At 66.7% G+C, this 920,069-nt stretch carries 823 protein-coding genes, 20 tRNA genes, 1 other RNA gene, 36 pseudogenes, 1 riboswitch and 1 other annotated feature (2 of these 882 running past the window's edge); of the genes and pseudogenes, 449 read left to right on the top strand and 431 right to left on the bottom strand.

What is annotated here, in order from left to right; all coding sequences use genetic code 11:
• From ACOGXQ_RS13425 to ACOGXQ_RS13410, 4 genes are all read right to left on the bottom strand, one after another.
• Positions 1-17: the 5' portion of an RNA polymerase sigma factor gene (locus ACOGXQ_RS13425; RefSeq protein WP_419944146.1), read on the bottom strand. Its footprint begins 1,687 nt before the window's first position; the window shows 17 of its 1,704 coding nt (coding positions 1-17); its start codon is at positions 15-17; the stop codon falls past the left edge of the window.
• Positions 18-191: 174 nt separating this feature from the next.
• Entirely contained in the window at positions 192-776 is a 585-nt protein-coding gene (pyrE, locus tag ACOGXQ_RS13420) for an orotate phosphoribosyltransferase (RefSeq protein WP_419944145.1), read from the bottom strand.
• Positions 777-1,059: 283 nt separating this feature from the next.
• Complete coding sequence (locus tag ACOGXQ_RS13415; protein WP_419944144.1) at positions 1,060-2,814, bottom strand: cell wall-binding repeat-containing protein; 1,755 nt, start codon at positions 2,812-2,814, stop codon at positions 1,060-1,062.
• A gap of 30 nt (positions 2,815-2,844) precedes the next feature.
• Entirely contained in the window at positions 2,845-5,592 is a 2,748-nt protein-coding gene (locus ACOGXQ_RS13410; RefSeq protein ID WP_419944143.1) for a cell wall-binding repeat-containing protein, read from the bottom strand.
• Between the two features lie 343 nt (positions 5,593-5,935).
• Between ACOGXQ_RS13410 and ACOGXQ_RS13405 the strand changes: the two genes are divergently transcribed.
• Positions 5,936-8,887, top strand: coding sequence for a cell wall-binding repeat-containing protein (locus ACOGXQ_RS13405; protein ID WP_419944142.1), 2,952 nt, complete (start codon positions 5,936-5,938; stop codon positions 8,885-8,887).
• A 336-nt stretch (positions 8,888-9,223) separates the two neighbouring features.
• Here ACOGXQ_RS13405 and ACOGXQ_RS13400 read toward each other — a convergent pair whose 3' ends face one another.
• Positions 9,224-10,564 (bottom strand): S16 family serine protease, encoded by a 1,341-nt coding sequence (locus tag ACOGXQ_RS13400; protein WP_419944141.1) that lies wholly within the window; start codon positions 10,562-10,564, stop codon positions 9,224-9,226.
• A 71-nt stretch (positions 10,565-10,635) separates the two neighbouring features.
• Here ACOGXQ_RS13400 and ACOGXQ_RS13395 point away from each other — a divergent pair, with 71 nt between their 5' ends.
• Positions 10,636-10,800: a hypothetical protein gene (locus ACOGXQ_RS13395; protein ID WP_419944140.1), complete on the top strand. Its 165-nt coding sequence runs from the start codon at positions 10,636-10,638 to the stop codon at positions 10,798-10,800.
• Entirely contained in the window at positions 10,797-11,618 is an 822-nt protein-coding gene (locus ACOGXQ_RS13390) for a hypothetical protein (protein ID WP_419944139.1), read from the top strand. The genes ACOGXQ_RS13395 and ACOGXQ_RS13390 overlap by 4 nt, the downstream gene beginning before the upstream one ends.
• Positions 11,619-11,760: 142 nt before the next feature.
• Here ACOGXQ_RS13390 and ACOGXQ_RS13385 read toward each other — a convergent pair whose 3' ends face one another.
• The 3 genes from ACOGXQ_RS13385 to ACOGXQ_RS13375 form a co-directional block, all read right to left on the bottom strand.
• Positions 11,761-12,765, bottom strand: a complete 1,005-nt coding sequence (locus ACOGXQ_RS13385; RefSeq protein ID WP_419947400.1) for a rod shape-determining protein — start codon at positions 12,763-12,765, stop codon at positions 11,761-11,763.
• A gap of 567 nt (positions 12,766-13,332) precedes the next feature.
• Positions 13,333-13,869: a molybdenum cofactor biosynthesis protein MoaE gene (locus tag ACOGXQ_RS13380; RefSeq protein ID WP_419944138.1), complete on the bottom strand. Its 537-nt coding sequence runs from the start codon at positions 13,867-13,869 to the stop codon at positions 13,333-13,335.
• Complete coding sequence (locus ACOGXQ_RS13375; RefSeq protein ID WP_419944137.1) at positions 13,869-14,849, bottom strand: NAD-dependent epimerase/dehydratase family protein; 981 nt, start codon at positions 14,847-14,849, stop codon at positions 13,869-13,871. Before ACOGXQ_RS13375 ends, ACOGXQ_RS13380 begins: the two co-directional genes overlap by 1 nt.
• A gap of 174 nt (positions 14,850-15,023) precedes the next feature.
• On the opposite strand from ACOGXQ_RS13375, the gene ACOGXQ_RS13370 reads away from it, so the two are divergent.
• Positions 15,024-16,181: a zinc-dependent metalloprotease gene (locus ACOGXQ_RS13370; RefSeq protein ID WP_419944136.1), complete on the top strand. Its 1,158-nt coding sequence runs from the start codon at positions 15,024-15,026 to the stop codon at positions 16,179-16,181.
• A 177-nt stretch (positions 16,182-16,358) separates the two neighbouring features.
• Here the strand turns inward: ACOGXQ_RS13370 and ACOGXQ_RS13365 are convergent, their stop codons facing one another.
• The 7 genes from ACOGXQ_RS13365 to pstC form a co-directional block, all read right to left on the bottom strand.
• Entirely contained in the window at positions 16,359-17,660 is a 1,302-nt protein-coding gene (locus ACOGXQ_RS13365) for an MFS transporter (protein WP_419944135.1), read from the bottom strand.
• Between the two features lie 85 nt (positions 17,661-17,745).
• Positions 17,746-18,441 (bottom strand): response regulator, encoded by a 696-nt coding sequence (locus ACOGXQ_RS13360; protein WP_419944134.1) that lies wholly within the window; start codon positions 18,439-18,441, stop codon positions 17,746-17,748.
• Positions 18,438-19,913 (bottom strand): sensor histidine kinase, encoded by a 1,476-nt coding sequence (locus ACOGXQ_RS13355; RefSeq protein WP_419944133.1) that lies wholly within the window; start codon positions 19,911-19,913, stop codon positions 18,438-18,440. Before ACOGXQ_RS13355 ends, ACOGXQ_RS13360 begins: the two co-directional genes overlap by 4 nt.
• Positions 19,910-20,617: a phosphate signaling complex protein PhoU gene (gene phoU, locus ACOGXQ_RS13350; RefSeq protein WP_419944132.1), complete on the bottom strand. Its 708-nt coding sequence runs from the start codon at positions 20,615-20,617 to the stop codon at positions 19,910-19,912. Before phoU ends, ACOGXQ_RS13355 begins: the two co-directional genes overlap by 4 nt.
• Positions 20,618-20,661: 44 nt before the next feature.
• Positions 20,662-21,516: a phosphate ABC transporter ATP-binding protein PstB gene (pstB, locus tag ACOGXQ_RS13345; protein ID WP_419947399.1), complete on the bottom strand. Its 855-nt coding sequence runs from the start codon at positions 21,514-21,516 to the stop codon at positions 20,662-20,664.
• A gap of 148 nt (positions 21,517-21,664) precedes the next feature.
• A complete protein-coding gene (gene pstA, locus ACOGXQ_RS13340) occupies positions 21,665-22,603 on the bottom strand; it encodes a phosphate ABC transporter permease PstA (RefSeq protein ID WP_419944131.1) in 939 nt (312 codons plus the stop codon).
• Between the two features lie 31 nt (positions 22,604-22,634).
• The gene (gene pstC / locus ACOGXQ_RS13335; RefSeq protein WP_419944130.1) at positions 22,635-23,567 is read right to left on the bottom strand and encodes a phosphate ABC transporter permease subunit PstC; all 933 of its coding nucleotides are present in this window, start codon (positions 23,565-23,567) and stop codon (positions 22,635-22,637) included.
• A 375-nt stretch (positions 23,568-23,942) separates the two neighbouring features.
• On the opposite strand from pstC, the gene ACOGXQ_RS13330 reads away from it, so the two are divergent.
• Genes ACOGXQ_RS13330 through ACOGXQ_RS13320 form a run of 3 tightly spaced genes read left to right on the top strand, consistent with a single transcriptional unit; the run spans position 23,943 to position 25,974 of the window.
• Complete coding sequence (locus tag ACOGXQ_RS13330; RefSeq protein WP_419944129.1) at positions 23,943-24,710, top strand: IS1595 family transposase; 768 nt, start codon at positions 23,943-23,945, stop codon at positions 24,708-24,710.
• On the top strand, positions 24,707-25,336 hold the full coding sequence (locus tag ACOGXQ_RS13325) for an MT-A70 family methyltransferase (RefSeq protein ID WP_419944128.1): 630 nt from the start codon (positions 24,707-24,709) through the stop codon (positions 25,334-25,336). The genes ACOGXQ_RS13330 and ACOGXQ_RS13325 overlap by 4 nt, the downstream gene beginning before the upstream one ends.
• Entirely contained in the window at positions 25,333-25,974 is a 642-nt protein-coding gene (locus ACOGXQ_RS13320; protein WP_419944127.1) for a BglII/BstYI family type II restriction endonuclease, read from the top strand. Before ACOGXQ_RS13325 ends, ACOGXQ_RS13320 begins: the two co-directional genes overlap by 4 nt.
• A 67-nt stretch (positions 25,975-26,041) precedes the next feature.
• Here the strand turns inward: ACOGXQ_RS13320 and ACOGXQ_RS13315 are convergent, their stop codons facing one another.
• Positions 26,042-27,181, bottom strand: a complete 1,140-nt coding sequence (locus ACOGXQ_RS13315; RefSeq protein WP_419944126.1) for a PstS family phosphate ABC transporter substrate-binding protein — start codon at positions 27,179-27,181, stop codon at positions 26,042-26,044.
• Between the two features lie 111 nt (positions 27,182-27,292).
• Positions 27,293-27,574: a hypothetical protein gene (locus ACOGXQ_RS13310; RefSeq protein WP_419944125.1), complete on the bottom strand. Its 282-nt coding sequence runs from the start codon at positions 27,572-27,574 to the stop codon at positions 27,293-27,295.
• A 242-nt stretch (positions 27,575-27,816) separates the two neighbouring features.
• Between ACOGXQ_RS13310 and ACOGXQ_RS13305 the strand changes: the two genes are divergently transcribed.
• A complete protein-coding gene (locus tag ACOGXQ_RS13305) occupies positions 27,817-28,017 on the top strand; it encodes a WhiB family transcriptional regulator (protein WP_419944124.1) in 201 nt (66 codons plus the stop codon).
• 29 nt (positions 28,018-28,046) lie between these two features.
• Here ACOGXQ_RS13305 and ACOGXQ_RS13300 read toward each other — a convergent pair whose 3' ends face one another.
• The 8 genes from ACOGXQ_RS13300 to ACOGXQ_RS13265 form a co-directional block, all read right to left on the bottom strand.
• Entirely contained in the window at positions 28,047-28,238 is a 192-nt protein-coding gene (locus tag ACOGXQ_RS13300) for a Sec-independent protein translocase subunit TatA/TatB (protein WP_419947398.1), read from the bottom strand.
• A 76-nt stretch (positions 28,239-28,314) separates the two neighbouring features.
• On the bottom strand, positions 28,315-28,593 hold the full coding sequence (locus ACOGXQ_RS13295) for a WhiB family transcriptional regulator (RefSeq protein ID WP_419944123.1): 279 nt from the start codon (positions 28,591-28,593) through the stop codon (positions 28,315-28,317).
• Between the two features lie 128 nt (positions 28,594-28,721).
• Positions 28,722-29,021: a hypothetical protein gene (locus ACOGXQ_RS13290; RefSeq protein ID WP_419947397.1), complete on the bottom strand. Its 300-nt coding sequence runs from the start codon at positions 29,019-29,021 to the stop codon at positions 28,722-28,724.
• A gap of 86 nt (positions 29,022-29,107) precedes the next feature.
• On the bottom strand, positions 29,108-29,314 hold the full coding sequence (locus ACOGXQ_RS13285; RefSeq protein WP_419944122.1) for a Flp family type IVb pilin: 207 nt from the start codon (positions 29,312-29,314) through the stop codon (positions 29,108-29,110).
• A 65-nt stretch (positions 29,315-29,379) separates the two neighbouring features.
• Positions 29,380-30,024: a type II secretion system F family protein gene (locus ACOGXQ_RS13280; protein WP_419944121.1), complete on the bottom strand. Its 645-nt coding sequence runs from the start codon at positions 30,022-30,024 to the stop codon at positions 29,380-29,382.
• Positions 30,021-30,662, bottom strand: a complete 642-nt coding sequence (locus ACOGXQ_RS13275) for a type II secretion system F family protein (protein WP_419944120.1) — start codon at positions 30,660-30,662, stop codon at positions 30,021-30,023. Before ACOGXQ_RS13275 ends, ACOGXQ_RS13280 begins: the two co-directional genes overlap by 4 nt.
• 15 nt (positions 30,663-30,677) lie before the next feature.
• Complete coding sequence (locus ACOGXQ_RS13270) at positions 30,678-31,775, bottom strand: CpaF family protein (RefSeq protein ID WP_419944119.1); 1,098 nt, start codon at positions 31,773-31,775, stop codon at positions 30,678-30,680.
• On the bottom strand, positions 31,772-32,404 hold the full coding sequence (locus ACOGXQ_RS13265) for a hypothetical protein (RefSeq protein ID WP_419944118.1): 633 nt from the start codon (positions 32,402-32,404) through the stop codon (positions 31,772-31,774). Before ACOGXQ_RS13265 ends, ACOGXQ_RS13270 begins: the two co-directional genes overlap by 4 nt.
• A gap of 140 nt (positions 32,405-32,544) precedes the next feature.
• On the opposite strand from ACOGXQ_RS13265, the gene ACOGXQ_RS13260 reads away from it, so the two are divergent.
• A tRNA-Sec gene (locus ACOGXQ_RS13260) sits at positions 32,545-32,640 on the top strand.
• 211 nt (positions 32,641-32,851) lie between these two features.
• Here the strand turns inward: ACOGXQ_RS13260 and ACOGXQ_RS13255 are convergent.
• The 7 genes from ACOGXQ_RS13255 to ACOGXQ_RS13225 form a co-directional block, all read right to left on the bottom strand.
• On the bottom strand, positions 32,852-33,010 hold the full coding sequence (locus ACOGXQ_RS13255; protein ID WP_419944117.1) for a hypothetical protein: 159 nt from the start codon (positions 33,008-33,010) through the stop codon (positions 32,852-32,854).
• Between the two features lie 170 nt (positions 33,011-33,180).
• Positions 33,181-34,116, bottom strand: coding sequence for a sigma-70 family RNA polymerase sigma factor (locus tag ACOGXQ_RS13250; RefSeq protein ID WP_419944116.1), 936 nt, complete (start codon positions 34,114-34,116; stop codon positions 33,181-33,183).
• Positions 34,117-34,409: 293 nt separating this feature from the next.
• A complete protein-coding gene (locus ACOGXQ_RS13245) occupies positions 34,410-35,612 on the bottom strand; it encodes an acyl-CoA dehydrogenase family protein (protein WP_419944115.1) in 1,203 nt (400 codons plus the stop codon).
• 86 nt (positions 35,613-35,698) lie between these two features.
• Complete coding sequence (locus ACOGXQ_RS13240; protein WP_419944114.1) at positions 35,699-36,079, bottom strand: PIN domain-containing protein; 381 nt, start codon at positions 36,077-36,079, stop codon at positions 35,699-35,701.
• On the bottom strand, positions 36,076-36,336 hold the full coding sequence (locus tag ACOGXQ_RS13235; RefSeq protein WP_419944113.1) for a hypothetical protein: 261 nt from the start codon (positions 36,334-36,336) through the stop codon (positions 36,076-36,078). The genes ACOGXQ_RS13240 and ACOGXQ_RS13235 overlap by 4 nt, the downstream gene beginning before the upstream one ends.
• Before the next feature lie 127 nt (positions 36,337-36,463).
• The gene (locus ACOGXQ_RS13230) at positions 36,464-39,409 is read right to left on the bottom strand and encodes an AAA domain-containing protein (RefSeq protein WP_419944112.1); all 2,946 of its coding nucleotides are present in this window, start codon (positions 39,407-39,409) and stop codon (positions 36,464-36,466) included.
• Between the two features lie 872 nt (positions 39,410-40,281).
• The gene (locus ACOGXQ_RS13225; RefSeq protein ID WP_419944111.1) at positions 40,282-41,202 is read right to left on the bottom strand and encodes a P1 family peptidase; all 921 of its coding nucleotides are present in this window, start codon (positions 41,200-41,202) and stop codon (positions 40,282-40,284) included.
• Positions 41,203-41,600: 398 nt separating this feature from the next.
• Here ACOGXQ_RS13225 and ACOGXQ_RS13220 point away from each other — a divergent pair, with 398 nt between their 5' ends.
• Positions 41,601-41,939, top strand: a complete 339-nt coding sequence (locus ACOGXQ_RS13220) for a helix-turn-helix domain-containing protein (RefSeq protein WP_419944110.1) — start codon at positions 41,601-41,603, stop codon at positions 41,937-41,939.
• Between the two features lie 228 nt (positions 41,940-42,167).
• Here ACOGXQ_RS13220 and ACOGXQ_RS13215 read toward each other — a convergent pair whose 3' ends face one another.
• From ACOGXQ_RS13215 to ACOGXQ_RS13205, 3 genes are all read right to left on the bottom strand, one after another.
• Complete coding sequence (locus ACOGXQ_RS13215) at positions 42,168-44,021, bottom strand: DEAD/DEAH box helicase (RefSeq protein WP_419944109.1); 1,854 nt, start codon at positions 44,019-44,021, stop codon at positions 42,168-42,170.
• A gap of 220 nt (positions 44,022-44,241) precedes the next feature.
• Positions 44,242-45,348: a helicase-related protein gene (locus tag ACOGXQ_RS13210; protein WP_419947396.1), complete on the bottom strand. Its 1,107-nt coding sequence runs from the start codon at positions 45,346-45,348 to the stop codon at positions 44,242-44,244.
• Positions 45,230-47,461, bottom strand: coding sequence for a DEAD/DEAH box helicase (locus ACOGXQ_RS13205; protein ID WP_419944108.1), 2,232 nt, complete (start codon positions 47,459-47,461; stop codon positions 45,230-45,232). The genes ACOGXQ_RS13210 and ACOGXQ_RS13205 overlap by 119 nt, the downstream gene beginning before the upstream one ends.
• 113 nt (positions 47,462-47,574) lie before the next feature.
• Here ACOGXQ_RS13205 and ACOGXQ_RS13200 point away from each other — a divergent pair, with 113 nt between their 5' ends.
• From ACOGXQ_RS13200 to ACOGXQ_RS13185, 4 genes are read left to right on the top strand one after another with little or no spacing between them, the layout of a single operon-like run.
• Positions 47,575-48,354 carry a hypothetical protein gene (locus tag ACOGXQ_RS13200; RefSeq protein ID WP_419944107.1) on the top strand — a complete coding sequence of 260 codons (780 nt, stop codon included), beginning with the start codon at positions 47,575-47,577 and terminating at the stop codon, positions 48,352-48,354.
• Entirely contained in the window at positions 48,351-50,435 is a 2,085-nt protein-coding gene (locus tag ACOGXQ_RS13195; RefSeq protein WP_419944106.1) for a peptidoglycan-binding protein, read from the top strand. Before ACOGXQ_RS13200 ends, ACOGXQ_RS13195 begins: the two co-directional genes overlap by 4 nt.
• Positions 50,432-51,133, top strand: coding sequence for an ABC transporter ATP-binding protein (locus ACOGXQ_RS13190; protein WP_419944105.1), 702 nt, complete (start codon positions 50,432-50,434; stop codon positions 51,131-51,133). Before ACOGXQ_RS13195 ends, ACOGXQ_RS13190 begins: the two co-directional genes overlap by 4 nt.
• Entirely contained in the window at positions 51,105-52,394 is a 1,290-nt protein-coding gene (locus ACOGXQ_RS13185) for an ABC transporter permease (RefSeq protein ID WP_419944104.1), read from the top strand. The genes ACOGXQ_RS13190 and ACOGXQ_RS13185 overlap by 29 nt, the downstream gene beginning before the upstream one ends.
• A 23-nt stretch (positions 52,395-52,417) precedes the next feature.
• Here ACOGXQ_RS13185 and ACOGXQ_RS13180 read toward each other — a convergent pair whose 3' ends face one another.
• The 8 genes from ACOGXQ_RS13180 to cysS form a co-directional block, all read right to left on the bottom strand.
• A complete protein-coding gene (locus ACOGXQ_RS13180; protein WP_419944103.1) occupies positions 52,418-53,371 on the bottom strand; it encodes an SPFH domain-containing protein in 954 nt (317 codons plus the stop codon).
• Positions 53,371-53,949 carry an NfeD family protein gene (locus ACOGXQ_RS13175; protein WP_419944102.1) on the bottom strand — a complete coding sequence of 193 codons (579 nt, stop codon included), beginning with the start codon at positions 53,947-53,949 and terminating at the stop codon, positions 53,371-53,373. Before ACOGXQ_RS13175 ends, ACOGXQ_RS13180 begins: the two co-directional genes overlap by 1 nt.
• Positions 53,950-54,087: 138 nt before the next feature.
• Positions 54,088-54,984 carry a bifunctional DNA-formamidopyrimidine glycosylase/DNA-(apurinic or apyrimidinic site) lyase gene (mutM, locus tag ACOGXQ_RS13170; RefSeq protein ID WP_419944101.1) on the bottom strand — a complete coding sequence of 299 codons (897 nt, stop codon included), beginning with the start codon at positions 54,982-54,984 and terminating at the stop codon, positions 54,088-54,090.
• 58 nt (positions 54,985-55,042) lie between these two features.
• The gene (locus ACOGXQ_RS13165; protein ID WP_419944100.1) at positions 55,043-55,846 is read right to left on the bottom strand and encodes an enoyl-CoA hydratase/isomerase family protein; all 804 of its coding nucleotides are present in this window, start codon (positions 55,844-55,846) and stop codon (positions 55,043-55,045) included.
• Positions 55,847-55,939: 93 nt separating this feature from the next.
• Entirely contained in the window at positions 55,940-56,803 is an 864-nt protein-coding gene (locus ACOGXQ_RS13160) for a RecB family exonuclease (protein WP_419944099.1), read from the bottom strand.
• Between the two features lie 36 nt (positions 56,804-56,839).
• Positions 56,840-57,148, bottom strand: coding sequence for a hypothetical protein (locus ACOGXQ_RS13155; RefSeq protein WP_419944098.1), 309 nt, complete (start codon positions 57,146-57,148; stop codon positions 56,840-56,842).
• A 37-nt stretch (positions 57,149-57,185) separates the two neighbouring features.
• A complete protein-coding gene (locus ACOGXQ_RS13150; RefSeq protein WP_419944097.1) occupies positions 57,186-57,956 on the bottom strand; it encodes a ParA family protein in 771 nt (256 codons plus the stop codon).
• A gap of 41 nt (positions 57,957-57,997) precedes the next feature.
• Complete coding sequence (cysS, locus tag ACOGXQ_RS13145; protein ID WP_419947395.1) at positions 57,998-59,200, bottom strand: cysteine--tRNA ligase; 1,203 nt, start codon at positions 59,198-59,200, stop codon at positions 57,998-58,000.
• Positions 59,201-59,232: 32 nt separating this feature from the next.
• Between cysS and ACOGXQ_RS13140 the strand changes: the two genes are divergently transcribed.
• From ACOGXQ_RS13140 to ACOGXQ_RS13125, 4 genes are all read left to right on the top strand, one after another.
• Complete coding sequence (locus ACOGXQ_RS13140) at positions 59,233-60,414, top strand: hypothetical protein (protein ID WP_419944096.1); 1,182 nt, start codon at positions 59,233-59,235, stop codon at positions 60,412-60,414.
• Positions 60,415-60,515: 101 nt separating this feature from the next.
• Positions 60,516-60,590, top strand: a tRNA-OTHER gene (locus ACOGXQ_RS13135).
• A 75-nt stretch (positions 60,591-60,665) separates the two neighbouring features.
• The gene (locus ACOGXQ_RS13130; protein WP_419944095.1) at positions 60,666-61,817 is read left to right on the top strand and encodes a hypothetical protein; all 1,152 of its coding nucleotides are present in this window, start codon (positions 60,666-60,668) and stop codon (positions 61,815-61,817) included.
• A gap of 8 nt (positions 61,818-61,825) precedes the next feature.
• A complete protein-coding gene (locus ACOGXQ_RS13125; RefSeq protein ID WP_419944094.1) occupies positions 61,826-62,344 on the top strand; it encodes a hypothetical protein in 519 nt (172 codons plus the stop codon).
• Positions 62,345-62,656: 312 nt separating this feature from the next.
• Here ACOGXQ_RS13125 and ACOGXQ_RS13120 read toward each other — a convergent pair whose 3' ends face one another.
• Positions 62,657-63,520, bottom strand: coding sequence for a PAC2 family protein (locus ACOGXQ_RS13120; protein ID WP_419944093.1), 864 nt, complete (start codon positions 63,518-63,520; stop codon positions 62,657-62,659).
• A gap of 70 nt (positions 63,521-63,590) precedes the next feature.
• Here ACOGXQ_RS13120 and ACOGXQ_RS13115 point away from each other — a divergent pair, with 70 nt between their 5' ends.
• The 4 genes from ACOGXQ_RS13115 (at position 63,591) to ACOGXQ_RS13100 (ending at position 65,776) form a co-directional block, all read left to right on the top strand.
• Complete coding sequence (locus ACOGXQ_RS13115; protein WP_419944092.1) at positions 63,591-64,145, top strand: GNAT family N-acetyltransferase; 555 nt, start codon at positions 63,591-63,593, stop codon at positions 64,143-64,145.
• Positions 64,146-64,210: 65 nt separating this feature from the next.
• Positions 64,211-64,714, top strand: coding sequence for a DoxX family protein (locus ACOGXQ_RS13110; RefSeq protein ID WP_419944091.1), 504 nt, complete (start codon positions 64,211-64,213; stop codon positions 64,712-64,714).
• A gap of 4 nt (positions 64,715-64,718) precedes the next feature.
• On the top strand, positions 64,719-65,162 hold the full coding sequence (locus tag ACOGXQ_RS13105; RefSeq protein WP_419944090.1) for a GtrA family protein: 444 nt from the start codon (positions 64,719-64,721) through the stop codon (positions 65,160-65,162).
• On the top strand, positions 65,159-65,776 hold the full coding sequence (locus tag ACOGXQ_RS13100) for a class I SAM-dependent methyltransferase (RefSeq protein ID WP_419944089.1): 618 nt from the start codon (positions 65,159-65,161) through the stop codon (positions 65,774-65,776). Before ACOGXQ_RS13105 ends, ACOGXQ_RS13100 begins: the two co-directional genes overlap by 4 nt.
• On the opposite strand, the gene ACOGXQ_RS13095 is transcribed toward ACOGXQ_RS13100, so the two are convergent.
• The 3 genes from ACOGXQ_RS13095 to ACOGXQ_RS13085 all read right to left on the bottom strand — a co-directional run bounded on the left by ACOGXQ_RS13095 (position 65,769) and on the right by ACOGXQ_RS13085 (position 69,290).
• A complete protein-coding gene (locus ACOGXQ_RS13095; protein WP_419944088.1) occupies positions 65,769-66,896 on the bottom strand; it encodes a prenyltransferase in 1,128 nt (375 codons plus the stop codon). The two genes, ACOGXQ_RS13100 and ACOGXQ_RS13095, sit on opposite strands and share 8 nt — an antisense overlap.
• A 64-nt stretch (positions 66,897-66,960) precedes the next feature.
• On the bottom strand, positions 66,961-67,818 hold the full coding sequence (locus ACOGXQ_RS13090) for a class I SAM-dependent methyltransferase (RefSeq protein WP_419944087.1): 858 nt from the start codon (positions 67,816-67,818) through the stop codon (positions 66,961-66,963).
• Positions 67,818-69,290, bottom strand: coding sequence for a glycosyltransferase family 4 protein (locus tag ACOGXQ_RS13085; protein WP_419944086.1), 1,473 nt, complete (start codon positions 69,288-69,290; stop codon positions 67,818-67,820). Before ACOGXQ_RS13085 ends, ACOGXQ_RS13090 begins: the two co-directional genes overlap by 1 nt.
• 282 nt (positions 69,291-69,572) lie before the next feature.
• Here ACOGXQ_RS13085 and ACOGXQ_RS13080 point away from each other — a divergent pair, with 282 nt between their 5' ends.
• The 13 genes from ACOGXQ_RS13080 (at position 69,573) to ACOGXQ_RS13020 (ending at position 86,480) form a co-directional block, all read left to right on the top strand.
• The gene (locus tag ACOGXQ_RS13080; protein WP_419944085.1) at positions 69,573-69,824 is read left to right on the top strand and encodes a type II toxin-antitoxin system HicB family antitoxin; all 252 of its coding nucleotides are present in this window, start codon (positions 69,573-69,575) and stop codon (positions 69,822-69,824) included.
• Entirely contained in the window at positions 69,821-70,048 is a 228-nt protein-coding gene (locus tag ACOGXQ_RS13075) for a type II toxin-antitoxin system HicA family toxin (RefSeq protein ID WP_419944084.1), read from the top strand. The genes ACOGXQ_RS13080 and ACOGXQ_RS13075 overlap by 4 nt, the downstream gene beginning before the upstream one ends.
• A 40-nt stretch (positions 70,049-70,088) precedes the next feature.
• Complete coding sequence (locus tag ACOGXQ_RS13070) at positions 70,089-70,874, top strand: hypothetical protein (protein WP_419944083.1); 786 nt, start codon at positions 70,089-70,091, stop codon at positions 70,872-70,874.
• A complete protein-coding gene (locus tag ACOGXQ_RS13065; protein ID WP_419944082.1) occupies positions 70,823-71,530 on the top strand; it encodes a nucleotidyl transferase AbiEii/AbiGii toxin family protein in 708 nt (235 codons plus the stop codon). Before ACOGXQ_RS13070 ends, ACOGXQ_RS13065 begins: the two co-directional genes overlap by 52 nt.
• A gap of 1,024 nt (positions 71,531-72,554) precedes the next feature.
• Positions 72,555-73,004 (top strand): hypothetical protein, encoded by a 450-nt coding sequence (locus ACOGXQ_RS13060; RefSeq protein ID WP_419944081.1) that lies wholly within the window; start codon positions 72,555-72,557, stop codon positions 73,002-73,004.
• A gap of 350 nt (positions 73,005-73,354) precedes the next feature.
• Positions 73,355-73,582, top strand: coding sequence for a hypothetical protein (locus ACOGXQ_RS13055; protein ID WP_419944080.1), 228 nt, complete (start codon positions 73,355-73,357; stop codon positions 73,580-73,582).
• Positions 73,579-73,992: a type II toxin-antitoxin system VapC family toxin gene (locus ACOGXQ_RS13050; RefSeq protein WP_419944079.1), complete on the top strand. Its 414-nt coding sequence runs from the start codon at positions 73,579-73,581 to the stop codon at positions 73,990-73,992. Before ACOGXQ_RS13055 ends, ACOGXQ_RS13050 begins: the two co-directional genes overlap by 4 nt.
• Positions 73,993-74,072: 80 nt before the next feature.
• Entirely contained in the window at positions 74,073-75,200 is a 1,128-nt protein-coding gene (hemE, locus tag ACOGXQ_RS13045; RefSeq protein ID WP_419944078.1) for a uroporphyrinogen decarboxylase, read from the top strand.
• Between the two features lie 9 nt (positions 75,201-75,209).
• Positions 75,210-76,772, top strand: coding sequence for a protoporphyrinogen oxidase (hemG, locus tag ACOGXQ_RS13040; protein WP_419944077.1), 1,563 nt, complete (start codon positions 75,210-75,212; stop codon positions 76,770-76,772).
• A 58-nt stretch (positions 76,773-76,830) separates the two neighbouring features.
• Positions 76,831-78,282, top strand: a complete 1,452-nt coding sequence (gene lnt / locus ACOGXQ_RS13035) for an apolipoprotein N-acyltransferase (protein WP_419944076.1) — start codon at positions 76,831-76,833, stop codon at positions 78,280-78,282.
• A 50-nt stretch (positions 78,283-78,332) separates the two neighbouring features.
• Positions 78,333-80,639, top strand: coding sequence for a HelD family protein (locus tag ACOGXQ_RS13030; RefSeq protein WP_419944075.1), 2,307 nt, complete (start codon positions 78,333-78,335; stop codon positions 80,637-80,639).
• Positions 80,632-80,835, top strand: a complete 204-nt coding sequence (locus ACOGXQ_RS13025; protein WP_419944074.1) for a CDGSH iron-sulfur domain-containing protein — start codon at positions 80,632-80,634, stop codon at positions 80,833-80,835. Before ACOGXQ_RS13030 ends, ACOGXQ_RS13025 begins: the two co-directional genes overlap by 8 nt.
• Positions 80,836-81,179: 344 nt before the next feature.
• On the top strand, positions 81,180-86,480 hold the full coding sequence (locus ACOGXQ_RS13020; protein WP_419944073.1) for an Lhr family helicase: 5,301 nt from the start codon (positions 81,180-81,182) through the stop codon (positions 86,478-86,480).
• A 357-nt stretch (positions 86,481-86,837) separates the two neighbouring features.
• Here the strand turns inward: ACOGXQ_RS13020 and purM are convergent, their stop codons facing one another.
• The 3 genes from purM to purL form a co-directional block, all read right to left on the bottom strand.
• Entirely contained in the window at positions 86,838-87,902 is a 1,065-nt protein-coding gene (purM, locus tag ACOGXQ_RS13015) for a phosphoribosylformylglycinamidine cyclo-ligase (protein ID WP_419944072.1), read from the bottom strand.
• 103 nt (positions 87,903-88,005) lie between these two features.
• Positions 88,006-89,613: an amidophosphoribosyltransferase gene (gene purF / locus ACOGXQ_RS13010; protein WP_419944071.1), complete on the bottom strand. Its 1,608-nt coding sequence runs from the start codon at positions 89,611-89,613 to the stop codon at positions 88,006-88,008.
• Positions 89,610-91,931 (bottom strand): phosphoribosylformylglycinamidine synthase subunit PurL, encoded by a 2,322-nt coding sequence (gene purL / locus ACOGXQ_RS13005; protein ID WP_419944070.1) that lies wholly within the window; start codon positions 91,929-91,931, stop codon positions 89,610-89,612. The genes purF and purL overlap by 4 nt, the downstream gene beginning before the upstream one ends.
• Before the next feature lie 44 nt (positions 91,932-91,975).
• Here purL and ACOGXQ_RS13000 point away from each other — a divergent pair, with 44 nt between their 5' ends.
• On the top strand, positions 91,976-92,377 hold the full coding sequence (locus ACOGXQ_RS13000; protein WP_419944069.1) for a hypothetical protein: 402 nt from the start codon (positions 91,976-91,978) through the stop codon (positions 92,375-92,377).
• 59 nt (positions 92,378-92,436) lie between these two features.
• Here ACOGXQ_RS13000 and purQ read toward each other — a convergent pair whose 3' ends face one another.
• The 12 genes from purQ to dnaK all read right to left on the bottom strand — a co-directional run bounded on the left by purQ (position 92,437) and on the right by dnaK (position 106,005).
• Positions 92,437-93,153 (bottom strand): phosphoribosylformylglycinamidine synthase subunit PurQ, encoded by a 717-nt coding sequence (purQ, locus tag ACOGXQ_RS12995; RefSeq protein ID WP_419944068.1) that lies wholly within the window; start codon positions 93,151-93,153, stop codon positions 92,437-92,439.
• On the bottom strand, positions 93,150-93,425 hold the full coding sequence (gene purS / locus ACOGXQ_RS12990; protein WP_419944067.1) for a phosphoribosylformylglycinamidine synthase subunit PurS: 276 nt from the start codon (positions 93,423-93,425) through the stop codon (positions 93,150-93,152). Before purS ends, purQ begins: the two co-directional genes overlap by 4 nt.
• A complete protein-coding gene (locus ACOGXQ_RS12985) occupies positions 93,422-94,285 on the bottom strand; it encodes a phosphoribosylaminoimidazolesuccinocarboxamide synthase (protein WP_419947394.1) in 864 nt (287 codons plus the stop codon). Before ACOGXQ_RS12985 ends, purS begins: the two co-directional genes overlap by 4 nt.
• Before the next feature lie 114 nt (positions 94,286-94,399).
• The gene (gene purB / locus ACOGXQ_RS12980) at positions 94,400-95,833 is read right to left on the bottom strand and encodes an adenylosuccinate lyase (RefSeq protein ID WP_419947393.1); all 1,434 of its coding nucleotides are present in this window, start codon (positions 95,831-95,833) and stop codon (positions 94,400-94,402) included.
• 4 nt (positions 95,834-95,837) lie between these two features.
• Positions 95,838-96,284 carry a 5-(carboxyamino)imidazole ribonucleotide mutase gene (purE, locus tag ACOGXQ_RS12975; RefSeq protein WP_419944066.1) on the bottom strand — a complete coding sequence of 149 codons (447 nt, stop codon included), beginning with the start codon at positions 96,282-96,284 and terminating at the stop codon, positions 95,838-95,840.
• A gap of 160 nt (positions 96,285-96,444) precedes the next feature.
• Positions 96,445-97,710 (bottom strand): phosphoribosylamine--glycine ligase, encoded by a 1,266-nt coding sequence (purD, locus tag ACOGXQ_RS12970; protein ID WP_419944065.1) that lies wholly within the window; start codon positions 97,708-97,710, stop codon positions 96,445-96,447.
• Positions 97,711-97,826: 116 nt separating this feature from the next.
• A complete protein-coding gene (locus ACOGXQ_RS12965; protein WP_419944064.1) occupies positions 97,827-99,107 on the bottom strand; it encodes an adenylosuccinate synthase in 1,281 nt (426 codons plus the stop codon).
• A 140-nt stretch (positions 99,108-99,247) separates the two neighbouring features.
• The gene (locus ACOGXQ_RS12960; RefSeq protein ID WP_419944063.1) at positions 99,248-101,872 is read right to left on the bottom strand and encodes an ATP-dependent Clp protease ATP-binding subunit; all 2,625 of its coding nucleotides are present in this window, start codon (positions 101,870-101,872) and stop codon (positions 99,248-99,250) included.
• Positions 101,873-101,959: 87 nt separating this feature from the next.
• Positions 101,960-102,379 carry a heat shock protein transcriptional repressor HspR gene (locus ACOGXQ_RS12955; RefSeq protein ID WP_419944062.1) on the bottom strand — a complete coding sequence of 140 codons (420 nt, stop codon included), beginning with the start codon at positions 102,377-102,379 and terminating at the stop codon, positions 101,960-101,962.
• Positions 102,380-102,400: 21 nt separating this feature from the next.
• Positions 102,401-103,423, bottom strand: a complete 1,023-nt coding sequence (locus ACOGXQ_RS12950) for a DnaJ C-terminal domain-containing protein (RefSeq protein WP_419944061.1) — start codon at positions 103,421-103,423, stop codon at positions 102,401-102,403.
• A gap of 9 nt (positions 103,424-103,432) precedes the next feature.
• Positions 103,433-104,188, bottom strand: coding sequence for a nucleotide exchange factor GrpE (locus ACOGXQ_RS12945; RefSeq protein ID WP_419944060.1), 756 nt, complete (start codon positions 104,186-104,188; stop codon positions 103,433-103,435).
• Positions 104,185-106,005: a molecular chaperone DnaK gene (dnaK, locus tag ACOGXQ_RS12940; RefSeq protein WP_419944059.1), complete on the bottom strand. Its 1,821-nt coding sequence runs from the start codon at positions 106,003-106,005 to the stop codon at positions 104,185-104,187. The genes ACOGXQ_RS12945 and dnaK overlap by 4 nt, the downstream gene beginning before the upstream one ends.
• A 191-nt stretch (positions 106,006-106,196) precedes the next feature.
• On the opposite strand from dnaK, the pseudogene gpmA reads away from it, so the two are divergent.
• Positions 106,197-106,871, top strand: a pseudogene (gene gpmA, locus ACOGXQ_RS12935) (2,3-diphosphoglycerate-dependent phosphoglycerate mutase); the annotation flags it as partial.
• Between the two features lie 102 nt (positions 106,872-106,973).
• Here the strand turns inward: gpmA and ACOGXQ_RS12930 are convergent.
• On the bottom strand, positions 106,974-107,312 hold the full coding sequence (locus ACOGXQ_RS12930; protein ID WP_419947392.1) for a P-II family nitrogen regulator: 339 nt from the start codon (positions 107,310-107,312) through the stop codon (positions 106,974-106,976).
• A gap of 322 nt (positions 107,313-107,634) precedes the next feature.
• On the opposite strand from ACOGXQ_RS12930, the gene ACOGXQ_RS12925 reads away from it, so the two are divergent.
• The 3 genes from ACOGXQ_RS12925 to ACOGXQ_RS12915 all read left to right on the top strand — a co-directional run bounded on the left by ACOGXQ_RS12925 (position 107,635) and on the right by ACOGXQ_RS12915 (position 111,610).
• A complete protein-coding gene (locus tag ACOGXQ_RS12925; protein ID WP_419944058.1) occupies positions 107,635-108,060 on the top strand; it encodes a Crp/Fnr family transcriptional regulator in 426 nt (141 codons plus the stop codon).
• A gap of 110 nt (positions 108,061-108,170) precedes the next feature.
• Positions 108,171-110,348: a heterodisulfide reductase-related iron-sulfur binding cluster gene (locus tag ACOGXQ_RS12920; protein WP_419944057.1), complete on the top strand. Its 2,178-nt coding sequence runs from the start codon at positions 108,171-108,173 to the stop codon at positions 110,346-110,348.
• A gap of 98 nt (positions 110,349-110,446) precedes the next feature.
• Positions 110,447-111,610: an ATP-binding protein gene (locus tag ACOGXQ_RS12915; RefSeq protein ID WP_419944056.1), complete on the top strand. Its 1,164-nt coding sequence runs from the start codon at positions 110,447-110,449 to the stop codon at positions 111,608-111,610.
• A gap of 337 nt (positions 111,611-111,947) precedes the next feature.
• On the opposite strand, the gene ACOGXQ_RS12910 is transcribed toward ACOGXQ_RS12915, so the two are convergent.
• Together ACOGXQ_RS12910 and dcd are read right to left on the bottom strand one after the other, a co-directional pair.
• Complete coding sequence (locus ACOGXQ_RS12910; protein ID WP_419944055.1) at positions 111,948-113,216, bottom strand: branched-chain amino acid ABC transporter substrate-binding protein; 1,269 nt, start codon at positions 113,214-113,216, stop codon at positions 111,948-111,950.
• 8 nt (positions 113,217-113,224) lie between these two features.
• Complete coding sequence (dcd, locus tag ACOGXQ_RS12905) at positions 113,225-113,803, bottom strand: dCTP deaminase (protein ID WP_419944054.1); 579 nt, start codon at positions 113,801-113,803, stop codon at positions 113,225-113,227.
• A gap of 136 nt (positions 113,804-113,939) precedes the next feature.
• On the opposite strand from dcd, the gene ACOGXQ_RS12900 reads away from it, so the two are divergent.
• Both ACOGXQ_RS12900 and ACOGXQ_RS12895 read left to right on the top strand, forming a co-directional pair.
• Positions 113,940-114,010: transfer RNA gene (locus ACOGXQ_RS12900), tRNA-Gly, on the top strand.
• A 44-nt stretch (positions 114,011-114,054) separates the two neighbouring features.
• Positions 114,055-114,372 carry a helix-turn-helix domain-containing protein gene (locus tag ACOGXQ_RS12895; protein ID WP_419944053.1) on the top strand — a complete coding sequence of 106 codons (318 nt, stop codon included), beginning with the start codon at positions 114,055-114,057 and terminating at the stop codon, positions 114,370-114,372.
• A 125-nt stretch (positions 114,373-114,497) separates the two neighbouring features.
• Here the strand turns inward: ACOGXQ_RS12895 and ACOGXQ_RS12890 are convergent, their stop codons facing one another.
• The 8 genes and pseudogenes from ACOGXQ_RS12890 to ACOGXQ_RS12855 all read right to left on the bottom strand — a co-directional run bounded on the left by ACOGXQ_RS12890 (position 114,498) and on the right by ACOGXQ_RS12855 (position 120,524).
• Entirely contained in the window at positions 114,498-114,818 is a 321-nt protein-coding gene (locus ACOGXQ_RS12890) for a hypothetical protein (RefSeq protein ID WP_419944052.1), read from the bottom strand.
• Positions 114,819-114,860: 42 nt separating this feature from the next.
• Positions 114,861-115,148, bottom strand: a complete 288-nt coding sequence (locus tag ACOGXQ_RS12885) for a hypothetical protein (RefSeq protein ID WP_419944051.1) — start codon at positions 115,146-115,148, stop codon at positions 114,861-114,863.
• Between the two features lie 5 nt (positions 115,149-115,153).
• Positions 115,154-116,518 (bottom strand): replicative DNA helicase, encoded by a 1,365-nt coding sequence (gene dnaB, locus ACOGXQ_RS12880; RefSeq protein ID WP_419944050.1) that lies wholly within the window; start codon positions 116,516-116,518, stop codon positions 115,154-115,156.
• Between the two features lie 312 nt (positions 116,519-116,830).
• Positions 116,831-117,280, bottom strand: a complete 450-nt coding sequence (rplI, locus tag ACOGXQ_RS12875) for a 50S ribosomal protein L9 (protein ID WP_419944049.1) — start codon at positions 117,278-117,280, stop codon at positions 116,831-116,833.
• A 191-nt stretch (positions 117,281-117,471) separates the two neighbouring features.
• Positions 117,472-117,723, bottom strand: a pseudogene (rpsR, locus tag ACOGXQ_RS12870) (30S ribosomal protein S18); the annotation flags it as partial.
• Entirely contained in the window at positions 117,723-118,190 is a 468-nt protein-coding gene (gene ssb / locus ACOGXQ_RS12865) for a single-stranded DNA-binding protein (protein ID WP_419944048.1), read from the bottom strand. The pseudogene rpsR and the gene ssb, both read right to left, overlap by 1 nt.
• 11 nt (positions 118,191-118,201) lie before the next feature.
• Positions 118,202-118,537, bottom strand: coding sequence for a 30S ribosomal protein S6 (rpsF, locus tag ACOGXQ_RS12860; protein ID WP_419944047.1), 336 nt, complete (start codon positions 118,535-118,537; stop codon positions 118,202-118,204).
• Between the two features lie 292 nt (positions 118,538-118,829).
• Positions 118,830-120,524: a transglycosylase domain-containing protein gene (locus ACOGXQ_RS12855; RefSeq protein ID WP_419944046.1), complete on the bottom strand. Its 1,695-nt coding sequence runs from the start codon at positions 120,522-120,524 to the stop codon at positions 118,830-118,832.
• Between the two features lie 60 nt (positions 120,525-120,584).
• Between ACOGXQ_RS12855 and ACOGXQ_RS12850 the strand changes: the two genes are divergently transcribed.
• The 11 genes and pseudogenes from ACOGXQ_RS12850 to ACOGXQ_RS12800 all read left to right on the top strand — a co-directional run bounded on the left by ACOGXQ_RS12850 (position 120,585) and on the right by ACOGXQ_RS12800 (position 130,144).
• A complete protein-coding gene (locus ACOGXQ_RS12850) occupies positions 120,585-121,970 on the top strand; it encodes a hypothetical protein (RefSeq protein WP_419944045.1) in 1,386 nt (461 codons plus the stop codon).
• A gap of 39 nt (positions 121,971-122,009) precedes the next feature.
• Positions 122,010-122,414, top strand: a complete 405-nt coding sequence (locus tag ACOGXQ_RS12845) for a DUF5318 family protein (RefSeq protein WP_419944044.1) — start codon at positions 122,010-122,012, stop codon at positions 122,412-122,414.
• Between the two features lie 148 nt (positions 122,415-122,562).
• Positions 122,563-123,045 carry a CarD family transcriptional regulator gene (locus ACOGXQ_RS12840; RefSeq protein ID WP_419944043.1) on the top strand — a complete coding sequence of 161 codons (483 nt, stop codon included), beginning with the start codon at positions 122,563-122,565 and terminating at the stop codon, positions 123,043-123,045.
• Positions 123,046-123,068: 23 nt separating this feature from the next.
• Positions 123,069-124,883 (top strand): murein biosynthesis integral membrane protein MurJ, encoded by a 1,815-nt coding sequence (gene murJ, locus ACOGXQ_RS12835; RefSeq protein WP_419944042.1) that lies wholly within the window; start codon positions 123,069-123,071, stop codon positions 124,881-124,883.
• A complete protein-coding gene (locus tag ACOGXQ_RS12830) occupies positions 124,880-125,749 on the top strand; it encodes a DegV family protein (protein WP_419944041.1) in 870 nt (289 codons plus the stop codon). The genes murJ and ACOGXQ_RS12830 overlap by 4 nt, the downstream gene beginning before the upstream one ends.
• Before the next feature lie 61 nt (positions 125,750-125,810).
• The gene (locus ACOGXQ_RS12825; RefSeq protein WP_419944040.1) at positions 125,811-127,304 is read left to right on the top strand and encodes a hypothetical protein; all 1,494 of its coding nucleotides are present in this window, start codon (positions 125,811-125,813) and stop codon (positions 127,302-127,304) included.
• 21 nt (positions 127,305-127,325) lie between these two features.
• Positions 127,326-127,697 (top strand): hypothetical protein, encoded by a 372-nt coding sequence (locus ACOGXQ_RS12820; protein WP_419944039.1) that lies wholly within the window; start codon positions 127,326-127,328, stop codon positions 127,695-127,697.
• Positions 127,694-128,671: a thioredoxin-disulfide reductase gene (gene trxB, locus ACOGXQ_RS12815; protein WP_419944038.1), complete on the top strand. Its 978-nt coding sequence runs from the start codon at positions 127,694-127,696 to the stop codon at positions 128,669-128,671. Before ACOGXQ_RS12820 ends, trxB begins: the two co-directional genes overlap by 4 nt.
• A 187-nt stretch (positions 128,672-128,858) precedes the next feature.
• Positions 128,859-129,182 carry a thioredoxin gene (gene trxA / locus ACOGXQ_RS12810; protein ID WP_419944037.1) on the top strand — a complete coding sequence of 108 codons (324 nt, stop codon included), beginning with the start codon at positions 128,859-128,861 and terminating at the stop codon, positions 129,180-129,182.
• Positions 129,173-129,316 (top strand): annotated as a pseudogene (locus tag ACOGXQ_RS12805) (peptidoglycan-binding domain-containing protein); the annotation flags it as partial. The gene trxA and the pseudogene ACOGXQ_RS12805, both read left to right, overlap by 10 nt.
• Positions 129,317-129,445: 129 nt before the next feature.
• Positions 129,446-130,144 carry a peptidoglycan-binding protein gene (locus ACOGXQ_RS12800; protein WP_419944036.1) on the top strand — a complete coding sequence of 233 codons (699 nt, stop codon included), beginning with the start codon at positions 129,446-129,448 and terminating at the stop codon, positions 130,142-130,144.
• A 153-nt stretch (positions 130,145-130,297) separates the two neighbouring features.
• Here ACOGXQ_RS12800 and ACOGXQ_RS12795 read toward each other — a convergent pair whose 3' ends face one another.
• Together ACOGXQ_RS12795 and ACOGXQ_RS12790 are read right to left on the bottom strand one after the other, a co-directional pair.
• Positions 130,298-131,203 carry a ParB/RepB/Spo0J family partition protein gene (locus tag ACOGXQ_RS12795; RefSeq protein WP_419944035.1) on the bottom strand — a complete coding sequence of 302 codons (906 nt, stop codon included), beginning with the start codon at positions 131,201-131,203 and terminating at the stop codon, positions 130,298-130,300.
• Positions 131,200-132,069, bottom strand: a complete 870-nt coding sequence (locus tag ACOGXQ_RS12790) for a ParA family protein (RefSeq protein WP_419944034.1) — start codon at positions 132,067-132,069, stop codon at positions 131,200-131,202. The genes ACOGXQ_RS12795 and ACOGXQ_RS12790 overlap by 4 nt, the downstream gene beginning before the upstream one ends.
• A gap of 297 nt (positions 132,070-132,366) precedes the next feature.
• On the opposite strand from ACOGXQ_RS12790, the gene ACOGXQ_RS12785 reads away from it, so the two are divergent.
• On the top strand, positions 132,367-133,023 hold the full coding sequence (locus ACOGXQ_RS12785; RefSeq protein WP_419944033.1) for a 16S rRNA (guanine(527)-N(7))-methyltransferase RsmG: 657 nt from the start codon (positions 132,367-132,369) through the stop codon (positions 133,021-133,023).
• A 79-nt stretch (positions 133,024-133,102) separates the two neighbouring features.
• On the opposite strand, the gene ACOGXQ_RS12780 is transcribed toward ACOGXQ_RS12785, so the two are convergent.
• Together ACOGXQ_RS12780 and ACOGXQ_RS12775 are read right to left on the bottom strand one after the other, a co-directional pair.
• Positions 133,103-133,597: a protein jag gene (locus tag ACOGXQ_RS12780; RefSeq protein ID WP_419944032.1), complete on the bottom strand. Its 495-nt coding sequence runs from the start codon at positions 133,595-133,597 to the stop codon at positions 133,103-133,105.
• A gap of 170 nt (positions 133,598-133,767) precedes the next feature.
• The gene (locus tag ACOGXQ_RS12775; RefSeq protein WP_419944031.1) at positions 133,768-134,814 is read right to left on the bottom strand and encodes a Rieske 2Fe-2S domain-containing protein; all 1,047 of its coding nucleotides are present in this window, start codon (positions 134,812-134,814) and stop codon (positions 133,768-133,770) included.
• Positions 134,815-134,984: 170 nt separating this feature from the next.
• Here ACOGXQ_RS12775 and ACOGXQ_RS12770 point away from each other — a divergent pair, with 170 nt between their 5' ends.
• A complete protein-coding gene (locus tag ACOGXQ_RS12770; RefSeq protein WP_419944030.1) occupies positions 134,985-137,027 on the top strand; it encodes a cytochrome P450 in 2,043 nt (680 codons plus the stop codon).
• A gap of 11 nt (positions 137,028-137,038) precedes the next feature.
• Here the strand turns inward: ACOGXQ_RS12770 and ACOGXQ_RS12765 are convergent, their stop codons facing one another.
• The 5 genes from ACOGXQ_RS12765 to rpmH all read right to left on the bottom strand — a co-directional run bounded on the left by ACOGXQ_RS12765 (position 137,039) and on the right by rpmH (position 139,389).
• A complete protein-coding gene (locus ACOGXQ_RS12765) occupies positions 137,039-137,359 on the bottom strand; it encodes a Jag N-terminal domain-containing protein (protein ID WP_419944029.1) in 321 nt (106 codons plus the stop codon).
• A gap of 38 nt (positions 137,360-137,397) precedes the next feature.
• The gene (gene yidC / locus ACOGXQ_RS12760) at positions 137,398-138,627 is read right to left on the bottom strand and encodes a membrane protein insertase YidC (protein WP_419944028.1); all 1,230 of its coding nucleotides are present in this window, start codon (positions 138,625-138,627) and stop codon (positions 137,398-137,400) included.
• Positions 138,615-138,914 carry a membrane protein insertion efficiency factor YidD gene (gene yidD, locus ACOGXQ_RS12755; RefSeq protein ID WP_419944027.1) on the bottom strand — a complete coding sequence of 100 codons (300 nt, stop codon included), beginning with the start codon at positions 138,912-138,914 and terminating at the stop codon, positions 138,615-138,617. The genes yidC and yidD overlap by 13 nt, the downstream gene beginning before the upstream one ends.
• Positions 138,911-139,180, bottom strand: a complete 270-nt coding sequence (gene rnpA, locus ACOGXQ_RS12750; protein ID WP_419944026.1) for a ribonuclease P protein component — start codon at positions 139,178-139,180, stop codon at positions 138,911-138,913. The genes yidD and rnpA overlap by 4 nt, the downstream gene beginning before the upstream one ends.
• Before the next feature lie 74 nt (positions 139,181-139,254).
• Positions 139,255-139,389, bottom strand: a complete 135-nt coding sequence (gene rpmH / locus ACOGXQ_RS12745) for a 50S ribosomal protein L34 (RefSeq protein ID WP_419551349.1) — start codon at positions 139,387-139,389, stop codon at positions 139,255-139,257.
• A gap of 550 nt (positions 139,390-139,939) precedes the next feature.
• Here rpmH and dnaA point away from each other — a divergent pair.
• The 11 genes from dnaA (at position 139,940) to ACOGXQ_RS12690 (ending at position 151,860) form a co-directional block, all read left to right on the top strand.
• Entirely contained in the window at positions 139,940-141,439 is a 1,500-nt protein-coding gene (dnaA, locus tag ACOGXQ_RS12740; protein ID WP_419947391.1) for a chromosomal replication initiator protein DnaA, read from the top strand.
• Between the two features lie 321 nt (positions 141,440-141,760).
• On the top strand, positions 141,761-142,870 hold the full coding sequence (gene dnaN / locus ACOGXQ_RS12735) for a DNA polymerase III subunit beta (protein ID WP_419944025.1): 1,110 nt from the start codon (positions 141,761-141,763) through the stop codon (positions 142,868-142,870).
• A 79-nt stretch (positions 142,871-142,949) separates the two neighbouring features.
• Positions 142,950-144,068: a DNA replication/repair protein RecF gene (recF, locus tag ACOGXQ_RS12730; RefSeq protein ID WP_419944024.1), complete on the top strand. Its 1,119-nt coding sequence runs from the start codon at positions 142,950-142,952 to the stop codon at positions 144,066-144,068.
• 51 nt (positions 144,069-144,119) lie between these two features.
• Entirely contained in the window at positions 144,120-144,440 is a 321-nt protein-coding gene (locus ACOGXQ_RS12725; RefSeq protein ID WP_419944023.1) for a DUF721 domain-containing protein, read from the top strand.
• A 295-nt stretch (positions 144,441-144,735) separates the two neighbouring features.
• Positions 144,736-146,703 carry a DNA gyrase/topoisomerase IV subunit B gene (locus ACOGXQ_RS12720; protein WP_419944022.1) on the top strand — a complete coding sequence of 656 codons (1,968 nt, stop codon included), beginning with the start codon at positions 144,736-144,738 and terminating at the stop codon, positions 146,701-146,703.
• A 28-nt stretch (positions 146,704-146,731) separates the two neighbouring features.
• Positions 146,732-149,326, top strand: a complete 2,595-nt coding sequence (gene gyrA / locus ACOGXQ_RS12715) for a DNA gyrase subunit A (protein WP_419944021.1) — start codon at positions 146,732-146,734, stop codon at positions 149,324-149,326.
• Positions 149,327-149,335: 9 nt separating this feature from the next.
• Positions 149,336-149,821: a pilus assembly protein TadG-related protein gene (locus ACOGXQ_RS12710; protein WP_419944020.1), complete on the top strand. Its 486-nt coding sequence runs from the start codon at positions 149,336-149,338 to the stop codon at positions 149,819-149,821.
• 386 nt (positions 149,822-150,207) lie between these two features.
• Positions 150,208-150,528, top strand: a complete 321-nt coding sequence (locus tag ACOGXQ_RS12705) for a DUF3566 domain-containing protein (RefSeq protein WP_419944019.1) — start codon at positions 150,208-150,210, stop codon at positions 150,526-150,528.
• A 97-nt stretch (positions 150,529-150,625) separates the two neighbouring features.
• Positions 150,626-150,699: transfer RNA gene (locus ACOGXQ_RS12700), tRNA-Ile, on the top strand.
• Positions 150,700-150,703: 4 nt separating this feature from the next.
• Positions 150,704-150,841 (top strand): hypothetical protein, encoded by a 138-nt coding sequence (locus tag ACOGXQ_RS12695; protein WP_419944018.1) that lies wholly within the window; start codon positions 150,704-150,706, stop codon positions 150,839-150,841.
• A 32-nt stretch (positions 150,842-150,873) separates the two neighbouring features.
• Complete coding sequence (locus tag ACOGXQ_RS12690; protein ID WP_419944017.1) at positions 150,874-151,860, top strand: saccharopine dehydrogenase NADP-binding domain-containing protein; 987 nt, start codon at positions 150,874-150,876, stop codon at positions 151,858-151,860.
• A gap of 137 nt (positions 151,861-151,997) precedes the next feature.
• On the opposite strand, the gene ACOGXQ_RS12685 is transcribed toward ACOGXQ_RS12690, so the two are convergent.
• Positions 151,998-152,735, bottom strand: coding sequence for a maleylpyruvate isomerase family mycothiol-dependent enzyme (locus ACOGXQ_RS12685; RefSeq protein ID WP_419944016.1), 738 nt, complete (start codon positions 152,733-152,735; stop codon positions 151,998-152,000).
• Positions 152,736-152,786: 51 nt separating this feature from the next.
• On the opposite strand from ACOGXQ_RS12685, the gene lgt reads away from it, so the two are divergent.
• Positions 152,787-153,809 (top strand): prolipoprotein diacylglyceryl transferase, encoded by a 1,023-nt coding sequence (gene lgt, locus ACOGXQ_RS12680; RefSeq protein WP_419944015.1) that lies wholly within the window; start codon positions 152,787-152,789, stop codon positions 153,807-153,809.
• Between the two features lie 18 nt (positions 153,810-153,827).
• Here lgt and ACOGXQ_RS12675 read toward each other — a convergent pair whose 3' ends face one another.
• The 4 genes from ACOGXQ_RS12675 to ACOGXQ_RS12660 are packed head-to-tail and all read right to left on the bottom strand — an operon-like array spanning position 153,828 to position 157,048.
• On the bottom strand, positions 153,828-154,724 hold the full coding sequence (locus ACOGXQ_RS12675; protein ID WP_419944014.1) for a TIGR03564 family F420-dependent LLM class oxidoreductase: 897 nt from the start codon (positions 154,722-154,724) through the stop codon (positions 153,828-153,830).
• A 51-nt stretch (positions 154,725-154,775) separates the two neighbouring features.
• The gene (locus ACOGXQ_RS12670) at positions 154,776-155,678 is read right to left on the bottom strand and encodes an LLM class flavin-dependent oxidoreductase (protein WP_419944013.1); all 903 of its coding nucleotides are present in this window, start codon (positions 155,676-155,678) and stop codon (positions 154,776-154,778) included.
• A gap of 42 nt (positions 155,679-155,720) precedes the next feature.
• Positions 155,721-156,758, bottom strand: a complete 1,038-nt coding sequence (locus tag ACOGXQ_RS12665; protein ID WP_419944012.1) for a methyltransferase domain-containing protein — start codon at positions 156,756-156,758, stop codon at positions 155,721-155,723.
• Entirely contained in the window at positions 156,755-157,048 is a 294-nt protein-coding gene (locus tag ACOGXQ_RS12660; protein ID WP_419944011.1) for a hypothetical protein, read from the bottom strand. Before ACOGXQ_RS12660 ends, ACOGXQ_RS12665 begins: the two co-directional genes overlap by 4 nt.
• 188 nt (positions 157,049-157,236) lie before the next feature.
• Here ACOGXQ_RS12660 and ACOGXQ_RS12655 point away from each other — a divergent pair, with 188 nt between their 5' ends.
• From ACOGXQ_RS12655 to drmC, 11 genes are all read left to right on the top strand, one after another.
• Positions 157,237-158,973, top strand: a complete 1,737-nt coding sequence (locus tag ACOGXQ_RS12655) for a solute carrier family 23 protein (RefSeq protein WP_419944010.1) — start codon at positions 157,237-157,239, stop codon at positions 158,971-158,973.
• A 90-nt stretch (positions 158,974-159,063) separates the two neighbouring features.
• Complete coding sequence (locus ACOGXQ_RS12650) at positions 159,064-159,363, top strand: DUF1330 domain-containing protein (RefSeq protein WP_419944009.1); 300 nt, start codon at positions 159,064-159,066, stop codon at positions 159,361-159,363.
• A gap of 58 nt (positions 159,364-159,421) precedes the next feature.
• A tRNA-Ala gene (locus tag ACOGXQ_RS12645) sits at positions 159,422-159,498 on the top strand.
• Positions 159,498-159,914, top strand: coding sequence for a DUF1801 domain-containing protein (locus ACOGXQ_RS12640; protein WP_419944008.1), 417 nt, complete (start codon positions 159,498-159,500; stop codon positions 159,912-159,914). Before ACOGXQ_RS12645 ends, ACOGXQ_RS12640 begins: the two co-directional genes overlap by 1 nt.
• Positions 159,915-159,995: 81 nt before the next feature.
• Positions 159,996-163,331 (top strand): DISARM system SNF2-like helicase DrmD, encoded by a 3,336-nt coding sequence (gene drmD, locus ACOGXQ_RS12635; protein WP_419944007.1) that lies wholly within the window; start codon positions 159,996-159,998, stop codon positions 163,329-163,331.
• A complete protein-coding gene (locus ACOGXQ_RS12630) occupies positions 163,331-167,545 on the top strand; it encodes an Eco57I restriction-modification methylase domain-containing protein (RefSeq protein WP_419944006.1) in 4,215 nt (1,404 codons plus the stop codon). The genes drmD and ACOGXQ_RS12630 overlap by 1 nt, the downstream gene beginning before the upstream one ends.
• Before the next feature lie 189 nt (positions 167,546-167,734).
• Positions 167,735-168,955 carry a hypothetical protein gene (locus ACOGXQ_RS12625; RefSeq protein WP_419944005.1) on the top strand — a complete coding sequence of 407 codons (1,221 nt, stop codon included), beginning with the start codon at positions 167,735-167,737 and terminating at the stop codon, positions 168,953-168,955.
• On the top strand, positions 168,952-170,016 hold the full coding sequence (locus ACOGXQ_RS12620) for a hypothetical protein (RefSeq protein ID WP_419944004.1): 1,065 nt from the start codon (positions 168,952-168,954) through the stop codon (positions 170,014-170,016). Before ACOGXQ_RS12625 ends, ACOGXQ_RS12620 begins: the two co-directional genes overlap by 4 nt.
• A gap of 63 nt (positions 170,017-170,079) precedes the next feature.
• Positions 170,080-173,541 carry a DISARM system helicase DrmA gene (gene drmA, locus ACOGXQ_RS12615; protein WP_419944003.1) on the top strand — a complete coding sequence of 1,154 codons (3,462 nt, stop codon included), beginning with the start codon at positions 170,080-170,082 and terminating at the stop codon, positions 173,539-173,541.
• Positions 173,538-175,325, top strand: coding sequence for a DrmB family protein (gene drmB, locus ACOGXQ_RS12610; RefSeq protein ID WP_419944002.1), 1,788 nt, complete (start codon positions 173,538-173,540; stop codon positions 175,323-175,325). Before drmA ends, drmB begins: the two co-directional genes overlap by 4 nt.
• Complete coding sequence (gene drmC / locus ACOGXQ_RS12605) at positions 175,322-176,146, top strand: DISARM system phospholipase D-like protein DrmC (RefSeq protein WP_419944001.1); 825 nt, start codon at positions 175,322-175,324, stop codon at positions 176,144-176,146. The genes drmB and drmC overlap by 4 nt, the downstream gene beginning before the upstream one ends.
• A 12-nt stretch (positions 176,147-176,158) precedes the next feature.
• Here drmC and ACOGXQ_RS12600 read toward each other — a convergent pair whose 3' ends face one another.
• From ACOGXQ_RS12600 to ACOGXQ_RS12530, 15 genes and pseudogenes are all read right to left on the bottom strand, one after another.
• On the bottom strand, positions 176,159-176,836 hold the full coding sequence (locus tag ACOGXQ_RS12600; RefSeq protein ID WP_419947452.1) for a hypothetical protein: 678 nt from the start codon (positions 176,834-176,836) through the stop codon (positions 176,159-176,161).
• Between the two features lie 79 nt (positions 176,837-176,915).
• A pseudogene (locus ACOGXQ_RS12595) lies at positions 176,916-177,104 on the bottom strand (IS5/IS1182 family transposase); the annotation flags it as partial.
• A gap of 310 nt (positions 177,105-177,414) precedes the next feature.
• Entirely contained in the window at positions 177,415-178,455 is a 1,041-nt protein-coding gene (locus ACOGXQ_RS12590) for an XdhC family protein (RefSeq protein WP_419944000.1), read from the bottom strand.
• Positions 178,452-178,865 carry an XdhC family protein gene (locus ACOGXQ_RS12585; protein WP_419943999.1) on the bottom strand — a complete coding sequence of 138 codons (414 nt, stop codon included), beginning with the start codon at positions 178,863-178,865 and terminating at the stop codon, positions 178,452-178,454. Before ACOGXQ_RS12585 ends, ACOGXQ_RS12590 begins: the two co-directional genes overlap by 4 nt.
• A 9-nt stretch (positions 178,866-178,874) precedes the next feature.
• Complete coding sequence (locus tag ACOGXQ_RS12580) at positions 178,875-180,059, bottom strand: vWA domain-containing protein (protein ID WP_419943998.1); 1,185 nt, start codon at positions 180,057-180,059, stop codon at positions 178,875-178,877.
• 21 nt (positions 180,060-180,080) lie between these two features.
• A complete protein-coding gene (locus tag ACOGXQ_RS12575; protein ID WP_419943997.1) occupies positions 180,081-181,022 on the bottom strand; it encodes an AAA family ATPase in 942 nt (313 codons plus the stop codon).
• A gap of 384 nt (positions 181,023-181,406) precedes the next feature.
• The gene (locus tag ACOGXQ_RS12570; RefSeq protein ID WP_419943996.1) at positions 181,407-183,074 is read right to left on the bottom strand and encodes a tetratricopeptide repeat protein; all 1,668 of its coding nucleotides are present in this window, start codon (positions 183,072-183,074) and stop codon (positions 181,407-181,409) included.
• A gap of 168 nt (positions 183,075-183,242) precedes the next feature.
• Entirely contained in the window at positions 183,243-184,070 is an 828-nt protein-coding gene (locus ACOGXQ_RS12565) for an EamA family transporter (RefSeq protein ID WP_419943995.1), read from the bottom strand.
• A gap of 55 nt (positions 184,071-184,125) precedes the next feature.
• On the bottom strand, positions 184,126-185,292 hold the full coding sequence (locus ACOGXQ_RS12560; RefSeq protein WP_419943994.1) for an ABC transporter ATP-binding protein: 1,167 nt from the start codon (positions 185,290-185,292) through the stop codon (positions 184,126-184,128).
• Positions 185,279-185,770 carry a DUF4870 domain-containing protein gene (locus tag ACOGXQ_RS12555; protein WP_419943993.1) on the bottom strand — a complete coding sequence of 164 codons (492 nt, stop codon included), beginning with the start codon at positions 185,768-185,770 and terminating at the stop codon, positions 185,279-185,281. Before ACOGXQ_RS12555 ends, ACOGXQ_RS12560 begins: the two co-directional genes overlap by 14 nt.
• Positions 185,767-187,455: a CRTAC1 family protein gene (locus ACOGXQ_RS12550; protein WP_419943992.1), complete on the bottom strand. Its 1,689-nt coding sequence runs from the start codon at positions 187,453-187,455 to the stop codon at positions 185,767-185,769. Before ACOGXQ_RS12550 ends, ACOGXQ_RS12555 begins: the two co-directional genes overlap by 4 nt.
• A 103-nt stretch (positions 187,456-187,558) precedes the next feature.
• Positions 187,559-188,977, bottom strand: a complete 1,419-nt coding sequence (locus ACOGXQ_RS12545) for an ABC transporter substrate-binding protein (RefSeq protein ID WP_419943991.1) — start codon at positions 188,975-188,977, stop codon at positions 187,559-187,561.
• Between the two features lie 61 nt (positions 188,978-189,038).
• Positions 189,039-189,998 (bottom strand): carbohydrate ABC transporter permease, encoded by a 960-nt coding sequence (locus ACOGXQ_RS12540; protein ID WP_419943990.1) that lies wholly within the window; start codon positions 189,996-189,998, stop codon positions 189,039-189,041.
• Positions 189,995-190,945 carry a carbohydrate ABC transporter permease gene (locus tag ACOGXQ_RS12535; protein WP_419943989.1) on the bottom strand — a complete coding sequence of 317 codons (951 nt, stop codon included), beginning with the start codon at positions 190,943-190,945 and terminating at the stop codon, positions 189,995-189,997. Before ACOGXQ_RS12535 ends, ACOGXQ_RS12540 begins: the two co-directional genes overlap by 4 nt.
• The gene (locus ACOGXQ_RS12530; protein WP_419943988.1) at positions 190,942-192,297 is read right to left on the bottom strand and encodes an alpha-glucosidase/alpha-galactosidase; all 1,356 of its coding nucleotides are present in this window, start codon (positions 192,295-192,297) and stop codon (positions 190,942-190,944) included. The genes ACOGXQ_RS12535 and ACOGXQ_RS12530 overlap by 4 nt, the downstream gene beginning before the upstream one ends.
• Before the next feature lie 162 nt (positions 192,298-192,459).
• Here ACOGXQ_RS12530 and ACOGXQ_RS12525 point away from each other — a divergent pair, with 162 nt between their 5' ends.
• A complete protein-coding gene (locus ACOGXQ_RS12525) occupies positions 192,460-193,458 on the top strand; it encodes a LacI family DNA-binding transcriptional regulator (protein WP_419943987.1) in 999 nt (332 codons plus the stop codon).
• A complete protein-coding gene (galK, locus tag ACOGXQ_RS12520; RefSeq protein ID WP_419943986.1) occupies positions 193,455-194,621 on the top strand; it encodes a galactokinase in 1,167 nt (388 codons plus the stop codon). Before ACOGXQ_RS12525 ends, galK begins: the two co-directional genes overlap by 4 nt.
• Positions 194,622-194,631: 10 nt before the next feature.
• Here the strand turns inward: galK and galE are convergent, their stop codons facing one another.
• The 5 genes from galE to ACOGXQ_RS12495 form a co-directional block, all read right to left on the bottom strand.
• The gene (gene galE / locus ACOGXQ_RS12515; RefSeq protein WP_419943985.1) at positions 194,632-195,591 is read right to left on the bottom strand and encodes a UDP-glucose 4-epimerase GalE; all 960 of its coding nucleotides are present in this window, start codon (positions 195,589-195,591) and stop codon (positions 194,632-194,634) included.
• A gap of 193 nt (positions 195,592-195,784) precedes the next feature.
• Positions 195,785-197,017, bottom strand: a complete 1,233-nt coding sequence (locus ACOGXQ_RS12510) for a sulfite oxidase (RefSeq protein WP_419943984.1) — start codon at positions 197,015-197,017, stop codon at positions 195,785-195,787.
• Between the two features lie 3 nt (positions 197,018-197,020).
• Positions 197,021-197,755, bottom strand: coding sequence for a 4-hydroxy-tetrahydrodipicolinate reductase (gene dapB, locus ACOGXQ_RS12505; protein WP_419947390.1), 735 nt, complete (start codon positions 197,753-197,755; stop codon positions 197,021-197,023).
• Positions 197,756-197,926: 171 nt separating this feature from the next.
• The gene (locus ACOGXQ_RS12500; protein WP_419943983.1) at positions 197,927-201,202 is read right to left on the bottom strand and encodes a cell wall-binding repeat-containing protein; all 3,276 of its coding nucleotides are present in this window, start codon (positions 201,200-201,202) and stop codon (positions 197,927-197,929) included.
• Positions 201,203-201,341: 139 nt separating this feature from the next.
• The gene (locus ACOGXQ_RS12495) at positions 201,342-203,246 is read right to left on the bottom strand and encodes a cell wall-binding repeat-containing protein (RefSeq protein WP_419943982.1); all 1,905 of its coding nucleotides are present in this window, start codon (positions 203,244-203,246) and stop codon (positions 201,342-201,344) included.
• Positions 203,247-203,705: 459 nt separating this feature from the next.
• On the opposite strand from ACOGXQ_RS12495, the gene ACOGXQ_RS12490 reads away from it, so the two are divergent.
• From ACOGXQ_RS12490 to ACOGXQ_RS12470, 5 genes are all read left to right on the top strand, one after another.
• Positions 203,706-205,985, top strand: coding sequence for an aconitate hydratase (locus ACOGXQ_RS12490; RefSeq protein ID WP_419943981.1), 2,280 nt, complete (start codon positions 203,706-203,708; stop codon positions 205,983-205,985).
• A 369-nt stretch (positions 205,986-206,354) separates the two neighbouring features.
• Entirely contained in the window at positions 206,355-207,272 is a 918-nt protein-coding gene (locus ACOGXQ_RS12485; protein ID WP_419943980.1) for a LysR family transcriptional regulator, read from the top strand.
• A gap of 260 nt (positions 207,273-207,532) precedes the next feature.
• A complete protein-coding gene (locus ACOGXQ_RS12480) occupies positions 207,533-208,870 on the top strand; it encodes an acyl-CoA carboxylase subunit beta (RefSeq protein WP_419943979.1) in 1,338 nt (445 codons plus the stop codon).
• A gap of 222 nt (positions 208,871-209,092) precedes the next feature.
• Positions 209,093-210,364 (top strand): citrate synthase, encoded by a 1,272-nt coding sequence (locus tag ACOGXQ_RS12475; RefSeq protein ID WP_419943978.1) that lies wholly within the window; start codon positions 209,093-209,095, stop codon positions 210,362-210,364.
• A gap of 215 nt (positions 210,365-210,579) precedes the next feature.
• Positions 210,580-211,584: an ATP-binding protein gene (locus tag ACOGXQ_RS12470; protein ID WP_419943977.1), complete on the top strand. Its 1,005-nt coding sequence runs from the start codon at positions 210,580-210,582 to the stop codon at positions 211,582-211,584.
• 43 nt (positions 211,585-211,627) lie between these two features.
• Here ACOGXQ_RS12470 and ACOGXQ_RS12465 read toward each other — a convergent pair whose 3' ends face one another.
• From ACOGXQ_RS12465 to ACOGXQ_RS12455, 3 genes are all read right to left on the bottom strand, one after another.
• Positions 211,628-211,762, bottom strand: a complete 135-nt coding sequence (locus ACOGXQ_RS12465; protein ID WP_419943976.1) for a zinc-binding dehydrogenase — start codon at positions 211,760-211,762, stop codon at positions 211,628-211,630.
• A gap of 104 nt (positions 211,763-211,866) precedes the next feature.
• Positions 211,867-213,615 (bottom strand): RNA-binding domain-containing protein, encoded by a 1,749-nt coding sequence (locus ACOGXQ_RS12460; protein ID WP_419943975.1) that lies wholly within the window; start codon positions 213,613-213,615, stop codon positions 211,867-211,869.
• Positions 213,616-213,929: 314 nt separating this feature from the next.
• Positions 213,930-214,913 carry an NAD(P)H-quinone oxidoreductase gene (locus tag ACOGXQ_RS12455; RefSeq protein WP_419943974.1) on the bottom strand — a complete coding sequence of 328 codons (984 nt, stop codon included), beginning with the start codon at positions 214,911-214,913 and terminating at the stop codon, positions 213,930-213,932.
• Between the two features lie 156 nt (positions 214,914-215,069).
• Here ACOGXQ_RS12455 and ACOGXQ_RS12450 point away from each other — a divergent pair, with 156 nt between their 5' ends.
• Both ACOGXQ_RS12450 and ACOGXQ_RS12445 read left to right on the top strand, forming a co-directional pair.
• Positions 215,070-215,873 carry a tyrosine-protein phosphatase gene (locus tag ACOGXQ_RS12450; RefSeq protein WP_419943973.1) on the top strand — a complete coding sequence of 268 codons (804 nt, stop codon included), beginning with the start codon at positions 215,070-215,072 and terminating at the stop codon, positions 215,871-215,873.
• Between the two features lie 55 nt (positions 215,874-215,928).
• Complete coding sequence (locus tag ACOGXQ_RS12445) at positions 215,929-217,737, top strand: ABC transporter substrate-binding protein (protein WP_419943972.1); 1,809 nt, start codon at positions 215,929-215,931, stop codon at positions 217,735-217,737.
• 94 nt (positions 217,738-217,831) lie between these two features.
• Here the strand turns inward: ACOGXQ_RS12445 and ACOGXQ_RS12440 are convergent.
• The 8 genes and pseudogenes from ACOGXQ_RS12440 to ACOGXQ_RS12405 form a co-directional block, all read right to left on the bottom strand.
• Positions 217,832-217,894, bottom strand: a pseudogene (locus ACOGXQ_RS12440) (hypothetical protein); the annotation flags it as partial.
• Positions 217,875-218,087, bottom strand: a complete 213-nt coding sequence (locus tag ACOGXQ_RS12435) for a hypothetical protein (RefSeq protein WP_419943971.1) — start codon at positions 218,085-218,087, stop codon at positions 217,875-217,877. The gene ACOGXQ_RS12435 and the pseudogene ACOGXQ_RS12440, both read right to left, overlap by 20 nt.
• Positions 218,053-218,955 carry an ImmA/IrrE family metallo-endopeptidase gene (locus ACOGXQ_RS12430; RefSeq protein WP_419943970.1) on the bottom strand — a complete coding sequence of 301 codons (903 nt, stop codon included), beginning with the start codon at positions 218,953-218,955 and terminating at the stop codon, positions 218,053-218,055. Before ACOGXQ_RS12430 ends, ACOGXQ_RS12435 begins: the two co-directional genes overlap by 35 nt.
• 52 nt (positions 218,956-219,007) lie before the next feature.
• Positions 219,008-219,301 (bottom strand): HigA family addiction module antitoxin, encoded by a 294-nt coding sequence (locus tag ACOGXQ_RS12425; RefSeq protein WP_419943969.1) that lies wholly within the window; start codon positions 219,299-219,301, stop codon positions 219,008-219,010.
• 25 nt (positions 219,302-219,326) lie between these two features.
• Complete coding sequence (locus ACOGXQ_RS12420) at positions 219,327-219,578, bottom strand: type II toxin-antitoxin system RelE/ParE family toxin (protein WP_419943968.1); 252 nt, start codon at positions 219,576-219,578, stop codon at positions 219,327-219,329.
• Positions 219,579-220,737: 1,159 nt separating this feature from the next.
• On the bottom strand, positions 220,738-221,250 hold the full coding sequence (locus ACOGXQ_RS12415; protein WP_419943967.1) for an ISL3 family transposase: 513 nt from the start codon (positions 221,248-221,250) through the stop codon (positions 220,738-220,740).
• Positions 221,247-221,417: a transposase family protein gene (locus tag ACOGXQ_RS12410; protein ID WP_419943966.1), complete on the bottom strand. Its 171-nt coding sequence runs from the start codon at positions 221,415-221,417 to the stop codon at positions 221,247-221,249. The genes ACOGXQ_RS12415 and ACOGXQ_RS12410 overlap by 4 nt, the downstream gene beginning before the upstream one ends.
• A gap of 373 nt (positions 221,418-221,790) precedes the next feature.
• Entirely contained in the window at positions 221,791-223,494 is a 1,704-nt protein-coding gene (locus ACOGXQ_RS12405; protein WP_419943965.1) for a TolB family protein, read from the bottom strand.
• A gap of 143 nt (positions 223,495-223,637) precedes the next feature.
• Here ACOGXQ_RS12405 and ACOGXQ_RS12400 point away from each other — a divergent pair, with 143 nt between their 5' ends.
• Positions 223,638-224,405 carry a gamma-glutamyl-gamma-aminobutyrate hydrolase family protein gene (locus ACOGXQ_RS12400; protein WP_419943964.1) on the top strand — a complete coding sequence of 256 codons (768 nt, stop codon included), beginning with the start codon at positions 223,638-223,640 and terminating at the stop codon, positions 224,403-224,405.
• A 117-nt stretch (positions 224,406-224,522) separates the two neighbouring features.
• Here the strand turns inward: ACOGXQ_RS12400 and ACOGXQ_RS12395 are convergent, their stop codons facing one another.
• Entirely contained in the window at positions 224,523-225,074 is a 552-nt protein-coding gene (locus tag ACOGXQ_RS12395) for an LLM class flavin-dependent oxidoreductase (RefSeq protein ID WP_419947389.1), read from the bottom strand.
• A gap of 125 nt (positions 225,075-225,199) precedes the next feature.
• On the opposite strand from ACOGXQ_RS12395, the gene ACOGXQ_RS12390 reads away from it, so the two are divergent.
• The gene (locus tag ACOGXQ_RS12390; protein WP_419943963.1) at positions 225,200-226,897 is read left to right on the top strand and encodes a flavin-containing monooxygenase; all 1,698 of its coding nucleotides are present in this window, start codon (positions 225,200-225,202) and stop codon (positions 226,895-226,897) included.
• A 58-nt stretch (positions 226,898-226,955) separates the two neighbouring features.
• Positions 226,956-229,220 (top strand): xanthine dehydrogenase family protein molybdopterin-binding subunit, encoded by a 2,265-nt coding sequence (locus ACOGXQ_RS12385; protein ID WP_419943962.1) that lies wholly within the window; start codon positions 226,956-226,958, stop codon positions 229,218-229,220.
• Positions 229,221-229,250: 30 nt separating this feature from the next.
• Here ACOGXQ_RS12385 and ACOGXQ_RS12380 read toward each other — a convergent pair whose 3' ends face one another.
• Positions 229,251-229,388 carry a hypothetical protein gene (locus ACOGXQ_RS12380; protein WP_419943961.1) on the bottom strand — a complete coding sequence of 46 codons (138 nt, stop codon included), beginning with the start codon at positions 229,386-229,388 and terminating at the stop codon, positions 229,251-229,253.
• 605 nt (positions 229,389-229,993) lie between these two features.
• On the opposite strand from ACOGXQ_RS12380, the gene ACOGXQ_RS12375 reads away from it, so the two are divergent.
• Positions 229,994-230,083: transfer RNA gene (locus ACOGXQ_RS12375), tRNA-Ser, on the top strand.
• A 35-nt stretch (positions 230,084-230,118) separates the two neighbouring features.
• Here the strand turns inward: ACOGXQ_RS12375 and ACOGXQ_RS12370 are convergent.
• The 4 genes from ACOGXQ_RS12370 to ACOGXQ_RS12355 all read right to left on the bottom strand — a co-directional run bounded on the left by ACOGXQ_RS12370 (position 230,119) and on the right by ACOGXQ_RS12355 (position 235,357).
• A complete protein-coding gene (locus tag ACOGXQ_RS12370; protein WP_419943960.1) occupies positions 230,119-231,675 on the bottom strand; it encodes a benzoate-CoA ligase family protein in 1,557 nt (518 codons plus the stop codon).
• 64 nt (positions 231,676-231,739) lie between these two features.
• Positions 231,740-233,155, bottom strand: coding sequence for a benzoyl-CoA 2,3-epoxidase subunit BoxB (gene boxB / locus ACOGXQ_RS12365; protein ID WP_419943959.1), 1,416 nt, complete (start codon positions 233,153-233,155; stop codon positions 231,740-231,742).
• Between the two features lie 2 nt (positions 233,156-233,157).
• Positions 233,158-234,825, bottom strand: a complete 1,668-nt coding sequence (boxC, locus tag ACOGXQ_RS12360; RefSeq protein WP_419943958.1) for a 2,3-epoxybenzoyl-CoA dihydrolase — start codon at positions 234,823-234,825, stop codon at positions 233,158-233,160.
• A gap of 85 nt (positions 234,826-234,910) precedes the next feature.
• Positions 234,911-235,357, bottom strand: a complete 447-nt coding sequence (locus ACOGXQ_RS12355) for a nucleoside deaminase (RefSeq protein WP_419943957.1) — start codon at positions 235,355-235,357, stop codon at positions 234,911-234,913.
• 211 nt (positions 235,358-235,568) lie between these two features.
• Between ACOGXQ_RS12355 and ACOGXQ_RS12350 the strand changes: the two genes are divergently transcribed.
• Complete coding sequence (locus tag ACOGXQ_RS12350) at positions 235,569-237,065, top strand: class I adenylate-forming enzyme family protein (protein WP_419947388.1); 1,497 nt, start codon at positions 235,569-235,571, stop codon at positions 237,063-237,065.
• Positions 237,066-237,389: 324 nt separating this feature from the next.
• Here ACOGXQ_RS12350 and ACOGXQ_RS12345 read toward each other — a convergent pair whose 3' ends face one another.
• The 3 genes from ACOGXQ_RS12345 to ffs all read right to left on the bottom strand — a co-directional run bounded on the left by ACOGXQ_RS12345 (position 237,390) and on the right by ffs (position 239,273).
• Positions 237,390-238,688 (bottom strand): ATP-binding protein, encoded by a 1,299-nt coding sequence (locus tag ACOGXQ_RS12345; RefSeq protein WP_419943956.1) that lies wholly within the window; start codon positions 238,686-238,688, stop codon positions 237,390-237,392.
• A gap of 307 nt (positions 238,689-238,995) precedes the next feature.
• Positions 238,996-239,087 (bottom strand) — tRNA-Ser (locus tag ACOGXQ_RS12340).
• Between the two features lie 87 nt (positions 239,088-239,174).
• Positions 239,175-239,273: signal recognition particle sRNA small type (gene ffs, locus ACOGXQ_RS12335), an RNA gene on the bottom strand.
• Positions 239,274-239,397: 124 nt separating this feature from the next.
• On the opposite strand from ffs, the gene dnaX reads away from it, so the two are divergent.
• The 3 genes from dnaX (at position 239,398) to ACOGXQ_RS12320 (ending at position 242,741) form a co-directional block, all read left to right on the top strand.
• Entirely contained in the window at positions 239,398-241,347 is a 1,950-nt protein-coding gene (gene dnaX / locus ACOGXQ_RS12330) for a DNA polymerase III subunit gamma/tau (RefSeq protein ID WP_419943955.1), read from the top strand.
• An 87-nt stretch (positions 241,348-241,434) separates the two neighbouring features.
• Positions 241,435-242,031, top strand: a complete 597-nt coding sequence (gene recR, locus ACOGXQ_RS12325; protein ID WP_419943954.1) for a recombination mediator RecR — start codon at positions 241,435-241,437, stop codon at positions 242,029-242,031.
• A gap of 239 nt (positions 242,032-242,270) precedes the next feature.
• Positions 242,271-242,741: a hypothetical protein gene (locus tag ACOGXQ_RS12320; RefSeq protein ID WP_419943953.1), complete on the top strand. Its 471-nt coding sequence runs from the start codon at positions 242,271-242,273 to the stop codon at positions 242,739-242,741.
• 19 nt (positions 242,742-242,760) lie between these two features.
• On the opposite strand, the pseudogene ACOGXQ_RS12315 reads toward ACOGXQ_RS12320, so the two are convergent.
• Positions 242,761-242,973: pseudogene (locus ACOGXQ_RS12315) on the bottom strand (acetyl-CoA C-acyltransferase); the annotation flags it as partial.
• Positions 242,974-243,202: 229 nt separating this feature from the next.
• Here ACOGXQ_RS12315 and ccrA point away from each other — a divergent pair.
• The 11 genes from ccrA (at position 243,203) to ACOGXQ_RS12260 (ending at position 262,162) form a co-directional block, all read left to right on the top strand.
• A complete protein-coding gene (ccrA, locus tag ACOGXQ_RS12310) occupies positions 243,203-244,561 on the top strand; it encodes a crotonyl-CoA carboxylase/reductase (protein ID WP_419943952.1) in 1,359 nt (452 codons plus the stop codon).
• Between the two features lie 82 nt (positions 244,562-244,643).
• Positions 244,644-245,045, top strand: a complete 402-nt coding sequence (gene mce / locus ACOGXQ_RS12305) for a methylmalonyl-CoA epimerase (protein ID WP_419943951.1) — start codon at positions 244,644-244,646, stop codon at positions 245,043-245,045.
• A gap of 76 nt (positions 245,046-245,121) precedes the next feature.
• Positions 245,122-246,129, top strand: a complete 1,008-nt coding sequence (locus tag ACOGXQ_RS12300; RefSeq protein WP_419943950.1) for a BMP family ABC transporter substrate-binding protein — start codon at positions 245,122-245,124, stop codon at positions 246,127-246,129.
• Between the two features lie 62 nt (positions 246,130-246,191).
• The gene (locus ACOGXQ_RS12295; RefSeq protein ID WP_419947387.1) at positions 246,192-247,349 is read left to right on the top strand and encodes an ABC transporter permease; all 1,158 of its coding nucleotides are present in this window, start codon (positions 246,192-246,194) and stop codon (positions 247,347-247,349) included.
• The gene (locus tag ACOGXQ_RS12290) at positions 247,346-248,413 is read left to right on the top strand and encodes an ABC transporter permease (RefSeq protein WP_419943949.1); all 1,068 of its coding nucleotides are present in this window, start codon (positions 247,346-247,348) and stop codon (positions 248,411-248,413) included. Before ACOGXQ_RS12295 ends, ACOGXQ_RS12290 begins: the two co-directional genes overlap by 4 nt.
• Positions 248,413-250,062 (top strand): ABC transporter ATP-binding protein, encoded by a 1,650-nt coding sequence (locus ACOGXQ_RS12285; protein WP_419943948.1) that lies wholly within the window; start codon positions 248,413-248,415, stop codon positions 250,060-250,062. Before ACOGXQ_RS12290 ends, ACOGXQ_RS12285 begins: the two co-directional genes overlap by 1 nt.
• Positions 250,063-250,282: 220 nt before the next feature.
• Positions 250,283-253,672, top strand: a complete 3,390-nt coding sequence (locus ACOGXQ_RS12280) for a helicase-related protein (RefSeq protein ID WP_419943947.1) — start codon at positions 250,283-250,285, stop codon at positions 253,670-253,672.
• Entirely contained in the window at positions 253,669-256,401 is a 2,733-nt protein-coding gene (locus tag ACOGXQ_RS12275; RefSeq protein ID WP_419943946.1) for a DUF1156 domain-containing protein, read from the top strand. Before ACOGXQ_RS12280 ends, ACOGXQ_RS12275 begins: the two co-directional genes overlap by 4 nt.
• 2 nt (positions 256,402-256,403) lie before the next feature.
• Positions 256,404-259,346, top strand: a complete 2,943-nt coding sequence (locus tag ACOGXQ_RS12270; RefSeq protein WP_419943945.1) for a DUF499 domain-containing protein — start codon at positions 256,404-256,406, stop codon at positions 259,344-259,346.
• Positions 259,347-259,514: 168 nt separating this feature from the next.
• On the top strand, positions 259,515-260,555 hold the full coding sequence (locus tag ACOGXQ_RS12265; RefSeq protein ID WP_419943944.1) for a DNA cytosine methyltransferase: 1,041 nt from the start codon (positions 259,515-259,517) through the stop codon (positions 260,553-260,555).
• Positions 260,556-260,674: 119 nt separating this feature from the next.
• Positions 260,675-262,162: a hypothetical protein gene (locus ACOGXQ_RS12260; RefSeq protein WP_419943943.1), complete on the top strand. Its 1,488-nt coding sequence runs from the start codon at positions 260,675-260,677 to the stop codon at positions 262,160-262,162.
• 104 nt (positions 262,163-262,266) lie between these two features.
• Here ACOGXQ_RS12260 and ACOGXQ_RS12255 read toward each other — a convergent pair whose 3' ends face one another.
• A complete protein-coding gene (locus tag ACOGXQ_RS12255) occupies positions 262,267-264,297 on the bottom strand; it encodes a bifunctional aldolase/short-chain dehydrogenase (RefSeq protein WP_419943942.1) in 2,031 nt (676 codons plus the stop codon).
• Positions 264,291-265,418 carry an S-methyl-5-thioribose-1-phosphate isomerase gene (mtnA, locus tag ACOGXQ_RS12250; RefSeq protein WP_419943941.1) on the bottom strand — a complete coding sequence of 376 codons (1,128 nt, stop codon included), beginning with the start codon at positions 265,416-265,418 and terminating at the stop codon, positions 264,291-264,293. The genes ACOGXQ_RS12255 and mtnA overlap by 7 nt, the downstream gene beginning before the upstream one ends.
• Before the next feature lie 135 nt (positions 265,419-265,553).
• Between mtnA and ACOGXQ_RS12245 the strand changes: the two genes are divergently transcribed.
• The 6 genes from ACOGXQ_RS12245 to ACOGXQ_RS12220 all read left to right on the top strand — a co-directional run bounded on the left by ACOGXQ_RS12245 (position 265,554) and on the right by ACOGXQ_RS12220 (position 271,706).
• The gene (locus ACOGXQ_RS12245) at positions 265,554-267,338 is read left to right on the top strand and encodes an ATP-binding protein (RefSeq protein ID WP_419943940.1); all 1,785 of its coding nucleotides are present in this window, start codon (positions 265,554-265,556) and stop codon (positions 267,336-267,338) included.
• 163 nt (positions 267,339-267,501) lie between these two features.
• Entirely contained in the window at positions 267,502-267,729 is a 228-nt protein-coding gene (locus ACOGXQ_RS12240) for a hypothetical protein (protein WP_419943939.1), read from the top strand.
• A 16-nt stretch (positions 267,730-267,745) separates the two neighbouring features.
• The gene (locus ACOGXQ_RS12235; RefSeq protein ID WP_419943938.1) at positions 267,746-268,840 is read left to right on the top strand and encodes a class I adenylate-forming enzyme family protein; all 1,095 of its coding nucleotides are present in this window, start codon (positions 267,746-267,748) and stop codon (positions 268,838-268,840) included.
• Positions 268,841-268,920: 80 nt separating this feature from the next.
• On the top strand, positions 268,921-269,364 hold the full coding sequence (locus ACOGXQ_RS12230; RefSeq protein ID WP_419943937.1) for a hypothetical protein: 444 nt from the start codon (positions 268,921-268,923) through the stop codon (positions 269,362-269,364).
• 2 nt (positions 269,365-269,366) lie between these two features.
• Positions 269,367-269,909, top strand: coding sequence for a nucleotidyl transferase AbiEii/AbiGii toxin family protein (locus ACOGXQ_RS12225; RefSeq protein WP_419943936.1), 543 nt, complete (start codon positions 269,367-269,369; stop codon positions 269,907-269,909).
• Between the two features lie 258 nt (positions 269,910-270,167).
• A complete protein-coding gene (locus tag ACOGXQ_RS12220) occupies positions 270,168-271,706 on the top strand; it encodes a hypothetical protein (protein WP_419943935.1) in 1,539 nt (512 codons plus the stop codon).
• A 217-nt stretch (positions 271,707-271,923) separates the two neighbouring features.
• Here ACOGXQ_RS12220 and ACOGXQ_RS12215 read toward each other — a convergent pair whose 3' ends face one another.
• Both ACOGXQ_RS12215 and menC read right to left on the bottom strand, forming a co-directional pair.
• Positions 271,924-273,096 (bottom strand): ATP-binding protein, encoded by a 1,173-nt coding sequence (locus ACOGXQ_RS12215; protein WP_419943934.1) that lies wholly within the window; start codon positions 273,094-273,096, stop codon positions 271,924-271,926.
• Positions 273,097-273,196: 100 nt separating this feature from the next.
• The gene (gene menC, locus ACOGXQ_RS12210; protein WP_419943933.1) at positions 273,197-274,237 is read right to left on the bottom strand and encodes an o-succinylbenzoate synthase; all 1,041 of its coding nucleotides are present in this window, start codon (positions 274,235-274,237) and stop codon (positions 273,197-273,199) included.
• A 60-nt stretch (positions 274,238-274,297) separates the two neighbouring features.
• On the opposite strand from menC, the pseudogene ACOGXQ_RS12205 reads away from it, so the two are divergent.
• Positions 274,298-274,669 (top strand): annotated as a pseudogene (locus ACOGXQ_RS12205) (cytidine deaminase); the annotation flags it as partial.
• 151 nt (positions 274,670-274,820) lie between these two features.
• Positions 274,821-275,078: a type II toxin-antitoxin system RelB/DinJ family antitoxin gene (locus ACOGXQ_RS12200; RefSeq protein ID WP_419943932.1), complete on the top strand. Its 258-nt coding sequence runs from the start codon at positions 274,821-274,823 to the stop codon at positions 275,076-275,078.
• A 148-nt stretch (positions 275,079-275,226) separates the two neighbouring features.
• Here the strand turns inward: ACOGXQ_RS12200 and menH are convergent, their stop codons facing one another.
• Genes menH through ACOGXQ_RS12180 form a run of 4 tightly spaced genes read right to left on the bottom strand, consistent with a single transcriptional unit; the run spans position 275,227 to position 280,035 of the window.
• Positions 275,227-276,036, bottom strand: a complete 810-nt coding sequence (menH, locus tag ACOGXQ_RS12195) for a 2-succinyl-6-hydroxy-2,4-cyclohexadiene-1-carboxylate synthase (RefSeq protein WP_419943931.1) — start codon at positions 276,034-276,036, stop codon at positions 275,227-275,229.
• Positions 276,033-277,157 (bottom strand): hypothetical protein, encoded by a 1,125-nt coding sequence (locus tag ACOGXQ_RS12190; protein WP_419943930.1) that lies wholly within the window; start codon positions 277,155-277,157, stop codon positions 276,033-276,035. Before ACOGXQ_RS12190 ends, menH begins: the two co-directional genes overlap by 4 nt.
• Entirely contained in the window at positions 277,151-277,714 is a 564-nt protein-coding gene (menD, locus tag ACOGXQ_RS12185; protein WP_419943929.1) for a 2-succinyl-5-enolpyruvyl-6-hydroxy-3-cyclohexene-1-carboxylic-acid synthase, read from the bottom strand. Before menD ends, ACOGXQ_RS12190 begins: the two co-directional genes overlap by 7 nt.
• 8 nt (positions 277,715-277,722) lie before the next feature.
• A complete protein-coding gene (locus ACOGXQ_RS12180; protein ID WP_419943928.1) occupies positions 277,723-280,035 on the bottom strand; it encodes an isochorismate synthase in 2,313 nt (770 codons plus the stop codon).
• 106 nt (positions 280,036-280,141) lie between these two features.
• Here ACOGXQ_RS12180 and ACOGXQ_RS12175 point away from each other — a divergent pair, with 106 nt between their 5' ends.
• Positions 280,142-280,744 (top strand): TetR/AcrR family transcriptional regulator, encoded by a 603-nt coding sequence (locus ACOGXQ_RS12175; RefSeq protein ID WP_419943927.1) that lies wholly within the window; start codon positions 280,142-280,144, stop codon positions 280,742-280,744.
• Between the two features lie 72 nt (positions 280,745-280,816).
• Complete coding sequence (locus tag ACOGXQ_RS12170) at positions 280,817-282,331, top strand: trimethylamine methyltransferase family protein (RefSeq protein ID WP_419943926.1); 1,515 nt, start codon at positions 280,817-280,819, stop codon at positions 282,329-282,331.
• A 39-nt stretch (positions 282,332-282,370) separates the two neighbouring features.
• Here ACOGXQ_RS12170 and ACOGXQ_RS12165 read toward each other — a convergent pair whose 3' ends face one another.
• Positions 282,371-284,278, bottom strand: coding sequence for an RCC1 domain-containing protein (locus ACOGXQ_RS12165; RefSeq protein WP_419943925.1), 1,908 nt, complete (start codon positions 284,276-284,278; stop codon positions 282,371-282,373).
• Positions 284,279-284,546: 268 nt separating this feature from the next.
• On the opposite strand from ACOGXQ_RS12165, the gene ACOGXQ_RS12160 reads away from it, so the two are divergent.
• Positions 284,547-284,801, top strand: a complete 255-nt coding sequence (locus tag ACOGXQ_RS12160; RefSeq protein ID WP_419943924.1) for a hypothetical protein — start codon at positions 284,547-284,549, stop codon at positions 284,799-284,801.
• A gap of 41 nt (positions 284,802-284,842) precedes the next feature.
• Here the strand turns inward: ACOGXQ_RS12160 and ACOGXQ_RS12155 are convergent, their stop codons facing one another.
• Positions 284,843-286,381, bottom strand: coding sequence for an AMP-binding protein (locus ACOGXQ_RS12155; RefSeq protein ID WP_419943923.1), 1,539 nt, complete (start codon positions 286,379-286,381; stop codon positions 284,843-284,845).
• A gap of 121 nt (positions 286,382-286,502) precedes the next feature.
• On the opposite strand from ACOGXQ_RS12155, the gene ACOGXQ_RS12150 reads away from it, so the two are divergent.
• The gene (locus ACOGXQ_RS12150; RefSeq protein WP_419943922.1) at positions 286,503-287,147 is read left to right on the top strand and encodes a hypothetical protein; all 645 of its coding nucleotides are present in this window, start codon (positions 286,503-286,505) and stop codon (positions 287,145-287,147) included.
• Here ACOGXQ_RS12150 and ACOGXQ_RS12145 read toward each other — a convergent pair.
• Together ACOGXQ_RS12145 and ACOGXQ_RS12140 are read right to left on the bottom strand one after the other, a co-directional pair.
• On the bottom strand, positions 287,093-288,022 hold the full coding sequence (locus ACOGXQ_RS12145; RefSeq protein ID WP_419943921.1) for a DNA-methyltransferase: 930 nt from the start codon (positions 288,020-288,022) through the stop codon (positions 287,093-287,095). The genes ACOGXQ_RS12150 and ACOGXQ_RS12145 overlap by 55 nt on opposite strands.
• On the bottom strand, positions 288,003-288,143 hold the full coding sequence (locus tag ACOGXQ_RS12140; RefSeq protein ID WP_419943920.1) for a hypothetical protein: 141 nt from the start codon (positions 288,141-288,143) through the stop codon (positions 288,003-288,005). The genes ACOGXQ_RS12145 and ACOGXQ_RS12140 overlap by 20 nt, the downstream gene beginning before the upstream one ends.
• A gap of 507 nt (positions 288,144-288,650) precedes the next feature.
• Here ACOGXQ_RS12140 and ACOGXQ_RS12135 point away from each other — a divergent pair.
• Together ACOGXQ_RS12135 and ACOGXQ_RS12130 are read left to right on the top strand one after the other, a co-directional pair.
• Complete coding sequence (locus ACOGXQ_RS12135) at positions 288,651-289,490, top strand: adenine-specific methyltransferase EcoRI family protein (protein WP_419943919.1); 840 nt, start codon at positions 288,651-288,653, stop codon at positions 289,488-289,490.
• Positions 289,490-289,882, top strand: a pseudogene (locus tag ACOGXQ_RS12130) (adenine-specific methyltransferase EcoRI family protein); the annotation flags it as partial. The gene ACOGXQ_RS12135 and the pseudogene ACOGXQ_RS12130, both read left to right, overlap by 1 nt.
• Before the next feature lie 37 nt (positions 289,883-289,919).
• Here the strand turns inward: ACOGXQ_RS12130 and ACOGXQ_RS12125 are convergent.
• Positions 289,920-290,192 (bottom strand): hypothetical protein, encoded by a 273-nt coding sequence (locus ACOGXQ_RS12125; RefSeq protein WP_419947451.1) that lies wholly within the window; start codon positions 290,190-290,192, stop codon positions 289,920-289,922.
• Between ACOGXQ_RS12125 and ACOGXQ_RS12120 the strand changes: the two genes are divergently transcribed.
• Positions 290,076-291,062 carry a DNA cytosine methyltransferase gene (locus ACOGXQ_RS12120; protein WP_419943918.1) on the top strand — a complete coding sequence of 329 codons (987 nt, stop codon included), beginning with the start codon at positions 290,076-290,078 and terminating at the stop codon, positions 291,060-291,062. The genes ACOGXQ_RS12125 and ACOGXQ_RS12120 overlap by 117 nt on opposite strands.
• Positions 291,059-291,670: a hypothetical protein gene (locus ACOGXQ_RS12115; protein WP_419943917.1), complete on the top strand. Its 612-nt coding sequence runs from the start codon at positions 291,059-291,061 to the stop codon at positions 291,668-291,670. The genes ACOGXQ_RS12120 and ACOGXQ_RS12115 overlap by 4 nt, the downstream gene beginning before the upstream one ends.
• Before the next feature lie 105 nt (positions 291,671-291,775).
• Here ACOGXQ_RS12115 and ACOGXQ_RS12110 read toward each other — a convergent pair whose 3' ends face one another.
• Together ACOGXQ_RS12110 and ACOGXQ_RS12105 are read right to left on the bottom strand one after the other, a co-directional pair.
• Positions 291,776-292,057 carry a hypothetical protein gene (locus ACOGXQ_RS12110; protein WP_419943916.1) on the bottom strand — a complete coding sequence of 94 codons (282 nt, stop codon included), beginning with the start codon at positions 292,055-292,057 and terminating at the stop codon, positions 291,776-291,778.
• Positions 292,058-292,247: 190 nt separating this feature from the next.
• Positions 292,248-292,754, bottom strand: a pseudogene (locus ACOGXQ_RS12105) (DNA-methyltransferase); the annotation flags it as partial.
• A gap of 223 nt (positions 292,755-292,977) precedes the next feature.
• On the opposite strand from ACOGXQ_RS12105, the gene ACOGXQ_RS12100 reads away from it, so the two are divergent.
• The 4 genes and pseudogenes from ACOGXQ_RS12100 to ACOGXQ_RS12085 all read left to right on the top strand — a co-directional run bounded on the left by ACOGXQ_RS12100 (position 292,978) and on the right by ACOGXQ_RS12085 (position 297,347).
• Positions 292,978-293,967 (top strand): hypothetical protein, encoded by a 990-nt coding sequence (locus ACOGXQ_RS12100; RefSeq protein ID WP_419943915.1) that lies wholly within the window; start codon positions 292,978-292,980, stop codon positions 293,965-293,967.
• Positions 293,968-295,137: a nucleotidyl transferase AbiEii/AbiGii toxin family protein gene (locus ACOGXQ_RS12095; RefSeq protein ID WP_419943914.1), complete on the top strand. Its 1,170-nt coding sequence runs from the start codon at positions 293,968-293,970 to the stop codon at positions 295,135-295,137.
• 280 nt (positions 295,138-295,417) lie between these two features.
• Positions 295,418-296,194 (top strand): annotated as a pseudogene (locus ACOGXQ_RS12090) (ISL3 family transposase).
• A 235-nt stretch (positions 296,195-296,429) separates the two neighbouring features.
• Complete coding sequence (locus ACOGXQ_RS12085) at positions 296,430-297,347, top strand: 5'-3' exonuclease (protein WP_419943913.1); 918 nt, start codon at positions 296,430-296,432, stop codon at positions 297,345-297,347.
• Positions 297,348-297,364: 17 nt separating this feature from the next.
• On the opposite strand, the gene ACOGXQ_RS12080 is transcribed toward ACOGXQ_RS12085, so the two are convergent.
• Positions 297,365-297,724, bottom strand: coding sequence for a VOC family protein (locus ACOGXQ_RS12080; RefSeq protein WP_419943912.1), 360 nt, complete (start codon positions 297,722-297,724; stop codon positions 297,365-297,367).
• 148 nt (positions 297,725-297,872) lie between these two features.
• Between ACOGXQ_RS12080 and ACOGXQ_RS12075 the strand changes: the two genes are divergently transcribed.
• From ACOGXQ_RS12075 to ACOGXQ_RS12065, 3 genes are all read left to right on the top strand, one after another.
• Positions 297,873-299,429 carry an acyl-CoA carboxylase subunit beta gene (locus tag ACOGXQ_RS12075; protein ID WP_419943911.1) on the top strand — a complete coding sequence of 519 codons (1,557 nt, stop codon included), beginning with the start codon at positions 297,873-297,875 and terminating at the stop codon, positions 299,427-299,429.
• 127 nt (positions 299,430-299,556) lie between these two features.
• Positions 299,557-299,763 (top strand): hypothetical protein, encoded by a 207-nt coding sequence (locus tag ACOGXQ_RS12070; RefSeq protein WP_419943910.1) that lies wholly within the window; start codon positions 299,557-299,559, stop codon positions 299,761-299,763.
• A 32-nt stretch (positions 299,764-299,795) separates the two neighbouring features.
• Positions 299,796-300,923, top strand: coding sequence for a CaiB/BaiF CoA transferase family protein (locus tag ACOGXQ_RS12065; protein WP_419943909.1), 1,128 nt, complete (start codon positions 299,796-299,798; stop codon positions 300,921-300,923).
• A 143-nt stretch (positions 300,924-301,066) separates the two neighbouring features.
• Here the strand turns inward: ACOGXQ_RS12065 and ACOGXQ_RS12060 are convergent, their stop codons facing one another.
• From ACOGXQ_RS12060 to ACOGXQ_RS12040, 5 genes are all read right to left on the bottom strand, one after another.
• Entirely contained in the window at positions 301,067-302,428 is a 1,362-nt protein-coding gene (locus tag ACOGXQ_RS12060) for a DCC1-like thiol-disulfide oxidoreductase family protein (protein ID WP_419943908.1), read from the bottom strand.
• 3 nt (positions 302,429-302,431) lie between these two features.
• A complete protein-coding gene (locus tag ACOGXQ_RS12055) occupies positions 302,432-302,974 on the bottom strand; it encodes a hypothetical protein (protein ID WP_419943907.1) in 543 nt (180 codons plus the stop codon).
• A gap of 71 nt (positions 302,975-303,045) precedes the next feature.
• Positions 303,046-305,094, bottom strand: a complete 2,049-nt coding sequence (locus tag ACOGXQ_RS12050) for a methylmalonyl-CoA mutase family protein (protein WP_419943906.1) — start codon at positions 305,092-305,094, stop codon at positions 303,046-303,048.
• Between the two features lie 40 nt (positions 305,095-305,134).
• Entirely contained in the window at positions 305,135-305,842 is a 708-nt protein-coding gene (aat, locus tag ACOGXQ_RS12045) for a leucyl/phenylalanyl-tRNA--protein transferase (protein WP_419943905.1), read from the bottom strand.
• Positions 305,843-305,988: 146 nt separating this feature from the next.
• Positions 305,989-306,954 (bottom strand): peptidylprolyl isomerase, encoded by a 966-nt coding sequence (locus ACOGXQ_RS12040; protein WP_419943904.1) that lies wholly within the window; start codon positions 306,952-306,954, stop codon positions 305,989-305,991.
• Positions 306,955-307,157: 203 nt separating this feature from the next.
• Here ACOGXQ_RS12040 and ACOGXQ_RS12035 point away from each other — a divergent pair, with 203 nt between their 5' ends.
• On the top strand, positions 307,158-308,384 hold the full coding sequence (locus ACOGXQ_RS12035) for an aspartate kinase (RefSeq protein ID WP_419943903.1): 1,227 nt from the start codon (positions 307,158-307,160) through the stop codon (positions 308,382-308,384).
• Positions 308,385-308,661: 277 nt separating this feature from the next.
• A complete protein-coding gene (locus ACOGXQ_RS12030) occupies positions 308,662-309,681 on the top strand; it encodes an aspartate-semialdehyde dehydrogenase (protein ID WP_419943902.1) in 1,020 nt (339 codons plus the stop codon).
• A gap of 206 nt (positions 309,682-309,887) precedes the next feature.
• On the opposite strand, the gene ACOGXQ_RS12025 is transcribed toward ACOGXQ_RS12030, so the two are convergent.
• The 3 genes from ACOGXQ_RS12025 to ACOGXQ_RS12015 all read right to left on the bottom strand — a co-directional run bounded on the left by ACOGXQ_RS12025 (position 309,888) and on the right by ACOGXQ_RS12015 (position 311,483).
• Complete coding sequence (locus ACOGXQ_RS12025; protein WP_419943901.1) at positions 309,888-310,880, bottom strand: NAD(P)-dependent oxidoreductase; 993 nt, start codon at positions 310,878-310,880, stop codon at positions 309,888-309,890.
• A gap of 60 nt (positions 310,881-310,940) precedes the next feature.
• A tRNA-Pro gene (locus ACOGXQ_RS12020) sits at positions 310,941-311,014 on the bottom strand.
• Positions 311,015-311,096: 82 nt separating this feature from the next.
• Positions 311,097-311,483 carry a response regulator transcription factor gene (locus tag ACOGXQ_RS12015; RefSeq protein ID WP_419943900.1) on the bottom strand — a complete coding sequence of 129 codons (387 nt, stop codon included), beginning with the start codon at positions 311,481-311,483 and terminating at the stop codon, positions 311,097-311,099.
• A 129-nt stretch (positions 311,484-311,612) separates the two neighbouring features.
• Between ACOGXQ_RS12015 and ACOGXQ_RS12010 the strand changes: the two genes are divergently transcribed.
• Together ACOGXQ_RS12010 and ACOGXQ_RS12005 are read left to right on the top strand one after the other, a co-directional pair.
• A complete protein-coding gene (locus ACOGXQ_RS12010) occupies positions 311,613-313,016 on the top strand; it encodes an NfeD family protein (RefSeq protein ID WP_419943899.1) in 1,404 nt (467 codons plus the stop codon).
• Between the two features lie 215 nt (positions 313,017-313,231).
• Positions 313,232-313,498, top strand: coding sequence for a WhiB family transcriptional regulator (locus ACOGXQ_RS12005; protein ID WP_419943898.1), 267 nt, complete (start codon positions 313,232-313,234; stop codon positions 313,496-313,498).
• 395 nt (positions 313,499-313,893) lie between these two features.
• Here ACOGXQ_RS12005 and selB read toward each other — a convergent pair whose 3' ends face one another.
• The 4 genes from selB to ACOGXQ_RS11985 all read right to left on the bottom strand — a co-directional run bounded on the left by selB (position 313,894) and on the right by ACOGXQ_RS11985 (position 318,564).
• Positions 313,894-315,615: a selenocysteine-specific translation elongation factor gene (gene selB, locus ACOGXQ_RS12000; protein WP_419943897.1), complete on the bottom strand. Its 1,722-nt coding sequence runs from the start codon at positions 315,613-315,615 to the stop codon at positions 313,894-313,896.
• Between the two features lie 111 nt (positions 315,616-315,726).
• Positions 315,727-315,799, bottom strand: a tRNA-OTHER gene (locus ACOGXQ_RS11995).
• 126 nt (positions 315,800-315,925) lie between these two features.
• Complete coding sequence (gene selA, locus ACOGXQ_RS11990) at positions 315,926-317,212, bottom strand: L-seryl-tRNA(Sec) selenium transferase (RefSeq protein WP_419943896.1); 1,287 nt, start codon at positions 317,210-317,212, stop codon at positions 315,926-315,928.
• Positions 317,213-317,376: 164 nt separating this feature from the next.
• Positions 317,377-318,564: an Mrp/NBP35 family ATP-binding protein gene (locus ACOGXQ_RS11985; RefSeq protein ID WP_419943895.1), complete on the bottom strand. Its 1,188-nt coding sequence runs from the start codon at positions 318,562-318,564 to the stop codon at positions 317,377-317,379.
• Between the two features lie 123 nt (positions 318,565-318,687).
• Here ACOGXQ_RS11985 and erpA point away from each other — a divergent pair, with 123 nt between their 5' ends.
• The 4 genes from erpA (at position 318,688) to ACOGXQ_RS11965 (ending at position 323,500) form a co-directional block, all read left to right on the top strand.
• Entirely contained in the window at positions 318,688-319,023 is a 336-nt protein-coding gene (gene erpA, locus ACOGXQ_RS11980) for an iron-sulfur cluster insertion protein ErpA (RefSeq protein ID WP_419943894.1), read from the top strand.
• A gap of 104 nt (positions 319,024-319,127) precedes the next feature.
• Positions 319,128-320,750, top strand: a complete 1,623-nt coding sequence (locus tag ACOGXQ_RS11975; RefSeq protein WP_419943893.1) for a 2Fe-2S iron-sulfur cluster-binding protein — start codon at positions 319,128-319,130, stop codon at positions 320,748-320,750.
• A gap of 283 nt (positions 320,751-321,033) precedes the next feature.
• Positions 321,034-322,365, top strand: coding sequence for an IS1380 family transposase (locus tag ACOGXQ_RS11970; protein ID WP_419943892.1), 1,332 nt, complete (start codon positions 321,034-321,036; stop codon positions 322,363-322,365).
• A gap of 262 nt (positions 322,366-322,627) precedes the next feature.
• A complete protein-coding gene (locus ACOGXQ_RS11965) occupies positions 322,628-323,500 on the top strand; it encodes an IS5 family transposase (RefSeq protein WP_419947325.1) in 873 nt (290 codons plus the stop codon).
• A 5-nt stretch (positions 323,501-323,505) separates the two neighbouring features.
• Here ACOGXQ_RS11965 and ACOGXQ_RS11960 read toward each other — a convergent pair whose 3' ends face one another.
• From ACOGXQ_RS11960 to ACOGXQ_RS11940, 5 genes are all read right to left on the bottom strand, one after another.
• Positions 323,506-323,661: a hypothetical protein gene (locus ACOGXQ_RS11960; RefSeq protein WP_419943891.1), complete on the bottom strand. Its 156-nt coding sequence runs from the start codon at positions 323,659-323,661 to the stop codon at positions 323,506-323,508.
• A 36-nt stretch (positions 323,662-323,697) separates the two neighbouring features.
• Positions 323,698-324,045 carry a RidA family protein gene (locus tag ACOGXQ_RS11955; protein WP_419943890.1) on the bottom strand — a complete coding sequence of 116 codons (348 nt, stop codon included), beginning with the start codon at positions 324,043-324,045 and terminating at the stop codon, positions 323,698-323,700.
• A gap of 19 nt (positions 324,046-324,064) precedes the next feature.
• The gene (locus ACOGXQ_RS11950) at positions 324,065-324,526 is read right to left on the bottom strand and encodes a pyridoxamine 5'-phosphate oxidase family protein (protein WP_419943889.1); all 462 of its coding nucleotides are present in this window, start codon (positions 324,524-324,526) and stop codon (positions 324,065-324,067) included.
• A gap of 263 nt (positions 324,527-324,789) precedes the next feature.
• A complete protein-coding gene (locus ACOGXQ_RS11945; RefSeq protein ID WP_419943888.1) occupies positions 324,790-325,458 on the bottom strand; it encodes a winged helix-turn-helix transcriptional regulator in 669 nt (222 codons plus the stop codon).
• Positions 325,459-325,467: 9 nt separating this feature from the next.
• On the bottom strand, positions 325,468-326,838 hold the full coding sequence (locus ACOGXQ_RS11940; protein WP_419943887.1) for a glutamine synthetase family protein: 1,371 nt from the start codon (positions 326,836-326,838) through the stop codon (positions 325,468-325,470).
• Between the two features lie 263 nt (positions 326,839-327,101).
• Between ACOGXQ_RS11940 and glnII the strand changes: the two genes are divergently transcribed.
• Positions 327,102-328,115: a glutamine synthetase GlnII gene (glnII, locus tag ACOGXQ_RS11935; protein ID WP_419943886.1), complete on the top strand. Its 1,014-nt coding sequence runs from the start codon at positions 327,102-327,104 to the stop codon at positions 328,113-328,115.
• A gap of 120 nt (positions 328,116-328,235) precedes the next feature.
• Here the strand turns inward: glnII and ACOGXQ_RS11930 are convergent, their stop codons facing one another.
• Complete coding sequence (locus ACOGXQ_RS11930) at positions 328,236-330,035, bottom strand: NAD+ synthase (RefSeq protein ID WP_419943885.1); 1,800 nt, start codon at positions 330,033-330,035, stop codon at positions 328,236-328,238.
• 134 nt (positions 330,036-330,169) lie between these two features.
• On the opposite strand from ACOGXQ_RS11930, the gene ACOGXQ_RS11925 reads away from it, so the two are divergent.
• The gene (locus ACOGXQ_RS11925) at positions 330,170-330,292 is read left to right on the top strand and encodes a hypothetical protein (RefSeq protein WP_419947450.1); all 123 of its coding nucleotides are present in this window, start codon (positions 330,170-330,172) and stop codon (positions 330,290-330,292) included.
• Positions 330,293-330,329: 37 nt separating this feature from the next.
• On the opposite strand, the pseudogene ACOGXQ_RS11920 reads toward ACOGXQ_RS11925, so the two are convergent.
• From ACOGXQ_RS11920 to ACOGXQ_RS11905, 4 genes and pseudogenes are all read right to left on the bottom strand, one after another.
• Positions 330,330-330,563: pseudogene (locus ACOGXQ_RS11920) on the bottom strand (hypothetical protein); the annotation flags it as partial.
• Complete coding sequence (locus ACOGXQ_RS11915; protein WP_419943884.1) at positions 330,511-331,812, bottom strand: ATP-binding protein; 1,302 nt, start codon at positions 331,810-331,812, stop codon at positions 330,511-330,513. The pseudogene ACOGXQ_RS11920 and the gene ACOGXQ_RS11915, both read right to left, overlap by 53 nt.
• A gap of 343 nt (positions 331,813-332,155) precedes the next feature.
• Entirely contained in the window at positions 332,156-332,572 is a 417-nt protein-coding gene (locus ACOGXQ_RS11910; RefSeq protein ID WP_419943883.1) for a type II toxin-antitoxin system VapC family toxin, read from the bottom strand.
• A gap of 6 nt (positions 332,573-332,578) precedes the next feature.
• Positions 332,579-332,818 (bottom strand): hypothetical protein, encoded by a 240-nt coding sequence (locus ACOGXQ_RS11905; RefSeq protein WP_419943882.1) that lies wholly within the window; start codon positions 332,816-332,818, stop codon positions 332,579-332,581.
• Between the two features lie 219 nt (positions 332,819-333,037).
• On the opposite strand from ACOGXQ_RS11905, the gene ACOGXQ_RS11900 reads away from it, so the two are divergent.
• Positions 333,038-333,328, top strand: coding sequence for a hypothetical protein (locus ACOGXQ_RS11900; protein ID WP_419943881.1), 291 nt, complete (start codon positions 333,038-333,040; stop codon positions 333,326-333,328).
• A gap of 57 nt (positions 333,329-333,385) precedes the next feature.
• A complete protein-coding gene (locus ACOGXQ_RS11895) occupies positions 333,386-334,579 on the top strand; it encodes an ISL3 family transposase (protein WP_419943792.1) in 1,194 nt (397 codons plus the stop codon).
• A gap of 58 nt (positions 334,580-334,637) precedes the next feature.
• On the opposite strand, the gene ACOGXQ_RS11890 is transcribed toward ACOGXQ_RS11895, so the two are convergent.
• The 3 genes from ACOGXQ_RS11890 to ACOGXQ_RS11880 form a co-directional block, all read right to left on the bottom strand.
• Entirely contained in the window at positions 334,638-335,903 is a 1,266-nt protein-coding gene (locus ACOGXQ_RS11890; protein ID WP_419943880.1) for an ATP-binding protein, read from the bottom strand.
• A gap of 170 nt (positions 335,904-336,073) precedes the next feature.
• Positions 336,074-336,490 (bottom strand): type II toxin-antitoxin system VapC family toxin, encoded by a 417-nt coding sequence (locus ACOGXQ_RS11885; RefSeq protein WP_419943879.1) that lies wholly within the window; start codon positions 336,488-336,490, stop codon positions 336,074-336,076.
• 6 nt (positions 336,491-336,496) lie between these two features.
• Positions 336,497-336,736, bottom strand: a complete 240-nt coding sequence (locus ACOGXQ_RS11880; protein WP_419943878.1) for a hypothetical protein — start codon at positions 336,734-336,736, stop codon at positions 336,497-336,499.
• Between the two features lie 156 nt (positions 336,737-336,892).
• Here ACOGXQ_RS11880 and ACOGXQ_RS11875 point away from each other — a divergent pair, with 156 nt between their 5' ends.
• Both ACOGXQ_RS11875 and ACOGXQ_RS11870 read left to right on the top strand, forming a co-directional pair.
• Positions 336,893-337,303, top strand: coding sequence for a prevent-host-death protein (locus ACOGXQ_RS11875; RefSeq protein WP_419943877.1), 411 nt, complete (start codon positions 336,893-336,895; stop codon positions 337,301-337,303).
• A complete protein-coding gene (locus tag ACOGXQ_RS11870; protein WP_419943876.1) occupies positions 337,300-337,728 on the top strand; it encodes a cytotoxic translational repressor of toxin-antitoxin stability system in 429 nt (142 codons plus the stop codon). The genes ACOGXQ_RS11875 and ACOGXQ_RS11870 overlap by 4 nt, the downstream gene beginning before the upstream one ends.
• Before the next feature lie 15 nt (positions 337,729-337,743).
• On the opposite strand, the gene ACOGXQ_RS11865 is transcribed toward ACOGXQ_RS11870, so the two are convergent.
• The gene (locus ACOGXQ_RS11865; protein WP_419943875.1) at positions 337,744-338,352 is read right to left on the bottom strand and encodes a transposase family protein; all 609 of its coding nucleotides are present in this window, start codon (positions 338,350-338,352) and stop codon (positions 337,744-337,746) included.
• A 213-nt stretch (positions 338,353-338,565) separates the two neighbouring features.
• On the opposite strand from ACOGXQ_RS11865, the gene ACOGXQ_RS11860 reads away from it, so the two are divergent.
• Positions 338,566-339,690 (top strand): ATP-binding protein, encoded by a 1,125-nt coding sequence (locus tag ACOGXQ_RS11860; RefSeq protein WP_419943874.1) that lies wholly within the window; start codon positions 338,566-338,568, stop codon positions 339,688-339,690.
• A gap of 252 nt (positions 339,691-339,942) precedes the next feature.
• Here ACOGXQ_RS11860 and ACOGXQ_RS11855 read toward each other — a convergent pair whose 3' ends face one another.
• The 4 genes from ACOGXQ_RS11855 to ACOGXQ_RS11840 all read right to left on the bottom strand — a co-directional run bounded on the left by ACOGXQ_RS11855 (position 339,943) and on the right by ACOGXQ_RS11840 (position 344,818).
• Positions 339,943-340,230: a transposase gene (locus ACOGXQ_RS11855; RefSeq protein ID WP_419943873.1), complete on the bottom strand. Its 288-nt coding sequence runs from the start codon at positions 340,228-340,230 to the stop codon at positions 339,943-339,945.
• A 100-nt stretch (positions 340,231-340,330) separates the two neighbouring features.
• Positions 340,331-342,832 carry a CoA transferase gene (locus ACOGXQ_RS11850; RefSeq protein WP_419943872.1) on the bottom strand — a complete coding sequence of 834 codons (2,502 nt, stop codon included), beginning with the start codon at positions 342,830-342,832 and terminating at the stop codon, positions 340,331-340,333.
• Positions 342,833-342,929: 97 nt separating this feature from the next.
• Positions 342,930-343,646 (bottom strand): type 1 glutamine amidotransferase, encoded by a 717-nt coding sequence (locus tag ACOGXQ_RS11845; RefSeq protein WP_419943871.1) that lies wholly within the window; start codon positions 343,644-343,646, stop codon positions 342,930-342,932.
• 32 nt (positions 343,647-343,678) lie between these two features.
• A complete protein-coding gene (locus ACOGXQ_RS11840; RefSeq protein WP_419943870.1) occupies positions 343,679-344,818 on the bottom strand; it encodes a serine hydrolase domain-containing protein in 1,140 nt (379 codons plus the stop codon).
• Between the two features lie 129 nt (positions 344,819-344,947).
• Here ACOGXQ_RS11840 and ACOGXQ_RS11835 point away from each other — a divergent pair, with 129 nt between their 5' ends.
• Positions 344,948-345,886, top strand: coding sequence for an LLM class flavin-dependent oxidoreductase (locus ACOGXQ_RS11835; protein WP_419943869.1), 939 nt, complete (start codon positions 344,948-344,950; stop codon positions 345,884-345,886).
• 64 nt (positions 345,887-345,950) lie between these two features.
• On the opposite strand, the gene ACOGXQ_RS11830 is transcribed toward ACOGXQ_RS11835, so the two are convergent.
• The 3 genes from ACOGXQ_RS11830 to ACOGXQ_RS11820 all read right to left on the bottom strand — a co-directional run bounded on the left by ACOGXQ_RS11830 (position 345,951) and on the right by ACOGXQ_RS11820 (position 349,693).
• On the bottom strand, positions 345,951-347,939 hold the full coding sequence (locus ACOGXQ_RS11830) for a putative glycoside hydrolase (RefSeq protein ID WP_419943868.1): 1,989 nt from the start codon (positions 347,937-347,939) through the stop codon (positions 345,951-345,953).
• Positions 347,940-348,199: 260 nt separating this feature from the next.
• The gene (queF, locus tag ACOGXQ_RS11825) at positions 348,200-348,568 is read right to left on the bottom strand and encodes a preQ(1) synthase (RefSeq protein WP_419943867.1); all 369 of its coding nucleotides are present in this window, start codon (positions 348,566-348,568) and stop codon (positions 348,200-348,202) included.
• A gap of 45 nt (positions 348,569-348,613) precedes the next feature.
• A complete protein-coding gene (locus ACOGXQ_RS11820) occupies positions 348,614-349,693 on the bottom strand; it encodes a guanosine monophosphate reductase (RefSeq protein ID WP_419943866.1) in 1,080 nt (359 codons plus the stop codon).
• Positions 349,694-349,721: 28 nt separating this feature from the next.
• Between ACOGXQ_RS11820 and ACOGXQ_RS11815 the strand changes: the two genes are divergently transcribed.
• From ACOGXQ_RS11815 to ACOGXQ_RS11775, 9 genes are all read left to right on the top strand, one after another.
• On the top strand, positions 349,722-350,600 hold the full coding sequence (locus tag ACOGXQ_RS11815) for a YceI family protein (RefSeq protein ID WP_419943865.1): 879 nt from the start codon (positions 349,722-349,724) through the stop codon (positions 350,598-350,600).
• A gap of 166 nt (positions 350,601-350,766) precedes the next feature.
• Positions 350,767-351,636, top strand: a complete 870-nt coding sequence (locus ACOGXQ_RS11810; protein ID WP_419947386.1) for a haloalkane dehalogenase — start codon at positions 350,767-350,769, stop codon at positions 351,634-351,636.
• A 228-nt stretch (positions 351,637-351,864) separates the two neighbouring features.
• Positions 351,865-353,178, top strand: a complete 1,314-nt coding sequence (locus ACOGXQ_RS11805) for a DUF4032 domain-containing protein (RefSeq protein ID WP_419943864.1) — start codon at positions 351,865-351,867, stop codon at positions 353,176-353,178.
• 168 nt (positions 353,179-353,346) lie between these two features.
• The gene (locus ACOGXQ_RS11800) at positions 353,347-353,682 is read left to right on the top strand and encodes a helix-turn-helix domain-containing protein (RefSeq protein ID WP_419943863.1); all 336 of its coding nucleotides are present in this window, start codon (positions 353,347-353,349) and stop codon (positions 353,680-353,682) included.
• Between the two features lie 489 nt (positions 353,683-354,171).
• Positions 354,172-354,411 (top strand): hypothetical protein, encoded by a 240-nt coding sequence (locus tag ACOGXQ_RS11795; protein ID WP_419943862.1) that lies wholly within the window; start codon positions 354,172-354,174, stop codon positions 354,409-354,411.
• A complete protein-coding gene (locus ACOGXQ_RS11790; RefSeq protein WP_419943861.1) occupies positions 354,398-354,712 on the top strand; it encodes a type II toxin-antitoxin system PemK/MazF family toxin in 315 nt (104 codons plus the stop codon). The genes ACOGXQ_RS11795 and ACOGXQ_RS11790 overlap by 14 nt, the downstream gene beginning before the upstream one ends.
• A gap of 116 nt (positions 354,713-354,828) precedes the next feature.
• The gene (locus ACOGXQ_RS11785; RefSeq protein WP_419943860.1) at positions 354,829-355,356 is read left to right on the top strand and encodes a hypothetical protein; all 528 of its coding nucleotides are present in this window, start codon (positions 354,829-354,831) and stop codon (positions 355,354-355,356) included.
• A gap of 89 nt (positions 355,357-355,445) precedes the next feature.
• Entirely contained in the window at positions 355,446-355,667 is a 222-nt protein-coding gene (locus ACOGXQ_RS11780) for a ribbon-helix-helix domain-containing protein (protein ID WP_419943859.1), read from the top strand.
• Complete coding sequence (locus tag ACOGXQ_RS11775; RefSeq protein WP_419943858.1) at positions 355,667-356,014, top strand: type II toxin-antitoxin system PemK/MazF family toxin; 348 nt, start codon at positions 355,667-355,669, stop codon at positions 356,012-356,014. Before ACOGXQ_RS11780 ends, ACOGXQ_RS11775 begins: the two co-directional genes overlap by 1 nt.
• A gap of 380 nt (positions 356,015-356,394) precedes the next feature.
• Here ACOGXQ_RS11775 and ACOGXQ_RS11770 read toward each other — a convergent pair whose 3' ends face one another.
• Together ACOGXQ_RS11770 and ACOGXQ_RS11765 are read right to left on the bottom strand one after the other, a co-directional pair.
• On the bottom strand, positions 356,395-356,706 hold the full coding sequence (locus ACOGXQ_RS11770; RefSeq protein WP_419947385.1) for a type II toxin-antitoxin system RelE/ParE family toxin: 312 nt from the start codon (positions 356,704-356,706) through the stop codon (positions 356,395-356,397).
• A gap of 114 nt (positions 356,707-356,820) precedes the next feature.
• Entirely contained in the window at positions 356,821-357,939 is a 1,119-nt protein-coding gene (locus tag ACOGXQ_RS11765; protein WP_419943857.1) for a citrate/2-methylcitrate synthase, read from the bottom strand.
• Positions 357,940-358,041: 102 nt separating this feature from the next.
• On the opposite strand from ACOGXQ_RS11765, the gene ACOGXQ_RS11760 reads away from it, so the two are divergent.
• Positions 358,042-359,214, top strand: a complete 1,173-nt coding sequence (locus ACOGXQ_RS11760; protein ID WP_419943856.1) for a citrate synthase — start codon at positions 358,042-358,044, stop codon at positions 359,212-359,214.
• 10 nt (positions 359,215-359,224) lie between these two features.
• On the opposite strand, the gene ACOGXQ_RS11755 is transcribed toward ACOGXQ_RS11760, so the two are convergent.
• Together ACOGXQ_RS11755 and ACOGXQ_RS11750 are read right to left on the bottom strand one after the other, a co-directional pair.
• The gene (locus ACOGXQ_RS11755; RefSeq protein ID WP_419943855.1) at positions 359,225-359,788 is read right to left on the bottom strand and encodes a hypothetical protein; all 564 of its coding nucleotides are present in this window, start codon (positions 359,786-359,788) and stop codon (positions 359,225-359,227) included.
• Positions 359,789-359,835: 47 nt separating this feature from the next.
• Complete coding sequence (locus tag ACOGXQ_RS11750) at positions 359,836-360,207, bottom strand: DUF2237 family protein (RefSeq protein WP_419943854.1); 372 nt, start codon at positions 360,205-360,207, stop codon at positions 359,836-359,838.
• Positions 360,208-360,295: 88 nt separating this feature from the next.
• Between ACOGXQ_RS11750 and ACOGXQ_RS11745 the strand changes: the two genes are divergently transcribed.
• The gene (locus ACOGXQ_RS11745) at positions 360,296-360,526 is read left to right on the top strand and encodes a hypothetical protein (protein WP_419947384.1); all 231 of its coding nucleotides are present in this window, start codon (positions 360,296-360,298) and stop codon (positions 360,524-360,526) included.
• A gap of 9 nt (positions 360,527-360,535) precedes the next feature.
• Complete coding sequence (locus tag ACOGXQ_RS11740) at positions 360,536-360,916, top strand: twitching motility protein PilT (protein WP_419943853.1); 381 nt, start codon at positions 360,536-360,538, stop codon at positions 360,914-360,916.
• On the opposite strand, the gene ACOGXQ_RS11735 is transcribed toward ACOGXQ_RS11740, so the two are convergent.
• The gene (locus ACOGXQ_RS11735; RefSeq protein ID WP_419943852.1) at positions 360,865-361,278 is read right to left on the bottom strand and encodes a DUF2784 domain-containing protein; all 414 of its coding nucleotides are present in this window, start codon (positions 361,276-361,278) and stop codon (positions 360,865-360,867) included. The genes ACOGXQ_RS11740 and ACOGXQ_RS11735 overlap by 52 nt on opposite strands.
• A gap of 24 nt (positions 361,279-361,302) precedes the next feature.
• Here ACOGXQ_RS11735 and ACOGXQ_RS11730 point away from each other — a divergent pair, with 24 nt between their 5' ends.
• Positions 361,303-361,470 (top strand): hypothetical protein, encoded by a 168-nt coding sequence (locus ACOGXQ_RS11730; protein ID WP_419943851.1) that lies wholly within the window; start codon positions 361,303-361,305, stop codon positions 361,468-361,470.
• A gap of 12 nt (positions 361,471-361,482) precedes the next feature.
• Here ACOGXQ_RS11730 and ACOGXQ_RS11725 read toward each other — a convergent pair whose 3' ends face one another.
• Both ACOGXQ_RS11725 and ACOGXQ_RS11720 read right to left on the bottom strand, forming a co-directional pair.
• Positions 361,483-362,094, bottom strand: a complete 612-nt coding sequence (locus ACOGXQ_RS11725) for a helix-turn-helix domain-containing protein (RefSeq protein ID WP_419943850.1) — start codon at positions 362,092-362,094, stop codon at positions 361,483-361,485.
• Between the two features lie 98 nt (positions 362,095-362,192).
• On the bottom strand, positions 362,193-362,939 hold the full coding sequence (locus ACOGXQ_RS11720) for a RidA family protein (protein WP_419943849.1): 747 nt from the start codon (positions 362,937-362,939) through the stop codon (positions 362,193-362,195).
• A gap of 357 nt (positions 362,940-363,296) precedes the next feature.
• On the opposite strand from ACOGXQ_RS11720, the gene ACOGXQ_RS11715 reads away from it, so the two are divergent.
• Positions 363,297-364,286: an amino acid ABC transporter substrate-binding protein gene (locus tag ACOGXQ_RS11715; protein WP_419943848.1), complete on the top strand. Its 990-nt coding sequence runs from the start codon at positions 363,297-363,299 to the stop codon at positions 364,284-364,286.
• 1 nt (position 364,287) lies between these two features.
• Here the strand turns inward: ACOGXQ_RS11715 and ACOGXQ_RS11710 are convergent, their stop codons facing one another.
• From ACOGXQ_RS11710 to ACOGXQ_RS11690, 5 genes are all read right to left on the bottom strand, one after another.
• Complete coding sequence (locus tag ACOGXQ_RS11710) at positions 364,288-365,070, bottom strand: SDR family NAD(P)-dependent oxidoreductase (RefSeq protein ID WP_419943847.1); 783 nt, start codon at positions 365,068-365,070, stop codon at positions 364,288-364,290.
• On the bottom strand, positions 365,063-365,524 hold the full coding sequence (locus ACOGXQ_RS11705) for a cupin domain-containing protein (RefSeq protein ID WP_419943846.1): 462 nt from the start codon (positions 365,522-365,524) through the stop codon (positions 365,063-365,065). The genes ACOGXQ_RS11710 and ACOGXQ_RS11705 overlap by 8 nt, the downstream gene beginning before the upstream one ends.
• A 94-nt stretch (positions 365,525-365,618) precedes the next feature.
• Positions 365,619-367,046, bottom strand: coding sequence for an amidase (locus tag ACOGXQ_RS11700; RefSeq protein WP_419943845.1), 1,428 nt, complete (start codon positions 367,044-367,046; stop codon positions 365,619-365,621).
• Positions 367,047-367,118: 72 nt separating this feature from the next.
• Entirely contained in the window at positions 367,119-367,505 is a 387-nt protein-coding gene (locus ACOGXQ_RS11695) for an SDR family oxidoreductase (RefSeq protein WP_419947383.1), read from the bottom strand.
• Positions 367,506-367,600: 95 nt separating this feature from the next.
• Positions 367,601-368,860 (bottom strand): Fic family protein, encoded by a 1,260-nt coding sequence (locus ACOGXQ_RS11690; RefSeq protein ID WP_419943844.1) that lies wholly within the window; start codon positions 368,858-368,860, stop codon positions 367,601-367,603.
• Positions 368,861-369,020: 160 nt separating this feature from the next.
• On the opposite strand from ACOGXQ_RS11690, the gene ACOGXQ_RS11685 reads away from it, so the two are divergent.
• The 4 genes from ACOGXQ_RS11685 (at position 369,021) to ACOGXQ_RS11670 (ending at position 373,274) form a co-directional block, all read left to right on the top strand.
• Positions 369,021-370,256 carry an acyl-CoA dehydrogenase family protein gene (locus ACOGXQ_RS11685; RefSeq protein WP_419943843.1) on the top strand — a complete coding sequence of 412 codons (1,236 nt, stop codon included), beginning with the start codon at positions 369,021-369,023 and terminating at the stop codon, positions 370,254-370,256.
• Positions 370,257-370,440: 184 nt separating this feature from the next.
• Positions 370,441-371,955, top strand: a complete 1,515-nt coding sequence (locus tag ACOGXQ_RS11680; RefSeq protein WP_419943842.1) for a Fic family protein — start codon at positions 370,441-370,443, stop codon at positions 371,953-371,955.
• A 30-nt stretch (positions 371,956-371,985) separates the two neighbouring features.
• The gene (locus ACOGXQ_RS11675) at positions 371,986-372,468 is read left to right on the top strand and encodes a VOC family protein (RefSeq protein ID WP_419943841.1); all 483 of its coding nucleotides are present in this window, start codon (positions 371,986-371,988) and stop codon (positions 372,466-372,468) included.
• A gap of 32 nt (positions 372,469-372,500) precedes the next feature.
• On the top strand, positions 372,501-373,274 hold the full coding sequence (locus ACOGXQ_RS11670; protein ID WP_419943840.1) for an EthD domain-containing protein: 774 nt from the start codon (positions 372,501-372,503) through the stop codon (positions 373,272-373,274).
• A gap of 42 nt (positions 373,275-373,316) precedes the next feature.
• Here ACOGXQ_RS11670 and ACOGXQ_RS11665 read toward each other — a convergent pair whose 3' ends face one another.
• The 4 genes from ACOGXQ_RS11665 to ACOGXQ_RS11650 form a co-directional block, all read right to left on the bottom strand.
• Positions 373,317-374,927, bottom strand: a complete 1,611-nt coding sequence (locus ACOGXQ_RS11665) for an ABC transporter permease (RefSeq protein WP_419943839.1) — start codon at positions 374,925-374,927, stop codon at positions 373,317-373,319.
• A gap of 46 nt (positions 374,928-374,973) precedes the next feature.
• A complete protein-coding gene (locus ACOGXQ_RS11660; RefSeq protein ID WP_419943838.1) occupies positions 374,974-375,996 on the bottom strand; it encodes an extracellular solute-binding protein in 1,023 nt (340 codons plus the stop codon).
• Between the two features lie 244 nt (positions 375,997-376,240).
• Positions 376,241-376,311, bottom strand: a tRNA-OTHER gene (locus ACOGXQ_RS11655).
• A 107-nt stretch (positions 376,312-376,418) separates the two neighbouring features.
• Entirely contained in the window at positions 376,419-377,414 is a 996-nt protein-coding gene (locus ACOGXQ_RS11650) for an SDR family NAD(P)-dependent oxidoreductase (protein ID WP_419943837.1), read from the bottom strand.
• Positions 377,415-377,618: 204 nt separating this feature from the next.
• Between ACOGXQ_RS11650 and ACOGXQ_RS11645 the strand changes: the two genes are divergently transcribed.
• On the top strand, positions 377,619-380,564 hold the full coding sequence (locus ACOGXQ_RS11645; RefSeq protein ID WP_419943836.1) for a hypothetical protein: 2,946 nt from the start codon (positions 377,619-377,621) through the stop codon (positions 380,562-380,564).
• A 101-nt stretch (positions 380,565-380,665) separates the two neighbouring features.
• On the opposite strand, the gene ACOGXQ_RS11640 is transcribed toward ACOGXQ_RS11645, so the two are convergent.
• The 3 genes from ACOGXQ_RS11640 to ACOGXQ_RS11630 all read right to left on the bottom strand — a co-directional run bounded on the left by ACOGXQ_RS11640 (position 380,666) and on the right by ACOGXQ_RS11630 (position 384,189).
• Positions 380,666-381,424, bottom strand: coding sequence for a crotonase/enoyl-CoA hydratase family protein (locus ACOGXQ_RS11640; RefSeq protein ID WP_419943835.1), 759 nt, complete (start codon positions 381,422-381,424; stop codon positions 380,666-380,668).
• Positions 381,425-381,585: 161 nt separating this feature from the next.
• Complete coding sequence (locus ACOGXQ_RS11635; RefSeq protein ID WP_419947382.1) at positions 381,586-383,355, bottom strand: glycerol-3-phosphate dehydrogenase/oxidase; 1,770 nt, start codon at positions 383,353-383,355, stop codon at positions 381,586-381,588.
• A gap of 75 nt (positions 383,356-383,430) precedes the next feature.
• Positions 383,431-384,189 (bottom strand): class II aldolase/adducin family protein, encoded by a 759-nt coding sequence (locus ACOGXQ_RS11630; RefSeq protein WP_419943834.1) that lies wholly within the window; start codon positions 384,187-384,189, stop codon positions 383,431-383,433.
• Positions 384,190-384,330: 141 nt separating this feature from the next.
• Here ACOGXQ_RS11630 and ACOGXQ_RS11625 point away from each other — a divergent pair, with 141 nt between their 5' ends.
• Positions 384,331-385,491, top strand: a complete 1,161-nt coding sequence (locus ACOGXQ_RS11625) for an ABC transporter ATP-binding protein (RefSeq protein WP_419943833.1) — start codon at positions 384,331-384,333, stop codon at positions 385,489-385,491.
• A gap of 21 nt (positions 385,492-385,512) precedes the next feature.
• Here the strand turns inward: ACOGXQ_RS11625 and ACOGXQ_RS11620 are convergent, their stop codons facing one another.
• The 7 genes from ACOGXQ_RS11620 to ACOGXQ_RS11590 all read right to left on the bottom strand — a co-directional run bounded on the left by ACOGXQ_RS11620 (position 385,513) and on the right by ACOGXQ_RS11590 (position 394,684).
• Positions 385,513-386,580, bottom strand: coding sequence for an LLM class flavin-dependent oxidoreductase (locus ACOGXQ_RS11620; protein ID WP_419943832.1), 1,068 nt, complete (start codon positions 386,578-386,580; stop codon positions 385,513-385,515).
• Positions 386,581-386,608: 28 nt separating this feature from the next.
• Positions 386,609-387,739 carry a Gfo/Idh/MocA family protein gene (locus ACOGXQ_RS11615; protein WP_419943831.1) on the bottom strand — a complete coding sequence of 377 codons (1,131 nt, stop codon included), beginning with the start codon at positions 387,737-387,739 and terminating at the stop codon, positions 386,609-386,611.
• Positions 387,736-388,653, bottom strand: coding sequence for an aldo/keto reductase (locus ACOGXQ_RS11610; protein WP_419943830.1), 918 nt, complete (start codon positions 388,651-388,653; stop codon positions 387,736-387,738). Before ACOGXQ_RS11610 ends, ACOGXQ_RS11615 begins: the two co-directional genes overlap by 4 nt.
• A 6-nt stretch (positions 388,654-388,659) precedes the next feature.
• A complete protein-coding gene (locus ACOGXQ_RS11605) occupies positions 388,660-389,610 on the bottom strand; it encodes a carbohydrate ABC transporter permease (protein WP_419943829.1) in 951 nt (316 codons plus the stop codon).
• The gene (locus ACOGXQ_RS11600; protein ID WP_419943828.1) at positions 389,607-391,202 is read right to left on the bottom strand and encodes a carbohydrate ABC transporter permease; all 1,596 of its coding nucleotides are present in this window, start codon (positions 391,200-391,202) and stop codon (positions 389,607-389,609) included. The genes ACOGXQ_RS11605 and ACOGXQ_RS11600 overlap by 4 nt, the downstream gene beginning before the upstream one ends.
• 167 nt (positions 391,203-391,369) lie before the next feature.
• Positions 391,370-392,902 (bottom strand): ABC transporter substrate-binding protein, encoded by a 1,533-nt coding sequence (locus tag ACOGXQ_RS11595; protein ID WP_419943827.1) that lies wholly within the window; start codon positions 392,900-392,902, stop codon positions 391,370-391,372.
• A gap of 132 nt (positions 392,903-393,034) precedes the next feature.
• Positions 393,035-394,684 carry an alpha-amylase family glycosyl hydrolase gene (locus ACOGXQ_RS11590; protein WP_419943826.1) on the bottom strand — a complete coding sequence of 550 codons (1,650 nt, stop codon included), beginning with the start codon at positions 394,682-394,684 and terminating at the stop codon, positions 393,035-393,037.
• Between the two features lie 524 nt (positions 394,685-395,208).
• On the opposite strand from ACOGXQ_RS11590, the gene ACOGXQ_RS11585 reads away from it, so the two are divergent.
• Both ACOGXQ_RS11585 and ACOGXQ_RS11580 read left to right on the top strand, forming a co-directional pair.
• Positions 395,209-395,745 (top strand): YbhB/YbcL family Raf kinase inhibitor-like protein, encoded by a 537-nt coding sequence (locus ACOGXQ_RS11585; protein ID WP_419943825.1) that lies wholly within the window; start codon positions 395,209-395,211, stop codon positions 395,743-395,745.
• 97 nt (positions 395,746-395,842) lie between these two features.
• The gene (locus tag ACOGXQ_RS11580; RefSeq protein WP_419943824.1) at positions 395,843-397,585 is read left to right on the top strand and encodes a hypothetical protein; all 1,743 of its coding nucleotides are present in this window, start codon (positions 395,843-395,845) and stop codon (positions 397,583-397,585) included.
• Between the two features lie 111 nt (positions 397,586-397,696).
• On the opposite strand, the gene ACOGXQ_RS11575 is transcribed toward ACOGXQ_RS11580, so the two are convergent.
• The 4 genes from ACOGXQ_RS11575 to ACOGXQ_RS11560 all read right to left on the bottom strand — a co-directional run bounded on the left by ACOGXQ_RS11575 (position 397,697) and on the right by ACOGXQ_RS11560 (position 402,880).
• Positions 397,697-398,884 carry an RNA-binding domain-containing protein gene (locus tag ACOGXQ_RS11575; protein WP_419943823.1) on the bottom strand — a complete coding sequence of 396 codons (1,188 nt, stop codon included), beginning with the start codon at positions 398,882-398,884 and terminating at the stop codon, positions 397,697-397,699.
• 19 nt (positions 398,885-398,903) lie between these two features.
• Positions 398,904-401,642, bottom strand: a complete 2,739-nt coding sequence (locus ACOGXQ_RS11570; protein ID WP_419943822.1) for an AAA family ATPase — start codon at positions 401,640-401,642, stop codon at positions 398,904-398,906.
• A gap of 134 nt (positions 401,643-401,776) precedes the next feature.
• Entirely contained in the window at positions 401,777-402,118 is a 342-nt protein-coding gene (locus ACOGXQ_RS11565; protein ID WP_419943821.1) for a hypothetical protein, read from the bottom strand.
• A 48-nt stretch (positions 402,119-402,166) separates the two neighbouring features.
• Positions 402,167-402,880 carry an alkylhydroperoxidase-related (seleno)protein gene (locus ACOGXQ_RS11560; RefSeq protein WP_419943820.1) on the bottom strand — a complete coding sequence of 238 codons (714 nt, stop codon included), beginning with the start codon at positions 402,878-402,880 and terminating at the stop codon, positions 402,167-402,169.
• A gap of 226 nt (positions 402,881-403,106) precedes the next feature.
• Between ACOGXQ_RS11560 and ACOGXQ_RS11555 the strand changes: the two genes are divergently transcribed.
• Positions 403,107-404,036 (top strand): Dyp-type peroxidase, encoded by a 930-nt coding sequence (locus tag ACOGXQ_RS11555; protein ID WP_419943819.1) that lies wholly within the window; start codon positions 403,107-403,109, stop codon positions 404,034-404,036.
• 63 nt (positions 404,037-404,099) lie between these two features.
• Positions 404,100-406,064 (top strand): hypothetical protein, encoded by a 1,965-nt coding sequence (locus ACOGXQ_RS11550; protein WP_419943818.1) that lies wholly within the window; start codon positions 404,100-404,102, stop codon positions 406,062-406,064.
• 197 nt (positions 406,065-406,261) lie between these two features.
• Here the strand turns inward: ACOGXQ_RS11550 and ACOGXQ_RS11545 are convergent, their stop codons facing one another.
• Entirely contained in the window at positions 406,262-406,459 is a 198-nt protein-coding gene (locus ACOGXQ_RS11545; protein WP_419943817.1) for a hypothetical protein, read from the bottom strand.
• A 9-nt stretch (positions 406,460-406,468) separates the two neighbouring features.
• On the opposite strand from ACOGXQ_RS11545, the gene ACOGXQ_RS11540 reads away from it, so the two are divergent.
• The 3 genes from ACOGXQ_RS11540 (at position 406,469) to ACOGXQ_RS11530 (ending at position 409,390) form a co-directional block, all read left to right on the top strand.
• A complete protein-coding gene (locus ACOGXQ_RS11540; protein WP_419943816.1) occupies positions 406,469-407,065 on the top strand; it encodes a hypothetical protein in 597 nt (198 codons plus the stop codon).
• Positions 407,062-407,871 carry a hypothetical protein gene (locus ACOGXQ_RS11535; RefSeq protein WP_419943815.1) on the top strand — a complete coding sequence of 270 codons (810 nt, stop codon included), beginning with the start codon at positions 407,062-407,064 and terminating at the stop codon, positions 407,869-407,871. Before ACOGXQ_RS11540 ends, ACOGXQ_RS11535 begins: the two co-directional genes overlap by 4 nt.
• A 97-nt stretch (positions 407,872-407,968) precedes the next feature.
• On the top strand, positions 407,969-409,390 hold the full coding sequence (locus tag ACOGXQ_RS11530) for a DNA cytosine methyltransferase (protein ID WP_419943814.1): 1,422 nt from the start codon (positions 407,969-407,971) through the stop codon (positions 409,388-409,390).
• 164 nt (positions 409,391-409,554) lie between these two features.
• Here the strand turns inward: ACOGXQ_RS11530 and ACOGXQ_RS11525 are convergent.
• A pseudogene (locus ACOGXQ_RS11525) lies at positions 409,555-410,049 on the bottom strand (ISL3 family transposase); the annotation flags it as partial.
• A 77-nt stretch (positions 410,050-410,126) separates the two neighbouring features.
• Here ACOGXQ_RS11525 and ACOGXQ_RS11520 point away from each other — a divergent pair.
• Positions 410,127-410,273 (top strand): hypothetical protein, encoded by a 147-nt coding sequence (locus tag ACOGXQ_RS11520; RefSeq protein WP_419943813.1) that lies wholly within the window; start codon positions 410,127-410,129, stop codon positions 410,271-410,273.
• A 45-nt stretch (positions 410,274-410,318) separates the two neighbouring features.
• Here the strand turns inward: ACOGXQ_RS11520 and ACOGXQ_RS11515 are convergent, their stop codons facing one another.
• The 5 genes from ACOGXQ_RS11515 to ACOGXQ_RS11495 form a co-directional block, all read right to left on the bottom strand.
• On the bottom strand, positions 410,319-410,570 hold the full coding sequence (locus ACOGXQ_RS11515) for a MoaD/ThiS family protein (protein ID WP_419943812.1): 252 nt from the start codon (positions 410,568-410,570) through the stop codon (positions 410,319-410,321).
• 42 nt (positions 410,571-410,612) lie between these two features.
• A complete protein-coding gene (locus ACOGXQ_RS11510) occupies positions 410,613-412,919 on the bottom strand; it encodes a xanthine dehydrogenase family protein molybdopterin-binding subunit (RefSeq protein ID WP_419943811.1) in 2,307 nt (768 codons plus the stop codon).
• Between the two features lie 52 nt (positions 412,920-412,971).
• Positions 412,972-413,451, bottom strand: a complete 480-nt coding sequence (locus ACOGXQ_RS11505; RefSeq protein WP_419943810.1) for a (2Fe-2S)-binding protein — start codon at positions 413,449-413,451, stop codon at positions 412,972-412,974.
• Positions 413,451-414,344 (bottom strand): FAD binding domain-containing protein, encoded by an 894-nt coding sequence (locus ACOGXQ_RS11500; protein WP_419943809.1) that lies wholly within the window; start codon positions 414,342-414,344, stop codon positions 413,451-413,453. The genes ACOGXQ_RS11505 and ACOGXQ_RS11500 overlap by 1 nt, the downstream gene beginning before the upstream one ends.
• A 299-nt stretch (positions 414,345-414,643) precedes the next feature.
• Positions 414,644-415,729, bottom strand: coding sequence for a transposase (locus ACOGXQ_RS11495; protein WP_419943808.1), 1,086 nt, complete (start codon positions 415,727-415,729; stop codon positions 414,644-414,646).
• A 982-nt stretch (positions 415,730-416,711) separates the two neighbouring features.
• Here ACOGXQ_RS11495 and ACOGXQ_RS11490 point away from each other — a divergent pair.
• From ACOGXQ_RS11490 to ACOGXQ_RS11465, 6 genes are all read left to right on the top strand, one after another.
• Positions 416,712-418,433 (top strand): hypothetical protein, encoded by a 1,722-nt coding sequence (locus tag ACOGXQ_RS11490; protein WP_419943807.1) that lies wholly within the window; start codon positions 416,712-416,714, stop codon positions 418,431-418,433.
• Positions 418,434-418,561: 128 nt separating this feature from the next.
• Positions 418,562-421,918, top strand: a complete 3,357-nt coding sequence (locus tag ACOGXQ_RS11485; protein WP_419943806.1) for a S8 family serine peptidase — start codon at positions 418,562-418,564, stop codon at positions 421,916-421,918.
• 51 nt (positions 421,919-421,969) lie between these two features.
• Positions 421,970-423,448, top strand: a complete 1,479-nt coding sequence (locus ACOGXQ_RS11480) for an RCC1 domain-containing protein (protein WP_419943805.1) — start codon at positions 421,970-421,972, stop codon at positions 423,446-423,448.
• 25 nt (positions 423,449-423,473) lie between these two features.
• Positions 423,474-425,525 carry a leucine-rich repeat domain-containing protein gene (locus tag ACOGXQ_RS11475; RefSeq protein ID WP_419943804.1) on the top strand — a complete coding sequence of 684 codons (2,052 nt, stop codon included), beginning with the start codon at positions 423,474-423,476 and terminating at the stop codon, positions 425,523-425,525.
• Between the two features lie 274 nt (positions 425,526-425,799).
• Positions 425,800-427,683: a hypothetical protein gene (locus ACOGXQ_RS11470; protein WP_419943803.1), complete on the top strand. Its 1,884-nt coding sequence runs from the start codon at positions 425,800-425,802 to the stop codon at positions 427,681-427,683.
• A 67-nt stretch (positions 427,684-427,750) separates the two neighbouring features.
• Positions 427,751-429,103, top strand: a complete 1,353-nt coding sequence (locus ACOGXQ_RS11465; RefSeq protein WP_419943802.1) for a DUF3179 domain-containing protein — start codon at positions 427,751-427,753, stop codon at positions 429,101-429,103.
• 20 nt (positions 429,104-429,123) lie between these two features.
• On the opposite strand, the gene bfr is transcribed toward ACOGXQ_RS11465, so the two are convergent.
• From bfr to ACOGXQ_RS11435, 6 genes are all read right to left on the bottom strand, one after another.
• Positions 429,124-429,600: a bacterioferritin gene (bfr, locus tag ACOGXQ_RS11460; RefSeq protein WP_419943801.1), complete on the bottom strand. Its 477-nt coding sequence runs from the start codon at positions 429,598-429,600 to the stop codon at positions 429,124-429,126.
• A 69-nt stretch (positions 429,601-429,669) separates the two neighbouring features.
• Entirely contained in the window at positions 429,670-429,900 is a 231-nt protein-coding gene (locus tag ACOGXQ_RS11455; protein ID WP_419943800.1) for a (2Fe-2S)-binding protein, read from the bottom strand.
• A gap of 284 nt (positions 429,901-430,184) precedes the next feature.
• Complete coding sequence (locus ACOGXQ_RS11450) at positions 430,185-431,510, bottom strand: IS1380 family transposase (protein ID WP_419943785.1); 1,326 nt, start codon at positions 431,508-431,510, stop codon at positions 430,185-430,187.
• Between the two features lie 213 nt (positions 431,511-431,723).
• Positions 431,724-432,803 carry an IS630 family transposase gene (locus ACOGXQ_RS11445; protein WP_419943799.1) on the bottom strand — a complete coding sequence of 360 codons (1,080 nt, stop codon included), beginning with the start codon at positions 432,801-432,803 and terminating at the stop codon, positions 431,724-431,726.
• A 255-nt stretch (positions 432,804-433,058) separates the two neighbouring features.
• Positions 433,059-433,370: a transposase gene (locus ACOGXQ_RS11440; RefSeq protein WP_419943798.1), complete on the bottom strand. Its 312-nt coding sequence runs from the start codon at positions 433,368-433,370 to the stop codon at positions 433,059-433,061.
• Positions 433,370-433,993 (bottom strand): hypothetical protein, encoded by a 624-nt coding sequence (locus ACOGXQ_RS11435; protein WP_419943797.1) that lies wholly within the window; start codon positions 433,991-433,993, stop codon positions 433,370-433,372. Before ACOGXQ_RS11435 ends, ACOGXQ_RS11440 begins: the two co-directional genes overlap by 1 nt.
• 180 nt (positions 433,994-434,173) lie before the next feature.
• Here ACOGXQ_RS11435 and ACOGXQ_RS11430 point away from each other — a divergent pair, with 180 nt between their 5' ends.
• Positions 434,174-434,767 (top strand): RDD family protein, encoded by a 594-nt coding sequence (locus ACOGXQ_RS11430; protein WP_419943796.1) that lies wholly within the window; start codon positions 434,174-434,176, stop codon positions 434,765-434,767.
• Positions 434,768-435,429: 662 nt separating this feature from the next.
• Here the strand turns inward: ACOGXQ_RS11430 and ACOGXQ_RS11425 are convergent.
• The 5 genes from ACOGXQ_RS11425 to ACOGXQ_RS11405 all read right to left on the bottom strand — a co-directional run bounded on the left by ACOGXQ_RS11425 (position 435,430) and on the right by ACOGXQ_RS11405 (position 441,854).
• Positions 435,430-435,681, bottom strand: coding sequence for a hypothetical protein (locus ACOGXQ_RS11425; protein ID WP_419943795.1), 252 nt, complete (start codon positions 435,679-435,681; stop codon positions 435,430-435,432).
• A 394-nt stretch (positions 435,682-436,075) separates the two neighbouring features.
• Positions 436,076-436,645 (bottom strand): hypothetical protein, encoded by a 570-nt coding sequence (locus ACOGXQ_RS11420; RefSeq protein WP_419943794.1) that lies wholly within the window; start codon positions 436,643-436,645, stop codon positions 436,076-436,078.
• Positions 436,646-436,788: 143 nt separating this feature from the next.
• On the bottom strand, positions 436,789-437,247 hold the full coding sequence (locus ACOGXQ_RS11415) for a phospholipase A2 (RefSeq protein ID WP_419943793.1): 459 nt from the start codon (positions 437,245-437,247) through the stop codon (positions 436,789-436,791).
• A 52-nt stretch (positions 437,248-437,299) separates the two neighbouring features.
• Positions 437,300-438,493, bottom strand: a complete 1,194-nt coding sequence (locus ACOGXQ_RS11410; protein WP_419943792.1) for an ISL3 family transposase — start codon at positions 438,491-438,493, stop codon at positions 437,300-437,302.
• An 82-nt stretch (positions 438,494-438,575) separates the two neighbouring features.
• On the bottom strand, positions 438,576-441,854 hold the full coding sequence (locus ACOGXQ_RS11405) for a pre-peptidase C-terminal domain-containing protein (protein ID WP_419943791.1): 3,279 nt from the start codon (positions 441,852-441,854) through the stop codon (positions 438,576-438,578).
• Between the two features lie 97 nt (positions 441,855-441,951).
• Between ACOGXQ_RS11405 and ACOGXQ_RS11400 the strand changes: the two genes are divergently transcribed.
• The 6 genes from ACOGXQ_RS11400 (at position 441,952) to ACOGXQ_RS11375 (ending at position 445,189) form a co-directional block, all read left to right on the top strand.
• The gene (locus ACOGXQ_RS11400) at positions 441,952-442,200 is read left to right on the top strand and encodes a hypothetical protein (RefSeq protein ID WP_419943790.1); all 249 of its coding nucleotides are present in this window, start codon (positions 441,952-441,954) and stop codon (positions 442,198-442,200) included.
• 51 nt (positions 442,201-442,251) lie between these two features.
• Positions 442,252-442,806: a hypothetical protein gene (locus tag ACOGXQ_RS11395; protein ID WP_419943789.1), complete on the top strand. Its 555-nt coding sequence runs from the start codon at positions 442,252-442,254 to the stop codon at positions 442,804-442,806.
• 187 nt (positions 442,807-442,993) lie between these two features.
• Positions 442,994-443,203, top strand: a complete 210-nt coding sequence (locus ACOGXQ_RS11390; protein ID WP_419943788.1) for a hypothetical protein — start codon at positions 442,994-442,996, stop codon at positions 443,201-443,203.
• Between the two features lie 32 nt (positions 443,204-443,235).
• Positions 443,236-443,727: a hypothetical protein gene (locus ACOGXQ_RS11385; RefSeq protein WP_419943787.1), complete on the top strand. Its 492-nt coding sequence runs from the start codon at positions 443,236-443,238 to the stop codon at positions 443,725-443,727.
• A 74-nt stretch (positions 443,728-443,801) separates the two neighbouring features.
• Complete coding sequence (locus tag ACOGXQ_RS11380) at positions 443,802-444,134, top strand: helix-turn-helix domain-containing protein (protein ID WP_419943765.1); 333 nt, start codon at positions 443,802-443,804, stop codon at positions 444,132-444,134.
• A complete protein-coding gene (locus tag ACOGXQ_RS11375; protein ID WP_419943786.1) occupies positions 444,131-445,189 on the top strand; it encodes a transposase in 1,059 nt (352 codons plus the stop codon). The genes ACOGXQ_RS11380 and ACOGXQ_RS11375 overlap by 4 nt, the downstream gene beginning before the upstream one ends.
• A 631-nt stretch (positions 445,190-445,820) precedes the next feature.
• On the opposite strand, the gene ACOGXQ_RS11370 is transcribed toward ACOGXQ_RS11375, so the two are convergent.
• Both ACOGXQ_RS11370 and ACOGXQ_RS11365 read right to left on the bottom strand, forming a co-directional pair.
• Entirely contained in the window at positions 445,821-447,146 is a 1,326-nt protein-coding gene (locus ACOGXQ_RS11370) for an IS1380 family transposase (protein WP_419943785.1), read from the bottom strand.
• Between the two features lie 175 nt (positions 447,147-447,321).
• Positions 447,322-447,999 (bottom strand): metal-dependent transcriptional regulator, encoded by a 678-nt coding sequence (locus ACOGXQ_RS11365; RefSeq protein WP_419943784.1) that lies wholly within the window; start codon positions 447,997-447,999, stop codon positions 447,322-447,324.
• 185 nt (positions 448,000-448,184) lie between these two features.
• On the opposite strand from ACOGXQ_RS11365, the gene ACOGXQ_RS11360 reads away from it, so the two are divergent.
• The 4 genes from ACOGXQ_RS11360 to ACOGXQ_RS11345 all read left to right on the top strand — a co-directional run bounded on the left by ACOGXQ_RS11360 (position 448,185) and on the right by ACOGXQ_RS11345 (position 454,738).
• The gene (locus ACOGXQ_RS11360) at positions 448,185-448,952 is read left to right on the top strand and encodes an SDR family NAD(P)-dependent oxidoreductase (protein ID WP_419943783.1); all 768 of its coding nucleotides are present in this window, start codon (positions 448,185-448,187) and stop codon (positions 448,950-448,952) included.
• 62 nt (positions 448,953-449,014) lie between these two features.
• Positions 449,015-451,411 carry a xanthine dehydrogenase family protein molybdopterin-binding subunit gene (locus ACOGXQ_RS11355; protein ID WP_419943782.1) on the top strand — a complete coding sequence of 799 codons (2,397 nt, stop codon included), beginning with the start codon at positions 449,015-449,017 and terminating at the stop codon, positions 451,409-451,411.
• A gap of 208 nt (positions 451,412-451,619) precedes the next feature.
• Positions 451,620-452,840, top strand: a complete 1,221-nt coding sequence (locus ACOGXQ_RS11350; protein WP_419943781.1) for an ABC transporter substrate-binding protein — start codon at positions 451,620-451,622, stop codon at positions 452,838-452,840.
• On the top strand, positions 452,840-454,738 hold the full coding sequence (locus ACOGXQ_RS11345) for a hypothetical protein (protein WP_419943780.1): 1,899 nt from the start codon (positions 452,840-452,842) through the stop codon (positions 454,736-454,738). Before ACOGXQ_RS11350 ends, ACOGXQ_RS11345 begins: the two co-directional genes overlap by 1 nt.
• A 98-nt stretch (positions 454,739-454,836) precedes the next feature.
• On the opposite strand, the gene ACOGXQ_RS11340 is transcribed toward ACOGXQ_RS11345, so the two are convergent.
• From ACOGXQ_RS11340 to ACOGXQ_RS11330, 3 genes are all read right to left on the bottom strand, one after another.
• Positions 454,837-457,674, bottom strand: coding sequence for an ABC transporter permease subunit (locus ACOGXQ_RS11340; RefSeq protein WP_419943779.1), 2,838 nt, complete (start codon positions 457,672-457,674; stop codon positions 454,837-454,839).
• A 68-nt stretch (positions 457,675-457,742) separates the two neighbouring features.
• The gene (locus ACOGXQ_RS11335; RefSeq protein ID WP_419943778.1) at positions 457,743-459,056 is read right to left on the bottom strand and encodes an ABC transporter substrate-binding protein; all 1,314 of its coding nucleotides are present in this window, start codon (positions 459,054-459,056) and stop codon (positions 457,743-457,745) included.
• 25 nt (positions 459,057-459,081) lie between these two features.
• Positions 459,082-459,855: an ABC transporter ATP-binding protein gene (locus ACOGXQ_RS11330; protein WP_419943777.1), complete on the bottom strand. Its 774-nt coding sequence runs from the start codon at positions 459,853-459,855 to the stop codon at positions 459,082-459,084.
• Positions 459,856-459,987: 132 nt separating this feature from the next.
• On the opposite strand from ACOGXQ_RS11330, the gene ACOGXQ_RS11325 reads away from it, so the two are divergent.
• Both ACOGXQ_RS11325 and ACOGXQ_RS11320 read left to right on the top strand, forming a co-directional pair.
• The gene (locus tag ACOGXQ_RS11325) at positions 459,988-461,139 is read left to right on the top strand and encodes a serine hydrolase domain-containing protein (RefSeq protein ID WP_419943776.1); all 1,152 of its coding nucleotides are present in this window, start codon (positions 459,988-459,990) and stop codon (positions 461,137-461,139) included.
• A gap of 96 nt (positions 461,140-461,235) precedes the next feature.
• A complete protein-coding gene (locus ACOGXQ_RS11320; protein ID WP_419943775.1) occupies positions 461,236-461,754 on the top strand; it encodes an LLM class flavin-dependent oxidoreductase in 519 nt (172 codons plus the stop codon).
• Here ACOGXQ_RS11320 and ACOGXQ_RS11315 read toward each other — a convergent pair.
• The gene (locus ACOGXQ_RS11315; protein WP_419947325.1) at positions 461,744-462,616 is read right to left on the bottom strand and encodes an IS5 family transposase; all 873 of its coding nucleotides are present in this window, start codon (positions 462,614-462,616) and stop codon (positions 461,744-461,746) included. The two genes, ACOGXQ_RS11320 and ACOGXQ_RS11315, sit on opposite strands and share 11 nt — an antisense overlap.
• Between ACOGXQ_RS11315 and ACOGXQ_RS11310 the strand changes: the two genes are divergently transcribed.
• On the top strand, positions 462,521-463,456 hold the full coding sequence (locus tag ACOGXQ_RS11310; RefSeq protein ID WP_419943774.1) for an LLM class flavin-dependent oxidoreductase: 936 nt from the start codon (positions 462,521-462,523) through the stop codon (positions 463,454-463,456). The two genes, ACOGXQ_RS11315 and ACOGXQ_RS11310, sit on opposite strands and share 96 nt — an antisense overlap.
• A 250-nt stretch (positions 463,457-463,706) precedes the next feature.
• On the opposite strand, the gene ACOGXQ_RS11305 is transcribed toward ACOGXQ_RS11310, so the two are convergent.
• The gene (locus ACOGXQ_RS11305) at positions 463,707-463,976 is read right to left on the bottom strand and encodes a DUF4143 domain-containing protein (protein WP_419943773.1); all 270 of its coding nucleotides are present in this window, start codon (positions 463,974-463,976) and stop codon (positions 463,707-463,709) included.
• Between the two features lie 530 nt (positions 463,977-464,506).
• Between ACOGXQ_RS11305 and ACOGXQ_RS11300 the strand changes: the two genes are divergently transcribed.
• Positions 464,507-465,664, top strand: a complete 1,158-nt coding sequence (locus tag ACOGXQ_RS11300) for an MFS transporter (RefSeq protein WP_419943772.1) — start codon at positions 464,507-464,509, stop codon at positions 465,662-465,664.
• A gap of 899 nt (positions 465,665-466,563) precedes the next feature.
• A complete protein-coding gene (locus ACOGXQ_RS11295) occupies positions 466,564-467,400 on the top strand; it encodes a transposase family protein (RefSeq protein WP_419943771.1) in 837 nt (278 codons plus the stop codon).
• A 56-nt stretch (positions 467,401-467,456) separates the two neighbouring features.
• Here the strand turns inward: ACOGXQ_RS11295 and ACOGXQ_RS11290 are convergent, their stop codons facing one another.
• From ACOGXQ_RS11290 to ACOGXQ_RS11230, 13 genes are all read right to left on the bottom strand, one after another.
• The gene (locus tag ACOGXQ_RS11290) at positions 467,457-469,838 is read right to left on the bottom strand and encodes a leucine-rich repeat domain-containing protein (protein ID WP_419943770.1); all 2,382 of its coding nucleotides are present in this window, start codon (positions 469,836-469,838) and stop codon (positions 467,457-467,459) included.
• 25 nt (positions 469,839-469,863) lie between these two features.
• The gene (locus ACOGXQ_RS11285; RefSeq protein ID WP_419943769.1) at positions 469,864-474,711 is read right to left on the bottom strand and encodes a S8 family serine peptidase; all 4,848 of its coding nucleotides are present in this window, start codon (positions 474,709-474,711) and stop codon (positions 469,864-469,866) included.
• A 29-nt stretch (positions 474,712-474,740) separates the two neighbouring features.
• A complete protein-coding gene (locus ACOGXQ_RS11280; RefSeq protein ID WP_419943768.1) occupies positions 474,741-476,081 on the bottom strand; it encodes a hypothetical protein in 1,341 nt (446 codons plus the stop codon).
• Between the two features lie 218 nt (positions 476,082-476,299).
• Positions 476,300-476,515 carry a hypothetical protein gene (locus ACOGXQ_RS11275; protein ID WP_419943767.1) on the bottom strand — a complete coding sequence of 72 codons (216 nt, stop codon included), beginning with the start codon at positions 476,513-476,515 and terminating at the stop codon, positions 476,300-476,302.
• 26 nt (positions 476,516-476,541) lie between these two features.
• Entirely contained in the window at positions 476,542-477,960 is a 1,419-nt protein-coding gene (locus tag ACOGXQ_RS11270) for an RCC1 domain-containing protein (protein ID WP_419943766.1), read from the bottom strand.
• A gap of 265 nt (positions 477,961-478,225) precedes the next feature.
• A complete protein-coding gene (locus ACOGXQ_RS11265) occupies positions 478,226-478,546 on the bottom strand; it encodes an integrase core domain-containing protein (RefSeq protein ID WP_419947381.1) in 321 nt (106 codons plus the stop codon).
• Between the two features lie 733 nt (positions 478,547-479,279).
• On the bottom strand, positions 479,280-479,612 hold the full coding sequence (locus tag ACOGXQ_RS11260; protein WP_419943765.1) for a helix-turn-helix domain-containing protein: 333 nt from the start codon (positions 479,610-479,612) through the stop codon (positions 479,280-479,282).
• 195 nt (positions 479,613-479,807) lie between these two features.
• A complete protein-coding gene (locus ACOGXQ_RS11255; protein WP_419943764.1) occupies positions 479,808-480,782 on the bottom strand; it encodes a transposase in 975 nt (324 codons plus the stop codon).
• Positions 480,721-481,158 carry a hypothetical protein gene (locus ACOGXQ_RS11250; RefSeq protein WP_419943763.1) on the bottom strand — a complete coding sequence of 146 codons (438 nt, stop codon included), beginning with the start codon at positions 481,156-481,158 and terminating at the stop codon, positions 480,721-480,723. The genes ACOGXQ_RS11255 and ACOGXQ_RS11250 overlap by 62 nt, the downstream gene beginning before the upstream one ends.
• Positions 481,159-481,894: 736 nt before the next feature.
• On the bottom strand, positions 481,895-482,167 hold the full coding sequence (locus tag ACOGXQ_RS11245) for a hypothetical protein (RefSeq protein WP_419943762.1): 273 nt from the start codon (positions 482,165-482,167) through the stop codon (positions 481,895-481,897).
• Positions 482,168-482,228: 61 nt separating this feature from the next.
• Positions 482,229-483,356, bottom strand: coding sequence for an RCC1 domain-containing protein (locus ACOGXQ_RS11240; RefSeq protein WP_419943761.1), 1,128 nt, complete (start codon positions 483,354-483,356; stop codon positions 482,229-482,231).
• A complete protein-coding gene (locus tag ACOGXQ_RS11235) occupies positions 483,268-484,389 on the bottom strand; it encodes a hypothetical protein (protein WP_419943760.1) in 1,122 nt (373 codons plus the stop codon). Before ACOGXQ_RS11235 ends, ACOGXQ_RS11240 begins: the two co-directional genes overlap by 89 nt.
• Positions 484,390-484,883: 494 nt before the next feature.
• Positions 484,884-485,189 (bottom strand): hypothetical protein, encoded by a 306-nt coding sequence (locus tag ACOGXQ_RS11230; RefSeq protein WP_419943759.1) that lies wholly within the window; start codon positions 485,187-485,189, stop codon positions 484,884-484,886.
• 16 nt (positions 485,190-485,205) lie between these two features.
• Here ACOGXQ_RS11230 and ACOGXQ_RS11225 point away from each other — a divergent pair, with 16 nt between their 5' ends.
• The 5 genes from ACOGXQ_RS11225 (at position 485,206) to ACOGXQ_RS11205 (ending at position 488,542) form a co-directional block, all read left to right on the top strand.
• A complete protein-coding gene (locus ACOGXQ_RS11225) occupies positions 485,206-485,640 on the top strand; it encodes an FGGY family carbohydrate kinase (protein ID WP_419943758.1) in 435 nt (144 codons plus the stop codon).
• A 209-nt stretch (positions 485,641-485,849) separates the two neighbouring features.
• Entirely contained in the window at positions 485,850-487,370 is a 1,521-nt protein-coding gene (locus tag ACOGXQ_RS11220) for a sulfatase-like hydrolase/transferase (protein WP_419943757.1), read from the top strand.
• 57 nt (positions 487,371-487,427) lie between these two features.
• Positions 487,428-487,790 carry a hypothetical protein gene (locus ACOGXQ_RS11215; protein ID WP_419943756.1) on the top strand — a complete coding sequence of 121 codons (363 nt, stop codon included), beginning with the start codon at positions 487,428-487,430 and terminating at the stop codon, positions 487,788-487,790.
• Positions 487,791-487,838: 48 nt separating this feature from the next.
• Positions 487,839-488,144, top strand: a complete 306-nt coding sequence (locus ACOGXQ_RS11210) for a type II toxin-antitoxin system Phd/YefM family antitoxin (RefSeq protein WP_419943755.1) — start codon at positions 487,839-487,841, stop codon at positions 488,142-488,144.
• Positions 488,144-488,542, top strand: coding sequence for a type II toxin-antitoxin system VapC family toxin (locus ACOGXQ_RS11205; RefSeq protein WP_419943754.1), 399 nt, complete (start codon positions 488,144-488,146; stop codon positions 488,540-488,542). The genes ACOGXQ_RS11210 and ACOGXQ_RS11205 overlap by 1 nt, the downstream gene beginning before the upstream one ends.
• A 66-nt stretch (positions 488,543-488,608) precedes the next feature.
• Here ACOGXQ_RS11205 and ACOGXQ_RS11200 read toward each other — a convergent pair whose 3' ends face one another.
• The 8 genes and pseudogenes from ACOGXQ_RS11200 to ACOGXQ_RS11165 all read right to left on the bottom strand — a co-directional run bounded on the left by ACOGXQ_RS11200 (position 488,609) and on the right by ACOGXQ_RS11165 (position 496,952).
• On the bottom strand, positions 488,609-490,717 hold the full coding sequence (locus ACOGXQ_RS11200) for a sodium-translocating pyrophosphatase (protein WP_419943753.1): 2,109 nt from the start codon (positions 490,715-490,717) through the stop codon (positions 488,609-488,611).
• A gap of 109 nt (positions 490,718-490,826) precedes the next feature.
• A complete protein-coding gene (gene nhaA, locus ACOGXQ_RS11195; RefSeq protein ID WP_419943752.1) occupies positions 490,827-492,194 on the bottom strand; it encodes a Na+/H+ antiporter NhaA in 1,368 nt (455 codons plus the stop codon).
• 77 nt (positions 492,195-492,271) lie between these two features.
• Positions 492,272-492,640 (bottom strand): STAS domain-containing protein, encoded by a 369-nt coding sequence (locus ACOGXQ_RS11190; protein WP_419943751.1) that lies wholly within the window; start codon positions 492,638-492,640, stop codon positions 492,272-492,274.
• Between the two features lie 27 nt (positions 492,641-492,667).
• On the bottom strand, positions 492,668-493,792 hold the full coding sequence (locus ACOGXQ_RS11185; RefSeq protein WP_419943750.1) for an LLM class flavin-dependent oxidoreductase: 1,125 nt from the start codon (positions 493,790-493,792) through the stop codon (positions 492,668-492,670).
• On the bottom strand, positions 493,789-495,219 hold the full coding sequence (locus ACOGXQ_RS11180) for an AAA family ATPase (protein WP_419947380.1): 1,431 nt from the start codon (positions 495,217-495,219) through the stop codon (positions 493,789-493,791). The genes ACOGXQ_RS11185 and ACOGXQ_RS11180 overlap by 4 nt, the downstream gene beginning before the upstream one ends.
• A gap of 51 nt (positions 495,220-495,270) precedes the next feature.
• A pseudogene (locus tag ACOGXQ_RS11175) lies at positions 495,271-495,423 on the bottom strand (AAA family ATPase); the annotation flags it as partial.
• Positions 495,424-495,435: 12 nt separating this feature from the next.
• Positions 495,436-496,236 carry a hypothetical protein gene (locus ACOGXQ_RS11170; protein ID WP_419943749.1) on the bottom strand — a complete coding sequence of 267 codons (801 nt, stop codon included), beginning with the start codon at positions 496,234-496,236 and terminating at the stop codon, positions 495,436-495,438.
• A 71-nt stretch (positions 496,237-496,307) separates the two neighbouring features.
• Positions 496,308-496,952: a hypothetical protein gene (locus ACOGXQ_RS11165; RefSeq protein ID WP_419943748.1), complete on the bottom strand. Its 645-nt coding sequence runs from the start codon at positions 496,950-496,952 to the stop codon at positions 496,308-496,310.
• 351 nt (positions 496,953-497,303) lie between these two features.
• Here ACOGXQ_RS11165 and ACOGXQ_RS11160 point away from each other — a divergent pair, with 351 nt between their 5' ends.
• From ACOGXQ_RS11160 to cobO, 5 genes are all read left to right on the top strand, one after another.
• A complete protein-coding gene (locus ACOGXQ_RS11160; protein WP_419943747.1) occupies positions 497,304-497,705 on the top strand; it encodes a DUF2784 domain-containing protein in 402 nt (133 codons plus the stop codon).
• Positions 497,702-497,845: riboswitch (adenosylcobalamin (AdoCbl) riboswitch) on the top strand. Its footprint overlaps the gene before it by 4 nt.
• A 52-nt stretch (positions 497,846-497,897) precedes the next feature.
• A complete protein-coding gene (locus ACOGXQ_RS11155; RefSeq protein ID WP_419943746.1) occupies positions 497,898-498,962 on the top strand; it encodes an ABC transporter substrate-binding protein in 1,065 nt (354 codons plus the stop codon).
• A gap of 64 nt (positions 498,963-499,026) precedes the next feature.
• Entirely contained in the window at positions 499,027-500,106 is a 1,080-nt protein-coding gene (locus ACOGXQ_RS11150; RefSeq protein ID WP_419943745.1) for a FecCD family ABC transporter permease, read from the top strand.
• Positions 500,100-500,936, top strand: a complete 837-nt coding sequence (locus tag ACOGXQ_RS11145) for an ABC transporter ATP-binding protein (protein WP_419947379.1) — start codon at positions 500,100-500,102, stop codon at positions 500,934-500,936. Before ACOGXQ_RS11150 ends, ACOGXQ_RS11145 begins: the two co-directional genes overlap by 7 nt.
• Positions 500,933-501,529: a cob(I)yrinic acid a,c-diamide adenosyltransferase gene (gene cobO / locus ACOGXQ_RS11140; RefSeq protein ID WP_419943744.1), complete on the top strand. Its 597-nt coding sequence runs from the start codon at positions 500,933-500,935 to the stop codon at positions 501,527-501,529. The genes ACOGXQ_RS11145 and cobO overlap by 4 nt, the downstream gene beginning before the upstream one ends.
• A 41-nt stretch (positions 501,530-501,570) precedes the next feature.
• Here the strand turns inward: cobO and ACOGXQ_RS11135 are convergent, their stop codons facing one another.
• The 3 genes from ACOGXQ_RS11135 to ACOGXQ_RS11125 form a co-directional block, all read right to left on the bottom strand.
• Positions 501,571-503,076 carry a cobyric acid synthase gene (locus tag ACOGXQ_RS11135; RefSeq protein WP_419943743.1) on the bottom strand — a complete coding sequence of 502 codons (1,506 nt, stop codon included), beginning with the start codon at positions 503,074-503,076 and terminating at the stop codon, positions 501,571-501,573.
• Positions 503,034-503,609 (bottom strand): hypothetical protein, encoded by a 576-nt coding sequence (locus ACOGXQ_RS11130; protein ID WP_419943742.1) that lies wholly within the window; start codon positions 503,607-503,609, stop codon positions 503,034-503,036. The genes ACOGXQ_RS11135 and ACOGXQ_RS11130 overlap by 43 nt, the downstream gene beginning before the upstream one ends.
• Before the next feature lie 79 nt (positions 503,610-503,688).
• Positions 503,689-504,447, bottom strand: a complete 759-nt coding sequence (locus ACOGXQ_RS11125; RefSeq protein WP_419943741.1) for an MBL fold metallo-hydrolase — start codon at positions 504,445-504,447, stop codon at positions 503,689-503,691.
• A 160-nt stretch (positions 504,448-504,607) separates the two neighbouring features.
• Here ACOGXQ_RS11125 and ACOGXQ_RS11120 point away from each other — a divergent pair.
• From ACOGXQ_RS11120 to ACOGXQ_RS11105, 4 genes and pseudogenes are all read left to right on the top strand, one after another.
• Positions 504,608-505,272: pseudogene (locus tag ACOGXQ_RS11120) on the top strand (acyl-CoA dehydrogenase family protein).
• Between the two features lie 143 nt (positions 505,273-505,415).
• Positions 505,416-506,930 (top strand): DUF4349 domain-containing protein, encoded by a 1,515-nt coding sequence (locus tag ACOGXQ_RS11115; protein ID WP_419943740.1) that lies wholly within the window; start codon positions 505,416-505,418, stop codon positions 506,928-506,930.
• Between the two features lie 116 nt (positions 506,931-507,046).
• Positions 507,047-508,504, top strand: coding sequence for an AlkA N-terminal domain-containing protein (locus ACOGXQ_RS11110; RefSeq protein WP_419943739.1), 1,458 nt, complete (start codon positions 507,047-507,049; stop codon positions 508,502-508,504).
• A gap of 66 nt (positions 508,505-508,570) precedes the next feature.
• The gene (locus ACOGXQ_RS11105) at positions 508,571-509,065 is read left to right on the top strand and encodes a methylated-DNA--[protein]-cysteine S-methyltransferase (RefSeq protein WP_419943738.1); all 495 of its coding nucleotides are present in this window, start codon (positions 508,571-508,573) and stop codon (positions 509,063-509,065) included.
• Positions 509,066-509,191: 126 nt separating this feature from the next.
• On the opposite strand, the gene ACOGXQ_RS11100 is transcribed toward ACOGXQ_RS11105, so the two are convergent.
• Positions 509,192-509,276, bottom strand: a tRNA-Leu gene (locus ACOGXQ_RS11100).
• Between the two features lie 50 nt (positions 509,277-509,326).
• Here ACOGXQ_RS11100 and ACOGXQ_RS11095 point away from each other — a divergent pair.
• The 7 genes from ACOGXQ_RS11095 to ACOGXQ_RS11065 all read left to right on the top strand — a co-directional run bounded on the left by ACOGXQ_RS11095 (position 509,327) and on the right by ACOGXQ_RS11065 (position 516,319).
• Complete coding sequence (locus tag ACOGXQ_RS11095; protein WP_419947378.1) at positions 509,327-509,605, top strand: FHA domain-containing protein; 279 nt, start codon at positions 509,327-509,329, stop codon at positions 509,603-509,605.
• Positions 509,605-510,072, top strand: coding sequence for an FHA domain-containing protein (locus ACOGXQ_RS11090; RefSeq protein ID WP_419943737.1), 468 nt, complete (start codon positions 509,605-509,607; stop codon positions 510,070-510,072). Before ACOGXQ_RS11095 ends, ACOGXQ_RS11090 begins: the two co-directional genes overlap by 1 nt.
• A gap of 61 nt (positions 510,073-510,133) precedes the next feature.
• Positions 510,134-510,970 (top strand): protein phosphatase 2C domain-containing protein, encoded by an 837-nt coding sequence (locus ACOGXQ_RS11085; protein WP_419943736.1) that lies wholly within the window; start codon positions 510,134-510,136, stop codon positions 510,968-510,970.
• A gap of 56 nt (positions 510,971-511,026) precedes the next feature.
• Positions 511,027-512,352, top strand: a complete 1,326-nt coding sequence (locus tag ACOGXQ_RS11080) for an FtsW/RodA/SpoVE family cell cycle protein (RefSeq protein ID WP_419943735.1) — start codon at positions 511,027-511,029, stop codon at positions 512,350-512,352.
• The gene (locus tag ACOGXQ_RS11075; protein WP_419943734.1) at positions 512,349-513,617 is read left to right on the top strand and encodes a penicillin-binding transpeptidase domain-containing protein; all 1,269 of its coding nucleotides are present in this window, start codon (positions 512,349-512,351) and stop codon (positions 513,615-513,617) included. The genes ACOGXQ_RS11080 and ACOGXQ_RS11075 overlap by 4 nt, the downstream gene beginning before the upstream one ends.
• Positions 513,618-513,681: 64 nt before the next feature.
• The gene (pknB, locus tag ACOGXQ_RS11070; RefSeq protein WP_419943733.1) at positions 513,682-515,985 is read left to right on the top strand and encodes a Stk1 family PASTA domain-containing Ser/Thr kinase; all 2,304 of its coding nucleotides are present in this window, start codon (positions 513,682-513,684) and stop codon (positions 515,983-515,985) included.
• A gap of 67 nt (positions 515,986-516,052) precedes the next feature.
• Positions 516,053-516,319 (top strand): cell division protein CrgA, encoded by a 267-nt coding sequence (locus tag ACOGXQ_RS11065; RefSeq protein ID WP_419943732.1) that lies wholly within the window; start codon positions 516,053-516,055, stop codon positions 516,317-516,319.
• 170 nt (positions 516,320-516,489) lie between these two features.
• Here the strand turns inward: ACOGXQ_RS11065 and ACOGXQ_RS11060 are convergent, their stop codons facing one another.
• The gene (locus ACOGXQ_RS11060) at positions 516,490-516,747 is read right to left on the bottom strand and encodes a hypothetical protein (RefSeq protein WP_419943731.1); all 258 of its coding nucleotides are present in this window, start codon (positions 516,745-516,747) and stop codon (positions 516,490-516,492) included.
• A gap of 167 nt (positions 516,748-516,914) precedes the next feature.
• Between ACOGXQ_RS11060 and ACOGXQ_RS11055 the strand changes: the two genes are divergently transcribed.
• Positions 516,915-517,175, top strand: coding sequence for a hypothetical protein (locus ACOGXQ_RS11055; RefSeq protein WP_419943730.1), 261 nt, complete (start codon positions 516,915-516,917; stop codon positions 517,173-517,175).
• 23 nt (positions 517,176-517,198) lie between these two features.
• Here ACOGXQ_RS11055 and ACOGXQ_RS11050 read toward each other — a convergent pair whose 3' ends face one another.
• Positions 517,199-517,585, bottom strand: coding sequence for a DUF3499 family protein (locus ACOGXQ_RS11050; protein ID WP_419943729.1), 387 nt, complete (start codon positions 517,583-517,585; stop codon positions 517,199-517,201).
• A 179-nt stretch (positions 517,586-517,764) separates the two neighbouring features.
• On the opposite strand from ACOGXQ_RS11050, the gene ACOGXQ_RS11045 reads away from it, so the two are divergent.
• Positions 517,765-519,069, top strand: a complete 1,305-nt coding sequence (locus ACOGXQ_RS11045) for an acyl-CoA dehydrogenase family protein (protein ID WP_419943728.1) — start codon at positions 517,765-517,767, stop codon at positions 519,067-519,069.
• 323 nt (positions 519,070-519,392) lie between these two features.
• On the opposite strand, the gene ACOGXQ_RS11040 is transcribed toward ACOGXQ_RS11045, so the two are convergent.
• The 3 genes from ACOGXQ_RS11040 to ACOGXQ_RS11030 all read right to left on the bottom strand — a co-directional run bounded on the left by ACOGXQ_RS11040 (position 519,393) and on the right by ACOGXQ_RS11030 (position 521,063).
• Positions 519,393-519,977, bottom strand: coding sequence for a class I adenylate-forming enzyme family protein (locus ACOGXQ_RS11040; protein WP_419943727.1), 585 nt, complete (start codon positions 519,975-519,977; stop codon positions 519,393-519,395).
• A gap of 523 nt (positions 519,978-520,500) precedes the next feature.
• The gene (locus ACOGXQ_RS11035) at positions 520,501-520,767 is read right to left on the bottom strand and encodes an AMP-binding protein (protein WP_419943726.1); all 267 of its coding nucleotides are present in this window, start codon (positions 520,765-520,767) and stop codon (positions 520,501-520,503) included.
• A 26-nt stretch (positions 520,768-520,793) separates the two neighbouring features.
• A complete protein-coding gene (locus ACOGXQ_RS11030) occupies positions 520,794-521,063 on the bottom strand; it encodes a hypothetical protein (protein ID WP_419943725.1) in 270 nt (89 codons plus the stop codon).
• Between the two features lie 143 nt (positions 521,064-521,206).
• Between ACOGXQ_RS11030 and ACOGXQ_RS11025 the strand changes: the two genes are divergently transcribed.
• Together ACOGXQ_RS11025 and ACOGXQ_RS11020 are read left to right on the top strand one after the other, a co-directional pair.
• Positions 521,207-522,271 (top strand): TIGR03617 family F420-dependent LLM class oxidoreductase, encoded by a 1,065-nt coding sequence (locus ACOGXQ_RS11025; protein ID WP_419943724.1) that lies wholly within the window; start codon positions 521,207-521,209, stop codon positions 522,269-522,271.
• Between the two features lie 38 nt (positions 522,272-522,309).
• Positions 522,310-523,098 (top strand): SDR family NAD(P)-dependent oxidoreductase, encoded by a 789-nt coding sequence (locus tag ACOGXQ_RS11020; protein WP_419943723.1) that lies wholly within the window; start codon positions 522,310-522,312, stop codon positions 523,096-523,098.
• A gap of 10 nt (positions 523,099-523,108) precedes the next feature.
• Here the strand turns inward: ACOGXQ_RS11020 and ACOGXQ_RS11015 are convergent, their stop codons facing one another.
• A complete protein-coding gene (locus tag ACOGXQ_RS11015) occupies positions 523,109-523,861 on the bottom strand; it encodes an enoyl-CoA hydratase/isomerase family protein (protein ID WP_419943722.1) in 753 nt (250 codons plus the stop codon).
• 58 nt (positions 523,862-523,919) lie between these two features.
• Between ACOGXQ_RS11015 and bmt the strand changes: the two genes are divergently transcribed.
• From bmt to ACOGXQ_RS10980, 7 genes are all read left to right on the top strand, one after another.
• Positions 523,920-524,915: a betaine--homocysteine S-methyltransferase gene (bmt, locus tag ACOGXQ_RS11010; RefSeq protein WP_419943721.1), complete on the top strand. Its 996-nt coding sequence runs from the start codon at positions 523,920-523,922 to the stop codon at positions 524,913-524,915.
• 54 nt (positions 524,916-524,969) lie between these two features.
• On the top strand, positions 524,970-526,049 hold the full coding sequence (locus ACOGXQ_RS11005) for a hypothetical protein (RefSeq protein ID WP_419943720.1): 1,080 nt from the start codon (positions 524,970-524,972) through the stop codon (positions 526,047-526,049).
• The gene (locus ACOGXQ_RS11000) at positions 526,046-526,876 is read left to right on the top strand and encodes a UGSC family (seleno)protein (protein ID WP_419943719.1); all 831 of its coding nucleotides are present in this window, start codon (positions 526,046-526,048) and stop codon (positions 526,874-526,876) included. The genes ACOGXQ_RS11005 and ACOGXQ_RS11000 overlap by 4 nt, the downstream gene beginning before the upstream one ends.
• Before the next feature lie 9 nt (positions 526,877-526,885).
• A complete protein-coding gene (locus ACOGXQ_RS10995; protein ID WP_419943718.1) occupies positions 526,886-527,059 on the top strand; it encodes a hypothetical protein in 174 nt (57 codons plus the stop codon).
• A gap of 27 nt (positions 527,060-527,086) precedes the next feature.
• Positions 527,087-527,647, top strand: a complete 561-nt coding sequence (locus ACOGXQ_RS10990) for a WD40/YVTN/BNR-like repeat-containing protein (protein ID WP_419943717.1) — start codon at positions 527,087-527,089, stop codon at positions 527,645-527,647.
• Positions 527,648-527,744: 97 nt separating this feature from the next.
• Positions 527,745-529,058 carry a 3-sulfinopropanoyl-CoA desulfinase gene (gene acdA, locus ACOGXQ_RS10985; protein WP_419943716.1) on the top strand — a complete coding sequence of 438 codons (1,314 nt, stop codon included), beginning with the start codon at positions 527,745-527,747 and terminating at the stop codon, positions 529,056-529,058.
• Between the two features lie 72 nt (positions 529,059-529,130).
• Positions 529,131-530,426 carry a tetratricopeptide repeat protein gene (locus ACOGXQ_RS10980; RefSeq protein WP_419943715.1) on the top strand — a complete coding sequence of 432 codons (1,296 nt, stop codon included), beginning with the start codon at positions 529,131-529,133 and terminating at the stop codon, positions 530,424-530,426.
• Between the two features lie 169 nt (positions 530,427-530,595).
• Here ACOGXQ_RS10980 and ACOGXQ_RS10975 read toward each other — a convergent pair whose 3' ends face one another.
• Together ACOGXQ_RS10975 and ACOGXQ_RS10970 are read right to left on the bottom strand one after the other, a co-directional pair.
• Positions 530,596-531,405: a hypothetical protein gene (locus ACOGXQ_RS10975; protein WP_419947449.1), complete on the bottom strand. Its 810-nt coding sequence runs from the start codon at positions 531,403-531,405 to the stop codon at positions 530,596-530,598.
• 79 nt (positions 531,406-531,484) lie between these two features.
• Positions 531,485-531,673, bottom strand: a pseudogene (locus ACOGXQ_RS10970) (IS5/IS1182 family transposase); the annotation flags it as partial.
• A 481-nt stretch (positions 531,674-532,154) separates the two neighbouring features.
• Between ACOGXQ_RS10970 and ACOGXQ_RS10965 the strand changes: the two are divergent.
• The 6 genes from ACOGXQ_RS10965 to ACOGXQ_RS10940 all read left to right on the top strand — a co-directional run bounded on the left by ACOGXQ_RS10965 (position 532,155) and on the right by ACOGXQ_RS10940 (position 536,783).
• Complete coding sequence (locus ACOGXQ_RS10965) at positions 532,155-533,321, top strand: acyl-CoA dehydrogenase family protein (protein WP_419943714.1); 1,167 nt, start codon at positions 532,155-532,157, stop codon at positions 533,319-533,321.
• An 11-nt stretch (positions 533,322-533,332) separates the two neighbouring features.
• The gene (locus ACOGXQ_RS10960; protein WP_419943713.1) at positions 533,333-533,899 is read left to right on the top strand and encodes a nucleotidyltransferase family protein; all 567 of its coding nucleotides are present in this window, start codon (positions 533,333-533,335) and stop codon (positions 533,897-533,899) included.
• Positions 533,890-534,564, top strand: a complete 675-nt coding sequence (locus tag ACOGXQ_RS10955; RefSeq protein ID WP_419943712.1) for an SRPBCC family protein — start codon at positions 533,890-533,892, stop codon at positions 534,562-534,564. The genes ACOGXQ_RS10960 and ACOGXQ_RS10955 overlap by 10 nt, the downstream gene beginning before the upstream one ends.
• A gap of 131 nt (positions 534,565-534,695) precedes the next feature.
• Positions 534,696-535,079, top strand: a complete 384-nt coding sequence (locus ACOGXQ_RS10950; protein WP_419943711.1) for a DUF501 domain-containing protein — start codon at positions 534,696-534,698, stop codon at positions 535,077-535,079.
• Positions 535,076-536,113 carry an exopolyphosphatase gene (locus ACOGXQ_RS10945; RefSeq protein WP_419943710.1) on the top strand — a complete coding sequence of 346 codons (1,038 nt, stop codon included), beginning with the start codon at positions 535,076-535,078 and terminating at the stop codon, positions 536,111-536,113. Before ACOGXQ_RS10950 ends, ACOGXQ_RS10945 begins: the two co-directional genes overlap by 4 nt.
• Before the next feature lie 31 nt (positions 536,114-536,144).
• Entirely contained in the window at positions 536,145-536,783 is a 639-nt protein-coding gene (locus tag ACOGXQ_RS10940) for a GNAT family N-acetyltransferase (RefSeq protein ID WP_419943709.1), read from the top strand.
• Here ACOGXQ_RS10940 and ACOGXQ_RS10935 read toward each other — a convergent pair.
• Positions 536,753-537,712 carry a PD-(D/E)XK nuclease family protein gene (locus ACOGXQ_RS10935; protein ID WP_419943708.1) on the bottom strand — a complete coding sequence of 320 codons (960 nt, stop codon included), beginning with the start codon at positions 537,710-537,712 and terminating at the stop codon, positions 536,753-536,755. The two genes, ACOGXQ_RS10940 and ACOGXQ_RS10935, sit on opposite strands and share 31 nt — an antisense overlap.
• A gap of 83 nt (positions 537,713-537,795) precedes the next feature.
• On the opposite strand from ACOGXQ_RS10935, the gene ACOGXQ_RS10930 reads away from it, so the two are divergent.
• Both ACOGXQ_RS10930 and ACOGXQ_RS10925 read left to right on the top strand, forming a co-directional pair.
• Complete coding sequence (locus ACOGXQ_RS10930) at positions 537,796-538,275, top strand: hypothetical protein (RefSeq protein ID WP_419943707.1); 480 nt, start codon at positions 537,796-537,798, stop codon at positions 538,273-538,275.
• Positions 538,276-538,446: 171 nt separating this feature from the next.
• Positions 538,447-538,532 (top strand) — tRNA-Leu (locus ACOGXQ_RS10925).
• Between the two features lie 195 nt (positions 538,533-538,727).
• Here ACOGXQ_RS10925 and ACOGXQ_RS10920 read toward each other — a convergent pair.
• On the bottom strand, positions 538,728-540,092 hold the full coding sequence (locus ACOGXQ_RS10920) for a class I SAM-dependent methyltransferase (protein WP_419943706.1): 1,365 nt from the start codon (positions 540,090-540,092) through the stop codon (positions 538,728-538,730).
• Positions 540,093-540,321: 229 nt separating this feature from the next.
• On the opposite strand from ACOGXQ_RS10920, the gene ACOGXQ_RS10915 reads away from it, so the two are divergent.
• Positions 540,322-540,822 carry a hypothetical protein gene (locus ACOGXQ_RS10915; RefSeq protein WP_419943705.1) on the top strand — a complete coding sequence of 167 codons (501 nt, stop codon included), beginning with the start codon at positions 540,322-540,324 and terminating at the stop codon, positions 540,820-540,822.
• 111 nt (positions 540,823-540,933) lie between these two features.
• On the top strand, positions 540,934-541,191 hold the full coding sequence (locus tag ACOGXQ_RS10910) for a hypothetical protein (protein WP_419943704.1): 258 nt from the start codon (positions 540,934-540,936) through the stop codon (positions 541,189-541,191).
• A 3-nt stretch (positions 541,192-541,194) separates the two neighbouring features.
• Here ACOGXQ_RS10910 and ACOGXQ_RS10905 read toward each other — a convergent pair whose 3' ends face one another.
• Entirely contained in the window at positions 541,195-541,614 is a 420-nt protein-coding gene (locus tag ACOGXQ_RS10905) for a Zn-ribbon domain-containing OB-fold protein (RefSeq protein ID WP_419943703.1), read from the bottom strand.
• On the bottom strand, positions 541,611-542,777 hold the full coding sequence (locus ACOGXQ_RS10900; RefSeq protein ID WP_419943702.1) for a thiolase domain-containing protein: 1,167 nt from the start codon (positions 542,775-542,777) through the stop codon (positions 541,611-541,613). Before ACOGXQ_RS10900 ends, ACOGXQ_RS10905 begins: the two co-directional genes overlap by 4 nt.
• 303 nt (positions 542,778-543,080) lie before the next feature.
• Between ACOGXQ_RS10900 and ACOGXQ_RS10895 the strand changes: the two genes are divergently transcribed.
• Positions 543,081-543,287: a hypothetical protein gene (locus ACOGXQ_RS10895; protein ID WP_419943701.1), complete on the top strand. Its 207-nt coding sequence runs from the start codon at positions 543,081-543,083 to the stop codon at positions 543,285-543,287.
• On the opposite strand, the gene ACOGXQ_RS10890 is transcribed toward ACOGXQ_RS10895, so the two are convergent.
• Complete coding sequence (locus tag ACOGXQ_RS10890; protein WP_419943700.1) at positions 543,262-544,935, bottom strand: chloride channel protein; 1,674 nt, start codon at positions 544,933-544,935, stop codon at positions 543,262-543,264. The two genes, ACOGXQ_RS10895 and ACOGXQ_RS10890, sit on opposite strands and share 26 nt — an antisense overlap.
• Positions 544,936-544,969: 34 nt before the next feature.
• A tRNA-Ser gene (locus ACOGXQ_RS10885) sits at positions 544,970-545,060 on the bottom strand.
• Positions 545,061-545,176: 116 nt separating this feature from the next.
• Here ACOGXQ_RS10885 and ACOGXQ_RS10880 point away from each other — a divergent pair.
• Positions 545,177-545,261, top strand: a tRNA-Ser gene (locus tag ACOGXQ_RS10880).
• Positions 545,262-545,478: 217 nt separating this feature from the next.
• Here the strand turns inward: ACOGXQ_RS10880 and ACOGXQ_RS10875 are convergent.
• From ACOGXQ_RS10875 to ACOGXQ_RS10860, 4 genes are all read right to left on the bottom strand, one after another.
• Entirely contained in the window at positions 545,479-546,336 is an 858-nt protein-coding gene (locus ACOGXQ_RS10875) for a nucleotidyl transferase AbiEii/AbiGii toxin family protein (RefSeq protein ID WP_419943699.1), read from the bottom strand.
• The gene (locus tag ACOGXQ_RS10870; protein ID WP_419943698.1) at positions 546,333-547,187 is read right to left on the bottom strand and encodes a hypothetical protein; all 855 of its coding nucleotides are present in this window, start codon (positions 547,185-547,187) and stop codon (positions 546,333-546,335) included. Before ACOGXQ_RS10870 ends, ACOGXQ_RS10875 begins: the two co-directional genes overlap by 4 nt.
• Before the next feature lie 201 nt (positions 547,188-547,388).
• Positions 547,389-548,531 (bottom strand): pentapeptide repeat-containing protein, encoded by a 1,143-nt coding sequence (locus ACOGXQ_RS10865; RefSeq protein WP_419943697.1) that lies wholly within the window; start codon positions 548,529-548,531, stop codon positions 547,389-547,391.
• Positions 548,532-548,820: 289 nt separating this feature from the next.
• Positions 548,821-549,315: a hypothetical protein gene (locus ACOGXQ_RS10860; protein ID WP_419943696.1), complete on the bottom strand. Its 495-nt coding sequence runs from the start codon at positions 549,313-549,315 to the stop codon at positions 548,821-548,823.
• A 399-nt stretch (positions 549,316-549,714) separates the two neighbouring features.
• Here ACOGXQ_RS10860 and ACOGXQ_RS10855 point away from each other — a divergent pair, with 399 nt between their 5' ends.
• The 6 genes from ACOGXQ_RS10855 (at position 549,715) to ACOGXQ_RS10830 (ending at position 552,059) form a co-directional block, all read left to right on the top strand.
• On the top strand, positions 549,715-550,329 hold the full coding sequence (locus ACOGXQ_RS10855) for a hypothetical protein (protein WP_419943695.1): 615 nt from the start codon (positions 549,715-549,717) through the stop codon (positions 550,327-550,329).
• A gap of 137 nt (positions 550,330-550,466) precedes the next feature.
• On the top strand, positions 550,467-550,694 hold the full coding sequence (locus tag ACOGXQ_RS10850) for a helix-turn-helix transcriptional regulator (RefSeq protein WP_419943694.1): 228 nt from the start codon (positions 550,467-550,469) through the stop codon (positions 550,692-550,694).
• A gap of 150 nt (positions 550,695-550,844) precedes the next feature.
• Positions 550,845-551,198, top strand: coding sequence for a hypothetical protein (locus ACOGXQ_RS10845; RefSeq protein ID WP_419943693.1), 354 nt, complete (start codon positions 550,845-550,847; stop codon positions 551,196-551,198).
• A 3-nt stretch (positions 551,199-551,201) separates the two neighbouring features.
• Positions 551,202-551,552, top strand: a complete 351-nt coding sequence (locus tag ACOGXQ_RS10840) for a hypothetical protein (protein WP_419943692.1) — start codon at positions 551,202-551,204, stop codon at positions 551,550-551,552.
• Complete coding sequence (locus ACOGXQ_RS10835; protein WP_419943691.1) at positions 551,549-551,761, top strand: hypothetical protein; 213 nt, start codon at positions 551,549-551,551, stop codon at positions 551,759-551,761. The genes ACOGXQ_RS10840 and ACOGXQ_RS10835 overlap by 4 nt, the downstream gene beginning before the upstream one ends.
• 64 nt (positions 551,762-551,825) lie before the next feature.
• Positions 551,826-552,059: a hypothetical protein gene (locus tag ACOGXQ_RS10830; RefSeq protein WP_419943690.1), complete on the top strand. Its 234-nt coding sequence runs from the start codon at positions 551,826-551,828 to the stop codon at positions 552,057-552,059.
• A gap of 90 nt (positions 552,060-552,149) precedes the next feature.
• Here ACOGXQ_RS10830 and ACOGXQ_RS10825 read toward each other — a convergent pair whose 3' ends face one another.
• From ACOGXQ_RS10825 to ACOGXQ_RS10810, 4 genes and pseudogenes are all read right to left on the bottom strand, one after another.
• On the bottom strand, positions 552,150-552,314 hold the full coding sequence (locus tag ACOGXQ_RS10825) for a hypothetical protein (RefSeq protein WP_419943689.1): 165 nt from the start codon (positions 552,312-552,314) through the stop codon (positions 552,150-552,152).
• Positions 552,307-552,657, bottom strand: a complete 351-nt coding sequence (locus ACOGXQ_RS10820) for a hypothetical protein (protein ID WP_419943688.1) — start codon at positions 552,655-552,657, stop codon at positions 552,307-552,309. The genes ACOGXQ_RS10825 and ACOGXQ_RS10820 overlap by 8 nt, the downstream gene beginning before the upstream one ends.
• Before the next feature lie 323 nt (positions 552,658-552,980).
• On the bottom strand, positions 552,981-553,835 hold the full coding sequence (locus ACOGXQ_RS10815) for an IS5 family transposase (protein WP_419947377.1): 855 nt from the start codon (positions 553,833-553,835) through the stop codon (positions 552,981-552,983).
• Positions 553,836-553,916: 81 nt separating this feature from the next.
• Positions 553,917-554,363: pseudogene (locus ACOGXQ_RS10810) on the bottom strand (AMP-binding enzyme); the annotation flags it as partial.
• 15 nt (positions 554,364-554,378) lie between these two features.
• Between ACOGXQ_RS10810 and ACOGXQ_RS10805 the strand changes: the two are divergent.
• Together ACOGXQ_RS10805 and ACOGXQ_RS10800 are read left to right on the top strand one after the other, a co-directional pair.
• Entirely contained in the window at positions 554,379-558,467 is a 4,089-nt protein-coding gene (locus ACOGXQ_RS10805; RefSeq protein WP_419943687.1) for an Ig-like domain-containing protein, read from the top strand.
• Positions 558,464-559,327, top strand: coding sequence for an RDD family protein (locus tag ACOGXQ_RS10800; protein ID WP_419943686.1), 864 nt, complete (start codon positions 558,464-558,466; stop codon positions 559,325-559,327). The genes ACOGXQ_RS10805 and ACOGXQ_RS10800 overlap by 4 nt, the downstream gene beginning before the upstream one ends.
• A gap of 108 nt (positions 559,328-559,435) precedes the next feature.
• On the opposite strand, the gene ACOGXQ_RS10795 is transcribed toward ACOGXQ_RS10800, so the two are convergent.
• The 8 genes from ACOGXQ_RS10795 to larB form a co-directional block, all read right to left on the bottom strand.
• Positions 559,436-559,765 carry a type II toxin-antitoxin system PemK/MazF family toxin gene (locus ACOGXQ_RS10795; protein WP_419943685.1) on the bottom strand — a complete coding sequence of 110 codons (330 nt, stop codon included), beginning with the start codon at positions 559,763-559,765 and terminating at the stop codon, positions 559,436-559,438.
• On the bottom strand, positions 559,758-560,027 hold the full coding sequence (locus tag ACOGXQ_RS10790; protein ID WP_419943684.1) for an AbrB/MazE/SpoVT family DNA-binding domain-containing protein: 270 nt from the start codon (positions 560,025-560,027) through the stop codon (positions 559,758-559,760). Before ACOGXQ_RS10790 ends, ACOGXQ_RS10795 begins: the two co-directional genes overlap by 8 nt.
• Before the next feature lie 97 nt (positions 560,028-560,124).
• Positions 560,125-561,492, bottom strand: coding sequence for an FAD-dependent oxidoreductase (locus tag ACOGXQ_RS10785; protein WP_419943683.1), 1,368 nt, complete (start codon positions 561,490-561,492; stop codon positions 560,125-560,127).
• A 28-nt stretch (positions 561,493-561,520) separates the two neighbouring features.
• Positions 561,521-561,594: transfer RNA gene (locus ACOGXQ_RS10780), tRNA-Arg, on the bottom strand.
• A 114-nt stretch (positions 561,595-561,708) separates the two neighbouring features.
• Positions 561,709-563,931 (bottom strand): FtsX-like permease family protein, encoded by a 2,223-nt coding sequence (locus ACOGXQ_RS10775; protein WP_419943682.1) that lies wholly within the window; start codon positions 563,929-563,931, stop codon positions 561,709-561,711.
• Positions 563,932-564,100: 169 nt separating this feature from the next.
• On the bottom strand, positions 564,101-564,814 hold the full coding sequence (locus tag ACOGXQ_RS10770) for an ABC transporter ATP-binding protein (protein ID WP_419943681.1): 714 nt from the start codon (positions 564,812-564,814) through the stop codon (positions 564,101-564,103).
• Positions 564,815-565,099: 285 nt separating this feature from the next.
• The gene (gene larC / locus ACOGXQ_RS10765; protein ID WP_419943680.1) at positions 565,100-566,380 is read right to left on the bottom strand and encodes a nickel pincer cofactor biosynthesis protein LarC; all 1,281 of its coding nucleotides are present in this window, start codon (positions 566,378-566,380) and stop codon (positions 565,100-565,102) included.
• Positions 566,380-567,201, bottom strand: coding sequence for a nickel pincer cofactor biosynthesis protein LarB (gene larB, locus ACOGXQ_RS10760; RefSeq protein ID WP_419943679.1), 822 nt, complete (start codon positions 567,199-567,201; stop codon positions 566,380-566,382). The genes larC and larB overlap by 1 nt, the downstream gene beginning before the upstream one ends.
• 178 nt (positions 567,202-567,379) lie before the next feature.
• Here larB and ACOGXQ_RS10755 point away from each other — a divergent pair, with 178 nt between their 5' ends.
• The gene (locus tag ACOGXQ_RS10755) at positions 567,380-568,195 is read left to right on the top strand and encodes a type IV toxin-antitoxin system AbiEi family antitoxin domain-containing protein (protein WP_419943678.1); all 816 of its coding nucleotides are present in this window, start codon (positions 567,380-567,382) and stop codon (positions 568,193-568,195) included.
• Between the two features lie 74 nt (positions 568,196-568,269).
• Complete coding sequence (locus ACOGXQ_RS10750) at positions 568,270-568,986, top strand: nucleotidyl transferase AbiEii/AbiGii toxin family protein (protein ID WP_419943677.1); 717 nt, start codon at positions 568,270-568,272, stop codon at positions 568,984-568,986.
• Positions 568,987-569,068: 82 nt separating this feature from the next.
• On the opposite strand, the gene ACOGXQ_RS10745 is transcribed toward ACOGXQ_RS10750, so the two are convergent.
• Positions 569,069-569,494 carry a type II toxin-antitoxin system VapC family toxin gene (locus ACOGXQ_RS10745; RefSeq protein ID WP_419943676.1) on the bottom strand — a complete coding sequence of 142 codons (426 nt, stop codon included), beginning with the start codon at positions 569,492-569,494 and terminating at the stop codon, positions 569,069-569,071.
• Between the two features lie 11 nt (positions 569,495-569,505).
• Positions 569,506-569,751, bottom strand: coding sequence for a FitA-like ribbon-helix-helix domain-containing protein (locus ACOGXQ_RS10740; RefSeq protein ID WP_419943675.1), 246 nt, complete (start codon positions 569,749-569,751; stop codon positions 569,506-569,508).
• Positions 569,752-569,893: 142 nt separating this feature from the next.
• On the opposite strand from ACOGXQ_RS10740, the gene pheA reads away from it, so the two are divergent.
• From pheA to ACOGXQ_RS10715, 5 genes are all read left to right on the top strand, one after another.
• Complete coding sequence (gene pheA / locus ACOGXQ_RS10735) at positions 569,894-570,871, top strand: prephenate dehydratase (protein ID WP_419943674.1); 978 nt, start codon at positions 569,894-569,896, stop codon at positions 570,869-570,871.
• A gap of 9 nt (positions 570,872-570,880) precedes the next feature.
• Positions 570,881-571,660, top strand: a complete 780-nt coding sequence (locus ACOGXQ_RS10730) for an SAM-dependent methyltransferase (protein WP_419943673.1) — start codon at positions 570,881-570,883, stop codon at positions 571,658-571,660.
• A 3-nt stretch (positions 571,661-571,663) separates the two neighbouring features.
• Positions 571,664-572,185 (top strand): SRPBCC domain-containing protein, encoded by a 522-nt coding sequence (locus ACOGXQ_RS10725; RefSeq protein WP_419943672.1) that lies wholly within the window; start codon positions 571,664-571,666, stop codon positions 572,183-572,185.
• Between the two features lie 74 nt (positions 572,186-572,259).
• Positions 572,260-572,586 carry a hypothetical protein gene (locus tag ACOGXQ_RS10720; RefSeq protein ID WP_419943671.1) on the top strand — a complete coding sequence of 109 codons (327 nt, stop codon included), beginning with the start codon at positions 572,260-572,262 and terminating at the stop codon, positions 572,584-572,586.
• Positions 572,583-573,161 (top strand): hypothetical protein, encoded by a 579-nt coding sequence (locus ACOGXQ_RS10715; RefSeq protein WP_419943670.1) that lies wholly within the window; start codon positions 572,583-572,585, stop codon positions 573,159-573,161. Before ACOGXQ_RS10720 ends, ACOGXQ_RS10715 begins: the two co-directional genes overlap by 4 nt.
• Positions 573,162-573,181: 20 nt before the next feature.
• On the opposite strand, the gene ACOGXQ_RS10710 is transcribed toward ACOGXQ_RS10715, so the two are convergent.
• The 5 genes from ACOGXQ_RS10710 to hutU are packed head-to-tail and all read right to left on the bottom strand — an operon-like array spanning position 573,182 to position 579,501.
• Positions 573,182-574,645, bottom strand: coding sequence for an NAD(P)/FAD-dependent oxidoreductase (locus ACOGXQ_RS10710; RefSeq protein ID WP_419943669.1), 1,464 nt, complete (start codon positions 574,643-574,645; stop codon positions 573,182-573,184).
• Between the two features lie 42 nt (positions 574,646-574,687).
• Entirely contained in the window at positions 574,688-575,866 is a 1,179-nt protein-coding gene (gene hutI / locus ACOGXQ_RS10705; protein ID WP_419943668.1) for an imidazolonepropionase, read from the bottom strand.
• Positions 575,863-577,227 carry a formimidoylglutamate deiminase gene (locus tag ACOGXQ_RS10700; RefSeq protein WP_419943667.1) on the bottom strand — a complete coding sequence of 455 codons (1,365 nt, stop codon included), beginning with the start codon at positions 577,225-577,227 and terminating at the stop codon, positions 575,863-575,865. The genes hutI and ACOGXQ_RS10700 overlap by 4 nt, the downstream gene beginning before the upstream one ends.
• Entirely contained in the window at positions 577,224-577,793 is a 570-nt protein-coding gene (gene def, locus ACOGXQ_RS10695) for a peptide deformylase (RefSeq protein WP_419943666.1), read from the bottom strand. The genes ACOGXQ_RS10700 and def overlap by 4 nt, the downstream gene beginning before the upstream one ends.
• A 16-nt stretch (positions 577,794-577,809) precedes the next feature.
• Positions 577,810-579,501 (bottom strand): urocanate hydratase, encoded by a 1,692-nt coding sequence (gene hutU, locus ACOGXQ_RS10690; protein WP_419943665.1) that lies wholly within the window; start codon positions 579,499-579,501, stop codon positions 577,810-577,812.
• 139 nt (positions 579,502-579,640) lie between these two features.
• Here hutU and ACOGXQ_RS10685 point away from each other — a divergent pair, with 139 nt between their 5' ends.
• From ACOGXQ_RS10685 to ACOGXQ_RS10665, 5 genes are read left to right on the top strand one after another with little or no spacing between them, the layout of a single operon-like run.
• On the top strand, positions 579,641-580,291 hold the full coding sequence (locus ACOGXQ_RS10685) for an IclR family transcriptional regulator (protein ID WP_419943664.1): 651 nt from the start codon (positions 579,641-579,643) through the stop codon (positions 580,289-580,291).
• Positions 580,288-581,817, top strand: a complete 1,530-nt coding sequence (gene hutH, locus ACOGXQ_RS10680; protein WP_419947376.1) for a histidine ammonia-lyase — start codon at positions 580,288-580,290, stop codon at positions 581,815-581,817. Before ACOGXQ_RS10685 ends, hutH begins: the two co-directional genes overlap by 4 nt.
• Positions 581,818-581,858: 41 nt before the next feature.
• Positions 581,859-582,752 carry an alpha/beta fold hydrolase gene (locus tag ACOGXQ_RS10675; RefSeq protein WP_419943663.1) on the top strand — a complete coding sequence of 298 codons (894 nt, stop codon included), beginning with the start codon at positions 581,859-581,861 and terminating at the stop codon, positions 582,750-582,752.
• A gap of 44 nt (positions 582,753-582,796) precedes the next feature.
• A complete protein-coding gene (locus tag ACOGXQ_RS10670; protein WP_419863304.1) occupies positions 582,797-583,048 on the top strand; it encodes a type II toxin-antitoxin system Phd/YefM family antitoxin in 252 nt (83 codons plus the stop codon).
• Positions 583,049-583,060: 12 nt separating this feature from the next.
• Positions 583,061-583,327 (top strand): type II toxin-antitoxin system RelE family toxin, encoded by a 267-nt coding sequence (locus ACOGXQ_RS10665; RefSeq protein ID WP_419943662.1) that lies wholly within the window; start codon positions 583,061-583,063, stop codon positions 583,325-583,327.
• Between the two features lie 74 nt (positions 583,328-583,401).
• Here ACOGXQ_RS10665 and ACOGXQ_RS10660 read toward each other — a convergent pair whose 3' ends face one another.
• The 5 genes from ACOGXQ_RS10660 to ACOGXQ_RS10640 form a co-directional block, all read right to left on the bottom strand.
• Positions 583,402-583,797 (bottom strand): RidA family protein, encoded by a 396-nt coding sequence (locus ACOGXQ_RS10660; protein ID WP_419943661.1) that lies wholly within the window; start codon positions 583,795-583,797, stop codon positions 583,402-583,404.
• A 67-nt stretch (positions 583,798-583,864) separates the two neighbouring features.
• A tRNA-Ser gene (locus ACOGXQ_RS10655) sits at positions 583,865-583,952 on the bottom strand.
• Positions 583,953-584,003: 51 nt separating this feature from the next.
• On the bottom strand, positions 584,004-585,281 hold the full coding sequence (locus ACOGXQ_RS10650; protein ID WP_419943660.1) for an ATP-binding protein: 1,278 nt from the start codon (positions 585,279-585,281) through the stop codon (positions 584,004-584,006).
• A 275-nt stretch (positions 585,282-585,556) separates the two neighbouring features.
• Positions 585,557-585,808: a hypothetical protein gene (locus tag ACOGXQ_RS10645; protein ID WP_419943659.1), complete on the bottom strand. Its 252-nt coding sequence runs from the start codon at positions 585,806-585,808 to the stop codon at positions 585,557-585,559.
• Positions 585,809-586,175: 367 nt separating this feature from the next.
• The gene (locus ACOGXQ_RS10640; protein WP_419943658.1) at positions 586,176-589,589 is read right to left on the bottom strand and encodes an RCC1 domain-containing protein; all 3,414 of its coding nucleotides are present in this window, start codon (positions 589,587-589,589) and stop codon (positions 586,176-586,178) included.
• A gap of 184 nt (positions 589,590-589,773) precedes the next feature.
• Between ACOGXQ_RS10640 and ACOGXQ_RS10635 the strand changes: the two genes are divergently transcribed.
• On the top strand, positions 589,774-590,028 hold the full coding sequence (locus tag ACOGXQ_RS10635; protein ID WP_419943657.1) for a hypothetical protein: 255 nt from the start codon (positions 589,774-589,776) through the stop codon (positions 590,026-590,028).
• 134 nt (positions 590,029-590,162) lie between these two features.
• Here ACOGXQ_RS10635 and ACOGXQ_RS10630 read toward each other — a convergent pair whose 3' ends face one another.
• Positions 590,163-590,564 carry a hypothetical protein gene (locus ACOGXQ_RS10630; protein WP_419943656.1) on the bottom strand — a complete coding sequence of 134 codons (402 nt, stop codon included), beginning with the start codon at positions 590,562-590,564 and terminating at the stop codon, positions 590,163-590,165.
• Positions 590,565-590,875: 311 nt separating this feature from the next.
• Between ACOGXQ_RS10630 and ACOGXQ_RS10625 the strand changes: the two genes are divergently transcribed.
• Positions 590,876-591,127, top strand: a complete 252-nt coding sequence (locus tag ACOGXQ_RS10625) for a type II toxin-antitoxin system Phd/YefM family antitoxin (protein WP_419943655.1) — start codon at positions 590,876-590,878, stop codon at positions 591,125-591,127.
• Here ACOGXQ_RS10625 and ACOGXQ_RS10620 read toward each other — a convergent pair.
• Genes ACOGXQ_RS10620 through ACOGXQ_RS10610 form a run of 3 tightly spaced genes read right to left on the bottom strand, consistent with a single transcriptional unit; the run spans position 591,082 to position 592,896 of the window.
• A complete protein-coding gene (locus tag ACOGXQ_RS10620; protein ID WP_419943654.1) occupies positions 591,082-591,615 on the bottom strand; it encodes an FAD-dependent oxidoreductase in 534 nt (177 codons plus the stop codon). The genes ACOGXQ_RS10625 and ACOGXQ_RS10620 overlap by 46 nt on opposite strands.
• Entirely contained in the window at positions 591,590-591,931 is a 342-nt protein-coding gene (locus ACOGXQ_RS10615; RefSeq protein WP_419943653.1) for an FAD-dependent oxidoreductase, read from the bottom strand. Before ACOGXQ_RS10615 ends, ACOGXQ_RS10620 begins: the two co-directional genes overlap by 26 nt.
• Positions 591,928-592,896, bottom strand: a complete 969-nt coding sequence (locus ACOGXQ_RS10610; RefSeq protein ID WP_419943652.1) for an FAD-dependent oxidoreductase — start codon at positions 592,894-592,896, stop codon at positions 591,928-591,930. The genes ACOGXQ_RS10615 and ACOGXQ_RS10610 overlap by 4 nt, the downstream gene beginning before the upstream one ends.
• A gap of 113 nt (positions 592,897-593,009) precedes the next feature.
• On the opposite strand from ACOGXQ_RS10610, the gene ACOGXQ_RS10605 reads away from it, so the two are divergent.
• From ACOGXQ_RS10605 to ACOGXQ_RS10590, 4 genes and pseudogenes are all read left to right on the top strand, one after another.
• A complete protein-coding gene (locus ACOGXQ_RS10605) occupies positions 593,010-593,183 on the top strand; it encodes a hypothetical protein (protein WP_419943651.1) in 174 nt (57 codons plus the stop codon).
• 346 nt (positions 593,184-593,529) lie between these two features.
• Complete coding sequence (locus ACOGXQ_RS10600; protein ID WP_419943650.1) at positions 593,530-593,952, top strand: hypothetical protein; 423 nt, start codon at positions 593,530-593,532, stop codon at positions 593,950-593,952.
• 223 nt (positions 593,953-594,175) lie between these two features.
• The gene (locus ACOGXQ_RS10595; protein WP_419943649.1) at positions 594,176-594,343 is read left to right on the top strand and encodes a hypothetical protein; all 168 of its coding nucleotides are present in this window, start codon (positions 594,176-594,178) and stop codon (positions 594,341-594,343) included.
• A 485-nt stretch (positions 594,344-594,828) separates the two neighbouring features.
• Positions 594,829-595,649: pseudogene (locus ACOGXQ_RS10590) on the top strand (aromatic amino acid lyase); the annotation flags it as partial.
• Positions 595,650-595,889: 240 nt separating this feature from the next.
• Here ACOGXQ_RS10590 and ACOGXQ_RS10585 read toward each other — a convergent pair.
• Positions 595,890-597,056, bottom strand: coding sequence for an ATP-binding protein (locus tag ACOGXQ_RS10585; protein ID WP_419943648.1), 1,167 nt, complete (start codon positions 597,054-597,056; stop codon positions 595,890-595,892).
• Between the two features lie 120 nt (positions 597,057-597,176).
• Between ACOGXQ_RS10585 and ACOGXQ_RS10580 the strand changes: the two are divergent.
• The 6 genes and pseudogenes from ACOGXQ_RS10580 to ACOGXQ_RS10555 form a co-directional block, all read left to right on the top strand.
• A pseudogene (locus ACOGXQ_RS10580) lies at positions 597,177-597,644 on the top strand (hypothetical protein); the annotation flags it as partial.
• Between the two features lie 16 nt (positions 597,645-597,660).
• Positions 597,661-598,635, top strand: coding sequence for a transposase (locus ACOGXQ_RS10575; protein WP_419943647.1), 975 nt, complete (start codon positions 597,661-597,663; stop codon positions 598,633-598,635).
• Between the two features lie 503 nt (positions 598,636-599,138).
• On the top strand, positions 599,139-599,423 hold the full coding sequence (locus tag ACOGXQ_RS10570; RefSeq protein ID WP_419943646.1) for a type II toxin-antitoxin system Phd/YefM family antitoxin: 285 nt from the start codon (positions 599,139-599,141) through the stop codon (positions 599,421-599,423).
• Positions 599,420-599,845, top strand: coding sequence for a type II toxin-antitoxin system VapC family toxin (locus tag ACOGXQ_RS10565; protein ID WP_419943645.1), 426 nt, complete (start codon positions 599,420-599,422; stop codon positions 599,843-599,845). The genes ACOGXQ_RS10570 and ACOGXQ_RS10565 overlap by 4 nt, the downstream gene beginning before the upstream one ends.
• Before the next feature lie 85 nt (positions 599,846-599,930).
• Positions 599,931-600,938: a hypothetical protein gene (locus ACOGXQ_RS10560; RefSeq protein ID WP_419943644.1), complete on the top strand. Its 1,008-nt coding sequence runs from the start codon at positions 599,931-599,933 to the stop codon at positions 600,936-600,938.
• A gap of 73 nt (positions 600,939-601,011) precedes the next feature.
• On the top strand, positions 601,012-601,449 hold the full coding sequence (locus ACOGXQ_RS10555) for a GFA family protein (RefSeq protein WP_419943643.1): 438 nt from the start codon (positions 601,012-601,014) through the stop codon (positions 601,447-601,449).
• A gap of 53 nt (positions 601,450-601,502) precedes the next feature.
• On the opposite strand, the gene ACOGXQ_RS10550 is transcribed toward ACOGXQ_RS10555, so the two are convergent.
• From ACOGXQ_RS10550 to ACOGXQ_RS10540, 3 genes are all read right to left on the bottom strand, one after another.
• Complete coding sequence (locus ACOGXQ_RS10550) at positions 601,503-602,207, bottom strand: pyridoxamine 5'-phosphate oxidase family protein (protein WP_419943642.1); 705 nt, start codon at positions 602,205-602,207, stop codon at positions 601,503-601,505.
• A gap of 101 nt (positions 602,208-602,308) precedes the next feature.
• Positions 602,309-603,235, bottom strand: a complete 927-nt coding sequence (locus ACOGXQ_RS10545; protein WP_419943641.1) for a HalD/BesD family halogenase — start codon at positions 603,233-603,235, stop codon at positions 602,309-602,311.
• A gap of 4 nt (positions 603,236-603,239) precedes the next feature.
• Positions 603,240-604,154, bottom strand: a complete 915-nt coding sequence (locus tag ACOGXQ_RS10540; protein WP_419943640.1) for an NAD(P)-dependent oxidoreductase — start codon at positions 604,152-604,154, stop codon at positions 603,240-603,242.
• A 142-nt stretch (positions 604,155-604,296) separates the two neighbouring features.
• On the opposite strand from ACOGXQ_RS10540, the gene ACOGXQ_RS10535 reads away from it, so the two are divergent.
• The 3 genes from ACOGXQ_RS10535 to ACOGXQ_RS10525 all read left to right on the top strand — a co-directional run bounded on the left by ACOGXQ_RS10535 (position 604,297) and on the right by ACOGXQ_RS10525 (position 606,408).
• Positions 604,297-605,529 (top strand): LLM class flavin-dependent oxidoreductase, encoded by a 1,233-nt coding sequence (locus ACOGXQ_RS10535; protein WP_419943639.1) that lies wholly within the window; start codon positions 604,297-604,299, stop codon positions 605,527-605,529.
• A 12-nt stretch (positions 605,530-605,541) separates the two neighbouring features.
• Positions 605,542-606,066, top strand: a complete 525-nt coding sequence (locus ACOGXQ_RS10530; RefSeq protein WP_419943638.1) for an exonuclease domain-containing protein — start codon at positions 605,542-605,544, stop codon at positions 606,064-606,066.
• A 186-nt stretch (positions 606,067-606,252) separates the two neighbouring features.
• Entirely contained in the window at positions 606,253-606,408 is a 156-nt protein-coding gene (locus ACOGXQ_RS10525) for a hypothetical protein (RefSeq protein ID WP_419943637.1), read from the top strand.
• 149 nt (positions 606,409-606,557) lie between these two features.
• On the opposite strand, the gene ACOGXQ_RS10520 is transcribed toward ACOGXQ_RS10525, so the two are convergent.
• Entirely contained in the window at positions 606,558-606,704 is a 147-nt protein-coding gene (locus ACOGXQ_RS10520; RefSeq protein ID WP_419943636.1) for a hypothetical protein, read from the bottom strand.
• A gap of 329 nt (positions 606,705-607,033) precedes the next feature.
• On the opposite strand from ACOGXQ_RS10520, the gene ACOGXQ_RS10515 reads away from it, so the two are divergent.
• Together ACOGXQ_RS10515 and ACOGXQ_RS10510 are read left to right on the top strand one after the other, a co-directional pair.
• A complete protein-coding gene (locus tag ACOGXQ_RS10515) occupies positions 607,034-607,336 on the top strand; it encodes an AAA family ATPase (protein WP_419943635.1) in 303 nt (100 codons plus the stop codon).
• A gap of 190 nt (positions 607,337-607,526) precedes the next feature.
• Positions 607,527-607,958, top strand: a complete 432-nt coding sequence (locus ACOGXQ_RS10510) for a PPOX class F420-dependent oxidoreductase (RefSeq protein WP_419943634.1) — start codon at positions 607,527-607,529, stop codon at positions 607,956-607,958.
• Positions 607,959-608,195: 237 nt separating this feature from the next.
• Here the strand turns inward: ACOGXQ_RS10510 and ACOGXQ_RS10505 are convergent, their stop codons facing one another.
• The 3 genes and pseudogenes from ACOGXQ_RS10505 to ACOGXQ_RS10495 form a co-directional block, all read right to left on the bottom strand.
• The gene (locus ACOGXQ_RS10505) at positions 608,196-608,585 is read right to left on the bottom strand and encodes a VOC family protein (RefSeq protein ID WP_419947375.1); all 390 of its coding nucleotides are present in this window, start codon (positions 608,583-608,585) and stop codon (positions 608,196-608,198) included.
• 60 nt (positions 608,586-608,645) lie between these two features.
• Positions 608,646-609,032 (bottom strand): annotated as a pseudogene (locus ACOGXQ_RS10500) (VOC family protein); the annotation flags it as partial.
• Between the two features lie 147 nt (positions 609,033-609,179).
• Positions 609,180-609,344 (bottom strand): annotated as a pseudogene (locus ACOGXQ_RS10495) (transcriptional regulator); the annotation flags it as partial.
• A 266-nt stretch (positions 609,345-609,610) separates the two neighbouring features.
• Between ACOGXQ_RS10495 and ACOGXQ_RS10490 the strand changes: the two are divergent.
• From ACOGXQ_RS10490 to ACOGXQ_RS10480, 3 genes are all read left to right on the top strand, one after another.
• Positions 609,611-609,736, top strand: coding sequence for a hypothetical protein (locus ACOGXQ_RS10490; RefSeq protein ID WP_419943633.1), 126 nt, complete (start codon positions 609,611-609,613; stop codon positions 609,734-609,736).
• A gap of 583 nt (positions 609,737-610,319) precedes the next feature.
• Positions 610,320-610,985, top strand: coding sequence for a hypothetical protein (locus tag ACOGXQ_RS10485; protein ID WP_419943632.1), 666 nt, complete (start codon positions 610,320-610,322; stop codon positions 610,983-610,985).
• Entirely contained in the window at positions 610,937-611,419 is a 483-nt protein-coding gene (locus ACOGXQ_RS10480; protein WP_419943631.1) for a hypothetical protein, read from the top strand. The genes ACOGXQ_RS10485 and ACOGXQ_RS10480 overlap by 49 nt, the downstream gene beginning before the upstream one ends.
• A 38-nt stretch (positions 611,420-611,457) precedes the next feature.
• Here ACOGXQ_RS10480 and ACOGXQ_RS10475 read toward each other — a convergent pair whose 3' ends face one another.
• Entirely contained in the window at positions 611,458-612,303 is an 846-nt protein-coding gene (locus tag ACOGXQ_RS10475; protein WP_419943630.1) for a response regulator, read from the bottom strand.
• 272 nt (positions 612,304-612,575) lie between these two features.
• Complete coding sequence (locus ACOGXQ_RS10470; RefSeq protein WP_419943629.1) at positions 612,576-613,016, bottom strand: class I SAM-dependent methyltransferase; 441 nt, start codon at positions 613,014-613,016, stop codon at positions 612,576-612,578.
• Between the two features lie 143 nt (positions 613,017-613,159).
• On the opposite strand from ACOGXQ_RS10470, the gene ACOGXQ_RS10465 reads away from it, so the two are divergent.
• The 8 genes from ACOGXQ_RS10465 to ACOGXQ_RS10430 all read left to right on the top strand — a co-directional run bounded on the left by ACOGXQ_RS10465 (position 613,160) and on the right by ACOGXQ_RS10430 (position 625,436).
• Complete coding sequence (locus ACOGXQ_RS10465) at positions 613,160-614,503, top strand: amidohydrolase family protein (protein ID WP_419943628.1); 1,344 nt, start codon at positions 613,160-613,162, stop codon at positions 614,501-614,503.
• The gene (locus tag ACOGXQ_RS10460; RefSeq protein WP_419943627.1) at positions 614,500-615,279 is read left to right on the top strand and encodes an MTAP family purine nucleoside phosphorylase; all 780 of its coding nucleotides are present in this window, start codon (positions 614,500-614,502) and stop codon (positions 615,277-615,279) included. Before ACOGXQ_RS10465 ends, ACOGXQ_RS10460 begins: the two co-directional genes overlap by 4 nt.
• A gap of 190 nt (positions 615,280-615,469) precedes the next feature.
• A complete protein-coding gene (locus ACOGXQ_RS10455; RefSeq protein ID WP_419943626.1) occupies positions 615,470-620,272 on the top strand; it encodes a fibronectin type III domain-containing protein in 4,803 nt (1,600 codons plus the stop codon).
• A 237-nt stretch (positions 620,273-620,509) separates the two neighbouring features.
• On the top strand, positions 620,510-621,430 hold the full coding sequence (gene paaA, locus ACOGXQ_RS10450; RefSeq protein ID WP_419943625.1) for a 1,2-phenylacetyl-CoA epoxidase subunit PaaA: 921 nt from the start codon (positions 620,510-620,512) through the stop codon (positions 621,428-621,430).
• Entirely contained in the window at positions 621,427-621,972 is a 546-nt protein-coding gene (locus ACOGXQ_RS10445; protein WP_419943624.1) for an iron-sulfur cluster assembly protein, read from the top strand. The genes paaA and ACOGXQ_RS10445 overlap by 4 nt, the downstream gene beginning before the upstream one ends.
• Positions 621,969-622,241, top strand: a complete 273-nt coding sequence (gene paaB / locus ACOGXQ_RS10440; RefSeq protein WP_419943623.1) for a 1,2-phenylacetyl-CoA epoxidase subunit B — start codon at positions 621,969-621,971, stop codon at positions 622,239-622,241. The genes ACOGXQ_RS10445 and paaB overlap by 4 nt, the downstream gene beginning before the upstream one ends.
• Positions 622,242-622,251: 10 nt before the next feature.
• Positions 622,252-623,064, top strand: a complete 813-nt coding sequence (paaC, locus tag ACOGXQ_RS10435; RefSeq protein WP_419943622.1) for a 1,2-phenylacetyl-CoA epoxidase subunit PaaC — start codon at positions 622,252-622,254, stop codon at positions 623,062-623,064.
• Positions 623,065-623,114: 50 nt separating this feature from the next.
• Positions 623,115-625,436: a xanthine dehydrogenase family protein molybdopterin-binding subunit gene (locus ACOGXQ_RS10430; protein ID WP_419947316.1), complete on the top strand. Its 2,322-nt coding sequence runs from the start codon at positions 623,115-623,117 to the stop codon at positions 625,434-625,436.
• Positions 625,437-625,517: 81 nt separating this feature from the next.
• Here ACOGXQ_RS10430 and ACOGXQ_RS10425 read toward each other — a convergent pair whose 3' ends face one another.
• Positions 625,518-626,510, bottom strand: a complete 993-nt coding sequence (locus tag ACOGXQ_RS10425) for a hypothetical protein (RefSeq protein WP_419947315.1) — start codon at positions 626,508-626,510, stop codon at positions 625,518-625,520.
• A gap of 303 nt (positions 626,511-626,813) precedes the next feature.
• On the opposite strand from ACOGXQ_RS10425, the gene ACOGXQ_RS10420 reads away from it, so the two are divergent.
• Positions 626,814-628,100: an ATP-binding protein gene (locus ACOGXQ_RS10420; protein ID WP_419947314.1), complete on the top strand. Its 1,287-nt coding sequence runs from the start codon at positions 626,814-626,816 to the stop codon at positions 628,098-628,100.
• 371 nt (positions 628,101-628,471) lie between these two features.
• Here the strand turns inward: ACOGXQ_RS10420 and ACOGXQ_RS10415 are convergent, their stop codons facing one another.
• Together ACOGXQ_RS10415 and ACOGXQ_RS10410 are read right to left on the bottom strand one after the other, a co-directional pair.
• Complete coding sequence (locus ACOGXQ_RS10415; protein WP_419947313.1) at positions 628,472-629,710, bottom strand: AAA family ATPase; 1,239 nt, start codon at positions 629,708-629,710, stop codon at positions 628,472-628,474.
• A gap of 199 nt (positions 629,711-629,909) precedes the next feature.
• Positions 629,910-630,038 carry a hypothetical protein gene (locus tag ACOGXQ_RS10410; RefSeq protein WP_419947312.1) on the bottom strand — a complete coding sequence of 43 codons (129 nt, stop codon included), beginning with the start codon at positions 630,036-630,038 and terminating at the stop codon, positions 629,910-629,912.
• A gap of 565 nt (positions 630,039-630,603) precedes the next feature.
• Between ACOGXQ_RS10410 and ACOGXQ_RS10405 the strand changes: the two are divergent.
• A pseudogene (locus ACOGXQ_RS10405) lies at positions 630,604-631,757 on the top strand (IS3 family transposase).
• A 63-nt stretch (positions 631,758-631,820) separates the two neighbouring features.
• On the opposite strand, the gene ACOGXQ_RS10400 reads toward ACOGXQ_RS10405, so the two are convergent.
• The 5 genes and pseudogenes from ACOGXQ_RS10400 to ACOGXQ_RS10380 form a co-directional block, all read right to left on the bottom strand.
• Entirely contained in the window at positions 631,821-632,540 is a 720-nt protein-coding gene (locus ACOGXQ_RS10400) for a transposase (RefSeq protein ID WP_419947311.1), read from the bottom strand.
• A 235-nt stretch (positions 632,541-632,775) separates the two neighbouring features.
• Positions 632,776-636,501: a fibronectin type III domain-containing protein gene (locus tag ACOGXQ_RS10395; RefSeq protein WP_419947310.1), complete on the bottom strand. Its 3,726-nt coding sequence runs from the start codon at positions 636,499-636,501 to the stop codon at positions 632,776-632,778.
• Entirely contained in the window at positions 636,461-636,865 is a 405-nt protein-coding gene (locus ACOGXQ_RS10390; protein ID WP_419947309.1) for a hypothetical protein, read from the bottom strand. The genes ACOGXQ_RS10395 and ACOGXQ_RS10390 overlap by 41 nt, the downstream gene beginning before the upstream one ends.
• Before the next feature lie 376 nt (positions 636,866-637,241).
• Positions 637,242-638,783: pseudogene (locus tag ACOGXQ_RS10385) on the bottom strand (IS1182 family transposase).
• A gap of 176 nt (positions 638,784-638,959) precedes the next feature.
• The gene (locus tag ACOGXQ_RS10380; protein WP_419947308.1) at positions 638,960-640,252 is read right to left on the bottom strand and encodes a tyrosine-type recombinase/integrase; all 1,293 of its coding nucleotides are present in this window, start codon (positions 640,250-640,252) and stop codon (positions 638,960-638,962) included.
• Positions 640,253-640,429: 177 nt separating this feature from the next.
• Here ACOGXQ_RS10380 and ACOGXQ_RS10375 point away from each other — a divergent pair, with 177 nt between their 5' ends.
• Complete coding sequence (locus tag ACOGXQ_RS10375) at positions 640,430-641,080, top strand: vWA domain-containing protein (protein ID WP_419947307.1); 651 nt, start codon at positions 640,430-640,432, stop codon at positions 641,078-641,080.
• Positions 641,081-641,336: 256 nt separating this feature from the next.
• A complete protein-coding gene (locus ACOGXQ_RS10370; protein ID WP_419947306.1) occupies positions 641,337-642,248 on the top strand; it encodes a carbohydrate kinase family protein in 912 nt (303 codons plus the stop codon).
• 87 nt (positions 642,249-642,335) lie between these two features.
• On the opposite strand, the gene ACOGXQ_RS10365 is transcribed toward ACOGXQ_RS10370, so the two are convergent.
• Positions 642,336-643,142 (bottom strand): methyltransferase domain-containing protein, encoded by an 807-nt coding sequence (locus tag ACOGXQ_RS10365; protein ID WP_419947305.1) that lies wholly within the window; start codon positions 643,140-643,142, stop codon positions 642,336-642,338.
• A gap of 65 nt (positions 643,143-643,207) precedes the next feature.
• On the opposite strand from ACOGXQ_RS10365, the gene ACOGXQ_RS10360 reads away from it, so the two are divergent.
• The 3 genes from ACOGXQ_RS10360 (at position 643,208) to ACOGXQ_RS10350 (ending at position 646,973) form a co-directional block, all read left to right on the top strand.
• Positions 643,208-645,646 (top strand): xanthine dehydrogenase family protein molybdopterin-binding subunit, encoded by a 2,439-nt coding sequence (locus ACOGXQ_RS10360; RefSeq protein ID WP_419947304.1) that lies wholly within the window; start codon positions 643,208-643,210, stop codon positions 645,644-645,646.
• A gap of 90 nt (positions 645,647-645,736) precedes the next feature.
• On the top strand, positions 645,737-646,420 hold the full coding sequence (locus ACOGXQ_RS10355) for a hypothetical protein (RefSeq protein WP_419947303.1): 684 nt from the start codon (positions 645,737-645,739) through the stop codon (positions 646,418-646,420).
• On the top strand, positions 646,344-646,973 hold the full coding sequence (locus ACOGXQ_RS10350) for a TauD/TfdA family dioxygenase (RefSeq protein ID WP_419947302.1): 630 nt from the start codon (positions 646,344-646,346) through the stop codon (positions 646,971-646,973). The genes ACOGXQ_RS10355 and ACOGXQ_RS10350 overlap by 77 nt, the downstream gene beginning before the upstream one ends.
• A 171-nt stretch (positions 646,974-647,144) precedes the next feature.
• Here the strand turns inward: ACOGXQ_RS10350 and ACOGXQ_RS10345 are convergent, their stop codons facing one another.
• Positions 647,145-647,393, bottom strand: coding sequence for a hypothetical protein (locus tag ACOGXQ_RS10345; protein ID WP_419947301.1), 249 nt, complete (start codon positions 647,391-647,393; stop codon positions 647,145-647,147).
• Positions 647,394-647,492: 99 nt separating this feature from the next.
• Positions 647,493-648,143 (bottom strand): hypothetical protein, encoded by a 651-nt coding sequence (locus ACOGXQ_RS10340; protein ID WP_419947300.1) that lies wholly within the window; start codon positions 648,141-648,143, stop codon positions 647,493-647,495.
• Between the two features lie 255 nt (positions 648,144-648,398).
• Between ACOGXQ_RS10340 and ACOGXQ_RS10335 the strand changes: the two are divergent.
• From ACOGXQ_RS10335 to ACOGXQ_RS10315, 5 genes and pseudogenes are all read left to right on the top strand, one after another.
• A pseudogene (locus ACOGXQ_RS10335) lies at positions 648,399-649,496 on the top strand (IS1380 family transposase); the annotation flags it as partial.
• Positions 649,497-650,692: 1,196 nt separating this feature from the next.
• On the top strand, positions 650,693-651,040 hold the full coding sequence (locus ACOGXQ_RS10330) for an integrase core domain-containing protein (protein WP_419947374.1): 348 nt from the start codon (positions 650,693-650,695) through the stop codon (positions 651,038-651,040).
• 345 nt (positions 651,041-651,385) lie between these two features.
• The gene (locus ACOGXQ_RS10325; RefSeq protein ID WP_419947299.1) at positions 651,386-651,880 is read left to right on the top strand and encodes a DUF4143 domain-containing protein; all 495 of its coding nucleotides are present in this window, start codon (positions 651,386-651,388) and stop codon (positions 651,878-651,880) included.
• 204 nt (positions 651,881-652,084) lie between these two features.
• On the top strand, positions 652,085-653,422 hold the full coding sequence (locus ACOGXQ_RS10320; RefSeq protein WP_419947298.1) for a hypothetical protein: 1,338 nt from the start codon (positions 652,085-652,087) through the stop codon (positions 653,420-653,422).
• A gap of 432 nt (positions 653,423-653,854) precedes the next feature.
• Positions 653,855-654,706, top strand: a complete 852-nt coding sequence (locus ACOGXQ_RS10315) for a transposase family protein (protein WP_419947297.1) — start codon at positions 653,855-653,857, stop codon at positions 654,704-654,706.
• Between the two features lie 88 nt (positions 654,707-654,794).
• Here ACOGXQ_RS10315 and ACOGXQ_RS10310 read toward each other — a convergent pair whose 3' ends face one another.
• Together ACOGXQ_RS10310 and ACOGXQ_RS10305 are read right to left on the bottom strand one after the other, a co-directional pair.
• Positions 654,795-655,226, bottom strand: a complete 432-nt coding sequence (locus ACOGXQ_RS10310) for a PPOX class F420-dependent oxidoreductase (protein WP_419947296.1) — start codon at positions 655,224-655,226, stop codon at positions 654,795-654,797.
• A gap of 149 nt (positions 655,227-655,375) precedes the next feature.
• A complete protein-coding gene (locus ACOGXQ_RS10305) occupies positions 655,376-655,510 on the bottom strand; it encodes a hypothetical protein (RefSeq protein ID WP_419947295.1) in 135 nt (44 codons plus the stop codon).
• Between the two features lie 308 nt (positions 655,511-655,818).
• On the opposite strand from ACOGXQ_RS10305, the gene ACOGXQ_RS10300 reads away from it, so the two are divergent.
• From ACOGXQ_RS10300 to ACOGXQ_RS10290, 3 genes are read left to right on the top strand one after another with little or no spacing between them, the layout of a single operon-like run.
• Entirely contained in the window at positions 655,819-656,073 is a 255-nt protein-coding gene (locus ACOGXQ_RS10300; protein ID WP_419947294.1) for a helix-turn-helix domain-containing protein, read from the top strand.
• A 10-nt stretch (positions 656,074-656,083) separates the two neighbouring features.
• Positions 656,084-656,323, top strand: coding sequence for a hypothetical protein (locus ACOGXQ_RS10295; RefSeq protein WP_419947293.1), 240 nt, complete (start codon positions 656,084-656,086; stop codon positions 656,321-656,323).
• Positions 656,324-656,325: 2 nt separating this feature from the next.
• Complete coding sequence (locus ACOGXQ_RS10290; RefSeq protein ID WP_419947292.1) at positions 656,326-656,718, top strand: PIN domain-containing protein; 393 nt, start codon at positions 656,326-656,328, stop codon at positions 656,716-656,718.
• Between the two features lie 78 nt (positions 656,719-656,796).
• On the opposite strand, the gene ACOGXQ_RS10285 is transcribed toward ACOGXQ_RS10290, so the two are convergent.
• Complete coding sequence (locus ACOGXQ_RS10285; protein WP_419947291.1) at positions 656,797-657,888, bottom strand: hypothetical protein; 1,092 nt, start codon at positions 657,886-657,888, stop codon at positions 656,797-656,799.
• Positions 657,889-658,084: 196 nt separating this feature from the next.
• Between ACOGXQ_RS10285 and ACOGXQ_RS10280 the strand changes: the two genes are divergently transcribed.
• From ACOGXQ_RS10280 to ACOGXQ_RS10250, 7 genes and pseudogenes are all read left to right on the top strand, one after another.
• Complete coding sequence (locus tag ACOGXQ_RS10280; RefSeq protein WP_419947290.1) at positions 658,085-658,324, top strand: hypothetical protein; 240 nt, start codon at positions 658,085-658,087, stop codon at positions 658,322-658,324.
• Between the two features lie 2 nt (positions 658,325-658,326).
• Positions 658,327-658,719 carry a PIN domain-containing protein gene (locus tag ACOGXQ_RS10275; protein WP_419947289.1) on the top strand — a complete coding sequence of 131 codons (393 nt, stop codon included), beginning with the start codon at positions 658,327-658,329 and terminating at the stop codon, positions 658,717-658,719.
• A gap of 277 nt (positions 658,720-658,996) precedes the next feature.
• The gene (locus tag ACOGXQ_RS10270) at positions 658,997-660,526 is read left to right on the top strand and encodes an ATP-binding protein (RefSeq protein ID WP_419947288.1); all 1,530 of its coding nucleotides are present in this window, start codon (positions 658,997-658,999) and stop codon (positions 660,524-660,526) included.
• Positions 660,527-661,222: 696 nt separating this feature from the next.
• The gene (locus ACOGXQ_RS10265; protein ID WP_419947287.1) at positions 661,223-664,543 is read left to right on the top strand and encodes a fibronectin type III domain-containing protein; all 3,321 of its coding nucleotides are present in this window, start codon (positions 661,223-661,225) and stop codon (positions 664,541-664,543) included.
• A gap of 210 nt (positions 664,544-664,753) precedes the next feature.
• Positions 664,754-667,792, top strand: coding sequence for a hypothetical protein (locus ACOGXQ_RS10260; protein WP_419947286.1), 3,039 nt, complete (start codon positions 664,754-664,756; stop codon positions 667,790-667,792).
• A 167-nt stretch (positions 667,793-667,959) separates the two neighbouring features.
• Complete coding sequence (locus ACOGXQ_RS10255) at positions 667,960-669,648, top strand: cell wall-binding repeat-containing protein (protein WP_419947373.1); 1,689 nt, start codon at positions 667,960-667,962, stop codon at positions 669,646-669,648.
• A 25-nt stretch (positions 669,649-669,673) separates the two neighbouring features.
• Positions 669,674-670,240: pseudogene (locus tag ACOGXQ_RS10250) on the top strand (hypothetical protein); the annotation flags it as partial.
• A 565-nt stretch (positions 670,241-670,805) separates the two neighbouring features.
• Here ACOGXQ_RS10250 and ACOGXQ_RS10245 read toward each other — a convergent pair.
• Positions 670,806-670,955 (bottom strand): hypothetical protein, encoded by a 150-nt coding sequence (locus ACOGXQ_RS10245; RefSeq protein ID WP_419947462.1) that lies wholly within the window; start codon positions 670,953-670,955, stop codon positions 670,806-670,808.
• A gap of 59 nt (positions 670,956-671,014) precedes the next feature.
• Between ACOGXQ_RS10245 and ACOGXQ_RS10240 the strand changes: the two genes are divergently transcribed.
• Both ACOGXQ_RS10240 and ACOGXQ_RS10235 read left to right on the top strand, forming a co-directional pair.
• A complete protein-coding gene (locus tag ACOGXQ_RS10240) occupies positions 671,015-671,443 on the top strand; it encodes a transposase (RefSeq protein WP_419947372.1) in 429 nt (142 codons plus the stop codon).
• Positions 671,444-671,713: 270 nt separating this feature from the next.
• On the top strand, positions 671,714-672,799 hold the full coding sequence (locus ACOGXQ_RS10235) for a transposase (protein WP_419943808.1): 1,086 nt from the start codon (positions 671,714-671,716) through the stop codon (positions 672,797-672,799).
• 62 nt (positions 672,800-672,861) lie between these two features.
• Here the strand turns inward: ACOGXQ_RS10235 and ACOGXQ_RS10230 are convergent, their stop codons facing one another.
• From ACOGXQ_RS10230 to ACOGXQ_RS10220, 3 genes and pseudogenes are all read right to left on the bottom strand, one after another.
• Positions 672,862-673,536, bottom strand: a complete 675-nt coding sequence (locus ACOGXQ_RS10230; RefSeq protein ID WP_419947285.1) for an IS3 family transposase — start codon at positions 673,534-673,536, stop codon at positions 672,862-672,864.
• Positions 673,481-673,711, bottom strand: a pseudogene (locus ACOGXQ_RS10225) (IS3 family transposase); the annotation flags it as partial. The gene ACOGXQ_RS10230 and the pseudogene ACOGXQ_RS10225, both read right to left, overlap by 56 nt.
• Before the next feature lie 170 nt (positions 673,712-673,881).
• Positions 673,882-674,013: a transposase gene (locus tag ACOGXQ_RS10220; protein WP_419947284.1), complete on the bottom strand. Its 132-nt coding sequence runs from the start codon at positions 674,011-674,013 to the stop codon at positions 673,882-673,884.
• Positions 674,014-674,363: 350 nt separating this feature from the next.
• Between ACOGXQ_RS10220 and ACOGXQ_RS10215 the strand changes: the two genes are divergently transcribed.
• The 3 genes from ACOGXQ_RS10215 (at position 674,364) to ACOGXQ_RS10205 (ending at position 676,505) form a co-directional block, all read left to right on the top strand.
• Positions 674,364-675,284 carry a nucleotidyltransferase domain-containing protein gene (locus tag ACOGXQ_RS10215; RefSeq protein WP_419947283.1) on the top strand — a complete coding sequence of 307 codons (921 nt, stop codon included), beginning with the start codon at positions 674,364-674,366 and terminating at the stop codon, positions 675,282-675,284.
• 677 nt (positions 675,285-675,961) lie between these two features.
• The gene (locus tag ACOGXQ_RS10210; protein WP_419947282.1) at positions 675,962-676,234 is read left to right on the top strand and encodes a type II toxin-antitoxin system Phd/YefM family antitoxin; all 273 of its coding nucleotides are present in this window, start codon (positions 675,962-675,964) and stop codon (positions 676,232-676,234) included.
• The gene (locus ACOGXQ_RS10205; protein WP_419947281.1) at positions 676,227-676,505 is read left to right on the top strand and encodes a type II toxin-antitoxin system RelE family toxin; all 279 of its coding nucleotides are present in this window, start codon (positions 676,227-676,229) and stop codon (positions 676,503-676,505) included. Before ACOGXQ_RS10210 ends, ACOGXQ_RS10205 begins: the two co-directional genes overlap by 8 nt.
• A 398-nt stretch (positions 676,506-676,903) precedes the next feature.
• Here the strand turns inward: ACOGXQ_RS10205 and ACOGXQ_RS10200 are convergent, their stop codons facing one another.
• A complete protein-coding gene (locus ACOGXQ_RS10200) occupies positions 676,904-677,257 on the bottom strand; it encodes a DUF86 domain-containing protein (RefSeq protein WP_419947280.1) in 354 nt (117 codons plus the stop codon).
• Positions 677,254-677,544 (bottom strand): nucleotidyltransferase family protein, encoded by a 291-nt coding sequence (locus ACOGXQ_RS10195; RefSeq protein WP_419947279.1) that lies wholly within the window; start codon positions 677,542-677,544, stop codon positions 677,254-677,256. The genes ACOGXQ_RS10200 and ACOGXQ_RS10195 overlap by 4 nt, the downstream gene beginning before the upstream one ends.
• 377 nt (positions 677,545-677,921) lie before the next feature.
• Here ACOGXQ_RS10195 and ACOGXQ_RS10190 point away from each other — a divergent pair, with 377 nt between their 5' ends.
• The 7 genes from ACOGXQ_RS10190 to ACOGXQ_RS10160 all read left to right on the top strand — a co-directional run bounded on the left by ACOGXQ_RS10190 (position 677,922) and on the right by ACOGXQ_RS10160 (position 685,705).
• Positions 677,922-678,194 carry a hypothetical protein gene (locus ACOGXQ_RS10190; RefSeq protein WP_419947278.1) on the top strand — a complete coding sequence of 91 codons (273 nt, stop codon included), beginning with the start codon at positions 677,922-677,924 and terminating at the stop codon, positions 678,192-678,194.
• Between the two features lie 417 nt (positions 678,195-678,611).
• Positions 678,612-678,950 carry a cell wall-binding repeat-containing protein gene (locus tag ACOGXQ_RS10185; protein WP_419947277.1) on the top strand — a complete coding sequence of 113 codons (339 nt, stop codon included), beginning with the start codon at positions 678,612-678,614 and terminating at the stop codon, positions 678,948-678,950.
• A gap of 20 nt (positions 678,951-678,970) precedes the next feature.
• Positions 678,971-679,165, top strand: coding sequence for a hypothetical protein (locus ACOGXQ_RS10180; protein WP_419947276.1), 195 nt, complete (start codon positions 678,971-678,973; stop codon positions 679,163-679,165).
• Positions 679,137-679,496, top strand: coding sequence for a hypothetical protein (locus tag ACOGXQ_RS10175; protein ID WP_419947275.1), 360 nt, complete (start codon positions 679,137-679,139; stop codon positions 679,494-679,496). Before ACOGXQ_RS10180 ends, ACOGXQ_RS10175 begins: the two co-directional genes overlap by 29 nt.
• A gap of 110 nt (positions 679,497-679,606) precedes the next feature.
• Complete coding sequence (locus tag ACOGXQ_RS10170) at positions 679,607-683,935, top strand: fibronectin type III domain-containing protein (RefSeq protein ID WP_419947274.1); 4,329 nt, start codon at positions 679,607-679,609, stop codon at positions 683,933-683,935.
• A 516-nt stretch (positions 683,936-684,451) separates the two neighbouring features.
• Complete coding sequence (locus ACOGXQ_RS10165; protein WP_419947273.1) at positions 684,452-685,264, top strand: IS30 family transposase; 813 nt, start codon at positions 684,452-684,454, stop codon at positions 685,262-685,264.
• Between the two features lie 213 nt (positions 685,265-685,477).
• Positions 685,478-685,705, top strand: coding sequence for a hypothetical protein (locus ACOGXQ_RS10160; RefSeq protein ID WP_419947272.1), 228 nt, complete (start codon positions 685,478-685,480; stop codon positions 685,703-685,705).
• A gap of 180 nt (positions 685,706-685,885) precedes the next feature.
• On the opposite strand, the gene ACOGXQ_RS10155 is transcribed toward ACOGXQ_RS10160, so the two are convergent.
• The 3 genes from ACOGXQ_RS10155 to ACOGXQ_RS10145 form a co-directional block, all read right to left on the bottom strand.
• Positions 685,886-686,374 (bottom strand): type II toxin-antitoxin system HicB family antitoxin, encoded by a 489-nt coding sequence (locus tag ACOGXQ_RS10155; protein ID WP_419947271.1) that lies wholly within the window; start codon positions 686,372-686,374, stop codon positions 685,886-685,888.
• A gap of 3 nt (positions 686,375-686,377) precedes the next feature.
• Positions 686,378-686,584: a type II toxin-antitoxin system HicA family toxin gene (locus tag ACOGXQ_RS10150; protein WP_419947270.1), complete on the bottom strand. Its 207-nt coding sequence runs from the start codon at positions 686,582-686,584 to the stop codon at positions 686,378-686,380.
• Positions 686,585-686,905: 321 nt separating this feature from the next.
• A complete protein-coding gene (locus ACOGXQ_RS10145) occupies positions 686,906-688,168 on the bottom strand; it encodes an ATP-binding protein (RefSeq protein WP_419947269.1) in 1,263 nt (420 codons plus the stop codon).
• A gap of 224 nt (positions 688,169-688,392) precedes the next feature.
• Here ACOGXQ_RS10145 and ACOGXQ_RS10140 point away from each other — a divergent pair, with 224 nt between their 5' ends.
• The 9 genes from ACOGXQ_RS10140 to ACOGXQ_RS10100 all read left to right on the top strand — a co-directional run bounded on the left by ACOGXQ_RS10140 (position 688,393) and on the right by ACOGXQ_RS10100 (position 702,781).
• The gene (locus tag ACOGXQ_RS10140) at positions 688,393-692,478 is read left to right on the top strand and encodes a TIGR02680 family protein (RefSeq protein ID WP_419947268.1); all 4,086 of its coding nucleotides are present in this window, start codon (positions 688,393-688,395) and stop codon (positions 692,476-692,478) included.
• Positions 692,475-694,100, top strand: a complete 1,626-nt coding sequence (locus ACOGXQ_RS10135; protein WP_419947267.1) for a TIGR02677 family protein — start codon at positions 692,475-692,477, stop codon at positions 694,098-694,100. Before ACOGXQ_RS10140 ends, ACOGXQ_RS10135 begins: the two co-directional genes overlap by 4 nt.
• Positions 694,097-695,215, top strand: coding sequence for a TIGR02678 family protein (locus ACOGXQ_RS10130; protein WP_419947266.1), 1,119 nt, complete (start codon positions 694,097-694,099; stop codon positions 695,213-695,215). The genes ACOGXQ_RS10135 and ACOGXQ_RS10130 overlap by 4 nt, the downstream gene beginning before the upstream one ends.
• Positions 695,212-696,453 (top strand): TIGR02679 family protein, encoded by a 1,242-nt coding sequence (locus ACOGXQ_RS10125; protein ID WP_419947265.1) that lies wholly within the window; start codon positions 695,212-695,214, stop codon positions 696,451-696,453. The genes ACOGXQ_RS10130 and ACOGXQ_RS10125 overlap by 4 nt, the downstream gene beginning before the upstream one ends.
• A gap of 335 nt (positions 696,454-696,788) precedes the next feature.
• Positions 696,789-698,204, top strand: coding sequence for an OB-fold domain-containing protein (locus ACOGXQ_RS10120; RefSeq protein WP_419947264.1), 1,416 nt, complete (start codon positions 696,789-696,791; stop codon positions 698,202-698,204).
• 255 nt (positions 698,205-698,459) lie between these two features.
• Positions 698,460-699,662, top strand: a complete 1,203-nt coding sequence (locus ACOGXQ_RS10115; protein WP_419947263.1) for an acetyl-CoA acetyltransferase — start codon at positions 698,460-698,462, stop codon at positions 699,660-699,662.
• A gap of 408 nt (positions 699,663-700,070) precedes the next feature.
• A complete protein-coding gene (locus ACOGXQ_RS10110) occupies positions 700,071-700,964 on the top strand; it encodes a hypothetical protein (protein ID WP_419947262.1) in 894 nt (297 codons plus the stop codon).
• A gap of 147 nt (positions 700,965-701,111) precedes the next feature.
• Complete coding sequence (locus tag ACOGXQ_RS10105) at positions 701,112-702,590, top strand: hypothetical protein (protein ID WP_419947261.1); 1,479 nt, start codon at positions 701,112-701,114, stop codon at positions 702,588-702,590.
• A complete protein-coding gene (locus ACOGXQ_RS10100) occupies positions 702,587-702,781 on the top strand; it encodes a hypothetical protein (protein ID WP_419947260.1) in 195 nt (64 codons plus the stop codon). The genes ACOGXQ_RS10105 and ACOGXQ_RS10100 overlap by 4 nt, the downstream gene beginning before the upstream one ends.
• Positions 702,782-702,859: 78 nt before the next feature.
• Here ACOGXQ_RS10100 and ACOGXQ_RS10095 read toward each other — a convergent pair whose 3' ends face one another.
• Positions 702,860-704,929: a 1-deoxy-D-xylulose-5-phosphate synthase gene (locus tag ACOGXQ_RS10095; RefSeq protein ID WP_419947259.1), complete on the bottom strand. Its 2,070-nt coding sequence runs from the start codon at positions 704,927-704,929 to the stop codon at positions 702,860-702,862.
• 17 nt (positions 704,930-704,946) lie between these two features.
• Positions 704,947-705,921, bottom strand: coding sequence for a lysylphosphatidylglycerol synthase transmembrane domain-containing protein (locus tag ACOGXQ_RS10090; protein ID WP_419947258.1), 975 nt, complete (start codon positions 705,919-705,921; stop codon positions 704,947-704,949).
• Positions 705,922-706,215: 294 nt separating this feature from the next.
• Here ACOGXQ_RS10090 and ACOGXQ_RS10085 point away from each other — a divergent pair, with 294 nt between their 5' ends.
• The 4 genes from ACOGXQ_RS10085 (at position 706,216) to ACOGXQ_RS10070 (ending at position 710,863) form a co-directional block, all read left to right on the top strand.
• A complete protein-coding gene (locus ACOGXQ_RS10085) occupies positions 706,216-707,661 on the top strand; it encodes a TldD/PmbA family protein (RefSeq protein ID WP_419947257.1) in 1,446 nt (481 codons plus the stop codon).
• 92 nt (positions 707,662-707,753) lie between these two features.
• Positions 707,754-709,118: a TldD/PmbA family protein gene (locus ACOGXQ_RS10080; RefSeq protein ID WP_419947256.1), complete on the top strand. Its 1,365-nt coding sequence runs from the start codon at positions 707,754-707,756 to the stop codon at positions 709,116-709,118.
• An 81-nt stretch (positions 709,119-709,199) separates the two neighbouring features.
• The gene (locus ACOGXQ_RS10075) at positions 709,200-709,973 is read left to right on the top strand and encodes a PHP-associated domain-containing protein (RefSeq protein WP_419947255.1); all 774 of its coding nucleotides are present in this window, start codon (positions 709,200-709,202) and stop codon (positions 709,971-709,973) included.
• A gap of 11 nt (positions 709,974-709,984) precedes the next feature.
• Positions 709,985-710,863 (top strand): undecaprenyl-diphosphate phosphatase, encoded by an 879-nt coding sequence (locus ACOGXQ_RS10070; protein WP_419947254.1) that lies wholly within the window; start codon positions 709,985-709,987, stop codon positions 710,861-710,863.
• Here the strand turns inward: ACOGXQ_RS10070 and ACOGXQ_RS10065 are convergent.
• The 3 genes from ACOGXQ_RS10065 to ACOGXQ_RS10055 all read right to left on the bottom strand — a co-directional run bounded on the left by ACOGXQ_RS10065 (position 710,847) and on the right by ACOGXQ_RS10055 (position 712,627).
• Positions 710,847-711,464: a hypothetical protein gene (locus ACOGXQ_RS10065; protein ID WP_419947253.1), complete on the bottom strand. Its 618-nt coding sequence runs from the start codon at positions 711,462-711,464 to the stop codon at positions 710,847-710,849. The two genes, ACOGXQ_RS10070 and ACOGXQ_RS10065, sit on opposite strands and share 17 nt — an antisense overlap.
• A 67-nt stretch (positions 711,465-711,531) precedes the next feature.
• Positions 711,532-711,897 (bottom strand): FmdB family zinc ribbon protein, encoded by a 366-nt coding sequence (locus tag ACOGXQ_RS10060; protein WP_419947252.1) that lies wholly within the window; start codon positions 711,895-711,897, stop codon positions 711,532-711,534.
• A complete protein-coding gene (locus tag ACOGXQ_RS10055; RefSeq protein ID WP_419947251.1) occupies positions 711,830-712,627 on the bottom strand; it encodes a transposase in 798 nt (265 codons plus the stop codon). The genes ACOGXQ_RS10060 and ACOGXQ_RS10055 overlap by 68 nt, the downstream gene beginning before the upstream one ends.
• A 91-nt stretch (positions 712,628-712,718) precedes the next feature.
• Between ACOGXQ_RS10055 and ACOGXQ_RS10050 the strand changes: the two genes are divergently transcribed.
• The 4 genes and pseudogenes from ACOGXQ_RS10050 to ACOGXQ_RS10035 all read left to right on the top strand — a co-directional run.
• Positions 712,719-713,087, top strand: coding sequence for a hypothetical protein (locus tag ACOGXQ_RS10050; protein WP_419945098.1), 369 nt, complete (start codon positions 712,719-712,721; stop codon positions 713,085-713,087).
• A 193-nt stretch (positions 713,088-713,280) separates the two neighbouring features.
• Positions 713,281-713,352, top strand: a tRNA-Thr gene (locus tag ACOGXQ_RS10045).
• 372 nt (positions 713,353-713,724) lie between these two features.
• Positions 713,725-714,000: a hypothetical protein gene (locus ACOGXQ_RS10040; RefSeq protein WP_419947250.1), complete on the top strand. Its 276-nt coding sequence runs from the start codon at positions 713,725-713,727 to the stop codon at positions 713,998-714,000.
• Positions 713,927-714,103 (top strand): annotated as a pseudogene (locus tag ACOGXQ_RS10035) (hypothetical protein); the annotation flags it as partial. The gene ACOGXQ_RS10040 and the pseudogene ACOGXQ_RS10035, both read left to right, overlap by 74 nt.
• 204 nt (positions 714,104-714,307) lie before the next feature.
• Here ACOGXQ_RS10035 and ACOGXQ_RS10030 read toward each other — a convergent pair.
• The 5 genes from ACOGXQ_RS10030 to ACOGXQ_RS10010 all read right to left on the bottom strand — a co-directional run bounded on the left by ACOGXQ_RS10030 (position 714,308) and on the right by ACOGXQ_RS10010 (position 716,802).
• Positions 714,308-714,817: a hypothetical protein gene (locus tag ACOGXQ_RS10030; RefSeq protein WP_419947249.1), complete on the bottom strand. Its 510-nt coding sequence runs from the start codon at positions 714,815-714,817 to the stop codon at positions 714,308-714,310.
• On the bottom strand, positions 714,814-715,308 hold the full coding sequence (locus ACOGXQ_RS10025) for a hypothetical protein (protein WP_419947248.1): 495 nt from the start codon (positions 715,306-715,308) through the stop codon (positions 714,814-714,816). Before ACOGXQ_RS10025 ends, ACOGXQ_RS10030 begins: the two co-directional genes overlap by 4 nt.
• 26 nt (positions 715,309-715,334) lie before the next feature.
• On the bottom strand, positions 715,335-715,934 hold the full coding sequence (locus ACOGXQ_RS10020) for a hypothetical protein (RefSeq protein ID WP_419947247.1): 600 nt from the start codon (positions 715,932-715,934) through the stop codon (positions 715,335-715,337).
• 221 nt (positions 715,935-716,155) lie between these two features.
• Positions 716,156-716,569, bottom strand: coding sequence for a type II toxin-antitoxin system VapC family toxin (locus ACOGXQ_RS10015; protein WP_419947246.1), 414 nt, complete (start codon positions 716,567-716,569; stop codon positions 716,156-716,158).
• Positions 716,566-716,802 (bottom strand): FitA-like ribbon-helix-helix domain-containing protein, encoded by a 237-nt coding sequence (locus ACOGXQ_RS10010; RefSeq protein ID WP_419947245.1) that lies wholly within the window; start codon positions 716,800-716,802, stop codon positions 716,566-716,568. Before ACOGXQ_RS10010 ends, ACOGXQ_RS10015 begins: the two co-directional genes overlap by 4 nt.
• Before the next feature lie 486 nt (positions 716,803-717,288).
• Here ACOGXQ_RS10010 and ACOGXQ_RS10005 point away from each other — a divergent pair, with 486 nt between their 5' ends.
• Positions 717,289-718,308, top strand: coding sequence for an alpha/beta fold hydrolase (locus tag ACOGXQ_RS10005; protein WP_419947244.1), 1,020 nt, complete (start codon positions 717,289-717,291; stop codon positions 718,306-718,308).
• Between the two features lie 144 nt (positions 718,309-718,452).
• On the opposite strand, the gene ACOGXQ_RS10000 is transcribed toward ACOGXQ_RS10005, so the two are convergent.
• From ACOGXQ_RS10000 to ACOGXQ_RS09980, 5 genes are all read right to left on the bottom strand, one after another.
• Positions 718,453-719,901, bottom strand: a complete 1,449-nt coding sequence (locus tag ACOGXQ_RS10000) for an MFS transporter (protein ID WP_419947243.1) — start codon at positions 719,899-719,901, stop codon at positions 718,453-718,455.
• A gap of 256 nt (positions 719,902-720,157) precedes the next feature.
• Complete coding sequence (locus tag ACOGXQ_RS09995) at positions 720,158-720,982, bottom strand: SDR family NAD(P)-dependent oxidoreductase (RefSeq protein WP_419947242.1); 825 nt, start codon at positions 720,980-720,982, stop codon at positions 720,158-720,160.
• Between the two features lie 59 nt (positions 720,983-721,041).
• Complete coding sequence (locus ACOGXQ_RS09990; protein ID WP_419947241.1) at positions 721,042-722,133, bottom strand: Zn-dependent alcohol dehydrogenase; 1,092 nt, start codon at positions 722,131-722,133, stop codon at positions 721,042-721,044.
• Positions 722,134-722,224: 91 nt separating this feature from the next.
• Positions 722,225-723,553 (bottom strand): MFS transporter, encoded by a 1,329-nt coding sequence (locus ACOGXQ_RS09985; protein ID WP_419947240.1) that lies wholly within the window; start codon positions 723,551-723,553, stop codon positions 722,225-722,227.
• Positions 723,550-725,760 (bottom strand): molybdopterin-dependent oxidoreductase, encoded by a 2,211-nt coding sequence (locus ACOGXQ_RS09980; protein WP_419947239.1) that lies wholly within the window; start codon positions 725,758-725,760, stop codon positions 723,550-723,552. The genes ACOGXQ_RS09985 and ACOGXQ_RS09980 overlap by 4 nt, the downstream gene beginning before the upstream one ends.
• 121 nt (positions 725,761-725,881) lie before the next feature.
• On the opposite strand from ACOGXQ_RS09980, the gene ACOGXQ_RS09975 reads away from it, so the two are divergent.
• Positions 725,882-726,691: a DUF429 domain-containing protein gene (locus ACOGXQ_RS09975; protein ID WP_419947238.1), complete on the top strand. Its 810-nt coding sequence runs from the start codon at positions 725,882-725,884 to the stop codon at positions 726,689-726,691.
• Positions 726,692-726,820: 129 nt separating this feature from the next.
• Here ACOGXQ_RS09975 and ACOGXQ_RS09970 read toward each other — a convergent pair whose 3' ends face one another.
• Both ACOGXQ_RS09970 and ACOGXQ_RS09965 read right to left on the bottom strand, forming a co-directional pair.
• Positions 726,821-728,404, bottom strand: coding sequence for a hypothetical protein (locus ACOGXQ_RS09970; RefSeq protein ID WP_419947237.1), 1,584 nt, complete (start codon positions 728,402-728,404; stop codon positions 726,821-726,823).
• 433 nt (positions 728,405-728,837) lie between these two features.
• Entirely contained in the window at positions 728,838-729,503 is a 666-nt protein-coding gene (locus ACOGXQ_RS09965) for a hypothetical protein (protein ID WP_419947236.1), read from the bottom strand.
• A 1,007-nt stretch (positions 729,504-730,510) separates the two neighbouring features.
• On the opposite strand from ACOGXQ_RS09965, the gene ACOGXQ_RS09960 reads away from it, so the two are divergent.
• From ACOGXQ_RS09960 to ACOGXQ_RS09920, 9 genes are all read left to right on the top strand, one after another.
• The gene (locus ACOGXQ_RS09960) at positions 730,511-731,701 is read left to right on the top strand and encodes an ATP-binding protein (RefSeq protein ID WP_419947235.1); all 1,191 of its coding nucleotides are present in this window, start codon (positions 730,511-730,513) and stop codon (positions 731,699-731,701) included.
• A gap of 109 nt (positions 731,702-731,810) precedes the next feature.
• Positions 731,811-732,947 carry a carboxylate-amine ligase gene (locus ACOGXQ_RS09955; protein ID WP_419947371.1) on the top strand — a complete coding sequence of 379 codons (1,137 nt, stop codon included), beginning with the start codon at positions 731,811-731,813 and terminating at the stop codon, positions 732,945-732,947.
• 101 nt (positions 732,948-733,048) lie between these two features.
• Entirely contained in the window at positions 733,049-733,549 is a 501-nt protein-coding gene (locus tag ACOGXQ_RS09950; protein ID WP_419947234.1) for a DUF2269 family protein, read from the top strand.
• A gap of 51 nt (positions 733,550-733,600) precedes the next feature.
• A complete protein-coding gene (locus tag ACOGXQ_RS09945; protein WP_419947233.1) occupies positions 733,601-734,656 on the top strand; it encodes an isocitrate/isopropylmalate dehydrogenase family protein in 1,056 nt (351 codons plus the stop codon).
• A gap of 34 nt (positions 734,657-734,690) precedes the next feature.
• Entirely contained in the window at positions 734,691-734,963 is a 273-nt protein-coding gene (locus tag ACOGXQ_RS09940) for a type II toxin-antitoxin system HicB family antitoxin (RefSeq protein WP_419947232.1), read from the top strand.
• On the top strand, positions 734,960-735,175 hold the full coding sequence (locus ACOGXQ_RS09935; protein WP_419947231.1) for a type II toxin-antitoxin system HicA family toxin: 216 nt from the start codon (positions 734,960-734,962) through the stop codon (positions 735,173-735,175). The genes ACOGXQ_RS09940 and ACOGXQ_RS09935 overlap by 4 nt, the downstream gene beginning before the upstream one ends.
• A gap of 106 nt (positions 735,176-735,281) precedes the next feature.
• Complete coding sequence (locus ACOGXQ_RS09930; RefSeq protein ID WP_419947230.1) at positions 735,282-736,412, top strand: Ldh family oxidoreductase; 1,131 nt, start codon at positions 735,282-735,284, stop codon at positions 736,410-736,412.
• Positions 736,409-737,563: an acyl-CoA dehydrogenase family protein gene (locus ACOGXQ_RS09925; protein WP_419947229.1), complete on the top strand. Its 1,155-nt coding sequence runs from the start codon at positions 736,409-736,411 to the stop codon at positions 737,561-737,563. The genes ACOGXQ_RS09930 and ACOGXQ_RS09925 overlap by 4 nt, the downstream gene beginning before the upstream one ends.
• A 246-nt stretch (positions 737,564-737,809) precedes the next feature.
• Positions 737,810-739,003 carry an ISL3 family transposase gene (locus tag ACOGXQ_RS09920; RefSeq protein ID WP_419943792.1) on the top strand — a complete coding sequence of 398 codons (1,194 nt, stop codon included), beginning with the start codon at positions 737,810-737,812 and terminating at the stop codon, positions 739,001-739,003.
• 158 nt (positions 739,004-739,161) lie between these two features.
• On the opposite strand, the gene ACOGXQ_RS09915 is transcribed toward ACOGXQ_RS09920, so the two are convergent.
• From ACOGXQ_RS09915 to ACOGXQ_RS09885, 7 genes and pseudogenes are all read right to left on the bottom strand, one after another.
• Positions 739,162-740,217 carry a nucleotidyl transferase AbiEii/AbiGii toxin family protein gene (locus tag ACOGXQ_RS09915; RefSeq protein WP_419947228.1) on the bottom strand — a complete coding sequence of 352 codons (1,056 nt, stop codon included), beginning with the start codon at positions 740,215-740,217 and terminating at the stop codon, positions 739,162-739,164.
• A gap of 143 nt (positions 740,218-740,360) precedes the next feature.
• Positions 740,361-741,080 (bottom strand): hypothetical protein, encoded by a 720-nt coding sequence (locus ACOGXQ_RS09910; RefSeq protein ID WP_419947227.1) that lies wholly within the window; start codon positions 741,078-741,080, stop codon positions 740,361-740,363.
• A 43-nt stretch (positions 741,081-741,123) separates the two neighbouring features.
• A complete protein-coding gene (locus ACOGXQ_RS09905) occupies positions 741,124-741,414 on the bottom strand; it encodes a hypothetical protein (protein ID WP_419947226.1) in 291 nt (96 codons plus the stop codon).
• A gap of 379 nt (positions 741,415-741,793) precedes the next feature.
• On the bottom strand, positions 741,794-743,467 hold the full coding sequence (locus tag ACOGXQ_RS09900; RefSeq protein WP_419947225.1) for a thiamine pyrophosphate-binding protein: 1,674 nt from the start codon (positions 743,465-743,467) through the stop codon (positions 741,794-741,796).
• Positions 743,468-743,613: 146 nt separating this feature from the next.
• The gene (locus ACOGXQ_RS09895) at positions 743,614-743,946 is read right to left on the bottom strand and encodes a DUF4389 domain-containing protein (protein WP_419947224.1); all 333 of its coding nucleotides are present in this window, start codon (positions 743,944-743,946) and stop codon (positions 743,614-743,616) included.
• A 12-nt stretch (positions 743,947-743,958) separates the two neighbouring features.
• The gene (locus tag ACOGXQ_RS09890; protein WP_419947223.1) at positions 743,959-744,810 is read right to left on the bottom strand and encodes a phytanoyl-CoA dioxygenase family protein; all 852 of its coding nucleotides are present in this window, start codon (positions 744,808-744,810) and stop codon (positions 743,959-743,961) included.
• A 23-nt stretch (positions 744,811-744,833) separates the two neighbouring features.
• Positions 744,834-746,416: pseudogene (locus ACOGXQ_RS09885) on the bottom strand (FMN-binding glutamate synthase family protein).
• Positions 746,417-746,567: 151 nt separating this feature from the next.
• Between ACOGXQ_RS09885 and ACOGXQ_RS09880 the strand changes: the two are divergent.
• Both ACOGXQ_RS09880 and ACOGXQ_RS09875 read left to right on the top strand, forming a co-directional pair.
• Positions 746,568-747,695: a sucrase ferredoxin gene (locus ACOGXQ_RS09880; RefSeq protein ID WP_419947222.1), complete on the top strand. Its 1,128-nt coding sequence runs from the start codon at positions 746,568-746,570 to the stop codon at positions 747,693-747,695.
• The gene (locus ACOGXQ_RS09875) at positions 747,692-748,915 is read left to right on the top strand and encodes a CaiB/BaiF CoA transferase family protein (RefSeq protein ID WP_419947221.1); all 1,224 of its coding nucleotides are present in this window, start codon (positions 747,692-747,694) and stop codon (positions 748,913-748,915) included. Before ACOGXQ_RS09880 ends, ACOGXQ_RS09875 begins: the two co-directional genes overlap by 4 nt.
• A gap of 27 nt (positions 748,916-748,942) precedes the next feature.
• Here ACOGXQ_RS09875 and ACOGXQ_RS09870 read toward each other — a convergent pair whose 3' ends face one another.
• Entirely contained in the window at positions 748,943-749,464 is a 522-nt protein-coding gene (locus ACOGXQ_RS09870) for a shikimate kinase (RefSeq protein WP_419947220.1), read from the bottom strand.
• A complete protein-coding gene (locus ACOGXQ_RS09865; protein WP_419947219.1) occupies positions 749,461-750,522 on the bottom strand; it encodes a hypothetical protein in 1,062 nt (353 codons plus the stop codon). Before ACOGXQ_RS09865 ends, ACOGXQ_RS09870 begins: the two co-directional genes overlap by 4 nt.
• A 441-nt stretch (positions 750,523-750,963) precedes the next feature.
• Between ACOGXQ_RS09865 and ACOGXQ_RS09860 the strand changes: the two genes are divergently transcribed.
• On the top strand, positions 750,964-752,055 hold the full coding sequence (locus tag ACOGXQ_RS09860; RefSeq protein ID WP_419947218.1) for a DNA cytosine methyltransferase: 1,092 nt from the start codon (positions 750,964-750,966) through the stop codon (positions 752,053-752,055).
• An 83-nt stretch (positions 752,056-752,138) separates the two neighbouring features.
• Here the strand turns inward: ACOGXQ_RS09860 and ACOGXQ_RS09855 are convergent.
• Positions 752,139-753,354 (bottom strand): annotated as a pseudogene (locus ACOGXQ_RS09855) (IS256 family transposase); the annotation flags it as partial.
• Between the two features lie 202 nt (positions 753,355-753,556).
• On the opposite strand from ACOGXQ_RS09855, the gene ACOGXQ_RS09850 reads away from it, so the two are divergent.
• The gene (locus ACOGXQ_RS09850) at positions 753,557-753,850 is read left to right on the top strand and encodes a hypothetical protein (RefSeq protein WP_419947217.1); all 294 of its coding nucleotides are present in this window, start codon (positions 753,557-753,559) and stop codon (positions 753,848-753,850) included.
• A gap of 16 nt (positions 753,851-753,866) precedes the next feature.
• Here the strand turns inward: ACOGXQ_RS09850 and ACOGXQ_RS09845 are convergent, their stop codons facing one another.
• Entirely contained in the window at positions 753,867-754,694 is an 828-nt protein-coding gene (locus tag ACOGXQ_RS09845) for a potassium channel family protein (protein ID WP_419947216.1), read from the bottom strand.
• Positions 754,695-754,838: 144 nt separating this feature from the next.
• Here ACOGXQ_RS09845 and orn point away from each other — a divergent pair, with 144 nt between their 5' ends.
• From orn to ACOGXQ_RS09810, 7 genes are all read left to right on the top strand, one after another.
• Positions 754,839-755,423, top strand: a complete 585-nt coding sequence (orn, locus tag ACOGXQ_RS09840) for an oligoribonuclease (protein ID WP_419947215.1) — start codon at positions 754,839-754,841, stop codon at positions 755,421-755,423.
• A 225-nt stretch (positions 755,424-755,648) separates the two neighbouring features.
• Positions 755,649-756,737, top strand: a complete 1,089-nt coding sequence (locus ACOGXQ_RS09835) for an MBL fold metallo-hydrolase (RefSeq protein WP_419947214.1) — start codon at positions 755,649-755,651, stop codon at positions 756,735-756,737.
• A 170-nt stretch (positions 756,738-756,907) separates the two neighbouring features.
• Positions 756,908-757,153, top strand: coding sequence for a hypothetical protein (locus tag ACOGXQ_RS09830; RefSeq protein WP_419947213.1), 246 nt, complete (start codon positions 756,908-756,910; stop codon positions 757,151-757,153).
• A 130-nt stretch (positions 757,154-757,283) separates the two neighbouring features.
• Positions 757,284-757,628, top strand: a complete 345-nt coding sequence (locus ACOGXQ_RS09825) for a WhiB family transcriptional regulator (protein ID WP_419947212.1) — start codon at positions 757,284-757,286, stop codon at positions 757,626-757,628.
• Positions 757,629-757,917: 289 nt separating this feature from the next.
• The gene (locus tag ACOGXQ_RS09820; RefSeq protein WP_419947211.1) at positions 757,918-758,646 is read left to right on the top strand and encodes a TlpA family protein disulfide reductase; all 729 of its coding nucleotides are present in this window, start codon (positions 757,918-757,920) and stop codon (positions 758,644-758,646) included.
• 55 nt (positions 758,647-758,701) lie between these two features.
• Positions 758,702-759,628 (top strand): cytochrome c biogenesis CcdA family protein, encoded by a 927-nt coding sequence (locus ACOGXQ_RS09815; protein ID WP_419947210.1) that lies wholly within the window; start codon positions 758,702-758,704, stop codon positions 759,626-759,628.
• A 6-nt stretch (positions 759,629-759,634) separates the two neighbouring features.
• The gene (locus ACOGXQ_RS09810) at positions 759,635-760,333 is read left to right on the top strand and encodes a poly-gamma-glutamate hydrolase family protein (RefSeq protein ID WP_419947209.1); all 699 of its coding nucleotides are present in this window, start codon (positions 759,635-759,637) and stop codon (positions 760,331-760,333) included.
• A 146-nt stretch (positions 760,334-760,479) separates the two neighbouring features.
• Here ACOGXQ_RS09810 and ACOGXQ_RS09805 read toward each other — a convergent pair.
• Positions 760,480-760,800 (bottom strand): annotated as a pseudogene (locus tag ACOGXQ_RS09805) (transposase); the annotation flags it as partial.
• Positions 760,801-760,842: 42 nt separating this feature from the next.
• Positions 760,843-761,073, bottom strand: coding sequence for a hypothetical protein (locus tag ACOGXQ_RS09800; RefSeq protein ID WP_419947208.1), 231 nt, complete (start codon positions 761,071-761,073; stop codon positions 760,843-760,845).
• Positions 761,074-761,287: 214 nt separating this feature from the next.
• On the opposite strand from ACOGXQ_RS09800, the gene ACOGXQ_RS09795 reads away from it, so the two are divergent.
• Positions 761,288-761,566, top strand: coding sequence for a helix-turn-helix domain-containing protein (locus ACOGXQ_RS09795; RefSeq protein ID WP_419947207.1), 279 nt, complete (start codon positions 761,288-761,290; stop codon positions 761,564-761,566).
• Positions 761,563-762,855 (top strand): HipA domain-containing protein, encoded by a 1,293-nt coding sequence (locus ACOGXQ_RS09790; RefSeq protein ID WP_419947206.1) that lies wholly within the window; start codon positions 761,563-761,565, stop codon positions 762,853-762,855. The genes ACOGXQ_RS09795 and ACOGXQ_RS09790 overlap by 4 nt, the downstream gene beginning before the upstream one ends.
• A gap of 14 nt (positions 762,856-762,869) precedes the next feature.
• On the opposite strand, the gene ACOGXQ_RS09785 is transcribed toward ACOGXQ_RS09790, so the two are convergent.
• Together ACOGXQ_RS09785 and serS are read right to left on the bottom strand one after the other, a co-directional pair.
• A complete protein-coding gene (locus ACOGXQ_RS09785) occupies positions 762,870-763,448 on the bottom strand; it encodes an ISL3 family transposase (RefSeq protein ID WP_419947205.1) in 579 nt (192 codons plus the stop codon).
• Positions 763,449-764,480: 1,032 nt separating this feature from the next.
• Entirely contained in the window at positions 764,481-765,734 is a 1,254-nt protein-coding gene (gene serS, locus ACOGXQ_RS09780; RefSeq protein WP_419947204.1) for a serine--tRNA ligase, read from the bottom strand.
• An 83-nt stretch (positions 765,735-765,817) separates the two neighbouring features.
• Here serS and ACOGXQ_RS09775 point away from each other — a divergent pair, with 83 nt between their 5' ends.
• The 5 genes and pseudogenes from ACOGXQ_RS09775 to ACOGXQ_RS09755 form a co-directional block, all read left to right on the top strand.
• Positions 765,818-767,572 (top strand): uracil-xanthine permease family protein, encoded by a 1,755-nt coding sequence (locus ACOGXQ_RS09775; protein ID WP_419947203.1) that lies wholly within the window; start codon positions 765,818-765,820, stop codon positions 767,570-767,572.
• Positions 767,573-767,670: 98 nt separating this feature from the next.
• Positions 767,671-768,063, top strand: coding sequence for a hypothetical protein (locus tag ACOGXQ_RS09770; protein WP_419947202.1), 393 nt, complete (start codon positions 767,671-767,673; stop codon positions 768,061-768,063).
• Positions 768,064-768,131: 68 nt separating this feature from the next.
• Positions 768,132-768,359, top strand: coding sequence for a type II toxin-antitoxin system CcdA family antitoxin (locus tag ACOGXQ_RS09765; RefSeq protein ID WP_419947201.1), 228 nt, complete (start codon positions 768,132-768,134; stop codon positions 768,357-768,359).
• 34 nt (positions 768,360-768,393) lie between these two features.
• Entirely contained in the window at positions 768,394-768,747 is a 354-nt protein-coding gene (locus tag ACOGXQ_RS09760) for a type II toxin-antitoxin system VapC family toxin (RefSeq protein WP_419947370.1), read from the top strand.
• A gap of 106 nt (positions 768,748-768,853) precedes the next feature.
• Positions 768,854-769,133: pseudogene (locus ACOGXQ_RS09755) on the top strand (nicotinamidase); the annotation flags it as partial.
• A 29-nt stretch (positions 769,134-769,162) separates the two neighbouring features.
• Here the strand turns inward: ACOGXQ_RS09755 and ACOGXQ_RS09750 are convergent.
• Complete coding sequence (locus ACOGXQ_RS09750) at positions 769,163-769,474, bottom strand: chorismate mutase (RefSeq protein WP_419947200.1); 312 nt, start codon at positions 769,472-769,474, stop codon at positions 769,163-769,165.
• A gap of 119 nt (positions 769,475-769,593) precedes the next feature.
• Here ACOGXQ_RS09750 and ACOGXQ_RS09745 point away from each other — a divergent pair, with 119 nt between their 5' ends.
• On the top strand, positions 769,594-770,040 hold the full coding sequence (locus ACOGXQ_RS09745; RefSeq protein WP_419947199.1) for a hypothetical protein: 447 nt from the start codon (positions 769,594-769,596) through the stop codon (positions 770,038-770,040).
• Between the two features lie 124 nt (positions 770,041-770,164).
• On the opposite strand, the gene ACOGXQ_RS09740 is transcribed toward ACOGXQ_RS09745, so the two are convergent.
• The 8 genes and pseudogenes from ACOGXQ_RS09740 to ACOGXQ_RS09705 form a co-directional block, all read right to left on the bottom strand.
• Positions 770,165-771,094, bottom strand: coding sequence for a DNA adenine methylase (locus ACOGXQ_RS09740; protein ID WP_419947198.1), 930 nt, complete (start codon positions 771,092-771,094; stop codon positions 770,165-770,167).
• Positions 771,091-771,498 (bottom strand): annotated as a pseudogene (locus ACOGXQ_RS09735) (IS1595 family transposase); the annotation flags it as partial. The pseudogene ACOGXQ_RS09735 and the gene ACOGXQ_RS09740, both read right to left, overlap by 4 nt.
• 31 nt (positions 771,499-771,529) lie before the next feature.
• Positions 771,530-771,703 (bottom strand): hypothetical protein, encoded by a 174-nt coding sequence (locus ACOGXQ_RS09730; protein ID WP_419947461.1) that lies wholly within the window; start codon positions 771,701-771,703, stop codon positions 771,530-771,532.
• 164 nt (positions 771,704-771,867) lie between these two features.
• Positions 771,868-774,021, bottom strand: a complete 2,154-nt coding sequence (locus ACOGXQ_RS09725; RefSeq protein ID WP_419947197.1) for a hypothetical protein — start codon at positions 774,019-774,021, stop codon at positions 771,868-771,870.
• A gap of 94 nt (positions 774,022-774,115) precedes the next feature.
• A complete protein-coding gene (locus ACOGXQ_RS09720) occupies positions 774,116-775,579 on the bottom strand; it encodes a sigma 54-interacting transcriptional regulator (protein WP_419947196.1) in 1,464 nt (487 codons plus the stop codon).
• Positions 775,576-776,058, bottom strand: coding sequence for a hypothetical protein (locus ACOGXQ_RS09715; protein WP_419947195.1), 483 nt, complete (start codon positions 776,056-776,058; stop codon positions 775,576-775,578). Before ACOGXQ_RS09715 ends, ACOGXQ_RS09720 begins: the two co-directional genes overlap by 4 nt.
• 119 nt (positions 776,059-776,177) lie before the next feature.
• Complete coding sequence (locus tag ACOGXQ_RS09710) at positions 776,178-776,615, bottom strand: type II toxin-antitoxin system VapC family toxin (RefSeq protein ID WP_419947194.1); 438 nt, start codon at positions 776,613-776,615, stop codon at positions 776,178-776,180.
• Between the two features lie 6 nt (positions 776,616-776,621).
• Positions 776,622-776,879 carry a ribbon-helix-helix protein, CopG family gene (locus ACOGXQ_RS09705; protein WP_419947193.1) on the bottom strand — a complete coding sequence of 86 codons (258 nt, stop codon included), beginning with the start codon at positions 776,877-776,879 and terminating at the stop codon, positions 776,622-776,624.
• A 127-nt stretch (positions 776,880-777,006) separates the two neighbouring features.
• Between ACOGXQ_RS09705 and ACOGXQ_RS09700 the strand changes: the two genes are divergently transcribed.
• The 3 genes and pseudogenes from ACOGXQ_RS09700 (at position 777,007) to ACOGXQ_RS09690 (ending at position 779,038) form a co-directional block, all read left to right on the top strand.
• Positions 777,007-777,927: a PAC2 family protein gene (locus ACOGXQ_RS09700; protein ID WP_419947192.1), complete on the top strand. Its 921-nt coding sequence runs from the start codon at positions 777,007-777,009 to the stop codon at positions 777,925-777,927.
• A 174-nt stretch (positions 777,928-778,101) separates the two neighbouring features.
• Positions 778,102-778,701: pseudogene (gene aroC / locus ACOGXQ_RS09695) on the top strand (chorismate synthase); the annotation flags it as partial.
• Positions 778,702-778,711: 10 nt separating this feature from the next.
• A complete protein-coding gene (locus ACOGXQ_RS09690; protein WP_419947191.1) occupies positions 778,712-779,038 on the top strand; it encodes a TSUP family transporter in 327 nt (108 codons plus the stop codon).
• A gap of 155 nt (positions 779,039-779,193) precedes the next feature.
• Here the strand turns inward: ACOGXQ_RS09690 and ACOGXQ_RS09685 are convergent.
• Positions 779,194-780,009: pseudogene (locus ACOGXQ_RS09685) on the bottom strand (hypothetical protein).
• Positions 779,600-779,713, bottom strand: a sequence feature (AL1L pseudoknot). Its footprint overlaps the pseudogene before it by 114 nt.
• A gap of 480 nt (positions 780,010-780,489) precedes the next feature.
• Here ACOGXQ_RS09685 and ACOGXQ_RS09680 point away from each other — a divergent pair.
• From ACOGXQ_RS09680 to ACOGXQ_RS09660, 5 genes are all read left to right on the top strand, one after another.
• Complete coding sequence (locus ACOGXQ_RS09680) at positions 780,490-781,056, top strand: MarR family transcriptional regulator (protein WP_419947190.1); 567 nt, start codon at positions 780,490-780,492, stop codon at positions 781,054-781,056.
• A 79-nt stretch (positions 781,057-781,135) separates the two neighbouring features.
• The gene (aroC, locus tag ACOGXQ_RS09675) at positions 781,136-782,248 is read left to right on the top strand and encodes a chorismate synthase (RefSeq protein ID WP_419947189.1); all 1,113 of its coding nucleotides are present in this window, start codon (positions 781,136-781,138) and stop codon (positions 782,246-782,248) included.
• Positions 782,249-782,258: 10 nt separating this feature from the next.
• Positions 782,259-782,999 carry a sulfite exporter TauE/SafE family protein gene (locus tag ACOGXQ_RS09670; RefSeq protein WP_419947188.1) on the top strand — a complete coding sequence of 247 codons (741 nt, stop codon included), beginning with the start codon at positions 782,259-782,261 and terminating at the stop codon, positions 782,997-782,999.
• A gap of 23 nt (positions 783,000-783,022) precedes the next feature.
• Positions 783,023-784,177, top strand: coding sequence for a MalY/PatB family protein (locus tag ACOGXQ_RS09665; protein ID WP_419947187.1), 1,155 nt, complete (start codon positions 783,023-783,025; stop codon positions 784,175-784,177).
• 131 nt (positions 784,178-784,308) lie between these two features.
• Complete coding sequence (locus ACOGXQ_RS09660) at positions 784,309-784,572, top strand: hypothetical protein (RefSeq protein ID WP_419947186.1); 264 nt, start codon at positions 784,309-784,311, stop codon at positions 784,570-784,572.
• Between the two features lie 26 nt (positions 784,573-784,598).
• On the opposite strand, the gene ACOGXQ_RS09655 is transcribed toward ACOGXQ_RS09660, so the two are convergent.
• The 6 genes from ACOGXQ_RS09655 to ACOGXQ_RS09630 form a co-directional block, all read right to left on the bottom strand.
• Positions 784,599-785,435 carry an SURF1 family protein gene (locus tag ACOGXQ_RS09655; RefSeq protein ID WP_419947185.1) on the bottom strand — a complete coding sequence of 279 codons (837 nt, stop codon included), beginning with the start codon at positions 785,433-785,435 and terminating at the stop codon, positions 784,599-784,601.
• 21 nt (positions 785,436-785,456) lie between these two features.
• Positions 785,457-787,325, bottom strand: a complete 1,869-nt coding sequence (locus tag ACOGXQ_RS09650) for a S9 family peptidase (RefSeq protein ID WP_419947184.1) — start codon at positions 787,323-787,325, stop codon at positions 785,457-785,459.
• 429 nt (positions 787,326-787,754) lie between these two features.
• Complete coding sequence (xseB, locus tag ACOGXQ_RS09645) at positions 787,755-788,009, bottom strand: exodeoxyribonuclease VII small subunit (protein WP_419947183.1); 255 nt, start codon at positions 788,007-788,009, stop codon at positions 787,755-787,757.
• Entirely contained in the window at positions 788,002-789,342 is a 1,341-nt protein-coding gene (gene xseA, locus ACOGXQ_RS09640) for an exodeoxyribonuclease VII large subunit (RefSeq protein WP_419947182.1), read from the bottom strand. Before xseA ends, xseB begins: the two co-directional genes overlap by 8 nt.
• Before the next feature lie 178 nt (positions 789,343-789,520).
• Entirely contained in the window at positions 789,521-792,028 is a 2,508-nt protein-coding gene (locus tag ACOGXQ_RS09635) for a choice-of-anchor R domain-containing protein (RefSeq protein WP_419947181.1), read from the bottom strand.
• Positions 792,029-792,642: 614 nt separating this feature from the next.
• Positions 792,643-793,728, bottom strand: a complete 1,086-nt coding sequence (locus ACOGXQ_RS09630; RefSeq protein WP_419943808.1) for a transposase — start codon at positions 793,726-793,728, stop codon at positions 792,643-792,645.
• A 270-nt stretch (positions 793,729-793,998) separates the two neighbouring features.
• Between ACOGXQ_RS09630 and ACOGXQ_RS09625 the strand changes: the two genes are divergently transcribed.
• Positions 793,999-795,192 carry an ISL3 family transposase gene (locus ACOGXQ_RS09625; RefSeq protein ID WP_419943792.1) on the top strand — a complete coding sequence of 398 codons (1,194 nt, stop codon included), beginning with the start codon at positions 793,999-794,001 and terminating at the stop codon, positions 795,190-795,192.
• 241 nt (positions 795,193-795,433) lie between these two features.
• On the opposite strand, the gene ACOGXQ_RS09620 is transcribed toward ACOGXQ_RS09625, so the two are convergent.
• Positions 795,434-796,528 carry a hypothetical protein gene (locus ACOGXQ_RS09620; protein WP_419947180.1) on the bottom strand — a complete coding sequence of 365 codons (1,095 nt, stop codon included), beginning with the start codon at positions 796,526-796,528 and terminating at the stop codon, positions 795,434-795,436.
• Between the two features lie 30 nt (positions 796,529-796,558).
• The gene (locus tag ACOGXQ_RS09615) at positions 796,559-797,440 is read right to left on the bottom strand and encodes a hypothetical protein (RefSeq protein ID WP_419947179.1); all 882 of its coding nucleotides are present in this window, start codon (positions 797,438-797,440) and stop codon (positions 796,559-796,561) included.
• A gap of 440 nt (positions 797,441-797,880) precedes the next feature.
• Between ACOGXQ_RS09615 and ACOGXQ_RS09610 the strand changes: the two genes are divergently transcribed.
• The 3 genes from ACOGXQ_RS09610 (at position 797,881) to ACOGXQ_RS09600 (ending at position 799,705) form a co-directional block, all read left to right on the top strand.
• The gene (locus ACOGXQ_RS09610; protein WP_419947178.1) at positions 797,881-798,219 is read left to right on the top strand and encodes a transposase; all 339 of its coding nucleotides are present in this window, start codon (positions 797,881-797,883) and stop codon (positions 798,217-798,219) included.
• A 57-nt stretch (positions 798,220-798,276) separates the two neighbouring features.
• A complete protein-coding gene (locus ACOGXQ_RS09605; protein ID WP_419943792.1) occupies positions 798,277-799,470 on the top strand; it encodes an ISL3 family transposase in 1,194 nt (397 codons plus the stop codon).
• 70 nt (positions 799,471-799,540) lie between these two features.
• Positions 799,541-799,705: a hypothetical protein gene (locus ACOGXQ_RS09600; RefSeq protein ID WP_419947177.1), complete on the top strand. Its 165-nt coding sequence runs from the start codon at positions 799,541-799,543 to the stop codon at positions 799,703-799,705.
• Positions 799,706-799,885: 180 nt separating this feature from the next.
• Here the strand turns inward: ACOGXQ_RS09600 and ACOGXQ_RS09595 are convergent, their stop codons facing one another.
• Entirely contained in the window at positions 799,886-801,217 is a 1,332-nt protein-coding gene (locus tag ACOGXQ_RS09595; protein ID WP_419947176.1) for an IS1380 family transposase, read from the bottom strand.
• Positions 801,218-801,380: 163 nt separating this feature from the next.
• Here ACOGXQ_RS09595 and ACOGXQ_RS09590 point away from each other — a divergent pair, with 163 nt between their 5' ends.
• The 24 genes and pseudogenes from ACOGXQ_RS09590 (at position 801,381) to ACOGXQ_RS09475 (ending at position 829,624) form a co-directional block, all read left to right on the top strand.
• Positions 801,381-802,091, top strand: coding sequence for an SDR family NAD(P)-dependent oxidoreductase (locus ACOGXQ_RS09590; protein WP_419947175.1), 711 nt, complete (start codon positions 801,381-801,383; stop codon positions 802,089-802,091).
• Positions 802,088-802,444: pseudogene (locus ACOGXQ_RS09585) on the top strand (enoyl-CoA hydratase-related protein); the annotation flags it as partial. The gene ACOGXQ_RS09590 and the pseudogene ACOGXQ_RS09585, both read left to right, overlap by 4 nt.
• A gap of 160 nt (positions 802,445-802,604) precedes the next feature.
• Complete coding sequence (locus tag ACOGXQ_RS09580; protein WP_419947174.1) at positions 802,605-803,012, top strand: RidA family protein; 408 nt, start codon at positions 802,605-802,607, stop codon at positions 803,010-803,012.
• 50 nt (positions 803,013-803,062) lie between these two features.
• A complete protein-coding gene (locus tag ACOGXQ_RS09575; RefSeq protein ID WP_419947173.1) occupies positions 803,063-807,088 on the top strand; it encodes a hydantoinase B/oxoprolinase family protein in 4,026 nt (1,341 codons plus the stop codon).
• A 48-nt stretch (positions 807,089-807,136) separates the two neighbouring features.
• On the top strand, positions 807,137-808,351 hold the full coding sequence (locus tag ACOGXQ_RS09570; RefSeq protein ID WP_419947172.1) for an acyl-CoA dehydrogenase family protein: 1,215 nt from the start codon (positions 807,137-807,139) through the stop codon (positions 808,349-808,351).
• A 246-nt stretch (positions 808,352-808,597) separates the two neighbouring features.
• Positions 808,598-814,957, top strand: coding sequence for a leucine-rich repeat domain-containing protein (locus ACOGXQ_RS09565; protein ID WP_419947171.1), 6,360 nt, complete (start codon positions 808,598-808,600; stop codon positions 814,955-814,957).
• Positions 814,954-815,589 (top strand): RDD family protein, encoded by a 636-nt coding sequence (locus ACOGXQ_RS09560; protein WP_419947170.1) that lies wholly within the window; start codon positions 814,954-814,956, stop codon positions 815,587-815,589. Before ACOGXQ_RS09565 ends, ACOGXQ_RS09560 begins: the two co-directional genes overlap by 4 nt.
• On the top strand, positions 815,586-815,756 hold the full coding sequence (locus ACOGXQ_RS09555) for a hypothetical protein (RefSeq protein ID WP_419947169.1): 171 nt from the start codon (positions 815,586-815,588) through the stop codon (positions 815,754-815,756). The genes ACOGXQ_RS09560 and ACOGXQ_RS09555 overlap by 4 nt, the downstream gene beginning before the upstream one ends.
• Positions 815,753-816,400 carry an RDD family protein gene (locus tag ACOGXQ_RS09550; RefSeq protein ID WP_419947168.1) on the top strand — a complete coding sequence of 216 codons (648 nt, stop codon included), beginning with the start codon at positions 815,753-815,755 and terminating at the stop codon, positions 816,398-816,400. Before ACOGXQ_RS09555 ends, ACOGXQ_RS09550 begins: the two co-directional genes overlap by 4 nt.
• Before the next feature lie 136 nt (positions 816,401-816,536).
• The gene (locus ACOGXQ_RS09545) at positions 816,537-817,172 is read left to right on the top strand and encodes an RDD family protein (RefSeq protein ID WP_419947167.1); all 636 of its coding nucleotides are present in this window, start codon (positions 816,537-816,539) and stop codon (positions 817,170-817,172) included.
• The gene (locus ACOGXQ_RS09540) at positions 817,169-817,723 is read left to right on the top strand and encodes a calcium-binding protein (RefSeq protein ID WP_419947166.1); all 555 of its coding nucleotides are present in this window, start codon (positions 817,169-817,171) and stop codon (positions 817,721-817,723) included. Before ACOGXQ_RS09545 ends, ACOGXQ_RS09540 begins: the two co-directional genes overlap by 4 nt.
• On the top strand, positions 817,720-818,256 hold the full coding sequence (locus tag ACOGXQ_RS09535) for an RDD family protein (protein ID WP_419947165.1): 537 nt from the start codon (positions 817,720-817,722) through the stop codon (positions 818,254-818,256). Before ACOGXQ_RS09540 ends, ACOGXQ_RS09535 begins: the two co-directional genes overlap by 4 nt.
• A gap of 96 nt (positions 818,257-818,352) precedes the next feature.
• Positions 818,353-819,534, top strand: coding sequence for an Ig-like domain-containing protein (locus ACOGXQ_RS09530; protein WP_419947164.1), 1,182 nt, complete (start codon positions 818,353-818,355; stop codon positions 819,532-819,534).
• A 170-nt stretch (positions 819,535-819,704) separates the two neighbouring features.
• Entirely contained in the window at positions 819,705-820,397 is a 693-nt protein-coding gene (locus ACOGXQ_RS09525) for an RDD family protein (protein WP_419947163.1), read from the top strand.
• Between the two features lie 105 nt (positions 820,398-820,502).
• Entirely contained in the window at positions 820,503-821,228 is a 726-nt protein-coding gene (locus ACOGXQ_RS09520) for an RDD family protein (RefSeq protein ID WP_419947162.1), read from the top strand.
• Between the two features lie 14 nt (positions 821,229-821,242).
• Positions 821,243-821,293: pseudogene (locus tag ACOGXQ_RS09515) on the top strand (hypothetical protein); the annotation flags it as partial.
• A 3-nt stretch (positions 821,294-821,296) separates the two neighbouring features.
• Positions 821,297-821,866 carry a calcium-binding protein gene (locus ACOGXQ_RS09510; RefSeq protein ID WP_419947369.1) on the top strand — a complete coding sequence of 190 codons (570 nt, stop codon included), beginning with the start codon at positions 821,297-821,299 and terminating at the stop codon, positions 821,864-821,866.
• The gene (locus ACOGXQ_RS09505; protein WP_419947161.1) at positions 821,863-822,492 is read left to right on the top strand and encodes an RDD family protein; all 630 of its coding nucleotides are present in this window, start codon (positions 821,863-821,865) and stop codon (positions 822,490-822,492) included. Before ACOGXQ_RS09510 ends, ACOGXQ_RS09505 begins: the two co-directional genes overlap by 4 nt.
• A 51-nt stretch (positions 822,493-822,543) precedes the next feature.
• Positions 822,544-823,524, top strand: coding sequence for a calcium-binding protein (locus ACOGXQ_RS09500; protein WP_419947160.1), 981 nt, complete (start codon positions 822,544-822,546; stop codon positions 823,522-823,524).
• Positions 823,521-824,252, top strand: coding sequence for a hypothetical protein (locus tag ACOGXQ_RS09495; RefSeq protein ID WP_419947159.1), 732 nt, complete (start codon positions 823,521-823,523; stop codon positions 824,250-824,252). Before ACOGXQ_RS09500 ends, ACOGXQ_RS09495 begins: the two co-directional genes overlap by 4 nt.
• A gap of 227 nt (positions 824,253-824,479) precedes the next feature.
• Positions 824,480-825,079, top strand: coding sequence for an acyl-CoA dehydrogenase family protein (locus tag ACOGXQ_RS09490; RefSeq protein WP_419947158.1), 600 nt, complete (start codon positions 824,480-824,482; stop codon positions 825,077-825,079).
• 268 nt (positions 825,080-825,347) lie between these two features.
• Entirely contained in the window at positions 825,348-827,612 is a 2,265-nt protein-coding gene (locus tag ACOGXQ_RS09485; RefSeq protein ID WP_419947157.1) for a beta-propeller domain-containing protein, read from the top strand.
• A 48-nt stretch (positions 827,613-827,660) separates the two neighbouring features.
• Positions 827,661-828,212: a PAC2 family protein gene (locus ACOGXQ_RS09480; protein ID WP_419947156.1), complete on the top strand. Its 552-nt coding sequence runs from the start codon at positions 827,661-827,663 to the stop codon at positions 828,210-828,212.
• A complete protein-coding gene (locus ACOGXQ_RS09475) occupies positions 828,209-829,624 on the top strand; it encodes an NAD-dependent malic enzyme (RefSeq protein ID WP_419947155.1) in 1,416 nt (471 codons plus the stop codon). The genes ACOGXQ_RS09480 and ACOGXQ_RS09475 overlap by 4 nt, the downstream gene beginning before the upstream one ends.
• A gap of 110 nt (positions 829,625-829,734) precedes the next feature.
• Here the strand turns inward: ACOGXQ_RS09475 and ACOGXQ_RS09470 are convergent.
• Both ACOGXQ_RS09470 and ACOGXQ_RS09465 read right to left on the bottom strand, forming a co-directional pair.
• Positions 829,735-829,807: transfer RNA gene (locus tag ACOGXQ_RS09470), tRNA-Phe, on the bottom strand.
• 1 nt (position 829,808) lies between these two features.
• A tRNA-Asp gene (locus ACOGXQ_RS09465) sits at positions 829,809-829,883 on the bottom strand.
• A gap of 329 nt (positions 829,884-830,212) precedes the next feature.
• Here ACOGXQ_RS09465 and ACOGXQ_RS09460 point away from each other — a divergent pair.
• Complete coding sequence (locus tag ACOGXQ_RS09460) at positions 830,213-831,277, top strand: DNA methyltransferase (protein WP_419947154.1); 1,065 nt, start codon at positions 830,213-830,215, stop codon at positions 831,275-831,277.
• 140 nt (positions 831,278-831,417) lie between these two features.
• Complete coding sequence (locus ACOGXQ_RS09455; RefSeq protein WP_419947153.1) at positions 831,418-832,203, top strand: hypothetical protein; 786 nt, start codon at positions 831,418-831,420, stop codon at positions 832,201-832,203.
• Between the two features lie 122 nt (positions 832,204-832,325).
• Here ACOGXQ_RS09455 and ACOGXQ_RS09450 read toward each other — a convergent pair whose 3' ends face one another.
• The 4 genes from ACOGXQ_RS09450 to ACOGXQ_RS09435 form a co-directional block, all read right to left on the bottom strand.
• Positions 832,326-833,576, bottom strand: coding sequence for a winged helix-turn-helix domain-containing protein (locus tag ACOGXQ_RS09450; RefSeq protein ID WP_419947152.1), 1,251 nt, complete (start codon positions 833,574-833,576; stop codon positions 832,326-832,328).
• 54 nt (positions 833,577-833,630) lie between these two features.
• A complete protein-coding gene (gene rpmG, locus ACOGXQ_RS09445) occupies positions 833,631-833,795 on the bottom strand; it encodes a 50S ribosomal protein L33 (RefSeq protein ID WP_419907843.1) in 165 nt (54 codons plus the stop codon).
• Positions 833,795-834,031 carry a 50S ribosomal protein L28 gene (rpmB, locus tag ACOGXQ_RS09440; protein WP_419947151.1) on the bottom strand — a complete coding sequence of 79 codons (237 nt, stop codon included), beginning with the start codon at positions 834,029-834,031 and terminating at the stop codon, positions 833,795-833,797. Before rpmB ends, rpmG begins: the two co-directional genes overlap by 1 nt.
• A 111-nt stretch (positions 834,032-834,142) precedes the next feature.
• A complete protein-coding gene (locus ACOGXQ_RS09435; protein WP_419947150.1) occupies positions 834,143-834,349 on the bottom strand; it encodes a hypothetical protein in 207 nt (68 codons plus the stop codon).
• Between the two features lie 52 nt (positions 834,350-834,401).
• Here ACOGXQ_RS09435 and ACOGXQ_RS09430 point away from each other — a divergent pair, with 52 nt between their 5' ends.
• Genes ACOGXQ_RS09430 through ACOGXQ_RS09420 form a run of 3 tightly spaced genes read left to right on the top strand, consistent with a single transcriptional unit; the run spans position 834,402 to position 837,099 of the window.
• Entirely contained in the window at positions 834,402-834,941 is a 540-nt protein-coding gene (locus ACOGXQ_RS09430) for an NUDIX hydrolase (RefSeq protein ID WP_419947149.1), read from the top strand.
• A 53-nt stretch (positions 834,942-834,994) separates the two neighbouring features.
• Complete coding sequence (locus ACOGXQ_RS09425; protein ID WP_419947148.1) at positions 834,995-835,690, top strand: response regulator transcription factor; 696 nt, start codon at positions 834,995-834,997, stop codon at positions 835,688-835,690.
• Positions 835,687-837,099: a HAMP domain-containing sensor histidine kinase gene (locus tag ACOGXQ_RS09420; RefSeq protein WP_419947147.1), complete on the top strand. Its 1,413-nt coding sequence runs from the start codon at positions 835,687-835,689 to the stop codon at positions 837,097-837,099. The genes ACOGXQ_RS09425 and ACOGXQ_RS09420 overlap by 4 nt, the downstream gene beginning before the upstream one ends.
• A gap of 128 nt (positions 837,100-837,227) precedes the next feature.
• On the opposite strand, the gene ACOGXQ_RS09415 is transcribed toward ACOGXQ_RS09420, so the two are convergent.
• The 4 genes from ACOGXQ_RS09415 to ACOGXQ_RS09400 form a co-directional block, all read right to left on the bottom strand.
• Positions 837,228-837,300: transfer RNA gene (locus ACOGXQ_RS09415), tRNA-Glu, on the bottom strand.
• Positions 837,301-837,374: 74 nt separating this feature from the next.
• A complete protein-coding gene (locus ACOGXQ_RS09410; protein ID WP_419947146.1) occupies positions 837,375-837,863 on the bottom strand; it encodes a DUF2017 family protein in 489 nt (162 codons plus the stop codon).
• Between the two features lie 59 nt (positions 837,864-837,922).
• The gene (gene clpS / locus ACOGXQ_RS09405; protein ID WP_419947368.1) at positions 837,923-838,228 is read right to left on the bottom strand and encodes an ATP-dependent Clp protease adapter ClpS; all 306 of its coding nucleotides are present in this window, start codon (positions 838,226-838,228) and stop codon (positions 837,923-837,925) included.
• Between the two features lie 79 nt (positions 838,229-838,307).
• Positions 838,308-839,345, bottom strand: a complete 1,038-nt coding sequence (locus ACOGXQ_RS09400; protein ID WP_419947145.1) for a COX15/CtaA family protein — start codon at positions 839,343-839,345, stop codon at positions 838,308-838,310.
• Between the two features lie 36 nt (positions 839,346-839,381).
• Here ACOGXQ_RS09400 and ACOGXQ_RS09395 point away from each other — a divergent pair, with 36 nt between their 5' ends.
• From ACOGXQ_RS09395 to ACOGXQ_RS09360, 8 genes are all read left to right on the top strand, one after another.
• Entirely contained in the window at positions 839,382-840,266 is an 885-nt protein-coding gene (locus tag ACOGXQ_RS09395) for a heme o synthase (RefSeq protein WP_419947144.1), read from the top strand.
• A gap of 187 nt (positions 840,267-840,453) precedes the next feature.
• Positions 840,454-842,175 carry a cbb3-type cytochrome c oxidase subunit I gene (locus ACOGXQ_RS09390; RefSeq protein ID WP_419947143.1) on the top strand — a complete coding sequence of 574 codons (1,722 nt, stop codon included), beginning with the start codon at positions 840,454-840,456 and terminating at the stop codon, positions 842,173-842,175.
• On the top strand, positions 842,175-842,795 hold the full coding sequence (locus ACOGXQ_RS09385; RefSeq protein ID WP_419947142.1) for a cytochrome c oxidase subunit 3: 621 nt from the start codon (positions 842,175-842,177) through the stop codon (positions 842,793-842,795). Before ACOGXQ_RS09390 ends, ACOGXQ_RS09385 begins: the two co-directional genes overlap by 1 nt.
• A 7-nt stretch (positions 842,796-842,802) precedes the next feature.
• Positions 842,803-843,573 carry a hypothetical protein gene (locus ACOGXQ_RS09380; protein WP_419947141.1) on the top strand — a complete coding sequence of 257 codons (771 nt, stop codon included), beginning with the start codon at positions 842,803-842,805 and terminating at the stop codon, positions 843,571-843,573.
• Positions 843,573-844,766: a cytochrome c oxidase subunit II gene (gene coxB / locus ACOGXQ_RS09375; protein ID WP_419947140.1), complete on the top strand. Its 1,194-nt coding sequence runs from the start codon at positions 843,573-843,575 to the stop codon at positions 844,764-844,766. The genes ACOGXQ_RS09380 and coxB overlap by 1 nt, the downstream gene beginning before the upstream one ends.
• A gap of 13 nt (positions 844,767-844,779) precedes the next feature.
• Positions 844,780-846,864 (top strand): cytochrome c oxidase subunit I, encoded by a 2,085-nt coding sequence (locus ACOGXQ_RS09370; protein ID WP_419947139.1) that lies wholly within the window; start codon positions 844,780-844,782, stop codon positions 846,862-846,864.
• Entirely contained in the window at positions 846,857-847,540 is a 684-nt protein-coding gene (locus ACOGXQ_RS09365; RefSeq protein ID WP_419947138.1) for a cytochrome c oxidase subunit 3, read from the top strand. The genes ACOGXQ_RS09370 and ACOGXQ_RS09365 overlap by 8 nt, the downstream gene beginning before the upstream one ends.
• 16 nt (positions 847,541-847,556) lie before the next feature.
• Entirely contained in the window at positions 847,557-847,946 is a 390-nt protein-coding gene (locus tag ACOGXQ_RS09360) for a cytochrome C oxidase subunit IV family protein (protein WP_419947137.1), read from the top strand.
• Positions 847,947-847,980: 34 nt separating this feature from the next.
• On the opposite strand, the gene ACOGXQ_RS09355 is transcribed toward ACOGXQ_RS09360, so the two are convergent.
• Positions 847,981-849,198: an ATP-binding protein gene (locus ACOGXQ_RS09355; RefSeq protein ID WP_419947136.1), complete on the bottom strand. Its 1,218-nt coding sequence runs from the start codon at positions 849,196-849,198 to the stop codon at positions 847,981-847,983.
• Between the two features lie 251 nt (positions 849,199-849,449).
• Complete coding sequence (locus ACOGXQ_RS09350; protein ID WP_419947135.1) at positions 849,450-850,952, bottom strand: AAA family ATPase; 1,503 nt, start codon at positions 850,950-850,952, stop codon at positions 849,450-849,452.
• 408 nt (positions 850,953-851,360) lie between these two features.
• On the opposite strand from ACOGXQ_RS09350, the gene ACOGXQ_RS09345 reads away from it, so the two are divergent.
• The 10 genes from ACOGXQ_RS09345 (at position 851,361) to ACOGXQ_RS09300 (ending at position 867,786) form a co-directional block, all read left to right on the top strand.
• Complete coding sequence (locus ACOGXQ_RS09345; protein WP_419947134.1) at positions 851,361-851,492, top strand: hypothetical protein; 132 nt, start codon at positions 851,361-851,363, stop codon at positions 851,490-851,492.
• A gap of 188 nt (positions 851,493-851,680) precedes the next feature.
• Entirely contained in the window at positions 851,681-854,728 is a 3,048-nt protein-coding gene (locus tag ACOGXQ_RS09340) for a DEAD/DEAH box helicase family protein (protein WP_419947133.1), read from the top strand.
• Between the two features lie 20 nt (positions 854,729-854,748).
• Positions 854,749-857,325 (top strand): DNA methyltransferase, encoded by a 2,577-nt coding sequence (locus tag ACOGXQ_RS09335; protein ID WP_419947132.1) that lies wholly within the window; start codon positions 854,749-854,751, stop codon positions 857,323-857,325.
• A 105-nt stretch (positions 857,326-857,430) separates the two neighbouring features.
• Entirely contained in the window at positions 857,431-859,509 is a 2,079-nt protein-coding gene (locus ACOGXQ_RS09330; RefSeq protein ID WP_419947131.1) for a helicase HerA domain-containing protein, read from the top strand.
• Positions 859,510-859,523: 14 nt separating this feature from the next.
• Entirely contained in the window at positions 859,524-860,870 is a 1,347-nt protein-coding gene (locus tag ACOGXQ_RS09325) for a hypothetical protein (protein ID WP_419947130.1), read from the top strand.
• A complete protein-coding gene (locus ACOGXQ_RS09320; protein WP_419947129.1) occupies positions 860,867-862,012 on the top strand; it encodes a DNA methyltransferase in 1,146 nt (381 codons plus the stop codon). The genes ACOGXQ_RS09325 and ACOGXQ_RS09320 overlap by 4 nt, the downstream gene beginning before the upstream one ends.
• Positions 862,013-862,315: 303 nt before the next feature.
• Entirely contained in the window at positions 862,316-865,108 is a 2,793-nt protein-coding gene (locus ACOGXQ_RS09315) for a TrlF family AAA-like ATPase (RefSeq protein WP_419947128.1), read from the top strand.
• A gap of 455 nt (positions 865,109-865,563) precedes the next feature.
• Positions 865,564-866,508, top strand: a complete 945-nt coding sequence (locus ACOGXQ_RS09310) for a hypothetical protein (RefSeq protein WP_419947127.1) — start codon at positions 865,564-865,566, stop codon at positions 866,506-866,508.
• Positions 866,505-866,762 (top strand): hypothetical protein, encoded by a 258-nt coding sequence (locus ACOGXQ_RS09305; RefSeq protein ID WP_419947126.1) that lies wholly within the window; start codon positions 866,505-866,507, stop codon positions 866,760-866,762. The genes ACOGXQ_RS09310 and ACOGXQ_RS09305 overlap by 4 nt, the downstream gene beginning before the upstream one ends.
• A 118-nt stretch (positions 866,763-866,880) precedes the next feature.
• Positions 866,881-867,786 (top strand): hypothetical protein, encoded by a 906-nt coding sequence (locus ACOGXQ_RS09300; RefSeq protein ID WP_419947125.1) that lies wholly within the window; start codon positions 866,881-866,883, stop codon positions 867,784-867,786.
• Positions 867,787-867,987: 201 nt separating this feature from the next.
• On the opposite strand, the gene ACOGXQ_RS09295 is transcribed toward ACOGXQ_RS09300, so the two are convergent.
• Complete coding sequence (locus tag ACOGXQ_RS09295; RefSeq protein ID WP_419947124.1) at positions 867,988-871,113, bottom strand: phosphoribosyltransferase-like protein; 3,126 nt, start codon at positions 871,111-871,113, stop codon at positions 867,988-867,990.
• Between the two features lie 128 nt (positions 871,114-871,241).
• Between ACOGXQ_RS09295 and ACOGXQ_RS09290 the strand changes: the two genes are divergently transcribed.
• The 4 genes from ACOGXQ_RS09290 to ACOGXQ_RS09275 all read left to right on the top strand — a co-directional run bounded on the left by ACOGXQ_RS09290 (position 871,242) and on the right by ACOGXQ_RS09275 (position 873,416).
• Positions 871,242-871,595 (top strand): hypothetical protein, encoded by a 354-nt coding sequence (locus ACOGXQ_RS09290; protein WP_419947123.1) that lies wholly within the window; start codon positions 871,242-871,244, stop codon positions 871,593-871,595.
• Positions 871,596-871,790: 195 nt separating this feature from the next.
• Complete coding sequence (locus ACOGXQ_RS09285) at positions 871,791-872,489, top strand: hypothetical protein (RefSeq protein WP_419947122.1); 699 nt, start codon at positions 871,791-871,793, stop codon at positions 872,487-872,489.
• A 172-nt stretch (positions 872,490-872,661) separates the two neighbouring features.
• Positions 872,662-872,913: a hypothetical protein gene (locus ACOGXQ_RS09280; RefSeq protein WP_419947121.1), complete on the top strand. Its 252-nt coding sequence runs from the start codon at positions 872,662-872,664 to the stop codon at positions 872,911-872,913.
• A 77-nt stretch (positions 872,914-872,990) separates the two neighbouring features.
• Positions 872,991-873,416, top strand: coding sequence for an SRPBCC family protein (locus tag ACOGXQ_RS09275; protein ID WP_419947120.1), 426 nt, complete (start codon positions 872,991-872,993; stop codon positions 873,414-873,416).
• A gap of 83 nt (positions 873,417-873,499) precedes the next feature.
• Here ACOGXQ_RS09275 and ACOGXQ_RS09270 read toward each other — a convergent pair whose 3' ends face one another.
• Positions 873,500-873,793 carry a hypothetical protein gene (locus ACOGXQ_RS09270; protein WP_419947119.1) on the bottom strand — a complete coding sequence of 98 codons (294 nt, stop codon included), beginning with the start codon at positions 873,791-873,793 and terminating at the stop codon, positions 873,500-873,502.
• Between the two features lie 38 nt (positions 873,794-873,831).
• Positions 873,832-874,146, bottom strand: a complete 315-nt coding sequence (locus tag ACOGXQ_RS09265) for an AbrB/MazE/SpoVT family DNA-binding domain-containing protein (protein WP_419947118.1) — start codon at positions 874,144-874,146, stop codon at positions 873,832-873,834.
• A gap of 229 nt (positions 874,147-874,375) precedes the next feature.
• Here ACOGXQ_RS09265 and ACOGXQ_RS09260 point away from each other — a divergent pair, with 229 nt between their 5' ends.
• Complete coding sequence (locus ACOGXQ_RS09260; protein WP_419947117.1) at positions 874,376-874,801, top strand: SRPBCC family protein; 426 nt, start codon at positions 874,376-874,378, stop codon at positions 874,799-874,801.
• A gap of 76 nt (positions 874,802-874,877) precedes the next feature.
• On the opposite strand, the gene ACOGXQ_RS09255 is transcribed toward ACOGXQ_RS09260, so the two are convergent.
• Positions 874,878-875,291, bottom strand: coding sequence for a putative toxin-antitoxin system toxin component, PIN family (locus ACOGXQ_RS09255; RefSeq protein WP_419947116.1), 414 nt, complete (start codon positions 875,289-875,291; stop codon positions 874,878-874,880).
• A gap of 21 nt (positions 875,292-875,312) precedes the next feature.
• The gene (locus ACOGXQ_RS09250; RefSeq protein WP_419947115.1) at positions 875,313-875,636 is read right to left on the bottom strand and encodes a hypothetical protein; all 324 of its coding nucleotides are present in this window, start codon (positions 875,634-875,636) and stop codon (positions 875,313-875,315) included.
• Between the two features lie 421 nt (positions 875,637-876,057).
• Here ACOGXQ_RS09250 and ACOGXQ_RS09245 point away from each other — a divergent pair, with 421 nt between their 5' ends.
• The 8 genes and pseudogenes from ACOGXQ_RS09245 to ACOGXQ_RS09210 all read left to right on the top strand — a co-directional run.
• Positions 876,058-876,255, top strand: coding sequence for a hypothetical protein (locus tag ACOGXQ_RS09245; RefSeq protein ID WP_419862980.1), 198 nt, complete (start codon positions 876,058-876,060; stop codon positions 876,253-876,255).
• 40 nt (positions 876,256-876,295) lie between these two features.
• Complete coding sequence (locus ACOGXQ_RS09240; protein WP_419947114.1) at positions 876,296-876,595, top strand: hypothetical protein; 300 nt, start codon at positions 876,296-876,298, stop codon at positions 876,593-876,595.
• Between the two features lie 216 nt (positions 876,596-876,811).
• Positions 876,812-877,237 carry an SRPBCC family protein gene (locus ACOGXQ_RS09235; RefSeq protein WP_419947113.1) on the top strand — a complete coding sequence of 142 codons (426 nt, stop codon included), beginning with the start codon at positions 876,812-876,814 and terminating at the stop codon, positions 877,235-877,237.
• Between the two features lie 140 nt (positions 877,238-877,377).
• Entirely contained in the window at positions 877,378-877,662 is a 285-nt protein-coding gene (locus tag ACOGXQ_RS09230; RefSeq protein WP_419862978.1) for a hypothetical protein, read from the top strand.
• Complete coding sequence (locus tag ACOGXQ_RS09225) at positions 877,659-878,039, top strand: PIN domain-containing protein (protein ID WP_419947112.1); 381 nt, start codon at positions 877,659-877,661, stop codon at positions 878,037-878,039. The genes ACOGXQ_RS09230 and ACOGXQ_RS09225 overlap by 4 nt, the downstream gene beginning before the upstream one ends.
• Positions 878,030-878,176, top strand: coding sequence for a hypothetical protein (locus tag ACOGXQ_RS09220; protein ID WP_419947111.1), 147 nt, complete (start codon positions 878,030-878,032; stop codon positions 878,174-878,176). The genes ACOGXQ_RS09225 and ACOGXQ_RS09220 overlap by 10 nt, the downstream gene beginning before the upstream one ends.
• A gap of 119 nt (positions 878,177-878,295) precedes the next feature.
• Positions 878,296-878,979, top strand: coding sequence for a DUF6338 family protein (locus ACOGXQ_RS09215; RefSeq protein WP_419947110.1), 684 nt, complete (start codon positions 878,296-878,298; stop codon positions 878,977-878,979).
• Between the two features lie 250 nt (positions 878,980-879,229).
• Positions 879,230-880,445, top strand: a pseudogene (locus ACOGXQ_RS09210) (IS256 family transposase); the annotation flags it as partial.
• Here ACOGXQ_RS09210 and ACOGXQ_RS09205 read toward each other — a convergent pair.
• A complete protein-coding gene (locus ACOGXQ_RS09205; protein ID WP_419947367.1) occupies positions 880,444-880,761 on the bottom strand; it encodes an RDD family protein in 318 nt (105 codons plus the stop codon). The pseudogene ACOGXQ_RS09210 and the gene ACOGXQ_RS09205 overlap by 2 nt on opposite strands.
• Before the next feature lie 66 nt (positions 880,762-880,827).
• Here ACOGXQ_RS09205 and ACOGXQ_RS09200 point away from each other — a divergent pair, with 66 nt between their 5' ends.
• The 3 genes from ACOGXQ_RS09200 to ACOGXQ_RS09190 all read left to right on the top strand — a co-directional run bounded on the left by ACOGXQ_RS09200 (position 880,828) and on the right by ACOGXQ_RS09190 (position 882,660).
• On the top strand, positions 880,828-881,283 hold the full coding sequence (locus ACOGXQ_RS09200) for a phosphotransferase (protein ID WP_419947109.1): 456 nt from the start codon (positions 880,828-880,830) through the stop codon (positions 881,281-881,283).
• Positions 881,284-881,476: 193 nt separating this feature from the next.
• Positions 881,477-882,160 (top strand): hypothetical protein, encoded by a 684-nt coding sequence (locus ACOGXQ_RS09195; protein WP_419947108.1) that lies wholly within the window; start codon positions 881,477-881,479, stop codon positions 882,158-882,160.
• 74 nt (positions 882,161-882,234) lie between these two features.
• Positions 882,235-882,660, top strand: a complete 426-nt coding sequence (locus ACOGXQ_RS09190; protein WP_419947107.1) for an SRPBCC family protein — start codon at positions 882,235-882,237, stop codon at positions 882,658-882,660.
• A gap of 126 nt (positions 882,661-882,786) precedes the next feature.
• Here ACOGXQ_RS09190 and ACOGXQ_RS09185 read toward each other — a convergent pair whose 3' ends face one another.
• Complete coding sequence (locus tag ACOGXQ_RS09185) at positions 882,787-883,146, bottom strand: hypothetical protein (RefSeq protein ID WP_419947106.1); 360 nt, start codon at positions 883,144-883,146, stop codon at positions 882,787-882,789.
• Positions 883,147-883,223: 77 nt separating this feature from the next.
• On the bottom strand, positions 883,224-883,916 hold the full coding sequence (locus tag ACOGXQ_RS09180) for a hypothetical protein (RefSeq protein ID WP_419947105.1): 693 nt from the start codon (positions 883,914-883,916) through the stop codon (positions 883,224-883,226).
• A gap of 96 nt (positions 883,917-884,012) precedes the next feature.
• On the opposite strand from ACOGXQ_RS09180, the gene ACOGXQ_RS09175 reads away from it, so the two are divergent.
• From ACOGXQ_RS09175 to ACOGXQ_RS09165, 3 genes are all read left to right on the top strand, one after another.
• Complete coding sequence (locus ACOGXQ_RS09175) at positions 884,013-884,438, top strand: SRPBCC family protein (RefSeq protein ID WP_419947104.1); 426 nt, start codon at positions 884,013-884,015, stop codon at positions 884,436-884,438.
• Between the two features lie 193 nt (positions 884,439-884,631).
• On the top strand, positions 884,632-885,285 hold the full coding sequence (locus ACOGXQ_RS09170; RefSeq protein ID WP_419947103.1) for a Panacea domain-containing protein: 654 nt from the start codon (positions 884,632-884,634) through the stop codon (positions 885,283-885,285).
• A gap of 20 nt (positions 885,286-885,305) precedes the next feature.
• Positions 885,306-885,803, top strand: coding sequence for a GNAT family N-acetyltransferase (locus ACOGXQ_RS09165; protein WP_419947102.1), 498 nt, complete (start codon positions 885,306-885,308; stop codon positions 885,801-885,803).
• Here ACOGXQ_RS09165 and ACOGXQ_RS09160 read toward each other — a convergent pair.
• From ACOGXQ_RS09160 to ACOGXQ_RS09150, 3 genes are all read right to left on the bottom strand, one after another.
• Positions 885,772-886,038, bottom strand: coding sequence for a hypothetical protein (locus tag ACOGXQ_RS09160; protein WP_419947101.1), 267 nt, complete (start codon positions 886,036-886,038; stop codon positions 885,772-885,774). The two genes, ACOGXQ_RS09165 and ACOGXQ_RS09160, sit on opposite strands and share 32 nt — an antisense overlap.
• 29 nt (positions 886,039-886,067) lie before the next feature.
• Positions 886,068-886,481: a putative toxin-antitoxin system toxin component, PIN family gene (locus ACOGXQ_RS09155; protein ID WP_419947100.1), complete on the bottom strand. Its 414-nt coding sequence runs from the start codon at positions 886,479-886,481 to the stop codon at positions 886,068-886,070.
• Between the two features lie 702 nt (positions 886,482-887,183).
• Positions 887,184-888,218, bottom strand: a complete 1,035-nt coding sequence (locus tag ACOGXQ_RS09150) for a hypothetical protein (protein ID WP_419947099.1) — start codon at positions 888,216-888,218, stop codon at positions 887,184-887,186.
• Between the two features lie 558 nt (positions 888,219-888,776).
• Here ACOGXQ_RS09150 and ACOGXQ_RS09145 point away from each other — a divergent pair.
• On the top strand, positions 888,777-889,199 hold the full coding sequence (locus ACOGXQ_RS09145) for a hypothetical protein (protein WP_419947098.1): 423 nt from the start codon (positions 888,777-888,779) through the stop codon (positions 889,197-889,199).
• A gap of 92 nt (positions 889,200-889,291) precedes the next feature.
• Here the strand turns inward: ACOGXQ_RS09145 and ACOGXQ_RS09140 are convergent, their stop codons facing one another.
• Complete coding sequence (locus ACOGXQ_RS09140; RefSeq protein WP_419947097.1) at positions 889,292-892,720, bottom strand: choice-of-anchor R domain-containing protein; 3,429 nt, start codon at positions 892,718-892,720, stop codon at positions 889,292-889,294.
• A gap of 460 nt (positions 892,721-893,180) precedes the next feature.
• Entirely contained in the window at positions 893,181-893,783 is a 603-nt protein-coding gene (locus ACOGXQ_RS09135) for a cadherin-like beta sandwich domain-containing protein (protein ID WP_419947096.1), read from the bottom strand.
• Positions 893,784-894,027: 244 nt separating this feature from the next.
• Here ACOGXQ_RS09135 and ACOGXQ_RS09130 point away from each other — a divergent pair, with 244 nt between their 5' ends.
• Both ACOGXQ_RS09130 and ACOGXQ_RS09125 read left to right on the top strand, forming a co-directional pair.
• Positions 894,028-895,341, top strand: a complete 1,314-nt coding sequence (locus tag ACOGXQ_RS09130; RefSeq protein ID WP_419947095.1) for a 4Fe-4S dicluster domain-containing protein — start codon at positions 894,028-894,030, stop codon at positions 895,339-895,341.
• A 10-nt stretch (positions 895,342-895,351) separates the two neighbouring features.
• Positions 895,352-898,240, top strand: a complete 2,889-nt coding sequence (locus ACOGXQ_RS09125) for a molybdopterin-dependent oxidoreductase (RefSeq protein ID WP_419947094.1) — start codon at positions 895,352-895,354, stop codon at positions 898,238-898,240.
• Position 898,241: 1 nt separating this feature from the next.
• On the opposite strand, the gene ACOGXQ_RS09120 is transcribed toward ACOGXQ_RS09125, so the two are convergent.
• The 19 genes from ACOGXQ_RS09120 to ACOGXQ_RS09030 all read right to left on the bottom strand — a co-directional run.
• Positions 898,242-898,394: a hypothetical protein gene (locus ACOGXQ_RS09120; protein ID WP_419947093.1), complete on the bottom strand. Its 153-nt coding sequence runs from the start codon at positions 898,392-898,394 to the stop codon at positions 898,242-898,244.
• Positions 898,395-898,515: 121 nt separating this feature from the next.
• Complete coding sequence (locus ACOGXQ_RS09115; RefSeq protein ID WP_419947092.1) at positions 898,516-900,105, bottom strand: alpha/beta hydrolase; 1,590 nt, start codon at positions 900,103-900,105, stop codon at positions 898,516-898,518.
• 151 nt (positions 900,106-900,256) lie between these two features.
• Positions 900,257-902,395, bottom strand: coding sequence for a hypothetical protein (locus ACOGXQ_RS09110; protein WP_419947091.1), 2,139 nt, complete (start codon positions 902,393-902,395; stop codon positions 900,257-900,259).
• Positions 902,392-903,348, bottom strand: a complete 957-nt coding sequence (locus ACOGXQ_RS09105; RefSeq protein WP_419947090.1) for a hypothetical protein — start codon at positions 903,346-903,348, stop codon at positions 902,392-902,394. Before ACOGXQ_RS09105 ends, ACOGXQ_RS09110 begins: the two co-directional genes overlap by 4 nt.
• Positions 903,349-903,423: 75 nt before the next feature.
• Positions 903,424-904,191 carry an ABC transporter ATP-binding protein gene (locus ACOGXQ_RS09100; protein ID WP_419947089.1) on the bottom strand — a complete coding sequence of 256 codons (768 nt, stop codon included), beginning with the start codon at positions 904,189-904,191 and terminating at the stop codon, positions 903,424-903,426.
• A 49-nt stretch (positions 904,192-904,240) separates the two neighbouring features.
• The gene (locus ACOGXQ_RS09095) at positions 904,241-905,128 is read right to left on the bottom strand and encodes an ABC transporter permease (protein ID WP_419947088.1); all 888 of its coding nucleotides are present in this window, start codon (positions 905,126-905,128) and stop codon (positions 904,241-904,243) included.
• Positions 905,125-905,979 (bottom strand): ABC transporter permease, encoded by an 855-nt coding sequence (locus tag ACOGXQ_RS09090; protein WP_419947087.1) that lies wholly within the window; start codon positions 905,977-905,979, stop codon positions 905,125-905,127. Before ACOGXQ_RS09090 ends, ACOGXQ_RS09095 begins: the two co-directional genes overlap by 4 nt.
• A 2-nt stretch (positions 905,980-905,981) precedes the next feature.
• Positions 905,982-907,067: a hypothetical protein gene (locus tag ACOGXQ_RS09085; RefSeq protein WP_419947086.1), complete on the bottom strand. Its 1,086-nt coding sequence runs from the start codon at positions 907,065-907,067 to the stop codon at positions 905,982-905,984.
• 5 nt (positions 907,068-907,072) lie between these two features.
• Positions 907,073-908,623, bottom strand: a complete 1,551-nt coding sequence (locus tag ACOGXQ_RS09080; RefSeq protein ID WP_419947085.1) for a hypothetical protein — start codon at positions 908,621-908,623, stop codon at positions 907,073-907,075.
• 56 nt (positions 908,624-908,679) lie between these two features.
• Positions 908,680-911,949: a hypothetical protein gene (locus ACOGXQ_RS09075; protein WP_419947084.1), complete on the bottom strand. Its 3,270-nt coding sequence runs from the start codon at positions 911,947-911,949 to the stop codon at positions 908,680-908,682.
• A 237-nt stretch (positions 911,950-912,186) separates the two neighbouring features.
• The gene (locus ACOGXQ_RS09070) at positions 912,187-912,696 is read right to left on the bottom strand and encodes a hypothetical protein (protein WP_419947083.1); all 510 of its coding nucleotides are present in this window, start codon (positions 912,694-912,696) and stop codon (positions 912,187-912,189) included.
• A complete protein-coding gene (locus ACOGXQ_RS09065; protein ID WP_419947082.1) occupies positions 912,696-913,316 on the bottom strand; it encodes a pilus assembly protein TadG-related protein in 621 nt (206 codons plus the stop codon). The genes ACOGXQ_RS09070 and ACOGXQ_RS09065 overlap by 1 nt, the downstream gene beginning before the upstream one ends.
• Positions 913,294-913,731, bottom strand: a complete 438-nt coding sequence (locus ACOGXQ_RS09060) for a hypothetical protein (RefSeq protein ID WP_419947081.1) — start codon at positions 913,729-913,731, stop codon at positions 913,294-913,296. Before ACOGXQ_RS09060 ends, ACOGXQ_RS09065 begins: the two co-directional genes overlap by 23 nt.
• A gap of 240 nt (positions 913,732-913,971) precedes the next feature.
• Positions 913,972-914,427 carry a hypothetical protein gene (locus ACOGXQ_RS09055; protein WP_419947080.1) on the bottom strand — a complete coding sequence of 152 codons (456 nt, stop codon included), beginning with the start codon at positions 914,425-914,427 and terminating at the stop codon, positions 913,972-913,974.
• Between the two features lie 301 nt (positions 914,428-914,728).
• Complete coding sequence (locus ACOGXQ_RS09050; protein ID WP_419947079.1) at positions 914,729-915,613, bottom strand: type II secretion system F family protein; 885 nt, start codon at positions 915,611-915,613, stop codon at positions 914,729-914,731.
• Positions 915,610-916,530 carry a type II secretion system F family protein gene (locus ACOGXQ_RS09045; RefSeq protein WP_419947078.1) on the bottom strand — a complete coding sequence of 307 codons (921 nt, stop codon included), beginning with the start codon at positions 916,528-916,530 and terminating at the stop codon, positions 915,610-915,612. The genes ACOGXQ_RS09050 and ACOGXQ_RS09045 overlap by 4 nt, the downstream gene beginning before the upstream one ends.
• Before the next feature lie 3 nt (positions 916,531-916,533).
• Positions 916,534-918,129, bottom strand: coding sequence for a CpaF family protein (locus ACOGXQ_RS09040; protein WP_419947077.1), 1,596 nt, complete (start codon positions 918,127-918,129; stop codon positions 916,534-916,536).
• A 61-nt stretch (positions 918,130-918,190) separates the two neighbouring features.
• Positions 918,191-919,843 carry a hypothetical protein gene (locus ACOGXQ_RS09035; RefSeq protein ID WP_419947076.1) on the bottom strand — a complete coding sequence of 551 codons (1,653 nt, stop codon included), beginning with the start codon at positions 919,841-919,843 and terminating at the stop codon, positions 918,191-918,193.
• A gap of 158 nt (positions 919,844-920,001) precedes the next feature.
• Positions 920,002-920,069: the 3' portion of a hypothetical protein gene (locus ACOGXQ_RS09030; protein WP_419947075.1), read on the bottom strand. 706 nt of this gene lie beyond the right edge of the window; 68 of the gene's 774 nt are visible here — the last part of the coding sequence; its start codon lies off the right edge, out of view — the gene reads right to left on this strand; its stop codon occupies positions 920,002-920,004.

Raw genomic sequence — 920,069 nt, 5'->3', positions numbered from 1 at the left:
TCAAGTTGAAGTGCCATCGCACTCACGCACACAAACAGCGGGAACGCCGTCGCTCCCGTCAGTCACGATGCTACCGCAGCCCCCAACAGGTCTCGTCGTCACATCTCCAGCAGTTCTGAAGTTGCAGTCAATTCGCACAATTCGCACATCAGCCGCAATGCTGCGGGGTCGCAGCAAACCGGCGGGCTGGCTCAGCCGACAGCGAGGTCGGCGGTCTCGGCGCCGATGGCGGGGATGCCCATCTCCTCGTAGGTGGCCATCGGGAAATAGGGCACGCCCTGCTCGTCGAAGGAGCGGCGTGCGTCGTCGCCCCGGTCGGCCAGCGTGACGGCGGCCACTACCTGCGCTCCGGTTGCCTGAACGCTCTCATAGGCCTGCAGGATCGAGCCGCCCGTGGTCACCACATCGTCGATCAGCAGCACCCGGTGACCTTCGCCGATCCGGGTGCCCTCGACCAAGCGGTTCGTCCCTCGCCCCTTGGCTTCCTTGCGCACGATGAACCAGCTTGCACCGCTCACTACCGCTATGGCGGCGCACAGCGCATCGGCACCCAGGGTCAGCCCGCCGACGGCGTCGAACTCGACTCCCGCGCCGGTCACCCGCTCGTCGACGGCCTCGGCCGCCAGGCGCAGGTCGTCGCCGGCGCCCAGCGCCGCTTTGCCGTCGATGAAGTAGCGGGAGATGTTGCCCGACGCGAGCTGCACCGGCTCGGGAAGCTCCGTGAGCCCTTGGGTCCGCAGAATCTCCAGCAGCCTCTCGCTTCGGCCCGTCGTCATTGGCGTGCCCGCCCCTTCTCGCCTGCTCGCGTCCTGCCGCCGCCTTCCTCGGCAGAGCCTACGGCAGTGCCTCGCTGCGCCGCCGGATGCCGTCACGTCTTGCGCCGTGACGCGGAACCTCGGTCAGCGCGAAATGAGCTTGGCCGGCCGAATCGCATCTCTGACCATCTCTGATCGTCCCAAACGGACCCTTCGCGGTTCTGTGGGATAATGGGCCAGCGATGTCGAGCGGGGTTCTCGACGCCGATCTCTGGCTGCTCGCTCTGGCTGCTCGGAACTGTGGTTACTCGCCGAGGTCGCCGGCTATCAGCGCGATCACGTCTTCGGCGGGCACCAGCAAGCTGAGCGCGCCGAGGGCCGTGCCATTGCTGACGGAGATTCGCAGCAGTGTCGCGACGCCGACAACCTCCTGGCGGTCGTTCAGCACCGGGCCGCCGCTGTTGCCGAGCGCTATCGGCGTGTCGGTATTGATCCATGTCAGGCCATCCAGCTGCTGGGTGCCCGAATAACGGCCGGTGGTGAGGGTGAGCGTGGCGCCGCCCACTCGCGGGTAGCCCAGCGCCGTGATGGTCTCGCCGACTCGAAGCGCCTCAGTGGAAAGAGCAAGCGTGCGATTGGCGGCGATGTCAGGATCGGTCACCAGCAGAGCGAGGTCACGCGCGGGCGCAGACCGCTTGAGCGCCACTGGCATCTCGCGTGTCGGTTCCTGTTCGAAGGTGCCGCCCAGCGACGCCCGGATGCGACGGCACGGCCTTCCCGGATCGGCCTCGACGACGTGATAGTTCGTCACGATCGTGCGGCCGTCGTCGACGAAGAAGCCGGAGCCGATCTTGATCGGGCGACCCGAGATGTCAAGGCATTCGACCCGCACCACCGCAGGGGCAAGCTGGGTCCAGTTCAATTCCCCGGTGGCGCCGTCCGGGTCGCCGGTGCTTGCCGATATGCCAGTGGACACCGCCAGGATCGCCGCTGACGAGATGACTGACGACGGGCCGATGCCGGTCACCGACGCCTCGGCGCCGGCGCCGATGGCCAGTGCCCAGTCGCGTCCGAACTCTGCGAGCGCCTCGGGCACTGGGCTGTTCGGATCAGGCGCCAGCAGCAGCGGCTGGCAGGGACCCCGCACGGCGCCGGCGGCCAGTCCGCCGAACGGGATCGTCCCGCTGGCAACCGCCACATCGGTGACGGGGTGGCAGCCCGCGGTGCTGAATGCCCGCCGAGCGATCTCGGCGGCGGTCTCGTAGCGGTCAGCGCCGGCAACGCGGCTGGTGTCGATGCCGAACGCCTTGATCTCGGCCTCGACCTCAGCGGACACGGCGGCCATCCCACCGAGGATCGTCACCGATTCGACCGTCCGGTCCTCGTCGGTGAGAAAGCGGCGCGCCTGGGGATGCAGTTCGTCCGGCGGAGTGAGGATGAGCGGAGTGCCCTTGCTGACATTGGGCGCGGCGGCGATGGCGTCGGCGAAGTTGCGCCCCGACGCCACATGCACCGTGCTGAGCGTGTCGGGGGCGAACACGCTCGCTGCCCGCCGGGCGGTCTCGTAGCGGTCGGCGCCGGCAATGCGATCCACCTCGTAGCCCATGGCCCGCAGGGTGTCCGCCACGCTTTCGGAGACGGCAGCGCTGCCGCCCAGGATGATCACCTTGGCCTTGGGGTGCGATACGCACGGCGCGAGATACAGCCGGGTGATGGCCGGCAGGAAAGCCTGCTTGGTCAGCAGCAGCGGCCGGTCCAGCGCTGCACCCGCAAGCGCGTCGGGCCAGTTCTCGCCCGACGCCAGCGCCACGCTGTGCGAGCCCGCTTCGGTGCTGCACAGAACGCCGGCCACATTGACAGCGATGTCGTACACGCTGGAACCGGCGACCCGTTGAGCCGTGATGTCCGCGCTCTGCGCGGCCGCCGGCCTCGGGGCGAGCACCACTGAGCCGGCCAGCACGGCAGCAGCCAAGCCGAGAGAGAACGGCCGGCGGCGGTGCCGTGCTCGGCGGGCGGGCGAATTCAGGCCGCGGTTGCGCCGACCCAAGGTGTGACTCATGTCTGCTTCGCCCTTCCGGCCACCGGGATTTTATGGCTCAGCGTTGACGTAGGCATCGACTCGCCAGACGATCGTGTCGTCGTCGTTGCCGATGCCGTTCACGCCGATGCTCGCCACGAAACCTCCGGCGCCGTAACCGCCATCGGCCAAGCCGGCTGCGGCGGCCCCTGCCACGAGGCCCGGCGGTTCGGAAGGCCGGGAGCCGTAAAGCGCGCGCAGCCACGACCCCGACCGCAGGGCGCTCATGCCCCGCAGCTCCCAGCGGTCCGCGACGAAGCGCGCCTCGCCCTCGGCAATGCCTGACACCGTGCCTGATTCGGTCTCCAGCGACCACAGAGCACTGAACAGATCGAGCGCCTCCGCGCCGAGTCCCCGCACGATCTCCACCGACACGAACGCCTCGCGCGCCTGCTGGCGCTGCGGCGGCAGATGTGCGAAGACGCCGGGGTCACGGCTGCGGAACGCCAGCCTGGTCGTGCCGCCGGTGGGCGGGCGGGCGCCGCTGGGCACCCCGCTCGACACCGGCTCGGCCGCCTCCACCACGTCGGTCAGCCGGAACTGCCGGTTGGCGTTGGCCGCCACGGTCACTGCCCGTGAAGTGCGCCCGTAGGGGCCGACGGCCCGGACGTAGTTGGCATCGGTCTCGGACAGCGCAGCCGCCACGCATCCCGGGCTCGTCGGCTTGGGCATGCGCCGCACCCCGTCCGCGTCGCCCCGATACCAGCCCAGGACGGTGAGATCGGCCTCGAGCACCGGAGGCGTGTCGGGCGAGGTCTCGACCACCAGCCAGCGTGCATCGCCGTAGGTGCCGCGCGGGAAGCACAGCCAGTCCTGGCCCGCGCCGAACGAGCTGTCGGCGGCGCCGGTGATCGCTCCGTCGGCGCCGCCCCGATGGAAGACGGTGCCGTCGAACCTGAGCTTGCTCGCGAACGCCCCCAGGCCCCGCTTGGCAGCGGGGGCTTTCTCGATCCGATCCGGATCATCGTGATGCGGCGCAAAGGCCCCCACCAGGACCGGCGCCTCAGGCTCGGCGTCGGGCGTCAAGCGCCCGCTCACCAGCGCCGACGCCTGCGCGAGCACATCGGCAGTGATGACGGCCTCGCCGCCGAATGCCAGCACCATCCCGGGTGCGAAGCACAGCCCGGAGTTCACCGCGGCGGCATACGCCCCGCCGTCGTCGGCGCCCGAGCCGCCCGCGTCGATGCCGCCGACTGCCTGCGAGCACGGCCGGCCTGCCACGAAGATGTCGCGCAGGAACTTCGCCACCGGCGCCGGCAATTCGTCGGCGCCCGCAGGCACGAGCAGCATGGGCACTGCCGCATGTGCGGGCCTTGGCGCCGCCGTGGAGTCGGCGCCCGAAGCCGGTCGCCGTGCCGACGCTGCCAGACCCGGCTCGGGCGCATCGAGCGGACCCACCAAGCGCTCGGTGACGTACGGGAACGTGGCCGGGGACGGCGCCGTGGCCGCACCGCAGAATGCACCGGCGCTCAGCGCATCGGGCCAGCCTCGGGCGCGCTGGCTCTCGTCGCTCAATGCAGCCAGGCACACCGATGACCGGGCGAAGTGGTCGCCAGTCCGGGTGGGCCACCAGCCGCCGAAGATCTTGGCCATCTCCACACTGGTCTCATGCCGGTCAGCGCCCGCCACCCGGCGCATCTCGGCCCGAGCGATCTGCGCAGCCAGATCTGCCACCGCCTCGGGCACCTGCGAGGTGTCGCCCAGCACAATCAGGTTCTCCATGTCGAGCAGGCTCAGCGCCACGGCGGTCTCTTCGGGCAGCTCGTCGCTGCCGTCGTGCAGCAGCACCGGCACCTGCCAGAAGCTGGTCCACCAGCCGGCAGCCAATGCGTCGAGCGGCTTGGCGAGCACGACGGTTCGGCCCAGCAGCTCGCACTTGCTGGCCCGCTCGCGCCACTCCACCACCGAGTTGGCGTAGAAGGCCGGCACCGCGCTGCCGTCGGCTGCCGAAGGGTCGTCGCACCCCGCAGCACTGCGGGGTATCGACTGAGTGCCCAGCGACTGGGCCACAGCAGCAGCCGTGCTGTAACGGGTCTCGCCGCTCACCCGGAACACCTCGCTGTAGCCGATGGAGACGAGCTCCTGCTCGATCTCGACGGGCACCGCCGCGGGTCCGCCCACGATGATGGCCTGGCGGGCGGCGTTGCAGCCGCCGGTGCGCAGGTCTTGCGCGGCGAACCGGGCGGCGTGATGCAGCGAACCGGCGCCGTCGCGGGCGGACTCGGTCAGCAGGATGGGCGCTGCGAACGTGTCGACCCGGGCGAAGCCGCCGATGGGGTCGAACAGGGGGTCGCTGGCGGCGACGCGCCGGAGGTACGGCTCGCTGGAGCGGCCGGTGGAGTCAGACAGCGAGGCGGCGGTGACTGCATCGGCGGGCACGTCGGAGGCCGCCACGATGATGGATCGGGGGCACAGCTCCAGCCCCCACCAGCCATCGGCCGCGCCCAGGCTGCGGCCGCCGCCGGAGGTGGCATCGGCAGTGTCGAACGGGTAGCCGCCCGAGCCCCGCGAGGCGAGCGACACGGCCAGTGCGGTCTGGTGCCGGTCGGGACCCCACATGCGCACCGCGTTCGGCCAGCCCTCCAGCTCTGGCTGAGCCAGGAACGACTGCGGCCATTGCCGTGGCGAGACCGGACCCTCTTCCTCCCCGGCGGCGCCCTGGCCCCCGGCGCGGGGCACGGCCAGCAGCGATGCCGCCGTCAGTCCTGCGGCCAGCGCCGCCGCCCATCGAGCCCGCCGGGGCAGTCGCTTCAACGTCACCGCCCGACAGTCTGTCGCACCGCTGTCCAGCCCTGGTGCTCACCAGCCCTAATCTCCGCGAGGTCGTCGGCCGAGCCGTTCGCGGCCTCTCGCACATCGGGCAAAATTCCCCTATGACACGGTGACGACGGCCGTTACACTGGTCTTGTTCCGTGTACTTCCGTGTACCGCGTACTTCGGATAGGCGGAACAGCAGGTTGGTCTCATCACGTGCGCTGGACATGCACCAGCGTCGAGATGAGCCCTTCAACCGGTCGGCGCTGTCACAAACCGCGGCGACGCGGGGTTTGACAATGCAGAGCGGGAGCATGTCCCGCTGCACAGAACAAGGAGAGACATAACCTTGACTATCTACTCGAAGCGGCAGGGCAGGCGCTCCTTGGCTGCGATCTTGGCGGCGATGCTCGTGGCATCGGTGCTCGCGGTCGTAGCGGGTGCTCCTGCTCAGGCCGCAAACAGTTCCAGCGAGGCGCTGTTCGATCACGACAACGACGCCGGCACCGCCATGGTGCGCGAGTTCGGCGGCCGTGACCGGTACGACACTGCCCTTCGCCTCGCCAACAACTTCGGCAGGTCCAAGGGCCTCGGCGCGGTGCCGGTCGCCTTCGTGGCGTCGGGCGTCAGCCTCGTCGACGCCGTGTCGGTCGCCGGTCTTGCCGGATTCCTGGACGCGCCGATCCTGCTGACCCCGGGCGACAGCCTGAACGGCGGAGTCGCCGACTTCATCGAGGACTACGGCGTGGGGACCATCCACATCCTGGGCGGTACCGGTGCTGTGTCCGACACGGTCGCCGAAGACATCGAGTCGCTCGCCAATGAGCCCACTGTGTCGCGCATCGCGGGCGTCGACCGCTACGACACGGCTGCTCAGGCGGCGTCGCGGCTGGGCGGCGGTGCAGCGTGGTGCGGCTCAGAGGACCCGGCTGCGATCCTTGCCAACGGCGGCGATGTGTCGCTGGTCGACGTGATGATGGTCGGCCCGATCGCGCATCGTCTGCAGTTGCCGATGCTGCTGACGGCGTCTGATGAGCTGCCTTCGTTCACCGCGGACTTCATCGAGGCTGAGGACATCGAGCATGTGGTGATCGTGGGCAACACCGACGCCGTGTCCGCGGACGTCGAGGACGCCCTGCGCGACTCCGGTGTCGACGCGGTCGACCGGATCGGCGGAGACTCAGCGGGAGCGACCTCGGTGGCGCTGGCTGAGCTGTTGACCGGCGACTGCAAGGACAACCTCGCTCCGAGCTCTGAGGACACCGTGGCGCTGGTGAGCATGGACGGCCTGCCGGACGGCGTTGCTGCTGCTCCGGTGCTGTCGAGCACCTATGCCGGCGGCGAGCTGGTTCCGGTGCTGATCGTCGGCGACACGCTGCCCGCGTCTATTCGCGACTACTTGGCTGCCACGCCGGACTCGGTCGGCGGCAGCAAGCTGAACCTCAAGATTCTTGCGGTCGGCGGCACTGGCGCGGTGAGCGACAGCGTGATGCAGGCCGCTCTTGAGGCAGCAGCGTCGGCTGATGCGCTGACGGTGCAGATCGCTCACGGCGGCACGACCGAGACCTCCTCGGGTGCCGGCGACGCGGTCGACCCGACCGATCAGAACGGGGACGGCAAGGTCGACGGCAACGATGCGCCTCAGGTCGGCGACACCCGTATCGATCTGTACTTCAGCGACATCATCGCCGGCGTCGGCGCGGATCCCGCTGCACAGACTGAGGATCTCACGAACAAGATGCGTGACATCCTCGAGATCAACGGCGCTCCTGCACCCATCCAGGGAAATGTCGCGCGGAACACGGCCGGCAGCTTGGACCAGTGCGATCCCAGCAAGGTGACCGTCAACTTGTCGCGGGCGCTCAGGAATGGCGACACGATCTCGATCATGGGCGGTGCCAAGCTCGGCGCCAACATGGACCAGCGCCCCGTCGGCGATGCGTCGGTCACCGTGACAGCCAAGCCGCCTGACCGCACACGCCCGTCCGTGAGCGTGGTATCCATCGCCGGTCAAGGCACGGCGTGGGTGACCATCACCGACAACGGCATGCCGCTCGCTACGACACTCGCTGCTGAAAATGTGACCGTCAAGCTGGGAACAGCCGAGGCTCGCGCACTCGTCGCTGCCGAACTCACCACGGGCAACATCGTCTTGGCCAACGAGACGTTTGCGGCGGGTGACCGGATCACCATCGCTGCGAGTGCTGTCATGGACGCTGCCGGCAACACGAGCCTGCAGCGTTCGTACACGACCATTGCGGCTCAGAAGAGTCCGAGGATCACCGCAGTGACGATGAGCAGCCTGAACCACAGCACGAACGCGTCCGCTGTAGTTCCCGTTGCGATCACCAACGGCGACGGTTTCCTGCCATTCGGAAGCGACGGGGCCCGCAACACCGCCGACCTGCGGCCGGACATGTGGCTCAAGGCCAAGGCCGACGGCGCCGCGGCGGGGGCTGCCGGCAACAACTGGAACTTCACCTTCGACCGTGCCAGCACCTACGATGCCGCCATGGACCGTGACATCGACGTGCGGGTGAACAGCCGTGACCAGTCCGTGTTCGTGCGGTTCAACAACGGCACGGCCACCTTCGCAGATCTCAAGGCTGCCTTGGAAGGCAACAGCGCCTTCGACGCTCTGTTCGAGGTCGTGATCGACCCGGTCGTCAACCAGGCACTGAACGAAGGCGGCTGCGGCATGCCTGCCAACGACAATCCGCTTACGATTGCGCGTGGCACTGGCACCGTTGGCGAAGCCGGCGAGGGCATCGAGCGTGGCGTAACCTCACAAGGCTTGGGAATGGGCGAAACCAAGGTCGCTGTTGAGGTCCGCTTCAACGGCTACGTCGAGTCCGTCAGTGACGAGGTACTGCTCGCCGATGTGCTCAGAAACACGCTCGAGCGCGTCGTCGCAGCCGGTCTGGATCTTTCCGGCGGCAGCGGTGTGCCGATGGTCGCCGACTACGACGATCCGGCCGAATACGCCGATCTGCGGAATGAGTTGGATCTGGAACAAACTCGCTTGGACGCTGGTGCGGACGCCGACCCGGGTCCGTCGAAGAGCTTCAGCGCACCGTCCACATCGGTCCGCTACGAGTTGACGGCGGGCAACCCGCTCCTGCTGCCGCAGGTGCGTGACCTCGTGACCACGGCTGCTGGTGCAGAGGCCGGTGTGGACCCTGTGACAGACGCAGTTGCCGCTGCGGCCCTCGGCTACGCCGAGGCCATGAACAACGATGAGAAGAACGCGTCCTCGCAGCTTCGCATCACCCGCAGCAGCGCTGTCACGGCGCCCAAGTAGGAACTCGCTGCACAAGTTGACCTGAACCGTTCGGGCGGGTCGCCCGCCTGATCGGCGAAGACCGACAGCGAAGGAACCCCGGGGCAATCGCCCCGGGGTTCCTCGCGTCCCAGGAGTACCAAGACCACGTCTCCTACGGTCCCCGGCAGTTCGCTGCAGCCGCTGCAGGTCTGGGAGCGCGGTGGGTTATGGTGAGAGCGCCTCGCTGCCCGCCTCATGCGGCGGTCAGACAAGAACCACATGTGCGCAGCCAGTGCCGCATCGAAGCAGCCGGGCACACCGCGAAACCTAGGCTGGTGGGGTGCTTCGGGTCGGTGCTGGTGGCGTGGCCCCGGGTCAACGCTGGTGGGCTTCGATGGCGGCGAGGGCTTCTGCGAGGGTCTCGACGCCGACGACTTTGACGGAAGGTTCGGCGACTTCGGCTGCTTCTTCAGCTTGGGAGGCGGGCACCAGGAACAGGTCGACGCCGGCCCTGACCGTGGAGTGAGCCTTCTGCGGCACGCCGCCGATGGGGCCGACGGTGCCGTCGTGATGGATGGTGCCAGTGGCGATCACGTCGAGGTCGCCGGTGAGCGGCTCAGGTGTCAGCACATCGATGACCGACAGTGTGAAGGCGAGGCCCGCTGAGGGTCCGCCGATGTTCTCGACGTTGAGGGCGACGTCGATGGGGAGTGCGGCGAAGGTGACGTGGGTGGTGACGACGACACCGAGGTGAGCGAGGCCGTCGCGCTCTCCCAGCGTGGCAGTGATGGTGCGGGTGGCGCCTTCGGGGTCGAGCGCGGTGAGGGCGACTTCGGTGCCGGGCTCGCTGGCTTTGATCGTGTCGGACAGTTGCGGTGCGGTGAGGATGAGAGTGCCGCCGACGGTCTGAACGATGTCGCCATCTTGAAGCTCGGCGGCGTCGGCGGGGCTGTCGGGGACGATCCACTCGATGCGAGCGCCGATGGGGTCCATGATCTCGTGTCCTAGGTGCTCGAGCGCGACGGCGACGGCGATCTGGGTGGACTGGTCCATCTGGAGGCGGCCGTCCTCGCGGTTCTCGGTGATGGTGCGCTCGCCGAGGATGTCGCTGATGTCGACGACCTCGAGGGCGCCGTCGAGCCAGCCGCCGACAACCTCGAAGAGCGACGGATCGAAGCTGGTGCGGACGCTGACGAGGCTGATCGAGGCGTCAGAGACGTAGGCGGGATGGTCGTGGACTTCCACGAATTCCTCGATGTCGAAGGTGCCGCCTGGGGCGACAACTGCCCTGTCGGGGAAGCGGGCCTGAGTGCCGGCGACGATCGCGATGGCGAGGAGCGTGATGGCTGCCAAGACCGTGACGGTGGTGCGGGAGAACTGTCGGCGGCGAGGGCGGGCGGTGAGTGAGTCGGCAGTTGCTGTGTCGGGGGTGGTGTCGGCAGCTGGAGCGGCAGGATCAAGGACGCTGTGATCAGAGGCGACAGGATCAGGGGTTGTCGGATCGGGGTCTGTCAGAACTGCGGCAGGACTGGGAGCGCTGGGTGGGAGCGGAACGCCGAACATGGGATCGTCAAGCGAACCCGCCAAGGCGCGCCAGCCCAGTCCTGTTTCGGCGTTGTCGTCAGCGTCGGTGAGGTCGTCGGTTTGCCCGGAAGGGGCACCGGCCGGGATGTCTTCGGACTCGTCTCCCGGCCTGCCGCCGAACGGATCGCTCACAGGCGCATAGCGTGCCACGCGGCTGTTATCGGGTACGCGTGGCCTGTCGGCTCATCGGGCATATTGGATTGATGGAGCCGGGTCGCTGGCCGTACAAGCCGACACCGATCTGGCGGCGGCTGATCGCCGTCGTCGGGTTGGCCACGTTCACGGCTGTCTGCACGATTGCGCTGATGGCGATCGTGCTGCTTGCGGCGGCGGTCGGGGCACTCCTGCTCGAGGCGGTCGTAGGGTGAGGAGCACGGCTGAACAGTCCGCGGCGGGGCCGGACCCAGAGGCCCAAGCGCCGACGGGTCGGGACCTAGCAGACCAAGCTTCAACGGGGCGGTCGGCTGTCGGCCAAGCTGATGACACCTATAGGCGTCGGCTCGAAGTCGTGGTGGCAGGTCACCGAGGCGACGCAGAGGCAGCGGTGCAGTTCCTGGCAGATGAAGACGCCACAGTTCGCGCAGCAGCCCTCGGTGCGCTGGCTCGTTGCGGTGGACTCAGTGCCGGACACGTCCGGTCAGCACTGAGTGACGAGGCGGCCCAAGTCCGCAGGAGAGCAGTGGAGCTGGCCCCGGCTGACGTCGATCCCACTCCGATGCTGGACGACTCGGACGCTTCCGTGGTGGAAGCCACGGCGGCTGCTCTCGGCGAGCGGGACTGGGATCCGGCACCTGTGCCCGAGCTGTGCCGGATCGCTCGCGATCATGACGACCCGCTGTGCCGCGAGAGTGCGGTTGCTGCACTCGGCGCGATCGCGGCGGGCGCGGGAGTGTCCACGCCAAGAACGGAAACGACCGCAGCAAGCGCGTGGTCGGCCCCAAGCGCTGGCACAAGCACTGCTGATGCTCCAGACTTCCGAGCACGTCACGAGGAGGTCAGGGCGGCAGCGTTGGACACGCTGCTCGCCGCTATGGACGACCGGCCGCAGATCCGACGCCGGGCACTGCTGGGTTTGCACCAGTTCGACGACCACCGCGCCGTCGACGCCGTGCAGGCCTCGCTCGATGACCGCAACCGCCAAGTACGCGCCGTTGCGGGCGAGCTGCTGGGCGTGCCCGTCTGCTGAGCAGGTGTGACGGGCCGGCTCTTGACGATCTCGCGACCCGCCAGCAGCTTGCCGACATCCACTCTTGCCGACTCTGACAGCCCAGCGTGCAACCGGCGGGCGCCCACCGGCCGCAGACACCGAGCCGGGCGGCCAAACGGGACTAGCGGCCGGGAATGGTGTGCGAAGCGTGCAGCGACTCGAAGTTCTCGAGTGCACGGCCGGCACCCAGCACCACTGTCTCGAGCGGCGACTCGGAGCGCAGCACGGGCACGCGTGCCTCCGATGCGATTCGCTGGTCGAGTCCCCGCAGCAGCGACCCCCCGCCGACCATCAGCGCCCCGGTGTGAATGAGGTCTTGCGCCAGCTCGGGCGGTGTCTCGCTCAGACACTCGAGGACGGCCTCGACGATCAGCTCCACCGTGTCAGCCAGCGCCGAGCGCACCTCGGTCGGAGTGATGAGGAACGTGCGAGGCAGTCCAGTCGTGAGGTCACGGCCTTTCACCTCAGCGTCGAACTTGTCGCCGACCGGCCACGCGGATCCGATGCTGATCTTCAGTTCCTCGGCAGTGCGTTCCCCAATGGCAATGCCGTGAGCGCGACGGGAGTAGCTCATCAAGGCGGCGTCAAAATCGAACGACCCCACACGCACTGCCTTCAGCGAGACCAAGCCGCCCAGCGAGACCATGGCAATCTCAGCAGTGCCGCCGCCGACGTCGATGACCAGCGACCCGACCGGCTCGTGGATGGGCAGTCCCGAGCCGATGGCCGCGGCGATTGGCTGCTCAACGAGCCGCACATCGGAAGCGCCCGCGCGTCGCGCTGCCTCGATCACGGCGCGCCGTTCGACAGGGGTGATCAGCGACGGCACGCACACGGCAACGCGGGTCCGGCCGAACCGCCCGACGCCGACGCCTTGAAGGATCAGCCGGATCATCCGCTGGGTGATGTCGAAGTCGGTGATGGCGCCGCTGCGCAGCGGGCGTGCCGCGATGATGTAGCTCGGCGTCCGGCCGATCATCTGCCACGCTTCGCGGCCGACCGACAAGACATCGCCTGATCGCTCGTTGAGCGCGATGACTGACGGCTCGTTGAAGACGATGCCACGTCCTCGCTCGTACACCAGCGTGTTCGCGGTGCCGAGATCGATCGCCAAGTCACGCGCCAGAACGGTTCCTCTGATTGTGGGCAGCGGTCCCGTGACTCGGAGAACGCTCGGAGACTGGTTCAGCAGGGCAGGCCCGGCCGGTGTGTGACTGCCTGGCCAGCTGAGCGAAGGACCGACTGGCAGATCGGCTGGTGTCGAGATCTGGACCCCGCAGGCCCGGCTCCAGCTCGGGGGGCGGAGCGTGGGAGGGATGTTCTGGCGAGACTGCCTGCGTTGTCCTCGGCGACGCCGCAGATGAGGGTGTCACTCCCGGCGGCGCTGCCGACGGCGATGGCTGAGCCGCTCTCGCTCCAGTGACACGACGCACAGACGAGGCGGCGCCTGCTTGCGGCTTCGACGACACTCGGTCGTCTTTCTCGACGCTGAGCAACGGCAGCGCCGGAAGCGAGCACTCGCGCTCAATCAGCCGGACGCTCGTCTCCCGCGGAGCTATCGCCTGCAGCTTCCGGCGGAACAGCTCGGTCTCGTCATCGGTCTCACGCCCCCGTTGCAGCCGCGCGCCCGCGCCCAGCACAAGCATTCCCAGCAGCGGCACCACCACCGCGATGGCCAAGAACAGCAACGGGTTCACGAGCGGGGCACCTCGGCAATCGGCTGCGACTGCAAACCCCAGTCAGTCCCGCCTGCATGATGCTCTTGCTTCCAAATCGGCACGGTGGACTTCAAGGTATCGATCCCGAAACGCGCAGCTTCGAATGCTGCCTCTCGATGCGGTGCCGACACCGCCACCACCACCGAGCTCTCGGTGAGGCCCAGCGTGCCCACGCGGTGCAGCAGCGCGGCCTTGCACACGCTCGGCCACCTTCGGCGCATCTCAGCGGCAATCTCAGACAGCCGGGGCGCCACTTCCGCCTCGTACGCTTCATAGACCAGCTGGGTCACACCGGTGCGGTGATCGGCATGGTCACGCACCGTGCCCGAGAACAGCACCACCGCGCCGGCCGCTGGGTCAAGCGCCCACTGGTAGACAGCGGTGATCGGCAGCTCGTCGTGCGCCAGCTCGACCCAGATGTCGCCAGGACTCAGCGCATCCACAGGCTGCACAGACCCATGCATCTGGTCGCTCGTCTTGTCCATGCGAGCATCTGGCGAAGGCACGGTCATCACCGCAAAGCGTAGGAGCGTCGGAGCCAAGCTGCGCCGGCCCAGACACCGGCCACCATCACCGCCCCGGCACCCGCCAGCATGGCGTACTGGCGCTGACGTGCATTGAGGTCGTCCCACGGCATCCCGGCATCCGCGATCACGTACGCTTGTGCGCTGCTGTAACGAGGCGCCCAGCCAGCGGCGCGGAGCCGATCGTTGGCCACCACCCAGCTGTAACGGGTATAGGGCAGCAGGCCCTCAGGCGCCGCATGGCCCACTCGGCTGGCCACGTACCGGTCAAGCCGCTTGGGGGCCGGAAGCGGCAAGCGGATCTTGGGCCGTGCCCCGAGCAGCGCCCGCAGCTCGCCGGGCGCCAGCCACCCGTCGGGCGCCACGTTGAACGCCCCCGACAGACGCCGCCGCACCGCCAGCACCACCGCAGACGCCAAGTCGTCGAGATGCAGGAACTGCACCGGCGGATCGTCATTGCCGGTGCGGATCGGCGCTGCCGCCAGCATCGCCTCGCCGATCGCCCCTCCGGGACCGTTCGACACCACCGGCGCCGGGCGCAGGATGGCCACCTCACGCGCCGGTGCGCCCCGCCCGCCATCAGCCCACTCCAGCACCGTCCTCTCCGCATCGGCGTGATGCACGGCAAACGACGACTCCGGATTCGGCCGCACCGGCATATTCTCGGATATCGGCGTCGGATGGTTCGGCCACGCGCCGTACACGCTCGCACTCGACACCAGCGTCAGATGCGGCACGTCCACAGCGGCGAGCACCCGTCGCAGCCGACCGGAGGTGATCTCTCGCGTCAGCCGCAGGTGCACCAGCGCATCCGCACCGGAAATGAGCTGTCTGAGATCTGCCGCCAAGTCGTCGTCCATCATCGAGTCGGCATCGATCACGTCGAACGACTGCGCCAGCCACTGCAGCACCCGGGCGCCGATCACGCCGCCCGTGCCCGACACCGCAACCCGTGCTTCCGAGGTCATGCCCCTACGATGCCCCACGCGGGCCGATCCGCCGTACCGGACCGCGGAGCACGGCGCGACTGCCGCCCGTCACTCGTCAGTTGGCCGACAGCAGTCACGCCGACAGCAGTCACGCCGACAGCCCGAAGCGGCTGCGCGGGTCCCATGCCTGCATGCCCGTCGTACCATTCCCCTGTGACCGACGACGCTGGGTCCCACAACGACCACGACCAGCCATTCTCAGGCATCCCGTTCCTCGGCGACATCGCCGCAATGCTCGGCAACGACGCATCCCTGTGGGAGGGCGCCCGCCAGACGGCCACCCAGCTCGCCACCGGCGGCAAGCCCGAGCACAACGTCGACCCGGCCGTCCAGCACCGCCTGAGCGAGATCAGCCGGGTAGCCGAGCTGCACACGGCTCACGTCACCCATCTCGACATCGTCCCCACACGCACCGAGCCTGTCACGCGCTCGGGCTGGGCGGCGGCCGCCCTCGACGCCATCCGCCCCCTGATGGACCGGCTGTCCGAGCGCCTCGCCAACGAAACGACCGAAACGACCCAGGATCCCTTCTCCGGCCTGCTCCGCATGATGAGTCCGATGACGGTGGCGATGACCGCCGGCATGATGGTCGGCCACCTTGCCACCAAGGCGTTCGGCAACTCCGATCTCGGCGTGCCCATGGGACGGGTCCTCATCGTGCCCGCCAACATCACTGATTTCGCCGCCGAATGGAGCCTCGACGACGACGACGTCATGCTGTGGGTCGCCATACGGGAACATGCGCTGCACTCGGTGCTGGCCGTGCCCCATGTGCGTGCAGAACTCGACGGGCTCCTGCTGCGCTACGTCGAAGGATTCCATCGCAGCGACCGCGTGTTCGAAGAGATGCTCGATCTGGAAGTCTCTCCGGAAGCTCTCAGCGACCCCTCCCATCTCACGAACCAGCTCCAGCACATCTTCGGCAACCCCGAGCTGCTGCTGGGCGTGTCCCGCGACGACAGCCAGAACGACATCGTGCAGCGGCTCGAGACGCTGCTCAGCATCCTCCATGCTCACATCGACGATGTGGTGGCCCAAGCCGGTTCGCGCCTCATCGGCAGTTTCGGCGCACTCAGCGAGGCGGTCCGCCGCCGTCAGCTCACGCAGGGCGCCGACTTTGCCGATCGCCTGCTCGGCGTGCGACTGAGTCCCGAGGCCCGTGACCGGGGCGAGGCCTTCATCGTCGGCGTGATCGAGCGGGCCGGCCGGGACGGGCTGGCCCGCCTGTTCGAACCGGGTTCGCTGCCCACGCCGAACGAGGTCGCCGCGCCCGGTCTGTGGCTGGCCCGCCTCGACCTGCCGCTGGACTAGCGGTGCGTCGCGGGTTTTGTTGCGCGGTGCGCTGGTCCTCTGATCTGCGCGAGCAGCGGGTGGCACCCCGCGAGCAAACCTCAGACATACCACTGGCTGGACCCACTGGCTGGACCTGCCGCTGGACTGGCTCGGCTAGCGACTGGACTGGCTCGGCTAGCCGCTGGACTGGCTCGGCTAGCTCCTGCGCTGCCGACGAGCACGGGTCTGGGTGATCCGAGTCCGCACCCGGGCAGCGATGATCACTGACGGCGGACGCCGGCCCCGCGCCAGCGCCCACAGCCCCCCGGCGTAGAGCACCACCGCCACCGTCGCGGCGACGGCCAGCAGCAACACCCCCGCCCGCAGCGGCAGGATGCCGCTCGGCGCAGTCACAGGCACCAGCCCGCCGATCACCCACATCAGCTGGAAGCGGGTCTCGAAGCGGGCGAACGTACGGCCCTGATCGGCCGGCGCCTCGTCGCGCTGCACGATCGCGTCGAAGCACAGCTTGCCCAGCGCCGACATGAAGCCGATCACCAAGGCCAGCCCCAGCACCGGGCCCCGGTCGGGCGCCGTCACCACGTAGAAGGACATGGCGGCGGCCAGCAGCAACGTGCAGGCGAGCAGGACTTCCTCGCGCACACGGCGCCGCAGCCACGGCGCTCCCACGGCACCGATGAGCTGACCGGCCGCACTGGCCGTGAACATGAAGCCGAACCACCACGGCGCGGCATCGTCGGCGCGCAGCCAGAACGCGATCAGGAACAGCGTGAAGCCTGTCATGGCCCGCACGATGCCCATGGCCGAGCCGGCCAGCAGCATCGCCCCTCGGCGGATCGTCGCCCGGACCCGCGCCGGCTGAGGGATCGCGAGACTCGCCGGAGGCGAATTCGCCGATGGCGGGCTGCCGTGGGCGCCCGATGGCACATGGCGCGGCCTCACAGCGAAACGAGGCAGCCGCGCCGCGGGAAACGTCATCAGCACGAATGTCATCGCCGCCAGCATCAGCACCCAGCGCGACGACGCCAGGCTCAGCAGCACACCCGGCCCGGCAGCCAGCGCGCCTCCCAGCCCGCTCAGCAGCATCAGCTTTGAGTTGGCCTCCACCAGATCACGCTCTTGGCGCACCAGCCCCGGCACGACAGCGCTCTTGGCCACATGGTATGTCTTGCCCGCTACCAGCGCGCCGAACGCCTCGGGGAACAGCAGCAGCGAATCGAGGTGCCATACCATCAACAGCGCCAAGATCGCCCGAGCGATGCCCGCCCCGATGATCATCCCCCGCCGCCCGCCCCGGGCACGGTCCACCATCGGCCCGATCAGCGGTCCCACCACAGCAAACGGCGCCATCGTCACCAGCAGGTACAGCGCGACCCTGGGCCGGGCGGCCGCCGGATCCAAGTTGAAGAACAGAGAACCGGCCAGCGCAATCGCGATCAGCGCATCGCCGGCGGCCGACAGCAGATGCGTGCGGGCGAGCCATGTGAAGGGCTGCATCAGTCGCTACGCCGTGTCATCGACACCGCCGCGAATCATGCGCCCCATTGTGCGCACTTGGTGATACACGATCGGCGATCAGGCTTCAGCTCGTCACGCTTCGCTCGTACCGGTAACCCAAGCCCCGGATCGTGGTGATGCGCTGCGGGTCGGCGGGATCGTCCTCGATCTTGGCCCGCAGGCGCTTCACGTGCACATCGATCGTCTTGGTACCGCCGATGTAGTCGTAGCCCCAGACGTTCTGCATCAGGCTGTCACGGGTCACCACCCGGCCGGCATTGCCCAGCAGGTACGCCAGCAGCTCGAACTCCTTCAGCGCCAGCGACACCAGCTCGCCACGCACCCGCAGCTCATGGCGGTCGATGTCGAGCACCACATCGCCCTCGACGAGACACGAGGCGTCCGGCTCGGCCGGCTGCGGCGAGGCCCGCCGCAGCACCGCCCGCATGCGGGCCACCAGCTCGCGCATCCGGTACGGCTTCGACACGTAGTCGTCTGCCCCGACCTCGAGTCCCACCACGGCGTCGATCTCCTCGCCGCGGGCGGTCACCATGATCAGCGGCACGCGGGTCGACTTGCGAATCTCCCGGCACACATCCAGCCCCGACATGCCTGGCAGCATCACGTCGAGCAGGATCAGATCCGGCGCCGATTCGTTGATCTCCGCCAACGCCGCCCGGCCGTCGGCGACTGCACGCACCTCGAAGCCCTCACGCCGCAATCCGACCGAGAGCGCCTCGGTGAAGGACGGCTCGTCGTCCACTACCAGTACCGATGTCATGTTCCTGCCTTGTCGAAAGGAGTCCTGTCGAAGAGATCCGGGTCAGCGGAAGCCGGGAATCTGAGCGTGAAGGTCGTGCCGACGCCCTCGCGCGAGTGCAGCATCACCTCGCCGCCGTGGTTCGCCACGACATGTCGCACGATGCTGAGGCCCAGGCCGGTGCCGCCGGTGGCACGGGCGCGAGCCTTGTCGACCCGGTAGAAGCGCTCGAAGACCCGCTCAGTCTCATCGGCGGGAATGCCGATGCCCTCGTCGGCTACCACGATGTCCACCCATGCCCCGTTCGCCTGAGCGGATGCCGGGCCGGACGGCGGCCCGACGGATGCGTCCACGCTGCCGATCTCGGACGCCGCCGCGTCGAACACTTCCGGCGATCCGATATGAGCAACCGGCGCATCCGCCCCGGCCAACGCATCCGACGGCGCCCGGTCGTCCCCGCGGGACGGCGCCACGCTCAGCCGCACCTCCGAGCCGGGGTCGCTGTACTTGATGGCATTGTCGACCAGGTTCCCGACAGCCCGAAGCAGCTGGCCCCGGTCGGCATGCAGCACGATCACCGAGTCAGCCGGCACCGCTGCGCCAGCCGACTCAGCCGCCTGCACCAACTCCACCTCGTGCATGCGAGCGTGCTCGGAATACTGCTGCGCCACCTCGCTCAGCAACGGCGCCACCGGCACCGCCTCCTGCCGCATCGAACCCTCCAGCTCGATCCGGCTCAGCTCCAGCAGGTCGTCGATGATGTGCCGCACCCGGTCGGCCTCCAGGCCGATGCGGTCCACCAGCCGGCCCCGCACCGCCGCATCGTCCTCCTGCGCCAGCGTCTCCGACAGCAGCGCGATCGCGCCCACCGGCGTCCGCAGCTCATGGCTCAGGTTGGCCACGAAATCACGCCGTACCTCGTCGGTTCGGGCGCCCTCGGTCCGGTCGGCGATCACCGCCACCGCCCCCAGCGCATGACCGTCGCTCTCGACGGGATGCGCACTGATCTCGAGGACCCTCGGCGGCGGCCCGGTCAGCTTCACCGTGCGCGACCGTGCGTGCCCCATCCGAGCCGACTCCAGCAGCTCCCGCACGCCCGCCCCCACCAGCGCCATGGCATCACGCGCCGACATCATCTCGTCAGCCAGGGCATTGCTGGCGCACACGCTGCCCTCCTCGTCCACCAGCACCACCCCGATAGCCAGCTCATCCATGGCGAGCTGCCAGCGGGCACGGTCCCGCTCAGCCAGGTTGGCCGTCATGGCCGCCGTGGTGGCAACCGACTCCATATGGCTCAGCCAGTCATCCATCCCGTACGCGTCGAAATCGGCTTCGCCCGGCAGCAGCTGGTCGTCATCGTCCTGCCCGGCGAACCGGTGCACCACCCGGCCCAGCCGCTCCGCCGCCGAGCGGCGCGCCCGCACCAACACCAGCGCAACGACCAGCAGCGCCAGCGCCAGCGCGGACGTGATTGCCGCCAGCGCCGCAATCACATCTCGCCCTGCTCCCGGCGGACCCGAGCCCGGTTGGCCCCCAGATGCTCGGGCAGCTCCCCGGTCACCAGGAACTCCACACGCTGCGCGACGTTCACCGCATGGTCGCCAATGCGCTCGTAGAACCGGCCTACCACCGCCAACTGCACGGCGTGCTGGATGGCGATCCTGCCCAGCTCGTGCGATGCGAACACTGCCGCGATGTACTCATCGTGCGCCTCGTCCAGCACGTCGTCGATCTCGTTGAGCACCGACGCCAAACCCGCATCCCGCTCGGCGTAGGCATCCATGGCCATCGCCGTCAGCCGCACCGCCTGCTGGCGCATGCGGTCGATGAGGCCGCGCACCCTGGGCTCCAGCTCGGCGCCGTGCAGCCGCACGATCGCCTTCGCGATATTGGTGACGAGGTCGCCGCTGCGCTCGATCTCGGAGATCATCCGCAGGTCGGTCAGGATCGTCCGCAAGTCCACCGCCACCGGTTGCTGCAACGCCAGCAGCCGCACGCATTTCTCCTCGGCTTCGAGGCTCAGCAGGTCCAGTTCGTCGTCGGCCGCGATGATCTGATCGGCACTGCCGATGTCGCCCGCGAGCAGCGCTGCGGTCACCGCCGAGATCCCCTCGGCCACCATGCCGCCCATCTGCACGAGATCCGCACGAACCTCGTCCATCAACTGATGGAACTCGGTTCGTACTTCTTCGGTCATGGTTGCAGTTTGGCGTATCTGCGCCGCCCCACCGGTGAGTGCTGCTAGCCGACCCGTCCAGTGATGTACGCCTCGGTGCGTGGATCGTCGGGGTTGGTGAAGATCAGGCTGGTGGGCGCGTACTCGACCAGTTCGCCGGTGCGCTGGCCCATCTCGTTGGCCTGCACCGAGAAGAACGCCGTCATGTCGCTGATGCGCGCAGCCTGCTGCATGTTGTGGGTGACGATGATGATCGTGTACTCGGTCTTCAGCTCGGCGATGAGCTCCTCGATGCGTCCGGTGGCGATCGGGTCGAGCGCCGAGCACGGCTCATCCATCAGCACCACGTCGGGCTGCACCGCAATGGCCCGGGCGATGCACAGGCGCTGCTGCTGGCCGCCCGACAGCCCGTAGGCCGACATCTTCAGCCGGTCCCTCACCTCGTCCCACAGCGCCGCTCGTGTCAACGATCCCTCCACGATGTCGTCGAGCTCGGCACGCTTGGCGCCGGCGAGCCGCGGGCCGTAGGCGATGTTGTCGTAGATCGACTTGGGGAACGGGTTGGGCTTCTGGAACACCATGCCGACCCGCCGGCGCACCTCGACCGGGTCGACCTCGTCCTGGTACAGGTCGACGCCGTGGTAGTTGATCGAGCCTTCCACCCGAGCGCCCTCGATCAGGTCGTTCATACGGTTGAAGCAGCGCAGGAAGGTGGTCTTGCCGCAGCCTGACGGGCCGATGAACGCGGTGACCTCGTGCGCGGCGATGTTGAGCGAGACGTTGCGCAAGGCGAGGAAGTCGCCGTAGTACACGTGGATGTCGTCGCAGTGGAACACCGTCTGGGTGTCGGCGCGGTCGACGGCCGTGGGCGCGGCTGCCGCGCCGCTCACATCGACGCGAGTGAGCTGCGATTCGGCCATCTCAATCGCCTCCGTCGTCACCGTCACTTCGGGCGCCGCCGCATCAGGCGCCGCCGCATCAGGCTCTTGGGTCATCACGGCCTTCTCTGGAGTCACGGAGTAACCGCAAGTTCGTCTGGAGCATTCTGTCGAGGCTTCGCGTCCCGGCTCACCACTGCCGCTCGAAACGGTTGCGCAGGTAGATCGCCAGGCCGTTGACCGCGAGCACCAGCACCAGGATGACGACGCTCGCCGCGGCGGCGTTCGTCCCCCAGTCGGCGCCGGGCTGGCGCGCGAAGTTGAAGATCAGCACCGGCAGCGCCGTGTACGGCCCGGTGAAGGTCTCGAAGAAGTCCGCGTCGCCGAAGCTCATGAAGCCCGTTGCGGCACCGACCAGGATCAGCGGGGCGGCCTCGCCCAAAGCGCGCGCCAACGCCAGCACCGTGCCGGTGAGGATGGTCGACATGGCCGCAGGCAGAACCTGGCGTGAGAGCACCTCCCACTTGGTGGCGCCCACACCGTAGGCCGCTTCGCGCAGCGAGTCCGGCACAGCCTTGAGCGCCTCGACTGAGGTGATGACGATGATCGGCAGCACCATCGCCGCCAGCGTCATCCCCCCCGCAATGACCGTCTTGCCCTTGGTGAAGCCGTCGATCGTCTGCACGAACACCGCCAAGCCCAGCAGCCCGTACACGATCGAGGGCACGCCGGCCAGGTTGCGGATGTTCAGCTCGACGATGCGAGCGAAGCGGTTGCCCTGCGCGTACTCGACGAGATAGATCGCCGTGGCCACGCCGGTCGGCACGGCGAACACCCCCGTGACCAGCGCCACCTGCAAGCTGCCGATGATGCCCTGCCAGACGCCCGCTTCGGCGGCGGAGCGCTGCGAGAAGCCGTGGGTCAGGAAGTGCCAGAGGTTGCCCGAGAGCACTTCCCAGCCGTCGGTGATCATGACGGCGAGCAGCACGGCCAAAAAGCCGGTCGCGAAGACGGTGGCGCCGATAAGCAGCCACTTGAAGGTGGCGCCCGCAACGTCAGCGCCGGGGCGGCGCCGCAGGGCGTCGGCTGCGCTCGTGGCGACGCCGGCGGGGCTGCTCAGGACTGCCATGTCGACTCAGCTATCGGTGCTTGCTCAGCCATCAGTACTTGTTCCGCAGTCGGCGGACGATGACATCGCCTGCCATGTTGAGCACCAGCGTGATGGCGAACAGCAGGGCGCCCAGGAAGTAGAGGCTCTGGAACGCCAGGGTGCTGCCGGCCACCTGGTCGGTGCCGAGACCGAGCGCAGCCATCGCCGAGGTGAGGGTGCCGCCCGATTCGAGGAGCGACCAGGTGAATAGCGAGGTATCGCCGCCGCCCGAGGCGATCGTGACCACCATCGTCTCGCCGATGGCGCGGCTGAATCCCACGATGACGGCCGCCATCAGGCCCGACATCGCCGCCGGCAGCACCACCCGGATCGAGGTCGTGACCTTGCGGGCGCCGAGACCCGAAGACGCCTCCCGCAATGCCAACGGCACCGCCCGCAGAGCATCCTCGGCAATGGAGGCGATCAGCGGGATCACCAGCAGGCCCACTGCGATGCCGGCCGCCAGCTTGTTGAAGAAGTTGATCTCACTGAAGAAATGGGTCAGCAACGACGGGGTGATGAAGCTGATGGCGAACACGCCGAGCACCACGCTGGGCACGCTGGCCAGCAGCTCGAGCGTGGGCTTCATCACCTTGCGCACCTTGGGATGCGCGTACTCGGAGAGGTAGATCGCCGCGCCGAAGCCCGACGGCACCGCAACGGCCATCGCGATGACTGCGATCTGTGCCGAGTTCACCACCAGCGTGCTGAGGTCGAACAGGCCACGGCGGGGGAACCAGCCGATGTCGGTCAGGTTGTCCCACACGACCTGGCTGATGAACGTCCACGCCCCCGACGCGACCGTCCAGATGATGAGCGCGCTCACCAGCACTGTGACGAGCGCCGCGAGCGCAAAGGCCCAACGTGCCCCGATGGACCAGGCTCGCCGGCGTCGCGACGTCCGCAGATCGGCGACGCTGAGGCGGGGGCTGTCGGGTGGCATGGGCGGCGTCATTCTACGAACCCACCGATGTGCCTCAGGTGCTCCGATCCATGCGGCGGAGCACCTGAGGGGGACCATCAGCGGGAGAGAGGGCTCTTGGATCTGTTGGCTGGGCCTGCGTCCGGCTAGTGGTGTGTCACAGTTTTCTTCTTTGCTTCCGGGCATCATGCAGCTCGCTGACCTGCAAGAATGGGCTTGCTTCAGCCCCAGCCATTTCAGCGACGCACCCTGCTAGTGCGGTGTCTACAAACGTTCGCGCGCTTGCGAACTTCAGATTTGCCCGCAGTTCCAGTGTTTTCGGGGGTTATACGGGAAAGTGCCAAGCCGCTGGTCAGAGCCGGTTTTCGTGTCACACCCCCCTTGCACAATGGGTGCATGGCGAAGAGCGCTCCCGGCAAGCACTACCGCACAGGCATCACGCTCACTGAGCTGTTCGACATGTTCCCGACCGACGCTGCGGCAGAAGCGTGGTTCGCTGCTCAGCACCTGAAGGGCATCTCGTCGATGAAACCGCACCGCGACTTGGGGGTGACGCAATCGACAGCGTGGTTCATGCTGCACCGCATCCGCGAGGCGTTCGCTCAAGCACCTGACACGCTGTTCGCCGGACCCGTCGAAGTCGACGAGACGTATGTGGGCGGGAAGGCGAAGAACATTGCGCTGCGGGACCGCAAGCGCCGCATTACCGGCCGCGGCGGGGCGGACAAGGCTATTGTCGTTGGTGTGCTGGACCGTCCGACCGGTCAGGTGGTCGCCGGGCCGGTGCATGACACCACCAGCCGCACGCTGGCAGGCATCGTGCATTCGGTGACTCAGGACGGCGCTCAGGTGTTCTCCGACGAGCATCGCAGCTACAAGCCGCTCGCCAGTCTCGGCTACTGCCATGAGGCAGTGATGCACTCCGCCGCGGAGTACGTGCGCGGCGACATTCACACGAGCACCATCGAGTCGCTGTGGTCGATGTTCAAACGCGGCTACATCGGCACCTACCACCACATGAGCGAAGCGCATCTCGCTCGCTGCATCGACGAGTTCACCGGTCGGCACAATGTGCGGGAGATGGGCACCGAAACGCAGATGGAAACCACGGTCACCGACATGGCGGGCAAGCGTCTCCGCTACGACGATCTGATCGCGGCATGACCGAGGGTGTTGAGCCGCTGGAGGGATTGCAGGGCAGCCGGTTCGGGACTGTGCTCGCCGATCCGCCGTGGCGGTTCACTAACCGCACCGGCAAGGTCGCGCCCGAGCATCGCCGCCTCTGCCGTTACGAGACGCTCGACGTGAGCGAGATCGCTGCCATGCCGGTCGCCGATCTCACCGAGAACACCGCCCATTGCTATCTGTGGGTGCCGAACGCGTTGCTGCCGTGGGGCTTGCAGGTGCTGGAAGCATGGGGGTTCGCGTACAAGACGAATCTTGTGTGGCACAAGGTCCGCAAGGACGGCGGATCTGACGGGCGTGGTGTCGGCTTCTACTTCCGCAACGTGACAGAGATGGTGCTGTTCGGCGTCAAGGGCAAGTCGGCTCGGACGCTCCAGCCCGGCCGCAGTCAGGTAAATCTGATCGCTTCCCGCAAGCGGGAGCACTCGCGCAAGCCTGACGAGCTGTACGACGTGATCGAGGCGTGCTCATGGGGCCCGTACCTAGAGCTGTTCGGCCGCGGATGCCGTGAGGGATGGACCGTGTGGGGCGATCAGGCTAATGACGACTACGTGCCTGACTGGCCGACCTACGCCCACAATTCGGCACTTCAGCTTGCTGTATGACTCTGGCCGATCTGCAAGCTGCGGGGTTCGACATCGCGACCCGCAATCACGCTCAGGCCATCTTGATGCGGGACTTCCCCGAGGCGCTGGACGAACTGTGCAGAGCGCTTGCCGGGGTCGCTATCCCCGATGTCGAGCTGGTGCGCGGCGGGGGAGGCGAGTCGCCTCTGACACAGCGCCTGCGTCGCTCTCTGGCCGATGCAGGATGGCACAAGCGCACCATCGTGGTCCGCAAGATCGTGGACGACGAAGAGACGGCCGCGATGACTCACGAGATCGGCCACATGCGCTCCAGCGACAGCGGATCGGTGGCGTTGGAGATCGAGTGGAACAACAAGGACCCGTTCTACGACCGAGACTTGGAGAACTTCCAGCGACTCCACCATGACGGCGCTATCAGCGTTGGCGTGATCGTGACCCGCGGCAGATCGCTGCAAGACGGCCTGAGAGGGATCGCGGCAGCGTTCGCGGAGCGTCACGGCATCGGCTCGTTCGCTGACTTAGAGCAGTACGACATTGCGCCCACAGCACGTCAGAGGCGCATGGTGGAACAGGCAGACGGCTCGTTCGACGAGACATTAGGCCGGGTGCTGGGGTTCACACCACCCGCTGACGCTGCGTGGCCCGACGACGACTAAGCGGCTTGGCACTTTCCCGTATAACCCCCTTTGCTTCGGTGTCACCATGCGCAGGCATGCGGACACCTCACGGGAAGGTCTTGCCGGTGGTCAGGTTGGCCCAGTTGCTGCGCGACTGCTCAAGGTCGGCAGGGTCGAGGTTGACGTAGCCGGCGTCGACCACGTAGGTCTGGCCCTCGTCGCTCAGCATGAAATCCACGAACGTCTTGACGGCGGGGTCCGAGGCCTGCGAAGCATCGATGTAGGTGTAGAGGAAGCGGGCGATCGGGAACTCGGCCGAGGCGATGGTCTCGGGCGTGGGCGCCACGCATCCGTCGCCGCCGTCGACCTCGACCAGCTTCACCTTGTCGCGGTTCTCGTCGGCGAAGGCGAAGCCCACCCAGCCGAGGCTGTGCTGGTTGCCGGCGATGCCGTCGATGATGACGTTGTCGTTGGCCGAGGCGTTGTAGTCGGGGCGCACGGCGAAGTTCTCGTCAGCGTGGCCCTCTTCGACACGGTGCTCCCAGACGCCTTCGAGGGCGATCTCGATGAAGCTGTCGAAGGTGCCCGATTCCTCGCCAGGAGCGAAGATCTCCAGCGCGCCATCCGGGAACGGACCGGTGCCGCCCAGCTCCGCGTTCAGGCTGTTGGCGTCGGCCCAGCTGTCGAAGCCGGTGGCCTCGATGCCGACCAGGCTGTAGAGGTCCTCGAAGTTCAGGCAGTCGATCTTGTCGTTGCCGGCCACGGTGATCACCGAGATGCCGTCGATGCCGACGCGCAGCTCGATGAACTCGATGCCGGCGGCGTTGATGTCCTCAGCTTCGGAGTCCTTGATCTGGCGCGAGCTGTTCCAGATGGGCACTTCGCCGGCAGCGGCGGCCTTGTGGCCGTCGCCCGAGCCGGGACCCGAGACCGAGAACGCCACGTCCGGGTGCCTCTCGGAGAAGGCCTCGGCCAGCAGGTTGGTGACAGGCTCGACCGTCGACGAGCCGGTGACATTGATCGAACCGCTGATCGACTCGGCCATCCCGCCTTCTTCATGGGCCCCGTCGTCCATGGCGTCGTCGCCCATGGCCGCAGCCGTCGTCGACGGAACTCTGGCGGTACCGCTGTCGCCGTCAGACGAGTCGTCGTCGCTCCCGCACGCAGCGGCAACAAGAGCGAACGCAGTGAGCAATGCCACGAGCAGTTTCGTGCCGCGGCGAGATGACAAGGGGGTCTTTCGCATGGCCGCGCACGCTACGGACGTCCGGTGGCATGACTGCTTGCTCCCGGTGAACGATGGTCACGGATGCCGTGAACAGCCGGTGAACGCGTCGGGGTCGGCGAGTGCGGACGGCTACAGATCGTCGTCGTCAGGGGGCAGGCCCAAGTCCCAGCGCAGTTCGTAGTTCTCGCGTTCGGCATCGCGCACGACGCGTTCGCGATTGCGACGGAACTGCGGATCGTGGGGCGGCAGCAGTTGCAGGCGAGCGTGCGTGCGGTGCCGGAATTCCTCGACTGCGGCCTGTTCGCCGTAGATCCCTTCGATTTCCCAGTGGGGAGCGACAGGTCCCAGATAGACGATGCGAATACCGACTTCAGGTGGGAGCTGCTCGGTTTCGGTGGCAATGTCGGACACTGGGTTCCTTCTGCGTCGGGGGTGACGGGAAGGGTACCGACGTACCCGCTAGGCCCGGTCCTTGTCGACGTGGCCGCGGTCTCATGAGAATCGGATGAAAATCGGCCATCGGGGGAACCGGATCGGGCGCTCGAGCGTTGGTTCTCACGATGTTGCAGGTCAATCCGATTTTTCAGCCAAAGATGTCGCCGCGCTCCGAGAGCGTCGCGGCCGAGTGGGTCACGCGGCGGAACTGCGCCGACATGGATCCGGATGTCTTCTTCCCAAGCGACGGGGCCGGTGTCATCGCTGCTCAGCGGGTGTGCGCCGAATGCTCGGTGAAGGATCCCTGTCGCGAGTACGCGCTCGCCAACAACATCACCCACGGTGTGTGGGGCGGTACATCAGAACGGCAGCGCCGCCGGATCCTGCGGGACCGGAACCGTGCGGCCGAGGGCGTCTGACTGGTGCCTGACTCAGGAGTCTTTTGACTTCAGTCTTTTGACTTCGAATCGCTCGATGAGCTTCCGTCGGCTTCCCTCTCCGCGTCGTTGACACCCTCACGGAACTCTCGCTGCGCCTGACCCAAGGAACGAGCCAGCTTGGGCAGCTTGGCACCGCCGAAGAGCACCAGCACGATGATGAGAAGGATGAGCAGTTCGGGAGGCCCGAGCGCGATCGCCATCACGCTCGCGAGCGTACCAGCGCCCGGCCAGACGAATAACTGGCCGGACTCGCCAGCCAAGGACAACCGTGAGGCCTCAGCCGGCGGCGACCCGTCGTGTCTGTGCCCGCTGGCGGCGAACCCGGCGGCGCTCACGCTCGCTCATGCCGCCCCAGATGCCGAACTTCTCGCTGTTCTGCAGTGCGTACTCGAGGCAGTCTTCGCTGACGACGCAGCCACGGCAGACGGCCTTGGCCTCACGCGTGCTGGCCCCGCGCTCGGGAAAGAACAAGTCGGGTTCGACGCCGAGGCAGTTGGCTTGGTCCCACCAGCTCCCTTCTGCTGCGTCGAGGTCTTCTTCGGTTGCGAATGCCATAGTCCCTCCCCGGGGCAATCCCTCGACAGACATGTAGGTGTCGAGAACTCTGACCTGTAATTACAGGTGTGTGACTTACTATTGAACCCTAGGGGTGTGACATGCGCAAGCGGCAATTTCGACATGCCCTACTCGATCGGCATCGCGGCCGCCTCGATCATGCCGACGTCGCCGATGAGGACCCCGACCAACGGGACTTCGGTCGGTGAGCGATATTGCACGGTGACACGCACCAAGCTGCCTGCTGTCTCTCGCTCGACGACCAGACGTGCCGGGTCGAGCGGCGTCGCCTCAGTCACCGCTCGGCGAATGCCGTCGAGCGACTGGTCGACGCTGGCGATGCGGGCGCCCACGCGCGCGGCATGTGATACCAGCACAGCGTCGCGGGCGACCAAGGCCGTCTGGACGATGCACATGAGCAGCAGCACCAAGAACGGAACGAGCAGCGCCAGCTCGACTGTGGCCTGCCCCTGCTCCGCCGGCTGCTGCTGTGCAGGCCCCTGCTGCGCTGACTTCAGGAGATGGCCTTCGTCAGGTAGTTGAAGACGGCATCGAGCAATCGGCCGATCTTGCCCGTGCTGGTTGCCCAGGCAGTGACGGCCGCTACCAGCAGGGCGATGGCCCCGGTGAGCAGCGCGTACTCGGCAGTGGTCTGGCCGGACTCGTCGGCGTGCGCGGTCGGCGTCAGCCGGTGAGTGCGGCGCAAGGGTGTCTCAGTCATGGGAACTCCTGTGAGATGTGTCATTGGCAGTGCATGGCATTGGCAGTGCATGGATCGCTCCCCGATCACGCGCCGAAGGCAGCGACCAGCACGGGCACGATCGCGACCAGCCCGAGCGCCGGCAGCACGCACAGCACGAGGGGGAACAGCAGCAGCACCGGCAGGCGGCGCACCCTGCCCTCGAGGCGCCGACGCAGGTCCTCGCGCAGATCGCGGCCGAGACGGTCCAGCTCGGGCGCCAGCGGGATGCCGGTGCGCAACGAGCCCGATACCGCCCCAGCGAAGGCCCGCGCCCGCGGGCCGCAGGCTCGGCCGAAGTCGTCCAGCGCTTCGTCCAGCGGCCGGTCCTGCGTCGTGGCCATCCGACGCGCGGTGACGTTGGCAGCATCGCAGTGGGCCAAGGCGAGCTGCAGCGATGCCGTGATCGACAGGCCCGATGCGAGAGCCACGCCCATCACCTCGACAATCGCTGGCAACTCGGCGGTCACGCGGTCATGACTCCGGCGCAGCCCGCTCCGGCGCAGCCGTGACACCCTCCCACCGACATCGCTGAGAGCATGTGCATGCGGAGACGCCGACGCAGCCAGCAGTCTCGTGCGGAGACGAGCCGGTTCGGGCCGGGCGATGAAGCCGCCCCAGCAGACAGCACCGGCCGCCAGTGCGCCGACGACCATCGGGTTCGTCAGCACGATGCTGGAGAACACGCTCATCGCAGCGCCCGCGCGACCACGGCACGCATCCACGCGACGCCTGCCAGCTCTGCCAACAGCGCTGCGCCGATACAGAACCAACCCAGCGGTGTCGAGACGAGCACCCGAGCAGCGGCGCCCCCTTCGGCCAGCAGCGCCAACGCTACGGCCCAAGGCAGTGCTGCGACGACCCAGATGGACGCACGTGCTTGTGCTGCCTGCACGCGAGCCTCTGCGGCCATGTCGGCCCGCGTCCGGCAGATTGACGCCACGCGGTCGAACAGCTGCGGCTGAGCCCCCACCCGGTCCGAGGCGAGCGTTACCGCTGTCGACAGCAGTGCTGCTTCTGAGGTCTGCTCGCGCGCCGCCCACCTCTGCACAGCACGACTCAGCGTGACTCCCCGCTCGTGCTCCTCGGTGACCTGGCCGAGCGGTCCCGACATGGGACCGTCTCCTGCGGCGTTTCCCAGCGCCTGCAGCAGCGTGTCTCCCCCACTGAGCCGACGCGAGGCCGCGGCGCAGAAGTCGCCCATGCGCGCCGAGCGAGCCTCGACCGCGGCTCGTTCTTGCCGACGCTGACGCTGCGTCCGGATCAGGCGCCGCGCGGCGGGCGAAGTGAGCGCGCCTGCCAGCGCCAGCAGCACAACGATCCGCAGCACCGTACGCAACCCTCATCAGGAGGCCACGGCCTGCACACCCATCGCGGCGCGCCGAGGCGGGCCATCGGCGCACACCTCGTAGATCGCCGAGACCGTTCTGCGTCCGTCCGCACCGCGGCTCATGTGGACCAACCCGTCGAGGACCGACGCTATGTGCGCGGCGACATCGCCGACTGCGCCGCCGCCTCGAGCAAGTTGCTCGAGGCGCCACAGCGCGTGAGCGGGATCGTCTGCGTGCAGAGTGGAGACCGAGCCACGGTGCCCCGTCGTGAGCGCCTGCAGCAACGCGGCCGCCTCGGGTCCACGCACCTCGCCGATCACGAGACGATCAGGTCGCATCCGCAGCGCCGTCACCACCAACTCGGCCATGGTCACCGCACCGATCCCGTCGACATTCGGCGGCTGGCCTTCGAGCCTCACGGCGCCCTCGCCCAGCCGTGGCAACTCCGCGGCTTCTTCCACGATCACCAGTCGCTCAGAGGGGGCCACGGCTGCCAGCAGGCTCGCCAGCAGTGAGGTCTTGCCGGTGCTGGTGGGACCGAAGACGATCAGGTTGGCCCGCTGAGCGATGAGACCGCGCAGGCACGCCGCCTCTGCGGGGCCGGCCAGTTCGTCGAGCGCTCGCACGTGAGCGGGAAAGCGCCGCAGCGTGATGTACGGACCGTCGACTGCAACCGGCGGCACCGCGATGTGGCAGCGCGTGCGGTCGTCCAGCCGCACGTCCACCATCGGCAGGCGCCGATCCACGCGGCGTCCGGTGGGTCCCAAGAGGTACTCGACAAGACGGTGCACTTCGGCCGCGCTGATGCGGCCCACCGCCGACAGCTGGCCCCGCCGCTCGATCATGATCGGCCCTGGGCCGTTGATCATCACCTCGGTCACCTCGTCGTCGGACCAGATGTCCGCCAGCGGGCCGGTGCCGGCCAGGCGGGCCAGCACCTCCGAAACGAGCTCGGCGGCGTGGTTGCGGTCGAGCAGCGGTGCCGCAGTGTCCACCGCTGCGACGACATCACGAGGCTCGGGGGCCGGCGCCGGCAGGAACCGCTCGTGGATCTGCTCAACGAACGTCCGGCTCGCCGGGTGATTGCCGACCGCCCGGCTCCTGCGGCTCACAGGAAGACGTCCAGCGACCGTGCCGACTTGGCGCCACGGTCCAGCAGCAGTCCGGCGTCGGCCCAGCGTGAGATCGACCGATCGACGGCGAGGACCGCGTCGGCGTGCCGACCGAGCGCAGCCTCGATGTCGGCGAGGCCCAATGCCCGCTGCGTGTCGGTGAGCACGATGACGTCGTCGACCTCGGGCACCAGGTCACGAGCCCGGTGGAGAGCCTGGTAACAGCAGGTCATCGTGAGCAGTCGCCGCACGCGTGGGCCCGACACCTGGCCGAGAGCTGCCCGGCCGCGCCCCGCATCGATGATGTTGACCCGCGGCTTGCCGCCGAGCAGCGACCACAGCGTCGCCAGCCGCGACTCGTCGATATCGCCGCTGCCGCGCGGCAGCAGGCTGATGCCCGGCGCGACATCTACGGCCAAGGCCGACGCCGCTCCCAGCGACAGCTCCTCCGCGGCGGTCCATTCGGCGATGCCGGGCAGGTCGGGCGCAGTCCCGAGCACCACGCCGAAATCGCCGGTGAGATCGGCCAGCACGACGTCACGTCCAGCACGCTTCGCGCTCACAGCGGCCAGCAGCGCCGTCACGGTGTTGCCGACGCCGCCTTTCGCACCTAGGTAGGCATAGATCATTGATGTCCTCGATAATGATTGAAATTGATTGACAATGCAGTAATCGGAGACTCTTGCCGATACGCGGCAGCGCGGTCAACTTGTTTTCGCGAGACCACTCGCGGTGGCGCGACGGCCCGCGGTGAGCAAAGATGTGCAGCGGAGGTGTCCGAGCGCCTGGTGGGCTCCCCCGCCTTCAAAGCGGGCGGGACGGGTGACCCCCGTCCGGCGGGTTCGATTCCCGTCCACCTCCGCCATCACGAGCGTGCGGAGTCAAGGGCATGTGCGCCTAGCATTCGCTGTGCCGATGACCCCGATCATCCAGCATGACCCCGGTCATCCAGCACCGTCACCCCTCACAGAGGACGAAGCACCATGAAGAAGCTGCTGCTCGCCGTGATCGTCGGCGCTCTGATCGTCATCGTGGTCCGCCGCCTGTCCGAGGCGTAAGCCGACCAGCGCGCCTTGTCAGGCGGGCGCTGCGGCGCCCTGCGGCGCTCGCGCACTCAGCGTCGCCATGCCGAGGACAGCCAAGCTGCCCGGCTCGCCGTTCGCTGCCAGACCCACGACCTGAGTCGAGGCCCCCTCGAGCAGGGCCGAGCAGCCGTGGTGCCAGTGGCCGTGCACGACCAGACGGGTGCCGACACGGCAGGCCGCCGTGCGCGCCTGGGCACTGTTGGCCTTGCCGATCTGGTCGTCACCCCGCCGTGCGTACGGCGATCCCGACAGCGCGAGCGCTCCGGCGGGGACGTCGTGGCTCGGCAGCAGAGCGAGACATGTCCTGCCCCGCCGTCCGTTCAGACCGACAGCAGGTCGCGCGCGCCGGTGTCGGTGCTGGGATGGCGCAGCTTGGACATCGCCCGGGCCTCGATCTGGCGGATGCGCTCACGGGTGAGCTGGAAGTGCTCGCCGACCTCTTCGAGCGTGCGAGGCTCGCCGCGGTCGAGGCCGAAGCGGAGCTTGAGGATCTCGCGCTCCCGCTCGTCGAGCGGCGACAGCAACCGGGTGACCTCGCTCGGGAGCAGCGTGGTGGCCGCCACCTCGAACGGCGACTCGGCGGCGCGGTCCTCCACGACGTCGCCCAGCTCGGCGTCGCTGTCCTCGCGCAGCGGCTCGGACAGCGACAGCGGCTCTGCAGCGAACCGCAGCGCCTCGGTCACCTTCTGCTCGGGCATGTCGACCTCGATCGCCAGCTCGCCGAGCGTGGCGGGGCGGCCGTACTTCAGCTCGAGCCGCGAGCGGGCCTTCTGCAAGCGAGCCAGCGTGTCGCCGGCGTGCACGGGCAGCCGGATCGTGCGGCCGGTATTGGCGATGCCGCGGGTGATCGCCTGGCGGATCCACCACGTCGCGTATGTCGAGAACTTGAAGCCCTTGCGCCAGTCGAACTTCTCGACCGCGTGCATCAGACCTAGGTTGCCTTCCTGGATGAGATCCAGCAGCGGCAACCCGGAGGCTTGGTACTTCTTCGCGATCGACACCACCAGCCGCAGGTTGGACTGCACGAAGGTGCGCTCGGCGCGGGCGCCCTGCTGCTGGGCGCGGACGAGGCGGCGGCGCTGCGCGTTGGAGATGTCGCGAGCCGACTCCAGGGAATTCTTCGCGGCGAGGCCCTTCTCGATCTGCTGTGCGAGCCGGACCTCGTCGTCCTTGTTCAGCAGCGGGTACTGGCCGATGTCGGTCAGGTACAGGCGGACGAGATCTTCCTCGTCACGTTCGACCTTCTCTTTGGCCACCGCGCCGCCTCGCTCGTCGTCCCCCGCTTGCCTGCCCGCCGACAGTCGCTGCTGCTTCCCCCGGTGAGGGGTGAGCGTACCCACGAGTTGCCGCGATGCCTCCGCGCGCCTCTGTCATTCGGCATGGGAACGCGCTCGGGCCACCAGATGTGCGGTGTGCACTCGGGAGGCGCCTCCGTGCTCGGCGGCAGCTCAGCGGCCGGCAAGCACGGCTTCGGGTTTGGCCCGTCGGCATCGTCACCACGCCCGGCATCGATTCGATCAGTACTGCAAGAAATATCCTTCGCTCGCGATCATGCGAGGGCAGCGCGGGCTTCGGCCCAAGTCTTGCCGGACTCCACGTCGACGTCGTGGGGAAGGCCCAGCACCCGCTCGGCAATGATGTTGCGCTGCACCTCAGAGGTGCCGCCGCCGATCGTCAGCGCCGGGCTGAACAGGTAGCCCCCGTGCCAGCCGTTCCAGCCTTCCACCACGGCTTGCGTCTTGGGGAATTGCGGGGAGGTGCCCAGCGGCCCGGTGTCGGCCAGCAGTCCGTGGGCGCCTGAGAGGTCTTTGGCCAGCGTCATGACGTGCTGGCCATGGTCGTCGGCGAGCGCCTTGCGGACGCTGGCCTCGGGCCCGGGCTGGCGGCCCGCCAGACGGGCGCTGAGGGTGCGCAGCCGGATGAGCCGCAGCACCTCGCCTTCGATGTGCAGCTTGGCTGCGCGGTCGCGCAACACCGGGTCGCTGAGCCCGCCGGCGGCCCGAACCACGTTCAGCAGGTCCGCGGCACTGGGGCCGCTGCCCCACAACGCCCCCTCGCCCGACAGTGACACCCGCTCGTTGCCGAGCGTGACTTTGGCCAGCCGCCACCCGTCGTTCTCATCGCCGATTCGGTTCTCCACCGGCAGCTCCATGTCGGTGAAGAACGTCTGGTTGAACGAGTGCGCGGTCGTCATGTCGATGATCGGCCGCAGCTCCAAGCCCGGCGTGTCCATCGGGCAGATGAAGTAGGACACGCCCCGGTGCTTGGGCACATCTGGATCGGTGCGGGCGATGAGGATGCCGAACTTGCTGCGATGCGCACCTGAGGACCAGATCTTCGAGCCGTTCACGATGTAGCGGTCGCCGTCGCGCACGGCGCGGGTGGCCAGGTTCGCGAGATCCGAGCCGCTGTCAGGCTCCGAGAAGAGCTGGCACCAGACCTCCTCGCCAGTCAGGATCGGCCACAGGTAGCGGTCCATCTGCGCCTGATCGCCGCCGTAGATGATCGTCGGGCCCGCCCAGCCCAGCCCGATGCCCCCGGCCAGACGCTTGACCCCGGCCTTCGCGAGCTCCTCGTCGATCAGCAGCTGGGTGATCGGGTCGGCATCGAGGCCGTAGGGCTTCGGCCAGTGCGGCGCCACGTAGCCGGCGTGCGCGAGGGCCTCCTGGCTGGGGCTGCCGTCGTGATCGTCGAGCCAATCACGCACCGCAACCCGGCGAGGATCGTCATCGTCCGGCCAGTCGAAGTCCATGTGCGGACCCTAGCGAAGGGCCCGAAGGCTGAGCCGTGAGGCGACGCCTGGACCCGAGACGCGAACAGGCTCCCGCTCTTGACGTTTCAAGCCTCGACGACCTCAAGAGCCGGGTCGAGATGTCGAAGGTCGTCCGAGTCGGAGGTCACCACACGCTGACCGGCGCGGCGGGCGCACACGACGACATGGGCATCAGCGATATCTGCAGTTCCACTCGCGGCCAATAGGCGGCCTACATCGACGGCATCGGCTCTGTCCAGAGGAACGACGCTGGCACTTGGCGATCGCAGCAGCCGTGCAAGACGTACCTGGCGCTCTGGCCTGCGGATGGTTTGCGCCAACGCCGTCGAGGGAATCGTGATCGCGGCGTCAATCTCGTGAGCGCGTGCCAACAATGCGACAACCTTGCGGCTGCCCCGCTCGAACGCGATTAAACCGCCTGCGTCCAGCACTGCCCCCGGCGTCACGCAGCGGTCTCGGCACGTGCATCAGCAACGCCGAGCATCTCGTCGGCCCACTCGCGTTCAGCGGAAGTCAACGGTCCACCCGACTGCTCCAGCGCATCGGCGAGGACTCTGCCCCACACTGCAGCATCATCGAGAGCTGCACCAACGGCACCCTGCACGAACGCCGAGACGCTCGGCGCGTCCCCTGCCTCAACCAGCGCCTTGACGGATGCGACCTGTTCGGCGCCCAGCGTGACGGTGACCTTCTGAGTTGCCATACCAATCGCCATACTACCGACAAAGCGCCGCTCGCGGTCGCCGTCTTGGGCGACAGCGCGCGAGCGACTAGCTCAGAGGAATCCAACCGTTCGAGCGTGCCGAGCCGAGATCCAAGACTTCATGCGATCAATCGCGGGAATGCCCGAGCGATTCGAGCACGCGATCGCCGCAACCTGAGAGGTTGCGGCCGAGTTCACGACCGCTGAATCGGATCACCGTCCACCCTTCGGCCTCGATCGTCCGGTCACGGACGGCATCTCTGTCCCTGTCTGTGTGGAACGCCGCACCGTCACACTCGATGTCGAGCCGGACTCCGCTTGGGTCGATGGCGAGATCGAGGCGATGGCCAGCAACGCTCACCCCCGCTTGCGCGTCTATGCCCCGTCGAAGCAGTTCGCCGTGAAGTTGCTCCTCCAGCGGGCTGTCGAACGGTCCCGCATCCAAGCGTGCGATGTAGCGGGCAAGCTCAGCGAGAAGATGCTCACCCTGCAGGCACGTGTCAATGTTGCCGACCACAACCAGCCTGCGGCGGGCGCGCGTCAATGCAACGTTCACGAGATTGGGATTCGAAGCGAAATCGATCTGTGATGCGGACATTGACGGACCAACGACCGGCGAGAAGATCATGATGTCGCGTTCATCCCCCTGAAATCGGTGAGCGGTGGCGACTGGCACTTCGCCGGCTCTCGTCTCGCCGAGAACATCTGTCAAACAATCGCGGATCAGTTCTGCTTGGGCTCGGTATGGCGTGACGACGCCGAGTGAGAGCGTGATCTCAGGTATCTGAGCCAACTCGTGCGCCACGACGCCCGCTACTTCCTTGGCTTCACGATCATTGACGAGGCTCAGGCCCCGCCGCCCCGGTACGCAGTCGCTGTCTACGCGCCGCCATTCGATGGCCGGCCGTCCCCGCGGGGGCCGTTCATCTGAACACAAGTCAAGTCGCCGCCCATAGATGCTCTCGTTGGAGAATCCGATGATTGCAGGGTGGGACCGAAAGTGCAGATCAAGCAAGATCGGATCTTCGTTTAGCCGGGATGCCGCCAAGCTGAAGCAACTGCGTGCCCTGTAGCTGAACTCGTCGATGCGGTCCGCCGTTCGCCCTGGGCCTTTACCAAGTCCCCATCGCTGACCGATCGCACGCTCCCGATTGACACCCAAGCTGGTGATGTGAGTGAGCTGATGCGGATCACCGATGATCAGCGCCCGCTTGGCCCGCACCAGCAACGGCAGCACCGAGGCGGCGCTGCATTGTGAGGCTTCGTCGATGACGACCAGGTCAAACATTCCGGACGTCAAGGCAAAATGTGTACGAGCAGACAGGTTGGTCACGGCCCACACTGGCAGCGCGGGCAGCGCTGCAGCCACCATGCCCTTGGATCGGCCTGCCCCGCCGGCGTTGGCTGCTTCGAAGAGAGCGTCTGCGAGGTGGTTCGCCGCTACACGGGCTGGCCCTGTGCTCGCCTGCTGCCAGCGTTGGTTCAGCAATGCTTGGCCAAACCGGTTTCTTTCCGCCGCCAGTCGATGCAGCTCGTCATCGAGGTCGTAGTCCGTCGGCAGACCCGCGAGCGTGGCTTGTCGCTCCGCGATCTGATCCCCGAGCGCCGCTCGAAGTTGCTCGACCCGGCCATCCAACTGTGCCTGCTGATGAGATATCTGCTCCTTGAGCGAGGATATCTTCTCGGCTGCTTCCGCACGGCTCCGAATGACCTCCCGCGCTGTCGCGTGGCGTCGTTGCAGCTTCGCGAAGTCGTTCCAAGGCTGCAGTGACTTCTTCGGCCGCCGCCCAGCGACAGACTGCAACGGCCTTTCGTAGTCCTCACTATCGCCGCCCAGCAGCATTCGGAGTTCGTCGAGTGCCCTGCGCGAGGAGTCGAGTCGCTCCATGTGATTCGCCCAGCGGCGTCGAACTCCAAGCCGTTCGCCGAACCGTTTCAATGCTGTTTCTACCGCTCGCTCTGCGGCGTCGAGTGTTGGCAGGTCGATCTCGACTGGAATATTGCAGCTCTGCACTGGCCGAACAGCGTCCAGATCGGCCCTCAGCCGCTGCAGCGTGTAATCGATAGCGGCCGCTTCCTCATCATCTGTCTTGGGCAGGGCGGCCAATTCGTCCCTTAGGCGCCGCAACTCACGAGTGCACTCAACGCGATGCCGGACGACATCGTGAACCGACTTGACGCGCTGCTGCAACTCCGCCGATTTCTTTGCAGGAAGCGCGTCTTCGGGCGGACGATCGAGAATTGCCCTGATTTCGTTGGCCATCTTGGACCTCTCGCGGGCGGTCCTAGCTCGCACGATGCACGGGTTCGTCGTGGTCTGCCGAAGTCGTTCGAACACGACATCGACTGCTTGATGGTTGTTCGATGCAAATAAGACGGACTCCTCTCGGGCCACGGCGGCAGCGATGACATTGACCAAAACCTGCGACTTGCCGGTCCCGGGCGGTCCGGTCAGTACCGTGAACGGCTCTTCCATGGCGGAGGTCACTGCGCGATCCTGCGCGAGGGACGAATCGACAGCCGTTGGATGTGGCTTCGGGAACGGCGCCTCGGGGGCGCGAGAGCGTCCCAGCAGAACCGCGGCGGGACCCTTCATCAACGGCTCCGGGTCGTTGATGAGTTCTTGCAGGTCGTCTCGCAGCATGCGAGTGATGCGGGGCGATCCCGCTGGCACCATGAGCACTCCGGTGCTATGGATGCCCGAGCGTGCGCCATGCTCAGCAAGCCGGCTCAAATCAAGTTCGGCCAAGCCGTCCACGCCTGCCTCAGCCACCACAAGCAAGATCGCTGACGCACGCTCAGCGGAGTTTCCGGCCTCTTCGACTTCTGGACTCGATTCCACCAGCTGCGCTATCTCGTCGCGCTGTTCTCCGTCAATTCCCAGCAAGTCGAGCGCATACGGGTTGAAGTCGATGCCTGTGCCGTCAGGCTCGACCGACCACCCGTCGTCGGTGCGGGACAAGCGGATCTCGGTGGACAACAGCGGGGCCGCGACTGGCCGCGACGAGCTGCTGTCGCGATCGATTCCAATGACCAATGGCCATCCGGCCAGAACGGCCTCGCCCAACGCCATCGAACGTTGCTGGCACCACCGCGCAGCATCACTTCCTCGCGGAAACTGAGACGGCACAAGGAGCGGATTTGACCCCTGCGTGAACTCCAGGTGCCGCCTCGACTTCAGCCAAATCTGCAGAGAGCCAGCCGCCTCAGCCTCGACGCACTCCATCCAGAAGCCAATGACTTGCGCCGTTGAGTTGGCCGGGGGCCGCGAGCGATCGACAACTGTTTCCTCAGCATGCACCTCAAGCTCGCCGCTGTACTCCTTCGCGCGCCCCTTGACCCGAACGCGCTGTCCCTCAGGCGGTGCCAACCCGGCATCCCACCAAATGACAGTCACGGGGTCGCCCTCGGCGAGAACCAACTGGGCCTTGACGAAGTCGGGCCCGCCCTGCCGAGGCTTGACCCGCCGCGACCGCACCTCACCCGTGATGTCCGCATCGTGTCCCGAACTCAGTTCCATGAATGATCCCTTCGGCCGCCGCAGGGCAGGCGGAGACTGTCGCGCAGCGTCAATCGACTCGACTCGCTAGGCATCTGCGGCAGGCTCGTGGCGGCGCGCCAGCCAACCCGGAGGAGGTTACGCACAAGCACCAGCCTCCGGGCGGACGCGAACAGGCCCCCGCTCGACTGAGCAGGGGCCTGCTGCTACCCGAAGATCATGTTCGCGCCGCCGCCCGAAGGCGGGGCCGCGGCCGCGTGAGGACCAGCACGCGGATCTTGTGGGGTTCGGTGGTCCGGGTTGGAGTCGCCACCTGATGGAGACGTCCCCTTCTCGGAAGCGGGTCGCCTCAGCGCCCGGCCACCTCCAGAGTCCTGTTGCGTTTCGGCATTGCTTGGACCACCCCCTTTCTCTGGTGCAACCAGATTGCCACAGACGCGACCGGATCAGGTAACGAATTCCGATCTGATGGCTCTCGCGACTGCGGCAGCCCCGAGCGTCGCAACCAGGTCAGGCTGGGTGTCCACCTCGCCGGTCGCGAGCAGGAACAGCGCATCGCCGTCGAAATTCGTGTGCGGGGGCTCGATTGCCCGGGCAATGCCCGTGTGCGCCAGGTCGGCCGCACGGCAGGCCTCTGGTTTGGTGAGCCGGGCGTTAGTAACCAAGCAGCCGATGGTGGTATTGGAACGCGCGAACTCGTCTGCGCCTGCATCGCCCCGGCCCGTGAATCCCGGAATCGCCTCAGCGGCGTCGTAGGGATAGCGCGCCGCGCCCGCCTCAGCAGTACAGCCAGCCAGCACGGCCCCATCGGCATCGATGACGTCACCCAAGGCGTTGATCGCCACCAGCGCGCCGACCACAAGGTCTCCGGATCGCTCGACGGCAGCCCCCAATGCACCTGGCACGGCGAAGTCCCGTCCGGCGACCTTGCCGATCGTGCAGCCCCGCCCGACGCCGACACGCCCGGTGGCGGGCTCGTCAGCGCTCGCAGCCTCGCATGCCGCCCAGCCGGCGGCTGAGGTCGGACGCTCGCTGTGCGGCGACTGGATGTCGTACACCACGGCCGCACCCACGACCGGCACGATGCTGTCGCGAATGTCGAGCCCGCGGCCCTCGCTGGCGCACCAGCGCACGACGCCGTCAGCAGCGGCGAGACCGAAAACGCTGTTGCCGCACAACACCACCCCGTGGCACTCGACGCCGGCACCCGTCGAACTGAGCGCAGCTGCCTCGCGGGTCCCGGGTGCGCCGCCGCGCACGGCGATGGCGCCCAATGTGCCTGGCGGCGGGAGCACCACCGTCACGCCGGTGGCTGCGTCGTCGTCAGTCCACGAACCCACCAGCACCGACGGCAACCCCAACGCCATGGCCGCGCACCCTACGCGCCGGGGTTGACAACCGCCGCACCGCTGAGCGGCGCTCGCCGTGCTCGCCCCTTGGCTTCAACTCACTGCCCCGTGTGCGCCCTCTGGCTCAATGGGCTCGTTGCGCCAACGAGTTGCCTCGAATGGAGCCCTCGGAAAACCATGCCTCATCAGGTACCGGGCTAGGGCAATCTGACCGCTATGGACGCTCCGTCCTCAAGCCTCCGTCGATTTCGCTGGCTCGCGCTGTACGCGGCAACGCCAATGATTGGCGATGCACGAGGCGCCAAGAGGCGGGTGAGTATCGCAACGTCCAAACCGCCAGATATTGTAGGGGACAAAATTAGGACAGAATACCTGACATCACGAGGCATTCACCACCGGGCGAAAGAAAAGACCTCATGCCAAATGGAATCGCCGAGCGAGTCAGAGCACTTCAAGAATCCGCACAGCTCACGCAGGACGACATCGGGCGCGTGGTCGGCACATCCGCTCGCACCGTCGCCCGCTGGCATCACGGCGACTGCGCACCCCAGCGGGAAGCCCGGCAGCGCCTCCTCGAATTGGTCTACGTCGCTGAACAGGCGGTCGGCGTCATTCAATCCGCTGACGTGCCGCTCTGGCTATTCGCACCCAACCGTCTGCTCGACCATGACTCGCCAGCGGACCGCATTGCGAGCGGTGACTATCGGACGGTCATCGCTCTCGTTGACGCACTGGCCGAAGGCATCACCGTGTAAACCCACGATGCCGCAGCCGAGCCGGTTGGCGTTCGCGTGACCGGCGCATTCGAACCAGTCACGCTGCGACGGGTGGCATTCCGCCACACATCGCCGGGACGCAATCCGCTCTCAGGCAGCGGTGCCCAGCGGTTCGGCGGCCGCACGTCATCGTCCTCTTCGAAGCCCGCGTCCCGAGCACCCGGGTGCGCGTTGTCACTACGGAGCAACTCGGCTTGCACCTGTGACTCACACTGGCTGCACGGCCAGCAGAGAATCAACGATGGTGCCGCTGCCCGAGACCGCGATCTTGAGCACATCGGTGGCGCGGGTCATGCCGACGTACAGCAGACGCCTCCGCAGCATGTCGTCGGTTCCGGGTCCCGCCCAGATGTCGTCCACTCCAACGATGTAGACCCGGGAGAACTCGAGACCCTTGGCGTGCTGCAATGTCGACAGACGCACCCCAGCGCTCGGCTCGCGCCCGCCAGTTCTGAGGTCTCTGAGCTTGAACGTCGGAATGTTCCGATCGCTGGCCAACTGCTCGATGTCGTCGAGCATGCGCGGATTGCCGGTCAGGATCACCATGTCCGACCAGAGAACCCCATCCTCATCATGCGATCTGCGCAACGCACTACAGACCGCTTTGTAACCCTCGCTCGGCGGCTCAAAATGTCGCACATCTGGCTCGGAGCCCGACCTCTCGGCAGATTCGGGTGGAATGAACGTTGCCGGGTCCTCCTCGTCGCCGCCTTCGGGCACGCCGCCTGCTCGAAGAAAGCCATCAGCGAAGCTGAGTATCTCGTAGGTGTTGCGGTAGTTGACCCGCAGCACTTCCGTGCGTCCGCGGCCGCTGACTTCCGTGGAGTCCGCTGAACCCGGCGGGTGCTGCGCGGGCGGCGGCAAGCCCGGTTGGCGGCAGTAGAGGTTCTGTGCCGAGTCGAGTGCCGCCACAAAGTCATTCCACGGCTGCTTCAGCAACCCGAACGCCATGAGGGTTCGGCTCTTGTCGAGGTCCTGCGCTTCGTCGATCAAGATGGCGTCGTAGCGGTAGCGCTCCGGCACTCTGCCAGCATCGAGCGCTTGGTTCACCTCCTCGATGCGCCGGTCGTACTTGGCATTGCCGAAGTGGTCGGTTTCGACCCCGAGATCCCGGCATATTGCTGATGCCAGCCCATCCACCGTGCGAACAACGACATTGGGACAATCCGAGAGCTGCCGCGCCAACGACGATGCCAGTGGCCGATTGAAGCAGGTCAGCAAGATCCGCCAACGCGGGTGATGTCGCGCCAAGTGCCGTGCCCTGAACAAGAGCACGAGCGTCTTGCCAGAGCCCGCGACCCCCTTGATGACCCGATAGCCCGCTCCGAGATGCTCAGCAAGGCGTTCTTGCCTCCGATCCAGAACTTGAATGACGTCCTCGCCGCCACTGGGGGGCCGAAAGATCAGTTGACCTTGTTCGGCTCGCGCCGTGCGATGCACGACAAGCCGCGGATTGACAGCGGCTCGCACGCGGTTCTCGTCGATGGCGCTCAGTACCGCTCCTGTGTCCAATCGCCGACCGTTCGCATGGGTGAGCACTCGCTCCAAAGCCGCCTCGATCGACGAGGCTGACAGGTCGTCCTGCAGCAGGAACTGATCGAGATTCGTTCGACCTGCAGCCAGCGCCTTGTCCCGAGTCAGCCGTGGAGCTGCGATGGCAAGCGCAATGGGCACTCTTTTGCTGTCCAGACCGTGGTCCGTCAGCCGCCTGCGGGCATCGTCGGACAACTGGCCCAAACGCTCACGGGTCTCCGCAGCGAGACGTCGAATCGTGGCACGGGAACGCCGGTTGGCTGCGAGTGCGCGGACCGTGCTGCCCGGCACAAAATCCAAGAACACAACTCCGAGGTCCGGATGCAAGACCACCAGGTATGGCCTGCCGATGTTGTCTGCAGCTCTGGCAGCGGTCGGATCATCAGAATCCGAATCGGTTTCGTGGTCAGTATGCAGCGTGACCGTGACCTGCTCTGGCAGCCAGTCTCGGAACGCCTGCGCTGCCTGCCGCAGCGGGGCCGGCACTTCCATGTTGTTGACGAGATTGGCGGGAAGCAAGAAGGCCATGCGGACGCGCCACGGTAGCCGCGACAGTTCTCGCTGACGATGAAAGGATCCGTCAGTCAACCCAGTTGGCCTGTCCGCCCTCCTGTGGTCCGTGCTTGTCAGAGCGGCAGCCACGGCAAGCAGCGTTGAGTCGCACTGACCAACAGCCGCTATCAGGTCGGGGTGTTCCCCGCCGTCACTCTCAGTGTGTCCCAGCTGAACTCTGGGCGCTCAATGCGCTCTACGCGCAGACTGCCTGAGCGAAGCAGGCGATCCACCTCGCGTCGGACGCCGCGCTGACCCAATCGTGGCGACCGTCGGCATCCAAACACCGAGCCGCACCAGGCAGCACCCGCACAATTCCCTCCTCGATGATGTCTTCGACGCGCTCCAAGCATCCCTGTTCGGCCAGCAGATGCGCAGCGAGTTCAAGATGGTCGCGGTCGCGGTCTTGGCCAGCAGAACGGCTCCCTGAGAAGCCCTTCAGCGCAGCCGGACCATCCATCTGCTGGCTCGCAATCACCAGGGATTGCCAATGCTGCTTGACGATCTCCAAGTGGGGCGCTGCGTCTCTGACGAAGGACTCATGCACACCGCAATCACCAGGCGTCCTCAGCAAGATGCAGTACCCGACGCTGGGTCCCTTGCCATTGCCGGCACCGCGCACCGCACGTCCTACTTCTTGAACGTAGCTCTCGACCGAGGCGGGCATCTCAAGATGAACGACGACCTCTACGTCGGGTTTGTCGATGCCCAAGCCGAACGCGTTCGTGCCCACGACAATGTCGATCTCACCTGAACGGAAGGCTTCTTCGGTGTGTACTCGTTGCGCCGATGACATGCCGCCGTGATACGGCCGAGCGGTGTGGCCGTCGAGGCGCAGCAGCTCGGACAAGCGAGCGGCAGTCGCTCGACTGGGCACGTACACGATCATCGGCCGTCGCCGGAAGGTCTCCGCTATTCGCATGATGGCGATGTCGCGCTCGTCAAGCGAGTCGCAGTCTTCGACGTAGTAGCGGAGTTCCGCCCGGTTGGGATCCAGCTCAACGATGGCCGGCGCGGTGCCCATGCCGAGGCTCTCGATGATGTCGGCGGTCACGTCGCTGGTGCCAGTTGCCGTCACCGCCAACACAGGCGGGCGCGACCTCGGCGACAGCTCTCGCACCGCTTGCGCGATGGTTCGGTACTCAGGGCGGAAGCTGTGCCCCCACTGCGAGATGCAGTGTGCTTCATCGACAGCCACGGCCGATATCTCGATATCTGCCAACGCCTGCCTCAGACGGCTCGACCACAGACGCTCTGGGGACACATACAGCAGCTTGTAAGCACCGTCGCGGGCGCGGCGCAACACCTCGGCCTGCTCGCTCTGCGGCTGACCAGAACGCAGCTCCGCCTAGCTCCGACTCGATGTGCCGCCAATGGCGCGTGCCAAGCGCCGACATGGGCGGTTCCAAGGCCAGACAACCGCTCAGCCGTCGCAAGTGATCGGCCAATGCCCGGGCAGCGCGGCGCGCTCGTGCGAACTCAGCTCGCCCGGTATCGAGACCAGGCCTCAACCGGTACGAAACGCCAAAGCTGGCCGCTTCGGCCACCGTGACCTCAGTGCGTCCTCTCACGTAGTCGACGACGTGAGAACCGAGCTCCGTGAGCGCTCTGCGGCACTGGACCAGTGCGTCATGCGCCTCGTCGACCCGTTCGTGCGGTGGGCTGGCACCACAGGCCGCGGCATACCTTCGCAGCACTCCGGCTCCGCTGACAGCGTGGGCCACGCAGTCCAACAACGCCGTGAGCGCCACTGATCCCGCTGTCTCGGTCAGCGCGCTCGTGGCGCCGTCTTCAAGGTTGTGACCCTCATCGATGATCACATGCGAGGCCTCTTCAACAACCCGGTCCAGCGTCACCAGCACGGCATGGTTGGCAACCACGATGTCAGCCGTGGAAATGCCGTCGAGCGCACACCGGTAGAAGCACAGGCGATCGGCTTGGTCAGTCGCAAACTCTCGCAGTTCGTCCACGCTCAGACGCGTTCTGAGTTCTCGGACGGGGGGAAACGCAGCTTCGATCTGAGAGATGCTGAGGTCGTCCCAGTCGCCTGTGGCAGTCTGTGTTGCCCAACCGGCCATGATCGCCAGAGCGAGAGCCTCGATAGGTCCCTCGGGACCTGCTTCAATCGCTGCATCGAGGTACCCGACCGAGACGTAGTTGGCGATGCCCTTCAACAACACGCAGCGAATGTCGCCGATGGACTTGCGATAGGTCTCAATATCTGTGAGAAGCTGATCCTGAAGCACCTTGGAATGCGTCGCTACTACGACTGGTCGTCGACGCGCTTGGGCGCATGCGACCGCTGGAACCAAGTAAGCCAGCGTCTTGCCGGTGCCGGTCGGCGCTTCTACAGCCAGACGCCCTGCTGAGGAGGTACTGCTGCGGCTCTCCCGCTGAGAACCGTCAGCAAGCGCAACAAGCACGGCAGCCGCCATCTCACGTTGCTGCGCCCGAAAGGCGCGGCCTTCCCCAGTGACGAGTGCGCCGCCCGGACTCAACGGAGCAAGCACCGACGCTTCATCGAGCCGCACCGCGGCCCGAGCGTGAATGCCGGCCTCGTGAACGGCGCGACGGCCAATACGTGAGGTGGGGTCGCTCGACAAGCCACTGCTGTCGGCCATCCGTGCGGTGTCGGCCTCAAGACAGTCGAGCAGGGACCCATCGGCCGGTGGTGGCTCAAGAAAGCGTGCCCACGGATTGCGTCCAGTTTGAAGGATCTGGCGTTGTAGCTGCCGCACGGGCTCGGATCCGGCGATCGTCTTCAGCATCCGCTCGATCAACAGCACAGTCAGTTCGGCGTCCGGCACAGCGCGATGACGCTCCCGTCGAGGATCCGCGACGTCGAACCACGCAGCCAAGTCGTCGAGGCTGCGACTGGCGGGTGGCATAGACCCGTCCGCATTCGGCCGCAATTCGATGCCGATACGCGGAGCAGCGATATGAGCCAAGTCCAGGCTGTCGAGACGATCGTCATGCAGCGCCGGAACACCGTGGCGTCGGCAAGCCGCATCCAGCACAACAAAGTCGTGAAGTCGACCGTTGTGCGCTACGACCGGTCGTCCGGCGCAGAACTCCGCTAGACCCTCGAGCGCGGCCTGACACGTGATCAAGCCGGCGTCGGGATCTGCGACGTCAACCGCCGCCGCCGAAGGCGACGAGAGTCCTGAGCCCCACACCGAGCTGACCATCTCGCTGCGAACGAGTCGGTGGAATGGGCGCTCGGCCACCAAGTGCCTGCCATCTGGCGCCACTTCGACTCGGCATGCGCCGATCTCGCGGATGTCTTGTTCAGGACCGGTGCCCACCAAAGGCACCGTCTCGATATCGACGACGACGTAGTCGCGCAGCACCGGCGCTACGACCAACCCAAGGCCATGGCCGCGCACCCTACGCGCTGGGTCACCATCTGGGTCCATCCCGGCGATGCGAAGGACCTGCGTGGTCCTTAGCCGGCTCTCAGCCGGTCCTTAGCCTGCTCTCACGATCGGCTCGTACGGTTCGGCTCGCCCGACTCGGAGGTTCTCCCCGCATGCGCCAGCTCTCGTGGACGACACGACTCGCAGTCGCGACGCTCATCGCGCTCATGGTGGCGGCCTGCGGAGGCGACGACTCCAGTGGCCTCGCCACGCTGCAGGGGGCGACGACCACCGCACCCGATGAGACTCTCACGGCTGCCGGCACCGAAGAACCCGCATCCGGGGCGGGAGCGGCGCAGGACAGCGAGGAGACCGGGGCCAGTACCGCAGTCAGCGACTCTGCGGCCGACGACACCGGAACCGACGATTCCCGTGCCAACGAGACTGCTGCTGACGACACGACGTCATCGGACGAGGCCGACGATCTCAGCGACGAGGAACGCCTGCTCGAATTCGCCCAGTGCATGCGCGACAACGACGTCGACTTCCCGGACCCGGTTGTAGAAGCCGACGGCACCATCGCATTCGGTCTGCGACCAGGCAGGGGCGCCGCTCAGGACGGCGAAGGTCTCGAGGCCATCGGCCGCGATCCGGATCTGCCGGCGGCTCGAGCCGCGTGCAGCGAGATCATCGAAGGTCTCGCGCTCGGTCCAGGCGCGCAGAATTTCGACGAGCTCCGGATCGAGCGCGCGGACCGCCTGCTCGAGTTCGCCCAGTGCATGCGCGAAAACGGTGTCGATGTCCCCGACCCCGACCCGAATGCGTTCGGTCCCGGTGGCGGGGGGGGAAGGCCGTTCGGCGGGCTTGATTTCGACGATGCAGACGTGAGCACCGCATTCGAAGTCTGCGGCGATCGGCTTCCCGCTCGGCCGGGCCGCGGCGGCGGGCAGTGACCCCCCAGCGCAAGCGCCGGCTGCTCGGCACAGCAGCAGTGGCCGTCGTTGTCATCACGGCGGTTGCCGTCACGCTGGTCATCGCCTCTGACGACACCGGTCGCGGCACCGATCAGCCAGCAGCAGCCGAGATCAGCACCGCCACGGTCACCCAACGTGATCTCGCCGAGTACCTGGAGATCACCGGGACGCTCGACTACGAGGGAACGGTCACGCTCACATCACGCGACAACGGCGTGCTCATGCATCTCGCGGACGAAGGGACGGTCCTGCGCCGGGGCGAGCAGATCTACTTGGCCCGATACGAGCCGTCGGATGCCGAGACTGCACGCATCCTCGCCGGGGTGGCGTCGGCTCGAGATGCGCTGTCGGCCGCTGCCGACAAGCTGAGCGACGCTGCATCGGGACCCAACGAAGCTGACGTGGCCGCGGCACGGGCCGCAGTGGCGGAGGCCGTCGAGGCCCGCGACCGGCTGATCGAACCGCCGAGTCCTGCCGAGATCAGCAGCGCGGAAGCTGCGGCGGCGGCTGCATCGGAGGCCTTGGACGCACTGGACAACCCCACAGCCGGCGATCTTGCGGCTGCGAGGGCAGAGATCGCCACGGCCGAAGTCAGACTGGCCGATCTGAGAGCAGGGCCGTCGGCAGCCGAAATCAACGCAGCACAAGCGGCAGTGCAAACAGCCAAACAGGCACTGGCCGATCTGAGAGCAGGGCCGTCCGAAGCGGAAATCGACACAGCAGAGGCGGCACGGCTGGCCGCCTGGGAGCGACTCCGAGACGAGCTCCAGTATTCCGACAACGACGTCGAAATCGAGTTGGCCCGAGCTGAACTGCTCACCGCCGAAGAGGCCCTGGCTGACCTGCTGGCAGGCCCATCCGATGCCGAGATCGACGACGCCGAGGCCCGGGTACTGACTGCCGAGGAGACGCTCGCCGAACTTCGCGCCGGGCCGACGCAGGCTGAGATCGACGACGCTGAGGCCCAGGTGCTTGCCGCAAGAGAGCGACTGGACCTGCTCGAGAACCCGACAGAGGTCCAATACGCGCAGGCGCGCGCCGATCTCGACACCGCCAAGGAAGCGCTCGCCGAACTTCGCGCCGGGCCGACGCAGGCTGAGATTGACACGGCCGACGCCTCCATCCTGACGGCCGAGCGCGGCCTTGCAGACCTGCTCGCTGGGGTGACCGGTGCAGAACTCGCAGCGCTCGAAGCCTCCTTGGCCAGTGCTGAAGCGGAGCTGGTCAGCGCCCAAGCGGAAATGGCCGCTCACGGCGAGACCTACCGACCGCTGTACGTCTTGTACGGCAACATCCCGACGTATCGGAACATGGAGGTGGGCCTCGAAGGCCCCGACATCAGGCAGCTCCAAGAGAACCTGGCCAGCTTAGGTTTCGGCGACGAGGCGCTCGAGGTCGACGGTGTCTTCGATGAGCACACCGCAACCGCAGTACGGCGGTGGCAGCAAGAAACCGGACAGCACATCGACGGAGTGGTGAGCACCGCTGACGTGCTCTTCGTCACCGGTCCCTCGGTGATCGGTTCTTGGGAGCAGGGCGTCGAGACCGGTCAAGAGTTGGAGGTCGGCAAAACGCTCGCCTCGCTCACCGTGGTCGAGACTCCCGAGCGTGACGGCATGACGACCACGCAGCGGGTCGCAGCCAATCTGCCGCTCAGCGACCGTGACCTCGTCTCGGTCGGCGTCGAGGTCAACGTGGAGCTGCCGGACGATACCGACCTCGCCGGGACCGTCTCCGCCATCAACCCATCGCCAATACTCGACCCCGAGACGGGCGAGAACGTCGTCGAGGTGACGATCCTGCTGTCCGAGCCCGCCTCGCCGGTGTGGATCGGCGCCACCGTCACCGTCGAGATCACCGAGACACTGATCGCCAACGCCCTGGTGGTGCCCGCCACTGCGCTGCTCGCCCTCGTCGAAGGCGGCAGTGCCGTGGAAGCGCTCGACGCCGACGGCACCACGCGCCTCGTGGGTGTCGAGACCGGGCTGTTCGTCGACGGCGATGTCGAGGTGATCAGCGCTGAACTTGAGGCCGGCATGCGCATTGTGGTTCCGCGGTGAATCCCGCGGCGGCGGCCATCGAACTGCGTGAGGTGTCCAAGCACTACGCCGGTTCACCGCCAGTGATCGCGCTGGATCGGGTGACGGTGCAGATCGGCCAGGGCGAGATGGTTGCCGTCGTCGGGCAGTCGGGCAGCGGCAAGTCCACGATGCTCCACGTCATGGGGACGCTCGACCAGCCGACGAGCGGCTCGGTGCTGATCGAGGGGATCGACACCTCGGCGCTGGTTGACGACCGTCTCGCAGCAATCCGGGGGCGCCGCGTCGGCTTCGTCTTCCAGCGCTTCTTCCTGCTGGCCGGGATTCCCGTCATCGACAACGTCGCGAACGGCTTGCTCTACACCGGCGCCTCGCGCCCCGAACGGCGCACAGCCGCGGCAGCCGTGCTGGAGCGCGTCGGGCTCGGCGACCGCATGTGGCACCGACCCAACGAGCTCTCGGGCGGTGAGACGCAGCGCGTCGCGATCTCGCGGGCGCTCGTGCACGAGCCGGCCTTCATCTTGGCCGACGAGCCCACGGGCAACCTCGACTCGGCGTCATCGGCGTCGATCATGGATCTCTTCCACTCACTGCACTCCGAAGGCCGCACGATCGTGATCGTCACCCACAACGAGTCGATTGCGGCGGCGCTGCCTCGACGACTGGAGATCCTCGACGGACGGCTTGAACATGACATCCGTGTCGGCGCAGGACACTGACGCCGTCGGTGACACCGGAGACCTGGTGACCGCCGAGCCCGCACGGTCGGATCACGGCGCCCCCAACGCCGCCATCGCGCCAAGTCGCCTGCGTCTCGCTGAGGTCATCCGGGTCGGTCTCGGCTCACTCGCAGCCCGCAAGCTGCGTTCTGTGCTGTCGGCCCTGGGCATCGCCATCGGCATCGCGTCGCTGGTCAGCGTGCTCGGCTTGTCAGACTCGTCCAAGTCGGCACTGCTGGACCAGATCGGCGCCCTCGGCACCAATCTGCTGACCGTCGAGGCCGGATCCGGATTCGGTGCCGGTGACGCCGCGCTGCCCGGCACAGCCGTCGCGACCGTCGGACGTGTTGCGACCGTCGAGGCAACGGCAGCCGTGTACAGCGTCGGCGTCGGCGTCTACCGCAACGACCTCGTGCCCGAAGATCGAACGGGCGGGATCAGCGTGTTCGCAACCGATCCGGGCCTGATGGGCACGCTGAACGGCAGCATCGCGCACGGGGTATTCCTCACCGAAGCCACACGGGCGCATCCGGTCGCCGTCGTCGGCGCAGTGGCGGCAGAACGCCTGGGAATTCGCAATCTCGACACTGCGGTCGAGCTCTACCTCGGCGGACGCTGGGTCGAAGTCCTCGGGGTGCTCGAGCCGTTCGCGCTGGCAGCGGACCTCGATCGGGCCGTCCTGATCGGCGACCGCGCTGCGGAGACCTACTACGACATCGAGCTCGCGCCGACGGTCGTCTATGTGCGTGTCGACGAAGACCACATCGACGCGACTCGTGATGTGCTGGCCGGAACGATCGATCCTGAGAATCCAGAAGAAGTCGAGATCAGCCGGCCGTCGGACCTGCTGGAGGCAAGATCGGCAGCCGAGAGTTCCTTCACCGGGTTGTTCCTGGGTCTGGGTGCAGTGGCGCTGCTGGTCGGCGGCATCGGCGTTGCGAACGTCATGGTGATCGGCGTGATCGAACGGCGGGGCGAGATCGGCCTGCGCCGAGCCATCGGGGCGACACGGGCACACATCCGTCGCCAGTTCCTCACCGAAGCCCTGACACTCGCCTCGCTGGGCGGTGCCGTCGGGGTGCTGATGGGAGTGTCGGTGACCTACGTGTACGCGACCACGCAGGGATGGCGGGTGATCATCCCGACGGTGGCACTCGCCGGCGGGATCGCCGCCGCGGTCGCGATCGGAGCGGTCGCAGGCCTCTACCCGGCAATCCGGGCTGCCAAGGTGTCACCGACCGAAGCTCTCCGCTCGGACTGAGTCGCCGGCTGTCTGGCGGCTGCCTATTCGGGGGACTCAGCGCCGTTCGAGGCGGCCGGGTTGCTGCGCTCGCGGAACATCTCGCCCATGGCGGCCACAGCGCCGAGCACTCCGCTGGTGTCGAGCGGCAGGAAGATCTTGGTGGCCTGGCCGTCCGCCACACCCTGCAGAGCCTCGAGGTACTTGATGGCGATCAGGTCGTCGGTGGGGTCGCCGTTGTGGATCGCCAAGAAGACCCGCTCGATGGCCTGGCCCTCGCCCTCGGCAACGGTGAGCTTCTGGTACTTGTCGGCATCCGCCACTCGCTTGATGGCCTCAGCCTCGCCCTCGGCCCGCAGGATCTGGGACTGCTTGACGCCCTCGGCCTGCAAGATGGCCGACGTCTTCTCGCCTTCGGCCTCGGTCACGACCGCACGCCGGTCACGCTCAGCCTTCATCTGACGGTGCATGGCCTGGGTGACGTCAGCAGGCGGCTCGATGCGCTGGATCTCGACGCGCACCACCCGTGTGCCCCACTTGTCGGTGGCGTCGTCGAGGATCTGACGCAGCTTGGAGTTGATGATCTCGCGCGACACCAGCGCATCGTCAAGCTGCAGATCGCCGATGACGTTTCGGAGGTTGGTCTGGGCCAGCTTGGTCACGGCGATGATGAAGTTGCCCACCGCGTACTTCAGCTTCACCGGATCGGTGGGCTCGTAGTAGATGACGGCGTCGACGGTCACCGCCACGTTGTCCTTGGTGATGACCTCTTGCGGAGGCACGTCGACGACCTGCTCGCGCATGTCCACCTTGAGGATCCGCTGCACGAACGGGATGACGAATCGAAGGCCGGGCTCGACTGTTACGCGGTACTTGCCCAGGAACTCGATGAGGCCCTGCTCGAAGGGGCGCACGATGCGCAAACCGGTCGCCGCGACGACGAAGATCGCCGCTGCGATGACAATCAGCAGGATCACTGCGGGGTCGATGCTGTCCATCACTCGCTCCTTGGCGTTTCTGGTTCGGGAGTCTGCCCGCCGTCATCGGCGCCAGCACCGCTCTCGGCGGCTTCAGGCGCCGGTTCTCCCGCAGCGGCTGCTGCAGGAGGCGAATGGTGGGGCACGTAGTCGGGCGGCGGGGGTTCGACGAACTCGACGAGCAGCTTCGTGCCGCGCAGCGCGGTCACACGAACCGCCGATCCCTCCTCGATAGGCCCTGTCTCGGCGACAGCTCGCCATTCGTCGGACTCCACCCGGACGCGCCCGGTGTTTTCGACAAGGTCAATCTCCTCGATGACTCGTCCCGACATGCCGATATAGCGATTCGCGCCCACCGGCAGATCGTCGGGACGGTCCTGACGGCCCATGAAGCGACGCAAGATCAGCAACGACAAGGCGGTGCCGCCGAAGAACAGAAGCCACTGGACCCCGCCGTGGAAGTCCAGCCACGCCGCCAGCGCCGCCAGCGCCGCGCCGATGGCGAAGGGCAGCAGGAAGAAACCCGCGGTGAAGATCTCGCCGAGGCCCATCACCAGCGCCGTGATGACCCAGACCCAGCGCCACAACTCGTTGTCCACCCGAACCTCCGCTCATTTCGTTGTTGGGTGTGCTGCAAGTATGCCCCGCCCCGCAGAGCCCGTTGCCGCGCTGCCCCTTCAGTGTCTCTGCCATGCTTGTCAAGGTCGGCAAGGCCGTGACAGCAGACATCTGCCTTTTCACCTTCGTTGGCAAACGGGGCACCAGGTGCTGGAGCGTTGGTCCAGCACTCGACGGCGCAACTCGGCACCGCAACGACTGCACGGCTCGCCGGCGCGGCCGTAGCAGACGAAGTACTTCTGATTGTCGCCCGCGCCTTCGAGGCTGTAGTAGTCGCGCAGCGTGCTGCCGCCGCGATCGATGCTGGCAGCCAGCACGTCGCGCAGCGCTGCGAGCAGGCGCTCAGCGCGTGGCTTCGAGATCGAGCGGGCCGATGGATTGATGCCGGCCAGGAACAGCGCTTCGTCGGCGTAGATGTTGCCGACACCGGCGACCAGCCGCTGGTTCAGCAATTGCGTCTTGATGCGCTGGCTGGACCGCCGGGAGGCCCGCCAGAACGAGGTCGCATCGAAGCCGAGATCCAGCGGCTCTGGACCCATGGCCGCGAGCGTGGGCAACTCGCGGTAATCGCCCCGGTCGCACAGCGCGATCCGGCCGAACCGTCTCACGTCATGCAGGCACAGCACCTCGCCGTTGTCGAGGCGCCACCAAGCCCGCACGTAGGAATCGTCGAGCGCGACTTCAGCAGCGCCCATGACCTCGGATGCAGGTCCGTCCCGCGGCCCGACCGCGGGCGTCGGGGGCGTCGGGGGCGAATCGCCCACAGCGGCGGTGGCAGCAGACGCGAAGCACAGCCGTCCCGTCATGCCGAGATGGGTGACCAAGTCGCGCCCGCAGTCGAGCTCCGCTATGAGGTATTTGCCCCTGCGCCGAAGCTCGGAGATCTCGCTGCCGACCGCATCGGCGCCCGAAGCGAACTTGCGCGACGGGTGCGCCCATGCGTCGACGATGCGCCGTCCGGTAAGCGGCCCTTCCAGCTGCCGCCGGACGACCTCGACCTCGGGAAGCTCAGGCATGGCGGCTCAGGACACAGGCCCCGGTACTCGTGCCGACGTGACTGGTCTCACACCCACCTCAGCGGAACTTGGGAGGGCGCTTCTCCAAGAACGCGGCAACGGCTTCACGGTGGTCATCGGAGGAGCGGGCGACGCTCAGGGCGTCCAGCTCCCGGCGTTGCACGGCACGCAGGTCGGTGTCAGAGCCATTGGCGGTGAGCAACTGCTTGGTCAACCGCACCATCGTGGGTGGGTTCTCCGCGTAGCTGCGGGCGCGAGCGAGCGCCGCCTCCAGCACATCGCCGTCGGTGACCTCGTCCACCAGGCCCATCTCGACGGCCTCAGCACCGGTCACGATTCGTCCTGAGAGAGCCAGATCGGTCGCCGCGCCCCAACCGCAACGCTGCACCAGCATGTGAGAGGAAGCCAATTCGGGCGTCACACCCATCTTGACGAAACGGCACGAGATCTTGGCCTCGCTGTGCGCGACGAGGCGGTCCATCGCGAGCACCATCGTCAGGCCCACGCCGATCGAGGCACCGTTGATGGCGGCTACGAGCGGCTTGGAGTTCCGTACGAGATCCACCCAATCGTCAGCGGCACTGTCGTCGCCGGCCGTCGCCTCGCCCACGCCGGCACCGGCGTCATCGGCTGCGTCGATGCGAGCGGCAAATACCTCGGAGATGTCAGCCCCGGCGCAGAAACCGCGGCCTGCGCCGGTGACGACGAACGCACCCACCGACGGATCCCCGTTGCCTGCCCGCACAGCGTGAGCCAACTCGGCCAGCATGCGCGGTGTCCACGCATTCAGCTTCTCCGGCCGGTTCAGAGTGATGACCCTCACCTCGCCATCGTCCGTGACGGTGATCTGGGTGTACTCCATCGTGGTGCGCCCTTTCGCAGGATCGTCCTACAGCATGGCCGCCAACACGCACTGCGTCGCTCACGCATGGATCAGAGTCTCATGCGGGCTGACTCAAGCAGCCAGCCCGTTCCTCCGTTGGTGCTCGAGCTGGCCTTCGGGGCAGTCGTCGCGGTACGGGCACCAGCTGCACAGCAGACCGGGTGTCGGTTCGAACTGGCCCGTGCTAGCGGCCTCGGCAATGCGGTCCCAGGTGATGCGATGCTCGTCAACGGCGGCATGCACCGCCTCAAGCTCGAACGGGCGGGCAATCTCGGTGGGCTCGCGGCGGTCGCGCCCATTGCCAGTCTCGCCGAGGTACAGCAGCCGCACCTCGCTCACGTCGTCTCCCAGCGCTGCGGCAGCCGCCGCGTACAGCCATACCTGCGTCAGGCGGCTGTCGACAAAGCGGGGTCCCGGCGGGCGGCCCGTCTTGTAGTCGGTGATCCGCAGACCGTCGGGCACCCGATCCACAAGATCCACGATGCCGCGGAACGGCACCCCGTCGAGCGTGGCGGAAAGATCTCGCTCGCGGTCGACCACATCGACGCCGGTCGGATCGACCAGCTCGAAGAACCCCTCGACGTCACGCCAAGCGTTCCACCGGAAAGCACGCTCGTCGTCGGTCGACAGCTCCAGCGCCTCGAAGTCCGCGTTGCCTGCCAGCGCCGGCCAGAGGTCCCGGCAGATGGCACGCGCCCGCCCGAGCGTGCGATGCAGCGGCGGAACCGCCAGCAGTTCCTCCAAGACGTGATGCACGAAGGTGCCGCGCAACGCTGGCTCGCCCGGCGGATCCGGCAGCTTGTCGATGTAGCGGAACTTCCAGCGCCGTGCGCACTGCCGGAATGTGGATGCGCCCGAGGGGCTCAAGCTGCGGGGCGCCTTGACGTCGCGGGCAACGGCGGCGGTGACGCTGTCGGCGTGGGTTTCCACATTCACAGGGTGGCCGATCCAGTCATGGCGGGCGTGGATGGTTCAGGCCCGTCGGCGCCAGCGCCGCCACAGCCACCACGCGAGTCCTGCGGCCATGAGCCAACCGATCACTACGGCACCCCCGAACGCTGCGAGCAGCCGACGGTCGACCGGCTCGGCCTGTCGCGGCAGCAAATGAGACGCAGGCGCGGGCACCGGATCGGCGTCACGCTCGGCGCTGCCGCCGTTATCGGGACCGTCGAGAGCGGCTGCGGGCGGCGTCTCAGGGGCTTCATCGGCGCGCGCGTCGCCGGGGAGCGCCGCCGTCGCATCGATGCTCGGCCGTGGTCGGTCCGGGTCGTAGTTGGCCATGCTGAGACCTCTCTGAAGTGGAGAGTACCGGGGCGCCTCAGCCCAGCCGGTGCTCGAGATCAGCCCAGAGCTCGTCGAACGCCAGCGCTGCTTCGGGCGCGCCAGGCCGGCGGCCGAGCGCGCGCAGCGGCAGCGACTGCCCGGAGGCCTCGGCGATGGCGGCCCGCTGCGGGATGGGCGGCAGCAGTTCGGCGCCGAAGCGCTCAGCGAGCTGCTGGGCCCAATAGGCGTTGTCACGCGTGCGGCCCATCCGGTTGAGGACAATGCCGGTGACCGTCGGCGTCCCCTGGCGCTGCGCGACTCGATTGATCGTCGACCGCATCAGGTCGACGCCGTCGGCGGCCCACGCAGCCGGCTCCGTCACGACAATGGTCCGATCCGCGGCGAAGAGTCCATTGATGCACAGCAATCCGAGCGACGGCGGGCAGTCGATCAGGACGAGGTCATGGCTCACACCGGCCAGTGCGATACGCAGCCGATCCTGCGCTCCCACGAGATCGGCGGCCATCTGGGGCTCGCGGCTCGCGAGCGCATAGCTGCCGGGCACCAGCTGCGGGCACGGCCCGCCGTCAGGCCATCCGGCCCCGGTGATGGCCCCCAGCGCAGCGGCGGGCGTCTCCTCAGCAAGCACCGTGTCGATGTTCGGGCTGGCATTCCACACACCGAGCCCGGCCGACGCATTGGACTGCGGGTCCAGATCCACGACGAGGACGTTGCGACCCGCTGCACAGGCCGCCTCTGCGAGACCGAGCGTGACCGTCGTCTTGCCCACCCCGCCCTTCTGGTTGACCACTGCCAATGTCGTCATCTCGCCGACCTCGTTCCGGTCGCTCGACGCCCCGCCCCAGCTCACGGCGTGCCCGCAACGGGCGGGTGCCGCAGGTCGATCCCGCACAGCGCCGCCGAAGCTGCCAACTCCGATCGCAGCACGGTGCCTGCGGCGCCGCGCTCGATCGTCGCCGCGGCGTCGAGCAGCGCAGCTCGGGCTGCCGGCGCGTCGAGATCGTCATCGAGCACAGCCTGCACGTCCGCCACGAGGCCCGATGACACATGGGTGAGTTCGCCCTGTTGCTGCATCCCGCTCGCGGTCCCGACCAGCGTGTCCAGATCGCGCTGGGCGGCCAGCCCTTCGGAATCGAACCACTCCCATTCGCTGCGGTAGTGGTGCGCCATCAGTGCCAGCCGTATGGCCCGCGGGTCGATGCGGGACCGCAGGTCCGAGATGAACACGAGGTTGCCGAGCGACTTCGACATCTTGTGGCCTTGATAGGAGACAAGACCCGCGTGCACCCAGTAGCGGGCCAGCGGTGCACCCGAGATCGACTCGCTCTGGGCGATCTCGCATTCATGGTGCGGGAAGATCAGATCGCCGCCCCCGCCGTGGATGTCCATGGTCACGCCCAGCGCCGCATGGCCCATGGCCGAGCACTCGATGTGCCAGCCGGGTCGCCCCGGTCCGAACGGGGACGGCCACGAAGGCTCCCCGGCGGCGCTGGCCTGCCACAGAACGAAGTCCAACGGGTTGCGCTGGCGCGGGTCGTCCGGCGCGCCGCCGCGCTCCGCCGCGAGCGCCGTCATCTGCTCCCGGCCGTATCCCGACAGCTTGCCGAACGCCGGAAAGGTGGTCACGTCGAAGAAGACACGATCGCCCGAGACGTACGCATGCCCGGCATCTACGAGCTCGGAGATCATCTCGATCATGGCGTCGATGGACTGGGTGGCCCGGGGCTCGTGCGCAGCCGGGCGCGCCCCCAACGCAGCCATGTCCGCTTCGAAGCGGTCGATCTCGCGTTCGGCCAGCGACAGGTAGTGCTCGCCGAGTTCGGCCGCCTTCGGCAGGATGCTGTCGTCCACATCGGTGTAGTTGCGCACCATCGTGACCGTGTGGCCGAGGTCTTCGAGCCGGCGGATCAGCAGGTCGTAGGCCAGGTAGGTGGCGGCGTGGCCTAGGTGCGTGGCGTCATAGGGCGTGATGCCGCACACGTACATGCCGACGGCTTCGTCGAGTTCGAGGTCGACGACCGATTTCCGCGCGGTGTCGTACAAGCGCATTCCCACGGCCCGACACGGTACTGTCGGAGCGGGTGGAGAACCGTCGAGGCGATCCTTCGCTGCTCGAACGGATCGCGTTGTACCGGCACCGCCGTGAGCTGCCGCCGATCCAGCCGGTCCTGCTCGACGAGCTGGCCGACTGGCTGAGACGCCACGGCAGCGACCCGCTCACCTATGTGAGCGGCCTGTTCAAGCGGCATCAGGTGGTCTTCGTCGGCCACCACACGCCGACGCGCCGCGCCGGGCTGTTCTTGCAGGATCTGGTCGCCGCGGCGTACCGGGCCGGGGCCGGCATCGTGGCAATGGAATACGCATGCGTCGACGATCAGGCGCGGCTCGATGCGGTGGTCTCCGGCGCCAGTTTCGACGAGGTGCTCGCGCGCGAGGCGCTCCTGCGCTGGGGCATCCGCCACAACTTTGCCTACCGCGAGTACCTCGATGTGCTGGGCGCTGTGTGGGAGGTGAACCGTCGCTTTGCCGACGCCGGCACTGCTCCCATGCGCGTGCTGGGCTTGGACTACGACCTGGATCTCGACGCGGTCACCGACACCGCGGACCTCCGCAGCTCCTACGCGTGGCCGCATCTGCGGAATCGGGGCCCGGTGTCGCAGCACATGTGCGAGGTGCTGCTCAGCGAGGTCGTCGAGGGGGGCCATCGAGCCCTCGTGCTGACACGCACGGCCCATGCCTTGACTCGCGTGCGTCGCCGGCCGCACCGAGTGTGGGATGCCATCGACGCTGAAGTCGTCGACGGTCGGGTGGTGGGCGCTGCCAACCGTGTGTACGAGGCCATCGCGGACCGCGCGGTCACCGTGTTGATACACGAGGCGCTGCCGGCGGACGGTGAGCTGTGCGACTACGCGCTGGCAGCCGACGGTGTGCTCGACACGGTGTTCGCATTGAACGACGACCTCGCCGTGCCGCTCGCATTCGATGTCGACCGGGGTCCGCCTGCTCGGCTGGGGTGCACCACCAGCCTTGACCGCGAACCGCTTGGAGGGCTGGCCACCGGCTGGATCTACCTCGAGCGCGACTACGAGCGGCGGGCGCCCACCCCGCTTCCCGAACCGGTGCCGGCCGTGCATGTGGAGCACGCGCGGCGGTACGCGCTCGACCCGGGCCTGCGAGATGTCCGATCCACCGCGGGCGATTTCGAAGCCGCCGTCACCGCGACCGCCGCAGCCGCAGAGCTGGCCTGGACCCAGGTGCTCTAGCACATCGAGGCGCCGACGGTGACATCCAAATGCATGCACGTACAACGAGGGTGCACCTATAGCGTGAGGGAGCGGGCCACCCGATGTGCCGGGTGGCCCCCGCCCCGGTAGCTCAATGGGAATAGAGCCGGTCCGTCACGAAGGCCAGGATGCGGGTTCGAGTCCCGCTCGGGGCGCTCCCTACGCTTGTGCCAGACCCTCAGCGGGGCCGACGAGTCAAATCCTACCAAATGCGGGCAGACTCATGGACGGTGCCGCCCGAAACCCCCACCGACGACGAGCAGCCCGCATCCGCGCTCCAGTCCCCGCAGGAGTACCTGGGCGACATCTGCGGACGCCACCAGATCGTGCTGCTCGGCGACCAGATCGGGGTGCGCCAGCACCTCGGGTTCTTGGCCGGGACGCTGAGCGAGCTGGCAGACAACGGCATCGCCAACCTGGCCTGGGAGTACACGAACTCTCGCCGCCAAGAAGAGCTCGATGCACTCGTCCAAGCACCCGAATGGGACGATCGAGCCTGCGCCGACCTGTTCGTCGACCTGCTCGGCGCCGGGTTCGGCTACCAAGAATACGCCGAGGTCCTGCGTGCCGTCTGGGAGCACAACCGGGCCGAGCGCCGTCGCGACGCTGATCGCCGGCCCATCCGGATGGTCGCGCTCGGCCTGCCCACCTACGTGGAGGAACCGGAGCTGCTCGACGGTCGCTCGGCTGCCGAGGAGGGCCTGCGGAACTGGTGGCTCGGCGGGCACTACCGCGACATGTCGGCATTCCACGCTGCAAGCGTGCTGACCTCAGAGGTGCTGCGCTCAGGCGAGCGGGCGCTGGTGTACATGCACATCACCGCCACCACCACACAGCTCATCGAATGGGCTGACGGCACGCCGACGGCGTCGGTGGGGAACCTGCTGTGGCGCTGGATGGGCGATGGCTGCCGGCGGGTCGTCTTCCACGGGGCCATCGCCGACACGGCAGCAACCGAGCGGGTCGAGGAGCTCGTGGCCCGGTCGCCGGAAGGCCGGGGCAGCACCGGAGTGCGTTTCGGCTTGGATCTGGCTGCGTCCACGCTCGGGAGCGTTGCGATGACTGACGTGCGGGGCTCGGTCGACGGTGCCGAGAGCTCGCTGCGATTACGCGATGTCGCCGACGGCTACATCTACCTCGGCTCCCGTGAAGCCTGGGAGCCCGCCACGCTGATCGACGACCTGATCACCGACGAGAACTTCGCCAGTGCAGAGGCCCGCTGCCGGGCGCTCGATCCTCGCTTGGAGCCCTACAGCCGTGACGAGCTTGAAGCGGTGCGCCGCGTCGGCCAGCGGGAACTGGCGGACGCTTGGCCGCCGTTGCCTGAGCCGCCCGAAGAACCGAAACGCCGATTCGGGCGCTTTCGCAAATCCAACTCCTAGTCCGCGCCGTGCAGCATCGCATCGACGAGATCCCGCTGCCGTCGGGGCCGACTCGGGGTCGCCTGTTCGTCACCAACTTCTCAGCCGTCGGACCCGACCCCCAGGCGGCCCTTGACCGCGTCGGTGCGACGGCCTTGGCGTGCATGCTGACCGACCACGAGATCGAGCTGCGCTATCCCGCCTACGGCGATTGGCTCGACACACATGCCGACGAGCACAGCAACCCGCGTGCGCTGCGGCTGCCGACGCCCGACGGCGGCGTGACGAGCGACGAACCCGTGCTCGATCTGGTGGCCGAGATCGTCGGCTCTCTCGGCGGCGGCGACAGCGTCGTCGTGCACTGCGGCGCGGGCATGGCGCGCACTGCGGTGATCGGCATTCTCACGATGGTGGCGTTCGGCGCCGAGCCCCAGCAGGCGGCGATCGACTTCCGGGCGGCACGCCCCGGAGGCGGCCCCGACGGGCCACCGCAAGAGCACCAGATTGATCGGTTGATACCGCGCGTACAGCGGCTGCGCCCGAGCTAGTGGTGTGTCGCAGTAGCCCCAAGCGACGCCGCGGCCGCGCTCAGGCCGCGGACCTCGCCGGCCTCGCGGGCCTCTCAGGCCGGCCCGCACGCGGCTGGCGGTGCGCTGAGAGCCCCGCCGCCGCACACCGCCAAACCGGCTCCCATCACATCCAAGAACGATCAAGACAATGTCTCATGAACAATCAGGGTCTCATGAACAATCAGGGCAGCCAATTTTCCGCCATATTTCGCACTAACCCCGGGCGCTGCGCCGCACTCGGCACTAGTGCATACCCTCTCAGTCATTCTTATAGTTCTCTGAGCCGGCTGATCAGTCTGATTCTTGCTGACGCAAGAACTGCTCCAGCTCGTCGATGAGGCCGTCGGGGTTCTCGACCATCTCGCTGAAGTCCTCGACTGCTTCGGCGGCGGACTCTTCGAGTATCTGCTGCGCGTACTGGGCGAGAGTGTCGTCGTCGGCGACCAGCTCGTCGATCTGGCGGCCGTAGTTGGCAGCGGCGCTGTGCAGCTCGGACTCGCCGAGCGTGACGCCCATGAACCGCGCAACGCGTTCGGCCAGTGCCAGCGCAGCCTTCGGCGAGGGGTAGTTGTGCACGTAGGTGGGCACGGTCGCCCAGAACGACACGCTGGCAAAGCCCGCCCGGTGGCAGGCGTCGTTGAGCACGCCGATGATGCCGGTGGGTCCCTCGTAGGTGGACTGGCGCAGGCCCATGGTCAAGTTCAGGGCGGCATTGTTGGAAGCCCCCACGACGTTGACCGGCGCGTTGTGGTGGGTGTCGGTGAGCAATGCGCCGAGCGTCACCACCTCCGAGACGCCCAGCGTGGTGGCCATCTCGATGATCACGTCGCAGAACGTGCGCCAGCGCAGCCGGGGCTCGACGCCCAGCACGGTAATCACCGGCCGACCGTCGTCGGTCTCGCCTTTCCGCACGTCGGGCGTCGGCCAGTCGATCTGCCGCTCGCCGTCGACGACCTGCACGCTCGGCCTCACTGAAGCGAAGTCGTAGAAGAACTCCGGGTCGATCTGGGCTACGGGATGACAGCGAAAGCGCCGCCTCAGGTACTTGGCCGACTCGGTGGCGGCGTCGCCGGCGTCGTTCCAGCCCGAGAACGCTGCAATGAGGATGGTGTCCTTGCCGGGTTCAGGTCGCTCCAACCATTCAAGATGGCCCACGTTCGGGAGGCTACCCGCGCCCCCCTTCGAGCCGACTCCGAGGGGATCGGATGCACCTACCATGCACAGCGTGGCTGATCAGACTGCCCCCAGCGGCAGCACCGCGCCGCCGCAACCGCAGGATTCCGGCTCGGTGCCGTCTGGCATCCGCGTCGAGATGTGCGACGTCGTCGACACTACGCTGGTCGGTGCCTTTGCGCGGCTGCACCCGCAGCTGTCAAGTTCGCCGCCGCCCGACGCGGCAGCGCTGGAGCGCATCGTCGGCCATCCTGCCAGCACGCTGCTGATCGCCCGCACGGTGCCCGACGGGACCGCGGACGGGATGCCGGGTGAGAACGTCGGCGCCATGCATGATGCCGACGCTGTCGTTGGGGCGATGATTCTCGTGCTCTTCCCGCTCGCCAGCGGCCTGCGAGCGTGGATCGAAGATGTCGTGGTGGACGAATCGGTGCGGGGCCGCGGCATCGGCGCAGCGCTCAACCGGCATGCCATCGAGATCGCTCGACGGGCTGGCGCCCGCACGGTGGACCTGACCTCACGGCCGGATCGGGAGGCCGCCAACCGCCTGTACGCCCGGCTCGGCTTCAACCGGCGGAGCACCAACGTCTACCGCCTCGACCTGTAGCTACCGTTTGAGGGCAGGCATCTCGCCGCACATGGCTGCAACATCCCCGAGGAGGCCCGGCCGACATGGATCCCGACAGCATCAATCTGGGGTTGGCAGTCCTGCGGGTCACCGTCGGCGTCACCTTGGCGCTGCACGGCATCGCCAAGTTCCGGGGCGGCATCCGCGGCGTCGGCAACTGGTTCGCTTCGGAGGGCCTGCGCCCCGGTCTGCTGCACGCCTATCTCGCCGCGCTGACCGAGATCGGCGCGGGCATCGGCCTCGCGCTGGGCTTGCTGACCCCGCTCAGCTCGATGGCGGTCATCGGCGTGATGACGACTGCGGGATGGGTGGGCCATCGCCACAACGGCTTCTTCATCATCCGCGAGGGCTGGGAGTACGTGTTCGTGCTGGCCGTGGTGGCGGCAGCGGTGGCTGCGACCGGTCCCGGCGACTGGTCGGTCGACAACGCCATCGGCCTCGACTGGAGCGGTCCCATCTGGTTCGCCGTCGCCATCGTCGGCGGCCTGGTGTCGACCATCCTGCTGCTGGCAGCCTGCTACCGGCCCGATGTCGGCGCAGAAAAGTAGTCGATTGGGCCTGCTGGGCCGGCTGGTCGGCTTCAGCGCCGTGTCGGCGGGCACGGTGGCGGTGACCCAAGGCGTGCTGACGCTCGCGTACGCGGTGCTGGGGTGGCCTGCGGTCGTGTCCAACATGGTGGCGGTGTGCGTTGCCGCTGGACCCGCCTACTACGCCAACCGGCGTTGGGTGTGGTCCCGCACCGACCGGCACTCGGCCACCCGCGAGATCCTGCCCTTCTGGGCCTACAGCTTGGCGGGCCTGGGCATCTCGACCGTCCTGGTTGCGCTCGCGGACATGCGGTGGAGTTCCGCGCCGGCAGTCTCGTCCGCCAACCTGGTCGGCTTCGGCGTCTTGTGGGCGGGAAAGTTCGTCCTGCTGGATCGAGTGCTGTTCGCCCGACCCAATGCCCAATCCGGCACCCAGGCCGCAACAGGCTCCGCCCCTGAGCACCGATGAACTCCGAGTTGGCGGCCCTGGCCCAGCAGGTGAAGGGCTTCATGCCTCACGACGAGGGCCTGGCGCTGTACCGGGCTGCGGCCGAGGCTGCCTCGCTGGGACCGCTGGTGGAGATCGGCTCGTACTGCGGCAAGTCCGCCGTCTACCTGGGCGCTGCCGCGGCGGAGTGCGGCGGTGTGCTGTTCACGATCGACCACCACCGGGGCTCGGAGGAGATGCAAGCGGGCTGGGAGCACCACGACCCGGAGCTGATCGACCGCCGAACCGGCCGCATGGACTCATTGCCCGTCCTGCGCCGGACCCTCATCGACGCCGGCCTCGAAGACACCGTCGTGGCCATCGTCGGCGGCTCGGTCGCTGTCGCGGCTCACTGGGGCAGTGCGGCGCTGGTGTTCATCGACGGCGGCCACGGCGATGCTCCGGCCCATGCCGACTACGAGGCGTGGTCGCCCAAGGTGATGCCGGGCGGCCTGCTGGCCATTCACGATGTGTTCCCCGATCCCGCCGACGGCGGCCGGCCCCCCTACGAGATCTGGCTGCGAGCCCTCGACGACGGCTTCGCCGAGCACGTCGCCGAAGGCAGCCTGCGGGTGGTGAGACGCCCGCTCAGTTGACCGGTGTTGTGATGAGGGCGTCGGCGGCGCCGCTGCGTCGGTCGAGCGCGTCGGCTGCCAGCAGCACGGCTGCGGCGGTGTAGCTGGAGCGTTCGGCGTCCGGGAACGTCTTGCTCTGGGGTACCACCCAGCCGGTGTAGTAGCTGCCGTCGGCGTTTCGCATCGCAGACGTGGCCTCGAAGAGCCGGCGAGCGGTGGAGGCGTCGCCGGTGCGCAGGTAGGCGAGCGCGCACTCGCTGGTCTCGGCCGCGGTCACCCACGGCTGGTCGGTCACGCAGCGCACGCCGTGCTCGCCGAGCAGGAACTTGAGCGCGCCCGCCGCGAGGTGGGCGCGTGCCTGCGCACCTTCGAGCGCGCCGCACAGCACCGGGTAGTACCAGTCCATCGCCCAGCGGTCCTTGGGCTCGAAGGAGTCGGGTCGGCGACGGATCAACCGCTCGATCTCGGTGACGGACCGCCCCCAGTGCGGGCGCTCGCGTCCCAGCAGGTGCGCCAAGGCGATGCCGCAGCGAAGCGAGTGCGCGATCGACGACGACCCGGTGAGCAGTGCGTAGGGCCACGGCGTTCCGTTGGCATGCACCGCCCACGGGATGTGCCCGGCGGGTTTGCGCAAGCCGACCACGAAGTCAAGCGCCCGCTCGACCGCCGGCCACATGGACTCGACGAAGCCGCAGTCACCGGTGACCTGCCAGTGATGCCACACCCCGACTGCTATGTAGGCGCAGCAGTTGGTGTCGACCTTGGGGTCCTTGACACCGTGGGCGGTGTAGTAGTTGTGCCAGCTTCCCGCTGGGTGCTGGTTGGCGGCGAGCCAGTTGTATGCAGCCTCTGCAGCGTGCGGTCGGCCCGCCGATGCCAACCCCATGGCAGCCTCGACGTGATTCCACGGGTCGGCGTGCCCGCCGTCGAACCACAGGATGAGACCGTCAGGCTGCTGGCAGGCCTCGATGGCGGCGGCGGTGGCTGCGACTTGGCCTGGCGTCAGCAGTTGCTCTTCGCCAACTGCGAGCGTGCGCAGATTGGTGGTCATTGTCCGGCCAGGCGATGTCGCGTCCCGTCCGCCTTTCTCGTTCTTGTTCGATGGGGGTGCTCCGGGCGTTTGGCCCACTGCGTCACCCATCAACTCAGCCTCCCGACGGTGCCTCTCGGCGTCGGGGGCTGCCGCGAACTCTATGCGTGCGGACTCAGGCTGCATGTGCGGCGCCCACTGGCTGGGCGAGCGATTGAGTCATCTCGCGGGCACGGGCCTTGTATGCGTACAACACCGTGGATTTGGGCATCACGGCGTTGAGCAGGCGGTCCAGCGTGCGCGTCAGCGCCGGTGCGGAAGTCATGTCCCACACCAGCAACCGGTGGTAGACGCGCACCAGCGGGTGCTTGTCGTTGTGCGGCCCGACTAGGCAGCGCAGCCACCAGTAGGGCGTGTGCAGGCCGTGCGCACCGTGACTGTCGGAGACGTGCAAGCCCGCTGCGGACAGCTTGGCCCGAAGCTCCTCCGAGCTGTAGATGCGCACATGGCCGCCGGGAACTGCGGGAGCGTGGTAATCGGCCGACAGCGCCCAGCACACCCGTTCGGCGGCCTGCGCCGGAACTGTCACCGCGATGGTGCCACCCGGGCGCAGCACCCGCGCCAACTCTGCGATGGCCCGCTCGTCATCGTCGATGTGCTCCAGCACCTCGGCAGCGATGATCCGGTCGAAGCTGCCGTCTGGGTACGGCAACGCGGTGGCATCGGCTACGACTGCATGGCCGAGCGCGTCCCGGCCATCGCTGCCACGACACCGTGCACGCGGCACCGGCGAGCAGCGATCCGGTGTGTCGGGGCACGTCGGCTCGGCGATCGAGGAGTCGAGTTCACCCGCCTCGGCCATCGCTGCGAACATGCCGCTGACCGCTGCCAGCTCGCCGAGGTCGTGATCGGCCGCCACGGTGACACAGCCCCGGCGAGCGCTCTCGAAGGCGTGACGGCCGGTGCCGCAGCCCAAGTCCAGCACCCTGTCGCCGCGCTCGGCCCCGAGTCGTTCGTAGTCGACGGTGAGCATCAGCGACCGGCGAAGCTGTCCGAGCCCGTGTCGAAGGGTGAGCTCTCCGGCTGTGACGCCATGTGCTCCTCGCTTTGCCTCCCGCTCTTGGTCTGCGTTCCTGTTGGATGCGGACTCACGGGCCGCTTGGGCCACGGCTTGATCTGCCGGGTCAGCCTCCGCATCCCGACGGTGCGGCGTGGGCGTACTGGAGCGTCGGCCAGCAGCGCCCGGTACTGCTCGACCGTCAGGCGGGCCGTCGCTGCCCACGAGTAGTTGGCCTGCACCCGCGCCCGGCCTGCAGCGCCGACCGTCTCCCTCAGGTCCGGCTGTGCGAAGGCCCAGCCGATGCGCGCCGCCAGCGCCTCCGAGTCGCCCGGGGGCACCTGCAGGCAGGTCTCGCCGTCGGCGCCGGTGACCTCGGGCAGTGCACCGCCGGTGGTCGCTACCAGCGGCACCCCGCATGACATCGCCTCGATGGCGGGCAGCGAGAAGCCCTCATACAAGGAAGGCACCACTGCCAGCTCCGCTTCGTTGTAGAGCTCGACGATGCGCTCGTCGGGCACGCCGCTGACAAACTCGACGCTGCCGGTCAGGCCGAGCCCCTCGATGAGCCGGCTGGCCGCCGAGTCGTCCTTGGGTCGCCCGATCACCACGAGGTGCAGCGTCGGATTCTCCGTGCGCAGCTTGGCCAGCGCCTCGAGCAGGTACGCCAGCCCCTTCATGGCCACATCGGCGCTGGCGGTGGTCATCAGCCGGCCCGGTACCGGCGCGACATCGGTCAGTGGCCGGAATTGGTCCGGATCGACACCGACCGTCACGATGTGCAGGCGGCCGGGGCCGACGCGCAGGTCAGTGACGATGTCGTCAAAGCTGCTGGCGGACACGGTGACGATGCGGTCGAGGCGCCGAGCCACCCGGTTCTGCATGCGAGTGAAGGCGTAGAAGCGCCGCAGGGCGAGACGTTTGCCGCGGGTGGGTGCGTGGGCGATCTCGAGTCGCCGGTCGACCGTGATCGGGTGGTGGATGGTGCCGAGGATGGGCATGCCCGACCGTCGCAGCCAGTCGATGCCGTAGCCGAGGCACTGGTTGTCATGCACCAAGTCAAAGTCGTCGAGCCGGCTGCGCAGCGCCTCGAATGCCCGCAGGCTGAACGTCAGCGGCTCCGCGAACGACGCTGTGGCGGTGATGGCGTACTCCAGCACGTCGATGGGCGAGCGGAACTCGGCCAGCTTGGGCACCCGGAACGGGTCGGGCATGCGGTACAGATCCAAGCTGGGCAGCTCGGTCAGCTTGATGCCGTCGTCGAGGTGGGGGTACGGCGGCCCGCTGAACACCTCGACGCTGTGGCCGAGTGCAGACAGCTCGCGGGCGAGGTGACGTACGTAGATTCCCTGACCGCCGACCCACGGATGGCCCCGGTAGGTCAGCAGCGCGATCCGCAGCGGAGCCCCAGCGTCACCGACGTCAGCCTGCGCGGTGCCGGGTCCCATCGCTGCCTCCGTCTGCCTGCGAGGTCCCGGCCCCGAGGGGCACGCCGGTCGCACAGGTCGCGTGAGGCTACTTGCCAGCCGGTGGAGCCAGAAGCGAAGAGCGCCCGACGCGGGAGCTACACGGCCTTGGATCACCTACTCAGGAACGGCCGCCCCAGACCATTTAACGCCATCCAGCGCCGCCGTTTGAACCAGCCCATCGCTCTGACGCTAACGATGACATTCGCCAGCAAGCGGATAACTCATGCATGCGCGAGATGCGCCTCGTGACAGACTGACGATGTGGAACGCGAACACGTCGTGATCTGGGCCGAGGCAGCGACCAAGCGCGCCAGCTTGCGGGAGATTGAGGACCCGGCCGGGGTCGTGGCGACCGTCGCTGGCCTTGACGGCGTTTGGGCTCAGGGCGCTGATGCGCCTGCCGCGCGGGCGGAGTTGTTGGAAGTGCTCATCGACTGGGCTGCGCTCAAGATCGAGCACGGCGACGACGATATTCCCAGCATCGACGGGGTAAGCCTCTACGCCACCCGATGAGCCAGCGGCTCGGGCCAGTCAGCCGCCGGGACCTCATCAGGGCCCTGCGGCGCTCGGGCTGGAGCGGCCCGTGGCACGGCAGCAAACACCAGATGATGCACAAGGGAAAGCGCAAGCTGCGGCTGCCCAACCCGCATGGCCCCGACATCAGCCCGCAGTTGCTCGCGATCATTCTTGAGCAAGCGGGCATCTCACGCGAGGAATGGCAACAGGCGAATCGCTGAGGCCGGCCTTGACAGTCACCCGGCGTAGCGCGCGCGAGCAATGGAATCGGCGGCGCTTCGCGATTGGCTGGACGGGCTGCCGGGTCAGGCGTTCTTCTTCACGGACGAGATACCCGATTGGACATCTTCGCTTCGTTCGACGCTTTCCCGAATCAGTGCTGACGGCGATCACCCCGTGGTGCGGGTCGCGCACGGTTTCTACTGCAAGCGCTGGCATCAGGACTGGCCGCCTGAGGACCGGATCGATGCCGTCAACGTCGGGCTTGGGAGCCTGCACTTCGGCGGCACCGGCGCCGGCGCGGCGAACTGGAACGCACTCAATTTGGTCGGCTGGACTGCTCAGCATCCTGTCCGCAAGGATGTCTGCTGTCTCGGCAGGCCTCCTCGGTCGCCCTGGCCGCACACCCGATTCGTGGAGCGGCTGAACGAGCGGCGCGCTGACCTCACCTGGGCCGAGGTCGCCTTGCTCGAAGCGCTGCGCCTGTTCGACTACAGCAACATCGACTGGGACGAGGCCGTCGGGGTCATCGCGAGCGGCGACTACCTCTGCCGACTGCGGTACGACGCCGAAGTCGACCGCGACCGGCTGCGCTGGGCCGCAGAGGGCGAGAGGCGCCAACCGCACGCTTTCCACGCCAGAGTCGCCGAGTTGTGCGCCTCGATCCCCGAGTTCGACTCCCTCGCAGCATGGCGCCATCGCAGTAACAGGTCATTCACGAGTACTGGCTCGTGCGCTCCCTGCACGCGCTCAGCAGGCGGATGCCGCAGGACGGCGTGCTCAAGGACGGCGCTGCTCAGTGGGCGTTCGGCGGCGGCACGTCCCTGACCACCGCATGGGGAATCGTGCGCCGTTACTCCGAGGACATCGACGGAGTGCTGCTGGTGGCCGCCGCTGACGCGCAGCATCGGAACCTCCAGCGAGCGACCTGCTCGCAAGTCGCAAAGTGGGCAACCGACGATCAGGACATCAGCGCCCCTGCACCCGACGGCAACAGGGTGCTCACCTCGCACTTCGCCGTGGGCGAGGTCACCAGGTACATCAAGTTCGAGACGTCCATCATCGAGACGCAGGACCAAGGCCTGGTCGTGCCAAAGGAGATCCGCTCGCTGACTTCGGACTGCGCCCTCGTGCGGCCGAGACGCAGCAGGCTGAGGCGATGTTTCCCCTGCAGGTCAGCGCCGCAGGGTCGGGCCACGGCTGCGAGCACGCTCGGGGCCTGCCGCATCGGGCACCTCGCAGCACAGTGCTCATGTCGCGGGCGCGGCCGCAAGCGCCTGACCTGCGGCTTCGAGATTCGACTTGCCGGATTGGCTGAGACCACTTACTCGGCGCAGTTCAGCGATGCGCTCACCAGCGGCGATGAGTTTGCGCGCGCGTCGCTGGCTGCGTCAGACCGGTCTCGTCTGCTTGCCGCCATGGACGCTCGACTCACTGCACCACTGCTGCCGAACGGTCTCAAGCGGTCCGAGAATCGACGCTGATGTGCAGCCGCGTGGCACCGCAGACACCGGGCGTCCCGTCCCACAGTGCCTGGGCCAAGGCTTTGGGCCGTTGTCCTGGTCGAATCGTGCCATGTGAGCAGGGCAAGACCCGCATCGTGGTCTCGAAGCTGCCGTCGTTGCGCCACAGAATGGGCCATCTCGCGCTCGCACAGCGACGCCTGTCGGGCAGGAAGTCAATAAGGCAGTGGCCAGCCCTGCGTTTCCGTTCCAGGCGAACGGCACGGGCGGCAGGCCAGAGTCGCGAGCCTCGCGTCGAGCCGCGGCCTTGAGCAACTTGACCTGCTGGTCCAAGGCACGCCCCATGGCCCGCTGAGACTTCTCGTCCTGCCCGAGTGCGGCGAACGCCGGATTGACGATGCCTCGCCTGGCCCCCTCGTGGCCGATTGGGCGGGCGTAAGGCGGGTTCATGATCGCCACGTCCAGCGACCCATGCGGCACCGATGCAGTCAGCGTCTCCACGTCGTCCTGCGGGCTGACGTAGCCGCCGTCGCACCGCTGGGCGCTCACGCAGTCGGTGTTCAGGAGATCGAGCGCGCCGATGCGCGCAGTGTCGCTATTGGTGTCGCTGCCAGGCGACAGTCCGTACGGCAGCAGCCACGCCTTGGTCCTGCGGCATCCGCCCTCGGGGTGTTCGTCCGCCAGTCTTGTCGCCGTCTGCTGCACCGCCGCCGCTGGCTCGGTGTACAAGGCCGACAGCAGTTTGCGGTCCCCGCCCAGCGCTTCGGATTTCCCCGTGGCGGCCGGCTCGCGCTGCATGGCTTGGCCATCTTGGCAGGCAGGGCGGGGAGGGCACAGGCTGTTGGCTCTTGGCGGGGTGGGCGACACCTGTCCGCCGCGGATCGAACGAGGTAGCACCTCCTGCGCGGGCGGTCTGATTCGCCGAACCGCTGACGGCCGTCAGCCTTCCTCATGGGGCAACTGATGCGACTGCTGTTTCGCTGTGCCAGCCTGACGCGTCCAGAACTTGAGCACCGAGCAACAACACCGAGACCACCAAGACCGCATGAGCAAACACATGGACCATCGAGCGGCGCGGATCGTCGTGGACTACCTCGATGCGAGCGATCAAGGAGCTGCAGCGCTGGACATCGAGTCCTGTCTCGGTCTCGGGGACTACTGGAACGGCCCGGCGCCCGAGCCGGGACCAATGGCGTCGAGCAATGAATACAACCTGCCCGACAGCATCACCTGGGGATGCGCGCTGCTCGACCTCATCCGAAGCCTGCCGCCGGTGCAGACCGCATTCATCGGCGTCGTCGCGTTGTCCCCGCCCTGGTGGCCAGAATCAGAGACCATGCCGATCGGCAAGATCGCCAACACGCTCGAAATCGCCGAGGCGGGCATGCTCGACCACGACGAGCAGCACGACTGGGGATGGTTCCGGCCGGAGCGCTCCGCCGGGACGCGTGCCTCGGTCGCCGAGCAGGCCCCGACGCACAGCGACTGTGCCTGACGACTGAGGGAGTCCGTCGTGACCGACAAGCCATCGTCCACAGCGTCGAGCCGCGGACATTCCGTCTCGACGCGATCATTCCGGCGAGTCGCTTGGTCAGCGATCAGACAGTGCGCGTGACCGCAGGTCGAGCAGATGCTCCGATTCGACATCGCGGAGTTATCCGACGATGCTGGGTGGCCGAACGATCCGCAGAACGCCGCGCAGCAACCGACCTCGGAGGAATGCCCGCTGCCCGCGCGTCCCGGCTCACGCGTCCGTTGGGTGAGGATCGGCGAAGGGGACGCCGGACCGGTTTCGCTGGCGGTCGGGGCAGTACGCATTGATGCTTACTTTGGTAGGATTTCGGCGTGAGCACGGCGAAGCGGAAGGTCTCGATCTCTCTTGACGAAGAACTCGTCTGCGCGCTGGAAGCGGGGAGCGAATCGCTCTCGTCGCAGGTCAACGAGGCCGTCCGGGTGGAGTTCACACGCCGTCGGCGCCGCGTGCTGCTTGAGGAGATGCTCGAGGAATTCGAGCGCAGCGCGGGACCCGTTGACGAGGCGCTCGTGGACAAGTACACGGCGCTGCTGGCGTGAGCCGGGCGCTCGTGCTGGATTCTGAGGCGCTGTCGGCCTTGGCGCAGCCGCGAGGGCAGCGCTTCGTCGAAGTCAGGGCTGCGCTGGAGGCGGCTCGTCGGCTGCGGCGCGACGTGGTGGTCCCCGCGGTGGTGCTCGCAGAGCTGTATCGCGGGCCCAAGCTGAATCAGACAGTGGACGCGTGTCTCAGCCGCGAGACGGGCCTGGAAGTTCGTGACACCGATCGAGAATTCGCCCGTCTCGTGGGCAGCGTCGTTGCGGCAGCCAAGGCGGACTCGGGCGTGCTCGTCGATGCTCACTGCGTCGCTGCCGCTGTCGAAACCGGCGGCGGAGTGGTGATCACCGGCGACCCGCGCGATCTCGAACGGCTCGCAGCGCCCTATCCCCATGTTCACGTAGCGCCAATCTGACCGACTCCCGTCCGAGGGACCCCACTCGACGGTCAGCCCGGAGATTGCTGGGTGATCCGCGCCGGTACCGTTCGCAGGGCATGTCTGACACTCCTGAGGTTGCCGCTGCGCCGGGCGCAGCGCTGCCGGCGGATCATCCGATCCACCGGCTCGGCGACAGCCTGTACTTGCGGGCGGCCCGGTGCCGGCGGACCTCCCAGGTGCCGGTGTGGTTCCAGCGGCAAGCCGGGCGCTCGCTGCCGGAATACCGGGCGCTGCGCGGGCCGGGCAGCATTCTCGACGCCATCGCCGATCCGCCCACCGCCGCCGAGATCACCTTGCAGCCGGTGCGCCGCTACGGGGTCGATGCGGCCGTGCTGTTCTCCGACATCGTGGTGCCGGCCGCCGCCGTCGGCTTCGGGATCGATGTCGTTCCCGGCGTGGGGCCGGTAGCCGGCAATCCGCTGCGCAGCCGCGATGACCTGGACCGCCTGCCGCCCTTGGACGCCGAGGCGCACACCCCCTACGTGCTCGAAACCGTCCGGCTGCTGACGGCCGAGCTCGACGTGCCGCTCGTCGGGTTCGCCGGGGCGCCGTTCACGGTGGCGAGCTACCTGGTCGAAGGCGCACCCTCCCGCCAGCACCTGCGCACCAAGTCGCTGATGCACGCCGACACGGCGCTGTGGCACGACCTCATGGAACGGCTGGCGTCCATTGCCGTGGCCTCGATGCGGTCGCAGGTGCTCGCAGGCGCCAGCGCCACCCAGCTGTTCGACTCGTGGGCGGGCACGCTGTCTCCCGCCGACTACGCCGAGTTTGTGGCGCCCCACAGCAAGCGAGTATTCGACGATCTGGCCGACCTCGGCGTGCCCCGGGCGCACTTCGGCGTCGGCACCGGGGAGCTGCTCGACCAGATGGCCGGAGTGGGCGCGGATGTCGTGGGCGTGGACTGGCGGGTGCCGCTCGAGGTGGCTCGCGAGCGGGTCGGTCCCGGCGTGGCGCTGCAGGGCAACCTCGACCCGGCCCTGTGCGTGGCGGGCTGGGACGCCGTGCGCCCCGCCGCCGACCGCATCCTGGCCGAAGGCACGCAGGAACCGGGCTACATCTTCAACTTGGGTCACGGCGTGCTGCCCGAGACCGACCCCGCGGTGCTCGAGCGGTTGACTGATCATGTGCACGCATACCGGCGACCAGTGCCAACCCAGCTCGCGCCAAGCCAGCACGACTGAGTGGGGGACATGGCGCCGCAGCGGGTCGTGGTGGTCGGCGGCGGCATCAGCGGGCTGACGGCTGCGTACCGGCTGCTGCATCCTGCTGACCCTGGGACCGAGATTCCCCGGGTGGTGCTGATCGACAGCGCCGAGCGGCTGGGCGGCAAGATCCTCACGACCCTGTTCGAGGGCCGGCCCGTCGACGAGGGCGCCGATGCGTTCCTGCTGCGGGTGCCGTGGGCGATCGAGCTCTGCGACGAGCTGGGGATCTCGGCCGAACGCATCTCGCCGGACGTCGGCGGTGCGTCGGTGGCGCATTCCCGCAAGCACGGCCCGCAGCTCACGTCCCTGCCCGATGGGCTGATCGGCGGGGTGCCCACCCGGCTCAGTCCGCTCCTGCGCTCGGGACTGCTCGACTCCGCGGGCAAGCTGCGCGCCGCAGCCGACTATGTCCTGCCACGCCGGTCCACGACACGCCGGAGAGGCTCCGACGGGGCGGACACGCTGACCGAGGGCGTGGATGGCACCGCGCGCGTCCTGCCCAGCGCGCTCAGCGTGGGCGACATCGTGCGCGCCCGGCTCGGTGCAGCGGTGGCGTCGCAGATGGTCGACCCGCTGCTCGGCAGCATCAGCGCGGGAGACACGAGCCGGCTGGATGCGGCGACCTCGGCGCCGATCCTGGGCCAAGCGCTCGAGCGCAGTCACTCGCTCATGCGGGGACTGCGCCGGATGCAACCCGCCCCCGCCCCCGCCGCAGGCGCTCCGGCGCCGATCTTCGGCAGTTTTCAAGATGGGATGGGTCGACTGGTCCGGGCACTGGCTGAGCGGCTGGACGGCGGCGTCCTGCGGCTGGCCACGCCGGTGGAGGCGATCTGGCGTCCCGGAACCCGCTTCGCTGTGGACACCGGCTCCGAAGTGCTCGACGCAGATGCCGTCATCATCGCCGCACCCGCCCATGCGGCCGCACAGATGCTGCCGGCTGCGCCCGACGCCGCAGCTCTGCTCGGGCTCATCGACTATGCGTCGGTCGCCGTGTTGACGCTCAGCGTGCGCGCCGATGCCATCGAAACGCCACAGCAGGCCGGCTTCCTGGTCACGCGGGACACGGGCTGGCTGGCGACGGCCTGCAGCTACGGATCGGCGAAGTGGCCGAACTGGGCCGCATCTGCCAGCGGCGACGGCAACGATGCCAGCGGCGACGGCAACGGCGGCACTCCCAACGTCGTGCTGCGGGTCTCGGTCGGTCGGGACGACGATGACCGCCACACGCGCCTCGATGACGCCGAGTTGCTGAACACCGTGCTGGCCGAGCTGTCCGGCCTTCCCCCGTTGCGGGGTCTGCGCGAACCCGGCGCTGTCAGCGCATGGCGCATCTCACGCTGGCCGCAGTCGCTGCCCCAATACCGGCCCGGCCACGGCCATCTCGTCGAGCGCATCGAAAAGGCGCTCGCCCGCGAACTTCCCGGCGTGTTCGTGACCGGCGCCGCCTACCGGGGCCTCGGCATCCCTGCCTGCATCCGGCAGGGCAACGAGGCAGCCACGAAGGTGACCGCGCATCTGGCCTCGACCAGCGCCGCCCTCTCGCCGTGACCGCTCAGCCCATGTGCGGCCGTGGCGTGAGCGCCATGAACCGGTCGGCCCCCTTGCCGTGAACCGACTGCTGCGAGACGGGCTCGCGCTCGCGCTGGGCGCGCTCGCGGTGCTGTCGCTGCCGCCATGGGGGCTGTGGCCGCTCGGCCCCATCGGGCTGGGTCTGTGGCTGCGCTTCTGCATCCGGGGGGAGTCCCGCTGGCGTGACCGGCTGGAGGCGGCCGGCGCCTTCTGGCTGGGCGCCTACCTGGTCGGCCTGTTCTGGATGACCGAGCTGACCGTGCCGGGATGGATCGTGGCGGTGCCGGTCGAGACGCTCATCATGGCGCTGCCGCTGTCGCTGGTGCCAGCGGACGGCCGATGGCGCGCAGCCGGCATCCCGGCAGCACTGGTGCTGGGCGAGGCAGTGCGCTGGGCCGTGCCCTTCGGCGGCGTGCCCATGTCGAACCTCGCGCTGGGCCAGGTGAGCGGGCCGTGGCTGGTCGCGACGGTGCTGGCAGGTCCGCTGGGAGTGATCGCCCTCATCGGCGTGGGCGCCGTGGTCGTCGAGCGCCTCTGCGCCCGCGAGTGGTGCGCAGTGTCGTGGCCCGCGCTGGTCGCGATCGGCGTCCCGATCGCGGCGCTGGCGGTGCCGGACACGACCGTCGACCGGTCCGTCACGGCCGCGGTGGTGCAGGCCGGAGGCGAGCTGGGCACCCATGTCGACACGCCCCAGCGCAGCGTGCGGCTGCGACACCTGGACACCACCGCTGCGTGGTCCCGCAGTGCCGATCTCATGGTCTGGAGCGAGAGCAGCAACTCGGCCGACGAGCCGCTCGAGGCCTCCGAGCCGCTGGCCGAGCTGGAGTCGCTGGCGGCGCAACGCGATCTGGTTCTGATCGCCAACTTCTACGAACGGGCGGATGATCAACGTTTCCGCAACGCGACCGTCGCCCTCGATCCCTCAACCGGCCTGGCCGACCGCTACGACAAGGCCCACCTAGTGCCGTTCGGCGAGTACGTGCCGCTGCGCAGCATCGTGGAACCCTTCGCCGACCTGTCGCTGATCTCCCGTGAGGCGATTGCGGGCGAAGGCCCCGGCGTGCTGTCGACCTCGCTGGGCGACATCGCCGTCGTCACGTCCTACGAGGTGTATTTCAGCAATCTCGTCCGCGACGGGGTGCGGGCGGGAGGCCGCATCGTGGCCAACCCCACGCTCGCGTCGTCCTACACCACCTCGGTGGTGCCCTCCCAGTCCCTCGCCAGCGCCCGGCTGCGGGCCGTCGAGTCGGGACGCTGGGTGCTGCAGGCATCCACCACCGGCTACAGCGCGATCGTCTCGCCCGACGGCGCCGTCATCGAGCGCAGCGACCTGCGCGAGGCAGTCGTGCTCGCCGGCGAGGTCGAACTCCGCTCAGGCACCACCCCGGCGATCCTCCTGGGCTCGTGGCCGCTCGTCGCACTCGCCGCCGTGGTGCTCGTGTGGTGTGTCGCACTGATGGGCAGGCAAAGCAGCCTTGCGGAGCGGTGACCTGCCGCAAGTAGCCTTGACAGGTCCCCAATTGCGGTGGCAGGCCAAGCGTGAGCCATCCGGAAATCCAGGCAGAACAAGCCCATATCGATCGCGCGTATGCCCTGCTGGAATCGTCCCGGCAGCGGGCCACCCGGCTGCGCGAGATGGTCGAAGTCGGCCGCGGCGGCACCCGCCAAGCACGGTTCGAACGCGACGTGATCGAGGATGCGGTCGCGGGTCGGCTGAGCCAGCTCGAATTGGGCTCGTCGTCGCTGGTGTTCGGCCGCATCGACCGCCTGGCGAAGGCGAGCGCCGATGCCCACGAGCCTGACGGCAGCCCGGATGGCAGCCCTGACGGCAACGGCGCCAGCGAGACGTTCTACATCGGTCGGCTCGCGGTGGCCGACGAGCATCAGGAACCCGTGGTGGTGGACTGGCGGGCGCCGATCGCCGAGTCCTTCTTCCGTGCGACCGGGGGCGACCCGCTCGGTCTGCTGCGACGCCGCCACTTCGTGTGCCGCGGCCGGGTGCTCGCCGATCTCGAAGACGAGGTCTTCGACCTCGATGCGCTCGACGGCGACCGCAAGAGTCAACGGCTGAACGCCCACGGGGCCCTGTACGCGGCGCTCGAAGAGCGGCGGGACGGCCAGCTGCGGCAGGTCGTGGCCACGATCCAAGCCGAGCAGGACGAGATCATCCGCAGCCCGCGCAAGGGCATCCTGGTGTGCCAAGGCGGCCCCGGCACCGGCAAGACGATCGTGGCGCTGCACCGTGCCGCCTACCTGCTCTACACGTACCGCTTCCCGCTCGCCGGCCAGGGCGTGCTGGTGATCGGCCCGAACCGGCTGTTCCTGCGCTACGTCGAGCGTGTGCTGCCCAGCCTGGGCGAGGCCGGTGTTCACCTGTTCGTGCTGGCAGACCTGTTCAACGAGATCTTCGGTGACGTGCGGGTCCGGCTGGCTGACACTGCCGCCGTGTCCCGCACCAAGGGCGACACCCGCATGTCACGGGTGATTGCCAACGCCGTGCGGGACCGACAGCGGCCGCTGCGCAGCGATCTGCGCCTGGAATTCGGCTTGGGCTATGTGACGCTCACGGCAGGCAGGTCACGGGCGATCGTGGCCGAGGCCCGCCGCCGGTTCCGCCACCACAACGCCGGCCGGTCCTATGTCGAGCAGGAGGTCTACGCGGCGATGTCGGCGTCGCACCGGCGCCGCCCCGAGCCGGGCAAGCTGCGCGAGCGGTTCTCCCGCCACCCCGATGTGATGGAGGCGTTCGAGCGCATGTGGCCGCTGCTCACCCCCGCACAGCTGTTGCGCGACCTCTACGGCTCGCGTGCGCTGCTGCGGTCGGCCGCCGGCGGGGTGCTGGCCGATAACGAGACCGAGCAGCTGTACCGCCCCCGAGGCGACAGCGAGGCCGACTACGAGTGGACCGACGCCGACGTGCCGCTGCTGGACGAGGCGTATGCGGTGCTGGGTCCCCGCTCGCGCTCGCGCAAGCGCCGCAGCGACACCGAGATCCGCACCTATGGGCACATCGTGGTGGACGAATGCCAGGACCAGCCGCCGATGGCGCTGCGGATGATCGCCCGCCGGTCGCTCAACAGCTCGATGACGCTGGTCGGCGACATTGCCCAGGCCACCTCGGCGCACGCGCCCTCGAGCTGGACCGAGATCCTCCGCCACCTGCCGCAGGGTCCGGTTGCGCCACGCCTGCGGGAGCTGACGCTGAGCTACCGCATTCCCCAGCCGAGCCTGGACCTTGCCAATCGGGTGCTGGCTGCCGCTGCGCCGGGGCTGGTGCCGCCCGAAGCCGTGCGCATCGACGGCTCGCCGCCTCGCTTTGCCGCTTCGCCCAACGGCATGGCCCAGGCGGTGCTGGACACGGTGACTGCCGAGGCAGCAGCGCTCGACGGCGGTTCGGTGCTGGTGGTATCGCCCGCCCAGTTCATCGACGAGATCGCAGCCCTGCTGGACGACGCCGGGGTGGACTTCGGTCGTGCCACCGCTGCGAGCCGCAACGCCACCGGGGCGCTGCATCCCAGCGTCACGCTCGCGCCGGTGCGGCTGTGCAAGGGTCTCGAGACCGACGGGGTAGTGGTGGTGGAGCCTGCTGCCATGGTGGACGAGGAACCGCAGGGGCTGCGGGCGCTGTATGTGGCGCTGACCCGAGCCACCAAGCGGGTTGCCGTCGTGTGGCGCCGTCCGCTGCCCGATCCGTTGGGCCTCGAACAATCGAGCACCGCCCAACCGAGCACAGAGATCGCCCGGGGTGCTGAGGCGTGCAACACTGGCCTCACCGCTGCGCCGGATGTGCCTGCACTGGGTCCCTCGGGCGCACATCACACCACTTCGGGAGAATCACATGGCTGACGTCACCGTGACAGTGCTGGACAACGGACCGCTGCTGGTCCGTGGCCCGTGCGAGGTATCGGACCACGAAGGGAACACGCTGTCCGACAGCGACGCGGTCGTGGCGCTGTGCCGGTGCGGGATGTCGGGCACGAAGCCGATGTGCGACGGCAGCCACAACCAGGGATTCGACGGCAGCCTCAACCCGCCGGGCTAGGCGAGAACGATGCCGCCGGGGTTGACCCGGCGAATCAGATGAATCAGATACTGCCGGGAGGGACCCGGTCCCTGACGAGTCCTGGCTGTGACACCCCACAGTTAGGATCGCACCTTCGGGGGCTTATGTAGAATAGTTTCCTGCAACGGTGCGACCAGCAAGAACGTTGATGGATGTGAAAAGCGTTTCCGCAGATCACAGCCGTGTCGTCAACTATTGTATGTAAGCCCCCAAGGGAGCGTCCGACAGTCCCGTTCGGGTTCTTCGATGCCGACATGGACCTGCAGCCCCGAGCTGATGAACCGGCGGTGGGTGTGACACCCCCGCAGTAGTAATGGGTCCCGATGGCTGGCTCGACTGCTGACAGCGACGCTGCGGCCCGGATACACCCGGCGCTGGGCGCGTTTACTGCGCCTACAGCGCAGTGGTTCGCGTCGACGTTTGCGGCACCTACGCAGTGTCAGGTCTCCGGATGGGAGGCCATTGCGCAAGGGCGGCATTGCCTGATTGCTGCTCCTACTGGCTCGGGCAAGACGCTCGCGGCGTTTCTGTGGGCCATCGACCGGGTCATGTCCGAGCCCGAGCCGTCGCGGCCCGAGCGCACCCGGGTGCTGTACCTGTCGCCGCTGCGAGCTTTGGCGGTCGACGTCGACAAGAACCTGCGAGCGCCGCTGGCCGGCATCAGCCTCGCGGCGGAACGGCTGGGCATCGAAATGCATGTGCCGACCGTCGGCGTGCGCACCGGCGACACCAGCGCTGCCGAGCGGAGGCGTCTCGTGACTCGCCCGCCCGACATCGCCATCACCACGCCCGAGTCGCTGTACCTGATGCTGACCTCGCAGGCGCGCGAGACGCTGCGGTGGGTGCGCTGGGTGATCGTCGACGAGATTCACTCGGTCGCAGCCACCAAGCGCGGGACGCACTTGGCGCTGTCGCTGGAGCGGCTGTGCGAGCTGACCGGCAAGACGGGACGGGGGCCGCAGCGGATCGGCCTGTCGGCCACCCAGCGCCCGCTGTCAGAGGTCGCCCGCTTCCTGGGCGGCAACGATTCCGAGCGGCCCGATTCGCGCCAGGTCGAGATCACCGACGCCGGCATGACCAAACAACTCGACGTGGAGGTGATCGTCGGGGTGTCCGACATGGGCGACTTGGCGGCTGCCAGTGCCGGCGCGACGCCGAATGGCGCCGTGCGGGTCGATCATGACGACGACTTCGCCGCGCCGCCGCTCGCGATGGCACCGTCAGATGCTGCGTCGTCATCAGACACAGCCGCACCATCGATCGCTCCATCAGCATCCGGCACGGTCGCGCCGTCGTCATCAGACGCGGCATCGCCCGGCACGGCGCCCGTGCCCGAGACGCACTCCAACAGCATCTGGCCGGCCATCCATCCGCGCCTGCTCGAGCTGGTCTACGCGCATCGCTCCACCATCATCTTCACCAATGCCCGCCGGCTGGCAGAACGGCTGGCATCGCGGCTGAACGAACTGCATCTGGACGGGCTGAACCGCGCCGCGGAGGCCGAGGGCACCTCGCCGCCCGAGGGCGCCGAGCTGGTTCGGGCACACCACGGCTCGCTCAGCCGTGAGCAGCGGCTGGGCATCGAGGACGATCTGAAAGCGGGCCGGGTTCGCGCCATCGTGGCCACCTCCTCACTCGAGCTGGGCATCGACATGGGCGCGGTGGACTTGGTGATCCAAGTGGCCTCGCCCCCGTCGGTGGCTGCCGGCATGCAGCGCATCGGACGGGCCGGTCATCAGGTCGGCGAGCCCAGCGTCGGCAAGATCTTCCCCCGCCATCGCGGCGACCTCGTCGAGGCGGCAGTGGTGGCCCAGCGCATGGGCACCGGCGAGATCGAGTCGATCCGCTTCCCGCGTCAGCCGCTCGACGTGCTGGCCCAGCAGGTGGTGGCCATGGTGGCGGTCAACGACTGGTCGGTCGATGATCTGCTGGCGGTCATCCGGCGGGCCGCGCCCTACGAGCAGCTCAGCGAGGAAGTGTTCAGCTCGGTGCTGGACCTGCTGGCGGGCCGGTACCCGTCCGAAGAGTTCCGCGAGCTGCGGCCGCGCATCGTGTGGGATCGCACCACCGGGATGCTGCGGGCTCGCCAGGGGGCAGGCCGCTTAGCGGTCACCAACGCCGGCACCATTCCCGACCGCGGCCTGTATGCGGTGTTCACCACCGACGGCTCGCGTGTGGGCGAGCTCGACGAGGAGATGGTGTACGAGGCGCGGGTGGGCGAGACGTTCCTGCTGGGGGCGTCCACCTGGCGCATCGCCGAGATCACCTTCGACCGGGTGGTGGTCACGCCTGCGCCGGGCGAACCGGGCAAGATGCCGTTCTGGCATGGCGACGGGCCCGGCCGGCCGCTGGAGCTGGGCCGAGCCGTGGGGGCGTTCGTACGCACCATCGGCGACGAGCTGCCAGCAGATCTCGAATCCCATCTGATGCAGCTCGATGCGCAAGCGGAGCGCGCTGCTGTCATGGCTCGGCGCAGCGAGGGGTCGTCGTCGCGCCAGGTGCCAGACAACGGCACGCGATCGACTCGAGCCGCCAAGGCTGCAGAGCCGACCGCCCGGCTTGTGGAGCGGCTGCAGCGAGAGAATTGTCTCGACCGTGCAGCCGCGGTGAACGTGCTGCGTTACCTCGAAGCACAGCGATCAGCGACCGGGGTGATTCCCGACGACCGCACGATCGTGGTGGAGCGCTTCCGCGACGAGATCGGCGACTGGCGCATCTGCATCCTCACCCCGTTCGGCGCCCGGGTGCATGCGCCGTGGGGCATCGCGTTGCAGGCCAAGTTCGCCCAGCGAGCCGCCGGAGGTGGGCCCCCGGTCGCCGACGGCATGGGTGGCGTCGAGTTGCTGTGGAGCGACGACGGCATCGTGCTGCGGTTGCCTGATGTCTGGCCGCCTGACGACCCCGACGGCACCGGCGCGGCCCCCAACGGGTCCCCGTGGGACTCGCCAGGTGCAGGCGGCGCACCTGTACTGGATGCGACCGACCTGGCGCTCGATCCCGACGAGGTGCGGGAGACCATCGTGGGTCACCTGCCCTCGACGGCGCTGTTCGCGTCCCGCTTCCGAGAGGTCGCCGGGCGGGCGCTGCTGCTGCCTCGTCGCCGGCCCGGTGAGCGGGTGCCGCTGTGGCAGCAGCGGCAGCGCTCGGCAGGACTGCTGGAGGTAGCGGCGAAGTACCCGAGCTTCCCGATGCTGCTCGAGACATCCCGGGAATGCCTGCAAGAAGTGTTCGACGTGCCGGCGCTTGCGGAGGTGCTGTCCGACATCAGGTCCCGCAAGATCCGCATGGTCACCGTCGACACCGACGGTGCCTCGCCGATGGCTCAGAGCCTGCTGTTCGACTGGATCTCAGTCTTCATGTACGGCGGCGACGCGCCGCTGGCCGAGCGGCGAGCAGCGGCACTGGCGCTCGACCGTGACCTGCTGGCCGATCTGCTCGGTGCCGAAGAGTTGCGGGAGCTGCTCGACGCGGAAGTCCTGGCAGAACTCGAATTGGAGCTGCAGCGCTTGGCCGACGGGCGCCGGGCTCGCAGTGCCGACGAACTCGCCGACGTGCTGGCCCGAGTCGGCGATCTCACAGGCGAAGAGCTGTCGTACCGGTGTGAGCCGAGTGCCCCGGTGCCCTCACCGCACGAACACAGCGCCGTCGAGTCCGACGAGGCTGCCCAAGCTGCCGATGTCGTGTCGGACTCCACGTCGGCCGGGCAGGCAGCCGAGGGATCGGCCGCGGCCGGCGAGTCGCTGCCTGTCGTGCGATCGGACGTGCTGGTCCAAGCCGGCTGGCTGACAGAGCTGCTGGCGCAGCGTCGTGCCGTCGAGCTTCGGGTTGCAGGCGAGATCCGGTATGTGGCAGTGGAGGACGCAGCGCGGTACCGGGATGCGCTGGGGTGCGCCTTGCCGGTGGGCCTGCCCGCCGCGCTCACCGTCGACGTGCTGACACCGGGAGCCGAACCGCTCGACGAACTCGTGGCTCGTTTTGCAGCAACTCATGTGCCGTTCGAAGCCGACGCGGTTGCCGGGAGGCTGGGCATTGCGGTTGCGCGCGTGACGGCGGCGCTCAATCGGCTCGAGACAGCCAAGCGGTTGACCCGCGGTGCGTTCCGGCCCGACGGCACGAGCACCGAGTGGTGCGACACATCGGTGCTGCGGACGGTGCGCCGCCGGTCGTTGGCCCGCCTGCGCCGGGAGGTCGAACCGGTCGAACCGGCCGCTTACGCCCGGTTCTTGGCTGCGTGGCACAGCATCGACCGGCCGCGGCGCGGCGCTGATGCACTCGCAGACGCCATCACGCAGCTCGCCGGCGCGCCGGTGGCGGCATCCATACTGGAAACCGACGTGCTGCCGGCCCGACTGGTCCGCTACAGCGGGGCCGATCTGGACGGATTGCTGGCCAGCGGCGAGCTGGTGTGGATCGGTGCGGGCTCGCTCGGCCCCAATGACGGCCGGGTCCAGCTCTACTGGCGCGACGAGGTCGCCACCTTGGCGCCGCCGCCCGACGACGAGCCCGACGACCCGGTGTCAGCGGCAGTGCTCGCTCATCTCCACGAGCACGGTGCCGCCTTCTGGCCCGACCTGCTCGCCGCGGCTGCCGCCGCCCCGACCCGCCGTGAGGCCGACGCTGGGGCAGAGGCAGTGCCCGCTGGGTCATCTGCCCATGGCGGCGACGAGACTCACCAGCTCGATGGCACCGGTTCGGATCAGCCGGATTCGCAGGCTCACGCGGCGGCGGCACCGCTGCCGCCGGCGTCGAGTGCGGACTTCGCTGCACGGGTGCTGACCGCGCTGTGGGACTTGGTGTGGGCGGGACTCGTCACGAATGACACGTTGGCCCCGCTGCGAGCTCTGGGCCCGCGCACGCGCCGAGCCAAGGGCAAGCAACCCGGTGGCCGGCGTTCAGCAACGACTCGCGGCCGATCGAGAGTGCTGACTCGCTCGGGCCCGCGCCCGCGCCCCGGCCGGCTGCGGGTTGCCGGGTCGCCGAGTGCTGCGGGCCGTTGGTCGCTGACCTCGCTGCTGCGCGAACCGGCACCGTCACCCACCGAGCGTGCCCACGGCGCCGCGCAAGCACTGCTGGAGCGGCACGGCATCGTCACCCGCCCCGGCGTGCTGGCCGAGAGCCATCCGGGTGGCTTCGCAGCGGCCTACGGCATCCTGCGGGCACTCGAGGAGCGCGGCAGCGTGCGCCGCGGCCACTTCACCGAAGGTCTCGGCGCTGCGCAGTTCGCCACTCCAGCAGCGGTGGAGCGGCTGCGCGACTACCGGGAGGGCAGCGGCGACGTCCTGCTGCTGGCAGCGGCCGACCCGGCCCAGCCCTACGGCGCCGCCCTCGCCTGGCCGCCCAGCGACGGCCGGCCCAGCCGCACCGCCGGCGGCCATGTCGTGCTGGCCGACGGCGTCCCGCTGGTCATGCTGGACCGGGGCGGGCGTACCCTGCACACCTTCGAGCCCGCCGCCGCCGACCTGCGCTGGATCGACGCACTACGGGACGGCCTAGCGAGCGGTCGTCTCGCGAAGGTCGAGCTCGGCCGCATCGACAGCACCGACGCCGCCGAGCAAACCATGCACGACCTGCTCATAGAGAACGGATTCACGTCCGGCTACCGCGGCCCCACTCTGCGTCCTTGATCGCCGAGAAAATCGCTGGATGACGCACTATGGCATGCGCATACGCCGATGGTCGTGGCACATGCGATGTCTCTGCCGATCTCCGAGGACCTCGCCGAACGCCTCCGACTCTGGGGGAACCCTGCCTAAGCCGCCAGCACCCTCACCGGCCTGCTCCACGCGCAAACGCGAAGCGCCACCAAACCACCAACCGACCCGGCCCCGCACGCTCACTCACCGACTACGACCACTAACCCCTTGGAACCAATCATCTAGTGCCGTGTCAAGCAACCTTCGCTGTGGCGGGGATCGCTGGAGGGCCTGCTCGCAGGCGAAGCGACGGCGTCAGCAACCGCGCAAACGTTTGCTGACGCGGCACTAGCTGTCAGGCCTGACCAGGTGAGCGCTGCCGGTGCCCGGTCGGATCTCCCCGATCACCCAGGCCTCATGCCCGGCTTGGTGCGCCGCATCGATCGCGGCGGTTGCCTGCGAAGGCGGAACGGCGACCACCATGCCGATGCCCAGGTTGAAGACACGCTCCATCTCGGCGGGCGCCACCGGGCCTGTCCGGGCGATGTGGCCGAAGATCTCGGGCACCGGCCAAGTGCCACGCTGCAGGACAGCGTCAGCCGCCGGTCCCAGCATGCGCGCCACGTTCGCGACCAATCCTCCACCAGTGATGTGCGCGGCCCCCAATGCCCCGCATTCGTCGAAGAGCGCCAGCACGGCAGCGGTGTAGATGACCGACGGCCGGAGCATCTCGTCGCCCAGCGAATGATCGGCGCCCGGCCACGCCGGCGCGCTGAGCACGTCCTGATCGGGCACGCCGTCGAGGAGTACGCGTCGGGCGAGGCTGTACCCGTTGCAGCGCAGCCCGTCGGATGCCAGCCCCACAAGCGTCGCTTCGCCGGAGGTGATCGGGCCTCGCAGCTGAGATCGTTCCGCCACGCCCACGGCGAACCCTGCGATGTCGTAGTCACCGTCAGCCAGCGCGTCGGGATGCTCCGCCAGCTCGCCGCCGACCAACGCGCATCCGGCACTGCGACACCCGGCTGCCAGCCCCACCACGATGGCTTCGGTGACATCAGGCTCGATGCGCCCTGCGGTGATCTGGTCATGGAACAGCAGCGGCTGCGCACCGAGCGTGACGATGTCGTCGGCGCACATCGCCACCACATCAATGCCGATGGTGTCCCACCGACCGAGCGCCGCCGCGATCAGCGGCTTGGTGCCGGCACCGTCATTGGCACTGACCAGCACGGGTTCGCTGTATCCGTCCGGCACCGCGGTGACCGCCCCGAAGGCCCCGATGTCGCTCAGCACCTCCGGCCGGAATGTGCTGCGGGCGTGCGACGCCAAACGCCGGACCGCTTCATCGCCGGCAGCGATGTTCACCCCTGCCTGCTCGTAGGTCAGCGGTTCGGAACCGTCGTCCGTTCTCATCAGCTGAGTCTCACTGCTTCGGCGTCTCTGCCCCCGACGATGGTCAGCGGCGCGCGTTCGTCGGTCTGAGCAGCATCGGCACCAGTGTCAGAGGAATTGGGGTTCATCCTGCGACGGATTCCGCGACGCCAGCGGTTCGGACGCTGCCCGTCGCGATCAGGGAGCGACTCGGTTCAGCGGCGCCGCTGCCGAACACTTCCGCCCGTGCCCGCCCGCCGATCTCGACGGGATAGGCGCCGGTCAGGCACGCATGACAGAAACCGCCACCGCTCACGCCGGTTGCTTCGACCAGTTGGTCGAGACTCAGGTATGCCAGCGAGTCGACTCCCAAGAACGATTCGATCTCAGCGAGACTGCGGCTGGCCGCGAGCAGCTCGTCGGACGTGCCGGTGTCCATGCCGTAGAAGCACGGCCAGCGGTACGGGGGCGACGAGATGCGCAGATGCACCTCAGCCGCGCCGGCACTTCGCAGCATCTCCACGATCGACCTGGTGGTGGTGCCCCGCACGATCGAGTCGTCCACGACCACCAGCCGGCGGCCGTCGATGTTCGAGCTGATCGGATTCAGCTTGGTCCTCACTCCCAGCGAACGCACAAGCTGGTCGGGAGCGATGAACGTCCGGCCGATATAGCGGTTCTTCACCAGCCCGTCCCCGTAAGCGATGCCGCTGGCGCGTGCATAGCCCTGTGCTGCAGGAATGCCTGACTCGGGTATCGGCATCACGAGTTCGGCCTCAACTGGTGCATTCTCTGCCAAGTGGGTGCCCATGCGCTGGCGGGCAGCGTGCACGTTCTGGCCGGCCAAGGTGGTGTCGGGACGGGAGAAGTACACGAACTCGAAGATGCACAGGTGTGGTGGCGCGACTTCGCTTGGCGCGTCAGCGTTCTCGAACGGCCACAGCGACCGGCACCCGGCAGCGTCGATGACGACCATCTCGCCCGGTGCCACCTCGCGCTCAAGAGTGGCGCCGACAACCTCCAGCGCCGGGTTCTCCGAAGCCAGCACCCAGCCGCCGCCGGATCGGTCGGCATCGGGCCGGCCGGGGCTGGACTGACCAGCGCTCGTCACCTCGACATCGAGACGGCCCAAGCAGAGCGGCCAGATGCCATGCGGATCGCGCACGCCGATCAAGCGGTCGCGGTCGGCTACCACGAAAGTGAAGCCGCCGCGCAGGGCGGGAAGCACGTCCAGCAGCGCCGCGGTGACCGCCTCGCGTGGCTGGCTACGGGCGAATTGCGGCGTTGCCGTGACACGCTGCGCGATCAACTCGGCAACCAGGTCGCTATCGCTGGTGACGACGCCGTCGAGCATCCCGGACGCGGTCGCGAGCTCAGCCGTGTTGGTGAGGTTGCCGTTGTGCCCCAAGGCGAACTCTGTTCCCTCCAGCCCGCGGTAGAAGGGCTGCGCGGCGCGCCACGAGCTGGAGCCCGTGGTGGAGTACCGAGTGTGCCCGATCGCCAGGTCGCCCTCGAGACCGGCCAGCACGCGGTCGTCAAAGGCGCTGGCTACCAGGCCCATGTCCTTCACCACCGTGATGTGCGTGCCGTCGGACACTGCGATCCCTGCCGACTCCTGGCCGCGGTGCTGCAGGGCGTACAGCCCGAGGTAGCACAGGTGGGCGACGGAACCGCCCGGCAGGTAGACGCCGACAACGCCGCACGCTTCGCGCGGCTTGACCAGATCGACGCCGGCCGCCGGATCGTTGTTCACACTGCTGCCCCGTCGATCGGCGCCGCAAAGGACTTGCCCAACGCACCGCTGTGACGGGCGACGGCGTCGGACAGCGCCAAGTCGACATCCCAAGTGCTCTGTGCCTCGCGACCGATCCGGATTCGTGTTCCGCCGAAGCGTCCCAGACGGCGGCACCCGACACCGGCCGACTCGGCTTCAGCGGCGAGACGGTCAACGTCGGGAGGTCTCACGGCTGCCAGAACGCGGCCCGGCGGCTCGGCGAACATGGCACGAACGGCGGGTGCAGGTGATCCCAGCGGGGGGACTCGAGCCTGCACTCCCATGCCCCCACGGCAGCACATCTCGGCGACAGCGAGGGCGATGCCGCCATCGGCGACATCGTGCGCGTGCCCGATGAGCTCGGCTCGCACGGCCCCAGCCACGAAACGGGCGGTTGCGACGATCAGTCCCAGATCGACCGCCGGCAGGGCGCCGTCACGGCAGCGCCGACGCTCCCACGCCCACCGGCTCCCGCCCAGCGGGACAGGCTGCTCGGTGGCGGGGGGTGTGCTTGGGGCGCCGACGGCGGCGGACTGGGGCGACAGCAGGACAATCTCCGTCCCCGATTCCAAGTGTTCGAGCATCGGCCGACGCAATGGCGCTGGATGCACACCGATCATGCACACCACCGGCGTCGGGCAGATGTTCTCGCCGTTGGTCTCGTTGTAGAGGCTGACGTTGCCGCCCACGACGGGCACAGCCAGCGCTTCGCACGCCTCGGACAGGCCGTCGATCGCTTCGGACAGCTGCCACATCACTTCGGGATGCGTCGGGTTGCCGAAGTTGAGGCAGTTGACCAGCGCCAGCGGATCAGCGCCGACGCACGCCAGGTTCATGGCCGATTCCATCACGACCATCGCGGTGCCACAACGGGGCTCCGCATCGCACCAACGGTGATTGCCGTCCGTCGTGACCGCGAGGCCACGGCCGGTCGGGCGGCCCGTGCGCGGATCTCGCAGCCGCAGCAGCGTGCCATCGTGGCCTGGTCCCACCACCGTGTTGAGAAACAGCTGATGGTCGTACTGGCGGTACACCCACCGCGGATCGACCAGCATCGCCAGCAGGTCGCCGGCGCAGTCGTGCTCATGGTCGGCGGCGCCCACAGCGGGATCGGTGCCGTGGCGCGCCTCGAGGTCGTCGGGCGGCCGCAGTGGGCGGTCGTAGACGGGCGCATCGTCATGGAGCGTCGCCGCGGGAATCTCGGCCAGAATCTCGCCCCCAGCACCGTCGCGCACCCGCAGCATCCCGTCGCCGGTCACGCACCCGACCACTGTCGCTGCCACCTCCCACCGTCGGCAGATCTCCAGCACTCCCTCGACGCTCGCCCGCGAGACGATCGCCAGCATCCGCTCCTGGGACTCCGACGTCATGATCTCGAACGGCGCCATGCCCTCTTGGCGCAGCGGCACCGCAGTGACGTCGACTTCCATGCCGGTGCCGCCGCGCGACGCTGTTTCGCTGGCCGCGCAGGTCAGGCCTGCCCCGCCCAGATCCTGAATGCCGCTGACCAGCCCTGCGTCCAGCATTTCCAAGCACGCCTCGATGAGGCGCTTTTCCTCGAACGGATCGCCGACTTGCACGCTGGGCCGTTTGGCAGCGTCGTCGGCTTCGTCAAAGCCCGCCGACGCCAGCACGCTGACGCCGCCGATGCCGTCGCGGCCGGTGCTGGCCCCCATCAGAACGGCCAGGCTCCCCACTTCGGATGCTCGGCCGAGGACCAGACGCTCGGTCGGCATGATCCCGACCGCGGCGACATTCACCAACGGGTTGTCCCGGTATGACTCGCACGACACGAACTCGCCGGCGATGGTGGGCACGCCGACGCTGTTTCCGTAACCGGAGATCCCGCTGACGATTCCCTGAGCTATCCAATTGCTTCGCGGCTCGTCCAAAGGGCCGACCCGGAGCGGATCTGCCAGGGCAATCGGGCGGGCTCCCATCGTGAAGATGTCGCGCAATATGCCCCCGACGCCGGTTGCTGCACCTTGGTAGGGCTCGATCGCTGAGGGGTGGTTGTGGCTCTCGATCCTCACGGCAACGGCAATCCCGTCACCGACATCGACAACGCCCGCGTTCTCGCCCGGACCCACGAGCACCCAAGGCGCCTCCGTCGGCAAGCGGGCCAAGTGACGCCGTGACGACTTGTACGAACAGTGCTCAGACCACATGACGGCATACATCGCGAGTTCGAGGCGATTCGGCTCGCGTTGCAGCAGTTCGCAGATGCGATCAAACTCAGCATCCGTGAGACCGAGGGCTGAATGGACGCTTGCCGAAGCGCGAGGCGAATCTGTCATGTCAATTCCGTTGCATCGAACTGCCGCCGTGATATACAGGCATCATGAGTGAACGAACCATGTCCGATGAACACAAGGCGGCGATTGCGGCCGGGCGAATTGAAGCCGCGGCAGTGCGCGACTATCTCGAGGCTCTCGAGACCCACCGGCCGAAACCAGGTCGGCGGCAAAGCACCGAATCCCTGAGTGCAAAGAGGGAAGCGATTGACGCGCAGATCGCCGAAGCCAAGCCGATCAAGCGCTTGGTGCTCATGCAAGAACGACGGGATGTCGAAGCAGCCATTGAGGCGCTGCAAGTCGAGCCCGACATGGCTTCTGCCGAAGAGGGGTTTGTGAGTCACGCTGCCAGCTACGGTCGGCGCAAGGGCATCCAGTACGCAACGTGGCGCGAATTCGGCGTCCCGACGGACATGCTCGAGCGCGCCGGCATCATCAAGGGCAGCTGACACTTCCCTCTGTCCCGCCGCACTGCTGTCGGCGCGCGCGAACGTCACTGCCGCCACTGTTACGACCCGTCAGGCTGCGTGACTCTTGGCCAGTTGGCCAGTTGGCGGATGTCGGTCGCTGCGTGCAACAGTGCATTCAGCAATCTGATTCCGTCAGTCGAACCCAGGAGTTCGTCTGTGGCGCGCTCGGGGTGAGGCATCAGACCCACGACATTGCGGGCTTCGTTGCATATGCCCGCAATGTCGTCCAGTGACCCATTCGGGTTATCAACGTAACGCATCACGATCTGGTCGCTGTCGCGCAAACGCCGTAGCGTCGGCTCATCACAGACGAAGTTCCCTGCGAAGTGATTGATCGGAATGCTCAGCTCCTCCGAACGCGATAGTCCGTGTCCGAGCACATGATCCACCGTCGCCATCACGACTCGCTGCTGCTGGCACAGGAAGGAGAGTCCTGCATTGGGGCGTAAGGCCCCCGGAAGCAGACCGGCCTCAGTCAAGACCTGAAACCCGTTGCAGACGCCCACGACCGGGCCACCGGCATGTGCAAACGACGTCACTGCGATCATGACGGGAGAGAGCTTGGCGATTGCCCCGGTCCGCAAGTAATCCCCATGCGCGAATCCGCCCGGTATGACCACAGCGTCTACGGGCGGCAGCGATCGTTGATCATTGCTCAGCAGTTCAGTCGCAGCACCAAGTTCAGCCAATGCCTCAAGTGTGTCGAGATCGCAGTTGGTTCCGGGGAATCGGACGACGCCGACGGTGACGCTCATGAGTCGGGGTCGTGCATCGCGGCCGCACGCAGTTCGATCCTGGCGTCTTCAATCACCGGGTTCGCGAGCAGGCGCTCGCACATCTGCTCGGTGACAGCCCGGGCATCGGACTCATCAGACGCAGCGACCTCCAGGCGGATGGCCTTGCCGACTCTGACGCCAGTGACGCCGGAAAATCCCAGTGCCCGCAACGCGCGCTCGACGGTGGTTCCGGCTGGGTCGGCGATTTCGGCTCGGGGAGACACCTCGACCAGGACATCCCAACGCTTCATGAAGCGTTCTCTCCCGCGGATACCGCCGACCACGACACCCAGTCGGCGAAGGACTCGCCGGTCAATGTCTCGTAGGCCTCGATGTACCGGGCGCGAGTGCTCGCGATCACGTCGTCCCCCAGCGGCGGGGGCGGCGGTTCCTTGTTCCATCCGGTGGCCTCGGTCGCATCCCGCACTGGCTGCTTGTCGAGCGATGGCGGCGAGGCGCCGGGCTTCCACTGCGCCTTGGGCCAGAAGCGTGACGAATCGGGAGTCAGCCACTCGTCGGCAACCACCAGCGAACCGTCGACGAAGCCCAACTCGAATTTCGTGTCGGCGATGATGATGCCCCGCTCGAACGCGTGCGCAGCAGCGGAGCTGTACATATCGACGCTGAGCCTGCGTGCCGCGGCAGCAGTCTCGGCGCCGACGATTGCGGAGGCGGCGTCGAACGAGATGTTCACGTCGTGGCCGTCGGTGGCCTTGGTGGACGGCGTGAACACCGGCTCCGGCAGCTGTTGCGACTCAGCCAAGCCGGTCGGCATCGGCTCGTCGTGCATCGTGCCGTGGCGCTGGTATTCCTTCCACGCCGAACCCGTGATGTAGCCCCGCACGATGCACTCGATGGGCAGCATCTCCGCACGCCGGACCAGCAGGGCCCGGCCAGCCCATTCGGGGCGGCGCGCCGCGGACGGGAAGTCAGCCGGATCGGCCGAGATCACATGCGTCGGTGCGATGTCGCCCAGCCAATCGGACCACCACGCCGTCATGGCGGTGAGGACGCGGCCCTTGTCCGGCACCGGTTCGTCGAACACGACGTCGAACGCCGAGATGCGGTCGCCGGCGACCATCAGGAGATGCCTGTCATCGACGCGGTACATCTCGCGCACCTTGCCGCGGTGCACTAGCTCGAGTTCGCTCACATTGCTCTCCTCAGATCAGATCAGCAGATCGACTCAGTTCAACGCCGTCTCGCGTGGCGCCTGTCGGGTGGCTCACAACACCTCGCCCGGCTCATACGTGACGGCTGAGCCGTACCGCTCCGCCGCCTTGCCTGCAGCGGCCACGAAGTCGTCGACCTGTTCGGCTGCACGGCCGCTGAACGACGCGGGTTTCGCAAGCGCTGCTGCGACATCGGCGGCGCTCAGCCTCAGTTCGGGATCGGCCGCGATGCGTTCTGCGAGGTCGTTGCATTCGAGGCTGCCCTCGCGGAGCGCCAGCGCTGCCGCCGTCGCATGGGCGCCGATCCGCTCGTGGGCCTGTTCGCGGCCCGCGCCGGCCGCAACGGCTGCCGCAAGCAGGCGGGTCGTGGCGAGGAAGGGCAAGTATGAGGCCAGTTCGGCTTCGATCCGAGGAGCGAACACCGCGAAGCCGTCCAGGACGCTGAATGCAGTCTCGAGCGCGCCGTCGAGCGCGAAGAAGGCATCGGGAAGCACGACGCGCCGCACCACCGAGCAGCTGACATCGCCCTCGTCCCATTGGTCGCCTGCGAGCTGCGAGGCCATCGTGAGGTGGCCCCGCAGGATGGTCACGAGACCGTTGATGCGCTCGCACGAGCGCGTGTTCATCTTGTGCGGCATGGCAGATGAGCCGACTTGACCCGCAGCGAAGCCCTCGCTGACGAGTTCCTGGCCTGCCCCCAGGCGCACGCTGAGCGCCAAGTTGCCGAGCGGCGCGGCGGCGCCGACAAGAACAGCCACGACGTCGAGGTCGAGCGAGCGGGGATAGACCTGACCGGCCGAGCCCAGCACGCGCTCGAATCCCAACTCGTCGGCGATGCGGTGCTCCAGGCGGTCCACGGCTGCCCGATCGCCGCCCAACAGCTCGAGCATGTCCTGCTGAGTGCCCACCGGCCCGCGGATGCCGCGCAGCGGGTAGCGCTCGATGAGCTGGGAGATGCGCTCGAGCGACACGAGCGCCTCAGTGCCGAGCGTGGCCCAGCGCTTGCCGAGCGTGGTCGCCTGCGCAGGCACGTTGTGGGTGCGAGCGGTCATCACCAGATCGCGGTAGGCGCACGCCAGCGCGGCGATCCGCACGATGAGCGCTGCCATTCGCTCAGACACGAGGCCTAGGGCAGCGCGGACTTGGCACTGCTCGACATTCTCGGTGAGATCACGCGAGGTCATGGCACGGTGGATCTGCTCGTAACCGGCCAAGGCGCAGAACTCTTCGATGCGGGCCTTCACGTCATGGCGCGTGACCCGCTCCCGCTCGGTGATGGAGTCGAGGTCGACAACCGAGAGCACCTCACGATAGGCCTCCAGGGCACCGTCGGGCACCTCGACGCCCGCGTCTCGCTGGGCCTCGAGCACCGCGATCCACAGGCGTCGCTCCAGGATCACCTTGTGACGGGCCGACCACAGCTCGGCCATCTCCGGCGAGGCGTAACGCGTGGCCAGAACGTTGGGAACGTGGGCCGGACTCACGATGGCCTCACCGGGCGCCGCCAGCGCGAAACTCGGCCAGCTTGGCGGCCAGTCCCTCATCGGAGACTGCCAGCATCTCAGTGACGAGCACTGCTGCGTTGGCTGCCCCGTTCACCGCGACGGTCGCGACGGGAATGCCCTTCGGCATCTGCACGGTCGACAGCAATGCGTCAAGGCCGTCGGCCAGCCCACCGCTGAGCGGGACGCCGATCACCGGCAGGGTCGTGTGTGCGGCGACGACCCCGGCCAAGTGCGCTGCCATGCCGGCACCGCAGATGACGGCCGCGAACCCGGCTTGCCGTGCCTCGGTTGCGAACGCTGCCACGGCGGCAGGAGTTCGGTGGGCGCTCATCACCTCGGTCATGTGCTCGACGCCGAAACGGTCGAGCATCTCGGCCGCCGCTTCCATCTTCGGGGCATCGTTCGGCGAACCCATCAAGATCGCGACTTTCATCGAATTGCACTCCTGCTGTTGTCGACGCGGCAGGGGCCGCGCAGCGTGCCGATGCACATGAGCGCGAGGCGGTTCAAGTCTCGCTTCCCGCAGCGGTCAGCGGGGAGATATCCGCAGTCGCTCGCGTGACACCGGTGCATGTCCATCACAACGGTTCTCATCAGGTTCGGGAAACCCGCGGCGATGCCGCTGCGGCGATGTCCGTCCGGTAGATCATGCCAGGCCAGCTGACGCTGCCGACGGCTTCGTACGCCCGCTTGCGAGCCGTGGCCACGTCAGGCCCGCGGCCGCACACGTTCAGCACCCGGCCCCCGGCGGTCACGAGCGAGTCGGACGGCAACGACGCGTCGGCGGCACGTTCGACTCCGGCGCAGAACACCGTCACGCCCGGCAGTGCGCGAGCAGCTTCGATCCCAGTGATGAGATCGCCCGTCCGGGGATCGCTCGGGTATCCCTCGGCAGCGCAGACGACGCACACCATGACGTCGTCGGAGACGTCGATGCAGTCGGCTGCCTCTCCTGCCGCGGCTGCTGCCAGCAGCTCGGCGAGGTCGCCTCGGATGCGCGGCAGCGTGACCTGCGCCTCGGGATCGCCGAAGCGGACGTTGAACTCCAGCAGGCGTGGCCCTCGGGGCGTGAGCATGAAACCCGCGTAGAGCACGCCGCGGTAGTCGACGCCGCGGCGGTTCAGCTCGGCCAGCGTCGGCTCGAAGGCCAGCGCACCGAGATCGGAGCAGACCGCCCGGTCGACGTCGGCCAGCGGTGAGACGCACCCCATTCCGCCGGTATTCGGCCCCAAGCCGCCGTCGCCGAGACGCTTGTGGTCGCGCACGGCCGTCGGCAAGAGCACAGCACGCTTGCCGTCACAGACGGCAAACAGCGAGACCTCCGGGCCCGTCAGCCCTTCCTCGATGACGATGCGGCGGCCGGCGTCCCCGAATGCAGTGCCGTCCAGCTTGACGTCGACATCGGCATGCGCCTCGGCCAGTTCGTCGGTGACCAGCACGCCCTTGCCCGCAGCCAGCCCGCTGGTCTTGATGACATACGGCGGCGACAGTGTCTCCAGATACGCGTGCGCTTGCCGGCAACTCGCCGGATCGCCGTCGAAGGTCTGGTATCCGGCGGTGGGAACGCCCGCGGCGCTGACCACTTCCTTCATCCACGCCTTGGAGCCCTCCAGGGCGGCACCGTCGGCGCCTGGGCCGAACACCAGACGTCCGTCGGCGCGCAGCCGGTCTGCCAAGCCGTCCGCCAAGGGTCCTTCCGGCCCGATCACGAACAGATCGGCATCGATCTCGCTCGGCGGCGTCACCACGCTGCCCTCGATGCCGGGGTTGCCCGGCGTCACCACGACATCGGCGGTCCGGCGCAGCGTCTCGGCAAACGCGTGCTCTCGCCCGCCTTGGCCGACCACGCACACTCTCACCGGCGCACCCCTGACTCAGCTCGCGCAGCTCACGCCGCGCTGTATCCGACGGCGCAGCTCACGCCGCGCTGTATCCGACGTCGCAGCTCACGCCGCGCTGTATCCGACGTCGCAGCTCACGCCGCGAACCTGATGTACTGCTCGCGGCCGGGGCCGACGCAGACGTACCGGATCGGCAGGCCCAGCTGGCGTTCGAGGAAGACGATGTAGTCCACGGCCTGCCGTGGCAGCTGCCACCGCTCGGTCACCTTGTCGAGCGGCGTCTTCCAACCCGGCAGTGTGGCCCAGACGGGCACGGCCCGATCATGCAGCGACCGCAGGTGGGGCAGGTAGTCGTAACGCTGGCCGTCGACTTCGTAGGCCACGCAGACCTTGATCGTGTCGAGTTCGTCGAGTACGTCCAGCTTGGTGAGCGCGATCTCGGTGCAGGCGTTCAGGCGCACCGCCTGACGGCCCATCACGGCGTCAAACCAGCCACAGCGCCGGCGACGCCCGGTGTTGGTGCCGAACTCAGCACCCCGCTCCACCAGTTCGTCACCGAGCTCGTCGTGCAATTCGGTCACGAAGGGTCCCGATCCGACGCGGGTGGTGTACGCCTTGGCGATGCCGATGACCTGGTCGATGGCGCCGGGGCCGATGCCCGAGCCGACCAAGGCGAAGCCCGCAACCGGATTCGACGAGGTCACGAAGGGATAGGTCCCGTGATCGAGATCCAGGAAAGTGGCTTGGGCGCCCTCGAACAGGACTCGCTCGCCGGCGTGCAGGGCTTCGTGCAACCAGCCCACCGTGTCGCCGACGTACGGCGCGAGGCGGGGCGCCACCTCGTCGATGAGCTGGTCGGCGAGCTCGTCGGGGTCCACGCCGGGGTGGCCGTGGACGCTGCGCAGGTAGTCGTTGCGGCCGGCGAGCACAGCTCCCAGCCGCTCGCGCAGCGTTGCGGGCTCAAGGAGATCCTCGACACGCAGCCCGACCCGTGCGGCCTTGTCGGCGTAGGCCGGCCCGATGCCGCGCTTGGTGGTGCCCAGCTTTGCGTCGCCTCGCTGTGCTTCGGACAGCTCGTCGGCGATCTGGTGGTACGGGAGCACGAGATGCGACGCGGGACTCAGCATCAACCGGCTGCAGTCCACGCCTCGCCCGCTGAGCATGTCGATCTCATCGATCAGCACCCACGGGTTGACGACCACGCCGTTGCCGATGATCGGCGTCACATGCGCATAGAGCACCCCACTGGGGATGAGCTGCAGAGCGAATGTCTCGCCGTCGACGACCAGCGTGTGCCCGGCATTGTGACCGCCTTGGTAGCGGACGACGTGCTGGCAGTCCCTGGCCACGATGTCGACGACGCGGCCCTTGCCCTCGTCACCCCATTGGGTGCCTACGACGATGGAACCGGGCATTGCCTACCTCGTCGGGGTGGCCTCGAGCCCGGTGGCCCCGGCGATTGGGGGCCGGCTCGTCGTCACCGGTTCACTCACCGGGCCAGTCTACGGCCGCGCATCCTCCGGCCAGCGGGGATTCAAGCGCTGGCGGCTGCCCGTCAGGAGGCTTCTGGCAGCGGTGAGGCGTCTGCCGACGGCTCGGGTGTTGCCTCTGCGGTGTGGGGGGCCGCGCACAGGACGATCTCGCCGCCGGCTGCGTCGGTGACCACCTTGTCGCCGTCGGCAAAGGTGCCGTCGAGCAGGCCTGAGGCCAACGGATCCGCCAGCTCACGCTGGATCAGCCGTCGCAGGGGTCGGGCCCCATAGGCGGGGTCGTAGCCGCGGTTGGCGAGCAGCTCGGTCGCCGCCGCGCTCGCTTCCAGCGTCATCTCGCGGTCGGCGAGGCGCTGACGCAGGATGTCGAGCTGCAGCTCGACAATGGCGGCCACATCGGCACGGCTCAGCGGGTCGAACTGAAGGATCTCGTCCACCCGGTTGATGAACTCCGGAGCGAAGAACTCCGCCGGATCCACGGTCAGGTTCGACGTCATGATGAGCACGACGTTGGAGAAGTCCACGGTCCGGCCTTGGCCGTCGGTCAGCCGGCCGTCGTCGAGCACCTGCAGCAGCACGCTGAAGACATCGGCGTGGGCCTTCTCGATCTCGTCCAGCAGGACCACCGCATAGGGTCGGCGCCGCACGGCCTCGGTCAGCTGGCCGCCGTCGTCATGGCCGATGTAGCCAGGAGGTGCGCCGAGCAAGCGGCTCACCGAATGGCGTTCGAGATACTCGGACATGTCGATGCGGACCATCGCACGCTCGTCGTCGAAGAGCGCCGCCGCGAGCGCGCGTGCCAACTCGGTCTTGCCGACGCCTGTGGGGCCCAGGAACAGGAAGCTGCCGATGGGTCGATCCGGTTCGCTGAGTCCGGCTCGGCTGCGCCGGATGGCGTTCGCGACGGACGCGACAGCGTGATGCTGCCCGATGACACGGCCGCTGAGCGTCTCTTCGAGGTGAACCAGCTTGTGTGCCTCGCCCTCGAGCAGTCGGCTCGTCGCAATGCCGGTCCAGCGCGACACCACCTCAGCGATGTCGTTCGCATCGACCTCCTCTCGAAGAATGCGCTGCTGGGACTGCAGTTCGGCCAACTCGTCAGCGGCCTCGTCCAGCCGGCGGTTAACCTCAGGCAGCCGACCGAAACGGATCTCGGCAGCACGCTCGAGGTCCGTTTCCCGCTCCACCTGCCCGGCCAGCGACTCGGATTCGGATTTCAGCGAGCGGATCTGGTCGATGGCTTGCTTCTCTGCTTGCCAGTGCGCCTTGAGTGCCGCAGCACGCTCGCGCTCGGATGCCAGCTCTTCGGCAATGCCGTCACGCCGCCGGCTCTCGCGCCGCTGATTCGGGGCAGAACCATTGCCCGGTCCGTTCGAGGCCTCGTCGCTGCTCAGTGCAAGCTCCTCGATCTCGAGCTGGCGGATGCGGCGCTCGCAGACGTCGATGTCGAGAGGCACCGAGTCGATCTCGATCCGCAGGCGGCTCGCGGCCTCGTCCATGAGGTCGATGGCCTTGTCGGGCAGAAAGCGCTCCCGCAGGTACCGATCCGACAACGTGACCGCTGCGACCAGCGCAGCGTCGGTGATGCGCACGCCGTGATGCACCTCGTAGCGGTCTTTCAGGCCCCGCAGGATGGCCACCGCGTCGGTGACCGACGGCTCGCCCACGTAGACCGGCGCGAATCGCCGCTCCAGCGCGGCGTCGTCCTCGATGTGCTTGCGGTACTCGTCGAGCGTCGTCGCGCCGACCAGGCGCAGCTGCCCGCGCGCCAGCATCGGCTTCAGCATGTTTGCCGCGTCCAGCGAACTGTCTCCGCCGGCGCCGGCACCCACCAGCGTGTGCACCTCGTCCATGAAGGTGATGATCTCGCCGTCGGATTCGGCGATCTCGTTGAGCACTGCTTCGAGCCGTTCCTCGAACTCTCCCCGGTACTTGGCCCCGGCCACCATCGATGCCAGATCGAGAGCCATCACGCGCTTGTCGCGCAGGCCTTCGGGCACGTCGCCCTCAGCGATGCGGCAGGCCAGGCCCTCCACGATCGCCGTCTTGCCGACACCCGGTTCGCCGATGAGCACGGGGTTGTTCTTGGTCCGGCGCGACAGCACCTGAATGATGCGGCGGATCTCGTCGTCACGACCGATGACCGGGTCGAGCTTGTCGTCTCGCGCCTCGGCGGTGAGGTCGCGCCCGAAGCGCTCCAGTGCTTCATAGGAGTCTTCGGGCATGGGCGAGGTGACCCGGGAGGTGCCGCGCAGCTCGCGGACCTGTGCCGCCAAAGTGTCACGGTCGGCATCGAGGTCATCAGCGAGCGCCAGCAGGAGGTGCTCGGTGGAGAGATAGCCGTCGCCCATCTCGGCGCGCTCAGCGTCGGCCGACTGCAGGGTCTCTGCGAGCTCACGTGCGAGCCCGGGCGGTGATTGCTGCTGTGTGCTGAACGAACGCGGCAAGCGCTCCAGCTCTTCCAGCGCCCGGGTCCGCACTGACGCGGGCTCGATGCCGGCTCGGGTCAGCGCCGGCAGCACCAAGCCCTCCGGCTGGGACACCAGTGCAGCCAGCAGGTGGGCGCGGGTGACCTCCAGATGCCTTTGGCTCTGCGCTGCCGACACAGCACCTGCGAGAGCCTCGGAGCACTTGTGCGTCAACGGGCTGGACGGAAGGGGACCGTTGTGGGGATCAGTGTCTCTGTTCATGATGCTAATTATAGCAGATTAATTGATAATATCACACTCAATTACGGTCTGCCCTTGCTGGTCAGAGTCGTTCAGACTCACCCCGAATCAGGTCGAAGCAGCAGGCCCAGTTCCGGGGCGCGGCACGAGGTCCGTCCTCGGTACCGGCACAAGATCGCGGCGGTACTGCCGACGGGTCTCGGCCACGAGCGCCGCTGCCTCGGACCGGGTCTCGGCCAACTCCCGTTCGAGGGCGACCACCCGCTCTTCCAGCTCCAGCACCCGCTTCACCCCTGCGAGGTTGAGCCCCTCACTGGTCAGCTCGCTGATGCGGTTGAGCAGCGCGATGTCGCGGTCGCTGTAGCGGCGGCTGCCTCCCGGCGTGCGAGCCGGCGCCACCAGACCCTTGCGCTCGTAGATGCGCAGCGTCTGGGCATGCACGCCGGCAAGCTCGGCCGCGACCGAGATGACGTACAGCGCCCGGCTGCGTTCTGAAGCGGACGGTTTGCGGCGTGATTGGTCGCTCATGCTGGTGCCCGAACTCAGTTCCTAGTGCTTCGCTCCTGCGGTGTGAGTGCCCGCGATGGTGTCGGTGCCGGTGGCTTTGCCGTCATCCGCAAGCGTCGCCGTCTCCGGCTCGGCGTCGACGCGGCGGCTTGTACCAGTATCGAAATCGGTGACGTCGCGCAGTGCCTCGATCGCATCGCGCTGTGCGGCCGACAGCTTTGTCGGCACCGCGATCTCGACGGTCACCAGCAGGTCTCCGGTGCCGCGGCGAGTCTTCACACCGCGGCCGCGCACCCGGAACGTCTTGCCCGACGGCGTCCCCGCCGGGATGCGCAACGTGACCGAGTGGCCGTCGTAGTCGAGCACTCGCACGTCGGCGCCGAGCACTGCTTCGGGGAAGGTGACCGGGACTCGCACCGTCAGATTGCGCCCGTCGCGACCGAATTCGGCATCGGGCGACACGTCCACCAGCACGAACAGGTCCCCATTGGGTCCTCCGCCCGCGCCGGGCGATCCCTTGCCGGCCAGCCGGACCCGCCCGCCGTCTTCCACACCGGTGGGGATGCGCACCTTCACCCTGCGCATCCCGCCAGTTGACGGGTCCGGAACGGCGACCTCGGTCACCGCACCGTCGACTGCGTCACGGAACGAGATGTTCAGGCGCGTCTGCAGATCCTGTCCCCGCATGGCCATCGGCTCGCCGCGTCCCCCACGGCCACGACCGTTGCCGAACAGGTTCCCGAACAATCCGCCCAAGTCGCCGAGATCTTCGACGCGGATGCTGAACCCGCCAGGTCCCGATGCGAAGCCGCCCATCTGCGGGCCGAGTCCAGACGGTCCCAAGCGGCGGGCTTCGTCATACGCGGCTCGCTTTTCGGAATCCCCGATGACGTCGTATGCCGCGGAGATCTGCTTGAAGCGTTCCTCGTCACCCGCGCTCGAATCCGGATGGTGCTTGCGCGCGAGCCTGCGGTAGGCCTTGGTGACCTCCTTGTCTGACGCCTCGGAAGAGACGCCCAAGACCGCGTAGTAGTCGGTCTCGAACCACTCACGCCGTGGGTCCATCATCCACCCCTACGCCGTGCGCACCTTGACCATCGCAGCACGCAGAACCCGACCGTCGAAACGGAATCCGCTGCGCAGCTCCGCCGTCACGATCTGTCGGCAGTCGCCGCTGACACTCGATGGAGATTCATCTGCCGAAGCATCGACGTCGGCCGACGAGCTCTCGGCGGCGACATCGCTGGTCCCGTCCTCCGGCTCCGGAGCGAACTCGACCGTCACTGCTTCGTGTTGAGTCGGATCGAAGGACTTCCCGATGGCATCGATGCGCTCGAGGCCTGCCTTTTCCAGCGCGACCATGAGCGCTTGGCCCACGGCTGCGACCTCGGTGTGACCCTGCAGAGCAGCGGCGTCGCAGCCGTCGAGCACCGGCAAGAGCGATTCGACCAGGCGGCTGACTCCAGCGGCGACCTGCTGGCGGCGCTCGGATTCGATCCGTCGGCGGAAGTTCTGGAATTCGGCTCGCTGACGCTGGAGCTGGTCGAGATAATCATCTCGCTCCGCCGCCGTCGCCTTGAGCTGTTCTTCCAGCACCGCGCGCTCGGCCAATTCCTTCAGATCGGTCGGACTCTCGCCGATGGCCTCGGCAGCCGCCGCATCGGCACCACTGACGCCAAGGTCGTGATCGGACTCGGCCCGACTTGAATCCTCAGACATCTCGCCCTCGTCAATTGCAGTCGTCTCTGGACGTTCCGCAGCGTCGGTCGCTTCGCCGATGTCATCAGCTTGGGCACCGGCCGCGACTGGTTCAGGTGTCGGCGCGCTCACTTCTCCTCGTCCACGATCTCCGCATCCACGACGTCGTCGTCAGAGCCGGCGTCATTGGCGCTCGACCCGGCGGATGAGGCAGCGGCGGTCTCATACAGCTTCTGGCTGAAGGCGCTGCTGGCGGCGGCGAGCGCATCGGCGGCCGAGCGGATGGCGTCGAGATCATCACTCTCCAGTGCCTCGCCGGCGGCGGCCAATGCCGACTCGACCGGCTCTTTGTCCTCGGCTGCGACGCTGTCGCCCTGGTCGTCGAGCAGCTTGCGGGTCTGGTATACGAGCGTGTCCGCGTTGTTGCGCACTTCGGCCTCTTCTCGGCGGCGGGAGTCCTCGGCGGCGTGGGCCTCGGCATCGGCAACCATCCGTTCGATTTCCTCCGGAGACATCGCCGACTGTCCGGTGATGGTGATCGACTGCTCCTTGGCAGTAGCGCTGTCTTTGGCAGACACATGCACGATGCCATTGGCATCGATGTCGAATGCCACCTCGATCTGAGGGACGCCTCGCGGCGCCGGCGGCAAGCCGACGAGCTGGAACTTGCCCAGCGTCTTGTTGCCCGAGGCCATCTCGCGCTCGCCCTGCAGCACGTGGATCTCCACCGACGGCTGGCCGTCTTCCGCGGTGGTGAATGTCTCTGAACGCCGGGTGGGGATGGTCGTGTTGCGCTCGATGAGCCGTGTCATCACACCGCCCTTGGTCTCGATGCCCAAGCTGAGCGGCGTGACGTCGAGCAGCAGCACATCGGTGACATCGCCCTTGAGTACCCCGGCCTGAATGGCCGCTCCGACAGCGACAACCTCGTCGGGGTTGACACCCTTGTGGGGTTCGCGGCCGGTCAGATCGGTCACCAGCTTCTGCACTGCGGGCATGCGGGTGGAGCCGCCGACCAAGATCACATGGTCGATGTCGGCCTTTGCCAGGCCGGCATCGGAGATGGCCTGCTCGAACGGGGACCGGCAGCGCTTCAGCAGGTCGAAGGTGAGCTCTTCGAACTTGGCCCGGGTCAGCTCGTAGTCCAGGTGCAGGGGGCCGCTGTCGGTCGCTGTGATGAACGGCAGGTTGATCTGGGTGGTCTGCTTGGACGACAGGTCCTTCTTGGCCTGTTCGGCTGCTTCCCGCAGCCGCTGGCACGCCATGGCATCGGTGCTCAGGTCGACCCCGTGGTCGCCCTTGAACGAGTCCACCAGCCACGACACCACGGCGGCGTCCCAGTCGTCTCCGCCGAGATGGGTGTCACCCGCTGTGGACTTGACCTCGAAGACGCCGTCGCCGATCTCGAGCACCGACACGTCGAAGGTGCCGCCTCCGAGATCGAACACCAGGATCGTCTGGTCCTCGGTCTCCTTGTCGAGGCCGTAGGCCAGCGCAGCCGCGGTGGGCTCGTTGATGATCCGCAGCACTTCGAGACCAGCGATCTTGCCCGCCTCGGTGGTGGCGGTCCGCTGGGCGTCGTCGAAGTACGCCGGCACGGTGATCACCGCCTCGCTGACCGTGTCGCCGAGGTACTGCTCGGCGTCGCGCTTCAGCTTCTGCAGCACTCGGGCCGAGATCTCCTGCGGCGTGTAGTTCCTCTCGTCGATCTCCTTGCCCCAGGTCGTGCCCATGTGCCGCTTGACAGAGGCAATGGTGCGATCGGGGTTCGTGACTGCCTGCCGCTTCGCGACCTCGCCGGTCAGCACCTCGCCATTGCGTGCGAAGGCCACGACCGACGGCGTCGTGCGGTCTCCTTCGGCATTCGCGATGACCGCGGGCTCGCCGCCTTCCATGGCCGACACCACCGAATTGGTGGTTCCCAAGTCGATTCCGACAGCCTTGGGCATGGTTGTGCCTTTCTTGTTCACCGTGCCCGTTCGGGCCGGAGGAGGGATGGGTTCAATGCTGTAAGCATATAACTTAAGTGGAATGTTATCAATTTTCCTAAGTCAATACTTCGGGTATCAGCGTATGGCGATGGCGGCGGCGTCACAACGGGACGTCGGCGGGCCCGAAGCGGGGGGTACCGTGCACGCTCATGGCGTCGCCCACACACACGCACACCCTCGTGCTGCTTCGCCATGGCCAGAGCAAGTGGAACCTCGAGAATCGTTTCACCGGTTGGTGGGACGTCGGCTTGACCGATGAGGGCCAAGCAGAAGCGCTGGCAACAGCGGACGCACTCCGCAGCGCCGGCATCGCCCCGGACGTCGTGCACACGTCGCTGCTGCGGCGTGCGATCCAGACGGCCAACACGACGCTCGACGAGATGGGGCTGGGCTGGCTGCCGGTTCGGCGCCATTGGCGGCTGAACGAACGGCACTACGGAGCGCTGACAGGGCTGAACAAGGCAGAGACGGCAGAGCAGCACGGCGCCTCCCAGGTCCATCTCTGGCGTCGCAGCTATGACGTGACTCCCCCGCCGATGCCCGCAGGGCACGAATTCGACGTGGCGAGCGACCCTCGCTATGCGGGCCTGCCGACCAGCGACGTGCCACGCGGCGAGTGCCTGGCCGACGTCGTGCGGCGGATGCTCGCCTACTGGCATGACGGCATCGCCGAAGACCTGCGGGCCGGCGCGACCGTGCTGGTGACCGCTCACGGCAACAGCCTGAGGGCATTGGTGAAGCACCTTGACGGGATCGGCGACGCCGAGATCGCCGGACTCGACATTCCGACCGGTGTGCCGCTGGTGTACGAACTCGGCGACGACTTGGCTGTCGCCGAGGAGTGCGCTGTCTCGGATCGTTACCTGCGCTGAGCGGCGCCGAGGTGCGCGAGGGGCACCGACCCGGTGTCGGCCCGCTGTATCGAGCTACAGGGCGTCGATGCCGCGCTCGCCGGTGCGGATTCGCACGACGCTGTCGACCGAGATGACCCAGACCTTGCCGTCGCCGATGCGCTCGGTGCGGGTGGACTCCACGATGGCATCGGAGACCCGTTCCGCCAATTCGGAGGCGACCAGCACCTCAATGCGGACTTTCGGGATGAAATCGACGTGGTACTCGGTGCCCCGGTAGGTCTCCGTGTGTCCGCCCTGACGGCCGAACCCCCGAACTTCTGACGCCGTGAGTCCCGTGATGTCGAGATCGCGGAGGGCTTCGAGGACCATCTCGAGACGGTGTGGCTTGATGACCGCGGTCACCATCGACACGGACTCCTCAACCATTGCGACCTCCCGACCGTGCCGAACTGATCGACCGCCGACCCCAAGCGTCGCACGCGCTGCACCTGATTGCACGCAACCACGGCAACTGCGCCTGTCATCTGCCAGCGCAGACAGACGGCTCGATGCGCGCATCGGCCTCCTGTCCCGGTGACCTTGACCTCACCCGGTGACCTCGATGGTCTTGGCCGCAGCGGGGCGGTAGCCTCGGCACAGCGTAATGGTTCGGGAGCGTGCTACGATCCCGCGCTCGTAGGGTCCAGAAGGTCCCAGCGCAATCGGCCATTCTGGCAAGGAGCAGAGTATGTCTGTGGCGAATCGTGTGGAGAGTCTGCGTGAGATCGATTTGTTCTCTGACTGCAGCAAGAGGGAACTCCAGCACATCGCACGTGCCGCAGAGCAGGTCGACTTCACCGCCGGCGACAACATCGTCGAAGAAGGCGGCGGCGGGTCAGGCGCCGGGTACGCCTTCGTAATCGTCAGCGGCGCCGCTGTGGTTCGACGCAACGGCCGCAAGGTTGCCGAGATCGGTCCCGGCGAGTCGATCGGCGAGATGGCGCTGTTCGACGACGGGCCTCGTACTGCGTCAGTAGTGGCTTCGACGGACATGGAAGCGATCATGCTGTCGCGCCGCGCGCTGAAGGGCATCATCGACAAGACTCCATCGGTAGCGCACAAGCTGCTGGCGGAACTGGCCAGCCGCTTGCGCAGGTCAAACCGCAAGCTCTACGGCTGAGCTGCAGCAACGTTTGAGACCTCGTTGCAGCGCAATCGGTTGCGCGGTGCCCGGGCGTGCTCGCGTCGGGACTCCGGGTCGCGACGAGGCTGTCAAGTAACTTCACCAGCGTGAGCAAGCCACCCCTGCGTCCGCACCAGCTGGTGCTGGGCATCGGTGTTGCCTTCGCCGCCGTCACTGCCGCCTCTGGCATCGCGGCAGCCGTCCTGCAGTTCGGAGAAGACACCGACGCGGCGCATCGCGAGGTGTTCGGCAACATTCCTGGCGGAGTCAAATTCGCGTTCTACGCATTGACCTGTGCACTCATTCTCTACGGCGCATGGAATTTCGCCCAGCGCACGCTCAACTGGCAGCGCGGCGCACCCGACCGGCGCTCGACGACGACCCGCAACGCTCACCGCCGTCTGGCCGACTACCGCGGCGGCGTGCTCATGCAGACGCTGCTGCGCGACCCCGCAGCCGGTGTCATGCACGCGCTGCTCTACTACGGGTTCCTGGTATTGCTGGCGGTCACCACGACGCTGGAGATCAACCACCAACTGCCCACGGCAGCCAAGTTCCTCGTCGGCCCCACCTACCAGGGCTTCAGCTTCGTGGGCGATCTGGCCGGAGTGATCTTCCTCGCCGGCGCCATGTGGGCGATCGTGCGGCGCTATGCGGCCCGCCCGTATCGCATCCGGATCAAGTCGCGGCCCGAGCACATGGTGATCCTGATCGTGCTGGCAACGCTGGGGGCGACCGGCTTCGTCGCCGAGGCCATGAGGATCGTCATCGACGGCCGGCCGGCCTACGAGCAGTGGTCGTTCGTCGGCTACCCGCTGTCGGCGGCGTTCGACGGGCTGACCAATATCAGGGGTTGGCACCAGGCGCTGTGGATCGCCCACGTCGGCTGCTTCTTCGCGTTCCTGGTGATGCTGCCCATCACCATGCTCCGGCACATGTTCACGTCGCCGCTCAACATGTACCTGCGCGACCGCGAGCGGCCCAAGGGCGCGATGCGGATGGTGCCCGACCTGATGGAGGCCGAGGACATCGAGACCGTCGGCGTGTCGGTGGTGAACGAGTTCACGTGGAAGCAACTGCTCGACACCGATGCATGCACCATGTGCGGCCGCTGCACCGCGGTGTGCCCGGCTCACGCCACGGGCAAGCCGCTCGATCCTCGCGAGATCGTGCTGAAGACCGGCGAGATCATGGCGGCCACCGGCGAGCACGGCCAGGTGACACCGCCGATCGGCACCGACGCCGAGATCACGGTGTCGGCGGACTCGGTGTTCGAGCGGATCACTCACGACGAGCTCTGGGCGTGCACGACCTGCAAGGCGTGCGACGAGAACTGCCCGGTGAACATCGAGATCCTGGACAAGATCCTCGACATGCGCCGATACCTGACGCTGATGGAGAGCGAGTTTCCCGCAGAGCTGGGCGGCGCCTTCCGCGGCATGGAGAACAACGCCAACCCGTGGAATCTCAACAACGGCGAGCGGGCCGACTGGGCCGACGGTCTCGAGGTGGAGGTGGTCGACGTCGGTGACGCGTTCGACCACGAGTACCTGTACTGGGTGGGCTGCGCCGGTTCGTTCGACGACAAGAACCGCCGGGTGTCGGTGGCCACGGCGAAGCTGCTGCGGCGTGCCGGGGTCGACTTCGCCATCCTGGGCCCGGGCGAGAACTGCACCGGCGACAGCGCGCGGCGGTCGGGCAACGAGTACCTGTTCCAGATGCTCGCGTCGGAGAACATCGCTGCGCTCAACGGCATGGGTGTCCGCAAGATCATCACGCAGTGCCCGCACTGCTTCAACACGCTGCGCAACGAGTACCCGCAGTACGGCGGCAACTGGGAGGTCATCCACCACGCCCAGTTCTTGGAGCAGCTCGTGGCCGACGGGCGCTTGGATCTGTCCGAAGCGCGGCTGGACGAGCGGGTCGTCTATCACGACTCGTGCTACCTGGGCCGCCACAACGACGTCTACCTGGCGCCCCGCAATGTCATCGGCAGCCTGGGCGGCGTGGAGATCGTGGAGGCCACCCGCAACGGCACGAAGGGCATGTGCTGCGGCGCCGGCGGTGCGCGCATGTGGATGGAGGAGACGCTCGGCACGAAGGTGAACGACGAGCGCTCACGGGAGCTGCTCGACACCGGCGCCGCTCGCATCGCCACGGCGTGCCCGTTCTGTTTCATCATGATCGACGACGGCGTGAAGGGTCACGGCGTGGAGGACGACGAAGTCAAGGTCGCCGACATCTCCATCCACCTCATCGACGCCCTCGAGGCCTCCGAGAGCTAACCCCGCCCCGCGGCCACAGCCGCGCGAAAAACAACGAAAAAACGAAAAGACGCGAAAAAACGAAAAGCTACGAAAATCCCGCCGCTAGGCTTGCCTGCATGGCTGCCGCTGAAGCCGCCAACCCGTTCGCCCCGACGTTCGGCGCTCCCCCGCCGTTGCTTGCCGGACGCGATGGCATCCTGCAGCGTTTCGATGCCGCGCTCGACACCGGTCCGACACACCCCGACTACACCTTGCTCGTCACCGGAGACCGCGGAACTGGCAAGACAGCACTGCTGAACGCACTCGAAGACCGCTGCGTCCAACGAGGTTGGCTGTCGATCACCGCAGCCGCCACCTCCGAACCATTGTCGTCGCGGATCGTCAGTGAGGCAGTGCGTCACACCGCTTCACTCCAAGAACGCCCCCGCAGGACTCGCGTCCGATCGGTCAGCGCGCTCGGCGTCGGCGTGGAACTCGACGATGCCGCCGCGACTGACGTCGCGGCCGGGCCGACGACAAGCCTGCTTTCCACCCTCGAGCGGGTGGCTGCGGAATTGCATGAGGCCGGCAGCGGGCTGCTCATCACCATCGACGAGTTGCATGACGCGACCCGCGACGACGTGCGCGATGTGGCGTCGGCCGTGCAGATCGTCACGAGACGGCAGCAGCGACCCGTGGCGTTTGCTGCCGCAGCGCTCGCCCTCATCGAGGACACGCACCTCGCAGACGTCAACATGACGTTTCTCCAGCGATGTGCCCGTGCCCGTCTGGGCGCTCTGAGCGCGGCCGATGCCCGCACAGCCATCATCGGGCCGATCAGAGACGCCGACAGCGACATCGATGACGACGCACTGACCGAAGCCGTCGCTGCCGCGCTCGGCTATCCCTACATGATCCAGCTCATCGGGTTTCATGCCTGGAATACGCGCGAGCGCCTGACTGCACCCATCAGCGTCGCAGACGTACGCGCCGCAATCATCGAAGCAAACGATGCGATGGTCGACCAAGTCGCAAATCCCATCTGGAACCGCCTCTCGCCCATGGATCGCCGATTCCTTGTGGCCATGCTTGACGATGAGGAGAGTTCATCGCTGTTCGATGTCGCAGAACGACTTGGTCGCGACCTGCAGTACACCCGCGTCTACCGACGCCGCCTCGTCAGCGCAGGTGCGATCCGCAGCATGGACGGTGCCCGTGTCGCCTACCGCCACCAAGCGCTCAGAAAGCGCTCCCAAGCTGCCGCCCGCGACGATCCGAACCTTTTCCCCAGCCGACGCTGACAACGCCGACAGGCGCGCGCCAGAAGACCGACACGGTCCGCTGCTTTCGAAGCCGACGAGCTGCATATGGCCACTTGTGACCACGCGTCACGAATCGTTGTCTTCGATGATTTTGCGCAGCCGTTCGATTGTGAGCGGTGGGTTCCGAAGATGAACGACTACATGGCAGTTGGGACACAGCGGAACAAGCTCGCGAGGATATGGCTGCTCAGCGTGGTGTCTCGCTGGCCCCGGTACTTGGATTTCAACTGATCGGCGCCATACGAGTGCTCAGCCGGAGGCAGCGATATGAGATCACGGCCTCGCAGCAGCGTTTCGGTGCCGAGTCGAGTACTGCTCAGCGGTCGTATTCGAAGACCACGTTGCCGGCTGCGGCGGCGGGGTCGGCCGGATCGAGGTGCTGGTAGACCGCGATGCGAGCGGCGCCGCAGTCGCCGAACTCGTCGCAGGCGAGCGTGCCGGTGAGGGCGTCGTAGCCGTCGGTCGCCGAGAGATGATCTCGCAGCACCGCCTGATCGATGACGAGGACCCCGTCGTCAAGGTGTGACGCACGCTCGATGGCGTCGAGCAGCAGCGTTGTGGCGTCGTACGCCTGAGGCCAGTACGAGCCGGCGGACACCTCGCCGATTTCGGCGGCTAGGCGGCTCAGGACGTCGGCCACGCCCTGGCCGGTGGACTCGTTGATGTCGTCACCGTGACGCGCGTCGCGACCGACGAGGTACAAGCCGGCCGACCGTTGCTCGCTCAGGTACGCATCACCGAAGAAATTCGAGGTGATCACCGTGGCCGTAATCGTGCGGAGAGAGTCAGCGGGGCGGTGCTGCAAGACTTCACTGGCCTCATCGGGGAACAGCGTGATGAGCACCGCTTCGGGTTCGCTCTCGGCCACGGAGTCCCATGTCGCGGCGTGACTGACAGCTTGGCGATGAATGCTCAGCGACGCGGTGACCGTGCCACCGCGCTCAGTAAACGCATCGGCGAACGCTGTCGCGAGCCCTTCGGTGTACGGGTCGCCGTCGTGAATTGCCGCCGCCCGGCGAAGGCCCAGTTCGAGGAACAAGAAATCCGCCACGGCTCGGCCGACGTGCAGATCGTTGTGAGCCGTGCGGTAGTAGCCATCGCGCCGATGCTCGCCTGCGTTGCCGGCCAAGTCGGAGGTCAGCCCAGGCGCCGTATTCGACGGCGAGATCATCACCAACCCCGCGTCGGTGAGCAGTGGCGCGGCTGCTATGGCGGCAACCGAACACTGCGTGCCGATCACGCCGATCACCCGCTCGGTTCGCAGCACGGTGCGGGCTGCCCGCCGACCGCCCGCATCCGAGCACTCGCCGTCGAGGCCGGCGCCCACCTCCACATCGAACTGCCCGTGCAGCGGGCCGTAGTCGACCACTGCCATGCGCACCGCGAGATAGACGGGCGATGCGGCGTCCGGCGAGCCGCCGAGCGCGCTGATCGAGCGAATCTGCACGGCCTCATCACCCGCCACTCGCACCTCGCCCTGCGGGCCGGTCGATCTGTCCTCGTCGGCCGCTGCATCGGTGCCGTTCGAGCACGCGGCCGCCAGCACGACGGCTGCGAACAGACTGAGCAGTCGGGCGATGGCCACGGCGTGCTTCACAGCAGGCGGCGGGAGCGGAAGTTCTCGTGGTAGCGGCTGGGCGTGGGACCCCGCTGGCCCCGGTACTTGGATCCCAGCAGTTCGGCGCCATAGGGGTGCTCGGCTGGCGTCGTCATCTCCATGAAACTGATCTGGCAGATCTTCATGCTCGGGTACAGCGTGATCGGCAGGTTGGCCACGTTGGACAGCTCGAGGGTCAGGTAGCCGTCCCAGCCGGGATCCACGAATCCCGCCGTCGTGTGGATGAGCAGGCCGAGGCGGCCCAACGACGACTTGCCCTCGATGCGTCCGACGAGGTCGTCGGGCACGGCGACCCGCTCGAGCGTCGAGCCCAGGGCGAACTCGCCGGGATGCAGGATGAATGCGTCGCCTGCGGCAACCTCCACCTCTTCGGTCAGGTCGGTCTGGTCCTCGACGACATCGATGACCTGGCGCGTGTGATTGCGGAAAACCCGGAAGGTGGCATCCAATCGCAGATCCACTGATGAGGGCTGCACGGCTGCATCACCCAAAGGCTCAATGATGATGCGGCCCTTCTCGAGGGCTTCACGGATGCTCCGGTCCGACAGGATCACCTCGCTCCCCTTCCGTCTTCGGCTGCCAGCGTGCCCGCCAGCGCGTGCCGCATCCGTCGCCGGGCGACCCTAGTGGCCAAGCACCGGTTCGAACGCCCCTGCCACAGCTGCACTGAATAGGCTCTGGCCTTCACCTGCGGGTGTAGTTCAATGGCAGAACTTCAGCTTCCCAAGCTGATAACGGGGGTTCGATTCCCCTCACCCGCTCAGCAGCCCTTGTGTAACTTTTATGTCACGCTAGAGCAAGTCTCATGGCAGCAGCACGCACCGGCGCAGAGCGGTATCTGCAAGACCGCAGGGCAGACCCAGAGTACGAACGCGCCTACGACGCTGCGCGCCGCCGCATCGATCAGATCGACGGCATTATCCGGATACTCGATCAACGCCGATGCCGCTTGCAGCTGAGCAAGGCGGAGCTTGCTCGTCGGGCAGGTCTGCGCCCAGAGGTGATCAGACGCCTCTTCTCGGCTGAGAACCCAAATCCGACGCTGTCGACACTCGTCGCGCTCGCAGGCGCGCTCGAACTCGAGATGACGGCCGCACCGTTTGAGACGAGCCGGGCTAGCTGAAGACGGCCCGGCTCCGTTCGAACTCCTCGCGGAAACGGCGGATGCGACGGTAGTCCTTCGGATCAGCCGGTTGCCGGCGGGGCTTGGCCAATCCTCCCTAACAGACAATCGACGAGCCGCCGAGGTCATCGGCATTTCGCACCAGCAGGCAGAACAGCCGATGGTTTGCACTGCTTCCCTGAACACGGACCTCGTAGGAGCCAGCCATCTCGCCACGCATCGCCTCCCGCTCCACGCATCGCCTCCCGCTTCCCACCGCCAGAGAACGCGGGAGGGGGTGCCTGAGCGACGGCGTCCAAAACCGCAATCTCGGAGGCCACCTTGTCCGAGAGCGTCTCGAAGAAGTCGAGTGCCGGAACAGCATCGTCAGCATCGTCAGCATCGTCAGCCTTGGCGCGCTGGAAGAAGTGAATCAGCCAAGGACCGGGGTGCGACGCGGTGGCCATGGTCAAGATTCGATTTCATTCTCAGGGCAACTCAGCGCTCGCTCAGCCCGCCAAGAGCGTTGCGAGCGCCCAGATCGCAGCTACGAGCCCGACGAGCGCAAGCGGTATGGCGCGCCACAGCGGCGCCCGCACCATCTCGCCGCCTTCGCCAGCACGCCGGGGTCGCGCCATGGCTGCCGCGTTGCCGACGAGCAGCGCGGCACCCAGTGCCAGCACCAAGTACGGGATGAGGTCGTCGCCCAGAAACATCGGGCTGGTGGCGGCCAGCGTCGGCAACCGGTCGCCGCCGAGAAGCTCGGCGTGGTGGGTGAACGCACCGGCGGCGAGCACGGGGCTCAGCTCTCGTGCGCCATGTCGGCGAAGAGCGTGTACTGCGGCATGAACGCCACGCGCGCCGTGCCGGTGGGGCCGTTGCGGTGCTTGGAGACGATGATCTCGGCCATGCCGCGGTCGGCCGTTTCTTCGTCGTACACCTCGTCGCGGTAGATGAACATCACGACGTCGGCGTCCTGCTCGATGGAACCCGATTCGCGCAGGTCCGAGAGCATCGGCCGCTTGTCGCCGCGGGACTCCAAGTTCCGGCTGAGCTGCGACAGCGCAACGATCGGCGTCTCGAGCTCGCGGGCAAGAATCTTCAAGCCGCGGGAGATTTCGGCGATCTCCACCTGACGGTTCTCGGCGTTGGCGCGCCCGCTCATGAGCTGCAGGTAGTCGACCACGATGAGGCCCAATCTGCCCAAGCGGCTGCGCAGTCGCCGGGCCTTGGCGCGGATCTCGGCGACAGTCACGTTGGGGTTGTCGTCGATCCACATCTGCGCGTCACCCAGGCGGCCCACGCTGCGCGTGATGCGATTCCACTCCTCGGCTCGGAGCTGGCCGGTCCGGACCCTGGTGGCGTCCACGCGCGCATCGGACGCCAGCAGGCGACCAGTCAGCTCGGCGTGGTTCATCTCCAGGCAGAACAGCAGCACCGGCTCTTGCGATTCGAGCGCCACGTTCGAGGCCATTGTCAGGGCGAACGCTGTCTTGCCCATGGCGGGCCGCCCGCCGACCACGACCAGCGACGACGGCTGGATGCCCGACAAGATGCGGTCGAGCGACGAGAAACCGGTCGCCAACCCCGAGAACGCATCGCCCCGCTCGTACAACTCCTCCAAGCGATCAAGGCTCTGGTCGAGCAGGTCGTGCAGAGATTCGGTGGAATCGACGATCCGGCGCTCGGCCACGCTGAACACCAGCGACTCCGCCTGGTCGATGGCGGCGGCGGTGTCAGCGGGCCGGTCATAGGCCAGCTCGGAGATCTCGGCGGACACCGCGATCAGCCGCCGCAGCAGGGCGTTGTCCTCGACGATGCGCGCGTAGCGATCGACGTGCGCCAGCGTCGGTGTAGCGGCTTCGAGCGCCAACAGCCGCTCGGAGCCCCCGGCTTGAGCCAGATTGCCGGTGCGTTCGAGCTGGTCGGCGACCGTCAGGCAGTCGACAGGCTCCGACGAGATGTACAGCGTCTCGATCGCGTCGAAGACCAATCCGTTCGCCGGCACATAGAAGTGCTCGGCGTCGAGACGCTCCACCGCAGCACCGATGGCATCGCTCGAAAGCAGCATCGCCCCGAGCACCGATTCCTCGGCGTCGATGTTCTGCGGCGGCAGTCGCCCGCCGGCTCGGCGCGCGACGTCTGTCGGCAGCTCGGCGAGGCTCATCGCCCGCGATCCTGCCGTGCAGACCATCTGGAACGCTTGGGCACATCACGGGGATTTCCCGTGGAAATCGGCATTGCCTCATGTGCAAAAACTGCTGCTTCTGCACATGAGGCAATGCGGGCTCCGAACATGCTCCCATCGCACCAAGGGGGTGTGACACGAAGTACTGGAGGAGTCGCTGACAGGCCTTGTCGATCAGCGCCGAGCTAGTGCCGCGTCAACCAACCGTCAAGGCGGCAGGGCTGGCAGAGAGTCCTGCATCCAAGCATCTCGACCACACTGCAAACGTCGCAGACGCTGCCTGACGCGGTGCTAGCTGAGTGCGATGACCTCGACGTTGAACGAGAACGCCACCTCGGGGTGCAACTGCGCCGAGACTTCGTGCGAGCCAATGGTGCGAATCGGCGCAGCCAGCGACAGCTTTCGCCGATCGACGTCCGCGCCGGTCCGCGCTGTCACGGCAGCGGCGATCTCGCTGGCAGTGACCGAGCCGTACAGATGCGTACCCGAACCCGCCCGAGCGGCGATCGTCACGCCCTCGGCCACCAGCTGTTTCGCAATGCCCTCAGCGGTCTCTCGCTCGCGCAGGTCACGCGCCGCCCGGGCCCGAGCCAGCGCGGCGACCTGGGTGACCGTGCCGCCGGTCGCACGCAAGGCCAGTCCGCGAGGAATCAGGTGATTGCGGGCAAACCCGTCAGCGACGTCGACAACCGAGCCCGCGGCGCCCACGCCGTCCACATCGCTGCGCAGCACGACCTTCATGCTTGGTCTCCCGCAACCGCTGCAGGCGCTCGTTCGGTCGCTTCGTGGCCCTGCTGGTCGAACTCGTCTTCAAGCTGGGCCTGCTCGTCGTCCGCGTGTGCCTCCGCGCGGCCTGGGGCCGACCGTCGGTCGTCACCGGGGCGGGGACCCCGCCGCTTGTCGCCGCGACGCTGTGTCATCGGTCGGCGCGCGTACTCGAGCAGGGCCATTTCGCGAGCGGTCTTGATCGCCCGCGCGACCTCGCGTTGCTGCTGGCGGTTGTTGCCCGAGACCCGTTGAGCACGGATCTTGGCCCGCTCCGAGAGGAACGACCGCAACAACTCGGCGTCCTTGTAGTCGACGTACGTCACGCCCTCCGTGGTGAGCGGGCTGACCTTGCGACGGCGTGGACGGTTGCGCAGATCCTTCGTGCGTGCTCGACCGGTTCGCTTGCGTGGTGGCATCAGAAGGGTTCCTCCTCAGGAGCATGCTGTGCGGGCGCGTCCCCGCTGTCCCAGCCGGAGCTGGCCGGGCGGCGCTCGCGGGAACCGCCGGCGTCACCCCCCGGTCCCCGCGGGATCCGTGTGATCTCGGCGGTCGCCCAACGCAGCGACGGTGCGATCTCGTCGGCGACGATCTCGACGGTGTTCCGTTGTTCGCCGTCCTGGGTCTCCCAGCTTCGCTGCTCGAGCCGGCCCGTGATGACCACGCGGTTGCCCTTCGCCAGCGACTCGCTGACGTTCTCGGCCATTTCGGCCCAGCAGACCACGTTGAAGAAGCTGACCTGTTCCTCCAATTCGTTGGTCTGGCGATTCATCCATCGCCGGTTCACGGCGATGCCCAGCAGCGCCCGGGCACGGCCGGTCTGGGTGAATCGAAGTTCGGGATCGCGGGTCAGGTTTCCCACGACAGTGATGGTGTTGTCAGCCATGACGCCTCCGCTTACTGGCTGTTTGCCGACTCTCCATCGAGCAGTCCGCGCCGTTGCGCTTCGTCGTCGGGGAGTCGGATGAGCTTGTGGCGGACGACGCCGTCCGCAATTCGCAGGTATCGCTCTACCGGATCCATCGCTCCGGGCTCGGCCCGCAGCTCGATCACCGAGTAGTAGCCGCGTGTCTTGTGGTTGATCTCGTATGCGAAGTCACGCAGACCCCAGAAATCGAACGAGGCGACCTCGCCGATCTCGGTGATCCGGCCCTGGATCTCGTCCATGGCAGTGCGGGCTTCGGCATTCTCCAGGTCACCGTCGCAGATGACCATCAGCTCATACGCGCGCAATTGGGGGCGTCCTCCTGTGGACCCGCCGGAGCGGGGCCCCTTGCGGGGCAGGGAATATGTTCTGCACCCGTCTTCGAGCCCGGCCCCAATGAGCAGGCCCCGCACAGACGTCGCCGGCAAACGCCATTGACGCCTGAGACGCAGCGGGCACGCAAGCACCCGCGGTGCGGCCGCAACGCTAGACCCAGCAGCCGCGGATTGCACTCGAATTTCCGGCCACCGCCGGCCGCCGCCACATCGCGAGAGCCAAAGCGAGCCCATCGCCAAGGCCACGACGGCAGGGTTCGGGGAATCAACGCGGTGCGTACTGCAACGGCGCCAGCACCGAGAGGAACAGCTCACGAGCAGTCGTCACGGCGACCTCGGCTGATTGCGAAGTGTCGAGGTTGACCCGCACGGCAGCCGTGTAGTGGGACGTCCAGCCGGCAAACCACGCGTCACCAGTGTCCGGAGCAACTCCGGCGCGGCCCCAGGCAGTCACGCCCGATGCCAGCGTGTGCTCGTCCATGTCTCCTCGCATCTGAGCGACTGCGTCGGCGCCCAGCACGGGCCGTGGGGTCATGAGCCAGCGATCGAGATCACGGTCGTCCGGCATCCGGCGCGGCGCGGTGACGGCATCCAGCACGATGCGCGAGGGCCGCTCGGACCCGTCGGCAGCGATGACGCCGAACGCAGATGCCACATCGGTGACGTCGCCGACCGTCGGCGAGCCGTTGGCCCCCTGATCCAGCCCGATCAGCGATTCAAGGATGTGAGCGACCGACCCGCCGAGATCCCCGATAGGCCAACGGCGCAATCCGGGGATCAGTTCCGCACTCGTGGCCGCGGCGGCGTTGAGGCTCAGCAGCACACGCACATCGCCACTGCGGTCCAGCACAACCACATCCGCCTCTGCCGCATCGCCGATCTGGCGCCTCGCCGTCTCGAATGCAGCCTGCTGGGCACCCAGATCGATGCTCGTGGTGACGTGCAGGCCGCCCGTGGCAACGCGATGCACGCCGTATCGCTCGACAAGCTGCAGGTACGCGTTTGTCACCGCTGTCGCGAGGCCCGCATCAGCAACCAGCAGCCTGATGAATCCGCCCGACGCAGCGTCGGGCTCGACCGTGCGGGACGGTTCGGCAACAATCCCCATATCGGCGGACGGTCGGATGTCGGCGGTGACCGGCACCGCTCGCCCGGTGGCCAGCTCGTCAGGAGTGAGGGCGCCGTTGTGAAACATGGCCCCCAGCACTCGGTCACGGCGCAGGCGGGCTTCCCGGTCCGGATCATCAGCGCCCTCCGTCGACGCGTCGATGCCCCAAGGCGCATCGATGAGCGATGCGAGATAGGCCGCTTGTGCCACCGTGAGATCTGAAGCCGGGATCCCGTACCACGCGCCCGCCGCGGCATGCACGCCGTACGCACCACGACCCAGATAGACGACGTTGGCGAAGCGCTCGAGAATCTCCGGACGGCTCAGCTGCCGGGCAAGGCGAAGCTCGGCGAGCAGCAGCCGAGCTTCGCCGACCACGCTCCCGTCAGCGAGATACACGGTGTCGAGGTACCGACGCATGATCCCGTCACCGGTACCCTCCCCCTCAGCGACAGTCCCCAGCCGTCGTACCGAGTCGCCGTGCGAGGACACATCGACGCCTTCGCCCTCCAAGAACTCCGGATCCAGCACCGCAACGATGGCGTCGACGAGCGCGGGGGCCAAGTCTTCGAGGCCGAGCGACGCTTGCGAGATCGGGGGTCCGACCTCGGCGAGCGCAGTGCCGTGACGGTCATAGAGCACGCTCGGGGCAGCCTCGACATGGGCCGGAGGCGAGGGCAGCGTGTCGAGCGCTCGGCTCAGGACACCGACGACAGCCAACACCGCTACCAACAGCCACAACATGATCCGGGCGCAGTGCCGACCGGTCCGAGCCGTCAGGAGATCGGTACGCGTCAGACGTGACCCGCGGGTTGTCCCGGCGGGTGTGCCGTCAGGTGATGGACGGTCCATGTCGCTCGCGCCGCACAGAATACAACGAATAGGTCGACTCTCATTTGTACGCTCGGAACGGTGGAGCCGAACCCAGCGGAGCCGAACCCAGCGGAGCCGAACCCAGCGGAGCCGAACCCAGCGGGATCTTCATCTGCCCGAATATCCCGACCTCCCACGACAACGCTCAGCGAGGAAGACCAGCGCGAGCTCGACGAACGGATCGGGCTGCTCGCCGAGGCGTTCGCCGATGCCGGACATCGGTTCTTTCTCGTCGGCGGACTCGTGCGTGACGCGCTGCTGGGCCGCGGACTGACCGGCGACATCGACATCACCACCGACGCCGGACCGGACCGGATCGCTCAGCTGCTTGCCGACTGGGCCGACACCATATGGGACCAAGGAAAGAGCTTCGGCACCGTGGGTGCGCGCCGTGCTGACACGACGGTGGAGATCACCACGCATCGTGCCGAGTCCTACGACAGCGAGTCGCGCAAGCCGGACGTCCGCTTCTCTTGCGACATCACGACCGACTTGGCGCGGCGGGACTTCGCCGTCAATGCCATGGCAGTCGAGATGCCGGGCTGGACACTGCTCGACCCGTTCGGCGGCAGGGAAGATCTCGCGAACGGCGTTCTGCGCACACCTTCAGAGCCGGAAGGACTGTTTTCGGATGACCCGCTGAGGATGCTGCGAGCGGCACGATTCTGCTCGCAGCTCAGCCTTTCCCCCGCGCCTGAACTCGTCGCTGCCGTTCGCAGCGTGCGGCCGCGACTGGCGATCGTGTCGCGTGAACGCATCGCGACCGAGCTCACCAAGCTCCTCGAACTGCCCAGCGTCGCGGCGGGCGCGACCTTTCTCGTCGAAACCGATCTGCTCGGCGACCTCGTTCCCGGATGGCGCGATGGGGACGCCAAGGCGTCCGCGGCTGCGCTGGACAGTCTCGGCGACCTGAGCGACCGCGTCCCCGCACGCTGGGCGATCCTGCTGGGACCCGTGTGCGACGACGCGGAAGCCGCGCGTTGCATGAGGAAGCTGCGCATCAAGGGCGCGACAATCTCGACGACCCGCTCCATTCTGCGAGCTGCCCGCGCGGCGGAGGCCGCGTATGCCGACGCCGCGGCAGCAGACGGCGCTGACGCCAAGCGATGGCTGCCCGCCGTTCGACGCCTGGTCGCCGATCACGGATCGCGCCTCGACGCCGCGCTGGTCGTGTTGCGCGCGTGGGACTGTCCGCTCAGCGAGCCGTTCGATGCCCGTCTGGCGGAAGTGCGAGCCTCCGAAGGCGAGGCGCTCAGGCGCCTTCCCGTCGACGGCCACCGTGTCATGGAGGTGCTCGGGACGTCCGGCTCAGCAGTGGGCGCCGCCTTGGCCTGGCTGCGCGAACGGCAGATCGAGCTCGGTCCGCTGAACCCGGAGCAAGCCTGTGCGCTGCTGGGGGAATGGGATCGCCAGCGTCAAACGTAAGGCAGTGCGGCGCGTTCGGCGCCCAAACACGCAACTAACGTGAGCCGCGTGGCGCTCCAGCCCTACATCGCACCCGACTCTGCGCCGCCGGTGCCGGGTTCAGTCGACTACCGGCTCAAGCGACGGCGACTGCTGGCTGATGTAGAGGCCGGCGTGGTCTCGCGAGCCGAGGCGTGCGATGCGCATCCCGAACTGCTGCGGGCAGCCCGCAATGCCGCACCGCCGCTCGGCCGCAGCTGCCCGTTGTGCTCAGACGGAGAGCTCCGCATCGTCGGCTACGTCTTCGGCCCCCGGATGGGCAGCGGCGGCAAGTGCGTCCTGTCTGACGCAGAGCTCCAGCGTGTCGCGCGGCGCAGTGGGAACTTCATGGCGTACGAACTCGAGGTGTGCCCCGACTGCGGTTGGAACCATCTCATCCGGCGCTACCCCGTGGGAGCCGACTGAACTCGATCCGTCATCGACGCAGCCAGAGCACCGCCGACTGCGCCCCTCGACGACAAAGTGGCAGTTTTGGGACTTTCTGGCATCCTTCTAGCTGTCCGGCGCGGGTCTCAATCGGCGCTCGCAGCAGTCGGCAGCGGAGCAGGTGACGATGAAGTTTGAGCTTGGCGACCGCGTGATCTACCCCCATCACGGTGCAGCGGAGATCACCGCGCGCGAGGAGCGGGACGAATTCGGCGAGCCGCGTGAGTACTTGGTGCTCAAGACGGCGCATGGCGACCTGACCGTCAAGGTTCCCGCCGACATGGTCAGCGAAGTCGGCATGCGACCGCCGATCGACACCGATGACGTCGAGGATCTCTTCGATCTGCTTGCTAAGAAAGATGTGCGCGAGCCGGCCAACTGGAGCCGTCGCTTCAAGAACCACCAGGAGAAGCTGAAGTCCGGCGACATCTACCAAGTCGCCGAGGTCGTGCGGAATCTCGCGCTGCGCGAGAACGCAAAGGGTCTTTCGGCGGGCGAGAAGTCGATGCTCGAGAAGTCACGCCAGATCCTCGTCTCCGAGCTGTCCATCAGCATGGACGTCACCGAGGACGAGGCCCGCCAGCAGGTGGAACTGCGGCTCGCCAGCTGAGCGAGCAGCGAACAGGCGCCAGCATGCGCCGACGGCTCACATTGCGCCGACGGCAGGGCGCTGCGGCGGCCGCCGCCGGCATCGGCGCCTCACGCCTGTCCGGCTTGGCGCGTACCGCGCTGGTCACCAACGTGCTCGGCATCGGCGCGATTGGCGATGCCTTCGCTGCAGCGATGCGCATCCCGAACTTCCTGCAGAACCTCTTGGGCGAGGGCGCGCTGTCAGGAGCGTTCGTGCCGGCGTACAGCTCGCTCTGCGAGCGCGACGAACGCGCCGCCGGCCGGCTCGCCGGTGCCGTTGCCACGTTCCTGCTCGCAGTCACGGCCGCTGCGGCATTGATCAGCATCTTCGCCGCACGACCGCTCGTGCGGCTCATCGCCTGGGGTTTTGACGGTGAGCGCTTCGAGCTCACCGTCACACTCGTGCGCATCACCGTGTGCGGCACGGCGCTGGCGGTACTGAGCGCATGGTGCCTGGGAGTGCTCAACAGCCACCGGCGCTTCTTCCTCTCCTATGTGGCGCCAGTGGTGTGGAATGCCACCCAGATCGCTGTGCTCGTCGGCGTGATCGCCTGGGGAGTCGCCGGAACCAGCCGAGCAACGGCGCTGGCTTGGGGCGTCACCGCGGGCGCGGCCGGACAGGTCCTGGTCCAGCTGCGTGGCGTGTGGCGGGCCGATCCGCTGATCACGCTGAACCTCCGCTGGCGTGAGCGTGAGGCCGCTGGCGTCATCAAGCGCTTCGGTCCTGCAGTTGCGGGGCGCGGCGTGCTGCAGATCTCCGCGTTCCTGGATCTCGCGCTCGCGTCCCTGCTCAGTGTGGGGGCAGCGGCGGCGATGGCTGCCGCACAGACGCTGTACCTGCTGCCGCTGAGCCTGATCGGCACGAGCATCGCCGCAGCCGAGTTGACGGAGCTGAGCAGGACCCGTGATACCGCCGTCATCGCAGAACGGACGTCACAGCGGCTGTGCGCCGCCGTCTTCGGGATCTCCGGGGCGGCCGCGGTCTATCTCGCTGCGGGCTCGCCCCTGAGCGGCACGATCTTCAACCTGGCCGGTCTGCGCAACGCCATCACAGACGACGACATCGCGCTCATTGCGCTTGTGCTCGGGGCCTACTCGCTCGGTCTGGTGCCGCTGGTGGCGTCACGGCTGTGCCAGAACGTCCTGTTTGCCGCCCGAGACACGCGGACGGCGGCCACGATCGCCGCGATCCGCTTGGCTGTGTCCCTGATCATCGGTGCAGCGCTGATGCTGCCGCTGGACCGCGTCCTGGTCATCGATGGCACTCTGACCGGATTCGGCGACATCGATCTGTTCTCGCGGAAGTCCACTTGGTCGCTGCTGGACACGAAGATTCGCTCCGACCCGGCGTTGCCGGCCCGTTTGGGTGCTGTTGGGCTGGCGCTGGGCGCCGCCGCCGGAGCGTGGGTGGAGTTGGGCTTGCTGCGCCGGGCGGTGCTGGCGCGCCGCTCGGCGCGCGGCGGGCTGCCGCGCCGATCCGACTGGCCTGCCCAGCGGCTCTTCGGCGGGTCGGGCGCGCGTCACCTGGTGCCCGCCGCCGTCGCACTGGCTGCGGGAATCCCCGCATCGCTGGCGCTGGACGTTCTGCCGGCGGTACTGCAATTCGCTGCAGTGGCAGCGCTCATGGCCGCAGTGCACATCGGTTGCGGCCTGGCGCTCAAGCTGCCCGCGGCGCAGACACTGATTTCGCTGCTGCCCCGTCTCATGCTGATCATGCTGAACTGGTGTCAGCGACCCGAGGACAGTCCCGGCGATGGCACCGCCAACGAAGGGGCACAGCCGACGGCCCACAACGAAGAAGGAAACTCCAAGCCATGACATCTCCATCCCCGGTGCACATCATCACCGACAGCTCTTGCGATCTCAGCGACGATGCCGTCGACGAGCTCGGCGTCACGATCGTCCCGCTGGAGATTCGCTTCGGCACCGAGGCATTCGTCGACCGAGTCGAGTTGAGCACGGCCGATTTCTGGGAGCGCTGCCAGTCCGATCCCGACTTGCCCTCCACTGCTGCGCCGGCGCCAGGCGCCTTTGCGCAGGCGTACCAGCGCGCCGCCGACGCCGGCGCTTCCGAAGTGGTCGTCATCACGTTGAGCAGCGATTTGTCGGCCACCATCGAGGCCGCCCAGCAGGCAGCCGGGGCCCACACTGAACTCGCTTGCCATGTCGTCGACAGCCGGTCCGTGAGCGCTGGGCTCGGCCTGATCGTCATCGCTGCTGCCGAACTTGCGGCCGGCGGGGCCAGCGGAAGTGAGATTGTCGATTTCGTGCAGGCAGCAGCGCCGCGCGTCCGCATTCACGCCGCCTTGGACACCTTGGAGAACCTGCGCAAGGGCGGTCGCATCGGGGCGGCTCAGTCGCTGCTCGGATCGGTGCTGTCGATCAAGCCGCTGATCACGGTGACCGACGGCCGCGTCGAGCCGGCCGGCAAGCAGCGGACACGGACTCGGGCACTCGCCCACCTGGTCGGCTTGGTGTCCAGCGAGAGCGAGAACATCGAACGGCTCGCCGTCATGCACGCAGACTGCTCCGACGTCGACGACTTCGTGGCCCGGATTGCTCCCCTCACCGATGCGGAACCTGAGGTGATGATGATCGGTCCCGTCGTCGGCGCGCACACGGGCGCCGGAACGATCGGCGTCGTCTTCATCGAGCGGGAATCCGCGTCCTCTGCTCAGGAGTGACCGCGACAGCCAGTGCCGCCGACCCGTCAGGTCCAGCCTCCGGGGCTGGGTGTGCACCCTGATGACGGACCCCAGCGTCACCAGGGAGCGGTACGAGCGGCACGAACTGCTCCAGCCGGGTGCAGTCGAGACGTGGTCAGGTCTGGACCGCACGCTCAACCGGCCGGTCACCATTCGCAGGGCGTCCGCCGACAGCGAAGTCGGCCACCGGCTGCGCTTGCAGGCCAAGGCACTCGCACAGGTGGAGCATCACGGCCTCTTGCACATTCTGGACACTTACGACGAAGCCGAGCATTTCGCGATCGTCACCGAACAGTTGCCCGCCAGGCTGCTGGTCGACGAGCTCACCGCACCCAACGGGGACATCAAACGGCTCGCCCCATCGGAAGCCGTCCGCATCGTCATCGCAGTGACCGAAGCACTGGCGGTGCTGCACGGTTCCGGCTTTGCCCACGGCGGCGTCGAGGTCGACTGCATCGGATGGCGTGCCGAGGTGGGCTGGGTCATTCTCAATGGCCCGCCGACTGACGACGCAGTCACCATCCCGGCCACCCGACGGGCCGACCTGGTCTCAGTCGCCGTGCTCGCTCATCGCCTGATCGCCGGAGCAGCTCCTCAGCGACGTCCTGACGGCACCTGGGAGCTGGATCCTGTTGTGCCCGATGTGGTGGCGCCAGTGCTGGCGAGAGCTATCAGTGCATCGGATCCATGGCCCGACATGCCATCGATGCTGCTCGCCCTGCGCACTGTCGTCGATGATCTTCCGCACATCGACGGCAGCCACACCGACCGGAGATCGGTGTGGCAGGCCGAGCGCCATTGGCTCGCACCCGTCGGCGTGCTGGTGGCCGCTGCAGCGACGCTGATCGGGATCGCCCTGCTCATCGAGCAGCCCGAAGATCCCGATCAACCGGCTGCACAAGCCGTCACCACGACCGCTCCGAACGTCGAGGCACCGCCTGTCGTCACCGTGGCACCGAGCGGAATCACGGCAGTTGCGACGCCCGCTTTGCCTCCCGCCGTGTCCGCTCCGACCACAGCTCCGCTCCGACGTGCGCCCGTCCCGCTGGAGTCCATCACCGACTTCGATCCGGCCGGCGATGACCGGATAGAGCACCCGGAGCGGCTGATTTTCATCAACAACGACGATCCGACCACCGGCTGGAGCACAGCGCGGTACAGCACTCGCGACTTCGGCGGGCTGAAGGACGGTGTCGGACTTGTCGTCGTGCTTGGGGCCGACGATCCGGCACCGCTGAATCGCCTCGCGATCGACTCCCCCACCGTGGGCTGGTCGTTCGAGGTCTACACCTCGGCCGAGCGAAATCCTACGCTGATCGGCTGGGGCAGTCCGGTGGCGGTGGCGCAGGGCATCACCGGTTCGACGACGCTCGACCTGCCCGGCACCGACGCAGCAGCCCTGCTGGTGTGGATCACCGACCTGGGTGACGAGCTTCCCAGCGGCGGGCACCGGGTGACCGTTTCCAGGATCGAGGTCAGCGCAGCACTGCTCGGGGCAGAGGCACCTCCGGGTACCGATGCAGTCACACCGTGACGCACCACTAACCTGCCGCCGATGAGTCCCGGGCGCGGTGCCGACCGTTCGAAGACAGAGCGCAGCCGCGGTGCGTCACACCAAGACGCCAGGGGAGCAGTCGACGACAGCATTGACGCAGCCGTGACCAGGTTCACCGATGCGGTGGAGGCCGTTCGCTCGCGCACGAGCGGACCCCTCGTGACCGCTGTTCGCGCGCTCGTCTACGGCGTGGCGATCGCAACGGCCGCCGTGGGCGTCGTGGTGCTCGTCGCAGTCGCCGCTGTTCGCGCGCTCGACATCGTGGTGCCCGGCGAGGTGTGGGCAGCCCATCTCATCATGAGCGCGGTGTTCGGCCTCGCGGGCGCTTGGGCATGGTCCAAGCGCCGTCGGAGCGGGACGGTCCGAACATGACGAGCGCTGACCCGGGTTCCGATGGTGCCGCCCCGGTACGCGATGTCATCATCATCGGCAGCGGGCCAGCGGGCTTGACCGCAGCGATCTATACGGCCCGTGCTCGCCTGGCGCCGCTGGTCATCGAGGGCGAGCCGTCATCGACCTCCGATCAGCCTGGTGGGCAGCTGATGCTGACCACCGAAGTGGAGAACTATCCCGGCTTTCCCGACGGCGTCATGGGTCCTGAGCTGATGATGAGCTTTCGGGTCCAAGCAGAGCGGTTCGGTGCCGAATTCCAAACCGCCAAAGCGACGAGAGTGAATTTCGACGAACGACCGTTTGTGGTCTGGGCAGGTGACGAACGCCATCTCGGCCGCACCGTGATCGTGTCGACCGGAGCTCAGAGCCTGCTTCTGGGCTTGCCGAACGAGGAGCGGCTGATCGGCCACGGCGTATCCACCTGCGCGACCTGTGACGGGTTCTTCTTCCGGGGCCAAGAGATCGCTGTAGTGGGAGGAGGCGACAGCGCGCTTGAAGAAGCCCTGTTCCTGACGCGCTTCGCCTCCAAAGTGCATGTCGTGCACCGGCGTCACGAACTCCGGGCATCGAAGATCATGCAGGACCGCGCGTTCGCCAACGACGGCATCGAGTTCCTGTGGAACTGTCGGGTGTCGGAGATTCACGGCGACGAACGACTCGAGGGTCTCACGCTCACCGACACCGTGACCGGTGAGCGCTCCGCCCTCGATGTCACCGGACTCTTCGTCGCCATCGGTCACCGGCCCAATACCGAGCTGTTCGCTGACTGGCTGGATCGCAAGCCGAACGGCTATCTCGTGACCCAGGCCGACAGCACGCGCACGAACATCGCCGGCGTGTTCGCCTGCGGCGACGTCCAAGATGACTGCTATCGGCAAGCGGTGACCGCCGCCGGCTCTGGATGCCAAGCGGCCATCGACGCAGAGCGGTGGCTCGAAGCTCACGGTCACTAGCCCGGTGTCCACAAACGTTCGCGCGCTTGCGAACTTCGGATTTGCCCGCAGTTCCAGTATTTTGCTGCGGTGTCACCATGCTCACCATGCGTAGGCATGGTGACACCGCACTAGCCCGGTCGATCAGCCGCCGTGTGTCGAGGCGGAGGCGTTAGCCTCGCTGCAATCGCTACATGAGGAGCCTGCAATGGCCGAAGGCATTTCCGCCTTGGACAACAGCACGTTCGACGAGACCGTCGGGGGCGCTGACAGCCCGGTGCTGGTGGATTTCTGGGCCGAGTGGTGCGGGCCGTGCAAGATGATCGCCCCCATCCTCGAGGAGATCGCGGCGGAGCACGACAACATCCGCATCGCCAAGGTCAACGTGGACGAGAGCCCTGACTTGGCGATGCGCTACCAAGTGATGAGCATCCCGACGCTCATCATGTTCCAGGACGGAGAACCGGCGAAGCGCCTCGTCGGCGCCAAGCCGAAGAGTGCCCTGCTGGCTGAGATCGGCGAATTCCTCTGATCCGACCCTTCGGCATCGGCGCGGCTGGTCCGCACGTACGAGACCTCCAGCACCGGCTGAGCGCGACGGGCCATTGGAGCGGCCCGATCAGCGGAATCTTCGACACCGCGACGGCTGATGCCGTCCGGGCATTCCAGCTTCAGCGGTCCATCGATGTCGACGGCATCTGCGGTCCCGAAACTTGGGCTCTGCTGATCGAGGCCGGCCAGCGACTGGGAGATCGCCAGCTGTACCTGCGCACGCCGCAGCTGCGCGGCGACGACGTGTCCGAGGTGCAGCGGATGCTCAGCACGCTGGGCTTCTCGGTCGGGCGGATCGACGGGATCTGGGGCCCGCTGACCGCCTCCGCATTGGCTGACTTCCAGCTCAACATGGGCCTCGGCGGCGACAGCGTCTGCGGCAGGCAGACACTGCAGACACTGCAGAGATTGGTGCGCCCCCTCGGCGACGCTTCAGTGGTGGCACACATCACCGAGCGCCGACGGCTCGAGACTGCGGGCGACCAATTGGCGGGCCACCGGATTGCAATCGGCGAGGCCGGCGGTCTCGAACCGGTCACCGCGTCCGTCAGGAGGGCCATCGGGCGCAATGGGGCGGAGGTGCTCACGGTGCACCATCCCGACTGGTCCGCACAGGCAACACAGGTCAACCGGTTCGGCGCAGCCGTTTACATCGGTTTCGAGGTGAAGCCCGCGGCGCCGTCGATCAGCTATTTCGAGGGACGTCACTTCGTCAGCCGGGCTGGTCAGCGGCTGGCTGCTGACATCGCGAGGCGCCTCAAACCAATGTTCGGTGAGATTCCGACGCATGGCATGGGTCTGCCGATGCTGCGCGAGAGCGCCATGCCTGCAGTGCTGTGCAGGTTTGAAGAGTTGGGCATTCTGCTGGAGCGCAACCGGAAAGTGGCCAACGCTGTGGCCCAATCCACACGAGATCTGCTGGCCACCCAGTCGTCTGCGTGATCCTGCGCTCACCGTGCCGCAGGTGGGCGCAAACAGCGTTCGCCTTCTCCCCAAGTTGTCCACAGGAAGTGGACAACAAGTTCGGATTGAAGCTGTGAATCCGGCCTGCTGAGTAAACCTGCGCCGAAGCCTCAACTCGCTTGAGCCATGCGGTCAACCTTCAAGAGGAAGTTGAAGGTTGACCGTCATGGTGTCGTAGAGCCGGGAGAGATCTGCTAAATCGGCGAATCTGATGACGATATGTCCCCCGCGAACCCCGACCTGAACTTCGACCGAAGTTGCCAACGCCTCAGACAGCACCGCTTCTACCTCAAGGGCCGCGGCCGGGCGATCTGCATCAGGAACGGCATCGGTGTCAGCGTCTTGGTCGTCAGTTTTTACAGGCTGGACTCCAGCTTCAGGCACTGCGTCCAAGGATCTGACAGCGTCCTCGACGGCGCGGACTGACCAGCCCTCGTCTACCACGCGCTCGGCCAGCAGTTCGATCTCGACTGGATCCTCACAGCCCAGCAGCGCTCGCGCATGACCGGCGGAGAGTTCGCCATCCAAGAGATAGCGCTGCACAGTGACCGGCAGCGACAGGAGCCGCAGTGAGTTGGTGATCGCCGCTCGGCTGCGCCCCATGCGGCGCCCCAGTTCAGAATGCGTGGCACCGAAATCGTCGATGAGCTGTCGGTATGCCGCGGCTTCTTCCAGAGGATTGAGGTCCGCCCGATGCACGTTCTCGATCAGGGCATGCGTCAGGCTCGACTCGTCGTCGGCAGCGCGCACAACCGCTGGGATCGTGTCCAAGCCAGCGATCTGGCTCGCCCGCCAGCGACGTTCCCCGGCGATGATCTCGTAGTGCCCGACAATGCCGGTCTCGCGCACCACGATCGGCTGCAGAACGCCGATCTGCCGGATTGAGTCGGCGAGCGAGTCGAGCGATTCTGTATCGAAATGCTGTCGAGGCTGCAACGGGTTGACCTCGACAGCGCCGAGCGGGACCTCTCGGTACGTCGACTGGCCAGTCGGGATCAGAGCACCCAGCCCGCGTCCGAGACCTCGCTGGGCGTTCATGTGGACGCTCCCTCAACGACCTCATAACGCCCGTCAGTCCCCAGAGCGTCGTCAGCACCGTCGAATGGACCGACAGCCGAACAATCCACGACGACATGGCGTGGATCTCCTCGTTCATGAATCTCTCGGGCAAGTTCCCGGTACGCAACGGCACCTCGACTCGTCGGTGCGTACACGGTCACGGGTTGGCCGACGCTCGGCGCCTCCGACAGTCGCACCGATCGAGGAACGACGACTTTGCAGACCCGGTCTCCGAAGTGTCGACGAACATCACTGACCACTTCGGCCGCGAGCCGCGTTCGGGCGTCATACATGACCATCACGATGGCGCTGATGACCAAAGCGGGATTGAGTCCCTCGCGCACCATTTCGACGTTGTGCAGCAGCTGGCCAAGCCCTTCAAGCGCGTAGTACTCGCACTGGACGGGCACCAAGATCTCTGTAGCTGCGCTCAAAGCGTTGACGGTCAGCAGGCCGAGCGACGGGGGACAGTCGACAAAGATGTAGTCATAGTCGTCGATCAGGGGATGCAGTGCGTGGCGCAACTTCAATTCGCGGCTAAAGGCAGACACGAGTTCTATCTCGGCTCCAGACATCTCCAGCCGCGCTGGAGCCACTGCGAAATTCTCGATTTCGGTCGGCTGGATGCAGTCCTGCAGGTCAGCGGTACCCAACAGGACCTGGTACATCGAGAGATCCAGCTCGCGCGGGTTGATGCCGGCGCCGGTCGCAGCGTTTCCTTGCGGATCCATGTCAACGAGGAGCGTCCGCTGACCGGCATCCGCGAGCGACGCACACAGATTGACCGTCGTCGTCGTCTTGCCGACGCCGCCTTTCTGATTCGTCACCGCAATGATCCGACTCATACCGTCTCCGCTCGACAGCAGCTAGTCCCTAGTCCCTAGAGGAAACGCCGATTGGCACGCCATCTCGTTGAACCGTTCATCTCTTCCCGCTCTTGTTCCCAATCTCGATTGGATACAGGCTCACGGGCCGCTCGGGCCACGGCTTCGCCCTGTGCTGTCCGCTCTAGCTCGCTTCGCTCACGGGCCGCTCGGACCCGGGACGCAACCTCTGAGGGTACGCCGTAATGCCGTACCCGGCGGGGTCCCGTCTGCTCCAATGTTTCACGTGAAACGTCTCGGTTACCGTGAATTTCTGCCATGAGCGCTGACGATGAACGGCTTTTGGAGGTGCTCCAGCGCGGTCAGCGACGGGGTTTCCTCGGAACCGGGGATCTCCAAGCGCATCTTCGGCACGCGCGTGCACACTGCAACGCAGCCAATCCAACACCGGGTCAGCGCTGGTGCGACTTGGGGAGCGGCGGAGGAGTGCCCGGCTTGGTCATAGCGCTTGATCTGCCCGAGGTCAAGTTCGTCCTGCTCGACCGCTCTCAACGTCGAACTGAGTTTCTCGCCGACTCCGCTCACCGCCTCGGCATCGGCGGCAGGATCCGGGTCGCCTGCGGGGACGCTGCCGACCTCGCCCATCGTCCTGAGCACCGGCATGTCTATGACGGGGTGGTCAGCCGGGCCTTCGGTACGCCGGCGACAGTTGCGGAGTGCGCCAGCGGCTTGGTGAGACCCGGCGGCCGACTGGTCGTCAGCGAACCGCCGAGTTCAGATGCGCCGCTCCAGGCGTCATCGAGCCGTGATTCCGAACGATCTCGCTGGCCGGCCGATCCGCTAGCGGAGCTGGGCTGGGATTTCGACGGCCACGCAGGCGAGGGTCCCACGTTCGCGATCCTCACGCGCCGGCCATCACACCAAGGCATCTATCCCCGAACGTGGAAACAGATCCGCAAGCGGCCGCTCTTCTGAACGCGCTGTCTCTGGGGGCTGCTCGGGCCTGAGCTTCCCGCTCTCGCTCACTCCGCTGACGGGCCGTGGACCTTGGGACTCAGCCTTCGGAACTCGACGGCACCAGCACAACCCGGCGACGCGGCTCGTCACCGACCGAAATGGTGTCGACACCTGAAATTTCATTCACCGTGTCGTGCACAACCTTGCGGTCTGCCGCATTCATCGGCTCCAGTCCCCGCTCAGTCCCCCGTTCTGCCACCGCCTGGGCGAGCTCACGAACGTAGGCCTCGAGTGCTTCACGGCGTCGCTGCCGGTAGCCGCCCACATCGACGCGGACACGGGCACGCCGCACACCGGGAAGACGGCGCTGCAGCATGGTCTTGGCGACTTCCTGGAGTGCCACCACATGACGTCCGCGCGGACCGACCAGCAATCCCAAGGACTCATTGACACCCTCGAGGTTGATCTCGAAACTGTCGTCATCTGCGGCCACGGGTACCGCCGTTGCCTCGATGCCGAACGCATTCACCAAGCCATCCAGAAACTCCTGCACCATGGCTTGCTGTTCGGCTGTCGTTGTTTCACCTGTCATCTTCATCACCTCGGATCGGGCACACATGCGTTGGGACCCGCCGCACATCGGGCGGAAGCAGTCCACGAGTGCTGCTGTCGGATCGTCCGCACGACGTGAGCGATGCTCAGCCTAGGGGTCTGCAGCCGCGGAACCCCTGAGATTCGCAACCCTCATCGCGACCGAGGAACTCAGAGTCGGGGCGGCTCGCGCTCGCTGGGGTAGAACTGCTCACAGTACGCCCGGTACTTCATGATTTCGCCATCTGTGCGAACGAGCCGGGGGCGTGGCACGTAGTGCTTGCGACTCCAGATGACCACATCCTGTTGGACGTCACGGATCTGAAGGTCCGCAACGAACTTGTTCATGATGGGCGCTCGCATCCGCGGCGGCAAGAATCTCAGGCCGACGATGAAGCGCTTGGGTTTGTGCAGCGGGCGCATCCTCGACACGATCGACAGGTCGATCAGCTTGCCGTCGACAGGTGTCGCCAACACCCACAACCGCGCATCGAAACCGATGGAATGCTCCTTGAACTCGACGAACGAGTAGCCGAGCCCGACAACATTCGCGACGGCTGTCACCTCCAGGCTCAACTTGGCCACCTTGGCGATCCTTCGGGTCGTCGAGAAACCGAATCGGCTCTCGAGCCGCGGCCCGTCGATCACCACTGGCGTCTCGCCGGTGACGTTGTGGTATCCGTGGATATAGCTCAGGTGAGCAATGTCCACCGAGTTCTCGCTCGTCTCCTGCGGATGACCGGCAAAGCGAACCGTCCGGATCTGCAAGTCCGTCCAGTCGTCCCCGGATTGAGGAAGGCCCGGCAGCTGCCACTGCGGGGGTCGCCCTCGCAGTCCCCACCAAGCGAAGATCAGACCGGCAACTTCGTGTACCTCAAAGAGTTCCAGCCTGGCCGAACGGGCTGGCGCCCCAGACGGGGTGGCCACGCACTGCCCGCTCGCGTCGAACTCGAATCCATGAAAAGGACAGACAAGTCGCCCATCGACGATCGTCGTCCCGGCCTCCGGCCCAAGATCAGAACCCATGTGCGGACATACCGACCGAGCCACACAGATCTGGCCGGCAGCGCCGCACCAGATGACGATCTGCTCGCCCATCCAAGTCCGCTCCACCAGCCCGGCCTTGCGGACAGCGTCTCGCGTCGCGATGAAGTACCAGCCCTCGGGAAACGGATAAAGAGAAGTAACGTTCGTTCCCTGTTCGGATCTCGCAGTCATCAGGTCGTGTTCTTCGTCCGGAAATGCTCTCGGCAGGCTAGGCCGGATCGTCGGAACCTCCGGGAAGTGCCGATGCTGCACGTACCTCACCTCCGAGTATCCGTAAACTTGGGGTCGGTTTTTCAGAATGCAGAGCCGACCACCGTGCACACCGTGATCCGGAGAGTCTCTTGAGTATTGCGACGACAGCATCGACGAGGGAGACGGCTGCGAAGCCGCTCGACCTGACTGAAGAACTCATCCTAGTGCTGCTCAGCGAAGAGAGCGGGTACTTCCACCAAGTTCCCGGTTGGCATCTGAACTGCGCCATGGCCGGTGCGGCGCTGGCAGAGCTCTCGCTGCAGGCGCGCATTGACACCGACATGGAGTCGCTCATCCTGCTGGACCCCACCCCGACCGGCAAGCCGATCTTGGATCTCGCCCTCCAGCACATCTCCAACGAGTCCAACCAGCACAATGCCCAGTACTGGATCGAGCGCCTCGCGCCTCGCGCCGAGATGATGATCGACTTGGCGTTGGAACAGCTCGTCCGACTCGGGATCCTCGAGCATCACGACGGCGACTTCTGGAGCTTGACGGCAGCGGCACGGCACAGCGACTTCTTTGCGGGTGACGACGACGACACGGCTGTCCAATTCATCAAGACGCGCATTGGCAGATCGATCTTGCTGGGTGAGATTCCCAGCCCGCGAGACGTCATCATCATCGGTCTCGCGCACACCTGCGATGTCCTCCGTTTCATCTTTGAACTCGACGACGAGGCGGAGGAGCGGATCCAGCTCATCTGTCAAATGGACCTGATCGGCAGAGCCATTGCCGATGCCGTCGCGCACAACCTCGTAGCGTCGCTGCTCAGAAGCTCTGCGTTGACGAAGTCGATACCCAAGCTGCCGCTGAAGAAGCTGCTGCTCAATCGCCATTTCCTTCGGGGAAACATCCCTGCCGTTTATGCGCAATTGACTGAAGAATTCGGCCCAGTCTTCCGGCTCAATCCGCTGTTCTCCAAGCAGGAAATTACCTTCTTATCAGGTCCTCAGGTCAATCGTTGGGTTCACCGTCATGGTCGAATGCACCTCAGGGCAAGCGACTATCTCCGAGGTCTAGAAACCGCTTATCACGCCTCTGGATTGTTACCTGCACTGGATGGTGCAGATCACTTTCGCATGCGCAAAGCACTGCGTACCGGCTACGGTCGAACGAGATTCGAGCAACAACTCGAGACGGTGTATCAGCATGCTCGAACGTACATAAGCAACTGGAAGGTCGGGGATACCTTTGGAGCCGTTTCCATGTGTCGTGGTTTTTCCGGTGCTCAAGTTACACCGTTCCTCGCGAGCATTGAAGCAGACGACGTCATCGATGACCTCATCACCTATAAGTCCCGCGTGCTCATGACCCAAGTCGTGAATGTCTTGCCAAAGTTCATGCTCAATACCCCAGCCATGAAGCGAAAGAAGCAAGTCGTCGACGTTCTGTACGATCGCGTCCTAGAGTCTCACACCGCCGCGCAGAGGGCTGGTTGCCCTCGCGATCTTGCCGACGACGTGCTCAGTTTGCACAGCAGCGACCCGATATTCGTGCCGGAGTCAAATCTCAGCTTTACCTTCTCAGCACCTGTGCTGGCGGGCATGTACGCAGGAGATGAGCTCAGCTTCATCCTGTATGCCATGGTGTCCCAACCGCATCTGTATGAACGCATCCAGACAGAAGCTGATGCTTTGTTTGCCGATGGAGAGCCGTTGTCAGAAGACTTGAATTCCTCAGCGGTTGACGTCACTCGACGATTCATCATGGAGTGCTTGAGGCTGTGGCCCACCGTTCCAATGTCGATCCGCACTGTGATGAATGCATGCGTCGTCGAAGACTATGAATTGCCGGTCGGCTCCAAGGTGTTCATCGCCACGACCGCACCGCACTACATGAGTGACGTTTTCCCGGATCCATTCACCTTCGACATTGACCGCTACCTGCCCTCACGTGGCGAGCACCGGACTCCAGGCTATGCACCATTCGGACTTGGTACGCATAGTTGTCTCGGTTCACACATGGTTGAATTGCAGATGCTGCTCAGCCTCTTGATACTCGCGCACTATTTCACCTTCGAGATCTCTCCATCGAGCTACCAGCTGAAGATCAGCCCATTTCCGTCGATGTCACCCAACAAGCGGCTGAAATTCAAGATTGCGAAGCAGCGACACCCAGTGGCGAACTGAGCGATTCCGGGTCAACTTCGACCTGATCGGGAACGCCGCCGGGACGACCGGCCGCCGCCCTTTTGACCTTGCTTGGCGTCCTGACGGCGCTTGCCTCCGCCGGATCGCCGACGCTGGCGCCGATCGCGCCGAGCCTCACCCACGCGCGGCGGCGGGCCGATGGGGCGGACACGCACCCTCACCCGGGCTGGATGGCGCCGGAACCCCCAATGGGATCTCGTCGGAGCAGCCAAGACCTCGATGTCCGCGTCCTCGGCAGCGACCGAGAGCGCGTCAAGCGCACGGTCACGAGCCTCATCGACGCTCGTCCCGGTCATCACGATCCACTCCACGGCAGCGTCCTAGATTCTCGGTCTCGCCGGCACGATGCTCATCGCTTGCGACGGTTGCGGGTCCGGCCATCTCCCGAGGTACGGCGACTCTGGATTCGCTTGGGTTCTGGTTCGGGCGCTGATCGCCCCCGCCGACGATTTCGGCTCTCCGCGGCATCGCGGCGCGCCCCCGAATTTCGCCCGTCAAGAGATGCCCCGCGGCGGCGGCGCTTGGGAGGCTCCGGAGCCGGCCCCGATGGTTCCCGAGTCCGGCGCACCGCGGGAGCTACGGGAGCTTCGGGAGTTACGGCTTCCCCGACGTTGTTGCTCTGCTGGTGTGCTGTATCTTCTCGCCGCTCAGCGCGACGCTCCGCCCGAGCCGCGCGACGCTCTGCCTCGGCGTCGAGGGCCTTGCGCGACCGCTGGTTCGGCACCGAACGCTCGGACTGCGGGTCTGGCGCCGTCTCGGCCTCGATGACATCACCATCGCTCTGGGCAGCAGCGATGGACTGCGGAGGCTTCATCGTGGCGTGAATGAACGCTTGGGTCAGCATCCGGTAGATGCTCGACACGATGAAGTACGGCACCAACGCTGCCGCCACAAAGAAGCTGAACACCGGCAGCATGAAGGGCAGGTACTTCATCATGATTTCCATCTGACGGTTCGGCATGGTCGCAGTGCCGCGCCGCCTCGCCATCTGGCGCTGCTGAAGCCAGGCCAGCACGAACGTGACCCCCACGAGTGCCAGATACGGCAGACCCTCCACGAAGTCGGCCTGCACGACTTCCCGCGCCGACTTGGCCAAGTCCATGCCGAGCGAGCGCATCTCGCCGTAACCGTCAGTGCCGATGGAGTCGACCAGATCGGTGTAGAGCTGCGAGTCTTCGCTGAGATTGCGTGGGTACGAAGCGTCTGGGTTGCTGGGGTTGTGCGGGTTGTCTGGGGTGACGCGCAGATTCCAGATGACCCGGTACAGCACAAAGAAGATCGGTATCTGCACCAAGTTCGGCAAGCACCCGCCCAGCGGGCTGACCCCGTGAGCCTGGTACAGCTTCATGAACTCTTCGTTCATCCTCTGTCGGTCGCCGGCGAATTGCTTGCGCAGCTGTGCCATCTCGGGCTGCAGTGCCTGCTGCTTCGTCATGGAGCGGGCGCCTCGCAGCGTGAGCGGTGTGAACAGCAGCATGATCGCCAGCGTGAGCATGGCGATGGCGAACGTGTAGTCGTTGACCAACGAGTAGAACCACGCCATCACGCCGGCAATGCCATCGAAGATCACGTCGAACATGCGTGCTCCGATATCTCGGCGACTGGGTCTGATTCTGGGTCTGATTCCTGCGTGGAGACCACCCTCGCAGGCACAGGGTCATAGCCCCAGCCACCCCATGGGTGGCAGCGGCAGAGGCGCCTGGTGGCCAGCCACCCGCCACGGACGGCTCCCCAGATGCGCAGCGCATCCAGCGTGTACTGCGAGCACGTCGGATCGAAACGGCACGACGGCGGTCGTGAGCGGGGGAATGCTCGATAGAACCGCACTGCCGCCACGCCCACGCGCGCCAACGGGCTGGGTTTCATGGTGCCCCCTCTTCGGGCCCCAGCAGCGCCCCGGCGGACTTCAGCAATTCCAGCAGCTGGGCCTGTGCCCGGCGGTAGGTCACCTGCGAAGCCGATCCCCGCACGCCCAGGAGATAGCGCCCAGGCCTCACGCGGTCGGCGTGTTCGCGCAACAGCGCCCGCAGCCGCCGTCGCACTCGATTCCGCTGAACGGCGTTCCCGCTGGACCGCCCGAGTGCGAACGCCACACGCGGACGCTCGAGTTCCGTGTCCGCTGCGAACGACATCCACAGCAACTCGCTGTCGCAGCGGCGACCGCGGCGCAATGCTGCGAAGTCGGCCCTGCTGTGGCACGAATCAATCAGGCGCTCAGCCGTTGCCGGCCCTTGCGTCGGCGAGAGTTCACGATTGCCCGGCCTGCGCGAGTGGACATGCGATGACGGAAGCCGTGCCGACGCGCCCGTCTGCGATTGTGAGGTTGGTACGTGCGCTTCACGCTGCAGCCTCCTGGAGGTTCAGGCCGCGGGCTGGTCCACGAATTGCGGTACGGCGGCCGGAGCGTGCCCGAGTCGCCCCGGGAGCACCGACAGCCTACGGGTGTCGATGCGGGTCGGCACCGCGAGTGCCTCGCATCTCAAACGCGCGGCCAAGCGTGCTTCATCGCGCGCGACGAAGCTGTGCAGGCCTTGGTCAGTCGCGGCACAGATGCCCCGACATGCAGTGAGCCAACCGCCCGATCTCTCTGCGGCAAGCGCCTGCTAGTGCGGGTGTTGCGCATCTGTCGCCGAGTTGCCGACCCGGTGTCGACCGTGGCGTCGCGAGCGCCCGAGAACGCGCACTTGCGATATGCGAAGCGCAGCCATAGGTTCGCCGTACCGGATGCCGCTTCGTGGCCCGCAGGCGATCAGCGAGGTTGCCCGGGTTCACGACGGCCGCAGGCGAAGAAGGTTGTAGTAGTGAGTTTTCCGCCTGCGAACATCGCATCGCACGAACCCGACAACCATCGCGACAGTCCAAGCTTCCAAGACTCACTCAGCCCCTCTGAGATAATTCCATCCCATTCCGCTGACCTAGAGGCCAGTACGCGCGCTAACACCGACGAGCTGTGGTCGAAGTGCCGTGAGATTCTGCGGCGCACGGTATCCGACGCGCTCTGGCTGGGATATTTCCGCCACTTGCGGGTCTTGCACATTGACAGTGAACTGGCGGTATTGATCGCGCCGAGCAACATGATCCGCGATCGCATCCAACGCCGTTACATCCCCATGCTTCACGCCGCCTTTGAGCAGCTGCCGGTGAGTCCTCAGATATATGAGATCGAAACCCGTCCCGAGCTCGACGATCTCGACACCGATGCGGATTCTCACGACGTCAACGCCATCATCTCCGATGACGAGGCCTCGAACGCTCTAGGCGGCGAGACGTGGCACCCCGCCGGCGGGGTTGCCCAACCAAGGCTGTCAGCCCCGACTCAGCGGAGCTACAGCCCATCGGTCTCCGACATCGCAGAGCAGCAACCAGTGTCGGGGACCGACATCACCAATCCCCGGTACACGTTCGGGAGCTTCGTCACCGGCAGCAGCAACCGGTTCGCCCAAGCCGCCGCGTTGGCGGTCGCGGAGACGCCTGGAAGCGCCTACAACCCGCTGTTCATTCATGGGGGCACTGGACTGGGGAAGACGCATCTCCTGCAAGCCATCGTCAACTATCTGGGCGACACGCTGCCGGAGCATCGCGTTCGCTATGTCTCGACTGAGACGTTCCTCTCCGAGTTCATCGAAGCCATTCGTACGAATACGACACCGGCATTCAAGCGGCGCTATCGCGAACTCGACGTACTACTGCTCGACGACATCCAGTTCATGGAGGGCAAAGAAGGCCTGCAAGAAGAACTCTTCCACACCTTCAATTCCTTGCATGTGACCGGTCGGCAGATCGTGATCTCGTCCGATCGGCCGCCTCGCAGCATCGCGACGCTGTCAGACCGCCTGCGCAGCCGCTTCGAATGGGGCCTGATCACCGACATCCAGCCGCCGGATCTGGAGACCCGGGTCGCCATCCTGAGCAAGAAGACCGAGCATGGCGACGTCCCTGACGAAGTGCTCGAGCACATCGCGCATCTGATCACGAACAACATCCGCGAACTCGAAGGCGCATTGGTGCGCGTCACTGCGTATGCCAGTCTCACTCGCAACCCGGTGAACCTCGAGACAGCCCAGCAGATCCTCAGCGACGTCAGCGCACCCCAAGAACGTCCGATCACCCCGGACCGGATTCTCGAACTGACGTCGGACATGTTCGGCTACCGCATCACGGAACTCACCAGCCAGAGCCGGCAGCAAGGCCTAGTGAAGGCCCGCCAGATCAGCATGTACGTGATGCGTGAGCTGACCGACCTGAGCTACCCCGCCATCGCCAGCGTGTTCGGCGGCCGGGATCACACCACCGTCATGCACTCAGTGAAGAAGATCAGCAGTCTTCTCCCTTCCGAACGCCGGGTGTACGACCAGGTGGCACAGCTCATCGCGCGGGTCCGGGCCGCCTGACCGCAGCTCAGCGGCTGTCCGTTGCTCGGCGGGCGCGCTGGCGTAGGGTGTCTCCGCATACTGTGGACAACGAGTGGAAAAGCCCGCGATTCGCCTTGGGACGAATCGGGCTTTTCCACTCTCAGGACGGCAAGACGAAAAAAACGATGCAAAGCTGTGAACACAACAGGCACCATTGTTGACAGACCATGCTGCTCTGACCTGCGAGAACAGCTGGTCATCCACAATCCACAGCCCCTACAGCCAACATCAGAGGAGTCTCAGCCTTCATATTGAGGGTTGTGCATCTCACCGGTCTGAATCGGCCAAGGAGAACCACCCGTGAAATTGCGCATTGAACGAAGCACACTGGTTGACCAGCTGACCTTGGCCAGTCGGGGAGTGAATCTGCGCGGAGGTGGCCTGTTCGTGCTCACCGGTCTGCACCTGCGAGCAGACGGCGATGGCCTGACGGCGACCGGGACAGACTTGGATCTGACTGTGCGCACCCGTCTGAGCACACCGGTGGAAGCCGAAGGCGAGACGGTAGTGCCTGCCCGCTTGCTGACCGACATCGTTCGCGCCTTGCCGAGCGGCGAGGTGACCTTGGAACTCACCGATGATGATGTGCAGATCAGCAGCGCGCGAGCTCAGTTCTCGATCAGGACCTTGCCGACTGCCGACTTTCCGGTGCTTCCCCAGCCGGCGGGCGACAGCGTGACCGTTCCGGCCGGCGATCTGGCGGAGGCCTTCCGTCAGGTTGTCAGGGCCGCCAGCTCGGACGACGCCCGGCCGATTCTCACCGGAGTGCTCATGACAGCACGCGGGGACGGCCTGCGTCTTGTGGCAACCGATTCTTATCGCTTGGCACTGCGGGATCTTCCTGAGGCCCAAGTCTTGGGACCTGGGCAGCAGGTGCTGGTGCCATCACGTGCGCTGGAAGAATTAGGGCGAATTCTCAATGCAGACAGAGACGTCACCATGCGTCTGGGTGAACGCGAAGTCACCTTTGAAGTCGGCGACGAGCACCGGTTCACGCAGATCATCTGCCGGCTCATCGCTGGAGACTTCCCCAGCTACCAGCCGCTCATTCCGGAATCGTACGACAACCGTCTCGTAATAGATCGGGCAGCGCTGCTCGACGGCGCTCGTCGGCTTCGGTTGCTCGCACGGGACACGAACGCACCGCTGCGCATGGATCTGCGCGAGGACGGCATCGAACTCACCGTCATCAGTCAGGACGTCGGCAGTGCAAGCGAGGAAGTGGATGCGACGTACTCCGGCGAGTCGACCACCGTCGCTTTCAACCCTGACTATTTGATCGAGGGCTTGGAAGCAGTCGGGGGCAACACTATCGAACTGGTACGGCTTGATGCACTCAAGCCGGCTGTGTTGCAGGCCCCGGGTCAAGGCGAATTCCTGTACTTGCTGATGCCCGTACGGGTGTCCTGAACGACGATCTCGTTCATGGGCTGCTGGCGGCACCGCGGCGACTCGTGTCAACAGAGCTGATCGTGTCCAGCGGGTAGCCATGATTCTCGCTTGGCTGAGTATCGAGGACTTCCGGAATCATCGATCCACCGTGGTGTCCTTCGATCGTGGCCGGACACTCGTTGTGGGACCCAACGGTCACGGCAAGACCAATCTGCTTGAAGCGGTCGCGATGCTGACAGGCGCGGGTTCGTTCCGAGGCGCAAATGCCGAAACGCTCGTACGAGCAGGTTCGCAGCGGGCTTACACGCGTGCGGAGGTCCGGCGGAGGGGGCGCCCCAGTCTGGTGGAGATGGAAATCGCGGTCGGTGGTCGATCCCGGGCACAGGTCAACGGCCGACGGGTTCGGACGCTGCGAGATCTTGCGGACATCGTCACTGCGGTGGTGTTCTGCCCGGGGGATCTGACCATTACGGCGGGCGGTCCGTCAATGCGACGGGCGCTGGCCGATGAAGTGCTCGCCAGCACTGACCGCGAGTTCCGGGCGGTGCGCGCAGATCTTGAGCGAATCCTGCGCCAGCGGAACAACCTGCTCAAGCAAGTCGGCCGGCGTCCCGACGGTGATGCCCTGAACACGCTGGACGTCTGGGATGACCAGTTCGCGGCGACAGGAGAGATCGTGGCCCGACAACGGGCAGCGCTCGCTGGCGCGTTGGCCCCTGCGGCCCAAGAGACCTACCGCCGCTTGGCGGGAACCGACGCACGGCTTGAACTGTCCTACGTGACCTCTTGGGCCGGTGACTCGTTGGCGGCAGCGTTGGAATGCTCACGCTCGGGTGACCTGCGACGTGGCACGACGTCGGTCGGCCCTCATCGAGACGAGTTGGAGATCGCTCTCGACGGGCTTCCGGCGCGGACGCACTCCTCGCAGGGCGAGCAACGCAGCATTGCACTGTCACTGCGCTTGGCGCAGCATCGTTACGTCGCTGACTGTCTTGGCACTGCCCCCATTGTGTTGCTCGACGATATGTTCTCCGAACTGGACGAGGATCGCGCGCGGCGTCTGGTCGACTGCTTGCCAGACGCGCAGACGGTCCTGACGTCGGCCACTGGCCATGTGCCTGACGGGATTGACTTCGGCAGCCGCGTCGAGATCCGCGACGGCACCGCGGTGTCGGGCGCGGTCCGCGACGGTGCAGGTGCTGACGGCAGGGCGTGACGAGATCGTGCGCAAGCGCTGCAGGACGGGGTGCGAGACCGTGTGGATGACATGAAACGCCGACGGAATGGAGCAGTCGGCCGCGAACCCCGCTCGATCAGCGAATCACTTAAATCCGTTACTGCCGGTTTCGGCTCGCGAGGCCGAGCAATCGACCTGAGCGACCGCTGGTTCGATGCCGTCGGCGAGACGATCGCGGCTCACGCGCGACCTGAACGGCTCGAATCCGGTCGGCTGACGGTGGTTGTCGACGACCCCGCGTGGGCCACAGAATTGCGCTACCACGCGGCCCGAATTCTGGAAGCGCTCAATGCAAATCCGAGCGCTGTGGCGATCTCGGAGCTGCATCTCCGAGTGCAGCCGGGCGTGTGACTCAAAAAGCCGTTTAACCTGCGTTTTGGCAGCCTTCCAGTGGTCGCCTCTGCACTGAGAACGGCTCCCTTTCCGTTAGGCTTGCAGGCTAGGAATGGCGTGGCCGAGCAACATGCGGCCGAGCAACGCGGATGAGTTCAGCCGAGCTTGGCCTCAAGCAGCGCGCCGAGTGCCGTTCCTCATTGCGGCCCCTAGGGCCGAACGCAGACGCACAGCCTTGGAGACTCATCAGTTCCATGCCGCTCCGCAGCCCCGAAGCCCCAGCGTGATCAACGCCACCGCAGCGCCCAGCACCATGGCGTCTCTGGACGGCACGGCAGCTCCTGACAGCCCAGCAGTGGGCGACTACAACGCGGACGCCATCACCGTGCTCGAAGGCCTCGAACCCGTCCGCGAGCGCCCTGGGATGTTCATCGGTTCCACCGGCCCGGGTGGCCTGCATCATCTCGTCTACGAGGTGGTCGACAACGCCGTCGACGAGGCCATGGCGGGCTACTGCACGTCCATTGAGGTCACCTTGCAGCCCGACGGGTCGTGCCGGGTGACCGACGACGGTCGTGGCATTCCGGTCGAAGCTCATCCGCAGTACCCCGACAAGTCAGCCGCCGAGGTGGTGCTCACCGTGCTGCATGCCGGGGGCAAGTTCGGCGGCGCCGGGTACAAGGTGTCGGGAGGCCTCCATGGCGTCGGCGTGTCGGTCGTGAACGCGCTGTCGTCCGAGCTGGAGGCCGTTATCGATCGCGATGGGAGACGCTGGCGCCTTGAGTTCCGTGACGGCGGCGAGCTGGTCGGTGAACTCTCCGACACCGGTCCGTCACCGGGGGGCATCACCGGCACCACTATCACGTTCCGTCCCGATCCCACGGTCTTTGACCACCCCGAATTCCGGGCGCAGACGCTCACGGAGCGTCTGCAGATGATGGCGTTCCTCAACGCCGGACTGCGCATCGGCTTCATCGACGAGCGCCGCGCTGAGCCTGTCCGTCACGACTTCTGCTATCCAGGCGGCATCCGCGACTTCGTCCGCCATCTCAACGAGACGTCCGAGACGCTGTTCGACGAGGTGGGCTTTCTCACTGCTGTCGAGGACAGCGATGAGGTGGAGATCGCCTTCCAGTGGAACACCGGCTTCAACACCGACGGCATTCACAGCTTCGCCAACGGCATCAACACGATCGAGGGCGGCATGCACGCTGAGGGGTTCCGCTCGGCGCTGACTTCAGCGGTGAACAACTACGCCAAAGACCGAAAGATGCTGCGGCCCGACGACGGCAACCTTCAGGGAGACGACATCCGCGAGGGCCTCACCGCGGTGGTGAGCGTCCGCATGGCAGCACCCCAGTTCGAAGGCCAGACCAAGGCCAAGCTCGGCAACACTGCTATGCGCAGCCTGGTGCAGAAGGCCGCCTACAGCGGACTCAGCGAATGGCTCGAAGAGCACCCGACCGAGGCCAAGCTGCTGGTCGGCAAAGCCGTCGACGCCCGCCGGGCGCGTATTGCCGCCCAGAAGGCACGCAACACAGTGCGCAAGTCGGCGCTCGGCGGCGCCGGCCTGCCCGGCAAGCTCACCGACTGCTCGTCAGGCGATCCCGCAGAGTCCGAACTGTACATCGTGGAGGGCGACTCAGCCGGCGGTTCGGCCAAAGAAGCCCGCGACCCCGCTATCATGGCGATCCTGCCGGTCCGGGGCAAGATTCTCAATGTTCAGCGCAGCCGGCCCGAGCGCATCTTTGACAACAACGAGATCAGCGCGCTGATCTCGGCGATCGGTGCCGGGGTTGACGGTGCCACCGGCGAGAACGGTTTCGAAGCCTCCAGGATCCGCTACCACAAGGTGATCCTCCTGTGCGACGCCGACGTGGACGGCAGCCACATCCGGACCTTGCTGCTGACGTTCTTCTTCCACCGGATGCGCGAGCTGCTGTCGGGTGGCCGTGTGTACATCGCTCAGCCGCCTCTGTACTCCACCAAGGTCGGCACCGAGACGGTGTATCTCAAGGACGACCGGGCCAAGACCTCGTTTCTCGAAGAGCGGCCCAGCCATCGCAACGAGTTCCAACGCCTCAAAGGCTTGGGCGAGATGGACGCCCAAGAGCTGTGGGACACCACGATGGACCCGGCACGACGAACCCTGCTGCGCGTCACGCTGGAAGAGGCGGCCACGGCAGACCGCATCTTCAGCACCCTCATGGGCGACGATGTGGACGCTCGCCGGGGATTCATCCAGAACAACGCCACCGACGTGCGTTTCCTCGACGTTTGAGTCCGATGGATCATCGGACGGGCGCCTCATGAGCGACGACGGGGACACGCACATCGGCAGGGAGACCGCTGCCGACCGGCCGGAGCGTGCAGATCACGGCGCCATCGGCAGCGCCGACTCGCTTGCAGGAGGCGTCGTCGGCGTTGTGGACGTCGAGATCCAGACCGAGATGGAGCAGTCGTTCCTTGACTACGCCATGTCGGTCATCACCTCAAGAGCACTGCCCGATGCCCGCGACGGGCTCAAGCCGGTGCATCGCAGGATTCTGTGGTCGATGTTCGACACTGGCCTGCGCCCGAACCGCCCGCACAAGAAGTGCGCCACCGTGGTGGGTGACGTCATCGCCAACTACCACCCTCACGGCGACAGCTCGATCTACGACGCGTTGGTGCGGATGGGCCAGTCGTTCAGCTTGGCCAACACGTTGATCGATCCGCACGGCAACTTCGGCTCGCCGTCTGACCCACCGGCTGCCTACCGCTACACCGAGTGCCGCCTGACGGACTTGGCCATGACCATGGCCGAGGGCATCGACGAGGAGACGGTCGACTTCGCCTCGAACTTCGACGGCTCCCGCACCGAGCCGCTGGTGATGCCGTCGCGATTCCCGAACCTGCTTGTCAACGGCAGTCAGGGCATCGCGGTGGGCATGGCCACCAACATCCCCACCCACAATCTGGGCGAGATCATCGACGCCACCGTCCATCTCATTCAGAACCCCGAGGCCACCGTCGACGACTTGATGGGGTTCGTGCGCGGACCGGACTTTCCGACCGGCGGGCGGATGCTCGGCCGCGCTGGCGCCCGTGAAGCCATGGCGACCGGCCGCGGCTCGGTGAAACTGCGGGCCCGTGCCGAGATCGTCACCAACGGCAAGCGATCGAGCATCGTGGTCAGCGAGATCCCGTACCAAGCCTCCATCGAGAACATCGAGCGCAAGATTGCCGATGCGGTGAACCGCAAGGTCATCGAGGGCATCACCGAGTTGCGCAACGAATCTGCCAAGGGAAAGACCCGGTTCGTGATCGAGCTGCGCCCCTCGGCGCCGGCGAACGTGGTGCTCAACAACCTGTGGAAGCACACGCCGTTGCAGTCCAGCTTCGCCGTGAACATGGTGGCGCTGGTCGACGGGGTGCCGCGTACGCTCAATCTCAGAGACGCCTTGGCTGCGTATGTCGATCATCAGATCGAGGTGGTCACGCGACGCAGCCAGCACCGCCTGGACGAGGCCCGTGCCCGTGCCCACATCGTGGAAGGCCTGCTGCGTGCGCTGGACCTGATCGACGAGATCATCGCCCTGATCCGCGCCAGCGACGATCGGGCGGCGGCGCTAGAGGGCTTGTGCGCCGAGCCCATGTCGTTCAGCGCCGAGCAGGCCAATCACATTCTGGACATGCAGCTCAGCCGCCTGACCCGGCTGGGCCGCACCCGCCTGATCGACGAGCTGGCTGAGCTGAGGGGGGCGATTGCCGAGCTGGAGGCCATCTTGGGCTCGGATGCGCGGCTGCGCCGGGTGATCGTCGGCGAGCTGAGCGCGCTGCGCGACGAGCACCAGACACCGCGGCGCACCGAGATCGTCACCGACCCCGGCGAGATGGACGCCGAGGATCTCATCGAGGACGAGCCGCTGGTGGTGACGCTCACCCGCGAGGGCTACGTGAAGGCCACCTCGCCCGATGTGTTCCGCACCCAAGGGCGTGGCGGCCGCGGTGTGCAGGGTGCCCGGCTGAAGGACGACGATGTGGTGGTCCGCGTGCTGCTGACCACGGCGCACGCTTGGCTGCTGTGCTTCACCAACCGTGGCCGGGTGCACCGGCTGAAGGCCTACGAGGTGCCGCTCACCAGTCGCACCGCCCGGGGCACTGCGTTCGTGAACCTGCTCCAACTCGGTGCCGATGAGCGCGTCGAGGCCGTGGTGGAGGCACGGGAATTCCCGGCGGATCGGTACCTGATGTTCGTGACGCGCAATGGACTCGCCAAGAAGACGCCGCTGAGCGCGTACGAGAACATCCGCTCGAACGGCCTGATTGCGTTGAGCCTGCGAGACGGAGACGAACTGGTTCGGGTACTGGAGACCTCAGGCGAGGACGACGTGCTCATCGTGTCGCGTGCTGGTCAGGCCATTCGGTTTGCGGAAACTCCGGATGTGCGTTCGATGGGCCGTAACGCAGCAGGCGTGCGCGCGATGCGATTGCGCGACGGGGATACGGTGGCTGCTGCTGATGTCTTGTCAGCGGACGACAGTCGCAGTCTGCTGCTGGTGACTAGCTCCGGTGCTGCAAAGCGGACGGAAGCTGATCGGTTTCCGCGTAAGGGCCGTGGTGGCCTAGGCGTCATCGCTGTCAAGCTGCCGGAGGCAGATGCTCAGGTGGTCGGCGCTCGGTTGGTGGAGGCCGAAGACGAAGTGATGCTGGTCTCATCGGGTGGAGTGCTGATCCGTACGCGCGTCTCCGATATCTCGCAGCAGGAACGCATGGCGACCGGGGTGCGGGCGATGGCGCTCGACGATGACGAGGCGGTCGTAGCCATCGCGCTGGTGGAGCTGCCGGACATCCCAGAGAACGACCATCCCGTCGGCGAGTCCCGCGAAAATGCTGTGGGCGAGGTGACCTCGGCGACATAGCGTCGGTCGATGGCCACGACGAGACCGAGTCCCGGCTTCCGGAGAGGCCGAGGCTCTGTCGAGTTTCTGTGGGGCCACTGGCAGGCGCCAGGACATCTGGACTTGTCAGCCTGCGTCAAGGGTTCGAGTCTCTCTGGCTCCACGCGCGCACGGCATCACGGCGGGCAGGCAGCGTTGCCAGTGGCGTTGCTGGCCCTCGCGCTGCTCCTCAGCGTCGGCTTGGTGGCTCGCTGGGGTCAGGCGGCACTGGCGAGTTCACGGGCCCAAGCGGCTGCCGATGCGGCGGCGCTGGCAACCCTGGCTACCGCTGACATCGAGGCGATCATGGGTGGTGTCGTCCCTGGTGCTGCTGTCGCCTTGGGTGTCGTCCGCGATGCCGACGGCGTGCTGGAGGGGTTCGAAGTGCGTATCGACGGCCGAATGGCACACGTCGAGGTCGTTGTGGAGATCGACGGCCAGCGCGCGGCGGCGGCGGCAGAGATGCCCATCGGCTGACTTCTACACTGCGAAGCGTGGTCTCTGGGACTTCTGGTGGGGGGCCGCCGCTGCCGATGCCCAGCGGGCCGACCCCCACCGATGAGCTGTTCGCTGAAGCGTTGGGCATCACCCCAGCCGGCCGCGCGCGTCGCCGCCGGAGGGTTCGTCCGTCTGCTGCATCGGCAGGTCCCGCCGCACCGCGCTCGATCCGCCCCGCCCCCGCTGCGCCAGTGCCGCAGCCGACATCGTCCCCGGGCGCAGTACCGCAGGTGCCGATGGCTGGAGGTTTTCCTGCGTTGCCTCAGCCAGAAGAGCCACAGCCGGTCCGGCGGACCTGGCTCAGCCAGCGCCGAGCCCGAGTTCGCCGAACACACCGCATCCTGCGCCACATCGATCCTTGGTCGGTGTTCAAGATCTCGGTGCTGCTGTACGCCTGCCTCTACACAGCAGTCCTGATTGCGGGTGTATTGCTGTGGAACGCTGCACAGCGGTCGGGTCTCGTCGAGAAGCTGGAATCCTTCATCACCGAGGTGGGTTCGTATGAGAGTTGGAAGATCGATGGCATGGTGATCTACCAGCGGGCCCGGATCGTCGGTCTGGTGCTCGCTACGGTTGGGGTTGCCTTCAACGTGGTGATGGCGATCATGTTCAACCTGATCAGCGATCTCACCGGTGGTGTGCGGGTCACAGTGCTCGAGGATGAGCGCCGCCCGCCTGCTCGCTAGACGCCGAAGCCCCGGGTCCGAAGCGTCCCCCAAGACAACGGCTCGTCGATCACGCGTGGCTCGCTTCGTCGTCGACCGGTAACGTGAGCGGCCCCGCGGGGCTATAGCTCAGTCGGTTAGAGCGCACCCCTGATAAGGGTGAGGTCGTTGGTTCGATTCCAGCTAGCCCCACATGATGAACCTGCTGCGGCGTGCGCTTCTTGCCAGTGTGGTGGGCGGGCTGATCACCGTCGTCCTGCGGCTGCGCTCGCCCCAGGAAACTCCCCGTCGTGAAGGCAGCTGGCGGGAGCTGGCCGGTCCTGACCTGCGGTGATCAGGCAGTCGCCCGATGAGCCCGACACACCGATGAGCACAGCGGCCGTCATCGGCGCTGGTGCCGTGGGTCAGCGCATCGCCCGCCAGTTGGCCTCCCGTCACGATGTGGATCGCTTGGTGCTGGGTTCGCGTCACACTGCACGGCTGCGCGGACTCGCCGCGCAACTGCTGGATGTGGATGTAGAGGTTGTGGAGCCGGGCGCGCTGCCCGACGCTGATGTTGTGGTGCTGAGCCTGCCGAGCGGGGGTCACGCGGCACTGGCCGACAAGGCGCTGCGCGCCGGGGCTCATGTCGTGTCGCTCTCGGCTGCGATCGCGGATGTAGAAGAGTTGCTGGCGCTCGACAAGCGTGCCCTCAGCACAGACCGCTCGGTCGTGATCGGCGCTGGTTTCTCACCCGGCTACAGCTGCCTGCTGGCACGCCACGGCGCCGCGCAGTTCGACGTCGTCACCGAAGTCCACATCGCCCGGATGGGCACCGGCGGACCTGCCAACCAGCGCCAACTGCACCGTGCCCGGACCGGCATTTCGATCGACTGGCGCGACGGGGAATGGCGTCGGCGCCGCGGCGGTTCGGGGCGCGAGCTGGTGTGGTTTCCCGATCCGCTCGGTGCTCATGACTGCTACCGGGCTGCATTGCCGGATGCGCTGCTGCTGGTGCCGGCATTCAGCGACGTCGAGCGTGTCACGGCTCGTGTGGCCGGCACGCGCCGAGACCGCCTGACGGCGATGCTGCCGATGCTGCGGCCGCCTCATCCTGAAGGCGGACCCGGGGGAGTGCGGGTCGAGCTGCGGGGGCTGCGCGACGGTCGGCACTGCACCGATGTGCTGGGTGTGATCGATCATCCCAGTGCGGCGGCGGCGGCGGTGGCTGCGACCGCTGCCGGGTGGGCCTTGGCCGATGAGCTGCCCTCGGGCGCGTGGGGCTTGGGGATGCTTGACGAGCCGCTGCCGTGGCTCGCCGGGTTGGCGGAGCGGGGTGTACGGGCTGCCGTCTACGAAGGAGCGCGCCTGTAGCGCTGCTGATCTTGGCGGCTGCTCAGAGGCAAAGCCGAGGCCCGAGCGGCCTGTGAGCCTGCATCCAATCCAGATTGGGGACAGAGCGAGAAACAACGGGTGCGACAAGCAGAAAGCTCATCTCGGGGCACTGCTGTTCAGAAGCGCACGAGGCGCTGCCAATCCTCCAACAGGGCGGTGTCACCGAAGGTTTCGAGCTGCTCGGGGCCGACTCGACCCCACACGAACAGCAGCAGGTCTTGTGCGAGTCCTCGCGCGGCGACGTCGGACTTCTCGTGGGTGTGCTCAACCGTCATGCCGTCGGGACCGCGAGTGATGACCCACTCGCCGTGAGCGTCGGTGGCGTGCAGATGGACGGTCTCGCCGTCGCCCGCGAATGCGGTCGGATTCCGAAGCCTCACGTAGACGTCGAACAGCTCGTCGATGCCGTCGACTGCCAGCTCAGGATCGATGGGCGCTGGTGTCGCGCCCAGCGCCGCCTCAGCGTCCCATCGGTGCAGGGTCGTCTCGTGTGCCATTCGCCGCCACCAGAAACTCATCGACTGGTGCTGCGGGTCCCAGGTCCATGTGCCCTCATCAGGCTGGCGGGATTCCAGCACGCCGGTCAGTGTGCTGAACGCTTCGTCGTGCCAGCGCGAGATCGGGCCGTCGGGGCGGGTGACTGCTGCGGGATCGGTGCGCTCGCCTGCGGCGATGCTGCCGGTCACGAACGTCCAGACCGTGGCGCAGTGCTCGATGAGCTCCTCGAGGTCCCAGCCGGGGCAGCTGGGAACCTGCCGGCGCAGGTCGCTGCCGGAAGCCTCGGCCTCGGCGGCGATGGCGGTCAGTCGCGCGCCCTCGGCCGCTCGCGCCTCTGCGTACCCTGTCGCAGTCATGATTCGTGATTCCTTGTTCTCGCGTTTGCGGCCGGTAGCGGCGTGACTGCGATGAGTCACCTGCTGGCGTCCATTCCGAGCCCGTCACGGAGCTACATCTCGCTCGGTCCGCTGGACATTCGAGCCTATGGCCTTGTTCTCGCGGTGGCTGTGCTGGTAGCCGTGTGGATCACCAGCCGCCGGTGGCGTCGCGCCATCGCAGACCGCGACGAGGCGTACCGGGCCAACGCCAACGATCTCGTCGGGACGGTCGCGATCGGGGCGGTTGCTGCTGGGTTGATCGGCGCCCGGCTGTATCACGTGCTCACCGACTTCGATCGCTACCAGGACAATCTCGGCGATGTGGTGAAGATCTGGCAGGGCGGCCTGGGCATCTGGGGCGGCATCTCGGCCGGCGTCTTGGTGGCGGTGTGGCGGCTTCGGCGGGATGGGCACAGCGTCGGGACGATGCTTGACGCACTTGCGCCAGCGCTCCCAGTGGCTCAAGCCATCGGCCGGCTGGGGAACTGGTTCAACCAAGAGCTGTACGGGCGGCCGACCGATCTGCCGTGGGCTCTGGAGATCGACCAGGCTCACCGTGTCGCCGGCTATGGCCTCGAAGAGACATTTCATCCGACGTTCGCATACGAGGCGCTGTGGAATCTGGCCCTGGCGGCAACGCTGGTGCGGGTGATCCCCAAGGTGCTGCCGCGCCTGCGCGCCGGCTACCTGTTCGCGATGTATGTGCTGGGCTACACCGCCGGGCGCCTCTGGATCGAGCTGCTGCGCATCGACACCGTCAACGAGCTGGGGGGCCTGCGGTTCAACGTGTGGACCAGCATGGTCGTGGGTTTCGCGGCGCTCGTGGCGGTGCTGGTGGGTCTGCGCCGCGGACCCGTCGCAGATGCCGGTGCTGGTGACACCCCGTCAGACCCAGAGGCTGAGCCGGCAGGCGAAGCCGTGGCCCGAGCGGCCTGTGAGCCGGTATCCAATCGAGATTGGGAACAAGAGCGGGAGGCAAGGGGTGCGACAACGAACGTGCCTGCCGACCCGAGCGGCTCCTCAGCAGAGCTGACGGACCCGCACGCCGAATAGGCGGTCGAGAGCGCGTGCTCAGCCGAGCAGGCTGATGAGCGTCTCGCGGGTGGCTGCCTGCTCGTCGAGGGTGCCGAAGGCGGAGCCGGCGAACGACGTCACACCGCATTCGGCGAGCCCGTTGATGCGGTCGCTGACTTCGGCGGCGTTGCCGATGATGGCGATGTCCTCGGGGCCGCCGAGCCCCTCGCGGTCAAGCATGGCCCGGTAGCTCGGCAGCGTGCCGTACACCACCAGATCCTTGGCGGCTCGGGCGCGGGCTGTGTCGACGTCGTCGGTCACGCACACGGGAAAACCAGCCACGATCTGCGGTGCCGGTCTGCCGGCCTCTGCCGCTGCCTGGTTGATCGTAGGGGCCGTGTGATTCGCGAGAGTTGCCGGACCGGTCATCCAAGTGATGGTGCCGTCGGCTATCCGACCGGTCAGGCGCAGCAGCTGGCTGCCGAGCGCCGCAACGAACACTGGGGGCGGATCAGCCGGCGGGGGTGTGATCTCGCCCCGTCCCGTGACGGCATCGCCGCCGTGAGACACGCGACGATCCGTGAGCAGCTTGGTGAGGATGGTCAGGTAGTCGCGCATGTGCGCGATCGGCCGGTCGAACGAGTAGCCCCACATTCCCTCGACCACCGGCTTGTGCGAAGGCCCGATGCCGAGATCCAGCCGGCCGTCGATGATCGACTGGGTCGTGAGCGCCTGCTGGGCGAGCATCATCGGGTGGCGCGGGTACGTCGGAACCACCGAGGTCCCGACGCGGATGTCGGGGACATCGCGTGCGGCGACGGCGATGGTGGTCAGCGCATCGTGGCCGAAGATCTGGGGCGTCCAGTAGCGACCGAATCCCTGTGCCCGGGCGTCACGCAGGCTGGCCTCGAAGCGCTCAGGGGTGGTGTCGAATCCGAACAGCTCGATATGCATGTCTTGGAGCGTAACGGCGCCCTCGGTGGCCTGTCCGGGTGATGATGACCGTCAAGCGAACGTCTCGAACAGCTCCTCCAGCGCCTTGAGCTGCCCGCCGCTCGTGCTCGACGGCACCAGGATCGGTGTCTTGCAGCCGGTATCGAACCAGGCCTCGACGCCGTCGCGCACCTGTGACGCCGACCCGTACAGCGTTGCGTTCGACAGCCACTCGTCGGTCATCGCGCGATGCAACGCCTCGGTGTCGCCTGCAGCGATCGCCGTCTCGGCCGCCTCCATCTCGTCGATCCAGCCGGCCTGCTTCCAGTAGTTCCGGTAGTTCGGGAGCGCCACGTAGCCCGCCAGGGTCTTGCGGTTGCGGGCGGCGCCAGCGGCCCGATCGTCATCGACGACGGTCGGGATCATGTTCCCGACGAAGAAGTCATCACGGTGGGCCGCATCGCCGAGGTGTGCCACTGAGTTGCTGAAGTCGTTGCAGCTTGCATTCGCCCACACGGCGCCGGAGCTGACCTCAGCGGACAGCTCTGCCATGCGCTGGCGCAGCGTGGCGAGCACGATCGGAGGCAGTTCGCCGTGCTGCGCCGATGCGGCCTCCATCGCGGCGATGTACTCGCGGATGTCCGACAGCGGCTTGCCGGGCGTGATGCCGAGCCGTTCGTGCACGGGGCCGTGAGTGACGCCGATGCCCAGCCAGAAGCGACCGCCGGAGATCTCGTGAATGAAGGCCGCGGTCGCGGCTATGTCGACGGGGTTGCGGAAGTAGATCGGCTGCACCGAAGTGCCGAACTGGATTTCGTCGGTCACGTGAGCGATCGCTTGGCACAGCGCCACCGGATCGCCCATGGAGGGGCAGTAGATGCCGCTGAAGCCTCGTTGCTCGATCTCAGCGGCAATTTCCAGAGTGCGTTCACGGCGGCCGCGTACCGCGGCCAGCGAAATGGCAGGCATGTTCATGCGGGATTTCCTAGCAGACGTGCCCTGCGGGCACCGCGGGACTCAGTGAGGCTTGCGGGCCACGAAGCAGTACAGCGGCGTGAAGATTCCCGTCTTGCCGCCGGCAACGTAGGCGTCGGCGGTGCGGTCCAGCAGCTTGGCGACCTCGGCGGTACCCCTGGGCAGCACGCTCAGGGCTTCTGCGCCGCGTGCTGAGGCGATCGCGAGCCGTCGACCCAACGGCGTTCCTCGCAGCGTGTTGTTGCGAGTGCCACTGCGCGCCTCCATCGGCTGGTACCACGGAGTTGTCGAGCCGTTCTCGGGGGTGCCGTAATCTTTTCCTTCGATGACCTCGAATCCCGCCGCCTCGAGCGCTTGGTTCACTTCGGCGAACGTTGCAATCTTGCGGAGCGCGATGCCGCGCATGAGTTCCCGTTCGATGTCTCGGTGCGTCGAGCTGGCGGGATCGAACCTGTCCGTCAGGCACATTTCCTGACCCCACAGCAGCGCCCCCGGTTTCAGCACACGCGAGATCTCCGTGAACGCACCGACCTTGTCCGGCGCGTGACACGTCGATTCGATCGCGTAGGCCCGGTCGTACGTGTCGTCTTCGATGGCACCCATGTCCATGAAGCTGGTTTCGACGTAGTCGATCATGTCGGTGAGGCCCGCTTCGGCGGTCAACTGCCGTGCCCTGACCAGTTGGACTTCGCTGCTGTTGATGCCGGTGACCTTGACGCCTGCTTCTCGGACCACCGTCCGCATCGGTCCGCCGATCCCGCAACCGACATCGATGACTGACATGCCGGGGCGCAGGTCCAGCTTGTCGATCATCAATCGCTGATGCCCGAGCTTGGAGTCATCCAGACTCTCCTGTCTCCTCAGTGGCGCGAAGTGGAGGGACTCGCCCCAGCCGTACACCATGAGATGGCTGCAGATGTCGTAGTACTCCCGAGCGGTCTCGGCATGGTCCAGGCCGGCACTGTCACCGGGTGCCGACGTCTGGTCGAGCCGGCCGTTCAGCTTCGCCACCCTGCCGCGGAGATCCGAGTCTCGGTAGGACGCCTTCAGTCCACGCGCGACCTGCCAGATGCTGTTCACCCGGTGGAGGATATGACACGCTGCGGCATTGCCAGCCAGCCGAGCGCAATGAGGCTCGCGATGGTGACGAGACCGATAGCGGGCCCGAACCCGGTTGCGTCGATCACGAATCCGCACACCGCCGATCCGACTAGCACGCCAAAGGTGGCATAGGTCTGCCAGAGCGCATTCGAGACGGAGGTCAGCAGCAGCCCTGCAGACATCGCCACCGCAGCCGCCGCAGCGACCGACCACGGCGTCGCCGCGTCCGCTGGCTCATCCCGCTGCCTCGGGTTCGATGTGTCCCGCACCAGTCTTCAAGCCTGTCCCGCCGCATCATCTCCTGCCAGAAGGACCGGCTGCGCGGTATGCCGCTGCGGCTGATGGCGGTCGCGGGCCACTCGGTCCCGCGACTCGCTCTCATAGGATGTGCGCAGGCCGGGGCCGAGGTTGTCGAGCTAGCGCGTACCCGGCACCGAGCGGACCGCGGGTGTGTCAGATGCCAGCGAACGAGCAGATTCGCTACGAACCCGACGAACGCCCGCCCGCGCTGCTGACGCTCAATGTGGCGTTGCAGGGCACCGCTCTGATCGTCACCAATGTCACTGCGTTCGTCGTCATCTTCGCTGCAGCCTTCAAGGATGACGGCAGCTATGCACGTTGGGCCATCGTTGGTGCGTTGGTCGTTGCCGGCCTCGTGACATCGCTTCATGCTTCGCGGCTGGGACGGGTCGGTCCGGGCTGCGTCTTGCTGATGGGTTCTGGAGTCCCGTATCTCGCTGCTTGCGTGCTCGCCGTCGACACGGGCGGTCTGGCGCTGATGTCCAGCTTGGTGGCGTCGTCGTCGCTGGTGCAGTTCGCAACGGCCGCATGGCTGGCGAGGCTGCGGCGACTGATCACGCCGACGGTGTCCGGCGTGGCGTTCATGCTGATTGCGGTGTCGGCCATGCCCATCGCCATGCACCGGCTCAACGACGTGCCCGACGGTGCTTCGGATGTCGCAGGACTGCTCGTGGCAGTGGTGGTGCTGGTGGCCACGGCGCTGGCGGTGCTGCGGGGCAGCGGACTCTGGAATTTGTGGGCTATGCCGACAGCCATTGCCGCCGGCTGCATCGTTGCGGTGCCGTTGGGCGTGTACGACCCCGGCCATGTCGTAGACGCGTCATGGTTCGAGCTTCCCCATGTTGAAGGCTGGCCCGGCCTTGGCTCGGTCCTGAACGGAGATTTCTGGGCATTGCTGCCGGTGTTTCTCATTGTCAGCGTTGTGGTCTCGGTCAGGTCTGCCAGCGAGGGCGCGACGATCCAGCAGGCCAGCCGTCGCAACCCGCAATCTGTCGATTTCAGAGGCGTGCAGCAGACGGTGAACGTCGGCGGCGCGGCCGTCCTGCTCTCGGGAGTCGCGGGCGTCCCGCCCACCATTGCGTACCTGCCCACAACGGTCGCGTTGATGAACTTCACGGGCGTCGCGGCGCGTCGGGTGGGCGCGTTCATCGGCGCACTGCTCGTGGCGTTGGCACTGCTGCCCAAGGCGGTCGCCGCGTTGCTCACTATTCCCCGCCCGATCAGCGGTGCCCTGCTGATGGTCATCATGGGGATGCTGTTCACCGAAGGCATGCGCGCGGCTGCACGAGACGGGCTGACGCGGCAGCGAGCGTTCGTCGTAGGACTGCCCCTGTCAATAGCGATCGGTCTGCAGAGCCACGGCAGCCTCTGGGCCGCTGGTGACTCGCCTCTAGCCGCAGTGCTGAGCAACGGGGTGCTCGTGGGCGTCCTCTGCGCTGTGGTGCTGACAGCGGTGCTGGAGTTGACCGCAGCACGGCGCCGCCGCCTCGACACGGTGCTGGACTTGGCTGTCCTGGGGGACCTGGATGCGTTCCTGCGGGAAGCCGGTGCCGGACTGAAGTGGAACGACGCTTCGATCAGGCGCCTGCGCGCGGCCGGGGAGGAGACGTTGACGGCAATGATGCAGCTGCGCGACGAGCACGAGTCCGCGCAGCCCCCTCGTGTCGTGCTCAATCTGCGTCCCGGCACCGGCTGGGTGGAACTGGAGTTCTTGGCGGTGTTTTCCGAGGAGAACTTGAAAGACCGGATCGACTACATCAGCGAGGAAGCCGGGCTGTCGAATATCAGCGATCTCTCGTTCCGCCTGCTGAGGCACTACGCCACAGCCGTGCGTCACCGCAAGTACTACGGCCTCGACGTGGTCACGGTGGAGATTGAGGGTTCAGCGGCATGACATTGATGCATCTTCCTGATCGCAGGCCAGCACGACATCGAATAGCGTGTCAGCAGCTGGTTGAGGAAGCACCGGAAGGGAGCCACTGAAATGAAGGGTTATGTCGTCATTGACACCGAGGTCGGTGAGGGTGCCGCGTTCGCGGAGTTCGTCGAGAAGATCCCGGCAGCGGTCGCTGCTCATGGCGGCCATTTCGTCACCCGGGGCGGGGAGCTGGACGCAGTTGAAGGCGACTGGGAGCCGCAACGGCTCGTGATCATGGAGTTCGAGAGTCTCGAGCGAGCACGCGGGTTCATCGCATCCGCGGAGTACACGGCGCTGGCGGAGCTGCGAGCGCGGGCAGTGAAGTCGAAGGTCGTTGTCGTCGAGGGATGCGACCCCGCCGGCTGAGCCACCCGCCGGCGGTTCGCATTTACGCCGTGCCGGTACCCTCAGGCTTCCGATCTGCGGGGCTGTAGCTCAGATGGCAAGAGCACCTGCTTTGCAAGCAGGGGGTCACGGGTTCGAGTCCCGTCAGCTCCACCATGCCGGACGGTCCGGGGCCGAAGCTGCTTGCGGGCGGCAACCCGCAGATCCCCAAGGGCGACGGCGACGCCCCGGTGCAGGCCTACATCGAGGCGATGCCGGAATGGAAGGGTGTCATCGCACGCCAGCTCGATGACCTGATCGAGCATGTGGTGCCCGACGTGCGCAAAGCGGTGCGCTGGAACTCGCCCTTCTACGGCCTCGAGGGGCGCGGGTGGTTCGCGAGCTGTCACGCGTTCACCCGCTACGTCAAGGTGACGTTCCTGAACGGGGCATTGCTGGTGCCCCCGCCGCCCGGATCGGGCAAGGACCCTGATTCGCGCTGGGTGGACATCGGCGAAGATGAGTTCGATGCAGCTCAGATGGAAACGTGGATCCGTCAATCGGCGGCAACCGACGGCTGGCACGGATTCTGAACGTCATCGAGCTATCACTACCCAGCATGCCCTGCCTCATTCGTCGGCACTGTTGGCCTGGCCCGTCGTAGCCTCGTTGGCATGGTCGCCGTCAGTGCCGCTGCGCCAACTGCACTGCCGGAACGGGTGCCCTTGGTCGGCGAGTTGGTGCAGGTGCGGTCTCGACGATGGATCGTCGAGGAAGTCGTGGATCCGACCGGGCCGAAGGCCTCGGCCCAGGTGCGCCTGGCATGTGTCGACGACGACAACCAAGGCCAGTCGCTGGAAGTGCTCTGGGAGCACGAACCGGATCGGTGGATACTTGCTGACGAGGGTTGGGCCGACTTGGCGTCAAAGGGCTTGGACTCGCCGCGGCTGTTCGCAGCATTCTTGAACACGCTGCGCTGGAACTGCACCACCGCGACCGATCCGCGGTTGTTTCAAGCGCCGTTCCGTGCGGGGATCACCATCGACGCCTACCAGATGGAGCCGTTGCGCAAGGCGCTGACGCTGCCGCGAGTCAACTTGCTGATCGCCGATGACACAGGCTTGGGCAAGACCATCGAGGCCGGCCTGATCGCCCGCGAACTGCTGCTGCGCCGTAAGGCGAAGGAAATCGTTGTGGCTGCGCCACCGTCGATGCTGGAACAGTGGCGAACCGAGATGGAGGAGCGGTTCGGTCTCGTGTTTGAGATCCTCGACCGCGGCTATGTATCTCGGATACGACGCGAGCGGGGCTTCGGGGTCAACCCGTGGCGCACCCACAGCCGCTTCTTGGTATCGCACAACCTCCTGATCGACCCCGCCTACACCGACCCAATGCGGGAATGGCTCGGCAAGTCGCGGCCCGGCAGTCTGCTGATCCTCGACGAGGCGCATCATGCGGCGCCCTCGTCGGGCGGCCGCTATGGCATCGAGACCAAGATCACCAAGGCGGTGCGCGACCTCGCGCACCGCTTCGAGCATCGCCTGTTCCTGTCGGCCACGCCCCACAACGGCCACTCCAACAGCTTCTCCACACTGTTGGAGTTGCTTGACCCGTACCGGTTCACCCGCGGCGTGAAGGTCCGGGCACAGACCGATCTGGAGCCGGTGATGGTCCGCCGCATCAAGGAAGACCTTCGCTCGATTCAAGGCGGGTTCCCAGAGCGCAACGTGGTGCGGCTTGACATTGACGGTCTGCCCGACGATGCGCCGGAGTTGGTGCTGTCAAAGCTGCTCGACGAGTACCGCAGCGCCCGCGAGCAGCGCTATGCCTCGGAATCGGCCAAGGTCCGTTTTGCAGCGGGGCTCATGGTCGTTGGCTTGCAACAACGCCTCTTGTCATCGATCGAAGCGTTCGCGCGCAGTCTCAAGGTTCACCGCCAGACCGTTCAGCGCCATTGGGACAAGGCTCACGAGCCGAAGTCCGCGGCGTCGCTACACCCTGAGGCCGCCGATCAAGAGGCGCTCGGCTTCCTCAAGCCCGCGGACGCCGACGACGAGCGTGGTGGTCTGTCCCCCGAAGAGGCTGATGCGGACGAAGCCGCGCAGATCGAGCAGATCGACGCAGCGTCGCGCCCGGCTGCCGATCCTGAGACTGCCGCATGGGTCCGCGAGCAGGAGCTCCTCGATCAGATGGAGGAGATTGCGGACGGGGCCAGGCACATACCCGATGCCAAGGCGCTCCACCTCATCGACTGGATCAGAGAGCACCAGTGCGAGAGGCTGCCCGCCTTCGGCGGAACTGCCACTGGGCTGCCCCCGACATGGAACGACCGTCGGGTGCTGATCTTCACTGAGAACCGCGAGGGAACCAAGCGCTATCTCAAGTCCATCCTGGACCAGGCCGTCGAAGGCACCGAACGGGCCGACGAACGCATCGGGGTCATCGACGGCCTCACAAGTAAGGCTCGACGCCGCGAAGTGCAGCGTCGCTTCAACGCCGACCCAGCCGAAGAGCCGCTGCGGATCCTCATCGCAACTGACGCAGCGCGCGAGGGCCTCAACCTGCAGGCGCACTGTTCAGATCTGTTCCACTTCGACCTGCCGTGGAACCCGGGTCGCATCGAGCAGCGCAACGGTCGTATCGACCGCAAGCTGCAACCCGCGACAGAGGTCAACTGTCACTACTTCGTTCTGCCTCAGCGGATTGAGGACCGGGTGCTGGAGGTTCTGGTCACCAAGACGGAGACCATCAAGCGGGAATTGGGGAGCCTCTCGCAGGTGATCGATGACTCCGTGGAGCGCCGGATGCTGTCCGAGGGAATTCGCCACCGCGACGCCGATGCCCTCAGAAGCGAGATTGAGGCCGAATCACTGAATGACGCCAAACGGCAGGCCACCGCGGAGGAACTGGAGCTGGCTCGCGAGCGCTCTCAAGCCTTGGAGGCGCAGATTGAAGCGTGCAGGAGTCTTCTGGACCGGTCTCGCAAGTGGGCGGGATTCTCGTCTCAGCCGTTCCGCGACGCCATCGACTGTTCGCTGGAACTCTTGGGTGCGCCGCCCTTGGCGGAGGGCACCGACGACGAGCGCCGCAAGGTGTGGACGTTTCCGCCGTTGGAGCAGCGAGCCGCCGCCGACCCGAGCTGGATGTCGACGATCGATTCGCTGCGAGTCCCGCGCAAGATCGACCAGAATCTCCCCGAGTGGCGCCGCGAGGCGCCGATCCGCCCGGTGGTATTCGAGGACGCGGGACGCCTCGACGAAGAGACCGTCCACCTGCACCTGGAACAGCGGGTTGCACAGCGGCTGCTGTCCCGCTTTCGTGCTCAGGGCTTCGTGTACCACGACCTGTCGAGAGCCTGTCTGGCCCAGTCGCGAGACTCGATTCCGCGAGTGATCTTGCTGGGACGGCTGTCGCTCTACGGCCGCGGCGCTGAGCGGCTGCACGAGGAGATCGTGCCGGTCGCCGCTCGTTGGAGCGACCCGGCGTCGCGCAGCGAACCCTTGAAGGCATACGCCCGAGATGCCGAGATGCACACGATGGACCTGCTGGAGGAATCGCTGCACGCCGCTGGCCGAGTTCCAAATGAGGTCGTCCAGCGCCGCCTTATGGAGGCCGCCGCCCAAGACATCGAGGAACTCCGTCCGCAGCTTGAGCCGCGAGCCGTCGAGCACGCTGAGACAGCGAAGCGCCAGCTGGCTGAGCGCGGCGAGCGCGAAGAACGGGCGCTGCGCGAGACACTCGAGCGGCACCGCGACCAAGTCGAGGCCGAGCTTGCTCACCACCAGCGCGACTACACCCAGCTCTTGTTGGACTTTCAAGGGAGCGACGCCCGCCAGCTCCGAGAGGACACCCGTCAACTCGACGCCAACATTGCACACTGGCGCAGGCGGCTCGACGGCTTCGAGCAGGACTTGGCACGCGAGCCCGCCCGTGTGCGGGAGTTCTACGAGGTGATGGTGCAGCGGGTCGAGCCGATCGGGCTGGTCTACCTGTGGCCGGAGACGAACTGATGGCGAAGCTCGATCCGCACATCGCCGCACACTTGGAATGGCTCGGGTTCGTCAGGCCCATCGGCCTGGTGGTTTCCGCTCCGGCACTGGTACGCGCCGGGGTGATCTTGAACCGCCGCGACACTGAAGGGCAGCGCCTGCTGCGCACCTGCGTCCCGGACGAGGCCGATGCCGAATCGTTGGCGGAGTCGGGGCCACGGTTGGCCGACTTCAAGACGTTCGCTGAGACGGTGCTGGACTGGAGTTTCTCGCCAAAGGGATACGCAGGCACGCCCGAGGCGCCGATGCCCGCCGATCTGCTGGTCGAACTGCCGGAGACTGGCCATGTTCTCGGCCCGGACTTCGCGGTTCGCGCTGAGGCATTGAAAACAGCGCCGGCAGCGGCCTCCGCGCCGGACTCGGACGACGGCATTCCCGCCATGACGCCTCGATCCGACGCAGCCGGGGCGAGCGCGTCGAAGGATGAACCGTCGCCGTGGCAACTGTTGGTCACGGTCATCGATCCCCGGGAGAGCTTCGATGCCACGTCGGCGGACGGTTCCGGGCTCTCAGCCCACGGACGCATAGAGCGTCTGCTGCGCCACACGCGCACTCCGGTAGGGCTGGTCTTCAACGGTGTGGCGCTGCGGCTCGTCTCCGCGCCCGCGGGCGAGAGTTCCGGCTGGCTGGACTTCAGGGTCACGGACATGCTCCAGACGGCGGGCCGGCCGATCTGCTCGGCCATGCGCGAGTTGCTGAGCGAGACCCGTCTGCTTGCCGTGCCCGCCGACAAGCGCCTCGCCGCGCTGCTGCGCGAGAGCCGCAAGTTCCAGAACGAGGTCAGCGAGCGCCTAGCCGAGCAGGTGCTGCACGCCCTGTATGAGCTGCTGCGCGGCTTTCAGGCAGCTCACGACTCTACGCGAGGCGAACTACTACATCACGAGCTCCGGGACGAACCCGACGAGATCTACAGGGGCTTGCTCACGGTGGTACTCCGCCTGGTGTTCCTGCTCTACGCCGAGGAGCGCGACATGCTGCCGCAGGACGAGATGTTCTTGGGCGCCTACTCAGTGTCGGGCCTGTACGAGCGGCTCCGAGAGGATGCAGCGCTGCATCCCGACACCATGGACCAGCGCTTCGGCGCCTATGCGCAGTTGCTCGCGTTGTGGCGCATGGTCCACGACGGCGCCGAAGGCCCGAACATGCACCTGGCTCCCCGCCACGGCGACCTGTTCCACCCCGACAGCTACCCGTTCCTGGAGGGGCGCGGCGGGGCGCACGGCAATGCGCGCCAGACGCACGAGCGGGTCGACTCACCCTTGGTACCCGACGGCACGATCCACCGGGTGCTCGAGAAGCTGATCGTGCTCGATGCCGAACGCATCTCCTATCGGGCGCTGGACGTGGAGCACATCGGGTCGGTCTACGAGACCATGATGGGCTTCCGCCTCGAAACCGCCGGCGGCCGCAGCGCTGCGATCAAGGCCGCCAAGAGGCACGGTGCTCCGGCCACCATCAACCTCGAAGAGTTGCTGACAGAAGCCCCGGCTCAGCGAGCCAAGTGGCTCCGTGACCGCACCGACCGCAAAATCACAGCTGGCGTCAACAAGTCCGTCAAGCAGATCGACCCGCAATCGGGTGGCACCGTGAGTGACCTGCACGCCGCCTTGGTGTCGGTAATCGACAAGAACGCGACCCCCGACCTCATTCCCGCCGGCGCGATGGTGCTACAGCCCAGCGAGGAACGCCGCCGCTCCGGCTCGCATTACACGCCCCGCGAACTCACGGAACCGATTGTGCGCGTTGCGCTGGAACCGATTTTCAACCGCCTTCAGGACGAGACCGGTGGCCCGCTTAGTCCTGAGCAGGTCCTCGATCTCAAGGTGTGCGATCCGGCGATGGGCTCTGGTGCCTTCTTGGTGGAGGCGTGCCGCCAACTGGCCGACGCGCTGATCGAGTCGTGGCACGCTCACGATGCCGTGCCGAACATCCCGCCGGACGACGACGTGACGATCTACGCACGCCGTCTCGTGGCCCAGCGCTGTCTGTATGGGGTCGACCGCAATCCCAAGGCAGTCGACCTAGCCAAGCTGTCACTCTGGCTCACTACTCTCGCCAAAGAGCACCCGCTGACGTTTCTCGACCATGCCCTACGCCATGGCGATTCGCTGGTGGGCCTGTCGCTCCCGCAGATCCAGGCCTTCCACTGGAAGGGCGACGCGCCGAACTTCGAGGATGGTTTCGAAGCACTGCGTGGCCGCGAGCATCTGGACCGTGCAGCCGAATTGCGCCAGCAAATCCGCGAGGCTGACGACTCTGTGTCCGAACGCGAACTGCGTGACCTGTGGGACGAAGCCCAGTCCGAGACCGCAGCCATTCGGCTCCTCGGAGACCTGGTAGTCGCAGCCTTCTTCGACAAACCCAAGCCCAGGGAACGGGAGACTGGCCGTAAGGAGTTCGCTAACAAAGTCATCGACGATGAAGCAGGCAGCTACAGCCAGTGGCTCAACGTTCTCCGCTACTCTGATCCGCCGTTAGCTCCGTTCCATTGGCCAATCGAGTTCCCAGAAGTCTTCGACCGAGAGAACCCCGGCTTCGACACTGTAATCGGCAACCCCCCCTTCGCAGGCAAGAACACCATCGCCTCGTCCAACGTTGATAACTACCCCGTCTGGCTTAAGGAAGCCAATACTGAGACCCACGGAGCCGCCGACCTAGTCGCACACTTCTTCAGGCAATCCTTCGAGCTGATTCGAATCCACGGAACGTTCGGACTAATCGCTACGAATACCATCGCGCAGGGCGACACTCGGTTTAGCGGACTGCGCTGGATTTGTACGAACGGCGGTGAAATCTATAACGCGCGACGTAGATTTAGATGGCCCGGCACCGCGGCGGTGATCGTCAGTTTCGTTCATGTACACAAGGGCTACATTACCATAGCTAGACAGCTTGACGGTCATTTCGTCGAAGCCATTAACGCCTTCCTCTTTCAGGGTAATCGCCACGAGGATCCGCCTCGCCTGTCAGCCAACTCAGGCATGAGCTTCCAAGGAAGCATCGTTCTTGGGATGGGATTCACCTTCGACGATAGCGATGGCGATGGAGTAGCGTCGCCGCTCGCAACCATGCAGCGGCTGATTGAAGCAGATCCGAGAAATGGCGATATAATCCAACCTTATATTGGTGGTGAAGAAGTAAATAGCGACCCGATGCACGGCTTTCACCGTTATGTCATTAACTTTCGAGACTTCCCACTAGCACGAGTGGATGGTCAGAGATCTCAGCATGCCTCTGACATTGACAGAGTGCGAATAGAGCCCGCCGAACGCACCGTCGCGGCAGATTATGCGAAACCAGTGGCGGCGGACTGGCCGGATCTGTTGGCTATTGTAGAGGCGAAAGTCAAGGGCACAAGAGGTAGCCACTCCACGGCAAAGTGGTGGCACTTTGAGCGCCTGAGGCCGGACTTGTATGCGTCAATAGCGGACTTGGATCGAGTATTAGTGAACGCGCAGACTAGTCAGCATCTACAGTTCGCGTTTCTGTCCTCAGAAATGGTCTATTCTCATGCTCTCAATGTCTATCAGCTGGCGATGTATGCTGCATTCTGTGCCTTGCAGACGCGACCTCATGAGGTGTGGGTGCGGTTCTTTGGTTCGACGCTCGGTGATGGCCTAAGGTATACAGTATCCGACTGTTTTGAGACATTTCCGTTTCCTGAGAATTGGCAGAACCTTGCGAGCCTGGAGCAAGCTGGTCAGTTGTACTACGAGGCCCGCGCAGAACTCATGGTTCGGAACGACGAGGGGATGACGAAAACCTACAACCGTTTCCACGACCCCTACGAAGACGCATCCGACGTCGCCGAACTGCGCCGCCTGCATGCCGCCATGGACAGGGCTGTCTTGGACGCTTACGGCTGGACCGACATCCCCACGGACTGCGAGTTCCTGCTCGACTACGAGATCGACGAGGAGACGTGGGGCAACAAGAGGAAGCCCTACCGCTACCGCTGGCCCGACGACATCCGCGACGAGGTGCTCGCCCGCCTCCTTGAGCTCAACGGTGAACGCGCCGCCGAGGAAGCTCGAGCCGGCCTCGCCGAGGCCAAGCGCCCGGCATCCCCACGGCGACCCAGTCCCCGCCGCCGCCCAGTGCCATCTGTGCAAAGCCCAGCTTCGGGAACCCTATGGGGCACGGCCGCGTCGGCTGATTCCGCTGACCTGGGGTAGTGCCGATGAGTGCCAAGCCTGATCGGATCGGCGTTTCTGGCAAATCGCGCGCCTCACGTCGGATGCGTGTGATGTGCGCTTCGCGAGGTTGCTGAGCATCGCGGGTAGACCCTCATGGAGGCTCCGCAAAGCGCCGTGCTGCACCACCAGGCAGGTCCGCTGGTTTGAGGCACGGCCTACGCTGCATCCATGACCGGTGACATCGGATACCTGCCGCGGCTGACGAGCCGCAGGGAGTTTGTCGACTACCTAGAGGGCCATCCGGTGCCTGCTGCTGCGGACCTTGAGCACCCCGACGCGACCCGCAAGCTGGTCAAGACCTACATGCTCGAGACTGCAGGCAGTCACATGCAGATGCCTGACCTCGCCAGCAGGCTCGACGGGCGTGTGCATCTGCATCGCCTCGATGACACGCTGTACCGGGTCGAGGACGCCGACCACGGCGGCCGGGTGGTAGGTCTGCTGGAGGAGCTCGACGACCGGCATCCCGTCTTCTACACGAAGATGGCCGTGGAGCACAGCGACCGTTGGGTTCGCCAAAGAGTGGACGCGAACCCTTGGCTCGACCGCCTCTGGCTTTCGTCGCCGATCTTGTTCGAGCTGTGGCGAGAGGTAAAGGCCACCACTTCGCCACAGCGCTACGCACGGCTTGGTTTTGAGCACGAGGCGCGCTATGAGCCGAACGATGATCCCGAGGCGGTTGCCGAGGACGACGGTGACGATGCCGACTACGAGACGCCGAGCGCCTTCGCGGAGCGCCGACGCTCGGTCGTGACGCTCACCGAGCGCCTCTCGGTGCTTGACGACAAACTGCAACGACTGATCGAGTCTTATGACCCGTTGCGCTCGTTGGTTCACCTGCAGATGCCAGCTGCCGGGCGCGGCGGCCATCGTCTCAGCTACGACGGCCGCGCCACGAACCGCAGTGATTCCTTCGCCGACCATCGCGCCACGGTGCGGCGCATCCTTGCGCTGTATCGCAGCATCACCGAGCACGCCGAAGATCGCCTCTGGGTGGATACCACCGACGCTGGCGAGGGCGGCTTCAAGATCAGCGGCAGCCCGTTGCTCATCGAGTTTGGAGAGCCGCTCTCTGAGCCGCTGTTCAACCGCTTCGTGGAACTCGCGCTAGAGCGACGCACGAGCCGCTTCCGCATTGGCGGTTTCGTCACGCGGCGTGGGCCCACGAAGGTCCATGTCGTCGCCATCGACCGACACCTCTGGCAACCCTTCCTGCTGGAAGCCACCAATCGGCATCTCCTGGCCGTGCTGCCTCACGGCACCTGCGGGAACACCGTCCACCGCCTCGTGGCGAATGTGCAGCGGGAACTGGCCCCCACCGCGAGAGCCTGGCTCGGCAGCGAGTCTTACGACAAGGCCGTGGCAGATGCCGCCCGCTCCGCCGCATGACCGCTGACGCGGTCCTCGCCACCGACCCGGTGTTTCAACTCAACGTCCTGCTGTGGGCGCTTGAGGATCTGCCCGACGTTGCAGTCGTGAACCCAGTCCTGCGTAGAGCCGGGTACGAGTTGGAGTCGATCGGCAGATCCCTGCTCGTGCCGGCCGGCGAGCCGACAGCGGGGGTCCTTCAGGACATCGCCGGCTCCCCCGACCGTTCGCCATGCCGTCCAGACCTATGCATCTTCCATCAGGACGATCCGGCAACCATCGTCGTTGAGCTCAAGTCCCACGGGTTCTCCCGAGACTCTTCGAACATACGGCAAGCCGTGAAACTGATCTTGGCCTCTCATGACCTGTCGGCGTCGTACGCGGAGACACTGCCCCGGCCAGGCCATGTCGTCTACGGAACCGTCGCGAGCGATGCCGCCTCGTTGGCCGAGACCCTTCAGGACTTGAGCGAGTCGGTTGCCGCTCGGGGTCTGTCCGCGGCGCCAACGGGCACCGTCGGCATCTCGATCGACGTGGAGGGTGCGAAGCTCTCGGCCTCAGGTCTTTCTGAGCTGCCAGAACCTGCCCAACGAGCGCTCGATCCATCAGCAACCGTGCTGCCGCGCACCGGCGAAGACGACATCCGCCCGCTCTATGTGATTCCGTGGACGCCAGGGATCGAAGGAACCCAAGATGGAGAACTTCAAGCTGATGGCTACAGGGAGCTGACGGCCCGCGTCATCGTTGAAGCAATGTCCATCGTCGGTCAAGCCAATGTTCCTACTTCGCTCGACATCAGTGGGGCCACGCTCCTGAGACGTTCGACCTTTGGAGTATTCGGTCGGTGGTTGGATGCTGATCGACAACAATTTGCTGCTGCTGCGGCGGGCGTGCTGACCAAGACTCTGCAGAGCGTCGAGTCCTTCCAGAAGAGGAGCAGAGACACGTTCTCGCTATCGCTCTCCAGCCACGACGAACAAGAAGAGGTCATCCGACTCTTGGAATCGGCTAAGCCGGTCGACGACAAGACGAACATTGCGGCGACAATCAACGAAGAACTGCAGCTCTTCAATGGCTTCTGACCCCCAATGCCACGCGCGTCGGAGTCTGCCTGAGGCCCAAGTGAGACGTGATGACCCCGCGTGATGAGCGCTGACACCCAGCTCCCCACTCTGGCTGATGCCAACTCGCAGCAGGTTCGCGGGTACTTGGTGGAGGCGTTGCGGCTCGATTTGGTGGGGCCGGACGCAGGTGCTGAACTCGCGGAGGAACGACTGCCGGGGTGGGTGAGGCCGTCGAATTGGTATCTGACCGGGTTCTTGGTTCCGTCTGATGCGCCGCCTGAGCAACGATGCGACGCCGACGAGGACGATCCGCTGGACGAGACGCCGGCTGCAGCGGGGTTGGCCGAGGAGTCCTCCGAGGAGCGAACGGCTGCCAAGAGGGGCTTCTTCCCGTCATCGATCGGGCTGAGCTTCCTTGTGGCGGACTCTGCCGAAGAACTTCAGGTGACGGTGCGGTGGGGTGACTACCGCAAAGGTGAGTACGAGGGACCCGACGGCGACACGGTATCGGTGTGGCAGCGCGAGCCGCAGGAGCGGACGGTGCAGTTGTTCCTTGCCGAAGAGACTGCCGAACTCTTGGTCCCAGAGTCCGGGGGCCTCAGGCTGCACGTTGCCGTCAGGCAGGTCGACACGGCGCGAATAGCGGGGCTGCACGAGGGCACACGGTCAGTTTCGGTGTTCCTAGTGAACAATCGTCCTGCTGCAGTGTCCGCACCCACTGGGGACATCGGCGAGAGCGAGTCCGATCAGACGTACGCGTTCCAAGCCGAACTCGAAGTCTCGGGCGAGGTGCCGTTTGTGGCCCGGCCCGATCCGCGAGGAGCGCTCGCCTCCGCATGGGACGATCAAGTAGCCGATCTTCACTACGCCGATGTTCCTGAGTACGCCGTCGGTCACGGCACCTCGGCGGACTGGCAGATCATCGACGGCCAATGCCTGGTGCTGCGGACGGCATGGATTCCCGCTGCCACGGTCGCCAAGACCGAGACGGCGTCTGTGGCAGACGCCGACCTGTCGATGGAGCGGCTCGGCGCTCTCGCCGACGGGCCGGCTGCATCCGCCGCGCTTCAACCGCTGGTTAGCCACTACCGCGCATGGATTGCCAGCCAGCGTGAGGAGATCAGTGCGCTGAGCGGCGCTCGCCGCGATGTCGGCGATGAACTGCTGCGACGGGCTTCCCTGGTTGCAGACCGCATCGAGCGGGGCATCCAGTTGCTCGCTGCCGACCTGGATGCGCTCGACGCGTTCCGAGTGGCGAATCGGGCCGTGGCGCGGGCGCTGCGACGGCGTTCCGACGACGATGGGCCACGGTGGCGGGCCTTCCAGCTTGCCTTCATCCTGTTGAACGTAGGTGGGCTGGCCGACCGGCGAAGCGTCGAGCGCCAGATCGTAGATCTGCTGTTCTTCCCGACCGGCGGTGGCAAGACCGAGGCGTATCTGGGCCTCGCCGCCTTCGCCATCGTGCTGCGCCGACTGCGACACCCTGGGCAGGACGGCTTCCAGGCTGCGGGCGTGACAGTGATCATGCGCTACACGCTGCGGCTGCTCACTCTCGACCAACTCGGACGAGCCGCCAGCCTCGTATGCGCGCTCGAACTCGAACGCGAGGCTGACCCAGCCCGCTACGGCGCTTGGCCTATCGAGATCGGACTGTGGGTCGGCAAGGCCGCCACCCCCAACGTGATGGGACACAAAGGTGACAGGCGCCCCGACACCGCTCGCTCCAAGACCCGCCAATTCAAGAGCGACCCCGGCAAGCCCACGCCAATTCCGCTGGAGAGCTGCCCGTGGTGCGGCACCCGGTTCGAGCCGGCCTCGTTCACGCTGCTGCCCGACGACGATCAGCCGAGCGAGTTGCGAATCGTGTGCGTCAACTTCGAGTGTGATTTCAGCGGCGACCGATCTTTGCCGATCCTGGCGGTGGACGAACCGATCTACCGGCGGCTGCCAGCGTTCCTGATCGCCACTGTGGACAAGTTCGCGTCGTTGCCGTTTACTGGCCAGACCGGTGCTCTGCTCGGCGGTGCTGCCCGCGTTGACGACACCGGGTTCTACGGCGCTTCGGAGCCGAAGCGGGGCCGCCCGCTGGAGAGGCCTCTGGCCGGGCCGGACTTGGTGATCCAAGACGAGTTGCACCTGATTTCGGGACCGCTCGGCACAATGGCCGGCCTGTACGAGACCGCCATCGAGGCGTTGTGCGCTCAGGTCCCAGGGGAACCAGCCGATGGCACGGAGGGCGACGCCCAACCGGTGCGCCCCAAGATCGTGGCGTCCACCGCCACGATCCGACAGGCCCAGGATCAGATCCAGGCGCTATTCGCCCGATCCCTCACCGAGGTGTTCCCATCTCCGGGACCCGATCGCCGCGACTCGTTCTTCGCACAGGTCGTGTCGGTGGACCGGACGCCGGGGCGCATGTACTTGGGCATCGCAGCGCCGGGACGCAACCCAAAAGTGCTGATGCGACGGGTTTGGCTGGCCTTGATGGGCGCCGCCGAGCGGGCTTACCGGGACGCCGGGGGTCACCGCAACTTGCACAACCCGGCCGATCCGTACATGACCGTGCTCGGCTACTTCAATAGCTTGCGCGAACTTGGTGGTGCTCGCCGCATCCTGGAGGAAGAGGTTCAGAGCACGGTCAAGACCTACGGCAGCCGTAAACGCATTGGCGAAGTCCGGGGCCTGTTCCGAGATCGTAGGACCATGTCGGAGGTGGTGGAGCTCACCTCCCGGGTGTCTACCGACAGGGTGGCACAGGCCCGGGCGCGTCTGAGCCGCGGCGCCCACGAGTCAGGCCGGGTGGACAGCGCTATCGCCACCAACATGATTTCGGTCGGTCTGGACATCGGCCGTCTCGGCCTGATGGTGGTGCTTGGCCAGCCCAAGACCCACGCCGAGTACATCCAGGCCACCAGCCGGGTGGGCCGCGTCGACGACAAGCCAGGGCTCGTGGTGACCCTGCTCAACGTCCACAAGCCACGGGACCGGTCCCACTACGAACGGTTCCGCCACTACCACGAGACCTTCTACCGGTCGGTCGAGGTATCGAGTGTGACGCCGTTCTCGGCACGCGCTCTTGACCGTGGCCTCGCCGGGGCGCTGGTGGGACTCGCCCGCCACACCGACACCGCGCTGACACCTGCTAGGGGCGTCGAGTCGTTGGCCACGGTTCGCCCCAGTGTCGAGCGCGCCCTGATGAGGTGCTTCGGCGACCGCGTGGACAGTCAACCGTTCGCAGACGAAGCCGAGCGGGCCGAGCGGCGGCGCAGCGTGCGGTCCCGTGTCGTCGACCTGCTCGATTCGTGGATCACGGTGATTGATGACTACCGCGACGCTAACGCCGAGGTGCAGTACCAGCGATATGAGCTCCGCACCCCCCGGCCGCTGCTGCGTGAAATGCTCGAAGAGGACTTCGACTCGCAGCACCAGCGCAAGTTCCGGGCCAACCGCTCGCTGCGCGACGTCGAGCCTGAAGTAGATGTATATGTCAAGCCCCTTTCGGCGTCTCGGCGCGGTGAGGGAGGCAGCGGAGTCCGGCAATGAGTCGAGGCCACGGGCAACTCCGCCAGAGCCAAGTGATCACGACCTACGGGCCGGGCGCGCTCCTCGACCTGCCGGATCAAGCCGCAATAGTCGCCGGCCTCGACTCTTGGCCCAGTACTGGCGAGCTTGAAGAAGTCATCGACGAGCGGCTCGCCGGCTTGGTCGGCACCGTCACCGGCGTGCACCTGCCACGGATGTTCGCGCCGCCGCCGGAACCTCGCGATCCCTGGTCGTCGGCCCGGGGCATCGGGGCGTGGAGCTTTCCGGAGTGGTTTGTGGTGCAGGACGATGACGGTGACCCCGAACGTCGGCGCTCCCGACGGCTTGCGCACCGCCGTGCGCTCGACGACAGAGGCCGCTTCGACGGCAAGTTGGTGGTACCGACGCGGTTCGTACGCGCCTGTCCGCGGGGCCATGTAGACGACCTCAACTGGTCCGGGTTCGTGCACCGGGGCGGCGAGCGCTGCGGCCGCCAGTTGTGGCTCGACGAACGCGGCACCACCGGCGATCTGTCAGAACTCGTGGTGCGGTGCGAGTGCGGCAAGTCGCGTCGCCTCTATGAGGCCACCGAATTCGAGCACCGACCGCTCGGAACCTGCCGCGGAAAGCGGCCGTGGCTGGGCCTCGACACCGACGAGGAGTGCGATCAGCCGAGCCGACTGCTGATCCGCACCGCCTCCAACGCATATTTCGCGCAGGTGCTGAGCGCACTGTCGCTGCCCGACCGGGGTTCTGCTGTCGAACAGGCGGTGCGCGAGCTGTGGGACGACCTGCAAATCGTGGACAACGCCGACGACCTGCAGTTCATCAAGAAGAAGCCCAAGGTCACCGATGGACTGAGTGAGTTTGCCGACGATGAGGTCATCGCGGCGATTGGGCAACTCAAGAGCGGCAGTGTCGGTGACCGTCCCGTGAAGGTGGCGGAACTCGAAGCGCTGCTCGCAGCACCGGAGGGCTACGGCGACGACATCCCTGTCGACCCCGACTTCCACGCCCGCCGTCTCCCTGATGCCGCGTGGCGAGAACCAGAGTCCGGCCTGAGCGGTGATGTCGAGGCTGTCGTGCAGCTACATCGTCTGCGGGAAGTCCAGGCGCTCATTGGCTTCACTCGCTTTGAGGCCGCCATGCGCGACATCCACGGCGAGTACGACACCGATGTAGAGCGAGCCGAGATCGCAATCGAGCCGCGCTGGTTCCCAGCGGTGGAGAATCGAGGGGAGGGTGTGTTCGTGCATCTTCGCCAAGACGCGGTCGGAGAGTGGCTGACACGCCCGGCGGTGATTCAACGCCTCGACCGACTCGTCGATCAGCACGAGGCTTGGCAGCGTGACCGGCGTCGACAGCGCCCGTTCCCAGGTGGGCCGTACATCATGCTGCACACGCTGGCGCACTTGCTGATCCAGTCGATGTCGATGCGTTGCGGCTACCCAGCCAGCTCCATCCGTGAGCGGGTATACGTCGAAGACGACAACTACGGCCTGCTGCTGTACACCGGCACCCCCGACGCCGAAGGCACCCTTGGCGGACTGGTGCAACAGGCGCGTCACCTCGAAGGACATCTCGGCAACGCGCTTGAGATGGCGCTGCTGTGCTCCAACGACCCGATCTGTGCTCAGCACGCCACAGGCGATGGCATGGAGCAGCGCTTTCTGCACGGCGCCGCGTGCCACGGCTGCGCACTCATCGCGGAAACCTCCTGCGAGATGCGCAATGACTACCTCGACCGGGCCTTGGTAGTGCCGGTGCTCGGCGTGTCCGAAGCCGCCTTCTTTCCCTCGCCGTGAGCGCCCGGTCAGCCGACCCCCAGGACGGGGGGAACGCCCCGGGTAGCCGAGTCGCGTCGCTCCCTGCACACCTGCGCAAACGCCTCGCTGACGCGTGCGATTCGGGGACCCTGCCCGACGCCCCGTCACCGCTTGCCCTGCGATCGGTGCTGGGGATGACTGACGGGAGCGGCAACTTGGCCGCCGACTTGGCTGAACTGGCGCGCCTCGGAATCACGGGCCGGGCCCTTGCGGTCTGGGTGCGATCCCTGGATGAGGCTGGTCGCCGATCTCCGGCGCTGGACCTCGTGTGGTCAGGCCCCGAAGTACCGGGACTCCACGCCCGCGACACACGCCGCGTATACGAGGAACTCGTGCGAACCGCAGAGCAGTCAGTGTGGATGAGCACCTACGTGTACTTCGACGGCCCTCAGGCGTTCGCGGAGCTAGCCCGGCGAATGGACGAGGTCGATGACCTGCGGACCGTTCTGATGTTGAACATCCAACGAGCCAGAGGTGACACCACGGCCGGTGACCATCTCGTGCGTCGCTTCGCAGAACGCTTCTGGGGTACGGACTGGCCCGGCACCTCCCGACCGGCCGTCTACTTCGATCCGCGCTCGCTCGACCCCGACGGCCCCACGGGCGTGCTCCACGCCAAAGCCGTCGTGGTAGATGATGAGGCCGTCTTCATCACGTCGGCCAACCTCACTGCTGCCGCACTGGACCGCAACATCGAGCTCGGCCTTCTGACCCGCGACAGCGCGCTAGCCGCCAGTGTCACGGCCCACTTCCAAGGCCTGATCGATACCGGCCTGCTGAAGCCCTTACCGTCGGCCTAGGAGGGTGGTCGGTTATTGGGGTGTGGGGCGTGTTTTGTGGTCGGGTTGGCGCGGTTGTGGGGTTGGTGGCGGTGTTGGGCGGTTGGCGGTGTGGGGCTGGGCGGGGTGTGTGTCAGCCGATGACGCCGAGGCGGTCGGCGAGGTCCAGGTTACGGGATCGGCGTCGATGAGGTCCCCCGGGACCGTGGCGTCGTGGGCGGTCGCCTGTGTCGCCGCGGCGGAGGTGATCATGTCGGAGTCGGCGCCGGCGGCGGTCTCGATGTCCTGGCCCGCCACGACCCTGAGCAGCTCCGCCGCCGCTGTGAGCTCGGGGTCCTCGAAACGGGCGCGGAACCCCACGACCGTCTCAGCGTCACCGAACAGCTCCGCCGCCAAAGCGGCCCGCGCCCCCGGATCAGACCAGTTGATCCGCGGCTTGGCCGCCCTGTCGTAATCGCCGCGCGACAGCGAACCCGCCGCCTCGCCCGCCGCGGCGGCGTCGAGCGCCCCCAGCACCCCGACGCAGCGGCGGACCTGGGAACGGATCAAAGTCACGGTGTCCTGGGTCAGCACGCAATCCTCGATGCCCGCGGAGTCCACCGTGCGGCGATGCCCGATCACCCCCGCACGCTTCGCCGCGATCTTGACCCGGTCCCCCCAAAAGCTCTCCATCCCCGCGCGCACCAGCCGCGCCCGGAACTCCGCCAGCACCGCATGGGGGATCCCCCGGATGCTCCAAAGACAGCCCCAACGCCGCTTTCCACGACATGTCGAACCGCGAACGCCGCTCAGCCTCGCGGTCCCACACCCCATAGAACAACTGACACAACAGCAACGACGCCACCACCGACGGCGGATGCGACGGCCGTCCGCGCCCCGACACATACAAAGCACCAAAATCGGCGTCACAGAACAACTCGCCACGAGCCTGCCCCAACGCCGCCAAAAACCCCTCCGAATCCAGCAGATCCCCGACCATCACCCCGACACCGAAAAACGAACCCTGACCGTCAACCGAACCGCGCACCCCCGCATTGTCCCGCGCGCCCACCCCCCACACGCGGAAACCCACCGACTTTCCGACCACCCTCCTAGTGGTGCGTCGCTGAAATGGCTGGGGCTGAAGCAAGCCCATTCTTGCAGGTCAGCGAGCTGCATGATGCCCGGAGGAAAACTGCGACACCCTCCTAGCAGACTGCTGAAAAAGTCGATTTCCGGGCAGCGTCCAGTTGCAAACCCGCAGGTCAGGGGCTTGTCTTCCAGCCAGACCTGCATATTTCAGCATCCTGCTAGTGGATGCGTCCTTGGCCGTCTTTCAGGCGGGGGGCTTGGCGGCCGGTGTGTGAAGCGATGATCTCGGCCACGATTGACACGGCGGTTTCCTCTGGGGTGCGGCCGCCGATGTCGAGGCCGATGGGGGCCATCACCCGTTCCAGTTCGGCGTCGGTGACTCCGGCCTCCCGCAGGCGCTCGGTTCGTTTCTCGTGGGTGGTCCGGGAGCCCATCGCCCCCAAGTAGCCCACACGGGTCGGAAAAGCGCCGACAATTGCCGGCACATCGAACTTGTGGTCGTGGGTGAGCACGCACACCGCATCGCGGGGACCCAGCTCGTCGCCGATGCGATCAAGCAGGCGATTCGGCCAGTCCACCACGACCTCGTCGGCCATCGGGAAGCGGCGCCTGGTAGCGAAGACCTCACGGGCGTCGCACACCGTCACCCGGTAGCCCAGCAGCTTGGCCTGGGAGGCCAGCGCCCTAGTGAAGTCGACGGCGCCGAAGATGACCATGTGCGGGCGACGCGCATGGCACTCCACGAACACGCTCAGGTCCATCTGGCGGGCTTCGCCGTGCTGCCCGTAGTGGCGCACCTCGCTGATGCCGGCGTCCAGCATCCCGAGCGCGTCACGCTCCACCACCCGATCCAGGTCGGGGTCGCCCAGCGTGCCCAGCGTCAGCTGATCCGGCCGCACGAGGAGCTTGGCGCCCGTCCGCGGGCGCACATCAGACACAGCGCCCGTCCGCGGGCGCACATCAGACACAGCGCCCGTCCGCGGGCGCACATCAGACACAGCGCCCGTCCGCGGGCGCACATCAGACACAGCGCCCGTCCGCGGGCGCACATCAGACACAGCGCCCGTCCGCGGGCGCACATCAGACACAGCGCCCGTCCGCGGGCGCACATCAGACACAGCGCCCGTGTCGGGGGCGTCGATGATCGTGGCCAGCGCGACGGGCACCTCGGCGCGGATCGCGTCCCGGAACACCTCGTAGATGCCCGCACCGTCGCTGCTCGGCCCCATAGTCGACCCCATGTTCGAACCCGTGCTCACCAGTCGAGTTCCTCCACGAACAGGTGAATCGTGCCGCCGCAGGTCAGCCCCACGGCGAACGCCTCGTCATCGCTGTAGCCGAAGGTGGTGATGCCGGGGACTCGCTTGCCGCCCAGCAACTCCAGCGCCTCGCCCACCACGGCGCCCTCCACGCAGCCGCCGGAGACCGAGCCGGCAACCTCGCCCTCTTCGTTCACCGCCATGGCCGCCCCCGGGTCGCGGGGCCCTGAGCCCTCGATGTCCACTACCCGGGCAACGGCCACTCGCTGGCCCGCCGCTCGCCACCGGTCGATGTCGTCCAAGATCTCGTCCATCAGTTCTGTCTCCCGGTGTCCATTGTTGCGGTCTCGGCGGGCTGTGCGTCGGGTGAGATTGGGGTACAGGTAGACGTGGACTGAGGCAGCCGGCACACGTCGGACTCAGGCCGCGATGGCCGCAGCCAGATGCTCGAGCGAATCGAACGAGTGGCCTTCGATGAAATCGTCCACATGGGGCAAGGCCGCCGCCATGCCCCGGGCAAGCGGCGCATAACCGGGCGTGTGCTTCAGCGGGTTCACCCACACGAGTCGATGAGTCACCAGATGCAGGCGGGCCATCTGCTCGGCCAATTCGTCGGGGGTGCCGCGGTCCCATCCGTCCGAGCAGATCACCACGACAGCGCCTCGCGCATGGCCCCGCACGCCCCAACGGTCGTTGAACTCGTGCAGGGTCGCCCCCAAACGGGTGCCGCCCGACCAGTCCTGCACCGAGTCGGCGGCGGCTCGCAGCCCGGCGTCGGGGTCCCGGGACGACAGCTCACGCGTCACCCGGGTGAGCCGGGTGCCGATCGTGAACGCCTCCACCCGTGTGCGCCCCACGACCGCCGCATGGGCAAAGCGCACAAGCGCGCGCGCGTAGGGCTCCATGGAACCCGACACATCCAGCAGCAGCACGAGCCGGCGGGGCTTGCGGTCGTTCGTGAGGAACTCCCGCCGGATGGCCTCGCCGCCGGTGCGCAACGCGCGCCGGATCGTGCGACGCAGGTCGGGACGGCGCGAGAAGCGCTTGGCCCGCACGGCTCGGCGGGTGCGGCGAGTAGCCGCCTGAAAGCGCAGCTCTCCCATCAGCGAGTGGAGCTCGGCCAGTTCGGCGTCGCTGCAGTCGGCGAAGTCCTTGTGGCGCAGCGTCTCGGTGTCGCTGTAGCGGACCCGCAGCGTCGGGCCGGTGTCGGGATCCCCTTCGTCAGCGGGCGGTGCTGCCCCGCTGTCGTCGTCGGTGTCAGTGGCCAGCGTCACCGAGATCGGCGGCAGCTCGACCACCATCCCGCTGGGTTCGCGCCCCTCCCAGAAAACTGCAAAAGCCCGGTCGTACACCCCGATGTCAGCGGGACTGCCCACCAGCGTCGCCTTGCCTGCCCAATACACATCGTCGCGGCTGGCAACACCCAACAGCCGCAGCGCCTCGGTGAATGCCATCACCCGCCGGATGGTGACCACCAGTCCGGCACCTCGCAGCACCGACGAGAACGCCGACGCCAATCGCTCGGGTTCATTCGCATGACCGTCCGACGCCAGCGGGGCGCCCTCGTCGAAGTGACCGTTGGGGCCGGGCCGGGGCTTCGCCATTCGGCTCAGCCTCGCGGCCGCTCAGGCCTCGGCCGCGGCGGCCATGATCATCTCCATGCCCACCGAGGTGACCCGCTGCTGATCCTCGCGGTACTTCAAGACCGTGCCGAGCGTGGATTCCAGCATGGCGCTGTCCAGCTCAGCGGCCCCCAAGCGCCCAAGCGCCGTTGCCCAGTCGATGGTCTCGGCCACGCCCGGCGGCTTGTAGAGGCGCATCTCACGCATTGCTGCCACGGCCACCGCGACCTGGCGGGCCAGCGCACCGTCCACGTCGGGCAGCTTCAGCTTCACGATCTCGACTTCCCGGTCCACTGAGGGATGCGAGACCCAGTGGTACAGGCAGCGCCGCTTCAAGGCATCATGCACATCGCGGGTTCGGTTGGAGGTGACCACCACCAGCGGCGGGCGGCCGGCGGTGATGGTGCCCAGCTCTGGCACGGTCACCGTGAAATCCGACAGCACTTCCAGCAGGAACGCCTCGAATTCGTCGTCGGCGCGGTCCACCTCGTCGATCAGCAGGACTGCCGACGTGGATTCATCGTGGTCGATGGCTCGCAGCAGCGGCCGGCGGATCAGGAAGCGCTCCGAGTAGAGCTCGTCCTCGATGGCCTCAGCATCGACCGCTGCGCGCCCCGCAGCCTCCGCCGTGCGCAGATGCAGCAGCTGGCGGGTGTAATCCCACTCGTACAGCGCCTGGGCAGCGTCGATGCCCTCATAGCACTGCAGGCGGATGAATTCCCCGCCAGTCCAGGCGGCGAGTACTTTGGCCAGCTCGGTCTTGCCCACGCCGGCGTCGCCTTCGAGGAACAGCGGGCGTTCCATGGTGACCGACAGGTACACCACGGTCGACAGGCCTTCGTCGGGCAGGTACCCGTGTGCTGAAAGGGCCGCCGAGACGTCATCGGAACATGTGGGCGCCTCGAACACGAAGGCCAAGGCTACGGCGTTGTCGTCATCCCCCATGCATCGTCCTCAAGCCGAAGTCAGACGCAACACAGGTTGGACCCAGGTTGGGGGAATCAGACAGCGGCGTGGTGTTGTTGCCTCCGTTCGAACTTGACGGGTGTGAGCAGGCCGAGCGTGGCGTGGCATCGCTGCCGGATCCTCGCAGCGGGTCGTGTCACGTCGTCCCCTCGGGCAAGCAGGCTGCGGCCGACGGCAAGTCAGCGCATCTCGCCGCCATCGGCACGACCGCGCAGATTTGGCGGCCAGAACCAAACCTGCGCAGAAATGCCGTCACAGACCACAAAGACGCGCAGATTTGGCGGCCAGAACCAAACCTGTGCAGAAATGCCGCCACAGCAGCGAGTCCTGCGCCAAGCTTCGAGGGGCACACACGGGTACTTGCTACGCAGCAGTCTCCAGCCGGCAGAAGCACGATGCGGTGATCGGCACGTCAGCCCGGGCGATGGCCAGATCCAGCCGTTGGCGGATGAGCGGTGCCTCGACGGTGTCCCCCCGCCGCACGAGGCACTCGTGCAGTCCGTGCAGGCTCCAGACGTTGTCGGGATGCTGGCAGGGTCGTCGAAGCTGGTTGTCCAAGCCGAGATCGGCACGGTAGAGCGCCTCGGCCTCGTCGAACTCGCCCCGCTCGGACAGCAGCGCAGCCAGTGCGTGGCGAGTCGGCTGCATCCAGCCCCACGGTTCGTCGTAGGGGAGGTTGTCGTCCAGATCGACTGCATGCCGGAGATGGTCGAAGGCCACGTCGAAGTTGCCACAGCGGTACTCGACCTCGCCGTTCAGCATCGCTTCTGCGACGGTCAGGATGTCGAGTCCCGTGTTGTTGAACAACGTCCGGCTCGGCAGGACCTGCGCCTTGGCCGCCACGAACGCCTCGCGCTCGGCCTGCGCGTTGTCGACCCGGTTGGTCGAGGCATACGCCACGGTCCGCGCGTAGCGCATCATCGCCGTGGTGACGCAATAGAACTGCTGGTCGAAGGGCAGGTGCTGGCTGAGGATCTCGTGCCACTTGCCGAAGCGCACATACACGTGCTGCTTGACCGCCACGAACCCCTCCAGCCAGTCGGCCATCGGCGGCGAGCCGGTCCGCAGCAGATCTTCAGGCAGCGTGCGGTTCATCTCTTCGGCCGCTTCCAAGGCTGGGCCGTACTGGCCGGCCAGCATCGCCCCGTACACCTTGAAGTGATAGTCGTGGCAGCGGTAGGCCGAGTAGAAGTTCATCGGGCCCTTGAAGTCCAGGTACTGCCGATCAGCGACGATCGCGGCCGAATTGCGCGTCACGACGTTGTGATAGTGGCCGCACAGCACATCGATATGGGTCGGCATGTGGACGAGGTGGCCGGCGTCGGGCGCCAGATCGACCAGGCGGTCGCCGGCAGCCAGTGCTCGCTCCGGATGCGGCGACATCTCCATGAGGTGGATGTACATGTGCAACAAGCCCAGGTGGCTGTTGGCGCCCTCGGCGTCGAGGGTGTCGAAGGCGGTCTCCAGTACGTCGACTGCCTCAAGCGTCCCCGCACTCTCTGCCGGCTCGCCCGTGACCAGGTCCCACAACTTCCACGGGGTCCGGTTCATGATCGCCTCGGCGAACAGGGCGCAGACATCGAGATCATCACGATGGCGCCGGTAGACCTCGCGCATCGCGTCTGCGTACGCGTCATTCCATCGCACGAAGTCGTCTTCGCCTGGCAGCTCGGGATCCGGCGGGTAGCGATGCGTCAGCGCGCCGATCAGCGCCTGTTCGAGATCGCTGATGCCGGCTGCGGCATCCTCGGCCGCGGCCGCCTCAGCACGGGCACGTGCCAGCGAGGAACGCAAGTCTTCGGCGTCGAACTCCTCCCAAGGCTTGTTGTAGTTCGGCCCGATGGCGTAGGCGATGCCCCAGTACGCCATCGCGAAATCGAGATCGTGCAAGAGCGCACGCTCGAAACAGGCGATCGCCTCTTCGTGATGGAAGCCGTAGCACCACGCCATGCCGCGGTTGAACCACAGCTGGGCTTCGGCGTCGGAGGTCGTCACTGGCCAGCGATACGAGCCCAGATCGAAGTACGCCACCGTCGTTGCCCGAGTCCTTCTGCCAAGAGACGCTGCTCGCCAGTTCTTGCTGCTCTCCCATCCTTTCATAACATTGCTCATGAAATTGAGAAATAGTGTGAACAGATTTCAATTTAGAAATGCAGGTTAGAAATGCAGGTTGGTGCAGGCTCCAGCGGCGAGCGGTGCTCAGCCGAGGGCGATCATCGCAGTGCCCGTCAGGGCAGCGGCGATGCCGATGACCTGCCACCAGCACAGCGTGTCGTCATCGAAGAGCACCGCCAAGGCGATCGTCACCACCGGATAGAGGGACGCAGCTACCGCCACTTCGCTGAGCGGACCCCGTTGCAGTCCGGCGATGAAGGCGCCCATGCCGGCTCCGCCCGCAACGCCTCCCGCGAAACCGGCAAGTCGGAGCGACGGCGGCAGTACCTGAGGGATCCGTCGGACTCTGGTCACTGCCAGCATGCATGCCAGCGCCGCCATCCGTTGCGTCACCGCCGGCCACATGCCGCTGTCGATGCTGGTCTCGCCCAAGAGCACTGTGGCAGTGGCGAAGGTGACGCCGGCCAAGAGCGCGAACGCGACGCCCCGCCGGATGTCCCCACGCAGGTCCGGCACGATGACCGCAGCCAGCAACCCGGCGATGGTCACGGCAATGCCTGCGGCCGCTACGGACGAGGGCCGCTCGCCGACTCCGAGCCCGTAGGCCAGCGGCCCCAGCGCAGTGGAGGCCGCCACCACCGGCGATGCAATCGCAGCCGACGACACGGCCATGCTGTGCCACATCGCCGAGAGCGCGAGCGCCATCAATACACCCGAGGCCGCCCCGAGCGCGAGCGAGGCGCCGATGGCAGAACTCGGCACCGCCAGCAACAGCACCACCGTCACGACGAGGCCGCCCATGAAGGCCGTGCCAACAGCGGTCATGGCCCGGGCGCGCCGGCTGCAGTAGCGACCGAAGTAGTCGGAAACGCCGATCAGGACCGACGCCGCAGCACCCAGCAGCACCGGCACGCGACTCGCACGCTACTTGCGCAGTTCCCTCGGTCTGATGGCCTCGGCAGACGGCTCAATCGCGAATGACGCTGCCAGCCGCCATGTCAAAGAAGTGCATCGCCGATACATCGATGGCGATCTCTATTCGCTGGCCGACACGCGCACCGCTCTGCTGGGCAAACCGACCCAAGAAGGCGCTGCCGAGACCCTCGGAATCATCGACGTCGGTCGTCGGCCCGCCGGTCTCGACGCGTTGGACCCCGATGTCGAGGTGGGCGACGATCTCTGAGCCGAGTTCTTCGAGAAGCTGCACATCGGCAGCAATGCGTTGGCTGTAGTCCGGCGCCAGGGCAGCGTCGTAGACATCGTCTGGGCGAATGCCGCACACCAGACGCTTTCCCTCGTGAGCACGCAGCGCCGGGCACTCATCGAGGATCGAGAGCGGCAACTCGACACTTTGAGTGCCCATCTCGACGTTGACTCCGCTGCCGCCGACGGAGACTGCCGACTCGAAGAGATTCATCGCCGGTGATCCCACGAAGCCCGCGACGAACACATTCGCCGGCCGGCGATAGAGCAGCGAGGGCTTGTCGACCTGCTGGAGCGCGCCTCCGTTGAGCACTGCCACTCGATCGCCCATGGTCATTGCCTCCACCTGGTCGTGTGTGACGTAGATGGTGGTCACGCCGAGGTCTCGCTGGATGCGCAAGATCTCGCTGCGCATGTACACGCGCAGCTTCGCGTCAAGATTCGAGAGCGGTTCGTCCATGAGGAACACCGAGGGCTCACGGACGATGGCTCGACCCATCGCAACGCGCTGACGCTGACCGCCCGACAACGCGGCCGGCTTGCGATCCAAGAACTCGGTGAGATGCAGCACGTCGGCAGTGCGCTGCACCCGCTGGTCGATCTCAGACTTGGGAATCTTGGCAAGTTTCAACGGGTAGGCGATGTTCTTGCGCACCGTGAGGTGGGGGTACAACGCATAGTTCTGGAAGATCATGGCGATGTCCCGATCTCGCGGGTGCACCTTGGTCATGTCAGCGTCCCCGATTCGGAGCGTCCCGCTCGAAATCTCCTCGAGTCCCGCAACCATTCGCAGCGCCGTGGACTTTCCGCACCCTGATGGCCCGACAAACACGACGAACTCGCCGTCGTCGATGCTCAGGCTCATGGCGTTCACTGCGGTGACGCCCCCCGGGTACACCTTGGTCAGTTCCGCAAGCTCAACCGTCGCCATGTGAATTCTCCTTCGCGATCCTCCGTGGGTCCCCTCTTCGGAGCCAGCGCGAGAACGGAATGACCCACGGAGGCTCGAACAGCTCTCCGTATCTCGCCCGATTTGCGGCTATCGCCATCATCAACAGCCAATTCAGCCAGAGCAGCGCAAGCAGCAGCAGGCCGACGGGCACGAGTACGCCCGCCAGTTCGACACGCGCACCGAGTTCCAGCACTCCCCAGAGCACCAATGCTGCAAGCGCGACGGATGCGTTGAAGTCCGCGGCTCGGCGCCGATGACGCCTGCCGAAGTCTCTGCCCCGGCTCAGGAGCGCTCCGAGCGCGAGCGGTCCCAGGATGACTGCAGGCGCAGCCCACAGGGCCCCTCGGCCGATCACCGCCACTGCGGCCGCGGCCGGAATCAGCGGCGTCAGATGCACTGCGGCGTCTCGGCGGCGCTCGGACCGCGTGCCCGGCTGAACGAGGTAGTCGGGACTCATGACTGCGCTGCCTCACCCGACCGGGTGATCGTGACGTGCCGATTGACGTCAAGGTCGCTGCTCGTGCTGACGGTGCCGTCGGGCCACGTCACCTCGATCTCCACCGGGCCGGAACTGTCGCCCACGCCGAAGTGCAGCATCGCCGAGGCACCCGAGAGGTAGCCGCGTGCCGCTTCCACCGTGCGCACCAGCGTGCTGTCGCGCCCGTCGGCCAATTGCACCTGTGCGCCGATGGCATCGGGATTGCCGGTGCCGGGCCAACGCAGCGCGACGGTCACCGCACCGCCGCCGCACAGCCGATTCTCATACAGCCGCGACGGCGCGTTGAGGTTGTTCACGACGATGTCGAGATCGCCGTCGAGGTCGAGATCGGCCATCGCCATCCCCCGCCCACCTGTCGTGTCGTCGAGATCCCAGCCGGCTGCGGGCTCGAATCGTTCACCGTCGACGTTGCGGAACGCCTGGTTGGCCTCGACCAAGCTGGCATCGGGCAGGTGTCCGAACAGGTTGTCCGCCACCATGCCGTTCACGACGTACAGGTCCACGAATCCGTCATTGTCAAGATCGCCGAACAGCCCGGACCAGCTCCATCCCGTCGCCTCCACGCCGAACGACGGCGCGTCATTGGCGAAGTCATCGCCCGTCGACAGCAACAGCACGTTCTCGGGCCGCTGGATGTCGTCTGACGGCGAGGCGTCGATGTCCGACTGCACATTTGCGTATGCGTCGATGGTCTCCGGTCGGTCGTCCATGGGCTTCATGTCGGTCGCGAACAGGTCCAGGTCGCCGTCGTTGTCGATGTCGCCCGCGTCGATGCCCATCGTGCTGAACGCGGTCTGGGCAAACGGCGTCGCCTGGGTCCACGAATCGTCCTCGCCTGCAAACCACACGTAGTCGGGCGTGGCGAGGTCATTGCCGACATAGATGTCGGCGCGGCCATCACCGTCGATGTCGCCGATGCGGGTCGCGAGCGCCTGCGATTCGGGTGCGAGCTGCGTATGCACAAACGTCTCGCCATCGTGCTCGAACAGGCCCACACCTCCCTTGTTGCCGAGGTTGAGGCGCCGCTCGGCCGTGAGTTCGGCGTTGTACGCACCGGTGACTGCATCGAGGTCTCCGTCGCCGCCCAGATCCCCCCATGCCATGGAGTATGTGTACGCATCGAGGCCGACGATCTCGTCGCGTTCGAAGCGCTCGTCAGCCGTCGAGCCCTGGCCCGTGTTGCGCATGACCAGTGGACGGCCGACACCGGTCGTGAACACGACGTCGTTGCTGCCGTCACTGTCGCTGTCGACGATGATCGCCTGGCGGAAGCGGCCTTCGATGAGCGCTTCGCGGCGGAATCGCAGCGTCCCGTCGTTCCACAGCACCGAGCTGGCCCCGCTCAGATTGGCCAGGACGAGATCATCGTCACCGTCTCGATCCAGGTCACCGACAGCGAGCCCCGCACCCATGCCATCGAACATGGAGCGGCTCGCGCCTGGTCCGCGGGTGTGATGCTCGAGGTCAACAGCCGCGAACCGGCCGTCGCAGGCATCCCGGTCGGCGTGCGGCACAGTCTCGACGCTGACCTCGGCGGAATCCGCAGTCGAACCACAAGCGCTGAGCGCCAGCGCGGCCAGCGCGCAGACGGCACCGAGCACAATGCGGGCGCGCCTGCCTCGAAGGTCTCGACAAGCGCCCACGAGCGTCCGGACCGGAGGCAGCTGGCAAGCCGAGGAGTCGGAGGGACGTTCCCTCGACATCATCAGTGCCTCCGGTCCGGTTCGCCCGGGAGGGCAGTCCTGGCTAGGAGCCGAGGACCGCGTTGACCTCGCCTGCCACTTGGGCGAGGCGCTCACCAGCGTCAACCTGCCCGCGCAGGATCTCCTGCATGGCCGGACCGACGATGGCTTCGATCTGGCTGGCGCTGTCAGTGATCGGGAAGAGGAACGTCGTGCCTTCGTCGACGTGCACCGTGAAGGCCGTCACGTCCACGCCGTTGCCCTCGTGGGCAGCGATGGCGATCTCGGCAGCCGAGGGAATGGCCGGAAACACCACGGCGCCCTCACCGATGACGTCCTGACATGCAGCTGACGCCATGTGCTTTACCCACTGCCACGCCTCCTCTTGATGCTCCGAGTGCGTGTTGATGGAGTCGGCCAGGCCATTGAACATCGAGGCACGCGAACCGCTCGGTCCAACCGGCAGCGGGGCGAACTCGACGTCGAAGGGTGTATCGGCCCCGATGTAGGTGCCGATCTTCCACGAGCCGTCAGCCATGACTGCAGCCGAACCGTTCTGGAACACCGTGGTGCCGCCGAGCGATTCGACGTCTTCGATCGGCACGACGTAGCCGGCCTGAATCATCCGCGCGAACCAGTCGATGGTGGCTGCGAGACGCGAGTCGTCATAGTTCGCGGAGTCACCGAACGGGTTCACGTCCAGGAACTCGAATCCGGTGGATCCTGCGAAGGCCGAGAATGTCGTCTGTCCAAAGGCGCCGAAGTTGCCTTCTAGACCCAGGCCGTACACCTCGACATTTTCCGGATCGAAGTCCGGCGAGTCACCGCTGTTGCCGTTGGCGTCCACGCTCAGGCGACGAATGAGCTCGCCGAACGAGCCGCCGTCGTCAGGGTTCCACTCGGCCGAGGCAAAGTCTGCGGCTGTCACACCCGCCGCAGCGACGTGGTCCGAGTTCATCACGAGCGCGATCGTGTCGAAGTCCTTGGGCAGGCCGTAGCGGTTGCCGTGATTGTCTACCCACAGCTCAGCAAGGCCCGGGAAGTAGGCACCGGTGTCGACGTTGTCTCGCTCGACGAAGTCGTTGAGCGGAACCAGCACATCGCTGGCCACAAACTCGGGATAGCGGGCGAGGTGATCGGTGAAGACATCGGGTCCCGAGCCGGAGGCGAAGCCGGCCGTCACGTTGGTCCAGTAGTCGCCCCAGCCGAACTGGGTGATCTCGACGTCGATGCCGGGGTTGGCTGCCTCGAAGTCGGCCGCACATTGCTCGTAGTAGGGCTGCTGGTTGCCGTCCCACAGCCAGTACTCGATGCTGACTGGCTCCGCCATCTCGTCGTCCATCTCGTCGTCGGCGTCTGACGGGGCCTGGGTCGCCGCAGGTGCGTCGCCGGCATCGTCGTCACCGTCGTCGCTGCCGCAGGCGGCGGCGACGAGCGAGAAGGCAAAGAGGACTGCGAGCAGTCTCCATAGCGCTTTATTCATCAGGTTCTCCCTCCCAGGAGTCAGCGGCGACCCACAACAGGCCGCCGATTGTCGGTGGGGATCACTTGATCCCCGAGAAGCCGATCGAGTCGACGACCTTCCGGCCGAAGGCCAGGAAGATCACGATGATCGGCAGGGCTGCGAGCAAGGTGCCCGCCATCAGGCCCGACCAGTCGGGGGAGGTCCCCGGCTGCTGAGCCGTGAACTGTCCGAGCGCGACAGTCAGCGGCTGCCGCGCCGGGTCTCGGGCCACCACCAGCGGCCAGAGGAACTCGTTCCACGCAGTGATGTACGTGAGGATCGACAGCGTCGCGAGCGGTGCGGCGCTCATCGGCACGATGATCCCGAAAAAGGTCCGGAAGTGGCCTGCTCCGTCGAGCAGCGCAGCCTCCTCGACCTCGCGGCTGATTCCCAAGAAGAACTGACGCAGGAAGAACACCGCGAATGGCGTCATGAAGAAGAACGGTGCGATGATCCCGGGGTAGCTGTTCAGCCAGCCGAAGTTCTTGACCAGGATGAGGTTGGGAATCAGCGTGAAGATCGGCGGGATCATCAGCCCGCTGAGGAAGAGGAAGAAGAGCTTGTCGCGGCCCCGGAAGCGCAGTCGGGCGAACGCGTAGGCGGCCATCGCCGAGAACGCGACCTGCCCGACGGTGACGGCCGTCGAGACGATCACGCTGACCTTGAGCGACTGCAGGAAATCGAACGAACCGGTGTTCTGACGTCCCAGGCTCTCGAGAATCTCCTCTTCGCTGGCCGTGCCGAGCACGCGTTCGAAGTTGTTGTCGGTATAGCCGACCGGCAGCAAGCTTTGTTCGCCGGCGAAGAGCTGGCCGTTGGTCGACAGGCCGGTGCGCAGCGCCCACCAGAACGGGAACACGCTGATGATCAGGATGGCGACCATGAACACCCAGGCCGCGCCGCGCCCAATCCCTCGCTTGCGAAGCCGCGCCGACGGCTGAGAGAGGCCCGGTGACTCAGCGATGTTCTCGCTCACGTCGTCGACCGCTGGCGCACTCATGCCAGATCGCTCTCGCCGGCCCGCAGGAGCTTGAGCTGCAGGAAGGTGACCGTCAGCAGGATCGCGACCAGCAGGACGGAGATGGTGGCGGCGTAGCCGAGCTGGTTGAAGTCGAAGGCGTTCTGGTAGATGTACAGGTAGATCACGCGGCTGGCGTTGACCGGACCGCCCGGCTGTCCGCCGAATCCGCCGGTAGCCACGAACACGGTGTCGAACACCTGCAACGAGCCGACGATCGTGATCACCAGGACCAGCGCCAGGATCGGACGCAGCAGCGGCATCGTCACGTCGCGGAACATCTGGCGCTCGGTGGCACCGTCGACGGCGGCAGCCTCATAGAGACTGCGGGGAATCGTCTGCAGCCCGGCGAAGATCAGCAGGGCGGTGTAACCCATGTGGCGCCACGTGTTGATGCCGGCCAAGCTGGGTATGACCTTGCCGGTGTCGGTGAAGAACCTCACCGGATCCATCCCGAACAGACCCAGGAAGTCGTTGACGATGCCCAGGTTTCCGTCGAGCATCCAGACCCACAGCAGCGCCACGATCACGTTGGGGATCAGCCAAGGCAGCAGCAGGATCCCGCGAATGGTGACCGATTTGGTGAGGCGATCCATGAGCACCGCTATCAAGACAGCGAGGATCGTCTGCGAGACGATGTTGATCACCGTGTACCTGAAGGTGACCTTGAGCGATTCCCACACCTGGCGGTCGTTGAACAGCCGGTCATAGTTGTCGGTGCCGACCCAGCTCCCCCGATTGGCGATCAGGTTCCAGTCGGTGAAGCTGATGTACACGCCTCGCAACGCGGGATAGAGGTAGAACGCCACAAAGCCGACGAGGGCCGGGAGCAGGAACCAGAAGGCGGATCGCCAGCCGCCGTGCAGGCGTGCAGTTCCGAACAGCGAACGTCGACGCGACGCGTCAGGCGGCGCCTCGGTCACCGTCACCGGATCTCTCCATCAGCCGAGACCCGCTCGCGCAGCGATTCGGGGATGTACTCGCCGTGCGCGTCGATCAGCTCGTCGACGAGTTGCCAGATCTGATCGAGAGCGAGTTCGGCCGCCGTGTGCGGATCGAGCATGGCGGCGTGATACACGTGCTCGCGGCGACCGGTCCGCAGTGCCTCCACGGTGAGCTGCTGGGGGCCGATGTTGGTGTGCATGAGCGCAGCGAGCTGAGGGGGCAACGACCCGATGACGTGGGGCGTCACTCCGCCCGCCCCAACGGTGGCCGGCACCTCGACCGCGCAACCCGACGGCAGATTGTCGATCAGGCCGAGGTTCGGCACGTTGACATACACGATGCGTTCGGTGCCAGTGGCAATACTGTGAATGATCTGCGGTGCGTACTCGTCGCTCGCGGGCACCTCCAGCGGATACTCCGGGTCTTCGAGGCGCCGGCGGAGTTCCTCCCACTCGGCAATCTGTTCCTCGCAGCGCCTGACGTACTCGCGCACCGGAATCTTGAACCGCTCGATGAGCTCTGGTCGGCCTCGCTTGAGGAAGTACGGCGTGTACTCCGCAAAGTGCTCGCTCGACTCGGTGACGAAGTAGCCGAGCCGCCGCAGCATCTCGTATCTCACCGCATCAGCCAGCCCCCACTCGCCCCGAGTCGGCGACTCGTGGGGCTCTGGGTAGAGCTGGCGCAACGCCGGGTACAGGTCTGTGCCCTGGTGCTCCAGCCGCAAGAAGAAGCACATGTGATTGATGCCGGCAGCGAGATACTCCAGCTCGTCGACCGGCACGCCCAAATCGCCGGCGAGGTGCTGCGCTGTGATGGGGACGCTGTGGCAGAGCCCGTACGCCTCCACATCGGCCATCTCCGACAGGCTCCACATGTTGATCGCCATCGGATTGGCGTAGTTGAGCAACCGGGCGCCCTCGCTGAGCTCGTTGACGGCTTCGGCGACCTCGATGAGGGCAGGCGCAGTCCGAAGGCCTCGCATGATGCCGCCGATGCCGATGGTGTCGGCGATGGTCTGGGTGAGGCCGAATCGCTCCGGAATGTCGAAGTCGTGAACTGTGGCCGGTTCGAAGCCGCCGATCTGGAACATCGTGATGACGAAATCGGCGCCATCGACTGCGTCGCGCAGATCCGTCGTAGCCCGGACCTTGGCGCGTGCGCCCCGATCTGCGACCAGCCGGTGCCCGACGATCTCAGATGTGTGGAGCCGTGCGCGGTCGATGTCGTGAAGCCGGATGTCGAGGTCGTCCCGCAGATCCTCGTACGCGAGCAGGTCGCCCATCAGATTGCGGGAGAACACCGTGCTTCCCGCCCCGATGAATGCGACTGCAACCATCTGTCCCCTTGGCTTGTCTCGCCAAATTAGCATACGTCAACGTTGGCGTCAACGTTGACGCAAACCTGTGCCCGCTCAACCGGAGCCGGTAAGTTCGCGCGTGGACAGGTCTGGCGAGGTACGCCTGGCCGCGACAGGACCGAGGCTCAGCTACGGAGGGCCATGGATCGGGAAGCGACGCTCCACGACGTGGCAGGCAAGGTCGGGGTCTCGCCGCGCACGGTGTCTCGGGTCGTCAACGATGAGGGGGGCTATTCCGAGGAGACCCGCCGCAAGGTGATGGCAGCCGTCGAAGAGCTGCACTACCGCCCCAACATGGTTGCGCGGGCGTTGATCACCAAGCGCAGCGGCACCGTCGGCTTGGTCGGCGGCGACATGACCGACCCGTACTTCGGGGCCCTCGCCGAGGGCATTCAGCAACGCGCCCGTGAAGCCGGCCAGACCATGTTCTTCGCGAGCACCCGCAGCAACCCAGAGCGGCAGGCGGAAGTGCTCCGGTCCTTCTGGGCGCGAGCGGTGGACGGCGTCATCGTCTTTCCTGCGCTCGATTCGATCGAACAGCTCACCGACTACGGCGAGCGCGGGCTGCCGATCGTGGTGGTGGATGACTTCCTCGACGCACCCAATGTCGCATGCGTGTCGTTCGACCTCCACAGCGGCGGCCGGCTTGCTGCGAGACACCTGCTCGAGAGCGGTCGTCGACGCATGGGTGTCATCAGTACAACCGTGTCTCCGCCCCGTCGGCGACACCGCGAGCAGGGCTTTGTGCGCACCTTGGAAGAAGCCCAGGACGGCCGTCACGCGCCGGCTGTGTCGCAGACGGAACCAACGGTGAAGGGAGGCGAAGCGGGCCTCGCACAGCTGCTTTCCCAGATGCCAGACCTCGACGGCGTGTTCGCATACAACGACCTCGTCGCCATCGGAGCCGTACGCGCGGCAGTCGCGAGCGGTCGTCGAGTGCCCGAGGACATTGCCGTCGTGGGCTGCGATGACATCGAGATGAGCACCTACGTGACGCCGGCACTCACGACCATTCGCCTCGATCGCTCCCGGCTCAGCACCGAAGTGGTCGCCGCACTCGGCGACTTGATCGAATCGCCGGGCGAGAGACGAGAAGCGGTGGTCTTGGGGGTGGAGTTGGCCGTCCGCGAGTCGGCGTGACGGGCCACGTCCCACCTGTTCAGCGAGCATTGGCGATGCATCGCGAGCGCTGGGGCGCGCCCGATGTCCTCAGCAGGGCACCCGGGAGGGTCAATCTGATCGGGGAGCACACCGACTACAACGACGGATTCGTACTCCCGATGGCGATCGAATTCGACACCGTCGTTGCGCTGAGCCGAGCCCAGCGCAGTTCCCCGAGCACGGTGATCTCTGAGGTCTTCGGCGAAGCGCTGCTCGATGACGAGCGAGAGCCGATCCCCACAGCGCATTGGGCGGCGTATGTCTTCGGCGTCAGCCACCTGCTGAGGGGACATGGCATATCGATCGGTCGGTGGCGATGCACGATCGCCACCGATGTGCCGGTCGGGGCGAGCTTGTCTTCATCAGCTGCCTTGGAAGTCGCCATGGCAAGAGCACTGCTGCATCTTGCGGGCGAGAGCTGGGGTGCGACAGCAACGGCCGAGCTGTGTCAGCGCGTGGAAAACGAGGTCGTCGGGATGCCGTGCGGGATCATGGATCCCCTGATCTCCGCCGGCGCGGTCCCGGGACATGCATCGCTGATCGATTGCCGGTCCCTCGACATGGGTCCGCGCCGGCTGCCGGATGGGACCGTGATCGCCATCCTCGACACCATGACGAGGCGCGAACTGGTCGACTCGGCCTACGGCGACCGCCGCGCCTCGTGTGAACGCGCCGCGAGATGGCTTTCGGTGGCCGCCCTGCGGGACGCCGAGTTGCACGAACTCGAGCGGATGCCAGCGGAACTCGCTGTTGAACGTCGGCGAGCGCGGCACGTCATCACCGAGAACGAGCGCACGCTCGCAGCAGCGGATGCCATGGAAGCAGGCGACGCGGAGGCCCTCGGAGCTCTCATGAACGCCGGTCACGTCAGCTTGCGAGACGACTACGAGGTCTCAGGCCCGGCGCTCGATGCCATGGTGCGGATCGCACATGCCAGCCCTGGGTGCATCGGCGCACGCATGACCGGCGGCGGGTTTGCCGGCTGCGCGGTGGCGCTGGTCGCCGCTGACGCAGCAGATGACTTCGCCGGAGAGGTGCAGAAGGGCTACCGGGCCGTCTCGGGGCGTGATGCGAGCGTCTGGCTGTCGCTGCCGGCTGAAGGAGCCTCGCTCATCGACAGCATCGAGCGACACACGGCCTGACGCCCGCCGATCACGGCGCGTGCGCAGCCAGGGACGAGACGATCTCGGGGAGTGTCGAACGCACCGGCGCCCAGTCGAGCAAGCGACGAGCCCGTTGCGTGGAGGCGATCAGCTCAGCAGGATCGCCCGCCCGGCGTGGCCCCACCTCATAGGGCACGCGACGCCCGAGCACATTCTCGACAGCGGCGATGACCTCAAGCACCGAGTGACCGACGCCCGCGCCGAGGTTGACCACCGTGGTCTCCCCGGCCGCTCGCAGGTAGTCGAGCGCACGCAGGTGCGCTTCAGTGAGGTCGCCGATGTGGATGTAGTCGCGCACGGCAGTGCCATCCGGAGTCGGATAGTCGTCGCCGAAGACCGTCAGCTGGCCGCCTGGCTCTGTTGCCGCACGCACCGCAAGCGGGATCAGGTGAGTCTCCGGCGTGTGCCGTTCAATGCGACGCGCGGTTGCGCCGGCAGCATTGAAGTACCGCAGCGACACCGACCGCAGACCGTCGGCGTGGTCGTGCATTTCGAGCATCTGCTCGGTGACCAGCTTGGTCCATCCGTAGGGACTCGTCGGCTCAGTGGGCTCGCTCTCGTCGATCGGCGTCGTCGAGGCATTCCCGTACACCGCTGCCGAAGACGAGAACACGATTCGAGTAACGCCGCTGCGTGCGAGCACCCGGAGCAGATGAGCCGACTGCACGACGTTGTTCTCGATATACAGCCCGGGATTGCTCACCGACTCCCCCACGGCGATCAGGCCCGCCAAGTGGATGCACGACTCGATGCCGTGGCGGCTCACGAGATGCCCGACGCTGTCGGCGTCGCCGATGTCCAGTGATTCGAAGTCCACGCCACGGGGGAATTCGGGACGCGCGGAGCGCGACAGATTGTCGACTACCAAGACGTCCTCACCGCGTTCGGCAAGTGCATCGACGACCGCTGAGCCGATGTAGCCCGCGCCACCGGTCACGAGCACCGTCATGAGATCACCACCGGGACACGCCTGTCAGCTGGTGCCGAGGCAGAGTTCGGATACCTGCAGGCCACAGTTCGAACCGAGTTGAACTGACTTCAGTCGCGACATGGCCTCGAAACGTACTCGACAACGGCACCCATCTGCCGGGTTGGCGGTGTCGCCAATGGAGCGTGTCGATGACGTGCCGTCGAGTGGCGCCTCATACGACGCGGATGGGGTGCGGCAGAGGCTGGTCGAAGAGGTAGCCCTTCTCGTTGAATGGGACTTGATCGGGCTGGGTGTTGCCGGCGACATCGGTGGCGCGGGTCATCACGGTGTACATCCCGGCGGATGCCTCCCAAGACAACTCGAATCGCACCCACCCGAGCCGTGCCTGCGGACCGATCAGGTCCGCACGGTGCCATGTTCGTCCCGAGTCGTCGCTCCATTCGACCTCGGCGACCCTGCCCGCAGGCGAGTGCGCATAGCCGCCGATGCGGTGAGTGCCGGCGTCGAGCTCGGCAGGCCACGGGAGCGCCAGCGCGCTCTTGATGCTCTGGGTGGTCACCACCTGTCCCAAGGCTTCTCCCTCGGGCGGGTAGTCGTCGCCGATCAAGACATACGAGGTGGTGTTGTTGCGAGCCCACTGCTGTTCGGACGAGACCACGATGCGGCTCAGCCACTTGATGGAAGTGCTGCCCACCCAGCCGGGAACGAGCGCACGCAGCGGGTAGCCGTGGTCGCGCGGCAGCGTCTCGCCGTTCATCCCGTGCACCAGCAGCGTGTCGGGATCCATGGCCACCTCGGCAGGGATCACACGGCGGAAGCCCGCCTCAGGAGAGTCGATGTCCATGCCGATGAGCAGCACGCTGACAGCGTCTTCACGGATGCCCGCTGCCCGCAGGACGTCGCCGAGCGGCACCCCAGTCCATTCGGCATTGCCGACCGCCCCGGTCTTCCATTGATCACCCTTCGCTGCCTGCCCGTTCACCAAGTCGAACATGGCCCGGTGATTGCCGGCGCACTCGAGGTATGCCTCAAGTGTGCGGCTCTCCATCGCCGTCACCTCGCCGTAGGACAGCTCCACAGGCGCAGCCACGGCATCGCCTTCGATGCTCAGTGACCAGTCATCAGGGTTCACCTCGATGCTGACCGAATTGTTGCGCACGAAGAAGAGCCGGTACGGCGTGATCAGGCCCTCCATGTTCTCGAGGCGGGACTCGAGGCCCTTGGTGCCGTGCATGATGAACGGTGCCGGGTCCTTGAACCACGGCAGCCCCTCGACGGCCGGAGCAGTCGACGTCGGCGTGCTGGACGGACTCCGAGTGCCGGTGCAGGCCGCCATCACCGCCGTGGCACCACCCGCCGAGAGCAGCCACAAGAAGCGGCGGCGCGTCATGCCGCGCTCGTGGGCCACCTCCCAGAGACCCCGCCGCTGTTCGGCTGCGCTCACCGCCTAGAGCTGCAGGTACGCGTCGAGACCGATCGTGACGCCCCGATGGTCGGCGATCGCCTTGCAGGCGAGCAGCACCCCCGACATGAACGACACCCGATCGAGGCTGTCGTGGCGGATCGTGAGCGTCTCCCCTGCCGTGCCGAGCAGCACCTGCTGGTGCGCGACCAGACCCCGCAGCCGCACCGAGTGCACCGGGATTCCCCCCGGACCCGTGCCGCCCCGCGCACCCCGCAGCACCTCGTCACGAGTGGGATCGGCTGCCCAGTCCGAAGATGCCGCCGCCATCGCACGCGCAGTCTGCATCGCTGTGCCGGAGGGCGCATCCACCTTGTTGTCGTGATGCATCTCGATGACCTCAGCGGTCGGGAAGAACGGGGCCGCCAGCTCGGCGAACCGCATCATCAGCACGGCCCCGATAGCGAAGTTCGGAGCAATGAGGCAGTTGCTGGAGGTGAACGCCGCACGGCAGCGCTCGTAGTCGTCGGGATCGAGACCGCTCGTGCCAACGACCGCGTGCACGCCGTTCGCGGCGCACCAGGTCAGATTCTCCCGAGCGGCAGCGGCCACGGTGAAATCCACTGCGACATCGATGCCTGCAGGATCCACGTCGCTGCTCGCCGCGACGATGTCGATGCTGCCGGTGATGTCTCGCTGACCGCCGACGCCGGGATCCACGCCAGCCGCCAACTGCAAGTCATCGTCGGAGGCCACGGCCTCGCACACCGTGGCACCCATCCGCCCGCCCGCGCCGAACACCAGCACTCTCACGACGGTCACGCTAGTGACGCGCGGAGGCTGAGCCGGCAGGCGAAGCCGTGACCCGAGCGGCAAGAGCCGCGACCGCCGTGGCCACCAGGTTCGGAGATGTCAAGATGCGACGTGGTGCCGTGGTGCTGCTTGGCGGCCTCAGCGCCGTGCGAGAATTCGACGAGCCGCGACCGAAGCTGTCTCGATGCGGGACGCGCCGCGGTAACGTGCCAGACGGGTTCCGGGTGCCAGCGCACGAGCTTCCGCCTCAGTTTCCTCAGCGACGGCGCTCGTGCCCCCTACGATGAACAGCCTGCTGGGGCGATAGTCGGCAATGAGCGCAGCCGATGCCGCCGACAGCACGTCATGCGACGTGTAGATCACGGCTGAGCCGTCCAGCGACGCAGCCAGCGCTGCTGCCACTCCGATGTCCGGCAGCGACCGGCCGTTGGCGATCACCAAGCTGGTTTCCTCGGTGACCGGGGGATCGCCGAGCACTTGCCGTGCTGCTGCAGCGGCCGTCTCTGCCCGATCAGCACCGGTCAGTCGCGTCACGCTCGCATCCACGGCTGCGTCGGCAATCGCGCGCTCGACTGCGGGATCGATTGCCGATGTGCCCCCGATGAGGATGACGCGGCCGGAGTCGTATTCGCGCAATGCTGCGGCCGCTTCCTCAGCCAGTGAGTTTGCGGGCGTGTACAGCACCGCCGACCGTTCGCTGCGGGCCGCCAACGCTGCTGCTGCTCCGATGTCCGGCGGGGACCAGCCGTTCGCCACAATCCACGTGACGCGCCCGGCATCTGCGGGTCCTCCGAGAATGCGGCGCGCAGCACTGACCGCGGTGGCGACGCGATTGTCGCCGGTGATGCGGGTGACGCGCGAATCCGGTGACGCCGCACGCATCTGAGTGCGAGTCCCGCGAGAAACCGCTGTGGTCCCGCCCACGATCACGATCTGCGCAGGCGAGGCATCTCGCATCAATGACGCGGTCTCCTCGGGCAGTGTCTCTGCCGATGTGTACAACACGATTGCGTCGTCGCTGCGGGCCGCAACGACGACAGCGATGCCGATGTCTGCTGCGTTCCATCCGTTGGCGACGACGAATGTCGTCGTCCCTGTATTGAATGCGGCTGAACCGCTGCCCCCGGCGGACGTCCGACGCGGGGCGGGCGTCAGCACCGGTCGCGACTGATGGCGAACGGGCGGACGCGGGACAGCCGACAGCGTCGTGGCTTGCGCTGACTTGTTCGGACCGCGTGCGTCGCTGTAGGAGGCCTCTGCGCGCAGCCAAAACCCGGCATCTTGCTCGACAGGTGTGTATGACGCCGTGCTAGCGCCGTCGATCACAGCCCACGAGCCGGGCGATGACGGGGCCGGCGAACGCAGCCATGACCACGCGACGCTGTTGATGCCTCCGTCGGGGTCGCGCAATTCGGCGTCGATGGCGGAATTCAGTTGCGGTGCGGAGCTGGACAAGGCGATTACGCCGGTCTCTTCGACATTGGTCACTGTCACTGTCAGGTCATGCGAATCATCGATGGATGCATCTGGCGCACCCGCCGAGTCGACCCCGTCGGTGAACTGAATCGTCAGCTGATACGTATTCGAGAGCCGGGCTTCGAAGTCCGGGGGACCGAGTTCGCTCGCGAAGCGCAGTGCACCGTTGTCGATCTCGAACGCTGCTCCGTCAACGCCGCCGAGCGACCAAGCCGCCAGTTCGCAATCGGTGGCACTGCCGGCATCAAACTCTGCGACGATTTGCTGCGCGTTCTCGGGGAAGTCCAAGCTCGACAGCCCTGTGATGACCGGAGGGACGTCGTCGACGGTGATGATCGCTGTGGCCCGGACCGGGTTCCGGGGAAAGGAACTCTCGCTGTCGAAGGCTTCATATGTGAACGAGTCCGTGCCGATGAACCCGCAGTCAGGGGTGTAGATCACGTCGGTGACGTCGAGGTCGGCCTGTATCTGCTGGTCGAGCGTCCCACTCTGAGGCACCTCGACGATCCGATACTTCGGGGCACCCGGCGTGCCGTAGGAGTCGGACTGCAATGCAACGCTCACCGACGTGCTGACCTGTGTTGCCGCAACCGTCGGCGTCGCCACATAGCCAGGAACGACATGGGTGCTCTCGGTCAGCACTACCCCGTTGTTCGTCTCGTCTGACTCCCACACGGTGTCGTACGGGTCACTCTGACCTCCGAGTCGGTAGCGCCCCGGTGCCACATCGGATATGTCCACCCATTGAAACGACAGGCGAGCAGCATTGTAGATGTCTCGATACTGCGGCGAGAGGCCGATAGTGATCTCTGTGGCATCCGGTTCATTGCGGTGACAGCCGGCACCGGTGTAAACACGATCAGGAACCGTGGCATCGCCGGGATCGATCTTGACGACATCGGCGAGGCAGAACCCGATTTTCGGAGAACGCTTGACGAGTACCGTGCCGGCTTCGTTCCACAGCGAGAATTCGGCAATCCTCATCCAGTGAAAGTGATTGTGTCCGTCAGCGCGTTCGAAGCGAATGGGCGGTCTGTGAAGCTTGATCCAAGCATCGTCGGCATCGAGTGTGAACTGCCAGACATCGTGGCTCGTGTCGTCTAATGGGTCTGACAGTTGCGGATCTCCCGTGGCATGCACCGGACCGGCGCCGATGTTGTCGATATCGGAGTAGAACCACAGAAGCTGCATCGGCACATCGTTGTACTGCAATCGATCGGTCCCATCGGCCGGCAGGACGATCACTTCCCCGACGCCGTGCAGCCCCCGAACCACCATCCGGGGAGCAGTGCTGACGAGATCGGGCAGACGCTGCGCGTAGCGGACCACATGAGGGCGAATCAGCGTCGTCTCGCTGGTGAGCATTTCCTCGGCGCCACCGTCGTCGGTGTACGACACGCGAACTCGGTAGCCGTCGTAGCCGTCGGTGAGGTCAGCTATGTAGGACTGATCCGTAGCGCTGTCGATGTCTGATGCGATGCCGTCGAGTACACCGATCCACTGGAAGCTGAATTCGGACGACGTCATGCCGTCGAGGTCGTCGATGCTGTCGATGTCGGCCGTCATCGTGGTGGGATAGCCGTCAGTCCCGACAATCTCGACATGTCCCATCGGAGCGTTGTTGACATCGCCTCTGAGCGTCCGGCGGCTGTCGGCGTCATGAGCAGCAGAATCGTCGGCCGCTGGGCGCTCAGAGGCCTGAGGGTTGCGATGGGACCGAAGCGGCAGCGAGGGAGTCCGCCCCAAGGCGACCGATAGCGAACGGGTCTCGCCCAAGCTGCTATGAGACCGAGGCGGCGCGGGAGTCCGCGGCGCAGTCTCGTTGCTGATCGCCGGATCGCGTGGAAGGGTCGCAGCTTGGGCCGTCGCTTCGGCTGATGTCAATGCCGGGCCAGCCAATAGCAACGTGCTCGCCACGAAGAACCAGAAGCGGATCATTGGGTCTCGGGTGGTGTGCGTATATGAAGATCTCGAATCTTATGGGCAACGACGATCTCAGAGGTGCAGTCGGCGGGCCGACCAGAGAGGCAGTCGGCAAGCCGATCTGCGAGCCGACATGACGTTGTCGGGGTGCGGGTCAGTTTCCTTCGAGGATGTGCCGGGCTGCTCGGACGGCGGTGTCGGTGCGGTCCTGGCCGCTGATGCGCTCGATGCCAGTGCCGTCGGGCGCTGCCGCGGCGACAGCGTCGCGGACCTCGTCGCTGACCGCCGAGCGGCCCCCGACGATGATCACCGACACCGGCTCGTACTCGTCGATGACCGCCTCCGCGGCCCCGGACAGCACCCCCGCCGCGGTGTAGACCACAGCCGCGTCGTCGGTCACCGCCGCCAACGCAGCCGCCACGCCCACATCAGCCGCGGACCAGCCGTTCGCCACCACCAACGTGACCCCGCCGGCCGAAGCGGGGTCGCCCAGCACCCGCCGCGCCGCGGCCGCCGCAGTCTCCACACGATCCTGCCCGGTCACACGCGACACACTCGCCTGCTCACCCGCCGCCTCCCGAGCCTGCTGCTCCGCGGCCGCGCTGACCGCCGCCACGCCGCCCACCAGCACCACCTCCTCGGTGGGATACTCCCGCAGCAACGCAGCCGACTCCTCAGCCAACGCATCACCGCCGGTGTACAACACCGCCGCCCGGCCCCCGCCGGCAGCCGCCAACGCAGCCGCCACGCCCGCATCAGCCGCGGACCAGCCATTCGCGACCACAAACGTGACCCCGCCGCCCGCGACACCGCCCAGCGACTCCCGCGCCGCAGCCGCCGCAGTCGCGACACGACCCTCCCCCGAGACCCGCCGCACCTCAGAACCCGGCGACGCCTCCCGGATCTCGTCCACCACCGCCCGCGACACCGCCGCCGGGCCGCCCACCACCAGCACCTCAGCCGGCAGCGCATCCCCCAACAGCCTCTCCACCCCCGCGGGCAACTCCCCCTCAGCGACATACACCACCGCGCCGCCCTCACGAGCCGCCAGCACCGACGCCGTGCCCACATCAGCAGGACTCCACCCATCAGCCACCACCAACGTCGCCACACCCACATCCAAACCAGAACCGCCGCCCGCACTGCCAGTGCCGACGCGATAACCGCTACTGCCGCCGTTGCTCGCACCGTCGGCCACAGTGGTACCAGGCGCCTCGTTGTCGGATTCGATCACCTCGGGCGTGTCGTTGTCGGACTCGACTACCTCGGGCGTGTCGTTGTCGGATTCGATCACCTCGGGCGTGTCGTTGTCGGACTCGACTACCTCGGGCGTGTCGTTGTCGGACTCGACTACCTCGGGCGTGTCGTTGTCGGACTCGACTACCTCGGGCGTGTCGTTGTCGGACCCGGTGGCAACGCACCCTGTCAATTGATTACGACTCGCTGTACCGGTCGTGAGGAGACGGTTGTCGACCCTGAAGTCCCCAACCGAGGCACGAAGATCGCACACCTCGGTCGGAATCTCGCCGGTCAAGCCGTTGCCGTGCAGCCAGAGTGTATTGAGATTGGAGAGGTCGCCCAGTTCGGACGGAATCCCGCCCGAAAACTGGTGGTTGATGAGCACGAGATAGGTGAGGGCTGTGAGGCCGCCCAGCGCGGACGGAATCTCACCCGACAGCAGACCGCCGTAGTAGTTGGCGTCGTTGGACCGATTGCCATGAATCTCGAGACTGGTGACGCGAGGCGGGTTGCCCCCGACGCCGACGCCGATCCAGCCCTCGGCGTCGCCGGCCCAGCCCTTCATCGACAACCCGGTGCTCCAGTTCAGCGGATCGGTGCCACTGCCGACAAGATCCGATTGCGCGCCAAGCAGAAGCTCGCAGTCGGCGATGAGGCCGGTGAGGTCGGTGTCGGGGCCGTAGCGTTCGTCGGTTGCGCTGAGATACTCGGTCACCGCAGCGGTGCCCGTACAGCTCGGAGTCTGAGCCGCAACAGGCTCGCCCAGTCCGAGAACCGTCGCCGCCGCGACAGCGAGCACACACGCGGTCACCGCCGGCACCAACCTGCGCCTGCGGCCACCTCCGAAGCCGACGCATCCGCGGCCGCGGCACCGATTCGCAGAGCTGAGATCAGTGTCCAGAGGGCTAATTCTCATGACAGGACTCCTTTGCGGCACGCCGGCGAACATCAAGAACTTAGCACGGCAGGCTACACGGACAGCAGACGAGGCGGTGCGAACGCGCGGCGCAGCATCTCGCACCGAAATGGGTCCGCGTGGGCCTCGCAGTGCGACTGGTCACAGCGAACCTGCAGGGCGCGACGCCGGCCACTGCCCGACGGCGCCGACGCCGCGAGCCTCTGCTGCGAAGTCCGTCCTTGATTGCGCCACGAACTGCGCCGCGGACGAGAAACGCATCCTCAAGCAGGTTCGTCCTCGAGAATGCCCAACCGATGCGCATACCACATACTCTGAGCACGCCACATACTCTAAGCACGCCAATCGAACGCTGGGGGACCCATGGCCGTTGACGCGAGCACTCAGATCGAGCTGATCGAAGACGTGTACGGCGGCTTGGCCGATGCCACTGCATTCGGGCGGGAACGGCTGGGCCGGGCGCTGACGCTCTCAGAGAAGATCCTCATCACTCACCTTTCGGGTCGTGACCAGGAGCTTGAACGAGGCGTTTCCTATGTCGACCTGGCACCGGATCGGGTCGCCATGCAGGACGCCACCGCGCAGATGGCCTGGCTGCAGTTCATGACGGCAGGGCTCGACGAGGTGGCGGTACCCACCACGACCCACTGCGATCACCTGATCCAAGCTCGCGACGACGGCAAGCGCGACCTGCTGGCTGCGACCGAGAACAACTCCGAGGTCTACGACTTCCTCGAGAGCGTGTGCGCCCGCTACGGCGCCGGCTTCTGGAAGCCGGGCAGCGGCATCATCCACCAAGTCGTGCTCGAGCAGTACGCGTTCCCCGGCGGGATGATGATCGGCACCGACAGCCACACACCCAATGCCGGCGGCCTCGGCATGGTGGCGGTCGGCGTGGGCGGCGCTGACGCTGTCGACGTGATGACCGGTTTCGCCTGGAACGTGCGGTGGCCGAAGGTCATCGGCGTGCACCTGGTCGGCGAGCTGTCGGGCTGGAGCGCACCCAAGGACGTGATCCTGAAGGTCGCCGAGATCCTCACGGTCTCCGGCGGCACCGGGGCGATCGTGGAGTACTTCGGCCCGGGCGCCGAATCGCTGAGCGCAACCGGCAAGGGAACGATCTGCAACATGGGCGCCGAGATCGGGGCCACCACGTCGCTGTTCGGCTACGACGCCGCCATGGCCCGCTACTTGGCGGCGACGGGCCGGGCCGATGTGGCCGCAGCCGCTGACGCGGTCGCGGAGCACCTGCGGCCCGACGCCGCCGCCATGGCCGACCCTGCCGCCTACTACGACCAGGTCGTCGAGATCGACCTGTCACAGCTGCGACCGCACATCAACGGGCCCCACACGCCGGATCTTGCACGCGAGGTGTCGGCGTTGGGCGCCGAAGCGAGGGCCGAGGGCTGGCCGCTGGACATCAGCGCTGCGCTGATCGGCAGCTGCACCAACTCCAGCTACGAGGACATCACCCGCGCCGCCTCGATCGCCCGTGACGCTGCCGCCAAAGGCCTGCGGGCACGGACGCAGCTGCTGGTGACGCCGGGCTCCGAACAGGTGCGGGCCACCATCGAGCGAGACGGCTTGCTGGCCGACTTCGAGGCGCTGGGCGCGACCGTGCTGGCCAACGCCTGCGGGCCCTGCATCGGCCAGTGGGACCGCTCCGGCGACGCGAACTACGTGCCCGGCCGGCCGAACGTCATCGTCACCTCCTACAACCGCAACTTCCCCAAGCGCAACGACGGCGACGCCGCGACCCTGGCATTTGTGACCTCTCCGGAGACCGTGATGGCACTCGCACTGGCGGGCACACTCGACTTCGATCCGATCAGCGGTGCGCTGCGCAACGACAGCGGCGAGCCGGTGACGCTGCCCACGCCAGTGGGCGTCGAGTTGCCGCCCGGCGGTTTCGATCCCGGCGAGAGCGGGTTCGTGGCGCCGCCGGCTGACCGTTCCGCCGCGGAGGTGCGCGTGAGTCCAGACTCGGATCGCCTGCAGCTGCTCGAGCCGTTCGCTGCGTGGGACGGCAACGATTACGAGAACCTGCCGGTGCTGGTCAAGGCCAAGGGCAAGTTCACCACCGACCACATCTCGATGGCGGGGCCGTGGCTGCGCTACCGCGGCCATCTCGAGAACATCTCGGGGAATCTCTACCTGGGCGCCGTGAACGCCTTCGACGGCTACGAGGTGGGGCAGGGCAAGAACCAGCTCACGGGCGAGACGCAGCCCTATCCCGAGATCGCGAAGGCATACCAATCCGCGGGCGTGGGCTGGATCGTGATCGGCGACGAGAACATGGGCGAGGGCTCAAGCCGTGAGCACGCCGCCATGGAGCCCCGCTTCCGGGGCGGCCGGGTAGCGCTGTGTCGCAGCTTCGCCCGCATCCACGAGACCAACCTGAAGAAGCAGGGCATGCTGCCGCTCACCTTCGCTGATCCGGCCGACTACGACCGCATCGACGAGGACGACCGGATCTCGGTGCGGGGACTTGCCGACTTGGCACCCGGGCGGCCTCTCGCCGTCGAGGTGCGCAAGCCGTCGGGCGAGAGCTTCTCGTTCGACGCCAACCACACCTTCAGCGACGATCAGGTGGAGTGGTTCAAGGCGGGTTCGGCCCTCAACATCATCCGAGCGTCGGTCTGACGCCGCGAGCTGGCGCAAGAGCGGACGCCATGCAGCATCTCGTGCGCCAGTCTCGGCTGGCTGGGATAGGCCCGGGCAGACGCTCGCAGACGCGAGGAAGCCGACCCGGGGGGAGGGTCGGCTTCTTCGGTGAGGTCGCTGGGCGTGGTGGACGCCTCGACCTGAGACCGGCCGGAGCGGTGAGCGCCCGGTTCGGCTTTCGCCCGCCTAGGTGAGGGGGACACCCTGCGGCGGTGCGATATGACAAGCGGCTTGGGGCAACCGCTTGAGAGCAGATTAGCGTCGGCTTGGTTATCGGGCCAACAGTTAGTGCAGATATTCTTGATCTCTTTGAGAGATAGAATTCTGGGACTGCACTACTGTGGCCTCATGGACCTGAAGTACTTGGAAGCGTTGGCCGCTGTGGCCGAGCATGGGCGTTTCTCGGCGGCGGCACGGGCACTGCACACCGTGCAGTCCAACGTGTCGAGCCACGTCGCCAAGCTGGAGGAAGAACTGGGAGCGGTGCTGGTGGATCGAGCGGTGGGATCGCTGACGCCGGAGGGGAAAGTGGTGCTGGCCCGCACCAAGCGCATCAACGGCGAGATCGCTGCCATGCGTGCCGACATCGCGTCGATGACCTCCCATGTCACCGGGGACGTGAGCCTCGGCATCATCGGCACGCCCGGACGGTGGCTGCTGCCCCCGTTCCTCGACGAGCTGCGGCGGCAGCATCCCGACGTGGATGCCATGGTGGTCGACTCCACCACTCTTGCGCTGGTCCGCCTGCTCGAAGGCGGCGAACTGGACCTCGCCGTGCTGAACGCCCCGCTCGAGCATGAGGAATTGGTGACGACTCCCCTGTTCGCCGAGGAATTCGTGGTCATCGCTCCCACCGGGCACGCCTTGGCGGCACTCGGCGACCGCGAAGTGAGCTTCGCCGAACTCGAACAGCACGAACTCCTGCTCGGGCCGCCGGGCTCGGTCATGCGCATGCAGATCGACACCGCCGCCGCCCGCCACAGAGTGACGCTGCGGACACTGGCGCAGCTCGACGGCATCCGGCTGACCGCCACGCTGGCCTTCCAAGGCTACGGACCTGCCATCGTCCCGATCACCTCGATTCCCGTCTGGACCGATCGAGGCGACTGGAGCGTGCTCACTGTGACCGGCTTGCCTCCCCGCCAGGTCGCGCTGGCCATCCGCCGCCGGGGCATGCTCTCCGCACCGGCGGCCGCAGCCCGCGACATTCTGCGCTCGGTGATGCGCAGCGTCGCCCGCCGCATCCCCGGTGTAACAGCGTCGTAGCAGATGCGCGCAGAGCAGAGCCTCCTCGTTGTCGCACCAGCTTGGTTATCGCTTTGGTTGTCGCTCTTGTTCCCAATCTCGATTCAATTACGGATCAATTACGGACTCACGGGCCGCTAGTGGTGCGTCGGCAGTTTGCACAGGGCCTGCCGAAGCCTGTTTCCGCAGGTCAGCGGGCCGCGACCTGCCCGCAAGAAAACCGCGACACACCACTAGGGTCCCGGCTTCGCCTGCCAGCTCAGCCTCGTAGCCTCACCACAGTGGATTTGCAGCTGCGGGCGGGCGCCAGTGGACATGTCACTGCCGGCGTCGCCACGCTCGGCGGCCGGACCGCCATGCTCATCTCCGCCGACAGCCCTCACCGGCGCGGCGCCCTTGCGCCTGCTGACTGCGAGACGATCGTCGCCAGCCTGCAGACTGCGCTCGTCAAGCGCCTTCCCGTCGTGCTCATGCTGTCCTCCAGCGGCGCCGACGCGCATCACGGCGTCGCCGCGCTGCACGGCTGGGGAGAAGCGGCTCGGGTGCTCGTTCGGTGCTCGGGGGTGGTCCCGGTCCTGGCGGGGGTCACGGGTCCGGCGATCTCCGGCATAGCGCTGCTGATCGGCCTCGCCGACATCGTCGTGATGGCCGACGATGCCTATGCATTCGTCAGCGGCCCCGTGCCGGTCCAGGAGATGACCGGTGTGGTCATCGGCCCCGACGAGCTGGGCGGAGCACCGATCCACGCCCGAGCCTCGGGGACGGCGTGCGCGGTGACCTCCGCCGCCGACGTGCTCGAATCGCTCACCGACATGCTGATGTACCTGCCGCAGCACTGCGACGATCTGCCGCCGATCCTCGACACCGCCGATCCTCGCGGGCGGCTCACGCCCGACGCCGGCGCCCTGCTGCCCACACAGGCGACCGGGGCCTACGACGTGCGGGACATCATCGGCGAGGCGGTCGACGACGGCTGCTTCATCGAGCTGAGATCCGGTTGGGCGCCCAACATCGTGACCGGCTTTGCCTCGCTGGGGGGCTACTCGGTGGGCGTGCTGGCCAACCAGCCGATGAGCATCGCGGGCACGCTCGACATCGCCGCCAGCCAGAAGGGCGCCCGCTTCGTCAGCTTCTGCGACGCCTTCGGCCTGCCCCTCGTCACGCTGGTGGACACGCCCGGTTTCTACCCGGGCAAGGACTTGGAATGGCGGGGCATGATCCGGCACGGCGCCCAGCTGGCGTTCGCCTATGCGCGAGCCACCGTGCCACGGGTTGCCGTGGTGCTGCGCAAGTCCTACGGGGGCGCCTACATCGTCATGGACTCCAAGACGATGGGCAACGACGTCTACTTGGCATGGCCGAGCGCCGAGCTGGCCGTGATGGGCGCCGAACAGGCGGCCCAGATCCTGCGCCGGGGCGCCGACCCCGACGAGATCGCCGCCTATGTCTCCGACTACGAGGACACCTACCTGAATCCCTATGTCGCCGCCGAGCGCGGCTACGTGGACAGCGTGATCGACCCCGCCGACACCCGGCGCGAACTCATCGACACGCTCGACATGCTCTCGACCAAGCGCGAGCGGCTGCGCCAACGCCGCCACGACAACACGCCTCTCTAGCAGGAAATTCTCACCTCTCCCTCGGCGCAGCACGCTGAGTTCCGCGAGACGGCCGGCTTCCGGACCCGTCTCGCAAGAGCCTTCAGCCTGAACTCGGAGTGCTGGCCTCTGCACGCAGGGCAGTCAGGCGCTGCCTGGGAGCTGCGCCAGCGTGCGGGTTCGTCAGGTTCGCGGCGGCGATGCTTATTGGGTACATTCGGCGGCACGAACGAGGGGGACTTGATGGCAGAGGACAGCTTCACGATCACCGACAACCGCACGGGAGAGTCGGTGACCGTTCCCGTGGTCGATGGCACGGTCTCCGCCGCCGCGCTGCGCGAGCTGGACCGAGGCCTGTGGTTCTATGACCCTGCCTACCTCTCGACAGCCAACTGCAATTCGAAGATCACCGAGATCGACGGCAACGAGGGGATCCTGCGCTATCGCGGCTATCCCATCGAACAGCTCGCCGATCAGTCCAGCTTCCTCGAGGTGGCCTACCTGCTCATCCACGGCGAACTGCCCACCGAAGCCGAGGCAGCCGAGTGGATCCACCACATCACGTTCCACACCTACGTGCACGAGGACATCACTCGCTTCATCAAGGGCTTCCGCTACGACGCCCACCCGATGGGCACGCTGGTCTCCACCATCGCCGCGCTGTCCACCTTCTACCCCGAGGCCAAGGACATCGACGATCCACGCACACGGCTGGTCCAGATCATCCGGCTGCTGGCCAAGATGCCCACAATGGCGGCCTTCGCCTATCGAAACCGCGTGGGTCTGCCGTACGAGTACCCGGTCAACCATCTCACCTACACCGGCAACTTCCTGCGGATGATGCGGAATGTGGCCGATCCCGACTACGTGCCCGACCAGACGCTGACGCAAGCGCTGGACGTGCTGTTCATCCTGCACGCCGACCACGAGCAGAACTGCTCCACCACCACGATGCGCACGGTCGGGTCCAGCCGGGCCGATCCGTACTCGGCGGTGGCGGCGGCCACCTGCGGGCTGTACGGGCCGCTGCACGGGGGCGCCAACGAGCAGGTCATCCGGATGCTGCACGAGATCGGCAGCTTCGACAATGTGGCTGCGTACGTGGAGCGGGCCAAGTCCGGCGATGTGCTGCTGCAGGGCTTCGGGCACCGGGTGTACAAGAACTACGACCCGCGGGCCAAGATCATCAAGGAGACCGCCGATGCGGTGTTCAAGGTGACCGGCCTCAACCCGTTGCTCGACATCGCGATGAAGCTCGAAGAGGTCGCTCTCAGCGACTCCTACTTCAAGGACCGGCGCCTGTACCCCAATGTGGACTTCTACTCAGGCCTGATCTACGAGGCGATGGGCTTCCCGCTCGACATGTTCACCGTGCTGTTCGCCATCGGGCGGACGCCGGGCTGGCTGGCGCACTGGGTGGAGATGCTGGGCGATCCCGAGCAGAAGATCTACCGGCCCCGCCAGAAGTACACGGGCCCTGGCCAGCGCGACTACGTGCCCATCGAGCACCGCTAGCCGCCACTCCCGTGGGGGTGCGCCAAACCGGCATCAAACAGTGCGCGAAATCGACATCTGAGGGTGCGCGATGGCGACATCACGACCTGCGCCTCACCCGCATGAGCGCTTCCGCAAACGTCTCAGCAAAGTGCCTGCAAACATTCACATGAAACACCTGCAAACATTCACATAGGCGGAACCTGCACGGCTGAATTCGCTAGAGTCGAGTTGCAATGGACGCGACGGCGGGCACAGTTGCCTACCTGCCGCGAGTCGTCGATGTACTGCTGGCCGAACGGCTGCGGATCATGCCGATGCGCACGCTGTCGCTGTTCGAGTCGGGCGACTCGCCCGGGACCGTCAGCCTCGCGGGCCTGTTCGACGGCGGGACATGCGCCGCATGGCCCAGCGACTCGCCGGCCACGACGGGCCAGACCTACGACGGTGATGCCGCAGCACAACTGCGCTCCGTCGTCGATGTGCTCTGTCGTGGCGGCTGGCCGGCATGTGTCGCGATGAGCCCGTCCGATGCCCAGCTGTATCTGACGGACTACCTGGAAGAAATCTGCCGGGTGGACATCAGGCAGCTTGCAGGCCGCCGGCACGACCCCACCAACGTTCGCCGCACGATTGCCTCGCTGGCACGTCACAGCGGCGCAGCGCCGACCATGAAGACGCTTGCTGCAGACATTGCAGGGCGGCAGCCGCTCGCTCACGCGACCCTGCAGAGCTACCTGTCCACGCTGGAAGCCATACACATCAGTGAAGACCAGCCGCACTGGTCACCTCACCTGGCGTCCCGCGCCCGGCTGCGCCAAGCGGTGAAGCGGCATCTCGCCGACCCGGCGCTCGCCGTCAACGCATTGAGCGCGAACGCGCAACGACTCCTCGACGACCGCGCGCTGCTCGGCCACCTATTCGAGTCGTTGGCAGTCCGCGACCTGCGCATCTACGCCCATGCGCTCGGTGGCAGCGTCTACCACTACTCCGACAGCAATGAACTCGAAGCAGACGCCGTCGTCGAACTGCGCGACGGCCGCTGGATCGCTGTCGAGGTCAAGCTCGGCGAGCCAAGCTCCATCGACGAAGCCGCAGCATCGCTGAACAGGCTCTGCGACCACATAGACACCGACCGCATGGGTCCGCCCGCCAAGCTGCTCGTCATCACCGCCACCGGGTACGCCTACGAACGCAGCGACGGCGTAGCGGTCACGCCCCTCACGCTCCTCGGGCCGTGACCGGGCGACGTGCCGCTGCAACCTGCGTGGCAACAGAGATTCGCTAGCCGATATCGAGCAGGATCTTGCCGATGTTCGCGTTGGTGGCCATGTAGCTGTGGGCCTCGGCGATGTCGTCGAGCGCGAAGCGTGAGTCGATGATCGGCCGCAGCGATCCGTCGTCGAAGCGCGGCAGCAACTCGGCACAGAATCGCTGATTGGCGTCGATCTTCTGCTCGATGGGCCGTGAACGCGTGCGGATACTGAGGCGCAGCGCACCTCCACTCTCACACTCTGGGCGCCTCAGTGCCCCGCTGCGGGCACGTAGTGGTAGCCGCGGCCGGTGCCGTTAGCGCGTCCTGGCATGAGCTTGCCTCGATCGGCGAGCAGTCGCAGTCGCTCGCTCGCCATCCGCGTGCTTGTGCCGGCGAGATCGGCGGCAGATGTGCTCGAGATACGTCCTCGCGCCTGCGCCCATCCGACGAACATGGCTTCGGCAGTCTCGCGTGAACGGCGAGTGAGGCAGCGATGCGCCAGCCGGTCGCGGGCAACATCGCCGAGGCGGTATGCGGTGCCGCGCCCTGCCTCGCCGTCGGCACCGACCACCTCAACGATCACCGACTGCGCTTCACTGCTGGCTTCGCTGAGCCGCGCCAACACGTCTGCAGCGGTCGCCTCGCTGGATTGCAGCAGCCCCGAGGCGTCTCGTGCGTCGATCCATCCGCGTCGGCAGAGATGCTCGATGACCAGCAACCCGTATGCATCGGTTGCGTACGGCGGTTCGACTGCGGCTACCCAGCGCACCAGTTCCGAGTCAGGCTCGCCGCCGAGCAACGTCACCCTCACGTAGGGACCGTCGATCTCTTCGATGACGGGAGCGGGCCGCCCGATCGTCAGCAGGTCGAGCACCATCCGGTCGATGCCGATGCCCTGCTGCTCGGCAACATGCAGCAGAGCCAGTGCATGGGCGAGACTGCGATAGCGCGGCACCGCGGGATGGGTCATGGCGTTGGCGGGCGTGACGCCTCCGATGAGCCCTCCGGGCGACGTCACCGTCAAAGCAGTGCCGACATGCTCGACGACGGTCGGCAGCGGCATCATCCAGTCACGGTGGGTGACTCCATTGACGATTGCCTCGCGGAATGCCCTTTCAGGGATGGAGCGAACCTGCCGGTGGGCGAAGCCGAGCGCGACATGCGAGACGGGATTGGCCAGACGGCCTGCCTGCTCTACCTCGCGAAGCTGCACGAGCAAGGGCTTGCTGGTACGGATCCGCTCGGTGCTGTCACCTCCTGCTGAGGAGCGTCGGATGAAATCAATGCCGTCGCAGGGAGTGGCGACGAACAGCAGCGAGCCGGCTTGGGTGAGACGGCCATCGGCGTCGGCGACGCCGAGACGTGTGAGCATCTCTCGATCGGTGGCATCTGCGAGCTGGCGACCGGCCGCAGTGTCAGCCTCGCGCAGGTACGTCCGGGCAGCTTCTGCGGCCAACGGACTCACATCGCCGAGCGTGTGCGATGAGGCTTCTGCCGACCAGTCATAGCCCAGCCGTTGCAAGGCGTGCGCCTGCCACGCGACGGGGTCGACGTCGACACAGTCTGCCCCGACGCGCCACTTCAGCCTGCCCCGGTAGGACACTGGAGCGAGCGCACCCGGCGTGCTCAGCACCAGCAAGCGGCATTCGGGCGCGTCGACCTCGCGAGCGGCGACCGTCACCTGCTGGTGGGTGAGCTGCCAGATGCGGTTGCGCAGCCACTCCGCGTCGAGAGCAGTTCCGATGAGGGTTCCGTCGTCAGCTACTCCGACAATGACCGCGCCGCCGCCTGGCGTGTTCGCCATGCACGCCATCTCACCGGCCAAGTACGAGGCGGCGGCCTCACTGCGCTGGGCGCCGTCGAGGATCGAACCGTCGGACGCACGACGGTCGGGCTCTTCCTTGAAGTCGATGTGCGTGCTTTCGATCTGCGGTGGAAGTGCCCCCGCAGACAGCTGTTCGAGAGCAGTCGCGACCATCTGGTCCAATGAGTCTTCGTGAGGCAGATGGAATGACATCTTGGACTCTCCCGCTCACGCCGCAGGAGCCGGACCCCGAGGCAACCAAGGCACGTGCTCTGGAGAACAGAAACCGGAAGTGATGCTAGCACCTCTGCCAAATACTTCTGGTTTCCGAGCACATCGAGCTGTAAACCGGAAGTCTCTCTGGCATGAGCAGGATTCGATTCCGGTTTACGACACTGCGAGAACTCGCCGTCATGACTCGCCGGATGCGCGCTTCGCGGGAGCAAGTCTCAAAACCATGAAGATGCTGAACCGTCCACAGGCTGCTAGCTGGTCAGCGCCGGCTGGCGATGGCTGGTTCGTTGGCGCTAGCTCACATCGAGCAGGATCTTGCCGATGTTCGCGTTGGTGGCCATGTAGTTGTGGGCCTCGGCGATGTCGTCGAGCGCGAAGCGTGAGTCGATGATCGGCCGCAGCGATCCGTCGTCGAAGCGCGGGAGCAGCTCGGCACAGAATCGCTGATTGGCGTCGATCTTCTGCTCGATGGGCCGTGAGCGCAGCACGGTGCCGATGAGCGCCGCCCGCTTGGGCAGCAGGGCGCCGAGCGCGAATGTCGCTGTCGGCTCGCCCATGACGCCGACTTGGATGATGCGTCCCTGGACGCGCACCGAGGCGATGTTGCGGGCGAGGTAGTCGCCGCCGATCACGTCCAGCACCACGTCCACGCCTCGGCGGCCCGTCCATTCTTTGACCTCGTCCGCAAAGTCAGTCTGCGTGTAGTCGATGACGAGGTCGGCGCCGAGATCGGTGCACGCCGCCACCTTGGAGGTCGAGCAGGTAACGGCGATCCGGGCGCCGATGGCCTTGGCGATCTGGATGGCGGCGGTGCCCACGCCCGACGCGCCGGCATGCACCAGCGCGGTGCCGCCCGAGGTCAGCCCGCCCTGGGTCACCAGCGCATCGTGGGCGGTCATGAACACCTCCGGGATGGCTGCGGCATCGCGCAGATCCACCCCCGAGGGGATGCGCTGCAGCATGCGCTCATGGGTGACGACCTGCTCGGCTTTCGCCCCGCCCGAGGTGATGCCCATGACCTCGTCACCCACCGACCAGCCCATGACGCGCCCGCCCAGCGCCGCGATGGTGCCGGCGAACTCCAGGCCGGGAATCTCGAACTCGGGCTTGGGGCCGGGTGCGGGGTACTGGCCCATCCGCTGGAGCAGGTCGGCGCGATTCATCGCTGAGCAGGCCACGTCGACGAGCACTTCATCGGGTCCTGGCACCGGGTCTGGCACGTCCTGCACCCGCAGGACCTCGACGCCGCCGTATTCGGGTATCACCACTGCGCGCATGAGCGGCGACGGTAGCCCGCCAGCGCTGGACGATGCGCAGATGCCCTCGCTCTCGCGGCCGAACCCCTTGTTTCCCGCTCCTGTTCGCTCAGCTCACAGGCCGCTCGGGCCACGGCTTCGCCGCTGAGCGGCTCAGCCTCCGTAGCCTGCGAGCCCGTGCGTCGGGATGCTCGTCAAGATGCGGTCGTCATCTTGGAGGGCGCGAAGAACTGCCGCGACCTCGGCGGCTACCCCGCCGAGGGAGACCGTCATGTGCGGATGGGAGCGCTGTTCCGTTCCGATCGGCTGAGCACACTGACCCTCGACGATCTCGAAGAACTCGGCAGCCGGGGCATCCGCACGGTGATCGACTTTCGTGCCGGACCCGAGATCGAGCGGGACCGCTCGCGGCTGTGGCCCGGCGTGAGGGCGCACATCTCGCTGCCGGTGGGCGACACCGTGGACGGCGATATCAGCATGGTGGAACAGATCTTCGAGGGACGGCTGCGCTCGGTCAGCGAAGACGACATGGCCGGGCTGTACCTGCAGATGATCGGGGAGTACGGCGAACGGTTCGCCCAGCTCGTGGCGATCGCTGCCGATGTCGATCATCTGCCGATGCTGTTCCATTGCACCGCCGGCAAGGACCGCAGCGGGATCGCATCGGCGCTCCTGCTGGAAGCGCTCGGCGTGGACCGTGAGGCGGTGCTGGACGACTACTGCTTGTCGAACGAGCTGCGCTCGCACCAGCGCATCTCCGAGCTGATGCCGGAATTCGCCGAGCTCGGCATCGACATCGACGACGTGCGGGCCATCCTCAGTGCACCACGCGGGGTGATGGCAGCGGTGCTGGCGGAGCTCGACGGCCGCTACGGATGCCTGTCCAACGGCAGCACGGCGACAGGCGCCGAGGGATACCTCCTCGCGCACGGCCTCGACCCTGCAGCCCCCGAGATGCTGCGGGCGAACCTGCTGATCTGAGAAGACTCTCGGAAGGTTCTCGCCTGCGCCGCGCTTGCTCATAGCATGCCAAGTCATGTCAACACGAGGAGGGACGATGCAGCGCCAATCAGCAGTCGCAGCGCTGACAGCAGTACTGCTGCTGGCGACGGCCTGCACCAGCGACGAACCCTCGGCGACCGAGGACATCGTCGCCGAACTGCGTGCGAACGCCGAAGCCTTCTCCTACGACATCGGCACACCCGGCGGGGACCTGACCTTGGCGACCATCTCCGAGCCGCTGACCTTCAACTTGGCGATATCCAACGACGCCGGATCCTCAAGCGTGCTGGGCTACCTCTTCGAGGGCCTCACCGAGACGTCGTGGCTGGACGACGGGATCGAACCACTGCTGGCCGAGTCGTGGGAACGCTCTGACGACGGGCTGCGCTGGGTCTTCCGCATCCGAGACGACGTGGTGTGGCACGACGGCACGCCGTTCACCGCGCACGATGTGGACTTCACATTCAACCGAATCATTTACAACGACGCCTTCAACGCTTCGAGCCGTGCCACCTTCGAGTTCCGCTTCCTGAACGACGAGGAGGAGTGGGAAGTGTCGAACATGACAGTGGCGGCACTCGACGACTACACGGTCGAGTTTCTCTTGCCGCAGTCGTTCGCGCCCTTCCTGCGCTCGATGAGCACTTCCATCTACCCCAAGCACATACTCGAGGGTCCGATCAACGCGGGCACGTTCGAGGAGTTCTGGAGCATCGACACCGACCCATCGGAGATCATCGGCACCGGACCGTTCACCATCGGTGAATACACACCAGGCGAGCGCGTCATTTTCGAGCGGAACCCGAACTACTGGAAGACCGACGGCGAAGGCCAGCGACTGCCGTATCTGGACCGGGTGGTGCAGGTGATCGTGCCCGACTTGGAGGCCGAACTGGCCTTGTTCCGCGACGGCACCACGGACTTCCACAGTGTGCTGGGCGAGGAGTACGCGCGGCTGGAGCCGAGGCAGGACGATGATGACTTCACCCTGCACCGGCGGGGTCCCGGCTTCGGCACCACCTTCCTGGCTTTCAACCAGAACCGGGGTTCAGACGATGCGGGCCAGCCGTTCGTGGACCCGACCAAGCTGTACTGGTTCCGCAACGCCAACTTCCGTCGAGCAGTGGCCCACACGCTGGACAAGGCAGCGATGATCGACGGCGTCCAGCACGGACTGGGCTATCCGCAGTGGTCATCGGTGAGCCCGGCCGCCGGCGACTTCCACAATCCGGGTGTGCCCCGCTATCCGTACGACATCGACAGGGCGAACCGTCTCCTCGATGATCTGGGCTGGACCGACACCGACGGCGACGGCATCCGCGAGGACGATCTGGGCAACCCGATCTCGTTCACATTGGTGACCAATGACGGCAATACCGTGCGCCAGGCAGTCACCGAGATCATCCACCAAGGACTGACGGCCGCAGGTCTCGAAGTCACCTACGAGGTGATCGACTTCGGAGACTTGGTGTCACAGCTCACCACCACTTACGACTGGGAGGCGATGGTCATCGGCTTCACCGGCGGACCCGATCCCTACAGCGGCATCAATCTGTGGCACAGCTCAGAATCGCTGCACCTTTGGTATCCATTCCAGGAAGGCCCCTCGACCAACTGGGAAGCGGAGATCGATGCCCTGTACGTCGCAGCCGCCCGAGAACTCAACCACGGCAAGCGGATGGATCTCTACCGCAAAGCACAGGCCATCGCCGCGAGGCGTGCGCCGCTGATCTACACGACGCTCGCCGAGCGGCTGGGCGCAGTGCGCAACGTGCTCGGCAACACAACACCGACGCTGTACGGCTACTGGGACATCCGCTACCTGTACCGCACAGACCTGTAGCAGGCTGCTGAAACATGCAGGTCTGGGCGGAAGCGCAAACCCCTGACCTGCGGAGCAGCGACATCGCCACGGCGGCGCGGTGCTTGCAGAACGATCCGTCCTCGGCTGCTGGGCATGTACATCTCCACAGCAGTTCGTCACCACAGCAGTTCGTCACCGTCGAACCACGACTCGACGCGGTAGGGCATTGTGCCCCGAACGGTCGCCCGCAGCCTGCCGTTTTCCTCAGCAACCGACTGCACTCGCCCGTCGTACATGTACCTCGCGCCTCGATCGAATGCGTCCGAACCGGCCAGACCCTCAATCAGATGCGCATCAAGCGCCGTCCCCAGTTCCTCGGCGATGCTCACGAGACGTGCCGCCCATCGTCCACGGCGAGGGCCAAACGAATGACCATCGCAGCTCATTGCCTTCGGAGTGCTTCCACCAGCCCATGTGCTGCAAACGCCCGAGAACAATGCCAGGCGCTACACCAACCGAGCGAGCAAATCGCGTGACGTCGTCGACGGAATGCAGCTGTCCCAACTCAGACTCATGTTTGGGCGGAATGAGTTCTCGGGAAGCGAAGGCGTCGGCCTCCTGCTCAACGGCACCTGCACCGTCCCCGTCGTTGATGAACGTTTCCTTCTTGGAATGGAGCAGCAGGTGACCGATCTCGTGAAACAACGTGAACCACGCGATGTCGTGCCGCTTGTGCCGGGTGCTGATCTGAACCAAGGCCTTGTTCGGCCCAAGCCACCGAGTGGCACCGTTCAGCCGAGTCCCGCGAATCTCGGGCTCGACAACGAAAGCCACGCCGACATGCCTGCAGCGTTCTCGCACTGCGGGCACCCAGACAGCCGGATCGGCTTCGTTTGTCAATGAACGGAGTTCGGGCAGCAAGGCCCGCAGAGCCGACTTGCTGAACCCTTCACATTCGATCTTGGCCCCTTCGATCTCGCCGATACGCAGCCACGCGGCGACAGCACCCGGATCCTTGCTGAAGGCCCTTGACGCCCGGTAGGCGGCAGCCGGCTGCTGCCAGATGTCACGCCACACTGCGACGCTCGCGACCCCGAAGAACGAGCAGACCTCTCTCACACGCTCAGCACCAGTGGTCTCCTTCGCGATCCGAGTCCTCTTCACGAGTTCTGAGATGGGCAGCTCGTCCAGCCAGCCGACTTCCTGCGCCAACCGCTCTAGGAGACTGCTGAGCAATTGCCGAAATCGCCGATTCACGGACACAAAGCCGCAGGTCAGAGCGTTGCAGACTTGCCCGGATCCGAATAAATCAGCAGTTTCCTAGCTCGGCCCGGCGGGTGAGATACGCGCGGTAGTTCAGTTCCAAGTTGTTCCAGAATGCTGCAGGCACTCGGGTGACTTGCTCAAGGCCCAACGCCGTCTCCGTCGTCACCGGTGCAGCGCCCTTCACGATCTGGTTGATGTGCTTAGCGGACGGGCCCATCCGAGCGGCGAGATCGGCTTGGGTCATGCCGCGTTCGTCAAGCCACTCAATCAACGTTTCACCTGGCGCGTAGACGATCTCAGGCTCGTACGCGTAACGGGTCTCGGTCCGGGTCCCCATGTCTCGTTGCTCCTGGATGTCTTGGTCAGTGGTAGTCGTCGATCTGGGTGACGGTCACGCTGTCCACAGCAGACCAGTCGAGGCCACCGTCCGCGCTGCGCGGTGGCGGCTCTTCGGTGGGCCGGAAGATCAATCGGTGCGGCCCCGTGAGATCGCACGCCAGACAGCCCTGAAGGTCGCCGGTCAATTCGTGCCAACGCCCCGGAAGATCGCGGAGATCGCCCAGGTGACGAGCGGCATTCATCTGCTGCAGCCGCAACGCGATCTTCCGGGCCATCGGATCTCCGTAGGCCTTGCGCGTCTTGTCCGCCGAATTGAGCCGCCGCTGCAGCTTGCTCGTGGCGAGAAGACAGTGAGAAAGTCCACGATGTATTGGCTGCAACCGGCGTCTTCTGGAAGCTCATCCAACCGTCGCTCCCCCCGGACGCTGCCGCAGTTCATCAAGCGATATCCGACGGCAGCCCGCTGTCCATCACCAAGACGGGCACACTCGTGGCCGGCACCGGTGCCAGCACCACGCCAATCAAGCCAACGCGCTCCTACGGCGGCCGTCGTGTACCCATGGCGTAGCAGGGGACCGTGGTACGGCCGCTTCGCGGACCGCCTGCGATTCGAAGGCGACGCGCGACGACACGTCGTCGGGTTGCATGTGCCGCGTCGGACCCGACACGGTGGGGTGCGATACCGCTGGTCCGTCACCCCGCCAGGGTGTGAGCGCCGACAGGTGCGCATCGACTTTCCGATCACCTCGTCACGGCATCCTCGCGTCTACGTCGACGGCCCCACAGACTCGCCGCACCGCTATGACGATGGTTCGCTGTGCATGTGGTACCCGCGCGATCCGCTGGAGCGTCGCTGGGTGTTCGACGACGGCCTGATGGCACTCTTGGCCAAGTCGCAGCGCATCTCGTCAAGGAGCGCCTCTGGCGCATCACCGGCCGTTGGCCTGGCGACGAAGTGTCTCACGCTGACAGCACCAAGGCAGCGTGACGGTGGCTCCGGCGTTGTGCGCGGCCGAGACGGGGATTGGCCGGTGGGAGGCGATCCTCATCGCGGCTGCCGTCTCCGCATGCGTCGCGCTGCTCGGAATATGGCAGGGTGCCCGAACAACCCGACAAGACAGACAACGCCGCCTCTTTGGCGAAGCGTTGGCCGCCGTCATGGAATACCGCGAGCAGCAGCCAAGCGGCACCTACGGCTGTTTCCGTCATTCAAGAGCGACCGGCAGCGGACTCAAGGTAGTCACTCGCTCATACTGCTGTCGACGCTCTGGGAGCGAATCCAATTGATCTTGCGGCCCGAAACGAAGGAATCGGTTGGCAGCTCAAGGCCGTCGGCAATGAGTACGTACTCCTTGCCGACGTGGGTTGCGGCGGCGGCGTGTCGTAGCGACAGTTCTCCGTACCTGCGGTTTGGATAAAGCGGCTTTTCGCGTTTTAGCGTGGGGTGAGGTCGTCGAGCAGGTTCCAGTCTGGTTTGCCGGCGTAGAGCAGGACGCGTGTGCGGTAGTGGTCGAAGTTGGCGGTCCCGAACGACACTCGTTTGATCAGCTTGGCGAGGTTGTTCGCCGCCTCGGTCGGGCCGTTGGTGACCCGGCCGCGGTGCCAGTTCGTGATCTGGGTGCGCCAGGTGCGAAGGGTGCGGCCGAGCTTGTTCAGTTCTGGGCTGAACGTCTCGTCTCGCGGGTCGCGTGAGCGCTCGTTGAGCGCTTCGAGCGCGAGTTGGTGGTCGCCGATGCGGTAGATGCCGCGCAGGGTCTCTTTGGCGTGCCAAGCGTCGCGCACCTCGCCGCGGGGGTCCCCGGCGGCGAGCAGGCCGCGCAGCTTCGTGCGGCCGTGTTCGGTGACGCGGCGGTGTGCCAGTTGCATCCCATCTCGGCTGCGATGTCGCTGATCGCCCCTTGCCTTGCCGGCCCGCCGCGTCGCCCACCGAGCCGCCCGGGAGGTCATCCTGGCCCTGGGCAGCGCAACGGCGGGGGTCCCTGGTCGGTGAACGTGCACACCGAACAGCCCTCCTCAGGGCAGCGCCAGCGGCGCTTTGCCCACACCAGCCTCACCGGCCGCCCGAACGCCGGCAGGTCCGCCAAGGCGACCCGGCTGCTGCCGTGCGCCCACACCCCGGCTCCGCATCTCACACAGCACGGACGCCCGGTCAGCTCGACCCCGATCCGCAGCGGCCCCGCACCTCGATGACCGCCACACCGGGACCCAGCCCGACCACCAGCACCAACGCACGCGCAAGGCCAACACCCACAGAGACCCTCCCGAACCGAGGCAACAACACGCCTCCGATTCCGGGGGATCCCTCCCTACGCCGCCGGCACCCTCACCGGCCCACTCCACGCGCAAACGCGAAGCGCCACTATGAACAGCTCGCTGCCGTCGGTACCGCCTCTGCGACTCGGAGCACGCTCACTCACCGGCGCGACCATACCGGCGCCCTGTGACACGAGTAGCTCCCATAAGCAACTACCTGCACGCGAGTATGAGTTAGGTGGTAGGGCAGGCGGCTGAGATCAAGGCGGCGGCGAGGGCATCGGCCGTCTGCGGCGACTCCGCGAGTACCTCGCCGTACAGGTCGTTGCAGGTGAACCAGACGCCCATCCGGTCGGGGCTGCGGCGGATGCCCGCCAATTCCGAGTGCGGGTTCTCGATGGCGTCGTAGACGCCGCGGGGCTCGGCGCGATCGAACGCGATCCACACCTCGACCGTCGTCTGGCCTCGTTGACCCCGGACCGAGAACTCGGCCTCGACGTCAACCGAATGCTGAACTGCGGCCGATCCGTACCCGGCCTGCTGCACGACTGTCTCGACGACCTCCAGCATCTCCCAGTACGCGGCCGAGCGCGTCGGTGGCGGCACCTCGATCGAGTACGCCCAGTGGCTGGTGGGCGAATCGGAGTGGAAGAAGAACAGGCGCTGGCCGTTAGCGCTCCATTGCAGCGTCCGAGCCATGGCTGGCGAGATCTGCACGAACCCCGTCAGGGCAATCATGTGTTGATCGCCGGGATATTGCCCCGGCAGGTCGCTGATCACGATCTCCGTCCGGCCGCCGTGCCAGTGCCGAAACGCTGCAACTCGCGAACCGTCAGGGGACCACGCTGCGCCCTGACCCGTCACCTCGGCCAGCAAGATCGTGCCTGCGTCCTCTCCGGGCCGCCACACCATCAAGGTGGGGCCTGAGCCGTACGCGAGCAGCTCTCGGTCAGGAGACCACGATGAAGACACGCCGGGTTCGACACCGCGGAGGAGCACCTGCTCGACGCCGGCCGCGAGGTCGACCTCGACGATGAGCTCGTCAAACTCGGCGGCACCTTCGCTGTCGACTACCCGTACACGCCGGGAAAACACCAGACTCTCGCCGTCGGGCGACCAGGCCGGGTTCTGATCCAGCACCACACCTTGGGTGACCTGCGCCAAGCCCAGCGCATCGGGCTTGACGACGAAGATGTGACCAGCCCGTTCACCGTCGACGATCGCGCCCTGCGAGAACGCGATCCACTCCCCATCGGGCGACCATGCCGGAGCGCTCAGCCAGTGCTGAGCAGTGAGGAACGGCATGTCGCCGGTGCCGTCGCCGTCCGCCAACCACAGCGCGGCGCCGACCCGGAACACCACGCGCCGGCAGTCCGGCGACCACGTCAGTTGCTCGATGTTCTCAGGCTTGGAACTGGCGAATCGCAGGGGAAGCTGGATGCGGTATGCGGGCAGTGTGCCCAAGCAGACTTCGGCAGGCGGACCGAGTTCGTTCGGCCGCACCCGGCTGGGGATGTACGGCTCCACGCCCGAGATCGGCTGTTCGGGTTCGCCGAACAGCCGCTGCGCCTCCGGGTCGGCGTCGCCGACGGCGGATTCGTCGCCTGCAGCATCGGCGCTGGCTTCTGAAGGCGTATCGAGATCCGTCGACGCTTCATCGCGCTGGCGCTGATCCTCAGGCGGTGAAGCATCCGGCGCCTCCGCGGTCTCGTCTTGTTCCGGGATCGCTTCGTCGCCAGCTCCGTCCTCGAGCGGGTCCGTTCCGGTCAGCAGACTCACGACGACTGCGGCTGCGCCCAGGATCACCACCGCGGCGACGACCAGCCACCAGCCGCGTCGGCGCCGAGCGGGCCCGAGCGGGCCCTCCCCCGCCGGAGGCTCGTCGCCCACCGGCTCCAGCGGGACCATTGTCACCGACGCGTTGTACTCAGCAGGCACGTCAATACCGCTCCAGCGGCCTCTCTGGGCTCACGCCCCTCAGGTGATCCGAGCGCTGCGCCACCATGTGCCCGACCGTAGTGGTGACTGGCCGGCCTCCCGCAAGCAGAGGCGGCCGGAGACCGCGCATCTAAGGTGGACGGGTGGCAAAACCGCTGATCGGCGTCGTGGGTCGGCGACGCAAGGGCTCACGCATTGACGGCTTCCCGCCGGTCTTCGCCGAGATCGACGTCGATCTCTACGTCTGCGCATACGGCCGAGATGTGGCTGCTGCAGGCGCTGTTCCGGTGTTCCTGCCGCTCGACGCCGATCCGGGCGAAATCGCACAGCGCCTCGACGGTCTGCTGCTCACCGGCGGCGAGGACGTCGCCTCGTGCCTGTACGCCGACCGGCTGGATCCCGGTTCAGTCGACCCTTCAGCCGGCATTGCACCCAACGCCTTCGACACCCCCGCCGATGCCGTGACGACGGGCGAGGAGATCCCGCTGCGGGACGCGTTCGAGATGGCGATGCTCGACGCATCCATCGCCGCCGATCTTCCCGTGCTCGGCATCTGCCGCGGCGCCCAGGTGCTCACCGTGGCTGCCGGCGGCACGCTGCACCCTGATCTGCCCAGCCACGCACGCACCGACGCGCCCGCCGACGCCACAACCCACATCGTGACCACGGCTCCAGGCAGCGTGCTGCGCCGCCTGTACGGGCCCGAACTGGCCGTGAACTCGCTCCACCACCAAGCCGCGGATCAGCTCGGCGAGGGCTACATCGCCACCGCCCACTCCCCCGACGGGATCATCGAGGGCATGGAGCACACCGAGCTGCCCATCATCGCTGTGCAATGGCACCCCGAACTGATGACGGGCGCACGCTCGGATCCCTGCTTCGGCTGGCTCGTCGAGCACGCCAGCCGCTGACCGCCGGTCTGATCAGTTGGGCTGATCGTCTGGACCGATCGGCCGAGCTTGATCGTCTGGGCTGACCGGCTGAGCTGACCGCCTGGACCGATCGGACGGTCAAATCGGAGTGTCAGATCAGCCGCCAGCACCGACGTCCTCGACTGCGGCGCGCACCCGCGGGATCACGTTGCGAGCGAGGCGCTCCAGCGAATCGTTCATGATCGAGGGCGGCAGGCCGGGCGGACCGCCCCACGTGCAGAGGTCGGTGACGCCGTACTGCTGGATGAACGCAGTCAGCTCGGCCGTGCAGTGGTCTTCGTCGCCGACGATCCAGCCTTGGGGAATCGCACCCTTCGACGGGTCGAATGCCGTGAATTCGTCGGGAGTCTCATCGAAGAGCCGGGCATACACGCCGGCCCGGTAGCGCTCGGCGGCTCGGATCTGTTGCCAGGCGCCCTCGCGGTCATCGGTCACGAACACCGAGCGGATGATGCCGACGCGGTAGTCATCGGGATCACGCCCCGTCGCCCGCAGCTCGTCGCGCCATGGCTCCAACACGATGACGGGCGCACCCTGGGGCAGCAGGTGGGTGTCGAACCTTGCCGCTCGCAGAGCTGCATTGCGGGTCATCCCCGCAATCCACAGCGGCGGCCCGCCGGGTTGAACCGGCGCCGGGGTCATCAGCAGATCATCGAAGCGCCACCGTTTGCCCTCGAAGCTGAACGGCTCGCCCTGCCACGCGAGCCGTCGCGAAATTTCCTAAAGCGCGTTCGACTATTGTGAAGAGGCAGGTCACTTGGAGGAAACCAGACATGGCAGATGCAGCGACCAACGGATCCTCGAACGGCGGCGCCGACGGCACGAACGACTACGAGGTCATCATCATCGGCGCAGGCGTGGGCGGCATCTACCAGATGTACCGGCTGGCCGAGCGCGGCATCCACGCGACCGTGCTCGAGATGGGCAGCGACCTCGGCGGCACCTGGTTCTGGAACCGCTACCCAGGCTGCCGCTTCGACTCCGAGAGCTACACCTACGGCTACTCGTTCTCAGAGGAGCTGCTCGAGGAGTGGCACTGGAAGGAGCACTTCTCGGGTCAGCCCGAGAACCTGCGCTACCTCAACTACGTGGCCGAGAAGTTCGACCTGCGCAAGTACATGCAGTTCAACTGCACCGTCACCTCGGCCCACTTCGACGACGAGGCGGGCAAATGGCGGCTGCATCTGACGGACGGCCGCGACCTGAGCTCCCGCTTCCTGCTGACCGCGCTGGGTCTGCTGTCGGCGCCGACCTATCCCCGCATCGAAGGCGTGGAGCCCGACGGCACCGACGTGTTCAGGGGCCCGTCGTTCCATACCTACCACTGGCCCGCAGAGCCCGTCGAGATCGAGGGCAAACGCGTCGCTTTGATCGGCACCGGCGCCACGGGCGTGCAGGCCATCGCGGCCATCGGCGAGGTCGCCGAGCAGCTGACGGTGTTCCAGCGGCGCCCCAACTGGTGTGCCCCGTTGCACAACAGCGAGATCTCCCCCGAGGAGATGGACGGCATCCGCGCTCGCTACGACGAGATCTTCTCCCAGTGCGCTCGCACCCCGGGCGGCTTCGTGCATGAGCCGATCCGCAGCGGCTTCCACACCGTCTCCGCCGAAGAGCGCCGTGCGCAGTGGGAGAAGCTGTATGGCGAGCCCGGATTCGGCATCTGGATGGCCAACTACCGCGAGATCTTCTTCGACGAGGCAGCCAACGCCGAGCTGTCGGCCTTCATCGCCGACAAGATCCGCGAGCGGGTCGACGACCCCGCCATCGCCGAGAAGCTCATCCCCTCCGACCACGGCTTCGGCGTGCAGCGGGTCCCGCTTGAGACGAACTACTACGAGACCTACAACCGGCCGAACGTCTCGCTCGTCGACCTGCAGGAGACCCCGATCGAGCGGATCACCCCGACCGGCATCCAGACCTCCGATCAGCACTACGAGTTCGACCTGATCGTGTACGCCACCGGTTTCGACGCCATGACCGGCGCCTTCGACCGCATCGACTTCCGAGGCACCAGCGGTCAGAAGCTGGCAGACAAGTGGTCCGACGGCCCGATCACCTTCCTGGGGATGATGATCAACGGCTTCCCCAACCTGCTGACGATCGCCGGTCCGCAAAGCGGCTCAGCGTCGTCCAACTACCCGCGAGGCATCGAGGTCGGCGTCGAGTGGATCACCGCTCTGATGGATTTCGTCTGGGAGAACGGCTACAGCCGCTTCGAGGTCGACGCCGAGGCCGAGCGAGAATGGACCAACCACGTCATCGACATGTACAGCATGATGCTGATGCGCAAGGCGCAGGGCTGGTTCACCGGGTACAACTCCAACATCGACGGGCACGAAGCGGGCACGATCCGCTACTTCGTGTACAACGGCGGCGCTCCCAAGTACAAGCGCCGCATCGACGAGGTCGCAGACGGCGACTACCGGGAAATCGCCTTCAGCTCCGAGCGAGAGCCGGCCGGCACCCCTTAGCGTTGCGGCCCGGAATACCGCTGGCCGCTGACACCGCAATCGGAGGATCACCCGACCCATGAGCATGATCGGCACGCGAGTAGTGCGCAAGGAAGACCCCGCCTACCTGACCGTCGGCGGCACCTACGTCGACGACGTGGACTGCCCGGGCGCGCTGCACGCGGTGTTCGTGCGCTCGGTGATGGCCCACGCAGACATCACCGCCATCCACACCGCCGAGGCCGCCGAGATGCCGGGCGTCGTCGGTGTGTACACCGCAGCCGATCTGGAGCTCAGCGCAGACCCGCCCTCGATGCCGATGCTGAACCAGCAGATGCTGCGCTCGCCGCTGGCGACCGATCGGGTGCGTTACGTGGGCGAGCCGTTCGCCGTGGCGTTGGCGGAGTCGCGCGAGGCCGCGGTCGATGCGGCGGAATTGGTCTACGCCGACTACGAACCGCTCGACGCTGTCGTGTCCGCTGCGGAGGCAGCCGGCAATGGCAACCTGCTGTTCCCCGAGGCCGGCACCAACACGGTCTTCGCCATTCCCGGCGGCGGCCCCGACGGGCTGTTCGACGACTGCGAGGTCACCGTCGAGCTGGCCTTCGACAACCCGAGACTGACCGGCGCGCCGATTGAACCGAGGGGGGCACTCGCCTCGTGGGACCCGGACGCGCAGCGCCTCACCTACTGGGCGTGCACGCAGTTCCCGCATCGCTCACGTGACGTGCTGGCGGAGTTCTGCAGTCTCGAGCAACACCAGGTGCATGTGATCACGCCCGATGTCGGCGGCGGCTTCGGAACCAAGAACGCCAACTACGTGGAGGACTTCGTGGTGGCGCGGCTGACGTGCCGCCTCGGACGTCCAGTGCGTTGGGCCGAGACCCGTTCGGAGTGCATGCTCGGGCTCTCGCACGCCCGGGCGATCTCCTATGTGGCGCGCCTCGGCGGCACCCGCGACGGCGACATCACGGCCTACTCGGTGGACGCAGTGCAGGACTCTGGCGGCTATCCGATGATCGGCGCCTTGCTGCCGATATTCGTGCGGATGGTGGCCAGCGGCGTGTACGACATTGGAAAGGTGTCGGTGAACACCAACTCGGTCACCACCAATACGGTGCCCGTCGGCGCCTACCGGGGCGCCGGCCGGCCCGAGGCCACGCTGGCCATTGAGCGGATGATGGACGTGTATGCGGCCGAGATCGGGATGGACCCCGCCGAACTGCGGCGGCGCAACTTCGTCCCCCCGGAGTCGTTCCCGTTCACCACCCCCACCGGCAGCGAGATGGACTCCGGCGAGTACGCCAAGGCCCTTGACGCCGTGATGGAAGCAGCGGACTACCCCGCGCTGCGCGCTGAACAGCAGCGACGACTGGCGGACGGCGACTCGAAGCTGATGGGTCTCGGCTGGTGCGCGTACGTGGAGATCTCCAATCCGATGGGCAACGGCGATTTCGGCAGCATGGAAGTGCGCCCTGACGGGTCGGCGCTGGTGCTGACCGGTTCGTCGAATCACGGCCAAGGCCATCACACGGCGTTCGCGCAGGTCGCGTCACAGGCCACCGGGATCGCGTTCGAGCGGATCGAGGTGCGTCACGGCGACACCGACGAGGTGAAGCGGGGCGGCGGAACCGGCGGCTCCCGATCGCTGCAGTCAGGCGGGGTGGCCGTGTTCGAAGCGGCCGAGGCCGTAGTCGAGGCGGCCAAGCAGGCGGCGGCCGAGATGCTCGAAGCCGACCCGGCCGACATCGTGCTCGATGCCGATGCGGGGGCGTTCGCCGTTGCCGGCACACCCGCCCGATCACTCGACTGGGCCCAGGTTGCGACGCACGTCAACGAGTCCGGCGGTCGAGCATTGCTGGCGGAGAGCGACTTCGACCCACCGGCTGCGACCTTCCCCTTCGGTGTGCAGCTCTCGGTCGTGGAGGTGGACCGCGACACCGGCGGGGTCACCCCGCTGCGTCATGTGACGTGCGACGACGCCGGCGTCATCGTGAACCCGATGATCGTCGAGGGCCAAGTGCATGGCGGCGTGGCCTCGGGCATCGCCCACGCACTCGGCGAGGTCTTCGTCTACGACGACGACGGCAACCCGCTGACCGGCAACTTCATGGACTACGCCATCGCGTCAGCGGCGGAATTGCCGAGCTTCGAGCGGATCCCGATGGAGACCCCGACCGATCGCAACCCCCTCGGCGTGAAGGGCATCGGCGAATCGGGAACCATCGGCGCCACGCCGGCCGTGCAGAACGCCGTGATCGATGCGCTGTCGCATCTCGGCGTGCGCCATGTTGAGCTTCCCTGCACGCCGGAGCGGGTCTGGCGCCATTTGCAAGAGAGCTAGGGGCGCCTCAGCGTGGTCCCGCCAGCCGGGCTAGGCGAATGCCGGCTCGCTGGTCCCGTCGAGGTGCTGACTGGTCAGGCTCAGCATCGTCGTGCCATGCGTGTGCGTCCGCGACAAGGGGTCGTGCGGCCAGACGAGTCCGAGCGCATCGTTGAGGCTGTCGGTCACCTCTGAGAGACGATCTGCGAGCTCGGGTGCGCCAATGGGAACATGCAGAGCCTTCGCGGAATTGTGAGATGGGGCTGCTGGATTCGGCGGGGTCAGGTTAGGTGGCGAGGATGCCGCGGGCTTCGAAGTTGGTGTGGTTGGTGAAGCCATGGGCTCGGCGGCGCAGGACTTGGAGCAGGTTGTTGGTGCCTTGCCGTCGTCGCGCTGCTCAGTGCGTCGCGCGGCGCGGCAACGGGACCGGGAAAGCCCGAGCCGTTGCCGCAACGCGAAGCAGTCCCCGACCGAGTCCATCGATGCCAGCAGCCCCGAGCCGACGGCGCGCTGTCTTGGACTCGCAAGCGCAGCGAGGCCAAGCGGGTCTGCCGCATCGATCCCGAGAAGTTCTTCGACTTCCAGGAGAGCCGGCCGCGCATCGAGATCGCCGATGAGGGGCAGCGTTGCCGCCGGGCCCGGCCGCGTAGTCCCCGGAACTGCCGAGTGCGCGGCTCACAGCGGAGAGGCGGTCACGAATCCGCCGAGCCGACGACCGATTTGCCGTTCGAATCGTTATTGAGGCCCCGGACGAGCAAGCGGTCGGTTCGGGCAGCGTCGATAGGGTGCGCTGCGGAAGGTTGCCAGAGCGGACGAATGGGGCGGTCTCGAAAACCGTTGTGGCCTTCGGGTCACCGTGGGTTCGAATCCCACACCTTCCGCCACTCCCCGCACACCGGCAGGCCGGGCGCGCCGCGCCCTACGAGCGGAGCTTGAACCGCTGGATCTTGCCGGTCGCGGTCTTGGGCAGATCGTCGACGATCTCGTACCGCCGTGGTCGCTTGTAGCCGGCCAGCCGCTCCCGGCAGAAGCCGGTCAATTCGCCCGCCAGGTCATCGATGCCGACAGCGCCGCCGTCGAAGGGAATCACGTAGGCGACGGGCCGCAGCACGCCGTCGGCGTCGTGCTCGCCGACCACTGCTGCCTCCAGCACGCTGGGGTGGGAGATCAGGGTGGCCTCGACCTCGGCTGGCGAGATCCACTCGCCCCCGACCCGCAGCATGTCGTCGACCCGGCCCAAGTACGTGTGAAAGCCGTCGTCGTCGACGTCGTACAGATCGCCGGTGCGCATCCACGGGCCGTCGAAGGTGGCCCGGTTGATCTCGGATTGACACCAGTAGCCGGTGGTCATGGACTGGCCCTTCACGAGGAGCTGGCCCGGTTCGCCGGGCGGCTGATCGCGGCCGTCGTCGTCGACGATGCGGACCTCGTAGCCCTCGACCGGCTTGCCGCTGGTCCCCGCCCGCAGGTCCCTGAGCGAGTTCGACATGTAGATGTGGAGCATCTCGGTCGAGCCGATGCCGTCGAGCACGGTGATCCCGAACCGATCCCGGAACCGTTCGAACGTTTCCGTCGGCAGCGGTTCGGCAGCCGAGGCCGCCAGGCGGACCGTTGCGAACGTGTCGCTGTCCAGTTCGGAGCTGTTGAGCGCGGCGTAGAAGGTGGGAATGCAGAAGAACAAGGTCGGCTGGTGTGTCGTAACGAGCTCCGCGACGCGCGCCGGCGTCGGCGGCCTGGCAGGTTCGAGAATCGACGATGCCCCGACCGAGAACGGGAACGTGAGCGAGTTGCCGAGTCCGTAGGCGTGGAACATCGGACCCACCGAGTAGCACCGGTCCTCGGGCGTGATCTCCAGGATCGAGCGGGCGTAGGTCTCGCAGGTGACACGGATGTCGGCGTGGCGGTGCGCCGCCAGCTTGGGCTGACCGGTCGAGCCCGAGGTGCAGAGCCAGAATCCGGGTGACTCGTCCCACGTCGGGTACGGCGCGTCGTCCCCGCCTTCGGCGCCGGATCGGAATTCGTCCCAGTTCAAGATGCGGGCGTGGCCGCTGCCGACATCAGGTGGCGTCTCGCCGGCCACGATCACCGTCGCCACTTCCGGCGCTCCCGAGCACAGGTCATCGATGCAGCCGGCGGCGGCTTCGGAGACGACGGCGACGGCTGCACGCGCGTCGGCAGTGATCACCGCGAGGTCTCGGCCCGGCAGCAGCGGGTTCATCGGGACCGGCACCGCCCCGATCCGCAGCGCACCCAGAAACATCGCGACGTAGGGGACCGAGTCCCCCATCGCCATGGCGATGCGCTCCTCGGGTCGCACGCCGAGCGACCGGAGCGCGGCAGCAGTGCGGGCTATCTCGTCGGCGAGCTCGCGGTAGGTGTACCGCCGGCCCTCGCAGATCACGGCCAGCCTGTCGCCGTTCCCGGCGGAAACATGGCGGTCGACCAACCAAGTCGCAGCATTGAACGGCTCGCGCATCTGCCGGCTCCTCGTTCTCTTCCCTGGGCTTCAGTCCCAAGGTTGCAGTCTCAGCGTCGCAGTCTCAGATTCGCACGTACTCGAACTCGAGCGGTTTCCGGTTGATCCCCGTCGCTGGGGGGGCCACCCAACCAGCCATCTTGCCCGGCTCGGTCACGCTGACCTGGAGCGACTTCACGTGGGCCTTGTCGTCGTCGCTCGGCAGCCAATCCGCCGCATTCGCCTGCCATTCTGCGTCGCTGATCAGCCGGCCGTCCGGCGAGACACGACAATCGCGGAAGGTGCCGACGCTGCGGTTGAAGCCGATGTGCGGCATCCGCAGCTCGACGCCCACTCCGGCTTCGGCAATGGAGCGATTCCAGCGATCCAGGCCCTTGCGGCAGTCCTCGATGTAGTCCTCTCGCAGAGTCTCGTTGAGAGCCGCCAGCTGCGCTGCTTCCCGGGCGCCGATGCCGTTGTCGGTGACCTCAGGCACGAGGCGGGTGGCGTCGCGCAGGACGTGGTCGTCGTCGCGCCGCTCCTCGGAGAATCGGCCCTTCAGCCCGGCAGCGAAGTAGTTGGCGGCGTTGGTCGAGGTCTCGGCGCCGAAGAGGTCCAGCGACACCGAGCAGTGGAAGTTGAGGTACCGCTGGATCAAGTCGAGATTGAGGCCGCCGTGCGGGTGGACGTCGTCAGTGTCGTGCTCGATCATCAGTTCCAGTGTGCGCCCGATGACCCGGGCGACGCCCGAGGCCCCGACGAACATGTGGTGGGCCTCCTCCTTGAGCATGAAGTCGCAGGTCCGGCTGAGCGGGTCGAAGCCAGACTCCCGCAGCGATGCCAGCTGGTACTTGCCGTCGCGGTCGGTGAAGTACGTGAACATGAAGAACGACAGCCAGTCCGGCGTCTCCTCATTGAACGCTCCGAGGATGCGGGGATTGTCGGCATCGCCGGAGTGGCGTTCGAGCATCTCGTCGGCCTCGTCTCGACCTGCGCGGCCGAAGTAGCGGTGCAACAGGTAGACCATCGCCCACAGGTGGCGCCCCTCTTCGACGTTGACCTGAAACAGGTTCCGCATGTCGTACAGCGACGGGGCTGTCAGGCACAGCTTCTGCTGCTGCTCGACCGAAGCCGGCTCCGTGTCGCCTTGAACCACGATCAGGCGCTGCAGATCGGCCCGGTACTCACCCGGCACCTCCTGCCAGGCGTCGTCGCCCTTGTGGTCGCCGAAGGCGATCTTGCGATCAGGTTCGCGCTCGGCCAGGAAGATCCCCCAGCGATAGTCCGGCATCTCCACATGGTCGAAGTGCGCCCAGCCGTCACGGCCGACGTCGATCGCGGTCCGCAGGAACACCGGGCTGCGCTTGAACGCGACGGGGCCCAGCTCTTCCCACCACCGGATGAACTTCGGCTGCCATCCCTCCAGTGCACGCCGCAGCCGGCGGTCGTCGGCTAGGTCCACGTTGTTGGGGATCTTGGCGTTGATGTCGACGATGGTCATGGTCACACCCTTGCGGTGTCGAAGTCGGGACGTGAGCCAGTACCGAAGCGTTGCAGCGCTCCGTGGGGCCCCACAGCGTTCGGCCGTTGGAAAATCCAGTTCTGCCAGGCCGAGAGGCGGGAGAAGATCTTGGTCTCCATTGTCTCGGGTCCGACGAAGCGGCAGTTCGCTTCCATCGCGGTGAGTGCATCGGGCGAGAAGCTGTTGCGCTCCTCGAGCGCGACCCTGATCTCGTCAGCCCAGTCGAGGTCGTCGGGAGTGAAGGTGACGAGCTCAGCCCCCGCAGCGTCTCGCGCTTCGAGGTCGGTCCCCACGATGGCCTCGGCAGCGGCGAGGGCGGCCGCCCGCCCCCAGAACCGGGTCTGGAGCCGGCTGATCCCGTTCGACATCGCAAACCAGCCGAGGTTCGCGGCCGTGAGCCGGATCGTTGCGGGCGGCGGAGGGTCGTCAAGATCTTCCCAGGTCCCGTTCAGCATGAAGCTGCGGTCGGAGATGAGCACCAATTCGGCCAGGATCCCTACGAAGCAGCTGCCCGGCTCGATCAGGGTGACCAGCGAGCGGGCGGAGAGATCCAACCGCTTGAGGGTTCGCGCCCAGTACAGCCGGATCTCCCGCACCAGCCAGTGGTCAGGGTGATCGGCCAGGAGCTGCTCGGCTGCGATGACCGCGTCGGCATCGCCCTCGGTGCGCAATACCCACATGCCGACCGCGGTCTCGTTGAATCGAAGGTGCAGGACGGCCGCGTCGAGCTCGCGTGCGGATCGCAATATCCATGCACCGGCGCCGACGGAGCTCAACTCGTCCGGCGTCGCGGGCTGGGGTGTGTCGGGAGCACTGACCGTGAACGTGGCGGTGCCAGCACGCCGGTCGATGCTCACCGACAGGGTGGAGTACTCGATGGCGTCGTTCCCGGCGATGCAGTCGAGCGGCTCGAGGCGGATCGGGAGGCCTTGGTCGGGGCGATCGGACTCTGCGGCCCGGGCAGCCACGCGCTCGTCTATGAGGCCGGCGAACGAGCTGAGCGGGGCTGCCCGGTCGACGAGGCCCCAGTCGACCGCTTGGCGGCCCCGGATCCCCTCGGTGCGGGTGGCGAAAGCATCGGCGAGATCGCGGCGCACGTGTCGCTTCTCGACCACACGTGTGAGTCCTCCGGTGCCGGGGAGCACCGCCAGCAGGGGGATCTCGGGAAGCGAGACTGCCGAGGCGCGGTCGTCGACCAGCAGGATCTCGTCGCAGGCCAAGGCCAGCTCGTAGCCGCCCCCCGCAGCCGTGCCGTTGACCGCCGCGATCCACACTTGCTGGGAATTCGACGTCGCGTCCTCGATGCTGTTGCGGGTCTCGTTGGTGAACTTGCAGAAGTTCACCTTGTGCTCATGGGTGGCCCCGGCCAGCATTCCGATGTTTGCGCCGGCGCAGAAGATCTTGTCGAGACCGCCGGTGACGACCACCACCTTGACTTCGGGGTGCTCGAACCGCAGCCGCTGCACTGCGTCGTAGAGCTCGATGTCGACCCCGAGGTCGTACGAGTTGGTCTTGAGCTCGTAGTCGTCACGCAGCCCCGCGCTGGGATCCACGTTCATGGTGAGAGTGGCCCGCGCCCCGTCGAAGACCAAGTCCCAGTGGCGGTACTGCTCGGGACTCGTCTCGAAGGAGATCTTCAGATCACTCACGAATGCCCCTCATCAGTCTCAGTCTCCCGCTGCACGCTGGCCGGCCGCACTGCGTCGGGGCGAGTCTGCCTGCAACCGCCAAGGCTCAGCGATGGCCGCTGAAGAACTCGCTGAGCAGTGCGCCGCACTCGTCTTCGCACACGCCGCCGCCGACCTCGGCGTTGTGGTTGAAGCGCGGATCCACCAGCAGGTTGTAGAGCGTCGCCGCAGCGCCTGCCCTGGGGTCGTATGCCCCGAAGACCACCCGGGGCACACGAGCCGCCAGCACCGCGCCTGCGCACATCGGGCACGGTTCGAGCGTCGACACCAGTGTGGCACCGGCCAGTCGCCAGTCGCCGACCGCCGCGGCAGCGTCGCGCAGCGCCAAGATCTCGGCGTGGGCGGTGGGGTCCTTGGTGCTCTCGCGCTCGTTGTGGCGCGCTGCCACCACCTCGCCGTCGATCAGCACGACGGCGCCGACGGGCACTTCGCCCGCAGCTGCAGCGAGCCGGGCCTGCTCGAGCGCCGCCGCCATGGCCGTCTCGTCGGTCATCGCTGAGAGTCTGGCAGCGACGAGGGGTCTGTCCCAGCAGTTGCGCCCAGAGGCTGAGCCGATAGGCGAAGCCGTGGCCCGAGCGGCCCGCGAGCGGAGCGAGCAAGAGCGGGGAACAAGAGTTGACGCAACAAGATGTGCGCCAATCCGCGCAGCTTCATCAGAGAGTCTCGCCGGCGATTTCGCTCAGTAGTTTCGCGGTGTGTACACGATGCGAGACCCGATACGGCGAGGGGCACAGCTCTTCGGAGACCGCGAAGCCGTGGTGTTCGGTGACACCAAGCGCACGTTCGCTGAGCTTGCCAGCCGCGTGGCCAAGGTGGCGGGCCTGCTCGATGCGATGTCCGAGTCCGGGGACCGCGTGGCCGTGCTCGCTCTCAACTCCGACCGCTACCTCGAGCTGTTCTATGGCATCCCGTGTGCAGACCGGGCTGTCGTTCCTCACAACACGCGCTGGGCCGAGCCCGAGCTGGCCTATGCCACCGCCGACGCCGGCGCCCGCATCCTGATCACCGACCGTGACCCGGGCGGGCTGGCCGATCTGGTCGAGCGGGTCATCCGGCTCGACACCGGCGAGTACGACGACCTGCTCGACGCCGCACCCGAGTCCGAGTCCGACATCGGTCCCGACACCCTGGCAGGACTCTTCTATACCGGGGGCACGACGGGCGAGTCGAAGGGCGTGATGCTGACGCACGCCAACCTGATGGCCAACGCGGTCCACACCCAGCTCGCCCAGCCCATCGACAGCGACGACCGCTACCTGACCATCGCTCCCATGTTCCACGCAGCCGGCGTCTACTGCGCGCTCGTGCTGCCGTGGGTCGGCGCTTCCAACGTGATCCTGCCCGCGTTCGACCCCGCGGCCAGCCTCGACGTGATCGAGCGCGAGGCCGTCACCTGCGCGATTGCCGTGCCGACGATGCTGGCTGCGATGTGCGAGTCACAATCGGCCTCGCCGCGTGACGTGTCGACCTTGAGGTGGCTGTCTCACGGAGCGTCGCCGGTGGCCCTCGAAGTGCTTCGCCGCGCCGAGGCGCTGTTCGGCTGCGAGCTGATCCACCTCTACGGCGCGACCGAGCTGTCGCCGCTGGCCACGATCTTCCGGCACGAGGAGCGTTACCTCGACGACCCGCGGGCGAAGAGCTGCGGTGCGCCCGCGCCCGGTGTCGACATCAAGATCGTGCGCACCGACGGATCAGAACAGCCGACCGGCGAGCCGGGAGAAGTCGCCGTGCGCGGCCCGAACGTCATGGCCGGCTACTGGAACAAGCCCGAGGCCACCGCTGCGGCACTGCTGGAAGGAGGCTGGTACCGCAGCGGCGACGTCGGCTACGTCGACGAGGGCGGCTACCTCTTCCTCGTCGACCGGGCCAAGGACATGATCGTGACCGGCGGCGAGAACGTGTACTGCACCGAGGTCGAGGACGTCCTGTACACGCACCCTGGGGTGCTTGAGGCAACCGTGTTCGGCATCCCCGATCCCCAATGGGGCGAAGCCGTGCACGCCGTGGTGGTGCCCCGCGACGGCGCGGAGGTCACCGACACCGAGCTGATTGCCCACTGCCGGGCCGCCATCGCCGGCTACAAGACGCCCAAGAGCGTGACCTTCCAAGCCGAGCCGCTGCCCAAATCGGGTCCGGGCAAGGTGCTCAAGCGTCTGCTGCGCGAGCCCCACTGGGAAGGTCACGACCGCGCGATCAACTGATCCATGCCGACTTGAGGACCAGCGCAGAACAGCCGAAGGCCACAGCCGCGCGATCAACTGACCCCCTCGGCAGGTCAGCCAGTGGCGGGGAGTGTGCTAAGCAAACTGAGCTTCCATCTGGCAGAGCGTGTGAACGGTTGCGTGTCCTGCTTGCCTGCGTGACTTGCTTGCCTGCGTGGCTCCGTCTCGGGCAGTGTTGCGCTGCGCCGTTGCGCTGCGCCGTTGCCGGCCGGTTGGGCGGATGCGGTTGACGTTTCCCCTGACGCGGGTTCGCTGTTCTCTTCCATGTGGACCGGCTGCATGGACGCCAACCTCTGCTGACGATCATCGTCGTGAACGGTGCGGACCCTTGTGTCCCCGGTTGAGCGCGCACTTGGCTTTGGCGCGGGGCATCGGTGCGTTGCAGCGCGTCTGGCTCGTCGCGTTCGGCGCCGTCACAGGCGATGACCGGGAGGTCTTGTAGTCGGCGTGAATGCTGGCCATGCGGGCGACGGCGGAGAGGGTCAGCGGGCCGGTGATCTCGACCGTGGCGCCAATGGAGCGCCTGATGTGCCCCGATGCCGTGAGGCGATATTCGGTGTCGGCCAGAGTCCGGCTTGAGGCATCCGGCAGGCGGTCCGCGATCTGCGACGCAGCCGCCTCGCCGCCCATCTCGGCGAGTGCCTCCAAGTAGGACTTGTCGAGGTCGCTCAAGTCGTGCCACATCGGGACGAGCACCTTGGAGTGCAGGTCCGCCTCCGCGATCTCGATGGCGATCTCGGCCTCGCCCTTGCCGACAGGATGCTCGGGCGACCCGCTGGCAGCCCACGCGTGGTAACCGATGCTCTGCACCTTGTAGGCCAAGCTGTCGGCGGCAGCGGCGGACATCGCTTTGAGCGCCTCTTGAGTCACGTCCCCGCCGGCTGACTCGATCGTCCTGCGCAAGCAGCGGTAGGCCTCCGACCGCGAGACCAGCGATGCCTCGTCTCTGTGGCATCGGTGGAAGAAGGTCATCTTCCGATCTTCGAGGATCGTGTATTTCATCTCCAGCAACCCGGCCCCGATCACGGACACCGGGAGTTCTTCGACCCCAGAGACACTCTGCAGGTCGCCAGCGAGCCGCCTCAGTTCTTGGCGCTCGCCGGCATGCATTTCGTCGACAGTGAGCACGACCGTCGAATCGCGCTCAGCCGCCCATGTGCCCAACTCGCTGAGGTTGCGCTGCAGCGACCAACTGCGGCGCGGCTCGGGCATCTGGGCCCATTGAGCGCCGATGGGTCCGAGCGTCACGCCGGACAGCGCCTTGGGTCTCGACCCGGAACTCTCGGTCGGAAGCCTCGCCTCTTGGTGTCTGTCCCGCGCCGCGGCAATCGCATCCAAGATCCGATCCAGCAGACCAGAGGTGGCCGCGTCTACTCGCAGCACCAGCATTCCCTTCGCCTCAGCCCCGGCGGCTATCTCCGAAAGCAGTGTCGTCTTGCCCGAACCGCGCCCGCCCAAGATCAGCCTGTTGAACTCCAGAGAAGCGGGACCGATGTCCAGCGATTGCTCCACGCCGGCAAGCACGACCTCCCTGCCCACCAGCACTGATGGCCTCCTGCCGAACTGCGGCGTGAACGGATTGACGGCTGTGCCGGGGCGCATGTCACCCACTATAGGGTGAGTGTCAACAGCAATCCCCCGCATCAAGCAGTACACCCCCGCAGTAATTAGCGAACCCCGCGCCTGAGGATCGTGTTCTTGCGCGGGCGGACCCGAAGTCATCGACGCTGAGCTGATTGCGCACTGCCGGGCCGTCATCGCCGGCTGCAAGACACCCAAAAGCGTGACCTTCCAAGCCGAGCTGCTGCCCAAGTCAGGTCCCGGCAAGGTCCTCAAGCGTGTTCTTCGCGAGTCCTACTGGGAGGGTCACGACCGCGCGATCAACTGACCCTCTCGGCAGGTCAGCCAGTGGCGGAGAGTGTGGGATTCGAACCCACGGAGGCCGATGAAAGCCTCACACGCTTTCCAAGCGAGCCCATTCGTCCACTCTGGCAACTCTCCGTGACTCTTGCGGGACTGCGAGGCGGTCCCGCGAACGCGCCTCATCTCCGGCGAGCCGAAGATGAGGGCGGTGTCACCGTCTGGCGAGGCGGCCAGGCGATCTGCGGCACACAACGAGGTCCGCTGAGAGCTGCTGCCTCCCGGCCCTGACTCGGTTCACGGGTCGCCGTTGCACAGGACCCGGCCGCCACGTCAGACGGCGACACACGTCAAACGCTAACCGCGCCCGACCTGCACGCGTCACCGCCGCCAGGCGCTCCGCGCAATCGCTTCGCCATGTCCGAGCGCCGCCATTTAGGATCGCCGCGAGATGCAGCACCAGTCGCTCTATCGGCGGTTCCGGCCTCAGCGGTTCGCAGAGGTGGTCGGGCAGCCGCACCTCGTCCGGGCCTTGCGCAACGCCGTGGCGGAGGACCGCGTCGGCCACGCCTACCTGCTCAGCGGCCCCCGCGGCACCGGCAAGACCTCGTCCGCTCGCATCCTGGCGAAGGCTCTGAACTGCGATGCGCTCGGCAAAGACGGCGAGCCGTGCGATGAATGCGAGCGCTGCCGGTCCGTGACAGCGGGCAAGTCGATGGACCTGATCGAGCTCGACGCTGCATCCAACAACTCGGTGAACCACATCCGCGACATGACCGAGAAGGCGGCGTTGGTGAGTGCCGGACGCCGCAAGGTGTACCTGCTGGACGAGGTGCACATGCTCTCGGCGGCAGCGTCGAATGCGCTGCTGAAGACGCTGGAGGAACCGCCGTCTCACGTCGTGTTCATCCTCGCCACGACCGATCCGCAGAAGGTGCTGCCCACTATCCGCAGCCGGACCCAGCAGTTCGAGCTGGCACTCGTCGGTGCGGACGAGATGGCAGCGCATGTGAGGGCGGTCGCCGAAGCTGCGGACGCTCCGGTCGACGAGCGGATTGTCGACTACGTCGTCGAGCGGGGCAACGGCTCGGTACGTGATGCACTGTCGGCACTCGACACGGTGCTGGCTGCCGGCGGCATTCCCGATGAGCGCGCCGATGTGGACGTCCTGGTGAGAGTCCTGGCTGCCGGCGACCTGGCAGCGACGCTCATCGCTGTGGCCGACGCGGCCTCCGCAGGGGTGGACTCTCGGGATCTGGCCGAGCGCACGGCCCGTCGGCTGCGCGACATGTTTCTCGTGGGCGCCGGCGTGGACCCTGCCGAGCTGTCGCCCGACGACATCACGTCGGCACGCGATCTGGCGGACACCATGGGCCGCCGTGCCAACGTGCGAGCCCTCGAAGCGCTCGGCGCGGCGCTGGCGCAGATGCCGCAATCGGCGGATCGACGCCTGACGCTGGAGGCAGCGCTGGTGGGTCTGCTGGCCGACGAGGTGCTGGGCGCTCATGCGCCACCCGCAGCGGCGCGCGGCCCCTCTGGGCGCTCCGCGCCCGACGCAGCCGGTCCCGCTGCCGCCCGGGCAGCGATGGCCGCGACCAAAGCCCCGCCGTCGATGGAATCGACGCCGAGGACCGCGCCGCAGTCCTCGAGACCGGCTCCGCCCCCACCGCCGCCGTCAGCATCCCAGTCACCCGCAGCACCTGTGCCGCCCTCGTCCCTGCCAGCAGCGGCAACGGACGAAGCGCATTCGCAGCAGACGGCTGAGTCCGCGCCGCCAGCTCCCTCACCCCAAGCAGCAGCGCAGCCGGGCGCGAGGGTGGAGTCTGCACCTGTGTCTGGTCCTTCGATGACGGCCGAGGATCTCCAGCGTGTCTGGGAGACCCAGATTGTCGAGCAACTGCGTCCGGTCGCGGCGGGTGTGTTCCGGGGCGCAGCCATCCTCGCTCACGAGCGCAACGTTGTGACTGTTCGGCTGAGCGAAGGTGTGCCGCTTGCCCAAGCGCGTCGCCGGGCCAACGAAGTGCAGCCGATCCTGTCAGCATTGCTCGATCAGGAAGCCCGCCTCGAGGTGAGCGAAGCGGAGGCTGAGTCCGACCAGATCCCGGAGGGCAGCGGCGGAGTGCCGTTCTCCCCACCTGGTACCGCCGCTGGCACTGTCGCTCCGGCGGCCGCTGCCGATGAGGCCGGCGTCGCAGCAAGATCGCCCGAAGAGGGGTCCGTCGATCCGCCGAGTGGCGCGCCGGTTGCGAGCGCTGCAGCCGGAAGCCCTGCCCGGCAAAGCGCATCGCCGCCTTCCCGAGAGCCCGACGCATCTGTGTCGTCGCACGAAGCCAAGGTCCAACGGATTGTCGACCGCTTCCCAGGCTCGACCGTGGTCCGCGTCGACGAGGGCACGACCTGACAGCCTGTAGCGGCGGTGTGAGAGCTCCGCGGGGCGCAGCGACCAAGACAACCTGCCTGCGGCCGGCCACGGAAAACAGGGACTGACGTGTACGACGATGCGGTCGACGACCTGATCGACGAGTTCAGCCGCCTTCCCGGCATCGGCCCCAAGGGCGCGCAGCGGATCACATTCTGGCTCTTGAAGCGGCCCGCGGCCGATGCTCGCCGCCTCGCAGAGGCCATCACAGCCGCCGCCGAGCGTGTCGGGTTCTGCAAGCAGTGCTGGAACCTCAGCGAAGCCGATCCGTGTGCTTACTGCGCCGACCCGGCGCGGCGCACCGGCATGGTCTGCGTGGTGGAGGAACCCCGCGACGTGGTCGCCATGGAGAAAGCCGGATTCCGCGGCCGCTATCACGTGCTCGGCGGCGCGCTCAACCCGCTCGAGGGAGTCGGGCCTGAGCAGTTGCGCATCCGCGAGTTGCTTGCGCGCCTCGACTCGGAGGAGGTCGCCGAGCTGATCGTGTGCACCAACCCCAACATCGAGGGTGACACGACGGCGATGTACCTCGCGCGCCAGCTCGAGCCGCTCGGCGTCAAGGTGAGCCGGCTCGCCAGCGGGTTGCCCGTCGGCGGCGACTTGGAGTACGCCGACGAGCTCACGCTTGAGCGCGCGTTGCACAATCGCCGCACCCTGACGTCCTAGCAGAGTACTGAAATATGCAGGTCTGGCCGGAAGCACAAGCCCCTGACCTGCGGGTTTGCAACTGGACACCGCCCGAGATCGACTTTTCAGCATCCTGCTAGAGGCTGAGCCGGGCGAAAATCGCTGGAACCCGTCTGACCGTCTGCGTACGGTCTCGGCGGCACCTTCCCTGCGGCCTGCATGTCCGAGCTCTCGCTTCGACGCCCCGTGCTTCGAGCGCGACAGCTTCGAGGAGTGCCATGGCTTCAGAGAATCCCGATGACCCCGTCGTGCAGGCGGCCAGCCCCGCAGCCCCTGACGGCCCGTCGCGTGCCGGCCGACCGCCCACTGCCCATCGGGCTGCGCTGCCGACGGCGTCAGATCTGCCGGTAGCGGTCTTCCGGCCGTCGCCCAACGACCGGGTGGTGGTGGCTGGGCCGTGTCATGCGCGCGCCCTGTGCCTGAGTGCCTGTCCATCCCCCGAAGGCGTCGCGGCCGTGTTCGTGGACCCATGCGGTTCGCTGCTGGCGATTGCCACCGCCCCGAAGGCGGTGGTCGGTGCGATGCTCGTCGACCCCGCGCCCTTCGCCCGGTTGACCGAGCTGCTGGGGGCGAGCCGCGTCTACCTGGAAGCGCCCGCCGGCGACGCGAGCGCAGTCGGCGACGCGGTCGCAGCAGCGCTCTGGCCCATGTGTGTCAAGACCGAAGTCCTGCACCGGGCCTCGGTGTAGGACCGCCGTATGTACTTGGCTATGCAGCGCGCAAGATGACGGCGTCGCCCTGACCGCCGTCCCCGCAGAGCGCCGCAGCGCCCAATCCGCCGCCGCGGCGGCGCAGCTCACCCACCAAGGTGAACGCCAGCCGGGCACCCGACATACCGATGGGGTGTCCCAGTGCCACCGCACCGCCATTGGGGTTCACGATCTCCGGCCCGAGCTGTGCCCCGGTCATCGAGGCCAACCCGCCGTTGAATTTGCCGATCGGCGTCCGTGCGCCGCCGACGATCACCGAACCAGCCGTCGCTGTCCCCTCAACGGTGCCGGTGCACCCAGCCCACGGCGCGCAACCGCGGCTGGGTGACCAGCGAGTGCACGAAACGGCCCGCGATGCTGCCGGGGTTGAGCCAAGCGGGGCCGGATCGTCACAGAAACGCGGCACTCGCGGCCCCACCGCACGATTAGCGTCCGGCCCCGTGAAGCACATCGTCGAAGCCGTCAACGCAGGTGCGTCGGGTCCCGAGATCGAGGCCTTGCCGATTCCGGAGAGCTACCGGGCGGCATACGTACGGCGTGATGAGACATCGATGTTCGAAGGGCGGGCATCTCGCGACAAGGACCCCCGCGAGGCGATACACATCGGCGAGGTTGCAACGCCCGAGCTGGCCCCCAACGAGGTTTACCTGGCGGTGATGGCCAGTTCGATCAACTTCAACACCGTGTGGACGTCGATTTTCGAGCCCCTTCCCACGTTCGGGTTTCTGGATCGGCTCGGGCGCGAGAGCCGTTGGGGCGCCCGCCATGCGCTCGACTATCACGTGCTCGGGTCTGACGCGTCGGGTGTCGTGCTGCAGTGCGGTTCCAACGTGCGCAACTACCGACCCGGCGACCATGTCGTCGTCCACTGCAACTACGTGGACGACCAAGATCCCGCCGCGCACAGGGACTCGATGATGGCCTCCAATCAGCGGATCTGGGGCTTCGAGAGCAACTTCGGCGGCCTCGCCGACCTCACGGTGGTGAAGGCCAACCAGCTCATGCCCAAACCCGCGCACCTCAGCTGGGAAGAGGCCGCGGTCAACGCACTGTGCGCTTCGACGTCGTACCGGATGCTGGTCAGCGACAACGCTGCCCGCATGAAGCAAGGCGATTCGGTGCTGATCTGGGGCGCCTCGGGCGGCCTGGGCGGCTACGCCTGCCAGCTGGTGCTCAACGGCGGAGGCGTGCCCGTCGGGGTGGTGAGTTCGCCCGACAAGGCCGAGCTGCTGCACGAACTCGGCGTCGAGCACGTCATCGACCGCAGCGCGGAGGGCTACCGCTTCTGGAGCGATAGCCACACCCAGGACGAGGGCGAATGGCGCCGCTTCGGCAAGAAGGTGCGCAGCCTCATCGGCGACGATCCCGACATCGTGTTCGAGCATCCAGGTCGGTCCACCATGGGCGCGTCGGTGTTCGTTGCCAAGCGCGGCGGGAAGATCGTCACCTGTGCTGCCACGTCGGGCTACATGATCGAGTACGACAACCGGCATCTGTGGATGCGCCTCAAGCAGATCGTCTCGAGCCACTTCGCGAACTATGCCGAGGCGGCCGAGATGAACCGGCTCATCGATCACGGGAGGATTCAGCCGATCCTGTCGAAGACGTTCACCCTCGATGAGACCGGCTCCGCTGCGCGGCAGGTGCATCACAACATGCACGAGGGCAAGCTGGGCGTACTGTGCTTGGCTGACGAACCGGGCATGGGCATCACCGACCCGGACAAGCGCGAGCGGATCGGCGAAGACCGCATCACGCTGTTCGCCCGCCACGCTGCGTCGCTGGAAGCCGCCGCGTAGCCGGTTTGCGACGCGGTCGGCTGCCTTCGAACTCAGAGACGCTCATCATGACCACCTACACAAGAGAGGACGGTGCAGCCTGATGATCCTGACCGAGATCGACCACGTCGCCATCGCCGTGAAGGACCTCGACGCTGCGGTCGCCTACTACGCCGACGCGTTCGGCGCCGAGGTCGCCCACCGGGAGGTCGTCGATTCTGACGGCGTCGAAGAGGCGCTGATCAAGGTGGCCGACAGCTACATCCAGCTCACTGCGGCGACCCGTCCGGATTCGCCCATCGCCAAGTTCCTCGAGCGCCGGGGCGAAGGCCTGCACCACATCGGCTACCGGGTGGACGACTGCGCTGCTGCGCTCGAGGCCATGATCGACGCCGGCGCGGTGCCGATCGACACCGCCCCCCGGCCCGGCTCCCGGGGCACCACCGTCGCGTTCGTCCACCCGAAGGGCAATCTCGGCACGCTGGTCGAACTCGTTCAAGAGTAGGCGCATAGGCTCAACTGGCAGAGAGGCGGGATCGCTGGGGTCCAGCCACGTCATTGGCGCGAACGGGAGGGCCTCCATGACGAAACTCACGAAACTGCTCGTACTGGCGCTCGCCGTCGTAGCACTGCTCGCTGCGGGTTGCGCCGGCGACGACGACGGCGATGCCTTCAAGATCGGCGTGGTGACTGACACCGGCAAGGTGGACGACAAGAGCTTCAACCAGTCGGCCTGGGAAGGTGCGCAGCAAGCGGCTGCAGCCCTCGGCGTCGAGGCCGACTACATCGAGACCGAAGAGGCCAAGGACTACGAGAACAACATCGGCCTGTTCGTGGAGGACGGGGCGAACGTCATCATCACGGTCGGCTTCGGCCTTGGCGATGCCACCATCGCTGCCGCACAGGCAAACCCCGACATCTTCTTCATCGGCGTCGACCAGTTCCAAGGCGAGGCACTGCCCAACCTGGCCGGGCTGATCTTCCCCGAGGACCAGTCAGGCTTCCTGGCTGGCGCGCTCGCCGGCATGCTCACTGAGACCAACATCGTGGGTGCCGTGCTCGGCACCGATCTGGTGCCGCCCGTGGTGGCCTTCAAGGAGGGCTGGGAGCACGGAGCTCGCTACACCAACTCGGCCGTCGAGACGATCTCCACGTACCACCCCGGCGGTCTGGACGTCGCCTTCGGCGATCCCGACTGGGGTGCTGCCACCGCCCGTCAGGCACTCGACCAGGGTGCAGACATCATCTTCGGCGCAGGCGGTGCCACCGGCAACGGCGCGCTCATCGAGATTGCCTCGCAGGAAGGCGCCTACTGCGTCGGCGTCGATACCGACCAGTGGAACACGGTGCCCGAGGCGCAGCCGTGCCTGGTGACGAGCGCCATGAAGCTCATCACTCCGGGAGTGGCGGACCTGATTGCCCAGGCCGAGAGCGGAGACTTCGCGGGAGGCAACTACCTCGGCGAGGTCGGCTTGGCGCCGTTCCATGACTTCGATGACATCGTCACCGATGACATGCGAGCCACGCTCGACGATGTGCTAGCCGGCCTGAACGCCGGCGAGATCGACACCGGGTGGCCGCTGGGCTGATCGGCCGCCGTACGACCTGATATGGGCACCGTGGCCAGCGGGTTCCTCACCTCACCGTGAGCATGCCCGCTGGCCCCACGGTGCCCGCTGCCGCCGAACAGCCCTCGACGGCGGATGCCGCCGGCGAAGCGCGCAGCGCCTCGATGCGGGCACTGCTGCGCGCCGCAGCGGTCCCGGTGGCGTCGGTCGTGCTGGGCTTGGTGCTCGGCGCGGTGCTCATCACCGTCCAAGGCCACAACGTGCTCAGTGCGTACGGCGCGCTGGTTCTCGGCGGGGCCGGCGACGCCGATGCGCTGTTGCGCACGCTGCAGAAGGCGACACCGCTCGTCTTCGGCGGCCTGGCAGTCGCCTTCGCCTTCAAGGCGGGTCTCTTCAACATCGGCGGGCAGGGCCAGCTACTGGTCGGCGCGGCGTTCGCCGCCGGGGTGGGATTCGGGCTCGAGGGCCTGCCGCTGGTGGTGCACCTCCCGTTAGCCCTGCTGGTCGGCGCGGCTGCGGGCGCCGCGTGGGGTGCCATCGCCGGCGTGCTCAAAGCCACGTCGGGCGCGCATGAGGTGATCGTGACGATCATGCTCAACTTCGTGGCCGGCAACCTGACCGACTGGCTGGCCGCGAACCCTTGGCAGGACCGATCGGGCTCCAACATCATCGCTCGGACGCCGCTGGTCGAGCCCTCCGCCGAGATCCCGACGTGGGGCTGGCTGCCGGCGGGGTTCGTGCTGGCCGTGCTGGCGGCCTTTGCGTGCTGGTTCGTGGTGGAGCGGACCACCTACGGGTTCGAGGTGCGCAGCGTCGGGGCGAACCGTCACGCGGCCCGCTACGCGGGCATCTCGGTGGGCTGGATCATGGCCTCGTCGATGGCGGTGGCGGGGCTGCTGGCCGGCCTCGGGGGTGCAGTCGAGTCGCTCGGCGTGGACGGACGCTTCGAGGCGGGCGTCAACGTGGGTCTCGGCTTCGAGGGCATCACGATCGCGCTGCTGGCACGCACCAATCCCATTGCCGTCATCCCCGCAGGCTTGCTGGTGGGGCTGATGGAAGCCGGCGCGGCCAAGATGCAGTTCGAATCGGGTGTCGCGCCCGAGATCATCGACGTGATCCAGGCGCTGATCCTGCTGTTCGTCGCCGCACCGTTGATCGTGCGGTGGATTCTGAGGCTGCGCGACCGGCCTGATCAGCCCGGAGACCGTCGCCTCACGCTGGGAGCGGGGTGGGGCCGATGAGTCTTGGCGCCGACAGCGGCGCACGGAGTCTCAGCGCCGAGACGGGAACGCCGCCCCCGCGCACGCCGATCCGGCGGACGCCGCTGCGCGTGTGGGGCCTCGTGGGCGCTGTCGGGCTCGTGGCGTGCGTGTGGGGCTTCTACGCCTGGGACGGGGCGCAGACCACGGCGGTGCTCGGCGGCACCGTGCGCGCCGCCACGTTGCTGGTGCTGGGCGCTATGTGCGGGATGATCGGCGAGCGTTCGGGCATCGTGAACATCGGCATCGAGGGCCAGTTTCTGATGTCGGCGTTTGTGGCATTCACGGTTGCGTCGATGTCCGGCTCGCTCTTCTTGGGCGTTGTCGCGGGGGTGAGCACCGGGCTGGCGATGGGCTGGATGCTGGCCGCGATGGCCGTGGGGCTGCGAACCGACCAGATCATCGCCGGCACCGTGCTGAACATTGCCGCGCTGGGCCTCACGTCGTTCTTCTATGACCGAGGCCGCTCGCTGGGCCAGCTGAAGTACCAGCCGATCGAGCTGGGCTCGCTGGCCGACTTGCCGGTGTTGGGCACTGCGCTGTTCAACCGGCCGCCGCTCACCTACCTCGCGCTGGTGCTGGTGGTCGTGCTCCATGTGCTGCTGCTGCGCTCGGTGTGGGGAATGCGCACCACCGCCATCGGGGAACATCCCGGTGCCGCTGCGACCGTGGGCATCGACGTGATCCGGCTGCGGTACCTGAATGTGACCCTGGCCGGCGGTCTGGCGGGTCTGGGCGGGGCCTACCTGGCGCTGGAGGCCGTGGGCACCTTCACTCGGGCCATGTCCGGCGGGCGGGGCTTCTTGGCGCTCGCCGTGATGATTTTCGGGCGGCGCACCCCGCTCGGCGCGTATGCGGCGGCGCTGTTCTTCGGCTTCACCACGGCGCTGCAGAACCAGTTCCAGCTCAACGACACGTTCGACATCCCCGCGCAGTTCGTGGGGATGCTGCCGTTCGTGGTGACGATCATCGTGGTGGCGGCGGCCGGTCTGTTCGGCCGCATGCGCGACCCGGCGGCTCTGGGCCAGCCCTACGAGGTTCGATGATGGCCGCGACCGCTGAGGCTGCTGCTGTGCAGGCTGAGCCCGAGGTGCTGCTGGCCGGCTATGGCATCACCAAGCGCTTCGGCCCGGTGGTGGCCAACGACGACGTGTCGGTCGAGCTGCGGCCCGGGCGGATCCTTGCGCTGCTGGGCGAGAACGGCGCGGGCAAGAGCACCCTCGTCAACGTCCTGTTCGGCCTGCACCGTCCAGATGCGGGCCAGGTTGTGATTGCCGACGAGCAGGTCGAGCTGTCGAGCCCGCACGACGCCATCGCCCGCGGCGTCGGCATGGTGCACCAGCACTTCCAGCTCGTGCCCCCGATGAGCGTGGTGCGCAACATCGTGCTCGGCGCCGAGCCGCGCAAGCTCGGCATGATCGACGTGGTCCAGGCCCGCCGCCGGGTGCTGGACTTGGCAGACCGATTCGGGCTCGGGGTCGACCCTGATGCGGCGGTGGAGGACCTGCCGGTCGGCGCGCAGCAGCGGGTCGAGATCCTCAAGGCGCTGTATCGCGATGCACGGGTGCTGATCGCCGACGAGCCGACCGCCGTGCTGACCCCCCAGGAGACCGATCATCTGCTGGATGTGCTGCGCGGGCTGACCGCCCAGGGCGTCGGCATCGTGTTCATCACCCACAAGCTGCGCGAGGTCATGGCAGCGGCCGACGACATCGTCGTGCTGCGCGAGGGCAAGGTGGTGGGCACCACCGCGCCTGCGATGACCAGCGAGGCAGCGCTGGCGGAGATGATGGTCGGCCGCGCCGTCGACCTGCATGGGGACCGGTTCGAGTCGGGCGCCACCGGCGTCGGGTCGGCAGCCCCGATCGAGACCGCGCCCGGTGACGCAGCCTCAGTCTCCGAGGCGGCAGATGCCGAGGACGCAGAGCGACCGGTGGTGCTCGACATCGCCGGCCTCTGTGCCGATGACGACCGCGGCCAGCGTGCCGTCGACGATCTGTCGCTCGCCGTGCGCGCCGGCGAGATCGTGGGGGTGGCCGGCGTGGAGGGCAACGGCCAGCGGGAGCTGGTGGAAGCCATCACGGGCTTGCGTCACGCCACGGCCGGCACCGTGTGGATCAGCGAGCGGGATGCGTCAGGCGCCCGGCCCCGCCAGGTCACGGTCATCGGCGTGGGGCACATCCCCGAGGATCGGGCCAAGCACGGCCTCATCGGCTCGTACTCGGTGGCCGACAACTCGGTTTTGAATCGCTACTTCAAGCGGCCGTTCGCGGCGGGCGGCATGCTGCGCCGCGATCGCATCGACTCCCACGCACGCGATGTGGTGGCCACCTTCGACGTGCGGACACCCGATGTGGAGTCCCCGGCCGACAGCCTGTCGGGCGGCAACAAGCAGAAGCTGATCGTGGGCCGCGAGTTCTCCGATGAGATCGATCTGCTGATCGCCGCGCAGCCCACACGCGGCATCGACATCGGCGCCATCGAGTTCATCTGGTGCCGCATCCGCGAGCGGCGTGACGAGGGCACGGCGGTGCTGCTCGTGTCCGCCGAGCTCGACGAGGTGCTGGCGCTCAGCGACCGGGTCGCCGTCATGTACGAGGGCCGCATCGTGGCCACGGTCGATCCCCGCACCGCGACCCGCGAGGAGATCGGCCTGCTCATGGCCGGTGCCGCCCCCGCTGCCGCGCTGCGGTAACACTGCCCACATCACTACACAACACCACAGCAGTCATTTGCACTGTGATGTTGTGTGGTGTGACGTGTCGGGGGCGGCATCCCGCAGGATGCCGTCCCCCAAGGTCTGCCCCAAGACGCTTCCGTGAGAGGCTTGCGAGGGGCTTACGCCCATGAGGCTACGCCAGTGGGCTCGGAGAGTCACCTGCCTAATGTCGCGGCGGGTCGGTACTGTCACGAGGGTGCTTGAGACGGAAGGGGCGACGCTGGCTGAGCAGGCAGCTGTGCTGCGAGGACAGCGAGTGCGATTGCCGGGTGAGAGCGCAATGGTGCTCGTCGACGAGTGCGTCCAGCGTGCTGACAGGCTTGAACTGTTCGTTACCGACACAGCTGACATCGACGACGACGGCTCCTTTCGCAAAGTGTCGCTGACACAGGATCAGGTGGCGGCGTTGGAGATCGTCGCCGCTGACGGCGGAGCAGCGCCAGAGGCGGTGCTGGCCGGACTGTGGACGGAGTGGATGCTGGATGCGGCTCGGGCTGCTGCCTCGACGGTGCTGGTGTCGACGCGACTGCGGCCCTACCCGCATCAAATGGACGCGGTGTACGGGCGGATGCTGCCTCAGCCGCTGCTGCGCTTCCTGCTGGCCGACGAGCCGGGCACGGGGAAGACGATGATGTCGGGACTGTGGCTGCGTGAGGCTCAACGACTCGGATTGGTGAAGCGGGCGCTGGTCGTCTGCCCAGCGCACTTGGTTGGCAAGTGGCAGGCCGATTTCGAGAGATTCCTCGGTGGCGGTCTGCGCGAAGTCACCGCCGAGACTGTGCGCTGGGATGGGCTGGCCAGCACGCAGGCCGACACTTGGGTGGTGTCCTTGCATCTAGCTGCGGCGAATCCACAGGTACGCGAAGCGCTGCATCCCAACGAGGCCGGTTGGGATGCCGTCATCTTCGACGAAGCGCACCGAATGACTCCGACCGCGGAGACATTCCACCGAGTCGGACGTGAACTGTCCGCTGACGTAGCGCACGCGCTGTTTCTCACCGCCACGCCCCACCGAGGCGACGAGCGCTATTTCCGCGAACTGCTGCACTTGGTCGATCCGACGATCTTTCCCAGCACTGCCGGCAGCAGCGCCCCGGCACCGCCATCCGCTGTCGGCACACAGATCGCCCGCAAGCTGATCCGCCCTGGTTCGCTGCACTTTCTTCGCCGCATGAAGGAGGATCTGGTCGACTACGACTCGAATACGCGGCTGTTCCGCGAACGCGAAGCGTTTAATCTCAAGGTGCGGCTGAATGCCACCGAGCGACATTTCTACGACGCATCGCAGGACATCGCGAACACCTATTTTCCGATGCGGGGACGCCAGCTCGCAGCGATGGTCTACGGCAAGCGAGCGGCATCATCGCTGCACGCGCTGGCATGCACCCTGCGTCGCCGTCTCGAACGGATGGGAACGTCCGATGGACCGGCCCTTGCCGGAGACCAGGACATCGCAATCATCGAACGCGAGAGCGACGACGACACGGCCGAAGAGCAGGTCACCGCAGCGCGGTCGCTCGATGCTCGCGCCGAGCGAGCAGCAATCACCGAACTGTTGGCCGACTTGACGGCCGCCGCCGGAGCAAGTTCCGCCGCCGCTGACGCGAATTCCGCTGTGTCGAAGTGGCAGCCCCTGACCGAGTGCCTTGACGAGCACGGCATCGCCCCAGGCTCGGATGAGCAGCTTGTCGTGTTCACCGAGTACGCCGACACAGCCGCATGGCTCACCCAGATGTTCACAGACGCCGGCTACACGGCACGCAGCTACTCAGGTGCCGATAGCCACGCCGATCGCGCCGCTACGCGCCAGAAGTTCGAAGACGGCAAGTTTCAGGTCATCGTCTCCACCGACGCCGGTAACGAAGGCATCGACCTGCAGGCCGCCCATGTGCTCGTCAACTGGGACATTCCTTGGTCGCTGGTGCGGCTCGAGCAGCGCATGGGCCGCATCCACCGCATCGGCCAAGACGACAAGGTGTTCCTCTACAACTTGGTCGCCCTTGGCACGCGCGAGGGCGATGTGTTGGAGACGCTGCTCGACCGCCTGATTGCTGCTGCCAATGAACTCGGAGGCCAAATGTTCGACTGCCTTGCTGCGGTCATGGAGCGTGCCCGCACCAGCGCAGGAACGGCAGAGCAGTCGTTGCTGCCGTGGTACGGAGTGTCGCCCGCTGACTCGGCAGACCCGTGGCCCACCGTCGACGAACTCAGAAACGCCCGAGACGAATACTTGGCGGAGTCCACCGATCTCAGCGTGGCGGTTGACACGGCAACGGCAGACGCCGCTCGCATTGATGAGGTCGTTGCTCGCGTCAACCCCGTCATCGTCGAGCATTTCTTGGAGCGGGCCTTGTCGGCGAACGTCATCGGCCGTCAGCCGGCCCCGCTCGGTGACGGCTTCTACTACCTGTCCGCGAACATGGCGGTCCACGGCTGGCAACTGCCTCCGGACTTGGTCGCTGCAGGTGATGGGCGCTCGCTGGTGGTAACTCGGCACGAAGGGCGATCGTCCGCTATTGCCCAAGGAGTCGACCGCGCCGCTGACGCCCACATGCTCGGACCGAGTGACACGGCCTTCCGAGCGCTGGTCGAGGCGTTGCGCACCCGTCTTGAGTCCGACATGTGGCGGGGTGCCGTGCTGTGCGACACGGCGTCACCTGACGACTACACACTGCTCGTGTTCGAGAGCGACATCACTGAGGGCGGCAGCAGCGACAACCCGCGGCATCATCCCAGGCACTCCACCCAGACGTGGCTGATCGCTGCGAGTGCTGACGGCAGCACGCGCCTCGTCTCGTGGGCGGAACTGCCGAACCTCGTAGTGCCGTCGGACGAGTTGATGAGTACCGCTAAGACGGTCTTGCACGCACCGCTTGAAGACGCAGCAGCCGAGGCCGCTTTAAGGGCTGCCTGCATTGCGGCCGAGGCTGAACGTGCCGACCGCGAGCAGCGGCTCAGCGCGTGGGTCGCGAAGCTGCGAAGCCAGTTGCTATCGCTGCCGAACCGTCTGACCGACCACATCGCTGACCGCTCGGTCGGCCGGAAGGAGCGCCAACGGATCAAGTCGGCGGTGGATGCTCGGCTTGCAGAGGCGCACAAGGTCGCTCAGGTGACGGCGTCCACGCCCCGGCGCATTGGCTGGGCACGCGTGCTGGCTGGCCTCGATGTCGACCCGGCGGATCTCGAGTCCGCTGCGCAGAGCGAGGCGGTTTCGATGCAGTGGGTCACTGAGCACCTGGTGGCAGACGGTTGGCATGTCACTGATGTACATACGCAGAACCGTGGCTACGACCTCGAGGCTCGCCGGGGACCGCAGGTGCGCTGCGTCGAAGTCAAGGGCGTGGCCGGCCAGGCCTCCACGAGTGGTGTGCGATTGACCTCGGGCGAACTGACGAGCGCGCGCCAGCACAGCGATGACTACTGGCTCTATGTCGTGGACAACTGCATTGACGGCGAAGGCAGCCTGTTCGGGCATTGGCAGGATCCGGCGAGTGTGTTCCGCGACAGCTTCGAAAACGTCACCGAGTATCGGCTCGCGGGCAGCGCGCTGAGTGCTGCTCTTGGGCATCAAGACGGGGACTTATGAGCACGCGCTTGATCGAGCGATGGTTCCCATGCGAGGAAGTCTCGGAACACTCGGCGCGCGGCTGGGGCACTGGGTTCGCCGAGAAGAGCTTGTTCACTTGGTTTGCCTCGCGGCCACTGGCTCAGGCCAAGGCAGCCGTGATCTGTTCGTTGCTGCCGTGGCCCGACGACCCGGCCGAGCAGGAGAACCTGAAAGATCTGGTACGCGAGGCCATGACTGGCTACGACGCTGCGAACGCCGAGTTGCGAGCGGAATTGGCCAAGCACTATCCCGATGGCGCCAAGCTCTGCGACCCGTTCTCGGGCAGGGCGATGATTCCGCTGGAAGCGGCGCGCCTTGGCGTGCAGACCTGGGGGATTGACTACTCACCTGTCGCGACGCTCGCCGGCCGGCTGCTGGCCGACTATCCGATGCGCAACTGGGACAACGAACCGGCGTTGCCGTTCGAGGGGTACGAGGAGCATGCAGCCGAGTACTTCACTGAGCCGCGACTGCTTCGCGATGTGCGCTTCGTGCTTGACGAAGTGGGGCGCCGCTACGAGTCCGCGATGGACGAGTACTACCCCAAGGTCAATGGCAAGCGTCCATGGGGATACGTGTGGGCCGTGACGCTGCCTTGCACGAACTGCGGCAACCGGTTCCCGCTCACCGGAAATCTCGCACTGCGCAACCCGAATCCGAAGACGGATGACTCGGGACAGGCGTACCGAATCGTGGTCGATGAATCGTCGGGCACTTTCGCAACCGAGGTACACGACGGGAAGCCGACGGCTCAGCCCACGCTGCGAAAGACAGCGGGAGACCGCGGCAAGAGCGGAATCTGCCCCTTCTGTGATCACACCCATCACTCGGAGACGCTCAAGCGCATGATGCGCGACGGCCTCAAGGACGATGCGATGCTTGCGGTTGCCGACCTCGAGGCCGGCGTCGGCAAGCGTTACCGGATACCCGGGCGTGCCGACCTTGATGCCGTGGCGAGGATCGATGCAAAGCTCGACGCTCAAGAACCGTTCGGACCTGGTTTGCCAGCCGTACCCCGTGAGCCAATAGACCCTGGCTTGTCAAGATTCATTGGGCCCGTCAACTTCGGCTACCGGAGTTGGGGAGAGCTGTGCAACGACCGCCAAACTCTTGGGTTCGTTTGGCTCTCGCGCGTCATCAATCAGATGAGCGCCGAGATGAATGGTGCCGGAATCGGTGTCGATTACGCGTCCGCGCTCGCGGGATACGCCGTGTCGAATCTTGTTAGGCGGCTGAGATACAGCACGCGCAGCGCGAACCTGTATGTCGGAGGACAGAAGACGGGGGATGCCTACTTCAACGACTCGGGCATCTCACATGGATTCGACTACTTCGAGACGGGATGCGGAGACGGGCCGGGCACGTGGGCCTCGCTCTCGGTGCACACGGTTCGAACTCTTCGAAAGCAGCTCGCCCGCACGCCAGGCCGTGCAGCAACGATGCAACGCGGCTCCGCTACTGCATTGATGATGCCGGATACTTCCCTCGATTCCGTCGTGACCGATCCGCCGTACGACTCGATGATCAACTACTGCGACTCATCCGACCTGATGTACGTATGGCTCAAACGGGCTCTGGTCACGGCTGATCCTTGGTTCGGAATGACGACCGACCCCAACGGCTTGCAAGAGAAGACGCACGAAGCAGTCATCAAGTTCACGACCGTTGACGATCCTGATCATCGTACGGAAGCCCACTACAGACGGACCATCACCAAGGCCTTCGAACAGGCGCGCCTGAAGGTCAAGCCTGAGGGCGTCGTGAGCGTTGTGTTCGGGCACGGAGACCCGCCCGCGTGGGTTCGAGTACTCACGGCCATTGCCGATGCGGGATTGGTGTTGACGGGATCATGGCCGTGCAGCACAGAAAAGGGTGGGAAGCAAACCGGTGAGTACATCGACAACACGATCATGATGGCGTGTCGCGCTGCTGCGCATGACCGGCCCGTTGGCGATGTGCGCATGGTGGACGAGGAGGTTCGGGCCGTGATCGCATCGCGTGTCCCCGCGTGGACGGCCGACGCCCTCACAGATTCCGATCAGCGGATGGCGGCGATTGCGCCGGCGATGGAGGTTGTCGGCAAGTACTCCGAGGTGCGTGACTTCACCGGCCAGCCTGTGCCGTTCGATCACTTCTTGGGCATGGCGCATCGCGCGGTCGAAGAAGCCGCAGATGTTCGAATCGACCGGTTCAAGCTCACGGACTTCGATGTACGCACCCGGTTCGCGTTGTCGTGGTTGCGCCAGCACGGCCGCAGCGTCGCCCCGGCCTCGGAGGCGCGTTGGCTGCGGCTGTCATATGACGTAACCGATGACGACGTGAAGGGGTTGCTGCAGAAGTCAAAGGGCGGTCCGAGGTTGGCGTTCGGTGATGAGGCCACTAGCGAGCTCAACCTCCATGCCGCAAGCCCCGCGGTGGACATCGTGCTCGCCGTTGCCGCGGAGGGCCGTTCGATCGGCGACATCGCGACGGCCCTGCACATGCTGGAACGCGCAGGTGACGAGATGCTGTGGGCGGCAATGTCAGAGTTCGCTCGTGTGCTCGGTGAGAGCGACCGTGACGGGCAGACCCTCACGTGGGCAGTGCGGCAACGCCATCTGATTGCAGAGCGCGCCGCACGGCTGACGCGTGAGACTGAGGAGCGACGGGTCGACGGGGAACACCGCGACCAGCAGGGCACGCTGTTTGCGCATGAGGGGGCTGGCTGACGATGAACGCAAGCAACCGGATGCGCCCGTGGTGGGAGACAATCGCTTTGCGACCCGAAGTCACGCGCAGCGACGGGGCGGTGGACGACGTCCAGATGTCGCTGCACGATGCCGTGTTCGGCGTGGCGGGCGTCGAGTCCGACCAGACGCCGTACGCGTCGCCGTCCTACTACGGCGCCATCACCCACCCGACCGGTGACTTGGTGGAGCTCATGGCGCGAGTCGCTGTTCGGCTTGGCGTCGAAGACTCGACGCAGACCTCTGCTGTATGGCGGCTCGACCAAGCGATGGGCGGCGGCAAGTCGCACGGGTTGATCGGCCTGTGGCATCTTGCTGCGCACCCGGCCGAACTGGCCCTGACCGACTTGGGGCGCGAGGTCTTCGCCACAGCGAGAGAGATCGCCGGGCACGGCAGCGTCAGGGCCGACCTCGGCGACCCTGTCTGCGTCGTGCTCGACTGCGACAACACCACCGCGTCGGTTGAAGACTTCGGGCCTGCGCAACTGCTCGGCGAGCGTTTTTTGTGGCGCCTGTTCGATAAGGACGGGCACCGCTACGACCAGTTCAAGGAGCACATCACCAGCAAGAAGCGTCTTGCCGAGGCGCTGCGCAGCACTGGGCGACCCGTGCTTGTCCTGGTTGACGAAATCATGGACTACATCCGGCTAGCGGCTGCCAACGACGCTGACGGCGCGCTGCGCGAGATGGCCTTCCTGCGAGCGCTGCTCGATGCCGTAAACGACGTCCCGAACTGCGTCGTCGTGGTGGTGATGATCGCCTCGGACCAAGACGACATCGCACTGAACGAAGCTGGCGTTCAGTGCCAGACAGAACTGGAGAAGCTGCTGGAGCGGAACGGCCGGACCACTGCCGTGACCGGCGGTGGCGACTTCGCCGAGATCATTCGGCGGCGATTGTTCGAACGCCTGCCGTCGCGTGCCGAGACAGATCGCATTGCTGATCACTTCGGCGAGCACATGCACGACCCGTGGGCTACCAAGGTGTTCGACAAGCTGGGAGGGCCTACCGGCTCCGCATTTCGCGATGCCGTGGCGCGTTGCTATCCGTTCCATCCCAGCCTGATCACCCTTGCGGAGAACGAGTGGGCGCAACACGCAGGCTTTCAGCGTGTCCGCTCGACGATCCGACTCTTCGCTGCGACGGCCTACGAACAGTCACGGAGAGCCGCCGACGGGGAGTGGGTCCCCGAACTGATCGACAGCGGCGACCTGCCCCTGCAGTCGCACCAGGTGCGCGACTCGCTGCTCAGCTCTGGCCTGGTGGCCGATCACAAGACGCTGTCGAACTTGCGTGAGGTCGCGGGCGTCGACATCGTCGATCAGCACAACCCGGATCGAGGTGTTGCGCGTCGGTTGGATGCAGCCCGGAAGGACGGCTGGCGCAACGACAATCCGCGGGCAGCAGAGCGGATGGCCACAGCGCTGTTCGTGCGTTCGCTGTGCCCTCGAGCGAACGGTGCTCGGGGCGCGACCGAGCCAGAACTGCACGCAGCATCGTTTGTGCCGGTAAGCGGCTACGGCACCGGTGACGCAGAGGCGGTTGCGGTCGAACTTCTGGAAACCGATGCGGGAATGGCTTCGGTGGACTCGATCCCGGGTCGAGGCAGCAGCCCGAAACGGTGGGTCGTCGAGACCCGCAAGACGCTCGGGATGCTCGCCAAGGCCGAGAAGCAGGCGGTCAGTGAGGTCGACCGTGATCGGGCAGTCACGGAGAGGGCATTTGAGCTGACGAGTTCGGGTCCGTTTGACTCTGTCGTTCACGTTGACGGTGGTGACGTGCCTACGGATGGCACCTCATTTGCGGCTGCGTGCGATGTGATCGGTCAAGCAGGCATCGACCGGCAGCACCAGACGCGGTTAGTGATCTTGGACTCACGCTGGTTCTCGTTGTTCAACGGTGACGACACGGTCACTCGCGAGGCCATCACAGCGGCGATGGGCCTTGGCTCTTCGCCCATGAGCGTGCAGTGGGCGTCGTCGGCGGCATTTGCGGTTGCCAATACAGCGACGCGTGCGCAGGCCCGAGGCCTCGCTTCGGAATGGCTGGCTCGCAAGCGGGTGGCCGAACTTCCTACCGTGCAGGCGGACGAAGACATGGCTGCGCAAGCGAAGCGAGACGCCGCCGAAGCGCTCAAGGAACTCGATGTGCGGGTCAGGCTGTGTTACCGCCATGTCGTCTACTTGGCACCGAAGGGCGAATTCGAGCGCGAAGAGCGGTACGTGCGACTCACGAACGACAAGCAGGACGCATTGAACGGAGCGCATGTGTGGGCGTTGCTGCGCGACGAGAGCAAAGCGTTCGAGGTTGGCGAATTCGGCTACAGCGCGCTGATGCACAACTTGCGCGACAGCGACTTCGGCGTGCCGCTCGCAGAAGTCCGCGACAGCTTCTGGTCGAACCCGTACAAGCCGCTGCTGCCCACCGGGGCTGGCGAACTATCGGAGGCGATCTACCAAGCCGTCGGTCGCGGCGACATCGACCTCATCGATGACGGCGGCAACGTCTACACCGTTCATGATCGTGGCGATATCAACCTGGCGTCTCGTACCGTCCGACTCCGTCGCCCGGTGGCGCCCGATGCTCCGAGTCCGGCACCGGGACCGACGCCGCCAGAGACTGTCGACCCGTCGCAGCCCCAGCCCGATCCGCCGCCGCCGGCTCCTTCACCGTCGCCACCCGCACCGCAGCACTGGCAGCTATCCCTGACCGCGAACACTGGCCTCGGGCCTGACGTAGACCGAGACAGCCTCATCAACCTCCTGCGCGAGGTCATCAACCGCATCGAAGACGGCTTCGAGAACGACGAGATCCAGCACATCGCCCAGAGCACACAGATCACGCTCACAGTCGAGCCCGCCGATATCGACACCCTCCGCGCCCTCGCCCAAGCCGCTGGCGTCAACATCGACGCCCGCCAGTTCTAGGCCAGGTTCAGCGGTGGATCTGTTCATGGAGGCCTTACCGAATCGGTTGGTTCAACGGCACACCGCTTCGATACGTTGGCGGCGTGTCTTGGGAGGAGAGATCTGGGACGCCGGTCGGCGATCGCTATGTGCAGCGACGGACCTGCTGAGGACAGGAGCTTTTGAGACATGAGTGTGGCGACATCCGGCGCGGCGTCCGCGATACATGCGGTTGATCTCTTCTGCGGGGTCGGCGGTTTGACGCACGGTCTAGTTCGATCCGGCATAGCGGTGCGAGGTGGATTCGACAACGACGAGTCGTGTCAGTATGCGTTCGAGGCCAATAATCCCGACGCGCGGTTCATGGAGGCCGACATCTGTGACATTGGTCGTGAAGATATCGAACCCTTCTTCACGGATGCAGCCGCATCAGTGCTCATGGGCTGTGCTCCCTGTCAACCCTTCTCAGCGCACAACCGCAAACTGCGAAAAGAGGCTGATTGTTCACTGGTGTATGAATTCGCGCGCCTTGTCGAAGAAACTCAGCCCGATTTCGTCTCGATGGAGAATGTACCTGGGCTAGCAAAGCACGAGGCCTTTGCTGATTTCTTGCGGGTGCTGGAACGACTTGGGTACCACCATGACGAGAGGGTCGTGTGGTGCCCTGACTACGGCATCCCTCAGACGCGGAGGCGACTTGTGCTGCTTGCTTCGCGTCTTGGGCCAATTGGGGTTCCTCAGCGCGGCGGAGACGGCGGAACCGTGCGCGACTTTATCTACGATCTTCCTTCCGTCGAGGCCGGCGCGGCACACCCAGATGATCGAACCCATGTCACAATGCCATTGTCCGATCTTAACAAGCGACGTATTCAGCAATCGAGGCCTGGTGGTAGTTGGCATGACTGGGATGAAACGCTCCTGAGTGCCTGTCACCGGGATTCCTTGTATCCGGCTCCATACGGCCGGATGTCCTGGGATACCGTGGCACCGACAATTACTACGCAGTTTTGCTACTACAGCACTGGACGCTTCGGGCATCCTGAACAGGATCGAGCTATCTCCGTTCGTGAAGGAGCACTGCTCCAAACGTTCCCGATTGACTACAAGTTCTTCAAAGAAGGTCAACCTGTCGTCGTGCGCGACGCTGCTCGCCAAATCGGTAACGCTGTCCCCGTCAAGCTCGCTGAGGCTATCGGCGAATCCATCGTGGAGGTCTTTTGTGCAAGCTAGTCAAGACACTCGCTACGAGATGGGCATCAGCCTACGCATTCTGGACCATCTCGGCCTCAACCTATACAGCAACACTCCGGCCGTCATTTCGGAAGCGATCGCTAACGCGTGGGACGCGGATGCGAATTGCCCGCCGGTTCGGTTTGCTGGCTGAGGATTTCGAAATATCAGTCAATGGGGCTACAGTTGGATTCTCTGACCGTGACTACTTCGGCAAGGCCCGATTCATCTTTCAATATGGCATATACGATTATGCAGCGCTGTGTTCGAATCTAGACCGCTCGGAAGACAGCGGCCAACCGCTCGCCTTTTTACGTAATTCAAGATTCGATGGCAGTGGTACCGCCAATGATACCGGACCGCACGAAGTCAAAGGCTGGATTGCAATTGCACAGCGATCCAATGACCTTGACGATCGCACGGGCGAGCAGGACGACAACTTAAACAAGATAACAATTCTGATGCGCGGAAAGGTAGCACAAGAGGACATTTTGCAAGAGTACCGTTTGGGTGGGATGATAACGAAATTTATGTTTGGCGAAATTCATGCGAATTTCCTCGACGAGGGTGATGACGATATCGCAACGACAAGCCGGCAGCGTCTCGCCGAGGACCATCCGCACTATTTGGCCCTGAAGAAGTTCGTTGAAACCGAACTCAGATATATTTGGATCGAAACAAACAAGCTAAAAGAGCAGCGAGAATTCGACACCGCGATCAACTCCAATCCCCACGTAAAACAATGGTACGACAACCTGGCGGAGTCGCTGAAGAAGTCCGCACGCAGCGTGTTTCGTGGCATCGATGTCGCAAATATGGATGATGAGCACCGCCACAAGTTCTATGCAACCGCGGTGTTAGGATTTGAACACCTCAAGGCAAAGAATGCCCTCGACGAGCTTGAGAATATCGACGAGCATAACATCGAGGCATTTCTCACATGGCTCGCAGATATGGACGCGATCGAAGCGATTCGTTATCTTGAAATTGTCCGTGAGCGCCTTGCAATCATTCGCGAGTTTGAACAGCGGGTGGATGAAAATGAGTACGAAAAGGTGCTACAAAAATATATTTTTGATCATTTGTGGCTTCTCGATCCAGCTTGGGAGCGAGCGACTGAATACTCGGACATGGAGCAGCGAATTCAAAACGCCGTTGATCGCGTACCAATCCGGAATCGAGAGGAGGTGCGTCCCGATATCCGGTATCGTCGCATCTCAGGAATGCATGTGATTATTGAGTTGAAGAGGCCGTCAGTCAGTGTACGAAAAACGGAAATCGAAGACCAAGTGAATGATTATATTGCGGCGGTCAAGCAGGATATCGGTCAAGACCCAGATGAGAGTCGGTACCCCGTGGAGGCTATCTGTTTACTGGAAAAACCACCGGTCGGTTGGCAAAATCCTGAGACCCGCAAACTTGATGAGGAGTCGCTCCGAGGATATGGAATCCGAGTGATGACGTATACACAATTGATCAACCGCGCCCGTGCCGCTTACGCGAAGTTCATTAAGGAACACGCTCCAGTGGTCGAGATTGGTGAAACCGTTGAATCAATTCGCTCCTACCGGCCTTCCGGTGAGAACTCGTTGTTTCCGAACGAGTAGTTCGCAATGCGTATAAGGACTGTGGTGACCAAGGAACATGTAACGTCTTCGCTTGGGACCATGTGCGCGACCGCTGCTTTCGGCCATATGGCCGCTGGCGGCGACTAGACAACTCGGTCGCTGCCGCCGTCTTGGGGGATCTGTGCGCCGGTGGTGTGGGCGAAGGCTGGCCCGCACATCTGGGCGATGAGCTCGCCGACGTCAGCTGAGGCCAGCTCGTGGCCGAGCAGGTTGCGTTGCCGGTACTGCTCGGACGTGAGCCCGTAGGCAGCGGCGCGCTGATCGATGAGGTCATCCGACCACAGCCCCGTGTCGAACACGCCGTCGGGGTGCACGACGTTGACGGTGATCCCGTCGGCGGCCCATTCGAGTGCCGCGACGCGAGCGAGCTGGGTGAGCGCAGCTTTCGACGCCGAGTAGGCCGCTGCGCCCCTGCCGGGCGCCGGCACGTTCTTCGAGCCGACGATGACGACCCGCCCGCCCGCCGGGGAGTGCCGCAGCACGCGATGCCCCGCGGCGAGCGTGTTCGCCGCGCCGCTCACGTTGATGTCGAAGGTCTGCTGCCAGGCAGTTCCGAGGCCGGAGTCGTCGACGAGGTCTCCCAGCGCCGCCGAGGGTCCGAAGATGCCGGCTGCGACCACCACGATGTCGATGCCCCCGAAACGCTCGACCGCACTTGCAACGGCATCGGTCACGGCCGCGGAATCGGTGACGTCAGCGACCGCGTGGTGGCGTGCCGGCCCGGTGGCGCCCTCGGGCGCCGGCGCGAGGTCGATGCCGACCACCGCGGCGCCCGCGGCAGCGAGTGCCTCGGCCGCGGCGCGCCCGATGCCCGAAGCGGCTCCGGTCACGAGCGCCACCTGGCCGGCCAGGGCGGCCGACGCACCCACCCGAGCCAGCTTGGCCTGCTCGAGCTCCCAGTACTCCACGTCGAACAGTTCGGCCTCGCTGAGTGCGACGTATCCCCCCAGCGCCTCGGCGGCGCAGATCACGTCGATGGTGTGCAGGTAGATGTCCGCGGCGATGTCGCAGTCGGCTGCCCTGTGCCCGGCGGTCCACAGTCCGAGCCCGGAGTCCACAACCACACGCGGTGCCGGGTCCAGCATCGTGAGCGCAGTCTGCGGGCCGTCGGCGTCGTGCCGGGCGGCGTTGCGCTCGAAGTATGAGCGGTAGCCGTCGACGAACGCAGCGACGTCACGACCCACCATCGGGAACTGCTTGGTGCGAATGATGTGGTCCGGCGTCGCCGGCCCGCGGCGTGCCACCGACGCCACATCGCTGCGGGTGCAGAACGCTTCGGCACGCGGGTCGCGCACGGCGCGCAGTACCACCGGCACGCCGGCAGCAGCCGAAAGAGCGGCTCGCAGCTCCGCCACCGTCTCGGCCTCGTCGGGGCCGATGCTGCGCGTGCTGCGGTTATCTGCCGCGCCCGCGCCGGCCTCACCGAATGACGGCACGCCGGCCCGGGCGAGGGACTGCTCTGCTTCGCTGATCCGATCGATCATCGAGTCATACGCCTGGCGGGTGGTCTCGCCAAAGGTGAAGATGCCGTGGTTCAGCAGCACCATCGCCTCGGTGCCGTCGTGGGCCTGTGCCCGCCACTCGGCGGCGCAGACGCGGGCGAGGTCGAATCCCGGCATCACGTACGGCACCACGACGACCCGATCGCCCCACAGGTCTCGCACCCGTGCGTCGCCGTCGGCGGTGTTGGTCAGTGCCAGGACGGCATCGGCGTGGCTGTGCAGCACCGCTCGCTGCGGCAGCAGCGCGTGCAGGATCGCCTCGACGGAGGGATTCGGCGCCGAGGCGTCGAGCAGGTGGATGCGCAGCTGGTTCACCATCTCGGTGTCGCTCAGCTCGTCCAGATCGGCCAGGCGCCGGACTGGCTCGAGGCGCAGCGGCGCGAAGCCAGGCGGCTCGAGGGTGGCGAGATCCCAGCCGCTGCCCTTCACCCACAGTGTCGGGACCGGCTCGCCCCAGGCGTCGGTGCTGCTTCCCTTGATGGAGGTGTTGCCGCCGCCGTGGAGCACCAGCGCCGGATCGGCACCGACGAGACGCGAGCCGTAGGTGATCTCGCCGAGATCGCCCAGTTCAGCCCAGCGTGCCGCTTCGGTGTCATCCCAGCGATTCAGCATCGGCGATCTCCCGGTTGCCCACAACGGGTTGCGGCCAGAGCTGCAGCAATGGATTCGCCATAGGGCGGATGCAGGACACCTGCGTCGGTGATGATCGCGCTGATCAGGCGTGCGGGTGTCACATCGAAGGCCGGGTTGATCGCCTCCACGCCGACCGGCGTGAGACGGCTGCCGCCGGCGTGATGCACCTCGTCGGGATCTCGCTGCTCGATGACGATGCGATCACCCGACGTCACCGCCGGATCGATCGTCGTGGTCGGCGCCGCGACGTAGAAGCCGATGCCCGCCTCGGCAGCAGCCAGGGCGTGCATCAGCGTGCCGATCTTGTTGGCGGTGTCGCCGTTGCCAGCGATGCGATCCGCTCCCACGATCACGGCGTCCACCTCGCCGCCGGCGATCAGCGACACCATCGCCGCGTCGGCGACCACCGATACATCGATGCCCGCGTCGGCCAGCTCCCACGCAGTGAGCCGAGCGCCCTGCAGCAGCGGGCGCGTCTCAGCCGCCAGCACGCGCACGGGTTCACCTTCAGCAGCCTTTGCGTAGGCGATGGCCAGTGCCGTGCCCGTGCCTGCAGTGGCCAGCCGCCCGGCATTGCAGTGCGTGGCGATCACGGTGGCTTCCGGCAGCAGCTCGCGGCCGAGCCGCCCGATCTCCGCGCAGGCCTGCGCGTCTTCAGTGCTGATGGCCAAGGCTTCGCTGAGCAGCCGCCGGCGCAGATCGGTGACGCTGCGGACCGCCGCGTCGCCCAGCGCGGCGTCGATCGTCCGGTCGACTGCCCAGCGCAGGTTGACCGCAGTCGGTCGGGCATCGCCGATCTCGGTCCTGAGCCGTTCGAGCACGGCGTGGGCGTCGGTCATCGAGCTGGGCTGGGTCTCGTCCAGGCCGACGACCAGCGCGAGCGCCCCGAACGCCCCCAGTGCCGGCGCGCCCCGGATGACGAGCCGCTCGATGGCGTCGACAGCGGCGGCCACATCACGCACGTCGATCAGCGCGAGCTGCGCAGGCAGCCGTGTCTGGTCGATGATCTCGATGCTGTCGCCGGTCCAGCGCAGCGTCGGCGTCGTGCCGCGATTCAAACGTCCGGGGTCGGGAGTCAGCGCGGATCTCGGAGGTGTCATGCCACCGACAGTCTTGCTGGCCTGACGGCGGCTCCGCACTCTGGCCATCATGCGCACGCGTCCCTCGTGACGCTCACTGACTCCTGCGCCCGTTCTTCGCCTAGGCGCTGCGGAGGCGCCCAGAGATTGGGTGACATGATCGTCCTTGGTCTCTCTGAACTTGATTTCCTTCCGACGGGTGCCGACGCGGCGAAGCTCGCGTCAGACTTGGCGTCGCGGTGCAGCAAGGACTTCGAACCGCCGGTGCGGCCTGAGATCGATGTGTGCCGTGTGGATGGTGCCCTCGTCGTGGTTGCAGATGTGCCCGAAACCGATGCGGCCGCGAAGCCGTGCTCAGTCGTGGCAGACCCGAAGACCCGCCCGCCGTTGGCGTACATACGATCTCACGACGGTAATCGCCGTCTCACGGCGTACGAGCATCATGCGCTGCATGCCGCCAGAGGCCAGCCGCGTGACGATCTCGAACCGGTCGATGGCACAAGCACTGCCGATCTCGATCCCGAACTGGTCGATGCACTGTTGCGCCGGCTCCGCTCCCGAAGCGGCACGCGTCAATGGCCGGATGACGAAGCCGCATGTCTCCGACTGCTCGGAGTGCTCGTCGAAGCGCGCCACTCCACGGCCGACGGCTCGGCGACCGGCGCCCCACCCGCGGAAGTCGTCTCGTTGGCGGGCTTGCTCGCGCTCGGGCGATATCCGCAGCGTTACTTCCCGCGCCTTGAGATCGCGTTCGCTGCCTATCCCACGACGAGCGGAGCACCGCTTGCCGATGGCACACGATTGCTGGACAGCCAGCCGATCGACGGGTCGATTCCGGCGATGCTCGAGACAGCGGCAGAGGCGATACGCCGCAGCACCCGCCGGCGCGCTGTCGTCGTGGGCCTCTGGAGAGAAGACCACTGGGAGTTCCCCCTCGACGCGGTGCGAGAGGTAGTCGTGAACGCCCTGATGCATCGCGACTACCACTCTGCTGCTCAAGGCCAGCCGGTGATGCTGACGCTGTATCCAGACCGCCTGGAGATCGCCAGTCCGGGCGGGCTGTACGGCGCCATCGACCCCGACCGCCTGCTCACCGCGCCGGTGACGGCAGCGCGCAACAGCCACTTGGCGAAGCTCTTGCGCGACCTTCCGACAACGGAGGGCAGCCGGACCGTGAGCGAGAACTTCGGGACCGGGCTGCTGGCAGTCGCGGAGAGCCTGCGCGCCGCTGGGCTCGCGCCGCCCGAGTTCGAACACTCGCTCACCGAGTTCCGGGTTGTCTTCTGGAATCACACTGTGCTCGACGATGACGCGACGGCATGGCTGTCCGTGCTGGAAGCGAACCGGCACGGCCGCCCGTCGCTCAGCGATCGCCAGCGTCTCGCGCTTGCGCATATCCGTCGTCACGGCAGTATCGACAACCGGACCCACCGGGCGCTCACCGGTGCCAGCGCCGTCGAGGCAACGAACGACCTCGCAGCGCTGCGTGACGAGGAACTCATCGAGCGCCGAGGCGGCAGACGGTGGGCATCGTGGCATCTCGCTGATGGTGTGCCGTCGGGGTCTCCTGCTGACGACGCGGGCAACGGCGAGCGGGCGACGGCGAGCGTTCCGAGCGCAGCCGTCGCCGCTTCCACTGCGATCCGTCGCGGTGGAGCCGCGCCGATGCCGTCCGGGCAGACCAGGTCATATGGCGATGCTGAGGTGGCGATCCCAGCGGGGCTGCCGACTGAGCGGGATCAACTGATGATCGACGCGTTGTCGGATGGGCCGCGCAGCACCAAGGAACTCGCCGAACACTTCGGTGTGACACCGGCGGCGATCCGCAAGCGATTGCGTCGCCTGGAAGACCGCAATCTCGTGCGCCCCACCGAGGCCGGTCGGCGCAGCCGCTTTCAGCGCTGGGTGTCAGTCGGGCCTGCCTCCCCGCCGGTCGCCTAGTCGCGTCTGGTCGATGATCTCGATGCTGTCCCCGGTCCAGCGCAGCGTGGGCGTCGGAGCTGCCGTGCCCATGCTGCGGACAGTCTCGCGCCCATGCGCGGCGAAATTGGCAGTGAGTTCGCGATGCTGACGAGTACCGTGTCCAGACACGAGGAGGACGATCGTGACACCGGACGAGACTCGGGATTTTCTGAACGAGATGTTCAGCCAGATCGGCGAGCGTTTTGACCGTGTCGACGAGCGCCTTGACCGTGTCGACGAGCGTTTTGACCGTGTCGACGAGCGCATGGATCAGATCGAACAGAAGGTCGATCAGCGTTTCGAGGAACTGACGGCGGTCAACAATTCGCTGATCGACGCAGTAGCTGACATCAACAAGCGACTGGGCTGAAGACCTGAAGCGACTGGTGGCGCTCGCGCTGGGAGGCGGCGAGCGATTCGTCGCTGAACTGCAGCGCGCCTGGGAGGCCGGCGACGCGGTGCTGCCGGTCGATCAGCGGCTGCCCGGTGCTGCCCAGGAGTCGCTGGTGGACCGCATGGGCGCCAGCTTTGTGGTGGACAGCACCGGCCGTCACCGGCGCCGGGGCGGCTGGAACGTCGAGCCGGGCGATGCGCTGGTCATGGCCACCAGCGGCAGCACGGGCGAGCCGAAAGGCGCCGTGCTCACCCACACCGCCGTCGAGGCCAACGCCATGGCGACCAGCTCCGCGCTGGCAGTCGACCCCAGTACCGACCGCTGGCTGTCGTGCCTGCCGCTCGCGCACGTCGGCGGCCTGGCGGTGGTGGTCCGTGCACTGCTCACCGACACGCCGCTGGAAGTCCACGACGGATTCGACGCGACCGCTGTCGAGGCGGCAGCCCGCCAGGGCGCGACGCTCACTGCCCTGGTGCCGACCGCCCTCGCCCGCATCGACCCCTCAGCGTTCCGGGCGATCCTGCTCGGCGGCTCCGCCATGCCCCCTCAACGCCCCGCGAACACCGTCGCCACCTACGGCATGACCGAGACGTTCAGCGGTGTGGTCTACGAAGGCTGGCCGCTCGACGGCGTCGATCTGCGCATCCGGAACGGCGAGGTGCAACTGCGCTGCCCGATGCTGCTGCGCTGCTATCGCGACGGCACCGACCCCAGAACCGGCGACGGCTGGTACCCCACAGACGACGCCGGCGCCCTGTCAGAGGAGGGCCAACTGTCAGTCTTCGGAAGAGTCGACGACATGATCACCACCGGCGGCGAAAACGTGTGGCCTGTCGCAGTCGAGCGAATCCTGGCCGACCTGCCCGACATAGCCGAAGTCGCAGTCGTCGGCAGACCCGACCCTGATTGGGGCCACGCCGTCACTGCCGTCATCGTCCCGACGGACCCTGCGCGGCCCCCCGACCTAGAAGCACTCCGCGACGCAGTGAAAGAGCACCTCCCCGCATACTGCGCCCCCCAAGCCCTCGAACTCGTCAACGAACTGCCCAAAACCCCGCTAGGCAAAGCCCAACGCTGGCGCCTGTAGACGCAAACCTCGCGAGAAGCGACTGCGTCATCGCACGGGGTCTTCCCGGCTGCAATCTCCGCCTCGTTACGCTGACGGTCATGGCCGATCCCGGCAGCGCAGAAGCGGCTGACGACGGTGCGAGGAGCCAGGGGCAGAGCGATCAGCCGCCGAATGCACTGTGGCGCTATGTCCCCGCGCTGCGCACCGAGGGCGACGAGTGGCGGTTGCGGTTGCTGCTGCACGACTTCGGGATGGTGTGGGAGAGCACGCCGCCCGAGCAGCGTCCGGCGCTGGTCAGCCGCGAGCCGGCCAGCGTGGATCTGCGCTGGGATGCGTTCCTGGCTGCCTACGTGGAGCATCGCTGCATCGAAGACGGCATCGAGCCGCCCGCTTGGACGCGGCAGCGCGAACGCCATCTGCGCGCATTCTGGTACGCAGGCGGTTGCCACGACTACGACCGGATCCGGACGATCGTGACCACGCCGATCGTTTTCGAAGCTCACGGCATATGGATCCCGCGGGAAGAGCTCACGGTGGTGTAGGCGTGGAACCGCTCGACGCATCGGACATCCGTGGCGCATTCGACGATCTCGCCCGGCGGCTCTCCAACAGAGGCGTGATCGCCCGCATCTACGTTGTCGGCGGTGCGGCCATGGCGTTGATGTATGACGAGCATCGGCTCACCCGCGATGTGGATGCCTCGATCTCTGTGGGCTACGACGAGGTCATGCGGGCAGCGCACGACATCGCCCGCGAACGTGGCTGGCCGACCACATGGATCAACGAACAGGCCACGATGTACATGCCGCCGGAGCATGACCGCCACGGTGCGATCGCCTATGAGCAGCCGGGCCTGTCGGTTGTGGCCGCATCCGTCGAGCACATGATCGCCATGAAGGCACGCTCGGCACGTCGAACCGACGAATCCGATTTCCGTCGCTTGCTGAGACACGGCAACATCCGCTCTGCTGCCGACGTCGCAGAGATCGTGGCCCGCGTGTTCCCAGGCGAAGCGCTCGGGCCACGACAGGCGCGATGGGTCGAGACGATCGTCGGCACTCAAGCTGCGTCGGACACCGGCAGGTAGCCGCCGGCGGGCGTTACATCCTCGGGCAGCGGATCGGCGAACAGCATGGCGGTGCCGATGCCCCGCACTTTGGGCCGCGAACGCATCTTCCGGGGTCCGTGGTCCCATGGCGAAACATCGTTACATCTATATTCGGCGTCCGGAGATGTGCAGTTGCGCATCGAGATGGCCGGCGATGCTAGGTTCGCCGCCCATGACTCGTACCCCCCCCCCCCCCCCCGTTGTGTCGGTCTAACTAGGCGCGCGAGCGCCGCCGCCGTGGCCGTGTGCCTGCTCGGCACGCTTGTCATGTTGGTTCCCGCCGGTGCAGTGTCGGCGCAAGCCGCAGGGGTGGCGGTGCCGCCGCAGTCGCAGGGGTCGTGTGCGGGTGAGGTGCCGATTGTGGTGGGTTCGGATGCGGCGGCGCAGTCGGATGTCTATGCCGCTGCGATGCTGGCCGGGGTGATCGGCAGCGACTGCATTGTTCTGGCAGGTCCGCGGGGCGAGTCCATGGCGGCGGCCCAGCAAGCGCGTCTGGCGGCCGCGAACGCAGGAGGCTTCGTTGTCGGTGGCGCTGCGGCAGTGCCGGACGCGAAAGTCGCAGGCCGCACGATGACCCGTCTGTTCGGGCCGGATCGCTGGGCCACCGCCCGTCGCGTCGGCCAGCACGCCGCGGGTGTGGCGCCCGATGCGTCAGCAACGCAGAACGTGCCTCCCAGGATCGGCGGCGTGGCGGTGCCGCCGCAGTCGCAGGGGTCGTGTGCGGGTGAGGTGCCGATCGTGGTGGGTTCTGATGCGGCGGCGCAGTCGGATGTATATGCCGCTGCGATGCTCGCTGGGGTGATCGGCAGCGACTGCATCGTCCTTGCCGGGCCACGCGACCAGGCCATGCCAGCGGACCAGGAACAGCGCTTGGCGGCCGCGAACGCGGGCGGGTTCGTTGTGGGCGGCGCCGCGGCGGTGCCGACAACGAAGATCGCAGGCCGTTCGATGACGCGCCTGTCCGGCACCGACCGGTGGGCCACCGCTCGCCTCGTGGGCCGCCGCGCCGCAGGCGACACCACCGCCGGTACTAGTACGTCTGCCGAGGCGGGCGGCTCGGCGTCCGATCCGACGACCGGAGTTCAGGCCTCTCTGAGCTGCAGCTACTCGACTGCCTTCACTCAGCGCGACATCACACTTCCCGATGGCAGCGTCTTGACGACACGCGAAGGCGATTTCGAGACTGTGGACCCGAGTGATCCGCACGATGACGTCACAATCGCCTTCTCTGGAGGTGCTGACTGCACATGGACGTTGAGCAACGGCAGCGACAGAGATGTGCGTATACGCACGCTGAGCGGCGGTTTGTATGGCGACGGGCAAGCTGCGTCCTTCGGATATCGAGTCGGCGATACGGGGGGATTGCTCGTCCCAGCGGGGCAGACGGTGTCGGCATTTGCCGACTTCGGATTCTTCGAGAATGAGATCTGGGTGTCCCCTGACGGCGACGAGTCCGACGACGCCTATGCGCGTTGGGTCGCCGGTGGCGCAAGAGTGGTGGCGGAATGCGGCTTCTGGACGGACACCGACAAGATCGATACCGGCCAGCTTGGCGTTGACCAAGCCCTGCGAGATCACCTCGCAGCGGCCCTCAGCGAGTACGAGCACGGCAGCGAGGAGTACTTTGCGAACCTTGCAGAGGCAATTCGAAATGCGAAGCGTGAGGTCTATTGGACATTCCTCACGCCCTGCAGCGGATGGTCCCCGACGAGTGACTACGGCAACGTCTCGGTTTCGGCTGCTCAAGCGGATGACCCGCAGGCTCGCGGATCGTGAAGTGGGTCAACGGTCGCAATCTGAGTCGGTCGACGCGTAGATCCGACGCTGAGGCCGCTCAGGCGCGCTCAACGACCGTCTGCCAATCTCATGGTCAAGAACTGAATGATCGTTCAGGCTTCGAGCTTGCCGAACTCAAACATCGCGACGACGGGGAATCGGCGACGGAGCAGGTTGCGGACTGCACGGATGCCGCAGGTCGAGTCGTGGTCGTGCTTCAGGCCGTCCAGTGGCGGATGAATTGGTCGAACATCGGAACGGTGAAATCGATGATGCCGTGCCGGGGGGAGTAGCAGAGGCCACGCTTGATGAGCGAGTCCCTGTGGGGTCCGACCTGGGTGGTGGTCTTGCCCATCGCCGTCGCAACCTTGCCTGAGCCATAGGGGCCTGGTCCGAGAGAGGCCATCGCCGCGAGGTAGGAACGTTCGGCGTCGGTCGTGCGGCCGATGCGGACTCGGAAGAAGCCGCTGTCCAGCTCGTCGACGGCGACCGCGGCGGCGGCGGCGACATCGGCAGTTGTTATGCAGTCTGGACCCGCGGCGATATTCCAGGCCTGCTTGCCGAACTCCTGCAAGAAGTAGGGATAGCCATCCGTCAGATCGACAATGCGCTCCAGCGCACCGGGCTGCCAGGTGACACCTTCGTCTGCAGCGGGCACGCTCAGGGCCTCGCTGGCTTCTTCGGCGGGCAGGCTGTCGATCACCGGAAAGGCGAAGAGCCGCTCGGCATAGGACCTCGCTTCGCCGGCGAAAGACGGCAGCGACGGCAACCCCGCGCCGGCGATCATGAACGGCAGCTGTTCTTGGCTGACGCGGTGCAGGCCCACGATGAGCGTCGACAGCTCGCGTTGGCTGAGGTATTGGAGTTCGTCGATGGTGAACAAGACGCCGGCGTCGTGATCCTGAGCGAGTTCCCCGATTGCAATGAAGAGGCCCGCCAGGTCGTCGTCGAGCGCTCCCGAATCGGCGAAGCCGGGAACGGGGTCGAATCCGAGTGCGAACTCGCTGCCGTCGGGCAGGTTCCACCGCGCTGAGAACGAGCGCAGGATGCCCAGGGCCCGACGAACGCGATCGACGGCTCGGCGTCCGGCCGAGAGCCGCAGGAGCGCCTTGCGGGCGAGCATGGCCATCGACTCGACGAAGCGCTGGTCGTCGGTGGCTTCGGTCGGCACATGCGTCCACCCGTGGGACTCGGCCATCCGTCCGAACTCGCGCAGCAGCACGGTCTTGCCGACCCCCCGCAGCCCGGTGAGCAGCTGGCTCTTTGCCGACCGGCCGATGCCCAAGCGCTGCACGGCGATATCGAAGGCGTCGAGCTGAGCGTCGCGTCCGACAAGCGCAGGCGGAGGCGAGCCCGCGCCCGGGCTGTACGGGTTGCGCACTGGGTCCACGCTCAGATTATAGCGATCTGCTTTGTTTATAAGTGATTACGTTAAAAATCCTGCAAAACGCTAAGAACGAGCATGCTCGCAACCCTCGCGCTGTCCGGTCTCACGCGGCGCTGGCTGAAGCCTCGGTAGGAACCGGCAGGTAACCACCGGCGGGTGTCACGTCTTCGGGCATCGGATCGGCGAACAGCGTGGCGGTGCCGATGCCGTGCACGCCACGCGGATCGACCGCGACGGCGGTCTCGCGGGCAATCCGCAACCCGGCAGGTCCGCAGATGAACGACGACACCACCGAGCGCACGCCGCGCATCGCCGCCCGGCGGGCCATGTCATAGGCGGCGTGCGGGCCGCCCAGCACGGCCGGCTTGAGCACGGCGACTTCGATGGCCCCCACCTCGATCAGCCGGTCGAGCGCATCGGCGTGGCGCAGATGTTCATCCGCGGCGACCCTGATGCCGACCGTGCGGCTGATCTGTGCCCAGTCAGCCGGCTGAGGCGTGGGTTCTTCGACGAACTCGATGTCGAGGTGGCCGACGGGACGCAGCACCTTCACTGCCGTGGAGCGATCCCAGCCGCCGTTCGCGTCCAGCCGCAGGGCCACGCCGGCAGGCAGGGCGCGGCGGACGTGCACAATGCGCACCGATTGGTCGGTGAGGGACATAGTCGCGCTGCCGTCGCCGCCGGAGTCGTCGTGATGGTGGGCAGCAACCTTGAGCTTCACCGCCAGATGACCCGCCGCGGCGGCGTGCGCAGCGCGTTGGGCAGCAACCTCGGGATCCAGATCGGCCACCAGCGCGTGGGTGGCGATGCGCCGCTGGGTTGGCGCGGCCTCGGTCAGCAGCTTGGACAGCGTGACGCCCTCGATCTCGGCGTCGAGCTGGGTGAGTGCTGATTCCACTGCGGCGGCGGCGCACGGCTCGCTGGGCGGCTCGCCCTCCGGGTTCTCAGCCCAGCGCTCCAGCGCTGCCAGAGATTCGTCGTAGGTCTCGACACCGAAGCCCGGCAAGGGTGCCGTCTCGCCCGCCCCGACGCAGGCGTCCTCGCCGACGCGCACCTCGATTCCTCGCCGCACCGTGATCGAGCCGTGCGCGGTCTGCAGCGGCCGCAGCAGTGGCAGCTCGAATTCCCGCAGCGTCACCTGCACGGGCTGAACGCTATTGGCTCGTACTCTCGTCGCTCAGACGACGCGGGAGCCATGATCGACATGAGCGATGACACAGCCATCGGATGGGCAGATCTGCGCTCTCGGGCGCACGAGGTGTCTCGCATGGCGTATGCGCCGTACTCGAACTTCCATGTCGGCGCGGCAGGTCTCGTCGACGACGGGCGCATCGTCACCGGCTGCAACGTCGAGAACGCCTCGTACGGGCTGACGCTGTGCGCCGAGTGCGCCATGGTCTGCGACCTGCATCGCAGCGGCGGAGGCCGCCTGGTCGCGGTGACGGTCACCGACGCGAACGGCGATCTGCTCGCCCCGTGTGGCCGCTGCCGGCAGCTGCTGCTCGAAGCAGGCGGCCCTGACTGTGCCGTCAACGAGCACACAACCGTCGCCGAGTTGCTGCCCGGCGCCTTCGAGTTTCCGTTGCCGGAGGGTTAGGCGACTACTGGGGACTGTCCGACGACTCGGAGCGCGTCGGCCGTGTCGTTCGCGCTCAGTTGTCGGACGGCCGGGCAAACGCTGTAGCTACATTGGAGCTACACTGGGCGAGGGACGGAAGGAAGCCGCAATGAGCACCGACACCGTGATTCGAGCCCGCATAGACAGCGACACCAAGGCGCGAGCCGCCGAGGCGCTCCAGGCAATGGGGCTGTCGATCTCTGATGCGGTCCGCCTGCTCATGGTGCGCATCGCCGAGGAGCAACGGCTGCCATTCGCCCTGTACGTGCCGAACGCCACCACCCTCGCGGCTATGGACGAACTCGATGCGGACAACGGCACGCGGTTCGACAGCCCAGAAAACCTCTTTGAAGACCTTGGGATCTGACGGACTCACCCTTGTCCGATCGTCGCAGTTCAAGCGCGATGTGAGAACAGCAAGGTCGCGGGGCAAGAAGCTCGACAAGCTCCGAACACAGCAGCCCCATCCCACGGCAACGCCAAGGCTCCAAGCAGCTTCGTCGGCGCTCGCCCATTCAAGGTGCTCGGTGCATGAAGTCAGCGACGGTGTCAGCGCAGAGGTCGGGGGTCTCCAGATGGACGGCGTGGCCGACTCCGGGCATCTCCGCAAGCTCGCTGTCCGGCAGGCGCTCCGACATGCGGCGGCCGAGCTCGACGAACTTGGCGTCCAGCTCCCCGCACACGACCAACGTCGGCACGGCGAGCGTGACCAAGCGGTCCCACAGGGGCGTCATCGATCCTGTCCCGCCGACCCGCAGCGAGTTCGTCAGCCCCACCGGATCGCAGCTGCGCCGTTGATGCATCGAGGCTTCCCATTCGGTCTCGCTGAGGCGCGCCCGCAGCGTGTCCCACATCGGCGCTGCCATCCAGTTTTGGACGAACTGCTCGAGGCCGTGCTGGCCGATCCGGTCCGCCAGCGCCTCGTCGGCCTGTCGGCGGCGGGCACGCTCGGCCTGGTCGTCCATCCCCGCAGTAGCGCTGATGAGCGTGAGGGATCGGCACACATGGGGATGCGCGACAGCGAGTGCGAGTGCGATCCGCCCGCCCATCGAGTAGCCGATGACGTGACACGGCCCGTCGACGGCGGCTGCCAGCCCGGCAATCGACTCCGCCATGGCCTCGACGCTGTAGTACGGCAGCTCCGGCGGGGCCGGGCTGCGGCCGTGACCGGGGAGATCCACCGCGATGCGCCGCCAGCCGTCCAGCCGGTCGATGAGCGGTGCCATCGCCGCGCCGCTGCCGGTGAAGCCGTGGATGACGATGACTGGCTCGCCGTCCCCGCTCACCTCGGCGGCGAGCCGCAACAGCGAATCTCCGCTGTTCACCGCAAGTCCGGGTTCCCAGCGGCGAGGGCGATCTCGACTGCCTCGGCGATCCGGCGATGTTGGTTGCGGTTCGCGTCTGCATCGACGTCGATGGTGATGACCCGCAGGCCGCTGCCTAGTTGAGACTGCGCCAGCAGCTCGCCCAGCGCCTCGCACGACCGGATTCGGTGATGTTCGAAGCCGAGGGCGGCCGACAGCCCGCTTGCCAGCTCCGCGCTGCTGCGCCCGGGTGGCGTGGTGAGCAGCCGGTCGAAAGCGCCGGCGTCGACGACGCCGTAGGCCGGCAGGAACGAGAAGATCGTGCCGCCGCCGTTGTCCACCACGATGACCGTGAGGTCCAGCAGCGCAGGACTGTCGAACGTTCCGACGAGCCCGCCGAGATCGTGGCGGAACGCCAGATCGCCGACCAGCACCGTGGTCGGCGTGCCCGCCGCCGCGACACCGCTGGCGGCAGAGATCACGCCGTCGATGCCGCTCGCACCGCGGCTGGCATGCACGGCCAGCGGCTCGGCGCGGGCGCGCAGGTACGAATCGACATCGCGCACCGGCATCGAATTCGACACGTACAGCGCGTGACCCCCCGGAAGGCTGCGACCCAGTTGGCGAGCCACGCCTGCCTCGAGCAGCGGCTCGGCGTCGAGCACACCGTCGATTGCCGCGCCAGCGCGAGCATCAGCGTCGGCCCATCGCTGCGCCCACCCGGATGCCCCTCGGGGCAGCTTCCCGGCTGCGTCGGCAACGGCATCCGGCCCGGCGGGCAGATGCAGCGAGACGCTGAAGCTCGCATCGGTCCAGGTGTTGGCCGGATCCACCAGCGCGAATGCTGGCCGGTGGCGCTCGATCCACAGTCGCAGCGGCTTGCACGTCGGCGCACCGCCGACACGCAGCACCGCCTCGGGCGGTTCATCATCCGCCCAGGGCGTGCGCAGCAGCAGATCGTGATGATCGGTCACCGCCACTCCGTCCAGCTCGCGCCGAAGCTGCGAGCACGGCTCAGCCAGCAGCGGCCACCCGGTGCGGCGGCAGAACTCCGTCACCGCATCCGACCAGCGATCCCCGTCCCACATGGGCCCGGCCACCACCACGCCCCGCTCATGTGCCTGTGCCCAGTCGGTCAGCACGGCAGCGGCTCCAGCGGCTCTCGAAACGGCACGTTGAGATGGACGGGACCGGGATCGGCGCCGGTGGCCAGCGAGACAGCTCGGGCCGCAGCCAGCCCGAACCACCGCTCTGCCGCCGGCGGCGGCAATTCCGACGCCACCGGGGTCTCGCAGAACCAGCGCATGTGGCTGCCGTACAACGAGTGCTGGTCGATGGTCTGCCCGGCGCCCCAGCCCCGCAGCTCTGGCGGCCGATCCGCGGTCACCACCACCAGCGGCACGCCGGAGTAGTGGGCTTCGACCACCGCCGGCAGGTAGTTGGCCGCCGCCGTGCCCGAGGTGCACACCAGCATCACCGGCCGGCTCGACCCCTTGGCCAGCCCGAGCGCGAAGTACCCGGCGGACCGCTCGTCGATCCGGACCCAGGTGCGCAGCCCGGCGGTGGCGTCGACGGTGAGCGCCAGCGGCATCGACCGTGAACCCGGCGACACGACCGCATCGGTGACGCCCGCCCTCACCAACCCCTCGCACAGAGACCGGCAGGCCAGATAGGCAGCATCGTCGCTGGAGATCTGCATGCTGCTGCTCAGTCGTCCTCGAGCGCGTGCAGGAGGGCCTCGAGCTTGATGTTGGTCTCGGCCAGCTCGGCATCGGGCACTGCGCCCTCCACGATGCCGCCGCCCGCGAACAGCCGGGTCTCGCCGGGACCGGTCAGCGCGCAGCGCAACGCGACGCGGAATTCGCCCCGCCCGTCCAGCGTCGTCCAGCCGACCGGAGCTGCGTACCAGCCGCGTTCGAAGTCCTCGTGGCATGAGATCCACTCGCGGGCGACGCGCCGCGGGAGTCCTGCGACTGCCGCGGTCGGGTGCAGGGCGGCCGCAAGCTCCAGCACCGTCGTGCCGGTGGGGACGCGCCCGCTGATCGGCGTGTGCAGGTGCCTGATGCGCCGCAGTTCCATGACGCCGGTCGGCGAGGGGGCATCAAGTGCTGCGCCGCACGCTCGCAGCGTGTCGCGCACGTCGGTGACGACCATCGCGTGTTCGGTCAGCTCCTTGGGATCTCGCTGCAGCTCGGCGGCAAGCTCACGGTCGCGTGCCGGATCGCCGACACGGCGCCCCGAACCGGCCAGCGCGTCGGTCTGCAGCCGCAGCCCGTCGCAGTTCACCAGCTGTTCGGGCGTGGCGCCGAAGAACGTGTGCGGCCCGCGCCCGAATGCGAACGTGACGCACGACGGGTAGCGCGACCGCAGGCGGTTGAGCACCGCGATGGGCTCAAGCCCCGACGCGATGTGCAGCTCCCGGGCCGTCACGACCTTGTCCAGCCCCCCTTCGGCGATCCGCTCGAGGGCGCGCCGCACCAGCTTGGTGTAGTCGTCGTCGACTTGATGACTCCCGCCGAGCGCGGCCAACGCCGCCGCGTTCAGATCCCTCGCGGGACCCTCGGCCAGTTCGGGGTCGTCATCGACGCACGCCGCCGGAACTGCGCGCGTGCGCGGATCGGTGCACCTTCCCGCTGCATCGCCTGTTGCTTCCCGCTCGTGTTCGCAATTCCAATTGGATACGGGCTCACGGGCCGCTCGGGCCCCGGCTTCGCCATTCGGCTCAGCCTCTAGACCGCAGACACCGCTGCCGTCGGCCACTCCACAGGTCGCGCAGACCGATTCGACGCCCGATCGAGCCGCAGCCATGATCGGGCTCACGTCGGCACCCGGCACTGCTGTCAGCCAGGCCGTGCCGCCTCTGCGCACCAAGAGCACCTCGGGCAGGGTCAGCCGACCCCTGCCGAACGCCTCCCACGCGGAGCCTGCCGGCGATTGCTCGTCGCTGAAGGCGAACCCTCCGACGAGCAGGGGTCCTGTCGGATCACCGCTGGCGCCGCTCACCGTGACATCGAGGTAGCTCATTGCCTCAGCGACGGAGGCGAAGCGGTCGGCGCCGGCCTCGGCGCCGGCCTCGAAGACGCTGCCGAGCGCGCAGAACTCCAAGTCGTCGCCCGGGCACGCCCAGTACACCCGCTGATGCGTATCGGAGGCTGCGAATACCGCCAGCGGGTCCAGCTCGCCGGACAGCTCACGGCAATCCAGCGTCAGCGCCTGCCGGGCGCGCAGTCCCGCCGAGGTGCCGGGCGGGTTCGACGCCCCTGCTGTCACATCGGCGATGTCGCCGGACAGGATGCGCTCGGTGGCACGCTCGACGAGCGATTCACGAAAGTGCTGAGCCACCAAGTCGGTGACCAGCGGGATCAGGCGGGCCGCCAGCTCGGCACGTTCCGCCACGGGCCGGTCGGCGAAGCGGTCGGCGAACAGCTCGACCGCGTCCGCGGCGACGGCTTCCATGTTCGACGCGTGTCGCAGCGCGAGGCCGACGAGATCATCGAGCGGCATCTCGGCGGCCAGCAGCTCGGTCGCTGCACGCAGCATCGTCAGCGCACCGGTGCTGTACAGCGCGTCTGTGCCGCCGCTGGCCGGCTTCGCTGATTCGTCGTCGCTGCTGCGCAGCACTGATTCGTCGTCGCTGCTGTGCAGCACTGATTCGTCGTCGCTGCTGCGCAGCGCATTGCGCAGCGGTCGAACCAAGCCGGTGTCGGTCGCCAGCCGGACGAGCTCGGCGTCGAGTCCGGACTGCTGCACCAGCTCGTCGAAGGTCAACGTGTCGTCACGGCGGGCACCCAATGCGACCAGCATCGGCTCGTCGGTGCCATCACCGAGCCGGCCGATCTGTGCCAGTGAGAAGCCCGCTTCGGCCATGCGCCGGATCTCGCCCAGCCGTCGATCGTGGCTCTCGTCGTAGGCCGCCACCCGCCCTTGACGAGTGGGCGGGTGCAGCAATCCGATCTTCTGGTAGTAGCGCACGGTGTCGACGCTCACCGAGTGCGCCGACGCCAGCTCTTCAACCCGCACGGGCTCAGGGTAGGCCGATTGTGGGAGCAATGACTCCCAAAGTTGTTGCTCCCATCATGACAAGCGTCCAAATCGCCACGCCCGGGCAGATGGCTAGGGTGACCCGATGGCTGAGCGGGCGCGCCTGAGCGCTGATGACTGGGTGACGGCCGCGCTGGACGTGCTGGTCAACGACGGCATCGGCGCCGTCAAGATCCTGCCGCTCGCCCGCGAGCTCGACGTCACCCGAGGCAGCTTCTACTGGCACTTCGAGAATCACAAAGCGCTGCTCAACCGCCTGCTCGAGGTGTGGGAGGAGACCAACTCGGGCACGATCATCGCGGCCGCAACCCGCGACGGCGGCATCATCGAGCGGTACATCGCCTTGATGCGCTGCTGGCTCTCGATGGAACGATTCGACCCGCATCTCGAGGTGGCGGTGCGACGCTGGGGGCGGAGCAACCCTGAGCTGTGGGAGCGTCTCCGGGCGGCCGACGAGCGGCGGGTGGAGGCGTTCATCGCGATGCTGGCGCCCGAGGTTCCCGACCCCACCATGGCCCTGCACCGCGCCCGCACCATGTACTACCTGCAGATGGGGTGGTACGAGCTCGAGGTGGACGTGCCGCTGGATGCCCGCATCGAGTCCTGCACCTCTTACTTCGAGATCTACGTGGGTCGCCCGCCGTCCGATGACGAGCGGGCGGCCATCCTGGCCGGATTGCGTGTCTGACATTCTGTTCATGCATATCCGGCATCTCATTCATATTGACCTGAACCAGACAGCACCGTACGGTGCGCTGCTGTGACGCGTCGAGGCCGTAAACGTCGGGATGCCGCCGCGGCTCCGGCGGCGCCTCGACAGCAGGCACGCAACACCTTCACGCCCCTCGAGCTCATCAGCGCCGACGAGGTGGAGCGCATCCACGAGTCGTCGCTGCGGGTGCTGTCCGAGATCGGCATGAACTTCCTGCTGCCCGAGGCGGTGCAGATCCTGCGCGACGCCGGTGCCAGCTCGGACGACGGCGTGCGGGTGCGGTTTCCGCCCGAAATGGTCACCGAGCACGTCGCGCTGGCGCCGTCGCAGTTCACGCTGCACGCCCGCGATCCGGCCAACAGCGTCAAGTTCGGGGCCGACTGGGTGGTGTTCGGCATGGTGGGCAGCCCGCCGAACGTCTCCGACCTGGACCGCGGCCGGGTCACCGGCAACTACGTCGACTACTGCAACATGCTGCGCCTGCAGGAGGCGCTCGACGCCGCCGACACGTGCACCGGTCACTCCGTCGAGCCCATCGACCTCGACGTGCGGACCCGCCACCTCGATGCCGTGTCGGCCATGTACACGCTGTCCACCAAGCCGGGGTTCTGCTACTCGCTGGGCCGCACCCGCGTCAGCGACGCCATCGAGATCGCCCGCATTGCCCGCGGCATCGACCACGACACGCTGCTGCGCGAGCCGTCCATCCACACGGTCGTCAACGCCAACTCGCCGCTCGTGTACGACGCGCCGATGCTGGAAGGCGCCATCGAGCTGGCCCGCCACGGCCAGCCCGTGGTGTTCACGCCGTTCACGCTCGCGGGCGCCATGGCTCCCGTCACCGTCGCCGGCGCGCTGACGCTGCAGAACGCCGAGGCGCTCGCGGGCATCACGCTGTCGCAGATCGTGAACCCCGGCGTTCCCGTCGTCTACGGCAGCTTCACCTCCAACGTCGACATGCGCTCGGGCGCACCCGCATTCGGCACTCCCGAGTACGCCAAGGCCACCATCATCAGCGGTCAGCTCGCCCGCCGATACGGCCTGCCGCTGCGCGCGTCCAACGCCAACGCCTCCAACGCGCCAGATGTTCAGTCCGCCTACGAGTCGCAGATGTCGTTGTGGGCGTGCATCGTCGGCGGCATCAACTATGTGCTGCACGGCCTCGGCTGGATCGAGGGCGGGCTGTGCGCCTCGTATGAAAAGGTGATCATCGACGCCGAGATGATTCAGATGATCCGGGCCATGCTGCAGCCCACCGTCATCGACGATGCCTCCCTGGCGATCGACGCCATCGCCGAGGTCGGCCCGGCCAACCACTTCTTCGGCGCCGCGCACACGCTGGAGCGCTACAACACCGCCTTCTACGAGCCGATGCTGTCTGACTGGCGCAACTTCGAGACGTGGTACGAAGACGGTGCTCTCGACGCCACCCAGCGGGCGAACCGCATCTGGAAGCAGCTGCTGGCGGACTACCAAGAGCCGCCGATGGACGACGCCATCCGCGTCGAGCTCACCGACTTCGTAGAGCGCCGCCGGGCCGAAGGCGGCGTGGAGCCCCTCTAGCTGCGCCTGCCCCGGCGCAGCGGGCACTCATCGAGATCGTCAGGCCCAGCACTCGATGCGGCCGCTCGGCCGGACGCCGCACGCGTAGTCGTATCCAACCGCTACCTGCACAAACGGCCCCGAAGGGGGCCCGGACCTGCCGAGCATGCCCGCGTCCCAGCAGTCGATGCCGCCGTCGACTCTCACAGCGCATCCGAAGTTGGCACCCATGGACACCTGCGAATATGCCCCACTGGGCGGGTCCTCAGGAATCGGTAGATCGGCCTCGGCGAGGGCGCGGGTGAGCAGGTGCCAGCAATGGAGCCGATTGTCGGCTCGAATCGCGCACATCTGCTGGATGCCCCCCGAGACCTGCACGAAGTCAGAACCCTGCGGATCCTCAGGCCAGTTGTTTTCGCCTCCCCAGCAGCGGAGCGTGCCGTTTGAACGCACGCCGCATGCTCGGCCCCATCCCGCAGACATATCGGAGAGTGCTTCCGAACTGCTGAAGCTCTCGGCGATGCTGTCTTTGGAGTCCGGAGAACACTTCACGCCGCCATTCGAGAACGACACGCACAGCACCGGCACCCCCGCCGAAGTGTCGACCTCGTATTCGGGTTTCCGTGAGCAGTCCGCACCGCCATCTGAGAACCACACGCACACGAGCTGGGTGCCTACAGAGACGCCAGCGGCGTCGCGCCCAGCGGCGCGCTGTCTCTCCTCGGGGCCGAAGTAATCCCAGCAGGCCACACTGCCGTCAACGCGGACGGCGCAGCTCAAGTCGTCCCAGCCACCGATGCCCACCGAGACCTGCGTGAATTCGCCGGCCGGCAAGCCGCCGAAAGCGGGAGCCCGCCACCCTTCGACCGCCGGGGCTGCGCCGCGAAAGTCGTATCCCCAGCAGCGGAGTTCCCCCTCAACGGTGATGCCGCAGGCATGCGGGTTGCCGACCGACACGCTGGCGAACTCGGGGTCAATTGGCGGAGGCGTCGCTTCGTATCCCTCGCCCCAGCATCGAACGCTGCCGCCGACAGCGATCGCGCACGCGTGGAACGATCCCCCGGCAACCTGTGTGTAGTTGCCCTCAGGTGCTTCATCGGGACGGTTGGCGCGGCCGTATTGACCCGTGCCCCAACAACGGATCTCCTCATCGATGGTGATGCCGCACAGATCAGACGTGCTGGTGAAGGCGTCATCGCCCGGCGGATGGGTCGGATCCGGACTCCTCGCATACCAGCAGGTGACGGAGCCGTCGGTGCGCGTGCCGCAACGGTTGCCGAGATGAATGAATGTCCCTGTGACGAAGTCTTCGACGGCCACGAGTGACGGCGTTTCGCCGAAGCGGCCCCGTTCGTACCAGCAGATCACCGAGTTGTCCGCCCGGAGGCCGCACCACGAGCCATCCCCGAACTGCTCGATATGAACGTCCGCGAGCTCCACGACCCGAACTTCCGGTGGGGACTCCAGCACGCCGAACCGTCCCCAGCACACGAACGATCCGTCGGCCCTGAGTGCACACGAACTGGTGGCTTGGACAAACTCGTCGTCTGGTACACCTGTCTGGCCGTAGTAACCGTCTCCCCAACAGCGGACCGTGCCCTCGATGGTCAGCCCGCACGTGTGGCTCTCGCCGGCGGAGACGTGTACGAATTCGCCTTCTGGGGGCGTGGCCTTGCCATAGGCGTTCCGTCCCCAGCACGTGACGCTCCCCGAGGTGGTCACGCCGCAGGTGTGATCGCGCCCGGTGGAGATCTGGGTGAAGCGAGTTTTGACGGACGGCGTGCCGGTCGGGCCACGCTCGGGGATCGCGTCAGCTTCGTTGATGAACGTCACGGTCCACGAACCGGTGGCCACGACGTTGATGGTGAATGTGCCTGGTTCGCACCACGCACCGGGGCCGCTGTCGATGACGATCGGCAGCGGGGACTTGATCTCGATGGCGGAAGCATTGGTGTCCGCCAGGATCACGCCGCGACCGTGGTTCCAGCACAGTGCGGTGGCACGTTCTGGCGAACCCAGCAACTTGACAGAGAACCAAAATTCCTCGCTGCTGGTCACTGATGACAAGGCGGTCCAGCTCCCCACGCCTAGCTCTACGGTGGTCGAAGCGTTCCCGCTGCCTGTGAGCTGGATCGGCTCGGTCGAATCGGTCGGAGTCTGTGCATCGTCAACGCCCGAGCCGTCAGCGCGCGGGTCGTCTGCTTCCGAGTCGGCTGCATCGGTTGTGGACGGCGCGGTGACTGCTGGAGTTGGATCGGCTGGGAGGGTCGTGCCGCTGGGCGCTTCATGTCCGACGGCAGATGCTGATGTCGGCACAGCTGTTGCATCAGACGGATCTGAGCCGGACGTCGTTGCAGGGATTGATGTGGTTGCCGCAGGCGAACTCGGCGAGGTCTGGGCGGTGTCCACCTCCGCTGGCGAGCACGCCGCAGTCACCGCGATGACCGCCAGCACCGCAGTTCGAGCAGTGCGACCGAATGCCTCCCGATAGTTCAGGGCGCCAACAGGGGTCGGCCAGCGGGGCCGCTGGGCTCAGTTGACCTGCTTGTCCATGTCTTCCCAGTAGGGGGCACGGAGCTTGAACTTCTGCAGCTTGCCGGTGGCGGTGCGGGCCAGCTCCTCGCGGAACTCCACGCTGGTGGGGCACTTGAAATGCGCCATCCGATCCCGGCAGTAGTCGATGAGATCGCGGTCGGTCACGGCGTCGGCTGCAGCATCGACGACCACGAGGGCCTTGATGGTCTCGCCCCACTTCTCGTCGGGCACGCCGATCACCGCCACCTCGGTCACGGCAGGGTGGCTGAACAGCACATCCTCCACCTCGATGGACGACACGTTCTCGCCGCCGGAGATGATCACGTCCTTCTTGCGGTCCGAGATGGTGACGTGGTGCTCGTCGTCCATCGAGCCGCCGTCGCCGGTGTGGAACCAGCCGTCGGTGATGGCCTCGGCCGTCGCCTCGGGCTGTTCCCAGTAGCCCTCGAGCACCACGTTGGCCCGGGCCAGGATCTCGCCCTGGCTGTCCACGTCGATCTTCACGCCGACGGCGGGCGCGCCCGCCCTGCTCAGCTTGCGAGCCTTCTCGTCGGGATCGAAGTCGTCCCACTCAGGCCGGCAGCGGTTCATCGTGAGCAGCGGCGCTGTCTCGGTGAGGCCGTAGATCTGAATGAACTCCCAGCCCAGCTCGGTCTCCATCCGGGCAATGGTGCGCGTGGGCGGCGGGGCGCCTGCGACCACCATCCGCACCTGTCCGCTGCCGGGGATGGGACCCTCCCAGTCCGCTGCAGCGTCCAGCACAGCGGCGACGACGGCGGGCGCGCCGCACAGCAGTGTCACGCCGTGCTGTTCGATGCGTCGCAAGATCTCGGGGCCGCGCACCTCGCGCTGCACGACGTGCTTGCCCCCCATGCCGGTCACCGCGTAGGGCATGCCCCAGCCATTGCAGTGGAACATCGGCAGCGTGTGCAGGTACACGTCACGGTCGCTGACGCCCGAGTGCCAGCCGAAGGTCGTGGCGTTGACCCACAGCGCCCGGTGGGTCTGCTGCACGCCCTTGGGGCGGGCGGTTGTGCCCGACGTGTAGTTGATGGTGGCGGTGACGTCCTCGTCGGGCGTCCAGGGGGCCGGCTCGACGCCCGGCGCGTACATCTGGTCGTCGGCGTCGGCGCCCATCACCACGAAGTGCTCCACGTCGATGTCCTTGCAGGTGTCCTCCATGGAGGGGTCCACCAGCAGCATCGTGGCGCCGCAGTGATCGATGATGTAGCTGATCTCGTCGTGGCTGAGGCGGAAGTTGATCGGCACGAAGATCCGGCCGTAGCCCGACACGCCGTAGAACGACGTCATCAGCCGGCCGGCATTCTGCGACACCATCGCCACCCGCTCGCCGTGTCCGATGCCGAGATGGTCCAGCTTGGCCGCCTGGGCACGCACAAGCTCGCCGAACCGGGCATAGGTGATCTCCCCGAGCCCGCCGCCGGGCGCCTCGGGCTCGTCGGCCATCGCCACCCGGTCCGGGTAGACGTTCTCAGCCCGGTACAGGAAGTCGGAAACAGTAAACGGAACCTTCATGTCGTCCCCTCGACGTCAGCCGTGATCTGGTGAGCGCAGCCGCCTGCCGGCGGGGCATCCCCGGCGGTCGGCCGCGCCAACTCTAGAACGCGTCTCCGTGGCTGTCCTAGCCTGACTAGCCGTGAGCGTTGAGCGCCGCCACGTCCGTCGTGAGTGTTTCAATCCCGACATCGTGCTGCCCTACGAGTTGCGCCGGCTCGATTTCGAGTCGGCAATGCAGGACGTCTATGACTTCTTCTACGACGTCAACCAACACCTCGCAGGCAAGGATCTCGGCCGTCTCGAGGACACGGTTCGGGGTGCGATCCTGTCCGGCGTCGTCTCCGACATGCTGACGGCATACCTCGCATCCCACTCACGAACACTCGTCACCAACGGCTACCACAATGGTCATCCCGACTTGGTCGTGGCTGGAACGTATCCCGAGGACGCTGTCAAGGCCGGCGAGGCCGGTGTGGAGGTCAAGGCCACCACCAAGCGCGGCGGCGCGGTCGACACTCACGGCGCTCGAGATCAGTGGTTCTGTGTCTTCGTGTACAGCGTCGACCGAGAGACTCAGCCGGCAGCAAACCGTCGACCCTTGCGGTTTACCGAGGTGTACTTGGCGCATGTCACTACGGCTGACTTTCGCCGCAACGAGCGGGGCGAACTCGGGACTCCGACAGCCACGCTCCACCGCGACGGAATCGCCAAGCTACGCAAGAGCTGGGTCTACTTGGATGCCGAACCCGAATTGGACTCCGGCCCTGAGGCTGGCGGTCCATAGTCGCGTAACCGCCTGATGGCGCTGACGGCCATGTCGGCGTAGTCGAGATCGCGCTCCACGCCGATGCTGCTGTAGCCGACGGCTTCTGCCGCGGCCAGCGTCGAACCCGACCCGGCGAACGGGTCGAGCACCGTCCCTTGGCCAAGGGGCAGCACAGAGCGCACCACCTCCCGTAGGAAGGCCTGCGGCTTCAGGCTCGGATGCGGCGCGAGTCGCCTCTCGGCTGACCTCGTGGGTGCCGACCGAATCACGTCAGCAAACGGGCGCTCAGACGAGCACCGCCGCAAGCCGCCAGTGCCCCAATTGCGAAGGTTGTCTTGCACTCGACCCTCGAGCGGCTTCCGGAAGAGCAGCCAGGGTTCCCAGCCCGAGCGAGGCATCACGGTGACATCGGGAAATTCGTCGTGTGCGTTCTTCGGCCGGTCGCCCCCGCGCATGGTCATCACGAGCCGAACGATCTCGCCACGCCGCTCGAAGCCGGCGTCGCAGATTGCCCCGGCCACTAAGTGTGATACGAGTGGGTTGGATGCAACGAACACATGCGCTCCGGGCACGAGCACCGGCATCAGTGCTTTCGCCCAGCGACCAAAGAAGCATGCGAGTTGGCCGAGATCGTCGTCGGTCAGCGTGGTGAATCGCGGCAGCGGCGAGCGCTTGTGGCCATCGAAGCTCGGCGGGAGGCGCCACACGCCGCCGCGGCCGTTCCTCAGCTTGGCCTGCTGCGTTGGCGAGTACTCGACGAGTCCGTACGGAGGATCGGTGACGACCCCGTGAATCGACTTGGGCTCCCGCTCGGCAAGCCACTCCAAGCAGTCTGCGTTATAAAGAGCGGCCTGGCCGATGACGGCAAACGGTTCAGCGAAGGGCGTAGACACCGTGGCGCACCTTGGCGAACTGGCCGTCGGCGTTCGAGTTGAGTCGCAGGTAGCTGCGGATGGACGAGGCTGCGACGGCACCTCCAAGTCGAGTTTCAACTCCTTCATGGATGTCGCTCACTCGCATAGGCCCCGTAGCGAGCCTGAGCACTTCCTCGATTGCATCTCGAACTTCGCCTGGTCGACGTCGAGAGACGCCTGCTGGCGCAGTCTTGCTCACCGACATGACGATAGACGTCTGGACGTCGTAGGGCTGCGATGCTCTTGCTGGCGTCAGCGCAGAGTGCAGTAACGCCGAGCGTCGGTCGGTGCGCTCGATGCGATGAGGCGCAAGGCCAGCCTGGCTCCAATTGAGGAGTCGTCTGGATGGACAAGAGATGCATGACACGAACGTACGCAGCCGGTGTGACATCGGCGGCGTGACTGACTGGGCATCGCCGGGTCGGCATGACCGTTGTGGCGAGCTCGGCCCGGCTCCCGCTCGGACGATCCCCGCGCGGGAGAGTTTTGTCAGAGTTTTGCAGGCCCTGTAAAAAAGGATGGGGATGTCAAGTTATGGGCTTACGTGGGTGTCCTTGCCGACGAGTGCCTGAATGGACGGCTGAAATCGCCCGGATAGGGTCTCAGCATGGCAGACAACGCAGCTCTACATAAGGCCCGCAGGCAACAGAATGACGAGTTCTATACACAACTCGTCGACGTCGAGAACGAGTTGCGCCACTATCGGCCGCATTTCAAAGACAAAACCGTGTACTGCAATTGCGACGACCCCTACGAGTCAAGCTTCTTCAAGTATTTTGCCTCGAACTTCAACGCGCTCGGGCTCAAGAGGCTCATCACGACCAGCTACGCGGGATCGGCCGTCAGCGGCCAGCAGCTTTCACTCGACGACATCGCAGGCATGACATCATTAGCGATGACCGAGAGAACCGCGTACAAGGCCGACATACGCGAGGTGCCCGACCTCGACGGCGACGGCGCGATTGGGCTGAGCGACGTCGAACTGTTGCTCCGCTGCGATCCCAACACTGCCGATTCCCTTGAAGGCAACGGCGACTTCCGTAGCCCCGAGAGCACCGCGCTGCTGCGACAGGCAGACATAGTCGTGACGAATCCGCCGTTTTCTCTGTTCCGGGAATACCTCGCCCAACTTATGGAGCACGGCAAACAGTTTCTGATACTCGGACAGCAGAACGCGATCACCTACAAGGAAGTATTCCAACTCATTGCCGACGGCCGCCTGTGGCCCGGCTACGACAACGGTGGGAAGAAGTGGTTTCGGGTGCCGATGGACTACGACATCAAGACAGAGGCTCGAAAGAAGATCGTGGACGGTATCAAGTATTTCAGCATGGGCAATGTAAGGGTCCGCCGCGTCTTAAGTCGCGTGATCCGCTCACGCATTTCCGCAGGTCAGAGACCTGCGCATGGGGGAAAATCACGCGACTTGACTGATGGCGGACCCTAAACTGGTTCACCAACTTGGACCACAAGAAGCGCCATGAAGAGGTGATCCTCTACAAGAGATACACTCCTGACGAATTTCCAACATATGATAACTATGACGCCATCAACGTCGACAAAGTTGCGCATATCCCTGCGGATTGGGATGGACCTATGGGAGTGCCGATCACATTCCTAGTGGTGTGTCGCGGTTTTCTTGCGGGCAGGTCGCGGCCCGCTGACCTGCGGAAACAGGCTTCGGCAGGCCCTGCGCAAATTGCCGACGCACCACTAGACAAATGGAATCCTGACCAATTTGAAATCGTCAGGTTCAGAAAAGGCGACGATGGCAAAGACCTACAGATAAACGGCAAATCACCCTTTTTCCGTATTGTAATCAAGAACAGGAATCTGTGAAATGGAAATCGAACTCCGGCACGTCACCGTCAAGGACCTAGTCGCAGGATACCGAGATGACGACGAAGATGGTGTGGTCGGCTATGGCGGAGCGCTTGACATACGCCCGCCGTTTCAGCGTGAATTCGTTTAAGGTCCGGCGCAACGCGAAGCCGTTATCGACACGATCAACCAAGGCTTCCCATTGAACGTCATGTACTGGGCTGAACGCCTGGACGGCACATATGAGATCATCGATGGTCAGCAGCGAACGATATCCATCGCACAGTACGTGACAAATGAGTTCTCCATCAGGGATCGGAGTTTCCATAATCTGACCCCAGAAGAGAAGAACCACATTGAGGAACGCGTCATGACGGGAGTTCGCCGCTGTCGGTTCGCACCTTCCGGCGGCGCCGATCTCAGACGCGTCGTGTCGGAGCTGAACCTGCTGGGCTACTGCTGCGATCTGCTGATCGCCGACGCGGCGTGGTTCGTGCCGCAGTCGCGCCGCCGCCTGCTCGTCGTCGCATCGTCCGGTCTGTCGGAGTCGGGCACCGTGACCGGGCGGTCGGGTCTCATGGCGGCGGACCCGTTGCGTCCGGCCGCGTTGCAGCAGTGGACGGACCGCAACCGCGATCTCGGCGTCGCGTTCCGTGACTTGGCGCCGCCCCGCTCGACTGGCGCATGTCTCGGCGGCATCGTCGAGGCGCTGCCTGAGGACGACCCGCGCTGGTGGACCGCCGTCGAGATGGCGTCGTTCGACGAGACCCTTGTGGAGCATCACCGGCATCTGCTGTGCAGCAGGTCGCTGTTCGGGGAGCCTCGATGGTTCTCAGCGCATCATCGGTCCAGGGGCGGACCCATCCTCTGGGTGCTGCGCTCGGATCGGATCGCCGGCTGCCTGACCGCAGCCCGCGGCGGCTCCAACCGTGCCGGTGCGGTCCGGGTCGGCTCGGACGGGCACAAAGCGAGATGGCTGACCGGACGCGAGCCCGCGCGGCTGCAAGGCGCCGCAGAGACCTTCGACGTCTCGATGCTCGCCGACAACCAGGCCCGCCAGTGCCTCGGCGACGCCGTCTGCGTCCCAGTGATCGAATGGCCGGCCCGCGCCGTGCTGCGCTCTCAGCCGGGCACGCCGCCGGCCCGCCGGGAGCCTTGCGCCGACGGCACACCCACGGCGGCATTCTCCGACTCATGAGCACATCCGACGTGACGGCCCACATGCGGGGAGGCCGCCCGGTGCGAGGCCACACACGAACCGGCGTCCGCAGACCGAGCAGCGCACCAGCCGACAGCAGCCAAGCCGCCCAAGCCGCCCAAGCCGCAGCGGACGCCGCGGGCAGCGACCAGCCGGCCGGAGACGACCGGCCAGTGCTGTGCGAACTGGGCCAGCTGCGTGCCGGCGACATCGTCCGTGTCCCCGGCATCACCGACAATCAGCGCGTGCTCTACGCGCCGAGACTGTTCCCCGAACGCTTCGACCTGTACACGGAGTCGGTGCGGACCGGGGACAGCACGAACATCGGCACGACCCGCGGGCCGCGCACAACCGTCGAACGGCTCACGTCGCCGGACAGCGTCGGACTGTCGGGCTGGCCGACGAAGCTCGAATCCGGCGAATGGGGGGTCGCCATTCACGACCCGGACGGCATGCTCGAAGCAGGCGACACGATGCCATGCCATGTGCTTCCCCGCTCGAAGCACACCAGACCGTGGGTTCAGATGACCGAGGTCGTCGCTGTCACCAGGGACGAGAACGGCGGCCGGATCGTGCACGGACGCAAAGCCGCCGCCGACTCGGGCTAGACCGTCCGGCGTGCGCGAGCTCTTGCCATGTGTCGTCGGCTCCTGCCTCGGCAGGGTCGGACATGACGAGCGTGCACCATTCCAGCGCGGCCGCCGAGAGCCCTATCAGGGCTGCTTCGGCCAGCGTCGCTTGGCGGCTGCCCTCCAGCCTGTCACGATCTGCGCGCCGCGTTCCCCGACCGTCGGGAGGTCCTCCGGGGCGAGACTGAGGAACACGGCCTCGAGCGCGGCGCCGTGACAGTGCTCGCAGTAAAGGTCCTCGCTGCCGTCATCGTCGAACGCTGCGCTGTCGCTGTCGTCGCTCCATCGGGCTTCGTTGATGGCCATGACCGTTTGCAGCGACCCCAGTCCGGCTGCCGCTTCGAACAGCGGTGCAGCATCGGACATCACATCATGCGCACGCAAAGCCATCTGACGGTGCAGACGGCGCAGCCGCAGTCGCCGTCTCAACACTGCCGCCCGAACCCGTGAACTCTCACAACGGCCGAGAATGACCGCCGACCCGCGAAACGCCCGCCCAGCAACGCCAGGCACCCGGCAGCGCCGACACCTCGGCGTGTGCCCGACGCGGCCTGCGTCATCTCGTTCCGCTGTCGAGCGCCGGGCAGGCGATCTGGCCGTGTCGGCTGCCGTCCCCGAGACGGGCCCGCATCACGTCGACAGCCTCCGAGCTGTCGTCGATCATCACGAACCGGCGCCCGAGTTCGGCCGCGGCCACCGCAGTGGTGCCGGAACCGGCGAACGGGTCGAGCACCCACCCGTCCGGCGGGCAGCTCGCAGCGACGATGCGACGCAGAACGCCGGCAGGTTTCTGTGTCGGCCAGCCGGTCCGTTCCGCGCTGCGAGTCGGGATGATCGTGTGCCACCACACATCGGTCGGGAGTTTGCCGGCCGCGGCCCGTTCCGGTGTCTGCAGCCCGGGCGCCATGTACGGCTCACGGTCCACCTCGGCGCTGTCGAACCAGTACTTCCCGCGGTCTTTGACGTACACGAGGATCGTGTCGCGTTTCGCCGGCCAGCGCCGTCTGGCTCGTCCGCCCCAGTCGTACGCCCAGATGATCTTGTTCAGGAAGCAGTCCCGTCCGGCAACCCCTCATCACCTCCAGGCAGTCGCCGCACACTACCCTGCACGACCCCTCCATGCCGCCGGCTCTGACACCGCTCACCGCCGGGAAGATGACCGCCGGACCCGCGTGCAAGCCCCAAGCTGTGCCCGGCCGTCCCCGCGGCACGCCTGGCGGCAGCGGGCGGTCCGCGGGCAGGTTCGTGCGAGACTCTCAGGTGTTCGCCGACTGGGACGGTCTGCTGTGTTCGCTGCGAGATTTCCGGGATATCGCCTGAAACGCTGGCCGGACTGGGATCCCGACGCGGAGCGCTGGGAGCCGTGGGCGTTGTGGGAGATGCCGCGGAACCGGCGGCAGGCGTTCCTCGGCGCCGGTCTGACAGGGCTGCGGTGGCGGCGCCGTCATTTCCGAGCCGAAGCGCTGATGACGGCGGAGCAGATCTGCGGCGAGATCAGCGACCGTCTCGACATCATCGCCGGCCGCCCCCGCCGGCTCAGCGACGAGGAGAGGGAGTCCCGCCGGGCGTGGACGCGCGCCCCTGAGCGGGTGCTGATCGGGCATCGGCTCAGATGCCGTCTGTGGGGCAGCGTGTTCTGGGTCCACGAGCTCAGCGACGACACCGACCTCGCAGCAGAAGTCGTCAGCGAAGCCGCCGCCGACCCCGACAGCGGCCTCGAAGAGCTCGCACCCGGATTCTGGGTGTACGGCGTGCCGCCCTCCAAGACCGCCGACCCCGACATCGGGCACATGACGCTGTCCCACGAATACATCGGACTGCGCTACGCCGGACCCGGATCAGGGTTCGCGTCCATGCACGCCCTCAACCGCGTCGGATGGACCACCCAGATGACCGCCAAGACCCGGCTCGCGGTCATGGCCGGCACACCCGAGCCGCTGCACCCCACCGTCGTCCACGAACCACGCCACAACCCCGCCCGCCGAGACCTCACCTGGGCCGAGATCACATTCCTCGAAGCACTCCGCACACTCGACATGGCCGAAAAACCTGTCGAACGCATCATCTGTGAACTCAAGAACGCCATGACCCTCAGAGCGCTCGGACCCAACGCAGCGATCCGGCAAGACCGCGTCGCGTCCGCCTGGGACGTCGAGATGCAGCCTCATCCGCCGAGCAGCGCTCAGTCCGGGATTCTTGCTGCCATGCCAGCGACGCTCTCCTCCTGCAACCTGTTCGCAGGACGAGCGAACCGCCGCTCATGGGAGCAGATATAGATGCCGTCACGGAAGCGCTGCAACTCCCGCAACACCGTCGACGGGCGCAGATGCAGGAACTGGGCCGACACCTGCCCATACGCAGAGCATCGCCGTCCCGCGCACCCGCAGGCACCCGAGAACGTCCTCGAAGCAAGCCGTTACGCAGCCGAGGCCGCTGCCTTTGCGGCAGTGCCCACAACCGGGCCGGCACGCAGCCTGCCGCCCGACATCCGGCGTGATCTCACGCGGCTCATCGTCGAGGACACCTCTCTGCGCCAAGACCAGATCGAGAAGGACTACTGGCTGCACGCCGGGCTGCACCGGCTGGCGGCGCGCGACGTCGGCGAGGACACGGCCGTCGCGCTCAGCAGCGGACGATGGCGACGGCCGCGGCACACCAGATTCGATGTCCTGTTCGGCGGAGGCACTGCTCTCGTCAGCCAATGGGGCCTATCGGAGCGCTTCTCTGAGGACATCGACCTCCTGATCGTCGGCCGGACAGCGATGCCGGGCAGCGACCGGCTGCGCCAAGCCAGCATCTGGGTGGCCAATCTGTGCGCATCAGCCATGACCGAACCCGCCGAGACGGAACGGCAGCCGACGGCACATGCGCCCCATCCGCTGCACATCGTCTCGCATGCCGAACGCCGAGGCCGACCTGAGTACGCGAAAGTCGACGTTGTGGAGGCCTCCGTCGAAATGAGCCCATGGGTACCGCGCACAGTGATGTCGCTGATGGGCCGCTACGCATGCGACAACATACGGCGCGAGCACCCCGAACTGGGCGGCTTCTCGCTCCCGTCCTTGCATTTCGCCGTCACGATCGGCAACAAGATGCGCGCCAACGTCGAGAACGCCGAACACGGACGCAACGCCAAGCTCACCGAACGCGCCAGAGACCTGTTCGACATCGCCAGCGCAGCATCCGATTCGGACGCACGCAACGAGATTCTGGCGCACATGCGCAAAAGCGTCATCGACGCGGAGACCCGCAACGACACTGTCGGGCAACGCGCACGGCTCATCGCCCGCTTCCCGATGTCGCCGGCGCTCCAAATGGGCACGCCCCAATACGAAGCGCTGCAGCGCGGCTACCGGCACGTGATCGAATCCCTCGCGTGGCGTCCCGACAGCGCCCCGAGTTTCGACGACGCCATCGAGCTCGCTCGAGGTCTGCGCCTCGACTGAACGGGACGCTCCGCGGCGGCCATTCTTGTCAACACCGGCGACCATTTCAGCCCGCACGCAGTCCGGCTGATGAACGAAGTCGGCTCTTCGTCTTTTGTTGGGATGAGGTCGGGTTGAGGGTCCTCGGGTAGGGGTCGAGGCCCTGCTGGGATCGGTGTGTCTGACGCCGAACCCTGGAGGGCCTCGATGAGGCGTGATGTTATGTCGGTGCGGCTGTGGCTGCCGCTGAACCGGTATGTGACGGTGCTGGTGAACGGCGACACCGGGGAGGTGCCCGCGGATGGTGCCCCACCGCAGCGAGGCGGCCCTCAGCGGCTTCCTGGCTGCTCAGGGGCACCGCTGGCGCCGCGGCGTCAAGGTCGTCGTCTCGGACGGGTCCAAGTCCTATGCGGCGGCGATCGCCGAGCGGCTCGGCCACGCCCGCCATGTGCTGGACCGGTTCCACGTGATCCGCTGGTTCGCAGCCGGGCTGACCGCGGTGCGACGCGACGTGCAGCGCCGCCCCGAAGGGGCCAAGCCGGCGTTCGACCCCGAGGTGTTCCGGGCACGGTTCGTGCTCATGAAACGCCCCGACACCCTCGGCGCAGACGAACGCTCCCGGCTCGACGCGCTCTTCGAGACCCACCCGAGGCTCAAAGCAGCCTGAGACGCGCTCGGCGAGCTGCACGGCCTCTATCTCGCCAAGGACCGCAAAGGCGCCCTCGAAGCGCTCGACCGGCTCGCCGACATCTACCGCACCGGCGACATACCCGAGTTCAGCGACGTCGTCGACACCTTCCTCGCCTGGCATCCCCAGATCCTCGACTGGCACCAAACCGGCCAGCCCAGCAACAGCCGCATCGAAGGCACCAACAACCCCCACCCGAGTCCTACGCCGCAAAGCCCACGGCTTCACCAACCACACGAACCTCGAAGCCCGCGGAACACTCATAGCCTGAACCCGCCGAACCCAGCAGCCCCCATCCCAACAAAAGACGAAGGCTCGACTTGTTTGACGTGGATGTGCATCGTGCCAGTGCGATGCTGCGCGATTTGCGCCGGCGTGATCTGCTGGTGAAGGCATCCGATCAGCAGCGGGGTCCGAGCGTCGTCTACGAACCTGGACCGCAATTCCCACACCGGTGAAGAACGAACCCACGGCCAGCAATGGTGCGTCAGGGAGTTTTGTCAGAGTTCTGTAAACCCTGTTTTCAAGGGTTCACCAAAACTCCTGGACGAGCGCAGCGCGAACGGTCGTGTGTGCCGGAGACGGGATGTCTCGGTGCCGAAACCTGCGATCTAGGGTCGGCGGTGTGCAGCCCGAACAGGCATCGCCCCCGCCGGGGCAGGTCGACGTCCACTTGATCGACGGCACCTACGAGCTGTTCCGCCACTTCTTTGCGGTGCCCAGCCGCACGGCGTCCGACGGCAGCGAGGTAGGGGCGCTGCGCGGCGTGCTCGGCAACATCGTGATGCTGCTGGAGGGCGGCGCCACACATGTGGCTGTGGCGACCGACCATGTCGTGGAGTCGTTCCGCAACGACCTGTGGCCTGGCTACAAGGACGGCTCGGGCATCGAGCCCGACCTGCTGTCGCAGTTCCATCCCACCGAGGAGGCGCTCGGGCTGCTGGGCGTGGCGGTGTGGCCGATGGTCGAGTTCGAGGCCGATGACGCCATGGCGGCCGGCGCGGCGATGGCTGCGGACGACGACCGTGTCCGGCAGGTGTTCATCTGCACGCCCGACAAGGACCTGGCCCAGTGCGTCGGCGGCAAGGTGGTCCAGTGGGACCGCCGGGCCGACGAGATCATCGACACAGCCGGTGTCGAGGCCAAGTTCGGCGTGAAGCCCCTCTCGATACCCGACTACCTGGGCCTGGTCGGCGACAGCGCCGACGGCTTTCCGGGGCTGAAGGGCTGGGGCGCCAAGTCGACGTCGGTGATGCTCTCGCACTACGGCCACATTGAGGACATCCCGGTCTCAGCGGACGATTGGGCGGTGAAGGTGCGCGGCGCTGCCGGATTGGCCGCCACCTTGGAAGCCGAGCGCGACCTCGCGCTGCTGTTCCGCCGCATCGCCACCGTCCGCACTGATGCTCCGGTGTCAGGCGGCGTCGACGAGCTGGCCTGGCGCGGCCCGCACCGCGGCTTCGAGGAACTGTGCGAGCAGATCGGCGCGGGCCCGCTGTTCGAGCGGGTGATGAACCTCGCGGCCTACCGTGCCGACTTGTAGCTGAGGGACCGTCAGGCTCAGGCCGGCTGGTTCAGCTCGATCATGTTGCCTGCGGGGTCGAAGAAGAATGTCTGGCGGGCGGTCGTTCCCGGCAGCGGCACCGGATCCTTGACCTTCACGCCGGCGTCGCGCAGCTCGGCCACGGTGGCATCGATGTCGTCCACCTTGAACGCCCAGTGCTGGCCCTTGGGCGGCACCCAGTCGGCCACCTCGATCAGGTGCACCTCACCGCCGCCGGGCGTCTGCAGCCAGCGTCCGTTGAACCCGAAGTCAGGCCGATCCAGCAGCTTCATGCCCAGGATGTCGGTATAGAACGGCACCGCAGCGTCCACGTCGGCGCAGTTGATCGAAACGTGATGCACAGGCCCCAGTTCCATGGGCGAAGCCTAGAGGCGAAGCCGTGGCCCGAGCGGCCCGTGAGCCCGTATCCAATCGAAATTGGGAACAAGAGCGGGAAGCACAGCGCGTACCCCTCGTCCCTGTCCGCTGAGCTACACCAAGGCCGTCGCTCGTAGGCTCTGCTGGATGTCTGAGCCGACGATGGACGAACGGCTGGAGGAGCTGGCCCGCCGCACCGAGGAGGCGCGCAACGCCGGTCCGGAACGGGCTGTCCAGCGCCAGCACGACAAGGGCAAGATGCTCGCCCGCGAGCGCATCGACTACCTCTTCGACCCCGGCACGTTCCACGAACTCGACATGCTCGCCCGCCACCGGGCCCACGACGTCGGACTCGACGAGCGCCCCTACACCGACGGCATCATCACCGGCTGGGGCAACATCGACGGCCGCAAGGTGTTCGTGGCCAGCCAGGACTTCACCGTGTTCGGCGGCGCGCTCGGCGAGGTGTTCGCCGAGAAGACCCACAAGGTCATGGACCTCGCCGAGTCGGTCGGCGCGCCGATCATCGGCCTCAACGACGGTGCCGGCGCCCGCATCCAGGAGGGCGTCGTGTCGCTGGCCGGCTACGGCGGCATTTTCCGGCGCAACGTGCTGGCCTCAGGAGTCATCCCGCAGATCAGCGTCATCATGGGTCCGTGCGCCGGCGGCGCCGTCTACTCGCCCGCCATGACCGACTTCATCTTCATGGTGCGCGACTCCAGCCACATGTTCATCACCGGACCCGACGTGGTGAAGACCGTCACGGGCGAGGACGTCACACTCGAGGAGCTGGGCGGCGCCGGCTCGCACAGCACCAAGTCGGGCGTGGCGACGTTCGTCGCAGCCGACGAGAAGACCGTGCTCGACGACGTGCGCTACCTGCTCTCGTTCCTGCCCTCGAACAACCTGGACGCACCGCCGATCATCGAGGCCACCGATGAGCCCGGCCGGTCGTGCCCGACGCTGCGCGACCTGATGCCGCAGAGCCCCAATGTGCCCTACGACATGAAGCAGATGATCGGAGAAGTCGTCGACGACGGCGAGTTCTTCGAGTACCACGCCGCTTGGGCCGGTTCGATCGTCTGCGGCTTCGCCCGCCTCGGCGGCCGCTCGGTCGGCGTGGTGGGCAATCAGCCGATGGTGATGGCCGGTGTGCTCGACATCGAGTCGTCGGAGAAGGCGGCCCGCTTCGTGCGGTTCTGTGATGCCTTCAACATCCCGCTGCTCACGTTCGTGGACGTGCCTGGCTTCCTGCCCGGCGTCGACCAGGAACACGGCGGCATCATCCGCCACGGGGCCAAGCTGCTCTACGCCTACTGCGAGGCGACCGTGCCGCGGGTGCAGGTCATCACCCGCAAGGCCTACGGCGGCGCGTATGTGGTGATGGACTCCAAGTCGGTCGGCTGCGATGTCAGCTTCGCCTGGCCCACGGCCGAGCTCGCGGTGATGGGACCGCAGGGAGCGGTCGAGATCTTGAACCGGCGCGAGCTGCAGCAGGCCGCCGACCCCGAGGCCCGCAAAGCGGCGCTGGTCGACGAATACAGCCGCAAGTACGCAAACCCCTACATCGCAGCCGAGCGGGGCATCGTGGATGCGGTCATCGATCCGGCCGAGACCCGCCAGAAGGTCATTGCCGCGTTCGACATGATCGGCGCCAAGCGCGAGGAGTTGCCGCGCCGCAAGCACGGCAACGTGCCGCTGTAGCAGGCTGCTGAAAAGTCGATTTTCGGGCGGTGTCCAGTTGCAAACCCGCAGGTCAGGGGCTTGCGCTTCCGGCCAGATTTGCATATTTCAGCGGCCTGCTAGAACCCGTGGAACGAGTGGGCGACCGGTGACCGCACCCGTGATCGACGCGTCACACCTGGCCATCAGCCCTGCCGCGACTGCCGAAGAGGCCGCCGCCATCGTCACGGCGCTCGAGCTGCTGTGGCCCCGTCCCGCCCCGGCCGACCCGCACCAGAGGCCGTCCAGCAAGTGGCGCTTCAGCGGCCGCCCCTGGCAAGCCCCCACCTCCTGGCCCGCCGTCCGCTACCGCTAGTCGTGCCCCCAGGTCCCAGTCCGGCTGCGGCCATGCCGCTCGACGGCCTTCGGGTCGTGGACCTGTCGTCGGTGTTCGCCGGGCCGCACTGCGCCCGCTACCTGGCTGACTTCGGGGCCGATGTGATCAAGGTGGAACGCCCCGGCGGCGACACCGTCCGCAACATGGGCTGGCGCGACGCGCAGGGCGAGACCCTGTGGTGGCGGCTCGTCAACCGCAACAAGCGCTGCGTCACGCTCGACCTCAAGGCGGCCGGCGATCTAGCGCTGCTGCGTCGGCTGCTGGCCGTCACCGACGTGCTGGTGGAGAACTTCCGGCCCGGCAAGCTCGAAGCGCTCGGCCTGGAGCCGAGCGAGCTGATCGAGGCCAACCCGAAGCTGGTCATCGTCCGGCTGACCGGCTTCGGCCAGGACGGTCCGTACCGCGACCGGCCGGGTTTCGCCACGCTGGCGGAAGCCATGAGCGGTTTCGCCTCCATGAACGGCGAGGCCGACGGCGCACCGCTGCTGCCGCCGGTTGCGCTCACCGACGAGATTGCCGGCCTGGCCGGAGCGTTCGCCGCGATGGTGGCGCTGCGCAGCGGCGTCGGCCAGGTCGTCGACGTCAACCTGCTCGAGTCGATGTCCCAGGCCATGGGCCCGCTGATGACCGCCTGGCACAGCGAGGGCTACCTGCAGCCCCGCCTCGGCGCAGGCATCCCCTACAGCGTCCCCCGCGGCACCTACCAGGCATCCGACGGCGGCTGGCTGGCAGTCAGCACCTCCACCGACTCGGTAGCAGCCAGGGTCATGGAGATGATCGGCATTGGCGACGACGAGCGCTTCACCACCTTCGAAGGCCGCATGGCCCACCGAGCCGAGCTCGACGAGGCAATGGCCAAATGGGTGAGCCAACGCACCCTGGCCGAGGCAGTCGCAGCATTCGACAACGCCCAGGCAGCCGCAGCACCGGTCCTCGACATGAGCCAGCTAGCAACCGACCCGCACACCACCGCCCGCGAGGCCTTCGTCGAGGTCGACGGGCTCATCCAGCAGAACGTGATAGCCCGCCTCAGCGCCACCCCCGGCCAAGTCCGCTGGGTCGGCCGCCCAGAAGGCGCCGACAACAACTGCCTCGCCGACATCGCCGACAGCGACACCGACCCCTGGCCAAAAGCCTGAGACCCGAGAGAACCAGGGGAGGGCGGGGGCAGATGTACCCACGCGCAGTTCGCAGCGCCATAGCCCTTCCACCTAGCAGCGGGCGGCGCTGCGCCTGTCTGAGCATGGGTGCAGCTGCCCCGTCCGCCCCGGAAGCACACACGTCAGCGGATCCGCTCCACACCCTTCAGCTTCAACAGCACCCAGCGGCCGGCCTTCATCAGCGGGTAGGTGAGACGAGCGGCCAGCGGCGAGCTGAACGCCAGCCGGTTAAACTTGTTGAACGCACCGCGATCGGTCGCCAGCAGCGCCAGAACACGCAGCGCCTCGTGCCCGACGTAGTGCCGATCGCCGATCTTGACCACCATCCCGTCGTTCAAATCGTGCGGCAGCCGGCGGACCTCATCGACGATCGGGCCGCCCCCCCGGGCATCGACCAGCACGAATTCGTCGACCGACTGCTGCAGCCGCAGGTACTGGGCGTAGTTGCTGCACATCGGGCACTCGCCGTCGTACACCAGCCAGACACGGCTGGCCTGTTGCGGCCGTTGTGACTGCTGCCGGCGTGTGAGGGCACGAAACGGTATGCCCACGATCGGCAGCGACCGCACGGTCCCCGACAGCGAGAACCGGGAAGGGGCGAGCGGCGACAGCAGCAGGAACAGCCCCACCATGACGATGTTGAGCGAGAACGAGATGTTCATGAGCAGGTCGCTGGTGATGTGGAACAGCATGAGCACAGCGCCGATCGGGCGATGCAGGTGGGGCCGGAACACGACCAGCATCGCAAAGATCTCGATGTAGAGCGTCATCCACCACATCGACTGCGCCAGCCAGTCGCGCTGCGCTACGAACGGCAGCAGCATCGGAATCTCGTCGGCTTCTGCGAGCAGTCGATCCAGCAGGATGCGCGTCAGAGCGTCGGAGGCAAACAGCTCGAGCCGGCCGTACCAGATCTTCCAGATCCCCGACAGGGTGTACGACAGCAGGATGACGCTCTGTGCCATCCACAAGGCCACCAGGCATGGCCGCACGTTGTTCCGTTCGTGGCGTCGGTCGCTCCGACGACCTGGCAGGAACAGCAGTGCGAAGCCGACCAGCAGCAGGACATGGACGCCGTGGTTGATGGAGCCGTACGAGTTGAGGATTGCGACATGCAGCATCAGGTGCAAGAAGGCGCCGAACCGCAAGACGAAGATGCGCGGGCTGGCTGCGGCCCCGAGGGCGAACAGCAAGCCGGCTGCCATCAGCGCAAGCTCGTGCCTCAGCCAGGCGGTTCCGACTAGCTGCTCTGCCAGCCTGATGGGCCACAGCGGTGCAGTCGGCGGACCTCCGGAATAGGCATCGCCGAACGGGTAGTGGGCCGTGCCGACGAGGTAGGCGAGGAACACGTAGTAGAAGCGGCTGAGCAGCACCACGTTGTTTGCACAGCGAGTCAATTCAGCGGGAGTTCGATGCTCCGTGGTGCCGGCGCTGAGAATCGACGTGCGGACCCGTCGCAGATTCCGTCGGATTCGCACAGACATGGCTCAGCCGGCATCCAGCGCAGTGTCGATGCGACCCGTGTCGGTATTCCACTGGACGATCAATTTGTCGGGTCGAAGGAGTTCGGCCCTGGTCAACCGGCCGTCGGCAAAGTCGGCGATGTTGTCTTGCAGGTCACGTAGATCCACATCGGCTCTGATGATGCTGAAGTCGACATTGCGCTCGCCGAGTGCCCGCCGGATGATCGGATGCAGCACCTCGGTGACCGCTTCATCGCATCCACGGTCCTTGTTGCATGCGATCGCGACGCGTCGCAGTGCCTTCCAGTCCCGGACGTCCGCGCTCGGGATGAGGTAGAAGGTCTCGACCGGCGGCTCCCCGTCGATCGAGTCGACGACGAGGGCGTATTCGAACGTCTCCCAGTCGGGGATGGTGGTGAAGAGCTTCCACTTGAAGAACGGGAAGACCTCGACATGTTCGGTCTCCAGCACGGAGTTGAGGGGGATCATCGCGATGTACAGCACGATGAAGCCAGGAACGAGCAGCTTCCACGTCCGGCGACGCCTACGACGCACCGCGGTGTCCATTACAGGCTCCTCGTCTCCCTGTTCGGCGTCTGTCCCAGCGAGATACGCATGACATCGGCGCGCCGCGTCCCTCAGCCGGCGTCGATGCGTGACTGCTCGGCCAAGCCGGCGATGTCGGCCATGATCGCGGACAGCTCGAAGTCCTTCGGCGTGTAGACCGCGGCCACCCCGGCATCTCGCAGGGCCTGATGATCTGCGGGCGGGATGATGCCGCCGACGATCACCGGAGCGTTCACGCCCTCGGCGTCGAGACACGCGAGCACCTCTGGCACCAGCTCGAGGTGGCTGCCCGACAGGATCGACAGGCCCACCACGTCCACGTCCTCATCGCGTGCGGTCGCAGCAATGTGGCCCGGGGTCAGGCGTATGCCTTCGTACACCACTTCCATGCCGGCATCGCGTGCTGCGACCGCCACCTGCTCGGCCCCATTCGAATGACCGTCCAAGCCTGGCTTGGCGACGAGCACCCGGGGCGGCCCGCCCTCCATGGCCGCGCACTTCTGTGCCACAGAGGCCAGTCCGGACCAGCGCAATCCAGCGCCCCCAGCACCGTCGGCTGTTGCTTCCCGCTCTTGTCCGCTGCGCTCACGGGCCGCTCGGGCCACGGCTGCGCCGATCGGCGCAGCCTTGAGACCGGTCGGCGCACGGAACTCGCCGAACACTTCGCGCAGGGCCTGGGCCCACTCGCCCGTCGTCACTCCGGCATGTGCCGCCTCGATGCTCGGTCCCATGATGTTCACCTCGCCGGAGGCGGCCACCCGCAGGTCGTCCAGCGCGGCGACGACCCGGTTCGAGTCGCGTGCGGCTCGCCAGCGTTCGAGGTCGGCGATCAGCGCAGCTTCGGTCTCGGGATCCACCCGCAGGATCGACTCGTCGCCCTCCAGCGGCGACGGCGCCGTCTCGGTGAACTCGTTCACCCCCACCACGGTCAACTCGCTGCTCTCGATCTGTCGCACCCGCTCGGTGTGGCTCGCCACCAGGCGTCGCTTCAGCTCTGCGATCGCGGCAAATGCGCCGCCCATCTCCAGCACGTCGTTCAGCTCAGCTTGCGCCGCCTCCACCAGCTCAGCCGTGCGACCCTCGACCACCACCGAGCCGTCGAAGATGTCGCCGTACTCCAGCAGGTCGGTCTCGTGGGCCAGCACCTGCTGGATCCGCAGCGACCACTGCTGGTCCCAGGGCCGCGGCAGCCCTAGCGCCTCGTTCCACGCGGGCAGCTGGAGCGAGCGGGTCCGGGCCCCTTTCGACAGCGTCACGCCCAGGGCTTCAAGGGTGATCCGCGCCACGTTGTTCTCGGGCTGCGCCTCGGTCAGCCCCAGCGAGTTCACCTGCACGCCGTATCGGAAGCGCCGCAGCTTCGGGTCGGCCACGCCGTAGCGCTCGGCGCAGATGTGATCCCACATCTGGGTGAAGGCCCGCACTTTGCAGACCTCCTCGATGAACCGGATGCCGCCGTTCACGAAAAACGAGATGCTGCCCACCGTGGCGTCAAAGCGCTCGGCCGGCACTTTGCCGCTGTCGTGCACAGCGTCCAGCACATCGATTGCGGTCGCCAGCGCGTAGGCGATCTCTTGGGTGGGCGTCGCGCCGGCTTCCTGCAGGTGGTAGCTGCACACGTTGATCGGGTTCCACTGCGGCAGATGCGCCGAGCAGTAGGCCACCACATCGACCGTGAGGCGCCGACTGGCTTCGGGACTGTAGATGTAGGTGCCCCGGCTCAGGTACTCCTTCACGATGTCGTTCTGCGTCGTGCCCCGCAGCACCTCTGACGGCACGCCCGCGTTCTGCGCGTTGGCGATGTAGAGGCTCAGCAGCCATGGCGCCGTGGCGTTGATGGTCATCGAGGTGTTCATGGCGTCCGGCGGGATGCCGTCCAAGAGCTGGGCCATGTGGCCGAGGTGCACCACTGGCACGCCGACCTTGCCCACCTCGCCACGCGCCATCGGGTGTCCGGGGTCATAGCCGGTCTGGGTCGGGAGATCGAAGGCCACCGACAGCCCCGTCTGGCCCTTGGCCAGCATCGACCGGTAGAGCTCGTTGGATGCCTGGGCCGTGGAGTGGCCCGAGTAGGTGCGCATCAGCCACGGCCGGTCGCTCCGTGGAGCTTCGGACGCAGTCACGGCCGGTCGCGCCTCGGCGCATCAGCTCCTGTCACGGGCGTCAGCCCTCGAGCATGCGGAAGACCATGGGGCGCAGCCAGATCTCAGGCAGCGGCCGGGCAATGGCCTCGGCCAGCAGCTCCAGGTATGCCTCCCGCTCAACCTCCACAGCACCCAGTCCCGCCAAGTGCGGGGTCGTCCACTGCACGTCCAGCAGGGCTCCGCCCGTCACCTTGAGCGCGTCGACAAGGGCGACCAGCGCCACCTTCGAGGAATCGCTCTCGGTGTGGAACATCGATTCGCCGGCGAAGAAGGCGCCCACGGCAACGCCGTAGAGACCGCCCACCAGTTCGTCGTCAAGCCAGGCCTCGACACTGTGTGCCCAACCCAGCTCATGCAGTGCCATATAGGCGTTGCCCATGTCGTCGCTGATCCAGCCATGGGGCCTGGCCGGGTCCGCGCACGACTCCAGCACCTGTTCAAAAGAGGTGTTGATGCGAATGTCATAGCGTCGGCAAGCCCGCCGCAAGGATCGGCTGACACGCAGATAGCTGAGCGGCAGGATGCCGCGCGGGTCCGGCGACCACCAGCCGATGGTGTCACCCAGCGGCATCGGGAACAATCCCGCCCGGTAGGCGTCGAGCAGCGTGCCGGGTTCGAGGTCGGCACCCGCTCCCACCAGTCCGTTCTCATCCGCTGTCGATGCCGGTGGGAATGACCATCCCGACGCAGGCGGTTCCGTTGGGCCGTCTTCTGACTCACGCTGCATCAGCGCGAGCCTACGCCTGTTGCCAGCACGCTGTCGGATGGGTCGGCGGGCGTACCGTTTCCACTGTCGGGTTCTTCTCAGCAGCGGTCCCGTCCAACGACTCAGCAGCCTTCCACAAAGCGGTCGCCGTTGACATCATTCTGTCGCTAGCGGCCGAGGGCGTCGGTCTCGATGGTTACCGAATGAACAGTCACCGGACGCGAAGGCGCCCCGCCTAAGGACCCGCCCGGCTCGTGGAGGCCAATGATGGCTTCGGCGACCGTCAGCCCGGCGTCGTCGGTCTGGCCGAACACCACATAGGTGCCCTGAGAATCCAGCAGCGCCGCGTTCGTGCCTGTGGTGATGAAGAACTGCGCCCCGGCGGAGTTGAAGCCGGCTGCACGAGCCATGACCAGTTGCCCCGGCCGGTAGCGGTACGGCCCGATGGGATTGGCGGTGTTCGGATCGACCTCGAACTGCGGTTCGTCAGGAATCGTGTATCCCGGACCCGGGTCCGACGCGGTATTCGTGTGTGGCGAGCCGCCTTGGATTATGTGAATGGAGGGATCAGTGCGGAACAGCAGCGTTTCGTCGTAGTAGCCCCAGCGGGCCAGCGTGACGAAGTTGTTCACCGTCTCCGGAGTGGCCTCGGCGGTGAGCTCGAACCGCATCTCGCCCTCGCTGGTGTCGAACACGGCGGTGTAGCTCGCCGCGGGATCGATGCACATCGGCTGGCGCGTGTCGAAGTCGATGACGCGCTCGCTCGTGCCGTCCAGCGCAGGACAGCCTTCCGGAATCTCCGATGGAACTGCATCGGCGGCGTCTGCCGACGGTGATGTCGAAACGGGCTCGTCGTCGGTCCGCGGGCTCGTCGTGTCTGCGGAAGGCTCAGCGGTCTCGAATGCTGCCGCTTCGGGTGCTTCGACGTCAATCTCGTCAATCTCGCTGTCGCTGTCGGCGGCGTCGTCACCGCTGAACACGCTCCACAGCCACAGCGCGATCAGTACTGCAGCCACGACAAACACGACCCGCAACACCGTGCGGCCGGTGGCGGAGCGCTTCTTGGCGCGCTCGGCCTCGGCGATCGCCCGCATGCGATTCTCGCGTTGGCGCTGTCTCTTCTCGCTGGCCATGAGCTGCGCTCCCGTGACTCCTGCATGGTTCCGTGCGGTGCCGTGTGGCTGGGGTGGAGGACTCTCGACCCTTGCCGACGGTCACACTACCGAGGCCCGCCCGTTGCCCTGTCGGGCACACCGACGGGTGCGGTGACCGGGCGGTTCGTCATGGCCGAAAATCCCGAACGGGCCGCTGAGGCGCCCCGGTACCATCGCCGGGCGTGCCCTTGGTCGTGCAGAAATTCGGTGGAACATCGGTTGCCAGTGCCGCGCGCATGCGCGAGGTGGCCGATCACGTCAAGCACTGCCGCAGCCGGGGCGATGAGATCGTGCTGGTCGTCAGCGCCATGGGTTCGGAGACCGATGAGCTGATCGGGCTAGCGGATCAGATCACCGATGAGCCGTCCGGCCGCGAGATGGACATGCTCATCACCGCGGGCGAGCGCAAGGCGATCGCCTTGATGTGCATGGCGCTGCACGATGTCGGCGTCGCAGCGGACTCGTTCACCGGCAGCCAGGCCGGATTCCTGACCGACACCAATCACCGCAACGCCAAGATTCTCTCGGTCACCCCGAAGCGCGTGACCGAATCGCTCGAAGCCGGTCGTGTAGCGGTGGTCGCGGGTGCCCAGGGTGTGTCCACCGACAACGACGTGACGTTTCTGGGCCGTGGCGGTTCGGATACGACGGCGGTCGCCTTGGCGCATGGCCTGGGGGCCGATGCCTGCGAGCTGTACACCGATGTCTCGGGTGTGTTCACCACCGACCCGCGGGTGTGCACCCGCGCCCGCAAGCTGGCACGCATCAGCTTTGACGAGCTGCTCGAGATGACCGCCATGGGCTGCCCCAAGCCGGCTGCCCGCTCGGTTGAAGTCGCCCGCACGTACGGCGTTCCCCTGCACGTGCGCTCGGCATTCACATGGGAACCAGGAACGTGGGTAGTCGACCCGGAGTCAGGCATGAATGCGAGACAGATGGAGCAGCCGATTGTGACAGGCATCGTGCCGGACGCATCGCAGGCCAAGGTGACGCTGGTCGGCGTGCGGGACGAGCCGGGGATCGCGGCCAAGGTGTTCCGCACGCTCGCCGATGCGGCGGTCATCGTCGACATGATCGTGCAGAACGTGGGCGACCACGGCCGCACCGACATCTCGTTCACCGTGCCTGCGGACGGTGCAGACGAGGTGCGGACCATCTGCGAGGGCATGGTGAACACCGTGGGCTTCTCGTCGGCCAACACCGATGTGGACATCGCGAGGGTCTCGCTGGTCGGCGCCGGCATGGCCAGCCATCCCGGCGTGGCCGCCACCATGTTCGAGACGCTCGCCTCAGAGAACATCAACATCGAGATGATCTCCACCTCGCCGATCCGCATCTCCTGTGTCGTAGCCGAGGCAGACGTCGACCGGGCCACCGTCGCCCTGCACACCGCCTTCGGCCTCGACTGACGAGGCGCATCAGACTCGGCCTCGATTGACGAGGCGCATCAGACTCGGCCTCGATTGACGAGGAGCATCAGACTCGGCCTCGACTAGGGAACAAACAGCACGAGGGGTGCGTGAGGGCTGCCGTGCCCGCGCGCAGTTATGAATCGCCCCAAGCACATCCGACTCGCGTACGAAGCGCTTCATCTGTGTGAAGCACGGGTGCGGCTGCCCTCACGCACCCCGGGGAACGCGGAAATTCCCAAGAGCCTGAAGAAAGAGCCTCGGTAGCCTCGGACTCATGCGTGTAGGAATCGTCGGAGCCACCGGTCAGGTCGGCGGCGTCATGCGAGCCATCCTGGCCGAGCGAAGCTTCCCCATCGACGAGCTGCGGCTGTTCGCGTCAGCTCGCTCGGCCGGCCGCAAGCTTGCTTGGAACGGATCAGAGGTTGCGGTCGAGGATGCCGCGCAGGCCGACTTCGGCGGACTCGACATTGCCCTGTTCTCGGCCGGCAAGACCACCTCTCTGGCGATCTCTGAGCGTGTCGCTTCGCAGGGTCCCACGGTGATCGACAACTCGTCCGCGTGGCGCATGGATCCCGATGTGCCGCTCGTGGTGCCGGAGGTGAACGCCCCCGAGGTGTTCAACGCGCCGAAGGGGATCATCGCCAACCCCAACTGCACGACGATGGCGGCGATGCCGGTGCTGGCGCCGCTGCACGCCGAGGCCGGCTTGACCTCAATGGTGGCAGCCACCTACCAGGCGGTCTCTGGTGCTGGCCTGGCAGGCGTCGACGAGCTGGAACAGGCACTGGAGGCGACCAATCCCGATGCCGCCGCCCTGACCTATGACGGCGACGCCGCCACCCATCCGGCGCCGGACAAGTTCCCGGGTCCGATTGCGCACAACGTGCTGGCCCAGGCAGGCAGCTTCGTCGATGACGGCAGCGGCGAGACCGACGAGGAGCAGAAGCTCCGTAACGAGAGCCGCAAGATTCTCGGCATTCCCGACTTGGAGGTCTCGGGCACCTGTGTGCGCGTGCCGGTGTTCACAGGGCATTCGCTGGCACTGAATCTCCGCTTCGAGCTGCCGATCTCGCCCGAGCGGGCCACCGAGCTGCTGGCTGATGCCCCAGGCGTCGAGCTGGCCGATGTGCCCACGCCATTGCAGGCAGCAGGCCGCGACCCGTCCTACGTAGGCCGCATCCGCCGCGACCCCACGGTCGAGCACGGCCTCGCGCTGTTCGTAGTAGGCGACAACCTCCGCAAAGGCGCCGCGCTCAACGCCATCCAGATCGCCGAGGTGTGCTCGGCGGCCTGACACTCAGCGCCGAGACAGTCGCTGCCGCCTAGTACGCAGGCAGTCTGGCACCCGAGCGACGAGGGCTGGGCGAGGGCTGCAGTGCCCGCGCGCGGTTATGAAGCGCCCCCGAGCCCATCCAGCTTGTGCACACGGCGCTTCATCTGTTTGAAGCACGGGTGCTGCTGCCCTCGTCCAGGCCGGGCGCACCTACAGATCGGGCGCACCTACAGATCGCGCCGCACAGCCACTTCTGCGCCTGGCACTTCAGGCTCGTCATCGACGATCTCGGCTGGGAAGCCGGGCGCCGTGATGGTCCGACCGGTTGCATCCTCAAGCCGGCGGATGATGTTCGGCGACCATTCCCGCTCGCCGTAGCGAGCAGCCCCGTCGGCGAACACGTCAACCAGCACCGGTGACAGCTCCAGCGGCAGACCGTGCTCAGCGGCGATGTCCGCGAACAGCCCGATGTCCTTGCACACCAAGTTCATGGTGAAATTGATGTCCCGCGACCCGTTGAGGATGACTTGGCTCTCGGTCTCGTGGACGAAGGAGTTGCCCGAGCTGATGCGGATGGCCTTGTACGTCGTGGCCAGGTCCATGCCTGCCGCCTGAGAGGTGACCAGCGCCTCGCACAGCGAGACGAGGTTGGCGGTCGCCAAGTAGTTGGTCACGACCTTGAGAATCGATGCGGATCCCAGCGGCCCGGTATGCAGGATTCGCCGTCCCATGGTCGTGAGCAGCGGCAGCATCGCCTCGAAGGTCGAGCGATCGCCCCCGGCAAAGATCGAGATGTTCCCGGTTGCCGCTCGGTGGCACCCGCCCGATACGGGACAGTCGATGGCGGCGCCGCCGGCAGCCACCACCTTCGCACCGAGCCGTCGCACTTCGTGGTGATCTGTGGTGCTCATCTCGGCCCAGATCTTCGGGGCTGACGCTTGGCTCGCGGCGAAGCCGGCCAGCAGGCCGTCGTCAGCCTCGAGCACCGCAGCGGAAGCTGTCGGCGTGGGCAGGCAAGTGATCACTACGTCGCAACGCTCAGCGGCCTCGGCGCCAGAGGCAGCGGTCGAGGCGCCGCCATCCAGGAACGGCGCCATCGCCGAGGGATCCAGGTCGCGCACCACGAGCTCATACCCGTTCCGCTGCAATGACCCCGCCAGCTTCCCCCCGACATTGCCCAACCCGATGAACCCGACTCGTCGCGGCGTCGCGAGTGCCATCAGACCCACCTCCCTGTTCTCGCGAGCGAGGGGCGAAGCCCTTCTCGCTCGCACTGGACGTCGGGCAGGCGGGATTTGAACCCACGACCTCTTCGTCCCGAACGAAGCGCGCTACCAACCTGCGCCACTGCCCGTCTGCGATCGGGTGGCTGATCGCTCCGGCCGAAGCTACCGGCCTTGCGCCCGGCTGCGCTACAGCAATTCGGCGCCGCGGGACTAGCCCGTCTCTGCGGAGTCTCTTTGCAGCAGCTCGTGCGCAGTCCGGCGCAGCAGCAGCGGGTTCAGCGGCTTGACCAGCCAAGCATCTGCCTCTGACCGCCGCGCCAGAAACTCGTCGGCTTCACGATCGGCCAGCATCAGCACCGGCACGCGCGGCAGCCGGCCCATGCCGGATTCCAGCCGCAGATCCAGGCAGGTGGCCATGCCGCCCATGTTGCCGATCTGGAAGTCCAGTATCACCAGGTCGGGCGTGCTGGCCTCCACCGCCGGCCGGACGTCGTGTCCAGAGCGAACGACCCGGAACGTGACGTCTCTGCCGGCGAGCGCCGCGGCTACCTCTTCGACTACCCAGTCGGCATCGGTGGCCAGCAGCACTTTGGTCACGAGCCGCAGGATAATCGTGCCGACCCTCGCATCTGCCAACGGTCATCCGGCCCGCGATCGCGCACTGCCGGAACCGCACGGGGTGAGGACGCTCCTAGAGTTCGGGCCGACCCGAACCAGGGAGCTCGAGTGCACGTACGACGGACTCGCCGCCGCTTGCTCGCGCGCCTTGCCGCAGGCGTGCTCCTGCTGGCGGCATTCGGGGGTCTTGCTGCGGGGCCTGCGTCGGCTCACGACGAGCCGGGCGCTCATGACGGCGAGACGGAGACTCCTGCGCCCGCCCCCGACGGCTCTCCCCGCCTGATCGTCCTCGTCGAGGTCAACGGGCTCATCGATCCGATCATGTCGTCGTACATCCGGCGGCAGATCACGATCGCCGAGGGGCGGCACGCGATCGGCGTGGTGCTGCACATGGACAGTGCCGGAACCACGCTCGACGACGAGGCGCTCGTGGACCTGCTCGAAAACGTGCGGCTCGCACACTTGCCGGTGGGGGTCTGGGTCGGCCCGAGCGGTGCGCAGGCGCTCGGCGGTGCCGCCCACCTCGTCACCACGGCCGACTTCGCCGCGGTCGCGCCGGGCGGCCGAATCGGCGACTTCACCGCGGTGCAGGGCCTAGTCCATGCACACGGTCCTGATACCGAGCGATTCCACCATCACGACGACGACGGTCTGCACTCGGGCCCGAGCGTCCGTTACTTCGATGCCGACGTCGCGATGGGCGCCGGCCTGACGCACAGCACGGAGCCCACGATCGGCGACTTCATCATCGCCCTGTCGGACGCCGGCTACTTGCCGCCGATCACGCAAGAGGTCACGGGAGACGACGGCATCGTGCGGCGCACTCCGGCCCCCGACGTGATCGTGGAGTTCGTGAGCCTGCCGCTGATCGACGGCCTGTTTCACACGGCTGCGAGCCCCGCCATCACCTATCTGCTGCTGCTCACGGCACTGTCGCTGCTGTTGCTCGACTTCTACACCGGGGGCATCGGCGTGGCGGCAGCGGTCGGGGCGGGCTGCGGGCTCCTGTCTGCGTTCGGCCTGGGAACGCTCGACATCCGCCCGTGGGCGCTGGTGCTGGTCATCGTCGCCTTCGCGGCATTCGCCGTCGACATCCAGGCCAGCGTGCCGCGCTTCTGGACGGCGGCAGGCGGCATCGCGCTGCTGGTGGGCTCGTTGGCGCTGTTCGGCCAGCATTCGATGAGCTGGATCCCACTGCTGGTGGGCTTGGTGGGGGTGGGGGTGTTCGTGCTCTCGGGCATGCCGGCGCTGGTGCGCACCCGCTACGGCACCGCCACCGTCGGCCGAGAGTGGATGATCGGCGCGGCTGGAACGGCGGTGACCGATATCGATCCCGACGGCACGGTCGAGGTGCACGGCGCGCAGTGGCGGGCTCGGGTCAACCGCCTCACCCCGCTTGAGGCCGGCGAAACCCTGCGTGTGAGCGGCATCAGCGGCGTGGTGCTGGAAGTGGAGCCGCTCGAAGGCGCCGCAGTGGACTACCGCGAGATGCGCAGGAGGCCGAGCGAATAGCGAGGCCGTGGCCCGAGCGGCCCATGAGTCCGTGTTGAATTGAGATTGGGAACAAGAGCGGGATACAAGTGGTTCGGCCGCGAGAACGTGTGAATCTACGTGCGACCTGACCAGGAAACGGGGCGATTCGACAGTTTCCGAAACCGAATGAGATTTCGTTTAACTCTTGTCACGCACCTTTTTGTCCTCTAGTGTCTCCCCGACAAGGGGGACAAATGAGCGCTTTGCTGGTCGAGGAGTGGCAGGACAAGGCAGCTTGTCGAGGACCTCAGGCGGCGGTTTTCTTCCCGCCACCCCGCACCGAGCGACGTGATGAGAAGGCTGAGCGAGAGGCTCGAGCGAAGTCCATCTGCAACCAGTGCTCGGTGATCACCGACTGTCTGGCTCATGCGCTGGACGTCGGTGAGGCCCACGGCATCTGGGGTGGGCGCAACGAGACTGAGCGCCGTAACCTGCTGGCACTGCGCGCTGACGGCAGCTAGTGGTGCGTCGCAGTTTTCCTCCGGGCATCATGCAGCTCGCTGACCTGCAAGAATGGGCTTGCTTCAGCCCCAGCCATTTCAGCGACGCACCACTAGTGCCGCTCAGCAAACGTTTGTGCGGTGGCCGACGCCGCCCATCCGCTTGATTTCAAGCCTTCCAGCAATCACCGTCACGGCGAAGGTTGCCTGATGCGGCACTAGGAAACTGCTGATTTATTCGGATCCGGGCAAGTCTGCAACGCTCTGACCTGCGGCTTTGTGTCCGTGAATCGGCGATTTCGGCAATTGCTCAGCAGTCTCCTAGCAAGACACCGCGTCCCAGCCGGCGCGGCACAACTGCGGGCTCACATCTGCACGCGGGATTTCGGCGCTCAACAATCGTTTATTCAGACTGCTCAGACAACTCGGGGCAACCGCGGCCCGGCGATGCGCAGATCCCCCCGCCGGCGCGTCACCCCCGTCCGGTCCAGATAGCCCACGAGCGGCAGCGCGTACTTGCGCGTCGTGCCGAGTTCTTCTCGTATCTCTGCGACGGTCACACCATCAGGCTGCGAGCTGAGCAGGGCAGCGATCCGCTCAGCAGCGGCGTCGATGGCCGAGGCGGCGAACCAGATTCCGTCGGCGTGCACGATGTCGCCGCGTTGCGAGAGCGCCAGCAGCTCCTGCTGGGTCACATCGCTCGGCTCGGGCGGCGAGAACGGTGCCGCTGCCAGTTCGGCAATGATCCGATGGTCGGCCAGGACGTCGGCGGCGTCGGCTTGCCGGGCACGTCCGGCGTCGACCACGATCCCGTCCAGCGTCTGGATCGCCAGCCGCTGGCGCTCGTCCAGCCCGGCCAGGTCCAAACCGAGCGGCCCGGCGCCGGCGATCTGGTTCCGCAGGTCGTCTCTCAGGTCGTCGATGAGCTCTGGCGATGCCACCCAGTCGCCCAGCACGGGCTCGAAGCGGTGGCCGGTGAGGCGCTCGAGCTGGGTCGTCTTCACCCAGCCGCGCTCGGCCAGCATCCGCTCGGGGCGGGCATCGGGCTTGGCGACCGAGGCTCGCAGCCGGGGATCGGGATCGAGCACCGTGCCGCCGCCGATGGTCTGGCCCCGGCCGAAGTCCCGCAGCACGAAACGGTCGCCCAGCACCAGCGGCAGGGCGACGGGCAGGTGCAGCCGGGCATATCCCGTCTCCGATGGGCCGATGCGCTCGGGTCCCAGTACTCGCAGCCGAACCGGCCATTCGCCCGATCCGAGATAGAAGGCGTACGCGCCCCGGCGTGTGACACCGTTCTTCACGCCATCAAGCACAGCGAGCTCGACGTCGACGACGCGGGTGTGGTGCCACTGGCCGGGACGCACCAGGGCGATGCCGCGCCCCAAGTCGCTCGCGTCGACGCCTGTCAGGTTGAGCGCCACCCGGTGCCCTGGGCCGATGCGCTCGACGGTGGCGCCTTGGGTCTGGATTGCCCGCACCCGTGCTGGCTTGCCGCTCGGCGCGGTCGCCAGCTCATTGCCGGCCGAGATAGGGCCGCCGGCCAGTGTGCCGGTGACGATGCGACCTGCTCCGGTGGCCGCGAACGACCGGTCGATCCACAGGCGGGGCCGATCCCGATCGGCTGCGGTGGGGGTGAGAGCGCACAAGTCGTCGAGCGCTGCACGCAGGTCGTCCAGACCGGTCCCGTCGACGGCATCGGTGGCCACCACCGGTGCGTCGGCCAGAAACGTCCCTTCGACATGCTCTGCGATGTCGAGGCGCGCCAACTCGGCCAGCTCCTCGTCGACCAGGCCGATCTGGCTGAGCACGACCACGCCGTGCGAGATGCCGAGCATCTCCAGGATCGCCAGGTGCTCGGCCGACTGCGGCTTCCAGCCTTCCGGCGCCGCCACCACGAACAGGGAGGCATCCACCGCACCGACCCCGGCCAGCATGTTCTTCACGAAGCGGATGTGCCCGGGCACGTCCACGAAGCTGACTTGACGGCCCGACGGCAGCGCGCAGAACGCGAACCCCAGGTCGATGGTGAGGCCACGCTCCTTTTCCTCTGCCAGCCGATCGGGGTCGGTGCCGGTGAGGGCACGCACCAGCGTGGATTTGCCGTGGTCCACATGACCCGCGGTGCCGACGATGTGCACCCCGCCAGCTTGCCCCGCCCGCGCTGCTGTGCGTCGCCTCGTGTCGAGCCTGCCGATGTGCTGAGCGAGAGAATCGGCTTGTGCAGCGTGTCAGCGCGACCCTAGGGTTGCTGGTGGAGCTAGACGGAATCGAACCGTCCGAGGCCGGGGTATCAGGCCAGCTCGCCGCACCAGCGGTAGCCCCACGAGAGCCGCACCTTTCGGGGTGCGGCTCTCGTTATGCTGGCAGGCCGCACGTCAGTGATTTTCATGAATTTCTGATCTGAGCATGATGCGCGGAGGGACGGGTCCGTGGACCCAGCGACGTTGCTCAGGACTGCTGGTCGAGCGCTTGGCGGGCAGCAGCCGCCACGAGGGTGTCGTCAGCGGGATCGACCGTGCGCAGGTCGATCACGGTCGTCTGCTCGTTGACGCGAGCGATGACTGGCGGGTCATGCGCTCGGAGGGCGGCCGCGTAGTCGCCATCGAGCTCGACGCCGGCTGAGGGAATGTCCTGGCCCGGCAGCGATCCGGCGCCGGCCAACGCAGTGGTCCGCGCTGGCCGGCCCACGCCGAGGGCTTCGGCACGCTCTGCCAGTTCACCGACCGGCACACGGGCCATGCGCCAGAACGGGATGGCGTCGGCGTCACGCCGCAGGTAGGCCATCGCAACTGGCTGCAGCGCATCCAGGACCAGCGAACCGGGTCGGAAGGCCCGCATCAGCGGATGCGCTGCACAGGCCGCCACCAGGTCGGCCTTGCCGCAGATGATCCCGGCCTGGGGTCCCCCCATCAGCTTGTCGCCCGAGAACGTGACGAGCGCTGCGCCTGCTGCCAGGGTCTGGCGCGCACCGGGCTCGCCGGCCAACCATTCGGGGCGTTGTCCCAGCCACGGGCAGCGCTCGTCCAGCAGGCCCGATCCCAGGTCGGACACGACCGGTGGCCCGATCATGGCCAAGTCCGCCACATGGGCCTCTTCGGTGAAGCCGGTGATGCGGTAGTTGGACGGGTGCACCTTCAGCAGCAGCGCGATGTCGTCCCGTTCGGCTGCCGCCCGGTAGTCCGCTGCCCGGGTGCGATTGGTGGTGCCGACCTCCACCAGACGGGCACCAGATTGCTCCATCACCTCGGGCACCCGGAAGCCGCCGCCGATCTCCACCAGCTCGCCACGCGACACCGCTACGCCCCGACCTCGCGCCAGTGCTGCCAGCACCAGCGTCACGGCTGCGGCGCAGTTATTGACGACGAGCGCCGCCTCGGCACCGGTCAACGTCGCCAGCAGCAGCGAAGCGTGGGAGGTGCGCGAGCCGCGCCGCCCCGTTTCGATGTCGAACTCCAGGTTGCTGAACCGCACCGGATCGGCGTCGTGCTCCAGACCGGACAGCGCTCGATTGTGCTGATTCCCGAGCGGAGCCCGGCCCAGATTCGTGTGCAGCAGTACACCCGTGGCGTTGATTGCGGGACCCAACAGGCTCCTGCGCAGCCGGTGCGCCTCCGCAGCCGCCGAGTCGGGATCACCGGCGGCAATGGCCGCACGCGCGGCAATCACCAGCAACGGATGCGGGAGACCTGTATCGGCGATGCTCAGCGCCAGGTCGTTCACCGACGGCGGCCTCATCGCCCGGACCCTACCGGCCCTCCAAACGCACAGACCAACGAGGGGGGCGCAGGGGCGACGGCGCCCGCGCGCAGTTATGAAGCGCCCCAAGCACATCCAGCTAGTGCACATGCGCTTCATCTGTTTGAAGCACGGGCGCCGTCGCCCCTGCGCCCCCGGACTGGTTAGCGGCGGGGACTCAGCGTGATGGGGATCGGCCCGTCCATGCGTGCCGTGCAGGTGCCCATGTCCACCGGAGGGCAGATCTCGGTGACGAGCCGTTCGGTGATCCGCTCGAACACCTCAGCAGCCGCTCCGCCGCCGGCTTTGCCGGTCACGGGCTCGCCGGAGTCTCCGCCAGCAGACACCGCAGGCTCCAGCGGGATCGAGTCCAGCAGCGGCACGCCGAGGTCGCCGGCGAGGCGCTCGCCGCCTCCCTCGCCGAAGAACGCCCAGCGCTGACCGTCGGGACTCACGAATGCGCCCATGTTCTCGACGACGCCCACGATCGGCATGTGGCTGCGGCGTGCCATGTCGGCCACGCGAACGGCGACCTTCTGCGCGCTCAGCGCAGGCGTCGTCACCACCAGCATCTCGGCTTGGGGCAGCAGGCGGGCCAAGGCCATCTGTACGTCGCCCGTGCCGGGAGGCATGTCGATAAGCAGGTAGTCCAGTTCGCCCCAATCCACGTCGTGCAGGAACTGCTCGACGGCTTTGGCGAGCATCAGACCCCGCCACATGAGCGCGGTCTCCTCGGTCTCCACGAGGAGACCGGTCGAGACCACCTTCAGCAGGCCGTTGCCCACCGGCTGGGAGTCGGGCACGATCTTGCCGCGCTCCTCGCCCTCGGCAGGCGGTCGGGCCTCCAGGCGGCCTTCCATGCCGAGCATCCGGGGGATGCTGAAGCCCCAGATGTCGGCGTCCATGACGCCCACAACGAAACCGCGGGTCGCCAGTGCTGCCGCCAGGTTCACGGTCACCGACGACTTGCCGACACCGCCTTTGCCGGAGGCCACCGCGAGCACTCTGGCGTTGGCCGGCACCTGCGTCGGCGTAGCGCGATCGCGGGCACTCTGGCGGGCTCGCTCCATCACCCGAGCCTTCTCGGCTGCGTTCAGCTCGTCCCAGTGCAGTCGTACTCTCTCGATGCCCGGCAGCCCCCCGACGCGTGATTCGCAGTCGCGCTTGATGGTGGCGCGCAGCGGGCATCCAGCGGTGGTCAGCGCCACGGTCACATGCCCGGTGGTGCCCTCGCGGTAGGCGTTGCGCACCATGCCCAAGTCGACGATGTTGTCGCCCAGTTCGGGGTCCATGACCCCGCGCAGGATGGCGATCATCGCCTCGTCAATGGGGGGAGCATCGGTGGTGCTCACGTTTCCGCAGGGTAATGGCGGCGTGCGCTGGCCCACGAAGCTCACCTGTGAAATCCGGATTGATGGCACTAGCATCGACGTCAGAAGGTGTGCCCGAGAAGGGCTGATCCAGGAGTCGCCGTAGTGATCACGCTGACCGATACCGCCGCTGAGAAGGTCCAAGAACTCATCATCCAAGAACTCGCTGAGTCCGGCGGCGAGCCGGAGTTGGCGCTGCGCGTCGCTGTCCGGCCTGGCGGCTGCTCGGGCTTCAGCTACGAGATGTTCTTCGATTCCGAGGTCGCTGCCGACGACATGTCCAAGTCGTACGGCGAGATCACGGTTGTCTCTGACCCGATGAGCGCGCAATTGCTCGAAGGCGCCACGCTCGATTTCACCGATGGGCTGATGGGTTCGGGGTTCGCGATCGACAATCCCAACGCGCAGCGCACCTGCGGCTGCGGCAACTCGTTCAGCTGAGCCGCGCTCAGCCCCAACCCGAACCGCCCGACTCTGAGCGGGCTTCCGGGCAAGCTCACGTCGGTGCCACGCTTCAGTTTGTCGTCGACGGCAATGCCGTCGAAGTGCCTGACGACGGTGACACGCTGCTGGGAGCGCTGCGCGACCACCTCGGCATCGAAGCGGTGCTCGACGGGTGCAGCCCGCAGGGCCAATGCGGCTGCTGCACGGTGCTGGTGGACGACGCACCACGGGTGGCTTGCGTCACGCCGGCTCGCCGGGTTGCCGGCAGGCATATCACCACGGCCGCCGGGCTGAGTCCCGACGAGCAGCAGCGCTGGACTGAGGCCTTCCTTGTCTGCGGTGCCTCGCAGTGCGGTTTCTGCACGCCCGGCATCGTGTGCCGGCTGGTGGGTCACGAGCGCCGCGGCGCCGACCTGTCCGACCGCTTGACGGTCGACAAGGCGCTTGCGGCTCATTTGTGCCGATGCACGGGCTGGCAGACCATCCGCGAGGCGGCCGCCCATGCCACCACAACCCCAGTCGAGAGGCTGAGCCGAAGGGCGAAGCCGTGGCCCGAGCGGCCCGTGAGCCTGGTTCCGATCGAGATTGGGAACAAGAGCGGACATGAACAGGCGTCCGAACGTGATCCGTCTGCCGCTGCCCACCGGGCCGGCCTCGAGACCGGCGGTCCCCAGCGGTCGGTGTCCGCCAGCGTGCTGGGTGCGTTCGCATTCGGTGCCGACGGCGCTCCGCCTCGCACGCTCACGGCTGTCGCCGGTCCGACCGGCGACTGGCACGCGGCTGGCAGCTTGGCCCAGGCGCGCCGGCAGGCCGACAAGGTGCAGGGACGCCACACCACGCTCGAAGCTGTCCCGCCCATCGAGTTGTCTGAGGCAGGCCAGCAGTGGGACATTCGCCTGTCCACCTGCTGGACCGAGCCCGGTTACCTCGAGACTGACGCCGCGTGGTGCGTGCCGGGCGGCGAGCCGTCCGATCCACTCGCGAACGGCGGGGCCTTCGGCGGCAAGGTCGTGTCGCCGGTGGGCGATGAGGCCCGACGGCTCGCAGATGAGTTGGGCGATTCGGTCCGGGTGCTGTGGTCACGCGAAGACGTCGTGCGGCGCGGCCCGAAACGGCCGCCGTTGGCCGCGGGCCTGCGCGCTGACGGCACGGGGATCGTTCACATCGCACGCACACCCGGCGCGGCTGACGTGCTGCGCTCGGCGCTGCCCGCTGTCGACGTCGTCGAAGTCGACCTGCCGGGACCGCCGACGTCAATGGATCTGCGCGCCGCCGTCTGGGCAGAGGCCCAGATGCTGGCTGCGGCCCTGCGTCGTCTGCGGGCCGGCGAGTCGCTGGATGCGAGCACCGCGACCGTCGAGGTCATCTCCCCCAAGGACGCCACCGCCCAAGCCACAGTCGGCCCAGCCGGCATTGAGGTGCAGGTCGATGCCGGCGACCCGCTCGATATGACCACATTGCGCAGCTACGTCATCGGCGCCAGCCACATGGCATGGAGCTGGGTGACGTCGGAGTCGCTGTCGGTAGATGCCGACGGCGAGATCGGCGACTTGACCATCCGCAGCTTCGGCATCGCCCGCTCGGTCGATACCCCCCACATCGAGGTCACGATCGAACCCACGCGGCAGCCCCCGGTGCCTGCCGGCGATGCAGTATTCGCCGCAGTGGCCGCCGCCACCTGGCTCAGCCGAGGCTGCCCACCCCAACTCCCCACCGGTCGCTGACCCCCGGCCTGTTGCTGCGCGCCCGGGGGGCGCAGGGGCGACGGCACCCGTGCTTCAAACAGATGAAGCGCGACGTTTGCCTGGGGTTGATGTGCTTGGGGCGCTTCATAACTGCGCGCGGGCACCATCGCCCCTGCGCCCCCCTCGTTGGTCTGTGCCCTTAGCCCCGATCCACCGGTTCGGTTGGGCTGGTGGGGGTTTGCGTCCACCAGAAAGGCCTCCTGACGTGGCATTTTGCCGGTTGTGAGAACGCGGCGTGATGCCATGACGGGAGGCACTTTCTGTGAGCGATGATACGCGGTTGTTGGACCGGGTCGAGGCAGTGTTCGACGAGGGCTCTTTGGTGGGGGACGCGGGTCTGCTGGCGGTGGGCACGCTGGCGGGCCGGCTGGGCTTGGAGGGCTTGATCGACGAGACGGTGCGTCCGCCGGCGGCGGGCCGCGGGTCGGGAGCGAAGGTGCTCACGGCGGTGTGCTCGATGCTGGTGGGCGGGTCGTTCTTCTCTGACGCGGATCGGCTGCGGGCCGGCTCGGCTGGGTCGGTGCTGGGGTTCGCGCCGGTGGCGCCGTCCACGCTGGGGACGTTCGCGAGGTCGTTCTCGTGGGGTCATGTGCGCCAGCTCGACCGCGCCCAGGAGCTCGCGTTGGGCCGTGCGTGGGCTGCTGGGGCCGCCCCGGCCGCGGAAGCGATCACGGTCGACATCGACTCCACGCTGTGCGAGGTGCACAGCGACGCGAAGCACGGCGCCGCGTACGGCCACGGCGGGCGGCTCGGCTATCACCCGCTGGTGGCGGCCCGCGACGACACCGGTGAGATCGTGCACTCCCGGATGCGCAAGGGCTCCTCGCAGCGGGGACACGTCGATTTCGCCGCGGAGACCTTGGCGCGGGTGCGCCGCCTGGCGCCGGGCGCGGCGCTCACGCTTCGAGCTGACGCGGGGTTCTTCTCGTGGGACCTGATCGACAAGCTCGACGCGCACGGCACGAGGTTCCTGATCGCGATCGCCCGCAACCCTGCTGTCGACAAGGCGATCGCCGCCATCGGCGACGACGACTGGACACCGATCGGCTACACCGACGACGGCGAAGCCCAGGTCGCCCAGGCCACGCTGACCAGCGGCCGACGCGCTGCGGGCAAGCCCAAGCGCACGGTCCGCCTCGTGGTGCGCCGCACCCGCCTCGTCGGCGACCAAGCCGAGCTGTGGCCGAACTGGCGCCACCACGCGTTCGTCACCGACATCGACGACGACGAGCTCGACACCAAAGCAGCCGACACCGCCTACCGCGCCCACGCCCGCGTCGAACAAGCAATCAAGGACCTCAAAGCCGGCGGCCTCGCCCACAGCCCCTCAGGACGGTTCGCGGCCAACGCCGCCTGGCTCGCCTTCGCCGTCCTCGCCCACAACATCGCACGCTGGACCGCGCGCATCGGCCGGGTCCACGAACCCCGCAAGCTCACCGTCGCAGCCACCATCGCCCGACGCCTGCTCAACATCCCCGCCCGGCTCGTCAACCGCAGCGGCCGACCCACCCTGCGGCTGCCCGCCAAATGGCCCTGGGCAGCCCAGTTCACCGCCGCGCTGCGACACATCCGCAACCTGCCCCAGCGCTGCTGAGCAAACCCCAGCGCCACGCAGCGCCGCGCAGCACACCCCAGGCGCAGCACACAAACCAACCCCCGAGCCGACGCCGACCAACCACGCGTCCGCCCAGCCCTCACCCCGCCCCCACGACAAACCGCGCCACCGACATCCCGCCCAACCCGACACCGCACACCCCACCGGTGGATCTGGGCTTAGAGGCCGCGCGGATAGGCGGCCGTCCACGGGTCGTCTGGTTCGCCGGTGTATTGGTCGGGTTGTCCTGAACTTGACGACCGTGGAGGCCGGTTTCATCATGCGCGCTTTGAGCAAGGTGGTGGTGGATGTCATCTGGGCTGCGGTCGAGCCGCGGTTGGCTCGTCCCCGGTCGCATCCGCTGGGCTGTCACCGGCCTCGGATATCGGATCGGCTGTGCCTGCGGGGGATCATCATCAGGCTGGTGACGGGCTGCTCGTGGGAGTCCGTTGAGCACCTGTTGGACGGCGAGGTGTCTGACACGACGCTGCGGTCGCGCCGCGACGAATGGGTCGCCGCCGGGGTGTTCGATCACATCGCGGCCGAGGCGATCGCCGCGTGGGACCGCATCATGGGCCTGCGGCTCGCCGATCTGTGCGTCGACGGCTCGGTCCACAAGGCCCCTTGCGGCGGGGCGGGGACTGGCAAAAGCCCTGTTGACAGGCGGAAACTGGGCTGGAAGTGGTCGCTGGCGACCGACGCGGCGGGCACCCCGGTCGCGTGGGCCGCCGACGGCGCGAACCGCAACGACATCATGCTGTTCGAGCCCACCCTCGCCGAGATCGAACGCCGAGGCCTGCACCACGACATCGAAACCGTCCATCTCGACCGCGGCTACATCGGCGCCCGCGTCGACCGGGCCGTCCACAAAGCAGGCATCGCCGACATCGAGCGGCCCGCCAAGCGGCCCCCCACAACCACAGACCCCAAACCGGCCGCCGCCCCCATGGGGCTGCGCTGGACAGTGGAGCGCACCAACTCCTGGCTGTCCAACTACGGGCAGCTACGACGCAACACCGACCGCAAACCCCAGCACCGCCTCGCCCAACTCGCCCTCGCCATAACGCTCATCATCGTCATCAAACTCATCGACCACCGCAACCGCTGGCAGCCCACCGAACCACCTATCCGCTGACGCTCTTAGAAGTTGGTTTCGACGAGGGAGCTGCCTTCGTGGCGGGCTTCTGCGTCATCGTCGAGCAGCTTGCCCAGCACTGCGGCAACCGCGGCCAGCGAGATGGTGATGATGAATGGGCTCAGCAGGAGCACGATCACGATGATGATGGCGCCGGCCATGGGTCGCAGCGTAGTGATGCGCAGCCCGCGAGATGGTTACTCGGGCAGGAAGGCGATGGCCTCGATCTCGACTTCGGCCCCCAGCGGCAGCGCCGCTACGCCGATGGCACTGCGAGCCGGTCGGTGCTCGCCGAAGGCCTCGGCATAGATCGAGTTGATCAGCGAGAAATTGCCGATGTCGGTCATGAACACGAGGCACTTCACGACGTCGTCGTATCCGCCGCCCGCCTCGGCGAGGGCCTCGGCGACGTTTGCAAGCACCTCGCGTGCCTGCGCTTCGACGCCGTCGACGAGTGCTCCGTCGCGTAGGCCGATCTGACCCGAAACGAACACGAAGTCACCGGCTCGGTACCACTTGGAGTAGTGCGCTACAGGTGCTGCCATGAGATGCCTCCCAGCTGAATCAGATGATGCTGCCGGTGTTGGACGTGATGTGGTCCAGCGTCACGAAGATCGCCAGTCGGCGCTCGGCAGCCATGACTCGGTCGTATTCGTCCCAATCCTCATGTGTGCCGCCGGCAGAGCGGAAGACCTCGCGCAGCAGCTCCGGAATGTCGGCGTCGGCGATCCCCTCGGCGGGATCGTCGAGTCCGATGAGCTGTGCAGTGCCGTGGGCCGCGACCCAATCCCAGCGATGCCGGAATGCGATTGCCGCCCTCGGGTCTGCCCTCAGCAGCCGTGCCTTGCGGGCATCGGCGCGAACGACGCAGGCCACGCTGGCCTCCCCGGTGAGCGGATTGTCCATCACTCCGGCGTTGATGATCGACACGTGCGGCCCGCCGCTGGCGTCGAGGCAAGCGAAGGTGCAGAGTCCGTTTTCCGCCGTAACGAGTCGACGGAGCTTGTCAATTGCTGGTTCAGCCATCGCCGCCGCACGCTAGCCGCATCGCCGGTTTCAACGTGAGGGATGTGCGGTGGCAGCGTGCCCGCGCGCAATGCAGACACGAACGACGAGAGGCACAGACCAACGAGGGGGGCGCAGGGGCGATGGTGCCCGCGCGCAGTTATGAAGCGCCCCAAGCACATCAACCCCAAGCAAACGTCGCGCTTCATCTGTTTGAAGCACGGGTGCCGTCGCCCCTGCGCCCCCGGGCCGAGCGCGCTGTGCCCCCCCGGGCGCGCAGAAACTCAGCGCCAGCGATACGTCCCCAACCGATACCCAACCGACCGAACCGTCTGGATCAGATCAGCGTTTTCCTCGCCGAGTTTGGCTCGCAGCCGCCGGATATGAACATCCACCGTCCGGGCGCCCCCGTAGTACTCATACCCCCACACTTGGTTCAGCAACGCCTCGCGCGTGAACACCCGCCCCGGCTGCGACGCCAAGAAGCGCAGCAGTTCGTACTCCATGTAGGTGAGATCCAGCGGGTGCTCGTCCACCACGGCTTCGTAGGTGTCGAGATTGATGCGCAACGGTCCGTATTCGATGATCTCGGTGGATCCGCCGTTCGACGCCGCCGCCAGGTGCGCCAGCCGAGCTTCCAACTCGCGGGGGTGAAACGGGTCCAGGCAGAAGTCGTCGAACAGCTCGTCGCGCATCGTCAGCTCGTCAAGTGCGTTGCCGCGCACCAGCACCAGCACGCATGTGCCGCTCTCCCGCAGCGCCCGTGCCACCGCCCATGCCGCATCGATGTCGCCGGCCCCGCTGTCGAGGCGGATGATCGCTCCCCTCCATCCTTCGGCAGGGGCATCAGCGGTCACGTCAGCGGCGTTGGCCACCGGCTTCCACCCATAGCCGCCGAGGTCCAGGAATTGCGCCAGCTCGGGGCTCACGGTTTCGGGATGGACGGCGTACATGCCCAAGATTCAAACTGCGGCGAAGTAGTTGTCCAACTCGAACTGGGTCACCTGCGTCTGGTACGCCGACCATTCGCGCCGCTTGTTGCGCAGGAACCACCGGAACAGATGCTGGCCCAGCGTCTCGGCCACCAGCGCGCTGCCTTCCATCTCGTCGAGCGCTTCGTCCAGCGAGGCGGGCAGATGATGCCCGTAGGAAGGACCGCCGTGGTCGCTGTAGCCGGTGATCGACGGGGGAGTCTCGGGCGGCAGTTGGTAGCCCCGCTCGATGCCCGCCAGCCCGGCCGCCAGGATGACCGCGAAGGCGAGGTACGGATTGCAGGCGGGGTCGGGCGCCCGGTACTCGACCCGTGTCGATTCCTCCCGCTCGGTGCGGGTCGGCGGCACCCGGATGAGCGCCGCCCGGTTGCTGCGTGCCCACGAGATGGCCACCGGCGCCTCGTATCCGGCGATCAGCCGTTTGTAGCTGTTGACGAGCTGGTTGGTGACGGCGGTGATCTCCCGTGCGTGGGTCAGCAGGCCGGCCACGAAGCCCCGGGCCACATCGGACAGCCCGTCCGCAGCGCTGGGATCGCTGAAGGCGTTGCGCCCTTCGGAGAACAGCGACAGGTGGGTGTGCATGCCCGAGCCCTGCACCCCTGCCAGCGGCTTGGGCATGAACGTGGCGTGCACGCCGTGCTCGAAGGCGATCTCGCGCACCAGCAGGCGGAAGGTCATCACGCTGTCGGCCATGGTGAGCGCGTCGGAGTAGCGCAGGTCGATCTCATGCTGGGACGGCGCGTCCTCGTGGAACGAGTACTCGACCGGGATGCCCATCGCCTCCAGCGCGCTCAGCGTGCGGTGGCGGATGTCCGACGCGATGTCAGCGGTGGTGAGGTCGAAGTAGCTCCCGCCGTCCAGCGGCACGGGCCGCCCGTCGACCCGGTCGGGTTCGAACAGGAAGTACTCCATCTCGGGTGCGACGTAGAACGTGTAGCCCGCAGCATGCGCCCGGTCCATGACCCGCCGCAGCACACCCCTGGGGTCGCCATCAAAGCGGGCGCCGTCGGCGGCGGTGATGTCGCAGAACATGCGGGCCGAGATGTCCTCGCCTCCCTGGCCGCTGCGTGAGGCCATCAGCTCGAAGGTCTCGGGGTCGGGCCGTGCCACCATGTCCGCCTCGGCGATGCGGCTGAAGCCCTCGATGGACGATCCGTCGAACACCATGCCCTGGGTGAAGGCCGTTTCGAGCTCGGCCGGCGAGATGGCGAACGACTTCAGCTGACCCGCTACGTCGGTGAACCACAGGCGGATCAGTCGCACGCCCCGCTCGGTGACGCGGCGCAGCACGTAGTCCTGCGGTCGTTCGCGATTCGAGATCGTCCCGATTGCATCGGACATAGGGGCCTCCCCTGGGGCGAGTGCCCGGAGGCATTTGGCTGCGGCCCATTGTCGGCGGCGCATTGTCTGCAGGTCCAGAGTCCGCAGCCAGCTTCACGCGCTGTTCACAATTGGGCAACGGCCCGGAAACCCTGGCTCGTTTGTATCGTGCGCACGGATACTTGGTGTCAGCCGCCAACCGGGCCAGCCGCTCGCGGACTCGCAGGCTCAGCGACTTCCACCCATCCACATCTCCGCAACCGAATCCAGCGAAGGAGCATGCAGTGACCTACCGGGCTGAGTACATCTGGACGGACGGCACAGAGCCCACGGCCGAAGTCCGTTCCAAGACGAAGATTCTTGCCGACGGCGAGGAACCCGGCATCTGGGGATTTGACGGTTCGAGCACCAACCAAGCCGAGGGCAGCGACTCTGACGTCGTGCTGAAGCCGGTGTACACCTGCCCCGATCCGCTGCGCGGCGGCAACGACATCATGGTGATGTGCGAGACCTTCCTGCCCGAGACGATGGAACCGCACCCCACCAACATGCGGGCCAAGACCCGGGCGATCCTCGACAAGTACGGCGATCAGGACTTCTGGTTCGGTCTCGAGCAGGAGTACACCATGCTCGACCCGGTCACGAAGTGGCCCTCAGGCTTCCCGCCCAACGGCTTCCCCGGCCCCCAGGGGCCGTACTACTGCGGCGTGGGCGCGCTGCGCATCCACGGCCGTGACGTCGTCGAGCAGCACACCACGTGGTGCATCGAGGCGGGCCTGAACATTTCGGGCACCAATGCCGAGGTCATGCCCGGGCAGTGGGAGTTCCAGATCGGCCCGGTCGACGCGCTGACCGTGGGCGACGAGATCTGGCTGGCCCGCTACCTGCTGTACCGCGCCGGCGAGGATCACGAGATCGAGGTCAGCCTGGCCGCCAAGCCCATGCAGGGCGACTGGAACGGTGCGGGCATGCACACCAACGTGTCCACCAGGGCCATGCGTGAGAACTACGACGCTGTCGTGAAGGCCGCCGAGTCGCTGGGCGCGCCGGGCAAACCCGAAGAGCACATTGCCGGCTACGGCCACGGCATCGAGCTGCGCCTGACCGGCGAGCACGAGACGGAGCGCTACGACACGTTCAGCTTCGGCGTGTCCGACCGTGGCGCCTCGGTGCGCATCCCCTGGCAGGTCCACCAGGACGGCAAGGGATACATCGAGGATCGCCGGCCGAACGCCAACGCCGATCCCTACGTGGTGACGGCCCTGCTCAGCCAAACCATCGGCGAGGCCCTCGCCTAGCCCGCAGCACACTCAACGAGAACGAACCGCGTCGCGAGCGACTGGCCGGGAGCCGGGATCTGCGACGTTGCGACCTGCTGGATCGCGGGAGCAGAGCGCGGCTCCCGGCCAGGCGCGGGCTTAGCGAAAGAAGTTCGTGATCGGCATCCGCCGGTCCTTGCCGAAGCTCTTGGCTGAGATGCGAGGACCTGGCGGCGACTGGCGGCGCTTGTACTCGGCGATGTCAACGAGGCGTGTCACGCGACGCACCAGATCGGCGTCTGCGCCGTGCCGGCGTGCCGCCTCCACCACCTCGGCAGCGCTGAGATCGCCTTCCACGTAGGCCTCCACCAGCGGGTCCAGCAGCTCATAGGGCGGCAGGCTCTGGTCGTCGCGCTGGTCGGGCCGCAGTTCGGCTGAGGGGGGCTTGTCGAGGCATGCCCGCGGGATGCGTTCCCCGTCGCCTTGACGGTTGCGCCACTCGCAGAGCTCGTACACCCCCAGCTTGGGCACGTCGCGGATGACGGCGTATGCCCCGGCGGTGTCGCCGTACAGCGTCGAGTAGCCCACCGAGGTCTCGGTCTTGTTGCCGGTGGTGAGTACCAGCCAGCCGTACCGGTTCGACAGCGCCATCAGCATCACGCCCCGGATGCGGCTTTGGAGGTTCTGGTCGGTGAGGTCTGCGGCCGAGATGTCGGCAGCATCGGCTGGCGGGTCGGTCGACGCATCGGGGGTGTCGAGCATTCCGGCCAGCGCCGCGTGCGCCGGCTCGATGGGCACGGTGCGAAAGTCGATGCCGAGGTTCGCTGCGAGCTGGGCTGCGTCGGTGCGCGAGCCCTCGCTGGAGTAGCGAGACGGCATCGAGACACCATGTACATGGGTCGGTCCGAGCGCGTCGGCGGCGATGGCGGCCACAGCGCTCGAATCGATGCCGCCGGACAGTCCCACGGCGACATCGGTGAATCCGTTCTTGTGCACGTAGTCACGTGTTGCAGCCACGAGCGCCTGCCAGATCTCTTCCAGCGGATCCAGCATCGGTGCCAGCACGCCCGGTGCAGTGCCATTGCCTTCCGGGCCAACACGCGTCGAGCCATCCGATCGCGCTTGTGCGGCGTGCTCGCCGGCGGGCACGGCAACGTCGCAGACAGCGACCTGCTCACAGAAGGCGGGCAGCCGGCATACCACGTTGCCGCCTGCGTCGGTGACGAACGAGCTGCCGTCGAAGACCAGCTCGTCCTGCCCTCCCACCTGGTTGACATAGACCACCGGCACTCCCAGCGCCGCAGCACGTGTGCGGGCAACGGCCTCCCGGTCGGCCTGCTTGCCTCGCCGGTACGGCGACCCGTTCAGGTTCACGAGCAGCCTCGCACCCATCGCAACCTGCGCCAGCGCCGGACTCGTGTCGGCTTCGCCCCCGATGACCGACGGCAGTCCGCCATCGTCCGCGGCAGCATCAGCAGTGCGCGGCGGTCCCCACAGGTCCTCGCACACCGACACTCCCGCCCGCACATTGCCGATGTGCAACAACGGCCCCGCATCAGTCCCTGGCACGAAGTAGCGCTGCTCGTCGAACACGGCATAGTTCGGCAGCAGGTGCTTGCGAAACACTCCGCGCACCTTGCCGTTCCAACACAAAGCAGCCGAGTTCCACAGCCGCACTGGACCGGTCTGCCCCGTGTCCTCAGGAACACCCACCACTGCGGTCACGTCCCCTGTGTGCCGGGCAATTCGCTCGAGCGCCAGCGCTGCCGAATACACAAATGCAGGCTTCAGCAGCAAATCCTCGGGCGGGTAGCCGGTGACGGTCAGCTCGCTGAAGACGACCACCTGCGCGCCCCCGGCGACGGCTTCGTCGTAGGCAGCCATGATCATCTCGGCGTTCCCGCCGAGGTCGCCGAGGCGAAGGTTCAGCTGTGCCAGCCCGACGCGCACCGACGCCATCGGCTCACCCTACGCATGCATCCGATGGCGACCACCGGGACCCCGCTGTGCCCACGACCTTCGACGCCTGATTCGCTGCGGGCGTCGTCAGTTCGTGATGTGGCGATGGAGCTTCACCGAATCTGGGGCTGGGAGTGCCAGAGAGCGTTGATGGGGGCGAGCCAGAGACGATCCCCGACCCGGTGGCAGTGGGGACCGGTGTGCAGCAGCACCCCGACGCGGAACAGGCCCGGCGCAGTGCGACTTGGGTCGTCTGACGGCGCGAGCAGCGTGCTTGCGCGACCACGCCGGCACCGAATTGATCATGAACACCGTGCGGAGCCATGCGAAGTAGTGACCGAACGTGGATCGATCGATGCCGAGCCGCCGGCAGGCTGCTTCGGCATTGAGCTCGGCCGCGGTGTTGGCAGCCGGCCATCGCAGCCATCGAACCAGATCGAAGCGTTTCGCCTGAACTGGTTCGATTCGTGGGTGCCTACGGAGCGAACGCGCTAACGGGGACGACGGCGACGCCGTCGGGTCGGTCATAGCTGTAGCCGGATGCTGTGATCACCACCAGCTTGGACGGCGCACCGACGCGATCGGCGTCTACCTTGGCTGCGAGGCGAAGCAGCGACCTCGCGGCATCATCGATGCCTTCGGCGCTGCCGAGTTTCACCTCGACCGCTATCCACCGGCCATCACCGGCCTCGACGATCGCGTCGGCTTCGAGATGGTCGCTGTCGCGGTAGTGCCAGACGGTGGCATCGTTCGCTTGGGCATAGACGCGGAGATCGCGCACCACCAGCGACTCGAACAAGAACCCGAACGCCGGAAGGTCACCCAGTAAGCGGCCCGGCGGGGCCCGCAGCGCAGCAGCCGCCAGCGATGGATCCACGAAGTGTCGCTTGGGCGTTGAGGCCAGCGTGGCGCGCGAGCGCAGATGAGTGCGCCAGTGCGGAAGGTCCTCCACCACGAACAGCCGCCGCAGCGCACTGAGATAGCTGCCGGCCGTCGTGCGATGCAGTCCGTCGGCGGGTCCGGCTTCGGCTGCGAGCTTGTTGACGGACACCGTGGTGGCGACGTTGCGAGCCAGCGATGTGATGAGTCGGTGGACCCCTTCGGGGTCCCTGCGCACGCCGTCGACGGCTGAGACGTCGACACGGCAAATCTCATCGAGGTAGTCACGCAGCGCTCGCTGGGCGGTCGCCGCATCTTGTCCGAGCAGGCGGGGCCAACCGCCGCGACAGCTGATCTCGGCGATGCCTTCGACATCGATGCCGGTCGACGCTGCCTCGCAGGCGGCGCCGTTCAGGAGGCCGCCCAGCGACACTTCACCAGTGGAGTGGCCTGATTCCAGCAGCGACATGGGACGCATGCGCACCCGACTGATGCGGCCGGCACCAGAATGGCGTGTGAGATCGTCGGGCGGCGTGGCGGAGCCCGTGAGAATGAAGCGACCGCTCAGACCAGGCTGTGCGTCGCAGGCGGCGCGAACGTGGGGCCACACGTCGGGCGCGAGCTGCCATTCGTCGAGGAGTCGCGGCACCGCTCCTTCGAGAACGGTCTGCGGCACGACGCTTGACGCGAGCCGTGCGCTCGGGTCCTGCTCGAACAGCACCTCGCTGCGCGCGAAGTGCTTCGAGGTCCAAGTCTTGCCGCAGCCCCGAGGCCCTTCCACGACTACGGCGGCAGACGCAGCGAGGGCGCTGCGGAGATCGTGATGGACCACACGTGCGCGGTATCCGGGAGGCGTCAGGGTGCCGCCTTCGATGTTGTCGGCATCGCTGTCGGGCATGAGAAGTTCCCCGGAGACTGGGTGTTTCGACGGCCGAGCAGGCGACGCAGAACGCTCCGCGCCTCGGTTTCAATCGACGACTTCAGATGATTCTAACCGACAACTCTCGGAATATTCAACCGACTATTTCTGAAATGGCTAGCCAACCACTTCGGAACAGACTCACTTCAGCAGTGTGCCCGAACACCGCCTCTTCGCCGCCGGGTGCTCGCCGGGCGCAGGGTGCCTGCGGACCCGCCGACACGAAGGTTTAGCTGGGCCAGCCCGACGCGCACCGCCACCGGCTCACCCTACGAGCCAGACTCCGAGCCGGGCGCTCAGGGTTCGGGCAGCGTCAGCGACGCTACGGCAGCACCCTGAACGCCCGCCGGCCTTCGGGGCCGTATCGGTAGATCCGGTAGTGCTCGTCGAACGACAATGCGTCCGAGATGCCGAGTCGTTCCATCAGAGCGAAACTCGTGCGGTCGGTCAACGAGAATGCCTGATCGTCGAACTTCACCCTGATCGCCTCGGCAGCTTGGAGATCTTCGCTGACAGTGCATTCGATGCGCGGCAAACCAGTCTGTATCTCGCCGACAATCTTGTTCGCTGCGCGGAAATCAATCCTCGCGTTCAACAGGTTCCACAGCTCGGCCGGAACATGGTCGCTCGTCACGAGCGACGAAGCGTGCTCTGCCAGGAGCGACCGAGCTGCATGCCTGTCGACGTCGCTCTCATTTGCCGCTGAGTACCAGATGCCGGTGTCGACGAAGGTTGCCACCCGGGCTCACAATCCCTTGTCGGCGTAGTACTTGTCGATTGCCTCGCCAATCATCTGGTGCTTGTTCTCGCGGATGTTCGAGCCGCCGTCGTCGATCAGTCCAAAGATCACCGACGGGTCCCACGCGGGAGCGTCCTCTTCAAGATCTCGGTCGACGAGCCGGCGGATGTACTCCGACAGCGAGATGCCCTGTTGGGCTGCCCTGCGCTTGGCGAGGGCGTGCTGGTTGTCGGTCAAGACGATCATGGTGCGCATGTTGTCACCCCGGCATACATGACACAGCATAATTTATGCCGCCGCGCCGTCTGAGCTGGAGCCGTTGATCGTCGCGCACGGCGAATACGCGGAGGACTGGATCGCTCGGCTGAGAAACGCTCCGAATCACGCAGGCAACTGGCCCTAGGTGCAGCTGGTGCGCCTGAGCACCGATGAAACGCTCATGGACTGGTTCTGCGGCGGGGAGCAGTGAGCCATCCGGCGCCGACGCGCACCGCCCACAAGAGATTCTGCAAGACCGAGGGCTGGCAGGTCGTGCGCTCCGCTGTCGGGAAGCGCAGCACGCACCACGACACCTACGAACTGAATTTGGCCAGCGGGGAGGTGCTGCGGACCCGCGTCTCGCGACCGGTGGACAGGCAGACCTACGGCCCCATTATGTGGGCGCACATTCTGGGAGAACAGCTCGAAGTGATCGAGCAGGAATTTTGGTCCTTCGCCTTTTTGTGGGATGAGGGGCGGTTGAGGGTCCGCTTGTAGGGGTCGAGGCCCTGCTGGGATCGGTGTTTGAGAGACGCCGAACCCCAGGGGGCCTCGATGAAGCGTGATGTTATGTCGGTGCGGCTGTGGCTGCCGCGTATTGAGGTGCTGGAGGTCGCGGTCGACGCGCCTTTGGAGCTGGTGGTGCGGGTGCGCTCGGCGGTGCGTCGCCCCGAGTGCCCGGGTTGTGGGACGCCGAGCGGGAGGGTCCATGACCGCCGGGACCGCGAGATCCGCGACTTGGAGGTGTCGGGCCGGCCGACCACGTTGGTGTGGGATCGGCGGCGGATGGTGTGCGAGCCGTGCGGGCGGCGGTTCATGGAGGACCATCCGGCGTTCGAGGGCAGCGTCACGGCGCGTCTGGCGCGGCGGGTGGTCCAGGACGCACGCGCGATGACGGTCAACGCGGCAGCCAAGCGCCATCAGGTGGGCTGGAAGCTGGTCAATGCTTTGGTGGTCGCCTATGCGGGGCTGGTCGCCGGTCATCGACGCCGCCGACGGTGCCGTGTTCTGTTGGTGGACGAGACCTCGATCCGCAAGCGGCACCGCTATGTGACGGTGCTCGTGAACGGCGACACCGGCGAGGTGCTCGCCATGGTGCCGCATCGCAACAGCCAAGCCCTGTCGGGGTTTCTGGCTGCTCAGGGCCACAAATGGTGCAAAGGCGTCAAAGTCGTGGTGTCCGACGGTTCCAAGGCATACAAGGCCGCCATCGAGGCGCGGCTCGGCCACGCCCGCCACGTGCTGGACCGGTTCCATGTGATCCGATGGTTCGCCGCCGGGCTGACCGCGGTGCGCCGAGACGTGCAGCGCCGCCCCGAAGGCTCCAAGCCTGTGTTCGACCGCGACGTGTTCCGGGCCAGGTTCTTGCTCATGAGACGGCCCGACAAGCTCGACGCCGCCGAACGCCAACGGCTCGAGGAGCTGTTCGCCGCCCACCCGCGGCTCAAAGCCGCGTGGGACGCGCTCGGCGAGCTGCACGGCCTCTATCTCGCCAAGGACCGAAAGGGCGCCCTCGAAGCGCTCGACCGGTTCGCGGACATCTACGGCACCGGGCTGATCCCCGAGTTCAGCGACACAGTCGACACCTTCTTGGCGTGGCACCCCCAGATCCTCGACTGGCACCAAGCCGGCCGGCCCAGCAACGGACCCATCGAAGGAACCAACAACCTGCTGCAGATCCTGCGCCGCAAAGCCCACGGCTTCACCAACTACACGAACTTCGAAGCCCGCGGCCTGCTACTAACCTGACCCCGCCGAACCCAGCAGCCCGAATCCCACAAAAGGACGAAGGCTCGAAATTGGAGCTTCACCGAATCTGGGGCTGGGAGTGCCAGAGAGCGTTGATGGGGGCGAGCCAGAGACGATCCCCGACCCGGTGGCAGTGGGGACCGGTGTGCAGCAGCACCCCGACGCGGAACAGGCCCGGCGCAGTGCGGTCGAGGCGATCTCGCAGCCAGCGCAGCGGCTTGAGGTGGTTCTCGCTGGGGCTGCCGGTGGCCTTGACCTCGATGGCCGCGACCGTGCCGTCTGCGCGTTCGAGCACGATGTCGACTTCGTGGCTGTCGTAGTCGCGGAGGTGATGGATGCGCGCGCCGGCTGACTCGGCGGTGTGGCGTGCCAGTTCATTGGTCACGAACGACTCCAGCAGCGGACCGGCGATCGTCGAGGCGGGTGATGCCAGTGCTTCGGCGTTGACGCCCAGCAGCGCTGCGGCCATGCCGGTGTCGGCGAAGTGCGACTTGGGTCGTCTGACGGCGCGAGCAGCGTGCTTGCGCGACCACGCCGGCACCGAATTGATCATGAACACCGTGCGGAGCCATGCGAAGTAGTGGTTGAACGTGGATCGATCGATGCCGAGCTGCCGGCAGGCTGCTTCGGCATTGAGCTCGGCTGCGGTGTTGGCAGCCAGCCATCGTACCAGATCAACGAGTGCTTCGGCTCGGCGGATGTCGCCGAGTTCGGTGATGTCGCGCTGGATGACCGTTTCGAGATAGCTGCCGTACCAGCCTTGGCGTTGCTCTGGCGTCAGTGATGCCGCCTCGGGAAACCCCCCGCGGCACAGGCGACCCATGTACTGCGCACGGTCATCGGTCTCATGTGGCGCATTGATCTCGCAGTCGTCGAACCATCCGGCGAGATCGATCGCGGCCCGGCCATCGATCTCTGCTTGGGTGAACGGGAACAGTCGCAAGATGCGAGCCCGTCCAGCCAAGGACTCGCTGATGGCGGGCACCGACAGGAAGTTTGTGGAGCCGGTCAGCAAGAACCGGCCTCGCACATCTGAATCGTCGACGAGACGCTTGACGGCGCGCACCACCCGGTCGCCGCCGAGATGCACCTCATCGACGACTGCCGGTGCCTGCAGGCCAGACAGGTACGCCACTGGATCGTCGATCGCTGCGAGCCGAGTTGCGTCGTCATCGAGCGTCACATAGGTGCCTCCCCGCCGCTGCACCAACTGACGTGCCAGCGTGGTTTTCCCCGACTGACGCGCTCCGTGCAGCACGACGACACGGAAAGCCCTCAGCGATTCGTCGAGCATCGGCTCGATATGGCGCCTGACGTAATCCACAACCCGGACGTTACCTGCTAACCACAAAAATTACGGGAACTAAACCCTAGATGTTACGGTCCTCTGATCCAAGAATCTTCGAATCCACTTTGTTGTCGAAGGCAACAAACCCGGCCGGCGAGTCACCCCGAGATACACGCAGGCTGTGGTGTTCCCCAGGTGCTGTGTGGCTACGGCAGCACCCTGAACGCCCGACGTCCTTCGGGGCCGTATCGGTAGATCCGGTAATGCTCGTCGAACGACAATGCGTCCGAGATGCCGAGTCGTTCCATCAGAGCGAAACTCGTGCGGTCGGTCAACGAGAACGCCTGATCGTCGAACTTCACCCTGATCGCCTCGGCGGCTTGGAGATCTTCGCTGACAGTGCACTCGATGCGCGGCAAACCAGTCTGTGTCTCGCCGACGACCCGGTTCGCTGAGCGGAAGTCAGTCCTTGCGTTCAACAGGTTCCACAGCTCAGCCAGAATCTGGTCACTCGTCACGAGCGACGAAGCGTGCTCTGCCAAGAGCGAACGAGCTGCATGCCTGTCGGCGTCGCTCTCGTTTGCCGCTGAGTACCAGATGCTGGTGTCGACGAAGGCTGCCACCCGGGCTCACAATCCCTTGTCGGCGTAGTACTTGTCGATTGCCTCGCCGATCATCTGGTGCTTGTTGTCGCGGATGTTCGAGCCGCCGTCGTCGATCAACCCGAAGATCACCGACGGGTCCCACTCTGGGGCATCTTCTTCGAGATCTCGGTCGACGAGCCGGCGGATGTACTCCGACAGCGAGATGCCCTGTTGGGCTGCCCTGCGCTTGGCGAGGGCGTGCTGGTTGTCGGTCAAGACGATCATGGTGCGCATATTGTCACCCCGGCATATGTGACACAACATAATTTATGCCGCCACCGCACCTCATTTGGAGGCATTGATCCGGGGTCGATCCGACATGGACGGTGAAGTACGTTAAGTACATTACGTACTGAATTGATTGAGGGGAGGTGCACTCAAGTGACGTTCCTGTCCTACACCGACACCCGCCGGCAGCTGCGCAGCGCGCTGAACACGGCAGCAGACGGAGTGCCGATCGGGATCAGCCGTCGGGACAGCCGGGTGGTGCTCGTCGATCTGAAGCTGTTCCAGGAACTGTTGACAGCCTGCCCGCAGGTCGGGCGTCCCGAGGCTGTCGCCGAGGAAGGCGGCTGGTCGGTTCTGCTGCCCGGCACGCCGATCGCTGCTGAGGGAGACGACCTCGACGAGGCCGTTGAGGAGTTCATCGTGGCGCTCCGCGAGTACGCAGAGGACTGGATCGCGCGCCTGAGGAACGCCCCCAATCACGCCGACAACTGGCCCTTGGTGCAACTGGTGCGACTGAGCACCGACGAAACACTCTTGGACTGGGTCTGCGGCAACGATCGGTGAGCCATCCCGCGCCGGCGCGCACCGCCCACGCGAGATTCTGCAAGACCGAGGGCTGGCACGTCGTGCGCTCGGCAGTCGGGAAGCGCAACACGCACCACGACACCTATGAGCTGAGCTTGGCCAACGGGGACGTGCTGCGGACCCGCGTCTCGCGGCCAGTGAACAAGCAGACCTACGGGCCCACGATGTGGGCGCACATTCTGCGAGACCAGCTCGATGTGACCGAGCAGGAGTTCTGGGACTGCGCTGACCGCGGCATCGTTCCCGACCGCGGCGGCGCCCCTGCCAGTGAGCCTCGCGGAGTGCCCACTGAGGTCCTGTACCAACTCAAGCATCGGGCCGGCCTGCCGGAGAGCGAAATCGCCGAGCTCTCACGATCCGAAGCAATCGAGCGATTGAACGAATTCTGGGCGACCGGGCATTGAACGACGATCTCGCCATCACCGAACAGTGGAGCCTTCGCGTTTTTGTGGGGTTTGGGTTGCTGGGCTCGGTGGTGTCAGGTTAGGTGGTGAGGATGCCGCGGGCTTCGAGGTTGGCGTGGTTGGTGAAGCCGTGGGCTTTGCGTCGCAGGACTCGGGTGGAGGTTGTTGGTGCCTTCGGCAGCGGCGCCGGCGGCGGTGCTCGCCGACCAGGCCCCCATACGCGATCACCAGAGCCATCACCGTGTGCCAGCCCACCCGATGACGGCGCGCCACAGTGTTGACCGTCATCTCGCGGGCATCGGCCACCAGCCGCCGCGCCAGACGCGCCGTGAGGCGGCCCTCCAACGCCGGGTGATCCTCCAAGAACCGCCGGCCGCACCCATCGCAGACCATGCGCCGCCGATCCCACACCAACGTGACCGGCCGGCCCGAGACCTCCAAGTCCCGCACCCGCTTCTCCCGCCGGTCATGGACACGCCCGCACCGCGCCCCGCAGTCCGCACAGCGCGGACGCGACACCGAAGACGCCACCCGCACCCTCAGCCGCCCGGGCGCGTCGACGATCACCTCCACCACCTCGGTCTGCGGCAGCCACAGCCGCACCGACACAACATCACCCGCCATCGAGGCCCTCCGGGTTCGGCGTCCACAAACACCGAACCCAGCAAGGCCTCGACCCCTACCTGAGGACCCTCAACCCACCCTCAACCCACCAAACCGCGAAGGGCCAAGATTCTAAAGGCAGCAAAAATTCAAAAGCCCACAAAGCGGCTCTAGAATGCTGGTATGACAGCAGCCTGCGTTGATGCTGCCGCAACCGGCAGAGTGTGACCTGCGGTGGCGTCGGAGAATCCGTTCAGGCCCTCGTTCGGCTCCTCGCCGCCGGTACTCGCCGGGCGCGGGGCTGTGCTCGATGCGCTCGCGGAGGCGCTCGACGACGGCCCGAGCCACCCCGATTTCACCTCGCTGCTGGTAGGCACCCGCGGCACCGGCAAGACATCCACGTTGAACGCCATACAGCAGCAGGCCGACGAGCGCGGATGGCCCGTCATCGCCGAGAACGCTCACGGGGACTTGTGCGACCGGCTGACCGAGGCCACACTCTCGGCAATCCGTGCCGAGCAGAGCGCATCGACGCGGCCACGAATCTCCGGGTTCGGCGCTTTGGGCATCAGCGTCCAACTCGGCCATGAACGAGGCGAAGCCGAATCACACGGCAAGCCTCGCTGGCGCAAGGTCGTGACCGAACTGGCGTCTCATCTCAAGGCCCATGGCCGGGGTGTGCTCGTGACGCTCGACGAGCTTCAAGGCGGCCACCTCGCCGAGCTGCGGGAGATGGCATCCACGCTGCAGCACGTCACACGGCGTGAGGAACTGCCGGTGGCATTGGTTGCCGCCGGGCTTCCGAGCGTCGACGACGTCGTCTTGCAGGATCTGGCCATCACTTTTCTGCAGAGATGCAGTCGGCACGAGATCTCTGAGCTCCCAGCAGCAGCGGCAGCCACGGCGTTGTCACAGCCGATCCGTGCCCGAGGCGGACGCATCGCCGAGGAGGCACTTCACAGTGCTGTCGCGCACAGCGGCGGGTACCCGTTCATGCTGCAGCTCATCGGCTACCACGCTTGGAGAGCGGCAAGCACCAACCCGGTTCGCGTGACAGTCGCTGACATGGAATACGGCATCGCACAGGCGCAGCGTCGGCTGCCCCAATTGGTGCTCGAACCCTTGTGGAGAGCACTCTCAGACGTCGACCGGCAATTCGCACTCGCCATGACGCTTGACCATGCCGAGTCTTCTGTCGCCGACCTCGCGACGCGGCTCGGCCGCAGCACGAGCTACCTCAGCACCTACCGGACTCGGCTCATCCGAGCCGGCTTCATCCAACCAGCCGGCCGAGGCCGCGTCAGATTCACTCACCCATCAACCCGAGACTGGCTCAACTCGCTCGACGGCCCTGACTGACCCAAGTCAGCCTGACTGCTGCAGCCCAGCAGCTGCGCAGCGCGCCGAATACGGCGCAACACGGGGTGCAGATCGGGATCAGCCGTCAGGACAGCCGGATAGCCGGCAGGTCGTGCATTGCCGACGTCGACAAGGGCGTCTGTTTCAAGCCGTGGGGAATGTCTCGGCTGTTGGTCTCGCCGGCCCTCGGTGAGCTTGCAGAAGCCTTGCTCGTTGGCGTTCCACTGCCTGACGAAGATGGCTCTTCGCGTTTTAGCGTGGGGTGAGGTCGTCGAGCAGGTTCCAGTCGGGTTTGCCTGCATACAGCAGGACGCGTGTGCGGTAGTGGTCGAAGTTGGCGGTCCCGAACGACACTCGCTTGATCAGCTTGGCGAGGTTGTTCGCCGCCTCGGTCGGGCCGTTGGTGACCCGGCCGCGGTGCCAGTTCGTGATCTGGGTGCGCCAGGTGCGAAGGGTGCGGCCGAGCTTGTTCAGTTCTGGGCTGAACGTCTCGTCTCGCTGGCCGCGTGAGCGCTCGTTGGATGCGGTTGTTGAACACACGCATCGTCGCAGGTCAGAGGGGCCTTTCCGCGAACCCCAACAATCTCAGCCCCCACACTCGTGAATAATCGGGGCTAGCGCGGCACAGCGAAGCGAACCCTCAGCGGAACAGGCCGTCGCCGATGCCTTGGGCGATCTCGGCGGGCGAGTAGCCGGCATCGGCCCACACCTCGAAGTTGTGCTCGCCCAAGTATGCGGGGCTGAGATGGCGGGGCGTCCAGCGCCGGCCGTTCCACAGTCCGGCGAACGCGTCGACGGTCCGCTCGCCGAACACTGCGTGGTCGACCGGTTGCCAGAAGCCACGCGCGGCGTGCTGGGGATCTTCGGCGAACAGCTGATGGGAACTCTGCACCGGCCCCGCCGGCACGCCGGCTTCCTGCAGGGCGTCGGCCGCCTCGGCTGCGGTACGGCCGGCGGCCCACTCCCCCAGCACGGCGTCAATCATCGACCTGCGGTCCCGCCGGGCCGACTCGGTGGCGAGCGACGGATCGTCCAGCCGGGGATCGGCGAGCAGGCCGACCAGCCCGAGCCACTGCGCCGGCTCGGCCACGGTGACGGCCACGAAGCCGTCGTCCGTCGCATACACCTCGTTGGGCACATGGTCGGCAATGCCGTCGCGGTTGCCCTCGGGGCTCGGCAGCGACACAGCGGCCGACTGGCGGATGACCGCCGCGCCGATCGAGTAGGTACCGACTTCGAGCTGCGCCATGTCGATGCGCTGCCCCTCGCCGGTGCGCTCGCGGGCATACAGCGCGCCGACGGTGGAGACCGCCGCGGCATAGCCGGCCAGGTGGTCGTTCAGCGAGAACCCCGGGCCGACATCGCCGCGGTCGGCGAAGTTGGTGAGGTGCGTGATGCCGCACACGGCGTGCACCGTCGGCGCGTACGAGATGACGTGCCGCCACGGTCCGTCGTGACCGCAGCCTGACATCGTCACGTAGACGAGCCGCGGATTCCACTCATGCACGGTCTCCCAGTCGAGTCCCCACGAGTCGAGCACCCCTGCACTGAAGTTCTCGATGAGCACATCGCAGGTCTCGATCAGCCGCCGGGCGGCCGTCAGCGCGTCGGGATGCTTCATGTCCAGCGTGGCGCTGCGCTTGGAGCGGTTCCACACGAAGTAATACGGAAAGTCCGGCGAGTTGACGATGGTGGAGCGCTCCTCGCTCTGGATGCGGATCACATCGGCACCCAGGTCGCCGAGCAGCTTCGTGGCCGACGGCCCGGCAAGCACCCAGGTGAAGTCCGCCACACGGATCCCGTCCAGCGGGCGCCGATCGTCGTCGTGCCCGCTCGACGCTGCTTCAGCCACGCTGCCGGTGTCGCCGTTGCGTGCCTCGGTGGGCGGTGCCTCCCACGACGCGAGCACCTCGTCGAGCGGCGTGTCGACACTGGCCGGCGGGCTCGGCGGGACGGTCCCCGATCGGCCGGCGTCGCTCCAGCGAACCAGCCGGCTCGGCACTCGAACCGGGCCCGGCTGGCCAGATGCGGCACGATCGGACACTTGTGAGCCGTTCGCTGCCGCCGCGCCGGGCGGCAGGACGACGGCGAGGAACCCCCGGTGCGCGAACTGCGGGTTCGCGCAGACCTCCGCGATGTCGAGCACCCCGCCGAAGGCGATGTGCCGTTCCTGCGCCTCCCACCACACCTCGCGCGCATCCTGGGGCCGGATCCACCGCCGCACGGCGTCCATGATCTCGTCCACGCTTCCCAGCAGCTCAGCCGGTTCGAGGCCCAGCCACTTCTCGACATCGCCGGCCCCGGTGGAGATCATCCACTCCAGCAGCAAGTCCGGCGTCGGCGTGGGCGTGATCATGACGTAGCCGCCGTCTCCCCCAGTGCACTCGGCGAGGTCATAGGCACGCAGCCAATGCAGGGCGCCCTGGCGCGGGGCCACCTTGGGCAGCGGCAGCAGGTCGTCGAAGAAGTACTGCATGAACAGGTTCTCGATGGAACCGGTGACGGTCTCGTGGACGGACAGGTCGACGTGCGCCCCCCGACCTGTCAAGCGTGCTGAGGTCGCTGCGGCGACGCCGGAGGTCGCGGCGACGAAACCCGCGTAGTTGTACGCCTGACGGCCCCACACGTTGAGCGGTCGGTCGGCCAGGCCGGTGAGCGCCATCATCCCGCCCATCGCGGCGGCCGCCAGGTCTGAGCCGAGCCAATGCGCCCGCGGGCCGGTGCGCCCGAACGGCGTGATCGACACCTGCACCAGCGCAGGGTTGACGGCGCTCATCTCCGCGTGGTCGAGGCCCAGCTCGGCCAGCCGGCCCGGGCGTTCGGTCTCGACGACCACATCGGCCGCAGCTGCCAAGCGACGGTAGGCCGCTTGACCCTCAGCGGTGCTCAGATCCACGCGGCACCGGCGCTTGCCGCCGTCGTACCACCAGTCGGCAACCCCGCCGAGCGCCGCTGAGGCCGGATCTGCCAGCGGCAGGCCCGGCGAGCCAGAGCCGACCCTCACCACGTCGGCGCCCAACTCGGTCAGCAGCTTCGTCGCGAAGCGGCCCTCGTCTCCCGTCAGGTCGACGACGCGCAAGCCCGACAGCGCCCCGTGCACCGTCGAGGGGTCCTGACTGTGGGAGCCGGCAGGCGGGTTCATGACGGCTCGAACCTAGCCCCGACACGCGCTCGGGCAGATGGCGACGGTGCACCGCGCCGGACACGCCCGAGGTGCAGCCGTCGCGCGATGCGAGCGCTCAGTCGAATGCGGCGGCCATGAAGTTGCGGTACATCTGCTCGGCGTCCGCGGCGAAACCGTCCATGCAGCGGTCTGCGTCAGCGGCCAGCGCATCCAGCGAACCAGGGCCCAGTGTCGACTCCAGGGCCTCGCGGTACGCATCGATGGCACCCCAGTTGCGCACCGTGTCGTCCTCCACCTCGACGTGGTACTGCATCGACCAGGCCCGCGGCCCGACCCGCATCGCCTGCACGCGGCACTCCGGCGAGCTGGCGAGCACCACCGCGTCGTCGGGTGGCTGTGCCACCTGCACCGAGTGCCACTGCAGCGCGTGCTGGCAGTCGCTCATCTGGCAGAAGATCGGGTCGTCGCGGCCCTCCGGCGTGAGATCCACGGGCAGCACGCCGATCTCAGGCGGGCGCTGCGGCCCGCAGGCGCCCCCCAAGGCGTCAGCCAGCAGCTGATGTCCCAGGCACAGCCCCAGGAACGGCCGCTGCAGCTCGCGCACCCAGCGGCGAATGACCCGCTTCTCGGGCACCAGCCAGGGGCAGTCCTCCACGTCCCACACGTCCATCGGGCCGCCCATCACCCACATGGCGTCGAAGTCCTCCAGCGGCGGGATGGGCTCCCCTTCGTCGAGCTCGACGGCGGTCCATTCCACGCCGTCGGCCCGCAGGAAGTCGCGCAGCCGGCCGGGATGCTCGCAGTCGATGTGCTGCAGTACCAGGAGTCGCATCGCCCCCGTTGCTACCACGTCGGCCAGGGCGGTCAGTCTGGGGTGGTGCAGAGACCAGCGAGGCTGCTGATCGCGGTGTCGCGGCGGGGCTGGCGCACCTCGTGCTCGTCGTAGCCGTTGGTGGTGTAGCCGAGCGACAGCCCGGTGGCCGGATCAGCCCAGGCGAGCTGCCCGCCGGCGCCGTTGTGCCCGAACGCCATCGGCGACACGGTCCGGCCCAGCCCGCGCATGTTCGACATGCCGTCATCGCCGGCCAGGAACAGCCCGATCGAGCGATTGGCGGGCATGCCCATCGGGTCGGGCATCGTGTTGCGGACCTCGCCGGTGCCGGTGGCCAGCATCTCGGGATCCCAGAGCTCATCGGGGTTGTGCAGCAGTCCCTGGTAGAAGAGCGCGAGGTCGACCGCCGTGCCGAATCCCCCGCCGCCCGGCACGCCCACCTCCCGAACCGACGGCTCGTTGAACCGCAGGATCGCCTCGTTGGTGACCTCGGTCACCGGCAGCTCGCGCACGCCGAAGGTCGCCTCGAGCTCGTCGGGAGTGGCCGGCTCTCCCACCAGGATCAGCTCCGCGATGCCGTCCTGGTCATCGGCAGCCAGGCCGAGCAGGCGACCCAGCCCCAGCGGCCCGGTGACCCGGTCGTGGACCTCGTCGCGGAAATCGTTGCCGGTGACCGCGTTGATGATCTCCGCGAGCACCCAGTGCGCCGAGGTCGGGTGGTACTCGTACCTCGTGCCGGGCTCCCAGTTGAGCCGCCAGTTCGCCATGGCCACCAGCCGCGACTCCGACGTGTCCCACTCCGGCGGCTTCAGCGGGGCATGCGGGAACCCCGACGTGTGCAGCATGACCTGCTCGACGGTGATCTGGTCCTTGCCGTTCTCGCCGAATGCCGGCACGTAGCTCGCGGCGGTTGCGTCGAGCTCCACCAGCCCTTCGCTGATGAGCTGCCACATCGTCGAGGCCACGAACGGCTTCGTGGCCGAGAAGATGCAGTAGCGGGTCGTGTCGGTGGCATCGCCGTAGGTGGCTTGCGCCACGATCTCGCCCTCGAAGCCGACCGCCACCTGGCAGCTCGGCAGCAGGCCCGACTCGACCTCTCGCTTGCAGCGGTCGAGCAGTGCCTCGATGCGGGTGTTCTGGACGGTGGATGCGGCGTCAGTTGTCGTGCTCACGGCCTTGGCATAGCACCCGCGGCTACGTTCTCGCTGGCGAACGACAGCGGGACACCCCGGGTCTGAGCGGCCCGTGAGCCCGTATCGAATCGAGATTGGGAACAAGAGCGGGAGACACAGGGGGACGCGATGAGCGACAGCACACCTGCCGACGGCAAGATCGAGTTCGGGCTGGCGCTGCGCCGCAGCGACGACATCGCCGGCCAAGCTCGCCACATCGAGGCGCTCGGCTACGACTACGCAACCACCGGCGAGCACGTCTTCTTCCATGTGCCCACGTCGAACGGGTTCATCTCGCTGGCGGTGGCAGCGGGCGCCACCACCACGCTCAAGCTGATGACGTCCATCACGCTCATCCCGCTCTACCCGGCGGCACTGTGCGCCAAGCTCGCGGCCTCGCTCGACGTGGCCTCAGGCGGGCGCTTCCACTTGGGCGTGGGAGTCGGAGGCGAGATGCCGTCGGAGTTCGAGGCCTGCGGGGTGCCGGTACGCGAGCGCGGCGCCCGCACCAACGAGGCGCTCGAGATCATGCAGCGACTGTGGACCGAGGACGACGTCACCTTCGAGGGCCGCTTCAACACGCTGTCCGGCGTGACGCTCGAGCCCAAGCCGGCGTCGCCGCCGCCCGTGTGGGTCTCGGGCCGCCAGGACGCCGCATGGCGGCGGGCAGCACGGTACGGCGACGGCTGGCTTCCCTACATGTACACGCCCGAGCGATTGGCCGAATCCAACGAGGCCATCGCCCGCTACCGGGAGGACGCCGGCAACCCCACACCGGTGACGCCGGGGCTGTTCGTCTTCTTCTGCTGCCACCCCGACAACGACACCGCGATCTCCTACGCCGCGGAGCGGCTGTCCAAGCAGTACGCGCAGGACTTCAGCCAGCTCGTGCACAAGTACGCCATCGCGGGCGACCCGGATCGCTGTGCGGCTCGGCTGCGCGAGTACACCGACGCCGGCGCCCGCACGATCGTGCTCAGCGCCGCCTCCCCGATGAGCTATATCGAGCAGAGCGAACGTTTCATGGCCGACGAGGTGCTGCCACGCATCCGCCAGGCACAAGACTGAGCCAATGGTCAGTCCGCGCGTGAGCTTCGCCTGAGCTTGCCGCTCGGGCCAAGCGCGCAGCCTGTCAGCGATACGAGACGGGGAGGCCCTCCGTCGTGTAGGTGACTTCGGGGTCCCACAGCAGCCAGTCGCTGATGCCGAGGTCGGCTGCGGCGTCGATCTGGGCGCGCACTTCGTCGGCGCCGTAGCTCACCCGCATCGAGAAGTCCTGCAGCCACGGCACGACTGCGGTATTGGTGCCAGCGAGCACGCGCTGGAACTGGGCAAGCGACGCGCTGGTGATGTCGTATGGCTGCGCCTCGGGATGAGCGACGCCGTACTCCCCCCGGCCCCAGTGCGACGGGTAGACCATCGGGGCGACGTAGTCGACGTGGTCGGACATGGCGTCGATGTCCTGGGCGATCCACTCGCCGCGGTCAGCCGCGATGCCGAACACCGAGACACCGTGGAAGACCTCGGCCTGGCGCAACATCGAACCTGCCTCGGCAAGGAAGCTCACGATGACGGGCGACGGATCGCTGCCGTCCCACCCGGGAATCCGCATGCCGCTGAGGTCGCCTTCGGGCCGACGCATGTAGTCCCACAGGATGTCGTCGATGCCCGCCGCCGCGGCTTCTGCCGCAATGTCCAGGTTGTACTGCCGTACCTCCGGGTGATTGAAATTGGTGAACCCTCCGTACTTTGCCAAGGGACGCCCATCGGGCGTCTGCACCACCCAGTCGAGGTCTCCGTTGTCGACCGCGTAGCGAGTGAGCACCGGGTCATTGAACGCCACGATCCGGCCGATCACCCGCACACCCATGTCGTGCAGCTCGGCGATGGCGGTTTCGAGGTCGAACAGGTTCTGCGACGCACCCGAGAGCCGGGCCAGCGGGATCTCCGATGCGTAGCCGATGTGTCCGTTCTCGTCCTTGAGATCGAGCTGGACCGTGTTGATGCGGCCTTGCTCTATGAGTTCCACCACCGACGAGCGCAACCCGTCGTGATCCCAGGCCGCGGCGGTGACGTGCACGCCGGTCGTGTGCGGATAGCCGATCGGCACGATGACGTCGAACGCCGTGCTGTTGCCAGCAGCATCCGACGCTACGACCGGGACCGGTCCGCCGGGCGGACGCGGCAGGGTGAGGCTGAACGAGCCGGTGGAGGTGTCCACCCGCTGATCGCCGATCTGCAGCGACACGCCCGTCTCGACTGAACCAGCCAAGACCACCGGCTCGCCCAGGGGCACCGGATCGAAGACCCGGGGCAGGTCCACGACGGGCGGTGTCCCGTCGACCGTGAACGAAACCGTCGCGTGGGCCGTGCCGAAGAGGCGCCGATCGACATCGAGGGTCACGGCGTGGGTGCCCTCGGTCAATCCGGGCACCGGCCACACGATCGAGTTGTCGTAACGCTGCACGCCGCTGACCGGCATGCCGTCGAGCAGCAGCTGCGCCGAGGCGACGTCGCCGCCGTCCACGGTGAACTCGAGCACCGTCCCTTGGATCTGGTCAGGTTGCAGCATGGCGTCCTCGTTGATGCCGCTGACGGTGATCTCGGTGACGCGCAGCGCACCCACCGCCACGATGCCGACCCCGACCGTCGCTGCCACGAGCAAGCCCACGACCAGCAGCCTGCCGCTGCGCTGGGGCTGACGGCGCGGCCCCGCCGTGCTGAGAACGGCGCGATCAGCTACGCGCCGGGCGCGACGGCTCAGTCCAGCCGCATACAGGGGTGCCTCCGGCTTCGGCGGTCGCCACGGAAAGCCCCAGCCCTCCGCTGGATCGGTGGGTCCTCTCGCCGCTTCGGTGTTGCGCTGTTGGGCGATGTCGTTGCCCACCAAGGAAGGCCCCACGTTGAGCCCGTGCTGGGTCAGCGACCATCGAGCGCCCCGCAGTCCCGGCACCGACCTGATCGGCACCACGATGCCCGATTGATGCAGGGCGGCCAACGACGTCTGCACTGTCTGGCCGTCCAAGGCCGCGGCCGCGCTGATCTCGCCGATTTCGGCCGCGCCGCCGCGGGCGAGCAGCTCGCTCAGAATGCGCCTGTCGGCTGGCGCCAGCAACGACATCAGACCGAGTGTATTGAGGTCGCTCAGCGAGCCTTAGGACTCGAGCCAGTAGGCACTAATGCGACAGCTGCTCGCCTCGAACTCTGCTCTGGTTGCCGACCGGCTCTCGCCTGCCCGCGCGGGTCCTTACAGGGTGCGCCAAAAGGTGAACCTTTCGGTTGTCGCACCAGTTGTTTCCCGCTCCTGTTCGCTGTTGCCCACGGGCCGCTCGGGCCACGGCTTCGCCTATCGGCTCAGCCTCTGAGTCGCTGAATGGCGACTCAGACGAGCGAGGCTTCGGTCGGATGTCGGGCCGTGACCGTCGTCGTGATGCCGCCTCGGACCAGCCAGCGCGTCTCGACCGTTGCCTGCTTCGGCGCCACCGCCGAGACCAGGTCATCGAGGATCCGGTTGGTGACGGCCTCGTGGTGGACGGGCTCATCCCGGTAGCTCCACAGGTACAGCTTCAGCGACTTCAGCTCGACGATGCGGCGGTCGGGGATGTAGGCGATCTCGACGGCGGCGTAGTCGGGCTGACCGGTCACCGGGCAGACACAGGTCAGCTCGGGCGTCGTACAGCGCACCTCGTAGTCGCGGTCCGGATACGGATCGTCCAGCGCGATGAGATCTCTCGATGGTTCGCTTGCCATGACGGGACTCCTCGACTGGGGCGCTGCGGTCCGGTACGGGGGCCTTCAGTACGACAGGGTGGCGTGCGGCGTGTTCTCCGCCAACCCAAGCGGCGTCACCGCCACGAAGGTCGCGCGCTCGGTGAATTCCGACAGTGTGCGAGCGTTGGTGTAGCTCATCGCACTGCGCAGACCGGCCATGAGCTCGCCGATCAGCTTGCCCGCCTCGCCCCGGTACGGCACTGTGCCCTCGACGCCTTCGGGAGCCCGCTGCTCGAAGTACTCGTCATCGATCTCTTCGCCGTGGCGTTCGGCCCGAGCTTCGATGGCCTCGAAGCTCGCCATGCCCCGGATCCTCTTGCGCAGCCCGTGGGGACCCTGCTCGACTTCGCCCGGGCTCTCCTTGGTGCCCGCCAGCATGCTGCCGATCATCACGGTCTCGGCGCCGACAGCGAGCGCCTTGGCGATGTCGCCGGAGTTGCGGATGCCGCCGTCGGCAATGACCGGGACATCGAGCCCGGCGTCTGCCAAGGCGATGACCACCTCGTCGGTGGCGCTGAGCTGCGGCACCCCGACACCTGCCACCAGCCGGGTGGTGCAGACGCCACCCGGTCCGACGCCGACCTTGATCGCGTCGGCACCGGCGGTGGCCATGTCGATCGCTCCGGTGGACGTGGCGACGTTGCCGGCGATGACGTCGACGTCGGCGAAGTGGTCCTTCAACCGGCGCACGCCGTCGATGGCGTGGTCAGCGTGACCATGCGCGATGTCCAGCACCAGCACATCGGCCCCAGCGGCGGCGAGTGCCTTGGCCCGGTCCCCCATGTCGTGGTCGGTGCCGACTGCGCCGCCGGCGATCAGCGCGCCGCCGTCGACATCCTTGACGGCGCTGATTTGGGCCGCCTGCGCGCCGATGGGCATGAACCGGTGGATGATGCCGGCACCGCCGAGACGTCCCATGGCGATCGCCATCTCGTGCTCGCAGACCGTGTCCATGTTGGCCGCGACGACCGGCAGATCCAGCTCGATGCTGCGAGACAGGCGGGTGCGGACTGATACGTCGCTGCGACTGCGTATCGACGATCGTTGCGGCACGATCAGCACGTCGTCGAAGGTCAGCCCGGTTCGGAGGTCGCGCAGTTTCATCAGCGATCCCAAGCTACCGTGACCCGCCATGAGTCCCCGGCGCCGGAAGCTTCTGACCGTCGGCGTGCTGCTGGCGGTCATCGCTGCCGCGGCGGCTTTCGGCATCTGGCGTGTGCTCGGCGATGCGCCGGAAGAGGTCAGCTTGGCCGAGGCCGTCGAGGTCGCCGAGCAGGCGCAGGAAGAGCCCGCACCGGCGGCGACATCGGCGCCGGCGGGCGGCAATGCCGACGACAGCAGTGCCACTCAGGGTGCCGAGGACCCTGAGGCTGAATCGGATGTCGCCGCCGCAGGCGACGACGACGGTGCTGATGCGGCCGGGCTCGCTGATGACGCCGTCTCGTCGACGACCGAACTCGACGGCATCTGGACGGTGGACACCGAGACCGGAGAGTTCACCCTCGACGACGCCACCGGCTCGTTTGCGGGCTTCCGCGTCGACGAGGAGCTGGCGACCATCGGCGCGTTCACGGCCGTGGGCCGCACCGGCGACGTGAGCGGCACGTTGGAGATCGTCAACGAGCACGCCGAGAAGGCCGAGATCAAGGTGGGCCTCGCGTCGTTGCGGACCGACGACAGCCGTCGCGACCGCGCTGTTCGTCAAGCACTCAACGCCGATGAGCACCCCTTCGCCGCGTTCTCGCTGACCGAGGTGCTCCACCTCGAGGGCGGCACCGAACTCGAAGGTCCGTTCGCCTTCGATGTCGAAGGCGACTTCACGGTGAACGGCATCACGCGGCCGGTGATAGCTCAGATCGAGACACAACTGGTCGGCAGCGTGATTGTCGTCGTCGGCCGCTTCGAGCTGATCTTCGCGGACTACGACATCCGCATCCCGCAAGTGCCGATTGTGCTGTCGGCCGAAGACCACGGCATCGTGGAGTTCCAGCTGCTGCTGCGCCGCTCCTAATGCGTCTGCGGGCTGTCCCGTCCGTCCGGCGGGCGTGGAGACATTCACGCGTCAGGCTCGGCTGGGCGACCGGACACCACTGCAACCCTTGGTTGGGTGCGGCATGATGAGGCACCGAGTCGAGCACTTCCCCGAGTCACGCACCCAAGGAGCACCCATGGCACCCATGTCCGCAGCGCCGCTGTCCAAGTCCTTCGCCACCGTCAACGGCAAGCGCATGGCGTACCACGAGTCCGGCGCCGGCGATCCGGTGGTGTTCCTGCACGGCAACCCGACATCGTCGTACCTGTGGCGCAACATCGTGCCGCATGTGCGGCCGCACGCTCGCTGTGTCGCGCCGGACCTGATCGGTCAAGGCGATTCGGACAAGCTCGACGACACCGGACCCGACTCGTACCGCTTCGTGGAGCACCGTGAGTACCTCGACGGCCTGCTTGACCAGATCGACCTCGGTGACAACATCACCTTCGTGATCCACGACTGGGGTTCCGCGCTCGGCTTCGACTGGGCCAATCGCCATCGCGACCGTGTCGCAGGCCTGGCGTACATGGAGGCCATCGTGCGGCCGATGACGTGGGCCGAGTGGCCTGAGGCCGCGGCCGGCATCTTCCAGGGCTTCCGCTCCCCCGCGGGCGAGGAGATGGTGATCACCAAGAACCTGTTCGTGGAAGCCGTGCTTCCCGGCTCGATCATCCGCAAGCTGTCCGACGAGGAGATGAACGAGTACCGACGCCCGTTCGTCGATCCCGAGCACCGGCGTCCCACCCTGACGTGGCCTCGCCAGATCCCGATCGAGGGCGAGCCCGCCGATGTCACCCAGATCGTGACCGACTACGGCGAGTGGCTGGCCGGCTCAGACGTGCCCAAGCTGCTGGTCAACGCCGAGCCGGGCGCCATCCTCAACGGCCCGCAACTGGAGTACTGCCGCACCTGGCCGAACCAGACCGAGGTGACCGTCGCGGGCAATCACTTCTGCCAGGAGGACAGCCCCGACGAGATCGGCCAAGCCATCGCCGACTGGCTCGCCAACCGCTGACCCAGCGGCTGAATCAGCACAGCTGGCAGGATGCTGAAAAGTCGATTCTCAGGCGGTGTCCAGTTGCAAACCCGCAGGTCAGGGGCTTGCGCTTCCAGCCAGACCTGCATATTTCAGCAGCCTGTTATCTGCCTAGCGCGAGAAGACGAGGCCCGTGCTCGTTCGCTGCGCGATCCAGATGACTGGCCGGGTACACCTGAGACATAGTGCGCTGGTTGACTTGCGCTTGTGAGGGCGGCATCTCTATCCGGGGCTGAGTCCGGGCTCTCGATCCTCACTCGACAGGGGCATCCCGACTATCTGGACCTGCCGTGGGATCGGCCGCTTGAGCAGTGGCACGACGTCACCGAGCGGCTGATCCGGGTGCGGCGGGGGCTCAGCCGCCACGTCGTGCGGATGGTGCAGTACGAGGGCCGGGTCTATGCCCTCAAGGAGACCTCCCAGGCGTTGGCCGAGCACGAGTACCGCGTCCTGCGCCAGCTCGAGGACGAGCGCCTCCCGGCGGTGCGGGCCGTCGGCGTGGTGAGCGGGCGCCGCGCCGCCGACGGCTCGGAGCTCGAGTCGGTCCTGATCACTCGCTTCTTGGACTTCGCCCTTCCCTACCAGTACCTGTTCCGCACGACGTCGCCCTCGCTGCTGCGCGACCGGCTGCTCGACGCTGCCGTGGTGCTGTTCACCCGGCTGCACCTCGAAGGGGTGTACTGGGGCGACATCTCGCTGGCGAACATCCTGTTCCGGCGCGACGCCGGCGCCCTGATGGCGTACCTGGTCGACGCCGAGACCGCAGAGTGCCGTCCGGCGCTGACCGATTCGCTGCGGGCACACGACCTCGCCGTCGGGGTCGAGAACATCACGGGCGGCCTCTACGACGCCATCGCCGGCGGGCTGCTCGAAGACGACGTCGACCCGGTCGAGATCACCGCCGACCTCGTCGACCGGTACCACCGCGTCTGGGCCGAACTGACACGAGAAGACGAGATCTCCGCCACCGAGCGCTGGCGCATCAATGAGCGAATCCAGCGCCTGAACGCGATGGGGTTCGATGTGGAGGAGCTGTCGGTCGTGCGATCCTCCGACGGCTCCCGGCTGAGAATCCGGCCTGTGGTGGTCGAGGAAGGGCACGCGCATCTGCGTCTGCGCAAGCTGACCGGGCTCGAAGTGCAGGAGAACCAGGCCCGTACGCTGCTCAACGCACTCGACGCCTACGGCCTGTCGCTCGAGCATCAAGCCGGCGGGGCCCTGCCCGAGGCAGTGAAGGCGTACCGGTGGCTGTCAGAGCGCTACGAGCCGGTCATCGCCGCGATTCCGGCTCGCTACCGGGACCGGCTCGACGACGCCCAGCTCATCTACGAGTTCATCGAGCACCGCCATGCGCTCTCCCGGGCCGCCGGCCGGCAGATAGAGAACGAGGAAGCCTTGGTGACCTTCGTCAACGACGTGCTCGACGGGCTTCCCAAGGAGAAGGCCATCATCGACCAGGAGGACGACGCCGATCCCTACGACGCGTTCCTCCGCCGGACAGGGGAGACACGGAGCGCCTGAGGCTGCTGTCGCCGCGGATTCGGTCGGCGCGGTTGGTGCGGGAGGTCGCTACCCCCCGCCACAGCACCCGCACCGCCGCAGTCTGCCCGCCGCGCCCAGCCCCACCCCCAACGCCGTCACGGCCGCCGCCGGTGCTCCGACCATCTCGAGGTCCGATATCCATCAAAAATGCAACAATCGTTGCACTCTTGCTCACTATCTGGTTGGGGTGCCCGCATGGATTTCGTGCATCCGGTGAGTTCTGTGATCCCAGGGGCGCAAGGACAAGTGCTGGCTGTGCTTGCAGAGACCTCCGCCGAGCTCAACCTTCGCACTGTGGCTCGGCTGGCTGGCGTCAGCGCCTCACAAGCGTCGCGCGTCATTCCCGGCCTCGTGGATCTTGGCTTGGTGGAACGACGAGAGGTTCCGCCGTCGACGATGGGGAGTTCGGGGCGCTGCTCGGCCAATGCGCGGACACGGGGCGCGTGCTCGCGGCGAGTCCTGATCGCCCAGCGGACGATGTGATCGGGATCGCTCAGGATCGTTCGCAGGGGCGGCTCACGCAGGCCGTTCCACAGCTCCGTCCGGTGCCGCACTCGTCGCAGTGTTCGCCAGATTACCCGCCAAGTCACCAGCCACCGCGGCACATCGAGAAAAACCAAGAGATCAGCACGCTCGGCCAGCAGCGGACGGGCGACGGTGTACTGCCACTCCGTGACCCACTCATCGGAAGCGGCCAGGGCGATGACGTCGTCGCGAAACGTCGGTTTCGGCTCCCAGTCGGGACCGTGGTAGAGGCCGTCCATCTCCACATACGGCAGCCCCTGAGCGGCCCCGATCTGCCGTGCGAGTGTCGACTTGCCAGCAGCCACCGCACCCGCCACCAGAACCCGCTTCGGCCTCCCCGGCAGCGAATCAGACCACCTCAGAACCGGCACCGGCGCAAGGGTAGGTTCGACCGACTGCTCAGGCCATATCCGACGGACGTATGACAAAACGTGATACACTGATCGCATGGCGCACGCGATATCTGTCCGGCTCGATGATGAGGCGTTGAGGGCACTTCGCAGAGTCGAGGCTCAAGGCCTGACGCAATCCGAGGCGGTGCGCAGGTCCATCGTGCACGAGGCCGAGCGTCTTCGTGACCGCCGTGCTCTCGCGGCTGAGGTTGCAGCCTTGGAGGCAGACGAGGCCGACCGGACCGAGATGGCTGCCGTCGCCAGCTTGATGGAAGAACTTCGTGCGCCGGGGTGACATCCACGAGTTGCGTCTACCGAAGGGTTTGGGGCACGAACAGCATGGGCGACGGTACGGCGTGGTCGTGCAATCCGATGCATTGCTGCCCCGGTCGGTCGTGCTGGTAGCACCCACCTCGACCAGCGCAAGGGCAGCTTCGTTCCGTCCTGCCGTTGACATTGCGGGGCAGAGCACACGGGTTCTCGTGGAGCAACTCGGTGCTGTTGACGTCAGCCGGATTGGCGATTTCGTCGGTCACCTCACGCAAGAGGAGCAATGGGGCGTCGACATCGCCCTGGCTACGGTGCTCGATCTCTGACCGACCGCATCCGGTCACCGCTCGGTCTGGCGAAGTGGTGTCGAGTCGACGGCAAGTCGGTGTCAATCGAGTGCCGTGCCTATCGGCCCCTCAGAGGGCGTAGTGAGCCGGACGGCATGGCAGCACGGCTGCGGCTGCGGGCCTGTGCTTGGTCCTTGGGGGCCGTCGCCGTCCTCGCTGCTGCAGCGTGCGGCTCGACCAGCGGGCCGCTCGACATCATCCCCCTCGACGCCGCGGATGAGCCGCCGACCGACTGCTGGTGGGGCGGCCATGGCCTCAGCTCCATGAGGTGCGAGAACCGGGTCATCCTGCCGCCGGGGCTCGGCCATGTCGCGGTCCATCTCGATCCCGCTGCGCTGCCGGACCCTGCCGCCACGCGCATCCGGCTGCTGGTGACCGAAGCCGGCTGCACCAGCGGTCGCGAGATGGGCGATGCCCTGCGAGGGCCGCAGGTCATCGAGACCGACCACGAAGTGCTGGTGGCCTTCGCCGTAGTGCCGTACGTCGGCGCGGCCAACTGCCCCGACAACCCCGACGTTCACGCGACCGTCGAGTTGACCCGGCCCTTGGGCGACCGTGCACTGCTCCACGGGATCCTCGTGCCGCCCGAGCCGATCCAACTCCGCCCCGACCCAGATTGGTAGCTGGCATTCGAACTTGCCAGATACCCAGCCGGCAGCTCCGCGCCAGCCGGTCCCAGAAATCGGTTTTCCTACTTGAGTAGGATTATGGTATGAAAATCAGCGTGAGCATCCCCGACGAGGACGTCGAAACGCTTGATGCCTACGCACAAGCGCATCGTCTGCCGTCCCGGTCAGCAACGATCAGGCAGGCGATCCGCCTCCTGCGCACGTCGGATTTGGTGCTCGACTATTCCGAGGCGTTCGAGGAGTGGTCGGAAGCGGATGCAGCGCTGTGGGACACCACTGCGGGTGACGGATTCGAGCCTGCCTGATGCAGCGCAGCGAAGTACGTGTCGTCGACTTCGGCCCTGCCGCCGGCTCTGAGGCCGCTCGGCGTCGGCCGGCCGTCATCGTCAGCAATGACGCGGCCAACGCTGCGGTCGGCATCACCGGACGCGGTGTGGTGACCGTGGTGCCGCTGACCTCGAACACCGATCGGGTGCTGCCGTTCCAGGTCCTCATCGAGGCCGCAGATGCGGGGCTGGGTGTCGATTCCAAAGCGCAGGCCGAACAGGTCCGCTCGGTGGCCGCCAGCCGTGTCGGCGACCGCATCGGAGTGCTGCCGTTCGAGCTCATGCAGCGGCTCGACGACGCCCTCCGCCTCCATCTCGACCTGTAACCACCTGAGCGACCGCGGTCTGTCAACTGGGCCTGCCCATTGCAGGAGGCGCCGACGGCCAGCCGCGCCCAGCCGTGTCGGCTCCAGACGAATCCAAGAGTCGAGCGCCTTGGCTGACGAGTTCGCCGAGGCTCAGATCAGCGCGTGCGCTGTGAGCGCAGGCCGTGATGGCTTGGGTGTTCAGGACCGCTGCTCCACCTGCGGAACCCGCTGGCGCTCGCGACTCGCCAATTCACCTTCTGCCTCGTCCAGCATCGATTGGGCGTGTGGTCGCGCCGAGAATTCATCGTGCAGTTCGGAGAGTGGCCGCAACCGGAGATTTCGACGCCGACGGATCCAGCCCATGACGCTGACGCTAGCAACGTCACCGAACGCACCATTCACGGGTTTGTCCGATGGGCCGCGAGGTGCGTTTCATAGAGACGGTCTGCCCGTCGGATCATTCGCCGGTACCACCTCTCGCCCTGCTGGCTGGCCGCTTTGTCGCCGCCGCACAGCATCACGATGCGCTGTTGGGGATCGAGTGCATAGAACGCCCGAATTGTCGGGGTTGGACGGAGTTCCTTCATGTTGCGATATCGCGAGCCTCGGACGGTGTCGGCTATCGGTCTGCCCAGGCGCGGTCCTTGCTCAGTCAGGCGGTGCTCGGCTCTCTGCAACCGAGCACGGACGTCGTCTGCGAGCGATCGCACCCAATCGCGATACTCCGCTGTCGTCACGATCTCCCACACCAGGGGGAGTTCACACCGGCGTGATTCCCGCTTCCAGCGGTTTTCTTGGCGATCAAGGACGGAGGGTGGGGCAGCTCACGATGCGATGTATCGGGCGCTTGGCCGGATGATCTTGTTGTCGGCGGCTTGTTCGAGGATGTGAGCGCCCCAGCCCACGATGCGACTCGCGGTGAAGGTGGAGGTGAACGCCTCTTGCGGGAGCCCGGCGAGGTGCAGCACCACAGCGGCGTAGTACTCGACGTTGGTGACGATGACGGCGCCGGGCCTGTGATCTGCGAGCACTCCCAGCAGTTCCGTTTCGATTGTCACGGCTCGCTCGACGAGCTCTCCGCCCAGCCCGAGCGCCACTCGCTTCAGCGTTTCCGAGCGGGGGTCTGCCGTGCGATAGACGGCATGTCCAAATCCCATGAGCTTGCGGCACGCGTCCAGCTCGGCGGATGCCCAGGTTCGGGCCGATGCTGGGTCGCCGATCGCTTCGATCATGTCGAGCACGCGGCTCGGTGCGCCGCCGTGCAGCGGCCCTGCCAGCGCGCCGAGGGCTCCTGCGAATGCTGCGGCTACCGACGCGCCGGTGCTGGCGATGACCCGAGCGGTGAACGCCGAGGCGTTGAAGCCGTGCTCGGCGGTGAGCCCCAAGTACGTCTCGACAGCCCGTGTGTGCACCGGCTGCGGTGCATGGCCCAAGGCCGATCTCAGGTAGTGCGCCGTGTACGAGGTGCCGCCGTCCGGGGCTACTGGATCGCCCCCGGAGCGCACGCGATTGACCGTGCCCAGCACGGTCGGAGCGGCACCTATGGCTTGCATCACCGCTCGCCGGCGTTGGGCATGGGTCATGTCGATGCTCGGGCGCCCGTCGACGACCAGCGGCAGCACGCTGGCCAGCACCGCGAGCGGGTCGAGGTCGGTGCGCGACAGCCTGACGACGAGGTCGAGCGCATCCGTATCCAGCTCTCGATGCGCCGACAGCTCGACTGCGAAGTCCGCTTCGGAGCCAGTAGATGGCGCCTCGCCGTCGATGAGCAGGCTGGCGATGGCCTCAAAGGATGCTGTGCGGGCGAGCCCGGTCGCATCACGGCCTCGGTAGTGGTACCAGCCTTCTTCGCCGAGGACTGTGCCGACCGCCGTGTCAGCCACGATCAAACCTTTCAGCCCGGGCGGGGCGACAGATCCTGCGGGGACGACGTCGTTGCTCATGGCAGCGAGCGTAGGTGTCGAAAGGTATATTGACAATGTTGATCAATATCAACGTTGCTGCGCTCCACACGGGGCGTCGCAGACCGAAGGCGAATCAAGCGCATGGATGATTGGCTGACGACCGAGCAGGCAGCTGCACGCCTCGGCGTCAAGCGCGAGACGCTGTATGCCTACGTGAGCAGGGGATTGCTGCACCGGGCGCTCGACGCGGACGGCCGCAGGTCTCGATTCGACCCCTCCGAGATCGATCAGCTGCGACGGCGGCAGCGACCGGAAGGCGAATTCGCCACGCTCGTGTCGACCCGCATAGCGCGACCTACCGATGAAGGCGTGTATGTGCGCGGCCGCGACCTCGTGGCCGAGGCTGCGCTGTCGACGTTCGAAGAGGCAGCAGACCGGATATGGCAGGCGGGTCCAGGCGAGTCGTGGCCGTCCGTCGCCGACCCCGACACAGCCCCAGACGACATCGAAGTCCGACTCCCGAGGACAGCGCCACTCATGGACCGGCTCCGAATCGGAGTCGCACTCGCCTCTGCCACAGATCCCCTCCGCGACGACCTGTCGCCGACCTCTGTGCGCACGGCGGGACGCCGAGCCGTGTGCACGATGGTCAAGGCTCTGCCGCGGCGCTGCAATCCCCAGGGCGGGAGCGTGGCCGACACGCTGTGGTGCCGATTGGCCCGCCGTCAGGCCAGCCAGCGACGCCGATCAGCGCTGAACCGAGTACTCGTGCTCTTGGTCGAGCACGGATTGGCGAGTTCGACGCTGGGGGCCCGGGTCGCAGCGTCGGTTCGTGCCGATCCCTACTCGGTCATCACCGCCGGTCTCGGAGTGCTCGGCGGCCGGCTGCACGGCGCAGCGAGCGCCCCGGTCCACCGCCTTCTGGCCGGAGCAGCGCGCAGCGGCGACGCGGCCAGTGCACTCGGCGAAGCTCAGCGCACCCTTGGCTTCACGCCCGGATTCGGGCACGTCACGCTCAAGCGACGAGACGCCCGCTGCGGCGCACTGATGGAAGCCCTGGCCGGCGCCTGGCCCACCGACGAGCGCCTCGGAACGGTCCTCGAGGTGTACAACCTCGCAGTCGACCGCACCGAGGGCATCGCCACCGTTGACTACGCCCTCGGAGCCTTGACCTACTTGGCTGACATGACACCCGAGTCCGGCGAGGCCGTCTTCGCCATCGCACGCACCATCGGCTGGATCGCCCACGCCCTCGAGGAATACGGCGAAGAGCCCCTCAGATTCCGCTTCCGAGCCCGCTACATCGGCGACTGATTACCCAATCTCACCCGCCACATGGCGCGCCGACGGCTAGCCACACGGGGATCTCCTCATCCTCCGACGAGACCAGCAACTCGACGCAACTGGGCTCGTTCACCCAGATGCCGCCTGCCCAGACCATCCATTCGCCACGATCAGCCCCGCACGGCCAGCCGCCCACGTACTCGGCCGAATGGACCTCGCACGCGGGACCATGTGTGTTGCACGGACCGGCGGTCAGCGCATCCGCGGACCCGAACACGTAGTCCCCGTAGTCCAAGAACGCGTCACCCGGAGCGCTCGCAATCTCCATCGATACCTGCCGAGCGCGGCGCACGAGGAGCCCGAACTTTTCGAACCGGTAGTCCTCGTAGCCGGAGCCTTCTGATCCCGAGCGCCCGAGCTGCAGCGTTCTTGTTGGCAGCGCGACGAATCCACCGCCGGAACCGTGTGCCTGGTAGCGAGGACCAGGCTCAGAAACGACATCGATGACGTGGAGGCATTCGACGAGCCGATGCTGGTGCTGAGCGTCGGCCGCTGGGTCGTCTGAAGTGCTCTCAGCGCAGCTCGAGATGAATCCCGCAATCAATGCAGCACACGCGAATCGCGCCAACCCAGCGAGTTGGCGGCGGGGTTTCAGGCGCTGTTGCCGGTGAACCGGTGCTCCTCGAGGTCGCTCAGGCTGGCCCATTCCAGTGTGCGGGCGTGCGTCGACTCCAGCACTACCGGGGGAGCGACGCCGGCTTCGAACGCTTCGGTCCAGCGCGAGGCGCACAGGCACCACTGGTCGCCCGGCTTCAGCCCGTCGAAGCCGGTGGCTGGCTGCGGCGTCGACAGATCGTTGCCGGCCGACCTGGAGAACTCCAGGAACTCGGCCGTCATCACGGCGCACACGGTGTGCACCCCGAAGTCGCCCGAGTCGGTGTTGCAGCAGCCATCGCGGAACCAGCCGGTCAGCGGGTCATACGAACACGGCTGCAGCTCACTGCCAAGAACGTTCTGGGCCACGCCGCCCAGTCTCTCAGGTCATCGAGGCGGTGGCGTTAGGCGGAAAACAGCTGGATCGGAATGCGGGGCTACCGTTAGTTTCGTGGCGATGAGGAAGCTGTCGATCACCTTGGAGGAATCGGTCGCCGAGCGCGCAGCGAGCGCTGCCGAGTCGCACGGAGTCAGCTTGTCTGCGTGGCTGAATGCGGCTGCAAAGCGAGCGATCCGCATCGAGGACGGACTGGCCGCCGTGCGCGAATGGGAGCAGGAGCACGGCGAACTGAGTCCTGAGTCATTGATGTGGGCCGAGAAGGTGATTGATTCGGTCAAGAGTTCTTGAGCCACCGGCGTGCCCGGGCTGACCTACGACACGGGTGCGCTGATTGCAGCGGAACGCGGAGACCAGCAAGTATGGGCGTTGCACCAAGGCGCCCTTGAGGAGGGCATGACACTGACCGTTCCTGCGGGTGTGTTGGCTCAGGGCTGGCGTGGTGGCCCACAAGTGCAGATGTCCAGGCTGTTGTCGGGCTGCCGAATCGAGACCCTCGACGAGGCCGGCGCCCGATCGGCGGGAGCTGCGTGCGCGCGGGCCGGCACCAGTGACGTGGTCGACGCTGCGGTGGTGGTCGGCGCCGCCGCTCGGGGCGATGTCGTGGTCACCAGCGACCAGAAGGATCTTCAGCGCATAGCGGCAGCTCTAGGCGTCGCCTTGCGGACGCGGGAGGCCTGAGCGCCGCTGCGTAGGCGGGTGGTGGAGGCGAAGGCGAGCCAGGCCAGGCACCAGGCTGAGACGATGACGACCAGCACCGACTCGCCGGTGGCGTCCAGGCCTGGGGCGTGGAACGGCTTTATGAAGTAGTGCGAGATGAAGCCGCCCCGGTACGGCGCCTGACCTGCGAGGCGCCACAGGTCCTTCTCCCACACCGTCAGCACGCACGGCAGCCGGGGAATGTTGATCGCCGCGATCGGCAGCACAACGGCGAGGTACCACGGCATCAAGCGCCGGCGGCGCACGACCAGCGGCGCTCCCACCACAACAAAGACGGCCAGCAGCCCATGGAATAGCGCCACGGCGGCCGCGAGCCAGGCCATGTGCTCACGGTATGCGATGGAGTCATGCCGTCCGGCCGAGCGATTGGCCCCCGTCAAGAACTCGAGAACATGTCCGCCGCCGATCGGGAGTCGATCCCTGACGAGGAGACGTTCCTCGATCTCGCCGTCGCTCAGGAGCTGTCGTTCCTGCAGCTCCTCACCGACTGGCTGACAGCGCAGGTCGGCGGCTAGAACGCAGCCAGATCAGCCGGTCCGCTCGGGTCGCAGGCACTCGATGACCCGGGCCATCAGCGCGTTCCAATCGTCATCGTCTGGCCGGGGACGTTCGAGGGCCTGAGATCGCAGGGCCAGGTAGGTGCCGAGGCCGAGCGATTGGCACAGGAAGACGACCGCTTCGGTGCTCAACGACGCATCGATGGTGCCCTCGGCCTTGCCGGCCTCCACAATCTCTGCGAGCTCGAAGGCCTCGGTTTCCTGTGCTCGGGCGATCGTGCCGTGCAGCGACACGTCGCGACCGCCGACAACGCACGCCTCCAGCCAAAGATTGCGTGTGCGGTCGCGCGAATCTGTGAGCAGATTGGCACTGAGCATCGAAAGCTTTGCTTCCGCGGTCGCCTCCAGATTTTTGATCAGCAACAGCATGCGCTGCGCTGACGCGTGCTCGACGGCGGCCATGAACATCTCGCGCTTGCTGGCCCAGCGTGCGTAGATGGCACCGGTTGTCAGACCGCAACTGCGTGCGATTTCCGCAACGGTGGCAGCCTCGAAGCCGCGCTCGCCGAACACGATGACTGCTGCATCCAGCAGGCGATTCGTGACTTCCTCGGGTCCGCCGCCCAAGCGACCAAGCTCCAACGGAGCCTGCTGTCCAGGCTGTGAAACAGGCGGCACCGCTGCTGAGCGTAGTTCCGCTCGCTCGCCGCGGTCGCCAGCCCGTCCTCTTGAGACCGTCGCTACAGCGTGATCTCGTGCCGCACGCCGCGCACATCCATCTCGTAGTCGAGGTCGATGACGGGTGGTCGCGACCGGTACCAGCGCAGGCCATGGCGGGTCGCCGTGCCCATGGCCCCGATCACGGCGTCTTCCAGCAGTCCCTCGTGCATGTACACCGTGTACACGTCGGTGGTGGTGACCAGCTCCCAGCCGACGCCCATGGCCGCCAGCCGTGAGCCCATGGTGGCGGTCACGAAGGCAGCCTTCTCGCGCACTGCCTCGGGATGGGTCTCGCCCTTGCGGATGATCTCGTTGTCGTCGAGCGTCGCCTCGGGGATCTCACCCGCGCCCGAGACGACGAAGGTCGTCGGGGCGTCGGCCGACTCGACGGTGTACGAGAATGCGTGCAGTACCGGCTCGGCAGGCGGGTGGTGTGCCGGAGCCACGTTCGTGCGGGCCATCGGGTTGTGATCGCCGACGTAGAGGTCCCATGAGCGGACCAGCTCGATGTAACCGGCGTTGAAGTCGATGAAGCCGGGCATCGAATACGGTGCAGGGCACCGCAGCTCGATGGCGCACAGCGCCTGCCGCTCTCGCCCGAGCGCTGACAAGTGCCCGTCGATCAGCTCGAAGCCCTCGCGCCACGGCAGGTACGCGCCCAGCGTGGCGTGAACGATCTCGTGACCGGCTGCTGCGACCACGCCGCTGGAGAACGGCGAGATGCCGGTGAGGAAGCGATACCCGCCCCGGGGATTGTCGATCAGCATGTTGTCCTCCTGAAGAGCTCAGCCTCGGCTGGCAGGACAGTAGCGATCTCAACTCAGCCGCCGGGCATGCTCCAGCTCAGGATCAGCAGGCAGCCGGCGAGCGCCACGGCAATGGCGAGCAGCCAGTCGCCCGTTCGGGATCGGGTCTCGGTTGAGGTGTTCATCGTGGTTTCCCTGTCTCCATCCACCATGCTCTTCGCATGCGTCTTGTCTTGGGTTCAGTGCACCAAGGGGTGTGACACGAATGCGTGCCCGCCATCGACTGATCGCAGCCGTTGCCGCTGCGGTGCTCTTGGTCGCGGGTTGCGCTTCCGGAGTCGGCGCGCCCCAGAGACCGCAGCGGAGCCGGCAACACCGGTGCCGGTGCAGCAGACCCAGGGCGAGGACCTGCTCGAGACGGTGCGATCGCGGGGCATTCTCAACTGCGGGGTGTACGGCGCCGCGGTGGCGTTCTCAGAAACTCAGCCCGACGGCAGCACCACCGGCTTCGACGCGGACTACTGCCGGGCCCTTGCCATCACCATCCTCGGCGACGCCGACGCGGTGAACTTCGTGGCTCTCACTTCGGCGGAGCGATTCCTGGCGCTGCAGACCGGCGTCATCGACGTGCTCGTGCGCAACACGACATGGACCCAGAGCCGCGACTCGGAACTCGCTCTCGACTTCGCGCCCGTCACCTTCTACGACGGGCAGCAGCTCATGGGCCGCGCCAGCGACGGTTTCACGTCGGAGTCAACCGTGGCCGACGTTGCAGGTGCCGTCGTGTGCGCCACGGCGGGCACCACCACTGAGCAGAACATGGCCGATGCTGCTGACGCCGCCGGCATCACCATCAGCCTGCAGACCTTCGAAGACCTCGACATCATCACGCAGAACTTCATCGCCGGTGCCTGCGATGCGATGACGACGGACGGATCCGGTCTCGTCGGCCGCCGGGCCCGCCAGCAGGGCGACCAGGAATGGGTGATCTTCCCCGCGCTTCCGTTCTCGAAGGAACCGCTCGCCCCGGTGTACCCGCCCAACCAGTCCGCCTTCGGCGACATCGTCAACTGGACGGTCTACGCGACGATCATCTTCGACGAGAAGGGCATCACCTCGGCCAATGTCGATGACTTGCTCAGCAGCGGGCAGCTCGACGCCGAGGCGATCCGCCTGCTCGGCGGGGAAGGCGAGCTGCAGTCAGCGATGGGCCTGCGACCCGACGCGTTCTACCAGGTGGTCTCCCAGATCGGGAACTACGACGAGATCTACTCCCGCCATCTCGAACCTGTCGGGCTGCGCCGAGCCGGCACCCCCAACGCACGCTGGTCCGAGGGCGGGCTGATCTACGCCCCTCCTGCCCGCTGAGTCACCAGGTCGGCCGCACGAGCACCCCGCCGTCGACCACCAGGTCGACGCCGGTGATCCACCTGGCCAGATCTGAGCACAGGAACACGCAGGCATCGCCGACATCGGACGCCGTGCCCAGGCGACCGAGCGGTGCCGCCGCCGTCCATCGGGCCATACCCTCTGGCCAGTCGTCGGCGAGCCCGGGTCGGTCGATGAGACCGGGGGAGATGCTGTTGACACGGATCCCCTCGGGGCCGTAGGCGCCGGCTGCGGCTCGGGCATGCATGACCATGCCCGCTTTGGCCGTTGCGTAGTGACCGTGCAGGTCGGTGGGATGGTGCGCCTCGATCGAGGCGATGTGGACGATCGAGCCGCCTTCGCCCTGGGCCCGCATCGCCGTGGCCGCCGCGTGGGTCAGCCGATGCACTGCGGTCAGGTTGACGTCGATCATCTCGGCCCAGTCGGCGTCGCTCAGTTCGGCGAAGTGCACCAGCGGCTGGATGCCGGCGTTGTTGACCAGCCCGTCGATGCAGCCGTACTCCCTCAGCGCCACCTCCACTACACGCTGCGGCCCGTCGGATTCAGCCAGGTCAACCTGCACGGAAGCGATCGGTGCGCCGTCGGCATCGGCCAGGTGATCGACCGGAGAGGACCGCGTATGCGCCACGACCGTGGCACCTGCGGCCATCAGCCGCCGGGCGATGCCCGTGCCGATACCGCCGCTCGCGCCCGTGACCAAGACGACCCGGCCGTCCAGCCGGATCAGCTCATCGGGCGGCCGCAGTTCGGCGTCCTCAGCCATCTCGGGGATCCTCCCGCGCGAGACGCTCGATGTCGGCAGCAGCTTCGGGGAATGCGTCGGCGAGCTGGGCCCGGTTGCCCAGTTCGAAGCCGACCTCGTCGTAGCCGGGGGCCATCGTGGTGCCCACCAGCGACCAGTCCCCGGCAGTCTCCGCTCCCATCCACGTCCCTGGCGTCACCACCACGACCGGCCGCTCGCCGCCAGCCAAGTCGTCGCCGAGCCGGGGGCGGCGCACCGACCCGCCGGGCTCCAGCAGCAGCATGTCCACTGCTGCGCCGGCGTAGTGATGCCACAGCTCGGGGCTGGCGAGCCGGTGCAGTGCGGAGAAGTCGTCTGGCCGAAGCAGGAAGTAGATGGCCGTCGAGTGGTCGTCGCACCAGGTCTGGGCCCACCGGCCGCCCTCGCCGGGGAGCGGCTCGAGTCCGAGCAGCTCGATCACATCGTCCGCATCCACCGGCCCAACGTAACCCTCAGGCTGGATCGAGGGCGCGCCCGCGAATGCGCCTCCAACCAGCTCCCGCCAAGTTCCAGCGCGACGCGATCCGGCCTCAATCGGTGTCGAGATCAGGTGGCATCGGATCCAGACCCACCAGATCCTCGAGCACGGCGGTCGTCTGCAGCACGGCGACGTCGTCGGTTTGGGGTCCCAGCACGCTCAGCCCGATCGGCATGCCGTCGGCGGTGAGGCCCGAGCACACCGTGCTTGCAGGGCGCCGTGTGAGGTTTGCAAGCGGCGTGAAGCGCACCCAGTTCTCGACTTCGACCCCGTCGATGGTCCCGCCCCCGCCCACTACCGGCGTCTGTCCCGCCATCGTGGGCAGCAACATCGCATCGAATCCGGCCATCACTTCACCGAGTTGCATCGACATTTCTCCACATTGCTGCCGTGCCGCAGCCAGCGTGTCCACCGTTACCTGCTCGAACATCTCCTCCAGCGCCACGGCCAGCCAGTCGGTGATGTCGTCCCACGCGGGCGTGCCCAGCAGCGGCCGGAACGCCGGCCCCATAGCACCGATCAAGAACAGCGGCACGAACGCCTGAGACACCGCATCCGCTGGATCGAACAGCGTCCCCATCTCGACGACCTCGACACCTTCGGCAGCCAGTCGCTCCACCGCCGCTGCACACGACGCCACGATCTCCGAGTCCACGGACCCGCCGTCGATTGACGGCGCCCACAGCACTCTCGACGGCAGCGGGGGATCATCCAGCGCGGCGCGCCACGACTCGGTCGGTGCCGGCAGGCTGCGCAGATCGGAGGGGTGAGGCCCCACCAGCGCGTCGAGGCAGTAGGCCACGTCTCGAATCCGGCGGGCCATCGGGCCGACGCACGACAGGTCCAGCAGCCCGGGCGGCGGCGGGCCGCTCGGCACACGCCCATGACTGGGCTTGAGGCCCGACATGCCGCAGATGGACGAGGGGATGCGGATGGAGCCGCCGCCATCCGATCCGGTTCCCACCGGCACCATGCCCGACATCACCGCCGCAGCCGTGCCGCCCGACGAACCGCCCGCGGAGCGGCTCAGATTCCACGGATTCCATGTGGCGCCGAAGACGCTGTTGTAGGTGTCGCCCATGCAGCCGAACTCGGGCGTGTTGGTCTTGCCCAAGATCACCGCCCCGGCGGCCCGCATACGCGCCACTTCGGTGGAGTCCGCAGCGACCGGCGGGGAGTCCCGCAGGTGCATCGCCCCCCGTGCAGTGACGAATCCGGCGGCGTCGGCCAGATCCTTGACACCGATGGGGATGCCCGCCAGAGGCCCCACGTTCTCCCCGCCGTCGAGCCGTTCGTCGATGGCAGCGGCCTGAGCGCGAGCATCCTCGGCATCAAGCGCCACGAAGGCGTTGATCTGCGGATTCAGCGCCTCGATGCGCCCCAGCGCATGCTCGGTCACCGCCGCAGCCGTCAGCGTCCGGTCCTTCACCATCGCCGTCAGCGCCTCCACCGATACTGTCCGAAAGTCCGGCACATCCACGGCTGCCTCCCCCTATCCCGTTTGCCGCCGGACACTACCGACCAGCCGAGATCCCTCCGGGCAGCGGCTACCTCAGCGAGCGGATGCGCCGCCGTCGATGGTGACCGAGGTGCCACTGACGTGGCTCGCCCGGTCCGATGCCAGGAAGGCCATCACGTCGGCCACCTGCTCCACCGTGCCCGGCGCCGGGTCGGCGGGGATCAACTCCTCCCAGCGCGACTCGTCGTCGAGTTCGTCGATGGCCTGGCGCCGGAGCAAGTCGCCCATCCGGTCGGTGATGATCAGGCCAGGGTTGACGGCCACTACGCGCACCCCGTCTCGCAGGCTCCGGCTGCCGAGCGCAGCAGTCATCGCCACAAGGCCGCTGTTGCCCACCCCGCCCGCGATGTATGACGGCTGCGGTCGCACCGACGCCACGCCGATGACGTTGACGATGACCCCGCTGCCGCGAGCTGTCATCAACGGCAGGACCTCCCTTCAGCCCCAAATCCATCGGCTCAACGTAACCCTCGCCTGAGAGCCGTGCGGAGGTGGAAACTGGCCCGGAGCTTCTTCTAGAACAGCTGAGGCTGTGCGGCTTGATACGGGTCGGTGTCGTCGCGTGCAAGGCGCAGGCTGCGGATCTGCTGCCAGATGTCGGCGAGTTCGGCTGAGGGGCGATACCGCCGCCCACGCTTGTCGCCGAGTGCGGTGAGCAGCCCGGATCTCACCATCATCTGCAAATCTCGCGAGGCCATGCCGTCGCTGATCTTCTCGCCGTCGTTCGTCTCGGTCCGAGTGCGGTACAGGGATCGGCGCACGGTCCACCCGCGCGCCGCGTCGCAGAGCGTGCCTACTGCGCGTTCAGGTACCCCGCGCTGCTGAGCGAGCTGGCTGCAGGCATCCCACAGCGTCTCAAAGTCGAGCACTCGGCGCAGCACGGTGCGCGCCTGGCGAAGGTGGGCTGTCAAGCAGAACTCGATCCAGGGGCGCGCACTGCGCTCTGGCGACCATCGGCCACCGGCGACTGCACTGAGCGCTGCGTAGTAGTCCAGGGTGTTGCGTCCGAGGTACTCCTCGATGCTGAGAAACTCCGGCGCGAGCGGGTCGTCGTCCCGCGCGACGGCAGCCGCGAGCAACAGCGTCTGCACGCAGCGCGCCATCCGGCCGTTGCCGTCGCTGAACGGATGGATCAGCACCAAGTTGAGGTGCGCCATTGCGGCAGCAACCATCGTCGGCACAGCGTCATCGGAGAGCAGGTGGTCACACTGCTCGAAGAATTCATCGAGCAAGACTTCGATGATCTGGCGCTCCGGTGCGTCATACACCGACTCGCCGTCGGCGTCGGCAACCCAGATCGCACCTGGACGCAGTTGACCCGGGTTGTGGGCGAGGTCGTGCTTGATCATCATGAAGTGCAGCGACCGGAGCGTCGACAGGTCGACCGGCAGCGGCGCCGCTGAGTTGCCCGTTTCCGGGCCTGCTGTGTCGTGTGCCGACGGGTCGCGAAGGCGATCTCTCGGCGACACGCCGGCTGCGAGCTGGAGCGCGTAGGTCATGGCGTCGCGGTAGCCGGCCACAGCGCTGACGGTGTCTTCGGACACCTCGGCGATCGGCTCATCGTGATCGATGACAGCGGCCGCATCCTCAACGCTGGCGTGGTACCCCTCGATTGAGTTCGAGCCTTGAACAGCGCGCGCGAATTGGGCGCGACGAAGTGTGCCGTACCAACGTCGTCGCATGCGGAGATACGGCCTGAGCTGTTCCCGCAGACGCTCGATTTCATCCGCGACAGCCGCGTCGGTGGCCGTCATGTCGGGCACTTCGTAGATCACGCGCGCGATACTACCCATTTATCCGCCGTGAGGTGATGAATATTAATCATCACCTCACGGCGGAATGATTGTGTGAAACGATCATGGAAGGAACACCCTCACCGAGCCGCGCCAGACCATGAACGTGCTGCCGCTTGGGCTGCGGTTCTACGCTGCGCGCATGGCCGGCGTCGACGAGGTTCGTGACGAGGCCCGCACGTGGCTGGAGGAGCACTGGCACCGGGAGCGGCCGCTCATCGAGTGGCGCAACCTGCTGGCCGACACCGGATGGGGCACCCCGTCGTGGCCGACGCAGTGGCACGGACGGGGGCTGCCGGCTTCGATGGACGCCGTGGTCGCCGCCGAGTTCGACGCGGTGGGTGCCGTCGGCGTGGCGGCGGGCGTCAGCATGTACCTCGTGGCGCCGACGCTGCTGGCCCACGCCGATGACGATCAGAAGCGGCGCCACCTGCGCCCGATCCTGACCGGCGAGCACAAGTGGTGCCAGCTGTTCTCCGAGCCCACGAACGGCTCGGACCTGGCGGGACTGGTGACCCGGGCCGACCGCGACGGCGACGAGTGGATCGTCAACGGCCAGAAGGTGTGGAACTCGGGAGCGCACAAGGCCCGCTTCGGCATCCTGATGGCGCGCACCAACTGGGACGTGCCCAAGCACCAGGGCATCTCGTACTTCCTCATCCCGATGGACCAGCCGGGCGTGGAGGTGCGCCCGCTGCGCCAGATGAACGGACACGCGACGTTCAACGAGGTGTTCTTCGAAGATGCCCGGGTGCCCGGAAACGAGCTGGTCGGCAGCCCCGGCGACGGCTGGCGCATCGGCCTCACGACGCTGACGCACGAACGGGCCGCGGTGGCCACGCGCCGCCCGCGCTACCCGACCGACGGCGGGCCGACGGTCGAGCGGGCCAAGCAGGAGAGCGACGAGTACTTCGCCACCTACAAGTGGTACCCGCAGCGAGCGGGGCGGGCGAATCTGGTCATCCCCGAGGCGCAGCGCACTGGCCGCGTCGCCGATCCTGTGGTGCGCCAGCAGATCGCCCGGGTCGAGACGCTGCGGCGCATCTCGGGGTGGACTACCCAGCGTGCCCGCGCCGCACGTGCCGCCGGCAAGCCGCCCGGCCCCGAGGGCTCGCTCACCAAGCTGAACATGTCGGTGACGGCGCGGGCCTGCCATGTCGCCCACACGATGATCGCCGGATCGATGGGGATGCTGGTCGGCCCCGTCTCCAACGCCGACGGCGTCGTGTCAGAGATCTTGATGTCCACGCCGGCCATGTCGATCGCCGGCGGCACCGACGAGATCCAGCGCAACATCATCGGCGAGCGGGTCCTCGGCCTGCCCAAGGAGCCCGACGACGCCAAGGACATCCCCTACTCCGAGGCCCGCCGCAACTGATTCACAGCACGACACTCCTGCCGCAACCGACCCCCGCACGCAGCACGACACCCCCGCCCCATGCCGCTATTTGTCCTCATTGTGTCGCAGAGTCAAGTTCTCGAACTGATTTCGACTGGATCGAATATGTTACACGGGCCGAAAATGCGTCAGAATGAAGCTCTCGAACCGTTAGCGTCTCACCATGACACGCAGTAGGTCCACGCCGTGGCCGACCGGGCGGCGCACGGTCTTCTTCGACGACGTGGCATCGAGGAGCACTCTGGGACGGGCTGTCGCTGCGGGTCGGATCCGCCGGCTGGCATCCCGGCTGTACTCCGCTGACCTCGCGAGTGATCCTGCAGACATCGTGGCGGCGAACCGCTGGCCCATCTTGGGTCGCTTGCTGCCTGGCGCGATCGTCGTAGATCGCTCGGCCGCTCGCAACGGCAGTCCGAGCAACGGCTGCCTGTTCGTTGCCGTAGAACGCGGGCGCAAACCGCTCCAGTTGCCGGGGCTGCAGGTGCATATCCGCTCAGGTGTGTCATTCGACGAACCATCTTCCGATCTTCCTTGGCCCAACGGCCTTGCGATGTCCAGCCCTGCGCGCATCGTGGTGGACAACCTCGCCCTGTCCCGCAGTCGCGGCGGACGGGTGCCCCGAACGCTGTCTCTGGCCGAATTGGAGGACTGGCTGGCTGCAAAAGCCATCACGTGGGGAACCGAGCGCCTCGCGCGACTGCACGACGACGCGATTGCGCTGGCCGAAGCTGTCGGCCGCCCTGAACGCGTCGAACTCATAGACCGGCTGTTCGCCCGGCTGGACGGTGATGAATCCGCACGTCCTGCTGGCGGTCAGCTGCTCTTGGCCTACACGAGCGGTCGAGCGTGGGATGAGCGAAGGCTGGAGATGTTCAACCGGCTGGCGCAGGGATTGACCGCCTACGAGGACACGGACGTGCCCGGCTGGCTGCCGGCTGGATCCGACGCCGAGACGCTGCCGTTTTTTGAGAGCTATTTCTCCAACTACATCGAAGGCGCGGTGTTCAGCGTGTCCGAAGCACGCCAGATCGTCGACACACAGCAACCGCCGGCCGACCGTCCGGCCGACGGTCACGACATCCTGGGCACATATCGCTGTGTCGCCGACACCGTTGGACGCAAGTCGGTAGCGCGCGACGCTGACGGATTCTTGGGCCTGCTGCGCGAGCGCCACCGGATGATCATGGGCGGCCGCCCCGAGTTGGCGCCAGGCGAGTGGAAGCGGAAGAACAACCAAGTCGGGGCATTCGTATTCGTTGAACCTCAACTGGTGGAGGGAACACTGCGTCGGGGATTCGAGTTGGCAGGGTCGGTCCCTGCCGGCATGCGGCGAGCTCTGTTCATGATGTTCCTCGTCGCCGAGGTCCATCCGTTCACTGACGGCAACGGCCGTGTGGCGCGGGTCATGATGAACGCCGAGTTGTCGGCGGTCGATGCCGCGCGAATCATCATTCCCGCCGTGTATCGCAACGAGTACATCAGCAGCCTGCGGCGAACCTCAACGACACAGGCCGACGACGTCGCAGCACTGGTGAGGGTCATGAGCTTCGCATGGCGATGGACGGCCGCGATGCCCTGGTACGACCGAGGCGCGACCGACGGCCAGCTTGAGGCCACCAACGCGCTGCATGACCCTGACGACGCTGCGATCGGCGGAATCAAGCTGCGGCTGCCCTGACGGGCGGAGGCCGTCAGTACGATCAGCCGCATGGCCACGCTGGGCTTGCGACACGCAGTGCTGTGGGTGAACGACCCCGAGGCTTCCGCCAGCTTCTACCGCCAGGCGATCGGGCTGGAAGTGGTGAACCGCTACGGCACGGCGGTGTTCATGGCGTCACCTGACTCCAACACCGACCACGACCTCGGTCTGTTCGACGCAGCCGGCGAGGGCGCCCCGGCCCGTCACGTGGGGCTCTATCACCTGGCCTGGGAGGTGGCCACGCTGGCGGAGCTGGCCGCGGCCAAGGACCGGCTGTCCGAGATGGGTGCGCTGGTGGGCGAGAACAACCATGGCGTCAGCCGCAGCCTGTACTGCCACGATCCCGACGGCATCGAGTTTGAGGTCATGTGGGAGGTGCCGCCGGAGCTGTACGAACCCGATGCGCCCCGCAACATCCCGCTCGACCTCGACGCGGACATGGCCCGCTGGGGTGCCGACTGCCTCAGCCGCGGCGCACGCCGCGCCGCCTGAGCCGTGTTGCCTGACGGCGGGGGAGGCGAGCGATGCTGCGACTGACGTACTTGCTGCGGCGCAAGACAGGCATGAGCCGGGCCGAGATGCAGGACTACTGGCTGAACGTGCACGGCCCGCTGGTGGTATCGCACTCAGCGACGGCCAAGATGCTGCGCTACGTCCAGGTGCACACCACCAGCGACGACCACAGCCGCCTGCCGGGCCGCCGCGGAGAGATGGAAGAGCCCTACGACGGGGTGGCCGAGGTCTGGTGGGAGTCGAAGGAGTCGATGCTGTCCGCGATGCGCACCGACGCCGGCCGCGAATTCGACCGCGCGCTGGTCGAGGACGAGCTCAACTTCCTGGACATCAAGAACTCCTCGGCGTACTACTGCTACGAGTACCCCCAGGTGAACCCCACGCCGGAGAACATCGCTGCCACCGACCGCTCCAGCTTGGTGAAGCTGTACTTCTCGTTCCGTCACCTGCCGTCGCTCAGCATCGAAGATGCCCAGTGGTACTGGCGGACGCATCACGGGCCGATCATCCGGCGTCAGGCGCAGTCGTCGGGGATCCTGCGCTACCAACAGGTCCACGCCGACGAGCACTCGTTCACCGCGGCCATCAACCGCTCGCGAGGCTCGGTGGTGGAGCACTACACCGGCCATGCCGAGGTGTGGATGGACCGCAGCGCCATGGGCAACGCGATCCCCGAGAACCGGGCGGCGTCGCGTCGTGCCTACGAGGACGAAGCCAACTTCATCGACTTCGGACGCTCGGTGATGTTCCTGGCCAAAGAGCACGTGATGGTGGATCACCGCTGAACCAGCTTCCGGCGCTGCCCTCGCAGGCGGCTGCGTCGTCGCTCAGGTGGGGTCCTGTCGGCGGACCACGAAGAACCACGTCAGCGCGAACGACAGCACGACCAGGATCACGCTCATCAGCCCGGCTTCGGCGATGAACGCGTCCTCGAACGAGCCGAAGATGCGGGTGGTCAGCGTGGAGAAGTCCAGCGGCGACACGAACAGGCTGATCGGCAGCTCTTTCATCACCGACAGCAGCACCAGCCCGCCGGCTGCGCCGAGCGCCGGCCCCATCACCGGCATGTCCACGGTGAAGAAGCGCCGCACCGGTCCGGCGCCGAGCAGCCGGGCGGAGTCTCCCAGCCGCTCGGGCACGCTGCGCACCGCCACGACGCTGATGCCCATGGCGAGCGACCCGAAGCGCACGATGTAGGCAAAGATCAGCAGCCCGGTCGTGTCGCCGAGCAGCTCGAGCACCAAGTCGGTTCGCAGCACCCAGAAGCGCATCGACAGCGCGATCAGCAGCCCGGGCAGCGCGAATGTGCTGATGACCACGGCGTGCGCGAGTGACCCGGTGCGGGACCGGTGCCGTCCCACCAGCATGGCGATGGGCAGCACCGCCGCCACCGAGATGGCCGCAGCCACGACGCTCACCCACACGGTGTTGAACGTGGCGTCCGCGATGCTGCCGTAGTCGACCGCGAGCGCCCGCTCGCCGGTCATCGAGCGCAGCATGCCGCGCTGTGCCCAGTCCACGAGCGCGATGAAGGGCGCGGCAACGCTCGCGAACACGGTGATGGCAACCGCCGCCGCAGCGGCGGGCTTCCAGCGACCCAAGCGGTAGTCGAGGGGCCGGTTCGAGCCCGTGCGAGCGCCGTCGGGCAGCCGACGGGAGAACCACCGCTCAGCCAGCACCACCGCCGCTGCGAGCACCAGCAGCATGAGGCTGAGCGCCAATGCCACTGGCGGGTTCGCGAGGTGGTTCGTGGCGATGGCGCGCGTCAGCGTGTCGTAGCGCATCAGTTGTACAGCGCCGAAGTCGCTGAGCGTGTAGAGGAACACCAGCAGCGTGCCCGCCCAGATGGCGGTGCCCGCGTAGGGCAGGCAGATGCGGCGGAACACCGCGAAGGCACTGTCGCCGAGCATCCGTGCGCTCTCTTCGAGGCTGCCGGGGAGCTGGCGCAGCCGGGCGGCAACCGGCAGGTACACGTAGGGGTAGGTCATCAGCAGCAGCACCAGCCAGGTGCCGAAGAACCCGCGCAGTTCGGGCAGCGCCGTGATGCCGATGTATGCGAGCAGGTCGTTGGCCAGGCCGCCGGGGTTGAGCGTGCGGATGAACGCCGCCGCGCCGACGAAGGTGGGGTACACGAGCGGCAGCGGCAGCAGCACTCGCCACAGCCGGCGCAGCGGCAGGTCGGTGCGGGCGGTGAGCCATGCTAGGCCAGTACCCAACACCAGTGCGCACGCCGAGACCGACACGGCCAGCCGCAGCGACCGCCACAGCGGGCCGAGCGTGCGCGCGCTCCACAGCAGCCCGTCGAGGCCAGTGCCGTCGCGCAGCGCCCGGTACACCAAGTACACGCCGGGGAAGGCGAACCCGAATGCCAGCACCACACCGGCGAGGCGCAGCGCCGGCGGTGCCGTGCTGCGTCGTGGCCGGGTGGTGGTGGTCATCTCAGCCACCCGAGTGGGCCGGCGGAAGCAACAGGCTGCACCGGTGTCACTCGTTCAGGATGCCGCTGGCCTCGATGATCTCAGTGGACCGGGCGAATCCCTCGCCGAGCGAGTCGAAGCTGAGACTTCCGACCTCAGGTCCTTCGAGGCTTGGCAGGACATCGGCCGGAGCGACCCCTGCAGCCAGCGGGTACTCGAGGGTCTCGCTGCTGAAGTACTGCTGCGCCGGAGCGCTCAGCAGGTAGGCGATGAACTCGTTGGCTGCGACGGTGTGCTCGCTGGCGGCCGTGACGGTGGCCGCGGTGATGATGAGCAGCGATCCGATGTCATCACCGGTGAATTCCCAGTTCGCCGCCCGGTGACCGTCACCGATGGCCTCAGCCACTTGGTACTGGTAGTAGTGATTCACGAGGCCCATGTCGATCTCGCCGCGGCCGGCGGCCTCCACGATGGACCGGTTGTTGGGGTAGTAGCGGGCGTCGTTGGCCACCATGTCGCCGAGCCATTGGGTGACTGCGTCGTCGCCGTGCTGGTGCCGGAACACCGTGAACCAGTCCACGAAGGAGCCGTTCGTGGCCGGGATTGCCACCCGGCCGCGGTAGCGCTCGTCGGTGAGGTCGAACACCGACGCCGGCAGCTCGTCGGCGACCACGTTGTCGGCGTTGTAGACGAGCACCCGCTTGCGTCCGGTGAACCCGACCCAGGTGAGTGCAGCGGAACGGTTCTCGCCGTTGACGAGACCGGCGACGTCTGCGTTGACGGCGCCGAGCAGGCCCTTGCTCTCCAGGAAGCCCACCGGGCCGGGCGAGCGCGACAGGAACACGTCGGCGCTGGTGCGGTCGCCTTCCTCGGCCAGCAGCAGCGCCAAGTCGTTCGAGGCGCCCCAGCGGACCGCCACATCGACGCCGGTCTCGCACTCGAACGCGTCGAGCACGGGTTGGATCAGGTTCTCAGTGCGGCCGGAGTACACGGTGAGCCGCCGGTGGTCGGCCTCGGCGCAGTCGCCGTTGTAGATCGCCGCAGCGGGACCTTCCAGTGTGCGTACGGACCCGCAGGCGCTCGCGATCAAGGCGGCGCTGACGGCGAGCGCGACTAGGCCCCTCAGTCGTCTGCGGCGACGCGATGACCGAGGCGCGGGCGGAATCAGCGGTGTGGAGGGGGATGGTGGTGTGAGCATGGCGACGTACTATAGCCACAGTTCTCACGTTGTATAAAGTTTGCCTAATGAAAAATGTGAAGTATACTGTTCAGCCCGCCGGTGCTCTGGGTGGAGAATCGGCTTGTGTAGATTGGGTGCGTGGCCCTAGGGTCACTGGTGGACCTAGACGGAATCGAACCGTCCGAGGCGGGTCTGAGTCCAGCTCGGCGCACCAGCGCTAGGCCCTTGAGAGCCGCACCCTTCGGGGTGCGGCTCTCAGTACCTTTACAGGCCGAACTTTGTTGACTCTTGTTGTTTTCTGATCATGGCCATTCGCAGGATGATGGCTGATCTCAGGCGAAGCGCAGCGGCTCGGCGGCGCTCCAGTCGACAGGCTGCTCGTCCAGGTTGAGGGCCAGCCGGTGCCAGATCAGCTCGACCGCCGGCGGGCCGACCGGGTCGGCTTGGCCGGTCTCGGCGGCGGCACTCACCATCAGCTCGTACATCGCCCCGTCGGTCTCGTCGGTCGGGCGGGCCAGCAGCGCCATGAACGCCTCGGCCATCTCGCACGGCTCCAGCATCCGGGGCTGCCAGCGGCCGAAGACCCGCTCGTTGCCGGCGTACTCGTTGGTCATGCCGGTGCGCACGAACGGCAGCAGCAGTGTGAAACAGCTCACCAGGTCGGCGCTGCGGCCCAAGTTCACCTTGAGGACCTTCGGCAGCTGCAGCACCGCCCAGTTGCTGAGCGCATAGCCGGGCACCGCCGGACCAGGGTCAACCGCCTGGCGGGATGACACATACACGAACTGGGCTTGCTCGCCGGCGTGCACCGCCTCGCCTGCCCACAAGTGCGTCGACGCCAGGAAGCCGTCGACCTTGGTGTCGAGCACCAGCCGTGACTGCTCAAGATTGTCGATGAAGTGCTGGCGCACCCGGGCCCGCCGCAGCGACGTGGATTCGCCCTCCACCTGGCGCAGCGTGCGCCCGAGGTTGTAGCCCGATTCGGTCAGCCCCGAATTGCAGATCACCAGGTTCGGCGGCAGGCCGCCCATCTGGTCGATGACGTAGCTGCGGATGGCCCACAGGTCTCGCAGGTTGGTGACATCAGCCTGCACGGGGAAGGCGTGCACGCCCTCGTCGCGCAGGCGGTCCACCAGGTCGAACCCGTCCTCGTAGCTGCGATGGAAGTGAATGCCGACCGAGTCGGCACCGTTGAGGCCTGTGCTCAGGGCCATCGCCTGACCGATGCCACCGTCTTTGCCGGCACCGGTGATGAGGACCCGCTTGCCTTCTACCCCGCCGCGCAGCGCATCGAAGCGGAACCTGTCGGTCGGCGCGGTGTAGGTCATGGCGTTGCTCCTCGTCGAGCCGCGGGCTGGGTCTTGGGACGCCGCCAGCGCAGCGCGCGCTGCAGGCGATGCCAACTAGAGGCTCAGTCTGGCGCAGTCACCGGTGCGGCGGGGTCACGCGCTCTGTCACTGCCGCCATGCACAATGAACCCGCACACAGCGCGTTCCTGCCGCGCGATCAGCGGCCGCAAAGAAGGGAACCGCATGCCACGCACCGAGAAAGCCGAGAACGTCGTTCTGGGCGCTTTGCTGGAGAGCTTGCGTCCCCGTTGGGCGGTTCGATGGGAGGAGACCGGTCGCATCGAGGGTGCCGCCGGACTCCAGCCCGACATCACCATCGACGTACCCCGCGCCGCTCCGGTCGTCATCGAGGTCGAGTTCAGCCCTGCGGCCGAAGTCGAGAAGGATGCGCAGGCACGGTTGGGAGTCCGCCTCGTCGACGCACCGATACCGGTCGAGACCGTGATAGCAGTCATCCTGCCTCAGCGCTTTCGGGCCGGCGCCGATGGCGGGTCATTCGAGGACAGGCGGGCCCGCTTGGCGGCTTCCAACGACGTGCAATGGGCACTGTTCACCCAACAGGCACCAATCCGCCGCCCGGGCAGCGGCTGGATTTCGGGATCACCGTCGGATCTGGCTGCCACCATCGAGTCCGTCTTGGTGTCGCGACGGCGGCTCGACGAGGCCGCGGACGCCTTGGAGCGGGCCGGGAACGTCGCAGCGGGGATGCGCGCAGGGTTCGGGAACGCTGTTCATCAGCGGATCAGCGAGGTGCTGCATCAGGAATCATCCGAGCAGACCTGGAAGATGGCCGCCTCGATCGTCGTCAACGCCTTCCTGTTCCAAGAAGCGATAGCCGCGCACCACTCGACACCGGACTTGGATGCGGTCCGCAGCCGGTCCCGCCGTTCGGGCGATATGTCCAAGCGCGAGATCATCCGAGCCTTTGAGCAGATCATGGAGGTCAACTACGTACCGATTTTCTCCGTTGCTGTTGAGATCATTCGGCTGCTGCACGGCGAAGACGTCCTGTTGCTGTGCAAGGTGCTCGCGGAGGCTGCCGAGACGATGCGAGACGCGGGGGCGAACCAAGTTCAGGACATGACAGGCCAACTGTTCGGCACGATGATCGCCGACCGCAAGTTCCTGGCGACGTTCTATACGTTGCCTGCCGCGGCGACGCTGCTGGCCGAATTGGCGCTCGACCGCCTCGATGTCGACTGGGCTGACGAGAATGCAGTCGCTGCCCTGCGCATCGCCGACTTTGCCTGCGGGACCGGGTCGCTCTTGTCGGCCGCGTATCGACGGACATTGGCTCGTGCTCGCCGGTCCGAGCTCGACGACGCGGCGCTCCACACGGCCTTGATCGAGAATGGCCTCATCGGGGCAGACATCATGCCGGCGGCGGCGCACCTGACCACGACCATGCTGGCCTCCGTGCAGCCGCAGACCAGTTTCGGGCACTGCGGCATTCACTTGGTGGACTACGGCTCGACAGCCGAGATCGAAGCGAACGGCAAACACGGAGCGAACGCCGAGATTGCCATCGGCTCGCTCGAACTGCTGGGCGAAGGCGGGGTCTCGGTGTCCCACTGGCGGGACATTCGCCGCATCGAGCGCACCTCTGGCGTCGAGAACGATGCCGTGCCGCACATGGACCTCGATGACGGCACCCTCGACCTCTGCATCATGAATCCGCCCTACACACGGCCGACCAACCACGAGACAGCGGCAGCGGCGGGAGTGCCGGTGCCGTCGTTCGCCGGTCTCGGAACCGAAGACGAGCATCAGGCCGCTATGAGCGCCCGGCTGCGGGTGCTGAGCCGACACATCCGAAAGCCGAGGGCTGGGCACGGCAACGCGGGGCTTGCGTCGTATTTTCTCGACTTGGCGTTCGCCAAGACACGCCCCGGCGGCGTCATCGCCTTCGTGCTTCCGTTCTCGTCGATTGCCGGCGGCGCGTGGGCTGGCGCACGAGAGATGTTCGAGCGCTACTGCGACGACGTGACGTTCGTGTCGATTGCTTCGCATGGCAGCACCCAGCGGGCCTTCTCCGCCGACACGCACATGGCCGAAGCGCTCGTTATCGCCCGCAAGGCGCCTGTACGCAAGTCCAGCGTGGCGGCACGGCCGTTGTGGGTCTCGTTGCGAGCCCGCCCTGACTCGGAGACCGAAGCGGTCTGGACGGCACAGGCCATCGCCAAGGCCGAGAGAGACTCAGCTTCGGGCCGGGTGCTCGTCGGCGATGACGTGGTGGGCTATGTGTCGCGAGGCGACATGGCCGATGGCACCCGCTTGAGCGCGATTGCGGATCCCGATCTCGCCATGTGCGCAGCAGGACTCGCCCGTGGCAGCCTCGACCTGCCCCGCCACCCGTCCGTACCGCTGCCGCTCTGCGAGCTTGCCCAACTCGGGACGCCCGGCCCGGTGCATCGGGACATCAATGGTGCCGATCCACGCACCGGAGTGGCGCGTGGCCCGTTCGATCTGGAGAAAATGGCTCTCGGCCAAGCTGCCTCGTACCCGATCCTGTGGGCCCATGACGCTGGCTCAGGGCGCGAGTCTGCGCTGCAGGTGGCGCCTGACCGGCTGGGACGAACCCGTGACGGCATGAGAGTCCAAGCGTTGCGAATCTGGGCTTCGGCGACGCGTCTGCATGTGAACTGCGACTTCCAGGTGAACAGTCAGCCGCTCGGTGCCTGCCTGACTGCAGAACCAACGATCGGCGGGCGCGCGTGGCCATCGTTCGTGCTGCACGAGCCGCAGTGGGAATCGGTGGTGGCCTTGTGGCTCAACACCACTCTGGGGCTAATCGCCCGCTGGTCAGTCTCGGGTCGGCAGCAGCAGGGCAGGGCCAATCTCACGGTTACGACGCTGGGTCGAATCCCCATCCTCGATCCGCGCTCGCTGTCTGACAAGCAGGTCGTACGTCTTGGTGATCTGGCCGAGCGTGAACGCAATGAGCCGTTGCTGCCTGCCAATGAGGCCTACCGGGACGCTCAGCGGCAGGTGCTCGACGTTGCAGTGCTCCATGACGTCCTCGGCTTGCCCTCAGACGTACTCGACGCGTTGGAGGTGATGCGGCTCATCTGGTGCGCTGAGCCATCAGTTCACGGCGGGAAGCGGACGCGCCCGCCGCAGGCGCCCTAGTGCGGTGTCCACATACCTGCACATGGTGACACCGAAGCAAAACACTGGAACTGCGGGCAGATCTTAGGCTCGCAAGCGCGCGAACGTTTGTGGATATCGCACTAGCGACCAGTCCACACAGGATCGCGCTTCTCGACGAACGCCCGTGGCCCCTCGAGGAAATCCTCGGTGCCCAAGATGTTGTGGAAGTGATCGCGGGTGATCTCCCAACCGTCGTCCTCGGAGCGTGCATGGCTCTCGAGCACCACGGCGCGGCTCTCGCGCACCGCGCTGGGCGCGTTCGCGATGATCCGGTCCGCCAAGGCGACGGCCGCCTCGACCACCTCGCCGTCTGTGGCCATCTCGTTGACGAGGCCGAGCTGGAACGCCCGCTCTGCCGAGATCGGGTCGCCGGTCATGGCCAGCTCCAGCGCCACGTTGCGGCCCACGACCTGCGGCAGGCGGAACAGCCCGCCGGCGGCCGCCACCAGCGAGCGCTTCACCTCGGGGATGCCGAAGCGGGCGCGGGGCGAGGCCACCACCAGATCGCACGACAGCACGATCTCGAGGCCGCCGGCCAACGCCGCCCCGTCCACCGCGGCGATGAGCGGCTTGGTGCGGGGGTAGCGGGCCAGCCCGGCGAAGCCGCCCTTCTCTGTCTCGATGGGCTTCTTCTGCGCCACTGACTTCAGGTCGGCTCCGGCGCTGAAGACGGTGCCCGTGCCGACCAAGATGCCGACCCACACCTCAGGATCGGCCTCGAATGCATCGAGGTGGGCCTCCATCGCGGCAGAGACCTCGTGACTGATGGCGTTGCGGGCTTCAGGCCGGTTCAAGGTGAAGAACGCAATCCGTTCTTGGGTTTCGTATTCGACGACCATTGCGTCAATCTAGAGGGAGGCGGCTGGCGTGGGCTTGGGCTCGCGGCCGATCGGCCCTCTAGCAGGATGCGGAAAAAGTCGATTTTCGGGCGGTCTCCAGTTGCAAACCCGTAGGTCAGGGGCTTGCGTTTCCCGCCAGACCTGCATACTTCAGCAGCCTGCTAGCGGCGAATATCGGGGGCGCCGAGGCGGACGGCATCGGCGGTCTGATCATCTGGCCGGGTCTGGCTCTCGCGCTCGGCCTCGACGCGGGCGTGGTAGTGCCACACTTCGCGCTCGATGGTCTCGGGCGACCAACCCAGCTCGGCGGCCATCAGCTCGGCGGTGTCCTGTGCCACGTCGGCGCCCCGATCCCACGACTCGACGGAGAGCCGCGTGCGCCGCGTCAGCACGTCGTCGAGATGCAGCGCGGCCTCGCTGCGCACGGCGTGGGTCACCTCGGCACGCAGGTACGGATGGCCCTCGGCCAGCGGCGCTGCAAGGTCGGGCTGCTCGGCGATCAGCTCGACCACTTCATCGATGCGGTCGCCGTGGCGCTCCAGCAGATGCACCGCGGCGGCCCGGCTGATGCCAGCGCTCGCGGCGATCTCGTCCTGGCGGCGCCGGCGTTCCTCGTAACCAGCGGCACCCACCAGCGGCGTCACGCTGGTGGCGGACCGGCGGGCTGCGGCGTCTCGTCGCCGGCGGGCGAACTTGGGCGGCGTGCGTCCGCGGGCAGCCTCGACCTCGGCGAGTGCCGTCTCGACGGTGTCGGCCGCCATGACCCGATAGGTGGTGTACTTGCCGCCGGCCACCGAGACGAGTCCCGGCGCCGCCCGGGTGATGGTGTGCTCACGGCTCAGCTTGGCCGACTGCTCGGCGTCCGACGGGCTGTCGCCGGCCACCAGCGGGCGCAAGCCCGCGTACACCCCGCAGATGTCGTCGCGGCTGATCGGATCGGCCAGCACGTCGTTGAGGCGCTGCAGCAGCAGATCGATGTCGGCGCTGCTCGCGGCAGGGTGGGCGTAGCCGAGATCCCAGTCGCTGTCGGTGGTGCCGATGATCCAGCGATCCCCCCACGGAACCACGAACAGGACGCTCGGCGGCGTGGGCACGATCAGCCCGCAGCTGAGGTCGATGCGGTCCCTGGGGACCAGCAGGTGGATGCCCTTAGAGGCACGGATGCGGGTCCGCGAGCTGTTCTCCTGCGGCGAGTCTCGCTCGGCGAGCTGTTCGATCTGGCTCGTCCACACACCGGTGGCGTTTATCACCGCATCGGCATCGAGCCTGAGTGTGCGTCCGGTCTCTCCGCAGTGGGCGATCACGCCCCGCACTGCGCCGTCGGTGACGATCAATTCTTGGACGCGGGTGGAGGTGAGGATGCGCGCCCCATGCGCTGCGGCCGTGCGGGCGATCGCGACCACCAGCCGGGCGTCGTCGGTCTGGCCGTCCCAGTAGGCGATGCCGCCGCGTACCTTGCCGTGGAGACCAGGCGCCAGCTGCTGGGTTCCGCGGGCGCCGAAGTGCCGGTGCGAACCGATGGCGTGCGGGCCCGATCCGGCCATCAGGCTGTACAGCAGGATGCCCGCCCCGGTACGCAGCCGTTCGCGCCAACCCCGACGGATCGGGTAGAGGAACTGCACCGGCCGCACCAAGTGAGGGGCCAGCAGGCCCAGCAGCAGCCGACGCTCTTTGAGCGATTCCGACACCAGGCCGAATTCGAGCCGCTGCAGGTAGCGCAGACCGCCGTGGATCAGCTTCGACGAGCGGCTCGATGTGCCCGATGCCAGGTCGCGCTGTTCGAGCAAGGCCACGCTGCGGCCTCGTAGCGCCAGGTCAAGTGCACATCCTGCGCCGGTGACGCCGCCGCCGATGACCACGACATCGACGCAGCCGTCGAGGGGGCCGCTGCTCAGCTCGTCCAGCCACGCGGCGCGCTGGGACGGCCCCAGCCGGCTGTCACCTGCAGCGCCGGGCTCTCGGAACTCAGCTTCGCCGTTGCCGATCGCGGCAGGGTCGGTCACTGCTCAGGCGAACTCGTGGGGCAGGTGGCGGTGGGTCGCCCATCCGAACAGGTTCCAGCCGAAGTCGCCCTCGGTCAGGTCTTCCTGCGCGGTGCGTGCCGCCTCGGCAGAGATCGGGATGCCGTCGCGGGCCTTCATCTGCACTTCGGCCACCCGCTCGGCCAGCACGAACCAGCCCACCGCGTCGGCCGGGCTCGCCCCGACCGTCAGCAGCCCGTGGTTGGCCAGGATGATCGCGCGGCAGTCGCCCAGCGCGGCAGCGATGCGCTTGCCGCCATCGGTCGAGAGGACCTGCACCACCTCGTCGACGAGCGCATGGTTCTCGAAGAAGCAGGTCGCCTCCTGGTTGATCGGCTCGATCATGCGCCGCTCAGCCGAGAACGGCGTGCCCCACTGGGTGTGCGTATGGGCGACGGCGCCGATGTCGGGTCGCGCCTCATGGATCGGGTGATGTATGTGGTAGGCGCTGTTGTTGATCAGTGCCGGCCGGCCGTCCTGATCGGCGGCAATGCCGTCGGGTGCCACCAGCACCAGGTCGTCGATGTTCGCCCGCTCGAAGGGCACGCCCCAGCGCAGCAGCCACATGTGGTCGGTGCGCAGCGGGTCGCGGCAGGTGATGTGGCCGTCGCCCAGTTCGCCCCAGCGCAGCGTCCCGAACAGGCGGTATGCCTGAGCCAGGTCAGCGAGCAGGCGGGAACGCTCGGCATGCGGATCGGCCTGGAACGGCTCGGCGGTTTCCGCGGCAAGGTCGCGATCACTCATGCGCGAATTCTGCCACGGGCGCAGAGGGGTCGAATCCCGCAGCCCACTCGGGCCCTGGGCTCAGCCTCCCCACGACACGTCCGTAGCCGCTTGCGGACTAGCCTCAGCCGAGCAGGCGTGCGTGCCCGAGATGGGGGTCATATGGCGACCGTCGCCCTCGACCGGCTGACGAAGAAGTACCCGAACGGCTTCGTCGCCGTCACCGAGTTGAACATCGACATCGCCGACGGCGAGTTCTTGGTGCTCGTGGGACCGTCAGGCTGCGGCAAATCCACGGCGCTGCGCATGGTGGCTGGGCTGGAGGAGATCAGCGACGGCGAGCTGCTGATCGACGGCGAGCGCATGAACGAGATCGAGCCCAAGGATCGCAACATCGCGATGGTCTTCCAGAGCTACGCGCTGTACCCCCACCTCGATGTGGCTCGCAACATCGGCTTTCCCCTCAAGCTGGCCGGCGTGGGAAAGGCCGAGATCGCGGAGCGGGTGGGCGAGGCTGCCCGCCTGCTCGAGCTGGAGCCGCTGCTGGGCAACAAGCCGGCGCAGCTCTCGGGCGGGCAGCGACAGCGGGTGGCGATGGGACGCGCCATCGTGCGGGACCCCGCGGTGTTCTTGATGGACGAGCCGCTGTCCAACCTCGACGCCAAGCTGCGGGTCCAGATGCGGGCCGAGATCACCGCCCTGCAGCACCGGCTGGGCGCCACGACCATCTACGTGACCCACGACCAGGTCGAGGCGATGACGATGGGCGATCGGGTTGCCGTGCTGAAGGACGGGCTGCTGCAGCAGGTGGACGGCCCGACCGACCTCTACGAGCGCCCAGACAATCTCTTCGTGGCCGGCTTCATCGGCGCGCCTTCGATGAACCTGCGCATGGCCACACTCACCTCAGGCACTGACGGCTGGCGGCTGCAACTGGGCTCGCAGACGCTGGAGCTGCCCCAGACGGTGCTTGACACGAGACCGGCGCTGCGCGCCCATGACGGTGCCGAGGTGGTAGTGGGCATCCGACCCGAAGCATTCGAGGACGCGTCGGTGGTGGGCGAGAACGGCCGGCCGCGCCTCCGCGCCGAGGTGTCGCTGTCGGAAGCCCTGGGTTCGGACTTGCTGCTGCACTTCAGTCTGGATGCGCCCTCGGTGGAGGCCGGCGACCCCGATGCGCTCGAGGGCATCGAGGACCGCATGGTCATTGCCAGGGTTCACCCTCGCAGCACCGCCCGTCCCGGCTCAGCGGTCGAGCTCAGCGTGGACGTCGACGAGCTGCACTTCTTCGACCCCCAGACCGAGGCCGCCATCCGCGGCTGAGTTCGACGGCCTGCTGCTGGCTCAGGGGTTCCAGAGCTTGCGGTGCGCCATGGTCTGCAGCACCAAGCGGCCGAACAGGTCGCACTCCGCGAGGTGCGGGTAGCCCGACAGGATGAACGCGTCGATGCCGACTGCCCGGTAGGCGTCCAGCTTGGCAGCGACCGCATCGGGATCGCCCACGATGGCCGCCCCGGCGCCGCTGCGGGCCCGGCCGATCCCGGTCCACAGACCTTCCTCGGCGAAGCCGTTGTCGTCGGCGCTGTCGCGCAGCTCGGCTTGCCGCCGTACCCCGACCGAGGCCGAGTCGAGGGCCCGCGCCCGGATCGCAGCCCCCGTGTCGTCGTCGAGTTGGCTCACTAGGCGGCGGGTCGCGTCGATGGCCTCCGCTTCGGTGGGGCGGACGACCACGTGGGACCGCAGGCCGAACTTCAGCGCACGCCCCTCTGCCGCGGCACGCTCACGCATCTCGTTGACCGTCGCCGCGACACCCGCCACGGTGTCGGGCCAAGTCAGGAACACATCGGCCGCCACCGCTGCGGTGTGCTTGGCGTCGTCGGAGAAGCCGCCGAAATAGAACGGCGGGCAGCGGCCGCTCACAGTGCCGACGCGGGGCGGGTCGAGCTGGACCGAGACGAATTCGCCGTCAAAGTCCACGGGCCGGCCGTCGAGCAAGGTTCGCAGCACGGTCATGTATTCGCGGGTTCGCTGGTAGCGGGGTCCCGAGGGCAGCGGCGCGCCGGGCAGGTCGCTGGAGATGATGTTGACGGTGAGCCGACCGCGTGCCATCTGGTCGATGGAGGCGAGCTGGCGCGCGAGCTGGGGCGGCCACAGCTCGCCCATGCGCACCGCCAGTAACAGGTTGATGCGCCGGGTGCGTGTGGCGATGCCCGCCGCGAATGCCGTGGCGTCGATGCCCAGTGTGTAGCCCGAGGGCAGCAGCACGTTGTCGAAGCCGTTGCGCTCCGCCGTGGTGACGATGTCGGCGCAGTGCTCCCACGTGCTGGCCAGCGTCGGGTCGGCCACGCCCAAGAACTCGTAGTCGTCGTCGCACAGTGCGGAGAACCAGGCCACCTCCGGCGCTGTGCTCATGGCCGCGGCTCCGCGAGCTGCGCCGCAGTCACGCGCACAGCTCCTCGGGCGTGAGCAGCTCGCTCATCTCCACTGGCCTGCCTTCGTCGATCGAGATATGTGCGGCCCGTCCGATCGCCACCGACCACAGCCCGTCGGCGAGCGTGCATTCGGCCGGTGCCGAATCCGCCACGGCATCCCGGAAGCGCTTCAGCTCGATGAATGAGGAGCCGTGATGGCGGCCGACCACCGGTGCGGTGCTGCTGACCGACTGTTCCGCCACGTTGCCGATCCAGTCGCGCCAGCGCACGCCGGTCCGCACCACATCGTCGGGGATGAGGGCCTCGAGCTTGCCGTCGTCACCCACCACCGAGATCTCCTCCTGATTGCGGGTGGCGTCGGCGAACATGCAGAGGTCCAGCAGGGCCCGAGCGCCCGACACGAAGTCCACGATCACGAACGCGTTGTCCAAGATGTCGGGAGTTGCGCCTCCGTAGCACTCGTCGAGATGGTTCAGGTCCTGGGCTCCCGAGGCCATGACACGGACCGGCTCGCTCGGAACGATGACCCGCATGAGATCGAAGAAGTGGCAGCACTTCTCGACGAGTGTCCCGCCGGTATTGCAGTTGAACCGGTTCCAGTCACGCACCTTCGGCTGGAAGGGGAAGCGGTGCTCGCGGATGGACACCATGCGGATCTGCCCGGCTGTCCCGGCATGCGCCTGTTCGATCAGCGCGGCCGCGGGCGCCATGTAGCGGTACTCGAGGCCCACCCACACGAGCGGTGCCGCTGGCCCGAGCGCTTCGACGCCGCGGATGATCCGGCGGCAGTCCTCCAACGTCGTGGCGAGCGGCTTCTCCACGAGCTGGGGCAGACCGGCCGACGCCACGTCCAGAACGATGTCGGTATGGAGATGGTTGGGCGTTGCGACGATCACCGCATCGCACAGGCCTGCATCGAGCAAGTCGTGGTGGTGGTCGAACGCCGGCACCGGGTCGAGCCCGCTTCGGGCGAGTTCGTGCTGCGCAGCCTTCAGCGAGGGTTCCCAGTTGTCGCAGACAGCGGCGATCTCGGCGCCGTCGAGCGCAATCACGTTGGCGAGGTGCTCGATGCCCATCATTCCGGTGCCGATGACGCCGAAGCGCATCGGCCGGCCGGCGGAGGGTGTGCCGCCGCTCACGGCAGCGGTCGTCCTTCCGACGCCTCGACGATGTCGTACACATCGTTGCGGTCGAGATGAACGCCGAGGGCTGCCTGGAGCGAGGTGAGCCGCTCGGGCCGCTGGGTGCCCACGATGGCGACCGGTGCGGTCGGGTGGGCCAGCACGAAGGCCACGCACACGGCGGCCCGGTCGACCTGCTCCCGTTCGGCGAGGCGGTCCAGCGTAGCGATCAACTCCGGGCGCACCCCGGCCGAGGAGCCTGCTCCGACGAGTCGCCCCCCGCCAAGCGGACTCCATGCCAGCGGCACGATGCCGGTCTCGGCACACAGGTCGAGCGTGCCGTCACGCAGCGGATCCAGGCAGGCGGCCGAGTACTCGGGCTGGGTGCTGACCAGCGGTGCGTCGAGATGCGCGGCCAGCGCCCGGGTCTGTGCTGGCGTGTAGTTGGAGACCCCGACCGCACCCACCAGCCCGTCAGCCACCAGCGTGTCGAGGGTGTCCGCCAGCTCGGCCGGGTGGGTGAACATGTCGGGCCGGTGCACTTGGTACAGATCGATGCGGTCGGTCTCCAGTCGCGCCAGCGAGGCCTCGCAGGCGGCGCGCAACGCCACAGCGCTCGAGTCGTACGGCACCGGCGGGATGATGCCGCCCTTGGTGGCCAGCACCATCCGGTTGCGCAGGTCCGGCCGGGCCTCCAGCACAGTGCCCAGCCTCTCTTCGCAGCTGCCGAAGCCAGTGCCGCCCCAGTCGAGTCCGTACACGTCGGCGATGTCGACCAGGCTCATGCCCAGATCCAGCCCGGCTTCGATCAGCGCCGCGTTCTGGCCGGTGTCGGTGAAGCGCCACAGGCCCAGCGCCAGCGGCCCCACTGTAGGGCCGTCGGCACCCAGACTCCGCGGCTCGGTTCGCACCAGATTCGATGTTGTTCCCATGACGACTCAGGATTTCACAGAACCAGCCAGCAGTCCCCGCACGAAGAAGCGCTGCAGTGCGAAGAAGACGATCAGCGGCACGCCCGCTTGCACGAACGCACCAGCGGACAGCACATGCTCGCGCAGGCCGAACTCGCCAGCGAGCGAGGCGATGCGAATGGTGGCAGGCCAGTTCTCGCCCTCTGCGCCGATCATGGTGATGGCCACGAGATAGTCGTTCCAGGTCCACAAGAACTGGAAGATGGTGAACGCTGCGAGTGCCGGCACCGACAGCGGCACCACGAGTCGCCAGAAGATCGTGACGTGTCCGGCGCCGTCGATGCGAGCCGCCTCGAGCAGCTCGCCCGGCAGCGACGAGATGTAGTTGTGCAACAGGAAGACAGCGAAAGGCATGGCGAAGGCGGTGTGAGTGAGCCACACCGCCGTGGCGCTGCCGGCAAGGCCGAAATCGGGAAACAGCGTGAGCGTGAATTCGGTGCCCGGGATCGTCCAGTGGGCCCCGTTTGAGTAGAGCTGCAGGAGCGGCAGCAATGCCACCTGGTTCGGCAGGGCCAGCAATGACACGAACGCGATGAACAGCCATTCCCTGCCCCGGAACTGGATCCACGCAAAGGCGTAGGCTGCCATCGCGGCAATCGCAACGGGGATGACCGTGGCCGGGATGGCGATCGCGAACGAGTTCACCAGCGCCCGGGCCAGCCCGCCGGTCTGCTCGGTGCCGAGCACCTCGGAGTAGTTGGCGAGCGTCCATCCGCCTTCGTTGAATGCCTCCCACCAGCCCGAATCGCGCTGCGCGTCCCGGGTGCGGAACGAGTTCAGGAACAGGCTGGTCGCCGGGATGCTCCAGACGATCACCATGACCCACAGCACCCAGGTGGGGATGCGGCGCAGGAAGCCGTAAACGAGCTTGCCCGCGCGGTCCACGGTGCCCACGGCGGTCTGGGTCACGGTGCTCATGCGTCCGCCTGCTGCATCCTGCGGATGTTGAACGCCATGGCCGGCACCACCGCCAGGAACAGCACGACCGCCAGCGCCGAGCCGAGGCCGAAGTTCAGCTCGGTGAACGCCCGCTGCCACATCTCGTTTGCGATGACCTGCGTGCCGAAGTTGCCGCTGGTCATCACCTTCACGATGTCGTACACCTTCATCACGAGCACGATCAGCGTGGTCGCGACCACGGTGATGGTGGGGATGATCGTGGGGATCGTGACGTTCCAGAACGTTTGCTGCTCGGTGGCGCCGTCCACCTTGGCTGCCTCGAGCAGATCGGCGGGCACGGCCTTGATGGCCGCCGAGAGGATCACCATGGCGAACCCCGTCTGGATCCAGATGAGCACGACCATGAGCCACACGTTGTTGAACGGTGCCTCCTGCAGGAAAAGAATCGTTCCGGCGATCGGCTCGCCGTTGGGACCCGGCACCGAGCCACCCAGTCCGGGACCCACGAATCGGTAGATCAGCCACAGCAGCGGGATGGCTGTGACCGCCGAGCCGATGGCGATGGCCGGCTGGCGCTGCCGCACCCCGAAAGCGCAGAAGAGAACCGCCACAGCGGTGACGGCGGCGAGGATGGCCACCGCAACCCACGCGCCGGTGGTGCGCGGTCGCAGGCTGCCCAACCCCACCCACACGGCGTTGAGAAACCCCGTCTGCGGCTTCTGGGGCGGCCGGGCGATGTACATGAACCGCCAGATGATCCCGGCGCCTACAAACGAGATGGCCATCGGCAGGAAGATCAGGCTCTTGGCAATCGACTCCCAGCGGGTCCGGTCAGCCAGCACCGCCGCAGCTAGGCCGAGGCCGGTCGACAGCACGGTCACCACCACGACCCACCACAGGTTGTTGATGATCGTGCCCCGCAGCGTGGTGAACACCGCGAACGACAGCACGAACAGCCCGATGGCGATGGGTCCGATCGAGCCGGGCATCGGTTCCATCCTGCGGCCGCGACGACGGCCCGCCGCCATGCCGATCAGCACGCCGACGGCGACGAACGCCAGCGCGGCGTAGAAGAGGCGGCTGGTGAAGATCTCGGCCCAGTCGCTGAGGTCCAGGCTTTTGGAGTTGGTCAGGATCTCGCCGTAGTTAGCCAGTCCCACCCATTCGGCGGCCCGCGAGTCGAGCAGCGACAGGTAGATCGAGCGCATGAGGGGGATGACCAAGCCGAGGGCCACGAACGCCAGCGCAGGCCCTAGGAAGGTGACCAAGCGCCCCCGCTCGGACAGGCGATTCCGCCTTTCGTTGGAGGGGGTGCCCAGCAGGCTCGCCAGGAGGCCCAGAGCACCGCCTATGGCGGCGCCAACGAGAGCTGCAAGCCACATGGGGCCACTGGCAAGCACCCAGAAGAGCAATAGGCCGGGCTCGGTGACTGCCCAGTTGCCCCTCACTGCGGCACCGATCGCAGCACCGATGAGCGCACCCGAGGTGGCGAGAAAGATGCGCCAGCGGCTGGCCGCGAGATCGAAGAGCCAATTTGCGCCGAAGAACAGCGCTGCGCTGCCGCCGATGGCGATCACCACGCCCAGCAGCGCACCCCCTAACGCTCCCATCGGTTCAGTCTTGCAGTCGGGTGATGGTCATTTCGCAAGGCTCCCAGCCCGTCCACTCCGCCGATGCCCACAGATAGCGGAGCGCGGCGGGGGCCGACCCAGAATCTCTGGATCGGCCCCCGCCCATGCGAACTCTCGCTCAGCCGTGTATCAACGGCGAGTGCCGGCTATTGCGGCCAAGATTCGTCGATAGCGGCGAATGCCTCTGCGATCGACTTGTCGCCGTTGACGGCACTGGTGCCTTCTGTCCAGAAGGCACCAGCACCGACAGCGGCCGGCATCAGGTCGGAGCCGTCGAAACGCGCCGGGCTGGCTGTCTGGAGAATCTCGACAAACGACTGTTCAAGGTCATTGTAGACGCTGAGATTTTGGTTGAGATTCGCGGACAGGAAGCCCGACTGCCCACCGCCTTGGCGATCTGCTTGGGCAGCTTGGCGGGCCTCGGCGTATTCGGCGCTGCCGAAGAACTCCATCACCGCCCACACCTCGGGCGCGTCACGGAAGGCCGAGACGTACGTACCTGCGGTGAGCACCGGGCGGTTGCCCTTGGCTGCGTCGGCAGGGAAGTAGAACACATCGATTTCTTGGCCCGGGCCGACGCCTGTGCCCTCCGGCAGGAATGCTGCGAAGAAGGATGCTTGGCGGTGCATCGCGCAGTCGCCGGCCACCAATGGCTCGCCGTTGTCGCCGAACGGGGTGGCAGCAACCGAGCCGCCGGCTGCGTAGATGGCGCCGGGCAGGTTCCACAGCGCCAACACGAATTCTGCGACGTTGGTGATGCGCGGATCGGCAAACGGCAGTTCGCCGGCGACCCACTGGTCATAGACATTCTCGTCTTCGAGGCGCAGGACCAAGTCTTCCATCCAGTCGGTGAACGGCCATCCAGTTGCGGGGCCGGACTCGATGCCGACGCACCACGGCGTGACGCCGTCCGAGATCATCTGAAGCGTGAGGGCCTGCAGTTCATCCAGCGATTCCGGTGTCGAATAGCTGCCGCTTTCGAAGATAGAGGTGTTGTACCAGACGATCGACTTGAGGTCGGTCTTGTTGGGGACGCCCCACAGCGTGCCGCCGAATGTCACGGTGTCCAACGTCCCTGCAGGCCACTGAGTCTCCACGGATGCCTTCACATCGTCATGGATGGGAAGAATCCATCCCTCCGCGCCGAAATCGCCGATCTTGCCTGGCTGCGGGAAGACGGCGATGTCGGGCGGGTTGCCGCCTGCGGCCTGCGCGTTGATCTGATCAGAGAAGTCGCGGGCACCGGTGTAGACGATCTCGATACCGGTCTTGGCAGCGAACACGTCCAAGGCGTCCTGCATGGCACCGGCTTCCTGCTCGCTTGACTCCGGACCGAAGACGGTGACTCGTGTGCCAGACAGGTCCATGTCCATGTCGTCCATGTCGTCCATGTCGTCCATGTCGTCGTCCATGTCGTCGTCCATGTCGTCGTCCATGTCCATGTCGTCGTCCATGTCCATGTCGTCCATGTCGTCGTCCATGTCCATGTCGTCGTCCATGTCCATGTCGTCGTCCATGTCGTCCATGTCGTCGGCCATCGCCTCGGTCGTGACAGGTGGTTCTTCGGTGTCCTCGTCGTCACCGCTCCCGCATGCCGTTGCGACAAGGCCGAACGCCAAAGCGATGGCCCAAAGACGCGCCCAATGGAGTCGGGTGCGTCTGTTGCTGAGGTTTCTCATGTGTTCCTCCCTAGGGGTCGCCAAACAGTGCGCCCGTGCATGTTGCAAGCACTTGCAGACCCGGTTGCCGAAGCCTAGCCGACCATCCAATCGGCTTGCCCGTTGAGGAACTCAGAGCATCGCCGATCCGAATCATGGCGTTGGTCGCTCTCGCCACACCACGGCGCTCGCTGGGGCGAGCAGGTAGGTCCGGTTCGACCGGCTGGTGCTGTTGGGGCCGGCTGCGCTGCCGTAGGGGTGGGGGCCTGCAGCGGCCGAGTCGTAGAGCACGGTGGCGGCGGCCGGGATCTCCACTTCGTGGGAGGTGTCGCCGACGCTGGCTGCGACGCCGATACGGCCGCGGCGGTACGAGATGACCGGACCGCGGCCGCTGTCGGTCCACTCCACGGCGTCGTTGCCGCCCGCAGGCCCGTCCACCAGCGCTGGCCGCGACCGCTGCTGGGTGTCCAGCAGCGCCCGGTACGCCCCCAGCCACGACCGCTCGTCGCTTGACTGGGCGGCGACCGTTTCGCCTACCCGACGCTCGGCAGAGCGCAGCCACGGCTCGGCGGCCGAGAATCCGTTGTGCGGGCCGTCGCCCCAAGGCATCGGCGTGCGGCAGCCGTCTCGCCCGGCGCTCACGTCATCGTCGGGACCGACGGGGTCGAGCTTGTCCTCAGCCGCCACCTCGCCGTCGGCCAGCCCGAGTTCTTCGCCTTGGTACAGCACCAGAGTTCCGGGCAGGAATGCGGCGAGCACGTTGAAGGCAAGCGTGCGCGCTGCACCCCAATGCTGGGAGGTCCCTGCGGCTCGGTCGGCGTCCCATTCTGAGGCGAAGCGGGTCGGCGCCCGCGGCATGTCGTGGCTGCTCATCGCCCACAGCAGTCGGTCGGCCAAACCGCTCGACGGGCCGCGGAGCGTCCTGCGGATCTCGCTGGCCTCCCAGTCGATGTGCATCGGAGCGAACCAATAGCCGCCGTGCATGCCGTCGGGCGGCAGCAGGTCGTCCATTCCTCGCGGGTCGAGGTGGTACGTCTCGCCGTGCAGGAATGCCCCGTATTCATCGCAGATCTTCCGCCAGCGCCGGAACACGTCTTGGCTCTCGGGCTGGAACACGTCGTAGAGATGCTCGAAGCAGTCCCACTGCTCCCAGCGGGAGGCGCAGGGCGGGATGGGCAGGAGTTGCGGGTTCGAGCGCAGCTCGGCGTCCTTGACCAAGCCGCCGGCCACGTCGATGCGGAAGCCGGCGACGCCCCGGTCCAGCCAGAACCGCAGGATCTCGTCCCACTCGTCGGCCACCACGGGGTTGCGCCAATTCAGGTCCGGCTGCGACGCCAAGAACAAGTGCAGGTAGTACTGGCCGGACTCTGGCTCCAGCGTCCATGCCGGACCGCCGAAGTAGCCCACCCAGTTGTTCGGCGGCCCGCCGTCAGGGGCAGGATCCCGCCAGATGTAGTACTCCCGACAGCGCGCCCGCTCGGCCTCGCCGGCGTTGCCAAGCGCTGCTTGGAACCATCGGTGAGCGCTGCTCGTGTGGTTGGGCACTAGGTCGGTCACGACGCGGATGCCGCGATCGGCGGCATCGGCTACCAGAGCGTCGAAGGCGGCCAGATCGCCGAACAGCGGGTCGACGTCGCAATAGTCGGCGACGTCGTAGCCCCAGTCATGCCCGGGCGTGGGATAGAAGGGCGTGACCCAGATGAAATCGATGCCAAGGTCGCTCAGGTAGCCCAGCTTGGACCGGATGCCGGCCAAGTCGCCGACGCCGTCGTCGTTCGAGTCGGCGAAGGATCGCAGGTACACTTGGTAGCCTACGGCGTCGGTCCACCAAGGCGAAGACAATTGGGGCGAAGACAGGTGGCGGTCCGATGTCGGGCTGTCAAGCGTCACGCCGTCTCCAGTCATGTTCCGGGCGGCGCCGCCACCTCCGGCAACGCGCTTGCAGCCAGTCTGCCCCGATTCTGCAACCGATTGCAGGATCAGATCATGCGGCGGCAGCGCGAGGCCTCGCGCCGTGTTGCGCCGGTCGCGGAGCTGGCAGCCCACGGGCCAAGCCACCCAACCCAAGAACCGGCCCGCAGAAGCAGGCCGGTCCTTGGTCTGTCAGTTTGGGTTGTGTGATGTGCAGCCCAGAGTGCGCACTCGCACTCCAAGCAATGAGCACACGGCTTGTCTAGCACATTGCAACGAATAGTGTCAACTGACCGAGCGCAACCGCGCGGACACACGCAGGGCCTCTGAGCAGGTCCTGGTGCCGCGCACACGCTGCACTCCACGATGACCGGCCAACCATCATGAGACCGGTCAGGTCCAGAAAGGCGGCGACGATGCCACAACCTCCCAGCCCGTACGACTTTCTCCCCGCAGTCGCGTCGTTCGAGGTGCGAAGCGACGACGTAGCGGACGGGCAGACGCTGTCGATGCCACAGGTCTCGGGCATCTTCGGTGCCGGCGGCGAGGACCGGTCCCCGCATCTGGCGTGGTCCGGCGCTCCCGCCCGAACCCAGAGCTACGCCGTGACCTGCTTCGATCCCGATGCGCCGACCGGCAGCGGTTTCTGGCACTGGGTGGTGTACGACATCCCGACGTCGTGCGCAGAGCTGGCTCCAGGCGCCGGCGATGCCGAGGGCAGCGGACTGCCCGCCGGCGCCAAGCAGCTTCGCAACGACGCCGGGATGTACGGCTACCTGGGTTCGGCGCCTCCCGCCGGTCACGGCCCGCACCGCTACATGTTCGCCGTGCACGCTCTGAGCGTCGACGCGCTGCCGATCGACGAGAACGTCTCGCCGGCGATCTGCGGGTTCAACATGTTCGGCACCACGCTGGCCCGGGCCCTCATCACGCCGATCTACGAACAGGGCTAGCCGTGGCCGTCGGGGATGCCCCCGGGGGCACCCCGGTCCCACCGGCAAGATCGCAGCCCGGCATGGTGGCACCAGCCCTCATATCTGGGGCAGCCCCATGAGTTCCGGCCAGATGCGACCCACTGCGACTCCGGTGGTGTACCGGGCGATGTGGAACGACGACCGTCCCGGTCTGCACGAGCTCACCGCCCGCACGTTCCGGGCGTGGGCTCGGACGCTCCATCCGCAGCTCGGCGGCGGCGAGACCGGTGCGACCGCAGAGCCGCCTGCATCGGGGGAATCGGTCCCGAACGATCAGCCGAACGGGTTTGGCGGCGAGATCGCCGCTGATGAATCAAAGGTGAACCTGCGCCGGGAGACGGCCGCGCACGGCGGTGCCTCTGAGACACTGCTCGAGCTGGACCAGCAGGGACCGACGGATTCGTCCGTGGTGGTCCTGCGGGTGCTGACGAATCGCACGGACGGCTGGGTGTGGGTCGATGTGGAGATACCGCACGAACCGGCCGCGGCGGTCAGCATCAGCAAGGTCCAGGACTTGGTGTGCACGCTGCTCGACGATGCCGAACGGGGAGGCGGCCGGCCGAGGATTGCAGCGGAACGGATGGGCACGCGGCCGATTGCGGTCGAGCCGACCCGCCAGTCGGTCGTGCCGCTCGCCAATGCGTTGCGCGGAGCGGACAGGGTCATGCCATGCGTCGTCATGGCGCACGACTACCTCGACGGGCCAGGCCCCACGATGGACCGGGCTCGTACAACAGCTCGCCAACTCGCAGGTCTGGCCCGCGTCTACGTGCTGCCGGCGCAGACGATCAATCCCTTCCAAGTAGCGATGGGTCCCGAACTCGACGTGCAACCCGGTGAGGCCCGGCTCTACCTGCCGGGCGAGCACGAGCCGCACCGGCACCGGACGCTTGATGCGGAGTTCGTGCGAAGCGATCCCGATGAGACGGGCCGCTGGTTCGGCCGCCTCTTGCAGTCGACGCTCGTCGACCGTGAGCCTCCCGAGCTCTACCGCCGTTCCCGCCAACTGCTGGGTGATCGACGCGAGCGGCACGAACCCTCTCCGGACACTGATGCAGCCGAACGGGCCGAAGCCCTCGAGGCCGAGGTAGAAGCAGTCTGGGCCGCCCTCTACCAAGCTCGCGAGGAACGAACAGCGGCACGGGTCGAGCGTGACGAGCAGTCCGAGCAGCTCTACGACGTGCTTGAAGAACTCGAGATGGCCCAGCAGCGGGTCGAGCAACTGCACCAACTGCTGGAGGAATCGCGTGATCAGACCGTCAGGGTCCTCATGGCCACCGGCACGGCGGCATCGCCCGATGCCGATCCGTCGCACACCAAGTATCCGCAGGTGACGTCCATCCGCCAAGCGCTCTCCTTGGCGCGCATCAATCTGCGCAAGGTCGAGATCCCACCTGAGGCCGAGAACCGCATCGCCGACCTCGACAGGGCGATCGAATCCAGGTCATGGGCTCGCAGCGTGTTCGACGGTCTGCTCGCCCTCGAGGTGTACGCGCACAAGGGCGCCGACTTCGGCGACTTCCGCGACTGGTGTGCCCGCAGCAAGCACGAGCGTGCTTGGTTCGCCAACGCCAAGAAACTGGCGATGAACGAGTCAGAAGAGGTGATGCGACGCCCCGAACTGCGCCAGCACCGCCTGCTGCCGGTCTCGGTGGGCGTCGACCCCTCGGGTCGAACCGTCATGCAGTCGCACCTGAAGCTGGCCAACGGATCGATGGCGCCGCGGCTCTACTTTCACGACGACACGCGAGGGGCGACCGGCAAGGTGCACGTTGGCTACATCGGCCCGCACCTGCCGACCAAGCGCTTCAAGTCCTGACGGATCGACCGTCGAGGTCAATGAAGGGTGCACAGCCTGCGTCGCGCGAATGGGCAACTCAACACTGCACCGCTGAAGCAGGACCGAAGCGTTCGGCTCCATGACGGAGGCTCATTGGCTGGTGCCTCCGAGGCGGAACGTGACTCGGACGAACCTTGCGTCGGCGTCATGATCCAGTTCTGGCTCGGTTCCGTTGAAGTCTCGCATTGCGGCGCGCATGAGCGGCCAGCCGCGGGCGCGTTGTTCCATGAACCTCATCGTCAGCAGATAGTTGGCGATGGACTCGTTGCGAGAACGCGCTGACCCCCCTGCTCGAACACTGTCGGGTGTCATGTGGTTTGGAAGCGAGCCCGGACTGGTCAGCTCAGCGCTGTCTTCGAATACGTCCAGCTGAATCTTGGACCCGGTAATCGCGTAGTCGCGATGCGCGACTGCGTTGGTCAAGGCCTCCCGCAGTGCTTCGATCGGAAGCAGGTAGCGATCTGTGCGCAGGAGCTCGCGGTAGGTCTCGAAGCGTCCAAGCGTCTGGAACCAAGCGAGTGCCCGAGTCAACTGCTCATCGAGTCGCCCAGTGGCACCGGTGACGACGAGGGGAGGTGCGGCACGGTCGGCGCCTGCGTAAGCGGCGCATTCGATTCGGAAATTCGCAGTCTGGGGATAGCGCTGCGGCTCGGCGCCAAATGCCAGCACTCCATACAGCGTTGGTCGCAGCTGGCCGCCGACGTCAACTAGGACGCTTCGATTGCGCAAGTCGTCATCAGCGTGAGGTTGAGGACCTTCGGTGGTCTCGATGCCGAGTTGCCGCAGGAACGCACGGAAGGTGCCGAAATCGATGTCGCCGCTCGAAGCGGCTTCGATCGCTCGCTCCTCGGTGAGTATGTAGCCGAACAGGTTGTACAGATCCTGCAGCTCCGACGGTGAGGGCTCGACAGTGCTGCGACCCCGGCGCACCCAGACCCGGCTGTCGTAGCGCATCGGTTCGAATCCGCGTTGACGCGGTACCTCAATCCAGTGGATCCAGCCGCCAGGATCTTCGTGGCGACCTAGACGCGCACTGACCGGCGAACTGCACCCGGTCTGCAGGAAGGAGGTCAAGCGTTCCTGGACCTGCTCGCTGTCCTCGGCGACCCCAATGACCTGACGAGCGTCGCTCACCCCGAGGACGACGAGACCTCCCTCGGTATTCGCGAACGCACAGATCGTCTTGCCAACCTTGTCCTTGTCCCGGAAGTGAGGCTTGAACTCGGTGAATTGGTCTTCTCCCGCTGCGATCCGATTGAGAACGTCGGTCCATTCCATAGCGATTGTCCGCCGTTGCTCAGAAGCCGTACTTGAGCCGGCGCAGCCGGAAAGCCTCATCGCCGCCGTCGACGGTCTGCACGATCGCGTCACGCACCATTGGATCTTCGATGGCCCCGGCGCATGCGATGTAGCCGTGCTCGCCTTCAGCATCGAGTTGGATGACTTGATCGGCGTCGCCGTTCACGACGATATTCGCATTGTGGGTAGCCACGATGACTTGACGGCGCCCCTTCAGGCGATGGAGTGCCGGCAGAAGCGTCTCGAACAGAAAGCGATTGTCGAGTTCGTCTTCGGGTTGATCGATCACCAGCGGGCGACTGTCGCTCGTCGCCAGAAGCAGTGACAGCAGCAGATTGACGCGTTGTCCGCCGGAGAGCTTGTCGAGCGGACGGAAGTTCTCGTCGGATGTCTTGAACTCAAGCAGGTAGCGGTCAGGGCAGCGTAGCGCCGCTAGTTGTCGGTGCCTGGCCGGCGTCATGTACCTGCAAAAAGTCTGCTGAACGGTGCTGCTCATGCCGACCTCCTCCAGGCTGTCTTGGTCGAGGCGCTCCAGCAGCTCTTGAGGCGAGGGACGGCGCGCGCCGTCGTTGTCGTTCCACCAGCGAGTAATGCCGCTCTGGCCGAGACTCAGGATGAAGTCCTCCAGCGGTGCCGGGCGGCCGTTGTCGATTCGCCGTCCCGCTAGGTGCCCATCGAATTGCCCTTCGACGATTTGCAGGATATCGTCGAAGAGTCGCCGGTGTTCGCCGACAAGCTCATGTCTTGACTGCAGCGTGCTGTCGAATGACGCCTGGAGGTCGCTCGATGTAGCACGCAGGCTGTCCAAGTTGGCCCGATAGCTGTCCAATAGAGACGCTCGTGCATTGAGTTCCTGAAACTCGCTGATCCGCGCTCCGTCGAACCCCTCTGCGGCGAGGATGCGATCGACCTGAACTCGCAGATCATCTTGTCGGGATTCGTGTGCCTGGAGGACTTCGGCGGCCATGCGCTGGGCCTCGACAAGCTTCCTGTGCAGTTCATGTGCAGCTTCGGACGCCAACTGCCACTCCTCGCGGAGCCGTGCGGTCACGCCATCGGCCGAGTCGTCGTAATCGGGAAGCGCGACGGCTCCTGCTGACGAGACGACTGCACCAGCCTGAGCGACGACTTCGTCGACGGCATGCGTGACATCGCGCCACGTAGAGACGGAAGCGGTTGCACTATTGAAGTCGTCGACACCTGCGTCCGAGAACGCGGTGAGCGCGTCTTGCGCCTCCGTGCCGAGTTGCAGTGCCTGGTCGGCCTCTTCAATCTGGTCGTCGAGTTCGGCGAGCCGACGCGCGACCTGACTGAGTTCTCGGTCATGTTCCCGCAGGCTTCGTTCGCATTGGCTGATGACGTCGGAAACCGAAGCGTTGAGTCGAGCCAGGATCTGCTGCACTGCCTCGGGGTCCTGTGTGAGGCTCTTCAACTCGCCTTGCGCAAAGAACACGGCGGGCCATCTGTCGTGAGCCGGTGCCATCGGATCCCGCCCCGGACACTCGAGCTCAACCGCTGCAGCACCGGCAAGAAACCGTTCGTTTGCGCGTTCGCTTACCTGCTGCCGGGTCTGAGCATCCTGCGGCAGCGATGCATCAACATGTACGCGCAAGCCATCTAGCAGCGTGCTCTTGCCGGTCATGCTGCCGCCGATGACGCAGGTCAAGTCCGGGCTGAACTCAAATCGGACTGGCCGGTCCTGGGGTGCCGAGTCAAAGAACGCCGCTTCGCCATTCACCGTTGCCGACTTCAGCCACGGACGCTCATATTGCAGAGCATCTGGCGGCTCCTCCAGATCCTGCCATGAACCGTCTTCGTCTAGTTCGTGGCCGATCCGGATGCGAGTGTGCGAGGCGATAGACGCTTGACGTAGGGCCTCAATGGTCGGACTCTCCAACTTCACCCAGACATGACGCGTGCCGATGTCCTCAGCCGAGTGTGCACCGCTGCTGTGGAAACAGGCCAGTCGGTGTTCCTCGATGAAGTCGTTGACCCACGGCTGGCCGAGAAGCGCCTCGTCTGGCAAGGAGTTCATCGGCAATTCCAGAGCCGCCAATTCACTGGCGTCGAAGCCCTCCCTCTCGATGTGTTCGCTTGGGGTTCCGAGAAGCCCGGTCTTGCCAAAAGCGTCCGGGGCCAAGATGAGATAGTCCCAAGTCCGTTCGGCGGCATCGACTTGATCCTGCCGCCAGTTGTCCCGCAACAGTTCAGATGCTCCGTCCGCGCTGAGCGAGGCGGTGGCGACTTGCTCTCCATTCCACGGATGCCTGCCCTGCATTACGAGATCGAACAGGCCCAAGTAGCGCTCACAGCCGATCTCTGGATCGAAGAGGAAGATGAGATCGAGGCCACCGCGCCCGTCGTTCAGTCTCGGCTTGAACCCAGGGAACACGGCAAAGATCTGCTCGCGGTAGGACTCTCCGTTGTCGTGGGTTCCCCGGTTCCACTCCTCCACGATGTGCCAAGCAGCGCTCAGACCACTTGCGGCGCCGAGGCGCGGGCAGTTCGGGGTGATTCCGAGCACTTGCACATGGTTCGCGACAGCTGCGTTGAGGAATTGGCGTGCATACGTCTTGAGATGCTCCGACGATGGTGAAGTCATGTCGAAATCAGCGGGCGCATGCACAGCGCCGCCTGGTGCATCGTCAATCGTGTGGATGTGCAGATCCGCTTTGAACCAGCGTGCGCCTGGGACGTCGCGACGCCAGTTGTCCGCCTGTTCACGTACGAAGCCCACGCTCACACCTCCTGACTCGGTCTGACTCCTCGTTCTGAGATGCGACGGTACAACCGTGGCGCGATGCCGCGTGGCTGCAGTCGTGTCTACGTTGGCGCAGCAGGCAGCTCGGTGGCTCGCCGAATGTTGTTCGCTCAGCCGGCGGTCTGGCGGTCGCCTTGGGGATCGCGGCGCGACACGAAGCCGTTGAGGTCGCAGGCCTCGCGCACCGGCGCCGACATGTCGTAGGTGCCGGGATCCAGCGGGGTCCCGGTGCCGTCGGCGATGCGGGTCATCATGTGGAAGTTGGCGCTGACCGCGACGGCATCGACCATGACGTCGGCGCCGGCGGCATCGACCACGGCGGCCCGGGCAACGGCCGTGGCCTCGCGGTCGCCCTCCCACACGGCCTCGGCGAGGCGGGCGAGCAGCGCGCCGTGGGGCACGCCGCCGTCACCTGCGTCGGAACCGTTGACGGCCTCGTAGCCGACGTCCATGTCCTTTTGCTGGCCGCTCAGACCGAGCAGCAATGCATGGGCAGACGTTCAGTAGAAGCACTCGTTGAGCTTCGATGTGCGCGCGGCGAGCACCTCGATCTGCGGCCGGGTCAGCGAGTTGCGGTCGGACACCACGTCGCCGCGCACTCGCTCCATCGGCACGTACTGGGCGTCGGAGAGGATGAACAGTGCCTCGTTCTCGGCCGGCACTGCGCTGAGCGCCTTGATGACGTTGGGCATCTTGAGGTCGGCTGTGGGAACCCAGTGGTACTTGACCGCCGCGGACGCCCCTTCCCGCCCCGGCGGGCCGTCGGTGGGCTCGTCCAGCTCGATCCGGGGCAGTTCCAATGCGTCGGCGAACCGGTCCACGCAGTTGGACTGGGCGACGAGACCCACCAGCTCTACATACGCCAGCGGATCGACACCACGGTCGATGATCGAGTGGTACCAGTGCTCGGTGAGCGTCCCGGGGTGGTTGGTGATGCGCCAGACCGCATCGACCGCGGCGGTGGACAGCGGACTGTCGGCGTCCACGAGACCGTCGATGCTGCTGGGCTGCACCCAGGGAGGCAGCACACCGCCGTCGTCAGTGCGATGGTCCCGCGCCGCTCGCACCTGCCGCACGATCTCGCTGCGCTGGGCCGCAGTCCACCAGGTGCCGGGCCGGGCCCATCGTGCTGCGATCTCGCCGTGCGCGGCTCGCAGATCATCCCGTATCGGCAGCTCGGTGTCGTAGGTGCGCTGTGGTGCTGCAATGCTCATGGCCGCATCTCCGCTGGTTGTGGGCACGGGCGAACGCCACATGCTCGCACACGCTGCGCCGCCAGGCAGCGGCCGCTTCGATCAGCAATCAACCGGCGACGGCACGAGGTGCGCGCGCTGCAAAGGTTGGCCTACGATCAGCCCCGCAGTCTCGCCGCAGCACCGCCGCGGGCTCCGCTCGGCGCGACTGATCCAGCTTGCACAACCGACCCCCCAAGGAGCAAAGATGCCGACGCCGCAGAAGGCGATCTTCAACGAGATGGGCGCCAACCAGTGGTATGTCCACCTGAGTCGTGTCGAGGGTGCCGACCTCGGTGTGATCACGTCCACGCTTGCCGACCTGCGCGCTGCGTGCGACGCAGAGGGCATCAATCTGACGCTCGGCTTCGGCCCCGGACTGCTGCCGGAGCTGACCGATGACGTGCCCGACGACTTTCAGCGCTATGAGACCGTCAAGTCCGAGGACGGCTCGGGGCGCGAGGCCAAGGGCACCCAGGAAGAGCTGCTGCTGTGGCTGAACCACGACGACAAGGACAAGGTGTGGAAGGCGCAGTACGACGCCCGCACCGCACTGGCTGGGCACATGGCTGTCGCTCGTGAAACGCCGACGTTCATCTACGGCGACTCGCTGGACATGACCGGCTTCAAGGACGGCACCGGCAACCCCGCCGACGAGGATCAGCCGGCCGTGGCGATCGTGCCCGACGGCGATGCGGGAGCGGGCGGCAGCCACATCATCGCCCAGCGCTGGGTGCACGACCTCGACGGCTGGAACGCCCTGTCGGACGATCAGCAGGAGAAGAACTTCGGGCGCAAGAAGTACCCCGAAACCGACAAGACCGACAGCCAGGAGCCCTACAGCCACCTCAGTCATGTGGAGCTGCGAGCGGACGGCAACCACGGCAACGAGGGAAGCGACAAGATCAACGAGATTGCTCGCCGCTCCACGCCGTACGCCTTCCACGACGGCACCGTGGGTCTGTACTTCATGGCGTTCTGCAAGGACCAGGCGCCGCTGCGTCGCCGCCTGCGCCGGATGTACGGACTCGACGACGCCAACGGCGTGCGCGACGCGATCACCGACTTCTCGAACCCGGCTTCTGGCTCGTTCTACTTCGCTCCCAGCGAAGAGACCCTCGACGCCATCTGCGGCTGATCATCGCTTCGCTGGGGGATACTGGTCTTTGGCCGCGCCCGTCGATCTGGCTACCTCGCCGTGATGAGCTTAAGCAAATGGCAGTGGCCCTTGGTCAATGCCATGACATTCGGTGCTGGCGGTGACCAGTCAAAAGTCTTCCGCAATGAGGAAGTCAAGGCACCCGGATTCTTCGCCGCCGACTCGATCCCGGCAGATGCGGCCTTGCTCGCCCGCGAGGCGATTCAGAACGCTTGGGACGCGGCGAGGGAGCGACGCGAATCGCAGGTGCCTGCAGATCGGCTGCCATTCGAGATCCGTTTCCGGTTCCTTGATGTCGAAGGAGCCAGCGCAGACGCACTGATCGATCGCCTCGGCTTGGAGGAACTCGCAGCGCGGTCAGCATCGGTCGACGATCTACGCCAGGTCGGCTTGGCCGAGCGCGACTGCTTCACGGATCTCGCCGATGGCGAAGACTTGCGGTTGTTGGAGGTATACGAATCGGCCGGCGGCGGCATGGGCGGTTGTTGGGGCACACCGCAGTCGAAGCTGTGGCTGGCGATGTGTAGCAGTGGCTACACGCCAGCAGTTGACGGCCGGGGCGGGTCGTTCGGTTACGGCAAGGCCGGACTGATCCGTGCATCTGCCACCAGAACGGTGATTGCGTACTCCTGTTTCGATGGTTTGGCCGAAGACGGTGATGTCACTCGGCGCTTGCTTGGTATGACCTATTGGGGGCCGCACGAACTTGGTGGCCAGCACTATCAAGGCTGGGCGCACTTCGGAGCGGGCGACAGCGCGGACGAAATCGTGCCGGCTATCGATGACGAAGCTGACGCCTTGGCCGCCAGTTTGGGTCTAGAGCTGCGAGCGCCGGATCAACCCGATCAGATCGGCACCACGATGCTGCTGGTCTGCCCAACGGTGGATCCGCACGATCTGAAGCGCGCCGTTGAGCGGTTCTGGTGGCCCGCTCTGGAGGAGGGCGGTGATCTGCAGTTTGAGGTAAGCATCATCGACGAGACTGCGGGGCCGCAGCGCGGCCGGGATGGGGGACTCGCGCCGCGACCAAAATCGAGTCCCAACCTGCGTCCGTTCATCGATGCCTACCAAGTGGCCACGACCCCGCAGGACGCTAGGCGCGAGCAAGTCCGCAAGCACCGGATTGGACCGCATGCTCAATACGACAAGGTCGGTGATCTCGGCTTGGTTGCGCAATTGCCGGGCTGGTCACAGCCGCATTCGGGTGAGCCGGATGACGCCGAAGACGACGAGGTCCCACATCGCAGCCTTGTCGCACTCGTGCGCTCGCCGTGCATGGTCGTGGAGTATTTCGTGGCACGAGAAAAGTCACCGCACATTCGCGGCGTCTTTGTTGCCGATGAGGCGGTGAACGAAGCGCTGCGGCAGACCGAGCCGAAGCTTCACGACGCATGGGAGATCAACAGCGACAGCGCCGACGTCCAGCCCGAGCACACTGCAGTCGCCAAGTTTGTTCGCGATCGCATCAAGACACATGTCGCCGGTTTCAGCCGCGTCATCACGCCTCCGCCTCCTCCTCCAGAGCAATTGCGACTGCCCGAATGGGACCGCTTGATGCGGTCCCTGTGGCGGGGTTCAGGCGGAGGTAGGCCGCCACCGCCGCCACCTGGTCCGCGACCGTTCACGATTCTGCCAGGCGAGCAGCTTGCGCAAGCTCTAGATGGCCGACTTGAACTGAGCGGCTCGGCAAGGATCGGCTTCAGCGAGCATCATGACCCTGCAACGGACCCACGCGACGAGATTGAGGTGGTGATCCGGTGCGGCTTCGTTGCAGAGGACCGCCGATCTGACTGGTTGGATATAGAAATCGGTGCGCCTGAAGGCTTCAGCGCCAAGCCTGATAAACCTCATGTCTTTGCGGGACGGCTCGTCGCAGGTCAAGACGTGGCGTTTGAGTACATCTGCGAACCCTATGAACCCGACTGGACGGTTGAACTCATTGTGGACGCGAACTTCGCAACGGTAAGCGGTGACACGGACCCGAGTTCCGGTGGGAACGACGTATGAGTCGCGAGCGGCGGACGATCCGTCCCTACACAGTTGATTCAGCGCTCGCATCGACGCTGAATCAGGCCACGGTATGGCTGGACGATCTCTGCTGCGCAGCCGGGTCCAGCCTGACCGTCGACGACGGCTCCTTCGCTCGGCGTGAAATTCGTGTGATATGGGCTGTCGAGGATGAGTTTGACCGGTTTCGAAGGCAACTAACTGACGCTGCCTGGGCGACCGGCGTTCATCCGCAATGGCTTCGCCTTGTGCTCGTGGCCCGAACCGGCAGCCTCAAGCTTGCAGAGAAACTCCTTGATTGTCAGCTTGACAGTCTTGATGCCCTCGAGCAGTCTGCCCGTCTCGATGTGCACCCAGAAGGAGGCCGCAGGCCCGTCTTCTGCGCCAGCAGCCACGGCGCCATAGTGGACGCGTATGTAGCGTTATCTCCGGACTGGATGGCCGCGTTGCCAGTCGAACGCCGACTGCCCAAGCGGGCCAACTCGTGGCTCGCGCGGGCGACGTTTCGCCTTGACGCGAAGGCTGCCTCCGCAATGTTCCACCCGCGCCCTTTGGACGATGCCAAGCGAATGGAGCTCGGCCTCCCCCTGGACACGCTCCGGTACATCGACCTCAGAGGCGAAGATGTCCAAGAGGCAATCGATGGCACGCCCGACGTTGATGTCTGGGTCGATGAGGAGGTACTGGCTGTGCTCAGCGCGAGCAGCACCTCAGCAGCTGCGTTGTACTTCCAGCGGCAGCTCGTTCTCGACTTTGTGGGCGCAGTGGCATTCGAGTACGCGAAGGGTGCCGTCACTAGCTCCGATACCACTGCCTGCTACGACGACCTCAAGGATTCGCTCATCGGCAAGCTAGTGCAGCTCGCAGCTGAGCCGAACGACGAAGCGCGCGATCGCATGCTCCGCCAGTGTCGTGAAGAACCTGCTCGTGTTGTCGCGCGGGCTGAGCATGTGCTCGGCCTGCGAGATGGAGTCAGCAAGTCACTCCGGGCGGCATCGTGAGGTATCTGACACTTACTCGCACCGAGGCCGTCGAGATCTCAGACGGCCGTATCGCTCGGTTGCGCTGTGGGTTGGATCAGTCCGGAGAGTCTGTCTCGCCGTTTGTCTTCGACGCTTTGCGGGATGACCTGCACGGCAAGGCACGCTTCAGCGGTGAGGGAGATGAGTTCCCCGATCAGCTGCTAGCGGCCGCGCAGCACGAGATTGAGGACCTCATTGACCAACACGCGCCCGACCTCAGCGGTGCGCGCAAGGATGTCCTTGAGGGTAAGGCATCGCTGGTACTGCACCAGGCGATCAGCCATGGCGGAGCGGACCTCACGATGCTGGACGACCCGGGTTTCTGGCGCTACGTGGCAATTGCGTATCTGTGGAACTTCGCCGTGTGGCGCGAGCACGGAACGCTGTTTCCGAAGCCCAGGGAGTCCGGCGAGCCGAACGCGTCACCCGAGCGAGGGTTTGCCGTGTACATAGACGGGCGCAGGTTGCATGAATGCATCCCGTCGCGCTTGTGGCTGCGCGTCAACATGCTCGGCGGTCAAGAACTTGACTTGGCGTTCAGGGCCCAAGGCAGTACCGATTTCTGGCGCAGCCACATCTTGCGCGTAAAGGCCGGCGAGCATCCTGGCATCGTGCGAGCCATGGCACGCCGCCAAGCCGACGATTCCACTCGGTTGACGACGCCGCTGTTGCGGGAGTTCGCGAAGCAGCTCAACCGCACGCTGCAGAATCTGGTACCCGCCATGCTTGACGACGAAGCAGCAGACCTGCTCGTTGCGGAACTCTGGGAGCGGCAACTCCAGTGAACGCCTATATCGACCCGTCGGATGGATCAGCGGCCTTGATGCCACATCGGCGTGCTTGACTGACTGCCGTGCAATGCCGTCGGACTAGGACGTGAGCATGAGCCTCGCCACTGCGCCCACTCCAGCGGCCAATGTCGCCAATATTGCGCGTGCCCGTACCGTCTTTGAACGTGGGCAGTTGACTCGCTCGGTGCCAATCGGTAAGGGCGAGATTTGCTCGCATGTGGCTCTCAGTGGTGTTCCGCCAATAGATGCACATATGGCCCAGACGGACCCATTGGGGACGTGGTGGCTGGCGATGTTGCAAGGTGCTGTGCCTTCGGCTGGACTTGGTGCCGCTTGCGGCACCGACACTGACGTCGTTCGACGGGCGAGAGTGCCTAGCTCGCGGTCAGCCGAGTGTTCGGTACTTCGGGTCGCAGACCTGTTCTGCGGCATCGGGGGCTTTCTGGTCGGTTCTGGGCAGTTGGCCGCTGATGCAGGTGCGGAGCAGCGCTGTGAGTTGGCAGTGGATATCGACGCCGACGCCTTGGCTGTACATCGACGCAACCATGGGACTCGTCTCGCCGTAGAAGCCTCAGTGACCTCCTTGGTTGACTACCGGATACGCGGCGCTGGCGCAGATGCCAAGTTCGTGTATCCGCCCGAACTGCTCGACGACGAGCTGGCCGCCGCCTGCGAAGAGGTTGACTTAGTTACCGCGGGTCCGCCTTGCCAAGGTCATTCGAACTTGAACAACCGGTCGCGACGCAACGACCGACGCAATCTTCTGTACCTCACGGTGCCGGCATTCGCGATTGCGTGCCGTGCGCGCAGCATCGCAATCGAGAACGTCGCTTCGGTCGTGCATGACACGTCGAGTGTCGTCGAAACGACCAGGGCGCTCTTGGTTGCCAACGGATACTTGGTGACCGACGGGGTACTCGCAGCGGATGAAATGGGCTGGCCGCAGACCCGACGACGTCACTTCCTGATCGCTCGAAGGCCGGACGCGCCTGGCTTAGGGGGTCCAATGCCGCAGCCGGCGGTTCGTGCGCTGCTTACGGACGAACGGCCTCGGTCGGTCGAATGGGCTATAGGTGACCAGCAGGGGCTGTCGCTTGATGCCGCAATGCATGTCCTCCCCGACTACACCGAAGCAAACCGCGAACGCATCGCGTGGCTGTTCGACAACGGCGAGCACGACTTGGCGCTCACTGAGCGGCCCGAATGCCATCAAGAAGGAACGAGCTACGGCGCTGTCTACGGCCGCCTGCACGCCGACCGGCCGGCGCCGACCATCACTACAGGGTTCATGACTCCAGGCCGTGGGCGCTATGTGCATCCCTATGAACGGCGGACGCTGAGTGCAGCTGAGGCGGCTCGACTGCAGGGCTTCCCTGACGCCTACGACTTTCGACCTGACCGCAATCGACAGCCCTCTCGCGCCCAGCTCGCGAAGTGGATTGGCGACGCGGTGACGGCGCCGCTGGGATACGCCGCGGCACTGTCTGCGTTGGCTCCGATGCTCGGGCGCTGACGCGTTCGGACGGCACCGGCGGCGGATCCGCTGCCGGTTCTCATCGCAGGACCCCATAGCGGCTCTTCGCGTTTTGGCGTGGAGTGAGGTTGTCGAGGAGGGTCCAGTCGGGTTTGCCGGCGTGCGGCAGCATTCGGGTGCGGTAGTGGTCGAGGTTGGCGGTTCCCGAACGACACTCGTTTGATGAGCTTGGCGAGGTTGTTGGCTGTCTCGGTGGGGCCGTTGGTCACGCGGGACCGATGCCAGTTGGCGATCTGGGTGCGCCAGCTGCGAAGGGTGCGGCTGAGCTTGTTCAGCTCCGGGCTGAACGTGTCGTCTTGCATGTCGCGGGCGGGTTCGTCGAGGGTGCCGAGCGCGAGGTCGCGGTTCGGGATGCGGTAGATGCCGCGCAGGGTCTCCTTGGCGTGCCAAGCGTCGCGGACCTCGCCGCGGGGGTCGCCGGCTGCGAGCAGGCCGCACATCTTCGTGCGGCCTCGCACGCTGATGCGTTCGGCGGCTTGCAGCAGCAGCCGTGTCCGATACAGCGGGCCGCGTTTGGTGCCTCGCCCGCCGGTGGTGTGGTTCTGGGGTCGGCGGCGCATGTCGCCGATGGTGCTGTTGGCGAGCTTGACCGCATGGAACGGGTCCGCGATCCGCGTGGCGTGGGGCACGGTGTCGCCGAACGCCTTGCGGCAGGGTCCTGAGAGGCCCCATCACCGCCCACCGCATCCGCCGCCGCCGCAGCGATGTGCGCCCTTTGGATCCACCTGGCGGCGCCGTGGGCGCTGCGGCCGGCGACTGTGTCGAGCAGCTTGCCGCGTCGGGCGTCCACGACGGCGGCGCCCCGGTGCTTGCGGCGGAACGGGCCGCGGCGGGACATCAGGATCTCGTCGAGGCCCATTGAACGCCTGGGGCCTGGCGGACTGCGAGGTCCACACGCTGCCGTGGTCTATCCGCCCGCAAGCGGGCGGACTAGGTACACCTCTGACGTCTCGGTGAGGGCTTCGAGCCACGGGTCGGGGATGATCTCGCCGTCGATGGCGACCGCCGTTGACGATGTCTCGACCAGGTGCGCGTTGAGCGACGGATAGAGCGCGGAGAGCTGCCGCACGAGTTCGCGCACGTTCGCCGCGTTGACGGTGACGGCGGAAATCCCGCCGGTGTGCTGGCGCTGGTCGGTCGAGAAGTGAACGACCGCCATCGAGTTGCCCCGCCGAATCGGTTCAGCGAGTTCGGGCTGCGATCAGCTCTCGGCGTCGGTCAGTGCCTCCAGCACTCGCGGCGGCGAAAGCGGCAGGTCGCTGATGCGCACCCCCGTGGCGTCGGCCACGGCATTGGCCATCACCGGCAACGGCGGCACGATGCCCACCTCGCCCACGCCGCGCACTCCGTAAGGGTGCGAGGGATTGGGCACCTCCACGATGACCGTCTCGATCATCGGCAGGTCGGAAGCCACCGGGATCCGGTAGTCCAGGAAGCCCGGGTTCTCGAGCGTGCCGTCGTCGGAGTAAATGTACTCCTCGTTCAGTGCCCAGCCGATGCCCTGCACCACGCCGCCCTGCATCTGACCTTCGACGTAGCTCGGGTGGATTGCCGTGCCGGCGTCCTGGGCGGTGGTGTAGCGCTCGACGGTGACCCGGCCCGTTTCCTGGTCGACCGACACGTCGGCTACCTGAACTGAGAAAGCCGGGCCGGCGCCCCGGGCGTTCAGCGACGCCGTGGCACCCAGCGGTCCGCCGGTGCGCTTGGCATTGCCGGTGATAGCAGCCAGCGTCAGCGGCTCCTGCTCGCCGGGTCCGTGCACGGCCGAGCCGTCCACCCACTCGACCTCTTCCACATCGCAATCCCACGTCTTGGCCGCACGCTCGCGCAACTGTTCCTTGAGATCACGGCAGGCCTCCACGACCGCCATGCCCGTCGCGAACGTGGCGCGGCTGCCCTCGGTGACGTCGGTGAAGCCGACCACCTCGGTGTCGCCCACGACCGGCTGGATCAGGTGCACATCGAGGCCGAGTTCCTCGGCAGCCATCAACGCCATCGACGCCCGGCTGCCGCCGATGTCGGGACTGCCGGTGATGACCGTGGCGGTGCCGTTCTCGTTCAGGTTGACCGTTGCGCTGGACGCCTCGCCGATGTTGAACCAGAACCCGCTGGCCACGCCGCGACCCTGACCGGCGGGCAGCTCAGCCTGGTAGTGATCGCTGTCGCGGATCGCTTCGAGGCACTCGCGCAGACCGATCATCGGCCACTTGGGCCCGTACGGCGTCGGGTCCCCCTGTGAGGGGCAGTTGTGGAGCCGGATCTCGATCGGGTCCATGCCGACGCGCCGAGCGATCTCGTCGACCACCGAGTCCATCGCGAACGCTGCCGCGGGGGCCGACGGTGCCCGGTAGGCCACGTTGACGGGCCGGTTGAGCACCACGTCGTATCCCTCGACGTAGAGGTGGTCGAGGGTGTAGGGCGACACCACGCACATGCAGCCGAGCATGGCCGCGGTGCCTTGGAAGGCGCCGTTCTCGTACGCCAGCCAAGCCTTCGCCGTGATGATCGTGCCGTCATTGCGCGCGCCGACCTTGATCTTGATGATCGAACCCGGGGCCGGCCCGGTCGCCCGGAACACGTCCTCGCGGCTCATCACGATCTTGACGGGGCGGCCCGCCTTGGTGGACAGAAGCGCTGCCACCGGCTCGATGTAGATGGTCGTCTTGCCGCCGAAGCCGCCGCCGATCTCCGCCGGAATCACCTTGATGCGCGACGTGTCCCAGCCCAGCACCGTGGCTGTCGACGAGCGCACCATGAAATGACCCTGCGAGGAGGCCCAGATGACGGCCTTGCCTTCCTGGTCGCAGTCGACGACGCAGGCGTGCGGCTCGATGTAGCCCTGATGCACGGCCTGGGTGGAGAACTCCCGCTCGATCACGATGTCGGCTTCACCGAAGCCCTGCTCGACATCGCCCCGCTCATAGACCGTGCGGGCCGCGATGTTGGAGGACTCGGTGGGCCGTGGATCGACGCCGCGGGTGAACAGGGTGTCGTGCAGGATCGGTGCGTCGTCGGCCATCGCATCGGCGATGTTCAGCACGTGGGGCAGCAGATCGTAGGTGACCTCGATGGCCTCGGCGGCGGCCTTGGCCTCGCGGCGGGTCGACGCTGCCACCGCCGCCACCGCGTGGCCGCTGTACAGCACCTTGTCGCGCGCCATAACCGTGCACATCAGGTTGCGCGTGGCGCCTTTGGGCGGTGCCTCGGGGAAATCTGCCCCCGTCACCACGGCCTTCACGCCGGGCATCGCCGCCGCCTTGGCGGTGTCAATCGAGATGATCCGGGCGTGCGGGTGCGGCGAGCGCAGGATGTGCCCGTACAGCATCCCGGGCAGGTTCAGGTCGGCCGCGTAGCGCGCCTTGCCGGCCACCTTGTCGAGGCCGTCGTGGCGAACAGGGCGGGTGCCGACCCAGCGATAGCCAGATGTTCCATTGCCGCCGCTCCCGGCGGTGCCGGCGGTGCCGTGCCCGTTCGTGCCGGTGCTTGCGGGCGCTTCAGTAGTGCTCATGTTCAGGTGTCCTTGTGCGATGTCTGGAGGGTGTCAACCAGCCGGATCTGGATCAAGCTGGAGTACGGATCTGGACAGCCGCCTCGAGCACCGAGCGCACGATCTTGTCGTAGCCGGTGCAGCGGCACAGGTTGCCGGCGAGCGCGTAGCGCACTTCGGTCTCAGTGGGGTCCGGGTTCTCGTCGAGCAGTGCCTTGGCGGCCACCAGGAACCCGGGCGTGCAGATCCCGCACTGCAGAGCGGCGCCTTCGAGGAAGCACTGCTGCAGCGGGTGCAGTTCGCCGGCGCTGGCAAGACCTTCACAGGTCGTGATGGCAGCGCCGTCGGCCTCCGGGGCGAAGATCAGGCACGAACATTGCAGGCGGCCGTTCATGATGATCGAGCAGGCGCCGCAGTCGCCGGTGCCGCAGCCTTCCTTAGCGCCGATCAGCGCCAGCTCGTCGCGCAATGCGTTGAGCAGCGACTCACCGTCCTCGGTCAGAAAATCAACGGCATCGCCGTTGACTTCGCAGGTCACATGGGTGCGGCTCATCAGGAAGCTCCGTTCTGTTGGGGATTGGGCTGTCCGTTGCGCGTTCGGATGCGGTCGGCGACGATGCCGGCGGCTCGACGGGTGAGCACGCCGGCGACCTGGCGCCGGTAGTCGATCGTGCCCCGCTTGTCGTCGATGGGGTTGCAGGCGGCGCTGGCGGCATCGGCTGCTGCAGCCAGTGCTGCGTCGTCCAGGCGGCTGCCCACAAGCGCTGCTTCGGCTGCGGGCACCCGCACGACTGTGGGGGCCACGGCACCCAGTGCGACCGTCGCCGCGCTGACGGCGCCGTCGCCGTCCAGTGTGATCCTCACGCCGGCGCCGACAACGGCAATGTCCATCTCGGTGCGGGGGATGAGCCGCAGGTACGCGTCAGCGGTGCGCGCCGCAGGACGGGCGACCTCGAAGCTCACCACGATCTCGTCGTGGGCCAGCGCCGTCTGGCCGGGCCCGGTCACCACCTCGGCCACTGGCACCCGGCGCTCTCCGCCGCCGCCGGCGATGACGGCAATGGCGTCGTTCACGACGAGGGCCGGCACCGAGTCCGCGGCGGGGGAGGCATTGCACAGGTTGCCGCCGAGGCTGCAGCGATTCTGGATCTGGTCCGACCCGATGAGGCCCGCGGCCTCCGACAATCCCGGAAAGTCGGCGGTGAAAGCGTCATCGCCGGTCAGCACCGAAGTCGGCACCGCGGCACCGACGTGCCACGTGTCGCCTTCGAGACTCACCGACATCAGCCGGTCGATCTTCTTGAGATCGATCACCATCGACGGCTCGGGCCGGCCGCCTCGCATCTGCGGCACCACATCGGTGGCGCCGGCGAACACGACGGCGTCCCCGTCGGCAGCGAGCAGGACTCGGGCCTCGTCGATAGTGGTCGGCGCGGCGTATCTCATGCGGCGCATCTCCCTCTTGTGCGGCGGTGTGCGGCGGATTCGGGGCGCTGCCGTCGAGCGGCTGCGTTCCCGGCAGCGGACGATAGTTGCGTTGCGGCTCCTGCGCCGCACTGGCAGCGGTTCGGACGCTTCCATCCTGCCGAGAAGGCAGTCCAATACTGCGTGGATGCCTTGCCGTTCGTTCTCGTGGGCGTGGGCACCGAGGTGCTGGCGGCCTACTTCGTCTTCTATGCCTTGAACGGCTTCTACCAGCACTCCAACTGCGGGACTGTCCGACGCTCCCTTGTCAAGTGTTGTTGTCAGGCGGCGAGCGGGGGGTGTTGTTGGCGGTGTTTTTCGTCGCGCCACATGCGGCGGATGACTCGGTTGGCGAGTTGTCGTTTGTGGGCTCGGCGGGCTTCGCGTCGGGTCTTGCCCTCGGCGGTCTTGCGGGCGAGGTAGGCGGCGGCGTCGGGCTGGGTGCGCTGTTGGGTGACTGACGCGATGTGGAGCACTGAGTTGATGCGCCGGTTGCCTCTGAAGTCGAGCCGGTGCTTGACGGGGTCTTTGTTGCCTTCGCCTGATGAGAGGGCGACGGCGCCGGTGCCGCACCAGCGGGCGAACTTCGATTCGCGGTCGAACCGGGCCGGGTCGCCGACCTCGCACACCAGGGTGGCTGCGGCGATCGGGCCGACGCCCGGTTCGTCTCGCAGGGTGGTGCCGTGCTGGTCGAGCAGCTCGTCGATGAGGCGTTCGAGGCGTCGGACTTCGCGCCGCGCGGCGCGGTCGTGGTCGATGAATGCTTGGAGCCAGCCGAGCCGGTACGCGCCGGCGGGGGTGGTGTCGATGTCGGGGTCGATGTGCTCGAGGCGGCGCAGCCGGCCCTCGATCTTGCCGTCGGCGGTGAGCTGGTCACGGATCTCTGCGGGGAGCTTGGCGATCTGGTCCGCGACGTGGTGCAGCATCAAAGTGCGAGCAGCCACAAGGGTTCTGCGATGCTCGAGCACTGCCTCGATCTTCGCGACGAGCGGGTCGTAGGCCTCCAGGGCCTGAACGGGGCCCAGCGTCGGCTCGGCCAACAGCGCCCGAGCGGACGAGACCGCGTCGACGGCGTCGGTCTTGTCCAGCCGCCGCGAACGGCGCTGCGCCGCCGACCGCGAAGCGGGCACCTCTCGGGCGTCGAACCCGGCTGCTGCGAGCGCGATCGCGACATGCGCGCCCCACTTCGCCGAGCCCTCCACGCCGACGCGTTCGACGCCGTGCGCGTCGAGCAGGTCGATCGCTTCGCCGTAGCCGGCGGCGGTGTTCGCGAACGCCTCGTGGGTGATCTCCACGCCGTGGCGGTCGACGACCCCCACGGTGAAGGTGTCCTGGTGGGGGTCGATTCCCCCGACTGGCGATGTCATGCTGTGCTCCTGCTGGAAGTAATGCTCCGGTGGGTCCGGGAACGGCAGGGGCGCTTCGTCACATCCGAGTCGAGACGATCAGGCTCCCTTCAAGACAGGAGCGCTCCTGCCGGCCCCACACTCGACGCGACACGTCGGACAACAGGCACGAAGCCAAAATTTTGTGGAGTCATCGCCGAGCGCAGGACCGGACCGTAACCCCCTGGCAGAGAGCCCCGGCAAACCCAACAGTGACACTCGAGAATATTGTGTATCCGGCTGTGGTGGTGTTCATCGGATGTGGTCGGCGCTCCGATGAGAGTCTGAAGCAGACACTGATGCCGCGGTGTCCCAAGCTTGTTGTGGTTGCGCTGCAGGAGTGCCGCGCGCAGCGGCAGTGCAAAGAGGGAACGCCAGAAGGGGTGGGACTCGCCGTCCATCGGCGCCAAGGGTGGGCATTGCTGTCGTCCGCCGGTCTCGTGGCGGTGGCGTGTACCGGTGGTGGGGATCGTGCGGCGACGCAGGAGTGGGACGGGCACTACGAGCGTGAGCTTGTCGTGGGTGCGGGCCGCGCGAGTCCGCCTGAGGGTGTGTTCGTCGATATCGCTGCTTCGGAGCTGCGCACCTGCGGGGTGCGTGAGGGCGGCGAGTTGGTGTGCTGGGGGGAGCCTTGGCGGTCTGGCAGCAATGAGCCGTTGTCGTCTGGTGGGCGTGGGGTGCTGCCGTCGGGGCGGTTCGTGACGGTGTCGCTGGGTTCGGCGGGTGCACTCAGGTTCGGCGTTCGCGGGGAGTATGGGTGCGCGATCGGGGTGGACGGGTCGTTGGCGTGCTGGCTGGACGGGAGTCTCGCGGTCGAGTCTTGGGCGGAGTCGTTGACCCGGGTGCCGGCGGGCCGTTTCGTGGACGTGTCGGCTGGGGCGTTGTGCGCGGTGCGCGTCGACGGCCGGTTGGTGTGTTGGGGCGACGACGAGCGCAACCGCGTCGGGCTGCCCGGGGGCGGTTCGTGGAGATCGTCGAGGGCAGGTCGTGCGCTTTGGATGCAGAGGGCCGGTTGTCGTGCTGGGGCGAGGAGGCGGACTATGTGGCGCCGGTTCTGCCGCGGGGCCGTTTCGTGGATCTGTCGATGGGTCCTGGTGGGGGGTGCGCGGTGCGTGTGGAGGGTCCGCTGGCGTGCTGGGACCATCACGGCCAGCTTGGGCCTGAGGGCGCGGGGGGACGGTCGCTGGATCGGCTGGGCTCGTTTCACGAAGCAGTGGTGGATGCTGGGCATGTCTGCGCGCTCACCGGCGGGGGCGATCTGGAGTGCTGGGGCGGTCGCGAGCAGAGGCGAGGGGGACAGGTTCGGTGGTCGACGACGACCAGCCTGCCGGCGCAGTTTCGGTGCCCGGAGTCGGCGGACTTGCAGTTGCAGTGCGATGACCGTTTCGGGTTGGCGCGGTCGCGGTCGGGTCCGCTGGGGCGGCTTGCGGCGGCGGACGCCAGCGACGGGTCGAGGGTGGCGTATTGCGCGTTGGATCCCGATGGGCGGGTGAGCTGCTGGGGCTTGTTGAACGCTTACGGAGAGCGGGGCGACTGGGACGCCCCCGAGGGGGAGTTCACCCAGGTGTCGGTGACGTTCGGGATGGCATGCGGGGTGCGCACTGACACCACGGTGGCGTGCTGGGGGGACCTCGTCGGGACCGGCGGGAGCTGGGGGACGGGCTCTTTCGGGGCGGTGCCGGCATGGCTTGTTGATGCGGGCATGGTCGGGCGGCTGCCTCCTGATGGCGACGGGTATGGGTCGGTGTTGCTGGGCGGCCCGCGGGTGTGCGGGCTGCGCGTGGACGGATCGGTGTGGTGCGCCGACGACAGCGATGCAGCGCCGGCGGCCGCGGCAGGGCGCTATGAGAGCCTCCACGATGCTGACGGCAGGCTCTGCGGGGTCCGAGCGGGAGGCGAGTACGGCTGTGTGGACCCCGCAGTGGACCAGCGGCTCGCTGCATGGATGCCCCATCGGGACTTCGCCGTGGTGCGCGGCTCCTGCGGGCTGCGGCCCGGTGGGCGTCTGGAGTGCTGGGGATACCACGATCCCCAGCAGGCGCCCCCGGGCGTCGCGCCGCTCATCAGCGCCGCCGAGGTCACTTCGGGGCGCATGTGCGGGGTGCGCGCCGAGGGCGAGCTGATCTGCTGGGACGAGACGATTCCGCGGGTGGGCGAGCGGTTCGATGTCGGCGACTGGCTCGCCTCCCCTTGGGACTTGTTTGACGGTGCGCCCGGCGGCGAGGATCGGCCGTTGTTGTCGCGCGGTCCTTTCGTTCGGGTTTTTTCGGGTGGCATCTTTCGCGATATAGGGCTCTGCGCGCTGAGCGCCGCGGGCGAGGTGTTGTGCTCGCGGACGAACGACTTCGACGCCGACAACGCGAATCCCGCCGAGGACGCTCCCGAGAGACGCTTCGTGGACGTCGCAATCGGCGCGCGTCATGCATGCGCGATCCGCGCCGACGGCACGGTGGCGTGCTGGGGCGAAGACCACGACGTATTCGTGTTATCGCAGGCGCTGGACGATGCCGACGACGGCGCGCTCGGCAGGACAGCTCGGCGGTGGGCACCCGCTGCTGTTTTCCTCGTGATCGCCGCTGTTGTCGTCACACCGGCGGTGAGCCGGGCTAGGCGGCGGCGGGTTCGACGCGCCCTCGCTTCGAAGATGCACTCCGCCGAGTCGCACGAACGCGAGTCGCGGCAGTGATCGCAAAGGGAAACAGGGAAAGGAAACCGGCGATGGGCAGAACTCGGGCTCTCTTGGATACGGCGTGCGCAGTAGCGCTGTTCGCGTCAGTGATGTCACCGCTAGGCGCGGTCGGGGCGTCGACACCGGTGGCTGCATCTGAGGTGTTCGGCGACGCTCGGGGAATGATGCCGGAGGGGGGCACGGTGCCGGTTGGCCGTGCGCAGACCTTCGACGGCGCAGACCAGCACGACGGAGCCCAGGCGAACGGGGCCCAGGGCGGTGCCGCCGTCGGGCTGATGGCACCCTCGCTTGGTGAGGGGTTCGTGCTGGCAGGGTCTTGGCTGGCGCCGGGGCTGGTGGGATTGAACTGGGACGATGTCGCAGACGTATCAAGCTATGAGCTGCTGGTCTACGACGGCGACGAGTGGACACTGCTGGCGGGCAGCACTCCGGTGGGCGGTTTGGTTGCAATGTTCGAGGGCTCGGCGGCAAGGGTGGGCGGCCTGAGCGAAGAGGTCGGTGAGTACTGGTTCGCGGTGCGTGCCCGCAGCATCCTGGGTGTGTCGCGCTGGTCCGGCAGCGTCGAGGTGCCGGTGCCCGGAGAGCTTGACGGGAATCTGGCGCAGTTGTCGTTTGACCCGTTCACTGCGCCGACGCTGTCCAACATCGACCTGGAGAGGCTGGCCGCTGCGGTGGCGACGGTGAGTCCTGGCCAGGCGGACTGCACTGCGGTACCGGCCTTGGATGTGGCTGGGATCAGCGTTGTCGACCCACCTGCAAGCTTGAACGATCCCGATGCGCCGTTGACGGTGGCTGAGGTGGTGCGCATCTCAGGCGGCTGTGTGGTGGTGGAGCATGTGGAGCTTGCTGGCCGCACTGTGGCGCAGGTACGAACGCTGCTTGCTGCGGAGACGAGCGTGCACGCAGTAGGCGAGCCGATACGAGGCCTCATCGCGGACCACGAAGACACGCCTGGCTATGCCCACCCAATGCCAAAGACGTCCACCGATCCCCCAGATGATACGGGCCATTACAACGACGGCTACGGAGCGCAGTGGCACCTCACGCCTGCGTTCTCCAAGATGGGCGTCGGTCTGTGGGACAACTGGGATGAGACGGTGACTGTGGTGGTGGCGGTGCTCGATACCGGAGTAGGTATCACTCATCCCGATCTGGACGATCGAGTGGCTCCAGGTGGCTTGGGCGGTTGTCACACGATGGACGCGAACGGGCATGGGACTCACGTCGCGGGCATTATCGCCGCAGAGCGTTCCAAGCCGAGTCTTGATCAAGGCGTCGCCGGGGTTGCCCCGAACGCGCAGATCCTGCCGATCCGGGTCCTCAGGCGAGACGAGTGCCCAGCCCACATAACGCCCCGGCCACTGACGCCGCCGGCCGGCGTGGCTGAGGCGGTCAACCGGGGTGCGCGGGTGATCAACATGTCCCTCAGCGGAACCACCCGTCATGACATCCCTGGCGTGGAGGCGGGCGGCGTCGTCCTTCCGTCTGTGGACACCTACGAGCTGGTCTTGCGCGCCGCGTCGATGCTGGGAGTCGTGACGGTCGTGTCCGCAAGCAACTGCGGCGACAACAGCCCAGACAGCGACGGCAAGCCGCGCTATGAGGCCAACAATTGCGGCGAGCACAACCAGGAGCGGCGGCCCGCGCTGTACCCCGACACCATCGCCGTCGCGGCCATCAAGCACGATACCGACATAGACCGCGTGGAGCGGGCCAAGTTCAGCACTGCCAACCGGCATGTGGACGTCGCTGCGCCGGGCGGCGAGATCTTGTCCACCGACTGCACGCGCAGCGCCACTGAACCCCGCCCTTGCGCCGCGTACGACGCCTACGGCGGGAGGTCGGGCACTTCGCAGGCGGCGCCGTTCGTCTCCGGCGTGGTGGCGCACATGATCAATCGCTATCCCGAAGCGACAGCGGGGCAGATCCGCCACGCGCTGGAGAACACGGCGCGCGCCCCGCTGGATGATCCGGCGGATTTGACGGTGCGGGGTCGTGAGAGCGACACCAGGACGGGCGGGCTGATCGATCAGATTGTCAGGTTCAACAGCTACGTAGACGTCTGCAACAGCGATCCGGCCAACTCTGGCAAGCCGATGCGGGAGAAGATGCACCTGCCGACGATGGAGTACGGCAGAGGGATCGTGAACCCGGCTGCGGCGGTAGCGCGCTTGGGTGAGGACATTGCTGCTGCCGGGCGGGCACTGGTGCCGTCGGGGGATGAAGGCCCGTTCGTGGAGTTGTCCGCCGGGGCGCGCCATACGTGCGGACTGCGACAGAACGGCGCCGTGCAGTGCTGGGGCGAGCGGGCGATCCACGACGCCACGCCGGAGTGGGCGTTCGAGTCGCTGTCGTCGCCGCCGACGGAGCGGTTCGTGTGCGGCGTCCGTGTTGACGGTGCGGCGCAGTGCTGGGGCGATCTGCCATTGGAGATCACATCGCAGGTGGCGGTGCCGACGAGCACGGGCGCGTTGCGGGGCCGGTTCGTCGAGGTCGCGGCGGGGGATCGCCATGTGTGCGGGATCCGTCCCGACTTCAGAAGCATGGGCTTGGCGGGCCTGCAGCCGGCGGGTGCTGTGGTGTGCTGGGGCGACAACAGCGACGGCCAGACAGCGGTGCCTGATGGGTTGGTGGGCTTCGGCGAGTCGGAGGGCGGCAGAGCGATTCACGTGTATGCGGGCTCCTCGCATTCGTGCGCGCTGACAGCGACATCGGTGGTCACTTGTTGGGGTGACAACGACGACATGCAACTGCCGACCCCGTCGCTGCGCGCGAGCGATGCCGCATTGGGTGAGTTTCATTCGTGCGCGGTCAAGTCGATGGGCGTCGTGGAGTGCTTCAGCGCCAAGACGGACGGCCAGGCGACCGCCCCTGCAGGGCGGTTCGCGTCGGTTGACGCTGGAGCGAACCACTCGTGCGGCCTGCTGGCTCGGGATCGGGATCTGGGAATTCTGGCGGGAGAGTTGCGCTGCTGGGGCCAAGACGGCAAGGAGCGCAGGTTGGCTGCGCCTTCGGGGGTGTTCAAGCAGGTGTCCGCTGGGCAGTTGCACAGCTGCGCCCTGTCCAAGACCGGGGATGTGCGCTGTTGGGGCGACAATGAGCACGGGCAGGCGCCTTCTGATTCGTCGCCGCGGCTGAGCGCGTTGTCGCTGGTGGTGGACGGCGTCGATGTGCTGGCGGGCAAGTTCGATCCTGCGGTGTTCGCGTACAGCGTGACGGCCCGTGCCGGGGAGGCGACGCTTCGCGCTGTGGCGGATGCTGCCGGTGGGCTGAACAGCCGTGTGGTGATGCCTACGGGGTCTGGTGGCGAGTCGTTCCCACTGTCTCGTGAGGGTCCAGTGGTGTTGGCCGACCGCGGGTTCATCATTGTGCGCGTCGGCGCTCTCTATGGGATGGGAGCGCGGCGTGCCTATGTGATCAGCGTGAGTACACCCCCGACACTCGACTCGCTCCGGCTGATCCCGTCAGGCACCGGCCCGTAGTGCTCGCCGCAGTGCCCGGCGTTGGCGTTGGACCCGGCGTTCGATTCGGGCGTGACCGGGTACCGCACGGTTGCGGGGGCCGATGTGGCTGAGTTGACGGTGGAGTACAGGGCCGTGAACGGCACTGTGCGTGTGTTGCCTGAGGATGCGGTGCCGCCTTTGTCGGGTGCGGTCGATCCGATGCCGGGTCATCAGGTGGCGTTGGGCACTGATCGGGGGTTTGCGTCGGTGTCAGCGGGGTGGGGCCATTCGTGCGGTGTGAAATCGGGTGGGTCGGTGGCGTGCTGGGGCGATGACTCTGCTGGGGAATCGGATGCGCCGTCGGGTTCGTTCGGTTCGGTGTCTGCTGGCGGTTTGCATTCGTGCGGCGTGAAGTCTGGCGGCACGGCGGCGTGTTGGGGTGATGACTCCCAGGGTCAGGCGTCGGCGCCGTCGGGTTCGTTCGTGTCGGTGTCTGCTGGTGGTTCGCATTCGTGCGGCGTGAAGTCTGGCGGCACTGTGGTGTGCTGGGGTGATGACTCCCAGGGTCAGGCGTCGGCGCCGTCGGGTTCGTTCGTGTCGGTGTCTGCTGGCGGTTTGCATTCGTGCGGCGTGAAGTCTGACGGCACGGCGGCGTGTTGGGGTGATGACTCCCAGGGTCAGGCGTCGGCGCCGTCGGGTTCGTTCGTGTCGGTGTCTGCTGGTGGTTCGCATTCGTGCGGGGTGAAGTCCGATGACACGGTGGTGTGTTGGGGGAGTGATTCCTGGGGTCAGGTTTCCTCGACGCCGTCGGGTTCGTTCGACTCGGTGTCGGCGGGCGATGAGCACTCGTGCGGCCTGAAATCTGGCGGCACCGTGGCGTGCTGGGGTCATCCTGACGGCGGGACGGCGGCGCCGTCGGGTTCTGTGGTGTCGGTGTCGGCTGGCGATGAGCACTCGTGCGCCGTGACATCTGGCGGGATGGCGGTCTGTTGGGGTTATGACTCCTATGCGCAGGCGGCGGCGCCGTCGGGCGCGTTCGGTTCGGTGTCGGCGGGTTCGTGGCACACCTGTGCTGTGGCGCCTGGTGGTTCCGCGTCGTGCTGGGGATTCCCCGACGACCGGGCGTCGCCGCCGTCGGGCTCATTCAGCGTGGTGTCCGGGGGCTGGTGGCATTCGTGCGGCGTGAAGTCTGATGGGACTGCGGCATGTTGGGGTTCGGACTTCGATGGACGGGCGTCGCCGCCGTCGGGTTCGTTCAGCTCGGTGTCTGCTGACCGATTCCATTCGTGCGGCGTCAAGACCGACGCCACGGCAGTGTGCTGGGGTCACAACGGCGACGGTCAAGCAGGCGCGCCGTCGGGTTCGTTTAGTTCGGTGTCGGCTGGGGGGTTCCATTCGTGCGGGGTGAAGACCGATGCCACGGTGGTGTGCTGGGGGTACAACGATGACGGCCGGGCGTCGCCTCCCGCCGGCTCGTTCGCGTCGGTGTCTGCTGGGATATGGCATGCGTGCGGCGTGAGGACTGACGCCACGGTGGCGTGCTGGGGCGAGCGGTTCCGGGCAGTCTGATGCGCCGTCGGGTTCGTTCAGTTCGGTGTCTGCTGGGGGGTGGCATTCGTGCGGGGTGAAGACCGATGCCACGGTGGTGTGCTGGGGCGAGCGGTTCGCCGAGTTGGAGCCCGCCGCGTCTGTGGTGGTGACGCTGAGTGTCGCTGGGCGCTCGCCCGAGGTGGCGTCGGCGCTGTACGCGGTGCGGGTGCTGCGGTCTCGGCCGCTCTTCGAGAGAGCCACGATGTCGATGGGTCGTGCGGTCAGCGGATCGGGCACAGGCGCGCAGGCGAAGCGCCGTGACGATTCGGTGGGCTGCGCGTCGGCAGCGGATTGCGGCGTTCTGGCGGGAAAGGACTCCGGCGGCGCGCGCGGCGCATTCGAGGGCGCGACCGCGTCGGTGCGTGCGAGCAGCCGGTTGTCGCGGGGCGCAACCGGCGCTTCTTCTGGCGCCGTGGTGTGCACGGGCACACCGGTCCCGCCGGACCAGGCTGTAGCCGTCGCTGACGGAGTGCTGCGTGCTGCTGTCGTGCGGGTGCTGGGCGAAGCGCCCGATGCTTCGGTGACGGCGGGCGATCTGGCCGGGCTGACGTCTTTGCGGGCGCCGGCGTTGGCGGACGGGCCGCGGGTTGCGAGCCTGTCGGGGCTTGAGCACGCGTCGGGGCTGGTGTCGTTGGATCTGTCCGGTCACGACATCTCGGACATCTCGCCGTTGGGCTGTTTGGGTTCGCTGTCGGAGTTGGTGCTCGACGGCAACGCGATAGCGGATGTCTCCGCGCTGTCGGGCCTTGCGGGGTTGGAGGTGTTGGGGCTGAGCGGCAACGCGGTCGCCGATGTATCGCCGCTGGGGGGCCTGACGGGGCTGGGGGTGCTGGATTTGTCTCACAACGACATCGCCGATGTCGCCGCTTTGTCGGGGCTTGGGGGTCTGCGGCGGCTGAACGTCGGCGGCAACCGGGTCGCTGATGTCGGCGCCTTGTCGGGGCTGGCTGGTGTGGAGGCGTTGTATCTGTACGGCAACGACATCGCCGACGTTGCGCCGTTGGCGTCGCTGAGGGGCCTCGTCGAGCTGCACCTGGGCCACAACCAAATCACCGATGTGTCGCCGCTGGGGGGCCTGACCGCTTTGGAGACGCTCGGGGTGGGGGCCAACGCGATCGCGGACATCAGCAGCTTGTCGGCGCTGACCGGTTTGGAGGCGCTGTATCTGCACGGCAACGGCATCGTCGATGTCGCGGCGGCGGCGGGCCTGTCGGCGTTGGGGTCGTTGTGGCTGTCTCACAATGACATCGCCGATGTGTCGGCTGTGTCGGGTCTGAGCGGGCTGGGCTATGTCGATGTGCGCCACAACCGCATCTCTGACCCGACGCCGCTGGACGCGCTCGCTGCCACGGTGCATGCGCGTCCCCAGCAGGACGGCGTGGTCGTGTTCGCGGACGGCGTGCTCGCCGGTGTCGTGCGCGCCGCGCTGGGTCACACCGCCGCCCAGACCGTGACCGAGTCCGAGCTGGGCGGCCTGGCTCGGCTGGCTCACGTGGGCAGCGGCGCGGCGGGCCGCGTCGAGAGTCTGAGCGGCCTCGAGCACGCTGCGGCGCTGGAGGAGCTGCGGCTGCGCAACAATCGCGTGACGGACATCTCGCCGCTGGCCGGTCTGGGGTCGCTGGAGCAGCTGGATCTGCAGGGCAATGGGTTCACTGATCTGGCGCGACCGCGAAGCCTGGGCGGGCTGCGCTGGCTGAGCCTGGGCCGCAACGGCATCGCCGGCATCGACGCGCTGCCTGTGATGGCCCGCTTGGAGATGCTGTTCTTGGACTTCAACCAGATCAGCGACATCTCGCCGCTGGCGGGGTTCACGGGCTTGGAGCGGCTGGGGCTGATCGCCAACCGGATCGCCGACATCACGCCCCTCGGCGGGCTCACACGTCTTGGGCTGCTCAACATCGCCGGCAACCGGATCGCCGACATCACGCCCCTCGGCGGGCTCACCGGTCTGCGAACCCTGTACTCGGGCGGCAACCGCATCACCGGCTTCGCCCCGCTCGACGCCATCGCCGGTCTCGTCATCCACGGCCAGCACGACCAGCACCCGGCACCCTGACCTGCGGTGCGGGGACCGCGGACACGCCTGCGCCGGGTCCGCTCGCGGATGCCGGTTCAGCGCTCGGACGCCGAGGCGACTCCGGGCTCCCAGGCGCCAGCCTCACGAACACCGTCCCGCCGATTCGGCAGCGACCGAAGCCGGCGGTTCCCGAACGATGCTCCCTTGATGAGCTTGACGAGGCTGCCCGCTGTCTCGGTGAAGCCGTCGATGACGCGAGAGCGATGCCTGTTGACGTTGTCGGCACCCCGGGTGTGACAGCCTTCGCAGCGGCATGCAGCACGACACGCCACGAGTCATTGTGTGGCCCCTCGTGTGGCCCCTCATCGGGGCGGGGGCGCTCTTCGCCGTGCTCGCTCTGCACCTGAGCACAGCGACCTCCGCAGGTGGTCCGGTGGCAGTTCCTGACATCCCGGCGTACTTGGGCATCGCCCAATGGGTCGGCGGCGACGGGCTCGCAACCGAAGACATCCCGTTCCAGCCGGGATACGGGCTGCTGATAGCGCCGCTGGTAGCCGTTTCGCAGGTCCCGGAGCTTCCGACCCAGGGAGAGGCGGTGCATTACCTCGCGCTGGTCGTCAATTCGCTGTCGGCAGTCGCCGCTGTCGTGGTGGCGGGCCGGCTGGGTCTGGTGGTTTCGCAGCGCTGGAGGGTTGCCGGGGCGGCGGGACTCATCGCAGCAGTGCACCCGTCGCTGTCGAGCGCCTCGCGCATTGCCTGGCCCGAGACCCTGCTGACCTTGGCAGTGCTCGTCGTGGCGCTCAGCGTGGGCTTCGCCGTGACGGCTGCCGGCGCCGCGGCGAGCCAGCGAGCGTGGGCACGTGCCGGCCTGCTGGCGACCTTGACGGTCGCCGTGCATGCTCGCATGGCCGTGCTGGTGGTCGCTGTAGTGCTCACTGCAATGCTGTGCAGGATCGCTCGCCGTGCATGGATCGCTCTCGGCGCAGGATTGGTTGGGGGCGCGACGGCGACGGCAGCGGCGCTGACGCTCACCGGCACCTGGCCGGCGGAGCGGCTGAGCGAGGCGGCGCAGCTCGACCGCGGGCTCGAACCGATCGTAACCTTCGCGGGCCAACTGCTGGCGCTGGGCGGCGGCACCATCGGACTCGGTGTGATCGGACTGGTCGCAGGACTCGGAGTCGCATTCGAGCTCGCATTCGAGCTGTTCCGGAGGCGGTCCTTTGGCAGTGAGAATGCGCTGACTGCGCCGGACCCGCTGGCAACGACGACCGACGGGCCGCTCGGGCGACAGCCTCGCCCCGAGCCGTTGCCCGGGGGCGCTGACAGCAGACGAGCCTCCCAGCCCCAGCAGGAAGGCACCAGCAGCCCAGATGCCCTCACGGCTGCACTGGTCTGCGTTGCGATCGGGGTGCTCGGAGCGCTGCTGGCCGGCGGCTGGACGCTGACCGGCAGCGAACGCGCCGACGCTCTGCTGTACGGGCGCTATGTGGATCCGTGGGCCGTGCCGCTCGCGGTGGTGGCCCTGGCCTGGCTCGCGACCCGGCACTCCAGCCGCCGTCGCACCTCCGCGGTGCTCGGTACGAGCGCTGCCGTGGCGCTGACCGCGTGCGCGCTGGTCGTCGCTGCGTCCGACGGCTACGAGGCCATCCCGCGCCGCATCATGACCCTGTCGCTCAGCCCGGCCTGGACGTGGCTCGATGAGCGGCTCGGTGCGGTAGCAGTGGCGGCCCTCGTGTCGGCCCTGATCGGCGTGCTGCTTGCCTCGGCCACAGTGCGCAGACAAGCAGCGAGCGTCCCGCCGGTAGCGCTGGGCACGCTCGTCGGCGCCGTGCTCGCGCTGGGCCTGACGGCCACCGTGTCGAATCACCGCCACCTCGCTGATGTCGGCGAGGTCGCCCGAGGCCAAGTCGTTGCTGCAGAGGTCGTTGCCCAAGCCGTCGACGGCGACGGTCCGAGGTGCCTCGCGCACGATCGTACCTCGGTGCCCGACTATGCGCTGTGGCTGTACCGGCTGGAGCTGCCCGAGATCGCGCACGAACGGGTCGAGCTGAACGCTGGCGGCCACCCGTGCTCCGAGTTGGTCATCGCAGACGACGACCTACCGGAGCGCTGTGCCAACGCCCGCCATCTCGTCGACGAACCCGCGGCGTCCTGGGCCCTGTGGCATTTGCCCGAAGGGAGATGCATCGGCGTGTGAACAAGGCGACGCGGACTGCCGGAGGTAGCGTCGCACGATGGCTCCACGGCAACAGCATCGGTGCCCGATGAGATCGCTGCCGCTGCGGCGGATCGTCGGCAGGCTGACTGGCGTAGCGTCGGCCGCAGCCCTGTCGCTCGGCGTACTGGGATGCTCGGAAGCATCGTCTGACGGCGATCCGGCGGTCCCGGCGTCCACCACTGCCGCGGCTGCGCCGACGACCGGTCCAGCCGAGCCTGTGGCCGTGCCGGCGACGACTGAGGCGCCCTCGGGTGCCGAGCCGGCGGCGACCACGCTGCCGATCGTCCCGCTGGAGGTCACCCAGATCCCCGGCGACCCGCCCGAGATCACGGTCTCGGCCCTGCGTGAGGGCATCACGGCGTCGCAGCTGCCAGAGCCGCTGGTAGCGCCGAACGACATCCTGTCCGGCGGCCCGCCGCCCGACGGCATCCCGCCCATCGAAGCGCCGGAATTCGAGCGCGCCTCAGACGTCGAGTATGTGCAGGCCCAAGAAGCCGTCGTGACGATCACCGTGAACGGCGATGCCCGCGCGTACCCGGTGCAGGTCATGATCTGGCACGAGATCGTCAACGACACGATCGGCGGCGAACCCGTCACTGTCACGTACTGCCCGCTGTGCAACACGGCCATTGCGTATCACCGGCAGCTCGGCGATCGCATCCTCGACTTCGGCACCTCCGGCAAGCTCTATAACTCGGCGCTGGTCATGTACGACCGCCAGACCGAGAGCCTCTGGACGCACTTCACCGGCCAGGCCATCGCCGGAACCCTCACCGGCGCCCAGCTCGAACTGATCCCGATGGCCACGATCGCCTTCGAGACGTTCCAGGCCGAGCACCCCAACGGACTCGTCCTGAGCCGGCCACGCGGCTTCGGCCGGTCCTATGGCGTCAACCCCTACGTGGACTACGACCGTCCGGACGGCGACCCGTACTTCTTCGGCGACGCGCCCGACTCACAGCTGCCCCCGCAGACCCGTGTGCTGGTCATACGTCACGCCGGCGACGCCGTCGCAGTAGTGCACGAGGCGCTGGCAACCGCAGGCGTCATGAGCGTCGACATGGGCGACGCCGAGGTCGTGGCATTCCACCTGCCGGGCACTGCGACGCCGATTCAGAACTCGCAGGTGGCACTCGGCCGCGATGTGGGCGCCACCGCGGTGTACGACCCGACGGTGGACGGTCAGCGGCTCACCTTCACGCGCGTGCCGGATGCAACTAGCTCGGGGGCGCTGGGGGCATTCGTCGACGACCAGACCGGCTCGATCTGGTCGCTGCTCGGGCGAGCGCTCGAAGGATCGCTGGCCGGGGCGCAGCTGCGGCCCGTCGAGCACGTCGACACGTTCTGGTTCGCAGCAGCCGCCTTCGACCCCGGCATCGAACTTCTCGGCAGCCTGTAGCAGGCTGCTTCGGCGTCGAGCTATTCGGTGTTGCCGATTTGGGATTGCAGGTACCGCTCGACGCCGATGTCCTCGATCAGGCTCTGCTGGGTCTCGATCCAGTCGAGGTGCTCTTCCTCGCCGACCAGCAAATGTTCGAGCAGCTCTCGCGTGCCGACGTCGCCATGCTCGAGGCACAGCCGGACCCCGTCGCGGTACCGCTCGATGGCGTGCTCTTCGAGCCGGCGGTCGAGCGCGAGCTGTTCGGGCACGTTCTCACCGATCATCACTGTGCCGAGCCGCTGCATGTTGGGCAGGGCGTCCAGCATCAGGATGCGGTCGATCAGCTTCTCGGCGTCGCGCATCTCTTCGATGGACTCCTCGTGGTACTGCGACGCCAGCCGCCCGTACCCCCAGTTCTCAGCAATCTTCGAGGCAGCGAAGTACTGGTTGATGGCCGTCAACTCGGCTGTCAGTGCTTCGTTCAGGAACTCGATGACCTCTGGGGTTCCGCGCATGGCTCCACCCTACGCGCAGGCTGTGCGAATACCCGCCGCGACGGCCACCTGGTTCAGGCGCGCCTGCCGCTACGCGCTGACGGCGACCGGATCGAAGGCGATCGAGCGCGCAGAGCGGTGCGCCGGATCAAGCTCGATATCGCGGCATTGATCCAGTACGGCTCGAATCGTCATCAGACAGCTGCCGCAATCGGTGCCCGCGCCGCACGCACGCCCGATTGCGCCTACCGTGTCGGCACCCCGAGCGGCAAAATGACGGATAGTTGCCTCGTTGGTCGAGAGACACTGGCAGACGATCATTGCAACGGCTTGCTCCAGAGCCACTGGGACGCACACCAAGGAGCAGTGCACGCACCCTTGATGCCCAATGTTAGGCGACGCTAACGCACAGCGTGCAAGCGCTTAGCCCGGATTCACCGGTGGGGTTGGGTGATGTCGGGTTGGGCGGGTTGTCGGTGGGGCGGTCTGTTGGTGTGGCGGGTTCGTGGGATCGGATGCGTGGGTGGTCGGCGGCGGCTGGGGGGGGTGTTGTGTGCGGCGTCTTGGTGGGGTGGTGCGCGGCGCTGCGTGATGCTGGGGTTTGCTCAGCAGCGCTGGGGCAGGTTGCGGGTGTGTTGCAGTGCTGTGGTGAACGTGTCGGCCCGGGGCCATTGTGCGGGGAGCCGCAGGGTGGGTCGGCTGCTGCGGTTGACGAGCCGGCCGGGCACGGTGAGCAGGCGGCGTGCGGTGGTGGCTGCGACGGTGAGCTTTCGGGGGTCGTGAACTTGGCCGATGCGTGCTGTCCAGCGTGCGATGTTGTGGGCCAGAGCGGCGCAGGCGAGCCAGGCGGCGTTGGCGGTGAAGCTGGCTGAGGGGCTGTGGGCGAGGCCGCCGGCTTTGAGGTCCCCGGCGGCGAGCTCGACGCGTGCGTGGGATCGGTAGGCGGCGTCGGCGGCTTTGGTGTCGAGCGTCTCGGCGTCGGTGTCGGACGTGTGGTGGCGCCAGTGGGGGAACAGGTCGGCTTGGGGGCCGACCAGGCGGGTGCGGCGCACCACGAGCCGCGCCGTGTGGGCCGGCTTGTCTTTGGGGCGGCGCGCGCTGGTCAGCTCGGTCTCTGCGACTTGGGCCTCGCCGTCGTCGGTGTAGCCGGTCGGGGTCCAGTCCCGGTCGTCGATTGCGGCGATGACCCGGTCGATCTTGGGGTTGGAGGCGACAGCGATCAGGAACCTGGTGTCGTGTGCTTTGAGCTTGTCGATCAGGTCCCAGCTGAAGAAACCCGCATCCGCGCGCAGCGCGAGACCGGCGCCGGGAGCGAGGCGGCGCGCCCGGTTCACGGTCTCGGCGACAAAGCGGACGTGGCCCCGCTGGGAGGAGCCCCTGCGCATCCGGGCATGCACGATCTCGCCGGTGTCGTCACGGGACGCGACCAAAGGGTGACAGCCCAGCCGCCCGCTGTGCCCATACGCAGCGCCGCCCTTGGCGCCGCTGTGAACCTCAGCCATCGTGGAGCCGACGCCGACCGTGATCCGATCCGCCCCAGGCGCAGCCCCAGCTTCCCGCGCTCGGCCCAGCGCCGGTTCCCGGGCGCGGCCCAACCGGCGAACATGACCCCATGCGAAGGACCGCAAGAACGTCCCCAAAGCGGACGGCGCCGCCACCGCGAACCCAAGCACCGAACCCGTCGAAGCGGTCCGCAGCCGGTCCGCGTCCGAGATGAACGACCCGCCAACCAGCATCGAGAACACCGCCGTGAGCACCTTCGCGCCCGACCCGCGGCCCGCCTGGCGCGGGACCACCGTGTCATCGATCAAGCCCCCCAGACCCAGCCGACCCACCAAAGAACCCACCAGCAGCAGGCCCGCGTCAGCCACCAAAATGCCCTCGTCGAACACCGCCTCGATCCGGTCCAGACCCCCAGATACGCTGCTCACAGAAAGCGCCTCCCGACACGGCATCACGCCGAACAACCGTCAAAGACAAAACGCCACCTCAAGAGACCCTTCCAGCGGACGCACACCCACCCTCACACCAACCCCACCGGTGAATCTGGGCTAAGCAGGATGCTGAAATATGCAGGTTCGGCCGGGAGCGCAAGTCCCTGACCTGCTGGTTTGTGTTACGCAACCGTCCGAAAATCGACTTTTTCAGCACCCTGTTAGGGCGGTTCGGGCTCGTTTGACTTTGGCGATGATCTGGTCGGCGGTTTTGGTCCAGCGCAGCGGTTGGGGGTCGTGGTTCCAGTGGGCTGCCCAGTGGTCGATGGCGTCGGTGAGGTCGGCGACGGAGTTGAACGCTCGTGTCTTGAGTGCTTTGCGGGTCAGGATCGAGAACCAGCCTTCGACGAGGTTGGCCCAGCTCGAGCTGGTGGGGGTGAAGTGAAGGTGCCAGCGTCGCCGGCAGGGGTGGGCGAGCCATTTGCGCACGGGTTCGGACTTGTGGGCTGAGACGTTGTCCAAGATGACGTGGACGTCGAGGTGGCGCGGCGTGTGCAGGTCGGTCCATCTGAAGAACGCAAGCACGTCGTTGCCGGTGTGGCGGCGGCGGGTCTGGTGGAGCACCTCGCCGGTGGCGACGTTGAGCGCGGCGAACAGGTCAACGGTGCCGTTTCTCTTGTAGTCGTGGGTGAGGGTGCGGTTGCGGCCCGGGCGCATCGGCAGCGACGGCTGGGTGCGGTCCAGGGCCTGGATCTGGGTCTTCTCGTCGAAGCTGAACACCACAGCGCGCTCGGGCGGATCGGCATAGAGGCCGATCACGTCGATCAGCTTCGCCTCGAAATCGGGATCCTTGGAGATCTTGAACACGGCCGCCAGCCACGGCCGCAGCCCCCGCTCGCGCCACACTTGGGCCACGAAGTCCTTGCCCACCCCGTGACGGGCCGCTATCTGACGCGTCGACCAGCACACCGCTCCGTCAGGGGGCTCCACAGCCAGCGTGTCGGCCACGATCGCCTCCACCACCGCCGCGGGCACCGACGGCTTGCGGCCCCGGCCCGGCGCCACCGCGCCCAGCCCGTCCACGCCCGAGCACTCGAACTCGTCACGCCAGCGGCGCACCGTGTCCTGATGCGCGCCCATCCGCCGCGCCACCCCGCGCACCGACCCGCCGCCGGCCAGCCCCAGCAGCGCCCGCGCGGGCCGCATCCGACGCCACGGCTCACAGCCCGAACGCGCTATGCGCTCCACCACGGCACGGTCCTCATCGCACAGCACAAGAACATCAGCCATGCACCCACCGTACGCGCCCCAACCAAATCAACGACGAACCACTAGCCCTGATTATTCACGAGAATTGCTCTGATCGCTTTGTGGGTGTGGTGGGTGCCGGTTTTGGGCGGTGTGTGGTGGCGGGACCGGTGCGGGTGGGGTTGTTGGGGCGTGCTGGGGGTGCCCGGCGGGGCCGGTGTGGCTGTGGGGGCGTGTGGGGGCTGGCCCGCCGGGGCGGGAAGGCGCCGGTTCGGGGTGCGGGGGGGGGGGGTTGTGTCAGTGGGGGTGGGCGATGGCGAGCAGCGCTTTGGCGCCTGGGTGCTGTTGGGGCAGCCGCAAAAGGACGCGTCGTGCGCTGCGGCACACCGCAGCGGGCAGGTGCCAGAGTTGCCGGCGGAGCCGTTTGGGCGCTGCGCGTCGCAGCGGGCAGGTGAGGCAGGTGTTTTGGAACCAGCCCACGAGCATCGAGCTGAGGGCGCGCAGGGCGGCCCGTGTGCTGTTGGCGTGCCAGTCGGCGAAGGGCACGCGCGACATGCCGCTGTGGTTGAGGCGTGCGATGGCGTCCTCGGTGTCGGCGTGTTTGCGCATCAGGCGGCCGAGCCGGGTCGGGTGGCCGGCTTGGTCGGCGAGGAATCCCCAGCAGCGGAAGTTCTCGCTCGCGAACAGGCTGCGCTGCGCGCCGGGGTGGCGGGGCTCTCAGCGCACCACGAGCCGCGTGCGGGGCGGCCGGCCTGAGAGATCGGCGAGGTCGGCGAGGTCCGCGACCTGAGCGCGGCCGCGGCGCCGCGCCCGCCCTGTTCTCCCAGTGGACCACCCGCCAGCGTCGAGCCGACATCGACCACCAGCGCGCCGCTGCGGTCCGCGTCGGCCCACATCTGCGGGCGCACCTGCGCCGCTGCGCCCAGCCCGGTGATCACCCGCCACAGCGCCGAGTCCAACGCCACACCGCCGAACAGCTCCCGCTGCGCTCTCAGATGCTCGACATCGCTGCACGCCTCCCCGCCCGCGGCCACCGTCAACAACGCGTGCACCAGCACCGCGCCCCGATCATGAACCGGGGCGCGCTCCCCGCGTCGGGGCACCGCGGCCGACAGCGCGCCGGTCAGCCCGACACAGTCCGCGAAGCCCCCCAAAGCGAACAGCCCGGCGCCCCACACGACCCGATCCCCGCCGCCTGCCAGACACGCGTTCGCGACACTGACAGGTTTCACCTCGCAGATGCCCCCCTGAACCCGCCGATGCGTTCTTTGCAGACATGCATCATCGCAGGCCAGAGGGGTTCTTCCGCGGACCCAAACAGCCCCGAACACCACACTCGTGAATAATCAGGGTTAGGGAGCACCAGCCTGCGCAATACCGAAGGTGAATCAGCGTCGTATGCTCTGTCAGGCGTGAAGCAAACCGGTTGCCGCCTGACGCAAGTGACGTCCGGCACACTCGTGACTCTCTCTCCGCCGAGATACCGGGTCGCGGCGCGCGCGATAGATGCTGGAGTTGTGTCTGTTCTAGCCTTTCTCGTCACGTGGATGATCTGGGCTCAGCCTTCGTGGTATCTCGCGGGTAACCGCAGCAGCCTCACAGCAACATTAGTCACCTTTCAGGCGTCATGGTGCGCCATGGCGTTCCTGTATGAGTCATTGTTTCTGGTGTTATGGCGTCGCACTCCGGGAAAGTACTTACAGCGCTTAAGGATAGTCTCCGCTAGAGACGGTCAGATACTCGGCACAGCAAGAGCGATCATCCGCACGCTGGTACCCGCAGCTCTATTGGCCATATTGATCGTCTTCGTCAATGGGGAGGGAGACAGAGAAATGTTTGTGCCCCTCCAGGTTGCAGTCAACTGGCTCATCGTCGCTGCAGTGATCGGAGTGTTCACATTGGACAAGCGGCGTCAAGGACCGCATGACAAAATTGCGAGGACGTTGGTCATCATCGACCAGCGCGCCGCTCAGCCCGCCAAAAGGACGCGGCCCGACCGACATTGACAGGTCTAGTGGTATGTCGCGGTTTTCTTGCGGGCAGGTCGCGGCCCGCTGACCTGCGGAAACAGGCTTCGGCAGGCCCTGCGCAAATTGCCGACGCACCACTAGCCCTGATTGTTCGTGGGGATGGCTGGCTGTGGTTTGTTGGTTGTGTTGTTGGCGTGCGGGGCTGGGTTTGTCGGCTTGGCTGGCTGTGGTCGGGGTTGTTGGGGGTCGGTGGCGGGGTTGGGCGGTCGGGGTTTGGGTGTGGGGGCGCGACGGGCCGGCTGTCGGGTGGGTGGTGCGTTGGGGGGTCGGGGGTGTGGGGTGTTCGGTTGGGGTGCTGGGCTGTGAGCAGGGCTCGGGCGCTGGGGTGTGCGGTGGGGAGCCGCAGCTTGACGCGTCGGCCGGTCTCGCGCGCGAGCGCGGGCAGGTGCCACGGCTGTCAGCGGAGCTGTTTGGGCGCCGCTTTGGCGAGCGGCCCGGCGAGGCGCTGTGTCTGGAGCCTGTGCGCGAGCGTTGCGCTGATTGTGCGCAGTGCTGTCCATGCGCGATTGGCGTTCCAGGCTGTGAAGGGCATCCGCGCCGGCCCGGAGTCCTTGAGACGCGCGACGGCGTCCTCGACGTCGGCGTGTTTTCGCGTGAGCTTGTCGAGCTGGACCGGCGGCGGCGTCGGTGAGGAATCCTCAGCAGCGGAAGTTCTCCGACTCGAACAGGCTGCGCTGCGCGTCCGGGTGCAGCGGCTCGCGTCGGAACATCAGGATCTCGTCGAGGCCCAATGCGCTCACGCCGTCGGTGCGGCCCGGGCCGGCTCCCAGCAGCGCCCAGCCCCACCGGTGCACAGCTGCCATCACCGTGTGCCAGCCCGTGCCCAGCTCGGCCGCGATCTCCTTGATCGCCCGACCCAGGCCCGCCCACCGGGCCGCCCGGGATGCCATGCGCGCCCTGGGCAGCGCAACGGCAGGGCCCTGGTCGGCGAACGCGCGCCGCGCACGCCCCGTCGGGGCACAGCCAGCGGCGCCTGTTCCACACCAGCCGCACCAGCCGCCCGAACACCGGCAGGTCCGCCAGGCTCACCTTGCCGGCGCCGTGACGACGCACCAGTCCGCCGCAGCCCCCACAGCACGGCCGCCCGGACAGCTCGACCCCGACCACCAACGGCCCGCCGCGGCGGCCACGCACCTCGGCGACCGCCACGCCCGGACCCAAGACCGACGATCAGCAGCAACGCACGCGTAGGGTCAACAGCCACGGGGATCCTCCCGAATCGAGGCGACAAGACACCTCCGATTCTGGGGAATCTCTCCCTACGCGGCCCGCACCCTCAAACCGTCATCCCACACGCAAACGCGAAGCGCCGCCAATCTTCAGGCTAGCTGGTCGGCTTGCCGAATTGACGTTGAGCCATGTTGTCGCAAGGCCGAGATAGTACTCGTCATATACTTCGTCGAAACGATCTTCAAACCATGTCGGACCGAAGTTGTCTTCGAGTCCAGTCTCGAAAGCAGGCGGCGGGTGGCGAAGCGCCCACATCAGTGCAACCAGGTACTCCCGATTGCTAGGCTGAGCTCGGCCGATCCACTCCGTTATCCAAGCTTCGAGTTCTGTCAGCAAAGCTGCATTCTTGTCGTCCCAGCGATCCGAGTCGAAGGTGCCAGACGCTATTGTATTCGCCCTAGAAGCTCGTAGCTCCTTGGCAATCGGTTTGAACGACGCGACGAACTCGTCTACGTCAAGAACTTGGACTTTCGTGGCCGGAATGCTCATGGAAATTGAGGCATCTGTTGCGGGTTCATGAGTTGCAGCGAATCGATCCAATTGTGAGCGCACTTTTGCGGTGAAGACATTTTGGTCTTCGCTGACTTGGTCATGGCCTGAACAGGCTGCCGCAAACAGCAGCAAGAGCGCTACCAAACCAAGAAAGGAATATTGCTGCGTTCTGCTATTCGCTTTACTCCGCAAGGTTCCGCTCCAAAGTGCTGCCTACATCAGGATCCGTCAGGAGCACGCTGCAGGTAAGTAATTTCATTTGCCAGCGGGATCAATCACTCGGTTCGTTCAGGGGGTCCTATATCGGGAGACGGAATCACGTCCCAGAGATGAGTGATGTTTGAGACGACTAACTCGTAAGCTGCAGCGTCAATATAGCACGAGTTTCGAGCGGCGATCCACGCTGGTTCGGGGAAGATACTGTCACAAAGTCGACGGAAATCTTGTTCTAGCAGCGCATCCGAGTCGTCTTTCGCATCCTGATTCCATGAGTCCACGTTCGGATCGACGAAGTGCTCGATACGTGACAGATTGCGCCAGTTAAAGTCATGTCGCCAGCACGCCCTATATATCAAGACACTTCGTGCACTCGACGAAGGCCCCGGGACTGCGAATCCAGAAATAGTGTAATGAGCCTCATCGGGAGAACCCGTGCATTGGTCTGATGTCCATGTGAGGTAGGGGTAGTTGGCATGATCGTTGGCCCGGGTGTCCACGAACTGGGTGAGCGTCAACTGGTCGAGCCTTCGTCCTTTTGTGGGATTCGGGCTGCTGGGTTCGGCGGGGTCAGGTTAGTAGCAGGCCGCGGGCTTCGAAGTTCGTGTAGTTGGTGAAGCCGTGGGCTTTGCGGCGCAGGATCTGCAGCAGGTTGTTGGTTCCTTCGATGGGTCCGTTGCTGGGCCGGCCGGCTTGGTGCCAGTCGAGGATCTGGGGGTGCCACGCCAAGAAGGTGTCGACTGTGTCGCTGAACTCGGGGATCAGCCCGGTGCCGTAGATGTCCGCGAACCGGTCGAGCGCTTCGAGGGCGCCCTTTCGGTCCTTGGCGAGATAGAGGCCGTGCAGCTCGCCGAGCGCGTCCCACGCGGCTTTGAGCCGCGGGTGGGCGGCGAACAGCTCCTCGAGCCGTTGGCGTTCGGCGGCGTCGAGCTTGTCGGGCCGTCTCATGAGCAAGAACCTGGCCCGGAACACGTCGCGGTCGAACACAGGCTTGGAGCCTTCGGGGCGGCGCTGCACGTCTCGGCGCACCGCGGTCAGCCCGGCGGCGAACCATCGGATCACATGGAACCGGTCCAGCACGTGGCGGGCGTGGCCGAGCCGCGCCTCGATGGCGGCCTTGTATGCCTTGGAACCGTCGGACACCACGACTTTGACGCCTTTGCACCATTTGTGGCCCTGAGCAGCCAGAAACCCCGACAGGGCTTGGCTGTTGCGATGCGGCACCATGGCGAGCACCTCGCCGGTGTCGCCGTTCACGAGCACCGTCACATAGCGGTGCCGCTTGCGGATCGAGGTCTCGTCCACCAACAGAACACGGCACCGTCGGCGGCGTCGATGACCGGCGACCAGCCCCGCATAGGCGACCACCAAAGCATTGACCAGCTTCCAGCCCACCTGATGGCGCTTGGCTGCCGCGTTGACCGTCATCGCGCGTGCGTCCTGGACCACCCGCCGCGCCAGACGCGCCGTGACGCTGCCCTCGAACGCCGGATGGTCCTCCATGAACCGCCGCCCGCACGGCTCGCACACCATCCGCCGCCGATCCCACACCAACGTGGTCGGCCGGCCCGACACCTCCAAGTCGCGGATCTCGCGGTCCCGGCGGTCATGGACCCTCCCGCTCGGCGTCCCACAACCCGGGCACTCGGGGCGACGCACCGCCGAGCGCACCCGCACCACCAGCTCCAAAGGCGCGTCGACCGCGACCTCCAGCACCTCAATACGCGGCAGCCACAGCCGCACCGACATAACATCACGCTTCATCGAGGCCCCCTGGGGTTCGGCGTCTCTCAAACACCGATCCCAGCAGGGCCTCGACCCCTACAAGCGGACCCTCAACCGCCCCTCATCCCACAAAAAGGCGAAGGACCAACTGGTCTCGTACATTTCCAGTCGCTCCGAATCGCAGGGCCTCCTCATGTTGCTGCTGGCCGGTGGGCAGTGTTGTTTTGACCTGCATCGACCATGTGGGCTGCAGGATCTCTTTCGATGGGGCGATCTCCAGCACGTAGTTGCCGGCGCCGATCGTCGCCGACAGCTCCGGCGCGGACGCGGGCGCGGCCTGCGCAGTCGCGATGAGGGCCACGGCACCCAGAGAGCCGATGCGCTGCCACAGCGTGATCGATGGGCGACCGCCCGATTGCGTCAGCGAGGACGCATGACCGTACTCGTCGGCCACGCCCAGAGCCACGGCCAGACGCTCCGGGGTGCTGAACTCGTAGTAGACGGCCTTGCCGCTGTGAGTGAGCGAGTCACAGCCCACGGGCGCTCCGTCGCCGTAGTCGTTGTAGCTGTGCAGATATTCGTTTCTGCCCCAGTAATTGCCGCCGTGCAACCACGCGATGTTGCATCCTGCTGGGAGTGTCGCGGTGTTGGGGATGCAGTTGCCGGTGGGTGTTTGGGTGTGTGTGGTGGGGCAGGTGGCGGTGATGGTGGTGGTGGCTGTGTGGGTTTGGGTTCCGTTGGTGTAGGTGATCTCTATGGGGTAGGTGCCTGCGCGGGTGGTGGTGGCTGTGAGGCTGGCGAGGCCGTGGGCGGTGTTGATGCTGGCGGTGATGCCTTCTGGGAGGCTGCTGGTGATCTGTGCGGTGGCTGCGGCGGGCTGGTATCGCCAGGTCTGGATGAGTTCGGCGCCGATGTCTGTGTTCAGTGCTGCGGGGTGTGCTGGGGTGCGGGGGGTGTGGTCGGTGGTGATGGTGAGCCGGTAGCGGCCGGTGGTGTGAGTGCGGTAGGTGGTGGTCTCGACGGTGTAGTCGCCTGCGGGCAGATATCGGTCGGCGATGCGGCTGTCGCGGCGGTGCAGTCCCAGTTCGCTGTAGCCGCGTGCGTCGTCGTTGTGCTCGAGCCGGCTGCCTGTTGTGGGGTCGTGGCCGCTGCCGAGGGCGACGAACAGGTCGGGGTCGCCGCTGCCGGTCGGGGCTGCTTGGAGGGTGATGGTGACCCAGCCGGGCGAATCGAGGGTGAAGGTGTGCCAGCGCGCCCAGTAGCCCAAGCCGGTGGGGGTCGCCCATCGCCACACCGAGACGCACTCGGGATAGTCGGCGTTGATGCGGCCTGTGGAGACCATGGTGCCGTGGCCCCACCTCGACGGCCTCCGCGTGCAGGCCCCCACAGCGGTCGCGGTGAACCTCGCGGTGTGATCCGCTCGTTCGGCGCCGTTGGCGCATGTGACGGTCACATCGGCAGCGTCGCCGGCAGCGACGGGGAGGGTCACCGTGCGGGCGGTCGCGCCCGATGTCGGGGTGATTGTCGCGCCGGTGGGCGTGGCACGGCATTGTGCGCCTGGAGGCACGACAGTGAAGCTGTCTGACACGTCGACGCTCGCGGCGCTGGCCGCGGGCTCGGTCCTGTCTTCGAGGCCGCTGATCGCGACCGGCGCCGGGTCGGCGGTGAACCGCGCGGTGGCGGTGTCCGAGCCGTTGGCGGTGGTGCAGGTGACCTCGACGTTGACGGTAGTGCCCTCGTTGACCTCGAGGCTGACAGTCCTGGCTCCGCCGGTCGTGGGCGCGATCGTCGCGTCGGCGGGGGCCGCGTGGCAGGTTGCGTCGGCGGGGGCGACAGCGAACTCATCAGAAACCGTCGCCGTGGCGGCACCCAGCTCAGGGGTGGCGTCAGCGTCTTGGAGGCCGGTGATGGTCACGGTGTCGGCGAGGGCGCCGGTGATCGCCCAGGCGAGGGTGAAGCTGCCGGTGGTGCGCGGTCCGGAGGTGGTGACCTCGATGGTGTAGCTGCCGGCGGCGAGCGGCAGGTTTCTGATGCGGGCGTCGCGGCCGTCTGCGCCGGAGTTGTCGTCGGAGCCGACGGTGTTGCCGTCTGGGTCGAGGACGAACACGTAGGGGTTCTGGTGGGATGTGACGTCGATGTCGATCGTCGCGGCGGCGGCGACCGCGAAGGTGTAGCTGTGGGCCCAGTAGGGGGTCTGGGCGTTGCCGAACTGAGTCGACGGGCAGCCCGACGCCCACGCCCCCGCAAGCGTGCCCGACGCCGAGGCCAGCACAGCAGAGCAGCCCGCGCGTCCGCTGCTGCTGCCGCCGGTCTCAGTGCCGTCGTCGGGCTGTTCGTGTCCGTCTTGTGTGCCGTCGGTGTCGGGGACGCAGCCCGGCACCGGCGTGGCGCTGTCCGCGGTGGTGCCTGCGGGGCAGTCCCATCGCTGCACCGCCGCGGTGACGGTGCGGGTGCAGTCCCAGCCCGTGCGGGTCCATGCGGGCGTCGCCGTGGGGCATGCCGGCGTCGCAGTTCCGACACGTGTGCGGGCGGGCCGTTCGCACATCGACGAGGGGTTCATCGCGTACCCCGCGGTGCACGACGCGTGGGGCAGCGCGGTCTGGGTGGTGGTCACATAGGTCGTGGTGGGAACCTGCACCGCGCGGCAGCACGCCCACCGATAGCGGGTCTCGTAGTTGTACACCGGCTCGTCCACCCAACGCGAGCGGGTCTCGGGCTCGTAGCGGAACCTCACCTGGTCCTCGTAGTTGAACACCTCGCGGGTCTCGTAGTTGTACGCGGTCACCCATTCGCTGTAGGTCACCGTCACCGTGCGCTCAGCCCACTGCGCGCACACCGAGTGGCCCAGCACCACGTCCCACCGGGCGCAGTAGGTCTCCGTCGTCTCGTAGCTTCCCGTCACCAGTTCGCTGTACGGCGGCACCTGCACCCGCTCGGAGGACGGCGCGACGCGCACGGTCTCGGTGTAGGACACCAGCACCTGCACCACATAGGACACCTGCACCCGCTCGGTGAACGGCGCCACACGCGCCCGGTAGGGCTCCTGGTAGCGCACCCAGTCGGTGTAATAGGTCGTCGTCGGCGTCGTCACCTGCCGCTCGCAGAGCGCCACCACCAGCGCCCAGCCCGCGTCGCACGAGTACACCGGCAACTCCACAGCACGCGGCACCGTCACGCAGTCACGGCCCGACACCGCCAACGCCGCGCCCCCCACCGACCCAGGACACACAGCAGCCGCCGGCTCGGACTGCGCCTCGGCGCACACCCCGCGGCCGCTGTCAAAGACAAACCCCGCAGCGCACACCGGGGTCGCAGCGACCGGATCAGCAGCCTGCGCGCCCGCTGACGGCGAGGTCGCGCTCACCGGCACCAGCGCACCCACCACAGCAATCAGCGCCAACGACGCCGGCCTGCGGTCCTTGTGTCGAAGACGCTCCGTGCGCGCAAGACATGCGGGAGTAGCACGACATGGGAGAGCAGGTGTAGCTATTCGCACAATGCGACGACCCCCGCCCCGCCCCGAAACCGGGCTCACCACCCTCGAATGGCTGCTCATCGTCGCCGCCGTGGCCGCCCTCGCAGCCATCGCTGTCGTCGTCGTCCAAGACGTCATCGGCGACACCGCCCAGCAGATCGACAACCACAACGCCCGACAGCACGCAGCCGAACTCGCCGCGGCCGAGGTCGCTACAGCCGCAGAATCCGACACCCCCACCAGCGCACAGCACGCCGAACAGATCAACTGATGCTCCCTGTGTTTCGCGCGGGGCCGTTGCTGGATTGTGTTGTCATGAGCTTTGAGGAGGCTTCATGGCGCCGAGGGGTTATCCGGCGGAGTTCCGGCGGCGTGTGATCGATCTGGTCGAGGCCGGCCGGTAGCGGCAGTCGCGGCTGAGCTGGGGATCAGCGACCAGTCGATCTGTGCGTGGCGCCGCCAGGCGCGCATCGACGCCGGCATCGAGGCGGGCTTGACGACCGCTGAGCACGCCGCTGACGCGGCGGGGCACCGCAGAGGCGACGACGCGGGTCTCGTGGATCGTCGGTTGGTGGTGCGCACCGATGCTGCGGGCTGCTCGCCGACCCCGGTCGGTGAGCTGGCCAAGCGCAACATCGGCTATGTCACCTCGGCGCGCACCTCGCCGGTCGTCGCCGCGGCGATCCGCTGCGCGCTGGGAGACCCCGACTGTTGGCACACCGCCGGCAGCAGCTCTCAGCGGCGACGCAACCCGGTCCGCGCTCAGGTCGCGGACCTCGCAGGCTGGCCACAAGGCACGCATCTGGTGGTGCGCCGAGAGCCCCGCCACCCCGGCGCGCAGCGCAGCCTGTTCGAAAGCGAGCTGTGTTGCGTCTGACTTCGCCGCGGAGTGTGGGGCGGGAAATGGTCCAAGTCTGGTTGTGTTCTCGCTGAGGAGCGAAGGAGCATCAGATGACGATCAGCGAGGGTCGGCGACGGCCCAAGAAGCTGTCCGCGGAGACGAAGTGGGAGATTTATCTGCAGGTCACGAGCGGGGCGATCACTCAGGCCGATGCCGCCCGCAAGTGGGGGGTGGACGTGTCGACGGTGATCACGATCCGGCGCACGGTCAAAGACGCTGCTTTGGCTGCGTTGTCCCGCAAGCCGGGGCGGCCTGGGGGGAGCGGTACTGGGAGCTCGAAGAGGCCCAGGCGGAGATCGGCCGGCTCACCGAGGCGGTCAAGGCCCAAGCGATCGAGTTGGCGATCGTGCGGGGAAAATCCGGCTGGGACTGAGCGGGCCGGTCCCGGCGAGAGTCCCCGCCGAGGTGAAAGAACTGGTCCTCAAGACTGTCGACGACGCTGTCGCCGCCGGTTTGTCGCACAGGTGGGCTGCTGGGGTGTGGCAGGTCTCCGACGACCGGGTGCATCGCTGGCGGGCCCGCCGCCGCGAGCTGGGCACTCTCAGCGACCTTGCCCCGGGCGGCGCTGCGGTCCATGGGCTGCTGGGGTGGGAGATCGAGGAGATCCTCGCGGTCGCCGAGGAATGGGGGCCGACCGACCGGTCCCACCGCAAGCTCGCCCACCGAGGCTCCTACGAGGGCCGGGTATGGGTGGCGCCCTCGACGTTCCGGCGCGTTCTGGCTGCTCACGGCCTTGTGCCGGCTCAGCGGCCCCCGGTACCGAAACAGCCAAAGACGCCGTGGCCGCACTGGCTGGTCTGGGCGCCGAACCGGGTCTGGATCTGGGACGTCACCCACTTCGGGCGCGCCCGGCGCTGCGTGTTCGCCATCGTCGACATGGTCTTGTGTTGCGTCTGATTTCGCGCGACGGGTTCTGAGTTTTTTCGAGCAGCGTCGGTCAGGGTTGGCGGTCTCAGCGCAGGAGGCTGCCGATGACCGCTCCGCCGGGCCGGAGACCGAGGAAGATGCTCACAGCGGAGCAGAAGTACGACTTGTGGGTGCGGATGCTGACTGGGCAGATCACCCAGGCCGAGGCGGCGGCGGAGGCCGGCGTGGATCGGTCGGTGGTGTCTCGTTTGCGTGCGGTGGCACGCGACGGGGCGATCGCTGCGTTGGGGGCGTCGAAGCCTGGGCGGCCACGCCGGACGCGGGCCGAGGCGTCCGAGGCGGCGGCGTTGCGGGCGGAGGTGGAGCGGCTGGGCCGCACTGTTGTGGAGCAGGCCGTGGAGCTGGCGGTGCTGCGGGGAAAAACGGGCTGGGGATGAGCGGCCCTGTTCCCGCCCGCGTCGATGGGGCCGCCAAGGAGTGCTTGCTGGGGCTGATCGACGACGCCACCGCAGCGGGATGGACCCACGGCCGGGTGTGCGCGGTGCTGGGCATCGATCGGCGCCGGGCGTGGCGCTGGTCCCGGCGCCGCGACGCGGGGCAGCTCGATGACGCCCGCCCCGGGGGCCGTGCGGTCCATGGGCTGCTGGGGTGGGAACGCGACGAGATCGTGAAGCTGTTCGACGAATGGGGCGACGTCGACCGGTCCCATCGCAAGCTCGCCCACCGGGGCTCCTGTCTGGGCCGGGTGTGGGTGTCGCCGTCCAGCGTGGACCGCGTTCTCGCAGGCCACGGCCTCGCCCTGGCAGGCGTGCCGCGCCCCAAGCGGACGGCTCGCTCGCCGTGGCCCGGCTGGTGCGAGTGGCGCCCCAACCAGCTGTGGTGCTGGGACGGCACCCAGTTCCCCCGATGCCGGCCCGCCAAGCACGCCTACGCGATCGTTGATGTCGTGTCCCGCAAGTGGATCGCCGCCCACCTCACCGGCACCCCGGACTCGGTCGCCGCTCGAGTGCTGTCCGCCGAAGCGCTCCAAGCCGAGGGGCTGCTCACCGACGAGATCGCGGCCCGCTTGGCCGATCCCGACGCCGAGCCGCCTCAGCACGACGACATCCCGCTGCTGCTGGCGCTGTCGGACAACGGCCCCGAGATGCGCGCCGGCGACACCGCCCGCTTCATGGCCGCCTGCTCGATCGTCCAGCACTTCGGCCGCCCATCCACGCCCACCGACCAAGCCTGGATCGAGTCACTCTTCGGGCGCCTCAAAGACGAGCACCCCTACCTCGACACGCTGGACCGTCCCGCCGATCTCGCCCGGGAGCCCGAACGCGTCCGGACCCACTACAACGAGAACCGGCTGCACGAAGGCATCGGACACGTCACCCCCCAAGACGAGCACCAAGGCCGAGGAGAACAGATCCGCCGAGCCCGCCGAGACGGCCTCCGACAAGCCGACGCCCAACGCCGCCACGCCCGCCGAAACCGACCACTGCCATGACCAACCCAACACCACCGCCAGCACGCCGACGCTGCTTGAAAAACCCGGCAATCTGTCGCGAAAAGTCAGAAACACCTCAACACCAACAAACCCGAGGAGACAACATGACTTGGTTCATTACCGAGCCGAACTCCGCGGAAGACTCAGACACACCTCATTCGAAAGCGAGAACTTCCGCCGGCACCCAGGCGCCAAAGCCCTGCTCGCCGCCGCACACCCCCGCTGACACGGCCCCCCGCACCCCGAGCCCAGGACCAGCCGCCCCCGGGCGGGCCAGCCCCCGCACGCCCCCACAGACACACCCGCCCCGCCAGGCACCCCCGCACGCACCCCAACCGCTCCGACCGCACCGCGCCGGCCCAGCCACCCCACACCGCCATCGCAGGCACACCCGCCAGTCGCGTCGACAACCTCTGTGGGCATTAGCTAGCGGTGTGTCGCGGTCTTGTTTAGCCCGGATTCACCGGTGGGGTTGGGTGATGTCGGGTTGGGCGGGTTGTCGGTGGGGCGGTCTGTTGGTGTGGCGGGTTCGTGGGATCGGATGCGTGGGTGGTCGGCGGCGGCTGGGGGGGGTGTTGTGTGCGGCGTCTTGGTGGGGTGGTGCGCGGCGCTGCGTGATGCTGGGGTTTGCTCAGCAGCGCTGGGGCAGGTTGCGGGTGTGTTGCAGTGCTGTGGTGAACGTGTCGGCCCGGGGCCATTGTGCGGGGAGCCGCAGGGTGGGTCGGCTGCTGCGGTTGACGAGCCGGCCGGGCACGGTGAGCAGGCGGCGTGCGGTGGTGGCTGCGACGGTGAGCTTTCGGGGGTCGTGAACTTGGCCGATGCGTGCTGTCCAGCGTGCGATGTTGTGGGCCAGAGCGGCGCAGGCGAGCCAGGCGGCGTTGGCGGTGAAGCTGGCTGAGGGGCTGTGGGCGAGGCCGCCGGCTTTGAGGTCCCCGGCGGCGAGCTCGACGCGTGCGTGGGATCGGTAGGCGGCGTCGGCGGCTTTGGTGTCGAGCGTCTCGGCGTCGGTGTCGGACGTGTGGTGGCGCCAGTGGGGGAACAGGTCGGCTTGGGGGCCGACCAGGCGGGTGCGGCGCACCACGAGCCGCGCCGTGTGGGCCGGCTTGTCTTTGGGGCGGCGCGCGCTGGTCAGCTCGGTCTCTGCGACTTGGGCCTCGCCGTCGTCGGTGTAGCCGGTCGGGGTCCAGTCCCGGTCGTCGATTGCGGCGATGACCCGGTCGATCTTGGGGTTGGAGGCGACAGCGATCAGGAACCTGGTGTCGTGTGCTTTGAGCTTGTCGATCAGGTCCCAGCTGAAGAAACCCGCATCCGCGCGCAGCGCGAGACCGGCGCCGGGAGCGAGGCGGCGCGCCCGGTTCACGGTCTCGGCGACAAAGCGGACGTGGCCCCGCTGGGAGGAGCCCCTGCGCATCCGGGCATGCACGATCTCGCCGGTGTCGTCACGGGACGCGACCAAAGGGTGACAGCCCAGCCGCCCGCTGTGCCCATACGCAGCGCCGCCCTTGGCGCCGCTGTGAACCTCAGCCATCGTGGAGCCGACGCCGACCGTGATCCGATCCGCCCCAGGCGCAGCCCCAGCTTCCCGCGCTCGGCCCAGCGCCGGTTCCCGGGCGCGGCCCAACCGGCGAACATGACCCCATGCGAAGGACCGCAAGAACGTCCCCAAAGCGGACGGCGCCGCCACCGCGAACCCAAGCACCGAACCCGTCGAAGCGGTCCGCAGCCGGTCCGCGTCCGAGATGAACGACCCGCCAACCAGCATCGAGAACACCGCCGTGAGCACCTTCGCGCCCGACCCGCGGCCCGCCTGGCGCGGGACCACCGTGTCATCGATCAAGCCCCCCAGACCCAGCCGACCCACCAAAGAACCCACCAGCAGCAGGCCCGCGTCAGCCACCAAAATGCCCTCGTCGAACACCGCCTCGATCCGGTCCAGACCCCCAGATACGCTGCTCACAGAAAGCGCCTCCCGACACGGCATCACGCCGAACAACCGTCAAAGACAAAACGCCACCTCAAGAGACCCTTCCAGCGGACGCACACCCACCCTCACACCAACCCCACCGGTGAATCTGGGCTGAGTGTGACAGCGTGCAAGCGCTGAGTGTGACAGCGTGCAAGCGCTGAGTTGCTCAGCTGCCAGCGGTGACGAGGATCCGCTCGGCGGTGTAGGCGCTCACACCGACGGTGCCCTCGGGCATCCGCACGGTGGCGGTGCCGTCGGGGGCTACCGACATGACCTCGCCCGCCCGACCCGGCATCAGCCCCGACTGTTCCAGGAACTCGAGCTGCCCGGGCTCAAACTCGAGTTCCTCGGGAATGCGCTGCACGGTGAAGGCGCCCCGAGTGCCGACCTCCGCGAGCGGCTTGGCATCGGCAGGTGCGACGTAGTCGGTGCCAGGAATCGGGTTGCCGTGCGGGCACGTGTTCGGATCGTCGAGCACTTCCATCATCGCCCGCTCGACGACAGGTGAGATGACGTGTTCCCAGCGGCCGGCCTCATGGTGTGCATCGGCCCAGTTGAGCTTCAGGATGTCGGTCAGGAACCGCTCAGCCAGCCGGTGCCGCCGCACCACCGTCGTGGCGATCTGCTCGCCTGCGTCGGTGAGGCTGATGTGGGCGTGGTCGTCGACTTCGACGAGGCCCTCGCGTTGCATCCGGCGGATCATCTCCGACACCGCCGGGCGCGAGACATCCAGCCGTTCAGCGATGCGCGCCTGGATGACCGTGACGCCGTCCTCTGCCAACTCGTACACCGTCTCGGAGTACTCCTCAAAAGCGGGGTGGTGCTCCGTCGGCTCGTAGCCCATAGCCGTCACCATACCCCTAGGCCGTGGACCCGCTGCACCGGGTTTGCGAGCGCCCGCGTTCCGGCGCGGTCAGTCTCGGCTGGTGACGCAGGGGCATTGCGGCACGTTGCGTGGGCGCTCACGCTCCCGTGAGGGCAGACTGACCCTGCTCGTCGAGGGAGTCGGGTGCGCGATCGGAGCGTGTGATGGATCTGCAGCTGGCAGGAAAGAACGTCTTGGTGACCGGTGCCGGCCAAGGGCTGGGTCTGGCGATCGCCGAAGCCTTCGCCGATGAAGGCGCAAATGTGGCGTTTGCCTACAACTCCTCGAGCGAGGGTGCCGAGAAGGGCGCAGCCGCAGCGCAGGAAGCGGGTCGCACATCGTTCGCCCTTCGCTGCGATGTCACCAGCCAAGACGACGTGGATCGCACGGTCAGCGAGGTCGTCAGCGAGTTCGGCAGCATCGATGTGCTCGTCAACAACGCCGCCTACACCGACACCGGGCCGTTCACCGACGCCAATCCTGACGATTTGGCACGGATGGTGGACGTGACCGTGATGGGCACGCTGCGGATGACTCAAGCCGTGGTGCGCCACATGACCGACGCCGGCATCGAGGGCTCGATCGTGTCGCTCATGGGCGACTCGGGCCGGGTGGGCGAGAGTCGCCTAGCCGGAGTGGCCACCACGCGAGCGTCCACGATGGGCCTGATGAAATCCATTGCCAAGGAATTCGGCCGCAATGGGATCCGGGCCAACACCGTGTCGCTGGGCCTGGTGCGCTCGGAGCGCTTCGCCCACCACACGGGCAACGCCGACGAGGAGCGCTTGGCCCGCATCGCCAAGATGTACCCGCTGCGCCGGGTCGGTGTGCCCTCCGACGTGCCGCCGATGGTGCTGCTGCTGGCCTCACCGCTGTCAGGCTGGACGACCGGTCAGACTATCTCGGTCAACGGCGGCTACTCGATGGTGTAGGCCGGCGCGACAGGCTGCTGGCAAGACCCGTGCCTCGGGTACCGCTCGGGAGAGGATGACCGGTGGCAGACGAGCCATTCCGGCTGGATGAGACGGTGCCCACGGCAGGCGGCCCATTCGGCAAGCGAGTGCCACGCCGCGAAGACAACCGACTGCTGCGTGGCCGCGGCCGCTACATCGCGAACATCCGCTACGACGGCCAGCTTGCTGTGGCGTTCGTGCGCAGTCCCGTAGCCCACGCGCGGATCGTTTCGACCGATGTCGCAGCGGCACGCTCCGCCCCCGGGGTAGTGGACGTCGCCACCGGCGCCGACCCTGACTTTCGCGACATGGTGCTGGTGGCCGAGTCCGCGCTTCGCACGCACGTGAACACCCCCCAACCGGTGCTGGCTGCCGACAAAGTGCGCTACCAGGGCGAAGCCGTGGCCGCCGTTGCGGCCGCCACGCCGTCGGCGGCAGTCGACGCGGCCGAGTTGGTGGAGGTGACTTACGACGAACTCGGGGTACACGTCGATGCCGTGACGGCGGCGGCCGATCCCGCCGAACCGGTACACGACATCGCTCCCGACAATCTCATCGTCACCCGCACGTTCGATTCGGGGGATGTGGATGCGGCGCTTGCGGGCTCGCACCTGGCCATCGAACGCACCTACCGAACCAACCGGCACGGGGCCACGCCGATGGAGGGCCGCGGCGCGGTCGCGATCTGGGAGCGCGGCGGCACCAAGCTCACATTGCACGCCACCTCGCAGGTGCCCTACCTGCATCGCAGCGGCATAGCCGAGGTGCTCGACGTGCCCGACAGCGCAGTGCGCATGGTGGTCGGCGACGTCGGCGGAGGCTTCGGCATCAAGGGCGCCCTGTATCCCGAAGACGTCGCAGTGAGCCAGCTCGCCCGACGGCTGGGCCGTCCCGTTGGCTGGGTCGAGACTCGCTCCGAGCACATGGCGACGGCGCTGCATGCCCGCGACCATCACTACACGGTGCGGGCCGGCTTCGATGCCGACGGCACGCTGGTTGCCGTCGACGCGGTCCTGCACGCCAACGTCGGCGCGTACAGCTCACCGCCGTGGACCGCCGGCATCGAGCCGCTCATGGCAGGCGGATTGCTGACCGGTCCCTACAAGCTCACCCACTACCGCTGCGAGGTGCTCGGCGTCGCCACCAACACCACGCCAACCGGCCCGTACCGGGGAGTGGCCCGGCCAGCCACCGTGTTCGTGATGGAACGCCTGCTCGACGATGCCGCAGCCGAACTCGGGATGGACCCTGTCGATATCCGACGTCGGAACCTGGTCGTACCTGACGACTTGCCCTATACGACGCCCACGCGGCTGGTGCACGATTCGCGCACCTACCTCGAGTGCTTGGAACAGGCCGCTGAGCTGGCCGACTACGACGGATTCCGTTCGTCCCAGCAAGCGGCCCGCGGCACTGGCGACAGCCGTCTGGTGGGCATCGGCTTCGCCTGTTACAACGAGCTGACCGGGTTGGGCCAGAAGGCCTCTGCGGGACCCAGGCTGCCGTTCCGCACGGGGCACGAATCGGCCGAGGTGCGCATCGACCCATCCGGTGCGGTCAGCGTTGCCATGGGCGTTACCTCCCAAGGTCAGGGCCTCGAGACCACCATGGCCCAAGTGGTTGCCGCCGAACTCGGCGTCGGCGTCGAATCGGTGAGCGTGGAGATGGGCGACACGGACCGCATCTCATTCGGGATGGGTGCATTCGCCAGCCGCCAAGGAGTCATCGGCTCGGGCGCCGCCACATTGGCAGCCCGTGCCGTGCGCGCGAAAGTGCTCACGATCGCGGCGCACTTGCTGGAAGCCGAGCCCGATTGGCTGACCGTCGACGACGGGTTCGTCCACACCGCCGACGCACCTGCGGTCGGTGTCACGCTGGGTGAGGTAGCCCACGTGGCCTACTTCGAACCGCAACGGCTCCCGCCGGGCGTCGAACCCGGGCTGGAGGCGATGCGCTTCTACGACCCGATGACCGGCACCTTTGCCGCCGGGGCACAGGTCGCCATCGTCGAGGTGGATCTCGACACCGGCGACGTGGCGTTGCAGCGCATCGTGTGCGTGGAGGACACCGGCAGGGTGATCAACCCCATGGTCGTGGAGGGTCAGGCGCATGGCGCGATCGCGCAAGGCGTAGGCGGCACGCTGCTGGAGCACTTCGTCTATGACGGCGCGGGTCAGCTGCTCACCGGCAGCTTCATGGACTACTTGGCCATCACCGCCGACCGGATGCCCTCGATCGAGCTCGGTCACATCGCCGATCCGGCGCACAATCTGAATCAGATCCGCGGCGTGGGCGAGGGCGGCACACTCGGCCCCTACGCCGCGATCGCCAACGCAGTGTGCGACGCGCTCGCGCCGCTGGGCGTCACCATCGACGACCTCCCCCTGAGCCCGGCACGAATACACGCAGCAATCGCCGCAGCACGCGCTTCCTGCTAGATCTCAACCACCGGACGCCAGAGATGTGCCACCACGGCGCACATCCAGATAGCGCACGCGATTTCAACAGTTGACCGAGTTTGGTTTACGCTCACACGACCCGTCGATTCTCTCGGCCCATTGATCGACGGGACGCTCTCGCGACTCTCGCCAAAGGAAAGACGCTATGACCAACGCCATGGCCAATCCCCTCCCTAGAAGTCGAGGGTTGGCAGCCTTGGTCGTGGGCGTGGCCATCCTGTTGGCAGCAGCATGCACCGGCATGGCGCCGGATGATGCTCCGACGGCCGAGGCGCCTGCGCCGACCACAGCACCGATGGCAGATGCTCCCGTGAACCCGGGCGTCTTCGATGACCGTGTGCTGTTCGGGCAGTCCGCGGCGTTCAGCGGTCCGGCACAGGCGTTGGGGCAGGCGATGCGGTTGGGCATCGAGGCTGCCTTCGCTGAGCAGAACCAAGCAGGCGGGGTTCATGGCCGCATGCTCGAACTGGTCACGTTGGACGACAGGTATGAACCGGGCTTTGCTTTCGCGAACACGCGTGACCTGATCGCCAAAGAGCGGGTGTTCGCGCTGATCGGGGAGGTGGGCACGCCGACTTCGCGCTCTGCCGTTCCACTCGCGGAGTCGCGGGCGGTGCCGTTCGTGGCGCCGTTCACCGGCGCTGGCTTCTTGCGGGATCCCGATCTGAATTCGGTGGTCAATCTGCGGGCCTCCTATGCGCAGGAGACCGAGCACATGGTGGAGCGCCTCACCTCCGACCTCGGGGTCACCAAGGTCGCGGTGATGTACCAGAACGACTCCTATGGCCAGTCCGGCCTGAACGGGGTGACCGAAGCCCTGGACAAGCGGGGACTCGCACCGGCTGCCACCTGGTACTACGAGCGCAACTCCAGTGCCGTGAAGTCCGCAGTGTTCCACATCGCAGCCGCACAGCCCGAAGCGGTCATCTTCATCGGCGCCTACCAGCCGGTGGCCAAGGCGATCCAGCTGCTTCGCACCGACGTCGATCCCGTCTTCATGGCGGTCTCGTTCGTGGGCAGCAACGCGCTGGCGCAGGAGCTGGGAGACGATGCACCTGGCGTGTACGTCACCCAAGTGGTGCCGATCCCAGATGACGCCGACACGCCGGTCGTCGCGGACTATCGCTCGGCGCTCAGTGAGATCGACCCGGACGCCGCACCGGGGTTCGTCTCGTTGGAGGGGTACTTGGCGGGACGATTGGCCATCGTCGCACTCGAAGCGTGCGACGAGGAATTGACTCGTGCGTGCTTCCTGGGTGCCTTCACCGAATTGCAGTCCATCGACCTCGCCGGTGTCAGCCTGAACTACGGACCGGGCGACAACCAAGGCTCTGACGAAGTGCTCCTCACGGTGATCAACGATGAGGGCAAGTTCGTGCAGGTGGCCGATCTGGGAGACACGCAGTAATGGGCCGATTCCGAGTGTCGGCCAGGCTCGCGACGATCACGCTGGTCGTCTTTGCAGTCATCGCTGCGAGCACGGCTGTGGGCTGGGTTGTCGCCGGGGACTCAGACACCCAGACATCCGACGAACCCGACATCGGCGCGGTAGTGACGGCGCTGGCAGTCGTGCGAGAGGTGAAGGCCTTAGCGGACGGCGCCGCGGCAAGAACTCACAGAGGAATGACACCGGAGGCGTTGGCTGAGTCCCGAGCGTCCCTGGACGCTGCCGCCGAAACGCTGCACGGACAGCTTGATGTTCTGGAGAGCGCCGGCTACGGGCAGGCTGCGGCGGAGATGCGCGAGCTGACCGATGAACTGGTGAGCAGAGCGTCGGCGATCGAAGACGGTCGCCCGCAGCTTGCCGACGTACTCCGAGAATCAGAACGGCGCCGGCAAGAGATCATCGCGACCACCAATTGGGAGCTCCTGCCCGCAGCGGTGGCGAGCGAGGATGACGTGTTCTACGGCTTGATCACCGATGACAGCGATGCCGTCGCTCCCGATGACCTGCTGCGATATTCGCGCCTCGCGCTTCTGACGCAACAGGTCGACCAAGGATCGGTCCTGCTTGAGGTCGCGGCGAGGCAACCGAACATCGCCTTCGTCGCGACGGTCGAAGAGAACATCGATCTCGTGATGTACCAACTCTCCGACAGCCTCGAGGTTTTCGCTGAAGACACCCGCCAAGACCTTGACCCTGCGCTGATTCCGCTCTCTCGTGGCCTGGTGGACGCCGCCTACGGCGATGCGAACATGATCGACTTGATGAAGGTCCGCTTGGGTTCGGGCGCGCAGGAAGCACGGAACATCGCTGCCCTCAACCAGACCTTGGCGTCACTGCAGGCGCAGGCCGCGATGCTGCTGTCTGAAGCGGTCGGCAGCATCGGAGCGGTCGATGGATACAGCGAGACCGCCGAAGTGCTGAATGCGGCGTTGGCCGCCGATCGGCACCTGGGCTCGGTCACCGCCGCGTCCGCCGCCAGAAGCACCCCGACGACGCCGCTGGGAGAACTGCCGGCTGCCAGCGACGCTGCGGAAGCCGATGTTTCCGGCATCCGCCAGAACCTGGACGTCCTCGATGCCGCAGGTCACAGTGACGCCGTTGTCCGGATGCGCACCTCGGTCGACCAGATGCAGGCGGACGTCGAGCACATCCACGATGGCCGCCCGGACCTCGTAGGAGCACTGCAGGCCGCTGAAGGTCAACGGGCGCAGCTGAGGGCGTTCTTCGACTACCAACTGCGGCCTGCGGTCGTCTCGAGTCTCGACAACCAGCTCTATTACATGCTGACCGGAAGGAGCGAGTTCGCCGACAGCGTGCCGGCCGATTCGGATCCGCTGTCGCACTCCGAGCTCACGCGGTACCGGCACCTCACGCTCGTCTTCAGCTCGCTCTTCCGAACCTTCTCAGGGTTCATCATCACGTTTGTTATTTCCGAACCGACATTGATCGCCGAAGCCGAGGAGAGATTTGCCACGGCGGCACACCGTCTGGAGACGAGCATTGCGTACCTGGAGCGAGAGGGCGGAGCCGAGGTGCACCCTCAATTGGCTCCGCTGGCACGCCAGTTCATCGCCATGGGCAATGGGGATGACAACCTCTTCGATTCACTCCGGCACAGGCTTCCCCTGATCGCTCAAGAAGCCGAGCTGATCGCGTCGAGCCGTCAAGCGAGTTTCGCCGTGCAAGCCGATCTCGACGCATTGCTCGACGATGTGCTTCAGGACGCCGCCGCTCTGGATCCCGATGCGAACGAGCCCGATGCGCGGGTAATTGTGCTCGTGCTCGGCATCGTGGCCGTGATCGTCACGCTGCTGATTGCAGCAGCCGTCGCGCGGCGCCCCGACACCGGGACCGCCTGAGAGGCTGAGCCACGAGTCCGAGCGGCCCGCAAATCTGCCTCGAAGAGAGGCTGGGGACGAGAGCGGAAGCTCTGGTCGTCAGCCCTGTGTGGCGCCGCTCATGTGTGGGCGCCCGTGCCGAGGTACGCGTCGATGACCGCCTCGTTGGTCCGTATCTCTGCTGGCGTGCCCTCCGCGATGACCTGACCGAAGTCGAGCACGTAGATGTAGTCGCAGATGTCGAGCACGAGGTTCATGTCGTGGTCGATCAGCAGGATCGACACTCCCTCCGACGCCACATCCAGCAGTCGAACGCCCAGAGCGATGCTCTCTGCGGTGGTCAATCCCGCGGCAGGCTCGTCGGCGAGCATCACCCGAGGTTGCGATGCCAGGGCCCGTGCGACGCCGACCAGCTTCTGGCTGCCGAGCGGGAGGTTGGCAGGTCGCATCCCGGTGTCTGCGGTCAGGCCGACGATCTGCATCGCGGCGTCGACCCGCGAGGTGTCCGCCGGCCGTTCGGGTATGACGAGATCGGCCAGCACAGAGCGCATCGAGGACCGCTCGGCGGCGACCTGCACGTTCTCCCGCACGGTCAGGTCATCGAAGAGCTCCAGCGACTGCCATGTGCGGGCCAGCCCCCGCTGGGCGCGCACATGGGGCGCTTCGCGGGAGAGCCGTTCATCGCAGAAGGTGACGTGTCCGCGAGACGGGACGAACCCGGTCAGCGCATCGATGAGCGTCGTCTTGCCGGCGCCATTGGGGCCGATCAATCCCACGATCTCGCCCTCGCGGACTCGCAGCGACACCTGGTCCAGCGCTTTCAGCCCGCCGAAGCGCACGGTGAGGCCCTCAGCAGCCAGCACGACCGGCGCATCCTCGAAGCTCCGCTGCCGCTCCTTGCGTCGATACTCCGACAGGCGAACCGTCTCGCCGGGCGCCCCGAGGGCAGGCTCGGTGGGCACCGAAGCGAGATCGCTGCGCTCGCGGGCCTCGGCCCGGGCCCGCCTTCGTGAGCGCAGTGCTCGCCAGCGAGCGAGGTTCTGCCGGTACGCGCCGGCGACGCCTTCGGGGAAGAAGATCGCAGTTGCCACCAGTGCAACGCCGGCCACGAGCTGGTACCAGCGCCCCAGCTCGGCGATCCGGTCGGCGGTGATGTAGACGATGCCGAGCGGGGCGAACAGCCCGGCGATGATCGCTCCGGGAACGCTCGTGATGCCGCACAGGTAGGCCAGCGCCAGGAAGCTCAGGCCGATGAGCACCGCGAAGCTCTCTGCGGAAAGCTGGCCCCGGCTGTAGCCGATGAACGCGCCGCCCACGCCTGCGAGGAACGACGCGAGCGCGAATGCCAGCATCTTGGTCCCCGCAACGTTGATGCCGACCGATGCGCCCGCTCGCTCGTTGGACCGGACAGCCAGGAACCGGCGGCCTGTCGCACTGCGCGCCAGGTTCCCGACCGCGATGGCGCACACGGTCACCACGGCCAGCACCAGGAAGCCGAACTCCATGCGGGCAAAGTTCCTGCCCTCGCGAATGCTGAGGTTCGCCCCGAACAGCGACGGGCCGGATATGGGGTTGCCGTACAGGCCGGTGATGGCAGTGTTGCGGAACACGAATTCCTCAAGCGCGACCGCACCGGCCAGCGTGACGACCGCGAGCTGTGCGCCGCGGATGCGCAGGGCGGAGACGCCCACCACGAGCCCGAAGGCGGTGGCCAGCAGCGCTGCCGCCAGCAGCGAGATGGGGAACGGGATGCCGAGCGAATCGCCCAGCTTGCTGAGCGCGAATCCCGCAGCCCCCGCGATGGCGGCCTGGGCGAGCGATATCTGGCCGACGAGACCGGTCAGGACCACCAGCGACAGCATGACGATCGTCATGATCATGCTGGTCATGATCCCGATGCGGTAGCTGCCCTGCGCCACGGCGGTCAGCACTCCGGCCGCCACCACGGCCGAGGCGATCACGCTGGGCCGCATCTTCGGCCGGATGACCTCGGGCAGGGCATCGGCCTCGACGGCGCCACGGGTCGGCAGGGTGTGGCCCATGCCGAACAGGGCGATCACGATGACCCCGAACGGCAGCGCATCGGGGATGCCAGTGATCGCCCAGTCGGGCCACCACGGATTGGTGGTCTGGTACACGACGATCGACTGGAAGATGCCGAGCCCGAACGCTGCCGTCACGGTGACGGCGATGGACAGCAGCCGGCCGATGACCGCCGCGGCGAGTGCCGGGACGATCGACAGGTAGGTCAACGGGCTGAGCGAGACGATCGGCGAGGCCATGATCAGCAGGAAGCCGACGACGGTGCTCGACAGCACCCACGTCGAGCCGGCCAGCACCTGCGGCGAGTAGCGGGCCAAGCTGACCGCCCGTTCGTTCTCAGTGGAGGCCCGCGTCGCAAGCCCCAGGCGCGTGAAGCGGAACCACGCCCAGGCCGCCGCGGCGGTCAGCAGCACGACGGCAGTGAGCCAGAGGCGGTCGCGAGAGAAGCTGGCGCCGGCGAAGCTCACCGGCTCGTTGGGAAGGATCGGGGCGACGACGCGGGCGGTGCTCGTGAAGTGCATCACGATCAGTGCCTGGATGACCAGCAGCACGCCCACCGAAGCGACCACGCGGGCGAGGATCGGGGCTCGTCGGAGCGGCCGGAAGACCAAGAAGTGCACCATCAGCCCGACGAGGCTGCACGACAGCACTGCGAGGATGAGGGCGACCCCGAAGGGCACGCTGCCAGAGCTGCCTCCGAGGCCGATGCGGCTGCGAATGAGCACCACCGGCAGCACGAGATCGCCGGTGTCGCTGAGCTCGTCGTAGACGTACGCCCCCCACATCGCCATCGCGCCGGTGGCGAAGTTGATGATGCCGGTGCCCCGGTAGGTGATGACCAGGCCCATCGACAGTGCCGCGTAGAGACAGCCCGATCCCAAACCGATGATCGCGAAAAGAAGGTACTGATCCAATTCAGACCCGCCGATCAATCATCCGCAAATGCTTGCAGATGGACCAGAGGTCGTGTTGATAGCGGTCGTTAGAGGCCGCTGAGCTCGTACGCGTCGAAGAGCCCGTCGCCGACCACGATCCGGCGCAGCGATCCGTCTTCGGCCTCGACAACCTGCCACACCATGATGTGCGACATGCAGTGCGAGGATTCCGGCGGCCACGGCGCCTGCCCGCAGCGCAGGTTGGGGCCGAACCATCCGGGCGTTTCGCCGGCGTTGGCGAATGCGTCGGTGATCGACTCGGGGGTGATCGGGCCCTCGATGGTCTCGAGAATGAACTCGATCTCACGCCATGCCCCGTAGGGGGCAACGGCGAAGCCTTCGATCAGCTTCTCGTGCCCGGCTGCCGTCATGTCGTCCGCGTACTGCGCGAGGCGTTCTTGGATCTCGGGCGGCGCGAACTCGGCAACCCACGGGACCCACTGATCGCCTTGGGTGTAGGTGCCCAAGGCGGCATGCCCGAGTACGTCGATGTACAGGGTGCAGGACCCCGCGAAGATCGGCTTGTCGAAGCCGCTCGCCGCAGCCGAGCCGACCATGCCGATGCAGCCGAACTCGTCGAGCTGGCCCATCATGCCCTCGACACCCGCAGACTGCGCGGCGGCGATGGCGGCGGTCCAGTCGGGCGCTGCGGAATCGACCACGATGCGCTCCATCTCGATGCCGTGGTGCGCGAGTACCGGGGCGATGATGTTGTCCAAGAAGTCCAGGGCGGTGGATGCGTCTTGGACGACCACCGCGATGTGGTCGATGCCGAGATCCTTGAAGGTCTTGGCCGGACCCACGGCGAATGCCCCGGTTGCCACGTGGAGCAGGAATGCGCCGGGACTGTTCCGTTCGGTGGGTCCCCACGAATGTGACGAGATGTAGGGAATGCCGGCGTCGAGCCACAGTCCGAGCGCCGCTTCGGAGCTCAGCTCGACTCCCATGTACGCCATGTCGACGTCTTCTTCGATCAGCTTGATTGCGCAGTTGATCGCACTCTCGGGCGTGCCGTCGGAGAGGCAGACGATCGGCTCGATGATGGCGCCACTGATCCCGCCTGCGTCGTTGATGACCCCGATGGCCACCTCGCCGCCGATGCGAAGTTCCGGCAGCGAGATGTTGCCGCCCTCGTTGTTGACGTAGCCGACCCTGATGACTTCGCCGGTGCGGTCGATCGGTGCACTGTCGCCGTCGCTCGCGGCGGCGTCGGCATCAGGCTCGGTGCCGGGCTCGTCGCCGCCGGCCGGCGCCTCGGCTGTAGTCGGCGCAGGCTGAGCGCCGTCGCCATTGTCGTCCGGGCTTCCGCATGCGGTGGCCACCAGCCCGAGAGCGAGCAGCAAGGCCGAGAATCGTGTCACTACAGAGCGCATAGAGGCTCCGACGCTACTCCTGGTATCCGGTGCGCTCCCCGAGGTAGCTGGCTTCGAGCACCTCAGGCCGCTGCGACAGTTCCTCGGCGGTGCCCGACAGTGCCAGCTCCCCGTGGTTCAGCACATAGGCCCGGTCCGTGATGGCCAGCGCCGCGTGCACATGCTGTTCCACCAGCAGCACTGCGGTGCCTGTCTCGTCGGCGATGCGTCTCACCACCGGCAGCAGGCGTTCCACGATGATCGGCGCCAGGCCGAGGCTCATCTCGTCCACCATCAGCAGTTTGGGATCGGCGATGAGCTTGCATCCCAGCGCCAGCATCTGCTGCTCGCCGCCCGAGAGCAGCCCGGTCCTGCGGTCCAGCAGTTCTTCCAGGGCCGGGAACCAGCCGATCACATCTGACTCGGCGACCTCGCTGTGCCGGTGGCGGTGCAGGCGCAGGTTCTCCGCAACGCTGAGCTGGAAGAAGATGCCGCGGTCGGAGGGCAGCAGCGCCACGCCGCGGCGGGCGATCTGGTGGGCACTGGCATGTCCGAGGGGCGACCCGAGCATGTCGATCTCACCGTCGATGGGCTTCAGCACACCTGCAATCGTCAGCAGCGTGGTCGTCTTGCCCGCACCGTTGGGTCCGAGCAGCGCCACAACCTCGCCGGGGTGCACATGCAGCGACAGGCCACGCACTGCGGGGACGCCCCCCCAGCCGGCCACCAGGCTCCGCACATCCAGCGCGGGCGCGGTGACACCGCTGCCGCTCCCGGCGCTCAAGGCTGAAGTCTCCGTCGTGCTCATGTACTGGCCCCAGCGACACGCTACGCGTCATGTGCCTGCTGGTCGACGTTCCGCCTCTGTGCAGACCATCCCTGCCATCATGTGACCGCCGACCGCAGTGATCGCGGGCCGGCACCGTAGAGAAGGCAGGCCATGGAGATTCACGGAACGTGCAAGGAAGGCTTCGAAGCAGTCCGCGATGCCTTCGAGCAGAACTTCGCCGAAGGCCTCGAAGTGGGCGCAGCAGCAGCCGTCACGGTCGACGGCGAGTTCGTCGTGGACATCTGGGCCGGCGACGCGGATCCGCACGGCACGCCGTGGGAGCGCGACACGATCGTCAACGTGTACTCCACCACCAAGACCATGGCGGCCACAGCCATGCTCGCCTTGGCCGACCGCGGCGAGATGGACTTCGACGCGCCCGTGTGCGAGTACTGGCCCGAGTTCGCCCAGAACGGCAAGGAAGGCGTGCTGGTTCGCCACGTCATGTCGCACACGGCAGGGCTGCCCGGCTTCGTGCCGTCGGTGAGCGCCGAGGACCTCTACGACCTCGACGCCATCGCCGAACAGCTCGCGGCCCAAGAGCTGTGGTGGGAGCCAGGCACCAAGTCGGGCTATCACGCCGTCACCCAAGGCAACCTCGAGGGTGAGATCCTTTACCGCATCACCGGCAAGCGCATGGCCGATTGGTTTCGCGACGAGATCGCCGAGCCGCTCGGCGCCGACTTCTGGATGAGCCTGCCCGCATCGGAAGACCACCGGGTGGGAGAGCTGGTGCCGCCGCCTTCGTTGCTGGACGTCCTCAAGGCGAGCGGCTTGCCGATCGACCCCGATTCGATCGTCGTCCGCACCCTGTCGAGTTGCCCGCTGGATGCCTCCGAGCCCCGCACGCGTGCGTGGCGGGCGGCCGAGATTCCGGCGGCCGGCGGGATCGGCAACGCTCGCTCGGTCGCGCGGGTCCATTCGATGCTGGCCTGCGGCGGCGAAGTCGATGGCGTGCGGATCATGTCCGAGGCCGGGGCGCGCAAGGGTCTCGAAGAGCAGATCGACAACGTCGACGAGGTATTGCTGCTGCGATTGCGGCACGGCCTGGGATTCGCTCGCCAGCTCGACGGCTGGGTGACCAGCCCGAATCCGAACCACATGTACTGGGGTGGCTGGGGTGGTTCGATCGCCGTCGTCGATTTCGACGTGCGGGCGTCAGTGGCCTACGTGATGAACAGGATGGATGCCGCCATCACCGGCGATCCGCGGGGTGGGCGCATCGTGGACGCCGCATTTGCCAGCATCGACGCTGCGGGCTGATCGCGCCGAACTTGCTGTCGCTCTCGCGCGGACAGACTGAACCCCGCTGGTCACGGCACACTACGAGTCCCGCCGTGCCTCTCGAAGGGATCCCGCATGCGTTTCAGCATCTTCTACGAGCACCAGTTGCCGCGTCCTTGGGACGATGGCGCCGAGGCGCGGATCATCCACGAGGCGCTCGAGCAGGTGCAGCTTGCCGACAAGCTCGGCTTCAGCACAGTGTGGGAGGTGGAGCACCACTTCCTCGAGGAGTATTCGCACTCCTCGGCGCCGGAGGTGTTCCTGTCGGCGTGCGCGGCGACCACGGAGAGCATCCGCATCGGTCACGGCATCGTGCCGGTGCTGCCGGGCTATAACCACCCGGCCCGGGTGGCTGAGCGCATCGGCACGCTCGACATCATCTCGGGTGGCCGGGTCGAGTTCGGCACCGGGGAGACGTCCAGCGACATGGAGCTCGGCGGCTTCGGGATCGAGCGAGCCGACAAGCGTGCCATGTGGGAAGAGGCGGTGCCCGAGATCGCCAAGATGATGGCGCAGTCGCCGTATGAGGGACATACGGGCAAGTTCTTCTCGATGCCGGCGCGTAACGTGGTGCCTAAGAGCGTCAGCGGATAGGTGGTTCGGTGGGCTGCCAGCGGTTGCGGTGGTCGATGAGTTTGATGACGATGATGAGCGTTATGGCGAGGGCGAGTTGGGCGAGGCGGTGCTGGGGTTTGCGGTCGGTGTTGCGTCGTAGCTGCCCGTAGTTGGACAGCCAGGAGTTGGTGCGCTCCACTGTCCAGCGCAGCCCCATGGGGGCGGCGGCCGGTTTGGGGTCTGTGGTTGTGGGGGGCCGCTTGGCGGGCCGCTCGATGTCGGCGATGCCTGCTTTGTGGACGGCCCGGTCGACGCGGGCGCCGATGTAGCCGCGGTCGAGATGGACGGTTTCGATGTCGTGGTGCAGGCCTCGGCGTTCGATCTCGGCGAGGGTGGGCTCGAACAGCATGATGTCGTTGCGGTTCGCGCCGTCGGCGGCCCACGCGACCGGGGTGCCCGCCGCGTCGGTCGCCAGCGACCACTTCCAGCCCAGTTTCCGCCTGTCAACAGGGCTTTTGCCAGTCCCCGCCCCGCCGCAAGGGGCCTTGTGGACCGAGCCGTCGACGCACAGATCGGCGAGCCGCAGGCCCATGATGCGGTCCCACGCGGCGATCGCCTCGGCCGCGATGTGATCGAACACCCCGGCGGCGACCCATTCGTCGCGGCGCGACCGCAGCGTCGTGTCAGACACCTCGCCGTCCAACAGGTGCTCAACGGACTCCCACGAGCAGCCCGTCACCAGCCTGATGATGATCCCCCGCAGGCACAGCCGATCCGATATCCGAGGCCGGTGACAGCCCAGCGGATGCGACCGGGGACGAGCCAACCGCGGCTCGACCGCAGCCCAGATGACATCCACCACCACCTTGCTCAAAGCGCGCATGATGAAACCGGCCTCCACGGTCGTCAAGTTCAGGACAACCCGACCAATACACCGGCGAACCAGACGACCCGTGGACGGCCGCCTATCCGCGCGGCCTCTAAGCCCATCCAGCGCCCGCACCCGCCGATGTGGGTGGCATGCAGCCAGCGCGACACGATCCTGATGGCGGGCCGGCGAGGCCTCGGCGCGCTGAGCTTCTCGTTCATCGATCCCGACGAAGCCCGCCAGTGGGTGTCGGACTACTACGCCGCGTTCGAGGCGTGCACCGACCCGGCCAGCTTGGCGCCGAACCCCAACATCGCGGTGACGACGGGTTTCATGTGCCACCCCGACGAGCAGACGGCGATCGACCGGGGCCTCGACGGCTTCCACTTCTTCGCGTACTCGCTGCTGCACTACTACGCCTTCGGCACGCATACGCCGGGCGCGACCGACATCTGGAGCCAGTTCGAGGAGAACCGCGAGGAGATGGGGTTCGCCAAGCTGACCGCGACGGTGCAGGCTGCCGTCGGGTCGCCAGGCGCCGACAGCTTGGTGGCCAACGGCGGTTTGGATTCGCTGCGCGGGTGCATCGGCACACCGGATCAGATCCGCGAGTTCGTGCGGGCCTACGAGGACGCCGGGGTCGACGAGCTGATCTTCGTGAGCCAGGCGGGCCGCAACCGCCATGAGCACATCTGCGAGTCAATGGATCTGTTCGCCAAGGAGGTCATGCCCGAGTTCGCCGAGCGTGCTCCCGAGCGGGAAGCCCGTAAACGTGAGCGCTACGCGGAGACCATCGAGCGGCTCCAGAACTTCGGTGGCCTCGACCTGACACCCGAAGTCACCACCACCGTCCGAGCCGCCGCCAGCGCCTGAGTTTCATCATGGGCCAAGCGCGGTGATCGGGACGACGGTGGTGCCGTCGGGGCGGTCGTAGCCGTAGCCAGCCGACGTAATGATCAGGAGTTTTGAGGGTTCGCCGACTCGCGACGTGTCCACTTTCGCGCGAAGTCGCAGCAGCGACCGAGCGGCCTGCTCGATGTCGCGCTCACCGCCGAGCTTGACTTCTGCTGCAATCCAACGGCCGTCGCGCGCTTCGATGACGACATCTGCTTCGAGCTGATCGCTATCGCGGCTGATCGCTATCGCGATAGCGGGAGACGACAGCGCGGTTGAGCTGGCTGTAGATGCGCAGATCCCGTACTGCCAGCGACTCGAACAGGAATCCGAGCGCTTCGAGGTCTGACAAGAGCCGCGACGGACTACCACCGAGGGCGGCGGCTGCAAGCGACGGATCGACGAAATGGCGCTTGGGCGCAGCCCGCAGCTTGGCTCGCGAACGAAAATGGGATCGCCAAGACGGAACGTCTTCGACACCTCGGGAGCGAGCTGCCATTCGTCCAGCAACCTCGGCTCGGGTCCTTCGAGAGCAAGACCTGGAGCCACTGACACGGAGCGTCGGGCGTTCAGATCGCGGTCGAACAGGACTTCACTGCGAGCAAATCGGCGACCTGTCCACGTCTTGCCGCAGCCTTTCGGCCCTTCGATGACGACGGTAGGCATCGCTTCGAGTGCGGCCGCGACGGCGGCGTCGGTGACGCGGTCCACGTAGCCTGAGGGTTCGAGAGTGTCGAGCATGACTTGCCGTTGCGCTGCGAATCGAGCGGGCCTCCGACCGCGGATCTTGCAACTTATTGGGCGTTTAGCCTACAGTTTGTTGGCATTCTGACTTACAGTTTGTGGGTTTTCTGGCCGATAGTTTGCGGGAAACGCCGGTGAGCCAAGCGGGCCACTACCGCCACGAGGACATCTGCGAGTCGACGGATCTGTCCGCTCGGGACTCGCCGTGCCTGAGTTCGTCAAGGGACCGCCCGGCTGCTGCCAGCCGTTGGGAAGTAGCGTGCGGGGGCTTATGGGGGGACGGCGGTGAACGGCGAGTGGCGCCGGTCGCTGCTCTATGTCGGCGGATCGATGGGACCGCTCGGCACCTTTGTGATGCTGCCGATGTTCCCCGAGCTGCGCACGACGTACTCGGTCACGACAGCTCAGCTCGGCTGGGCACTGTGGTGCTACTTGGTGCCCTTCGCGGCGCTGTTGCTGGTGTCGGGCACGATTGCCGACCGCTGGGGCCGTTCCCGGATTCTCCGGCCCGCTGTCGCCCTGTACGCCGTGGCGACCGCAGCATGCGCCCTCGCCCCGTCCTACATCTGGTTTCTGGCCGCCCGGTTCGCCCAGGGCTCGATGAACGCATTCATCACGCCGCTGCTGCTGGCAGCCCTGACCGAGTCCGTCGCGGCGTCGGGTGTCGGCCGGATCGTGGGCCGCTATGCGGCCGGTCAGGCGCTCGGCCAGCTCACGGCCCCGATCCTCGGCGGACTGAGTGCCGATGTGAACTGGCGGCTGGCCTTCTTGGCGACAGCTGCACTCGGTATGGCCATTGCGATGCTGATGCCGAGGGTGGCCGACGCCAGCCCACGGTCCGTCGGCGAAGCGCAGACGCTGGGCGCTCCCGCGCGCTGGCGCTCCTTGCTGCGGCGCCCGCTGCTGCTGCTGGCGGCGACAGCGCTGCTGAGCGCGCTCGGCCCTATCGGGTCGCGGGTGCTCGTGGGGCTGAGCAGCCGCGATGTCATCGGGCTGACGGGTTCCGGAGCCGGCCTGCTGTTGTTTGCGGGCGGGGTGGCCGGCATGGCGGCGGCACCGCTGTGGGGCATCGTGCTGGATCGCTGGGGTGGGCGTCAGGCAGCCGCCGTCGCCATCACGGTGTGCTCGGGACTCGTTGCGGTGCTGCCGGCCGCCCGGTCGGCCTGGGTTCTGGCGGTGATCTGGTGTGTCGCGGGCGCCGCGACGCAGACCGTCGTGGTCAGCTTTCAGTCGCTCGCCTCGGTGGCAGCCCCGGACAACCGGGCGGGCACCCTGTCGTTCACCTTGTCGCATCGCTTTGCGGGCCACGCCGTGGGTTCGGTGCTCTGGCTGCCGGTGTTCACGGTCAGCCCGACCATCGCCTACCTGGCCTCGGCCGGGATCGGCCTGCTCGCCCTCGCCACCGTGCTCGCAAGCGGCCTCAACACGCTGGACCAGCGATGAGCACCGATAGAGCTTGCCGTCGATCTGGCCGTCCTCGCGGTCACCGGCCGGGCATTTGCAGGCGACTCGCGTGTAGGGTCGCTCCGGTGCTGAAGGCCAGATCGATCCCCGTCCGTTGCTCCCGTGCGAGCGGGAAGAGCACCACATGCATTGACCTGCGGCCACGCTCCGGTCTCCACGTCTGCGCCGCTGTCTGGCGTCAACTTCGCCGGTGACCGCCGATGGCGAGCGAGGGTTCAATCGAGCGTGCCAGAGTCCTTGGTTGGCACGCGCTGTCGGATCGGCAGTGAGCCGAACGAGAAGCGCCTCCTTGAGTGTCCGCAACGTGCCATCCGCGGGCCGGCGGATGTCAACCGACACATGGTGCGCTGATCGGTCTCGGACACATCGCGCGCAGTCTCGCTGCAACTCTGAGGTGCTGTTCGCAGTCGCGCTTGGAGCAGCTCAGTGATCGGCACGGTGTCGACCGGCGTCGCATGGAGCGTTTACATAGACGGTCTGAACTTCTATGCGGCTGTTCGCAATAGACCAGCAGAGAAGTGGTCGGATCTTGCACCGCCCACTCATCTGGCAATACGCCCACTCATCTGGCAATAACAGAGGCCCCTCGCAAGGAGGGGCCTCGGGTCCTGAACGTCGAAGCGAGCAGGGTGTTATGCCACAAGGATAGCAACTGACTGAGGCGAAGTCCACCAATCGGCCACCTGCGATGTCGCTCTTCCTGCACAGAAACCTGACTGCCAAGGCTAACGGAGGCAACAGAAGCGGAGATCACCGAATTCGTATGAGTCGCCGCCGACGACGAAACCGCAGGTCAGGGTGGTGTTTTGATGAGGACCGGCGAACAAGGAGGCGCTTCGCGGTTTTGTGGGATGAGGTGGCGCTGAAGGTCCGTTGAGGTGGGTCGAGGCCCTGCTGGGATCGGTTTTTGGAGACGCCGAACCCTGGAGGGCCTCGATGGCGAGTGGTGTTGTGTCGGTGCGGTTGTGGCTGCGGCAGGTCAAGGCGCTCGGGGTGCTGGTCGACGCGTCCGGGGGTTGGTGGTGGGGGTGTGCTCGACGGCGACGCGGCCGGTGTGCTCGGACTGCGGCGAGAGAAGCGGGAGGGTCCATGACCGGCGCGCCAAGAGGGTCCGGGACTTGGGGGTCTCGGGCGGGCCGGCCACGCTGATGTGGGGCCGGCGGCGGATGGACTGCGACGGCTGCGGTCGGCGGTTCTTGGAGGATCACCCGGCGTTGGAGGGCCGCGTCGCGGCCCGTGTGGCGCGGCGGCTGGCGGCCGATGCCCGCGACATGTCGGTGTCGGCTGTGGCGCGCCGTCATCGGGTGGGCTGGCACGCGGTGACGGCGCTGGCGGTCGCGTACGCGGGTCTGGTGGGGGATCATCGCCGCCGCCGCCGGTGCGGGGTGCTTTGGGCGGACGAGACCTCGGTCCGCGAGCGGCGCCGGCATGTGACGGTGCTCGTCAACGGCGACACCGCCAAGACCCTCGCCGTGGTGGCTCACCGCAGCGAGGCGGCCCTGTCGGGCTTCCCGGCCGCTCAGGGGCACCGACGGCAAAAAGGCGTCAAGTCAGAGCGGCGCGGGACGCGCTCGGCGAGCTGCGCGGCCTCTGTCTCGCGAACGACCGCAACAGCGCCCTCCAAGCGCTCGACCGCTTCGCGGACATCTACGGCGCCGGGCAGATCCTCGACTGGCGCCTGGGAGCCCGGAGTCGCCTCGGCGTCCGAGCGCTGACCCGGCATCCGCGAGCGGACCCGGAGCAGGCGTGTCCGCGGTCCCCGCACCGCAGGTCAGGGTGCCGGGTGCTGGTCGTGCTGGCCGTGGATGACGAGACCGGCGATGGCGTCGAGCGGGGCGAAGCCGGTGATGCGGTTGCCGCCCGAGTACAGGGTTCGCAGACCGGTGAGCCCGCCGAGGGGCGTGATGTCGGCGATCCGGTTGCCGGCGATGTTGAGCAGCCCAAGACGTGTGAGCCCGCCGAGGGGCGTGATGTCGGCGATCCGGTTGGCGTCGAGATGCAGCCAGCCCAAACGGGTGAGGCCGCGCAGCGGTTCGAGGTCGGCGATCCGGTTGCGGCTGAGCTGCGCGCTTCGGAGGCTCATCAGGCCGCGCAGCGGCTCGAGGCTGGCGATGCTGTTGTCGGCAGCGAACAGCCCGGCGAGCTCCGTGAGCCCAGCAAGAGGGGCGAGGTCCGCGCTGCCGGTGTTGGTGATGCGCAGATGCTCCAAGCTCGCGAGCCCTGCGAGGGTGTCGATGCTGTCGAGAGGGTTGCCCGACAGCATCAGCCAGTCCAGCCTCGCGAGCCCGCCGAGGGGCGTGATGTCGGCGATCCGGTTGGCGATCAGCCCCAGCCGCTCCAAGCCCGTGAACCCCGCCAGCGGCGAGATGTCGCTGATCTGGTTGAAGTCCAAGAACAGCATCTCCAAGCGGGCCATCACAGGCAGCGCGTCGATGCCGGCGATGCCGTTGCGGCCCAGGCTCAGCCAGCGCAGCCCGCCCAGGCTTCGCGGTCGCGCCAGATCAGTGAACCCATTGCCCTGCAGATCCAGCTGCTCCAGCGACCCCAGACCGGCCAGCGGCGAGATGTCCGTCACGCGATTGTTGCGCAGCCGCAGCTCCTCCAGCGCCGCAGCGTGCTCGAGGCCGCTCAGACTCTCGACGCGGCCCGCCGCGCCGCTGCCCACGTGAGCCAGCCGAGCCAGGCCGCCCAGCTCGGACTCGGTCACGGTCTGGGCGGCGGTGTGACCCAGCGCGGCGCGCACGACACCGGCGAGCACGCCGTCCGCGAACACGACCACGCCGTCCTGCTGGGGACGCGCATGCACCGTGGCAGCGAGCGCGTCCAGCGGCGTCGGGTCAGAGATGCGGTTGTGGCGCACATCGACATAGCCCAGCCCGCTCAGACCCGACACAGCCGACACATCGGCGATGTCATTGTGAGACAGCCACAACGACCCCAACGCCGACAGGCCCGCCGCCGCCGCGACATCGACGATGCCGTTGCCGTGCAGATACAGCGCCTCCAAACCGGTCAGCGCCGACAAGCTGCTGATGTCCGCGATCGCGTTGGCCCCCACCCCGAGCGTCTCCAAAGCGGTCAGGCCCCCCAGCGGCGACACATCGGTGATTTGGTTGTGGCCCAGGTGCAGCTCGACGAGGCCCCTCAGCGACGCCAACGGCGCAACGTCGGCGATGTCGTTGCCGTACAGATACAACGCCTCCACACCAGCCAGCCCCGACAAGGCGCCGACATCAGCGACCCGGTTGCCGCCGACGTTCAGCCGCCGCAGACCCCCAAGCCCCGACAAAGCGGCGACATCGGCGATGTCGTTGTGAGACAAATCCAGCACCCCCAGCCCCGTCAGGCCCCCCAGCGGCGATACATCGGCGACCGCGTTGCCGCTCAGCCCCAACACCTCCAACCCCGCAAGGCCCGACAGCGCGGAGACATCCGCTATCGCGTTGCCGTCGAGCACCAACTCCGACAGCGAACCCAAACAGCCCAACGGCGAGATGTCCGAGATGTCGTGACCGGACAGATCCAACGACACCAGCCCCGACGCGTGCTCAAGCCCCGACAGGCTCGCAACCCGCGGCCCGTCCGCCAACGCCGGCGCCCGCAAAGACGTCAGCCCGGCCAGATCGCCCGCCGTCACCGAAGCATCGGGCGCTTCGCCCAGCACCCGCACGACAGCAGCACGCAGCACTCCGTCAGCGACGGCTACAGCCTGGTCCGGCGGGACCGGTGTGCCCGTGCACACCACGGCGCCAGAAGAAGCGCCGGTTGCGCCCCGCGACAACCGGCTGCTCGCACGCACCGACGCGGTCGCGCCCTCGAATGCGCCGCGCGCGCCGCCGGAGTCCTTTCCCGCCAGAACGCCGCAATCCGCTGCCGACGCGCAGCCCACCGAATCGTCACGGCGCTTCGCCTGCGCGCCTGCGCCCGATCCGCTGACCGCACGACCCATCGACATCGTGGCTCTCTCGAAGAGCGGCCGAGACCGCAGCACCCGCACCGCGTACAGCGCCGACGCCACCTCGGGCGAGCGCCCAGCGACACTCAGCGTCACCACCACAGACGCGGCGGGCTCCAACTCGGCGAACCGCTCGCCCCAGCACACCACCGTGGCATCGGTCTTCACCCCGCACGAATGCCACCCCCCAGCAGACACCGAACTGAACGAACCCGACGGCGCATCAGACTGCCCGGAACCGCTCGCCCCAGCACGCCACCGTGGCGTCAGTCCTCACGCCGCACGCATGCCATATCCCAGCAGACACCGACGCGAACGAGCCGGCGGGAGGCGACGCCCGGCCGTCATCGTTGTACCCCCAGCACACCACCGTGGCATCGGTCTTCACCCCGCACGAATGGAACCCCCCAGCCGACACCGAACTAAACGAACCCGACGGCGCACTTGCCCGGCCGTCGCCGTTGTACCCCCAGCACACCACCGTGGCATCGGTCTTCACCCCGCACGAATGGAACCCCCCAGCCGACACCGAACTAAACGAACCCGACGGCGCGCCTGCTTGACCGTCGCCGTTGTGACCCCAGCACACTGCCGTGGCGTCGGTCTTGACGCCGCACGAATGGAATCGGTCAGCAGACACCGAGCTGAACGAACCCGACGGCGGCGACGCCCGTCCATCGAAGTCCGAACCCCAACATGCCGCAGTCCCATCAGACTTCACGCCGCACGAATGCCACCAGCCCCCAGACACCACGCTGAATGAGCCCGACGGCGGCGACGCCCGGTCGTCGGGGAACCCCCAGCACGACGCGGAACCACCAGACGCCACAGCACAGGTGTGCCACGAACCCGCCGACACCGAACCGAACGCGCCCGACGGCGCCGCCGCCTGCCCATAGGAGTCATAACCCCAACAGACCGCCATCCCGCCAGATGTCACGGCGCACGAGTGCTCATCGCCAGCCGACACCGACACCACAGAACCCGACGGCGCCGCCGTCCCGCCGTCAGGATGACCCCAGCACGCCACGGTGCCGCCAGATTTCAGGCCGCACGAGTGCTCATCGCCCGCCGACACCGAATCGAACGAACCCGACGGCGTCGAGGAAACCTGACCCCAGGAATCACTCCCCCAACACACCACCGTGTCATCGGACTTCACCCCGCACGAATGCGAACCACCAGCAGACACCGACACGAACGAACCCGACGGCGCCGACGCCTGACCCTGAGAGTCATCACCCCAACACGCCGCCGTGCCGCCAGACTTCACCCCGCACGAATGCAAACCGCCAGCAGACACCGACACGAACGAACCCGACGGCGCCGACGCCTGACCCTGGGAGTCATCACCCCAGCACACCACGCTGTCGTCGGACTTCACCCCGCACGAATGCGAACCGCCAGCAGACACCGACACGAACGAACCCGACGGCGCCGACGCCTGACCCTGGGAGTCATCACCCCAACACGCCGCCGTGCCGCCAGACTTCACGCCGCACGAATGCAAACCGCCAGCAGACACCGAACCGAACGAACCCGACGGCGCATCCGATTCCCCAGCAGAGTCATCGCCCCAGCACGCCACCGACCCACCCGATTTCACACCGCACGAATGGCCCCACCCCGCTGACACCGACGCAAACCCCCGATCAGTGCCCAACGCCACCTGATGACCCGGCATCGGATCGACCGCACCCGACAAAGGCGGCACCGCATCCTCAGGCAACACACGCACAGTGCCGTTCACGGCCCTGTACTCCACCGTCAACTCAGCCACATCGGCCCCCGCAACCGTGCGGTACCCGGTCACGCCCGAATCGAACGCCGGGTCCAACGCCAACGCCGGGCACTGCGGCGAGCACTGCGGCCCCGACCCGCTGGGGACCAGCCGCAGCGAATCCAACCTCGGCGGCGAGGAGATGTCGATCCGGTAGGAGCGCGTCTCGCCGAACCCGAACAGGGCTTGCACGCGAATCGTTACCCCGTCGCCGTCGACCAGCGCGACCGGCGAGGACCGGTCAATCTGTTCGCAAACCCGTCGCCGCCCCGAGGTAGCGCAGATGCGGCTGTGGGTTCGGACCTCATCAGCGGAGGCGCGCAGCGTCGCTGTGGTCTCGCTGGTCCTCACGGTGTAGCTGGTCACCTCCGGGCTGAAGCGCCCCGACAGCAGATCCACCCCGCCGGCAGTCAGAGACAGGCTGCTGAGCTGCCCCTGCCGGGGCGCCCGGCCATCTCCGTTGTGGCCCCAGCAGCGAACCCTGCCGTACACGCTCAACGCGCAAGCGTGACGATCACCCACAGCCACCTGCGAGTAGCGGCCCCGAGGCGCAGCCAGCCGACCATCGGCACTGTCGCCCCAGCAGCGCAAGCTCCCGACGTTGGATACCGCGCACATGTGATGGGAGCCCGCGTCCAGCGACACGAACTCGCCCTCAGGCACATCGAGCACCCCGCGGCTGTTCGAACCGAAGCACTCCAACTCGTGGTCCTCGTCGATCACACACGTATTGACTGCCCCAGCGGCGATCTGGCGAGCGATCACGGCCGAACTGGCGGGCGGATAGCGGCTCCCGAGGATCTGTCCCCAGCACAACAGGCCCGTCTGCATCGACACAGCGCAGCTGTGCTCGCCCCCAGCCGCTATCTCGGTGACATTCGCCTGCGCCACGGTGAACACCCTCCAAGGCGAGTCGGTCTGCCCCACAGCGTTGTCACCCCAGCACACCACCGGCCCATTGAGCCGCACCCCGCACACATGACGATCCCCGACCGCCACCTTCTCAAAACGGCCATCAAGCGCCGTCGCGCCATCAGTATCCAGCACGCGACGCCCGACCACATCAGCGGTCACCTCAGCGGGAACGTCACCCCAGCACTGCACCGCGTGATCAGCCACCCGCACCCCGCACACAAAATCAGCCCCCGGCGACGACGACAACGAACGGAACGCCACATCAGGCACCTCATCCACCACCGAAGCCAAACCCCAGCACGACACCGCGCCGTTGTCCCGCACCCCACACGCGTGACGCGCACCAGCAGACAACGACCGGAACCCACCCTTGGAACCCACTGGCCCCAACGCATCCACCAGCCTGCCCAACTCGATGATCGCCGCGGCCGGGTCCACAATCCCGTGGCCGTACTCGTCGTCACGCACAACGTCCGTGGGATGACGCGCACTGTCTTCCAACGCACGCCGCACCTGACCCACCGTCGCCCCCGGATAACGATTCAGCATCAACGCCACCACCCCCGACACAAACGCCGACGCCGCCGACGTGCCCCCTGACTCCCAGACGCAATGCGTGCTCGAGCAAGCCTTCTGGGTGGTGAGGATCTTGTGGCCCGGAGCGGCCACGTCTACGACTTCATTGGAAGTGCTGAGTTCCGTACGGTTTCCATCGCTGTTGATGGCAGCCACCGCAATCACATCGTCGAAGACAGCCGGCGTGACCCGTGCGTTGTGCTCAGAACAGCGTTCCCATTCCCACTTCCTCTTCTTCACATACTCCGGTTCCTTCTCGTCATCTTCTGCATTGATGTCCCTCGTCTCAACGTCGTCGCTGCCGCAATTGCCCGCGGCTGCGACGGCCACTACTCCCAGCATCGTCGCGGCCCGCAGCGCGAGTTCCCAGGTGTCGGTGGAGGGGATGCCGACGCCGCCGACATCAATATCGCTTCGGTCATGGCGATTGGTGTCGAAGAAGGACATGTTGATGACCCGCGCGCCGCCGTTCACGGCAGCCGCGATCGCCGTAGGCGGAGTCATTGCGGCCGACCGTTCCACGGGGTCAGAACAATCATTGCCTGTTGAATCGACATTCAGTCCCTTGATTCCCAAGGGCATGATTCTCGCTTCGGGCGCCACGCCGGCGACATGGCCGCCGCCGAGCTCTGCTGCGATGATGCCCGACATCCGGGTGCCGTGACCGCGACGGTCCCTGACGTGGCAGCCGCGGCCTTCCACGATGCGGTGGTTGGTGTTCGCGACCAGCGGGTCGTCTTCGTTCTCGGTGAAGTCCGGGTGGGTGATGTCCATTCCGGTGTCGAGCACTGCCACGATCACCTGTGCACCAGGGTCGTCGTTCCATCGTGCCCACAGCGCGTTCATCGTGGGCTGCGGCAGATGCCACTGCACTGCCGTGACATCGTCCTTCGCAGCGAGGCCGCTGTCGTTGTGATGCCCGCCGGTGTGGCTGTGAGCGTCGCTGCCGTGGCCAGGAACGAGCTGCCTCGCCGGTTCGCCGACGGCGTGAACGCTCGCGTCTGCTGCCAGCAGTGCCCGCATTTGAGCCACGGTGCGTCCTGCCAGCGCCACGTGCTCCACCACCAGACAGCCGCCCGCAACTCGCACTACCTCGGCAACCGTGAGCGATGCGTCGGGGTCGCCGAGACTCGCTGGCGGGTCCACCACCGTCACGCCCTCCACATCCAGGGCCGGAACTGCGGAGCAGTCCGCTGCTCCGGGAGTGATGGTGGCTGCTGCTTCGCGCAAACGCTCAAGGTCGATCCCAGAGCGCGTCGGAGAGGTGAACGGATCGAACACCGGCTCCGGCGCCGCTCGCTGCGGTGACTCAACGGCCGCGGACGCAGACCACCGCGACACCCCGTACACGTTGCGGGCCCGCACCGCGAACCTCCACCGCGGCACATCCTCGGGCAAGCCGCCCACCACCGCGGAGGACCCCTCGAACTCGACGATCACGCCCCCAACCGGCTCACGCTCAGACAGCAGCAGCCAGCCACTGGGGCCGCGGAACATCAGCTCATGACCCGACGCGCCGGGCACCTCGTCCCAGCCCAGCGACGCGACCCCCGGCGACACCCGCTCGCCCTCGAACACGAAGCCCGTGCCCAGCACCGGCGCGCCGGGCACAGAGAACGAGCGCTCCTGTTGCTCAGGAGGCCCCACCTCCGACACAACCGACGCCGCGGACGACGGAACCGATATGTGCTCAGACGGTTCGACAAGGGACGCCGACGCAGGCATCGCCGCGGGTTCTGCAGCAGAGGCCGGCCGCTCAGCGACCGGCGCGACCGAGACCGCAGCAAGCGCTGTGGCCATCACAGCGCAAGCCGCGATGCGGCAATAGGTCATACCTGACTCCCAGTTTCGGAATGGTGCGGATCCATGGGTCCATCAGCCAGCAGTGCACCGAAACGCCCATCGTCTCGGCGGTCAGAATTGAGAGAGATGCACGGATACTTACAAGGCCTGCTCGGCCTGTCGCTGTTGCTGCCCCAGCAGGCCACGGTGCCATCGGTGCGGATCGCGCACGCATGCACTCCCCCTACGGCGACCTGAGCGAACTCACCCTCGGGCAGAGCAGCCGACGGGTATTGCCAATCCTCTCCATAACCGGCAAGAACAAGGCTGCGGCTCCAGATGCACTTAAGCGAGCGATCAGCGCGCACCGCGCACATCAGATCCGAGGTCCGGTCCATCGCGAGGAACTCTCCCGAGTCATCCCACGAGTACAGGCCCGGCGTCTCCAACACGACCCGAGGACGACGGACGCCGTATGTCCTGTAGTAGGCGCCATAGGACGAGCAGCCCACCGTCGCGTTGGCGCGGATGCCGCACAGGACTGCGTCGTCGGCGCTGCCGTAGCCGATCAGTCGGCCTCCCCATCCCGTCGCGAGATGGGTCCATCTGTTGTTCAACACGTTGTCGGGCGCGTCGTCGCGGACCCAGGCGTCCATCAGCCAGCGTCCCTGATCGCTCCAGCACACCACCTCCCCGCTGGTGCGCAGACCGCACGGCGGGATGCTCGCATGCACCTGCGAGAACGGCCCCTCAGGCACCGCCAACGCGCCCCTGGGCCACCGCTCGAGCTGCCCGTCAGGGCGGTAGCTGTGCCCGAGATTGTCGCCCCAGCACACCGCGGAGCCATCGGCGCGCAGCCCACACGCATACCGCTCCCCCACCGACACATCCACAAACACGCCCCCAGGAGGATCGGCCTGCCCGAAATCGTTGTCATGACCGAAGACCTCGCGATCGCGGCCCGTGCGATAGCTGCTCCAGCAACGCAGCGCACCGCCGGCCGCCACCGCGCACGCATTGCCCGCTCCGCGCTGGTCCCAGATGTCGACCTTGACGAACCGGCCCCCAGGAGGCTTGTCGAACTCGTCGCCCCAGCACACGATCTCCCCACCGGTGCGCACCCCGCACGTACGGTCCTCACCCGCAGAGATGTCCACGAACGTCCCCGACGGCGGATCCGCCCGCCCGAAGCCCGGATAGCCCGGGTAATCGTCTTCGTAAATGCGGTCCTGCGGCCACAGCATCGTGGCCGCCACCAGCACATAGGACGCCACCACCGCCCACCGCCACCACTTCTTCGGCCACGCCAAACGCACTAGACACACGAACCCCACCGCAGCCAATCCCACCGCCATCCACCGCCACCAGAACCAAACGTCAGGGTCCACAACGCGACCCTGCTTCTCGCCACTCGCGGAGCCCGGGAGCGGCCACGGTCACCGAAACCGACCAGCACCAGCCGCGGAACCACGCCCAACACCGCTGCGTGCCGCAGCCAGCAGCCGCACAGCCAAACACCACTGCGGCGACAATCGAGCCATGTGCGGCGACAATCGAGCCATGCGGCCAGCCCCGGACAGCACCCCCCGGAGAATAGTCACGCTTCTTATCTCCACTTCAACACAACGCGCCCGAGCGACACCCGCTCGCCCTCCAGCACAAAACCCGCCCCCAACTCGGGCCCGCCCGGCAAGGGCGCAGGCACCTGGTCAGCCGTCCCCAGCAAGGGCACTGTGTCGGGCACCCGCGCCGTCTCGGCGCCGGGCGTCTGCTGGGCCGCTACTGGCACCATCGTCATGGCAGCAGCAGCAAGCGCAGCCATCGCTGCAGTCAGGGCATGGGAAACTATCACGTTGCACTCCAAAGCTCAGATAGGCGGACAGTCACGCGACCTGCCGTTGTTCGGGCGGCAGCACGCTGGCCAGCAAGACGGACAGCGCCATCGCCATCGGGGCACGCACGCCGGCGGCAGGAGGTCGCTGGATTCCGGGGTCTGTCGCTGTTGTTGCCCCAGCAGGCGACTGTGCCGTCGGTGCGGATCGCGCACGCATGGACTCGCCCTGCGGCGACCTGGGCGAACTCGCCTTGAGGCGGATCAGTCAGCGCGTATCTCCAATCGTCTCGAACATCGGAGAGAATGTGTTCGCTGTGGCTCTCGGTGCAGTCGATCGAGCGATCAGCGCGCACCGCGCACATCGCATCCGAGGTCCAATCCATCACGCGGAACTCTCCTGAGCCAACCCACGGGTACAAGTCCGGCGTCACCAACACGAACGCAGAGCGGCCTGGCTCGCTGTCTCTCTCGCGGTAGGCGCCATAGGGAGAGCAGCCCACGGTCGCGTCGGCGCGGATGCCGCACAGGACCGCGTTGTCGGAGATCAGCCGGCTTCCCCATCCCGCCACTAGCTGGGTCCACTTGTTATTCAAGACGTTGTCGGGCGCGTCGTCGGGCGCCCAGGCGTCCATCAGCCGGCGTCCCTGGTCGCTCCAGCACACCACCTCGCCGCTGATGCGCAGCCCGCACGGCGGGATGCTCGCATGCACCTGCGCGAACGGCCCCTCAGGCACCGCCAACGCGCCCTTGGGCCACCACTCGTACTGCGGAGCGGTGCTGTAGCTCTTCCCGAGATTGTCGCCCCAGCACACCGCCGACCCATCAGCGCGCAGCGCGCACGCGTACCGCTCCCCCACCGACACATCCACGAACACACCCCCAGGAGGATCGGCCTGCCCGAAATCGTTGTCATGACCGAGCAACTCGAGATCGCTGCCCGAGCGGAACCGGCCCCAGCAGCGCAGCGCACCATCGGCCCCCACCGCGCACGCATTGCCCGCTCCGCGCTGGTCCCAGACATCGACCTTGACGAACCGGCCCCCAGGAGGCTTGCCGAACTCATCGCCCCAGCACACGAGCTCCCCGCCCGTGCGCACCCCGCACGTACGGTCCTCACCCGCAGAGATGTCCACGAACGTCCCCCCCGGCGGATCAGCACGCCCGAACCCCCGATAGCCCGGCCAGTCCTCCTCATAGAGGCGGTCCTGAGGCCACAGCGTCGTGAGGGCCACCAGCAGATACAGCGCCGCGACCGCAAGCCGAGACCAATGCTCGATCGCCCACCGCGACCAGTACGGCAGCCAGACCCTGAGACCGCGCTTGAGCCGAACCCTCCGCTGCGGCAACGCGTCGTCGACCAGCAACCGCAGCACCACCGCGCACACAACGCCCACCGCGATCCACCGCCACCAGAACCAGCTGTCAGAGCTCACCGATCAGCCCAACCCCAGCCGCACAAGCAACAGCACGGCCCCTGCCGACACAGCTCTCATATAGCGGCTATTACTAGCCCTGATTATTCACGAGAATTCTGTTGAGCTTCTTTTGGGCGTGTTCTTTGCTCGCTTTTTGCGGTCTGGGCGTTTTGAGGTGCTGCTGGGTGCGTCGTGGGTGCGTTGTGAGGTGTTTCTGACTTTTCGCGACAGATTGCCGGGTTTTTCAAGCAGCGTCGGCGTGCTGGCGGTGGTGTTGGGTTGGTCATGGCAGTGGTCGGTTTCGGCGGGCGTGGCGGCGTTGGGCGTCGGCTTGTCGGAGGCCGTCTCGGCGGGCTCGGCGGATCTGTTCTCCTCGGCCTTGGTGCTCGTCTTGGGGGGTGACGTATCCGATGCCTTCGTGCAGCCGGTTCTCGTTGTAGTGGGTCCGGACGCGTTCGGGCTCCCGGGCGAGATCGGCGGGACGGTCCAGCGTGTCGAGGTAGGGGTGCTCGTCTTTGAGGTGCCCGAAGAGTGACTCGATCCAGGCTTGGTCGGTGGGCGTGGATGGGCGGCCGAAGTGCTGGGCGATCGAGCAGGCGGCCATGAAGCGGGCGGTGTCGCCGGCGCGCATCTCGGGGCCGTTGTCCGACAGCGCCAGCAGCAGCGGGATGTCGTCGTGCTGAGGCGGCTCGGCGTCGGGATCGCCAAGCGGGCCGCGATCTCGTCGGTGAGCAGCCCCTCGGCTTGGAGCGCTTCGGCGGACAGCACTCGAGCGGCGACCGAGTCCGGGGTGCCGGTGAGGTGGGCGGCGATCCACTTGCGGGACACGACATCAACGATCGCGTAGGCGTGCTTGGCGGGCCGGCATCGGGGGAACTGGGTGCCGTCCCAGCACCACAGCTGGTTGGGGCGCCACTCGCACCAGCCGGGCCACGGCGAGCGAGCCGTCCGCTTGGGGCGCGGCACGCCTGCCAGGGCGAGGCCGTGGCCTGCGAGAACGCGGTCCACGCTGGACGGCGACACCCACACCCGGCCCAGACAGGAGCCCCGGTGGGCGAGCTTGCGATGGGACCGGTCGACGTCGCCCCATTCGTCGAACAGCTTCACGATCTCGTCGCGTTCCCACCCCAGCAGCCCATGGACCGCACGGCCCCCGGGGCGGGCGTCATCGAGCTGCCCCGCGTCGCGGCGCCGGGACCAGCGCCACGCCCGGCGCCGATCGATGCCCAGCACCGCGCACACCCGGCCGTGGGTCCATCCCGCTGCGGTGGCGTCGTCGATCAGCCCCAGCAAGCACTCCTTGGCGGCCCCATCGACGCGGGCGGGAACAGGGCCGCTCATCCCCAGCCCGTTTTTCCCCGCAGCACCGCCAGCTCCACGGCCTGCTCCACAACAGTGCGGCCCAGCCGCTCCACCTCCGCCCGCAACGCCGCCGCCTCGGACGCCTCGGCCCGCGTCCGGCGTGGCCGCCCAGGCTTCGACGCCCCCAACGCAGCGATCGCCCCGTCGCGTGCCACCGCACGCAAACGAGACACCACCGACCGATCCACGCCGGCCTCCGCCGCCGCCTCGGCCTGGGTGATCTGCCCAGTCAGCATCCGCACCCACAAGTCGTACTTCTGCTCCGCTGTGAGCATCTTCCTCGGTCTCCGGCCCGGCGGAGCGGTCATCGGCAGCCTCCTGCGCTGAGACCGCCAACCCTGACCGACGCTGCTCGAAAAAACTCAGAACCCGTCGCGCAAAATCAGACGCAACACAGTTGATGGCTGCGGTTGGGGGCGTTGGGGCGGGCCGGGTGTGTGTTCGGGCGCGGCGGGGCTGCCCCGCTGGGCGGGGAGCTGTGCTGGCTGGGTGCGCGGAGGGGGTCAGCGGGGGTGTGCGATGGCGAGCAGCGCTCGGGTGCCGGGGTGCTGTTCGGGCAGGCGCAGCAGGGTGCGCCGTGCGCTGGTGCACACGAGCGCTGGCAGGTGCCACAGCTGCCGGCGGAGCCGTTTGGGCGCAGCTTTGGCGAGGGCGCCTTGGAGGCAGGCGTTCTGGAACCATCCCACGAGCGCGAGGCCGGTCATGCGCATGGCGGCCCATGCGCTGTTCGCGTTCCACGCGGTGAACGCCATGCGCGACAGGCCGCTGTCCTTGAGGCGGCGCACGGCGTCGGCGACGTCGGCGTGCGAGCGCATCAGGCGGTCGAGTTGCGCGGTGTCGCCTTGCTGGTCGCTGTAGAACCCCCAGCAGCGGAAGCTGTCGCTGTCGAACAGGCTGCGCTGCGCGCCGGGGTGCCGCGGCTCGCGGCGCACCACCAGCCGTGTCCCCTCAGGCCACCCCGACAGGTCGGCGAGGTCGGTGAGGTCCGCGACCTGAGCGCGGCTGCGTTTGCGCTGCTTGGACCGTTCGGGGCTGTTGTGCCAGCGGCCCGGCTCGCCCACGACACGGCGGATCGCTGCTGAGATCGCCGGCGCGGAACGCGCTGAGACCGCGAACCCGACGTTGCGCTTCGCGAGTCCCGCCGCGAGCGTCGCTGAGCAGCCGCCGGCGTCGATGCTCACCACCAGCGGGCGCAGCGCGAGATTGCTGTCGTCGCCTTCGCGGTGGCCTGCCGCATCGACGCCGGGCAGCACCGCCACGGCCGCGTCGAGCACTTCGAGACGATCCGCGATGCTGTTCGCGGCGGCGTTGCCCGCCCGCGGCTTGACCCACAGCGGCTCCCCGTCCGCGGTCGAGCAGATCATCGGATGAAACCCGTAGCCGCGCTTGTAATGCGGCGCCGCGCCGGCCTTGTTCTCAGAGTGGACCACCCGCCAGCGTGGAGTCGATGCCGGCCACCAGCGGGCCGCTGCGGTCACGACCGGCCCACATCTGCGGGCGCACCTGCGCTGCGGCGCCCAGCAACGCCGCGGGGCCGCCCGCGCCCAGCCCGGTGATCGTGCGGTACAGCGTCGAGTCCGACGCCACACCGCCGAACAGCTCCCGCTGCGCGCGCAGATGCTCGATGTCGCTGCACGCCTCCCCGCCCGCGGCCACCGTCAACAACGCGTGCACCAGCACCGCGCCCCGATCATGAACCGGGGCGCGCTCCCCGCGTCGGGGCACCGCGGCCGACAGCGCGCCGGTCAGCCCCACACCGTCCGCGAAGCCGCCCAAAGCGAACAGTCCCGCGCCCCACACGACCCGGTCCCCGCCGCCTGCCAGACGCGCGTTCGCGACACTGATAGACTTCACCTCGCAGATGCCCCCCTGAACCCGCTGATGCGTTCCTTGCAGACATGCATCGTCGCAGGTCAGAGGGGCTTTTCCGCGGACCCAAACAACCCCGAACACCAGACTCGTGAATAATCAGGGCTAGAGCAAACATTCCCGAGAAGATTAGTCAGGCCAGTTCTTCTAATTCCGGCATGCCGACTGCGGTGTCGCATGCACCCACGCACCGGGCGAACGCGCTCAGCGAGGCCGGGAGCCCAGGACTGTCAAGGCAATCCCACGCAGACCTCTTGGTGGTTCAAGGCGCCGCACGGGCCTGTCAACTCCGACGGTCCCGAACTCGCTGGACCGCCTCAGCAGAGGCTCCTGCCGCCTCCGCAGCATGCGCACCTGGCCGTACGACTGCTCAACCGGCCTCAGCGGCCACGAGGACCAAGTCGTACTTGCAGCGATCACCGTCCAGTTCGACGATCAGCGTGTCACGCACGCCGAACACCGCATCGCTGTCGAGACAATCGCCGGCCGCGCCGAACAGGTGAGTGATCCTCGGCGCTCGACGGAACCCAATGGTCCTCGATCAGGCCGCGTACCGGCCCCCCACTGGCTGCACATCCGCCTTCATGGCGGGCAACTCGCGCATCTGCTCTACGACACAGCCACCGTCAACGGCGCATCGGGATCGTTCAAGCCTGCAGGTGGGTCAACGACACTGATCCCAGCCACATCCGAGGCCTGCACCGCAGTGCAGTCCGTCTGGCTAGGACTCACCGTCGGGGCCGCGGAACATCAGCTCATAACCCGACGCGCCGGGCACCTCGTCCCAGCCCAACGACGCGACCCCCGGCAACACCCGCTCGCCCTCCAGCACAAAATCCGGCCCTAACTCAGGTCCGCCCGGCAAAGGCACTGACGCCTGCGCGGCCCTCTCGAGCGCAGGCACCCCCTCAGGGTCAACCACAGTCTCGGCGCCGGGCGTCTGCTGGGCCGCTACTGGCACCATCGTCATGGCAGCAGCAGCAAGCGCAGCCATCGCTGCAGTCAAGGCACGGGAAACTCTCACGTCGCACTCCAAGGTTCAGACAGGCGGACAGTCACGCGACCTGCCGTTGCTCGGGCGGCAGCACGCGGGCCAGCAAGACAGGCAGCGCTGCGTCCATGCGAGGATCCCCCCGGTAGGCAGAATCAAGCCAAATGTCCGGGCAGCACTTCACCGGCCTGTCGCTGTTGTTGCCCCAGCAGGCCACGGTGCCGTCGGTGCGAATCGCGCACGCATGGACTCGCCCTACGGCGACCTGGACGAACTCGCCATCGGGCGGATCGATCACTGCGTCGTGCCAGCCGTACACGTTGTATTCGCGAAAGCGGCGGGTGCCGCTGCATGTGATCGTGCGGTCTGCGAGGAGCGCGCACACCGGATCCGAGCCGTAGTCCACCGCGGCGAACCCTCCGTGACGATCGAGCCAATCCGGGTCATCCGCCAATAGATGCAAACCGCTGCTTCCGTAACTGCCTGCGTACCGTCCATCGCTGAACCCCAGCCGGTCGGAGTGACAGTCCATGGTTGCGTCGGCCCGAATGCCGCATACCATCAACGGCGTCTCAGGTCCGCGGAAGTCGATCGGCTGGTAGCCCCATCCTGTGGAGATCAGCGTCCATCGCTCGTCGAAGAAAACACCGTCGTCCCCCCGCGCCCATTCGCTCATGAGTGCGCGTCCTTGGTCGCTCCAGCACGCCGCCTCGCCGCTGGTGCGCAGACCGCACGGCGGCATGCTCGCATGCACCTGCGAGAACGGCCCCTCAGGCACCGCCAACGCGCCCTTGGGCCAACGCTCGAACTGCCCGGCGGTGCCGTAGCTCTGCCCCAGATTGTCGCCCCAGCACACCGCCGACCCATCGGCGCGCAGCGCGCACGCATACCGCTCCCCCACCGACACATCCACAAACACACCCCCAGGAGGATCGGCCTGCCCGAAATCGTTGTCATGACCGAAGACCTCGCGATCGCGGCCCGTGCGGAACCGGCTCCAGCAGCGCAGCGCACCGCCGGCCCCCACCGCGCACGCATTGCCCGCTCCGCGCTGGTCCCAGACATCGACCTTGACGAACCGGCCCCCAGGAGGCTTGCCGAACTCATCGCCCCAGCACACGAGCTCCCCGCCCGTGCGCACCCCGCACGTACGGTCCTCGCCCGCAGAGATGTCCACGAACGTCCCCCCCACCGGGCCGCAGCCCGCAGGAGCCGCGCACCACGGCGAAGTCCCGATGGGGCATCCATGCAGCGAGCCGCTGGTCCACTGCGGGGTCCACACAGCCGTACTCGCCTCCCGCTCGGACCCCGCAGAGCCTGCCGTCAGCATCGTGGAGGCTCTCATAGCGCCCTGCCGCGGCCGCCGGCGCTGCATCGCTGTCGTCGGCGCACCACACCGATCCGTCCACGCGCAGCCCGCACACCCGCGGGCCGCCCAGCAACACCGACCCATACCCGTCGCCATCAGGAGGCAGCCGCCCGACCATGCCCGCATCAACAAGCCATGCCGGCACCGCCCCGAAAGAGCCCGTCCCCCAGCTCCCGCCGGTCCCGACGAGGTCCCCCCAGCACGCCACCGTGGTGTCAGTGCGCACCCCGCATGCCATCCCGAACGTCACCGACACCTGGGTGAACTCCCCCTCGGGGGCGTCCCAGTCGCCCCGCTCTCCGTAAGCGTTCAACAAGCCCCAGCAGCTCACCCGCCCATCGGGATCCAACGCGCAATACGCCACCCTCGACCCGTCGCTGGCGTCCGCCGCCGCAAGCCGCCCCAGCGGACCCGACCGCGACCGCGCCAACCCGAAACGGTCATCGCACTGCAACTGCAAGTCCGCCGACTCCGGGCACCGAAACTGCGCCGGCAGGCTGGTCGTCGTCGACCACCGAACCTGTCCCCCTCGCCTCTGCTCGCGACCGCCCCAGCACTCCAGATCGCCCCCGCCGGTGAGCGCGCAGACATGCCCAGCATCCACCACTGCTTCGTGAAACGAGCCCAGCCGATCCAGCGACCGTCCCCCCGCGCCCTCAGGCCCAAGCTGGCCGTGATGGTCCCAGCACGCCAGCGGACCCTCCACACGCACCGCGCACCCCCCACCAGGACCCATCGACAGATCCACGAAACGGCCCCGCGGCAGAACCGGCGCCACATAGTCCGCCTCCTCGCCCCAGCACGACAACCGGCCCTCTGCATCCAAAGCGCACGACCTGCCCTCGACGATCTCCACGAACCGCCCCCGGGCAGCCCGACGCGGTTGCGCTCGTCGTCGCCCCAACACACCAACCGGCCGTCGACGCGCACCGCGCACAACGCCCCAGCCGACACGTCCACGAAACGGCCCGCCGGCACCCGGACCCACGACTCCGCCCAAGACTCGACCGCGAGGCCCTGACCCAGCCAGCACGCCAACGACCCGTCCACCCCGATCGCGCACCCATACTCCCCGCGAACGCCGAACCTGAGTGCACCCGCCGAACCCAGCGACACCGTCACGAACCGCCCAGACGGCAACATCGGAGATGTGCGCCATGCCCTCGCAGTGGGGCTTGAGCGGCGTCGAGCACCACACCGCGCCGTCGCTGCGAAGCAAGCACGCCGAGGCATAGGTGTGATCACCCCGAGAGAAAGGGTCCTGGCGAATCGTCAGCGCCGCGAACTCAAGCTTGGCGGGCAGGTTGAAGAGTCCGGCCGCAGCAGCGCCGGCGGCCCCGGCGGTGCAGATCAGGCGATGTAGTCGGGGCGGAAGCTGGGGTTGGTGCAGGCGATCATCATCTCGGCCAGCGCATCGCTCATGTCCTGGCGCAGCCCGGCTGCGGCCCCGTCCTCCCAGCGGTTCTCGAGCTCGTCGGGGTCGGCGGACATGTCGTACAGCTCGCCGTAGTCCGGATTCTGGTAGCGGCTGATGCGGGCCTCGGGCGTGAGCACCGTGCGCATCCGGGGCTGCACGCCGGCCCCGAGCCCGTCACGAATCTGGTCTTCCTCGATGAGCAGCATCTCGCGGGTCTGCGCGGCCGGGTCGCGCAGCATCGGGGACATGCTGCTGATGGCCGACTGGATGGCGTATCGCCTGTGCGGTGAGATGGCGACCGACTACTCGCTGGCATCGCGCACGATGCTGTTCGACCTCGCAGCCCGTGACTGGCCCGCAGAGCTGTTCGAGGCCGCTGATCTGGACCGGCCGCTGATGGCGCCGACGGTCCGAGCAGGCACGACGCTCGGCCGGGTGCAACCCGATGCGGCAACCATGACCGGGCTGCCGCCAGAACGCACCTTTGTCATGATCGGACTGCACGACGGCGGGGCCGCATCGACGCATCGCGGCAGCGACTCAGTCTCGACTGGGACACCTTACATGTCGAACGCAGCCCGACCAGGCAGCCCGAGCGAGCGGTCATCATCGAGCTGGCACGAGACGCCCACGAGTGCATCTCGCGCTTGGTGGATGCCGCTGGGACATCTCCCGAGCGGCACATGGTGACCGTCGGCGGCAGCCGCAACCCGCCGCTGCTGGCTGCCAAGCAGGAGTTGAGCAGCCGGCCCATCGAGGTGTCCGATCAGCCCGGGCCACCGCCATGGGCACCGCCATGCTCGCCCGCACCGCGACGCGCCGATGAGCCGTCGCACATCACCCCAGCCGTTGCCGGACTGCAAGACTTCCGGGCACTACGGAGGGCGAGGAGGCAACGCATGACGAGTTCGGCAAACAGAACCGGCTGCAACTTGCTGCTCATCACCTCCGATCAGCACAACCCGTTCATCTGCGGCTACGCGGACAGCCCGGTACAGACACCGGCACTCGATCAGATGGCAGCGGGCGGCGCCACGTTCGCCGCCGCGTACACCAATGACCCCGTGTGCATGCCCGCACGAGCCACCTTGGCCACCGGCCGGTACGGCTCCGCCACCGGGAACTACGACAACGGCACCCCGTATGCGGGCGACGAGGCGGACAGCTGGGGTCACCGGCTTACCGAACAGGGCAAGGCAGCGGTCACGTTCGGCAAGCTGCACTTCGCACCCGAGGGTGACAGCGGCTACCAGACTCACTTGCCGCTGCAAGCATCTCGCGGCTACGGAGCGGCCGTGATGGGCTGGGCGCGGGGCGACGCGCCGTTCAACGACATGATGGTGCGCCACGCTCTCGACGCCCGTGCGGGGCGGGCCGAGTACGCCGACTACGACCGGCACACCACCCGCAGCGCATGCCGCTGGCTGACCTCGGAAGCGCCGATGGACGCACCGTGGGCTGCACACGTGAGCTACGCCTACCCCCACTACCCATTCAGGACGCCAGTCGAATGCGCCCCGCCCGATCACGTGGACATCCCCCTGCCGCCGGCATGGGAGCAGGGCGACTGGCCTGAGAACGCGGAATTGGCCGCTCGCCGCCGGATCATGGGAATCGACCAGCGGCCGCTCAGCGCCGATGAGCTCCGTGCGCTGCATTCGGTGTACTTCGGCATGGTCAACTTCGTCGACCGCCAGATCGCGGACTTGCTCGCAGCGCTTGAAGCGTCTGGCGCGGCCGACCGCACAGTGGTGATCTACACCACCGATCATGGCGACATGCTCGGCAGCCACGGCCTGCTCATGAAGAGCGTGATGTACGACGCATCGGCGCGTGTGCCGTTCGTCATGACCGGTCCAGGCGTCGACGCAGGCACCGTCTGCTCCACCCCGGTGTCCCTGGCGGACATCTTCCCGACCGTGCTGGCGGTCACCGGCACGCAACCAGAAGCCGCCGACGCGGAGCTGCCGGGTTCTTCGCTGCTCGAGCTGGCAGGGTCCGCTCCCGACGAGCGCGCCGTGTTCTCCGAGTACCACGGACCGACCTCGACAGCAGCGTCTTACATGATCCGAAAGGGCCGCCACAAGCTGGTGACCCACATGCACCCCGACGCCGCGAGCCAGCTGTTCGACATGGACGCAGACCCCTTCGAAGTGGCCGACCTGATCGATGACCCGACCATGTATGCCGTCGTCGCCGATCTGGATGCCGAACTCCGATCGATCGTGGACCCAGAGGCGCTCGACACGGAGATCCGCGCCTCGCAGGCCGCCGAACTCGAACGCGCCGGCGGCGCGGACGGTCTCAGGCCGCCGCCCGTCTTGCCGCGCACCGCCTACGGGACGATCGCTCTGGGCTGGTCTATCCCGCCGTCGGAGATCATGGCTGAGGTCGCGCACGCCGACAGCGACAACGCCTAGCAGGATGCTGAAATATGCAGGTTCGGCCGGGAGCGCAAGTCCCTGACCTGCTGGTTTGTGTTACGAAATCGTCCGAGAATCGACTTTTTCAGCACCCTGCTAGAGCAGGAGGCCCGTCGTTTCGCTGCGGAAATCACGGGCCTGCTGAACAATACGGTCACCAACGGAATCCATCTCAGTGCCAGGATCGACGAAAGAGGACGCGCACTCGTCCGCTACGAAAGACCGATCTCGGACGACGCTTCGGATGGCGCCAAGCGGAGCAGCGGCGACCTCATCCCGCTGACGATCTCGAAAAAGCCGGAACGCTTCGGACTGCGCGTGTACCACACCTTGACGTTCGACGAGGAGTGCAAGTACCTGCGCAACTCTCAGAGTTCCTTCGTGCTCGCAACCACCGATAGAGCTTGCCCTTTGTGACTACTAAATCCGTTTGATGTAGTCACCATTGGTGAATAATATGGCCACATGAACATTGGCGTTGTGACCACTGACATCGGCATCCGGGAGCTGAAGGCGAAGCTGTCGGAGTGCGTGCGGCGGGCTGCCGGCGGCGAGCGCCTCATCGTCACCGACCGGGGACGGCCGGTGGCGCAGCTCACCCCGCTGGACGATTCGACGCTGGATGACCTCGCACGCATCGAACAGGGCGTCGCCGAGGGCTGGATCACACCACCGAAGCGTCGCGGGGGGTTCAAGAACTTCGATCCACCGCTGCTGACCGCCGATGCGCCCAGCATCCAAGAAATGCTCGATGAAGACCGCGGTGACTGATGCTGTACGTGGAATCAAGCGCGCTGTTCAAGAGGTATAGGCCGGAACGTGATTCCGATGTCGCGCTCCGATTCATGGCCGAAGATCGAGTGCTCGTCACCTCGCGTCTGACTGAGATCGAAGTCAGGCGCAATCTCAAACGGCTCTTTCGGGGAGACGACCTGGCGCGAGTTCAGAATCAGCTGCGCAGCGATCTCGACGTGTTTGCGCTCATGAGCCTCGATGCAGATGTCTGCTCGGACGCTGCCCGCATCGCTGAGGAAACGCTCTGCCGCTCGCTCGACGCCATCCACCTGGCTGCCGCCCGACGAGCGGGCCCGCACGCGACTGTGCTGACGTTCGACCAGCGGCAGGCTGAAACAGCCCGCGCTATCGGCATGGCGGTCCTCGGCGCCTGACCCGCGCACTGACCGAGCGGCCAGATCGGCGAGGTGCAGCGCTCGGCAGCACTCTCATCTGGACGGCTAGAGGAAGGCGGGGACGAAGACCAGGCTGACGATGGTCATCACCTTGATGAGGATGTTCATCGCCGGGCCTGAGGTGTCCTTGAACGGGTCGCCGATGGTGTCGCCCACCACTGCCGCCGCATGGGCATCGGTGCCCTTGCCGCCGTGGGCGCCCGCCTCGATGTACTTCTTGGCGTTGTCCCAGGCGCCGCCCGAGTTGGCCATGTAGATCGCGATCAGGAAGCCGGTCACCACCGCGCCGGCCAGGAATCCGCCGAGCGCGTTGACGTCGATGAAGCCGATCACCAGCGGCAGCACCACTGCCAGGCCGCCGGGCAGCAGCATCTCGCGCAGCGCGGCCTGGGTGGAGATGTCCACGCAGCGCCGGCTGTCGGGCTTCACGCCCGGTTCGCCCTCGCGCAGGCCGGGGATCTCGGCGAACTGCCGCCGGACCTCCACGATCATCGCCTGGGCCGCACGGCCCACCGACGACATGGTCAACGCGGCAAAAATGAACGGCGTCATGGCGCCGAGGAACAGGCCGATCGTGACCGCCGTGTCGTTGATGTCCAGGAATACCTGGTCGCCGGCGGTCAGGCTGAACGACTTGAACAGCGCCAGCGCGGTGACCGCAGCCGAGCCGACCGCGAATCCCTTGGCCACCGCAGCGGTGGTGTTGCCCAGCGAGTCGAGGCTGTCGGTGACGCCGCGCACCTCGGGCGGCAGCTCGGCCATCTCGGCGATGCCGCCGGCGTTGTCGGCGATGGGCCCGTAGGCATCCACCGCCACGATCACGCCGGTCACCGCCAGCATGCCGATGGCCGCCAGCGCTACGCCGTAGAGCCCGATCTCGTTGCCGGCGTCGCCGAAAGCCATGCCGCCGAACAGGTACGACAGGCCGATCATCGCCACCACCAGCACCATCGCCGGCAGCGTCGAGAGCTTGCCCTGCGCGATGCCCTCGATGGTGACCGTGGCCGGACCGGTCTCGGACTGCTGCGCGATGCCCTTCACCGGCCGGAAGTGCTCCGAGGTGAAGTACTCGGACGTGAACCCGATGGCCCAGCCGCCGAGCAGCCCCACGATGATGGTGAACGCCAGGAAGATCGGTGCGCTCAGCTCGTAGCCGCCGAACGTCGGGTTGCCGCTGAACAGCACCAGCGTGCCCACGATGGCGAAGACCACCGTGAGCGCCATGGCCACGTACTGACCGGTGTGCAGCTGCCCGGACAGGCTGCGGCCCTCGCGGCCGCGCACGAACAGCGCGCCGATGATCGAGGCGATCATCCCGAGCGCCCCGATCAGGATCGGGTACATCAGCAGCGCTTCGGCGTCGCCAAAGCTGCCGGCCAGGCTGTCGCCTTCGAGGAAGACCGGCACCAGCAGCGACGCCAGCACCACCGGCGCCACGATCGACCCGGCATAGGACTCGAACAGGTCGGCGCCCATGCCCGCAACGTCGCCCACGTTGTCGCCGACCGCGTCGGCGATGGTGGCCGGGTTGCGGGGATCGTCCTCGGGGATGCCGGCCTCCACCTTGCCCACGAGGTCACCGCCCACGTCGGCAGCCTTGGTGTAGATGCCGCCGCCGATACGGGCGAACAGAGCGATCGAGCTGGCGCCGAGGCCGAATGCTGCGACCACCTGGAAGGCCTGGTCGACGCCCAGCCATTTCACCCACAGCAGGTAGTTGAACGAGATGCCCAGCAGCGCCAGCCCGGCCACGCTGAATCCCATGACGGCTCCGCCCTTGAATGCCAGCGGCAGCGCCGCCGAAGCCCCCTGGCGGGCGGCGTTGGCGGTGCGGGTGTTGGCCGCTGTGGCGATGCGCATGCCGACGAAGCCCGCGACCGACGACAGCACAGCGCCCATGAGGTAGGCGAAGCTCGCTGCGGGGCGGCCGTCAATGGGAACGATCAGCAGCAGCACGAACATCGCTGCCACGAAGACCGAGACCCACTGGTACTCACGGCGCAGGAACGCCATGGCGCCCTCGCGGATGGCTGCCCCGATCTCGCGCATCAGGTCGGTGCCTTGGTCGGCCCGCAGCACCACCTTGGCGAAGTAGTACGCCAGCAGCAGCGCCAGCACGGAGGCGATCAGGGCTAGGTACGGAACAGCAGTCACATGGACCTCCAAGGTCGCATCGGGGTCAGATCAGAGCCAGCTCAGGCTCAGGTCGCGGCTCGGGGGAGTATGCCGGACCGCAGGCAGCGATGCTGTGGACCGCCGGTGCTCAGGACTCGTCGAGGGCTTCGGATTCGGCGGGGTTCAGGGTCTGGTCGCCGGGCGCTCCCCTGCCTGCCCACCACAGCACTGCCAGAGCCCCCGCAGCAGCAGCCAGCGAAGCCACCAAGATGCCGATCTTGGCGAGATCCGTCACTCCGGCGTCTTCGAACGCGAGTCCCGAGATCAGGATCGACACGGTGAAACCGATGCCCGCGGCGAATCCCGCGCCGACGAACTGTGGCCAGTTGAGACCGTCGGGAAGCTCAAATCCGAGTCGCATGGCCAGCCAGGTGAACAGCGTGATGCCGACCGGCTTGCCGACCACCAGACCCAAGATCACACCCCACGTGATCGGGGAGCCCAGCGCATCGGCCACGGTGTCGCCGGACAGCTTCACGCCTGCGTTCGCGAGGGCGAAGACCGGGACGATCAGGAATGCGGTGAACGGATGGAGGGTCGCTTCGAGGCGCTCGGTCATCGGCACCGATTCCTGGACGAGGAACGACGCCTGGTGGACCTGCTCGACGCTGAGCCCGTCTGGCAGGTGATCGACCACATCCTGAGCCTTCTTGCGGTCGAGCAACGGCTTGGCGGGCGCCAGCAGGCCCAGCGCCACGCCGGCGATGGTGGCGTGCACGCCGGATTCGAGCGTCGCGAACCAGACCACGAACCCGAGTACCACGTACACCTCGATCGCCCACACCTTCAGCACCGTCAGCACTCGAATCACGACGAGCAGCCCGACGGCCAGCCCCAGCCACCGGAAGTCGAGATCCCCGGTATAGAAGATCGCAATGACGGCGATCGCCCCGATGTCGTCCACGATGGCCAGCGTCAGCAGGAAGAGCTTGAGCATCGCCGGGACACGTGATCCCAGCAGCGACACGATGCCGACAGCGAACGCGATGTCGGTTGCCATCGGCATTGCCCAGCCCGCAGCAGCATCGCCGGAAGGGTTCAAGGCGAAGTAGAGCAATGCGGGCACCACCATCCCGCCGACGGCGGCGATGGCCGGCAGCATGGCGGCGCGCACGTTGGCGAGATGGCCTGTTACCAGCTCGCGCTTGATCTCGAGGCCCACCACAAAAAAGAACAGCGCCATGAGGCCGTCGTTGACGAACTCTTCCAGCGTCAACGGGTGCAGGTGATACGTGCCGATCGCCAGGTCGATGTAGGTGTGCCAGAACTCGAAGTAGCCGTCACTCCAACGGGAATTCGCCCAGATGAGGGCGGCGGCCGTCGCCAGCAGCAGCAGGACGCTGCTGGCCACCTCGCGGTGGATGAACTTCAGGATCGGCCGGGCCACGTAGCGGGCGAGCCGGCTCTCGCCGCCGACGAACGTCTCGCGCTGGTACAGGTAGTCCGAGTCCGCCATACGGCCGAGAAGGATACGGGCCGTTACGTTGCAGTCTGGCCGCAGATCCCGGTGCCCGGTGCCCTGCCGCCGGATGTTCAGCGATCGGAGACGCGCTGCACGGCTGCGTGCAGCTCAGGCGCTGTCGGGAACAGCGGCGCGACCTCCACATCGGCCAGAGTGGCGCTGATCTCGGGTGCAGTGACAACCAGCACCGTTGCACCTCCCGCATTGCGGCATCGACGTCGAGCTTCGAGCAAGACCCCCACCACGACCGGCTGCAGCAGGCTGACATCGGACAGGTCGACGATGAGCCTCGGCTGCGGCCCGGCCGCTCGCAGCGCCGACGTCACGGCGCTGTCCAGCGACGCGATGGACGCCAAGTCGAGCTCGCCATGCGGACTGAGCACAACAGCCGCAGCGCCGTCGGGCGTGTCGATCGTCTGCTGAGTGATGCCGGAGATCACGGCAGCCGCGCCCGCCGTCGGCGCCGATCAGCCAAAGCGGGGCATCACCTTGTCGCTGATCAGCTCGAGCGACGAGATGACCTGATCCGCGGAGTGGATGCCCTGGGGCACCAAGAAGAACGCCTCGTCGATGCCCAGCAGCGTGTGGGCCTCTTCGATCTGGCGCGTGATCGTGTCGGGGCTGCCCACCAGCGGCAGCGGCATGCCCTGGCCGAACTGGATGGCCCACTGGTTCCAGAACCACTCCATGTCGGCGAACTGCTGCCACGCCTCCTCGTCGGTCGGGGCGCACACGGCCACGCCGCCCCAGCCGCATTCGTGCCCGCGGGGCTTCTCGACACCGTGCTGCGCGGCCTCGTCGCGGTACGTCTGCCACAGCGCCTCGCAGAAATCCATCTGGTCGCTGAGCACGATCGGCGTGCCGCCGTAGCGCGCCCAGAACACCGCCGAGCTCATCGACATGGTGAAGCCGCCGTACAGCGGCGGATGGGGCGCCTGCAGCGGCCGCGGTGCGATGCCCACCTCGTGGATCGTCATGTCGGCGTCGACCCCGGCGCCGTAGTCGGAGTACACAGTGTGGGTGTGGGGATTGAGGTTGTCGTTGGGGAAGCGCCAGAACTCGCCCTCGTAGGAGAACGTGTCGTTGCGCAGGGCGGTGAGCACCACCTCGACGAACTCCTCGAAGAACCGCCGGTTATAGTCGTCGTCTTCGGTGCCGCGGTTCCATTTGCCGACCGCAGCGAGGTCGGGGCGGATCTTGAACTGGTCCACCCAGCGGTGCTGGTAGCCGCGCACCACGCCGAAGCAGAGCCGCCCGCCGGTCATGTGGTCGAGCGTCGCAACCTGCTCGGCGACCCGCAGCGGGTTGTGCGTGGTCGACACGTAGCCGCAGGCGATCGGCCGCAGCCGGGTGGTGTGCTGGGCAATCCAGGTGGCCATGAGGTTGAGGTCGTTGGAGATCTCGAAGCCCTCGATCTGCAGATGATGCTCGGGGTGCCCGAAGCCGTACCAGCCGTTGTCGTCGGCGAAGCGCGCGATGTCGGCGATCTCGCCGAGCATCCGCTGGTAGTAGTCGTTGTTGAGTCCAGCGAGGCCGGCTTCGAGCTCGTGGCGGCGGCCGATCGTGCAGTACATGAACAAGCTGAACTTCACCCTGGCTCCCCCTGCCTCGCGCCGAGGTTCGGCAGACTGAGCTTCTCGAAGTACGACGCGAACAGCGGAGTGAGAAAGTCGTCGCTGACCTTAGCGTCGGGGTCCCACGGCGAGGCTTGCCGCAACGCTCCAAGGGCGGATTCGATGTTGGCAATTGCGTCTCGCATCGCGCTTAGCCGAGTCTCTACCTCACGGGCTTCCCACAGCTGGCCGACGACAGCGTTTCGGGCCGTGGCATCGGCGAAAGCTTCGAGCGCGGCGGGCGTGCACAGGTAGTTCTCGATCTCGCGCCGCCGCCACGCAAGGCACTCGAGACCGTTCCCGCCAACTTCACCGGGCGATTCGTCCAGCAGCACGCCGCCGCGCAACTGCGGCAGGGCTTCTCGCAGACCGAAGAAGTGGCGCTGTGCGTTGGCGGCCTGGTTGCCGATGTAGTGAACGAAGGGTCGCGCAAGTGCACCTGCGGCACCATGGTGGCCGAGCCGATCGGCAAATGCCTGCAGAATCGCCAGATCGGTGGAGCCTTCCAAGTAGAGCACCCAGCCAGCCTGCTCAGCTTGCGCATAGTGCTCGAAGCCGATCTCGCGCAGCGACTTCAGCAGCTGGCTGCCGCGGTCGTCGATACGGTGCGGCGAACCGACGAAAGCAACGACGGTGTGATTCCCGGCTGCTTCGTTGAGCAGCACCTCGGAATGGCTCGCAGCAACGATCTGGCTGCCGGTCTCGGCCGCAGCCTCGTTGACAACTTGGTAAATCTGACGTTGCCGGAGTATCTCGAGATGTGCATCAGGTTCGTCGAGCAGCATCACGGCGCCTTCGTTGGCGTACATGTACGCCAAGATCAAGAGGGTTTGCTGCAGTCCCCTTCCACTCGATGACAGATCCAGCCAGGTGTCTCGTTCGCGATAGCGCATGGTGATCTCGCCGTGAGCGTCGATGTAACGCGGTGCCTCGATCTCCAATCCGAAGAAACGATCGATGCTCTCGACGAGGGCATCCCAGCGGTCGCTCTGCTCCTCATGCACCCGGTAACACAGGTTTCGCAGCACTTCGGCAGTACGGCCCTCGCCGATCCGCACGTCGACCGCTCCGCGGTCCAGCCGCACTTCGGATGCCGAGAGCCCCGACATCGGCGGAAGGAATGCGATGTCGACTTCGGCGGCCTCGTCCGGAACAGGCATCCGCGTGGCACCGGAGCTGCCGTCGACGCGAAGCGGGCGGCAGTACAGCGATTCTTCGTTGGCATAGTCGAACTCCAACCCGCAACGCCATTCACCGTGTCGGCCAATCCCGTCCACGATGATCTCGATCCTGATGTTCTCCGTGCGCTGCTTGCCTCCGGTCCGCAGCGCATTACGCGTGCGCGGTTCATGCCAAAGCAGGTTCGCGGCGGGCACGGGCATGGCCACTAGGTCACGCCGGTTCACCGCGACGCCCGGCCGCTTTTCCGGTGTCGACGTACCACCACGCTTCTCATTCCAACGACGAAGGCCCGCATGCCAGAGTGCGAGCGCCTGCAAGGCGGACGTCTTTCCAGAGTTGTTGGGACCGATCAAGACAACGGGGTTCGCGAGCTCGATCTCAGCTTGCCCGAACCGTTTGAAGTTGCGAACGGTCAACCGCGTCAGCACGCCGCTGTCACCTCACTTGCCTTCGCGCCGACTTCGGCCGGTTCGCTCTGCGCGCGAACAGCGTTCGCCAACACAAGAATGCCGTGTGTCGTCCAGGTCGTGCGTCCGGAGCGCGCCGGACAGCGCCGCATTGAGCCTTCGCAACAGCAGCGCCTCACCGGCATGGCCCTCGGGCAGTTCATCACCCTCGGGCACGACAATCCGAGCTTCGGGCAACTGCGGGTATCGACCGCGAACTCGGCGACGAGTTTCGCTGCGGCACACGAGCGCCGTTTCGGCCCCGAACCAGAACGGCACCTCGGCCTCGGGGTCGAGCCTTCGCACGGTCGCCCCAGCGCGATCAAGCCGTACGGCTTCACGCAGCAGCAAATCCGGTCGCAGGCTCGTGTCGAACACGACAACCGGGGGCAGCGGATACCGCGGGGGGTCGGTTCGATTGCCCGGCCAACAGAGGTCGTATAGACGTTCCTCATCGATGCCACGTGGTACGACTCCCGCGTCCAAGCGAATTCGAACGAGGCGGTTCTCGTCGCTTCGATCGAGGACTCGCTGCCTCAGCGAGGGACTCGCTGCAGGGTTTGCGCCCAGATCCGCTGCGCTGAGCATCAACTGATGATCGTCCAAAGCCTCTGCGAGTTCGAGCACTGTGCTTGCCGCCTCGAAGAAGTCGAACCGCGCGGCAATCTCAACCGCGAAGCGCAGCCGATCTAGGTCTTGGCGCAGCAGCGGCAGGACACCCGAAATGGCCTCCGGCAAGCTCTCAGCCTCCGTGGCCGTGAGGTGCTCTACTAAGCCGGCCATCGGCTCAGCCACCGATTGAGTCCAGGAGTTGGCACTCCCGAGGACCTGCAGTACGGCTTCGTAGAGACCAGGCGTCGGAGGCCTCAGGGTCGCCACTGCACACCTCCGAGTGCCACAAGTGGAATGCTGCGATCTATGCGCTCACCTGACACTCCGCCCGGTGTCCATTGCAAGAGCTTCGCCGGGATCGTGTCGATGCCACGCGGTTCCCGTGCTGTCACCCCCGACTGCAGGAGTCGCCCTAACGGGAAGACGAAGACTACGAACGGCTGCATGCTGCCGCGCAGTTGCAGCCTCCTGGCGATCGCGGGCCCATCCAATCCGGCGAGATGGTCCAGCGGCACGAGCCACGAGAACTCTGCCGGAATGAGAGTGGTAGCCGTGGAGAGGTCAGCGCGGATCGCGACGGCAGGATCCGGCTGCGAGAGCAGGTAGCCCAAGTAGGGCCGATGATCCGCTCGAAAGTACGGCTTGCGGTCAGGTCGAAGGTGATGTCGCCAGAAGGTCTCGACAGACACGCAGCGGGCATAGTCACGCTCCGGCTCGTGCAAGGCCAAGTCCGGCAGCACACGCGTGCGCAGATCTTCGAGCCGTTCACACGCCCGACCGGGTTGCCTTCCAGCCAACCCTGCCAAGGTCGCTGCTTCCCGCCGAACGCAGAGTGGAAGCGCGGCGTCGTTGACCACGATTTGCACCAGCTGCTGTACCTCCGCCGCGACATCGGTCACAGTGTCAGTGTGTCACGGACGGAGAAGATCGAGTTTTCGCGTTTTGTGGGATTTGGGCTGCTGGGCTCGGCGGCGTCGAGGGTGTCGGGCCGTTTGGTGAGCACGAACCTGGCCCGGAACACCTCGGGTCGAATGCCGCACCGACACAACATCACTCGCCATCGAGGCCCCCCGGGGTTCGGCGTTGTCACGAACACCGACCCCAGCAGGGCCTCGACCCCTACAAACGGACCCTCAACCCACCCTCAACCCACAAAACCGCGAAGGGCCGGATTATTTCTACCTGAAGCTGGCTGTACATGATGCGACCGGACATCGAGCAGCGAGCCGGGCGCCAGTAGCGTCGCGGCGATGGTCGCTGTCGGGCTGGCGCGTCTCGTGGCTGCTTCGCACTTGAGCTACATCGTGTTCCTGCTGGTCGGCGGCTTCATGGCGAAGCGCTGGCCGAAGCTCATGAAGTGGCACCTCGGCGCCCTCGGTGCTGCTGTCGTGGTGAACATCACTGGCTCCGACTGTCCCCTGACGGTGTGGGAGAAGTGGTTCCTGCGCCAAGCCGGGCGGGAGCCGTATGAGACCGGCTTCATCTCGAACTACTTGGTGGAGCCGGTGTACCCGCCGGGCATCACCGGCCGGGTCAACTTCGTGATCCTGCTCACCTTGACGGTGCCGATCACGGTCAGCTACTGGCGCATGCGCAAGGCCGGCTCGTCTGCCGCATCCCACTCGGCACCACGGCGACGGGGCAGCTCCTAGACTCACGCTCGGTTGTCGTGAGCGAAGCCGGTGAGATCCCGGCGCTGTCCCGCAACGGTGATGCCCCTTCGGGGGACGAGTCCGGTCGCCTCCCGGCCGCCATCCACGAACCGATTCCTCGAGGTAAGGAGCGGATCGTGCGGTGGGTGCTCCCGCTGCTCGGCCCCGAACTCGAGCAGAAGGGAGAACACCATGAAACGTCCTGCGACCAGCCGGGCAGCACTGCGCCTGCGCCTGCTGTGGGCACTGGCAGCCGTGCTCTTGCTGGCCTCGGCCTGCGGAGGCGACGACTCAGACAGCAGCCCGACAGCTGCGCCGGCTACCGACTCCGCACCCGCTGCCGAGGCGCCGAGCGAGACACAAGCGCCGACGACCACGACCGAGACCGCTGCTGCCGAGACGGCGGACGAGTCCGAAGAGGCAGCAGAGACCGTCGAAGAGACCGACGACACCGAGCCAGCTCCCGCGGAGCCCGCTTACCGCTACCAGCGGATCGTGTCGATCTCGCCGACCGGTACCGAGATCCTGTTCGCGATCGGCGCAGGCGACCGTGTGGTCGCCGTCGATGAGTTCTCGTACTACCCGTCCGAGGCCCCCGTCACCGACCTGAGCGGCTGGCAGCCCAACGTCGAGGCCATCGCGTCGTACGACCCCGATCTCGTCGTGATGGGCAGCGATGGCGACATCGAGGCCAACCTCGAGTCGCTGGGCATCGCGGTGCTGAGTATCGACGCTCCCGCCACTTTCGACGAGTTGTACGCGCAGATCGCACAGTTCGGCGACGCCACCGAACAGGCCGACGAAGCCGTTGCCCTGATTTCGGAGATGCGCAGCGAGATCGCCGCCCTCATCGACGCCGCACCCGACGCCTCGGGGCTGACCTACTACCACGAACTCACCGACGGCCTGTACTCGGTGACCAGCAGCACCTTCATCGGGCAGGTGTATTCGCTGTTCGGGCTCGACAACATTGCCGATCCCGCCGATTCCGACGGGAGCTCATACGGCTACCCGCAGCTCAGCGATGAGTACATCGTGGACGCCGACCCCGACCTGATCTTCTTGGCCGACACGCTGTGCTGCGGGCAGAACGCCGAGACGGTCGCTGCCCGCCCGGGCTGGGATCTGCTGAGCGCTGTCCAGAACGGCCGGGTCGTCGAGCTCAACGACGACATCGTGTCGCGCTGGGGACCACGCCTCGTGGAGTTCATTGCGGCAATCTCCGATGCCGTCGTTTCGATCGGCGCCGCGAGCTGACCGATGCCGCAGAGCTGCGTCGAGGCGTCACCTACGGCACCGGTGACTGAGGGCTAGAGCAGCGATGACCGCTTCGAGCGCATCTGGCGCAGCCGGTGGCACCGGCATCGAGCTGGCGGCATCGCGACTGCGGGCACCGGCGCTCGTCGCCGGCTTCGTTGCCGTCATCATCGCGGTCGTCGCCGGGCTCACCGTCGGCCCAGTCGGCATCTCGGCTCATCGAGTGCTGATGGAGCTCGCCGATCTGCTGCCTGGCGTTTCGGTCGAGTCGGGACTCAACGATGCGCACAAGGCGATCGTCACCGACATCCGGCTGCCGCGGGTTGTGCTGGGACTGCTGGTGGGCGCCACGCTTGCCATGAGCGGTGCCACCTATCAGGCGGCATTCCGAAACCCCCTCGCCGATCCGTACCTGCTCGGCATTGCCGCCGGTGCCGGACTAGGAGCGACCATCGCCATCGTCAATGACCTCGGCGACGGCGCCGGTGTGTTCGATCTCGTTCCGCTCGCTGCATTCGGCGGCGCACTCGGCGCGGTGACGGTTGCCTACCTCGCGGGACACATCGGCGGACGCTCGACAGCTTCGCTGATCCTTGCCGGCATCGCCGTGGCGAGCTTTCTGGCGGCCTGCCAGACGTATCTCCTGCAGGCCAATGCAGATGCGTTCCGCCAGATCCTCGCGTGGCTCCTCGGCCGGATCGCCACCTCGGGCTGGGCCGAGCCAGCGCTGCTGCTGCCGTATTTCCTGCTGACGACAGCCATCGTGCTGCGCTACCGGCGAGCACTGGACGTGCTTGCCGTCGGGGACGAAGAGGCCGCGGCACTCGGCCTCGAGCCCCGCCGGATCCGGCTGATCGTCCTGATTGCGGCGTCGCTCGGCGCGGCCGCTGCCGTGTCGGTGAGCGGGTTGATCAGCTTCGTCGGCATCATCGTGCCGCACACGATTCGGTTGATCTTCGGCAGCAGCAACCGCGTTCTGCTGCCGCTCTCGGTGCTGTTCGGCGGGGCGTTCCTGGTGCTCGCCGACCTGACCGCGCGCACGGTGCTGTCCCCCGCCGAACTGCCGATCGGCGTGGTCACGGCATTCCTCGGAGCGCCCTTCTTCGTGTTCGTGCTGCGTACAAGCCGGCGGGAGATCTGGTGACCGCCGCCGTCGACCTGCAGTCGCTCGATGTCCGGCTCAACGGGACCCACGTCCTGGGCGGCGTCGATCTGGCTGTGTCTCAAGGCGAGTGGGTCAACATCATCGGCCCGAACGGGGCCGGCAAGACCACCCTGCTGCGCGCCGTGCTGGGCCTCGTGGCCCACGACGGCGACATCCGCATCGACGGACTCACGAAGCTGCGACGCGCCGAGCGAGCTCGCAAGGTCGCCTACGTGCCGCAAACGCCGGTCATTCCCCGGGGCATGCTCGTCGCCGACTACGTGCTGCTGGGCCGCACGCCCCACCGCAGCATCTTCGCCGGCGAGACGTCGACCGATCGCGAGATCGCCGCCGACGTGCTCGAGCGCCTCGATCTCGTCGGATTCGGTGACCGTGCCATGCAGTCGCTTTCTGGAGGTGAACGCCAGCGCACGGTGCTCGCCAGAGCTCTCGTGCAGCAAGCCGACATCCTGCTGCTCGACGAACCGACAACCGCACTCGACCTCGGCCACCAGCAGGACGTGCTCGACTTGGTCGACGCGCTGCGTCGCGAGCGTGGCTTGACGGTCATCGCCACGCTGCACGATCTGACCCTCGCTGCCCGCTATGGCGACCAGGTGGCCATCCTGGCGGCGGGCGTCATTGCGCAGCGGGGTACGCCCAGCGAGGTGCTCACTGTTGCCAACATCGCAGAGCACTTCGACGCCCAAGTCCGGGTGATCGACGATCCCGAGGGCCCGGTGATCGTTCCCACAGCAACGACAACATCAGACACCAACAAGGCGGCGCCGGCGAACGGCGGCACCGCACAGAATGGAGACCACTCATGAATGCATCACAGCCTGACGGCTCGACGCCCACCGACGCTCCGCCCACTGATGATCCCCGCCCCGACGGGCTGCGCACCGCGCGCAGCCTAGTAGTGGTCAACACCGGCGATGGCAAAGGCAAGTCATCTGCGGCCTTCGGCATGGCGATGCGAGCACGAGCGCGGGAATGGCCGGTTGCGGTGGTGCAATTCCTGAAGTCCGACAACTGGGTGACCGGCGAGCAGATGATGGCCGAGCCGCTGGGCATCGACTTCTGGTCGCTCGGCGAAGGCTTCACATGGGACAGCGAGGACCTCACACGCGATGAGGCCGAGGCCCGTGAGGCGTGGCGGCACGGCAAGGCGCTGGTACAGGCAGGCGACCACCGGCTGGTGATCTTCGACGAGATCACCTACCCGCTGAACTGGGGATGGATTGATGCCGCAGACGTGGATGAGACCTTCCGCAACCGGCCTGAACGCGTCTCACTGGTGCTCACGGGACGCGACGCACCGGAGTGGATGATCGACTTGGCCGACACCGTGACGGAGATGGGAAAGACCAAGCACGCCTACGACTCGGGCATCCGCGCCAAGAAGGGCATCGACTACTGATCTGTTGCGGCGGGAATGCCACTGGGCAAACCCGTCGGATGTCACGCCGTCAACGCAGCGATACCCATCATCTCCCAGAGCGCCTCGACATCGAGGTGAGCGGCGAGCGAGTCGGCGACGCGGTCGAACTGCTCATCCCGGCGCGCCGCGAAGGAGCCGGGTGTCGGCGCAAATCCGCAGCCACCGATCGCGGCCACATGTGCGAGAAACGCGTGGCGAAACCCGTCCGCATCGAACACCCCGTGCAGCGAGGTACCCATGACGCGGCCATTGCGCCAGCCGTCGGATTCGCCGTCCAGCCAGAGCCATGGCTCCCCTTCGGCATCGACGCACAGACGCACCCGTCCGTGGTGGATCTGGTAGCCCTCGACATGACCGCCGAACGCCTCACCCCGACGCTGAGCGAGCACTTTGCTGTCCTCGAATACGGTCTCCACATCGAGCAGGCCCAAGCCCGGCACCCGCCCACAGCGCGATTCGACCTCGTCAGTGATGCTGCGGCCCAGCATCTGGTAGCCACCGCAGATTCCCAGCACCACGGCGTCGTGATCGGATGCTGCCGCCTCCACCGCCTGCGCGAGGCCTCGCGACCGCATCCACGCCAAGTCTTGGGCAGTGGCCTTGGAGCCGCCCAGCACGATGACATCGGGCCTGCCGAGTTCGCGCACCGAGCGCACGAACCGCACAGCGACATCCGGCTCGGCGAACAGCGGATCGAAGTCGGTGAAATTCGACAGGCACGGGAATGCGATGACGGCAACGTCGAGGTGCGCGTCAGCGCTGGGCGGGGGAAGCTCGCTGAGCGCCACCGAATCCTCGGCATCGATCTGAATGCTGTCGAGCATCGGCAGAACGCCCAGCACGGGCACGTCGCAGCGGCGCTCGATGTCTGCCAGTCCATCGCCGAGCAGCACCGGGTCACCACGGAACTTGTTGATGACGAAGCCCCGCACCAGCTCGCGCTGGCTGGGCGGCAGCAACGCGACAGTGCCGAAGAGCGATGCGAACACACCTCCCGGGTCGATGTCGCCGACCACGATCGCCGACAAGCCTGCACGCTCGGCAACCCGCAGGTTCACGATGTCACTGGCGGCAAGGTTGATCTCGGCCGGGCTGCCGGCACCCTCAAGCACGACGGCATCGAATTCGCGTCGCAAGCGCTGCAGCGCTGTCAGCACCAGCTCGAACAGTTCGGGCTTGTGCTTGTGATACTCGGCAGCGGTCATGGTCGCAAACGGCTTGCCGTTCACCACGATCTGCGCGTCGGTGTCCGACGTCGGCTTGATGAGCACCGGGTTCATGTCCACGCTGGCTTCGGTGCCTGCTGCCTGCGCCTGGCTGAACTGGGCGCGGCCGATCTCGTGGCCCGACACGGTCACCGCCGAGTTCAGCGCCATGTTCTGCGCCTTGAACGGTGCGACGCGCACGCCCCGCCTCGCCAGCAAGCGGCACAACCCCGCGACGATGGTGCTCTTGCCAGCGTTGGAAGCGGTCCCGCACACCATCAGGCCGGGCGCCAACGGGTCAAGGGCGGGTCGTTCGGCCATCGCGGCAGCGTACAAATCGTCTCTGCAGGACTCGCATCTGCGCGTCCGCTTAGCCCTGATCCACTGGTGGGGTGGGGTGTTGGCGGGTTGTGTGGGTTCTCAGCGTTGTTGTGCGCCGGCGCGGCGAAGGCGAGCCGGGCGGCGTTCGCCGCGAACCGTCCGGAGGGGCAGTGGGCGAGGCCGCCGGCTTTGATGTCGCGGACGGCTTGTTCGACGCGGGCGTGAGCGCGGTACGCGGTGTCGGCTGCTTTGGTGTCGAGCCCCTCAGCGGGGATGTCGGTGACCACGGCGTGGTGGCGCCAGTTCGGCCGCAGCTCGGCTTGGCCGCCGGCCAGGCGGGTGCGGCGCACCACGAGACGCGCCGTGCGCTTGGGTTTGCCCGCGGCGAAATCGACGTGTCCCCGCTGCGAGGAGTCCTTGCGCATCCGGGAGTGCACGATCTCGCCGGTGTCGTCGCGGGCCACGACCAGCGGGTGATACCCCAGCCGCCCGCCGTGGCCGTACGCGGCGCCGTGCTTCGCGTCGCTGTGCACCTCCCACAGCGTGGAGTCGATGTCGACCGTGATCGCTTCCGCTGCGCCACCATCACACTCTCGGCGCAGGACGCCACGCTCAACCCTGCCCGAACATCATCAGCCACTGCGCCTCGCTGCTCGGCTTGAAGACGTAATTCATCTGGCGGGTCTGGCCCATGGTGGCGTACGGCTCGAACGAGTACCGATGGCCGGGAAACAGCACGGCCGAGTCGGGCACCTTGGCCAGCGTGTCGTGCAGCGAGCGATACATCGCCGCAGGATCGCTGCCCGGCAGATCCATCCGACCACAGCCGTCGAGAAAGAGCGTGTCGCCGGCGACAAGCGCCCCGCCTACCAAGAAGCACTGGCTGCCAGGCGTGTGCCCGGGCGTATGCAGCAGTTCGATGTCGACGGCGCCCACCGACACGACATCGCCAGGAGCGTGCAACTCCATGTCGCTCATCGAGATGCCGGTGGTCTTTCGCACCAACTCGGCCTCGGGCGCCTGCAGGTGGATCTTCGTGCCCTGGCGTTCGAGCAGCTGGGCGACGCCCTCAATGCTGTAGCCCATCATGTTCCCGCCGATGTGATCGGCGTGAAAGTGCGTGGCCAGCACCCCGACCAGGTTCATCTCGTCCTCAGCGAGGATGTCAAGCAGGTCGTCGACGTTGTAGGCGGGATCCACCACGACTGCTTCACGGGTCTCCCGATCACCGATGAGATAGGCGAAGTTCACCATCTGACGGGCGATCGGGTCGCTGGTGGCGAAGTCTTGGCCCGACAGCAATTGTCGGAAGTAGAGCCGGCTCTCGACTGGCCGGCGCGCCTCGGGTTCGTCGTCCGTGTCATCACCCATGGCTGCGCACAGTACTCAGCGGCTGAGCCTTGGGCCCGAGCGGTCCGTGAACCCGCGTCGAGCGAGCACACCGAACGAGAGCGGGAAGCAATGACCGCACAGATGAGCGTTCTCGCATCGAAGGCGGCAGTATGCCCACATGAGCCAGACGCCTGCCCCCCTGTCGGACTTCTATGAGATGGACGAATTCCTCAGCGACGAGGAGGCCATGATCCGCGACACGGTCGCCGCCTTCGTCGCGAAGGAATGGGACCCGATCGTGGCCGAGCACTTCGAGGCGGGCACCTTCCCCACCGAGTTCATCCCGGTGATCGCCGACATGGGACTGCTGGGGATGCACCTCGACGGCTACGGCTGCGCCGGTGCGTCGGCGATGGCGTACGGCGTGGCATGCCGTGAGCTGGAAGCCGGCGACAGCGGCCTGCGCAGCTTCGTGTCGGTGCAGGGATCGCTGTGCCTGTTCCCGATCTGGCGCTACGGCTCGACCGAACAGAAGGAGCACTGGCTGCCGCGCATGGCAGCCGGCGAGATCATCGGCTGCTTCGGGCTGACCGAGTCCGACCACCTATGCGGCTCGGCCAGATCAAGGAGCAGCACCGGTTGCGACCGCATCACATCTCGATGGCCAAGCGACACAACCGCCGGGTGGCCATCGATACGGCCCGCACTGCCCGGGCGATGATGGGGGCCAACGGGGTCTCCACGGAGTACGCGCCGATGCGTCATGCGGCGAACATGGAATCGGTCATGACCTATGAGGGCACTGAGGAAATCCACGGGCTGATCCTCGGCCAGCAGATCACCGGCATACCCGCCTTCCGCTGACAGCGTCACGGCCTCATGACACAGTGGCATGTCATGAACCGCAGACCGACACGGAACTGCAACAGCCCTGCAGGGAACGCTGGCGCGACGATGGACGTCATTCAGGCAGAGCGGCGCAACACCCCGCCCCGAGGGAAAGCGCCATGACCGCTCCAAACAACCGCACGATCATCAGTCAGGAGACCACCATGAACACCGACATTGATGCATCCCCGATTGAACGCCCAAATTTCTGGCGACGCGCGTCTGTCCGCCGGCGGCTGGCGCTCGCCGGCATCTCGATGCTCGGCCTCATTGTCCTCATTGCACTCGTCGACTTCACTGTCAGTGGCAATGGGTTCGGCGGCGACGGCGACTACGGCTACGAGTCAGCCGACGGAATCGCGACTGCGGCTGCATTTGCGGACGACAGCGCTGATGCGGACGACAGCGCTGATTTCGCAAAGGAAGAGGGCGAGGCAATGGAGGCAGAGGAAGTCGTGGTGACGCCGGCATCTGCCCGTGGGGGCTCGGCGGCGGGCACAGGCACCAGTGCACTGGCCAACGACGTGCCGGCCATCCCCACCGACCTCAAACGCGACGTCATCTACATGGCGTCCATCGAGGTGCAGACTGCCGATGTCTCCGCCGCGGCGGCCGACGCACTTGTGATTGTTCAAGAACTCGGAGGGTTCATCTTCGGCCAGGAGACCCTTACCCAGGGCAGAGCACACACGACGCTGGTCTTCAAGATCCGTCCCGAGAACTTCACCGAAGCGTTGCATCGCCTGTCCAGGGTCGGCGAGCTCGTGAACCAGTCGGTCAACGCTCAGGATGTCGCCGGCGCCATCGTCGACCTCGACAGCCGCATCTCCAGCGCAGCTACCAGCGTCGAGCGGATGCGCGAATTCCTGAACCGCGCCACCGATGTAGAGGGCATCGCCGAACTCGAGCGCGAACTCAGCGAGCGAGAAACCAACCTCGAGGTTCTCCGGGGCCAGCTGCGCACGCTGCGAGACCAGGTGCAGTTGTCCACCATCACCCTGGCGATCAGCGAGTCAGTCGAAGCTCTGCCGCCCTCATCGCTGGCGCTGCGCGCATGGCTCGCCGCAGGTGATGACGACCCGTGCTTCGGGTTCAGCGATCTGATGACCGAGCCCAAAGACGAGGTGGGCATCTGCATCGAGTTGGAGAACGACGGGGAGACGACTCTGGCTGATGTCGCCCTGACGTCGAGCACTCTGCGCTTCAGGAACGATGATCTTTCCATTGCGTCTGATGTCGACCTCGCCCGCCTCGAATCCGGCGAGCACGCTACTGCCATCTTGCGCGAGAGGGTGGAAGACGGGCGGATCGGAGGTCGTGTGGCGACCCGTGGCCTGAGCATCGACATCCGGGTGAGCGCGATTCCCGTCACCGAGGACGGGCAGAAGCTCGCCCGGCTGGTCCGCGACACCACGCTGCACCTGACGGTGCCCGAGGATGACTCGCCGCCCGGCTTCGCCGATGCGCTCAGCGGCGGGTGGAATGCGCTCCTGGCCGTCGGCAGCGTTCTGCTGCTCATCGCCGGCGCGCTGCTGCCGTTCCTGCCGGTCATCGCGATCGCGCTCATCGTGGCGTGGTGGTGGCGCCGCCGTGCTCAGCGTTCTGGCGCAGCCTCCGACCTCGACAGGCCCTGAGAACTCGACACGCTTGACAGCCCTCAGGGCTATTCGACATCGATCGATACCGGACAAATTCGGACAAGACTGGTGATGTCCGAATTTGTCCGTTCGGTGTGCGCCAGACTGCTCGCATGCAGGTCGATGCCGTCCGCACCACCGGCATCTACTGCCGGGCTGATTGCTCGGCGTCGCCGCTGACGCACAACGTCACGCACTACTCGAATCAAGTGGCCGCCGAGGTCGCGGGATTCCGGGCGTGTCTGCGCTGCCATCCTGAACGCCGCGCCGGCTCGCTGGCTGATCTGGACGTTCCCGCACCCGTCGGAGCCGCGTTGGCACGCATCAACGACGGCTACCTCGATGACCACGACGAGGAAACGCTGGCGGCGCAGGTGGGCTACAGCGCCCGGCAGCTTCGAAGGCTGTTCGAAGAGCATGTCGGCGCCACGCCGACGACCATTGCCCGCTCCCGCCGGGCACACTTCGCGCGCTGCCTCATCGACGACACCGATCTGACGTTCGCCGAGGTCGCCCGGGCCGCAGGATTCAGCGGGTCGCGACAGCTGCACCGGGCCATGACCTCGGTGTTCTGCTTCACGCCGACCGAGCTGCGCTCCAAGCGCCTCCGTGGAGAGCATCCCGAGCTCGACGGGGGTCTGATGCTGGCGTTGCCCGCCCTGATGCCGTACGACTTCGGCACGTTCCTCGCCCACCAAGAGTGCCGGGCGATTCCCGGCGTCGAAGCCATAGCCGGCGACGAGTCCGCTTCGACCTACGCGCGCGGCTTCAGCGCCTGCGGGTACCCCGGCATTGCGGAAGTCGCAGCGTCACCGGACGGCCGCAGCGACCACTTGCACTTGCGACTGCACCTGCCGACCTACGACTCGATCATCGACGCGGTGGGGCGGGCCCGGGTGCTGCTGGGAACCGATGAAGACCCCGCACCTGCCGCCTCTGTGCTCGGAGACGATCCTGTGGTCGGCCCGCTGGTGCAGGCGACCCCGGGGCTGCGCGTGCCGCGCTCATGGGACCGCTTCGAGACCGCCATAAGGATCATCGTCGGGCAGCAGATCTCGCTCGCGGCCGCCACCACGCTCAGCGGCCGCATCGCCGAGCGCTTCGGCACAGCGATCAACCCCGTGCTGGAGTGCTGCAACGACGTCGTGGTGCCACTCACCCATCTCTTCCCCGGCGCGGCAACGCTCGCCGACGCCGGAACAGCGGCGTTCGGCGGCCTGGGGTTCACCCAGCAGCGCATTCGCACCATCGTCAGCTTCTCCGAGGCAGTGGCAAGCGGCGAACTGGACCTGACCGCCATCGACACGCTGGAAGCCACTGTCGCCCGGCTGTGCGAGCTGGAGGGTGTCGGCCCATGGACGGCACATCTCATCGCGATGCGCGTGTTCGGCCACGACGACGCATTCCCCGCGTCCGACCTCGGCCTGCGCCGTTCAGCAGAGCGCCTGGTCGGACACCCCGTCAGCGCCCGCGAACTCGAAGCACTCGCGGAGAGCTGGCGCCCGTACCGTTCGTGGGCCGCGCAGTACCTCTGGCACGCCAGCCACCCGTCCACCGCGAGCATCCGCTGATCTGCCTGCCGAAGATCGGCCTGTGCCCGACCAGCCTCTCATACGGAGACGAACCCAGGAGCCGACATGAGCACCGACACCCACTGGCATACGACCGTCGACAGCCCCATCGGCCCGTTGGGACTCGTGGCCACCGATCAGGGCCTGCGGGCCGTGTCATGGCGCGGTGACGAGACCACCGTCAAGCTGCCAAGCGACATGATCGAAGACGCTGAGCAGCCCATCCTGCAGAAGACTGCGCTGCAGCTCGGCGAATACTTCGACGGGACGCGCACCAGCTTCGACCTGCCGCTCGACTTGCGCGGCACGCCATTCCAAGAGGCCGCCTGGCGGGCACTGGGCGACATCCCCTACGGCAGCACCCGCAGTTATGGCGAGCAGGCAGCCCTGATCGGCCGGCCCAAGGCGGTGCGTGCGGTGGGCCAGGCCAACGGCCGCAATCCCGTCCCCATCGTGCTGCCGTGCCACCGGGTGATCGGCGCCAACGGCTCGCTCACCGGGTTCGGCGGGGGCTTGGACCTGAAGACCGACCTGCTGCGGCACGAAGGCGCCCTCGACTGACGGGCCAGCCCGGTCCGCGGCTTCGCCCTGTGTCTCCCACCCCTGTGTCTCCCACCCCTGTGTCTCCCACCCCTGTGTCTCCCGCCCTGGCTGGCTCCGCTCGAACCCCGAGGCTCAGCCTCTCGGTGCGCGAGGAGGGACTCGAACCCTCACACCCTTGCGGGCACAGGCACCTGAAGCCTGCGCGTCTGCCGAATTCCGCCACTCGCGCGTGGGGCGAACAGACTAGCCTGCCGACCCGCACTCCTACACTTGGCCGATGTGGATGGCCTCAGCTTGGTCGGCAGCGACGGACAGAACCACGAGCTGGTTTCCGGGATCGTCATCGGCAGGCGGAGTGACTGCGATATCGTCCTCAACGGCCCAAGAGTCTCACGGCGACATGCCCAGATCCATTCGGACGCTGAGGGAGTGCTCTTGGTTGATCTGGCCAGCATCAACGGGACCCTCGTGAACGGCATCGAGGTGACCAGCGAGCGGCTCGCCGTCGGCGATGTGGTCACCATCGGCGGGCACGAGCTACGGCTGGAGCTGAGCTGATGTCCGAACAGCTGGTGCAGCTGCTCGCGATCTGCGTGCTCGTCCTGCTGTACCTCTTCTTCTTCCGGGTGCTGAGAGCCGTGTGGGCCGGCGTGGCAACGCCGCGCAACCACCTGAGCTGGAAGTCCGTCCTCACGCTGCGCGGCAACGGACGTGACAATGGGAAGACGGCGTCGCGGCCGCTGGCACTCGTCGTCTGCTCCCCGCTCCACACTCAGGGCGAGCGGCACCTGCTCAGAGACACACTCACCATCGGGCGAAGTGCTGACTGCGATGTGGTCATCGACGACAGCTACTCCTCCCAAGCCCATGCTCGGCTCTATCGCCGGGGAGACCAGCATGTCGTGGAGGACTTGGGATCGACCAACGGGACCTATCTGAATCGCCAGAAGGTCGCCGCCACGACGGCAGTCCGGGTCGGCGACTTTGTCCAGATCGGCTCCACCGTCTTTGAGATCAGCGCATGATCGGCGCGCTGACCGACGCACGCTGCGCCGCCGCACGGCAGCACCGCGAGACTGCACGCTCATGAGCGCGCCCGCCCGCCAGATGCGCATCCGCTGGGGCGGCGCCTCGGATCAGGGGCTGCGGCGGGCCGAGAACCAAGACGCCATGTACGCCGACATCGGTCTTTTTGTAGTGGCTGACGGCATGGGCGGTCACTTGGGCGGCAGCGTGGCGTCCAGCCTTGCTGTCAAGACTCTGGCAGCGAATTCCCCATCGACACCGAGCGAGCTGGTCGCCGCTGTGCGCCACGCGAACCAAGTGGTGCACCATCGCTCAACCGCGCATCCAGATCTGACCGGCATGGGCACCACGCTGTGCGCTATCGCCGTAGTCCAGAGCGACGACAGCCGGGTCTGGTGCTTGGTCAACGTCGGCGACTCGCGTGTGTACCGATATCAGAGGGGTGAGCTGACCCAGCTCACGGTGGATCACAACTTCGTCGCCGAGATGGTCCGCGCTGGTGATCTCACCCCCTCCCAGGCCGCCGAGCATCCCAGGCGCAACACGCTCACGCGGGCCATCGGCGTCGAGCCAGAGGTGTCGATCGACGACTGGATCCTCGACCTCACTGGCAATGACCGGTTCCTGCTGTGCACCGACGGGCTCACCAACGAGTTGGACGAACTGGAGATTGCCCGACTGCTCGACGCTGACAGCCATCCCTCCGAGGTGGCGCGCGCATTAGTGCGCCAAGCCAACGATCGCGGGGGGCGGGACAACTCGACAGCGCTTGTCGTCGACGTCGACATCGAAGGCCTCGAGGCGCCGACAGCAGTGCCCGTCGATGCCGTCGCCGAGACTGCCAGCGCCGAAGGCGCCTCGAAGCGGCGCGGCTGGCGACGCGCTCGCGCGCGTTGAGGACACCGCTGCACATACGACGTCGCACCGAGGCAGCGCTCGCTGTGCTCGTAAGCATGGTGACCTGCACCATCTTCGCCGTCGTGGCGCTGGGCTTGGAACAGAGTTCGGCAAGGGGCGAATCCGGAGGCTTGTCTGAAACGGAACTCCTCAGCGCAGCGTCGTTGTGGGGAACTGCTGGCTGGCTGACAGCGGTGCTCGTCGGCGGTGCCGCAACGATGCGGGCGATCAGGCAATGGGCACCGAGAGGCAACGAGATCCTCTTCAGTCTCATGGCGCTGCTCATGGGCATCGGCTGGGTATTCGTCGCGCGCGTCGACGCTCGACTGGCATCCGAGCAGGCAGTTGCCATGCTCCTCGGGTTCGCAGCGATCGCTGGGATCCTGGCTGCAGCGGATTGCCTCGATTGGTTCCTGAGCCGCCCAGGCGCCTGTGGGTTGGCCACCGTGGCGCTGCTCGCCGCGGGGAGCTTCGCCAGCGGAGCGAGCGTCTCGGCCGGTGCCTATGAGCCGCCGCGCCAGTTGCTGGACTTGGGGTCGCTGCCGAGCATCCAGCCCTACGGACTCGCCAAGATCGTCGCAGCCATCGCTGCCTGCGGACTCGCAACGACCGCACCGCGCTGGCTCACTCCACGCTTGATCCCGCATCGTCATGCTGCGGGTGCGAGCGTTGTCATGATCGGCGCGTGGACGCTGCTCATCATCGGCGGCGAACTGGCCAGCTCGGTGATCGTGTTCGCAACTGCCTGTCTGCCGCTGTGGCTCGACGGCGACGATCTCGTCGGCAGTGACATTCCGACCGCCCCCCGGTCGACACGAGCAAGAGCGCTCAGCGGTGTGATCGCTACATACGCTGTCGGCGTCGGCGTGCTGATCACGGTGTACGACCGGCTGTCGGCACAGGTTCAGTATTGGCTCAACCCGTGGGTCGAGACCGCCGAGGCGACCGTCGTCGATGCCGCGTTCGCCATCAGCGCTGGCGGCATCAGCGGGGTAGGCCCCGGACTCGGCGCGCCGCAGCTACTGCACCAACCGCACAACGACTTCATCTTCGCCGTCGTTGCCGAAGAACTCGGCGTCCTGGGCGGAGCGGCACTGCTGATCGCGTTCGCATTGCTCGTCGGCGTCGGCACAGGCATCGCTCAGCGGGCGCAGGGTGCACATCGACTCCTGGCTGCGGCTGTCACATCAGTGATCGGGATGCAAGCCTTCTTCAGCATCGCCGGCGTTCTGCGGCTGCTGCCGCACACCATCGGCGCTCTGCCGTTCGTGGCCTACGGACCTCTGGCAATGATCGGCAACTGCATCGCCGTCGGATTGCTGCTTGCCATTTCCGATGCCAGCGACGCCGGTTCCCGGCAACTGCAGGCTGACGAGTCATGAACCGGCGGATCGTACGATTGGCAGCCGTGCTGGCCGCGGGATTTGCGGTACTCCTGGTGCAGCTCACCAATGTCGGCTATCTCTCCGCGGAGGGCCTCCGAGATCACGAACTCAATCAGCGAGCTGCGGCAGCGGCGCTCGGGCAGGCGCGCGGCGCGATCATCACCATGGATGGCGAGACGATCGCCCACGCCATCGGCCCGGAAGAAGTCGAGCAGCGCCGACTGCGCACCTACCCCCACGGCACGCTCTATGCGCATGTCGCGGGATTCCTCTCACTCGCCGCCGGAGCGAGCGGCCTCGAGCGCAGCTACGACGCAGAGCTCTCCGGAAACGCAGCAAGCATCGCGCTGCGCGACATGTCGGATCTGTTCGCCGACAGCGACCGCGTCGGCGATCTCCTCTTGTCGGTGCATCACGGTGTGCAGCTCACCGCTCGAGCTGCGCTCGGCGACCGAGATGGCAGCGTGGTCGTCGTCGAGCCGGGTACCGGCGCAGTCATCGCGCTGTGGTCCCGACCCAGCTTCGACCCGAATGCGATCATCGGCACACTGCCCGCTTCGACCGCCGCCAGCCAAGTGCCGACGCTCGCTCGCGCCTACCGGCAGCATTACTTCCTCAACTCCGACGAATCGTCCGAATCCGCAGCGGCCTCCCTGCTGGATGGGGCACGCAGTCAACTGGGTCCCACTGGCATCGACCTGCCCGGCGAACCCGGCCGCGGCGAGATCAGCGAGGGCGTACCGCTCACACCGCTGCAGCTCGCCCTCGCGGCCGCTTCGGTCGCCAACGGAGGGGTGCGCATGCGCCCCTATGTCGTGCGCAGCGTGAGCGTGCGATCAGCGACCCTCTCGACTGGCAGTCAGCCGGCAGGCGCTGACACATCGGCGACCACAACACCACGAACTGCGGGCCGCCTCTTCAAAGCTGCCGAGGCTGCCAGCCTGCTGGCGAGCATGACCACAGAGGCCCAGCAGGCCATGATCGAGCTGACGCCGGCCGATGGCGTCACGCTTCCCGCAGCGCTCGCAACCGGCGGAATCGGCCGGTCGGCTGATGGACCCAGTGGCGGCAGCTGGGCGGTGCTGCTGGCGCCGACGGATACGCCGACGGTAGCCGTCGCGGTACTCATCGAACCCGAGACGGAACTTGACATGGGCGATCCGCGGGACAACGGTACCTTGGCAACGATGATCGCTGCGACCGCAGCGGAAACCGCCCTTGCACTGCGGGCAGTCCCGACACCCGTCGCCGACGGCCCCTAACCCGACCCGCTGCCGTCGACCAGCCGAGCCGGCGGCCCGATCTGACAGCAATAGCCCAACGTCCATGGCAGACACCACAAACCCCATCTTCGGCGGCCGCTATGAGCTGTTCAGCCGCATCGCGCGGGGCGGAATGTCCGAAGTGTTCTTGGGCCGCGACCAGCTGCTCGACCGGCCGGTCGCGGTCAAAGTGCTGTTCCCCGAGTTCGCTGCCAATTCGTCGTTCGTCGAGCGCTTCCGCCGGGAGGCCCAAGCCGCCGCCAACCTGAGCCAGCCCAACGTGGTCGGCGTGTACGACTGGGGCAACCACGAAGGCACCTACTACATCGTCATGGAGTACGTCGAGGGGCGAAGCTTGGCTGAGGTCATCCGCAGCGAGGGTCCGTTGCACCCCGACCGCGCCGCAGACATCGCTATCGACATCGCTGCGGCACTGGCATTCGCACACGGCAACGGCGTCGTTCACCGCGACATCAAGCCGGGAAACGTGATGATGACCCAGTCCGGCCAAGTGAAGGTCGCTGACTTCGGCATCGCTCGGGCACTCGGCGGCGCATCGGAGGATCTGACGCGCACGGGTTCGGTGATGGGCACCGCCACCTACCTGTCTCCCGAGCAAGCCCAAGGACTGGACGCGGATCCGCGCAGCGACGTGTACTCGCTCTCAGTCGTGCTGTACGAAGTGCTCACTGCCGGACCGCCGTTCACCGGTGACAGCCCCGTGGCGATTGCCTACAAACACGTCCAGGAGACGCCGGTTCCGCCGTCGCGCTACAACGCCGACGTCCCCCACGAACTCGAAGCGATCTGCCTGCGCGGACTCGCCAAAGACCCTGACGCCCGTTACGGCTCGGCCGCTGAGATGCGCAACGACCTGCTGCGCTTCCGTGCCGGCCAGCCGACGCACGCTGCCGCCGTCGACGTCACGGCTTATTTCCCGGCAGTCTCCGCGCCCACACTGACGGCGACTGGCCAGATTCCAGCAACGACGCCCCAAGCGGGGCACATACCACCGCCCGCTCCGCCTGCGCCCCCCTACGGCGAGTACGCGCAGCCGCAGTACCCCCAGCCATACCCGCCCCAATACGCCCCGAGCGCTCCACCGAGCCAGATCGAGCCGCCGGACCGCACTCCCATGTGGATCACCTTGCTAGTGATCCTGCTGCTGGTCATCGCCGGCCTGGTGTTCCTGCTCGTCAACGACCGGGGCGAACCCGGTCAGGTGGCAGTGCCCCCGGACACGTCGGATGCTCGTCTGCGCGTGCCCAACGTCCGTGGTGTTCCCTTCGAGGAAGCCCAGCGCGAACTGGGCAATGTCGGATTCATGCATGTCACGCCCAGATACGAAGAGCGCGACGACGTCGAAGAAAACATCGTGTTCGATCAGATTCCCCAACCGGGGCTGCTGCTGGCTGAGCCCAACGATCCCGACAATCCGATCATTCTGCTGGTCGCCGAACCGCCCAATCTGGTCCAGTTGCCCAACGTGGTCGGGCAGGGCTACGAAGAAGCCGAAGCCGTGCTGGTGTTGTCGGGCTTCAGCGTCGACCGCATCGATGTCCCCAATGACAGCTTGGCGATCGGGATGGTGACCGCTCAGAGCATCCCGAGCACCGAGCAGCGGCCCGCCGGCACGGTCATCACGCTGACGGTCTCGGCGGGGCGGGGAGAGGTCGAGGTTCCGCGCCTGATCGGCCAGACAGTCAACGACGCTCGGGTCGCGCTGGCCCGTCTCGGTCTCGTGGACCGCGTCGAGCGGGAGTTCTCCACCCAGTTCAGCGAGGGGACCGTGATACGCAGCAGCCCCGAAGCTGTCGAATCGGTGGAGCGGGGCAGCGTGATCACGCTGGTCGTATCCGATGGACCCGAGGAATTGGTGGTGCCTGCTCTCGAGGATTTCGACACGTCGGTCGCCGATCGCATCGAGGCAGAACTCATTGCGCTTGGTTTCACCGTGAAACGCACCTTCAGCGAAGTTTCCAACGTCGAGGTCAACACCAACGTCGTCCGTAGCATCAGCCCCGAACCCGGGACTGTGCTCATTGCCGGATCCGAGGTCATCATCCACCTGTACACGCCACCGACGATTGCAACCATTCCCAGCCTGCAGGCATTGGGGACCTTTGATGCCGACGAGGTCGAGGCCGCCATGACCGAACTCGGTTTCCGGCTCAGGCGTCGCACACAATCAGTCGTCGCAGGCGATCCGGCCGACGGGCAGGTCATCACGTTCGATCCGGCCCCCGGCACTGACGTCAAGATCAACTATGACACGGTGACGCTGATCGTCGGCGAGGCCGAAGCCGACACCGGCGAAGAGGAACCCGATGACGCGTCCGAGGACCCGCCCGAAGACGGTGAAGAGTGAGAGTCGCTCGCTGAAGCACACCTGCGATGCAGCTCAGATCTCGATTGCACCACTAGGTTGATCAGCCATGGCTCGCCCTCGCAAGACAAGTCGCATCACGCCCAAAGGCACGCGGCCTCAAGGGTCGCAGATTGCCCCCACAAGCGCTCCCCGCCACGGCTCGCAGAGTGCTTCGTGGTTCGGCTGGCTGATCCTGACCTTGCTCAGCATCGGCACCGCCGTCATCGTGTCGAACTACATGAGCTGGCTGCCCGGCAGCCCGACCAGCGCGTGGATTGCGGTCGGCCTCGCAATAGTGCTGGCAAGCATCCTGCTCGCAACCCGTTGGCGCTGATTGCTGCGAACACTGAATCGGCGCTTCGCGTCACCGGCGACCAACGACCAGCGGCGGTCGGCGGTCGCCCAAAGGGGCTGCCGTGCAGCCCGCATGCGAATGACATGGATGCAATTTACCCAGCATGTGGAAAACCTGTGGGAATCAGCACTCGATTCGGCGGCCGGCGCCTACTCGTCGGCATTCACGATGAGATCCATGTCCTCGCTGCAACAGCGGGGAGGCGTCGGGTGCTGCACCGGGGCACGCGTCATGCGCATCTCGGTGCCGCACAGGCTGCACCGGTAGGTGAGCCGGACCCGACGCAGCTCCCCCGGCGGGGGAGGCGGCGGGATCGGCCTCGAGAACGTGGCCATCAACCGCAGGCCGAGCCGGTACACGATGTAGATGAACACCAGCGACAGCGGTACAGCCAGCCACAGGCTCACGCAATCACGCTAACGGCGCGTGCCTAGTGGTATGTCCGTAAATTGCCTGGGGTGAATCGCGGCCTGTCCTGGCATGTCAGCGGCTCAAGATCCGCCTTGGCCGGAACCATGACCGCCGCCCGCCCGTGCCGCCGTTGGAACTCAGGTGCTTGTGCCATTGTTTGGCTGTGCGGCCGAGCGGGACCGAGCCGGGCGATTTCGTCGAGTACGACATGGACCTCTATGAGGCCCAGCGTCGCAACCGGATGCGCGCTGCGCTTGAGGCCAGCCGAGTTGAGATGAGCCGCGAGCTCGGCATCGAGCTGCGGGTGGCCAGCGAGGGCAACAATCTGGTGCTCGCCGATGCGGAGGGAATCCGCTACCGGGCGAGCCTGAATCACGAGGGGCGACTCGTGCTGACCGCAACTCGGGGCGCGAGCCTGCTCTAGCAGGTTGGTCGGATTGCCGCGAGTTACTGCGAGCGGGCCGGTGCTGCCCGGAATGCGCGCTCGAGCAGTGACGGCGGAGCCGGTTCGGACTCGACGGCCTGCGGGGACTCGGAGGACTCGGAGGGCTCGGGACGCGAGCGGGACTCGAACAACGGCGCTGGAGGCTCGCTTGGCGGCGGTGCAACCGGATCTGGCGCTGGCATCCGTCGATCCTCGAACTCCCACCCAACCGGCACCGTGATGCGGTCCGCATGCACTCTGCAGAGCGGGACCACCACGTTCCGGCTGCGGGTCGTCCCGGCAACCGTCGCGGGATCGAGGTCGTACAGCCACGCCCTCGCCCCGGTGATGTCGTACCCCAGCCCGGCGATGGCCATCTCGGTGCACATGCCTCGGACACATTGCAGCATGGCCTTCGAAGGTACCGGCGCGCTCAGCTCCGCTGAGGGATGGGCGATCGGGCAATGAGGCCCGGCCGGGAGCTGCCCACGCCTGCTTCGATAGTGTTCACTGCGTCAGCGGCAGGCCAGCGGCTGGCGAGCACTCGAGGGGAGCAGCTGTGGTTGGCGGAGCATTGAAGTCCGCGAGCATGGACGATTTCGATCTTCGGATGTCCACCGAGGTCGAGCCGCTGTACGAGGCAGTCAAGGCGTTCATCCGCGATGAGGTCGACCCCATCACCGAGGAATTCCACCGGATGGGCGAGAACCGCGAGGACCGCTGGCATTGGGCGCCCGGGCAGCTCGAGCTGCTCGACGGTGCCAAGGCCAAGGCGCGCGAGCTGGGCCTGTGGAACTTCTTCCTGCCCGACGCGGACACCGGCGAGGGTCTCAGCAATCTGGACTACGCCTACATCGCGAACGAGCTGGGCAAGAACCGGCTGGCCTCGGAGTGCCTGAACTGCTCGGCACCCGACACCGGCAACATGGAAGTCCTCGAACGCGTCGGCACACCGGAGCAGAAGGCGCAATGGCTCGAGCCGCTGCTCGAAGGCAAGATCCGCTCGGCCTACGCGATGACCGAACCCGCCGTGATGAGCTCGGACGCCAAGCAGGTGCAGACCAACGCCGTGCTCGACGGCGACGAGTGGCTGATCAACGGCGAGAAGTTCTATATCTCGGGGGCTGGCGATCCCCGCTGCAAGATCATGATCACCATGGTCCGCACCAACCCCGACGCGGACACCTACAAGCAGCAGTCGCAGATACTCGTGCCGATTGACGCCCCCGGCGTCAACATCCTCGGCCCGATGCACGTGTTCGGCGCCGACGATGCGCCGCATGGACACATGCACATCGTGTTCGACGACGTGCGCGTGCCCAAGGACAACATCCTGCTCGGCGAAGGCCGCGGCTTCGAAATCTCTCAGCTGCGGCTGGGCCCGGGTCGCATCCATCACTGCATGCGGTCGATCGGATCCGCCGAGAAAGCCATCGAGATGATGGTCGACCGGGGCGTGAGCCGGGAAGGCTTCGGCAAGAAGCTCATCAACCTCGGCAAGAACATGGAGATCGTCTCGCGGTCACGCATCGAGGTGGAAGCGATGCGGCTGATGGTGCTGCGGGCCGCCAAGGCCATGGACACCCTCGGCAATGCCGAGGCTCGGGTCTGGGTCAGCGCGGTCAAGGCGATGGTGCCCGAGAAGTGCTGCGACATCATCAACGAGGCCATCCAGATGCACGGCGCCGCCGGCGTCTCACAGTGGTACCCGCTGGCGGACATGTGGCATGCACAGCGCACGCTGCGGCTGGCTGATGGGCCTGACGAGGTGCATCACCACGTTGTGGCACGCTCCGAAGTTCGCAACCGCGAGTCAGAGCGAGCGATGGGCTTCGCCGACGATCACGCGCTGGACGGCCCTCGTCAGCCTGCGATGGCCTTCTCTGGCCCCTAGTGCCGTGTCAGCAAACGTTTGCGCGGTTGCCGGCGCCGTCGCTTCGCCTGCGAGCAGGCCCTCCAGCGATCCCCGCCACAGCGAAGGTTGCTTGACACGGCACTAGCCGCTGAGCACGAGGCGAACAGAGGCATGGTCTCCGTGCTTCAAACAGGTGCCGCGCAGGGTTGAGCGACCGGGCCGGGCCGAGGTGCCGCCTCCGTGCTTCAAACAGATGAAGCGCTTCGTGCGCAATCTGGATGTGCCAAGGGCGCTTCATAACTGCGCGCGGAGGCGGCACCTCGATCCGGCCCTCGGTTCGCTGGGTCTTTGCCTTGGCCGCGCTAGGCGTGGGTGGGGTCGCCGAGGTCTTGGAGGGCCCAGTCTCTGAGTTCTACTTTGCGGATCTTGCCTGAAGGCGTAGCCGGCATCTCTTTGACGAAGATCACGTGGCGGGGGATCTTGAAGCTGGCGATGCGGCCCCGGCAGCGTTCGATGAGCGACTCCTCGGTGATGTCGGCTGAGGCTGCGGGCGTGAGCTGGACAAAGGCCACCGGGACCTCTACGAGACGGGGGTCGGGGTAGCCGACCACGGCGATCTGCTCGACGCCGTCTACCTCGAGCAGGTAGCCCTCGACCTCGGCGGGGGAGACGTTCTCGCCGCCTACCTTGAGCATGTCCTTGTGACGGCCGATGAAGACAACGTGGCCGTCGGGTCGCACGCGGGCGATGTCGCCGGTGTCGAGCCAGCCGTCGTCGCCGAGCACCTCGGCAGTGGCCTCGGGGCGGCGCCAGTACTCCTCCATCACCGTGTAGCCCCGGACGAACAGCGCTCCAGGCACATCGGGCGCGCACTTCTCGCCAGTCTGAATATCTCGGTGCGCTGCTCTCCTGAGCCAATAGAATCCCGACTGATGCGCATCATCCACGAGGGCGTCAACAACCCGTCCCGCGGCATGCGAAGCAAACGCGAGTTCGTTGCGGCGCTTGCGCTAGCAACGCTTCTCGGGACACTCACAGCGGCAGGAGTGATCTTTGTTGAGACTGCTGCTCTGCGGGTTGCCGTGTTTGCAATTCCCGTACTGGGGGCTGGTGTCGCCGGCCTGTGGTGGGAACGTCGCGGACGAGAGCGGTTTCCGCTCCAGTCGCTCGGCGAGCAACCTACAGACACAACTTGACACTCTCAACCGCTCTGACTGCTGAGAAGTCTCGTCGCGGGCTGCCGACCCTGTATGGCACGGCACTGTCCGCATTGTTGCTAGCTGGCTGCGCCTCGTCTGGAGGTCCGCTGTCACTGTCAGATGGTTGCGCCCGCGCGGCGGCCATACAGGCTTCAGCAGAACTTGCGCTCAGCGACGTTCTGGCAGAACATGCCGCAGCCCATGATGCCGGTGTGGAACACGACGACGATGCCACCGTGGCAGCGCGTGTTGATGTTCTTATCGCGGAAGCTCAGACGCGAGAACGCTGTAGCTGAACTTCACAGGTCAACAGCCACAGCCACTCGGACAGGTTGGTCATCCACACCGCCGCGTGGTCACCGCGCTGCGCGCCCAGCGCCATCAGCCCCTTGGCAACACGGTCAACCTCGAAAGCGAAGTCAGCGCAGGTCCAGTACCAGTCGCCGAAGATCACCGCGGGGCGTTCCCCCCACATGCGTACCGCCCGATCGACCCCATCGCCCAACATGAGCCACTCGTAGGTTGGGGTCGCGGCCATGGCGGCAGCGTATGTCAATGGTGTCGTCAGGCGACGAGAACAGGAACCAACAGAGCCAGCCAGATACTCAGCGCGAAGCCTGTCATTGCCAGCATCAGCGTCCGGGTCTGCTGTGCGATGCGCGCGTCGAGCGCTCCCAAGATCCGTTGTTCAACTGCAGCCAGATCGGACTTTGTGGCGACTTCCGGCCATTCGTACGGCGGCAGCGAATTCATGAGCGACGCTGCCTCCTGTTCTCCGATTGTTTCTCTCAGACGGTGCAGCAGTACCAGCAGCTCAGTCTCGTTCGGCCCCATCGTTGTCCTCCGTTTCGAAATGGACCGAATGGAGGGAAGGGGCTCAGCGCCGCCCTTCCGATGGCGCAGAGCCACCCTATCGCTGTACGCGGCGGGCACTCAGAGCAACGGCGGCACGGCGATTGGGGCAGAGCGGAGCTACGTTGAGCGAGTTCGCGCCCCACCCGAAGGAGTCCGCCGTGGAATTCGACCTCATGACTGGTTCGTCGAGCTGGAACGATGCAGCCGACCTGGCCCGCAAGGTCGAAGGTGCCGGCTTCTCCGGGATGCTCTACACCGAGACTGGGCAGGTGCCGTGGATGCAGCTCGCTGCGGCCGCCATGGCAGCGCCCAGCCTGACCTTCACCACCGGCATAGCGGTGGCCTTTCCCCGCAGCCCGATGGTGTCGGCCCAGATCGCGTGGGAACTCGCCGGCGAGACGAAGGGCCGCTTCCGACTGGGGCTCGGCAGCCAAGTGAAGGGCCACATCGTGCGGCGCTATTCATCTGAGTTCGACCGGCCGGCGGCGCGCATGCGCGACTACACCGAGGCAGTGAAGGCGTGCCTGCGCGCTTTCCGCCGGGAGGAGAAGCTCAGCCACGAGGGCGAGTTCTTCAATCTCAGCCTGCTGCCGGCCCAGTGGACGCCGCGCAACCACGACTACGGCGACATCAAGGTCGACATCTCCTCTGTGGGCCCGGTCATGAACGGCGTGGCCGGCGAGGTTGCCGACGGTGTGCATGTCCACCCGATGCACACGATGCACTACATCCGCGAGCGGCTGCTGCCCGAGGTGGCCCGAGGCGCCGAGCGGGCGGGCCGCGACGTCGACGAGATCGACCTGATCGTGCCGGTGTTCGCTGCCCCGGGCGACTCCCCCGATGAGCTGGCGCCACTGGTCCAGCGGGCCAAGACGCAGATCGCCTTCTACGGCACCACGCCGAACTACTCGTTCCAGTTCACCGACCTGGGGTACGAGGGGGTGACCTCCGCACTGCGTGAGCACATGGCCGCGGGCGACATCGCCGGCATGGCCGATTGCATCACTGACGACATGCTGGACCACTTCGCTCTGGTCGCCCCGTGGAACGAGATGGCCGATCGGCTCCGGGATCGCTACGACGGCACGGCCGCCCGGGTCGTGATGTACCTGGCGGAAGAACAGATCCGCAAGGACCCCGACATGGTCCACAAGTGGGGCGACGTGGCGCAGGCCACGCGCTCCTGAGCAGACCAGCACCGGAGCCCTGGACGGCAGGAGGCGAGATGAGCGACAACGGCAGTGCAGACCGGGTGGCGCTGGTGACCGGCGGCGGCAGGGGCATCGGCCGCGAGATCTGCCTGGGCCTGGCACGGGCCGGACGCCGCGTGGCCGTCGCCGACCTGCGTGTCCCCGAAGCCACCGAGACGGCTGCTCTGATCAACACCGAAGGCGACAGCGGCGGCACATCAGACGCAGCGATGGCCGTCGAGATGGATGTGGCTGACTCTGACTCGGTGGCGCAGGGCCTGCTGACGGTCGCCGATGAACTGGGCCCGGTCGAGATCTTGGTGAACTGCGCGGGCTGGGACGTGCTGAAGCCGTTCGGCGCCACCGACGAGGATTTCTGGAACCGCGTCATCGAGATCAACTACAAGGGCCCACTGCGGCTGACGCACGGATGCCTGCCTGCCATGATCGAGGCGGGTTGGGGACGCATCTGCAACATCGGATCCGATGCCGGCCGGGTGGGTTCCTCGGGCGAAGCCGTGTACGCCGGCGCCAAGGGCGGCGTCATCGCTTTCACCAAGACCATCGCCCGCGAGGTGGCGCGCCGCGGCATCACCGCAAACGTGGTCTGCCCAGGCCCGACGGACACCCCTCTGCTGGAAGAGATCGCCGCGGCCACCGACACGAGCGACAAGATCATCGGGGCCATGGCCCGGGCAGTGCCGATGAAGCGGATCGGTCAGCCGCATGAGGTGGCGGCAGCTGTGGTGTTCCTGTGCAGCGAGGAAGCCGGCTACATCACCGGCCAGACGCTGTCGGTCAGCGGCGGCCTCACCATGGCCTGACCGGCGTGGCTCAGGCGCCGTACGTGGGGTCGCGGCGCTCGGCGAAGGCGCGCAGGCCTTCCTTCGCGTCGGCGGAGGCGAACGCGGCCCGGGTGTATTCCTGGTAGAGCCGCAGGCCGTCGGCCAGTGACATCTCACGGCCGCGCAAGGCCATCTCCTTGGTCATGCGGATAGCGGCGGGGCCGTTCGCGGCGATCTGATCGGCGATGCCGCGGGCGGTTGCCTGCAAGTCGGCCGGGGCGGCCATCTCGCTGACGAGCCCGATGCGCAGCGCCTCGGCGGCGTCGATGAATGACCCGGTGAGCAGCAGCCGCATTGCATCGGACGAGCCGATGAGGCCCGGCAGCCGCAGAGCGCCGTAGCCGTGCAGGATCGCCCAGCGAACCTCCGGGCAGCCGAATTGGGCGGTGTCGTCGCACACCCGGATGTCGCAGAACAGCGCCAGTTCCAGCCCACCGGCCAGGCAGTAACCCTGGATGGCAGCGATCGTGGGCTTGGCGGTCTCCAACCCGATGTCGAACCGGTCGGGACGCCACGGCATCCAAGCCTCCCGGTCGGCGAACTCGCCAAGATCGTGACCAGAGGTGAACGCTCGCCCGGTTCCCGTGACGATCGTGCATCGCACCGCGGTGTCGGCGTCGGACGCGAGCAGCGCTTCGCCGATGCCGTGATACATCTCGTCGGTCATCGCGTTGAGCTTGTCGGGCCGGTTCAGCGTGATCGTCGCCACATGACCGTCGACGTTGTATGTCACCTCGTCCATGGTCAACTCCCTGATTCGCTTTGCGAAATGCTTGCACAGTGAGAGGATGCGCTGACCAATGACAACGACACTGATCGCGCTGGTGATGTCCAAGGGGTACGTCGTGGCCGACGGCGCCATGGGCACGCAGCTGTTCGCGGCTGGGCTGTCGGCAGGGTGGTCGCCGGAGGAATGGAATCTCAGCCACCCCGACGAGGTGCGGGCCGTCCACCGGGGATACCTGCAGGCTGGTGCAGACCTGATCGTGACCAACAGCTTCGGCGGCAACTGCTTCCGGCAGAGCTTGCACGGCTTCGAAGGGCGGGTGGACGAGCTGAACCGGGCCGCCGCGCACATCGGCCGGCTCGAGGCCGACGCAGAGATGCAGCGGTCAGAGCGACAGGTGCTCGTAGCCGGCTCCATGGGGCCCACCGGCGAGCTGCTTGAGCCCCTCGGCACCATGAAGGCGGGTGCGTGCGAAGCCGCATTCGCCGAGCAGGCCGCTGGGTTGGCGGCGGGTGGCGTTGATCTGCTGTGGATCGAGACGATGAGCGCCCTCGACGAGATCGAGGCTGCAGTTCGTGGTGCACGCTCGGTGTGCGACTTGCCGATCGCCGCCACCATGAGCTTCGACACCGCCGGCCGCACGATGATGGGCGTCACCGGCAGGGAGATGGTCGACCGCCTGGGGGCGCTGCAGCTCGCGGCCATCGGCGCCAACTGCGGCAACAACGTGCCCGACACCGAGGCGGCGGTCATCGCCATTGCCAACGCCGGCAGCGGCACGCTCACCGTGTCGAAGCCGAACGCCGGAGTGCCTGTCTGGCGCGAGGACGCGTTGGTGTACGACGGCACCCCCGAACTGCTGGCCGTGCATGCACACCGCGCCCACATATCGGGCGTCGACGTGATCGGCAGCTGCTGTGGCAGCACACCGGAGCACACCGCCAAGATGGTCGCTGTGCTCGCCGGTGAGGAAGCGCCGCCTTCGGTCGAAGTGGTCCTCAACCCCAAGACAGCCCTCGACGAACGCTTGGTGCGCCGACGGCCGCGCCGGCGCCGGAACCGCGGTTGAGGCCGACCATATGTCGCTGCGCCCACCGGTCCGCATCAGAGGCACTCGATCGCGATGACCGCAGATCGTGACGTGGAGCTGAGCGATCCGTGGCAGGCCATCGAGGCGTGCTACGAGGCCGGCTGGACCGACGGTCTGCCGGTGGTGCCGCCGACCGAGCCGCTGGTGAACGCCATGGTGTCCGGCGGCGTGTGGGATGCCGATGACGTACTGCTGGCTGAGCCGGCGCGCGGCCTCGAGGTAACCGCTCGCAAGGCCGCTGCCAACGCCGTGATGGCCGGGTGCCGGCCTGAGTACTTCCCGGTCGTCGGCGCAGTGCTTGCCGCCATCGGCACCCCTTCCTTCGAGCTGCACGCCGTGTCGGCGAGCACTGGCGGGGCGGCCGTGCTCATCGCGGTCAACGGGCCGATCCGTGACCAGATCGGCATCCACTACAAGGAGAACCTGTTCGGCCCGGGCTTCCGGGCCAACGCCACCATCGGCCGCTCGGTGCGGCTGGTGCTGCGGAACTGCCTTGCGGCCATCCCCGGCAAGCTCGACAAGAGCACCCAGGGCTGGGCCGGCAAGTACGCCATGTGCTTCGGGGAGGACGAGGCCACCAGTCCGTGGGAGCCGTACCACGTGTCGCTCGGCTACTCGCCGACTCAGAGCACCGTCACCGTGATGGCCGCCGAATCGGGCCACAACGTGCTGAACCACGCCTCGCCCGACCCTGAGGGCCTCCTCGGCACCTTTGCCGACACGATGGCGGCATTCGGCTCGCTCAGCTCCGGGCGCTCGCTCATCGTGGTCGCACCCGAGCACGCCCGCAAGATCGGGGCGGCGGGCTGGAGCCGGGTACAGGTCCAGGAGTACCTGTTCACCCACGCCGCCAGGACCTACGCCGACGTGAAGCGAGGCGGCAAGGTCGAAGCTGCCGGGAACGTCACCGGCTTTCATCCCACCCAGTGGATGGAGACCGACCCTGAAGTGCAGCCGGGCGACGAGCACATCACGGTGCCCCGCGGCACCTGCCCCGACGACATCGCGATCATGGTGGGCGGCGGCGACGCGGGCGGTCACTCGTCGTTCTTTCCCACCTGGAGCCGGGACCGCAGCGTGCCGCTCATCACCCAGGAGATACTCACGCCATGACGGTCACCCTGGTCGATCCCACGCTGTCGGTCGCTGGCGACGCCAGCCGCCCGGCACAGCGGCCAGCGTCGCTCGAAGGCACCGTGGTCGGGCTCGTCAGCAACGGCAAGACACACGCTCCCCGAATCCTGGGCCGGGTCGCCCAGAACCTGATCGATCACCACGGCGCTCGCGACGCCGTGCTGCTGGTGAAGCCGACGGCGAACCTGCCTGCTGCTCCCGAGGAGGTGGCGGCGTTGGCGCCGGACGTCACGGCGATCATCGCGGCCATCGGCGACTGAGGCAGCTGCTCGTCGAGCAGTGTGCTCGACGCCGTGCACTTCGAAGCGCTGGGTGTGCCCGCCGCGGCGATCCTGACCGAACCGTTTGCTGCGACCGGCATGGCGATTGCCGAGCTCGGGGGCTTCGCCGACTACCCGTTCGCCACGGTGCCGCACCCCATCGGCAGCCTGACGGCGGCAGAGGCCATGGCAGTCGCCGATGCAGTAACCCCGACAGTGCTCGGCCTGCTCACGGCCGCCAACACTCAACCGTCCAGCAATAGCGATGCGGCCGGTACCGGTGCATCAGGATCGCCGGCGACTGCTTCCGCGCTCGACGACGTCGTTGAAGAACTGGCCGCTGTCCTGCGCGCGGATCGTGCCGACCTCACTGCCTCCGTCGCCGGGCGGCACATCACGCTCCGCCTCCACATTCCCGATGAAGCCTGCGCGGAGTGCATCCTGCCGGCCGACATGCTCGTGGGGATGTTCCAGCACCGTTTCGACACCGATCTCGGCCCCGGCTGGACCATCGCCCTGGAAGACCCCCGCGAGGCTGCGATCTAGGGTGAACCCATGACCGGCCAACTGCCCGCGGGAACCACCAAGGGCGTCTTCGCCATCAGCGATGCCGGGGCCATTCACACGCTCGAAGCCCGGCATGTTCGCGACCTTGCCTGCATCGACGGCCGCGTGTTCGCGGGATCGGCCGCCGGCCTGTTCATCAGCGACGACGGCGGGTGCACCTAGTCGGGACCGCAACTCGCCGGGCGAGAGATGTGGCAGATACGCGCCGCCAGTGACGGCGGGCTGTATGCCAGCACCGAGCCTGCCGCACTGTTCCGCAGTGACGACTGCGGCGCTTCGTGGCATGAGATCGAGGCGCTTGCTGCCTTGCCCGAAGCGGAACGCTGGTGCGTGCCCATTGAGCCTCCCCAACCGGGACGTGCCCGTGCCCTCGTCATCGACGAAGCCGACCCCGACCGCATCTGGGTCGGCGTCGAAGTGGGCGGCGTGGCCCGCAGCACCGACCGCGGCGATCCCTACAGCGTCACCGTTGCCAGCGCCCCTACCGCCTTCTCGCACTACAAGGACCCAGGCGGGGCCTGTGCAGCTCTGTACCGATCTGACGACCAGGGCCAGTCCTGGCGGTCGCTCTGCGACGAGACCCATTCGCCGTCACCGGTCAACTTTCATGGCCTCGTCCCCGGCCCGGACCATGTCGGCGGCGTTCTCGTGGGAACCGACATCGGCGAGGTATGGCGGGTTTCTGACAATGCCCAGTGGACCGAACTCTCCTCGGGCCTGCCCCTCGTCTGGTCGCTCGCTGCGGTCTGAGCGGCGCTGCCGCCAGCACTCAAGCCTCGCAGGCGGCATCTGCCGAAACCTGACGACCGCGGCATGATTAGCCTCAGTTTCTGACGGGAGGGCAGCCATGGACGCGTCCGCTGAGCGGTTCCGCGAAACGGCACGAGAGTTGGCTGCGCGCTTCGCGCCGCGGGCGGCCCGCTGGGACACCAACCGGGAGTACTGCTGGGAGAACGTGCGCGAGCTGTCCGACGCCGGGCTGACCGGCATGACGATTCCCGAATCGCTCGGAGGCGCAGGGACGTCCTTCTACGAGGCGGTGCTCGTCATCGAGGAGATCGCCAAGGCGTGCACCCTGTCGGCCCGCATCGTCGTGGAATCGAACATGGGCGCGATCAGCGCGATCATGGCCTACGGCACCGACGAGCAGAAACAGCTCTGCGCCCCGCTCGTGCTGGCCGGGGACAAGCCGGCGATCTGCATCACCGAGCCGGACGCCGGAAGCGCCGCCACCGAGATGGCCACCACCGCCCGCAGAACGCGCTCGGGCTATGTCCTCAACGGTACGAAGCACTGGATCACCGGCGGCGGCATCTCCAGGGTCCATTTGATCTTCGCCCGAGTCCTGGACGAGCAGGGGTCTCCCCAGGGCATCGGCGGTTTCATCGTCGTCTGCGATCCGTCGAAGGACGAGTTCCCGCCCGGCTTCGAGGTGGTTCGGCGGGAACGCACGATGGGCCTGTGCGGCATGCCCGAAGCCGAGCTTCGCTTCACCGATCTCGAGGTGGACGACGCATTCGTGCTTGTCCCGCCGTCGGGGTTCCGGCGCGGATTCGCCGACTTGATGAACGCCTACAACAGCCAACGCGTCGGCGCCGGCACCATCGCCTTGGGCGTGGCAGCGGGCGCCCTCGAACACGCCATGCGGTACCTCCAAGAACGGCAGCAGTTCGGTCGCCCGATTGCCGAGTTCCAAGGCCTGCAATGGATGCTGGCCGATATGGACACCAACGTCCATGCGGCCCGCCTGCTGTTGCATGAGGCGGCGCGGTCGCGAGGCCCCGGCGGCAGCGAGTTCCCCGACATGACGATGGCGGCGCGGGCCAAGCTCTTCGCGTCAGAGATGGCGATCGGGGTGGTCAGCGACGCCCTGCAGCTCTTCGGCGCCCGCGGCTTCGGCGACCAGGAGCCGATCGAGCGCATGTACCGGGATGTCCGGATGTTCACGATCGGCGGCGGCACCGCACAGATCCTGAGAACCCAGCTCGCCGGCAGTCTGCTCGGCATGAGGACGCCCCAGACCAGGGACGGCTATCTCAGACTGCACTCCCGGCCCGCCGACGGTGCCGCCCCTGACGCCGAGACCCAACACCGCACCAGCGCGGATGGCGAGGTTGAACTCGCGCCGCACAACGGCGCGAGAGTGGCCTCGCCTCGCTGAGCACACTGGACAAGTTTTGGGCTGTTCATCGCAAGACTGACCGCGCCACACCACAACGAAGGAACTGCAGGGGTGAAGGATCGCTACGGACTCGAACTCAGCACGTCGTCAGCGGACGCACGGGACGCCTACGTCGACGCGATCGACCGGATGCTCGCCGCCGACGGAGGCGTCGACGAAGCGCTGGGCGCCGCGATCGCGGCCGACCCGGACTTCGCCCTCGCCCATGCCGCGAAAGCCCGGCACCTGCAGCTCTACGCCCAGGTGCCTGAAGCACGAGCGGCTGCGGAAACTGCCGTAGCTCTCAGCGAGAAGACAACCGTACGCGAGCAGCAGCACGTCGAGATCATCAATCTGCTCGTCACCGGCAAGGTGCCCGCCTCGCTCGAGCTGACCCGCCAGCACCTCGACGACTACCCGCGCGACGCGTTCGTGCTGATGCCCGCGACCGGGGTGTTCGGATCCATCGGCTTCAGCGGTCGCATCGGCAGGGAACCCGAACTGCTCGACTTCCTCGAACCGCTCGCGACTCACTACGGCGACGACTGGTGGTTTCTGACCGTGCACGCCTTCGCGCTGATCGAGATCGGTCAGTGGGATCGGGGCCGGCAGCTAGCAGAGCGCGCCCTCGCTCAACGACCCACCAACCCGCACGGCGCCCACACGCTGGTGCACGCGCTGTTCGAAGCCGGCGCAGACGACGAAGCCCTCGACTACCTCGACGGCTGGATGCCCGCCTCAGACCGGGCGAGCCTGCTCCACTGCCACATCTGGTGGCACTACGCGCTGATGCTCATGACCGCGGGGCGGAACGACGACGCACGCCAGGCCTTCAGCGAGAACTGCCTTCCCGGCGCCACCACCAGCCCGCCCATCAACGTGGTCACCGATGCCACGTCGTTCCTGTGGCGTGACGAGCTGGCGGGGAACCCGCGCGACCTGGTGGCCTGGGAAACGGTGAGGGAGTTCTACGAAGAACGCTTCCGCCGCCCCATCGTGTTTGTCGATGCGCATGCGGGCCTCATCTACGCCGCACTCGGAGAATCCGAACAACTGCAGGCGTGCATTGCCGATCTGGCCGAGCTTGGCGAAGCCGGCCGGCTGCCCGCGGAGACGACCGCGGCAGATCTGGCCCAGGCCTACGAAGCCTTCGAGAGCGAACGCTGGGCCGAGGCCATCGAGGTGCTGGAGCCGCTGATCCCGCAGGTTGTCCGCATCGGCGGCAGCCGCGCTCAGCGCGACCTGATGACCAACACGCTGCTCGCCGCCTATGTCAAGGCTGATCGCCCCGACGACGCCCGAGCCTTCCTCGAGCGCGTCACCGATCGCCAGCCCTCACGCCCGGTCGCCGGCCTCATCGCCGCGTGATCCGCTCCGCTGAGTCGGCGTTGGAAGTCTGTTACTCCGTCAGCAGTCGCCTAGGAGGCTGGTCGGAAAAGGGGATCTTGCCGACACAGCAAGTCCCTGACCTGCGGGTTTGCATCTGACAAACGCCGAAACAGCGGCTTTCCGACCAGCCTCCTAGGAGGGTGGTCGGTTATTGGGGTGTGGGGCGTGTTTTGTGGTCGGGTTGGCGCGGTTGTGGGGTTGGTGGCGGTGTTGGGCGGTTGGCGGTGTGGGGCTGGGCGGGGTGTGTGTCAGCCGATGACGCCGAGGCGGTCGGCGAGGTCCAGGTTACGGGATCGGCGTCGATGAGGTCCCCCGGGACCGTGGCGTCGTGGGCGGTCGCCTGTGTCGCCGCGGCGGAGGTGATCATGTCGGAGTCGGCGCCGGCGGCGGTGCGCAGCTTGCAGCCGTCGTAGCTGTCCCAGCGGGAACGATGCCCGCGCCGCGCGTCGGGATCGGCCGTCGAGATCACCCGGCCGGGGGCCGCTTCGCGGGCTGTCTGGGGGGTTTCGGCGCCGGCGGCGGTCTCGATGTCCTGGCCCGCCACGACCCTGAGCAGCTCCGCCGCCGCTGTGAGCTCGGGGTCCTCGAAACGGGCGCGGAACCCCACGACCGTCTCAGCGTCACCGAACAGCTCCGCCGCCAAAGCGGCCCGCGCCCCCGGATCAGACCAGTTGATCCGCGGCTTGGCCGCCCTGTCGTAATCGCCGCGCGACAGCGAACCCGCCGCCTCGCCCGCCGCGGCGGCGTCGAGCGCCCCCAGCACCCCGACGCAGCGGCGGACCTGGGAACGGATCAAAGTCACGGTGTCCTGGGTCAGCACGCAATCCTCGATGCCCGCGGAGTCCACCGTGCGGCGATGCCCGATCACCCCCGCACGCTTCGCCGCGATCTTGACCCGGTCCCCCCAAAAGCTCTCCATCCCCGCGCGCACCAGCCGCGCCCGGAACTCCGCCAGCACCGCATGGGGGATCCCCCGGATGCTCCAAAGACAGCCCCAACGCCGCCTTCCACGACATGTCGAACCGCGAACGCCGCTCAGCCTCGCGGTCCCACACCCCATAAAACAACTGACACAACAGCAACGACGCCACCACCGACGGCGGATGCGACGGCCGTCCGCGCCCCGACACATACAAAGCACCAAAATCGGCGTCACAGAACAACTCGCCACGAGCCTGCCCCAACGCCGCCAAAAACCCCTCCGAATCCAGCAGATCCCCGACCATCACCCCGACACCGAAAAACGAACCCTGACCGTCAACCGAACCGCGCACCCCCGCATTGTCCCGCGCGCCCACCCCCCACACGCGGAAACCCACCGACTTTCCGACCACCCTCCTAGGGCTGTCGGGTCGTGACGCCATGCGTCAACGCTGGGGCGATCCGCTCCTGTCGGCATGGCGGTTCCCTCCTGCCGGGAGGCCGGGAGGCCGGGAGACAAGGTGTGATCGCTGCACGCACCGCGCCAACCGAAAGGAAGGAACCATGAGCTTGACTCCCATCGAATCGGCTGGCACGGCCGATAGGCCGCGGTACATGCAGCGAGTCGCAGTGCTGCAAGCCTCGCGTTGGCACGCAAGCCCTGCAGCCAGTAGGTGTTGCCGATGGCGACAAAATTGACGAGTGCCTGGGCAATCGGGTCGAATGCCAGCTCGCGTTGCATGCCACGACGGAACTGCGTTGTCAGCAGTGGGTAGCGTCGGCACGATGGAGTTCACGACCGACGAGGACCATGAGGCGATCCGCGAGGGCGTGCGGCGCGTCTGCGCAGATTTTCCCGACGAGTACTGGCGTGAACGCGACGAGCAGCATGAGTTCCCTTGGGACTTCTACAACGCCATGGCCGATGGCGGTTGGGTCGGCATCGCCATTCCTACCGAGTACGGCGGCGGCGGCCAGGGCATCACTGAGGCGTCGATCGTGCTCGAGGAGGTGGCGGCGAGCGGCGCCGCCATGAACGGCTGCTCGGCGCTGCACCTGTCGATCTTCGGCATGGAGCCGGTGCGCAAGTACGGCTCGGAGGCGCTCGCCAAGGAGATCCTGCCGGGCGTGGCCGACGGATCGCTGCACACCGCGTTCGGCGTGACTGAGCCCGATGCGGGCACCGACACCACCTCCATCCGCACTCGGGCTACCCGTGACGGCGACGAGTACGTGATCCGCGGCGCCAAGGTGTGGACCACCAAGGCGCCGTTCTGCGATGTCTGCCTGCTGCTGGTGCGCACCACGCCCAAGGAGGAGTGCGACGGCCCCACCCAGGGCATGACCCTGCTGCTGGTGGACCTGCAGGATCCCGCGGTCGACATCACCCCGATCCCGAAGGCGGGCCGCAATGCGGTGGTGTCGTGCGAGGTGCGCTACGACGGGCTGCGGGTGCCGGTCAGCCGTCGGGTCGGCGAGGAAGGCGAGGGCTTCCGGTACATCCTCGACGGCCTCAATCCCGAGCGGATTCTCATAGCCGGCGAGGCCTTGGGGATCGGGCGGGTGGCGCTGAGCCGGGCGGTCGAATATGCGAAGAGCCGGATCATCTTCGGCCGCCCGATCGGTCAGAACCAAGGGGTTGCGTTCCCGCTGGCCGACAGCCATGCCCGGCTGCACGCTGCCGAATTGGTGGTGCGCGACGCCTCATGGCGTTACGACAACGGATTGAACTGCGGCGAGCAGGCCAATCTGGCCAAGTACCTGGCGTCGGAAGCGGCATTCGACTGCGCGGACCGGGCCATGCAGACCCACGGCGGCTTCGGCTACGCCAAGGAATACGACGTGGAGCGCTACTGGCGCGAGGCCCGGCTCATGAAGATCGCCCCGGTGAGCCAGGAGATGGTCATGAACTTCGTGTCCAACAAGGTGCTGGGCCTGCCACGCTCGTACTGAGTGAGTGCGCGATGACCACGGCGGGTGTGCTGCTGGCTGCGGGGTCCGGGGTCCGGTTCGCAGGTCCGCAGCACAAGCTGCTGGCCACGATCGACGGCCGCAGCGTGGTGAGCCATTCGCTTGACTCGTTGCGGGAAGCGTCGTTGGACGCGATCGCCGTGGTGACTGGCGCCGTGGATCTCTCCGCGGTGCTGGACCCCTCGGGTGGCGACATTGCCGTGATTGCCAACGAGCGCTGGCAATCGGGGATTGCGTCGTCGGTGCGGTGCGCCGCATCGTGGGCTGCAGCAGCGGGCCACGATGCGATCGTCGTGGGCCTCGCCGACCAGCCGTTCGTGACACCGCAGGCGTGGCGGGCAGTTGCGGCCAGTGACGGCCCCGTCGCCGTGGCCACCTATGGCGGCCGCCGGGGCAACCCGGTTCGCCTGGCCCGGCCGGTATGGCTGCTGCTGCCGAGCGGCGGCGATGAAGGCGCCCGGTCTCTTATGCGCCGGACGCCGGAAATCGTGGTGCCGGTAGCCTGCGAAGGACGACCCGACGACATCGACACCATGGAGGATCTGCGCCGATGGAGCTGAAGAACGAATTCCGTGTCGGCATGCCAACCGAGCAGGCGTGGAGCACGCTGACCGATGTCGAGTTCATCGCACCGTGCATGCCGGGCGCGCAGCTCACTGAGATCGACGGCGACGAGTTCAAGGGCGGCGTGAAGGTCAAAGTGGGCCCGATCACCGCCCAGTACAAGGGCTCGGCAAAGTTCGTCGAGCTTGACAAGGACAATCGCCGCATCGTGCTCGAGGCCACCGGCCGCGACTCACGGGGAGCCGGCAACGCTGCCGCTGAAGTGATCGCCGAGATGACCCCCGACGGCGACGGCACCGTCGTGTCGATCACCACAGATCTGAAGGTGACCGGCAAGGTGGCGCAGTTCGGCCGCGGCGTGATGGCCGACGTGACCGAGAAGCTCATCGGCCAGTTCGTGGACTCACTCGAGCAGAAGCTGTCCGAGGTCGGTGAGTCCGATGATGCTGAAGCCGACCCCTCCGAGACGGAGTCGGCCGAGGAGACGGCGGGCGCCGATTCCGACAAGGGTCGGCGCGCGGTCGTCATGGACGAGCCCGAACCAGTGGATCTGCTCGGAACGGCAGGCAGGCCGTTGCTCAAGCGCCTCCTGGCACCCGTCGCCGTCGTGGCGTTCTTCCTGCTCAACCGGCGCAGGCGTCGGCGCCGCCGTCAAGGCTGAGGTTCACCAGAAGCGAACCCGTCCTGGCGGTGCTTGTCCGTTGCGCTTCCGGCGCAACCCTGACGCCCGCCCAGACGGAAGCCGTCGCCGAATTGCTCGGACGCCCGCCGCAGTGCCCATTCGAGGTGGCCGTGGCGCACGACGACGGGCGTCCCGTCGTCATCGCCAACGCACCGCTGCTTGACGATGGCCGCCCGATGCCGACCCGCTACTGGCTGGTCGACGCGGACCTGCGCCGGCGGGTCTCCCGACTCGAAGGTGACGGTGGCGTACAGGCGGCCGAATCTGCCGTCGACTCGGGGAAGCTGGCCGAGGCACATCGCCGCTATGCCGCTGAGCGTGACGCGCTGATCCCAGCGCAGCACAGCGGGCCCCGCCCCTCCGGCGGGGTCGGCGGCACGGCGCGTGGCGTGAAGTGCCTGCACGCGCACTTGGCGTACCGGCTGGCCGGCGGCGGCGATCCGGTGGGCGACTGGGTCTTGGCGGAGTTGGGCGTTCCGGGGTGCGCTTCGTGAGCGCTGCGACGGCAATGGGGTCCGGCCCGATCGCCGTGGTGGACTGCGGCACGAATTCCACCCGTCTGCTCATCGACGACGGGGAGGGACTCGGCCTGCGCATGCTGCGAATCACCCGGCTGGGGAGCGGCGTCGACGCGGGCGGTTCGCTGGCCGGCGACGCGATCGCCCGCGTCGCCGATGTGCTGAAGGAGTACCGCACGGTCATCGAGGATCACCAGGTTCCCCTGAGCGCCGTCCGGGCCGTGGCCACCAGCGCTGCACGGGATGCGGCAAACGGCAGCGAATTCTTGCAACGGGCCAGCGAAGCGCTCGACACCGAGATTGAGCTGCTCGACGGTGACAGCGAGGCGAACTACGCCTTCGCGGGCGCGACCACAGGGTTGGGCGGCAACGCCAGCACCGCCGTGCTGGTGCTTGACATCGGCGGCGGCTCGACCGAGTTTGCCTACGGGGTGCCCGGCACGGGTGCGCGCCCGACTGAGGCCGTGTCGGTCGACATGGGCTCGGTGCGCTGGACCGAACGATTTCTGGCCTCCGATCCGCCCCAGCCCGAAGAACTCAGCTCCGCCATCTCGGTGGCCCGCTTGTACCTCGACGACATCGACCGGGAGCATCCCGTCATCGGCCGGGGCGCGTCTGCGGCGCAGCTTGTCGGCGTCGCGGGCACCATCACCACGGTCGCCGCGGTGGAGATCGGTCTCGACCCCTACGATCCCGATGTCATCGACGGATTCGTGCTCACGAGGGCCGCGGCAGAGGACGTCTTCCGCACGCTGGCCACCGAGCGGCTGGCCGACCGTGTGCACAACCCGGGCCTGCACCCCGACCGTGCACCGGTGATCGTGGGCGGCTGCTGCATTCTGGTGGCGGTCATGCGCCATTGGGGGATCGACGAGTGCCTGGTGCGCGAGCGCGACCTGCTTGACGGCATCGTGGCTGAGTTCCGCGAAGCGCAGGTCAGCTCAGACGCGGAGCTGCGCCGGGCGCAGACCACGGGGGAAACTCCGGGGGGCGACGATGCCGCTCGGTGAGCGTCGGCGACGCGCCAGTACTGTGCGGGGCGTGAGTCGCCTGCGCACCGAGCGGCTTGAGCTGCGCCCGCTCGTGCCATCGGACTTCGCCCAATGGAACGAGGTGCGCGAACGATGCCGCGTCTGGCTGTCCAAGTGGGAGCCCCGCCCTCCGGCCGGCGCGCCGGATCCGTCTCGTGACCCGCAGGCGTTCTCCAATCGCTGCCGGATGCGTGAACGGGAACGGTCGCTGGGCACCGCCTTTGATTTCGGCCTGTGGCATGACGGCTGGTTCTGCGGCGAGATCAACATCTCTCATGTGGCCCGGGGCGCATTCCAGAGCGCTCATGTGGGCTACTGGATCGACGTGCGGATGGCGGGCAAGGGTCTGGTTGCCGAAGGGCTGATGGCCGTCTTCGAGTTCGCCTTCGAGCAGGCTGGCTTGCATCGGGTCCAGATCTCGATCATGCCCCGCAACGCCAACAGCCTGCGGGTGGTCGACAAGCTCGGGCTGCGTTCGGAGGGGATTGCGCAGAGCTACATCCAGATTGCCGGCGTGTGGGAAGACCACGAACGGTTCGGCCTGACGCTGGAGGAATGGAGCACCCGTCGCGACGAGATGGCGGCACGGCTGCGGGCAGCCCGCCGAGGCGGTGTCGTTCAGTCGTCAGGGTCGGACAACCACGCCTGACCGGGTTCGCAGCCAGCACTGATCGGGCACCAGCGGCAGGGCGGCCCGGGAACGCGGCGCGGTCGCTGGATTCCTTGGCGGAGTGCGATGAGTCGGCCGATGCCGTCGATCGTGCGGCGCAGGGCGCTGTCGAGCACATCCGCTGTGACGGCTTCGTGTTCGATGCGGCCTTCCGCAACGTAGAACGAACCCACGCCCAGCGGCGGCACGCCGATCGACAGCGTCTCGACTAGGGCGTAGAAGCGCAGGTCCTCGGGGTCGGTGGGGGAGCGGGAGCCGGTCTTGAGGTCGATGATCACTTTGCCGGCCCTCTGGTTGCCGTCGGGCACGTCGAGCGGGGCCGGAGAGCCGAGGGCCAGGTCGTATTTGCCGTTGAGCACGAAGGCGCCGCCGCAGAGCTGCGCTCTGGCTCGGATCTCGGCGGCGGGGCGCCACGAGCGCAGCATGGGCGGGAAGGTCTCGTCGAACCGAGTCAACAGCGCCACGCAGTTGGCGACGAGGTCGGCTCGTTCGCCCTCTGTGGCCGCCGCCAGGAAGCCGCCAAGGTTGGCGTCGTCGTCAATCAGCCGTTCGACGGCAGCGTCGACTGCATCAGCAGGCGTGAAGCGTCGATGGGCGGTCAGTTCCACGGCCTTGTGCAGCACGGTGCCTCGGGCGGCGGGAACCGACCACTCGAAGGGCGCGTCGCTGTCGGCGAGATAGCGCGCCTCGCAGCCGAACACCCCGGCCAGGTCGCGCTTGGACACCCACAGGCCTCGGCTGTCGAGCGCGCGTGCTGCGCCCACCATCGGGGCGAGCGTATCGGAGGCCCGGTCGCGCAGATCGGCAGCGAAGCGCTGTGGATAGACGGGGCGTTGGGAGGCGGGCATGCGAATGACATCGAGCGTCGCCTGTTGGGCAGGCAGCAACCTTGGAACGCTCTCGGCCATGTGTGCTCATTGTTGTCCGGCCGCAGACCAACCCAAGTGGACCCAACATCATGACTGTCACACCCCCTTGTGATGCTGGGCACATGCCAGCAACACCTCGCACCCAACCTCCCGCAGCGCTGCGACTGGTCGACGCGTCTCCCGCACGCAGTCGGCCGCACCGAGCGGGCAGCGCCTCGTCTCGGCCGAAAGGCGGCAGCAATCGCCTCGGTCCCGATGCCTCCGGCCGCTTCGTGCTGACCGTGCGAGCGCTGGGGTTGGCTGCTCGCTCGCTCGGCCTGAGCGCTCCGAGCTTCCAGAGTCCGCCCCGCTCCGACGAGCTTGACCGTTCCATCCAGCGGATGCCTTCGGGTGACTGCGTGGTGGCGGTGCGTGTGAAGGGGCGCCCGTTCGGCGCGGTGGTCGCAGATGCGATTGAGGGCATTGTGGTCTGCAACGAACTGGGTGCCGATGCCGCTGGACCCGTGCGCGACGAACTGTGGCGGGAAGCCGGGGCGATCAGCAGTGGCCTCGTTGCACGCGCCCATCCCGTGACGTCGTTCCCGCTGGACGAGGCCGCCTGAGCGTCAGGGACGTCGCTGTTCGCTAGTGGTGTGTCCACATACCTGTGCATGGTGACATCGAAGCAAAACACCGGAACTGCGGGCAAATCTTAGGTTCGCAAGCGCGCGAACGTTTGTGGACATCGCACTAGCTGAGCGACCATGATGGACGCCGCGCGCTCATGCTGGCTGGCCCGGGTGGCGGAACTGGCAGACGCAGAGGGCTTAAACCCCTCGGCTCCTTTGGAAGCATGCGGGTTCGAATCCCGCCCCGGGCACTGCGGCGGACCGCTGAACTCCTCGCCCCCGCCACAGATGCCCACAGCGGGCACGCTGCACCACCGCGGCGAAGAACCGGGTCCGCTGTCTCATGGCCGGCGAACTCCACTGGTGGTTGCGAGTGATCGGTCATGATGGCCGGTCTTGGAGTACTGCAACCACCAGTGGAGGTGTCCAGTATGGCAGCGAGGCTGTCACGCGATGAGCGCGCTGTGATCGAGGCGCGCACGGGGGCGGGGGGCAACCCCGGCGCTGCGTGCTGCGCGCAGAAACGCATCGACCATCGCTCGGTCGTCTCTTTCGAACACGTCCAGGTCGGCAGGCAGATCGATGACCGCCCGCAAAGCACGGTCGTCGCTGAGAACCGCCGACTCGAGGCCGAAGAGCTCCGACGCCTTGGTCACCGTCGGCCTGAGCACCTCTGCGGGAAGCCGCGGATCGTCTTGGTCGGTCACCCACACTGCATTCGCACCAGTGGCCGTCCCACGGTGAACGCGGCACATCTCCCCGAGCGGCACGAACTCGCTTGGCACCGAGACGTGCGGCACCAGCAGCGATGACCAGCGCGACGTTGAACGCAGCCGTTCTCGACCGATTGATGTGCCGCCGCGCAGATCTTGCAGGCCGTCGGCCGAGGCGACCTTGCGTATCCGGATCGGGCGCTGTTGCTGGCCGATTTCGAACGCTGTCACGGTCGCCGTGGTCATGGCGTCGGCGAAGGCAGGTGCTCGGGCATCCAAGATGTGCACTGACAGACCGCCCAAGGGCCCAGCGACCAGTTCGCGAGCGAGGTGTCCGTAGCCGACATCCAGCCATTCGGACGATGTGACGAACACGCCGTAGTCACCCGCATGCGCCAGATGCGCAGTCGCGAGCAGGAAGTGAACGTGCAGCCCCGAAAGCGCCGACGCCTTCAGACCCAACTCAGCTGCGCGTCGACGAAGCCAGTCTTTCCATTCCGGCGAGATGCCGTGGTGACGTACGTACGGCGGGTTGCCGATGAAGGCTGTTGGACCGTGCGCCGGCTGCAGCCGCAGCGAGCGGTAGTCGCAGACGTGCACCTGTGATCGCCTGTCGAGACCCAGGACCGTCAAGTTGGCGCGGGCGGTCAGAGCTGCGAGCGGATCGAGTTCGACGGCCGTCAACTCCGCCGCGGGCAGCAATGGCCCGACCGCACACAGGAACCGCCCTGAGCCCGCGCCCGGGTCGACCACGCGCCCCGGCTGCCCGTAGCCGGCCAGCCAATCGCACATCGGCTTCACCAGCGCGGCCGGCGTGTACGTCGCGCCCTGCCCACGACGGCGTTCGGCCGAACGCAGTCGCAGGAAGGCCGTGCCCAGCGGGTCGCCGCCCGCACGGACCGCCGCCTGCAAGGAGTCCAGCAGTCTCGGCGACAGCGTTTCTGCCGTCGAGCTGACCAGCGACCTTTCGGCCTCGCTCAGATCGCTGAGCGCACCATCGCACGCCAGCATCCACGCTGCGGCGCACAGGGACTGCTCATCGTCGATGCCGACCTTGCCCGCATCGGCAAGCGGCACCTCACCCGAAGTCGCTGCCATCGCTCCGAATGCTCGCATACGACACCTCCCGCGCAGTGACGGACGTGCTGCCCGTCTGTCACTCGGCATCCTCGAGGAGGGGTGTGACAATTGTTCGTTGCTGCGCGGTGTCGAATGCGACGGCTGCCAGCAATACTCGGCGCTTGACTCAGCGATTGCGGCTCCGTTTCGAACGAACAAGCCGGATTGCAGGCACGGCGGGCAACGCGGGACACAACGAGGCGTGAACATGACACCTGACGAAAGGCTGGCGGCGATCCGGGCGATCCACGATTCGCCGTTGCGGATTGTGCTGGCGGTCACCGGCGGCGGGATGCTGGCGGTGAGCGACCTGCTGACGGTGCCGGGCGGCTCCCGCACGATCCTCGAGGCGTCGGTCCCCTATTCGGTGAGGTCGCTGTATGAGCTGATGGACTCGGAGCTGGAGCCGCACGTGTCCGATGAGGCCGCCTTGGCCATGGCCGACGGCTGCCTGGCGCGGGCGCAGCACCTGGTCTCGACACCCAAGCCGGGCACCGAGCCGTGGCCGCTGGCGGGCATCTCATGCACGGCCGCGCTCGCGACCGATCCGCCTCGACGCGGTGAGGACCGGGCGCACATCGCGGCGGTCAGCGACAGCGGCGTGCGCATCGCCCGCAAGATCACCTACTCGACAGCGGACCGGATCGAGCAGGACCGCCAGACCTCCGACGCCGTGCTGGCGCTCATCGCGGAAATCGCGGCTGGCTGAGTCTCCGTGCCCGCGGCAGGCACCCTCACCATGAGCACAGGCGCGTTCAGCGGCACCTGCGGACACCCATGTGTCTCAGCCCGTGCTAGCGAGTGCCTCGAACAGCGTTCCTTGCCCGCCAAGCGCCGACGGCTCGGCGTGGCCGCGGTGGGTGTCGGCTGGCGGGAATGCGAAGGGTTCATCCAGCAGTGCATCCACATCTGCGATGTCTGTGACGGCGGTTGCTCCCGCCTGCTCAAGTCGGGCGTTGCCAGCGCCTTCGCCGTGTCCGCGCCACACAGCAACCTGCCCGAAGCGATGGTCGAGCGACTCGGTAGCGCCTGTCCAGGTTCCAATGACGGTCCCGTCACCCTGATGGTCGAGGTGTGAGCGTCAGGTCGGGGTGAAGCGCAGCAGGGCGGGGCCGTCGGGAGTGGGGTCGAAGACCGCCTGAACGGCTTGGCCGATATGAACCGTCTCGGGGTCGCAGCCGACGATGTTGGTCACGACGCGGGGACCCTCGTCGAGCTCGACATAGGCCAGCACGAACGGTGCGGCCTTGCGCCACGAACCGGGGATGCGCCGGGTGACCGTGCAGCTGTACACCGTGCCTCGCCCAGAAGCCTCGAACCACGTCACCGAGGTGCTGCCGCACTGGTCGCAGCGTCCCCTCGGGTACCACACGACGTGATCGCAATCGTCGCAGCGGGGCAGCTCCAGCCGGCCCTCGGCGGTGGCGTCCCAGTACCGCTGCGTCTCGAGGTTCGGGTTCGGCGGCGGGACGGGCAGCCCTGACGGACCCAGTTCGCTCATGCCGACCTGCCCAGAACGAGCGTGGCACTGCCCATGCGGGTGGCGAGGCTGCCTCCGGTGCCGTGCGCCAGGGCCAGTTCGCAGTCGGGCACCTGTACGGCGGCATGAGCCTCGCCGCGCAGCTGCCGCACAGCCTCGACCACCTTGGTCATGCCGCCGCGGTTGGCCGGGTGGTTGTTGCACAGGCCGCCGCCGTCGGTGTTGAACGGCAGCACACCGGCGGGCGACTGCAGCGCGCCGTCCGACACGAAGCGCCCGCCGTCACCCTTGGCGCAGAACCCGAGGTCCTCCAGCGTCATCAGGACGGTGATGGTGAAGCTGTCATAGATGGACACGTAGTCGATGTCGGCGGGTGTCACGCCGGCTTCGGCGAACGCCAGCGGGCCCGAGCGCACGGCGCCGGTGTGGGTCAGATCGATGCGCCCGCCCGAGGTGTGCTTGATCGACGTGCCCGTGCCCAGCACCGGGGTGCAGTGCCGGTCGAGCGACGCCGCCACCGCTTCGCTGACCAGCACCAGGGCGCCCCCGCCGTCGGTGATGACGCAGCAGTCCAGCCGGTGCAGCGGATCGGAGATCATCGGCGAGGACACCACCTCGTCCACCGTGACGACGTCTTGGAGGAAGGCGTTGGGGTTGTGCTGCGCATGGGTCGAGGCGGCCACCTTGACTTCGGCGAGCTGCTCGGAGGTAGTGCCGAACTCGTGCATGTGCCGAGCCGCGGCCAGCGCGTAGCCGCCGGGCACCGACATGCCGAACTGGTTCTCGAACGACGCCTCCGGCGCCGAGCTGAACCGAGCGCTGCCGCCAGGACCGGCGCCGCCGGTGCGGGGCTTGCCGGCCAGCGTGATCAGCGCCACGTTCACTTGGCCGGCGGCAATGGCTGCCGCGGCGTGCTGAACATGCACGAGGTATGCCGAACCGCCGGTCTCGGTGTCATCGATGTAGGTGAGGTCGAGGCCGAGGTACTCCGCCATCGACAATGCGCCGAAGCCCGGCGCATCGCCGGCCGAGTAGTAGGCGTCGACATCGCTGAGCGACAGGCCGGCGTCGGCGAGCGCTCCCGCCGCAACCTCGGCATGGACCTGCGGCAGCGTGCGGTCGGGCAGCTCGCGTCCCGGATGCTCGTACACACCCGCGACCAAAGCCTGTCCTCGAATGCTCACCGGCGGCAACCTAGTCGCAGGGTCCAAGACGTTGCCGGAGCGGACCCGACCGGCTGGACCCCTCAAGCGCCAACCCGTCCTGCCGGCGAGCGTTAGCTTCGCGGCGATGCTGAAGCCATACCGGATACTTGATCTCACCGACCACCGGGGCGCGATGTGCTGCGCCATCCTGGGCTCGCTCGGCGCCGAGATGACTCTCGTCGAGGGGTCCGACGGGCGTGGCCGCAACCACCGAGGCCAAGGCCCTTCGCTTCGACGCCGCCCGAGGGGCCGGTGGCGGCCTGCGGGGCGACATAGGGCCTGATGCCTCCATCCAGTTCGGCCCAGTTCGGCGCCTTGAACGCCGGCAAACAGGGCGTGACCCTGGACCTCACACCGCAGTTCATGGTGCCGCTGCTCACGGCGGCGCTCGACGCCCGAGACGCGGACCTCGACGGCCGCTGCCAGCACCTGGACTTCGCGCAAGCCGAGGCCGCCATTCATTTCATCCGTTGCCCTGTGTCTCGTTGAGGAAGTCCACCAGCTTGACGATCGCGTTCTCGGTGACGACGCCTGCGATCCGGCCGCCGCTGTCGATCACCGGGTACAGCTCGACGTCGGCGTCGGCCATCGCCTCGGTGACCTCCCTCAGCGTCCACGATGGACGGGCCGGGTTGATGTCTGCGGTCATGACCTCACCGCATGTGACCGACATCCAGTCGTTGCGATTCACGTCACGAGTGTCGCTGAGCCGGATGACGCCGAGGAATTCCCGCTCGGGTCCGACCACGATGGCCTCCAGCTGCCTGTGGGGCATCGCGACTTCCCACACGAAGTCGGACAGCGGAGCGTCCGAGCGCACCGTCGGCGCATCAGTGGACATCGCCGAGTTGACCGGCAACTCCAGGCGGCGCTCGAGGTGACCGGTGCGGCTGTCTCGCTGGTACTGCGAGACCGAGGCGTTCCCGATCAGCACTTGCGATACGGCAACGGCCACCAGCGCCGGCACGACGAACAGCGGCGCGCCGGTGGATTCGGCCACGAACATCACGCCGGCCAGCGGGGTGCGATAGCCGGCCGCCAGGAACGCGGCCACGCCGATGAAGGGAAAGAACGCCAGCGACTCGGGTCCCAGCTCGATCCATCCGCCCACGAGGCGGCCGACGATCAGTCCGAACACCGCCAGCGGGATGAACACGCCGCCCACGCCGCCGCCCGCCAGCACCGTCGAGGTCGCCACGATCCTGATTGCCAGCAGGGCGCCCAGCAGCCACAGCGACGCCTCGGGGTTCAGCGCCCAGTCGGTGAGCTGCCCCTCGGCGGTGGGACCCAGCGACAGCGGCGCATCGAACAGCACCTCGCACAGCGCAGCGAGGCCCACCAGGACTCCCCCGGCGCACAGCGCGATCATCCACCACGGCCGGTCAGAGGCCCCAATCCGCTTGGCCAGGGCCAGCACACGGCAGAACACGGACGCCGCGAGACCGCAGAGGGCGCCGACGACAGCCGCTCCCAGCAGTTCCTGGCGGCCGAACTGCACGCTCACCATCTCGGTGCCGATCTCGAAGGGAAGGTCGCCGAAGTCGGTGACGAGCACGTACACGACGTAGCTGGAGGCGCTCGACAGCAGCGCTGGCAGCAGCGCCCTGCGGCCCAGGTCGCTGCGGTAGGGGGCCTCGAGAGCGAACAGCACACCGGTGGCGGGCGCCTGGAAGATGGCGCTGACGCCTGCGGCAGCGCCGGCCACCAGCAGCGCGTAGCCCTCCCGGCCCCGGAACAGACGGCGGACGACCCGCTGGATCGCATTGCCGGCCGTGGCCCCGGCGTAGATGGACGGGCCCTCGAGGCCGACCGCGCCGCCCGAGCCGACCGTCACGACGCCCGCGAGCAGGCGAGCGGGCAGGTCGCGGAACCGCATCGGGTGAGTGCGGTCGTGGAAAGCGCGGATGTATTCCTCGGAAGTGGAGGGTGCGAGCCGCCGCCCGGCATCGGCCCAGCGCAGCATCAGCACGGCACCCCACAGACCGAGTGCTGGTGCGATCGCCCGTTGCCAAGGCGGCAGGTGAAGCACTCGCTCGAGCAGCATTTTCTCGGTGAGCACGGCGACGGCCGCCACGATGAGTCCCGTCACCACACCGACAGCGACGTAGGCGGCGAATCGCAGCAGCCGGTTTCTCATACAGGTCGAATCACATCGGGAGACGGGCGAGGTGCGGAGAGGGTGGGATTCGAACCCACGAACCACCTTGCGGCAGTTACTTCCTTAGCAGGGAAGCGCCTTCAACCTGACTCGGCCACCTCTCCATGCACAGGCTGCCGGCAGCGGCAGATGCGCCGGTTCAAGATAGCCGCTGCACGGGCACGGACCGCGAAGCCCTCGTCTGCCGCTGCCGATCAGCCGGATCGGTAGGTTGGTCGGCGGAGGGGTGGCAGAGCGGACGATTGCGACGGTCTTGAAAACCGTTGAGGCGCAAGCCTCCGGGGGTTCGAATCCCCCTCCCTCCGCATCTTGATGCGTCTCGAATTCTTCTGAATTCCTATAACGGCACCGCTCGCGGATGGCTCGACTTGAGTCCAGCAGGCGAGGTCATCAACGGGGCGCTGCCCGCTATGCCGAAGTTCAAGAACCACCAGCGGACCCTGCACTACACCGACGTTCCCGCTGCACTTCAGAAGGTGGCTGCGTCGAAGGCGTCTGATGCGTCGAAGCTGGCGCTCGCGTTCATCGTCCTAGCGAGCGTCTTCGGGGTTTGGCCGGGATATTGCTCGCTGACCGCGCCTCGGTGTAGGCGAGAATCGGTTCTTGTGCGGCGCCGGTGATGGTGTCCAGCAGGTGGTCGAGGTCGTGGTGCGGTTCGGGGATCATGCCGGTTTGGAGGAGGCCCTCCCATCTGTGGGTGAGTTCTTCCAGGTTCTGGTGTGCGCCTGTGAAGATGATCTCGAACCAGTCTGCGTCGGGCCGGACATGGGGCGCTTGGAGCTTGTGGCGCTGGGCGAATTCGCGGATCGCTTCGTCGAGGTCGATGCGCTGGTCCTGGAGCAGGCGGAAGAGGTCGTAGTAGTCGCGTGGTGCGAGGCGTTGCTGGTTGGCGATGCAGTCGAACTTCGCGGCCAGGACGGATTCGAGGGTGTATCCCAGGATCGGATGCGATGTGTCGACGCTGTCGTGGCGCGGCAGAATCGGCCACAGCGCGGTGGCTGGCTCGACGCCGTGGGCGGTGCGCCGCTTGACGTCGGTGTCGATCACGCCGGCTTGTCCGTCGCGTGTCTGCCATTGCAGGTGCAGCTTCTGTGCGCCCCATCGTGTGGTGACGCTGGTGTTGTACCGGTCCTGTGTCCGGCGGGCGACGCCGTCGAAGAAATGCCTGATGGATTCCTTGGTGGTGTCGGGGTGTATCCAGTCGAAGTCCAAGTCTTCGGAGTATCTGTAGTCGTGGCTGTAGCAGACGCGAAGCAGCGTGCCGCCCTTGAACACCACACGCGGCCTGTCCTGCTGGCGTGAGGCGATGACCGACACGATCTGGTGCTGCACGAGGTCGGCCGGCTCCCAGGCGTGCGGAGCGGCCGGGCGCGTGTTCATGTGGAGATCTGTTGGGCGAGGCCGTCTGGCGTGGTGCCCCAGTGCACCTTGCGGGCGTCGTCACGGGCCATGCGTCGGGCGATGTCGTCGGTGCGGCGCACGGGAGCGAGGTGGATCCAGTGGTCCCAGCGTCTCGCGGAGCGGTTCAGCCTCGCCCATCTCGGGTCGATGTCGAATCCGAGCTCGCGGCCCGCAGCCGACGCGGCAAGGCCATCTGCTATCGAGGAAAGCCTGCGCAGCGCGGCGCTCCAGCCCAGCGTGCGTGCCAGCTCGGCGACGTCGCTGGCGGCGCACACGTCGAAGCGGTTCGCGATCATCCGCCCGAAGTGCTCCTCGTAGCGGTGGTAGCGATGAGGGTGCTGTGTGCATTCGAGGACGGCCCTCGCCGGCGTCGACACCCAGGTGCGCTCTGTCAGCCGAGCGGCACCGGCCAGCACGGTGGCCGGGCGCTCGCGTCGGGACACGAAACCGAGCGCGTCGGTGTCGAGTGCAGCTGAGGCTGCGACGGTGACCTCGCGTCGGCACATGATCGGCATCCCTGCCATCGCGAACGCCGTCAGGCCCGAGATGCGACGCGGCACCCCGCCGTACACGGCCTCGAGCTCCGCTTCCCATTCGGGGCTCCAGTGATGCGACACCGCTGCGGCCGAGTCGACGAGCCACTGATCCGCCGTGGGCTGGGGGACTGTGAGGTTCCGCCAGGTCCCCCGCCGGATCTTGCTCACCAACCCCTCGGCCGCGAACTCCCCCAGCGCACGCGAGGCCGACGAGGGCCGCACCCCAGCAGCCGCCTCATATTCCCGCGTGACGAACACCGACGGCAACCCCACCAGCACATCCGTGGATTTCATAGAAGAACTTTACCAGAAACGATTGGAGAAATATCCATCAAGCATGCAGCGCCCGACGATGTCCCAGCGCGCCTGGAATCAACCTGACACGCGAGTGCGAACTCGATCGCTTCCTGCCGGATGTCACTGCGTCTTCTTTGTCGTCTTCCTGGCGGCGAGAGCTCGGTCGAGGAACTCCAAGACGATGGTGCCGAGCGACCGCTACGTGGTCGAGAATCTGCGCAGTCTGGGGCCTTCGAACTCGGCGAGGAGGCCGCAGACGGGGTTCGAGCGATGCCAAACGACGGGCCGACCGGTCTCGGGGTCAGTGATCCGGGAGTCGATGCGTGGCTCGAATCCCTCGGCGGCGATGGCTGTGTCGAGTTGCTGTTGGGTGATGTCGGGGAACCTGAAGTCCTCGTCGTCTGCCGCGAGGAGGTACTTGGGCGCCGGCTCGAGGCGGGCGCGGCTGAGGTTCGCGCAGCTGATGTCGGCTTGGGACATGTTGGTGCCGATGATCGTGGCCGCGTACAGCTCGGCGGCGCGGAACTGCCCGGAGAAAGCCGACGACCCCAGAGTCGCCTCGGCCAGGTTCGTGTCGTTCGCGTGCACTTCGGCCATGTCGGTGCCGGCGAAGTCGGCTTTCTCCATGCTGGAACCGTCCAGTACTGCGCCGCGGGCCGAGCCGTCGCCGAACTCGATCCTGTCGAGATTGCTGTGGGACAGGTCGGCGTGGTCTGCGTTCACGCCGGTGAGCACGGCATTGGCGAGATCGGCGCCGCGCAGACGGATCCAGCTAATGTCCGCGCTGGAGAGATCCGGCACGAAGCCCGAGAGCCCTTCAAGCACAGCGAGCCGGTTCTGCTCCTCGCTCGGGGCCTCAGAGACGCCCGGGTCATGAATGTGGGGCCTCCCGTTGGTGAACCGGTACCCGATGGCCTCCATCGCCACCCTGAGATCCTCGGGGACATCGGAGCGCCGCCTCCTCGGACGCCCTGCGGCGGGCCGACCCGGCGAGTCCCGCATCAGCGCACACAGCAACGACATCGCCGCGACGTGGAAATCCTCTGGTTCCTCACGGGCCAGATACGTCAGCGCATGCGCACCGCTGAGCCTGCTGACCAACAGGTCGCTGCTCAACATCTCGGCGGCCCGCTGAAATCGCTCGTTCAGCAGCCGCTGCCGGCCGGTGTCCGCGGCACGCCGCGCGGACGTCGTCCGAGACAGCGCCATGACGACCGCGATCGGCGCTGCAGCGAGCAACCCGACGTTCCTCAACGTCGCACTGACCGTTTCCTCAGCGCCGCCGAGATCATCCCAGAACACCACGACAAGCACGGCCTCGACGACGATGATCAACGCCACAGCAACTGTCAAACGGTCAACGCGAACGAGACGACCAAGAAGCGTCCTCAAGACAACCGATCTTCCGAGCACGCTTGCGCCGCGACGCCCACACCTCCCATTGTGACGCTGTCCAGCCGAGACCACGTGACAGACGAGCCGTCGCGTCCTCTGTCACGGCGGGATGACGCTGGTGTCGCGGCACGTCGGGCTGGAGGTGTCGCGCGGTGGCGCATGCGCTTGCATTTGAGTGCTGGTGCTCCTGTCACGCGCGGTCAGTGGTGCGTAGGCACCGGGAACGCAACCGGGGCTAGCGGTTGCGCGTGGGTTGTTCGCGTTCGAGGTTCTGGTACACCGCTGCGCGTGTGACACCCGACGCGTCGGCGATGTAGTCCATGATCACGTGTCGGGAGCGGGCCGTCTTGACTGCGTCCAGCCAGGCGCGTCGCGCCGTCTCAACGGATTCGAGGGCAGCGTCGAGTTCGCCTCTCCGCTCGGCGACGCGGTCGAGCAGCTCGGCCTGCTCACGCAGCAGCACCTGCCGGTGGGCGGTGCCCGGTCGCGCGGTTCGTTTAGCGGTCGTCGACGGCGGCGAGACCCGCGTCGGGCGCTGCGGAGCGTCATCGCTGCTGTGCGATGTCACAGCCCGCGCGGGTCCATTCTCGACGCTGCCCGCGCCCGAATCGGCGGTGTGATCGACCGCTTCGACGGCGGCTGTCGGGTCCCACAGCGCCGGCTGAGCGGGCGGTTCGGCTGCCGGCTTGGGCACTGGTCGCATCGCGGGGGATCGGTGGCACTTGGCCATGTGGGAAACCTACCTGCAACCCCGCAACTGCTGTCAAGTCTCCTATATGAAACATGTCGAGGTGCATTTCAATGCAAAAGTGTGTACCCCGGATCGACAACCTCGACCCGATCTGTCGCGATGCCTGCGACACCTGTCGCGACAGCGAGCCGCAACCACTCCTGCTGCTGTGGCCCGTCCTCGAGCCGGTACATCGTCGGCGTCGTCGGCTCCTGCGACGAGCTGCCGCCGCCGCTAAGCGATGGTCTGGCGCGTTCGAGGGCCTGCTGTCGCCGCCCTGGTCATCCGGCGGTTGGGTCGCTGGGCGTCGGCAGGGACACGGCTAGCGCCGGGCCGCTGTCGGGCGCTGCGCAGCGGATCGGCGACGCCGGCGGGCGGTGGCAGCGGGAGGTCCTGGGCGTGTCGGATGCTGCGTTTGAGAAGCACCGCGACTTCGCTCACGGGCTCGCTCACCACATCGAGGTCGTCGTTCTGAGCTCGCTGGGCGTCATCGCGATCGTGGCGTCAGGGGCAATCGTGGTGGTGAGCTCCTCACGGGACATCACCGCAGAGCCGCTGTTCCTGATTGTGGGCTACGGGGTCTTCGCGCTGGCATTCGCGTTCGGCGCGGCGGCGCTGCGTTCCCGGGTGTTCGTGGTGCCGAATTCGGCCGCGACCGACATCGCCTGCGGACACCATCCTCGCTGCGACGCAGGAGTTGAGGAGTTCTGCCTCAACGACGCCGTCGCTGAGAACCGGGCGAAGCAGCAGCTGTGCCAGCTGAGCTGGCCGTCCTCGTTTCTCGCGATCGTGCTGGTCACCATCGCTGTTGTGATCGGTGCTGACTCGTCGCTGCTGCCCGACATCGACGTGCCGCAGGCCAAGTTGCTGATCCTCGCCGGTTATCCTGCCTATCCGCTGATATTCGTGCCGCTGCTGTTCCGAGCAGCCCACCGGCGGCACACCGTGGAGGACCGCCGGCAGCGGCTGCAGTGCGGGGCCGTCATCGACATCGGCAGCGGCAAGCGCCGGTAAGGCACCCCGAACGCAGCGGCATCCTCGCTGTCGGCCGAGCCTGTCGCGACGCCGCCGATTGGCCCGCGACAACCTGGAAATCGGCCCATGTCGTGCGGGGTCGTGCCGTGTCGGCCTCCTTCTGGGACAGTGCCGCCATGCAACCCGCCCCGCACCCACCACAGACCCCACTGCTGCTGCCCCGCGCCGAGGTGGAACGGCTCACCGGAATGTCGACCAGCTCGATCTACCGAGCCTTGCGCCACGGCGACTTCCCCGAGCCGCTGCGCATCGGCAAACGGGCCGTGCGCTGGCGCTACGACGAGATCCAGGACTGGATCAACCGGCGGCCAAGAGCCGCGGGCACCGTCGGCGAGGCAGCGTGACGGCCCTCATGGTTCGGTGCCGTCGGCCCGCAGCAGCTGGCCCGTCGCGGTGGTCGGGTGTTGGACCGGCTGAAAGGTGCGGTTACCGTGCGAGTCGCAGGCTGGCTGTCATGAGCACTAGAGGTCGTCCCCTACGCGCTCGCCGACTATGTGCCGGCGCTCAAGAACAGCGACGACGAGTTCCGGCTGAGGTTGTTGCTGCACGGCTTCGGTCTTGTGTGCCAGCACGCGAGCAGCGCCGAGCTCGGCCGCCTGGTGGCTGCGGAACCCGACAGCGTCGACGAACGCTGGGACGCGTTCTTGGCCGCGCTCGTCGAGCACCTGTGCGAGCAGTGCGGGCTGGACTCTCCGAGATGGGCTCGGTCGCCGAAACGGCGACTTGCGCGGCCGTGGTTCGCCGGAGGCTGCTTTCCGTATGACGCCGACCGCACGATCCGCACGACCCCCGCCGCGTTCAGAGCGCGCAACGTGTTGCTGCCGGCCAACGAGCCGACGGCCGTGTGAGCGATGCAGAGACTGTCCGCAGCCGACATCGTGGGCGCTCTGGAAGCACTCGCGCAGCGCCTCAAGTGTCGAGGCGTCCATGCCGAGCTGTATGTCGCCGGCGGGGCAGCGATGGTGCCCGCGCACGGCTCAGTTCGGATGACCGTCGACATCGACAGCTCAATCAACTCGGGCTACCAGGAGGTCATCGACATCGCACACCAGATCGCAGCCGAGCGAGGCTGGACCTCCACGTGGATCAACGAGCAGGCCACGGTGTACATGCCAGCGGCCGAGCTGCGCACAGGGCCGGTCGTGTTCGACCATCCGGCATTGCGAGTCGTTGCGGCATCGGCCCCCAGATGCTCGCGATGAGAGCCCGCGCAGCGCGCATCACCGACATCTCCGACGTCAGGATCCTGATGGACGTAACCGGCATCCGCACCGTCAAGAACATCGACGCCCTCGTCGGCGAGGTCTTCCCGGGCGAGGCGCTGCACGAGCGGCAACGAGGCTGGCTGGGAGATGTAATCGCGGACACCACGCGGATCCAGCACCCGGGCGGCGAGCCTCGCTGCCTGTGAGCACCACTGTCGTCACGCCCGAAACCGGCCTCGGCAATGCCGCCGTCCACGTAAGTTCTGCGCAATGCAACCGGTACAACAGGCACTCATCGGCGCTGCCCATCTCGAAACGGCGGTTCTCGACGCCATCGGCGGCGACACGCTCACGGCACTGCGGGTTCGCCAGCGGCTGTTTCCGTCCAACGAAGACGGCTCGGCCGACCTTGTAGCGGGTGCGCTGTGGCATCTCGAGACGTCCGGACAGCTCGACGTGGAGCAGGCCGTCGAGCGGCAGCACTACCGCTACCGGCGTCTGTAGGCGGCTCACATCGGCAGCGGGCATCAGGCGGCCGCCAACCCAGTTCGCCACAACGGATACTGCGACCACAGCAGGGCGTGCGCGTTGGAGTCACGATTGATCGTCGCCCGAGATCGCAAGCGCGATGAGCGCGGACTGCTGGCTGCGCGGTGGGGTCGGCGACAGATGCGATCCGGGTACTCCGTGAAGCGGGTGCGTCCATTGTTCGTCTCGCTGCGCTGCGGCGGCGATCACACGACGGTCGTCGTCAACCATCGTTCTCATCGGCGGCGGGGGTTTCATGCGGTGGTGTGGCTTGGCCGTGGTCGTCGGCTCCCCAGCGGACGATCGTGTCGTTGTCTCGGAGCCCGCATCCGAAGCCTTTGCCGTATTCGATGGATGCGAGTCGCCCTTGGGGCAGGGCGGCTTCGCCGCGGGCGGTGTCGCCCCAGCGGACGATGGTGCGGTCGAGGCGCTGTGCGCACGCGTGGCCTGGTCCGACATGCAGCGTGCTGAATCGGCCGTGCGGGGGAGTCGATTGACCGTGGTCGTTGCGTCCTGCGCCCTGGACATGGCCGACGCCGAACGAGGGGGCCGCGCCGCAGGGATCATCTTCCATTCCGACAGAGGCAGCCAAGCCGGATTCAATCGGTGGAGGCAACACCGGTTCGTTGAAGGGGGCGTAGGTGGTCGTCGAAGGCTTCGGCGGGTGGGGTGCTCGGTGATGTCGGTCACCCACAGCCGATCCGGCGCAGGACTGGTGAAGTCACGGTCCACGAGATCGGCTGCCGTCGCCACGTTGGGGACCTTGCGGAACCTGGGCCGCCCCGACACACCCCGCAGGCCCGCCCGGCGCATGAGCGTCTCGACGGTCTGGCGGCACACCGCGATGCCACGGCCCAGCACAAGCTCGGCATGGACTTGGTTGGCACCGTAAGAGCGTCAGCGGATAGGTGGTTCGGTGGGCTGCCAGCGGTTGCGGTGGTCGATGAGTTTGATGACGATGATGAGCGTTATGGCGAGGGCGAGTTGGGCGAGGCGGTGCTGGGGTTTGCGGTCGGTGTTGCGTCGTAGCTGCCCGTAGTTGGACAGCCAGGAGTTGGTGCGCTCCACTGTCCAGCGCAGCCCCATGGGGGCGGCGGCCGGTTTGGGGTCTGTGGTTGTGGGGGGCCGCTTGGCGGGCCGCTCGATGTCGGCGATGCCTGCTTTGTGGACGGCCCGGTCGACGCGGGCGCCGATGTAGCCGCGGTCGAGATGGACGGTTTCGATGTCGTGGTGCAGGCCTCGGCGTTCGATCTCGGCGAGGGTGGGCTCGAACAGCATGATGTCGTTGCGGTTCGCGCCGTCGGCGGCCCACGCGACCGGGGTGCCCGCCGCGTCGGTCGCCAGCGACCACTTCCAGCCCAGTTTCCGCCTGTCAACAGGGCTTTTGCCAGTCCCCGCCCCGCCGCAAGGGGCCTTGTGGACCGAGCCGTCGACGCACAGATCGGCGAGCCGCAGGCCCATGATGCGGTCCCACGCGGCGATCGCCTCGGCCGCGATGTGATCGAACACCCCGGCGGCGACCCATTCGTCGCGGCGCGACCGCAGCGTCGTGTCAGACACCTCGCCGTCCAACAGGTGCTCAACGGACTCCCACGAGCAGCCCGTCACCAGCCTGATGATGATCCCCCGCAGGCACAGCCGATCCGATATCCGAGGCCGGTGACAGCCCAGCGGATGCGACCGGGGACGAGCCAACCGCGGCTCGACCGCAGCCCAGATGACATCCACCACCACCTTGCTCAAAGCGCGCATGATGAAACCGGCCTCCACGGTCGTCAAGTTCAGGACAACCCGACCAATACACCGGCGAACCAGACGACCCGTGGACGGCCGCCTATCCGCGCGGCCTCTTAGGTGGACGAAGGCGTGCACGACCATCCCCCGGTCAGGGTCAGGTGTGCCGGTCACGCCCGCCTCTGCGACGGCGGGGTGCATCAGCAGGGCCTCTTCGACCTCTGGGGCGGCGATGTTGTACCCGGAGCTGATGATCATGTCGTCGGCGCGGGCCTGGTACCAGAAGTAGCCATCGGCATCGCGGACATAGACGTCGCCGGTGAAGTTCCAGCCGTTGCGCACGTAGGCGGTCTGGCGGTCGTCGTCGAGGTAGCGGCAGCCGATCGGGCCCCGCACGGCGAGCAGCCCGGGCTGGCCGTCCGGCACTGCACCGCCATCGGCGTCGAAGATCATCGCTTCCCACCCCGGCAAGGGCTTGCCGGTCGCACCGGGCCGGATCTCGTCGTCGGCCGCGGAGATGAAGATGTGCAGCAGCTCGGTTGCCCCAGCCAGACGGTGTGGGTGATCTTCGGGCCCGATGCTGCTGTCGAGTCTGGCAACTGGACCGGCGCCCAAGGAACTCTCAGCGCAACGGTCGACATCGAGTGCGCCGACCATGGACTATTCCGTACCGACGACTGGCCGCCCAGCGACGTTCACGACGACATCTGGCACGACGTGCGGGTGTGCCAAGGCAGCCTGCCCGAGATGGCCGAAGCGGACGGCACCGTGTCGATTCCGCGCAGACTCGACGACTTTGACATCCGGGTGCTCGATGGCAGCGACCCAGTCAGCCGGGCGGGACATCAGGCCGAACTGGCGCTCGAGCTGAGCCGTGCCACTGGGGCGTTCATTTTCCGCGGCGGCGCTGAACCGATTCCGATTATCGCGCCGATCGCGAACGCACCCATAGGTGGCGTTGTCACTCGAGGCCCCAGCGTCGATGCCGAAGTCATGTGCCTGGCGCCGCCCACGGAGCTTGTCTCCGATCCGGGGTACTCCAGCAGCTGTGTCACCGACGCGGACGGGCAGCTCATAGTGCGCTACCAAGTGCCTGCCAATGCAGCCGATGCATTACGACGCGGTCGAGACACGTTGCTGCTGTACATCGACCGCAACGCCGACGGCATCCACGACGACGATCCCGCGCTGCCCAGCTACGAACCCGCAGCAGCCTTCGATATAGCCATTGCCAAGGCCATCAACTACGTCGCCTTGGGCGACTCGTATTCCTCAGGCGAATCCGGCCGCGGCGATGCGCCCGGCTTCGCCGGCGAGTACTTGACCGACAATCCCGCGGGTGAGAGCTGCCGCCGCTGGAGCCTCGCCTATCCGGTGGTGCTCAAGAACGAGTTCCTCGGCGACGCCGCGCTCGGCATTGATGTCAGCTTCGACACCTTCGCGTGCACCGGCGCAAAGGCGGCCAATGTGTACGAGCCCGTTGATCCGGACAACGACAGTGTCCGTCCGGATCTGATCGATTCCCGCCGTCCGTCGGGAAGCGCGCCCGCGGTGGGTGAAACGGGATGGGAGCCGCGTCAAGCCGTGTCGCTCGCGAGTGCTCAGGACATGAGCGATGTGGACATGGTCACGATCACCATCGGCGGCAACGACGCGGGCTTCGGCGACGTGCTCGTAGCGTGCGTCGGCCTCGGCAGTGCGGCGGGTTGCGGGCCGGGCGATTTGCCACTTGATTTCCTAGTGATTGAACAGCGCCTCAGGCCAGTCCTTCAAGTGCTCAAAGCAGCGGCTCCCAATGCGTCGGTGTTCGTGCTGGGCTATCCGTATCTGACGCCGATTCTGGACGAGTGCACCGATGCCACTCCTGAGGTGATCGGCGACTACGAGTCAACTCGTAACACATTGTTCTTGGAGAGAGCAGGGCTGTCGCAGCGCTGCGTCGACATGGTCGTGGACTACGTGGGGTCGATCGAGGGCGATGACTGCGAGGCGTTTCGCGCCAACCAGAACTATCACGCAGTACCCGGATGGCGCGGAATCTTGTCTGACTTGGCCGCGTTTCTGTTCAGTGACAGTTTGAATCTGGAGGCGAGCGAGGCGGTGTTCTTGCGGAACACTGCCGACGAGCTGAATTCGAAGATCCGTCGGGCTGCTGAGGCTGCAGGGGTCTATTTTGTGAATGCCACCGGTGCGGTCTCGGTGTCCGGTCAGCTGGCGGGCTGGGGGCGACATTCGCCGTGCAGCTCTGAGCCGTGGATTCGCGGCTTCGTGCCCGACGTGCAGAGCGACAACGGCACGTCGGATGGTTCGTTTCATCCGACGGTGGCGGGGCATCGTGCCTATGCGGCGGTGCTGGAGCAGTACATCCGTGATGCTGTTCGGCGGCCCGGTGCAGTGCTGAACGAGGCGGGGCTGCCGTCGAACCCGTCACCGCAGACGGGAGGCGGCAGAGGATCGTCCTCGTCGGCGCCCCCCGGCGCTGCATCCGACGTGCCGACGGCTCAGGACGCGAACACAAAGGCCGTGCCCGGCCAAGGAGCGACGGAGGACAGCTCGGCCGAGGCTCGCGATACGCCGTCGACGGACTCTGCTGGACCACTGCTGGTCCGTCGTGCAGCGGCCGGCTCGGGCTGCGGCGCTGAGTTCATGTCGGCGGGCGAGCAGGTCACCTTGAGAGGCAGCGGATTCGCTGCGGGCGCGTCGGTGACGTTCTCCACAGCGGGCATGTCGCTGGGCGATGCGACAGTGACTGCCCCGTCGATCAACGCAGCCACAGCGGACGCCAACGGCGACATCGAGGCCGTTTGGACGATGCCCACACCGCCTGCCGCGAGCGATGACCCCGCGCCGCGCGCCTATGCCGCACGTGCGACGGGCGGCAACGCCGAAGGCGGCACGCACACGTTGTTGATGACTGAGCCGCTGGTCGCATATCCGGGCACGGCGCCTTGCGCGGCAGCGGACACTGCTGCCACCACGCGTGGCGCGGCGGCGCAGGTCGCGGTGCTCGCCAACGACGCAGCATCTACCGACGGTGTGCTGGATCCGGGCTCGGTCGCTGTTCGACCGGTCGACAGCGGCACGTTCAGCGTCGACGCTGCGACCGGCGTTGTGACGTTCAATCCCGAACCGGGATTCTGGGGCTCTATTGAGACTTCCTACGTGGTGTACGACGGCTGGGGATTCGGTGACCGCGCCGAACTCACGATCACCGTGGACGCGGGCTGCACCGTCACTGGCGTCGATGGTGTGACGTTGATCGAGGGCACCGCGGGTGACGATGTGATCTGTGTCCCTGATCGTGATGACTGGCGGGCGTTTCACATCGTCGACGGCAAGGGCGGCGACGATGTCATCCTCGGTGGTGCCGGTGTGGAGTGGATCTATGGCGGTGCTGGCGCGGACACGGTCTACGGCAACGGCGGTGACGATCGCGTCGTCGCCGGCACGGGTGTGGACACGGTCTATGGCGGTTCGGGGATGGACTCGGTGTACAGCCTCGACACGGCCGACACCGTCGTGGACGATGACTACGAGATGATCCTCTCGCCGTCGGTGACGATTGCTCAGGCGGGCCCTGAGCCGGAGCCTGACTGGGTGTGGGTCAACGTGTCCGAGACGGTCGAGATCGATGTGCTCGGCAACGATCATGATCCCAACGAGGACCTCGACCCTGCCACGCTGAGCATCATCACGGCGCCGGTCGACGGGGCAGCCGTCGTCGCTGATGACTCCGACGGCCGCGCCGTGGCCGGTTACACCGCAGCAGCCCTCGGGGGCACTGATTCGTTCTACTATGAGGTGTGCGACTCGTTGGGCAACTGCGCCACCGCTGAGGTGACGGTGATGATCGGCACGACCGGCTGCACGATTGTCGGCACGTCGGGGAACGACATCATTCGGGGAACCCCCGGCGACGACGTGATCTGCGGTCTCGCGGGTGACGACAACATCCGCGGCATCGGCGGCAACGACGTCATCATCGGCGGTCCCGGCGACGATGACATCAACGCGGGCGACGGCGACGACACCGTGTGGGGCGGCCTCGGGGCAGACACACTCGACGGCGGCCCAGGCAACGACACGATCCGGGGAGGACCCGGCGACGACACGCTGGTCGCGAACTCGGGCACTGACCGGCTCGACGGCGGCCCAGGAGGCGACACCATCACCGGCGGCGGCGGGAACGATCTGATCTGGGGCGGTCCCGGAGACGACACACTCGACGGGCACGCCGGCAACGACGTCATCTGGGGCGGACCGGGCGTAGACGTGCTGCGAGGCGGCAACGGCAACGACACCATCTGGGGCAACGCCGACAACGACAGTCTCATCGGAGGGGCCGGAGCGGACAGCCTCTATGGCGGCACGGGCAGCGACCGCCTCGACGGCAACACCCAGAACGACACACTGTGGGGCGGCCCCGGGGCGGACATTCTCGAGGGGGGAGGCCACGACGACGAACTCCACGGCGGACCGGGTGCGGACACCTTGCGCGGCGGAGTTGGAGACGATCGGCTGTGGGGTGGCATCGATGCGGACACCCTTGACGGTGGCAACGGCACCGACCACCTCGACGGGGGCGACGGCACGGACACCTGCAGCCGCGCCAGCACCACAACAGGCTGCGAATCAGGCGGCGTGCCGTGACAAATCCGAGTCCCAGCGGCACGGCTGCATCAGAAGTCGCGTTGCCCGACGACCTGGACTCGGTTGAGTCCTTCGTCGCGGCGGGGCTGGGCAGACGGCTCGGCGCCAGATGCGTCGACACACTGCTGCGACTCCCGCTCGCGTACCTTGAGCTCGCGGCGGTCTATATCGCTTATCACGGGTTCATCGGATCCGGGCAGCGCAATGACCCTCCAGAGCCCGCGTGGGTAGCGGTGACATGCATCTTGGCTCTCGTGCTAGTGGTTTACGAGCCGCTTGTCGTAGTCCGGTGGGGTTGCACGTTGGGCAAGCTGATGTTCGGCATCAGCGTGCGGCAGCAGGCCGATCCCGCAAAGACACCGTCGTTCGGTCAAGCGCTGGTGCGCTGGGCGGTACCGGTCGTGTCGGGGCTGGCGCTGCTGTGGCTCTCATGGGAAGCGCTCGCCGCGCTGCTGACCGACGACTACGGCGGCCGCAGCGGCGACATCTTCTCCTTCTTCGACGGAGGCCGCGAGACGCCGTTCTCTGACGACATGTTTGCCTGGGTGCTGATGAACGCTGTCTTCTACGGCGTTGTCGCGGGTCTGCCGTTCATGTCAGGCGTGCTGTGCCTCGCCGGTCGGCTGCGTCGCGGTGACAGCATCGGCATGCACGACAAAGCCGCAGGCACCGTCGTCGTCCTGCGCAAGGCAGTTCCGGCCGCGGCAGCGGAGCCCATCCGCTCCAGCTGGACTCGCTTCTACCGGCAACTCGACGCCGAGATCGCAGAACAGTACGAAGCCGATACCTCGGTCACGGGCCACTCGGCCGCACGGATCGCCATAGAGGACGACCCACCGCCCAAACAACCCAAGAGCTAACTGATGTCATGCCATGATATGCACTGTGCCAGATTCGTTCGGCGAGGCCCCGGCGCGGATACCTGCAGCCGCGCCAGCATGACGGCAGGGTGCGAACTCGTCGGCGGGTCAGTCGGCAAACATCTCCCGAGCAACGGCGAGCACCCTCGCTGTGGCAGTCGATGATAGTCGGCCGAGCTTGCGGACCATCCGAGCCGTGTCCACGGCTCGCATCTGATCAACCACGACGTGACCAGCGGTTCCCCTGAATCGGCAATCGACTCTGAACGGGTACGGATGGCTGCCTGTCGTCATGGGCGCCACAAGGCAGCTCCGCCAGTGATCGTTGAGAACGTCGGGCGAGACGACCAGCACCGGCCGCGTCTTGCGAATCTCCGAGCCGACTACGGGATCGAGTTCGCACAGATAGACATCGCCGCGTCGAGGCCGGTCAGACATCAAGGTCCGCGGCTTCCCACTCCCACTCAGAAATCTCGAAATGCGTTGTCGGCCACGATTCGGTGACAAGGTCGTCATCGCGGTGCCGGGCCAGCCTCGCTGCCGCATCCCATCCTGCTCTGACCTCGGATCGGGGTTCGATCAGCAGCCCTTCCTCTACGACCCTCAGCGAGACGCGTTCTCCCAGACCTGCTTCCTCGATGAGCGGCTTCGGCAACCGGACACCGCGCGAGTTACCGATGCGAACGATCACGGCGTCCATCTCGGACTCCCTTCGTGATGTCCACCACATCTACGTAAGTACATTGTAATCACGATACCGCGCGTCGCAGACTCACGCGGCCTCGAATGCAGGCACGTCAAGCGGCGACCTTGCGGAAGCGGGCGCCGTGGAGGATGCCGCCGTAGTAGTTGAAGACCTCGCGCGCGTTCGCGTCGTCGAACGGGTAGTCCGCGCCGAGCTGCGTGGCTGCCGCCAGCCCGGTCACGAAGCAGGTCTCCTGGCTGTTGACCAGCGTGTGGGCCCCGCAGTGCCAGCTGCGGCGCTTGCCCTGGACGAAGCGGAACAGCGGCACGAGCAGCGCCACGTGACGCACGTCGTGAACGACGTGCTGGAACCACCAGCGCTTGATGACCTTGGCGTCGTCGATGGGCGAGATCGGGTTGTAGGTCACCAGGCAGGGCTTGTCGGAACCGTGAGCCCAGGGCTGCTGGTTACCCATGATGTAGGTGATCTCGTAGTTGTCGGGCCTGGCGCCGTACTGGGAGACGTGATTGGTGCGCGTTCGCAGGCATTCCACCTCGTCGTCGGGCAGGACCGACGAGTCCCAGTGCACCAGCGTGTGATTGTGCAGCTCGCTCTCGTAGCGGACCGACGTCAGCAGGTAGCGCTCCAGCGCCGTGGGCTTGTCCAGCATCATCAGGGTCTGGTTGGCGTTGGCGGCGAAGATCACCTCGTCGAAAGTCTCGCGCACCCCGTCAGCGTCCTCGACGACCACGTCCGACGCCCCGCGGTACACCTTGCGGACCGGCCGGTTCAGCCAGATCTTGTCGCGGAAGTCCGCCGACAGGTGCTCGTAGATGCGCCGCGTGCCCTGGTCCCAGGTCTGCATGGGCGTCGCCGATTCGATGTCGAAGAACTCGAGGTAGCGGGCGAACAGCGCGGCGGGCATGTCGAACACGTTGGTCGCCATCAGGAAGTTGACGAACATCGGCTTGAGGATCTTGTACCTGAAATCGGCGGAGAACCCGCCGAGGTTCAGCACGGTCCTCATGCTGATGTAGTTGAACGGATTGAGCGCGTTGAGGAGCTTCGACCGTGCCCGGGTGAGGCGGCCGAACGAGTGCAGCCGTCGCAGCAGGCGCTGGAAGCGCTCGATCTCGGGCTGCAGCTGATCCCTAATGTCGGACTCGAAGTCGTGGGCGTACCTGCGGCCCTGGTATCTCACGCTGTAGTTGAACCTGGTGTCGAACAGCTCGATGCCGAAGCGCTCCAGCAGCAGCAGGACGTGGTCGTAGACCGACGGAATGAGCGCCGTGACCGAGATGTCGAACGGGATCGATGTGCCGTCGTCCTGGGGCATGTCGGCGGTGAACGCATTGCCGCCGAGGCGATCGTTGGCCTCGAACAGCCGGAAGTCGAACCGGTCAGGATGCTGCGCCAGCGCCCACGCTGCGCCCAGCCCCGACATGCCGCCGCCGATGATTGCGATCCTGCGCTGCGTCATCGTGCTCCCACCGCTCAGGATGCCTCAGCGCGCTTGCAGGGATTCGAACCCCGAACCTTCTGATCCGTAGTCAGATGCTCTGTCCAATTGAGCTACAAGCGCTGGTTGCCGCGTGATCGGGCCCGAGGGTCCGTCGGCGTCCGAACAGTCTACGAGCCGCTTCTTTGCGAGCGCCGAGGCTTCGCCAGTGGCCACATCATCGGTCCATATTCGGGATTAGACCATTGCTTCGGGGTCCCGCACGAGGGGCTCTACCCTCATCGCACGGGTCATCACCAGCGCTGTGGCTAGGGCTGCAACCATGCCCAGCGTCACTGCGATGCCCCAGTTGTCGCCGAGATCTCGGCGGGCGGCATCGAGGGCAGAGTTGCATGCAAGCGCGAGCAGCGTGCCGGTGCCCAGTGCCGTGACCGTAGCGACCGCCAAGGGGGCGGCGAAGAGGACGCTGAGATCAACTGCCAGTGCGCGCTTGGTCTGCCCGACTGCTCGCATCGTCGCGAACTGGTCTCTTTGCTGACGGAAGAGCGCAAGCATGGTGTACAAGAGCGCGACCGCGGCAATTGCTGCGGCGGCCATACCCATCAGCAGCAAGAACGGTTCGAGTACGTCGCTTTCCCAACTTGGCGCCACGCCTATAGCCGCCCGTGAGGTGACGCTGGACACGCCTGCTATGGCTCTCGCCCCCACTAGGACGGAGCGCAGACCCTGCGCGCTGCCGTCGGTGGTCACGAAGAGCAGTGGCAATGCTGCGGGATCAGCATCCGGCTGTGCGTGAGCGACAACGATGTCGCTGCGTTCGACCCAAGACGCAGCGATGCGGCCGCCCATCGGGTACGCACCGCCGATTGCACCCGGTCGCGTCCTATCGACAAAACCGTACGCATCCGGCAAGTCAATGACCGCCCGGATTGCCTGCGAAGAGTCAGCGACATAGACCGTTCCAGGCTCACAGCCATCTGGGAGTACAGCAATGCGGTAGAGGGCCTCACATGACGCACCGTAGACAAGGGTCTCGCGCTCATCGACATGCTTGAACGCCCGACTGACAGCAATCACATCGGTCACACCAGGCAGCGACGCAACGCCCGCAGCGGCCGTCTCGGCCTCGGTGCCATTGGCGACATCGAAGACCTCAGCCACGGCATCGAAGTCGCCAGTTGACGCCGCCGCGCCGCTGAAATTCGCCTGCACGACGAATGCGATGGACATCATCGCTATGGCTGCACCGGTCAGACCTGCCAAGGTCGACCGCGGCCTGCGGAGCATCCGCGCGCCTGCGTACGGAGCCCAGCGTCGCCGATACAGCATCCGCCCGACGCCCTTGGTCATCATCCGTGCCAGCGATTCCAGGCCAACGACCGCCATCAGCAGCGCTGCGGCGACCATCAGCTGCGCCACCACAGGCGAGAAGCTCGAGCGCAGGGCCCAGAACGCAACGACAGGTGCGGCCAGCACCAGTGCCCATGCGCCCCGGAATCGCTGGGACGAGAAATGAGTTCTCGCAACTGAAAGGGGATCGCGGGATATCGCAGCGATTGTCCGCGCCGAAGCCAGCAGAAGCACTGCCGCCGCGGCCAACCCGACCCCAAGCACCGTCGCAGTCGAAAGCTGCATGTCCCCCCACCAGTACGACACTCCGGCGAGCCGAAATGGCGCGTCCGTTTGCGCCGCCATAGAAAATCCCCCCATCGCAGCAGCGATACCCGTGAACCACGGCAGACCGAGGTCCGCGGCGACCACGATTCGCAGCCGGCTCGGCGGCAGACCCAGACGGCGCAGCAGTGCGTAGCGCGCCTTGCGCCTGTTCAAGTGAAGGGCGGCACCGGCTCGCCCGAGCGCCAGGGACGGCAGCAACAATACGCCCAGTCCGACGATCACCATGCCTGCGGCGTCGCCGCCTTGCGTCAGTCGAACTTCCGGCGCGCTCACAGACCGGAATTCGTCGGATGTGCCTTCGGGAACCGCCGAGAAGTGTGCAACGATGAGCAACTCGTCGGGATGGACCAACGCGTCCCGTCCAAGCACCTCAGGTTCCTCAGAACCCACGTACGCACTGAGTTCTCCCGACCAGTCATCGGGAAGCAGCCGTACCACGGCCGGGGAGACTTGGACGGTGCCGGAAGCCGCGATCGTCGGAATGCCGGGAAGCGCAATTGCCTCGTCTTGATCGCCGACGAGCAGGATCACTGTCGCGGTCCCGTAGGCGGTGACGACCTGTCGAGTCGCGCGCAGCGGCCGATCCTGTGCCCTAGACGCCGGCTCTAGGCCTAACGGTCCGTCACGAGCTGATGCCCGCTCTTGACCGGCAACGATGGAGGAGCCCGCACCCAATGACAGCGCCACCCCGAGACCTGCAACCAAACCGGTTGCAATCACCAGCAGGAAGTCCGCCCAAGAGGCGCGTGAGCGCGGCCACACGGTCTTCCATAGCAACCTCATGGAACCCGATTCCCTAGTGGCGGATACCGACGTGGCGAATGCTGACGCGGGGGAGCACCCACATGGGACGCCGCTGAGGGAGAGCTCTCATGCCGGCGGCATCCGCGCAGCTTCGTGCACACGGAATCAGCTTGCACGGAGCGGGGGCGGCAAACTCGAGGTGCCGCGGCTAATCCGCTGCCCTAAGCAGCCCATTGCGCAGCCAGACGACTCGGGATGCGTGCTCCATCACGTACCTGTCGTGGGTCGCCACGACGACGGCTGTCTTGAATTGCTGCGCGAGCTGAACGAACAGGTCCACCACGATGTCAGAGTTAGCTTCGTCGAGCGATCCCGTCGGTTCGTCAGCAAAGATCACGCGAGGCTTGGTCACGAGCGCCCGAGCTACCGCGACGCGCTGCCGTTCCCCGCCGGATAAGTGGGATGTCGAGGCGTCGAGAAGGCTGCCCATTCCCAATGTCGCAAGAAACGCGTCGGCTTCGGCCAGTGCGGACCCGTGCTTCTGGCCCGCCAGCACCATCGGGAGTGCGACGTTCTCGCGGACGCTCAGGTCTTCCACGAACGCGGAGAACTGATACACGACAGAGCACACGCGACGTCGCGCAACAGTCAACGCCGGTTCGCCGAGGAGCGAGACCTCGATCGCGCTGCCGTCAGCATCGGTGCGCCACCACACTGCGCCGCCAGTAGGCCGTCGAAGCCCGGACAACACATGCAACAAAGTCGACTTGCCCGATCCACTCGCACCCGCCACGGCGACAATCTCACTCGGGGCGATCTCGATATCGGCCGACGACAGCACCTCATGGTTCCCGAATGCCTGAGCGATACTGGCACCACGCACAACCCATTCAGTCTCTGCGTCAGAAACTGGCGCACTCACTGCTCGGAATCCAAGCTGCGCTTCGGTCGCTCGTGATCATCCGGCCAATAGAAATTGTGTTCGAACTTCAACTCGAAGACGCATGCCGTAAAGGCACCGGAAACCTCCGGTGGCACGTCCATCTCCGCTATCGACGCAACGTAGCTCGGATCTGGGTCGCTTGGGAGCGCGTCGCACCGTGGCGCTGCGGCATGGGGCTATGTCCAGCAGCCTGCCCCGCCGACGGCCACAGCACCGAGAATCCCCCCAACCCGACATCACCCCTCCCGACAGGTGGATCTGGAGTCAAGGCGTGCAAGCTTCGCGGGCGATATCGGCCGGAGCGCGCCCGAGCGCTTCGGCTGCGGCGGCGACGTCGTCCCACTCGGGCTTGCTGCGGTGTGGGCCGTGTTTGATGCGGATGGCGTGACCGTCGACATCAACTGTCGATGTGCGCCGTTCGAGTGCCGTGCGCACGACGGTGCGTGCCCGCATTCCCAGCGTGCCGGTGAGCTGCGCTGCCAAGTCCGCGAGGAGGGTTACGTCTTGGAGCCGGCACAGGGCAGCGAGCGTGTAGGCAGGGCGGCCCTTCTTCATCACGATCGGGACGGCCCACGCATCCAGCGCGCCGTGCTCCAAGAGCGCCTCGATCGCATGTCCCAGCACCTCGCCGGAGACATCGTCGAGATTCGTTGCCAGTTCCACCAGCTCGGTCGTGCTCTCGGCTCCCTGGACGGCAGCCAGGGCAGCAGTCAACGAAGCCGCCTGCTCGGTCCCCGCAACGGTGCCGATCAGCACGCCCGTGACATTGGGGCGGCCCGGCAGCTCACGGGTACCGGCACCGAAACCGGAGCTGGCGATGGTCATGGCCGGCGCCGCTCCGAACTGACCGGCCAAGGCCGCAACGATGGCGGCCCCCGTCGGCGTGGTGAGCTCCATGTCGATGTCCACGCCGACGATCGGTCGGTCGGCGAGCAGATTCACAACGGCGGGCGGCGGGTTCGGCAGCACGCCGTGAGCCGCGTTGATCGTGCCTTTGCCCACCGCAACCGGTCCGCAGCACACTGCGTCGACGCCGAGCGACTCGAGCGCAGCGCACACCCCCACGATGTCCACGATGGCGTCGAGCGCCCCGACCTCGTGGAAATGAACCTCGTCGGCCGGCACCCCGTGAACCAGGCCTTCGGCGACTGCCAGCGCCTCGAAGACGTCCATCGCACGCTTCCGCACACGTTCATGCAGCGGCGACACAACGAGCAGTTCCCGTATGTCCCGCCAGCGTCGGTGATGATGGCCCTCAGGCGCATCGACGACGGCGTGAGTGGCGGCAATCTCGTTTCTGGTCACCCGCTCGACGCCCAGCTTCCAGCCGTCGAGCCCGAGCGTGTCGATCTGGGCGGTAACGAAGTCGAGATCTGCGCCCGCATCCAGCAGCGCGCCGAGCGCCATGTCACCGGCGATGCCCGACACCGGGTCGAACCAGGCCACCGTGTTGCCCGACGGTTCACGTCCCGCGGGCGCAGTCGTCTCGGATCGTGCGGGACGCGGCTCGACGACGGGCGCGCCGGCGCCGTCGCTCTCGTGCATCATCCCGCCCTGTCCCGCTGAGTTGCCGCCAAGTCCAGAATCCGCATGGCCGCCATCGCTGCGCCGAAGCCATTGTCGATGCCCACCACGGTGATGCCGGCGGCACACGACGCGTGCATGGCCAGCAGTGCCGTCACGCCGTCAAGCGCTGCGCCGTAGCCGGCGCTGGTCGGCACCGCGATGACCGGCGCAGACACCACACCCGCGACGGCAGTGGCGAGTGCCCCCTCCATGCCCGCCACCACGATGACCACCTCGGCCGATGCCAACGTGTCGATCTCGGCCAGAAAGCGGTGGAGTCCCGCAAGGCCGATATCGGTCACCATTCCGGCATCGATGCCGAAGGCGCCGAGCACCGCCGCCGCTTCAGCAGCCACCGGTCCGTCCGACGTTCCTGCAGCGGCCACCACCACTCGCTCCGCACGGGCGGCGGCGGCGCGCCACACCACCGTCGCCAAGTCGGCCGAGGGCGTGGCTGCATCGCCGGCCCCCTCAGGCTCCCGATCGTCCGGGCGATGCACCACGCCGCCAGGGCATGCCGCCAGTGCTGCTGCGACCTGGTCGGTGCTCGCTCTGGTCAGCAGCACCGGACCCGAGCCGCCGCTCAGCATCTCGGCCACGATGCGCGCGCACTGGCTGGGCGATTTGCCGGGCCCGTAGACGGCCTCGGGATGGCCGGTGCGCAGCGTGCGGTGATGGTCGATACGAGCGCCGGCGATGTCCGCATACGGCAGCCGGCGCAGTCGCGCCAGCGCCTCCTCGGCACTCACCGTCCCGTGACGAACTTCCACCAGCAATCCGGCGAGCTGTTCAGCGTCCATCGCCTGCCGTTCTACCCGCCGCGGCGTCTGATCAGTCTCAAGAATGAGTGCTCTGTAGCCATGCAGGCTCTCGCAATGATGGAATTCCGGCCGGGTTGTTCATCGTGCGGTTCTGCTTCGTCACGGATTTGACGCATCAAAACTTTACAAATTGATTGGTTTTGATACTCTGAACCCCGTGAACTGTCGGGTCGTCACGCCAAACAACCTCGCCGACTGGCTGATTGGACAAGGCCGTCACTTCATTTCTTCCCAAGACGCAGCCGGATTGCTCGGTGTTGAACCCAGCGGCGTGTGGGCAAGTCTCAACCGCGCGCGCCAAGCACGCAAGATGGTCAGCGTCACGAAGAGCGCTTGGGTCCCAGTGCCGCCCGAGTACCGGCAAGCGGGCGCTCCGCCGCCGCTGCACTACATCGACCCGCTCATGGCGCACCTCAATCACCCCTACTACGTGGGATTCCTTTCCGCGGCAGCGATCCACGGTGCCTCGCATCACCCATCCATGATCCTGCAAGTGGTGACACCGGCGCGACTGCGTGACCGGCAGATCGGCGGTAGCCGGATCAGCTTCATCCAGCGAGCTGCCGCCGCCGAGCGCGCTACGCAGCAATCCAACACACCGACAGGGAGGGTCGCTGTGTCGACATCACCGACGACCGTCCTGGACCTCGCCGACTCGCCCGACCGCGGCGGCGGCGTGTCGAACGTCGCGACGGTGATCGGCGACCTCCTCATTTCACGCCTGCTCGACATCGAATCACTGCCAGCCGTCGCTGCTGAGTTCTCGACTGCGGCAGTGCAGCGAACGGGATACCTGCTGCAATTCATGGCCGCAGAGACCGGAGTTGAGAACTCGATGTCCGGTGTGCTCGAAGAACTGTCACAGATGGTGGGATCAGAGTGGGCGCCCCTCGTTCCTGGTCTGCGGCATAACGGCGGGCGTGATGACTGCTGGCGCCTTGTGCTGAATGCCGCCGTGGAGCATGACCTGTGATTCCGCAAGCCGATATTGCCCACTGGCGAACCCAGGTCCCATGGGTCAGTGCCGAGCATGTCGAGCAAGACCTGGTGCTCTCGCGACTCATCGTCGAGATCGCTCGACATCCGCTGCTGGGTCAGGAATTGGTCTTCCGCGGCGGCACTTGTCTGCACAAGCTCTGGCTGGACCGGCCTTGGCGCTACAGCGAGGACTTGGACTACGTCCGGCGCAGCGGCGGCGGGATCGGCGGCGTCCTGGATGCCATTCGAGAAATCGCCCAAGCGGTCGGGTTCGACAACGTTCAAACGGAGACTCGGACGCAACACCCAAAAGCCCGACTCCGCGCCCAGTACGAAGGTGGCGGGCCGTTTCGCATCAAAGTTGAGATAAACACGTTCGAGCGTTCACCAGCCCAACCAATTGTCACCCGGCCCAGTGTCGTGGACAGCCCCTGGTTTCAGGGAGAAGCGGATGTCCAGACCTCTTGTGCACCCGAGCTGATCGCCACCAAGATCCGAGCGCTCTACCAGCGCAGCAAAGGGCGGGATCTCTTCGACATATGGCTTGCCGTGGATCACCTGCGACTCGATCCTGCCGAGATCGCGGCCTGTTTTGAGATATACAGACCCGCTGGGTGGACGACGGATCTCGCAAAGACGAACCTGGACGAGAAGTTCGCCGATGGCGCTTTCGTCACTGATCTCGACCAACTCATCGCCGAATGGCCACAGGACTACACAACCGGGGCTGGCCACCGAGCAGTGCTCTCGATCCTCGAGGCAATCGAGGCCCGAAGCCCGTCGTGACGATCAAGCAGAGCGCGTATCTGTGTCCGATGGCTGCTGCCGCCGCGGCCTTTGGTCAGGCTCAAGAATGAGTGCTCATCAATCATGCGTTCGCGTGCCAGGGGTCGATGACATCGATGCCGCAGCCGTCGAAGTCGCCCACGTTCCTCGTCGCCAGCGACGCACCGGTCGATCGGGCCGTGGCGGCGATCTGGCAATCCGCCTGGCTGATCGGGCGACCTTGGGCACGGCGATCGGCAGCAATCCGCGCATACGCATGAGCCGCATCGCTGTCGAAGGGCAGTACCCGGTCGGCAAACAACGAGCCGAAAGCCTGGTCCGCAGCCGTAAGCAGGCCCAGCTTGCGGCTGCCGTCGGGCAGGATCGCTATGCCCGTGCGGATCTCTGCCTCGGTGATAGCGGTGACGCACAGCTCGCCCGCTGGCTGGTCGTCGATCCAGGCGAGCACCCCTGTATCTGGGCGCTCGCGCATGACCTCGGAGATGACGTTGGTGTCGAGCACAATCACGTGTGTGGACCTCACTCGGGCAAGGGCGGCACCCGCATGGGCTCACGCGGCGCGATCTCGAGTTCCTCGCAGCCCCACGGCGCGAACAGTTCGTGAAGGGCCGTTCCAAGCCCGCCGTACACCTCGGCATCTACCGCCAGCACCGCGCTGAGAATGTCGCGGGCTTCCTGCTCCATGGAATGACCATGCTCCGCCGCGCGAACCCGCAGACGCTGCTTGAGGTCTTCACCGATATTGCGGACAATGATGCTGGCCACGACCTATGCCTTTCCTGCGGCCCCGGCCCGTCGCGGCCATCCAGCCGATTGCGGACCCTGCTATCAACGCTATCAACCAAGTCGACCGGGCGAGATGTCGCAATCCGAAACAGTCCAAATGCGCCACCCGTATCCTGCCCCGATGACTGCTGCCGCTGCACCGGAGGGCGCCCCTGCCCTGTCGCCGTCGACCCGCATCGGGTACATGGGCCCGCACGGCACCTTTACCGAGGCTGCGCTGACGACCCAGCCAGACCTGTCGCAGTGCACCCCCGTCCCGCTCATCTCGGTGCCCGAGGTGCTCTCGGCGCTGGACGACGGGACGGTCGACTACGGCTTCGTGCCCGTCGAGAACGCCATCGAGGGTGCGGTCAACGTCACGCAGGATGCGCTGGCGTTCGACTTCGACTTCCTCATCCAGCGCGAAGTGGTGGTGAACGTCCAGCTCGACCTGATGGCGCTGCCGGGCACCGCCACCGCCGAGGACCTGTCGGCCATTCACACCGTGCTCTCATTCCCGGTGGCCATCGCGCAGTGCCGTGCGTTCCTGCACACCCAACTGCCCGATGCCCAGATCGAGGCGGCCACCTCGACCGCCCTCGCGGCGCGGCGCATCAGCGAAGAACAACTCACCGGCGTGGCGGCGATCGCCAGCCCCACGGCGGCAGAGATCTACGGGCTCGAGACCGTCGTGGCCGGCATCGAGGACCATCGTGAGAACCAGACCCGTTTCCTGCTGCTCGCGAAGAACCAGGTGCCGCCGGCCAGCGGCAACGACAAGACCAGCATCGTGGTGTTCCAGCAGCAGAACGAGCCGGGCAGCCTGCTGGGAATCCTCATGGAGTTCGAGGCCCGGCGCATCGATCTCTCGCGGCTCGAATCACGTCCGACCCGGCGAGGTCTCGGCGAATACTGTTTTCTGCTCGACTTCGAGGGTCACATCTCCGACGAAGTGGTTGCCGATTGCTTGCGGGCGCTCAAGATGAAGCAGCGCGACGTCAAGTTCCTAGGCTCGTTCCCTGCGGCGAACGGCAACTCGTCAGGCCGTGAGCGCGTCAGCGAGGAGGCCTGGACCTCGTCAGACGACTGGCTGAAGTCGCTGCGCCGCCTCATCGGTTGACTGCCGCTGATGCGCCCCGATGCCGACCGGCCGGCTGAGTTTCCTCGTTCAGCCGAGTACGACCCAGATTGGGTCCTCGACAACATGATGGGGCCCAATGCGCTGTGGCTCACGGAGTCGCTGACTGCAACCATGGAGTTCAGCCCAGATATGCGCGTCCTGGACTTGGGCTGTGGCCGGGCACTGAGCTCGATCTTCCTCGCCAAGGAGTTCGGCGTGCAGGTGTGGGCGACCGACCTGTGGATCGACGCCAGCGAGAACTACCGCCGGATCTGCGCCGCCGGCGTCGAGGGCCGGGTGTTTCCCATCGGGGCCGAAGCACATGCACTGCCCTTTGCCGAGGGGTTCTTCGATGCCATGGTGAGCATCGACGCCTATCACTACTTCGGCACCGACGACCTCTATCTGGAGAGTCACCTGGCCGGGCTGGTCAAGGGCAGCGGTCAGCTGGGCATCGTGGTTCCGGGACTGGTCGAAGAACTGACCTCAGCCGGGCCGCCGGAGCATCTCCGGCGCTACTGGGAACCCGCGTTCTTCAGCTTTCACAGCCCGGCGTGGTGGAAGCGTCACTGGGAACGCAGCGGGGTAGTGACCGTCGAGCTCGCCGACCTCGCACCGGACGGGTGGAGGCACTGGATGCAGTCGGACCTGATGTGGTCCGAACGGCTCAACAAGCCCGCAGACGAAGCGGACATGCTCGCCGTCGATGCAGGGAGAACCCTGGGCCTCGTCCGCATGGTGGCCCGCCGCAACGAGCAGCCGCCGAGTCGCCTCGATGAACTGGAGTAAGGGATGAATCAGCCCGCCCATCCACTCGGTGAGATCGTGCGCCACGGCAACGGCACGACGAGCCTCCGCTTCGAACGCCAACTGGCGCGCCCGCCCGAGCGGGTATGGCGTGCCCTCACCGAGCGCGACCAGCTCCGGCACTGGATGCCGTGCGACATCGTCGGGCCGCGGGAAGCAGGAGCCGAGGTGTCCGCCCCGTTCTGGGATGACATCGTCGCCAAGTACGGCATCGAGGACACGGTGCTCGCCGGTCGCATCGTCACTTGGCGCCCACCCAGGTCCTTCGCCTGGGAATGGGACGACGAACTGCTCACCTACCACCTTGAGCCGACGCCCACCGGCACACAGCTCAAGCTGAACGTCGATCTGGGAAGCAAGGGTCCGGACGTGCACCTCGTGGCCGCGGGCTACCACATCTGCCTCGACCAACTGTGCGCTCTGGTCGACACCGGCAAGGCACCACCCTTCATCGACGCCAACCCAAGCCAGTACGAAGCCCGCTACGCCCAACTCGCCGACGATTGAGCAACCAGCGACCTTCCTACGCGTCCAACCGCCTTTGGTGACCGCTCACCGCGTCAGGGACCTACCGTTGACCTATGGACGGCAGTGTTGCTCATGGCGTTGGTGAGGCATCAGCGCGCAGGGCGCCGCACGAGAACACGATTGCCGGAGCGCGGCCAGAAGACACCTCTGCGGAGGCATGGCATCGGCTGACCACACGATGGGAATCGATGACACCTGCCCAGCGAGTTGCGCTTGCCTCAGCAATGTCGGCAGCCATCGAGACGGCAGCCCGGGGGGGCCTCCTGGCCGAAGAGCCCGATGCGAATGAATCGCGTATCCGCTATCTCCTGGCACAGCGACGGTACGGCACCGAGATTGCAGAGGCCGCCTTCGGCGCCAACGGTCGATGGTCGCCATGACCGATCCCATAGGGCTGGCACTGCGAGTCGCGGCCATCTTGGACGAGCACGACGTCAGCTACGCCTTGGGCGGCTCGCTTGCAAGCTCGATGTTCGGCGAGCCGAGAGGCACCATCGATATCGACATGGCGATTCGCCTCGAGCAGCGGCAGTTCGCTGATCTCATGAACACGCTGGAGGTCGAGTTCTACGTGCCTGCGGAGGCCGCCCGGCAGGCAGTCGAGCAGAGCACGTCGTTCAACCTCATCGATGACGACGGCCTCAAAGTGGATCTCTTCGTGCTCGGCGAGAGCCCTTTGGATCAGCACCAACTCGAACATCGACAGCGCATCTTGGTAAGGGAAGAACCGCCCCAGTACCTGTGGGTGAGCGCTCCCGCCTCCCAAGTGCTGCGCAAATTGGAGTGGTATCAGGCAGGCGGATCTGTTTCGGAACGCCAATGGCGTGATGTCATCGGCATCCTGAGAGCACAGCGCTCCGTGCTCGATCTCGCCGACCTCGCGCACACGGCACAAGCAATTGGACTCGGAGAGCTACTGGACACGGCGCTGCGCACTGCCGAGGACAACGCCTGAGATCGGCCCTCGGTCAGCGGCTACACCCAGGGGCAGTTGGAGTTGCGGTCGCCGAAGGTACCGCCCGTGCGGTAGCGGTCCAGCGTGAACGGCTTGAGCTCGTCGGGCTTGTCGCCGTGCACCATCATCTCGGCGGTGAGCTTGCCCACCCCGATCATCTTGAACCCGTGGTTGGAGTCGGCGATCACCCAAGCGTTGTCGGCCACGTAGTCGAACACCGGCACGTTGTCGGGGGTGAACGCCCCGATGCCGCCGTTGCGGCGCTCCTTGAAGTACGGCCGCAGGTCTTCCAGGCGCTTGAACAGCATGCCGAGCGTGGCGCAGTAGTAATCCGCGAACCATTCCTCGGCCTGGTACTCGTCGTTCAGGTGGCCGTATGGCTCCACGGCGGCCCGCGGACCGATCTTGATCGGGATCGTGCCGCCCTGCAGGCCGGGTGCGCCCACCCGCTCCGCGGCGTAACGGGTGTAGGTGTAGAAGTGGTCCTTGAGGAACCGGCCGTCGGGCGAGTACACCGGCGTGTTCATGAGCTCCACGTGCAGCACCGGCGAGTCGCGGTGCTGGGCGGTGCGGAAGTCGACGCCGGGAGGCAGCAGCACCTCGCCCTCCAGCAGCCGCCAGTACGTCCACATATCCATCTGGGATTCGACATGACCGTCGGGATACACCACGTCGAGGTGGCTGGGGCCGCCCAGCCATTCCCAGTGCGTCGGCGTCCACGCCCCCGCGCCCACGATGACCTGTTCGCAGGCAATCGAACCCTGGGTGGTCTCGACCGCGGTCACCGAGCCGGAGTTGTCGAACTCGTAGCCGGTCACGGTGGCGCCGTAGGTCCGCTGAACGCCCCACTGCCGGCACTTCTGGTCCAGGCCCCACACCGCGAGGTGGGTGCCGGCGTAGCCGGAGCGGTGCTCGTGCAGCACCACATCACAGTTCTCGGTCTTGAAGTCGGGCCACAGGTTGGTGAGAAAGGCGCGAGCCTCCGCACCGGTGTAGACGTCAGAGGGATAGCCGCTGGCCGCCTGGGACCCCTGCAGCTTGAGGTAGTCGTCGGTCTGGTTCGCCTCGCCGACCGACACGTAGCCGACCTGCTGGAAGCCGAGATTCACCGGGTCCGACTCCCACACCTCCACGCTGGCTCGCAGGATCGCGTGCAGCGGACCGGTCATGTACATGTTGCGGACGCAGCCGCACGCCAGCCCGGTGGCGCCTGCGCCCGGGCCCTGCTTGTCGATCAGCACCACGTCGCTGCCCGAGCCCTTGCCGGTGCGCTCGAGGTACATGGCCAGGTGGTAGGCGCTCGACAGCCCGTGCACGCCTGCGCCGACCACCACGAATCGAGCGTGGGCCGGCAGCGGCACTGCGTCGAACACCGGGATGGCGGCCGGGTTCACCGCCTGGCCTTCCACCTCCGGCGGCAGGGGCCGGTTGGCGAAGGGGTACCACTGGTTGTGCCCTGTCGGATTGGGGATCGTGTTGGTCATGGCTGTTGCTCTTTCTGCTCTTTCTGTTCTGTCATCTTGGGATCACGTCGGGTCAACGGCGGGCGGGAGCCGGTAGTCGGCTCCCAAGGTGCGCCAGATCAAGGGGACGCCGGGCCGGTAGGCGAGGTGGTAGCGGCTGGGCGCGTCCAGGATGGTCACGTGAGCCGGACTGCCGTTGGTGAGCCGCCCAACGTCAGTCCGGCCCAGCGCGACTGCTCCGCCGACCGTCACTGCGGCGACGGCTTCGTCGATGGTCATGCCCATGTCGCGCACTGCCATGGCAATGCAGAACGAGATGGACGTGGTGTAGCTGGAACCGGGGTTGCAGTTCGAGGCCATCGCCACCTTGACCCCGGCGTCAATCGCCCGCCGGGCATCGGGGTAGGGCTGGCGGGTGGAGAAGTCGGTGGCCGGCAGGAACGTGGCCACGGTGTCGCTGCCCGCAAGAGCCTCGATGTCGTCGTCGGAGAGGTAGGTGCAGTGGTCGACCGACGAGGAACCCATCTCGACGGCGAGCTGCACTCCCGGCCCGTGGCCGAGCTGGTTGCCATGCACGCGCAAACCCAGTCCGGCGGCACGTCCAGCTTCGAGCACTGCCCGGGACTGCTCGACGTTGAAGGCGCCGGTTTCGCAGAACACATCGATCCAGCGGACGCGGTCCTTGACCGCCTCCAGCATCGGCCCGCACACCAGGTCGATGTAGTCGTCAGCGCGTCCCTCGTACTCGTGAGGCAGCAAGTGGGCGCCCAAGAACGTGGCCTCGGGCGTGGCGTCTGCGGCCAGCGAAGCCAGCTCGATCTCGGAGTCCAGCGACAGGCCGTAACCGGTCTTGATCTCCACCGTGGTGGTGCCGGCCCGGTGCACCTCGGCCAGCCGCTGATCGAGCGAGGCCGCCAGAGCATCCCGGCCCGCGCTGCGCGTGGCCTCGGTGGTGACCCGGATGCCGCCGCCGTCGTAGGGCTCGCCGGCCATCCGCCGGGTGAACTCCTCGGCCCGGTCGCCGGCGAACACCAGGTGGGAGTGGGAGTCGACGAATCCGGGCAGCACGCAGCGGCCGCCGGCGTCGAGACGCTCATCTGCGACGGCCCCAGACGGGCCCACCGCCACCACGGTGTCGCCGTCGATGACCAGCGACGCATCGGTCACGACGCCCAGCGGGCCGTCGCCCAGCTCGGGATCGTTGGTGACCAGCTCGGCGATGTTGTCGATCACCAGGGTCATGGCGCCGTGACCTCCGTGATGGCTGCGACCAGCTCCGCCGCAACGTCGATGGTCGTGTGACGCCCGTCACGCACGACGGTCTTGCCGCCGACCACCAGGTGGTGCACGTCCGGACTTGCCGCCGCGAAGATCGTCGCGGCAAGCGCAGTGTCGGCATCGGCGCCGGCCATGCGCACTGAGTCGAGTCCCACCGTGGCGAAGTCGGCCAATGCGCCCGCTTCGAGCCGACCGCCCTCCGGCCACCCGAGGGACCGGTAGCCAGCCGAGGTGGCCATCGCAGCCAAGGCGTCCGTATCGAATACGCCGCGGTCGTTGCTTGCCGCCCGCTGGTCCCCTTCGACCGTGCGAGCCTCTTCGAAGATGTCCACGACTGCGTGAGAGTCGGATCCCAAGCACAGCCCAACCCCGTGACGGGCCAAGCCGACGCTGGGTCCGATGCCGTCGGCAAGATCCCGCTCGGTGGTCGGGCACAGGCAGCACGATGCTCCGGCCTCGCCGACCAGCGCTTGGTCCCGATCGTCGGCATGGGTGGCGTGCACCAGAGTCGTGTTCGAGTCCAACCCTCCGGCGCGGGCGATCACCTCGACGGGGGTCATGCCGTGGACGCCCAGGCATTGCTCGTTCTCTGCGGGCTGCTCGGAGGCGTGGAAGTGCAGCGGGGCGCCGCGTTCGCGGGCCCAATCGGTGGCCACCTTGATAGACGGCGGATCGACGGCTCGCACTGAGTGCACCGCTGCGCCGATCTGGGCCATCGGTCCCGAGATCGTGGAGGCCAGCTGTTGGACCCGATCAGCCCACCGGTCGGCGCTGCCGTCACTGAACCGGGACTGTGCTGGCCGGAGCGGTTCGTAGCCGCCGAGCGCGGGGTCGAGCCCGCCATGCAGGTACAGCGTGTCCAGCAGCGTCAGGCGGATGCCGGCGTCGCGGGCTGCGGTCGCCGCTGCGGCACTCATGGCGTTGGAGTCGTCATAGCTGGCGCCGTCGGGACGGTGATGGACGTAGTGGAACTCGCCGACCACACCGATGCCGGCCAGCGCCATCTCGGCGAACACGGCCCGGGCCAGCCGATAGTAGCTGTCGGGATCGAGGCGCCCCGCCACCCGGTACATCAGGTCGCGCCAGCTCCAGAAGTTGCCCCGCCCGACGTGGGTTCGGCCGCGCAGGGCCCGATGGAAGGCGTGGCTGTGCGCATTGGCCAGCGCGGGCAAGGTCAGGCCCGTCAGCGGGATGGCGCCTTCGGGGCGGAGAGGCACACCGGCACAGACAGCGGAGATGCGATCGCCGTCGACGCCAATCACCACGCCTTCGGTTGCCCGGGGACCTCCGAGCCAGGCCATCTCGCACCAGTAGTGGGCAGTCACACACCGACCCTTTGGTTGAACCGGGTGATGCGCTCGATGAAGGCGTCACGGTGATGCTGCTCGAACTGCTCCCAGGTGCACAGCGTGGACGGGTCGGCGCGGTCGGTGATCAGGACGCCGTCGAGGTGGTCGCACTCGTGCTGCCAGGTTCCGGCCGTCAGGCCCCGCGCGGTGACGCAGTGCTCGTTGCCGTCCCGATCGAGATAGCGGACCCCGAGATGGACCGAGCGGACCACGTCGCCGCGCAACGGCACCGACAGGCAGCCCTCGTTGATCACCACGGTCTCGTCGCCGAGCACCTCGAGCTCAGGATTGATGGCCACGGTCAGCGGAATCGGCGGTTTGTAGGGGTAGCGGGGATTGTCGTTCACCTCGATGACGACGATCCGGGCCGTCGCGCCGATCTGGTTCGCCGCCAATCCCGCCCCGTTGGCGTGGCGCATCGTGTCGATGAGGTCGTCGATGATGCCCTGCGTTCGCTCGCCGGCAATGTCCGCACGCGGCACGGCCGCAGCCGGCTGCCGCAGTGCCGGATGGCCAATCTGCAGGATCTCCCGAACGGTCATGCGTGTCGCCTGATGCTCACTGCGCGGCCGGTCGGTCGGCCGGGATCTGCACACCGCGCTCGGCGGCCACGTCCCATGCCCGCTCGTAGCCGGCATCGGCATGACGCATCACTCCCGTGCCCGGGTCGTTCAGCAGCACCCGTTCCAGCTTCTGCGCCGCCAGGTCGCTGCCGTCGGCCACGCTGACCTGGCCGGCATGGATGGATCGGCCGATGCCCACCCCGCCGCCGTGGTGAATGCTCACCCACGACGCGCCCGACGAGGTGTTGACCATCGCATTCAGCAGTGGCCAGTCGGCGATGGCATCGCTGCCGTCGGCCATGTCCTCGGTCTCGCGGTAGGGCGAAGCCACCGAGCCCGAGTCGAGATGGTCGCGCCCGATGACGATCGGCGCCTTGATCTCGCCTGAGGCGACCAGGTCGTTGAACCGCAGCCCCAGCCGGTGGCGCTCCCCGTAGCCGAGCCAGCAGATCCGGGCCGGCAGGCCCTGAAAGGCGACCCGCTCGCCGGCCAGCGTGATCCATCGCTTGAGCGGCTCGTCGTCGGGGAACTCGGAGAGCACGGCCCGATCGGTGGCGGCGATGTCGGCCGGGTCGCCCGACAGCGCAACCCAGCGGAACGGTCCCTTGCCCTCGCAGAACAGCGGCCGGATGTAGGCAGGCAGGAAGCCCGGATAGTCGAACGCCCGGCTGTAGCCGCCGAGCTCGGCCTCGGCGCGCAGGCTGTTGCCGTAGTCGAACACCTCCGAGCCTGCGTCGAGGAAACCCACCATGGCTTCCACGTGGGTGGCCATGGCCGCGCGGGAGCGGCGGATGAACTCGTCAGGCTGGTTGCGGCGCATCTCCTCTGACGCCTCGGGCGACAGGTCGTTGGGCACGTAGGTGAGCGGATCGTGCGCGGAGGTCTGGTCGGTGACGATGTCAGCAGCGACGCTGTCGGCCAGCAGGCGCGGCATCAGATCGGCTGCGTTGCCGACGAGCCCCACCGACAGCGGGCGGCGCGCCCGAACAGCCTCCTCGCAGCGGCGGAGCGCATCGGCGTAGTCGTCGGCGACCACGTCGAGATAGCGGGTCTCCACGCGTCGAGCGACCCGTTCAGGGTCGACCTCGATGCACAGGGCAACCCCCTCGTTCATGGTGATGGCCAGCGGCTGTGCGCCGCCCATCCCGCCCAGCCCGGAGGTGACGGTGAGCGTCCCGGCCAGCGACCCGCCGAAGCGCTTGCGGGCGATGGCGCCGAAGCACTCATAGGTGCCCTGCAGGATCCCCTGGGTGCCGATGTAGATCCACGACCCGGCCGTCATCTGGCCGAACATGGTCAGACCCAGATGCTCCAGCCGCCGGAATTCGTCCCAGTTGCCCCAATCGGGCACCAGGTTGGAGTTGGCGATGAGCACTCGAGGCGCCCATTCGTGCGTGCGCAGCACGCCCACCGGCTTGCCCGACTGCACCAGCAGGGTCTCGTCGTCGGCGAGGTCGGTCAGCGACCTGATCATGGCGTGAAATGCCGGCCACGAGCGTGCCGCTCGTCCGGTGCCCCCGTACACGACCAGTTCTTCGGGACGCTCGGCCACGTCGGGATCGAGGTTGTTCTGCAGCATCCGGAACGCGGCTTCCTGGGGCCAGCTCCGGCAGGTCAGCGAAGTGCCGGTGGGGGCTCTCACCCCGCCGGGCGGGGCGGCGGCAGCGTGCTGTGTGCTGGAAGCCATAGACGACCTCGAACTGCGAGATGTGCGGTGTGCCACACGTTAGTGAGCAGCGGCCTATGCTGTCAATATGCAGCAAGAGATTTCAGTACCTGAAATAGACGTTGTCACTTCCCTGCACAGATCGCGCTCGGCAGAACGGGTGCTGGCGCTGTTGGACGCGGTCGTCACCAGCGGTGAGCTCAGCCTGACAGCAGCTGCATCTCAGACAGACATGCCGGCCAGCACGGCGCTACGCCATCTGCGGGTGCTGACCGACCGCGGGTATCTCGTCAAGGGCAGTTCCGGGTCATATTCGGTGGGTCCGGCATTCGTGCGCACCGCCTTGGCATCGCTGCAGTCCGGCCCGTACGCCCGGCTCAGAGCAGCAGCTCAGCCAGAGCTGGAACGACTGGTCGAGACCACCGAAGAATCTGCGTACCTCGCCGTGCGTGACGGCGACACTGCGGTCTATATCGCCACAGTCGAAGGCCGCCGGGCCATTCGCCATGTCGGCTGGGTGGGCCGTTCGGTGCCCATCGACGGCACTGCGGTCGGCGAGGCGCTGCTGGCTGCGCCGCGGGCACCTGGCTCGCTCCCCGCTCCTATCTTCAACACCGGCGCCATCGAGCCCGACGTCACCGCAGTGTGCGCCCCAATTCACGGCTCCGCGGGTCCGATTGCAGCCTTGTCCGTGCTGGGTCCGGCGGATCGGCTCACCGGCGACCGCCTGCAAACGGCGGCCGACGCCGTGACCCAAGCGGCCATGGCCACCTCGTCCGCGCTGTCGTCCGTCCCTGCAGAGGCGACCTGACCGTGGAACTGGACGGCCCCGGCGTCGCTGTTTCCGATGTCGTCGCGGTTGCCCGCCACGGATCCCAGGTGCAACTGAGCGCCGATGCCCTCGACCGGATGGCCGCGGCCCGCAGCATCGTCGAGACCCTGGCCGAGGGCGAGCCGGCCTACGGGATCTCCACCGGCTTCGGTGCTCTGGCCAACACCACGATTCCCGTCGATCGTCGGGTCGCCTTGCAGCAATCGCTGATTCGCTCCCACGCCGCCGGAATGGGACCTCCGGTCGAAACCGAGGTCGTGCGGGCGATGATGTTCCTGCGAGCACGCACGCTCGCCTTCGGCGCCTCAGGGGCGAGACCGCAGGTGGCAGAGATGCTGGTACGTCTGATCAATGCGGGTGTCGTGCCCGTGGTGCCCGAGCACGGCTCGCTCGGCGCCAGCGGCGACCTTGCCCCGCTGGCCCACGCTGCGCTGGTGCTGATGGGCGAAGGCGAGGCCCTGACCGGTGACGGGGGCACGATCAGCGGGGCCGAGGCGCTTGCGGCGGCGGGCATCGAGCCCTTGGTACTCGCCGAGAAGGAGGGTCTGGCCCTCACCAACGGCACCGACGGGATCCTGGGAATGCTGTGCCTGGCCGTCCACGATCTGGCCGGGCTGCTGCGCGTTGCCGACATCGTGGCCGCCTGCAGCGTGGAGGCGTTGCTGGCCACCGATCGGGCCTTCGCCGCCGACCTGCTGGCGTTGCGGCCCCATCCCGGCCAGCAGGCCAGCGCAGCCAACCTTCGCACGGTGCTGGCTGGCTCGCCCATCGTGGCCAGCCACCGTCATGGCGACGACCGTGTGCAGGACGCCTACTCCATCCGGTGCACCCCCCAGGTGCACGGCGCGGCTCGCGACACCTTCGGCTTCGCCGCCGAGGTGACAGACCGGGAGCTGGCGTCGGCGATCGACAATCCGATGGTGATGGAAGACGGCCGGGTCGAGTCGTGCGGCAACTTCCACGGCGCACCTGTCGCGCTGGCAGCCGACTACCTCGCCATCGCCGCGGCCGAGGTCGGCGCCATCGCCGAGCGCCGCATCGACCGCTTGCTCGACGCCAACCGGTCGGCTGGCCTGCCTCCATTCCTGGCAAACGATCCGGGCGTAGACAGCGGCCTGATGATCGGCCAGTACACGGCGGCGGCCCTGTGCGCCGAGAACCGGCGCCTCGCATCGCCAGCCTCAGTGGACTCGCTGCCCACCTCCGCCATGCAGGAGGACCACGTGTCCATGGGCTGGGGCGCCGCCCGCAAGCTGCGCCGGGCCGTCGCCAACCTGCGCCGCATCCTGGCCATCGAATGGGTGGCAGCAGCCCGTGGCATCGAGCTGCGAGCGCCCCTGCAACCCGCAGCGGGCACCGCAGCCGCGCTCAACCTGCTGCGCACCGCAGTGCCCGGCCCCGGCCCCGATCGCTGGCTCTCCCCCGAGCTCGCCGCAGCCGATCAGCTGCTCACCAACGAAGCCCTCGTCCCCGCAGTCGAAGCAGCCGCCGCCCCCCTCGCCTGAACCACCTCAGCGGTACAACGCGCATCGGTAGCCTCCGCCCGATGCGCGACAGGCAAGCAACGAATGGCCGGCCGGACTGGGTGTCCGACGAGATGTACCCGTTCGAGAGCAGATTTCACGAGACTTCATCCGGCCATCACCTGCACTACGTCGACGAAGGATCCGGCTCGCCGATCGTCTTCGTTCACGGCAACCCGGCATGGTCATTCGAGTTCCGCCATTTGATCGCTGAGCTCCGGACCGGGCACCGATGTGTCGCAGCGGACCATCTCGGCTTCGGACTCTCCGCCCGGAGCGATCGCAACGAAGACCACCACCCGAGGGCACATGCTGAGAGGTTCGAGGAGTTCGTCCGCGACCTTGATCTGCGAGATGTGACGCTGTACATGAACGACTGGGGCGGCCCCATAGGACTGGACTTCGCCCGCAAGCACCCGGATCGAGTGAAGAGCTTGGTCATCGCGAATACGTGGTGCTGGCCGGTCAGCGACGATCGCCATTTTCGGTTCTTCAGCAAGATGATGGCGAGCCCTCTCGGTCGATACTTGATCACCCGGCGCAACTACTTCGTCAAAGGCGTGATGCCCCGCGCGGTGGCTGACCGCAAGACGCTCACGCCCGAGGTCATGTCGCACTATCGCAACGCCCTCCCCGACCCGGCCTCGCGAGCAGCATGCGCTGCGCTTCCCGGCTACATCGTGGGCGCAGCTGACTGGCTGGGTTCGATCTGGCACGACCGAACAGCGTTCAGCGACAAGCCGACTCTGCTGCTGTGGGGCAGCAAGGACATTGCATTTCGGCTGAATGAGCTGGAGACGTGGAAGTCGGAGATGCAGAACTACGAAGCGCACGTCTTTGACGACGGCGGGCATTTCGTCGCCGAGGAAATCCCGCACAGGATCCTGCCGCTGATCCGAGAATTGCTCAGCCGGTAGACAATCAAGCCGGTTGCCTTGTGCCGTAGTTGTACAATTTGTACATGACGGAGATCGCGTTCACCGACGCACGGAACCGCCTGGCCGATGTGATCACTGAGACCAGCCGGTCCGGCGAGCCGATTTCAGTGACGCGGCGCGGCCGGCGGGTCGCAGTGATCCTGAGCGCCGACGCATTCGACCAGCTCGTCGACCGTGCCGATGAGGCCGAGGACCGACGCGCACTCGACGCAGCTCGAGCCGAGGATGACTACGTGCCGTGGGAAGAGGTCAAGGCCGCCCTCGGGCTCGAGTGAGCCGGCACATCAGTGAGCCAGTACACGGTCGAGATCTCCCGCCAGGCCGTCAAGGCGATCGCCGGGCTCGAACGCGCTGACCAGCTCCGAATTCGGGCAGCGATCGACCTGCTGGCAGACGAGCCATGTCCTCCTGGCTGCACCAAGCTCACCGCCGGAACATCTGCGTACCGGGTGCGGGTCGGCGACTACCGGATCGTGTACGACGTCATCGACGACCGGCTCGTGATCCAAGTCGTCCGGATAGGCCACCGCCGCGACATCTACCGAAACCGCTGAACTCGCCTCAGCGGGGCAACAGCTTGCCGCCGAGTCTCTTTGGCCGCGGCGAAGACGGCCTTGGGCCTGGTGTCTCAGTCGGCGGCGATGGCCTCGATCTCGATCATGAGTCCGGGGAAGGCGAGCTGGGTGGCCCCGATCAACGTCATCGGTGGGGTTGCGCCCAGCGGTCCGAACCGTTCGCCGAACGCGCCGAAGTTCTTCAGGGCCTCGTCCATGTCGGTGACGTAGACGGTGAGCCGGGTGATGTTGGTGAGATCCATGTCGGCAGCGTTGACGACGGCTTCGAGATTGTCGAGCGCCAACGTCATCTGGCTGCGCATGTCCCCTGCGTGCTGCGGCTTGCCATCGGCATCGACCGATGTCTGACCGGAACAGACCAGTTGCCTGCTCGCTCCCTCGATGATCTCGGCCTGGTTGAAACCGAAGTTCAGCGACCACGGCCACGGGTTGACTGGCGTCCTCTTCATTGCGTCGTTTCCCTTCCTTCGAACAATCGCTGCGCCAGCCGTCACGAGACCACTGGCCTGAACGGCTTGGCGGAGGGAGGGGGATTCGAACCCCCGGAGGCTTGCGCCTCAACGGTTTTCAAGACCGTCGCAATCGTCCACTCTGCCACCCCTCCGCCGGCCAACCTACCGGCGAGCCCACGGGCGACTGTGCTCGCCGCCCGCGCTCAGGGGCCGAGTGCCGTGATGGGGATGACGGCTATCCCATCGGGCAGCTCGAACCCGTAGCCGCCCGCGGTGATGACCGTCAGCTTCCGTGGCGTTCCCATGCGCTTCGTGTCGACCCGTTCGGCCAGCTTCCGCAGCGATTCGATTCCTTCGTTGATCAGCCGCTCGCCTCCGAGCTTGATCTCGAATGCTGCCCATTCTCCGTCGGCTCGTTCCAAGATCACATCCACTTCCAACCCGTACTCGTCGCGGTAGTGAGACATCTGGCAGCCGTCGAGCTGGGAGTACACGCGCAGATCACGCACTACGAGCGATTCGAACAACAGGCCGAAGAAGTTCAGATCGGCACGCAGGCGGGCGCTGTTCGTCCGCAGTGCCGCCACGGCCAACGACGGACAGACAAAGTGCCGCACCGCGCTCGTGCGCAGCTGAGCCCGAGACCGCAGGTGCGGGCGCCACGCGTGCAGATCTTCTGTCACGAAGAGACGCTCAAGCGCGGTGAGGTAGCTGCGGACCGTGCGGGCGTGCATTGGTACCGCCTGATCGCCCGTCGTGTCGGCGGCCAGCGTTGTGTACGACGCGGGGGTCGCCACGTTGCGTCCGAGCGAGGTCAGCAGGCGGCGTACGCCGACGGGATCACGCTTGACGTCATCGACCAAGGCGATGTCGGTTCGGCTGATGTCGTCGAGATAGCTGCGCAGGTAACGCTGGGCGGCCTCGGAGGTGCGGTCGACTGCAGCGGGCCATCCGCCCCGGCAAGCAGCCTCGATGATGTACGTGATCGACATGTCCGAGCTCGCCGGCCGGCAGGACGCTCCGTCGAGCAGCTCGCGCACGGACACGCTGCCATCTGACTCGCCCGACTCGAACAAGCTCATCGGCCTCATCCGGACTCGTGCCACGCGCCCTGCGCCGGAGTGCCTGGTGAGGTCATCGGGAGGCGTTGCCGATCCTGTCAGGATGAACTGCCCGGGCTGCGCTCGGTCATCGCAGGCACGTCGCATGGGGTTCCAGATGCCCGGCGCGAAGTGCCATTCGTCAAGCAAGCGCGGTGTCGGTCCGCTCAGCAATCCCGCGGCGTCGACCGATGCGGCGAGTCTCGCAGTGGGCAAAGTGTCCAGCAGCGCCTCGCTGCGTGCGAACCGCTGGCCCGTCCAGGTCTTGCCGCAGGCGCGAGGTCCATCCAGCAACACAGCGGGACTGGCCTGCAGGGCAGTACTGATCTCGTGCTCGACAACACGCGTGCGGTACTGCGGTGGAGTCAGGGTTACCGACATCAAGTGCGATATTACCGGAGGAGTGAGTGCGAGAAAACTGGCGCTATAAGTGCTGTAAAACTGTCCGTTCAGGTACAGAAAAGCTGGCCATTGAGAGCGAGCGGGCGCCGGTCGCGCTCTCGCGCCCTGCAACCCGGCCCTTCCGCGTGTCAGCGCGGCACACGGGCACCGACCGCTGGCTGTCCCCCGAGCTCGCCGCAGCCGATCAGCTGCTCATCGACGAGGCCCTCGTTCCAACGGTCGAGTCAACCACCGGTCTCTTGAGCTGAGCGGGCTCAGGCGAGCTGCAGGGGACCCGGGTCGGGGGTGCCGGTGCTGCCTTCGAGGCGTGCCACGCGCTCGCGCACCAGCGCGACCTCCCCGGCCAGCCGGTCGATGCGTCCCGACTGGCTATCGATGCGTCCGCCCAAGTGGAAGACGATCCCCAAGCCGGTGCCGAGCACGGTGGCGACCATGGCGCCAGCGGCGACCAGCACGGCCCACGCCTCCACGACAATCTGAGTCGCTGCCATCACCCCGGCGGCCATATGGCCACCCTAGAACACACCGCGGGCGACCCTGCCCTGCATTCTCTGCCCCACCTGAGCACGACCCGGCAGGTCACGGTGCACCTGCGCCCGTCGCGTCGTCGAGTCGGGTGGACGCCGAGGACACGGGCGAAACAGATAACCCCGCCATGCCCGGCAAAGCCGACCAGACGGGGAGGAATAGAGGAACGGTATCGGATCGCGCATCACGTATGAAAGATGCGCACGCCGCGCTGCCGGTCATGGCTCGACATGTGGCTCGCAAGCGGTAAGTTTGTGATTGAAGACTCCGGAACCGTCAATGCCTCGGCAAACGGCCGGGGTTACGCCTTTGCCAGGCAGCGAAGACTCACGCTGCTTCGGCCGTTCAGCGGGCTGGCAGACGTATCGCGAACGCGCCCCAGCAGATCACCGAGCCATCGGCGCGCAACGCGCAAGTGCCGCTGTGGACGTGTGCTTGCACCGCCGCGAACGCTCCCGATGGAGGGTCTGCTTGGCCGTCGTCGTTGTCGCCCCAACAGGTCACCGAGCCATCGGCGCGCAACGCACAAGAATGCCGAGAACCAGCGGACACAGCGCTGAAGCGCCCCGAAGGTGTGTCGAGCTGGCCGAGCTGGTTGTCACCCCAACAGGTCACCGAGCCATCGGCGCGCAACGCGCAAGAATGCGACAAACCAGCGGACACAGCGCTGAAGGGTCCCGTCGTTGCCTCGACTTCCCGAAGGTCGGTCGCCCAGCAGCTTCGCGTGTCCCCCCAGCAGGCCAATGTGCCGTCAGTGCGAAGCCCGTAGGACCTAAACGCCGTCGCGGCAACGGCGGCGAACCTGCCTGACGGCGCATCTGCTTGACCGGAGTCGTTTCTGCCCCAGCAAGTGACTGAAGAGTCTTCGCGCACTCCGCATGTGTACTCTTGGCCCGCAGACACAGCGGCGAAACTTCCCGTCGGCGCGTCCAACTGCCCGAAACGGTTGTCCCGTGGGCCATTGCTCCAGCAGGTCACCGTGCCGTCAGTGCGCAGTCCGCACGAGTGTGACTGGCCGCTGGACACTGCCGTGAATCTGCCGGGTGGTGAGCCCATGAACTCGACCCCGTCCTGCGAGGATGTGAAGCTCCAGCACCACGACCGATTGCCCCAGCAAGTCAGCGTGCCGTCTGCGCGCACCCCATGGGAGTGTGCGCTACCAGCGGACACCGCAGTGAACTCCCCCAACGGCGCGTCCGCCTGACCATCGTCATTGGCGCCCCAGCAACTCACGGAACCACCGAGCAGAACGCCGCACGAGTGCCACGTTCCAGCAGCTACCGCTGAGAAGGTTCCCGATGGAGGGTCTGCTTGGCCGAAGTCGTTTCTGCCCCAGCAGGCCACGGTGCCGTCAGCGCGTACCCCGCACGCGTGGAACAAGCTGCCGGACACCGCGGTGAACTCCCCCGACGGTGCGTTCGCCTGACCATAATCGTTGTTCCCCCAGCAAACTATGGTGCCGTCAGTGCGCAGCGCGCACGGTTGGAAGCCATCTTGGTTCAGCGCTGAGAAGGTCCCCGATGGTGCCATGGTCGGCGGCCAGTCGACCGCCTGTCCCCAATCGTTGTTCCAATAGCAGCTTTCAAGTGACTGCCCCCGTTCTCCCCAGCAGACCAGAGTTCCGTCAGCCCGCACTCCGTACGACAAGGTCGACCCCACCGAAATCCCTGCGAATGATCCCGACGGAGCGTCGACTCGACGGCCTTCTCTGTTGCCCCAGCAGGCCACGGTGCCGTCAGCGCGCAGTCCGCACCAGTAGTTCCTACCGGCAGACACCGCCGTGAAACGGCCTGTCGGCGGTTCCGCCTGACCGTGGTCGTTGTCGCCCCAGCACGCCAACGTGCCGCCGACCCGAAGACCGCACGCAGTCCCTGAGTTGGTGGCTACGGACGTGAACTTTCCTGACGGCGCGCTTCGCAGTTGCGAATACGCAGTCCCGCCCCAGCACGTCAGCGTGCCGCCGACGCGAACTCCGCACCCTGACGCCGCGCCGGTTGGGACTGTCGCGAAACGGTTCGGCGGCGAGGTCAGCGGTATCAGTTCCCCGAATTCGCTGTCGCCCCAGCACACAACGGCTCCGTCAGACTGAATTGCACACGCATGGCGCTGCCCGAAAGACACGTCCGTGAACGTTCCCGGCGGCACGTCCAGCACTCCGAAAGTGCCTACGGCCGAGAGATTGCTGTGTCTCCAACAGAACAGGGCACCGTTCGTGCGCACACCGCACCCCAAATCACCGTGCCCTAGTGAGGCGGATATCGAAGCAAAAGCTCCCGAGGGCGAACCCGCGTACTCGCGGCCGTGATGGTTGAAACAGGTCACCGTGCCGTCGGTCCGCAGCCCACAAGACCCGGAGACCGCAGTGAACCTGCCCGGTACTACAAACGGTTGTCTCACGTCTTCGGCGGGTCGGGGACGGTCGAGTTGCGCACAGATCAGCGATCTGTCAGTTCGCACCCCGCACAGTCCCGGCCCGCCGAAGGAAAGCTCGCTCAACGCTCTCAATGACGCGGGGGCTCGGCCAAGATTCTTCTGGTCTCCCCAGCAGGTCGCCGTGCCGCTGTCGCGCACTGCGCACGAGAGTCTCTGGCTAGCAGCTACCGCAATGAAAATGCCCTTCGGCGCATTCGTCTGCCCCCAGTTGTTGGCGCCCCAGCAAGCCAGGGACCCGTTGACGCGAAGCCCGCACGAGTGATTGTCGCCGCTGGCCAATTCGGCAAAGGTCCCTGAGGGTGGATCTGCCTGGCCGGCGAAATTCGCACCCCAGCAGGTCACAGTACCGTCAGGGCGCACGGCGCACGCATGGGCTCCGCCCACGGATGCCGCTGTGTACGCGGCGATGTCGCCTGCGGTCGGTGGTTGTTGTTCCGCCTTCTCGGTTGTAGTGCTGGTGCCTGCGGTGGTGTCGCCGCTCGCGCGTCGGCCCACGAGTTGAGCCGTCTCCCAGCGCGATGCACCACCGAGGCGTGTCATGTCTCGGCCCGTGATCTTGGCGGTCGGCACTGCAGCGGTTCCGCCAAGCACGAAGCCGCCTGGTTCGGCCGCGTCGAGTCGGGTCCGCTGACTGGCTGGCATGTCGCCGTCGCGAGGGCCGGCAAGCACGACACAGTCAGTGCCGATGACTCCGGCCAGTGTGATGGCGGAGTAGATGTCCGACTGCGCCTTCGCATCCGAACCGACCACAACGGGAACGTCACCGACACAGTCCGACGCGATCCACGGCTCGGCACCGTGCAGGAACACGCCGGGCTGCTGCACATCGGGCGGAGCCGGGAGTGAGGTGTCAGGCACGCTCGGTGTGTCCGGCTCCTGGCCCTCGGCCAGGGCACGGGCCTGGCTGCCGATGAGCTGAGCGGTCTCCCAGCGAGTCGCGCCGCCAAGACGCGTCATGTTCCGACCCACGACCTTGGCCTCCGGCACCGCGGCCTTGCCGCCGAGCACGTAGCCGCCAACCGTCGCCGCGTCGAGCCGCGCCTGCTGATCAGCAGGCATGTCCCCGTCTCGAGGGCCGGCCAGCACCACACAGTCCGTGTCAACGACTCCAGCGAGCGTGACGGCGCTGTAGATGTCCGACTGCGCCTTCGCGTCCGAGCCGACCACGATCGGCACATCTCCGGCACAATCCGACTCGGTCCACGGCTCGGCGCCGTCGAGATATGCATCCGTCGACTGCGCCGACACCGCAACCGGAAGCGCCAGCAGACTCGCCACCAGCGCAGCGGACATCACAGCGGCCACCAGGACCCGCCGCGTCAGCATCGACACACGCCTCCCTGAGAGCATCCCGGGAACGCTAGTCACGCACCACAGCTACATCTCCGGCGGCCCGCCGACAACCACCGCGGCACTCCCAACTCGCAAAGTGGGACTTGTCTCGCATCACTTCTCTCACGGCTTCGAAATTCGTCCTGGCCTCGCGTGGCCGATGGGTACGCTGCGCCTTATGGCGACGGTCGTTCATCTGCCAGACGACGTAGCGGCGGTTGTTGCCGAGCGCGCTGACGAGCGCGGCGTCACCGTCACGCAGTTCATCTGCGAACTCGTCGAGCGAGCAGATCGTCGGCGGGCGCTCGAGGCATTCATCGGCGGCGCCGATGTGCCAGTGCATGAGCCGTTCGACATTCATCGCGCCCGCGAGCAGCTGGCAGACGAACTCTTGGGTGAACACGACGCCCTGTTGAGACTTACGAACTCCTGAGTCGCGACATCATCAGCGCCGTTCTCTTGGTTAGGGTCCGCCGCGTCTTAAGTCGCGTGATCCGCTCACGCATTTCCGCAGGTCAGAGACCTGCGCATGGGGGAAAATCACGCGACTTGACTGATGGCGGACCCTTAAGCAGGCAGCGGTTCGTGAACTTCCTGTATCTGCTGGCTATGCCGAGTCAGCATCGTCGTCGACCGAGTCGGAGTCGCTGAGCCGCTGCTGGTATCCGAATCCGGCAGGTTGCGCCACTGCGCACCCAGTGCCGCCCCGGCGTCGTGAACGATGTCGAAGACTTCGACATCGGTCTCAGAGGTCGCTACTGGACGCGGCAACTCGAACGTGATCTCGATCTCGCCCGTCTCTGCGTCGCCTGATACCACGGGGTCAATGACGCGGTCCTCGACGAGCAGGTGTTCCATCACTTCGCTGACGAATGCGCACACTTCGTCGTAAGTCAATGCCCTCGCGCCGCTCTCGTCTTCGTGCGCGATGCCGATCCTGCAGGTCGCCTCGGTGCGTGCTGCGCTCATCCCCACCCCTCGGTTGTCATGCACTTTCTCATCTGTGCTCTGGTGTTTCGTAGGCTGCGATGATCCGACGGTGTCGCAGACACGGCCACGATGTGCTTGCCGCATTCCGTTGGGCAGTACATAGCAAAGTGTCCCTTGGTCTTCTTGATGCGCCAACCATGGTCCTCCGCTACTCGGAAAAAGCGCTCGTAGTCCCTGTTCCGATGTCTCGGCCGCTCGCTCGCCATGAGTGGCTGACGCTAAAGCGTACGTGGCGGGTTGTCGCCAGATTTTTCGCCCGTGCGTCAACATCTTGAATGTACAATTTGTACATGACCGAGATCGCGTTCAGCGACGCACGGAATCGTCTGGCTGACGTGATCACCGAAACCAGCCGATCCGGCGAGCCGATTTCAGTGACGCGGCGCGGCCGCCGGGTCGCAGTGATTCTGAGCGCCGACGCGTTCGACCAACTCGTCGACCGGGCCGACGAAGCCGCGGACTGCCGCGCACTCGACGCGGCTCGGGCCGAGGACGACTACGTGCCGTGGGACGAGGTCAAGGCCGCCCTCGGACTCGAGTGAGCCGGCACATCAGTGAGCCAGTACACAGTCGAGATCTCCCGCCGGGCCGTCAAGGCGATCGCAGGGCTCGAACGCAGCGACCAGCCGAGACTGACCGCTGCAGCACCCACAGCGTTGATCGCAGTCTCGATAGCGTCCTCCGACCAGCCGCCCATGAACGACACATCGTCACCGGCGAGGTACACGTACGTGTCGCCGACGCTTCCGGCATTGAGGAAGTCGCTGTAGAGGCGCTGTAGGTAACGGTCCTGTTTGGGCAGATTGAGCTTGAACGCGCCGTGATAGTCGGCTTGGCTCATCCAGTCGATGAACACTGTGTTCGTTTCGTAGTCGCCGTTGAGCGGCACAAGAAATGAGGCGAAGTCAGCGCTGATGCGTGCCACATCCTCAACGAGCTGCTTTATGCGGGATTCCTTGTCGACAGGCAACGCTATCTGTTTCGCCGAGTCGTCCTGCGTCCTGCTATGTGTAGCTGATGAGCACCACACCCGGCGCGTCGGGATCGGTGGACGCGTAGTCGAGGCAGTAGAGACCGCCGATGAGCGTGTCGGACTGAATGTTGGCCGGGAGGCCGGAGTTCTTGAGCCGGAACTTGTCCTCGGTGAGCACGAACGCCTTCGAGGAGTTCACGACATGCAACTCTTGCATGGCCGACTGGACGGTGGGTAGGCCGGGAGGCAGCAGTGTGCGTTTGAGACCCAAGAACTCGATCAGGTTCGTGTTCGTCTGAGTCGCCCACTTCGGAGCGGCCCATATCACACGGTCGTAGTAGCGAACAGCGTCAACGTCGCTGGTGAGTTTCACCGAGCGGTCCGGGTGCTGTATTCGACGGTAACGACTCTCTCGTTGATGTGATTGTCGAGCACCTTGCCGCCGCCAACATCGGCATTGGCTATCGCGTCGAACACTGACGCGATACCACTCGGAACGAACTGCTGATCGGTTTCGAGTTCGTTGACGAATAGCCGGAGAATCTCGAGGAACTGCACCGAGTAGAGCGACCCGAAGCCGCCCGAACCCACACCGATGGTGCCGAAGATCGCCATGTCGTCGTCTGTCCAACGTTCCCCACCGGGCGGTGTCGTGGTGCGTTGGAAGATGCGGCTCAGTCCCGCGCCGAACGACAAGTCCTCGAAGTTGTCGATCCACGGTTGCCACGCGGCAAGCGACCCGCGGAAGTCGCCGTCGATCATCAGCTGAGTGATCCTCGCCGGTGCCATTAGCGTTGTGCCGTCCTCAAGGATGGTGTCATCCTGAACGAGCGCGTTGAGTCCCGCGGTGACGGTGGCGAACAGCGGCGGCGCGGGCTGATTCGCTTCCCATGTGAACGACTGGCCGTCGAGATGCAGCAACGTCGTGACCTTGCCCGGGTCGGGGAAGTTGGCATCGTACGCGATGCCGAACTTGTCCATGTACCAGAACAGACTGGCTTCGGACGGCGGGAACCTCATCGCGCCCATCTCGGCGATGAACGTTTCGTTGCCCGCGAACGGCCGGCTGTAGGCCCGTCCGTAGCGTGACGATGAGTGGTCGGTTGAGTAGATGTCCACCGCGACGCCGATGCGAAGAAGTTCGTACGCGGTGACGACGCCTGCAGGTCCGGTGCCGACCACAGCGATCTTGTAGAGATTCGGATTGTCGAGTTCGGCCAGCCCACCCGCGGCGTCCGCTTGATCGAGCACGTCCTTGTAGCTCACGAGCACGTCGATTTTCGACTGCACGTATTCCGCGTCGGGCGGTTTCGAGCGCAGATTCGGGATGAACGACATGGGGAAGTCTCCTGATCGGTGAATGAGTCAACAGATTGGACACATTGACGAATAGAGCGGCTACGCTGCCGACTTCGTGCCCGAGCCTCTGGCACCGAACAAGAGGCCCCCACGTGAAACGAATTCTCACAGCACTGTTCACGGTCCTGATCGCCGCAGTGTTGACGCTCACCGTCACCGCCCCGGCACAAGCGGACGGCGGCGCTTCCGGCGACACAGACACGACCGTTGAGATACCCGACGGCTTCGAGGAACAGATTCTCGATACAATCGGCGACGAGCTCTGACCAGTCAGAACTGGCGTAGAGGCACGACACGCTGGCCATGCTTCTTCGGTTACGGAGGCTGCGACGCGGTTGACACCGACACCGGCTACCTCGACTGCGACGGACCGCTCATCGACGAGCTCGGCGTTAGCTGGAACGGCAGCAGCTACGATGACATACACATCATCCCCACCGGATTCGGGTGGCTCTACAGCCCACCGGGAGCTACCGAAGCGACTCTGCTCTACAACTCCATGCACTCTTGCCTAGACAAGCACGATCTCACGGTGTCGGTGCGCAGCTGGGCCTCGATCTTCCAACAGCTGTGGTGCCATCTGCTCGGCAACGCCATTGGCGGCGGTGCTTCGTGGGACCTCGAAGGGCGCCGCTGTTCGACGTGGAACCCGGCGACTTGGTTCTTGCGTCGCTGCAACTGGTAGCGATGCGTATTCGCTCAGTCCGAGCGCCGCTCAACGCCGTCGTCCAACGGCGTTCTCTCTCGCCATGGGCGGCGCTGGGGCTTTGGGCACTCGTGTCGGCAGCGATCACGTTCGTGCTCGGCTACTGGGCGTGGGGCACTGCCTTCATCGGCGCTGACTGGGACGACCCGACCGAGCCGCGGCATGTCGCCGGAGCGCTCGTAATCGCAGCGATCATCGCGTCGTCTTTCGCGGCCGCGGCGATCGCACGCCGTCGAACGGTGATCGCGGTTGCTGTTGTCTGCGCGCCGCTGCAGGTCTGGTGGTACGTGTCCGTCGCAGTGCCGATTGCCGAATCGATGCCCAACTGATCCGCCGTTCTCTAGGGTTCTAGATGTGCGTCGCTGAAATGGCTGGGGCTGAAGCAAGCCCATTCTTGCAGGTCAGCGCGCTGCATGATGCCCGGAGGAAAACTGCGACACGCCACTAGGTGTGCTGCTGAGGTAGGCGGAGATCCTCTCCTACTGTGCGGTGCAAACTGATGGGTGCCTGCACATCGATGTGCGCGAGTACCGAGTGGGACGAGAGCGGCGGTTGGCAGAAGGCACTTTCGATCGAGACGCAGCAGATGTCGTGTTCCGACACATCAGCGACCATCTCTACGACCTCAGCGATGCCCACCTGGACCTGAGCGTCGACAAGCTATGCAACGACGAACCTGACGCGTCGCCCCCGGACCGGGTGCGCATCATTCCCAAGTAGGGCTCAGCGAGCATCCGCGATCGCACGGCCGGGTCCGAACTGTGACACGTATGTCAGCGGGGTCGGGTTTGTGGGCGCGTGATGCGGGTAGACAACAGCCGGCCGTGTTGTGTCAGCGGAACTTGCAGCCTTGCGCCCAGCGAGCCGCGCTGACTCTACGGTCGGTCTCTGATCCGAACACTTGGGCGAAGAGGTACTCGTCGCTCAGGGCGCGATTGAAGCGTGCGACCCTTCCGTCGGTGGCAAGTCGATAGAGCTGCGTGCGGCCGTGTCTGGGTGCGGCGTTGGGCGAGCAACTCGGCGACACTCTCGAAGGCGATTTCGAGCCGCAGTCGGTGAGGACACCTCATCACTGCAACTGCGTTGGATCAAGACCAGCCTTGGGCTCGCTGCCAGAACCCGCGCATTGTGTCGGCTCATTCGTCGTCGAGCGCGTCGACATCGGTGACTCGGAAGTAGTCATCGGCAGCTGCGTACCGGTAGGCATCGCCGCTGACCGGGCGTTCGCCGCCGACCTGTTGGCGCTGCGACCCCATCCCGGTCAGCAGGCCAGCGCCGCCAATCTTCGCACGGTGCTGGCGGGCTCGCCCATCGTGGCCAGCCACCGTCATGACGACGACCGTGTGCAGGACGCCTACTCCATCCGGTGCACCCCCCAGGTGCACGGCGTGGCGCGCGACACCCTCGACTTCGCGGCAGGCGTGACTGATCAGGAATTGGCTTCGGCCATCGACAATCCGATGGTGCTCCCCGACGGTCGCATTGAGTCGTGCGGCAACTTCCATGGAGCCCCAGTCGCCCTGGCCGCCGACTATCTCGCCATCGCCGCGGCCGAGGTGGGTGCCATCGCCGAGCGACGCATCGACCGGCTACTCGACTCCAAGCGTTCCCATGGCCTGCCGCCGTTCCTCGCCGACGACCCAGGTGTGGACAGCGGCCTGATGATCGGCCAGTACACCGCCGCTGCGCTGTGCGCCGAGAACCGGCGCCTGGCCGCCCCGGCTGCAGTCGACTCGCTGCCCACTTCGGCCATGCAGGAGGACCACGTGTCGATGGGTTGGGGAGCAGCCCGCAAGCTGCGCCGAGCCGTCGCCAACCTGCGCCGCATCCTGGCCATCGAGTGGGTGACGGCTGCCCGCGGCATCGAGCTGCGAACGCCGCTGCAGCCCGCAGCCTGCTGCGCACCGCCGTGCCCGGTCCAGGACCCGACCGCTGGCTGTCCCCCGAACTCGCCGCCGCCGATCAGATGCTCATCGACGAAGCGCTGGTGCCCGCAGTCGAATCGGCCACCGGCCCTCTGATCTGACCCCAGGAAGCAGCGCGCGGCGGCTAGGAGGCTGGTCGGAAAGCCGCTATTTCGGCGTTTGTCAGATGCAAACCCGCAGGTCAGGGACTTGCTGTGTCGGCAAGATCCCCTTTTCCGACCAGCCTCCTAGGGGACGAGCCGGGAGCGCTGGGCAGTGAGCCATCCCCGTGACTACGCCGCCGCGTACGAGGGGTTTGCAGCCTCACCCGCTCGGGCGACCGGTGGGGTTTCTCGCAACCGCTAAGCCGGTGGTTGGCTCGCGTGGGAGATCATGTGGTCGAGATCGCACACGGTCTGCGGGCCGCTGCTGGCCGTTTCGGTGCTTCGAGTGACCAAGAATCGCTTGTGGGCGCCGACGATGTCGGCCGTTTCGTTCAGGCGAGCCATGTCTGCGCGGCTCGGGTTGGTGGTGAGCTTGACCTCGATGGCCCAGAGCTCTGGTCCAATCTTGACGATCAGATCGATCTCCCGGCCGTCGACGGTGCGCAGGTGCGATGCGCTGAAGCTTGTCCCGGCTTGTTGCATCGCAGTCAGCACCTGGTTGATGGCATGCCCCTCCCAGCTCGCTCCCACCATCGGATGGCCAAGCAGGTCTGAAGGGGTGCTGACGCCCCACAAGCTGTGCAACAGCCCGCTGTCGCGCCAGTAGACCTTCGGCCTCTTGGTGAGCTTCCTGCGCACGTTCGCGTGGTAGGCGGGGAGGCGCCTGAGCAGGAATGCGCCTTCCAGGTAGTCCAAGTAGTCGTTCACGGTGTGGTACGAGAGGCCGAGGGCACGGCCTGTCTCGCTGGCGTTCCACTGCTGGCCGTGTGATGCCGCCAACAACTCGAAGAGCCGCTGGGTCGTCAAGGCCGTAGCCGGCAGTCCCCACGACGGCAGGTCGCGCTGCGCGAGCAGGCTGAGGTAGTCGTGTTGCCAGTGCGGATAGCCCTCGATGTCAAGCACTCCGCCGTCGGGAAACCCGCCGCAGCGCCACAGGCGCTCGCGGCTCTCGACCGTCAGCTCCTGCCACGACAGCGGCGTCAGTTCTGTCACGCTCAACCGGCCGGCGAGTGACTCCGAGACATTCCTCATGAGCGACGGCGAGATCGAGCCCAAGAGCAAGAAGCGCCCGTTGCGGCGGCGGTCCGCGTCGATCGTGCCGCGCAGACGCGGGAATATCTCCGGAGCGGCCTGGGCTTCGTCGATCACGACCAAGTCGCCGCCCCGGGCCATCTCCTCCCATTCAAGATCAAGTCGCAAGCGGTCTGACTCCAGCTCCATGTCGTAGTAGCGGACGCCGAGCGATCGGGCGAGGGTGGTCTTGCCGCACTGGCGCGGTCCCACCAACGCGACAGCGGGATAGGCAGAAAGACGGTGCCTCAGGAGCGAGTCGTGCGTGCCAGCGGCGATCTTGCGTTCCAGCATTGCTGCTGAGCCTAGTGCCAGATTCTATTTCTTGGAGAAAGAACTTCTACTTTTATGCACAACAATTTCTATTTTAGGCCCAGTTCCTACAGCGGTAGGTGGGGCTAGCCCTGATTATTCATGGGTGTGTGGGCTGGGGCTGTTTGGGTCCGCGGAAAAGCCTCTCTGGCCTGCGACGATGCATGTCCGCAAAGAAAGCATCGGCGGGTTCAGGGGGGCATCTGCGAGGTGAAACCTGTCAGTGTCGCGAACGCGTGTCTGGCAGGCGGCGGGGATCGGGTCGTGTGGGGTGCGGGGCTGTTCGCTTTGGGGGGCTTCGCGGACTGCGTGGGGCTGACCGGCGCGCTGTCGGCCGCGGTGCCCCGACGCGGGGAGCGCGCCCCGGTTCATGATCGGGGCGCGGTGCTGGTGCACGCGTTGTTGACGGTGGCTGCTGGCGGGGAGGCGTGCAGCGACATCGAGCATCTGAGAGCGCAGCCGGAGCTGTTCGGCGGTGTGGCGTCGGACTCGGCGCTGTACCGCACGATCACCGGTCTGGGCGCAGGCGGCCCCGCGGCGCTGCTGGGCGCAGCAGCGCAGGTGCGCCCGCAGATGTGGGCCGGTCGTGACCGCAGCGGCCCGCTGGTGGTCGACATCGACTCCACGCTGGCGGGTGGTCCACTCGGAGAACAAGGCCGGCGCGGCGCCGCATTGCAAGCGCGGCTACGGGTTTCATCCGATGATCTGCTCCACCGCGGACGGGGAGCCGCTGTGGGTCAAGCTGCGGGCGGGCAACGCCGCCGCGAACAGCATCGCCGATCATCTCGAAGTGCTCGACGCGGCCGTGGGGACGCTGCCCGAGCGCGACGCGGCAGGCCACCGCGAAGGCGACGACAAAGAGCTCGCAGAGCGCCCGCTGGTGGTGAGCATCGACGCCGGCGGCTGCTCAGCGACGCTCGCGGCGGGACTCGCGAAGCGCAACGTCGGGTTCGCGGTCTCAGCGCGTTCCGCGCCGGCGATCGAAGCAGCGATCCGCCGTGTCGTGGGCGAGCCGGGCCGCTGGCACAACAGCCCCGAACGGTCCAAGCAGCGCAAACGCAGCCGCGCTCAGGTCGCGGACCTCACCGACCTCGCCGACCTGTCGGGGTGGCCTGAGGGGACACGGCTGGTGGTGCGCCGCGAGCCGCGGCACCCCGGCGCGCAGCGAAGCCTGTTCGAAAGCGACAGCTTCCGCTGCTGGGGGTTCTACAGCGACCAGCAAGGCGACACCGCGCAACTCGACCGCCTGATGCGCTCGCACGCCGACGTCGCCGACGCCGTGCGCCGCCTCAAGGACAGCGGCCTGTCGCGCATGGCGTTCACCGCGTGGAACGCGAACAGCGCATGGGCCGCCGTGCGCATGGTCGGCCTCGCGCTCGTGGGATGGTTCCAGAACGCCTGCCTCCAAGGCGCCCTCGCCAAAGCTGCGCCCAAACGGCTCCGCCGGCAGCTGTGGCACCTGCCAGCGCTCGTGTGCACCAGCGCACGGCGCACCCTGCTGCGCCTGCCCGAACAACACCCCGGCACCCGAGCGCTGCTCGCCATCGCACACCCCCGCTGACCCCCTCCGCGCACCCAGCCAGCACAGCTCCCCGCCCAGCGGGGCAGCCCCGCCGCGCCCGAACACACACCCGGCCCGCCCCAACGCCCCAACCGCAGCCATCAACGCACCCACGACGCACCCACGACGCACCCACCAGCACCCCAAAACGCCCAGACCGCAAAAAGCGAGCAAAGAACACGCCCAAAAGAGGCTCAACAGAACTCTCGTGAACAATCAGGGCTAGGAGGCTGCTGAACAATCGCCGAAATCGCCGATTCACGGACACAAAGCCGCAGGTCAGAGCGTTGCAGACTTGCCCGGATCCGAATAAATCAGCAGTCTCCTAGTGCCGCGTCAGCAAACGTTTGCGCGGTTGCTGGCGCCGTCGCTTCGCCTGCGAGCAGGCCCTCCAGCGATCCCCGCCACAGCGAAGGTTGCTTGACACGGCACTAGCTGCTCGCGGATAGCGGCGCCCAGTAGTGCGACCTATCTAGTCATTCTGATCTGACTATCATGGTCGAATGAGTTCCAGTGCAGTGTCCGTCTCCGAACTGAAAGCGAATCTGTCGCACTACCTGCGTCAGGTGCGGCGAGGCGGTGAGATACAGGTGACTGATCGGGGCACGCCGGTCGCGAGGCTCGTGCCGCCATCGGCGCCAGAAGACGAGCATCTCAGCAGACTGATCACGTCAGGGGTGCTCCGGGCAGGCCAAGGAGATGCGGCCGCTGTGCTCGACGAGCCTCCTCTGCAGATCCCGACCAGCCTTGCGGAGGCGTTGGCCTCCGAACGAGAGGATCGTGTGTGAGGTACTGGGACACCTCGGCGATCGTGCCGCTCTTCGTTGCCGAATCGACAACTGACGCAACGCGATCGTGGCTGCGTGACGACGACGTCATCGTCACCTGGGCGTGGTCGAGAGTTGAAATCGCGGGCGCGATTGAGCGACGAACGCGTGACAGCGAGCTGTCACGCGACCAGCGCCGCAGCGTCATGAGTCGCCTCGAGGAGTTCAGCGCGACCTGGCACGAAGTCGTCGAGATACTCGCCGTGCGGACACGCTCGATGTCGTTGCTGGCACGGCATCCGCTGCGGGCGGCCGACGCTGCCCAGCTCGGCGCCGCATTGCATGTCCAAGAACAGCTCGGCGCCGGGTTGCCGTTCGTGTGCTTGGACCGGCGTCTCACCGAGGCGGCCGAGCGCGAGGGTCTGGCTGTCGTCGCAGCGTGAGCGTTCGTCCTTGCCGTCTGATGGAGGCTGCGGCGCGGTATACCCGAGGTTGCTGGCAACCGGACTGACAGGAGCCGCTACGGACATGACGAACCGATTTGTTGCAGTGGTGGCGTTTGCGGCGCTTGTGCTGTCGGCGCTGTCGCTGTTTGTCGCCTTGGGTGCGGCAGACGACGAGACGCCGGCTGTCTCACAGGCCCTGCCACAGACGAGCGTCCCGCCCGACGCAGATGACGGGAGCGATGCGGGAGCTGCCGCCGAGTCCGCAGCGACCGCCGAAGCGCCTCCGACACCGTCGACCGTGCCGCCGGTGACTGCAGCCCCTGCGGCACCCACCAGCGAAGCCAGTCAGCCGACCGCCTCGACGGTGCCCGACGATGCGCTGCCGGGAACACCCGCGGCGCTCGGCCCAGCGGAAGGCACCCGGCTCGGTGTCATCGGCGTCACCCACGACGACTGGCTCAACCTCCGCGAGGTGCCCAACGGGACGATCGTGGCGACCCTCTCGATCCGCATCGGCAATTCCGCTGCGGAAGGGCCCTCGCTGCTCGTGCAAGGGCCAGACGGCGTCGGCCATCTCGCAACGCTCGATATCGTGGGACTCATCGCAACCGGCCGCACCCGTGACTTGGCAACGTCCACTTGGCATGAGATCCAAGCCGGTCCGGTGACCGGTTGGGCGAGCAGAAACTATCTGGCGCCCTTCGCATCAGGGCAGCGTCACGATGTCACCACCGAGGTCTTGCGCGGCATCGGCGATGCCGCGCAAGCCGCCACCTTGCACGAACTGGCGACATCGGTCGTCGAGCAGTTCGCCTCAGCGACCGATCCGGTGTCGCGTGTCAGGAACGTTGCGCCGCCGAGCGCGTTCGAAGGCGTCGTTGAAGTGGCCTTCGACGTAGTCGGGCTGCCGGACGACTCCGCGCGCGGCTACCGGCTCTACATCGATGCCGAACCGGCCGGCGACTGGATGGCCGCCGGCATCGACGGCGACCTCGCCACCGACGCGGGGCCGTACACCCTGCGCCAGGTTTCGGCTACGACCCTGTGCTACAGCCATCGGGGCGTCAGCGACGACGGCCGCTGCAACTGATTCCGGAACGGCCTGCGGGCCATGGGAGAATCGAGCGTTCCCGACGGCGCAGTGGGTTATCGGAGGTGCTGCGGTGAATGGATTGGCGGAGTCGGGCGCTGAACCGACGGCCTCGGGCCATTGCTTGTGCGGTGCCGTGAGCTATGAGGTGCACGGCCCGATCCGGCAGGTGTGGAACTGCCATTGCTGGCGCTGCCGGCGCTGGACGGGTCACTACATGGCGGCGTCAGGATGCGATCGTGACAACCTGCGGTTCGTGGCGGACGATTCCTTGGTCTGGCACCACCCGGCAGACGACCCCAACGTGGCCTACGGCTTCTGCAGCGAGTGCGGTGGGTCGCTCTTCTGGAAGGTGTTGGAGGGTCCAGAGGAGCAGATGAACGACATCGCCATCTGCGCCGGCACGCTCGACTTGCCCTCAGGCCTGCACACCGAGATGGCCATCTTCACCGACGATGCAGCCGATTACCACACGCTCGATCCGGCAGTCCCCACTCGGGGCGGCGAATAGGCCGAATTCCGGTCGTCGCATCGGATTCGACTCGTCACATCGGATTCGACTCGTCACATCGGATTCGACAGACGGGTGTCGGGGGTGCGGTGGGCGAGATGGGCGATGGCGGTCGGCGTCGGGATGCCCTCGGTGAGATCGGCCGACGGCGCAGGCAGCTCGAACCGAGTCGTCAGCGGCACCACTCCAGCCCACCAGTTGCCGGCCATGTCCTCGGCGTCGTCGACCGGATCGCCGGACCGCACCTTGGCCGAAGCCTCTGCCAGCGGCAGCTCCAGCACGAGCGTCGCCCGTAGGTCCTCGGTGCTTGGCGGCCGGGAGGTGTCCCAGTTGGCGACGATGTGGTCGGTCACCAGCTTCAGCGCACGTTCCTTGGCGACGGCATCGTCGATGCGACGAGCCAGACCGCGCACCACCACGCAGCGGAAGTTCATCGAGTTGTGGAACGGCGTGCGCGCCATCACCAATCCGTCCAGGTGGGTTACCGTCACGCAGATCTCGGCGCCTTCGCCGGAGTTCAGCAGGTGGTTCGCCAGCGCACCGTGCAGGTACAGGCGCTCGTCGTCGCGCCCGTAGGCCATCGGCAGCACGAGCGGCCCGTCGGGTGTGTCCACGCCGACATGCGCGATCAGGCCGGCATCGAGGATCTCCCGCACCTCGTCGCTGCCGTAGCGGCCGCGCTCGGCCATCCGCCGCAGCCGGGTCCGGGCCGAGGGCGCCGGGGTGCCGTTGCCCGTCGATGTGGCTGATTCGCTCATGGCCGCACCGTACGCGGCGTGCTGCGACTTCACACGTTGATTTTCCGGCGCCTCGGGCGCGCCCGACAGTTGCCGGGAGCGGAGGAGGGGGTTGACCTCGGTCAGTCGAGCAGGTCGTCGTCTCGCACGCGGCTGCGTTCGGCTGCCTCGTGTTCGGCGAGCACCCGCCCGAAGAGCTGGCGGGTTCGCTCGAGTCGACCGATGACGCCGGGCTGGTGGGTGTAGGCGAAGATCGCTGCGTGGCGTGGCTGCGAGTTCGGCGCCACCCGGGTCACGCGGTGCAGGGAATAGCGACCGCGGAAGATCTGCAGGTCCCCAGGCCGCAGCTCAAGGGTGTGAACGCCGTCTTGCCCCCCGGCCAGCAAAGCTCCGATCTGCTCGAAGCCCTCGTCGGCGGCGGATCGCACTGCGGGTGCGTACTCGAACAGGCCGCCCTCGTCCGAGGGCTGCACCAGCACCGTCACGGCGAAGTCGTTGGTGTCGAAGTGCCACGGGAACTGCTGGCCGGGATCCAGGATGTTCGCCGTCAGCCCTGCCAGCGGGTCGGCGTAGCAGTGCAGCGCGTCGATCTCGAGACAGTCAGCCAGCAGGCGGCAGACCTGGGGTGCACGGAACAACGTGTCCATGGCGCACACCGACGGCCAGGCATCGCCGGGGATGAAACCGCTCGATCGCTCGGTGAACGTATTCACCGGATGGTCGTCGGCGAACTCCGGATTGACGTGCGTGTGGAAGTACGGGTTGATGACCTGCATCGAGAAGTGGGTCTCCGGCTTCACAGCCACGATCTCATCGTTGAGCTGCCGGACCCCTGCCAGCGTCACGAAGCTCTCCAGCACGGCGCAGCCATCGGATCGCAACCCGCTGCGGGCGCGCTCGACCACGCTCCAGTAAGCGCCGTGGCGCGGATCGTCCGGATGCAGGTCTCGCCCGTCCAGCGGGTAGCGCTCGGTGTCGATCAGCCGTTCTGTGTCGGCTGCGGCGCTCGCTTCGTCCCGACCCGATCGCGTGTTCACGGTCGAACTCATCTCGTCAGGCCTCCCAGTGCGGAATCCAGTCGCCGTCGAGCCGCAACGACAGGTCCGCGTCGTCTTCTATGCGGCGCGCCACGCTGAGTTCCGGGGCATCGTTGCCGTACCGCTCAGCGGCACGGGCGAACGCCGCGCGAGCAGCAGCAGTCATCGGCAGGTCAGCCCCGACTGCGTCCTCCAGCTCAGCCAGCAGTCCCAGGTCCTTGAGGCACAGGCCCAAGGAGAACGACGGGTCGTAGTGACCGGCGAAGATGCTGGGAGCGTCATGGCGGGCCGCGAAACTGTCTCCCACGCTGGCCTTGATGGCCTCCCAGAGGTCGCCGAGTGCCACGCCGTTGCGCGCGCCCACCGCCAGCCCCTCGGCCAGCGCCGCGGCGCCCACGAACCACAGCTGGTTCGTGACCAGCTTCGTCACACAGCCGGTGCCCAACCCGCCGCAAGCGATCACCCGCCCGAGCCGCTCCAGCACCGGGCGCACACGATCAACCGTCTCGAGCTCGCCGCCGGCGAACAGCGTGAGCCTGCCGTTGCGGGCACCGTCCACGGCGCCGGTCACCGGTGCATCGATCACGGACACTCCCGGCGGTGCCTCGGCGACCAGACGGCGGATCAGCTCGGGTCGGCTCGTCGTCAGGTCCGCCCACGTAGAACCTGGCGACAGCGCCTCCAGCGCTCCCGCATCGCACATCACGGACTCGACGTGGGCAGGAGCGGGCAGCGAGGTCAGCAAGACATCGACGCTGCTGGCCGCTTCCGCAGCCGAGCCAGCTGCAACCGCACCGGCTGCGACCGGGGCCTCCAGCGCCTGCGGGTTCAGATCGAACACCCGCACGGAATATCCAGCGCGGGCGAGGCGAACGCACATGGGCCCGCCCATAGTGCCCAAGCCGATGAATCCGACGTTCGCTGTCTCCATTGCGGTCTTGCCCTCGTACGGCCCTCTGACCAAACACTAGTGTCTGGTCGATCCGGTCTCTGCCGCCCAGTCCAGCTTCTCGGGAATCGCAGACGGCCTCCAACGTAGGATGGCCGACGGCCCGCGACCACGGAGGCGATTCATGAAGTTCGGCATCTTCTACGAACTCCAGCTGCCGCGGCCGTGGAACGACGACTCGGAATATGTGCTGTTCCAGCAGGCGCTCGAGCAGATCGAGCTGGCCGACCAGCTGGGCTACGACTACGCGTGGGAGGTCGAGCACCATTTCTTGGAGGAGTACAGCCACAGTTCCGCTCCGGAGGTGTTCCTCGCTGCGGCCAGCCAGCGCACCCGCAATATCCGGCTGGGCCACGGCATCGTGCAGCTGCCCACCAACCATCCCGCCCGGGTGGCCGAACGTGTCTCCACGCTCGACATCGTCAGCGGCGGACGAGTGGAGCTGGGCATCGGCGAGGGCTCGTCGGTCACCGAGTTGCACCCCTTCGATCGTCGCTTCCGCGACAAGCGCGTCGTCTGGGAGGACGCCGTGCGCTGCCTCATGCCGATGTTCCAAGAGGTGAACCACTCCTACGACGGGGAGATCTTCAAGTTCCCCGCACGCAACGTGGTGCCGAAGCCCTACCAGAAGCCGCACCCGCCGCTGTGGGTGGCGTGCAGCCAGCTCGACACGATCATCATGGCGGCCCAGCGAGGCATGGGAGCCCTCGGCTTCTCGTTCGTGTCCGCCGATGCAGCCCGCGCCTGGGTGAACGCCTACTACAACAACTACCTCAACCACCTCGACCTGCTCTGCGACTACCAGACCAACCCCGGTGTCGCCGTGGTCAGCCCGTTCATGTGCGCGGAGACCGACGAGGAAGCTCAAGTCAAGGCGGAAGGCTGGACGTTCTTCCAGTTCTCGCTCGTCTTCTACAACTCCCACGGCCCGGTCGAGCCGGGCTCGGTCAACCTGTGGGACGAGTACCAGGAATGGAAGAAGTCGCCGAAGGGCCGCAAGGCCAGCAACAACGTCGGCTTGGTCGGCTCACCCGACACCATCCGTCGCAAGCTGGAGATGTACGAAGACGCCCATGTGGATCAGCTCATCCTGCTGAACCAGGCCGGCAAGAACACCCACGAGGACATCTGCTCCAGCCTCGAGCTGTTCGCCGCCGAAGTGATGCCCGAATTCCACGAGCGCGACGCCGAACACCAGGACTGGAAATCAGCGGTGCTGGCCGGCGATGTCACCCTGGAGGACATCGACACCGACCTGTACCAGGTGATCACCAACCAGACCCCGGTCGAGAAGCGCGAGGAGATCGAGCGCAAGCAGCGCGAGGCCCGCGCCCGCCAAGCAGTCGGGCTGAGCTAGCAGGCCCGTGGAGTGAGCCTGAACCGGATTGTGGTGATCGACTGCGAGACGACGGGTTTCGCACGGCACGATCGCATTGTCGAGATCGCCGCCGTCGAACTGGACGTGAACAGCGGCAATGTCGCCGACGAGTTCGAGTCGCTCGTCAATCCGATGCAAGGGGTCGGTCCGAGGCATGTCCACGGCATTTCGCAGTCGATGGTCGAAGCGGCGCCGACGTTCGGCGAGCTGGTCGACACGCTGGCGCCGCGGCTGCACGGGGCGACGCTGGTCGCCCACAATCTGCCGTTCGATGTCAGGTTCCTTCACCAGGAGTTGGAGCGTGCGGGTGTCGCGTTCCATCCAGGCAACGGCTACTGCACCTACCGCGCGACAAAGCTGACCCTCTCGCAAGCATGCGCGCATTTCGGCATACCGTACGAAACCCAGCATCGCGCCCTGGCTGACGCCCGAGTGACGGCACGGCTCGCCACAGCGCTGCATGCACGGATTCCGGTGACGGCGAATGGATCGACGAGTTGCCGCATCGGTGGATGAGCCGCCAAACACACCGGCCTTGGCGTCCAATGCGACTGGTGGATGCCGTCCAAAGTGGAGCGCAATGGGCGTCCATTTTGGGCTCTTCGTGTTTTTGTGGGTTGAGGGTGGGTTGAGGGTCCGCGGGTAGGGGTCGAGGCCTTGCTGGGATCGGTGTTTGTGGACACCGAGCCTTGGAGGGCCTCGATGGCGTGTGATGTTGTGTCGGTGCGGCTGTGGCTGCCGCAGACCAAGGCGCCCGGGGTGCTGGTCGACGCGGCCGGGGGGTGGTGGGGGGGTGCGCTCGACGGTGACGCGTCCGGTGTGCCCGCGTTGCGGTGCGGAATGCGGGCGGACTCATGACCGACGCGACAAGAGGGTCCGTGACCTGGGGGTCTCGGGCTGCGTGACTGTGCTGGTGAACGGCGACACAGGCAAGGCGCCCGCGATGGTGCCCCACCGGCGCGAACCCCACCACCGCGGCTGCCGAGCCCGCCCACAGCCGGTCCGCGTCAGCGAAGAACGAACCCCCCCACCAGCATCGAGCACACCGCCGTGAGCACCTTCGCTCCCGACCCGCGGCCCGCCTGCGGCGGCCGCACCGTCTCGCCGACCAAGCCCTCCAAGCCCAGCCGGCCCAATGATCCGAGGCCGGCCATGTCGGACCCGATCAAGGCGCGCTATGTCCTCACGAGACTCGCCGCTACGCAGTCTCGAACCGAAGCGCGTTGACGTTGAACTGAGGCGATCTGGCCGACACCAAGGCGGTCAAGGTGGGGCGGCTCATGCCACCCGGCGAGCGCTTCGCGGAAGTGCGCAGGCGCGCTGCCGGTGGGATCGCAGCGATGTCGGTTGTGCCCAGGATCTCGGTCGGTGCGCAAGAAGAACATCGTGAGGCGAGTAGTACAGACATCTTCGGGCGCGCAAAACATGCACTGGGTGATGTGCAAAACCGACAGTCACATCTGCGGATGGGTATCCTGCAGCCGTGGCCCTCTACGTCGAGCGCATGGCAGACGCCCTGTTGCGCGAAGTACTCGACAGCGCGCCGGCGGTGATCGTCACCGGCGCGAGAGCCTCGGGCAAGACGACCACGGCAACGCGTTACGCAGCGTCCAAAGTGTCGTTGGACAATCCCGCCGAGGCGGCGGTGTTCGACGCGGATCCCGATGCCGCGCTGCGCGGTCGCCCCGAGCCGGTGCTGCTCGACGAGTGGCAGGCGTGCCCTGCTGTGGTCGGCGCCGTGAAACGCGCGGTCGACGCCGAGGGCGCGCCGGGCGTTTCATCCTGACCGGCTCGGCTCGCTTCGATGCGGACCCGTCCCTGTGGCCGGGCACCGGGCGTCTCATCCGCATCGCGATGGCGCCGATGACCGTGCGAGAGCAGATGGGACGACCGCGACGGCAGTTCCTCAGCGAACTGGTGACGGCCCCGAGGCGAGCGGGCATGCTGGGCTGAATCGGCGGGAGACAGGAGCATCCATGACAGCATCAGAACCAGCAGCCATGAGCGCCGAGGCTCAGGAACTGCTGCGCAGACCGAACTTCGCACACCTCGCCACCATCCGTGCCGACGGCACGTCGAGCATCGCCCCGGTATGGATCGACCCCGTCGACGCCTCCACTGTGATCGTCTCCACCGCAGACGGCTCGCACAAGGTCCACAACCTGCGGCGGGATTCTCGCGTGGTCATCTCGGTCGTCGACATCGACAACCCCTATGAGGAACTGCAGCTGCGCGGCGTGGCCGAGATCGAGCCCGACCCCGAGATGGTCGTGCTCGACGCCCTCAGCCACAAGTACACGAACCAGCCGTTCCGGGTGCGCTTCGAGGGCTGCGTCACGCTGCGGATCACCGTCACGTCGTTCCGCCACACGGTTCACCCCGAGGAGCACACCCCCGCCGACCGCTGAGGCAGCGCGCACAACGCCGCCCGCCGGGCCTGGTTGTTGAGCCGTTGTTCGGCGCGAAGAACGGGAGGCCGGTCCGCCTGAAGTCGGCTCAAGGCCGAGTGCTCAGGTTCCCCTGTGCAAGCAGTGAACTCCGCGCCTCCCGTGGAGCGTCACCATAGCCACGAGGCTGTGGCGCAGCTCGCTGCTTCACAGTCTCGAACTGGACCCGGGTTGGCGTCAGGCGACCGGTGGTTGTTCTCAGGGCTTGACGGAGATGATCTGGATGAGGTTGCCGCAGCTGTCGTCGAACACGGCAATCCAGGCATCGCCGACATCGGTCGGGGGTGTGGTGAAGGTGACGCCGGCCTCGGTCAGCCGCTCGTGTACGGCTTCGACGTCATCGACGGCGAATTGCGCCAGCGGGATGCCATCGGCCATCAGGGCGTCGCGGTAGGGCTTGACCGCCGGGTGATGCGACGGCTCGAGCAGCAGCTCGGACCCGTCGGAGTCGTCGGGCGAGACGACCGTCAGCCAGCGGTCTTGGCCGAGCGGGATGTCGTGGCGCTTCTGGAATCCGAGCACATCGGTATAGAACGCCAGTGCTTCGGTCTGGTCATGAACGAACACGCCGGTGAGTTCGATGCGGATGGCCGGGGTCGTCTGCGACTCGCCATCGGGTGTCGCCGTGGCGGGCGTGGGGTCGGCTGGCTGCTTCTGCGAGATGAGCTGGACGAGATTGCCGCAGGTGTCGTCCAGCACGGCGATCCAGACCTCGCCGACATCGGTCGGGGGCACCGTGAAGGTGACGCCGGCCTCGGTCAGCCGCTGGTGTTCGGCTTCGACGTCATCGACGGCGAACTGGGCCAGCGGGATGCCATCGTCGACCAAGGCCGTGCGGTAGGGCTGCACGGCTGGATGGCCGCCCGGGTCGAGCTGGAGCTGGGACCCATCGGGGGCGTCAGGCGAGACGACCGTCATCCAGAAGTCGTCACCGATGGGGATATTGGAGTGTTCCGCAAACCCCAGGACGTTGGTGTAGAAGTCCATGGCCTTGAGTTGGTCATCGACGTACACGCTCGCGAACGCAATCTTCATGGTTGGGTCCTTTCTTGGCCATCGCCGATTGATCTCCGACAGCGGTGCAGGGTTGAAGAAGTGGTGCTTGCAGCGGCCTTCACGTCTGGTTGAGACGAGGCCGGCTTCCTCCAGGACACCGAGGTGCTGAGAGATCGCCTGGCGGGTCGAACTCAGCTGGTGCTTGGAAGCGAGCCGTGCTCCTATCTCGAACAGTGTCTGGCCATCGCGCTCGGCCAGCTCGTCGAGGATGATTCGACGCGTCCGATCCGCGAGGGCTTTGTAGATGTCGGCCACTGGCACGTAGCGTAACAGGCAAGTGATGACTTGCATGTCGGCAAGAGTCAGCGCAGGGCGGCGCAGATGGCGGACTCGCCGCTGACGGGACTGCTTTCTCCGGTGTTCGGCCCCGCCGCGCTGGGGTGGTGCGTCGCCGTCGATGGGACCGGCATCGGCGGTGTTGCCGACCTGCCGGGGTGGTGCGACTGTGGCACCCTGCTGAGTCAGGGTCGAGCGGCCGATGATCTTGAACTACTACTGCAGTGCGGCCGCTGTGCTGGTGGGCGGCGTTTCGGGGCTGTACGCGGTGCGGTGGCTGCGTGCTGCACGGGACGCCGATCTACGTGTCGACCGGCGTGGGCCGCGAGCGTGGCAACGCCCCGCAGCTCCGATTGGGCGTGCGCCCCTCGATCGGCATCGTCGACTTGGCGGGTGGCGATCGATGACCGGCGCTGAGCGCCGACGATTGTCTGCCCGCTGACGCAGATCGACAAGCCTCACCACAGAGTTCACGCTCACCCGAGAGCGGCGCTGCGGCATGATCGCTCTAGCTGTCGCCGCCACCAATATGCGGCTGAGGCGTGAGGCGCGTCGGATTCGTGTTGCACCCCTTCCGTACGGTTGTTCCTGTGTTGAGGGACGGATCTGGCGGGACCTGACAGGCAAGGCGAGGCGATTACTGCGGACGCTGTCGCCGCCGGAGGCAATCACGCCTCGGCAGATGAGGCAACCGCTGAGCTCTTCGCTCCTGGCGATGCGTCCGGCGACCACGCTCGCGCAACCCATGTCTCCGCCGACTACGCAACTTCCGACGTCGCACCAAAAGGACCAGAGTCCACCGAGCCCGCTGGCCCGCTTCCTTCGTCGATCGATTTCGTCAACCCCGACGTCGGCCAGGTCGCACTCGGTCCTGCCGTTGCGGACGCCGCCATCAACCACATTCGCTCGGGCGCCTGCGCCGACGATGACTCAGCAGACCGCGGTCCCTCAGGCCAACACTGCGCCTGCCGCTTCCCCGGGGGCGGCGCCGTGCCCGACCCGGGTCCTGTCGGCCCCGAGCACGACGCACGCGTGCCTGTAAGGGTGCGCGCCGAGCTGGTGGCCGCCGCGGCCGGCGAGGACACCGACGCCACACGTCGCCGGGTGCGCCAGGCCGAGGCCGACCATTGCGTGGAGCGCGCGATGGAGCGCTTCGAGCGGCAGCGCCAGGCTCGCGGTGCGGGCTGGCAGCGCGACCACGAAGGAATGCTTCGGCTGTGGGCCAAGCTCGACCCCGAGGTCGGCGCCGCGGTCGAGGCCAATCTCGAGGCGCTGCGGCGCCAGTACTGGCTCGACGACAAGCAGGTGCGCAACGGGCGCCGCACCCCCGCCCAACGCGACGCCGACGTGCTCGCCTACACCTTGGCGGGCGTCACCCTCGTCGAAACCGGCGCAGAACCCGGCCACCGCCTGCGCGTCGCTGAACAGCTCCCCCACCAGCGCAGCGCGCGCTGCGGGATCGGGCCAGTTGATCTGCGGCTTGGCAGCCCGCCCGTAGTCGTCACGCGACAGCGAACCGATCAGCTCCGCCGCGGCACCGACGCCGAGCCCGCCCAATCAGAATTCTCGGTCACGCGGGAGAACGCACACGCCGTGACCTACTTCCCATGCCCGAACGCTCGGTCGATCCTGCACGGGCGCTGGTGCTCTCGCTGAAGCCCAGGTTCGCCGAGGCGATCCTGGCCGGCACCGAGACGGCCGAAGTGCGATGGATATTGCCGCGCATCGCCATTCGCACGCTGGCGCTGCTGTACGCGTCGGGTAGTGAGCGAGCACTCGTCGGCACATGCGTGGTCCGCAGCGTTGACCGGTACCAAGCCGACGAGCGATGGCACCTGCACGGTGCCGATACCGCACTGTCCAAGACCGAGTTCGACGCCTACCTCGATGGCCGAGACTGCAGCGTGGTGCTGCTGCTGGAACGTCCCGAACCGCTGACCATCCCAATTCCGCTGCACACACTGACCGCATCGAAGCCATCCCGATCTGCGCCCTGTGGAACTGACCGCGAAGGCGCAACCAGACTCGGATCGCTGACGGTCCGCGCGGACGCGGGGTTCGCCTCACATGCGCTACCGCAAATCCCGTGAACAATCAGGGCCAGCCAACCCGTACCGATGATCGCCGGTTACCCGGCGACTTCGGCCAGCAAGTCGTCGATGACGTGGGCCATCTGGCTGTAGTCGGGACGCTTCATCAAAAAGGCGTCGGCACCGAGGTCGTAGGCCTTGGCGCGGTCCTCCGCGGCCTCCTCGGTCGTCAGTGCGACCATCATCACCTTGTCGAACTCATCCGAGCCCCGTACCTCGGCAAGCAGGTCGAAACCGCTCACCACCGGCAGCTTCAGGTCGAACAGCACAAGGTCGACTTCGGAGGAACCGACCGTGCGCAGGAACGAGAGGGCGTTGGCGCCGTCGTGCGCCACACGTACCTGGTTGCGCGTGCCGGCCTCTGCCAGCGCCAAGGTGAGCACGTCGACGTCATGAGGGTTCTCCTCGGCCAGCAGCACGTGAACGGTGTCGTCGGGAGCATGCAGGACGGGCGGTTCGAAGCCGCCCGCTCGGTCGACGGTTTGCGACTCGGCAGTGATGTGCTCCACCGGCACGCCGAAGCGCCGTTGCAGCCGATGCGGCAGATCCAGATGCAGCCACCGGCTCGCGCCCGTCGGCAGCGTGCTGAGGATGATGAGATCGGGATTAAGCCGGTCGATGGCGAGGTTGACCGCGACGACGGGATGCGCGGGACCCACCTCGCCGGTGACCTTGGCGCCGATGTCGTCGAGCGCATCGAAGGCCTGGCTGAGTCGGCGGCGCGCGCCTGCAAGCGCCCGTGCGGGATCGGGTCCGTTCGCACCTGTCGCGGGGACGACGATGTGAAAGCGGGTCTCCGGGTCGACCGCCAGGATGTGCTCGACCCGTTCTTGCAGATGGCTTCCGACGAGAGTCTGATTGGCCACGATCAGGACGTGTCGCATGCCGGGCACCTCCTCTGGCAGCGGTCTTCCGAAGCGAAGCTAGACGCGACACCGCGATCGTCAACATCACAATGGAGTTCTTCGATCAACAGCGGTCTTCCGAAGCGAAGCTAGCAGGATGCTGAAAAAGTCGATTTTCGGACGGTGTCCAGTTGCAAACCCGCAGGTCAGGGGCTTGCGCTTCCCGTCAGACCTGCATATTTCACAGCAGCCTCCTAGGAGGGTGGTCGGAAAGCCGCTATTTCGGCGTTTGCCAGATGCAAACCCGCAGGTCAGGGACTTGCTGTGTCGGCAAGATCCCCATTTCCGACCACCCTCCTAGATGCGACGCCGCGATGCCTCGCGCGCAGCGTCCGGTGCAGGAAGTTGGCGCACACGACCACATCGCAGCCGCGCTCGCTGCCCAGCTCTGCGGCGGTCGGAAGCGGTTCAGCTTCGAGATCGGCTTGCACCGTCTGCATCGGCAGGCAGCGGTCGGCCGCCGCAACGCGGGCGATCTCCAGTGCCCGCCCCGAGACGTCGACGAGCGTCGTCGCGATGCCCTGCTCGGCCAGCCACAGCGCCGTGCCGTCCGTGCCGTCCGTGCCGCCGACCAGATCCACGGCCGTCGAGCTGTCGCCCAGCAATTCGACATGCTCGATCACGAGGTCTGACGGGACCCTTGGCTCATCTCGGTCGGCGTACTTCGCGTCCCAGCGTTCGTCGGCGATCACGCGTCATGCACCCGAACCGCTCGAGTCCGGCGGCTGCTGGGCATCGCGTCGAGGGCCCGCCGCGGGAACAGCGTCACAGCCGCAGACTGTGGCATGTGCCCAGGCGTTGAGGCGCAGCGGCTGACCGATGCGAAGATGAGGACGTGCCGAACTCTTCACATCGCTCAGGTGCCGCTCGATTCCTCGCGGAGGTGGTGTTGACCTGCGACAAGGCGTTCGCCGTGATCGAGGGTGGAGCGGTGGATGTCGGCGACGACGGGCGCATTGCCTGGGTGGGTCCGGCGGCGGACGCACCCGTGACGGAGGCGCCCGTGATCGACATGGGCGGCCTGCTGATGCCGGGACTGGTCAACACCCACGCTCACACCCCGATGACGCTCGTGCGGGGCGCAGGCGACGGGCTGCCGCTGATGGCGTGGCTGACCGAGGTGATGTGGCCCCGCGAAGGCCGCCTGCGGCCCGAAGACGTGTGGTGGGGAATGACGCTCGGCTCGGTTGAGATGCTGCGGTCGGGCGTCACCACTACCTGCGAGATGTACGCCTACGAGCACGACGTGATCGATGCGGGGCGCGCCGCCGGCATCCGACTGGTCATGTGCCCGGGTGTGCTGTCAATCGCGCACGCCGACAGCTCAGCCAGCGTGGCCGGTCGCATTGCTGAGATCGCCGCCGTCCACGCGGCCGAGCACGATCCGGAGGGACGCACGACCATCGGGTTCGCGCCGCATTCGGCCTACGACTTGGGCATCGAGGCCTGTGCGGAGATTGCCGTCGCCGCTCGCGAGCTGGATGCGCTGCTGCACATTCACGTGGCGGAGACCGCAGATGAGGGCGAGGCACTGTCGGCAGCGCACGGCGGGACGAGCGTGCCCCGGCTGCTGGCCGAGGCCGGGGCCCTCGACGGGCGCGTGCTGGCGGCCCACGGTGTCTGGCTCGACGACGACGACCTGGATATCTACGCGGCCAACGGTGTGGCTGTGGCGCACTGCCCGGTCAGCAACATGAAGCTGGGCTCGGGCGTGGCGCGGGTGCCCGAGATGATCGAGCGGGGCATCACGGTCTCGCTCGCCACCGACGGGCCGGCCTCCAACGACGACCTCGACATGTGGGAGGAGATCAAGATTGCCTCGCTGCTTGCCCGGGTCACCGCGCTCGATCCCACTGTGATGAGCGCGCAGCAGGCCATCTCGATGGCAACGCGTGGCGGAGCCGAGGCGCTGGGCCTGCAGATCGGCGCGCTGGAAACCGGGCGCTGGGCCGACATGATCCGGCTCGACATCGACGATGTGGCGTTCGTGCCAGTCACCTCGCCACAGGAATTGATTGCACATGTGGCATGGGCAGGCGGCAGCCGCCACGTCACCGACGTCTGGGTGGGAGGCGAGCGAGTGGTGGCCGGCCGGGTGTGCCTCACGGTCGACGAGTCACGGACCCGCTACGAGGTGCAGCGTCGAGCCCAACGATTGGCACGGGAGTCGGGAACGTGAGCGACGCAGGCGACGACGGCAGCGCGACCTCGGCGACTGGCGAGCAGGCTCCGGTCGGGATCATCGCGGGAACCGGCTTCTACGAGCTGCCCGGCCTCGCTGAAGCCGAGCACCTCGCGGTGAGCACCGACTGGGGCGAGGCTCACGCAATGACCGGGCTCTGGCACGGTCGGCGGATCGTCTTCGTGCCGCGTCACGGAGGCGACCACTCGATCCCGCCGTCGGCAATCAACTACCGGGCCAACATCGCCGCCATGAGGGACTTGGGGGCGGGGGCCATCTTGGCGGTGAGCGTTGTCGGCTCGATGGTGCCCGAGCGGGGGACGGGCTCGTTCCTGCTGCTCGACGACTGCTTGGAGTTCACCACTGGCCGTGCGGCCACCTTTTTCGACCAGCCCGGCCAGGTGGTGCACACCGACATGACCACGCCGTACGACCCGAGACTGCGTGGCGTGCTGGCAGCGGCCGCCGATGCCGAGCGCATCGACGTGGCGCAGAGCGCTACCTATGTCTGCACCAACGGTCCCCGTTTCGAGACACCGGCGGAGATCCGCATGTACGCCCAGATGGGCGGCAGCGTCGTCGGCATGACCGGCTATCCCGAGGTTGCGCTGGCCCGAGAAGCCGGCATTCCCTATGCCGGGATAGCCGTCGTGGCGAACATGGCCGCAGGGATGTTCGATGGCGAGATCTCCCACGAAGAGGTCGCTGCGGCACTCGGAGCCACCAAGGTGCCGCTGTTCGCCCTGCTCGGCCGCGCTGTTTCCATGATCTGACAATGGCCTGATCTCGTTCTGCCATCCGCTGTCCGCAGACTGGCGAGAAATAGAGTCCGGCATGATGCTTGCATTGGTGCTTTCTGTATCGCCGAGATCGCTGAGCGGGCTGCATCAGCGATTCCGGTACGACTCGCGCGCGCGCAACGGGCGGCTGAGGCGCATCAGACGGGGACTGTGCAGCGGTGCTGTGGTTCTTGCTGTTCTCGCGCTGTTTGCCGCCGTGCTGGCACCCACGGCGTCGGCGCAGAGTCGGTCCGTCGGTACCGTCGTCATCGCGAACGGCTGGAGTTCTGCCGACTCGGCCGTCGCGTCGGCGCTCGCGGCCCTTGAAAGCGACAGCCTTTCCGATGCGGTGGTGCTGTATGCCAGCGGGCGAGAGCTCACGACCAGCACGGCGAATTTCATCCGAGATCGCCAGCCGTCGGCGGTGATCCTGGTCGGCGGCACGGCTGCGCTGTCGACCGAGGTCCAAGATGAGGTGGTCTCACTGGTCGGCGGTGCCGCAGTCAGGCGGATCGAGGGCATGGACCGCTTCGACACGGCTGCGAAGGCGGTGCCGTCGACCGCCGCCACGTTCATTGTGGCGAACGGCTACAGCGCCGCGGACACGGGCGTCGCGGCGGCCTTGGCGGCGACGAGATCCAATGCTGCGGTGCTGCTGGCCACCACCGACAGCCTGACGGTGCCGACCGAGGGCATCATCCGCGAACAGCAGCCATCGCAGGTCGAATTCGTCGGGGGCACGGCGGTGCTCGCAGCATCCCTTGCCGATCGTGTCCGGGAGCTCGCTCCGTCAGTGCGCAGCGTGACGCGCCACAGCGGCGCGTCACGCAGCGATACCGCAGCAGCGGCCGCGCTGAACACGTCCACCACGCTGGTGATCGCGAACGGGTGGAGCCCAGCAGACATGGGAGTAGCTGCTGCCTACGCGGCCGTCACCAGCGGTGCCGCAGTGCTTTACTCCCAGACGAGCACGTTGACCACGCCCACAGAGCGCCGCATCGAGGCACTGCGGCCGCGCGCGATCGTGCTGGTCGGCGGGAGCGCGGCGCTCGACACCAGCTTGCATGCCCGCCTGCGCGCTCTTGCCCCTACGGCGGCTCTGCACAGAATCAGCGGGTCGGACCGCATCGACACTGCGGCGCGCGCCGCGGCAGGCACGCTGACGGCTATCGGCACAGACCCGCCGACCGCACCGACGTCGCTCACGGCGACTGCCGGGAACTTGAGCTTGGCGGTGTCATGGAGGGCGCCTACCAGCACCTTCGGTGCAGCGGTCACCGGTTACGTGGTGGAGTACCGCGCATGCACGGCCACGCTGAGAACCTGCGTGTCCAGCCCGAGGTGGGGCAACTGGGCCGCACATGCCCATTCGGACACCGGCGCCAGCACCACCATCACCGGCCTCGCCAACGGCACGGCGTACCAAGTGCGGGTGCGGGCCCGCAACATTTTCGGACTCGGGTCATGGTCGCAGACCGTGTCCGGCATACCGGCGGTGCAGACAGCGAAGCCGTCCGTTCCAACGGATCTGACTGTGGAGGCCGCGAACGAGCAGTTGAGGGTGTCGTGGGCGCCGTCGACTCCCCCGAGCGGCGGAGCCATCGAGGGCTACGACGTGCAGTACCGGACCTGCGATGCGAGCCTGACATGCGGCAGTTGGACGCCGCACAGCCACACAGGCACTGGCATCACCACCACGATCACCAGGCTGGGCAACGGCATCAAGCACGAGGTGCGGGTGCGGGCCCGCAGCGGCGGGAGCGAGAGCGACTGGTCGCGATCTGCATCTGCGACACCTGAGCAGTTGCCGAGTTTCGAGCGTGCTCCTGATCTGACACCGGGTGATCGACAGATCCTCGTCCAATGGAACGAACCCGCCTACTCCGGGTCGCCTGTCAACGACTACGACGTGCAGTACCGGGCCTGCACGGCGACCGGGTCCGACCCGACGGTCCTGACCTGCGATACCGAGCCGACTTGGGGCAACTGGAGGGCACTCAGCCATTCAGGCACCGGCAAGATCGTGACGATCACGGGGCTGACCAACGGCACTGCGTACGAAGTACAGGTGCGGGCGCGGAATGCCAACGGGGCGGGACCGTGGTCGGCGGCCGGGAAGGAGCCTCCGGTCTCGGCGCCGGCGAGGCCGAGCACTCCGACCGTGGAGCCAAGTCACGAGAAAGTGGTGGTGACATGGGTCGCGCCGTCGGACAACGGCCTCGAAATCTCCGGTTATGACGTCGAGTACTGCACCGGCACCTGTGCCAGCGATTCAGAAAGCTGGACTGACGCCGGTCACTCGGGCACGGAGACCAGGCACGAGATCCAGTCGTTGAGCAACGGCACGGCCTACATGGTGCGCGTCCGGGCCAAGAATGACCTCGGCGGCGCTGACCAAGGCGTGGGTCCGTGGTCGTCGAGCAGGACGGGCACGCCGACGGCCCTGCCTGACGCGCCCGGCGTGCCTGCTCTGACAGCCGGCGACCGCCGGATCGTGGTTTCGTGGAGCGCGCCGACGGGCAACGGCACGACGATCAACGGCTACGACGTGCAGTACCGGGCGTGTACAGCGACGCCGAAGGATTGCAGATCGAATCCACGATGGGGGAGCTGGCAGACGAGACGGCACACGGACATCAGCACCCTCGAGCTGACGATCACTGGTCTCACGAATGCCGTCAAGTACGAAGTGCGGGTGCGAGCCGTCATTTCCCATGGCTTCGGGCCGTATTCGGCTGCTGGGGAGTCGACTCCGCTTGGCAAGCCGTCCAAGCCGACGGCTCCCACGCTGACCCCGGGCGACGAGACGCTGGTGGTGACGTGGGAAGCTCCAGCGCACAACGGTTCTGACATCATCCGCTACGACATTGCCCACTGCGTGAGCACGGCAGATTGCAGCATCGACGGTGATTGGACAGCACCAAGGCAGGTCAGCGGAACCGGAGCAGACCCGCCTGCGACCACCTACACGATCACCGCATTGAACAACGGCACGACGTACAAGGTGCGCGTCCGCGCCGCCAACAGCGTCGGGGACGGGCAGTGGTCTTCTTCCGCGTCGGGCACGCCGTCGCTGCGGCCTGACGCTCCTTCCGCCCTGACCATGACCGTGGGCAATCAGCAGGTCGGTCTCTCATGGCCAGCGCCGAGCGGCAATGGACTGGAGATAACCCAGTACCACTTGGAGTACCGGGCCTGCACGGCGACGCCGAAGGACTGCACGTCCGACCCGACGTGGGGGAACTGGATCGAGCTCAGGTACGCGGCCACCAGCATCACTGCGACGATCACCGCGTTGACCAACGGCACGAAGTATGAAGCGCGAGTGCGGGCTCGCAGCGCCAACGGCGTGGGGCTGTGGTCGCCAGTCGCATCCGGCATCCCGGTTGCAGCGCCGTCGACGCCGACAGGGCTGGCCTTGGAGCCAAGCCACATGCAACTCGTCGTGTCATGGGCCGAGCCGGAGTCGCACGGTTCGACCATCAGCGGCTACATCGTGGAGTACCGGGCCTGCACGGCGACGCGGAAGGACTGTACGTCGAGTCCCAAGTGGAACGAGACGTGGCAGCCGCATAGTGACACCGGCACGACCACCAGCAGGACGATTTCCGGCCTGACCAATGACACCGCGTACCAAGTGCGAGTACGAGCCACGAGCAGCACTGGCGACAGCGGTTGGTCGCAGATCGAGTCCGCCGTCGTGACTGCGGTACCCGACGCTCCGGCTGCCCCGGAGCTGACTCCGGACGATCGCCAGCTCCGAGTCGACTGGGATGAGCCTGACGATCACGATTCGACGATCGAGCGCTACGAGGTGGCCTACCGGGCGTGCACGGCCACGCCGCCGAACTGCACTGGAGACGAGCCGGCCTGGGGGAACTGGCGGCTTCACGGCGATGTCGGTGCGAGCCTGTCGCGGATCATCACCGGACTGGCCAATGGCACCAAGTACCAAGTACGAGTGCGCGCTGAGAACGAGAAGGGCTGGGGGCCGTGGACCGCGACACCGGCAGAAGGCACGCCAGTGGGCGCACCGGCGGCGCCCACCACACCGAGGGTAACCACCGGCGACGGCGAGTTGACGGTGAATTGGATTATTCCGCGATCCAACGGCTCGATCATCGGCGGCTACGACGTGCGATACCGGGCCTGCACCGCGACCAACGCCGACACGACGGTTCTGACCTGTGCCTCGAATCCGACGTGGTCCAGCATGTGGGAAACGCACAGCCACTCAGGCATCGGCACCAGCGCGATCATCGGAGGCCTGACCAACGGAACTGCGTATCAAGTGCGGGTACGTGCTACGACCGGCGACAGCCGTGAGAGTCCGTGGTCGTCGCCTGCCATGGGAATGCCGATCGGCGCACCCAGCGCACCCAGCACCGTCGAGATCGCGTCGGGCAACCGTCAGTTGATCGCTTCGTGGTCGGCACCCAGCGCGAACGGGTCGGCGGTCACGGGCTTCAAGCTGCGGTACTGCGCTGCCGACGGGAGCTGTGACCCGAATACGGGCACCGACTGGGTGACGAGAAACTTGAGCGGAGCCACCCGGAGGACCTACACGGTCTCCAGTCTCACCAACGACACGCAGTACACAGTCGAGCTGTTGACGACCAGCAGGCGCGAGGGCGACAGCGAATGGAGCACCGCGCAGTCGGCGAGAGCAGGTGGCCCGAATCGGCCCTCGGCGCCCCGTCTGATGGCCGGTAACGCGCAGATCACCGTGACGTGGTCTGCGCCCGCCAAGAATCACTCGGAAATCGTCGGGTACGAAGTTGCGTACTGCAACGACACCGACACCGATTGCTCCGATGTCGGTGGTGCCGGTTGGCAGGTCGTGTCCCACTCGGACCTCATGGAATTGAGCACGACGCTTGGAACCCTGACAAACGGCAAGAGCTACAGGGTCCGAGTCAGGGCACAGAACACTCAAGGACGGGGGGCATGGTCGTCGTCGGCTTCGATCAGGCCCATGTCGGCCTAGCGAGTTGCGCCGCGGCTGCGCTTATCGCCGACGCGCCGAGCCGTCGTTGCGCCGCTGAATGGGTGCCGCGCAATCGTTGAGCACCGGCAAGGACCTGTCCGCGTGTGCGTAGCATCTGCTGCCGCTCCCCGGACACCCGCAGAGTCCAGGAGGACCTGTCCGCGTGTGCGTAGCATCTGCCGCGCGGCGGCGCCGCAGCGTCGGAGGCGAAACGCCCGAGCGCCAAGGGAGGCAGCAATGCGCAGGTGGGACTCGATGGAGGAGTTCGAAGCATTCCTCGACGGCGGCGGCTTAGTAGAGCCCGGTGACGATATGCCCGACGCATACCGCCAGGCGGTCTTCCGCTTTATCGAGATGCACGCCAACAGCGAATACATGGGCGGGCTGACCGAGCGTGACTGGATCGCCAAGGCTCCGGGGCTGGCCAACAAGCTGACGGCCCTCGCCAAGACGCAGGACGAGATCGGCCACGCGCACCTGCTGTACATGGTGGCGGCGGACATGGGTGTCAAGACCCGTGACGAGATGACCGCCGACCTGCTGGCGGGACGCACCACCTTCCACAATGTGTTCCACTACCGGGCGTACTCATGGGGCGACCAGATCGCCATCGCCTACTTGGTGGACGCAGCGGCGCTGGCCAGCCAGCAGGCGGTCTTCAAGAACTGCAGCTACGGGCCGTACAAGCGGATCCTGCGGCGCGTCATCGCCGAGGAGGGCTTCCACATGCGCAACGGCGAGGAGCTGTTGCTGAAGATGGCCAAGGGCACCGCCACCCAGCACCAGATGATGCAGGAAGGTCTCGACCGGTGGTGGTGGCCGGCAGTGCAGCTGTTCGGCCCCGACACCGGACCCGACGACGTGCTGCTGCGCTGGCACATCAAGTCCGAGCGCAACGAGGTGCTGCGGGACAAGTTCGTGCAGAAGATGGTGCCCCAGCTGCAGGCGGCCGGCTTCGCCATTCCCGATCCGGATCTCCGCCAGGATCCAGAGACGGGACGGTGGGTCAGCGGCGAGATCGACTGGGATGCGCTGAAGGCGGCTATCGCCGGCCGTGGACCCGACAGCGAGCGGCGGTTGCGCGATGCCCGCAACGCCTGGGATGGCGCCGCGTGGGTGCGCGAGGCGCTGGACGAAGCTGCAGCGGTGCCGGCATGAGCCGGAGTGCTCCCGCTGGTGTCGTCACGGCAATCCGCCAGTGCGTGTCGGCGGTGTGCGACCCGGAATATCCCGAGGTGACCATCTCCGAGTTGGGGATCCTCGAACGGGTCAGCAGCCTTGACGGCGGCTCGACTGTACGGATCGAGCTGGTGCCGACGATGCTCGGCTGCCCGGCGCTTGACGTCATCGCTCGGGATGTCACCGATGCGGCGCGAGCGGCGTGTGCCGGTGCCGACGTCGCTATAGAAGTGATCTTCGTCGACGACCCCGTGTGGACTCCGGATCGGATTGCACCGTCGGCTGTGGGCTTTCTGGCTCGCGAGTACTCCGTCGCGGTGCGAAACCGATCTGCGGCTGCGAGCTGCCCGATCTGCGGCAGCACGGCGCTCGAGCACCGTTCGGACTTCGGACCGACGCCGTGCCGCAGCGTCGAGTGGTGCCCGCAGTGCCGCAACCCCGTCGAGGTGGTCGGCCGCGTCGACCTCCCGCTGGGTACGGCCGCCATCGGGGCGGTGCCGAATGGAAAGGCACCGGCATGAAGACGTACGAGGTGTTCCTGAAGCGTCCGGGCAAGGATCCCTTCACGCACGTCGGCGCGCTCGAAGCACCCGACGACGAATTGGCCCTCAGCTTCGCCCGCGACTGTTACGCGCGACGGTCAGAGGGAAACCAGATGTGGGTCGTCGCTCGAGAGGATCTGCTGGTCGCCGACCCCACCGAACTGGAGATGGCCGACCGCGTCCATCGCCACAATGACGGCGCGTTCTTGCGGGATCTGCGCAAAGCCGGCAGCTCCGAGCCAGCATGAGCCAACCAGCATGAACGACCCAGAAGCACGGACGCCCGTGGCTGCGGTCGGAGCGACCGGCTACCCGTCGCACATCGAGGGCGCGCGCGAGTTCGTGCTGGCGCTCGCCGATGACGAGCTGTGTATCGGTCAGAACCTGGGTTGGTGGATCGCGGTCGGGCCGTTTCTCGAAGAGGACCTGGCACTCACCTCGATCAGCCAGGACGAGCTGGGCCACGCCCGCGCGCTGTACGGGCTGCTGGGCGGGGACATCGACGCGATGGCATACGGGCGCGAGCCGCACGAGTATCTCTGCGCTCACATCACCGAACTGCCCTGCCACGACTGGGCGGAAACGCTGGTGCGCCACTTCCTGTATGACACGGCCGAGACAGTGCGATGGCGCGCGCTGGTGAATTCGTCCTGGGAATCCCTCGGAGCTGTGGCACGTCGGGCGCTCGCCGAGGAACGGTCGCACTTGCGCCACGCCAGCGGATTGCTCGACCGTCTGCTGCGCACCGAGCAAGGCATCGCTCACCTGCTGCCGTTGTTCGATCAGCTCGTGCCGATGGCGAGTGAGCTGTTCGACGCTCCGGCGGGTCCCGGCGACGAGCCGCTCGTCACCGCAGGCGTCATGGCGTGTGAGCTCAGCACACAGCGCGCCCAGTGGCAGGAAGTCGTCGACGATGCGCTCGGGGCGGCTGGGTATCAGCCACAGTGGCCCGTTTCCGATGGAGCAGCGACGGCCTACGGCGGTCGCGCCGGTCAGCGGTCGTCGCACTTTTCGGCGCTGCACGCCGAGATGGTCGAGGTGCTCTCGATCGATCCCACAGCGCGCTGGTAGCGCCTCTGCCACAATCGCCGTCGGCCGAACGGCGAGGCAGAGGTCACCGCATGTCGCTTCGAGGAACATCAGTCGTCCGACGTGAGGACGAGCCGCTGCTGCGCGGCCAGGGACGGTTCGTTGCCAACCTCGCAGTGGAAGCGGAGTGGGACGGTGTCGTCCATGCGTGCTACGTGACGTCCACCGTTGCGCACGCCGTGATCGCTGGGCTCGACGTCAGCGAGGCACGCAACGCTCACGGCGTCGTCGACGTCGTCACTGCGGCCGACCTAGACCTGCCTCCATACCCAGCCCCTAGCCCGGCGTTCGATCCCGCCATCGTGCGCACTCTGCTGGCTGACGATCGGGTGCGGTTCGTCGGAGAGCCGGTGGCGGTCGTGGTTGCAGAAACGGCCACTGCAGCGATCGATGCCGCCGAACTCGTCGTGGTCGACTATGAGCCCCTCGAAGCGCTTGTCGATCCCGAGGCTGCGCTCGACGCCCCTGCGCTGTTCGAGGGCATGGCCGAGCCGAACGTGGTGCTCCGAATATCGCTCGACGGTGAGCCGGCCGACTTTTCGGGATGCAAAGTCGTCGCCGAGGTGCGCACGGTGAACAACCGCATCGCCCCGTGCCCGCTGGAGCCCCGGGTGGCGGCAAGCCGCTGGGCCGACGACGGCCGCCTGCACCACATGAACGCTGGCCAAGGACCCCACCCGGTGCGCGCCGCCTTGGCCAAGATGCTGGGCCTCGAACGCGACCAGATGCGCGTGGTCTCCCGGGACGTCGGCGGCAGCTTCGGTGCGAAGGCTCGACCCCATCCCGAGGAGACCTTGCTGGGATGGCTGTCAGATCGGCTCGGCAGACCGGTCATGTGGGTCCCGTCCCGCAGCGCTGACATGGTCGGGCTGGTGCACGGGCGCGGGCAGATCCAGTACTGCCGCATCGGGGGGACTGCCGAGGGCCGCATCACTGCGTTCGAGGTACGGGTCGTCCAGGACGCCGGCGCGTACGGCAATACCGGCGCAGCGCTGCCCAGCAACATCCAGGCGATGCTGACCGGCTGCTACGACATCGCCTCGCTCGGCTTCAGCTCTGTGTCGGTTCTGACCAACACGACGCCCGTCGGCCCGTTCCGGGGCGCTGGCCGACCAGAGGCGGCCGCCGCCATCGAGCGTGCCGTCGATGTGTTCGCTGCCGAGGTGGGGATGGATCCCATCGATGTGCGCCGCAAGAACTTCCTGCCGCCCGAGGCGTTCCCGTTCCATACCCGAACCGGCATGCGTTACGACACGGGCGCGTACGAAGCCGGCATGGATGCTGCCCTCGAAGACGCCGATTACGCCGCTCTGCGCAAAGAACAGGCCCGCCGACGCGCCGATGGCGACGACAAGCTGCTCGGCATCGGTGTCGCCACCTATGTCGAACGCACTGCTGGCCTCGGGCGGTCCGAGTACGGCGCGGTCGAGCTGGTCGAGGGAGGGCGGATTGTGGGGCGCACCGGGTCATCGCCCTATGGGCAGGGCCATCACACCTCGTGGGCGATGCTGATCTCGGACCGCACCGGGGTGCCGATGGATCGCATCGACATCGTCCACGGCGACACCGACGAAGTCCCTCAGGGCCAGATCACCGGCGGTTCGCGCTCGGTGCAGCTCGCAGGCACCTCCATCTGGGAGGCATCGGGCGCACTGGTGGACCAGGCGCGCACCGTGGCTGCCACGCTGCTCGAGGCCGATCCAGCGGATGTGACGCTCGACACCGGCTCGGGTGCCTTTCACGTGGTTGGCACCCCGGCGGTCTCGGTCGACTGGGCTGCCGTGGCCGAACATCTCGCGACGGCTAGTCGTCCCGAGCCGGGTGGTGCCCACGGGCCGCGCCTGCTGCACGCCGAGGAGACGTTCGAATCAGAAGCACCGACATTTCCCTTCGGTACGCACATCGCGGTGGTCGAAGTCGACCGCCACACGGGCGAAGTCGAACTGCAGCGGCTGGTGGCCTGCGACGACGCCGGCGTCATCGTCAATCCGCTGCTCGCGGAGGGACAGGTGCACGGCGGGCTGGCCCACGGTGCAGCGCAGGCGCTGTACGAAGAGTTCGTCTACGACGACGAGGGCAACCCGCTGACCGGCAACTTCGCCGACTACGCGGTCTTCTCCGCTGCTGAGATGCCCTTCTTCGAACGGGTCACCCACGAGACGCCGACGCACGTCAATCCGCTGGGGGCCAAGGGCCTCGGGGAAGCCGGCTCGGTTGGCAGCACGCCAGCGGTGCAAAACGCGGTCATCGACGCCCTTGCGCACCTCGGCATCCGCCACCTCGACATGCCGCTCACACCGCAGCGTGTCTGGCGCGCCATCACCGACGCCACCGCAGGCGCGATGCAAAGATGACGTCACGGCGGAACATGCGGCAGGTGTACAGCGTCGAACTCGGGCAACTCGAAATCACAAGCAGGTTTCGAAGGGAGATCGCTAGGTTGGAGCGGTCGATCCAAAGCAAGGGGAGACATGGCTGAGGACTCCAAGCACGTTCCTCACGCCGATACGTCGGAACGAATCGAGGCATCTGAAGACACGGCCTCTGAAGAGTTCGTTGTGGAACAAGCCAACGCACCCGGGCCGATGGATCCGGCCGAAGACACCGCGCTCGAGGCTCTGATTGTCGAAGCGTTTCGCGTCGCAGCGAAACGAGGTGCGCCGATCTGGTACCAGATGCATGGGACCGTACTGAAGAATCGCTTGCTGGGCAAGCTCTATTGGTGGTTGCGAGTGAGTTGAGTGTAGATGTCGGCGGCTGGTGTCCAGTTGTGGAGTCGGCGGGGCATCGTGTTGAGGTTGTCCTCGATGAGCGGCCGTCGCACGGGACGCGGCGGCAAGCGGGGACCGGGTCGGTGTGCAGTGCTGCGTCCAGAGTGTGTCCGCGGCTGCTGAGTTGTCCGCGGCTGCTGAGTACAGCCGGTCGCCGAGCGGGAGGCTGTTGGCCCCGGCGTGAATCAGCACGCCGGCGCGGAAGGCGCCCGGCTGCGATGCGTCGAGTTGGTCGCGGAGGTAGCACAGGCGGCGCAGGTCGTCGCCGTAGACGGTTCGCCTCGGTTCGGGTTCCTCGGAGTAGGCGACACTCGCCGACAGACCTGCGGCGCCGACGCTCACCGACGTCAGCCGCCGCCGTGCAGGCTCGCCGTGGGCTTGGGTCCAGTCGTCCATTGCCCGACAGACCTCTTTGTGCGTCTCGGCAATCGGGTCGCCGTCGGTGCCCGACACCGAGACCACCAGCCAGCCGCGTTCGGCTCGGGCGGCATCCTCGATCTCGTTCAGCACCACGGTCTTGCCGAGGCCGCGCGGCGCCAGCAGGACATTGGTGCCTCCCTCGCTGGCGGGGTCGCCGGCCAGCAGGGCGCACACCGTGCGGATGAGATCGTCCCGGGACCTCCAGCGCCTGTACAACGGCAGCTGATTCAGGGACAAAGACCGAGCGTCGATTTTTGTTCCTGGTCTTCACTGTCTTCACGAGTGTGACTTTCTGTCGCGTTGATGTGGCTGTAGCGAAATAGGTCTCAGATAGCGAAGCGTCGGCGCAGCCAGTCGGGCCAGCAGAGAGTCGGCCAGAGCGAGCTGTTCGCTTTGACGGCGGGGCCTATCACTTCGACCGGCGCATGCCGATGGGCCAGTTCCAGGTGTCCGGTTTGTCATGCACGGCAAGGCCATTCTGTTAGATCGGTAGATGCCAAGTTGTTAGATGCTGAGCAGCCGGTCGGTTAGTCTGCGTCCGTGGGGAACGATGGCAGCTATATGGCGCGAGTGGTCGATCCTCAGATCGGAGGCAAGCTTCGCTCTGTGCCCGTGGTGCTCATCGAGGGCGCGCGTGGCTGTGGAAAGACGACCGCTTCCCGGCAGTTCGCGGCCAGCGAGGTGCTCTTCGACGAGGACGAGGCCGCACGAGGGCATGCCGCTCAGGGAACGCTCCCGCTGCTGGAGGGGCCTCACCCCATGCTGTTGGATGAGTGGCCGCTCGTGCCGGGTCTTTGGGACCGGGTGAGGCGTGCCGGTGACCGTCTGGGGCAGCCTGGACGGTTCATCCTCTCAGCGTCGGCCCAGCCCACCGACTACGTCGTCAGGCATTCCGGCGCCGGGCGGATGGGACGCGTGAAGATGCGGCCGATGTCGCTGTGGGAGAGCGGCGTCTCAGCGGGATCGGTCAGCTTGAGAGGACTGTTCGACAGCGGTTCCGAAGCGGAGTACCGGCCGGCGCCGGTGGGCGGTGTGTCGGGTGCCGATGAGCTGCGCAGCGTTATCGACTGGCTTCTGCGCGGCGGTTGGCCCCTCACTCAGGCAATGGCGCCCCGCGACGCTCAGGAGTTCGCTCGCGATTACCTCGACGAGGTGTGCCGCGTCGATGTGCCCAAGGCGAGCGGCATCAGCCACAGCGCTCGCAGCGTGCGCCGACTGCTCGCTTCGCTGGCCCGCAACAGCTCCTCAGAGGCCAGCACCAAGACCCTGCTGTGGGACATGGGCGCCGAAAGTCCAGCAGCCCGTCAAACAGTGAGCGCGTACCTCGACGCCTTGAGCGCCATCTTTGTCTACGAGAGCCAGCCGGCATGGAACCCCCGGCTGATGTCGCGCACCCCGCTGCGGCGCTCCCCCAAGCACCACTTGGTCGATCCGTCGCTGGCTGCAGCTGCGGTCGGCGCGAATGCGGACGCACTGTTCGAGGACCGGGCCGCGCTTGGTCTGTTGTTCGAGTCGATGGCCGTGCGCGATATGCGGATCTACGCGCAAGCGAGCAGGAGCACGATATTTCACTACCGCGACAAGTCTGGTCTCGAGGTCGACGCGGTAGTCGAACGCGACGACGGCAGGTGGATCGCCGCCGAAGTCAAGCTCGGCGCCCCCGACTCCGTCGACGCTGCAGCACGGTCATTGCTGGCGCTGAGCGCCAAAGTGGACACGAGCGTCTCGGGGCCGCCTGCGGCGCTTATGGTGGTCACCTCCACCGGTCAGCCGCACATGAGAGCCGACGGCGTCGGCGTCGTACCGCTGAACGCGCTGAGCCCCTGACACTCGGCGTCGTCGACAGCCGTTATCGACGGCTTGACTGCCGGCTGATCCTGTCTGGTGCTCGGCGCAACGCCGGCACGGTCCTGAATGCGCGCGATTCCACTTGGCACTCAGCCGCCGGTTCCATGCAACTGGAGCAAGGACGGCCGCGCAGGTGTGGGCGGCCTGCCAGGACGCGTTCCGGTCACTTGTCGTCGGCCCGCACTTCGAGGAACTGTGCCGCGTCTGGGCACGCCGCTACGCCACCGCAGCCGAGGTCGGCGTCGGGGGTGACAGGGGTAACTCTCTTGGGCCTGGGCGGCGTGGATCCCCGCTGCAGGGTTCAGTTTGTGGGAATCAGGCGGCGGTGCTTGCAGCCAGATGCCCCAGCCTCAGGTGCCGGATTGCGGGGTTGCGGGGACGCTGATCGAGCCAGTTGCGATGGCCTGCTTCAGCCACGGGGCGATTGCGGGATGGGCCAGCCGGAGCCGGCCGCGCCCGCCGGGGCCGACCAGGCCCGACAGCAGCAGCCGTCGCCGGTAGGCACTGGCGCTGGAATTGCCGATGCCAGCTCGCTCGCAGACTGCGGCGACCCGTGGCGTGGCGTGTGTCGCGCTCAAAGCGACGAGCGCCGACAGGAAGCGCTTGTCATTTTCCGACAGGCCGTGCCACGTCGGTGCGAACAGATGGTCTCCCAGTGATTCCTTGGCATCTGCGGCGGCGTCCTGCGCGTGCACGACAGTGATCGGCTCGGCTGCGCCGGCTGCGGCCCGCCACATCTTGTCGCCGACGAGCTGGAGCATGTACGGGTGGCCGCCCACCGCAGCGGTCGCCAGCTCCAGTGCCTCGTCGTCGATGCGGCCTCCGTGGGTCTCGATCGGTTCTTTCAGCCCGCGGCGTGCGTCGGCTGCCGACAGCGGATCTGCCCGGTGGATTGCGAGACGCTGCAGGAACGTCGATTTGCGGTCGGCCAGCAGCGTTTCGGTGATGTAGGGCAGTGCCGCTCCCAGGAACACGAGCGCCCGGCGTTCCCGCTTGGCGATGTGCTGGATGTACGAGCCGAGCTGCCGGGCTTGGGCCAGCGGTATCGCGTGCATCTCGTCCATGGTGAGCAGCACCCGGGCGCCGGTGGAAGCAGCCGCGCTCGTGAGTTCGCTCAGGTCGCGGCGCAGGTCGTCGCCGTAAGTCGTTCGCCTCGGTTGGGGTTCTTCGGAGTAGGAGACCCCGGCCGACAGACCCGCGGCGCCGATGCTCACCGAAGCCAGCCGCCGCCGTGCCGGGTCGCCGTGGGCCTGGGTCCAGTCGTCCATGGCCCGGCAGACCTCTTTGTGCGTCTCGGCAATCGGGTCGCCGTCGGTCCCCGACACCGAGACCACCAGCCAGCCGCGTTCTGACCGGGCGGCGTCTTCTACCTCGTTCAGCAAGACGGTTTTGCCGAGGCCTCGCGGTGCCAGCAGCACGTTGGTGCTTCCCTCGCCGGCAGGGTCTCCGGCCAGCAAGGCGCACACCGTGCGGATGAGATCGTCCCGGCCGACCAGGCACGGCGGCGTGCTGCCGAAGCCGGGCGTGAAGGGCATCGAGGCGGGGATGTCGACCTCGGCGGGAAAGTACTGGGGCCGCTGGGGGGTCATCCGCTCAGTCTAGTCTCGACGTGCTCAGTGTTCTTTTTCTTCCCTGTTTTCATGATCTTCACTATCTTCACGAAGTTATTTTGATTCCGCGTTTACGTGGCTTCTGCGGCCGAGATCTCAGATTGCCAAGCGTCGGCGCACTCGGTAAGCCAGCAGTGCGCTGGCGTGCGGCGTGCGGTACGCGGCACCGGACGGCCGGTCAGACGATCTGCAGCTCGAAGGGGAGCTGGCGTGTGAGGGGTCCGGGCCAGTCGCGGTCGGTGGTCAGCAGTGCATCGGCGTCGTGGTGGATCGCCGTCGCAATGACGAAGGCATCGGGCAGCTTCACCGATCGGTAGGCGGCCCGCCAGCGAGTCGCCCGGCGCCAAGCCTGCAGCGGCGAAGGCCTCAGCGGAAATCGTCACTTGGTGCTTGGAGGTGACGGTCGTCCGCCCCCGCGGACGTTTCCTTACTGAGTACTCCACGAGTACTGCTCTATCCCGAGGCCGTAGGAGTGACTCAACGGCCAAGTTTGCGCGTTCGTTGTGCAAGTGCGCACCTGCTTGACGCGCGAGCGGCACGTGGGTAGCGTCCCCGCCGATGTCATCCGGCCGGTCAGTTGCTCAATCGCAGGTCACAGCCGCAGCGACTTCGCGGATGACTAGGAGGGTGGTCGGAAAAGGGGATCTTGCCGACACAGCAAGTCCCTGACCTGCGGGTTTGCATCTGACAAACGCCGAAATAGCGGCTTTCCGACCACCCTCCTAGGAGGGTGGTCGGAAAGTGGGCGGATTTCCGCGTGTGGGGGGTGGGCGCGCGGCATGGTGGTGGGGTGCGTGGTTCTGCTTGGTGCACCCTGGGTTTCGCGCGGGGTGGATGCTGGATTGTGTTGTCATGAGCTTTGAGGAGGCTTCATGGCACCGAGGGGTTATCCGGCGGAGTTCCGGCGGCGTGTGATCGATCTGGTCGAGGCGGGCCGGCCGGTTGCGCAGGTCGCGGCTGAGCTTGGGATCAGCGATCAGTCGATCTATACGTGGCGCCGCCAGGCGCGCATCGACGCCGGCGTCGAGCCGGGTCTGACGACAGCTGAGCATGCGGAGCTTGTGGCCTTGCGCAGGCGGGTACGCGAGCTCGAGACCGAGCTGGCGATCCACCGCCGGGCGACCGAGCTGCTGAAGGGGGACGTCGACCCAAAAGGCGGTTCGCGGCCATCAAGGTGATGGCCGCGGAAGGGCTTCCTGTCGAGCGGGCATGCGAACTGTTGGGGGTTTCGGTGTCGGGCTACTACGGCTGGCTTCGCCGCCCGCCCTCAGCGCGTTCGATCCGGCACGCCTGGCTGGGTGATGTCATCTGTGAGATCCACGCCGTGTCCCGGCAGACCTACGGCGCCAACCGAGTCCATGCCGAGCTGGTTCTGGGCCGCGGCATAGCAGTGTGCCGTCAGACCGTCGAGACACTCATGCGGCGAGCGGGGCTGCGCGGCGTGTCGGGGCGGCCCAAGTTCCGCAAGGTCCCCAACGCGGCGACCGCAGCCGATCTCGTGGACCGTGACTTCACCAGTTCAGCCCCGGACCGGCTGTGGGTGACCGACATCACCGAGCACCCCACCCGCGAGGGCAAGCTCTATTGCGCTGTGGTGCTCGACACCTTCAGCCGCCGTGTCGTGGGCTGGTCCATCGACTCCCGACCCACCGCCGCGATGGTGACGAGCGCCTTGGGAATGGCGATTGAGGCACGCAGCCCGACACCGGACGAGACGGTGGTCCACAGCGATCAGGGCACCCAGTTCACGTCGTGGGCGTTCACCCAGCGAGCCGTCGACTCGGGGCTGCTGCCCTCGATGGGCTCGGTCGGGGACTGCTACGACAACGCGATGATCGAGTCGTTCTGGTCCCGCATGCAAGTCGAACTGCTGGACCGCAAACGCTGGCACACACGCATCGAGCTCGCCAACGCGATCTTCGAATACCTCGAGATCTGGCACAACCGCCAGCGGCGCCACAGCGCCCTTGGCATGCTCTCACCCGTCGAGTTCGAGAACCGACACCAACACAAACCGGCAGCATGAATCCAGTAATCCGCCTACACGAAACACAGGGACCCCCAGAGTCTCTACAAAACACGGGGTGATTCACTTGAAGCCGTCCCGGTAGCTGTGAGCGGTCTTGTGGGTGTGCCGCGACTCGGGATCGACCACGCTGATCACCCGCCCCTTCGCGGTCCGCCGGGCGATCCGCCACCGCCCCGGCTCCCCGTCGACGGGCTCGGTGTCCTGGCCCGCGACCAGCCCCAACAACCCCACCGCGTCCGCCTGGGCATCGTCCAATTCGAGGCCCCCCGCTGCGCCGATCAGATCCAACGCGTCATCTGTCAGCTCGCTGACCAGCCGCTCGATGTCCGCAGGGTCCGCCCAGTCCACCACCGGCCCCGCCGGGTCCAGATTGCGTTCGCGCACCGGAACCTCGCCCAACTCGCCCACCAGCCGCCGCACCCGCCGAATCTGGACCGCCAGCATCGTGACGGTGCCCTGACGGGCGACCGCGTCGTCGAGCACCGTGGAATCCAGCACACGCCGCTCACGCCCCGCGACCGCGCCCGACGCTGCGATCAGCCCCCGCACCGCCTCGAAGATCCGATCCGGACGCCCGCCGGCCCGCAGCCTGTTCCGCCACAACGTCAGCACCGTGTGATGGAACGCCTCATCAGTGAGCGCCAGCCCCGCCGCAGCCTTCCACCCCACATCAGTCTGCAACCGCGCGCACGCCGCCCGATCCGACAGGCCCTCCAACGCCTGCAGCACCATCACCGCGGCCACCACCTCCCCCGGGCGCCGACGGGCGACCACGCCCACTCGCGAACAGATCCTCGAACAACCCGTCAGCAAACAACCGACAACGATGCTCCGCCAACAACGCACACACCGACCCCCGCGCCAACAGATGCCCGCACACCACCGCCGCGTCCAACAACACCCGATCCCGACCCGCTGACCCCTGCACCCCACCAGTGTCCCACGCGCCACCCACCCCCCACGCGGAAATCACCGCCAACAAATCAGCGGACTCCTAGCAGGGCATGGTGGATCTCTAATCCACTGTTACTGTCACTTCCACAACCCGTTGATGGCCATCATCGTCGTCGAAGTCGGATTGGATGAATTCAGTCATGTCGCTAGGGTCAGTGGCATTCACAGCGGCGACACGCACAGAATACTCCGTGCCTGATGTCAACCCAGTGATCGTGTGACTCAGGTCCTCAAGGTCGGTGATCACTGATTGGCGTGATGTGTCGTACGACTGCGCACCCGATTTCCATTGCAGAACGTAGGCGTTTATCGCAGGTGTAGTCGTCCAGTACGGTTCTTGCCATCTCACATGAACCTCCCCGCCGCCGCTCTCCGCGGTCAGGATTCGCGGCCATCTGGTCTCGCAACCACCGTCAATCCACGGGTTCTTGTACGGCACAAGCGGAGGATCAACAAGAAATACTCGACTGAACGTGATGAAGCCTTCTTCCTTTGAGCAGAATCCCCCGAATGCATCCTTGAGAAAAACCCGAAACTCTGAGGCAAATGCAGAATCGCGAGCCTTTGTCAAGTCGGCGAAGAAGAGATCGAGGTCTACGCTCTCCATCGTCCCGTCACTGCTGTAGATGTCAAAGAACCACTGCGGCGTACGGCCGTGGATGATGTCTGCAACAACCGATCGTGTCTCAGGGTTCGGCGGTACTGATATGAGGTCGCACGCATACAGATATGTCCAGTCACCGGATCTGCCGTCGAGCGTCTCATAGGCGATCGCGTCAGCTATAGCCTCCCGATCGGGGACACCGCGGCCGCCACAGTTAGTCCCGACGAGCTGATTGAAGTAAAACTGGCCGATGGCTACCGACAAGGGGTTGCTAGGCGCACTTGGCAGAATCGTCAAGTGATGTGCAAGCTCGTGGAGGACAGTGTAGATGGAGCGATAGGTGTCAAGTCTCAGAGTAACGCTGCCAATATCGTATTGACCCAAATAGGAAATATCTGCGATCCGGATCCTGGGTCGGTAGCGGATCCAAACATCCTGAAGCCATTGGAAATCGTCGATGCGCGGACCGATCAATTCCTTGTCGATGTAGTCGTGCGCCGACACAACCTCCGCGGCGGCGGCGGCGTTCCCAAGTGACGAGCCCTGTTCGTCGAGCGCAGTGACGCGCACAACGTAGACGACGGAGGTCGTCAGTGGGCCGTAGATGACCGTCGAGGTCTTGCTCGCGTCGAGGGTGACGGCCTGGTCCTCCGAGAACTCCTCACCCCCGAGCCGCCACTCCACGCGATACAGCGTCACCGTCGATGCCTGCGTCGGGGCGGCCCAGTCCACGTGCATGCGCGTGTGGCGTCCGTCCAAGACGAGGTCGCGAGGATCGTGCGCACCGCCCGCAGCAGCAGCCGCATCCTTGGCGTCGGACCATGGCCCGGTGCCTGCCAGTGTCCTCGCGGCGACCCTGACCGATTGGGAATGATCGTTCGCGAGATCTTCGATCGTGTAGGCAGTGCTGCGCGGCGGCACCTCGGCTTCGTCGGCGTCATCCCAGCTGTCGGCGCCGGTGTCCTTCCATTGCACCACGTAGTGTGCTGTGCCGAGGCCGTCACCCGAAGGCGCTGACCATTCCGCAGTCACACGACCGTCGCCGGGCGTCAGCGTCAGTGCGCTTGGCTTGCCCGGGATGCCTGCGTAGATGAAGTCGGCTGTCGCTTCGCCCCCCTCACCGCTGTCGCTGACAGCGGTGACAGCGACAGCGTAACTCCCTGTTGACAAACCGGAGATGGCGTGCGAGCGCTCGGCAGCACCTTTGTCGGCGCTGTCAGCATCGTTCCACTCACTCGAAGCCGTCGGCCTCCAGCGCACTCTGTATCCAAGCACGCCGCCGAGTCCGCCATAGCTCGGCGCCGCCCACGAGACTTCGACACCGGCTTCCCGCTGCGCCGCTGCAAGTTCCGTGGGCGCAGAGGGCGATGCGCCGAAGAACGTATCGTCATCCACGCTCGGTCCCTCCTCCCCACCCTCGTTCACGGCAGACACCCGGACGGCATAGTGCTCTGCGCCTAGGCCCGCGATCGGGATGCTGTAGCTAGGCGACGTCACCGTCGCCTCGCCCCGTGCGCTTTCGCTGGTTGGATCCCACGGAAACCACTGGACTCGGTAGCCGCGGATTGGTGTCGGGCTGTATCTGGGTATCGACCAGAAAACGATCAAGTCGGCGTCGGATCCTGTTCCCCGAGGCTCGACGGTCAAGTCTCGCACCGCTCCAGGTTTCCTACCGCCGCCGTACACGGTGCTGGTTGCCCACCGGCCTGTGACAGCCTTGCCTGTGCCCGCCTCGACGACGGCGGCTACACGCACCTCGTACACCTCGTAGGTTTCGACCTCGATGAAGGCGAGGCCGATATTGCGTCCTGGGTCGTAGACGATTGCCTCGTTGCGCTCGGCATCAGTCCGCAGTTCCGTCGCGGAAGACCATGGCCGGTCCAGCAGCTTGTACTGCAGTCGATACGCAGTCAGCGCAGAATCGCCCCTGTCGGCGGGGTCATGCCACGTCATCAGAATGCCACCGTCATCGCCAGACGCATTCGGACGCAGATCAAGCGGCTCGCCCAAAGCCCCGTCGGCCAGCGTCGGCGTCCCTGCTGCTGAGACCCATCTGCCTCTCCCCTGCCTGTTCTCCGCGGCGACCCGCACCACGAATTCGATTCCGTTGTCGAGACCGATGAGAGTCGCGGAGCGCGCGTCGGCCCCGACTCGACGGCCGATCGTTTCAAACGTCCACAGATCACTCGCCATTCGGAACTGAACCACATAGCCGGTCACCTCAGACGCGCCGGAATCTTCAGGCGGCAGCCACTCGATCTCCAATTCGGTATGTGCCGCCTCGACGCTCAGCTCCAGCGGCGCTGACGGCGAACCGGGCGCGGGAGCGTCACGGTCGTCGACCGCTTCGCCCCGCGTGCCTTCCGGCGTGCTGCCCTCCGGTGCGGAACCCTCCGGCGTGCTGCCTTCCGGCGTGCTGCCTTCCGGTGCGGGACCCTCCGGCGTGCTGCCCCCTTGACGTTCCGTCGGCGGTGCAGCGCGTTCGGCGTTGTCGCAGTCGTCAGCAGGTCCCGCCAGTGCGCGTCGAGCGGCGTGGTGCGCGTCGGCGATGCGTGCGCCGGGCAGCTGCTCCTCGATGGCGGCGCCGAGCGCGTCGGCGCCACCGACAAGCACGACCTGCGCCGGTCCGAGATCGCTGACCGCATCACGGGCAGATTCGCCAGCGTCATGCGCCGAAGCGGCGAAGAGAACAACGCTGTCGCCCAATGCGCCAGCCAAGGCCGCCGCCGTGCCGACGTCGACCGGAGAGCGGCCGTTCGCAATCACCGCCGCAGCGACGCAGTCGGCCGCCGATGCCCGCGCGACCGCAGCAGCGGTGTGCTCACGCGCCTCGCCGGACAGCCGACGCGACTTGGCATTGCCAGCCGCGGACACCGCGTCAGTGCGCAGCCGCTCGGACAGAACCGCTGTGCCGCCGATCAGATAGACCGTGGAGACCTGATACTCGCCGAGCAGCATCGCCGTCTCGCGCCCGAGTGCGTCGGCACCCGAATACAGCACAGCGTCTGCGCCCCCAGCGGCCACCAAGGCCGCGGCGGCACCCACATCGGCCGGCGACGAGCCGTTGGCCAGCGCTACTCGTACAGCGCCGACGTCTGCAGAAGGGTGACCCAGTGCACGCCGCGCCGCTGCTGCTGCGGTCTCAGTGCGCGTCGCGCCCCAAAGACGCTCCACAGATGCCATCGGGGCCAGCGTCGAGACCTGCGCTTCGAGAGTCTTGGACAGCACCGCGGTGCCGCCGACAAGCAAAACCCCTATCCCCCCCCCCCCCCCCTAATGAGTCCATGGCGTGTCCGAAAACACCCGCCGCGCCGTCACCCAAGACATCAGCAGCAGCAGCGATCACCAACGCATCAGCCTCACCAGACGCCACCAAGGCAGCAGCCACGCCGACATCGGCGAACGACTCCCCATTGGCGACCGCCAGCACGACACCGCCACCGCTGGAGTTGTCGACTTGCGCCGACGCGTCCCCCAACGGCAGCCAGAACACACCGCCCAACAACGCGATGCAGCAGAGCGCGCACAGCACTCGCCTCCCAAGCATATGGAGCATATGGACGACCTTCACGCCGCGTCAGTCGGCTAGCGCGTCAGTCGGCTAGCGGACTCTGATTACACACGCCACAACCATAATCTCCGACCAGCCGATGCTGCGACGAGTCCTCAACGGACGCGCCAGCACATCGTCGGCACGGACAGGGCATATGACACCGCAAAGTTCGTGGCCGCCGCCTTCAGAACTGGATCCACGCCTGCAATCTCCACCGGCACCACACCGCCATCGCAGCCACACCCGCCAACCACGTCAACAACCTCGCTGGGCATTACATGCGTGTCATGGTTCGGGGTGTGGCAGCGCCGGCGGGATGATCCCGGACTGGTTCGGCGGTGTCGTCGGTGCGTTTTGGGTGTGGTGGGGGTCAGGTGATGGCCCAGCGGGTGCCGTTGTGGTGCAGTCCGAGGTTGGTGAGGCGTTGGAGGTTGACTGCTGCGGCGCGCAGCCGCAGCCAGTGCCGGTTCTTGGCGGTGCCGAGGTAGGGGCATCTTCGGGCTCGGCGGACGAGCCAGGCGATGCTGCGCTCGGCGAGGGGCCGATGCTGTCGGTAGTCGTCGGCGAACTCGGTGGTGCGGGCTTGCGCTCGGGCGGCGGCGGGCAGGTCGTGGTGGGGGTGGATCTGGATGCTGTGCCCTGTCTTGGCGGTGGTGCAGCGTGATCGTTGGGGGCATCCGCGGCAGTGCCTCCCGAAGGTCGCGGTGCCGGTGGCGCTGATGGCGGCCGTGACGCCCTCAGGGCATGTGACGGTGCCGGAGAACTCGCCGTTGTGGGGGTCCTAGCTGTAGTCGATGTCGAAGTCGTCGAGGCTGTGCCCGCCGGGGACCGCGGTCCGCAGCGGCGGGGGCTTGATCACCGCTGCCATCTGCGCAGCGCGCAGGTCGGCTCGCAGCTTGCCGGTTCCATAGGCGCTGTCGGCGAGCACCACGGTGCCCGCCGGCTCGCTGGCGAGCAGTCCCATCGCCGCGTCAGCGTCGCCCATGTCGCCTGGGGTGAGATCGGCTGCGGTGACAAGACCCGTGTCGGGCTCAGCCGCGATGTGGGCCTTGAAACCGTCGCGGTAGCTGTGAGCGGTCTTGTGGGCGTGCCGAGACTCGGGATCGACAACGCTGATCACCCGGTGCTTCGCCGTGCCCTGCGCGATCCGCCACCGGCCCGGCTCGTCCCCGGCGGGCTCGGTGTCCTGGCCCGCGACCAGCCCCAGCAAGCCCACAGCGTCGGCTTGGGAATCGTCCAGATCGAGGTCGGCTGCGGCGCCGATCAGCTCCAACGCGTCATCCACCAACTCGCTCACGAGCCGCTGCTCGTCGGCGGGATCGTCCCAGTCCACCACCGGCCCCGCCACATCCAGATTGCGCTCGCGCACCGGGACCTCGCCCAGCTCGCCCACCAGCCTGCGCACCCGCCGAATCTGGTTCACCAGCATCGACACGGTGTCCTGACGGGCGACAGCGTCGTCGAGCACCGTCGAATCCAGAACACGCCGGGACCGCCCAGCCACCGCCCCGGTCTCGGCGACCAGCTCCCGCACCGCGTCGAACACCCGATCAGGCCGCTCGCCGGCCCGCAGCCGGTTGCGCCACAACGTCAGCACCGTCGGGTGGAACGCCTCATCAGTCACAGCCAGACCCGCCGCGGCCTTCCACGCCAGATCGGTCTGCAAACGCCGGCACGCCATCCGATCCGACAGGCCCTCAAACGCCTGCAGCACCAACACCACAGCCACCACCCCGCCCGGCACCGACGGACGGCCCCGCCCAGACCCGAACAGATCCTCGAACATCTCATCGGGAAACAGCCGACCGCGATGCTGCGCCAACAGCGCATGCACCGACCCCGCCCCCAACAGATGCCCGCACACCGCCGCCGCATCCAACAGCACCCGATCCTGCTCCGCCGTCCCCTGCATCTGACCAGTGTCCCGCGCGCCCCACAACCGGACGCGGAAATCGCCGTCAATAAATCAGCAGTCTCCTAGGAGGGTGGTCGGAAATGGGGATCTTGCCGACACAGCAAGTCCCTGACCTGTGGGTTTGCATCTGACAAACGCCGAAACAGCGGCTTTCCGACCACCCTCCTAGGTGGCTACTTGCCTGCCTGAATGTCAGCGAACAGGCTTTCAAGCGTCTCAGGATCGCTGACAGCCGACAGACAGAAATGCGCCCATTGCTGCATCATTTCGCGTCGCAGTTCGACATGATCTGAGCGCTTGTATGCGGCTTCTGTCTCATTGGCTTTCGCGTGGGCGAGCTGAATGTCTATGAGCCATTCAGGGTGACCTTGCGCCATAGCCCAGTCAGCGAAGCTGTTGCGGAAACCGTGAACGGTGGCAGCGTCGCCGTACTGATCTTCAAGCCCTGCGGCTTTGACCAATTTGAGCATGTCAGCATCCTGCAAAGTGGCTTTGCCTTGCTCAGCGAACACAGCGCCCGAAGGCTCACCCTGATATTTGCGCCAAGGCGCTTCGGCTGCGCCTGCCGTTATCGCCAACACCTGAGCGCTCAAAGGCTCATCATGCGCTTTGCGAGACTTCATCATGTCGTAGGGCTTGTTCCAACGAGCTGCCGCAATGTCAAACTGCGACCATTCGGCGCGGATTGTCTCAGCGGAACGCCTTGCTGTGAGGATCGTGAACAGCAAGCCCAGTTTGCGCATTGCTGACTGCTTGCTCATTGGGTTGTGATATTCGGCAATCTGCTTCACGGCTTCAGGGATTTGCTGCCAAGGAACAGCGCGATGATGCTTGCGTTCTTTCTTGGGGCGCTGAGCAAGTGCCTTGCGAACACCTGCGCTGATTGGCGACATGTCAAGCTGCTTTGTCGCTACAAGCCAGTCAAAGACGTTGCGCGTGTAGAACAGCAGTCTGTCAGCGACCGTAGGAACAGCCAGCCAAACAGGTTCGTTCTTATCAGGGTGCGGCTGTTCCAAAGCAGCCACTATGTCGGCTTGCCGAATCTGGCTGACTGGCAGGCTGCCGATTTTCGGCAGCATGTAGGTGGACATTTCGCGTTCACGGTTTGCAAGCGTGCGGGCTGTGTTCGACAGCGTGCGAACGAAAGCAGCCTCAGCGTCAGCGAAGGTGAGCGCTCCTGTGGCTGCCGCTGCGCTCCTAGTGCGAACATCGTTGCCGTGTCGTGTCTCGCGCAGGTTGTCGAGTGCCTGTTCGCGGGCTTCTGCGAGGCTGACAATCGGATATTCGCCAAGCCCTACATGAGTGCGCCTGCCGTCGATCTTTATCTGCTGAATGAACGTCTTGGTTGTTCTGCCGTCTTTGCGCTGGCTGATCCTGAGCGCCAGCCCGTAGCGACCGTCGCCCAAGACTCTCGGGCTGCCGTCTGGCTTCGGTCTTGCGTTGCGTATTGCTGTGTCTGTGAGCATTGCTGCCTCCTTGCTGTGTTCCTGAATATGTATAGGCGAACGGCAGTAAGCGTATCAAAGAGGATTTCTCGGGACCAACTAGGACACTGGGCTAGAAGCGTTGCCGCAGGTCACACAACTATTTTCGGTACTTCTGCGGACACTGGCGAACATTGGCGGTAGCCGCCGCCGCCATAGTTGACGAATTCGTCATACTTCGACGGCGGCTACGACGACGACATCGACGAATTCACCATCAGTGTCGAGGCCGCACCGTCGCCGTTCGCAGACTCTGACGACCTGTTGCTGAGGGTGGGCGTGCAGGCGCCCCATATCGTGTCGGATGCGCTGCGACCCGACAGCATCATCCTGGTGCTCGACAGCTCGGGCTCGATGAATGAGCAGATCGGCACCGGCAACGACAGGTCCCGGCGCATCGAGCTGGTCTACGACGCCGTCGACCTGCTGCTCGAAGGGCTCGAGCCCGAGACCCGGGTGGGCGTCGTGGCCTACGCCGACCGTGCCCAGACGGTGGCGAGACCCGCGCCGGTCGGCCGCAATCACGACGACCTGATCCGTCGCATCCAGCGGGACGTGCGGCCCGACGGCAGCCCCAACGTCGCCGGCGGCCTCGTCACCGGCTATCGCATGGCCGAAAGCGAGGCCGACCGGGGACGCCATGTGCTCGTGCTGCTGTTCTCTGACGGCGTCGCCAACGTCGGCGCCACCGAGACCGACCGGATCCTGCGCCAGCTCGGCGAGCGCTCCGACATCGGGCTGTCCACCATCGGCGTCGGCCTCGGCGTCGATGCGCCAGCTTCGCACCGAGGCCGAGGCCGTGGCTCGTGACTTCCGCGGTGACGCCGATGTGGCCGAGCTGGCCCGGCTGATCGCAGCGGCACAGCGCTTGCAGTAGGTCGTACCGGTCCGGGCCGTCCCGCTGCTCTGACCGGTGCGGGCGGCGCCCCGGCAGCGCTCTTCGGCTCAGGAGCGTTCGCCGGGGCACCGTCGCGCCCGCAGCGGCGCAACGAGCCCAGTGCCGATCAATGCCAGACCGACCGCTCACGAAGGTCGTACGCCAGACTGCCGCGATGGGGTTCGGCCGGTGATCGTGTGCTGCGGCGAGGCGCTGGTGGACGTGCTCGATGGGGCTGAGTGCCGATCAGTGCCCGGAGGCGGTCCGATGAATGCCGCTGTTGCGGCAGCTCGACTCGGGGCCCCGAGCGCATTTGTCGGACGGGTGTCGACCGATGCCGACGGAGAGCTCATCTGGGGGCACTTGCAGCGCAACGGGGTCGATCTGCGAGCGTGCGAACGAGGCCCCGAGCCCACAGCGCGGGCGATGGTCAGCTTCACGCCGAGCCCGTCGTTCCGTTTCGAGGGCGACGGCACTGCTGACACCGCACTCGAATCGGCGGAGCTGGCCTCGCTCACGCCCGGCCCGCACATCGTGCACGGGGGCACGCTCGGCATGTTCCGGGGCCGAGCCGCCGACGTGCTGGCCCAGCTCGCGGAGCGTCACCGCGGCATCGTGTCGCTGGATCCGAACGTCCGGCCAGCGGTCATCACGGACCGGCAGCGCTGGGACCGCTTCCATCACCGATGGCTGCAGGCGTGCGACCTGTACCGGGCCTCCGACGAGGATCTCGACTGGATCTGGCCCCGACGCCCCGCCGTCAACTGCGCGGCGGAGCTGCTGGAGGGGCGAACCGTGGCGGTGATCATCACCCGTGGCTCCGATGGCGCGACGGTCTACACGACCGAGGGCGCCGTCGACGTGGCGGCGCCGAGCGTGGCGGTCGTCGACACGGTCGGCGCCGGTGACGCCTTCGTCGGCGCAGTGCTCGTCTCGCTGTGGAATCTGCTGGGCGCCGACCGGTCGGCGCTGGCTTCGCTCGGCCTGGCCGAATGGCGTTCCATCGCCGAACGAGCCGCCGTCGCCGCCGCGATCACCTGCACACGCGCCGGAGCCAACCCTCCCTTCGCGCATGAGGTCGAAACTGCTCGTGCCCGCTGAGCGCAGCGCCGCACTTCGGACCGGGTGCTGGCAGCCTCCCAGAGGAGTGCCAGTTCGAGTCTTCTCGACGAAGGAACGCCGGCCGCGTCAGGCGACCTGCGCCAACGCCTCCGCGTGAATGAAATGGAAGTAGCCGTCGGGGGTATCGGCCCATGCGCGCCAGGCGGCGGCAATGTCCTCCATCTCGGCGGCGGTGGCATATCCGTAGTCGACCGCCTGCTCGGCGAAGCTGCTCTGGAGAGACCGCTCGGCCCAGGAATAGCCCCAGTTGCGCCGTGTCTCGGGCGTGAAGAACTGCCACACCGACGCTGACATCTGCACTTCGGCCAACCCAGCGCTGCGGAACCACGAGTAGAGATGCCGGCCCGCATCTGGCTCGGCGCTGTTGTGCCGGCAGACCTGGCGATACACCTCGCGCCACCGGGTGATGCCCTCGCTGGACGGAAAGCCCCGCATGGTCGAGTAGTCGGAGTCGCGCGCCGCCACCCAGCCGCCGGCTCGCACGACGCGTGCCATCTCCCGGATCGCCGCCACCGGATCTGAGAGGTGCTGCAGCACCTGGTGGGCATAGGCCACGTCGAAACTGCCGTCGGGGTACGGCAGCTCGTACACCGACTCCTTGGCGAGCGTCACGTTGCCGACATCGGCCTCTGCGACGGTGGTCGCGGCAGTAGCCAGGATGTCGTCGCCCACCTCGATGCCGGTGACGTGGCCGTGTGCCGCCCAGCGTGCCAAGCCGACGGTGATCGAGGCCGGGCCGCAGCCGACGTCGAGGATGCGGGAATCGGGCGCGATCAGGTGGCGCGCGAACGCAGCACAGTCCTCCGCTGTGCGCCGCGCGTGCTGGTTGACCACCGTCGAGTGGTGGCCATGGGTGTACACGTCGCCGGTCACGGCGGCAGCGTAACGAGCACGTTCGCCCGGTCCTGTGCAAGCACCCCTCACTAGCCTCGCCGCTCATGGCTGGGTCGATCCTGGGCAACGAAGTCCGGCGGGTCGAAGACCCCGAGCTGCTCACCGTCGGCGGCCGCTACGTCTACGACCACCACGCCGGCGGCATGTGCCACGCAGTGTTCGTGCGGTCCCCCATCGCCCACGCCGTCATCGAGGCCATCGACACCGCCGAGGCCGCCGGGGCGCCCGGCGTGGCGGCCGTGTGCACCGCCGCCGACCTCGGCCTCGCGCCGCACCCCGTGTACGTCAAGGTGGCCGACGAGTTCGCCCGCTCCCCCCTGGCGGTCGACAGGGTGCGATTCGTCGGCGAAGCGGTTGCGGTGGTCGTCGCCGAAACGCTGGCCCAAGCGGTCGATGCCGCCGAGCTGGTCGAGGTCGACTACGGGCGGCTGCCTGCCATCAGCGATGCCGAAGCGGCGCTCGTGCCCGGCACACCGGTCGTCTTCGATGGGCGGCCTGACAATGTCGCCACCCAGATCACCGATCCGCCCGGCCACGACCCGCTCGAGGGGGCTGCACACGTGGTGCGGGGCCGCTACGTCAACCAGAAGCTCGCTGCGGCACCCCTGGAGCCGAACTCGTGCGCGGCGATCCCGGGCAGCGACGGCCGCATGACCGTGTACTGCGCCACCCAGATGCCGCACCTGTCCCACACCCTGCTCGCGGCAGCGCTCGGCTGGGAGCCGCAACGGCTGCGCTTCATCGCCCCCCACGTCGGCGGGGGCTTCGGGGCCAAGGCGGGCCTGCATCACGAGCACACCGTGGTGACTGCGCTGGCGGACCGCCTCGGCCGGCCCGTCACCTGGACGCCGGGCCGCAGCGAGGACATGGTGACCCTGGCGCACAGCCGGGCGCAGGTGCAGTACGCCGAGCTCGGCGTGCGAGACGACGGCACCTTCACCGGGCTGCGTGTCCGCCTCGTCGGGGATGCCGGCGCGTACCCCGACCTGGGCACGATGCTGCCCGCGGGCACCAGGCGGATGTCCCACGGCACCTATGCATTCGGGGCGATCCGGTTCGATGTCGTCACCGGCGTCACCAACACGACGCCCATGGGCGCCTACCGGGGGGCCGGACGGCCCGAAGCTGCCGCCCTGCTGGAACGCCTGGTGGATCAGGCGGCCATCGAGACCGGCATCGACCCCATCGAGCTGCGACTTCGCAACTTCATCAGACCCGACGAGTTCCCCTTCGACACGCTCACCGGTCTCACCTACGACAGCGGAGACTTCGCCCTGTCGCTGCGGCGGGCCGCCGATCTGGCCGGCTACGACGACCTGCGGGCCTCCCAGCAGGAACGCCGGGCGCGAGGCGACGTGCGGCAGCTCGGCATCGGCGTCGCCAGCTTCGTGGAGGTGACCGCCAGCGGGCTCAGCGCGGAGTTCGGTGCCGTGCGCATCGAGCCCGACGGCGGCGCCACCATCCGTGTCGGCACGAGCGCGCACGGCCAAGGGCACCACACGACGTTCGCCCAGATCGTCTCGGCCCGCACCGGCATCTCCGTCGAGCGCATCGGTTTCATCCAGTCCGACACCGACCTGGTGCCCCGCGGCAGCGGCACCGGCGGATCGCGCTCGCTGCAGGTCGGCGGCACGGCGGTGGCCAATGCCACCGATCTGCTGGTCGAGCGAGCGCAGCGGCTGGCCGCACACCTGCTGGAAGCCAACCCAGACGACATCGTGCTCGACGTCACCGCCGGCACCTTCAGCGTGGCCGGCGTTCCTGCGCGCACGGTGGACTGGGCGACGCTGGCTGCTTCGATCGACAGCGCTCCTGATGACGTGAGGGGCGAGCCCACGGCAGCAGAGATCCAGGCAGCCGAACGCGGCGAGCCCATCGACCCCGGACTCGCTGCACAGCTCGACTTCGACCAGGTCCACGCCACCTTCCCCTTCGGCGCGCACATCGCTGTCGTCGAAGTCGACACCGAAACCGGCGAAGTCCACTACCTGCGCCACATTGCGGTCGACGACGCCGGCACGGTCATCAACCCGCTGCTGTTTGCGGGCCAGCAGCACGGCGGCATCGCCCAAGGAGCGGCGCAGACACTCTTCGAAGAGGTGGTCTACGACGCCGACGGCAATCCCCAAACGAGCACGCTCATGACCTATCTCTTCCCCTCAGCGGCGGAGTTCCCGAGTTTCGAAGTGCACCACACCGTCACCCCCACGCCGCTCAACCCGCTCGGCGCGAAGGGCATTGGCGAGGCCAGCACCATCGGTTCCACCCCGGCGCTGCAGAACGCCGTCATCGACGCCGTTGCGCACCTCGGTGTCCGCCACATCGACATGCCCATGAGTCCCCAACGCGTGTGGGAGGCGATCGCTGCGGCGCGAGCCGGCAACGCTGCCGATCCGTGGCGAGAGCCGCCCGAGATCTTCGCAGCGATGGCGGCCGGTCAGGAAGCCGACCCCGAAGGTCTCGCCGCCGCCGACAGCATCTGAGCGAACGCAGCGTCGCCGACTCAATACACGACTGCACGGTTCCGGTCATATGGACCGGTCAGCCGGGCGGGCTGTGAGACAATTTGGCCAGTGACCGAGCGGGGTTCTGCCCATCCGCCCACACCGGACTGCCCCACTCCGGACTACTACCGCTACCCGTGGTCGGCGCTCGCTTCGGCGTGTCTCACCGCGCACGGCACCGCCCAGCTCGCATGGCCCGACGGAACGACACTCGAGTGCCATCCAATGTGGCTGCGAGAGAACGCACCCGGTGCCGGCGGCATCGATCCGGTGACGCGTGAGTGCGAACTGGACCCTGCTCATATCGATGCCCGTCTGTCGCTCGGCCGGATCGAACTGGACGGTGGGGCGCTCGAGGTGACCTTCGAGCCCGAGCACCGCGAGGCCAGGTTCCATCCGGGCTGGCTGCGCCATGTCGCCGACCAGATGCACCGGCCGTTCGCGGTCATCCCCGAGCCGGTGCCGTGGACAGCAGCGCAGTGCTCCGAGCCGGCGACTCGCGACGGAGGAGCCGTCCTGAGTCACGACGATGCGCTGGCCGACGCTCTGTGCGATCTTGCCCGCTACGGCCTGCTGCGCCTGGCCGGCTGCGGCACCGATCCCGGCACTGTCGCCGAGATGGCAGGTCGCATCGGTGCCATGCGGGACTCCAACTTCGGGCTGACGTGGCACGTGGATGTCGACATCACGCCCACCTCGCTGGCCAATACGGGACAGCGGCTGGGCTCCCCACACCGACCTGCCGACACGTGAAGTGCCACCCGGGCTGCAGATGCTGCACTGCGTGGAGAACAGCGTCGAAGGCGGCTGGTCGACGATGGCCGATGGCCTGGCCATAGCCGACCATCTGCGAGCGCACGAGCCGGACGCATTCGAGGCACTCACCACGCTGGAATGGGTGTTCTTCAATCGATCACCCGACCACGACCACCGCTGGCAGGGACCGATCATCGACACCGGCGACGGCCGGATTCCCCACACGTACCGGGCATTCCACCCGGTGCGGGCCTTTCCCGCCATGGCGGCGCACGATCTCGACCGGGCCTATGCAGCGATGCGCGTGCTCAGCTCGACAGCCAGCTCGGACCGGTTCCAGATGCGCTACCCGTTCCGATCCGGCGACATCGTCGTGTTCGACAACCGGCGCGTGCTGCACGGACGGGACGCCTTCGAACCTCACGCCGGGACACGCCGGCGGCTCATCGGCACCTACATCGACGCCGACGAGTTCTACTCGCGGCTGCGGGTACTGCTGCGCCGCCGCCCTGCCGCATCGCGCACCGGACAAGCCGGTGCTGAAAGCTGACCGCGCCCGGTCAGCGTGGCTGTGCGTCGCCGTATGGACACGCGAGTTGTCTCCTGCGGTTGAGCAAGATGGTCACGTGCATCTGAGAACTGCTGCCTGCCGACCTCACCAAGGCACTGCGCACGACCACGCTGCGCCGCGCCGAATTGAGATTGCGCAATGCGAGCAATCTCAGTTCGGCATGGATTCACCTGCCGGTATCGCGTACCCAACGTAGAACCAGACTTGGAACGGCACGAACACCAACGCGGTCAGAATCACGGCACGACGTCGCAACAAAATCCCTGCCGCGACTGTTGTGATGATTGTAATGACAATCACGGTCCAGGCAGCGGTGTAGTTGGGGTCAGTCGGATGGTCCCAGTCAGTGCCGCGAAACGCTGCCGTGAAACCGCAGCCGCCGAGCAAGAGCATCGACACGGCAGTCCAAGCGGCCCAAAGTCCCAGCGCTTGCGCGGTCGAACGAGGTGACCCCTCCGATGCTGTGTCAGGTGCGACAGTTGGTTTCGGTCTCATTGACTACCAGTTGCAACCACGGATCACCCACGACACCGGGTTCCGGTTCTCATCGCGGTGCCCTTCAAGATCCCACGACGCGCCGCCGAAGATGGCATTGCCGAGCAAATGACAATAGAGCTGATGCCAGATCGCCGTCCAACTGAGAACGGTCACACTCAAGCTGTGCCTTCTGAGACACGAATGCATTGCGTTGTACAGCAGCACGGATTCGGTCGCGCCGGGTGGGCTATACGCACGCCCGAGCGTCGTCGGCACGACGTGAATGGAGTCATATCCGTTCCTGGCGTCGTAGCGGACACCGAGTTCGTCGATGAGCCGACCGTTGCAGTCGAGGTAGCCCGTGTCGGTGCGGGCGTAGGAGCAGTCACCGAACCCGTAGAAACACGGCCAGCGTGCCGACCTTGGGGACCCCCGCTTGCGCAGCGCTCTATTGACATCTTCCTCGAAACCATCGGGGATGTCGACCGTCGTGTCGGTATCGCCGACTGGTTCTTGTGTTGCGTCGTCAGCGGCATCAGTGTCATCGGCCTTATCCACGGGAGGTGGGTCGATGACTGGTGCGTCACCTGTAGCACCAGAAGGCGTCGCCAGCACCACGGTCAGCGCCGATGCACACAGCACGCTGAGTATCGCTGCGCTCAATCGTCTCATAGGAATCTGCTCGCTATCGTCATTCAATCATCGACGGTCGATCACCGGCCGTCTCACGCCTTGAGGATCGCGGAGCAGGCCCAGCGAGGATATCGGACAAGATATGCGCACAAGATCTGTATGTAGATCTCCCTAAGCCCAGATCCATCGGTTTGGTTGGGCTGGTGGGGTTTGCGTCCACCAGAAAGGCCTCCTGGGGTGGCATTTTGCCGGTTGTGAGATCGTGGCGTGATGCCATGACGGGAGGCGCTTTCTGTGAGCGATGATACGCGGTTGTTGGACCGGGTCGTGGCAGTGTTCGACGAGGGCTCGTTGGTGGGGGACGCTGGTCTGCTGGCGGTGGGCACGCTGGCGGGCCGGTTGGGCTTGGAGGGCTTGATCGACGAGACGGTGCGCCCGCCTGCGGCGGGCCGCGGGTCGGGAGCGAAGGTGCTCACGGCGGTGTGCTCGATGCTGGTGGGGGGTTCGTTCTTTTCTGACGCGGACAGGCTGCGGGCCGGCTCGGCGGGGTCGGTGGTTGGGTTCGCGCCGGTGGCGCCGTCCACGTTGGGGACGTTCTTGCGGTCCTTCTCGTGGGGTCATGTGCGTCAGCTGGACCGCGTCCAGGAGCTGGCTTTGGGCCGCGCGTGGGACGCAGGCGCCGCCCCGGCGGCGGAACGGGTCACGGTCGATGTCGATTCCACGGTCGCGGTGGTGCACAGCGACGCGAAGGGCGGCGCTGCATACGGGCACGGTGGGCGGCTGGGATATCACCCGCTGGTGGCTTCACGCGACGACACCGGCGAGATCGTGCACAGCCGGATGCGCAAGGGCTCCTCCCAGCGGGGCCATGTCCGCTTCTTCGCCGAGACCGTCAACCGGGTGCGCCGTCTCGCCCCGGACGCGGAGCTGACGGTTCGCGCGGACGCGGGGTTCTTGTCGTGGGGCCTGGTCGACAAGCTCGACGCGCTCGACGCCAGGTTCGTGATCGCTGTCGCCTCCAACCCCGCCGTCGGCAGGGCCGTCGCGGCCGTCGACGATGCGGACTGGACCCCGATCGGCTACACCGACGACGGCGAGGCCCAAGTCGCCGAAACGACGCTCACCAGCGCACGGCGGCCCAACCGCAAGCCCGAGCGCACGGTGCGGCTGGTGGTGCGCCGCACCCGCCTGGTCGGCGACCAGGCCGACCTGTTCCCCAACTGGCGCCACCACACATTCGTCACCGACATCAGCGAAGCCGAACTCGACACCAAAGCAGCCGACGCCGCCTGCCGATCCCACGCACGCGTCGAGCTCGCCACCGGGGACCTCAAAGCCGGCGGCCTCGCCCACAGCCCCTCAGCCAGCTTCACCGCCAACGCCGCCTGGCTCGCCTGCGCCGCCTTGGCCCACAACATCGCACGCTGGACAGCACGCATCGGCCAAGTCCACGACCCCCGATGTGTTGCGTCTGATTTTGCGCGACGGGTTCTGAGTTTTTTCGAGCAGCGTCGGTCAGGGTTGGCGGTCTCAGCGCAGGAGGCTGCCGATGACCGCTCCGCCGGGCCGGAGACCGAGGAAGATGCTCACAGCGGAGCAGAAGTACGACTTGTGGGTGCGGATGCTGACTGGGCAGATCACCCAGGCCGAGGCGGCGGCGGAGGCCGGCGTGGATCGGTCGGTGGTGTCTCGTTTGCGTGCGGTGGCACGCGACGGGGCGATCGCTGCGTTGGGGGCGTCGAAGCCTGGGCGGCCACGCCGGACGCGGGCCGAGGCGTCCGAGGCGGCGGCGTTGCGGGCGGAGGTGGAGCGGCTGGGCCGCACTGTTGTGGAGCAGGCCGTGGAGCTGGCGGTGCTGCGGGGAAAAACGGGCTGGGGATGAGCGGCCCTGTTCCCGCCCGCGTCGATGGGGCCGCCAAGGAGTGCTTGCTGGGGCTGATCGACGACGCCACCGCAGCGGGATGGACCCACGGCCGGGTGTGCGCGGTGCTGGGCATCGATCGGCGCCGGGCGTGGCGCTGGTCCCGGCGCCGCGACGCGGGGCAGCTCGATGACGCCCGCCCCGGGGGCCGTGCGGTCCATGGGCTGCTGGGGTGGGAACGCGACGAGATCGTGAAGCTGTTCGACGAATGGGGCGACGTCGACCGGTCCCATCGCAAGCTCGCCCACCGGGGCTCCTGTCTGGGCCGGGTGTGGGTGTCGCCGTCCAGCGTGGACCGCGTTCTCGCAGGCCACGGCCTCGCCCTGGCAGGCGTGCCGCGCCCCAAGCGGACGGCTCGCTCGCCGTGGCCCGGCTGGTGCGAGTGGCGCCCCAACCAGCTGTGGTGCTGGGACGGCACCCAGTTCCCCCGATGCCGGCCCGCCAAGCACGCCTACGCGATCGTTGATGTCGTGTCCCGCAAGTGGATCGCCGCCCACCTCACCGGCACCCCGGACTCGGTCGCCGCTCGAGTGCTGTCCGCCGAAGCGCTCCAAGCCGAGGGGCTGCTCACCGACGAGATCGCGGCCCGCTTGGCGATCCCGACGCCGAGCCGCCTCAGCACGACGACATCCCGCTGCTGCTGGCGCTGTCGGACAACGGCCCCGAGATGCGCGCCGGCGACACCGCCCGCTTCATGGCCGCCTGCTCGATCGCCCAGCACTTCGGCCGCCCATCCACGCCCACCGACCAAGCCTGGATCGAGTCACTCTTCGGGCACCTCAAAGACGAGCACCCCTACCTCGACACGCTGGACCGTCCCGCCGATCTCGCCCGGGAGCCCGAACGCGTCCGGACCCACTACAACGAGAACCGGCTGCACGAAGGCATCGGATACGTCACCCCCCAAGACGAGCACCAAGGCCGAGGAGAACAGATCCGCCGAGCCCGCCGAGACGGCCTCCGACAAGCCGACGCCCAACGCCGCCACGCCCGCCGAAACCGACCACTGCCATGACCAACCCAACACCACCGCCAGCACGCCGACGCTGCTTGAAAAACCCGGCAATCTGTCGCGAAGAGTCAGAAACACCTCACAACGCACCCTCGTCGAACACTGCCACGACCCGGTCCAACAACCGCGTATCATCGCTCACAGAAAGTGCCTCCCGTCATGGCATCACGCCGCGATCTCACAACCGGCAAAATGCCACCTCAGGAGGCCTTTCTGGTGGACGCAAACCCCACCAGCCCAACCAAACCGGTGGATCTGGGCTCAGAGGCCAGCACCAAGACCCTGCTGTGGGACATGGGCGCCGAAAGTCCAGCAGCCCGTCAAACAGTGAGCGCGTACCTCGACGCCTTGAGCGCCATCTTTGTCTACGAGAGCCAGCCGGCATGGAACCCCCGGCTGATGTCGCGCACCCCGCTGCGGCGCTCCCCCAAGCACCACTTGGTCGATCCGTCGCTGGCTGCAGCTGCGGTCGGCGCGAATGCGGACGCACTGTTCGAGGACCGGGCCGCGCTTGGTCTGTTGTTCGAGTCGATGGCCGTGCGCGATATGCGGATCTACGCGCAAGCGAGCAGGAGCACGATATTTCACTACCGCGACAAGTCTGGTCTCGAGGTCGACGCGGTAGTCGAACGCGACGACGGCAGGTGGATCGCCGCCGAAGTCAAGCTCGGCGCCCCCGACTCCGTCGACGCTGCAGCACGGTCATTGCTGGCGCTGAGCGCCAAAGTGGACACAAGCGTCTCGGGGCCGCCTGCGGCGCTCATCGTGATCACCTCCACCGGTCAGCCGCACATGAGAGCCGACGGCGTCGGCGTCGTACCGCTGAACACGCTGAGCCCCTGACACTCGGCGTCGTCCACAGCCGCTGTCGACGGCTTGACTGCCGGCTGATCCTGTCTGGTGCCCGGCGCAACGCCGGCACGGTCCTGAATGCGCGCGATTCCACTCGGCAGTCGGCCGCCGATTCCATGCAACTGGAGCAAGGACGGCCGCGCAGGTGCGGGCGGCCTGCCAGGACGCGTTCCGGTCACATGCGGACGTGCGCGCATGATGCCGCCCGCCGAGCGCCTGTTGTTCTGTGCAACGGCTTCGCGCCCACGCCCGGCAGAGCGGGGTCGGGCTGAGCCGTACGCACAGCCGGCACGCTGGGGCACGCTCACGAAGCTGTACGAGTACATCAAGTCGACGTACATCACGCACTCGTCGGATCACTCACCGAAGGCCCGCTTGTCGCTTCTGCGCAAGCTCGAGCTGCGCATGCCGAACGCCATGCTGCCGGTGAGGCTCTACGAATGCCGAGGATTCCGACGCGTCGCAGACGTGCATCCGCAAATGGTGCTCACAGGCATCATGGGTCGTCTCCACAATCTCCGGAACCCATCTGAGACGCTGGAATGGGACGGGATACCGAAGTCGTTCGAGTTCCGAGTCGACAGGCAGCTGATCAAGGTCGCCGTCTGGGCATTCAAGAAACCGGCCCAGTCATGGCGAGGATCACATGGGGTGCTGTTCACGCTCAACGGGCAGACCCACGCCACCCTCCCGGACTCGTTCTTCGACCGGAACGATGTGGGAATGAACCCTCTGCGCAAGTCGCTGTTGGTCATCGTCGACTGCTCCGACATCAGCAGCACCCACGAGAGCGCCCTGATGATGACCAGCAGGGACCGTCTCGCCGATTCCTTGTTCGCCAAGCAGATCAAGGACCGTATGGAAACCGGCGGCGGTTCATGGGAGAACGCCGATCACCTCGTGGATGGCTGGCACCTCAGCGAGGGCGTGGCCGAGATGAGACTCCGGCTGCCGGACACCGCAACAGCCGGCGATGTGCTCCACCTCAAATTCACAGTCGTCAACGACAACCACGAAACGCCCGAATTCGTCAGCACGATCGAATTGGTCGTCCAGCCTCCCAAGGAATCCAGCGTGCCTCCCGGCACCCCGCCCCAGCCGCGGCTACCCAAGGGCGACGCACCACAGATCAGAGAAGTGCGCGAGGAAGACTGGGATCAGCAGGTACCTGAGCCGTTCGACGGCAATACGGCTCTGCGCAGAATCGACGGCGGCAACGGGACCTACGAACTCAGGTACAACGCCGACAACAAATGGCTACGCAAGAAGATCTCTCGCTCCAAGAGCGAAGACCAAGCTGCGGACCTCAGACACCAGTTCGGCGTGGTCATGGCCGCGCTCGGGCTCGCCGTGATGGGAGCGCATCAACGAGCATCCAACGACAAGTCAGACCACAGCGACCATGCTGAGAACGGCAAGCCCGACATGAGCGTCAACGAACTCATCGAGTGGTGCACGTCGGCTGCCGCCCCCGTCGTCGCATCGATCCACAGCCTCACGACCGCTTCCTTGGGAACTGACGACAACGAATAGGAGGCGATGACGCTATGACGAGATGCGCCCATTGGCAGGCGTCACGGCCATCCAGGCGACGAGCCGCACATCCTCGTCGCTGAACCTATGCGGTTTGGCTGTTCTGCGCGCTTGGGCAGTCAGCCCGAGACGGTCCGCTAGTGGTGTGTCGCGGTTTTCTTGCGGGCAGGTCGCGGCCCGCTGACCTGCGGAAACAGGCTTCGGCAGGCCCTGCGCAAATTGCCGACGCACCACTAGCACCGAAAGGCGCTGAGCGATCCGGCCGTTCGACTCGGCGGCGACTCAGCATCGACGAAGCAGCTCCCGGGCCCGTTTCTCAACGGTCTTGGATAGAGCGACCAGATAGGCAACTCGCAACGCCTCGGTTCGCCGTGGATTGAGGGCGTTTCGTTTGCGGGGGCAGTAGCGGCGTGAGGGTGCTGGCCTGATTGGGTGGGATTCCCCAGAATCGGAGTTGTCGTTGGTTCCGAGTTCTGGAGGATCCCTGTGGAGGTTGACCCTACGCGTGCGTTGGGACTGGCAGTGGGCTTGGGCGCCGATGTCGAGGTCGTCGCGGTGGATGATCGGCGCTCGGGGCCGCTCGTGGTTCGTGTTCGGCTCGCTGGTGCCAGGCCGGCGTGCGGGCTGTGCGACGGCAGGGTGTGGTCGAAGGGGTCGCGTCAGGTGCGGCTGGCCGATCTGCCTGCGTTCGGGCGGCCGGCGCGGCTGGTGTGGGACAAGCGCCGGTGGCGCTGTCCTGATCGGGGCTGCGCTGCGGGCTCGTTCGCTGAGCAGGCGCCGCAGACAGCGCCGGCGCGGACGCGGCTGACTTCGCGGGCGGCTCGGTGGGCGACACGCCGGACGGGACGAGGGCACACCGTCACCGACGCCCGCCGGGGCGTGCTGCTCGACATCGTGGCCGGCCGCAGCGCTGCGGGGCCGACCAGATGGCTGCGGGCTCGCCCGCCGCACCCTCGACGAGCTGGCCCGCGACCTGCGCGACCCCGAATTCTCGCCAGAGCTGAACCGTCTCGGCCGCACCCTTCGCCGCTGGGCCGCCCCGACCACCAACTGGCACCGCGCAGGGTCACCAACGGACCCACCGAAGCCGTCAACAACCTCGCCAAGCTCATCAAGCGAGCGTCGTTCGGGAACCGCCAACTTCGACCGCTACCGCATCAGAGCACTGCTCTACGCCGGCCAACCCGACTGGACCCTGCTCAACACCCTCACTCCCCCACAAAACGCGAAGGCTCGAAATATTTGGCACACAGAAGTCATCGAATAGCCCCATTTGTGACATGATCTGGACGCCAGCGGCATGCCATGCTCGCGGCAGCTGCATCGCCAGGCGAATTGCAGCGCCGCGGCGCCGATCAGGCACCAGTAGTTGTCAGTCCCAGTCGGCTACGCCGTCGACGCCGGTGATGCTGGTCGGGTGCAGGCGCACGAGGCACTCGCCCGGGCCGGAGTTGCGCTCGCCGAACGACTCGGCTTGGTCCGCGCCCATGTAGCGGCCGCCGGCCAGCGTTGACACGCGCCGGATTTCGTCGAGGTCTGCGGAGATCTCCACGACTCCGTCCACCTTCACGAACGCGTACGGCGGTGCTTCGGTGTCCACGGCCAGCGAGACACGAGGCTCGCGAGTCATGGCAAGCGCCTTGCCGCTGCGCGTGCCAGTAGCGAAGAGCAGGTCGCCGTCTTCGACGACGAACCAGATCGGCGCAACATGCGGACGCCCGTCGGACGCAACCCACGCCAGCTTGCCCGTCCGCGAACCCTCGCCCAGAAATTCCAGCGCCTCAGAGTTGCTCATTGGCCGCATGCGAGGTCCTTTCGTGTAGTGCGGTGCCCACAAACGTTCGCGCGCTTGCGAACTTCAGATTTGCCCGCAGTTCCAATGTTCTGCTTCGATGTCACCATGCGCAGGCCTGCGGACACAGCAGTAGCCAATTGCGGTGGAGAGCGCGGCGTTCAGTCGGTGCGAGCGCCGACAGCGGCAGCAGCAGCCTTCTCGGGCATGCCGATGCCCAGACAGCCCTCGATGCGGGCGAGCCGCTGCCCGCTGGCTGTGACTTCGGCGCGCGGGCTGACGATTTCCTGGCGCACCTCGACGCGCGTCGCTCGACGATGCGCTGCTGGTGCCAGACCAACCCGAGGATGCCGACAATCAATGCGACGAGCTGCACGATGTCCATAGAGCTCACGCTCCCCACACCTTCGAACCTAGCAAGTCACCGAAGCGCACTAAGGGTCCGCCGCGTCTTAAGTCGCGTGATCCGCTCACGCATTTCCGCAGGTCAGAGACCTGCGCATGGGGGAAAATCACGCGACTTGACTGATGGCGGACCCTAAGCCCGGATTCACTGGTGTGATGTGGGTGGGCGAACTCCAATGGTGGTTGCGAGTGGTCGGTCATGAGGGCCGGTCTTGGAGCACAGCAACCGCCAGTGGGGGTGTGCAGTATGGCAGCGAGGCTGTGCGCGTTGGAGCGCGTTCGTGTCGAGGCGATGAGGTCGGCGGGGGCGAGCGCTGATGGCATTGCCGACAGGCTCGGCCGGCATCCGTCGACCAGGTTGCCGCAGGCATGCGACGCCAGTCGGCCATGCCGTTCGGAGCCGGCAAGCCGAGGCGCCGGGGGTCGTGTCGATTCTGATAGCCGTTCTGTGTAAACATATGTGTATGCGTCTGCACATAGAACTCGACGACAAGCTAGTCGCCGAACTCGACCATCGGTCGGGTTCCCGGCGCCGCAGTGCGTACATCCGGGCGCTGATACGACGCGGCCTCGAGGACGAGCAGCGCTGGGACGAGATCGAGGCATCGCTGGACTCGATCCCCGATGTCGGGCACGAGTGGGACGACGATCCCGCAGCGTGGGTTCGCGCTCAGCGGCAGACCGACGCGCTCCGTTCGGGCTGACCATGTCCCGGCTCGTGTTGGACACGACTGTGCTGATCGACGCGCTGCGGGGGCGGCCCGCCGCGGCGCGCATGCGGCAATTGCGTCGTACCGGCATGGAGCCGTGGATCTCAGCGGTGTCGGTCGAGGAGATCTGGCGCGGCCTGCACAGTTCCGAAGAGTCCGCGGCCCGACGTCTTGTGCAGTCGTTGCGCATCGCACCGTTGGGTGCTGCTGAAGGACAGCTTGCGGGCCGGTGGCGCAGAGAGCACGCCGAACGGGGCGTCACCCTGCATCAGGCTGACTGCCTGATAGCGGCTGCCGCGGTCGGCGCCGGGGCAACGCTGGCCACAGCCAACGTCGCAGACTTCCCGATGCCCGAGCTTGAAGTACAGCACTGGCCGGCAGGTTCCTGACCGGCGAGTCCTGTCGACGCGCCAGACTCCTTCCGGGGGACGGTTCGGTGGCTGCGGTGGCGCTGCAGTCGGGTGTGCTCAGATGGCGAAGCGTCGGCGCAGCCAGTCGGCGAGGAGAGGATCGACGAGGGCGAGCTGTTCGTGGCGGCGGTGCACGATGCCGTTGCCGGTCAGGGTGTTGGCGGCGTCGCGGGCGGTGCCTGGCGGCAGGTCGAGCAGCGCTGCGGTGGTGCCGTAGATGCTGCTTTCTGCTGCGACGGCTCGCAGCGTCTTGCGCTGGCCTAGGGGCAAAAACACGTAGGTGCGCTCGGACTCGGCGTCGACGCTGGCGCGCACGCCTGCGAGCGCTGCTTCCCATGCCAGGGGACCGGCCGTCCCGCCTCGGTCGACGCGTCGCCACAGGGCGTCGGCGAGTTGCATGGCGCGTTGGGGATGACCGGCGGCGAACGCGGCGATGCGGCTCGTGATGGCGCCGGCGCCGCGCTCGGTGGCCTCGAAGCCCTCTTCGATGATGCGGCTGATTGCGTCGTCGGTGAGCGGTTCGATTTCGACGAGGTCTGCTTGGGCGAAGAACGGCTGGGTGCGCTCGCTGAACAGTGCCTGCATCGTGGATGGCTCTGAGCCGGCGAACACGATGCCGATCTCTTGGAAGTGATGCTGAAGCTCGGTGCGCAGCACCGCTGCGCCGCCGGTGACGTTGGCGATACCGGAGAATTCGTCGAATACGACGAACAGGCTGTGCCGTTGCGCGGCGGTGGTGAGGACTTCGAGCAGCGTTCGCAGCGTCAGCACGGGATCGGGTCGCTGCTTGGGTGCACGGGACAGCTGCACGCCGAGCACGCCCAGGTTCAGCGAGAACGTGCCGGCGATGGCGTCGAGCGATGTGCGAACCGGTCCGACTGCGCCGGCGAGGCCGCGGTCGACGGTTGCTGCCACGTCGGCAATCGATGTCCGCTCGTAGAGGTCGATCCACACAGGCTGGTGCCCGACGGCTTCGAGGTCGGCGGCGACGCGCTTGAGCAGGCTCGTCTTGCCGTAGCGCCGGGGCCCGAGCAGCGCCGTCAATCGCCGGTCTGCGATTCGCTGTGCCATGTCGATGGCGAGCTGTTCGCGGCCGGTGACCTGGTCGGGCTGCAGCGGGCCGTGATGAGGAAACGGCGATCTCTCCACACCTCGAGTCTACTCGGCGGTAACAAGTAATTTGACTCGGAAATAACGAGGAATACAGCTTGTGTTGAACAACATCGCTCTGCTGAGCTCCAGCATCTACGACTCCGCGGGACATAGCCATCGTGGCCCGGCGCCGGCAAGCCGGGGTGCCGGGGACATGGCGATCCCGACTACCGCTCTGTGTAGATTTATGTGTATGCGTCTGCACATAGAACTCGACGACAAGCTTGTCGCCGAACTCGACCATCGGGCGGGTTCCCGGCGCCGCAGTGCGTACATCCGGGCGCTGATACGGAGCGGCCTCGAAGACGAGCGACGCTGGGACGAGATCAAGGCGTCGCTGGGCTCGATCCCCGATGTCGGGCACGAGTGGGACGATGATCCCGCAGCGTGGGTTCGCGCTCAGCGCCAGACCGATGCGCGCCGTTCGGGCTGACCATGTCCCGGCTCGTGTTGGACACGACTGTGCTGATCGACGCGCTGCGGGGGCGGCCCGCCGCGGGGCGCGTGCGGCAATTGCGTCGTATCGGCGTGGAGCCGTGGGTTTCAGCGGTGTCGGTCGAGGAGATCTGGCGCGGCCTGCACAGTTCCGAAGAGCCCGCGGCCCGACGTCTTGTGCAGTCGTTGCGCATCGCACCGTTGGGTGCTGCTGAGGGACAGCTTGCGGGACGATGGCGCAGAGAGCACGCCGAACGGGGCATCACCCTGCATCAGGCTGACTGCCTGATAGCGGCTGCCGCGGTCGGTGTCGGGGCGACGCTGGCCACAGCCAATGTCGCAGACTTCCCGATGCACGAGCTTGAAGTACAGCACAGGCCGGCAGGTTCCTGACCGGCCAGCCATCGACAGAACCGGCGATAGCTGCCTGACAGTCCGCATCGCACGGATGCATCTCGATGGTGCTTTGGCAGGGATCCTCACGTTCACCTGATCGATGTCGGCGTCGCCGGCCTGGGTCTGGTGTTCGCGTCGATCGTGATGGCACCGGCGCCGCGCTCGGCCGCCAGTGCTGTCGTTGATAAATTGTGCAGAAATAGATTTATGCGGAATTGGTTACTGCACATATACACACAATAGACGATTCACGACTGAACGAGAAAGTGCATCCATGAGCGATCTGCCGGTGCCGAAGCCGGAGCTGTTGTTCGATCGGGACCGCGAATGGGCCGACATCACGGAGTTCGTCGCGGCACCGGGCCGCAGTCTGCGGCTGGGCATCGTGTACGGACGGCGGCGCACGGGCAAGAGCTTCCTGCTGCGCAGGGTGGTTGACGAGTTCGGGGGCCTGTATCACCTGTCGCTGCGAGAAGGCCGCCCGATGGCCTTGGAGCGTTTCGGCGACGCGGTCGGGGCGCTGGGCGACCCGGCCCGGCCGCTGCCGGTGCGTGACGACGACTGGCGGTCGGCGCTCGAGACCGCGCTGCACGAAGTCGCTCGGCGCGCACGCGGTCCCAGTGTCGTGGTGCTCGATGAGTATCCGTTCCTGCGCGATGGCAGTCCTGAGTTGGATTCTGCTGTGCAGTCGCTGGTGGATGCAGCGGCGCTGGAGGGGCTCGGCTCGGGCTGGGATTGGCCGGTGTCGCTCATTGTGTGCGGCTCGGCGTTGTCGGTCATGACCGAGTTGCTGAGCGGTGCAGCGCCGCTGCGCGGCCGTGCGCGTCTGAACATGGCGCTGATGCCGTTCGACTACCGGGTGGCGCGCCGCTTCTGGGGGGTCAGCGACGAGTCGGCTGCGCTGCTGCTGGACGCTGTCGTCGGGGGTGTGCCGGGCCATCGCGACCTTGTCGAGGGCATCGACGTGCCCGCCTCTGTGGACGACTTCGGCGGCTGGATGGCGTCGTCGGTGCTCAACCCGTCGCATGCGCTGTACTCGGAGGCTGAGGCGGCGCTGCGCGAAGACCCTCGTGTGACCGGCACGGCGGTGTACTACTCGCTGCTGCATGCCATCGCCGCCGGCCGTCGCACCACCGGCCAGATCGCTGAGGCGGTCGGACGCTCGGCGGGCGACATCACCTATCACCTGGGCGTGATGACCTCTGCGGGCCTCGTGGAGCGGGCGGCCGATGTGCTGGGCGGTCGCCGCGCCGTCTACCGGGTCGCGGACCCCGTCGTGCGGTTCCACCTGGCCGTCAGCCGTCGTTTCCGCGCCCAGCTGGAGGAGCGGCGGCCGGCGCAGGTGTGGGCAGCCTGCCAAGAAGCGTTCCGGTCACACGTCGTCGGCCCGCACTTCGAGGAGCTGTGCCGCGTGTGGGCACGCCGCTACGCCACTGCAGCCGAGGTCGGCGTCGAGCTGGGCAGCGTGGGACGCCACTTGGCCAACGACGCCCGTCGCCGCGAATCCTTCGAGATCGACGTGGTCGTCTGCGCCCCGGGCGAGGGCGAGGCGTCGGGCCCGCGTGCACGCCGGACCGTTCACGCGATCGGAGAAGCGAAGCTGTCCCGGCTGTCGCCCGCCGATCTCGACCGCCTCGACCGTGTGGCGATGCTCATCGAAGCCAACGGGCGCGCACGCCTGGCCCCGCACGCCAAGCGCCTGCTGTTCTCTGCAGCCGGCTTCGAGCCCGCGCTGCACACCGCCGCAGCATCACGCGACGACGTAGAGCTCATCGACTTCCGGCGCCTGTACAACAGCAGCTGACCAGAGGCCGAGACTGGACGATCCCTTTCGCCCGAAGACCCGCTGCTGCGCCGCGGCGAGCAGTGCCTCCTTGGCGCAGACGTTGAACACCGTGCACCAGCCGATGGCGCCGCTGCGACGGCGGTACCGGGCCACAATTCGTCATCTTCCCCAGCGCCGCGCGCCTACGGGAGGGTCGGCCCAGCCCATGACTATGACCTGCCGTCATGAGAAACCGCGTCAGCTTGACGCAAGAGAAACCGCGTCAGCTTGACGCAAGAGAAACCGCGTCAGCTTGACGCAAGGCAGGCGCACACCTAGCCTGTCCCGCTGATGTCATTCGGCGGGTTCGCTGCCCAGTTTCAGTTCAGGTTCGTCGCGGTCTCGCGGATGACCGAATGCACGGCGCGCCCGGCTACCCCCCCCCCCCCCCCGTTTGGACGCGCACTCGCGACGTAGCGTCATCTTGTAGCGGTAGCTGCAACTCCGGTTCGCCCAAGGCAGCCCGCACACCTCGCATCCACGCGACCGGACTGAAGCTCGCCGACGCGAGTTCGCACGTCGCGGCACCCGCTCTCGGCGATCACGTGCAAGTCAAGTCGGGCGCGGCGCACGGCCGGTCATTCACACTGGCCGCGGCTCCCGAGCGTGCCCAAGGCGTGCGTCGCCATGCGTCCTCGGTCTGCGAAGCACTCATTCCATCGAGAAGTTCGACGCATGAGTGAAACCGAAGGTGCGCACTCTCGCGTGGCGACGACGCGTCACGCAGCGGCGCTGCTCGCGGTGGCATCGCTGGTCGCGCTCGTCTGGCTTCCACGGGCAGCGGGTGCGCAAGTGCCTCAGCCGCCGCCGAACGGGAACTGCGAAGGCACTGCCGTCGTGGTCAAGCTCGGCGTCGTCGAGGATCGTGCCGCGGCGAACATGCTCACCGAAGCCGCTGCGTCACTCGGCCTGGGCCAACGCTGCCTCGTGGACGCCGGCGACCCACGGTCCGGCCGCGTCCCTGCGGGGAGTCGCGACGAGCTCAGCGACGCTGGTCGGTTATTCGTGGTCGGAGGCGCAGCCGCGATACCGGATTCGTGGCTGCGATCCCAACTCGGTGTCGTCAGCTTCACGCGGGTAGCCGGCGGCAACCGTTGGGAAACCCAGTCAGCAGTCGCTGAAGCGATCATCAGCCTGACCCGCGGCGAACCGGTAACTGCCTATCAGGGTCAACCCGGCAGCAGCCCTGACCTGCCGCCGAACACCGGCTGCACGAACGCAGTGCTGGTAAAGCTCAATGTGGTCGAGGACCGGGCGGCGGCAAACATGCTCGCCGAGACCTTCAATCATCTCTCCGCCGAGGGCAATGATCGCTGCCTGGTCGATGTCGGCGAACCACAGGATGGAGTCACACCCACGTCTGCAGCAGTCGCCAACTACGACAAGGCCGCGGCGCGGAAGGTCGTCGGCGGCACTGCTGCGATTCCGGAGTCGTGGCTGGATGCCCATTTCGGCAGCACCGTGGACTCACGTCTCGCTGGTGTCGACCGCTGGGCGACTCAAGCGGCGGTCGCACGACAGATAGTCAGTTTGACGGCGCCCCCGCAAGCGGAGGACGTGACGCTGACGCGAGATGCCGCCCGACCACTCGGCGATGTGGCTCTGGAGGCCGCGCCGACGGAAGCGACGTTGCGGCTTCCCGTCTACTACTGCGGCGATCCGGCGAACTACACCACGCAACTGCTCGATCAGAGGATCCGAGAATTGAGCGCGGTCGCCGAGTTCTTCCGCAGGGAGTCAGGGGGACGGGCGAAGATCGTCTTCACACGTGGCGAATCGAGCGGCGGCATCTTGTCGGCGCACGGCATCGGGCAACAGCAGCGTGTTCACGATTGGCACAAGGTCAGTCCAACAGCGCATGAACGATGCCTGCAGGGTGCGTCTGTCGGGCAGGAGGGCGTTGTCTTGGTCCTCGCGGACGCCCCGGGTGGCGGCTACGCCTATGTGTCCGACGACCCTCGACAGCTCGGAGGGCCGGCAGTCGTGTCGACGCCCGAGCAATTCGGCGGCGATGTTTCGACATTCCTCGGCGTGGCGGCGCACGAGATCGCTCATGCGTTCTATGGACTGAGCCACCCCTGGATGGACTATCCGCAGCTCTGCACGCTGATCGCAGGGATCGAAGCGAGTGATGGTCGCGGTCCCACATCGCTGTCGGCCAGTGAGTCCCTCCATTGCCAGCAGCCGATCCCGGACGGCGTTGAACTCTCGATCAGCGAGTCCGATCATTTGCTGGGCTCGGTCGTCAGCTACGTGAGATATGGCGCAGTTCGCGACTTGAGCCCCGGTCGTGCCTACGTGGCTTGCTACCAGCGGGCGAAAGAGCACCTCGGCTGGGTCGATCCGAATGAATGCGGCCAGTACCGCGCCGCTGCACCAGGTCAGCCGTTGCCGCCAGTCGTAAGCGAAGAAGCAGATGCGCTCTCGGTTCGATGGAGCGAGCCTGAGGCCAACGGCTCAGCGGTTCAGGACTACGACCTCCAATATCGCCTCGTCGGCAGCAGCCGATGGGAAGACGTAGATCACGATGGAGCACACCGACAGTCCAAGATCGACGGTCTGAAAGCTGCCACGAGCTATTCGGTTCGGATTCGCGCGGCGAACCGGGTTGGCATCAGCCGCTGGTCGACGCCGACAGAGGTGACCACGCTCGCGTCGTCAACGGCCGCGATTCCGAGAGTGCACCTCAGCCGTGGAGATCGGGTTCGGGGCAATCCCGACTGCACCGGTGATGCCTGCTACTGGTTGCATGTCGAAATCGAGAACTTCCCGGACGGTGCGCACACGCTCGCGTGTGCGCACAACGGCGTTCACCAGTTGGGCATCGGACGCGGCGTGTTCCACTCGGCGACATCTGCGGTGTCCAATGACAGCCCATCGACGCGTGCTTGCTTCTTCGGCTACCCAGGCAATGAGGTGTTTGTCATTGTCGGCGCCGAGCGGCGCGACGGTGCTTGGCACGATGGCACCTACTCCAACATCGTCGACTGGCAAACAACGTTGCCGCCTCCTCCGTCGGGTGCCCTTATCGACGACAACCCGACACTCGCCGATGAGGACGGCACGTATAGCTGGTGGAAGCCGCCGGCCCGTGTGGACCTGCACGGGTATGGACCCAACGGGTTCCACTTCACCTTGGCTATAGGCAACTCCGGGGACGACGACACCGACAACCTCGCCCGATGGGAGTTCCCCGCGGTTGACGCTGAGCACGAGGTGCAGGTGTGGATTCCCGCCGAGTGGGCCACAGCTCATGTCCAATATCGGATCTGGGCCGACTCGGACAACGATGGTCGCTACAGCAGCGGTGAGTACGTGGCGGGTCCTTGGCTGGACCAGGCTGCTGTCAGCGGCTGGCAAACGCTGGGCTCGTACGCCCTCAGAGGGCGCGTCCTGATCGAGGTGCGCGATACCCGCGCCCGAGACGACTGGATCGATGTCGGACCGGTCAACGCCCGGCTCGCAGTTGACGCCATGCAACTGGTCCCGAAGCGAAACGGGCCGGAGCCTCCGCGAGCAGACGTGTACAACGACGAGCCGTACCTCGTCGACAAGAAGGGCTCCTACTCTTGGTGGAAGCCACCCGCCGAGGTTGATCGACTCGGATACGGTGCCAACGGATTCCATTTCACTTTGGCAGCCGGCAACGCCGATGACGCCGAGATCGACAACTTCGCTCGTTGGGACTTCGGGGCTGTCGACGGCCGCTACAACGTCCAAGTCTGGGTGCCAGCTGACTGGGCCACAGCACATGTGCAGTACTTGATCTGGACAGACGCGAATGGCGACGGCCAATTCAGCGCCAGCGAGCTCATCGCAGGGCCGTGGTTGAATCAGCAGGTCGTCAGCGGGTGGCAATCCATAGGCAGCTATGACTTCGATGGGCCAGTCCGCATTGAAGTCTGGGACACCCGCGCGCAAGACGACTGGGGCGACGTCGGCGCAGTAAACGCGCGCTTGGCGGTCGACGCGATACGGCTTCACCCGACTTCGTGAAACCAAAAAGCGTAGAGATAGGAATCAAGTGAAATGACATCCCACGAAAACGGGACATCGGCAGCGCCGGGCAAACGCCCACGCAGGCGAGGTTTCGATGACGTCAAGACAATGACAGACATCGTCTCGAAGAAATCTGGCTCGCGACGGAACGGGCATCGGTGTCGGCGTGGGCTTCGATTGTCTGTGCATCTAATCAAGGCAGCGCTCGTGTGTCTGCTCGTTCTTGGCGTGCTGCCGATCGTGCCGGCGGCGGCCCAACGCCAAGATATCTATGACGTTGAGCCCACTCTTTTTGACAAACAGGGTGACTACACGTGGTTCGTGCCGCCAGAAGAAGTCAACGACCTAGGTTATGAAGGCAGCTTCAGTTTCACGCTCGCGATCGGCGACAGCAGTGATGACGAGTTGGACAATTGGGCTTACTGGAGCTTTAACTCAGCGGACGGTCGGTATGAGGTCCAAGCCTATATTCCTTCGCAGTGGGCTACCGCCCATCCGCAGTATCTGATCTGGGCCGACAGCGACGGTGATGGCTCCTTTTCGAACAATTATGTGGCGGGGCCGTACCTGAATCAGGCATCGGGAAGCGGATGGCGCACGATCGGAGAATACGACCTGAGCGGCGATGTTCGCATCGAAGTTCGTGATGTACGCGCACGCGACGATTACCGCACGGTCGGCGCGGCCAACGCGCGCTTGGCCGTTGACGCAATGCGGCTCAAGCGAGTCACGCAGACATTTCCTCCCGGTGCAGTCGAACTGACGAGCGTCGACTACGAGGTGACCAACCGCAGCAACGGCTCAGGCCGGGTGGTGTGGGGACGCGTGCAAGAGGCGACTTCGTATGACCTCGACGTGACTGTGGGGGTGGAGAACGTCAATGACGGACGTACCGATGAATTGGAATTCGATCTGACGAACGTGTCGTGCTGCAGCCGGTCCTTTTCCGCCAGCTCAGGATGGAGGATCACGGCGGTTCAGATGAGCGTTCGTGCCGTGAACGCGAGCGGCGCTGGAGTCTGGTCGGCGCCGATCATCGAGGGGATCTCGTATCCCGTGGCACGGCCCGGCGTAATCTCGGGTCTCAGATACGACCGCGCTGGCAGTCGCATTGTCTGGCAGCCCGAGCGCGTCGCAACGGCGTACGACATCGAGTGGAAGCAGCCGGATTCGGGCACCTCGCGCACCGTGGCGTTGTGCAGCAATTCGGACAACACACTGTCCGGTTCGAGGTGCGCGTTGCAGATCACCCGGGTCCGTCACGAAGCGCTTGAGTTCCGCGTCAGGGCCAAGAACAAGAACGGCACACAGTTCGGGCCTTGGAGTTCATGGAACACCGACGATGCCGAGACAGCGCGGCCCGTCGAAGTACCAGGTGCTGTCACCGGTGTGCGGTGGCAGTCAGGGCGGATCGTGTGGCAATCGGCCCCACGGGCGACGGCCTACGACGTCGACTGGCGCTACCGGGGCGAAACCACCACCCGCCAGAGCGTCAACTGCGAGAGCAACTGTTCCCTTGGCGTGTCGCGAGATCCCACCCGGACGCTGGAGTTCCGAGTCCGCGGCAAGAATGGCGGCGGCAATGGCCCATGGTCTTCATGGGCCGACGAATCGGCCGAGGTGACGCTCCCAAGCGCAGTTGACAACGTTGAGTACCGAAGTGGCCGCATCGCCTGGAGTCCCGCCTCTAACGCCATCGCGTACGACATCGAATGGAGACATGAGGGCCAGAGCCTCGAGCGCGACAGCGTCACCTGCCCCCCGTCGTGCCAGCTCGTCGTCGAACGCGTCGCAGGCAAGCGACTCGAATTCCGCGTCCGCGGAAAGAACACCGCAGGCAGGGGCCCCTGGTCGGATTGGGCCCACGCCGCAGCACAGATCGTACGGCCAGGACATGTGCAGGGCCTTGCCTATAGCAACGGACGCATCAGATGGATTCCATTGGCAGGCATTACGGCTTACGGCGTGGAGTGGACTAGTGGAGGTAGGACCTCTTCCCGCAGCGTCACCTGCAATGCCTCGTGTTCGCTCGCGGTGTCGGCAAGCTCAAGTGGGCAGATGGAGCTCCGCGTGCGCGCAACGAATAGCGCCGGCGTTGGGCCTTGGTCACCTTGGATCAGCGCATCCGCTGTGACCGGTCCTCCCGGTCGCGTGAGCGGCGTGAAGTACAGGGAAGGCGCGATTGTTTGGGACCCGGCTCCACGAGCGGACTCCTACGAGATTCAGTGGTTCCGCGAAATCGGAGCAACATCGCAAGGCAGTACGCAAACGAACATCACTTGCGCTTCGACGTGCAGGTTCAAGATCGAGCGCGAGGACGAACTCAGATTTCGAGTACGAGCCAAGAATCCCGCTGGCTTCGGCCCATGGTCACAATATGTGACTGAAGGACGTGAAGCGACACCTCCCCGACGTCTGGAAACTCCCCGAGTAATTGATGTCGTTGAGATTAGGGGATCCGGTGCCGCGACGTTCTTCTATAAGCATTTCTTGGACAACTACGACGGCAATGATGTCAGGGTAACTTGGAGCAACGTGCCTCACACAAGGCACTACAAGGTTGAATATCGATACCGCGATTTGTCGAATGCAAATACAAGTTCCTTCGAACTATTTGCGAAGAGCATAGTCGACGGCAACACAACTTGCCAGCCCATTTCCTCCTGCGCAGGTTCCGAAACAGTGAGTAGCAGTCTGACTCAGCACACATTCGTTTCTTTCGCCGATACTCCTCGCGAACATGCCAATCTTCTGGAATTTCGTGTCACGGCCTTCGGTGATCAGGAATCTCGAAGTCACCCATCAAGCTGGCACGCACTTCGGCTTCACGAACAGCAGCGAGAATTGGCAAGTCAAGAGCGCACTGGCTCAACATTGTGTCACAAAGTCGATTCGGTCGGTCAGTTTCTTGGATACTTGGCGATTTTTCGCGCTGCTACAGAAGACTTAGGGAAGGCAGCGCTCGTGGGAGCCAACAATCAGCTCGAACTGATTCCAAGTCTCGATGGTGTAGCTGTAGAAGCCGTGAAGATGCTGAATGGTTGCTACAAGAATCCGGTGGAAGCCCTTGAGTCGATTCCCTTAGTGGGACCGATAGTCGAAGTAACCGCGGGTCCGTTCCTTGATAGATTGCACTCAGCTTATGCGGAGTTGGCCGATGTGACAGTTGGGTCCGGCGATGCCAGTGCTGAGATTGGTCGGATATGCAGGATCTTCCGCTTCTTTGGCGGCGACCAATGCTCGTGAAGCCAAGTGCCCCTAAGGCGAGTTGGCTCCGTGCAGGCGCTCTTGCGCTCGCAATTGCTGCGAGCGGCAGCCTTTTGATCTCAGTCGGACAAGGCAGTCCAGCACTCGCCCAGACACATTCAACTGGAGGCACGGTCGTCATCGCCCGTGCTGGCGCGTTGGCCGACATGGGAGTGGGGACATCTCTCGTAGCAGGTGGCGGTGCCGATGTTCTGCTCCTCGCCGCGGGGTACTCGACGCTCGGCATTGAGACAGCGGAGGTCTTGGCCGAAGTCTCGCCGAGCAGAGTCGTTCTCGTCGGCGGCAATGCGATCTTGGGCGGCGAGATCGAGTCGGACATTGAGAGGCTGATCGGCGGCATCACCATTGAGCGTCTCGCTGGAGCGGACAGGATAGAGACTGCGGCTGACGGCGCGAGGGCGTTACCTGGCTTCGGCGCAGGCGGATCCGTCATCGTTGCGAACGGATGGTCCCTCGCTGATGTCGGCATTGCGGCTGGCGGGGTGGCTTCTGGGCTGGGAGACGCAGTCTTATATTCGGCCCGAACCGGCCTGGGAGCAGCAACCGTCGATTTGCTGGCTCAGCGACAACCGTCGCGAGTCCTCATCGTCGGAGGAACCAAGGCGCTCGATGCGGCGATAGAGGCCGAGTTAGGTGCTGTGGTACCGAGCGCAGCAGTTGACCGACTTGGTGGTTCGACGAGAATCGAGACGGCGGCCCTTGTAGCCGAATCCACAGGCACGGCGAACTCCACTGATGTTGTCGTGGTCAACGGCTGGCGGTCCACAGAAGTCGGCATCGCTGCGTCGCTTGCCGCGGCCGCGCCGTCCACCATTGTGCTGTACAGCGACGCTCAGCGACTGAGCGCTGCGGCCGCGAGAGTCATCTCGCGACACGGTGTGGAGGTTGCAGCCTTGGTGGGCAACGACGAGGCGCTCAGCGCACGCGTGGGCAGCGATGTCGCCGCAATGGTGAGCAGCGGACGTATTGAACGGCTCGTCGGACGCACAGACTCAGGCACTGCTGCTCAGGCTGCCCGCAGGGCGCTCCATGGCCCTCGTGCCGAGGGCTCCCAAGCGCATGGCGTCTTCCGTGCGCTGTCATCAGGTGGCGGACATGCCTGTGGCGTTTCCGCGACCAGCGACGTCTACTGCTGGGGAAACAATGAATTCGGCCAACTGGAGGCACCCAGGATCCCCTTCGATCACGTCGATGCGGGTTGGGGCCACACTTGCGCAGCGAGCCCAGATGACACGGCGCGTTGTTGGGGAAATGACGAACACGGCCAGATCGTCGCGCCAGAAGGAGAGCTTCGCAGCATTTCGAGCGGCGTAGCGCACTCCTGCGCGCTCGATCGCGATGGGAGGGCGCGATGCTGGGGTCTGGAGATCGCAGATGCCTCCGAGGTGCCCCGGTCACGACTGGAGATGGTCGCGAGCGGTGCCTTTCACTCGTGCGGAATTGAGGCTGGCGGTGTACTGCACTGCTGGGGCAACAACAAGTTTGGGCAGCTTGACACACCCGCAGGGGAATTCCAGTCGGTCACGTCCGGCGGAGCACATTCTTGCGCCTTGGAGACCGGCGGTGAGGCCGTTTGTTGGGGGAACAACGATGTCGCCCAAGCAGAATTTCCTGCTGGGGTGTTCACGGCGATATCGGCCGGCTGGGCCAGCACTTGCGGTTTGCGACCAGATGGCGCAGTGGAGTGCTGGGGGCACTCTGATGTCGCCGAGGACGCTCCGACTGCACGATTCTCGTCGATCTCAGTGGGCTGGTCTTTTGCCTGCGGCATTCGTCTTGATGGCCCTGTCGAGTGTTGGGGAGATATGAGCATTCTTGGCTACGAAGCGGTGTAGCCCTGATCTGTTACCGAGGCGAAGCATGCAGAGACGAACCCGACTTTTTGTTGCAGCGGCGCTGGCCACCGTGACCGTGGCTGGCGGGATGGCAGGGCTGCCGGCGGGGGCTCAATCCGGTGGGCAAGGTGACCCGCCGGTGCTGGTGGTGGCGCTGGGGTCGTCGCTGTCTGATGTGGGCACGGCTGCGGCGTTGGTGGCTGCGGGTAAGGGCGACGCGGTGGTGTTCGCCGAGTCGGTTGATCGGCTGGGCATCGACAACTTGAGGCTGGTCAGTGAGCAGGCGCCTGAGCGGGTCTTCATCGTCGGCGGCAGGCGGGCTGTCGGTACGGAGATCGAGTCAGAGTTGAGATCACTTGCGCCGGGGGTGTCGATCCAGCGTTTCGCAGGTTCGACCCGCGTGCACACTGCGGCGCTTGCCGCTGATGAGGCGCTCGCAGGCCGCAGAGTGTCGAAGATCATCCTCGCGAACGGCTGGTCGCTGCCCGACGTGGGCGCGGCCGCTGCGGCTGTTGCTGCGGGCACGGCAGATGCCGTCCTGTATGCCGAGCGTGGCAATCTGGGCGAGCCAACCCGTGAGGCGCTGGGTGAGCATCGGCCGGGCACGGTGCTGATTGCCGGCGGAACTGCGGCACTGTCGGCAGGGGTGGAAGCCGACGCCTCGACTGCAGCGGGGGGAACGTCGACAACGAGGCTGGGCGGGGCCACCCGACTCGAGACCGCAGCGCTGATCGCTCAGGAAGCGCTGCCGGGCGGCCGTGCTGTGGGGGCTGCGGCGGACCGGTGTGGGCGCACGGGTCGAGCCGGGTGGCCCTCGCGGACCTGCCGGCGTTCGGCCGGCCTGCCCGGCTGGTGTGGCGCAAGCGCCGCTGGCGCTGTCCCGATGCTGGCTGTGCGGTGGGCACCTTCACCGGCCAGGATCCCGCTATCGCGCTGCCCAGGGCGCGCATGACCAGCCGGGCGTCGCGGTGGGCGACGCGGCGGGCGGGCAAGGCGCAGGCGATCAGCGAGATAGCGGCCGAGCTGGGCACGGGCTGGCACACCGCTATGGCAGCGGTGCACCGGTGGGGCCAGGCACTGCTCGACGCGGATCGCTCCCGCACCGACGGGGTGAGGGCTTTGGGCCTCGATGAGATCTTGATGTTCCGCCTTGGCCCCTATCGCCGAAAGCACTGGGGCACCACCATCGTCGACGCCCGCCGAGCCAGATTGTTGGACATCGTCGCCGGTCGCAGCGCCGCGGGAGCGACTCGCTGGATCCGCAGGCGAACGTCGCTGTGGCGCGCCCGGGTGCGCTGGGCGGTCACGGGGCCTCTCAGGCCCCTACCGCAAAGCGTTCACCGACACCGTTCCTCACGCCGCCCAGATCGCGGACCCGTTCCATGTGATCAAGCTCGCCAACAACACCATCGACGACGTGCGCCGCCGAGTCCAAAACGAGACCACCGGCGGGCGGGGCACCAAAGATGACGCGCTCTGCCGCACCCGGCGGCTGCTGCGAGCCGCCGAGCGCGTCACCGAGCGCGGCAAAACCAAGCTGGTCGGCATGCTCGCCGCCGGCGACCCCCGCGGCGAGGTCCGCGACGCATGGCACGCCAAAGAGACCCTGCGGATGATCTACCGCATCGCCAGCCGCGAACTCGCCGTTGACACCCTCGACGAGCTCTCACGCGACCTGCGAGACGACACATACTCCCCGGAGCTGAACAAGCTCGGCCGCACCAACGGCTGGAAAGCCATCCTGAACACCCTGACCGTCCACTACGGCGACCGCATCGCCGACCACATCCGATGAACACCACCACAGCCGGATACACAAAAAATCCGAGTGTCACTGTTGGGTTTGCCGGGGCTCTCTGCCAGGGGGTTACGGTCCGGTCCTGCGCTCGGCGATGACTCCACAAAATTTTGGCTTCGTGCCTGTTGTCCGACGTGTCGCGTCGAGTGTGGGGCCGGCAGGAGCGCTCCTGTCTTGAAGGGAGCCTGATCGTCTCGACTCGGATGTGACGAAGCGCCCCTGCCGTTCCCGGACCCACCGGAGCATTACTTCCAGCAGGAGCACAGCATGACATCGCCAGTCGGGGGAATCGACCCCCACCAGGACACCTTCACCGTGGGGGTCGTCGACCGCCACGGCGTGGAGATCACCCACGAGGCGTTCGCGAACACCGCCGCCGGCTACGGCGAAGCGATCGACCTGCTCGACGCGCACGGCGTCGAACGCGTCGGCGTGGAGGGCTCGGCGAAGTGGGGCGCGCATGTCGCGATCGCGCTCGCAGCAGCCGGGTTCGACGCCCGAGAGGTGCCCGCTTCGCGGTCGGCGGCGCAGCGCCGTTCGCGGCGGCTGGACAAGACCGACGCCGTCGACGCGGTCTCGTCCGCTCGGGCGCTGTTGGCCGAGCCGACGCTGGGCCCCGTTCAGGCCCTGGAGGCCTACGACCCGCTCGTCGCGAAGATCGAGGCAGTGCTCGAGCATCGCAGAACCCTTGTGGCTGCTCGCACTTTGATGCTGCACCACGTCGCGGACCAGATCGCCAAGCTCCCCGCAGAGATCCGTGACCAGCTCACCGCCGACGGCAAGATCGAGGGCCGGCTGCGCCGCCTCGAGCACATCGACCCCGACATCGACACCACCCCCGCCGGCGCGTACCGGCTCGGCTGGCTCCAAGCATTCATCGACCACGACCGCGCCGCGCGGCGCGAAGTCCGACGCCTCGAACGCCTCATCGACGAGCTGCTCGACCAGCACGGCACCACCCTGCGAGACGAACCGGGCGTCGGCCCGATCGCCGCAGCCACCCTGGTGTGCGAGGTCGGCGACCCGGCCCGGTTCGACCGCGAATCGAAGTTCGCCCGCTGGTGCGGCACCGGCGCCGTCGCCCTCTCATCAGGCGAAGGCAACAAAGACCCCGTCAAGCACCGGCTCGACTTCAGAGGCAACCGGCGCATCAACTCAGTGCTCCACATCGCGTCAGTCACCCAACAGCGCACCCAGCCCGACGCCGCCGCCTACCTCGCCCGCAAGACCGCCGAGGGCAAGACCCGACGCGAAGCCCGCCGAGCCCACAAACGACAACTCGCCAACCGAGTCATCCGCCGCATGTGGCGCGACGAAAAACACCGCCAACAACACCCCCCGCTCGCCGCCTGACAACAACACTTGACAAGGGAGCGTCGGACGTCCCGGGCTTCCCCCCAATTGTGGAGGGTTGGTTAGTCGGTGTTGGTGTTTTCGTAGTCGGTCGGGCTGGTCATGTCGAGTGTGCTGTGGAGCCGTCGGGTGTTGTACCAGTCGGTGATCCATCGGGCGATGTCCTGGCGGGCTTGGCGGCGTGTGGCCCAGTCTCGCTGGTACAGCAGTTCGTGGGTGAGGGTGGAGAAGAGCGACTCGGCGGCGGCGTTGTCCAACGCACAGCCGACCCGCCCTGTCGAGCGGGTGATGTCGAGCTTGTCGCACGCTTTGGCGAAGTCCCCGGCGGTGTACTGGGAGCCCTTGTCGGTGTGGAAGATGACTCCGGCCACGTCGCCGCCTCTGGTGGCGACGGCCACCTCGATGGCGGCCTGAGCGAGCTTCGCGGTGGGGTGCCGGTCAGATGTGGCGAACCCCACGATGCGCCGGCTGTACAGGTCCATCACCGTCGCGAGGTGGACCTTGCCTTCGCCGGTGGGGATCTCCTTGAAGTCCCCGACCCAGCGCTGGTCGGGCGCCGCTGCGGTGAAGTCGCGCCCGATCAGGTCCCGCTGCAGCCTCGCCGTTGCCCGCTCGGCTCCGCCGGCGCTTCTTGGGGCGCGCAGCCAGGCCCTGGCGGGCCATGGAGGCCTCCACAGACCTGCGCGACACCGCCCGGCCCGCCCGGCGCAGCTGCACCCGGATCCGAGGCGACCCATAGGTCCCCTCCGAGCCGTCGAAGCAGTCCTTGACCGCGGCGCCGAGCTCGGCGCGGCGGGCCTCGATGCCCGACGGCGGGCCGCCCCGCCACCGGTAGAACCACGACTCGGACAGCCCCAGCGCCCGGCAAGCGACCGCGTGGGGGATCCGGTGCTCGGTCCTCTGGGAGACCACAAAACGCGCCGCGCTCACTTTGTCGCCTCGTTCACCCACAGGACCACGGATCGTTTGAGCACATCGCGCTCCATCTCCAGCTCAGCGCAGCGGCGCCGCAGCCGCACCAGCTCGGCACGCTCGTCAGCGTCGAGCGCCCCCTCGCCGGCCGCTTCGCGCTCCGCTTTGACCTAGTTGCCCAAAGTCCCCGCATGAATCCCCAGATCCCGGGCGACCACAGCGATCGGCTTGCCGGTCTCGATCACGATCCTCACCGCGCCAGCGCGGAACTCCGGATCGAACCTTCTTCTTGTCTCAGGCATCGCTCCCCTACTCCACTGAGAGCATGCCTCCTAGATTCCGGGGGAAGCCCAACACCAGCACCACACCCTGAAGCAGGGCAAATGCGGCCGCACAGCTCGCCGTCAGCCCTCGGGTCACCTAGCCGGACTCCTGGCTGCCGCCTATAGCCACCAAGACGAGGTCTGCCCCCAACCGCTTCACTCGGCGAACCGGGGAGAGGCTGATGGGGGCGTACGTCGGCATCGTACCGTGACGCAGCGTGACCGGTCAGCCGGCCGACAGCGGCGGAGACTTGCCCCGTGCAGGGATGTCGCAGGCGCGGCGGGGCGTTCGCAGAACTGTCGACCTGAGGCATCGGTAATCTGGCGCCATGGCGGTGCCCGACCTTGCCTCGGCTCAACGGGCCGCCGAGGAGATGGTCTGTGCCGGGGTCGGGACGGTGCTGCTGTTCGGTTCGCTGGCCCGCGGGGAGGCGTGCGAGGTCAGCGACATCGACCTCGTAGCGATCTACGACGACCTCGGCGACTACAGCGAGCGGGCTACGCGACGCTGCGCCCTGGAGACCCGAGCGAGCGCCGCGGCGGGATGCCGCGTGGACGTGTACGTCACCGACGCGCCCGAATGGGCCCGGCGAAGTGCCACGGTGCCGTGTTCGCTGGAAGCGCGCATCGCCGGCTACGCAATCGAGTTGGCCGACGCCGGCGTCCATGCCAGCATCGACTGGGACAAGGAGATCGGGTTGCCGTCAGACGCCACAGGAGAGCTGCAGCACCGGTTCACGGACATGTCCGATGCCTTGGCGCGGCTCACTGCGAACCTTCGACCTGGCGTCGATGAGGTCGATGCCGCCGCCGACGGCGACCTTGACGAAGCGGCTGCGCTCGAAGGAGTCCGCTTCGCTGCGGCGATGGGCGAGGTTCACATGGTCGCCGAATCTGCCGCCAAGGCACTGCACATCGCCCACGTGGGGACGACGCCTGCGCACACCCATGCGATTGCCGGGCTGCTGGCGCCCCTGCCCGGCCATGTCCGCGACGGGTTCACAGCGGCGGCCGGCAGCGATGTGAGCCTTGGTGAGCTGCACCTGTGGCGGCAAGGCGCCACCTACGCGGCAGACCGGCCGATCTCCGGGTTCGACGGAGCCGTCTTGGTTGCCCACGCTGCGGCGGCGGTGCGCATCGCCGGACTTGCAGCCGACAAGTGCCGCCGGCACGGCCTCGCGGACGACGTGCTCGCCTCCTTTGACCGCCGCCACCGCCGCGCCGACGCAGCGCTCGACACTCCTGCGTAACCCCCGGCCGCGAGCTGCAGTCGCCTGGGCCGCTCACCAACCCCGCCGATCATTCGGCTACAGCGGCACCACCGAGATTGACCTCATTTCGTCGATATCGGCCAGTCGGCTCTGATTCGCGGAGTGGAGAGCCTCGGGGTTGGTTGCCGGTTCGATGTTCATTGTGTATCCCGCCAAACATCCCGATCTAGGACGCAGCCGTGTTTTCAGGGCAAATCGCCGTACGGGTGCCTACGGAGCTGCTCGCAGAACTCGACAGGCTGATCGACGGCGGCGCATTCGCGACCAGTGCCGCGCCAAGCGGCTCCTCACCTGCCTGGCCAAGGCAGGCTCAGCCTCGAGCTTGAGACTGCGGGGACGGCGCGCCAACTCGTCCGCGTGCTGCTGAGCCGCCTCGGCGCTGTACCCGCCGACGCCCTTGCAGCGGCCCAGCTCCCGATACACCGTCGAAGGATCACGACCGATCAGCGCCGCTGTCTCCTCGGGCCTGACCCCCGCCCCCGTGCGCGCCTCGAATCACAGCGCGCTCATCGCGTGACAGCCTCGCTGCCATACTGGACACCTCCACTGGTGGTTGCAGTACTCCAAGACCGGCCATCATGACCGATCACTCGCAACCACCAGTGGAGTTCGCCGTCGTTTCCGGTTGCCCGGCGACTGCGACGTAAGATTGCCCCATGCAGCTTCGTACCGTTGACGTTGAATCGGGCAATCTGGCCGATCTCGTGGACGGCTTGCAGCGAGCCGAGACTGCGGTGACCATCGTCGAGGACGGCAAGCCGGTTGCGTTGCTGATCAGACCGGCCGACTACGACGGTCTCGTCGAGACGCTGGAGATCATGGCCGACGCCGAACTCGTGGCCGACATCGAACAGGCACGAGCCGATTACGCCGCCGGACGAGCCTTGGACGGACTCGAAGCGGCCCGCGCTCTGCGCACCGGTGCCTGACGAACCCTGGCGACTCAGCATTACGCCACCGGCACAGCGTGACATCGCGTCGTGGCTTCCGGCAGCGGTCGCTCACGCCTGTCTCGATCACATCGAACAGGCGGTGCTCGTCAACCCCCGCCGAGTCGGCAAGCCACTCAGGTGGGAACTTGCGGGAGTCTGGTCAGCCCGCCGAGGCGACTGCCGCATCCTGTACGAGATCGACGAGCCAAGAAGAACTGTCGTTCTGTTGCGCATCGCGCACCGGCGTGATGCGTATCGCCGGCCGTAGGCACTGGCGGCGACACCCACACCGAGTCCACCAGAGCCCCAACGCAGACGCGCCGAGGCGGATGAGAGGTAAGCACAGCTGTCGACTTGCTGACTTCGACTAACGCAGACGCGCCGAGGCGGATGAGAGCCTCGTGGAGTTCGGCGAAACACTCTGCATGTCGGCGGCACTGAACCCGATGTCGGCCAGGTCGGCACCGGGTTCAGCCGAATCGGTGCACCCGATAATCTTCGATGTCAGCAGGCTGGCACCCAGTTCGATGCCGACCAGTTGCGAGGGCAGTGTGCACGCGGCCTTGCCGGACCTCGGTTCGACGCAGACGGTCCCGCTGCGCGAATGAAGCCGCCTGCCGAGAGTACCCCGCCACCCCAACGCGTCTGGACTCCTGGACGGGCGGGTCAGGTGTAGCCGCCATCAGCCGCAGCAGCGGAAATCGAACGCAGCAATTCCACGACTACCGGGATTTCTGTGGTGATGGTGTCCCACACGATGTCGGACTCGGCTCTGAAATACTCGTGCATCAGCAAGTTGCGCAGCGATTTCGCGCTTCTCGCCGGAACAGTCGAGTGAGTGTCCAAGAATTCGTCTGAGAGATTCGCCATGGCCTCCCCGACGATGGAGAGTTCGTAGCTCGCTGCACTCACCACGAGCCAATTGCGGTCGAACTCGGCTCTGCCCAGTTCGACGATCTCCGTCAGCCGGCCGCACGCGGCGAGAATGTCCGCGAGGCGCTCGGAATCGCTGCGACTCACAGCGGGATCGCGTCTGCGAGCATCGTGCGGTACTGGCCCCGCAGGCACGATCTCGGCACGATGTCGACATCGCGGCCAAGGAGTTCTTCAAGATCAGCCTTGAGTCCGCCGATATCGAACAGCGTCACACCCGGTTCGAAGTCGACCAGGAAATCGACATCGCTGCCGTCATCGTCGCCGCCGCGGGCGACGGAGCCCACAAGCGCGATCGCTCGAACCCTGTTGCGGGAAGCAGCCTCCAAGACTGCCGCCCGATGCCGACCGACTACATCGTCCCGCCTTCCCACACCGACGAATGTACTGCCCGCTTCCGGTGATCAAGCCTGTCAGCCAGCGCCGACGCAGCTGATTCGTCTGCCGACGGGGCGGTGTTCTGCTGATCTGGTGGACCAATGTCAGGAGGCGCCCGAGATTCTTGGCGCCATCAAGCGGGCGGTGGATGCGGATCGCCAGTCTCGGCCGGGGAGGTTGACATCCTTCACGCCTGCCGCAATGCAACCGGCTTCCATGCGCTCGACGATGATGCCTTCATGCTGATTGGCCCGCAGCGCGACGGCTCACCGCTCGAGGTCGGTGTTCGGTACCATCCAAGTGTGGATTGCTACGTCGTCTTCCATGCGATGACTGCCCGCCGGAAGTACACCGGAGCGGGACGGTGACCTCTGTGACGAGCACGGACTCGGTTGAGGCGACATTGGCCAAGAGTGACGAACTGGCCGACATGTGCGAGGCGTTCGACCCCAGCGACGCGCCGCTGCTCCCCTCTGCCGAGTACTGGCTCTTGTGTGCCGCTCGGCGCGCAACAGCGACCGGCACCACCGATCTCAGCAGTCTTGCACCGCTCGTTGCCGAGACCCGGGAAAGCGGCACGAAGTGGTATCGGATCGGCGAACTGCTCGGCATCGGCGCGGAAGCTGCGCACGAGCAGTTCGGCTGAGACAGCGCCCATTGCCGCCTCGGCAGAGAGCCTGCCGGCCGATGATGCCGCCGGACGAGCCCTGGAAGAACCCGAGGCCGCCCGCGTACTGCGCGGCGGGGCGTTCGAACTGTCAACTTGGGGCGTCGGTAATCTGGCGCTTGGCGGTGCCTGACCTTGCCTCGGCTCACAGGGCCGCAGAGGAGACAGTCTCCGCCGGGGCCGCGCCGACGCAGCCCTCGACACTCCTGCGTAACGCCCGGCCGCGAGCTGCCGCCGCCGGGGCCGCTCACCAATCCCGCCGATCCCTCCTGCGCAAACGCTGCAGTCGCCTGGCTCATCGACACAGCGGCCCAAGCCGCCCGCGCACTGCGCACCGGTGCCTAGGGCTTCCTGTCCGGCGCTGACCGTGTCGCGACCGCGGCGGCGGCGCGGCGTGTGCTCGGCGATGCCGAGGACGCCGCGAGGGTCACGTTCGTGATAGCGAACGGCTGGTCTGCGCCTGACGTGGGGGTCGCGGCGGCGCTGGCGGCCGCCAGCGGCAGCGCAGCAGTGATCCACACCGAGGCGGGGGCGCTTTTCGATGCCGCGGAGGCGCTCATCGACGAGTACGAGCCGGTGTCAGTGATCATCGTCGGCGGCCGCTCAGCGGTCAGCGACGAGGTCCGCGACGCTGTCGCCGCCGCCACGCCCGACAACGCCGACATCGAACGCATCACCGGCCAGACCCGCACCGACACCGCCGTCCGAGCAGCCCGGCACATTCTCACCCAATAGGTGCACGGCAAAGAGCCACGGTGTGCATCACCGCCTGCGGTCCCGACGCTGAGCGGCCCGATGATGATGCGGGGCTTCGCCGTGCTGGCCCCGGGCTGGAAGAAGCCGACGACTACCGCTACTTCCCCGAGCCTGACTTGGTGCCGCTTGTGCCTGATGTCAACTGGAGAACGGGTACGCACTGCCATGCCTGTGCTGCCGGCGGCCCAGCGTGAGCGCTTGGGTGGCCTCGGTGCCGACCCCTCCGACGCACACATCATTGTGAACCGCGGCTTGGCTCCGCTGGTGCTGGGAGCGGTCGAGGCAGGCGCTGATGCGAACCGCGTCGTGACCCATGCCGTGCAGAACCTCGCCCTCAAGGGGGCCGCGCTGCTCGTTCCCGATCACTTGGCGTCGCTGGTCCAGATGGAGATCTCAGGCAGCTCACGGCGACGCAGGCGAAGACTGGCGTGGGTCCTTGTTGTTGGACTTGGGTTGTGGAGTCAGGCGGCGGCTTGGTGTTGGCTCGTGCAGATCAGTCAACGCCGTAGTCTGGTGTTGAATTGAGTGCGCGCAATGTGCCGACCAATTGCTGCGGGAGCGGCGCGGGCAGGGGGCGGGATTCCAGGTGAGCGTTTCTGATTCCCCGCGGTCCGTCTTCGGCTTGGGGTCCCGACGTGGTCGTCCCATTCGGGGGGGGGGGGGGGGTTCCTTGGGTGTCGGCGGTGGTGGCTGTGGCGGTGGTCGGGTCGGTGCTGGTGTCGGGGGGCGCGGGTGCGTTTGATGCTGGTTCGGCTGATGGGTCCGGCGGTGTGCGGTTGGCGGTGGCCAATGAGCGGTCGTCGGCTGATGTGGGTGTGGCGGTGGGCTTGGTGGCTGCGGGCGCGGCGGACGCGGTGCTTGTTGCTGAGTCGGCGGTGTCGCTGGGCGCTGGTGCGGTGTCGGTGGTTGAGGGGGCGCGGCCTGCGGGGGTGGTGCTGGTGGGCGGGGCGGCGGCGCTGGGTGCTGGTGTCGTAGCCGAGCTGGAGTCCGCGCTGGGTGTCGGCGCGGTTGTGGAGCGTGTGGCGGGCGCGACCAGGGTGGAGACGGCTGTCGAGGGGGCTCGTCGGGTGCTGGGCGCTGCTGCGGGGCGGGGTGCTCGGCTGGTGCTGGTGTCCGGCTGGTCGCCTGCTGATGTGGGCGCAGCGGCTGCGGTGGTGGCGTCGGGCGGGGCGGATGCTGTGCTGTATTCGGGCCGGGGGTCGCTGGGCGCCGCGAACGCGGTGCTGCTGCGCGAGTTGCGCCCGAGCGAGGTGGTGGTGGTCGGCGGTGCTGCGGCGGTGCCCGAGCAGGCGGCGCGCGACGCTGGGCAGGCAGCCGGGCCGCGTGCTGAGGTGAGGCGTGTGGGCGGCGCTGACCGTGCGCAGACCGCGGCGCTGGCGGCGCGGCGGTTCGCGCCTGATTGTGTCGAGGCTGCGGTGGTTGCGTCGGGGTGGTCGGCGCCCGGCAGCGGCGCGGCGGCGGCGCTGGCGGCGGCGCTGGGCAGCAGCGTTGTGCTGTATGCGTCCGCGGACGGCAGCCTCGGCGACGGCGCCCGTTCGGCGTTGCGCAGCGTCGAGCCGAAGCGGGTCGTCGTTGTCGGCAGGGGCGCGGTCGGCGACGCGGTCGTCGGCGAGCTCGACGCGCTGGGCCGCCGCCCCGAGCGCGTTGGCGGCCCCTACCAGGCAGCCCTGTACGCGTTGCGCGACACCTCCCGCACATGCAACAGCACCACAGGCTCGGACAACAGCTCAGGCGGCTCGGGACCGGGCGGCGGCACCGGCGGCTCGGGACCGGGCGGCGGCTCGGGCGGCTCGGGACCGGGCGGCGGCTCGGGCGGCGGCACCGGCTCAGGATCAGGCGGCAGCAATCCGGGCGGTCCGGATGGCGGCACTGGCGGCGGCTCGGATTCGGGTTCGGGCACTGGCGGCGGCTCGGATGGCGGCACTGGCGGCGGCTCGGATGGCGGTACTGGCGGCGGTTCGGATTCGGGTTCGGGCGGCGGCGACTCTGCGGACGGAGGCGATGCGGGCGGGGCCGGCCCTCGCGGCGACGCGGTCGAGCGCGAGCCGGGGACGCCGTCGGCGCCGAGAGCGCTCTCGGCGGAGGCGGGCAACACCGATCTGGTGCTGAGCTGGGGCGTGCCCGCCGACGTGGGCGCGGGGGAGGTGTCGGGCTGGGTGCTGCAGGTGCGCGCGGAGGACGGCGTGTGGACCGATGAGACGCCGGTGCGGGCGCTGGCGGCTGATGCCCGCTCGTTCACTGTGCACGGGCTCGAGAACGGCCGCGGCTACGCGGTGCGGGTCGCGGCGGCCAACGAGGCCGGCGCGGGCGCGTGGGCGCAGGTGGCCGCCGTTCCGGCGCTGCGCGCTGGCGCGGCGGGCGAGCCGCAGGGTCTGGTCGTGTCGGGCAGCGGCTCGCTGGTCGTGAGGTGGCACGCCTCGGCTGATGAGGGGGTCTCGCCGCCGGTCGCGTACCGGGTGCAGCACAAGACGTCCGAGCAGGCGTGGGCTGATGCGGCGGATCTCCGCACCGGTGCGGCGGGTTCGGCGGCGGTCTGGGCTGCTGAGCGCGGCCTGGGCCTCGCAACTCTGGGCGATGTGGACCCGTCCGTGTTCCACGACGTGCGCGTGGCGGCGGTCAACGACGCGGGCACCGGCCGCTGGGCGGAGGCGAGGGCGTTCGGCGGAGGCGACAGGCCCGGCGCGGTGCGCGATCTGGCGCTGCACCTCGGCGGCGCGGGCGACCGTGTGCATGCGGTGGTGAGCTGGCTGCCGCCGTCGTTCAGCATCGCCCCGGTCACCGGCTACCGCGTCCGCTGGTCTCCGTGCGCAGCGCCATTCTCGGAGGTCAGGGAAGCCGTCGTGGAGTCCGCCTCCCATGTCATCCCCTTGGAAGATCTGCTGGAAGTTCTCGAGTTCAACCGCCGGCAGTACTGCGTGTGGGTCTACGCGCTCAGCGCAGCAGGCGAGGGCCCGTTTGTGGTGCTGCGAGCCGCTGCTTTGGTTCCCGGCAAGCCGCAGCGCGTGGAGGCGGTCCAGGGAAGCGACGGGGTCGAGGTGTCGTGGGATGCGCCCAGCGGGAACGGCGGCGAGCGGGTGACGGGCTACACGCTCAGGTGGAAGCGCGCCGACGCCGCCGAGTTCGCGGACGGCGACAGCGCTCAGGTGGCAGTCGAGGCAGGCCGCACCGGGTATCTCCACCAGATACCGGGCACGGCGTTCGCGCAGGCAGGCGTCTACGAGATAAGCGTGCGCTCCGACGCAGGCGGCATCCTCAGCGCCGACAGCGTCGCTGAGTTCCTCGTTCTCACTGTGTTCGAGGAGTCGCCCGGAGCGCCGGTGCTGACGCCCGGCGACGGCCGGCTCACCGTCGAGTGGGCCCCTCCCGCAGCGGAGATCTTCGGGACAGGCCACTATGTGGTGCAGTGGAAGGACCCCCAGGACGAATGGGGCGACGCCCAGCAGGCCGCGGTGGACAAGCGCAGCACCGTGCACACCGTCGACGGGCTAGCGAACGGCACGCCCCGGACGGTGCGGGTGGCGGTGAGGAACGCTCTCGGCACCGGACCGTGGAGCTTCGAGCGGACCGGCACGCCGGCCGCCGCGGCGCCGGGCGCGCCCCGCGGCCTCGAGCTCGAAGGACGCCACACGCGCATGCACGTGAACTGGCAGGCGCCCTCCGCGCCCGCCCGCGACGTGGCGGGCTATCGCGTCGAGTTCCGCCGCGGCAACGAGGAGTTCCCCGCCGGAGGCGGCGCGAGCGTCGCCGCCGACAAGACCGACGTGATCATCTACGGCCCGCTGCGGACCTCGGTCAACTATCTCGTGCGGGTCACCGCGCTCGACGCCGACGGCGACAGCCTCGGCGCCACGCTGGCCGCAGCCGAGGTCGTCTCCGCGCACGACTACATCGAGGAGACCATCGTCGACCCGCGCACAGACGAGTACCCCTGGCTGCACGACGCCTGGCACCGCCGCCCCGTTCCAGTCCTGATCGAGGGTTGGGAAAGCACGACGGGCCTCTACTACTTCGACTTTGTCGGCGACGCACGCGACATACTCAGGGGCGCCTCGATACGTTTCAATATTTTCACCTACCGCAGCCTCGGCGTCGTGACCCACGAACTCGCCCACCACTACACGCTCGACACCAGCGTGCCCTACGGCGGCACAGCAAGGCTCTCCACCGCAGTGGGCTGGATGTACGTCCGCCAACGCATCAGAGGCAGCGAGAACTGCGCCGTAAGCCAAGGAGAAATCTACGCAGACCTGCTCTCCTGGGTGACGGCTGAGGGACGCGACGGGTATTTCCCCTACCTGCAGATTTGCGGTGTTGTCTCGGTGCCGCCCGGCGCCCAGGACCGCAGCGTCATCACCGCGGTTGCTCGCCAGAAAATCCCGCAGTGGTTCTTCGACACCTACAGCAGCGACGGCACGCTCGAAGGCGTCGACCTCGACCGGTTCTTCGCCGACGCGGCCCGCCAGTCCACCTTGCGCCTACTGCTCGACTCCTCCTTCGGCGGCTACTGCTCGAACAGCGAGGCATGGGCCGCTTGGCGCGCGTCATCTCACCCGGACGACGCACGCTCCGCTCCGACGTACAAGAACCCGTGGAGAGACGGCGGGTGCGAGACCCGCTGGCCCAAGGACCTCACCGCCACCGGCGCGGCCGGCGAGATCCGGCTGGCCTGGCAGCCCCCGCACTGGGCCACCACGCCCGACGTCAACGCCTACGTCGTGCAATGGAAATCCGCCGACCAGCACTACGGCACCGCACGCCAGGCAGTCGTCACCGACCTCGCCGACCTGACCTACACGATCACCGGGCTCGACGCCGGCGTCGACTACACGGTGCGCGTGGCCGCAGTGCACGTCGACGACCCCGACACCGTCAACGACTCGGCTGTGTTCGCCGACACAGCATTCGCCGACGACGACGGTCACGACCGGATCGCCGAGACCACCGCGACCGTGCCCGCATCCTGAGCCTCGCCGCATTCCGAACTGAGCCTCGCCGCATTCCGAACTCCGACGACGGCGATGTGCAAGACAAGCGCGCAGGCCGCGACTGCCGACGCCGAGCATGCCGGGAGCCTCCGCTCTGTTGCCGTCGAATGTCCTGTACTCGGTGGCGTCCTTGTCGGAGCGCTTCTTCGCGGTGTAGTTGAACATGCTCGGGAACCACTTGCCGTCCGCGTAGGTGAGTTGTGACTTTCCGGGACGTGTGAAGCTGCCAGCGTCGGCTTCGAACAGACCGATCTCGAAGCTGGCTTCGACGCAGTGGTCGCTCTTGTTGATTGCGGTCTCTCCGAGCAATTCATCGGTCAGATATCTCTTCGGTCAGATATCTCTTGCGGAACGGCGAACTCCACTGGTGGTTGCGAGTGTTCGGTCATGATGGCCGGTCTTGCAATACAGCAATCACCAGTGGAGGTGTTCAGTATGGCAGCGAGGGTGTGCGCGTTGGAGCGCGTTCGTGTTGATGCGATGAGATCGGCGGGGGTGAGCGCTGATGACATTGCCGAAAGGCTCGGCAGGCATCCGTCGACGATTTATCGCGAGCTGGGCCGCTGCGGCGGGGTCGAGGGTGTCTATGACGCTGAGGCAGCGCAGGCCGAGGCCCGGCTGCGGGCGTTGCGTCCCAAGGCCGCCAAGCTCGAAGCGGGCCCGGCGCTGGCCGGCGAGGTGAACGACAGGCTGGGTCTGTGCTGGTCGCCGCACGCGATCAGCGCCGATCTGGCCGCTGTGGGCGCGTCGGTGTGCGCGGAGGCGATCTATCGGGCGGTGTGCAGCGGCCGCTGCCTCGGCGACGACGCGTGGAAGTGCCTGCCGCGCCAGCAGCGCTGCCGCAGGCGGCGCAGCCGCCGCGGCGACAAGGCCAGCCCGCTGGGCGAGCGGCCCGCCGCCGCGGCGGACCGGTCCGAGCCGGGCCGCTGGGAAGGAGACCTGATCATCGGCGCGAACAACAAGACCGCCGCGGCCGCCCTCGTCGTGGCGCTGCCCGACGGGTACCGCGCCCCTCGAGTCGCCGAAGCGGTCACCGCAGCCCCGGCCCGCCAGCCGGCCCATCTCGTGCGCTCGCTCACCTGGGACCAAGGACGCGAACTCGCCCGCTGGGCCGACATCGAAACCGAGCTCGGCATCGATGTCTGCTTCTGCGAGCCCCACAGCCCCTGGCAGCGCGGAACCAACGAACAGACCAACGCACTGCTGCGACGCCGGCCGCCCAAAGGAACACCCCTGGACCTCAACCCCCTGCGACTGTCGATCATCGAGGACAGCCTCAACACGATGCCCCGCCGACTCCACAACTGACAATCAGCCGCCGACATCTACACTCAACTCACTCGCAACCACCGATAGAGCTTGCCGTGCGTCGGCAATTTGCGCAGGGCCTGCCGAAGCCTGTTTCCGCAGGTCAGCGGGCCGCGACCTGCCCGCAAGAAAACCGCGACATACCACTAGGAGACTGCTGATTTATTCGGATCCGGGCAAGTCTGCAACGCTCTGACCTGCGGCTTTGTGTCCGTGAATCGGCGATTTCGGCAATTGCTCAGCAGTCTCCTAGGCACCGATGAGTCAGGCAGTTCCTTGGACTGGGTCTCCTTCGATCTCTACTCGCGCTGCGGGATCCGCACCGACGGAGGAGTCACCTGCTGGCCCCAACTGCCCGGCGGTGTCACTTGGCACACTGCCGAGACCATGCTCTGGACGTACGGCACCGATGTCGAGGCATCAGGGCAGTGGCCATGGTGACGCCACATGCATGCCGTTGTGTTCAGGGTCCGAGCGCAGTAACGGGGCAACAGCTACGACGTTGGGCGCTGGCAGCCATATCCCGTCGAGGTGATTACGGGTGGCTGTGCAGGCGGTCCGATGCGGTTCGTGTCCAATGCGAGCTGAAGTCGCAGCAGCGCGGTGGCTGCGGCGGTTGGCTCAGAGCGCCGGAGCGGGTTTGTGGCTCGGCATCCACTGCCCGAGCGGCACGACTTCGCTGGTCATCTGCAGGCCCACGGCGGCGAGCGCTCGGTCGATCTCGTCGGGTTTGGCGGGGCGGAAGATGTCGATGAGTCGCTTGGCGTTCGATGCGCGCAGGCCTATGCGGCGCGCGAGCTCGATTGCCGAGACGCCCTGGGCGCGCAGGGCCTCGTACAGGGCGAACTGTGCGGCGACCGGGGGCGACACCGCGACCAATACCTGGCCGGGCTCGGGCTCACTCGGCTCTGGAAGAGGCTTGCCTTCGTCGAGGTAGATGCTCAGCGCCGTCTCCAGGCAGTCGCGCAGATTGTCGTTCACTTCCTGCACCGACCCGCCACCTGTGATGGCCGGAGGTACATCGGGAAACGTGGCGCAATAGGCCTCGCGACCAGTGGCATTGGCCTCCTCGTCATCCTGTACGACAACGCAGGGGTACGAGAATCGCATTTTTCAGAAGTCCCGCTTGTCGATTTCGAGCTGGCGCAGCATGGCGTGGAGCCTTCCTGGGTGGATCTCGCCCTTCGACAGTGTTGTGGTTCGCGTACCCAAGCGGATCATGGCGTGACTCCCCTTGCCGCGATCCGGCAGATGCTCGACGGCCAGACCTCGCTCGCGAGCGTAGCGACGAAGGCGGCGCACGAACTCTCGGTCGGTCATCGGCCGCCATGCCACTTCGGCCGTCACCGCGCAGCAAGCGATTTTCCGTTGTTGCGGGCGTGTCGCGCCGTTCGGCCATGACGATTGCTGTCGAGCCATCTAAGCCGCGCCAGCCCGGCTCCTGATGCGGCGAAGCGACCAGACGACGGCGTCCTCGCATGACAGGCACTGACCATTTCACGCAAACTCGAATAGCCAATCCACGCCGAATTGGGTGACCATTTCACGCAGCATCTCCCGGCGGCATGCACGGCAATCTGGTCGGGGTCGGGGTCGGGGTCAGGGTCGGACGTTCTGTGCATGCTGCCGTCGGCGGTGTGTTCAGGGGCCGAGTGTGGTGATGGGGGCGACGGCTACGCCGTCGGGACGCTGGTAGCCGTATCCAGTCGAGGTGAGCACGAGCAGTTGCGTGGGCGGTCCGATGCGGCTCGTGTCCACGGTGCGCTGCAGTCGCAACAGCGATTCGGCCGCCCGGTCGATGGCCTCGATGCCACCCAGTTTGGTCTCGATGGCGAGCCATGCGCCGTCGGAGCGGCGCTGGACGATTGCATCGGCTTCGAGGCCGCTCTTGTCCCGGTAGTGATGCACGCCCGCGCCGCTGGCGTCTGCATAGACCTGCAGGTCACGCATCACGAGGTTCTCGAAGACCAGCCCGAAGTAGTTCAGTTCGCTGCGCAGGCGTTCCACCCCGGACTCGAGCGCTGCTGCCGCCAACGACGGATCGACGAAGAAGCGCTTCGGCGCCTGCCGCAGCGGTACGCGAGACATCAAGCGGGGCTGCCAGGCCGGGGCGTGCTCGGCAACAAACAGGCGTTCCAACGCCTCGAGGTAGGCCTTCACGGTCGCCCGATCGAGATCGGCGTCGTCGGCGAGGGTCGAGTACCCAGCCTCGCTGGCGACGTTGCGTGCCAAGGACCTGATCAGTGCCGAGACGCCCGCCCGATCACGGCGCACCTCGTCCACCCGGGCGACGTCGGTGCGCGCGATCTCGTCGAGGTATGCGCTGAGGTTGTCTTGGGCAGCCGTGGGAGAGAGATCGGCCAGGCCAGGCCAGCCCCCGCGCACGGCGCACTCCACCACGTCCTCGAAGGCGACTGCGGGCTTGGCTGCGGAGACCGGCTCGCCTCGCAGCATCGAGGCGATCGACACCTCGCCGGTCGAGTGACCCGACTCGACCAGGGTCATGGTTCGCATGCGCACGCGGCGCACCCGGCCTGCGCCGGAGTGCCGCGTGATGTCGTCGGGCGGGACGGCCGAACCGGTCAAAAGGAAGATGCCCTTGTCGCGCCGATCGTCACACGCGCGTCGCATGGCATTCCATGTCGTCGGCACCAGGTGCCACTCGTCGAGCAGGCGAGGCGTCGGACCGTCCAGAATGCGCGACGGGTCGACAGCGAATGCGAGACGCTGCTCGTCGCTGCCGTCAAAGAGCACCTCGCTGGCGGCAAATTGCCGTGCAGTCCAAGTCTTGCCGCAGGCCCGCGGCCCCTCGACGACGACGGCACCGACGGCATCGAGCGAGGATGCGATGGATGCCTCTGCCAGGCGGTGTCGATAACCGGGCGTCGGCGCGACTGAGGTCATCGTGGTGTTCCCGGATGCGGACCGTCGCCTGCGCCGTCTCTGATCAGCATGTTGGCATGATTGTAATCTGCAAAATGGCAATATACCGACCATCAACTCGGCACATGTTCGGTCAGCAAGTTGGCTTCACGGGCCGAGGATCGACATCGCGCACTTGGCGTTGCGTTGCCGTCGCGGCGTTGTGACAGGTGTTCATGTCACACGCCGTGGCTACGTTCTGAGCCGTGAGCAACCCTGCTGACGCACCTCCGGCGCGCTGGCGGCTCGAGCGCGCGGGAATCATCAACATCTACCAGTACGGCGACGAGGTGCTGGACTTCCGCTGCGGCCGGTTGCTGCTGCGTGGCGTCAACGGCTCGGGCAAGTCGACGGCCATGAACATGCTGCTGCCGTTCCTGCTCACAGCCAGCCAGCGCAATATCGATGCCGCCCGCGAGCAGAGCGGCCTGCTGCGGTCCTGGATGCTCGACGGCCGCGACGACGCTCAGCCGGTGGGCTACCTGTGGATCGAGTTCCGCCTCGGTGACGAGTACTTCGTCTGCGGCTGCGGCATCAAGGCGAACCGGCAGGCCGACAACGTCACGACCTGGTGGTTCGCAACATCGAAACGCCCGGGCATCGACTTTGACTTCGTCGTCGGGGGTGTACCGCTGTCGGCAGACGCACTGCGCGACAGGCTCTGCGGCGACCCTGTGTTTGCTCACCGTGACCGTCGCGACTACCGAAGCTTCATCGAGCAGCGCTTGTTCGGCGGCGCCAGCGTGGACCAGCACATCCGGCTCATCGACAAAGTCCGCAACCCGCGAGTCGGCGACCGGATCGATGTCGATCTGCCGCGCGATCTCGCCGACGCGCTGCCGCAGCTCTCCGAGCAAGCGCTCACCGATGCGGCAGCCCCGCTGGACGATCTCGAGGATCACCGCCGCAACGTCGCAGAGCTCGAGCGGACCGTCGCTGCTGTCGAGGGACTGCTCGACCGGTACTGCGCCTACTGCACCAGCGATCTGCAGCACCGTGCAGAACAGGGCCGCCATCTGCTCGCTGAGTCCCGACGTTGCCGCCGTGCCGAGACTGCGGCGCGCAATGCCGTCGCTGCTGCTGCGCAGGAGGTCGAGCGGAGGGACGCCCAGATCGCGCGTGAGCAGAGCAACGTTGATCGGCTGCGCAGCGAGATCTCGGCAATCGAGGAGTCGCGGGCTTACCAGGAGGGACGCCAGCTCGACGGCGTGCGCGATCTCGTCAACAGCCTCAAGCGCCAGCACGACGAAGCGACACGCAGCCTCGCGAACGCGCAGGACCAGGTGCGCAACTCCCGCGGGCATCTTGTCGCCGCTGCCGGACGCAGCGAGGACGACGTGGTCACGCTGAACGCGGCGCTGTCGCAGGCCGACCAACTCGCGACGCGATGCGGTGTCACCGAACGCCCGCCGACAGCGCTCGACTGTGACCGCGCCTGGCTCGACGGCCTCGACATCTCTGTCCCAGAGACCTTCGATCCCGGCCCCGCCAAGCGCCGTCTCGACGGCGCCGCGGCAGGGGCGCTGCAACGACGCGGCGACATCGGGCAGGTCGCTGAGGCGCGCTCCCGATGCGACCAGGCGGAGGTGCAGTTCGCACGCGCAACCGATGCGCTGAATGAAGCGGTGAATGCCAAGCAGCGCGCCGTCGACGCGCACGCGCAGCGGCTGGACGCCTTGGCGGCAGCTCAGCGCGAGTGGGTCGCCCATACCGGGGAATGGGCATCGACAGCCATCACGCTGTGCACGTCAGCCGGAACCCCGACCGACGTCGCTGCGATCGCGGCGGCGAGCGCGGGACTACCCGACAACGACGCGGCGTCCTTCGCGGCCCGGAGAGCGGAGTTGCTTGCCGAGATCGTGTCCGGCGTCGAGGCGCAGACCGCCAACGCGGCGGACGCCCGCCAGGCGCTCGAGGCGGCTCGCCAGGCTGCCGCCGACCAGCAGGCGGTGCTCGAACTGCTCATGACCATGTCCGAGCCCGAGTCGCCGCGATTCGACTGGCAGACTCCCGCCGATCATTGCTTCGCCGACCTGGTGGACTTCGCGCCCGGGCTCGACGAGACCGAGCGGGCGCGCATCGAGGCCGCGCTCGAAGCCTCAGGTGTGCTGGCTGCCCGCATAGGTGCGGATGAGATGCTCGAACTCGCCAGCGGGGAGCTGGTCGCCGTTGCCGCCTCGCCGGTCGAGCTGCCTCTCAGCCGCTGGCTGCGCCCGGCGATACCTGCCGAACTCGCCGGATCGGTCAACGAGGGAGTGGTCGCCCGACTGCTTGACTCGATCAGTCGCGATGTCAATGCCGGCGGCGCTGCTGCGGCCACCGACGGGTCGTTTCGAACAGGGCTCTTGCGTGGGCGCCATACCAAAGATCGAGCGGAGTTCATCGGCACCGCAGCCCGGCGAGCAGCCCTGGAACGCAAGCGTGCCGCCGCGCAGCGCGAGCTGGAAGCGCTCAAGGACCACGAGCGGCAGGCGGAAGGCACGCTCGAGCGCCAGCAGGAAGCACTTGATGAGCTACGCCGTCACGCTGCCCGGTTGCCCGATACCGGCGCCATCGAGCGCGCAGAGGGTGCGTGCGATGCAGCGGCGAGCGAAGTTGCAGCCGCCGAGTCGCGCCATGACGAGGCCGCGCGCTCGGCGACGCAGGCCGAGAGCAACGTCAACACCGCAGACGAGGAGCTGCGCCGGACTGCTGCGACGCTTTCGCTGCCGCGAGATCGCGACGGGCTGGACGGCTTCGCCGCCGAATTGGCCGAATTCGAGCGGCTGGTGGGCTCGTGCCTCGACGGGCTTACGAGGCTGCAACGATCGGTCGAGGAGTGCGCTCGCGCTGCGGCGCAGTACCGCAGCGACCTCGCCCGGCAGCATGACATGAGCGCCCGGGTGGCACAGGCCGAGTCGAGACGCGACAGGGAGCAGACCCGTCTCGACACGCTGGAGAGGACCGTCGGCGCCGACTACGAACGCGTCCGCAAAGAGCGCGACGGGCTCGCGAAGGAACTCGAGACGGCTGAACAGCGGCTGCCGGCTGCACGCGAAGACAAGGAACGCGCCGTCGAGCGCCGAGCCTCGGCAGTCGCTGAGGCTGAGCATGCGCAACGAGCGGCGTCGACCAGCGAGCGCTCGTGCGAGACCCACCGAGAACACGTCGACGGCGTGCTCAGGATTCCGGGCTACTTCGATGCCGTCGTAGGCGGTGAGGCGACACCGCCCGCAAGCGACAGCACAGGTTCGACGGGCCTCGCAGCGCTGCTCGACGCGATCGGCAGGCTCGCGCCCGCAGCGGCCGACGGCACCGCGGCCCCCGAGGCTGCGATCAACGCGGACAGCGTCCGGCAGTCGCTGCAGCAGCGCCGCGACTCGCTCGGCGCCGGGTGGGATGCAGCCGCACTCCAGCCCGATGCGAGCAGGCCGCTGGCGGTGGAGGTCTCCGGTCCGCTCGGCGCCATGACCCTCCCCGCAGCCCAGCGTGCCGCGACATCGCAGCACCAGCAGCTCGCCGGACTGCTCGACCGCAAGCAGCAGGATGCGCTGAGGGAACTCCTGCAGGGTCTGATCGCCAGGGAGATCGCCCAGAAGATGCACGACGCGACGCGCTTGATCGAACTGACGAACGAGCGGCTCGCAACGGTGTCCACCGCGCACCGCGTGGGCGTACGACTGCGGTGGCGACGCTCCCCCGAGCTCGACAACTCGACGGCGCGCATGGTCGAGCTGCTCGCCAGACCGCCAGACCTCCGCACGCCCGACGAGAACAGCGAGGTCCGCGTTGCCCTGACGCAACGGCTGGACACAGCACGAGCCGACGACCCCGACGCGCCCTACCGGCAGCTCATCGCCGAGACGCTCGACTACAAGACGTGGCACGACCTCGACGTGATGGTGACACGGCCCGAAGCATCCGAGCGCCGGCTCAGCCGCCGCACACCGCTGTCGGAAGGAGAGAAGAAGCTCGTCACCTACCTGCCGCTGTTCGTCGCGGTGGCTGCGTCCTGTGACGCCCTCGCAGAGGCGGTCGCCCAGCCCGGCGCGGAGTCGCCCCGAATCGCCCGGTTCGTGCTGCTCGACGATGCGTTCGCCAAGGTCTCCGCCGACAACCATGCCAGCCTGTTCGGTCTGCTCGTCTCACTGGATCTCGACTTCATCGCCACGAGCGAACGGCTGTGGGGCGACCATCGCACAGTGCCCGAGCTGTCCATCGTCGAGATCGTGCGTGATGTCGGCCTGAAGTCGATCCTGCTCGATCGCTACAGCTGGCAGGGTGACACGCTGGAGCGTGTCGGCATGGCATGAGCGAGACCGCAGCCGGCTCGGGCGCTGTGCCGCCGCCGACCAGCGAGCGGCCTGCTGCGCACCGCGTCCGCCACCTGTTCCGCTACCTCGGCGGCGAGGAGTGGGCCGAGTACCGCGCCATCCTCGCCGTGTTTGCAGACACCTTCTTCACCGAGTTCAGCCCCGAAGAGGTGCAAGCCCGCTTGGTTGGCTCGCATTTAGGCGCTGACGTGGTGCAGGACCGCCTCGAACGCCTGCGCCAATGGGGCAACGTGACGGTCTCCGCCGACGCCGGCAACCCGACCAGCCTCGAGGACTACAACCGCCGGCGTCACCGGTACCTGATCACCAGCGCGGGTCAGCAGGTCTTCGATCTCACCGAGCGGTTGCTCGCCGGCATCGACGAGGTCGCCGATCCCCAGGCGGGCCGCCTGAGCGATCTCGCCGCCCGATTGCAGACGCTCGCGGACCATGCGCCGACTGACTTCCGTGACATGGGCACCGAAGAAGCAACGGCAGCAGTGCGGGCAGTGTTCGACACCCACGAGCGGTTCGCCGAAGAACTGACCGGGTTCTTCAGGCAGCTCGCCCAATGGCAGAGCCGGTACGACCTGAGCACCGACGAGGTTCAGCTTCTTGCCACAGTCATCGTCGGCTACGTGAGCGAGCAACTCGCTCAGATCGAGCGATTGCAGCGACCGATCGCCCGCAGCCTGGAGTTGATCATGCCGCGTCTGGATCGACTGCTCCCGAGAGTCGACGCGGGCCTCGCCGAGCGCGTCGGGGAGGCTGGTCTCGCCGGGCAGTTCTCTACCCGGCGCACACTCGGCACCGAACGTGACGACTGGCGCCTGCTGAGCGGCTGGTTCAGCGATGCCCCCCCGCACCCCTCCCGCCTGAGTCAGCTCACCGGCCAAGCGTTGGGGGCGGTGCGCACGCTCACTGCCAACCTCAGCCGGCTCTCGCGCCTCGGCACGGCAACCACATCTCGTCGGTCCGACTTCCTGCGACTGGCCGGTTTTCTCGACGCAGCCGGGACGCCCGGTGAGGCTCACGATCTCGTAGCCGCGGCCTTCGGCCTCGGGTCGTGCCGCAAGGCGGGGAGGCTCGCCGCTGATGCCGACGATCCCGCTCCGAGGACTACGCCATGGGCGAGCGCGCCGCGAGCCTCGGTGCCAGTCTCATTGCGCGAGCGGGGCGAGCGCACCCAGCGCGGCAACGCGACGCCGGTTCGCGATCGCAGCAGCGAGCTGCGAATCATCTCCGAACGCCTCGACAGCGAGCGCGTCGAGCGTCAGGCGGCAGCCCGTGAGCTGCTGTCGGGCACTGACGAGACCGGACGGATCGACGGGGCATCGCTCTCGACTGCTGCGTTCGTGCTGCTCCGGGAACTCATCAGCCTGTGCGGGCACCAAACAGCGGACGGTGCCGGGCCTCGGGTGGCGAGCGCAGCAGGGCTCCGGTGCGAACTGCGACGCGACGATCATGCTGAGACCGTCATCGAGTGCCCGCAGGGTCGGCTGCGGTTGCATGGCCTGACGGTCTCGGTTGCCGAGTTCGACGGCGGTGGGGGACGGTCAATCGAGACCGTCACCGCAGCAGCGCCGGCGCCATGGCCAGCCGGGGCGGAGTCGGCGGCATGAGCGCGGCCTCCGACGCCGATCTGCTCGCTGTGGAACTGCGCGAGGCAGCGCGTTGCCTCGCAGCGCGACCGCTGGTTGCGGCAGAGAACGCTCCCGATGAGTTCATGCTGATCCGGCGGCACCGGCGGCAGCTCGACCAGTGGTTCACACAGCGTTTCGGCTACCGGCTGCAGGTGACTGCGGACACTGCCCGGCTCTTCAAGACGACGGCAACCGTGCGGAACCGCCCGCTTCGGACTGCCACGGCGCAGCCACGGCCCTTCAGCACCTCGGAGTACCTGATGCTGGCGCTCGTGCTGGCAGCAGTGGTGTCGGGCCCCAACGTCATCAGCTTGCGCGACCTCGTCGGGGAGCTGCGGGCCGCAGCGGCTGAAGCGGGCGCGGAGATCGGGGTCGAGCCATCGGATCGGCGGGCGCTGGTGACAGCACTGCGCTGGATGATCGCCCAGGGCCTCGCCGCCGAGCTGCATGAACGCATCGACGACTACGCACATGATGCGGAAGCCGATGCTGTGCTCGCGATCCGGCCTGACCGCGTGGCGTTGCTGCCGTTGCCGGTCTTGACACGGGCTGAGTCCGCTGCCCAGTTGCTCGAGCGATCCGGACCCGACGTGTCGACGCGCTCGGGAATGCGGGCACGGATCCTCGAGGAGCCAGTCGTATATCGCGACGACTTCGAGGCGGATGAATGGTCAGAGCTGCGTCGACGTCTGGGCGAGGAGGTCGATTTCTTCGACGAGATGTTCGGTCTGCACATCGAGGCGCGAGCAGAAGGCGTCATGGCCGTCGACCCCGATGGAGAACTCTCGGATGTGCGGTTCCCGCAGACCGGCACCGTCGGGCACGCGGCGTTGCTGCTCGCCGATCATCTCGCTCAGGGCGACGGAACGTCGCTCCGACGTGATCAGGTGGTTGCGGTGGTCGCCGACTTCGCGGCCGAGCATCGTTCCTACTGGTCCCAGATAGCAGACACCCCGGAGCGGCTTGCCGACGAGGCTGTCTCGCTGCTCGCTGATCATCGGCTCGTCGAACTCGACGGCGACGACGTGGTCGTGCTGCCGGCGGCGGCGCGCTATGTCCTCGACATCTCCCATGCTGAGGCGTCCATGCTGTGAGCGAGGCAACGATCCCGGAATCGCTGGCGGACCCCGGCATGAGTTCGCTGTGGAGTGCAGTCCGCCAGAAGCTTGACCACCGCGGGCCGGCCGCGCGCGGCACTATCGGGATGCCCCGCGTCGAGTCGCGCTGCGTGCCGGCCGTAACGGCCCTGATCGGACGCACGCCGACAGCGCGGCTCGATCTCGGGGAGTTGGAGGCGGGCTTGGTCCGGCTGGGTGTCGGCCGCGATCTCGATTCGGCGCTGGAGCTTCTCGGATGCCCGGCCGATCCCGCGCTGGCAAAGCGGCGCGAAGCTCGCGACACCGCACGGGACGCCCGTGGCGCCCTGCTCTCCGAGCTAGACGGCTGGCCTGAGCCGTGGGCCTCCGAGTGGGGACACGACCTGCTCAGATCCGGCTTGCTCACGGGTTTCGACGCAGCCGCAGCAGCATCGCTGCTCGCAGACGTTCGCAAGTTCCTCGACGCTCGCGATCGCTTCGCCGGCCGGAGTGCCTCGCGGGTAGAGCTGGCGGCCCGGCTCTTCGGCTCCGCTCACGCGCTCGACCGGCAGACGAAGCTCGCAGCGGCCACCGAGAGGGCACTGAAGTACTCGATCGGCCCTGAGGGCGACACGCTTGAGGGCCGCGCGCTCTGGGAAGCGGCAGGAATCGCAGCCGACTCGGTCTCCGCTCCGGTACTGACGTGGGGGGTGCGCCCGCTCGGCATGTCGCCGCTGGCGAAGATGTTGACCGCTGCGGCCGACGCTTCGCTGCCGGTCCATGTGAGCCTGCGGGCGCTGCGGGCGCACCGGATAGAGGCGGCGGCAGGCACGCCAGTCCTCGTTGTCGAGAATCCGAGCGTGATCGAGAACGCGGCCGACGGGCGTGTCCCGTTTGGCCTCGTGTGCACCAACGGCAACCCGACATCGGCAGTGGTCGAGCTGATCGACCAGCTCGCTGCGAACGGCGCCGACCTCCACTACCACGGTGATTTCGACGCAGCCGGCATTGCGATCTGCCGACGCATGGCAGAACGCTCCTGCACACCGTGGATGATGTCAGCCGCTGACTATCTGGAAGCCGTGGAGCATGCGGATGCACAAGGCGTGCCGCTACCACTCGACAGCGCAGGCGCAGGAGTCACGCCCTGGGATCCCGCACTCGAGGTTGAATTCGACGGCCGCCGCCGCGTTGTGCATGAGGAACTGGTCGCAGCGGAAGTGCTGCGCCAGTTCGGCGTGCGTTTCGGCGCTTGATCTGCCGTTTGACGTCGACGGATTCGAGCATCTTCGCGTCAGTCGATGGCTGGACTTGCAGAGCCAACGGTCCGCCGCCAGCCATCTCGAGCGTTGCCGCGTTCAGCAGCCCGCGTGGTGCCTAAGAATTCTGCAATCCAAGCGGGCGACGTGACCCGCGACGGGCACTCACGAACATGGCGGCCCGCCGGACGACCGTCTCGCCGAGGCCTGCCGCGTCGTGCCCGCCGCTGGCTGGCTCAACACCCGACGGCGCGTCCTCGTAGGCTCCTGCGCTGGTCGGCGTGCGCCGCAGCGCGGCTTCGGCACAGCCGAAGACAGCGGCGATCGGGACGATGGGAGACCGCACTATGGGACGAGGGATCATTGCGTACGGGGCCTACGTGCCCTACTGGCGGCTGGATCGCTCCAAGATCACCGCTTCGATGGGTTCGGGGGGTGGCCGCGGGCATCGTGCCGTGGCCAGCTACGACGAGGACACCACCACGATGGGGGTCGAGGCCGCCCGCAACGCCCTGCGAGGCACCAATCTGGTTCCCGGCTCGGTGATCTTCGCCACGGCCAACCCCGCCTACTTGGACAAGACCAATGCCACCGCCATCCACGCGGCCCTCGACCTGCCGTCGGAGGCGTGGGCCGTGGACATCGGCGGTTCGCCGCGGTCGTCTGAGGCTGCGTGGTCTGTTGCGTCGCTGCGCAGCGGCGTCAACTTGGGCATCGCTGCGGACCTGCGCACTGGACGGCCGACCAGCGGTGACGAGGCGAACGGCGGCGACGGCGCTGCAGCATTCGTGTTCGGAGACGACGAGGCCTCCCCGGTGCTGTGCTCGTGGCTGGGCGGTGCCCAGGCATCGGCCGAATTCCTGGACCGGTACCGCCAGCCGGGCGATCTGTACTCGAGAATCTGGGAGGAGCGATTCGGCGAGCAGGTCTACGTGCCGCTGGCCAACGACACCGTCGAGCGAGCGCTCAAGCACGCGAATCTGGGTCTGGACGGCATCGACAAGGTGGCGATCGTGGGCATGCACGCCCGAGCAGTACGCAGCCTGTCCCGCCTTGCCGGCGACAAGCTGGTGAGCGACCTGGTCGACGAGATCGGCAACACCGGAACGGCGCACCCCGCCTTGGTACTGGCGTCCGTCCTTGATGAGGCCGAGCCGAACCAGACGATCCTGCTCGTCCACCTCGCCGACGGCTGCACGGTCGATGTGCTGCGGACAACCGACGCCATCGCCGACCACACCCCGTTCGCGCCGGTCCGCGCGCAGATCGAACGAGGCAACGACGCGCTCGACTACAGCAAGTTCCTGACGTGGCGTGGGTACTTGGATCGCGAACCGCCCCGGCGCCCTGACCCGGACCGGCCCGGCGCGCCGCCCGCATTCCGCGCCGAGGAGTGGAAGTACGCCCTTGTCGGCTCGCGAGACCGCAGTTCGGGCGCCATCCACATGCCGCCGATGCGCGTTTCCATGGAAGGGGGCGCGGTCGACGACATGGAACGCATCCGCATGGCCGACACTCCGGCCACGATCGCCACGTTCACCGTGGACCGGCTGGCGTACTCGCTGTCGCCGCCGGTCGTGGCCGTGGTCATCGACTACGACGGCGGCGGCCGCTTCCAAGCCGAGATGACCGACGTCGATCCTGACGATGTCCGTATCGGCGACCGGGTCGAGATGACCTTCCGCCGGCTGTACACCGCAGAGGGAATCCACAACTACTTCTGGAAGGCCCGCCCGGCTGCGGGGTAACAATATTGGGACCCGCCGGCTCGCTCGTCGCCCCGGACTGCCGCGGGTCGGAAATCTGCGCAGATTTGCCGTTCTGGGCGGCGATTCCGCGCAGATAGGGAAGCGCCCTAGAAATCTGCGCAGATTTGCCGTTCTGGGTGCTGATACGGCGCACAGGAGACGTCAATCCGAGCCGTTGGCGACCGAAACGGGCGAGCACCCTCGGCCAGCGGCCATAATGTCAGGTACACCCAACCCACTACAAGGCAGGCACACATGAGTTCACATGGCATTCGCGACAAGGTCGCGATCGTCGGGATGGGTTGCACCCAGTTCGGCGAGCACTGGGATCGCAGCGTCGATGACATGCTCACCGACGCCGCGCACGATGCATACGCATCCGCTGGCGTCACCCAAGACGACATCGACGCCTTCTGGCTCGGCACGATGGGCTCGGGAGTCTCCGGCCTGACACTGTCGAAGCCGCTGCAGCTCGACTACAAGCCGGTCACCCGGCTCGAGAACATGTGCGCCACCGGCTCGGAGGCGTTCCGCAACGCTGCCTATGCAGTCGCTTCGGGCGCCTACGACATGGTGATGGCCATCGGCGTCGAGAAGCTGAAGGACTCGGGCTACTCGGGTCTGACAGGCGCTCGCCCACCGAGCGACGGCACTGATTCCACCATCACGGCACCGGCCACGTTCAGCCTGCTGGCACCGGCCTACGCCCACAAGTACGGGCTGGATGAAGAGACCATGAAGGAGGTTCTCACCCGCATCGCGTGGAAGAACCACCGCAACGGCGCACTGAACCCACGGGCGCAGTTCCGCAAGGAAGTGGCCCCCGAGACCATCGCAGGCTCGCCGCTGATCGCTGGTCCGCTGGGCATCTTTGACTGCTCAGGCGTCAGCGACGGCTCGGCCGCTGCGGTCCTGGTCCGGGCTGAGGACGCCCACAAGTACTGCGACAACCCGCTGTACATCAAGGCGCTCAGCTTCGCGTCCGGTCCGGCAACCGGTGCGCTCGACAGCACCTACGACTACACGACGTTCCGTGAGGTTGTGGCATCGGCAGCCGAGGCCTACAAGCAGGCCGGCATCACCGATCCCCGCTCGCAGATTGCGATGGCCGAGGTGCACGACTGCTTCACGCCCACCGAGCTGGTGCTGATGGAGGACCTCGGCTTCGCCGAGCGTGGCTTGGGCTGGAAGGAAGCCATGGCCGGCACGTTCGACCTCGACGGCGACCTGCCGGTCAATCCCGACGGCGGTTTGAAGAGCTTCGGCCACCCGATCGGCGCATCCGGCCTGCGGATGCTCTTCGAGTGCTGGCTGCAACTGCGCGGCCAAGCCCCGCCTGAGCGGCAGATTCCCTCGGTGACCGAGCAGGGCAAGACGCTGGGACTCACGCACAACCTGGGCGGGCAGCCGGGTGCGTGCGTGAGCTTCGTCTCGGTCGTCGGTTCCGAACTGGGCTGATCGCCTTTGATGCCCACAGCACCGCTGCGGCACAGACAACTCAACGCTTGACGGCCCGGGGCATTTGCTCCGGGCCGTTGCGCGTCTGCAGTCGGCCATCTTCGATGCCGTGCAGTGGCACAAACCGTGAACGGGGAGTTACCATTGAGGAATGAAGTTCGTACATTTGTCTGTGGCGCGTATAATGAGCACGACTCGCGGTCATGTTCTGCTTGCGATCAGGCGCGTGCTGTCGACGTCGAGCTCGGGAACTCGACTTTTTCCTCGAACTCCCAAGCGTCGAACTGTCCTAGGTGTCGTCGTCTTGGTCGTGTCAGCCAGCCAAGCGCTCTTGTGGCCGGGCCCAGTATCGGCAGACACAATCATGACGGCAAGCACGGAGTCCAAAGCACTCAACGACATCGCTACATGACGGGTTCCGTCACCAGCGAAATGCAACTCAGGCAACTGAAACTGGAATGCGAGACTTCGACATGCTTCATGCTGCCGATTGAAGAAGGATTCTCGCCGCTCGACCAATTCGTACTGCTTGCAGAATTCGATCCGACGACCATACCCGACATTCTCGCTTTTCTGCGGAGAATCGCACACAACCCGGTTCCTTTATACAGCAATATGGATGGGGAGTCGCTTGAATCATTCACCATTGACATCAAGGATGCTATCGATTCAGTGCTCGCAGAGCAGGCGGTTCCGGGTACTGGCCGCACGTATCGTGGCCTTGACACCAACCCGCAACCCGATCCACTGTCGGACTTTGGCACGGGAAGCGGTGTACCTCCGGGGCTTATGCTGGGAACCTACGAGCCTTTCGACTTCTATTTCGATGGTGATTATATCTGGCGAGGAGTCAAGACACGTTCATTTGGGTACTTTTCATTCGGCTGGTGGTTTGTAGCTGGTTCAGTTCAGTTTGAATACAGGATGTCACTCAATGGCCGACAAGTGCGCTTCTGGCAAGAGTTGACTGTGCCAGAGCCATGGGGTTCGTTCAAGCTCGGCTACAACGACAGTTGCTGTCGCATTGATCGCAATCGGTGGCCCGACCGCGACTGCGATGAACACCCCAATCCGAGCAATAGCTTGGGAACCTGGGTCCGTAGCCTCCGGCAACCGGATTCCGGTTACGATTACGTCTACGACTCGTCATATGCGCTCAAATTCTTCGAGTTCGAGCACTACATGAAATACCGAATCAGCGGATCGGGCTCTGATGAGACGATATGGAGAACTGTTCACATCGGACAAGGACCGCGGTTTGAGTGTGTGAGAGGCTCAACACAGGCTTGTAGCTTCGTTTGATGGCATAGGCACTGCCTTAGTATGAAGAGTTGGATTTGTTTGGCTATGTTGTTGTCGATACTTGCCGTGTGTGTGCAATGCACATCTGAGCACTCGCAAGGATCGCCGCAATTCTCAGGCGATCCGCATGAGCTATCTGCATCGCTCTTGGCAGATGTCAGAAATAGCTGCGGAATTTCTTTCGACAGAGACAGTCTGCCGTCAGTGTTGATCGCTGACAACGGTGCGAGCATGACCTCTATCTCATCTCTTGATGCACTGTTTCGCGAGTATCTGCTCTATTCATTTCTGGGTTTTATCTCAACGGACTTCGAGATGTACGTCGACTTCTATCGCGGGCGCGCTGCAGATCGAGCTGGCTTCTATGATGCGCGAACACGAACTGTCTACTTGAACCCTCATGTAGACGGCTTCTGGACGGATCAGATTCTCGCGCACGAGCTTGCACATGTGTGGCTCAACGACGCACTGCGCGAACGGCAGTCCAACTTGCCGTTGTCCATCGCAGATGAACCTGACCACTACCTGACGATCGCGGCGGTTTCCGAGGGATTCGCTCACGCGTGTCAATCGCAGTATGCCGCCGAGCGTATCCTTGCCCAGCGAGACTTGCCTGCGAAAGGTTCTGGTCGATCACCGCGAGACACGATGCCGCTTGACAATGGACCGCTGGATCGTTCCCTCGCGTTGGCACCGTTCTTTGAGCGAGCTTCGGGTTGGACATACTCCATCGGTCAGGCATATGTCACCGATCGACTGCGGTCTGGAGATCCGACGTCGATTGTTGCTTTAGCACGCAGGGACGACTGGCCACAGAATACTGCCGAATTGATGGGCTACGACGTTGACTCAGCAGGTCGTCAACTTGGTGCACTGCTAATGCGGGAGGCGCTTGTCTGGAGCGGAGTCGCGTGGCAGAACGCGGACGCGATTTCTGCGTCGATTGTCCACGATGAATTCTCGATCGAGGCTGGCGGGTCTTCGGATGAATGGTGTGTCACATTGTCAGTCGAGTTCGGTGAGACGAAGTCCGCTCGTCCGAGATCACTCAACGCTGCAGATGCCCTCAGGCGGTGGGCAATCCTCGCCGGGAACGAGATCATCGATGAGGATTCTCACCACTTGACGTTCCGGAGGTGCAGTTCGGATTCGATTGCCAGCGCATCTTCACCAGTGGCAAGAGCCTCCCAACGCCGTCTGGAATCGATCTCCGGGGAGGACGATCGGCACTTGGCTCGCAGTGACGACACGATGACGATGACTCCACCGCGTAACTACTCCCCGCTGCCATATGCCTCTTCGATCCGTTGGAGTCCACGAGACGCACGGTCAGCCAGCCGCAGCGACGGCGGTCGCCTGATCGCGCCCATGGGTTTGCCGGGTGTCGACATTGACTTCCTGCTCGAGGAAGCTCTTGATTGTCCGGAATACAGACAGCGCCTCGGCGGTCTCTTGGAGAGCCTGCTCGAGCACCCTGACAGGCTCGTAGAGGTCGGCGTTCGGGAAACTCCTGCGGAGAATTGGCGTGGCCAATTGCGGGATGCCGCTGCCATCCTGGGATTCATCGAGAGCGAACGTGCGATGAAGTTCTTCCAAGGTGAAGAGGGAAGTTCAGAACCGACATGACGGCCGCGAGCGAGCGCGCAGAAGTTCGTCTTGGCGAAGGTCTTGATTGCCGCGGCAGCCATGCAGTCACCGATTCTGCGATCACTGCGTCGGCCATGTTCAGCCTGCTGGTGCCGGCCTACGCCCACAAGTACTGCGACAACCCGCTGTACATCAAGGCGCTCAGCTTCCTCCTAGTGGTGCGTCGCTGAAATGGCTGGGGCTGAAGCAAGCCCATTCTTGCAGGTCAGCGAGCTGCATGATGCCCGGAGGAAAACTGCGACACACCACTAGGAGTTCATCCGGGCGAGGATCTTGCCGACCGACGCCGCGATGCCTTTGGCGTCGAGGCCGACCTCGGCGGCAAGCTCGGCGGCGCTGCCGTGCGGGAGGTACGCATCGGGTGTGCCGAGCTGGCACACGCGGGGAACGCTGGGCGCATCGAGCTGCTGCAGCGCATCGCTGACGAGGCTGCCGAACCCGCCGACCCGTACGCCGTCCTCGACCGTGACGACGAGCGGATGCGAGGCGGCATCGAGGAGCATGGCTCGATCCAGCGGCTTGATCACCCGTGGATCCCACAGGGATACTTCTGTGCCGTCGGCGCTGAGCAAGTCGGCTGCCTCTGCGGCGGCACTGAGGGTCTGACCGGCCGCGAGCACGCAGGCGTCAGGGCCCGTTCGGCGCCGACGAGCCTGCAGCCGCATGCCGCCGGGGGACGTCTGGAGCGGCTCGATCGGCCCGGCCAGCGCGCCCTTTCCTCGGGGCCAGCGAATCGCAACCGGTCCGTCGGTGATTTCGAGCGCGTGAGCGAACGCGACCGGCAGGTCGTCGGGCGATGACGGCGCGAAGACCGTCATGTCCGGAACGCGGGTGAACATGGCGATGTCGTAGAGTCCGTGGTGGGATGCGCCGTCGGGGCCCGTGATGCCGGCGCGGTCAACGCAGAGGATGACCGGCAGCCGATGCAGGCCGATGTCGTAGAGCGCCTGATCGAAGGCGCGGGCCATGAACGTCGAGTACACCGCCACGACCGGTCGCAGACCTGCGCGTGCCATGCCCGCTGCTGAGGTCAACGCGTGCTGTTCAGCGATGCCCACGTCGTAGAAGCGCTCGGGAAACTCGCGCTGGAACGGCAGCAAGCCGGTGGAGCCGCCCATGGCAGCGGTGATCGCGACGAGGTCACGGTTGCGTCGCGCTGCGGCGATGAGCGTCTCGGTGAACACGGCCGTGTAGTCGCGCACAGTCGGCTCGGCTTGGCGAGCCGGTTCATCGCGCACAGTCGGCTCGGCTTGGCGAGCCGGTTCATCGCGCACAGTCGGCTCGGCTTGGCGAGCCGGTTCATCGCGCACAGTCGGCTCGGAGGAGGTCGCGGACTCGCTCGGCGCCTCCCGGGACTCTTCTGGGGTCAGCTCGGCGGGGGCGAGCGCTGGCGAGCTGCCGGTGGCTGGGTCGAAGAGGCCGATGTCGTGCAGGTGCTTCTCGGTGTCGTGCTCGGCCGGGGCGTAGCCGCGGCCCTTCTGGGTCACCACGTGCACGACGACCGGGCCCTCGGCGTAGGCCGCTGCGTCGCGAAATGCCGATTCCATGGCTCCGATGTCGTGACCGTCGACGGGTCCGAGATAGCGCACGCCGAGCGTCTCGAAGAACGCTGGCGGCTCCCACATCTCACGCATGGCTGCCGCAGCGCTGTCGAGGCTGCGCCGTACGCCGTCGCCGAGGGGCACGCGCTCGAGCAAGTGGTCCACGACCCGCCGACCCTGAACATAGTGAGGCGACTGTCGCAGCCGTGACACCGCGGCCGACAGCCGGCTGACCGTCGGGGCATAGGAGCGGCCGTTGTCGTTCAGCACGATGAGGGCACGCTGGGCGTAGTGGCCGAGGTTGTTCAGTGCCTCAAAGGCTATGCCGCCGGTCATCGAGCCGTCCCCGATGACTGCTACGACACGGCGGTGCTCGTGACCGGTCAGTGCGAAGCCCGCGGCAAGGCCCGACGCCCAGCTCAGCGAGGTCGAGGCATGACTGTTCTCGACCACATCATGGGGAGACTCCGACATGCTGGGATACCCCGACAGGCCGTGGCGCTGGCGCAGGCGCTCGAAGCCCTCCCGGCGTCCCGTGATGAGCTTGTGCACGTAGGTCTGATGGCCGGTGTCCCAGACGATGACGTCACGCGGCGATTCGAAGACCCGGTGCAGCGCCACGGTGAGCTCGACGGTGCCGAGGTTCGACCCCAGATGTCCACCGGTGCGCGAGACGGCCTGCACGATGAAGTGCCGTATCTCGGCGCAGAGTTCGTCGAGCTGCGCTGGGCTGAGCGCCCGCAGGTCAGCCGGACTGGTGAGTTTGGCGAGGTGCATTCGCGGCCCAAGGGTACTCAGGGTCCGAGCGGTGCCTCCGCGGGCGCCTTGCCGTGCCGCCGACGCCCGCCGAGCGCCAGTGCGGGGGCCCCGGTCAGGCTCACCAGCAGGGTCAGCGCGTACAGCAGCAAGCCCAGCAGCACGGCTTCGCCTTCGTTCACGCCGTGGGCATCGAGGAACAGCACGAACGCACCCTCACGCACGCCGAGGCCCCCGATCGTGAAGGGCATGAGCTGGACGATCAACACCATCGGCGCAAATGCCAGCCATGCGCGCATGCCGGGATTGATGCCGATGGCTGCCCCGATCAGCGCTGTCGCCGCCACGAGGAGGACTTGGTAGGCGAACCCGACTCCCAGCAGCCGTGCGGCAGCGCGCGGATGTCGCCGGAACATGCTCAAGCCGGTGTGAACGGCGCCCAGTGCATCTCGGATGCGGTTGCCCCCGGCAAGACGGCCGAGTCCGCGTGGATGCTCGGCAACCCAGACGACGAACGCCAGCACGGCAAGTGTTCCCAGCGCCAGCCCGCCTGCAATCTGGCCGCCCGAATGTGTGAGGAGGCTCGGCCGCGACAGCAGTGCTGCCAGTGTGAGCACCGGAAGCACCACCCAGCCGGTGAGACGCTCGATGATCACCGTTGCGAATGCGTTGGCCTCGCTGCCGCACAGACGGCCCAGCCGGTTGACGCGCAGCACGTCCCCGCCGATCGTGGTGGGCAGGAAGTTGCCGACGAACTGGGCTGCCAAGTAGATCGACAGCATCGACCGGCACGACACCTTGACGTCGAGCGTGGCAGCGACTTGCCACCAGCGTGCGGAGGCAGTGACGAAGGCCGCGGCGATCGCAAGCGACGCAGTCACCAGCCAGCCGGCCGCCGCACGCTTGGAGTCGAGGTCGAGAGCAGAGAGCTCGTCGCGGCTGATGATGAGCAGCAGCGCCAAGAGGCCTGCGCTCACGCCGACGCGGAGCACCGTGACGAGGCCGTGCGGCATGCGCACTCAGGCTGCACTCCCACGGCGCCTGCTCACGGCGGCCCTGGATTCAGTACGGCTGCGCACTTCCCTCAGAGGCAGAGTCCCGGGTCCGAGCGGCCGGTGAGCGAAGCGAACTAGAACGGGAAGCAAATGGCGGTCCGCCGGGGAGGTCCAACCACCGCATCCTCTAACGAAGCGTTTCACTTGGCTTCGCACAATAGTGTGGCCGCACCGCGGGACATGAGACGCTGACGCGTGTCTCGCCGATGCTTCGGAAATCCCGGCAGTGATCCCGACACGACAGCGCATCCCATGACCTCAACGACAGACACCATCACTCCCGGCAGCACCGAGGCCGGACCGCTTGTCGACCTTGACGTGGTTGATGCGACCCTGAGGGAGGCCCTGCGCGCGGGCGGGGAATGGGCAGAGCTCTTCGCTGAGGATCGATCCTCGACGGGCGTGCTGTTCGACGAAGGACGCGTCGAGGAGATGAACTCGGGCCGGGACCGTGGCGTGGGCATCCGGGTCACCGCGGGCGACATCACGGGATATGCACACACGTCCGACCTGACTCCCGACGGACTCGCGGACGCGGCACGAACCGCGGCGGCGGTGGCGACTCGCTCGCCGGCCGGCGGGGCGGTCGACATGGCGTCGTTCCGCGGCGACGGCAGAGCCGAGCCTCAGGTCGCAGTGCTGCCGGCAGACATCGGCACCGAACACAAGGTGACGCTTCTGAAGGCGGCGGACGACGCCGCCCGCTCGACCCAGAAGGCGATCACCCAGGTCACCGCCCGCTATGGCGACAGCCGGCGGCGGATCCTGGTGGCCAACACCAACGGCGTCTGTGCGGCGGACGATCAGGTCCGCACGCTGTTCTCGGTGAGCTGCGTGGCCAGCGGTGACGGCGGTTTGCAGACCGGCCGTGAAACCGTCGGCTACACGGTGGGGTGGGAGCTGTTCGACGACTGCGACCCAGCCGAGCTGGCCGAGCGCGCGGCACAGCGCGCCGTGACCAAGCTGGCCGCTCGCCCGGCACCCAGCGGCGAGGTGCCCGTGGTGATCGCTCGGGGCGGTGGCGGCGTGCTGTTTCACGAGGCATGCGGGCACGGGCTCGAAGCCGACTTGGTGCGCAAGGGCGCGTCGGTGTTCCGGGACCGGGTGGGCACTCGGGTAGCCGCCGAAGGCGTGACCTTGGTGGATGACGGCACGATGGGGCCCGAGTGGGGCGCGCTGAGAATTGACGACGAAGGCCATCCGACGCAGCGGAACGTGCTGATTTCCGACGGCGTGCTGACCGACTACATGTGGGACTGGCTACGGAGCCGGGACGACGGGCGAGCGCCGTCGGGCAACGGTCGTCGCCAGAGCTACACGCACCTGCCGATGGTCCGCATGACCAACACGTTCGTCACGAACGGCGACATCGACCCCGATGACATCATCTCTGACACGCCCTGGGGCGTGTATGTGGCCCACCTCGGCGGCGGTCAGGTGAACACGGCGACCGGCGACTTCGTGTTCGGCATGACCGAGGCCTACCTCATCGAGGACGGCGAGATCACCGAGCCGCTTCGCGAGGGCAACCTGATCGGCAACGGTCCCCAGGTGCTTCTTGACATCGATGCCATCGGCAGTGACTTCGCGATGGGTCATCCGGGCACCTGCGGCAAGGACGGCCAAGGCGTCCCCGTCGGCGACGGCCAGCCCACCCTGCGGGTGCGAGCCCTGACCGTCGGGGGCACCGCCGCGTGAGCGGCGGGATGCGGCCGCGCGTGAGCGGCGGGATGCGGCCGCGCGTGAGCGGCGGGATGCGGCCGCGTCCAGACGACGGGGTGTGATCGCTGGTGAATGGTCGCAAGCAGTTTGAACCTGATGAGCTGGCTCAGCTCGCCCAGCGGGTGTGCGAGCGGGCTGCGGGCAACGAGCAGATCGAGGTGTGCGTCTCGACGGGGCGTTCCACCACGGTGCGGGCGTACAACGGCGAAGTGGAGTCGCTGCGCTCGGGCGTGACTGCCGCAATCGGCGTGCGCGTCGTCGAAGACGGCCGTCAAGGATTCGCGTCCGCCGGCTCGCTGGATCCCGATGTGGTGTCCGACACGCTGGCGGCGGCGCGCCGCAACGTCGCTTTCGGCGAGCCGGACCCGCACCAGCGCCTTGCCGAGCCCGACGGTGTGGAGCCGCCGGGACTGGATCTCAGCGACCCGGCGATCCTGAGCGTTCCCGATGCCGACAAGATCGCTGCGGCGATCGATCTCGAGCGCCGCTGCCTCGATGCCGATCCGCGCATCTCAGGCGTACGTGTCGCCGCGTGGAGCGACGGCTGGTCGCAGTCGGCCCTGGCGTCGAGCACGGGCATCTGTGTGCAAGCCTCGGCAGGCTGCTGTTCGATCGGCGCCCAACCGCTCGCCTCCGATGGCGACGAGACCCAGATCGGCTACGCCGGCGATGCGGCCCGGCGGCCCGATCAGCTCGACGTTGATCGTGTCGTCACAGAATCGACAGCGCTGGCCACTGGACAGCTCGGCGCGACCAAGCCGCCGAGCGAACGATTGCCGGTCGTGCTCGCTCCGTCGGTTGCTGCCGCATTCATCGCAGTAGTCACCAGCGTGCTTGCCGCGGACAGCGTGCTCAAGGGACGCTCGCCGTTCGCCGACCGTGTCGGCTCCCAGATCGCCGACGAGCGATTGAGCCTGTTCGACGATCCGACCGACCCTGCGACATTAGGCGCCACCAACTTCGACGGCGAAGGGCTCGCCGCTCGCCGCAATGCGCTGATCACCTCGGGTGTGCTCGGCGGCTTCCTGCACAACGCATACACCGCCCGACGATCGGACACCTTCTCCACCGGGTCGGCTGTCCGCGGCACTCGATCGGTGCCCGGAGTCGGAACTCACGCGCCCGTCGTGAACACCGGTGACATCGCCAATGAGAAGCTGAACGCGTCCATCGGAAATGGTGTGCTCGTGCGGGGCGTCAGCGGTCTGCACAGCGGGGTCAATCCCACCAGTGGCGACTTCTCGGTCGGCGCCTGGGGACATCGCATCTCGGGCGGTGAATTGGCCGAGCCATTCCGGGAGGCAACGATCGCATCCACACTGCAGCGGATGCTGCTTGGGATCTGCGGCATCGGGGCGACCGCGGAGCCGCTTGCCGGCGGGATGTCGATGCCGCCACTGGTCGTCGCCGATGTCGCGCTGTCGGGGGTGTGAGCTGTGCCGCGCCCGCCCGCTCCAGCCGCCGTCGAACGGCACCCTCACCTCGCGGACGACTGCCCCTCAGGCTGGGTCAGGGTGGACTTTCACACCCACACCATGTGGTCGGGCGATTCCACCACGACGCCGGAGGAATTCGCCCAGTGCCTCGCAGAGAGCGGCATAGACGTGGTGTGCATCACCGACCACAACGCAGTACGGGGTGCGCAGCAGCTGCAGGGCGAGCTGGATGCCCGGGTCGTGGTCGGCGAGGAGATGAAGACCCACGCCGGCGAGATCATCGGACTGTTCTTGACTGAACGGGTCCCGCAGGGATTGGCGCCTGTGGCGGCTGCACAGGCGGTCAAGTCTCAGGGAGGGCTCGTCTATATCCCGCACCCGTTCGACCCGCTCCGCAACAACCTGCGCCACGACGTGCTCGATGAACTCGTCGCCGAGGGACTCATCGACAGCATCGAGGTGCTGAACTCCAAGACGAGCCTCAACAGCCTCAACTCGCGTGCTGCGCGCTACGCAGGCGAGCACAACTTGGCGCCGGGCGCCGGCAGCGACGCCCATGTGGCGGAGGCACTCGGCGGCGCGTATCTCGAGATGCCGGATTTCGATGACGACGATCCGGCCGGCTTTCTGGCGTCGATGCGCCAGGGCTGGGCGGTCGGCCACCACTACGACCCGCCCCGTCGCTGGAGACCGCGCATCATCCCGTCGCTGGAGGCTGAGCCGGTAGGCGAAGCCGTGACCCGAGCGGCCCGTGAGCCTGTATCCAATCGAGATTGGGAACAAGAGCGGGAAGCAACTGGCAACGCGACGGACGGGTTCAGCGATCCGCGCGTGCGGTTAGGCGACGACTAGAGGCTGCTGCGTTGGGTGATCTTGCCGCGGCCGGAGACATCGCCGTCGCGATCATGCTCGGCCTGCTGCAAGGGCTGACCGAGTTCTTCCCGGTGTCCTCCAGCGCTCACCTCGAGCTGGTGCCTTGGCTGAGCGGTTGGGATCTCTTCGACGGCGACAGCGAGATGGAGAACTCCTTCGATGTAGCACTGCATGTGGGCACGCTCGCGGGGGCAGCGCTGTACTTGCGCGCCGACATCGCCCACTATGCGGTGGCGCTATGGCGCGGCATCCGGGGTCGCCCCATCCCCCACACCATGGTGGCGGTGAGCCTCGCGGTCTCGGCAGTCCCTGCGGCGCTGGTCGGATTGGCACTCGAAGACGTCGTACTCGACTTGGCGGAAGAGCCACTGCTGATTGCCGCGCTGCTGGCGGGTTTTGGCTGGTTGCTGTGGTGGTCCGACGTGTCTGCCGCGCGGCACAAGACTCAGCGTGACCACTCCACCTACGGTCTGCGGGACGCTGCCGCCATGGGCTTGGCGCAGTCGATGGCGCTGCTGCCGGGTGTGAGTCGCTCGGGTGTGTCCATCACAGCGGGGCGATGGCTCGGCTTCGATCGCGCAGCGGCGGCGCGGCTGGCGTTTCTCATGAGCCTGCCGGTCATCGCGGGGGCGGGCCTGTATCGCGGGGTCACGCTGGCGCAGGCCGCGCCGAGCGCAGCCCAGGTGCAGTTGATCGTCATCGGCGCCGCGGCGGCAGTCGTGTCGTCGTGGCTGGGCGTCGCGGCGATGGTGTGGCTGTTGAACCGAGCGGGCCGGCGTACGGGGCGGTCGGTGTTCGCACCGTTCTTCGGCTACCGCGTCGCGCTGGCGGCTGCGGTCGCCGTGGTCGCTCTCACTGGGCTGCGCTGAGGACGACGGGAACGATCACCCCGGTGGCGCTCGCCCGTGCGACTGACTCCAAGTCGGCAGGGTCAATCTCGACGAACCAACGGTCCGCCGCCGACGCGAGGACATGGGCCCGGACGCGCTCTGCCCCGACGCTGGTGTCGGCCGGCTGGAACGGATCGATGTCAGCGAACAGCAGCAGCTCGACTGCGGTGCCGGGCCGCACCTCGGGGGCGTGGGGGCTGACGCCGATACCGACGCCGCGACGCCCCCCACTGACGCCGGACGTGGGGTCAACGTCCAGCTCGGTCAGCAGGCCGCCGCGGGGCACGGTTCGGGTCACTTTGCCCACGTCGAGAGTGCTCGTGAGCGCTCCGGCGGGGACGAGATGGGCGGGGACTTCGACCAGGTCGACGTTGCCGTCCACCGAAGTCCCGATGGCCAGCGGGGAACTTGCCGCCAGCACCCGCACCGGTGTGCCCCACGCTGTCGCGGCCGATCGCGCCCGACCCTGTGTGCCTGCCACGAGCACGAGGGCGACGAGCGCGACGGCGCCCACGGCGGTCCAGTGCACGAGATTGGGCCGGCGGTGCCAGAGTTCGCCGAGTTGTGACAGGAATGCCATGGAAGCCTCCGTCGCGAAGCCATCGCAGCGGCTGCACCGCTGCGGGCTTGTTTCGATGCGGCGGGCGTCAGCCTGACGCCGAGGCGGCCCCGACGGAAGAGCTTTCCTTGCCTCCCGACGGGGTCGAATCCTTGGTTCCTGAATCGTTGCTTGAGCTTGAGGTGCTGGATGAACCCGATGAGCCGTCGCCAGAAGTCTTCGACTTCGGTCGGCTCTCGGTCCTGCTGTCGTTCCGGTAGAACCCGCTGCCCTTGAAGCTGATCCCGACGTTGGAGAACACCTTGCGGACTTCGCCGCCGCACTCGGGCGCCGAACCGTTGAGCGCTGTGTCGTCGACGGGCAGCGGGCACACGGTGATCGGATCATCACCGAAGCTCTGGTAGCGCTCGAAGGTCTGTCTGCAGTCGGTGCAGCGATACTCGTAGATCGGCATGAGGTCTCCCTGGCGGCTTCCAGCCAGACGTCCGATCCCGCTGCCGTCCCCGAGGGCCGACAGGCTTCGGACCGTCGGGAAGTGTAGCCAGTAGGTGGGCAAGCTCTATCGGTGGTTGCGAGTGAGTTGAGTGTAGATGTCGGCGGCTGATTGTCAGTTGTGGAGTCGGCGGGGCATCGTGTTGAGGCTGTCCTCGATGATCGACAGTCGCAGGGGGTTGAGGTCCAGGGGTGTTCCTTTGGGCAGCCCCCATCCCAACAAAAGACGAAGGGTCTCCTTCCCAGCGGCCCGGCTCGGACCGGTCCGCCGCGGCGGCGGGCCGCTCGCCCAGCGGGCTGGCCTTGTCGCCGCGGCGGCTGCGCCGCCTGCGGCAGCGCTGCTGGCGCGGCAGGCACTTCCACGCGTCGTCGCCGAGGCAGCGGCCGCTGCACACCGCCCGATAGATCGCCTCCGCGCACACCGACGCGCCCACAGCGGCCAGATCGGCGCTGATCGCGTGCGGCGACCAGCACAGACCCAGCCTGTCGTTCACCTCGCCGGCCAGCGCCGGGCCCGCTTCGAGCTTGGCGGCCTTGGGACGCAACGCCCGCAGCCGGGCCTCGGCCTGCGCTGCCTCAGCGTCATAGACACCCTCGACCCCGCCGCAGCGGCCCAGCTCGCGATAAATCGTCGACGGATGCCTGCCGAGCCTTTCGGCAATGTCATCAGCGCTCACCCCCGCCGATCTCATCGCATCAACACGAACGCGCTCCAACGCGCACACCCTCGCTGCCATACTGAACACCTCCACTGGTGATTGCTGTATTGCAAGACCGGCCATCATGACCGAACACTCGCAACCACCAGTGGAGTTCGCCAACACACTCAACGAGATCAAGAACAACCAACTCCGTACACGCGCACTCATGCCCATCACTGAGAACAACCCTGACTTCTCGCGCATGCACGGATACCGCCAAGACAGCGAATCGCTCAACAGCGATTTCGAACGGCGGCTGATTGCGGGGCGCGCCAACGCCGTCACCCGCGAACGATTCCAACTCGAACTCACCGGCTATCAGCAGTCCTGCTGCATCAGAGCGCTCGCCTGCTACATGATCGAGAACAAGACCAGCAAGCTCCGCGAGTGGTTCGGCGAGCACGAACTCCCCGACTACGTCATCAAGTCCAGACTAAGAGCCGGTCTCTGACGAGGAAAGTACCTCCCCGGACCAGCCCGAGTCCTACAGCGCCAGCGTGCCCGCTGAGGTTGAATCCGTGACGCCACAGCGCGACACGTCCCCCACACCGCATCGGTAGCCTCCACGCGGTGCCGAATCCGACGCAAACAGCCGCCTCAGATCACTGAAGCGGAGAAACGCGCCACGTTTCGCGCCACCCCCGGCCCGAGTAGCTCAGTGGCAGAGCGGCTCTCTCGTAAAGAGCAGGTCGTGGGTTCAATCCCCACCTCGGGCTCGCCGGCGATGCGGGCTGACTCGACTTCGAGGCATTTGGGCGACGAGCGTCCGAGAGGCGTGGATGGGCAGTTCAGCGTAAGCCGTTGATCGGCGGGGCAACTTTGGAGACGCCGCTTGCCGTTGTCACTCATCTTGCCCACCCGATGTGTCCTCCAGGACACATTCCAACCACTGCCCTGATTGTTCATGAATATGGTGGCTGAGGCTGTTGGGTTCCGCGGAAAGGCCTCTCTGACCTGCGGTGATGCGTGTGTTGTGTGCACGCTTCGGCGAGTTCGAGGGCATCTCCGAGGTGAGACTCAGCAGTGTCGCAAGTGCGTGTCTGGCAGGCGGCGGGCAGCGGGTGGCGTAGGGCGCGGGGCTGTTCGCTTTGGGCGGCTTCGGGTTCGGTCCGGTGGTGTGCTCGACATCGGACGGGGAGCCGCTGCGGCTGGAGCTGCGGTCGGGCAACGACGACGCCGATCGCGTCGGGGGCCGTCTCGATGCGCTCGAGCGACTTCATGTACTGGAACCGCTGAGGGCGTGGCCCACCCACCTGCGCTCTCGGTCACCGCTGCTGTCGAGCCCACGCCATCACTTCACTGATCCGTCGTTGGCGGTCGCTGCGCTCCGAGCCCAGCCCGAGCGCCTGCCTGGCCGACACTGAGGCGCTCGGCCCGCTCTTCGAGTCGCTCGTCATCCGCGATCTGCGCATCTACGCGCAGGCCGCCGGGGCTGAGGTGTTCGCATTCAAAAATGCAGCCAGCAGCGAAGTCGATGAGATTGTTGATGCCGGCGACGGTCGCTGGCTCGCAGCCGAGGTCAAGCTGGGCGGCAACGAGCAAATCGAACAGGCAGCCCGCTCATTGCTACCTGCCCGCAGCAAGATCGACGAATCCAAGATGGGCCGGGCCGCGAAGCTCGTCGTGGTCACCGCCGCGGACGGCTATTCGTACGAACGCCCCGACGGAGTCTCAGTGGTTCCGCAGTCGCAGCGGAATCCACATGTGATCGTCGCCGGGGTTCCAGTCGTAGTCGACACCACCTTGCCTGCTGACTGCGTTGATCATCTCGCTGTGGCCACTCCAGATTCTCAGCCACAGAAGAGTGGTCTCTGCGACCGAGGTCGTATCGGACCGTGCCCAACGGCTGTAGTTGACGCATAGTCCAAGATCACCGGTGAGCTTCGTGCCATCCTCTGCGCAGAACGCGAAGTACTTCAGATATCCGTCGTATTGAGGCGCTGCCTTCAGGTCCTGCACACTCATACGGCAGCAGTTGACACCCCGGTTGATCACGCTCCAGACGATTCGATTGAGAAACAAGATCCGCTGAGGAATCGCGGCGTCGAAGTCCTCAGCTTGCAGAGGAGCGAATGACAATTCGTCTTGTGCGTCCGTCGAGGCCTGCAGATGGAGAACGTTGTCGGCCATCGTCTGGTCTGCGGACTTCAGTCGATCGAGCAACAGGCGCCAAGTGGTCAACGCGACACGCTTGCCGCTGTCGGCAATGTCGGCAACTTGCGTCTGACCGACGTGGCGAACCTCACTGAGTTCCATTCCTTGTGCGGCCTCGAACTGCCCACTGATCTTTTTCCAGAGCGTCTCGCGGCGGATCTCTCGGGCGCCACAAACAGCAGCACCGCGGGGCCATCGTCAGCCAAGTGCTTGACATAGCCACTCGCTTGGCCGCTGAGCAGAGGCGCCCAGAACTTCGACTCGATGATCAGCCGCTTCGAGCCGGCGCTGTCCCACGCGACCAGATCCAGCCGTTCTTTGCCCGTGGGCGACACCTGGGTGGTGGCCCTCGTCAGCGACGCAAGCCTGCAGTCGCCTTGACTCACAAGATCGACCAAAGCCGCTCGGCACGCTTCGGACCGGTTCAGGATGAAGGCGAGCGCATCGGTCGCCGCATCCTCGACGCCACATGTCAGCTTCGGCAACAGATGACCCAGCAATGAGCGGTCCTCTGCCATGGCGATGCCTCGACTCGGTCGGTGGACTACGTCGCCGGGACGTTGGAGTCCTTGGCGACGGATTTGCCATCGTGGTTCTCGATGGCATCGAGCACTTCGCTGTGTCGGAGCCCTTCCCGCTTGCGGGTGCGACTTCCACGACGAACAAGCCGATACGGCACCAGCAGGAGTCCGAACAACAAGTACCAGCAGAGTACGAACAACCACACGACCGCTATCAGGAGAACCGCGAGAAAGCCGAGGAGCAAGCTAATGGGCAATGGTCCGACGCGTGCCAAGCGCCAGATCCTTGCTGCTGATCCGATGAAGCTCATCGGTGCCTGAACGACGATCCTTTCGGATTCGAGACGATGGTCGGGCACTTGCGTCCTTCCGGCCTGACAGCCGCTGCGTTCGAAGCCGGCCCGGACTCTACTGACGGCAAGGGAGCTTCGGCAGGGCTGACAGGTTGGCGCCGACCAGCTCTCGCGCATGGTGACCGCCTCGCAGTCCTCGATGGCGCGTGCGGCCCGGCGGCCGAGCTGGTTGATGTAGCGGGCCTCGCGGTCGTTGGCTGCCGCCGTCGGCCCTTCCTTGCGGTCTGCGCCAGCGCAGAACGACTTCCCCCTCCCGCCGAGCACCGCCACCCGGTATGGGTCTGCCCATCGAGCGCTAAAAAAAGGTCGCCCACCTCACGGATCATCAGCTGGTTGTGGGCGTTGCGCGACTCCGGCCGGTTCAGCCATACCCGCAGCGTCTCGCCGTCAGGCTCCAGCTCGATCGTCTCCAACGAAGGCAGCTCAAACGACAACAAGCTCATGCCGCCCATCCTTGCCGATTCCGCACTACGCCGTCTGCGTTCGAATCCTCACTCGGCTTGCTCAGGTCGCGGCGGAACCCAGAACTCGCATCGCGTCCCGCTGGCGTTCGCCATCTTGCGATCGAGTGTGACCAGCGGCCAACCAAGCGATTCAGCGAGCGCGACGTACCACGCGTCGTAAGCAGTGAGATTGAAGCGGAGCTCCCAGATGCGATCAGCAAATGGGGTGAACGGATAGAGCTCGAAGTCAAATCGAGCAAGTTCACGGTGTGATGCCGTGGCCTCGAGTCTCGAACACTGGCTCGACAGCTCCAAACGGCGCAGGATGTTTGACGTCTCTGCTGGCAGCAGCTGGGGCGCGGCCATCGGTTCTCGCGCGAGTTGTGCCAGTGCCCACTGGCCGTCGTCGCCACTGTCGATGAGCGCAGCTACCAGTGTCGACGCATCGATGACGAAGCTCACTTCCGGTCTGCGTCACGTGCGGAGAGGATCTCGCGCGCTGACACATGGGTGCCCGCGGCATCCTTGCGCCGTCGTATCTCCTCCAGCAAGGTCGCCACCGACGGTGTCGTAGCTAGACGCTCCAGTTCTCCCCGCAAGTATTCCTGCATCGACTGGCGCCGCTCAGCAGCTTTCGCAGCGAGTTCGTCGCGCACATCGTCCGGCACGTTTCGGATGGTGATCTGCACAGCCATGCCAGCATTTTGCCATTATCGCCAGCGTTTCGCCAGCAAACTCACTGCCGACCACCCGCGTGCCCTAACTGCCGCTGCGGGCAGGGGAGGTGGGGTAGTCGTCGCGGCGGCCGGCGTCGCCGGGCTGGATCACGAAGTCTCGCCTGTCGCGGTACAGAGGCGCCCGATTGATGACACGGAAGCAACCTGTACGCCGTGCCCCGCATCGAGATGCTCACGCTCGCCAACCACGCTGAGGTCCAAAACGGTTTGATGTACCTCAGCGGCGCAGAATGGGACACACTGACACGCGACATCCCCCAAGGCGCTGACGCACCCCCACAGCACCTTGGAGTCGGCGTATCCGTATGCGGTTTGTGCACAGGTCGGCAGCGACGCCCCCCGCAAGTACCCATTTCGCGTCGTTGATCGGCTGGCGCAGACTCAGCCCAGCTGAGCATTGACCGCCGAGCGCGCTGGCGGAGCGAGCGGGCCAGAATGTCGGCCATGAGTGAGAGCAGTGGCACGACAACACCTGACCTGTCCGGCGTGAAGCATCACGACGTGGATGCGCTGGGCACCCGGATCCACGTGGCCGAGCTAGGCGAGGGGCCGCTGGTGCTGTTCGTCCACGGCTTTCCCGAGTCGTGGTACTCGTGGCGGCACCAGCTCCCCGCGGTCGCTGCAGCCGGCTACCGGGCAGTGGCGATTGACGTGCGCGGCTACGGACGCTCCGTTGCACCCGCTGCAGTCGACGACTACCGCATGGTGCGCCATGTTGCCGACAACGTCGGCGTGGTGCGAGCCCTCGGCGAGGACACTGCCGTCATTGTCGGCCACGACTGGGGCGCGCCCATCGCCTGGAACTCGGCACTGCTGCGGCCCAGCATCTTCACGGCGCTGGCGCTGGTCAGCGTTCCGTACAACGCTCGCAGCGACTTCAAACCCAGTGCCGCTTTCCGCATGATGGGCGGCGACAAGGAGTTCTACATCGAGTACTTCCAAGAGCCGGGGCGTGCCGAGGCCGAGATGGAAGTCGACCTTCCCCACTGGCTGCTGGGCATGTACTACGCAGCCTCGGGCGACGGTGTGCAGGCTCGCCGAGCATCGGGCGACTCGTCTGGCGGAGGCTTCGGCGTGGCTTCCGGCGGCAAGCTCTCGGACAACTTCGTCTGGCCCGAAGAGGGCACCTGGCCCCACTGGATGTCCGAGGCCGACTTCGGCGTGTACGTCGATGAGTTCACCCGCACGGGCATGTCAGGCGGGCTGAACCGCTACCGCAACGTCGACCGCGACTGGGAGGACATGGCTGCATTCGACGGTGCGCCCATCACCCAGCCGAGCCTGTTCGTCGGCGGCGAAGTCGACGGCCCGACAGTCTGGGGAGCAGGCTCCATTGCCAAGTTTCCCGAGACCATGCCCAACCTGACGAAGTCGGTGATTTTCGACGGCATCGGCCACTGGGTACAGCAAGAGGCCGCCGACGAATTCAACGCCGAGCTACTCGACTTCCTCGCCGCCCTCTAGTGGTGCGTCGCTGAAATGGCTGGGGCTGAAGCAAGCCCATTCTTGCAGGTCAGCGAGCTGCATGATGCCCGGAGGAAAACTGCGACACACCACTAGCGCGTCGCCACACTGCCCTTCAGGCGGTCGATAGGCCTCGCCCCGCAGCTAGCCGGCGCGGGTGGCGCGGCGGGTGGCGAACAGCGGCGCCATGAATCCGAATGCCGCCACCACCCCACCGAAGAGGAACGTCGCCTGCAGGCGGCCGATCGATGGGCTGTCTCCTGCGAACGCCAGCATCGACTGGATGCCGGTGATGATGCCGATCCACATGACGGTCTGGTTCATGCCGTTCGCGACGCCCAGATCCTTGTCGTCCACCGAGCTCGCGACCAGCACTTGATACGCCGGCGAGCCGAAGCCCGCGGAGACACCAGAGAGCACCAAGCCCACCATGACCAGCGCGAGCCCCCAACCCGCTGGGTCGGCACCGATGGCAAACGCCGCCATCGAACCGATCATCGCGGAGGTGCCGAACAGCATCGGCACCCGGGCGCCGATCTTGGTCACGAGCGTGCCGCCGAACGGTGACGCCAAGGCGAACGCGCCGGGCCGGGGAACCATCAGCAGCGCAGCCACGCCGACGGAGTACCCGTACCCGTCCTGCAGCAAGAACGTCGGCACGATGATGAACGCACCCATGTAGGCGAACTGGTTGCACGCTGCTGACACGAGCGGGAGCGTGAAGCTGGGGCGCCGGAACAGTCGCAGGTCCAGCAACGGCGATGCGGCACGGCGCTCCCAACCCACGAACAGCACGAAGCATGCCACCGCGCCGCCGACCATCAGCATCAGCGTCTGGTCGCTGAGCAGCGACATGCCAGACCGGGTCAGCGTGGGGATCCGGGTGATCGCCCACAGGACCAGCAGCGTGCCTCCGCCCAGCAGCAGGGCGCCGAGAACGTCGATGGAGACTCGGGCGCCTCGCGGGATCGGCTTCACGATGAACACAGCCATCACGGTGCCCAGCAGCCCGATGAGGCCGAAGAGCAGGAAGATGCCGCGCCAGCCGAAGACGTTGAGCATCGGTCCGCCGGCAACGACACCGATCGTGGGCGCACCGGTCATGGCGAATTGGAACCAGCCCACGGCTCGGGCGCGCTCGGCCGGACCGAAGGCATGCATCAGCAGCGCCATCCCCGACGGCATCAGCATCCCGCCGCACAACCCGAACACGACTCGCACAGCGATGAACGTGCCGATGTCGAGCACCCAGTAGTTGACGATCATCATGGCCGTCATGCCGACCATGCCGATCATGAACATCCGGCGATGGCCGTAGATGTCGCCGAGCTTGCCGCCCGCAGGTGTCGACACGGCCATGGCCAGCATCAGGCCGGTCATCACCCAGCCAGCCGTCGGGACGCTCGTGTCCAAGTCTTCCGCGATGGTCCCCAGCGCCGCGCTGACCAGCGTCATCAGCGAACCGAAGCCGAGAACGGCGAAGCCGATGACAACGAGCAAGGCCCACCGGTAGCGAGTCCCCTGCGGCGGCCCGACATCTGCTGTCGACGGCGCAGCGGGGGGCAGCGGCGGGCGCGGGGCGAGGTGTGCCACCGATGCGGCGAGTGGCCGGCCGGCCGTATCGAGAACCTGCGGGACGACCGTGAAGACCGACGGCCGCCTAACAGTCAGCCGCGCTTGCACGCGCACGCTTCGTCCTGCGGGCTTCATGTGCTCAGGACCGACGGGGCGGCGCTTCGGGCGAGCGGTCCGCTCGTGGCGTCGCGGTCGGAGTCACGGACTCAGTAAACGCCCTCTTGCTCCGTTTGCCTCAGCGTCGCCACACCCGGCGGCGGCGTGCAATAGCCGCTCAGCGTGTGAGGTGGCCATCCTCAAGCATGGCGTCAGCCTGATAGCGGGCGATCTTGCCCATCTCGGGATGCGTCAGCACCCAGAATCGATCAGTGCGGACGGCGTCGAGCACCATCGGCCCCACCTCGGCAGGGTCCATGCCTTCGGCCAAATAGCCCTTGAGCATGTCCCAGAACTTGTCGCCCTGGTCTGTGCGCACATGGTGCGCGGCATCTTCGGGGTCACGATTGCGCTGGCTGTACACGATGTTGGTGTTGATGGGCCCCGGGCACAGCACCGAGGCATGCACCGGCGAGTTCCGCAGCCGCAGATCTCGCTCCAGCGTGGCCATGAGCGCCACCACGCCGTGCTTGGACACGTTGTAGGCACCGAGCGAGGCGCCCCCGTACAACCCGGCCACCGAAGCAGTCGAGTTGATGTGGCCCTCGCCGGTCGCCTCGATGATCGGCAGGAACACGTGGCAGCCGTAGATCGGCCCCCACAGGTTGATGTCGAGCGTCCAGCGCCAGTCCTCGAGCGACATGTCCCCCACGGGACCGGGAATCCCGACGCCCGCGTTGTTGCAGAGCACGTGCACCGCGCCGAACCGATCGACCGCCGCCTCAGCCAACGCTTCGATATCGGCCAGCTTCGACACATCAGTGCGCACAGCGATGGCTTCCGCGCCGGTCGCCTCCACCTCGGATGCCGCATCACCCAGCGGTGCCTCTTCGATGTCGGCCAGCACCACCTTCATGCCGGCCGCAGCGAACGTGTCTGCCATGGCACGGCCCATGCCGCTCGCTGCGCCTGTCACCACGGCGACTCTGCCCTCGACCTCCATGGACCCTCACTTGCTGGTTGTTGGTTCTGTGCGGCCCGAGCGCCTGAGACGCGGACCGGTCAGTCGAAGTCGATGACGGTGCGAGTGCCGACGCGCTGACGCATCTGCTCGTAGCCGACGTTGATGTCCTCCAGCGGCATGTGCGCCGAGATCATCTCGTCGAGCATCAGGCGGCCGTCGAGATACATATCGACGTAGCGGGGCATGTCCACCCGGAAGGCGTTCGAGCCCATCATCGAGCCCTGCAGGCGCTTTTCGAGCATGAACACCTCGTAGCCCGTGATCTCGATCTTCTCACCGAACGGCATCATGCCCACGATGACCGTGGTGCCGCCGGGCCGCGACGACGACCATGCCTGCTCGCACGTCTGCTTCAGCCCGATGCACTCGAAGGCGTAGTCCACGCCGGCGCCGGTCAGTTCCTTGATGGCCTCGACCGGATCGCCGTCAGAAGCGTTGACCGTGTCGGTGGCGCCCACCTGACGGGCCGTTTCCAGCTTGGAGTCCTCGACATCCACCGAGATGACCCGGCCGGCCCCGGCGATGCGTGCGCCTTGTACCGCGGAGAGGCCGATCCCGCCGGCGCCGTAGACGGCCACCGTGGCACCGGGTTCAATACGGGCCGTCTTGAACACCGCGCCGAGTCCGGTGGTGACGCCGCAGCCGATGAGCGCCGCACGGTCGAGCGGCATGTCGTCGCGGATCTTCACGACAGCGTTCTGGTGGATCAGCATCTCCTCGGCGAATCCGCCGAGACGGGCGAACTGGCCCACCTCGGTGCCGTCGGGCTTGGCCAGCCGTGGTGCTGCACCGTCTGGCCGAGCGACGGCAGCTGGATTGGCGCAGATGTTCGGGCGACCGGTCAGGCAGCGCTCGCAGTGGCCGCAGAAGACCGACAGACAGCTGATGACGTGGTCGCCGGGCTTCACGTAGGCCACGTTGTCGCCGACCGCTTCGACCACGCCGGCACTCTCGTGACCCATGACGGCGGGGAGTTGGTACGGCCAGTGGGCATCCATGAAATGCAGGTCGCTGTGACACAGGCCCGCGTGCACCACCCGCAAGAGGACCTCGTCGGGAGCGGGCGCATCGACCGAGATGTCCTCGATGTCGAGTTCGCCCGGAATCTCGTTGAGCACTGCAGCTTTCATCGTCAATTCCCTCCCGCCGGCCCCCGGCACTTGACCTCGCCGCAGCGTAGCGAACCCGCCACAGGCCGCTCAGCCCGCTGCCGGCGCCAGCTCAGCAGCCGCTCCTATCGGTGAGCCTTCTCGTTGTCGCACCAGTTGCAGCCCGCTCTTGTTCGCTTCGCTCACGGGCCGCTCGGGCCACGGCTTCGCCTGACGGCTCTGCCTCCTGGCGAGTCGGATTCCCGCGCCGCAACACTTCGGGTCGGCAGACGAGCCAGAGTGTGAGCGCTACAAGTCCCAGCGAGGCCATGGCGATGACTGCCGTGCGCGGCCCGAGCACCTGGGCAACCTCGCCGAGCAGGTACGTGCCGATCGGCAGTGCCCCGATGGCCATCGAGAGCAGGCCCATGGCCCGCCCGCGCATCTGCTCGGGCACCACCGTGAGCACCAGCGTCGACTGGGTGGCGGCGAACAGGCCGCTGCCGCAACTGGCGAGATAGAGCGTCAGGACGGCGAACGGCACATTGGGCGACAGCGCCCACACGATGAGCATGCCCATGGTGATGAACACGCCGCCGACGTAGAGGATCCCCCAACGGCGGGCGCTGGCCACCGAGGTGATGAACGAGCTGGTGACCATGCCGAAGCCCGTCATCGATCCGATCAGCCCGATCTGCGACGCGGTCGCGTCGACTTCCTTGCCGATGAGCTGCACCGCAGGGAAGTAGGCGAACATGAAGAAGTTGGCCATCACGGTGACGCCCAGGATGCTGAGCAGCCCGCGATTGGACCGCGCCAGTCGCAGACCCGCCCGCAGCTCGGCACCCACCGACGAGCGTGACCCCTCGGCCGTTGCCCGGGGCGCCTGCGGTACCCGCATGAGCAGCACCATGGCAACGCACAGCACTCCGCCGATGCCCAAGAACGCGGTCCCGACACCCGCTCGGCCGGTGATGACGCCTCCGAGCAGCTGGCCCGCCGCCAAGCCCGACGCCAGCGCCATCGTCTCCCACGCCATAGCCCCGCCGATCCGCTGCGTTCCGACGATGTCGAGCAGCAGCGCTCGGCGGCTCGTCATGTCGACCACCCAGCCGATGCCTGCGAACAGCAGGAACGGGTACAGCAGCCACAGGCTGAGCTGCCCGGCCCGCTCGGCCAGCCCGACGACGGCAACAAACGGGATCAGCAGCGCGGTCTGCCAGCGCACCGTCCGGCGCCGATCGAGGCGGTCAGAGATCACTCCGCCCACGGCGCCGCCGAGCAGCAGCGGCGCCCACATCACGGTGCCCGTGAGCTGCACCAGCCTCGGCGAATCGGTGGTGACGTTGACGTGGTAGCCGGCCAGAAACGCGATGGCCCAGCGACTCCAGTGCCAGCACAGTCCGCTCAGCCAGAGCGGCAGGAATCCCTTGGCCGAGAAAGGACTGCGACGGTCGGTCAAGCGGGAACGCCAGATACCGGTGCCACAGTCACCGGGACGCCGTTGACGGCGGCGTTGCCCGACGGGACGTCCACGAACTCGGGCGGGACGAGCACGTTGTAGTTGACCCCGGCGTACCGACTCGCCACCGATTGGCGGGTGCCGGGCTTGTCGTGCCCCCAGCCATGCGGCAACGACACGACTCCCGGGTACATCTGGTCGCTGACCTCCACTGCCACTTCGACGCTGCCGCTGGACGACGAGACGCTGGCCAGCTCACCGTCGGCCACGCCCGCTTCGGCTGCGTCGTCAGGGTGAATGAGCAGCGTGCAGCGATCCTTGCCTCGCACCAGCACCTCCACGTTGTGCATCCAGGAGTTGTTGGAGCGCACGTGGCGCCGGCTGATGAGCACCAGCGAGGAGTCCGCACGGGCGAGGCGCTCGGTGAGGCGCTCGACATCGGAGGTGATGCGCTCAGGCGCGAGGTCGATCTTCCCATCGGGGTTCACCACGATGTCGTTGACCTGCGGCACCATCGGACCCATGTCCAGCCCGTCCGGCAGCTCCTTCAGCTTGTCGAGATTCAGGCCGTCGGGATCCTCGCCGTAGCGGTCACCCCACGGGCCGGTGCGGATGGCCAGGTCGTTCAACCGCTCGGGGCCGGGCTCGGGCGACGCGTCCAGCGCCACCGCAGGATCCACGCCGGCCAACTCAGCAAGTGCAGAAAAGTACAGGTCGTCGAACTCGGCGACGTTCACCTCGCCCAGGCCTGCGCACATGGCACCGAGCCGGGTGAGGATCTCCCACTCGTCGGGTCGACCCTGTTCGGGCTCGAACAGCGGCGGCGCGTACTTCGCCGCCGAGCGCTTGGCCCAGCCCCACAGCATCTCGGAGTAGAAGTGCTGCTCCAGCGCTGCCAGCCCCGGCAGGATGACATGGGCGTGGCGGGACGTCTCATTGAGTGCGTTGTCCACCGAGATCATCGCCTCCAGCAGCGGCAACGCGTTGTCGAGGCGTTCGGAGTTGGGGGCTGACAGCACGGGGTTGCCGCCCACCACGATCAGTGCTTTGAGCTGACCCTCTCCCGGCGTGTCGATCTCCTCGGCAAGACAGCCCATCGGGAACTGCCCCAGCACCTCGGGAATGTCGCGGACCCTGCTCCGCCAGCGGTCAAACCCGCCCTCGAAGCCCCAGTCCTGCTGCAGCATCGACCACGCCACAGGCTTGGCCCACATCATCCCGCCGACCGTGTCCAGGTTGCCGGTGAGCGCGCAGATCACGTCAGGCAGCCATGACGCCAGCGTGCCGAACTCCTGGTTGCAGGTGCCGATGCGGGCGTACCACGCTGCCCGATCCGCAGCGGCGAATTCGCGGGCCAGCGTCCGGATCGTCTCGGCGCCAGCACCGCAGGCCTCGGCCACCCGCTCGGGCGGAAACTCAGCAGCAATCGCCCGGACCTTGTCCACTCCCTTCAGCCGATCCGCCAGGTGCCCCAGCCGCACGAGGCCCCCGTCGAACAGCACGTTCACCACCGCGAGCTGCAGCAGCGCATCGGTGCCGGGCCGTACCGGCAGCCACTGGTCAGCGTGGGCGCACGTTTCGCTGCGGCGAGGGTCGATCACCACCACCTTGCCTCGTTCGCGCACGCCGTCCAGAGAACCCGAAACGTCGGGGCAGCCCATGAAGCTGCCTTGGCTGGCGCCGGGGTTGGCGCCCTGCACGACCATGAAGTCGGTGCGGTCGATGTCGGGCACCGGGATGCGCCACGAGTGCCCGTACATCAGCTGGCAGCACACGTTCTTGGACCACGTGTCGACGGTGCCCGACGAATACACCGTGGGTATTCCGGCGAGCTGCAGGAACATGCCCGCATAACGGCTGATCGAGTAGTTGAAGCCGGTGGCGTTGCCGAGATACGCAGTGATCGCCTCGACGCCGTACTTGTCGCGGACATCTCCGAGAAGCTCGGCGCAGCGCTCGAACGCGTCATCCCAGCTGGCCTCGACGAACTCGCCGGACGCATCGCGGATCAGCGGCCTGCGCACCCGATCAGGATCGGCATACATGTGACCGAGCACGGTGCCCTTGGGGCAGATGTACCCCTTGGACCAGACATCGTTGCGGTTCGGCCTGATCAGCTTCACTTCGCCGTCGGCATGATGCACCTCGAGTCCGCACATCGCTTCGCACAATGAGCAGCTTCGGATATGGATCTGGCGATCTGTCATGCGAGTCCTTCTTGCAACGTGCGGTGAAGTGTCAGAGATTACGGCGGTTGTCGGTGCGCGGGCCTGCTTTGGCCGTCGAATGCGAGGCTGCCAGTGACCCCGAGACGCAAGATGGACCGCGATGATCTCCAGCCGCAGTAAAGCCGACACGAGGCGCGTGGCAGGCGTAGACGGCGCGGCCGGCGGGTGGGTGATGGCGGTGACCGGTGCGCGGGACGGCACACCGGTGGAATTCTCCCTGTTCGAGTCGTTCATTGAACTCTGGACAGAGGCCCGCCGGCTCGGTCTGGCGGCGGTGGGCATCGACATGCCGATCGGATTGCCGTCCAGTGCCAAACGCCAAGCCGACATAGACGCGCGCGGGCTGCTTGGCCCTCGCCGCTCGTCTCTGTTCTGGTCGCCGCCCATTGCTGCATTGGACGCAGCCGAGTATGACCAGGCCAATCGCGCATCCCGCGAACACCTCGGCATGGGGCTTGCCAAGCAGGCCTACAACCTCTTGCCGAAGATCCGCGAGGTTCGTTCCGCTCTGCAGCCGTCCGACTTTGGCTCTGATGCGACACCGCTGGCGGCCGAGGTGCACCCCGAACTCAGCTTCGCGGTCATGGCTGGATCAGCTAGTCAAGCCGAGGTTCATCACCGAGATGGGCAGTCGATGCCGTTCGCAGCACCTCTCCAGCATCCGAAGCGATTCCAAGCCGGCATCGCGGAACGGCTCGCACTGCTCGCAGCGCGCTTCGAAGAAGTCCTCGCATCGGCGCTGACGCCGCTGGTGGGCCCGCCGCATGCTGCGCTCGACGACGTTCTTGACGCCGCGGCCGCCGCGTGGACTGCCCGCCGCATCGCCGCCGGCCGGGCAGCACACCTCGGGACCGACGACGGCAAGATTGACGTCGACAGTGCCGGCTACCCGCTCACGATCATCGTTTGAGCAGTCGCACCGGCTGTGGACTGAACCAGACTGTCCACCGGTTCGACTTCAGCTTGCTCGCAGGACCGGTATCAGTCTCGAATCCCGGCCCGGCCTCTGCTTGCCTTGGCCCACAACGTCACATCGGCATCACGCGTCTTCGAGCTTCCGCAGGGGGGACAGCCGAACAGACTCGAGCGGCGAACGCTCGGTTGGCTGCTGCTCACCCTTTGAGAATTGGCGTTCCCCGATGGTTGGTGCCCAGTGGCCGCGCCCACGTCCCTGGCTTGCTGCACGCCATCGGTCAGGCGGCGTTAGCTGGTTCGTCGTGGAATGTGCTGGCAGGTGCGGTTGACCTTCGGCCCGGCGGGTTTGGCTGTTGGGCGGTGCCCGGCGGGGTTTGCCGTCGGGCGGTGTTTCGATGGGCCACAGGTGTTGGTGGTGGTCGTGGTGGCAGGGTTCGCAGAGGTCGGCGAGGTTCGCGATGTCGGTGTTGCCGCCGTTCTCGTAGTAGTCGATGTGGTGGGCGTGGCAGTGCTCGGTGTGGGTGGCACATGCGATGCAGCCCCCGTCGCGGACGGCCAGGACGATCCGCTGAGCTTCCGATGCGCTGCGGACCCGGCCCAAGGCGAGCTGGCTCCAGTCGCTGTTGAACATGGCCGGCAGGATCTTGGCGTCGGCAGCGAGCTCGGCGAGCTGGGCGGCGGAGATGGGGGTGCCGTCGTCGAGGCGGGGATTGGCAAGCTGCCCGGTGACGAGGTCGTAGTCGGCGGCGATCACCAGATTGGCGACCGGTCGCTGGCGGCCCAGCACGAGGTCGCACAAGGCATCCGCGTTGCGCTGGGGGAAGCTGTCTTGGGCTGACTCGTCGCGTTGGCGCACCGCGCGCTCAGCCGCGGCCAGCAGCACGTTGAGCTGGCGGCCGGCGAGGAAGTCCAGATCGGCACGCAGGTGCCACATGCCGTCGTCGCCCAGCCGCAGCGAACAGCGCCGCTGGTGGCGCTGCAACGCGAGCTCCGCGTCAGCAGGCTCGACCGGTCCGCCGGCTGCCGCGGCTTCGGCCTCAGCAGCGAGGTCGGCATAGACCTGCCGGCTCTCGTTGGCCAGGGTGTGACGGGCGACCACATCGGAGGGATAGGCCCGGCACAGCCCCAAGAAGCTCTCCTCGCTGCGGCGATGAACCTTGGGCGCCTCCCGGGCGATCACCTTGGCATGGGACAACTGGATCTCACCCGCCGCCAGCGCATCAAGCGTGTCGCCGAACTCGTTGGAAGCCAGCGACTCGGCCAGCCTTGCTTCGCTGCGTGCCTGCGCGCAGTTCATGCGCGTGTACTCACGAAGCTGCCACGCAGCCGACTGCGCCCCATGGCGCGACACCAGCTCGCCCACCGCGGCCACACACCGCGCCTCAGCACGGGAACGCTCGGCCACCAGCTCGACGACACGATCCAACAGATCACTGTCGGTCAGCGACTCCAGCCCCATCTCGGCAACGCTGCGAGCATCGACGAACGGACCCCGCAGCGCACCCGCCTCAGCAGCCCCGACGCTGGCTGCTTCACGGTTCAGCTCGGCCCAATACGCCGAGTCATGTTCCGGCGATTCAGCATGCTCGGATCCCTCGGCCGGACTCACCTGAGGAACGGCATGGTGCGCAAAGTCACGAGCCGCGTTCGCATCATTAGACGAGATGTCTTCGCCCGGCAATTGCTCGAAGCTTCGCTCGATGAACATGACAATAGCATACACACGTATGCTCACAAACACAACCACTCGAGCGATGACTTCCGGAACATATTCAATGCGCGATTCCTGCCCGATTTCGGGACTTTCACACGACAAAGAAGCTACTGGACCATCTCGTCCGTTTGGCCAAACTGAATTCTGCTCCCATGGTATTGCCGCCGCCGCTGCAAACGCATAGGCGGCTGTCCGACTGGTGCGCCGCCTTAAGCAGTGCGTCTGGTGCAATTGTAAATTGTGCGGGTAGCCCGGGATGGTCTGTGCACTCGGTTATGGCCACAGCAAGCTATGCGAGGTGGCGGGGTTAGGCCTCAACACTTGCTTTTGTAGCCCATATGGCTACAGCCTGCCCGCCCTCAGCTGATACGACAGAGAGCGGGCAGGCCTGAGAGCGCCGTTTTCACCGGAGCGTGACGGCTACAGTTCATGGCTGGTAGTAATCGGGATGGTCATGTCTGTAACACACAAAGCCAGTGTATTCACCTATTGTGACAAATGCTTCAGATAGCCCCCAACCTCCAGAGCAAGCCTGGCGGTTCATGGACTGCCCGGTCTCCGATATACCTTTGCCTTTGCATGTGCCGCTGTCGTTATCGAATTCACAGCCTAACAAGGCTGACTGCATCTGGATTACTGTCAGGGTGTCCTCGGCATTCTCGCATCTTGTATACCCACCCCTGCTTTCATCAAACCAGCCGCACTCCTTACTGAAGGCGTAAGCCTCCGCCTCCAGTGCAACCCATGCTTCATCCGGAACAACTGGGTCCGGGATTGCTTCGGTCTCCTGAGTCTCACCTTCCGGTTCGCCGCCTTCAGGTCCCTTTTCAGGATCATTCTCGGTTGAGGGTTCTGGTTCTTGGGCTTGGGCTTCGCCTTCGGTGCCGGTTTCCCGACCGACCTCCGGCACCTGAGAATCAACTCCGCCACCGTTGGTCTCCCTTTCGGAATCTTCGACGGCTGCTTCTTCGGGTTCATCCTCGGTTGAGAGCTCTGATTCCTCGGCACCGTCTCCGGTGCCGGCTTCCTGACCGACCTCCGGCGCCCGAGGCTCAACGCCGCCGCCGTCCTCGGGCTCTTCGACGGACTCCACCTCTGCTTCCTCAGGTTCGGGAGCGGTAGATGCAGGACTCGTCACGCTTGGGGGTTCGCTCGTCGCAACTGGCTCGACAGATGTCGTCGCTACCGGCTCGGCCGGCTGAGTCAGGGAGGTCTCGGGGGGTTGGGCGCCTTGCGACGAAGCGGCAACGCTGTCGCCGCTGCTGTCTCGGCCCATCAACGCCACCCCAAGGGCCACACCCCCGGCGACGACAGCCAACGACACCACCGTCGCCAGCACCACCCTGGCCGTCGACCAGCCGGCTTGACCCACAGCGCCACGCCTGCGGCGTCGCTCCCCCCGGTCACGTCGGGCCACCCGATTCACCACCTTCATCGCGAGGCCGTGCCTTCGCAGCAGGGCCGATCTCGGCTGCATCCTTGAAAGGGAGACCCTAGTTGAAAGGGAGACCCTAGTGGTGGGGAGTCACACATGGCCGGGTTCTCTGCCGGGCTGCGCCGTCGACGGGCGGAGTCGCCTCGATGTGGACGGCACCAATACCGCCTTCGTGGCCCGCCGATCGGACGAAGACCCTGAACGTTTGAGGTCCCAAGAGCGGACTTGCCAACCCGGTCGTTCACCCCGGGGCGCACCGCTTTGGCGCCGCAAGTGTCACCGGCAGGGCGATACTCGCGGCCATGACACCTGGTTTCGGCGGCTCACTGGTGGCGGCCAGCTTCAACTCCGGCTGGTACCAAGCGGTGCCGGTCGTTCATCTAGTGAGCGGTGAGCTGGTCGCCGAGCGGCCTTCGCCTCATAGGACGTCATCACCTGAATGAAGCGCTCGCAATCGTGCCTCCGATTGAGACAGCGAGCATTCTCAGCCCGACAACCGGCACCCTCACTGCCGGGTTCCCGAGCACTCGGGAGATTGAATGATCTTATGCTTCCGTTAGATAACTTACATAACCTAAGATAAGCTCTGTTGAAACCTACGAAAAACTGGTCACCTGCAAGATGCCAGTGCGCTGCGCCGGTATCGCCGAGGAGAACGCAATTCAGTGGACCGCTTGCTGAATCCTTTTCGTCCTGGTGCGGGCACGGCACCAGCAGCGCTGGTCGGCCGAGACGTCTTGGTGGATGAATTCGGCGTCGCGCTGCGTCGGGCGATTGCCCGACAACCGGGAAAGAGCTGCATGCCGCTCGGGCTGCGAGGTGTCGGCAAGACAGTACTGCTCAACCGATTCCTGCAGATTGCCGCAGACGAAGGCGTGCGCACTGCTTTTGTCGAAGCGACAGACTCGGGCAGCTTCGCCAGCCAGATAGCGATACGGCTCCGTCGAGTGCTGCTTGGGCTGGCGACTACTCCTGTTCGGCGTGCTGTGACGCGAGCGCTCGGCGCGTTGCGGGCATTTGCGCTCCAGCTGCCCGATGGCACGAGCATCTCTGTCGGTGTGGACGCAATGCCAGGACTCGCTGACTCCGGACTGCTCGATGAGGATCTCGCCGACTTGCTGGTCACCACCGGCGAAGCGGCTGCGGAGTGCGGGACAGGGATTGTGCTGGCCATCGACGAGGCCCAGTATCTCGATGCCCAAGAGATGGGCGCGGTCATCGGTGCCATACATCGGACATCGCAGCTTGATCTGCCCGTGCTGCTCGTGGCGGCCGGGTTGCCGCAGCTGCGAGGCCTTGCCGGGAACGCGCGCACCTATACCGAGCGGCTCTTCACCTTTCCCGAGATCGATGTGCTCGGCGCCGACGATGCACGCGCCGCGCTGACGATCCCCGCGCAGGATCACGGAGTGGAGTTCACGCCGGAAGCTGCCGAAGCGATCGTGGAGCTCTCACGCGGCTACCCCTACTTCGTTCAGGAGTGGGGATTTCATGCGTGGAATGCGGCACCGGCAAGCCCGATCACGCTCGACGACGTGCGGGCAACCACGCCGACCGTGATCGAGACGCTCGACCGCGACTTCTTTCGCGTGCGCTTCGACCGCCTGACGCCGAAGGAGCGGCTGTATCTGCGCGCCATGGCAGACCTCGGTCCCGGGCCGCACCGATCAGGTGATGTCGCCGCAGCTCTCGGCGTGCTCGTCACCTCGGTGGCGCCTCGCAGATCGGGACTCATCGCCAAGGGGATGCTGTACAGCCCCGCCCACGGGGACACCGCCTTCACCGTCCCGCTGTTCGACGAGTTCCTCAAGCGAGCCGTACCAGACGGCACGCCGAACTGGCCTCGTTCCAAGTAGTCAGCAGACGGCAAGCTGGGAGAACTCCACTGGTGGTTGCGACTGGCTCGGCAGGTGCCGTGGGTGGTTTTCGGCGCAGATCGCTCGATCTGCCATCATCGAGCCAGTGCTGATCGAGCCGAGCTGGACGATGGGTGTGGAGGAGGAATACCTCCTTGTCGACCGCGAGAGCGGTGAGCTGGTCGTCGAGCAGCCTCCCGGGCTGATCGAGCGGGTGGCCGAGCTGCGTCACGGGCAGGTCAGCCCTGAGTTCTTCAGCGCGCAGATCGAGATCGGCACCGGCATCTGTGACGATTTCCGCCGCCTTCGAGCTGACATCGGGCTGCTGCGCCTGGCCGTGACGGAGGCCGCAGCCGAGCACGGACTGGCACCGATCGCCGCTTCTACCCACCCCAGCGCTCGCGCAGAAGAAGCGCACATCACCGACAAGGAGCGCTACCGGGCGCTCGCGGCAGATCTCCAGGGGGTGTCACGCCGGCTCATCATTTCCGGGCTGCATGTCCACGTCGGCATCGAAGATCCCGAACTGCGCATCGACCTGATGGGCCAGGTGACTGCCTTCCTGCCGTACCTGCTGGCGCTGTCCACCTCGTCGCCGTTCTGGCGCGGCACCGACACTGGCCTCAAGAGTTACCGATCGGCGGTCTTCGCCACGCTGCCCCGCACGGGCCTGCCGGAGCGATTCAGCTCGTGGGCCGAATACGAGCGGCACATCGACGTGCTGGTGCGCGCGGGCGTCATCGAGGACGCCTCAAAGGTCTGGTGGGACATCCGGCCCTCGCACTCCTACCCGACCTTGGAGATGCGGGTCACCGACCTGCCGACCCGGATGGAGGACACCGTCGCCGTGGCCGCTGCGTACGCGTGCCTGCTGCGCATGCTGTGGCGCCTGCGCACCCAGCATCTGAGCTGGCGCGAGCACAGCAACTTCCTGGTCGGCCAGAACAAGTGGCTGGCCGAGCGGCACGGCATCGAGGGCGAACTGATCGACTTCGAGAGCGGCGAACTGGAGCCGGTCCCCCACGCCGTCGAGCGAATCGTGGACATGGTGCGACCAGACGCCGAGGCCCTGGACTGCGTCGCCGAAGTTGAGCACCTGAAGACGATCTGCCGGCGAGGCACCTCCGCCGACCGGCAGCTCTCTGCCTGCCGCGATGCAATCGATGCCGGCGCCGACGACGCCGAAGCGCTGCACGCCGTGCTGCAGACGCTCATCGACGACACCCTGGCCCCGCCCGCGGCTTGAGTCCCGCGCTGACGCTCCAGAGCAACCGAGCTTCACCCGGCCTCGCGTCTCCCCGCGCCGCTGCGGTCGCTTTCGCCCCAAACGGGGCGATACTCGCGGGCATGACTGTCGGCGGATCGCTCGTAGGCGCAAGCTTCAACTCCGGCTGGTACCAGGCAGTGCTGGTCGTTCACTTGGCCGGCGCCGTGGTGGGTTTCGGTGGGAACGCGCTCGGCACGGTGATGCTGCGACGGGCCTGGGCCGAGGGTCCCGACGGTGCGGGCGCTGTGCGGCGCTCGTACGAGTTCGCCTCGAACCGGCTCACCGACATCGCGGCGTATCTCGCAGGCATCGCCGGGCTGGTGGCCGTGCTGATCGACGACCGGTGGGACCTGCGGCAGGACTGGGTGACGGCGGCGTTCATCCTCTACTTCGCCTGGGCAGGAATCGCGCACGGCGCGATCCGGCCGACCAGCGCCAAGCTGGCCGAGGCTCTGGAAGCTGGTGACGAACGAGCCGACGATGCCCGGCGCTTGCGTCGGCGGGCCGAGCTGTGGGCGATGGCAAGCAACCTCGTGATCGTGGCCGCCATCGCCGTCATGGTCACCAAGCCAAGCCTGTAGATCGGCCTCGTCGCCCGTCGCCGGCGTGCGGATGCCGCCTAACGTCGGCCTGTGACTGAACAGCGGCGGCAGCGGGTGTGCGTGATTCCTGGCGATGACGCTGCGCCCGAAGCAATGGCGGCCTCGCTGCGCGTGCTGGATGCGTTGGATCTGCCCATCGACTGGGACCATGTGCCGGTGGGCGACGATCTGGCGGCGCTCACGCCAGACGAGCGAGAGTCGCTGGTCGGTGGGCACATCGACGCTGCCGACACGGTGCTCTTCGGCTCGTCGAACGGCACGACGCCGGGGGCGGGCTTCATGCGCTGGGGCAAGCGCACCTACGCCAACGTGCGACCGGTCCACTGGCGCCCCGGATACGCCTCGCCGCTGGCCCGACCCGAGGGGATCGACTACGTGATCGTGCGCGAGAACCTCGAGGACATGTACGTGGGGGTGATGGGCCCTGCGCGCCAGCTGCTCGACGCCGGGTTGGCCGAGGGCCGCTCACGCATCCCGCCCGATGCAGCCAACGGCCGATTCGCCGCCAAGATCATCACCCGGCCGGGCACCGAGCGTGTGACCCGGTTCGCCTGCGAACTGGCGCTGCGGCGTGGCGGCAAGCTGACCGTCTCGGCCAAAACCAACATGCTCCCGGCTACCGACCGCTGGTTCTGCGACATCGCCCGCGAGGTCGCCCAGGAGTATCCCGGCGTCGTCTACGAGCAGTTCATCATCGACGACATGGCCCACCGGCTGGTGGTGCGGCCCCACGAGCTGGACGTGCTGCTGCTGCCGAACCTGTACGGCGACATCCTGTCCGACCAAGGCGCCGGCACGATCGGCGGCATGGGTCTGGCGTCGTCGGGCTGCTACGGCGACGACTGGGCGTACTTCGAATCGGCCCACGGCACCGCCCCCGACATTGCCGGCCAAGGCATCATCAACCCGACGGCCACGCTGGAATCAGCCGAGATGATGCTGCGATATCTCGGGATGGACGCTCCGGCGGATCACCTCGACCGCGCCCTGGCGCAGGTGTACGAGGCGGGCGAGCATCTGACACCAGATCAGGGCGGACACGCCAGCACAGACGGCTTCGCCACGGCCGTCATCGACAATCTGTAGCAGCGAAACTGCTGCCCGGAATTACACTTGGAACATGGTGAGCCACCGGCCAGAACTGCCGCTCGAGAGCTGGCTCGACGCCACCCTCGCCGGTGCCACATTCGAGGAAGTCTTCGACGACGACGGCACGCTCGCCGGCTGGTGGGCCGAGAACCCGAACTGCCCAGGCGCATCCGCTTCCGGTGCCACTCACGACGAGGCCCGACAGAAGCTCCGCGACGTTCTCGCCGGCTGGGTCAAACTCGGACAGGAACTGGGTCATCCCATCCCATCGATCCGTGAGGGCGAGATCGCCACGCCTGCATGACGAGTCGGCTCCCCCCAGCCACCCGTCGCGACCTCATCCGCTTCCTCAGTGAGCGAGGCTGGAACGGCCCCCGACCCGGTGGCAACCACGACTTCATGGTTAAGGGAACCCATCGGCAAGTGATCCCAGGCGACCGGGAGATCCCCGCCCCGTTCTTGCTGCGGATCCTGAGGCAAGCCGGGTACACACGCCAGGACTGGCTTGATCGCTAGCCGCCCGCGCGCTCAGCGCAGCTCGCAAGTGACCTCAAGGTCGGCGCGAAGTCAAGCCCGCGGGTAGAAACACGCATCGAACCGAGCAGAGGGTGAGTGGCGGGACATGAGCGAGCAAGGCACACCCGACGAGAACCTGCCCCGGGGGATTCCCGAGGATCGGCCTGCCGAGGGCGATGACAACGCACCGTTGTCGTTCCGGTTGGACGATCTGCGCCCGTGGGGCACCGATGCGTACGTCGCTGCCGGCATGGCTGCCGGCGACGCCGCAACAGTGGTGGACAACCAGCTGTGGTCAGACCTGCGCGGCGTCGACACGCATGGCTTCCAGCGAGTCAGCTGGTACGTGAGATGGTTCCGCGACGGCACCACCGACCCGGCGGCGCAGTGCGAGATTGTGACCCGCACGCCGTCGGTGCTGGTGGCCGACGGGCACCACGGTCTGGGCCAGCTGGTGATCACCCGCTTCATGGAGCAGCTCATCGAGGCGGCTCGCGACAGCGGGCTGGTGGTCGGCGTGATCCGCAACTCCAACGACTGGGGCTGCGGGGCGAACTACCCCTATCACGCCGCTGAGGCCGGCTTCGTCTGCTATGGCACGACGACGTCGGTGCCGAATCTGGCGCCGTTCGGCAGCCGCCGCAAGCTGTTCGGCAACAATCCGATCGTGTGGACGTTCCCCCGCCGCGACCGTCCGCCGATCGTGCTGGACATGGCGATCACGCCGGTGGCGCTGGGCAAGGTGCTGCGGGCCCGCTCGGAAGGCTCAGAGATTCCGCAGGAGTGGGGCTTCCTGGACCGCGACGGCAACCCCACCGTCGATCCCGATGTGGCGATGCGGGGCATCGTGCCCGCGATCGGCGGATACAAGGGCATCGGCATGATCACGGCGTCGAACATTGCTGCCGGAATCCTGGCCGGTTCTGCCCACACCGGCGACGTCGCCGTGGGACGGCGGGGACAGTTCTTCCTGCTGATGGATCCGGGCGTGTTCCGTGACCGCGACGATTACTTCGACGACATAGAGGACATGGTCGCCCAGATCCGGGCCGCCGGAGAAGAGGACGCGCTGCCGGGCCAGACCGTGTACCTGCCGGGAGAGCTCGAACAGCTTGAGATGGATCGGCGGGCTGCTGCCGGCACGGTCAGCTACCCGGCCTCGGTGGTGCGATCACTGCGCCGTGTGGGTGATGAGCTGAGCGTGCCGTTCGAGTGCGAGCCGGAGGCGGGGTCATGAGCGACAAGATGCTGACACTGGCTGCCGAGTGGGCCCCGACGCTGCGGGACCGCAGCGCTGAGATCGACTCGCTGCGGCAGCTACCGCAGGACCTGGCCGATGCGCTGGCCGCTGATGGCTTCTACCGCACGCTGGTGCCTCCGGCGCTCGGCGGGATGGGCCTGTCGCCGTCAGCCGTCGCGAACATCAGCGAGGTGCTGGCCATGGGCAACGCCTCCGCAGCGTGGTGCACGTTCATCGGCTCGACTTCGCAGATCATGTTCGCTGCGCTCGAACCGACCCAGCTCGCCGAGGTGCTCGAGAACCCCGATGTCATCACCGCTGGGGTGTTCGCTCATTCCGGAACGGCGACCGCGGCACCGGGACCCGATGGCACCGACGGGTACATCGTGAACGGGCGCTGGGCGTGGGCATCGGGCTCCCACAACGCGGAGTGGATCTCGGGGGGCGTGCAGATCGACAGCGGCGACGGCCCGCAGCCGGCGCTGGGCAGGGCGTTCTTCCGGCCCGGCGACATCGAGCTGCACGACGACTGGTTCACCAGCGGGCTGCGCGGTTCGGGATCGAGCACATTCGAAGCCCGCGACGTCTGGCTTCCCGCCTCCCGCATCGCCGACGAGCGCACCATCCTGAAGTCCCCATATGCCGCTGAGCCGCTGTACCGCATGCCGTTGTTCGGCCTGCTGGCGCTGCCGATCGGCGCGATCGCGCTCGGTATGGCCCGGGCGTGCGTCGACGAGGTCATCGAAATCGCCAAGTCGAAGGTGCCGCAGGGCTCGCGGCGCACGCTGGGCCAACGGCCGGCGCTGCATTCGGCAGTGGCAGTGGCAGACACCGAAGTGCGCGCCGCGCGGAATCTGCTGTATGCCTCGATCGACGCTGCGTGGGAGCGGACCCAGCACGGTCTGTCGGATCTGGAACTGCGGCGTGACCTGCGCACCGCGACGACCCATGCGATGCTAACGGGCCTGCGCGTCACCCAGTCCATGAATTCTGCCGTCGGGGGCACCGCGATCTTCGAAGCATCCCCGCTGCAACGCCACCTGCGCGACGCTCAGACTGCTTCGGCTCACTTCATGGTGGCCATGCCGGTCATGGAACTGGCGGGCCGCACCTACTTCGACCCCGAAGCCGACACGTCGGGCCTGTAACCGAGTTGACCGGTCCGAGCGCGACCGGAACTAAATCGTCGTTTCTCCCAGTGCAGCTGATGATCAGAGGCTGTATGCATACGAAGGCGAACTCGTCGCGATTCCCTTCGTTTCTGGTCTAGCAGGCTGCTGAAATATGGGTCCTTCGCCTTTTTGTGGGATGAGGGGCGGTTGAGGGTCCGCTTGTAGGGGTCGAGGCCCTGCTGGGATCGGTGTTTGAGAGACGCCGAACCCCAGGGGGCCTCGATGAAGCGTGATGTTATGTCGGTGCGGCTGTGGCTGCCGCGTATTGAGGTGCTGGAGGTCGCGGTCGACGCGCCTTTGGAGCTGGTGGTGCGGGTGCGCTCGGCGGTGCGTCGCCCCGAGTGCCCGGGTTGTGGGACGCCGAGCGGGAGGGTCCATGACCGCCGGGACCGCGAGATCCGCGACTTGGAGGTGTCGGGCCGGCCGACCACGTTGGTGTGGGATCGGCGGCGGATGGTGTGCGAGCCGTGCGGGCGGCGGTTCATGGAGGACCATCCGGCGTTCGAGGGCAGCGTCACGGCGCGTCTGGCGCGGCGGGTGGTCCAGGACGCACGCGCGATGACGGTCAACGCGGCAGCCAAGCGCCATCAGGTGGGCTGGAAGCTGGTCAATGCTTTGGTGGTCGCCTATGCGGGGCTGGTCGCCGGTCATCGACGCCGCCGACGGTGCCGTGTTCTGTTGGTGGACGAGACCTCGATCCGCAAGCGGCACCGCTATGTGACGGTGCTCGTGAACGGCGACACCGGCGAGGTGCTCGCCATGGTGCCGCATCGCAACAGCCAAGCCCTGTCGGGGTTTCTGGCTGCTCAGGGCCACAAATGGTGCAAAGGCGTCAAAGTCGTGGTGTCCGACGGTTCCAAGGCATACAAGGCCGCCATCGAGGCGCGGCTCGGCCACGCCCGCCACGTGCTGGACCGGTTCCATGTGATCCGATGGTTCGCCGCCGGGCTGACCGCGGTGCGCCGAGACGTGCAGCGCCGCCCCGAAGGCTCCAAGCCTGTGTTCGACCGCGACGTGTTCCGGGCCAGGTTCTTGCTCATGAGACGGCCCGACAAGCTCGACGCCGCCGAACGCCAACGGCTCGAGGAGCTGTTCGCCGCCCACCCGCGGCTCAAAGCCGCGTGGGACGCGCTCGGCGAGCTGCACGGCCTCTATCTCGCCAAGGACCGAAAGGGCGCCCTCGAAGCGCTCGACCGGTTCGCGGACATCTACGGCACCGGGCTGATCCCCGAGTTCAGCGACACAGTCGACACCTTCTTGGCGTGGCACCCCCAGATCCTCGACTGGCACCAAGCCGGCCGGCCCAGCAACGGACCCATCGAAGGAACCAACAACCTGCTGCAGATCCTGCGCCGCAAAGCCCACGGCTTCACCAACTACACGAACTTCGAAGCCCGCGGCCTGCTACTAACCTGACCCCGCCGAACCCAGCAGCCCGAATCCCACAAAAGGACGAAGGCTCGAAATATGCAGGTCTGGCCGGAAGCGCAAGCCCCTGACCTGCGGGTTTGCAACTGGGCGCCGCCCGAAAACCGACTTTTTCAGCATCCTGCTAGAGAAGGCTCTTGCTGAGATCAGTTCCTCGGGTAAGCGACGAGACGGTTAGGTTCCGGCGGCGAGTACTTCTCAGGAGGCCCAGGGTCAAGGCTGACTGCGAGATGGATCGCTTCGCTCAGCGGGATCTTCTCGCCCCACACCATGTTGTCGAGTACATCCTCGTAGCCCTGAGCAAGAGCATCATGCTCCGCAGTTGACGTGTCGAATGTGCGCAACGAACCGAAGCCTTCCGCGGGGCGCTTGCGTGCGTCACGTGGATCCCATGTTTCGGCGATGTGCAGAAGTGCTCTGCTGTCCCGTCCGATGTGCCCTTCGAACCTTTGCCTGTCGCGGGCGATGCAAGCGAGGTCGTACATGTCCCGAGCCCGTTCTCTGATGAATCTCAGGTCGCCTGAGTTGCTCGTCTCAGCCTGTGCCAGCAGCTTGTTCATCGCTGTAGTGCCTGGGCCCAAGGTCATGACGTCGAAGCCTCCGAGCTCGGGATGTGCCTCGTGCATCTCGTCGTCGCACAACCGACCGATCATCGACATGACCTGTTCGCGCTGCATCCATATCGGGGCAACACCGAGTGGCTTGAACGACACGTCAATCCGCGAGACCCCGGCCCGACGCGGATGGACGAACGTCGCGAATCGATGCTCGGATCCCTTGCTGACGACCTTGTAGGTGCCAGAGATTCTCGCCGCGACTCGATTGAACGCGTCCATGCACGCATGCCGCATCTCTCTGGCCTTCGTGTGATCTTCAGGGCTGAGCACGAGATCAATGTCCTCTGACCACCGCTGCGTTATTCCCCACGCCGCGGACAGCGAAATGCCGCCGCCGAAGACGAAGCGTCCGACACGGTTCTCGATGTCGGACCGCTCAGGGTTCGGATATCTGCGCTGCACATAGCCGTCTCCGACAGCGTTCTGCCACGCGTGAAGAGTCCTGACGAGCCAGTAGTCGCGGACGATCAGATCGCGGGCCAGCCCGTAGTGGTCTGCCGCAGCAGCAGCTATCTCTCGGAATCGATCCTCGTCATCAGCAAGAGGAACCCTTGGGGCGCCGGATGCTGCCCTGTCATCCATCATGTCTCGCGCCATAGCCCGCGCCGAGTCTGGGGCTGCTCGCGTGTCCAGCGAACGGGATCGATGAGCGCTGACAGGGCAGGTGTCGAAGTAGTTCTGGCACAGTCCGCCACGCTGCGTCGGGGCGAGGCATCGCCTCGCACTCTTCACGAGATCTCCAACAGTTCCGGCAGCTCATCTGCCAGCCGCCCGATGACCACCCCAAACGCACGATCACCATCGCCGTCGAACGGCCAACGGCGCCCCGGCGGCTCCGTCTCCGAGGCCCACAGCAGTCTTTCCTTGCGGACCGGCTCGCCCGGCTTCATCCAACCGTTCGCCTCGCCAAGCAGCCACATGGCGTATTCCCAGTCTTGGTAGTCAGCCGCAGCCGCGGCCTTCGCTGCCTCGAGCAGGTTGGCTTCGTTCCAATTCAGATCTCGGCGTCGCTCGTTTGATCGTTCCACGAAGCGCACTGGCGGACCCGTAGGCAAGGTCGGAGGAGTGAGGTTCCGGTAAGGGATCGCGATTGTCGTGCGATACGGGACCTGAGTGGACCACCCGAGGCGACTGAGCGCACAGAAACCCGCATAGCTCGAGCCAGGAGGGGCAAGCACCGAATCGGCGGCATCCGTGAAGACGGGTGCCTTGCCGTACTGGTGCGCCGATGGCGGCGGCTGCCGCCAGTAGATACCGCGTGCTGCCCTCCCGATGATCGGGAAATCAGCGGCCAAGAGGCGGCTGAGCACGTTGTGCACGATGTGCTTCGGACCCGGCACTGCAGCGGCGCGAAACCATGCGCTGGCAGGCAGTTGCTCGATCCACTCACGAGCCGTACCGGACAAGCTCAGGTGGCTCAGATCTGGCGAGAGTGCCGCCGTTGTCATGTAGGAAACCTACCACAACATGACTTGACTTCTTGGGCAAGCTCTATTGGTGGTTGCGACTGAGTTGAGCGTAGATGTCGGCAGCTGATTGCCAGTCGTGGAGGCGGCGGGGCATCCAGTTGAGGTTGTCCTCGATGATGGAGAGCTTGAGGGGGTTCAAGTCGAGGGGGGTGCCTTTGGGCAGCCGGCGCCGCAGCAGTGCGTTGGTTTGCTCGTTGGTCGGGCGCTGCCAAAAGCTGCGGGACTCGCAGAGGAACACCTCGATGTCGAGCGCGGTCTCGGTGCCGGCCCAGCGGGCCGTCTCGCGGCCTTGGTCCCAGGTGAGGGCGCGCACCAGGTGAGCGCCTCAACACGAGCACGCTCAGCCAACGACAACCTCCCTGCCACAATGGACACCTCCACTGGTGATTGCGGCTTCCACAACCCGGTCATCATGACCGGACCGCCGCGTCCAACAACACCCGACCCAGATCCGCCGCCCCCTGCACCCCGCCAGCGTCCCGCGCGCCCACCCCCCGCACGCAGAAACCACCACCAACAAATCAGCAGGCTCCTAGGAGGGTGGTCGGAAATGGGGATCTTGCCGACACAGCAAGTCCCTGACCTGTGGGTTTGCATCTGACAAACGCCGAAACAGCGGCTTTCCGACCAGCCTCCTAGGGAACTTTGCCGGAACGATGGTCGCAAGTGGTTGGAGGGCCAACAGGCCCCGCTTAGTTCTCGCGGCGGCGCTGGTGGGCCGGGAGCGGGAACGTGATCGGGATCAGCGCGCTGAGATCGATGTCGATCAGCGACGGCCCGACCGGGCCGGATTCACCGCTGGCACGGGCCACCGCCTCGCCGAAGGCGGCTTCGAATTCGGCAACGCTGCGCACCCTCTTGCCCGGCACGCTCATGGCCTCGGCCACGCCGACGAAGTCGATGCCGCCGATCTCGGTGCCGTGGTGTTCATCCCACAGCGCGTCCTGGATGATGCGCAGCACGCCGTAGCCGCCGTCGTTGAAGACGCACACGATGACCGGCAAGCCGTGCTCGGCGAGTGTGGAGATCTCGCCGATCGACAGCATGAGGCCGCCGTCCCCCTGGATCACGACCGTCGGCTGGCCGGTGGCCAGCGATGCGCCGACGGCCATCGGCACGCCAGGACCGATGGCAGCACTCGCGGCCCGCAACGACGTGCGCGGCGCCACGATCGGCAGCAGCCGATTGCCCCACATGTAGCCGGGCACCGTGGTGTCGCGCACGATGCGAGCCTCGTCACCCAGCATGCGGCGGATCGCGTCGCAGATCGCAGCGTGGTCGGACCCGATCTCTTCACGCATGGCCTCGATGTCCGCGGAGCGGTGCTTGCGGGCCCGTTCCACGTAGCCGTCGTCGACCGTGGGTGTGCCGTCGCCCAGCCGCTCTGCCAACCCCGCCAGGCTCAGCTTGGCATCGCCCACGACGGCCAGCGACGCCGGATAGTTGAGACCGATCACACCCGGGTCGGCATCGAGATGAATCAGCTCGTCGGGCAGCCGCAGCGCCCACACCCGGGTGGCGTAGTTCTGAAAGCGGGTGCCCACCGCCAGCAACAGGTCGGCTTCGGCGAAGACGTCAGCCATCTGAGGACGATCAGAGCGGAAACCCAGCGACAGCGGATGCAGCTCGCTCAGGGCACTGCGGCCCTCGATCGTGGTCACGACAGGCGCCCCGAGCCGCTCGGCCACTGCAGTGAGCTCAGCCGAGGCGTCGGCGGCAACCACCCCGCCACCGGCCCAGATCAGCGGCCGGTGAGCGCTCGCCAGACGCTCGGCTGCGTCGTCCAGCAGCCCGGCGTCAGGCCGCAGCCGGGGCACCTCGGGCGACCCGACCAGCGGCGCATCGCCGACACGTGCGTACTGGAAGTCGATCGGGATCTCGACGGCGCCGGGCTGCGGCCGGCCGGTTCGAATGTCGTCGGCAACACGGGCGATCTCGGCCGAGATCTCGCTGGGGTGGCGCACCGACGCCACACTGCGGCACACTGACCGCAGCATGTCCACCTGCCCCTCGTTCTCGTGCAGGAACCCCTTCCCCTTGCCGTAGAAGCGGGACTCGGTCTGGCCGGTCACCATCAGCACGGCCGAACTGGTGAACGAGGCTTCATAGAGGCCGGCCACCGCGTTGGCGGCTCCCGGGCCGGTGGAGGTGAGCAGTACACCCATCTCGCCCGTCGCGCGGTAGTAGGCGTCGGCCGCGTGCGCCGCGTTCTGCTCGTGGCGGACCTTCACCACCTCGATGCCGTCGTGGGAGGACAGCGCCTCGTAGATCGGCAGGTTGTGAACGCTGACGATCCCGAACACGTGCCTTACGCCCAAGCGTGCCAGTGTCGCCGCGACGGCCTCGCCGCCAGTCATCTCACTCATCGCAGTCACTCACCTCGGGCTTCGATCACCGACCGCACGGTAGCCCCAAGGCCGCGCCGATCGCCGGGCGGCGCGTTGATGGCGCGTACAGGCAGCGATGCTGCCGGCGCGCGCTGGAATGGAGGCGGAAGGGGTCGGTAGAAGGCCTATTCCGCCACGCTGAACGGCGGGTACTGGTGGTGGATGACATGCACGAACGACAGCACACGCGGGTAGTAGCGGATGTACATCGTCTGGAAATTCGCGATGCCCGCCGGAAGCTTGCCGGTAATGAGAATTGCGAGCATGGTCAAGATCGCGAGCAGCCACGCTACGAGGTGGAATACGGCCAGGATCATGAAGTGCGGGATCAGCAAGATCCAGCGAATGAGCGATCGCCAGTTCGCTACGCGGTCCGGGCGTCGACGGAAACGGAAACTGGGTAGTCCATACGGCAAACCTACTCCTGCCCCAATGGGGGGCAGTGACTCATTCGACACCCGTGCGAGGCGCTATGGCGCGACGAGCGGGAATCTGTCGTCGTCGGCGGGGTACTCGCCGGCGTCAGCAACTGTGTCGTCGTCGGTGATGATCGGATCGCACCCGGGATGGGGGTACCAGACGGCGTCATCGCCCAGCCATCGGGTCGACAGCGCCACGCGCCGATGGTCGCCGGCGTTGCCGGGTGAGCCGTGGATGATCCACGACGAAAAGAACAGTGCATCGCCGGGCTCTACATCGAAGCCCACGATGTCGTAGTCGGCCCGGTTGGCCTCCACGTCGGGCATCTTCTCGCCTTCGAAGTCGGCCATGAATCCCTTCTTGCCGTCGAAGGACTCCGGCGCGTAGTAGGCGTCCCAGCTGTGCGAGCCACGCACGAACTCCAGCGAGCTCTCCTCCACCGTCACCGGTGTCATCGCCACCCATGCCGAACAGATCTGCTTGCCCATGAACGGCCAGTAGGGAATGTCCTGGTGCCACGGCGTCGGATTGGTGGTTCGCGGTTCCTTGATCAGCAGGTGATCGAAGTAGAACCGGGCCGTGCGGGACTCCATCAGCGCCGCCGCCATCTGGGCCATGCCCGAATGGAAGACGAAATCGCCGATCACCGGATCTTCTGACCAGCGGTAGCGGCTCGTAAAAAGCCGGTTCTCGGTGGCACCCGGATTCGTGTCCGACACCCACTTGCCGGGATCGCGCAACTGCTGGTCGGCGACGCCGAGCACACGTTCGATCCAGTCGTCGGTGACCGCATGGGTCACCTTCACCACGCCATCAGCCGCGAATGCCGCCTTGTGCTCGCCGGTGATGCGCTCGCCGGCCCCGGCGCTGGCCTGAATCGGGTGGCCAGGCGGGCGGCTCATCACATCCTCCTCGACTCGAACCACTAGGTGCGGATCGGGTGCTCGTCCGTTTCCGAAGATGAGTTCGGTGCGAGAGAGTCTGCCAGCGCGTCGGCGTCGAGTTGCGCGTGCTGCTCGGAGCGAGCGCTCACCGCCTCCAGCAGGCCGGCGATGCGGGCTGGGCTGTGCGTGCGCTCGCCCATCACGCCGAATGCGTGATGAGCCGGGATGAGATCGCCGAAGGGACTCACGACGTTGACGTTGTCGCCTCCGATGAGTCCCGGATGGGACACCCCGCACGCGTCGGCCAGCCGGAACAGCTCCTTGCGCAGGCCGATGACGTAGTTGGCGAGGCGCACGCTCTTGAGCGCCGGGTCGAGGCCGCGAGAGAGCCACTTGTTCTGGTTGCCACGCCAGTGGGGCAGTGATCGGTATGGCAGCGCTGGGCCTGGATGCAGCCGATTGCCATCATCGGCTCGCGGGCCACGCCGATCATGTCGACGCCGATATTGAACGCGAGCGCCGACGGAGCGGGAAAGCCGAGCTTGGCCGAGCCGATCATCACGATCTCGTCGGTCAGCCCGGCTTCGCCGAACGCCCGGTGCACGACGCCGAACGCCCGCCAGAACGGCAGTGCCACATGATCGGTGAACACCAGAGGTCCGGCGCCGGTGCCCCCCTCGGCGCCGTCCACTGTCACGAAGTCCGGACCCCGGCGGGTCTCGGCCATGTGCTGCGCCAACTCGGTCCAGAACGCCTCCTGGCCGACTGCCGACTTGATGCCGACGGGCAGTCCGGTCGCCCCGGCCACTTCCTCCACGAAGCTCACCAACTCCGGCACACTGCCGAACGCCGAGTGGCGGCTGGGGCTCACCACGTCCTTGCCGACAGGGACGCCGCGTGCCTCCGCGATCTCGGGGCTCACTTTTGCCCCGGGCAGCAATCCGCCGACGCCGGGCTTGGCGCCCTGTGACAGCTTCACTTCGATGGATCGGACCGGCGCCCCCTCCACCGTCTCCAGCAGGCGATCCATCGAGAACGTGCCGTCGGGGTTCCTGCACCCGAAATAGCCGGTCCCCACCTGGAAGACCAGATCGCCGCCGCTGCGGTGGTACTTCGAGATGCCGCCCTCGCCGGTGTTGTGCATGCACCCGGCCAGCTTCGCCCCACGGTTGAGCGCCTCGATCGCCGAGCCCGAGAGCGAGCCGAAGCTCATGGCCGACACATTCACGATCGAAGCGGGGCGGAACGCCTTGGCCCGATCGCTCCAAGCGCCCATGACCTTGCCGCACGGGATCGGCGCATCGGGCGGCACCGTCCGGCCCAGCGGGAAGGGACTGTGCCGGAAGGTGATGTGGCCGGGCTTGTCAATCTCGTCATCGGTGCCGAAGCCGAAGTACGTGTTCTGCTCTTTGGCGGTCGAGTACACCCAGCGCCGCTCATCCCGGTTGAACGGACGCTCCTCCTCGTTGTGAGCGACGATGTACTGCCGCAGCTCCGGGCCGATCTTCTCGAGCAGGAAGCGGAGATGGCCGATGACCGGGTACGTGCGAAGGATGGAGTGACGCTTCTGGACGCTGTCGTGGATGAACACCAACATCCCAGAGGCCCCGATAGTGATCAGCATCCACAGCCACCACGGCATGTACCCGAACCTACCGCGAACCCGAGCAACGCCATAGCCGCTCGACGGTGAAGCGCTGGCGGCTGTTTGGAGCAGGGCCGCTCGGGGCAGTGTTCATCCGGCCCAACCGAGGATGGCTTCCTATGCTGGCCCGATGGCAGCGGCACCGGACGGCACAGCGCCCCAACTGGCGCCGCCGGCCTTTGCGGCGCCGCCTCCGCTCGAGCCTGATGTGCTGGCGCTCCTGCCGGCCGACGACGAGGCGCCACGCTGCTCGGCGCACGCCGTCAGCATCGGCACCGATCCCGGCGGGACTGCCATCAGTGCGGAGGCCATCGCACTGATCGAGACACCGCTGCCTTGGCCGAAGCCGGTTTTTGCCTCCGGCCTGCTCGAGGACTTCCGACCGATGATCAATCTGGCAGCGGGCCCGACGCGGGTGCTGGCCGTCGTGCCGCCGGTCACGGCGGACGGGTACGGCACAGTACCGCCGGATGAGCGCGGTCAGTCCGGCAGGATTCCCGTCACGATTCATTGGCGCATCGGCGTCGGGATGCAGTCCGCATGCTTCGAGGCCGTCGGCGCTGCCGGGCTGCGACGGCTTTTCGCACACTTGGAACAGCGCCTGCCCTCGGACCCGGTCGGAGACCGGGAGGGTTTCGTCTCGTTCGGCTGCACCGAAGACGAACGGGCGGTGCTGATCTGCACCCAAGGCAGCCACGATGTGTGCTGCGGCAGCGAGGGCACCCGCTTGGCCGCCGACTTCGAAGGCGTGCTGCGCGCATATCGCGCCGCCGATGTCCACGAGTCCTATCCCGGTGCGCCGACCGCCAGCGGTCGGATCTCGGTGTACCGGGTCAGCCACACCGGGGGCCATCGTTTTGCTCCTACCGCGATGACGCTGCCGGACGGCCGCATGTGGGCTGGCATCGAAGCCGGAGAGCTGGCCTCGATCCTGGACCGGACCGCGGATACTTCCAAGCTGGCGCCGCGCTGCCGCGGCTGGTGGGGGGCTGCCACCGGGCCGGCTCAGGTGGGCGAGCGGGCGGTGTTCGCCGAAGTCGGATGGCCGCTCGAATCGATGGCGCGCGAGGTGCGCTTCCGGCGCACCCCGGACGCCTGGGAGGTCGACGTGATCGCGGCGTCCGCAGGGCGCTCGTGGACAGTGACCGTGCACGAAGGGCGGACGGTTCCCACGATTGCGTGCCGTGCGATGGGCGGTCTGCCCGCCAAGCCGGCGACCGAGTTCATCGTTACCGATATACAGGAGCAACGGACATGACATCACCGCTCGAGGGCATTCGGGTCACCGAGTTCGCGAACTTCGCGGCCGCGCCGTCGGCGGTGGCGATCATGGCCGACCTCGGCGCCGAAGTGATCAAGGTGGAAGCGATCGGCGGCGACCCGATCCGCGGGCTGATGAAGCAGGCCAAGCTGCCTGAGGGCGCCCACAACCCTGACGTGGCGTTCCAGTTCATCAATCGGGGCAAGCAATCGATCCAGCTCAACCTGGAAGACCCAGACGGCTCAGCGATCGCTCGTCGCCTCGTCGCGGCGTCCGATGTCGTGGTGATGAACCTGCTGCCCGAGCGCCGTGACCGGTTCGGTCTGGGCACCGACGATCTGCTGGCGATGAAGCCCGACTTGGTGATCGGCTTGCTCTCGGGCTATGGCGAGGTGGGCGACGAGATCGACCGGCCCGGCTACGACGTGACGGCGTTCTTCTCCCGGTCGGGCTTGTTCGGCGCCTCGACGCCTCCCGGCGGCGTCCCGCCGCACGCGCGACCGGGCCAAGGAGACCACACCACGAGCCTGGCGTTCTTCGGCGCGATCATGGCCGGGCTGCGCGCCCGTGATGTCACCGGCGAGGGGCAGATCGTGGAATCCTCGCTGCTGCGCACAGCGACCTGGACCATCGCCATCGACATGGCCACGTCGCTCGTGGACGGCCGCCCCAACGCCGAACGACCTCGTGAGAGCGGCCTGTCGCCGATGCTCGAAGCCTTCGAATGCGCCGACGGGCGGTGGCTGCACTTCACGATGCCCGACACCGGCGATGCGTGGGAGCGCTTCTGCAAGGCCATCGAGCGGGAGGACCTGCTGGACAACCCCGACTACGAGACCGGCCGGCAGCGCTTTCGAGCCATGCGTGCACTGCTCGCCGACATCGACGACACGTTCAAGTCGCAGCCATCCGACTACTGGATGCCCCGGCTCGACGAATACCGCTGCATCTGGGCGCCGATCAACGACACCGCGCAGGCTGCACAGGATCCGCAGGTGCGCGCCACCGGGGCGTTCGAGACCATCCACCACCCCGAAGCCGGTGAATTCGAGACGATCGCTGCGCCGTTCCGGATGCACAACGCGCCTGAGGTGGGCGTGCGCGGCCCCGCGCCACGAGCCGGTGAGCACACTGTCGCCGTGTTGGGAGACTTGCTCGGCCTCGACGAGAGCGAGATCGCCGACCTGAGCGAACGCGGCATCGTCGCCTCCGACTAACGGCCGGCGGCGGCGCGGCGCTACCGATCAGGCTTCGAGACGCTCGATGATGTCCGCCGCAATGTCCTGCGGTGAGCGGCCCGCTGTGCGGACCTGCTCGAACTGTCCGTAGCCAGCCGAGCGCTCGTCCAAGAGGCGGGCAACAGCGGCGGCCGGGTCCTTGCCTGAAAGCAGCGGCCGCACAGGGCCGTCGATGTCGGCTCTCAGTCGGCGGATGATCTCGTCAGCGTCTGCAGCGAGACAGAAGACGCGGCCAGTAACGGTCAGCGCATCAGCATTTGCGTGGTCGAGCAGCATCCGGCCGCCGGTGGCGATGACGTGATGCTGGCTCCGGGCGACTTCAGCAGCCACCTCCCTCTCGAACGCTCGGAAAGCAACCTCGCCGTGCTCGGCGAAGATGGCGTCGATCGGTCCGTGCCGAGCCACGATCACGTCATCGGTGTCCACGAATGCCCAGTCCAGCTCGCGCGCAACGAGCCGGCCGACGGTGGTCTTGCCCGAGCCCATGAAGCCCGTCAGCACCACATTCCGTTCGGGGACTCGCGTCACCCCTTCACGCTAGAGACGGACGGCACGGACAGGCGCTCGCGCACCCGGTCACGGATGGCCTCGGGCACCCAAGACTCATTCAACGGGCCGACGAGATGGCTGTTCACGGCGATTGCGAACTCAGAGCGACCGTCGGGTCGAGATGCGATCTGCAGCTGCAGCCGTTCCATCAGTTCTTCGTAGTCGATCATCTCGAAATCGGCGGTGAAGTCACCGACCTGAACTTGGCGAAGAGGCTCCATTCCGGCCACTTGGTGGGCCACGAAGATCACCCGAATGCTCCAATCGGCCGGTTCCGCTCGCATTTCGAGGTCTTCTCGCCGACCCTCAAGCACGCGACGGAAAGACGCCTCATGCCCACGGACATACGCGTCCGTCAGCGCGCCTGCGTGCGCCTCGTAGGCACAGATGGCCGCGTGCTGGCGGTTGACGAATTCGCAGTCACCCAGCTTCTTGCGGGAGACGTTCGAGGCGAACACCGAATCGCGAAGACCGCGACCGGCCCACTCCGGAGTTCGGTGCAGGAACGCACCAGCGGCATCGACCATCCGCTGTTCAACGCTCCCGTAGGTTCCCGTTGGCAATTCGGCCAACCGCGAAATGAGCGCATACGCATCGTCCTGGGCCCCGACCCACTCGAGCAACTGCGGCACCTGCTGGTGTTGTAGGTGTCGACGTACGATCCACTGGCGGAGCCAAGACGCCAATTCGCGTCTCGCCGGGTAGTGCATCTCCTCCATCCGAGCAAGCAGCCCCGCGAGAACTAGGGCAGCGCCTCGAACTTTGCGCTTCCGTCCCCATGCCCATCCCGCGTCGAGTGCCACGGCGCCCTTCGCGATGTTGAGGGCTGCGTTGCCTTCCACCCCGTAGAGGGGGTTCGCCTCTTGAAGTGACGCGAAGGCCACACCGCGTGGGCTGAATTCGTACATAACAGAAAGCGGATGGTCGTAGAACTCGCAAACCGTGAGCATGAAGTGCAGCAGGATCATGACCGCCGGCTCGAACTCAGGTTCGGCGAGCTGTGCGATCAGCGCGATGTCGTCATCGGAGAGGCCCAAAGGTAGCCATTTGCGAGGGCCTCGCCTGAGGAACCGGCGCACCTGCGCAAGATCGCGCTGACGAGCCGCTGCAAGCGCCTTGGAGGACGAGCCGCACGCGCCCACTCCTGAACGTCCGCTGCGATGGCGGCTGCACGTTCCGCAGCGGGTACCCCTGAGTCGTCGAGCCGGTCCTCTGCAACGGCGACGCTGGTCAGTTCGAGACTTGGATCAAGCGGGAGGTGCAATGACCGCAGCGCGCGTTCGATGTCACGCTGTTCTGGGCTGAGCGTGGTCATGCTGTCACAAGGTTACGGTTGCCTCGGCGACGAAGTGTCGTGCGGATGCGGCCAGCGCCCCCGTTCGGAACTCTGTGACATGTACGTCGATCCGCGTCCCGCGCGCCCGTTCGGCCTACCGTGAGACATGCTGAGTTGCCGCTACGGAGCTGGGAGGGCGAACGTGGAATCAACCCCGCCCACCTTCGTGTCTCTCTACAGCGGTGCCGGCGGTCTCGACCTCGGGTTCTGCGAGGCCGGGTATCGCCCAGTGTCCGCGAACGACATCGATGCGGCTGCTGCGGAGACCTATAGCGCCTCGTACAAGCGAATCGTTGATCGCCTCCCGCACTTGAGAAACCATGACCACGGTTGCGTCGTCGCAGATGTCAACGATCACCTCATGGGACTCTCGGCAGGGATTGCCGATCTGGTCATCGGTGGACCGCCCTGCCAGGGATTCTCAGTCGCCGGGAAGATGGATCCTTCCGACCCGAGGTCGCGGCATGTGTGGCGATTCTTCGATGCAGTAGAACGCGTCGGACCCCGCGCATTCGTCATGGAGAACGTAAAGGCGCTCGCGGTGAACCGACGATGGTCGGTGCTGCTGACGTGCCTGCGCCGGCGTGCGAAGGAGTTGGGCTTCGAGACTCACGTGCTGCTGCTCAACGCTGCCGACTACGGGGTTCCGCAAGCGCGAGAGCGCATGTTCCTCGTCGGCGTACCACTGGGCACGGCATTCGCGACTCCACCTCCAACTACGGCTGAAAGGCAGCCAACGCTCCGGAAGGCGCTTTCTGCCCTACCGCCATGGGGATCACCCGGCAACGACGTGCTTTGCACAGCCAAGGTCACGCCAGCCAGACAACCGGTCATGCGGCGCTCGCCATTCGCAGGGATGCTCTTCAATGGCGCTGGCAGGCCGATGCGACTCGACGCGCCGGCACCCACGCTGCCGGCCTCGATGGGGGGCAACAGAACCCCAATCGTTGATCAGCACCACCTCGACGGCATCGATGGCTGCTGGGTATCTCGCTATCACGCCCATCTCGCAGCCGGTGGAGCGCCGTACACGTCGTTACCAGACAGGTTGCGTCGACTTACCGTCCAAGAGGCCGCCGCCATCCAAGGGTTCCCCCAAGACATGGAGTGGCGGGGCACCCAGAGCGCCATCTACCGCCAGATCGGCAACGCCGTCCCGCCCAAACTCGCCCACGTCATCGCCGCGGCGCTGCGAGATGCGGGCGCGCTCGCGCACGGGTCACCCTGCCAATAGGTCCGCTGTCTCCCCGCGGCGGACGGCTTTGTCCCGCGGAGTGGTGGGTTTTGGGGTTGAGCCTCGGTGTTGGTTGCCGGTTTGATTGCGGCTGGTGTGACGGTAGCGGGTTCGCGGTGGAGTTGGCTCATGGAGTCTTGTGAGAGGCAGCGCCGCTGGGTGGCCTGCCATTCGTCGTGGAGGTCGGCCAGAATGGCGCCGACGAGGCGGATGGCGGACGCTTTGTTGGGGAAGATCCCCACGACTTGTGATCGTCGTTTGGTCTCTTTGTTGACGCGTTCGAGGGGGTTGGCGGGTCCGGATCTTCTGCCAGTGCGCTTTGGGGAAGGCTGCGAGGGCGAGCACGTCGCTCTTGGCGTCGGCCGTGAGGGGGCCGGCTTTGGGGAAGGCGTCGGCGAGCTGGGCGGCGACGCGGTCCCAGGCGTCCGCGGCGGCGTGGGCGTCGGGCTGGGCGAAGATGGTCCCGAGCAGTGCTGCGGCCATCTGTTGGTGGGTGCGGGGCACCACGGCGAGCAGGTTGCGGACGAAGTGCACCCGGCAGCGCTGGCGGGCTGCGCCACAGAACCAGCGGTCAGCGGCGGCTCGCAGGCCGCGGTGGGCGTCGGCGATGACCAGCCGGACGCCGGTGAGGCCGCGGTCGCGCAGCGAACCCAGGAACTGGTCCCAAAAGGCTTCGCTCTCGCTGTCGCCGAGGTCGCAGCCGAGCACTTCGCGGTTGCCGTCGGCGGCGATCCCCGTGGCGACCACCGTCGCCGTCGAGGTCGGCTGGCCGACGCTGTTGCGCACTTTGAGATACGTGGCGTCGAGACAGACGCAGGGGAACTCGATGTGATCGAGGCGGCGGCCCCTGAAGGCCTCCACGGTCTCGTCGAGCCCGGCGCAGATCCGCGACACCTCCGATTTGGAGATGCCCGACTCGGCGCCCAAAGCGGCGACCAGGTCGTCCACCGAGCGGGCCGACACGCCCGCCACACAGGCCTCCATGACCACTGCGTGCAGCGCCCGGTCGATGCGCCGGCGGGGCTCGATCACCGACGGCATGAAACTGCCCCTGCGCAGCTTGAGGATCCTCAGCTCCACATCGCCGGCCTGGGCCGCCAACAGACGCGCACGGCGCCCGCTGCGCTCGTTGGTGCGGGTCTGGGTGCGCTCATAGCGGCCAGCGCCGACCGCCTCGGCCGCCTCGGCCTCGATCAGCTCCTGGAGCACCAGACGCACCGCGTCACGTACCAACTCCGCGCCGCCCCCGGCGCGGAAAGTCTCCCACAGCTGCGCTGTGGCAACATCAGACAGGGCCATCGGACATGTCCTCCTCGATGAGTGAGTGATTGCTCTCACCGAGGACCGTGCCGATGGCCCACCCAACGGTGGACCCCGTCAGCTACCCAAAAGCCCACCACTCACCAGGACGCTGCCGCCCGTCACACCCCGAGTCAGACCCAGGCCCGAACTGCTGGCCCAAAGATCATGACTGTCACACCCCGTCGGTAGCCATGAACGCATGACGACACGCACGCCCGCTCAGCCACCGCTGACACTGTTCGATGCCTCGCAGTTCGATTTCGAGGCAAACGCTGACGCGAAGACACCGGCTCGACTGCCGCCGGGAGGCGCGCACTTCAGCCAGCTCACAGCAGCCGTTGCCACCAAGAGAATCGCCTTGGATGCAGAGTTGGCGAGGGTCCGGCGGCGGCGCGCCAAAGCCCGGCTCGCCAAGCGGCGCTACCTCGCCGACAACGAGGGCTACGAGCGTCTGGAGCAGACGCGTCGGGCGCTGCATCTCGTAGCTGATTGAGTCTCGCCGTTCGCACTCACGGCATCGAAGTGGACTCGCTGCCTTCGGCCGCGTGCTGACGCAGGGCAGCCGCGGCCATATGCGCTCCACCGATCTGGTGCGGATTGATGACGCGATCAGCACCTGCCTGGTGCAGCTTCGGCAACGCGTCCGGCGAATTCGCTCTTGCCACAATGAACAGCTCCGGACACAGCGCTCGGGCGCTCAAAGCGACATAGAGATTGGCGGCGTCGGAGTCCAAGGCCACCACCAGCGAACTGGCGCTCTCGACGCCGGCGTATCGCAGGGTGCTGTCGTGGGTGGCGTCACCGGACACCAAGTGCAGGTCACCGGGGTCGACGTCGGAGTCGCGGTCGATGAGGACGACATCGGTGCCCGCGTCGATCATGGCCTCGGCGATGGCCCGGCCGACTTGGCCGTAGCCGCAGATGACCGCGTGACCGGAAAGGCTGTCGATGGAGCGCTGCATGCGCCGCCTCCTGATGTGGTCGTCGAGCCGGCCCTCGAACAGCATCTCAATGACAACGCCGATCGTGTAGAGCGACGTGCCGGTGCCGAGCAGGATGAGAGCGATCGTGAAGACTTGGTAGCGCGCTCCTGTGCCTGCTGGATCGCTGTAGCCAACGGTCGAGACGGTGATGACCGTCTGATACAACGCGTCGAGCGCTCCAAGCCCGAGCAGCACATACCCGGTGGTGCCGACTGCCAAGACGACCGTGAGAACAGCGACGCCGACGACGAGACGATCGACAGGTTCGAGTCCTCCGGAAAAGAGACGCCGCCGCGATTCGCTGTGTGATCGCGGACCTCGGCGCGACTGTCGTCGTCGCAGCACGCCCTTCATCGATTGCACGCTATTGCGGCCAGCCTCCCGGGTCGTGCCTGCCACAATGCGCTGCAGTGCGAGCCTCCCGTTGCCGCACCTCTTGTTTCCCGCTCTTGTTCGCTGCCGCTCACGGGCCGCTCGGACCACGGCTTCGCCTCTACCATGGTCGCCGTGCTGATCTGGCTGGACCTCGAGATGACTGGTCTGGATCATCGTCGCCATCGCATCGTGGAGATCGCGACGGTCGTCACAGACGACTCGCTGGAGATCGTCGCCACCGGACCGTCACTGGTCATCGGGGCGACACGGGCAGATCTCGACGCCATGGACGCCGGAGTCCGCCAGATGCACGAAGCCACGGGACTGCTCGACGAGATCGCGGCGTCAACGATCACCGTCGCCGAAGCGCAAGAGCGCACACTGCGGTTCATCACCGAACACGTCCCCGAGCCGGGCACCGTGCCGCTGTGCGGCAATTCCATCGGCATCGACCGTCGCTTCTTGGACCAGTACATGCCGGCGCTCGAGCAGCATTTGCACTACCGCGTCGTCGACGTATCCACCATCAAGGAGCTGGTCAAGCGTTGGCGGCCCGAGGTCGCGCAAGCGTGGACTGACCTCAGCAGATCGCGTGCCGGTTCCACCAAGCATCGAGCACTCGACGACGTGCTCGAGAGCATTGACGAACTCCGCTACTACCGCGATCAAGGCCCATTTGGTGCTGGTGGGATCTCTGCCACGAAATGAACTGCAGACGTCAGCCGTCCGCTGGCTGCCAGAAACCAAGGCTCACTTGAAGCGGTTTCGGGTTACTGCTCAAGCAGGCAAGACACGGCCCACTAGGAGTCCGCTGAGCAAGGGGCGACGCTGGCTCTGCGCATCACCTGACCAGCACCGCTGCCTCGGAGTCCGGCCCGGACGCAGAATCGAACACCCCTTAGAAGTTTCTCGGGGTTCGCTAGCCTGCCTCGCGTGTCACGTCCGACTCGCGAGGAGCAGATGCCGCCCGACGGCAGGATCACCGAGTTCGCGCCGGATGTGCGGCGGCTGCAGCTGCCGATGTCGATGCCGGGTCTCGGGCACGTCAACTGCTACATCTTCGATGACGAGCGCGGCGCCGCACTGGTCGATCCGGGACTGCCCGGTCCGGCCAACTGGAAAGCGCTGATGGCGGGCTTGGCTCAGGCTGAGCTGCCGCCCGAGCGGGTCCACTCCATCATCGTCACCCACAGCCACCCGGATCATTTCGGCGCTGCCGGCCGCTTCCATCGCGAATACGGCGCCGATGTGGTGACCCACCGCCGATTCCGGCTGTGGTGGGACACCGCAGACGAGGACGAGGAGGCGCTGGAACCGGTGTCGTCTGACGGCGAGAACAACGAGCTCGTGGCCGACCCCGTGTACGGCGGGCGCGACACCGGTCCGGGCGGACCCACGCCTTGGGGCGGGCAGCACTACAAGATGCCGTTGCGCGCCAAGCTCGGCTACTGGGCGATGCGCAACGGCTGGGGCAGCCGATGGTTCGCCACTCCGCACCCCACGCATCGCGTCGAGGACGCCGACCGGATCAAGCTGGCCCGGAGGGAATTCGTGGCGGTGCACACCCCCGGCCACACCATTGATCATCTGTGCCTCTTCGACCCCGAAGGCGGCCTGATGATCTGCGGCGACCACGTTCTGCCGACGATCACCCCGCACATCTCAGGCATCACCACCGCACGCGATCCCCTGAAGGATTTCTTCTCGAGCTTGGACCGCGTCGCCGGCTTCGAAGGCGTCACGATGGGTCTGCCGGCTCACGGCCAGCCATTCACCGATTTGAGTGGACGCGTCGAAGACATCAAGCGCCACCACAACGAGCGGCTCGACCTGCTGCGCGAATCGTCTGATCGTCTCGGCCGCGCTCCCGTGCAGGACTACATGAAGCAGCTGTTCAAGGAGCGTTCGTGGGGTCCGATGGCCGAATCGGAAACCTTCGCCCACCTTGAGCATCTGCGCTATATCGGCGAGGTCAGCGTCTCCCGCCGGCCTGACGACGTTCTGGAATACGAGTTCAGCTAGCCAAGCTCACGCCGCATGCGCGCAGGGGGCACCGACGAGTCGGTGCCTCGGCTCGAAAACAACTTGACACGGCCTACCGCGAAGTGGTGCCCTTTTTGGGCGCTGCGGCGTATCGTCGGGTGTCCGCAGCTGAACTACAGCCCCGACCAACAGCTCGATTGGATCCTCGGATGTCCGACTACGGCGCCTACACCACGGCGCGCGCCGTAGTCGGCCGCGTACGGGTGCCTGCGCTCGGTGCCCGTTGCGGTCAGCGGCCCACCATGTGGCGAACCGCGTTCGGCATCGCCACCGGCGTTCCCACCGCGATGGATCCCACGCCGACCGTGTTTCGGCACGCGATGCGCGGTCACGGCACGAACCCGACGACGGCCGTCAAGTGCCACCGCCTGTGGCCTTCGGAGTGTCTGATGTAGTCCTCTGAGACACCAGAACTCTCCGAACGGCCGCCGGGACAACCCGGCGGCCGTTCTGCGTTTGGCCTCGGATCCCGGAGAACCGCTGAGATCCCCATCCCACCCAGTTCATCAACAAAGGAGCAAGCACATGCTGGAACTCGTCATCGACAACACACCGGCCCACACCAGTGAGGCTTGGCGCGCCAAGGGTCGCTGTCGCGACCTCGTGGGCACCTTGACACCGCTGTTCTTCTCAGAGGACTTCTACGAGATCGCCCGGGCCAAGGCCATCTGCTCGTCATGTCCCGTGATGAGCGAGTGCTTCGAGGCCGCAAAGTCACAGCATGAGCCTTGGGGTGTGTGGGGCGGCGAGCTCTTCGAGAACGGACGAGTCTGCAGGGACAAACGTCCCCGCGGCCGACCGCCCACACAGGCCCGGCCGCAGCTGATCGTCGAGGAGGTGCCACTGCCTCCCGACTTAGTTCGCGCCTGAGTCCTCCCCTGCTCAGGCGCGCCCCCGAGCGGACCCGGCCCCCTCAGGCGGGTCCCTCGGCTGGGTCCCCCCGGCAGACCCAGCCGTCAAGGCCTGCACTGTCCCCGCAGGCCTCGCTGAAACGGCCTGCCCCAGCGGACTGAGGCTGCCCGAAACGGGCGGTTGACAGCCTTGGGGCAGGCCGTCAAGCGGTTGCCCATCTGAACAAGCACAGGCCGGGTGACGCCTCTCGGCCTGCTTCCAGTCCTGGAGCTGGCGCCACTGAGACCACAAGTAGCATCACGCCTGCATGGAGGCACCGGCACGGCCACGCTGGCGAGCACAGCTCGAGGGCTGGCGAGGCTGGCTGTTCGCTCTCCTCGGTCTGTACGTGCTTGGCGCTGCTGTGTTCTTGCTCGCGGGCGGCGCGCGTCCCGCGATGACCTCGCTGATGGCCATGGAGGAAGAGGTCGAAGCCGACGAGACCGATGTCACCCAGAACCCAGCGACCACGGCTTCGGCGACGTCGCCGGGTACCGCTGCTGCGCCGGTCTCCGTCTCCGATTCGGAACCTGAACCGTTGTCGGTGTGCAGCGACATCGATCCCGTCTCCCATAGCGTCGACCCCAGCTTGGAGGGCGTGCACGCCTTGGGATTCTTGACGCTTGATGAGGAGCCCGCCTCATTTGCCGGCTACGTGGGCTGCCCGCTCATCGTGAATTTCTTCGCTTCGTGGTGCGTGCCATGCGTGACCGAGATGCCCGACTTCGAGCGCTTCTGGAACGCCCACGGAACGTCGGTCGCGGTGCTGGGTCTCGCGGCCAACGACCGGCTCGAAGACGCCATCGAGACAGTGGAAGAACGGGGCGTGACCTATCCCACCGGCCTCGACGAGGGCGATCTGTTCATCGACTTCGGTGGGCTAGGCATGCCCACGACCGTGTTCGTCTCGCCCGACGGCGACATTCTCGAGACCCACAGCGGCCTGCTTACCCTCGACGACATCACCGACCGGGCAGAGGAGCACTTCGGGCTGTAAGCCCGAAGAACTGACACAGCGGGCTGTAAGCCCGAAGAAAGGGCAACAGCGAGCTATGAACGGGGCACGACTCACCTTCGCCTTCACAGCGGGCATCGTGGCGACCGTCAACCCATGCGGCTTCGCCATGCTGCCCGCCTACCTGTCGTTCTTCTTGGGAATCGACCGCCGGGCGACCGACGACAGCTCACACGCCGGCGTCGGGCGCGCGCTGGCCACCGGCGCTGTCGTCACCACGGGCATCGTCGTGGTGTTCGGCGTCGTCGGCATCGCCTTGTCGGCGGGCCTGAGTGCGCTGCGGGACTACGTCCCCTGGGCGGCCATCGTCATCGGTGCGGGACTCATCGCGCTCGGCATCGCGATTCTCGCCGGGTTCCGCTTGACCGCGTACCTGCCGAAGTTCGAGCGCGGGGCGGGGGGCCGCGATGTGCGCTCGCTGTTCCTGTTCGGCGTCAGCTACGCCATCGCGTCGGTGTCCTGCGGGCTGGCCACGTTCCTTGTCGTGGTCACGGCTTCAGCCGGCGACGACAGCTTCGTCGGCGGCATCGTGTCGTTCGTGCTGTACGCGCTGGGCATGGGCATGGTGCTGACATCGCTGGCGGTCAGCTTGGCGCTGGCTCGTGGCTGGCTGCTGAGCAAGCTACGGGTGCTCATGCGCTACACCGACACCATCGCAGCGGTGCTCATGATCGCCGCCGGTGCGTTCACCATCTGGTACTGGTTCATCGATCTGACCGATCGCGGTGGCGACGGGCTGGTCGTGACCGTGGAACGCTGGAGCAGCAACCTGAGCAATTGGGTGGCCTCGGTCGGCGGCGTGCGGCTCGGGCTCATCATGAGCATCGTGCTTGCCATCGGTCTCATGGCGATGCTGGCGACGGGCCGCCGCAGCGATACGGCTCCAGCGGGCGACGACGGCGAACCGCCAAAGCCGGACCCAGCTGCAGAACGTGCAGGCAGTGCCGCAGAGATGCTGAACTGAACCCTTGTGGCACTGCACCTGAAGGACCGCACGCTGCTCGACGCTGAGCGGCCCTTCGCCGAACTGCTCGGGCGACCCGGAGTGAGCGAGGTGCTGCAGCTGCGTTCGTGTTTCGGGTTCATGGCGTTTCACGGCGGCTGGCTCGAAGAGGTGACCGACGACATCGCCATGACCGCCGCCGAGCGCAGCGGCGCCTCGGTGTATGCCTGCCTGCAGGGTCCCGACGATCAGTGGCATCTGCCCAGTCACTGCTTCGATCCAGCCGACTCGCCGGTCTTGCGCCAATTCCTCGATCACGTCGATGTCGTGGTGGCGGTGCACGGCTTCGGCAGCCCCCGGCTGCTGCGGGCGGTGCTGCTGGGCGGTCGCAACCGGACGCTCGCAGCCCATGTCGCGGTGCACCTGATCGGACGGCTGCCGCACTACGAGATCCTCCACCGTCTCGACGACATCCCCAAGTCACTGGCTGGCCAGCACCCGCGCAACCCGTGCAACCTGCCTCGCAGCGGCGGCGTCCAGATCGAGCTGCCGCCGCGCATCCGCGGCAAGAGCCCGATGTGGACAGGATTCCGCGGTCCCGGACGCGTGCCCCATCACGAGGCGCTCATCGAGGGCCTCGCCGCGGCAGCTCGAGCCTGGCCGCGGGCAACTGCCGCAGCCAGCGACGATCGTGCGCCGGAGCCCGCGACGTCGGCAGCGGATTGAAGCCTCGCCGCAGGCGACGTTGAGATGAGGCTGCGGATCGCTGCGACGGTCGCCATTGCGGGCGTTGCCGGTGTGGCTGTGGGGCGTGTGGGGGCTGGCCCGCCGGGGCGGGTGGGCGCCGGTTCGGGGTGCGGGGGGATGTTGTGTCAGTGGGGGTGGGCGATGGCGAGCAGCGCTTTGGCGCCTGGGTGCTGTTGGGGCAGCCGCAAAAGGACGCGTCGTGCGCTGCGGCACACCGCAGCGGGCAGGTGCCAGAGTTGCCGGCGGAGCCGTTTGGGCGCTGCGCGTCGCAGCGGGCAGGTGAGGCAGGTGTTTTGGAACCAGCCCACGAGCATCGAGCTGAGGGCGCGCAGGGCGGCCCGTGTGCTGTTGGCGTGCCAGTCGGCGAAGGGCACGCGCGCTAGGCCGCTGTGGTTGAGGCGTGCGATGGCGTCCTCGGTGTCGGCGTGTTTGCGCATCAGGCGGCCGAGCCGGGTCGGGTGGCCGGCTTGGTCGGCGAGGAATCCCCATCAGCGGAAGTTCTCGCTCGCGAACAGGCTGCGCTGCGCGCCGGGGTGGCGGGGCTCTCGGCGCACCACCAGCCGCGTGCGGGGCGGCCAGCCTGAGAGGTCGGCGAGGTCCGCGACCTGAGCGCGGCCGCGGCGCTGCTTTGGGCGGTCGGGGACGTCGTGGCACAGGCTCGGCTCCCCCAGTGCGCTGCGGACCGCCGCTGTGACGGCCAGCGAGGAGCGCGCCGACACGGCATAGCCGATGTTGCGCCCGGCCAGCTCGCCGACGAGGGTCGGCAGTGAACCTCAGCGGCTATTGGGCGCCTCAGCTTTCGGCCGATACTGGTTGGCGGGATAGTGTGACCCGATTGGGGCAAGCCGAGTGCTGATCGTACAGCAGGGCTGAACGCTGCATAACCGTTCAGACATATTGCGAAATAAGTACGAACGGTGGTATATTGTCGCCATGGACTCGAACGCCGTCTCGGTGCCCAACCCGTTTGACCTCGGGCGGGCCATCCGCGGTCATCGCAAGGCCAGGGACATGACCCAAGCGCAGCTGGCTGATGCCGCTGGCGTGTCCGCGAAGTGGCTCTCCGAGGTCGAGAACGGCAAGGCGACTGCGGAGGTCGGCAAGATCATGGGAGTCTTGGGCTGTCTGGGCCACACCTTGAGCGTCGCGCCCCGCAGAGGGCCGCTCTTGGATCTCGGGGCACACATCGACTCGTTCGCCCAAGACCCATGAGCAGCACGTTGTGCGTCGTGCTCAATGGCGCTCACGCTGCGAATGTCGAGTTCCGAGGCAGGCAAGCCGCTCTCGAGTACAGGCGTGAGTACATCCGGCAGTCGGCGACGCCGCTGTCGGCAAGATTCCCTCTCAGCAACCCAATGGTGCGAGGCGAGGAAGTGCGCAGGTGGCTGCTGAACCTTCTTCCCGACGACGACAACGTGCTGACCTACTTGCGGTCCGAGTACAAGATGTCTGGGCGCGATCCGCTGAGACTGCTGGAGACCCCCATGGGGGCGGACTGCGCTGGCGCAGTGCAGTTCTGCCTGCCTGATCGGCTGGGCGACCTGTTGAGCAGACAAGGTGGCTCGACGCCGATCACCGACTCGGAGATTGCGGCGTGGCTCGGCGCTTATCCCGTTCTGCCGCCAGTCATGGACACGACCGGATCTGCGTTTCCGGTCACCTTCAGTCTTGCCGGCATGCAGCCGAAGATCGCTTTGAGGCGCGCCCGAAATGGATCCTGGGAGCGCACATGGGGCAGCCTGCCCACCACTCACATCATCAAGGCAGCACGCTCTGACTATCCGGACGAATGTGTGTTTGAACACCTGACGATGAGCACAGCCAGGCGACTTGGCATTCCGGCAGCGAGAACGGAGGTCGCGGACTTCGGCGGCAGGCAAGCGATCATCGTCGAGCGATTTGACCGCTCAAGCAACGGCATGGGTCGCATTCATCAAGAGGACTCATGTCAAGCTCTCGGCAAGTCCCAGTCCGAGAAGTACGAGAACCTCGGCGGACCCGGAGTAGCTGACCTGCGGCGCATAGCCCAGAGCGGCGGTCCGGCGACGTCGGGCAATGTGGACCGCTTGCGCGACATGCTTCTCTACCGCTGGCTCGTCGTTGACAGCGACGCTCATGCCAAGAACTACAGCTGGATGTTCGACGACGCCGGAAGCGTGCATCTCGCGCCGCTCTACGACTCGTGTAGCTGGCTGCCGTTCAGACGCGGCATGAGAACCGGCGACGTGCCGATGGCCATGAGCATGGGGACTGGCACAAGAGTCAGCGACTGCGACAGACCCGAAGGGCTGGCTGGGCTCGCTGCCAAGCTCGGGCGACCACGATCAGAGATCTGCGAACGCGCAGCCGAACTCGCAGACGCGCTGCCGTCAGCCCTCAAGGACGCCGCCGCTGCCCTTCCGGCCGTCGAGTGCGACCGGGGCAGCGTTGAGGAACACATCGCCGAAATCGACATCCGCGCGAGCACCTGCGAGCAGATCGCCGCGGAGACACCGGAATAGCTGCTCTTCGCGTTTTAGCGTGGGGTGAGGTTGTCGAGGAGGGTCCAGTTTGGTTTGCCGGCGTAGAGCAGGACGCGTGTTCGGTAGTGGTCGAAGTTGGCGGTCCTGAATGACACGCGCTTGATGAGCTTGGCGAGGTTGTTGTCGGTCTCGGTGGGTCCGTTGGTGATGCGGGACCGGTGCCAGTTCGTGATCTGGGTCCGCCAAGTGTGCGGGGTGCGGCCGAGCTTGTTCAGCTCCGGGCTGAACGTTTCGTCGCGCGGGTCGCGTGAGAGCTCGTTGAGGGCTTCGAGCGCGAGGTCGCGGTCGCCGATGCGGTAGATGCCGCGCAGGGTTTCCTTGGCGTGCCAGGCGTCGCGCGCCTCGCCGCGTGGGTCGCCGGCTGCGAGCAGGCCGCGCAGCTTGGTGCGGCCTCGGTCGCTGATGCGCTCGGCGGCTCGCAGCATCAGCCGTCTGGTGCGGTAGAGGTGGTCGCCTTTGGTGCCTCTGCCGCCGGTGGTGTGGTTCTGGACGCGTCGTCGCATGTCGTCGATGGCGCTGTTGGCGAGCCGCGCGACGCGGAACGGGTCCGCGATCTGGGTGGCGTGCGGCATCGTGTCGCCGAGCGCCTTGCGGTAGGGGCCCGACAGGCCCCGTGACCGCCCAGCGGATGCGTTTTCGCCACAGCGGCGTGCGCCCGCCGATCCAGCCCTTGGCGCCGGCGGCGCTGCGACCGGCGACGATGTCCAGCAGGACGCCTCTGCGCACGCCGACGATGGTGGCGCCCCAGTGCTTTCGGCGGTACGGGCCGCGGCGGGGCATCAGGATCTCGTCGAGGCCCAGCGCTCTCACGCCGCCGGTGCGGCCAGGGCCGGCGCCAAGCAGCGCCGGGCCCCACCGGTGCACTGCTGAGGTGGCCGTGTGCCAGCCCGTGCCCAGCTCGGCTGCGGTCTCGGTGATCGCCCGACCCAGGCCCGCCCGGCGTGTCGCCCACCGCGCCGCACGGGATGCCATGCGCCCTGGGCAGCGCAACAGCAGGGTCCTGGTCGGTGAACGCGCGCACCGCACACGACCCGCCCGGGCACAGCCGGCGGCGCTTGTTCCGCACCAGCCGCGCCGGGCGCCCGAACGCCGGCAGATCCGCCAGGCCCACCTTGCCGGCGCCGTGACGACGCACCGGCCCGCCGCAGCCCCCACAGCACGGACAACCCGACAGCTCGATCCCGATCCGCCCGCCGCGCCGCTCAACAACGCCGCTCACCGCCACACCCGTCCCCAGCCCGACGACCAACAACAACGCACGCGCAAGGTCAACAACCACAGGGACCCTCCCGAATCAGGACAACAACACGCCTCCGATTCTGGGGGATCCCTCCCTACACAACCAGACCCTCAACCGGCCCACTCCACGCGCAAACGCGAAGAGCCAGCAAACACACCGTATGGCTGGACGGTCGCTTGCGGTTCGATCGCGTTGTCGCTGATGGGTGCCTGGTGGATCGGGTCGCGATCGACGATGTGGTTCGCTTACGGCTCGCTGCCGCTGCATTGGCTCGTCTGGCACTGGTTGTTGGTTCCGACGGACCCGCTGTGCATCTGATACCTGCCTCTCCAGGTTGACGCCGCTGGCAGTCGCTTGAAATCGGTTACGCCGGGGCGGGGATCTCGGTGAAGTTGAGCCAGGGATAAAGCACTTCTGGCACGCCGATGGAGCCGTCGGGGCGCTGGTGGTTTTCCATGATAAACACGAGCGTGCGGCCGACGGCGCATGCCGTGCCGTTCAGGGTGTGGACCAGCCCGTGACCGTCGTCGTCGAACCAGCGTGTGCCGAGACGTCGGGCCGAGTAGTCGGTGTAGTTCGAACACGAGGTGACCTCGCGGTAGGCCCGCTCCGACGGCAGCCAGACCTCAAGGTCGTACTTCTTGGCCGCCGCGGCACCCAGGTCACCCGCCGCCACGTTGATGACGCGATAGGGCAGGTCGAGCGAGCCGACAATCTCCTCCTGGATGGCCCGCAGGGAGTCCAACTCGTCCCAGCTCGTGTCCGAGTCGCAGAACGAGAACATCTCGACCTTGTCGAACTGGTGCACCCGGAAGATGCCGCGGGTGTCCTTGCCGTGGGTGCCTGCCTCGCGCCGGAAGCACGACGAGAATCCCGCGTAGCGCAGCGGCAGCGCGGCCCGCGCCAAGCGCTCGCCCCGGTGCAGGCCGGCCAGCGCCACCTCGGACGTGCCGATCAGAAACAGGTCGTCGCCGTCGATCTCGTACACTTGGTGACGGTCGGCAGGGAAGAACCCGGCCTCGACCATCATTTCCTCGCGAACCAGCACCGGGGGCAGGACCGGCAGGAAGCCGTGGCGCTCCAGCACGTCCATGGTCCACTGCACCAGTGCGAACTCCAAGCGCACGGCAGCGCCCTTGAGGTAGGCGAATCGCGTGCCGCTGTTGCGAGCCCCGCTGTGGGAGTCGACCAGACCGGTCAGTGCTCCGATCTCGGCATGGTCGTGGGCGGGCGGGTCGCCTCGCTCTCCCACCTCGCGCACGGTCTCGAAGTGCTCCTCGCCGCCGGAGGGCACATCGGCCGCGGCTGGGTTCGGCACCTGCAGCGCCAGGTCGGTGCGGCGCTCGGCGGCAGCGCGCTCGGCGGCCTCGAGTCGTTCCACGGCTTCCTTGCGGCGAGCAGCCTCGGCGATCTTGGCTGGACGGTCCTCGGGAGCGGTGCGCCCGATCTCACGCGACGCAGCGTTCTGCGCAGCACGGGCTTCCTCGGCTTGGTGCGTGATCGAACGCCATGCGACATCGGCCGCGAGCACCTCGTCGATGAGCTCGGCCGGTGCTCCCTTGCGGGCAGCCCCGTCTCGGTACGCAGCGTCGTCTCGAAGCCGACGGAGATCGATCACGCCGGGTGAAGCTACCGGCGTCTCGCGTCGGCGGCGGGCGAGCAGTGCTTGTGTGTGTGCTCAGTATTTGCGAGCATCGCCAGATGTCAGATCACGCGTTGGCCGCAAACCGACAAATCCGCTTCGAAGCCTCCGACAAGCCCCCGTTGCCGCTCACGGCGGGGCTGGGCCTGCAATTCGCCATCCTCGCCATCGCCGGCATTGTGCTGACACCTGCCATCGTCATCCGGGCCGCCGATGGCACGGATGAGTACCTGACGTGGGCAGTGTTCGCGGCCGCAGCGATCAGCGGCATCAGCACGATTCTCCAAGCGGTCCGGTTCGGCCGGATCGGCGCCGGCTACGTGCTGCTGATGGGCACCTCTGGCGCGTTCATCGCGGTCTGCGTCACGGCGCTCGCGGACGGCGGGCCGGGCCTGCTGGCCACCCTGGTCGTGGCCTCGTCGCTGTTTCAATACCTGCTCGCAGCAAAGCTCGCGCTCTTCCGGCGACTCATCACCCCGACGGTGGCAGGCACCGTGGTGATGCTGATCGCCGTCACCGTGATGCCGCTCGTCTTCGACATGGTGACCGCCTCGCCTGAAGGCACCGCCGCGGCGAGTGCGCCGGTCAGCGCGCTCGTCGCGATGGGCGTCATCGTGGTGATCGCACTGAAGGCCCGCGGGAGCCTGCGCTTATGGGCGCCGGTGATCGGCATCGTGACCGGATCGATCGTCGCGGCAGTCTTCGGTCTGTACGACTTCGATCGGGTCACCGAAGCGAGTTGGATCGGAATTCCCGACAGCGGCTGGCCCGGCTTCGACTTCTCGTTCGGCGCCGACTTCTGGAGCCTGCTCCCCGCGTTCGTGTTCGTTACGCTGATCGGCGCCGTCGAGACCATCGGTGACGCGGTGGCCATCCAGCGGGTGTCGTGGCGCCAGCAGAGGGCGGTCGACTACCGGGCCGTGCAGGGCGCCGTTGCAGCCGACGGCACCGGCAATCTGCTGTCGGGACTGGTCGGCACCGTGCCGAACACGACCTACTCCACCAGCATCTCCATCACCGAGCTGACCGGCGTGGCGGCACGCCGTGTGGGCGTCGCCATCGGTGTCTCGTTCATCGTGATGGCCTTCGTGCCCAAGCTGCTGGCGCTGGTGCTGGCGATCCCCGATGCCGTGGTTGCGGCCTACGTGACCATCCTGCTCGCACTGCTGTTCGTGGTGGGGATGAAGATCGTGGTGGCTGACGCCACGGACTACCGCCGGGGACTGATCGCAGGGTTCTCGTTCTGGATCGGCGTCGGCTTCCAGAACAACCAGATCTTCCCTGAGTACCTGGCAGGCTTTGCCGGCGGTTTCCTCGAGAACGGCATGACCGCCGGAGGGCTGACAGCAATTGTCCTGACGCTGTTCGATGAGGTGACCCGGACCCGTCCCCGGCGGTTGCGTTGCGAACTGGCGACCTCGTCATTGCCGCAGATTCGGTTGTTCTTGGGCCGCTTCGCCGACCGCAACGGCTGGAGCCGGGCGATGTCGGACCGTCTCGACGCAGTCGCCGAGGAGTCGCTGCTGACGCTGACCGACGCCGAAGAACCCCCCGACGGCGGTGAGCCTCGCACCCTTCGGCTGACTGCGAACAAGCAGGACGGCCGTGCGGTACTCGAGTTCGTGGCCGCGGCAAGCGGGGAGAACATCGAGGACCGGCTCGCTGTGCTGGACTCGCAGAGGATCGAGCGGCCCGCCGAACGGGACCTGTCCCTGCGAGTGCTCTCCCACCACGCCGCATCGGTGCACCATCAGCAATATCACGAGGTGGACATCGTGACCGTCCACGTCGACGTGCCCGACCCAAGAGGCTGAGTCCCGGGTCCGAGCGGCTCGTGGGTTCGTAATCGAGCAGACGCGGATCGTTCCGCGGGGCGCAAGTCTGCTCGGGTCGAACTCGTCGATTCCCGCCGATGTCTTCCCGGCGCCAGATCGAATGGCTCGAGCGTTGCCGCGAACAGGGCGTGCCGGTCTACGGCCAAGGCGTCACCAGCGATGCCGGTTTCACCTTCACGCTCGAGGACTGGAACCTCTACGACGACTCTGAGGCCTGGATGGAGGCCTGGATGGAGGCCTGCATGGGCTCCAAGGAGGAGCGTCTGGCGAAGATGTCGGACCCGAGCAGGCGCCAGGCCCTCAAGGACACGCTTCCACGCACCGCCACCGCCGGGGTCGTGGTCTACGACCCCGACAACCTCACCGTCGGACCCCATGAAACAGCGCACGACCTGCCCGCAAGAAAACCGCGACACACCACTGGCCGTCATCGCGAGAGCGACGGCGAAAACCGTTTGCCAGCCGGCTGACGATGAATCCATGATGGCGGCGCGCCGCGTCGGCTCATCGTCAAGATTCGAGTGTGTACTCTATGCGCATGGCACGCGTGAACGTATACTTGCCGGACGATCTTGCTGAGAAGGCGCGTGCGGCCGACCTGAACGTGTCCGGGCTGACGCAAGCCGCCATCCAGCACGAACTCGACAGATGTGCTCTCAACCAGTGGCTCGACGAGGTGGCGGCTCTGCCGCCAACCGGCATTGACGACGAGACGGCTCAAGCAGTCATCAGTGCGGTAAGGGACGAATTCGAGTTCGGTGAATGAGCCGCTGATCGTGGATGCGTCTGCAGTCGTTGACATGCTTATGGACGCTCCGGCAGCCAGCGCGATCCGATCTCGCCTGAGGCACAACGAGTTGCACGCGCCAGCTCACCTCGATGCCGAAGTCCTGTCGGCCATCGGTCGGCATCATCGCGCCGACCTTCTCAGCGCCGAGGAAGCCTCATTACGGCTAGGACTTCTGCAACGAATGCCCATCCAGCGCCATCACTTGCCCGCGCTGCTCCCCGACGCGTGGGGCTATCGCCACAATCTGCGGCTTGCCGACGCCCTCTACGCCGCTCTGGCAGACCGACTCGGGATTCCCATACTGTCCACTGATCGAAGACTCGTTGCCGCAGTTCCCCAAGCGGAAGAGCCAAGTTCTCTTTAGCCCGCGGCTTGAGGACATCAGGTCCGCCGGGCCGGCGGTAGATTTGGCCTCAGCGCGCTTCGGGAGCCGCGCCCAGCGGCACGAGCCGCGGCGCAGGAGGCCAGATATGGCTGAGAACCCTGAACAGAGCCCCCACAACCGCACACCCCTGCTCGTCGTGGACGTGCAGCCCACCTTCTGCGAGGGCGGCGCCCTGCCCGTGGAAGGCGGGAACGCCGTCGCCGCGCAGGTAGCAGAACTGCTGGCGGGCGAGCACGGCTACGACATGGTGGTGACCACCCAGGATTGGCACATCGACCCCCGGCGACCACTTCAGCGACGAGCCCGACTTCGTCGACATCTGGCCGCCTCACGGCGTGGCCGGCACGGCGGAGGCCGAGCTGAATCATCGCAATGGGCGGTCTGCGCATCGGAGCTACTCGCTGCCGGAGCGGGAGCGCTGCCGCCCCGACTTCGCGATGTTCCGGTGATTCATGATGACCTCGTCCATCACCAAGTGGATGAACCTCTCGCAGAAGTCAGAGTCGAGCCCCTCAGAGCGCGCTAGCTCGCGCAGCGAGTCGAGCTGTTGATGCTGTCGAACCAAGTCCACCGGCGGCAGGCTCTTCTCAGCCTTGTACCACCCGATCTCCAAGGTGATGCGGAACCTCTCAGCCAACAGACGCACGAGGTCTGCGTCGACCTCGTCAATGCGGCGACGGTATGCAGCTAGCTGATCGTCGGACATGGACCCTGTTTCTAGCCAATCGAGTGGCCACAAACACCCGAGGGTCACCCGGCAGGCACTCTTGCACCCCTGTGCGAGCGCGAACAAGCCTCAGCGCACCTTGGCTACGGTTTGCGGCCGTGAGCCAGTCGGCGGCGAACCATGGCCTGCGCGGCCGGACGGCGGTTGCCGGTGTCGGCGAGACCGCCTATTACAAGCGCGGCCAGTCTCGTGACCCGGAGTTCGTTCTTGTGCTGAAGGCGATCTTGGCGGCGTGCGAGGACGGCGGGATCAGCCCGCGGGAGATCGACGGCTTCTGCTCGTACAGCAACGACCGCAACACGCCTGCCCGGCTGGCCAATGCTCTCGGCCTCGAAGAGCTCAGGTATTCGAACATGCAGTGGGGCGGCGGGGGCGGCGGCGCAGCGGCGGTCGTGCAGAACGCCTCCAGTGCCGTTCACGCGGGCTCGGCCGATGTGGTGGTTGCCTACCGGGGTCTGGCCCAGGCCAGTTCGGCCGTTTCGGCCAGGGCGGGCGCCGTCCGGCCGTGCGCGGCGAGTTCGCTTACACGCTTCCCTATGGCGTGATGAGCCCGGCCCAGATGTACGCCATGCGCACCACCCGGCTGATGTGGGAGCACGGCATCGACCGGTCGACGATGCGGGCGGTGGCGCAGGTCGTGGCCGTACCACTCCGCTATCCCGTAGCGGCTCACGCGAACAGGCGGTCCCGTGTGATGACCAGCTCAGGAACGCGGGTGTTGTGCCCGTTGCGCATCTCGACGGTGACCGCGTGGAAACGGTGCTCTGCGACAAGCTCGGTGATCTCGTCGCAGCAGTCGTAGGTCATCACGAAGTCGGTGCCCGCATCGGCCAGCGTCTCGAAGATGCGCCGGTGATCCACCGCGTTGTGCGCGTACAGGCGGCTGCCTGCCCGCTTGCCGCCCGCGGTGTAGGGGGCGTCAACGAACATGCGCACCCCGTCGATGTCGGCTGTCATCTCCAACACTGCCGCGCCGTCGCCTTCGCAGAACGTGAGACGGTCGGCGTGCTCGGTGATCGCAGCGAGCCGACCGGCGAGCGTGTCGGGATACCAGCGCGAGCCGATGCCGTTGCCGTTCTCGCCCGAACGGGTCAGCGACGCGCCCGGCGCGAGCACCCCGCCGCGTCGGGTGCGGTTCAGCACCAGCGTGCGGAACCCGTGGGCCACTACATCGCCGGGGCAGCGCTGCTCCAGTTCGGTGACGCTCTCGCGGGTCACGTCGAAGGTGAGCACCAGTTCCGCGAGATCGTCGCCGTGCATCAGCGCTGCCCGCCAGAACGCTGCCACGTCGCGGTCTAGGTCCACCATCAGCGCACGCTCGGCAAGCCCTTCCATCACCGCTGTCAGCGACACGATGCCGCCACCGGCGAACGGCTCCACGAGCACCCCGCACGGCTCAGCGAGCCAATGGCGAATGTGGGGCACCAGCCACGTCTTGCCGCCCGGATAGCGCAGCGGCGACCGTTGCGGCACCGAGGCAACATTCACCGCGGGAATGTCCGACACCGATATGGCGGGAGCCGGTCGGCTGCCGAGCAGCCCTGCGGCTATTTGCTCGGGCGGGGTGTCGATCACGGGCAGCGTGACCTCTCGCTTCATGCGGACTCCTCTCGCTGCCACGACTCGCCGTCGGGGATCGCCAGCGTCCGCAACGGAACCGGGCCGACGAGACCGGCGTAGGTGAGCGGCTTGCCTGACATGCGGGCGACAGTCTCGCCCATCATCGTCGCCGTGTCCTGCGGACGCAGGTTGTGACGCGTCGCGAACTCGGCCACGTAGCGCTGCAAGTGCTTCGGGGAGATGTGATGGAACGTGCCGTGATAGCCGCGCTTGAGCAGAGCCCAGAAGCTCTCGATGCCGTTCGTGTGTGCCATGCCGGAGACGTACTCGCTCACAGAATGCCGCACCGTCTCGTGCGGGTGCGGGATGCCCAGGTAGCCCTTGTGGTCATCGGTATAGACCGTCGCGCCCTGCGCCGCGGCGGAAGCCGCGAAGCCGCGAAGCCGTGCAGCGTTGCTCGGTCGGTGCCTGAGATCACCCGAGCCGACACGTTGCCCGTCGCCCGATCCTTCGCCCCCGCTGCAGCGGTCTTGTCCACCCCACCCCTGCCGGGATGCGCCGCTCACGGTCCACGGCGTGCATGTTCTTGGCCTTCCCGCCGACGTAGGTCTCGTCCACTTCGACGGGTCCGGCCATGTCGCCGCCCATGTCCGACCACGCTTCGCGGAGCCGCTGGGCGAGGAAGCACGCCGACTTCTGAGTGATGTTCAGGTCACGGTGCAGCTTTAAGCTGCTGACGCCTTTCAGCGAGTCAGCTACATAATCCCCTATTCATTCATCACTTGGATGATTTTCCCCAGAGGCTGCGGAAGCTACAAGCGACCGCTGGTGATGAGGCGGCGGCGGTGCTCCAAGAAGTCGACCAGCACGTAGTCGCCCAGATTGTGCGAGCTGGTGAAGAATGCCCGCCCCCCGTTCATCTCCGTCATTTTCTCCACGAACGCCCGCAGATAGCTGTTGGGGTCCAGCATGAACACGTTGATGCGGATGTCCTCACGGGTCGCCCGCGCCACCTCGAGCAGCGTGGCCTCGATGGTCTCGCGCACCGGCGGGTAGGCGAAGAACGGCCGCCCGTCACGCCCGAGGTGTGCGGTCGGCTCACCGTCGGTGATCATGATGATCTGCTTCGAGCCCGACTGGCGAGACAGCAGGCGCCGGGCGATCATGAAGCCGTGCTGCATGTTGGTGCCGTAGGCGAAGTCCCACGAAACCTCGGGAAGCTGCGCAGCGGTCAGCTCGGAGGCTGACTCGGCGAAGCCCACGATGCCCAGGTAGTCGCGCGGGAACTGCGCCGAGATCAGCGAGTGCAGCGCCATCGTGACCTTCTTGGCCGGCAGGAAGTTGTCACGCATCGGCATCGATAGCGACAGGTCCAGCATCAGCACCGTCGATGCGCGCGACAGCAGCTCGGAATGCTCGATCTCGAAGTCGTCGGGAGTGAGCCGCACCGGCGTGCCGGTCCCCTGCCGGGCCACCGCGTTGCGCACGGTGCGCTCGATGTTCAGGTTGAACGTGTCGCCGAACTCGTAGAGCTTGGTCTCGTAGGCGAACTCGTTGCCGATGCCCGACTTGCGCACCTGGTGGCTGCCGACCTTGTCGTCCATCAGCCGGGTGAACAGGTCGCCGAGCGCGTTCTGCCCGATGCGCCGCAACGCCCGCGGCGTCAGCTCCAGGCGGCCCTCGGTGTGCTGCGCGAGGCCTGATTCCTCGAGCATGCGGGCCATCTCGCTGAGCCGGTCCAATGCCTCGGCGGACTGGTTGCCCAGCAGCTCGCGCACCCGCTCGGGATCCACCTCGGCCAGCGCAGACGGGCTGACTGCGCCCTGCAGCATCTCCGACAGCGCGTCGAGGTCGCCGAGTTGGGCCAGCACATCGGCCGCCTGGGACATCGACAGCGGATCGTCCCCGCCGAAGGAGTAGTTGCGATCCCAGCCCATGTCGGGGAACGCCTCCTGGAGGTTCTGGGCGAGCTGCTGGGCCTGCCACTGCAGGTCCATGTCGTCCATGAGCTGCGCCGCGAGTTCGGCGAGCTGCTGGCGCTGGGCGGGCGTCATCGAGTTCAGCATCGACGCCATGGCCGCCATCCGCTTGGCCATGATCTCGAGCAGCTCGTCGAGCGTCTGGGGGTTCTCGGGGAAGAAATCGCCGTAGCGCTTCATGAAGCCCTCAAAATCGGGCTCCTCGCCGCGGGCACGCTGTTCGAGCATCTGGTTGAGCTCGGCCATCATGTCCTTGGTGCGGGCCAGGTCCTCGGGCGACATATTGCCCATGGCTCCGGTCATCTGGTCGAAGTAGCTCTGCGCGACCTCTTGGCGCAGGCGCTCGACCAGCTCGTTGAACTGCTCGCGGGCTTCGGGTGAGACGAAGTCGTAGCTCTGCAGACCCCGCATCTTCCCGGCCAGGTCGGGGGGCAGCATGTCGAGTTGCAGGTTGCGCTCGGCGGCGCTGGTCTGGGCGATCTCGTTGCGCCGCTCGTCACCGCTGTCGGCGGCGTCCTGCGCGAACTCCTCCAGCGCTTCCCGCTCGGTGTCGGTGATCTCGTCGAGCTCCCGGGCGATGTCGTCGTACACGCCGCCGAGGTCGAATTGCTCCAGCATCTCCTTGCGGCGATCCCGCAGGCGCTCGATCATCTCGCGCAGACCTTCGAGCCGGTTGCCGTCGGCGTCGGTGAAGCCCCGCTGCATGAGGCGGCGCAGGGCTGCGTTGAGGTCGCCGTGATAGAGCAGATCGTCGGTCATCTCGGCGAACAAGCTGTCCGCGTCGAAGTCGAATCCGGTCTGGGTGCCGTCCCACGCCGAGTAGCGGAACCGGGCACCCTCACGGCGGGCTCGACGCCAGCGAATCACTGTGCCGGCTCCGTCCGGCGAAACTGCTGCGAGCGTCTCGGGAATCGAGTGCTTCGCCACTGTGCCGGCTCCGTCCGGCGAAACTGCTGCGAGCGTCTCGGGAATCGAGTGCTTCGCCACTGTGCCGGCTCCGTCCGGCGAAACTGCTGCGAGCGTCCCGGGAATCGAGTGCTTCGCCGCATGGTGCTCACTCTGTCACGGCGGCGGCGGCGCCTCAACCGCGTGAGCGGTATGTGGCCCGAGCGCCGACGTGCTCCTTGTTGAGCCGCTTGGACAGGTGCAGGCCTTCGAGCACCAGCTCGACGGCGGACGCCAGCACCGCAGGCACGGTGTCTTCGGAGGCCTTCGGGTCGGCCGACGCAGCCACGAGGGACTCGGCGGCCACGGCCAGCGCGGGGTTCCCGACGAGCAGCTCCATGTAGGCCTCCGAGCCGAGGTCGTCGCCGGTGTGCACTATTTTTCCCTCGCCGAAGCTGGCAACCACATCGCTCAGCTCATCGGGCGAGAAGCGGTTCTTGAAGACCTCCAGCACAGCAGCGCGGAGCATGGTCTCCACGATCTTGCCGTCGCGGCCTTCTTCCATGGACTCGATCTCGATCTTGCCCGCGGTGGAGCTCATGAGCGATTCGAGGTCGCTGACCCTGGGCACCACATGCCGCTCCCCCCGCTGCAGCGCCCGGCGGGCGGCGTTGGCCACGAGCGTCTCGGTATTGGTGACGGTCATGCGCACCGAGACGCCGGAGCGCTGGTTGACGTGGCTGCTGGAACGGGCGACGTGGCTGAAGGTGGCCACGATCTCCGCCATGAAATCGGGAAGGCTGACCATGACGCCCCCCGGGACGCCCTCGCCCATCCCCAGATCGATCCCCTGCAGGTCCAGCGGGCGTGCCTCCGTCGCGGCGATGTCCATCTCGGTGTCGACGTCCAGCGGGTAGTGGGTGCGGATCTGGGCGCCGAATCGGTCCTTGAGCGGCGTGATGATGCGGCCTCGATTGGTGTAGTCCTCGGGATTGGCCGTTGCGACAAGGAGCACGTCGAGGGGCAGCCGGATCTTGTAGCCCCGGATCTGAACGTCGCGCTCTTCGAGCACGTTGAGCAGGCCCACCTGGATCCGCTCGGCCAGGTCCGGCAACTCGTTGATGGCGAAGATGCCGCGGTTGGTACGCGGCACAAGGCCGTAGTGCAGGGTCAGCTCGTCGGAGAGGTACCTGCCCTCGGCCACCTTGATCGGGTCGACCTCGCCGATCAGGTCGGCGATCGAGGTGTCGGGCGTAGCCAGCTTCTCGCCGTAGCGCACGCTGCGGTGTGCCCAGGCAATGGGGGTGTCGTCGCCGTGGGACGCGACCAGATCGCGGGCGTGACGGGAGACCGGGTTGTAGGGATCGTCGAAGATCTCCGAGTCCTCGATGTAGGGCATCCACTCGTCGAGCAGGTTCACCAGCGAGCGGATCATGCGGGTCTTGGCCTGGCCTCGTTCGCCCAGGAAGACCACATCGTGGCCGGCCAGCATCGCGTTCTCAAGCTGGGGCAGCACGGTGATCTCGTAGCCCAGCACGCCTTCGAACAGCGGCTCGCCGGACGCGACCGCCTTGGCGGCGTTGGCACGCATCTCATCTTTGACCGGCCGGGAGACCCAGCCGATCTTGCGCAGTTCGCCGAGCGTGGTGGGTTGGGTCATGGCGGGCAACCTAGTGGTGCGTCGCTGGTTTCGTTGCGCGGTGCGCTGGTCCTCTGACCAGCGCGAACAGCGGGCGGCACCCCGGCGTGGATCCCTGTTGTTGGACTCGGGTTGCGGGAGTCAGGGCGGCTGCTCGGCGTTGTTGTCGGCGTTCGTAGTCGATGGGTGTGCCCGACTCGTCGAACGCGGCATGATCGCTTGCGGCGCCGGCGCTTGGGGAGCCCGCTGATGCCGTGTTCGCGCATGATCCGAGAGACCAGCTTCATGTCGGCCACCTCGCCGCAGGCGTCCTCGAGTTCGGCGCCCTCCGAGGTGGCCGTACCCCGCCGAGCGCCTCGATCAATCTGATCCTGGGCCTTCCACCGGTGAACCGTCGACTCGCCCACCTCCAGCACCCCGGCCAGACCCGCCACCTCTCGGCCCGCACGCACCAAAGACAGCACCATCTCTCGATACTCCGGCGAATACGCAAACGGCATCGTGCCCCCCTGTCATCCCCGCCGGCGCTGCCACACCTGCCGGCCGCGTCAACAACCTCTGTGGTCATTACATGCGTGTCAGGGTTCGGGGTGTGGCAGTGCAGGCGGGGATGACTCAACTAGGCCAGGCGCAGCGGGTGCTGCCATCGAAGGCCCCGAAAGCGGCTGAAGTCCGCGTCTGCGGAAACCATCGTGCAGCCGTGCTCGACCGCGACGGCTGCGTGCTGGGCGTCTGCGACCAGCTTTCCGGTGGCCCCGGACTCCCGGCACATTCTCTCGAAGATCTCCAGGTGGTCGGGACCGGGACCGACGATGCGTGCCGTGGGCCGCTCGGTGAGCGAGGTCACGAAAGCAAGCGACTGGTCGAGACTCGCCGGCGGATCGAACACTCGAGGGTTGGTGACGACGCGAACGAAGCCGCAGAGCACCAGAACGGACAGCGCGAAGGGCTCCGGCCCCGTCGCCATCCGGGTGATCCACGCCGCGTAGTCGTCGTGAGAAGAAGTGGAATCGGGGACATGCGCGTAGATCAGGACGTTCACGTCGGGAAGCAGCATCTCAGATCAGCCGCGCATCGGCCCGAACCGCGATTCGTCGTCGCGTGTCTCGAGTGCCCGTACCGAATCGAGGTCGACCCCCGGTCGAGGACGCACACCGGGGACCGTCACCAACCTGAAGGGCGGCACAGCGGGCGCCTCCTGGCGCTTGAGCACGTCGTTCAGGACACCGGCAATGAACGCGCTGACGCTGACTCCGCTCGCGTCAGCGGCCCGCCGCACCTGTTTTGCCAGCTGATCGTCCAGCGAGATCGTCGTCCGCATGATGCACAGCATAACTTGAGAGCATCAGTGCATCACCAGGTGACGACTGTCCATAGTCCCGGGAAGGCGAACTGGGTGACCGTGAAATCGACGAGCGTTCCGGTCGCCCATCGGCCATAGTGATGCGGTGAACGACGCCGATCAGGCCAACCCTGCAGCGTCCCAGCCGATCGTCGTCTGGGATGGCGCACCCAAGCTGCAGAACCCGCTGCTGCTCGTTGCTTTCGAGGGCTGGTTCGACGCCGGCGAATGCGCGACGGGCGCGCTGTCGTGGATGCGTCGGCGCAGCGAGGCCAGGCGGGTCTGCCGCATCGATCCCGAAGAATTCTTCGACTTCCAGGAGAGCCGGCCGCATATCGAGATCGCCGATGAGGGACAGCGCCGCATCCGGTGGCCTGAGATCGAGTGTCACGTCGTGCCGGCCGCGCCGCCGCACGACCTTGTGCTGCTGTCGGGCGTCGAGCCGCGGATGCGCTGGCGCGCGTTCTGCGAGGGCGTCGTGGACATCGCCAGCAGGCTCGGCTGCGAGTTGGTGGTGACGCTCGGGGCGATGGTGGCGGGCGTGGCGCATTCGCGTGCTGCGTCGGTGAAGGCCAGCGCGCAGAACGGCGATCTGGCCAACCGGCTGGGCCTCGACCGGCCGACCTACCAGGGTCCTACCGGCATCATCGGCACGCTGCACGACACGCTCGACCGGGCTTCGCTGCCGGTGGTCTCGCTGCGGGTGGGTGTGCCGCATTATGTGGCCGGGCCGCCGAACCCGAAGGGCATGCGGGCGCTGCTCGCCCGCTTCGAGACGGTCACCGGTGTATCGACCGGCTACCGAGAGTTGGACTCGAGCGTGCAGGCTTGGGAGCAGCGGGTCGACGAGGCGGTGGCACGCGATCCTGAGATCGTGGCCTACATCGAGCAACTGGAAGCCGATGCGGACCGCGCGGCCGCCGAGAACTTGCCCAGCGGCGACGACTTGGCGCTGGAGTTCCAGAGGTTCTTGGCCGAGCAGCGCCAGCTTGGTCTCGACAATCCGGAATCCGGCGAATCGGCCTGAGTTCGGCCGCCGGTCGGATTTGTGGACCGATTTCTGTGCAGTGGTGCCGTCTGGGTCGGCATTTTTGCGCAGGTCTGGCCTTCCGCGCGATTTCTGTGCTGTGGTGCCGCTCTTCGCGGGCGTCCCTCAGCGCTGAAGGCGCAGGGCTGTAGGTCATGCCGTATGACGCCATCGACGAGTGACAGCCGTGAAGCTGACCCGACACGGTGCGCTGATCCAGTCGCTGCGCCCCGCATCGTCGAGGCCATCGAGGCGGCCCGAAGCGACGGCAACTCGCTGGGCGGGGTCGTGGCCTGCGTGGCGCGCGGCGTGCCGCCGGGCTTGGGCGAACCCGTCTTCGACAAGCTCGATGCCGAACTGGCGGGAGCGGTGATGTCGCTGCCGGCAGCGAAGGGTGTGGAGATCGGCAGCGGCTTCGCCGGGACCCTCCTCACCGGTCGCACGCACAACGACGAATTCGCGCCCGGTCCCGACGGCCGGCCCGTCGCCGTGACCAACCGCAGCGGCGGCATCCAGGGCGGCATCAGCAACGGCGCCGACATCGTGCTGCGCGTAGCGTTCAAGCCCACCGCCACCATTGCGTCGGAGCAGAAGACGGTCACGAGCGACAACGAGCCAACCGTGCTGGCCGCTCGGGGCCGTCACGATCCCTGCGTGCTGCCCCGGGCGGTGCCGATGGTCGAGGCGATGGTCTGCTTGGCGCTGGCCGATCACCTGCTGCGCCAGCAGACGACCCAGCTCGCCGGGCTCCCGTCGTCGTCGCCTTCCGGCTGACGGACTGCTGATGGACATCACCCAGGCGCTGCTTGTCGCAGCCGCGGGCGTGGCTGCCGGCGTGGTGAACGCCATGGCCGGGGGCGGCTCGCTGCTGACGGTCAGCCTGCTGACCGTGGTGGGCGATCTCGGCGGGCTCGTCGCCAATGGAACCAACCGGATCGGCGTCATGACGCAGAACCTGGCCTCGGCGGCGGGCTACCGCTCCGAGGGCGTCTCGGGCCTGCGCCGCGCAGTGCCCGTGCTGGCGCCGGCGCTGATCGGTTCGGCGATCGGCGCGTACACGGTCTCGGGTCTGCTCAGCGACACCGCGTTCGAACAAACATTCGGCATCTAGCAGGCTGCTGAAAAAGGGGTCAAATCGCGAAATCGCGGAGACAAAGCCGCTGGTCAGAGCGTTGCAGATTCGCTCGCAACCGGCTTCTTCAGCAGCCTGCCAGTGTCCTGAGTGGGGAATTTGTTGCATATATATGGCCATGGTGTCGGAGTGATTCACCTTGGGTTTTGCGCAGGCTGAGTGTTTAGGTTTTCTTGGTCGGTCTGGTCTGTGTTCGCAGCAGCGTAGACGGCTTCGAATTGGTCGGGGCTGAGGTCGCCGAGGCAGCTGTGGATGCGGCCGGTGTTCCACCAGTGCACCCGGCCCAGGGTGGCGGGCTCGACGTCGTCGACGGTGCGCCGGGGGCTTTGTCGGGGGCTGCGGATGAACTCGGTCTTGAACAGCGGGTCGGCGGCTTCGGCGAGGGCGTTGTCGCAGGAGTCCCCGACGGATCCGATCGGGGGCGTGGCGCCGATGTCGTCGGGGCGCTCGCTGTGTCGGGTGCTGGTGAACTGGCTGCCCGCGTCGGCGTGGGCGAGGGGACCTTCGAGGCGGGCGCCGCTCGGCCGTCCAATGCGTCGAGGGGGCCGCCTGCAAAGCGGCGCAGACGGGCTCGACCCCGAACTCGGCGCGATTGCGGTCGGCGAACTCGACGATCATCGTTGTCGGCGGTCGAGCCCCGCCCCGAAAACAGCCGCCCGCTGCAGAATCTCGTTCGCCCGGCGCAGCTCGCGGCTCTCCTGACGCAAGCGCTTCAGCTCAACACTCTCCGCCGTCGAGACGCCGGCACGGGTCCCGGCGTCGATCTCAGCCTGAGCCACCCATTTGCGCACCGACTCCGCCCCACAACCCAGCTGACGGACCACCCGCGTCACCGTGCCCGCCGAGGTGCCCAGCCCCTCACGCAACGCCAGCACCATCCGCACCGCGTACTGTTTCTGCTCAGCCGAACACCGCCTCGACGTCGGTGCCGGCCCCGCATCTGCATCCATGACTCTCATGCCTGCTCCAATCCCCAGAACCTGCACAAAACCCAAGGTGAATCAGTTCGAGCGATGCGTACAATCCGACATGAGGACGGCATCTGCCCGGTGGTCAGAGCTGCGTCGGCAGCGCGGGCGGTGCCGTTCCGTGCCGAACCGGCGTGAATGCCGGTGCCCGGCCGCTTCGACGCATTTCGCCTCATAGGCCAACACGCCTGACTCAGATTCCAAACGTGTGTGCTGGTTCAGGACCATCATCGTCCATAAAACCAACGCATCGTGCTTGATCTGGCGCCGTGAGTGCCGGTTTGCACGCAGCGCACTGCGCCTCCCGGACGCCCCAGCTCCACGGCAACGGCGGCACCGACCACCTCGGCAGCGGCACCGACACCTGCGCCCGCGGCACGACCACAGGGCGCTGCGAGGCGGCGCTCACGCGAACTGGTCTATATTCTTGTTCATTTGACTGAAAATACGTATATTTGCGGCGTGCCGACCCCCGCTCCAGCACTCCTGCCGATCGTCCGGTCCAGCACTCAAGCACGAGTCCTTGCTGAGGTGTACTTCAGTTCCCCGGCCAGCGGTCGCGAACTGGCCAGGCGGCTGGGCCTGCCCCAACCGACCGTTGCCAGAGAACTCAGCCGGCTCGAAGAGGCCGGTATCGTGCAGTACGAGGAACTGGGCAGTGCCAAGGTCGTGCATCCGGCGCCCGCTCCGTACGCAGGCGCGTTGCGACAGCTCGTTGCCTACGCGGCGGGCGTGCCCCATATCGTCCGCACGGTGTATGAGGATGTCGCGGGGATCGACGACATCTTCATCCATGGTTCATGGGCGGAGCGCTTCTATGGGCATGTCGGCGACCCGCCCCACGATCTCGACCTCGTCGTCGTGAGTCCGACTCATACGCGCTTCAGCCTGGCCGCCCAACGAGCCGAGATCGAGGCCGAAGTCGGCATGGCCGTCGACCAGATGGTGCTCCCGCCCGGCAATGAGCGACTCTCGTCGCTGCGCCGGCGAAGCGTCCCGGTGGCCCGCTGTGAAGGCGACGGAGCATGAACAAGAGACCCGCTTCCTCGGCTGATCTCCTGCACAGCTCGCTGCGCCGCGTTGCAGCAGACTCCCGTAGGGTTCTCCCATGGGCGGCAGCACGTTCGGGGAGCGTTTCGCGGTCACCACCTTCGGCGAGTCCCATGGCGGGGCGCTGGGCGTGATCGTCGACGGCTGCCCCGCGCGCATCGAATTGAGCGAGGCCGACGTGCAGGACGACCTGGACCGTCGCCGTCCCGGCCAGAGCCGTATCGTCACCCAGCGCAACGAGTCCGACCGGGTCACGATCCACTCGGGCGTTTTCGAGGGGCTGACGCTGGGCACGCCGATCGGCATGACCGTCTCGAGCACCGACGCCAAGCCCGGCGCGTACTCCGAAATGGCCACCACGTACCGGCCCAGCCATGCCGACTACACCACCGACGCCAAGTACGGCATCCGCGACTGGCAGGGCGGGGGCCGAGCCTCCGCCCGCGAGACCGTCGGCCGGGTGGCTGCCGGGGCGGTGGCGCGCAAGGTGCTCGCTGCGGTGGGCGTCGAGGTGCTGGGCTGGGTCAGCTCGGTGCGCGACATCAAGGCCGACGTGGATCCCGCGGCCGTGACGCCCGCGGACGTGGAAGCTGACCCGACACGGTGCGCTGATCCAGTCGCTGCGCCCCGCATCGTCGAGGCCATCGAGGCGGCCCGAAGCGACGGCAACTCGCTGGGCGGGGTCGTGGCCTGCGTGGCGCGCGGCGTGCCGCCGGGCTTGGGCGAACCCGTCTTCGACAAGCTCGATGCCGAACTGGCGGGAGCGGTGATGTCGCTGCCGGCAGCGAAGGGTGTGGAGATCGGCAGCGGCTTCGCCGGGACCCTCCTCACCGGTCGCACGCACAACGACGAATTCGCGCCCGGTCCCGACGGCCGGCCCGTCGCCGTGACCAACCGCAGCGGCGGCATCCAGGGCGGCATCAGCAACGGCGCCGACATCGTGCTGCGCGTAGCGTTCAAGCCCACCGCCACCATTGCGTCGGAGCAGAAGACGGTCACGAGCGACAACGAGCCAACCGTGCTGGCCGCTCGGGGCCGTCACGATCCCTGCGTGCTGCCCCGGGCGGTGCCGATGGTCGAGGCGATGGTCTGCTTGGCGCTGGCCGATCACCTGCTGCGCCAGCAGACGACCCAGCTCGCCGGGCTCCCGTCGTCGTCGCCTTCCGGCTGACGGACTGCTGATGGACATCACCCAGGCGCTGCTTGTCGCAGCCGCGGGCGTGGTTGCCGGCGTGGTGAACGCCATGGCCGGGGGCGGCTCGCTGCTGACGGTCAGCCTGCTGACCGTGGTGGGCGATCTCGGCGGGCTCGTCGCCAATGGAACCAACCGGATCGGCGTCATGACGCAGAACCTGGCCTCGGCGGCGGGCTACCGCTCCGAGGGCGTCTCGGGCCTGCGCCGCGCAGTGCCCGTGCTGGCGCCGGCGCTGATCGGTTCGGCGATCGGCGCGTACACGGTCTCGGGTCTGCTCAGCGACACCGCGTTCGAACAAACATTCGGCATCCTGATGGTGCCGCTGCTGATCCTGAGCCTGTGGCCGCCGAAGGCCCGCGGCGACGAGATCGCCTGGCCCAGGGCGCTGACCATCGCTGTGTTCTTCGTGATCGGCGCCTACGGCGGCGCTTTCCAAGCCGGCGTGGGGCTCCTGCTGGTGCTGGCGCTGTCGCACGCCGGCTTGGACCTGGTGAATGCCAACGCCACGAAAGCGGTGGTGATCGCGGTGCTGACCGTGGTGGCGGCGCCGGTGTTCATCTGGAACGACCAAGTGCACTGGGGCTTTGCTGTCATCGTGGCCGCGGGCTTCGCCGTGGGCGGCTGGCTGGGCGCCCGGTGGGCGGTGCGCGGCGGAGAGAAGCTGATCCGCCCCGTGCTGGCAGCAGCGGTGCTCGGACTCGCCGGCCGCATGCTCGGTCTCTATTGAGCACGGGCGCGTAGGGTCGCCCCGTGATCTTCGACTTGGACGCCGAACGAGTCCGAAACCGGCCGGGCATCAAGTGGGGCCGCCAGGGTCCCGACGTGCTGGCGGCCTGGGTCGCCGACATGGATCTCGAGCTGCCCGACGTCGTGCTCGACGCCGTACGCGAACGCATAGACACCGGCGGGCTGGGCTACGACTTCTACGACAAGCCCATCGAGGTGCTCGACGTGTTCGCGCAGCGCATGGGCGAGGCGTTCGGCTGGCAGGTCGACCCCGCCGACACGGTGCGGGTCCACGACGTCATCCAGGGACTCGAGCTCGCGATCACCTGCTGCACCGAGCCCGGCGACGGCATCATCTTCCAGACGCCGGCGTACCCGCCGTTCTTCTCCAGCGTCGAAGGCCACGGGCGCCGAGTGGTGCCCGACCCGCTGATCCGCCACGACGACGGCTGGCGGCTGGACCTCGACCACCTCGATTCGGTGGCGAGTGCTCCCGATGTGACGGCCGTCATCCTGTGCCAGCCCCACAACCCCTGCGGCATGGTGCTCGACGCCGACGACATCGCCGCCGTCATCGACATCGCCGAGCGACACGACCTCGTCGTGATCTCCGACGAGATCCACTGCGACCTGGTGTACGCGCCCCGGCGGCACATCCCGGTGGCCTCGGTGAGCGACCTGGCCGCAGAACGGACCGTGACCGTCACCGCTGCGACCAAGTCGTTCAACATGGCAGGGCTGCGCATAGCGTTCCTGCACTCTGCGTCGTCGCGCTACGGCCCCATCGTGACCGGCATCCCGAAGCGGCTCATCGGCGGCATCGGGATTCTGGGCCAAGTTGCCACGGTGGCCGGCTGGACCAAGGCGCTGGACTGGCTCCAAGAGCTGGTGGACGGTCTCGACCGCAACCGTCATCTGCTGGCCGACTTGCTGGCCGAACGCCTGCCGGAAGTCCGCTACCGCCCGCCCGACGCCACGTACTTGGCGTGGCTGGACTGTGCCGAGCTCGGTCTCGGCGACGACCCGTCCGCTGTGCTCCTCGACCAGGGCGGGGTGTACCTGAACTCGGGCCTGGACTTCGGCCCCGAGGGCGCCAGTCATGTGCGACTCAACTTCGCCACCTCGCCGGCCATGCTGGACGAGGCCACTGCTCGCATGGCCAAGGCCGTCGGCCGCTAGTGGTGCGTCGCTGAAATGGCTGGGGCTGAAGCAAGCCCATTCTTGCAGGTCAGCGAGCTGCATGATGCCCGGAGGAAAACTGCGACACACCACTAGCGAGACTCAGTCGCAACCACCGGCAGAGTTCGCCGTTGTACCCGACGGGTGTGCTCAACGCTGAGTGTCTTCAGGATGCTTGGCGGGAGTCAAGAACCTCGAAGCTCCACTTCGACACCAATCCGCTCAAGCATGTGCCGGTGCCGGCATTCGATCCGTGCTCGGTGCTGCACGCCCGAATTGTGGATGCTGCCCGCGAAGCCGAGCAACGGCCGACGGCGCCGCGTCCGGCGCTGGAAGGCGCCGTAGCCGAACTGGTTCCCGAATACACAACCGCGATGGAAGCTGGCAGCGCGTAGCGGTTCGACAGCGCACTCGCGTGCGGTCAGTCGTCGGCGATCTGTTCAGACTCGCCCTTGCGGGCCTGGTGACGCAGCACAAGCGTGTAGCCGACGGCGGCGATGACGGCGAAGCTGAACCACTGGATCGTGTAGCCCAGATGCGGACCCGCGTCGAGCTCCGGCGGCGGCAAGACCCGCAGCGTTGCAGCGTCACTGGTCGCGTCGGCCCCAACCAGAACGGCCGAGCCGTCTGCGGTCGCCGCGCCCGTCAGCTCGACGTACACGGGCACCAGACTGAGCGCGGTCTGCTGGTCGATGCGCTCGACGTCCGTCCGGGCCAGCGAGGCAAGCCGTCCCTCGGCTGGATCGGCGGGTCCCAGCAGGCCGCGTTGCTGGCTCCGGCGAACGCGGCCCTCAAGGTGACCAGCGCCGTCGAGCTCGGTTCGGTACGGGCGTGAGCGAGCATCCGGCTGGTCGTCACACATCGCTTGGTGCAGCCAGCCGGCAACCACCAGCGCGCCTCGCGGTTCGGCGCTGTCGCTCGACGCAATCGCGACAGGCACAGCGAGATGGCACCCGGCCTGGCCGTCGAAGCTGCGGTTGCGGATCAGCACGCTGTCCTCCCAGTCGAGACGCTCGACCGGCAACGTCACCATCCGGTATTCCAACGAATCGGTCAGCCCCGCGTCGGTCACGGCTTTGAGGAACCGGTCGGCGTCAAGCGGGCGCATGCTCATCCGCTCGGCGGCAGCGGCATTTCGGTCGCGCACCTCGCCGTGGCGGCTGAGCTGCCAGAAGCCTGCTACCAGGAAAACGGCCAGCAATCCGCCCGCCAGTGCATGGCCGACCAACCAGATCGGCCTCCGAGCGAAGCGATACACAGCACGAACCTATTGGCGCGGCTAGCGGGCGCCGGTTCGCACCTCGACCCGGGCGATGTCGCCAGCGGGGTCGAAGCCTAGGACCTGACCGAGGAAGGACAGCTCGGCTTCGAGGGCGGCCACGATGTTGGGGCCGCGCCGAAAGCCATGCCCCTCACCCTCGAACAGCACGTAGGCATGGAGCACACCCGCGCCGGCCAGGGCCTCGACCAGCTGCTCGGACTGATTCTGCGGCACGACCCGGTCCTCGGTGCCCTGCAGCACAATCATGGGCGTGCGCAGCTGGCCGGCCCGCCAGATCGGGGAGCGCTCCCGGTACGTCTCAGCCTCCTGCGGCCAAGGTCCGATGAGCCCGTCGAGGTAGCGGGCCTCGAACTTGTGGGTGTCGCGAGCGAGGGCCTCAAGATCCGCGACGCCGTAGCGGGAGACGCCGGCGGCGAAGACATCGCTGCCGACCAGCGCGCACAGCGTGGTGAAGCCGCCTGCCGATCCGCCCTTGATGACCAGACGCTCCGGATCCGCCGCGCCCTCTTGGGCCAGGTGGAGCGCCGCGGCGATGCAATCCTGCGTGTCGACGATGCCCCACTGACCGCGCAGCAGGTTGCGGTACTCAGTGCCATAGCCGGTGCTGCCGCCGTAATTCACGTCCACCACGGCGACGCCCCGGCTCGTCCAGTACTGGATGCCGAGGTCGAGCGAACTGCGGGCCGACCCAGTTGGCCCGCCGTGGCTGAGCACGATGAGCGGCGGAAGCTCACCAAGCTGCTCCTCGATGGCGGCATTGGCAGGCGGGAAGAAGAAGGCGTGGGCTCGACGACCTCCTTCGCTGTCGAACGTGAATGGCCGCGGTACCGAGATGTCAGCGGGATCCAGCACAGCGGACTCACTGGCACTGAGCTGGCGATGGGTGCCGTCGGCGGCGATCTCGACGACCGCGGCCCGTCGGGTCCATCCGGCGGCCACCGTGACTGCCGTGCCCTGCGGACTCACCGCCAGCCGACCGAAGTCAGTGAACTCGCAGGGGATCGGTTCGAGCCGGCCGCAGCGGATGATGCCGATGTGGCCCTCACCGCTGGACATCCAGGTGCACCACAGCGCACCGGTCCCGTCCCAGCAGTAAGTAGCTTGGGCGAACACCCACGCCGGCACGCCGAATTCGCGGTCCTCAACGCCGAGTCCGGCAACACCCCGCAGTACCGGCTCGGTGCCGCCCGAGCCGACGTCGACGCGGTGGATGGACCACCATCCGTCGACATCGGTCACAATGTGAAGCTCCCCGTCGGGACTCCAGCTGGGTTGCGTGACAGATGGACCGTCGACGACCACCCGATCGGATCCTGCCACAGACTTGCCGTCATCCAAGTCGACCAAGTGCAGGCGAACGTGGTCCCACGGCATGTTGGGGCAGTCCCAGCTCAGATAGGCGAGCATGTTGCCGTCGGGCGACGGCCGGGGCGACGAGTAGAAGTCGGCACCGGTCGCCACGACGTCGACGGTCCCGTCGAGCCGGACGGTCACCAGTTCATTGCGAGGCTCGTGACTGTCCGAGCCGTGGGACTCGCGTACCCACACCGTGACCGGATCGAAGCTCTCGTCTGCGGCACCGTCGCGCCTCACCGGGACCAACGCCGGATCGGCATACCGCAATCCTCGCGGCAGCGTCGGCTCGGGTGTCACCGGGAGCGGTTTGCTGCCGCCAGCGGCATGGAAAAGCCGTATCCGCTGATCCTCCATGCAGGCACCGAGCACCCAGTGGGCACCGTCGGGCGCAATGAGCGGGAGCCAAGCACCACCGCCGTACTCGTGCACCGAGGTTCGGATGTCAGCCGAGGCGGTGTGGGGCACATCCGCGGGGGGAGTCTCCGGTTCGTCGAGCGGCACGCGTACCACGACGCCGCGTCCGCGTTCCAGCGGTCGTTCTTCGACCCAGTAGGCCCAGCCGCCTGCGATCCGCGGCTCGGTGCGTCGAACAGCGCCGACGGCGACATCGTCCGCGCTCAGCGGCGACGGCCACGCACCATGAGGCCACGCACCATGAGGCCACGCATCAAGGGGAAGAGTCTTGGAGCTTCGTGGGTTCTGACCGCTTGCATCTTGACAATCTGACGATGAGCCCATATGTTTCCCAGTAGTTTTATCGCGCTGCTGCGATTATCCTGAACTGGCTGAATCAGCAGCAACACTGAATCAGCAGCAGCACCAGCGTGCGCTCCGGGTTTTCCACCGACCCGGAAGCGCAGTGGACCGGGGGAGCGCCCACCAACTCCCTCGGTCCACACGCGCCCGCAGGACCAGCCCCACGCTGAGCCGACCCCACGCTCAGGACTCCCCTCCGAAGGCGTCGCCGCCGTGCTCGGCCAAGATGTTCTGCAACGACAACTCAGTGGCGCGCAGGCGGCCCTCGCAATGCGCGATCAGGGCCGATGCCCGTTCGACTTTCGATGCCAACGTGTCGATATCGACATCGCCGCTCTCGAGACTGTCCAAGATCGATTCGATCTCGATCATCGACTCGGTGTAGCCCCCGAACTCCGGATCGTCGGCAGCGGCGGCAACTCCGGCATTGTCAGCCATCGGCGTCCGTCCCTTCGTCGTCGGGTGCGGCTTGGCCGCGCGTCGTGCCGTTCAGCACCGTGCTGGCGAATGCGGCGTGGTGCGTCTGGGTGGTGATCGTGTCCCCGGCAGCGGGCATCTCGCTCACGATGCGCCCGTCGGCTGTCCGCGTGATCGAGAACCCGCGCGCCAACGTCCGCTCCGGCTTGACCGCCTCCATGACGGCGATCGCCGAGCGCAGCTGACCCCGAGCCCGGATGATGCAGCTCTGGACCTGGTGCGCGAGCCGCAGGCGGGCGCTCTGCAGGCGGACGCGCGGCTCGCTGAGCCGACGCTGGGCAGCCAGACCGAGGCCGCCTCGCGCCGCAGCCAGACGTGAGGCCGCTGAGGCCGTTTCGCGGAGAGCCGCCCGTTCGAGACCCAGCCGTGCTTGGGCCAAGCGCGCTTCGAACGCGGCGACATGGGCGACCAGCACTGCTGCGCACGCGGTCGGCGTCTTGGCAGCCGTGTGGGCAACCTGGTCGGCCACCGAGATGTCGATCTCATGGCCGACGCCGCAGAACACCGGCACCGGGCACAGCGCGATGGCCTTCGCCACGCCGGCGAGGTCGAAGGCCAGCAGGTCGGCGCGGTCTCCGCCTCCTCGCACCAAGGCGATCGCGTCCACATCAATGCCGCCGAGCGTCCGCAGCGCGGCGACGAGATCGGCCTCCGCTGTGGCGCCCTGCACCCGGGCGTCGCACAGCAGCACCTCGAACGCATAGCCGCTGGCTTCCAGTTCGTGGACGAAATCGGCATGCGCTGCGCTGCCGGCCGCCGTGACCAGCCCGACGCGCAGCGGCACCGCAGACAGGGGCACCGCTGCATTGCGACGCAGCAGTCCCGACGCCGCCAGTTCGGCCAGTGTGCGCTCGCGGTCCGCTGCCAGCACTCCCAGTGTGAAGTGCGGGTCGACGCCACTCATGATGAGCTGCACCTGCCCGCTGGCGGCGTAGTACTCCACCTCTGCCCGGATCCGCACCTCGATGCCGTCGTCGAGCGTCAGCCCGCCTGCAGCCGCCAGGTCGCGGTTCACGAACCGCTGCCGCCCCTTGAACAACGCGACCCGCATGCGAGCCCCCCGGCGGTCGTTGCCGCGGCCGGGCTCGATGAGGCTGAAGTAGATGTGGCCGCTCGCCGCCACCGAGCAGCCGATGATCTCGCCGCGCACCCAGATCTCGCTGCTGAAGGCCTGCTGGATCGTCCTGCCGATGGCCGCGGCAAGCTCAGCCACCGACCAGGTGCCGTCAGGCTGCGCAGCGCCGCCGTCGGACCCGGCCGCGTTGTTCCCGAAGCTGTCGAGCGCGCGGCTCACGGCGGGAAGGCTGTCACGAATCCGCGGAGTCGGCGACCGAATTTGCGATCAGGACGACCGGAGGGTCAGGCGGCCGGTTCGGGCCGCGTCCACAGGGCGCGCCGCGGAGGGTTGCCCGAGCGGACGAATAAGGCGGTGAATACGGCGGTCTCGAAAAGCCGTCTGTCTTGGTTGTCGGTTATCGGGGTGCTGCCCACAGTTTGATCTTGACGTTGCGGTTGCTTTGGCTGCGCCAGTCGGTGGCGCTGCTGCCGCGTATGCTGAGCCCGTCGCCGATGCTCCAGCCCTCTGCGGTGGGGTCGTCCTGGGCGGCCTTCGAGTTCAGCTCCAGCCGGAACGAGTTCGCTGGCAGGTCGCTGAAGACGAGGTGGTACTTGGTGTCCGCGGCGAGGTTGCAGCCCGCCGCCGCCAGGAACGTATGGCTCTTGGGCAGCGGGCCGTCGGTCTGGCTGGGACGCGTCACCGCGCCGCCGCTCACCCTGGTGTGCTCGCGGATCGCCACGGGCCTCTGCAGGTCGCACGTCTTCGTCGCGGACGGCGCGTCGGAGGAGTCGGCGTGTATCGCGATCGCCGGCGCCGCTGCGGTGGAGGGCGAGACGAGATGGAACTGCGCCTCCACCCGGTCCAGCCGGTAGCCCCCCGAGTGCGAGCCCGTCGTGAACTGCTGAGCGAAGTCGACGTCCTCGGCCAGTTCCTCGGTGCTCAGCAGACTGTGAGAGGAATAGTCGTCGCCGGGACGGTCGTGGTACACGTTGTCGGTGACCTCCGCCACGCCCGTGATGTCGGTCACCGTGATCGTGTAGTCGCCCTCGTACTCCACCGACAGATGATCGTCAGCGCTCGTGCGGGGATTGTCGGGGTTGACGTCCTTGGCGTCCACGTTGACGTAATGCCGCCGCCAGTCGGTCTTGACGTGAACAACGGAACGACCGTCCTCGCGGTTGTGGTCCACCGCGGAGCCCAGCCCCGACAGATCACCATCACCGGGCCTCAAGAACCTGACCGACACCATCCCGCCGGTGTCCACCCCCGGACTGTCCCCGAACACCGCCTCCACCCGGTAATAGCCGCCCGCCGGCACGTCCAGCCGCCACAGATCACCAGCAGCCCCGTAACAGACCCGCCGATCATCACGCCGCGGCAGACCGCGGCAGCCGACATCGCTGCCCGACAAATGCCCATAACTGGTCTGACCCAAAGAAACCAAACCCGTCACGTCCCCATAACGCCGATCATCCCCAGGAAAATCCCCGTCATCAGGCTCCACATACGGAGACGACTCCTGCCCGCCCAGCACCCGCAACAAAAGGCGATTTGTCGAGGACCTCCACCTACCACCACTGTATAACATCCCCTGCTGGAGACTCCAGCCCGGCGATGCGGAATCCGAGTCGCTTTGCGCTGTCACAGCGACAAGGCCGTCTCCGGTGCTGCTTGCGGAACGACGCACCACGGCCCAGTAGTCGGTGTCGGGGTCGAGCCGAGCGTCCGTCGGGGCGTCGTACCTGACAGGGGCGAACGCGTCGCCGATGGTTCCGTTCTGGGTCAGGGTGTGGACAAGCGTCGTGGGCTGGGTCCCGGTTCTGATCTCGGCACTCGTGTCCAGCGTGCCCGAAGCGCGGCGAAGCACGAATTCGAGACCGCTCAGAGCATACCCGTCAGGATCGGACCCGGTCCTGAAGCTCTGCGCGTATCGGTCTCTGATGACACCGAAAAAACCCCCAACACTTGGCTGGCTGAGGTTCGACAGGTACATGGTCGGACTGGTTGCTCCGTGCGACTCGGCTGTCTCGGGTTCTTGTTGTTCGGGCTGCTGGTCTTCGGTCTCTGTCTGCGGTGCGCCCGGTGTGGTGATGCTGAGGGTGTCGGAGGGTTCGCTGAGGCCTGCGGCGTTGCGGGCCTGGACGGCGTAGTGCAGCGTGGCGCCGGCGGGCGCCGCGGCGTCGGTGTAGCTGGTCGCGGTCGAGCCGGTGACCTCCGCGACGGCTTGCAGCGACGCCGGGTCGGCGCCGCGCAGGACGCGGTAGCCGCCGGCTGTGCCGCCGCCGGGGGCTTGCCACAGCAGCAGCACGTGACCCTCAGGGCTGAGCGCGATGCCCGTCAGCGAGGGCGCCGCGGGCGTGCTGTCAGCGTCCGCGGGCGTGTCGGAGCGCGGCTCTGCCTGCCGGTGGTCTGCCTGCTGGTCGGCGGACCCGGCTTCGCGCTGGGACTCTTCGGCGCTGTGAGGTTCTTGCCCGGCCTGGCGCTGCTGCGCAGCAACAGGCGCCTCAACGCGCTCGGACCCAGCAGCCGACGACGACAGCACCGCCGCCGACGCCTCAGGCGTCCACGGCGACGCCGACACCCCGCCCCCGGCGTCATGGAACCGCGCCCGCAGCGTCACCTTGTACACAGCGCCCTCATCGAGACCGCGCAACGTCACCGACGTCGCGTCCCCGGCCGGCCACTCGTTGCCCCGACCCGCCTCATTCGGCTGCCAATACGACAGATACCCCAGATCCTCACGCGCCCACCGGACCCGATACTCAAACGCCTCCCGCTCAGGCGCGTCCCACGAAACCCTCAACTCCCCCGCAGCGTCACTCGAGACCGACACCCCGCCCAGCCGCGGCGAAGACTCCCCGGCCCCCACAGGCACCGCCGCCGACGCCAACAACACCACCACCGACAACGCCGCCCAACGCATCACACCACGACCAACCACGGGGGGGGGGGGGGTCAGACAACACCGCACCCCGCCGCGCGCCCACACCGAACCCGCCGCCCGACACCGACCCGAACCCAGCCGAATCCCTCACCACGCGCCTCCCCTCAAACCGAACCATCAACGCCGACACCAACACGCCGACACCAACACAGCACACTACAGCACACCCAAACTCCCCACCCCCACCACACAGACACACCGACCTGGACACACCGACCTGCCGAAACCAAGATGCGGAGGGAGGGGGATTCAGTAGCCACAGGTCAGCGGCCTGCGACGCTGCCGATTCCCCCGATGTTCCCCATGCGAGCCGAGATTGCTAATGGTCGGTCGTCGAATTCCACAACCGACTCAGCGACCCGTGATCTTACTCGCTCTACGGACCGTTCCCCAGGTCTGAAACTGACGGAGGTTGATGCTCGGCGGACTCCACCGGTGGTTGCGACGGTTCGGTCATGATGGCCGGGTTGTCGAAGCCACAACCACCAGTGGAGGTGCCAGTATGGCAGGGAGGCTGTGTTTGGCTGAGCGTGCCCGTATCGAGGTGCTCAGCGATGCGGGACTGTCCGACGCTCCCTTGTCAAGTGTTGTTGTCAGGCGGCGAGCGGGGGGTGTTGTTGGCGGTGTTTTTCGTCGCGCCACATGCGGCGGATGACTCGGTTGGCGAGTTGTCGTTTGTGGGCTCGGCGGGCTTCGCGTCGGGTCTTGCCCTCGGCGGTCTTGCGGGCGAGGTAGGCGGCGGCGTCGGGCTGGGTGCGCTGTTGGGTGACTGACGCGATGTGGAGCACTGAGTTGATGCGCCGGTTGCCTCTGAAGTCGAGCCGGTGCTTGACGGGGTCTTTGTTGCCTTCGCCTGATGAGAGGGCGACGGCGCCGGTGCCGCACCAGCGGGCGAACTTCGATTCGCGGTCGAACCGGGCCGGGTCGCCGACCTCGCACACCAGGGTGGCTGCGGCGATCGGGCCGACGCCCGGTTCGTCTCGCAGGGTGGTGCCGTGCTGGTCGAGCAGCTCGTCGATGAGGCGTTCGAGGCGTCGGACTTCGCGCCGCGCGGCGCGGTCGTGGTCGATGAATGCTTGGAGCCAGCCGAGCCGGTACGCGCCGGCGGGGGTGGTGTCGATGTCGGGGTCGATGTGCTCGAGGCGGCGCAGCCGGCCCTCGATCTTGCCGTCGGCGGTGAGCTGGTCACGGATCTCTGCGGGGAGCTTGGCGATCTGGTCCGCGACGTGGTGCAGCATCAAAGTGCGAGCAGCCACAAGGGTTCTGCGATGCTCGAGCACTGCCTCGATCTTCGCGACGAGCGGGTCGTAGGCCTCCAGGGCCTGAACGGGGCCCAGCGTCGGCTCGGCCAACAGCGCCCGAGCGGACGAGACCGCGTCGACGGCGTCGGTCTTGTCCAGCCGCCGCGAACGGCGCTGCGCCGCCGACCGCGAAGCGGGCACCTCTCGGGCGTCGAACCCGGCTGCTGCGAGCGCGATCGCGACATGCGCGCCCCACTTCGCCGAGCCCTCCACGCCGACGCGTTCGACGCCGTGCGCGTCGAGCAGGTCGATCGCTTCGCCGTAGCCGGCGGCGGTGTTCGCGAACGCCTCGTGGGTGATCTCCACGCCGTGGCGGTCGACGACCCCCACGGTGAAGGTGTCCTGGTGGGGGTCGATTCCCCCGACTGGCGATGTCATGCTGTGCTCCTGCTGGAAGTAATGCTCCGGTGGGTCCGGGAACGGCAGGGGCGCTTCGTCACATCCGAGTCGAGACGATCAGGCTCCCTTCAAGACAGGAGCGCTCCTGCCGGCCCCACACTCGACGCGACACGTCGGACAACAGGCACGAAGCCAAAATTTTGGTCCTTCGCCTTTTTGTGGGATGAGGGGCGGTTGAGGGTCCGCTTGTAGGGGTCGAGGCCCTGCTGGGATCGGTGTTTGAGAGACGCCGAACCCCAGGGGGCCTCGATGAAGCGTGATGTTATGTCGGTGCGGCTGTGGCTGCCGCGTATTGAGGTGCTGGAGGTCGCGGTCGACGCGCCTTTGGAGCTGGTGGTGCGGGTGCGCTCGGCGGTGCGTCGCCCCGAGTGCCCGGGTTGTGGGACGCCGAGCGGGAGGGTCCATGACCGCCGGGACCGCGAGATCCGCGACTTGGAGGTGTCGGGCCGGCCGACCACGTTGGTGTGGGATCGGCGGCGGATGGTGTGCGAGCCGTGCGGGCGGCGGTTCATGGAGGACCATCCGGCGTTCGAGGGCAGCGTCACGGCGCGTCTGGCGCGGCGGGTGGTCCAGGACGCACGCGCGATGACGGTCAACGCGGCAGCCAAGCGCCATCAGGTGGGCTGGAAGCTGGTCAATGCTTTGGTGGTCGCCTATGCGGGGCTGGTCGCCGGTCATCGACGCCGCCGACGGTGCCGTGTTCTGTTGGTGGACGAGACCTCGATCCGCAAGCGGCACCGCTATGTGACGGTGCTCGTGAACGGCGACACCGGCGAGGTGCTCGCCATGGTGCCGCATCGCAACAGCCAAGCCCTGTCGGGGTTTCTGGCTGCTCAGGGCCACAAATGGTGCAAAGGCGTCAAAGTCGTGGTGTCCGACGGTTCCAAGGCATACAAGGCCGCCATCGAGGCGCGGCTCGGCCACGCCCGCCACGTGCTGGACCGGTTCCATGTGATCCGATGGTTCGCCGCCGGGCTGACCGCGGTGCGCCGAGACGTGCAGCGCCGCCCCGAAGGCTCCAAGCCTGTGTTCGACCGCGACGTGTTCCGGGCCAGGTTCTTGCTCATGAGACGGCCCGACAAGCTCGACGCCGCCGAACGCCAACGGCTCGAGGAGCTGTTCGCCGCCCACCCGCGGCTCAAAGCCGCGTGGGACGCGCTCGGCGAGCTGCACGGCCTCTATCTCGCCAAGGACCGAAAGGGCGCCCTCGAAGCGCTCGACCGGTTCGCGGACATCTACGGCACCGGGCTGATCCCCGAGTTCAGCGACACAGTCGACACCTTCTTGGCGTGGCACCCCCAGATCCTCGACTGGCACCAAGCCGGCCGGCCCAGCAACGGACCCATCGAAGGAACCAACAACCTGCTGCAGATCCTGCGCCGCAAAGCCCACGGCTTCACCAACTACACGAACTTCGAAGCCCGCGGCCTGCTACTAACCTGACCCCGCCGAACCCAGCAGCCCGAATCCCACAAAAGGACGAAGGCTCAAAATTTTGTGGAGTCATCGCCGAGCGCAGGACCGGACCGTAACCCCCTGGCAGAGAGCCCCGGCAAACCCAACAGTGACACTCGGACTTGCTGTGTAACCGGCTGTGGTGTTATCGAGCGGCCAATTGGAACAAAGACAGCCCGTGACACGGTCGCTGCCGTTCCGCAGAGGGATCAAGACATCCAGCCAATGCTCAACTAAAGGAAATGCACTCGGACACGAGTACCTGATCATCGCCTTCGAATTCCACCTGCTTGCTAGCAGATGCAGCCCATTTTGACATTGCGTCCCGAGGTGAAAGCCATCTTGCGGGAAAAGACTGTCCATTTTCGAAGACGAGTCGCAAGACTGAACACAGGCGTCCCGATTGTGCTTCCGTGATCTCAAACTCGTCATGCCCAACGGAGCGCGCGACTGCCTCTGCGTTAGGCCAAGGAACACCATGCAGTGTGAGCGCTTCGCGCAGTAGTAGCGCGCCAAACTGAGTATCTCTTGGCACCTCGCTAATGCTGAGCAGATGTGCTGTTTGAATCTGACTGAACGAAGGATCGTTAACAACGGTGCCAAAATCGACGACGTCGCGAAGATACTGCTCCCTGAACCCGTCGGCGAGCGATGGAATCCACCCGCTCGCACGATCAATGAAGTCGAATGTCCGCGGGTCAACCATGACCGTCGTATCTTGGGGTTCTCCAACGGCGACAAACCAGTCCTTTTCTACGTCCCGATAAACTCGGTCCCATCGATCCTTGCGATAGCGGCTCACGCACTCCATGGCGAAGCCTTCTTCGATGCCCAAGCGAGCCAAGTGTGCATCAGGACTGTCAGACAATCGACGAGGTCGCTCCAATCGCCAAAGGGGCTGTTGCACCTTAACCCATGCGTGCGTCAACTCGTGTGCTATGACTTCATGAAAACGGCCATCATCAATGTCGGACCGCACCCAGATGCTGTGGGAACGGTCGTCGTAGAAGCCTAGGTGGCCAACACTGCGACGGGTGATTTCAGATGCATAGCTATCGTAATCGGAAACCACGCCGCCCATGGCATTGTACAATAGATACTCTCGTCGTCGGTCTTCTTCTTGGAAGATATCGCCAAAATCAATGAGAGAACTCTCTGCAACTGTCGGCAGCTGATCGCTGACGAGAGCAACGCCACACAAACGCTCAAGCGCAGGCAACACATCATCAAGTGCAGCATCAACGCGCTTCTCAAATGCACTCATCAAACAACCAGAAGACACCATTCCGCATGCTACAAGAATAACGCCCACGAGGGCGGACATGGGGCGCACTTCGAGGCGACTAGGGCCAAACTACTCAAACATGCACACTTGAGTCGTATCAGTGTCACAGTTGAAGCGAGGACTCTGGCCTGTATTGATCTCCATAGTTGGCGATGTAGCATTGTTCAGACTAATCCAACGATAAGCGACACTGTGTTCGAATTCGAAGAACTTGCGCTCGTACGAGCCATCGTAAACGCTCAAGAAGCCGGAGGACGGCTGATTGAGGCTGCTTCGCCATTGGCCAAGATATTGTGTCGGGCGGGGATGAGCTCGGCAGTCGTAATCCCAATTCCACGAACGATCGATCCTGCACCGGCTGTGATTCTCGGTGACCTTGAATCTGCCGACATTTGACGCAGTTGTGAACTGTTGCCTGAATCTTGTTTCCCTGCCGTTCAAATCCATCTTGTATGTAGTATTGATCGTGCCAATCACGTAGCTACCAAAATAAGACACGAAGCCGATGGTTATTTGGGTACGTGCATGCCATCGATAAGGCTCGTCAACCATGACCGTCCACGGCAGTGTGGGGCCCGGAATCTGCCCCGTACTGCCGATGGGGCCGGACAGAGGATCTGATTGTTGATTAGGGTCAAGACCTCGATGAGATAATCCCGAGCCAGGGACCAAACTCTCTGCCTCAACTGCCTGCAGAGCGTTTTCGGCATCGGACATCAGAACCGCTCGGCTTTCACCGGTTGTGCTCCGAAAGAACTCATCTGGCTCTGCGATTAAGTCCCGAAGCAGCGACTCGGCTCCTGAAATTGCTCCGCGGTCTGCGGCAGCGAGTCTAACCAAGGCATCTAGCACTGACTCGCCATCCTGCACCGCAAGGATGTAGCAAGTGACAAGTTCGCAGCGTTGGTTGATGTCGGCTAGTGCCTCGGCTGCAGGCAATGTCGGATTCATGTATCGACCAGTCCCCAGGGCCGACGTGTCATTCTCGAGCAGGTCGGCGAGAGGCCCGGTGGTCGGTTGCTCTGGCGCCGGTATCACCGGCGTCGCACCTGCGGACACCGCTGGCAGTAGCGACGTGATCGCGAGTACGCCTACGAGCAAGACTGCTCGCAATCGGCGTTTGGCTGCCCGCGCTCGAATCATCGGATACCTGCTACTTCCAACGATGATTCGCCGAAGCCGGCGCGCCGACATGTTTCTTGAACGCAGTCGTGTCATAGGTCGGGTGTTCTAGCACATGCCTCCCACTGTCGTGAGCATTGCTACACGTACCCTCGCGCTACAGATGGCGGCCAAGCCACCGGCCTCTTGGACTGACCCAGAATGGTGCACCCTGCGTTTCGCGCGGGCTGGATGCTGGACTCTGCTGTCATGAGCTTTGAGGAGGCTTCATGGCACCGAGGGGATATCCGGCTGAGTTCCGGCGGCGTGTGATCGATCTGGTCGAGGCCGGTCGGCCGGTTGCGCAGGTCGCGGCTGAGCTGGGGATCAGCGATCAGTCGATCTACACCTGGCGCCGCCAGGCGCGCATCGACGCCGGCATCGAGCCCGGTCTGACGACTGCTGAGCACGCCGAGCTTGCGGCGTTGCCCAGGCGGGTTCGCGAGCTCGAGACCGAGCTGGCGATCCATTCCCGGGCGACTGAGCTGCTGAAGGGGGACGTCGACCCAAAAGGAAGTTGGTCCTTCGCCTTTTTGTGGGATGAGGGGCGGTTGAGGGTCCGCTTGTAGGGGTCGAGGCCCTGCTGGGATCGGTGTTTGAGAGACGCCGAACCCCAGGGGGCCTCGATGAAGCGTGATGTTATGTCGGTGCGGCTGTGGCTGCCGCGTATTGAGGTGCTGGAGGTCGCGGTCGACGCGCCTTTGGAGCTGGTGGTGCGGGTGCGCTCGGCGGTGCGTCGCCCCGAGTGCCCGGGTTGTGGGACGCCGAGCGGGAGGGTCCATGACCGCCGGGACCGCGAGATCCGCGACTTGGAGGTGTCGGGCCGGCCGACCACGTTGGTGTGGGATCGGCGGCGGATGGTGTGCGAGCCGTGCGGGCGGCGGTTCATGGAGGACCATCCGGCGTTCGAGGGCAGCGTCACGGCGCGTCTGGCGCGGCGGGTGGTCCAGGACGCACGCGCGATGACGGTCAACGCGGCAGCCAAGCGCCATCAGGTGGGCTGGAAGCTGGTCAATGCTTTGGTGGTCGCCTATGCGGGGCTGGTCGCCGGTCATCGACGCCGCCGACGGTGCCGTGTTCTGTTGGTGGACGAGACCTCGATCCGCAAGCGGCACCGCTATGTGACGGTGCTCGTGAACGGCGACACCGGCGAGGTGCTCGCCATGGTGCCGCATCGCAACAGCCAAGCCCTGTCGGGGTTTCTGGCTGCTCAGGGCCACAAATGGTGCAAAGGCGTCAAAGTCGTGGTGTCCGACGGTTCCAAGGCATACAAGGCCGCCATCGAGGCGCGGCTCGGCCACGCCCGCCACGTGCTGGACCGGTTCCATGTGATCCGATGGTTCGCCGCCGGGCTGACCGCGGTGCGCCGAGACGTGCAGCGCCGCCCCGAAGGCTCCAAGCCTGTGTTCGACCGCGACGTGTTCCGGGCCAGGTTCTTGCTCATGAGACGGCCCGACAAGCTCGACGCCGCCGAACGCCAACGGCTCGAGGAGCTGTTCGCCGCCCACCCGCGGCTCAAAGCCGCGTGGGACGCGCTCGGCGAGCTGCACGGCCTCTATCTCGCCAAGGACCGAAAGGGCGCCCTCGAAGCGCTCGACCGGTTCGCGGACATCTACGGCACCGGGCTGATCCCCGAGTTCAGCGACACAGTCGACACCTTCTTGGCGTGGCACCCCCAGATCCTCGACTGGCACCAAGCCGGCCGGCCCAGCAACGGACCCATCGAAGGAACCAACAACCTGCTGCAGATCCTGCGCCGCAAAGCCCACGGCTTCACCAACTACACGAACTTCGAAGCCCGCGGCCTGCTACTAACCTGACCCCGCCGAACCCAGCAGCCCGAATCCCACAAAAGGACGAAGGCTCAGGAAGTTCGCTGCCATCAAGGTGATGGCCGCGGAAGGGCTTCCCATCGAGCGGGCGTGCTGCCTGTTGGGTGTGTCGGTGTCGGGCTATTACGGCTGGCTGCGTCGCCCGCCGTCTGCGAGGTCGATCCGGCACGCCTGGCTGGGTGATGTCATCGGCGAGATCCACGCCGTGTCCCGGCAGACTTAGCCCAGATCCACCGGTGGGGTGTGCGGTGTGGGGTCGGGTGGGATGTCGGTGGTGCGGTTTGGGGTCGGGGCGGGGTGAGGGCTGGGCGGACGCGTGGGTGGTCGGCGGCGGCTTGGGGGGTGGTTTGTGTGCTGCGCCCGGGGGGTGTGCTGCGCGGCGTGGCGTGGCGCTGGGGTTTGTTCAGCAGCGCTGGGGCAGGTTGCGGATGTGTCGCAGTGCTGTGGTGAACGTGTCGGCCCAGGGCCGTCGGGCCGGGAGCCGCAGGGTGGGTCGGCCGCTGCGGTTGACGAGCCGGCCGGGCATGGTGAGCAGGCGGCGTGCGATGGTGGCCCCGACGGTGAGCTTTCGGGGGTCGTGGACTTGGCCGATGCGTGCTGTCCAGCGTGCGATGTTGTGGGCCAAGGCGGCGCAGGCGAGCCAGGCGGCGTTGGCGGTGAAGCTGGCTGAGGGGCTGTGGGCGAGGCCGCCGGCTTTGAGGTCCCCGGTGGCGAGCTCGACGCGTGCGTGGGATCGGCAGGCGGCGTCGGCTGCTTTGGTGTCGAGTTCGGCTTCGCTGATGTCGGTGACGAATGTGTGGTGGCGCCAGTTGGGGAACAGGTCGGCCTGGTCGCCGACCAGGCGGGTGCGGCGCACCACCAGCCGCACCGTGCGCTCGGGCTTGCGGTTGGGCCGCCGTGCGCTGGTGAGCGTCGTTTCGGCGACTTGGGCCTCGCCGTCGTCGGTGTAGCCGATCGGGGTCCAGTCCGCATCGTCGACGGCCGCGACGGCCCTGCCGACGGCGGGGTTGGAGGCGACAGCGATCACGAACCTGGCGTCGAGCGCGTCGAGCTTGTCGACCAGGCCCCACGACAAGAACCCCGCGTCCGCGCGAACCGTCAGCTCCGCGTCCGGGGCGAGACGGCGCACCCGGTTGACGGTCTCGGCGAAGAAGCGGACATGGCCCCGCTGGGAGGAGCCCTTGCGCATCCGGCTGTGCACGATCTCGCCGGTGTCGTCGCGTGAAGCCACCAGCGGGTGATATCCCAGCCGCCCACCGTGCCCGTATGCAGCGCCGCCCTTCGCGTCGCTGTGCACCACCGCGACCGTGGAATCGACATCGACCGTGACCCGTTCCGCCGCCGGGGCGGCGCCTGCGTCCCACGCGCGGCCCAAAGCCAGCTCCTGGGCGCGGTCCAGCTGACGCACATGACCCCACGAGAACGACCTCGCGAACGTCCCCAGCGTGGACGGCGCCACCGGCGCGAACCCAACCACCGCCCCAGCCGAGCCGGCCCGCAGCCGATCCGCGTCAGAAAAGAACGACCCGCCCACCAGCATCGAGCACACCGCCGTGAGCACCTTCGCTCCCGACCCGCGGCCCGCCGCCGGCGGACGCACAGTCTCGTCGATCAAGCCCTCCAAGCCCAGCCGGCCCGCCAGCGTGCCCACCGCCAGCAGACCAGCGTCCCCCACCAACGAGCCCTCGTCGAACACTGCCACGACCCGGTCCAACAACCGCGTATCATCGCTCACAGAAAGCGCCTCCCGTCATGGCATCACGCCGCGATCTCACAACCGGCAAAATGCCACCCCAGGAGGCCTTTCTGGTGGACGCAAACCCCACCAGCCCAACCGAACCGGTGGATCTGGGCTAAGAGGCCGGCACGGTCGACGGGTGTGCCCCCGAGGCGGCGCAATGAACACAGCCGTGGTCACCGGGGGGACCCGCGGGATCGGCGGGGCCATCAGCGCTGAGCTTGCCGCTGAAGGTCACCATGTCATCGCGCTGGCGACCTCTGAACCCCCAGCACCGCCGGACGGTGTCGAGGCTCGTATCTGCGACGTCACGGATCCCTCCCAGGTGGCCGCGACCTTCGTGGCCATCGGATCGGTGGACGTCCTCGTGAACAACGCGGGGGTGTCAGGCTCGAACCGGCTGGGTCGCACGACGCTCGAGGAGTGGAACCGCAACATGGCGGTCAATGCCACCGGGGCGTTCCTGTGCACTCAAGCGGTTATCGACCAGATGCTCAAACGCAACGCCGGCAGGATCGTGACCGTTGCGTCCATTGCCGGCGTCGAGGGCGCCCCCTACATCGCCGCCTACGCCGCCTCCAAGCATGCGGTGATGGGCCTTATGCGGGTCGTGGCGGCCGAAGTGGCCGGCACCGGGGTCACCGTCAACTCGGTGTGCCCCACCTTTGTCCGCACAGAGATGACCGTGGCCACGATCGCCAACATCGCCGAACGGACCGGCAAGAACCTCGCTGATGCCGAGGCCGCATTGGCCAAGGCCACGCCGCACGGCCGGATCATCGAGATCGCCGAGGTGGTCGACGCGGTGATGGAGCTGCTGGCCGGCGACCTCAGCGGGCAGGAGATCGTGCTGGACGGAGGCCCGTCATGACATTCCGTGCATCCGCCCGCTTCACCGACGATTGGAAGCACTTCGACTTCAGCGTCGACGACCGGGTGGCCACCATCACCTTCCAGCGGCCCGACAAGCTCAACGCGCTCACGTTCGACATCTACGCCGACTTGCGGGACCTGTTCCGGGAGGCGCCGCTGCGCGGCGACATCGACGCCATCGTCATCACCGGCGAGGGCCGGGGCTTCTGCTCGGGCGGGGACGTCGACGAGATCATCGGCGAGCTCGTGAAGTTCGACCCGAAGCAGCTGCTCGAATTCACCCACATGACCGGTGCGGTGATTCAGAACATGCGCGAGTGCCCGATCCCGATCATCGCCGCCGTCAACGGACATGAGCCTGCCCGCCGCCATCGAGCTGGAAGCCATGACCCAGGCGCTGCTCATGCGCACCGACGATCACGCAGAGTTCCACCGTGCGTTCGGCGCTTCGGAGGCGCCGAACTGGACTGGACGATGAAGCGCAGGCTCGCAAGCACAGAAGGACGATGACGTGACCACGCCGCACCGGCTGATCAGCCCCGCCTCCATGTCGCCGTCCCCCGGCTTCGCGCACGCCGTCGTGCCGGCCGACGGGCGGACCGTCTACCTCGCAGGGCAGATCGCTGCGGACCCGACCGGGGCCGTCGTCGGCGACACCTTCGCCGAGCAGTACGACGTGGCGCTCGGCAACGTCGTCGAGGCGCTGGCGTACGCCGGCGGTGAGGCGCACGACATCGTGTCGCTGGTCGTGTATGCGACCGATGTTCAGGCCTACCGGGCCGACCTCCGCGGCGTCGGGGCTGCCCATCGCAAGCATCTCGACCGGCACTTCCCGGCGATGGCGCTGCTGGGGACGACCGGTTTGGTCGAGCCCGATGCGATGGTGGAGATCATCGCTACGGCCGTCGTTCCTGACTGAGAACAGGCCGTGAGACGGACCGCGTTGTCGACGGCCCATAGGGTCCTGCCATGAGCGTGTCGCCAGAGGCTGAGCCGGCAGGCGAAGCCGTGGCCCGAGCGGCCCGTGAGCCCGAATTGAATCGAGACGGGGAACAAGAGCGGGAAGCGCAGGGCGGCTGGGACTTCTGGGTGGATCGCGGCGGCACCTTCACCGACGTGGTGGCTCGCCGGCCCGACGGCAGCCTCGTGACGCACAAGCTGCTGAGCGAGGATCCGCGCCGCTACGACGACGCTGCCACGACCGCGATTGCCGACCTGCTCGACGTCCCCCGCGACGAGCCGCTGCCGCCCGAGCGCATCAGGTCGGTGAAGATGGGCACCACGGTGGCCACCAACGCGCTGCTGCAGCGTCGCGGCGTGCCGACCCTGTTCGTCACGACGGCCGGCTTCGGCGACGTCCTGCGCATCGGGTACCAGACCCGCCCGCACCTGTTCAAGCTCGACATCGTGTTGCCCGAGATGCTCTACGCGGAGGTGCTCGAGGTCGACGAGCGCGTTGCCGCCGACGGCACCGTGCTCTGCCCGCTGGACCTGGACTCGGCGACCGCCGGCATGGCCGCGGCACGCGAGCGGGGGATGCAGGCGGTCGCCATCGTGCTGGTGCACGGCTACCGGCACCCGTCCCACGAAGCCGCGCTTGCCGCTGCGGCCCGAGAGCTTGGTTTTGAGCAGGTCTCGGTCAGCCATGAGGTGGACCCCCTGGTCAAGATCGTTCCCCGCGGCGACACCACCGTGGCCGACGCCTACCTGTCCCCGATCCTGCGCAGCTACGTCGACGCCGTGGCATCGAGAATCGGCACAGTCGACGCCGTGGCATCGAGAATCGGCACAGTCGACGCCGTGGCATCGAGAATCGGCACAGTCGACGCCGTGGCATCGAGAATCGGCAGCGGCGACGCTGCGCAAAGCGATGGCACGACAGCGTCTGCTGAGGGCCCGCAGCTGCAGTTCATGCAGTCCAACGGCGGCTTGGCCGATGCCCGGCGCTTCACCGGGCGCGACGCCTTGCTGTCAGGGCCCGCCGGCGGCGTGGTGGGCATGGCGCGGATCGCGCAGGCAGCCGGCTTCGAGCGCGTCATCGGCTTCGACATGGGCGGAACGTCGACCGATGTCTCACACTTCGCCGGCGAGTTCGAGCGAGCCAATGAGACCGAGGTCGCAGGCATCCGGGTTCGCACACCCATCATCGACATGCACACGGTCGCGGCCGGCGGCGGCTCGCTGCTCACCTTCGACGGCAGCCGCCTGCGGGTCGGGCCCGAATCGGCCGGTGCGAACCCCGGCCCGGCCTGTTACGGCAACGGCGGCCCGCTCGCGCTCACCGACGCCAACGCCGTGCTCGGCGTCATCCGGCCCGAGTGCTTCCCTGCGGTGTTCGGCGCCGATGGCACGCAGCCGCTCGATGTTGCGGCGTCTGTCAGCGGCATCGCCTCGTTGGCGGACCAGATCGCGGAATCCACTGGCGTCCGGCGCAGCACTGCGGAAGTGGCGTTCGGGTACGGCGAGATCGCGGCGGAGAACATGGCCAATGCGATCCGCAAGATCAGCACCGAGCGGGGCCACGACATCACCGCCTACACGCTGGTGTGCTTCGGCGGTGCCGGCGGTCAGCACGCCTGCCGGGTGGCGGACCGGCTGGGTATCACCGCCATCCTCATCCACCCTCACGCCGGAGTGCTCTCGGCGCTCGGCATCGGGCTGGCAGATGTCACCGACCTGCGCTCGGAACCCGTCGAGGCGCCGCTGGACGAAGCGCTGATCGCTGACCTCGGCGAACGCTTGGCGGCCGCCAGACCGGCGGCCATCGAGGCCGTCGCCGCAGCGGGTGTGCCGACCGGCCGGATCGAGGTGACCGGGCGTCTCGCCGTCCGCTACCGGGGCTCGGACACGACACTGGAAGTGCCGTTGGCAAGCACAGCCGACGAAGTTGCACGCGACTTCGCGAATGCGCACCGGACGAGATTCGGCTTCAGTCCGCCTAGGGCCCAAGCGGCCCGTGAGTCCGAAGTGAATCGAGACGGGGAACACGAGCGGGAAGAAATGGCTGCTGAAACTGACGGGGGCATTCGATGGAGTTCGCGCGCAACGGCGAACTCCGCGACAGTGCTCGTGGTCGACGCGCTGCACATTGAGGCGCGCGGACACGCGGTCGATCCGCCTCCGGCGACACCGGCGGCTGACGACCGTGACCCGCTGCTCGCCACGCACACCACCTACATGAGTGCAGATGCCTCTGCCGCGGATGACGGAGCGTCGCGCGACGGCGGGTCCCCGCACACCTGTGCTCCGTACGACACGCCGTTCTGGGATCGGACGGCGCTGGCGCCGGGTGCTGTCATGGCCGGCCCGGCGGTGGTGGTGGAGCCGAACGCCACCACCATGATCGAGCCTGGCTGGCAGGGCACCGTCACCGACCGCGGCGACCTCGTGCTCGAGCGGGTGACGACACGGCCGTCACGCTTGGCGATCGGCACCAGCGTCGATCCGGTGCAGCTCGAGATCTTCAACAACCTGTTCATGAACATCGCCGAGCAGATGGGCGTGGTGCTCGAGCACACGGCTGTGTCGGTGAACATCAAGGAGCGGCGTGACTTCAGCTGCGCGCTGTTCGATCTCGCTGGCGAGCTCGTCGCCAACGCGCCGCACCTGCCGGTGCATCTCGGCTCGATGAGCGAGTCCATCCGGACCGTCATCGAACAGAACCCCGAGATGTCGCCCGGCGACGTGTTCGTGCTCAACAACCCCTACAACGGCGGCACCCACCTGCCGGACGTGACGGTCGTGCGCCCGGTGTTCGACGCTTCGGGCAGTGAGCGGATCTTCTACGTCGCCTCCCGCGGCCACCACGCGGACATCGGCGGCAGCGTGCCCGGTTCGGCCCCGGCCGACTCGACCACCATCGACCAGGAAGGGCTGGTGCTCGACAACCTGCAGATCGTCGCCGGGGGCCGCTTCCTGGAGGACAAGGTGCGCGGGGTGCTCGCCAGCGGTCCGTGGCCGGCCCGCAATCCCGACCAGAACGTTGCCGACCTGCGTGCCCAGGTGGCTGCGTGCGAGCGGGGTGCCGTCGAGTTGGCCCGCATCGTCGAGTACTACGGCCTGGAGGTCGTGCACGCTTACATGGGCCACGTCGCCGACAACGCCGAGGAGATGGTGCGGCGGGTCATCGATGCGCTCGACAATGACAATTTTCGGGGCAGCTACCGGATGGAGCTCGACGACGGCAGCGTCATCTGCGTCCGCATCACAGTGGATGCCGCGGGGCGCAGTGCCGTCGTCGACTTCACCGGCACCAGCGGGCAGCATCCGGGCAACTTCAATGCCCCGGTGGCGGTGTGCCGCTCGGCGGTGCTGTACGTGTTCCGCTGCATGGTCGACGACGCCATCCCGCTCAATGCGGGCTGCCTGCGCCCGCTGGAGCTGGTGGTGCCCGATCCCTCGATGCTGTCGCCGCGCCCGCCCGCCGCGGTCATTGCCGGCAACGTCGAGACCTCCCAGCAGATCACCGATGCGCTGTTCGGCGCGTTGGGGGTGATTGCGGCATCGCAGGGCACGATGAACAACTTCATCTGGGGCAACGACGCTCACCAGTACTACGAGACGATCTGCGGGGGAGCGGGCGCCACGGCGCGCCGCCCCGGCGCCGATGCGGTGCACACGCACATGACCAACACCCGCCTCACCGATCCCGAGATCCTCGAGCAGCGCCATCCGGTGCTGCTGGAGCGCTTCGAGGTGCGCCGAGGCTCGGGCGGTCGTGGCGCGAACAACGGGGGCGACGGCGTCGTGCGACGCCTGCGCTTCGGCGAGCCGATGACGGCGAACCTGCTGTCGAGCTGTCGGCGGATCGCCCCGTTCGGCGTCGCCGGAGGCGAGGACGGTGCGCGCGGGCGCAACCTGCTCGAACGGGTCGACGGCACCGTCACCGAGCTGGCCGGCTGTGCCCGGGTGGAGGTCAGCGAAGGCGATGTGATGGAGATCCACACGCCCGGAGGCGGCGGTTACGGACTGCCGCTGGAGGCCGCCGCGGGATGAGTACCCGATGAGCCGTTGCATGAACTGCCGAACCAGACAGGGTGAGCGATGAATGAACAGGTGCTGACGCCCGAGCGAGCCGAGCTCGTGGCCCGGATCGCCGAGCTGGGCCCGGCCTTCGCCGAGCGTGCGCCCACCTACGACCGCGAGGCCAGCTTTCCGCACGAGAATTGGGCCGACCTTGCCGATGCCGGGTTCCTGGGCCTGTGCGTGCCCAAGGAGGTCGGCGGGCTGGGCGCCGATTTCGTGGGCTACGCCCTGGTGGCCGAGGAGATGGGCCGGCACTGCGCCACCACGGCGCTGACGTTCAACATGCACACCGCCACGGCGCTGCTGTCCGGCCCGATCGCCGAGGCGTTGCTGGCAGGCGACCGCGGCCGCGAGCTGGATCCGGACGGGTCCATGGCCGCGCACCTGGAGAACACCCGCCCGCACCTGTGGGAAGGCATGGTCCGCGGCCGGGTCATCCATTCCCAGCCGTTCTCCGAGGGCCAGGCACCGGGTGCCCGCTCGGGCTTCAGCACCGTCGCTGTGCCGACCGAGGGCGGCTATCGCGTCACCGGGCGCAAGATTTTCGCCTCGCTGAGCGGTGCCGCTCACGTTCACAACGTGCTGGCGGTAGTGGAAGGCGACCCGCACATCCGCCTGCTCGGTGTGCCCGCCGATGGCGACGGCGCGGAGATCGTCGGCGACTGGGACCCGATCGGCATGCGCGGCACCGACTCGCGCACGCTCGTGATGAACGACGTGTTCGTGCCTGCCCGCAATGAGGTGCTGCCGCCGGGCATGTTCAACGCCATGGTGTCGCGCTTCCCGCAGTTCTACATGAGCCTGACGTTCAGCTACCTGGGCTTGATGCGCGCCATCCTCGACGCCACTCGCACCTACCTGCGCGGCGAGTCCGGGGTGAAGGCGTCACGCGATCATCCGATCAAGCAGACCGGCTGGGCGCAGCTGCAGCTCATCTACGACCGGGCGCAGTCGCTGACATACCGCGTCTTGAGCGAACTGCGTGCCGATCCCAGCCCCACTGAGCTGCGGCGGGCGCACGTGGCGACGGTCACCACCATGGAGAGCGCCCCCGAGATGGCATCGCTGGCTCTGCGCACGTGCGGCGGGCGGTCGCTGCTGCGGCCGGGCCGGCTCGAGCAGCACTACCGCGACGCACGCTGCGGGGCCACCATGCTGCCGTGGAGCACCGAGGAGCTGCTGGTGCGCCTCGGCCGCAACAGCCTCTACGACAACCTCACCGACGACGGCTGAGGGTTTCCATCTGCCTCGAATCGCCGCTGTCGACATCTTGTAGCGGGAGCGTTGCCCGGGCAATCCGTCTCAGACGTGCTTCGCGCGGCGGCACACGTTCACGCTGGCGGGGGAGCCGTCGGTGTCGTGGGGTCATTCGGGCTGTGGGGTCACGGCGCTGTTGACCGAGGGTTCCAGATCGGACGGGTCGGCGGCGCCCCCGGGTGAATCACTCTGGTGGCAGCGAATATTGGCTACCGTTCGTCGATGCGTTTGGCGTTGTTTGTGGGTTCGGCAGGCAGACCGGTCGGGTCGCGGTCTCGGCCGGTGGCGGCGGTTGCGGCGCTGGCGGTGATGTTGTTGGCGGTGCCGTTGGTGCCTGTGGCTGCTTCTGAGCCGGCGGTTCCCGGGCTTGGGCGCGGCGCTGCCGTCGAGGGGAGCGCTGCTGAGGCGGCATTGGGCTGGTGGGACGGCTCCGCGGTGTTGGCGGCGTCTGCGCCTGCGGTGGCCGATCAGGGGCCGTGCGCATCGTTGGGGGGCTGGTCGTTGGGGCTGTTGGGCTCGGGGACAGCGGCCAAGGCGTGCGACGGCGCCGAGGGGTCGTTGTCCGGCTCGCCGACAGCGGCGGCGTGGTCTGAGGGACGCGATCGCGACGGCGCGTTCGTGGAGGTGATGCTGATCGGGGCGGCGGGTCTCGCGCAGGACGCCTACTGGTCTTTGGGCGAGCTTGATGTGGTGTTCGACGGCGGCGCGTTCGCTGTCGATTTCGCCGGCTGTGTCCACGAGACCGGCCGCGGCTGGTCGGGGTGCGGTGCTGTGGTGCGCGATGTGTCGCTGCCGCCGGGGGGCTTCGTGGGTGTGGGCGCCGTCGGGATCGACAAGCCCCAGCGCAGCGGGCCCACCGTTCGCAGCACGCCGGTCACGCCTGCGGTGCAGCGCGCCGCTTTGGTGGCGCTCTATGACGCCACCGACGGCCCGAACTGGACCCGCAACGCCAACTGGAACACCGCCGCGCCTGTCGCGGACTGGTACGGCGTCACCACCGACGCCGACGCCAACGTCACCGGCCTGTACCTGTCTGGCAACGCCATGACCGGCTCGGTGCCCGCGGAGATCGGCAACCTCACCAACCTCACCACGCTGACGCTCTACGACAATCAGTTGACCGGTGTGCCTGCTGAGATCGGCAACCTCACCAACCTCACAACGCTGACGCTCTACGACAATCAGTTGACCGGCTCGGTGCCTGCTGAGATCGGCAACCTCACCAACCTCACCACGCTGTGGCTCCACATCAATCGGTTGACCGGTGTGCCTGCTGAGATCGGCAACCTCACCAACCTCACCACGCTGACGCTCCACGGCAATCGGTTGACCGGTTTGCCTGCTGAGATCGGCAACCTCACCAACCTCACCACGCTGACGCTCCACGGCAATCGGTTGACCGGTTTGCCTGCTGAGATCGGCAACCTCACCAACCTCACCACGCTGACGCTCCGCGGCAATCGGTTGACCGGTTTGCCTGCTGAGATCGGCAACCTCACCAACCTCACCACGCTGACGCTCCACGGCAATCGGTTGACCGGTTTGCCTGCTGAGATCGGCAACCTCACCAACCTCGCCTGGCTGTGGCTCTCCGGCAATCGGTTGACCGGTTTGCCTGCTGAGATCGGCAACCTCACCAACCTCGCCTGGCTGTGGCTCTCCGGCAATCGGTTGACTGGTTTGCCTGCTGAGATCGGCAGCCTCACCAACCTCGCCTGGCTGTGGCTCGACGGCAATCGGCTGTCGGGCTGTGTGCCTGCGTCGCTTTCTGCGGTCCCGAACGTCAGGCTCGATGCGGGCGTGTCGTTCTGCGAGCCGGCGCGGGTGTCGGTCACCGACGCGTCGGTGACCGAAGGCGACGGCGAGGCTGTGTTCACGGTGACGGTCCAGCCCGGCACCGACACCGCCGACACATCGGTCTCGCTGCCATGGAGCACCGTGTCGGGCACCGCCGCTGCGGGCTCGGACTACCAGGGCTCCTCGGGGACGCTGCAGATACCCGCCGGCGCTCGCTTCGCGACGATCGCCGTGCCCGTCACCGACGACAACACCCCAGAAAGCACCGAGACGTTCAGCATCAATCTGACCGTTTCCGCCGGCGCGACGCTCGCGGACACCACCGCGACAGCCACCATCATCGACGACGACGGGACTGTGCCGGGTCTGTCGCGGGTCGCGCCGTGCGAAGGCGCCGTGTTGACCGGTTCTGTGGCGGGGGTGTTCGATTTCGCCCAGTCGGGCTATGGGGGCGATTCTCATGTGTTCGTGGATGTGGACGTGACCTGCGCCGCCTCCAGCGAGGCGGTGGGGCTGCCGGTCGGGGTGGAGGTCACCTCGGGGCCCGCGTCGAGCCTGGGCGCCAGCGGCCATTGCATCACCCGTGCCGGCGCCCAGCAGGTGACCCGCTCCACCGGCACGGGCCAGGGCTGTGTCGCCGACTCGGTCGCCCGCCCGATCACGGGTGATGTCGCGGGGCGTTCGACCCATCTGGTGCGCATTCCCGATGCCAGCATCGGGCAGATGCATCAGCTGCTGGCGTGGATCGACGCTGATCGTGACGGCACCCACGGCCGCGGTGAGCCGTTTGTGGACTTCGAGTCCGATTTCGAGTCCCGGGTCCTCGGCGCGGACGGCGAGACCGCATTCGGGATGCCGCAGCGCTTTGAGGTGTCGCTGGTGACGCCGTGGAGCGATCGGGTCAGCCGTGCGGGGCACTACACGTCGCTGCGGCTCATCCTGCGCACCCAAACCGATGAGGTGATCGGGTACACATTCGGCGGGCCGATCTACCGCCGGGACCCCGTCGCTGAAACCCCGGTAGGCGTGTCGATGCTGGCAGGCCCCAGCCGCACCGCAGCGGTGATGTGCTCGGTGCCGCCCACCGACGTGGTCCCTTCGCCGGGTTACTCGAGAATCTGCGTGACCGACGCGCGCGGCCATGTCGATGTGCGGTTCTTGGTGCCGCCGGGAGCGGTCAGCGTGCTGCGCCAACAGCACGATCTGCTGCGTGTCTGGCTCGACACCGACCAAGACAGCAGCTACGACTTCGAAACCGTCGACGAGAACCAGCGCATCGTCACACCCGAACCGGCCAGCACCCTGCGCGTCCCCCTCGCCAAAGCCGTCAACTACGTCGCACTCGGAGACTCATACTCCTCAGGCGAGCAGGGTCGCAGCGCCGTTGCGGGATTCGTGGGCAGCTACCAGGGCGAGAGCTCTGACCCTGCACTTGAGAATTCGAATCAGGCTGCGTGCCGCCGCTGGAGCGAGGCCTACCCCGAGATCATCGTTGAGGACTTCTTGGGCGCCGGGCTCGGTGTGGAGGTCACGTTCGCGACGTTCGCGTGCACCGGCGCGATCACCCACAACATCTTCGACCCGCGGCCGGTGGGAGACGGCGTCGACGAAGGCGACCTCGTAGACACGAACAGGCCGTCGCACAAAGCGCTGGGGCTGGACTACAACGAAGACACCGGGGTGCTTGCGCCGGCACCCGCCCATTGGGAGCCGCGCCAAGCAGTGTCGCTCGCCGACGTGCAGGCGATGAGCGATGTGGACATGATCACCGTCACCATCGGCGGCAACGACGCCGGCTTCGCGTCGACGATTCTGCGCTGCGTGACGATCGGGTGCGGGCAGGTCGGCTCGGAGGTGTTCGACGAGGTCGGCGAACGTGTCACGGCGACGCTCGGCCATCTCAAGACGGTCGCACCGAACGCTGTGATTTTCGTGCTGGGCTATCCGGCGGTGACCCCGCCGTTCGAGGGCTGCCCCGCAGCGACGCCGGAGATGATCGACACCTACGATCGAACCGGGCTCAGCGGAGCGTTCCTGTCCTTCGGTCTCTCGGACGGCTGCGTCGACGCCATCCGGGACTACGTCGAGTGGATCAAAAACTGCCGGCCGCTCGACGGAGGGCAGGCCCTTCACGCATCCAGTTCCGAATTGCTTGGTATCCGTATCGGTTCATTTCTTGCGGACCTGTTGGGATTCGCGGGTTCGACAAATCTTCACATCGACGCTGCCGAAGCGATTCATCTGCGCAACGCAGCTATCGACCTCAACGCGGCCGTTCGGTCGGCGGCAGCGGAGGCTGGCGTGCATTTCGTCGACGTGCTCAGCGAGGCGGCGCCGTCCGAGCGGAGCTTTTGGGACCACTCGCCGTGTCACGACGTTCCGTGGGTAAACGGCGTCGTTACCGACGATTCGTCGGGCTTCGTGGCACGCTCGGACGGCAGCTTTCATCCCAATCTGGGCGGCCATCGAGGTGCCGCGCGGATCTTGGAGCAGTACATCCGCGATCGGGTAGCGGCTGGCGCTGCGCTGTCCGAGGCGGGGCTGCCGACGAATCCGAGCCGGCGGGGCCCTCCGGGCTCGGGATCCCGCAGCCCCGCGGACGTGGGGACCGAAGTCGGCGACGGACGGTCCGGCACCGCTGCGCACAAGCAAGTCGGCCGCGATTCTTCGAGCCAAAGCGACGCTGCGCAAGGCACCAATGACGAGGCAGACGACACCGCTGAGACCCCGACCGAAACTGTGGGATACCTAGTGCAGCGGCGCGCGAGCGCGGTGTCGGGCTGCGGGGCGCCGTTCGTGGCCGCTGGCGAGCAGGTCCGGCTCACCGCCGCAGGCTTCGAATCGGGTACGACAGTGAGTTTCTCTGCACGTGCTGTGTCGTTGGGCGGCGCCGCATTGACCGCGCCGACACTCGGCGACGTTACGGCGGACACCGACGGCGCGGTCGATGTCGCTTGGACTGTGCCGACGGCGCCGGCGGTCGGCACAGACCCCGTTCCACGCGCGTATGTCATCGACGCCATGGGCGACAACGGCGGCGGCGGCACTCACACCGCATACATGACCGTGCCGCTGGTCGCCTATCCGGGAACCGCGCCGTGTGCTGTGGCGGACGGGGCGACGACGAAGCTGGGCACGGCGGTGCAGGTCGATGTGCTGGCCAATGACATCGCGCCGACCGGAGGCAGTCTGGACGCTGCAACTGTGGAGGTTCGCTCGGCTGTGGGCGGCACATTCGCAGTCAACGAGACGACCGGCGCGGTGACGTTCACTCCCGATCCGGGGTTCTGGGGCATTGTCGCCACGACATACGCGATCTACGACGGCTGGGGGATCGGCGTCGAAGCAGATCTCACTATCACCGTGAGTGCGGGCTGCACAGTCACCGGCAGCGCCGGGGTGACGCTGATCGAGGGAACTGCGGGTAACGATGTGCTTTGCGTACCGGATCGTGATGACTGGCGGGCGTTTCATGTCATCGACGGCAAGGGCGGCGACGATGTCATCCTCGGCGGCGCGGGCGTGGAGTGGATCTACGGCGGCGACGGCGAGGACGTCATTTATGGGAATGGTGGCGACGACCTGATCATTGCCGGTGCGGGCGTCGACACGGTCCACGGCGGTTCGGGGATGGACTCGGTGTACAGCCTCGACACCGCAGACACAATCGTGGACGATGACTACGAGATGATCCTCTCGCCGTCGGTGACAGTTGCTCAGGCGGGCCCTGAGCCGGAGCCTGACTGGGTGTGGGTCGATGTGTCCGAGACGGTCGAGATCGATGTGCTCGGCAACGATCATGACCGCAACGAGGACATTGACCCGGCCACGCTGAGCATCATTACGGCGCCGGTCGACGGGGCAGCTGTCGTCGCTGAAGGCTCCGACGGCCGCGTCGTGGCCGGTTACGCCGCTGCAGCCCTTGGGGGCACTGATTCGTTCTCCTATGAGGTGTGCGACTCGTTGGGCAACTGTGCCACCGCTGAGGTGACGGTGATGGTCGGCACGACCGGCTGCACGATTGTGGGCACGTCGGGGAGCGACATCATTCGGGGAACTCCCGGCGACGATGTGATCTGCGGTCTCGGCGGCGACGACAACATCCGCGGCATCGGCGGCAACGACATCATCATCGGCGGTCCCGGCGATGACGACATCAACGCGGGCGACGGCGACGACACCGTGTGGGGCGGCCTCGGGGCGGACACGCTCGACGGCGGCCCAGGCAACGACACGGTCTGGGGCGGACCCGGCGACGACACGCTGGCCGCGAACTCGGGCACTGATCGGCTCGACGGCGGTCCAGGCGACGACACCGTCACCGGCGGCGGCGGTGATGATCTGATCTGGGGCGGTCGCGGCGCCGACATCCTCGACGGGCACGCCGGGAACGACGTCCTCTGGGGCGGACCGGGCGTAGACATGATCCTCGGCGGCGACGGCGACGACACCATCTGGGGGGGCGGCGGCGATGATTCCATCACCGGCGGCGCCGGGGCCGACAGCCTCCACGGTGGCACTGGTGATGACATCCTGGACGGCAACTCACAGAACGACAGCCTGTGGGGTGGCCCCGGCGACGACACCCTTAACGGTCAGGGTCACGATGACGAGCTGCACGGCGGACCGGGTGCGGACACGCTGCGTGGCGGATCGGGCGATGATCGGCTGTGGGGAGGCATCGACGCTGACACTCTCGACGGCGGCAACGGCGCCGATCATCTCGACGGAGGCCCAGACACCGACACCTGCGCCAGGGCCCACAGCGAAACGGCCTGTGAATGAGCGACCACGATGAGCCGCAGGGCCGTGACTGTGCGCGTGGGCAGCGCGTCAGTCTCGCCGATGGCGCTGAGGTCGTGCTGCCGACATGGACCCGTCGGGGGTTGGCCCGAGCCATCGACGCGCTGGCCGCCGCTGTGTTCTTCACGATTGTCGTCCTAGTTGGCGCCGCCGTGGAGTTCCCCCAGTACTGGTTGTTGGGTGGGGGCTACCGGGACGACTTCGAGAGGCACTGGTCAGTTTGGTTCGCCGCCGGGTACGCGGTGATAGTGCTCTATGAAGTATTGGCGGTCACGTTGAAGGGGCAGACTCTGGGCAAGTCCACGGCCGGGATCATGGTCATGAGCACTTCCGGCGGTCGCGTGCCATTGGGGCGGTCGGCGCTGCGCTGGTTCGTGCCTGCCGCGGCGTCGCTGTCTGGGGTTGCTGCGGTGCTGTGGGCCTTGGCGGATTCTTCCGAGAGCGTTTGGGAGTGGCTGAGTGGGCTGACGGTGTTTCAGGTGTGGTTCGGCGCTTCCGCCATGTGGCTGCTGTTGTACCTGGTGGCGTTGAGCGATCCGCATCGCCGTGGTCCCCATGACTGGGCTGCTGGCACGATTGTGGTCATCGCGGAGTCGAGCGTGATGCGGCGATGACAGCCGCCGGTGACGACACGGTGCTGAGCGGCAGAGTGGACTGCGCCCGAGTCTCGGGCAGGTTTGGCGCCCATGTGCTTGATGTGCGCCACCGCGCCTACCGGCTCGACGGAGGCCCAGGCACCGACTCGTGCGCCCGTGCCCACAGCGAAACGGCCTGTGAATGAGCGACCACGGGGAGTCACAGGGCCGTGACGGCGCTCATGGGCAGCGCGTCAGTCTCGCGGACGGCACTGAGGTGGTCTTGGCGACATGGTTCAGCCGGGCGGTCGCCCGCGCACTTGGCTCAGCGGTCGTCGCGGCCGTGGTGCTCGTATCCGGGGGTGTTGGGTTCATGTTGGGGTTGTCGAGGGATTTCTCGGGTTCCCATGCTGCTTGGCTTGGTGGGTCGTTTGGTGCGGCTGGGTTCGTCCTTGGTGCCGCTTTGGAGGTTCTGCGGGTCGTCAAGACGGGGCAGACGATCGGCATGGCGACGGCCGGGATTCGGGTTGTCAGCTTGGGTGCGGGGGATGTGTCGTTGGGGCGGTCGGCGCTGCGTTGGTTGGTGCCAGTCGCGGTGGCGGTGTGTGGTTGCATGCTCGCCGGGTTGGTTTTCTTTCCTGACGAGGCCGTTTCTGAGCTGTTCTTCGGCTCGGTTTTCTACGTCCCTTGGTTCGGGCTTCCTGCGGTTTGGCTCTTGCTGTTCGTGGTGGCGCTGCGCCGCAGCGACCGTCGCAGTTGGCACGATCGGGTCGCACGCACGATTGTGGTCATCGCGGAGTCGAGCACGAAGCGGCGAAGTCAGACGCAACACATGACGAAACGGTGCTGAGCGGCAGAGTGGACTGCGCCCGAGTCTCGGGCAGGTTCGACGCCCGAGTGCTTGATGTGCGCCACCGTGTCTACCGGCTCGACGGCGGACCGGGCAACGACTCCTGCACCAGAGCCCACGGCGAATCGAGCTGCGCATGAGCGAGGCGAGCGAGCCAGAGGGCGATATCGACCGCGTGCTGCGGGTGTGTCTTGCCGACGGCACTGAGGTTGTGCTGCCGACATGGGTCCGCAGGGGGCTGGCCCGCGCTATCGACGTCGTGCTCGTCGCGGTGTTCTTGACGGTTGTCGCCGTAGTCGGCCTCGCAGTCGAGTTCTATCAGCACGCGACGTTCCTTGGGGAGGCTGACGAGGGCAACCCGTTGAGGGACTGGACGTTCTGGCTCGCCACTGGGTACGTCGGGACCGTTCTGTACGAGGTGTTGGCGGTCGCGGTCACGGGCCGGACGTTTGGGAAACTCAAGGCCGGGATCATGGTCGTGAGCACCTCAGGCGGCCGCGTGTCATTGGGGCGTTCAGCGCTGCGCTGGTTCGTGCCTGCTGCGATGTCGCTGTCTGGGGTCGCTACGGTGCTCTGGCTCTTGGCAGGTTCCTCCGAGAGCCTCTGGGACTGGCTGGGTGGGTTGATGGGTTATCAGGTTCTGTTCGGCGCGCCCGTTGTGTGGCTGCTGCTGTATGTCGTGGCGTTGAGCGATCGGCATCGCCGTGGTCCCCATGACTGGGCCGCCGGCACGATCGTGGTCGTGGCTGCACCGGCTGCGAGACAGAGATGATGTTCGCAGGAGGCGTGATTGGCGGACCCGGCGCGAACCGGCTCGTTGGCGGTACCGCGACCGCAACTGCGACCGTTGGTGACGATGATCCGATCTGGGGCGGTTTCGGCGCGGACACGCTCGACGGGCACATCGGAAACGATGTCCTCTGGGGCGGCCCGGGCGAAGACATGCTGCGAGGCGGCAACGGCGACGACACTCTGTGGGGCGACGCCGGCAACGACAACCTCATCGGAGGGGCCGGGGCAGACATGCTCCACGGCGGCACCGGCGATGACACGCTCGACGGCGGCACCCAGAACGACACACTGTGGGGCGGTCCCGGCGACGACGTACTCGACGGGCAGGGCCACGACGACGAACTCCACGGCGGATCCGGCGCGGACACGCTGCGGGGCGGCGCGGGTGATGATCGGTTGTGGGGCGGCATCGACGCGGACACCCTCGACGGCGGCCATGGCACCGACCACCTCGACGGCGGGCCAGACGCCGACACCTGCCGGCGAGCCGACACCACGACCGGCTGCGAGCCGAGCGATGGCGGGAAGTGACCGGCTGCCGCGACGCGCCATTGGTCAGCCGCCTGAGCGCGCGGTTTCTGGACATGGTTGTCCATTTGGCTGTGATTGTCTTCATCGTCGTTGAGGTGATTGCGCCGACCATTTCTTCGCCGTTTATCGGCACGTGCGCCTTCGGAGGCTGCGCGCCACATGTGCCAGGCGAGCCCTGGACGGTTGAGCGGTGGACGGCTCTGGTCGCGCTGTTGGCGCTGCTGGTGCTGTATGAGCCAGTGATGGTTGCACTCTGGGGTGCGACAGTCGGCAAACTGGCGGTGGGGCTCAGGGTGGTGCGTATCGCGGACGGGACGAGACCGGGACTATTCCGGTCCTTGGTGCGGGTGTTGGTCCCAAGCTTCGCGGGCGTGTCGACGCTGGGTGTGGGCTGGTTCATCGTGTGGTTCATTCTGGTGTGGTCGACAATGTCGGGTCAGGATCGCCGGGGCTGGCACGACAAACTGTCCGGCACGGTGGTGGTCACGAGGGCGTCCGCGTTGTCGCTGTGTTCGGGGCCGTCCGCGAATTAATGGCAGTTGTCGGTATTGGGCGCTCCCCGCTTCCGCTGGCCTTGTGCCGCAAGGTGCTGTCTCAGCCTTGGCGACCGGGTCGTCGCGGGTGCGGGCGTGGACGCGGTCTATGGCGGGTCGGGGATGGACTCGGTGTTCAGTGTCGATGCTGCTGACACGGTCGTCGATGACGACTTCGAGCTGGTTGTGGCCCCGAGGGTGACGGTCCCCCAAAGCGGTCCTGTGCCGAGGTCTGACTGGGTGTGGGTTGACGTTTCCGAGACCGTCGAGATCGATGTGCTGGGCAACGATCACGATCCCAACGAGGACATCGACCCCGCGACGCTGCGGATCACCACGGCGCCTGCGGTCGGCACCGCCGAGGCGACACAGAACGCGGACGGCGACGCGGTGGTCGAGTACACGTCCGACGCGGCGGGCGGCACAGTGTCGTTCGCCTATACGGTGTGCGACTCGCTGGGAGCCTGCGAGTCCGCTCAGGTGACGGTCATGGTCGGCACAGCCGACTGCACGATCGTCGGCACGTCCGGGAACGACATCATTCGGGGCACGCCCGGCGACGACGTGATCTGCGGTCTCGGCGGCGACGACGTGATCCGGGGCATCGGCGGCAACGACACGATCGTCGGCGGCCCCGGCGACGACGACATCAACGCAGGCGACGGAAACGACATCGTGTGGGGCGGCTCCGGCGCGGACATTGTCGATGGCGGCCCAGGAGACGACACCGTCTGGGGCGCAGACGGCGACGACACCTTGGTTGCGAACCCGGGCGCTGACCGGCTCGACGGCGGCCTAGGCGACGACACGGTGACTGGCGGCGGCGGTGACGATCTGATCTGGGGCGGGCCCGGCGACGACACCCTCGATGGGCACGCCGGTGACGATGTCCTGTGGGGCGGCCCGGGCGAAGACATGCTGCGGGGCGGCAACGGCCACGACCGCCTCTGGGGCGGGACCGACGCGGACACCCTCAGCGGCGGCGCAGGAGCTGACCGCCTCCACGGCGGCGTCGGTGATGACCGCCTCGACGGCAACACCCAGAACGACACTCTGTGGGGCGGTGCCGGCGCCGACACGCTCGACGGGGGCGGCCACGACGACGAACTTCACGGCGGCCTAGGCGACGACATGCTGCGGGGCGGCGCGGGCGACGACCGTCTCTGGGGCGGCATCGACGCGGACACCCTCGACGGCGGCAACGGAGTCGATCACGCAGACGGCGGTCCGGACGCCGACACCTGCATCCGCGCCGACACCACGACGGGTTGTGAGTGATCGACGATGGGCGTGCGCGAATCGTTGTCGACGCGCTGTGGCGACCCAGTGGTGGTCAGTGCCTGCGAGTTTGCTGCGGTTCGCAATCTCAGCCGCCGCGACCCGGTTGCCGTTTCTCGCCCAGGGCTCAGAGGTTGGTGCTATTGCCCAGCGTCAGGAGTGTCGCTGCGATGAGCGGTACCTACCGCGGCGGTGAGGCCCGGTTGGGCAACGGTCGCACGGTCGTGCTGGCGGAGCCGGAGCGGCGTTATGGGGCCAGGTTGTTGGACATGGTCGTGTTGTTGCCTGCTGTTGTGATGGTTGCGCAGTCACTGATCTTCTTCTCCTTCGCGGCGTTGGGCGGCAATGTCGAGCAGCGCTTGCTGGGCCTCGGCGGCGTGGTGGGATTGTGGGTGCTGGTGCTGTACGAGCCGGTGATGGTGGCGCGATGGGGTGCGACGGTGGGCAAGTGGGCGGTGGGGATCCGGGTCGTGTGTTTCGCGGACGGCGGATGGGTCTCGTACCGCAGGTCATGGCTGCGAGTGCTGTTGCCTTGTGCGGCGGGGGTGCTGACGCTGGGCGTGGGCTGGCTCGTGGTGATGTTGATGCTCGCAGCGTCGATGACATCGGGCCGCGACTGGCGGGGCTGGCATGACAGGCTTGCGGGCACGGTGGTGGTGACCAGGGCGTCGGCGGTGTCGCTGCGTGCTGGCGCTGGGGGTCGTGCCGGGGTGCGACGTGCGCGGCGGCGCAAACGCGAACACGGCTCGATGGATGAGCGCTGGCAGCGCTTCATGGATGAGGGATCGCCGTTGGGCGGCGAGGATGACAGCCGCGATGGCTGCGCTTTGCGCGACGGCTCCGCCGACGATGTCGTGCCATAGCGGTGATGGCGCGATCTGGGCTGTCGGCGCTGCTCTATGCGGCGACGGCGCGGACACCTGCAGCCGCGCCGGCACCACAACAAGCTGCGAGCCATCCGGCAGGCCATGACAAACCCGGATCGCAACGGCAACACAGCAGCAGGAGTTACGCCGCCCGACGTAATCGACCCGGATGGGTCGCTCGTCGTGGCGGGGCTGGGCAGACGGCTCGGCGCGAGATGCGTCGACACGCTGCTGCGACTTCCGCTCGCGTACTTCATATTCGCCTGGTCGTCGTTTCTGTATTGGAACATTTGGGGGGAGCGGGACACGGCGGGGCCCCCCCAGAACTGGATCGTGAGTTGGGTCGCGGGCGCGGTGCTGGTGGCCTATGAGCCGGTAGTGATCTCGCGGACTGGCTGCACGTTGGGCAAGCTGATGTTCGGGATCAGAGTGCGACAGCGGTCCGATCCCACCAGGACTCCGACGCTCTGCCAGGCGCTGGTGCGCTGGGCAGTCCCGGTCGTGTGGGGTGGCGTGCTGCTGTGGGTCTCCTGGGAGGCGCTCGCAGCGCTGCTACTCGACGACTACGGCGGACGCGGCGGCGACATCTTCTCCTTCATCGACGGAGGACGCGAGACTCCCTTCGCCGAGAACGACCTCGCATGGGTGCTGCTGAACGCGGTCTTCTACGGCGTTGTGGCCGGGCTGCCGTTCATGTCAGGCGTGTTGTGCATCGCCGGCCGACTGCGCCCCGGCAACGGCAGCAGTCTGCACGACAGAGCCGCAAGAACCATCGTTTTGCGCAGCTCGGCAAACGGCGACGGCCGAACAAGCGGCGGCTCCGGCTAGCAATTGGATGCACCGTGGTTCGGAGTTACCAGAACGACCTAATCCGGGCCGGCCCTGGTGATGACGCGATGCGCGGCGGCGCTGGCGACAACCGGCGGAAGGGCGGCATCGACGCAGACACCCTCGACGGCGGCGCGGGTGACGACAAGGTCACGGGCGGCGGCGGTGATGATCTGATTTGGGGCGGCTCCGGAGCGGACGCCTTCGACGGCCACGCCGGCAGCGACACCATCTGGGGAGGCCCCGGCATGGACACGATTCGCGGCGGCCCCGGCGACGACACCATCTGGGGCGACGCCGACAACGACACCGTTACCGGCGGTGCCGGTGCCGACATGCTGCACGGCGGCGCAGGCGCCGACCATCTCGACGGCAACACCCAGAACGACACACTGTGGGGCGGTCCCGGCGTCGACACGCTCGACGGGCACGGCCACGACGACGAGCTCCACGGCGGCCCGGGTGAGGACACGCTTCGAGGCGGCGCGGGCGTTGACCTGCTGTGGGGCGGCATCGACGCTGACAGCCTCGACGGAGGCAACGGTGTCGATCATCTCGACGGCGGCCCCGGCGATGATGCCTGCACCCGGGGTTCGACAGCAGCGCGATGCGAGCCGTCAGCCCGAAGCACGCCATGACCACAGCGCCACTGTCCTCGCCGGAGCCGGGCGTCGAGTTCGCGAGGCCCCGGCGAAGGTTGTGGGGATGGTTCGTGGACATGCTCGTGACCGGCCCGATCGCAATTGTCGGCAGCATCGTCTGGGGATTGTTGGCAATCATTGACCAAGGGTTTTGGTGTGGCGAGCCGGGGTCGGCTGGCATCTTTTCTGAGTGTGAGGAGGCTGGCGTTCTTTCGGGTGTCGGGCTTGCTGTGGCCGTGTGCGCGTATGTGCTGGCGGCTTTGTATGAGCCGGTGTGCGTTGCGGTGCGGGGACGCACATTGGGCAGGCGTGCCGCCCGCATCGAGGTGGTGCGCTGCTGGGGGGCTGGCCGCGTCGGGCTGGGCAGGTCGGCTGTGCGTTGGCTGGTGCCGTTGGCGCCTTTTGCAGTGTGCGCGGCTGTGGAGCTGGGAACGCGTCACTGGCGGCCCGCGTTGGGTCATCCGCTCGGATGGCTCAGCGTCTCGTTCGCGTGGTGGGTTCTGGTTCACGCATCGGTGCTGTGGAACTCTGAACTGCGCGGCTGGCACGACAGGTTGGCAGGAACGGTGGTGGTCACGAAGGCGTCTGCGTTGTCGCTGTGTTCGGGGCCGTCCGCGAATTGATGTCAGCTGTCGGTATTGGGCGCTCCCCGCTTCCGCTGGCCTTGTGCCCCAATGTGCTGTCTCAGCCTTGGCGACCGCATCGTCGCGGGCGCGGGCATCGACACGGTCAATGGCGGGTCGGGGATGGACTCGGTGCTCGGTGTCGGTGCTGCTGACGCGGTCGTCGATGACGACTTCGAGCTGGTTGTGGCCCCGAGGGTGACGGTCCCCCCAAGCGGTCCTGTGCCGGGGTCTGACTGGGCATGGGTTGACGTTTCCGAGACTGTCGAGATCGATGTGCTGGCTAATGATCATGATCAGAACGAGGACCTCGACGCTGCGACGCTGCGGATCACCACGGCGCCTGCGGTCGGCACCGCCGAGGCGGCACAGAACGCGGACGGCGACGTGGTGTTCGAGTACACGTCCGACGCGGCGGGCGGCACAGTGTCGTTTGCCTATGTGGTGTGCGACTCGCTCGGCAGCTGCGTCATCGCTGACGTGACCGTGATGGTCGGCACGACCGGCTGCACGATTGTCGGCACGTCGGGGAACGACATCATTCGGGGAACTCCCGGCGACGACGTGATCTGCGGTCTCGGCGGCAACGACAACATCCGCGGCATCGGCGGCAACGACATCATCATTGGCGGTCCCGGCGACGACACGCTGGTCGCGAATTCGGGAACTGATCGGCTCGACGGCGGTCCAGGAGACGACACCATCACCGGCGGCGGCGCTGACGCTGACACGCTCACCGGCGGCGCAGGAGCAGACTCGCTGCACGGGGGCGCCGGTGATGACCATCTCGACGGCAACACCCAGAACGACACGCTGTGGGGCGGCCCCGGAGCGGACACGCTCGACGGCGGCGGCCACGACGACGAGCTCCACGGCGGCCCCGGCAGCGACACGCTGCGAGGCGGGCCCGGCGATGACCGGCTGCGGGGCGGCATCGACGCGGACACCCTCGACGGCGGGGCTGGTGCTGATGGATGCTCGCGGGGTTCGGGCTTGGTGGGCTGCGAGACTGCGGCGGGGCGGGCCCGGTGAGCGGTGCGCGTCGGGTCGTTTGGGTGCTGGCTGTTTCGGTGCTGTTGGCGGGGGGCTGTTTGTTGAGCGGTCCGTCGTGGGACAAGTACGACGACAGCCTGCGCGGCACGAACGAGCTGCGGACCGTCGTCCATTTCGGGCAGCGGATCGGTCCTGAGGGGGACGGCTGTTGGCCTCATGACAGCGAGCGCGGCGGGACGGTGTTCTGCGATCTGGTGTCGATCGGGGGCTTGCACTGGGACACCGGCGACGTGCATGTCTCCGACGCGTTCTTCGGGGGCCCGTCGGCAGCCATCGACGTGGGTGCGGGGTTCGTGTGCGTGCTGGACAGCGACGGTGCGGTGTGGTGCTGGGAATGGAGCCCCGACATAGCGCCGCGTCCCGCTCGGGCTCCCCAGGGCGAGGCGTTCAGCCGTGTGAGAGTCGTTGACAGCTGGACCCAAAAGGTCGAGGGCGCCCCGGGGTTCGCGTGCGGGAACACCGCTGATTTTCGGAGGGTGGTGTGCTGGAGTGTCGGCACCGACCAGCCCCGCTACCGCCAGTCCGGCCACACCTTCGTCGACGGCGCCCAATGGGTCATCCGAAGCGTGTACGACGACCCGCCGCGCTTCGCCGTGGGCAAGCGAAACGGCGGCGGGAACGGCACATTCCACGCGTTCACCGGGCAAGGCCGGGTGTCCTCGGGCATCGACCCCGACATTGTGGTGACCGAGACGCTGAGCAGCTGAGCTGGGCCAGACACTGGACTCGGTGGGCGCTGCCGCCCAGCGGCCACCCGACGGCGGGCGCCGCGGACAACGACGAAACCGACAGCGCGCCGCCGACGCTGCCGACAACCCCCAAAGCGGCCGCCGCGACGCTGATCGCGGCCGTATCGCTGGGCACCGGCGCCTCCGCAGCAGCAATCATCTACGGACTCCAAGCAGCATTCGGCAGCTAGCTGTGCGCCTGCGACATGCAGCACACAGTCGATGTCTCCGGGATCGCTGCAGGGTGCCGCACCGGCACCAACGGCGAGATCACCGTCCGCTACTCCGTCGGCACCCGAACAGTCAGCATCCCGCGCCGCAGCGAGGACGCCATCGCGGTGGTCGGGGATTCGGGCATTGATCGGCACGCTCTCGACCTCGTTGTCGTGAGCTCGATCCATACGCGCTTCAGCCTGGCCACCCGCACGTACCTGCGGGGCGAGTCCGGGGTGAAGGCGTCGCGCGACCACCCGATCAAGCAGACCGGGTGGGCGCAGCTGCAGCTCATCTACGACCGGGCGCAGTCGCTGACCTACCGGGTCTTGAGCGAGTTGCGTGCCGATCCCAGGCCTGAGGAACTGCGGCGGGCGCATGTGGCAACGGTGACCACCATGGAGAGCGCGCCCGAGATGGCATCGCTGGCGCTGCGTACGTGCGGCGGCCGCTCGCTGCTGCGGCCCGGCCGGCTCGAGCAGCACTACCGGGACGCCCGCTGTGGCGCCACCATGCTGCCGTGGAGCACCGAGGAGCTGCTGGTGCGCCTCGGCCGCAACGGCCTCTACGACGACCTCACCGACGACGACTAGCCGTAATTCTCTCGGCAGCTCTGGTCGCCGAAGCTACGATGTGAGCGGCACACACGACGTGTCGTGAGGACGGGATCCGCCCGGTGGTCAGAGCTACGCCGGTAGCGCGGGCGGTCCCGTCCCGTGCCGACCATACGTCAGCGTTCTCATGACATTCGATTGATTTTCGGTCGGCGCGCATGCCCGCGGTGGGAGCGGGATGTCATCGCAACGTAACGTCGAGCGTGGAACCTCTTGAGAGTCGCCGGCGCTCTGGGTAGTGATGTCAATGAGACCGATCCGCAGCAGAACTGGGCGTGTGGTAGCGGTGCTGGCTGCTGTGAGCTTGCTGGCCGCGGCGTGCTCCAGCGATCCGAACGACAGCGCCTTAGACGAACCGAAACCGGACACCGTCGCACCCACGACGGCCGCCAAAGAGGGCGATGCCGACCCCGACCCCGGCGCGCCCGACACGACCGATGCCGGGGCCGACGACGACCCGGCACCGACACCCGATGAGCCGGCCGGCGATGGTGCATCTGAAGAGACACCAAGCAGCGATGAGCCCGGCACCGATGAGGCCGACGCCGCGGCGGCGGCTGCGTCACTGCGCCAGTTCGACGAGTGCGATGCCGTGCTCAGCTACGTCCAGGAGCACGCAGCGCAGGCAGTCGGCCCGTGGGGCTTGGGCGGCGGCTTCGGCATCGACGAGGCCCTGGAAGAAGGCGCGATCGCAGTGGACGCGGCGGCTGATGGTGAATTCGCCTCGCTGCAGCCGGGCGTCGACTACAGCACCTCCAACGTGCAGGAGGCGGGCATCGACGAGCCCGACGTGGCCAAGACCGACGGCCGGCGCATGGTCGTCGCGAGCGAGAACCGTGTGCATGTCGTCGATGTGACCGGCCCGGTGCCGGTGCTGACGGCCACCGTCGAGATCGGCGATCACTGGATCTCGAATCTGCTGCTCCACGACGACCGTGCGCTCGTGTTCGCCTCGCAGTGGGATGTCATCGTGCCGTTCGCCGAACCGGGCGGCGCTGCTTCCGACCTCGGACCGACGTCACGTTGGGGGCCGACCACCGGAATCGTCGAGATCGATCTGAGCGGCGCAACCCCGCTGATCACGCGGCGGCTGGACATCGAGGGCGACTACATCGGTGCGCGCCTGACCGACGGCGTCGTGCGCCTGGTCACCAGCTCCCGCCCGCATGCGATTCCTTGGGCTGTGCCTGAGACAGCCGACCTCGCCGCCCAAGATCGGGCGACCGGGGCGAATCGTGATCTCATCGCAGGCACAACCGTCGACGACTGGCTGCCGCGCTTTGCACTCAGCGATGCTTCTGGAACCGCCACCGCGGGCGGGCGCCTGGTCGACTGCGAGCGCGTCTGGGTCCCCCCGCACTATGCGGGTCCCGGCACGCTGAGCGTCACCACCATCGACATCTCTTCGATCGGACTCGATGGTCCCATGGACACCAGTTCGATCATGTCCGACGGGAGCACGGTGTACGCCTCGCTCGACCACCTCTTTGTGACCACGACGCGCTGGCACGACTGGCGCATCGAACCTGCGGGACCCGGTGGCGGCGCACCGGTCGAGACCGAGATCCACATGTTCGACATCACGGGGCGGGCAGCGAGCACCTACATCGGGTCCGCATCGGTGACCGGCACCGTGCTGAACCAGTACTCGATGTCCTCCCACGAGGGTCACCTGAGGATTGCCACCACAACGATCCCGCCGTGGCAATTCGAAGGCGATGCGTCGTCCGAGAGCCTGGTGACGGTGTTTGCCGTCAGCGCCGCAGGCCTGTCCGAAGTCGGTCAGGTCGGCGGCCTCGGCATCGGCGAACGCATTTTTGCCGTGCGCTACCTGGGTGATGTTGCCGCCGTGGTGACCTTCCGCCAAGTCGATCCGCTGTACCTACTGGACCTGTCCGACCCGAGCGCTCCCACCGTGCGCGGTGAGCTGAAGATCACCGGCTATTCGGCCTACCTGCACCCGCTCGGCGACGACCTGCTGCTGGGCGTGGGCCAGGAGGCAACAGACGAGGGCCGAACGCTCGGCACGCAGGTGTCGCTGTTCGACATCGCCGATTTGGATCGGCCTGAGCGCATCGCGCAGTGGACCGCCCCGGGCGCACACAGCCAGGTGGAGTTCAACGCGCTTGCCTTCCTGCACTGGCAGCCGCGCGACCTCGCCGTGCTGCCGCTGAACCAGTACCCGTTCGATGATGCGGCCGCCACGCCGCCCTTCTTGGGTGCCGTGGCGCTCGACACCTCCGGCACCAAGCTCACCGAGCGCGCACGTTTCAGCCACGCCGATCCGCCGCTGCGAAAGTGCCGTGAGTCGCGCGAGATCACCGTCCGTCCCGACGGCAGCGAGGAGCCAGGCCCCTGGGAGCGCTACTGCTGGTACGACACGGATTGGCAGGCGCAGGTGACCGCCAGCGCGGTGGTCGGCGACCGCCTGTACCTCGCGTCGCACAAGGGACTCGAATCGATCTCCCTGGAGTCGCTGGAGCGTGTCTCGTTGCTGCCTTGGAGCGGCTGAACCGAAATACCTGGCGTGAACCGGCCTCCTATCGGCCGTAGTGATGCCGTGAACGACTCCGATCAGGCCGACGCTGGAGCTCCCCAACCGATCGTCGTCTGGGACGGCGCGCCCAAGTTGCAGAATCCGCTCCTGCTCGTCGCCTTCGAGGGTTGGTTCGATGCCGGCGAATGCGTGACGGGCGCACTGTCGTGGATGCGCCGGCGCAGCGAGGCCAGGCGGGTCTGCCACATCGATCCCGAGGAGTTCTTCGACTTCCAGGAGAGTCGTCCGCACATCGAGACCACCGACGAGGAGGAGCGCCGCATCCGCTGGCCGGAGATCGAATGCCATGTCGTGCCCACCTCCGCGGCCGGCTCAACCCCCACCGCCGCCATCGAGCCAACCCGCGGGTCATCAAGCGCAAGATGCCCAAATGGCACGCCAAACATGCCAGACACCACCACTGGCCTCAACCCATCGGGCCGCCCCTCGCCACAATGCAACCACCCTGACTTAACGGTATTGGGGCTAGGTCAGAGCCAAATCGGCTGGCTTGGCCCAATACCCTGCCTGCCCATTATCCGGCTAGTGCAGGAGCCGCGCCAGGAGCACCGATGAATGCCACTGCAGGGTCGCGACCCACCGCCGCCTATTCCGCCACGCTCGAGGTCGAACTGACCCACCAGCCGGGCACGCTCGGCAGGCTGTGCACGGCTATCGGCGACGTAGGCGGCAACATCCAGAGCCTCGACGGCTTCACCATCACCCAAGGCACGCTGCGCCAACACATCGTGGTCGACGCCTCCAGCGAGCAGCACATCGTCCAGATCTGCGACGCCGTCAACGGTCTCGAAGGCATCACGGTTATCTCGTCGATGGACCGGACGTTCGAGCTGCACGACGGTGGCAAGCTCGAGACGGTCACCCGCATCCCGCTGCGCAATGCCGACGACCTCTCCATGGCTTATACACCCGGAGTAGCACGCGTGTGCCGGGCGATCACCGACGACCCCGAGCGCGTCCACGATCTGACGATCAAGGGCAACACGGTTGCGATCGTCACCGACGGCACGGCGGTGCTGGGCCTCGGCGACATCGGCCCGGCCGCAGCCATGCCGGTCATGGAGGGCAAGGCGTTGCTTTTCAAGGAATTCGCCGGGGTGGACGCCTTTCCCATCTGCCTCGATGTCAGTAAGCCCGAAGAGATCGTCGAGACGGTCATCCGGCTGGCGCCGACCTTCGGCGGCATCAACCTCGAAGACATCGCTGCACCGGGCGCCTTCGAAGTCGAGGAGGCACTGCGCGCGGCGCTCGACATCCCGGTGTTCCACGACGATCAGCACGGCACGGCCGTGGTCGCCCTGGCGGCGCTGGAGAACTCGGCTCGCATCGTGGGCAAGGAGTTGGCGAACCTGCGCTGCGTCATCTTGGGGGCAGGCGCAGCGGGCGTGGCCACGGCCAAGATCCTGGCAGGCGCAGGCATCGGCGACGTGATCGCCTGTGATCGCAAGGGAACGATTCATCCCGGTCGCAGCGAGCTGAACCACGCCAAGGAATGGCTGGCTGCCAACACCAACGCTGAGCGTGTTGCTGGTTCTGTTTCCGACGCCATGGCGGGCGCCGATGTGTTCTTGGGCCTCAGCGGCCCGGGGCTCATCACCCGCGACGATGTGGGGTCGATGGCGGATCGGCCGATCGTGTTCGCGATGGCCAATCCCGATCCCGAGATCCTGCCCGATGCCATCGGCGACATCGCCGCTGTGGTTGCCACCGGCCGCAGCGACTACCCGAATCAGATCAACAACGTGCTGGCGTTCCCCGGCATCTTCCGCGGCGCCTTCGACGCGGGTGCCACCGACATCACCGAGAACATGAAGATCGCCGCAGCCGAGGCCATCGCCGCAGGCGTGTCGAGCGACGACCTCGGTCCCGACCTGGTCATCCCCACAGCCTTCGACCGCTCAGTCGTCCCCGCAGTCGCATCAGCAGTAGCCGCCGCAGCCCGCGCCGACAACGTCACTCGCGGCTAAGGCCCCACGAGACTCGCCGCGACCGCACCCCTTTTCTCTGCGGGCGAGGGCGAAGCCTTCGAGCTTTTCTATTGTCGCGAGAGCGGCGAAGCCTTGCTCTCGCACCAGAGTGGTCGGGACCGGCGTCGATCCGGTGACCTCACGCTTTTCAGGCGCGCGCTCTGCCAACTGAGCTACCCGACCGCGGTCCCGACGGGATTTGAACCCGCGACCTCTGGCTTGACAGGCCAGCGTGAACTCCAGACTTCACCACGGGACCAGCTGTTTGCTGTTTGCCCTGCAACGGAATCCGCGGCCGAGGTCGCAGCCCATGCAAGAGCAGCAACGATAGCCACCTCGCTCAGCAATCCGCGCGGTGAAATGCGCCGCGGAGACGGTCGGCGAGATCGCCTCGGCGTCCGACCGTGACACCGCTGCCCCCGCACCACCTCGACAGCGCCTGCAGTTCCGCCGTCAGGGCTTCGAGCGCACGTGACTGCGCAGATCCACCGGTGGGCTCGTCTAGCCATAGCGTAGCCGGCGTGCGATTATCGACGGCCTCGGGCGATGAGCAGTAAACCGGTGACACCCTCTGCCTATTCTGGCCGCATGATGACCGAACAAACGCGCGAGTTCGCCACAGTGGACGAATTGCGGCCTTGCTGGTCGCTGCACCGCGGCGATGTTCTCGACGTCTACGTGGATTGGCCGCGGCCTTCACTGATCATGTCCGATGGCGCATACGGCGTCGGCGGTTTCCCGGGCGATCCACGCACCGCGTCTGAGCTGCCAGAATGGTATGCACCACACATCGAGAATTGGTCCAAGTTTGCTCATCCGGCTTCGACGCTGTGGTTCTGGAACACGGAGATCGGCTGGGCAAGTGTGCATCCGCTGCTGGCTGAGGCCGGGTGGGACTATGTGCAGAGCATCGTGTGGGACAAAGGGCTCAGCCATATCGCTGGCAACGTCAACGGCGACACGATCCGTCAGTTTCCTGTGACCACCGAAGTCTGCGTGTTCTACCGTCGGAGACTCGAATTCGAGACATCTGAGGGCGTCATGTCCGCCAAACAATGGTTGCGCCATGAATGGTGCCGGACTGGCCTGCCGCTGTACCGCGCCAACGAGGCTTGCGGAGTCGCGAACGCAGCGACTCGAAAGTACTTGACTCAGGATTGGCTCTGGTACTTCCCGCCGCCAGAAATGCTGGAGCGGCTGGTCGTCTACGCGAATCGCCATGGTGATCAGCAGGGTGCCCCCTACTACTCCGTGGATGGAGCCACGCCCCTCACAGCATTTGAGTGGTCGCGTCTGCGTGACGTCTGGACGCACGCCCACGGATTGACGAACGTGTGGTCTCAACCGGCGCTGCACAGCAACGAGCGCTTCAAGGGCAACGGCATCCGTTCTGCACCGCGAGTCCACAACCCCGGTCGTAATGCAGCGATTCATCTCAACCAGAAGCCGATTGAATTCATGCGGCGCATCATCATGGCGGCCACCCGCCCAGGCGATGTGGTCTGGGAACCGTTCGGTGGATTGTGCAGCGCCGCTGCGGCGGCAATCGAGTCCGGGCGGCACTCATTTGCGGCTGAGCAGGTGGATCACTTTGCTGATGTCGCTGAACAGAGGCTTCTGGAGGCATCGGCTACTCCGCATGGGAACCTGTGATGCCCAGCGAACCTCATACCAGGAGCGTCGACGAACCGACCGCGCCTCAGCTGGACCCTGACCATCGAGTCACGTCCCTCACTAACCGGGTCCGGGATGCACTGACGGCCTTGCCGATTCACTTCCAGTCGCCAACTGTCATGGAAGGCCTCGATGCGACGGATCTCTTCGCGTTGAACACGGTCCTCGGCGCGACAATCGAAGTGCAGGTGGTGGAAGCGCTGAACCGAATGCGCGATGTGTGGGACCCTGAGGGCGAATGGCCATTGCATGAATTTGTGCGACAGGCTCAGACGTTTCCCGATGTTCTCTTGCGCCGTCGGAGCACGGAGGGTGTCGACGATGTGGCGATGGGAATCGAGCTAAAGGGTTGGTACCTGCTCGCGAAGGAAGCGGTACCGAGTTTTCGGTACACCGTGACTCCGATGGCATGCACGGAGTGGGATCTGCTCGTTGTGGTGCCATGGTGTCTGTCGAACGTGGTATCGGGCCGGCCGCATGTACTTGCCCCAGGCATCTGGTCAGCCCGATATGCCGCCGAGTACCGCAACTACTGGTGGCAGAACATCCGACAAGCCCGCAGCGACACGACGATCCGCGTACCCGAAGGGGTCGAGCCATACAGCGGCCGGGATCACACGGTTGACGAACCGGTCTCTGACAGTGGCAACAACTTCGGCAGGATTGCACGCATCGGAATCATGAATGACTGGATCGACAACGCAATTCGGCAGCCCTTGGCTGGGATTCCGGCTCGAGACTGGGCAGCGTTCTTGCGAAAGCACACTGACGACAGTGATCCCGAGACTGTGTGGTCCATCCTGAATGCAGAGGCCACCGAAGTTCTTGTCGGAGCAAATGCGGCACGCGCTGAAGAGATACTCGCCACCCTTCGGCGTCTGGCGTCGTTGCTTGGCCCCGGCTGAAACTTCAGGAAGCGAATCCGAACCATCTGACGCAGAGGACGTGAGTCAGCGGACTCGGCGCTCATGCGTGGGTCGCCCTTCGGTACGCAAACGAGCAGTTGCCTTGGCGTGGCTTGAGCACTCTACGCAATCGCGCCGCGGAGACGGTCGGCGAGATCGCCTCGGCGTCCGACCGTGACACCGTTGCCCCCGCACCACCTCGACAGCGCCTGCAGTTCCGCCCTCAGGGCTTCGAGCGCACGTGACTGCGCAGATCCACCGGTGGGCCAATGCGCCGGTTCGGTCCATGCTGCGGGCACCTCGAGCCGGCCGTGCTCCCGGTCGAAGCGCACGTCCAGCCGGGCGACCAGCGCGTCGTCGTGCAGGAACGGAAGCACGAAGTAGCCGTATTGCCGTTTTGCTTTGGGCGTGTAGATCTCGATGCGGTAGCGAAAGCCGAAGAGACGCTCTGCGCGGGGTCGGTACCAGACGAGAGGGTCGAACGGGCTCAGCAGCACCGACCGGGACCGCCGCCGGGCAGCGCGCTGACCCGCGGGGACATACCCCGGTCGATCCCAGCCTTCCACTGCCACCTCGCAGAGCTGGCCGTCATCGACGAGCTCGGCGATGCGTGCTGGCGCGATGCGCTTCGGCAGCCGGTGGTAGTCGATGAGGTCATCGGCGGTCGCCACCCCGAGACAGCGTGCGGCATCGGCCAGCAGCGCTCGGTGCGCGTCGGGTTCGTCCACTACCGCCTCGACCACCTCTGGGGGCAGTACCCGCTCGATGACGTCGTAGTGACGCACGAAGCCGGCGCGATCGGCGACGCCGACGCGACCGGCCCAGAACAGCCACGCCAGCGCCAGCTTTCCGTTGCTGCGCGTCCCCCAGGGCCCGCGCACGCCAGGACCCCAGTCCATCGCGGCATCCAGTTCGGCGGTTGACGCTGGACCGTTGGCGTTCATCCAGTCGAGCGCCGCAGCGATCTTGGGCTGGTTGGCCTGCCCGAAGCGCGCGTACCCGCTCCACATGTCACCGGCGGCGCCGCGGCGCATTCGCCAGCCGAACAGCGGCCAGTCGGCGACACGCACGAACGACGCCTCATGTCCCCAGTACTCGGTCAGCTCCCGGTCAGTCGCCGGGCGGGCGTACGCCGCACGCTCCAGCAGCCCGAGCACAGCGTCGTGCGTGCCGCCCATCCGGGCACGCAGCACCAGCAGGTGTGAGCGCGCCAGCGCGTTGACGGCATCGATCTGCAGCAGGCCCATGCGGTCCATGGCCCGGCGCAGGTGCCGGGTGTCCAGCCGGCCCGGCGGCAGCGGCGCTGCCAGCCCCTGGGCGCCGATGGCAAGACGCCGCGCGGCCAGCAGGCTTACTCGCCTCTGCTGAGTCATCGCCGTTTCTGGGTCACTCGTCGCCGGTGATTCCGGCGCCTTCCAGCGATTTTCTCAGCGCTCTTCTCTGAAGATGACGTGGCGGCGCAGCACCGGGTCGTACTTGCGCAGTTCGATGCGGTCGCGCGTGTTGGTCTTGTTCTTGCGAGTCGTATACGTGTAGCCCGTGCCCTCGGTGGACTTGAGCTTGATGATCGGCCGCTTGTCGCTCTTGGGCATCAGACCTTCTCCCCGCGGTTGCGCAGCTCGGCTACCACCGATTCGATGCCGCGCTTGTTGATCGTCTTGATGCCCTTGGCGCTGACGGTCAGCGTCACCCAGCGTCCCTCATTGGGCACCCAGAATCGCTTCCGCTGGATATTCGGCTTGAACCACCGCTTGGTACGCCGATGCGAGTGGGACACGTTGAAGCCCGAATGCGGTCGCCGGCCGGTGACTTGGCAGATGTTGCTCATTCCAAGCAGCTCCATGCGAGAGGACTCGACAACGGCGCACAAGGCTAGCGAGCAGTCCACTGGGGTCGCGCGGTGGACTTCGCAGTGGCAGCCATCCGATGGAGAACGAAATCAGTCGGATTGCAGCCGGGGGATGATCTCGCGGCCGACGCGCTCGAGCACGTCGTAGCGCGGGTCGAAGTTGGGCAGGATCATGATCTGATCGAGGCCCCGCTCGCCGGGGTCCTCCAGCCGCTCCGCCACTTGGTCGGCCGTCCCCACGATGCAGGTGGCGTCGATCAGCTCGTCGGTGAGGAACCGGGCCTCTTCAGGCAGCACCCAGCAGTTGTGGCCGGCATGGATGCGCTGGTGGATGCGCTAGACACGAACCGTGGCATCCGACGGGGCGAAGTCGTCGAAGAATCGGCGGAAGAAGGCCGCAACGGCACCGCCTGCGGAAGTGCCGCCGAAGACGCGCCGCCGCCAGATCGAGCGGGGTCGCTATGTCAATGCTCCTGTCGACCGGGCTGCGGGCGGTGTGGTCTGCCATGAAGGCTCGGTCCTGGTCGTTCACCGGCCCCGCTATGACGACTGGTCGCTGCCCAAAGGACACCTCGACCGGGGTGAGACGTGGGAAGAGGCGGCACTGCGTGAGGTGCGCGAGGAGACAGGCGTCCGGTGCGCGATCACGTCTGCGCCGTACCCAGTCAGCTACCTGATCGGCAGCGACGTGCCCAAATTGGTGCTCTTCTACTTGATGGAGCCGACGAAGCTGCCCAAGCGCCTCGCGGGTGACCCCAGCGAGGTTGACGAAGTGGCCTGGTGGGACATCTCCGACGCCGTGCGAGCACTCAGCTACGAATCTGAGCGAAACGCCTGCTTGGCGCTCACCATTGGTCACCTGCGCCACCGCAGCTCCGCCGCGAGCTGAGCGGGACGAGCTTTCTCACCCGACTCTCACGAAGCGCGGCCCACAATGGGTCCATGAGCGCGAGCGTCGCAGTGGTCGACGACGACCAGCGCATCCGCGAAGCGCTGCGTCGGGCGCTGCATCTCGAGGGCTACGAAGTGCTGCTCGCAAGCGACGGCCTTGAAGGCGAGACGCTCGCCGCGCAGGCCGACGCGATGGTGCTGGATGCCACCATGCCGAACTTGGGCGGGTTCGAGCTGTGCCGCAGGCTGCGTGCCGCGGGAAGCCGGCTGCCGATCCTGCTGCTGACGGCACGCGGCTCGACAGCCGACCGGGTGGAAGGTCTCGACGCCGGAGCCGATGACTACCTGCCGAAGCCGTTCGCGCTGGACGAACTGTTGGCTCGAGTGCGTGCGCTGCTGCGTCGGACCGCTGCCGACGATGCCGCGGCGCAACACGAGCGTCTCACCTGCGGCGACATCGTGATGGACACCGCCAGCTACGAGGTCACCTGTGCCGGCAACGACATCACGCTGACGCACACCGAGCACCGACTGCTGGAGTTGTTTCTCCGCAATGTCGACCGGGTCCTGTGCCGCGACGAGATCTACAACGCCGTGTGGGGCTACGACGTGTCGCTGGCATCGAACTCCCTCGAGGTCTACGTGGGCTACCTGCGGCGCAAGCTGTGCACCCCGGCCGGCGAGACCCAGCGGCGGGGCGCCATCCAGACAGTGCGCGGAGTGGGATACGTACTGAGGCGCCCATGAGCTTCCGCACTCGGCTCGGACTGCTGGTGGCCGCCTCGGTCGCCGTCGCAGTGCTGGCTACCTCGGGCGCGGTGCTGTGGATCGCCCGCAACGAGGCCCGCGGTGCGCTCGACGAGCAGATCTGGGACCGGGTCGAGTTCCTGCGGCTCGGCGAAGATCGCTTGCCCGAGCCCATCCGCTTTCGGCCCTTCGGCCGCAACGTCACCTATGACGTGATGCTTCAGGTGATCGGACCCGACGGCTCGGTCGGCTACTTCTCGGAACAAACGCTGCCGGTGTCCAGGACCGATCGAGCGGTTGCCGCCGGACATCGTTCCCGCGTGCACTGGGACGATCTCGACGCCGACGGAATCCGGCTGCGCGCCGTGACGGTGCCGCTGGGACGGCGAGGTGCCCTCATGGTGGCCCGTCCGCTCACGGAGGTCGACGCGAGCATCCATGGGCTTCGCAATGCCATGGCGGTCGTGGCAGTGGCAGGAGTTGCCGGGGCGGGTCTGCTGGGGTTCTGGGTGGCCGGCCGTGCCATCCGACCGATGCGACGGCTCACCTCCGCGGCGCGCAACGTTGCGGTGACCCAAGATCTCGATCAGCCCATCGAGATCGAGCGAGATGACGAACTGGGCGAGTTGGCTGCCAGCTTCAACGCCATGCTCGAGGCACTGGCTGTCTCCCGTGCCCAGCAGCATCGACTGGTCACCGACGCGGGCCACGAGCTGCGCACGCCGCTCACCAGCATCCGCACGAACATCGAGCTGTTAGCCCGGGCCGACCAGCCGTCGCCTGGTGGCGAGAGCGATGTGCCTCCCGAGTCGCGGCCCGTGCTCGATCCCGATGAGCGGCGGCAGATGCTCGATGACGTGCTGTTCGAGCTGGACCAGCTCACCGACCTCGTGGCCGAGCTGATCGAGCTCGCCACCGACCAGCATTCGCTCGGAGAACCGACGGTGATCGATCTGCCGGAGATCGTCTCTGCTGTGGCGGATCGGCACCGTCGCCGCGCAGGCGTCGAGATCGTGACGAGCTTCGCGCCCTGCCGGGTCGAGGCGAGCGTGGCCCTGCTGGAGCGCGCAGTCAGCAATCTCGTGGACAACGCGGTGAAGTGGTCGCCCGCAGGCGAGCCCATCGAGGTCAGCGTCGTGCGCGACGACAACCAGGCGATCGTGCGGGTGCGAGACCGGGGACCCGGCATCGATCCCGGCCTGCGCAGCCTCGTCTTCGAGCGCTTCTTCCGGGCACCCGAGGCTCGAGCCCTGCCCGGTTCAGGACTCGGCCTGTCCATCGTCGACTACGTGGCGCGCACCCACGGCGGCACCGCTGCCGTCGTAGACACCGACGGCCCCGGCACCACCGTCGAGCTCCGCCTCCCGCTGACCCCCGAAGCCGATTCGCCCCCAGTCAACGCGGACTGAACCAGCTGCCGCGCATCTGCCTCCGAGTCCGTCTCAGGTCATCCGTTCTGTCGAGGAAACGAACCGTTCCTCGACAGAACGGATGAGCGAGTAGCGGGAGGCCGGTGTGGCGCAGAGGTGACCAGCTGCACCCCCAACGGGATTCGAACCCGTGCCGCCGGCGTGAAAGGCCGGTGTCCTAGGCCGCTAGACGATGGGGGCAGGGCATCTCAGGCTACGCCCCGCCACAACGGCGGCCACCGGTGCTGAATGCAGGGAATTCCGCTGTGATGGCACTAGCGATGCGCGGCGTCGATGAGCTCTGCCAGCAGGCCGCCGAGGTAGTGATACCGCAGCCGCGGCCGCTGGGCGGGATCGTGCGGATCGAGATCGGTCGGGTCCTCTTCCTCGGAGATGTCGAGCTGTGTGCCGAGCACCAGGCGCAGCTCGTTGAGGCCCTGCATCCAGGCGATGACCTGCGCATCGTCGAGATGGTCGGCGTCGAGCGTGCAGTCCAGCAGATCGAGATGGTCGAGACGCTCAGCGAGCAGTTCGTCGCGCATGAGCCGCTGGTACTCGGCGTCGTGGTCGGGGTCGCCCAAGTAGGCCGGAGGGAAGAGGCGCCGCAGCGACGGATCCAAGCCGTCCCCGCCGTCCCGGGCCGGTGTGTGATCCAGCAGGTTGCTGCGCAGTTCGCCCACCATCTCAGTGAGCAGCCGTCGCTCCCAGTCCGCGAGATGCACGCTCACCAGCGAGCCGCGCGCTCCGAATCGAGTCCCCGTCACCGTCCCGCCGCTCTCGCATCAAGGTTGCCGACGGTTGTCGGCGGGGGCGCGGGCACAGCTCAGTCGTCCTTCTGCATCGTGGCCCACAGGCCGTATTCGTGCAGGCGGAAGACGTCCAGCTCGGCCTGCTCGCGCGTCCCCCACGCAACGGCTGCACGGCCCTTGTGATGCACGTCGAGCATCAGCTGGGTCGCCTTGGATTCGCTGTAGCCGAACAGCTTCTGGAACACGTACACGACATAGCTCATCAGGTTGATCGGGTCGTTCCACACCAGGACGACCCACGGGGAGTCCGTGTCGTGGTCGTCTTCGGTGGTCGTCTCTCGGATGACCTCGGTCTCGGTCACCGCTTGGGCCCGCGGCAGCGGCACCACCGGTGCATGCAACTGCGGCTTCGAACCAGCCGGTGCAGGCCTCATGGTGGGAGCGGGCGGACTCACGGGCTCATTCTGCGAAGCCGCGGGACGCGATGCCAACCGGATCGGTGCCATTCGGCGACTCCGCTGGGTTGTGGGCGGCCTCCGCGGCCAGCACCAGCCGTGTCATCGTGATCGTCAGCAGCGTGGCCCCGACGACGTGCAGCGCGACCAGCACCACGGGCAGTTCGTTGAAGTACTGCACGTAGCCGATCGCCGCCTGTGCGGCCATGACAGCGATCACGGTGCGGATACGCCTTCCGAGATCTGCCGCAGCGGCGCCTATCGCCTTGCCACGATGCGCTGCTGCCAGCCGCCGCGCCCGAAGGCTGAGCAGCAGCGTGGCTGCAGTCAGCGCCGCCACGGTGATGCCGTGAATGCGAGCCACCGACGGCAGCGCGAACTGCAGCCGCTCGACATGCTCGTCGCCGCCGTGGGGCCCGGTGCCGGTCACCACGGTGCCCGTGAACAGAGCCGCTGCCGTCAGCAGCCCTGACAGTCCACCATGAGCACGGATGCTGCCGGCAAGCCGTGTGGCGTTGCAGGCGGGTTCGGGCGGTTCGCGTTCTGCCCGGTGCTGAAGCACTACCGCGGCCGACACCAAGACTTGCGACGCCAGAAAGTGCGACATGACGATCGGCGGTGACAGATGCGTCAGCACCGTGACAGCGCCGAGACCGATCTGGAACGCCACCCCGGCCACGAGCACCAGCGACCACCACACGAGATCGGCGCGCCGGGGGCGACGCCACAGCGACGCGCCGACGGCCAAGATGACGGCTGCCGAGACCAGCCCCGTCACGATGCGATTGCCGAATTCCACCCATCCGTGAAAGTCGGCGGCCGGCACGAGCTCGCCGGGTTCGCAATTCGGCCAATCGCTGCATCCCAGACCGCTGCCGGTCAATCGCACGAGCGACCCCGTGATCACGATGGCCACGAGCGCCCACAGTGCCCAGCGGGCGACGAGCGCGAACCGCGCAGGCGTGATTCTCGGCCTGTGCTCTTGCAGGCGCATTGAATACACCAAGCGGCGCCCCGACGGCGACGAGCCCGGCAATCTCACGCTGAAACGCTAGAGGTCACTCGTAGCCTCACAGCAATGCTGGCGACGTTGCGCCCGACGCTGCGGGGATTGGTCGCGCTCACCAAGCCGCGCATCATCGAGCTGCTGCTGGTCACCACGGTGCCGCCCATGTTCGTGGCTGAGCGCGGCGTGCCCTCGGGGGCTCTCGTCGTGCTCACTGTGATAGGGGGCACGTTGGCTGCCGCCGGCGCCAACACCTTCAACATGTTCATCGACCGCGACATCGATGCGTCGATGGAACGCACCGCGCATCGGCCGCTGGTAACCGGCGCCGTGAGTCCCCGGGCTGCGCTGGCGTACGGCGTCCTGCTCGAAGTTGCGGCCTTCGGGATCCTGTGGTGGGGCGCCAACCTGCTGGCGGCAGCGCTGGCGCTGTCTGCCTGCCTGTTCTACGTGTTCGTCTACACGCTGTGGCTGAAGCGATCCTCAGCGCAGAACATCGTCATCGGGGGTGCCGCCGGCGCCGCCCCGGTGCTCGTGGGATGGGCAGCCGTGACCGGTTCGCTGGCGCCCGAGGCGTGGATCGCCTTCGGGATCGTGTTCTTCTGGACGCCGCCGCACTTCTGGGCCTTGGCCGTTCGCTACGCCGACGACTACAGCAAAGCCGATGTGCCGATGCTGCCGTCGGTTGCCAGCGAGCGCTCGGTGCTGACCCAGATGACGGTGCACACGGCGGCCGTGGTCGCGCTGTCGCTGTGGTTCGCCGTCGTCGCGGACGCCGGAGTCCTGTATTGGACAGTTGCAGTGACCACCGGAGCTGCGTTCGGTGCGGGAGTGCTGGCGCTGTGGCGTGCGCTGACGCCGAGGGCCGCGATGCGCCTGTTCCACATGTCCATTGCCTACCTGGGCTTGCTGTTTGCAGCGATGGCGGCCGACGTGATCGTCCGGTTCGGATGGTGACGCACCCGAGGTTCCGTACCGGCGGCCGAGCGGCGACACTGCCTCGCCTGCGGAGTCGGTCGACAATCTGGTTCGCCGCAGCTGTGCTGCGGGCAGTCTGGTCCAGTGGCGCGCGGGTCGCTAGAGTTCGCCGTTGGCGTCGCCCCGAAGCGGCGCTGCCAGCCGAGTTCGGGAACCACTTCGCCGCATGACCGACGCCACCACCGAAGCTGTGCCTTCGACAGGGTCTGCCGTAGCTTCGCAGGCAGAAGACCCGACCGTGTTCGGTCTGTTGAACACCACCGATCACAAGCGCATCGGCCGGCTGTTCATCGGCTTCTCGCTGCTGTTCGCGCTTGTCGGCACGATCACCGATGCGCTGGTGCGCTTCGATCTGGCGTCAGACAGCGGGCACACGGTGCTCAATGTCGAGACCTTCACCCAAGTCTTCATGTTCACCCGCGATTCGCTGGTGTTCGGCATGCTCATCCCGTTCTTCCTGGGTGTGGCCATCTACATCGTCCCGCTGCAGGTAGGTGCACCGAACATCGCCTTCGGCCGGGCAGCCGCGCTGTCGTTCTGGGGGTGGCTGATCTCGTTCGGTGTGCTGGTGGGTGCGTACATCGGCAACGGCGGTCCTGCCGGCGGCTGGGATGCCGGCGTCAGGCTGCACTTGCTCGCCCTCGCCGGACTCGTGATGTCGCTGCTGATCGGCGCGATCTGTGTCGCTGTCACCACGCTTACCATGCGCGCCCCGGGCATGTACATGGACCGCACGCCGCCGTTCGCTTGGTCGGCGCTGGTCACGGCATCGATGCTGGTGGTCAGCCTCGGCGTGGTGCTGGGCCAGATCGTGCTCCTCTACATCGACCACGGGTACGGCCGTCACTTCCTGGACGGCAACTACGGCATCTGGCCCCGCATCGACTGGATGTACCGGACGCCGCAGCTGTTCATCTATGTGGTGCCGGTGCTGGGCGTGGCGGCTGAGATCATGCTGGCCGCTGCACGTCGCTGGGTCTTCGAGCCGCTGGCGCTGTATTTCACCATGGGCCTCGTCGGCCTCTTCGGCTTCGGTGCCTGGGCCAACTTTGGCATTGTCGGCGAGGGCGCCGACATCGTCGACGATCCGGAAGGCATTGTCCTGGTCGGCCTCTATGGAGGTGCCCTCGCTGGAGTCGGAGGTCTGCTGGCGCTGCTGGGCTTCACCGTGTGGCAGAGCCGCAAGTGGCCGCGTCCCACGACGGCGGTGCTGGCGGCCTTCGGCGCCGGAAAGCTCATAGCCGTAGCGGCGCTCGTCGGGTTGGTCGGCGCTGGTGTGGACTGGCTGCAAATTGCGGGCCGGGGCGTCGACGGGAACGCCCCGCTGCGCTTCACCACTTGGGTCACGGGACAGCAGAGCCTGCTCATCTACGGGGCTGGTCTGCTGGGAGCGCTGGCGGCACTGCACTGGTGGGCACCCAAGATCTGGGGGCGGCGGTTGTCCGAATTCGTCGGATGGGCCAGCTTCGCCGCAATCGGCGGGGGCGCATTTCTGGCGTGGCTCGGACCCACGCTGTCCGGTGCCTTCACCGAGCAACCCCAATTCGTTTATAGCGACCCGGTGCTGACCACTAGGTACAGCGGCTTGACGGATGCATCAGGAGCTGAGGGCCTGTCGTTGCTCGGCGGCGTTGGCGTAGTCATCGTGCTCGCGGGCATGGGGCTGGTCGTGCTGAATCTCTTGGTCTCGGTGGGCATGGGCAAGGGCGCCGAAGCCGATGCAGATCCTTGGGGCGGGCTGACGCCCGAATGGCTGGCAGGCTCGCCCCCGCCGCTCGGCCCAGCGGAGACTCTGCCCGAGTTCAGCTCTGGAACGCCGCTGCTCGATGCCGAGATGAACGGCAGCGTTGAATCCGCTGAGCGCGAGGTTGCCGAGGTGTCGACTTGATGTCAGAAACCACTGTGAGCACCGTTGAGGCGCCTCAGCCCGGGCGCTACATCGTTCCCGGCCCGCCGCCGCGCCCCCGCAGCCAGCTCGTCGGGACCGGCTTCGCCATTGCAGCAGGGTCCATGGCGGTCGCCGGTGCGCTGGGCCACTACATGGCACGTCGGCACCTCATAGACGACCCGGGACATGCCTGGCTGGACGGCCAGTCAGTACCGAACCCACAGCTCGTCTACGCCCTCATCACCCTGGGGGTCTCGATCGTGACGGCGCACTGGGCGCACTGGGCCAGTCGGCGCGGAGAGCGCGGCCACACCTGGGTGGGCATGGCCATCACGCTCGTGATGGGGTTCGCCTTCTTCAACATGGTGATGTACAGCCTGAACCGCATGGGGATCGAGCTCGGCGCGGGCGAGTGGGAGAACTTGGCCTTCTCGGTGACCGGTCTCTCGCTGGCCATCCTGATCGTCGGAATGTTCTATCTCGGCCTGATGACACTGCGCTCGCTGGGCGGCAGCGTGGGTCGCGACCGCTCGACGCTGCTGGGGTCAGCAGTCTTCTTCTGGGACTTCGCCGTGCTTGCGTGGGCCGCCACCTGGTACGTCGTGTACGTGGTGAAGTAGGGGATCGATGGTCGGCATCGCCAGCAGGTACTTCGCCGGTCGCATCGCGCTGGCCGCCGCGGCCGCCGCCGTGGTGGGCGTCCTCACCGGCATGGACGGCACGGGTCACGTGGTCATGTACGCCACGATCGTGCTGGGCGTCGCTGCCGGTGCGTTCGCACTGCTGTTCGCCCTGGCGCTGACGGTCGGCGACGGCGACTCGCTCGACCGCGAGCACCTGGCCGACTACCGACCCACGCCGGCCTACTGGCCGATCATGGCGGCGCTGGGCATGGGCGTGCTCATGGTGGGCTTGGTCGCCGACTCGCTGCTCGCCATCTGCGGTGTGGCTCTGCTGCTGATCTCCGCCTTCGAATGGACGATGAGCGCATGGGCCGAGCACCTGTCGACCGATGCGGAGTCCAACGCCGTTGAGCGGGCACGGCTCATGCGGCCATTCGAGATCTCGCTCTACGGCGCGTTGGGCATCGCGATACCGGTGGTGCTGGCGTCGCGGATCTTCCTGACGGTGAGCAAGACGGCTGCAAGCCTCGTCGCCATCGTGATCGCGTCGGTCATCCTCGCCTTCGCCTTCGTCGTGTATGCCAAGCCGCGGCTCCGGCGCTCCATCGCTGCGTCAGTTCTCGTGCTGGGCGGCGTGGCGCTGATCGTGGGGGGCATCGCTTCTGCCGTCGTCGGCGAGCGCGAGTTCCACCACCCTGACGGTCATGCCGAGGTTGGCGACGATGGATCGCACTCATCTGATGAGATGAGCGAGTCTGAGGGGGGTCACGAGTGATGGGCGCCCGATTCGCTCGACGCTGGCGCGTCAGCGCCTTGGCAGGTGTCGCTCTGCTGGTTGCCGGCTGTGCCACGGGTCAGCTCGACGCCACCAAACCCGTCGGCGAGAACGCCAGGGACATTGACTGGATCATGCGCCTGTCGGGTTGGATGGCCGTCGGAGTGGGCATCTTCGTGGCGGCCGCGGTGGGCGCGATCATCCTGAAGTTCCGGGCCAAGCCCACCGACGATCCTGACGATCTGCCGCCGCAGATTCACGGCCACCGCAAGGCTGAGATCACCTGGACGCTGATTCCGACCGTCCTGCTCGTCTTCCTGACGGTCATCACGCTGCCGACGGTGTTCGCGCTCGCCCGTGAGGGCGACGGCCGCAAGATCAAGGTCGAAGGCCAGCAGTGGTGGTGGCAGTTCACCTACGACGTCAACTCCAACGGCGACTTTGACGACGCTGAGGACATTGTCACTGCGAATGATCTGGTCATTCCCGTCGGCGAGGAGATCAACCTTGAACTCCACTCGAACGACGTCATCCACTCGTTCTGGATCCCGCAGCTGAACGGCAAGCGGGATGTGGTGCCGGGTCGCGTGCACCACTGGCGGATCAGCTCCACCGAGCCCGGCATCTTCTACGGCGAATGCGTGGAGTTCTGCGGTCTCAGCCACGCCAACATGCAGATGCGGGCCATCGTGCTGACCGAAGCCGACTTCGAGCGTTGGCTCGCTGAGCAGCAAGCAGGACAGCAGCGGGCCGAAGAACCGCTCGAGGAGGGATCAGCTGAGGCTGCAGGCGCCGCCCTGTTCGAAACGCATTGCATCAGCTGCCATGTGGTCGACGGGGTGTACGACAGCGCGGCCAATGGCAAAGCGAACCTGCTTGCAGGCGTCGCGCCGAACCTCACGAACCTGATGAGCCGCACCGCCTTCGCGGGGGCGCTGTATGAGACCTATCTGCAGGATTCCGACCGGGAGTACCTGCGCGGACCTGACGGCAAGCTCATCCTCAACCTCGCCGAGCTGCGGGAATGGGTGCGCAACGCGCCCGAGATGAAGCCCGCACGCGCGGACAACCAGCAGGGCATGCTGGACTTCGCCGAGGTGCTGACCGATCAGGACCTCGACAACCTGATGGCCTACTTGCAGACCCTTGGCAGCGAGCCGGTGCTGCCCGCGACGAACGCCGGCGCACGCTGAGGAGGACGACCCGATGGCAATCGTCACCGATCGACCAGACAGCCCCGATGCTCCCGACGATCCCGGGCCAAGCACCGAGCTGGAGCCCGCCGGCGACGGCGCAGCGGTCGAGGTCATGTCTCGCACCGGCGTGTTCGCACGCCCGACCCACGCGACGGGCTGGCGCGAGTGGCTGTTCACGGTTGACCACAAGAAGATCGGGATCATGTACGGCGCGCTCGCCCTGTTCTGGTTCCTCGTGGGAGGCATCGAGATCGGCTTGGTGCGCCTGCAGCTGTGGGCGCCCGACGGCGAGGTGATCAGCGCCGACTTCTACAACCAGTTGTTCACCATGCACGGCGTCACGATGGTGTTCCTCGTGATCATGCCGCTGGCGAATGCATTCGCGAACTACTTGGTGCCGCTGCAGATCGGTGCCCGGGATGTGGCCTTTCCCCGACTGAACGCCCTCGGTCTGTGGATTTTCTTCTTCGGGGGCATCTTCCTGAATCTCAGCTGGTTCCTGGGCGGCGGCGCTGACGGCGGCTGGTTCGCCTACGCGCCTAACACGGGCTTGGCCTACAGCCCCGGCAACGGCATGGACTTCTACGCACTCGGCCTGCAGATCGCCGGCATCGCCTCACTGCTGGGGGCGCTCAACCTGCTTGTCACCATCATCAACATGCGCTGCCCCGGCATGACGCTGCTGCGCATGCCGGTGTTCACCTGGATGATCCTGGTGGTGCAGTTCCTGCTGGTGTTCGCGCTGCCGGTCATCACCGTGGCGCTGATCCTGCTGACCTTCGACCGGACCTTCGATGCCAACTTCTTCGACGTCAGTGCCGGCGCCGACCCGTTGCTCTGGCAGCACCTCTTCTGGATATTCGGACACCCTGAGGTGTACATCCTGATCCTGCCGGCATTCGGCATCGTGTCCGAGACGCTGCCCGTGTTCAGCCGCAAGCCGCTGTTCGGCTACCCGATCGTGGTGCTGTCGGGCGCCGCTATCGGCTTCATGGGCTGGGGCGTGTGGGCCCACCACATGTTCACGGCCGGCATGGGACCGGTCTCGGTGGCCGCCTTCTCAGCGACGACCATGTTCATCGCGGTGCCGACCGGTGTGAAGATCCTGAACTGGATTGCGACCATGTGGGCTGGCAAGGTCCGTTTCACGGTGCCGATGATGTTCTCGGTGTCGCTGGTCTCGATGTTCACCATCGGCGGTCTGTCCGGTGTCATGCACGCGATCGCTCCCGCCGACACCCAGCAGACCGACACCTACTTCATCGTCGCCCACTTCCATTACGTGCTCGTCGGCGGCGCCCTCATGGGCATGTTCGCCGGCTTGTACTACTGGTGGCCCAAGGCGTTCGGCTATCACCTCAACGAGTGGATGGGCCGCTGGCACTTCTGGCTGATGCTCATCGGTTTCAACACCACGTTCGGACCGATGCACATCGTGGGTCTGCAGGGCATGGCTCGGCGACACAGCGTGTACGGCGAGTTCGACGGCTTCGAGTTCTGGAACAAGGTCGCCACGATCGGCTACTTCTTCATGTTCGTCGCCATGGCGATCTTGGCCGTCAACATCTTTCGGACTTGGGGCCGCTACCGACGGGGACTCGAGCCGCAGGCCGACGCCGACCCGTGGGACGGCCGCACGCTGGAATGGGCGATCCCGTCGCCGGCCCCCGAGCACAACTTCGACTACGTGCCGGTGGTCACCGATGTCGACGACTTCTGGCACAAGAAGTACCAGCCCGATTCCGACGGCAGGCTGCGGCGGATCGCCAACGGCAAAGACATCGCCCAGCGCGGCGACCAGCATCCGCACCTGCCGTCGCCGTCGTACTGGCCGATCGTGCTGGCGATGGGCTTGCCGCTTATCGGGTTCGGCCTGATCTACAACCTCTGGATCGCCGGCATCGGGCTGCTGCTGCTGGTCGGCTCGATGTACGGCTGGAGCTTGGAGCCGCCGACCGATCCCGACGCCGCTCACGGCCATCACGACGACCATGACCATGACGACGGGGGTCACGACGGCGACGGTGACGGCCACGCAGAGCAGAACGGCGAGTTGGCTGCCAGCGCGACCAACGGGGAGGCTGCAGGTGACTGAGACCCCGGCGACTCCCAGCACAGCAGCAGCCGTCGAGTCCGTTGATCCCGACGAGCCGCAGGTCGCCTACCCGCGCACCGAATGGGACGACTACGAGATCATGCCGCCCACCACGCGGCTGAGCAACGAGAAGATGACGATGTGGGCCTTCCTGGGCTCAGATTGCCTGCTCTTCGGTGCGCTGATCTCGACGTACCTGCTGCTGCGCAACCGCCAGCCGCTGTCGGGCGTGGAGTCGCTGCGGGCGGCTGACCTGTTCGACATCCCGTTCACCTCGGTGAGCTCGTTCGTGCTGCTGATGAGCTCGCTCACCATGGTGCTGGCGGTCTCCTCGATCACCCGGCGCGAGATGGAGCGCTGCAAGCTCTGGCTGCTGACCACCGCTGCGCTGGGTTCGGTGTTCATTGCCGGGCAGGTGTACGAGTTCACCAGCTTCTACCGGGAGGGCCTCGGGTTCACGGTCAGCATCTCGTCGTCGGCGTTCTACACGCTGACCGGCTTCCACGGCGTGCATGTGTCGCTGGGCATCGTCATGCTGGTCACGCTGTGGGTGCTGGTGAACCGCGGGATTCTCGGCCCCGAACGAGCGGAGACGGTCGAGATCATCGGCCTGTACTGGCACTTCGTCGACATCGTCTGGATCGTGATCTTCGCGGTCGTCTATCTGATCCCGTAGGCGTGGGGAGACAGCGATGAGCACCGCTACCGAATCCATCGCCGAAGAGGCCCACGACGAGCACGACGACCATGACGACCATGGCTCCCACGACGACCATGGGCACGGCCTGACCGACTGGGGCTACATCAAGGTTGCGCTGCTGCTGGCGGTGCTCACCGCGGCCGAGGTGCTGATCTACTTCGCGCCCCCAGGCCCGCTCGAGGTCCCGCTGCTGCTCATCCTGATGGTCGTCAAGTTCGAGATTGTCGTGGCCTACTTCATGCATCTGCGCTTCGACAACAAGATCTTCACGTGGCTCTTTGTCGTCGGATTGATTCTGGCCGTCGCCGTCTACGCGGCGATGGGCACATCGATGCTCTTCTGGACCGACCCCTCAGGCTGCGAGATCGCCCCTCAGTGCTAGCCGAGCGGCTCGCGCTGAGAGCCGCCCTCGGCTGTCAGTCTCCGCGTCCTGGCGGCAACTCTGCCAGTCGTGTGGGCACTTCGGGTTCTGCTGATCGGACGCGGTCGAGCATCCATGAGCGGACTCGTGCGCTGGTCAATTCGACGTGCCCGCGTCCCGCTGGCGCGATGAACCCTGTGCGGAGCAGCCGCGCGCGGTACTCGCCCGCCAGGCCCTTGCCGACGCCGGCGGCATCCACTGCCTCCGAGAACCGCACCGGCCCGTCTGCCTCCTCGGCGACGCGCGTGAGGATCTTGCGGTCGGTCTCGGACAGGTCGTCCCAGGCGGGTCCGAAGATGTCGTCCCAAAGCAGCGGCTCGGCCTGCGCCACGGCCTGTGCGGCGTGGCTGCGCCCGATGGCATGGCCCTCTGGCTGGGACAGTCCCCACATTCTGTGGCCGACGAGCTGCAGCATGTACGGATGGCCGCCGGAGCCGCGCCCAGCTTCCGCCAAGGCTTCGTCGCTGATGGTGCCGCCGCCTCCGGCGATGGTCTGGCGAAAGCAGTCGGCCATCTCGCGGTCGGCGATGAGTTCGAGCCGGTGCTTCCTCATTCTGCGCAGGAACGTGGACTTCCTGTCCTGGAGGATGGTCTTCAAGCCGACCGGCAGGCACGCCGCGATCATGCACACCGGCAGCAGGTCGACAGACGCCACTTGCTGCACGATCGCCCCTAGCCGGCGCATCTGCGGCAACGGGACAGCGTGCGCCTCGTCCAAGACGAGCAGCACCCGCGACTGCGGCTTCTTCATTTGTCGCGCAAGCTCAGACAGCGCATCCTTGAAGTTCTCCCCGTAGCCGTGAGACGGCCTGTCCGAGGTGTCGGTGCGGGACACGCCGGCGCCCGTCCCGAGCACCTGCGCGCCGACAGAATCGAACCGCCATGAGGGCTTGCCTTGCGACGGCCCGACAATCTGACGATGGAACTCAGCGGCAGGATCGCCCTCGGTGCCTGACGCTGACAGCACCGCCCAGCCTGCCTCTTGGGCGTCTCGGCCGACTCTGCCCAGCAGCACGGTCTTGCCGTAGCCGCGCGGGCCGATCAGCATGGGGAACGTGTCGTGTGTGCCGATGCGCTGCCGCAAGCCCTCGACCGCGGAGTCGAGCAGCGCGTCCCTTCCTGCCAGGAACTCGGGGGCGACCCCGAAACCGGGCGTGAACGGCGACGCCTCGGGTGCCGGGCCCATGAATCGGTTCCGCTCGGCGTCTGCCATGGCTTCACTGTAGCAACTCCACACCACAAATGTTGATAATCACTATAAAAACAATAAACGTTGGCAATCCAGTTTTTGGCGGTGCCGATGCGGGGGCATCTTCGGGTTCGGCGGGTGAGCCAGGCGATGCTGCGCTCGGCCATGGGACGGGGGGCAGGGGGGTGCGGCGGGGGGCAGCCCGTGGTGGGGGTTGATGCTGACGCGGCGTCCGCTGTACAACCATGCCCCGCACGAGCCGGGATGAGTCGGCTTCAATCGCCTTCGTAGAGTCTGCCGAGGTCGATGAGCTCCACGTCAGGTCGAATGCGAGCGACCGAAGCGAGCTTGTGCGTGAATCCTTGGGCGGAGAACAGAAGGCGCTTGGCTGTCGGGGACTGAGTGACTCCGGGGCGACCCGCCAGCAGGTCGCTGAGTCGGTCGAGGCGCTTGAGCGCATCGACGTCGAGTCGGTGGGCCTTCGCCTCTCCGACGAGCTGGACGGTCTTGGTCTTGCCGTTCCCCGTCCCTCTGCGGAGTGCTGCCACGTCCAATTCGAAGGACTGGCGTCTTCGGCGGTCATTCACCTGCACGGAGGCGGACGGCTCAGCGGGGCCGCCGAGGGTCGACGAGGACGCATAACGGTCCGTCCACTGGCGGCACATCGACTCGAAGTGGGGACCGACAATCTGTGAGCGGTAGGTGGCATCGGCATCGGCCCAGACCTCCAGTGCCCGGCGATCTTCCAATCGGGCGCGGTTGCGCCGATTGATCAGGTGATGGAAACGCACGATGGGATCAGCCACCCGGTAGAGCGGCCGCCGGCGGGCCAGGAGATCCTCATGGCGCACGATGAAGCCGGCCGTGGTCATCACTCTCAGGTGATGGTTGATTTCGTTGGGGGACTTCGCGATCGCCTCTGCGATCTTGGTCGGCGTCGCCCGCCCATCGGCGACTGCCCCTAGCAAGGAGTAGTAGACGGCCTCGTCAGTGACGCGGGGGTCCTCCCGCAGCAGGTACTCGTCTTCTCGGAACAAGACATGGGACGGGTTCAGCACCGTCGCCGCCAGCCACTCGGGCAGATCCTCGGCCCTGTCCGGGATCCCGACGCCGACCGTCAGATCCTTGTAGCCGGCTGCCCCGCCTACCACCGTGTCGATCGTGAACGCCGTGTTCAGGTCGTCGACGCCCCAGTAGCCGCGAGCTTGGCGGAAGTCGAATTGGGCAAGCGGCATGTCCAGCGCCGCACGGCCTCGCATCGGCGAGATGCCGCTGAGGATCTGTGTCATCACCGACATAGCCGAGCCGCACAGCACAACGCTCACCGGTGCCGTCCACCGCTCAGCCAGGCGCCCGGCCGAGGCTTCGTCCATCAGCGCCTGAATCGCTGAGCCCAGATCGGGATTGTTCTGGCTGAGGTAGGGGTATTCGTCGATCACCAGGAGCTGCGGTTCGCCGCGCGCGCCCAGGACTCTGGTGGCCTGCTCCATGGCGTCGGCCCAGTCCCTGAAGGGCTGCGGCGGCGCCCACCCGAGCTGTCGGCTGAGGCTGTTGGCGAATCTGTCCAGTGCGGGCCTGCGCTCCTCACGCAGCGCCAGGTGATACGCGCCGCCCGTCGCCTCCACGAAGCGCCGCAGCAGGAAGCTCTTGCCGAAGCGGCGCCGTCCATACACGATGCCCAGACGAAGGCTCGGCCGCTGCGGCGAGGCGAAGCGTGACAGGTCTTCCCACTCGGCCTGCCGGTCGTAGAGGCTGCTCGGCTTCGTCGGCGTGTCCATCCGCATTTCCCGCATCTTTTGCAAAGTGCATTTATTAGAACTGCATTTAATATAAATGCAGTTGACAAAAAATGCAAGAGAACAGCCGCTTCGGCTGACCGAACGCTGCACACAGTGAAGGACAAGGAACGCGTTCGCCAGGATGGACACGGGGCCTGCTCATGACCAGTCTTGCCCGCGCAAGCGCCGTCTTTCGGCGGGGTTAGCGGGCCGGGCGACCAGCCTTGCAAGCGGCTGCCGGGCCGGCCGTGTCAGGACGTGGAGCCGTGCTCGAGGCTGGCTGTGAAGCGTCAGCTAGCGGATGCAGCGATCCGAACCTCACATGAGGGGAAGCCAACAAGCGGACACTCGCCGCGTGTCGGCATGGCCCAGGACCTCGCTCGCATAGGCGTCGAGCTGCCCAGTCTGATGACCGCAGGACGATGGCGTTCCCCGACGATGCCAGCGCACTACACCCGCAACGAGACCGCCGACCGCGGCGCTGTAGCGCAGTTCTACAACTACCCGCGGGGTTCCCGCCAGCAGCCTCAGACGGCCTGATCCACACGACACGGTTCAGCGCCTGCGCCTTGTCGGCCAAGTTCGGCGAACCGGGCATGGTTTGCCGCCCGCTGGCATCGGGGCCTTGTCTCGGAAGGCCTGCGACAGCGTTGCTACTCTGCGGATTCGGCCTGCCAAGGGGACTCGCTGTTCCCACCAGGGGGACTCACGGGCATGGATAACGGCAATTGTCCACAGCAGTCGGCCGCCGCCGTGCCGAACGGCGGTTGACCGGGATGCCCGACGGCCTGGCGGAAGAGGCCACAGAGGTCGACTACGACCCGTCAGTTGACCCGATCCTCTGTTCGCCGTTCGAGGAGCCGCATAGCTATTGGCCGCTCGATCGGACCGGTCGCGCCCTCAGCGGGATGAAACCCGAGTCGGGCCGCCGTCCTTCGATGCTGCTGAGCCCCGTGCCCGACGACCAGAAGCCAGGCCATCTGCAGCTCTCGCTCGACGACGACGTGCACTTGAACCGGTTGATCAACGACATCCGCATCAAGGTCTCAGCGTGGCGAGCCGGCGGTTTCCAGGGTGCAACGTCGGTGACCGTGCGACTGCTGGAGCACTGGGCCGACGAGCGAGGCTGCAGGCTGCGGCCGTTCTTCGCTCAGCGCGAAGCGATCGAGACCTTGGTGTGGTTGCGCGAGGTCGCCACACGGACGACGCCAGAGCGGCGGGAACTGGAGACCCTGTCGCGCCAACACAACGACGAGATCGTTCGCCATGCGGTGAAGATGGCCACCGGCACCGGCAAGACGGTCGTGATGGGGATGCTGATCGCTTGGCAGACCCTCAACGCCGCACGCACCACCCGCCGGCGCAACATCCAGCACGGCGAACGGTTCCTCGTGCTCACTCCCGGTCTCACGGTGCGCAACCGCCTCGCCGAACTGAAGCCGTCCAGCCCGCACAACGTCTACGACGACATGGGCTTGGTGCCTCGCGACCTGCGACCGGTGCTCAACCGTGCCCGTGTCGAGATCATGAACTTCCAGGCGTTCAACCGTCAGAACCTCAACACGCTCGGCTTCCCGCGCAGCGGGTCGAAGGGTGGCCGGGCGCATCGTGACTTGATCGGTAAACCCACCGGCGACCAAGACCTCGAGAGCTACGAACAGTCCGCCCAGCGGGTGCTCAAGTCGCTGCTCACCGCCAATGCATACGGCAACCTCGTCGTGCTCAACGATGAGGCCCACCACTGCTACCTGCCCAAGTCGCAGGCCACACGCAGTGCCGAAGACAAGAAGGAAGACAAGCGCGCTGCGGTGTGGTTCAACGTGTTGCGCAGCTTGCGAGATATGGGCCAGCTCGGCCAGGCGAACCAGTACGGCCAGGCCTCGGTTGTGTACGACTTCTCGGCCACGCCGATGTGGATCGACACCTCGGGGCGGGCCACGCCTGATCCGTTCCAATGGGTCGCATCGGACTTCGGCCTCATGGATGCAATCGAGTCGGGGCTGACGAAGGTCCCACGGGTGCCCGTGGACGACGACTCGATCCAAGAGCGAACCGTCTGGCGCAACCTCTACGAGGCGACCGACAAGAAGAAGATCCCGAGACCCAGCGAGGACGGTCCGGCCGCAGAGATCCCTGTACCGCTCCGGACCGCACTCAATGCCCAGTACGACGACTACAAGGTCCACCTGGCGCTGTGGTCACGCGTGCGACCCGAGACGGCGCCGGTGATGATCGTGGTGGCGAACACCATCGACAACGCCAACGCCCTGTACGAGCACATTGCCGGCTGGGAAGACAGCGACGGCATCCTGCGTGAAGGCACCTACCCGGAACTCACCAATGTCGAGCAAGGGCAGTACACCGACGACCTGCGCACCATCGTCGTGCACTCGAACCTTGACGACAGCAGCGATCTGCCGACCAAGGCGGCGAAGCTGATCAAGGCTCAGGGGCAGCGCCTCAACGAACGGCGAGGACGCTCCAAGGACGCGCTCGAAACTGTGCGAGAGGTCCTGAACACGGTCGGCAAAGCGGGACGGCCAGGCGCCCGGGTGCGCTGTGTGATCTCGGTGGGCATGCTCACCGAAGGCTGGGACGCCCGCAACGTGTCTCACATCGTCGGCTACCGGGCGTTCTCGACGCAGCTGCTGTGCGAGCAGGTCACCGGCCGTGCGCTGCGCCGCACCTCCTATGAGGACTTTCGATTCGACGGCACCGGAAGGCTGCGCCCCGAGTACGCCGAGGTGGTCGGCATCCCGTTCGAGTTCATGCCCTCACGGGGCGGCAACATCGGCACGCCTCCGGTGCGCCCGGTCACTCGTGTGCACACAGTGCGAGGGCGGGGGAGATACCGGATCGTCTGGCCGCAAGTGCGTGAGTACCGGCGGGTCACGCCCAGCCTCACGCTCGCATTCGACGAGTCCAAATCCAAGGCGTGGAAGATGAAGCCGCCGTCGGGCGCGTCGATGACTGTGCTCAGCCCGAATGTCGGCGAGGAGAAGATCCTTGAGGCCAAGAGCCGGCGCGGCGAGGCCGAGTTCAGAATCGCCCAGGACATCGTCGCAGAGTTCCGCAGCACCACCGATGACGACACCGACGGCACAAGCTTGTCGCTGTTCAGATCGGCTCGGCGCATCGTCGGCCAATGGCTCGAGCTCGACTACGTCGAATGCGACGACCCCGCGGTGCTGCTCTCGGAAGACCAGCAGCGGCGCGACGCAGTGCTCACGATTCTCGGCGCATGCACCAGCGAACGCGGTCAGGAGCATCAGCGAGTGGCTGTGCTCGACAGCCCGCCGCGATTCGACACCAGCGACGTCAGCTTCGACACGACGCTGGAGCACATCCACGAGGCGCAGCGCAGCGAGCTGTCCCACGCCGCGTGCCACTCGAATCTCGAGAAGCAGGTCGCAGCGATCCTCGACACTCACGAGCGGGTCGAAGCGTGGGCGCGCAACTTCCAGACCAGCTGGTCGGTGCCGTACTTCTTCAACGGCTCCTGGCGTCGCTATGAGCCCGACTTCATCGCCCGCCTCATCGACGGCACGAACCTGATCGTCGAGTGCAAGGGCGTCCGCGACGACAAAGCCATGGCGGCCGAGACCTACGTGCTGCAGCACTGGATTCCCTGCGTCGCCGGCACTGCGGCATTGCCTGACGCCCTGCGCCGCTGGTTGTTCGTGGAGATCCAGGACGCCAAGTTCGCCCGACATCAGATCGACCAGGTCGGCGGCGAGACGCACGAGGCCGAATTGGCTCTGTCAGCGGCTGATTGAGCACCCCGGAGGGCGCAGCGATGGCGAATGACTCGTACAGGCACAAGGCGGCGACCCGGCGCAACAACCCGACGCCGGAAACCGAGTCGCTGATGACCGACGAGGATCGCAGGCCCACGCCCTTCACGATCAACCGGCACGAAATCGCCACACCCGTGCTCGCCTGGCAACGAGAGGGTGAGACGTCGGCGCTCACCGGAGATGCACCCGATGATGCGCTGCTGCGCATGGAAGCACTGCCGCTGTATGTGCGCGAGAAGATCGCGCCGTCCGAGTTCGTCAACCAGCTGCGCAAGCCCGACAGCGGTATCCAGCTCAGCACCGACGACTTCAACGGGCTGCCCGAAGGTGCCGATCCGCTCAACTTCTACGAGCACTCCGGCAACTGGCAGAACCGCCTGATCCACGGCGATTCGGCGGATGTGATGAAGAGCCTCATCTTCAAGGACGGTCTCGCGGGGCAGGTGCAGATGATCTACTACGACCCGCCGTACGGCATGTCGTACCAGTCCAACTTCCAGCCGACCACCGACAATCTCGATGTCAAGGACAACGACAGCGCCGTGCCTGCGGGAGACGCGCTGCCCATCCGGGCGTTTCGGGACACGTACCGCAACGGCGTCCACTCCTACCTCGACGGCATCCACAAGCAGTGCGTTCTCGCACGTGAACTGTTGGCAGACAGCGGGTCGCTGTTCCTGCAGATCGGCGACGAGAACGTGCACCGACTCGGAGTCGTGTTGGATGAGATCTTCGGTGCCGAGAATCGCGTGGCGACCATTACGTGGCGGTCCACTGGTATGCCGTCAGCCAAGCTGCTCGGCGAGAGCGCCAGCTACATCCTCTGGTACGCCAAGGACAAGGAACAGATCAAGTTCAATCCGATCTACGAACCCCGCGACCGTCAATCACAGATTGAGGACTTCACGTCATATGCCGGTGTTGAGGTCCACGGCATGCCTGACCGGACTCCGACCAAGGATGAGCGTCGAGATGTGTCCCTCTTGGCGGAGGATGCCCGCTTGTTCGAGCGGTCGCGCCTGACTTCTCAGGGCTATTCGACAACGGGCAGGTCTGTTGACTACTGGTACAACGGCAAGTGGCATCGCTGTGGCCCCACCGAGCAGTGGCGCATCTCCATTCATCCACCGGGTACAGAGGGCGACGGCCCCTGCCCGGGTGACCCTGATGGAAGGCAGCCGGAGTGCGGAATGTGCACCATGAAGCGGCTGAATCGCCTCTCAGACCTCGGTCCTTCACTGCGCTGGAAGCTCTACGAGGAGGAACGTCCCGGCCGCAAGATCGACAACGTGTGGCACACCGTGGCGGCACCGGGATCAAAGCGCTACGTCGTCCAGACTTCTGACCGAGTGATCGAGCGATGCCTGCTCATGACGACCGATCCAGGCGACCTCGTGCTTGACCCGACTTGTGGCAGTGGCGCGACAGCCGACGTCGCGGAAGCCTGGGGTCGTCGGTGGGTCACCTGCGACGCGCAGCGTGTCGCTGTCGCAATTGTCCGATCTCATTTGCTTGCTCGGGTCTATCCGTGGCACAAGACCGCCGACTCGGGACTCGACCCGGCCTCGGGCTTCGTAGAAGAGACGGTTCCTCGTGTCACGGCAGCCACGCTCGCTTACGGGACCGTCAACGACTTGGAAAATCAGATCCGGCTCGTTAATCGCACTGACGTCGACAAGAGGCGGCCGCGAATCTGCTCGGCGTTCACGGTCGAGTCGATCTCCCCGTACGCGTACCTGCCGCTGGATGAGGGCACACACAGCGACATGCCGACAGCGGACCCAAACGATGCCGAGACGCTGTTGCAGTTGCTGCGCAACACGCCTGTGTGTGATGCCGAAGGGCGACCGGTCTTCGATGTGGTGGAGACGATCCTGTGGCCCGATACGAAGCTCGTCGGCTACGGAGCACGCTGCGCGTCGGCAACTCGCGAGGGCGAATTCACGGCGGGCGTGATGATCGCTGCTGCGGATGCGACCGTCACCATCGAGGTCGCGCGCCGTGCGGCAATCGAAGCCCGTGACAACGACCCGAAGTGCGAGAACCTGATCATCATCGGCTATGACTTCGAAGCTGGCATCCCAGCAGCCGTCGGTCCAGTCCACGCACACCGCGTCATCGCCTCGCGTGATCTGCGCCTGCCTGAAACGGTGAGCCGGTCCCCCGACGGCGGCTCGTTCGTGCTGCTCGCTGAGCCCGACGTGATCCTCGGCACCAGCGACGATGGCAACCTCACAGTCGAGCTGCTCGGCTGCGACACGTACGACCCGGCCGCAAACCGGGCTCGCGGCTACGGCACTGACCAGGTCGAGTGCTGGTTGCTCGACACCAACCACGACGGCTTCTCGTTCCGAGTGCGCCGCGCCTACTTCCCCAACGGGTTCCGCAAGGGCAGCGAGATCAAGAAGCTGATCGGCAAGATCCCCAAGCGCGAACGCGACGAGCACGCCCTCGAGAACATCCAGTCCACCGTCTCCCAGCCGTTTGCGCCGCCCGACCGCGGCCGTAACATCGCCATCAAGGTCATCACCACCACCGGCGCCGAGATGACCACCACCATCGACGACGGCTGGTGATGTTAATGCGTATGCGGCTATGTGAGCCTCGTGCATATAGGTCCGGGGCTATGTGGCGCCCGGGGTGCTCACTATGCTGCCCCGGCGCGGACTAGCGAGGTGCTGATGGTTGGACCGGGCGGTTCTGTTGGATTGGGTGATGCACTCTCCGGGATCGTTGCCGACCATGACCAGGAACGACAGACGTTTGTCGATCCTGGCCGTTTGATCGGCGATGTGATCCAGATCGACTACGTGACCGCAGACTTCCTGCTGCATGACAGCGCCAAGCAAGCTGTCGGCGGCGTCCAGCAGGGGAGCCTGCTTGTCGCGGTAAGACTCGGCGAGGGCGACCAGCCCGATCCCGGGGCGGCGCGGTTGCTGCTGCGAGTGGTGTCGAGCACTCCGCTGCCGAACGACATGGCGATGCGCCAGGCGCGTTTCGATGCGGCTCAGCGGGTGGCAGACAGCCCCGGGAACTGGGACGACAGCGAAGTGACGGACCTCTTCACCGTGAATCTGATGCGGTATTCGGGGGTGCGTTGCCGGATCCTCGGTTCGTACCAGCCGCCGCAGGACTCAGACGTCGCGTGGAGCTTCAGCAGCGACGTGGACAACTTCTACAGCGGCCGGGGCCTCAAGGTCTACAAGCCCACCGGGGAGGACCTGGAGCAAATCGTCAACAGTGCGAGCCGGGCTGCCGACGGCGGTGCGGTGACCAAGATCGGCAACGTTCGCTACGCCACGTCGACGCCGGCTGATTCGGCTGCGGTGCTGATCGCGGCAGAGGACTTCGTTGCTCAGCGGACTGCGCTGTTCGGGATGACCCGCACCGGCAAGTCGAACACTGTCAAGATCATCGCGAGGGCGGTGTTCGAGCTGCGCAAGCCCGAGGGCGGCGCTCGGGTGGGGCAGATCATCTTCGATCCCGACGGCGAGTACGCCAACGCCAACCCCCAGGACCAAGGTTGTCTGCGCAATCTTGGCAACCACGAGTGGGCGGATCCCGGCGACGTGGTGACTTACGGCCTGCACCCCCATCCGAACGACGAGCAGCGGAATATCACCAAGTTCAATTTCTTCGGGAACCGCGAGCCAGACCAGCCTCCGGGCGTCGACGGCGCCGGGGAGGCGTTAGGCAGCTTGTTCCAGGGTAAGCGGATTCTGGATGGATTCTTAGCGGACGAGGCCGCGGGCTATATCAAGCCGTTCGTGAGCCAGGACATGGTGCCGCCGGCGGGCCACGTTGAGGTCGGCGACTGGAAGCGGTACCGCCGGGCTCTGCTGTTCTACCGGGCGATTCTTGCTGCTGCGGGCTACGGGTCGCCGGGTTATCGCCCCGATGTGTCCGGGCTGTTCAACGCGAAGGTGCGAGCCGCTATGGGCCAGTTCGGGGCCACCGCGAGCTTTGTAACCAGTTCGGGGCTGGCGGTGAGTTCCTGGTCGCAGGCAGCGGACTTTGCGCGGGCGTTCTCGGAGTTCGTGGGTAGCCAAGCGTTTCGTGATTTCGATAGCGACTATGAGCGTCGACGGGGCAAGAAGTGGTCCGACAGTCGGCTGCTGGAGCTGCTGCAGATCTTCAACAACACGCGCGGCTTGAACGTGCTGCGGTCTGCTCGCGAGTGGCATGACCAGAAGGCTGGGTCGAATTTCACCGAGGCGATCGTGAAGCACTTGCAGGCCGGCCGGCTGGTGATCGTGGACCAGTCCACTGGCGAACCGCAGATGAACGAGACCGCCGCGCGCGACGTGATGAAGGCTGTCTTCGGGGCTCAGCAGCACGCATTCGTCCACCCCGAGCCGATCGGCGACTCCGGGGAGCTGTCCAAGCCGCCGGCAGTGCTGGTCTACGTCGAGGAAGCCCACACGCTGTTGCCGCACGACAGCAACGACATGAAGGACGTATGGGTTCGATCCGCGAAAGAGGGGGCGAAGTTCAACATTGGGATCGTCTATTCGACCCAGGAACCGTCGTCTGTGCATTCGAACATTCTCAAGAACACCGAGAACTGGTTCATCACCCATCTCAACAACACCGACGAGACCCGCCAGCTGGCCAAGTTCAACGACTTCTCGGACTTCACCGACGGGATCATCAACGTCAACGAACCCGGATACGTGAAGATGCGAACGCTGTCGAGCCGGTTCACCGTGCCGGTGCAGATCGACGTATTCGACGCCCCTCCCGGTGGGGACGTCTCCTAGAGGTCCCGTACGAAGTGCCGTACGACGGAGAGTTCGCGACGGGGCACACGTTGGCCCGCCTGGTCGACAACCCCGCGGTGCGCGACTTCGACGGCAAGATCAAGAAGTCGGCCTCGACCGGCCCCGGTGTGCTACCGACCGCCATCGAACCGCGCCGCGGGTCGACCAAGGTGAAACAGCTCATCGCCATTGACGGCTCGACAGTGACATCGAGAGTCGAGAACGGCCACCCAGGAGCGGAGGCGTCGTTGTTGAATATCGCCGCGGTCGTGATCGCGTTGGCCAAGCTACGCGAGCTCGCCCAGCTGGGGCGCAGCGCCGCCGAGCCGATCCCGAGCCCGGCTGCAGTCAGAGACCTTGAGGACTGCGAGACGCTGAGCGCGGTGCTTCCGGGCCGCAACGTCATCGGCAAGGCTGTAGGCGCGGACACTCCGAAACGGTTCTTCCGTCAGGTCGTTGACCGTGAGATCAGCGGAGCGACCCTGTCGAGCGACCACGAGACGCTGCTGGAGACGCTGCAATCCATCACGAACAACCGGGAGGCCCCGATCCAGTGCCCGAGTGATGCGTGCGACGCGCAGGTGATCCCGCAGCTGCAGACGTCGACCTGTGCGGCGTGCGGCGAGACGGTGTACCCGTCGGATTCGCTGCGCTGCCATGAGCGGTTTGAGGACTACGGCAGCAGCGAGCAGGCGTTCACGATGGTGCGCATAGTGGTGGAGCACCTCTCGATGGTCAATCTGATCCGCTGGTTCGAGAGGCACGACCGGTTCGACGTGCTCGACGGCATCGGATTCGTCATGGACGGTCCGCTGGCGATCTTCGGCATGGCAGCGTGGGTCAAGTCGCACATCCAGGACGAACTGGCCCGACTCCACCGGTTGTCGTTGAATGCGGGTGGATTGGGGCTGCTTGTGTTGGGAGTCGAGAAGCACGGATTGTTCATGGACCACCTTGAGGACCTCGACTGGTCCGCATCCAGAGGCGAGCGCGGCCGACTGCCAGCGGGCACGGTGCTGGCCCCTGACATCGACTACATCCACCGGCACATTGCGCTGCGACCCCCGGACGCGAAGCCGCACGGGCAGGACACCTACTACGGCCGGCATCTGATGTACAAATCCCACAGTGGCCAGCACGCCGCGTTGTCGCTGCCGATCGTCAACGCTCAGGGAGCTGACCCGGCGTGTGTGGACGAGGACGCCTTCCCGCGCGTCGGCGACGCCTTGGACCTGATCGATGAGCTGGGCACCCACCTCTACAAGGACGGCTTCGCGCCGCTGGCTCGGGCCCATCTGCACGCCGCGGTGCCGCTGCATCGCGGCACCGAGATCCTGAAGTCGATCTTCGCGGACCGATGACCGACAGTGCGCCGAGCCCGACGCCTGATTGCGGCATCGGTTTCGCGACCGCTGAAGCCCGGTGGGCCCGACTGGGTCCCTACTACGCGATGTTCCCGATCCGTTTCGCCCAGGACGCCATCGATCGCTACACCGACCCCGGGGACGTGGTGCTGGACCCGTTTTGCGGGCGAGGCACGGCCCCGTATGCCGCGATGGTCGCTGGCAGAGACGCAGTCGCGTGCGAGATCAACCCCGTCGCATGGGTGTACGCCGCGACTAAAACAGCCCCCGCGCCGGACCCAGACACGGTGAAGGACCGCATCGGCGCCATCGCTGAGGCCGTCGAGGCCGAAGACCGCGAACCCGAGTCGGAGTTCCAGACGCTCGCGTTCTGCCCGACCGTGCTGGGGTTCCTCAACGTCGCACGCCGCGAGCTGTGCTGGCGTTACGACGCCACCGACCGCACCGTGGCCGCATTGATCCTGCAGTACTTGCACAGCAAGCTGCCGCAGGGGCTGTCGAACCAGATGCGGCATTGCCGAGCGATGGCGCCCGACTACTGCGTGAGGTGGTGGAACGACAACGGCTACGACACCCCGCCCGAGGTCGACCCGGTCAGCTTCCTCAACACCAGAGTCGACTGGCGTTACCGCAAAGGCATTCCAGAGAGGTCTCACAGCAGCAGCGTGACCGTCACCCTCGGTGACTCGGCCACCGACCTCGCCGACCCACCCGCCCCGGCACGCCTGGTAGTGACCTCTCCCCCATACAGCGGCGTCACCGACTACGGGGTCGACAGTTGGCTGCGGTTGTGGGCGATCGGGGAGGGTCCTGCTCTGCCGAAGTGGGACACCAAACAGAAGCACGTCGGGCTCGCCAGGTACCGGACCATGCTGGAGGCCGTGTTCGCTGCCACTGCAGGGAAGGCTCATCCTGACGCGGCCTGGCTAGTGCGCTGCGACGCCCGCGAGCGCACACTGGATATCGTGATGCCGATCCTGGCCGGCATCGTCGGCGACCGAGACGTCGAAGTGAGCCCGGCACCGTTTAGCCGCCCCACCCAGACATCGCTCTACGGCGACCGTGCGACCAAGCCCGGCGAGATGGATCTGCTGGTGCGCCCAGCAGCTACGACTGCATCGGCAAATCGGTGCCGCTAGCTGTGCTGCTGACCTGGGCAGCCTGCGCTCTAGCCTGACCGATTCGTTTTGAGCGACCGACGAGCGAATGGCGTGGTTGAAGTACCTGCCGTCGATGACGAACCTTGCGATAGGGCGGAATGAGATCTGTGCCGACCCGTCAGGTCGCCACGGGTGGGTAAGGCCCATGGCCGCGTTGCGGAGCTAACACCCTTGAGTTCCGATTTCGGGCTGCGCGCAACACTGTGACCTGCGGAGACGCGACTCCGCGCCGGCCTCGGTTGTCATGGTGGAATCACATGCGGAACGGCCTACGGTACGCAGATGGACCAAGGCGCTCACTTTCATCGCTGCGATTTTCAAGTTCACACACCGCGCGACGCCAACTGGGTCGGTGAACGGCCGTACACCGACTCTGAGCGGCGGTTGTACGCAGACGGATTCGTCGTCGCCTGCCGGGAGCGCGGATTGAATGCTGTGGCGATTACCGATCATCACGATTTTGAGTTGGTGCCCTACCTTCGCGATGCCGCCGCTCGAGAAATTGGCCAAGACGGGGACCTACTGCCGTCTCACGAGCAGTTAGTAGTTTTTCCCGGACTTGAACTCACACTCGGTGTTCCATGCCAGGCGATTCTTATTCTCGATGCCGATTTTCCGAACGATAAACTAGGCGTAGTTCTCGATGCATTGGCAGTGACGAAGGTCGAGCCCGACGCCAAGCATCTGGGCGCCGTGCAGCGACTCGATCATATAGACAGCCTGCAGACCTTGTATGATGAACTAGACAAGCACTCATGGCTACAAGGTGCCTATATCGCGTTGCCGAATGTCACCGATGGCGGCTACCAGACCTTAATGCGGTCAGGAATGCAATCCAAGTACAAGGAGATGCCTTGTCCTGGCGGTTACCTGGACGGTTCTGTGCAAAAAATCGGCACAGGCAATCAACGCATCTTCGCAGGCTTGGATCAGAACTGGGGCCACAAGACCATCGCACTCTTTCAGACGTCGGACTCTCGTAGTGACGATTACAGTCAGTTGGCCAAGCACACGACTTGGGTCAAATGGGCGTCGCCCACAGCGGAGGCCCTACGTCAAGCATGCCTTGCCAAAGAATCGAGAATATCTCACGATGAGCCGGAATTACCAAATGCCTGCATCACGCGGATGAGCGTTTCCAACTCGACATTCATGGGGCCGATCGAGCTTGAATACAATCGGCAATACAATGCCATCATCGGCGGCAGAGGAACTGGTAAATCGACCTGCTTGGAATACTTGCGTTGGGCGCTGTGTGATGAGGCTGCTTCATCTGAAGCCATCGACGAGATGCCAGATCACGCAAAGCGGCGTGAGCGCTTGATTGCCGATACGCTTGCGCCGATCGATGCGCACATAGACGTCTATTTCACTGTCAATCAACTTCCACATCTCGTACGTCGATATGCGAAGAACGGTGAAGTGGCGATCAGGATCGGTGACGGTGAACTACGGCAAGCGATGCCGTCGGATGTGCGGTCACTTTTGCCTGTTGTCGCCTACAGCCAGAAACAGCTCAGCAGTGTGGCGGTGCGTCTCGACGAGTTGTACAGATTCGTGACGGCACCAATCGCTCGACAGCTTGATGGTATTGATTCGGACATTGACGATCAGGCGACGCTCATTCGAGCGAATTATGCGACTTTGCTTCGGTATCGCAGCTTAGAGGCGAATATCGCACGAGAAGATCTCAATATTGCGTCGCTCGCATCGCAAGCCGACGGTTTGCGTAAGTCGATGTCCGCCATCAGCGAAGACGATCAAGCGATCATTGCGGCGAAGTCCGGGTTCGACTCAGCCCGACAAGAGGTAGCTGCGCTTGATCGGAGCCTCGACAGGATGTCCGACGCTGTTGGCAGTGTTGACTCGTCATTACGGACTATCCAGATCGACACTAGCAAGGAGGAATCGACATCGGGTGCGTTGCAAGTGGAACTCTCTAACATGCAGCAAGAGGTAGGTTCGCTCGTAGCGCAATTGAAGCAGGCGACTAGTGCAATGCTGGAGAGAATTGAGGCACTGCAGACTGATGGATCGAGTTACCATATCGCAAGATCAAACGCAGAGCACACAATATCGGAATTCGAAGTAGAGTATGAGGCCGCCACGGACCGATCTAGTGCTCATGCATCTCAGTTGCAGGAGCTGCGGCTAGTCGAACAACGCCATCAAGATTCGGTCAGTAGCGTCGCCAGCTTGCGCGACGAGATCGACACACTAGATGATCCAGCGACCGAGCATGAAGTGCTTCGGCAACATTGGCTTCGGCTTCAGGAGCAGCGCTCCACGACTATCTCGCAGCAATGCCAAGAGCTTGGGCGTCTGTCAGGGGGCACCATCAGGGCGAACGTAATGATCGGATCTGGTCTGAGAGCAATAGTTGATCGACTCCGAACTGCAGTGCAAGGTTCCGGCGTGCGTCAGGCCAAGATCGCACACGCTGTCGAGGAACTCATTGATTCTGATGACGCTCTGTTGGCATGGGAGAGCGTTCTTCGTGAGTTGGAAGCCGCTATTGCCTCAGTAGAGATTGCGGAGCAGCCACCAACGCCAAACCTCACGGCGATTGGATTCTCAGCAGCCGACATCCAAAAGATAGCTAGCAAACTGACGCCAGAGTCTTGGCTGGATTTGGCCTTGGCAGTGACACCCGACCAGCCTTACTTCGAGTACATGTCAAAAGACGGCGAGTATTTTGATTTTGCAGTTGCCTCCGCTGGCCAGCAGGCGACTGCGCTCCTGAGCGTACTGCTGGCCCAAGAAGGACCTCCTCTGATCATCGACCAGCCCGAGGATGATCTAGACAGTCAGGTGATTGTCGATGTTGTCGAGCGCTTATGGAAGGCTAAGAAAACGAGGCAGTTGATCTTCGCGAGCCATAATGCAAATCTCGTTGTTAACGGTGATGCAGAACTTGTCGTCAGCTGCGACTATCGCGCGGCGGGTGATCATTCGGGAGGAAGACTTAAGCTCCAGGGCGCAATTGACGTGAACGAGATGCGCGAGGAAATCACGCAGGTGATGGAAGGCGGCGAGAAGGCCTTCAGACTTCGGAAGGACAAGTACGGCTTCTGAGACTTCTTCAACAAGCTCTTCGCGCTGCGAGCGTCAGCGCGCAACCAAGACGGTGTTGGGGTACTTCGCTCTGGCGCTCGCTAACGCTTCTAGACATCGAGACCAATCACGCCGTGATTGCTTGATCCTCGGGCCGAACGCGACGTTTGTCAGAGCAGCAACGACGAAAGATGGCTCAATCTCGTATGCCAACTGTCGCCTGATTCCCGTGGAGTGGCGGCTGAGGGTGGAGTGGATAGAGACCGGAACGACCCGATCCGCAGTGCCCCGTGAGATGAGCCTGTTGGGGGCCACAGTCGCTAAACGGTGACATCGCAATGCGGCAGAGAGAAGGGCGAGGCTTGAGGTAGGGCCCTGTCTGCCGTGACGGGGACCCGTTAGTCGGTCCAAGCTGTTATGGGTGTTGGTCGGCTGTGATTGTCGGTTGTGGGGTTCGGTGGTTGCACACTCTGGGAGTGGCGAGACGAACAAGCATCAGCGAAGCGCTGCTGAAAGACCCAGCGTTCCGAGCGAAGATCGATGACATCCTGAACAAGGAGCACCTGGACGACCACGAGCAGCGAGCCGGCGAGCTGCTGGAGGCGATCCTGAAAGCTGAGCGCTGGGTGCCACGTGACCTCCCAGATGTGGACGGCATGCACGATCTGGACCTCGTCATGGCTGACGACTCCAGAATCGCTGTGGAGGTGACAACGCACACGGCTGGTAACAGGGCTGCGTTCATGACCGAGCTAGAGCGGCACAACCCGATCGCAGCCGGCTCGCTGACACACCACTGGCAGATCGATGTCGATGTCCCCGCAAACCAATGGCGAGACTCCAAGTCGGTGCAGCCGTTGGTCGGCCGCATCCGCAACGAGCTCGAATCCATCCTTCGCCTAGTGGAGCAAGACGACCTGTTCGAGGAAGTGCGCGTTGTGCGGCCCGGCACGCGTCGCCGACCGGCGCATCCGCTGAGCGAGCGCTTGCGCGAGCTGAAGATCGTGGCAGCTAGCGCGCTCGACATCGGCAACAGCGGCGAAATCTGGATTCAGCCGCCCCACACCGGAGCCTTCTCGTTCCACCCGAACCAGATCGCCCAGATTGCCTCCGAGCACATCGGAGCCAAGAAGGACAAGCTGCTCAGAGCGAAAGAGAACGGAGCCGCCGAAGCTCACCTGCTCGTCTGGTCGCCAGTAGTGGTCTCGCGCAGCCCTGGAGCAGCCGCCGCCATCTGGACAACCGGCGACGATGACCCGATCACCGCCGAAGTCGACCTTCAAGGGCTCGACGCCGTGTGGGTCACATCATCAGGCACAGCCGCACACGCAGAAATCCACGGCCACTGTGCCCCCGTACACCGATACGACAAGACTGGTTGGCAGACATACACGCTCGCATGGGAGGCGACACCACGATGATCTCTGACCGATACAACAACGCCGCACGCGCCGTCTCGATGCTGACCGTCTGGCTGGACTCGCCCGACTCCACCGAGAGCGTTACAGAAGAACTGATCGCCACTCTTCAGGAGGGCGACGAAGCCATAGTCGAACTCGTGTGTGGCCTCGTCAGCGTGGCCGGAATGATCCTTATCAGGCATGCTGGCGCCGAGAACCGGGAACAAGAAGTGCTCCAAGAAATCGGACTCAAGATCGCCGAAGGCAGGGGCTGACCTTCGGCAGGGGCATGAGCCACATCAGGGCGAGCAAAGCGAGGCGAGAACTCATTCCAGTACCGATCGCGGGCATGCGCGATCGCTGCCGCCACACTGCATGAGTCCGAGGCAAGGTATGAGCAACGACACCCCTGCAGACGACTACGAGGCGCTCTTGGCCGACACGCTGATCCATTGGCGTGACGCAATCTATGACGGCATCCTGGTCGAGCATGTCGCGCCGGCAGTCCAGATTCATGCTCACGCATCGCTGCTCGACATCGAGGAGTCGTGGGATGTTTCGGGGTGCTTCCCGTTGGTGCCCGAGGACACAGCCCTGTCGGATCACTACGGGCACGGCGTCTTCACGAGGCTGAGTTCAGCAAGCACCTCGATCCGCAGCGGGCTCCAAGCGATACAAGCACGCACCGATGGCCATGCGGCTGTCGCGATAGCTCGGCGTGCTCACGAGTCGCTGTGGCAGGCCTTCTGGTTGTCCAATCCTGAGATCAGCGCGGATGAGCGGGTACGCCGACTCTTGGTTCTCACAGGACGGGACATCAAGGAGGCCAAGCGCCTGTTCTCGAACGCAGCGAATGCCCTGGTTCACGGCAAACTGTCGGGACACTTGGCCAGAATCAAGAGCGTTGTGCCAAGTTTCGACTACCAAGCCAGATACGGCCGAAGCGACTACACGGACTACTACGCACGGCGGGCAAACGATCCCATGAGCGCCCGTCTGCCACCAGAGCCTGAAGGCGCCGACGGGCCATCGTTCGCTTGGAACATGATGAGCAACATGACGCATCCGAACATGGTGTTCGACTTGCTCACCCAAACCCAGCCCGACTTCCAAGACCTGATGAACCGTCTCCAAATCGATGTAGTCAGCAACGCAGTGGGTTGTGTCTGCAATCTCAGCACCACCCTGATGGAGCAGGCACGGATGCCAGAGGATCAGGTTGATGCAGTAAACCGAGCGTTTCATCAGCCAGTGTTTGCCCTTGCACAGCTATTGGAGATGCGGCGCTTGCATGAGTGAATGACGACTGCCCTCGTATGCTTACCAACACAAGAAGCAGCTCCGGCCGACCTGTTCTGGCGCATCTGCCTTCTAGAGCAATATAAGGCTCTTCCTTAGAGGTTTGCCAGGATTTTGGCGCGCGTTCCTAGTTCTGTCGTATAGGTCAATACTCGTCAGGCCATCACAGTAGGCCAGGACTGCGCTCAAATCGCCTGGCAGTTACTTAGAAGAGTTGCGCTCAAACAGGGCAGTGAACTCGAATGTTCCCGATGACGATTGCCTCAATATCGGTGGTGCATTATTTGGTATTGTACTCGGGAACACCACGAGGGAGCAGCGATCGCCGTAACCCAGCGGCGATTGAGGGTTCAACTTTACACCAAACTCACTGATTAGTGCTTTCGCATCGACGCACTCTCGCTCGCTATCGAAGACGCCACTGCCAACTTCAAACAGAGTGGAAGCACCCAGAACGCTGGTTAGGCAATCAACAGTGCATCGTTCCTCGAACAGCTCGCGCGCACATTCCACGACACGATCTAGACCTACTGGGTCCGCCGCCAATACGAACAAGTGTAACTGCACATTGTCAGGCACAAATTCGCGCAACTCAGTGAGGCCCGCAATGAGTGAATCTCCGGTTCCTACAAAATCATCGGCGACGATGACATCGGTGACGCTAGTCTCGGCTAGTGAAGCAAGCTTTGCCGGGTCGACTACACCTCTGGGTTCAAACCTACGTCCATTCGCTGTATTGAGTATTCGTGCTGTGGCTGCGCTGCTCTTTCCAGACGAGCCGTAGTATGACAGCGCGATCTGTTTTTGCTGCCAATCGCCATCGCGTTCTCTGAGGCGACGGGTAACTGCCTCGAAGGCGGCGCGCAGCAATCGGTTTTCGTCGACGTTCGAAACTGCGGTCACGTGTTGCAAGAGTTTGAGAATGATGCGCTGCTTCGAAGCATCTCCGAATTGCCTCAGGTATTCAACTACTCGATCTCCTGAGATCGATCGCCCGCGATAGGTACCCAGGGCTTCGGCTACTGTATCGGCTTCGTCAATCGATATTCGCAGCGAGGCACGCTCGCGGACAAGTGCTTCTACCGACTCTAGTTCTGCCGCCGAGACCACTAGCTGCGCCTGGCCATAATCACAGATCCAGCGACGGAAGAGATCAACTCTGGGTGCCCATGTACCTTGCTCTTCTAGGAGGAAGCCTCGTTCCCTAAACTGACGAAGTTCGCGTTCTGTATCTGCGTAGTCAAGTCCTAACTGACTAGATTCACGAGCAACACTTTCGGTCGTCACTGCCTCAGATTCGGCCCAAGCCGACCCGAGCGCCAAAAGGCACCGGCGACGATTGAGGGTTACTTCGTCACGCTTGGAATCGGGCTCCAATACGTGGTCTTCCCAGTAGTGAGCAAAACTGACTGCATCTATTGCCTTGAGCAGTGCCTTGCTGCCAATCTCAACCTCTCGCACATCGACATAAGCGTCCCGCCGCTCCGTCGCGAGTTCGAGAATCTTCCCGCAGAGTTGCTTCGTGTAGTAGGGATTTCCTGCGGTAAGGTCATAGATTCGCTCGCAAGCGCTTGTTGTAAATGTGACATAATCTCCGGCAGGTTTCCGGACGAGGTCTTCGAAATCACTCCATTGAGTCGCTTTGTCTAAATAATCGACGGAGAATGCACTGAATTTGTTTAGTTCTACCCCAGGACCATTGATGATGATCTTCATCCGCTCTCCGCCAATCAGCAACAGACCCACTCCTTCGATGGTTGCGATACTACGTAACGCAATGAAGAAAGCATCTCCTTCTGTGCCGCGTCGATATAGTGGAGTCGGAAAACGATCAAATTCATCTATGGCAATAAGTACGGGCCGTTCCGCCGTTGCCACATACCTCAGGGCCCTTACAAGCGGTACGAGGCTGCCATCATATGATGGTAGACGCAAGTCGCTGGGTAACCGATAGCGATCATCCAACTGTTCGACTAATGCCCGCGCCAAACCATCAATAGCCGCAGAAGGTGTTGGGCTCGCAATCTCGCCGGCCTCGATATAGATTGTCTCGGCACTTCGTCGTTCTCTTGCGACTTTCAAGGCTACGTGTGCAAGTGAAGTCTTGCCGACGCGTTTTTGACCATGAACATATGCCGACTCGACCCGCTGTGCGGAGAGAACACGCGTAATGCCCCTCAACATGGCTGACCGGCCAATCAACTCGTCCTCAGTTTCTACTGCTTCGAGGCTGTATGGATTCTTGTACGATAGATCTTCCCAGTCAATGTCTGGGTCTTGCGGACGCAGCTCAGCTTCGATCTCGGAATCTTTGATGGAGCCGTCCGAATTCATCCAAGTAATCTTGAAGATACATGCAGCGCATTCCAGGTCCTTCATGCCTCCGGGATCGGTCTGGACGTTGAATTCGATGAGGATGGAACCCGGTGCCAGATCGGACAAGCGCACCGGCGCGTTTGGCAACTTGATACCGATCGCTTCTGACATATCGACTTCGAGGTTAAGAGCTACTCCTTCGCCCTCATTGCGCAGCTCGATCGGCACCGATAGTTCCAGGCCGTCGACGTGAAGAGGATGAAGGCGTAGATCCGTTTTGAGGGTCACCGATGCTGGTTTACTGAACGAACTCGACTCAAAGTGATCGATCATGTCTTCACGAAGGCGCCGCATTACAAACGCAAACGGCTCCGCGATCGTTGCTGGAGCCTGTGTGAGCTGGCTTTCGATCTGTTCGATCAGATGGGTGGCATTGTCAAGGCTGGCGCGTGCGCTCTCAGCCGTGGACTCGGAATACTGGATCGCGGCTCCTAGACACTTTTGAAACGCGTCAGAAGGATCGGCGTTCAAAGCCAAGAAGGGTCGGAGAGTAGCCCTCGACCGGTCGTCGTTAAGAGCCTTGAGCAGAGTGGTCCTGAACTTCTTGAGGCTCGCAATTCCGTCGTAGGACCCGAGCGCGGAAGTCAGATGAGCTTCGGCATCAATGGCAATACGCGCCAAGCTCCGACAGATCTCGTTGGCCTGATGAGGACGGCCTATCTTGTAGTCCTTAGGCAGTCTTGAGTTAGTTTCTGCCAGACGCTCTCGAAGGAAACTAATGACATGACGGCGATTCGGATGGTCATACAAGTAATAGCTAGCGGCTGCAGTGATTCGCAGGATGCCGGCAACTCGGACTTCATGGCTGTTGATCTCGGAGGTAAGACCTTCTTGACTCCAGAGCTGCGAGATCATTTCCGTTGCGATCTCGCTGGCCTTTTCGTCACCGTTCGAGAGTCCTTGAATCTTGGCGTCGAGATCGCTCAGCGATCCCAAATCAGTTGCTTCCATGTGTCGAGACTCCTATTGCCGATGCCCTTCTGCTGGCGGCTGGGAACTTGGGGCTGGTTAGGAACAGTTAGCCGCCATGCACCAATTGATAGTGGCTTTAGGACGACAGTGCTCACCTGGGTTGAGGGGTGGATGCTGGCCAACGCGGAGTGCTGGAGGCAGGGACGCGGCGGGCTGGCGTCGGTGGGGAGCAGTTGCGGTTCCATCACGACTGCGTCGGGGAGTTCGCTCCGGCGACCGGCTTCGAGGAGGGCCCCAGGACGTGTGCGATGTGGGACCTCGCGCACGCCGTGCAGCAGCCCGCCCCTGTCTGCGACGGTGCCGATCGGTGGCTGGGTGGCTGGCCGAGCCGACCCGACCGGTCGGCGCGCATCGCGGCGCTGGTGGGCGGCTACCGGCTGGGCGCCGAGCGGGCCGATGAGCTCGCGGACATGGTGGTGGCGGTGATCGCCCGGGCTGAGGCTGCCCAACCCGAAGGGTGATCCCAGTCCCGCGAGAAAACCATGCGTGTCGTCTCGGAAGCCGACAGTACGGTGCGACGGCAGCTCGATTCGGGTTCGCGGCGAGGAGCACCCACTTGGCGGTGCCTGAAGTGTCGAGTCCCGAAAAGACGTAACCCCGGCCGTTTGCCGAAGCAGGGACGGTTCCGGGGTTTTCGGGAGGCATCTTACTCCGTGATGGCACCGGCGCCACAGACGGTCTACGACCTCAGAGTCGTAGCGAAGCGCCTCACGGCTGCCCGCATGGGGCCGTATCTTGACGATTCGGCGGGCGACTACGCCGCAGCGTTGCGCCTGTACGACTGGAACAGCGCAGTGGCGGGAGCCATGCACGCGGACCTCGGCCGACTCGAGGTCGTCTTTCGCAACGCCGTCGACATGGCGCTCACGAGTCTCGCAGCCTCAAAGGCTTGGACACAGCCGTGGTACGCCCAAGAATCACTCTTCCGTGGGCGCAGCGGCGAGGTCGCCCGCGAAGCTGTCGCTTCTGCGGTGCATCGCGCGAGCCGGCGCAAGCGTCGTACCCCAGGGCACGGCGGCGTCATCGTCGAACTCGGGTTCGGGTTCTGGAGGTTCCTCTGCGGCCCCGCCTATCTCACAGCTCTGTGGGTGCAGGCGCTCGCATCGGCTTTCCCCCAACATCCCGCCCAAGGTGACCCGCGCCGCATCCGTGCCGAGGTCGAGCATCGGATGGAGAGACTGCACTTGCTCCGCAACCGGATCGCCCATCATGAGCCGATCTTCCGCCGCGATCTGGAGCGTGACTTCAACCAGTTGCTGGAACTGATCGGGTGGATGTGTGTGGACAGCCGCACGTGGGCCGCCGCCGTCAGCCGCACCCCTGGGACGATCGCCGAGCGATCACGCCAGGCCTGATTGCGGTCTGACGAGTTGCCGCCGGTGCTTGACGTGGTGGATTCCCGAAAGACGTAACCCCGGCCGTTTGCCGAAGCAGGGACGGTTCCGGGGTGTTCGCAGCCACGCTACTGCCGCCCGCTCGGCGGTACCGGCAGCCTCGTCATCGGACGAGACAAATACCGTTGAGGACATGGAGGCCGAGGACACCGCCGGTACGACCACAGTGCGCCTCGACGACGAGGATCAGGCGCTGCTCGACGAGATAGCGCCCGACTTCGGCGGCCGATCAGCAGCGATCAAACAGGGGATCGCAATGCTGGCCGACGAACACCGTCGTCGCCGTGCCTTGGAGGCCTTCATGGAAGAGTGGTCAGCCGAGTCGGGACCGCCCGACCCGGACGGCGTGGCCGCTATGAGTGAGCGCTTCTTCAGTCAACGGTGATCCTCGACGCCGGGCGGGGTGCGGATGGAGGGCGCCCGGGTGCTCGGGGGCACAATGGGCCGTCGAGGAGACACGTCATGGCGCAGGCATTCTCGGTCGAAGAGATCATCGGTCACCCGGCTCCGCACGTGTGGGCCGCCCTGGTCGACTGGCCGAACGCTCACCGGTGGATGCCCGGGATCGACATGATCGCCGCCGACGGGGAGACCGCCGAGGGCACCCGGCTGACGTTCCGCGCTCGTGGCAAGGATCGCTCCAGCACCATCGTGGGATGCGTCGCCGGGCAGTCGATCGTGCTGCGTTCGGTTCAGGGCGGCGTGAGGGCGGACTACGCCTACGAGGTCCACCCCCACGATGAGGGCACCTCACCCCTCACGCTGACCGCCGACTGCCAGAGCACGGGCGTGCTGTGGCGTGTGATGTGGCCCCTGGTGCGCATCGCCATCGGGGCGTCCGACGCCAAGCAGCTCAGACTCCTGCGGGCCACGCTCGAAGAGGGTTGACCGCCCGGGCTGCGGGCTGGCTGCCAGCTGGGCGCCGAGCGGGCCGATGAACTCGCCGACGTAGTGGTGGAGGTGATCGTCGGCTAAGGGCGACGGAAGATTGCGTGAGTCCCGACCCGTCGCCAGATGATGTGCGGCTGACCTTGGATCCGCTCGTCACCGTAGGCGAACGTTGCCCGGCCGTCCTCGGCCCAGCTCATCTCGAACACGCCTGAATGCCCTCTCACGCCCTTGACCCGTAAGCCGGGCCGTGGCGAGCGTCCTGCCGCCAAGTCCTCGACGAATTGCGCAACTGCAGCGAGGAAGGCGGCCTGGCTGTCGCGGTCAAGTCCGGCGAATTCACGCCTGAACACGACCTCCCACTCGAACGTCGGCATGGCGTTCCAGAGTCGGTGTCAAGCTGGCCGAGGCTGGCTCAGTCTTCGATGACGGATGCGTCGCTTGGCCCGTCGGCGCGAGCCCGCAGCGCGTCAAGAAACTCATCGGCAGAGTCGAAAACCGGGCCGAACCGGCCGGCCGCACGATCAACTTCGATCTGCTTCTCGCCTGCTTGCCACTCCGGTGTCCAGTACCAAGCCTGATCGGGGTCATGCTCAGAGCAAGGTCGGAGCAGAATGCCATCATTGACGACTTCAGCCACAAGCTCGTCGCCGTCGTGCAGACCCGCGGCAAGCCGAAGCTCCTTCGGAAGTGTCACCCGTCCATCGACGGTGAGCCGCGTCAACACCATGTCATCACCATACCGGCGCTCGACGTGGCGGCTTCCCAAAAGGACGTAACCCCGGCCGTTTGCCGAGGCAGGGACGGTTCCGGGGCTTTCACGAACACGCTACTGCCGGTTCGGCCCGCTTCGGCGCTTCCCATTCCGTCCAAGGTGAACCGCGCCGCCTCCGCTCCGCACGCCGGGCGGGGTGCGCTCGGGTGCGCAGGGGCACAATGGGCCGTCGGGGAGACAGGTCATGGCGCAGGCATTCTCGGTCGAAGAGATCATCGGTCACCCGGCTCCGCACGTGTGGGCCGCCCTGGTCGACTGGCCGAACGCTCACCGGTGGATGCCCGGGATCGACATGATCGCCGCCGACGGGCAGACCGCCGAGGGCACCCGGCTGACGTTCCGCGCTCGTGGCAAGGATCGCTCCAGCACCATCGTGGGATGCGTCGTCGGGCAGTCGATCGTGCTGCGTTCGGTTCAGGGCGGCGTGAGGGTGGACTACGCCTACGAGGTGCACCCCAACGATCAGGGCACCTCACCCCTCACGCTGACCGCCGACTGCCAGAGCACGGGCGTGTTGTGGCGTGTGATGTGGCCCTTGGTGCGCATCGCCATCGGGGCGTCCGACGCCAAGCAGCTCAGACTCCTGCGGGCCATGATCGAAGCCGGCTGACCGCCCGGGCCGGCATCGGCGAACAGCTCCGCCCGCTCATCGCCCATGGTGCCGTTGGCTGAGCCGGCTTGGTGATCTAGTGCCGCGGTAGCGGTCTCAGAGTCTTCTCGAACTCTGACGGAGTGATCACGGGCGGAGTCTGCTCCTCCCACTCCAAGAGGTCTTTGTCTCTGCTCACGATGCAGTCAGCGCCCTGCTCTCTCGCGAGCGCTATGAGATAGTCGTCGTCGCCGTCGCGGGTCCATTGCTGAACGTCGGTGGGGTCCGGCATAAGGCCGATTCCCGTGACCAAGCGCGAGATCACCCTGTTTGCGAGGTGGTGGTCGACGCGCTTCATCACTTGCGGCCGGGTCGTCAACACTTCGAGGACTTCGTCGAGCAGTTGCTGGCAGGCGATGACCTCGATTCCCGAGCCTGCGAGCCATCGTTGAAAGATGCGGTGCGGCGAGCCCTTCGTCATCACGGCCGACACGTACACATTCGCGTCCACCACAACTCGCATCGGGCTGGATCAGCGTGCTCGGCGAGCTCCGCGGACCTGGCGTACTGCCTCGACGGCGATGTCGGCTGCCTCGTCTTCGGAGAGGTCGGTGTTCCTCGCGGCACTTTCGGCGAGGTCAGCGCTGAGAGCAGCAGCGTCGGCCGAGTAGAGCGCCCAAGCTGACTGTCGGGTGATGCCCAGGGCCCTGCCGATGGCCTCCCACGTGGCCCCTGCCTCGCGAGCCGCAGCCACCGTCTCGCGCTTGAGTTCATCGCACTCATCGATGGCGCGCACGAGTTCGCGCAGCGCGTCGATGGGCTTCGCCGGCAGGCGGTCGTGAGCGATGAGGCTCATGTTTGTCAGTTTAACCTGACAAACAAGCTCTGGCCGCTGTGGGAGTCCTGGCGGTCGTGCAGAAGCCTCTTCCGCCAGTCGTTTCAGTTCTTTGGCGAGACCGCTCGTGCAGCCCAGATCGACAAGTGCTGCGTGGCGGTCCGACACCTCGGCGACGTTACGTCTGGCGGCTGCCGCCACCAAACGAATAGATGGGACCCCCAGAGGGGGTCCGATCTGGACCTCGACAGAGGTCCGTGGCAAAGCGGGTTCCAACGGAACCCGGACCAAAATGCTGCCCAACGGGCAAGACGACATCTAGCGTCGCCAACGCGTCGAGGGTTCGAGAGAGCCAAGGTTCGCGAGATGTCGACGGGAGCGGGGCACGTCCCGACGTCACTTCGATGACACGATGATCCAACCCACGGCAAGGAGAGAACACGTGCCAGTGACGTATGCCGAACCCAGCGAGATCGTCGTGCATCGCCCGACTCCCTACGAGGCTCGGGAAGCGCTCGAAGCCGCGATCGCCGAGACCGGATTCACCCGCGAGGAACTCGAGGCACAGGCACGCGCCGGCCGGTTCGAGACGGCGCTGGCACACCAGACGTGGTATTCGTTGCCGCCCCACGCTGAATGACCTTGATGCGCAGGCACGTGATTGCGCAAGATATTCGCCAATGAGCGATCCGTTTTCACATGTCATGGAGGCGGTGGGCCGGGACCCGGATCCCCAAGACGCGCTTCATTTCGCGGTCGGCGGTGCACACAACGAGGATGGCGGCATCCACTACCGACCGATCCTCGAAGACGTCATTGAAATGCTCATCCAGGAGAGGCTGGTACGCGCCCGTCCCGGTTGGGAGACCGTCGTGGACGCAGGCCGCAAGCGGTTCTATGAGACACAGCTGCGGGCCGAGATCCGCCGCAATCCCGACATCGCTCGCGACGCTGTGGCCAGGCTTGATCAGGATGCCTGAGGTGTCGAATCCCGAAATGACGTAACCCCGGCCGTTTGCCGAAGCAGGGACGGTTCCGGGGCTTTCACGAACACGCTATCGCCGGTTCGGTCCGCTTCGGCGCTCCCCATTCCGTCTAAGGCGAACCTCGCCGCAACCGCTCCGCACGCCGGGCGGGGTGCGGGTGGGGGGCACCCGGGTGCTCGGGGGCACAATGGGCCGTCGAGGAGACACGTCATGGCGCAGGCATTCGCGGTCGAAGAGATCATCGGTCACCCGGCTCCGCACGTGTGGGCCGCCCTGGTCGACTGGCCGAACGCTCACCGGTGGATGCCCGGGATCGACACGATCGCCGCCGACGGGGAGACCGCCGAGGGCACCCGGCTGACGTTCCGCGCTCGTGGCAAGGATCGCTCCAGCACCATCGTGGGATGCGTCGCCGGGCAGTCGATCGTGCTGTGTTCGGTTCAGGGCGGCGTGAGGGCGGACTACGCCTACGAGGTCCACCCCCACGATGAGGGCACCTCACCCCTCACGCTGACCGCCGACTGCCAGAGCACGGGCGTGCTGTGGCGTGTGATGTGGCCCTTGCTGCGCATCGCCATCGGGGCGTCCGACGCCAAGCAGCTCAGACTCCTGCGGGCCACGCTCGAAGACGCCTGACCGCCCGAGCGAGGGACTGGGCGATTGGGACCTCACGGTGCTGGGAGTCGTGCCGTCGAACGCGAGAAAATCAATTTGCACGTCAAGCAATTTCATCTATTTTCAATTCATCATGTGACGCGATGAGAGCAGGAGCGACCATGGCGACTATCGTTGAGGACATGGAGGCCGAGGGCACCGCCGCTACGACAGCTGAGACGACCACAGTGCGCCTCGACGGCGAGGATCGGGAGCTGCTTGACGAGATCGCGCCCGAGTTCGGCGGCCGATCAGCAGCGATCAAGCAGGGGATCGCAATGCTGGCCGACGAGCACCGCCGTCGCCGTGCCCTGGAGGCCTTCATGGAAGAGTGGTCAGCCGAGTCGGGGCCGCCCGACCCCGATGGTGTGGCCGCGATGAGAGAGCGCTTCTTCAGCCAACGGTGATCCTCGACGCCGGCGTGCTGGTCGCCATTGATCGAGACGAGCCTGCAGCCAAGGACTTCGTCGAGGCCGCTCTGCAGGTGGGCGAGGCGCTGCGCACCACAGCCCCGACGGTCGCGCAGGTGTGGCGGGACGGCTCGCGGCAGGCTCGATTGTCTCGACTCCTAGGCGCGCTGGACGTGCGCCCCTTCACCGCAACACAGATTTCGCCGGTCGGAACGCTTCTGCGCCATTCGGGCACGTCCGATGTCGTCGACGCTCACCTGCTCGCATGCGCAATCCATCTCGACGACATCATCATCACCTCCGATCTCGACGACTTCGCACGTCTCACAGCGCACCTCGGCGAGGCCGAGCCGCGGGCACGGCATTGGCACTGACGGCGTTGGCACTGACCGCCGACTGCCAGAGCACGGGCGTGCTGTGGCGTGTGATGTGGCCCTTGGTGCGCATCGCCATTCGAGCGTCCGACGCCAAGCAGCTCAGACTCCTGCGGGCCACACTCGAAGACGCCTGACCGCCCGCGCTGCAGCTGACACGAAAATCACTGGGATCTACCTAAAGATCACGTCTACTGTGCTGCCATGACGCAACGACGGCGCCGGGCGTGTTGCCGCAGCGGCTGAAGATGGCTCGGTGACGTCTGGTTACGAGGCCGCACTGCTGGTGCTGGTGCTGCTGCTCCCCGGAGCGTTTGCAGCCTGGGGATTCGAGCGGCATGTGCAGCGCTACGGCCGGCGTCTGAAGGACTGGTTCCTGCGGTTGGCCGGCCTGTCGGCGGTCTGCCTTGCGGTGGGAGCGGGGCCGCTGTACTGGCTGGTCGCCACCTACTGGCGTGACTTCGCCGAACGCGAGCCACTACCGGCGTGGCTGTATCTCGTCCCGGGCCTGTATCTGGTGCTGCCGGCATCGGGAGGGTGGGCGCTGAGCTTGCTGGTGCGTCGCTCGGGATCGCCGCTGTCGAGGCTGCTCGGCCCAATCCGTGCCCCGTCTGCTTGGGATCTGCTGTTCGACACCAGGGCGGCGGGGTTTGTGAGTTGCCGTCTGCGGTCGGGTCGATGGGTGGGTGGCCTGTATGCGGATGCTGATGAGATCAGGTCGTACGTCGGAGCGGACGGACCGGCCCAGGACATCTACCTCGCGCACGCAGTCGAGTTCGACCAAGAGACAGGCAGCCCGGTCAGGCTCGATGGCGACTATGTATGGACTGGCGGCGGAATCCTGCTCAAGTGGGCTGACATCGAGTCATTAGAGTTTCGGCAGGTACGTGAACAGGGAACGGAGAAGGCTGATGGCCAGAAAGCGCCGCTCCAAGCGTAAGCCGCCCCGGGATCGACGCCCGACCTACGTTGGCGGCTACTCGCCAAGGCCTGGTGTGGGTCCAGCAGATGTTCCGAAGGACCTGTTCCGTCCCAAGACAACGGACGAACTCGTCAACGGCAGCGACAGCTAGGGCAGCGTCCTGGTGAGTGGTGGGCTTTTGGGTAGCTGACGGGGTCCACTGTTGGGTGGGCCATCGGCACGGTCCTCGGTGAGAGCAATCACTCACTCATCGAGGAGGACATGTCCGATGGCCCTGTCTGATGTTGCCACAGCGCAGCTGTGGGAGACTTTCCGCGCCGGGGGCGGCGCGGAGTTGGTACGTGACGCGGTGCGTCTGGTGCTCCAGGAGCTGATCGAGGCCGAGGCGGCCGAGGCGGTCGGCGCTGGCCGCTATGAGCGCACCCAGACCCGCACCAACGAGCGCAGCGGGCGCCGTGCGCGTCTGTTGGCGGCCCAGGCCGGCGATGTGGAGCTGAGGATCCTCAAGCTGCGCAGGGGCAGTTTCATGCCGTCGGTGATCGAGCCCCGCCGGCGCATCGACCGGGCGCTGCACGCAGTGGTCATGGAGGCCTGTGTGGCGGGCGTGTCGGCCCGCTCGGTGGACGACCTGGTCGCCGCTTTGGGCGCCGAGTCGGGCATCTCCAAATCGGAGGTGTCGCGGATCTGCGCCGGGCTCGACGAGACCGTGGAGGCCTTCAGGGGCCGCCGCCTCGATCACATCGAGTTCCCCTGCGTCTGTCTCGACGCCACGTATCTCAAAGTGCGCAACAGCGTCGGCCAGCCGACCTCGACGGCGACGGTGGTCGCGACGGGGATCGCCGCCGACGGCAACCGCGAAGTGCTCGGCTGCGACCTCGGCGACAGCGAGAGCGAAGCCTTTTGGGACCAGTTCCTGGGTTCGCTGCGCGACCGCGGCCTCACCGGCGTCCGGCTGGTCATCGCCGACGCCCACCGCGGCCTGCGAGCCGCCGCTGACCGCTGGTTCTGTGGCGCAGCCCGCCAGCGCTGCCGGGTGCACTTCGTCCGCAACCTGCTCGCCGTGGTGCCCCGCACCCACCAACAGATGGCCGCAGCACTGCTCGGGACCATCTTCGCCCAGCCCGACGCCCACGCCGCCGCGGACGCCTGGGACCGCGTCGCCGCCCAGCTCGCCGACGCCTTCCCCAAAGCCGGCCCCCTCACGGCCGACGCCAAGAGCGACGTGCTCGCCCTCGCAGCCTTCCCCAAAGCGCACTGGCAGAAGATCCGGACCCGCCAACCCCCTCGAACGCGTCAACAAAGAGACCAAACGACGATCACAAGTCGTGGGGATCTTCCCCAACAAAGCGTCCGCCATCCGCCTCGTCGGCGCCATTCTGGCCGACCTCCACGACGAATGGCAGGCCACCCAGCGGCGCTGCCTCTCACAAGACTCCATGAGCCAACTCCACCGCGAACCCGCTACCGTCACACCAGCCGCAATCAAACCGGCAACCAACACCGAGGCTCAACCCCAAAACCCACCACTCCGCGGGACAAAGCCGTCCGCCGCGGGGAGACGGGCAAAGCAGCGCGGACGAATGAGGCCCCTACGCCCGGCTTACGACCGTCACGCAGGCGCACGACTTGTATTCCCTTCAGGCCCTTTCCTCTTGTCTGCCCGGTCGCGGCTGTCGCCCAGGTCTCATATGTCGCGGTCAACGACAGCGCGACGAACATGATGACCAGTGGCACGAGCAGCCACCCATAGGACTCGTATTCGTCTCCGGTGACGACGTGGGCGTACGCCAGGCATCCCATCAGCACAGTTGCGAGCACTAGCGCCAGACCAGCGAGTATCAGGTCGAGTCCGCGTGCAGCAGCCCATTGCTTGAACGTGGCGAGCGGCACATTGCGTCGCGAGCGCAGCGTGATTTCAGGCTCGCGCGGACCGCTGCGGAAGGTCGCCCGCATCTCGGCAACAGTATTTCTTGCTTCGTTCAGGAGTGCTGGCGTCAGTCTCTGGGCCAGGTTGTGTGCCACGGCGACATAGCGCCGCGCCACACCGTGTTCGCCGGCGGGCGGGTGATGGCGTTCATCGACGGGGACGGGATCTTCGTCTCGACGCCGATGTGGGACCTCGCTCACGCCGTCTGGCAGTTCGCCCCTGTCGGCGACGATGCCGATCGATGGCCGGGTGGTTGGCCGAGCCCACCCGACCGGTCGGCGCGCATCGCGGCGCTGGTGGGCGGCTACAGGCTGGGCGCCGAGCGGGCCGTTGAGTTCGCGGACATGGTGGTGGAGGTGATCGCCGGGGCCGCGGCTGCCCAACCCGAAGGGTGATCCCAGTCCCGCGAGAAAACCATGCGTGTCGTCTCGGAAGCCGACAGTACGGTGCGATGGCAGCTTGATTCGGGTTCGCAGCGAGGAGCACCCACTTGGCGGTGCCTGAAGTGTCGAATCCCGAAAAGACGTAACCCCGGCCGTTTGCCGAAGCAGGGACGGTTCCGGGGTGTTCGAGAGCCACCTTAGATCCATGACGTCAGCGGCACAACCACCCGCCTTCGATATCGATGTCGTAGCGGAGCGCATCACCGTCGAGCGCATGGGCCCCTATCTCGACTCCGCGTCGGGCGACCTCTCTGTGGCCCTGAGCCTGTACGACTGGAACAGCGCTGTGGCAGGCGCAGTGCATGCAGACCTCGGTCGGCTCGAAGTCATACTCCGCAACGCATTCGACAGAGCACTGAACGACCTCGCCGCAAGCAACGGCTGGACGCAACCGTGGTACGACCACGATCTGCTGTTTCGCCGTCGCCAACGCGAGGCCATTGACACTGCAGTACAGCGTGCGGGCCATCGCGGTTCCGGCTCCTTCACCCACGGTGGGGTCATCGCAGAACTCGGATTCGGCTTCTGGAGGTTTCTCTGCGTGCCCGCCTATCTCACGGCTCTGTGGGTGCCGGCCCTCGCATCGGCGTTCCCCCAACATCCCGCCCAAGGTCACGCGCGCCGCATACGTGCTGATGTCGAACGGCGAATGCAGGGGTTGCATGTTCTCCGCAACCGGATCGCCCATCATGAGCCGATCTTCCGCCGCGATCTGGAGCGTGATCACATTCAGTTGCTGGAATTGATCGGGTGGATATGTGTGGATAGCCGCACGTGGGCCACCGCCGTCAGTCGCACCCCTGGGACGATCGCCGAGCGATCACACTGAAGCACGCCGGGCGGCGTGCGGATGGAGGGCGCCCGGGTGCTCGGGGGCACAATGGGCCGTCGGGGAGACACGTCATGGCGCAGGCATTCTCGGTCGCGGAGATCATCGGTCACCCGGCTCCGCACGTGTGGGCCGCCCTGGTCGACTGGCCGAACGCTCACCGGTGGATGCCCGGGATCGACACGATCGCCGCCGATGGGGAGACCGCCGAAGGCACCCGGCTGACGTTCCGCGCTCGTGGCAAGGATCGCTCCAGCACCATCGTTCGATGCGTCGCCGGGCAGTCGATCGTGCTGCGTTCGGTTCAGGGCGGCGTGAGGGCGGACTACGCCTACGAGGTCCACCCCCATGATGAGGGCACCTCACCCCTCACGCTGACCGCCGACTGCCAGAGCACGGGCGTGCTGTGGCGTGTGATGTGGCCCTTGGTGCGCATCGCCATTCGAGCGTCCGACGCCAAGCAGCTCAGACTCCTGCGGGCCACGCTCGAAGACGCCTGACCGCGTCGGGCCGCGGCGTTGCGCCGGTCCTTGGGGACGCAGGTTCTTCGGTCGGCTGTAGAACTCGAATTCTTCAGCGGGTGTCATGTACTCGGTGTTCGTTGCAGCTGCGAGTGCGCATGTGAGCTACTCGCGGGCGGGCACGATTCGCAGTTCCACGCCTTCCGTGTCGCAGAGCGCTTGCCAGTTCCTGCCGACATTGCCTTCGATGACATGAAGAGGGGTCTGGTGGTGAATTGCGGCAGCGAGGAAGTCTGCGGCGAGCCGGTTGATGCCGGAGCCATGGCGACGGAGCACGTCCACTGCCAGCGCCGCGTAGGGCCGCGGGTCTACAACCTGAAGAACCTCTGGCGGCGGCGCCGATGCGTATCGGATGACCTCGTCGGTCGCGAGCCGGGAGATCTTGCCTGGCCGTGCGATCTCGCTGCGCTGGCGGATGTTCCTGCGCAGCACAGTCAGCAACCTCACGTAAAAGGCCCATGCCACCGACGGAACCTCATCCGGCCAAGTGGCGCTCGCCTGTCCCGCCAAGACTCTCACCGCGAGCCCGTCGTCGACGAGGATCACTGGTCAGCGGCAGTAGAGAGTTCCGACCGCACGGGGTCCGGCTCGACAAAGAGGAGGGTCGGCCCGTCGATCCGCGCATCCCGGGGAAGCCAAATCTGCAAGGTGTTCGGGCTCGGCTCAGTGGGGCGCTTCTTCAGTCGCAGCGTGAGAATCCGCTCGATGCGCTCCATCAACGCCGATGTCCAGTTCGCACTCTGAGGTTTCTCGGGAATCGCGACTCGGTAGGCAACGAAGAAGCGCTCGGGGAGGAGATCCGCTGAGAGGGGCGGTTCGTCGCCGAAGACCTCACGGCTGATCTCCTCGTAGTTCTCGGCGATCTCGGCGAATGCCTGTCTGATTTCGGCGTCGCTCATCTGAGCAGTGAGTTCTTCATCGCCCGAGCCTCGTGGCAGGGCCTGTTCCTGGACCGTGGCTTCGGCGGCTCCTGGCGACGGGTTGGCCGCATCGAGGCCAAGATCAGGGTCGTCTTCGAGCGTCTCGCGGCTCTCGTCCGCGTAGTGCTCGGCGATCTTGGCCATGCGATCTTGGACCGTCTCGTCCGAGCCGAGGGGTTCCTGCTCGTGAGCGATCCGGAGCCAGTGAGTGAGCAGGGACGAAACCAAGACATCGGGTGTGCTGCGAAGCTCGTGGGCGCGCTTGTTCAGGAATCGAGCCAGTTCAGCGTCAAGCTCCAACTTGAGCTGCTCCATGTCCGAAGCGTAACGACAGCCCACTCAGAGCGCCGACCGATTTACCGGGGACACCCGGGTGCTCGGGGGCACAATGGGCCGTCGAGGAGACACGTCATGGCGCAGGCATTCTCGGTCGAAGAGATCATCGGTCACCCGGCTCCGCACGTGTGGGCCGCCCTGGTCGACTGGCCGAACGCTCACCGGTGGATGCCCGGGATCGACACGATCGCCGCCGACGGGGAGACCGCCGAGGGCACCCGGCTGACGTTCCGCGCTCGTGGCAAGGATCGCTCCAGCACCATCGTGGGATGCGTCGCCGGGCAGTCGATCGTGCTGCGTTCGGTTCAGGGCGGCGTGAGGGCGGACTACGCCTACGAGGTCCACCCCCATGATGAGGGCACCTCACCCCTCACGCTGACCGCCGACTGCCAGAGCACGGGCGTGCTGTGGCGTGTGATGTGGCCCTTGGTGCGCATCGCCATCGGGGCGTCCGACGCCAAGCAGCTCAGACTCCTGCGGGCCACGCTCGAAGACGCCTGACCGCCCGCGCTGCCGTCAGCTCATGACGCGCCGAAATTCAGTCGACAGGACCCGCGGCAAGAGGCATTCTGATGTTGCGTCGCCGAGCGGCGCAACCTGCCTGAACCGGACCGCTGCAGCCGGCGCCCCGGGAGGGCCACTGGCAGGACAGGGTGCTCCTATAGCTTGAATTCTTGAGGAAGGAGGTGCGGAAATGGCCGATGTGCTCAACGTCGCGGCGAGCATGGTTGCTCGCGAACTCGAGATGACGTCGATGCGGCTGCAGAAGCTGCTGTATTACGCGCACGGATGCCATTTGGCCGAGCATGGCGTGCCTCTTTTCTCCGACAGGATCGAAGCTTGGTCCAATGGCCCAGTGGTCCGAACCGTCTTCCGTGAGCACCGGGGATGGAGGACGCTGCGTCACCCGTGGCCGGGCCCCCCGAAGGCGGGCGGTCCAGAGGCGCTTGAATCACACGAGTCAGACACTCTCGAAATCGTCCAACGAGCGCTCGCCGACTTCTCGGCTGATGACCTCGTCGCTTGCACGCACGGAGAAGCACCGTGGCGCGACGCCCGCGGGGAGTTGCCTGAAGACGCTTGGTCGGATGCCGCCATCTCGGACACGTCGATGAGCGACTTCTTTACATCGGCGCTCATGTCCCGCAGAGAGCCGTCACCAGATGAGTTCGGACCCGCGTTGGTCAGCCTGTACTGCGAATACGCCGCCCGTCGGGCATTCATGCCTCTCGTATTCGCAGACTCGGACGAACTCGAACAATGGCACCGGCAACTCGACAGCGCCCCAGAACATGTAGACGGCCTCCGCGCATTCATGAATGCGCCCTCGGTGTTCGACTCTGCGTGACAACCCAGTATTCGCGGCCCGTGCCGTTGAGTCGGCAGCATGACACGCGCACGTTCACGTCCCGGTCCGAGGATCAAACCAGATGGCTCCGAGGTCACGCCGCGCAGCAGATAACGCCTGGTGGGACGGCGAGGACCTATGTGGTCACGGCCTCCGCGAACTCTCGTGAGGTGGCGGCCTACTTCGCATGGTGCATGACTGCGGAGATGATCGAGAATCTGCCCGAGAGGTTCACCGTCGGCACCGGCAGGTATCCGCAGCCGTACGCGCTGTTGGCCCGACTGGCGGTCGACGTGAATCATGAAGGGCGCGGCTTGGGCAGCAGCCTCATCCGCGATGTCCTCCGTAGGACGCTCGCCGTCAGTTCCGAAATCGGATGCCGCGGCCTGCTGATCGATGCGGAAACCGATGACGCATCACGCTTCTACCGGCGTCTCTTCCCCGACTTCGCCGAGTCGCGCACTCGCCAGCGGCGTCTGTGCATCCTCACCAAGCAGATTCGGTCAGCGCTGGACTGAATCCGAAAAAGGCCACCCCGCTGACGTTCCGCGCTCGTGGCAAGGATCGCTCCAGCACCATCGTGCGATGCGTCGCCGGGCAGTCGATCGTGTTGTGGCGTGTGATGTGGCCCTTGGTGCGCATCGCCATCGGGGCGTCCGACGCCAAGCAGCTCAGACTCCTGCGGGCCATGATCGAAGCCGGCTGACCGCCCGGGCCGGCATCGGCGAACAGCTCCGCCCGCTCATCGCCCATGGTGCCGTTGGCTGAGCCGGCTTGGTGATCTAGTGCCGCGGTAGCGGTCTCAGAGTCTTCTCGAATTCTGACGGAGTGATCACGGGCGGAGTCTGCTCCTCCCACTCCAAGAGGTCTTTGTCTCTGCTCACGATGCAGTCAGCGCCCTGCTCTCTCGCGAGCGCTATGAGATAGTCGTCGTCGCCGTCGCGGGTCCATTGCTGAACGTCGGTGGGGTCCGGCATAAGGCCGATTCCCGTGACCAAGCGCGAGATCATCCTGTTTGCGAGGTGGTGGTCGACGCGCTTTATCACTTGCGGCCGGGTCGTCAACACTTCGAGGACTTCGTCGAGCAGTTGCTGGCAGGCGATGACCTCGATTCCTGAGCCTGCGAGCCATCGTTGAAAGATGCGGTGCGGCGAGCCCTTCGTCATCACGGCCGACACGTACACATTCGCGTCCACCACAACTCGCATCGGGCTGGATCAGCGTGCTCGGCGAGCTCTGCGGACCTGGCGTACTGCCCAGATCGACAAGTGCTGCGTAGCTGTCCGTCACCCGGGCGACGTTATGTCTGGCGGCGTTTTTCACCAAACGAATAAATCGGGTCCCCAACGCGGTGCCCAGCTTGGCCGGCCTGTCGACAGATCGGCTCGCGGCGGTGCTTTCTTGTGGACAGGTGGCGGAATCCTGCTCAAGTGGGCCGGCATCGAATCGTTAGCGTCTCGACCAATAGGTACGCCGGGAAGGGAGAGTGCTGATGGCCAGAAAACGCCGCTCGAGACGTAGGCCGTCCCGGGATTCACGCCCGACCTACACAGGCGGCTACTCGCCCAATCGCCGTGTGAACCTGGCTGACTTGCCGAAGGACATGTTCCGTCCCAAGGACCCGTCGTGACTTAAGTCGCGCGATCGGCTCATGCGTTTTCGCAGGTCAGAAGGCTACGCACAGCAAGAAATCATGTGACTTGACTGATGGCAGACCCCAAGACAACAGACGAGCTCATCAACGGCACCCACAGCTAGTGGTGCGTCGGCAATTTGCACAGGGCCTGCCGAAGCCTGTTTCCGCAGGTCAGCGGGCCGCGACCTGCCCGCAAGAAAACCGCGACACACCACTAGTACCCCTGCGCCGTTCGACCCGAAGCGGCGGCAACGAGGCAGTCTCAGTCTTCGATGACGGTTGGGTTGCAGGCTCCGTCGTAGCGAGCTTGCAGAGCGTCGAGAAACTCATCGGCAGAGTCGAAGACTGGGCCGAACCGGCCGGTCGCTCGGTCAAGTTCGATCTGCTCTTCGCCTTCTTGCCACTCCGGCGTCCAGTACCAAGCTTGATTGGGGTCGCGCTCGGCAATCGAGTCGGGCAGCTTCGGGCTGCGCCGTTGCGCTCGTCCCTGTGGCCGCAGGTCCTCGGGAATTGTCGGAGTGAGGACCAGCGTGTCGCTGGTGTTGGCCAGTCGCAGGTAGCCAATCGGCAGGAACATGAACTCGCCGAGTTTCGCGAGCATGGGCCAGCCGAACGCAATCGGGGCCAGCTTCTCATTTGCGTTTGCTGGGTCTCCGTTCAGCCATGCGTAGAGCAGACCTGTCGCCGCCGTCGCGATCCATGTCAGGAATGCCGGCCCAGGCCGGTAGCCGTAGCCGACCATGCGAAATGCGCCCCGGAAGACTCGCTCGAAGGCGAACACGCGAAGTCCCCGGTGCTGCAGGCGGGCGATTGACCAGTTGAGCCAGGCACGAGAGTTGCCCGAGTTGACCCGTCTCCCGCCGACGTCGGAGAGCCGGGCAATTCGTTCTGCGCGTTCGCGGATCTCGTCCCGTGACAGAGGCCGTTTGGTCCACGGTACGAGAATTCCCAAGGGCACGCGATGTGTTCGTGTGTCCTCGCCGACAACGCGTCGAACGATCCGACTGAGAACCTTCCGGCCTCGCGCTGGCAGGCAACGCAACGGTGTGCGCTCACTGGCAGCGCGTTGGACCGTTCGACCCGAGATCTCCAGAACGCGCGGTTCGGTCAGGTAGTCGATCCTGTCGGCATCAAGGTGGCTGACGTCTACGTCAGTGAGGTGTCCTGCGCTCTCGGTGACATTGAGCGGCGTCCTGATGTCATAGACGGCGAACTGCGATGTCCCGTGCCTCTTGCGGGGCCTCTCGACGCCACGGATTCGCGCCCCGAGATGTTCGAGCCTTCGTCTTTTGTCCACCTCAAAGAGAACGCGTGATCCCCTGTAGTCCTCAGCGACCCAATTGGAAGGTTGCAAGTGAGCCTGACCTGAGTGTCGTCGCCCGCTGCGACGACGTTGACGGGAGCACGTTCTGCGTTGCAAGCCGCGTCGAGTCTCCAGTTTCCGCCCGTGAATTCGACATCTGCACTGTGCACTAGGCCCAGTGTCAAACCGGCGGCCGCGGGGTAATCGGAGGCTGCACCACAACGAATCTGTCGGATAGGCGCCCGAACGGTGCAAATTCCTGTTCTGCGGGCCTGTGGAATGATGACCAATCGGAAGTCGTCGGCGATCTCGACACCATCATCGACCTCGAGCGAGAACGGCCGGTGGGGCTTCACGATCAGCTCGTCGTGGTCAGGAGCGGCGACGATCTTCAGGCGCGCCTGATTCTGTGCGGGGTTCGCCCGGGGGACGGGCTTCGCCGAGGGTCCCAGGCCGTCGCTGCGGGCCAGGTCATGTGCCACGGGGACATAGGGGCCGCCATCAGTCAAGTCGCGTGATTTTCCCCCATGCGCAGGTCTCTGACCTGCGAAAATGCGTGAGCGGATCACGCGACTTAAGACGCGGCAGACCCATAGCGCCGCGCAACACCGTGTTCGCCGCAGGCGGGCGACGGCGTTCATCGACTGGGACGGGATCTTCGTATCGACGCCGATGTGGGACCTCGCGCACGCCGTGTGGCAGTTCGCCCCTCTCCGCGACGATGCCGATCGGTGGCTGGGTGGCCGGCCGAGCCCGCCCGACCGGTCGGCGCGCATCGCGGCGCTGGTGGGCGGCTGCCGGCTGGGCGCCGAGCGGGCCGATGAGCTCGCGGACATGGCGGTCGAGGTGATTGCCGGCTGCGCCCGCTCATCGCTCGCGCCGCCAGTGGGGCTGCTTGAGTGGCTGCGGATTGGCTTGGATGCGCCTCCGACACGGATGCCGCCTAGACCTGTGCCGGCGCCCCCGCAGGCATGACCCCCACTGCCAACACCGCCAGCGCCCCCCCGACGGGCCAACCGGCTGCTCAGCACACCGACGCGTACCGTCCCGCTGCGACGGCGCCTGTCTCATGCGTCACCGCCGGCAGATGCGACTGCTTGGGCGCCGACCAGACGAGCGGTCTGCCAGCGGTCTTTGCCGGCTATGCGAACCAGACCGTGCTCATACACCTGATGAACCTTCGCGGGAGACACAGCAGCAACGCCGCCCACGATGAACCCCGGCTCGGCAGCCGATCGCAGACGAGCCAACTGGTCAGCGGGAATCGCCCGCTCATCGCTGCGATCACCAGCCAAGACAACACAATCGGTGCCCAAAGCCCCGGCCAGAGTCACAGCGCTGTAGCGATCAGACTCCGAGGCCTCGTCCGCGGCGACCACAATCGGGATGTCCCCGCTGCAATCGGCGTCGAAACCCTCCGCGCCAGCCGACGCAGCCACATCGACAGCATCAACGCCGCCGCCGACAACCACCGCCTCCACCCCCACTAGACGGGCGGTATGCCAACGATCGTCGCCGGCCAGACGCTTCAAGTCATAACCGGCGACCTTCGAATCCGGCACAGCAGCCGTGCCGCCGACAACATAGCCAGGCAAAGACGCCGAATCCAACCGAGACCGCTGAACAGCAGACATCGGCTGATCACGGCCGCCAGCCAAGACAACACAATCGGTGCCCACCACCCCGGCCAAGGTCACCGCGCTGTAATGATCAGACAGAGCGGCTTCATCCCCAGCGACCACGATAGGAACATCCCCACTGCAATCTGTAGCAGCAAGACCCCCATCACTCTCACTCACAGCCGAATGCAACTCGGCACCTTGCCCACCAGCCTGCCCAACCTGCCGCCGCCCGACCTGCACCTGCTGCTCCCCAGCCTGCCCCTGGGCCTGCCGCTCCCCAGCCTGCTGCTGAGCCTGCTGCTGTTGCCCGGACTGTCCCTGAGCCTGTTCCTGCTCGGCCTGCTGCTGAGCCTGCTGCTGTTGCCCGGACTGTCCCTGAGCCTGCTGTTGCCCGGACTGCCCCTGAGCCTGCTGCTGCTCAGCCTGCTGCTGAGCCTGCTGCTGCTCAGCCTGCTGCTGAGGCTGCTGTTGCCCGGACTGTCCCTGAGCCTGTTCCTGCTCAGCCTGCTGCTGAGCCTGCTGCTGTTGCCCGGACTGTCCCTGAGCCTGCTGTTGCCCGGACTGTCCCTGAGCCTGCTGCTGCTCAGCCTGCTGCTGAGCCTGCTGCTGTTGCCCGGACTGTCCCTGAGCCTGCTGTTGCCCGGACTGTCCCTGAGCCTGCTGCTGCTGGGCCTGCTGCTGAGCTTGTTCCTGCTCGGCCTGCTGCTGCTCGGCCTGCTGCTGCTGAGCCTGCTGCTGCTGAGCCTGCTGCTGCTCGGACTGCCCCTGAGCCTGTTGCTGCTCGGCCTGTTGCTGTGCGATGGGGCCTTCACCGGGCACGAACTGCACAGTCGCAGACTGCGACTCAGCCGCTCGATCGACGGTGACGGTGTACACGGTGACTGTGCCGTCGGGCGCAGTCACCGTGATCGTGACGGTGTTGGCGCCCTCCGCAAGGCCGACCTGGTGGCCGTCCGTGACGGTGTCGGCGTCGGCGGGCGAGACGACGACGTCGGCTTCGTCGTCGAATGCCTCATAGGTGAGCGTGGCAGAGCTCACCGTGGCGGCCGCCGTCGCCGAGTAGTCCCTGGTCCCCCAGTCGAAAGCCCCGAAATCGACGCCGCTCAGCGCCAGCGACGACAGACCGCCGACTGGCGTGCCGTGAATCTGGAGCATCATGGAACGGTCTGGTTGGGCCGTGTAGGAACCGACGGCGGATGCGCTGCGGCGCCACACTTGGTGCTCGATGCTCCAGCCGGGATAGAAGCGGTCCTCTCCGTCGAACTCGGTGACCGTCCAATGGACGTGCTCGCCGCCGGTCGCGGCGGATTCGACAACGATCCAATAGCTGGTGGAAGCGTCAAGCCTGGTGCCCGACGGCGCGGTGTAGGAGTACTTCTTGGGGCCCGAGCCCGCATCGAGCGAGGCGGGCGCAGTGAGCGCGGTCGCGGTGCCGGTGCTGGGTGATGTGCCGCTGACGAGGCTGACCGCCGGGGCGGCGACATCGCTGCCGAGCTCGGTTTCGAGGCGGACGTCGACGCTGGTCAAGCTGTAGCCGTCGGTGTTGCTGCCGGTGGTGAACCGCTGCGCGTGGTCATGGTCGACGAGGGCTTCGGCGGACTTCTCGTATTGGCCGGTGTTGCCGACCAGGACCGGGCCGTCGTTGTCCACAAAGCTCACCGTGGTGGACCCCGCGGCGGTGTGGCCCGACGGCGGGGCGCCGAAGCTGATCGTGACCGATTCGCCGTCGTCGTCGTCGCTGTCGTTGGCGGCCGAAACGGTGAAGGTCGCCTTGGTCGCAGCCACGTCGAAGGTCACCGACGCGGGGATCGCGGAGTGGTCTTCGGCTGTGGCGCCGCCGCCATAGGAGACGCTCAGCGGGACCGTCACCGCTGTCGTGGGCGCCTCGGGGATGACCGCTTCCACGGTGACTGCGGCGCCGCCCTCCACAGCCGCATAGGCCGACGAGCCGAACGTGATCGCCGTCTCCTCGGCCACCGACACCGTGTAAGGGCCGTTGTCGGTGCCGTGCCCTGTGACGGCGATGAAGTAGCTGCCTGCCGAAGCAGGCTCGAACCTGACGATGGCCTCGTCGAAGTCGTAGTCAATTTCATTGGCCGGCCGTGCCGAGGTCCTCGCCTGCTTGGCGCCCGAGGAGTCGTAGATGCCGACGATCTCCGCCATCATGTGGGACCGCCCGAAGCGGTACCTCATGGCGCTGCTGAAAGGACGCGCGGTCATGGTCACGACGTAGTTGACGTCTTGCTCCAAGACGACCTTGATCCAGTCCACATCGAAGCCGAAGTCGGCGTTCCCGTCGATGGAGCCGCCCACAGTCACCGTCCCGGTGGTCGCAGTGGTCGAGGGGAAGTCGTCGGTCAGCGACTTGAGCTCCACGTAATACGAGTCATGGAGCGAGAGACTCCCTCTGTTCACCGAGATGAAGTGCGTACCGGTCTCGCTGACCGAGAAGCTCTGGTAGTTGCCAAGTCTGTCCCACTGGTCGTACGCGTACCTGATCTGGCCCAGGCCGGCACTCTGTTCGTACGGCCGGTTCGTGCCCGGCAGCACATCGCCCGTGCTGTCATACACCCCGGTGAGGACCCGCTGCGACCCGAGGATCGCCAGATAGCTCTGTCCCGCTGTGGCCGAGAAAGAGAACCAGTCCACGTCGTTGTCAGACGTCTGCGTGCCGCTGACCTGCGCGCCGCCAACGGTCACCGAGCACGCAGTCGCCGTGCTCGCAGCGCAGTCGGCCTCCTCGGCCTGCGCGGAGGCGGGTCCGACCGCCACGACGGCCGCCAGCAGCCCGAATGCGAGCACAGCAACAGCTATTCGACGAGTGGACCGACATGGCGGCCAGACGCTCCGCAATGACTTGTCCAAGGCTCCCATGAGCAGCTCACCTACAATCCACTTCAGGCTCATCCTGAGCCGACTCTACTAGATGGTTGTTTCCAAGGGGTCAGTGCAAACATCTATAGTGAAAGATACTGAAATATATGCAAAAGGATATTGAGCGCTCAGGAACACGGGCGCGAGCAGCGGATGTCCGAGCCGGAGCTGAGCCGGAGCGCAAGGTCGGCAACGGACTCAGGAGCCGAGCAACCCGCGATACGGAAGTCATCGATGTCTCTCGATTCTTCTTGGTCTATTGCACACTCAGGTTTCCAGCGCCAACCTTGGAGCTGACCATCTAGGAGGGTGGTCGGAAAGCCGCTATTTCGGCGTTTGTCAGATGCAAACCCGCAGGTCAGGGACTTGCTGTGTCGGCAAGATCCCCTTTTCCGACCACCCTCCTAGCAGGATGCTGAAAAGTCGATTCTCGGGCGGTGTCCAGTTGCAAACCCGCAGGTCAGGGGCTTGCGCTTCCGGCCGGACCTGCATATTTCAGCATCCTGCTAGACCTGTGCCGGCGCCCCCGCAGGCATGACCCCCACTGCTCGGCACCTTGCCCACCAGCCTGTCCAGCCTGCCGCCGCCCGACCTGCACCTGTTGCTGCCCGGCCTGCTGCTCGGCCTGTTGCTGCCCGGCCTGCTGCTCGGCCTGCTGCTGCTCGGACTGCTGCTGTGCGATGGGGCCTTCACCGGGCACGAACTGCACAGTCGCAGACTGCGACTCAGCCGCTCGATCGACGGTGACGGTGTACACGGTGACTGTGCCGTCGGGCGCAGTCACCGTGATCGTGACGGTGTTGGCGCCCTCCGCAAGGCCGACTTGGTGGCCGTCCGTGACGGTGTCGGTGTCGGCGGGCGAGACGACGACGTCGGCTTCGTCGTCGAATGCCTCATAGGTGAGCGTGGCAGAGCTCACCGTGGCGGCCGCCGTCGCCGAGTAGTCCCTGGTCCCCCAGTCGAAAGCCCCGAAATCGACGCCGCTCAGCGCCAGCGACCGCAGCAGCGCGCTGTCGGGCATCCGGTACGCGAACAGCCTCGATTCGCCGCTGCCGTTCGACACGCGGAAAACGCGCAGTCAAAGACCGACCCGCCGGGTCGTCAACCGGGACTTCACCCGGCCTGCGCAAAACAGGGTGAATCAACCCGAGTGCAGATCGGTCACCGCAACGCACTCGATTGGCGGTTGCGACTGATCGGTCATGATGACCGGTGAGCCGTGTATTCGTGAATTGTTCGCAACGCGAGCGGCGCGAAAGACACGTTCGGTGCGCTGCCGCGGCCGCCCGCTGTGCGATCCTGTGTGCATGACGCGCCTCGGGTTCCTGCTGGACAGCGGCGCGTGCATCGGCTGTCACGCATGCACGGTCGCCTGCAAGAGCGAGCACGACGTGCCCTTGGGCGTCAACCGCACATGGGTGAACTACGTCGAGACGGGCGAGTTCCCCGACACGCAGCGGCACTTCGCAGTCATGCGCTGCAATCACTGCGACGACGCACCGTGCATCTCGATCTGCCCGACCGGGGCGCTGTTCAGGGCGTCGAACGGAGTCGTCGACTTCGACGACTCGCGCTGCATCGGCTGCAAGGGCTGCATGAATGCCTGCCCCTACGACGCGCTCTACATCTCGCCGCGCACCAACACGGCGCACAAGTGCAACTTCTGCCAGCACAAGCTGGAGGTCGGGCTGGAACCCTCGTGCGTGTCGGTCTGCCCGACCCGCGCTATCACCGTGGTCGACCATGACGACCCGAACGACCCCGTCGCTCAGCGGATCCAGAGCGAGGCCCTGCCCGTGCGCGCGCCTGAGCGACGCACGCTGCCGAAGGTGCATTACGCGGGCACGGCGCCCGAAGCGCTCGACCCTCTGGCTCGGCCAGTCGCGCCCGACGGGCTGATCTGGTCGGACTGGACCGGCAGCGCCGCGTGGCCCCAAGGGGGCAGCCAGAGCGGCACTGCGGGCACCCGCACTGCCTACACCGTGGCGCACGCCGAGCCGTGGGGCGCCAAAGTCTCCGCCTATTTCGTCACCAAGGGCGTGGCGGCCGGCGTGATGCTGTGGGCGATGGCCGCGGCGCTGCTGGGCTGGGACGACCGCACCGCAGTGGCCACGGGCCCTGCCGCCATCGCGCTCGTTGCGCTGGCGGTCACCGGTGTGCTGCTGATCGCCGACCTGAAGCGTCCTGAGCGCTTCTGGTACCTGTTCACCAAGGGGCGACTCCGCAGCTGGATCACGGCGGGCGCGTGGGTGATCATGGCCGACGGGTTGCTGGTGACGCTGTGGGGCATCGGCGGGCTGTGGGGCGGCTCGACGTGGTTTGCCGTGCTGATCGGCCCGACGACGCTGTTCTCGGTGGCAACGGCCGCATACACCGCGCTGCTGCTGCGCCAGTGCCGTGGCCGGGTGCTGTGGGCGGATCGCCCGGTGCTCGCGCTCGTCGGACGGCTGGTCGGAGAGTCGGTCCTGGGCGGCGGCGCCGTCTGGGCGGCGTTCGTGGCGATGCGTGCCGATGCCGCCGTCTTCTCGTGGACGCCGGTGGCCGCGCTGGCGGTCCTGGTGTGGCTGTGGCGTCACGACCGAGCATTCCTGCGTGAAGCACAGGCGGTGCCCCTCTCATGAGCGAGCTGTCATGACCGATCAGCATCACGCCCCGGATGCCACGGACGTCGCGGACGCAGCGATGCGCCTCGGCTCTGCTGTCCCGCACAGCGAATGGCACCACTGGACCGAGCTCGATGCTGCCTCGTGGCCAGAACGCGTCGAGCGCAACTACACGTTGGTGCCCACGACGTGTTTCAACTGCGAAGCAGCCTGCGGGCTGGTCGCCTACATCGACCGGGACACCGACGAGGTGGTGCGCTTCGAGGGGAACCCCGTTCACCCCGCCTCGCGCGGTCGCAACTGCGCGAAGGGCCCGGCCACCATCAATCAGGTACACGACACCGAGCGGATCCTGCACCCGCTGCGCCGTACCGGCGAGCGAGGCGGCGGCGGCTGGGAACGAATCGGCTGGGACGAGGCGCTGAGCGAGATCGCCGAGCGCATCCGGACTGCGATCATCGAGGGCCGCCGAGACGAGATCATGTATCACGTCGGGCGTCCGGGCGAGGACGGTTACACCGAGCGTGTGCTGGCGGCGTGGGGCGTCGACGGGCACAACAGCCACACCAACGTCTGCTCATCGAACGCACGCGTGGGATACGCGAGCTGGATGGGCCACGATCGGCCCTCGTCAGATTTCGCCAACGCCGAGGTGATCTTTCTGATCTCGAGCCACCTCGAGGCGGGGCATTACTTCAATCCCCACGCGCAGCGCATCATCGAGGGGCAGCAGCGTGGCGCCAAGGTCATCTGCGTGGATCCGCGGCTCTCCAACACGGGGGCCAAGGCAGACCATTGGCTGCCGGCTTGGCCGGGGACCGAGCCGGTGCTGCTGCTCTGCCTCGCACACCTGCTGATCGAAACCGGAACCTGGGACCGCGCCTTCGTGCACCGCTGGACGAATTGGCAGACGTACCTGTCACGGACGCGTCCCGACTTGGCGCCCGTCTTCGAGTCTGTCGAGCGGGCACTGCTCGACGCCTATGCCGACTACACCCCTGAGCGGGCAGCCGAGCTGTGCGGGCTGGATCCCGATGAGCTGCGTGAGATAGCGGCATTGATCGGCGGCGCACAGGGCCGATTCGCATCGCACAACTGGCGGGCGGCCGGGGCGGGCAACCTCGGCGGCTGGCAGACGGCGCGCTGCCTGTTCTTCCTCAACGTGCTCACCGGCTCGGTGGGCACACCCGGCGGCACGACCGGTGCCGGCTGGCACAAGATGAAGCCGCCGCCGCCGCTGCGACCGCCTGCGGTGGGCCACTGGAACGAGCTCTCCTGGCCGCCGGAATACCCGCTCTGCCATCACGAGATGTCGATCCTGCTGCCGCACTTCCTGCGGGAGGGCCGCGGTCGCCTCGACACCTACTTCACCCGCGTCTACAACCCGGTGTGGACGAACCCCGACGGCTTCAGCTGGCTGGAGGCGCTGACCGATCCAGAACGCGTCGGCTGTCATGTGGCGCTGACCCCGACCTGGTCCGAAACGGCGTGGTTCGCCGACTACGTGCTGCCGATGGGTGTCGGCTCGGAGCGCCACGACTTGGCATCGTTCGAGACCCACGCCGGCCAGTGGCTGGGATTCCGCCAGCCGGTCATGCGCCGCTACGCGGAGCTCAGCGGGCGCGACGTCGGTCCGCACAGCCGGACCCACGAGTTCAACCCGGGGGAAGTCTGGGAGGAGAACGAGTTCTGGGTCGACCTGTCATGGCGGATCGACCCCGACGGATCCCTCGGCATCCGCGAGTGGTTCGAGAGCCCGTCGCGGCCGGGTCAGCCCATCAGCGTCGATGAGTACTACGGGGCGATCTTCGCCGACGAGGTCCCGGGACTGGCAGATGACGCCGCAGCGGTCGGCCAGACCCCGCTGGAGTTCATGCGTGACCGGGGGGCGTACGGCATCGAGGGCGACCACTATGGCCACCACGAACGCGAGGTGGCACAGTCGCAGCTGCTGGGCGCAGTCCTCGGCGACGACGGCGTGTACCGGCCGCAGCGGGACATCGGCGCTGCGGCAGCGCCGCTTCCCCCGCTGGGCGACGGCTCGGTCGGGGTGCATGTGGCCGGCACTGCCCGGCAGGGCTTCCCGACGCCGTCTCGCAAGCTCGAGCTGTACTCGACCACGCTGGCCGACTGGGGCTGGCCCGAGCACGCAACGCCCGGCTGGATACCCAGCCATGTGCACTGGCAGGAACTGGACCTCGCCGGCGATGAGCGGATCCTGTTGCCGACCTTCCGGATCCCGACGCTGATCCACACCAGGTCGGCGAACTCGAAGTGGCTGGCCGAGATCAGCCATCGCCACCCACTGTGGATCCATCCGTCCGACGCGGAGGCGCTCGGCATCGACGTCGGCGGGCTGGTGCGGATCACCACCCGCATCGGCCATTTCGTGATCTCGGCATGGCGCACCGAGGGCATCCGCCCAGGCGTGGTGGCGGCTTCGCACCACATGGGCCGCTGGCGGCTCGACCCTGCGGCGGGCACCGGCCAGCCGGCTTCGGGCAGCAACGGCGAGAGGCCGAGGTCTTGGGCCGGCGGCCCAGCGGAGATCGATCGGGACGGCACAACGTGGCGGCTGCGGCGCACCGGATCGATGACGCCGTTTTCGTCAAGTGATCCCGACTCGGAACGGGTGTGGTGGAACGACACAGGCGTGCATCAGAACCTGACGTTCTCAGTGCAGCCCGACCCGGTCTCGGGCATGCAGTGCTGGCATCAGCGCGTACGCGTGAGTCCGGCCGAGGCCGACGACCGCTATGGCGATGTGGTGGTGGACACGGCGCGTGCGGCGGAGGCGTACGCCGACTGGCTGGAGATGACCCGGCCGGCGCCGGGACCTGGCGGGCTGCGGCGCCCGTTGTGGCTCTCGCGCCCGCTCAAGCCCCAGGCCGAGGCCTACCGCTTCGATCAGGCATGAGTCAATCCGGCAACAGCGTTGCTGCGCCGGAGATGGTCCAAGTCGCGGACGGGACGGTTGGTGTTTCACTGCCCGAATCCGGTGAGGCGCGGACGATGCGCCGGTAGGCGATGCCGATCCCGTCGGCTCTGACGCGACCGTTCTCGATGTTCATGCCTGCCTCGGCGCGGCCGGCAGGCTGTCTGTCCCCGCAGCCACGGGATCTGCGCTCAGCCCCATGCGCGTGCGTCCGGCGTGGGGCGTCAGCTCCATGCGCGTGCGTCCGGCGTGGGGCGTCAGCTCCATGCGCGTGCGACAGCGCGGGGCAATTCTTCGATCCATTGGATGAGGTCGTGCCCGCACACCCGCTCGGTCCACTCGTGGGGCGATTTTGCAAAATGCAGCCAAGCCGCCCACGCCTCGGTGGCCTGGTGGAAGCCGCCTTCCAGCGTGCCTGCACACAGGTGCACGAACGGCGCCTCCGCGGCGTTCCAGCTCATCTGCTCGTTGGGCGGCATGCCGGTGGAATAGGCGATGGCGTGGCCGAACTTGTCGCGGTGCATGTGCCCGACGGCGAGCGCATGGCCGCCGCCGTCAGAGGCCCCGAACACCCCGCGGTCGCTGCGGTCTTCCGAGACGCCGAAGGTCTGCGCAGCCCAGGCCGTCAGTTCCTCGACAAAGAACCTCTGGTGGCGGTCGAACCGGTCGTTGTCGAAGCCCGGCAGGTACTCCATCGCCCGCTCGTTGCCGTAACCGCCCATCGGCGCCGAATGAGCTGCCACCAGCACGAAGCGGGGCACCGTCCCATTGGTGATGCCGGCGTCGAGGCGCCGGATGTAGGGGCCGATCATGCCGCCGTCGGTGGCATACAGCACCGGCAACCGCTCTGTGGGGGAGTGCTGAGGAGGCAGGTACACCGTGACCGTGCGCTTGGTGCGCAGCGCTGTGCTGTCGATGGTGTGCACTTGGGTCGTGCCGCGTAGCTCGCCGTCGGGGTGCGAGGGGTGCTCGGGCGGAGCGTCGGGGCCGCGGAACCGGTGGGGAACTGGCCCGCGCTGGCCACCGAGCAGGCTGCCCGCATCGTCGAGCGGCCAGAAGCCGTAGCCGATCACTGCCTCTGGCAGTCGTTCGATGCGCACGCTGAGCGCCCACAGGTCGCCGCCGCTGTCTTGGCTGCCGCTGTCGCCTTCGTCGATGCGCCACATCGGCAGCTCGATGACCGGGCCGGGCAGCACGCCGGCGGCGTCGCTTTGGCAGACGAAGGTGAGCTCATCGCCGTCGGCCCAGCAGCCGGCCGGGTCGGCCTCGAGCCGCGAGGCGAGCAGCTCCGGCGACGGGTCTCGCCAGATCCGGCACATGCGCTGTCCCGGCGGCAGGCCGGGCGTGTCGGCCCGTTCGCGGCTGAGCTCACGGTTGCGCCGATCGATCTCCGCACGTCGTTGCGCCAACGACGGCAGGCCGATGCGATTGCGGGACTCGTCGTCGACGGAGCCGTCCACAGGTGCCAGCACGAGGTCGCCCAGGTGCTGGGTGACCACAGTGCCGAATTGCTGGGGACGCCCGCTCAGCAGGCTCATCTTGTCGGCGCACTCGGCGAAGACGACCCCGGCGCCTGCCTGGCCTGAGCGGTGCGCACGAGCAGCCAGATCGCCGGCAATCGAGAGCATCTGGGGCCCGCCGTGAACGCTGAGTGCCCGGGCCGCACGCAGGGCCACTGGGCCATCCGCCTGCTGCAGATTGGGCGATCGGGCCAGCAGCTGGGCCAGCAGCGGTGCTTCCGACGGCTCGGCCATCTCGATCCGCGCCAGCAGGTCGGCGACTTCGCTGTCGGGTTGGGCAGTTCCGGGCTGAACCGGATCGCCCGAGGTGGTGCCGTCGCTGTCCATGCCGCCCCTCGCCCGACTGTCCCCGTCCCAACTGCGGGACCCGTCAGCGGTGGCTCACGGGCTGCGCGGTGAGGCTACTGTCGGCGCCCGAGAAGCTGCCGAACTGCGCTCCGGACTGCAGGCCAGCATGTTCAGCTCGCCGGGAGGGTCTTCAACCTGCTGGGGTGCGGGCGGACACACGCGTCTGGTACACCTCGACACCTACCGGCGCTGTCTCGCTGTAGCCCCAACTCACGGCGGAATTGTGCGGTGCGTCCCCGGGCGCGTCCAGCTCGGCGATGTCAAGGTTGTACTGAGCAGCAATTCTCCAGACTCCTTGGCCGTACAGCAGGTAGTAGCCAGGACGCGACGGTCGCCATGGGCACCAGACGGGTTCGTCGTCCTCGCTCTGGCAGTCGACGACCTCGGTCAGCGCCTTGTTGCGCTCCTCGCGTTCATCGGCAGTCGTGAGTCCGCTCCACGGCGAAAGACCGCGCTGCTCGGTGCGCTCCACGCGTTCCGCGGCGGTGAGACCGCACCACCATCCGAGTGCGTCGGTGCCGCCGAAGTGCTGCTGGATGAGTGCTGCGTCAGTGTCCGTGGTCGCTGCTGGCATGACCACCACGCAGTCGCTGTTGGATTCCTGATAGACGGGACCATTGTCGGGCCACAGTTCCCGTGCTTGGATGAAGAATCTGGGTGTCTTGAAGATTCGGCACCGAACATGAATCTGGTTGTTGGCTTCGGGGAACAGCTGGTCGATACTGTTTACCGCGTATACGTAGCGGAGTTCATCGACACTTATCTGTTGATGGATGTCGTCCATTGTCGCCGCCGTGCCCAAAGCAGCGTTCGCGTGCAGCATATAGCCGGACAGTACCCCGGTGGTGATGTTGTGAAACCTGACGACGACGACGGTGCCGACGTTCGCCAAGCGGGTGGTGGACAGCGACCGCCATGACAGATTGCCCGTCATGGGGGCGCAGTTTTCTACGGAAGGAAAATAGCCGGAGCAGAATGATAGATGTGGCAGGTTTACAGCGCCTCGGCCGGCTAATGGCAGCGTGATTGGGTCTTGGAGCAGCGTCCTCCAATAGCAGCTATTCGCGTGGTGGCTGGGGTTCACGGTCACCTCGCTGACGGCGTCGGACGTGCACTGCCCTTCTGGCTGCAATCCGAAGAGCATCAGTACGCAGGGTTCACAGTCCGACCCGAGCACTGTTTGGACGTCCACGATGCTCTCGCTGTACTGAGCCTGCAGCTCGCGGCAGCCGATCGTGTCGATGACCGAACGGCATCCGCCGCTGTCGCTGGCCCGTTTCAGGCAGATCGCAGGGACGGGGTCGCATGCCGCGCCTGTCTGGTGACATTCCAAGCCGAGCAGCGCTGCGTTGTACTCGCACCAGTGCCCCAGCGCGATCCCCGATCCCGACCATGCGGTCATCGCGTAGCCCCCGCCGGTGACGTAGCTCGACGGGCACGGCGCAACCGGGGCTGAACTGCTGTTGTTGCGGTAATAGTCGTCGCCGACATAGGTCCCGCAATCGCCCAGCGGGAACGCCGGTGCGCCGTCGGCGCAGGGATGCGGGTCGTCGGGAGTGCCGGCGCTGGGCGTCCCGGCGGGCATGTAGCAGACGTTGAAGCGATTCGTGGGCACCGCGCCGGCGGGGCACTCCCACAGACGCCGCATGACCTGGAGGCACAGGTCGCGGTCGATCCGCGAGCCGTCCGTGCACTGCTTGGCCTTGATGATCCGGCAGTAGGCGGGGAACGGGGGCGCGGCATCAACGGTCTCGATCGCCGTGACTCGGAGGTAGGAGGAGTACAGATGGTTGTTTACTGCCTGGTTGAGCCACAAGCTGTTTGGGCACTCTGCGAAGTCGGCGGTGCTCGGCGTGCAGCCGAGCAATTCCTCGGTTCCGAACAGGCATGACCCGTTGGACTCGACGGTGTAGGCGTCGTCGTCGACGATGTGCTCGACGCAGAAGTCCACATACGAATCGTGGGGTGCCATCCGGGTCCGCGTGCTGTGGCTGGGATGCGCGGGGTCGTCCTGAAGCGGCCGATACGGGCAGGCGTCCAACTCCGCGTAGCAGTCGCTCTCGTTCCACGACGCCACGTTCATCCCGGCGGGGCAATTCAGCGCGGTCCCTGCCACATGGGACGGCGGGAGCACCTGAGCGTGCGCCGGCTGGGACCCGACGCTCAGGGACTCGGGCGTCAGCGGCGGGTCGACGGGCATCAGCAGCGACGCCATCGCCAGAAAGGCGCCGACGGCGGACCGCACGATCAGCGACCGTCGGCGCCTCATGCGGGCCAGTCCTGCGGGCATTCGGCTGTCCCGCCGTCGTGGGCTTGCAGGCAGAGCTGCTCGGCGGTGATCCGTCGTCTGCGCAGCGCCGCCCATGGCTGACCCGCACTCGACCATTGCGCGACGCTCCGCTCCCATGCGGCAATCCGCTCGTCGATGCCCGAACAGGCGTCCCCTTCATGCTCGTGGGTGCGCGACACCCGGTAGGAGACGTCCACGACGGCGTCCTCCACGCCGCGCGTCATCGCAAGCAGGTAGGTCCGCACGACTGCCCGGGACGCAGCGGCTGAGCTCGGCACCGGCCGGTCGTCGCTGACGGCCGGGATGCTGACGGCCGGGGGGACACAGGCCACCGCCAGCACCTCCGACGGGCTTGCTGCCACGAGCGCCACTTCCGAAGGGTACTCCGCAGCCGAATCCCCGGCGGCTGCGGTCGTGTCTGCAAGCACAAGGGCAAGCGCGTCGAGCACGGCGGAGCGGGCATGGCCGACCGCTGCGACGGCCACGCAGAGCTGCGCAATCGGCGTGGGCTCGGCCAGCGCGCGCGACACCAGGAACTCATAGCGCATCACTCCGAGGGCGGCCATGGCGGCCGGGTCGCCGTAGGGGGACAGGTCGACGCCGGAGAGCGGAACTGCGATCCCGTCGAGTTCCCATGCGCTGCCGCAGGCTTCAGGCGGGAAGGCCCAGTCCAGATCCGGCGTCCAGACAGGCAGGTAGCGGGCTCTCAGATCGCCGAGCGGGGTCTGCGGATCGGCATCGGGATCCAGCGGCGGCAGGTGACTGACAGGCGGGGGCATCACCGTCACGACATGGCGGCTGTCCGGATCGACTGCGGCTGGTGACTGCGGGCTGGTGACTGCGGGCTGGCCGGCACCGCTGCCGTCGGAGAACATGCACGACACCGTGACCGACATCAGCAACGCCGAGATCAACGCCGGACCGGACGGCATTGCTGCCTGTCCCCGGTTCGAGGCTTCAGCACGACTCGCCCCCGGCACTCGCAACACCCGCCGAGCGCGTTCGCCCTACCGGCGCTGGTCCCCGAACCGCACCGCCGCCTCCATCGAGTCGAAGCGTCGCAGTACCTCCGATTCCACAGCACGCACGGCCGGGTCGTCGGGGCGGCGCGGACGCGGCAGGCTGACGGGGATGTCATCGAACACGACACCGCCCGGGCGCAGCATCAGGATGCGGTCCGCGAGCTCCACCGCTTCGCCTACGTCGTGAGTCACGAACAGCGCCGTCTTGCGGGTATGCAGCCAGATGCGCTGCAGGTAGTCGCGCAGCGACCGGCCTGTCAGTGCGTCCATGTGGCTGAAGGGCTCGTCCATGAGCAGCACATCAGGGTTCACCAAGAACGCCCGCGCGATGCCCACTCGCTGCTGCATGCCGGCTGACAGCTGCGCCGGGTAGAGATGCGCCACATCGCTGAGGCCCACCATGGACAGGTAGAACTCGGCTTCTCGCTTGGACCGGTCAGACTTGCGGTTCTGCACATACAGCATGTTGTTGAGCACGCTGCGCCACGGCAGCAGTCGCGGCTCTTGGAACACATAGCCGACTTGCGCCGGCACGCCGTCCTGGACCACTCGCACCGCGCCCGCCGTGGGTTCCTCCACGCCCGCGACGATGTTCAGCAGTGTGGTCTTGCCGCTGCCTGATGGCCCCAGCACGGCCACGAAGACGTTTCCGGTCACTGACATGGAGACGCCGCCGAGCGCCTGCACCTGCTGTGGGTATGTCGGCGTCGGTGGATACACCTTGGTGAGATTCTCGATCAGGATGGTTGCCATGTCGTCCTTCCTCGGTTGGCGCCGTCGCGGATCGCCTGTGGGCGACCGCTCATGTGCCCTCGCTCTCTGCGAAGGTCAGCGTTGGCTGCTGCTGCCAGCGAGTCGATCTGCGCTCGAGCCGCCGCAAGACGAGCCAGTCCAACAGCGTGATGAGCACGACGAACAGCAGAATCCACGCCACGAAGCCGGAGAAACGCAGTGCGTCGTACCAGAACCGGGCACGCCATCCCACTCCGGAAGAGGAGCCGAACCACTCGACGATGAGCAGGCTGTTCCAGCTCGTCATGAATGCGAGCCGGATGCCGGTCACTGCGCTGGGCAAAGCGCCGCCGATCAGCAGATGCGAGGCGCGCCGGACGCGGGGAACGTTGAAGGCGTTTGACATCAGCGTCAAGCCGGGGTCGAGCGCCCGGATGCCCGAGCTCAGGTTGAAGGCCATGAACGGAACCGCTGTCAGCACGACCGCCACGATCGGCGCCGTCGAGCCGAACCCGAACCACAGAGAAGCAGCAAATGCCCATACCACCGACGGCAGCGCCAGCAGCACCAGCACGGTGTCATTGAGCACCGACCGGAACCGGCGAGATCCGCCGATCAGCAAGCCCAGGATCGCGCCGGTGGGAATGCCGATGGCGAGGCCGATCCCGTAGCGCTGCATGCTGATGCCCAGCGGCGACCAGAACTCTCCTCGGCTCGTGCCTCCATGCGAATTGCCGGCGATCTCGGTGCCCAAGAACTCGCCGACGAGGACGACGCTGGGCACCCGCTCGTTGATCGATGACAAGTACTGCCAGATGCCCAGCAGGATCGCCGCCGCCAACAGGTTGATGAACCACGTCTTGCGCGTCCACCGGGTGGGCCGCTCGCCGGGACCTTGATGGCCTCGAGGTGCTCCAAGACCGCTGGGTGCAACCGGGAAGTCCGTCGTGTAGCTCATCGTCGCTGCTCCGCGTTGGCCACCGAGGCGTGAGCGCCCCCGAACGCCCGACGCTCGATCTGCCGGAATATCAGGTTCTCGAAAACGAACATGAGACCGATGAACAAAGCAGTCCAAGCCAGCATGCCGCGGACGTCGTAGCTCTCGAAGCTGCGCCTGATCTGGAAGCCCACACCGTCTGAAGATGCGAACACCTCGGTCAACAGCGTGATGCGCCAAGCCAAGGCGAATGCCTGACGGGCGCCGCCGATGACAGCAAGGATCGATGACGGCAGGAGGACACTGGTGATGATCTGTGCCCGGGTGCGGGCGAACGACTCGCTCATCACGATGAGGCTGCGGTCGACCCCGGTCAGCCCCTGCGCCACGCTGGACATGACGTAGGGCGTGGCGACGAGCGCTGCCGTCAGCATCGGCCCGAGTCCGGAGACGCCGAACAGAATGAGCGCCAAGATGGCCAAAGCGACCGTGGGGATGCTCACGAAGAACCGTGTGAGACTGCCGAGCAGGCCTCGCCACCAGCTGCTGTAGGCGATCACGGTCCCCAGCAGGATGCTGGCGGCCAGCGCCAGGACGCAGCCGCCGATCACCCGTGAGAGGCTCGCCCACAACGTCGAGCCGAAGCCCCCGCCACGCAGGACCTGCCACGCCTCGTCGGCCACGGTGTGCGGCGGCGGCAGCTGCTGGGTGCCCAGAACGAACTCGGAAGCCAAGTACCACACGCCCACGAACGCCAGCCACCCCACGGCCACGCCGAGGCGGAACCCCCAGCGACCCATGACGGATCGTCGCAATTCGCGCGCGGACAACTCGGCGACAGCATCCGGCGTCACAGAGGCATCAAAGGACACGGTCAGGAACCTCCTTCGGGGGTCGGGCCGCTGGTGATCACCGAAGGCGGCGAGGCATCCGGCGGGATCAGCTCCTTCGCTTGGAGCTTCTTCACAGCGTCTTCATAGTTCAGAGCGTCGTCGCTGGTGGGATACACCGTCGAAGCGATCCAGTTGTTGTGCAAGACATAGTCGGTGAGCCAGGCGATCTCCTCGTCGGACTGCACTGACAGGAGCTGCGGATAAGCGACGATGAAGGCGCCATAGTTCGCATTCCAATTCCGCACAGCCGTTTCCCACATCTCCAGGAATGCACTGACTTCGGCGGGGTGGGCTTGGTACCACTCCCGGCTGGTGAGGAACACTCTTCCGAGCAGCGGTCGCTCGGGCTGGCCGATGAGCTCTGCATAGACCGTCGATGCTGACTTGCCGTCGTACAGCGGTCGCAAGATTCCTGTGCTCAGGCTGGAGGCGCCTGCGTCAGGCAAGCAGAGGCAGGCCTCGGCGTCGCCTCGGTCGACAGCATCGGCGATGCCGGAGGTCGCATTGACGAAGTCGAAGTCGCCGCCGCCGTAGCTGAAGTCGAGCGCATGGATCTCGTCGACGATGAGCGACCACAGCAATGTCGAGCCCAGTTCGCTCTCTATCGCGATTCTGCCCTCCACGACTCCGGCCAAGTCGGTGGCCTGGTTGGTGCGTTTCACCGCAGCGATGGAGCGGTCGCTCGCATACTTGCCGATGATGACCGGAGCGCTTTCGAGGCCGCTTGCGAAGACCGGCACGTCGAGCGCGTCGACCAGGATGATGTCGGCGTGGCCGCTGATGAGCGCGGTAAACGGCCGGAACGGGTGGGAGGCTTCGATGCGGAACCCGTGCTGAGCCTCCCAGTCTGCGAGGACGCCTGAGTCGCCCAGCCACTGCCACAAGGGTTCTGTGGGCAAGGCGAGCCGGATGGACGGTGACTCCTCGCCTGCCGCAGGAACGTCGGCAACGTTCGCGGACGTTGCCGACGGCTCGTCGGCGAGGTTTCCGCAGGCGACCGCCGACAGCATCACGAATGCCATCGCAGCGATCGGCGAGCGGCGAGCGAACTGGATTCGGGTGAGCATGAGTTTCATCCCCCTCCCTGCGTCTGTGCGGTCGAGGACTCAAACCAGTCCGTCACAGCGCGCATGCACCCCCAGTCGTCGAGGACGCAGTCTGGATCGGCTCGCAGCACTCGAAAGCGATCTGCTCCGGAGTAGTCGCCCGGGCCGAATCCGATCCGGCCCCCGTATCCCGCTTCGTAGTGCGTGTTCGACAATTGCTCGACGAACGCCTCAGATGACAACGGTCCCGAGACACGGGACAATGCGCTCATCGTCACGTCGAGCGCATCGCAGGTCGCAACGAGGACGCTCCAAGCGTCGGTGTGGTGCCGGTGTGTGAAGGGCGGTGATCCGGGGGCCGAACTCCGGAGGCCAACGCACCCTCGATCGAGATCGGCGAGCTCGTCGCCCGCTGTTCGCCGGGCACTGACGAGGTAGAAGTTGTCGGCTTGAGCCCGAGGTGCACCGGTCAGCGTGAGTGTCGCACCTTGGATGTCGTTGGCTATCCACAGGGGATGCCAACCGATGCGCTCTGCGGCGCGCATCATGCGGCGCAACTCGAACCATGCGGCCGTCGAGTACACAGCGATCACGCCCTTGTCCCGATGGTCCGTCACGGCATTGAGATAGAACTGCTCTATCTCGCCGAGAATCGCTGTCTGCTCTGAGGTCAGGCTCGACGCTTGTTCCGTGGCTGCTGTCACCTCCGCCGGCGTGAGCGCACTCTCGAGCAGTCGCACGCGACCCTCAGGGCCGAGGAGCGGGAGACGGCCGAACCGGGCGGGAACGTGAGTGATGACGCCGGGTATGCGGTTGAGATCGCCGGTCACCGTCGCGACCTGGTCGAAGTCCGCGCCGATGTTGTACTCCCGACGTGACGGATCCGCTCCGAGCGGTCCCCCGAAGAGCAATCCGAATTGCCCGCTCTCAGGAACAAGACTCGACCGGCGCGCTATGTCGATGCTGTTGCCCAGCAGGTAGCCGGCCGTTCCGACATCCAAGAAGAGGTTGCCGCGCGACAGTCGCTGGATGGTCGCCGGCGCGGACGCATACAGCCCGAACATCGCGAGTCCCGCATCGGTGGTGAGACAGCTCACTCCCCGCACGTCACCGAAGAGGTTGAGCACCACAAGCGGCGACTCGGCAGGAACTTGCTCGCAGATGCGCTGAAACGATCCCTCAGGATCGTCCCAGCTCCACAAGTGGACGCTCGACTGCACGCATCTGTCGTGCAGTCCTCCGTTCGCGTTCACTTCGGCGAGGTACGCCTCAATGATGTGAACAGGTTCCTCCACCACCAGCGAACCCAGACCGACGGAATCGAGCTGGCTCAGATCGGGCCCGACATACGCGAGCCGGACAGCCCGGTTGAGGGCGCACTCGGAAGCGTCGAGCGCTGACAGATCCCCTCCTGCTGCGGCGATGCCTGCACCGGTCCTCAACGCGAGGATGTCCGCCGACTCGCCCGGCGCCTGAAATGCAGGCCCGTTGGGTCCTTCCAGCGAATTCTCGGCAGAGCCGATGCCGCATGCTGCGACAGCCAGAGCCGAGGCGAGCACGCTCGAGAGCAGTCGCATGAGTCTCGAACACCCTCCGCTGCGGCCTCGTGGGCCACTGCGGAATGGCGGCATGCTCATCGGAGACCAGCGGGATTCGCACTGCCGGGCACCATTCCGCCGAGCTGGGCAATCGCTTCGGGGGACAGTGCTCGAGCTGCGGTCATGGTGATGGAGATGGGATGCACCACCGCGGTGCCCGTATCGTCGACATGAATGCGCCAAGGCCAGCGAGCGCTCACCGCAGAGGTCGCGCCTACGAGGGAGAGCCGGGAGTCCGGTGCGGTGGCCACCTGTCCGGCGCGCTGGATGAGCAGATCGTTGCCGGGTCCGACGACGAGCAACTCGACGGCGCCGTCGCCGAGGCCATGTGCGGAGGCCAGCAGCGCTTCGAGCTCGGGCGCGTCGTAATTCGCGAAGCGCACGGCTTCCCAGCCGATCATTCCCGCTGAGCTGTCGAGGCCCACAGCAGTGATGCGCAGGTCGCTCGCCATCGGCGACGAGCCCAGAGCGCTGACAATTGCGCCGAGCAGGCTGGCGGCTGGGCCGCTCGGCCCGGAGACGGCGAGACAACCGAGTTGCTCCAAGTTCAGCAGCAACGGCCCCTCGTACGTGTTGCCGACTGGGACCAAGGCCGGGCACAGCGAGGGTCCCTGGCCGACGACGCTCAAGTCGCGTGCTGTGACGCCTTGGGGCAATTCCAAGACGAATCCGCCCGAAGCCGACCGCCATCCGGGTGGCGTCTCGACCGGCTTGTCGAGGAGCACCTCGAACCCGTAGGTACCGACGCGAACGGCCAGCACGCTGGGCTTGGCCCGCTGCAGGTCGACCGTGACTGCATACAGGTGGCGCATTGCGGTTTCGATGAGCTGGAGCGATTCGCTCCCGGCGCTCTGCTGGAGAGCCTCCTCGATCGCACCGGCAGCGTCAGCGTCCCGTCGGCTGTAGCGGCGCCGTCGAGCGAGCTGCCACAGCATCATGGCATCCCCGACGGCCGTGCCGGCAAGGCTGCGACCGAGGGGAGTGGACCGGGCAACCGGAGGCTGCTGGCTCGCGAACGACCCGGTGACCGATGGCAGGAAGTGCGGGACGCGCGGCGCTTCGGACTCGGGCGGCATTGCCGACTCGTAGGCTGAACCGGCGGCGGGAAGCCCTGCATACGGCGCCGAAGGATCGGTGGCGGGCGGAGCATCGTCCGACTCGCTCAGCCAGTCCTCGAAGGTCGGAGGCGGCTCCAGTAAGGGCGCCTCGACGCCGTAAGCAGGGTCGGCATGAAGGGCCGGAGACTGCGGCGGCACCGGTGGCGCCACCGAGGGTGGCGGAACCGGCGGCTCAATGACTGATTCCAGCGCCGACACGTCTTCCAGCGCCGGCATGTCCGGGATCTGGATCCCGCCGACGATCTGATCGTCCTCGAAGACCTCGACGACGTCGTCCTCTGCGACACCCTCCTCTGCCAGAACGTCCCCAAAGACCTCAACCTCGACGACGTCGTCGATCACGTCGTCCTCGGACGCACCCTCGATGATGGTCGCATCGACAATGTCGCCGTCATCGAGGCGCGGAGCGACGACTGCTGCTTCAGGGACGGTCTCTGCTTCGATGTCTTCGAGATCGAGTGGCTCGTGCACTATCGCTGCGTCAATGGCCTGCTCTGCGGCGTCGACCAGTTCCTCGAGCAGATCTGCTTGTTCCTCGAGCAACTCTGCTTGCGCATCATCTGGCGGCACCGGCTCGTACGAGAGCTCATCGGCCAGATCCGGCGGCACCGGCTCGTACGAGAATTCATAGGCCAGATCCGGCGGCGTGCCCGCAGGCCCGGACTCGAACTCCACACCCTCGGGAGGCGGCGCCTCGACAGCAGCAACAGCTCCTGTGTCGTCCGCCTCGACCATCGCAATCCGCGCGTCGGCCTCGTCGTCGGTCAACTCGCCGACCGGGGCCTCCACCGGAAGTGTGTCGTCGGTCTCAGGTTCGTCTGCGTCCTCAGGTTCGTCTGCGTCCTCAGGTTCGCCTGCGATCTCAGGTTCGTCGGCTTCCTCGGGCGCGACGTCGGCTTCCTCAGGTTCGCCTGCGTCCTCAGGTTTGCCTGCGGTCTCAGGTTCGTCGGTCTCAGGTTCGTCGGCTTCCTTGGGCGCGACGTCTGCGTCCTCAGGTTTGCCTGCGTCTTCAGGTTTGCCTGCGGTCTCAGGTTCGACGGTCTCAGGTTCGTCGGCTTCCTTGGGCGCGACGTCGGCTTCCTCAGGTTTGCCTGCGTCTTCAGGTTCGTCTGCGGTCTCAGGTTCGTCGGCTTCCTCAGGCTCGACGACCTCCGCCGCCGGCATCTCGAAAGGCGGCGGCAGCAATGTCGCTGCAGCGCCTCCGGCCTCGGCGATCCCGGGCAGCTCGTTGCCCGGCGATGGCTGCTCCCCTTCGGGCAGTGCACCACGGGTGAGTCCTCGCCAGAACGGCACCACTTCCTCGGGAGATGGCTCCCGACCCCATGCGGTGTAGAGGAAGGTCTCGGCGAGCGTCCACAGATACACCGGGTCCGGCCGACCCCACGGGAGCGGATCTCCGGGCAGCGCGAGCGCCGTGCCGGGTTCCAGCAACTCGTCGGGGTCGGCGTCGGCGATCTGCGGGTGCGCGGCGTTGACGGCACGCAGCTCTGACCAGCGCTCGGGTGCATTCAGGAACTGGGCCGCAACGCTGCGCAGCGTGTCGTCGCCGCGCGTGAGGTAGTAGCCCCGCACCGGGACGACCATCGGCGGCTCATTCGGCGGCTCGTGCTGCGCAAGGCTCTCCGTGGAAGCGGCAGCCGGCAGCGGGTCCTCGACGTCAGATCCCGGACCAGCGGCATCAGCTCCACCCACCCCAGGCGCTGCATCCCCGCCGTCGTCGCCGATTCCGTCGTCGCCGTCAGGGTCGCCGCGGGTGTCGTCGACAATCTCGCTTGTCTCGCTCTCTGCGTCGTCGGACCCGTCCGCTTCGAATCCGCTGTCTCGGCTCGTTGCAGCAGCTTCTTCGGCATCCTCTCGGCGCCCCAAGTCGGACTCTTCGTCATCGTCGTCGGACGGTGGGGCGAACGGGTCGAACCCGCCGTGAGGCATCGCTGGTTGCCCGGCGACCGAGGCAGGCATCGCCGACGCCGTCGGCTGGGTCACATCCTCGATCCGCTGGATCATCGGCACATGCGGCGGCAGCACGTCGAGGGCCTCTCCTGCTGCCGACGACGGGGCCACAGGCCGCCCAGCACCAGACTCGCCGGTCACCTGCCTCGGCGGACGGTCATTGAACGACTCATCGAACAGCGGACCAGACTGGCGATACCACGGCTCAGCGACGCTCTCGTCACTGTCGCCCCGCATGGCTTCGCCGGGCTGCTGTGCCGCGGGGGGCGCCTTGCGATCCTTGCGTCGGCCTCTCCGACCTCCGACCGCGCCAGACGAACGCTCCGCCTTCGGCTGCCGACGGAAGAGTCGTGAGAAGAAGCCACGCTTACCCACAGGAACACTCAGAATAGCCGCTCGCAGGCTCTCGTTGGTCCAAGCCCGGACGCCTCGCCGGAATGAGCCTTCCTCCGCGCCCCCAGCACACCGCGGCGGCTAGATCGTCAGCGGGCACTCTGGCAGGTAGCCGCGTCCGCTGGGCTCACCGCTGGGGCCGATCAGCTGGGCCTCAGCCGCACCGGTGGCCGTGATGGTCTGCCGCTCGCGGAACACAGCCAAGGCCGATCGATTGCGGTACCACGTCTGCACGGTCACCTCGACCAGAGATCCGACGCATTCCAAGCGCAGCAGAGAGGTCGGCGCGCCGTACAGCGCCGGGACCGCCGCGAGCCGTGCTTGGACTGCGCTGCTGGCATGTGCCTGCGTGCCGCCCGCTGCGATGGTCGCGACAGCCACCTTGGCCGCCTCGCTGGCGTTGTAGACCGCGTGCTGGCGAGCCGTGATGAGGCGGGGGGCGTCATACGCGATCCCGCCGAACAGCAGCAGGGCTGCGACGATGACCGCGATGAAGATGGCGTAGTCGCCCCGCTGGCCGTTGCTGCTGGGGGGACGCGGCCTCAGCGACACGGACGCCCGGCGACGCTGCCCGACGGCGCTTGCCGGCATCACGCCCCGGACTGCTCGGCGCGCCAGTGGAACGGCCCGATCGTCGCAACCCCGACCACTCGGCGCTCGACGACGGCATCGGGCAATGCGGTGACGCCAAGCTGAGACGGCCTCAAGCGGCACGACATCGCCACTCTCACTTGGCCGCCGACGGGCACGGTCTGGCTCTGCGCCCCGCCATACGTGACGTACAGGTACCACTGCGCAAAACGCATCGCAGCTATCTCATCCTGCGTGGGCAGCAAGGACTCCAGGCTGTTGTTCTCGGCGTCGACGATGGAGATCGTGCTGTCGTCCACGACGTCGTTCGTGCAGAGCCGGCGGCCGGCAAGGCTGATGGCGCTTTCTGCCATCGCGATCGCGTCCTGGGCGAGCTCGCAGCACATCGACGCCGAGTGCGCTGCCCGGTCGACTGCCGCCTGGAGCATCTGCTCGGTGCGTGTGGCCGATGTGATCGCTTGGAGCGCCACGATCACCAGCATCAGCATGGGGAACATGACGGCGACGCCGATCGCCGTGCCCGAGCCCGACATGCCGGCCTGCGACATGCGCCGGGACCGGTGGGGCGAGCGCACGGTCTCAGTCCATCCGGAGGACTCAGCAGGCGGAGACGTCGCCACGCGACGGCTCGTCGCCCTCCACCCTCTCCAGCGGCCCGCAGGCAGCGCCCGCGACGCGGATGGGACCGATGACCGGCGACTGGATCACGCCGAAGGCGACCACAGAGACGACGCCGACGTCGTCGTCGACCGTCACAGCCGGAGGCCGCAACTGGCGGACCATGCCGGCGGTGGCGTTCATCGCAGTCCACGCGGCGACGACCCCTTGGCACTCGCGCTCGCTGGCCGGCGTGACGGCGCCGCCGGTGAGGGACCCGCCGAGCGTGCCGCAGGTCGAGGGACCCAGCGGCGCAGACTGAGCCGCTGCCACGCCGCGGTCCGCGGCGGACTGCGCAGCCGTGCGAGCCAGCGACACGAGCACGACATGCACACCGATGAGGATGGTGAACAGCACCCCTCCGAAGAGGATCGCCACCGGGAAGACCTCTCCGCGTTGATCATTGCCCGAAAGGACAGATCTCTGTTCAGAGGCTGCGCAACGCGACATCGGGACAATCTCGCTCCGGCTGAGTCACGAGTTCCCTACCCAGGCAATGTTCCCGTTCGCTCGGAAGCAACCGGGTTGTGACCCAGACGAAGCGAATGACGTGGTTCCCGACCGGAGTACGTCCCGGGACACCAAGCACCTTCTTCGGATACAACGGAGCCGCAATGTTTAGAACACCACCCGGCACACGCCACCCACGTTGCTGCTCGCACCCACCGCGAGGCTGCTATCACCCGCGGTGACCGCAGTACCGGCGACGGTGAATGTGCCTCCCGCGACGGTGCAGGCAGTGCTTGACACAGGATTAGAGCTTGTTCCAGTCCACTGGCACGATTCCGTCCCGCCGAGTACTCCCAGCACTCCGTTTCTGATGGTCGTGCAATTGTCAGCCGTGATGGAGCCGACATCCTGACTCTCTAGGTCAGAGATCACGTCACTGCCTCGCGAGAGCAGCACGCCGGCGACGCCGCCGGCGATGACGAGCATCACGACGATGACGATCACGGTCTGCAACGCGATGCCGCGGCTGTCCGCATGCGCAGGCGACCAGCTTCGGCGTGATGCCCACCATGCTGCCCCGAGTGCCGCCGGCACTCCTGCTGCCAGTGCAAGTGTCTCAGCCATCTTGCACCTCCTTTCGGTCTGCAAGATTAAGTCGTCCTGCAAGTCAGTGCTGAATCCCGGCTGTCTCGCCGGAGCGCCGTGCTTCGCGTCCCCGACGAGACCGCACAACCATGAGATTAGCAGTCCGGACTCGCCCGCATGGTCGCCTCAGCGCGACGACGTCCCTCGCATTGCCCAAGCGCTCAGATTCCGGCCTGAACTGCGCCCGCTGCACAGCGTCGGCCCACGCGCCCTGACCGCTCGTCAAGCGGCCGCGGACATGCCCGTGCCGGCATCCCTGGCCGGCACCTTCGCCTGCGCCTCACAAGCCAGTCGGGATGGACGGGACGGAGTCTGTGTTCAGGACGCCGGCCAGCGGCGGGTAGCCCATGAGCATCATGAACGCTCCGCCGATGAGCGCCAGCGGGGCCCCCATCTTCTCGCTTGCGGAGGCAGCTTCTGCATCGGCCGCGGCCAACGACTTCGAGCGAGCTGCGTCGACCTGGCTCAGGATGGCCTGCCGGGCGCCGGCCCCGGTTGTGCCCGCCAGCTCGAGGGCGGCGATGAACGGATCCATGAATCTCAGCCTCCGAGCCTCAGCGAGCCTCCGAAGCCCGACCCACGGAGGCTCGCCGACCGCCGACGCCTCGAGCAGCGAATCGCGAATCGCCGCGAACGCCGGCTGATTGCTGTACCCAGCCGCCTCGTGCAGCGCGGCGTGCGTATCGGCGCCCGCAGTGACGAGCTGCGCCACGAGCTCCAGCCACGCCTCGGCGGATTGCTGGAACCGATCGCGCTCATTCTCGGCGTCGGTCTGCATGATCGAGTCGGGCAGCCACCACCCGAGCAGTGCCCCGCCGGCGGCAACTGCGATCACCCCGAACGCCGGCACCGCGATGCTGAAGGCCACCGAGACCAGAATCGCAGCGAACGCCAGCAGCACAGCACCGACCACGAGTCCGCCCAGCTTGGCCAGCGCATGGCTCTCCAGCGACCGCCCGACCATCTCGGCGTCTTGAGACAGCTGCTGCTTGCGCCGCAGTTCACGCTCGACTCTCCCGGCAGCGCGTCGCGTCGCGCCGGACATCGCCGAGAGGTTGGCGCCATAGCCCGGCAGCGGTTGCGACGGCCGGCGGCGCAGCCCCGCGACGATCATGACCACGCCGACACCGGTGGCGACAGCCATCACGAGCGCTTGGGCGATCATGAACCCGCCATCTCCGCCGCGGCGGACAGGGCCGCGGTGCGCTCTTCGAGTTCCTGCTGGTCGAGCAGTCGCACCGGCACCCCCGAGGACGACAACTGCAGCACCCACAGGATGTTGCCGAAGATCATCAAGCCCACGACCAACAGGATGAGCTGGCCGACGAGAGTCCCGAATGGATCGAAGAAGCCGCGATTGAACGTGAACATCAGCACCACCGACACCACGGTGATGCCGACGATCGAGACCACCTGCGTCCAAATCCGCGCATTTGCGACTTCGTTGCGGCGCCGCATCTCGACTTCGTTGCGCATCGAGCGGGCGACGCTCTCGAACGCCTCGGTCACACGCGCCCCCGAGTCCCACGCGATGTTCATGCCCAAGACGAGCCGGTCGGCGTACGGCGACTTCAACTGCGCCGCGAGCCAGTCCATCGCCAAGGAAAGGCCGACCGTGCGGGCCAGCGCCGCCATCTGCACGACATGCGGTCGCAGCAGCGGCGGCGCCGACGGCGCCGACAGCGTGACGGCCTCGAAGAGGGAGCCGCTGGCCGCAACCAAGTCTCTGATCTGCTCCGTCCATTGGGAATATGCCTCGATCTCGTCAGCGACGGCTTGCCGCTGCCGTGGGGCGGAGAACATCCTCGGCGCCACGAGGCCGGCGCCTGCCCCGATGAGTGCGCCGACCGGCCAGCCGGTAGCACTCCACACTCCGAGGGCGAGCAATGCGGCCAAGCCGGGCCCGATCAGCAGCCGCGGATCGAAGCTGGAGTTCCGTGCCCGTGCTCGGAGGTTCTCGGCATCGAAGTCGCGCAGGCGCTGCTGGGGCGCACGCAGCGGAGCCTTCCGCAAACCGACGATCACCGACAGGACACCGAGACCGCCGAGCGCCCCGAGTGCTATTGCCGTGAGACTGCCCACGCCCTATGCCTCCTTCGCCGGCAGGCGACGAATGACGGGGGCTTCACGGTCGGGTTCAGGACGGCCGTTCGGGCGCGGTGACGCCTCATGCACGGCCGGCCCGGCCGCGGGCGGCGCCTGCGGGGGGCGGGGAGGCTGCGGCGAGGGTCCCTGACCGCCGTGAGGCGCACGTGGCCCAGAGTGCTGTGGCTGCCGAGGCTGGGGCGGCGCCTGTCCGGGGCCAGGCTGCGATTGAGGAAATCGCAAGTGCGCATGGGGCTGCCGGTAGCCCGCCGCTTGTGCCGGCCCGGCGGCTGCAAGCGGCGCACCGAGCATGGCAGGGTCGAACCCGGATGCCCGCAGCCGTGCCAACGCCTCCCCGTCAGGCTTGAACGGCCGCGCATACACCCCAGTGCCGTCAGGACCCGGAGCGAAGACTTCGTTGGTGAGCACCTCGCCATCGGCGTAGCCCGTCACCTCACGGATCGACGTGATCGCTCTGCGCCCGTCGGGGAGCTTCTTGATGTACACGAGCAGGTGCAGCACCTCAGCGATCTCGCGGAGCACAGAATCCGGAGTCGGAGCGTCTGGCGAGCGCTGTGCGTAGATGAGGATCTTGTTGATGGCGGCCTCGGTGCTGCCGGCGTGGATGGTGCCGAGCGAGCCGTCGACCCCGATGCCCATCGACTGCAGCAGCTGCATGACCTCGCCGCCGCGCACCTCGCCCACGATCACCCGGTCGGGCGACATTCTCAGGGCAGCCCGCAGGAGGTCATACATCGCTATCTCACCGGTGCCCTCGGTGTTGGACGTGCGGGTCTCGAGCGCCAGCGTCCGCTCATGCAGGCCGGACGATCGCAGATGAAGCTCCAGAGTGTCCTCGACGGTGACAATGAGGTCGGACTGGGGCACCTCCGAGAGCAGCGAACGCAACAAGGTCGTCTTGCCGGCGCCCGTGCCCCCGACCACCAGCATGTTCGCCGGGTCCGGCGGCCGTACCGCAGAGCGCAGCACCGGAACCATCTGCGGCGTGATGGTGCCCGACTGCAGCAGAAGGTCGAGCGACGCAGTGAGCATCCGGTGACGCCGGATGACCATGGACGTCCGCTCGGCCACCGCTGTGACAGCGAACAGACGGTGACCTGAGGAGAGCCGAAGGTCCAAGATGGGCGACGCAGTGTCGAATCGACGCGAGGTATGACCGGCCGTGGCCGCCAAGTGGCGGATCATCATCACCAGTTCCTCGTCGCTCTCTGCCAGCGGCGGCGCCATGACGCGGTTGCCGTCGGCGAGCGACAGGATCACCGTGTCGTGGCCGAGCACATGGATGTTCTCGACGTCGGGGCGCTCGAGCAACGGCACCAGCGCACCGCCGCCCATGATCCCACGGACACTGGCGCGGAAATCCCGACGGCTCTCCGCATCCATCTGAGCGCCGCCTCGCATCACCGACGCGGTGTCGTTCTGCTCCAGGATCCGGTCGGCGATCGCCATCAAGCGCTCGCCGATGACCTCGGCGGGCAGCTTCTTGCGTTGCAGATCCAAGTACTGGCGCAGGAGATCGTCGCGGCTGCGCTGGAAGAGGTCGAAACCGGGGCGATGCTCCGTCGTCTCGCTCATCGCAGGGCACCATGCGAGGGAACCGCCTGCCGCAGATCGCGGAACCCCGGCTCGGAGGGACTCACGCCGTCGCGCCCGGGCTGACGGGCGGCTCGCCGGAATCAGCGCTCGCCTGCTCTCCGTGGAGTTGTTCGGCCCACGCGCGGAACGACCCCGTCGGCACCGCCGGCATGACGTATTCCGGCTCGAGGTCAGCTGGAACGCCGTGCTCGGGGTACTCAGGGTACGGGCTGTGCTCCGGCGTCAGCGAAGGCGTCTCGTGCGGATGCTGATGGGGCGGGGGGAGCACTGTCTCAGGGGCATAGTCCGGCTGCGCATGGCCGGGCTGCCAGTAACCGGCCGTGCCTTCTTCCGGATACGAGTAGTGCGGGACCTGCTGTGCAGAACCGGGGGGAAATGCTGGGACCCCTTGGCGGTACTCGGCTCCTTGGCGGTGCTCGGCATAGTGGGCGGGCTGAGCCGGTTCGGGATTCGGCTGGTACACGGTGGCCGGAGGCGCTGCGTGGCCGTAATGGGCATGCTCGGGCGCTGGAATGCCTCCCTCGACGTACCCTCCCTGACCGGGATGGGGACCCGGCGCCTGGTATCCGTACTCCGGATAGGGCTGCCAGCCGTAGTGCGCCTCGGCGGGGACTTGGCCGCCGTAGGCATGCGGCACGCTGTCCGGGTCCCGCTGAGCGGGCTGGGTGCGTTCGGGATGCTGCGGCGCAGCCTGGAAATGCCCGGTCTGCACGTACGGGTCGGCGGCGGGCGCCGCTGCAGCGCGATGACCGCCCGCCGCGAGTTCGTCGGGAAGCGGATACGCCGGATCGGGAAGAGGATACGCCGGATCCTGCAGTGCGCCTGAGGGCTGCGAAGCACTCGTCGCGGGAGCGGTCGCCGCACCGAACTCATCCGCGGCTTCGGTCTCTGCCGCATCATCTTGCGGAGGCTCGGCTCTCGCGTCCTCGGATCGGGTCGACGGCAGGCGAATCCGAGGCTCGGACGCACTGGCAGGGAAGGCGAATTCGTAGAGCTTGTCTGCGAGCTTGTCGATGCTGCTTCGCAGCTTGCGCGACTTGCGCTTGCCGCGGGACATGAACATGGACAGGTCGGTGCCCCGCTCGGCTGTGAGCTCGACGCTCCCCACGAAGCTCAAGCCGTGCTGCGACCTCCACTCGTCTTCTTTCAGCGGCGAAGGGCCGACGGTCGCGACCAAGCCCAACGGTCCCGGCATGTCGGGCTCCTCGGCGAGCCCGCCGTGCACATGCTCGAGGCTCGGCAGCTGAGCATTGTCGCGGGTCACGATCAGCACAGCAGCGGCGCTCGTCGTGAGCTCGGACGCGCGCGCCTCCGGAGTCAGCCTCCCGGCATCCACAATGACTGCCATCTCGCTGTCGGCGATGTCGCGCAGCTCCTCGCCGAGATGCGCGAACCGTTCCGCAATCGACCTCGCCCCAGAGGGACTCGACGGCGTCGGCATGACGTGCAAGTCGTTGAACAGCACGTCCTGCGCGTGGTCGACCAAGCTTGCAGCCGTCACCGGCTTGCCTGAAGCCATGAACGAGGCAGTGCCGGGAGTGAACTGAATGCCGAGTTTCTGGCTCAGCGTGCCAGCGGTGCCGTCAGCTTCGATGAGCAGCACTTGGCGGCCTGTGGACGCCCATTGCGCAGCCAAGTAGATCGCGGTTGTGGACGCTCCCGGCGATCTGTAGCTGCTGTAGACGGTCAACATGTCATGCCCGAGAAGTCAGATCCACATCTGCCGTGGAGCCTGCCCGCTCATGAACCCTTTGCTCTTCGCTTGCTGCGCTCGGTTGGCTTGCCTCGCTCTTGTCTGTCCTCAGTCGCTGAGTCTCGCTCAACTCCACCGCTTCGTCAAGGTGATTGGTCCTATCCGCCTCCGTCCACCGTAGCAGCCGCGCCGTCCAGCGCGCTCTTGACGTCTTCCGCAGTCAGAT

This window comes from Candidatus Poriferisodalis sp. (assembly GCF_965208485.1).
In the GTDB taxonomy this organism is placed as follows: Bacteria; Actinomycetota; Acidimicrobiia; order Acidimicrobiales; family Poriferisodalaceae; genus Poriferisodalis.
The sequence above is the reverse complement of the archived record's forward strand: the minus strand, read 5'-3'. Positions and strand labels throughout refer to the sequence as shown.

Excerpts from the sequence above, each read along its gene's own strand:
- pyrE (WP_419944145.1), bottom strand. The coding sequence starts at position 776 with ATGACGACGGGCCGAAGCGAGAGGCTGCTGGAGATTCTGCGGACCCAA.
- ACOGXQ_RS13415 (WP_419944144.1), bottom strand. The coding sequence starts at position 2,814 with ATGAGTCACACCTTGGGTCGGCGCAACCGCGGCCTGAATTCGCCCGCC.
- ACOGXQ_RS13395 (WP_419944140.1), top strand. The coding sequence starts at position 10,636 with ATGGAGCCGGGTCGCTGGCCGTACAAGCCGACACCGATCTGGCGGCGG.
- ACOGXQ_RS13380 (WP_419944138.1), bottom strand. The coding sequence starts at position 13,869 with ATGACCGTGCCTTCGCCAGATGCTCGCATGGACAAGACGAGCGACCAG.
- ACOGXQ_RS13375 (WP_419944137.1), bottom strand. The coding sequence starts at position 14,849 with ATGACCTCGGAAGCACGGGTTGCGGTGTCGGGCACGGGCGGCGTGATC.
- ACOGXQ_RS13365 (WP_419944135.1), bottom strand. The coding sequence starts at position 17,660 with ATGCAGCCCTTCACATGGCTCGCCCGCACGCATCTGCTGTCGGCCGCC.
- ACOGXQ_RS13360 (WP_419944134.1), bottom strand. The coding sequence starts at position 18,441 with ATGACATCGGTACTGGTAGTGGACGACGAGCCGTCCTTCACCGAGGCG.
- phoU (WP_419944132.1), bottom strand. The coding sequence starts at position 20,617 with ATGACCGAAGAAGTACGAACCGAGTTCCATCAGTTGATGGACGAGGTT.
- pstB (WP_419947399.1), bottom strand. The coding sequence starts at position 21,516 with ATGGCCGAATCGCAGCTCACTCGCGTCGATGTGAGCGGCGCGGCAGCC.
- pstA (WP_419944131.1), bottom strand. The coding sequence starts at position 22,603 with ATGGCAGTCCTGAGCAGCCCCGCCGGCGTCGCCACGAGCGCAGCCGAC.
- pstC (WP_419944130.1), bottom strand. The coding sequence starts at position 23,567 with ATGCCACCCGACAGCCCCCGCCTCAGCGTCGCCGATCTGCGGACGTCG.
- ACOGXQ_RS13330 (WP_419944129.1), top strand. The coding sequence starts at position 23,943 with ATGGCGAAGAGCGCTCCCGGCAAGCACTACCGCACAGGCATCACGCTC.
- ACOGXQ_RS13325 (WP_419944128.1), top strand. The coding sequence starts at position 24,707 with ATGACCGAGGGTGTTGAGCCGCTGGAGGGATTGCAGGGCAGCCGGTTC.
- ACOGXQ_RS13320 (WP_419944127.1), top strand. The coding sequence starts at position 25,333 with ATGACTCTGGCCGATCTGCAAGCTGCGGGGTTCGACATCGCGACCCGC.
- ACOGXQ_RS13315 (WP_419944126.1), bottom strand. The coding sequence starts at position 27,181 with ATGCGAAAGACCCCCTTGTCATCTCGCCGCGGCACGAAACTGCTCGTG.
- ACOGXQ_RS13305 (WP_419944124.1), top strand. The coding sequence starts at position 27,817 with ATGGATCCGGATGTCTTCTTCCCAAGCGACGGGGCCGGTGTCATCGCT.
- ACOGXQ_RS13300 (WP_419947398.1), bottom strand. The coding sequence starts at position 28,238 with ATGGCGATCGCGCTCGGGCCTCCCGAACTGCTCATCCTTCTCATCATC.
- ACOGXQ_RS13295 (WP_419944123.1), bottom strand. The coding sequence starts at position 28,593 with ATGGCATTCGCAACCGAAGAAGACCTCGACGCAGCAGAAGGGAGCTGG.
- ACOGXQ_RS13285 (WP_419944122.1), bottom strand. The coding sequence starts at position 29,314 with ATGACTGAGACACCCTTGCGCCGCACTCACCGGCTGACGCCGACCGCG.
- ACOGXQ_RS13280 (WP_419944121.1), bottom strand. The coding sequence starts at position 30,024 with ATGAGCGTGTTCTCCAGCATCGTGCTGACGAACCCGATGGTCGTCGGC.
- ACOGXQ_RS13265 (WP_419944118.1), bottom strand. The coding sequence starts at position 32,404 with ATGATCTATGCCTACCTAGGTGCGAAAGGCGGCGTCGGCAACACCGTG.
- ACOGXQ_RS13245 (WP_419944115.1), bottom strand. The coding sequence starts at position 35,612 with ATGGACTTCGACTGGCCGGACGATGACGATCCTCGCCGGGTTGCGGTG.
- ACOGXQ_RS13235 (WP_419944113.1), bottom strand. The coding sequence starts at position 36,336 with ATGGCAACTCAGAAGGTCACCGTCACGCTGGGCGCCGAACAGGTCGCA.
- ACOGXQ_RS13230 (WP_419944112.1), bottom strand. The coding sequence starts at position 39,409 with ATGGCGTTGGGCGAGGCCGTTCTGGCCGGATGGCCATTGGTCATTGGA.
- ACOGXQ_RS13225 (WP_419944111.1), bottom strand. The coding sequence starts at position 41,202 with ATGGCGTTGGGGTTGCCGTCGGTGCTGGTGGGTTCGTGGACTGACGAC.
- ACOGXQ_RS13220 (WP_419944110.1), top strand. The coding sequence starts at position 41,601 with ATGCCAAATGGAATCGCCGAGCGAGTCAGAGCACTTCAAGAATCCGCA.
- ACOGXQ_RS13215 (WP_419944109.1), bottom strand. The coding sequence starts at position 44,021 with ATGGCCTTCTTGCTTCCCGCCAATCTCGTCAACAACATGGAAGTGCCG.
- ACOGXQ_RS13205 (WP_419944108.1), bottom strand. The coding sequence starts at position 47,461 with ATGGACCCAGATGGTGACCCAGCGCGTAGGGTGCGCGGCCATGGCCTT.
- ACOGXQ_RS13200 (WP_419944107.1), top strand. The coding sequence starts at position 47,575 with ATGCGCCAGCTCTCGTGGACGACACGACTCGCAGTCGCGACGCTCATC.
- ACOGXQ_RS13185 (WP_419944104.1), top strand. The coding sequence starts at position 51,105 with ATGACATCCGTGTCGGCGCAGGACACTGACGCCGTCGGTGACACCGGA.
- ACOGXQ_RS13180 (WP_419944103.1), bottom strand. The coding sequence starts at position 53,371 with ATGGACAGCATCGACCCCGCAGTGATCCTGCTGATTGTCATCGCAGCG.
- mutM (WP_419944101.1), bottom strand. The coding sequence starts at position 54,984 with ATGCCTGAGCTTCCCGAGGTCGAGGTCGTCCGGCGGCAGCTGGAAGGG.
- ACOGXQ_RS13165 (WP_419944100.1), bottom strand. The coding sequence starts at position 55,846 with ATGGAGTACACCCAGATCACCGTCACGGACGATGGCGAGGTGAGGGTC.
- ACOGXQ_RS13155 (WP_419944098.1), bottom strand. The coding sequence starts at position 57,148 with ATGGCCAACTACGACCCGGACCGACCACGGCCGAGCATCGATGCGACG.
- ACOGXQ_RS13150 (WP_419944097.1), bottom strand. The coding sequence starts at position 57,956 with ATGACGACATTGGCAGTGGTCAACCAGAAGGGCGGGGTGGGCAAGACG.
- cysS (WP_419947395.1), bottom strand. The coding sequence starts at position 59,200 with ATGCGCTTGTACGACACCGCGCGGAAATCGGTCGTCGACCTCGAACTC.
- ACOGXQ_RS13110 (WP_419944091.1), top strand. The coding sequence starts at position 64,211 with ATGGATCCCGACAGCATCAATCTGGGGTTGGCAGTCCTGCGGGTCACC.
- ACOGXQ_RS13100 (WP_419944089.1), top strand. The coding sequence starts at position 65,159 with ATGAACTCCGAGTTGGCGGCCCTGGCCCAGCAGGTGAAGGGCTTCATG.
- ACOGXQ_RS13095 (WP_419944088.1), bottom strand. The coding sequence starts at position 66,896 with ATGGGTGACGCAGTGGGCCAAACGCCCGGAGCACCCCCATCGAACAAG.
- ACOGXQ_RS13090 (WP_419944087.1), bottom strand. The coding sequence starts at position 67,818 with ATGCTCACCGTCGACTACGAACGACTCGGGGCCGAGCGCGGCGACAGG.
- ACOGXQ_RS13085 (WP_419944086.1), bottom strand. The coding sequence starts at position 69,290 with ATGGGACCCGGCACCGCGCAGGCTGACGTCGGTGACGCTGGGGCTCCG.
- ACOGXQ_RS13075 (WP_419944084.1), top strand. The coding sequence starts at position 69,821 with ATGAGCCAGCGGCTCGGGCCAGTCAGCCGCCGGGACCTCATCAGGGCC.
- ACOGXQ_RS13070 (WP_419944083.1), top strand. The coding sequence starts at position 70,089 with ATGGAATCGGCGGCGCTTCGCGATTGGCTGGACGGGCTGCCGGGTCAG.
- ACOGXQ_RS13060 (WP_419944081.1), top strand. The coding sequence starts at position 72,555 with ATGAGCAAACACATGGACCATCGAGCGGCGCGGATCGTCGTGGACTAC.
- hemE (WP_419944078.1), top strand. The coding sequence starts at position 74,073 with ATGTCTGACACTCCTGAGGTTGCCGCTGCGCCGGGCGCAGCGCTGCCG.
- hemG (WP_419944077.1), top strand. The coding sequence starts at position 75,210 with ATGGCGCCGCAGCGGGTCGTGGTGGTCGGCGGCGGCATCAGCGGGCTG.
- ACOGXQ_RS13025 (WP_419944074.1), top strand. The coding sequence starts at position 80,632 with ATGGCTGACGTCACCGTGACAGTGCTGGACAACGGACCGCTGCTGGTC.
- ACOGXQ_RS13020 (WP_419944073.1), top strand. The coding sequence starts at position 81,180 with ATGGCTGGCTCGACTGCTGACAGCGACGCTGCGGCCCGGATACACCCG.
- purM (WP_419944072.1), bottom strand. The coding sequence starts at position 87,902 with ATGAGAACGGACGACGGTTCCGAACCGCTGACCTACGAGCAGGCAGGG.
- purL (WP_419944070.1), bottom strand. The coding sequence starts at position 91,931 with ATGACAGATTCGCCTCGCGCTTCGGCAAGCGTCCATTCAGCCCTCGGT.
- ACOGXQ_RS13000 (WP_419944069.1), top strand. The coding sequence starts at position 91,976 with ATGAGTGAACGAACCATGTCCGATGAACACAAGGCGGCGATTGCGGCC.
- purQ (WP_419944068.1), bottom strand. The coding sequence starts at position 93,153 with ATGAGCGTCACCGTCGGCGTCGTCCGATTCCCCGGAACCAACTGCGAT.
- purS (WP_419944067.1), bottom strand. The coding sequence starts at position 93,425 with ATGAAGCGTTGGGATGTCCTGGTCGAGGTGTCTCCCCGAGCCGAAATC.
- ACOGXQ_RS12985 (WP_419947394.1), bottom strand. The coding sequence starts at position 94,285 with ATGTACCGCGTCGATGACAGGCATCTCCTGATGGTCGCCGGCGACCGC.
- purE (WP_419944066.1), bottom strand. The coding sequence starts at position 96,284 with ATGAAAGTCGCGATCTTGATGGGTTCGCCGAACGATGCCCCGAAGATG.
- ACOGXQ_RS12965 (WP_419944064.1), bottom strand. The coding sequence starts at position 99,107 with ATGCCCGGTTCCATCGTCGTAGGCACCCAATGGGGTGACGAGGGCAAG.
- ACOGXQ_RS12960 (WP_419944063.1), bottom strand. The coding sequence starts at position 101,872 with ATGAACAGAGACACTGATCCCCACAACGGTCCCCTTCCGTCCAGCCCG.
- ACOGXQ_RS12955 (WP_419944062.1), bottom strand. The coding sequence starts at position 102,379 with ATGAGCGACCAATCACGCCGCAAACCGTCCGCTTCAGAACGCAGCCGG.
- ACOGXQ_RS12950 (WP_419944061.1), bottom strand. The coding sequence starts at position 103,423 with ATGGACCCACGGCGTGAGTGGTTCGAGACCGACTACTACGCGGTCTTG.
- dnaK (WP_419944059.1), bottom strand. The coding sequence starts at position 106,005 with ATGCCCAAGGCTGTCGGAATCGACTTGGGAACCACCAATTCGGTGGTG.
- ACOGXQ_RS12915 (WP_419944056.1), top strand. The coding sequence starts at position 110,447 with ATGGCTGCCGCTGAAGCCGCCAACCCGTTCGCCCCGACGTTCGGCGCT.
- ACOGXQ_RS12895 (WP_419944053.1), top strand. The coding sequence starts at position 114,055 with ATGGCAGCAGCACGCACCGGCGCAGAGCGGTATCTGCAAGACCGCAGG.
- ACOGXQ_RS12890 (WP_419944052.1), bottom strand. The coding sequence starts at position 114,818 with ATGGCCACCGCGTCGCACCCCGGTCCTTGGCTGATTCACTTCTTCCAG.
- dnaB (WP_419944050.1), bottom strand. The coding sequence starts at position 116,518 with ATGAGCCTCGCCGAGCTGCCGACAGACGTCGCGCGCCGAGCCGGCGGG.
- rplI (WP_419944049.1), bottom strand. The coding sequence starts at position 117,280 with ATGAAGGTCGTGCTGCGCAGCGATGTGGACGGCGTGGGCGCCGCGGGC.
- ssb (WP_419944048.1), bottom strand. The coding sequence starts at position 118,190 with ATGGCTGACAACACCATCACTGTCGTGGGAAACCTGACCCGCGATCCC.
- ACOGXQ_RS12855 (WP_419944046.1), bottom strand. The coding sequence starts at position 120,524 with ATGGACCGTCCATCACCTGACGGCACACCCGCCGGGACAACCCGCGGG.
- ACOGXQ_RS12840 (WP_419944043.1), top strand. The coding sequence starts at position 122,563 with ATGAAGTTTGAGCTTGGCGACCGCGTGATCTACCCCCATCACGGTGCA.
- murJ (WP_419944042.1), top strand. The coding sequence starts at position 123,069 with ATGCGCCGACGGCTCACATTGCGCCGACGGCAGGGCGCTGCGGCGGCC.
- ACOGXQ_RS12830 (WP_419944041.1), top strand. The coding sequence starts at position 124,880 with ATGACATCTCCATCCCCGGTGCACATCATCACCGACAGCTCTTGCGAT.
- ACOGXQ_RS12825 (WP_419944040.1), top strand. The coding sequence starts at position 125,811 with ATGACGGACCCCAGCGTCACCAGGGAGCGGTACGAGCGGCACGAACTG.
- ACOGXQ_RS12820 (WP_419944039.1), top strand. The coding sequence starts at position 127,326 with ATGAGTCCCGGGCGCGGTGCCGACCGTTCGAAGACAGAGCGCAGCCGC.
- trxB (WP_419944038.1), top strand. The coding sequence starts at position 127,694 with ATGACGAGCGCTGACCCGGGTTCCGATGGTGCCGCCCCGGTACGCGAT.
- trxA (WP_419944037.1), top strand. The coding sequence starts at position 128,859 with ATGGCCGAAGGCATTTCCGCCTTGGACAACAGCACGTTCGACGAGACC.
- ACOGXQ_RS12795 (WP_419944035.1), bottom strand. The coding sequence starts at position 131,203 with ATGAACGCCCAGCGAGGTCTCGGACGCGGGCTGGGTGCTCTGATCCCG.
- ACOGXQ_RS12790 (WP_419944034.1), bottom strand. The coding sequence starts at position 132,069 with ATGAGTCGGATCATTGCGGTGACGAATCAGAAAGGCGGCGTCGGCAAG.
- ACOGXQ_RS12785 (WP_419944033.1), top strand. The coding sequence starts at position 132,367 with ATGAGCGCTGACGATGAACGGCTTTTGGAGGTGCTCCAGCGCGGTCAG.
- ACOGXQ_RS12780 (WP_419944032.1), bottom strand. The coding sequence starts at position 133,597 with ATGACAGGTGAAACAACGACAGCCGAACAGCAAGCCATGGTGCAGGAG.
- ACOGXQ_RS12775 (WP_419944031.1), bottom strand. The coding sequence starts at position 134,814 with ATGACTGCGAGATCCGAACAGGGAACGAACGTTACTTCTCTTTATCCG.
- yidC (WP_419944028.1), bottom strand. The coding sequence starts at position 138,627 with ATGTTCGACGTGATCTTCGATGGCATTGCCGGCGTGATGGCGTGGTTC.
- yidD (WP_419944027.1), bottom strand. The coding sequence starts at position 138,914 with ATGAAACCCAGCCCGTTGGCGCGCGTGGGCGTGGCGGCAGTGCGGTTC.
- rnpA (WP_419944026.1), bottom strand. The coding sequence starts at position 139,180 with ATGTCGTTCGCAGCGGACACGGAACTCGAGCGTCCGCGTGTGGCGTTC.
- recF (WP_419944024.1), top strand. The coding sequence starts at position 142,950 with ATGATTCTCGCTTGGCTGAGTATCGAGGACTTCCGGAATCATCGATCC.
- ACOGXQ_RS12725 (WP_419944023.1), top strand. The coding sequence starts at position 144,120 with ATGAAACGCCGACGGAATGGAGCAGTCGGCCGCGAACCCCGCTCGATC.
- ACOGXQ_RS12720 (WP_419944022.1), top strand. The coding sequence starts at position 144,736 with ATGGCGTCTCTGGACGGCACGGCAGCTCCTGACAGCCCAGCAGTGGGC.
- gyrA (WP_419944021.1), top strand. The coding sequence starts at position 146,732 with ATGAGCGACGACGGGGACACGCACATCGGCAGGGAGACCGCTGCCGAC.
- ACOGXQ_RS12710 (WP_419944020.1), top strand. The coding sequence starts at position 149,336 with ATGGCCACGACGAGACCGAGTCCCGGCTTCCGGAGAGGCCGAGGCTCT.
- ACOGXQ_RS12695 (WP_419944018.1), top strand. The coding sequence starts at position 150,704 with ATGAACCTGCTGCGGCGTGCGCTTCTTGCCAGTGTGGTGGGCGGGCTG.
- ACOGXQ_RS12690 (WP_419944017.1), top strand. The coding sequence starts at position 150,874 with ATGAGCACAGCGGCCGTCATCGGCGCTGGTGCCGTGGGTCAGCGCATC.
- ACOGXQ_RS12685 (WP_419944016.1), bottom strand. The coding sequence starts at position 152,735 with ATGACTGCGACAGGGTACGCAGAGGCGCGAGCGGCCGAGGGCGCGCGA.
- lgt (WP_419944015.1), top strand. The coding sequence starts at position 152,787 with ATGAGTCACCTGCTGGCGTCCATTCCGAGCCCGTCACGGAGCTACATC.
- ACOGXQ_RS12675 (WP_419944014.1), bottom strand. The coding sequence starts at position 154,724 with ATGCATATCGAGCTGTTCGGATTCGACACCACCCCTGAGCGCTTCGAG.
- ACOGXQ_RS12670 (WP_419944013.1), bottom strand. The coding sequence starts at position 155,678 with ATGAACATGCCTGCCATTTCGCTGGCCGCGGTACGCGGCCGCCGTGAA.
- ACOGXQ_RS12655 (WP_419944010.1), top strand. The coding sequence starts at position 157,237 with ATGCCAGCGAACGAGCAGATTCGCTACGAACCCGACGAACGCCCGCCC.
- ACOGXQ_RS12650 (WP_419944009.1), top strand. The coding sequence starts at position 159,064 with ATGAAGGGTTATGTCGTCATTGACACCGAGGTCGGTGAGGGTGCCGCG.
- ACOGXQ_RS12640 (WP_419944008.1), top strand. The coding sequence starts at position 159,498 with ATGCCGGACGGTCCGGGGCCGAAGCTGCTTGCGGGCGGCAACCCGCAG.
- drmD (WP_419944007.1), top strand. The coding sequence starts at position 159,996 with ATGGTCGCCGTCAGTGCCGCTGCGCCAACTGCACTGCCGGAACGGGTG.
- ACOGXQ_RS12630 (WP_419944006.1), top strand. The coding sequence starts at position 163,331 with ATGGCGAAGCTCGATCCGCACATCGCCGCACACTTGGAATGGCTCGGG.
- ACOGXQ_RS12625 (WP_419944005.1), top strand. The coding sequence starts at position 167,735 with ATGACCGGTGACATCGGATACCTGCCGCGGCTGACGAGCCGCAGGGAG.
- ACOGXQ_RS12620 (WP_419944004.1), top strand. The coding sequence starts at position 168,952 with ATGACCGCTGACGCGGTCCTCGCCACCGACCCGGTGTTTCAACTCAAC.
- drmA (WP_419944003.1), top strand. The coding sequence starts at position 170,080 with ATGAGCGCTGACACCCAGCTCCCCACTCTGGCTGATGCCAACTCGCAG.
- drmB (WP_419944002.1), top strand. The coding sequence starts at position 173,538 with ATGAGTCGAGGCCACGGGCAACTCCGCCAGAGCCAAGTGATCACGACC.
- ACOGXQ_RS12580 (WP_419943998.1), bottom strand. The coding sequence starts at position 180,059 with ATGGCGAAGCCCCGGCCCGGCCCCAACGGTCACTTCGACGAGGGCGCC.
- ACOGXQ_RS12575 (WP_419943997.1), bottom strand. The coding sequence starts at position 181,022 with ATGGGGGATGACGACAACGCCGTAGCCTTGGCCTTCGTGTTCGAGGCG.
- ACOGXQ_RS12560 (WP_419943994.1), bottom strand. The coding sequence starts at position 185,292 with ATGGCGACGGTTGAGCTTGCGGAACTGACCAAGGTGTACCCGGGGGGC.
- ACOGXQ_RS12555 (WP_419943993.1), bottom strand. The coding sequence starts at position 185,770 with ATGAGTCCCGACTACCTCGTTCAGCCGGGCACGCGGTCCGAGCGCCGC.
- ACOGXQ_RS12545 (WP_419943991.1), bottom strand. The coding sequence starts at position 188,977 with ATGAATAAAGCGCTATGGAGACTGCTCGCAGTCCTCTTTGCCTTCTCG.
- ACOGXQ_RS12540 (WP_419943990.1), bottom strand. The coding sequence starts at position 189,998 with ATGAGTGCGCCAGCGGTCGACGACGTGAGCGAGAACATCGCTGAGTCA.
- ACOGXQ_RS12530 (WP_419943988.1), bottom strand. The coding sequence starts at position 192,297 with ATGGTTGCAGTCGCATTCATCGGGGCGGGAAGCACGGTGTTCTCCCGC.
- ACOGXQ_RS12525 (WP_419943987.1), top strand. The coding sequence starts at position 192,460 with ATGGATCGGGAAGCGACGCTCCACGACGTGGCAGGCAAGGTCGGGGTC.
- galE (WP_419943985.1), bottom strand. The coding sequence starts at position 195,591 with ATGACGGTGCTCGTGACCGGTGGCGCGGGCTACATCGGCTCAGCGGTC.
- dapB (WP_419947390.1), bottom strand. The coding sequence starts at position 197,755 with ATGGGTGCCACGGTGTGCGAGGCCGTGGCCTCCGACGATGACTTGCAG.
- ACOGXQ_RS12500 (WP_419943983.1), bottom strand. The coding sequence starts at position 201,202 with ATGATCCGCTTCTGGTTCTTCGTGGCGAGCACGTTGCTATTGGCTGGC.
- ACOGXQ_RS12490 (WP_419943981.1), top strand. The coding sequence starts at position 203,706 with ATGGCCGTTGACGCGAGCACTCAGATCGAGCTGATCGAAGACGTGTAC.
- ACOGXQ_RS12485 (WP_419943980.1), top strand. The coding sequence starts at position 206,355 with ATGGACCTGAAGTACTTGGAAGCGTTGGCCGCTGTGGCCGAGCATGGG.
- ACOGXQ_RS12475 (WP_419943978.1), top strand. The coding sequence starts at position 209,093 with ATGGCAGAGGACAGCTTCACGATCACCGACAACCGCACGGGAGAGTCG.
- ACOGXQ_RS12470 (WP_419943977.1), top strand. The coding sequence starts at position 210,580 with ATGGACGCGACGGCGGGCACAGTTGCCTACCTGCCGCGAGTCGTCGAT.
- ACOGXQ_RS12460 (WP_419943975.1), bottom strand. The coding sequence starts at position 213,615 with ATGTCATTCCATCTGCCTCACGAAGACTCATTGGACCAGATGGTCGCG.
- ACOGXQ_RS12455 (WP_419943974.1), bottom strand. The coding sequence starts at position 214,913 with ATGCGCGCAGTGGTGATACCCGAATACGGCGGCGTCGAGGTCCTGCGG.
- ACOGXQ_RS12445 (WP_419943972.1), top strand. The coding sequence starts at position 215,929 with ATGTCAACACGAGGAGGGACGATGCAGCGCCAATCAGCAGTCGCAGCG.
- ACOGXQ_RS12425 (WP_419943969.1), bottom strand. The coding sequence starts at position 219,301 with ATGGGGACCCGGACCGAGACCCGTTACGCGTACGAGCCTGAGATCGTC.
- ACOGXQ_RS12420 (WP_419943968.1), bottom strand. The coding sequence starts at position 219,578 with ATGGCCCGGAAGATCGCGTTGCGGCTGCAGCAGATGAATGCCGCTCGT.
- ACOGXQ_RS12415 (WP_419943967.1), bottom strand. The coding sequence starts at position 221,250 with ATGACCTCCCGGGCGGCTCGGTGGGCGACGCGGCGGGCCGGCAAGGCA.
- ACOGXQ_RS12390 (WP_419943963.1), top strand. The coding sequence starts at position 225,200 with ATGGCAGATGCAGCGACCAACGGATCCTCGAACGGCGGCGCCGACGGC.
- ACOGXQ_RS12385 (WP_419943962.1), top strand. The coding sequence starts at position 226,956 with ATGAGCATGATCGGCACGCGAGTAGTGCGCAAGGAAGACCCCGCCTAC.
- ACOGXQ_RS12370 (WP_419943960.1), bottom strand. The coding sequence starts at position 231,675 with ATGCGCGAGCCGTTCAATGCTGCGACTTGGTTGGTCGACCGCCATGTT.
- boxB (WP_419943959.1), bottom strand. The coding sequence starts at position 233,155 with ATGACCATCGTCGACATCAACGCCAAGATCCCCAACAACGTGGACCTA.
- ACOGXQ_RS12355 (WP_419943957.1), bottom strand. The coding sequence starts at position 235,357 with ATGACCGACGAGACGGCCATGGCGGCGGCGCTCGAGCAGGCCCGGCTC.
- ACOGXQ_RS12350 (WP_419947388.1), top strand. The coding sequence starts at position 235,569 with ATGCGAGACCCGATACGGCGAGGGGCACAGCTCTTCGGAGACCGCGAA.
- ACOGXQ_RS12345 (WP_419943956.1), bottom strand. The coding sequence starts at position 238,688 with ATGCGCCCCGGCACAGCCGTCAATCCGTTCACGCCGCAGTTCGGCAGG.
- dnaX (WP_419943955.1), top strand. The coding sequence starts at position 239,398 with ATGCAGCACCAGTCGCTCTATCGGCGGTTCCGGCCTCAGCGGTTCGCA.
- ACOGXQ_RS12320 (WP_419943953.1), top strand. The coding sequence starts at position 242,271 with ATGGCTTCAGAGAATCCCGATGACCCCGTCGTGCAGGCGGCCAGCCCC.
- mce (WP_419943951.1), top strand. The coding sequence starts at position 244,644 with ATGATCCTGACCGAGATCGACCACGTCGCCATCGCCGTGAAGGACCTC.
- ACOGXQ_RS12300 (WP_419943950.1), top strand. The coding sequence starts at position 245,122 with ATGACGAAACTCACGAAACTGCTCGTACTGGCGCTCGCCGTCGTAGCA.
- ACOGXQ_RS12295 (WP_419947387.1), top strand. The coding sequence starts at position 246,192 with ATGCCCGCTGGCCCCACGGTGCCCGCTGCCGCCGAACAGCCCTCGACG.
- ACOGXQ_RS12290 (WP_419943949.1), top strand. The coding sequence starts at position 247,346 with ATGAGTCTTGGCGCCGACAGCGGCGCACGGAGTCTCAGCGCCGAGACG.
- ACOGXQ_RS12285 (WP_419943948.1), top strand. The coding sequence starts at position 248,413 with ATGGCCGCGACCGCTGAGGCTGCTGCTGTGCAGGCTGAGCCCGAGGTG.
- ACOGXQ_RS12275 (WP_419943946.1), top strand. The coding sequence starts at position 253,669 with ATGAGCACGCGCTTGATCGAGCGATGGTTCCCATGCGAGGAAGTCTCG.
- ACOGXQ_RS12270 (WP_419943945.1), top strand. The coding sequence starts at position 256,404 with ATGAACGCAAGCAACCGGATGCGCCCGTGGTGGGAGACAATCGCTTTG.
- ACOGXQ_RS12265 (WP_419943944.1), top strand. The coding sequence starts at position 259,515 with ATGAGTGTGGCGACATCCGGCGCGGCGTCCGCGATACATGCGGTTGAT.
- ACOGXQ_RS12260 (WP_419943943.1), top strand. The coding sequence starts at position 260,675 with ATGCGAATTGCCCGCCGGTTCGGTTTGCTGGCTGAGGATTTCGAAATA.
- ACOGXQ_RS12255 (WP_419943942.1), bottom strand. The coding sequence starts at position 264,297 with ATGCTGAATCGCTGGGATGACACCGAAGCGGCACGCTGGGCTGAACTG.
- mtnA (WP_419943941.1), bottom strand. The coding sequence starts at position 265,418 with ATGACACCTCCGAGATCCGCGCTGACTCCCGACCCCGGACGTTTGAAT.
- ACOGXQ_RS12245 (WP_419943940.1), top strand. The coding sequence starts at position 265,554 with ATGATCGTCCTTGGTCTCTCTGAACTTGATTTCCTTCCGACGGGTGCC.
- ACOGXQ_RS12230 (WP_419943937.1), top strand. The coding sequence starts at position 268,921 with ATGGCCGATCCCGGCAGCGCAGAAGCGGCTGACGACGGTGCGAGGAGC.
- ACOGXQ_RS12200 (WP_419943932.1), top strand. The coding sequence starts at position 274,821 with ATGAGCACCGACACCGTGATTCGAGCCCGCATAGACAGCGACACCAAG.
- menD (WP_419943929.1), bottom strand. The coding sequence starts at position 277,714 with ATGCAGATCTCCAGCGACGATGCTGCCTATCTGGCCTGCCGGTCTCTG.
- ACOGXQ_RS12175 (WP_419943927.1), top strand. The coding sequence starts at position 280,142 with ATGGCTGAGCGGGCGCGCCTGAGCGCTGATGACTGGGTGACGGCCGCG.
- ACOGXQ_RS12155 (WP_419943923.1), bottom strand. The coding sequence starts at position 286,381 with ATGAAGGTTCCGTTTACTGTTTCCGACTTCCTGTACCGGGCTGAGAAC.
- ACOGXQ_RS12135 (WP_419943919.1), top strand. The coding sequence starts at position 288,651 with ATGGCAGACAACGCAGCTCTACATAAGGCCCGCAGGCAACAGAATGAC.
- ACOGXQ_RS12120 (WP_419943918.1), top strand. The coding sequence starts at position 290,076 with ATGTACTGGGCTGAACGCCTGGACGGCACATATGAGATCATCGATGGT.
- ACOGXQ_RS12125 (WP_419947451.1), bottom strand. The coding sequence starts at position 290,192 with ATGGAAACTCCGATCCCTGATGGAGAACTCATTTGTCACGTACTGTGC.
- ACOGXQ_RS12115 (WP_419943917.1), top strand. The coding sequence starts at position 291,059 with ATGAGCACATCCGACGTGACGGCCCACATGCGGGGAGGCCGCCCGGTG.
- ACOGXQ_RS12110 (WP_419943916.1), bottom strand. The coding sequence starts at position 292,057 with ATGTCCGATGCTGCACCGCTGTTCGAAGCGGCAGCCGGACTGGGGTCG.
- ACOGXQ_RS12095 (WP_419943914.1), top strand. The coding sequence starts at position 293,968 with ATGCCGTCACGGAAGCGCTGCAACTCCCGCAACACCGTCGACGGGCGC.
- ACOGXQ_RS12080 (WP_419943912.1), bottom strand. The coding sequence starts at position 297,724 with ATGGAACTGGGGCCTGTGCATCACGTTTCGATCAACTGCGCCGACGTG.
- ACOGXQ_RS12075 (WP_419943911.1), top strand. The coding sequence starts at position 297,873 with ATGTCTGAGCCGACGATGGACGAACGGCTGGAGGAGCTGGCCCGCCGC.
- ACOGXQ_RS12065 (WP_419943909.1), top strand. The coding sequence starts at position 299,796 with ATGCCGCTCGACGGCCTTCGGGTCGTGGACCTGTCGTCGGTGTTCGCC.
- ACOGXQ_RS12060 (WP_419943908.1), bottom strand. The coding sequence starts at position 302,428 with ATGTCTGTGCGAATCCGACGGAATCTGCGACGGGTCCGCACGTCGATT.
- ACOGXQ_RS12055 (WP_419943907.1), bottom strand. The coding sequence starts at position 302,974 with ATGGACACCGCGGTGCGTCGTAGGCGTCGCCGGACGTGGAAGCTGCTC.
- aat (WP_419943905.1), bottom strand. The coding sequence starts at position 305,842 with ATGCAGCGTGAGTCAGAAGACGGCCCAACGGAACCGCCTGCGTCGGGA.
- ACOGXQ_RS12040 (WP_419943904.1), bottom strand. The coding sequence starts at position 306,954 with ATGGCCAGCGAGAAGAGACAGCGCCAACGCGAGAATCGCATGCGGGCG.
- ACOGXQ_RS12030 (WP_419943902.1), top strand. The coding sequence starts at position 308,662 with ATGCGTGTAGGAATCGTCGGAGCCACCGGTCAGGTCGGCGGCGTCATG.
- ACOGXQ_RS12025 (WP_419943901.1), bottom strand. The coding sequence starts at position 310,880 with ATGGCACTCGCGACGCCGCGACGAGTCGGGTTCATCGGGTTGGGCAAT.
- ACOGXQ_RS12005 (WP_419943898.1), top strand. The coding sequence starts at position 313,232 with ATGAGCGCTTTGCTGGTCGAGGAGTGGCAGGACAAGGCAGCTTGTCGA.
- selA (WP_419943896.1), bottom strand. The coding sequence starts at position 317,212 with ATGAGGCCGCCGTCGGTGAACGACCTGGCGCTGAGCATCGCCGATACA.
- ACOGXQ_RS11960 (WP_419943891.1), bottom strand. The coding sequence starts at position 323,661 with ATGGCCGGCGCCATCATCATCGTGATCGTGCTCCTGCTGAGCCCATTC.
- ACOGXQ_RS11955 (WP_419943890.1), bottom strand. The coding sequence starts at position 324,045 with ATGGCAGCACCTGTAGCGCACTACTCCAAGTGGTACCGAGCCGGTGAC.
- ACOGXQ_RS11950 (WP_419943889.1), bottom strand. The coding sequence starts at position 324,526 with ATGGCTGAACCAGCAATTGACAAGCTCCGTCGACTCGTTACGGCGGAA.
- ACOGXQ_RS11945 (WP_419943888.1), bottom strand. The coding sequence starts at position 325,458 with ATGTACGCCGTCCATCCCGAAACCGTGAGCCCCGAGCTGGCGCAATTC.
- ACOGXQ_RS11940 (WP_419943887.1), bottom strand. The coding sequence starts at position 326,838 with ATGTCCGATGCAATCGGGACGATCTCGAATCGCGAACGACCGCAGGAC.
- ACOGXQ_RS11930 (WP_419943885.1), bottom strand. The coding sequence starts at position 330,035 with ATGGCGTCGGTGCGCGTCGGGCTGGCACAGCTGAACCTTCGCCTCGGC.
- ACOGXQ_RS11915 (WP_419943884.1), bottom strand. The coding sequence starts at position 331,812 with ATGCCCGACAGCGATGCCGACAACATCGAAGGCGGCACCCTGACGCCT.
- ACOGXQ_RS11905 (WP_419943882.1), bottom strand. The coding sequence starts at position 332,818 with ATGATCGTCTTGACCGACAACCAGCACGCCCTCGCCAAGCGCAGGGCA.
- ACOGXQ_RS11895 (WP_419943792.1), top strand. The coding sequence starts at position 333,386 with ATGAAGCGTGATGTTATGTCGGTGCGGCTGTGGCTGCCGCGTATTGAG.
- ACOGXQ_RS11880 (WP_419943878.1), bottom strand. The coding sequence starts at position 336,736 with ATGATCGTCTTGACCGACAACCAGCACGCCCTCGCCAAGCGCAGGGCA.
- ACOGXQ_RS11865 (WP_419943875.1), bottom strand. The coding sequence starts at position 338,352 with ATGGCGGGTGATGTTGTGTCGGTGCGGCTGTGGCTGCCGCAGACCGAG.
- ACOGXQ_RS11850 (WP_419943872.1), bottom strand. The coding sequence starts at position 342,832 with ATGAACCCGCCTGCCGGCTCCCACAGTCAGGACCCCTCGACGGTGCAC.
- ACOGXQ_RS11845 (WP_419943871.1), bottom strand. The coding sequence starts at position 343,646 with ATGCGACTCCTGGTACTGCAGCACATCGACTGCGAGCATCCCGGCCGG.
- ACOGXQ_RS11835 (WP_419943869.1), top strand. The coding sequence starts at position 344,948 with ATGAGCGACAGCACACCTGCCGACGGCAAGATCGAGTTCGGGCTGGCG.
- ACOGXQ_RS11830 (WP_419943868.1), bottom strand. The coding sequence starts at position 347,939 with ATGTCGTTGCTGGCGCCAGCCGACAGGCGCATTCTGAGCGAGCTGCTC.
- queF (WP_419943867.1), bottom strand. The coding sequence starts at position 348,568 with ATGGCAAGCGAACCATCGAGAGATCTCATCGCGCTGGACGATCCGTAT.
- ACOGXQ_RS11820 (WP_419943866.1), bottom strand. The coding sequence starts at position 349,693 with ATGAAACTGCGCGACCTCCGAACCGGGCTGACCTTCGACGACGTGCTG.
- ACOGXQ_RS11815 (WP_419943865.1), top strand. The coding sequence starts at position 349,722 with ATGAGTCCCCGGCGCCGGAAGCTTCTGACCGTCGGCGTGCTGCTGGCG.
- ACOGXQ_RS11810 (WP_419947386.1), top strand. The coding sequence starts at position 350,767 with ATGTCCGCAGCGCCGCTGTCCAAGTCCTTCGCCACCGTCAACGGCAAG.
- ACOGXQ_RS11800 (WP_419943863.1), top strand. The coding sequence starts at position 353,347 with ATGCAACAATCGTTGCACTCTTGCTCACTATCTGGTTGGGGTGCCCGC.
- ACOGXQ_RS11795 (WP_419943862.1), top strand. The coding sequence starts at position 354,172 with ATGGCGCACGCGATATCTGTCCGGCTCGATGATGAGGCGTTGAGGGCA.
- ACOGXQ_RS11785 (WP_419943860.1), top strand. The coding sequence starts at position 354,829 with ATGGCAGCACGGCTGCGGCTGCGGGCCTGTGCTTGGTCCTTGGGGGCC.
- ACOGXQ_RS11780 (WP_419943859.1), top strand. The coding sequence starts at position 355,446 with ATGAAAATCAGCGTGAGCATCCCCGACGAGGACGTCGAAACGCTTGAT.
- ACOGXQ_RS11775 (WP_419943858.1), top strand. The coding sequence starts at position 355,667 with ATGCAGCGCAGCGAAGTACGTGTCGTCGACTTCGGCCCTGCCGCCGGC.
- ACOGXQ_RS11765 (WP_419943857.1), bottom strand. The coding sequence starts at position 357,939 with ATGAGCAACGACGTCGTCCCCGCAGGATCTGTCGCCCCGCCCGGGCTG.
- ACOGXQ_RS11760 (WP_419943856.1), top strand. The coding sequence starts at position 358,042 with ATGGATGATTGGCTGACGACCGAGCAGGCAGCTGCACGCCTCGGCGTC.
- ACOGXQ_RS11745 (WP_419947384.1), top strand. The coding sequence starts at position 360,296 with ATGAGGAAGCTGTCGATCACCTTGGAGGAATCGGTCGCCGAGCGCGCA.
- ACOGXQ_RS11735 (WP_419943852.1), bottom strand. The coding sequence starts at position 361,278 with ATGGCCTGGCTCGCGGCCGCCGTGGCGCTATTCCATGGGCTGCTGGCC.
- ACOGXQ_RS11730 (WP_419943851.1), top strand. The coding sequence starts at position 361,303 with ATGCCGTCCGGCCGAGCGATTGGCCCCCGTCAAGAACTCGAGAACATG.
- ACOGXQ_RS11720 (WP_419943849.1), bottom strand. The coding sequence starts at position 362,939 with ATGCTGATCGACAATCCCCGGGGCGGGTATCGCTTCCTCACCGGCATC.
- ACOGXQ_RS11710 (WP_419943847.1), bottom strand. The coding sequence starts at position 365,070 with ATGGCTGAGGACGCCGAACTGCGGCCGCCCGATGAGCTGATCCGGCTG.
- ACOGXQ_RS11695 (WP_419947383.1), bottom strand. The coding sequence starts at position 367,505 with ATGACAGCTCGCGGCAGCGGGGTCATCGTCAACGTCATCGGCGTGGCG.
- ACOGXQ_RS11685 (WP_419943843.1), top strand. The coding sequence starts at position 369,021 with ATGGCCGGCGTCGACGAGGTTCGTGACGAGGCCCGCACGTGGCTGGAG.
- ACOGXQ_RS11680 (WP_419943842.1), top strand. The coding sequence starts at position 370,441 with ATGACACGCAGTAGGTCCACGCCGTGGCCGACCGGGCGGCGCACGGTC.
- ACOGXQ_RS11675 (WP_419943841.1), top strand. The coding sequence starts at position 371,986 with ATGGCCACGCTGGGCTTGCGACACGCAGTGCTGTGGGTGAACGACCCC.
- ACOGXQ_RS11670 (WP_419943840.1), top strand. The coding sequence starts at position 372,501 with ATGCTGCGACTGACGTACTTGCTGCGGCGCAAGACAGGCATGAGCCGG.
- ACOGXQ_RS11665 (WP_419943839.1), bottom strand. The coding sequence starts at position 374,927 with ATGACCACCACCACCCGGCCACGACGCAGCACGGCACCGCCGGCGCTG.
- ACOGXQ_RS11650 (WP_419943837.1), bottom strand. The coding sequence starts at position 377,414 with ATGACCTACACCGCGCCGACCGACAGGTTCCGCTTCGATGCGCTGCGC.
- ACOGXQ_RS11645 (WP_419943836.1), top strand. The coding sequence starts at position 377,619 with ATGCCACGCACCGAGAAAGCCGAGAACGTCGTTCTGGGCGCTTTGCTG.
- ACOGXQ_RS11640 (WP_419943835.1), bottom strand. The coding sequence starts at position 381,424 with ATGGTCGTCGAATACGAAACCCAAGAACGGATTGCGTTCTTCACCTTG.
- ACOGXQ_RS11630 (WP_419943834.1), bottom strand. The coding sequence starts at position 384,189 with ATGAGTGATCGCGACCTTGCCGCGGAAACCGCCGAGCCGTTCCAGGCC.
- ACOGXQ_RS11625 (WP_419943833.1), top strand. The coding sequence starts at position 384,331 with ATGGCGACCGTCGCCCTCGACCGGCTGACGAAGAAGTACCCGAACGGC.
- ACOGXQ_RS11620 (WP_419943832.1), bottom strand. The coding sequence starts at position 386,580 with ATGAGCACAGCGCCGGAGGTGGCCTGGTTCTCCGCACTGTGCGACGAC.
- ACOGXQ_RS11610 (WP_419943830.1), bottom strand. The coding sequence starts at position 388,653 with ATGGGAACAACATCGAATCTGGTGCGAACCGAGCCGCGGAGTCTGGGT.
- ACOGXQ_RS11605 (WP_419943829.1), bottom strand. The coding sequence starts at position 389,610 with ATGAGCACCGTGACCCAGACCGCCGTGGGCACCGTGGACCGCGCGGGC.
- ACOGXQ_RS11600 (WP_419943828.1), bottom strand. The coding sequence starts at position 391,202 with ATGGGAGCGTTAGGGGGTGCGCTGCTGGGCGTGGTGATCGCCATCGGC.
- ACOGXQ_RS11595 (WP_419943827.1), bottom strand. The coding sequence starts at position 392,902 with ATGAGAAACCTCAGCAACAGACGCACCCGACTCCATTGGGCGCGTCTT.
- ACOGXQ_RS11585 (WP_419943825.1), top strand. The coding sequence starts at position 395,209 with ATGCCACAACCTCCCAGCCCGTACGACTTTCTCCCCGCAGTCGCGTCG.
- ACOGXQ_RS11580 (WP_419943824.1), top strand. The coding sequence starts at position 395,843 with ATGAGTTCCGGCCAGATGCGACCCACTGCGACTCCGGTGGTGTACCGG.
- ACOGXQ_RS11575 (WP_419943823.1), bottom strand. The coding sequence starts at position 398,884 with ATGGAATGGACCGACGTTCTCAATCGGATCGCAGCGGGAGAAGACCAA.
- ACOGXQ_RS11565 (WP_419943821.1), bottom strand. The coding sequence starts at position 402,118 with ATGGACGTCGGCTACGAGGCCGTCAACGGTTCCGACGCAGGTGACGGC.
- ACOGXQ_RS11560 (WP_419943820.1), bottom strand. The coding sequence starts at position 402,880 with ATGAGCATTGCAGCACCACAGCGCACCTACGACACCGAGCTGCCGATA.
- ACOGXQ_RS11555 (WP_419943819.1), top strand. The coding sequence starts at position 403,107 with ATGCCGACGCCGCAGAAGGCGATCTTCAACGAGATGGGCGCCAACCAG.
- ACOGXQ_RS11550 (WP_419943818.1), top strand. The coding sequence starts at position 404,100 with ATGAGCTTAAGCAAATGGCAGTGGCCCTTGGTCAATGCCATGACATTC.
- ACOGXQ_RS11530 (WP_419943814.1), top strand. The coding sequence starts at position 407,969 with ATGAGCCTCGCCACTGCGCCCACTCCAGCGGCCAATGTCGCCAATATT.
- ACOGXQ_RS11515 (WP_419943812.1), bottom strand. The coding sequence starts at position 410,570 with ATGGCGGTCGTTCACTTCTCGACCGACCAGCGCCAGCACACCGGCGGG.
- ACOGXQ_RS11510 (WP_419943811.1), bottom strand. The coding sequence starts at position 412,919 with ATGAGCACTACTGAAGCGCCCGCAAGCACCGGCACGAACGGGCACGGC.
- ACOGXQ_RS11505 (WP_419943810.1), bottom strand. The coding sequence starts at position 413,451 with ATGAGCCGCACCCATGTGACCTGCGAAGTCAACGGCGATGCCGTTGAT.
- ACOGXQ_RS11500 (WP_419943809.1), bottom strand. The coding sequence starts at position 414,344 with ATGAGATACGCCGCGCCGACCACTATCGACGAGGCCCGAGTCCTGCTC.
- ACOGXQ_RS11495 (WP_419943808.1), bottom strand. The coding sequence starts at position 415,729 with ATGACATCGCCAGTCGGGGGAATCGACCCCCACCAGGACACCTTCACC.
- ACOGXQ_RS11470 (WP_419943803.1), top strand. The coding sequence starts at position 425,800 with ATGCAGCACGACACGCCACGAGTCATTGTGTGGCCCCTCGTGTGGCCC.
- ACOGXQ_RS11465 (WP_419943802.1), top strand. The coding sequence starts at position 427,751 with ATGAGATCGCTGCCGCTGCGGCGGATCGTCGGCAGGCTGACTGGCGTA.
- bfr (WP_419943801.1), bottom strand. The coding sequence starts at position 429,600 with ATGCGCGGAACCCCAGAGGTCATCGAGTTCCTGAACGAAGCACTGACA.
- ACOGXQ_RS11455 (WP_419943800.1), bottom strand. The coding sequence starts at position 429,900 with ATGATCGTCTGCCAGTGTCTCTCGACCAACGAGGCAACTATCCGTCAT.
- ACOGXQ_RS11445 (WP_419943799.1), bottom strand. The coding sequence starts at position 432,803 with ATGGCTGATGTTCTTGTGCTGTGCGATGAGGACCGTGCCGTGGTGGAG.
- ACOGXQ_RS11440 (WP_419943798.1), bottom strand. The coding sequence starts at position 433,370 with ATGCGCAAACACGCCGACACCGAGGACGCCATCGCACGCCTCAACCAC.
- ACOGXQ_RS11425 (WP_419943795.1), bottom strand. The coding sequence starts at position 435,681 with ATGGCATCCCGGGCGGCCCGGTGGGCGGGCCTGGGTCGGGCGATCAAG.
- ACOGXQ_RS11410 (WP_419943792.1), bottom strand. The coding sequence starts at position 438,493 with ATGAAGCGTGATGTTATGTCGGTGCGGCTGTGGCTGCCGCGTATTGAG.
- ACOGXQ_RS11400 (WP_419943790.1), top strand. The coding sequence starts at position 441,952 with ATGCGACGACCCCCGCCCCGCCCCGAAACCGGGCTCACCACCCTCGAA.
- ACOGXQ_RS11380 (WP_419943765.1), top strand. The coding sequence starts at position 443,802 with ATGACCGCTCCGCCGGGCCGGAGACCGAGGAAGATGCTCACAGCGGAG.
- ACOGXQ_RS11375 (WP_419943786.1), top strand. The coding sequence starts at position 444,131 with ATGAGCGGCCCTGTTCCCGCCCGCGTCGATGGGGCCGCCAAGGAGTGC.
- ACOGXQ_RS11365 (WP_419943784.1), bottom strand. The coding sequence starts at position 447,999 with ATGGGCTACGAGCCGACGGAGCACCACCCCGCTTTTGAGGAGTACTCC.
- ACOGXQ_RS11360 (WP_419943783.1), top strand. The coding sequence starts at position 448,185 with ATGGATCTGCAGCTGGCAGGAAAGAACGTCTTGGTGACCGGTGCCGGC.
- ACOGXQ_RS11345 (WP_419943780.1), top strand. The coding sequence starts at position 452,840 with ATGGGCCGATTCCGAGTGTCGGCCAGGCTCGCGACGATCACGCTGGTC.
- ACOGXQ_RS11330 (WP_419943777.1), bottom strand. The coding sequence starts at position 459,855 with ATGAGCACGACGGAGACTTCAGCCTTGAGCGCCGGGAGCGGCAGCGGT.
- ACOGXQ_RS11325 (WP_419943776.1), top strand. The coding sequence starts at position 459,988 with ATGGAGATTCACGGAACGTGCAAGGAAGGCTTCGAAGCAGTCCGCGAT.
- ACOGXQ_RS11320 (WP_419943775.1), top strand. The coding sequence starts at position 461,236 with ATGCGTTTCAGCATCTTCTACGAGCACCAGTTGCCGCGTCCTTGGGAC.
- ACOGXQ_RS11310 (WP_419943774.1), top strand. The coding sequence starts at position 462,521 with ATGCGACCGGGGACGAGCCAACCGCGGCTCGACCGCAGCCCAGATGAC.
- ACOGXQ_RS11305 (WP_419943773.1), bottom strand. The coding sequence starts at position 463,976 with ATGGCAGCTCGCTCCCGAGGTGTCGAAGACGTTCCGTCTTGGCGATCC.
- ACOGXQ_RS11285 (WP_419943769.1), bottom strand. The coding sequence starts at position 474,711 with ATGGCCACAGCGCTTGCTGCGGTCTCGGTCGCGCCGGTCGCTGAGCGG.
- ACOGXQ_RS11275 (WP_419943767.1), bottom strand. The coding sequence starts at position 476,515 with ATGGCTGCGCTTGCTGCTGCTGCCATGACGATGGTGCCAGTAGCGGCC.
- ACOGXQ_RS11265 (WP_419947381.1), bottom strand. The coding sequence starts at position 478,546 with ATGGCCGCCTGCTCGATCGCCCAGCACTTCGGCCGCCCATCCACGCCC.
- ACOGXQ_RS11260 (WP_419943765.1), bottom strand. The coding sequence starts at position 479,612 with ATGACCGCTCCGCCGGGCCGGAGACCGAGGAAGATGCTCACAGCGGAG.
- ACOGXQ_RS11245 (WP_419943762.1), bottom strand. The coding sequence starts at position 482,167 with ATGGCTGCGCTTGCTGCTGCTGCCATGACGATGGTGCCAGTAGCGGCC.
- ACOGXQ_RS11230 (WP_419943759.1), bottom strand. The coding sequence starts at position 485,189 with ATGCTGCGCGACCCGGCCGCGCAGACCCGCGAGATGCTGCTCATCGAG.
- ACOGXQ_RS11225 (WP_419943758.1), top strand. The coding sequence starts at position 485,206 with ATGGCCGACTGGATGGCGTATCGCCTGTGCGGTGAGATGGCGACCGAC.
- ACOGXQ_RS11220 (WP_419943757.1), top strand. The coding sequence starts at position 485,850 with ATGACGAGTTCGGCAAACAGAACCGGCTGCAACTTGCTGCTCATCACC.
- ACOGXQ_RS11210 (WP_419943755.1), top strand. The coding sequence starts at position 487,839 with ATGAACATTGGCGTTGTGACCACTGACATCGGCATCCGGGAGCTGAAG.
- ACOGXQ_RS11205 (WP_419943754.1), top strand. The coding sequence starts at position 488,144 with ATGCTGTACGTGGAATCAAGCGCGCTGTTCAAGAGGTATAGGCCGGAA.
- nhaA (WP_419943752.1), bottom strand. The coding sequence starts at position 492,194 with ATGGCGGACTCGGACTACCTGTACCAGCGCGAGACGTTCGTCGGCGGC.
- ACOGXQ_RS11160 (WP_419943747.1), top strand. The coding sequence starts at position 497,304 with ATGGTCGCTGTCGGGCTGGCGCGTCTCGTGGCTGCTTCGCACTTGAGC.
- ACOGXQ_RS11155 (WP_419943746.1), top strand. The coding sequence starts at position 497,898 with ATGAAACGTCCTGCGACCAGCCGGGCAGCACTGCGCCTGCGCCTGCTG.
- ACOGXQ_RS11150 (WP_419943745.1), top strand. The coding sequence starts at position 499,027 with ATGACCGCTTCGAGCGCATCTGGCGCAGCCGGTGGCACCGGCATCGAG.
- cobO (WP_419943744.1), top strand. The coding sequence starts at position 500,933 with ATGAATGCATCACAGCCTGACGGCTCGACGCCCACCGACGCTCCGCCC.
- ACOGXQ_RS11135 (WP_419943743.1), bottom strand. The coding sequence starts at position 503,076 with ATGGCCGAACGACCCGCCCTTGACCCGTTGGCGCCCGGCCTGATGGTG.
- ACOGXQ_RS11125 (WP_419943741.1), bottom strand. The coding sequence starts at position 504,447 with ATGGGTGATGACACGGACGACGAACCCGAGGCGCGCCGGCCAGTCGAG.
- ACOGXQ_RS11115 (WP_419943740.1), top strand. The coding sequence starts at position 505,416 with ATGACCGCTCCAAACAACCGCACGATCATCAGTCAGGAGACCACCATG.
- ACOGXQ_RS11110 (WP_419943739.1), top strand. The coding sequence starts at position 507,047 with ATGCAGGTCGATGCCGTCCGCACCACCGGCATCTACTGCCGGGCTGAT.
- ACOGXQ_RS11105 (WP_419943738.1), top strand. The coding sequence starts at position 508,571 with ATGAGCACCGACACCCACTGGCATACGACCGTCGACAGCCCCATCGGC.
- ACOGXQ_RS11090 (WP_419943737.1), top strand. The coding sequence starts at position 509,605 with ATGTCCGAACAGCTGGTGCAGCTGCTCGCGATCTGCGTGCTCGTCCTG.
- ACOGXQ_RS11085 (WP_419943736.1), top strand. The coding sequence starts at position 510,134 with ATGAGCGCGCCCGCCCGCCAGATGCGCATCCGCTGGGGCGGCGCCTCG.
- ACOGXQ_RS11080 (WP_419943735.1), top strand. The coding sequence starts at position 511,027 with ATGGTGACCTGCACCATCTTCGCCGTCGTGGCGCTGGGCTTGGAACAG.
- ACOGXQ_RS11075 (WP_419943734.1), top strand. The coding sequence starts at position 512,349 with ATGAACCGGCGGATCGTACGATTGGCAGCCGTGCTGGCCGCGGGATTT.
- pknB (WP_419943733.1), top strand. The coding sequence starts at position 513,682 with ATGGCAGACACCACAAACCCCATCTTCGGCGGCCGCTATGAGCTGTTC.
- ACOGXQ_RS11065 (WP_419943732.1), top strand. The coding sequence starts at position 516,053 with ATGGCTCGCCCTCGCAAGACAAGTCGCATCACGCCCAAAGGCACGCGG.
- ACOGXQ_RS11050 (WP_419943729.1), bottom strand. The coding sequence starts at position 517,585 with ATGCTGCAATGTGTCCGAGGCATGTGCACCGAGATGGCCATCGCCGGG.
- ACOGXQ_RS11045 (WP_419943728.1), top strand. The coding sequence starts at position 517,765 with ATGGACGATTTCGATCTTCGGATGTCCACCGAGGTCGAGCCGCTGTAC.
- ACOGXQ_RS11035 (WP_419943726.1), bottom strand. The coding sequence starts at position 520,767 with ATGGCCGCGACCCCAACCTACGAGTGGCTCATGTTGGGCGATGGGGTC.
- ACOGXQ_RS11030 (WP_419943725.1), bottom strand. The coding sequence starts at position 521,063 with ATGGGGCCGAACGAGACTGAGCTGCTGGTACTGCTGCACCGTCTGAGA.
- ACOGXQ_RS11020 (WP_419943723.1), top strand. The coding sequence starts at position 522,310 with ATGAGCGACAACGGCAGTGCAGACCGGGTGGCGCTGGTGACCGGCGGC.
- ACOGXQ_RS11015 (WP_419943722.1), bottom strand. The coding sequence starts at position 523,861 with ATGGACGAGGTGACATACAACGTCGACGGTCATGTGGCGACGATCACG.
- bmt (WP_419943721.1), top strand. The coding sequence starts at position 523,920 with ATGACAACGACACTGATCGCGCTGGTGATGTCCAAGGGGTACGTCGTG.
- ACOGXQ_RS11005 (WP_419943720.1), top strand. The coding sequence starts at position 524,970 with ATGACCGCAGATCGTGACGTGGAGCTGAGCGATCCGTGGCAGGCCATC.
- ACOGXQ_RS10995 (WP_419943718.1), top strand. The coding sequence starts at position 526,886 with ATGACCGGCCAACTGCCCGCGGGAACCACCAAGGGCGTCTTCGCCATC.
- ACOGXQ_RS10990 (WP_419943717.1), top strand. The coding sequence starts at position 527,087 with ATGTGGCAGATACGCGCCGCCAGTGACGGCGGGCTGTATGCCAGCACC.
- acdA (WP_419943716.1), top strand. The coding sequence starts at position 527,745 with ATGGACGCGTCCGCTGAGCGGTTCCGCGAAACGGCACGAGAGTTGGCT.
- ACOGXQ_RS10965 (WP_419943714.1), top strand. The coding sequence starts at position 532,155 with ATGGAGTTCACGACCGACGAGGACCATGAGGCGATCCGCGAGGGCGTG.
- ACOGXQ_RS10960 (WP_419943713.1), top strand. The coding sequence starts at position 533,333 with ATGACCACGGCGGGTGTGCTGCTGGCTGCGGGGTCCGGGGTCCGGTTC.
- ACOGXQ_RS10955 (WP_419943712.1), top strand. The coding sequence starts at position 533,890 with ATGGAGCTGAAGAACGAATTCCGTGTCGGCATGCCAACCGAGCAGGCG.
- ACOGXQ_RS10935 (WP_419943708.1), bottom strand. The coding sequence starts at position 537,712 with ATGGCCGAGAGCGTTCCAAGGTTGCTGCCTGCCCAACAGGCGACGCTC.
- ACOGXQ_RS10930 (WP_419943707.1), top strand. The coding sequence starts at position 537,796 with ATGCCAGCAACACCTCGCACCCAACCTCCCGCAGCGCTGCGACTGGTC.
- ACOGXQ_RS10920 (WP_419943706.1), bottom strand. The coding sequence starts at position 540,092 with ATGGCAGCGACTTCGGGTGAGGTGCCGCTTGCCGATGCGGGCAAGGTC.
- ACOGXQ_RS10915 (WP_419943705.1), top strand. The coding sequence starts at position 540,322 with ATGACACCTGACGAAAGGCTGGCGGCGATCCGGGCGATCCACGATTCG.
- ACOGXQ_RS10905 (WP_419943703.1), bottom strand. The coding sequence starts at position 541,614 with ATGAGCGAACTGGGTCCGTCAGGGCTGCCCGTCCCGCCGCCGAACCCG.
- ACOGXQ_RS10895 (WP_419943701.1), top strand. The coding sequence starts at position 543,081 with ATGCCTCCATCCAGTTCGGCCCAGTTCGGCGCCTTGAACGCCGGCAAA.
- ACOGXQ_RS10890 (WP_419943700.1), bottom strand. The coding sequence starts at position 544,935 with ATGAGAAACCGGCTGCTGCGATTCGCCGCCTACGTCGCTGTCGGTGTG.
- ACOGXQ_RS10875 (WP_419943699.1), bottom strand. The coding sequence starts at position 546,336 with ATGAACACGCGCCCGGCCGCTCCGCACGCCTGGGAGCCGGCCGACCTC.
- ACOGXQ_RS10870 (WP_419943698.1), bottom strand. The coding sequence starts at position 547,187 with ATGAAATCCACGGATGTGCTGGTGGGGTTGCCGTCGGTGTTCGTCACG.
- ACOGXQ_RS10860 (WP_419943696.1), bottom strand. The coding sequence starts at position 549,315 with ATGGCCAAGTGCCACCGATCCCCCGCGATGCGACCAGTGCCCAAGCCG.
- ACOGXQ_RS10850 (WP_419943694.1), top strand. The coding sequence starts at position 550,467 with ATGCAACCCGCCCCGCACCCACCACAGACCCCACTGCTGCTGCCCCGC.
- ACOGXQ_RS10840 (WP_419943692.1), top strand. The coding sequence starts at position 551,202 with ATGCAGAGACTGTCCGCAGCCGACATCGTGGGCGCTCTGGAAGCACTC.
- ACOGXQ_RS10835 (WP_419943691.1), top strand. The coding sequence starts at position 551,549 with ATGAGAGCCCGCGCAGCGCGCATCACCGACATCTCCGACGTCAGGATC.
- ACOGXQ_RS10830 (WP_419943690.1), top strand. The coding sequence starts at position 551,826 with ATGCAACCGGTACAACAGGCACTCATCGGCGCTGCCCATCTCGAAACG.
- ACOGXQ_RS10825 (WP_419943689.1), bottom strand. The coding sequence starts at position 552,314 with ATGGTTGACGACGACCGTCGTGTGATCGCCGCCGCAGCGCAGCGAGAC.
- ACOGXQ_RS10820 (WP_419943688.1), bottom strand. The coding sequence starts at position 552,657 with ATGGAAGATGATCCCTGCGGCGCGGCCCCCTCGTTCGGCGTCGGCCAT.
- ACOGXQ_RS10815 (WP_419947377.1), bottom strand. The coding sequence starts at position 553,835 with ATGCGCGCTTTGAGCAAGGTGGTGGTGGATGTCATCTGGGCTGCGGTC.
- ACOGXQ_RS10795 (WP_419943685.1), bottom strand. The coding sequence starts at position 559,765 with ATGTCTGACCGGCCTCGACGCGGCGATGTCTATCTGTGCGAACTCGAT.
- ACOGXQ_RS10790 (WP_419943684.1), bottom strand. The coding sequence starts at position 560,027 with ATGGACGCCGTGATCGTTCGCATCGGTAACTCGCGCGGTGTCCGGTTG.
- ACOGXQ_RS10785 (WP_419943683.1), bottom strand. The coding sequence starts at position 561,492 with ATGACGCAGCGCAGGATCGCAATCATCGGCGGCGGCATGTCGGGGCTG.
- ACOGXQ_RS10775 (WP_419943682.1), bottom strand. The coding sequence starts at position 563,931 with ATGAGGTTGCTATGGAAGACCGTGTGGCCGCGCTCACGCGCCTCTTGG.
- larC (WP_419943680.1), bottom strand. The coding sequence starts at position 566,380 with ATGCACGAGAGCGACGGCGCCGGCGCGCCCGTCGTCGAGCCGCGTCCC.
- larB (WP_419943679.1), bottom strand. The coding sequence starts at position 567,201 with ATGGACGCTGAACAGCTCGCCGGATTGCTGGTGGAAGTTCGTCACGGG.
- pheA (WP_419943674.1), top strand. The coding sequence starts at position 569,894 with ATGACTGCTGCCGCTGCACCGGAGGGCGCCCCTGCCCTGTCGCCGTCG.
- ACOGXQ_RS10730 (WP_419943673.1), top strand. The coding sequence starts at position 570,881 with ATGCGCCCCGATGCCGACCGGCCGGCTGAGTTTCCTCGTTCAGCCGAG.
- ACOGXQ_RS10725 (WP_419943672.1), top strand. The coding sequence starts at position 571,664 with ATGAATCAGCCCGCCCATCCACTCGGTGAGATCGTGCGCCACGGCAAC.
- ACOGXQ_RS10720 (WP_419943671.1), top strand. The coding sequence starts at position 572,260 with ATGGACGGCAGTGTTGCTCATGGCGTTGGTGAGGCATCAGCGCGCAGG.
- ACOGXQ_RS10715 (WP_419943670.1), top strand. The coding sequence starts at position 572,583 with ATGACCGATCCCATAGGGCTGGCACTGCGAGTCGCGGCCATCTTGGAC.
- ACOGXQ_RS10710 (WP_419943669.1), bottom strand. The coding sequence starts at position 574,645 with ATGACCAACACGATCCCCAATCCGACAGGGCACAACCAGTGGTACCCC.
- hutI (WP_419943668.1), bottom strand. The coding sequence starts at position 575,866 with ATGACCCTGGTGATCGACAACATCGCCGAGCTGGTCACCAACGATCCC.
- def (WP_419943666.1), bottom strand. The coding sequence starts at position 577,793 with ATGACCGTTCGGGAGATCCTGCAGATTGGCCATCCGGCACTGCGGCAG.
- hutU (WP_419943665.1), bottom strand. The coding sequence starts at position 579,501 with ATGGCTTCCAGCACACAGCACGCTGCCGCCGCCCCGCCCGGCGGGGTG.
- ACOGXQ_RS10675 (WP_419943663.1), top strand. The coding sequence starts at position 581,859 with ATGCGCGACAGGCAAGCAACGAATGGCCGGCCGGACTGGGTGTCCGAC.
- ACOGXQ_RS10670 (WP_419863304.1), top strand. The coding sequence starts at position 582,797 with ATGACGGAGATCGCGTTCACCGACGCACGGAACCGCCTGGCCGATGTG.
- ACOGXQ_RS10660 (WP_419943661.1), bottom strand. The coding sequence starts at position 583,797 with ATGAAGAGGACGCCAGTCAACCCGTGGCCGTGGTCGCTGAACTTCGGT.
- ACOGXQ_RS10650 (WP_419943660.1), bottom strand. The coding sequence starts at position 585,281 with ATGTCGGTAACCCTGACTCCACCGCAGTACCGCACGCGTGTTGTCGAG.
- ACOGXQ_RS10645 (WP_419943659.1), bottom strand. The coding sequence starts at position 585,808 with ATGGCCGCCGGGGTGATGGCAGCGACTCAGATTGTCGTGGAGGCGTGG.
- ACOGXQ_RS10640 (WP_419943658.1), bottom strand. The coding sequence starts at position 589,589 with ATGCTGACGCGGCGGGTCCTGGTGGCCGCTGTGATGTCCGCTGCGCTG.
- ACOGXQ_RS10635 (WP_419943657.1), top strand. The coding sequence starts at position 589,774 with ATGGCGACGGTCGTTCATCTGCCAGACGACGTAGCGGCGGTTGTTGCC.
- ACOGXQ_RS10630 (WP_419943656.1), bottom strand. The coding sequence starts at position 590,564 with ATGAGCGCAGCACGCACCGAGGCGACCTGCAGGATCGGCATCGCGCAC.
- ACOGXQ_RS10625 (WP_419943655.1), top strand. The coding sequence starts at position 590,876 with ATGACCGAGATCGCGTTCAGCGACGCACGGAATCGTCTGGCTGACGTG.
- ACOGXQ_RS10610 (WP_419943652.1), bottom strand. The coding sequence starts at position 592,896 with ATGTCGTTCATCCCGAATCTGCGCTCGAAACCGCCCGACGCGGAATAC.
- ACOGXQ_RS10585 (WP_419943648.1), bottom strand. The coding sequence starts at position 597,056 with ATGCTGGAACGCAAGATCGCCGCTGGCACGCACGACTCGCTCCTGAGG.
- ACOGXQ_RS10570 (WP_419943646.1), top strand. The coding sequence starts at position 599,139 with ATGAGTTCCAGTGCAGTGTCCGTCTCCGAACTGAAAGCGAATCTGTCG.
- ACOGXQ_RS10560 (WP_419943644.1), top strand. The coding sequence starts at position 599,931 with ATGACGAACCGATTTGTTGCAGTGGTGGCGTTTGCGGCGCTTGTGCTG.
- ACOGXQ_RS10550 (WP_419943642.1), bottom strand. The coding sequence starts at position 602,207 with ATGAGCGAATCAGCCACATCGACGGGCAACGGCACCCCGGCGCCCTCG.
- ACOGXQ_RS10545 (WP_419943641.1), bottom strand. The coding sequence starts at position 603,235 with ATGAGTTCGACCGTGAACACGCGATCGGGTCGGGACGAAGCGAGCGCC.
- ACOGXQ_RS10540 (WP_419943640.1), bottom strand. The coding sequence starts at position 604,154 with ATGGAGACAGCGAACGTCGGATTCATCGGCTTGGGCACTATGGGCGGG.
- ACOGXQ_RS10535 (WP_419943639.1), top strand. The coding sequence starts at position 604,297 with ATGAAGTTCGGCATCTTCTACGAACTCCAGCTGCCGCGGCCGTGGAAC.
- ACOGXQ_RS10525 (WP_419943637.1), top strand. The coding sequence starts at position 606,253 with ATGGCGTGTGATGTTGTGTCGGTGCGGCTGTGGCTGCCGCAGACCAAG.
- ACOGXQ_RS10520 (WP_419943636.1), bottom strand. The coding sequence starts at position 606,704 with ATGGCCGGCCTCGGATCATTGGGCCGGCTGGGCTTGGAGGGCTTGGTC.
- ACOGXQ_RS10510 (WP_419943634.1), top strand. The coding sequence starts at position 607,527 with ATGACAGCATCAGAACCAGCAGCCATGAGCGCCGAGGCTCAGGAACTG.
- ACOGXQ_RS10480 (WP_419943631.1), top strand. The coding sequence starts at position 610,937 with ATGCCCGAACGCTCGGTCGATCCTGCACGGGCGCTGGTGCTCTCGCTG.
- ACOGXQ_RS10475 (WP_419943630.1), bottom strand. The coding sequence starts at position 612,303 with ATGCGACACGTCCTGATCGTGGCCAATCAGACTCTCGTCGGAAGCCAT.
- paaA (WP_419943625.1), top strand. The coding sequence starts at position 620,510 with ATGCGCAGGTGGGACTCGATGGAGGAGTTCGAAGCATTCCTCGACGGC.
- ACOGXQ_RS10445 (WP_419943624.1), top strand. The coding sequence starts at position 621,427 with ATGAGCCGGAGTGCTCCCGCTGGTGTCGTCACGGCAATCCGCCAGTGC.
- paaB (WP_419943623.1), top strand. The coding sequence starts at position 621,969 with ATGAAGACGTACGAGGTGTTCCTGAAGCGTCCGGGCAAGGATCCCTTC.
- paaC (WP_419943622.1), top strand. The coding sequence starts at position 622,252 with ATGAACGACCCAGAAGCACGGACGCCCGTGGCTGCGGTCGGAGCGACC.
- ACOGXQ_RS10430 (WP_419947316.1), top strand. The coding sequence starts at position 623,115 with ATGTCGCTTCGAGGAACATCAGTCGTCCGACGTGAGGACGAGCCGCTG.
- ACOGXQ_RS10415 (WP_419947313.1), bottom strand. The coding sequence starts at position 629,710 with ATGACCCCCCAGCGGCCCCAGTACTTTCCCGCCGAGGTCGACATCCCC.
- ACOGXQ_RS10395 (WP_419947310.1), bottom strand. The coding sequence starts at position 636,501 with ATGGCATCTGTGGAGCGTCTTTGGGGCGCGACGCGCACTGAGACCGCA.
- ACOGXQ_RS10390 (WP_419947309.1), bottom strand. The coding sequence starts at position 636,865 with ATGCTTGGGAGGCGAGTGCTGTGCGCGCTCTGCTGCATCGCGTTGTTG.
- ACOGXQ_RS10380 (WP_419947308.1), bottom strand. The coding sequence starts at position 640,252 with ATGCTCACAGACACAGCAATACGCAACGCAAGACCGAAGCCAGACGGC.
- ACOGXQ_RS10360 (WP_419947304.1), top strand. The coding sequence starts at position 643,208 with ATGGCTGGGTCGATCCTGGGCAACGAAGTCCGGCGGGTCGAAGACCCC.
- ACOGXQ_RS10350 (WP_419947302.1), top strand. The coding sequence starts at position 646,344 with ATGTCGACATCACGCCCACCTCGCTGGCCAATACGGGACAGCGGCTGG.
- ACOGXQ_RS10340 (WP_419947300.1), bottom strand. The coding sequence starts at position 648,143 with ATGAGACGATTGAGCGCAGCGATACTCAGCGTGCTGTGTGCATCGGCG.
- ACOGXQ_RS10330 (WP_419947374.1), top strand. The coding sequence starts at position 650,693 with ATGCGCGCCGGCGACACCGCCCGCTTCATGGCCGCCTGCTCGATCGCC.
- ACOGXQ_RS10320 (WP_419947298.1), top strand. The coding sequence starts at position 652,085 with ATGATGCCGCCCGCCGAGCGCCTGTTGTTCTGTGCAACGGCTTCGCGC.
- ACOGXQ_RS10310 (WP_419947296.1), bottom strand. The coding sequence starts at position 655,226 with ATGCGGCCAATGAGCAACTCTGAGGCGCTGGAATTTCTGGGCGAGGGT.
- ACOGXQ_RS10300 (WP_419947294.1), top strand. The coding sequence starts at position 655,819 with ATGAGGGCCGGTCTTGGAGCACAGCAACCGCCAGTGGGGGTGTGCAGT.
- ACOGXQ_RS10295 (WP_419947293.1), top strand. The coding sequence starts at position 656,084 with ATGCGTCTGCACATAGAACTCGACGACAAGCTAGTCGCCGAACTCGAC.
- ACOGXQ_RS10290 (WP_419947292.1), top strand. The coding sequence starts at position 656,326 with ATGTCCCGGCTCGTGTTGGACACGACTGTGCTGATCGACGCGCTGCGG.
- ACOGXQ_RS10280 (WP_419947290.1), top strand. The coding sequence starts at position 658,085 with ATGCGTCTGCACATAGAACTCGACGACAAGCTTGTCGCCGAACTCGAC.
- ACOGXQ_RS10275 (WP_419947289.1), top strand. The coding sequence starts at position 658,327 with ATGTCCCGGCTCGTGTTGGACACGACTGTGCTGATCGACGCGCTGCGG.
- ACOGXQ_RS10270 (WP_419947288.1), top strand. The coding sequence starts at position 658,997 with ATGAGCGATCTGCCGGTGCCGAAGCCGGAGCTGTTGTTCGATCGGGAC.
- ACOGXQ_RS10265 (WP_419947287.1), top strand. The coding sequence starts at position 661,223 with ATGAGTGAAACCGAAGGTGCGCACTCTCGCGTGGCGACGACGCGTCAC.
- ACOGXQ_RS10255 (WP_419947373.1), top strand. The coding sequence starts at position 667,960 with ATGGGAGTGGGGACATCTCTCGTAGCAGGTGGCGGTGCCGATGTTCTG.
- ACOGXQ_RS10235 (WP_419943808.1), top strand. The coding sequence starts at position 671,714 with ATGACATCGCCAGTCGGGGGAATCGACCCCCACCAGGACACCTTCACC.
- ACOGXQ_RS10230 (WP_419947285.1), bottom strand. The coding sequence starts at position 673,536 with ATGGGTCGCCTCGGATCCGGGTGCAGCTGCGCCGGGCGGGCCGGGCGG.
- ACOGXQ_RS10220 (WP_419947284.1), bottom strand. The coding sequence starts at position 674,013 with ATGCCTGAGACAAGAAGAAGGTTCGATCCGGAGTTCCGCGCTGGCGCG.
- ACOGXQ_RS10215 (WP_419947283.1), top strand. The coding sequence starts at position 674,364 with ATGGCGGTGCCCGACCTTGCCTCGGCTCAACGGGCCGCCGAGGAGATG.
- ACOGXQ_RS10210 (WP_419947282.1), top strand. The coding sequence starts at position 675,962 with ATGCAGCTTCGTACCGTTGACGTTGAATCGGGCAATCTGGCCGATCTC.
- ACOGXQ_RS10175 (WP_419947275.1), top strand. The coding sequence starts at position 679,137 with ATGCCTGTGCTGCCGGCGGCCCAGCGTGAGCGCTTGGGTGGCCTCGGT.
- ACOGXQ_RS10155 (WP_419947271.1), bottom strand. The coding sequence starts at position 686,374 with ATGCGATTCTCGTACCCCTGCGTTGTCGTACAGGATGACGAGGAGGCC.
- ACOGXQ_RS10150 (WP_419947270.1), bottom strand. The coding sequence starts at position 686,584 with ATGACCGACCGAGAGTTCGTGCGCCGCCTTCGTCGCTACGCTCGCGAG.
- ACOGXQ_RS10145 (WP_419947269.1), bottom strand. The coding sequence starts at position 688,168 with ATGACCTCAGTCGCGCCGACGCCCGGTTATCGACACCGCCTGGCAGAG.
- ACOGXQ_RS10135 (WP_419947267.1), top strand. The coding sequence starts at position 692,475 with ATGAGCGAGACCGCAGCCGGCTCGGGCGCTGTGCCGCCGCCGACCAGC.
- ACOGXQ_RS10130 (WP_419947266.1), top strand. The coding sequence starts at position 694,097 with ATGAGCGCGGCCTCCGACGCCGATCTGCTCGCTGTGGAACTGCGCGAG.
- ACOGXQ_RS10120 (WP_419947264.1), top strand. The coding sequence starts at position 696,789 with ATGGGAGACCGCACTATGGGACGAGGGATCATTGCGTACGGGGCCTAC.
- ACOGXQ_RS10115 (WP_419947263.1), top strand. The coding sequence starts at position 698,460 with ATGAGTTCACATGGCATTCGCGACAAGGTCGCGATCGTCGGGATGGGT.
- ACOGXQ_RS10110 (WP_419947262.1), top strand. The coding sequence starts at position 700,071 with ATGACGGGTTCCGTCACCAGCGAAATGCAACTCAGGCAACTGAAACTG.
- ACOGXQ_RS10100 (WP_419947260.1), top strand. The coding sequence starts at position 702,587 with ATGACGGCCGCGAGCGAGCGCGCAGAAGTTCGTCTTGGCGAAGGTCTT.
- ACOGXQ_RS10095 (WP_419947259.1), bottom strand. The coding sequence starts at position 704,929 with ATGCACCTCGCCAAACTCACCAGTCCGGCTGACCTGCGGGCGCTCAGC.
- ACOGXQ_RS10090 (WP_419947258.1), bottom strand. The coding sequence starts at position 705,921 with ATGCCGCACGGCCTCGTCACGGTGCTCCGCGTCGGCGTGAGCGCAGGC.
- ACOGXQ_RS10085 (WP_419947257.1), top strand. The coding sequence starts at position 706,216 with ATGACCTCAACGACAGACACCATCACTCCCGGCAGCACCGAGGCCGGA.
- ACOGXQ_RS10065 (WP_419947253.1), bottom strand. The coding sequence starts at position 711,464 with ATGGCATTCCTGTCACAACTCGGCGAACTCTGGCACCGCCGGCCCAAT.
- ACOGXQ_RS10060 (WP_419947252.1), bottom strand. The coding sequence starts at position 711,897 with ATGCCGATCTACGAGTATCGCTGCACCGACTGCAGACAGACCTTCGAG.
- ACOGXQ_RS10055 (WP_419947251.1), bottom strand. The coding sequence starts at position 712,627 with ATGAGATCGGCGGGGGTGAGCGCTGATGACATTGCCGAAAGGCTCGGC.
- ACOGXQ_RS10050 (WP_419945098.1), top strand. The coding sequence starts at position 712,719 with ATGACCGAACACTCGCAACCACCAGTGGAGTTCGCCAACACACTCAAC.
- ACOGXQ_RS10025 (WP_419947248.1), bottom strand. The coding sequence starts at position 715,308 with ATGGCAGAGGACCGCTCATTGCTGGGTCATCTGTTGCCGAAGCTGACA.
- ACOGXQ_RS10010 (WP_419947245.1), bottom strand. The coding sequence starts at position 716,802 with ATGGCTGTGCAGATCACCATCCGAAACGTGCCGGACGATGTGCGCGAC.
- ACOGXQ_RS10005 (WP_419947244.1), top strand. The coding sequence starts at position 717,289 with ATGAGTGAGAGCAGTGGCACGACAACACCTGACCTGTCCGGCGTGAAG.
- ACOGXQ_RS09995 (WP_419947242.1), bottom strand. The coding sequence starts at position 720,982 with ATGGAGGTCGAGGGCAGAGTCGCCGTGGTGACAGGCGCAGCGAGCGGC.
- ACOGXQ_RS09990 (WP_419947241.1), bottom strand. The coding sequence starts at position 722,133 with ATGAAAGCTGCAGTGCTCAACGAGATTCCGGGCGAACTCGACATCGAG.
- ACOGXQ_RS09980 (WP_419947239.1), bottom strand. The coding sequence starts at position 725,760 with ATGACAGATCGCCAGATCCATATCCGAAGCTGCTCATTGTGCGAAGCG.
- ACOGXQ_RS09975 (WP_419947238.1), top strand. The coding sequence starts at position 725,882 with ATGATCTCCAGCCGCAGTAAAGCCGACACGAGGCGCGTGGCAGGCGTA.
- ACOGXQ_RS09970 (WP_419947237.1), bottom strand. The coding sequence starts at position 728,404 with ATGTTCATCGAGCGAAGCTTCGAGCAATTGCCGGGCGAAGACATCTCG.
- ACOGXQ_RS09950 (WP_419947234.1), top strand. The coding sequence starts at position 733,049 with ATGACTGTCGGCGGATCGCTCGTAGGCGCAAGCTTCAACTCCGGCTGG.
- ACOGXQ_RS09940 (WP_419947232.1), top strand. The coding sequence starts at position 734,691 with ATGGTGAGCCACCGGCCAGAACTGCCGCTCGAGAGCTGGCTCGACGCC.
- ACOGXQ_RS09935 (WP_419947231.1), top strand. The coding sequence starts at position 734,960 with ATGACGAGTCGGCTCCCCCCAGCCACCCGTCGCGACCTCATCCGCTTC.
- ACOGXQ_RS09930 (WP_419947230.1), top strand. The coding sequence starts at position 735,282 with ATGAGCGAGCAAGGCACACCCGACGAGAACCTGCCCCGGGGGATTCCC.
- ACOGXQ_RS09925 (WP_419947229.1), top strand. The coding sequence starts at position 736,409 with ATGAGCGACAAGATGCTGACACTGGCTGCCGAGTGGGCCCCGACGCTG.
- ACOGXQ_RS09920 (WP_419943792.1), top strand. The coding sequence starts at position 737,810 with ATGAAGCGTGATGTTATGTCGGTGCGGCTGTGGCTGCCGCGTATTGAG.
- ACOGXQ_RS09915 (WP_419947228.1), bottom strand. The coding sequence starts at position 740,217 with ATGATGGATGACAGGGCAGCATCCGGCGCCCCAAGGGTTCCTCTTGCT.
- ACOGXQ_RS09910 (WP_419947227.1), bottom strand. The coding sequence starts at position 741,080 with ATGACAACGGCGGCACTCTCGCCAGATCTGAGCCACCTGAGCTTGTCC.
- ACOGXQ_RS09900 (WP_419947225.1), bottom strand. The coding sequence starts at position 743,467 with ATGAGTGAGATGACTGGCGGCGAGGCCGTCGCGGCGACACTGGCACGC.
- ACOGXQ_RS09890 (WP_419947223.1), bottom strand. The coding sequence starts at position 744,810 with ATGAGCCGCCCGCCTGGCCACCCGATTCAGGCCAGCGCCGGGGCCGGC.
- ACOGXQ_RS09880 (WP_419947222.1), top strand. The coding sequence starts at position 746,568 with ATGGCAGCGGCACCGGACGGCACAGCGCCCCAACTGGCGCCGCCGGCC.
- ACOGXQ_RS09875 (WP_419947221.1), top strand. The coding sequence starts at position 747,692 with ATGACATCACCGCTCGAGGGCATTCGGGTCACCGAGTTCGCGAACTTC.
- ACOGXQ_RS09850 (WP_419947217.1), top strand. The coding sequence starts at position 753,557 with ATGACGACACGCACGCCCGCTCAGCCACCGCTGACACTGTTCGATGCC.
- ACOGXQ_RS09845 (WP_419947216.1), bottom strand. The coding sequence starts at position 754,694 with ATGAAGGGCGTGCTGCGACGACGACAGTCGCGCCGAGGTCCGCGATCA.
- orn (WP_419947215.1), top strand. The coding sequence starts at position 754,839 with ATGGTCGCCGTGCTGATCTGGCTGGACCTCGAGATGACTGGTCTGGAT.
- ACOGXQ_RS09830 (WP_419947213.1), top strand. The coding sequence starts at position 756,908 with ATGTCCGACTACGGCGCCTACACCACGGCGCGCGCCGTAGTCGGCCGC.
- ACOGXQ_RS09825 (WP_419947212.1), top strand. The coding sequence starts at position 757,284 with ATGCTGGAACTCGTCATCGACAACACACCGGCCCACACCAGTGAGGCT.
- ACOGXQ_RS09820 (WP_419947211.1), top strand. The coding sequence starts at position 757,918 with ATGGAGGCACCGGCACGGCCACGCTGGCGAGCACAGCTCGAGGGCTGG.
- ACOGXQ_RS09815 (WP_419947210.1), top strand. The coding sequence starts at position 758,702 with ATGAACGGGGCACGACTCACCTTCGCCTTCACAGCGGGCATCGTGGCG.
- ACOGXQ_RS09795 (WP_419947207.1), top strand. The coding sequence starts at position 761,288 with ATGGACTCGAACGCCGTCTCGGTGCCCAACCCGTTTGACCTCGGGCGG.
- ACOGXQ_RS09790 (WP_419947206.1), top strand. The coding sequence starts at position 761,563 with ATGAGCAGCACGTTGTGCGTCGTGCTCAATGGCGCTCACGCTGCGAAT.
- ACOGXQ_RS09785 (WP_419947205.1), bottom strand. The coding sequence starts at position 763,448 with ATGCCGCACGCCACCCAGATCGCGGACCCGTTCCGCGTCGCGCGGCTC.
- ACOGXQ_RS09775 (WP_419947203.1), top strand. The coding sequence starts at position 765,818 with ATGTCAGATCACGCGTTGGCCGCAAACCGACAAATCCGCTTCGAAGCC.
- ACOGXQ_RS09770 (WP_419947202.1), top strand. The coding sequence starts at position 767,671 with ATGTCTTCCCGGCGCCAGATCGAATGGCTCGAGCGTTGCCGCGAACAG.
- ACOGXQ_RS09765 (WP_419947201.1), top strand. The coding sequence starts at position 768,132 with ATGGCACGCGTGAACGTATACTTGCCGGACGATCTTGCTGAGAAGGCG.
- ACOGXQ_RS09760 (WP_419947370.1), top strand. The coding sequence starts at position 768,394 with ATGCTTATGGACGCTCCGGCAGCCAGCGCGATCCGATCTCGCCTGAGG.
- ACOGXQ_RS09750 (WP_419947200.1), bottom strand. The coding sequence starts at position 769,474 with ATGTCCGACGATCAGCTAGCTGCATACCGTCGCCGCATTGACGAGGTC.
- ACOGXQ_RS09740 (WP_419947198.1), bottom strand. The coding sequence starts at position 771,094 with ATGAAGCGAGAGGTCACGCTGCCCGTGATCGACACCCCGCCCGAGCAA.
- ACOGXQ_RS09730 (WP_419947461.1), bottom strand. The coding sequence starts at position 771,703 with ATGGGCGGCGACATGGCCGGACCCGTCGAAGTGGACGAGACCTACGTC.
- ACOGXQ_RS09720 (WP_419947196.1), bottom strand. The coding sequence starts at position 775,579 with ATGACCCAACCCACCACGCTCGGCGAACTGCGCAAGATCGGCTGGGTC.
- ACOGXQ_RS09715 (WP_419947195.1), bottom strand. The coding sequence starts at position 776,058 with ATGCCGTTTGCGTATTCGCCGGAGTATCGAGAGATGGTGCTGTCTTTG.
- ACOGXQ_RS09710 (WP_419947194.1), bottom strand. The coding sequence starts at position 776,615 with ATGCTGCTTCCCGACGTGAACGTCCTGATCTACGCGCATGTCCCCGAT.
- ACOGXQ_RS09705 (WP_419947193.1), bottom strand. The coding sequence starts at position 776,879 with ATGCGGACGACGATCTCGCTGGACGATCAGCTGGCAAAACAGGTGCGG.
- ACOGXQ_RS09690 (WP_419947191.1), top strand. The coding sequence starts at position 778,712 with ATGGACATCACCCAGGCGCTGCTTGTCGCAGCCGCGGGCGTGGCTGCC.
- aroC (WP_419947189.1), top strand. The coding sequence starts at position 781,136 with ATGGGCGGCAGCACGTTCGGGGAGCGTTTCGCGGTCACCACCTTCGGC.
- ACOGXQ_RS09670 (WP_419947188.1), top strand. The coding sequence starts at position 782,259 with ATGGACATCACCCAGGCGCTGCTTGTCGCAGCCGCGGGCGTGGTTGCC.
- xseB (WP_419947183.1), bottom strand. The coding sequence starts at position 788,009 with ATGGCTGACAATGCCGGAGTTGCCGCCGCTGCCGACGATCCGGAGTTC.
- ACOGXQ_RS09635 (WP_419947181.1), bottom strand. The coding sequence starts at position 792,028 with ATGCGTTGGGCGGCGTTGTCGGTGGTGGTGTTGTTGGCGTCGGCGGCG.
- ACOGXQ_RS09630 (WP_419943808.1), bottom strand. The coding sequence starts at position 793,728 with ATGACATCGCCAGTCGGGGGAATCGACCCCCACCAGGACACCTTCACC.
- ACOGXQ_RS09625 (WP_419943792.1), top strand. The coding sequence starts at position 793,999 with ATGAAGCGTGATGTTATGTCGGTGCGGCTGTGGCTGCCGCGTATTGAG.
- ACOGXQ_RS09620 (WP_419947180.1), bottom strand. The coding sequence starts at position 796,528 with ATGTCCGCCCTCGTGGGCGTTATTCTTGTAGCATGCGGAATGGTGTCT.
- ACOGXQ_RS09615 (WP_419947179.1), bottom strand. The coding sequence starts at position 797,440 with ATGAATCCGACATTGCCTGCAGCCGAGGCACTAGCCGACATCAACCAA.
- ACOGXQ_RS09610 (WP_419947178.1), top strand. The coding sequence starts at position 797,881 with ATGGCACCGAGGGGATATCCGGCTGAGTTCCGGCGGCGTGTGATCGAT.
- ACOGXQ_RS09605 (WP_419943792.1), top strand. The coding sequence starts at position 798,277 with ATGAAGCGTGATGTTATGTCGGTGCGGCTGTGGCTGCCGCGTATTGAG.
- ACOGXQ_RS09600 (WP_419947177.1), top strand. The coding sequence starts at position 799,541 with ATGGCCGCGGAAGGGCTTCCCATCGAGCGGGCGTGCTGCCTGTTGGGT.
- ACOGXQ_RS09590 (WP_419947175.1), top strand. The coding sequence starts at position 801,381 with ATGAACACAGCCGTGGTCACCGGGGGGACCCGCGGGATCGGCGGGGCC.
- ACOGXQ_RS09575 (WP_419947173.1), top strand. The coding sequence starts at position 803,063 with ATGAGCGTGTCGCCAGAGGCTGAGCCGGCAGGCGAAGCCGTGGCCCGA.
- ACOGXQ_RS09570 (WP_419947172.1), top strand. The coding sequence starts at position 807,137 with ATGAATGAACAGGTGCTGACGCCCGAGCGAGCCGAGCTCGTGGCCCGG.
- ACOGXQ_RS09565 (WP_419947171.1), top strand. The coding sequence starts at position 808,598 with ATGCGTTTGGCGTTGTTTGTGGGTTCGGCAGGCAGACCGGTCGGGTCG.
- ACOGXQ_RS09560 (WP_419947170.1), top strand. The coding sequence starts at position 814,954 with ATGAGCGACCACGATGAGCCGCAGGGCCGTGACTGTGCGCGTGGGCAG.
- ACOGXQ_RS09555 (WP_419947169.1), top strand. The coding sequence starts at position 815,586 with ATGACAGCCGCCGGTGACGACACGGTGCTGAGCGGCAGAGTGGACTGC.
- ACOGXQ_RS09550 (WP_419947168.1), top strand. The coding sequence starts at position 815,753 with ATGAGCGACCACGGGGAGTCACAGGGCCGTGACGGCGCTCATGGGCAG.
- ACOGXQ_RS09545 (WP_419947167.1), top strand. The coding sequence starts at position 816,537 with ATGAGCGAGGCGAGCGAGCCAGAGGGCGATATCGACCGCGTGCTGCGG.
- ACOGXQ_RS09540 (WP_419947166.1), top strand. The coding sequence starts at position 817,169 with ATGATGTTCGCAGGAGGCGTGATTGGCGGACCCGGCGCGAACCGGCTC.
- ACOGXQ_RS09525 (WP_419947163.1), top strand. The coding sequence starts at position 819,705 with ATGAGCGGTACCTACCGCGGCGGTGAGGCCCGGTTGGGCAACGGTCGC.
- ACOGXQ_RS09520 (WP_419947162.1), top strand. The coding sequence starts at position 820,503 with ATGACAAACCCGGATCGCAACGGCAACACAGCAGCAGGAGTTACGCCG.
- ACOGXQ_RS09510 (WP_419947369.1), top strand. The coding sequence starts at position 821,297 with ATGCGCGGCGGCGCTGGCGACAACCGGCGGAAGGGCGGCATCGACGCA.
- ACOGXQ_RS09505 (WP_419947161.1), top strand. The coding sequence starts at position 821,863 with ATGACCACAGCGCCACTGTCCTCGCCGGAGCCGGGCGTCGAGTTCGCG.
- ACOGXQ_RS09500 (WP_419947160.1), top strand. The coding sequence starts at position 822,544 with ATGTGCTGTCTCAGCCTTGGCGACCGCATCGTCGCGGGCGCGGGCATC.
- ACOGXQ_RS09490 (WP_419947158.1), top strand. The coding sequence starts at position 824,480 with ATGCAGCACACAGTCGATGTCTCCGGGATCGCTGCAGGGTGCCGCACC.
- ACOGXQ_RS09485 (WP_419947157.1), top strand. The coding sequence starts at position 825,348 with ATGAGACCGATCCGCAGCAGAACTGGGCGTGTGGTAGCGGTGCTGGCT.
- ACOGXQ_RS09475 (WP_419947155.1), top strand. The coding sequence starts at position 828,209 with ATGAATGCCACTGCAGGGTCGCGACCCACCGCCGCCTATTCCGCCACG.
- ACOGXQ_RS09460 (WP_419947154.1), top strand. The coding sequence starts at position 830,213 with ATGATGACCGAACAAACGCGCGAGTTCGCCACAGTGGACGAATTGCGG.
- ACOGXQ_RS09455 (WP_419947153.1), top strand. The coding sequence starts at position 831,418 with ATGGAAGGCCTCGATGCGACGGATCTCTTCGCGTTGAACACGGTCCTC.
- ACOGXQ_RS09450 (WP_419947152.1), bottom strand. The coding sequence starts at position 833,576 with ATGACTCAGCAGAGGCGAGTAAGCCTGCTGGCCGCGCGGCGTCTTGCC.
- rpmG (WP_419907843.1), bottom strand. The coding sequence starts at position 833,795 with ATGCCCAAGAGCGACAAGCGGCCGATCATCAAGCTCAAGTCCACCGAG.
- rpmB (WP_419947151.1), bottom strand. The coding sequence starts at position 834,031 with ATGAGCAACATCTGCCAAGTCACCGGCCGGCGACCGCATTCGGGCTTC.
- ACOGXQ_RS09425 (WP_419947148.1), top strand. The coding sequence starts at position 834,995 with ATGAGCGCGAGCGTCGCAGTGGTCGACGACGACCAGCGCATCCGCGAA.
- ACOGXQ_RS09420 (WP_419947147.1), top strand. The coding sequence starts at position 835,687 with ATGAGCTTCCGCACTCGGCTCGGACTGCTGGTGGCCGCCTCGGTCGCC.
- ACOGXQ_RS09395 (WP_419947144.1), top strand. The coding sequence starts at position 839,382 with ATGCTGGCGACGTTGCGCCCGACGCTGCGGGGATTGGTCGCGCTCACC.
- ACOGXQ_RS09390 (WP_419947143.1), top strand. The coding sequence starts at position 840,454 with ATGACCGACGCCACCACCGAAGCTGTGCCTTCGACAGGGTCTGCCGTA.
- ACOGXQ_RS09385 (WP_419947142.1), top strand. The coding sequence starts at position 842,175 with ATGTCAGAAACCACTGTGAGCACCGTTGAGGCGCCTCAGCCCGGGCGC.
- ACOGXQ_RS09380 (WP_419947141.1), top strand. The coding sequence starts at position 842,803 with ATGGTCGGCATCGCCAGCAGGTACTTCGCCGGTCGCATCGCGCTGGCC.
- coxB (WP_419947140.1), top strand. The coding sequence starts at position 843,573 with ATGGGCGCCCGATTCGCTCGACGCTGGCGCGTCAGCGCCTTGGCAGGT.
- ACOGXQ_RS09370 (WP_419947139.1), top strand. The coding sequence starts at position 844,780 with ATGGCAATCGTCACCGATCGACCAGACAGCCCCGATGCTCCCGACGAT.
- ACOGXQ_RS09360 (WP_419947137.1), top strand. The coding sequence starts at position 847,557 with ATGAGCACCGCTACCGAATCCATCGCCGAAGAGGCCCACGACGAGCAC.
- ACOGXQ_RS09355 (WP_419947136.1), bottom strand. The coding sequence starts at position 849,198 with ATGGCAGACGCCGAGCGGAACCGATTCATGGGCCCGGCACCCGAGGCG.
- ACOGXQ_RS09350 (WP_419947135.1), bottom strand. The coding sequence starts at position 850,952 with ATGGACACGCCGACGAAGCCGAGCAGCCTCTACGACCGGCAGGCCGAG.
- ACOGXQ_RS09345 (WP_419947134.1), top strand. The coding sequence starts at position 851,361 with ATGACCGCAGGACGATGGCGTTCCCCGACGATGCCAGCGCACTACACC.
- ACOGXQ_RS09335 (WP_419947132.1), top strand. The coding sequence starts at position 854,749 with ATGGCGAATGACTCGTACAGGCACAAGGCGGCGACCCGGCGCAACAAC.
- ACOGXQ_RS09330 (WP_419947131.1), top strand. The coding sequence starts at position 857,431 with ATGGTTGGACCGGGCGGTTCTGTTGGATTGGGTGATGCACTCTCCGGG.
- ACOGXQ_RS09320 (WP_419947129.1), top strand. The coding sequence starts at position 860,867 with ATGACCGACAGTGCGCCGAGCCCGACGCCTGATTGCGGCATCGGTTTC.
- ACOGXQ_RS09315 (WP_419947128.1), top strand. The coding sequence starts at position 862,316 with ATGGACCAAGGCGCTCACTTTCATCGCTGCGATTTTCAAGTTCACACA.
- ACOGXQ_RS09305 (WP_419947126.1), top strand. The coding sequence starts at position 866,505 with ATGATCTCTGACCGATACAACAACGCCGCACGCGCCGTCTCGATGCTG.
- ACOGXQ_RS09300 (WP_419947125.1), top strand. The coding sequence starts at position 866,881 with ATGAGCAACGACACCCCTGCAGACGACTACGAGGCGCTCTTGGCCGAC.
- ACOGXQ_RS09295 (WP_419947124.1), bottom strand. The coding sequence starts at position 871,113 with ATGGAAGCAACTGATTTGGGATCGCTGAGCGATCTCGACGCCAAGATT.
- ACOGXQ_RS09285 (WP_419947122.1), top strand. The coding sequence starts at position 871,791 with ATGGCACCGGCGCCACAGACGGTCTACGACCTCAGAGTCGTAGCGAAG.
- ACOGXQ_RS09280 (WP_419947121.1), top strand. The coding sequence starts at position 872,662 with ATGGAGGCCGAGGACACCGCCGGTACGACCACAGTGCGCCTCGACGAC.
- ACOGXQ_RS09275 (WP_419947120.1), top strand. The coding sequence starts at position 872,991 with ATGGCGCAGGCATTCTCGGTCGAAGAGATCATCGGTCACCCGGCTCCG.
- ACOGXQ_RS09270 (WP_419947119.1), bottom strand. The coding sequence starts at position 873,793 with ATGCCGACGTTCGAGTGGGAGGTCGTGTTCAGGCGTGAATTCGCCGGA.
- ACOGXQ_RS09265 (WP_419947118.1), bottom strand. The coding sequence starts at position 874,146 with ATGGTGTTGACGCGGCTCACCGTCGATGGACGGGTGACACTTCCGAAG.
- ACOGXQ_RS09260 (WP_419947117.1), top strand. The coding sequence starts at position 874,376 with ATGGCGCAGGCATTCTCGGTCGAAGAGATCATCGGTCACCCGGCTCCG.
- ACOGXQ_RS09250 (WP_419947115.1), bottom strand. The coding sequence starts at position 875,636 with ATGAGCCTCATCGCTCACGACCGCCTGCCGGCGAAGCCCATCGACGCG.
- ACOGXQ_RS09240 (WP_419947114.1), top strand. The coding sequence starts at position 876,296 with ATGAGCGATCCGTTTTCACATGTCATGGAGGCGGTGGGCCGGGACCCG.
- ACOGXQ_RS09235 (WP_419947113.1), top strand. The coding sequence starts at position 876,812 with ATGGCGCAGGCATTCGCGGTCGAAGAGATCATCGGTCACCCGGCTCCG.
- ACOGXQ_RS09230 (WP_419862978.1), top strand. The coding sequence starts at position 877,378 with ATGGCGACTATCGTTGAGGACATGGAGGCCGAGGGCACCGCCGCTACG.
- ACOGXQ_RS09205 (WP_419947367.1), bottom strand. The coding sequence starts at position 880,761 with ATGGGATGCCTGGCGTACGCCCACGTCGTCACCGGAGACGAATACGAG.
- ACOGXQ_RS09195 (WP_419947108.1), top strand. The coding sequence starts at position 881,477 with ATGACGTCAGCGGCACAACCACCCGCCTTCGATATCGATGTCGTAGCG.
- ACOGXQ_RS09190 (WP_419947107.1), top strand. The coding sequence starts at position 882,235 with ATGGCGCAGGCATTCTCGGTCGCGGAGATCATCGGTCACCCGGCTCCG.
- ACOGXQ_RS09180 (WP_419947105.1), bottom strand. The coding sequence starts at position 883,916 with ATGGAGCAGCTCAAGTTGGAGCTTGACGCTGAACTGGCTCGATTCCTG.
- ACOGXQ_RS09175 (WP_419947104.1), top strand. The coding sequence starts at position 884,013 with ATGGCGCAGGCATTCTCGGTCGAAGAGATCATCGGTCACCCGGCTCCG.
- ACOGXQ_RS09170 (WP_419947103.1), top strand. The coding sequence starts at position 884,632 with ATGGCCGATGTGCTCAACGTCGCGGCGAGCATGGTTGCTCGCGAACTC.
- ACOGXQ_RS09160 (WP_419947101.1), bottom strand. The coding sequence starts at position 886,038 with ATGGGCGATGAGCGGGCGGAGCTGTTCGCCGATGCCGGCCCGGGCGGT.
- ACOGXQ_RS09145 (WP_419947098.1), top strand. The coding sequence starts at position 888,777 with ATGCGTGAGCGGATCACGCGACTTAAGACGCGGCAGACCCATAGCGCC.
- ACOGXQ_RS09140 (WP_419947097.1), bottom strand. The coding sequence starts at position 892,720 with ATGGGAGCCTTGGACAAGTCATTGCGGAGCGTCTGGCCGCCATGTCGG.
- ACOGXQ_RS09130 (WP_419947095.1), top strand. The coding sequence starts at position 894,028 with ATGACGCGCCTCGGGTTCCTGCTGGACAGCGGCGCGTGCATCGGCTGT.
- ACOGXQ_RS09125 (WP_419947094.1), top strand. The coding sequence starts at position 895,352 with ATGACCGATCAGCATCACGCCCCGGATGCCACGGACGTCGCGGACGCA.
- ACOGXQ_RS09120 (WP_419947093.1), bottom strand. The coding sequence starts at position 898,394 with ATGAACATCGAGAACGGTCGCGTCAGAGCCGACGGGATCGGCATCGCC.
- ACOGXQ_RS09115 (WP_419947092.1), bottom strand. The coding sequence starts at position 900,105 with ATGGACAGCGACGGCACCACCTCGGGCGATCCGGTTCAGCCCGGAACT.
- ACOGXQ_RS09110 (WP_419947091.1), bottom strand. The coding sequence starts at position 902,395 with ATGAGGCGCCGACGGTCGCTGATCGTGCGGTCCGCCGTCGGCGCCTTT.
- ACOGXQ_RS09105 (WP_419947090.1), bottom strand. The coding sequence starts at position 903,348 with ATGCCGTCCGGTCCGGCGTTGATCTCGGCGTTGCTGATGTCGGTCACG.
- ACOGXQ_RS09100 (WP_419947089.1), bottom strand. The coding sequence starts at position 904,191 with ATGGCAACCATCCTGATCGAGAATCTCACCAAGGTGTATCCACCGACG.
- ACOGXQ_RS09095 (WP_419947088.1), bottom strand. The coding sequence starts at position 905,128 with ATGAGCTACACGACGGACTTCCCGGTTGCACCCAGCGGTCTTGGAGCA.
- ACOGXQ_RS09085 (WP_419947086.1), bottom strand. The coding sequence starts at position 907,067 with ATGCTCACCCGAATCCAGTTCGCTCGCCGCTCGCCGATCGCTGCGATG.
- ACOGXQ_RS09080 (WP_419947085.1), bottom strand. The coding sequence starts at position 908,623 with ATGCGACTGCTCTCGAGCGTGCTCGCCTCGGCTCTGGCTGTCGCAGCA.
- ACOGXQ_RS09075 (WP_419947084.1), bottom strand. The coding sequence starts at position 911,949 with ATGCGGGGCGACAGTGACGAGAGCGTCGCTGAGCCGTGGTATCGCCAG.
- ACOGXQ_RS09070 (WP_419947083.1), bottom strand. The coding sequence starts at position 912,696 with ATGCCGGCAAGCGCCGTCGGGCAGCGTCGCCGGGCGTCCGTGTCGCTG.
- ACOGXQ_RS09055 (WP_419947080.1), bottom strand. The coding sequence starts at position 914,427 with ATGGCTGAGACACTTGCACTGGCAGCAGGAGTGCCGGCGGCACTCGGG.
- ACOGXQ_RS09050 (WP_419947079.1), bottom strand. The coding sequence starts at position 915,613 with ATGATCGCCCAAGCGCTCGTGATGGCTGTCGCCACCGGTGTCGGCGTG.
- ACOGXQ_RS09040 (WP_419947077.1), bottom strand. The coding sequence starts at position 918,129 with ATGAGCGAGACGACGGAGCATCGCCCCGGTTTCGACCTCTTCCAGCGC.
- ACOGXQ_RS09035 (WP_419947076.1), bottom strand. The coding sequence starts at position 919,843 with ATGTTGACCGTCTACAGCAGCTACAGATCGCCGGGAGCGTCCACAACC.